The sequence below is a fragment of the Pseudomonas sp. Pseusp10 genome, assembly GCF_059492225.1.
The window spans coordinates 3,806,773-4,720,644 of the sequence record NZ_CP168528.1 but is presented as its reverse complement, the minus strand read 5'-3'; the positions used below and the strand labels follow the sequence as shown (position 1 = coordinate 4,720,644).

At 59.9% G+C, this 913,872-nt stretch carries 829 protein-coding genes, 3 tRNA genes, 3 rRNA genes and 17 pseudogenes (2 of these 852 cut by a window edge); 418 read left to right on the top strand and 434 right to left on the bottom strand.

Translation table 11 applies throughout. The annotated features are described in order from the left end of the window. Positions 1–126 carry the 5' portion of a LysR family transcriptional regulator gene (locus ACEN8Z_RS21345; RefSeq protein WP_495598173.1) on the bottom strand. The gene continues 798 nt to the left of window position 1, outside the view, so only the first 126 of its 924 coding nucleotides appear in the window; it begins with the start codon at positions 124–126; its stop codon lies off the left edge, out of view. A gap of 105 nt (positions 127–231) precedes the next feature. On the opposite strand from ACEN8Z_RS21345, the gene ACEN8Z_RS21340 reads away from it, so the two are divergent. The 11 genes from ACEN8Z_RS21340 to ACEN8Z_RS21290 all read left to right on the top strand — a co-directional run bounded on the left by ACEN8Z_RS21340 (position 232) and on the right by ACEN8Z_RS21290 (position 10,760). Further along, a complete protein-coding gene (locus tag ACEN8Z_RS21340; protein WP_495595575.1) occupies positions 232–984 on the top strand; it encodes an SDR family NAD(P)-dependent oxidoreductase in 753 nt (250 codons plus the stop codon). 113 nt (positions 985–1,097) lie between these two features. Next, the gene (locus ACEN8Z_RS21335; RefSeq protein ID WP_495595574.1) at positions 1,098–1,523 is read left to right on the top strand and encodes a nuclear transport factor 2 family protein; all 426 of its coding nucleotides are present in this window, start codon (positions 1,098–1,100) and stop codon (positions 1,521–1,523) included. A 123-nt stretch (positions 1,524–1,646) separates the two neighbouring features. Continuing rightward, entirely contained in the window at positions 1,647–1,958 is a 312-nt protein-coding gene (locus ACEN8Z_RS21330; protein ID WP_495595573.1) for a hypothetical protein, read from the top strand. A gap of 96 nt (positions 1,959–2,054) precedes the next feature. Continuing rightward, a complete protein-coding gene (locus tag ACEN8Z_RS21325) occupies positions 2,055–2,411 on the top strand; it encodes a hypothetical protein (RefSeq protein ID WP_495595572.1) in 357 nt (118 codons plus the stop codon). A gap of 39 nt (positions 2,412–2,450) precedes the next feature. Continuing rightward, positions 2,451–3,728, top strand: coding sequence for a cystathionine gamma-synthase family protein (locus ACEN8Z_RS21320; RefSeq protein ID WP_495595571.1), 1,278 nt, complete (start codon positions 2,451–2,453; stop codon positions 3,726–3,728). Positions 3,729–3,879: 151 nt separating this feature from the next. Then, entirely contained in the window at positions 3,880–5,310 is a 1,431-nt protein-coding gene (locus ACEN8Z_RS21315) for an amino acid permease (RefSeq protein WP_495595570.1), read from the top strand. 60 nt (positions 5,311–5,370) lie between these two features. Further along, positions 5,371–6,261, top strand: coding sequence for a LysR substrate-binding domain-containing protein (locus ACEN8Z_RS21310; protein WP_495595569.1), 891 nt, complete (start codon positions 5,371–5,373; stop codon positions 6,259–6,261). A 16-nt stretch (positions 6,262–6,277) separates the two neighbouring features. After that, the gene (gene thrC / locus ACEN8Z_RS21305; protein ID WP_495595568.1) at positions 6,278–7,657 is read left to right on the top strand and encodes a threonine synthase; all 1,380 of its coding nucleotides are present in this window, start codon (positions 6,278–6,280) and stop codon (positions 7,655–7,657) included. 22 nt (positions 7,658–7,679) lie between these two features. Beyond that, positions 7,680–8,117, top strand: coding sequence for an Lrp/AsnC family transcriptional regulator (locus ACEN8Z_RS21300; protein WP_495595567.1), 438 nt, complete (start codon positions 7,680–7,682; stop codon positions 8,115–8,117). Between the two features lie 176 nt (positions 8,118–8,293). Continuing rightward, on the top strand, positions 8,294–9,343 hold the full coding sequence (locus ACEN8Z_RS21295) for a homoserine dehydrogenase (protein WP_495595566.1): 1,050 nt from the start codon (positions 8,294–8,296) through the stop codon (positions 9,341–9,343). A 4-nt stretch (positions 9,344–9,347) separates the two neighbouring features. Continuing rightward, complete coding sequence (locus ACEN8Z_RS21290) at positions 9,348–10,760, top strand: aldehyde dehydrogenase family protein (protein WP_495595565.1); 1,413 nt, start codon at positions 9,348–9,350, stop codon at positions 10,758–10,760. A 365-nt stretch (positions 10,761–11,125) separates the two neighbouring features. Here the strand turns inward: ACEN8Z_RS21290 and ACEN8Z_RS21285 are convergent, their stop codons facing one another. From ACEN8Z_RS21285 to ACEN8Z_RS21275, 3 genes are read right to left on the bottom strand one after another with little or no spacing between them, the layout of a single operon-like run. Next, positions 11,126–11,668: a histidine phosphatase family protein gene (locus ACEN8Z_RS21285; RefSeq protein WP_495595564.1), complete on the bottom strand. Its 543-nt coding sequence runs from the start codon at positions 11,666–11,668 to the stop codon at positions 11,126–11,128. 17 nt (positions 11,669–11,685) lie between these two features. After that, positions 11,686–12,726, bottom strand: a complete 1,041-nt coding sequence (locus ACEN8Z_RS21280) for an SDR family oxidoreductase (protein WP_495595563.1) — start codon at positions 12,724–12,726, stop codon at positions 11,686–11,688. Positions 12,727–12,729: 3 nt separating this feature from the next. Further along, complete coding sequence (locus ACEN8Z_RS21275) at positions 12,730–13,149, bottom strand: nuclear transport factor 2 family protein (RefSeq protein WP_218497908.1); 420 nt, start codon at positions 13,147–13,149, stop codon at positions 12,730–12,732. A 116-nt stretch (positions 13,150–13,265) separates the two neighbouring features. Here ACEN8Z_RS21275 and ACEN8Z_RS21270 point away from each other — a divergent pair, with 116 nt between their 5' ends. Beyond that, the gene (locus tag ACEN8Z_RS21270) at positions 13,266–14,168 is read left to right on the top strand and encodes a LysR family transcriptional regulator (RefSeq protein WP_495595562.1); all 903 of its coding nucleotides are present in this window, start codon (positions 13,266–13,268) and stop codon (positions 14,166–14,168) included. A gap of 218 nt (positions 14,169–14,386) precedes the next feature. Here the strand turns inward: ACEN8Z_RS21270 and ACEN8Z_RS21265 are convergent, their stop codons facing one another. From ACEN8Z_RS21265 to ACEN8Z_RS21230, 8 genes are all read right to left on the bottom strand, one after another. Beyond that, positions 14,387–14,584 (bottom strand): hypothetical protein, encoded by a 198-nt coding sequence (locus tag ACEN8Z_RS21265; protein ID WP_495595561.1) that lies wholly within the window; start codon positions 14,582–14,584, stop codon positions 14,387–14,389. Positions 14,585–14,782: 198 nt separating this feature from the next. After that, positions 14,783–15,691 carry a MurR/RpiR family transcriptional regulator gene (locus tag ACEN8Z_RS21260; RefSeq protein WP_495595560.1) on the bottom strand — a complete coding sequence of 303 codons (909 nt, stop codon included), beginning with the start codon at positions 15,689–15,691 and terminating at the stop codon, positions 14,783–14,785. Positions 15,692–15,942: 251 nt separating this feature from the next. Then, complete coding sequence (locus tag ACEN8Z_RS21255; protein ID WP_008003768.1) at positions 15,943–16,707, bottom strand: ABC transporter ATP-binding protein; 765 nt, start codon at positions 16,705–16,707, stop codon at positions 15,943–15,945. An 18-nt stretch (positions 16,708–16,725) separates the two neighbouring features. Continuing rightward, entirely contained in the window at positions 16,726–17,838 is a 1,113-nt protein-coding gene (locus ACEN8Z_RS21250; RefSeq protein WP_495595559.1) for a succinylglutamate desuccinylase/aspartoacylase family protein, read from the bottom strand. An 8-nt stretch (positions 17,839–17,846) separates the two neighbouring features. Further along, positions 17,847–18,545 carry an ABC transporter permease gene (locus ACEN8Z_RS21245; protein WP_495595558.1) on the bottom strand — a complete coding sequence of 233 codons (699 nt, stop codon included), beginning with the start codon at positions 18,543–18,545 and terminating at the stop codon, positions 17,847–17,849. A 14-nt stretch (positions 18,546–18,559) separates the two neighbouring features. Continuing rightward, complete coding sequence (locus tag ACEN8Z_RS21240; protein WP_495595557.1) at positions 18,560–19,249, bottom strand: ABC transporter permease; 690 nt, start codon at positions 19,247–19,249, stop codon at positions 18,560–18,562. Positions 19,250–19,341: 92 nt separating this feature from the next. Continuing rightward, positions 19,342–20,118, bottom strand: coding sequence for an ABC transporter substrate-binding protein (locus ACEN8Z_RS21235; protein ID WP_495595556.1), 777 nt, complete (start codon positions 20,116–20,118; stop codon positions 19,342–19,344). A gap of 319 nt (positions 20,119–20,437) precedes the next feature. Beyond that, positions 20,438–21,829 carry an aldehyde dehydrogenase family protein gene (locus ACEN8Z_RS21230; protein WP_495595555.1) on the bottom strand — a complete coding sequence of 464 codons (1,392 nt, stop codon included), beginning with the start codon at positions 21,827–21,829 and terminating at the stop codon, positions 20,438–20,440. A gap of 100 nt (positions 21,830–21,929) precedes the next feature. Between ACEN8Z_RS21230 and ptrR the strand changes: the two genes are divergently transcribed. From ptrR to rrf, 7 genes are all read left to right on the top strand, one after another. Next, complete coding sequence (gene ptrR / locus ACEN8Z_RS21225) at positions 21,930–22,808, top strand: putrescine utilization regulator PtrR (protein WP_442096613.1); 879 nt, start codon at positions 21,930–21,932, stop codon at positions 22,806–22,808. Positions 22,809–22,885: 77 nt separating this feature from the next. Beyond that, positions 22,886–25,090, top strand: coding sequence for an OsmC domain/YcaO domain-containing protein (locus tag ACEN8Z_RS21220; RefSeq protein ID WP_495595554.1), 2,205 nt, complete (start codon positions 22,886–22,888; stop codon positions 25,088–25,090). 921 nt (positions 25,091–26,011) lie between these two features. After that, positions 26,012–27,548: ribosomal RNA gene (locus ACEN8Z_RS21215) — 16S ribosomal RNA — on the top strand. Between the two features lie 121 nt (positions 27,549–27,669). After that, a tRNA-Ile gene (locus ACEN8Z_RS21210) sits at positions 27,670–27,746 on the top strand. 9 nt (positions 27,747–27,755) lie between these two features. Then, positions 27,756–27,831, top strand: a tRNA-Ala gene (locus ACEN8Z_RS21205). 229 nt (positions 27,832–28,060) lie between these two features. Next, positions 28,061–30,952, top strand: a 23S ribosomal RNA gene (locus ACEN8Z_RS21200). Between the two features lie 157 nt (positions 30,953–31,109). Next, a 5S ribosomal RNA gene (gene rrf / locus ACEN8Z_RS21195) occupies positions 31,110–31,225 on the top strand. Together the 16S, 23S and 5S rRNA genes with 2 tRNA genes alongside form the textbook arrangement of a ribosomal RNA operon. A 65-nt stretch (positions 31,226–31,290) precedes the next feature. Here the strand turns inward: rrf and ACEN8Z_RS21190 are convergent. From ACEN8Z_RS21190 to ACEN8Z_RS21175, 4 genes are all read right to left on the bottom strand, one after another. Then, the gene (locus ACEN8Z_RS21190; RefSeq protein WP_495595553.1) at positions 31,291–32,052 is read right to left on the bottom strand and encodes a bestrophin-like domain; all 762 of its coding nucleotides are present in this window, start codon (positions 32,050–32,052) and stop codon (positions 31,291–31,293) included. Between the two features lie 323 nt (positions 32,053–32,375). Continuing rightward, positions 32,376–32,789, bottom strand: coding sequence for a VOC family protein (locus ACEN8Z_RS21185; protein ID WP_495595552.1), 414 nt, complete (start codon positions 32,787–32,789; stop codon positions 32,376–32,378). 89 nt (positions 32,790–32,878) lie between these two features. Then, the gene (locus tag ACEN8Z_RS21180; RefSeq protein WP_495595551.1) at positions 32,879–33,538 is read right to left on the bottom strand and encodes a TetR/AcrR family transcriptional regulator; all 660 of its coding nucleotides are present in this window, start codon (positions 33,536–33,538) and stop codon (positions 32,879–32,881) included. Further along, a complete protein-coding gene (locus ACEN8Z_RS21175; protein WP_495029026.1) occupies positions 33,525–34,376 on the bottom strand; it encodes a 3-hydroxybutyryl-CoA dehydrogenase in 852 nt (283 codons plus the stop codon). The genes ACEN8Z_RS21180 and ACEN8Z_RS21175 overlap by 14 nt, the downstream gene beginning before the upstream one ends. A gap of 163 nt (positions 34,377–34,539) precedes the next feature. Between ACEN8Z_RS21175 and ACEN8Z_RS21170 the strand changes: the two genes are divergently transcribed. Next, entirely contained in the window at positions 34,540–35,583 is a 1,044-nt protein-coding gene (locus ACEN8Z_RS21170) for an AraC family transcriptional regulator (protein WP_495595550.1), read from the top strand. Here the strand turns inward: ACEN8Z_RS21170 and ACEN8Z_RS21165 are convergent. Beyond that, positions 35,562–36,518: an alpha/beta hydrolase gene (locus ACEN8Z_RS21165; protein ID WP_495595549.1), complete on the bottom strand. Its 957-nt coding sequence runs from the start codon at positions 36,516–36,518 to the stop codon at positions 35,562–35,564. The two genes, ACEN8Z_RS21170 and ACEN8Z_RS21165, sit on opposite strands and share 22 nt — an antisense overlap. A gap of 123 nt (positions 36,519–36,641) precedes the next feature. After that, positions 36,642–36,755, bottom strand: a pseudogene (locus ACEN8Z_RS21160) (zinc-binding dehydrogenase); the annotation flags it as partial. Between the two features lie 53 nt (positions 36,756–36,808). On the opposite strand from ACEN8Z_RS21160, the pseudogene ACEN8Z_RS21155 reads away from it, so the two are divergent. Next, positions 36,809–36,923, top strand: a pseudogene (locus tag ACEN8Z_RS21155) (LysR family transcriptional regulator); the annotation flags it as partial. A gap of 99 nt (positions 36,924–37,022) precedes the next feature. On the opposite strand, the gene ACEN8Z_RS21150 reads toward ACEN8Z_RS21155, so the two are convergent. Continuing rightward, positions 37,023–37,745: a pirin family protein gene (locus ACEN8Z_RS21150; protein ID WP_495595548.1), complete on the bottom strand. Its 723-nt coding sequence runs from the start codon at positions 37,743–37,745 to the stop codon at positions 37,023–37,025. A 328-nt stretch (positions 37,746–38,073) separates the two neighbouring features. On the opposite strand from ACEN8Z_RS21150, the gene ACEN8Z_RS21145 reads away from it, so the two are divergent. Together ACEN8Z_RS21145 and ACEN8Z_RS21140 are read left to right on the top strand one after the other, a co-directional pair. Beyond that, on the top strand, positions 38,074–39,024 hold the full coding sequence (locus ACEN8Z_RS21145) for a GlxA family transcriptional regulator (RefSeq protein ID WP_495595547.1): 951 nt from the start codon (positions 38,074–38,076) through the stop codon (positions 39,022–39,024). A gap of 162 nt (positions 39,025–39,186) precedes the next feature. After that, on the top strand, positions 39,187–40,671 hold the full coding sequence (locus ACEN8Z_RS21140; RefSeq protein WP_495595546.1) for an ATP-binding protein: 1,485 nt from the start codon (positions 39,187–39,189) through the stop codon (positions 40,669–40,671). Here ACEN8Z_RS21140 and ACEN8Z_RS21135 read toward each other — a convergent pair. Then, complete coding sequence (locus ACEN8Z_RS21135; RefSeq protein ID WP_495595545.1) at positions 40,636–43,440, bottom strand: ATP-binding protein; 2,805 nt, start codon at positions 43,438–43,440, stop codon at positions 40,636–40,638. The genes ACEN8Z_RS21140 and ACEN8Z_RS21135 overlap by 36 nt on opposite strands. 381 nt (positions 43,441–43,821) lie before the next feature. Between ACEN8Z_RS21135 and ACEN8Z_RS21130 the strand changes: the two genes are divergently transcribed. Further along, positions 43,822–44,397, top strand: a complete 576-nt coding sequence (locus ACEN8Z_RS21130) for a flavodoxin family protein (protein ID WP_495595544.1) — start codon at positions 43,822–43,824, stop codon at positions 44,395–44,397. A 37-nt stretch (positions 44,398–44,434) separates the two neighbouring features. Continuing rightward, positions 44,435–45,259: an alpha/beta fold hydrolase gene (locus tag ACEN8Z_RS21125; protein ID WP_495595543.1), complete on the top strand. Its 825-nt coding sequence runs from the start codon at positions 44,435–44,437 to the stop codon at positions 45,257–45,259. Positions 45,260–45,295: 36 nt separating this feature from the next. Here ACEN8Z_RS21125 and ACEN8Z_RS21120 read toward each other — a convergent pair whose 3' ends face one another. Further along, on the bottom strand, positions 45,296–45,736 hold the full coding sequence (locus tag ACEN8Z_RS21120) for a helix-turn-helix domain-containing protein (RefSeq protein ID WP_495595542.1): 441 nt from the start codon (positions 45,734–45,736) through the stop codon (positions 45,296–45,298). Positions 45,737–45,999: 263 nt separating this feature from the next. Between ACEN8Z_RS21120 and ACEN8Z_RS21115 the strand changes: the two genes are divergently transcribed. The 6 genes from ACEN8Z_RS21115 (at position 46,000) to ycaC (ending at position 52,250) form a co-directional block, all read left to right on the top strand. Next, the gene (locus tag ACEN8Z_RS21115) at positions 46,000–46,989 is read left to right on the top strand and encodes an MBL fold metallo-hydrolase (RefSeq protein WP_495595541.1); all 990 of its coding nucleotides are present in this window, start codon (positions 46,000–46,002) and stop codon (positions 46,987–46,989) included. Positions 46,990–47,036: 47 nt separating this feature from the next. Continuing rightward, complete coding sequence (locus ACEN8Z_RS21110) at positions 47,037–47,963, top strand: LysR family transcriptional regulator (RefSeq protein ID WP_495595540.1); 927 nt, start codon at positions 47,037–47,039, stop codon at positions 47,961–47,963. Between the two features lie 734 nt (positions 47,964–48,697). Then, the gene (locus ACEN8Z_RS21105) at positions 48,698–49,114 is read left to right on the top strand and encodes a DoxX family protein (protein ID WP_495595539.1); all 417 of its coding nucleotides are present in this window, start codon (positions 48,698–48,700) and stop codon (positions 49,112–49,114) included. Then, the gene (locus tag ACEN8Z_RS21100) at positions 49,107–49,715 is read left to right on the top strand and encodes an antibiotic biosynthesis monooxygenase (protein WP_008004797.1); all 609 of its coding nucleotides are present in this window, start codon (positions 49,107–49,109) and stop codon (positions 49,713–49,715) included. Before ACEN8Z_RS21105 ends, ACEN8Z_RS21100 begins: the two co-directional genes overlap by 8 nt. Then, positions 49,715–51,553, top strand: coding sequence for an amidohydrolase (locus ACEN8Z_RS21095; RefSeq protein ID WP_495595538.1), 1,839 nt, complete (start codon positions 49,715–49,717; stop codon positions 51,551–51,553). The genes ACEN8Z_RS21100 and ACEN8Z_RS21095 overlap by 1 nt, the downstream gene beginning before the upstream one ends. Before the next feature lie 70 nt (positions 51,554–51,623). Next, on the top strand, positions 51,624–52,250 hold the full coding sequence (ycaC, locus tag ACEN8Z_RS21090) for an isochorismate family cysteine hydrolase YcaC (protein WP_008004800.1): 627 nt from the start codon (positions 51,624–51,626) through the stop codon (positions 52,248–52,250). A gap of 121 nt (positions 52,251–52,371) precedes the next feature. On the opposite strand, the gene ACEN8Z_RS21085 is transcribed toward ycaC, so the two are convergent. After that, complete coding sequence (locus ACEN8Z_RS21085; RefSeq protein ID WP_495595537.1) at positions 52,372–53,799, bottom strand: mechanosensitive ion channel domain-containing protein; 1,428 nt, start codon at positions 53,797–53,799, stop codon at positions 52,372–52,374. Positions 53,800–53,987: 188 nt separating this feature from the next. After that, positions 53,988–55,007, bottom strand: coding sequence for an alpha/beta hydrolase (locus ACEN8Z_RS21080; RefSeq protein WP_495595536.1), 1,020 nt, complete (start codon positions 55,005–55,007; stop codon positions 53,988–53,990). Positions 55,008–55,166: 159 nt separating this feature from the next. Between ACEN8Z_RS21080 and ACEN8Z_RS21075 the strand changes: the two genes are divergently transcribed. Then, positions 55,167–56,063 carry a LysR family transcriptional regulator gene (locus ACEN8Z_RS21075; protein WP_495595535.1) on the top strand — a complete coding sequence of 299 codons (897 nt, stop codon included), beginning with the start codon at positions 55,167–55,169 and terminating at the stop codon, positions 56,061–56,063. 165 nt (positions 56,064–56,228) lie between these two features. Here ACEN8Z_RS21075 and ACEN8Z_RS21070 read toward each other — a convergent pair whose 3' ends face one another. From ACEN8Z_RS21070 to gspG, 3 genes are all read right to left on the bottom strand, one after another. After that, positions 56,229–56,792, bottom strand: coding sequence for a hypothetical protein (locus tag ACEN8Z_RS21070; protein WP_495595534.1), 564 nt, complete (start codon positions 56,790–56,792; stop codon positions 56,229–56,231). A 159-nt stretch (positions 56,793–56,951) separates the two neighbouring features. Then, positions 56,952–58,139, bottom strand: coding sequence for a type II secretion system F family protein (locus ACEN8Z_RS21065; protein ID WP_495595533.1), 1,188 nt, complete (start codon positions 58,137–58,139; stop codon positions 56,952–56,954). Between the two features lie 14 nt (positions 58,140–58,153). Beyond that, a complete protein-coding gene (gspG, locus tag ACEN8Z_RS21060; protein ID WP_007993481.1) occupies positions 58,154–58,588 on the bottom strand; it encodes a type II secretion system major pseudopilin GspG in 435 nt (144 codons plus the stop codon). A 195-nt stretch (positions 58,589–58,783) separates the two neighbouring features. On the opposite strand from gspG, the gene ACEN8Z_RS21055 reads away from it, so the two are divergent. The 23 genes from ACEN8Z_RS21055 to ACEN8Z_RS20945 all read left to right on the top strand — a co-directional run bounded on the left by ACEN8Z_RS21055 (position 58,784) and on the right by ACEN8Z_RS20945 (position 79,702). Beyond that, on the top strand, positions 58,784–59,392 hold the full coding sequence (locus tag ACEN8Z_RS21055; RefSeq protein WP_495595532.1) for a lytic transglycosylase domain-containing protein: 609 nt from the start codon (positions 58,784–58,786) through the stop codon (positions 59,390–59,392). Positions 59,393–59,597: 205 nt separating this feature from the next. Beyond that, the gene (locus ACEN8Z_RS21050; RefSeq protein WP_007993478.1) at positions 59,598–59,738 is read left to right on the top strand and encodes a hypothetical protein; all 141 of its coding nucleotides are present in this window, start codon (positions 59,598–59,600) and stop codon (positions 59,736–59,738) included. A gap of 4 nt (positions 59,739–59,742) precedes the next feature. Continuing rightward, positions 59,743–60,051: a hypothetical protein gene (locus ACEN8Z_RS21045; RefSeq protein WP_495595531.1), complete on the top strand. Its 309-nt coding sequence runs from the start codon at positions 59,743–59,745 to the stop codon at positions 60,049–60,051. Between the two features lie 12 nt (positions 60,052–60,063). Next, on the top strand, positions 60,064–60,711 hold the full coding sequence (locus tag ACEN8Z_RS21040; RefSeq protein WP_495595530.1) for an SCO family protein: 648 nt from the start codon (positions 60,064–60,066) through the stop codon (positions 60,709–60,711). Next, a complete protein-coding gene (locus tag ACEN8Z_RS21035) occupies positions 60,708–61,175 on the top strand; it encodes an SCO family protein (protein ID WP_495595529.1) in 468 nt (155 codons plus the stop codon). Before ACEN8Z_RS21040 ends, ACEN8Z_RS21035 begins: the two co-directional genes overlap by 4 nt. A gap of 9 nt (positions 61,176–61,184) precedes the next feature. Next, positions 61,185–62,738, top strand: a complete 1,554-nt coding sequence (locus ACEN8Z_RS21030) for a cytochrome c/ABC transporter substrate-binding protein (RefSeq protein ID WP_495595528.1) — start codon at positions 61,185–61,187, stop codon at positions 62,736–62,738. Positions 62,739–62,748: 10 nt separating this feature from the next. Continuing rightward, the gene (locus ACEN8Z_RS21025; RefSeq protein WP_495595527.1) at positions 62,749–62,907 is read left to right on the top strand and encodes a hypothetical protein; all 159 of its coding nucleotides are present in this window, start codon (positions 62,749–62,751) and stop codon (positions 62,905–62,907) included. 289 nt (positions 62,908–63,196) lie between these two features. Continuing rightward, positions 63,197–63,730, top strand: a complete 534-nt coding sequence (locus ACEN8Z_RS21020) for a response regulator (protein ID WP_007993470.1) — start codon at positions 63,197–63,199, stop codon at positions 63,728–63,730. 84 nt (positions 63,731–63,814) lie between these two features. Next, positions 63,815–65,521, top strand: a complete 1,707-nt coding sequence (locus ACEN8Z_RS21015) for a GspE/PulE family protein (RefSeq protein WP_442100492.1) — start codon at positions 63,815–63,817, stop codon at positions 65,519–65,521. Further along, on the top strand, positions 65,502–66,305 hold the full coding sequence (locus tag ACEN8Z_RS21010) for a hypothetical protein (RefSeq protein ID WP_495595526.1): 804 nt from the start codon (positions 65,502–65,504) through the stop codon (positions 66,303–66,305). Before ACEN8Z_RS21015 ends, ACEN8Z_RS21010 begins: the two co-directional genes overlap by 20 nt. Before the next feature lies 1 nt (position 66,306). Beyond that, positions 66,307–66,852 (top strand): PilN domain-containing protein, encoded by a 546-nt coding sequence (locus ACEN8Z_RS21005; RefSeq protein ID WP_007993464.1) that lies wholly within the window; start codon positions 66,307–66,309, stop codon positions 66,850–66,852. Then, the gene (locus ACEN8Z_RS21000; protein WP_442100489.1) at positions 66,839–67,387 is read left to right on the top strand and encodes a pilus assembly protein PilO; all 549 of its coding nucleotides are present in this window, start codon (positions 66,839–66,841) and stop codon (positions 67,385–67,387) included. The genes ACEN8Z_RS21005 and ACEN8Z_RS21000 overlap by 14 nt, the downstream gene beginning before the upstream one ends. Then, positions 67,387–67,905 carry a hypothetical protein gene (locus tag ACEN8Z_RS20995; protein ID WP_495595525.1) on the top strand — a complete coding sequence of 173 codons (519 nt, stop codon included), beginning with the start codon at positions 67,387–67,389 and terminating at the stop codon, positions 67,903–67,905. The genes ACEN8Z_RS21000 and ACEN8Z_RS20995 overlap by 1 nt, the downstream gene beginning before the upstream one ends. Beyond that, entirely contained in the window at positions 67,902–69,728 is a 1,827-nt protein-coding gene (locus tag ACEN8Z_RS20990) for a secretin GspD/PilQ domain-containing protein (RefSeq protein WP_495595524.1), read from the top strand. Before ACEN8Z_RS20995 ends, ACEN8Z_RS20990 begins: the two co-directional genes overlap by 4 nt. Positions 69,729–69,730: 2 nt before the next feature. Beyond that, positions 69,731–70,204: a type II secretion system protein gene (locus ACEN8Z_RS20985; protein ID WP_108231021.1), complete on the top strand. Its 474-nt coding sequence runs from the start codon at positions 69,731–69,733 to the stop codon at positions 70,202–70,204. Between the two features lie 4 nt (positions 70,205–70,208). Continuing rightward, positions 70,209–70,583 (top strand): type II secretion system protein, encoded by a 375-nt coding sequence (locus tag ACEN8Z_RS20980; RefSeq protein ID WP_008004195.1) that lies wholly within the window; start codon positions 70,209–70,211, stop codon positions 70,581–70,583. After that, positions 70,558–71,097 (top strand): type II secretion system protein, encoded by a 540-nt coding sequence (locus tag ACEN8Z_RS20975; protein WP_495595523.1) that lies wholly within the window; start codon positions 70,558–70,560, stop codon positions 71,095–71,097. Before ACEN8Z_RS20980 ends, ACEN8Z_RS20975 begins: the two co-directional genes overlap by 26 nt. Positions 71,098–71,539: 442 nt before the next feature. Next, complete coding sequence (locus ACEN8Z_RS20970) at positions 71,540–71,866, top strand: DUF6124 family protein (protein ID WP_495595522.1); 327 nt, start codon at positions 71,540–71,542, stop codon at positions 71,864–71,866. A gap of 184 nt (positions 71,867–72,050) precedes the next feature. Then, positions 72,051–74,786 carry a type VI secretion system Vgr family protein gene (locus ACEN8Z_RS20965; RefSeq protein WP_495595521.1) on the top strand — a complete coding sequence of 912 codons (2,736 nt, stop codon included), beginning with the start codon at positions 72,051–72,053 and terminating at the stop codon, positions 74,784–74,786. Then, the gene (locus tag ACEN8Z_RS20960) at positions 74,783–76,600 is read left to right on the top strand and encodes a phospholipase D-like domain-containing protein (protein WP_495595520.1); all 1,818 of its coding nucleotides are present in this window, start codon (positions 74,783–74,785) and stop codon (positions 76,598–76,600) included. The genes ACEN8Z_RS20965 and ACEN8Z_RS20960 overlap by 4 nt, the downstream gene beginning before the upstream one ends. Then, the gene (locus tag ACEN8Z_RS20955; protein ID WP_495595519.1) at positions 76,600–77,886 is read left to right on the top strand and encodes an SEL1-like repeat protein; all 1,287 of its coding nucleotides are present in this window, start codon (positions 76,600–76,602) and stop codon (positions 77,884–77,886) included. Before ACEN8Z_RS20960 ends, ACEN8Z_RS20955 begins: the two co-directional genes overlap by 1 nt. Continuing rightward, positions 77,883–79,142, top strand: coding sequence for an SEL1-like repeat protein (locus ACEN8Z_RS20950; RefSeq protein WP_495595518.1), 1,260 nt, complete (start codon positions 77,883–77,885; stop codon positions 79,140–79,142). The genes ACEN8Z_RS20955 and ACEN8Z_RS20950 overlap by 4 nt, the downstream gene beginning before the upstream one ends. Before the next feature lie 92 nt (positions 79,143–79,234). After that, positions 79,235–79,702: a hypothetical protein gene (locus tag ACEN8Z_RS20945; protein WP_495595517.1), complete on the top strand. Its 468-nt coding sequence runs from the start codon at positions 79,235–79,237 to the stop codon at positions 79,700–79,702. 141 nt (positions 79,703–79,843) lie between these two features. Here ACEN8Z_RS20945 and ACEN8Z_RS20940 read toward each other — a convergent pair whose 3' ends face one another. Beyond that, positions 79,844–80,290, bottom strand: a complete 447-nt coding sequence (locus tag ACEN8Z_RS20940; RefSeq protein ID WP_495598172.1) for an NUDIX hydrolase — start codon at positions 80,288–80,290, stop codon at positions 79,844–79,846. Positions 80,291–80,380: 90 nt separating this feature from the next. Further along, positions 80,381–81,754, bottom strand: coding sequence for a nucleotide 5'-monophosphate nucleosidase PpnN (gene ppnN, locus ACEN8Z_RS20935; protein ID WP_495595516.1), 1,374 nt, complete (start codon positions 81,752–81,754; stop codon positions 80,381–80,383). Positions 81,755–81,989: 235 nt separating this feature from the next. On the opposite strand from ppnN, the gene ACEN8Z_RS20930 reads away from it, so the two are divergent. Continuing rightward, the gene (locus ACEN8Z_RS20930; protein ID WP_495595515.1) at positions 81,990–82,517 is read left to right on the top strand and encodes a DUF3087 domain-containing protein; all 528 of its coding nucleotides are present in this window, start codon (positions 81,990–81,992) and stop codon (positions 82,515–82,517) included. 85 nt (positions 82,518–82,602) lie between these two features. Continuing rightward, positions 82,603–84,147: a sensor domain-containing diguanylate cyclase gene (locus tag ACEN8Z_RS20925; protein WP_495595514.1), complete on the top strand. Its 1,545-nt coding sequence runs from the start codon at positions 82,603–82,605 to the stop codon at positions 84,145–84,147. A gap of 31 nt (positions 84,148–84,178) precedes the next feature. Here the strand turns inward: ACEN8Z_RS20925 and ACEN8Z_RS20920 are convergent. The 4 genes and pseudogenes from ACEN8Z_RS20920 to ACEN8Z_RS20905 form a co-directional block, all read right to left on the bottom strand. After that, positions 84,179–84,340 (bottom strand): annotated as a pseudogene (locus ACEN8Z_RS20920) (LysR family transcriptional regulator); the annotation flags it as partial. 36 nt (positions 84,341–84,376) lie between these two features. After that, positions 84,377–84,739 (bottom strand): DUF2784 domain-containing protein, encoded by a 363-nt coding sequence (locus ACEN8Z_RS20915; protein ID WP_495595513.1) that lies wholly within the window; start codon positions 84,737–84,739, stop codon positions 84,377–84,379. Positions 84,740–84,799: 60 nt separating this feature from the next. Beyond that, on the bottom strand, positions 84,800–85,675 hold the full coding sequence (dapA, locus tag ACEN8Z_RS20910; RefSeq protein WP_495595512.1) for a 4-hydroxy-tetrahydrodipicolinate synthase: 876 nt from the start codon (positions 85,673–85,675) through the stop codon (positions 84,800–84,802). Between the two features lie 284 nt (positions 85,676–85,959). Beyond that, on the bottom strand, positions 85,960–86,895 hold the full coding sequence (locus tag ACEN8Z_RS20905; RefSeq protein ID WP_495595511.1) for a sensor domain-containing diguanylate cyclase: 936 nt from the start codon (positions 86,893–86,895) through the stop codon (positions 85,960–85,962). A 169-nt stretch (positions 86,896–87,064) separates the two neighbouring features. On the opposite strand from ACEN8Z_RS20905, the gene ACEN8Z_RS20900 reads away from it, so the two are divergent. The 3 genes from ACEN8Z_RS20900 to ACEN8Z_RS20890 all read left to right on the top strand — a co-directional run bounded on the left by ACEN8Z_RS20900 (position 87,065) and on the right by ACEN8Z_RS20890 (position 88,286). Next, a complete protein-coding gene (locus ACEN8Z_RS20900; RefSeq protein WP_033052535.1) occupies positions 87,065–87,763 on the top strand; it encodes an AzlC family ABC transporter permease in 699 nt (232 codons plus the stop codon). Next, on the top strand, positions 87,763–88,074 hold the full coding sequence (locus ACEN8Z_RS20895) for an AzlD domain-containing protein (RefSeq protein ID WP_015095729.1): 312 nt from the start codon (positions 87,763–87,765) through the stop codon (positions 88,072–88,074). The genes ACEN8Z_RS20900 and ACEN8Z_RS20895 overlap by 1 nt, the downstream gene beginning before the upstream one ends. A gap of 65 nt (positions 88,075–88,139) precedes the next feature. Further along, positions 88,140–88,286, top strand: a complete 147-nt coding sequence (locus ACEN8Z_RS20890) for a hypothetical protein (RefSeq protein ID WP_008000522.1) — start codon at positions 88,140–88,142, stop codon at positions 88,284–88,286. 237 nt (positions 88,287–88,523) lie between these two features. On the opposite strand, the gene ACEN8Z_RS20885 is transcribed toward ACEN8Z_RS20890, so the two are convergent. Further along, a complete protein-coding gene (locus ACEN8Z_RS20885) occupies positions 88,524–89,204 on the bottom strand; it encodes an SOS response-associated peptidase family protein (RefSeq protein ID WP_495595510.1) in 681 nt (226 codons plus the stop codon). 197 nt (positions 89,205–89,401) lie between these two features. On the opposite strand from ACEN8Z_RS20885, the gene ACEN8Z_RS20880 reads away from it, so the two are divergent. Together ACEN8Z_RS20880 and ACEN8Z_RS20875 are read left to right on the top strand one after the other, a co-directional pair. Next, positions 89,402–90,301 carry a polysaccharide deacetylase family protein gene (locus tag ACEN8Z_RS20880; protein ID WP_495595509.1) on the top strand — a complete coding sequence of 300 codons (900 nt, stop codon included), beginning with the start codon at positions 89,402–89,404 and terminating at the stop codon, positions 90,299–90,301. Between the two features lie 125 nt (positions 90,302–90,426). Further along, a complete protein-coding gene (locus ACEN8Z_RS20875; RefSeq protein ID WP_495598171.1) occupies positions 90,427–90,666 on the top strand; it encodes a DUF1652 domain-containing protein in 240 nt (79 codons plus the stop codon). A gap of 49 nt (positions 90,667–90,715) precedes the next feature. On the opposite strand, the gene ACEN8Z_RS20870 is transcribed toward ACEN8Z_RS20875, so the two are convergent. Continuing rightward, positions 90,716–91,603: a LysR family transcriptional regulator gene (locus ACEN8Z_RS20870; protein ID WP_116263588.1), complete on the bottom strand. Its 888-nt coding sequence runs from the start codon at positions 91,601–91,603 to the stop codon at positions 90,716–90,718. 124 nt (positions 91,604–91,727) lie between these two features. On the opposite strand from ACEN8Z_RS20870, the gene ACEN8Z_RS20865 reads away from it, so the two are divergent. The 10 genes from ACEN8Z_RS20865 (at position 91,728) to ACEN8Z_RS20820 (ending at position 100,518) form a co-directional block, all read left to right on the top strand. Then, on the top strand, positions 91,728–92,867 hold the full coding sequence (locus ACEN8Z_RS20865; RefSeq protein WP_162130682.1) for a muconate cycloisomerase family protein: 1,140 nt from the start codon (positions 91,728–91,730) through the stop codon (positions 92,865–92,867). A gap of 10 nt (positions 92,868–92,877) precedes the next feature. Next, the gene (gene catC / locus ACEN8Z_RS20860) at positions 92,878–93,168 is read left to right on the top strand and encodes a muconolactone Delta-isomerase (protein WP_008000516.1); all 291 of its coding nucleotides are present in this window, start codon (positions 92,878–92,880) and stop codon (positions 93,166–93,168) included. A 55-nt stretch (positions 93,169–93,223) separates the two neighbouring features. Continuing rightward, complete coding sequence (catA, locus tag ACEN8Z_RS20855) at positions 93,224–94,153, top strand: catechol 1,2-dioxygenase (protein ID WP_495595508.1); 930 nt, start codon at positions 93,224–93,226, stop codon at positions 94,151–94,153. Between the two features lie 208 nt (positions 94,154–94,361). Then, positions 94,362–95,321, top strand: a complete 960-nt coding sequence (locus ACEN8Z_RS20850; RefSeq protein ID WP_008000514.1) for an AraC family transcriptional regulator — start codon at positions 94,362–94,364, stop codon at positions 95,319–95,321. A gap of 272 nt (positions 95,322–95,593) precedes the next feature. Further along, positions 95,594–96,958: a benzoate 1,2-dioxygenase large subunit gene (gene benA / locus ACEN8Z_RS20845; protein WP_495595507.1), complete on the top strand. Its 1,365-nt coding sequence runs from the start codon at positions 95,594–95,596 to the stop codon at positions 96,956–96,958. Then, a complete protein-coding gene (gene benB, locus ACEN8Z_RS20840) occupies positions 96,955–97,443 on the top strand; it encodes a benzoate 1,2-dioxygenase small subunit (protein WP_495595506.1) in 489 nt (162 codons plus the stop codon). Before benA ends, benB begins: the two co-directional genes overlap by 4 nt. Before the next feature lie 10 nt (positions 97,444–97,453). Next, the gene (gene benC / locus ACEN8Z_RS20835; protein ID WP_495595505.1) at positions 97,454–98,467 is read left to right on the top strand and encodes a benzoate 1,2-dioxygenase electron transfer component BenC; all 1,014 of its coding nucleotides are present in this window, start codon (positions 97,454–97,456) and stop codon (positions 98,465–98,467) included. A gap of 219 nt (positions 98,468–98,686) precedes the next feature. Further along, the gene (locus tag ACEN8Z_RS20830) at positions 98,687–99,460 is read left to right on the top strand and encodes a 1,6-dihydroxycyclohexa-2,4-diene-1-carboxylate dehydrogenase (RefSeq protein WP_495595504.1); all 774 of its coding nucleotides are present in this window, start codon (positions 98,687–98,689) and stop codon (positions 99,458–99,460) included. Positions 99,461–99,501: 41 nt separating this feature from the next. Next, entirely contained in the window at positions 99,502–100,200 is a 699-nt protein-coding gene (locus tag ACEN8Z_RS20825) for an alpha/beta hydrolase (RefSeq protein WP_495595503.1), read from the top strand. Positions 100,201–100,317: 117 nt separating this feature from the next. Beyond that, positions 100,318–100,518 (top strand): DUF2188 domain-containing protein, encoded by a 201-nt coding sequence (locus tag ACEN8Z_RS20820; RefSeq protein WP_495595502.1) that lies wholly within the window; start codon positions 100,318–100,320, stop codon positions 100,516–100,518. 154 nt (positions 100,519–100,672) lie between these two features. On the opposite strand, the gene osmE is transcribed toward ACEN8Z_RS20820, so the two are convergent. Both osmE and ACEN8Z_RS20810 read right to left on the bottom strand, forming a co-directional pair. After that, on the bottom strand, positions 100,673–101,023 hold the full coding sequence (osmE, locus tag ACEN8Z_RS20815; protein ID WP_495595501.1) for an osmotically-inducible lipoprotein OsmE: 351 nt from the start codon (positions 101,021–101,023) through the stop codon (positions 100,673–100,675). Positions 101,024–101,036: 13 nt separating this feature from the next. Then, on the bottom strand, positions 101,037–101,276 hold the full coding sequence (locus ACEN8Z_RS20810; protein WP_007985229.1) for a hypothetical protein: 240 nt from the start codon (positions 101,274–101,276) through the stop codon (positions 101,037–101,039). 269 nt (positions 101,277–101,545) lie between these two features. Here ACEN8Z_RS20810 and ACEN8Z_RS20805 point away from each other — a divergent pair, with 269 nt between their 5' ends. The 4 genes from ACEN8Z_RS20805 to ACEN8Z_RS20790 all read left to right on the top strand — a co-directional run bounded on the left by ACEN8Z_RS20805 (position 101,546) and on the right by ACEN8Z_RS20790 (position 105,325). Further along, complete coding sequence (locus ACEN8Z_RS20805; protein WP_495598170.1) at positions 101,546–101,881, top strand: hypothetical protein; 336 nt, start codon at positions 101,546–101,548, stop codon at positions 101,879–101,881. Positions 101,882–102,088: 207 nt separating this feature from the next. Further along, on the top strand, positions 102,089–103,378 hold the full coding sequence (locus ACEN8Z_RS20800) for an NAD(P)/FAD-dependent oxidoreductase (protein WP_495595500.1): 1,290 nt from the start codon (positions 102,089–102,091) through the stop codon (positions 103,376–103,378). Positions 103,379–103,403: 25 nt separating this feature from the next. Beyond that, entirely contained in the window at positions 103,404–103,958 is a 555-nt protein-coding gene (locus tag ACEN8Z_RS20795; protein ID WP_007982493.1) for a helix-turn-helix domain-containing protein, read from the top strand. Positions 103,959–103,978: 20 nt separating this feature from the next. Beyond that, complete coding sequence (locus tag ACEN8Z_RS20790) at positions 103,979–105,325, top strand: glutamine synthetase family protein (protein WP_495595499.1); 1,347 nt, start codon at positions 103,979–103,981, stop codon at positions 105,323–105,325. A 184-nt stretch (positions 105,326–105,509) separates the two neighbouring features. Here ACEN8Z_RS20790 and ACEN8Z_RS20785 read toward each other — a convergent pair whose 3' ends face one another. The 5 genes from ACEN8Z_RS20785 to ACEN8Z_RS20765 form a co-directional block, all read right to left on the bottom strand. Next, on the bottom strand, positions 105,510–106,874 hold the full coding sequence (locus tag ACEN8Z_RS20785) for a purine-cytosine permease family protein (protein ID WP_495595498.1): 1,365 nt from the start codon (positions 106,872–106,874) through the stop codon (positions 105,510–105,512). A gap of 5 nt (positions 106,875–106,879) precedes the next feature. Then, the gene (locus ACEN8Z_RS20780; RefSeq protein ID WP_495595497.1) at positions 106,880–107,557 is read right to left on the bottom strand and encodes a cysteine hydrolase family protein; all 678 of its coding nucleotides are present in this window, start codon (positions 107,555–107,557) and stop codon (positions 106,880–106,882) included. A 91-nt stretch (positions 107,558–107,648) separates the two neighbouring features. Continuing rightward, on the bottom strand, positions 107,649–107,801 hold the full coding sequence (locus ACEN8Z_RS20775; protein ID WP_495595496.1) for a hypothetical protein: 153 nt from the start codon (positions 107,799–107,801) through the stop codon (positions 107,649–107,651). A gap of 174 nt (positions 107,802–107,975) precedes the next feature. Then, complete coding sequence (locus tag ACEN8Z_RS20770; protein ID WP_495595495.1) at positions 107,976–109,019, bottom strand: LLM class flavin-dependent oxidoreductase; 1,044 nt, start codon at positions 109,017–109,019, stop codon at positions 107,976–107,978. Between the two features lie 229 nt (positions 109,020–109,248). Next, the gene (locus tag ACEN8Z_RS20765) at positions 109,249–109,734 is read right to left on the bottom strand and encodes a flavin reductase family protein (protein WP_495595494.1); all 486 of its coding nucleotides are present in this window, start codon (positions 109,732–109,734) and stop codon (positions 109,249–109,251) included. 324 nt (positions 109,735–110,058) lie between these two features. On the opposite strand from ACEN8Z_RS20765, the gene ACEN8Z_RS20760 reads away from it, so the two are divergent. Beyond that, positions 110,059–111,465 carry a purine-cytosine permease family protein gene (locus tag ACEN8Z_RS20760; RefSeq protein WP_008000478.1) on the top strand — a complete coding sequence of 469 codons (1,407 nt, stop codon included), beginning with the start codon at positions 110,059–110,061 and terminating at the stop codon, positions 111,463–111,465. A 191-nt stretch (positions 111,466–111,656) separates the two neighbouring features. Here ACEN8Z_RS20760 and ACEN8Z_RS20755 read toward each other — a convergent pair whose 3' ends face one another. Further along, positions 111,657–112,277 (bottom strand): glutathione S-transferase family protein, encoded by a 621-nt coding sequence (locus tag ACEN8Z_RS20755; RefSeq protein WP_442100006.1) that lies wholly within the window; start codon positions 112,275–112,277, stop codon positions 111,657–111,659. A gap of 349 nt (positions 112,278–112,626) precedes the next feature. On the opposite strand from ACEN8Z_RS20755, the gene ACEN8Z_RS20750 reads away from it, so the two are divergent. After that, positions 112,627–113,952, top strand: a complete 1,326-nt coding sequence (locus ACEN8Z_RS20750) for an OprD family porin (RefSeq protein WP_495595493.1) — start codon at positions 112,627–112,629, stop codon at positions 113,950–113,952. Between the two features lie 390 nt (positions 113,953–114,342). Next, a complete protein-coding gene (locus ACEN8Z_RS20745) occupies positions 114,343–115,443 on the top strand; it encodes a polyamine ABC transporter substrate-binding protein (RefSeq protein WP_442100009.1) in 1,101 nt (366 codons plus the stop codon). Between the two features lie 399 nt (positions 115,444–115,842). Here the strand turns inward: ACEN8Z_RS20745 and ACEN8Z_RS20740 are convergent, their stop codons facing one another. Further along, positions 115,843–116,631 carry an AraC family transcriptional regulator gene (locus ACEN8Z_RS20740; RefSeq protein WP_495595492.1) on the bottom strand — a complete coding sequence of 263 codons (789 nt, stop codon included), beginning with the start codon at positions 116,629–116,631 and terminating at the stop codon, positions 115,843–115,845. A gap of 84 nt (positions 116,632–116,715) precedes the next feature. Between ACEN8Z_RS20740 and ACEN8Z_RS20735 the strand changes: the two genes are divergently transcribed. Beyond that, positions 116,716–117,714, top strand: a complete 999-nt coding sequence (locus ACEN8Z_RS20735) for a bile acid:sodium symporter family protein (RefSeq protein WP_008003985.1) — start codon at positions 116,716–116,718, stop codon at positions 117,712–117,714. A gap of 359 nt (positions 117,715–118,073) precedes the next feature. Here ACEN8Z_RS20735 and ACEN8Z_RS20730 read toward each other — a convergent pair whose 3' ends face one another. From ACEN8Z_RS20730 to ribBA, 6 genes are all read right to left on the bottom strand, one after another. Continuing rightward, positions 118,074–119,789 carry an amidase gene (locus ACEN8Z_RS20730; RefSeq protein ID WP_008003983.1) on the bottom strand — a complete coding sequence of 572 codons (1,716 nt, stop codon included), beginning with the start codon at positions 119,787–119,789 and terminating at the stop codon, positions 118,074–118,076. Between the two features lie 265 nt (positions 119,790–120,054). Then, on the bottom strand, positions 120,055–121,209 hold the full coding sequence (locus ACEN8Z_RS20725) for an ABC transporter ATP-binding protein (RefSeq protein ID WP_495595491.1): 1,155 nt from the start codon (positions 121,207–121,209) through the stop codon (positions 120,055–120,057). A gap of 16 nt (positions 121,210–121,225) precedes the next feature. Continuing rightward, positions 121,226–122,035 carry an ABC transporter permease gene (locus ACEN8Z_RS20720; RefSeq protein ID WP_008003978.1) on the bottom strand — a complete coding sequence of 270 codons (810 nt, stop codon included), beginning with the start codon at positions 122,033–122,035 and terminating at the stop codon, positions 121,226–121,228. A gap of 6 nt (positions 122,036–122,041) precedes the next feature. After that, entirely contained in the window at positions 122,042–122,986 is a 945-nt protein-coding gene (locus tag ACEN8Z_RS20715; protein WP_008003976.1) for an ABC transporter permease, read from the bottom strand. After that, entirely contained in the window at positions 122,983–124,008 is a 1,026-nt protein-coding gene (locus tag ACEN8Z_RS20710) for an ABC transporter substrate-binding protein (protein ID WP_008003973.1), read from the bottom strand. The genes ACEN8Z_RS20715 and ACEN8Z_RS20710 overlap by 4 nt, the downstream gene beginning before the upstream one ends. A 304-nt stretch (positions 124,009–124,312) precedes the next feature. After that, positions 124,313–125,422, bottom strand: a complete 1,110-nt coding sequence (ribBA, locus tag ACEN8Z_RS20705) for a bifunctional 3,4-dihydroxy-2-butanone-4-phosphate synthase/GTP cyclohydrolase II (RefSeq protein WP_008003971.1) — start codon at positions 125,420–125,422, stop codon at positions 124,313–124,315. A 70-nt stretch (positions 125,423–125,492) separates the two neighbouring features. Between ribBA and ACEN8Z_RS20700 the strand changes: the two genes are divergently transcribed. Then, positions 125,493–125,789 (top strand): DUF1330 domain-containing protein, encoded by a 297-nt coding sequence (locus tag ACEN8Z_RS20700; protein ID WP_495595490.1) that lies wholly within the window; start codon positions 125,493–125,495, stop codon positions 125,787–125,789. A gap of 123 nt (positions 125,790–125,912) precedes the next feature. Here the strand turns inward: ACEN8Z_RS20700 and ACEN8Z_RS20695 are convergent, their stop codons facing one another. From ACEN8Z_RS20695 to ACEN8Z_RS20625, 15 genes and pseudogenes are all read right to left on the bottom strand, one after another. Further along, positions 125,913–126,476, bottom strand: coding sequence for an NUDIX hydrolase (locus ACEN8Z_RS20695; protein ID WP_495595489.1), 564 nt, complete (start codon positions 126,474–126,476; stop codon positions 125,913–125,915). 1 nt (position 126,477) lies between these two features. Beyond that, the gene (locus ACEN8Z_RS20690; protein WP_008003966.1) at positions 126,478–127,230 is read right to left on the bottom strand and encodes a GntR family transcriptional regulator; all 753 of its coding nucleotides are present in this window, start codon (positions 127,228–127,230) and stop codon (positions 126,478–126,480) included. Positions 127,231–127,318: 88 nt separating this feature from the next. Further along, positions 127,319–127,708: a carboxymuconolactone decarboxylase family protein gene (locus tag ACEN8Z_RS20685; protein ID WP_007991919.1), complete on the bottom strand. Its 390-nt coding sequence runs from the start codon at positions 127,706–127,708 to the stop codon at positions 127,319–127,321. A 19-nt stretch (positions 127,709–127,727) separates the two neighbouring features. Beyond that, positions 127,728–129,179 (bottom strand): NAD-dependent succinate-semialdehyde dehydrogenase, encoded by a 1,452-nt coding sequence (locus ACEN8Z_RS20680; RefSeq protein WP_495595488.1) that lies wholly within the window; start codon positions 129,177–129,179, stop codon positions 127,728–127,730. Positions 129,180–129,325: 146 nt separating this feature from the next. After that, positions 129,326–129,811, bottom strand: coding sequence for a flavin reductase family protein (locus tag ACEN8Z_RS20675; protein WP_108231059.1), 486 nt, complete (start codon positions 129,809–129,811; stop codon positions 129,326–129,328). 12 nt (positions 129,812–129,823) lie between these two features. After that, positions 129,824–131,305, bottom strand: coding sequence for an aldehyde dehydrogenase (locus ACEN8Z_RS20670; RefSeq protein WP_008003962.1), 1,482 nt, complete (start codon positions 131,303–131,305; stop codon positions 129,824–129,826). Next, on the bottom strand, positions 131,302–132,135 hold the full coding sequence (locus ACEN8Z_RS20665) for an alpha/beta fold hydrolase (RefSeq protein WP_495595487.1): 834 nt from the start codon (positions 132,133–132,135) through the stop codon (positions 131,302–131,304). The genes ACEN8Z_RS20670 and ACEN8Z_RS20665 overlap by 4 nt, the downstream gene beginning before the upstream one ends. Positions 132,136–132,179: 44 nt before the next feature. After that, positions 132,180–132,770: an amino acid synthesis family protein gene (locus ACEN8Z_RS20660; RefSeq protein ID WP_007978708.1), complete on the bottom strand. Its 591-nt coding sequence runs from the start codon at positions 132,768–132,770 to the stop codon at positions 132,180–132,182. 445 nt (positions 132,771–133,215) lie between these two features. Continuing rightward, positions 133,216–133,536 (bottom strand): annotated as a pseudogene (locus ACEN8Z_RS20655) (hypothetical protein); the annotation flags it as partial. 79 nt (positions 133,537–133,615) lie between these two features. Beyond that, positions 133,616–135,106, bottom strand: coding sequence for an efflux transporter outer membrane subunit (locus tag ACEN8Z_RS20650; protein ID WP_008003958.1), 1,491 nt, complete (start codon positions 135,104–135,106; stop codon positions 133,616–133,618). Continuing rightward, entirely contained in the window at positions 135,103–137,160 is a 2,058-nt protein-coding gene (locus ACEN8Z_RS20645; RefSeq protein WP_495595486.1) for an FUSC family protein, read from the bottom strand. The genes ACEN8Z_RS20650 and ACEN8Z_RS20645 overlap by 4 nt, the downstream gene beginning before the upstream one ends. Next, the gene (gene mdtN / locus ACEN8Z_RS20640; RefSeq protein ID WP_495595485.1) at positions 137,157–138,209 is read right to left on the bottom strand and encodes a multidrug transporter subunit MdtN; all 1,053 of its coding nucleotides are present in this window, start codon (positions 138,207–138,209) and stop codon (positions 137,157–137,159) included. Before mdtN ends, ACEN8Z_RS20645 begins: the two co-directional genes overlap by 4 nt. A 15-nt stretch (positions 138,210–138,224) precedes the next feature. Beyond that, positions 138,225–138,488, bottom strand: coding sequence for a YtcA family lipoprotein (locus tag ACEN8Z_RS20635; RefSeq protein WP_007997408.1), 264 nt, complete (start codon positions 138,486–138,488; stop codon positions 138,225–138,227). Positions 138,489–138,693: 205 nt separating this feature from the next. After that, a complete protein-coding gene (locus tag ACEN8Z_RS20630; RefSeq protein ID WP_007997406.1) occupies positions 138,694–139,326 on the bottom strand; it encodes a response regulator in 633 nt (210 codons plus the stop codon). Positions 139,327–139,358: 32 nt separating this feature from the next. Beyond that, positions 139,359–140,723 (bottom strand): cache domain-containing protein, encoded by a 1,365-nt coding sequence (locus ACEN8Z_RS20625; protein ID WP_495595484.1) that lies wholly within the window; start codon positions 140,721–140,723, stop codon positions 139,359–139,361. A gap of 314 nt (positions 140,724–141,037) precedes the next feature. Here ACEN8Z_RS20625 and ACEN8Z_RS20620 point away from each other — a divergent pair, with 314 nt between their 5' ends. The 8 genes from ACEN8Z_RS20620 (at position 141,038) to ACEN8Z_RS20585 (ending at position 150,128) form a co-directional block, all read left to right on the top strand. Next, positions 141,038–143,095, top strand: coding sequence for a carbon starvation CstA family protein (locus ACEN8Z_RS20620; RefSeq protein ID WP_495595483.1), 2,058 nt, complete (start codon positions 141,038–141,040; stop codon positions 143,093–143,095). Positions 143,096–143,097: 2 nt separating this feature from the next. Then, complete coding sequence (locus tag ACEN8Z_RS20615; RefSeq protein ID WP_046042517.1) at positions 143,098–143,295, top strand: YbdD/YjiX family protein; 198 nt, start codon at positions 143,098–143,100, stop codon at positions 143,293–143,295. Between the two features lie 343 nt (positions 143,296–143,638). Beyond that, positions 143,639–145,852, top strand: a complete 2,214-nt coding sequence (gene katG / locus ACEN8Z_RS20610) for a catalase/peroxidase HPI (RefSeq protein WP_495595482.1) — start codon at positions 143,639–143,641, stop codon at positions 145,850–145,852. 535 nt (positions 145,853–146,387) lie between these two features. After that, entirely contained in the window at positions 146,388–146,705 is a 318-nt protein-coding gene (locus ACEN8Z_RS20605; RefSeq protein WP_495595481.1) for a hypothetical protein, read from the top strand. A 35-nt stretch (positions 146,706–146,740) separates the two neighbouring features. Then, a complete protein-coding gene (locus ACEN8Z_RS20600) occupies positions 146,741–147,052 on the top strand; it encodes a hypothetical protein (RefSeq protein ID WP_495595480.1) in 312 nt (103 codons plus the stop codon). Positions 147,053–147,363: 311 nt separating this feature from the next. Then, the gene (locus tag ACEN8Z_RS20595; RefSeq protein ID WP_495595479.1) at positions 147,364–148,500 is read left to right on the top strand and encodes an acyltransferase family protein; all 1,137 of its coding nucleotides are present in this window, start codon (positions 147,364–147,366) and stop codon (positions 148,498–148,500) included. Positions 148,501–148,589: 89 nt separating this feature from the next. Then, positions 148,590–148,802: a DUF2514 family protein gene (locus ACEN8Z_RS20590; RefSeq protein ID WP_495595478.1), complete on the top strand. Its 213-nt coding sequence runs from the start codon at positions 148,590–148,592 to the stop codon at positions 148,800–148,802. 201 nt (positions 148,803–149,003) lie between these two features. After that, positions 149,004–150,128, top strand: coding sequence for an acyltransferase family protein (locus ACEN8Z_RS20585; protein ID WP_495595477.1), 1,125 nt, complete (start codon positions 149,004–149,006; stop codon positions 150,126–150,128). 193 nt (positions 150,129–150,321) lie between these two features. On the opposite strand, the gene ACEN8Z_RS20580 is transcribed toward ACEN8Z_RS20585, so the two are convergent. Beyond that, the gene (locus tag ACEN8Z_RS20580; RefSeq protein WP_495595476.1) at positions 150,322–150,912 is read right to left on the bottom strand and encodes a TetR/AcrR family transcriptional regulator; all 591 of its coding nucleotides are present in this window, start codon (positions 150,910–150,912) and stop codon (positions 150,322–150,324) included. A 147-nt stretch (positions 150,913–151,059) separates the two neighbouring features. Between ACEN8Z_RS20580 and ACEN8Z_RS20575 the strand changes: the two genes are divergently transcribed. From ACEN8Z_RS20575 to ACEN8Z_RS20560, 4 genes are all read left to right on the top strand, one after another. After that, complete coding sequence (locus tag ACEN8Z_RS20575) at positions 151,060–151,353, top strand: LysR family transcriptional regulator (protein WP_007999275.1); 294 nt, start codon at positions 151,060–151,062, stop codon at positions 151,351–151,353. 153 nt (positions 151,354–151,506) lie between these two features. After that, positions 151,507–152,748 (top strand): multidrug efflux RND transporter periplasmic adaptor subunit MexE, encoded by a 1,242-nt coding sequence (mexE, locus tag ACEN8Z_RS20570; protein WP_495595475.1) that lies wholly within the window; start codon positions 151,507–151,509, stop codon positions 152,746–152,748. Between the two features lie 12 nt (positions 152,749–152,760). Continuing rightward, positions 152,761–155,952, top strand: a complete 3,192-nt coding sequence (locus ACEN8Z_RS20565) for an efflux RND transporter permease subunit (RefSeq protein ID WP_495595474.1) — start codon at positions 152,761–152,763, stop codon at positions 155,950–155,952. Continuing rightward, positions 155,952–157,370, top strand: a complete 1,419-nt coding sequence (locus ACEN8Z_RS20560; protein WP_495595473.1) for an efflux transporter outer membrane subunit — start codon at positions 155,952–155,954, stop codon at positions 157,368–157,370. Before ACEN8Z_RS20565 ends, ACEN8Z_RS20560 begins: the two co-directional genes overlap by 1 nt. A gap of 544 nt (positions 157,371–157,914) precedes the next feature. Here the strand turns inward: ACEN8Z_RS20560 and ACEN8Z_RS20555 are convergent. After that, a complete protein-coding gene (locus tag ACEN8Z_RS20555) occupies positions 157,915–159,480 on the bottom strand; it encodes an aldehyde dehydrogenase (NADP(+)) (protein ID WP_495595472.1) in 1,566 nt (521 codons plus the stop codon). Then, complete coding sequence (locus ACEN8Z_RS20550) at positions 159,480–160,112, bottom strand: cysteine hydrolase family protein (protein WP_007995374.1); 633 nt, start codon at positions 160,110–160,112, stop codon at positions 159,480–159,482. Before ACEN8Z_RS20550 ends, ACEN8Z_RS20555 begins: the two co-directional genes overlap by 1 nt. A 99-nt stretch (positions 160,113–160,211) precedes the next feature. Here ACEN8Z_RS20550 and ACEN8Z_RS20545 point away from each other — a divergent pair, with 99 nt between their 5' ends. After that, positions 160,212–160,739, top strand: coding sequence for a winged helix-turn-helix transcriptional regulator (locus ACEN8Z_RS20545; protein WP_495595471.1), 528 nt, complete (start codon positions 160,212–160,214; stop codon positions 160,737–160,739). 183 nt (positions 160,740–160,922) lie between these two features. Then, positions 160,923–161,369: a cupin domain-containing protein gene (locus ACEN8Z_RS20540; RefSeq protein WP_495595470.1), complete on the top strand. Its 447-nt coding sequence runs from the start codon at positions 160,923–160,925 to the stop codon at positions 161,367–161,369. A 117-nt stretch (positions 161,370–161,486) separates the two neighbouring features. Here ACEN8Z_RS20540 and ACEN8Z_RS20535 read toward each other — a convergent pair whose 3' ends face one another. Both ACEN8Z_RS20535 and ACEN8Z_RS20530 read right to left on the bottom strand, forming a co-directional pair. Further along, positions 161,487–161,906 carry an organic hydroperoxide resistance protein gene (locus tag ACEN8Z_RS20535; RefSeq protein WP_495595469.1) on the bottom strand — a complete coding sequence of 140 codons (420 nt, stop codon included), beginning with the start codon at positions 161,904–161,906 and terminating at the stop codon, positions 161,487–161,489. Between the two features lie 212 nt (positions 161,907–162,118). After that, the gene (locus ACEN8Z_RS20530) at positions 162,119–163,003 is read right to left on the bottom strand and encodes a LysR family transcriptional regulator (RefSeq protein WP_495595468.1); all 885 of its coding nucleotides are present in this window, start codon (positions 163,001–163,003) and stop codon (positions 162,119–162,121) included. Positions 163,004–163,219: 216 nt separating this feature from the next. On the opposite strand from ACEN8Z_RS20530, the gene ACEN8Z_RS20525 reads away from it, so the two are divergent. The 6 genes from ACEN8Z_RS20525 to ACEN8Z_RS20500 all read left to right on the top strand — a co-directional run bounded on the left by ACEN8Z_RS20525 (position 163,220) and on the right by ACEN8Z_RS20500 (position 170,189). Continuing rightward, a complete protein-coding gene (locus ACEN8Z_RS20525) occupies positions 163,220–164,620 on the top strand; it encodes an MFS transporter (protein ID WP_495595467.1) in 1,401 nt (466 codons plus the stop codon). Between the two features lie 156 nt (positions 164,621–164,776). Then, positions 164,777–166,780 carry an aminotransferase class I/II-fold pyridoxal phosphate-dependent enzyme gene (locus tag ACEN8Z_RS20520; protein ID WP_495595466.1) on the top strand — a complete coding sequence of 668 codons (2,004 nt, stop codon included), beginning with the start codon at positions 164,777–164,779 and terminating at the stop codon, positions 166,778–166,780. Positions 166,781–166,807: 27 nt separating this feature from the next. After that, positions 166,808–167,590, top strand: coding sequence for a transporter substrate-binding domain-containing protein (locus ACEN8Z_RS20515; RefSeq protein ID WP_495595465.1), 783 nt, complete (start codon positions 166,808–166,810; stop codon positions 167,588–167,590). Between the two features lie 164 nt (positions 167,591–167,754). After that, positions 167,755–168,468 (top strand): ABC transporter permease, encoded by a 714-nt coding sequence (locus tag ACEN8Z_RS20510; RefSeq protein ID WP_007981895.1) that lies wholly within the window; start codon positions 167,755–167,757, stop codon positions 168,466–168,468. 18 nt (positions 168,469–168,486) lie between these two features. Continuing rightward, positions 168,487–169,185, top strand: coding sequence for an ABC transporter permease subunit (locus ACEN8Z_RS20505; RefSeq protein ID WP_007981893.1), 699 nt, complete (start codon positions 168,487–168,489; stop codon positions 169,183–169,185). Next, positions 169,185–170,189 (top strand): DMT family transporter, encoded by a 1,005-nt coding sequence (locus tag ACEN8Z_RS20500; protein ID WP_495595464.1) that lies wholly within the window; start codon positions 169,185–169,187, stop codon positions 170,187–170,189. The genes ACEN8Z_RS20505 and ACEN8Z_RS20500 overlap by 1 nt, the downstream gene beginning before the upstream one ends. Here the strand turns inward: ACEN8Z_RS20500 and ACEN8Z_RS20495 are convergent. Continuing rightward, a pseudogene (locus tag ACEN8Z_RS20495) lies at positions 170,145–170,630 on the bottom strand (TetR family transcriptional regulator C-terminal domain-containing protein); the annotation flags it as partial. The gene ACEN8Z_RS20500 and the pseudogene ACEN8Z_RS20495 sit on opposite strands and share 45 nt — an antisense overlap. Positions 170,631–170,801: 171 nt before the next feature. On the opposite strand from ACEN8Z_RS20495, the gene ACEN8Z_RS20490 reads away from it, so the two are divergent. Then, on the top strand, positions 170,802–171,818 hold the full coding sequence (locus ACEN8Z_RS20490) for a M14 family zinc carboxypeptidase (RefSeq protein WP_495595463.1): 1,017 nt from the start codon (positions 170,802–170,804) through the stop codon (positions 171,816–171,818). Positions 171,819–171,984: 166 nt separating this feature from the next. Here the strand turns inward: ACEN8Z_RS20490 and ACEN8Z_RS20485 are convergent, their stop codons facing one another. Then, entirely contained in the window at positions 171,985–172,338 is a 354-nt protein-coding gene (locus ACEN8Z_RS20485) for a DUF6124 family protein (protein WP_495595462.1), read from the bottom strand. Positions 172,339–172,955: 617 nt separating this feature from the next. Here ACEN8Z_RS20485 and ACEN8Z_RS20480 point away from each other — a divergent pair. The 4 genes from ACEN8Z_RS20480 (at position 172,956) to ACEN8Z_RS20465 (ending at position 176,231) form a co-directional block, all read left to right on the top strand. Then, the gene (locus ACEN8Z_RS20480) at positions 172,956–173,417 is read left to right on the top strand and encodes an HvfA family oxazolone/thioamide-modified RiPP metallophore (RefSeq protein WP_116265222.1); all 462 of its coding nucleotides are present in this window, start codon (positions 172,956–172,958) and stop codon (positions 173,415–173,417) included. Positions 173,418–173,847: 430 nt separating this feature from the next. Continuing rightward, a complete protein-coding gene (locus ACEN8Z_RS20475) occupies positions 173,848–174,366 on the top strand; it encodes a hypothetical protein (RefSeq protein WP_495595461.1) in 519 nt (172 codons plus the stop codon). 368 nt (positions 174,367–174,734) lie between these two features. Beyond that, positions 174,735–175,490: an ankyrin repeat domain-containing protein gene (locus tag ACEN8Z_RS20470; protein ID WP_495595460.1), complete on the top strand. Its 756-nt coding sequence runs from the start codon at positions 174,735–174,737 to the stop codon at positions 175,488–175,490. Positions 175,491–175,925: 435 nt separating this feature from the next. Next, on the top strand, positions 175,926–176,231 hold the full coding sequence (locus ACEN8Z_RS20465) for a hypothetical protein (protein WP_495595459.1): 306 nt from the start codon (positions 175,926–175,928) through the stop codon (positions 176,229–176,231). A 1,088-nt stretch (positions 176,232–177,319) separates the two neighbouring features. Here the strand turns inward: ACEN8Z_RS20465 and ACEN8Z_RS20460 are convergent. Then, a complete protein-coding gene (locus ACEN8Z_RS20460; RefSeq protein ID WP_495595458.1) occupies positions 177,320–177,790 on the bottom strand; it encodes a hypothetical protein in 471 nt (156 codons plus the stop codon). Between the two features lie 423 nt (positions 177,791–178,213). On the opposite strand from ACEN8Z_RS20460, the gene ACEN8Z_RS20455 reads away from it, so the two are divergent. Together ACEN8Z_RS20455 and ACEN8Z_RS20450 are read left to right on the top strand one after the other, a co-directional pair. Further along, positions 178,214–178,831: a LysE family translocator gene (locus ACEN8Z_RS20455; RefSeq protein WP_495595457.1), complete on the top strand. Its 618-nt coding sequence runs from the start codon at positions 178,214–178,216 to the stop codon at positions 178,829–178,831. A 114-nt stretch (positions 178,832–178,945) separates the two neighbouring features. Then, positions 178,946–179,791 (top strand): annotated as a pseudogene (locus tag ACEN8Z_RS20450) (IS1182 family transposase); the annotation flags it as partial. 229 nt (positions 179,792–180,020) lie between these two features. Here the strand turns inward: ACEN8Z_RS20450 and ACEN8Z_RS20445 are convergent. Both ACEN8Z_RS20445 and ACEN8Z_RS20440 read right to left on the bottom strand, forming a co-directional pair. Continuing rightward, positions 180,021–180,920 (bottom strand): DMT family transporter, encoded by a 900-nt coding sequence (locus tag ACEN8Z_RS20445; RefSeq protein ID WP_495595456.1) that lies wholly within the window; start codon positions 180,918–180,920, stop codon positions 180,021–180,023. A gap of 167 nt (positions 180,921–181,087) precedes the next feature. Further along, positions 181,088–182,167 (bottom strand): SDR family oxidoreductase, encoded by a 1,080-nt coding sequence (locus ACEN8Z_RS20440; RefSeq protein WP_495595455.1) that lies wholly within the window; start codon positions 182,165–182,167, stop codon positions 181,088–181,090. Between the two features lie 74 nt (positions 182,168–182,241). Between ACEN8Z_RS20440 and ACEN8Z_RS20435 the strand changes: the two genes are divergently transcribed. Next, a complete protein-coding gene (locus tag ACEN8Z_RS20435; protein ID WP_495595454.1) occupies positions 182,242–182,631 on the top strand; it encodes a MerR family transcriptional regulator in 390 nt (129 codons plus the stop codon). 176 nt (positions 182,632–182,807) lie between these two features. Here ACEN8Z_RS20435 and ACEN8Z_RS20430 read toward each other — a convergent pair. Both ACEN8Z_RS20430 and ACEN8Z_RS20425 read right to left on the bottom strand, forming a co-directional pair. Next, positions 182,808–183,026 (bottom strand): annotated as a pseudogene (locus ACEN8Z_RS20430) (transposase domain-containing protein); the annotation flags it as partial. A 342-nt stretch (positions 183,027–183,368) separates the two neighbouring features. Further along, positions 183,369–184,928, bottom strand: coding sequence for an MFS transporter (locus ACEN8Z_RS20425; protein ID WP_495598169.1), 1,560 nt, complete (start codon positions 184,926–184,928; stop codon positions 183,369–183,371). Between the two features lie 140 nt (positions 184,929–185,068). Between ACEN8Z_RS20425 and ACEN8Z_RS20420 the strand changes: the two genes are divergently transcribed. Further along, a complete protein-coding gene (locus tag ACEN8Z_RS20420; protein WP_495595453.1) occupies positions 185,069–185,995 on the top strand; it encodes a LysR family transcriptional regulator in 927 nt (308 codons plus the stop codon). 263 nt (positions 185,996–186,258) lie between these two features. Here the strand turns inward: ACEN8Z_RS20420 and ACEN8Z_RS20415 are convergent, their stop codons facing one another. After that, positions 186,259–186,609 carry a BON domain-containing protein gene (locus ACEN8Z_RS20415; protein ID WP_495595452.1) on the bottom strand — a complete coding sequence of 117 codons (351 nt, stop codon included), beginning with the start codon at positions 186,607–186,609 and terminating at the stop codon, positions 186,259–186,261. Positions 186,610–186,938: 329 nt separating this feature from the next. Here ACEN8Z_RS20415 and ACEN8Z_RS20410 point away from each other — a divergent pair, with 329 nt between their 5' ends. Both ACEN8Z_RS20410 and ACEN8Z_RS20405 read left to right on the top strand, forming a co-directional pair. After that, positions 186,939–187,508: a DJ-1/PfpI family protein gene (locus ACEN8Z_RS20410; protein ID WP_108231987.1), complete on the top strand. Its 570-nt coding sequence runs from the start codon at positions 186,939–186,941 to the stop codon at positions 187,506–187,508. A gap of 172 nt (positions 187,509–187,680) precedes the next feature. Next, positions 187,681–188,058, top strand: coding sequence for a c-type cytochrome (locus ACEN8Z_RS20405; protein ID WP_495595451.1), 378 nt, complete (start codon positions 187,681–187,683; stop codon positions 188,056–188,058). A gap of 63 nt (positions 188,059–188,121) precedes the next feature. Here the strand turns inward: ACEN8Z_RS20405 and ACEN8Z_RS20400 are convergent, their stop codons facing one another. The 8 genes from ACEN8Z_RS20400 to ACEN8Z_RS20365 form a co-directional block, all read right to left on the bottom strand. Next, positions 188,122–188,322 carry a hypothetical protein gene (locus ACEN8Z_RS20400; RefSeq protein WP_495595450.1) on the bottom strand — a complete coding sequence of 67 codons (201 nt, stop codon included), beginning with the start codon at positions 188,320–188,322 and terminating at the stop codon, positions 188,122–188,124. A gap of 100 nt (positions 188,323–188,422) precedes the next feature. Further along, positions 188,423–188,902 carry a hypothetical protein gene (locus tag ACEN8Z_RS20395; protein ID WP_495595449.1) on the bottom strand — a complete coding sequence of 160 codons (480 nt, stop codon included), beginning with the start codon at positions 188,900–188,902 and terminating at the stop codon, positions 188,423–188,425. 260 nt (positions 188,903–189,162) lie between these two features. Then, positions 189,163–189,930: a phosphonate ABC transporter, permease protein PhnE gene (phnE, locus tag ACEN8Z_RS20390; protein WP_495595448.1), complete on the bottom strand. Its 768-nt coding sequence runs from the start codon at positions 189,928–189,930 to the stop codon at positions 189,163–189,165. Then, positions 189,927–190,754: a PhnE/PtxC family ABC transporter permease gene (locus tag ACEN8Z_RS20385; protein ID WP_495595447.1), complete on the bottom strand. Its 828-nt coding sequence runs from the start codon at positions 190,752–190,754 to the stop codon at positions 189,927–189,929. Before ACEN8Z_RS20385 ends, phnE begins: the two co-directional genes overlap by 4 nt. Next, positions 190,748–191,545, bottom strand: a complete 798-nt coding sequence (locus ACEN8Z_RS20380) for a phosphonate ABC transporter ATP-binding protein (protein WP_495595446.1) — start codon at positions 191,543–191,545, stop codon at positions 190,748–190,750. The genes ACEN8Z_RS20385 and ACEN8Z_RS20380 overlap by 7 nt, the downstream gene beginning before the upstream one ends. Further along, positions 191,542–192,393, bottom strand: coding sequence for a putative selenate ABC transporter substrate-binding protein (locus ACEN8Z_RS20375; RefSeq protein ID WP_108231096.1), 852 nt, complete (start codon positions 192,391–192,393; stop codon positions 191,542–191,544). The genes ACEN8Z_RS20380 and ACEN8Z_RS20375 overlap by 4 nt, the downstream gene beginning before the upstream one ends. A gap of 275 nt (positions 192,394–192,668) precedes the next feature. Next, positions 192,669–193,847, bottom strand: coding sequence for a trans-sulfuration enzyme family protein (locus tag ACEN8Z_RS20370; RefSeq protein WP_495595445.1), 1,179 nt, complete (start codon positions 193,845–193,847; stop codon positions 192,669–192,671). Continuing rightward, positions 193,844–195,220, bottom strand: a complete 1,377-nt coding sequence (locus ACEN8Z_RS20365) for a pyridoxal-phosphate dependent enzyme (protein WP_442100662.1) — start codon at positions 195,218–195,220, stop codon at positions 193,844–193,846. The genes ACEN8Z_RS20370 and ACEN8Z_RS20365 overlap by 4 nt, the downstream gene beginning before the upstream one ends. A 274-nt stretch (positions 195,221–195,494) precedes the next feature. Here ACEN8Z_RS20365 and ACEN8Z_RS20360 point away from each other — a divergent pair, with 274 nt between their 5' ends. The 7 genes from ACEN8Z_RS20360 (at position 195,495) to ACEN8Z_RS20330 (ending at position 203,538) form a co-directional block, all read left to right on the top strand. Further along, positions 195,495–196,856, top strand: a complete 1,362-nt coding sequence (locus ACEN8Z_RS20360; protein WP_495595444.1) for a flavin-containing monooxygenase — start codon at positions 195,495–195,497, stop codon at positions 196,854–196,856. Beyond that, a complete protein-coding gene (locus ACEN8Z_RS20355) occupies positions 196,856–197,266 on the top strand; it encodes a RidA family protein (RefSeq protein ID WP_003201555.1) in 411 nt (136 codons plus the stop codon). The genes ACEN8Z_RS20360 and ACEN8Z_RS20355 overlap by 1 nt, the downstream gene beginning before the upstream one ends. Positions 197,267–197,276: 10 nt before the next feature. Beyond that, the gene (locus ACEN8Z_RS20350) at positions 197,277–197,951 is read left to right on the top strand and encodes a DUF1028 domain-containing protein (RefSeq protein WP_495595443.1); all 675 of its coding nucleotides are present in this window, start codon (positions 197,277–197,279) and stop codon (positions 197,949–197,951) included. Beyond that, positions 197,944–199,113, top strand: a complete 1,170-nt coding sequence (gene argE / locus ACEN8Z_RS20345) for an acetylornithine deacetylase (RefSeq protein WP_495595442.1) — start codon at positions 197,944–197,946, stop codon at positions 199,111–199,113. The genes ACEN8Z_RS20350 and argE overlap by 8 nt, the downstream gene beginning before the upstream one ends. Before the next feature lie 35 nt (positions 199,114–199,148). Beyond that, the gene (locus ACEN8Z_RS20340; protein WP_204930686.1) at positions 199,149–200,189 is read left to right on the top strand and encodes an ABC transporter substrate-binding protein; all 1,041 of its coding nucleotides are present in this window, start codon (positions 199,149–199,151) and stop codon (positions 200,187–200,189) included. A gap of 767 nt (positions 200,190–200,956) precedes the next feature. Then, on the top strand, positions 200,957–202,372 hold the full coding sequence (locus ACEN8Z_RS20335) for a purine-cytosine permease family protein (protein WP_495595441.1): 1,416 nt from the start codon (positions 200,957–200,959) through the stop codon (positions 202,370–202,372). A 125-nt stretch (positions 202,373–202,497) separates the two neighbouring features. Continuing rightward, on the top strand, positions 202,498–203,538 hold the full coding sequence (locus tag ACEN8Z_RS20330) for a GGDEF domain-containing protein (RefSeq protein ID WP_495595440.1): 1,041 nt from the start codon (positions 202,498–202,500) through the stop codon (positions 203,536–203,538). Positions 203,539–203,562: 24 nt separating this feature from the next. On the opposite strand, the gene ACEN8Z_RS20325 is transcribed toward ACEN8Z_RS20330, so the two are convergent. From ACEN8Z_RS20325 to ACEN8Z_RS20310, 4 genes are all read right to left on the bottom strand, one after another. After that, on the bottom strand, positions 203,563–203,922 hold the full coding sequence (locus ACEN8Z_RS20325; protein WP_442100163.1) for a cupin domain-containing protein: 360 nt from the start codon (positions 203,920–203,922) through the stop codon (positions 203,563–203,565). A gap of 13 nt (positions 203,923–203,935) precedes the next feature. Next, the gene (locus tag ACEN8Z_RS20320) at positions 203,936–205,333 is read right to left on the bottom strand and encodes an FAD-dependent oxidoreductase (protein ID WP_495595439.1); all 1,398 of its coding nucleotides are present in this window, start codon (positions 205,331–205,333) and stop codon (positions 203,936–203,938) included. 70 nt (positions 205,334–205,403) lie between these two features. Next, a complete protein-coding gene (locus tag ACEN8Z_RS20315) occupies positions 205,404–206,687 on the bottom strand; it encodes a nucleotide disphospho-sugar-binding domain-containing protein (protein ID WP_495595438.1) in 1,284 nt (427 codons plus the stop codon). 100 nt (positions 206,688–206,787) lie between these two features. Beyond that, the gene (locus tag ACEN8Z_RS20310; protein WP_495595437.1) at positions 206,788–207,720 is read right to left on the bottom strand and encodes a GntR family transcriptional regulator; all 933 of its coding nucleotides are present in this window, start codon (positions 207,718–207,720) and stop codon (positions 206,788–206,790) included. 198 nt (positions 207,721–207,918) lie between these two features. On the opposite strand from ACEN8Z_RS20310, the gene ACEN8Z_RS20305 reads away from it, so the two are divergent. From ACEN8Z_RS20305 to ACEN8Z_RS20255, 11 genes and pseudogenes are all read left to right on the top strand, one after another. Continuing rightward, entirely contained in the window at positions 207,919–208,974 is a 1,056-nt protein-coding gene (locus tag ACEN8Z_RS20305) for a polyamine ABC transporter substrate-binding protein (RefSeq protein WP_495595436.1), read from the top strand. Between the two features lie 82 nt (positions 208,975–209,056). Further along, positions 209,057–209,917 carry an ABC transporter permease gene (locus ACEN8Z_RS20300; RefSeq protein WP_007999014.1) on the top strand — a complete coding sequence of 287 codons (861 nt, stop codon included), beginning with the start codon at positions 209,057–209,059 and terminating at the stop codon, positions 209,915–209,917. Continuing rightward, entirely contained in the window at positions 209,914–210,720 is an 807-nt protein-coding gene (locus tag ACEN8Z_RS20295; protein ID WP_007976115.1) for an ABC transporter permease, read from the top strand. The genes ACEN8Z_RS20300 and ACEN8Z_RS20295 overlap by 4 nt, the downstream gene beginning before the upstream one ends. Beyond that, the gene (locus tag ACEN8Z_RS20290; protein WP_495595435.1) at positions 210,713–211,792 is read left to right on the top strand and encodes an ABC transporter ATP-binding protein; all 1,080 of its coding nucleotides are present in this window, start codon (positions 210,713–210,715) and stop codon (positions 211,790–211,792) included. Before ACEN8Z_RS20295 ends, ACEN8Z_RS20290 begins: the two co-directional genes overlap by 8 nt. Positions 211,793–211,824: 32 nt before the next feature. Next, positions 211,825–213,108: a nucleotide disphospho-sugar-binding domain-containing protein gene (locus tag ACEN8Z_RS20285; protein ID WP_495595434.1), complete on the top strand. Its 1,284-nt coding sequence runs from the start codon at positions 211,825–211,827 to the stop codon at positions 213,106–213,108. Beyond that, positions 213,101–213,469, top strand: a complete 369-nt coding sequence (locus tag ACEN8Z_RS20280; protein WP_495595433.1) for a cupin domain-containing protein — start codon at positions 213,101–213,103, stop codon at positions 213,467–213,469. The genes ACEN8Z_RS20285 and ACEN8Z_RS20280 overlap by 8 nt, the downstream gene beginning before the upstream one ends. Before the next feature lie 132 nt (positions 213,470–213,601). Next, positions 213,602–213,946 (top strand): cupin domain-containing protein, encoded by a 345-nt coding sequence (locus ACEN8Z_RS20275; protein WP_007999023.1) that lies wholly within the window; start codon positions 213,602–213,604, stop codon positions 213,944–213,946. Positions 213,947–213,951: 5 nt separating this feature from the next. Beyond that, positions 213,952–215,019 carry an aminoglycoside phosphotransferase family protein gene (locus ACEN8Z_RS20270; protein ID WP_495595432.1) on the top strand — a complete coding sequence of 356 codons (1,068 nt, stop codon included), beginning with the start codon at positions 213,952–213,954 and terminating at the stop codon, positions 215,017–215,019. After that, the gene (locus ACEN8Z_RS20265) at positions 215,006–216,514 is read left to right on the top strand and encodes an aldehyde dehydrogenase family protein (RefSeq protein ID WP_495595431.1); all 1,509 of its coding nucleotides are present in this window, start codon (positions 215,006–215,008) and stop codon (positions 216,512–216,514) included. The genes ACEN8Z_RS20270 and ACEN8Z_RS20265 overlap by 14 nt, the downstream gene beginning before the upstream one ends. A 27-nt stretch (positions 216,515–216,541) precedes the next feature. Continuing rightward, a pseudogene (locus ACEN8Z_RS20260) lies at positions 216,542–217,033 on the top strand (NTP transferase domain-containing protein); the annotation flags it as partial. A gap of 294 nt (positions 217,034–217,327) precedes the next feature. Then, positions 217,328–218,806: an aldehyde dehydrogenase family protein gene (locus ACEN8Z_RS20255; protein WP_495598168.1), complete on the top strand. Its 1,479-nt coding sequence runs from the start codon at positions 217,328–217,330 to the stop codon at positions 218,804–218,806. Positions 218,807–218,868: 62 nt separating this feature from the next. Here ACEN8Z_RS20255 and ACEN8Z_RS20250 read toward each other — a convergent pair whose 3' ends face one another. Beyond that, complete coding sequence (locus tag ACEN8Z_RS20250; protein WP_495595430.1) at positions 218,869–219,327, bottom strand: MerR family transcriptional regulator; 459 nt, start codon at positions 219,325–219,327, stop codon at positions 218,869–218,871. Positions 219,328–219,721: 394 nt separating this feature from the next. On the opposite strand from ACEN8Z_RS20250, the gene ACEN8Z_RS20245 reads away from it, so the two are divergent. The 3 genes and pseudogenes from ACEN8Z_RS20245 to ACEN8Z_RS20235 form a co-directional block, all read left to right on the top strand. After that, the gene (locus ACEN8Z_RS20245; RefSeq protein WP_495595429.1) at positions 219,722–220,111 is read left to right on the top strand and encodes an HdeA/HdeB family chaperone; all 390 of its coding nucleotides are present in this window, start codon (positions 219,722–219,724) and stop codon (positions 220,109–220,111) included. A gap of 408 nt (positions 220,112–220,519) precedes the next feature. Next, positions 220,520–220,930 carry a hypothetical protein gene (locus ACEN8Z_RS20240; RefSeq protein WP_495595428.1) on the top strand — a complete coding sequence of 137 codons (411 nt, stop codon included), beginning with the start codon at positions 220,520–220,522 and terminating at the stop codon, positions 220,928–220,930. Positions 220,931–222,431: 1,501 nt separating this feature from the next. Further along, a pseudogene (locus tag ACEN8Z_RS20235) lies at positions 222,432–222,518 on the top strand (methyl-accepting chemotaxis protein); the annotation flags it as partial. A gap of 58 nt (positions 222,519–222,576) precedes the next feature. Here ACEN8Z_RS20235 and ACEN8Z_RS20230 read toward each other — a convergent pair. Beyond that, complete coding sequence (locus ACEN8Z_RS20230; RefSeq protein WP_495595427.1) at positions 222,577–223,536, bottom strand: HlyD family secretion protein; 960 nt, start codon at positions 223,534–223,536, stop codon at positions 222,577–222,579. A gap of 3 nt (positions 223,537–223,539) precedes the next feature. Beyond that, positions 223,540–223,911: a DUF3302 domain-containing protein gene (locus tag ACEN8Z_RS20225; RefSeq protein WP_007999042.1), complete on the bottom strand. Its 372-nt coding sequence runs from the start codon at positions 223,909–223,911 to the stop codon at positions 223,540–223,542. A 151-nt stretch (positions 223,912–224,062) separates the two neighbouring features. Between ACEN8Z_RS20225 and ACEN8Z_RS20220 the strand changes: the two genes are divergently transcribed. Next, entirely contained in the window at positions 224,063–224,725 is a 663-nt protein-coding gene (locus tag ACEN8Z_RS20220) for a hypothetical protein (RefSeq protein ID WP_495595426.1), read from the top strand. 77 nt (positions 224,726–224,802) lie between these two features. Beyond that, a complete protein-coding gene (locus ACEN8Z_RS20215; RefSeq protein WP_495595425.1) occupies positions 224,803–225,885 on the top strand; it encodes a sterol desaturase family protein in 1,083 nt (360 codons plus the stop codon). Positions 225,886–226,029: 144 nt separating this feature from the next. Here ACEN8Z_RS20215 and mug read toward each other — a convergent pair whose 3' ends face one another. Both mug and ACEN8Z_RS20205 read right to left on the bottom strand, forming a co-directional pair. After that, positions 226,030–226,551: a G/U mismatch-specific DNA glycosylase gene (gene mug, locus ACEN8Z_RS20210; protein WP_495595424.1), complete on the bottom strand. Its 522-nt coding sequence runs from the start codon at positions 226,549–226,551 to the stop codon at positions 226,030–226,032. Next, positions 226,544–227,170, bottom strand: coding sequence for a TetR/AcrR family transcriptional regulator (locus ACEN8Z_RS20205; RefSeq protein WP_495595423.1), 627 nt, complete (start codon positions 227,168–227,170; stop codon positions 226,544–226,546). Before ACEN8Z_RS20205 ends, mug begins: the two co-directional genes overlap by 8 nt. Positions 227,171–227,430: 260 nt before the next feature. Here ACEN8Z_RS20205 and ACEN8Z_RS20200 point away from each other — a divergent pair, with 260 nt between their 5' ends. From ACEN8Z_RS20200 to ACEN8Z_RS20180, 5 genes are all read left to right on the top strand, one after another. Next, the gene (locus ACEN8Z_RS20200) at positions 227,431–228,567 is read left to right on the top strand and encodes an HlyD family secretion protein (protein ID WP_495595422.1); all 1,137 of its coding nucleotides are present in this window, start codon (positions 227,431–227,433) and stop codon (positions 228,565–228,567) included. Then, complete coding sequence (locus tag ACEN8Z_RS20195; protein WP_495595421.1) at positions 228,567–230,063, top strand: DHA2 family efflux MFS transporter permease subunit; 1,497 nt, start codon at positions 228,567–228,569, stop codon at positions 230,061–230,063. Before ACEN8Z_RS20200 ends, ACEN8Z_RS20195 begins: the two co-directional genes overlap by 1 nt. A 19-nt stretch (positions 230,064–230,082) precedes the next feature. Further along, positions 230,083–231,561, top strand: coding sequence for an efflux transporter outer membrane subunit (locus ACEN8Z_RS20190; protein WP_495595420.1), 1,479 nt, complete (start codon positions 230,083–230,085; stop codon positions 231,559–231,561). A gap of 23 nt (positions 231,562–231,584) precedes the next feature. Next, on the top strand, positions 231,585–232,535 hold the full coding sequence (locus ACEN8Z_RS20185; protein WP_495595419.1) for an aldo/keto reductase: 951 nt from the start codon (positions 231,585–231,587) through the stop codon (positions 232,533–232,535). Between the two features lie 64 nt (positions 232,536–232,599). Further along, positions 232,600–233,532 (top strand): LysR family transcriptional regulator, encoded by a 933-nt coding sequence (locus tag ACEN8Z_RS20180; RefSeq protein ID WP_495595418.1) that lies wholly within the window; start codon positions 232,600–232,602, stop codon positions 233,530–233,532. Between the two features lie 56 nt (positions 233,533–233,588). On the opposite strand, the gene ACEN8Z_RS20175 is transcribed toward ACEN8Z_RS20180, so the two are convergent. The 6 genes from ACEN8Z_RS20175 to ACEN8Z_RS20150 form a co-directional block, all read right to left on the bottom strand. Further along, positions 233,589–233,861 (bottom strand): DUF2790 domain-containing protein, encoded by a 273-nt coding sequence (locus ACEN8Z_RS20175; protein WP_277537034.1) that lies wholly within the window; start codon positions 233,859–233,861, stop codon positions 233,589–233,591. A gap of 545 nt (positions 233,862–234,406) precedes the next feature. After that, complete coding sequence (gene alr / locus ACEN8Z_RS20170) at positions 234,407–235,636, bottom strand: alanine racemase (RefSeq protein WP_495595417.1); 1,230 nt, start codon at positions 235,634–235,636, stop codon at positions 234,407–234,409. Between the two features lie 190 nt (positions 235,637–235,826). After that, positions 235,827–236,252, bottom strand: a complete 426-nt coding sequence (locus tag ACEN8Z_RS20165; RefSeq protein WP_495595416.1) for an N-acetyltransferase — start codon at positions 236,250–236,252, stop codon at positions 235,827–235,829. 277 nt (positions 236,253–236,529) lie between these two features. Then, complete coding sequence (locus ACEN8Z_RS20160; protein ID WP_442097409.1) at positions 236,530–237,585, bottom strand: YkvI family membrane protein; 1,056 nt, start codon at positions 237,583–237,585, stop codon at positions 236,530–236,532. Between the two features lie 96 nt (positions 237,586–237,681). Then, entirely contained in the window at positions 237,682–238,062 is a 381-nt protein-coding gene (locus tag ACEN8Z_RS20155) for a RidA family protein (RefSeq protein ID WP_442097410.1), read from the bottom strand. 27 nt (positions 238,063–238,089) lie between these two features. After that, positions 238,090–239,226 (bottom strand): NAD(P)/FAD-dependent oxidoreductase, encoded by a 1,137-nt coding sequence (locus ACEN8Z_RS20150; protein ID WP_495595415.1) that lies wholly within the window; start codon positions 239,224–239,226, stop codon positions 238,090–238,092. 184 nt (positions 239,227–239,410) lie between these two features. On the opposite strand from ACEN8Z_RS20150, the gene ACEN8Z_RS20145 reads away from it, so the two are divergent. Next, the gene (locus ACEN8Z_RS20145) at positions 239,411–240,025 is read left to right on the top strand and encodes a helix-turn-helix domain-containing protein (RefSeq protein ID WP_442097412.1); all 615 of its coding nucleotides are present in this window, start codon (positions 239,411–239,413) and stop codon (positions 240,023–240,025) included. Positions 240,026–240,132: 107 nt separating this feature from the next. Here ACEN8Z_RS20145 and ACEN8Z_RS20140 read toward each other — a convergent pair whose 3' ends face one another. Next, a complete protein-coding gene (locus ACEN8Z_RS20140) occupies positions 240,133–240,567 on the bottom strand; it encodes a helix-turn-helix domain-containing protein (RefSeq protein ID WP_495595414.1) in 435 nt (144 codons plus the stop codon). 81 nt (positions 240,568–240,648) lie between these two features. Between ACEN8Z_RS20140 and ACEN8Z_RS20135 the strand changes: the two genes are divergently transcribed. Then, complete coding sequence (locus ACEN8Z_RS20135) at positions 240,649–241,143, top strand: DUF2938 domain-containing protein (RefSeq protein WP_495595413.1); 495 nt, start codon at positions 240,649–240,651, stop codon at positions 241,141–241,143. A gap of 72 nt (positions 241,144–241,215) precedes the next feature. Then, a complete protein-coding gene (locus ACEN8Z_RS20130) occupies positions 241,216–241,986 on the top strand; it encodes an APH(3')-II family aminoglycoside O-phosphotransferase (protein ID WP_495595412.1) in 771 nt (256 codons plus the stop codon). Here the strand turns inward: ACEN8Z_RS20130 and ACEN8Z_RS20125 are convergent. From ACEN8Z_RS20125 to ACEN8Z_RS20115, 3 genes are all read right to left on the bottom strand, one after another. Further along, positions 241,969–242,592, bottom strand: coding sequence for a DJ-1/PfpI family protein (locus ACEN8Z_RS20125; RefSeq protein ID WP_495595411.1), 624 nt, complete (start codon positions 242,590–242,592; stop codon positions 241,969–241,971). The genes ACEN8Z_RS20130 and ACEN8Z_RS20125 overlap by 18 nt on opposite strands. Before the next feature lie 221 nt (positions 242,593–242,813). Next, the gene (locus tag ACEN8Z_RS20120) at positions 242,814–243,434 is read right to left on the bottom strand and encodes an FMN-dependent NADH-azoreductase (protein ID WP_495595410.1); all 621 of its coding nucleotides are present in this window, start codon (positions 243,432–243,434) and stop codon (positions 242,814–242,816) included. Then, the gene (locus ACEN8Z_RS20115; RefSeq protein WP_495595409.1) at positions 243,431–243,877 is read right to left on the bottom strand and encodes a GNAT family N-acetyltransferase; all 447 of its coding nucleotides are present in this window, start codon (positions 243,875–243,877) and stop codon (positions 243,431–243,433) included. The genes ACEN8Z_RS20120 and ACEN8Z_RS20115 overlap by 4 nt, the downstream gene beginning before the upstream one ends. Before the next feature lie 87 nt (positions 243,878–243,964). Here ACEN8Z_RS20115 and pdxR (ACEN8Z_RS20110) point away from each other — a divergent pair. From pdxR (ACEN8Z_RS20110) to ACEN8Z_RS20100, 3 genes and pseudogenes are all read left to right on the top strand, one after another. Beyond that, a pseudogene (gene pdxR / locus ACEN8Z_RS20110) lies at positions 243,965–245,417 on the top strand (MocR-like pyridoxine biosynthesis transcription factor PdxR). Positions 245,418–245,647: 230 nt separating this feature from the next. Continuing rightward, a complete protein-coding gene (locus ACEN8Z_RS20105) occupies positions 245,648–247,012 on the top strand; it encodes an OprD family porin (RefSeq protein ID WP_495595408.1) in 1,365 nt (454 codons plus the stop codon). 48 nt (positions 247,013–247,060) lie between these two features. Continuing rightward, a complete protein-coding gene (locus ACEN8Z_RS20100) occupies positions 247,061–247,357 on the top strand; it encodes a hypothetical protein (protein WP_495595407.1) in 297 nt (98 codons plus the stop codon). 12 nt (positions 247,358–247,369) lie between these two features. On the opposite strand, the gene ACEN8Z_RS20095 is transcribed toward ACEN8Z_RS20100, so the two are convergent. Continuing rightward, complete coding sequence (locus tag ACEN8Z_RS20095) at positions 247,370–248,128, bottom strand: DUF899 domain-containing protein (protein WP_007995051.1); 759 nt, start codon at positions 248,126–248,128, stop codon at positions 247,370–247,372. 84 nt (positions 248,129–248,212) lie between these two features. Here ACEN8Z_RS20095 and ACEN8Z_RS20090 point away from each other — a divergent pair, with 84 nt between their 5' ends. Both ACEN8Z_RS20090 and ACEN8Z_RS20085 read left to right on the top strand, forming a co-directional pair. After that, complete coding sequence (locus ACEN8Z_RS20090) at positions 248,213–249,433, top strand: helix-turn-helix domain-containing protein (RefSeq protein WP_495595406.1); 1,221 nt, start codon at positions 248,213–248,215, stop codon at positions 249,431–249,433. 35 nt (positions 249,434–249,468) lie between these two features. Continuing rightward, the gene (locus ACEN8Z_RS20085) at positions 249,469–250,101 is read left to right on the top strand and encodes a Vgb family protein (RefSeq protein ID WP_495595405.1); all 633 of its coding nucleotides are present in this window, start codon (positions 249,469–249,471) and stop codon (positions 250,099–250,101) included. 543 nt (positions 250,102–250,644) lie between these two features. On the opposite strand, the gene ACEN8Z_RS20080 is transcribed toward ACEN8Z_RS20085, so the two are convergent. The 8 genes from ACEN8Z_RS20080 to ACEN8Z_RS20045 all read right to left on the bottom strand — a co-directional run bounded on the left by ACEN8Z_RS20080 (position 250,645) and on the right by ACEN8Z_RS20045 (position 259,717). After that, complete coding sequence (locus ACEN8Z_RS20080; protein WP_495595404.1) at positions 250,645–251,046, bottom strand: GFA family protein; 402 nt, start codon at positions 251,044–251,046, stop codon at positions 250,645–250,647. 555 nt (positions 251,047–251,601) lie between these two features. Next, a complete protein-coding gene (locus tag ACEN8Z_RS20075) occupies positions 251,602–252,462 on the bottom strand; it encodes a CAP domain-containing protein (RefSeq protein WP_495595403.1) in 861 nt (286 codons plus the stop codon). 269 nt (positions 252,463–252,731) lie between these two features. Next, the gene (locus ACEN8Z_RS20070) at positions 252,732–253,106 is read right to left on the bottom strand and encodes a RidA family protein (protein WP_495595402.1); all 375 of its coding nucleotides are present in this window, start codon (positions 253,104–253,106) and stop codon (positions 252,732–252,734) included. A 29-nt stretch (positions 253,107–253,135) separates the two neighbouring features. Continuing rightward, complete coding sequence (locus tag ACEN8Z_RS20065) at positions 253,136–253,858, bottom strand: DUF3726 domain-containing protein (protein ID WP_495595401.1); 723 nt, start codon at positions 253,856–253,858, stop codon at positions 253,136–253,138. A 2-nt stretch (positions 253,859–253,860) separates the two neighbouring features. Then, a complete protein-coding gene (locus tag ACEN8Z_RS20060; RefSeq protein WP_495595400.1) occupies positions 253,861–255,576 on the bottom strand; it encodes a hypothetical protein in 1,716 nt (571 codons plus the stop codon). 23 nt (positions 255,577–255,599) lie between these two features. Further along, the gene (locus ACEN8Z_RS20055; RefSeq protein WP_495595399.1) at positions 255,600–257,168 is read right to left on the bottom strand and encodes a BCCT family transporter; all 1,569 of its coding nucleotides are present in this window, start codon (positions 257,166–257,168) and stop codon (positions 255,600–255,602) included. Between the two features lie 106 nt (positions 257,169–257,274). Beyond that, positions 257,275–258,261 (bottom strand): dipeptidase, encoded by a 987-nt coding sequence (locus ACEN8Z_RS20050; protein ID WP_007996609.1) that lies wholly within the window; start codon positions 258,259–258,261, stop codon positions 257,275–257,277. A gap of 13 nt (positions 258,262–258,274) precedes the next feature. Next, complete coding sequence (locus tag ACEN8Z_RS20045; RefSeq protein ID WP_495595398.1) at positions 258,275–259,717, bottom strand: aldehyde dehydrogenase family protein; 1,443 nt, start codon at positions 259,715–259,717, stop codon at positions 258,275–258,277. A 91-nt stretch (positions 259,718–259,808) separates the two neighbouring features. Between ACEN8Z_RS20045 and ACEN8Z_RS20040 the strand changes: the two genes are divergently transcribed. Then, the gene (locus ACEN8Z_RS20040; RefSeq protein ID WP_442097994.1) at positions 259,809–260,696 is read left to right on the top strand and encodes a LysR family transcriptional regulator; all 888 of its coding nucleotides are present in this window, start codon (positions 259,809–259,811) and stop codon (positions 260,694–260,696) included. Between the two features lie 2 nt (positions 260,697–260,698). On the opposite strand, the gene ACEN8Z_RS20035 is transcribed toward ACEN8Z_RS20040, so the two are convergent. The 3 genes from ACEN8Z_RS20035 to ACEN8Z_RS20025 form a co-directional block, all read right to left on the bottom strand. Continuing rightward, positions 260,699–261,337 carry a helix-turn-helix transcriptional regulator gene (locus tag ACEN8Z_RS20035; RefSeq protein ID WP_495595397.1) on the bottom strand — a complete coding sequence of 213 codons (639 nt, stop codon included), beginning with the start codon at positions 261,335–261,337 and terminating at the stop codon, positions 260,699–260,701. A 19-nt stretch (positions 261,338–261,356) separates the two neighbouring features. Further along, positions 261,357–261,986, bottom strand: coding sequence for a hypothetical protein (locus ACEN8Z_RS20030; RefSeq protein ID WP_495595396.1), 630 nt, complete (start codon positions 261,984–261,986; stop codon positions 261,357–261,359). A gap of 302 nt (positions 261,987–262,288) precedes the next feature. Further along, complete coding sequence (locus ACEN8Z_RS20025) at positions 262,289–263,077, bottom strand: alpha/beta hydrolase (protein ID WP_495595395.1); 789 nt, start codon at positions 263,075–263,077, stop codon at positions 262,289–262,291. A 243-nt stretch (positions 263,078–263,320) separates the two neighbouring features. Between ACEN8Z_RS20025 and ACEN8Z_RS20020 the strand changes: the two genes are divergently transcribed. Continuing rightward, a complete protein-coding gene (locus ACEN8Z_RS20020) occupies positions 263,321–264,139 on the top strand; it encodes an aldo/keto reductase (RefSeq protein WP_495595394.1) in 819 nt (272 codons plus the stop codon). A gap of 123 nt (positions 264,140–264,262) precedes the next feature. Next, positions 264,263–264,916: a peroxiredoxin gene (locus tag ACEN8Z_RS20015; RefSeq protein WP_108232146.1), complete on the top strand. Its 654-nt coding sequence runs from the start codon at positions 264,263–264,265 to the stop codon at positions 264,914–264,916. A 143-nt stretch (positions 264,917–265,059) separates the two neighbouring features. On the opposite strand, the gene yghX is transcribed toward ACEN8Z_RS20015, so the two are convergent. The 6 genes from yghX to ACEN8Z_RS19985 all read right to left on the bottom strand — a co-directional run bounded on the left by yghX (position 265,060) and on the right by ACEN8Z_RS19985 (position 272,263). Further along, positions 265,060–265,947: a YghX family hydrolase gene (yghX, locus tag ACEN8Z_RS20010; protein WP_495595393.1), complete on the bottom strand. Its 888-nt coding sequence runs from the start codon at positions 265,945–265,947 to the stop codon at positions 265,060–265,062. 152 nt (positions 265,948–266,099) lie between these two features. Continuing rightward, positions 266,100–266,501, bottom strand: a complete 402-nt coding sequence (locus ACEN8Z_RS20005; RefSeq protein WP_116264642.1) for a heme-binding protein — start codon at positions 266,499–266,501, stop codon at positions 266,100–266,102. A 19-nt stretch (positions 266,502–266,520) separates the two neighbouring features. Beyond that, entirely contained in the window at positions 266,521–267,738 is a 1,218-nt protein-coding gene (gene glcF, locus ACEN8Z_RS20000) for a glycolate oxidase subunit GlcF (RefSeq protein WP_495595392.1), read from the bottom strand. Positions 267,739–267,741: 3 nt separating this feature from the next. Further along, positions 267,742–268,806, bottom strand: coding sequence for a glycolate oxidase subunit GlcE (glcE, locus tag ACEN8Z_RS19995; RefSeq protein WP_495595391.1), 1,065 nt, complete (start codon positions 268,804–268,806; stop codon positions 267,742–267,744). Beyond that, positions 268,806–270,305: a glycolate oxidase subunit GlcD gene (gene glcD, locus ACEN8Z_RS19990; protein WP_495595390.1), complete on the bottom strand. Its 1,500-nt coding sequence runs from the start codon at positions 270,303–270,305 to the stop codon at positions 268,806–268,808. The genes glcE and glcD overlap by 1 nt, the downstream gene beginning before the upstream one ends. Before the next feature lie 194 nt (positions 270,306–270,499). Beyond that, entirely contained in the window at positions 270,500–272,263 is a 1,764-nt protein-coding gene (locus ACEN8Z_RS19985; protein WP_495595389.1) for an L-lactate permease, read from the bottom strand. Positions 272,264–272,443: 180 nt separating this feature from the next. Between ACEN8Z_RS19985 and ACEN8Z_RS19980 the strand changes: the two genes are divergently transcribed. Then, entirely contained in the window at positions 272,444–272,680 is a 237-nt protein-coding gene (locus ACEN8Z_RS19980; protein ID WP_495595388.1) for a hypothetical protein, read from the top strand. Between the two features lie 38 nt (positions 272,681–272,718). On the opposite strand, the gene ACEN8Z_RS19975 is transcribed toward ACEN8Z_RS19980, so the two are convergent. Then, the gene (locus ACEN8Z_RS19975) at positions 272,719–272,979 is read right to left on the bottom strand and encodes a hypothetical protein (RefSeq protein WP_007999987.1); all 261 of its coding nucleotides are present in this window, start codon (positions 272,977–272,979) and stop codon (positions 272,719–272,721) included. A gap of 319 nt (positions 272,980–273,298) precedes the next feature. Here ACEN8Z_RS19975 and ACEN8Z_RS19970 point away from each other — a divergent pair, with 319 nt between their 5' ends. Both ACEN8Z_RS19970 and ACEN8Z_RS19965 read left to right on the top strand, forming a co-directional pair. Then, positions 273,299–274,363: a hypothetical protein gene (locus tag ACEN8Z_RS19970; RefSeq protein ID WP_495595387.1), complete on the top strand. Its 1,065-nt coding sequence runs from the start codon at positions 273,299–273,301 to the stop codon at positions 274,361–274,363. Between the two features lie 17 nt (positions 274,364–274,380). Further along, the gene (locus ACEN8Z_RS19965; protein WP_495595386.1) at positions 274,381–274,734 is read left to right on the top strand and encodes a DUF1428 domain-containing protein; all 354 of its coding nucleotides are present in this window, start codon (positions 274,381–274,383) and stop codon (positions 274,732–274,734) included. A gap of 14 nt (positions 274,735–274,748) precedes the next feature. On the opposite strand, the gene ACEN8Z_RS19960 is transcribed toward ACEN8Z_RS19965, so the two are convergent. Beyond that, positions 274,749–274,943 (bottom strand): hypothetical protein, encoded by a 195-nt coding sequence (locus tag ACEN8Z_RS19960; RefSeq protein ID WP_007999980.1) that lies wholly within the window; start codon positions 274,941–274,943, stop codon positions 274,749–274,751. 122 nt (positions 274,944–275,065) lie between these two features. Between ACEN8Z_RS19960 and thpR the strand changes: the two genes are divergently transcribed. Further along, positions 275,066–275,608, top strand: a complete 543-nt coding sequence (gene thpR / locus ACEN8Z_RS19955; protein WP_495595385.1) for an RNA 2',3'-cyclic phosphodiesterase — start codon at positions 275,066–275,068, stop codon at positions 275,606–275,608. Between the two features lie 277 nt (positions 275,609–275,885). On the opposite strand, the gene ACEN8Z_RS19950 is transcribed toward thpR, so the two are convergent. From ACEN8Z_RS19950 to ACEN8Z_RS19930, 5 genes are all read right to left on the bottom strand, one after another. Then, a complete protein-coding gene (locus tag ACEN8Z_RS19950) occupies positions 275,886–276,983 on the bottom strand; it encodes a polyamine ABC transporter substrate-binding protein (RefSeq protein ID WP_108232160.1) in 1,098 nt (365 codons plus the stop codon). A 176-nt stretch (positions 276,984–277,159) separates the two neighbouring features. After that, positions 277,160–278,044 (bottom strand): ABC transporter permease subunit, encoded by an 885-nt coding sequence (locus tag ACEN8Z_RS19945; protein ID WP_108232161.1) that lies wholly within the window; start codon positions 278,042–278,044, stop codon positions 277,160–277,162. Next, positions 278,041–278,955, bottom strand: a complete 915-nt coding sequence (locus tag ACEN8Z_RS19940) for an ABC transporter permease subunit (protein WP_495595384.1) — start codon at positions 278,953–278,955, stop codon at positions 278,041–278,043. Before ACEN8Z_RS19940 ends, ACEN8Z_RS19945 begins: the two co-directional genes overlap by 4 nt. Further along, positions 278,952–280,094 carry a polyamine ABC transporter ATP-binding protein gene (gene potA / locus ACEN8Z_RS19935; protein WP_057396704.1) on the bottom strand — a complete coding sequence of 381 codons (1,143 nt, stop codon included), beginning with the start codon at positions 280,092–280,094 and terminating at the stop codon, positions 278,952–278,954. Before potA ends, ACEN8Z_RS19940 begins: the two co-directional genes overlap by 4 nt. A 366-nt stretch (positions 280,095–280,460) precedes the next feature. Next, positions 280,461–281,222 (bottom strand): gamma-glutamyl-gamma-aminobutyrate hydrolase family protein, encoded by a 762-nt coding sequence (locus ACEN8Z_RS19930; RefSeq protein ID WP_495595383.1) that lies wholly within the window; start codon positions 281,220–281,222, stop codon positions 280,461–280,463. 283 nt (positions 281,223–281,505) lie between these two features. On the opposite strand from ACEN8Z_RS19930, the gene ACEN8Z_RS19925 reads away from it, so the two are divergent. The 4 genes from ACEN8Z_RS19925 (at position 281,506) to ACEN8Z_RS19910 (ending at position 286,937) form a co-directional block, all read left to right on the top strand. After that, a complete protein-coding gene (locus ACEN8Z_RS19925; protein WP_116264631.1) occupies positions 281,506–282,882 on the top strand; it encodes a glutamine synthetase family protein in 1,377 nt (458 codons plus the stop codon). A gap of 216 nt (positions 282,883–283,098) precedes the next feature. Next, complete coding sequence (locus tag ACEN8Z_RS19920) at positions 283,099–284,589, top strand: aldehyde dehydrogenase (RefSeq protein WP_495595382.1); 1,491 nt, start codon at positions 283,099–283,101, stop codon at positions 284,587–284,589. A gap of 53 nt (positions 284,590–284,642) precedes the next feature. Then, the gene (locus tag ACEN8Z_RS19915; protein WP_007999963.1) at positions 284,643–285,941 is read left to right on the top strand and encodes an NAD(P)/FAD-dependent oxidoreductase; all 1,299 of its coding nucleotides are present in this window, start codon (positions 284,643–284,645) and stop codon (positions 285,939–285,941) included. Positions 285,942–286,388: 447 nt separating this feature from the next. Beyond that, positions 286,389–286,937: a cupin domain-containing protein gene (locus ACEN8Z_RS19910; RefSeq protein ID WP_007975263.1), complete on the top strand. Its 549-nt coding sequence runs from the start codon at positions 286,389–286,391 to the stop codon at positions 286,935–286,937. A gap of 111 nt (positions 286,938–287,048) precedes the next feature. Here ACEN8Z_RS19910 and ACEN8Z_RS19905 read toward each other — a convergent pair whose 3' ends face one another. From ACEN8Z_RS19905 to ACEN8Z_RS19895, 3 genes are all read right to left on the bottom strand, one after another. Continuing rightward, positions 287,049–287,633, bottom strand: a complete 585-nt coding sequence (locus ACEN8Z_RS19905) for a hypothetical protein (protein ID WP_495595381.1) — start codon at positions 287,631–287,633, stop codon at positions 287,049–287,051. Continuing rightward, on the bottom strand, positions 287,627–288,742 hold the full coding sequence (locus ACEN8Z_RS19900) for an AAA family ATPase (RefSeq protein WP_495595380.1): 1,116 nt from the start codon (positions 288,740–288,742) through the stop codon (positions 287,627–287,629). Before ACEN8Z_RS19900 ends, ACEN8Z_RS19905 begins: the two co-directional genes overlap by 7 nt. 306 nt (positions 288,743–289,048) lie before the next feature. After that, on the bottom strand, positions 289,049–289,339 hold the full coding sequence (locus tag ACEN8Z_RS19895) for a fructose-bisphosphate aldolase (protein WP_495595379.1): 291 nt from the start codon (positions 289,337–289,339) through the stop codon (positions 289,049–289,051). 648 nt (positions 289,340–289,987) lie between these two features. On the opposite strand from ACEN8Z_RS19895, the gene ACEN8Z_RS19890 reads away from it, so the two are divergent. Beyond that, on the top strand, positions 289,988–290,791 hold the full coding sequence (locus tag ACEN8Z_RS19890) for a hypothetical protein (protein ID WP_495595378.1): 804 nt from the start codon (positions 289,988–289,990) through the stop codon (positions 290,789–290,791). Positions 290,792–290,824: 33 nt separating this feature from the next. Here ACEN8Z_RS19890 and ACEN8Z_RS19885 read toward each other — a convergent pair whose 3' ends face one another. After that, the gene (locus tag ACEN8Z_RS19885) at positions 290,825–291,562 is read right to left on the bottom strand and encodes a hypothetical protein (RefSeq protein ID WP_495595377.1); all 738 of its coding nucleotides are present in this window, start codon (positions 291,560–291,562) and stop codon (positions 290,825–290,827) included. 190 nt (positions 291,563–291,752) lie between these two features. Beyond that, positions 291,753–291,989 carry a hypothetical protein gene (locus ACEN8Z_RS19880; RefSeq protein WP_495595376.1) on the bottom strand — a complete coding sequence of 79 codons (237 nt, stop codon included), beginning with the start codon at positions 291,987–291,989 and terminating at the stop codon, positions 291,753–291,755. 310 nt (positions 291,990–292,299) lie between these two features. On the opposite strand from ACEN8Z_RS19880, the gene ACEN8Z_RS19875 reads away from it, so the two are divergent. From ACEN8Z_RS19875 to ACEN8Z_RS19865, 3 genes are all read left to right on the top strand, one after another. After that, positions 292,300–292,746, top strand: coding sequence for an anti-virulence regulator CigR family protein (locus ACEN8Z_RS19875; RefSeq protein WP_495595375.1), 447 nt, complete (start codon positions 292,300–292,302; stop codon positions 292,744–292,746). Between the two features lie 98 nt (positions 292,747–292,844). Next, positions 292,845–293,321, top strand: a complete 477-nt coding sequence (locus ACEN8Z_RS19870) for a hypothetical protein (protein WP_495595374.1) — start codon at positions 292,845–292,847, stop codon at positions 293,319–293,321. A 284-nt stretch (positions 293,322–293,605) separates the two neighbouring features. Further along, positions 293,606–295,525 carry a tyrosine-protein phosphatase gene (locus tag ACEN8Z_RS19865; protein WP_495595373.1) on the top strand — a complete coding sequence of 640 codons (1,920 nt, stop codon included), beginning with the start codon at positions 293,606–293,608 and terminating at the stop codon, positions 295,523–295,525. Positions 295,526–296,026: 501 nt separating this feature from the next. On the opposite strand, the gene ACEN8Z_RS19860 is transcribed toward ACEN8Z_RS19865, so the two are convergent. Beyond that, entirely contained in the window at positions 296,027–296,974 is a 948-nt protein-coding gene (locus ACEN8Z_RS19860) for an AraC family transcriptional regulator (protein WP_495595372.1), read from the bottom strand. Between the two features lie 289 nt (positions 296,975–297,263). Beyond that, on the bottom strand, positions 297,264–297,716 hold the full coding sequence (locus ACEN8Z_RS19855; RefSeq protein ID WP_495595371.1) for a hypothetical protein: 453 nt from the start codon (positions 297,714–297,716) through the stop codon (positions 297,264–297,266). A 322-nt stretch (positions 297,717–298,038) separates the two neighbouring features. Here ACEN8Z_RS19855 and ACEN8Z_RS19850 point away from each other — a divergent pair, with 322 nt between their 5' ends. From ACEN8Z_RS19850 to ACEN8Z_RS19725, 26 genes are all read left to right on the top strand, one after another. Then, a complete protein-coding gene (locus ACEN8Z_RS19850; RefSeq protein WP_495595370.1) occupies positions 298,039–299,760 on the top strand; it encodes a SulP family inorganic anion transporter in 1,722 nt (573 codons plus the stop codon). Positions 299,761–299,818: 58 nt separating this feature from the next. Further along, complete coding sequence (gene ppk2, locus ACEN8Z_RS19845) at positions 299,819–300,634, top strand: polyphosphate kinase 2 (RefSeq protein WP_495595369.1); 816 nt, start codon at positions 299,819–299,821, stop codon at positions 300,632–300,634. 473 nt (positions 300,635–301,107) lie between these two features. Then, a complete protein-coding gene (gene tssB / locus ACEN8Z_RS19840; RefSeq protein ID WP_495595368.1) occupies positions 301,108–301,611 on the top strand; it encodes a type VI secretion system contractile sheath small subunit in 504 nt (167 codons plus the stop codon). Between the two features lie 33 nt (positions 301,612–301,644). Continuing rightward, positions 301,645–303,183 (top strand): type VI secretion system contractile sheath large subunit, encoded by a 1,539-nt coding sequence (gene tssC / locus ACEN8Z_RS19835; protein ID WP_495595367.1) that lies wholly within the window; start codon positions 301,645–301,647, stop codon positions 303,181–303,183. Positions 303,184–303,224: 41 nt separating this feature from the next. After that, complete coding sequence (tssK, locus tag ACEN8Z_RS19830; RefSeq protein ID WP_495595366.1) at positions 303,225–304,580, top strand: type VI secretion system baseplate subunit TssK; 1,356 nt, start codon at positions 303,225–303,227, stop codon at positions 304,578–304,580. Further along, positions 304,577–305,260 carry a type VI secretion system protein TssL, short form gene (tssL, locus tag ACEN8Z_RS19825; RefSeq protein ID WP_495595365.1) on the top strand — a complete coding sequence of 228 codons (684 nt, stop codon included), beginning with the start codon at positions 304,577–304,579 and terminating at the stop codon, positions 305,258–305,260. The genes tssK and tssL overlap by 4 nt, the downstream gene beginning before the upstream one ends. A 10-nt stretch (positions 305,261–305,270) precedes the next feature. Continuing rightward, complete coding sequence (locus tag ACEN8Z_RS19820) at positions 305,271–307,004, top strand: OmpA family protein (protein WP_495595364.1); 1,734 nt, start codon at positions 305,271–305,273, stop codon at positions 307,002–307,004. A gap of 10 nt (positions 307,005–307,014) precedes the next feature. After that, positions 307,015–307,506 carry an Hcp family type VI secretion system effector gene (locus ACEN8Z_RS19815; RefSeq protein ID WP_495595363.1) on the top strand — a complete coding sequence of 164 codons (492 nt, stop codon included), beginning with the start codon at positions 307,015–307,017 and terminating at the stop codon, positions 307,504–307,506. Positions 307,507–307,655: 149 nt separating this feature from the next. After that, a complete protein-coding gene (gene tssH / locus ACEN8Z_RS19810; RefSeq protein ID WP_495595362.1) occupies positions 307,656–310,301 on the top strand; it encodes a type VI secretion system ATPase TssH in 2,646 nt (881 codons plus the stop codon). 2 nt (positions 310,302–310,303) lie between these two features. Further along, on the top strand, positions 310,304–314,314 hold the full coding sequence (gene vgrG, locus ACEN8Z_RS19805; RefSeq protein WP_495595361.1) for a type VI secretion system tip protein VgrG: 4,011 nt from the start codon (positions 310,304–310,306) through the stop codon (positions 314,312–314,314). Beyond that, a complete protein-coding gene (locus ACEN8Z_RS19800; protein ID WP_495595360.1) occupies positions 314,311–314,949 on the top strand; it encodes a DUF2931 family protein in 639 nt (212 codons plus the stop codon). The genes vgrG and ACEN8Z_RS19800 overlap by 4 nt, the downstream gene beginning before the upstream one ends. Continuing rightward, the gene (locus ACEN8Z_RS19795; RefSeq protein WP_495595359.1) at positions 314,936–315,214 is read left to right on the top strand and encodes a DUF2931 family protein; all 279 of its coding nucleotides are present in this window, start codon (positions 314,936–314,938) and stop codon (positions 315,212–315,214) included. The genes ACEN8Z_RS19800 and ACEN8Z_RS19795 overlap by 14 nt, the downstream gene beginning before the upstream one ends. After that, positions 315,211–315,597: a DUF2931 family protein gene (locus ACEN8Z_RS19790; RefSeq protein WP_495595358.1), complete on the top strand. Its 387-nt coding sequence runs from the start codon at positions 315,211–315,213 to the stop codon at positions 315,595–315,597. The genes ACEN8Z_RS19795 and ACEN8Z_RS19790 overlap by 4 nt, the downstream gene beginning before the upstream one ends. A gap of 141 nt (positions 315,598–315,738) precedes the next feature. Next, on the top strand, positions 315,739–316,836 hold the full coding sequence (locus ACEN8Z_RS19785; protein ID WP_495595357.1) for a hypothetical protein: 1,098 nt from the start codon (positions 315,739–315,741) through the stop codon (positions 316,834–316,836). 97 nt (positions 316,837–316,933) lie between these two features. Beyond that, entirely contained in the window at positions 316,934–317,911 is a 978-nt protein-coding gene (locus tag ACEN8Z_RS19780; protein ID WP_495595356.1) for a hypothetical protein, read from the top strand. Next, positions 317,886–318,464, top strand: coding sequence for a hypothetical protein (locus tag ACEN8Z_RS19775; protein WP_495595355.1), 579 nt, complete (start codon positions 317,886–317,888; stop codon positions 318,462–318,464). Before ACEN8Z_RS19780 ends, ACEN8Z_RS19775 begins: the two co-directional genes overlap by 26 nt. A 32-nt stretch (positions 318,465–318,496) precedes the next feature. Continuing rightward, positions 318,497–318,754: a PAAR domain-containing protein gene (locus tag ACEN8Z_RS19770; protein WP_495595354.1), complete on the top strand. Its 258-nt coding sequence runs from the start codon at positions 318,497–318,499 to the stop codon at positions 318,752–318,754. A gap of 3 nt (positions 318,755–318,757) precedes the next feature. Further along, positions 318,758–319,984: a KPHS_23130 family T6SS system protein gene (locus ACEN8Z_RS19765; protein WP_495595353.1), complete on the top strand. Its 1,227-nt coding sequence runs from the start codon at positions 318,758–318,760 to the stop codon at positions 319,982–319,984. A gap of 9 nt (positions 319,985–319,993) precedes the next feature. Beyond that, positions 319,994–323,374, top strand: a complete 3,381-nt coding sequence (locus ACEN8Z_RS19760) for an ImcF-related family protein (protein WP_495595352.1) — start codon at positions 319,994–319,996, stop codon at positions 323,372–323,374. Beyond that, positions 323,371–324,957 (top strand): type VI secretion system protein TssA, encoded by a 1,587-nt coding sequence (gene tssA / locus ACEN8Z_RS19755; RefSeq protein WP_495595351.1) that lies wholly within the window; start codon positions 323,371–323,373, stop codon positions 324,955–324,957. Before ACEN8Z_RS19760 ends, tssA begins: the two co-directional genes overlap by 4 nt. A 22-nt stretch (positions 324,958–324,979) precedes the next feature. Next, entirely contained in the window at positions 324,980–326,749 is a 1,770-nt protein-coding gene (gene tssF / locus ACEN8Z_RS19750) for a type VI secretion system baseplate subunit TssF (protein WP_495595350.1), read from the top strand. Next, positions 326,713–327,810, top strand: coding sequence for a type VI secretion system baseplate subunit TssG (gene tssG / locus ACEN8Z_RS19745; RefSeq protein ID WP_495595349.1), 1,098 nt, complete (start codon positions 326,713–326,715; stop codon positions 327,808–327,810). The genes tssF and tssG overlap by 37 nt, the downstream gene beginning before the upstream one ends. After that, on the top strand, positions 327,791–328,327 hold the full coding sequence (gene tssJ / locus ACEN8Z_RS19740) for a type VI secretion system lipoprotein TssJ (protein WP_495595348.1): 537 nt from the start codon (positions 327,791–327,793) through the stop codon (positions 328,325–328,327). Before tssG ends, tssJ begins: the two co-directional genes overlap by 20 nt. A 3-nt stretch (positions 328,328–328,330) precedes the next feature. Next, positions 328,331–328,765, top strand: a complete 435-nt coding sequence (gene tssE / locus ACEN8Z_RS19735) for a type VI secretion system baseplate subunit TssE (protein WP_495595347.1) — start codon at positions 328,331–328,333, stop codon at positions 328,763–328,765. A 31-nt stretch (positions 328,766–328,796) separates the two neighbouring features. Further along, on the top strand, positions 328,797–329,948 hold the full coding sequence (locus tag ACEN8Z_RS19730; RefSeq protein WP_495598167.1) for an OmpA family protein: 1,152 nt from the start codon (positions 328,797–328,799) through the stop codon (positions 329,946–329,948). A gap of 320 nt (positions 329,949–330,268) precedes the next feature. Further along, on the top strand, positions 330,269–331,051 hold the full coding sequence (locus ACEN8Z_RS19725; protein ID WP_495595346.1) for a DeoR/GlpR family DNA-binding transcription regulator: 783 nt from the start codon (positions 330,269–330,271) through the stop codon (positions 331,049–331,051). A 176-nt stretch (positions 331,052–331,227) separates the two neighbouring features. On the opposite strand, the gene ACEN8Z_RS19720 is transcribed toward ACEN8Z_RS19725, so the two are convergent. The 6 genes from ACEN8Z_RS19720 to ACEN8Z_RS19695 form a co-directional block, all read right to left on the bottom strand. Next, positions 331,228–332,523 (bottom strand): NAD(P)/FAD-dependent oxidoreductase, encoded by a 1,296-nt coding sequence (locus ACEN8Z_RS19720; RefSeq protein ID WP_495595345.1) that lies wholly within the window; start codon positions 332,521–332,523, stop codon positions 331,228–331,230. A gap of 520 nt (positions 332,524–333,043) precedes the next feature. Further along, positions 333,044–333,559 carry a molybdopterin synthase catalytic subunit MoaE gene (moaE, locus tag ACEN8Z_RS19715; RefSeq protein ID WP_495595344.1) on the bottom strand — a complete coding sequence of 172 codons (516 nt, stop codon included), beginning with the start codon at positions 333,557–333,559 and terminating at the stop codon, positions 333,044–333,046. Between the two features lie 3 nt (positions 333,560–333,562). Beyond that, positions 333,563–333,814, bottom strand: a complete 252-nt coding sequence (locus ACEN8Z_RS19710) for a MoaD/ThiS family protein (protein WP_495595343.1) — start codon at positions 333,812–333,814, stop codon at positions 333,563–333,565. Beyond that, entirely contained in the window at positions 333,811–334,317 is a 507-nt protein-coding gene (gene moaC, locus ACEN8Z_RS19705; RefSeq protein WP_495595342.1) for a cyclic pyranopterin monophosphate synthase MoaC, read from the bottom strand. Before moaC ends, ACEN8Z_RS19710 begins: the two co-directional genes overlap by 4 nt. Positions 334,318–334,360: 43 nt before the next feature. Further along, the gene (fdhD, locus tag ACEN8Z_RS19700) at positions 334,361–335,188 is read right to left on the bottom strand and encodes a formate dehydrogenase accessory sulfurtransferase FdhD (protein ID WP_495595341.1); all 828 of its coding nucleotides are present in this window, start codon (positions 335,186–335,188) and stop codon (positions 334,361–334,363) included. Between the two features lie 146 nt (positions 335,189–335,334). Then, a complete protein-coding gene (locus ACEN8Z_RS19695) occupies positions 335,335–336,225 on the bottom strand; it encodes a LysR family transcriptional regulator (protein ID WP_495595340.1) in 891 nt (296 codons plus the stop codon). 298 nt (positions 336,226–336,523) lie between these two features. Between ACEN8Z_RS19695 and moaB the strand changes: the two genes are divergently transcribed. Then, a complete protein-coding gene (gene moaB / locus ACEN8Z_RS19690; protein ID WP_007976036.1) occupies positions 336,524–337,063 on the top strand; it encodes a molybdenum cofactor biosynthesis protein B in 540 nt (179 codons plus the stop codon). Continuing rightward, positions 337,060–338,265, top strand: a complete 1,206-nt coding sequence (locus ACEN8Z_RS19685; RefSeq protein WP_495595339.1) for a molybdopterin molybdotransferase MoeA — start codon at positions 337,060–337,062, stop codon at positions 338,263–338,265. Before moaB ends, ACEN8Z_RS19685 begins: the two co-directional genes overlap by 4 nt. A 258-nt stretch (positions 338,266–338,523) precedes the next feature. On the opposite strand, the gene ACEN8Z_RS19680 is transcribed toward ACEN8Z_RS19685, so the two are convergent. Next, complete coding sequence (locus tag ACEN8Z_RS19680; protein ID WP_495595338.1) at positions 338,524–339,423, bottom strand: bestrophin family protein; 900 nt, start codon at positions 339,421–339,423, stop codon at positions 338,524–338,526. A 5-nt stretch (positions 339,424–339,428) separates the two neighbouring features. Next, a complete protein-coding gene (gene moaA, locus ACEN8Z_RS19675) occupies positions 339,429–340,427 on the bottom strand; it encodes a GTP 3',8-cyclase MoaA (protein ID WP_495595337.1) in 999 nt (332 codons plus the stop codon). An 824-nt stretch (positions 340,428–341,251) separates the two neighbouring features. Here moaA and ACEN8Z_RS19670 point away from each other — a divergent pair. The 4 genes from ACEN8Z_RS19670 to ACEN8Z_RS19655 all read left to right on the top strand — a co-directional run bounded on the left by ACEN8Z_RS19670 (position 341,252) and on the right by ACEN8Z_RS19655 (position 346,311). Then, complete coding sequence (locus ACEN8Z_RS19670; protein WP_495595336.1) at positions 341,252–343,576, top strand: FdhF/YdeP family oxidoreductase; 2,325 nt, start codon at positions 341,252–341,254, stop codon at positions 343,574–343,576. Between the two features lie 137 nt (positions 343,577–343,713). Further along, positions 343,714–345,135 (top strand): cytochrome ubiquinol oxidase subunit I, encoded by a 1,422-nt coding sequence (locus tag ACEN8Z_RS19665; RefSeq protein WP_495595335.1) that lies wholly within the window; start codon positions 343,714–343,716, stop codon positions 345,133–345,135. A 17-nt stretch (positions 345,136–345,152) separates the two neighbouring features. Beyond that, the gene (gene cydB / locus ACEN8Z_RS19660) at positions 345,153–346,169 is read left to right on the top strand and encodes a cytochrome d ubiquinol oxidase subunit II (protein WP_085729357.1); all 1,017 of its coding nucleotides are present in this window, start codon (positions 345,153–345,155) and stop codon (positions 346,167–346,169) included. Then, on the top strand, positions 346,156–346,311 hold the full coding sequence (locus ACEN8Z_RS19655; protein WP_495595334.1) for a DUF2474 domain-containing protein: 156 nt from the start codon (positions 346,156–346,158) through the stop codon (positions 346,309–346,311). Before cydB ends, ACEN8Z_RS19655 begins: the two co-directional genes overlap by 14 nt. Positions 346,312–346,695: 384 nt before the next feature. On the opposite strand, the gene ACEN8Z_RS19650 is transcribed toward ACEN8Z_RS19655, so the two are convergent. Continuing rightward, positions 346,696–347,547: a CAP domain-containing protein gene (locus ACEN8Z_RS19650; RefSeq protein WP_495595333.1), complete on the bottom strand. Its 852-nt coding sequence runs from the start codon at positions 347,545–347,547 to the stop codon at positions 346,696–346,698. Between the two features lie 142 nt (positions 347,548–347,689). On the opposite strand from ACEN8Z_RS19650, the gene ACEN8Z_RS19645 reads away from it, so the two are divergent. The 5 genes from ACEN8Z_RS19645 to ACEN8Z_RS19625 all read left to right on the top strand — a co-directional run bounded on the left by ACEN8Z_RS19645 (position 347,690) and on the right by ACEN8Z_RS19625 (position 352,101). Then, the gene (locus tag ACEN8Z_RS19645) at positions 347,690–348,310 is read left to right on the top strand and encodes a cell wall hydrolase (protein WP_495595332.1); all 621 of its coding nucleotides are present in this window, start codon (positions 347,690–347,692) and stop codon (positions 348,308–348,310) included. A gap of 203 nt (positions 348,311–348,513) precedes the next feature. Then, the gene (locus ACEN8Z_RS19640; RefSeq protein WP_495595331.1) at positions 348,514–349,491 is read left to right on the top strand and encodes an NAD-dependent epimerase; all 978 of its coding nucleotides are present in this window, start codon (positions 348,514–348,516) and stop codon (positions 349,489–349,491) included. Between the two features lie 49 nt (positions 349,492–349,540). Further along, positions 349,541–350,281 (top strand): glycosyltransferase family 2 protein, encoded by a 741-nt coding sequence (locus tag ACEN8Z_RS19635; RefSeq protein WP_108232345.1) that lies wholly within the window; start codon positions 349,541–349,543, stop codon positions 350,279–350,281. Continuing rightward, positions 350,278–350,556: a lipid-A-disaccharide synthase N-terminal domain-containing protein gene (locus ACEN8Z_RS19630; RefSeq protein ID WP_008001918.1), complete on the top strand. Its 279-nt coding sequence runs from the start codon at positions 350,278–350,280 to the stop codon at positions 350,554–350,556. The genes ACEN8Z_RS19635 and ACEN8Z_RS19630 overlap by 4 nt, the downstream gene beginning before the upstream one ends. A 3-nt stretch (positions 350,557–350,559) precedes the next feature. After that, on the top strand, positions 350,560–352,101 hold the full coding sequence (locus ACEN8Z_RS19625) for an ArnT family glycosyltransferase (RefSeq protein WP_495595330.1): 1,542 nt from the start codon (positions 350,560–350,562) through the stop codon (positions 352,099–352,101). A 270-nt stretch (positions 352,102–352,371) separates the two neighbouring features. On the opposite strand, the gene ahr is transcribed toward ACEN8Z_RS19625, so the two are convergent. Then, positions 352,372–353,403, bottom strand: coding sequence for an NADPH-dependent aldehyde reductase Ahr (ahr, locus tag ACEN8Z_RS19620; protein ID WP_495595329.1), 1,032 nt, complete (start codon positions 353,401–353,403; stop codon positions 352,372–352,374). A gap of 199 nt (positions 353,404–353,602) precedes the next feature. Between ahr and ACEN8Z_RS19615 the strand changes: the two genes are divergently transcribed. Continuing rightward, complete coding sequence (locus tag ACEN8Z_RS19615) at positions 353,603–353,803, top strand: YbdD/YjiX family protein (protein WP_008001923.1); 201 nt, start codon at positions 353,603–353,605, stop codon at positions 353,801–353,803. A gap of 13 nt (positions 353,804–353,816) precedes the next feature. Here the strand turns inward: ACEN8Z_RS19615 and ACEN8Z_RS19610 are convergent, their stop codons facing one another. The 6 genes from ACEN8Z_RS19610 to ACEN8Z_RS19585 form a co-directional block, all read right to left on the bottom strand. After that, positions 353,817–354,584 carry a metallophosphoesterase gene (locus ACEN8Z_RS19610; protein ID WP_495595328.1) on the bottom strand — a complete coding sequence of 256 codons (768 nt, stop codon included), beginning with the start codon at positions 354,582–354,584 and terminating at the stop codon, positions 353,817–353,819. Positions 354,585–354,818: 234 nt separating this feature from the next. Beyond that, positions 354,819–356,291, bottom strand: coding sequence for an aldehyde dehydrogenase family protein (locus tag ACEN8Z_RS19605; RefSeq protein ID WP_495595327.1), 1,473 nt, complete (start codon positions 356,289–356,291; stop codon positions 354,819–354,821). Then, positions 356,284–357,111, bottom strand: a complete 828-nt coding sequence (locus tag ACEN8Z_RS19600; protein ID WP_495595326.1) for an ABC transporter permease — start codon at positions 357,109–357,111, stop codon at positions 356,284–356,286. The genes ACEN8Z_RS19605 and ACEN8Z_RS19600 overlap by 8 nt, the downstream gene beginning before the upstream one ends. 1 nt (position 357,112) lies before the next feature. Continuing rightward, positions 357,113–358,030, bottom strand: a complete 918-nt coding sequence (locus tag ACEN8Z_RS19595; protein WP_495595325.1) for an ABC transporter permease — start codon at positions 358,028–358,030, stop codon at positions 357,113–357,115. A gap of 31 nt (positions 358,031–358,061) precedes the next feature. Continuing rightward, complete coding sequence (locus ACEN8Z_RS19590; RefSeq protein ID WP_495595324.1) at positions 358,062–359,204, bottom strand: ABC transporter substrate-binding protein; 1,143 nt, start codon at positions 359,202–359,204, stop codon at positions 358,062–358,064. Between the two features lie 39 nt (positions 359,205–359,243). After that, a complete protein-coding gene (locus ACEN8Z_RS19585) occupies positions 359,244–360,371 on the bottom strand; it encodes an ABC transporter ATP-binding protein (RefSeq protein ID WP_495595323.1) in 1,128 nt (375 codons plus the stop codon). 560 nt (positions 360,372–360,931) lie between these two features. On the opposite strand from ACEN8Z_RS19585, the gene ACEN8Z_RS19580 reads away from it, so the two are divergent. Beyond that, positions 360,932–361,246 carry a DUF6124 family protein gene (locus tag ACEN8Z_RS19580; RefSeq protein WP_495595322.1) on the top strand — a complete coding sequence of 105 codons (315 nt, stop codon included), beginning with the start codon at positions 360,932–360,934 and terminating at the stop codon, positions 361,244–361,246. 140 nt (positions 361,247–361,386) lie between these two features. Here ACEN8Z_RS19580 and ACEN8Z_RS19575 read toward each other — a convergent pair whose 3' ends face one another. Both ACEN8Z_RS19575 and ACEN8Z_RS19570 read right to left on the bottom strand, forming a co-directional pair. Next, positions 361,387–362,211, bottom strand: coding sequence for a response regulator transcription factor (locus tag ACEN8Z_RS19575; RefSeq protein ID WP_495595321.1), 825 nt, complete (start codon positions 362,209–362,211; stop codon positions 361,387–361,389). Between the two features lie 171 nt (positions 362,212–362,382). Continuing rightward, positions 362,383–363,603 (bottom strand): MFS transporter, encoded by a 1,221-nt coding sequence (locus ACEN8Z_RS19570; RefSeq protein ID WP_495595320.1) that lies wholly within the window; start codon positions 363,601–363,603, stop codon positions 362,383–362,385. A gap of 134 nt (positions 363,604–363,737) precedes the next feature. On the opposite strand from ACEN8Z_RS19570, the gene ACEN8Z_RS19565 reads away from it, so the two are divergent. Beyond that, on the top strand, positions 363,738–364,511 hold the full coding sequence (locus tag ACEN8Z_RS19565) for an AraC family transcriptional regulator (RefSeq protein WP_495598166.1): 774 nt from the start codon (positions 363,738–363,740) through the stop codon (positions 364,509–364,511). A 41-nt stretch (positions 364,512–364,552) separates the two neighbouring features. Here ACEN8Z_RS19565 and phnX read toward each other — a convergent pair whose 3' ends face one another. The 5 genes from phnX to ACEN8Z_RS19540 all read right to left on the bottom strand — a co-directional run bounded on the left by phnX (position 364,553) and on the right by ACEN8Z_RS19540 (position 370,445). After that, on the bottom strand, positions 364,553–365,380 hold the full coding sequence (phnX, locus tag ACEN8Z_RS19560) for a phosphonoacetaldehyde hydrolase (protein WP_495595319.1): 828 nt from the start codon (positions 365,378–365,380) through the stop codon (positions 364,553–364,555). Positions 365,381–365,466: 86 nt separating this feature from the next. Continuing rightward, positions 365,467–366,339 (bottom strand): LysR substrate-binding domain-containing protein, encoded by an 873-nt coding sequence (locus tag ACEN8Z_RS19555; RefSeq protein WP_477774608.1) that lies wholly within the window; start codon positions 366,337–366,339, stop codon positions 365,467–365,469. Between the two features lie 54 nt (positions 366,340–366,393). Beyond that, positions 366,394–367,689, bottom strand: coding sequence for an MFS transporter (locus ACEN8Z_RS19550; protein WP_495595318.1), 1,296 nt, complete (start codon positions 367,687–367,689; stop codon positions 366,394–366,396). Positions 367,690–367,819: 130 nt separating this feature from the next. Beyond that, positions 367,820–368,911 (bottom strand): iron-containing alcohol dehydrogenase PsrA, encoded by a 1,092-nt coding sequence (gene psrA / locus ACEN8Z_RS19545; protein WP_495595317.1) that lies wholly within the window; start codon positions 368,909–368,911, stop codon positions 367,820–367,822. A gap of 196 nt (positions 368,912–369,107) precedes the next feature. Next, positions 369,108–370,445: a 2-hydroxycarboxylate transporter family protein gene (locus ACEN8Z_RS19540; RefSeq protein ID WP_495595316.1), complete on the bottom strand. Its 1,338-nt coding sequence runs from the start codon at positions 370,443–370,445 to the stop codon at positions 369,108–369,110. A gap of 128 nt (positions 370,446–370,573) precedes the next feature. On the opposite strand from ACEN8Z_RS19540, the gene ACEN8Z_RS19535 reads away from it, so the two are divergent. After that, positions 370,574–371,491, top strand: coding sequence for a LysR substrate-binding domain-containing protein (locus ACEN8Z_RS19535; RefSeq protein WP_008004747.1), 918 nt, complete (start codon positions 370,574–370,576; stop codon positions 371,489–371,491). Positions 371,492–371,946: 455 nt separating this feature from the next. Here the strand turns inward: ACEN8Z_RS19535 and leuD are convergent, their stop codons facing one another. Further along, the gene (gene leuD / locus ACEN8Z_RS19530; protein WP_495595315.1) at positions 371,947–372,555 is read right to left on the bottom strand and encodes a 3-isopropylmalate dehydratase small subunit; all 609 of its coding nucleotides are present in this window, start codon (positions 372,553–372,555) and stop codon (positions 371,947–371,949) included. A 3-nt stretch (positions 372,556–372,558) separates the two neighbouring features. Next, positions 372,559–373,980 (bottom strand): 3-isopropylmalate dehydratase large subunit, encoded by a 1,422-nt coding sequence (gene leuC / locus ACEN8Z_RS19525; RefSeq protein ID WP_495595314.1) that lies wholly within the window; start codon positions 373,978–373,980, stop codon positions 372,559–372,561. A gap of 250 nt (positions 373,981–374,230) precedes the next feature. On the opposite strand from leuC, the gene ACEN8Z_RS19520 reads away from it, so the two are divergent. The 3 genes from ACEN8Z_RS19520 (at position 374,231) to ACEN8Z_RS19510 (ending at position 378,126) form a co-directional block, all read left to right on the top strand. Next, entirely contained in the window at positions 374,231–374,854 is a 624-nt protein-coding gene (locus ACEN8Z_RS19520; protein ID WP_495595313.1) for an NIPSNAP family protein, read from the top strand. Positions 374,855–374,971: 117 nt separating this feature from the next. Continuing rightward, positions 374,972–375,352, top strand: coding sequence for a RidA family protein (locus ACEN8Z_RS19515; protein WP_495595312.1), 381 nt, complete (start codon positions 374,972–374,974; stop codon positions 375,350–375,352). A gap of 785 nt (positions 375,353–376,137) precedes the next feature. Beyond that, positions 376,138–378,126 (top strand): peptidase U32 family protein, encoded by a 1,989-nt coding sequence (locus ACEN8Z_RS19510; RefSeq protein WP_108229537.1) that lies wholly within the window; start codon positions 376,138–376,140, stop codon positions 378,124–378,126. Positions 378,127–378,167: 41 nt separating this feature from the next. Here ACEN8Z_RS19510 and ACEN8Z_RS19505 read toward each other — a convergent pair whose 3' ends face one another. Both ACEN8Z_RS19505 and ACEN8Z_RS19500 read right to left on the bottom strand, forming a co-directional pair. After that, the gene (locus ACEN8Z_RS19505; RefSeq protein ID WP_495595311.1) at positions 378,168–378,749 is read right to left on the bottom strand and encodes a hypothetical protein; all 582 of its coding nucleotides are present in this window, start codon (positions 378,747–378,749) and stop codon (positions 378,168–378,170) included. 113 nt (positions 378,750–378,862) lie between these two features. Further along, positions 378,863–379,291, bottom strand: coding sequence for a hypothetical protein (locus ACEN8Z_RS19500; RefSeq protein ID WP_495598165.1), 429 nt, complete (start codon positions 379,289–379,291; stop codon positions 378,863–378,865). Between the two features lie 319 nt (positions 379,292–379,610). Between ACEN8Z_RS19500 and ACEN8Z_RS19495 the strand changes: the two genes are divergently transcribed. Together ACEN8Z_RS19495 and ACEN8Z_RS19490 are read left to right on the top strand one after the other, a co-directional pair. Continuing rightward, positions 379,611–379,685, top strand: a tRNA-Gln gene (locus ACEN8Z_RS19495). A gap of 281 nt (positions 379,686–379,966) precedes the next feature. Further along, positions 379,967–380,395 carry a TOBE domain-containing protein gene (locus tag ACEN8Z_RS19490; protein WP_442096485.1) on the top strand — a complete coding sequence of 143 codons (429 nt, stop codon included), beginning with the start codon at positions 379,967–379,969 and terminating at the stop codon, positions 380,393–380,395. 85 nt (positions 380,396–380,480) lie between these two features. Here ACEN8Z_RS19490 and ACEN8Z_RS19485 read toward each other — a convergent pair whose 3' ends face one another. Beyond that, positions 380,481–381,143, bottom strand: coding sequence for a glutathione S-transferase family protein (locus tag ACEN8Z_RS19485; RefSeq protein WP_495595310.1), 663 nt, complete (start codon positions 381,141–381,143; stop codon positions 380,481–380,483). A 230-nt stretch (positions 381,144–381,373) separates the two neighbouring features. Then, positions 381,374–381,880, bottom strand: a complete 507-nt coding sequence (locus ACEN8Z_RS19480; protein ID WP_495595309.1) for an HvfX family Cu-binding RiPP maturation protein — start codon at positions 381,878–381,880, stop codon at positions 381,374–381,376. 463 nt (positions 381,881–382,343) lie between these two features. Between ACEN8Z_RS19480 and ACEN8Z_RS19475 the strand changes: the two genes are divergently transcribed. Next, positions 382,344–383,846: an aldehyde dehydrogenase family protein gene (locus ACEN8Z_RS19475; protein ID WP_495595308.1), complete on the top strand. Its 1,503-nt coding sequence runs from the start codon at positions 382,344–382,346 to the stop codon at positions 383,844–383,846. Between the two features lie 61 nt (positions 383,847–383,907). Here ACEN8Z_RS19475 and ACEN8Z_RS19470 read toward each other — a convergent pair whose 3' ends face one another. Further along, entirely contained in the window at positions 383,908–384,567 is a 660-nt protein-coding gene (locus ACEN8Z_RS19470) for a carbonic anhydrase (RefSeq protein ID WP_495595307.1), read from the bottom strand. Between the two features lie 61 nt (positions 384,568–384,628). Then, complete coding sequence (cynS, locus tag ACEN8Z_RS19465) at positions 384,629–385,096, bottom strand: cyanase (protein ID WP_007997334.1); 468 nt, start codon at positions 385,094–385,096, stop codon at positions 384,629–384,631. A gap of 123 nt (positions 385,097–385,219) precedes the next feature. On the opposite strand from cynS, the gene cynR reads away from it, so the two are divergent. Further along, positions 385,220–386,101, top strand: coding sequence for a transcriptional regulator CynR (gene cynR / locus ACEN8Z_RS19460; RefSeq protein ID WP_495595306.1), 882 nt, complete (start codon positions 385,220–385,222; stop codon positions 386,099–386,101). A gap of 1,041 nt (positions 386,102–387,142) precedes the next feature. Here the strand turns inward: cynR and ACEN8Z_RS19455 are convergent. From ACEN8Z_RS19455 to ACEN8Z_RS19445, 3 genes are all read right to left on the bottom strand, one after another. Then, positions 387,143–387,472: a hypothetical protein gene (locus ACEN8Z_RS19455; RefSeq protein WP_033052324.1), complete on the bottom strand. Its 330-nt coding sequence runs from the start codon at positions 387,470–387,472 to the stop codon at positions 387,143–387,145. 523 nt (positions 387,473–387,995) lie between these two features. Continuing rightward, positions 387,996–388,499, bottom strand: coding sequence for a GNAT family N-acetyltransferase (locus ACEN8Z_RS19450; protein ID WP_495595305.1), 504 nt, complete (start codon positions 388,497–388,499; stop codon positions 387,996–387,998). Positions 388,500–388,568: 69 nt separating this feature from the next. Beyond that, a complete protein-coding gene (locus tag ACEN8Z_RS19445) occupies positions 388,569–390,515 on the bottom strand; it encodes a DNA topoisomerase III (RefSeq protein ID WP_495595304.1) in 1,947 nt (648 codons plus the stop codon). A 256-nt stretch (positions 390,516–390,771) separates the two neighbouring features. On the opposite strand from ACEN8Z_RS19445, the gene ACEN8Z_RS19440 reads away from it, so the two are divergent. Further along, complete coding sequence (locus ACEN8Z_RS19440) at positions 390,772–391,140, top strand: DUF427 domain-containing protein (protein WP_495595303.1); 369 nt, start codon at positions 390,772–390,774, stop codon at positions 391,138–391,140. A 66-nt stretch (positions 391,141–391,206) separates the two neighbouring features. On the opposite strand, the gene ACEN8Z_RS19435 is transcribed toward ACEN8Z_RS19440, so the two are convergent. Then, positions 391,207–392,829 (bottom strand): MFS transporter, encoded by a 1,623-nt coding sequence (locus tag ACEN8Z_RS19435; protein ID WP_116261155.1) that lies wholly within the window; start codon positions 392,827–392,829, stop codon positions 391,207–391,209. Positions 392,830–392,983: 154 nt separating this feature from the next. After that, a complete protein-coding gene (locus ACEN8Z_RS19430) occupies positions 392,984–394,633 on the bottom strand; it encodes a GMC family oxidoreductase (RefSeq protein ID WP_495595302.1) in 1,650 nt (549 codons plus the stop codon). A 132-nt stretch (positions 394,634–394,765) separates the two neighbouring features. On the opposite strand from ACEN8Z_RS19430, the gene ACEN8Z_RS19425 reads away from it, so the two are divergent. Beyond that, on the top strand, positions 394,766–395,668 hold the full coding sequence (locus tag ACEN8Z_RS19425) for a LysR family transcriptional regulator (protein ID WP_495595301.1): 903 nt from the start codon (positions 394,766–394,768) through the stop codon (positions 395,666–395,668). Between the two features lie 132 nt (positions 395,669–395,800). On the opposite strand, the gene ACEN8Z_RS19420 is transcribed toward ACEN8Z_RS19425, so the two are convergent. Next, a complete protein-coding gene (locus ACEN8Z_RS19420) occupies positions 395,801–396,898 on the bottom strand; it encodes a DNA alkylation repair protein (protein ID WP_495595300.1) in 1,098 nt (365 codons plus the stop codon). A 160-nt stretch (positions 396,899–397,058) separates the two neighbouring features. After that, on the bottom strand, positions 397,059–398,867 hold the full coding sequence (locus tag ACEN8Z_RS19415; protein WP_495595299.1) for a monovalent cation:proton antiporter-2 (CPA2) family protein: 1,809 nt from the start codon (positions 398,865–398,867) through the stop codon (positions 397,059–397,061). 295 nt (positions 398,868–399,162) lie between these two features. On the opposite strand from ACEN8Z_RS19415, the gene ACEN8Z_RS19410 reads away from it, so the two are divergent. Continuing rightward, positions 399,163–400,077: a LysR family transcriptional regulator gene (locus ACEN8Z_RS19410; protein ID WP_007999581.1), complete on the top strand. Its 915-nt coding sequence runs from the start codon at positions 399,163–399,165 to the stop codon at positions 400,075–400,077. Here ACEN8Z_RS19410 and ACEN8Z_RS19405 read toward each other — a convergent pair. From ACEN8Z_RS19405 to ACEN8Z_RS19395, 3 genes are all read right to left on the bottom strand, one after another. Continuing rightward, on the bottom strand, positions 400,067–400,843 hold the full coding sequence (locus ACEN8Z_RS19405; protein WP_007999583.1) for a substrate-binding domain-containing protein: 777 nt from the start codon (positions 400,841–400,843) through the stop codon (positions 400,067–400,069). The genes ACEN8Z_RS19410 and ACEN8Z_RS19405 overlap by 11 nt on opposite strands. 26 nt (positions 400,844–400,869) lie before the next feature. After that, positions 400,870–402,174, bottom strand: coding sequence for an MFS transporter (locus ACEN8Z_RS19400; protein ID WP_495595298.1), 1,305 nt, complete (start codon positions 402,172–402,174; stop codon positions 400,870–400,872). Positions 402,175–402,359: 185 nt separating this feature from the next. Continuing rightward, positions 402,360–402,965, bottom strand: coding sequence for a DJ-1/PfpI family protein (locus tag ACEN8Z_RS19395; protein ID WP_495595297.1), 606 nt, complete (start codon positions 402,963–402,965; stop codon positions 402,360–402,362). Positions 402,966–403,372: 407 nt separating this feature from the next. On the opposite strand from ACEN8Z_RS19395, the gene ACEN8Z_RS19390 reads away from it, so the two are divergent. Then, the gene (locus ACEN8Z_RS19390; RefSeq protein ID WP_495595296.1) at positions 403,373–403,711 is read left to right on the top strand and encodes an FKBP-type peptidyl-prolyl cis-trans isomerase; all 339 of its coding nucleotides are present in this window, start codon (positions 403,373–403,375) and stop codon (positions 403,709–403,711) included. Between the two features lie 3 nt (positions 403,712–403,714). Here ACEN8Z_RS19390 and ACEN8Z_RS19385 read toward each other — a convergent pair whose 3' ends face one another. Then, a complete protein-coding gene (locus tag ACEN8Z_RS19385) occupies positions 403,715–404,746 on the bottom strand; it encodes a D-cysteine desulfhydrase family protein (protein ID WP_495595295.1) in 1,032 nt (343 codons plus the stop codon). A gap of 139 nt (positions 404,747–404,885) precedes the next feature. Here ACEN8Z_RS19385 and ACEN8Z_RS19380 point away from each other — a divergent pair, with 139 nt between their 5' ends. The 4 genes and pseudogenes from ACEN8Z_RS19380 to dmeF all read left to right on the top strand — a co-directional run bounded on the left by ACEN8Z_RS19380 (position 404,886) and on the right by dmeF (position 406,786). After that, positions 404,886–405,008, top strand: coding sequence for an MEKHLA domain-containing protein (locus ACEN8Z_RS19380; protein WP_495598164.1), 123 nt, complete (start codon positions 404,886–404,888; stop codon positions 405,006–405,008). Between the two features lie 219 nt (positions 405,009–405,227). Continuing rightward, positions 405,228–405,437: pseudogene (locus ACEN8Z_RS19375) on the top strand (MEKHLA domain-containing protein); the annotation flags it as partial. A gap of 136 nt (positions 405,438–405,573) precedes the next feature. Next, positions 405,574–405,849 (top strand): metal/formaldehyde-sensitive transcriptional repressor, encoded by a 276-nt coding sequence (locus ACEN8Z_RS19370; RefSeq protein WP_007988182.1) that lies wholly within the window; start codon positions 405,574–405,576, stop codon positions 405,847–405,849. Between the two features lie 13 nt (positions 405,850–405,862). Beyond that, positions 405,863–406,786: a CDF family Co(II)/Ni(II) efflux transporter DmeF gene (dmeF, locus tag ACEN8Z_RS19365; RefSeq protein ID WP_495595294.1), complete on the top strand. Its 924-nt coding sequence runs from the start codon at positions 405,863–405,865 to the stop codon at positions 406,784–406,786. 25 nt (positions 406,787–406,811) lie between these two features. On the opposite strand, the gene ACEN8Z_RS19360 is transcribed toward dmeF, so the two are convergent. Next, the gene (locus ACEN8Z_RS19360) at positions 406,812–407,921 is read right to left on the bottom strand and encodes a cytochrome P450 (protein WP_495595293.1); all 1,110 of its coding nucleotides are present in this window, start codon (positions 407,919–407,921) and stop codon (positions 406,812–406,814) included. A gap of 79 nt (positions 407,922–408,000) precedes the next feature. Between ACEN8Z_RS19360 and ACEN8Z_RS19355 the strand changes: the two genes are divergently transcribed. Next, complete coding sequence (locus ACEN8Z_RS19355) at positions 408,001–408,774, top strand: ArsR/SmtB family transcription factor (RefSeq protein WP_495595292.1); 774 nt, start codon at positions 408,001–408,003, stop codon at positions 408,772–408,774. A gap of 280 nt (positions 408,775–409,054) precedes the next feature. Here the strand turns inward: ACEN8Z_RS19355 and ACEN8Z_RS19350 are convergent, their stop codons facing one another. From ACEN8Z_RS19350 to ACEN8Z_RS19330, 5 genes are all read right to left on the bottom strand, one after another. After that, positions 409,055–410,074, bottom strand: a complete 1,020-nt coding sequence (locus ACEN8Z_RS19350; RefSeq protein WP_007999608.1) for a branched-chain amino acid aminotransferase — start codon at positions 410,072–410,074, stop codon at positions 409,055–409,057. 210 nt (positions 410,075–410,284) lie between these two features. Continuing rightward, positions 410,285–411,667: a dihydrolipoyl dehydrogenase gene (lpdA, locus tag ACEN8Z_RS19345; protein WP_495595291.1), complete on the bottom strand. Its 1,383-nt coding sequence runs from the start codon at positions 411,665–411,667 to the stop codon at positions 410,285–410,287. A gap of 3 nt (positions 411,668–411,670) precedes the next feature. Next, positions 411,671–412,942 (bottom strand): dihydrolipoamide acetyltransferase family protein, encoded by a 1,272-nt coding sequence (locus ACEN8Z_RS19340; RefSeq protein WP_495595290.1) that lies wholly within the window; start codon positions 412,940–412,942, stop codon positions 411,671–411,673. Then, on the bottom strand, positions 412,943–414,001 hold the full coding sequence (locus ACEN8Z_RS19335; protein ID WP_108229359.1) for an alpha-ketoacid dehydrogenase subunit beta: 1,059 nt from the start codon (positions 413,999–414,001) through the stop codon (positions 412,943–412,945). 1 nt (position 414,002) lies between these two features. After that, complete coding sequence (locus ACEN8Z_RS19330) at positions 414,003–415,238, bottom strand: 3-methyl-2-oxobutanoate dehydrogenase (2-methylpropanoyl-transferring) subunit alpha (RefSeq protein ID WP_204928938.1); 1,236 nt, start codon at positions 415,236–415,238, stop codon at positions 414,003–414,005. 185 nt (positions 415,239–415,423) lie between these two features. Here ACEN8Z_RS19330 and bkdR point away from each other — a divergent pair, with 185 nt between their 5' ends. Beyond that, positions 415,424–415,912: a Bkd operon transcriptional regulator BkdR gene (gene bkdR, locus ACEN8Z_RS19325; protein WP_204928937.1), complete on the top strand. Its 489-nt coding sequence runs from the start codon at positions 415,424–415,426 to the stop codon at positions 415,910–415,912. 117 nt (positions 415,913–416,029) lie between these two features. Here the strand turns inward: bkdR and ACEN8Z_RS19320 are convergent, their stop codons facing one another. Beyond that, positions 416,030–416,893, bottom strand: coding sequence for an MBL fold metallo-hydrolase (locus ACEN8Z_RS19320; RefSeq protein ID WP_495595289.1), 864 nt, complete (start codon positions 416,891–416,893; stop codon positions 416,030–416,032). A gap of 162 nt (positions 416,894–417,055) precedes the next feature. Between ACEN8Z_RS19320 and ACEN8Z_RS19315 the strand changes: the two genes are divergently transcribed. The 4 genes from ACEN8Z_RS19315 (at position 417,056) to nahK (ending at position 423,340) form a co-directional block, all read left to right on the top strand. Continuing rightward, positions 417,056–417,862, top strand: coding sequence for a sulfite exporter TauE/SafE family protein (locus tag ACEN8Z_RS19315; protein ID WP_495595288.1), 807 nt, complete (start codon positions 417,056–417,058; stop codon positions 417,860–417,862). 208 nt (positions 417,863–418,070) lie between these two features. After that, positions 418,071–419,255 carry a porin gene (locus tag ACEN8Z_RS19310; RefSeq protein WP_495595287.1) on the top strand — a complete coding sequence of 395 codons (1,185 nt, stop codon included), beginning with the start codon at positions 418,071–418,073 and terminating at the stop codon, positions 419,253–419,255. A 364-nt stretch (positions 419,256–419,619) separates the two neighbouring features. Further along, positions 419,620–420,777: a nitric oxide-sensing protein NosP gene (nosP, locus tag ACEN8Z_RS19305; protein ID WP_495595286.1), complete on the top strand. Its 1,158-nt coding sequence runs from the start codon at positions 419,620–419,622 to the stop codon at positions 420,775–420,777. Then, positions 420,707–423,340 carry a hybrid sensor histidine kinase/response regulator NahK/ErcS' gene (gene nahK, locus ACEN8Z_RS19300; protein WP_495595285.1) on the top strand — a complete coding sequence of 878 codons (2,634 nt, stop codon included), beginning with the start codon at positions 420,707–420,709 and terminating at the stop codon, positions 423,338–423,340. The genes nosP and nahK overlap by 71 nt, the downstream gene beginning before the upstream one ends. Before the next feature lie 108 nt (positions 423,341–423,448). On the opposite strand, the gene ACEN8Z_RS19295 is transcribed toward nahK, so the two are convergent. From ACEN8Z_RS19295 to ACEN8Z_RS19270, 6 genes are all read right to left on the bottom strand, one after another. Next, positions 423,449–424,114, bottom strand: coding sequence for a response regulator transcription factor (locus ACEN8Z_RS19295; protein ID WP_008003496.1), 666 nt, complete (start codon positions 424,112–424,114; stop codon positions 423,449–423,451). Between the two features lie 56 nt (positions 424,115–424,170). Then, positions 424,171–424,728, bottom strand: a complete 558-nt coding sequence (locus ACEN8Z_RS19290; protein ID WP_495595284.1) for a PQQ-dependent catabolism-associated CXXCW motif protein — start codon at positions 424,726–424,728, stop codon at positions 424,171–424,173. 225 nt (positions 424,729–424,953) lie between these two features. Continuing rightward, positions 424,954–425,745 (bottom strand): ABC transporter permease, encoded by a 792-nt coding sequence (locus ACEN8Z_RS19285; protein WP_495595283.1) that lies wholly within the window; start codon positions 425,743–425,745, stop codon positions 424,954–424,956. Then, entirely contained in the window at positions 425,742–426,473 is a 732-nt protein-coding gene (locus ACEN8Z_RS19280; protein ID WP_495595282.1) for an ABC transporter ATP-binding protein, read from the bottom strand. Before ACEN8Z_RS19280 ends, ACEN8Z_RS19285 begins: the two co-directional genes overlap by 4 nt. After that, positions 426,470–427,429, bottom strand: coding sequence for a YVTN family beta-propeller repeat protein (locus ACEN8Z_RS19275; protein ID WP_008003502.1), 960 nt, complete (start codon positions 427,427–427,429; stop codon positions 426,470–426,472). The genes ACEN8Z_RS19280 and ACEN8Z_RS19275 overlap by 4 nt, the downstream gene beginning before the upstream one ends. Before the next feature lie 30 nt (positions 427,430–427,459). Further along, positions 427,460–428,644: an ABC transporter substrate-binding protein gene (locus ACEN8Z_RS19270; protein WP_495595281.1), complete on the bottom strand. Its 1,185-nt coding sequence runs from the start codon at positions 428,642–428,644 to the stop codon at positions 427,460–427,462. A 157-nt stretch (positions 428,645–428,801) separates the two neighbouring features. On the opposite strand from ACEN8Z_RS19270, the gene ACEN8Z_RS19265 reads away from it, so the two are divergent. From ACEN8Z_RS19265 to ACEN8Z_RS19200, 14 genes are all read left to right on the top strand, one after another. Continuing rightward, a complete protein-coding gene (locus ACEN8Z_RS19265) occupies positions 428,802–428,966 on the top strand; it encodes a hypothetical protein (protein WP_495598206.1) in 165 nt (54 codons plus the stop codon). 56 nt (positions 428,967–429,022) lie between these two features. Further along, entirely contained in the window at positions 429,023–429,484 is a 462-nt protein-coding gene (gene pedF, locus ACEN8Z_RS19260; protein ID WP_008003508.1) for a cytochrome c-550 PedF, read from the top strand. A 3-nt stretch (positions 429,485–429,487) separates the two neighbouring features. Further along, positions 429,488–430,363: a substrate-binding periplasmic protein gene (locus ACEN8Z_RS19255; protein WP_495595280.1), complete on the top strand. Its 876-nt coding sequence runs from the start codon at positions 429,488–429,490 to the stop codon at positions 430,361–430,363. Positions 430,364–430,372: 9 nt separating this feature from the next. Beyond that, positions 430,373–431,134 (top strand): quinoprotein dehydrogenase-associated SoxYZ-like carrier, encoded by a 762-nt coding sequence (locus ACEN8Z_RS19250; RefSeq protein ID WP_495595279.1) that lies wholly within the window; start codon positions 430,373–430,375, stop codon positions 431,132–431,134. A gap of 17 nt (positions 431,135–431,151) precedes the next feature. Beyond that, the gene (locus ACEN8Z_RS19245; RefSeq protein WP_495595278.1) at positions 431,152–432,087 is read left to right on the top strand and encodes a quinoprotein relay system zinc metallohydrolase 1; all 936 of its coding nucleotides are present in this window, start codon (positions 431,152–431,154) and stop codon (positions 432,085–432,087) included. A 286-nt stretch (positions 432,088–432,373) separates the two neighbouring features. After that, the gene (locus ACEN8Z_RS19240; RefSeq protein WP_495595277.1) at positions 432,374–434,149 is read left to right on the top strand and encodes a PQQ-dependent methanol/ethanol family dehydrogenase; all 1,776 of its coding nucleotides are present in this window, start codon (positions 432,374–432,376) and stop codon (positions 434,147–434,149) included. Positions 434,150–434,411: 262 nt separating this feature from the next. After that, positions 434,412–435,932 (top strand): acetaldehyde dehydrogenase ExaC, encoded by a 1,521-nt coding sequence (gene exaC / locus ACEN8Z_RS19235; protein ID WP_495595276.1) that lies wholly within the window; start codon positions 434,412–434,414, stop codon positions 435,930–435,932. A gap of 262 nt (positions 435,933–436,194) precedes the next feature. After that, positions 436,195–436,266: a pyrroloquinoline quinone precursor peptide PqqA gene (pqqA, locus tag ACEN8Z_RS19230; RefSeq protein WP_003253598.1), complete on the top strand. Its 72-nt coding sequence runs from the start codon at positions 436,195–436,197 to the stop codon at positions 436,264–436,266. A 55-nt stretch (positions 436,267–436,321) separates the two neighbouring features. After that, on the top strand, positions 436,322–437,236 hold the full coding sequence (pqqB, locus tag ACEN8Z_RS19225) for a pyrroloquinoline quinone biosynthesis protein PqqB (protein ID WP_495595275.1): 915 nt from the start codon (positions 436,322–436,324) through the stop codon (positions 437,234–437,236). 123 nt (positions 437,237–437,359) lie between these two features. Then, positions 437,360–438,112: a pyrroloquinoline-quinone synthase PqqC gene (gene pqqC, locus ACEN8Z_RS19220; RefSeq protein WP_495595274.1), complete on the top strand. Its 753-nt coding sequence runs from the start codon at positions 437,360–437,362 to the stop codon at positions 438,110–438,112. Next, on the top strand, positions 438,109–438,381 hold the full coding sequence (gene pqqD, locus ACEN8Z_RS19215) for a pyrroloquinoline quinone biosynthesis peptide chaperone PqqD (protein WP_495595273.1): 273 nt from the start codon (positions 438,109–438,111) through the stop codon (positions 438,379–438,381). Before pqqC ends, pqqD begins: the two co-directional genes overlap by 4 nt. Then, on the top strand, positions 438,359–439,501 hold the full coding sequence (gene pqqE / locus ACEN8Z_RS19210; protein WP_495595272.1) for a pyrroloquinoline quinone biosynthesis protein PqqE: 1,143 nt from the start codon (positions 438,359–438,361) through the stop codon (positions 439,499–439,501). Before pqqD ends, pqqE begins: the two co-directional genes overlap by 23 nt. Positions 439,502–439,702: 201 nt before the next feature. Then, positions 439,703–440,866, top strand: a complete 1,164-nt coding sequence (ercA, locus tag ACEN8Z_RS19205) for an alcohol dehydrogenase-like regulatory protein ErcA (RefSeq protein ID WP_008003527.1) — start codon at positions 439,703–439,705, stop codon at positions 440,864–440,866. Next, entirely contained in the window at positions 440,850–442,586 is a 1,737-nt protein-coding gene (locus ACEN8Z_RS19200; protein ID WP_495595271.1) for a PAS domain-containing hybrid sensor histidine kinase/response regulator, read from the top strand. The genes ercA and ACEN8Z_RS19200 overlap by 17 nt, the downstream gene beginning before the upstream one ends. An 84-nt stretch (positions 442,587–442,670) precedes the next feature. Here ACEN8Z_RS19200 and copD read toward each other — a convergent pair whose 3' ends face one another. Together copD and copC are read right to left on the bottom strand one after the other, a co-directional pair. Then, positions 442,671–443,528 carry a copper homeostasis membrane protein CopD gene (gene copD / locus ACEN8Z_RS19195; protein ID WP_495595270.1) on the bottom strand — a complete coding sequence of 286 codons (858 nt, stop codon included), beginning with the start codon at positions 443,526–443,528 and terminating at the stop codon, positions 442,671–442,673. A 3-nt stretch (positions 443,529–443,531) separates the two neighbouring features. Then, on the bottom strand, positions 443,532–443,897 hold the full coding sequence (gene copC, locus ACEN8Z_RS19190; RefSeq protein ID WP_442096513.1) for a copper homeostasis periplasmic binding protein CopC: 366 nt from the start codon (positions 443,895–443,897) through the stop codon (positions 443,532–443,534). A gap of 135 nt (positions 443,898–444,032) precedes the next feature. Here copC and ACEN8Z_RS19185 point away from each other — a divergent pair, with 135 nt between their 5' ends. Continuing rightward, positions 444,033–444,653, top strand: a complete 621-nt coding sequence (locus ACEN8Z_RS19185) for a TetR/AcrR family transcriptional regulator (protein WP_008003535.1) — start codon at positions 444,033–444,035, stop codon at positions 444,651–444,653. A gap of 70 nt (positions 444,654–444,723) precedes the next feature. On the opposite strand, the gene preA is transcribed toward ACEN8Z_RS19185, so the two are convergent. The 3 genes from preA to hydA all read right to left on the bottom strand — a co-directional run bounded on the left by preA (position 444,724) and on the right by hydA (position 448,969). Then, positions 444,724–445,998 carry an NAD-dependent dihydropyrimidine dehydrogenase subunit PreA gene (gene preA, locus ACEN8Z_RS19180; protein ID WP_126046084.1) on the bottom strand — a complete coding sequence of 425 codons (1,275 nt, stop codon included), beginning with the start codon at positions 445,996–445,998 and terminating at the stop codon, positions 444,724–444,726. Then, positions 445,999–447,366: an NAD(P)-dependent oxidoreductase gene (locus ACEN8Z_RS19175; protein ID WP_495598163.1), complete on the bottom strand. Its 1,368-nt coding sequence runs from the start codon at positions 447,364–447,366 to the stop codon at positions 445,999–446,001. A 163-nt stretch (positions 447,367–447,529) separates the two neighbouring features. Further along, on the bottom strand, positions 447,530–448,969 hold the full coding sequence (gene hydA, locus ACEN8Z_RS19170; protein ID WP_495595269.1) for a dihydropyrimidinase: 1,440 nt from the start codon (positions 448,967–448,969) through the stop codon (positions 447,530–447,532). 541 nt (positions 448,970–449,510) lie between these two features. On the opposite strand from hydA, the gene ACEN8Z_RS19165 reads away from it, so the two are divergent. The 6 genes from ACEN8Z_RS19165 to ACEN8Z_RS19140 all read left to right on the top strand — a co-directional run bounded on the left by ACEN8Z_RS19165 (position 449,511) and on the right by ACEN8Z_RS19140 (position 458,248). Further along, complete coding sequence (locus ACEN8Z_RS19165) at positions 449,511–450,995, top strand: NCS1 family nucleobase:cation symporter-1 (protein ID WP_495595268.1); 1,485 nt, start codon at positions 449,511–449,513, stop codon at positions 450,993–450,995. A 151-nt stretch (positions 450,996–451,146) separates the two neighbouring features. Continuing rightward, positions 451,147–452,430, top strand: coding sequence for a Zn-dependent hydrolase (locus ACEN8Z_RS19160; protein ID WP_495595267.1), 1,284 nt, complete (start codon positions 451,147–451,149; stop codon positions 452,428–452,430). 94 nt (positions 452,431–452,524) lie between these two features. Then, positions 452,525–452,959: a carboxymuconolactone decarboxylase family protein gene (locus ACEN8Z_RS19155; RefSeq protein WP_495595266.1), complete on the top strand. Its 435-nt coding sequence runs from the start codon at positions 452,525–452,527 to the stop codon at positions 452,957–452,959. A 3-nt stretch (positions 452,960–452,962) separates the two neighbouring features. Continuing rightward, positions 452,963–453,856 (top strand): sigma-70 family RNA polymerase sigma factor, encoded by an 894-nt coding sequence (locus tag ACEN8Z_RS19150; RefSeq protein WP_495595265.1) that lies wholly within the window; start codon positions 452,963–452,965, stop codon positions 453,854–453,856. Positions 453,857–454,060: 204 nt separating this feature from the next. Further along, positions 454,061–455,182 carry a helix-turn-helix transcriptional regulator gene (locus ACEN8Z_RS19145; protein WP_495595264.1) on the top strand — a complete coding sequence of 374 codons (1,122 nt, stop codon included), beginning with the start codon at positions 454,061–454,063 and terminating at the stop codon, positions 455,180–455,182. 771 nt (positions 455,183–455,953) lie between these two features. Then, a complete protein-coding gene (locus ACEN8Z_RS19140; RefSeq protein ID WP_495595263.1) occupies positions 455,954–458,248 on the top strand; it encodes a hypothetical protein in 2,295 nt (764 codons plus the stop codon). An 89-nt stretch (positions 458,249–458,337) separates the two neighbouring features. Here the strand turns inward: ACEN8Z_RS19140 and ACEN8Z_RS19135 are convergent, their stop codons facing one another. The 5 genes from ACEN8Z_RS19135 to ACEN8Z_RS19115 all read right to left on the bottom strand — a co-directional run bounded on the left by ACEN8Z_RS19135 (position 458,338) and on the right by ACEN8Z_RS19115 (position 462,581). After that, the gene (locus ACEN8Z_RS19135) at positions 458,338–459,105 is read right to left on the bottom strand and encodes an SDR family oxidoreductase (protein ID WP_008004617.1); all 768 of its coding nucleotides are present in this window, start codon (positions 459,103–459,105) and stop codon (positions 458,338–458,340) included. Between the two features lie 172 nt (positions 459,106–459,277). Continuing rightward, positions 459,278–460,345 (bottom strand): phosphotransferase family protein, encoded by a 1,068-nt coding sequence (locus tag ACEN8Z_RS19130; RefSeq protein ID WP_008004615.1) that lies wholly within the window; start codon positions 460,343–460,345, stop codon positions 459,278–459,280. Between the two features lie 144 nt (positions 460,346–460,489). Continuing rightward, complete coding sequence (locus tag ACEN8Z_RS19125; RefSeq protein ID WP_495595262.1) at positions 460,490–461,455, bottom strand: 2-hydroxyacid dehydrogenase; 966 nt, start codon at positions 461,453–461,455, stop codon at positions 460,490–460,492. Positions 461,456–461,580: 125 nt separating this feature from the next. Then, positions 461,581–462,168 (bottom strand): TetR/AcrR family transcriptional regulator, encoded by a 588-nt coding sequence (locus tag ACEN8Z_RS19120; protein ID WP_495595261.1) that lies wholly within the window; start codon positions 462,166–462,168, stop codon positions 461,581–461,583. Between the two features lie 29 nt (positions 462,169–462,197). Beyond that, a complete protein-coding gene (locus tag ACEN8Z_RS19115) occupies positions 462,198–462,581 on the bottom strand; it encodes a tautomerase family protein (RefSeq protein WP_495595260.1) in 384 nt (127 codons plus the stop codon). A gap of 377 nt (positions 462,582–462,958) precedes the next feature. Between ACEN8Z_RS19115 and ACEN8Z_RS19110 the strand changes: the two genes are divergently transcribed. Then, the gene (locus ACEN8Z_RS19110; RefSeq protein ID WP_495595259.1) at positions 462,959–464,239 is read left to right on the top strand and encodes a serine/threonine transporter; all 1,281 of its coding nucleotides are present in this window, start codon (positions 462,959–462,961) and stop codon (positions 464,237–464,239) included. 94 nt (positions 464,240–464,333) lie between these two features. Then, entirely contained in the window at positions 464,334–465,986 is a 1,653-nt protein-coding gene (locus ACEN8Z_RS19105; protein WP_495595258.1) for a SulP family inorganic anion transporter, read from the top strand. Positions 465,987–466,171: 185 nt separating this feature from the next. Here ACEN8Z_RS19105 and acnB read toward each other — a convergent pair whose 3' ends face one another. Beyond that, complete coding sequence (gene acnB, locus ACEN8Z_RS19100) at positions 466,172–468,772, bottom strand: bifunctional aconitate hydratase 2/2-methylisocitrate dehydratase (RefSeq protein ID WP_108229406.1); 2,601 nt, start codon at positions 468,770–468,772, stop codon at positions 466,172–466,174. A gap of 457 nt (positions 468,773–469,229) precedes the next feature. Between acnB and ACEN8Z_RS19095 the strand changes: the two genes are divergently transcribed. Continuing rightward, entirely contained in the window at positions 469,230–469,700 is a 471-nt protein-coding gene (locus tag ACEN8Z_RS19095; protein ID WP_204928837.1) for a DUF1289 domain-containing protein, read from the top strand. 126 nt (positions 469,701–469,826) lie between these two features. Here ACEN8Z_RS19095 and ACEN8Z_RS19090 read toward each other — a convergent pair whose 3' ends face one another. After that, on the bottom strand, positions 469,827–470,690 hold the full coding sequence (locus ACEN8Z_RS19090; RefSeq protein WP_495595257.1) for a universal stress protein: 864 nt from the start codon (positions 470,688–470,690) through the stop codon (positions 469,827–469,829). Between the two features lie 162 nt (positions 470,691–470,852). Here ACEN8Z_RS19090 and ACEN8Z_RS19085 point away from each other — a divergent pair, with 162 nt between their 5' ends. Continuing rightward, entirely contained in the window at positions 470,853–471,461 is a 609-nt protein-coding gene (locus ACEN8Z_RS19085; protein WP_007986374.1) for a MiaE family protein, read from the top strand. Positions 471,462–471,585: 124 nt separating this feature from the next. Here ACEN8Z_RS19085 and ACEN8Z_RS19080 read toward each other — a convergent pair whose 3' ends face one another. Next, the gene (locus tag ACEN8Z_RS19080) at positions 471,586–472,074 is read right to left on the bottom strand and encodes a GFA family protein (RefSeq protein ID WP_429486834.1); all 489 of its coding nucleotides are present in this window, start codon (positions 472,072–472,074) and stop codon (positions 471,586–471,588) included. A 184-nt stretch (positions 472,075–472,258) separates the two neighbouring features. Between ACEN8Z_RS19080 and ACEN8Z_RS19075 the strand changes: the two genes are divergently transcribed. The 3 genes from ACEN8Z_RS19075 (at position 472,259) to ACEN8Z_RS19065 (ending at position 475,453) form a co-directional block, all read left to right on the top strand. Continuing rightward, positions 472,259–473,143 carry a LysR substrate-binding domain-containing protein gene (locus ACEN8Z_RS19075; RefSeq protein ID WP_008017542.1) on the top strand — a complete coding sequence of 295 codons (885 nt, stop codon included), beginning with the start codon at positions 472,259–472,261 and terminating at the stop codon, positions 473,141–473,143. Positions 473,144–473,243: 100 nt separating this feature from the next. Then, positions 473,244–474,353 carry an agmatine deiminase gene (gene aguA, locus ACEN8Z_RS19070; RefSeq protein ID WP_008004605.1) on the top strand — a complete coding sequence of 370 codons (1,110 nt, stop codon included), beginning with the start codon at positions 473,244–473,246 and terminating at the stop codon, positions 474,351–474,353. A gap of 2 nt (positions 474,354–474,355) precedes the next feature. Beyond that, the gene (locus ACEN8Z_RS19065) at positions 474,356–475,453 is read left to right on the top strand and encodes an extracellular solute-binding protein (protein ID WP_495595256.1); all 1,098 of its coding nucleotides are present in this window, start codon (positions 474,356–474,358) and stop codon (positions 475,451–475,453) included. 128 nt (positions 475,454–475,581) lie between these two features. Here the strand turns inward: ACEN8Z_RS19065 and ACEN8Z_RS19060 are convergent, their stop codons facing one another. From ACEN8Z_RS19060 to ACEN8Z_RS19040, 5 genes are all read right to left on the bottom strand, one after another. Continuing rightward, the gene (locus ACEN8Z_RS19060) at positions 475,582–476,199 is read right to left on the bottom strand and encodes a DNA-3-methyladenine glycosylase family protein (protein ID WP_495595255.1); all 618 of its coding nucleotides are present in this window, start codon (positions 476,197–476,199) and stop codon (positions 475,582–475,584) included. A gap of 4 nt (positions 476,200–476,203) precedes the next feature. Then, on the bottom strand, positions 476,204–477,016 hold the full coding sequence (locus ACEN8Z_RS19055; RefSeq protein ID WP_495595254.1) for an isocitrate lyase/PEP mutase family protein: 813 nt from the start codon (positions 477,014–477,016) through the stop codon (positions 476,204–476,206). A 34-nt stretch (positions 477,017–477,050) separates the two neighbouring features. Beyond that, entirely contained in the window at positions 477,051–478,133 is a 1,083-nt protein-coding gene (locus ACEN8Z_RS19050; protein WP_495595253.1) for a bifunctional transcriptional activator/DNA repair enzyme AdaA, read from the bottom strand. A 202-nt stretch (positions 478,134–478,335) separates the two neighbouring features. After that, positions 478,336–478,956, bottom strand: a complete 621-nt coding sequence (locus ACEN8Z_RS19045) for a LysE family translocator (protein WP_442096544.1) — start codon at positions 478,954–478,956, stop codon at positions 478,336–478,338. A 91-nt stretch (positions 478,957–479,047) separates the two neighbouring features. Then, a complete protein-coding gene (locus ACEN8Z_RS19040) occupies positions 479,048–479,944 on the bottom strand; it encodes a DMT family transporter (RefSeq protein ID WP_495595252.1) in 897 nt (298 codons plus the stop codon). Between the two features lie 89 nt (positions 479,945–480,033). On the opposite strand from ACEN8Z_RS19040, the gene ACEN8Z_RS19035 reads away from it, so the two are divergent. Next, positions 480,034–481,365: an aminotransferase-like domain-containing protein gene (locus ACEN8Z_RS19035; RefSeq protein WP_495595251.1), complete on the top strand. Its 1,332-nt coding sequence runs from the start codon at positions 480,034–480,036 to the stop codon at positions 481,363–481,365. Positions 481,366–481,456: 91 nt separating this feature from the next. Next, the gene (locus tag ACEN8Z_RS19030; RefSeq protein WP_495595250.1) at positions 481,457–482,044 is read left to right on the top strand and encodes a LysE family translocator; all 588 of its coding nucleotides are present in this window, start codon (positions 481,457–481,459) and stop codon (positions 482,042–482,044) included. Between the two features lie 265 nt (positions 482,045–482,309). On the opposite strand, the gene ACEN8Z_RS19025 is transcribed toward ACEN8Z_RS19030, so the two are convergent. After that, positions 482,310–483,143: an AraC family transcriptional regulator gene (locus ACEN8Z_RS19025; protein ID WP_495595249.1), complete on the bottom strand. Its 834-nt coding sequence runs from the start codon at positions 483,141–483,143 to the stop codon at positions 482,310–482,312. 33 nt (positions 483,144–483,176) lie between these two features. After that, positions 483,177–483,680 carry a VOC family protein gene (locus ACEN8Z_RS19020; RefSeq protein WP_495595248.1) on the bottom strand — a complete coding sequence of 168 codons (504 nt, stop codon included), beginning with the start codon at positions 483,678–483,680 and terminating at the stop codon, positions 483,177–483,179. Positions 483,681–484,003: 323 nt separating this feature from the next. Between ACEN8Z_RS19020 and ACEN8Z_RS19015 the strand changes: the two genes are divergently transcribed. The 4 genes from ACEN8Z_RS19015 to ACEN8Z_RS19000 all read left to right on the top strand — a co-directional run bounded on the left by ACEN8Z_RS19015 (position 484,004) and on the right by ACEN8Z_RS19000 (position 487,892). Continuing rightward, positions 484,004–484,459 (top strand): (2Fe-2S)-binding protein, encoded by a 456-nt coding sequence (locus ACEN8Z_RS19015; protein WP_008004588.1) that lies wholly within the window; start codon positions 484,004–484,006, stop codon positions 484,457–484,459. Between the two features lie 25 nt (positions 484,460–484,484). Continuing rightward, the gene (locus ACEN8Z_RS19010; protein ID WP_495595247.1) at positions 484,485–486,653 is read left to right on the top strand and encodes a xanthine dehydrogenase family protein molybdopterin-binding subunit; all 2,169 of its coding nucleotides are present in this window, start codon (positions 484,485–484,487) and stop codon (positions 486,651–486,653) included. 1 nt (position 486,654) lies between these two features. Continuing rightward, on the top strand, positions 486,655–487,236 hold the full coding sequence (locus ACEN8Z_RS19005; protein ID WP_495595246.1) for a hypothetical protein: 582 nt from the start codon (positions 486,655–486,657) through the stop codon (positions 487,234–487,236). A 74-nt stretch (positions 487,237–487,310) separates the two neighbouring features. Further along, positions 487,311–487,892 (top strand): GGDEF domain-containing protein, encoded by a 582-nt coding sequence (locus ACEN8Z_RS19000; RefSeq protein ID WP_495595245.1) that lies wholly within the window; start codon positions 487,311–487,313, stop codon positions 487,890–487,892. A gap of 140 nt (positions 487,893–488,032) precedes the next feature. Here the strand turns inward: ACEN8Z_RS19000 and ACEN8Z_RS18995 are convergent, their stop codons facing one another. Beyond that, a complete protein-coding gene (locus ACEN8Z_RS18995; protein WP_108229425.1) occupies positions 488,033–488,458 on the bottom strand; it encodes a VOC family protein in 426 nt (141 codons plus the stop codon). Between the two features lie 113 nt (positions 488,459–488,571). Here ACEN8Z_RS18995 and ACEN8Z_RS18990 point away from each other — a divergent pair, with 113 nt between their 5' ends. Next, on the top strand, positions 488,572–489,441 hold the full coding sequence (locus tag ACEN8Z_RS18990) for a LysR family transcriptional regulator (RefSeq protein ID WP_495595244.1): 870 nt from the start codon (positions 488,572–488,574) through the stop codon (positions 489,439–489,441). A 173-nt stretch (positions 489,442–489,614) separates the two neighbouring features. On the opposite strand, the gene fabI is transcribed toward ACEN8Z_RS18990, so the two are convergent. From fabI to gloB, 8 genes are all read right to left on the bottom strand, one after another. Beyond that, on the bottom strand, positions 489,615–490,409 hold the full coding sequence (gene fabI / locus ACEN8Z_RS18985; protein ID WP_150754704.1) for an enoyl-ACP reductase FabI: 795 nt from the start codon (positions 490,407–490,409) through the stop codon (positions 489,615–489,617). A 19-nt stretch (positions 490,410–490,428) separates the two neighbouring features. Continuing rightward, positions 490,429–492,039 (bottom strand): ABC transporter ATP-binding protein, encoded by a 1,611-nt coding sequence (locus ACEN8Z_RS18980; protein ID WP_007999320.1) that lies wholly within the window; start codon positions 492,037–492,039, stop codon positions 490,429–490,431. Position 492,040: 1 nt separating this feature from the next. Then, positions 492,041–493,060, bottom strand: coding sequence for an ABC transporter permease (locus ACEN8Z_RS18975; RefSeq protein WP_007979115.1), 1,020 nt, complete (start codon positions 493,058–493,060; stop codon positions 492,041–492,043). A 1-nt stretch (position 493,061) separates the two neighbouring features. After that, on the bottom strand, positions 493,062–494,135 hold the full coding sequence (locus tag ACEN8Z_RS18970) for a microcin C ABC transporter permease YejB (protein WP_007999324.1): 1,074 nt from the start codon (positions 494,133–494,135) through the stop codon (positions 493,062–493,064). A 4-nt stretch (positions 494,136–494,139) separates the two neighbouring features. Beyond that, the gene (locus ACEN8Z_RS18965) at positions 494,140–495,981 is read right to left on the bottom strand and encodes an extracellular solute-binding protein (RefSeq protein WP_495595243.1); all 1,842 of its coding nucleotides are present in this window, start codon (positions 495,979–495,981) and stop codon (positions 494,140–494,142) included. Further along, positions 495,978–497,798, bottom strand: a complete 1,821-nt coding sequence (locus tag ACEN8Z_RS18960; protein ID WP_495598162.1) for an extracellular solute-binding protein — start codon at positions 497,796–497,798, stop codon at positions 495,978–495,980. Before ACEN8Z_RS18960 ends, ACEN8Z_RS18965 begins: the two co-directional genes overlap by 4 nt. A gap of 277 nt (positions 497,799–498,075) precedes the next feature. Next, complete coding sequence (locus ACEN8Z_RS18955) at positions 498,076–499,506, bottom strand: transglycosylase SLT domain-containing protein (RefSeq protein ID WP_495595242.1); 1,431 nt, start codon at positions 499,504–499,506, stop codon at positions 498,076–498,078. A 99-nt stretch (positions 499,507–499,605) separates the two neighbouring features. Further along, positions 499,606–500,373: a hydroxyacylglutathione hydrolase gene (gene gloB, locus ACEN8Z_RS18950; protein ID WP_495598161.1), complete on the bottom strand. Its 768-nt coding sequence runs from the start codon at positions 500,371–500,373 to the stop codon at positions 499,606–499,608. Positions 500,374–500,438: 65 nt separating this feature from the next. Here gloB and ACEN8Z_RS18945 point away from each other — a divergent pair, with 65 nt between their 5' ends. From ACEN8Z_RS18945 to ACEN8Z_RS18925, 5 genes are all read left to right on the top strand, one after another. Continuing rightward, positions 500,439–501,197 carry a methyltransferase domain-containing protein gene (locus ACEN8Z_RS18945; RefSeq protein ID WP_007996379.1) on the top strand — a complete coding sequence of 253 codons (759 nt, stop codon included), beginning with the start codon at positions 500,439–500,441 and terminating at the stop codon, positions 501,195–501,197. Between the two features lie 92 nt (positions 501,198–501,289). Further along, positions 501,290–501,742: a ribonuclease HI gene (rnhA, locus tag ACEN8Z_RS18940; RefSeq protein WP_007988455.1), complete on the top strand. Its 453-nt coding sequence runs from the start codon at positions 501,290–501,292 to the stop codon at positions 501,740–501,742. Between the two features lie 194 nt (positions 501,743–501,936). Next, positions 501,937–502,695, top strand: coding sequence for a DNA polymerase III subunit epsilon (gene dnaQ, locus ACEN8Z_RS18935; protein ID WP_007996376.1), 759 nt, complete (start codon positions 501,937–501,939; stop codon positions 502,693–502,695). A 228-nt stretch (positions 502,696–502,923) separates the two neighbouring features. Continuing rightward, on the top strand, positions 502,924–505,179 hold the full coding sequence (locus ACEN8Z_RS18930) for an Orn/Lys/Arg family decarboxylase (RefSeq protein ID WP_495595241.1): 2,256 nt from the start codon (positions 502,924–502,926) through the stop codon (positions 505,177–505,179). Positions 505,180–505,193: 14 nt separating this feature from the next. Further along, positions 505,194–505,808, top strand: a complete 615-nt coding sequence (locus ACEN8Z_RS18925) for a GNAT family N-acetyltransferase (protein WP_442096560.1) — start codon at positions 505,194–505,196, stop codon at positions 505,806–505,808. On the opposite strand, the gene ACEN8Z_RS18920 is transcribed toward ACEN8Z_RS18925, so the two are convergent. Both ACEN8Z_RS18920 and ACEN8Z_RS18915 read right to left on the bottom strand, forming a co-directional pair. Next, positions 505,774–506,667: a LysR substrate-binding domain-containing protein gene (locus ACEN8Z_RS18920; protein WP_108229434.1), complete on the bottom strand. Its 894-nt coding sequence runs from the start codon at positions 506,665–506,667 to the stop codon at positions 505,774–505,776. The two genes, ACEN8Z_RS18925 and ACEN8Z_RS18920, sit on opposite strands and share 35 nt — an antisense overlap. Before the next feature lie 88 nt (positions 506,668–506,755). After that, positions 506,756–506,983, bottom strand: coding sequence for a hypothetical protein (locus tag ACEN8Z_RS18915; RefSeq protein ID WP_007996370.1), 228 nt, complete (start codon positions 506,981–506,983; stop codon positions 506,756–506,758). Between the two features lie 175 nt (positions 506,984–507,158). On the opposite strand from ACEN8Z_RS18915, the gene ACEN8Z_RS18910 reads away from it, so the two are divergent. After that, positions 507,159–507,719 (top strand): NADPH-dependent FMN reductase, encoded by a 561-nt coding sequence (locus ACEN8Z_RS18910; protein WP_495595240.1) that lies wholly within the window; start codon positions 507,159–507,161, stop codon positions 507,717–507,719. A 184-nt stretch (positions 507,720–507,903) separates the two neighbouring features. Here the strand turns inward: ACEN8Z_RS18910 and ACEN8Z_RS18905 are convergent, their stop codons facing one another. Next, positions 507,904–508,854: a DUF1853 family protein gene (locus ACEN8Z_RS18905; RefSeq protein ID WP_495595239.1), complete on the bottom strand. Its 951-nt coding sequence runs from the start codon at positions 508,852–508,854 to the stop codon at positions 507,904–507,906. A gap of 117 nt (positions 508,855–508,971) precedes the next feature. Here ACEN8Z_RS18905 and ACEN8Z_RS18900 point away from each other — a divergent pair, with 117 nt between their 5' ends. Genes ACEN8Z_RS18900 through pepN form a run of 6 tightly spaced genes read left to right on the top strand, consistent with a single transcriptional unit; the run spans position 508,972 to position 515,486 of the window. Further along, positions 508,972–509,862, top strand: a complete 891-nt coding sequence (locus ACEN8Z_RS18900; protein ID WP_034146463.1) for an NAD(+) kinase — start codon at positions 508,972–508,974, stop codon at positions 509,860–509,862. Next, positions 509,859–510,833 (top strand): metallophosphoesterase, encoded by a 975-nt coding sequence (locus ACEN8Z_RS18895; protein ID WP_495598160.1) that lies wholly within the window; start codon positions 509,859–509,861, stop codon positions 510,831–510,833. The genes ACEN8Z_RS18900 and ACEN8Z_RS18895 overlap by 4 nt, the downstream gene beginning before the upstream one ends. Next, entirely contained in the window at positions 510,830–511,699 is an 870-nt protein-coding gene (locus tag ACEN8Z_RS18890) for a rhomboid family intramembrane serine protease (protein WP_495595238.1), read from the top strand. Before ACEN8Z_RS18895 ends, ACEN8Z_RS18890 begins: the two co-directional genes overlap by 4 nt. A gap of 31 nt (positions 511,700–511,730) precedes the next feature. Next, a complete protein-coding gene (locus ACEN8Z_RS18885; protein ID WP_007988613.1) occupies positions 511,731–511,991 on the top strand; it encodes a YeaC family protein in 261 nt (86 codons plus the stop codon). After that, entirely contained in the window at positions 511,988–512,818 is an 831-nt protein-coding gene (locus ACEN8Z_RS18880) for a DUF2797 domain-containing protein (RefSeq protein WP_442096565.1), read from the top strand. Before ACEN8Z_RS18885 ends, ACEN8Z_RS18880 begins: the two co-directional genes overlap by 4 nt. Before the next feature lie 10 nt (positions 512,819–512,828). Then, positions 512,829–515,486: an aminopeptidase N gene (gene pepN, locus ACEN8Z_RS18875; protein ID WP_495595237.1), complete on the top strand. Its 2,658-nt coding sequence runs from the start codon at positions 512,829–512,831 to the stop codon at positions 515,484–515,486. 41 nt (positions 515,487–515,527) lie between these two features. Here pepN and ACEN8Z_RS18870 read toward each other — a convergent pair whose 3' ends face one another. Next, positions 515,528–517,354 (bottom strand): hypothetical protein, encoded by a 1,827-nt coding sequence (locus tag ACEN8Z_RS18870; RefSeq protein ID WP_495595236.1) that lies wholly within the window; start codon positions 517,352–517,354, stop codon positions 515,528–515,530. A gap of 590 nt (positions 517,355–517,944) precedes the next feature. Between ACEN8Z_RS18870 and ACEN8Z_RS18865 the strand changes: the two genes are divergently transcribed. Together ACEN8Z_RS18865 and ACEN8Z_RS18860 are read left to right on the top strand one after the other, a co-directional pair. Continuing rightward, entirely contained in the window at positions 517,945–518,997 is a 1,053-nt protein-coding gene (locus tag ACEN8Z_RS18865) for a WD40/YVTN/BNR-like repeat-containing protein (RefSeq protein WP_495595235.1), read from the top strand. Positions 518,998–519,025: 28 nt separating this feature from the next. Further along, entirely contained in the window at positions 519,026–521,410 is a 2,385-nt protein-coding gene (locus tag ACEN8Z_RS18860; RefSeq protein WP_495595234.1) for an efflux RND transporter permease subunit, read from the top strand. Between the two features lie 180 nt (positions 521,411–521,590). Here ACEN8Z_RS18860 and ACEN8Z_RS18855 read toward each other — a convergent pair whose 3' ends face one another. Next, positions 521,591–522,310: a FadR/GntR family transcriptional regulator gene (locus ACEN8Z_RS18855; RefSeq protein ID WP_495595233.1), complete on the bottom strand. Its 720-nt coding sequence runs from the start codon at positions 522,308–522,310 to the stop codon at positions 521,591–521,593. 203 nt (positions 522,311–522,513) lie between these two features. Between ACEN8Z_RS18855 and ACEN8Z_RS18850 the strand changes: the two genes are divergently transcribed. The 6 genes from ACEN8Z_RS18850 to ACEN8Z_RS18825 all read left to right on the top strand — a co-directional run bounded on the left by ACEN8Z_RS18850 (position 522,514) and on the right by ACEN8Z_RS18825 (position 525,275). Further along, positions 522,514–522,852, top strand: coding sequence for a DUF5629 family protein (locus ACEN8Z_RS18850; protein WP_495595232.1), 339 nt, complete (start codon positions 522,514–522,516; stop codon positions 522,850–522,852). Next, positions 522,845–524,014, top strand: a complete 1,170-nt coding sequence (locus ACEN8Z_RS18845) for a lactonase family protein (protein WP_495595231.1) — start codon at positions 522,845–522,847, stop codon at positions 524,012–524,014. The genes ACEN8Z_RS18850 and ACEN8Z_RS18845 overlap by 8 nt, the downstream gene beginning before the upstream one ends. A 156-nt stretch (positions 524,015–524,170) precedes the next feature. Next, the gene (locus ACEN8Z_RS18840) at positions 524,171–524,350 is read left to right on the top strand and encodes a hypothetical protein (protein WP_007979950.1); all 180 of its coding nucleotides are present in this window, start codon (positions 524,171–524,173) and stop codon (positions 524,348–524,350) included. Positions 524,351–524,567: 217 nt separating this feature from the next. Beyond that, positions 524,568–524,693: a hypothetical protein gene (locus ACEN8Z_RS18835; protein WP_495595230.1), complete on the top strand. Its 126-nt coding sequence runs from the start codon at positions 524,568–524,570 to the stop codon at positions 524,691–524,693. A gap of 115 nt (positions 524,694–524,808) precedes the next feature. Then, positions 524,809–525,021, top strand: a complete 213-nt coding sequence (locus tag ACEN8Z_RS18830; RefSeq protein ID WP_007996347.1) for a hypothetical protein — start codon at positions 524,809–524,811, stop codon at positions 525,019–525,021. Continuing rightward, entirely contained in the window at positions 525,018–525,275 is a 258-nt protein-coding gene (locus ACEN8Z_RS18825) for a hypothetical protein (RefSeq protein ID WP_007996345.1), read from the top strand. The genes ACEN8Z_RS18830 and ACEN8Z_RS18825 overlap by 4 nt, the downstream gene beginning before the upstream one ends. A gap of 132 nt (positions 525,276–525,407) precedes the next feature. Here the strand turns inward: ACEN8Z_RS18825 and ACEN8Z_RS18820 are convergent, their stop codons facing one another. From ACEN8Z_RS18820 to ACEN8Z_RS18775, 10 genes are all read right to left on the bottom strand, one after another. Then, entirely contained in the window at positions 525,408–526,004 is a 597-nt protein-coding gene (locus ACEN8Z_RS18820; protein WP_495595229.1) for a glutathione S-transferase, read from the bottom strand. Continuing rightward, positions 526,001–529,642 (bottom strand): AAA family ATPase, encoded by a 3,642-nt coding sequence (locus tag ACEN8Z_RS18815; protein WP_495595228.1) that lies wholly within the window; start codon positions 529,640–529,642, stop codon positions 526,001–526,003. The genes ACEN8Z_RS18820 and ACEN8Z_RS18815 overlap by 4 nt, the downstream gene beginning before the upstream one ends. After that, complete coding sequence (locus tag ACEN8Z_RS18810; RefSeq protein WP_495595227.1) at positions 529,639–530,883, bottom strand: exonuclease SbcCD subunit D C-terminal domain-containing protein; 1,245 nt, start codon at positions 530,881–530,883, stop codon at positions 529,639–529,641. Before ACEN8Z_RS18810 ends, ACEN8Z_RS18815 begins: the two co-directional genes overlap by 4 nt. A gap of 258 nt (positions 530,884–531,141) precedes the next feature. Next, positions 531,142–532,791: a BatD family protein gene (locus ACEN8Z_RS18805; protein WP_495595226.1), complete on the bottom strand. Its 1,650-nt coding sequence runs from the start codon at positions 532,789–532,791 to the stop codon at positions 531,142–531,144. Continuing rightward, positions 532,788–534,527: a VWA domain-containing protein gene (locus tag ACEN8Z_RS18800; RefSeq protein ID WP_495595225.1), complete on the bottom strand. Its 1,740-nt coding sequence runs from the start codon at positions 534,525–534,527 to the stop codon at positions 532,788–532,790. The genes ACEN8Z_RS18805 and ACEN8Z_RS18800 overlap by 4 nt, the downstream gene beginning before the upstream one ends. Beyond that, positions 534,524–535,606: a vWA domain-containing protein gene (locus ACEN8Z_RS18795; RefSeq protein ID WP_116261254.1), complete on the bottom strand. Its 1,083-nt coding sequence runs from the start codon at positions 535,604–535,606 to the stop codon at positions 534,524–534,526. Before ACEN8Z_RS18795 ends, ACEN8Z_RS18800 begins: the two co-directional genes overlap by 4 nt. Then, positions 535,599–536,093 (bottom strand): DUF4381 domain-containing protein, encoded by a 495-nt coding sequence (locus tag ACEN8Z_RS18790; protein WP_495595224.1) that lies wholly within the window; start codon positions 536,091–536,093, stop codon positions 535,599–535,601. The genes ACEN8Z_RS18795 and ACEN8Z_RS18790 overlap by 8 nt, the downstream gene beginning before the upstream one ends. Beyond that, positions 536,090–537,034 carry a DUF58 domain-containing protein gene (locus tag ACEN8Z_RS18785; protein WP_007994508.1) on the bottom strand — a complete coding sequence of 315 codons (945 nt, stop codon included), beginning with the start codon at positions 537,032–537,034 and terminating at the stop codon, positions 536,090–536,092. The genes ACEN8Z_RS18790 and ACEN8Z_RS18785 overlap by 4 nt, the downstream gene beginning before the upstream one ends. A gap of 5 nt (positions 537,035–537,039) precedes the next feature. Beyond that, positions 537,040–537,999 (bottom strand): AAA family ATPase, encoded by a 960-nt coding sequence (locus ACEN8Z_RS18780; RefSeq protein ID WP_495595223.1) that lies wholly within the window; start codon positions 537,997–537,999, stop codon positions 537,040–537,042. A gap of 269 nt (positions 538,000–538,268) precedes the next feature. Next, entirely contained in the window at positions 538,269–538,622 is a 354-nt protein-coding gene (locus tag ACEN8Z_RS18775; protein ID WP_495595222.1) for a hypothetical protein, read from the bottom strand. 503 nt (positions 538,623–539,125) lie between these two features. Between ACEN8Z_RS18775 and ACEN8Z_RS18770 the strand changes: the two genes are divergently transcribed. Further along, complete coding sequence (locus tag ACEN8Z_RS18770; RefSeq protein WP_495595221.1) at positions 539,126–544,021, top strand: NAD-glutamate dehydrogenase; 4,896 nt, start codon at positions 539,126–539,128, stop codon at positions 544,019–544,021. Positions 544,022–544,169: 148 nt separating this feature from the next. On the opposite strand, the gene ACEN8Z_RS18765 is transcribed toward ACEN8Z_RS18770, so the two are convergent. The 4 genes from ACEN8Z_RS18765 to pdxR (ACEN8Z_RS18750) all read right to left on the bottom strand — a co-directional run bounded on the left by ACEN8Z_RS18765 (position 544,170) and on the right by pdxR (ACEN8Z_RS18750) (position 547,538). After that, a complete protein-coding gene (locus ACEN8Z_RS18765) occupies positions 544,170–544,880 on the bottom strand; it encodes an ATPase (RefSeq protein ID WP_495595220.1) in 711 nt (236 codons plus the stop codon). A 229-nt stretch (positions 544,881–545,109) separates the two neighbouring features. Further along, entirely contained in the window at positions 545,110–545,520 is a 411-nt protein-coding gene (locus ACEN8Z_RS18760; RefSeq protein WP_495595219.1) for a cupin domain-containing protein, read from the bottom strand. Positions 545,521–545,687: 167 nt separating this feature from the next. Beyond that, on the bottom strand, positions 545,688–545,981 hold the full coding sequence (locus ACEN8Z_RS18755; RefSeq protein ID WP_007994514.1) for an antibiotic biosynthesis monooxygenase family protein: 294 nt from the start codon (positions 545,979–545,981) through the stop codon (positions 545,688–545,690). 123 nt (positions 545,982–546,104) lie between these two features. After that, a complete protein-coding gene (gene pdxR, locus ACEN8Z_RS18750) occupies positions 546,105–547,538 on the bottom strand; it encodes a MocR-like pyridoxine biosynthesis transcription factor PdxR (RefSeq protein WP_495595218.1) in 1,434 nt (477 codons plus the stop codon). Between the two features lie 205 nt (positions 547,539–547,743). Between pdxR (ACEN8Z_RS18750) and ACEN8Z_RS18745 the strand changes: the two genes are divergently transcribed. From ACEN8Z_RS18745 to ACEN8Z_RS18735, 3 genes are all read left to right on the top strand, one after another. Next, positions 547,744–548,184: a carboxymuconolactone decarboxylase family protein gene (locus tag ACEN8Z_RS18745; protein ID WP_116261386.1), complete on the top strand. Its 441-nt coding sequence runs from the start codon at positions 547,744–547,746 to the stop codon at positions 548,182–548,184. Between the two features lie 73 nt (positions 548,185–548,257). Beyond that, on the top strand, positions 548,258–549,238 hold the full coding sequence (locus ACEN8Z_RS18740; RefSeq protein ID WP_495595217.1) for a LysR substrate-binding domain-containing protein: 981 nt from the start codon (positions 548,258–548,260) through the stop codon (positions 549,236–549,238). 188 nt (positions 549,239–549,426) lie between these two features. Then, the gene (locus ACEN8Z_RS18735) at positions 549,427–549,948 is read left to right on the top strand and encodes a GNAT family N-acetyltransferase (RefSeq protein ID WP_495595216.1); all 522 of its coding nucleotides are present in this window, start codon (positions 549,427–549,429) and stop codon (positions 549,946–549,948) included. Position 549,949: 1 nt separating this feature from the next. Here the strand turns inward: ACEN8Z_RS18735 and ACEN8Z_RS18730 are convergent, their stop codons facing one another. Next, positions 549,950–550,642, bottom strand: a complete 693-nt coding sequence (locus ACEN8Z_RS18730) for an aspartate/glutamate racemase family protein (protein ID WP_495595215.1) — start codon at positions 550,640–550,642, stop codon at positions 549,950–549,952. Between the two features lie 151 nt (positions 550,643–550,793). Here ACEN8Z_RS18730 and ACEN8Z_RS18725 point away from each other — a divergent pair, with 151 nt between their 5' ends. Further along, positions 550,794–551,288: a hypothetical protein gene (locus ACEN8Z_RS18725; RefSeq protein ID WP_116261262.1), complete on the top strand. Its 495-nt coding sequence runs from the start codon at positions 550,794–550,796 to the stop codon at positions 551,286–551,288. Between the two features lie 30 nt (positions 551,289–551,318). Here the strand turns inward: ACEN8Z_RS18725 and ACEN8Z_RS18720 are convergent, their stop codons facing one another. Together ACEN8Z_RS18720 and ccoN are read right to left on the bottom strand one after the other, a co-directional pair. After that, on the bottom strand, positions 551,319–551,540 hold the full coding sequence (locus tag ACEN8Z_RS18720; protein ID WP_007994527.1) for a hypothetical protein: 222 nt from the start codon (positions 551,538–551,540) through the stop codon (positions 551,319–551,321). After that, complete coding sequence (gene ccoN / locus ACEN8Z_RS18715; protein WP_495595214.1) at positions 551,540–552,967, bottom strand: cytochrome-c oxidase, cbb3-type subunit I; 1,428 nt, start codon at positions 552,965–552,967, stop codon at positions 551,540–551,542. Before ccoN ends, ACEN8Z_RS18720 begins: the two co-directional genes overlap by 1 nt. Positions 552,968–553,397: 430 nt before the next feature. Here ccoN and ACEN8Z_RS18710 point away from each other — a divergent pair, with 430 nt between their 5' ends. Together ACEN8Z_RS18710 and ACEN8Z_RS18705 are read left to right on the top strand one after the other, a co-directional pair. After that, a complete protein-coding gene (locus tag ACEN8Z_RS18710; protein WP_495595213.1) occupies positions 553,398–555,071 on the top strand; it encodes a nitrite/sulfite reductase in 1,674 nt (557 codons plus the stop codon). Then, entirely contained in the window at positions 555,068–555,547 is a 480-nt protein-coding gene (locus tag ACEN8Z_RS18705) for a DUF934 domain-containing protein (protein WP_495595212.1), read from the top strand. Before ACEN8Z_RS18710 ends, ACEN8Z_RS18705 begins: the two co-directional genes overlap by 4 nt. Before the next feature lie 120 nt (positions 555,548–555,667). Here the strand turns inward: ACEN8Z_RS18705 and ACEN8Z_RS18700 are convergent, their stop codons facing one another. Beyond that, entirely contained in the window at positions 555,668–558,022 is a 2,355-nt protein-coding gene (locus ACEN8Z_RS18700) for a tetratricopeptide repeat protein (RefSeq protein WP_495595211.1), read from the bottom strand. Between the two features lie 344 nt (positions 558,023–558,366). Next, the gene (locus ACEN8Z_RS18695) at positions 558,367–558,792 is read right to left on the bottom strand and encodes a YciI family protein (RefSeq protein WP_007991867.1); all 426 of its coding nucleotides are present in this window, start codon (positions 558,790–558,792) and stop codon (positions 558,367–558,369) included. 179 nt (positions 558,793–558,971) lie between these two features. Here ACEN8Z_RS18695 and ACEN8Z_RS18690 point away from each other — a divergent pair, with 179 nt between their 5' ends. The 8 genes from ACEN8Z_RS18690 to ACEN8Z_RS18655 all read left to right on the top strand — a co-directional run bounded on the left by ACEN8Z_RS18690 (position 558,972) and on the right by ACEN8Z_RS18655 (position 572,861). Then, positions 558,972–559,415: an SRPBCC family protein gene (locus ACEN8Z_RS18690; protein ID WP_495595210.1), complete on the top strand. Its 444-nt coding sequence runs from the start codon at positions 558,972–558,974 to the stop codon at positions 559,413–559,415. Positions 559,416–559,679: 264 nt separating this feature from the next. Further along, positions 559,680–560,180 carry a thiol peroxidase gene (gene tpx / locus ACEN8Z_RS18685; protein WP_007996495.1) on the top strand — a complete coding sequence of 167 codons (501 nt, stop codon included), beginning with the start codon at positions 559,680–559,682 and terminating at the stop codon, positions 560,178–560,180. A gap of 309 nt (positions 560,181–560,489) precedes the next feature. Continuing rightward, on the top strand, positions 560,490–561,806 hold the full coding sequence (locus tag ACEN8Z_RS18680) for an MdtA/MuxA family multidrug efflux RND transporter periplasmic adaptor subunit (protein WP_495595209.1): 1,317 nt from the start codon (positions 560,490–560,492) through the stop codon (positions 561,804–561,806). Next, positions 561,803–564,898 (top strand): MdtB/MuxB family multidrug efflux RND transporter permease subunit, encoded by a 3,096-nt coding sequence (locus ACEN8Z_RS18675; protein WP_007996499.1) that lies wholly within the window; start codon positions 561,803–561,805, stop codon positions 564,896–564,898. The genes ACEN8Z_RS18680 and ACEN8Z_RS18675 overlap by 4 nt, the downstream gene beginning before the upstream one ends. Before the next feature lie 148 nt (positions 564,899–565,046). Further along, complete coding sequence (locus tag ACEN8Z_RS18670) at positions 565,047–568,154, top strand: efflux RND transporter permease subunit (RefSeq protein ID WP_495595208.1); 3,108 nt, start codon at positions 565,047–565,049, stop codon at positions 568,152–568,154. Further along, complete coding sequence (locus tag ACEN8Z_RS18665; protein ID WP_495595207.1) at positions 568,151–569,632, top strand: efflux transporter outer membrane subunit; 1,482 nt, start codon at positions 568,151–568,153, stop codon at positions 569,630–569,632. Before ACEN8Z_RS18670 ends, ACEN8Z_RS18665 begins: the two co-directional genes overlap by 4 nt. Before the next feature lie 279 nt (positions 569,633–569,911). Beyond that, positions 569,912–572,029: a putative bifunctional diguanylate cyclase/phosphodiesterase gene (locus tag ACEN8Z_RS18660; protein WP_495595206.1), complete on the top strand. Its 2,118-nt coding sequence runs from the start codon at positions 569,912–569,914 to the stop codon at positions 572,027–572,029. 85 nt (positions 572,030–572,114) lie between these two features. Further along, a complete protein-coding gene (locus ACEN8Z_RS18655) occupies positions 572,115–572,861 on the top strand; it encodes an SDR family oxidoreductase (RefSeq protein ID WP_007999239.1) in 747 nt (248 codons plus the stop codon). Positions 572,862–573,010: 149 nt separating this feature from the next. Here the strand turns inward: ACEN8Z_RS18655 and mapR are convergent, their stop codons facing one another. The 3 genes and pseudogenes from mapR to ACEN8Z_RS18640 form a co-directional block, all read right to left on the bottom strand. Continuing rightward, the gene (gene mapR / locus ACEN8Z_RS18650; protein WP_007999240.1) at positions 573,011–574,420 is read right to left on the bottom strand and encodes a GntR family transcriptional regulator MpaR; all 1,410 of its coding nucleotides are present in this window, start codon (positions 574,418–574,420) and stop codon (positions 573,011–573,013) included. Positions 574,421–574,621: 201 nt separating this feature from the next. After that, the gene (gene ccoG / locus ACEN8Z_RS18645; protein WP_495595205.1) at positions 574,622–576,034 is read right to left on the bottom strand and encodes a cytochrome c oxidase accessory protein CcoG; all 1,413 of its coding nucleotides are present in this window, start codon (positions 576,032–576,034) and stop codon (positions 574,622–574,624) included. A gap of 195 nt (positions 576,035–576,229) precedes the next feature. Then, positions 576,230–576,358 (bottom strand): annotated as a pseudogene (locus ACEN8Z_RS18640) (DUF3203 family protein); the annotation flags it as partial. A gap of 234 nt (positions 576,359–576,592) precedes the next feature. Here ACEN8Z_RS18640 and ACEN8Z_RS18635 point away from each other — a divergent pair. The 3 genes from ACEN8Z_RS18635 (at position 576,593) to glgB (ending at position 584,343) form a co-directional block, all read left to right on the top strand. Continuing rightward, positions 576,593–578,587, top strand: coding sequence for an alpha-1,4-glucan--maltose-1-phosphate maltosyltransferase (locus ACEN8Z_RS18635; protein WP_495595204.1), 1,995 nt, complete (start codon positions 576,593–576,595; stop codon positions 578,585–578,587). 180 nt (positions 578,588–578,767) lie between these two features. Next, positions 578,768–582,109 carry a maltose alpha-D-glucosyltransferase gene (gene treS / locus ACEN8Z_RS18630; RefSeq protein WP_495595203.1) on the top strand — a complete coding sequence of 1,114 codons (3,342 nt, stop codon included), beginning with the start codon at positions 578,768–578,770 and terminating at the stop codon, positions 582,107–582,109. A gap of 2 nt (positions 582,110–582,111) precedes the next feature. Beyond that, positions 582,112–584,343, top strand: a complete 2,232-nt coding sequence (gene glgB / locus ACEN8Z_RS18625) for a 1,4-alpha-glucan branching protein GlgB (RefSeq protein ID WP_495595202.1) — start codon at positions 582,112–582,114, stop codon at positions 584,341–584,343. A gap of 140 nt (positions 584,344–584,483) precedes the next feature. Here glgB and ACEN8Z_RS18620 read toward each other — a convergent pair whose 3' ends face one another. From ACEN8Z_RS18620 to glgA, 11 genes are all read right to left on the bottom strand, one after another. Further along, entirely contained in the window at positions 584,484–587,267 is a 2,784-nt protein-coding gene (locus ACEN8Z_RS18620) for an RHS repeat protein (RefSeq protein WP_495595201.1), read from the bottom strand. 81 nt (positions 587,268–587,348) lie between these two features. Beyond that, positions 587,349–588,416, bottom strand: a complete 1,068-nt coding sequence (locus ACEN8Z_RS18615) for an autotransporter domain-containing protein (protein WP_495595200.1) — start codon at positions 588,414–588,416, stop codon at positions 587,349–587,351. Positions 588,417–588,715: 299 nt separating this feature from the next. Further along, positions 588,716–588,946: an autotransporter outer membrane beta-barrel domain-containing protein gene (locus ACEN8Z_RS18610; RefSeq protein WP_495595199.1), complete on the bottom strand. Its 231-nt coding sequence runs from the start codon at positions 588,944–588,946 to the stop codon at positions 588,716–588,718. Between the two features lie 54 nt (positions 588,947–589,000). Next, positions 589,001–589,726 carry an endonuclease/exonuclease/phosphatase family protein gene (locus ACEN8Z_RS18605; RefSeq protein WP_495598159.1) on the bottom strand — a complete coding sequence of 242 codons (726 nt, stop codon included), beginning with the start codon at positions 589,724–589,726 and terminating at the stop codon, positions 589,001–589,003. Positions 589,727–589,957: 231 nt separating this feature from the next. Beyond that, positions 589,958–590,716, bottom strand: coding sequence for a PIG-L deacetylase family protein (locus tag ACEN8Z_RS18600; RefSeq protein ID WP_495595198.1), 759 nt, complete (start codon positions 590,714–590,716; stop codon positions 589,958–589,960). A gap of 216 nt (positions 590,717–590,932) precedes the next feature. Then, complete coding sequence (glgX, locus tag ACEN8Z_RS18595) at positions 590,933–593,095, bottom strand: glycogen debranching protein GlgX (RefSeq protein WP_495595197.1); 2,163 nt, start codon at positions 593,093–593,095, stop codon at positions 590,933–590,935. Positions 593,096–593,327: 232 nt separating this feature from the next. Continuing rightward, a complete protein-coding gene (locus tag ACEN8Z_RS18590) occupies positions 593,328–593,648 on the bottom strand; it encodes a DUF2934 domain-containing protein (protein ID WP_495595196.1) in 321 nt (106 codons plus the stop codon). 21 nt (positions 593,649–593,669) lie between these two features. Then, the gene (locus ACEN8Z_RS18585; RefSeq protein ID WP_495595195.1) at positions 593,670–596,465 is read right to left on the bottom strand and encodes a malto-oligosyltrehalose synthase; all 2,796 of its coding nucleotides are present in this window, start codon (positions 596,463–596,465) and stop codon (positions 593,670–593,672) included. Beyond that, positions 596,462–598,540, bottom strand: a complete 2,079-nt coding sequence (gene malQ, locus ACEN8Z_RS18580; protein WP_495595194.1) for a 4-alpha-glucanotransferase — start codon at positions 598,538–598,540, stop codon at positions 596,462–596,464. Before malQ ends, ACEN8Z_RS18585 begins: the two co-directional genes overlap by 4 nt. Continuing rightward, positions 598,537–600,333, bottom strand: a complete 1,797-nt coding sequence (treZ, locus tag ACEN8Z_RS18575; RefSeq protein WP_495595193.1) for a malto-oligosyltrehalose trehalohydrolase — start codon at positions 600,331–600,333, stop codon at positions 598,537–598,539. The genes malQ and treZ overlap by 4 nt, the downstream gene beginning before the upstream one ends. Before the next feature lie 12 nt (positions 600,334–600,345). After that, entirely contained in the window at positions 600,346–601,929 is a 1,584-nt protein-coding gene (gene glgA, locus ACEN8Z_RS18570) for a glycogen synthase GlgA (protein WP_495595192.1), read from the bottom strand. Between the two features lie 559 nt (positions 601,930–602,488). Here glgA and ACEN8Z_RS18565 point away from each other — a divergent pair. Both ACEN8Z_RS18565 and nudC read left to right on the top strand, forming a co-directional pair. Next, positions 602,489–603,301 (top strand): crotonase/enoyl-CoA hydratase family protein, encoded by an 813-nt coding sequence (locus ACEN8Z_RS18565; protein WP_495595191.1) that lies wholly within the window; start codon positions 602,489–602,491, stop codon positions 603,299–603,301. Positions 603,302–603,307: 6 nt separating this feature from the next. Next, a complete protein-coding gene (gene nudC, locus ACEN8Z_RS18560) occupies positions 603,308–604,138 on the top strand; it encodes an NAD(+) diphosphatase (RefSeq protein WP_442099719.1) in 831 nt (276 codons plus the stop codon). Here nudC and ACEN8Z_RS18555 read toward each other — a convergent pair. From ACEN8Z_RS18555 to ACEN8Z_RS18545, 3 genes are all read right to left on the bottom strand, one after another. Next, on the bottom strand, positions 604,106–604,885 hold the full coding sequence (locus ACEN8Z_RS18555; RefSeq protein WP_008000349.1) for a TSUP family transporter: 780 nt from the start codon (positions 604,883–604,885) through the stop codon (positions 604,106–604,108). The two genes, nudC and ACEN8Z_RS18555, sit on opposite strands and share 33 nt — an antisense overlap. A gap of 205 nt (positions 604,886–605,090) precedes the next feature. Next, on the bottom strand, positions 605,091–605,567 hold the full coding sequence (locus ACEN8Z_RS18550) for a nuclear transport factor 2 family protein (RefSeq protein ID WP_495595190.1): 477 nt from the start codon (positions 605,565–605,567) through the stop codon (positions 605,091–605,093). A 56-nt stretch (positions 605,568–605,623) separates the two neighbouring features. Beyond that, positions 605,624–606,187, bottom strand: a complete 564-nt coding sequence (locus ACEN8Z_RS18545; RefSeq protein WP_495598158.1) for a TetR/AcrR family transcriptional regulator — start codon at positions 606,185–606,187, stop codon at positions 605,624–605,626. Positions 606,188–606,419: 232 nt separating this feature from the next. On the opposite strand from ACEN8Z_RS18545, the gene pssA reads away from it, so the two are divergent. Together pssA and ACEN8Z_RS18535 are read left to right on the top strand one after the other, a co-directional pair. Beyond that, a complete protein-coding gene (gene pssA / locus ACEN8Z_RS18540; protein ID WP_495595189.1) occupies positions 606,420–607,763 on the top strand; it encodes a CDP-diacylglycerol--serine O-phosphatidyltransferase in 1,344 nt (447 codons plus the stop codon). A gap of 122 nt (positions 607,764–607,885) precedes the next feature. Beyond that, the gene (locus ACEN8Z_RS18535; protein WP_495598157.1) at positions 607,886–608,902 is read left to right on the top strand and encodes an AraC family transcriptional regulator; all 1,017 of its coding nucleotides are present in this window, start codon (positions 607,886–607,888) and stop codon (positions 608,900–608,902) included. Between the two features lie 2 nt (positions 608,903–608,904). On the opposite strand, the gene ACEN8Z_RS18530 is transcribed toward ACEN8Z_RS18535, so the two are convergent. The 14 genes from ACEN8Z_RS18530 to arnB form a co-directional block, all read right to left on the bottom strand. Next, positions 608,905–609,450 carry a GNAT family N-acetyltransferase gene (locus ACEN8Z_RS18530; protein ID WP_495595188.1) on the bottom strand — a complete coding sequence of 182 codons (546 nt, stop codon included), beginning with the start codon at positions 609,448–609,450 and terminating at the stop codon, positions 608,905–608,907. Positions 609,451–609,477: 27 nt separating this feature from the next. Then, positions 609,478–609,948 carry an LEA/WHy family protein gene (locus tag ACEN8Z_RS18525; RefSeq protein WP_495595187.1) on the bottom strand — a complete coding sequence of 157 codons (471 nt, stop codon included), beginning with the start codon at positions 609,946–609,948 and terminating at the stop codon, positions 609,478–609,480. A gap of 58 nt (positions 609,949–610,006) precedes the next feature. Continuing rightward, entirely contained in the window at positions 610,007–611,479 is a 1,473-nt protein-coding gene (locus tag ACEN8Z_RS18520) for a nucleobase:cation symporter-2 family protein (RefSeq protein ID WP_495595186.1), read from the bottom strand. Between the two features lie 97 nt (positions 611,480–611,576). Further along, positions 611,577–612,284, bottom strand: a complete 708-nt coding sequence (locus tag ACEN8Z_RS18515; protein WP_495595185.1) for an HPP family protein — start codon at positions 612,282–612,284, stop codon at positions 611,577–611,579. A 160-nt stretch (positions 612,285–612,444) separates the two neighbouring features. Beyond that, positions 612,445–613,623, bottom strand: coding sequence for an MFS transporter (locus tag ACEN8Z_RS18510; protein ID WP_495595184.1), 1,179 nt, complete (start codon positions 613,621–613,623; stop codon positions 612,445–612,447). An 89-nt stretch (positions 613,624–613,712) separates the two neighbouring features. Next, positions 613,713–615,296, bottom strand: coding sequence for an ArnT family glycosyltransferase (locus tag ACEN8Z_RS18505; RefSeq protein WP_495595183.1), 1,584 nt, complete (start codon positions 615,294–615,296; stop codon positions 613,713–613,715). Positions 615,297–615,301: 5 nt separating this feature from the next. Next, positions 615,302–616,681 (bottom strand): UDP-glucose dehydrogenase family protein, encoded by a 1,380-nt coding sequence (locus ACEN8Z_RS18500; protein ID WP_495595182.1) that lies wholly within the window; start codon positions 616,679–616,681, stop codon positions 615,302–615,304. After that, a complete protein-coding gene (arnF, locus tag ACEN8Z_RS18495; RefSeq protein WP_495595181.1) occupies positions 616,678–617,079 on the bottom strand; it encodes a 4-amino-4-deoxy-L-arabinose-phosphoundecaprenol flippase subunit ArnF in 402 nt (133 codons plus the stop codon). Before arnF ends, ACEN8Z_RS18500 begins: the two co-directional genes overlap by 4 nt. After that, positions 617,076–617,420 carry a 4-amino-4-deoxy-L-arabinose-phosphoundecaprenol flippase subunit ArnE gene (gene arnE / locus ACEN8Z_RS18490; RefSeq protein ID WP_495595180.1) on the bottom strand — a complete coding sequence of 115 codons (345 nt, stop codon included), beginning with the start codon at positions 617,418–617,420 and terminating at the stop codon, positions 617,076–617,078. Before arnE ends, arnF begins: the two co-directional genes overlap by 4 nt. Continuing rightward, positions 617,417–619,066 (bottom strand): lipid IV(A) 4-amino-4-deoxy-L-arabinosyltransferase, encoded by a 1,650-nt coding sequence (gene arnT / locus ACEN8Z_RS18485; RefSeq protein WP_495595179.1) that lies wholly within the window; start codon positions 619,064–619,066, stop codon positions 617,417–617,419. The genes arnE and arnT (ACEN8Z_RS18485) overlap by 4 nt, the downstream gene beginning before the upstream one ends. Beyond that, the gene (arnD, locus tag ACEN8Z_RS18480; protein ID WP_495595178.1) at positions 619,063–619,947 is read right to left on the bottom strand and encodes a 4-deoxy-4-formamido-L-arabinose-phosphoundecaprenol deformylase; all 885 of its coding nucleotides are present in this window, start codon (positions 619,945–619,947) and stop codon (positions 619,063–619,065) included. Before arnD ends, arnT (ACEN8Z_RS18485) begins: the two co-directional genes overlap by 4 nt. Next, positions 619,947–621,938, bottom strand: coding sequence for a bifunctional UDP-4-amino-4-deoxy-L-arabinose formyltransferase/UDP-glucuronic acid oxidase ArnA (arnA, locus tag ACEN8Z_RS18475; RefSeq protein ID WP_442099700.1), 1,992 nt, complete (start codon positions 621,936–621,938; stop codon positions 619,947–619,949). The genes arnD and arnA overlap by 1 nt, the downstream gene beginning before the upstream one ends. Further along, positions 621,935–622,954 carry an undecaprenyl-phosphate 4-deoxy-4-formamido-L-arabinose transferase gene (gene arnC / locus ACEN8Z_RS18470; RefSeq protein WP_442099699.1) on the bottom strand — a complete coding sequence of 340 codons (1,020 nt, stop codon included), beginning with the start codon at positions 622,952–622,954 and terminating at the stop codon, positions 621,935–621,937. Before arnC ends, arnA begins: the two co-directional genes overlap by 4 nt. Beyond that, the gene (arnB, locus tag ACEN8Z_RS18465) at positions 622,951–624,099 is read right to left on the bottom strand and encodes a UDP-4-amino-4-deoxy-L-arabinose aminotransferase (RefSeq protein WP_495595177.1); all 1,149 of its coding nucleotides are present in this window, start codon (positions 624,097–624,099) and stop codon (positions 622,951–622,953) included. The genes arnC and arnB overlap by 4 nt, the downstream gene beginning before the upstream one ends. A gap of 393 nt (positions 624,100–624,492) precedes the next feature. On the opposite strand from arnB, the gene ACEN8Z_RS18460 reads away from it, so the two are divergent. Continuing rightward, positions 624,493–625,431, top strand: coding sequence for a site-specific integrase (locus ACEN8Z_RS18460; protein WP_495595176.1), 939 nt, complete (start codon positions 624,493–624,495; stop codon positions 625,429–625,431). Positions 625,432–625,435: 4 nt separating this feature from the next. On the opposite strand, the gene ACEN8Z_RS18455 is transcribed toward ACEN8Z_RS18460, so the two are convergent. From ACEN8Z_RS18455 to ACEN8Z_RS18400, 12 genes are all read right to left on the bottom strand, one after another. Next, positions 625,436–626,506 carry an ABC transporter ATP-binding protein gene (locus tag ACEN8Z_RS18455; protein ID WP_495595175.1) on the bottom strand — a complete coding sequence of 357 codons (1,071 nt, stop codon included), beginning with the start codon at positions 626,504–626,506 and terminating at the stop codon, positions 625,436–625,438. Next, a complete protein-coding gene (locus ACEN8Z_RS18450; protein ID WP_495598156.1) occupies positions 626,503–628,101 on the bottom strand; it encodes an ABC transporter permease in 1,599 nt (532 codons plus the stop codon). The genes ACEN8Z_RS18455 and ACEN8Z_RS18450 overlap by 4 nt, the downstream gene beginning before the upstream one ends. Positions 628,102–628,104: 3 nt before the next feature. After that, positions 628,105–629,118: an iron ABC transporter substrate-binding protein gene (locus ACEN8Z_RS18445; protein WP_495595174.1), complete on the bottom strand. Its 1,014-nt coding sequence runs from the start codon at positions 629,116–629,118 to the stop codon at positions 628,105–628,107. A 248-nt stretch (positions 629,119–629,366) separates the two neighbouring features. Next, positions 629,367–631,088, bottom strand: a complete 1,722-nt coding sequence (arnT, locus tag ACEN8Z_RS18440; RefSeq protein WP_495595173.1) for a lipid IV(A) 4-amino-4-deoxy-L-arabinosyltransferase — start codon at positions 631,086–631,088, stop codon at positions 629,367–629,369. 176 nt (positions 631,089–631,264) lie between these two features. Further along, positions 631,265–631,921 carry a lipopolysaccharide core heptose(II)-phosphate phosphatase PmrG gene (gene pmrG, locus ACEN8Z_RS18435; RefSeq protein ID WP_495595172.1) on the bottom strand — a complete coding sequence of 219 codons (657 nt, stop codon included), beginning with the start codon at positions 631,919–631,921 and terminating at the stop codon, positions 631,265–631,267. A 503-nt stretch (positions 631,922–632,424) separates the two neighbouring features. Then, positions 632,425–632,976, bottom strand: a complete 552-nt coding sequence (locus ACEN8Z_RS18430; RefSeq protein ID WP_495595171.1) for a PqiC family protein — start codon at positions 632,974–632,976, stop codon at positions 632,425–632,427. 17 nt (positions 632,977–632,993) lie between these two features. Continuing rightward, positions 632,994–634,670, bottom strand: coding sequence for a PqiB family protein (locus ACEN8Z_RS18425; RefSeq protein ID WP_495595170.1), 1,677 nt, complete (start codon positions 634,668–634,670; stop codon positions 632,994–632,996). Then, positions 634,651–635,307, bottom strand: a complete 657-nt coding sequence (locus tag ACEN8Z_RS18420) for a paraquat-inducible protein A (protein WP_442101016.1) — start codon at positions 635,305–635,307, stop codon at positions 634,651–634,653. Before ACEN8Z_RS18420 ends, ACEN8Z_RS18425 begins: the two co-directional genes overlap by 20 nt. Continuing rightward, a complete protein-coding gene (locus ACEN8Z_RS18415; RefSeq protein WP_007994742.1) occupies positions 635,304–635,900 on the bottom strand; it encodes a paraquat-inducible protein A in 597 nt (198 codons plus the stop codon). The genes ACEN8Z_RS18420 and ACEN8Z_RS18415 overlap by 4 nt, the downstream gene beginning before the upstream one ends. 252 nt (positions 635,901–636,152) lie before the next feature. Further along, positions 636,153–637,454, bottom strand: a complete 1,302-nt coding sequence (locus ACEN8Z_RS18410; protein WP_495595169.1) for an NAD(P)/FAD-dependent oxidoreductase — start codon at positions 637,452–637,454, stop codon at positions 636,153–636,155. Next, complete coding sequence (locus ACEN8Z_RS18405; protein WP_495595168.1) at positions 637,451–638,539, bottom strand: polyamine ABC transporter substrate-binding protein; 1,089 nt, start codon at positions 638,537–638,539, stop codon at positions 637,451–637,453. Before ACEN8Z_RS18405 ends, ACEN8Z_RS18410 begins: the two co-directional genes overlap by 4 nt. Positions 638,540–638,690: 151 nt before the next feature. Continuing rightward, positions 638,691–640,049 (bottom strand): glutamine synthetase family protein, encoded by a 1,359-nt coding sequence (locus ACEN8Z_RS18400; protein WP_007983933.1) that lies wholly within the window; start codon positions 640,047–640,049, stop codon positions 638,691–638,693. A 162-nt stretch (positions 640,050–640,211) separates the two neighbouring features. On the opposite strand from ACEN8Z_RS18400, the gene ACEN8Z_RS18395 reads away from it, so the two are divergent. After that, positions 640,212–641,144: a helix-turn-helix domain-containing protein gene (locus ACEN8Z_RS18395; protein WP_495595167.1), complete on the top strand. Its 933-nt coding sequence runs from the start codon at positions 640,212–640,214 to the stop codon at positions 641,142–641,144. Here ACEN8Z_RS18395 and ACEN8Z_RS18390 read toward each other — a convergent pair. Both ACEN8Z_RS18390 and ACEN8Z_RS18385 read right to left on the bottom strand, forming a co-directional pair. After that, entirely contained in the window at positions 641,141–641,737 is a 597-nt protein-coding gene (locus ACEN8Z_RS18390; RefSeq protein WP_495595166.1) for a helix-turn-helix domain-containing protein, read from the bottom strand. The genes ACEN8Z_RS18395 and ACEN8Z_RS18390 overlap by 4 nt on opposite strands. A gap of 177 nt (positions 641,738–641,914) precedes the next feature. Then, entirely contained in the window at positions 641,915–643,876 is a 1,962-nt protein-coding gene (locus ACEN8Z_RS18385; RefSeq protein ID WP_495595165.1) for an oxidoreductase, read from the bottom strand. A gap of 314 nt (positions 643,877–644,190) precedes the next feature. On the opposite strand from ACEN8Z_RS18385, the gene ACEN8Z_RS18380 reads away from it, so the two are divergent. The 35 genes from ACEN8Z_RS18380 to ACEN8Z_RS18210 all read left to right on the top strand — a co-directional run bounded on the left by ACEN8Z_RS18380 (position 644,191) and on the right by ACEN8Z_RS18210 (position 684,488). Beyond that, complete coding sequence (locus tag ACEN8Z_RS18380; RefSeq protein ID WP_495595164.1) at positions 644,191–645,240, top strand: ABC transporter substrate-binding protein; 1,050 nt, start codon at positions 644,191–644,193, stop codon at positions 645,238–645,240. A gap of 75 nt (positions 645,241–645,315) precedes the next feature. Next, the gene (locus tag ACEN8Z_RS18375; RefSeq protein ID WP_495595163.1) at positions 645,316–646,104 is read left to right on the top strand and encodes a class II aldolase/adducin family protein; all 789 of its coding nucleotides are present in this window, start codon (positions 645,316–645,318) and stop codon (positions 646,102–646,104) included. A 246-nt stretch (positions 646,105–646,350) separates the two neighbouring features. Beyond that, on the top strand, positions 646,351–646,998 hold the full coding sequence (locus ACEN8Z_RS18370; RefSeq protein WP_103393523.1) for a TetR family transcriptional regulator C-terminal domain-containing protein: 648 nt from the start codon (positions 646,351–646,353) through the stop codon (positions 646,996–646,998). 92 nt (positions 646,999–647,090) lie between these two features. After that, entirely contained in the window at positions 647,091–647,807 is a 717-nt protein-coding gene (locus tag ACEN8Z_RS18365) for a response regulator (RefSeq protein ID WP_007998181.1), read from the top strand. A gap of 5 nt (positions 647,808–647,812) precedes the next feature. Further along, complete coding sequence (locus ACEN8Z_RS18360; protein ID WP_495595162.1) at positions 647,813–648,586, top strand: substrate-binding periplasmic protein; 774 nt, start codon at positions 647,813–647,815, stop codon at positions 648,584–648,586. Beyond that, complete coding sequence (locus ACEN8Z_RS18355; protein WP_495595161.1) at positions 648,583–650,838, top strand: ATP-binding protein; 2,256 nt, start codon at positions 648,583–648,585, stop codon at positions 650,836–650,838. The genes ACEN8Z_RS18360 and ACEN8Z_RS18355 overlap by 4 nt, the downstream gene beginning before the upstream one ends. A 208-nt stretch (positions 650,839–651,046) precedes the next feature. Continuing rightward, positions 651,047–652,471, top strand: coding sequence for an amino acid permease (locus tag ACEN8Z_RS18350; RefSeq protein WP_495595160.1), 1,425 nt, complete (start codon positions 651,047–651,049; stop codon positions 652,469–652,471). A gap of 353 nt (positions 652,472–652,824) precedes the next feature. Continuing rightward, positions 652,825–653,616 carry an enoyl-CoA hydratase/isomerase family protein gene (locus ACEN8Z_RS18345; RefSeq protein WP_495028277.1) on the top strand — a complete coding sequence of 264 codons (792 nt, stop codon included), beginning with the start codon at positions 652,825–652,827 and terminating at the stop codon, positions 653,614–653,616. 40 nt (positions 653,617–653,656) lie between these two features. Next, positions 653,657–654,817: an acyl-CoA dehydrogenase family protein gene (locus ACEN8Z_RS18340; protein WP_007981552.1), complete on the top strand. Its 1,161-nt coding sequence runs from the start codon at positions 653,657–653,659 to the stop codon at positions 654,815–654,817. Positions 654,818–654,835: 18 nt separating this feature from the next. Continuing rightward, positions 654,836–656,935, top strand: a complete 2,100-nt coding sequence (locus ACEN8Z_RS18335) for an acetate--CoA ligase family protein (RefSeq protein WP_495595159.1) — start codon at positions 654,836–654,838, stop codon at positions 656,933–656,935. 10 nt (positions 656,936–656,945) lie between these two features. Continuing rightward, positions 656,946–658,553: a 5-guanidino-2-oxopentanoate decarboxylase gene (locus ACEN8Z_RS18330; RefSeq protein ID WP_495598155.1), complete on the top strand. Its 1,608-nt coding sequence runs from the start codon at positions 656,946–656,948 to the stop codon at positions 658,551–658,553. A gap of 24 nt (positions 658,554–658,577) precedes the next feature. Continuing rightward, positions 658,578–659,768 (top strand): pyridoxal phosphate-dependent aminotransferase, encoded by a 1,191-nt coding sequence (locus ACEN8Z_RS18325; protein ID WP_495595158.1) that lies wholly within the window; start codon positions 658,578–658,580, stop codon positions 659,766–659,768. After that, on the top strand, positions 659,761–661,176 hold the full coding sequence (locus tag ACEN8Z_RS18320; RefSeq protein WP_495595157.1) for an aldehyde dehydrogenase family protein: 1,416 nt from the start codon (positions 659,761–659,763) through the stop codon (positions 661,174–661,176). Before ACEN8Z_RS18325 ends, ACEN8Z_RS18320 begins: the two co-directional genes overlap by 8 nt. 97 nt (positions 661,177–661,273) lie before the next feature. Next, positions 661,274–662,875: an ABC transporter substrate-binding protein gene (locus tag ACEN8Z_RS18315; protein ID WP_495595156.1), complete on the top strand. Its 1,602-nt coding sequence runs from the start codon at positions 661,274–661,276 to the stop codon at positions 662,873–662,875. A gap of 187 nt (positions 662,876–663,062) precedes the next feature. After that, positions 663,063–664,022 (top strand): ABC transporter permease, encoded by a 960-nt coding sequence (locus ACEN8Z_RS18310; RefSeq protein ID WP_116261327.1) that lies wholly within the window; start codon positions 663,063–663,065, stop codon positions 664,020–664,022. A 3-nt stretch (positions 664,023–664,025) separates the two neighbouring features. Beyond that, positions 664,026–664,853 (top strand): ABC transporter permease, encoded by an 828-nt coding sequence (locus ACEN8Z_RS18305; RefSeq protein WP_495595155.1) that lies wholly within the window; start codon positions 664,026–664,028, stop codon positions 664,851–664,853. A 2-nt stretch (positions 664,854–664,855) separates the two neighbouring features. Continuing rightward, positions 664,856–666,502 (top strand): ABC transporter ATP-binding protein, encoded by a 1,647-nt coding sequence (locus tag ACEN8Z_RS18300; protein WP_495595154.1) that lies wholly within the window; start codon positions 664,856–664,858, stop codon positions 666,500–666,502. Positions 666,503–666,511: 9 nt separating this feature from the next. Then, a complete protein-coding gene (locus ACEN8Z_RS18295) occupies positions 666,512–667,222 on the top strand; it encodes an NAD(P)H-dependent oxidoreductase (RefSeq protein ID WP_495595153.1) in 711 nt (236 codons plus the stop codon). 487 nt (positions 667,223–667,709) lie between these two features. Beyond that, positions 667,710–668,072, top strand: coding sequence for a DUF6124 family protein (locus ACEN8Z_RS18290; RefSeq protein WP_495595152.1), 363 nt, complete (start codon positions 667,710–667,712; stop codon positions 668,070–668,072). A 360-nt stretch (positions 668,073–668,432) separates the two neighbouring features. After that, the gene (locus ACEN8Z_RS18285) at positions 668,433–669,779 is read left to right on the top strand and encodes an outer membrane beta-barrel protein (protein WP_495595151.1); all 1,347 of its coding nucleotides are present in this window, start codon (positions 668,433–668,435) and stop codon (positions 669,777–669,779) included. An 87-nt stretch (positions 669,780–669,866) separates the two neighbouring features. After that, complete coding sequence (locus ACEN8Z_RS18280; RefSeq protein WP_495595150.1) at positions 669,867–671,177, top strand: ABC transporter substrate-binding protein; 1,311 nt, start codon at positions 669,867–669,869, stop codon at positions 671,175–671,177. A gap of 26 nt (positions 671,178–671,203) precedes the next feature. Continuing rightward, positions 671,204–671,929, top strand: coding sequence for an ABC transporter ATP-binding protein (locus tag ACEN8Z_RS18275; RefSeq protein ID WP_095965998.1), 726 nt, complete (start codon positions 671,204–671,206; stop codon positions 671,927–671,929). A gap of 3 nt (positions 671,930–671,932) precedes the next feature. After that, on the top strand, positions 671,933–672,625 hold the full coding sequence (locus ACEN8Z_RS18270; RefSeq protein ID WP_495595149.1) for an ABC transporter ATP-binding protein: 693 nt from the start codon (positions 671,933–671,935) through the stop codon (positions 672,623–672,625). A 2-nt stretch (positions 672,626–672,627) separates the two neighbouring features. Further along, positions 672,628–673,491, top strand: a complete 864-nt coding sequence (locus tag ACEN8Z_RS18265; RefSeq protein WP_495595148.1) for a branched-chain amino acid ABC transporter permease — start codon at positions 672,628–672,630, stop codon at positions 673,489–673,491. Continuing rightward, the gene (locus tag ACEN8Z_RS18260; RefSeq protein ID WP_495028291.1) at positions 673,491–674,513 is read left to right on the top strand and encodes a branched-chain amino acid ABC transporter permease; all 1,023 of its coding nucleotides are present in this window, start codon (positions 673,491–673,493) and stop codon (positions 674,511–674,513) included. Before ACEN8Z_RS18265 ends, ACEN8Z_RS18260 begins: the two co-directional genes overlap by 1 nt. A 176-nt stretch (positions 674,514–674,689) precedes the next feature. Then, positions 674,690–675,619, top strand: coding sequence for a LysR family transcriptional regulator (locus ACEN8Z_RS18255; protein ID WP_217835280.1), 930 nt, complete (start codon positions 674,690–674,692; stop codon positions 675,617–675,619). A gap of 242 nt (positions 675,620–675,861) precedes the next feature. Beyond that, a complete protein-coding gene (locus tag ACEN8Z_RS18250; RefSeq protein ID WP_442100603.1) occupies positions 675,862–676,356 on the top strand; it encodes a cupin domain-containing protein in 495 nt (164 codons plus the stop codon). Positions 676,357–676,404: 48 nt separating this feature from the next. Then, positions 676,405–677,424: a hydroxyquinol 1,2-dioxygenase gene (locus tag ACEN8Z_RS18245; RefSeq protein WP_495595147.1), complete on the top strand. Its 1,020-nt coding sequence runs from the start codon at positions 676,405–676,407 to the stop codon at positions 677,422–677,424. A gap of 93 nt (positions 677,425–677,517) precedes the next feature. Then, a complete protein-coding gene (locus ACEN8Z_RS18240; protein WP_495595146.1) occupies positions 677,518–678,981 on the top strand; it encodes an aldehyde dehydrogenase family protein in 1,464 nt (487 codons plus the stop codon). Positions 678,982–678,989: 8 nt separating this feature from the next. After that, positions 678,990–680,057 carry a maleylacetate reductase gene (locus tag ACEN8Z_RS18235; RefSeq protein ID WP_495595145.1) on the top strand — a complete coding sequence of 356 codons (1,068 nt, stop codon included), beginning with the start codon at positions 678,990–678,992 and terminating at the stop codon, positions 680,055–680,057. Positions 680,058–680,094: 37 nt separating this feature from the next. After that, on the top strand, positions 680,095–680,967 hold the full coding sequence (locus tag ACEN8Z_RS18230) for a dioxygenase family protein (RefSeq protein WP_495595144.1): 873 nt from the start codon (positions 680,095–680,097) through the stop codon (positions 680,965–680,967). 3 nt (positions 680,968–680,970) lie between these two features. Continuing rightward, positions 680,971–681,288, top strand: a complete 318-nt coding sequence (locus tag ACEN8Z_RS18225; RefSeq protein ID WP_007997964.1) for a YciI family protein — start codon at positions 680,971–680,973, stop codon at positions 681,286–681,288. Next, positions 681,285–681,638 (top strand): Rieske (2Fe-2S) protein, encoded by a 354-nt coding sequence (locus tag ACEN8Z_RS18220; protein ID WP_495595143.1) that lies wholly within the window; start codon positions 681,285–681,287, stop codon positions 681,636–681,638. Before ACEN8Z_RS18225 ends, ACEN8Z_RS18220 begins: the two co-directional genes overlap by 4 nt. Positions 681,639–681,705: 67 nt before the next feature. Next, a complete protein-coding gene (locus ACEN8Z_RS18215) occupies positions 681,706–682,161 on the top strand; it encodes a hypothetical protein (RefSeq protein ID WP_495595142.1) in 456 nt (151 codons plus the stop codon). 710 nt (positions 682,162–682,871) lie between these two features. Further along, positions 682,872–684,488, top strand: coding sequence for a mechanosensitive ion channel family protein (locus ACEN8Z_RS18210; RefSeq protein WP_495595141.1), 1,617 nt, complete (start codon positions 682,872–682,874; stop codon positions 684,486–684,488). Positions 684,489–684,571: 83 nt separating this feature from the next. Here ACEN8Z_RS18210 and ACEN8Z_RS18205 read toward each other — a convergent pair whose 3' ends face one another. From ACEN8Z_RS18205 to ACEN8Z_RS18160, 10 genes are all read right to left on the bottom strand, one after another. Beyond that, positions 684,572–685,072, bottom strand: coding sequence for an outer membrane beta-barrel protein (locus ACEN8Z_RS18205; protein ID WP_007997957.1), 501 nt, complete (start codon positions 685,070–685,072; stop codon positions 684,572–684,574). A 70-nt stretch (positions 685,073–685,142) separates the two neighbouring features. After that, on the bottom strand, positions 685,143–686,738 hold the full coding sequence (locus ACEN8Z_RS18200; RefSeq protein WP_495595140.1) for an EAL domain-containing protein: 1,596 nt from the start codon (positions 686,736–686,738) through the stop codon (positions 685,143–685,145). Between the two features lie 246 nt (positions 686,739–686,984). Continuing rightward, on the bottom strand, positions 686,985–687,953 hold the full coding sequence (locus tag ACEN8Z_RS18195) for a helix-turn-helix domain-containing protein (RefSeq protein ID WP_495595139.1): 969 nt from the start codon (positions 687,951–687,953) through the stop codon (positions 686,985–686,987). Between the two features lie 127 nt (positions 687,954–688,080). Beyond that, positions 688,081–688,413, bottom strand: coding sequence for a hypothetical protein (locus ACEN8Z_RS18190; RefSeq protein WP_495595138.1), 333 nt, complete (start codon positions 688,411–688,413; stop codon positions 688,081–688,083). A gap of 178 nt (positions 688,414–688,591) precedes the next feature. Next, a complete protein-coding gene (locus tag ACEN8Z_RS18185) occupies positions 688,592–688,882 on the bottom strand; it encodes a hypothetical protein (RefSeq protein ID WP_495598154.1) in 291 nt (96 codons plus the stop codon). 194 nt (positions 688,883–689,076) lie between these two features. Further along, positions 689,077–689,559, bottom strand: coding sequence for a hypothetical protein (locus tag ACEN8Z_RS18180; RefSeq protein WP_007997944.1), 483 nt, complete (start codon positions 689,557–689,559; stop codon positions 689,077–689,079). Beyond that, complete coding sequence (locus ACEN8Z_RS18175; RefSeq protein ID WP_495595137.1) at positions 689,556–690,377, bottom strand: winged helix-turn-helix domain-containing protein; 822 nt, start codon at positions 690,375–690,377, stop codon at positions 689,556–689,558. The genes ACEN8Z_RS18180 and ACEN8Z_RS18175 overlap by 4 nt, the downstream gene beginning before the upstream one ends. 664 nt (positions 690,378–691,041) lie before the next feature. Next, the gene (locus ACEN8Z_RS18170; RefSeq protein ID WP_495595136.1) at positions 691,042–691,383 is read right to left on the bottom strand and encodes a hypothetical protein; all 342 of its coding nucleotides are present in this window, start codon (positions 691,381–691,383) and stop codon (positions 691,042–691,044) included. An 85-nt stretch (positions 691,384–691,468) separates the two neighbouring features. After that, a complete protein-coding gene (locus ACEN8Z_RS18165) occupies positions 691,469–691,930 on the bottom strand; it encodes a hypothetical protein (RefSeq protein WP_495598153.1) in 462 nt (153 codons plus the stop codon). Positions 691,931–692,088: 158 nt separating this feature from the next. Further along, positions 692,089–692,769, bottom strand: a complete 681-nt coding sequence (locus ACEN8Z_RS18160) for a DUF3313 domain-containing protein (protein WP_277537760.1) — start codon at positions 692,767–692,769, stop codon at positions 692,089–692,091. A gap of 467 nt (positions 692,770–693,236) precedes the next feature. Here ACEN8Z_RS18160 and ACEN8Z_RS18155 point away from each other — a divergent pair, with 467 nt between their 5' ends. Together ACEN8Z_RS18155 and ACEN8Z_RS18150 are read left to right on the top strand one after the other, a co-directional pair. Continuing rightward, a complete protein-coding gene (locus ACEN8Z_RS18155) occupies positions 693,237–694,211 on the top strand; it encodes a quinone oxidoreductase family protein (RefSeq protein ID WP_495598152.1) in 975 nt (324 codons plus the stop codon). Further along, positions 694,208–695,134 carry a LysR family transcriptional regulator gene (locus tag ACEN8Z_RS18150; RefSeq protein ID WP_108232214.1) on the top strand — a complete coding sequence of 309 codons (927 nt, stop codon included), beginning with the start codon at positions 694,208–694,210 and terminating at the stop codon, positions 695,132–695,134. Before ACEN8Z_RS18155 ends, ACEN8Z_RS18150 begins: the two co-directional genes overlap by 4 nt. 86 nt (positions 695,135–695,220) lie before the next feature. On the opposite strand, the gene ACEN8Z_RS18145 is transcribed toward ACEN8Z_RS18150, so the two are convergent. The 5 genes from ACEN8Z_RS18145 to ACEN8Z_RS18125 form a co-directional block, all read right to left on the bottom strand. Beyond that, complete coding sequence (locus ACEN8Z_RS18145) at positions 695,221–696,024, bottom strand: 2OG-Fe(II) oxygenase (protein ID WP_495595135.1); 804 nt, start codon at positions 696,022–696,024, stop codon at positions 695,221–695,223. Between the two features lie 83 nt (positions 696,025–696,107). Beyond that, complete coding sequence (locus ACEN8Z_RS18140; RefSeq protein WP_495598151.1) at positions 696,108–696,917, bottom strand: glycosyltransferase; 810 nt, start codon at positions 696,915–696,917, stop codon at positions 696,108–696,110. A 356-nt stretch (positions 696,918–697,273) separates the two neighbouring features. After that, a complete protein-coding gene (locus ACEN8Z_RS18135; protein WP_108232218.1) occupies positions 697,274–697,594 on the bottom strand; it encodes an isochorismate lyase in 321 nt (106 codons plus the stop codon). Between the two features lie 59 nt (positions 697,595–697,653). Continuing rightward, positions 697,654–698,469, bottom strand: coding sequence for a diaminopimelate epimerase (gene dapF, locus ACEN8Z_RS18130; RefSeq protein ID WP_495595134.1), 816 nt, complete (start codon positions 698,467–698,469; stop codon positions 697,654–697,656). Between the two features lie 284 nt (positions 698,470–698,753). Further along, positions 698,754–699,485 carry a TetR/AcrR family transcriptional regulator gene (locus ACEN8Z_RS18125; RefSeq protein WP_442100187.1) on the bottom strand — a complete coding sequence of 244 codons (732 nt, stop codon included), beginning with the start codon at positions 699,483–699,485 and terminating at the stop codon, positions 698,754–698,756. An 82-nt stretch (positions 699,486–699,567) separates the two neighbouring features. Between ACEN8Z_RS18125 and ACEN8Z_RS18120 the strand changes: the two genes are divergently transcribed. Both ACEN8Z_RS18120 and ACEN8Z_RS18115 read left to right on the top strand, forming a co-directional pair. Further along, positions 699,568–700,233: a M24 family metallopeptidase gene (locus ACEN8Z_RS18120; RefSeq protein WP_495595133.1), complete on the top strand. Its 666-nt coding sequence runs from the start codon at positions 699,568–699,570 to the stop codon at positions 700,231–700,233. Positions 700,234–700,256: 23 nt separating this feature from the next. Continuing rightward, a complete protein-coding gene (locus ACEN8Z_RS18115; RefSeq protein ID WP_495595132.1) occupies positions 700,257–700,610 on the top strand; it encodes a gamma-glutamylcyclotransferase family protein in 354 nt (117 codons plus the stop codon). Positions 700,611–701,094: 484 nt separating this feature from the next. On the opposite strand, the gene ACEN8Z_RS18110 is transcribed toward ACEN8Z_RS18115, so the two are convergent. From ACEN8Z_RS18110 to ACEN8Z_RS18095, 4 genes are all read right to left on the bottom strand, one after another. Continuing rightward, a complete protein-coding gene (locus ACEN8Z_RS18110) occupies positions 701,095–701,580 on the bottom strand; it encodes an adenosine-specific kinase (protein WP_495595131.1) in 486 nt (161 codons plus the stop codon). A 355-nt stretch (positions 701,581–701,935) separates the two neighbouring features. Next, positions 701,936–702,895 carry an alpha/beta fold hydrolase gene (locus ACEN8Z_RS18105; RefSeq protein WP_495595130.1) on the bottom strand — a complete coding sequence of 320 codons (960 nt, stop codon included), beginning with the start codon at positions 702,893–702,895 and terminating at the stop codon, positions 701,936–701,938. A 274-nt stretch (positions 702,896–703,169) separates the two neighbouring features. Then, positions 703,170–703,595 carry an NAD(P)-binding protein gene (locus ACEN8Z_RS18100; protein WP_495595129.1) on the bottom strand — a complete coding sequence of 142 codons (426 nt, stop codon included), beginning with the start codon at positions 703,593–703,595 and terminating at the stop codon, positions 703,170–703,172. 228 nt (positions 703,596–703,823) lie between these two features. Beyond that, complete coding sequence (locus ACEN8Z_RS18095) at positions 703,824–704,162, bottom strand: hypothetical protein (RefSeq protein WP_007993734.1); 339 nt, start codon at positions 704,160–704,162, stop codon at positions 703,824–703,826. Between the two features lie 316 nt (positions 704,163–704,478). Between ACEN8Z_RS18095 and ACEN8Z_RS18090 the strand changes: the two genes are divergently transcribed. Genes ACEN8Z_RS18090 through ACEN8Z_RS18070 form a run of 5 tightly spaced genes read left to right on the top strand, consistent with a single transcriptional unit; the run spans position 704,479 to position 709,510 of the window. Then, positions 704,479–705,951, top strand: coding sequence for a c-type cytochrome (locus tag ACEN8Z_RS18090; RefSeq protein ID WP_495595128.1), 1,473 nt, complete (start codon positions 704,479–704,481; stop codon positions 705,949–705,951). 49 nt (positions 705,952–706,000) lie between these two features. Then, positions 706,001–707,776: a cytochrome c oxidase subunit I gene (gene ctaD / locus ACEN8Z_RS18085; protein ID WP_495598150.1), complete on the top strand. Its 1,776-nt coding sequence runs from the start codon at positions 706,001–706,003 to the stop codon at positions 707,774–707,776. After that, a complete protein-coding gene (locus ACEN8Z_RS18080; RefSeq protein ID WP_495595127.1) occupies positions 707,773–708,459 on the top strand; it encodes a cytochrome c oxidase subunit 3 in 687 nt (228 codons plus the stop codon). The genes ctaD and ACEN8Z_RS18080 overlap by 4 nt, the downstream gene beginning before the upstream one ends. Before the next feature lie 6 nt (positions 708,460–708,465). After that, positions 708,466–709,179, top strand: a complete 714-nt coding sequence (locus tag ACEN8Z_RS18075; protein WP_495595126.1) for a heme-copper oxidase subunit III family protein — start codon at positions 708,466–708,468, stop codon at positions 709,177–709,179. Between the two features lie 13 nt (positions 709,180–709,192). Continuing rightward, positions 709,193–709,510, top strand: coding sequence for a cytochrome C oxidase subunit IV family protein (locus ACEN8Z_RS18070; RefSeq protein ID WP_007988247.1), 318 nt, complete (start codon positions 709,193–709,195; stop codon positions 709,508–709,510). Positions 709,511–709,541: 31 nt separating this feature from the next. Here ACEN8Z_RS18070 and ACEN8Z_RS18065 read toward each other — a convergent pair whose 3' ends face one another. Together ACEN8Z_RS18065 and ACEN8Z_RS18060 are read right to left on the bottom strand one after the other, a co-directional pair. After that, entirely contained in the window at positions 709,542–710,102 is a 561-nt protein-coding gene (locus ACEN8Z_RS18065) for a hypothetical protein (protein WP_007988249.1), read from the bottom strand. 150 nt (positions 710,103–710,252) lie between these two features. Further along, entirely contained in the window at positions 710,253–710,543 is a 291-nt protein-coding gene (locus ACEN8Z_RS18060) for a hypothetical protein (protein WP_007993727.1), read from the bottom strand. Positions 710,544–710,863: 320 nt separating this feature from the next. On the opposite strand from ACEN8Z_RS18060, the gene ACEN8Z_RS18055 reads away from it, so the two are divergent. Continuing rightward, positions 710,864–711,412 (top strand): cytochrome b, encoded by a 549-nt coding sequence (locus tag ACEN8Z_RS18055; protein ID WP_007993725.1) that lies wholly within the window; start codon positions 710,864–710,866, stop codon positions 711,410–711,412. 16 nt (positions 711,413–711,428) lie between these two features. On the opposite strand, the gene ACEN8Z_RS18050 is transcribed toward ACEN8Z_RS18055, so the two are convergent. Further along, positions 711,429–712,235: a helix-turn-helix transcriptional regulator gene (locus ACEN8Z_RS18050; RefSeq protein ID WP_495598149.1), complete on the bottom strand. Its 807-nt coding sequence runs from the start codon at positions 712,233–712,235 to the stop codon at positions 711,429–711,431. A 96-nt stretch (positions 712,236–712,331) separates the two neighbouring features. Between ACEN8Z_RS18050 and ACEN8Z_RS18045 the strand changes: the two genes are divergently transcribed. Beyond that, positions 712,332–713,288: a threonine dehydratase gene (locus ACEN8Z_RS18045; protein ID WP_495595125.1), complete on the top strand. Its 957-nt coding sequence runs from the start codon at positions 712,332–712,334 to the stop codon at positions 713,286–713,288. 111 nt (positions 713,289–713,399) lie between these two features. Continuing rightward, on the top strand, positions 713,400–714,095 hold the full coding sequence (locus tag ACEN8Z_RS18040) for a tRNA (adenine(22)-N(1))-methyltransferase (RefSeq protein WP_442100204.1): 696 nt from the start codon (positions 713,400–713,402) through the stop codon (positions 714,093–714,095). 55 nt (positions 714,096–714,150) lie between these two features. Here the strand turns inward: ACEN8Z_RS18040 and ACEN8Z_RS18035 are convergent, their stop codons facing one another. Beyond that, positions 714,151–714,402 carry a hypothetical protein gene (locus ACEN8Z_RS18035; RefSeq protein ID WP_495595124.1) on the bottom strand — a complete coding sequence of 84 codons (252 nt, stop codon included), beginning with the start codon at positions 714,400–714,402 and terminating at the stop codon, positions 714,151–714,153. Positions 714,403–714,618: 216 nt separating this feature from the next. Between ACEN8Z_RS18035 and ACEN8Z_RS18030 the strand changes: the two genes are divergently transcribed. Together ACEN8Z_RS18030 and ACEN8Z_RS18025 are read left to right on the top strand one after the other, a co-directional pair. Next, the gene (locus ACEN8Z_RS18030; protein ID WP_007997869.1) at positions 714,619–715,269 is read left to right on the top strand and encodes a hypothetical protein; all 651 of its coding nucleotides are present in this window, start codon (positions 714,619–714,621) and stop codon (positions 715,267–715,269) included. Between the two features lie 420 nt (positions 715,270–715,689). After that, positions 715,690–716,116, top strand: a pseudogene (locus ACEN8Z_RS18025) (cell wall hydrolase). Positions 716,117–716,211: 95 nt separating this feature from the next. Here the strand turns inward: ACEN8Z_RS18025 and ACEN8Z_RS18020 are convergent. Then, entirely contained in the window at positions 716,212–716,433 is a 222-nt protein-coding gene (locus ACEN8Z_RS18020) for a hypothetical protein (RefSeq protein ID WP_495595123.1), read from the bottom strand. Between the two features lie 199 nt (positions 716,434–716,632). Here ACEN8Z_RS18020 and ACEN8Z_RS18015 point away from each other — a divergent pair, with 199 nt between their 5' ends. Beyond that, entirely contained in the window at positions 716,633–717,454 is an 822-nt protein-coding gene (locus ACEN8Z_RS18015) for a MinD/ParA family protein (protein WP_495595122.1), read from the top strand. Between the two features lie 217 nt (positions 717,455–717,671). Further along, positions 717,672–718,008: pseudogene (locus tag ACEN8Z_RS18010) on the top strand (transglycosylase SLT domain-containing protein). Positions 718,009–718,210: 202 nt separating this feature from the next. Here the strand turns inward: ACEN8Z_RS18010 and ACEN8Z_RS18005 are convergent. Both ACEN8Z_RS18005 and ACEN8Z_RS18000 read right to left on the bottom strand, forming a co-directional pair. Further along, entirely contained in the window at positions 718,211–718,405 is a 195-nt protein-coding gene (locus ACEN8Z_RS18005) for a hypothetical protein (protein ID WP_007997859.1), read from the bottom strand. Positions 718,406–718,497: 92 nt separating this feature from the next. Then, positions 718,498–719,340 (bottom strand): NAD(P)H-binding protein, encoded by an 843-nt coding sequence (locus tag ACEN8Z_RS18000; protein WP_495595121.1) that lies wholly within the window; start codon positions 719,338–719,340, stop codon positions 718,498–718,500. 179 nt (positions 719,341–719,519) lie between these two features. Here ACEN8Z_RS18000 and ACEN8Z_RS17995 point away from each other — a divergent pair, with 179 nt between their 5' ends. Next, positions 719,520–720,167 (top strand): TetR/AcrR family transcriptional regulator, encoded by a 648-nt coding sequence (locus ACEN8Z_RS17995; protein ID WP_495595120.1) that lies wholly within the window; start codon positions 719,520–719,522, stop codon positions 720,165–720,167. A gap of 258 nt (positions 720,168–720,425) precedes the next feature. Here ACEN8Z_RS17995 and ACEN8Z_RS17990 read toward each other — a convergent pair whose 3' ends face one another. The 6 genes from ACEN8Z_RS17990 to ACEN8Z_RS17965 all read right to left on the bottom strand — a co-directional run bounded on the left by ACEN8Z_RS17990 (position 720,426) and on the right by ACEN8Z_RS17965 (position 724,858). Continuing rightward, on the bottom strand, positions 720,426–720,656 hold the full coding sequence (locus ACEN8Z_RS17990) for a hypothetical protein (RefSeq protein ID WP_057714650.1): 231 nt from the start codon (positions 720,654–720,656) through the stop codon (positions 720,426–720,428). A gap of 129 nt (positions 720,657–720,785) precedes the next feature. Beyond that, positions 720,786–721,007, bottom strand: a complete 222-nt coding sequence (locus ACEN8Z_RS17985; protein ID WP_495595119.1) for a hypothetical protein — start codon at positions 721,005–721,007, stop codon at positions 720,786–720,788. 126 nt (positions 721,008–721,133) lie between these two features. Continuing rightward, positions 721,134–722,213, bottom strand: coding sequence for a molybdenum ABC transporter ATP-binding protein (gene modC / locus ACEN8Z_RS17980; RefSeq protein WP_495595118.1), 1,080 nt, complete (start codon positions 722,211–722,213; stop codon positions 721,134–721,136). Between the two features lie 3 nt (positions 722,214–722,216). Beyond that, a complete protein-coding gene (modB, locus tag ACEN8Z_RS17975; protein ID WP_108228207.1) occupies positions 722,217–722,897 on the bottom strand; it encodes a molybdate ABC transporter permease subunit in 681 nt (226 codons plus the stop codon). After that, on the bottom strand, positions 722,898–723,665 hold the full coding sequence (gene modA / locus ACEN8Z_RS17970) for a molybdate ABC transporter substrate-binding protein (protein ID WP_495595117.1): 768 nt from the start codon (positions 723,663–723,665) through the stop codon (positions 722,898–722,900). A 125-nt stretch (positions 723,666–723,790) separates the two neighbouring features. Beyond that, a complete protein-coding gene (locus ACEN8Z_RS17965) occupies positions 723,791–724,858 on the bottom strand; it encodes an NAD(P)H-dependent flavin oxidoreductase (RefSeq protein WP_495595116.1) in 1,068 nt (355 codons plus the stop codon). Positions 724,859–725,071: 213 nt separating this feature from the next. On the opposite strand from ACEN8Z_RS17965, the gene acuI reads away from it, so the two are divergent. After that, complete coding sequence (gene acuI, locus ACEN8Z_RS17960) at positions 725,072–726,055, top strand: acrylyl-CoA reductase (NADPH) (RefSeq protein WP_495595115.1); 984 nt, start codon at positions 725,072–725,074, stop codon at positions 726,053–726,055. Here acuI and ada read toward each other — a convergent pair whose 3' ends face one another. From ada to ACEN8Z_RS17935, 5 genes are all read right to left on the bottom strand, one after another. Next, on the bottom strand, positions 726,056–727,120 hold the full coding sequence (gene ada, locus ACEN8Z_RS17955; protein ID WP_495595114.1) for a bifunctional DNA-binding transcriptional regulator/O6-methylguanine-DNA methyltransferase Ada: 1,065 nt from the start codon (positions 727,118–727,120) through the stop codon (positions 726,056–726,058). It lies immediately after the preceding gene. 87 nt (positions 727,121–727,207) lie between these two features. Beyond that, complete coding sequence (alkB, locus tag ACEN8Z_RS17950) at positions 727,208–727,888, bottom strand: DNA oxidative demethylase AlkB (protein WP_495595113.1); 681 nt, start codon at positions 727,886–727,888, stop codon at positions 727,208–727,210. Beyond that, the gene (locus ACEN8Z_RS17945; RefSeq protein ID WP_495595112.1) at positions 727,878–728,582 is read right to left on the bottom strand and encodes a 2OG-Fe(II) oxygenase; all 705 of its coding nucleotides are present in this window, start codon (positions 728,580–728,582) and stop codon (positions 727,878–727,880) included. Before ACEN8Z_RS17945 ends, alkB begins: the two co-directional genes overlap by 11 nt. A 117-nt stretch (positions 728,583–728,699) precedes the next feature. After that, positions 728,700–728,867 carry a hypothetical protein gene (locus ACEN8Z_RS17940; protein ID WP_007997834.1) on the bottom strand — a complete coding sequence of 56 codons (168 nt, stop codon included), beginning with the start codon at positions 728,865–728,867 and terminating at the stop codon, positions 728,700–728,702. A gap of 37 nt (positions 728,868–728,904) precedes the next feature. Continuing rightward, complete coding sequence (locus ACEN8Z_RS17935; RefSeq protein WP_007900033.1) at positions 728,905–729,207, bottom strand: DUF1883 domain-containing protein; 303 nt, start codon at positions 729,205–729,207, stop codon at positions 728,905–728,907. Positions 729,208–729,408: 201 nt separating this feature from the next. On the opposite strand from ACEN8Z_RS17935, the gene ACEN8Z_RS17930 reads away from it, so the two are divergent. Together ACEN8Z_RS17930 and ACEN8Z_RS17925 are read left to right on the top strand one after the other, a co-directional pair. After that, a complete protein-coding gene (locus ACEN8Z_RS17930) occupies positions 729,409–729,765 on the top strand; it encodes a hypothetical protein (RefSeq protein ID WP_495595111.1) in 357 nt (118 codons plus the stop codon). Between the two features lie 72 nt (positions 729,766–729,837). Next, positions 729,838–730,068 (top strand): hypothetical protein, encoded by a 231-nt coding sequence (locus tag ACEN8Z_RS17925; RefSeq protein ID WP_007997830.1) that lies wholly within the window; start codon positions 729,838–729,840, stop codon positions 730,066–730,068. 11 nt (positions 730,069–730,079) lie between these two features. On the opposite strand, the gene ACEN8Z_RS17920 is transcribed toward ACEN8Z_RS17925, so the two are convergent. Next, positions 730,080–730,361 carry a hypothetical protein gene (locus ACEN8Z_RS17920; protein ID WP_007997829.1) on the bottom strand — a complete coding sequence of 94 codons (282 nt, stop codon included), beginning with the start codon at positions 730,359–730,361 and terminating at the stop codon, positions 730,080–730,082. 321 nt (positions 730,362–730,682) lie between these two features. Beyond that, positions 730,683–730,871 carry a hypothetical protein gene (locus ACEN8Z_RS17915; protein WP_495595110.1) on the bottom strand — a complete coding sequence of 63 codons (189 nt, stop codon included), beginning with the start codon at positions 730,869–730,871 and terminating at the stop codon, positions 730,683–730,685. Positions 730,872–731,161: 290 nt separating this feature from the next. On the opposite strand from ACEN8Z_RS17915, the gene galU reads away from it, so the two are divergent. Together galU and gorA are read left to right on the top strand one after the other, a co-directional pair. Then, positions 731,162–732,001, top strand: a complete 840-nt coding sequence (gene galU / locus ACEN8Z_RS17910) for a UTP--glucose-1-phosphate uridylyltransferase GalU (protein WP_007975949.1) — start codon at positions 731,162–731,164, stop codon at positions 731,999–732,001. 130 nt (positions 732,002–732,131) lie between these two features. Continuing rightward, positions 732,132–733,490, top strand: a complete 1,359-nt coding sequence (gene gorA, locus ACEN8Z_RS17905; protein ID WP_495595109.1) for a glutathione-disulfide reductase — start codon at positions 732,132–732,134, stop codon at positions 733,488–733,490. Here the strand turns inward: gorA and ACEN8Z_RS17900 are convergent. Continuing rightward, the gene (locus tag ACEN8Z_RS17900; RefSeq protein WP_495595108.1) at positions 733,487–734,497 is read right to left on the bottom strand and encodes a DNA-binding protein; all 1,011 of its coding nucleotides are present in this window, start codon (positions 734,495–734,497) and stop codon (positions 733,487–733,489) included. The two genes, gorA and ACEN8Z_RS17900, sit on opposite strands and share 4 nt — an antisense overlap. Positions 734,498–734,803: 306 nt before the next feature. Here ACEN8Z_RS17900 and ACEN8Z_RS17895 point away from each other — a divergent pair, with 306 nt between their 5' ends. The 3 genes from ACEN8Z_RS17895 (at position 734,804) to ahpF (ending at position 738,497) form a co-directional block, all read left to right on the top strand. After that, complete coding sequence (locus tag ACEN8Z_RS17895; RefSeq protein WP_495595107.1) at positions 734,804–735,742, top strand: site-specific integrase; 939 nt, start codon at positions 734,804–734,806, stop codon at positions 735,740–735,742. Between the two features lie 490 nt (positions 735,743–736,232). After that, the gene (gene ahpC / locus ACEN8Z_RS17890; RefSeq protein WP_495595106.1) at positions 736,233–736,796 is read left to right on the top strand and encodes an alkyl hydroperoxide reductase subunit C; all 564 of its coding nucleotides are present in this window, start codon (positions 736,233–736,235) and stop codon (positions 736,794–736,796) included. Between the two features lie 138 nt (positions 736,797–736,934). Further along, positions 736,935–738,497 (top strand): alkyl hydroperoxide reductase subunit F, encoded by a 1,563-nt coding sequence (gene ahpF, locus ACEN8Z_RS17885; RefSeq protein WP_495595105.1) that lies wholly within the window; start codon positions 736,935–736,937, stop codon positions 738,495–738,497. A 282-nt stretch (positions 738,498–738,779) separates the two neighbouring features. Here ahpF and gloA read toward each other — a convergent pair whose 3' ends face one another. Beyond that, positions 738,780–739,301: a lactoylglutathione lyase gene (gloA, locus tag ACEN8Z_RS17880; protein WP_007997820.1), complete on the bottom strand. Its 522-nt coding sequence runs from the start codon at positions 739,299–739,301 to the stop codon at positions 738,780–738,782. 144 nt (positions 739,302–739,445) lie between these two features. Here gloA and ACEN8Z_RS17875 point away from each other — a divergent pair, with 144 nt between their 5' ends. Next, the gene (locus ACEN8Z_RS17875; protein WP_495595104.1) at positions 739,446–739,964 is read left to right on the top strand and encodes a DUF4946 domain-containing protein; all 519 of its coding nucleotides are present in this window, start codon (positions 739,446–739,448) and stop codon (positions 739,962–739,964) included. Positions 739,965–740,128: 164 nt separating this feature from the next. Here ACEN8Z_RS17875 and ACEN8Z_RS17870 read toward each other — a convergent pair whose 3' ends face one another. The 3 genes from ACEN8Z_RS17870 to ACEN8Z_RS17860 all read right to left on the bottom strand — a co-directional run bounded on the left by ACEN8Z_RS17870 (position 740,129) and on the right by ACEN8Z_RS17860 (position 743,247). After that, positions 740,129–740,494, bottom strand: coding sequence for a histone-like nucleoid-structuring protein, MvaT/MvaU family (locus ACEN8Z_RS17870; RefSeq protein WP_007997818.1), 366 nt, complete (start codon positions 740,492–740,494; stop codon positions 740,129–740,131). A gap of 234 nt (positions 740,495–740,728) precedes the next feature. Further along, positions 740,729–742,261: an EAL domain-containing protein gene (locus tag ACEN8Z_RS17865; protein ID WP_495595103.1), complete on the bottom strand. Its 1,533-nt coding sequence runs from the start codon at positions 742,259–742,261 to the stop codon at positions 740,729–740,731. Between the two features lie 113 nt (positions 742,262–742,374). After that, positions 742,375–743,247 (bottom strand): LysR family transcriptional regulator, encoded by an 873-nt coding sequence (locus ACEN8Z_RS17860; protein ID WP_495595102.1) that lies wholly within the window; start codon positions 743,245–743,247, stop codon positions 742,375–742,377. Between the two features lie 77 nt (positions 743,248–743,324). On the opposite strand from ACEN8Z_RS17860, the gene ACEN8Z_RS17855 reads away from it, so the two are divergent. Both ACEN8Z_RS17855 and hppD read left to right on the top strand, forming a co-directional pair. Then, positions 743,325–744,281, top strand: a complete 957-nt coding sequence (locus tag ACEN8Z_RS17855) for a DMT family transporter (RefSeq protein WP_495595101.1) — start codon at positions 743,325–743,327, stop codon at positions 744,279–744,281. A gap of 250 nt (positions 744,282–744,531) precedes the next feature. After that, a complete protein-coding gene (gene hppD, locus ACEN8Z_RS17850) occupies positions 744,532–745,608 on the top strand; it encodes a 4-hydroxyphenylpyruvate dioxygenase (RefSeq protein ID WP_007979060.1) in 1,077 nt (358 codons plus the stop codon). 126 nt (positions 745,609–745,734) lie between these two features. Here the strand turns inward: hppD and rarD are convergent, their stop codons facing one another. From rarD to ACEN8Z_RS17835, 3 genes are all read right to left on the bottom strand, one after another. Continuing rightward, positions 745,735–746,616, bottom strand: coding sequence for an EamA family transporter RarD (rarD, locus tag ACEN8Z_RS17845; RefSeq protein ID WP_033052362.1), 882 nt, complete (start codon positions 746,614–746,616; stop codon positions 745,735–745,737). Positions 746,617–746,806: 190 nt separating this feature from the next. Beyond that, positions 746,807–747,820 carry an aldo/keto reductase gene (locus tag ACEN8Z_RS17840; protein ID WP_495595100.1) on the bottom strand — a complete coding sequence of 338 codons (1,014 nt, stop codon included), beginning with the start codon at positions 747,818–747,820 and terminating at the stop codon, positions 746,807–746,809. A 193-nt stretch (positions 747,821–748,013) separates the two neighbouring features. Beyond that, on the bottom strand, positions 748,014–749,324 hold the full coding sequence (locus ACEN8Z_RS17835) for an MFS transporter (RefSeq protein WP_007997811.1): 1,311 nt from the start codon (positions 749,322–749,324) through the stop codon (positions 748,014–748,016). A gap of 170 nt (positions 749,325–749,494) precedes the next feature. Here ACEN8Z_RS17835 and ACEN8Z_RS17830 point away from each other — a divergent pair, with 170 nt between their 5' ends. From ACEN8Z_RS17830 to ACEN8Z_RS17820, 3 genes are all read left to right on the top strand, one after another. Then, complete coding sequence (locus ACEN8Z_RS17830) at positions 749,495–750,616, top strand: sugar diacid recognition domain-containing protein (protein ID WP_495595099.1); 1,122 nt, start codon at positions 749,495–749,497, stop codon at positions 750,614–750,616. Positions 750,617–750,855: 239 nt separating this feature from the next. Continuing rightward, a complete protein-coding gene (locus ACEN8Z_RS17825; protein WP_495595098.1) occupies positions 750,856–752,016 on the top strand; it encodes a glycerate kinase in 1,161 nt (386 codons plus the stop codon). 80 nt (positions 752,017–752,096) lie between these two features. Beyond that, positions 752,097–753,284: a pyridoxal phosphate-dependent aminotransferase gene (locus ACEN8Z_RS17820; protein ID WP_495595097.1), complete on the top strand. Its 1,188-nt coding sequence runs from the start codon at positions 752,097–752,099 to the stop codon at positions 753,282–753,284. Positions 753,285–753,491: 207 nt separating this feature from the next. On the opposite strand, the gene ACEN8Z_RS17815 is transcribed toward ACEN8Z_RS17820, so the two are convergent. The 10 genes from ACEN8Z_RS17815 to ACEN8Z_RS17770 all read right to left on the bottom strand — a co-directional run bounded on the left by ACEN8Z_RS17815 (position 753,492) and on the right by ACEN8Z_RS17770 (position 765,657). Next, on the bottom strand, positions 753,492–754,469 hold the full coding sequence (locus ACEN8Z_RS17815) for a 2-hydroxyacid dehydrogenase (RefSeq protein WP_495598148.1): 978 nt from the start codon (positions 754,467–754,469) through the stop codon (positions 753,492–753,494). 21 nt (positions 754,470–754,490) lie between these two features. Continuing rightward, a complete protein-coding gene (locus ACEN8Z_RS17810) occupies positions 754,491–755,789 on the bottom strand; it encodes an MFS transporter (RefSeq protein WP_495595096.1) in 1,299 nt (432 codons plus the stop codon). A 104-nt stretch (positions 755,790–755,893) separates the two neighbouring features. After that, a complete protein-coding gene (locus tag ACEN8Z_RS17805; protein WP_495595095.1) occupies positions 755,894–756,880 on the bottom strand; it encodes a sugar kinase in 987 nt (328 codons plus the stop codon). Next, the gene (locus ACEN8Z_RS17800) at positions 756,873–757,655 is read right to left on the bottom strand and encodes a sugar phosphate isomerase/epimerase family protein (protein ID WP_495595094.1); all 783 of its coding nucleotides are present in this window, start codon (positions 757,653–757,655) and stop codon (positions 756,873–756,875) included. Before ACEN8Z_RS17800 ends, ACEN8Z_RS17805 begins: the two co-directional genes overlap by 8 nt. A 171-nt stretch (positions 757,656–757,826) precedes the next feature. Then, complete coding sequence (locus ACEN8Z_RS17795) at positions 757,827–758,852, bottom strand: LacI family DNA-binding transcriptional regulator (RefSeq protein ID WP_495595093.1); 1,026 nt, start codon at positions 758,850–758,852, stop codon at positions 757,827–757,829. Between the two features lie 131 nt (positions 758,853–758,983). Next, the gene (locus ACEN8Z_RS17790; protein WP_495595092.1) at positions 758,984–759,592 is read right to left on the bottom strand and encodes a LysE family translocator; all 609 of its coding nucleotides are present in this window, start codon (positions 759,590–759,592) and stop codon (positions 758,984–758,986) included. A 53-nt stretch (positions 759,593–759,645) separates the two neighbouring features. Continuing rightward, positions 759,646–760,485 (bottom strand): AraC family transcriptional regulator, encoded by an 840-nt coding sequence (locus ACEN8Z_RS17785; RefSeq protein WP_495595091.1) that lies wholly within the window; start codon positions 760,483–760,485, stop codon positions 759,646–759,648. A gap of 75 nt (positions 760,486–760,560) precedes the next feature. Next, positions 760,561–761,202, bottom strand: a complete 642-nt coding sequence (locus ACEN8Z_RS17780; RefSeq protein WP_495595090.1) for a DUF1345 domain-containing protein — start codon at positions 761,200–761,202, stop codon at positions 760,561–760,563. A gap of 183 nt (positions 761,203–761,385) precedes the next feature. Next, a complete protein-coding gene (locus ACEN8Z_RS17775) occupies positions 761,386–764,484 on the bottom strand; it encodes a multidrug efflux RND transporter permease subunit (RefSeq protein ID WP_495595089.1) in 3,099 nt (1,032 codons plus the stop codon). 15 nt (positions 764,485–764,499) lie between these two features. Beyond that, on the bottom strand, positions 764,500–765,657 hold the full coding sequence (locus tag ACEN8Z_RS17770; RefSeq protein ID WP_495595088.1) for an efflux RND transporter periplasmic adaptor subunit: 1,158 nt from the start codon (positions 765,655–765,657) through the stop codon (positions 764,500–764,502). A gap of 294 nt (positions 765,658–765,951) precedes the next feature. Between ACEN8Z_RS17770 and ACEN8Z_RS17765 the strand changes: the two genes are divergently transcribed. Both ACEN8Z_RS17765 and ACEN8Z_RS17760 read left to right on the top strand, forming a co-directional pair. Beyond that, positions 765,952–766,653, top strand: a complete 702-nt coding sequence (locus tag ACEN8Z_RS17765; RefSeq protein WP_495595087.1) for a response regulator — start codon at positions 765,952–765,954, stop codon at positions 766,651–766,653. 4 nt (positions 766,654–766,657) lie between these two features. Next, entirely contained in the window at positions 766,658–767,956 is a 1,299-nt protein-coding gene (locus ACEN8Z_RS17760) for an ATP-binding protein (protein WP_495595086.1), read from the top strand. Between the two features lie 197 nt (positions 767,957–768,153). Here ACEN8Z_RS17760 and ACEN8Z_RS17755 read toward each other — a convergent pair whose 3' ends face one another. From ACEN8Z_RS17755 to ACEN8Z_RS17720, 8 genes are all read right to left on the bottom strand, one after another. After that, positions 768,154–768,915: an anti-sigma factor gene (locus ACEN8Z_RS17755; protein WP_495595085.1), complete on the bottom strand. Its 762-nt coding sequence runs from the start codon at positions 768,913–768,915 to the stop codon at positions 768,154–768,156. Continuing rightward, the gene (locus ACEN8Z_RS17750) at positions 768,915–769,397 is read right to left on the bottom strand and encodes an RNA polymerase sigma factor (protein WP_495598147.1); all 483 of its coding nucleotides are present in this window, start codon (positions 769,395–769,397) and stop codon (positions 768,915–768,917) included. Before ACEN8Z_RS17750 ends, ACEN8Z_RS17755 begins: the two co-directional genes overlap by 1 nt. A 66-nt stretch (positions 769,398–769,463) precedes the next feature. Beyond that, positions 769,464–770,006, bottom strand: a complete 543-nt coding sequence (locus tag ACEN8Z_RS17745) for a tetratricopeptide repeat protein (protein ID WP_108228240.1) — start codon at positions 770,004–770,006, stop codon at positions 769,464–769,466. Positions 770,007–770,124: 118 nt separating this feature from the next. Then, complete coding sequence (locus ACEN8Z_RS17740; protein ID WP_495595084.1) at positions 770,125–771,078, bottom strand: D-2-hydroxyacid dehydrogenase family protein; 954 nt, start codon at positions 771,076–771,078, stop codon at positions 770,125–770,127. A gap of 13 nt (positions 771,079–771,091) precedes the next feature. Next, positions 771,092–772,117 carry an alpha/beta fold hydrolase gene (locus tag ACEN8Z_RS17735; protein WP_495595083.1) on the bottom strand — a complete coding sequence of 342 codons (1,026 nt, stop codon included), beginning with the start codon at positions 772,115–772,117 and terminating at the stop codon, positions 771,092–771,094. Positions 772,118–772,430: 313 nt separating this feature from the next. Continuing rightward, complete coding sequence (locus tag ACEN8Z_RS17730) at positions 772,431–772,865, bottom strand: YqaA family protein (RefSeq protein WP_495595082.1); 435 nt, start codon at positions 772,863–772,865, stop codon at positions 772,431–772,433. Then, positions 772,865–773,311, bottom strand: a complete 447-nt coding sequence (locus ACEN8Z_RS17725; RefSeq protein ID WP_007994766.1) for a DUF411 domain-containing protein — start codon at positions 773,309–773,311, stop codon at positions 772,865–772,867. Before ACEN8Z_RS17725 ends, ACEN8Z_RS17730 begins: the two co-directional genes overlap by 1 nt. Positions 773,312–773,509: 198 nt before the next feature. Continuing rightward, positions 773,510–774,505: an aldo/keto reductase gene (locus ACEN8Z_RS17720; protein ID WP_495595081.1), complete on the bottom strand. Its 996-nt coding sequence runs from the start codon at positions 774,503–774,505 to the stop codon at positions 773,510–773,512. 117 nt (positions 774,506–774,622) lie between these two features. Here ACEN8Z_RS17720 and ACEN8Z_RS17715 point away from each other — a divergent pair, with 117 nt between their 5' ends. Both ACEN8Z_RS17715 and ACEN8Z_RS17710 read left to right on the top strand, forming a co-directional pair. Next, positions 774,623–775,549, top strand: coding sequence for a LysR family transcriptional regulator (locus ACEN8Z_RS17715; RefSeq protein WP_495595080.1), 927 nt, complete (start codon positions 774,623–774,625; stop codon positions 775,547–775,549). A gap of 180 nt (positions 775,550–775,729) precedes the next feature. Beyond that, positions 775,730–775,918: a hypothetical protein gene (locus ACEN8Z_RS17710; protein ID WP_007983579.1), complete on the top strand. Its 189-nt coding sequence runs from the start codon at positions 775,730–775,732 to the stop codon at positions 775,916–775,918. An 8-nt stretch (positions 775,919–775,926) separates the two neighbouring features. Here the strand turns inward: ACEN8Z_RS17710 and ACEN8Z_RS17705 are convergent, their stop codons facing one another. The 3 genes from ACEN8Z_RS17705 to ACEN8Z_RS17695 form a co-directional block, all read right to left on the bottom strand. After that, the gene (locus ACEN8Z_RS17705; protein ID WP_495595079.1) at positions 775,927–776,298 is read right to left on the bottom strand and encodes a fe2+ zn2+ uptake regulation protein; all 372 of its coding nucleotides are present in this window, start codon (positions 776,296–776,298) and stop codon (positions 775,927–775,929) included. A 277-nt stretch (positions 776,299–776,575) separates the two neighbouring features. Continuing rightward, positions 776,576–777,577, bottom strand: a complete 1,002-nt coding sequence (locus ACEN8Z_RS17700) for a FecR family protein (protein ID WP_495595078.1) — start codon at positions 777,575–777,577, stop codon at positions 776,576–776,578. Between the two features lie 214 nt (positions 777,578–777,791). Then, entirely contained in the window at positions 777,792–782,633 is a 4,842-nt protein-coding gene (locus ACEN8Z_RS17695; protein ID WP_495595077.1) for a hypothetical protein, read from the bottom strand. A 234-nt stretch (positions 782,634–782,867) separates the two neighbouring features. Between ACEN8Z_RS17695 and ACEN8Z_RS17690 the strand changes: the two genes are divergently transcribed. Further along, positions 782,868–783,908: an Ldh family oxidoreductase gene (locus tag ACEN8Z_RS17690; RefSeq protein ID WP_495595076.1), complete on the top strand. Its 1,041-nt coding sequence runs from the start codon at positions 782,868–782,870 to the stop codon at positions 783,906–783,908. 135 nt (positions 783,909–784,043) lie between these two features. Here the strand turns inward: ACEN8Z_RS17690 and ACEN8Z_RS17685 are convergent, their stop codons facing one another. Continuing rightward, positions 784,044–784,349, bottom strand: coding sequence for an ElaB/YgaM/YqjD family protein (locus ACEN8Z_RS17685; RefSeq protein ID WP_495595075.1), 306 nt, complete (start codon positions 784,347–784,349; stop codon positions 784,044–784,046). Positions 784,350–784,513: 164 nt separating this feature from the next. Here ACEN8Z_RS17685 and ACEN8Z_RS17680 point away from each other — a divergent pair, with 164 nt between their 5' ends. Then, positions 784,514–784,765: a hypothetical protein gene (locus ACEN8Z_RS17680; RefSeq protein WP_007983592.1), complete on the top strand. Its 252-nt coding sequence runs from the start codon at positions 784,514–784,516 to the stop codon at positions 784,763–784,765. Here ACEN8Z_RS17680 and ACEN8Z_RS17675 read toward each other — a convergent pair. Beyond that, positions 784,740–785,693 (bottom strand): LysR family transcriptional regulator, encoded by a 954-nt coding sequence (locus ACEN8Z_RS17675; protein ID WP_495595074.1) that lies wholly within the window; start codon positions 785,691–785,693, stop codon positions 784,740–784,742. The two genes, ACEN8Z_RS17680 and ACEN8Z_RS17675, sit on opposite strands and share 26 nt — an antisense overlap. Positions 785,694–785,777: 84 nt before the next feature. On the opposite strand from ACEN8Z_RS17675, the gene ACEN8Z_RS17670 reads away from it, so the two are divergent. The 6 genes from ACEN8Z_RS17670 to ACEN8Z_RS17645 all read left to right on the top strand — a co-directional run bounded on the left by ACEN8Z_RS17670 (position 785,778) and on the right by ACEN8Z_RS17645 (position 792,557). After that, a complete protein-coding gene (locus ACEN8Z_RS17670; RefSeq protein ID WP_495595073.1) occupies positions 785,778–786,701 on the top strand; it encodes a carbon-nitrogen hydrolase family protein in 924 nt (307 codons plus the stop codon). A gap of 134 nt (positions 786,702–786,835) precedes the next feature. Beyond that, positions 786,836–788,500: an AMP-binding protein gene (locus tag ACEN8Z_RS17665; RefSeq protein ID WP_495595072.1), complete on the top strand. Its 1,665-nt coding sequence runs from the start codon at positions 786,836–786,838 to the stop codon at positions 788,498–788,500. 16 nt (positions 788,501–788,516) lie between these two features. Beyond that, positions 788,517–789,278, top strand: coding sequence for an SDR family NAD(P)-dependent oxidoreductase (locus ACEN8Z_RS17660; RefSeq protein ID WP_495598146.1), 762 nt, complete (start codon positions 788,517–788,519; stop codon positions 789,276–789,278). A gap of 12 nt (positions 789,279–789,290) precedes the next feature. Beyond that, positions 789,291–790,484 carry an acetyl-CoA C-acyltransferase gene (locus tag ACEN8Z_RS17655; protein ID WP_495595071.1) on the top strand — a complete coding sequence of 398 codons (1,194 nt, stop codon included), beginning with the start codon at positions 789,291–789,293 and terminating at the stop codon, positions 790,482–790,484. A 143-nt stretch (positions 790,485–790,627) separates the two neighbouring features. After that, entirely contained in the window at positions 790,628–791,755 is a 1,128-nt protein-coding gene (locus ACEN8Z_RS17650; protein WP_495595070.1) for an acyl-CoA dehydrogenase, read from the top strand. Positions 791,756–791,783: 28 nt separating this feature from the next. Continuing rightward, entirely contained in the window at positions 791,784–792,557 is a 774-nt protein-coding gene (locus ACEN8Z_RS17645) for an enoyl-CoA hydratase (protein ID WP_322617059.1), read from the top strand. A gap of 177 nt (positions 792,558–792,734) precedes the next feature. Here ACEN8Z_RS17645 and ACEN8Z_RS17640 read toward each other — a convergent pair whose 3' ends face one another. The 3 genes from ACEN8Z_RS17640 to ACEN8Z_RS17630 form a co-directional block, all read right to left on the bottom strand. Then, positions 792,735–793,886 (bottom strand): acyl-CoA dehydrogenase family protein, encoded by a 1,152-nt coding sequence (locus tag ACEN8Z_RS17640; protein ID WP_495595069.1) that lies wholly within the window; start codon positions 793,884–793,886, stop codon positions 792,735–792,737. Positions 793,887–793,889: 3 nt separating this feature from the next. Further along, positions 793,890–794,996: an enoyl-CoA hydratase/isomerase family protein gene (locus ACEN8Z_RS17635; RefSeq protein WP_495595068.1), complete on the bottom strand. Its 1,107-nt coding sequence runs from the start codon at positions 794,994–794,996 to the stop codon at positions 793,890–793,892. 164 nt (positions 794,997–795,160) lie between these two features. Further along, positions 795,161–796,054, bottom strand: coding sequence for a LysR family transcriptional regulator (locus ACEN8Z_RS17630; protein WP_495595067.1), 894 nt, complete (start codon positions 796,052–796,054; stop codon positions 795,161–795,163). A 101-nt stretch (positions 796,055–796,155) separates the two neighbouring features. On the opposite strand from ACEN8Z_RS17630, the gene ACEN8Z_RS17625 reads away from it, so the two are divergent. Both ACEN8Z_RS17625 and speB read left to right on the top strand, forming a co-directional pair. Then, positions 796,156–797,247 (top strand): polyamine ABC transporter substrate-binding protein, encoded by a 1,092-nt coding sequence (locus ACEN8Z_RS17625; protein ID WP_495595066.1) that lies wholly within the window; start codon positions 796,156–796,158, stop codon positions 797,245–797,247. Positions 797,248–797,263: 16 nt separating this feature from the next. Beyond that, positions 797,264–798,223 (top strand): agmatinase, encoded by a 960-nt coding sequence (gene speB / locus ACEN8Z_RS17620; protein WP_495595065.1) that lies wholly within the window; start codon positions 797,264–797,266, stop codon positions 798,221–798,223. A gap of 115 nt (positions 798,224–798,338) precedes the next feature. Here speB and ACEN8Z_RS17615 read toward each other — a convergent pair whose 3' ends face one another. Further along, positions 798,339–799,391: an aldo/keto reductase gene (locus ACEN8Z_RS17615; RefSeq protein ID WP_495595064.1), complete on the bottom strand. Its 1,053-nt coding sequence runs from the start codon at positions 799,389–799,391 to the stop codon at positions 798,339–798,341. Between the two features lie 159 nt (positions 799,392–799,550). Here ACEN8Z_RS17615 and zapE point away from each other — a divergent pair, with 159 nt between their 5' ends. The 3 genes from zapE to ACEN8Z_RS17600 all read left to right on the top strand — a co-directional run bounded on the left by zapE (position 799,551) and on the right by ACEN8Z_RS17600 (position 801,886). Further along, the gene (zapE, locus tag ACEN8Z_RS17610) at positions 799,551–800,669 is read left to right on the top strand and encodes a cell division protein ZapE (RefSeq protein WP_495595063.1); all 1,119 of its coding nucleotides are present in this window, start codon (positions 799,551–799,553) and stop codon (positions 800,667–800,669) included. Between the two features lie 26 nt (positions 800,670–800,695). Beyond that, entirely contained in the window at positions 800,696–801,277 is a 582-nt protein-coding gene (locus tag ACEN8Z_RS17605; protein WP_495595062.1) for a DinB family protein, read from the top strand. 117 nt (positions 801,278–801,394) lie between these two features. Next, positions 801,395–801,886, top strand: coding sequence for a GNAT family N-acetyltransferase (locus tag ACEN8Z_RS17600; protein ID WP_007994796.1), 492 nt, complete (start codon positions 801,395–801,397; stop codon positions 801,884–801,886). A 63-nt stretch (positions 801,887–801,949) separates the two neighbouring features. On the opposite strand, the gene ACEN8Z_RS17595 is transcribed toward ACEN8Z_RS17600, so the two are convergent. Further along, positions 801,950–802,159 (bottom strand): hypothetical protein, encoded by a 210-nt coding sequence (locus ACEN8Z_RS17595; protein WP_495595061.1) that lies wholly within the window; start codon positions 802,157–802,159, stop codon positions 801,950–801,952. Positions 802,160–802,566: 407 nt separating this feature from the next. Continuing rightward, positions 802,567–802,749 (bottom strand): DUF6026 family protein, encoded by a 183-nt coding sequence (locus tag ACEN8Z_RS17590; RefSeq protein WP_495595060.1) that lies wholly within the window; start codon positions 802,747–802,749, stop codon positions 802,567–802,569. A 272-nt stretch (positions 802,750–803,021) separates the two neighbouring features. Here ACEN8Z_RS17590 and gnd point away from each other — a divergent pair, with 272 nt between their 5' ends. Further along, positions 803,022–804,002: a phosphogluconate dehydrogenase (NAD(+)-dependent, decarboxylating) gene (gnd, locus tag ACEN8Z_RS17585; RefSeq protein WP_495595059.1), complete on the top strand. Its 981-nt coding sequence runs from the start codon at positions 803,022–803,024 to the stop codon at positions 804,000–804,002. Beyond that, positions 803,999–805,513 (top strand): glucose-6-phosphate dehydrogenase, encoded by a 1,515-nt coding sequence (zwf, locus tag ACEN8Z_RS17580; protein ID WP_495595058.1) that lies wholly within the window; start codon positions 803,999–804,001, stop codon positions 805,511–805,513. Before gnd ends, zwf begins: the two co-directional genes overlap by 4 nt. A gap of 126 nt (positions 805,514–805,639) precedes the next feature. Here zwf and nhaB read toward each other — a convergent pair whose 3' ends face one another. From nhaB to ACEN8Z_RS17565, 3 genes are all read right to left on the bottom strand, one after another. Continuing rightward, a complete protein-coding gene (gene nhaB / locus ACEN8Z_RS17575; RefSeq protein WP_495595057.1) occupies positions 805,640–807,142 on the bottom strand; it encodes a sodium/proton antiporter NhaB in 1,503 nt (500 codons plus the stop codon). Between the two features lie 78 nt (positions 807,143–807,220). After that, complete coding sequence (locus ACEN8Z_RS17570; protein ID WP_495595056.1) at positions 807,221–808,510, bottom strand: NHL repeat-containing protein; 1,290 nt, start codon at positions 808,508–808,510, stop codon at positions 807,221–807,223. A gap of 286 nt (positions 808,511–808,796) precedes the next feature. Further along, positions 808,797–809,063, bottom strand: coding sequence for a hypothetical protein (locus ACEN8Z_RS17565; protein ID WP_108228280.1), 267 nt, complete (start codon positions 809,061–809,063; stop codon positions 808,797–808,799). A 341-nt stretch (positions 809,064–809,404) separates the two neighbouring features. Between ACEN8Z_RS17565 and ACEN8Z_RS17560 the strand changes: the two genes are divergently transcribed. Further along, positions 809,405–810,730 carry a sigma-54 dependent transcriptional regulator gene (locus tag ACEN8Z_RS17560; protein WP_495595055.1) on the top strand — a complete coding sequence of 442 codons (1,326 nt, stop codon included), beginning with the start codon at positions 809,405–809,407 and terminating at the stop codon, positions 810,728–810,730. 249 nt (positions 810,731–810,979) lie between these two features. Here the strand turns inward: ACEN8Z_RS17560 and fapF are convergent, their stop codons facing one another. The 8 genes from fapF to pnuC all read right to left on the bottom strand — a co-directional run bounded on the left by fapF (position 810,980) and on the right by pnuC (position 817,238). Then, the gene (gene fapF / locus ACEN8Z_RS17555; protein WP_495595054.1) at positions 810,980–812,287 is read right to left on the bottom strand and encodes a fibril amyloid transporter FapF; all 1,308 of its coding nucleotides are present in this window, start codon (positions 812,285–812,287) and stop codon (positions 810,980–810,982) included. Positions 812,288–812,333: 46 nt separating this feature from the next. Then, positions 812,334–813,095 carry a fibril amyloid subunit FapE gene (gene fapE, locus ACEN8Z_RS17550; RefSeq protein WP_495595053.1) on the bottom strand — a complete coding sequence of 254 codons (762 nt, stop codon included), beginning with the start codon at positions 813,093–813,095 and terminating at the stop codon, positions 812,334–812,336. Between the two features lie 26 nt (positions 813,096–813,121). After that, positions 813,122–813,802 (bottom strand): fibril amyloid maturation endopeptidase FapD, encoded by a 681-nt coding sequence (gene fapD / locus ACEN8Z_RS17545; protein WP_495598145.1) that lies wholly within the window; start codon positions 813,800–813,802, stop codon positions 813,122–813,124. Between the two features lie 61 nt (positions 813,803–813,863). Next, on the bottom strand, positions 813,864–814,703 hold the full coding sequence (fapC, locus tag ACEN8Z_RS17540; protein ID WP_495595052.1) for an amyloid-like fimbrin subunit FapC: 840 nt from the start codon (positions 814,701–814,703) through the stop codon (positions 813,864–813,866). 64 nt (positions 814,704–814,767) lie between these two features. Beyond that, positions 814,768–815,358, bottom strand: a complete 591-nt coding sequence (gene fapB, locus ACEN8Z_RS17535; RefSeq protein WP_495595051.1) for a fibril amyloid subunit FapB — start codon at positions 815,356–815,358, stop codon at positions 814,768–814,770. A 1-nt stretch (position 815,359) separates the two neighbouring features. Then, the gene (gene fapA, locus ACEN8Z_RS17530; protein WP_495595050.1) at positions 815,360–815,806 is read right to left on the bottom strand and encodes a functional amyloid chaperone FapA; all 447 of its coding nucleotides are present in this window, start codon (positions 815,804–815,806) and stop codon (positions 815,360–815,362) included. Between the two features lie 347 nt (positions 815,807–816,153). Continuing rightward, positions 816,154–816,678, bottom strand: a complete 525-nt coding sequence (locus ACEN8Z_RS17525) for an AAA family ATPase (RefSeq protein WP_495595049.1) — start codon at positions 816,676–816,678, stop codon at positions 816,154–816,156. Further along, positions 816,675–817,238 carry a nicotinamide riboside transporter PnuC gene (pnuC, locus tag ACEN8Z_RS17520; RefSeq protein WP_495595048.1) on the bottom strand — a complete coding sequence of 188 codons (564 nt, stop codon included), beginning with the start codon at positions 817,236–817,238 and terminating at the stop codon, positions 816,675–816,677. Before pnuC ends, ACEN8Z_RS17525 begins: the two co-directional genes overlap by 4 nt. A 286-nt stretch (positions 817,239–817,524) precedes the next feature. On the opposite strand from pnuC, the gene ACEN8Z_RS17515 reads away from it, so the two are divergent. After that, a complete protein-coding gene (locus tag ACEN8Z_RS17515) occupies positions 817,525–818,355 on the top strand; it encodes an undecaprenyl-diphosphate phosphatase (protein WP_495595047.1) in 831 nt (276 codons plus the stop codon). Further along, positions 818,352–818,780 (top strand): DUF1294 domain-containing protein, encoded by a 429-nt coding sequence (locus tag ACEN8Z_RS17510; protein WP_008003381.1) that lies wholly within the window; start codon positions 818,352–818,354, stop codon positions 818,778–818,780. Before ACEN8Z_RS17515 ends, ACEN8Z_RS17510 begins: the two co-directional genes overlap by 4 nt. A gap of 11 nt (positions 818,781–818,791) precedes the next feature. Here the strand turns inward: ACEN8Z_RS17510 and ACEN8Z_RS17505 are convergent, their stop codons facing one another. Next, a complete protein-coding gene (locus ACEN8Z_RS17505) occupies positions 818,792–819,151 on the bottom strand; it encodes an MmcQ/YjbR family DNA-binding protein (protein WP_495595046.1) in 360 nt (119 codons plus the stop codon). Continuing rightward, the gene (locus tag ACEN8Z_RS17500) at positions 819,148–820,056 is read right to left on the bottom strand and encodes a LysR substrate-binding domain-containing protein (protein WP_008003386.1); all 909 of its coding nucleotides are present in this window, start codon (positions 820,054–820,056) and stop codon (positions 819,148–819,150) included. Before ACEN8Z_RS17500 ends, ACEN8Z_RS17505 begins: the two co-directional genes overlap by 4 nt. A 131-nt stretch (positions 820,057–820,187) precedes the next feature. On the opposite strand from ACEN8Z_RS17500, the gene ACEN8Z_RS17495 reads away from it, so the two are divergent. Together ACEN8Z_RS17495 and ACEN8Z_RS17490 are read left to right on the top strand one after the other, a co-directional pair. Further along, entirely contained in the window at positions 820,188–820,799 is a 612-nt protein-coding gene (locus ACEN8Z_RS17495; RefSeq protein WP_442097477.1) for an FMN-dependent NADH-azoreductase, read from the top strand. A gap of 168 nt (positions 820,800–820,967) precedes the next feature. After that, positions 820,968–822,005, top strand: coding sequence for an alpha/beta hydrolase family protein (locus ACEN8Z_RS17490; protein WP_495595045.1), 1,038 nt, complete (start codon positions 820,968–820,970; stop codon positions 822,003–822,005). A 188-nt stretch (positions 822,006–822,193) separates the two neighbouring features. Here the strand turns inward: ACEN8Z_RS17490 and ACEN8Z_RS17485 are convergent, their stop codons facing one another. The 3 genes from ACEN8Z_RS17485 to ACEN8Z_RS17475 form a co-directional block, all read right to left on the bottom strand. After that, on the bottom strand, positions 822,194–822,451 hold the full coding sequence (locus tag ACEN8Z_RS17485; protein ID WP_495595044.1) for a hypothetical protein: 258 nt from the start codon (positions 822,449–822,451) through the stop codon (positions 822,194–822,196). Positions 822,452–822,612: 161 nt separating this feature from the next. Then, positions 822,613–823,809, bottom strand: coding sequence for an MFS transporter (locus tag ACEN8Z_RS17480; protein ID WP_495595043.1), 1,197 nt, complete (start codon positions 823,807–823,809; stop codon positions 822,613–822,615). 283 nt (positions 823,810–824,092) lie between these two features. Next, positions 824,093–825,679, bottom strand: coding sequence for an ABC-F family ATPase (locus ACEN8Z_RS17475; RefSeq protein ID WP_033052720.1), 1,587 nt, complete (start codon positions 825,677–825,679; stop codon positions 824,093–824,095). Positions 825,680–826,166: 487 nt separating this feature from the next. On the opposite strand from ACEN8Z_RS17475, the gene lpxO reads away from it, so the two are divergent. From lpxO to ACEN8Z_RS17460, 3 genes are all read left to right on the top strand, one after another. Beyond that, a complete protein-coding gene (gene lpxO, locus ACEN8Z_RS17470) occupies positions 826,167–827,066 on the top strand; it encodes a lipid A hydroxylase LpxO (protein WP_495595042.1) in 900 nt (299 codons plus the stop codon). Between the two features lie 147 nt (positions 827,067–827,213). Then, on the top strand, positions 827,214–827,561 hold the full coding sequence (locus ACEN8Z_RS17465; protein ID WP_495595041.1) for a hypothetical protein: 348 nt from the start codon (positions 827,214–827,216) through the stop codon (positions 827,559–827,561). 66 nt (positions 827,562–827,627) lie between these two features. Continuing rightward, positions 827,628–828,779, top strand: a complete 1,152-nt coding sequence (locus ACEN8Z_RS17460; RefSeq protein ID WP_495595040.1) for a PQQ-dependent sugar dehydrogenase — start codon at positions 827,628–827,630, stop codon at positions 828,777–828,779. Between the two features lie 156 nt (positions 828,780–828,935). On the opposite strand, the gene ACEN8Z_RS17455 is transcribed toward ACEN8Z_RS17460, so the two are convergent. Further along, complete coding sequence (locus tag ACEN8Z_RS17455; protein WP_495595039.1) at positions 828,936–829,265, bottom strand: DUF2834 domain-containing protein; 330 nt, start codon at positions 829,263–829,265, stop codon at positions 828,936–828,938. Between the two features lie 247 nt (positions 829,266–829,512). Here ACEN8Z_RS17455 and ilvA point away from each other — a divergent pair, with 247 nt between their 5' ends. Beyond that, positions 829,513–830,526, top strand: coding sequence for a threonine ammonia-lyase, biosynthetic (gene ilvA, locus ACEN8Z_RS17450; protein WP_495595038.1), 1,014 nt, complete (start codon positions 829,513–829,515; stop codon positions 830,524–830,526). Positions 830,527–830,577: 51 nt separating this feature from the next. Here ilvA and eco read toward each other — a convergent pair whose 3' ends face one another. Further along, the gene (gene eco, locus ACEN8Z_RS17445; protein WP_495595037.1) at positions 830,578–831,060 is read right to left on the bottom strand and encodes a serine protease inhibitor ecotin; all 483 of its coding nucleotides are present in this window, start codon (positions 831,058–831,060) and stop codon (positions 830,578–830,580) included. A gap of 279 nt (positions 831,061–831,339) precedes the next feature. Here eco and ACEN8Z_RS17440 point away from each other — a divergent pair, with 279 nt between their 5' ends. Next, positions 831,340–831,606 carry a DUF1652 domain-containing protein gene (locus ACEN8Z_RS17440; RefSeq protein ID WP_007997617.1) on the top strand — a complete coding sequence of 89 codons (267 nt, stop codon included), beginning with the start codon at positions 831,340–831,342 and terminating at the stop codon, positions 831,604–831,606. 158 nt (positions 831,607–831,764) lie between these two features. Here the strand turns inward: ACEN8Z_RS17440 and ACEN8Z_RS17435 are convergent, their stop codons facing one another. The 11 genes from ACEN8Z_RS17435 to ACEN8Z_RS17385 all read right to left on the bottom strand — a co-directional run bounded on the left by ACEN8Z_RS17435 (position 831,765) and on the right by ACEN8Z_RS17385 (position 844,043). Beyond that, positions 831,765–832,031, bottom strand: coding sequence for a DUF2790 domain-containing protein (locus ACEN8Z_RS17435; RefSeq protein WP_495595036.1), 267 nt, complete (start codon positions 832,029–832,031; stop codon positions 831,765–831,767). A gap of 295 nt (positions 832,032–832,326) precedes the next feature. Beyond that, entirely contained in the window at positions 832,327–833,271 is a 945-nt protein-coding gene (locus ACEN8Z_RS17430) for a carbohydrate kinase family protein (RefSeq protein WP_495595035.1), read from the bottom strand. A 13-nt stretch (positions 833,272–833,284) separates the two neighbouring features. Further along, the gene (gene xylB / locus ACEN8Z_RS17425; RefSeq protein ID WP_495595034.1) at positions 833,285–834,781 is read right to left on the bottom strand and encodes a xylulokinase; all 1,497 of its coding nucleotides are present in this window, start codon (positions 834,779–834,781) and stop codon (positions 833,285–833,287) included. 184 nt (positions 834,782–834,965) lie between these two features. Continuing rightward, the gene (locus ACEN8Z_RS17420; protein ID WP_495595033.1) at positions 834,966–836,438 is read right to left on the bottom strand and encodes a mannitol dehydrogenase family protein; all 1,473 of its coding nucleotides are present in this window, start codon (positions 836,436–836,438) and stop codon (positions 834,966–834,968) included. 16 nt (positions 836,439–836,454) lie between these two features. Then, entirely contained in the window at positions 836,455–837,558 is a 1,104-nt protein-coding gene (locus ACEN8Z_RS17415; RefSeq protein WP_495595032.1) for an ABC transporter ATP-binding protein, read from the bottom strand. 176 nt (positions 837,559–837,734) lie between these two features. Further along, positions 837,735–838,565 carry a carbohydrate ABC transporter permease gene (locus tag ACEN8Z_RS17410; protein ID WP_442097498.1) on the bottom strand — a complete coding sequence of 277 codons (831 nt, stop codon included), beginning with the start codon at positions 838,563–838,565 and terminating at the stop codon, positions 837,735–837,737. Between the two features lie 8 nt (positions 838,566–838,573). Further along, positions 838,574–839,500, bottom strand: a complete 927-nt coding sequence (locus ACEN8Z_RS17405; RefSeq protein WP_495595031.1) for a carbohydrate ABC transporter permease — start codon at positions 839,498–839,500, stop codon at positions 838,574–838,576. A 153-nt stretch (positions 839,501–839,653) separates the two neighbouring features. Further along, positions 839,654–840,964: an ABC transporter substrate-binding protein gene (locus tag ACEN8Z_RS17400; protein WP_495595030.1), complete on the bottom strand. Its 1,311-nt coding sequence runs from the start codon at positions 840,962–840,964 to the stop codon at positions 839,654–839,656. Between the two features lie 341 nt (positions 840,965–841,305). Continuing rightward, positions 841,306–842,211 carry an AraC family transcriptional regulator gene (locus ACEN8Z_RS17395; protein WP_495595029.1) on the bottom strand — a complete coding sequence of 302 codons (906 nt, stop codon included), beginning with the start codon at positions 842,209–842,211 and terminating at the stop codon, positions 841,306–841,308. 94 nt (positions 842,212–842,305) lie between these two features. Next, positions 842,306–843,604 carry a glycosyltransferase gene (locus tag ACEN8Z_RS17390; protein WP_495595028.1) on the bottom strand — a complete coding sequence of 433 codons (1,299 nt, stop codon included), beginning with the start codon at positions 843,602–843,604 and terminating at the stop codon, positions 842,306–842,308. Between the two features lie 76 nt (positions 843,605–843,680). Further along, positions 843,681–844,043, bottom strand: coding sequence for a response regulator (locus tag ACEN8Z_RS17385; RefSeq protein ID WP_108228315.1), 363 nt, complete (start codon positions 844,041–844,043; stop codon positions 843,681–843,683). A gap of 256 nt (positions 844,044–844,299) precedes the next feature. Here ACEN8Z_RS17385 and ACEN8Z_RS17380 point away from each other — a divergent pair, with 256 nt between their 5' ends. From ACEN8Z_RS17380 to ACEN8Z_RS17360, 5 genes and pseudogenes are all read left to right on the top strand, one after another. Beyond that, on the top strand, positions 844,300–847,791 hold the full coding sequence (locus ACEN8Z_RS17380) for a response regulator (protein ID WP_495595027.1): 3,492 nt from the start codon (positions 844,300–844,302) through the stop codon (positions 847,789–847,791). Positions 847,792–847,808: 17 nt separating this feature from the next. Then, on the top strand, positions 847,809–848,624 hold the full coding sequence (locus ACEN8Z_RS17375) for a CheR family methyltransferase (RefSeq protein ID WP_495595026.1): 816 nt from the start codon (positions 847,809–847,811) through the stop codon (positions 848,622–848,624). Between the two features lie 17 nt (positions 848,625–848,641). Continuing rightward, positions 848,642–848,713 (top strand): annotated as a pseudogene (locus tag ACEN8Z_RS17370) (chemotaxis protein CheB); the annotation flags it as partial. Further along, positions 848,707–849,888: a hybrid sensor histidine kinase/response regulator gene (locus ACEN8Z_RS17365; protein ID WP_495595025.1), complete on the top strand. Its 1,182-nt coding sequence runs from the start codon at positions 848,707–848,709 to the stop codon at positions 849,886–849,888. The pseudogene ACEN8Z_RS17370 and the gene ACEN8Z_RS17365, both read left to right, overlap by 7 nt. A 78-nt stretch (positions 849,889–849,966) precedes the next feature. After that, positions 849,967–850,344, top strand: coding sequence for a response regulator (locus ACEN8Z_RS17360; RefSeq protein WP_007970583.1), 378 nt, complete (start codon positions 849,967–849,969; stop codon positions 850,342–850,344). 132 nt (positions 850,345–850,476) lie between these two features. On the opposite strand, the gene ACEN8Z_RS17355 is transcribed toward ACEN8Z_RS17360, so the two are convergent. Further along, complete coding sequence (locus ACEN8Z_RS17355) at positions 850,477–851,532, bottom strand: tetratricopeptide repeat protein (protein ID WP_495595024.1); 1,056 nt, start codon at positions 851,530–851,532, stop codon at positions 850,477–850,479. A gap of 215 nt (positions 851,533–851,747) precedes the next feature. Here ACEN8Z_RS17355 and ACEN8Z_RS17350 point away from each other — a divergent pair, with 215 nt between their 5' ends. Genes ACEN8Z_RS17350 through ACEN8Z_RS17340 form a run of 3 tightly spaced genes read left to right on the top strand, consistent with a single transcriptional unit; the run spans position 851,748 to position 855,043 of the window. Then, positions 851,748–853,883 (top strand): FUSC family protein, encoded by a 2,136-nt coding sequence (locus ACEN8Z_RS17350; protein WP_495595023.1) that lies wholly within the window; start codon positions 851,748–851,750, stop codon positions 853,881–853,883. Further along, positions 853,873–854,073, top strand: coding sequence for a DUF1656 domain-containing protein (locus ACEN8Z_RS17345; RefSeq protein ID WP_032829912.1), 201 nt, complete (start codon positions 853,873–853,875; stop codon positions 854,071–854,073). The genes ACEN8Z_RS17350 and ACEN8Z_RS17345 overlap by 11 nt, the downstream gene beginning before the upstream one ends. Before the next feature lie 4 nt (positions 854,074–854,077). Then, positions 854,078–855,043 (top strand): HlyD family secretion protein, encoded by a 966-nt coding sequence (locus ACEN8Z_RS17340; protein WP_495595022.1) that lies wholly within the window; start codon positions 854,078–854,080, stop codon positions 855,041–855,043. 219 nt (positions 855,044–855,262) lie between these two features. Here the strand turns inward: ACEN8Z_RS17340 and ACEN8Z_RS17335 are convergent, their stop codons facing one another. From ACEN8Z_RS17335 to mexE (ACEN8Z_RS17325), 3 genes are read right to left on the bottom strand one after another with little or no spacing between them, the layout of a single operon-like run. Continuing rightward, entirely contained in the window at positions 855,263–856,684 is a 1,422-nt protein-coding gene (locus ACEN8Z_RS17335; protein ID WP_204928707.1) for a TolC family protein, read from the bottom strand. Continuing rightward, a complete protein-coding gene (locus ACEN8Z_RS17330; protein WP_495595021.1) occupies positions 856,684–859,872 on the bottom strand; it encodes an efflux RND transporter permease subunit in 3,189 nt (1,062 codons plus the stop codon). Before ACEN8Z_RS17330 ends, ACEN8Z_RS17335 begins: the two co-directional genes overlap by 1 nt. Positions 859,873–859,884: 12 nt before the next feature. Further along, positions 859,885–861,138, bottom strand: a complete 1,254-nt coding sequence (gene mexE, locus ACEN8Z_RS17325; RefSeq protein ID WP_008001552.1) for a multidrug efflux RND transporter periplasmic adaptor subunit MexE — start codon at positions 861,136–861,138, stop codon at positions 859,885–859,887. 474 nt (positions 861,139–861,612) lie between these two features. On the opposite strand from mexE (ACEN8Z_RS17325), the gene ACEN8Z_RS17320 reads away from it, so the two are divergent. Further along, complete coding sequence (locus tag ACEN8Z_RS17320) at positions 861,613–862,620, top strand: Ldh family oxidoreductase (RefSeq protein ID WP_223464102.1); 1,008 nt, start codon at positions 861,613–861,615, stop codon at positions 862,618–862,620. 124 nt (positions 862,621–862,744) lie between these two features. Here ACEN8Z_RS17320 and ACEN8Z_RS17315 read toward each other — a convergent pair whose 3' ends face one another. The 15 genes from ACEN8Z_RS17315 to ACEN8Z_RS17245 all read right to left on the bottom strand — a co-directional run bounded on the left by ACEN8Z_RS17315 (position 862,745) and on the right by ACEN8Z_RS17245 (position 878,365). Beyond that, complete coding sequence (locus ACEN8Z_RS17315) at positions 862,745–864,325, bottom strand: aldehyde dehydrogenase (NADP(+)) (RefSeq protein ID WP_495595020.1); 1,581 nt, start codon at positions 864,323–864,325, stop codon at positions 862,745–862,747. Between the two features lie 167 nt (positions 864,326–864,492). Further along, positions 864,493–865,887 carry a fosfomycin efflux MFS transporter AbaF gene (abaF, locus tag ACEN8Z_RS17310; RefSeq protein ID WP_495595019.1) on the bottom strand — a complete coding sequence of 465 codons (1,395 nt, stop codon included), beginning with the start codon at positions 865,885–865,887 and terminating at the stop codon, positions 864,493–864,495. A gap of 72 nt (positions 865,888–865,959) precedes the next feature. After that, positions 865,960–866,877, bottom strand: coding sequence for a dihydrodipicolinate synthase family protein (locus tag ACEN8Z_RS17305; RefSeq protein WP_007997732.1), 918 nt, complete (start codon positions 866,875–866,877; stop codon positions 865,960–865,962). A 126-nt stretch (positions 866,878–867,003) separates the two neighbouring features. Continuing rightward, positions 867,004–868,032, bottom strand: coding sequence for a trans-3-hydroxy-L-proline dehydratase (locus ACEN8Z_RS17300; protein WP_008018645.1), 1,029 nt, complete (start codon positions 868,030–868,032; stop codon positions 867,004–867,006). Between the two features lie 133 nt (positions 868,033–868,165). Further along, positions 868,166–868,888, bottom strand: coding sequence for an amino acid ABC transporter ATP-binding protein (locus ACEN8Z_RS17295; protein ID WP_116260784.1), 723 nt, complete (start codon positions 868,886–868,888; stop codon positions 868,166–868,168). After that, positions 868,881–869,531 (bottom strand): amino acid ABC transporter permease, encoded by a 651-nt coding sequence (locus ACEN8Z_RS17290; RefSeq protein WP_007997727.1) that lies wholly within the window; start codon positions 869,529–869,531, stop codon positions 868,881–868,883. The genes ACEN8Z_RS17295 and ACEN8Z_RS17290 overlap by 8 nt, the downstream gene beginning before the upstream one ends. A 10-nt stretch (positions 869,532–869,541) precedes the next feature. After that, positions 869,542–870,207: an amino acid ABC transporter permease gene (locus ACEN8Z_RS17285; protein WP_495595018.1), complete on the bottom strand. Its 666-nt coding sequence runs from the start codon at positions 870,205–870,207 to the stop codon at positions 869,542–869,544. Next, positions 870,200–871,978 carry a cis-3-hydroxy-L-proline dehydratase gene (gene lhpI / locus ACEN8Z_RS17280; RefSeq protein ID WP_495595017.1) on the bottom strand — a complete coding sequence of 593 codons (1,779 nt, stop codon included), beginning with the start codon at positions 871,976–871,978 and terminating at the stop codon, positions 870,200–870,202. Before lhpI ends, ACEN8Z_RS17285 begins: the two co-directional genes overlap by 8 nt. A gap of 10 nt (positions 871,979–871,988) precedes the next feature. Further along, on the bottom strand, positions 871,989–872,807 hold the full coding sequence (locus tag ACEN8Z_RS17275; RefSeq protein WP_046042020.1) for an ABC transporter substrate-binding protein: 819 nt from the start codon (positions 872,805–872,807) through the stop codon (positions 871,989–871,991). Positions 872,808–873,216: 409 nt separating this feature from the next. After that, positions 873,217–873,966: an AraC family transcriptional regulator gene (locus tag ACEN8Z_RS17270; protein ID WP_033052353.1), complete on the bottom strand. Its 750-nt coding sequence runs from the start codon at positions 873,964–873,966 to the stop codon at positions 873,217–873,219. 74 nt (positions 873,967–874,040) lie between these two features. Further along, the gene (locus tag ACEN8Z_RS17265) at positions 874,041–875,297 is read right to left on the bottom strand and encodes an FAD-dependent oxidoreductase (RefSeq protein WP_495595016.1); all 1,257 of its coding nucleotides are present in this window, start codon (positions 875,295–875,297) and stop codon (positions 874,041–874,043) included. Further along, on the bottom strand, positions 875,294–875,530 hold the full coding sequence (locus ACEN8Z_RS17260; RefSeq protein ID WP_007994312.1) for a 2Fe-2S iron-sulfur cluster-binding protein: 237 nt from the start codon (positions 875,528–875,530) through the stop codon (positions 875,294–875,296). The genes ACEN8Z_RS17265 and ACEN8Z_RS17260 overlap by 4 nt, the downstream gene beginning before the upstream one ends. After that, positions 875,523–876,638 carry an NAD(P)/FAD-dependent oxidoreductase gene (locus ACEN8Z_RS17255; RefSeq protein ID WP_495595015.1) on the bottom strand — a complete coding sequence of 372 codons (1,116 nt, stop codon included), beginning with the start codon at positions 876,636–876,638 and terminating at the stop codon, positions 875,523–875,525. Before ACEN8Z_RS17255 ends, ACEN8Z_RS17260 begins: the two co-directional genes overlap by 8 nt. Then, positions 876,635–877,567 (bottom strand): 4-hydroxyproline epimerase, encoded by a 933-nt coding sequence (locus ACEN8Z_RS17250; RefSeq protein WP_347906648.1) that lies wholly within the window; start codon positions 877,565–877,567, stop codon positions 876,635–876,637. Before ACEN8Z_RS17250 ends, ACEN8Z_RS17255 begins: the two co-directional genes overlap by 4 nt. 114 nt (positions 877,568–877,681) lie before the next feature. Beyond that, entirely contained in the window at positions 877,682–878,365 is a 684-nt protein-coding gene (locus tag ACEN8Z_RS17245) for a GntR family transcriptional regulator (RefSeq protein ID WP_007994315.1), read from the bottom strand. Positions 878,366–878,627: 262 nt separating this feature from the next. On the opposite strand from ACEN8Z_RS17245, the gene ACEN8Z_RS17240 reads away from it, so the two are divergent. Together ACEN8Z_RS17240 and ACEN8Z_RS17235 are read left to right on the top strand one after the other, a co-directional pair. Continuing rightward, entirely contained in the window at positions 878,628–878,945 is a 318-nt protein-coding gene (locus ACEN8Z_RS17240; RefSeq protein ID WP_495595014.1) for a helix-turn-helix domain-containing protein, read from the top strand. Beyond that, the gene (locus ACEN8Z_RS17235) at positions 878,938–880,197 is read left to right on the top strand and encodes a type II toxin-antitoxin system HipA family toxin (protein WP_495595013.1); all 1,260 of its coding nucleotides are present in this window, start codon (positions 878,938–878,940) and stop codon (positions 880,195–880,197) included. Before ACEN8Z_RS17240 ends, ACEN8Z_RS17235 begins: the two co-directional genes overlap by 8 nt. 325 nt (positions 880,198–880,522) lie before the next feature. On the opposite strand, the gene ACEN8Z_RS17230 is transcribed toward ACEN8Z_RS17235, so the two are convergent. Further along, entirely contained in the window at positions 880,523–882,763 is a 2,241-nt protein-coding gene (locus ACEN8Z_RS17230; RefSeq protein WP_495595012.1) for a xanthine dehydrogenase family protein molybdopterin-binding subunit, read from the bottom strand. A 12-nt stretch (positions 882,764–882,775) separates the two neighbouring features. Further along, a pseudogene (locus ACEN8Z_RS17225) lies at positions 882,776–883,249 on the bottom strand ((2Fe-2S)-binding protein). A gap of 358 nt (positions 883,250–883,607) precedes the next feature. Between ACEN8Z_RS17225 and ACEN8Z_RS17220 the strand changes: the two are divergent. The 4 genes and pseudogenes from ACEN8Z_RS17220 to ACEN8Z_RS17205 all read left to right on the top strand — a co-directional run bounded on the left by ACEN8Z_RS17220 (position 883,608) and on the right by ACEN8Z_RS17205 (position 887,277). Next, positions 883,608–884,450, top strand: coding sequence for an SDR family oxidoreductase (locus tag ACEN8Z_RS17220; protein ID WP_495595011.1), 843 nt, complete (start codon positions 883,608–883,610; stop codon positions 884,448–884,450). A 402-nt stretch (positions 884,451–884,852) separates the two neighbouring features. Beyond that, positions 884,853–884,960: pseudogene (locus tag ACEN8Z_RS17215) on the top strand (oxidoreductase); the annotation flags it as partial. Positions 884,961–885,083: 123 nt separating this feature from the next. Further along, positions 885,084–885,995 (top strand): AraC family transcriptional regulator, encoded by a 912-nt coding sequence (locus ACEN8Z_RS17210; protein WP_495595010.1) that lies wholly within the window; start codon positions 885,084–885,086, stop codon positions 885,993–885,995. A 295-nt stretch (positions 885,996–886,290) separates the two neighbouring features. Continuing rightward, positions 886,291–887,277 carry a lipase family protein gene (locus ACEN8Z_RS17205; protein WP_495595009.1) on the top strand — a complete coding sequence of 329 codons (987 nt, stop codon included), beginning with the start codon at positions 886,291–886,293 and terminating at the stop codon, positions 887,275–887,277. Positions 887,278–887,418: 141 nt separating this feature from the next. Here ACEN8Z_RS17205 and ACEN8Z_RS17200 read toward each other — a convergent pair whose 3' ends face one another. From ACEN8Z_RS17200 to ACEN8Z_RS17140, 13 genes are all read right to left on the bottom strand, one after another. Then, on the bottom strand, positions 887,419–888,804 hold the full coding sequence (locus ACEN8Z_RS17200; protein ID WP_495595008.1) for an NfeD family protein: 1,386 nt from the start codon (positions 888,802–888,804) through the stop codon (positions 887,419–887,421). Positions 888,805–888,932: 128 nt separating this feature from the next. Continuing rightward, positions 888,933–889,688 (bottom strand): ABC transporter ATP-binding protein, encoded by a 756-nt coding sequence (locus ACEN8Z_RS17195; protein WP_495595007.1) that lies wholly within the window; start codon positions 889,686–889,688, stop codon positions 888,933–888,935. Next, the gene (locus ACEN8Z_RS17190; protein WP_495595006.1) at positions 889,682–890,743 is read right to left on the bottom strand and encodes a FecCD family ABC transporter permease; all 1,062 of its coding nucleotides are present in this window, start codon (positions 890,741–890,743) and stop codon (positions 889,682–889,684) included. Before ACEN8Z_RS17190 ends, ACEN8Z_RS17195 begins: the two co-directional genes overlap by 7 nt. After that, entirely contained in the window at positions 890,740–891,927 is a 1,188-nt protein-coding gene (locus tag ACEN8Z_RS17185; protein ID WP_495595005.1) for an ABC transporter substrate-binding protein, read from the bottom strand. Before ACEN8Z_RS17185 ends, ACEN8Z_RS17190 begins: the two co-directional genes overlap by 4 nt. A 62-nt stretch (positions 891,928–891,989) precedes the next feature. Next, positions 891,990–894,404: a TonB-dependent siderophore receptor gene (locus tag ACEN8Z_RS17180; protein WP_495595004.1), complete on the bottom strand. Its 2,415-nt coding sequence runs from the start codon at positions 894,402–894,404 to the stop codon at positions 891,990–891,992. 97 nt (positions 894,405–894,501) lie between these two features. Next, positions 894,502–895,479 (bottom strand): FecR domain-containing protein, encoded by a 978-nt coding sequence (locus ACEN8Z_RS17175; RefSeq protein ID WP_495595003.1) that lies wholly within the window; start codon positions 895,477–895,479, stop codon positions 894,502–894,504. Continuing rightward, on the bottom strand, positions 895,480–895,995 hold the full coding sequence (locus ACEN8Z_RS17170) for a sigma-70 family RNA polymerase sigma factor (protein ID WP_495595002.1): 516 nt from the start codon (positions 895,993–895,995) through the stop codon (positions 895,480–895,482). It lies immediately after the preceding gene. An 86-nt stretch (positions 895,996–896,081) separates the two neighbouring features. Next, complete coding sequence (locus ACEN8Z_RS17165) at positions 896,082–897,266, bottom strand: aminotransferase class V-fold PLP-dependent enzyme (protein ID WP_495595001.1); 1,185 nt, start codon at positions 897,264–897,266, stop codon at positions 896,082–896,084. A 15-nt stretch (positions 897,267–897,281) separates the two neighbouring features. Next, positions 897,282–898,526 (bottom strand): MFS transporter, encoded by a 1,245-nt coding sequence (locus tag ACEN8Z_RS17160; protein WP_495595000.1) that lies wholly within the window; start codon positions 898,524–898,526, stop codon positions 897,282–897,284. A gap of 13 nt (positions 898,527–898,539) precedes the next feature. Then, the gene (locus tag ACEN8Z_RS17155; RefSeq protein WP_495594999.1) at positions 898,540–900,390 is read right to left on the bottom strand and encodes an IucA/IucC family protein; all 1,851 of its coding nucleotides are present in this window, start codon (positions 900,388–900,390) and stop codon (positions 898,540–898,542) included. Between the two features lie 36 nt (positions 900,391–900,426). Continuing rightward, the gene (locus ACEN8Z_RS17150; RefSeq protein ID WP_495594998.1) at positions 900,427–901,587 is read right to left on the bottom strand and encodes an NAD/NADP octopine/nopaline dehydrogenase family protein; all 1,161 of its coding nucleotides are present in this window, start codon (positions 901,585–901,587) and stop codon (positions 900,427–900,429) included. Positions 901,588–901,615: 28 nt separating this feature from the next. Continuing rightward, complete coding sequence (locus ACEN8Z_RS17145) at positions 901,616–902,659, bottom strand: PLP-dependent cysteine synthase family protein (RefSeq protein ID WP_442097558.1); 1,044 nt, start codon at positions 902,657–902,659, stop codon at positions 901,616–901,618. A gap of 14 nt (positions 902,660–902,673) precedes the next feature. Further along, entirely contained in the window at positions 902,674–904,068 is a 1,395-nt protein-coding gene (locus ACEN8Z_RS17140; RefSeq protein ID WP_495594997.1) for a Y4yA family PLP-dependent enzyme, read from the bottom strand. A 613-nt stretch (positions 904,069–904,681) separates the two neighbouring features. On the opposite strand from ACEN8Z_RS17140, the gene ACEN8Z_RS17135 reads away from it, so the two are divergent. From ACEN8Z_RS17135 to ACEN8Z_RS17120, 4 genes are all read left to right on the top strand, one after another. Next, a complete protein-coding gene (locus ACEN8Z_RS17135) occupies positions 904,682–905,572 on the top strand; it encodes an HpcH/HpaI aldolase/citrate lyase family protein (protein WP_495594996.1) in 891 nt (296 codons plus the stop codon). Positions 905,573–905,598: 26 nt separating this feature from the next. Beyond that, complete coding sequence (locus ACEN8Z_RS17130; RefSeq protein WP_116260804.1) at positions 905,599–906,000, top strand: ParB N-terminal domain-containing protein; 402 nt, start codon at positions 905,599–905,601, stop codon at positions 905,998–906,000. A 110-nt stretch (positions 906,001–906,110) separates the two neighbouring features. After that, positions 906,111–908,351, top strand: coding sequence for a TonB-dependent receptor (locus ACEN8Z_RS17125; protein ID WP_495594995.1), 2,241 nt, complete (start codon positions 906,111–906,113; stop codon positions 908,349–908,351). A 66-nt stretch (positions 908,352–908,417) separates the two neighbouring features. Beyond that, positions 908,418–908,795: a fe2+ zn2+ uptake regulation protein gene (locus tag ACEN8Z_RS17120; protein WP_495594994.1), complete on the top strand. Its 378-nt coding sequence runs from the start codon at positions 908,418–908,420 to the stop codon at positions 908,793–908,795. Between the two features lie 342 nt (positions 908,796–909,137). Here ACEN8Z_RS17120 and ACEN8Z_RS17115 read toward each other — a convergent pair whose 3' ends face one another. The 6 genes in view from ACEN8Z_RS17115 to hxsB are tightly spaced (at most 51 nt apart) and all read right to left on the bottom strand, a layout consistent with a single transcriptional unit that may run on beyond the window. Further along, positions 909,138–910,172 (bottom strand): hypothetical protein, encoded by a 1,035-nt coding sequence (locus ACEN8Z_RS17115; protein WP_495594993.1) that lies wholly within the window; start codon positions 910,170–910,172, stop codon positions 909,138–909,140. Between the two features lie 46 nt (positions 910,173–910,218). Continuing rightward, complete coding sequence (locus ACEN8Z_RS17110; RefSeq protein WP_495594992.1) at positions 910,219–910,503, bottom strand: hypothetical protein; 285 nt, start codon at positions 910,501–910,503, stop codon at positions 910,219–910,221. 32 nt (positions 910,504–910,535) lie between these two features. Further along, positions 910,536–910,949, bottom strand: a complete 414-nt coding sequence (locus ACEN8Z_RS17105; protein ID WP_495594991.1) for a hypothetical protein — start codon at positions 910,947–910,949, stop codon at positions 910,536–910,538. A 51-nt stretch (positions 910,950–911,000) separates the two neighbouring features. Next, entirely contained in the window at positions 911,001–911,609 is a 609-nt protein-coding gene (gene hxsA, locus ACEN8Z_RS17100) for a His-Xaa-Ser repeat protein HxsA (RefSeq protein ID WP_274109359.1), read from the bottom strand. Then, complete coding sequence (gene hxsC, locus ACEN8Z_RS17095; protein WP_495594990.1) at positions 911,606–912,841, bottom strand: His-Xaa-Ser system radical SAM maturase HxsC; 1,236 nt, start codon at positions 912,839–912,841, stop codon at positions 911,606–911,608. The genes hxsA and hxsC overlap by 4 nt, the downstream gene beginning before the upstream one ends. After that, positions 912,841–913,872, bottom strand: the 3' portion of a protein-coding gene (hxsB, locus tag ACEN8Z_RS17090; RefSeq protein ID WP_495594989.1) for a His-Xaa-Ser system radical SAM maturase HxsB. The gene runs 456 nt beyond the window's last position; 1,032 of the gene's 1,488 nt are visible here — the last part of the coding sequence; its start codon lies beyond the right edge, outside the window; its stop codon occupies positions 912,841–912,843. Before hxsB ends, hxsC begins: the two co-directional genes overlap by 1 nt.

The following is a 913,872-nucleotide window of genomic DNA, read 5'->3' as shown; positions in this document are numbered from 1 at the left end:
GCGACCAACTCCTCGTGAAACCGTTGCGACGGAGACACCCATCACCCTCGCAGCAGCCGCAAAGGATCGCTCCTCAGCTACCTTTGCAAACATCGCTAATCCTTCAAAATCTGGCATCTTTGACATCGACATTTCTGCAATGATGGTTTGCAATCAATTCTATTTCGAAAGGTAGGGTTCGTCGATATTCTTTGGTCATGCGCTTTCTTGCGCCAACTTGAGGAACGTCAAATGTCACGCAAACTTGAAGGTAAAATCGCCATCGTCACCGGCGGTACCAGCGGCCTTGGATTGGCAACTGCCATTCGTTTCGCTAAGGAAGGTGCTCACGTTTACATCACTGGTCGGCGCAAACCTGAGCTTGATGCTGCTGTTTTGGCTGTCGGTAATGCAACCGGCGTTCAAGTCGACTCCTCCAAGCTGGATCAATTGGACGCGTTGTACGCCCAGGTGAAAGAACAACACAGTCGTGTTGACGTTCTGTTCGTGAACGCTGGCGGCGGTGAAATGAGCAATCTGAAAGATGTCACTGAAGAGCATTTCGACGACACCTTCGGCCGAAATACCAAGGGCGTACTTTTTACGGTCCAAAAGGCGCTGCCACTGCTGTCCAAGGGAGCTTCCGTGATTCTCACGGGCTCTACCGCGGGTAGTGTTGGCACCCCGGATTTCAGTGTTTACGCCGCTTCGAAAGCAGCTGTAAGGTCCTTCGCCCGTAACTGGATCCTCGACTTGAAAGGTCAGGACATTCGCGTGAACACTCTCAGCCCTGGTCCGATCAAGACACCAGGCCTCGTAGAATTGGCAGGCCCAGACGCGGCACAGCAGCAAGGTCTGCTGGATCACTTTGCTTCATTGATTCCAATGGGCCGCGTTGGCGATCCAGATGAAGTCGCAAAGGTAGCAGTATTCCTGGCCTCTGATGATTCCAGCTTCGTGAACGGCAGCGAAGTATTTGTCGACGGCGGCATCGCCCAAATTTGATCCGGAACGTAATGGGAAAGTGTGAGCTTTCCCATTACGGATCAATCTATTAACAACGGGATTGATTTGAAATGGACACCAAATTAGGTCACGGCAGCGGCTGAGAATTCAGAATGAATAACGAAGACCAAACACAGCAAATGATCGAGATCGCCAAGCTTTATTTTACTAAAGGTGATGCTGGCGATCTGACAATATTGGACCTTTTTAGTGACGATGTTCAGCTGTATTTCCCCAAGTTCGGAACGCGTACTGGAAAAAATGAGGTTGTCGCATTTATTCAGGGTTTGATGGGCAATCTCGGCGGCCTAAAGCACGACGTAGAGCAATACACCTACATCGCAGTGGGAAACACAGTAGTTGTTGAGGGAACCGAAAGCGGAGTCATGAAAAATGGCTCACATTGGCCAGTTGAAGGGCGATCCGAAGGTCGGTTCTGCAATGTATTTGATTTTTCCAACGATTTGATTTCACGCGTCCATATCTATGTCGACCCAGACTTTGCAGGTGACGATAACGAGCGGTTTTACTGGTCGTGATTAGATGGTGAATACAAAAGCCGGCGAGCAACTCCATTTAGCTCCGCCTGCTTCCAACACACTATACTTACTGCAATACCCTTAATCCCTAACCGCCCTCAGGGATTATCCTTTCAAAGGAGCATGATCGTGAAACAGCTCCTGGCCTTAGTCCTCGCGACCTCCATCAGCCTGCCTCTGATGGCTGCTGAGACCGCCCCTGCAGCCAGCGCCACAGTGCCCAGCGCTACCTCAAGCCTGACGCTGTCGACTCCACTCGTCGGTGGCGTAACGGTTGGCACTGGCCTGGCAATTAGCGCTGGTGTTATCGCTGCTGGTGTCGCCATCTCCAGCGGCGGTGGTAGTGGTGGCAACGACGCCACCCCGGGCGCCAGCGGCACTTCAGGTACCAGCGGAACTACTGGCACGACCGGCACCACCGGCACCACCCGGTAACAGCCCCCTTGTTGATGTCGCAGGGCGTTAACTGACTCGGTCAGTTGCAATTGGGAGTTCCAAAGGTCTGTATCAGTGGCGCGGAGAGCACATCATATGTGGCGAGGGGGATCGCGATCACGGGAAAACTTTGCACTCGCAATTGATGCTGAGGTTTTGGCAGCCGCGCGCGATCAAGGAAAAACTCGCGTTATCGGTGTATCGAATTTCGATAGTGCTCAACTCAACTCAACTCAACTCAACTCAACTCAACTCAACTCAACTCAACTCAAGCAGGCGCAGGCGGTGAAAGAGATCGTTTCGCTCCAGCCGCGTACTCCGCCTTGTGGTGAAAGGCTGCAATTGACCTGGCTCCACGCAATCACAGCCATTAAAAAAAACGGCCCTTTGGCACCGATAACATCGTTTCTCGGCGGTGCTGCTTTTCAATATATTGGCTGCCAGATCCGGTGAGTGACTCAACATTCACCACCCTCAGTGCGAGTAGTCTTTATGAATAAAAAACCAGGCAACGCAGGGTTTGTTAATGGGGGTGCGGGAACCCGTGCAGTGTGGGGTGGGGAGCAAGTCAGGCATCCCTACAACGCCACTCAAACCCCCATCGTAGTCAGTGCTGCATATGGTTACGACGACATTGACGTCTGGTACGACGTAGCGTTGGGCAAGGCGCCCGGCTTTATTTACAGCCGCATGAGCAACCCGACAGTCGAGACCCTTGAGGCAAAGATTCGCGAGTTGGAGCTGGCCGAATCTGCCGTGGCTTTCAGCAGCGGGATGGCGGCAATCAGCAGTGTGCTTTACACCTTCCTGGCCCATGGCGATCGGGTGGTGTCGACCAAGGACAGCTATGGCGGCACCAACAAGATTTTCGAAGAGTTCCTGCCGCGCACCGGTGTGGACGTGACGTTGTGCGAGACGTTCGATCACGAAGAAATCGAACGTGAAATCGCCAAGGGTTGCCAGTTGGTGTATCTGGAAACGCCGACCAACCCGACGCTGAAAATACTCGATATCGAGCGTCTGGTGGCTGCGGCCAAGCGCGTCGGTGCCATTGTGGTGGCGGATAACACCTTCGCCACGCCGTTGAATCAGAACCCCTTGGCGCTTGGTGTGGACGTGGTCGTTCACAGTGCGACCAAGTTTCTCAGCGGCCACGGCGACGTGCTTGGCGGCCTGGTGTGCGGTAGCGAATCGCTGATGGCCAAGGTGCGCCATTACCGGGAAATCAACGGTGCGGCGCTCGACCCGTTCTCCGCCTACATGATCATTCGCGGCATGAAAACCCTGGTGCTGCGCATGCGTCAGCAGCAACGCAGCGCCCGTGCACTGGCAGAGTACCTTTGCGTCGAACCGTTGGTGGAGTCGGTCAATTATCCGGGTTTGCCCGGCCATCCGAATCATGCGGTGGCGTGCGCGCAAATGTCCGGCTTCGGTGCAATCGTCAGTTTTGTCGTGGTGGGTGGTATGGACACGGTCAAGGTGCTGTTGCCACGACTGCGATTCGCCCACTGCGCGGGCAATCTCGGTGCGGTGGAAACCATCTACGGTCCGGCGCGAACCACCAGTCATGTCGAGAACACGCTGGAGGAACGACTGGCCCTGGGTATTTCCGAAGGGCTGGTGCGGGTCTCTGTCGGCATCGAAGACACCGATGATCTGCTCGACGACCTGAAACAGGCATTCGCATTTGTCAGGGAGGCGGGCAACGAACTCGCACAAGCAAACACCCAACGTTCAATCAATGAAAATTGCGTCGACATAGCAGGTTGAAGATTTAACGCTAATACCTCGCTACAAGGATGTGAGTGGGGCGTTCATGAAGTGGAATAATAATAAAACTTAGTGGCGATCTGTTTTTACTCTGCCGAGTCAATCATTGCAGATGTTAATTCGTGCCCTAATAACTTTCATGAGAACAACCATGTCCATAAAAGAAGAACAACTTAATACACATTCCGGTTTTAAACAGGAAATGCAGACGCGGCATATTGTGATGTTGGCATTAGGCGGCGTCATTGGTACCGGGCTGTTTCTCACGTCCGGGTATACGGTTAACCAGGCCGGTCCCTTGGGCGCGGTGATCGCTTACATCATCGGTGCACTCATGGTTTACATGGTGATGATGTGCCTGGGCGAACTGGCGGTGCAGATGCCGGAAACCGGTTCATTCAGTACTTACGCCACCCGTTTTCTGGGGCCTGGTACCGGGTATACGGTGGCCTGGCTGTATTGGCTGACCTGGACGGTGGCCATCGGTTCTGAATTCACCGCCGCCGGTATCTTGATGGTGCGCTGGTTCCCGGATACACCGGTATGGATCTGGAGTGCGCTATTTGCGGGCCTGGTGTTTCTGACCAATGTGATTTCGGTGCGCCTGTTCGCTGAGACCGAGTTCTGGTTGTCACTGGTTAAAGTGGTGACCGTAATAGTGTTTCTGATGATCGGCGGTGGCGCGATTCTCGGTCTGCTGCACATCGATCAGGGCCACAGTATCGGGTTGAGCAACTTCACTCGCGAAGGACTTTTTCCTACCGGAGTCATGCCGATAGCAATGACGTTATTGGCGGTGTCTTTTGCGTTCTCCGGCACTGAGTTGATCGGTATTGCCGCTGGGGAAACCAAGGATCCGCAACGCAACGTGCCACGTGCCATTCGCACGACGGTGCTGCGCCTGGCGATCTTTTTCGTGGGGACCATTTTCGTCCTGGCAACACTATTGCCCCGAGAACAGGCCGGTCTCGTAGAAAGTCCATTCGTCACGGTGTTCACTTACATCGGGATTCCATATTCGGCAGACATCATGAATTTCGTGATCATCAGTGCCTTGCTGTCGGCCGCCAACTCCGGTTTGTATGCCGCGTCACGGATGCTCTGGACGCTGAGTGACCAGGGTCATCTGCCCAAGCGGTTCTCGGCCCTGACGCGCATGGGGACGCCGCTCAACGCCATTATCGTCAGCATGGCGGGTGGGGCTGCCTCGTTGCTCAGCAGTGTGTTCGCCGCCGACACCATCTATCTGGCGCTGGTGTCGATCTCCGGATTGGCGGTCGTGGTGGTCTGGATGAGCATCGCTGCGAGCCAGATTGCTTTCCGCCGTCACTATGTGGCCAACGGCGGTGACATCCGCGACTTGAAATTCCGTGTCCGGGGTTATCCATGGGTGCCGTTGGGAGCACTGGTCTGCTGCAGTCTGGCGTGTGTCGGGATTGGGTTCGATCCGGAGCAGCGTGTGGCGTTGTACTTCGGTTTGCCCTTCATCGCCTGGTGCTACTTCGTGTATTACATTACCCGCAAAAGCCGCGAGCGACGCTTGTCGGTTGCCCCCTTGGCACAACCGTCCGACGCGTTCTAGTCAGCATCGACGGGATGGGCAAGCGTGCTCGGTGGAGGGGGCGTCCTAGAGGTTCAAGCCATGAAGCAAAAGACGCTACCCCCATTGAACTGGCTGCGGGCATTCGAGGTGTCTGCTCGCTGTTTGAACTTCACCCATGCTGCCGAAGAACTGTTTTTGACCCAGGGGGCAGTCAGTCAGCAGATCCGCCAACTGGAAAGCCATCTTGGGGTAGCACTGTTCAAGCGCTTGCCCCGTGGCTTGGGACTGACCGAGGAAGGCCAGGCGTATCTGCCGGTGGTGCAGGATGCGATCACGCGACTGGCAGTGGGGACCAACGAAATTTTTGGTCAGCACAAACGTCGACCGATCAAGGTGCGTGGCAGCCTGGCGTTCTTTGTGCATTGGCTGGCGCCCAAGCTGGCGGAGTTTAGCCAGGCGCATCCCCATGTCGATATCCGCTACATCAGCAATATCTGGGTCAAGGAACTGGATGGTGAGGATGACATGGAGATTCGCTGGGGCCACGGTCAATGGCCCGGCCTGGTGTCGCAGCGCCTGACCTGGGACACGTTGTTCCCGGTCTGTTCGCCGGACCTGATGGCGAGGTCGCCGCTGACGGTCCCCGTGGACGTGTCGCACCATCCGCTGTTGCATGTTCTGGGTTACGAAGAGGGTTGGGGTTACTGGTTGAACATGGTCGGTGCGGACACCGTCGATTCCTCGACCGGCATGCAGTTCGACACATTGATTTCCACTTTGCGCATGGCCGAGTTAGGTCAGGGGATCGCCCTGGCGCGGTCCTCGATGGTGGAGGAGATGCTTAAGGATGGACGGTTAGTCGAACCCTTTACCCAGCGTATCGAAGCCAGCGAGTCTTTTTACCTTGTGCGCGGTTCCGGGGCCGAGCAGCACCCCGACGCGGTGATGTTTTCCACCTGGCTGGTCGAGCAGGCACATCGTTTCAAATGAATGGCCGGAGCCAACCATGCGTTATGTGAGTACCCGAAATTCGGCCGTGCAGGTCGACTTCGAACAGGTCGTATTGTCTGGCATTGCCGAGGACGGTGGGCTGTTCGTACCGCTCGAACTGCCGCTGTTTGAATCGCAGGACATCGCCAACTGGTCGACCTTGCCCTATGACGAACTGGCCTACAGGGTAATCAGTCCGTTTGTGGGGGAGGCGATCCCCGAGACAGACCTCAAGCGCATGCTCAAAGAGGCGGGCAGCCAATTCAGGCATCGCTCCCTGGCACCTTTGCATCAGGTCGATCGTAACGAGTGGGTGCTGGAGTTGTTCCACGGGCCGACTCGCTCCTCGAAGGATTTTGCCGCGCAGTTGCAGGCGCGACTGGTGCCGTATTTTCTGCGCAAGCGCGGGCGTCGCGGGGTGGTGATCGGTGCCACCAACGGCGATACCGGGCTGGCGGCCATCGAGGCGTTCAAGCACTGCGAGGACACCCCCGTGGTGGTGTTTTACCCGGAGGCGGGCGTACCCCGGGACCAACTCCAGCATCTGCAAGCCGCAGCGCACCCAGGGGTTCATCAGTTCGCGGTCAACGGAAGCTTCGACGAGTGCCAGACCATCGTCACCCGGCTGTTTCGACAATGGCCGTATGCGCAGTACGAGGTGATCGGTTTCAACTCCAGTAACTGGGTCAGTGTGTTGGCGCAACTGGTGTTTTACTTCCACGCCGTGTTGCAACTGGGAGGCGGCCAGCGACCGATTGGTTTCAGCGTACCTGCGGCGAGTTTTGCCGAGGTGTATGCAGGCTACATCGCGCAAAAAATGGGTCTGCCAATCACCCAGATGATTGTTGCGACCAACCAGAATGACGCGTTGCATCAGTTGTTTCAGAAAAACCACTACAGCAGGTCACGAGCCAACAAGACGCTTTCGCCTGCCATGGACCTGTCGATCTTTTCCAATCTGGAACGGTTCCTTTGGGAACTCTACGGGCGTGACGACCAGGCGGTATGTGCCCTGATGGAGGGGTTCGAGTCCAGCGGTGAGATGGTCATCGCCAACGAGTTCTGGTTGCAGGCGCGGATGATCATCGACTCCTACGCAGTCAGTGATGAGCAGACGCTGACGGAAATCACCTCGTTGTATCACGACACCGGTTACGTCATCGACCCGCATACGGCCACTGGCGTGCTGGCCGCCAGGTTGTATCGGCGAAGCCTGGTGGCGCCAATGGTGACCCTGGGGGAAATCTCACCGGTCAAGTCGGCGGCACTGCTTGGCGAGTTGGGCATCAGTGTGGCGCAGCTGCAACCTGAGGTCGCGACGCAAGGACAGGCGCAGGTTTACCGGATTCAACCGGACGATCTCGATACCATCCATGAGCTGCTCGGAGCGCTGTGAAGGCGCGCCAACAGGAGGTCAAGTGAAGCGAATTCTGGACCCTCTCGATGAACACATCATCGCGGAACTACAGCTTAATGCCAGGGCTGCACACGCCGAACTGGCGGCCAAGGTCAATCTGTCACGCAATGCGGTGCGCCAGCGCATAGAAAGACTTGAGCGCGACGGGGTAATACAGGGATATACGGTACGCACGGGGGAGGGGCGACAAGCCACGTCGAACATCAATGCGGTGATTTTCGTTTACCGCTACGACCGGATGCGGGGGGCGGAAGTGTTGCAAGCGCTGCGGGCAATTCCGGAAATCATCCAGTGCGATGTCATGAGCGGCGAGTTCGACCTGATGCTGCGGGTGGGCGCTGCGAGCCCGCAGCGGGTGCACAAGGTCTGGACTGAAATTGCCGCGTTGCCCGGGGTGGAAAACACCGTGACCTCCTTCGTGCTGTCGTCTGTCGTATAGCCCATTTTTCGTACAACCAAAAGCCAACCTGTGTTGGCTTTTTTTATGTCTGAAGCAATGTCATGACTGTGGTCAAAACGCCCACAAAATAGAGCAAATTGGCCTATGTCACTGCCCTGGACTCAGCCCTAACCTAGTGCCCAACAACCCATCACCCGGATCAAGGGCATAACAAAATGACTGAATACAAATTGGCGCTGGTTGGCTTTGGCGGTGTTAACCGGGCATTGGCTCAGCTGATTGCCGAACGTAACGAACAGTGGAAAACAGAACTGGGGTTCACCCTGAAAATCGTCGGCGTGACTGACTTGTTTCTCGGTTCGGTGATTGGCCGCGATGGGCTGGATGCCAATGTGCTCGCCCAATTGCCGGCGGTCAAAGGTGCATTGGCGCAACTGTCGGGTGGCGACGTCGCAGCCCTCAATGAAGCGGTGATCAAGGATTCCGGCGCGGACATTATTGTTGAAGCCACGTTTACCAACCCGGTGGACGGTGAACCGGCGACTTCGTTCTGCCGTTGGGCGCTTGAGGGCGGCCAGCATGTCGTCACCACCAACAAGGGCCCCATCGCCTTGCACGGCGCCGAGCTCAAAGCACTGGCTCGACGCAAGCATGTCGCCTTTGAATATGAAGGTTCGGTCATGAGCGGCACGCCGGTGATTCGCCTGGCCAGGCAGGCGTTGGCCGGCAGCTCCATTGTCGGTTTTGAAGGAATTCTCAATGGCACGTCCAACTTCGTGCTGACCAGCATGGAAGGCGGCCTGGGGTTTGCCGAGGCCGTCAGCAAGGCTCAGGAGCTGGGTTACGCCGAAGCCGACCCGACGGCAGATGTCGAGGGTCATGACGTACGCCTCAAGGTGGTGATCCTGGCGAATGAACTGCTGGACGCGAAGCTGAAGGTCAGCGACGTCACGTGCAACGGCATTTCGTCCCTCAGTCTTGGCGACATCGAAAAAGCCCGGCAGGACGGCGCTCGCTGGAAGCTGATCGGGTCGGCGATGCGCCATGCCGACGGCTCGATCAGTGCCAGTGTCGAACCGCGGCTGTTGAACAACGACCATCCGCTGGCCAGTGTTGGCGGCGCGACCAATGCGGTGTCGTTTACCTCGCAACTGCTCGGTGCGGTAACAGTTTCGGGGCCGGGAGCAGGGCGCACGGAAACAGCGTTTGCGCTGCTCTCGGACATCATCAGCATCCATCAATCCATTGCACGCAACCAGGAGTAAACCTGTGAAATTATCGCGCCTGGTTCTGGATATCGTGGAGCCGCCCATTGAAGTCTTTAACGCCTATGACGGATCCCTCATTGGTAGCGTAACGAATGTCTGTGCGTCGCAAGTTCCGCAGTTGTTGGAGAAGGGACGCAGTGGTGCACGAGTGTGCGCCGCGTTAGCGCGTCATCGTCGGGCTCGCATTCTTGAGCAAGCCGCAATCAACATCGAACATGACGCCGGTGTGTTTGCCAGGCTGATCGTCGACGAGGCCGGGAAGACCCTCAAGCAGGCGGAAAAGGAGGTCAAACGTTGCGTCAACACCCTCAAGCTGTCGGCCGAGGAGGCCAGGCGCAATGCCGGGGAGGTGGTGCCCTTCGACGCTTATGAAGGCTCCGAATCGCGTCAGGGCTGGTTTTCTCGCGAGCCCTTGGGCCTAATCGTGGCGATCACGCCGTACAACGATCCGTTGAACCTGGTGGCGCACAAACTCGGTCCGGCCATTGCGGGCGGTAACGCGGTGATTCTCAAACCATCCGAGCTCGCACCATTGTCGGCCATTAAACTGGTGTCTTATCTGGTCGCGGCAGGTTTGCCTGAATCAGTGGTTACAGTCGCCACCGGCGGTGCGGAACTGGGCAAGGCGTTGGTCGCCGCCCGTGAGGTGCGGATGATTTCCTTCACCGGCGGTTTCGTCACCGCAGAGCAGATTGCCCGCACGGCCGGGTTGAAGAAACTGGCCATGGACCTGGGCGGCAATGCGCCGGTAATCGTCATGGGCGATTGCGACCTTGAGGCGGCTGTCGAGAGTTGCGTGTCCGGAGCCTTTTGGGCAGCGGGGCAGAACTGCGTAGGCACTCAGCGCTTGCTGATTCAGGCGTCGATTTATGAAGCGTTCCGAGAGCGTTTTGTCAGTCAGGCACGTGCGCTTGTGGTCGGCGATCCATTACTGGCCGTTACCGATATCGGTCCCATGATTACTGCGCAAGCCGCGCAGAATGCCGAGCAAGTGGTGAACGAGGCCTTGCAAGAGGGCGCCACGTTGCTCTGCGGTCATCGGCGTGAAGGATCGTGCTACGCCGCCACCGTGTTGGAAAACGTCGATCACGCCAGTCGACTCTGGCGCAATGAAGTCTTCGCTCCGGTGGTGGTACTGCAATGCTTCGAGAGTTTCGATGAAGCCATCGCATTGGCCAATGAACCCGAATATAGCCTGCATGCGGGAATCTTCACCAATGATCTGGCAACTGCGATGAGCGCTGCACGGAGGATCGAAGCCGGGGGAGTGATGATCAACGACTCTTCCGACTACCGCTTCGATGCGATGCCGTTTGGCGGTTCCAAGTACGGTAGCCTGGGCCGGGAAGGCGTACGTTTTGCCTACGAGGAAATGACCCAACCCAAGGTGGTGTGCCTTAACACGTTGGGTTAGTCGATTCGCGGTAAATGGATCAGCTCGTATGGCATTGGGTCGGTTTGGTCACCGGCCCAATGCGTTCTGCTGAATGGGGAGAAAGAAGAAGTTGAATATTTCCACTGAGCTGATAATCGCCAAGAAAGCGTCTGTTGCGATCTGAGGAACGCCAGACGCGATGCTCGCTCAACATCAACGTCGCTATAGCAACCAGCACAGGTACAAAGGCAAGCGCACAGATAACGGTCCAACCGTATCGATTCAATATACCCCCGATGCCAACGAGCCGAGCACCACGGCGCTATCGCCAAGACGGTTTGCCCGGATGACGATGAATGCAGTGCTGCATTTAGCAGGCATCTCTGCCGACCAGTTGGCGTCTCTTACACACCGCTGTACTGATACACGGTCGCACTCCAATACTGGCTGCCGTTACGTTTTTGGCGAGCCCATCCGTCGGCGACCAGTTGATTGGCGATCATTCGATTCATAAAGCCATGACCGAGCAGCAGAACCGGTCCATCGCTGGCAAGGGACTGCAATCGTTTAGCTGCCGTGCTGGCGCGCATCCTCGCAGTGTCGGCGGATTCGACATTGCGTGAGTAACCGCACAACCATAAGACTCGAAGGATAAATGCCCAGGTAAACGGCGATAGCCGTGGCAGTTTCCAATGACCATAAGGTAGTTGTGCTTCGCAGAAAAGAGCGTCGACCAGTGCAGGCTTCAGACCGAGCGCCTGGACGGAGGTCAGCGCACGAGGTGCGCTGCTTGAAACAATCACCGTGGCGGTTGCGGCGAGTCGCATACTGGCATGCGGGACCGGGTGGTGGGTAATTTCGGATTGGTTGTATTGCTCGATCCAGTCTTTCATCTCGAGCGCTGAGATTTTTTCGGTTGCGGCCAGTTTTGGCTGGCCGTGACGCATCAGGATTATTTCCCTGATCACAATTTCACGTCCTTGTTCTGGTGTGTTTCAAACCAGCCGTGATCGCGGTACCACGCCACGGTGTCGGTAATTGTTTGCTCCAGTGCCCGGAAATTCAGGTCAAGCTCTTGTTCACTCTTGCGGTGGTTGAAACAGGTGCGGTCCTTTTCTCGTACCAACAGGCGCAACGTGGCCATGCTCAGCAGAATGGGCTTGCCAGTGAGGCGCGCATAGATCTCCTGCACAACCGCCAAGGTGTATAGAAAGGGGAGCGGTAGTTGTCGAACGGGTGTCTTGACGCCCGCTATACGTCCCAGAGCAGGGACCAGCTGACGCATTGTCATATGCCGGCCCGCCGCGAGATAGCGCTCACCTCGTCGGCCTTGTTTGGCGGCAGCAATCAGCGCCCATGCCACATCACGGGCGTCGACAACGGAGAAGCTGCCAGGGATCAGCCCGGGCAACTTGCCGTTCATGACATCGTTGACCAACTGTCCTGAGGAGGTCGGGCCAATGTCGGCAGGACCCCACATCCAGCCAGGCAGGACCATGCAGGCATGCATCTCGGGATGTGCTTCCAGGAACGTCAAGATGACGCGGTCGGCGAGGATCTTGCTGCGGTAATAGTCATCCGCGTCGGCGTCGGCCCGCAGACATGTCTCATCGATGGACATGCCAGGTGCTCCGTCGAGCACGGCAATGGAAGACGTATGAATGAATCGTCGTATACCGGCGCGGTAGGCCTGGTGAATCAGGTCCCGCGTACCGGCGACATTGATCTTTTCGAGTTCCTTCCAGTGCCTGCCACCCTTGTAGTTATCGCGAAAGAACGCCGCGGTGTGAAACACCGTATCGCAGCCTTGCAGCGATGCTGCGAATGCGTCGACATCGGCCATGTCACCAACGACCAGCTCCACACCCGGCAGATTGTGGAACTGCTGTTCACCTTTGGCTCTTGAGCGGACCAGGCCTTTGACCGTGTAGCCACGAGCGACCAATTCACGCACCAGGTTGTTGCCCAGCAAGCCGGTTGCTCCAGTAACAAATACGCTACGCATGGCTCAACCCTCACCCTGTTCGGCTAACGGCATCAACACCGCACTGTCGAAGAAGGCCTCTTCACGGATGGCCAGCCCGTTTCTGAAGGTGAAGTGTGCGGCGTAGTGCACGGTAATATGGCGTCCATGGGGTGCAATCACCCGGCCTGGCAGTACCAAGGGTGCGGCGAAGGTGCCGGTCAGTAAGGCAGTCAGCGCCAAAAGATCGTCAGCGACCATGAATGGGGTGAAGGTAACCTGGGCATCAGGGAACGCTTCGAACAGCGCAGTCTCTCGTTTGCGCATGGATTCGCGACCGGTTTGAATCCCCATACCATCGAGGTAGATGAAGTCTTCGCAAACCAACGCAAGCATCGCCTCTACATCACGGCGATTGAAGGCTCTTGAGGCGCGTTCCGCATAGTCGTTGGGGCCAGTAGTCATACAAACCATTCCATTCGTTTCGAGGGCCTGTAGATATACCTTTGAGGCATCTCCGGAAAAACAGCGACTACTGCATAATGGATTTGCACATATGCAGACCAGGGAGGACAGGACGCATGGCGTTGCAAGCAAATTGGGACGATCTTCGCCTGCTGTTAGCAGTCTCGCGGCGTGGCAGCTTCCTTCAAGCTGGCCAGTTGCTGGGTATCGCGGCGTCTACCGTGTCCCGCCGCCTGACCCAACTTGAGGTTGCACTGGGCGAGCCACTCGTCGAGCGGGGCGTTGAAGGATGCTGGTTGACCTCGCGGGGCCAATCCCTCGTGGAGGTTGCCCAGGCTGCGGAAGCTGGCTTGAGGCGTCAAACCGCGGCTGGCATATCCGAGCTACACACAGAGCTATCTGGCAGTGTCCTGGTCAGCGCAGGAGAGGGCTTCTCGTCTTGTGTGCTGGAGGCCGCGAGTCGCTTCACTTCTCTGCACCCGCGTTGCTCGGTGGAGCTGATGGTAACAGCCGACTTTCACAAGATCGTCCGCGGCGTGGCAGACATTGCTGTACGTACAGCTCATCTAGGTGAGCCGTCGCTGATTTATCGACCAATAGGCCGGCTCGCCTACGGTGTCTTCGCTGATGCAGGTTATCTGAAACGGTTTCCAGGGGTGACCCCGGCCACTGCGGTCAATGTTGCCTTGCTTCCCCCGCTGGACATGTTGCCGCAAATGCGTGCGGCAAAGGCCGGTGGTCTGGACCGCGCGCAGATCAGTGTGAACTCGTTCGCCGTGCAGCTTGAATCGGTGAGGCGAGGTATGGGGGTGGCAGTACTGCCCCGTATTTTGGCGAAGGATCTGATCGGGTTGTTCCCGGATCTCCACCTTCCAGATATGGAGGTCTATCTGGTGACCCGGCCTCAGGCATTAAAGCAGGCCCACATCAAATGTTTTTTTGCCATCCTGGAGCAGGTGCTGCTCGAAGCCCTATCCATGGAAAATGTCGAAGGTTACCTCTTAGGGGGTGACCCGTGAGTATCGGAAGAATAACGATCTCTACCGTGTATCCATTCCGCTGGTTGCCGTTGGGCGCGGAGGGGAGTGCATGCGGGTGGTGTCGGATATTTGATTCGGGCGTCGAGAGGACTGTTTGAACTATCTGAAATTGTGCGCAATCAAACGGATACAGCGACAGGCATTGTTTGTCTGGAGAAGATCTGATGAAACGCACAACTGCATTGATTCTGGTGGTGTCAGCAACCCTTCTGCTCGGTGGCTGCTGGCCGTATTATCGGCATCATGATGGTCACGGAGGTGACCATGGGCGCTACTACGGTGGTGACCGCGGAGGTCAGGAGTATCACCGGTATTAGCAAGTAGGAGAGCCGTCGACTGGTTTCCAGCCACTGGGTCATGGTGTCCGGTGCCAGCGAGAGCAGCAAGGGAAGCATCTGGAGCCCTGTTTTCAATCAGCGCCGACAAGTTGTGAGTTGACCGGCGAGCAGGAATGGAAATACGCGGCTCCAGTTGGCTAGTTCTCGGAGAGGACTCGGTTCCAACACGTCAGTCCAGCGCTATTAATGCCGTCAGCCTGAAGATAGGACTTGATAGCGTGGCTTGGAATCACTCAAGTCCATCCCCAGGAGATATCACTTTTTCAGCGATTTACCGCTGGAAGGAATATGCAGGTAAGACATCACGCTTTCGGTCAGTTCGGTCGCCAGCTTGACGGCTTCTTTATTGCGAGCCATCACACCCGCCACCAATCCTTCGATCAATGCGAGCACGGCGATGTTGGAACTGGTCATTACTGGATGGTCGGCGGGGGCAAATAGCACGTGTTCGGCAATGTTGGTGAGAGGTGATGCAGGTGAGTCGGTGATTGCCAGCACCGAGGCGCCGCGCTCATTGGCAAATCGTGCGAGTTGCAGGGTGTCGAGGGAATAGCGCGGCAGGGAGATCGCTAGCAATACATCCTGGTCGGTGATTGCGGCCAGACGGTAAGCGGCGTTTTCGTTGCCGCCTTCCATGCTGATGGCGGTAGCGTCGGCACAGAAGGGCATCAGGGTCGAGGCGGCCAGACCGGCGAAGTAGACGCTGTTGCCAAAGCCGAGGATGTAGATTTTCCGCGCTTCGGTCAGGCGGGTGACGAACGCTTCAAAGGTATCTTCATGGTTGTTGGTCGCCGCCGTGGCGAGGTTGCTGCTGGCGCTCTGGATTTGCTCATGCAGACCAAATGCGCCGTCAGGACGATGCGCCAGTTCATTGCGAAGTTTGTCGACCGGCGATACCATCTGCTGCAAAGTCGCCACCAGCTCGGCCTTCATGCCGGTGTAGCCACCCAGGTTCAGAGCCTTGGCCAAACGATTGACCGCGGCTGGCGAAGTGGATGTCTCATGAGCCATTTCTTCGATGGTCAGCGTCGCAGCCCTTAGCGGGTGACGCAGGATAAAATCCGCCACCTTGCGCAGCGACGGCTGTAAATCGGTAACGATTTCCGCCAGTTTACGCATCACCGGCGCGGCATAGACCGTGGTGTTTTTCGTGGGGGTCGGCATGTCCGGCTCAACAATTCCTGAGGGTTAGAGAGGGCTGGCTGGAGTGTATCCGAAGCCGCGGGCCGGTCGGCTAAGCAATTTCAGTCACAACGCATACCTTGTAGCAGCTGGCGAAGCCTGCGTCCGGCTGCGCAGCAGTCGTGATATCAGCCAATCCGATGCGTCAGATATACCGTGCGCTCAGATTTTACGACTGCTGCGCAGCCGAACGCAGGCTTCGCCAGTTGCTACGGACCGGGTTGCGGAGCGGGTTATTTCAAGCTGCCGGCCAGAAATTGCTGGAGACGCTCGGACTGTGGATTGACCAGCACTTCACGCGGACTGCCGCGCTCTTCGACCAGCCCCTTGTGCAGAAACACCAGTTGATTGGATACCTCGCGGGCAAAGCCCATTTCGTGGGTCACGACCACCATGGTGCGTCCTTCGAGTGCGAGATCCTGCATGACTTTAAGTACTTCGCCGACCAGCTCGGGGTCGAGTGCCGAAGTCGGTTCATCGAACAGCATCACTTCAGGTTCCATGGCCAGTGCACGGGCAATCGCCACACGCTGTTGCTCACCACCGGACATATGAGCCGGCCAGGCGTCCATGCGGTGCGCCACGCCGACTTTGTTCAGGTAGTGCTCGGCTTTTTCCCGGGCTTCTTTCTTGTTCATGCCCAGCACATGCACCGGAGCTTCCATGACGTTTTCAAGGGCACTCATGTGCGACCAGAGGTTGAAGTGCTGAAACACCATCGATAGCCGCGAACGCATGCGCTGCAGCTGTTTGGGTTCGGCAGCCTTGAGCCCGCCGAGTTTATTGGTCACCAGCTTGAGCTGTTCGCCATTGAGTACGATGTTGCCGGCGTTGGGCTGCTCCAGCAGGTTGATGCAACGCAGGAAGGTGCTTTTACCAGAACCACTGGAACCGATAATACTGATGACGTCACCGGCTTTCGCTTCCAGGGACACGCCCTTGAGCACTTCGTGGGCGCCGTAGCTTTTGTGAAGATCCTGAATTTCAAGTTTGTACATGGTTTCAACTCTCTGGAATCAGTCGCTGAGCAAACGGCCTTGGCGAATAGGGGTACTGCCGGCCACTTTGGCCAACCACAATCCGGGCTGGGCGAAGCGCAGGCGTTCGCGGGCATACAGGATGCCGTCGGTGCTGGCGTGCACCACGCTGTGTTGATCGGTCAGCGGATCAATCACTTCGAACAGTGGATCGCCGACCTTGACGTGGGCACCCAACGGTTGCAGATAACTCACCACCCCCGGGTGCGGCGCGTAGGCATACTGCGCGCCGGCGAAGGGTGTCGCTTCACAGCGGCTCGGTGGCGCGGCAGGCCAGTCGCCGTTGATCAGGCCTTGCTCGGCGAGATAGCCGAGAATGGCCTGCGCACTGTCGACGCATTGCTCGCGCCCGGTGTCAGCCATGCCGCGCAATTCAATCGTGGTGGCCACGCATGCCAGCGGAATATTGGCTTGAGGAAAGTGCTTGGCCAGGTGCAGCCAGGGGATTGCGCAGGCTTCATCGAAGGCGTTGCCTCCTGCAGCCTCGGCCAGCAGGGCCACGCCAGCGCCGAGGCGGGCGGCCAATGAGCGCAAGCGTGACCAGTTTTGCGGCATGGCATACAGCAGCATGATCGACTCGAAGTCGCAGTGCAGGTCCAGCACCACATCGGCATCACAGGCATGCTGCATCAACAGGCGCCGCAAGCCATCGAGTTCCGATGTCGGTGCCGGCATGTTGGTGAGGGCATCGCTCATGGCGCGGCGGATCAGTGCGATGTTGGCGTCGGCGTCGTCGCCCAGTCGACCTTCCAGTTGCTGCGCTACTGCCTCGGCGAGCTCCGGGAAGTCGCGATTGAAATTCTTCCCGCTGGAGAACTCGAAACGACCTTGGTGGGTGGCCTGGAACATCTGGGCGATACCAATCGGATTGGCCATCGGCACCAGCTCGATCACTCCGCTGAGGCGACCTTGCTCTTCCAGTTCTTGCAGACGGCGCTTGAGTTCGACCGCGACGCGCATCCCCGGCAGCTCGTCGGCATGCAGGGAGGCCTGGATATATGCCTTGCGCGGCCCGCTGCCAAAACGAAACAGCGACAACTTTCGTTCTGTGCCCGAGGCACTCCACGGCAAAAGGTATTGAATGTGCTTCATAAAGCTCCTTAGTGCTTGCGCGGTGCCAGATAGGCCAGCCAGCGGCGCTCGGCCAGCTTGAACAGGCGAATCAGGATGAAGGTCTGGGCCAGGTAGATCAGGCCGGCAGTGATGAACGCCTCGAATGGCAGATAGAAGCGCGAACTGACGGTTCGCGCGGCTCCGGTGATATCCACCAGCGTGACGATGGACGCCAGGCTGGTGGTCTGCAGCATCATCAGCACTTCGTTACTGTACTGCGGCAGCGCCCGGCGCAAGGCCGACGGCAGGAGAATGCGGCGGTACAGGGTCAGGCGCGACATGCCCATGGCCCGGGCCGCTTCGATCTCACCGTGAGGCGTGGCTTTCAAACTGCCGGCCAGGAGTTCCGCGCTATAGGCACTGGTATTGATCGCAAAGGCCAGGCAGGCACAAAAGGTTGCACTGGACAGGTAAGGCCAGAGCGCGCTTGCACGTACCGCTTCGAACTGCGCGAGGCCGTAATAGATCAGGAACAATTGCACCAGCATCGGCGTGCCGCGAATCACGTAGGTGTAGAGCCAGGCCGGGGCGTTGATCAGCGGTGACCGGGACACTCGCATCAGCGCCAATGGAATCGCCAGCACCAGGCCAGCGGCCAGGGAAATCAGCAGCACCTTCAGGGTCACCCATGCGCCGTTGAAATACAGCGGCAGGTTTTCCCAGATCAGGTTGTAGTCGAGAATCATGGGGTTGCTCCCAATCACAGTTCGGCGGCTTTGATGCCGACCGAGTAGTGTTTTTCCAGATAGCGCAGCACCAGCAAAGACAGACTGGTCAGCATCAGATAAAGCGCCGCTACCGCGAGGAAAAACGTAAATGGCTCATGGGTGGCGTCCGCGGCGTTCTTGGCTTTGAACATCATGTCCTGCAAGCCGATCACCGAGATCAACGCGGTGGATTTGGTCAGCACCAACCAGTTGTTGGTGAACCCGGGAATGGCGAAACGAATCATCTGCGGCACCAGAATCCGCCAGAACACTTGCGCGTTACCCATGCCATAGGCCGCGCCAGCCTCGGCTTGACCTTTGGGGATTGCCATAAAGGCACCCCGAAAGGTTTCCGAGAGATAGGCGCCGAAAATGAAGCCCATGGTGCAGACGCCGGCGATAAAGGGATTGATATCGATGTAGCGGGTGTAGCCGAATGAAAGCGCAATGCGGTTCACCAGATCCTGCCCGCCGTAGAAGATCAGCAGAATCAGCACCAGATCGGGAATACCGCGAATCAGGGTTGTATAACCTTCGCCCAGCACCGCCAGCCATTTAAACGGCGACAAACGAAAGGCGGCGCCGATCAGGCCCAAGGCAATCGCCATGGTCATGGAGGTCAGTGCCAGGTTAATGGTCAGCCAGGCGCCATCGAGAATGCTCGATCCGTAGCCGTGAAGCATGATGAAGTTCCTCAAACGAGCGCCGGGAGGCGCGCGAGACAAGTCCAAAGCGGCGCCTGCGGGGAGCCGGCGCCAGGGTTGCGGGTCAGCGTTTATTCGCCGTAGATATCGAACGAGAAGTACTTGGCCATCACTTGCTGGTACTTGCCATTCGCACGGATGGCGTCAATCGCTGCACTCAGGCGTGCAACGTTTGCACTGTCGCCTTTACGCACCGCGATCCCGGCGCCTCTGCCGAAATATTTCGGGTCGTTGATGTCCGGCCCTGCCAGCACGAAACCTTTACCGGCCGGTGTTTTGATAAAGCTCTCATCGGTGTTGACGATGTCGGCGAGCGTGGCGTCCAGGCGACCCGCTGCCAGGTCAAGGAAGGCTTCATTTTGTGATCCGTAGCGCACCACCTCGACCCCGGCTTTCTCAAGCTGCTCGGTGGCGAAACGGTCATAGGTCGAGGAGCGTTGCACGCCGAGTTTCTTGCCTTTGAGATCGACCAGTGGGTCGTTGATCACGTTGCCGGCCTTCATCGCGAACTTGCCCGGCGTGTGGTAGTACTTTTTGCTGAAATCGACCGACTTCATTCGGTCTTCAGTGATCGACATCGACGACAGCACAGCATCGATCTTGCGCACTTTCAGCGACGGGATCATGCCGTCGAATTCCTGGATGACCCACTCGCATTTGACCTTCATCTCTTCGCACAGCGCGTTGCCAATGTCGTAATCGAAACCACTGACGTTGCCCTCTGGCGTCTTGAAGGAGAAGGGTGGGTAGGCCGCTTCGATACCGATACGCAGGCTGTCGTCGTCGGCGTGTGCCAGGAAGCTTGCGACGCACAGTGCCAGAGCACCTAGAAGTTCTGTCTTGTACATATTGTTGACTCCTTGGATGGGGCGATTGGGTGGTAGGGAGGGCTGCCGTCCGGTCTGGCAATGTGGACTGTCCCGATGATTCACGAGGGTATAAATGACACAATAAATTTCATAAATCAATTGGTGTGAAAAAAATCATATCAAAATGAGGCGACACGCAGAGTACTGGTGAACGGTTGCCCACCGATGCCACCGAACCTTTGAACAAAAAAAGGGCGCCGATAAGGCGCCCGTTTTTTTCATTCCGGTATCAAGGTTTTTGCGCTGTCGGGATAGGCTCACACTGGATTCTGGTCCAGCCCGGAGTACTGCGCTGTCCTTAGCGTCGATCCAGCCAAACCGTTTGTGCATTACAGAACTCGCGCACCCCGAAATGCGAGAGCTCCCGGCCAAAGCCACTCTTCTTCACACCTCCAAAGCTGACGCGCGGATCGCTGGCGCTATAGCCGTTGATGAACACACCGCCGGTTTCAAGTTCGCCGGCCATCTGGCGGGCGAGTTCGACATTGCGCGTGTAGAGGGTGGCGGTGAGACCGAATTCACTGTCATTGGCCAACTCCAGCGCATGGGCTGCGTCTCTGGCCGTGATGATCGAAGCCACAGGACCAAACAACTCCTGTTTGAATGAGGTCATCTGATCGGTCACATCGCCCAGTACAGTGGGCTCATAGTAATTGCCGGGGCCTTCAGCCTTCTTTCCACCCATCAGCAGCGTCGCGCCTTCTTCCAGTGTGTCGCGCACCTGTTGGTCCAGTTCGTCGCGCAGATCGAAGCGCGCCATCGGGCCGATGTAAGTGTGGGGGGCGAGTGGATCGCCGACGACCAGTTGTTGGGTGGCCTCGACGAACTTGCGGGTAAATTCCCGGGCAATGCCTTGCTCGACAATCAGGCGTTTGGCGGCGGCGCAGACTTGTCCGGTGTTTTGATAACGCCCGATCACGGCGGCTTTCACCGCCTCATCAAGGTCGGCGTCGTCGAGCACGATAAATGGGTCGGAGCCGCCCAATTCCAGTACGCACTTCTTCAGTGCCGCGCCGGCCTGAGCGCCGATGGCCATGCCGGCACGCACGCTACCGGTGAGGGTGACCGCCGCAATGCGTGGATCGGCGATCGCCCTGGATACTCCCTCTGGCGTGACATTGATGACCTCGAAAACACCTTCAGGAAAGTCTGCTTGCCGGAAGGCTTCCAGCAGCAGGTAGGCGCTGCCCATGACGTTTGGCGCATGCTTGAGCACGTAGGTATTGCCGGCGAGCAACGTGGGGACCGCGCCGCGCAGGACTTGCCAGATGGGGAAGTTCCACGGCATGACGGCGAGAATCGGGCCGAGGGGGCGATATTCAATGCGTGCCTTGCCGCCTTCAACCAGGGTTGGTTCCGAGCTCAGCATGGCGGGGCCGTGTTCGGCGTACCACTCGCAGAGCTGTGCACATTTTTCAATTTCACCGCGGGCCTGGGCAATCGGCTTGCCCATTTCCAGGGTGATCATGTTCGCCATGGCCTCGGCATTGTTGCGCAAGGCCTGGCCGAGATTGATCAAAAGCTGCGCGCGTAGTTCAACCGGTTTGCTGCGCCAGGCGCGAAACCCGGTAGCGGCCCGCGTCAGCGCGGCCTGCAGTGCCGAATCGGATTCGAAAGGGTAATGGCCGATCTGCTCGCCCGTGGTCGGGTTGATCGAAATGGCATGGGTAAGGCTGGAAACGTTGGTCATGGCACCGTCCTGCGAGGTAGGAATGTGCTCAGGTTATGGGGGTATACGTTTTCTGGAAACTGAATAATACTGAGCATAACGTTCACGTTTGGAGAATGACTTGGATCTGGTTCAGCTCGAAATTTTCAAGGCTGTCGCCGAGCACGGCAGCATCAGCTTGGCCGCCCAGCATATCCACCGGGTGCCATCGAATCTGACGACCAGAATCAAGCAGCTTGAGCTGGACTTGGGTGTGGACCTGTTTATCCGCGAGAAGAGTCGCCTGCGCTTGTCGCCGGCCGGTTGGAGTTTTCTGGATTACGCTCGACGTATTCTCGATCTGGTTCAGGAGGCGCGCGCCACCGTGGCGGGTGAAGAACCGCAAGGAGCCTTCGCCCTGGGTTCGCTGGAGAGCACCGCTGCGGTACGTATTCCAGAGCTATTGGCCGCCTATAACCAGAAACATGCCAAGGTCGAACTGGACCTGTCCACCGGCCCTTCCGGGACGATGATCGATGGGGTGCTGTCGGGGCGGCTGGCCGCGGCATTTGTCGATGGTCCGGTGTTGCATCCGGCACTGGAGGGTGTGCCGGCATTCGAAGAGGAAATGGTCTTGATCGCACCCCTCAATCATGACCCGATTCATCGGGCGAAGGATGTGAATGGTGAAAACATCTATGCCTTCCGTTCCAACTGCTCCTATCGCCATCATTTCGAAAGCTGGTTCGCCAATGGCGCGGCGGTGCCCGGCAAGATTTTCGAAATGGAGTCCTATCACGGCATGCTGGCCTGCGTCAGCGCCGGTGCCGGCCTGGCGCTGATGCCCCGCAGCATGCTCGAAAGCATGCCGGGATGCACGACGGTCAGTGTCTGGCCGTTGTCGGAGTCTTTCCGCTATTTACGCACCTGGCTGGTGTGGCGCAGGGGGACGGTGTCGCAGAGCCTCACGATGTTTGTGCGCTTGCTCGAGGAGCGCGGTGTCGTGTTGATCGATAAATAGTGGAAAGTTAACGGTCTGTGCTGAAAAACAGGATAATGGCGGCCAAATCGTTTAGCTCGTTATTCTGGTAATCACGCATGGAAATCAAGGTCAACTTTCTCGACAACCTTCGACTTGAGGCCAAGTTCGACGACTTCACGGTGATTGCCGATCAACCCATTCGCTACAAGGGTGATGGCTCGGCACCGGGGCCGTTCGATTATTTCCTGGCTTCGTCGGCGTTGTGTGCGGCGTACTTCGTGAAGTTGTATTGCGAAACTCGCAATATCCCCACCGAAAATATCCGCCTGTCGCAGAACAACATTGTTGATCCGGAAAACCGCTACAACCAGATCTTCAAGATTCAGGTCGAATTGCCTGCGGACATCTCCGCCAAGGACCGTCAGGGTATCTTGCGCTCCATCGACCGTTGTACGGTAAAGAAGGTGGTGCAAACCGGGCCTGAGTTTGTGATTGAAGAGGTCGAAAACCTCGACGCCGATGCCCAGGCGTTGCTGATGCCGCACTCGACCAGCGAAGCGGGCACCTACATTGTGGGCAAGGACCTGCCGCTGGAGCAAACCATCGCCAACATGTCGGGCATCCTGGCCGACCTGGGCATGAAGATTGAAATCGCTTCGTGGCGCAATATCGTTCCGAATGTGTGGTCGCTGCACATCCGCGATGCGCACTCGCCAATGTGTTTTACCAACGGCAAAGGCGCGACCAAAGAAGGTGCGCTGGCATCGGCACTGGGCGAGTTTATCGAGCGGCTCAACTGCAACTTCTTCTACAACGATCAGTTCTGGGGTGAAGACATCGCCAATGCGGCGTTTGTGCATTACCCGGACGAGCGCTGGTTCAAGCCGGGCCCGAAGGACGAACTGCCGACTGAGATCCTCGACGAGTACTGCCTGAAGATTTACGACCGGGAGGGTGAGTTGCGTGGCTCGCATCTGTACGACACCAACTCCGGCAACACCCAGCGGGGCATTTGTTCACTGCCGTTTGTGCGTCAGTCGGACAATGAGGTGGTGTACTTCCCGTCCAACCTGATCGAAAACCTGTTCCTGAGCAATGGCATGAGCGCTGGCAACACGCTGGCCGAAGCGCAGGTGCAGTGCCTGTCTGAAATCTTCGAGCGTGCGGTCAAACGCGAAATCCTCGAAGGCGAAATGGCCCTGCCGGATGTGCCGCAGGAAGTACTGGCGAAATACCCGGGAATCCTGGCGGGTATCCAGGGCCTGGAAGAACAGGGCTTCCCGGTGCTGGTCAAGGATGCATCGCTGGGCGGGGAGTTCCCGGTGATGTGCGTCACCTTGATGAACCCGCGTACCGGTGGCGTGTTTGCCTCGTTCGGCGCGCACCCAAGCCTGGAAGTGGCACTGGAGCGCAGCCTGACGGAGCTGCTGCAAGGCCGCAGCTTCGAAGGCCTGAACGATCTGCCTCAGCCGACCTTCGAAGGTCAGGCGGTGACTGAGCCGAATAACTTCGTCGAGCACTTTATCGATTCCAGCGGTGTGGTCTCGTGGCGCTTCTTCAGTGCCAAGCCGGATTTCGAATTCGTTGAGTGGGATTTCTCCGGTCAAGGCGAAAACTCGAATGTCGAAGAGGCCGCGACCTTGTTCGGCATTCTCGAAGACATGGGCAAAGAAGTGTACATGGCGGTCTATGAGCACATCGGCGCCAAGGCCTGCCGCATTCTGGTGCCGGATTACTCAGAGATCTATCCGGTAGAAGATTTGATCTGGGATAACACCAACAAAGCGCTGCAGTTCCGCGCCGACATCCTCAACCTGCACAGCCTGAGCAAAGTCGGCCTGAGGACGCTGGCCAAGGGTTTGGAAAACAGCGAGCTGGATGATTACACCGACATCACCACCTTGATCGGCATCGAGTTCGACGACAACACGCCTTGGGGCAAGTTGACGATCCTGGAGCTGCGGCTGCTGATTTATCTCGCTTTGCAGAAGTTTGACCAGGCGAAGGATCTGGTGGAAGCCTTCTTGCAATACAACGACAACACCGTCGAGCGCGGCTTGTTTTATCAAGCCGTGAACGTCGTGCTGGAAATGCAGCTGGACGATGATCTGGAACTGAGCGACTACGAGGTCAACTTCCGCCGGATGTTCGGTAACGAACGGATGGATGCGGCGATAGGGTCCGTGGATGGCAGTGTACGTTTCTATGGCCTGACGCCGACGAGCATGAAACTGGAAGGGCTCGACAGGCACCTTCGTTTGATCGACAGCTACAAAAAGCTGCACATGGCGCGGGCGAGGGTGGCGGCCTTGTATAGCTGATAGCGATAACAAAAAAGCACCTTGGGTGCTTTTTTGTTTTTTGGAGGCAGGCTAATCGCCTGTACGCGTGGTCTCGTTTTTTGGCTCTGTCATGGGCTGTTGCTGCTTATGAGGAGGCCCTTCTATATAGAAGGGCGTTTGGGCTAATGCCAGTCAGTCAAGCAATTTCAGCTGCGACACCCTTTGTAGCAGCTGCCGAGCCCGCGAGGCTGCGTTCGGCTGCGAAGCAGTCGTAAATCAGTCATTGCGGTACGTCAGGCAGGCCGCGTCAGCTGGACTCACGACTGCTATGCAGCCGAACGCAGCCTCGCGGGCTCGGCAGCTGCTACAGATCGCATTACCGCTTAACTGACTGGCATTAGGCGATTGGGCTCTTCTATAGGCGTCCTTTGGGGCGTTTTGCTGCATTCTGCAGGTTATTGATAGAAATCCTGAATCAGTGCTTGACGGCAGATTCTGGAGGCCTATAATTCGCCCCACTTCCGGCGCAGTCGAAACGGAAAACTCCTTGATAAACAAAGAGTTACGCGGTTTTCGGCAGTGGTTGCTTCAGGTCATCGAAGCGCAAAGGAAGTTGAAAGAGAGGTGTTGACAGCAGCGTGTAACGCTGTAGAATTCGCCTCCCGCTGACGAGAGATCGAAAGCGCAAGTGGTTGAAGTTGTTAAGGAAATCCTTGAGAACTTCTGAAAAAATCACTTGACAGCAAATGAGGCTGCTGTAGAATGCGCGCCTCGGTTGAGACGAAAGCTCTTAACCAACCGCTCTTTAACAACTGAATCAAGCAATTCGTGTGGGTGCTTGTGGAGTCAGACTGCTAGTCAACAGATTATCAGCATCACAAGTTACTCCGCGAGAAATCAAAGATGTAACCAACGATTGCTGAGCCAAGTTTAGGGTTTTCTCAAAACCCAAAGATGTTTGAACTGAAGAGTTTGATCATGGCTCAGATTGAACGCTGGCGGCAGGCCTAACACATGCAAGTCGAGCGGATGACGGGAGCTTGCTCTCTGATTCAGCGGCGGACGGGTGAGTAATGCCTAGGAATCTGCCTGGTAGTGGGGGACAACGTTTCGAAAGGAACGCTAATACCGCATACGTCCTACGGGAGAAAGCAGGGGACCTTCGGGCCTTGCGCTATCAGATGAGCCTAGGTCGGATTAGCTAGTTGGTGAGGTAATGGCTCACCAAGGCGACGATCCGTAACTGGTCTGAGAGGATGATCAGTCACACTGGAACTGAGACACGGTCCAGACTCCTACGGGAGGCAGCAGTGGGGAATATTGGACAATGGGCGAAAGCCTGATCCAGCCATGCCGCGTGTGTGAAGAAGGTCTTCGGATTGTAAAGCACTTTAAGTTGGGAGGAAGGGCATTAACCTAATACGTTAGTGTTTTGACGTTACCGACAGAATAAGCACCGGCTAACTCTGTGCCAGCAGCCGCGGTAATACAGAGGGTGCAAGCGTTAATCGGAATTACTGGGCGTAAAGCGCGCGTAGGTGGTTTGTTAAGTTGGATGTGAAAGCCCCGGGCTCAACCTGGGAACTGCATTCAAAACTGACAAGCTAGAGTATGGTAGAGGGTGGTGGAATTTCCTGTGTAGCGGTGAAATGCGTAGATATAGGAAGGAACACCAGTGGCGAAGGCGACCACCTGGACTGATACTGACACTGAGGTGCGAAAGCGTGGGGAGCAAACAGGATTAGATACCCTGGTAGTCCACGCCGTAAACGATGTCAACTAGCCGTTGGGAGCCTTGAGCTCTTAGTGGCGCAGCTAACGCATTAAGTTGACCGCCTGGGGAGTACGGCCGCAAGGTTAAAACTCAAATGAATTGACGGGGGCCCGCACAAGCGGTGGAGCATGTGGTTTAATTCGAAGCAACGCGAAGAACCTTACCAGGCCTTGACATCCAATGAACTTTCCAGAGATGGATTGGTGCCTTCGGGAACATTGAGACAGGTGCTGCATGGCTGTCGTCAGCTCGTGTCGTGAGATGTTGGGTTAAGTCCCGTAACGAGCGCAACCCTTGTCCTTAGTTACCAGCACGTCATGGTGGGCACTCTAAGGAGACTGCCGGTGACAAACCGGAGGAAGGTGGGGATGACGTCAAGTCATCATGGCCCTTACGGCCTGGGCTACACACGTGCTACAATGGTCGGTACAGAGGGTTGCCAAGCCGCGAGGTGGAGCTAATCCCACAAAACCGATCGTAGTCCGGATCGCAGTCTGCAACTCGACTGCGTGAAGTCGGAATCGCTAGTAATCGCGAATCAGAATGTCGCGGTGAATACGTTCCCGGGCCTTGTACACACCGCCCGTCACACCATGGGAGTGGGTTGCACCAGAAGTAGCTAGTCTAACCTTCGGGAGGACGGTTACCACGGTGTGATTCATGACTGGGGTGAAGTCGTAACAAGGTAGCCGTAGGGGAACCTGCGGCTGGATCACCTCCTTAATCGACGACTCAGCTGCTCCATGAGCTCCCACACGAATTGCTTGATTCATTGAAGAAGACGATAGAAGCAGCTTTAAGCTCCAGGCTGATAGCTCAGGCTAACAGTTACGCGCTCGAAATTGGGTCTGTAGCTCAGTTGGTTAGAGCGCACCCCTGATAAGGGTGAGGTCGGCAGTTCGAATCTGCCCAGACCCACCAATTTTGTATGGGGCCATAGCTCAGCTGGGAGAGCGCCTGCCTTGCACGCAGGAGGTCAACGGTTCGATCCCGTTTGGCTCCACCATAAACTGCTTCAGATGTCTGAGAGTTTAGAAATGAATATTCCGCGATGAATATTGATTTCTAGTCTTTTGATTAGATCGTTCTTTAAAAATTTGGGTATGTGATAGAAAGATAGACTGAACGTTACTTTCACTGGTAACGGATCAGGCTAAGGTAAAATTTGTGAGTTTAATCGCGAATTTTCGGCGAATGTCGTCTTCACAGTATAACCAGATTGCTTGGGGTTATATGGTCAAGTGAAGAAGCGCATACGGTGGATGCCTTGGCAGTCAGAGGCGATGAAAGACGTGGTAGCCTGCGAAAAGCTTCGGGGAGTCGGCAAACAGACTTTGATCCGGAGATGTCTGAATGGGGGAACCCAGCCATCATAAGATGGTTATCTTGTACTGAATACATAGGTGCAAGAGGCGAACCAGGGGAACTGAAACATCTAAGTACCCTGAGGAAAAGAAATCAACCGAGATTCCCTTAGTAGTGGCGAGCGAACGGGGACCAGCCCTTAAGTGGCTTTGAGATTAGCGGAACGCTCTGGAAAGTGCGGCCATAGTGGGTGATAGCCCTGTACGCGAAAATCTCTTGGTCATGAAATCGAGTAGGACGGAGCACGAGAAACTTTGTCTGAATATGGGGGGACCATCCTCCAAGGCTAAATACTACTGACTGACCGATAGTGAACTAGTACCGTGAGGGAAAGGCGAAAAGAACCCCGGAGAGGGGAGTGAAATAGATCCTGAAACCGTATGCGTACAAGCAGTGGGAGCCTACTTTGTTAGGTGACTGCGTACCTTTTGTATAATGGGTCAGCGACTTATTTTCAGTGGCGAGCTTAACCGAATAGGGGAGGCGTAGCGAAAGCGAGTCTTAATAGGGCGTCTAGTCGCTGGGAATAGACCCGAAACCGGGCGATCTATCCATGGGCAGGTTGAAGGTTAGGTAACACTGACTGGAGGACCGAACCGACTACCGTTGAAAAGTTAGCGGATGACCTGTGGATCGGAGTGAAAGGCTAATCAAGCTCGGAGATAGCTGGTTCTCCTCGAAAGCTATTTAGGTAGCGCCTCATGTATCACTGTAGGGGGTAGAGCACTGTTTCGGCTAGGGGGTCATCCCGACTTACCAAACCGATGCAAACTCCGAATACCTACAAGTGCCGAGCATGGGAGACACACGGCGGGTGCTAACGTCCGTCGTGAAAAGGGAAACAACCCAGACCGTCAGCTAAGGTCCCAAAGTTATGGTTAAGTGGGAAACGATGTGGGAAGGCTTAGACAGCTAGGAGGTTGGCTTAGAAGCAGCCACCCTTTAAAGAAAGCGTAATAGCTCACTAGTCGAGTCGGCCTGCGCGGAAGATGTAACGGGGCTCAAACCATACACCGAAGCTACGGGTATCACTTAGGTGATGCGGTAGAGGAGCGTTCTGTAAGCCTGTGAAGGTGAGTTGAGAAGCTTGCTGGAGGTATCAGAAGTGCGAATGCTGACATGAGTAACGACAATGGGTGTGAAAAACACCCACGCCGAAAGACCAAGGTTTCCTGCGCAACGTTAATCGACGCAGGGTTAGTCGGTCCCTAAGGCGAGGCTGAAAAGCGTAGTCGATGGAAAACAGGTTAATATTCCTGTACTTCTGGTTATTGCGATGGAGGGACGGAGAAGGCTAGGCCAGCTTGGCGTTGGTTGTCCAAGTTTAAGGTGGTAGGCTGAGATCTTAGGTAAATCCGGGATCTTAAGGCCGAGAGCTGATGACGAGTTACCCTCTGGGTGACGAAGTGGTTGATGCCATGCTTCCAAGAAAAGCTTCTAAGCTTCAGATAACCAGGAACCGTACCCCAAACCGACACAGGTGGTTGGGTAGAGAATACCAAGGCGCTTGAGAGAACTCGGGTGAAGGAACTAGGCAAAATGGCACCGTAACTTCGGGAGAAGGTGCGCCGGTGAGGGTGAAGCACTTGCTGCATAAGCCCACGCCGGTCGAAGATACCAGGCCGCTGCGACTGTTTATTAAAAACACAGCACTCTGCAAACACGAAAGTGGACGTATAGGGTGTGACGCCTGCCCGGTGCCGGAAGGTTAATTGATGGGGTTAGCTAACGCGAAGCTCTTGATCGAAGCCCCGGTAAACGGCGGCCGTAACTATAACGGTCCTAAGGTAGCGAAATTCCTTGTCGGGTAAGTTCCGACCTGCACGAATGGCGTAACGATGGCGGCGCTGTCTCCACCCGAGACTCAGTGAAATTGAAATCGCTGTGAAGATGCAGTGTATCCGCGGCTAGACGGAAAGACCCCGTGAACCTTTACTATAGCTTTGCACTGGACTTTGAATTTGCTTGTGTAGGATAGGTGGGAGGCTTTGAAGCGTGGACGCCAGTTCGCGTGGAGCCATCCTTGAAATACCACCCTGGCAACTTTGAGGTTCTAACTCAGGTCCGTTATCCGGATCGAGGACAGTGTATGGTGGGTAGTTTGACTGGGGCGGTCTCCTCCTAAAGAGTAACGGAGGAGTACGAAGGTGCGCTCAGACCGGTCGGAAATCGGTCGTAGAGTATAAAGGCAAAAGCGCGCTTGACTGCGAGACAGACACGTCGAGCAGGTACGAAAGTAGGTCTTAGTGATCCGGTGGTTCTGTATGGAAGGGCCATCGCTCAACGGATAAAAGGTACTCCGGGGATAACAGGCTGATACCGCCCAAGAGTTCATATCGACGGCGGTGTTTGGCACCTCGATGTCGGCTCATCACATCCTGGGGCTGAAGCCGGTCCCAAGGGTATGGCTGTTCGCCATTTAAAGTGGTACGCGAGCTGGGTTTAGAACGTCGTGAGACAGTTCGGTCCCTATCTGCCGTGGACGTTTGAGATTTGAGAGGGGCTGCTCCTAGTACGAGAGGACCGGAGTGGACGAACCTCTGGTGTTCCGGTTGTCACGCCAGTGGCATTGCCGGGTAGCTATGTTCGGGAAAGATAACCGCTGAAAGCATCTAAGCGGGAAACTTGCCTCAAGATGAGATCTCACTGGAGCCTTGAGCTCCCTGAAGGGCCGTCGAAGACTACGACGTTGATAGGTTGGGTGTGTAAGCGCTGTGAGGCGTTGAGCTAACCAATACTAATTGCCCGTGAGGCTTGACCATATAACACCCAAGCAATTTGCGAACTCGAGAGAGACCAGATTGCGGTGTGTGAAGACGCAAGAACCGAAAGTTCGAGATACTCACCAAACACCGAAGCTATCACCTACCCAATTTGCTGAAGCGAGGCCATCGTGGTCACGACTCGGTACCCGAATTTCTTGACGACCATAGAGCATTGGAACCACCTGATCCCATCCCGAACTCAGCAGTGAAACGATGCATCGCCGATGGTAGTGTGGGGTTTCCCCATGTGAGAGTAGGTCATCGTCAAGATTAAATTCCGAAACCCCAATTGCGAAAGCAGTTGGGGTTTTGTTTTTGTCCGCAGGAAAGCGAAATTACTGCCCCAGCCGTTCCAGCGTGTGCTCTAACGGTTCCAGCGACACACAGATAAATCCATCAAGCGGTCGATTGAGTTCTTCCACCAGCAAGATTGTCGCTGCAGTCGACAGGGCACACACCAACAACACGACGACAATGGTGCCATTGCGTGGTGCGAACAGGCCGAACGAGCCGAAGATAGTCGCCAGCCACGTCACCAGAATCACCAGCATCACCGGCGGGATCGATTGGTTGGATTGCAGCAGGGTCAGCCAGCGGTCGGCAAACACAGTCTCGATGTCTTGCAATGCGGTGGCTTTGAGCGCGCGCTGATCATCGTTGGCGGGAGACAGTGATTCCACCCGGCGTTGCAGACTTTCGGAGCGACGGATCACTTCGGGGCTATCGAGTGTTGCAATCTGACTGCGATCGCGTGAAGCGAGAGTTTTCGTGACTTCGGCATAGTTATGCTTGAGCTGAGTGCGGATGTCCTGGGTGTCGGCACCGTAACGGGCCAGCACGCGGTCGAATTGAACCACTTTCGCCGCCGCGCCCTCCAGTTCGGCATTGGCCGTATCGAATGTACCTTTGGCAGATGAAACGAGCAGGCCGAGGACCAGCGCCGACATCGTCGCGATGAGCCCGGTGGCCAGCTTCACCACCGTCACGGAGTCGTCGCTCAGATGATGGCTCGGTAATCGCTCCCTCACGTACGAACCCAGTAGTGCGCTGCCGAACAGACAGGCGAAGACGATGAAGGCGATCACCGCATCATTCAAGTTCAACCTCCTTGATCACGATGCGTTTGAGTTTGCGCCCCTCGATGGCCCTCACGTCGCGAGCCCATAACGGCCCGTTGGCATAGGCCCCCACCGCCTGAAGAGGGTCAGCAGGTTGCTGATCAATCCGCCAGCCAGTAGCAAGAATTTGAAACGAGTGGACCAAGGCTCGTCGTGGGTCGGCATAGTGGATTCCTCCTCGGGTCCGCTGCAATCCGTGTGGCTAGTTGACGGTAGCAGACAGGCCGGGAGTTGCCAGAACGCCCAACCTTTTCAGGTTGGGCTTTTTTGCGCCTTGAAGACTGTCGATCGACTGAGGTCTTTCACTGATCTTTTTCGCAGTTAACCATCCACGACACGCCAAAACGGTCGACCAGCATGCCGAAGCGTGCGGCCCAGAACGTGGTCTCCAGTGGCATTTGCACGGTGCCACCCACCGCCAGCGCATTAAAGACCCGTTCGGCCTCGGCAATGCTGTCGACGTTGAGTGAAACCGAACAGGCACTCATTTTATCGACGGGGCGATCAGGTGTAGTGTCCGACCCCATGATTACCTGATCGCCAACCACCAGGCGGGTATGGATGATCAGGTTGTGCAGATTTTTGGGGACGTGTTCAGCGGCAGGGGTTTCACCGAAGGTCAACATGGCTTCGTTCTGGCCTTGCAGGCACTGGGCATAGAACGTGAAGGCGGCTTTGCAGTCACCGTTGAAGATAAGGTAGGGATTGATTTTCATGGTCGGCTCCAGGTGCTCAAGTACACACATCGGTTTGGACGCCGGGTTTGTCGGCGAATTCCGATTGTGTCGAGCCGACAAGCAAAGCGCTAAATCGTCGTCGAAGCCTGGGTTTCTTTAGATGTTTTTTCTATAGGGCGCGCGAGGCTTATCGCCTCCGGTACACGCCGTGGCGCAAGCACACGCTCAATCGCGCCGCTTACCATGCTCTCCAGCAGTTCATCGCGTTCCTGTTCGTCCAGCACATGGGGCGTCAGCCAGCTGGGAGCGCTGTTGAGCAGGGCACCAATGGCATGCCCGGCCGCCAGCAGACCTTGCTCGCTGAAACGGGACTTCGCGCCCAGCATCTTCAGCAATGTGCGCTCATATTGCTCGCGCAATTGCTGAACCCGAGCCTGTTGCTCTTCGTTCAGGCAACCGCTGTCGCGCTCCACCAGACGAAAATGCCAGGGCATGTCCCGATGCAGATTCAGGTGCGCGCGGATCAGGCTGTTGAGTTTGTCGCGTTTGGCCGGGGCTTTTTGCTGGATGCGTCCCAGGGTGGCCAGCAGTTCCTCGTAGAACTCTTCGATCAGGTCGAGCAACAGATGCTGTTTGCTGGGGTAATGGTGGTACAGCGAGCCTGGAGAGAGCCCCAGGCACGTTGCGAGCTCACGCATGCCGACCTGGCCGAACCCCTTGCAGGCAAACAGCTCCAGGACCTTGTCCCGGTACTCGGCAAAGCGCGAGCAACGCTCAGGCATAGGCATGGAAGCCGCGCCCCGTTTTGCGTCCCAGGTAACCGGCAGCGACCATTTCCTTGAGCAGTGGCGCCGGGCGATATTTGCTGTCGTTGAAACCGTCATAGAAGGCTTCAAGGATCGACAACAGGGTATCCAGACCAATCAGGTCCGCCAGGGCCAATGGGCCGATAGGCTGATTGCAGCCCAGGCGCATGCCGGCGTCGATGTCTTCGGCGCTGGCCAGGCCTTCCTGGAACACCAGGATCGCTTCGTTGATCATCGGCACCAGAATCCGGTTGACCACGAAGCCCGGACGGTTTCCGGCGGTGATCGCGGTTTTGCCGAGGGTGGTCGCCATGTCCAGCGCGAGTTTGTGGGTCGCGTCACTGGTTTGCAGGCCGCGGATGACTTCGATCAGGCCCATCACCGGTACCGGGTTGAAGAAGTGCAGGCCAATGAAGCGCTCAGGCTGGCTGACACTGGCGGCGAGCTGGGTGATCGACAGCGACGAGGTATTGGAGGCAATAACGCATTCGCTGCTGACCTGCGCGGCGATCTGTTGCAGCACACGCAGTTTCAGGTCGAGGTTTTCCGTCGCCGCTTCGATGACCAGTTGCGCGTTATGCAGGCTGCTGTAATCGGTGCTGGTGCGGATTTTGTCGAGGGTGGCCTGTTTCTGCTCCGGGGTCAGGGTTTCCTTGGCGATCTGCCGGTCGAGGTTTTTACCGACCGTTGCGACGGCTTTTTGCAAAGCGCTTTCGGAAATGTCGAGCAAGGTCACGTTGAAACCGGCCAGGGCGCAGACTTGCGCGATGCCGTTGCCCATGGTGCCCGCGCCGATTACCCCGATGTTTTGCAGATTCATGTTCCCATCCTTCGATCAAACCCTGCGATACCTTGGCCGCGACTGCGGTCGAAGGCGTACTATTGCCGCGAGTCTAGAGCCGGCAGGGCGGTTGTCCTATGCCAAAACTGTTCAACGGCACTGATGTTTTTTGCCATTCGGGTGATGAGAGAGAAGCGTACCAATGCGGGAAAAGGACTCGGTTGCTGCCTATTTCGTGCAGGCAATGATCCATGGGCTGAGGGACGATCCGCAGCGCGTGAAGGCAGTGCTCGAACAGGCGGGCATTGATCCGGCGGTCATGCAACAACCCACGGCGCGGGTGCCGGCCAACGCGTTTGCGGCGTTGTGGCTGATCCAGATCCGCGAGCTCGACGATGAGTTTTTCGGGCTCGATTCCCATGGCATGCCACCGGGCAGTTTTGCCCTGATTTGCCGGGCCTTGATTCAGGAACCCGATCTGCACAAGGCCATGCGTCAGTGCCTGGCCAACTTCGGGTTGTTCCTTCGCGACTTTCGCGGCTCGCTGGCCGTGCGTGGCAAGCGTGCGGTCATCAGCCTGGAAACCTGTTCGACGGACAACGATGCCAGCCGGTTTGGTGAAGAAACGTTCCTGGTGTTGATGATCAGTCTGCTGTGCTGGCTGGGCGGGCGGCGCATTCCCATTGACCGTGCGGACTTCCGCCATTCGCGCCTGTCGCTGGGTGACGACCGCCTGCTTTGGGGCCCCAACCTGACCTTTGGTGCCGAGCGCACCGAAATCGAATTTGCCAGCCACTACCTGCGCTTGCCGGTGGTTCAGGATCTGGCGTCGCTGAAAGTGTTTTTGCGTACCGCGCCGCAATGGCTGGTGATCCGCTTCCGTAACCAGCATGGCCTGGCATCACAGGTTCATCAGCGCTTGCGCGGCAGTCATTACAGTGAATGGCCGACCTTACAGGCCTTTGCCCTGGAGCAGCACCTGAGCCCCAGCACCTTCCGCCGCAAACTGGAACGTGAGGGTTGCTCCTACCAGGAGATCAAGGACGAAGTCCGTCGGGGCGTGGCCTTTGAGCAATTGCGTCAGAGCGAGGCGAGCATCAGCGATATCGCCGAGCAACTGGGTTTCCAGGAACCCAGTGCCTTCCATCGGGCGTTCAAGAAGTGGACCGGGGAAAGTCCGGGGCGATATCGGGCCCGTTATCAGGGGGAACAGGGCGCCCCGCTTCAGGAACCCTGCGACCCCTGAACCACCGCCGGCCCGGCCAACTGACGGGGTCCTGCCTTGAGCAAGCCATCAAGTGCCTGGCGATACTGGTTTCCACCCAGGCTCATGCTGTTGTTGTGTGTACCGCCGGGTACCAATAGCAAGTGCTTGGGTTCCTGGGCGGCATTAAATAATTGCTGGCTGAATTGTGAAGGCATGAACGGGTCGGACAGGCCGTGGACCACCAGCAGCGGCATGTCGATATCGACGATCTTGTCGATGGAGTCGAACTTCTGCGACAACAGCCAGCGCACTGGCAGCCAGTTCACGGGAAGGTTGTTGTCGGCCACTTCCGCGACCGCATCGCCCAACGAAGTGAAGGAAGACTCGATAACCAGACCGCGCACCGGTACCGCGACATGCTGTTTTTTCGCCTGTGCTGCCAGGTCTGCTGCGAGGTTGATGGCCACTGCACCGCCCAGTGAATGCCCGTAGATCAGACGCTTGTTGGCGTCCGGTTGCATTGCGGTAAAGCGCTCCCAGGCGACGTGTGCGTCTTCGTAGACACTGGCTTCCGAGGGCAAATCCCCTTTGCTCTGACCGAAGCCGCGGTAGTCGATGGCCAGCACTGAATAGCCCATGGCACGTAATTGCTCGATGCGAAACGCCTGGCCAGTAAGGTTCCAGCGCACCCCATGCAGGTAGAGGATTGACGGCGCATCGCGGCGGGCGGCTGGCCACCACCAGGCATGCAGGTTTTGCCCGGCCTTGTAGCTGGCGGGCTTGATATCGAACTCTTGAACATCTTGCGGCAGTCCGCGATACCAGCCCGCCGTGCCTGGTTCGATGCGGAACAGCAACTCGCGCTCTTTATATTTGAGCGCCCCACAACTTACCGGCAAGCCAACTACCAGCACAGCCATGCACAGCCACGACAGCCAGCGTCGGCGCAAGTGAGCGAGGAGGGGAGCAGACATTGATCGGCCCAGCAGAACGTGAAGCACGGGTTTTAACAGATGAAGTCGTGTATCAGGAGATTTTTCCGACCATCGTTGAGGCGCAACGGTTACAAATTGCTGCCTCCCGATACTGGCGTGGTATCAGTCCACACGCAGGACTATCTTGCCGATGTGATCGCCCGCTTCCATCCGGGCGTGGGCCAGTGCCGCGTCAGTGAGCGGGTAAACCTGGTCGATCAAGCAACACCCGGATGTTCGGGTGCAACTGGACGCCACCACACAGATTCTCAGCGAGGCAAAATGCGAAGCGGACATCGCCCTATGACATCCGGCTGGGTGACCCACGCGGACCTGCGGCATACGGCCAGGGTCCGGGCGGTGATTGATGAAATTGTCGTGGGGTTCGCCGGGACCGGCGAATAACCTGTAGGAGCGAGCTTGCTCGCGATGGCGGAGTGTCAGACGACATCACTGTTGAATGACACAACGCATCGCGAGCAAGCTCGCTCCCACAGGGATCTGTCATGGCATTTGCGGCAGTTCCTGTGGGCGCAGGTCGAATACCAATACTTCGGCATCCACACCGTTGCTCAAGGTCAGCGCCTGTTCTTCGCGGACCCGCACCCCGTCGCCTTCCTGCAACAACATTCCGTTGAGTTCGACGCTGCCCCGGGCCACGTGCACATAGGCGTAGCGATTGGTGGCGAGCTCCAGGGTGGCGCTTTCCTTGCCGTCGATCAGGCCGGCATACACCCGTGCATCCTGGCGCACCTTGAGCGAACCCTTGGCACCGTCCGGCGAGATGATCAGTTGCAGGCGCCCGCGCTTCTTCTGGGTGCTGAAGTGCTCTTGCTGATAGCGCGGTTTGGCACCGCTGACGTCGGGCACGATCCAGATTTGCAAAAAGTGCACCGGCCGGGTGCTGGAGTGGTTGAACTCACTGTGGGCCACGCCGCTGCCTGCGCTCATCAGTTGCACGTCCCCGGGACGGATCACCGAACCGGTGCCCAGGGTGTCCTTGTGTTCCAGGGCCCCTTCCAGCACGTAGGAGAAAATCTCCATGTCGCGGTGCGGGTGCTGGCCGAAGCCTTTACCGGCGGCGACGCGGTCGTCGTTGATCACCAGCAGGTCAGAAAAACCCTGCTCTTTCGGGTTGCGATAGTTGGCGAAGGAAAAGGTATGGAACGACTTCAACCAGCCGTGATTGGCCAGGCCACGATCCGATGCTTTGCGAAGAGTCAGCATGATGAAATCTCCTGTAGGGACGTGAATTCGTCCGATTGAGGAGAAGGTTAATGTTTACTGATTGGTGCAATAAGTAGGTGAAAACTGAAATACTGTCTCTTCCAGATTGACAATCTTCGGGCGCGAATCAGTTATTCTTTTCCGACGTCTGGCCTGCGGCTGGCCATAATGCATAACACCGAAACCTGTGGGAGCGAGCTTGCTCGCGATGACAATCTTTCCGTCACCGAATTCGTTGAATGTAAGACCGTTATCGCGAGCAAGCTCGCTCCCACAAGGGTTTGGTGTCCTAGTCACCCAATACTTTGATCCCGGCGAATTCCAATCCATGAAAACCGTGGCAATGGTGCTGTTTCCCGACTTTCTCCTGCTCGACATGGCCGGGCCCATGGAAGTGTTTTCCATCGCCAATCGTTATCTGAAACCCGACGATCACTATGTGCTGACGACCATCGGCACCGAGCCCGGCGCACTGCGGGCATCCAACGGGGTGATCGTGCACGCCGACCGGCACATCGACCAGGCCTGCGAAGGTTTTGATTTGCTGCTGGTGCCCGGTGGCCCCGGTGCCTACAACGAAAGGCATCCGCCGTTGCTCGCCTGGCTCAGGCACAACGTCCGCCGGTCCGCCGCTTATGGCTCGATCTGCACCGGGGCGTTCGTGTTGGGGCATGCGGGGTTGCTCGACGGCTATCGCGTCACCACCCACTGGCACTACACCGAGCGGCTGATCAAGGGCTTTCCGAAAGCGACCGTCGAGACCGATCAGATCTTTGTCCAGGACCGCAACCTGATCACCTCCGGCGGCGTGACAGCCGGGATCGACCTGGCGCTGTCGGTGGTGGCACAGGACCATGGCAAAAAAGTCGCCCAGGACGTGGCCAAGGTGTTGCTGGTGGTCATGAAGCGCCAGGGCGGGCAGGCGCAGTTCAGCCCGCTGATGGCGGCGGTGGCTCCCCAGGAAACCGCGATTACCCGTGTGCAGAACCATGTGCTCGAACACCTTGATGAAACCTACAGCATCGAGTGCATGGCGAACCTGGCCAACATGAGCCCGCGGCATTTCGCCAGGGTATTTGCCCGGGACGTGAACATGACGCCGATGGAGTTTCTGCAAAGCGCACGCATCGATTGCGCCAGGAACCTGCTGGAAACCACCGAGCTGCCGCTCAAGACGGTGGCATTCAAAAGTGGCTTCGGCAGCGTGCGGCACATGCGTTTTCTGTTCAGTGAAAAGCTTGGCCTGACCCCGACTCAATACCGCGAGCAGTTCAGCTAGCGCGTGTGTCCGTTGTGCGCACCGCAATGGCCGTGACGCTCCCCCCGTGGCAGTTGTACCGTCACCGAGGCCTGCCAAGATACCAGTGAACTCATTGCAAGGAAGGTGCGGAGCCTGGGATGGACTCGCGTACCGAGCCAGGCTTCCAGCGGGTGACAGCGCATGAACAGCCTCAGAGATGTAAACAGCGAAGCGGTGCTGCAATTTGGTCCCTATGCCTTCCACCTCAGTCAGCGACTGGTGTTGGAGGGCGATCGACCGCTGCGCCTGGGCGGCCGCGCCCTTGATGTGTTGCAGGTACTGGTCGAGCACGCAGGCTCGGTGGTCAGCAAGGAGGAGTTGATTGCGCAGGTCTGGCCGCGCTCGGTGGTCGAAGAGATCAACCTGCGGGTGCACATCGCCGCCCTGCGTCGTGCCTTGGGCGACGGGCAGAACGGCCAGTGCTACATCGTCAACATTCCCCAGCACGGCTACAGTTTTGTCGCCCCGGTGCGGCATTCGCCGGAGCCTGTATCGTTCCCGAGCGAGACCGTACAAAAGCCCCTGCACAACCTGCCGGCGCGGCTCACGTCGATCACCGGGCGCGATGCGGTTGTCGGCAGCCTGGTGCGGCAGTTGCCGGTGCGGCGATTCATGACCCTGGTCGGGCCTTGCGGGATCGGCAAGACCACCGTGGCGCTGCGCGTGGCCGAACTGTTGTTGCAGCACTATCGGCACGGCGTGTGGCTGGTGGACCTGGCGGCGATCGACGACCCGGCGCAAGTGACCGATCACCTCACACGTACCCTCGAACTGAAGGTCGGCACCACACTGCAAGCGCTGGCACAGCGGCATGCCTTGTTGGTGCTGGACAATTGCGAGCACCTGCTCGAACGCTGCCAGACGTTGGTCGAGACACTGCTGCATTCGATGCCGCGGCTGTCGATCCTCGCCACCAGCCGCGAGCCGCTCAAGGCGGCGGGCGAAACCGTATTGTGCCTGCCACCGCTGGCGGTGCCACCGGTGTCAGGGTTACGCAGTGTCGCCGAGGTCATGGACTATTCGGCGGTGCAGTTGTTCGTCAGCCGTGCCCGAGCCCGTCAGCAAGGGTTCACCCTGCGCGAGCAAGACCTCAAGACCGTGCGCGAAATCTGCCGACGCCTCGACGGCCTGCCATTGGCGATTGAACTGGCCGCGGCGCAAATCGATGCGTTGGCGCTGGTGGGGTTGCAGGCGCAACTCGATAACTGTTTTCAGCTGCTGACCCAGGGCCGCCGCACAGCCGTTCCCCGGCATCAGACGCTCAAAGCTGCGCTGGACTGGAGCTACGAACGGTTGACTGCCGTGGAGCAAACCGTGTTGCAGCGTCTGGCCGTGTTCAAAATGGCCTTTACCCGGGACGCAGCGATTGGCGTGATCAGCTGCGACAGGCTGCCTGCCGCCGAGCTGGTCAAGGTGATGGAAAGCCTGGCACTCAAGTCACTACTGTCCCTGGAGCAGGGCGGGGCAGTGACCCGTTACCGCTTCCTCAACACCACCCGCACCTACGCGCTGGAAAAACTCGAACTCAGCGGTGATTTGCGCGCCCTTGAAATGCGTTATGCCCGCTACATCAGTCAGACACGCTGGACTTCAGGCCGGCAGGTGGCATTGCAACTCGCCGAGTAAGCGGCGGACCGTTATCAGGTCAGGCGTGGAAAAACCTTCGGTGAAGCGCTGGTAGATCGGTGCCAACAGTTCATGCGCCTGTTGGTGGCGGCCCTGTCGCTGCCACAGTTGCGCCAGCGAGGTGGCGCTGCGCAATTCCCAGGCCAGCGCACCCTGAGTCCTGGCCACGTTGAGTGCCTTGAACAGCACGGCTTCTGCCGTTGCGGTTTTGACCGGACAATCCGTTGCCAGCAGCGTCTGGGCCCTGGCGCGCAGAATCTCCGCCGTGCTCCAGCCTGACGCACCGTTTTCTGCGCGTTCGAGCAAGGCGTCATCGACACAGGTCGAGTCCAGCGTGACCATGATGTCTTTGATCAACCCGACACTTCGCTGCCTGGCAGGCGGGACCTGGGTGCCGCCGATCACCTGCGCGTAGTGTTGCGCCCAGTTATAGAACAGTTGAACCGAGTGTTTCTGCGCCTGTTCCAGCAGCCGCCGCAGGAGTTCGCGGGCGCTGCGGGTGTCGCCGTTGTAGTAAGCGATCAGGCAGCCGGAGAGCGCCAGGGTGTAGCAGATCGATGTGCCGTGGTTGATCTGCAACGCGATGTCCAGCGCCTGCCGGGCTGTGCGCCAGGCTTGTTCCGGTTGGCCCTGCAACCAGAGGATGCGCGCCTGAATGGTCAGTGCCGCGACACTCTGGTCGTATTGCACGCCGAAACCATGGGTGAAACGGTTGAGGCGACCGTTGTGGGCCATGCGCTGCAGCACTTGATCGGCATCGTCCCGAGCCTGTTGCTGGTCGCCGGAGAAATGCAGGGCCAGCACCCGCAATCGATGCATGCTCAGGGACATCAGGGTATCGTCATGCAACCCCAGTTGATCGAACTGCCGACTCTGTTCCAGAGCCATTTGATAATGACCGCAGCTGAGATTGACTGCCAGGTGCCCGGAAATCGCCCGCAATTGACCGGATACATCGTTGCACTGTTGGGCCAGGGCTCTTGCGCCGACAAAGGCTCCAACGGTTTCGGCGGTACCGCCCTGCGTGTGATAACAGGCACTGCCCAGGGCCAGCTTCAGGGCCATCTGCAAACGCGGACAAGGCTCCGGTGACTGGTCGAGCAAGGCCAGCGCCTTGCGCACATAACCGCCGTGTTCCTTGAGCAGTGACAGCTCCTGCCACAGGGGGGCGGACGTCGCGGCCAGGCGTATCGCCAGTGCCTGCGGCCCTTGCGCGTGCAACCCCCAGTCGAGGGCCGCGCGGATATCATCCAGGGCCCGGCCATAGCGCTCGAGCCACAGGCCGGTCGTCGTTTTCTCCCAGTCGTTCTGCGCCTGTTGCATCAGGGCCAGGCAGCGCTCGGCATGACGCTCCCGCGTGCCGGGCAGATCGGTGGTTTGTGTGAGCTTTTCCAGGGCGTAACGGCGGGTGGTGTCGAGCAGGCGGTAGTACACGTCTTCGTCGCCCACCTCCACATTCAACAAGGACTTGGCGACCAGTTGGGTGATCGAGCCGAAGACTTCGCGAGGTTCGATGTGTTCGCCGACAATCACTGCCGCTGCCGACTCGAGGGTAAAGCCGCCGCGGAATACACTCAGTCGGCGCAGGCAGGTCTTTTCGCAGGCGTTGAGCAGTTCGAAGCTCCAATCCAGTGTCGCGCGCAGGGTCTGATGGCGTGCCAGGGGCGCCTGACCGGGGTGAGTCAGCACCCGGAAGCTGCTTTGCAACTGCGCCAGCAAGCCGTGCAGTCCGAAGTGGCCCACTTGCGCCGCTGCCAGTTCGATGGCCAGCGGAATACCGTCCAGTCGGTGGCAGATGTCGATCAACAGCGGTAGCTCGTCGTCAGTCAGTTCAAAGCTGTCGTGGCTGGCCATGGCCCGTTCGACGAACAGTTGCAGGGCGGAAAAGGTCATGGCCTGGGCACGGTCGAGGACGGCGATGGGCGGTGGGCAGTCGAGCGACTCCAGACGCTGGACGAATTCTCCTTCGGCCCGCAGGTTCTCGCGGCTGGTAGCGAGAATGTGCACGTGCGGCGCACTGCGCAGAATGTTTTCGCAGAGGTGGGCAATGGCGTCGATCAGGTGTTCGCAGTTGTCGATGACCAGCAGCATGTGCCTGTCGCGCAGGAAGGTTGCGAGGCTGTCCATCGGTTCGTCGTCGTGCAGGACCAGTTCGAGCAACGTCGCCAGATGGCCGTCAATCATCAGCGGGCAATTGATCGGGGCCAGGTCCAGCAGGCGAATGCCGTCCCGGTAGCGACCGATCATTTGTTCGGCGACCCGCAAGGCCACGGTGGTCTTGCCGATGCCGCCGGGACCGACGAGCGTGATGAAGCGCTGGCGTGGCAGTTGCACTATCAGACTATCAACCAGGTTCTGCCGGCCGATCATGCGCGTGTGGCGCACCGGCAGGTTATGCCGGCTCGGCGTGGCGGCCGCCGGTGCCGGCGGTTGCCCGGCCTGTTCCAGAGAGTACGGTGCGACGAAGCTGTACCCACGCTGGGCCACTGTGATGATGTAGCGCTGACCCGTCTGACCGTCGCCGAGCGCCTTGCGCAACGCGGCCATGTGTACCCGCAGGTTGATGTCTTCGACCACGCTGTTGGGCCAGACCCGGGCGATCAGTTGTTGCTTGCTGACCACGTTGCCGGCGTGCTCCAGCAGGATCAACAGGATGTCCATGGCGCGCCGGCCCAGGCGCAAGGGATGGTCGGCCTCCATCACCAGGCGTTGTCCGGGGTAGACCCGGTAGGGGCCGAAATGCACAGCCTGTTCGGGGGAAAGGGTCAACGAGTCGCTCCTGCTGCATCCGTCTGGTACGCGGTTTTCGAGCATATTCCTCAGGTTTTTTACGTAGCGCAATGCACCGCCCGGGTGACTGTTGGGTGCAGGCGCTGACTGTAGCGTATCGGCCAGTGGCTGTCGGTCCCGTGAACATTGGGCGCGACAGATGGACAGGGCCTGCCGGGGCTTTTTGCGCGCCATGGAAAATTAACAACGTTTAACTCGTCCTGCATCCGGTCTGCGCTCAAAACTCTATCCCTGTAGGAGCAAGCTTGCTCGCGATGGAGTATCAGTCGACACCCATGTGGCTGACACACCATCGTCGGAACGCCGCCCGGAGCCAGCTCGCTCCTACAAGGGAATTCAACCCATCGCAAGGACAGAGCAATGAGCAACGTGGTGGTGGTCTATCACAGTGGCTACGGGCACACCCGGGTCATGGCCGAAGCCGTGGCCACGGGTGTGGAACGGCACCTGGGCAGCACCTGCCAGTTGATCCCGGTCGAGGAGGTGGAGCAGCACTGGGAGCGGCTGCACAACGCCGACGCCATCATCTTTGGCGCGCCGACCTACATGGGCAGCGCCTCGGCGGCCTTCAAGGCGTTCATGGAGGCCACGGCGGCGTTCTACCTGGCCCAGCCCTGGCGCGACAAGCTCGCGGCCGGCTTCACCAATTCCGGCTGCCTGTGCGGCGACAAGCTCAACACTTTGCTGCAGATGGCGGTGTTCGCCGCCCAACACTCGATGATTTGGGTCGGCCTTGACCTGCTGCCGGCGCGTTCCAGTACCGGCGCTTTCAACGGACAACTGAACCGATTGGGCAGCTCTCTCGGCGCCATGGCCCAGTCGAATGTCGAGCAGTCCCCCGACGATGCTCCTCCGCCCGAGGATCGCTGCACCGCCGCGCACTTGGGCGAACGCGTGGCGCGCCTGGCGGATCGCATGAACCAACTACCGGTTTGATTCACCCCCCCCAACCCTCGTTAAGGAGGCATCACCCATGAGCACCTTCACCACCCGCGACGGCGTCGAGATTTACTACAAGGACTGGGGCACCGGCCAGCCGATTGTCTTCAGCCATGGCTGGCCGCTGAACGCCGACAGCTGGGAGTCGCAGATGATTTTCCTGGCCTCCAAGGGCTACCGGGTCATCGCTCACGACCGTCGGGGCCATGGGCGTTCCAGCCAGCCCTGGTTCGGCAATGACATGGATCATTACGCCGACGATCTGGCGCAATTGATCGAGCTGCTCGATCTGCAAAACGTCGTGCTGTTCGGCTTCTCTACCGGCGGTGGCGAGGTGGCGCGTTACATCGGTCGCCACGGCACCGGACGCGTGGCCAAGGCCGGGCTGATTTCCGCGGTGCCGCCCCTGATGCTCAAGACCGAAGCCAACCCCGGTGGCCTGCCGCTGGAAGTGTTCGACGGCATCCGCCAGGCCTCGTTGGCCGACCGTTCGCAGCTGTACATCGACCTCGCCAGCGGCCCGTTTTTCGGCTTCAACAAACCGGAGGCGAAACCGTCCCAGGGCATGATCGACTGGTTCTGGATGCAAGGCATGATGGCCGGCCACAAGAACGCCTATGACTGCATCAAGGCGTTCTCGGAAACCGACTTCACCGAAGATCTGAAAAAGTTCGACGTGCCGACCCTGGTCGTGCATGGCGACGCGGATCAGGTTGTGCCGTACGAAGCGGCGGGCGTCTCCTCCGCCAGACTGGTGAAGGGCTCGACGCTGAAGATTTACCCGGGCGCCCCTCACGGTTTGACGGACACCCACAAGGATCAGCTCAACGCGGATCTGTTGGCGTTCTTGAAAGGTTAAAAAGCCAGTTCAAAAGATCGCAGCCTCCACCAGTTCCTACACGCTAGCGTGCATGCCCGTAGGAACTGGCGAAGGCTGCGATCTTTTGCCGTTGCGGCGGACAAACTGACAGCGCCAGGCAAACGGATTGATGCCTTCGCTTCGGGTGAAGATGTGGCAGAAGTGCGCCTGATCGCAGAAGCCGCATTCGAGACTGATTTGCGTAAGGCTCATGTCGGTGTACTGGATCAATTGCTTGGCCAGGGCAACGCGCTGCTGGCGAATCCATTCTTGTGGCGAGAGGCCGGTGCTGCACTTGAACGCGCGGGAAAAATGACTGCGCGACAGGGCGCAGGCCTGTGCCAGTTCGGTGACTTCCAGGCTGTCGCCGAGGCGTTCGAGGATTAGTTGTTTAACCCGTTTTTCGCGCTGCGGGCTGAGGCCACCGGTGTTGGTCTTGCGGGGTGTGCGGGCGGTGGTGTGCTGTGGGTAAGCCATGGCCATTGTCCGGTCGGGGGAGGAAAAGCGCTGGCGCCCGGTTCGAGCGATCAGCACCGTTTCTCTGGAAAAAAACAGTTCTGCGCTGAGGGCTTCATTGTTGGAGGCGGCCCGAGTGGCTGACGAGTTAAACGTTGTTAATTCCATGCCCGAAGATGTGAACAGAGCACATCGCTGCAAGTGTAAGTAACGGCGATTGGCACAAGATGCGCAACGTGGCGCGGGCCATAACGGACCGCCGGTTGGCTTGAAAAGGTGAGCAGATGAAACGGACGTGGCAGGGAACGCTGGGCACCATCGGCCTGGTTCTGATATCCGCCAGCGCACTGGCCCAGGCGCCCGCGCAGGTGGGCACGCAAGTACCCGGTTACTTCCGCCTGGCGCTGGGGGATTACGAAGTGACGGCGCTGTTCGACGGCTACAACGATCTGTCGCCCAAGCTGTTGCAGGGCATGAGCCAGGGCCAGATCCGCGCACTGCTGGCCCGTCGTTCGATTGAAACCCCGGGTGTACAGACCGCCTTCAACGCCTTTGTGGTCAACACCGGTCAACAACTGATCCTGATCGATACCGGGGCAGGGCAGTGCATCGGTCCTACTGCCGGCCAGCTGCCGGCCAACCTGCAAGCGGCCGGCTACAAACCGGAGCAGGTGGACGCCATCCTGATCACCCACCTGCACCTGGATCACGTCTGCGGTCTGGTTGACGGCCAGCAGCAACCGGTGTTCGCCAACGCCACGGTGTACGCGGCCAAGGCCGAAGCCGACTACTGGCTCGACCCGCAGGCATTGGCCAAGGCACCGGAAGCGGCCAAGGGCTTCTTCAAGGTGGCCCAGGACTCCACCGCGCCTTACGTTGCCGCTGGTCGTTTCAAGACCTTCACCCCCGGCCAGTCACCGCTGCCGGGTGTGGTCGAGGCGCAACTGGAAGCCGGGCACACGCCGGGCAGCACCACGTACCGTTTCACCTCCCAAGGGCAAAGCATCCTGTTCATGGGCGACCTGGTACACAACCTCGCCGTGCAGTTCCTGCACCCTGAGGTATCGATCGGTTTCGACGTCAACAGCCGGCAAGCGATCAACAGTCGCAACCAGGTGTTCAGTGCCGCGGCCGCCAGCAAGACCTGGGTGACGGCTGCGCACCTGCCATTCCCCGGCATCGGTCATATCACCGCCCAAGGCAAGCATTTCGAGTGGGTGCCGGTGGAGTACGGGCCGTACAAACGAGCGGCAAACGTGCCGTTGATCGAGTAAAGTCCATAGCACTCGCGCCTGGCCGAACATACAAGGAACCCGTGTCTATGAACCGAAATGATCTGCGTCGCGTCGACATGAACCTGCTGGTGATTTTCGAAGCCCTGATGTTCGAAAAGAACCTGACCCGTGTCGCGGAAAAACTGTTCATGGGCCAGCCGGCGGTGAGTGCCGCGCTGGGTCGTTTGCGCGATCTGTTCGACGATCCGTTGCTGTTGCGCAACGGTCGCGGCATGGAGCCGACGGCGCGGGCACTGGCGATTCTCAAGGAGTTGCAGCCGGCGATGGACACCATTTCCGGTGCGGTCAGCCGGGCCAAGGAGTTCGATCCGGCGACCAGTTGCGATGTGTTCCGCATCGGGCTGTCGGACGATGCCGAGTTCGGTTTGTTTCCGCCGTTGTTGCGTCAGTTGCAAGAGGAAGCACCGGGCATCGTCGTGGTCGTGCGGCGGGCCAATTACCTGTTGATGCCGGCGCTGCTGGCGTCGGGGGAGATCTCGGTGGGCGTGAGTTACACCACGGATTTGCCGGCCAATGCCAAGCGCAAGAAGCTGCGCGATATTCCCTGCAAAGTGCTGCGCGGCGATACCCGGCCGGGAACGTTGACCCTGGATGAGTACTGCGAACGGCCCCATGCGATGGTGTCGTTTTCGGGGGACTTGAGTGGCAATATCGATCTGGACCTGGCGAAGGTCGGGCGTAGTCGTCGTGTCGTGCTGGGGGTGCCGCAGTTCAGTGGGTTGCGGGCGCTGCTCGCCGGTACCGAGATGATTGCCACCGTGCCCGATTATGCGGCGTGTGCGTTGGTTGAGGGGTGTGGGTTGCGGGCCGAGGACCCGCCGTTCGAGATTGAGGCGGCGCAATTGTCGATGGCCTGGAGCGGGGTGCATGACAATGATCCGGCGGAGCGGTGGTTGCGGTCGCGGATCGGTCAGTTCATGTCTGTGGCTTTGCCTTTGGATGTTCCCTCCTGACTGTGTACATATCCGTTTCTTTGGTAACGGCGGCTTATGGCTTCGCCCTTACGGCGACTCACTTTTTTTACAAGCGCCTAAAAAAAGTAAGCAAAAAAACGCTCGCCCCTGACGTACGGCCCCTCGCTTAGGCTCGGGGTTCCTTCGCTCCGGCATTCATCCGGGGGCATCGCCTCCGGTCGGCTTCGCTCGACCTCCTCTCGATGTGTTCGGCTGCGCCGAACGGCGCTGCGCGCCTACCCCCGGATGAACGCCTCCACTCAGCCTGCCGAGGGGACGGGTGGATCAAGATCAAGAGCTGCAGGCGAGCTAACGCTCGGCCTGATGAGTGGTGAGAAGCGGGTGTTCGCAACGCTGCTGTTCTGTAGAAGCTGGCTTGCCCGCGATGGCGGCCTGCCAGCCAATCGAAATCTTTCAGATGTACTGAATACCTGTGGGAGCGGGCTTGCCCGCGAAGGCGGCCTGACAGCCGACCAATTTCTTGCAGATGTACTCGGCCCAACTGTAGGAGCGAGCCTGCTCGCGATTGCGGTAGGCCAGTCAACACCAATGCTGAATGTAATGCCGCCATCGCGAGCAAGCTCGCTCCCACAGGGATCTGTGTCGATGGGCAGTTCTCAGTCCGCACCGCAAACAGAGCACGTACATTCAATTTTTCCTCCCTCTGTCCCGGCACTATCGAATCCAGTCCCGGCGCATGGGCGTCGGTGGTTTTTCATTTGTGCGGGTGGGCCATGGACGCTTCGCGACGCGATGATCGGGCGCAAGACTGGGGGCTGCTGTTCCTGCGGGTCAGCGGCGGGTTGTTCCTGTTGTGGGTGCATGGTTTGCCCAAGCTGCTTCACTACAGTGCCGAGTTGCAAAACATCGAAGACCCTTTCCACCTGGGCGCGAACCTGACGCTGATACTGGCGATTTTCGCCGAGGTGGTGTGCCCGCTGCTGATCGTCGCCGGGTTGCTGGTGCGTCTGGCAAGTTTGCCTATTCTGTTTTTGCTGTGGGTGTCGATGTTGATCGTGCATCCGCAGTGGACCCTCTTCGAAGGCCAGTTCGGCTGGCTGTTGCTGATTGTGTTCACCAGCATTCTCATCGCCGGGCCGGGACGGCTCGCGCTCAATGTCCGTTTCGCCGGAGTCTTGCGTTATGTCTGATCTCAATCGCCGTGAACCGGCAAGTCCCGGGCCTGATGAGGTGGTGACGCTGATTGTCAAACACCGGGTCAAGGCCGGTTTTGAAGTGCCTTATGAAGCCTGGCTGCGCAACATCGTCAAGGTGGCCGCGCAGAGTGTCGGGCATTTGGGCGTGGATGTAGTGCGCGGCAAGAACGCCGGCCTCGACACCTACACCTGCGTGCTGCGTTTTTGCTCCACCGAGGCGATGCAGCGCTGGCTCGATTCGCCGCAGCGCCAGGAGTTGGTCGACCAAGCCGCGCCGATGCTGGCCGATGGCGACCAGACCGAAGTCAATCCGGTCAACGAGTTCTGGTTCTCGCCCCAGGCCGAGGCCGGTACGCCACCGCCGCGCTGGAAGCAGGCCGTGGTGACTTTGCTGGTGATCCTGCCGCACACCTTGCTGGTGCCGCTGCTCTGGGGGCCGCTGCTACGGCTCAACGCCTTGCTCTCCAACTACGTGGTGGCCACGTTCCTGATCACCCTGACCATCGTGCTCTCGGTGGTTTACATCTTTATGCCCATGGCGACGCGTCTGTTCGCGCCCTGGCTGTCTCCCGCCACATTGCACGAGGAACCGTGATGAACGCCGATCTGATTCTGTTCAATGGTCAATTTCATACCGTTGACCGCGAAAAACCGCTCGCCAGCGCCGTGGCGATCAGCGACGGTCGCTTTGTTGTGGTGGGCAGTGATGCAGAGGCCATGGCCCTGCGTGGCTCGAACACCCAGGTAATCGACCTCAAGGGCCGCTGCGTGATTCCCGGGCTCAACGACTCGCACTTGCACCTGATCCGCGGCGGCTTGAACTACAACCTGGAACTGCGCTGGGAAGGTGTACCGTCCCTGGCCGATGCCCTGCGCATGCTCAAGGATCAGGCCGACCGTACGCCGACGCCGCAGTGGGTGCGGGTGGTCGGTGGCTGGAACGAATTCCAGTTCGCCGAGAAGCGCATGCCGACCCTGGCCGAGCTCAACCAGGCGGCACCGGACACGCCGGTGTTTGTCCTGCACCTGTACGACCGTGCCTTGCTCAACCGCGCCGCGTTGCGCGTAGCCGGTTACACCCGCGACACGCCGAACCCTCCGGGTGGCGAGATCGTGCGCGACGCCAATGGTGAGCCGACCGGCATGCTGGTGGCGCGGCCGAACGCGATGATTCTGTACTCGACCCTGGCCAAGGGGCCGAAGTTGCCGCTGGAATATCAGGTCAACTCGACCCGTCAGTTCATGCGCGAACTCAACCGCCTGGGCCTGACCAGCGCCATCGATGCCGGCGGTGGTTTCCAGAACTATCCGGACGATTATCAGGTGATCGAGCAGTTGGCGAAGGACGAGCAATTGACGGTGCGTATCGCCTACAACCTGTTCACCCAGAAACCCAAGGAAGAGTTGACCGACTTTAAGAACTGGACCGGCAGCGTGAAGCTGCACCAGGGCGACGATTACTTGCGACACAACGGCGCCGGGGAAATGCTGGTGTTCTCGGCGGCGGACTTCGAAGACTTCCTCGAACCGCGCCCGGACCTGCCGCAAACCATGGAAGCCGAACTGGAACCAGTGGTGCGCCATCTGGTCGAGCATCGCTGGCCGTTCCGTTTGCACGCCACCTACAACGAATCCATCAGCCGCATGCTCGACGTGTTCGAGAAGGTCAATCGCGACATTCCGTTCAACGGCTTGCCGTGGTTTTTCGACCACGCCGAAACCATCACCCCGCAGAACATCGAGCGGGTGAGGGCGCTGGGTGGTGGCATTGCGATTCAGGATCGCATGGCGTTCCAGGGTGAATATTTCGTCGAGCGTTACGGCGCGAAAGCGGCCGAAACCACGCCACCGATCAAACGCATGCTGGCCGAGGGCGTACCGGTCGGTGCCGGTACCGATGCAACGCGGGTGTCGAGCTACAACCCGTGGACTTCGCTGTACTGGATGGTCAGCGGTCGCACCGTCGGCGGCATGGAGTTGCACGCCGAAGGCTTGTCGCGCCTGACGGCGCTGGAACTGTTCACCCACGGCAGTGCCTGGTTCTCGTCGGAGCAAGGCAAGAAGGGCCAGATCAAGGTCGGGCAATTGGCCGACGTCGCCGCCCTCAGCGCGGACTTCTTCAGCGTCGATGAAGAGGCGATCAAGTGGATCGAGTCGGTGCTGACCGTGGTCGGTGGCAAAGTGGTGTACGGCGCCGGTGATTTCGAGAAGCTCGGGCCAGCCAGCTTGCCGGTGCTGCCGGACTGGTCGCCGGTGGTGAAGGTGCCGGGCCACTGGCGCCCGACGTCGCCGATGCAGGCCCAGGTTCACCACTGCAGCGGGCCGTGCGCGGTGCATTCCCATAGCCATGAACGGGCGCGCCTGTCGAATGCGCCGGTCAGCGATTTCGCCGGTTTCTGGGGCGCTTTTGGCTGTTCGTGTTTTGCCTTCTGACCCATTTAAAAAAAGCGTCGGCCCAACAGGTCGGCGCTGACTGCGACAACCATCCATCAAGGAGTTTCCAATGAGCAACGTTCCGTACAAACGCCTGAACAAAGACGATGCCGTGGTATTGCTGGTCGACCACCAGACCGGTCTGATCTCGCTGGTACAGGATTTCTCGCCCAACGAGTTCAAGAACAACGTGCTGGCGCTGGGCGACATCGCCAAGTTCTTCAAACTGCCGACTATCCTCACCACCAGTTTCGACAGTGGCCCGAACGGCCCGATCGTGCCTGAGCTCAAGGCGCAGTTTCCGGACGCGCCGTTCATTGCTCGCCCGGGCCAGATCAACGCCTGGGACAACGAAGACTTCGTCAAGGCGATCAAGGCCACCGGTCGCAAGCAACTGATCATCGCCGGTGTGGTGACCGACGTGTGTGTGGCGTTCCCGACCCTGTCGGCCATTGCCGAGGGCTTTGAGGTGTTTGTGGTGACCGACGCTTCCGGCACCTTCAACACCACTGTGCAACAAGCGGCCTGGGCACGCATGTCGGCCGCCGGTGCACAATTGCTGAACTGGTTCTCCGTGGCCTGCGAGCTGCAAGGCGACTGGCGCAACGACATGGAAGGCCTGGCCAACCTGCTGTCCGAGCGCCTGCCGAACTATCGCAACCTGATCAACAGCTACACGAAATTCACTGCGAAGTAAGACGTACACCTGTGGGAGCGAGCTTGCTCGCGATGGCGGCGTATCAGTCGACACATATGTTGACTGACAGAAAGCTATCGCGAGCAAGCTCGCTCCCACAGTGTTTTGTGTGAGCCGTGGATCAGCGACTCTGCAACCAACTCAAAAACCCTCCTCTCTTGACCACCACTGGCTTGGCCATCAACGCCATCCGGCTGTTCTGCTGGCGCACCGCTTGCAGCTTGTTCAACGCCCGGTCGACTTCCCGTCGTTGCGTCATGCAGTTACGGGTCAGGGATTTGTCGAGGCGGTAGATGATGCTTGAGGTCATGGCGGTGAACCGTGCCTGGGACGGCGTGTCAGCGAGGATGCTTTGTTCGCCCATGACTTCACTCGGCCCCATACGCCCGGCTTCGATCTGCGTGCTGCCGTCGGGGACAGTTGCGCTTACCACGCCGGTGGCGATAACGAACAGGCTGTCCGGTACCTCATCCAGATCCAGCACCACCTCACCGGCTGCGTATTGCTGCGCCACCATGTTCTGGGCCAGGCGATCCCGTTCCTCGGCGCTCAGGGAACGGAAGATTTTCACTTCATCGAGCAAGGCCCGTGCGCGGGTCGACGGCTCGATCACGCCATCGGGTTGCCGGGAAATGCCTGCCGCTTCGAGGTGCCGATGGGCCAGGTCGAACAGTTGATTACGCACTTCACCCTTTTTGCCCAGTTCGGCGATGAACCCGCTGGCCACGTATTCGGACATGGTTTCGCCGGCCTCCTTGAGCACGGCTTTCGGCGCCGGATCGAGCAGCAGACTGCTACTGCCCTGAAGGGTACGGTCCAGGGCATCGAGTACCCGACGCGGGCGAATGTGATTGGGCACCTGAATGCTGATCGACACGCCGTGCATATTGGTCGGGCGGCTGAGGTTGACGATCTTTGCCTTGGCCGCCACCGAGTTCGGCACCACAGCGGTGCTGCCGGCGCTGGTCAGCAGATGGGTGGCACGCCAATCGATGTCCAGCACCTTGCCTTCAATACCGTCGATGGAAACCCGGTCATCGACCTGGTACGGCTTGGTGGTGTTGAGCACGATGCCGGAGAACACGTCGCTCAAGGTGCTCTGCAATGCCAGACCCACCACGATGGCGACGACGCCGGAGGTCGCCAGCAAACCTTTCACTGGCAGTTCCAGCACGTAGCCGGCGCCAGCCACCACGGCAATCAGGAACACCAGTGCGCCGATGACATCCTGCAACAGCCGGCCGCTATGGCCGATGCGCCGCATCAGGGCCAGGCCGATCACTTCGGTCAGCACCCGCGCGGCGTACAGCCACCAGAGAATCCCCAGTGCCGTGGCCCCCAGTTGTGCCACGCGATCATCGGCAAACAACGGCGCCTGCAACGGACTGACGCCGGCGTTGATGATCACTGTGCTGAACAGCAGAAACAGCACCAGGCGCACACCGACCCGGCTCACCCGATGCTTGAATGGCGCGAAGTGCCAGAGCAGGGCGTCGATGGCCAGCAGCAGGGTGCTCAGGGAGAGCAGGTGACCGAGGAGAAAGGACATGGGAATGCTCCGGTAGAAATGAGGTCGCGCAGGTGGAGGGTGCTGTTGTGGGAGCGAGCTTGCTCGCGATAGCGGAGGATCAGTCAGCCTCAATGCTGAATGTGATGCCGCCATCGTCGGAACGCCGCCCGGAGCAAGCTCGCTCCCACAGAAAAGCCCTTCACCAGTGTGTGGTGAAGGGCATGGGCTCACTGCAAATGAGTCTTGAGCTCCAGCGCGGCCTGGCGCACCGCCGCCTTCACTTGCGGAATCTGGCTCAGCGGATTGAGCAGGCCGAAGTCGTGGATCATGCCGTTGTAGCGTACCGAGGTCACCGGCACGCCCGCCGCATCGAGGTGGCGGGCATAACCTTCGCCTTCGTCGCGCAGCACGTCGAACTCGGCGGTCTGCACCAATGCGGCCGGCAAGCCTTTGAGCTGTTCAGTGCTGGCGTTGAGCGGCGAGGCATGAATTTGCGCACGTTCGCTGGCGTCGGTGGTGTAGTTGTCCCAGAACCACTTCATCATGTTTTGCGTCAGGAAGTGGCCTTCGGCAAATTGCTGGTACGACGCGTTATCGAACTGTGCGTTGGTCACTGGCCACATCAGCAGTTGAAAACGCAGGGCCGGGGTTTTTTGTTCCTTGGCCATCAAGGCCACGACCGTCGCCATGTTGCCGCCGACGCTGTTGCCGGCCACGGCCAGGCGCTTGCCGTCGACGCCGATCTCCTGGCCGTGTTCGGCCACCCAGCGGGTAGCGGCATAGGCCTGGTTGATCGCGGTCGGGTAATGCGCTTGCGGCGAGGGCGTGTAGTCGACGTACACCGCGACCGCGCCGGAACCCACCACCAGGTCACGAATCAGACGCTGGTGAGTCGGGAAATCGCCCAGCACCCAACCGCCACCGTGGAAGAACATGAACACCGGCAACTCACCTTTGACCTTGGCCGGACGCACCACTTTGAGGTGATTGGTCTGCCCGTCGACCTTGATCGCTTTGTCGCTGACGTCGACGCCGGACAGATCAACCTTCACCGACGCCTGGGCACCGGTCAGCACCGCACGGGCATCTTTCGGGCTCAGTTGTTCAAGCGGTTTGCCACCGCCGGCGTCGAGGGCCTCGAGAAAGGCCTGAGTGTTGTGTTCGACACCCGGGCTGCCTGCGGCAAAAGCGTTGCCGACGGCGAGGGCGAGGAGGGACGCGGTCAGGGTTTTCTGAACGAGGTTCATGGGTAAATCCTTTTTAACCAATTGAATTGAGTGTCTTGGGGGGAGGTCGCTGCCGGCTCCGGGATTCAGGCTTCAGCGACACCGTGAGCACAGATTAATGGGGTGCCTGGAAGGAAAAAAGCGTCTATAAAGTGTTTGACTGTCAACCGGGAAGTGACAATGAACCCCTTCGAAGATATGCGTATTTTTTGCCAGGTCATGGACTCCGGCAGCTTCACCGCGGCCGCCGATCAACTGGGCCTGTCCAAGCAGTTTGTCAGCCGCCGCTTGATGCAACTCGAAGAGCGCCTGGGCGTGCGCTTGCTCAATCGCTCGACCCGACGGCTGGATGTCACGCCCCTGGGGCAGAGTTATTACGAGTCAGCCCTGCGCCTGCTCAGCGAAGTCGAACAAGTGGAGCAGGGCATCGCCGGCCAGACCACCGAGCCACGGGGGACCATTCGTGTGAGTGCGCCGCTGTCGTTCGCACTGGCGCATCTGGGCTGCCTGTTGCCGGTGTTTTTGCAGCGCTATCGCGACGTGACGGTGGAGATGGATTTGAGCGATCGTCCCGTGGATTTGCTCGGTGAGGGCTACGACCTGGCGCTGCGCATCGGCACTCTGGAAGACTCGACACTGATCGCCCGCCGCATTGCCTCCATTGAACGGGTGTACTGCGCCAGCCCCGCGTACCTGGCCGAACGCGGCATACCGCTCAAGCCTGACGATTTGCACGGTCACGACTGCCTGCCGTACGGCCATGGGCGACAGGTGCAATGGCGTTTTGCGGGGCAGGGCAAGCCATTGAGCGTCAATGTCAGCGGGCGGATGCGGGTCAACAACGGTGAATTGCTCAAGGACGCAGCGATCGCCGGCCTGGGGGTCACGTATTTGCCGACGTTCATTGTCGGTTCGGCGTTGAAGGATGGAAGGCTGGTGGAAGTGCTGGAGGATTTTCGCCCCGAACCGCTGACGCTGTCGGCGGTGTATCCGCAGCATCGTCAGAGTTCGCGGCCGGTACAGGCGCTGGTTGGGTTTTTGCGCGAGCGGCTGGATCGGTCTGAGGAAGGGGTGTAGAGCGGCTGGTTGTCTGACTCACATTGACCACAGTGGGAGCGAGCTTGCTCCGGGCGGCGTTCAGGCGATGACATTCGATCATTCAACATTTCTGTTGCCTGACACACCGCCATCGCGAGCAAGCTCGCTCCCACAGGGTTTGTGTTGTATGGATTTCAGCGGGAATCAGGTCCTTTTGTCATCACCGGGCTCGGCGTGGATACCACGGTCATCGCCGGGTTCGCCATTGGCATGAACGCCGCGGTCATCGCCGGGTTCGCCATTGGCATGGACGCCGCGGTCATCGCCGGGCTCGCCATTGGCATGGACGCCGCGGTCATCGCCGGGCTCGCCATTGGCATGAACGCCACGGTCGTCACCGGGTTCATCATGGGTGCCGCTGCGTCCTGAGGACGAGGCCGATCCGGAGTGGCCCGAACCGCTGTTGGCACTGCCATGGCCACTGTTGCTGCCATGGTCGCCGCTATGGCCGCTGCCGCCGCCACTGCCGCCGCCACCACCGCTACCACCGCCGCCGCCGCCACTGCCGCCGCCTCCACCACCGCTACCACCGCCGCCGCCACCACCACTTCCGCCACCACCACTTCCGCCACCACCACCACCACCGCCACTACCCCCTTCCTTGGCCTGAGCACTGGAAATTCCGGAGAGGCTGTCCGGAATCAATACAGTAGACGCCGACAGAACCGCGCCAATAGCTACTGCCAGTAAAAGCTTATTGATGAGCATGTCGTTCTCCGTCTTTTTATTCAGATTGGAACGTTGATAAACATTGCAATGTGCTGCTTTTTTTCCCGTGGGAACCTGATGAACAGTTCAACGCACCGATTTATTCGGCCGGTACGTTGAAAAAGAATTCAATTTACAGCCGGGCCCTCTTCCCAAGGGTCAGTGAATGCTCGAGGCCAGTTCGAAAATAGGGATGTACATCAGGATCACGATTACCCCGATCAACAGGCCGATGAAGGTCATGAGCAGAGGCTCGAACAGGCGCACGAACCATTCGATCCAGCGGCTGATTTCTTCGTCGTAGAAGTCGGCGCTGCGCTCCATCATCTGCCCGAGGTTGCCGGACTGTTCGCCGGCGCGCAGCAGGCGCAGGGATACGGGGGTCACCAGGTGATTGAGTTCCAGCGCGGCAGAGAGCGATTGCCCCTCGCGCACCCGCTCGCAGGCCTGGTCCAGGTGCGCGCGGGAGGCGACGGAGAGCAAGCCACGGACCATGCCCATGGCGGTAACCAGGGGAATGCCGCCTTGCAGCAGAATCCCCAGCGAACGGTAAAAGCGCGCCAGTTCATACATGAAGATGCGCTGATGCACCGCGGGGAGTTTTTCGATCAGGCGGTCCAGTCCCCGACGAAAGGCCGGTTGGCGCTGGAGAAGTGTGAGGGCAACGATGATGGCCAGCAAACCACCGAAGAATTCGCTCTGGTGGGCGTGAAGGAACATGCCGCTACTCATCAGGATCTGCGACAGCCAGGGCAGGTTCGACCCCAGCCCTTCGAACACCAGGCTGAAGCGCGGTACAACATAACCCATCAGAAACAACACCACGCCACCACCCACCACCAGCAACAGCATGGGGTAGATCGACGCGCTGATGATCTTCTGGCGAACCTCGTCCATACGCTGGCGATAGCTGACGTATCGGCCCAGGGCATCGCCGACGGCACCGGTCTTTTCACTGGACTGCACCAGCGCAATGTACAGCGGGGGGAAAACGGCCGACAGCTGGCTCAAGGCCTGGGAAAACGATTTGCCCTCGTAAAGCAAGCGCACCAGTTCGCTCAAGGTTTTGCGGGCTTGTGGCGCGGTCTCCTTTTCCGCCAGGCTTTCCAGCGCATCGATCAACGGCAGGCCGGCGTTGAGCAAGGTGGTCAGTTCCTGGCTGAACAACACCAGGTTGAACGTCTCGCGCTTGTGCAGACGCAACGCCCGCCAATGGCGCTCGGCGTGCAGGCTGACCACCCGCAGGCCCTGGTCTTCGGCGATGCGCCTGGCTTCGCTGTGCCCCGGTGCCTCGACGGTCATTGAAACGACACCGGCCTTGCCGACGGCTTTGAGATGAAAGCGCATGGTTGCCATTCCCGTCAGTTCCAGTTGGTGACTTCGGCGTTCTCGCCTTCGCCACCGGGCTGCCCGTCCTTGCCCATGGACAACAGGTCGTACTCGCTGTTTTCACCGGGATAGCGATAGGTGTAGTTGTGGCCCCAAGGGTCTTGCGGGAGTTTTTTCTGCAGGTATGGGCCGGTCCAGTGCGGTTCGTCGGCAGGGGCAGTGACCAGCGCCTGCAAGCCCTGTTCGGTCGACGGATAATGGCCGACCTCCAGGCGGTAAAGGTCCAGGGCCTTGCTCAAGCCTTCTATTTGCGCCTTGGCCACTTTCACTTCGGAACGACCGAGTTGGGCGAAATACTTCGGCGCCACGATACCGGCCAACAACCCCAGCACCACCAGCACCACCAGCAGTTCGAGCAGGGTGAACCCGCTTTGGGTTCGCCGGGCATGACACAGTCGCTGATTCATGATGACCTCCTACCGTCGGCAGCACAGTTGCTATGAAACTGCATGCAATTGCCATGCTCACGGTTGATGACCCTTCTGTACCCCTCGTGTTACGTGCCTTCTCACTTACGGCACAGTGCTTGCGTATGGCTGTTTCACGACTGGCCATTGGGGCAATTCCCCCAATTTTCGGGGCCGGGAAGGGGAGTTATAACCATGAAATCACTCACCACCGGGTTGCTGGGTCTTCTTCTGTTGACCGGCGCCGCACAGGCCGATGTGTTCGTTTCCTTGGACGCCAAAGGCAACTATGTCCTGTCCAATGTCCACCGCCCCGGACGCCACTATGAACGGGTGATCCATGAGCCCGATGCGACGGTCGTCAGCCTCGACCAACAACCGCAGATGATCGCCGCGCAACCCTATGCCGAGCTGGTGTCGGCGGCGGCCACGGCCAACGAACTGCCGGCAGCGCTGCTGCACGCGGTGATCAAGACCGAATCCAGATACAACGCCCGTGCTACCTCGCCCAAGGGCGCTCGCGGTCTGATGCAGCTGATGCCCGCCATCGCCCGCGAAATGGGGGTGACCAACGTCTACGACCCCAAGGCCAACATCCAGGGCGGCGCCCGCTATCTCAAACGCCTGATGACGATGTTCGACAACGATATCCGCCTCGCCGTGGCGGCCTATAACGCCGGCCCGCAAGCGGTGCTCAGCCGGGGCAACGTGGTCCCGCCGTTCGCCGAAACCCAGCGTTATGTGCCCAGTGTGCTGAACCAGTATCGGCGTTTGCAGGGGTTGTCCGCGGATGAGCCGCTGTGATCGAAACCCCGGGGCGGTTTTCCCCAATAGTGGGGAAAAGTAGCCCCGGCGAAAAAGTGGGGGGATTGGGTGGGGAATATCCCCCGGCTTATCAAGTCGTGAATATAACTAATTGATTTGTATCTTATTTTTTTGTGGCATGCGGATTGCTCCGCACGTTTTGTCGAGAAGTGTTTCCTGATAACCCGAAGCGAGGCCCGAGTCCATGATCGGCATATCCCACGCTTCGTCCTTGATCAATTTGCTGCGGGTAGCTGCCGGCGATTGCCTGACCTTCAAGCTGCAGAACCTGCTGGCCTCCCACAAGGGTCGGGCAAGGCAGGAACAGATCGGTAAAGAGGAATGATGTTATGGACAGGACCATCACAGTCGCTGGCAGCGCGGTGATTCTCGGGATGGCCTTGATCGGGTTCGGGGTATGGCGGACCGCGCCCCCGACTGCACTCGACGAAGTCACCTTGCCCGATACCTGGAGCGGCCGGACGCTGGAGCGTGACAGGGTTTCGGTGGCCCTTGATGTAAAGCCCCCGGCCAAAGACGGTGTACTGCGTGAGGCTGGCGTTGCCGACGTGCAATTTCGTGTGACGGACAAAGCCCCCGGTCAACCCTTGTCTGGTGTCGCGCCGGGTGTTCGGGTCATGCCCGGCGATACCCACTGAGAGGAAACTGACATGAACCGATTCGCGCATCGCGGCTTGCTGACGTTCTGCCTGTTGGCCTTCGGTATTGACCAGGCGCTGGCTCACTCGGCGGACGAGCACGACATGGCGGCCAAAAAGGCCAGCCCGGAAACCGTCCGGATCAAGTTTGCCGACGTGACCCTGCTGGACGAGAACGGCAAGGTCGTCAGCCTGGAAAAAGACCTGGTGAGCAACAAGATCGTGGTCATGGGCTTCATCTACACCAGCTGCACCACGGTCTGTCCGGTGATGTCCTCGATCATGGGCAAGGTGCAGAAACAGTTGGGGGCGCGGGTTGGCACTGAGGTGCAACTGGTGTCGATCAGCATCGACCCGCGGCGTGATGATCCCCAACGCCTGAACGATTACGCCCGCACCTTCCAGCAGGGGCCGGGCTGGAGCTGGCTGACCGGTTCGCCGCTGTCGGTCGATGCCACCCTCAAGGGCCTGGGCGCCTACAGCGGTGGCTTCGAGAACTACTCGCCGCTGATTCTGGTGGGGGACGGCAACAACCGTTTCTGGACCCGCTACTACGGTCTCACCGAACCGACGGAACTGGCCCGGGCCGTCGAGAGGCTCAGAGGTGAACGCAACGCCCACGCCAAGCACACCGCCATCGCCATGGAGCATCAGCCATGAGCGCCATCGACGGGGCTGCCCAGGGCGTCTGTTACTGCATTTTCAGTTCAATGGCATTTGCCCACGAAGGGCATGAGCTGGCCACGCCCGCTGCGCGACCGTCCACCGACACCTACGACGGGAAAACCTGGTTTACCGACACACAGATGCAGGACCAGAACGGCATCACCTTTATCTCCCTTACCAGTGATCCGCTGCGGGACACCCCGGCGGTACTCAAGGCTTACACCTTGAAACAGGGCATCGATGGGCCCCACTGGTTTTTTCTTACCGGCGACAAGGTGCAAGTGGACCTTGTATTGGGTCGCATCGGCCAGATCGTGCCGCCCCCCGAGCAGCACTCCCCCCGGTTGATCGTCGGTGACGTGGCGAACAGGCGCTGGAGCAAAATCAGTCCCGATGCCCCGGCCACCGCCATTGCCCAGCGTTTGCAGTTGCTGACAATGCCCGTGGCCAGTCGCTGAGCCACGGCCATGAATACTGTCCTCGTCCTTGGCCTGTTGCTCTTCGGCGGCATCGCGCTCACCGCCCAGGCGCTGCCGCTGAGTCTCAGCGAAAGTGCCGGCAAGCGGCTGTACCACGAAGGCGTGTCGGCCAGCGGCGAGCCGATCATGGTCCGGGTCGGCGCATCGGGCATGCTGTTGCCGGCCACCCGCCTGCCGTGCGCCAATTGTCATGGCGAAGACGGCCTCGGGCACCCGGAAGGCGGGGTGCGACCGCCGGACCTGAGCTGGTCGAGGCTGGCCAATAGCAATGGCCAGCAGCACATCAACGGCCGCAGTTATCCGGCCTACAGCGACAGCACCCTGGCGCGGGCGGTGCAGGAGGGGCGCGACCCCGGCAACAACCTGCTCGATCCGGCGATGCCACGGTTCGTGTTGTCGATGAACGATCAACGCAATCTCGCGGCGTACCTCAAGCGCCTGGCCGAAGACCGCGATCCGGGCCTGGCCCCCGACAGTCTGCACCTGGGCACATTGTTGCCGGGCTCCGGACCATTGAGCGAGGAGGGCGCCACGGTGGCGGCGGTACTCAATGGCTGCGTGGCGCTTATCAACGAGGCGGGCGGCATTCATGGCCGGCAGTTGCGCCTGACCATCCTCGACCCCGGCACCGATCGCGCCAGTGCCGAAAAGGCACTGGACCGGTTGATCGATGAAGAGCAGGTGTTTGCCCTGATCGCACCGCTGGCGCCGGCATTGGACGTGGACTTCGCCGTGCGTCTGGAACAGGCCGGCATTCCCCTGATCGGGCCGCTGTCCTTGCAGGGCAGGCCCCACGCCAGCCCGCAGATATTCGAACCGCTGCCGGGGCTTCGCGAGCAATTGATCGCCCTGGCCGACTACGCCGGTGCCAGCCTGCGGGTGCTGCAGGGACCGACACTGATCGCCTATCCGGACGAGTCCGGCCAACAGCTGGCTGCGCAGGAACTCAGCCAGTACTTGCAGGGGCACGCCTGGCAAAAGGTGCGTCTGCAAGCCTACGACCCGACCGGGGATGATTTGCCCCTGGGGTCGCGTTCGGTGTTTTACCTGGGCAGCAGCAGCGGCTTCAGTCGTCTGGCCGAGCGCTTGCAAACGGCAGGGCAGGTGCCTTACCTGTTCGCCGCCTCGAACCAGGTGGCAGGCAATTTGATGCAGGTGCCCAGCGGATTTTCCCGGCGGGTGTTCCTGGCCTATCCGTTCGTGCCCAGCGACTGGACCCTGGCCGGGCGCCAGGCCTTGACCCGGTTGCGCGAACACCAGGGCCTCGGCGGCCAGCACGCGGTGCTGCAAGTGGGCGCGTTCAGTTCGATGATGCTGCTCAGCGAAGGCATGAAGCAGGCCGGGCGCAATGCCAGTCGCGAGAAGCTGGTCAGTGCCCTGGAAGGCCTGCGTGACTTCGATACCGGGCTGACGCCGCTGATCAGCTTTGGTCCGGGCCGGCGCCTGGGCTTGAGCGGTGCCCATATCGTCACGGTGGATCTGCCGGGCCAGCGTTTCTATCTGGTCGCCCCCTATAAAAAACCCGTGGCCGCTACACCCTGACCGGAGGCCGATGATGAAACTCAACAGCTTGCTGGTCCTGCTGACGCTGTGGGTGCCCATGGCGTGGTGCAGCAATGGCCCGGCCGCGGCGCGGGTCAAAGGCGAGGAAGTTTCCCGGTTGCGCCCGGTACAGGCGCTTCCACTGTCGAAAACACGGGGCTACGCTTAACCGGAATGAGAGCGTCGGCGCCATTGCGCTCGCGCAATCGAATCGAGCGAGTTGACGATGAATATGGGGGGGCCCCAAAAGTGGGGAAAAAATGTCAATGCCAATCCGATCGCTTTCCCCGTTTTTGGGGGATAGGATTTCTGTACAAGAAGGCATTGTTTTTTTAATTCAAGGACATGAAGACATAAAATTACCGGCGCTCGGCCTGGCATGAAGTGTGCGTTAGTCCTCTCAGGGCGCGCACTCCGTCAGGTTCAAAAACCGGACCTGCGGTTACAAGGAGTCCACCTTGTTGAACAAAATACTGGTTGTTGATGACGAACAGTTGCTGGCGGAAAACCTCCAGGGTTACCTGCAGGCACAAGCACTGGAAGTCCGGATTGCCCACGACGGTGCGCAGGGAATCGCTGAAGCTGACGATTTCGCACCCGATGTGATGGTGTTCGATTACCGCTTGCCCGATATGGAAGGCTTTCAGGTGCTCGATGCCGTCCGCCGGAACAGGAAGTGTCATTTTGTGCTGATCACCGGGCACCCCACCGCGGAAGTTTGCGAGCGGGCCCGGCAACTGGGAGTCAGCCATATCCTGTTCAAACCGTTTCCATTGGTGGAGCTGGCCCGTGCAGTACTTGATCTTCTGGGCAGGCAGCGCGAACCCAAAACGGGTGTGAGCACTTGCGAGGGATTCGTCGAACGACGCCAAAGCAAGAACGAGAGTTTCCCGCTGCAGTTGTACGACGGTAGTTGGGTGCTTGCTGATCGCCGAAAAAGTTCATCGGCCTCCATGGCGCCAGACGACGAACAAATGCTCACCGGGGAGTAGTGGCGCGACAAGCCGTTCCGGCCCCCGCCGAAATTGCTCGCCGCGCCGACAGGGCTCTAAGCCCCGTGCGTTGGAGAGCAAGTCATGGACCGTCTATCCCTTGTCGTAGAACCGGCGCAACTGGAATGTGTACCGACTCGTTTTACCAGTGAACAACTGGCCCAGGCCCGAGCCCTGGCCACCAGTTCCGGCGAACGGATGCTGGATGCACTCGCAGCGTTGAGTGAACTGGCCCCCATGCCCTTCATCCAGTGCCTGGGCGTAACCCTGCACTACCCAGTGCTCGACACCGACAGCCTGTTCAGTTCCACCCCGGTGTTCGACCGGGTGACCCTGGCCCAATGCCTCAAGCGCGAATTCATCCTGCTACGCCGTGACGATGCGGTCATCGGTGTGTTCGCCGACCCCTTCGACAGCGCACGCCTGGCCTGGATCGATGAATGCCTGCACGGCGCGCCGCTGTACCTGGTGCATGCCGATGACCTGAAGGCCTACCTGGCGCGTCACGAAGAAAGCTTCCATGCGGTGGAATCGCTCAACGCCCAGAGCGACGCCGGCGCAGAAATCGATAACCTGCAAAGCCTGTCCCTGACCAGCATCAGCGAAGATTCCAGCGTGGTGGTCAAACTGGTCAACTCGACCCTGTACGACGCGCTGAAAATGCACGCCAGCGACATCCACCTCGGCACCACCGGCAGCGGCCTGGTGATCAAGTACCGGATCGATGGCGTGCTCAACAACATCAGCAAGATCCAGGGCAGCGAGTTCGCCGAGCAAGTGATTTCCCGGGTCAAGGTCATGGCCGAGCTGGACATCGGCGAAAAACGCGTGCCCCAGGATGGCCGCTTCAAGATCGGCATCAGCGGCCGGCAGATCGACTTCCGGGTGTCGATCATGCCGAGCATTTTCGGCGAAGACGCGGTGCTGCGGGTACTCGACAAACAGGATCTGGCTGACAAGGTCTGCGGCGTGCAACTGCAGGCCCTGGGCTTTGAAGAAGAGACCCTGCGCCAGCTGCGTCGGCTGGCCGCCGAACCTTACGGCATGGTGCTGGTGACCGGGCCTACCGGTAGCGGCAAGACCACCACCCTGTACGCGATGATCACCGAGATCAACCACGGCGTGGACAAGATCATCACCATTGAAGACCCGGTGGAGTATCAACTGCCGGGTGTGCTGCAAATCCCCGTCAACGAGAAGAAAGGCCTGACCTTCGCCCGGGGCCTGCGCTCGATCCTGCGGCATGACCCGGACAAGATCATGGTCGGTGAAATCCGCGACCCGGACACCGCACAGATCGCCGTGCAATCGGCGCTCACCGGTCACCTGGTGTTCACCACCATCCACGCCAACAACGTGTTTGACGTGATCGGCCGATTCACCCAGATGGAAATCGATCCCTACAGCCTGGTCTCGGCGCTCAATGCCGTGCTGGCCCAGCGCTTGATCCGCCTGGTCTGTACCAGTTGCAGCAGCCCTTACAGCCCGACAGAAGAAGAGCTGGAGGTCTCGGGGCTTGATCGGCAAAAGGTCGCTCACTACCAGTTCGTCCACGGCAAGGGCTGCGGGCATTGCCGGGGCACCGGTTATCGCGGGCGTAGCGCGATTGCCGAGCTGCTGCACCTGGACGACGAATTGCGGCAAATGATCGTCGAGCGCCAACCGATCTCGAAAATCAAGGCCCATGCCTGCAAGCGTGGCTTGCGCCTGTTGCGCGAGTCGGCGCTGGAGATGGTGGAACAAGGCCGGACCACTCTCGAGGAGATCAATCGTGTCACTTTTATCTCGTGAGCAATTTGTCGCCGTGCTCGGCGCCAGCGGTGTAGGTCTGGGGCAACGGCAAGGCAGTGCAACCCATTGGCTGGGCAGCATCGGCTACATCGACGAAGGCTTCCAGGCCTGGACGGTGGCTCTCGACACCCTCGACCGTTTGTTGGCCGAACACACCGTTGCCAGGGCGGAACTGACCGTGGTGATCTCGGGGCACTTCAGCCGCTATTGCCTGGTGCCCTGGAGCGATCAGATCAGCAGCCCGGCCGAATTGCTCGCCTTCGCCCAACTGTGTTTCGAAGACCTCTACGGTGCCCCGACGCAACCCTGGAGCCTGGTGCTCTCGGCCGAACCCGCCGGTTGCGACCGCATCGCCACCGCGCTGCCACAGGACTTGCTCGAACGCCTGCGCGCCCTGGTCAAAGCTCGCGGTTTGCGCCTGCGTTCGGTGCAGCCATACCTGATGGCGGCGTTCAACCATTTCGATAAAAGCTTTGAGGCCGGGGACTTCCTGTTCGTGGTCGCCGAACCGGTGCGCAGTGTGTTGCTGCTGGCCCGGGAAGGGCGCTGGGCCTCGGTGCGTTCGGTCGGCAGCAGCGACAGCGATGCCGCACTGACCGCGCTGATCGGCCGTGAAAGCCAGTTGCAGGCTTCCACCAGCGAACGGCCGTTGAATGTCTACCTGCATGCACCGGCGCGCATCGATTCGTATCCCGACGTGCCCGGTGTGCATCTGCGCACCCTCGAAGAAGACCGGACTGGCGTACGCGATTGCCTGTACGTCATGTCTCGGGCGGTGGCCTGACATGCGCCCCCTGATGCTCGACTTTCAGCCGCGCCGCCGTGCAGGTCCCTTGGGCTGGAGCCTGCTGGCCGGTGGCGTGGTGCTGACCCTGACTTGCGCTCTGGTGCAACAACACCTGAGCAACGAGGCCGAACAACAGCAAGGTCATCTGCAAACGACACAGCGGGTGCTCACCGGCGATACCGGCAGCACGCTCAGCCTGACCCCGGCGCAAATCCGCGAGCAGGCGCAGAACCTGGCGGAAATGCGCAAGGTCTCCCAGCAGTTGCGCCGCCCCTGGGAGCGCCTGTTCGCCACCCTAGAAGCCATGCCGAGGGACAACATTGCCCTGCTGGCCCTGACCCCGGACGCCCGCAAAGGTCAGGTGAGGATCAGTGCCGAGGCGCTGGACCTGGAGGCCATGCTCGATTTCCACCGCCGCCTCGAAGCCAGCGACGAGCTGTCCGACGTGTCGCTGCTGAGCCACGAAATTGTCGCCAACGTGCCGGAACACCCGGTGCAGTTCAGCCTGTTGGCTACCTGGGAGATCGGCGATGCAAATCCATAAATTGATCGTCCACGAATACCTGCAAGGCCTGGGCGTTCCGGGGCTGGCAGGGTTGGCCATGCTGGTGCTGGCGCTGAGCTATGGCCTGGTCGGGTTGCTGCCGGACTGGGAGTCATTGCAGAGCCTCAGCCAGCAGACTCGCGAAGCCACCGAGTATCTGGCCAAGGTCGAAGATGGCAGCGTGGCTGCGCCGGTGGTGCCGCAGCGTCAGCTCGACGACTTCCGCAGCAAGTTGCCGTCCCAGCCTCAGGCCACCTTGGCCATCGACAAGATCTACGCCCTGGCTGCCCAGGAACGCATCACCTTGTCCCGGGGTGAATATTCCCTGGGCGTGGACCCCAAGACGCACCTGGCCCGTTATCAGATTCTGCTGCCGGTACGTGGCAGCTATCCGCAACTGCGGCGTTTCCTGCACGCCTTGCTCGGCCAGTTGCCGGCGGTGGTGCTGGAGGATGTGGAGTTTCAGCGCAAGAACATCGCTGATACCGACCTGACCGGGCGGATCCGCATGACCCTTTACCTGTCGAGGTCATGATGAATACCAAACGAGTAGTGGGTTGGGTGGCGTTCTTCGCTGTAGCGGCAGCGCTCGCCTGGTTCCCCGAATACTTCAAACAGGCTGACGACAGTGACCCTGCGGTGGCCGTCGTGGCCACCCCAGCCAAGGTCAAGGCCCCTGGTGCAGCGGCGGCGGCATCGACCGCCGCTGCGGTAGCGCCGATCAAGGACCTGAGCCCGGCAGGCGACCTGTTCGCCGCCCACAGCTGGAAAGCCGCGCCGGCCCTCGGCACCGTCACGGAACAACCGGTAGACGTTACTCCGGTGGTGCAAGTCCCCACTGCACCGCCGTTGCCCTTCCAGTTTGTCGGCAAGCTGGATGACCGTTCCGATCTACAGGTGTTTCTGCAGGACGGCGAAAAAATATACGTCGTGCGCAAAGGGGATGTCATCGACCAAACCTGGCGGATCGAGCGGATTTCCGATGAGGGACTGAGCCTGGTCTACCTGCCGCTGCATTTATCTCAGACCTTGTCTGTGGGGAGTACGGAATGAACAAATCCCGTTTGCTGATGAGCCTGTGTCTCTGTGCAGGGCTGGCCGCGTGCAGTTCAGCGCAGATTGCCAGGGATGAAGCTTCCGCCCTGATCGAATCGGGCCAGTACGAAGCCGGCCTGGCCCGCATCGAAGAGGGATTGCGTGAAAACCCTCGCGATACCGATCTGCACATGGCCCTCAACAACGCTCGGGCCCTCGCCGTGAAGGCGCTGCTGGCCCAGGCCGACATGGACCGGGCCCAGCGTAATTTCGCCGGGGCCCGCATGACTTACAGCCGGGTCTTTAACATCGAACCGAACAACCGTCGTGCCCAGGATTCCCTGCGCCAGCTCGATTATCTGCGCAGCATGGATGAGAAACTCGAACTGGCCCGTGGCGACCTGCGTCGCGGTGACATCTACGGTGCCGACCGCCAGGTCAAACAGATTCTCGAACTGGACCCGAAGAACGAGGGGGCTCTGGAACTGCAAGACAGCATCCGCCTGGTGCAGAGCCGCAACGTGGTGCCGTACCCGCAGTTGCGCACGCGCCTGGACCGGCCGGTGACCCTGGAGTTTCGCGAGGCCAACCTCAAAACCATTTTCGAAGTGCTGTCCCAGGTCGCCGGGCTGAACTTCATCTTCGACAAGGATCTGCGCCCGGACATGAAAGCCACGATCTTCGTACGTGACGTGCGAATCGAAGACGCTGTGGAGCTGCTGCTGCAACAGAACCAGCTGCATCAGAAAGTGGTGAATGAAAACACCTTGCTGATCTATCCGGACTCGCCGCAGAAGCTCAAGGATTATCAGGAGCTGGTGATGCGCACCTTCTACCTGACCAGCATCGATGCCAACACCGCGCTGAACATGATCAAGACCATGCTCAAGACCCGCGACGTGTTTGTCGATGAGCGCCTCAACACCCTGACCATGCGCGATACCGGTGATGCGGTGCGCATGGCGGAAAAACTCCTGCAATCCCAGGACCAGTCCAACCCGGAAGTGGTGCTGGAAGTGGAAGTGATGGAGGTCGCCCGCCAACGCATTCTCGACCTTGGCCTGCAATGGCCCAACACCTTCGGTGTGGTCAACAGCGACGGCTCGGCGGTGACCATTCTTGATCAACTCAAAGGCATCGACTCCAGCCGGATTACCATCTCGCCATCGCCACAGGCCAAGATCAATGCCCAGGACAAGGACATCAACACCCTGGCCAGCCCGGTGATTCGGGTCAGCAACCGCGAACAGGCGCGCATCCATATCGGTCAGCGCGTGCCGATCATCAGTGCCACCTCGGTGCCTTCGACCCAGGGCCCGGTGATCACCGAAAGCGTGACCTACCTTGACGTCGGTCTCAAGCTCGAAGTGCAACCCATAGTGCACCTGAACAACGAAGTGGCGATCAAGATCGCGCTGGAAGTCAGTAACGCCACGCCGCTGACGCCGACCGCTCAGGGCACCATTCCGGTCCAGGTCGATACCCGCAACGCCCAGACCACCTTGCGTCTGCATGACGGCGAAACCCAGATCCTCGCAGGGCTCGTGCGCAACGACCACGGCGCCACCGGCAACAAGATTCCCGGCCTGGGTGACATTCCCGGCCTGGGTCGCCTGTTCGGCAGCAACAAGGATGACGTCAGCAAATCCGAACTGGTGCTGTCGATCACCCCGCGGATCGTGCGCAACCTGCCGTACCAGAGCCCGTCGGACATGGAATTCCCGACCGGCACCGAAACCAGCATGCACATCCAGGCACCGGACCGCTCGATGAGCACGACGGTTCAGACCGGCCCCATGAGCGCCCCGATCGCCACCACCGTTACCGTTGGGAAGCCTTGATCATGAACGCCCCGCAACGCGGTTTCAGCCTGATAGAAGTCGTGGTGACGCTCGCCCTGGTCGGCCTGCTGGCCGGCATGGCCGCCCCGCTGACCGAGACGGTGGTGCGCCGGGGCAAGGAGCAGGATTTGCGGACCGCGCTGTACGAGATCCGCGATGCCATCGACGCCTACAAACAGGCCTTCGACGCTGGCTACATCGAGAAGTCGATCGACAGCAGCGGCTACCCGCCGAACCTGAAAGTGCTGGTCGACGGTGTGCGTGACACGCGCAGCGCCAAGGGCGCCAAGTTCTACTTCCTGCGGCGCATCCCCCGTGACCCGCTGGCAACCGTCAAGCGTGACGACGAGGGCGGCTGGGGCCTGCGTTCCTATGACAGTTCGGCTGAGAACCCACGGGAGGGCCAGGACGTCTTTGACGTTTACTCCAAGGCCCGGGGCAAGGGTCTCAACGGTATCGCCTACCGAGAGTGGTGAGCATATGAGTCGGCAAAAGGGTTTTACCCTGATTGAACTGATGGTGGTCTTGGCAATTATCGCGACCCTGATGACGATCGCCTTGCCACGCTACTTCAACAGCCTGGAGGCCTCCAAAGAGACCACCTTGCACCAGAGCCTGTCGTCCATGCGCGAGGCGCTGGATCACTACTATGGAGACACCGGGCGTTATCCCGATTCCATCGAACAGCTGGTCGAACTGCGCTACCTGCGAAGCCAGCCGCTGGACCCGATTGCCGAGCGCAAGGACACCTGGGTCATAGTCGCGCCACCGGATGGCGTGGCGGGCGGGGTGGCCGATATCAAGAGTGGAGCCAGCGGGAGGGCGCGTGATGGCAGCCTGTATTCCGAGTGGTAAGCCATCGGGTCAGGATGGCTTCACCTACCTGGGTGTGCTGTTTCTGATCGTCGTGATGGGTCTGGGCCTGGCCAGTGCCGGCGAGTTGTGGGCCACCGCTTCGCGCCGGGATCGGGAACACCAGTTGCTCTGGGTCGGTACGCAATATGCCAAGGCGCTGCGCAGCTATTACCGCAGTTCGCCCGGTATGGCGCAGTACCCGAAAGAACTCTCGGACCTGTTGCAGGACGAGCGTTTCCCGACGGCCAAACACCATATCCGGCAGCTGTATCCGGAGCCGATGACAGGTGGCGAATGGGAGCTGATACGCGGTATCGACGGCCGGATCAGCGGTGTGTACTGCCCGTCCACAGAGAAGCCGCTCAAGCAGGTGAATTTTCCCAGCCAGTGGTCGGACTTCAATGGCATGGCCAGTTACAAGGACTGGCAGTTCGTGGCCGAGAAAGCCTCCCTCGAAGACACCGGGGGGCCGCCGAAAGCACAGTCCTCCTCGCCCCAGGCGTTGCAGCCTTGAACCGCAGGAGCGGGCTTGCTCGCGATGGCGGCCTTACAGCCAATGACAATCCTTTGGCTCACACCAACAATGTGGCGAGGAATTGTGGATGTCGGAGAAGGTTGTAGGACCAGAAGTTAGGCTACACCGTCTTGCGTCGTTGCCTACAACTACGACAGAATCCGCCGGCTTGTGGGCCTTGGACCCAGACTTTATCGTTGCCGGGTCGCTGCAAATTCAGCGATCGGGTTTCGCAGCCCGGGTTAATCAAGGCGCTCAGCGCCACCGTTTCCATACAGTTGGCGCTTTTGTTCGCCCACTGTTTTGCGTTATGGCGGCTGTGCGCGGGAGGCTTTCGGGTCTGCCGGGTTCCTTGATTCCCGGTCTGCGAACCTGCGTATGGCTGCCACCTGCTTCGTTTCGCAGCGAATCGTGGCGCCTCCATCAATCAAGGAGCTTCACCATGGTCAAACCCACACCCAATCCCCCCGAATCAGAAACCAAAAGTACCACTCACCGCGCTTCCAGCCTCCCTCTCAAACCCGCCATCCTCAAAAGCAACGCACCCCACAATCCCAGCACGATGTTTGTTATCGCCCCGAACATCGACACCGAAAACCTGTTGGCACACGCCTGTGAATCGCTGGCGTCGGCGAGCGTAATGGCCAGCGATTTCGCAACATTCCTGGATGGCCCGCAACGCAGCATGTTGTTGGGAATCCAGCAGGTGATCATGCTGGCGGACCTGGCGGTCAATCGTGCGCTGGATAATGTTGCTCCCCTGGACTAAGCGCTGAACCTTGTGGCGCGGGAGCCAGCTTCCTCGCCACAGAAAGTACATCAACTTCTGGATGCGTCCTACGCACACTTCGGAAACATCCTATATCAACCTTTTTTCCCTTCCTGAAAGCTGTCGAGCGCTTGAACGGGGATGGAAATGAAGCCTCCCCGAATGCCCCAGGGAGGTCTGAATCGTGTCCAACGCACTGCGCCCCTTCTTCGACCACAGCCGCCACAAACTGCAAGTCGACGGCCTCGACACCGCCCTCGACGTCCTCGCCTTCAAGGGCGAAGAACACCTCAGCCAGCCGTTCACCTACCGCATCGAATTCACCGCCAGCCACCTCGACCTCGGCGCCGGGCAACTGCTCGGGCAATACGCCCAGTTCAGCCTGCACGCCGCGCCGTCCACCGTGCCCGTGATGGCCTGGGAAGTGCCCAAGCCGGCCAAACCGCTGCGCACGTTTTACGGCGTGATCAGCGGCTGCCAACGCCTGTCCGGCTCGGTCGACGAAGCGCGCTACGAAATCACCCTGCAACCGCGCCTGGGACGGCTTGCTCGCGGCCAGCAAACGCGCCTCTACCTGCAGCAATCCGTACCGGAAATCGTCGAAAGCATCCTGCGCAGCCGCCACGGCTTTCTCGGCCAGGACTTCTTCTTCCGCCTGTACCGCGAGTACCCGCGCCGCGAACAGGTGATGCAGTACAACGAAAGCGACCTGGACTTCATCACCCGCCTGCTGGCCGAGGTCGGCATCTGGTACCGCTGCACCAGCGACGAGCGCCTGAACATCGACGTCGTCGAGTTCTGCGACGACCAGCGCGGCTACCAGTTCGACGTCGCCTTGCCGATGCGCTCGCCCTCCGGCCTGAGCAGCAGCGGCGAAGACGCCGTCTGGGCCCTGCAAACCCGCCACCAGGTGGTGGAACAGCAGGTCAGTGTGCGCGCCTACCACCCCCGCGACGCCCGCGCCCACCTCGACGGCGAGGTCGACCAGACCCGCGGCGAGCCGGCCACCCACGGCGCGCCCCACACCTACGGCGAGGCCTACCACTACGCCGAGCCCTACAGCGTGCTCGGCAACGCCTACCACCAGGACGAAGACCTGCTCAGCGAAAGCGGCTACTTCTACGCGCGCCTGCGCCACGAGCGTTACCTCAACCAGCAGACCCACCTCAGCGGCATCAGCAGCAGCGCCACCCTGGCCCCCGGCCAGGTACTGAACATCAGCGGCGGCGCCCCCCAGGCCTTCGCCCGCGGCGCGGTGCTCACCGGCGTCACCACCCACGCTGCCCGCGACCGCAGCTTTGAATGCCATTTCCAGGCCATGCCCTACGCCGAACGCCTGTGCTTCCGTCCGCCGCTGCCGCCCAAACCACAAATCGCCGGCACCCTCCCGGCGCGGGTCACCAGCCCGAAAGCCAACGACCCCTACGCCGACATCGACCTGGAAGGGCGCTACCGGGTCAAATTCCTCTTCGACCGCGACACTTGGCCGCCCGGCCAGGCCAGCAAATGGCTGCGCCAGGCCCGCGCCTACGCCGGCGACACCCACGGCCTGCACCTGCCGCTGCTCGCCGGCACCGAAGTGGCGATCGCCTTCGAACAGGGCGACCCGGACAAACCCTACATCGCCCACGCCCTGCACGACGACCAGCACCCCGACCACGTGACCCTGGGCAAGCGCGACTACACCCGTAACGTCCTGCGCACCCCGGCCAACAACAAATTGCGCATGGAAGACCGGCGGGGGGAGGAGCACGTCAAGCTCAGTACCGAGTATGGGGGCAAGAGCCAGCTGAATCTGGGGCATCTGGTGGATGGCCAGAAGCAGAAGCGGGGGGAAGGATTTGAGCTGCGTAGCGATAGTCATGGTGCCATTCGTGGCGGCAAAGGCCTGTTCATCAGCGCGGATGCGCAGGCCAAGGCGCAGGGCCCGGTGCTGGACATGGACGCCGCCGTCGGCCGCCTGCAACAGGCCGGCGAACAACTGCAACAACTCTCGGTCGACGCCCAGGCCGCTAATGCCGAGCCGGCGGACGTGGCTGCGCAACTGAACCTGCTGCGCCAGGACCTCGAACAGCTCAAGTCCCAGGTCCTGCTGCTCAGCGCTCCGCAAGGCATCGCCCTGACCAGCGGAAAACACCTGCAACTGGCGGCGCAGGACAACCTGATGCTCCACGCCGGCGGCGCAGCGCACCTCAGCGTGGTCAAGCGCCTGTTCATCGGCGTCGGCCAGGGCCTGAGCCTGTTCGTGCGCAAGCTGGGGATCAAGCTGATTGCCAATCAGGGGCCGATAAGCGTCCAAGCGCAAAACGACAAGCTGGAACTGATCGCCCGCCATGGCCTGGACATCACCAGCACCGAGGACGAAATCCGCATCACGGCGAAAAAGAAAATCGTCCTCAACGGGGGCGGCAGCTACCTCAGCCTGGAACAGAGCGGCATCGAATCGGGCACGGCGGGCGACCACAACGTCAAGGCAGCGCATTTCGAGTACAGCGGTGCGGCGAGTATGAAGGCCACGCATCCGGACTATCCGCAAAGTCTGTCCCGGCAAGTGATCAACCTGAGCGTGTCACCAGCCCCGAACGCCTCCAGCCAAGGCTGGGCAGGCATGCCCTACACCCTGTACGCCGACGGCGCGGTACTCAAGCAAGGCGTGCTGGACAGGACCGGGCAAGTGTCGATTGACCATCAGGTGGTGACCCGGGGCTACCGGTTGGTGATGGCCAACGGTGCGGCCTACCAGATCCCGGTGCCCACCGAATACCGCAACACCGAGCAGGCGGAACTGGCCAATCGTGGTCTGCACAACCACCCCTCGCAAACCGATGCCGGCGTCAATCAGCCCGCGTCGCACACCGATCATCGCGCGCAGTACGCCACGCACATGGGCATCACCGATCAGGAAGGGAAAACCCAATGACTCAATTCGAATGCGTGGTGCCCATCGCACTCCAGCACACCAATCAGGCCACCTGCACGGCGCCCTGGTACGTGTGCAACACCGAATACCATCCGGTGGGAGCCACCTATCAGCCGTTGATCAACGGCGAGGAAGCGTTCAAGGCCGTGCACGAGGCCATCGCCGCGGCGAAAAAGTCCGTCGATATCATCTGCTGGGGCTTTCAGCCGTCGATGTATTTCATCCGCAAAGGAGAGTCGCCGAGTATCGGCGAGTTGCTCAAGGCCAAGGCCAAAACAGGCGTCAAGGTTCGGGTGTTGGGCTGGGAGATGCCATTTAATCTGGCGGGTATGGGGGGCGAAGCCAACCTGCCCGGCAAAGGCTCGATTCGTATCGCTGATAGAGCGCTGCAGCGCTCCAACGAGGCGCAATACGCCGAAGACCGTGAGTGGTTTGCCCGCTGCGCGGTCGCGGGCAACAAGGCGGCTCAACAGGTCGCGAGTGGCCTGCCATCGTTCGTCAGCCGTGGTTTCAGCTGGCAAGAAAGGGCAGAAATCTCCCATTGGGTGAAATACGAAAGCCTCGACCCGCACATCAGCACCAAGATGCGGCAAGCCCTGAAGTTCGCACCCTCGCACCACCAGAAGACGGTGCTGGTCGACTACGAACTGCCCGATAGCGCCGTCGGCTTCGTCATGGGCCACAACATGCTCGACGAGTATTGGGACACTGATTCCCATTCGGCGCTGAACCGTGCCGAAGGCAGCAAGCCTGCACCCAACGCCGGCCCGCGAGGCAATACCCCGCGCCAGGACATCTCCAGCCAGGTGAGCGGACCGATCCTGGAACACCTGCACCACAACTTCGCCAGCGCCTGGCTCAAGGAAACCGGTGAAGACCTGCTCGACTTGCGTCAGGCCAAGGAGGTGGGGAAGCAACTGCAATGCACCCCGGGCGCAACACGGCAGATCGCTCAGATCCTGCGGACCCAGGCCCAGGAAGGCAAACGCGATATCGAGACGCTCTACCTGCAAGCGGTGAACAACGCGACCCAGTTCATCTACATCGAGAACCAGTATTTCCGTTGGCCACCCCTGGCCGAACTAATCAAGTCGGTTGCAGCCGGCCAGACCAGGGCCGGTCGCGACCCTGGCATCCACGGCCACCTGCACCTGTTCGTGATCACCAATGCCGGCGACGACAGCGTGGACGACGGCACCCGCAATACCCAGCGCATGCTCGCCAGCCTGGGACGGACCGAGACCATCCCCGAAGTCACCAAGTTACAGCGCATCGAAGAGGTGAAAAAAAACGCCCCACCCCGGCCACGCCCAGAACCCCGGGACCACGTCGGGCACCGGGAACTGGCCGAATGGCAGGAGGACCTTGATTGGCACATCAAGCAGATCAAGGACAGCACCATCGCCCCGGAGGACATTCCCGGCCTGAAAGTCCACGTGTGCTCGCTGGTGGCTCCCGACTCGCCAGCGGGCAAGAAATGGATGGAGGTGTACATCCACTCCAAGTTGATGATCGTCGATGACGTGTTCACCACCCATGGCTCGGCCAACATCAATACCCGCAGCATGCAGGTGGACAGTGAGCTGAATATTGCTCATGAGTGGGCGAGTGTGACCCAGGCGTTAAGGCGGAGGTTGTGGGATCTGCATACGGGTAAGAAGGGGGCGCAGGATGATGCGGGTGATGCATTCAAAGCTTGGCAGGAGATCATCAATGAAAACAAGAAGCGCCAAAAAAACAAATCGATGGGGCAACCCACTGCCCCTCTCGTCGAGTTTTATTACAGCAAAGCCAGACTTTGGGACCTTGACTGATGCGCCGTTTTCTCCTGCTCTCCTGCCTGCTGTTAGCGGCTTGCGATAGCCGCAGTACCTTTAACTATATGAAGAAGGACCCTCATGTGAAACCTCTGACGGAAATCAAAGACGATCTGGCCTTCACCTGCGCCCATGAGCAGATTCCTGAGGCCAGTGCCGACGCCGACGTGCTGTTCCAGTACGCCCGCTGGTTGCAAAAAAACAACCAGCTCAAGCAGGAAAAAAGTGTCGATGCCGATATCGAACGGTTGTACCGCATCGCTGCGGAGAGCGGCCACTACAAGGCCAATATCAACCTGCAGAACGGTGCCATGCGCGGCCGCTTCCAGTTGCGTGGTGATGAGCACTTGCGGCTGAGCCAGCAACTGATCGATGCAGGGGTGGCCACAGGGTATTTTTTTGTTGGCATCTTCCTGCAACAAGGCTCGGCGGGCCTTAAACAAGATCCGGAAATGGCCTTGCGTTACTACCGCAGGGCTGCGGACCAAGGAAGTGCCGAAGCGCAATACTATGTGGGTGACAAGCTCGAACCGAGCGACATAGCTCCGAAAGTTGCACTACAGATGTATCGTTGTGCTGCCGAGCAAGGTCATGGCAAAGCGGCTGTCATGTTGTCGCTATATTTGAGAGATGAACAAAAATATAGTGAAGCAATCGAAGTCTTGCAGATGGGCGTGGCTGGGGGCAGCGATAGCGCTGCCGGCCGATTGGAAGCTGCATTTCGCGCGCCACCACCCTCCGACACAATGTATTACCTCGGTCAAATCGAAGACTTTGAACGCGCCGACCGCTACAAAAAAATCTCGAAACTGCTCTATGGCTACTCCTACGCCAACCCCAAAGTCCCCGAAATCAACGAAATCCTCCCGCTGCCACCGGCCAAGCTCCCCGCGTGGGACGGCAAGTTGCAATGGCTCGAAGCCCGCCTGGCCAATGTCCCGCCGGAAAAACCCAGCCCGGCGCTAATCAATAAACTCGTCGAGGCCAAGGTCCTCGACCCCGCCACCGGCCGACCCATTCCGGGCTCTCCGGCGTTCAGCGATTCCAACTTTCTCGGGCCGACCTGCAGGAGCGGCAAAGCCTGCCCGCAGACCGGTTACTGGAAGTTCCATTGGTCCGGCCGAGGACATTATTTGTTGATGCAACGAAACGACGCTCGCCATTTCGAACGAGGCGAGATCATGCCGACGGCGCTGGTCAGTTTCTATCGCCCGCGCATTTGGCCACTCTCTGACAAGTACACCGAGAGACAGTATGAGGTGAACTGGGGCCTGCTCGGATGAGCCGTCGTCTTGCCATGACGCTACTGAGCTCGGTGCTGCTTGGCGCTTGCACCCTTGACGCCCGTGAGACGAAAGCCGCCATGGACCCGCTCACTGAGATCAAAGCCAATCTAGCGTTCACCTGCGCCCACGAGCAGATTCCTGAAGCCAGTGCCGATGCCGACGTGCTGTTCCAGTACGCCCGCTGGCTGCAGAAAAACAATCAGCTCAAACAGGATAAAAGCGTCGATGTAGAAATCGAACGGTTGTACCGCATTGCCTCCGAGAACGGCCACTACAAGGCCAATATCAACCTGCAGAACGGTGCGATGCGCGGTCAGTTCAAGCTCCGAGATGAGGAGCATTTGAGATTGAGCCAGCAACTCATCGACGTCGGTGTCGCGACGGGATACTACTTTGTTGGCATTTTCCTCAAGCAGGGCTCGGCGGGGCTGAAGCAGGATTCGCAAATGGCGCTGCGTTATTACCGCAAGGCCGCTGACCAAGGCAGTGCACAGGCACAATATTATGTAGGCGACAAACTAGCTCCTAGCGATATTGCCCCGGACATTGCCCGGCAAATGCGTCGATGTGCCGCTGAGCAAGGCCACGGCGAAGCAGCTGTCATGCTATCGCTTTACTTAAGAGATGAACAAAAATATAGCGAAGCAATAGAAGTCTTGCAGATGGGCGTGGCGGGGGGCAGTGATAGCGCTGCCGGCCGCTTGAAGGCGGCATTTCGGGCGCCGCCGCCCTCTAACACGATGCATTACATCGGGCAAAAGGAAGACATCGAACGCGCCGAACGCTACGAAAAAATCTGGAAAGTGCTCTCTGGCTACTCCTACGCCAACCCAAAAGTCCCAGAAATAAACGAGATCGCCCCCCTCCCGCCGGCCAAACTCCCAGCCTGGGACGGCAAGCTCAAATGGCTCGAAGAACGCCTGGCCAACGTCCCACCAGAAAAACCCAGCGAAGCGCTGATCCACCAACTGGCCAAGGCCAAACTCCTCGACCCCGCCTCCGGCCGACCGCTGCCGGACTCTCCCGATTTCATCCGCGCACCTTTCCCCAGATTGACCTGCAACACTGGCCAAGCCTGCCCGCAGACTGGCTATTGGAAAGCCGAAGGCATCGTCGACAAGATCCGACGTTTCGAAAAAGGCGAAATTATGCCAACCCTGAATGTCCAGCGCAGCCATAGCCGCTTCCTGCTCGCCGACCGGGTCACCATCGCCGAAGAAAACATTAGATGGAGTCTGTTCGGTGAGTCCTGATCTGTTTTTTTGCTGCGCGCTGGCCGGTTGTTGCGCCAGCAACGCAGAACGCTAAAACACCGCCAATTCCGGCAACTGCAAGGAGCAGCACAATGACCAAACTTAAAGCAGGCAAAATAAACGTAGAGTTTGAGGCAGCCCCACAAGGAGCTGAAACGGCTGCAGGCGATGGCTATGTTCAGGTAGACCGCGAAGGTAACTTCGTTGGCGCCCAGGTTTCTGGCAGCGTGGTGGAAAAGGTAGAAGGCGGCATGAAAGTCACTCGCCCGGACGGGGCAATAGTGTTCCTGCATGACGCGGGAAATATCACGATCGAGAATATGATCCCCAAATCAGTAGGGGTCGAGGATCTATTCGAGATTGAATCCTTCGCGATGCGAACCGTGGATCAGTTGCGTATTTATCGCGTGGAGTATTTTGGCGGGGGGTATGTCGAGGTGACGTATTCACGGGAGGGTCAGGTGATAGGCCTCATCGGTCACAATATCAAGCAATCCATCAGCAAGGACAATGAGATTCTGGTTCGCCAAGGTGATTCGGCCAGCGGTCAGGTGCATTGATTCCCTGTAGGAGCGAGCCTGCTCCGGGCGGCGTTCCGACGATGCACTCAAGGACGCCGCGTGCAGTCAGAATGCCCGCGTTATCGTTGACCACCATCGCGAGCAAGCTCGCTCCTACAGGGGATGTTTGTGTAACGCTCGTTAATTCAGTGCGTTCTCCAGCATCTCGATCAACTGTTCTGGCCAGACCGTTTCGCTGGTCGTTAACAGATCTTCCACGGACCACCACTTGTGATCCGCCATCACCCGCACTTCACTGGCCGTCCATCCCTCACGGGACAGGCGGTCACTGTCGGTATAAACAACGAAATAGCGCTCGAAGGACAGGACCGTTTCACCACTGGGCAGCATCATCGAAAAGCGGCGCTCGGCGATGCTGTCACCGACATCGGCGACACACAGACCGGTCTCTTCATACAGTTCGCGAATGGCAGCGGCCTCAAAAGATTCGCTTTGCTCAAGTCCCCCACCGGGTGTCGCCCAGTGGCTTTGGCCGTCGAGGGCATCGCCTTTGTGCTGGAAGTGAAACAGCAGAACCTGTTTCGAAGGATTGATCAGCAGCAGTCGCGCTGAATCGCGTTGGCGCATGTTTTTTCTTTCCATAGAAGTAAGCGAGCCGCCGCTTTCACTGCGGCTCGCGACGGTAAAGCTCACATCGGTGTCGTTACACCGAAAGGGTTAAGCCACCACCCGATAACACGGCACATACGCCGCGCCGCCCGGTAGTTTCATGCGGTGCTGGGCGACGAAGGCTTTGAGCAGCAGGTCCAGCGGTTGCATGATCGCCGCGTCGCCACGGATCTGGTAGGGCCCGTGTTCTTCGATCAGGCGGATGCCCTTGTCCTTGACGTTGCCGGCGACGATGCCGGAGAACGCGCGGCGCAGGTTGGCCGCCAGTTCGTGGGACGGCAGGTCGAGGCTCAGTTTCAGGTTGGCCATGTTTTCGTGGGTCGGGTCGAACGGGCGCTGGAAGCCTTCGTCGATTTTCAGCAGCCAGTTGAAGTGGAACGCATCGTTGCGCTCGCGGCGGAATTGCTTGACCGCCTTGAGGCCCAGGGTCATCTGCCGCGCCACTTCGGCCGGGTCATCGATGATGATCTGGTAGTGCTGCTTGGCGGCGTCGCCCAGGGTCGCGCCGACGAACGCGTCCAGTTGTTCCAGGTACGGCGCGGCATGTTTTGGCCCGGTGAGGACGACCGGGAAGGGCAGGCCTTCATTGCCCGGGTGCATCAGGATGCCGAGCAGGTACAGGAACTCTTCGGCTGTACCGGCGCCGCCCGGGAAGATGATGATGCCGTGGCCGACGCGGACGAAGGCTTCCAGGCGTTTTTCGATGTCCGGCAGGATCACCAGTTCGTTGACGATCGGGTTCGGCGCTTCGGCGGCGATGATCCCGGGCTCCGTCAGGCCCAGGTAGCGGCCGCCGTGGATGCGTTGCTTGGCGTGGGCGATGGTCGCACCTTTCATCGGGCCTTTCATCACGCCGGGGCCGCAACCAGTGCAGATGTCCAGGCTGCGCAGGCCCAGTTCGTGGCCGACTTTCTTGGTGTATTTGTATTCTTCGGTGTTGATCGAGTGCCCGCCCCAGCACACCACGATCTTCGGCTCGACGCCGGGGCGCAGGGTGCGGGCGTTGCGCAGCAGGTGGAAAACGTAATCGCTGATGCCCTGGGAATTGCTCAGGTCGATGCGTTGGCTGTCGAGTTCGTTTTCGGTGTAGACGATGTCACGCAGGGCGCTGAATAGCATTTCCCGGGTGCTGGCGATCATTTCGCCGTCGACGAAGGCGTCGGCCGGGGCGTTCAGCAGTTCCAGGCGTACGCCGCGGTCCTGCTGGTGAATGCGGATTTCAAAATCTTTATAGGCTTCAAGGATGGTCTTGGCGTTGTCGACATGGGCGCCGGTGTTGAGGATAGCCAGGGCGCACTGGCGGAAGAGGGTGTAGGTGCTGCCGGAACCGGCTTCGCTCAATTGCTGGACTTCCCGTTGCGAGAGCGTTTCCAGGCTGCCTTTGGGACTGACGGAGGCGTTGATAACTTGGCGTTGGGTCATTCAATGATCCTTAAAACGATGTCATTCACACAGCAACCACGAATGGCATCCGAATAATGTGTATTCATGAAAGAAGATGGCACGAACTGCGCGGTCTCGCCATGTCCCCCCACTTGACGATGAAAAGATGAAAAGGAGCCCCAGCATAGCTAAATCCTTCGCGCAGGCGATAATGGCCCGCAGTCTTTTTGTCTCAGACCCCTTTTTACCATTGAAGCTCAGGAAACCCGACGCAATGTTCGAAATCCAGCCCATGAACGCCGAGACCTACCGGCAACAGACGCGGCGCAGCACGGTCATCATTGCCCTGATCTTTCTGGCGCTGGCGATGGTGTTGTCCACGGCGGCGGTGGCTCTGTTCGGTGTGCCGGGGGGCGACAATCTGCACTTCAACGTCGGTGGCGTGTTTGTTGCGGTGCTGGCGATGGTGGCGCTGATGCGCAAAGTGTTCTGGCGCCAGGAATGGATGGCGCCGGCAGTCTACAGTTGGCAACTCAAGCGCAGCCTGATGAGTGTTACCAATGTCATGCATCATGTAACGACGGCCGTGGAAAAGGGCGACCCGGTTGCGATGAAGCTGTTGCGTTTCTACCATTTGGGGTTGAACCAGATGCATCAGCTCGATGGCAACTCCAGCGACCACAGCCAACTGATCCGCGAAATGGATCAGCACAGGGAACGAATGCAAGCGCTGGGCATCGATACCGAACAGACGCGGCTGGATCCGGCGTGGCTGGAGGCGGTAAAGCAGGCGTCGCGCTAACATCGTTGCGAGCCTGGATCAGGCATAGTGAGCAAAAAAGGCGATTCAGGAAGGTTCGCCCAGTCATAGACCCTCAGGGAGCACCATGGGACATCCGTCGATCAACGATCATATTGAAATGCTCCGGCCAACCGTGACCCGGCTCAAGATCCGCTCGGTGGTGATCCTGCTGGTCGCGGTGTGCCTGTCGATGACGGCTATCGTGATCTGGGAAGCCTGGAGCTCTCGCCAGTACTACCTGCATGACAAGGAAGTGGCGATGTCCAACCTTGCACAGACCCTGGCATCGCAAGCTCAGGCAACGATCAAGCAGGCCGACACATTGCTGTTCACCCTGGTCGATCGTCTGGAACACGATGGTTTGGATCAATCCCGGCTGCCGCCCCTGCTCAACGCCCAGCGCAGTGAGTTGAGCCAGCTCCATGGCTTGTTCGTGTTCGACGATAAAGGGCAGTGGATCGCCAACTCCAATGGCGCCGGCCAAACCGGCGTCAACAACGCCGACCGCGAATACTTCATCTTCCATCGCGACAACCCCAGCCGTGGGCCGCACATCGGGCCGTCGATCAAGAGCCGTTCGAGCGGTGAATGGATCATGACGGTTTCGCGCCGGGTCAATCATCCCGACGGCAGCTTTGCCGGCGTGGCGCTGGCGACGATTTACCTCAGTCATTTCCTGCAGCTCTACGACAGCATCGACATGGGCAGTAATGGCGTGATCAACCTGATCGCCGACAATGCCACCATTGTCATTCGCAGACCCTTCAAGGAGACGGATATCGGCACCAGCCTCGCCAAGAGCCCGTTGTTCACCCAGTTGCTGCCCAAGGGCGGTGCGGGTACTGCCACGATCACGTCGATCATCGACGGTGTCGAGCGGGTGACGGGGTATCGCCGGGTCGAGGGTTATCCGCTGATCGTTTTTACCGCACTGAACAAGGATGAAGTGCTTGGCAGCTGGCGCAAGGAGACGTTGCTCAGCGCCGGCATCGTCACGCTATTGTTGAGTTTTCTCGGCGTACTGGGGTTTCGGCTTATCAAGCTGATGAAGCAGCAGAATGTGGTGCAGGTCGAGTTGCTGGACACCCAGGACAAGCTCCTGGAAGTCAATCGCAACCTCGAAAGCCTGGCCCTCAAGGATGCGCTGACGGGGCTGGCCAACCGGCGTCTGCTCGACGCTTTCATCGATGCCGAAATGGGGAGTGCCCGGCGCAGTCAGTCCGAGTTGGCGCTGCTGATGATTGATGTCGATCATTTCAAACCGTTCAACGATCGCTATGGTCACCTGGCCGGTGATGAGTGTTTGCGCAGGGTCAGTGCGATCATCACGGACAACATCAAGCGCCCCGGAGATCTGGCCGCCCGCTATGGTGGCGAAGAGTTCGCCGTGGTGCTGCCCGGTACCGACTACGTGGGGGCATTTCTGGTGGCCGAGAAAATCCGCCTCGCGGTGCTACAGGCCGAAATTGCCCACGGCGACAGCCCGGAAGGTAGCGTGACTGTCAGCGTCGGCGTGTGTGCCGGCAATGCCACTTCCCTGGTCCGCCCCGAAGACCTGATCGGTGCGGCAGACAAGGCGCTGTACGTGGCCAAGGCCAGTGGCCGGAACATAAGCGTGATTGCCAACTGAGCGTCGGATGTCAGGCAAACCGGTCTGTTCCCTGGACCCGTCGGGTCAGGCGCGAGACGTCCTGCATCAACCGCGTCGCTTCGTTGACCAGCAACTCGCCCGCCGGGGTCAGTTGCAAACGGTAGCGGCGACGATCGAACAGCAACGCATCGAAGCGCTTCTCCGGTTGCCGCGCCGCATAGGATACGGTCGACAGCATGTGTTCAGTCCTTGGCGGGTGGTTGAAGATTCAGGCGGCCCATTGCCGGATCAATCGAAGATAGACCAGCACGTTGATCACCAGCACCACGGCGCCCAATCCCAACTGAATGCCGGGTGTGAGGCCAGCCGGGTAAATGACCGGCCAAACGTAATGCTCGATGAATCCACCCCCATAGCCGGTTTGCCCGGCCCCATGGCGCATGCGGTTTTCCCAGTCGGTCAGCGGGCAGGGCAGGTGGAAGAACTCCACCGTCATACCCCACAACGCGGCGGGCGGATGCCACCAGATCAGGGGGCGCCATTTGAGCACCAGCAACCCGCCGAACAACACAAACACAATGAACAGCAGGTGAAACAGCATCAGCCCGTCGGCAGCGATTCGGTACAGCATGTCGGTGCCCCTGAAGGCTGAACGAATCGCTCCATGGTACTCGGACCGGTGGCGGGCGCTCTATCGATTGTCGCGGCCCAATGCGCCGAGCACGCCTTTCAAACGCTCGGTCATCGATTCACTGCTGCGTTGCATCGGTGCACGCAATTCGTCACCGATCAAGCCTTGCAGGGCCAGTGCGGTTTTCACCGGGGCCGGGTTGGGCTCCAGGAACAGGCTGTTGATCAACGGCAGCAAACGGAAAAACGTGGCGCGGCCATCGGCCAACCGGTTGTCGCGGATCTGCCGGTGCAACTGCACGAACAGTTCGGGGTGGACATGCGCCGACGCGGCAATCGCACCTTTGGCGCCCAGGCACAGGGCATTGAAGATCTGGTTGTCTTCACCGCACAGCACGTCGACATGGCCGCTATTGAGCAAGGTGAGGGTGTTCGAGAAATTACCGCCGCAATCCTTGATGGCGACGATGCGCTCGTGGGCGACTATGTTGAGCAGGGTCGCCTGTTCGAAGGCCACGCCGGTACGGTAGGGGATGTCGTAGAGAATCAGCGGCACGCTGGAGGCATCGGCGACCGTGCGGAAAAACACTTCCAGGCCGGCCTGGGAAGGGCGGATGTAATACGGCGCCGGCACCAGCAGACCCGCCACCGGACGCTTGAGGATCTCGCTCTGGAACTGCAACAACTCGGTCAGGTTGTTACCGGCCAGGCCCATGACCACTCGATGCGCCGGCACCAGCTCCAGCACCGCATCGAGCACCGCCAGTTGCTCATGTTTGCCCATCGCCGCCGGCTCGCCCGTGGTGCCGCAAACGATGAGGCCGTCGACGCCTTTTTCCAGCAGATGGCTGACCAGCCGCCGCAAGCCGACAAAATCGATGGCGTCGTTGTGGAACGGTGTGACCAATGGAACCCAGATACCTTGAAACGCTGACATGCACTTTCTCCTGATGGTTGACCGATTTCGTCACCGTCAGGGGCATGGAAGGAGAGTAAGCAAGGGGGCGGGGGCCGTCGCGCTCAATGTCCTGTCAGCTCATCTGACGGGACAGCGCGCCCCGGTCACATGAGCGACTGTTTCTTCGATTTGAGGGCGTGCGCAACGCAACCTTGCGCCTTGGCAATCAAGCCAATGACGGAAGAATCGAGATTGAAGGTTGCGGACATACTTGCTTACACCCTGAGTGAGGCGCCCAGTTTTAAAAGCCGGCGCGCCGTTTGTCAATCACGAAAATCAGCGAACTCGGCGCGCATCCGGCCATTGTGCTTGGCCTTGTAGAGCAGGTGATCGACCTGTTCGACGAATTCCAGGGCCGTGGCATGCATCGATGCCGTGGTGGTGCCGACGCCGAGGCTGACACTCAGCAGCTTTGACACGTTCGAGAATTCATGGGGGATCTGCTGCTGGCGAATCAAGTGCAGGCATTTGTGCGCCACCAGCCGTGCGGACTCGGCATCGGTTTCCGGCAGCAGCCAGACAAACTCTTCACCGCCGATCCGGGCGATGAAATCCCGTGGCCGGTTCGCCGCCAGGGACAAGGTTTGCGCGACGCGGCGCAGGCATTCGTCGCCCTTGATGTGGCCGTTATGGTCGTTGTACTGCTTGAAGTAATCGATATCCAGCACGATCACCGACAACGGCAAGCCGGTGCGCTGGGCAGTGTTCCACTCGCGCTCCAGCACGGTGTCGAACATGCGCCGGTTGGCGATGCCGGTCAGGCCGTCCTGGAAGGAATACTCTTCGAGCTGCTTTTGCAGGCGGATCAGGTGCTCTTCGGTTTTCTTGCGCTCGCTGATATCGAACATGAAGCCCACCAGCGCCTCGACTTCACCGTCCTTGCGCACCACATGCACCACATCGCGGATCCATACGTACTCGCCGCTTTGGGTGAGTGCGCGATAGTCGGCCTCGTGATCGATACCGGCCCGGGATTGCGAGACGCAGAAGTCCATCACGTAGTCGCGATCATCCGGGTGCATGCGCTCGACCCAGTCGTTGACCGAGGCCCAGCTGTCCTGTTTCCAGCCCAGCAGTTCTTCGATCTGTGGCCCGATGTAGCTGAAGGACATGGTTTTCCAGTCGATGCGCCAGGGAATCGCCCGGGTTGACTCAAGCAGGGTTTTGTATACGTCGCTGTCGGCTTCGACTGAACTCATGAAGGGCCTGGCCTCGAAGGAAAATGCAGCGCCATCATGTTGCTACCACTTTGGCGAATCAAGCTGGCAGCCGATGAATGGCACCCGTCATATCAGTGAGCAAGATTGTTCAAGCCTTTGGCCGGCACAGCTGGCAAAGTCTGGGGTCTTTCCCTGTCTGTAGAGCGTTATGTCCAACTCAACCATGCCGCGCAGTGCCTTTCTGCGCGGCGCCGTGGCGATCATGCCGCTGTCCCTGGCCACCGCGCCCTGGGGCTTGCTGGCCGGCTCCATGGCCATCGAAGCCAACCTTACGCCCCTGCAAGGCCAGGGCCTGTCGGGCATTGTGTTTGCCGGTGCCGCGCAATTGGTGGCCATCGGCATGCTCAAGGGCGGTGCCGGGATTTTTTCGATCCTGCTCACCACGTTGCTGCTGACCTCCCAGCATTTGCTTTACGGGATGAGCCTGCGTTCGGTGATTTCGCCATTGCCGGGGCGCTGGCGTGCGGGCTTGGGTTTTTTGCTCACCGACGAGCTGTTCGCCCTGACCAGCCAGCACGACAAACAGCAGTTCAACCGCTGGTACGCCTTGGGCGTGGGCCTGACGTTCTACATCGCCTGGAACCTGTTCACCCTGGCGGGCATTGTGCTCGGCAGCAGCATTCCCGGTCTTGAACACCTGGGCCTGGATTTCTCCATCGCGGCCACCTTCATTGCCCTGATCACCCCGGTGGTGCGCAACGTGCCGACCGTGGTGTGCGTGGCGGTGTCGCTGTTCTGCTCGGTGCTGTTCAGTTACTGGCAATGGGGCTCGGCGCTGGTGCTGTCGGGGCTGGCGGGCATGACCGCCGGGTTTGTCTGCAATAAATTCTACGGTGGACGCACATGATGGTCTGGGCAGTGATTGTCGGAATGGGCGTGTTGGTGTTCCTCAACCGCTATGTTTTTCTGGAACCGCGACTGCCGGTACGCCTGAGCAGCAATGCCCGGCAGTTCCTGGGGTTTGCCGTACCGGGCATGTTGACCGCCATCTGCGGGCCGATTGTGTTCATGCCGGAAAAACAGCTGAATCTGCACTGGGACAATCCCTATCTGATCAGCTCGCTGGTGGCGGTCGGGCTGGTGCTTTACACGCGCAATACGTTGCTCAGCATGCTGTTGAGCATGGGGTTCTTCTTTTTGTTGCGCTGGTGGCTTTGAGCGGGGCAGGGGAACTGATCTAAGCTTAAAGTTGATGACCGATCCCTTTAGGAAGAGAGGTGAACATGGCCAATGAACCCAAGCGTCCGGACCTGGAAGAAGACGAGGATGAACCTACGGAAGAAGAGATTGAGGAGCAGAAGCGTTCGGTACCGGACTGGAAGCATCCTGACGACGGTAAGGAACTGTCAGAGCCTGACCGCAAGTTCTGATCAGCCAGTACGACAAGGCCCCTGCCTTCAAGCGTATGTAGTCTTCTGTAGCAGTTGCCGAAGGCGACGTTCGGCTGCGAAGCAGTCGCAGACTGGCGTCGCAATGCACCCAATTGAAAACCCGCACGAACGGATGACGACCGCTGCGTCCGAACGCAGGCTTCGCCAGCTGCTACAGGGCCCGTGCGCGACCGGCTTTTGCGTCTTTCAGGCGGTGCTTTGTCGTTATTGACAGTTTCATGGAACTTTATTGATTAGCGCAGCACCCTGGTTCCTGACATTGCCAACGGCCTTGTCAACCTTGTACCACTCAAATACGTCACTGACCTCGCCCTGGGATAACGCCATTTCCTCGGCTCGTTCCTTGGGCGTGTCCGGGTCCAGCCATTCCCGCGCCAGCTTGGGCGAGAACACCACCGGTCGTCGGTCATGCACGTCAAGCAGTCCACCTGCGCTGTCGGCGGTGAGGATCACGAAGCCGTCGTGCTCCCGGTGAGGGGCTCCGCCGATGGGGTACTGGCCGATGGCTGCGCAGAAAATCGGGGCGTGATCCCGTCGACGGATCAGCCAGGGTTGCTTCGTCGAGTCGCCGCTATCGATCCATTCGAACCAGTTATCAATCGGGCAGATTGCGCGATGGGGCCAGATTGTCCGGAAGTACGGGCCGTGGGCAGCTTTCTCGACCCGGGTATTGATCGGCTCCGTGCGATCCGTCGCCCAGTGCGGACGCCAGCCCCAGCGCACTGCGTCGGCGTGCAGGCGCCCATTCTCCAGATGCAGCAGGGCGAGTTGCGTGGTGGGCGCGGCGTTGTAGTGTGCCAGGGGTTCGTTGCCAACGTGGTTGATCAGCGCGTCGGGGATGCTCAGCACCGCCACGAAGTCGTGAATCCCGCGGTATTGCGACAGTCGTCCGCACATGGCCTGATACTCTGGTTGAGCATTTTTTTCAGTTTAGTTGGTGGCAACGAAACGGGCTTGGCAAGCACTGGAACCAAACTCTGTGTACCTTATCCAACCTCGGCCCGCCGTTTCGATGCGGGCCGATGACGGATGAACGGGCGAAGGATTCTTGCCAGTTGAAGTATCGACCTTGATGGTCTGGCCCAAGGCAAAAGATGAAACAGTTGTTCAAATGTTTAATGGTGTGCGCCTTGGCAGTGGGTCTGCTGGGCTGTATCGCCGCACCGATTGAAATGACTCCGCAGACCGAGCAGCGTCTAAATACGCAACCACCGATCCGGTTTCTGCTGACCTTCGATGACGGTCCCAGTGCATCGAGCTGGTGGAATCCGACCGTCACGGTGCTTGAGAGCCTGGCGCAAAACCCGCTGCAACCGGGCATCAAAGCTGTGTTCTTTGTGCAAACCCGCGCTCCGCGGGCCGGTGGCAGCGAGCTGGGCCGGGACATCATGCGGCGCGAACATGCCGAAGGTCACATTCTGGGGTTTCACACCGCCACGCCCTGGCATACCAATCATCGCTCGCTGGAACCGCAAGAACTCGAGCAGTCCCTGACCGATGGCAGCGCCGACATTGCGGCGATCACCGGTGCCCCGCCAATCCTGCTGCGCCCGCCATTCTGGAACTACGACAAACGCACCTTCGCCGCTTATCAGCGGCATGGCCTGCACGTGCTGTTGACGGACTTGAGCGCCAATGACGGCAAGATCTGGGGCTTCAACGCCAGCCCCCGGCGTCGGTCGCACATGCTGCGCTCGATGTCCGAAGTACGCGAACGCATTGCCCGTGGCGAGTTGCCGGTGGTCGATGGGGTGATTCCGGTGGTGGTGACGTTCCACGATCTCAATCGCTACACCGCCCGACATACCCGTGAATACCTGCAGATTCTGCTCGATAGCGCCCGGGAGACCGGGGTGAAAACCGCCGACAAGCCGTTTTACGACGATCAGTCGGCGCTGCGGCGGGCGGCCATGGCGCGAACCGTGCGCGACGATTCGCAGCCGGTCGAGTTGCCGGGGTTCTGGAACTGGATCTGGGGCGCAAACACCCATTGAAAACGTGCAGAAATGAGAGATGGAAAACACTAACCTGAATGATTTCCGGTGCAGAATCGGCAAAGTGTATCTAACCTGAAACGGATCCAATCCGATCAACTGTCGCCGAGGCAACGGCCATGGCCATGGTGCCTGTTTCAGTTCTTTGCAACATCGTGGAGTCCGGTTTTGAACCGCTGTCGTGCGAATGCACGGAGAGTCTCGGATTGCTGCGTATCGAAGTCTGCGACCCCGTCACCGGGCGGGTGGAGTTGCTGATCAGCGGCGTCTCGACCGCCGAACTGACCAGCGTGCGCGCCATCTCTGATTTTGTCGGCAAGTTGCGTACCGGGATGAAGGCCGGGCGCCGGGCGTTTTCGGGCTGACCCTGACCCTGACCCCTCGCCACAAGTATTGGCCAGCCGCGCTATCTGCTCAGGAGGTCGGCGGCAGCAGCTCATCAATCATCCGCAAACAATGGTTCAACCCCGGCGACACATCGCCCACTCGTCGGCTGAGTATGATCGGCGAGGTGGCGTTGTCTTCCAGCAGCGGGGTGAAGCCGATGTCATCGCGGTGCAGCAATTGCACCGAGGCCGGTACCAGCGTGACTCCGATTCCTGCCCCCACCAGACCGATCGCCGTTTGCAGTTCGTTCGTCCATTGCGCGACGTGGATGCTCACGCCGTAGGATTCGAACAGGGCAATCACATGGTCGGCGTAACTCGGTCGTGGATTGCCGGGGTACAGCACAAAGGGTTCCTTCGCCAGTTCCCGCAAGCTGATGGGACCGGCGAGCAACGGGTGGCCGGCGGGCAGGGCGGCGACCAGGCGGTCTTCGGTCAGCACGGTCTGGACGATAGCGGGGTCGTCAATGCGGATGCGGCCGAAGCCGATGTCGATTCGTCCGGCCTTCAGCGCCTGCACCTGCTGCAAGGTGGTCATTTCCGACAGCCCCAGCTCCAGCTCCAGCGGCTCGCCGCTGCGTAACCGCCGGATCAGTTCCGGCAGCACGCCATACAAGGTCGATGGCGCAAAACCGATACCCAGCCAGGTTTTCTCTCCCAGCCCGATACGCCGGGTGTTGTCGCAGACCTTGTTCAGTTGTTCGAGCAGGGCGGTGGAGTGCTCATGGAAAAACCGCCCGGCGTCGGTCAGCTTCAGCGGTCGGCCGCGCTCCAGCAACATCACCCCCAGTTCATCCTCCAGTTGCTGGATCTGCCGGCTCAAGGGCGGTTGGGCGATGTGTAGCAACTCGGCTGCGCGGGTGAAATTGAGGGTTTGAGCCAATACCTGGAAGTAACGCAGGTGCCGCAGTTCCATGGAGCCTCCAGTCAATCAGTTGCATACCTTTAAGGTATCAAGTCAGACCAATTCTATATTGGCTTCAGGAAAAAAGCCGTACGAGAATCGATTCCAGAACTTCAAGAACCTGACGGGTATCGAAATGCTTGCAACAGCCATTGAGTCGATCGAGACGATCATCGTCGATCTGCCGACCATCCGCCCGCACAAGCTGGCGATGCATACCATGCAGAACCAGACCCTGGTGATCATCCGCGTGCGTTGCGCCGACGGTATCGAAGGCATCGGCGAGTCCACCACCATCGGCGGCCTGGCCTATGGCAATGAAAGCCCGGACAGCATCAAGACCAACATCGACACGCACTTCGCACCGCTGTTGATCGGCCAGGACAGCAGCAACGTCAACGCCGCCATGTTGCGCCTGGAACGCAGTATTCGTGGCAATACCTTCGCCAAATCCGGTATCGAAACCGCGCTGCTCGACGCCCAGGGCAAACGCCTGGGCCTGCCGGTCAGCGAATTGCTTGGCGGTCGTGTTCGTGATGCGCTGCCGGTGGCCTGGACCCTGGCCAGTGGCGACACCGAGAAGGACATCGCTGAAGCGGAAAAAATGCTCGACCTGCGTCGCCACCGCATTTTCAAACTGAAGATCGGCGCCGGTGAGGTCAACCGCGACCTGGCCCATGTGATTGCGATCAAGAAAGCCCTGGGTGACCGCGCCAGCGTGCGGGTCGACGTCAATCAGGCCTGGGACGAAGCGGTGGCACTGCGGGCTTGCCGGATTCTGGGAACCAACGGCATCGACCTGATCGAACAACCAATCTCGCGCAACAACCGCGCTGGCATGGCTCGCCTCAACGCCATGAGCCCGGCGCCGATCATGGCCGACGAATCCATCGAGTGCGTGGAAGATGCGTTCAACCTGGCCCGCGAAGGCGCGGCTTCGGTGTTCGCCCTGAAGATTGCCAAGAACGGTGGCCCACGCGCTGTATTGCGCACAGCCTCCATCGCCGAAGCGGCCGGTATCGCCCTGTATGGCGGCACCATGCTGGAAGGTGGCCTGGGCACCATGGCCTCGGCCCATGCCTTCGTCACCCTGAACAAACTGGCGTGGGACACCGAACTGTTCGGCCCGTTGCTGCTGACCGAAGACATTCTCAGCGAACCGCTGGTGTATCGCGATTTTGAACTGCATGTGCCGAAAACGCCGGGCCTGGGCCTGAGCCTGGATGAAGAGCGCCTGGCGTTCTTCCGCCGCGACAAGACCATTCATCAAGCCTGAGGAGAGCATTATGCTGTTCCACGTAAAAATGACCGTGAACCTGCCGGTCGACATGAATCCGCAAGCGGCCGCCACACTCAAGGCTGACGAAAAAGCCCTGGCCCAGCGCCTGCAAGAACAGGGCAAGTGGCGCCACCTGTGGCGCATCGCCGGGCACTATGCCAACTACAGCGTGTTCGATGTCGACAGCGTTCAGGAACTGCATGACCTGCTGATGCAATTGCCACTGTTTCCGTATATGGCCATCGAAATCGACGCGATGTGCCGGCATCCTTCTTCCATCCGTGACGATGACCGCTGAACCCAGCCTGTTCAGCGCGCTACGCTAATAATTACAAGATGAGGAACCCAGCAAAATGAACGTCAAGATTTCCCACACTGCCGAAGTCCAGAAATTTCTCGAAGAAGCCAGCGGCCTGCTCAACGACGCCGGCAACCCACGGACCAAGGCACTGGTCTACCGCATCCTGCGTGATTCGGTGAACATCATCGAAGACCTGGCCGTGACCCCGGAAGAGTTCTGGAAAGCCGTCAACTACCTCAACGTGCTGGGCGCGCGCCAGGAAGCCGGGTTGCTGGTGGCCGGTATTGGCCTGGAGCATTACCTCGACCTGCTGATGGACGCCGAAGACGAGCAGGCCGGCAAATCCGGCGGCACACCGCGCACCATCGAAGGCCCGCTGTACGTGGCCGGTGCGCCGTTGTCCGAGGGCGAGGCGCGCCTCGATGATGGCGTCGATCCGGGCGTGACCCTGTTCATGCAAGGCCGCGTGTTCAACACCGCCGGCGAACCCCTGGCCGGCGCCGTGGTGGACGTCTGGCACGCCAATACCGGTGGTACCTACTCGTACTTCGATACCACGCAGTCGGAGTTCAACCTGCGTCGCCGTATCGTTACCGACGCCGAAGGCCGCTATCGTTTTCGCAGCATCGTGCCGTCGGGTTATGGCTGCCCGCCGGATGGTCCGACCCAGCAACTGCTCGATCAACTGGGCCGTCATGGCCAGCGTCCGGCGCACGTGCACTTCTTCATCTCCGCGCCGGATCACCGCCACCTGACCACCCAGATCAACCTCGACGGCGATCAATACCTGCACGACGATTTCGCCTACGCCACCCGCGACGAACTGATTGCCAGGATCACCTTCAGCGACGATCAGCAGCGTGCGGCGGCCCATGGTGTGAGTGGACGTTTTGCTGAAATCGACTTCGACTTCACCTTGCAGCCGTCTGCCCAGCCTGAGGAGCAACAGCGCCACGAGCGGGTCCGCGCACTCGAAGACTGATAGCACAACCCCTTGTAGGAGCGAGCTCGCTCGCGATGGTCGTCAACGATAACGCGTGTTTACTGGCTAAACGCGGCGTTCTCAAGTCCATCGCGAGCAAGCTCGCTCCTACAATGTGTTCGTGCAACTCGCCGGAAATACCTCAAACGCCTGGCACACTGTTCTAGAATGAACCGACGCAACCCATAACAACAATCAGAGTGACCCGATGATGCAAGCTCAACTGTTGAGTCAGCGCAGCAGAGTATTCGACCACGCCGACCCTTACGCGGTGTCGGGCTACGTCAATCAGCATGTCGGCAACCATTGCATCCTCATGCCCCGTGCGGGACGGCCGCTGGCCAGTCTCGACCATCGCAAATTCGCCAGCCTCGACCTGTGCCGCATCAGCTACGGCGCCAGCGTGCGAGTGACGTCGGGCGCACTGGAGAACATCTATCACCTGCAAGTGTTACTGCGCGGCAATTGCCTGTGGCGCGGGCATGGTCAGGAACATTACTTCGCCCCCGGCGAGCTGCTGTTGATCAATCCCGATGATCCGGTGGACCTGACGTACTCCAACGATTGCGAAAAATTCATCCTGAAGATACCCACCCGGTTGTTCGAGTCCGTTTGCGATGAGCAGCGCTGGCAGTATCCGGGGCAGGGCGTGCGGTTCCTGGAGAACCGCTATCAACTGGGCGAGCTGGAAGGCTTCGTCAACCTGCTGGCGATGATTTGCCAGGAGGCCGAGGCCAGCGAGCAGATCCCCAGGGTGCAGGAGCATTACGCGCAGATCATCGCCAGCAAGATGCTGAGCCTGATGAAAACCAACGTCTGCCGCCTCGAACCGGGCTCGCAGACGGCCACGTTCGAAGCGATTGCCGATTACATCGCCAATAACCTCAAGCAGGACATCGACAGCGAAGAGCTGGCGCGCCAGGCCCACATGAGCCTGCGCTCGCTGTATGGCCTGTTCGAGCGCAATGCCGGCCTTACGCCGAAAAACTACCTGCGCCAGAAACGCCTGGAGCGCATCAACGCCTGCCTGAGCGACCCGACCTGCAACGTGCGCAACGTCACGGAAGTGGCGATGGACTACGGCTTCCTGCACCTGGGCCGGTTCTCCGACAGCTACCGCAAGCAGTTCGGCGAGTTGCCGTCGGACACCCTCAAACGCCGGCATTGAGACCTTCAGGTTTGATGTTGTCTGGTCTGGCGCCATCGCGAGCAAGCTCGCTCCCACAGGGATTTCGGTTGAACGCGAATATAGCGCCCAGCCCAAAACACTGTGGGAGCGAGCTTGCTCGCGATGGGGCCGGCACATTCACCATTGTTGGCGCCTGACACACCGCCAGTGACTGCACAAAACGGATAAAGGTCTGCACCCCGCGGATATTCCAGTCTGCCCCCCCGTCCTAGCATGGCCCTGCCTGAACAATAACAATGGAGGCGGCGGCCATGACCCTGCGACCCGAATATTTGCATTCCCTGCTTGAAGACGATCCCGAGCAAGGCCTCTATCGCTGCAAACGCGAGATGTTCACCGACCCGCGGTTGTTCGATCTGGAGATGGAACACATCTTCGAAGGCAACTGGCTGTACCTGGCCCACGAAAGCCAGATCCCCAACATCAACGATTTCTACACCACCACCATGGGGCGCCAGTCGATCTTCATCGCGCGCAACAAGGACGGTGTACTCAACGCCTTCATCAATGCCTGCAGCCATCGTGGCGCGACCCTGTGCCGGCACAAATCCGGCAACAAGAGTTCCTACACCTGCCCGTTCCACGGCTGGACCTTCAACAACTCCGGCAAGCTGCTCAAGGTCAAGGATCCGGCCAACGCCGGTTATCCTGCGAGCTTCAACTGCGAAGGCTCCCACGACCTGACCCGCGTGGCGCGTTTCGAGTCTTATCGCGGCTTCCTGTTCGGCAGCCTGAAAGCCGATGTGCTACCGCTGGTCGAGCACCTTGGCGAGTCGGCGAAGATCATCGACATGATCGTCGACCAGTCCACCGATGGCCTGGAAGTGCTGCGCGGCTCGTCGAGCTACATCTACGAAGGCAACTGGAAGCTCACCGCCGAAAACGGCGCCGATGGCTACCACGTCAGCTCCGTGCACTGGAACTACGCCGCCACCCAGAACCAGCGCAAGCAACGCGAGGCCGGCGACAGCAACCCGACCATGAGCGCTGGCAGCTGGGCCAAGCAGGGCGGTGGTTTCTATTCCTTCGACAAGGGCCACATGCTGCTCTGGACCCGTTGGGCCAACCCCGAGGACCGTCCGCTGTACGAGCGTCGCGATGAGCTGGCGCAGGATTTTGGCAAGGCCCGCGCCGACTGGATGATCGAGAATTCGCGCAACCTGTGCCTGTACCCCAACGTGTACCTGATGGACCAGTTCAGCTCGCAGATCCGCATCGCCCGGCCGATCTCGGTCAACCGCACGGAGATCACCATTTACTGCATCGCCCCCAAAGGCGAAAGCGACCACGCGCGTTCCAGCCGGATTCGTCAGTACGAGGATTTCTTCAACGTCAGCGGCATGGCCACGCCGGACGATCTGGAAGAGTTCCGCTCCTGCCAGACCAGTTACCAGGGCAGCGTCACCACCTGGAACGACATGTCCCGCGGTGCCGAGCACTGGATCGAAGGCGCCGACGAGGCGGCCAGGGAAATCGATCTGCATCCGCTGCTCAGCGGCGTACGCACCGAAGACGAAGGCCTGTTCGTGCTGCAACACAAGTACTGGCAGCAGACCATGCTCAAGGCCCTTGCCGCCGAGCAGTCGAAACTGATCGCCGTGGAGGACGTGCAATGACCATATCCTTTGACACCGTGCGCGATTTTCTCTACCGCGAAGCGCGCTACCTCGACGACCGCCAGTGGGACGAATGGCTGGAGCTGTACGCACCGGATGCGACGTTCTGGATGCCATCGTGGGATGACAACGACGAGTTGACCGAAGATCCACAACGGGAAATCTCGCTGATCTGGTACGGCAACCGCACGGGCCTGGAAGACCGCGTCTTCCGCATCAAGACCGAGCGCTCCAGCGCCAGCGTGCCGGACACCCGTACCTCCCACAACATCAGCAACATCGAGCTGCTCGAACAGGCCGACGGTTTGTGCAAGGTGCGCTTCAACTGGCACACCCTGAGCTTTCGCTACAAGACCGTCGACAGCTATTTCGGCAGCAGTTTCTACACCCTCGACGTGCGTGGTGAAAACCCGCTGATCCTGGCCAAGAAAGTGATCCTGAAGAACGACTATGTTCGTCAGGTCATCGATGTTTACCACCTGTGAGGCGGCCGTCATGACCCATTCCATTGCATTCAATTTCGAAGACGGCGTCACCCGGTTCATCGACGCCAATGCCGGCGAAACCGTGGCCGATGCCGCGTACCGCCAGGGCATCAATATTCCGCTGGACTGCCGCGACGGCGCTTGCGGCACCTGCAAGTGTTTTGCCGAAGCCGGCACTTATGATCTGGGCGAGGAGTACATCGAAGACGCCCTCAGCCCAGAAGAGGCCGAGCAGGGTTTTGTCCTGACCTGCCAGATGCGCGCCCGCAGCGACTGCGTGGTGCGGGTGCCGACGTCCTCGGAAGTCTGCCGTACCCGCCAGGCCAGTTATGACGCGACCATCAGCGCCGTGCGCCAACTGTCTGACAGCACCATCGCGCTGTCGATCAAGGGCGAAGCCCTTAGCAAACTGGCGTTCCTGCCGGGGCAATACGTGAACCTGGGGATTCCCGGCAGTGAGCAGACTCGTGCCTACTCGTTCAGCTCGTTGCAGCGTGACGGCGAGGTCAGTTTCCTGATCCGCAACGTGCCGGGCGGCTTGATGAGCAGTTTCCTGACCGGCATGGCCAAGGCCGGCGACAGCATGAGCCTGGCGGGGCCGTTGGGCAGTTTCTACCTGCGCGACATCCGTCGGCCGCTGTTGCTGCTGGCCGGTGGCACCGGGCTGGCGCCGTTCACCGCGATGCTGGAGAAGATCGCCGAGCAGGGCAGTGATCATCCGCTGCATTTGATCTACGGCGTGACCCACGATTTCGACCTGGTGGAAATCGACCGCCTCGAAGCCTTCGCCGCGCGCATTCCCAACTTCACCTTCAGCGCTTGCGTCGCCAGCCCCGAGAGCCAACACCCGCTCAAGGGCTACGTGACCCAGCACATCGAGCCAAAGCATTTGAACGATGGCGACGTCGACTTCTACCTGTGCGGCCCGCCGCCGATGGTCGAGGCGGTCAGCCAGTTCATTCGCGAGCAAGGCATCGCGCCTGCGAACTTCTACTTTGAGAAATTCGCCGCCAGCGCGGCTTGAGCCGCGCGCGAACTCCCGGTGTCGGCAAAGACCCAATGTGGGAGCGAGCACAAATACCGTGCACGGCGCAGATCCAATGTGGGAGCGGGCTTGCTCGCGAAGAGGCCGGAACATTCAGCATCTATGTCGTCTGTCAGGCCGCTTTCGCGAGCAAGCCCGCTCCCACAGGACTGCGTTTGACCTGCATTACTTTAATTGATCGGAGTTTTTGAGGTTGCCATGAACAGATTTCACGAAAAAGTCGCACTGATCACCGGCGCCGCCCAAGGCATCGGGCAGCGGGTGGCCGAGCGCATGGCCGCAGAAGGGGCGAAGCTGATCCTGGTGGACCGTTCCGACCTGGTGTTCGAAGTGCAGCAACAGCTGGCGTCGACCACCCAGGTTTTGGCCCTGACCGCCGACCTCGAGCAATACGAGGAGTGCAGTCGAGTGATGCAGACCGCCGTCGAGCGCTTCGATCGCCTCGATGTGCTGGTCAATAACGTCGGCGGCACGATCTGGGCCAAGCCGTTCGAGCACTATGAAGCGGCGCAGATCGAGGCCGAGGTTCGCCGTTCGCTGTTCCCGACCTTGTGGTGTTGTCATGCCGCGCTGCCGTTCATGCTGGAACAGGGCAGCGGGGCGATCGTCAACGTCTCCTCCATCGCCACTCGCAGCCTCAACCGCGTGCCCTACGGTGCGGCAAAGGGCGGGGTGAATGCCTTGACCGCTTGTCTGGCATTCGAAACCGCCGGTCGTGGCGTACGGGTCAACGCCACCGCTCCTGGCGGCACCGAAGCACCGCCGCGACGCATACCCCGCAACGGTGCCGAGCAGAGTGAGCAGGAAAAACTCTGGTATCAGCAGATCGTCGACCAGACCCTAGACAGCAGTTTGATGAAACGCTACGGCACCCTGGATGAGCAGGCGGCGGCTATTCTGTTTCTGGCCAGCGACGAAGCGTCCTATATCACCGGCATGGTCATGCCCGTGGGCGGCGGCGATCAAGGCTGACGCGAGCGACAGACATCCCATCCGCAAACGGAGACATGGTGATGAGTGACAAACCCACGATCGTGCTGGTCCATGGTTTCTGGGGCGGCGCTGCCCATTGGAACAAGGTCATCGTCAAATTGCTCAGCCGGGGTGACACGCACATTCGTGCCGTCGAGTTGCCGCTGACTTCGCTGGCTGATGATGCCGAGCGCACGCGCAAAATGGTCGCCCAGGTGCCCGGTCCGGTGCTGTTGGTGGGGCATTCCTATGGCGGTGCGGTGATCACTGAAGCGGGTGATATGCCGAATGTGGTCGGGCTGGTGTACATCGCCGCGTTCGCGCCGGACGCCGGTGAAAGTCCTGGTGGCATCACACAACGTCATCTGCCTGCGGCAGCGGCTAACCTGACGCCAGATAGCGACGGTTACCTATGGGTCAAGCCTGAGCTCTATCACGAAAGCTTCTGCCAGGATCTGCCGGCGACCGAAGGGTTGGTCATGGGCATCACCCAGAAAGCGCCGCTGGCGAGTACCTTCGGTGACACCATTGGCACGGTGGCCTGGAAGAAAAAGCCATCGTGGTATCAGATTTCGACCGCAGACCGGATGATCGCGCCACAAAACCAGCAATGGATGGCCGCGCGGCTCAACGCCCGGGAGATTCTGACCTTGAACGCCAGCCATGCGTCATTGGCGTCGATGCCCGCCGAAGTGGCGGCACTCATCGACAGGGCTGCGACGGCCTTGGCCAAGGGCTAGGGTCCAGGTGCAACCCGAATCGGGAATTTCCACGGCGATGTCTGGTCGGTATTTTGGAGAAGGGTGGGTGTAAGGTAAGCAAGTCAACCTGATATCACTGCCCAAGAGGAGGTGACTATGAACGTTCCGATTCTGAACAAAATGCACATGAACGGCTATGACGTACTCAGAGTGAGCAATGGGCCCTGGCGGGTATGTACCCAGGGTGACCGACTGGGTTCATTTGACAGTCGGGAAGAGGCTCTGGCGTTTGCCGCGTCGCTGCCCGGCTACAGGGCTCGTGCCGGCAGGCCTGCGCGCAGCCATCAAGCTAAGTGAAGCCCAACCGAAGCCCCGGTTCTACGGCAATCTCCTGTAGGAGCGAGCTCGCTCGCGATGGACTCAAACGCGCCGAGTTTAGCCAGGAAACACGCGTTATCGTTAGCGACCATCGTCGGAACGCCGCCCGGAGCAAGCTCGCTCCTACAGGGCGCTAGTAGCCACCGCCACCGCTGGGGCGGGACGGTTCCCGGGCTTTTTGCTGCGCATGACTCCATTCCGCGCAGGTCATAAAGCTTTTGTGGTCGACCATGCCCCGGCGGTCGAAGCTGACGTTGTACGGCTGCTGATGGCCGGCCTGAGTCAGTTTGTAGTCAAAGCACGTACCGGGTTCGACGGTGCGATCGGTGACCGCCAGGGGTTGTCCACCGATTTGCCGGACTTGCTCCTGGCTCATGCCAGTGTTGACTTTCGCGACCAGCGGCTGGTCCTGGTAGATCGAGTTGGTGCTGCAGCCTGCAAACGCGGTCAGTGCGACGACCAGCGTGAATAGAGGCCTGTTCATGGCAGCGCTCCCGCTATTGAGCCTTGTTGCGGCTAATGACCTTGGCTTTCACTTCCTCGGCATAGCCGGACAGTTTCTCTTCATCGCCCTGAAACAAAGAACACAGTCTCTGAACGGCTTGCGCGTCGGCTTCGTTGCCGAGCAGGCGCAATTGCTCCTCTATGCGCAGAAGCTCCACTGCCGACCAGCGCAAATCTGACGCAAGCCCTTGCAGATCACGCCGAAGCTGCTGTTCCGATTCGTTAAGCCACATGATGACCTCCTGAATACTGCACACCAAAATTTTAGACCTGTTTACCAGACCGGATGTTGTATTCGTCTGAATCAGCGGGGTTTCCTTTGGTCGGGAAAATAAACGCGAACGTGAAAGTACGCTGCCCTGCTCAAGAAAGATGGTTGGCTTATCTGAACTTAAGGAACTAACGGGGGGAGCCGATATCAATGTCAGTCGCTGAATCGTTGGGGATGGATGTGCGGACGATGGCAAGCTACATTTTCTTTTTTCGAATTCAAGGAAGCCACATGCGAGTGTTGATGGGGGGATGCGTGCTGGCGTTGCTGGCCGGGTGTTCGTTGCCGGCGTCACTGGTACCGGGCGAGCCGAATGTCAGCAAGCACAGTGAGAAAACGCCAAAAGAGTATGCGGCGTGCGTTTTGCCTGCCTGGCAAAAGGAAGTACCGAATACTACCCAGGTTTCGATATCCAACGGATTCCGGATCACCGCGCCCAGCGTGATCACGGCCGACGAAGTGGTGGATATCGTTAAGTACAAGAATGGCAGCCAGATTTCGCTGTATCAGGGGCCACCTTGGGCCAAATCCGACGACCTGCGCAAAATCGTGCGCGACTGCTTGTAAGCGCGAGAGAGTGAAAATCGGGGCGTCACACCAGCAATAACGTGGCGGCGCAGATCCTCGGTGTCGACCCGATGCACTGCACGCGTCTGATCAAATAATCCCGCCCAAGTCCTCCTGGGCGGGATTTTTTTTGCGCGCCATTTGCCTGTGTGAAATTTACCGTGTATTTTTTCATGAAATTACAAATACAAAATTTCATGAGGCCATATGTTTCAGCAATCCACCCGGCATGTCGCCAGTTACTACGCCCATACCTGCGCCGATCGCCTGGTCAATCGAGCCGCACTGGAAGGTGAGCAAGACACTGAAGTGCTGATCATCGGGGCTGGTTTCAGTGGATTGCACACGGCTTTGCGCCTGGCGCTGGCTGGCAAGCGCGTGACCTTGCTCGAGGCCAGTCGGGTGGCCTGGGCCGCTTCGGGGCGTAATGGCGGGCAGGCGATTCTCGGCTGGTCGTGCGACATGCCACCGCTGGAAGCCGCATTGGGCTATGAGCGGGCGCGGCGCCTGTGGGACGGCATGCGCTGGGCGGCGCGCGAACTGCGTGATTTGCCTGGCCGGCATGAGTTCGATTGCGACTACCGCGCCGGCCATCTCTGGACCTCGGTGATGCCGCGTCGGGTAGGCCTGCTGACGGAGTGGCAGCATGAGGCCAGCCACAAGTGGGGCCACGACAAACTGCAATTCATCCCCCGGCAACAGCTGCCGGAATGGGTGGCCAGCGAGCGTTATCAGGCCGGCCTGTTCGACCCCGAGGGCGGGCATTTGAACCCGCTGAAACTGGCCCTGGGCCTTGCCGATGCGATCGAGCGGGCCGGTGGCCGCATCCACGAGCAAAGCAAGGCGCTGAGCTATGGCGAGGAAGGCGACGGGTTTGTGGTGACCACCGAGCGCGGTCGTATTCGCGCCGATGTGCTGGTGCTGGCATGCAACGCTTACCTCGATCGACTCGATCCGCAACTGGCGAGTTGCGTGTTGCCGGTCGGTACTTATCAGGTCGCGACCGCGCCGCTGACGAAGGAGCAAGCCACCGCGCTGCTGCCGAGCAACGTGTGCGTGACCGACAACCAGTTCGTGCTCGATTATTTCCGACGCACCCCGGATAACCGCCTGCTATTCGGCGGTGGTTGCACTTACCTGGGCGGGATGCCCAAGGACATCGCCGCCGCGACCCGGCCGTTCCTGGAGCGCGTGTTCCCGCAGCTCACGGGCGTCGAGCTGGAGTTTGCCTGGGGCGGACATATCGACCTGACCCTCAAGCGCACGCCGGATATCGGACGGCGCGGCGATCTGTACTGGATGCAGGGGTATTCCGGGCATGGCGTGCTGCCGACACTGGCCGCGGCGCGGGCGGTGTCTGACGCGGTACTCGGTCAGCCCGACGAGTTGTCCCTGTACCAGGGCCTGAACAACGGCAGTTTTCCCGGTGGAAAATACCTGGCCGCGCCGCTGGAAGCCATCGGCAAGGCCTGGTATCGACTGCGCGACAGTATTTGAAGCGACACTTTCAGGAAGCCTCTGGATGGACATGCAAGAAGAGATCTCGGCGCTGGCGATCCTGATCCAGGACCTGCGCAAACACAAAAAATACACCCTGAAGGAACTGGCGGACAAAATCGGTCGCTCGGTCGGTTTTTTGTCCCAGGTCGAGCGCGGTCTGTCGCGTCCGACGGTGGCGGACCTGACCGCGATCAGCGAAACCCTGGGGGTGCCGACCACCTATTTCTACAGCCTGCCCAAACCCATGGCGTTGTCCTGGGTCACCCGCCCGGACGAGCGTCGCACGCTGTACTACGCCGATGGCATTACCGACATCCTCGTTTCGCCAAAAATGCGTGCGTCGTTCTCGATGCTCGAAAGCCAGCTTGAGCCCGGCGCCAGCAGCGGCGACCGACACATGAAGGACAGCTCGGAGCAGGGCGGTTACGTCCTCGAAGGGGAGTTGACCCTGTGGCTCGACGACAACGAACCGGTGACCCTGCGTCCCGGCGACAGCTTTCAACTGGCCAGCCATGCGCACTGCCGCTACGGCAACCTGTCCGACCAACTGACCCGCGTGCTTTGGGTTTACACCTGACAACAACAAGGAACAAAACGATGGATGCCGTGTGCTCTGATCTGCTGGCCGAGGTTCGCAACTTCCGCCACTGCAACCCCGAAGTGCGTTACGTCGACCTGATCTCCCTGGACATTCCGGGGCATTTCTACGGCAAGCGCTACCCGATCGAGATGCTCGAAAAAGTGGCTGCCGGCAGTGTGCTCAAGTTGCCGCAGAACTGCGTACTGCTCGGCACTCAGGGCGGGTTGTTCAAGATCGGTGATTACTGCTTCAACGACGGTGACCCGGATGCGCCCCGTCGTTTGGTGCCTGGCACGTTGAAGCTCGTGACCTGGGAAAAGCAGCCTCTGGGCCAAATGCTGATCACCTCGGATGGCACGGAAAAACCCATCGAATTCGAACCTCGTGAAGTGTTGGCGCAGGTGCTGGAACGGCTCAAGCGCAAGGGCATCTTCCCGGTGGTGGCCTTCGAGCTGGAGTTCTACCTGTTCGACAGCCGCTTGAAGGACGGCTTGCCGCAATTTCCCCGTGATGAGCTGACTGGCGACGCCGACGATCAGCCGAACATGCACATCGAGCGCTTGTCGCGTTTTGCCCCGGTGCTCGATGAAATGGTCGAGACGGCGCGAGCGCAAGGCATCGATGCCACAGTGATCACCGCCGAGCTCGGCCCGGGTCAGTTCGAAATCAACTTCGGCCATTGCGATGACGGCCTGCGCGCCGCCGACTGGGCGGCCCTGTTCTGCCGCAGCACCCGGGGCGTGGCGCTCAAGCACAACTACCGCGCCAGCTTCATGGCCAAACCCTACCTGCAGCACCCTGGCAGCGGCATGCACGTGCATGTCAGCCTGTATGACCAGGCCGGCAACAACCTGCTGGCGGCAAACGGCCAGCGGGCGCTGCGCCATGCGGTGGCTGGGTGCCTGGATGTGTTGCCGCACTGCATGCCGGTTTTTGCCCCGAACCACAACGCCATGCGTCGCTTGAGCGGCACCGTGAACGTCGCGTCCCGCGCCAGTTGGGGCTTTGAGGATCGCGATGCCTGCTTGCGTATACCGGACTCGGACGTCAAAAACCTGCGTATCGAACATCGCCTGGCAGGCGCCGATGCCAACCCGTATCTGGTACTGGCGGCGATTCTGGTGGGGTTGGAGCAAGGTCTGGAAGGGGAGTGCGAGCCGATTGCACCGCTCAACGAAGACCGCAGCAGTGGCATCGATTTTCCGTTGGAAATGCTCGAAGCGGTGCACTCCATGCAAAATCATTCAGCAGTGCGCGAAGGCTTGGGGGTGGAGTTCGTGGACGTCTACTGCGAAAACAAGCGTCAGGATCATCTGGCATTTCTGCATGACATCAGCGCGCGGGAGTATCGCTGGTTTCTCTAGTCGACCTTAGAAAATATGTGGATATTTAAGGGGTTAGAACGTTTAGTAACTGGATAGTGAATAAAAATATCTTGTTACAGGGTGAAATATTCCGTAATATTCGCGCCGCGTTCACCACCACGGTTTATGCATTTTTAAATCCCAGGCGTCCATCAGCTGCCTGGGATTTTTTTTTGCCTGGAATTTAGTCGGCCGCTGACTCCATCACCAGCGCACGCTTGCCAAGCTTCATCAGCCAGTAATAACTCAACGCCGGCACCAGCAACCCGACGATCCACGCCAGATCCACCCCGTCCAGCGCCGTAGCCACCGGGCCGACATAAAGCGTGGTGTTCATGAACGGAATTTCCAGGGCAATCGCCAGCAGGAAACTGCCGCAGGCAATCCGGTTGACGCGCCCGTAGATCCCGTTGAGGTCGAAGATGTCGTCAATTTGGTATTGGCCTTTGCGCAGGCAGTAGTAGTCCACCAGATTGATTGCCGTCCACGGGATCAGGAAGTAGCTCATGAAGAAGATGAAGTTCAGGAAGAAGTTGATGAAGTCGTCCTGACTGATGGTGCACAGGGCCGTGGCCACCAGGCTGATCAGCAGCATGAACACACCGCGTACCCGCGGCGTCACCTTGAGTCGGGCGAAAGGTTCGATCACGGTGATGGTCGACATGAACGCGCCGTACAGGTTGAACACGTTGATCGACACCTGGCCGTAGACGATGAAGGCGAACAGCAGCACCGCGCCAGCGCCGAACAAACCGGCGACATGCCCGCCGACGTTGCTGGAAAAGTCGCCGATGCCGACGCTGAGAATCGCCCCGAGAATCATCATCCACGCGCCGCCGCTGACCGTGCCGGCGTAGCTGTACCAGAACACCTGGGCGGTCGGCGTGCTGCTCGGCAGGTAGCGCGAATAGTCGGCGACGTAAGGCGCGTAGGACAGCTGCCAGGTCACGGCAATGCTCACTGCCACCAGGAATTTCGACAACGAGAAGCCTGTCGGCAACCATTGTTCGGCCGGGATCGGCAACTGTAAGGCGAGCACCGTGGCGGCCACGAACACCACCAGTGACAGGATCGACAGCAGCTTCTGCAGGCGGTGAATCAACCGATAGCCATAGAGGGCGACGACGAAGCACAACGCACCGATCAGGTAGATGTTGCCGGACATTGGCAGCGGGCTGACGGACTCCAGCGACTGGGCCGCGAGCAAGGTGTTGCTGACGAAGAAGCCCAGGTAAATCAGCATCACGAACAGCAGCGGCAATACCGCCCCCAACACGCCGAATTGCGCCCGGCTCTGGATCATCTGCGGAATGCCCAGCTTCGGTCCCTGTGCCGAGTGGGAGGCCATGAAAATCGCCCCCAGCAACGAGCCGATGATGATCGCCAGTGCACTCCAGAACAGGTTGAGCCCCATCACCACCGGCAACACACCGGACGCGATGGTGGTGATGTTCATGTTGGCGCCGAACCAGATATAGAACAGCGAGCCCGGCTTGCCGTGGCGTTCGGTTTCGGGGATGAAATCGATGCTTCTTTTTTCGACTTGCATGGCGATCACTCCTGAGTCCGGACGAGACGGGATTGCAGACGGGCGATGGTGCCGGGCAGTTCATGGGGCTGGTGGGCAAACAGGTCCGGACGCTCGGGGATCAGGCTGGCGTAATCGAGTTGTTGCAGGGCGCGCAGGCATTGTTCAGTCGTGAGGATTTCCAGCGAGTAGACCCAGTTGGCCATGATCAACAACGCCGAGTAGTGCCCGGCCAGGGTGGTCGTGGTGCAGGCATCGCTGACCAGGCGCACTTGATAACCGAGGGCGAAGGCGTCGAACACGCTGGTCAGCACGCAGACGTCGGTCAACACGCCACAGATGATCAGTGTGTCGACCTCCAATGCCTTGAGTCGGGTGTCGAGGTCGGTTCGGTGAAAGGCGCTGTAACGGCCCTTGTCGATGATCAATTCACCGGATTGCGGCGTCAGCGACTCGATGATTTCCACTTGCCGGGTGCCGGCGCGGTAACTGCCGGGGCCACCGTCGGCAGCCAGGGGTTCGCCGGGGGGCAGGTCACTGCCGTCGGCCTGATTGATGTGGCGGGTATAGAGGACAGGCATCCGCTGGCGACGGGCAGTCGCGAGCAAGGCGGCGGTATGGGCGACTACCGTGGCGAAGTTTTCGAGGACGAAACCGTCCTCCTGTTGCATGTCGATGATCAACAGCGCGCTGTTATTGTTCATTGGGCAAACCTGATCAAAGGCGAAACACGATGCACCGTACGCGCCATGCAATGGCGAGACGCGGGGTGCGTGATTGGCTGTTCGGGTGGGCTCAGTGAACTATTTGCCAGAAGCCGTTCTGCTTGGCCGAAACGCTGGCGCGCAGGCGCTTGAAATGCAGGTGCGAAGCGGTCCATTCACCGCGCAGGTAAGCCCGCGCGGCGCCGGAGGGAAGGGCGAGTGATGGGATACGACCAGTCATCATTGGAATCGACCCTTGTGGGGGCGCGCTTGCTCCCACAGGACAAATGCGTACCTGTAGGAGCGAGCTCGCTCGCGAAAAACTCTGGACAACGCGTTCATTCAGATGGCCCGCGTTATCGTTGGCGTCCATCGCGAGCGAGCTCGCTCCTACAGTTGATGTCGCAGGGCGGCACAATCAGCGAAACGCTGGCACCACGTGCTTGATAAACAGCTCCAGGGATTTTTTCTTCTCCGCGTGGGGCAGGCTGTTATCGCACCAGAAGCTGAATTCGTCGACCCCCAGTTCCTGGTAGTACTTGATGCGCGGAATGATTTCTTCCGGAGTGCCGATCATGGCGGTCTTGTGCAGGCTCTCCAGTTCGAACTCGGGGCGACCGGCGAATTTCTCTTCCGGGCTCGGCGCGAGGAAGCCGTTGACCGGGGTGGTCTTGTTGCCGAACCAGGCATCGAAGGTGCGGTAGAACTTCGAGATCGCCTTGGCCCCGACTTCCCAGCCTTGCGGATCGTCGGCGGTGTGCACGTGGGTGTGACGCAGCACCATCAGTTGCGGGCGCGGCACGTCCGGGTTGTTGTCCAGGGCGGCCTGGAATTTGTTCTTCAGGTCGAGGACTTCTTCGTCGCCTTTCATCAGTGGCGTGACCATGACGTTGCAGCCGTTGGCCACGGCGAAGTTGTGCGAGTCCGGGTCGCGGGCGGCGATCCACATCGGCGGGTTCGGCTGCTGGATCGGCTTGGGCACGCTGGTGGAGGTCGGGAACTTCCAGATGTCACCGTCATGGGCATAGTCGCCGTTCCACAGTGCACGCACCACCGGAACCATTTCCCGCAACGCCTGGCCGCCGGAAGACGCTGGCATGCCGCCGGCCATGCGGTCGAATTCAATCTGGTAGGCACCGCGGGCCAAACCGACTTCCATGCGTCCGTTGCTGATCACGTCGAGCAATGCGCATTCACCCGCCACCCGCAGCGGATGCCAGAACGGCGCGATGATGGTGCCGGCGCCCAGGTGAATGGTGGTGGTCTTGGCCGCTAGGTAAGCCAGCAGCGGCATCGGGCTTGGCGAGATGGTGTATTCCATGGAGTGGTGCTCACCGATCCACACTGTGCTGAAACCACCGGCCTCGGCCATCAGCGTCAGTTCGGTCAGGTCTTCGAACAACTGGCGGTGGCTGACGCTTTCGTCCCAACGTTCCATGTGTACGAACAGGGAAAACTTCATGACGCTTACCTCGGATCTTTTGTTGTTGGCCTGTCGACTGCGGGCCTGATAGTTATTGGTATACCATAATACGAAATGTCTGCAAAACATTTCTCTGCCGGCAACCCCGGGTTCTGTGGGAGCGGGCTTGCCCGCGAAGGCGGAGTACCAGGCGACATCGATGTTGAGTGTGCCGGCCTCTTCGCGAGCAAGCCCGCTCCCACAGGGGAATGCGGTGATATCAGAGGGTTCAGGCCAGAACGGGCAGGGCGCCCATCTTGCCGTGGCAATACACCAGTGGCCCGCTGCTCTGCCGGGGCACGATCAGGTTTTTCACCGCGCCGACCATGATGGCGTGGTCACCGCCTTCATATTCGCGCCACAGCTCACATTCGATGACCGCCGTGGCGTTGGCCAGAATCGGGTTGCCCAACTCGCTCAATGTCCACCCGATCCCCTGGGCCTTGTCCTTGCCTTTGCGCGCGAAGGCATAGGCCTCGCTTTGCTGGCCGCCGGAAAGCACGTGGATGGCAAAACGTTTGTTTTTGATCAGGACCGGGTAGGAATCAGAGCTGTAGTTCGGGCAGAACAGCACCAGGGCCGGGTCCATCGACAGCGAGCTGAAGGCGCTGGCGGTCAGGCCGACGATTTGCCCGTCGTCATCCAGGGTGGTGATCACGGTCACTCCGGACGGGAACGAACCCATGACTTGTTTGTAGATGGCGGCATCGATCATTGGACGGTCCTCGGCGGGTGTGACGCGGTTTTTATGTGTTTGTAGGTCTGATGGTATACCGTAATACATCTATTGCAAGGTCTTTTTAGGTGACCCGATAAACGTATGGCTTTCGTCGGAAACTCAATGATTACGGGACCTTCAGCTAGCCAGGTTTGGCGTGAATCGGGCAGGATGGCAGCTCAGATGCTTGTTCAAAGACCGGATCAGTCTTGTTTAAAGTTTGGAATACCATAATATGGTCGGCATCTGAGGGGTGACCAAAGAGTCCCCCCGGTTTGGCTTCATACAAAGATAAGAACAGACAAACTCGAGTTCATGCACATGTCCCAGATGTCCCGGCAAGATCCGTTGATCGAGAATCACACGGTCGACTACGTTCCACTCGCAGAGCGCCACGGGAAGGCCCGCGATCTTTTCACCCTGTGGTTCAGCACCAACATTGCGCCACTGCCCATCGTCACCGGCGCGATGGTGGTCCAGGTGTTCCACCTCAACCTGTTCTGGGGTTTGCTGGCGATTGCGCTCGGGCATATGGTCGGCGGCGTGGTGATTGCGCTGGCGTCGGCCCAGGGGCCATGCATGGGCATTCCGCAGATGGTGCAGAGCCGTGGTCAGTTCGGCCGCTATGGCGCGCTGCTGATCGTGTTCTTCGCGGCGTTGATCTACATCGGGTTCTTCATTTCCAACATCGTGCTGGCAGGCAAATCGATTGTCGGCATTGCGCCGTCGGTTCCGGTGCCGGCCAGCATTCTCATCGGTGCCCTCAGTGCCACCGCCATCGGCGTGATTGGCTACCGTTTCATCCACACCCTCAACCGTATCGGCACCTGGGTGATGGGCAGTGCCTTGCTCGCCGGTTTCCTCTATATCTTCGCCCATGACTTGCCGGCGGACTTCTTCACTCGCGGTGGGTTCAACCTGTCCGGCTGGCTGGCCACGGTGTCGCTGGGCATCATCTGGCAAATCAGCTTCTCGCCGTACGTGTCGGACTACTCGCGCTACCTGCCGGCGGATATCGGCATTACCCGGCCGTTCTTTGCCACCTATCTGGGTGCGACCCTGGGCACGATCCTGTCCTTTACCTTCGGCGCCGTTGCAGTACTGGCAACCCCGGAAGGCACCGAGGCGATGGCCGCGGTCAAGCAGTCCACCGGTTGGCTGGGGCCGATCCTGATGGTGTTGTTCCTGCTCAACATCATCAGCCACAACGCCTTGAATCTGTATGGCGCGGTGCTGTCGATCATCACTTCTATCCAGACCTTCGCCAGCCAATGGACGCCCAGCATCAAAGTGCGCGTTGTGTTATCGAGCATCGTGCTGGCGGGCTGCTGCGTGGTGGCGCTGGGTGCCTCGGCGAATTTCATTTCGCAGTTCATCGGCCTGATTCTGGCGCTGTTGCTGGTGCTGGTGCCGTGGGCGTCGATCAACCTGATCGACTTCTACCTGATCAAGCGCGGCCGCTACGACATCGCGTCGATCTTCCGCGCTGACGGCGGCATCTACGGTCGCTTCAACCTGCACGCGATCATTGCTTACTTCATCGGCATCATCGTGCAGCTGCCGTTCGCCAATACTTCCTTGTACGTCGGGCCATACGCCAATCTGGTGGACGGCGCGGACCTGTCGTGGCTGGTGGGGCTCGTGGTGACGTGCCCGTTGTATTACTGCCTCGCAACACGAAACCAGTCGCAGGAAAGCCGCTCGGTAGAACTCGGCTACACCGACTGAGGCAAAAGTGTTTGGTGTTCGTTTGAAAATGCCCGACACGCCGCCGTCACTGTAGGAGCGAGCTTGCTCGCGATGGACTTAAGAGCGCTGCGTTTAGTCAGTAAACACGCGGCATCGTTAACGACCATCGCGAGCAAGCTCGCTCCTACAGTGACGGCGGCGTGTCGGGCATTTCTGTGTTCGGCGACCGCTCAGGAATGCTTGAACACATTCAGGCCGCGTTGTACCGCCGGCCTGGCTTCGACCGAGTCGAACCAGCGCGAAAGTTGCGGAAGCTCTTTCCATTCCAGTCGATCACGGAACGCTGTGGCGATGGTGAATGCCGAAATGTCGGCCATGGAGAACTGCTCTCCGGCCATGAAACCGGCAGTCAGAAAACTTTCCGCGTAAGTCAGTTGCTCGATCACCCGCAGATCGATGATCGCCGCCGCCTTGTCCTGCCCCGCCTGGTGCAGAAAAAAGGCGGCATGGCTGGGGCCGATGACATCGGTCACGAAAAAGAAATAGCGGTCGATCACCCGGATGCGCGCAGGTCCCGGCTGCGCCGGTGCCAGCCGTCCCGGCGCCTTGGCATCGGCGTACTGGATGATGGCGTTGGACTGGTTGATGACCAGCGCCGGCGTTGTCCCGTGATCGACCAGGGTCGGGACTTTCCCGGCGGGATTGAGCGCCAGGAAGGCCGACCCACGGTGCTCCTGTGCATACAGGTCGAGCCTGCATGCCGTGTAGGCGATGCCGGCTTCTTCCAGGGCAATCGCGGCCCGCAGACTATTGCCGGTGCTGGCGCCGTACAGCTCGATTTGATCGTTCATGAGTCATTGCTCTTGTCGTGACATACAGGTAGCCACCGAACACTGCCGATGATGTCAGTATGGTGAAAATCCGCTGCACCGATATGCAAAAACAGTGATCGTCCATACCCCTGCACGACAAGGCTTATCCCTCCACGAAAACTACTTTCACCGCGTTTGATAATAGCCTGCCGAAATGTTTTAAGAGTTTCACAAGCCAGTCAGTCAACCCTCACCTCGAACGATTCGCATCACTCATCGAGCGCGCCTGTTGTCGCGTTCGTGTTGAGCGTTGTTGCGTGGGCGGCAATCGGGCCCTGACTGGCGGTGAAACCTTCAAATAACGATAAGAAACACCCAGGAGCACCCTATGTTCAAACGCGCCATTCCCACCGCAGTCTTGCTGGCCACCGGTTCGCTGTGTGCACAGGCCGGCGATTGCGCCGCCCACGGGTTTCTCGAAGACAGCAAGGCCAGCCTCTCGATGCGCACCCTGTACTTCAACAGCGACAATCGCGATGGCGCAGCGGATCCTTCGAAAACCGAAGAGGCGGCCCAGGGGTTTGTGTTGCGCTATGAGTCCGGGTTTACGCAGGGCGCGGTGGGGTTCGGGCTCGATGCCCAGGCGTTGCTCGGCATCACACTGGACAGCGGGGCAGGTCGCCACGTCGGTAGCGGCATGATTCCTTCGGACGGCGACGGCGCGGCCGACACCTGGAGCAGCTTCGGCCCTACGGCGAAAATGCGCCTTGCCAGGACTGAATTTCGCTACGGCACCTTGCTGCCAAAGTTGCCGATCCTTCTGGCGAACGATGCTCGTGTGTTGCCGCAATCGTTTACCGGCGCGCAGGTCACCTCGAGCGACATCGATGACCTGACGTTGACCAGCGGTGTGCTGGAGCACGCGGTAGGGCGCGCCTCGACGGACCGTACAGGCTTGTCGGTCGCCGGCAGCACGCAGGACAGCAACAAGTTCTACTACGCCGGTGCTGACTACAACCTCACCAGGAATCTGAAGACCCAGTATTACTTCGCGCAACTGGAAGACTTCTACAACCAGAACTTTCTCGGCCTGACGCATATTCTGCCCATCGACAGCGCCAGCTCACTGACCACCGACCTGCGCTACTTCCGTACCACGTCGAGCGGTGCCAATAGCTCTGCCTCCGGCCGCGCACAAGGTTATCGGGTATCGGGTTACACCGACGACAACGACGGTGAAATCGACAACAGCACCTGGTCGGCGATGGTCACCTACACCCATGGGGGACACGCGGTCACGGTGGGGCATCAGCGCGTGGGCGATGGCAGCAACTTCGTCCAGCCCAACCAGGGCAGCCTGGTGGACAAAGGGGCGGGCGGCGGCAGTGTCTACCTGCCCACCGACAAAATGATCCAGAACTTTGCCCGGGCCGGAGAACAGACGAATTTCGGGCAATACACCTACGACTTCGCACCCTTGGGTGTGCCGGGCCTGAAAGCCTCGATCGCGTACTTGAAGGGCACGGACATCAAGGCGCAAAACGCCAGCGATCAGTCCGAGTGGGAACGCGACATGACCCTGGACTACGTGTTGCAATCGGGCACGTTCAAAGGGGTGGGGTTCACTTTGCGCAATGCCAAGTCCAATACCGATGCGGGCCGTAATGTGGATCAGAACCGATTCATCATCAATTACACGTTGTCGCTGCTGTAATCACGCACAACCCCCTGTAGGAGCGAGCCTGCTCGCGATGGCGGTATGTCAGGCAACATTGATATCGAATGTGCCGGCCTCATCGCGGGCAAGCCCGCTCCCACAAGGACCGCGCAAACATAGGCTGGCCGCCGTACCGTCGGTGAAAGGCCTCGAGACGCTGATCAATGCGGACACGTTTTTTGGCCGTTTGGATCTCCTTTTGGCCTGCCTCACGCTGTGAACCGGCCACGCCATCAGCAAGAATCAGACGCGGGTGGCTGAGTCAGCCACCCAAGTTGAAACCACAACCAGAATCTCCACTTCCTTGCCCTTGGCTATTTTCAAGACCGCTGCCGTGTACAGAACATAAAAACCATCGAACTCACGCCACACTTGGGGAAACGATCCATGGACTCAATGAAACGCATGCTGGGCGCCACCGTTTGCGGACTGTCGCTGCTGGCCAGCGCGGTGCACGCCGAACCGCGCGAATTGCGGGTGTACAACTGGGCGGATTACATCCTGCCGTCCGTGCCCAAGGATTTTGCCAAGGACACCGGGATCAAGGTGACCTGGGACACCTTCGACACCAACGAATCCCTGGAAGCCAAGCTGCTCACCGGCAACTCGGGCTACGACCTGGTGGTGCCCTCCAACCAGTTCATCGAAACCCAGATCAAGGCGGGCGTGTTCCAGAAACTCGACAAGTCCAAACTGCCGAACTGGTCGCACCAGGACCCGGCGTTGCTCAAGCTGCTGGACAAGAACGACCCGGGCAACCAGTACGGCGTGCCCTACATGTACGGCACCGTGCTGATCGGCTTCAACCCGGCCAAGGTCAAGGCAGCGCTGGGCGAGAATGCGCCGGTGGACAGCTGGGATCTGGTGTTCAAGCCCGAGAACATGGAGAAGCTCAAGGCCTGTGGCGTAGCCATGCTCGACTCGCCCTCGGAGATCCTGCCGCTGGCCCTGCATTACCTGGGGCTGGACCCGAACAGCCAGAACCCGGACGACTACGAAAAAGCCAAGGCGTTGATGCTCAAGGTTCGCCCTTACGTCACCTACTTCAACTCCGCCAAGTACATGACCGACATCGCCAACGGCGATATCTGCGTAGCCATCGGTTACTCCGGCAGCTTCTATCAATTCGGCAACCGCGCCAAAGAGGCGGGCAACGGCGTGGTTGTCGACTGGCGCCTGCCGAAAGAAGGCGCGCCGATCTGGTTCGACACCTTCGCCATCCCGAAAAGCGCCAAGAACGTCGCCGAGGCCCACGAATTCCTCAACAACCTGCTGGACCCGAAAGTCATCGCGCCGATCAGCGACTTCCTCGGTTACCCGAATGCCAACAAGGACTCGCTGGCACTGATCGACAAGGACATCACCGGCAACCCGGACCTGACACCGACCAGCGAGGCATTGAAGACGCTCTACGTCGTGCAGCCATTGCCGCAAAAGCTTGAGCGGGTGCGGACACGGGTCTGGACCAGCATCAAGTCCGATCAGTAACCCAAACCCCTGTAGGAGCGAGCTTGCTCGCGAAGGCGTAGTGTCAGTCAAGCATGTGTCGACTGACCCACCGCTTTCGCGAGCAAGCTCGCTCCCACAGTTGATTGATGTCGAACACAAATCCTGCGGATGACGAACATCCATTGTGGGAGCGGGCTGGCTCCGGGCGGCGCTCCGACGAAGGCGTAGTGTCAGTCAATGCATGCGTCGACTGATCCACCGCTTTCGCGAGCAAGCCCGCTCCCACAGGTTTTTGTGTCGAGCACAGGTTTTGTGTACACCCACATCCCCTGTGGGAGCGAGCCTGCTCGCGATAGCGGTCTGGCAGGCAATGAATGTGTCGACTGACCCACCGCCATCGCGAGCAGGCTCGCTCCTACAGGTTGTACGGTGCTGGGCTCAGCGAAAAAACTCCCCCGGTGTTTCGCCGAACTGCTGGCGGAAGGCGGCAATAAACGCCGACGTCGAGTCGTAGCCGCAGGCCAACGCGACGTCGGTTACTCGTTCGCCCTGTTCCAGTGGCGTCAGGGCGCCAAGCAAACGCAAGCGCTGACGCCAGGCGCGAAAGGTCAGGCCTGTGTCGCGCAGGAACAGGCGACTGAGGGTTTTCTCGGTGACACCGAATTTGTCGCTCCAGTGGCTGAGCGTGGTTTGTTGCTCCGGGTGCGACTCCAGGCTTTGAGCGATTTGCCGCAATCGGCTGTCCTGGGGCAGGGGCAGCATCAGGTCGATCTGTGGCGCCTCAGCCAACTGATCGAGAATCACCTGGGCCAACCGGCCGTGCGGGCCGCTCTGATCGTATTCCACTGGAATCTGGCTGAAGGCTCGGATCAACTCGCGCAACAGATCACTGACCCCCAACACATGACAACCCGGCGGCGCCCAGGTCGAGACGCTGCAATCGATGTACAGGCTGCGCATTTCCGTGCGCGGCGAACTGAACACCCGGTGCGGCATGCCCGCCGGAATCCACACGGCACGTTCCGGCGGGGCGACGAAACGTCCGACGCCGGTCTGTATTTCGAGCACGCCTTGAATCGCATAGGAAAGCTGCACCCACGGGTGACTGTGGCGCCGGGTCAGTGCGCGATTGGGCAGCGATTCGGTACGGCCGTAGAGTGGTCGTGGCAGGCTGGACAGCCCGGGAATACTGCGCCGGATACTTTTGTCATGTCCTTTAGGCGGCATCGGTGGGCTCATCGGCGTTAGTCGGTAATATCCAGTCACGTTAGAGTCGCTTTCACGTACTGGCAACCCCCGGATGATCAACCCATGACTCGCCCCCGTTTGTTACCCGACAACTTCACCCTGACCCTGATCGGTGTGGTCACGCTGGCCAGCCTGCTGCCCGCCAGCGGTCAGGTCGCGGTCGGTTTTGGCTGGCTGACCAACATCGCGATCGCGCTGCTGTTCTTCCTGCATGGCGCCAAGCTGTCCCGCGAGTCGATCATTGCCGGTGCCGGGCACTGGCGCCTGCATTTGCTGGTGTTCAGCCTGACGTTCGTGCTGTTTCCATTGCTCGGCCTGGCGCTCAAACCGCTGCTGTCGCCGCTGATTGGCAATGATCTGTACATGGGCATGCTGTATCTGTGTGCGCTGCCCGCCACGGTGCAGTCGGCGATTGCCTTTACTTCGCTGGCGCGGGGCAACATCCCGGCGGCGATTTGCAGCGCGGCGGCGTCCAGCCTGTTCGGGATTTTTCTCACGCCGTTGCTGGTGACCCTGCTGCTGAATGTCCACGGCGAAGGCGCCTCGACCCTCGACGCCATTTTCAAGATCAGCGTGCAGTTACTGCTGCCGTTCATTGCCGGGCAAATCGCGCGGCGCTGGATCGGCAACTGGGTGGCGCGCAACAAGAGCTGGTTGAAATTCGTCGATCAGGGCTCGATTCTGCTGGTGGTCTACGGCGCGTTCAGCGAAGCGGTGATCGAGGGGCTCTGGCACCAGATTCCGCTGCTGGATCTGGTCGGGCTGGTGGTGGCTTGCTGCGTGGTCCTGGCACTGGTGTTGGTGGCCTCGACCGTACTGGGCAAGGCGTTCGGCTTCAATCAGGAAGATCGCATCACCATTCTTTTCTGCGGTTCGAAGAAAAGCCTGGCGACCGGTGTGCCGATGGCGCAGGTGTTGTTTGCCGGTAGCACCATTGGCGTGTTGATCCTGCCGTTGATGCTGTTCCACCAGATTCAACTGATGGTCTGTGCGGTGCTGGCGCAGCGTTTTGCCAATCGGCCGGAATCGATTCCGGAACTGATGGCTCAGGTCGATCCCTGATAATCCCGGAAACCTGTAGGAGCCAGCCTGCTGGCGATGGACTTAAGCGCGCCGCGTTTATCCAGCTCACACGCGTTATCGTTAACGACCATCGCAGGCAAGCCAGCTCCCACAAGGGACCGCGCCCACGCTGAAACTGTAGGAGCCAGCCTGCTGGCGATGGGCTCCAGTACGCCGCGTTTATCCAGCTCGCACGCGTTATCGTTGACGACCATCGCAGGCAAGCCAGCTCCCACAAGGGACCGCGCCCACGCTGAAACTGTAGGAGCCAGCCTGCTGGCGATGGACTCAAGTGCGCCACTTTATCCAGCTCGCACGCGTTATCGTTGACGACCATCGCTGGCAAGCCAGCTCCTACATTACCGCTTGTCCGTCGCCAATGGCGGGGTGCGCGGCGGGATCATGCGTTTGTTCCCTGTCGACTCGAACGCCGATGCCAGGTGCAGCAGCGACGAGTCGTCATAAGCGCGCCCGGCAAACGTCAGGCCGACCGGCATGCCGATGTCCGGCATCACGCCCATTGGCACGGTGACTGTTGGCACGCCGAGGTGGCGGATGGCGAGGTTGCCGTTGGCGACCCATATACCGTTGCTCCAGGCGATATCCGCCGAATGCGGATCGACATCGGCATTCGCAGGCGCTACATCGGCAACCGTCGGGAACAGCACCGCGTCGAGTCCCAGGCGATCCATCCAGTCTTCCAGATCGATCTTGCGGGTCTTCTCAAGCCCGCGCAGGCCGTCCGGCACTGTGCTGATCTGGTCCCACGGCGTGATGCCGCGCTCGGCCATGCGCACGTATTCGTCCATGCCGGCAACCAGGTCGCCCTCGCGGTTGGGCAGGGTGCCCGGGTCGTGAGGGAAGATCAGCGGGCCGTCGACATCGGCCAGGCGATTCAGTTTCGGATCGCCGTTGGCCTGCAGGAAATCATCGAACGCCCAGGCCGTCAGGTCCCACAATTCGTGGTGCAGGAATTCCTTGGAGACGATGCCGCGATTGAACACGGTCGGCGCGCCAGGACGATCGCCTTCGCAATTGGAGACCAGCGGGAAGTCCACTTCGAGCACTTCGGCGCCAGCGGCTTCGAGGGCCTTGCGTGCCTGTTCCCAGAGGCCGATCACCGACGGGCGGGTGTTGATGCGCTGGCCGGTCGGGCCACCGATGCCCGGCGCTTCGGACGTGCCGGCTTCAGGGTCGGCATTGATGTACATGCGCGGAATGCCGAACTTCTTGCCTTTGAGCGCATCGCTGTTCGCCGCCAGCGCGGCATAGGATTGCGGGCGTACCTCAGACGATTTCGGAATGGGCACCCAAGGCTGCAAGCGCCACAGGTCACCGCGGGTATCCGGGTCATCGGCCACCACCACGTCGAGCACTTCGAGCAGGTCGGCCATGGTCCGGGCAAACGGCACGACCACGTCCATGGTCGGGGTCAACGGCCAGTTGCCGCGTACCGAGATCACCCCGCGCGACGGCGTGTAGGCACACAAGCCATTGTTCGAGGCCGGTCCACGGCCACTCGACCAGGTTTCTTCCGCCAGTCCGAAAGCGGCGAAGCTGGCCGCGGTAGCCGTGCCGGCACCGTTCGACGAGCCGGAGGCGAAAGGGGCGGTGAGGTAATCAGCGTTGTACGGACTCTCGGCGCGGCCGTAGACGCCACGCTGCATCCCGCCGTTGGCCATCGGCGGCATGTTGGTCTTGCCCAGGCAGATAGCCCCGGCGGCGCGCAGGCGCTCGATGGTGAACGCATCGCGATAGGCGACCAGGTCTTTGAAAGCCGGGCTGCCCGATGCAGCGGTCAGCCCTTTGACCAGATAGCTGTCCTTGGCGGTGTAAGGGATGCCGTCCAGCGGACCCAGCGTCTGGCCCTTGGCACGACGGGCATCGGCGGCCTGTGCTTCGGCGAGCGCTTCGGGGTTGCGAACCACGACCGCGTTCAGGGCGGTGGAGGTTTCGGGGCCATCGTAGGCATCGATCCGCGCGAGATAGGCCTGGACCAATTCAACCGAGGTGGTCTGGCCGGACTCGAGCGCTGCACGCAGCTCGGCAATGGAAACTTCGGTGACTTCGATCATGCTGCCACCGCCGATTGCAGGTGGAGGGTCCCAAACACTTCACTTTTCTCGAAATGGACTTTCATATCGTTATTCTCGTTGCACTGTGTGGCACGACAGGGTCGGGTGTTAAAAATACTGAGCACTATTTAGCATTAAACCGGGATTTTAGGAATCCGTTGTCCAATTTATCTTACAGGCGACAGAAAAAAGGCCACCACAACCCGACGTTGTGGTGGCCCGAGGGTGACACTTTAGCAGCGGCCCACCGTTGTGGGCCATGGGATCAATGCGCGCCGGCGGCCTTGTTCAGGTCGCTTTCGGCCCATTCGGTGTAGACGCAGGCATCGGCCGTGGCCCAGCGCACGCGCACCGGGTCGCCCGCTTTGAGCGGCATGCCGGCGGCGGAAAGCGCCTTGACCGTCATCGAGGTGCCACCCGAAGTGACCACGCTGCAAGTCTGGCTTTCACCGAGAAACAACACTTCCACGACCTTGGCCGAGACTTCGTTCCAGCCAGCGGCCAGCGGTTCGGCAACGGCCTGTTCGTTACTCAGGGCCAGGGCTTTTTCCGGGCGCACCATCAGCAGCACGTCCTGACCGGTTTGCAGGCCGGCTGTGAGGCGGATCGACAGTGCCTGCCCTTCGAAGGTCGCCACCGCATTACCCTGGGCCTTGAGCTTGAGGAAGTTCGAGTTGCCGAGGAACGAGGCGACAAAGGCGTTCGGCGGATTCTGGTACAGGTCATAGCCACTGCCCAGGCCGACGATCTTGCCGTGGCTGAAAATCGCGATGCGCTGGGACAGGCGCATGGCTTCTTCCTGATCGTGGGTCACGTAGACGATGGTGATACCCAGGCGTCGATGCAGTTGGCGCAGTTCGTCCTGCAAGTCTTCGCGCAGCTTTTTGTCCAGCGCGCCCAGCGGTTCGTCCATCAGCAGGATGCGTGGTTCGTAAACCAGCGCACGGGCGATGGCGACGCGCTGCTGCTGGCCACCGGACAGTTGCGAAGGGCGGCGATGGGCAAATTGCTCAAGCTGCACCAGCTTGAGCATCGCATCGACCCGGCGCTCCCGTTCGGCAGTGGCCAGTTTGCGAATCGCTAGCGGAAACGCGATGTTGTCGCGCACCGACAGGTGCGGGAACAGCGAGTAGCGCTGGAACACCATGCCGATATCGCGTTTGTGCGGCGGTACGTTGATCAGCGACTGGCCATTGACCAGGATCTCGCCGCTGCTCGGCGTTTCGAAGCCGGCGAGCATCGACAGCGTGGTGCTTTTGCCGGAGCCGCTGGAGCCGAGGAAGGTGAGGAATTCACCGTCCTTGATGTCCAGCGAGATGTTGTCCACGGCGGCAAAATCGCCATAGTGTCTGTTCAGGTTACGCAGGCTGACCAGGGGTTTGTCATTTTGCTGCGCGGAATCTTTGATCACTGCACTCATGTCGTACTCCTGGCGCTCAAGCGCTGATTTCGTTGCGCCGGCGCAGAGCGGCGGCGATCACCATGACCAATACCGAGAGGCCGATCAGCAGCGTCGAAGCGACGGCGATCACGGGCGTCAGGTCCTGGCGCAGGGTGGTCCACATTTTCACGGGAAGGGTTTGCAGGGTCGGGCTGGCCATCATCACGCTCAGCACCACTTCATCCCACGAGACGAGGAAGGCGAAGAGGGCGCCGGCCACCATGCCCGGGCGGATCGCCGGGAAGGTCACCTTGTACACCGCTTGCAGGCGCGAAGCCCCACAGATCACTGCCGCATCTTCAATTGACTGATCGAACAGCTTCAGCGAATTGATGATCGAGATGATGGTGAACGGCAACGCGACGATGACGTGGCTGACCACGAACGCGAACATGGTCCCGGTGTAACCCAGTTTCAGGAACAGCGCGTACACCGCCACGGCGATGATCACCAGCGGCACGATCATCGGCAGGGTGAACAGGCCGTAGAGCATTTCCCGGCCGGGGAAACGGCCACGCACCAGGGCGAACGCGGTCGGCAGGCCCAGCGCGACGGCGAAGAACGTCGTCAGCACCGCCACCTTGAGGCTGGCCATCGCCGCGTTCATCCAGTCGGCGTTGGAGAAGAACTGGCCGTACCATTTCAGTGTCCAGCCCGGCGGCGGGAACACCAGCCATTGCGACGAGCCGAACGACAGCAGCACGATGAACACGATCGGCAGCAGCAGGAACAGACCGATCAGCCCGGTGGTGGCATACAGGCCGAAGCGCATGCGCCGGCTCATGGCATTGGGGGTCAGGAGCATGACGGCTTACCTCGCGTTGCTGGCGCCAACCGGGGATTCCGGCTGAAGCTTCAGGTAGAAGTAGAACAGCACCAGTGTGATCACGATCAGCAACGCGGCGCCGGCGCTGGCCAGGCCCCAGTTGAGGAACGACTGCACCTGCTGAATGATGAACTCGGGCAGCATCATGTTCTGCGCACCGCCCAGCAGGGCCGGGGTCACGTAGTAACCGAGGGACATCACAAACACCATCAGCCCGCCGGAAAACAGCCCCGGCCGGCACAGCGGCAGGAACACCCGGAAGAAGTTGGTCCAGGGGCTGGCGCCGCAGATCGAGCCGGCCTGCAGGATCATCGGGTCGATGGCCTGCATGGTCGCCTGCAACGGCAACACGATGAACGGGATCATGATGTAGCTCATGCCGATCACCACGCCGGTGAGGTTGTGCACCATCTCCAGCGGTTGATCGATGATGCCCATCGCCATCAGCGCCTTGTTGATCACCCCGGAGGCCTGCAGCAACACCAGCCAGGAATAAGTGCGGGCGAGCAGGCTGGTCCACATCGACAGCAGCACGATGTTGAGGATCCAGCGGCCCCAGCCGCGCGGCACCAGGGTGATCGCCCAGGCCAGCGGGAAGCCCAGCAGCAGGCTGAACAGTGTGACCAGCCCGGCCACCGAGAAGGTGTTGAGCAACACCCGGGCATACGCCGAGTTGGCGAACAGTTGCTCGTAGTTGCCCAGGCCCGGCACCGGTTCCAGCACGCCGCGCAACAGCAGGCCAATCAACGGCGCCAGAAAGAACAGACCGAGGAACAGCAGGGCGGGGACCAGGTTACTGGCGCCACGCCAACGCTGCTTCAGCGACGGCGAGGGTTGCTTCGCAACGCTCTGGCCGACTGCCGAACCGGCAGCGCCGGTGGCGCTCCCGGAGGCCGTGGATGGACGAGACGCGGTTACCGTCATTTTCATTTGACCAGCCATTCGTTCCACCGTGTCGCGATGGCCGGACCGTTCTTGGCCCAGTACGCGAAATCAAGAGTGATCTGATCCTTTGCGTAAGCGGTCGGCAGGTTAGGGGCCAGCACCGAGTCCAGGCGCGGCACGCTGTCGACGTTGACCGGGGCGTAGGCGGTCAGGTTGGAGAAGTCCGCCTGGCCCTTGGCACTGCTGGCGTTGGCCAGGAACTTCATCGCCGCGTCCTTGTTTTTCGAACCCTTTGGAATGACCAGGATGTCGGCCATGACCAGGTTCTGCTTCCAGCTTACGCCGACTGGGGCGCCGTCTTCTTGCAGGGCATGAATCCGGCCGTTCCAGAACTGACCCATGCTCGCTTCACCGGAGGCCAGCAATTGCTGCGACTGCGCGCCGCCGCCCCACCAGACGATGTCTTTCTTGATGGTGTCGAGTTTCTTGAACGCGCGGTCCAGGTCCAGCGGGTACAGCTTGTCGGCAGCCACGCCATCGGCCAGCAGGGCCAGTTCCAGCACGCCAGGGCTTGGCCATTTGTAGAGGGCGCGTTTGCCGGGGTAGGTCTTGGTGTCGAACAGCGCGGACCAGTCCTGAGGTTTGCTGGCGCCAAGCTTGCCTTCGTTGTAGCCGAGGACGAAGGAGAAGAAGAACGAGCCGACGCCGTGATCGCTGACGAAGCGCGGGTCGATCTTGTCGCGTTCAATCACTTTGAAATCGAGGGGTTCGAGCAAGCCTTCGGACGCGGCGCGCAGGGCGAAGTCGGCTTCGACGTCGACCACGTCCCATTGCACGTTGCCGCTTTCGACCATGGCTTTGAGTTTGCCGTAGTCGGTCGGGCCATCCTGCACCACGGTGATGCCGCTGGCCTTGCTGAACGGGTCGGCCCAGGCCTGCTTTTGCGCATCCTGGGTGCTGCCGCCCCAACTCACGAAGTTGACGCTTTCAGCCGCCATCAGCGCCTGGCTGGTCACGCTCAGCAGTCCCGCAAAAAGAACCGCGGTCGCACGTTTGTTCAACACCATTTTCACGCCCTCATTGTTGTGTTTATGAGCGGGGCTTTCGAGTGCCCGCCTATCGGGAGCATCAGGTCCATCGAGTCAGCTTCGACTGCCCGGTCTATGGAATATCATATTATGGTATTCCAAACTTTGTGCAAGCATTTTGCCGTACCGGCTATCAGCCAAAAGGTGTTTTTCAGTGACGACGCATTCCCCTGTGGGAGCGGGCTTGCTCGCGAAGAGGGAGTATCAGTCGACACTTATGTTGTCTGATACACCGCTTTCGCGAGCAAGCCCGCTCCCACAGGGGATTGCATTCAGCCGAGGATCACTCGGTGAACGGAATACTCTCCACCACTTCCAGGTCGTACCCGGTCAAGCCCGCATACTTCAGCGGCGGGCCGAGGTGGCGCAGCTTGCCGACACCCAGGTTTTGCAGGATCTGCGCACCGGTGCCGACTTCCGAATAAATTCGCGACTGCGAACGGCTGAACTGCCGGGGCGGCTGGGTCAATTGCGGCACCCGTTCGAGCAGCGCCTGCGAGGATTCGTGATTGGCCAGCACCACCACCACGCCGTGGCCTTCGGCGGCGACACGTTGCAAGGCGGCCCACAACGTCCAGTTGGTCGGCCCGCTGTATTCGGCGCCGACCAGATCGCGCAGCGGATCGATCACATGCACCCGCACCAGTGTCGGTTGCTCGCGACGCAAATCGCCCATGACCATGGCCATGTGGACACCACCTTCGATGCGATCCTCAAAGGTGATCAGACGAAAGGTGCCGTGCACGGTCGGCAAGTCACGTTCACCGATGCGCACGATGGTGTGCTCGGTGCTCAGGCGATAGTGAATCAGGTCGGCGATGGTGCCGATCTTGATCCCGTGCTTGCGCGCGAACACTTCCAGGTCCGGGCGGCGGGCCATGGTGCCGTCGTCGTTCATCACTTCGACAATCACCGAGGCCGGGGTGAAGCCGGCCAGGCGGGCCAGGTCGCAACCGGCCTCGGTATGGCCGGCGCGGGTCAGCACGCCACCCTCCCGGGCGCGCAGCGGGAAGATGTGGCCCGGTTGCACGATGTCGGCGGGGCCGGCGTTGGCGGTGACGGCGGCAGCGATGGTGCGTGCGCGATCCGCTGCGGAAATGCCGGTGGTCACGCCGACGGCCGCTTCGATGGACACCGTAAACGCGGTGCTGAACACGCTGCCATTGCTCGGCACCATCTGCTCAAGACCCAGGCGTTTGCAGTGTTCGTCGGTCAAGGTCAGGCAGATCAGGCCGCGGGCTTCACGGGCCATGAAACTGATCGCCTCGGGTGTGCAGCGGTCGGCGGCCAGCAACAGGTCGCCTTCGTTTTCCCGGTCTTCATCGTCGACCAGCAGAACCATTTTGCCGAGGCGGTAATCTTCGATGATTTCTTCGATGCTGTTGAAGGCCATGCTGGAGTCTCGGTATTTGTTGGATGGGTAATGTGGTATACCATAATACAAAATAAACCGAGAGGTCACTATGAAGGCGTACTGGATTGCTCATGTGGATGTCACCGACCCCGATCAATACAGCCAATACACTCAGCGTGCGCCGCAGGCATTCGCTGCCTATGGCGCACGGTTTCTGGCTCGCGGCGGGCGCAGCGAAGCACTGGAAGGCCGAGCGACACCGCAACGCAGCGTGGTGATTGAGTTTGATTCCTATGAGCAGGCAGTGGCTTGCTATCACTCGGAGTTGTATCAGGAGGCGAGGGGACACCGCGAAGGCGTGGCGAAGGCCGAAATCATCATAGTCGAGGGCATGCCGCCGCTCTGACCAACACCACTGAACCCTGTGGGAGCGAGCTTGCTCGCGATGAGGGAGTGTCAGTTGACATATATGTTGGTTGATACACCGCCATCGCGAGCAAGCTCGCTCCCACAGGGGGAGTGGGAACTGTCAGCGAATAAAGTGAATCTTCCCGCTGTCATCATTGCCCATGTAAATGCCATACACCCCAGCCTGGCGCTCCTCGATATAACGCTCAAGAATCTGCCGGATCGTCGGGTAGTAGATGCTGTCCCAGGGAATATCCTCGGGCGCGAAGAATTTGTAGTCGAGGGTCTCCGGGCCGTATTGGCCGGTGATCTCCAGCGCGATGGCGCGGAAGATGATGTACACCTCGCTGATCTGCGGCACGCTGAAGATCGAATAGGGCGAGACGATTTCCGCGCGCACGCCGCTTTCTTCCCAGACTTCGCGCAAGGCCGCCTGCTCGGTGGTCTCGCCGCTTTCCATGAAGCCCGCGGGCAAGGTCCAGGTGCCAGGGCGCGGCGGGATGGCGCGCTGGCACAGGAGGTACTTGCCGTCCTGCTCGATGATGCAGCCGGCAATGATCTTCGGATTGACGTAATGGATGTAGCCGCAGCCGCGGCACATCAGGCGCTCGTGCGTATCGCCCGGCGGCAGCTGTGACCTGAGGTCATTGCTGCCGCACTTGGGGCAAAAGCTCGGGCTGAACATTTCAGCGACCTATGCGCGGTTCTTTCAGCGCGATGGGCAGGGTGATCGCCGGGATGTCGCCGGTTTCTTCCTGCTTGCGCTTGAGGTAGTCCAGGGCCACGGCAGCCGCCGCACGCACGTGGTCGACGCAAGCCTGGTGGGCGGCCAGCGCATCACCGCTCTTGATCGCTTCGACCATGCGCTCCATTTCCTGGTTACTGGCGCCGCGACGGTTTTCCTGGGACACCGAGGTCGCGCGCAGGTAGCTGATGCGTGCCTGCAACTGGCGCAGCTGAGTGGCTGCGACATGGTTGCCCGAGCCTTCGAGCAGCACATCGTAGAAACCCTGCACCGAGTCGATGACCTGTTGCAGTTCGCCGTCTTTCAACGCCTTGCGGTTTTCTTCCAGGGCTTTTTCCAGGGCCTTGATGTCCTTGGCTTTGGCGCGCAGGGTGAACAGTTGAACGATCAGCCCTTCGAGTACGCAGCGCAGCTCGTAGATGTCCACGGCGTCGGCCAGGGTAATGATCGCGACACGCGGGCCCTTGGCATCGGCGAATTCCACCAGGCCTTCGGATTCAAGGTGACGCAAGGCTTCGCGCACGGAAGTACGGCTGACGCCCAGGCGATCGCACAGATCGCGTTCGACCAGACGGTCTCCCGGCAGGAGCTGGAAGTTCATGATGGCGCTTCGCAGTTTATCCAGCACGATTTCGCGCAGGGTAACGGGGTTGCGATTGACCTTGAAGCTGTCGTCGAGTGGCAGGCGTTTCATGGGGTCCGCTCTGATTGTGGCTGTCCATGCAAAAAGAGCACTTCGATTACGGGAATCCATGTGCTCGGTCGGATCAAACAGCCAAGGGTTAACTGGAGGCCTCGGCATCGGCTTCGGCGAAGGCTTCACGGGCGAGCCGGAAACTGTCTACGGCAGCGGGGACACCGCAATAAATGCCGACCTGAAGCAATATTTCGCGTATTTGCTCACGACTCAGGCCGTTACGCAAGGCGCCGCGCACATGCAGCTTGAGTTCATGGGGCCGGTTGAGGGCCGAGATCATCGCCAGGTTGATCATGCTGCGTTCCTTGAGGGACAAACCCTCACGGCCCCAGACATGACCCCAACAATACTCGGTGACCATCTCCTGCAAGGGGCGGGTGAAGTCGTCGGCGTTCTCGATGGAGCGATTGACGTAGGCTTCGCCCAGCACCTGGGTGCGGATCTTCAGGCCTTTTTCGTATTTTTCGTTGTTCATCTGCGTAGCTCCCGTGGGCTCAAAGGCCGCCCATCAAGGTGTATTTGAGTTCCAGGTAATCCTCGATGCCGTACTTCGACCCTTCACGGCCCAGCCCCGAGGACTTGATGCCGCCAAACGGCGCGACTTCGGTGGAAATCAGCCCTTCGTTGATCCCGACCATGCCGTACTCCAGCGCCTCGCTCATGCGCCAGGCGCGGCCCAGGTCGCGGGTGTAGCAGTAGGCAGCGAGGCCGAATTCGGTGTCGTTGGCCATCTCGACGGCCTGGGCCTCGGTGTCGAAGCGGAACACCGCTGCCAGCGGACCGAAGGTTTCTTCCTTGGCGACTTTCATCTGTGTGGTAACCGCCGCGAGCACGGTCGGCTGGAAGAAACCGTTGCCCAGCGCATGACGTTCGCCGCCGCACAGCAGTCGTGCACCCTGGGCCAGGGCGTCTTGCACGTGCTCTTCGACCTTGGCCAGGGCCCGCTCGTTGATCAGCGGGCCCTGGGTGACACCTTCTTCGAAACCGCTGCCGACCTTGAGTTGCGAAACCCGCTCGGCCAAACGCGCAACAAAGGCGTCGTGGATGCCGGCCTGCACCAGGAAGCGGTTGACGCAGACGCAGGTCTGCCCGGCGTTGCGGAATTTGGCGATCAGCGCACCGTCGACGGCACGCTCCAGATCGGCATCGTCGAAGACAATGAACGGCGCGTTGCCGCCCAGTTCCAGTGAGACTTTTTTCAGCGTCGGTGCGCACTGAGCCATCAGCAGTTTGCCGATGGCGGTGGAACCGGTGAACGACAGTTTGCGCACCAGGCTGCTGCTGGTCAGCTCGCCACCGATGGCGATGGCATCACCGGTGATCACATTGAAAATGCCCGCTGGGATGCCGGCCTGTTCCGCCAGCGCGGCCATGGCCAGTGCCGAGAAGGGTGTTTCCGGGGCCGGTTTGACGATGCACGGGCAACCGGCGGCCAGCGCCGGGCCGGCCTTGCGGGTGATCATCGCCGCCGGGAAATTCCACGGCGTGATGGCCGCGACCACACCAATCGGCTCCTTGCTGACCACGATGCGCGCATCACCCTTGTGGCTGGGAATGGTGTCGCCGTAGATGCGCTTGGCCTCTTCGGCGAACCACTCGATGAAGCTCGCGGCGTAGAGGATTTCACCCTTGGCCTCAGCCAGTGGCTTGCCTTGTTCGAGGGTGAGGATTTCGGCCAGGGCGTCGGCGTTTTCCAGCATCAAGGCATGCCAGCGCTTGAGCGTATTGCTGCGCTCCTTGGCGGTCAGCGCGCGCCAGGCCGGCCAGGCCTTGTTGGCGGCCTCGATGGCCTGACGTGCGTGGTCGGCGCCGAGGTTCGGCACCTGGCCGATCAACTCGCCGGTGGCCGGGTTGAAGATGTCCTGTTGCGCACCATCGGGCGCATCCAGCCATTGGCCATTGATGTAGGCCTGCTGACGGAACAGTAACGAGGCTGCTGGGCTCATGCCGGCTCCTGACAAAAAAAGAATATGCACCGCGGTACCTGTGGGAGCGAGCTTGCTCGCGATAGCGGACTGACATTCAACATCTATGTCACTGATACACCGTCATCGCGAGCAAGCTCGCTCCCACAGGGTTTTGTGGTGAATCATCAAGCCAGGGCGGGCAATGGGCCCAGCTTGCCTTTGTGGTAGATCATCGGCGTCACCGGTTGCTCGGGCAGGATCAGGTTCTTCACCGCGCCGACGATGATCGCGTGATCACCGCCGTCGTATTCGCGCCACAGTTCGCACTCGATGATCGCCGTCGCCTTGGCCAGGATCGGGTTGCCCAGATCGCTCAAGTGCCACTCGATGCCTTTGGCCTTGTCCTTGCCTTTACCGGCGAAGGCATAGGCTTCTGCGGTCTGGTCGGCGGACAGCAGGTGAATCGCGAACTGCTTGCTGTCGCGCAGCACCGGGTAGGTGTCGGAACCGTAGTTGGGGCAGAACAGCACCAGTGCCGGGTCGATCGACAGCGCACTGAAGGCACTGGCGGTGATGCCGACGATGCCGCCGTCCGGGTCCAGGGTGGTGACCACCGTGACCCCGGACGGGAACGAACTCATCACGTCTTTGTAAATGCCGGGTTCGATCATTTTCCAGGACTCCTAGCGCATCACGAAGGGATCAGGCATCGGTGCCTGGGACAGGTTGATCCACACCGTTTTCAGCTCGGTGTAGGCCAGCACCGAATCGATGCCGCTTTCGCGTCCATAGCCGCTGTTCTTGAAGCCGCCGATCGGCGCCATGGCCGAGACCGCGCGGTAGGTGTTGACCCAGATGATCCCCGAGCGCACATCCCGGGCCAGGCGATGGGCACGGCCCAGGTCGCGGGTCCAGATGCCGGCGGCGAGGCCGAACTGCGAGTCGTTGGCAATCGCCAGGGCTTCGGCTTCGTCCTTGAAACGAATGACCGAGGCCACCGGGCCAAAGACTTCTTCTTGCATGATCTTCATCGAGTTGCGGTCGCACTCGAACAGGGTCGGTTCGTAGAACCAGCCGTCGCCCAGATTCTCCGGACGCTTGCCGCCCAGGCGCAGGCGCGCGCCTTCGGCGATGGCATCGGCCACCAGGCCTTCGACCACGGCCAGTTGTTGCGCGGTGGCCATCGGGCCCATCTCGCTGCTGTCGTCCTGCGGGTTGCCGATGCGGATGCGCCGGGCGCGTTCCACCAGGCGAGCGACGAACTCGTCGTAGATTTCGTCCTGCACCAGCAAGCGCGAACCGGAGACGCAGCTCTGCCCTGAGGCAGCGTAGATCCCGGCGATGGCGCCGTTGATCGCGCTGTCGAGGTCGGCGTCGGCGAAGATGATGTTCGGCGATTTGCCCCCCAGTTCCAGCGACAGCTTGGCGAAGTTCTCCGCGCTGCTGCGCACCACATGCCGCGCCGTCGCCGCGCCGCCGGTGAAGGCGATCTTGCGCACCAGCGGATGGCGGGTGAGGGCGGCGCCGGTGCTCGGGCCGTAACCGGTGACGACGTTGACCACCCCCGGTGGAATCCCGGCTTCCAGGGCCAGGCGCGCCAATTCGAGGATGGTCGCCGAGGCGTGTTCCGACGGCTTGATCACGATGGTATTGCCCGCGGCGAGCGCCGGGGCGAGTTTGATCGCGGTCAAGTACAGCGGGCTGTTCCACGGGATGATCGCGGCAACCACGCCCATGGCTTCGTGCACGGTGTAGGCAAACAGGTCCGGCTTGTCCAGCGGCAGGGTGCCGCCTTCGAGCTTGTCCGCCAGGCCTGCGGTGTAGTGGAAGAACTCCGGCAGATAGCCAACCTGGCCGCGGGTTTCGCGGATCAGCTTGCCGTTGTCGCGGCTTTCCAGCTGCGCCAGTTGCTCTTTGTTTTCGGCGATCAGGTCGCCCAGGCGTCGCAGCAGTTTGCCGCGAGCAGTGGCGGTCAGACCGCGCCAGGCCGGGCTGTCGAAAGCGGTTTGCGCGGCTTGTACGGCGCGCTCGACATCGGCTTCGTCGGCATCGGGCAATTCGGCCCAAGGCTCGGCCAGCGCCGGGTTGAGACTTTGAAAGGTCTTGCCGGACAGGGCATCGACCCATTCACCGCCGATGCACATCTGGAAGCGTGCGAGTGTCATGCAACGATCCTCTTGATCTGGTTTTGATTGGAGTGCGCGGCCTGCAGAAACTCCAGCAGCAGCTGGTTGACCAGGCGCGGCGATTCTACGGGCATCATATGCCGTTGCTCGGCGAGGACGGCAACGGTCGCACCGGGAATGCGTTCGGCCAGTTGCCGGGCCATTTCCGGGGTCGAGCCGGGGTCCAGTTCGCCGGTGGCGATCAGCGTCGGCACCTGGATGCTGGCCAGGTCGTCGGCGCGGTACATGTCCTGGGTGGCGAACAGTTCGTAAGTGGTCAGGTAACCCTGAGGGTCATTGCCGGCCAGGGTCTGGCGAATCGCGGCGATCTGCGCCGGGTTCGCGGCCTGGTATTCGCGGCTGAACCAGCGCGACAGCGCCGCTTCGGCATTGGCGTCCGGCCCGTGTTCGGCGGCCTGACTGGTGCGGGCGATGACCCCCGCGCGCTGTTCGGCGCTGCGGTTGAACACACTGTTGAGCACCACCAGGCCTTCCAGGCGTTGCGGGTAGTGCAGGGCAAACGCCCGCGCTACCAGCCCGCCCATGGAAAAGCCAATGACCGTTGCCTTGGGCAATTGCAGGTGGTCGAGCAGCTCCAGCAACTGGTCGGCATAGCCGAGCAGCGGCGTGCCGATCGAAGGGCGTGGACTGGCGCCATGGCCGAGCATGTCGTAGGCGATGACGCGGTACTTCGTGGCCAGGCCAACGATCTGGCCGCCCCACATTTCTTTGTTCAGGCCCACGCCGTGGATCAAGACCACGGGCTGGCCTTGGCCGGTCGCCAGGTAACTGGTGCCAGCCGGGGTGAGTTCAGCGGTGAGCCGAATCATGGAGCGCTCCTGCAATGCCTTCTTGTTGTCGTTCTACCGGCCGGTTATTGGGCTTTTTCGGCGGCCAGTTCTTCCAGGTCGATGTAGCGGTTGCCGATGCGCGGGTGCAGGCGGCCGCCGTCGGCGCAACCCAGGACCACGACGATTTCGTCGGCACGCGGTGCGTCTTCGATTTGCATTTCCAGGGTGATGTAGTGCGAACGCAGGCCTTCATCGTCCTTGTGCATCATCGGGATCTGGATCGAGGTGCCCGGGCCGCCGCGCTTGTTGGTGAAGCTCAGGTAGCTCTTGGCCTTGACCGCTTCGCGGTAGTGGTTGCCGAAGCGCAGGGTGTGGATCACCGCAGAAGCGTGTTCGATTTCGCCATCGGCACCGACCACGGCAGCCTTGCCGTAGGCCTCGATTTTCTCAGCGCCGCCAATGATGCCCACCAGGCGCTCGACCATCAGTGCACCGAGGTCGGAGCAGTTGGCGCGGATCTGTGGTTTCAGGTCTTCGACGAAACCGTTGCCCAGCCAGGGGTTCTTCATCACCACGGCCAGACCGACCATGGTCACGGGCTTATCGGTGGCTTTGCCGCCTTCAATAAAGGTTTCTTCGACATAGCTGACGATCTTGCGGATTTCGAAACTCATGAGCTGCTCCGTAGAGGTTTTGGGTGTCTGTGCGTCTGATGGTATACCATAATACCGGAAGCACAAGTCCCCGAACGGAGTTTCTGGCTGGATGGCGATAAAAAGGAGCCAGGCGAGGCTAATGTCGATCAGTTAAGCGGTAGTGCGATCCGTAGCAGCTGCCGAGCCCGCGAGGCTGCGTTCGGCTGCGAAGCAGTCGTAAAATCAGTCATTGCGGTACGTCAGGCAGGCCGCGTCAGCTGGACTCACGACTGCTTCGCAGCCGAACGCAGCCTCGCGGGCTCGGCAGCTGCTACAAAGGGTGTCGCGGCTGAAGTTGCTTAACTGACTGGCATTAGCCAGGCGAGGCGCTACTTGTGGCGGGGAAGACTTTTAAAAGACGTAAAAAAACCCGGCTGGTGAGGCCGGGTTTTTCGTCGAGTCTTGCGTTACCGCCCTGCATTCAGGCGGTGCGGTTCTGGATCAGGCGGTCGGAACCACCTTCGGCTACGCGGTTTTGCATCAGTTTGTCGGAACCATCAGCAGCAACGCGATTGCCATTCAGGTGATCGGAGCCATCAGCGGCAACGCGGTTGCCATTCAGGTGATCAGAACCGTCATCTGCAACGCGGTTCTCGATCAGACGATCCGAACCACCTTCAGCCACACGGCTTTCAATCAGACGATCCGAGCCGCCTTCAGCGACTACAGGTTGAACAGAGGTCGCGGCAAAAGCGTTAACTGCAAAAACCGAGAAAGCGATGCTGAGGAGGGTCTGGCGTTTCATGATCGTGTGCTCCGGGGTGCTTATGGGTGGGTATGGAGCAGATGTTACGCCGTGGATTTTTTAAGAGAATTTCATTGAATCAATGGTGACTATCGACGTAGTCAATGGATGTCGCGCGGTGCACGGCTATGACGTTGCTGGAGCGGTACCCGCCGCCCAGAGCCTTGATCAGGGCAATCTCGCTTTCCAGCCGCTGCCCCTGCAACAAGGCAAGGCCGCTATGTTCGGCCAGCAGCGGCAGATTCGACTCAAGCGCTGTAACCCTGTCCAGCAGGCCGCGCTGATAATGCGCCGTGGCGCTGTCGCGATTGAAGCGCATATTGCCGATGCGCGATTGCTGCAGCTGCTCTTGCGTCTCCAACCCCTGCTGCTTGCTGCCGGCCACGGCGACATCGCGCACGGCGTCGAGTACGGCCTGGTTGTATTGATACACCAGGCCATTGCTCAAGCTACGGGCATTGGCCAGTTCGGCATTGAGGCGGCCGCCGTCGAAGATCGGCAGGGTCAGCCCCGGTATGAGGTTGATCTGCCGGCTGCCATGGGCCCACAAATCACCCATGTGCAGGGCGTCGGCGCCGTAAAAGGCCTTGATATCGAAGCTGGGGTAGAAGGCCGCCTTGGCCGCGTCGATGTTCGAATAGGAAGCCTGCACCAGCCATCGCAAGGCCTGCAGGTCAGGCCGCCTTGCCAGCAGTTCGTAACCCAGGCTATCGGGCACCCCATAAACGTGCTCCGGTAACGTGCGCGGGGCCAGCGGCAAGGTGACGTCGGCCCCCACGCCGAGCAGTGCCCGCATGGCCTCGCGTAGTTGCCATACCTGGCTGCGCAGGGAGACAACCTGGCGATCGATCAGTGCCTGGTTGCTCAATGCCTGCTGTTTCAGCGGCTGCGACTCCAGACCACGCTCGATGCGTGCCTGGTGTGCGGCCACCACCTCGGCAGTGATGGCCGACATGTGTTGCAAGTCGTCGAGTAGCTGCTGTGCTGTCTGGATCTGGAAATACAGCATGGCCACATTGCTCGAGACCTCAAGTTCGACCCAGGCCTCTTCAGCCTGACGCGCATTGTGAACCCCCAGGGCGGCGTCGACCTGGGCTCGTTGGCGTCCCCAGAGATCCAATTGGTAGACACCACCGAGACCCACCACACCCTCGGTGTACCAAGGGCCGGTGAGCCCGAGGGCCGGCTCGTTCCGGGCGAATGGTCCGAGGAAACCGTTGGCGGAGACGTGTTGGCGGTTGACCAGCGCGATTAACTGGACTTGCACGCCCGTCAAGGATTTCACCGTGTCGGCCTGGGCCCTGGCCTGGTCGATATGGCTGCGGGCGATCGCGATGCCGGGGGCCTGGGCGAAGGCCATTTCAATCAGTTGGTTCAGTTGCGGATCTTCGTATCGCGTCCACCAACGCGCCTCGGGCCAACCGTCGCGGGCCAGGTGCAGGTCGTCAGCCAGACGTAGCTCGGCCGGGTCCCGTTGCGGTGCCAGGCTGCCTTCTTCGCGGATCAGTGCACAGCCACCCAGTAGCAGGCACAGGCCGAGCAGCCATGCACAATGAGCGTGTCTGTTCATGGGCTCGGCTCCGAGAGGGCACCTTGCTCATAGCATCGCCAGTCCGGTAGCAAATCCAGCAGGTGGTGCAGCGTTCGCAGGTCATGCAGCAGGGCTTCGGTGTTAGCGCTACCCTCAGCCGTCGTAAAGTCGAGCGCAGGCAAGGCCTCAAGCGCTGTGCCCCGGGTTTGCAGGTGCAGGGCATATCGCTCCAGCCAGTCACTCATTTCTTGTTGCTGCTCGTCCAGCCAGCGCTGCGTTGACGCCGGGAGCTGCGCTTCGAGCACTGCCCGATTGCGCTGCAATTGGCCAGTCAGCAGGAGGACCTCCCGCGCCTTGGCGAGCAGCGTCTGGGTGAACAGTGTCAGCTCCTCATGCTCGCCCTGATGCCAGCCGGGCTCCAGGGCCACCCGAGCCAGCATGGCCTCGCACTCGGCGAGCTGGCCCCAGCTGCGCAGGCTCTGTCCGTGCAGGCGGTCGGTTGTTTCTCCAGGTTCCAGCGCCGGCAAGCACAACAGCGCGGCAATCCCTTGCAGGACTTCGGCCAGACGCCGGCGCAGGCCGTCGCCTTCGCTTTCCGGCCAGAGCACGCCGTGCACCAGGGTGCTGACCAACACCCCCAGCAGGATACCTACCAGCCGGTCGCGGATTTCCGTAAGGTCAATGCTCGGGCCAAACTGTTCGAGCAAGGCCAGAGCGAAACAAAACATGATCTGCAGACCGGCGTAACTGATGCGTTCGGAGCCCGCGGCCACCCATGCACCGAGGGCGATCACCGGCAGGCTCATGGCTAGCAGGCCGACCAGCGTCTCGATGTGCGGGACAACGAAGACAATACACAACAGCGCCAGTGCGCTGCCCACCAGGCAGCCACCGATCCGCAGCAGGCTCTTCTGGGTCGAGGCGCCGAGGCTGGGCAAGGCAACGATGACGCAAGTCAGCATCACCGTGTGGATACCCGGCCAGTCCACGCCGTTGTAGAACACGTAGCAAATCAGCGTGGCCAGCCAGGTCTTGAAGGCAAAGAACAGGTAATTGGGGTTGCTGAAAGCATCGCGTACCAGCAGGGGCTCCCTGGCTGTCGGAGCACCGGATGGCGTGGCATGTTCGGTAATGGCCAAGGCGCGCAAGGCATCGCGCATTTCTTCCAGCGCAGGGGGGGCCAGCAAGCGTTGCAAGGCTTGACTGTGCAGTACTCGTGGCTGCGACAAGGTGTCGTTATCGATGGCTGCGGCCAGGGCCGCGCAATCCTGGCGCAACGCCGCAAGGGCCTCGGTGTCATTGCAGTCGGACACCAGCGCGGCGGCCGCCGCATACAAACGAGAAACGCAGGTGATCAACGCCAGTTGGTCGATTTCCCGGGGGCCTTTCACTGAGCCGCGCATGCTGGCGTACTTCAATAGTTTGTGCAGGCTGAGCAACCCCTGCTGGACTTCTACCGCGCCGATCCGCGCCATATCCAGATGCCCCTCACCTGACGCGGCCAGACGCCTGTCGACCTGCGCCAGTTGCCTGCGCATCGTCTCGCGCAATTGCCTCTGGGGCTCTTTGGGCAACAACACGGTATTCACCAGCAAGGTCACCAGGATCGGGTAGACCACTGCCATCCACACCCACAGGCAGGCGCGCAGTAGCAGCTCCGGTTGGGTAGTGAGGTCCACCAGGCTTTGCACGTAAATGGTGACGATGGCCACCACGAAGAACAGTGGGCCGAGGCGCGTAGCACGCATGGCGAACATGCTGATGAGGAACACCACGCTTGCGCAGAGGATGCGCAGCAACGGGTAGCCATAGGTGAACTTGAGCAGGAGGATGGCAATACCGATGGCGATGGTTGCGCTGACCATGAACAGGATGCCGACCATGCGCGTGAGCATCAGGTTACTCTGACTGACGAAAAACACGATGATCAGCGACAGCGCCAGCAGAGGCACTTCCAGGCTCATGGAGAGGATGATCACCAGAGCGCAGGCCAGCACATTGCGCAACAGTGCGTTGCCCCGCCCCGGAAAGGGCGAAAGCTCTGTGTCAAGGAAGCGCCAGAAGCGTCGCTCCCAGGTCAACGCTGCACTCATTGCGGCGAGTCCTCATCCTGACCGGCATGAATCAACGCCACGGCCGATGCACCGATGCGAAACAGGTCCGGATCGGGTTTATCGACGCGGATGCGTACCGGAAAACGCTGTGCCACCCGCACCCAGTTGATGGTCCGCGCGACCTTCGGCAGCCCTGCGGCCTGGGCGCCGCCGTCATCAGGGAACACGCCGAAACCAATGGAATCAACGGTGCCGCTGAAAGTGCGGTTGCTGTCGCCCATCAGGTAGAGGGTGCTGCGGCTGCCATTGCGGATCTTGTCCAGTTCGGTTTCGCGGAAGTTTGCCACTACGTACCAGCGACGTGTGTCGATCAGGCTGAAGAGGGGATGACCGGCGGCAGCGAACTGACCGTTGGAGGTGGTCAAACCGACGATGAGTCCGTCGAAGGGCGCGCGTACCACGCTGTGCTCCAGGTCCAGTTCGGCGCGGGCTATCTCCGCTTGTATCACTGCGCGCCTGCTCACCAGTGCATCGACCCCGCTGACCGCGGCGGCAGCCTGTTTGGCCTGCAACAGCGCCGCATTCAATTCGGCACGAGCGCTCCTGGCGGCGGTGCGGGCCTGATCCACCTGTTCCTCGGAGACATAGCCAGGTTTCAGCAAGGGTTCCATGCGCCGCAATGTGTCGGCGCTCTGCGCGGCGGCGGCCTTGGCGCGTTCGACACTGGCTTTCACCGCTTCGGAATTGAATTGTTGGGCATCAACCTGACGCTGGCTCAGTATGATTTCCTTGTTCAGCGCCTGTAATGAGGCCTGAGCCTGGTCCAGCACGTCCTGATACACCCGCGCGTCGATGCGCAGGAGTACGTCTCCCTGTTTCACCTGCTGGTTCTCACGCACGGGCAGTTCTTCGATGCTGCCGCTCACCTCCGGAGTGACGTTTATGGTGTCGGCATACACGTAGGCATCATCGGTACGTGGGGTGGTGTCCAACCGCCAGACCACCCACAGCAGCATCACCAGCGTCAGCCCGAGCAATACGAGAACGATCAAGCGTCGGGGCAGTTTGTTCACAGCGGATTCGCTCATGATGCAAGTCCCCGGTCAATTCTGGAAAAACAGCAGCCAGGTGCTCATGGACAACAACGCGGTCAAAACCGGATAGGTCAGAACTGACGGCACCAGCCAGGCCGCGTAACCTAACCGTGCAAGCAGTGCCTGAAGCACAAAGGCCAGCAGCATGCCGGCGAGAATGCAGAACAGCCAATCGGGGAAGTAGGCCCCCAGAACCGGAATCGAAGGGGCATTGGAGCAGCCCGATAGCGGAGCAATCAGCAATAGTGCCAACACGTTGTGTTCACGGCTCATTGTAAGCTTCCACCCCATTGCAATGCGGCAATTGGCCGATGCTACCTACATTGGCCTCGTGGAAATGTAGCTAATTTTTGGCCCGTCACCCCCGGATGGGCAGAGGATCTCAAGCGATTCACCGGGTCTGGAGTTGATAGTAGTAGCTGCTTCGCTCAACGGATTTAAATCGGCCGTGTGAACACGCCTGTTGTCGGTTCACCCATCACCGCGAAATAATCCCGTGATCGATGGCGTATTTGACCAGCGCCGCCGGTTTGTCGATGTTGAGCTTGCGCCGGATGCTCAAGCGGTGTGTCTCCACCGTGCGCACGCTGATGTCCAGCTCCCGGGCCATTTCCTTGTTGTTCAACCCTTGCGCCATCTTCGACAGCACCTGGCTTTCCCTCGGGGTCAGTTCGTTGTCGGTGTTCTTGTCGGCGATCAGCCGCTGGGCGATTTCGGCGCTGTAGAAGGTTCCGCCGCTGCTGATGGCTTCGATGGCGGCGATGATTTCCCGTGACGGGGCGTTTTTCAGCACGTAGCCGCTGGCGCCGGAGCGCACCGATTCACTGACGTATTCGTAATTGTCGTACATGCTCAGCACCAGCACCTTGAGCGACGGGTACTGGCTGCGCAGCACGCGGGTCAATTCCAGGCCGTTCATGTCCGGCAGGCTGATGTCGACCAGCAGCAGGTCCGGCTGGCAACGTCCGACCATTTCGATGGCCTCGGCGCCGTTTTCCGCTTCGCCGACCATTTCCAGGGGCGACATCACGGCCAGCAGCGCCTTGATGCCGTCGCGGACCAGGGAGTGATCGTCGACCAGGGCGACACGGATCGGGGAGGGCAGGTTCATGCGAGGTTTCACTCTTGTAGTTTTGGGCCGGCTCAGGGTTTTGCGCCAGGTTTCATTGGCAGCAGCACGTCCAGCTCACTTCTGCCCGGCATCGAGATCAAATCGAAGCGCCCGCCAAAATGTTCGACGCGTTCGCGGATATTACGCAAACCAATGCCGGCCTGACGACGTTCGACCTGGGCGACGTTGAAACCGATGCCGTCATCGACCACGGTCAGCCGCACGGACCGCTCACAACCGCGCAAGGTAATGGAGACGTTCTTCGCCCGGGCGTGGCGTTCAATATTGGTCAGGCCTTCCTGGACGATGCGGAACAACGCAACAGCCGCGCCGTCGACCAGTTGGCAGTCGAATTCATTTTCGTCGTAGGTCACGGTCAGCCCGCTACGCTGCTCGAATTCCGCGGCCAATTGGCCGATGGCCGCCGGCAGGCCGAGAGTGTCGAGCAGCGATGAGCGCAGGTCATGGGAGAGACTGCGGACTTCACCGATGGCATCGCCCAGGCGCTCGGTGGCGTCTTTCAACGTGTTCAAGCCCTTGTCGTGGGCTTGTCCGCTTTCCAGCAGATGGCTGGCCAGTTCGAACTGAAACTTGATCGAGACCAGCACCTGGCTGATGCCGTCGTGCAACTCGCGGGACACCCGGGATCGTTCCTCCTCCTGCAGGCTGACAATGCGCTGGGTCAGGCGCTGCAGTTTCTTGTCCGCCAGGCGATGCTCGCTGACGTTGAGAGTCATGCCGGTGGCGAACACGAACAGCACCGCGACCAGGGCGACCACGGCAATCGCCATCATGGTCTTGCGGATGCCCTGGGCCACTTCTGCGCGAGCCTGCTGGGTGGCGCGCTCGACGTCTTCGAGGTAGATACCGGTGCCGAGCATCCAGCCCCAGCGATCGAGCATCACCACGTAGGCGAGTTTGTCGGTCACCTGGCCGGAAGAGGGTTTGTTCCAGGCATAGCGTTGAAAGCCTTCGCCCGATTGCGCGCTGTGCAGCAGCGCTTGAATCACCGGCAGGCCGTGGGGGTCTTTCATGTCCCACAGGTACTGGCCCACCAGTTCCGACTGGCGCGCATGCATCAGGCTGCGGCCTTCGCGGTCGTAGACGAAGAAATAGCCGTTGATGCCGAAGCTGAGCTTGCGCAGTTCCTCCAGCACTTGCTGTTGGGCACGGGTGTCGCCATGGCCGTCGTCGTACAGCGGAGCGATCAGGCTCTGGGCCATTTCCACGTAGTTTTTCAGCTCCGCGCGCTTGCTTGCCAGAATGCTGTCTTCGATCAGTTGTGCCTGCTGGTCGCCCAATTGGCGGTTCAGGGAAATCACCAGCGCGCAGATGACGGCAATGGCCAGCACCAGCGGCAGAATCCCGAGGGCGACAATTTTGTGTTTGAGCTGCATGTTGACTCCTGCCCGCGCGAAGGCTCGGGATCATATGCCAAAGAGGCGCCTTGTAGGAGCGAGCTTGCTCGCGATGGTATTCCAGGCGCTGAGTGGTGTCTGCTGTACCTTTTTCGCGAGCAGGCTCGCTCCTACAGGGTTATGCGTTTTAACAGGAAGATCGTGGCATCTACGTAGAACTACGTAGACACCACGTACGTAGTAACGCGGATTTATTTGTGGACGGCATGCGCAGATATTGGGCCAGCTCCGCACCGCGGACACAATTATAAAAATTACCGCCGCAGTCACTGGCTGTCGGCAGGAGACACGCTATGCCCCGTCTGGCTAAACACCTCGCCTGGTTTGCCGTGGCTGTCCTGGGAGCGATTGCGCTGAGTGTCGTGGCCCTGCGCCGCGGCGAAGCGATCAACGCCCTGTGGATCGTAGTCGCAGCCGTCGCCATCTACCTCGTTGCCTACCGCTACTACAGCCTGTTCATCGCCAACAAAGTGATGCAGCTCGATCCCGCTCGGGCCACTCCCGCTGTGCTCAATAACGATGGTCTGGACTACGTGCCGACCAACAAGCACGTACTCTTCGGTCACCACTTCGCCGCTATCGCCGGTGCAGGTCCGCTGGTCGGCCCGGTGCTGGCAGCGCAGATGGGCTACTTGCCCGGCACGCTGTGGCTGATCGCCGGCGTGGTGCTGGCCGGTGCAGTTCAGGACTTCATGGTCCTGTTCATGTCCACCCGCCGCAACGGCCGCTCCCTGGGCGATATGGTCCGTGAAGAAATGGGTCGTATTCCCGGCACCATCGCGCTGTTCGGCTGCTTCCTGATCATGATCATCATCCTCGCCGTGCTGGCGCTGATCGTGGTGAAAGCCCTGGCCGAAAGCCCTTGGGGCATTTTCACCGTGATGGCGACCATCCCGATCGCGATGTTCATGGGCATCTACATGCGCTACATCCGCCCGGGTCGCATCGGTGAAATCTCCGTCATCGGCGTGCTGTTGCTGCTCGGTTCGATCTGGCTCGGCGGGCAGATTGCCGCGGATCCGGTGTGGGCCAAGGCGTTTACCTTTACCGGTATCCAGATCACCTGGATGCTGATCGGCTACGGTTTTGTCGCAGCGGTGTTGCCGGTGTGGCTGATTCTGGCGCCACGTGACTACCTGTCGACCTTCCTGAAAATCGGCACCATTGTCGCCCTGGCCATCGGCATTCTGATCACCATGCCCGAGCTGAAAATGCCGGCGCTGACCCAGTTCATCGATGGCACTGGCCCGGTATGGAAGGGCGGTCTGTTCCCGTTCCTGTTCATCACCATCGCCTGCGGCGCGGTCTCGGGCTTCCATGCGCTGATCGCTTCCGGGACCACGCCGAAGTTGCTGGCCAGTGAAGGGCATGCCCGTTACATCGGTTACGGCGGCATGCTGATGGAATCGTTCGTGGCGATCATGGCCATGGTCGCCGCCTCGGTGATCGATCCGGGCGTGTATTTCGCCATGAACAGCCCGGCCGCCGTGGTTGGCGCCGATGCGGTGGCCGTTGCGCAAACCGTCAGCAGCTGGGGCTTCGCCATTACCCCGGAAGCCCTGCAAGCGGTGGCCCACGACATCGGTGAAACCACCATCCTGGCCCGTGCCGGTGGTGCGCCGACCCTGGCGGTGGGCATCGCGCAGATCCTGCACCATGTGTTGCCGGGCGAGAACACCATGGCGTTCTGGTACCACTTCGCGATCCTGTTCGAAGCGCTGTTCATCCTGACCGCGGTCGACGCCGGTACCCGTGCCGGGCGCTTCATGCTCCAGGACTTGCTCGGTTCCTTCGTGCCGGCCCTGCGCCGCACCGAATCCTGGACCGCCAACCTGATCGCCACCGCCGGTTGTGTGGCCATGTGGGGTTATCTGCTGTACCAGGGCGTGATCGATCCATTGGGTGGCATCAATACCCTGTGGCCGCTGTTCGGTATCTCCAATCAGATGCTGGCCGGTATCGCGCTGATGCTCGGCACCGTGGTGCTGATCAAAATGAAACGCCAGCGGTATGTCTGGGTCACCTTGCTGCCGGCGGTATGGTTGCTGATCTGCACCACCACCGCTGGTTTCATCAAGCTGTTCGATGCCAACCCGGCGATCGGCTTCCTCGCCCTGGCCAGGAAGTACAGCGATGCGCTGGCTAACGGTCAGGTGCTGGCCCCGGCCAAGAGCATCGACCAGATGCAGCACGTGATCTTCAACGCCTACACCAACGCGACGCTGACCGCGCTGTTCCTGTTCGTGGTGTTCAGCATCCTGTTCTTTGCGCTCAAGGTCGGTATTGCCGCCTGGGGCAGCAAGGAGCGTACGGATAAGGAAGCGCCATTCCACGCGCTGCCGGATGCCTGATCATGTTCAATGACCTCAGTCGCCTGGGTAAATACCTCGGTCAGGCCGCGCGCCTGATGGTCGGTATGCCCGACTACGACAACTACGTCGAGCATATGCAAAACAAGCACCCGGACAAACCGGTGATGGACTACGAGGCGTTCTTCCGCGAGCGCCAGGAGGCCCGTTACGGCAGTAAAGCCGGACCGAAGTGCTGTTGAGTGTCATAAAAAACCGGCTGAAAGGCCGGTTTTTTATTGCGCGCAGTAACGGCCTGGACATTTCGGGCTCCGTTGCGATTCGAATCGTCGCCACCACTTTTGTTCCGGGTCATGGAAGCATTGCCAACCGCCTGACTGATTTGAGCTGTTTATCAGCTATCTCCCCCAGATGAAGCGACAGTTTCCCCGTCCGGTACTTTAATGGATGGTCTGGAGCGACTGATCACTGGGCCGTCATAGCCTTGAGGCTATGGATCCCATACCGAAAAGCTATTTCTTCAATCGGTGATCCGGATCCACGCTTAAGGATGGTTAGCTGAAAACAAAATCAAGAGGAGATGCCATGTCAACTGAATCGAAATGCCCGTTCAATCACGCCGCTGGCGGTGGCACGACGAACCGCGACTGGTGGCCGAACCAACTGAACCTGAAGATCTTGAGTCAACACTCACCCAAGTCTGACCCGTTGGGGGGCGACTTCAACTATGCCGAAGCCTTCAAGAGCCTGGATTTCCAGGCGCTGAAAAAAGACCTGACTGCGCTGATGACCGATTCCCAGGACTGGTGGCCGGCGGACTTCGGTCACTATGGACCCTTCTTTATCCGCATGTCCTGGCACGCCGCAGGCACTTATCGCACCGGTGACGGCCGGGGCGGCGCCGGCTCCGGCCAGCAACGCTTTGCACCGCTCAACAGCTGGCCAGACAACGTCAGCCTCGACAAGGCCCGTCGGCTGCTCTGGCCGATCAAGCAAAAGTACGGCAACAAAATCTCCTGGGCCGACCTGATCGTCCTTGCCGGCAACGTTGCACTGGAGTCCATGGGCTTCAAGACCTTTGGTTTTTCCGGTGGCCGCCCGGATGTCTGGGAACCGGACGAAGACGTCTACTGGGGCTCGGAAAGCAAGTGGCTGGGTGGCGACGTGCGTTATGGCAAAGATGCCGGGCAAGCTCCCGCCGAGCGCAATCTGGAAACCCCACTCGCAGCCGTGCAGATGGGCCTGATTTACGTAAACCCCGAAGGCCCTGAAGGTAACTCTGATCCGGTCGCCGCCGGGATAGACATCCGTGAAACCTTTGCGCGCATGGCCATGAACGACGAGGAAACCGTCGCGCTGATCGCGGGCGGCCACGCCTTCGGCAAAACTCACGGCGCCGGTCCTGTCGAGCATGTCGGACCTGAGCCCGAAGCCGCCGGTCTCGAACTGCAGGGCCTGGGCTGGAAGAGCACGTTCGGTACCGGTAAAGGTGCCGACGCCATCTCCAGCGGCCTGGAAGTGACCTGGACAACCACGCCAACCCAGTGGAGCAACAACTACCTGGAGAACCTGTTCGGATACGAATGGGAACTGACCAAGAGCCCGGCAGGGGCAAACCAGTGGAAGCCGAAAAACGGCGCTGGCGCCGGTACCATCCCGGATGCCTTTGATCCGTCCAGGCGGCGTGATCCAACCATGCTGACCACGGACCTGTCGCTACGCTTCGACCCGATCTATGAGCCGATTTCGCGGCGCTTCCTGGCCAATCCAGACCAGTTGGCCGACGCCTTCGCCCGTGCCTGGTACAAGCTGATTCACCGTGACATGGGGCCGCTCTCACGCTACCTCGGCCCGGAAATGCCGAACGAAGAGCTGCTGTGGCAAGACCCGATCCCTGCCGTCGATCATCCGCTGGTCAACGACAGCGATGTGGCTGATCTGAAAAGCAAGGTACTGGCTTCCGGCCTGTCGGTTTCGCAGCTGGTATCGACGGCGTGGGCGGCGGCTTCCTCCTTCCGTGGCTCCGACAAACGCGGTGGCGCCAACGGTGGGCGTCTGCGCCTGGAGCCGCAGAAGTCCTGGCAGGCCAATCAGCCGGAGCAACTGGCCAATGTGCTGGCCAAACTGGAAGGCATCCAGAAGGCGTTCAATAGTGCACAAACCGGCGGCAAGAAAATCTCCCTGGCCGACCTGATCGTGCTCGCCGGTAGTGCAGGTGTCGAACAGGCTGCGAAAAATGCCGGCCACAGTGTGACGGTGCCTTTTAGCCCGGGACGGATGGACGCCAGCCAGGAGCAGACTGATGTCGATTCCTTCGGTTACCTTGAACCGATTGCCGACGGTTTCCGTAATTACCTGAAGCAACAGTACCGTGTGCCGGCCGAAAAATTGCTGATCGACAAGGCGCAACTGCTGACGCTCAGCGCGCCGGAAATGACGGTGTTGCTGGGCGGCTTGCGCGTGTTGAACACAAATGTCGGCCAGAGCAAACACGGTGTGTTCACCACGCGTCCGGAAGCCTTGACCAACGACTTCTTCACCAACCTGCTGGATATGGGCGTGGAGTGGAAGCCGGTATCGGATGCCCAGCAAGAGTATGAAGGTCGCGATCGCAAAACCGGTGCAGTGAAGTGGACGGGGACGCGGGTTGACCTGGTCTTTGGTTCCAATGCGCAGTTGCGTGCCCTGGCCGAATTCTATGCCTGCGCCGATGCGCAGCAGAAATTCGTCAAGGACTTCGTCGCTGCGTGGACCAAAGTGATGAACCTGGATCGTTTCGACTTAAACCGCACCGTCTAGAGGAGATGTTGTCATAACGCTGGCATTACCGGCAAAAAGTGCCTCGGCTCGCCCTCCGGCTCCGACATCAGCGGAGGGCATCCAGCGACCATGAATCCTGGCGATCATGGTCCGGTCCATTGCTGTCGACCTTGTACAAAAAGGACACGCTGAAGGCTAATAGCGCTAATGCGATCTGTAGCAGCTGCCGAGCCCGCGAGGCTGCGTTCGGCTGCGAAGCAGTCGTAAAATCAGTCATTGCGGTACGTCAGGCAGGCCGCGTCAGCTGGACTCACGACTGCTTCGCAGCCGAACGCAGCCTCGCGGGCTCGGCAGCTGCTACAGAGGGTGTTGGACTGGCAGTTTCCAGACAGCTTCACTGATGACCCGCACAAGGTAGGTGACGAGCACCGGGCCATAAAGGTTGAGACGAGAGCTGACGCTGCGCTGCTCATTCGCAACCTTAGCCTCCACTGAACTTCACCGGCTGGCGTGATTCGAGTTTGTGGGCTATTGGTTGATGACCAGGCATGAGTCCGGAAGAGAGGGGCTACTAATGAAAACGCTGATAGTTGATCACTCTTGGACCAAAATCATCGAGCGAGATGAGATCGCCAAGGTCGCGCTGGCGGCAAAGATTGAGCAGATCGGAGAAATCGAAGCTGCCATTCGAGCGGTTGAAGGTGAAGAGGCGGCCCGCAATGCTCTAAATGATGGCTTGATAAAGCATGCATTAACGCGCTGCCTGGAGAATTTGCAGGGATCTGCATCCGTAACGGAGCAGGACTTCCGGGTTTGTTACGAGTTCGCGACAACCGCTGCGAAGAATGCAGAGCGAATCATTGACGAAGAGCTTGCGCACGTAGGGTCGTGATCACAGGCGCCGCCCTCCGTGACCGGAAGCGATAGGTGGAGACTCCAGAATTTGGTGTTCAGCTATGCTTTCAGCACTTCGTTCAAGAAATGGATTTCGCTATGAGTAGCGTAAGAAAGCCGACACAGCGAGAAATCTCCGATGCCCTGGAACTTAGCGAAAGCGAGGTCGCGTTGTACGTTGCAGAGGTAGAGGAAAAGGCTGATGGGGCGGGGCACTGGATCTTTTTCAGTGTATCAACGCCTAACGACATCCTGTTCTGGCTCAGGGTCGGTAACAACCTGACGCTTGAAACAGATGCGATAAGCATCCTCTGGGCAAAACAATCACCGAGTATCGCTCGTTAGGTCTCCGGGATCGCGCTGTAGTGGTCCACTGATCCCGGACACGACGCTAAGTTTTTTCTCGGCCTGAGCCGTCGCCATCCGACGCGCTCTGAAGCTGGCTGAGGTTACAGTCATCGAACCATCCTGGCCCGTAGCTCCACGAATGTGAGCCTGCTGCCGAACTCGCGGAATGATTATCCAGGTCGCGCCGGATGCCGTGATCTCGGTCGGAATATTTCCGACTTGAGGCGCGGTTGGCCGGACAGAAAACTCTGGCAGGTACAATGTTGACTATGGATAATGGCTGATTTTTCTGGATCAGAGTTTTCTCGATGAGCGCTCAAGAGATTAAAAAGTACAATTATATTGATGCGTTGAGAGGCATCGCTATAATGTTAGTCGTGTTTGTTCATGCGTCGCAGTATGTTCAGCCCCTTAATAATACTCTTTGGCTGACAATGATTGAGGGCGCTAGAGGGGTCCAGTTGTTTTATATCGCTAGTGCGATAACGCTCTGCATGTCTTGGGCTACAAGGAAATCTGGCGAGTTGAACCCTGTAAGAAATTTTTATTTACGCAGGGTGTTCAGGATCGCACCAATGTTTTATTTGGCGATTATTGGTTTTTTTATTCTGAACGGGACATCTCCTACAAACTTTGCTCCTAGCGGTCTTCATTGGTGGTTTTTTCCGATGACTGCGCTATTTTTGCATGGATTGCACCCGGAGACCATAAACTCAGTAGTACCCGGTGGATGGTCAGTAGCTGTTGAAATGACGTTCTATCTATTGTTTCCTGCGCTTATGCTTGTTCGTAAATTTCATTATTTTGTGCTGCTATTGATTCTTTGTCTTCTATTGCAAGAGTTGAATGTACTTGTGGCGACAAGTCTCTTTGTGTATGAGCCGGCTCAAAAATATATGGTTGATAATTTCGTATTTTTCAACTTTATTGGTCAGGCTCCGGTATTTGTTCTTGGGGTAATGGCTTACATTTATCTCAGTAAGAATAAGGCGCCGAATTTAATATCTCTAGTTGTTGGTGGTGCTATGTTTGTAGCGCTTTCTGTGGAGTTTTGGTGTCAATTTCAGACTGTTGTACCTCATCACGTTATTGCTGGTGGGGTATTTGCTATTTTTGCAATTTTTCTTGCCTACTACCCAGTTAAATTGTTTGTTAACCCGATTACCATGTTGCTTGGAAAGCTTAGCTTTAGTATGTATTTGATACACATAGCAGTTTTAAAAATTGTGAGCAATCATGGGATTAATTTGATGTTTGGCAAGGGGGATGCGGAAAGCATAATCTTCTTCCTGCTTGTGTTGCTTGTTACAACCGTTATCTCATGGTTCACATATCGCTTCATAGAGAAGCCAGGCATAGCTTTGGGGCGAAAACTGATCGATAGGCTTGAGGCTGGCAGCTTAAAGGTTTACCCAGCGCCATTGTCCTCTGAATCCGCAAAGTAAACGAAACCTCCTGTATCTGCAGCGATAGCTGCAAATCTGTCTAAAGCCGGCCTGTTGCCGGCTTTTTTTCGTCTGCCTTGAATTTGGCCATGGATCGGTTCCAGATCAACACCCGTCTTCGCATGGCTGCGTTCATCGATCAAGTCACTGCTGATGCTACCACTGCTCGCGCCGTCGCTGTGCTTGCCGACGTGTTCAAGCGCGCTGACCAGCGAGCGGGCGACCTGGCTGAATTTGCTGACCAAACCCGAGCCAGGGGACTGACCTGTGAACAGGCCTGCATTTCACTCGGCGAAAATTAAACTACCGAGCACGGATTGATTGCAGTGGCGGGGTTCCAAGCCTATTTTAGCGAGCTACCGGATGAGCGGCGCGGTGTAGAACAACTGGCTGTTGAACTATGGCCAGATTACCGCATAATTCACAATTTTAGAGTGGGCTCACACACAAGCAATGACGAGAGCCTAACGCAGATCACTTAGACAAAAGGCTAATAATAATTTATGTCTCGGATGACGCAGGAACAGTCAAGTCAACTTGACTCTATGCGCGCTCTTGCTGCGATTGTGGTTTTGTTTGGACATACTTTTCAAACACTACTTCTCCCGGCTGTTGGCTCTTGGTTTACATTGGTTGTGCTTGTGTCACAACTTGCCGTTATGGTGTTTTTTGTGCTTAGTGGTTTTTTGATAGGGAAGTCAGTGTGTAATAATATATCGAAAAATTCCGTGTTTAATATTGGGCAATATGCGAAGGATCGAGCTATCAGGATCTATCCGCCATTGATCGCATCATTGGTTTTGATGGTTGTTCTTTCTATCGTCGCACCTTATGTATTTCCATCTGGAACAAACGCGCTAATTACAATTGAAGGTGTGGATTTCGTACGCACAGAATATGTGTCAGTCTCATCGGATGTCTTAGGCGCGCTGGCGTTTCTAAATGGGTTCAAAACCGAGACCCCGTCAGCTAATGGTCCGCTTTGGAGCTTGTCTATTGAGGTTTGGTACTACGTGATAGCCGCATCTGTCTTCCTATGGCCTGGCAGGAAGATAATCTCGAGTGTAATGCTTGGCATGGCCGTTTTTGTAACGTACAAAAACTCATTGTTTTTTATGTTGGCACCAGTTTGGTTCTCTGGATTTGGGTTGGCATTGATTCATCAGCGTAGACCGCAGATGAATAACCGGATTTTTGGTGTGATGTTTGCGGTCTCTAGCCTCGCTTTTATTGCTGTCGTAGTTTTTGCTCTATTTGACGATCCATCTGGTAATGCTGTTGTACCGGCTCCTCTAAATTACTTTAGGGTAGTGTCTGGCTTGTGGTTCGCTTGCTTTCTTGCATTGCTAATGGGTGGGGGCGCATCTTTCCCTAAGTGGTTCCGTCGGCATGCGGCATATTCATACACTCTCTATGTAATTCACTTCCCGATTATGCTGTTTGTTTTAGGTTTGTCACAGAGGTATATATATAATTCTGTGCCGAGTGCGCTGTTTGTTAGTGCTGTGACTATTGTTATCTCTTTGGCAGCGTCGTGGTTGATAAGCCGTTGGGTTGAAAGTAAATCGTTCATATCCGGATTGGCGCTATATGCCAAAAAAGCGATAACCAAGAAGTTAACAGTGTAGGTTTTCCTGAACTACAGGCTTTACACTGGAGAGCCTGGAAGAAATCGACGGCTGCCTGTCTGCGCAGTCGTGGTGGTGCAGTGGGGTATGACACCGGAACGTCAATCTGGCGCCATCATCACCGCAAGCGTCATCTTGATAAATTCTTCGTTCTTATCGATCGCGTCCAAGGCGCCGCGCACGTTACTCGCGGTCAGCATTCGGTGTCCGCGTCTTCTGCTGTTTTTTCGGCGCTGGCAGGCCAGGCGTCGATCACCGATTGCAGGAACTGCTCCGACAATCGAGGGTTGTCCAATGCCCTGGCGATCAGTATTGCCCCGGTGATCGATGCAAGGATACGCAAGGCTTGCTGGTGTTTTTCATCATCGGTTTCGCCGTCGACCAATGGCATCAGCGTTTCGATCAGATTCTGCACTCCTTTGGTGAACGAGTGGCTGACGGCACCGCCATTGCGCGCGACATCGGCGCCGAGGGCGGGGATCGGACAGCCTTCGGTCCAGTTGCTCAAGTGGCTTTGGGTCAAGTAACCCTTGAGCAGTTCAGGGATGGATGTAGCCGCTCGCCAGTCTTCGATGTTGGTTTCGAACGTGCGGCTGATCGCCTCTGACGCCAACTGCTCCTTGCCGCCGGGGAACTGTCCGTAAAAGCCGCCATGGGTCAGGCCCACCGAGCGGGAAAGTTCGCCGATACCGATGCCATCAATGCCTTTTTCCCGGTACATCCTCGAGGCTGCGCCGAGGATTGCTTCCTTGTTGGCTGCTGCCTGGTCTTTCGTCACTTTCATGCGTGGGTCCTGTCATCCGATGAGCGCCCTGGCAAATTTTTGCTGAGGGGCTGGTATTGATGATGATCATAATATAAATTCGCGGCAATGGTTTTGTCGGTCCCGGGCCGTGGCTCAAGTCTAAACACCTCACAGGGTGCCGCCCCCATGAAACGTAATGATCTGCGCAGTATCGACCTTAATCTGCTGGTGGTTTTCGAGGCGCTCATTCAGGAACGCAATGTCTCCCGCGCCGCAGAAAAGCTTGCTCTGGGCCAACCGGCGGTCAGCGGCGCACTGGGTCGCCTGCGCGCATTGTTCAACGACCCTTTGTTTAAACGCATTGGCCACAAAATGGAACCGACCGCCCGTGCCTTGCAGGTGGCGCAAACGCTTGGGCCCGCACTGGACTCCATTTGTTCCGTCGTCAGCCTGGCGGCTTGCAGTAAAAAACCCGGTTAATTCATGGGCTTGATCTGAGTTTTCATTTTTTTTGCGCTTATACATGATGGTCATCATTAATGATGATAACCAAGTTCACTCCGTTCAATTCGTCGCTGCCCCCTGTGCGGCCGAGAATTCTCCAACCCCTAAACCGTCTGGCGGACACTACCCATGGAACAGTCACTCAAACCTTTGCGTTATCCCCTTGCTGCATTGGCGTTGGCGACCGTCACTGCTTGCGGCCACGCACCCGATGCCGCCCAGGCGCCGGGTGCGCCGCATGTCACGGTGGCCAAAGTGCTCGAGCAACCCATTACCGAATGGGATGAAGTCACCGCCCGTCTGGAAGCGCCGGAAACCGTCGTGGTTCGTCCGCGGGTATCGGGGCAGATCGATCGCGTCGCCTTCACCGATGGCGAGTCGGTGAAGAAAGGGGATTTGCTGTTCCAGATTGATCCACGTCCGTTCGAACACGAAGTGCATCGCCTCGAAGCGCAGTTGCAACAAGCTCGCGCCACGCTGCTTCGAACTGGCAATGAAGCACAACGTGGCCAGCGCTTGCTGAGCAGCAATGCGATCTCGGCGGAGTTGGCCGACACGCGCAACACCACCGCCCAGGAAGCCCGTGCCGCTGTCGATGCCGTGCAGGCGCAACTCGATCTGGCACGCCTGAACCTGAGCTTCACCCGCGTTACCGCGCCGATTACCGGCCGGGTCAGCCGTGCTGAAATCACCGCCGGCAACATCGTCACCGCCGACACCTCGGCGCTGACCAGCGTGGTCTCCACCGACAAGGTCTACGCCTATTTCGACGCCGATGAGCGCCTGTTCCTCAAGTACGGCCAGCTCTCCCGTCAAGGCCAGCGCAGTCAAACCACACCGGTGTACATGGGCTTGTCGAACGAGGAGGGCAATAGCCACCTGGGGCAGATGAACTTTGTCGATAACCAGGTCAATCCAAAGACGGGCACCATTCGCGGCCGCGCGGTGTTCGACAACGCGGACGGCCAATACACCCCCGGGTTGTATGCCCGATTGAAACTGGTAGGCAGCGCAGCCTATGCCGGCCTGCTGATCAAAGACGAAGCGGTGGGCACCGACCTGGGCAAGAAGTTCGTGCTGGTGATCGACCAGGACAACAAGGCCGTGTACCGCAGCGTCGATCTGGGGCCGAAACTCGAAGGCTTGCGCATCGTGCGCAGCGGTTTGCAGAAAGACGACCGCATCGTCATCAACGGTCTGCAACGGGTTCGTCCCGGCGCGGTGGTCGCGCCTCAGGATGCACCGATGGCCGACGCGCAAACCGTCGCGAGCCTGGCCCGTCAACGTCAGGCCATCGAGGCGGGTAATCAGCCCGTCGCTCCGTCACCGGCGCTGGTGAAAACCGACGCTGCCGTTTCGCCTCGCGGATAAAGGAACACTGTCATGAAGTTCTCCCGGTTCTTTATCACGCGGCCGATCTTCGCCGCAGTGTTGTCGCTGCTGATCCTGATCGCCGGTGCCATCGCGCTGTTCCAGCTGCCGATCAGCGAATACCCCGAGGTGGTGCCACCGACCGTCGTCATCCATGCCAACTACCCGGGCGCCAACCCCAAGGTGATTGGCGAAACCGTTGCCGCGCCACTCGAGCAAGCCATCACTGGCGTCGAGAACATGCTGTACATGTATTCGCAGTCCACGGCCGATGGCCGGCTCACCCTCACGGTGACCTTCGCCCTGGGTACCGATCTGGACAACGCCCAGGTGCAGGTACAGAACCGTGTCACGCGCACCGAGCCAAAGCTTCCCGAGGAAGTGACGCGCATCGGCATCACCGTGGACAAGGCATCGCCCGAACTGACAATGGTGGTGCACCTGACCTCGCCGGACAAGCGCTACGACATGCTGTACCTGTCCAACTACGCGATCCTCAACGTCAAGGATGAGCTGTCGCGCCTGAACGGTATCGGTGACGTGAAGATGTTCGGTATCGGCGACTATTCGCTGCGTATCTGGCTCGACCCGAACAAGACCGCTTCACGCAACCTGACCGCGACCGACGTGGTCAACGCGGTCCGTGAACAGAACCGTCAGGTCGCTGCCGGCCAACTGGGTGCACCGCCTGCGCCCAACGCCACGAGCTTCCAGATGTCGATCAACTCCCAGGGGCGGTTGGTTACCGAGGAGGAGTTCGAGAACGTGATTATCCGCAGTGGTCCGGATGGCGAAATCACTCGCCTCAAGGATATTGCGCGGATTGAACTGGGCTCCAACCAGTACGCCCTGCGTGCCTTGCTCAATAACCAGGAAGCGGTGGCAATGCCGATCTTCCAGCGCCCGGGCTCCAATGCGATCGACGTCTCCGACCAGGTGCGGGCGAAGATGGCCGAGCTGAAGAAGAACTTCCCGGAAGGCATGGACTACGAGATCGTCTACGACCCGACCATCTTCGTGCGCAGTTCGATTGAAGCGGTGGTTCACACCCTGTTCGAAGCGCTGATCCTGGTGGTGCTGGTGGTGATCCTGTTCCTGCAAACCTGGCGTGCCTCGATCATTCCGCTGGTGGCGGTGCCGGTCTCGCTGATCGGCACGTTTGCCGTGATGCACCTGTTCGGTTTCTCGCTCAATGCCCTGTCGCTGTTTGGCCTGGTGCTGGCGATCGGGATCGTGGTCGATGATGCGATCGTGGTGGTGGAGAACGTCGAGCGCAACATCGAGTTGGGCCTCGAGCCGATCGAGGCAACCAAGAAAGCCATGGGCGAGGTGACCGGCCCGATCATCGCCACGGCGTTGGTGTTGTGCGCGGTGTTTGTGCCGGCAGCGTTCATCTCGGGCTTGACCGGGCAGTTCTACAAGCAATTCGCCCTGACCATTGCCATCTCGACCGTGATCTCGGCGTTCAACTCCTTGACCCTGTCGCCGGCATTGGCCGCGGTATTGCTCAAGGCCCACGGTGCGCCGAAAGACCGTTTCTCCAAAGTGCTGGATCGTCTGTTCGGTGGCTGGCTGTTCAAACCCTTCAACCGCGTCTTCGAAAAGGCCAGCCACGGCTATGTGGTTGCCGTCGCCAAGGTCATACGTGGCAGCAGTGTGGCCTTGCTGGTGTATGCCGGGCTGATCGCCATGACGTACATGGGCTTCAGCACCACGCCGACCGGTTTCGTGCCGACCCAGGATAAAAAATACCTGGTGACCTTCGCGCAATTACCCGACGCCGCAAGCCTTGATCGTTCGGAGTCGGTGATCCGTCGCATGAGCACCATTGCCATGAACGAGCCAGGGTTCGACAGCGCGGTGGCGTTCCCCGGCCTGTCGATCAATGGCTTCACCAACAGCCCGAACGCCGGCATTGCCTTCATCGGCTTGCGGCCCTTCGATGAACGCAAGGACCCGAGCCTGTCGGCAAAGGCGATTTCCGCTTCACTGAACGCCAAATTCGGCAGCATTCAGGACGCCTACATTGCCGTGTTCCCGCCACCGCCTGTTCAAGGCCTGGGCACCATCGGTGGCTTCAAACTGCAGATCGAAGACCGCGGCAACCTGGGTTATGAAGCCCTGTACAAAGAAACCATGAACGTCATCGCCAAGAGCCGCAGCGTGCCGGAACTGGCCAATCTGTTTACCAGCTTCACGGTGAACGTGCCGCAGGTCGATGCCGCCATCGACCGGGAGAAAGCCAAGACTCACGGCGTGGCCGTCAGCGATATCTTCGATACGTTGCAGGTGTACCTGGGTTCGCTGTATGCCAACGACTTCAACCGTTTCGGCCGCACCTGGCAGGTCAACGTTCAGGCTGACCAGCAATTCCGTCTGGAGCCGGAGCAGATCGGTCAGTTGAAGGTGCGCAACGACCATGGAGAAATGATTCCGCTCGCCACGTTCATCAAGGTCAGCCCGACGTCGGGGCCTGATCGGGTCATGCACTACAACGGCTTCATCAGTGCGGAAATCAACGGTGCGGCGGCTCCCGGCTTCAGCTCCGGCCAGGCCCAGAAAGCCATCGAGAAACTGCTCAAGGAAGAACTGCCCAACGGCATGACCTACGAGTGGACCGACCTGACCTACCAGCAGATTTTGTCCGGCGACACCGCCTTGCTGGTGTTCCCGCTCTGCGTCCTGCTGGCGTTCCTGGTGTTGGCTGCCCTGTATGAAAGCTGGAGCCTGCCGCTGGCGGTGATCCTGATCGTACCGATGACGCTGCTGTCGGCGATTGCCGGGGTGATCATTTCCAAGGGCGACAACAACATCTTTACCCAGATCGGCTTGATCGTGCTGGTGGGCCTGGCGTGCAAGAACGCGATCCTGATCGTCGAGTTCGCCAAGGACCGGCAGGACCAGGGCCTGTCGCCGCTGGAAGCCGTGCTGGACGCTTGCCGCATGCGTCTGCGGCCGATCCTGATGACCTCGATCGCGTTCATCATGGGCGTGATTCCGTTGGTGACTTCCACCGGCGCCGGTTCGGAAATGCGTCGCGCCATGGGGGTCGCCGTGTTCTCCGGAATGCTCGGGGTGACTTTCTTCGGCTTGCTGCTGACGCCGGTGTTCTTTGTCCTCATTCGTCGCTACATCGAACGTAAAGCTGCACGCAAGGCGGCCCATGTTCACTCGCTCAACGTTATCGATTCGCAGGTGCACTGATGAACGCCTTCAAGCTCTTTCTTCCCGGCCTCCTGGTCACGGCATTGGCCGCCTGCACTGTTGGGCCCGATTACAAAACCCCGGACACAGCGCCTGCCCATGTCGTCTCGGCGCAAGGGGCCAACTACGATCAATCGCGTTTTGAAACGGTGTGGTGGCAGCAATTCGATGACCCCACGCTGAATCAACTGGTCGGCAAAGCGCTCAATGGCAACCGCGATTTGCGTGTGGCCTTCGCTCGCTGGAAAGCCGCCCGGGCCATTCGCGATGACATCAGCAACGACAATCTGCCGGTGGTCACCAGCCGGGTCAGCAGCCAGCAAGGCAAGTCGCAGGTGCCGGGTCTGACCGAGCGTCGGGTCAACACCGATCGCTACGACCTGGGCCTGGACATGGCCTGGGAGATCGATCTGTTCGGGCGCATCCAGCGCGAACTGGAATCCAGCGATGCCCGGGAAGACGCCACGGCGGCGGACCTGTACCAACTGCGCGTGACCATGATCGCCGAGTTGGTGGATGCCTATGGTCAGCTGCGCGGTGCGCAACTGCGGGAAAAAATCGCCCTGGCCAACCTCAAGAACCAAAGCGAATCGCGCGCCGTGACCGTGAGTCTGCGTGACGCTGGCGTGGGTAACGAACTTGACGTAGTGCGTGCCGATGCCCGGTTGGCGGCGGTCGAGGCGAGCGTGCCGCAACTGCAGGCGGAGCAGGTGCACCACAAAAACCGCATCGCCACGCTGCTGGGCGAACGCCCGGACACGCTGAGCATCGACCTGAGTCCAAAGGATTTGCCGGCCATCGCCAAGGCGTTGCCGGTTGGCGATCCCGGCGAGCTGTTGCGTCGTCGTCCGGATGTGCTCGCGGCAGAGCGCCGGTTGGCGGCTTCAACGGCCGATGTCGGCGTGGCCACCGCCGACCTGTTTCCACGGGTAAGTTTGAGTGGGTTCCTGGGGTTCATCGCGGGGCGTGGTTCGCAAATCGGTTCCAGTGCCGCCCGCGCCTGGAGCCTGGGTCCGAGCATCACTTGGGCCGCGTTTGACCTGGGCAGTGTGCGGGCGCGCATTCGTGGCGCAAACGCCGACGCCGAGGGAGCATTGGCGACCTATGAGCAACAGGTGTTGCTCGCACTGGAAGAGTCGGAAAACGCCTTCAGCGACTATGGCAAGCGCCAGCAACGCTTGCTGTCGCTGATCAAGCAAAGCGAGTCGAGTCGTGCCGCGGCCGATCTGGCGGCGACGCAATACAAGGAAGGGGTGGTGGACTATCTGGTGTTGCTGGACGCACAACGTGAGCGATTGAATGCCGAGGATGCCCAGGCACTGGGTGAAACCGACCAGTACCGCGCCATTGTGGCGATCTACAAATCCTTGGGTGGCGGATGGGACAGCGGTGAAACCCGGCTCGCGAAAAACAACTGACTGATCCGTTGTTGTTGTAGGAGCGAGCCTGCTCGCGATGGACTCAAGAGCGCCGCGCTAATCCAGCAAGCACGCGTTTTCGTTAACGACCATCGCGAGCAGGCTCGCTCCTACAAGTTAACGCAATGGTATCTTTCGTTTTATGACCGTCCAAAATCGGACGGTGCGGCGGTCCGACAATCTCCCTCGCCACAGACATTCAATGAACGGAATTACATTGTAGGAGCGAGCTTGCTCGCGATGGACTCAAGGGCGCCGCGCTTAGTCAGCAAACACGCGTTTTCGTTAACGACCATCGCGAGCGAGCTCGCTCCTACAGGTTAACGCAATGGTATCTTTCGTTTTATGACCGTCCAAAATGGGACGGTGCGGCGGTCCGACAATCTCCCTCGCCACAGACATTCAATGAACGGAATTACATTGTAGGAGCGAGCTTGCTCGCGATGGATTCAAGAGCGCCGCGCTTATCCAGCAAGCACGCGTTTTCGTTAACGACCATCGCGAGCGAGCTCGCTCCTACAAGTTAACGCAACGGCATTTTCGTTTATCGACCGTCCACAAGGCGCGGCAGCCCCAAGGGATTGCCCTCGCGCAGTGGCTCCGGCAGCAGGGCATCGGGAAAGCCCTGGTAAGCCACCGGGCGCAGGAAGCGCTCGATGGACGTCATGCCCACCGACGTAAATCGACTGTCCGAGGTGGCTGGAAATGGCCCGCCGTGCACGGTGGCGAAACACACTTCCTGCGGATGGGCAAAGGCATTGACCACAATGCGCCCGGTGCGTCGCTCCAGGGTTGGCAGCAAGCGACGGGCCAGTGGCAAATCGTCCTGTTCAAGATGCAGGGTCGCGCTGAGTTGCCCCTTGAATGAGCGCGCTACCCGCAACAGTTCCTCTTCATCCCTGACCTTCACCAGCAGCGCGGACGGACCGAACACCTCCTGTGACAGCAACGGTTCGGCGAGAAAGCGTTGGCCATCGACTTCGAACAGCGCCGAGCGGCCATCGACTTCTGCGGTCGATGTCGAGCCAACGGCGACGAGGCGGGCACCGGTGTTTTCGATTGCGCAAAGACCGCTCAGGTACGCCCCATGGATGCCCGGTGTCAGCATCGTGCGTGCGGGGGCCTCGGATACGCGTTTGATCATGGCGTGGCGCAACGCTTCAAAACCAGTGCCTTCGATGGCCACCAGAATGGCCGGTTTGAGACAGGCTTGCCCGACATTGACCAGCATGCGCTCAACAAAGCCATCGCCGATTTGCGCGCCGCGTTCGGCGAGTGCCTGGGGCAGGATGAAGGTCGGGTTGACGCTGGTCATTTCGGCGAAGACCGGAATCGGGTCGGGGCGCTGCTGCGCACGTCGATACAGTGCCATGCCACCTTGTTCGGAACCGGTGAAGGTCACGGCCTTGATCAGTGGATGATCGACCAGCGCTTCGCCGATGGCATTGCCGGAACCGCGCACCATGGAGAACACGCCTTCGGGCAGCCCGCACGCTTGCACCGCCTCACGAATGGCGCGGGCCTGGATTTCCGAGGCGCCGGGATGCGCATTGTGCGCCTTGAGAATGACGGTGGCGCCTGCCGCCAGTGCCGAAGCGGTATCACCGCCGGCGACTGAGTAGGCGATGGGGAAGTTGCTCGCGCCGAAAATCGCCACCGGGCCGATGGCGATTTTTTGCAGGCGATGGTCCATGCGTGGGCGTGGCTGGCGCTCGGGTTGTTCCGGGTCGATGGCCAGTTGCAGGAAGCGTCCCTTGCGCACGACATCGGCGAACTGGCGGAACTGGGTGGCGGCCTTCAGGGTCTCGCCTTCCAGTTGCGCTTGCGGCAGACCGGTTTCCAGGGCGGCCCGTGCCGCCAATGCATTGCGCACACTATCGAGGTTGTCGGCAATGCATTCGAGAAACGCCGCCCGGACGGCGAGCGAGGTATGGCTGTAAACATCGAACGCCTCGTCGGCGAGGTTCACGGCGCGGTCAACGTCAGCCACACTCCCCAGCGCAAACGCCGGTTCAATCGGCTGGTTTGTCGCGGGATTGAGCGCCTTCATGGTTCCGTCGCTGGCGCCGACATCACTGGCGCCGATCAGCAGGTTGCCTGTCAACTGCATCACACACCTGCCTGTGCCAGTGCGGCAACCAGTTCATCGGTGGTCACGATGGCGTGAGCGAAGGTCGGGCCGTTCAGCTCATGGGCCGAATGCATCATCTCCGGCTTGAAGGCCGCGGTCGCATCGCGTACCAGGGTGACGTGATAGCCGAGTTCCTGAGCGTAACGGGCGGTTGCCTCGATGCAGGTATTGGCCAGCAGGCCGACGATGATCACGTGGGTGATACCCTTTTGCTTGAGGCGAAAATCGAGGTCGGTATTGGCAAAGCCGCTGGAGCCCCAATGCTCCTGTACGACGATGTCGCCGTCCTGCGGCGCGAAGTCGGGGTGCCATTCGCCGCCCCATTCGCCGCGTGCGAAGTGGTGCATGTGCATGATCTTGCACTGGGTGGGGCTTGGGTGATCCCAGTTTTCGTAGTCGCCTTTTTCCCAGCGGTGGTGCGGTACGATGACCACTGGAATGTTGAGCCCTCGAACGGTGCGATCAAGCGTGCGCAGGTTGTCGAGCAGGCCGACGCCCTTGGCAATGGGCTCGATCAAGGGGTAGATCTTTCCGCCTTCCGACAGAAAATCGTTGTAGGGGTCGACCAGCAGGTAGGCCGTCCGATCAAGAGGGTAGGTGGCGTTGGACATGGCGGTGCTCCGCAAGATAATCCGTGGATGATGAAGTGTAGTTGCCAGCAATTCACGTAGATATGATAATCATAGTAACTAGGCAAGAGGCAATACCGCATGTCGGTGAAAACAACCGTTTCCGAAACCCTGTGTCCGATTTCCCGGGCCGAAGCCGTCGTGGGCGACCGCTGGACGGTGCTGGTACTGCGTGAGTTGTTCATGGGCAGTCATCGCTTCGATGAAATCCAGGCGCAGACCGGCGGTACGCCGCAAATGGTCGCGGCGCGCTTGAAGAGCATGGAGGCCGACGGGCTCCTGGAGCGACGTGCCTACAGCGAACGGCCCAAACGCTACGAATATCACCTCACGGAAAAAGGCGACGCGTTCTACTCGGTGGTCCTGGCGCTGCGGGCCTGGGGCGAAACCTGGTGCAAGTCGCCCGAGGAAGGCCTGGCGGTGGTCTATACCCACCGCAGTTGCGGCGAGCCGGCCGGCCTCGGACCGCTTTGCGCGCATTGCGGGCAGCCCTTGCGTCGCGCAGACCTGATCAGTGAACCGAGCGCCGCCTATCGCGCCGAACGCAGCGCCCGGCGCGAAGCGTTCAAGGGCAGTCGCGGGACCGATCCGGTAGCGGCGGGGGAGTAAGACTATCGACGTGCCCGCAACGGCGGGTCTGTATCTGCAGGTATCCGCAACGCCCGCCGTTACGCGGGCATACAAATCCGCCGTTTCCTGACACCCGGGCGATACACAGCGGCCTTCCAATGGAAGCACCGGCATCGCGCCACTTTCGGCGCGGCCTGGCGTGGTTCAACTGGAGGAAAGACAATGTTGCGTATCAACCCCCGTCACACCATCGGCAGGCTTGGTCTGGTGCTGGCCGCCGCCGGGCTCGCCACCGCCGCGAGCCTCTCTCAAGCCCAGGAAACACAGCCGGCCCCGGCGATGAAAAGCTGGCAGCAGGGCCTGCATCGCACCGACCTGGTACGCGAAGACCTGGGCACCGCCGATCGCGAAGTCCTTCAGGTGCGCGTGGACTTCGATCCTGGTGTGACATCGCCCAAACATGCTCACCCGGGCGTCGAGGTGGCGCACGTGATCAGCGGCACCTTTGAGTATCAGCTGGAAGGGCGGGCACCGGTGACGCTCAAGGCCGGTGATTCGTTGTACATCCCCGAAGGCGTCGCCCATGTGGCGAAGAACGTGGGCCAGGGTAAAGCCTCGGAGCTGGCGACCTATATCGTCAAGAAAGGTCAGCCGCTGTTGATCCTGTAGGAGCGAGCTCGCTCGCGATGGTCGTTAACGATAACGCGTGTTTACTGGCTAAACGCAGCGCTCTCGAGACCATCGCGAGCAAGCTCGCTCCTACAGCTATTGCGGTGTCCGTGTCGGTCAAACCAGATTGATCTCGACGTCGATGTTCCCGCGGGTCGCTTTGGAGTACGGGCAAGTCTGATGCGCCAGGTCCACCACCGTGCGTGCGACGGTCGGGTCCAGGCCCGGCAGGCTGACATTCAGACGGGCTTGAAGGAAGAAAGCGTTTTCGGACTTGCCCAGATCGATTTCGGCATCCACCGCAACGTCGCTTGGCAAGGCCACTTTCAGTGCGACGCACGCCTTGCCCATCGCCCCGATGAAACAGGCCGACCAACCCGCCGCCAGCAGTTGCTCAGGATTGGTGCCGGCACCCGAAGAGCCGGGAGGCGAAAGCTTGATGTCCAGACGTCCATCGGTGCTGCGCGCCTGGCCGTCGCGGCCGCCGGTGGTGTGGGTTTTGCCGGTGTACAGCACGGTATCGATTGCATTGATCATGGTGGTTTTTCCTGTCAGTGGGTCGCTGGAATGCTCGGGAAGCCTGCGCTTTCCGATGTGCCCCACTTTTTCATTTCCATGTACTGCATATATGTCCCGAACCTGGCGGATTTGTATCGCTGTGTAAGGTGGCCGGGGGAAATACAGTTCGATACAAATCGCTTGAATGCGCGCGGCGCCGGGAGGCGCTGATTGGCGCGGATGACCGGGGTTTATTGACTGCAAACCTCCCACACGCAACCGCGCAACCAGCGATGCGCCGGGTCGGCGTCCATGCGCGGGTGCCACAGCATCGAAACCGTGATCGGCGGCGTGGGGAACGGCAGGGCAAAGCAATGCATCCCCTGACACAGGTTGCCGACGTGCCGCTGCGGTACGCTGGCGACCAGGTCTGAAGCCCGCGCCAATGCAATCGCCGAAGAGAAGCCGGCGACGATGGTGATGATGTCCCGTTTCAGTCCCAGCTCACTCAAGGCGTCGTCCATGACGCCTTTTTCGTGGCCCCGGCGCGAGACCAGGATGTGTCGGGCGGTGGCATAACGAACCGCTGTCATCTCGCCTTGAGTCAGTGGATGACCCTCACGCACGACGCCAATGAACCGGTCACGAAACAGCATCCGGGTCCGCACTTCCGGGCTGGTCGTTTCGCCGATCACACCGGTTTCCAGATCCACTGAGCCCTCGCGTAGCAGGGTGCTGTCCTTGTTCAGCTTCTGCACAAAACTCAAGCGGACACCGGGTGCCTCCTGGTTGATGCGGGCGATCAGTGGCGCTCCGAAATTTTCCACGAAGCCATCGCTGGTGCGCAGGGTGAAGGTGCGGGCCAGTTGATTGAGGTCGAGTGCCTCGGCGGGGCGCAGGACGGCTTCGGCACCTTGCACCAGCATGCCGACGCGTTCACGTAACTCCAGCGCCCGAGGCGTGGGCACGAGCCCGCGCCCGGCCCGCACCAGCAGCGGATCGCCCGTGGTTTCGCGCAACCGCGCCAGCGCCCGGCTCATGGCTGACGGGCTCAGGCGCAAACTCTGCGCCGCGCGGGCTACGCTGCCTTCTTCGAGCAACACGTTCAGGGTGATCAGCAGATTCAGGTCGGGCATGGAATGGGTACCTGTGGGAGCGGGCTTGCTCGCGAAGGGGCCATCAGCTTCAACATCAACGTTGGCTGACACACCGCTTTCGCGAGCAAGCCCGCTCCCACACTGGTTTGTGGGTAGGTGGCGTGTGGTGCATGTATTCAGTGCAAATGCTGCGTCTTCCGCCATGTTATGGCCGGGCTTAGGCTCCAGACAACCTGTTTGCGGAGTCGCGAGAAAATGAAGTCCATATCGATTCGGGGCGTGCTGGCCAGCCTGTCGCTGTCCATGCTGCTGTCATCCCTGGGCACCAGCATTGCCAATGTTGGTTTACCGGCACTGGCCGAGGCGTTCTCGGCCTCCTTCCAGCAAGTGCAATGGGTGGTGCTCGCTTACCTGCTGGCGATCACGGCACTGATCGTCAGTGTCGGGCGGCTCGGCGACATCATTGGCCGTCGGCGTTTGTTGTTGATCGGGATTTGTGTGTTTACCGCCGCTTCAGTTCTGTGCGCCGTCTCATCCGGTCTCTGGTTGTTGATTGCTGCCCGGGCCATACAGGGCATCGGCGCGGCCATCATGATGGCGTTGACCATGGCGCTGGTGAGCGGGGCGGTACCCAAGGCAAAACTGGGCAGTGCGATGGGCCTGCTCGGCACCATGTCGGCGATTGGCACGTCGCTCGGCCCGACCCTCGGCGGTTTTTTGATTGCCAATCTGGGTTGGCAGGCGATTTTTCTGGTCAATGTGCCGTTGGGTGTTTTGGCGATGGGGCTCGCACATCGTTTTTTACCGAAAGATTGCCTTGAGAAAAGGGCGGATCGAGCGGTTTTCGATGTCCTCGGCACCTTGGTACTGGTCCTGACGCTGCTGGCCTATGCGCTGGCGATGACCCTCGGGCGTGGCAGTTTTGGTCCGCTGAACACGGCACTGTTGCTGGTGGCGGTGGTTGGGGCGGGCGTGTTTGTGTTCGTCGAGCGCACGGCCGAGTCGCCTCTGGTTCGACTGACGATGTTCCGCAATCCGCAGCTGAGCGCAGGTTTCGCCATGAGCCTGCTGGTGACGACCGTGGTCATGGCCACCCTGGTGGTGGGGCCGTTTTATCTCACCGGCGCACTGGCGTTGAATGCAGTGAGCGTTGGCCTGGTGATGTCGACAGGGCCACTGGTCGCCGCACTGGCCGGGGTCCCGGCGGGTCGATGGGTCGACGGATTGGGCGCACATCGATCCCGCACGCTCGGATTGATTGCCATGTTGACCGGCGCTTGCATCCTGCCCGCCGTGCCGACGAACTTCGGTGCGCTCGGCTACATCGTGCCACTGGCGGTCATTACCGCCGGTTATGCGCTGTTCCAGGCGGCCAACAATACCGTCGTGATGGCCGACATTGCGCCGGATCAACGGGGCGTGATGTCCGGTCTGCTTGGCCTGTCACGCAACCTGGGGCTGATCACCGGCGCTTCGGTGATGGGCGCGGTGTTTGCCTTCGCCACGGCCAGCAACAACATCCTGCAGGCACAACCGGAAGCGGTCGGGCAGGGGATGCGGGTCACGTTCGCCGTCGCGGCGGCGTTGATCGTCGTTGCGCTGCTCATCGGGGTGCTCAGTCAATTTGTGTCACAGCGCCTGGCACCCTCGTGCTGAAAAACGGCGCGACTGTCGTGAAAACGACCTGTTTGCGCTGAACGCGAAGCCTTGTGAGTTTTCTGTTGAACGAGTGTTCAGTCTCGACTATGTTGGGGCCACCTTCCCCCGGCTGGTTGCGGGCTTGCGTTTCTTCAATTCGAACGAGGCACTGGCATGCGGTTTTCACCCTTTGTTGAGCGGATCAGTGGCCAGGGCGTTGCCGCCTGGGATATTCACTACGCGGCCAATGCGGCACAGCGCAATGGCGAGGACGTGATCATCCTCAGCGTCGGCGACCCGGATTTCCCCACCCCCGATTTCATTACCGACGCCGCCATTCACGCCTTGCGCGAAGGGGATACCCACTACACCGAAATCGCCGGCCGCCAGGCCTTGCGCGAGGCCATCGCCGGTCGCTACAGCCAGCTGATCGACCGCGAACTGCAGGCGTCGAACATCATTCTCACGGCAGGTGCGCAGAACGCCTTGTTCGCCACCTCGATGTGCCTGCTCGGTGCCGGCGACGAAGTGATCGCCCTCGATCCGATGTACGTCACCTACGAAGCCACGCTCAAGGCGTCCGGCGCCACGCTGGTGCGGGTGCCCTGTGCGGCGGACTCGGGTTTTCGCCTCGATGCCGCCGTGCTGGCCAAGGCCATTACCCCACGCACCCGGGCGATTTTTTTCTCCAATCCGAATAACCCCACTGGCGTGGTGCTGGGCCGCGAAGAACTGCAAGCCATCGCCGACCTCGCCATCGCCCATGACCTGTGGGTTGTGGTGGACGAGGTCTATGAAAGCCTCGCCTACGAGCGCGAACACCTCAGCCTGGCGGCGTTGCCGGGCATGGCCGAGCGCTGCGTGGTGATCGGCAGCCTGTCGAAATCCCATGCCATGACCGGTTGGCGCATCGGCTGGGTCGTGGCCAATGAAGCCCTGGTCAACCATGTCGAAACCCTGGTGCTGAGCATGCTGTACGGCTTACCCGGGTTTGTCATGGAAGCGGCGCTCAAGGCCGTGCAGTCCCACGATGAAGTCACCCACGGCATGCGCGAGATCTATCGTCGGCGCCGCGACCTGGTGGTGTCCGGCCTGGCGGATTGCCCGGGCATCAGCGTGCTCAACCCCGATGCGGGCATGTTCGTGCTGGTGGACGTGCGCGGCACCGGCCTGACCTCGCTGGAATTCGCCTGGCGCCTGCTGCGCGAAGCCGGTGTCTCGGTGCTGGATGCGGCGGCATTCGGTGAGCCGGCCCAGGGTTTTGTACGGCTTTCGTTCACCCTGAGTGACGAGCGACTGGCCCAGGCCTGTCAGCGAATTCGCGGCTTTGTCCAGGTGCTCAATGGTGAAGCGCCGAGGCCGGCGATCGGCACGGTGACCAGTACCGCGACTGTCGAACCGACTGCGGCCAAGACCATGATCGAAGTCGATCGCCTGCACAAACGCTTCGGCAATATCGAAGTGCTCAAGGGCGTATCCCTGACCGCCCGCGAGGGCGAGGTGATCTCCCTGATCGGTGCCAGCGGCTCGGGCAAAAGTACCTTGCTGCGCTGCATCAACATGCTCGAAGTGCCGGATCAGGGGCGCATCCTGGTCGATGGCGAAAGCATTCACCTTAACCAGAATCGTCCCGGCGCACCGCTGGTGTCGGACGCCAAACAGCTCGTGCGCATAAGGTCGAGCCTGGGCATGGTGTTTCAGAACTTCAACCTCTGGCCCCACCGTACGGTGCTGGAAAACCTCATCGAAGCGCCGACCCAGGTCCTGCGTGAAAGCCGTGCGGAGGCCACAGAACGGGCCGAAGCCCTGCTCGAACGTGTCGGGCTTGCGGCCAAGCGCAACGAGTACCCGGCGTTTCTCTCCGGGGGACAGCAACAACGGGTGGCCATCGCCCGGGCCCTGGCCATGCGGCCCAAGGTCATGCTGTTCGATGAACCCACCTCGGCACTCGACCCGGAACTGGTCGGGGAAGTGCTGCGGGTGATCCGCTCCCTCGCCGAAGAAGGCCGGACCATGATCCTCGTGACTCATGAAATGGCGTTCGCACGCGATGTCTCTTCCAAAGTCGCCTTCCTGCATCAAGGGCTGATCGAGGAAACCGGTTCGCCGGACGAAGTGTTCGTACACCCACGCAGCGAGCGTTGCCGACAATTCGTCAACGCTCATCAGACTCGCTAACTCATCATAAAAAGACGGGAAAACAACATGGGAAATCGACGTTTTGCAAACTGGTTGACCGGTGCGGCCTGCGTATTGCTGGCCGGCATGAGTGCGGCGCAAGCACAGCCGATCAGGTTCGCAGTGGCAGCGGAACCCTATCCGCCGTACACCGAGAAACAGGCCAACGGTGAGTGGAAGGGTTTTGAAGTCGACCTGATCCACAAACTGTGCAGCGAAATGAAAGCCGATTGCGAGATCAAGGAAGTGGCGTGGGACGGCATCATTCCGTCGCTGCTGGCGAAGAAGATCGACGTGATTTTTTCCTCGATGTCGGTGACCGAAGAACGGGAAAAACAGATCGCCTTCAGCAAGGCCTATTACGATTCGGCGATTGCCGTCGTCGGCCCGAAAGAGACGTCGGTCAAGAAGTACCCGGATGACCTCAAGGGCAAGATCATCGGCGTGCAGAACTCGACCGTGAGCGCCAGCTACCTGAAGACCTACTACGAAAAAATCGCCGACGTTAAGTACTACGACACCCAGGACTCGGCCAACGCCGACCTGATTGCCGGCCGCATCGACCTGATGATGGCCGACGGCACCGCCATGGCTTCGTTCGTCAAAACCCCGGATGCCAAGGACCTGGCTTACCTCGGCACCGTGCCTTATGACCCGATCTTCGGCAAAGGCGTAGGGGCCGGCTTGCGCAAGGACGACACCGAACTCAAGGCCAGACTCGACAAGGCCATCCAGCAATTGCTGGCGAGCAAGGACTACGACGACCTCTCCCAGAGCTACTTCGGTACCAGCGTGAAACCTGCGTTCTGATCTCAACACAGATCCTGTGGCATATGCAAAACCTGTGGGAGCGAGCTTGCTCGCGATAGCGGTGGTTCAGTCACCATTGATATTGACTGGCATGGCCTCATCGCGAGCAAGCTCGCTCCCACAGAATCCGGCGGTGTGTTCACGACCGCCAACTGGAGAACGAAATGCCGGCAATGTTCGATTTGATCAACTTCACCGAACAGGGATGGGGCAGTGCGCTGTTGAAGGGGCTCTGGATGACCCTGCAGATTTCGGCCGGGGCCTTTGTGCTCGGGCTGGCCATCGGGCTGGTGGTGGCGTGCCTCAAGCTGGGCGCGCCGAAGCCGATTGCGGCGCTGATGCGCGGCTACACCACGTTGTTCCGGGCAGTTCCTGAATTGCTGCTGATTCTGTTGCTGTACTACGTCGGTTCCATGCTCCTCAACTCACTGATGACCCGGCTCGGCTACGGCGTGGTGAATGTCAGCGGTCCGCTGGCGGCCATCGTGGTGCTGGGGCTGGTGCAGGGTGCCTACGCCTCGGAGATTTTCCGTGCGGCGATCCAGGCGATTCCCTTCGGCCAGATCGAAGCGGCCAAGGCGTTCGGCCTGAACGGTTTCGGTCTGTTCCGCCGGGTCACGCTGCCGATCATGGCGCCTTACGCCATGGCCGGGATGGCCAACCTGTGGATCAACCTGATCAAGGACAGTGCGCTGATCAGCGTGGTCGGCACCAACGAGCTGCTGTACACCGCCAAACAAGGCGCGGGATCGACGCGCCACTATCTGTTGTTCTACCTCACGGCTGCGGCGTTGTATTACGCGGTGACGCTGGCGTCGAACTATCTTTCGGGACGGTTGGAGCGACGTATTCGTCGCTGGATGCCTCTTGTTGACTGAACCGGCAGAGAGAACGAAATGATTCCAGCGTGGATAGTTGAATACGCGGCACTGTTGGGCCGCGGGCTGCAAACGACCCTCATCATTCTGTTGGTCTCCAGTGTGTTCGGTTACCTGTTGGCGGTGCTGGTGGCGCTGGCGCGGATCTCGAAAAACAAGGTGATCGCCAAGGTCAGCCTGTTCTACACCAGCGTGACGCGCGGCACGCCGTTGCTGATCCAGATCTACATCTACTACTACGGGCTGGGCAGCCTGTTTGCCCAGTTCCCGCTGATTCGTGGCAGCTTTCTCTGGCCTTATCTGCGTGATGGTTACTGGTACATCGTGTTCGCCCTGGTGGTGTCGATGGGGGCCTATGTCGGCGAAGTGATTCGCGGTGGCCTGCTGGCGGTGCCCAAGGGGGAGATGGAGGCCGCGTCAGCCTTTGGCATGACGGCGCGCCAGTCGTTGTTGCGAGTGCGCTTGCCCCGGGCCCTGCGTCTGCTGTTGCCGACACTGGCGGGTGAAACCGTGATGCTGCTCAAGTCCACGGCATTGGCCTCGACCATCGCCGTGATTGACCTGTTGGGCGCCGCCAACGTGGTCCGCGCCCAAACCCTGCAGGTGTACGAACCCTTGTTGCTGGTGGCCGGGGTCTACGTGTGCCTGACCTTCCTGATCGAGGCGCTGTTTGCCTTTGCCGAACGGCGCGGGACGCCGGTGCGCAGGTCGGCCTGATGAGTTCGCCACGGATGGATCGGTCGCTGCAAGGCATTGGCCTGTGCACCCTGGGCTACGCGTTCCTGGCGTTGCAGGATGCGGCCATCAAGTGGCTGGTGGCCGATTATTCAGTGGTGACCATCCTGTTCTGGCGCAGCCTGGTGGTGGTCGCCGCGGTGTTGCTGGCGGGGCGCATGCGCCTGATCCAGCGGGCCTGGCGCTCGCCGAGCCGACGCCTGCTGGTGGTGCGCGGTTTACTGTCGATTGTCGCCTGGCTGCTGTACTACACGGCGGCCCGCGACCTGACCCTGGCCGAGATGACCACCCTGTATTTCTCCGCGCCGATCATGGTCACGGTGCTGGCGGCGGTGATTCTCAAGGAGCGCGCCAGCGGCTGGCAGTGGTTCAGCCTGATCATCGGTTTTGTCGGGGTGGTCATTGCCTGTCGCCCCGACAACATGACCGATCCGTTGCCGATCGTACTGACCCTGCTGGCGGCGATGTGCTGGGCGTTCACCTACATCCAGTTGCGTCAGGTGGATGAGCAGACCTCAGTGCTGGAGCAGATGCTGATCACCAACGTGGTGTTTGTGCTGTGCATGACGGTCGCGTTGCCGTGGACCCACACGCCGTCACCGACGCCCGCCTGGCTGGGCATGCTCGGCGCCGGCCTGGTGGGCGGTATCGGCCAGTTCCTGTTGTTCGCCAGTTTCCGCCGCGCCACCGCGACCTTGCTCGCGCCGTTCGAATACACTGGGCTGATCTGGGCGTTTGCCCTGTCGAGCCTGGTCTGGGGCACGTTGATGGATACGTCGCTGATGATCGGTGCCGGGCTGATCGCCGTCAGCGGCACCCTGGCGATGATCTTCGGCCGGCATGCCTCACAAGACGTCGTCGGTGCTGAATGCTCCGTGACGCAGCCCCTTTATCCAGCAACGGCAGATATGGAGTCCGTTGGCGGCGCTGAAGGTCTCGGGGTTCAGGCACCACTCGAGCCAGAGACCGTCGAGCATCGCCGATAAGCCGATGGCGGCCAGGCGGGTGTCGTGAATCACGAAGCCTTCGCTGGCGGCCAGCCCGTCGAGCAACTGGCGGATCAGATCAAGGTAGGCGCGGTAGCTTTTTTCGTGGGACTGGCTGACGTGTTCGGAGTGACGGATCAGGCTCCAGAACACCACCCACACGCCGAGCAGTTTCGGGTCCATGACCCTGGGCGAGAACGAGCCTTCCAGGAAGGCATCGATCTTTTGCGCGGGTGTCTCGGCCTGTTCGATTTCCTGGAGCAGGGCCGTGGTCAGTTCGCTCGCAAGCCGCTGGTAGGTGTCGGCGATCAGTGCCTCGATGCTGCCGAAGTGGTGGTTGAGCAAACCCACGGACACCCCGGCCTCGGTGGCGATGCGCCGTACGGATATCCCGGCATGACCGTCGCGACCCAGGCAGCGCAGAGTGGCGGCCACCAGCATTTCGCGACGGTCATCGGGTTCGGCGCGGCGGTTTTTCGGGGCATCGGTAGTCACAAGGCTGTCCTTGGGTGAGGTTCCACGATGCCGAGCTTAGTTGAACGTCTGTTCAATCACCAGCCTCGACAGCAGCGATACAACGTTTTTCAACGTTCATGACGGGAGGGAAAGCCAATGCCGCAGGATATTTCGTTCAGTGTGCGCAACAACAACGGCGATGCCGTGCGGGTCGGTGCGTGGCGTTATGCAGGCGATGGCAGCGGGCCGAACGTGCACCTGCAGGCCGGCGTACATGCCGATGAAATCGCCGGGATGCTGGTCCTGCACCTGCTGATGCAACGGCTTCAGGTGGCCGAGGCCCAGGGCCGGCTCAAGGGCCAGGTGACCGTGGTGCCACAAGCCAATCCACTGGGTATCGGGCAGTTTCGCCAGGGGCGGATTCTCGGTCGATACCATGACGCCACGGGGCATAACTTCAATCGCTCGTTCGACCAGTCGGCGGCCATGGCGCGACCTTCGACCTGCGTTCAGCAATGGCAAAAGAAACTGGTGCAACTGGCCGCCACGGCCGATGTGATGCTCGACCTGCACACCGACGACGAGGCCTTGCCGTACCTCTACGTACACCGCAGTTTCTGGCCACGTGGTCGCGAACTGGCTGCGGCGATGAAGATGGACGTGGCGATCATCTGGGATGACGGCGGCGACGGTTCCTTCGAGGAAACCATCATTGCCCCGTGGATACGCGACGGAGTCACTGCAGGGCGCATGGCTGCAACTCTGGAGCTGCGCGGGCAGGGCGATGTCAACGACCGCTTCGCCGAGCAGGATGCCGAAGGGCTGTACAACTGGCTGTGCGGTTGCGGTGTCATCGATGAGTTCGTGGCGCCTGCAGACTGGCCTGTCGAGGCTGTGGAAATGGGCCACATGGAAACCATCCTCGCCCCGCAACCTGGCGTATTGATCTTCGAAAAGGAGCTGGGCGATTTCGTCGAAGAAGGGCAGCGCTTTGCCCGGATCCTCAGGACCCCGGGCGATCCGTCCTCCGAAGTGGTCCTGCATGCCGAACAAGCGGGGCGCCTGGTGACGCGCTATCGCGACCGATTGATAGCTCAGGGCATGGGCGTGGCGAAATTCACCGGCAGCCGGGTGTCGCGAAACTGGAGTGGCGGGTTGCTGGACCCGAACTAAGGCTCACCCTCGGAAAAAGGGGTGTCATGACATTTGTGGCGAGGGGGCTTGCCCCCGCTGGGCTGCGAAGCGGCCCCTGCTTTTTCACCAGTCAAACGGTGCAATCAGGTTTTGCGACGGCTTCGCCACCGAGCGGGGGCGAGCCCCCTCGCCACAGATTCAGTGTTTATTCGGGTGGGTCGATTTGGTCCAGCACCCGATTCGCCGTAATCTCCGCCAGCATCACGCTATTGGAAATCCCCAGCAGGGCATTGCGCGATCCTCCATCCAGGTGATCCACCAACTGGTGCACCATCACATCGACCGAGGCCAGGGTCTCGACCAGGTACACCATCAGGGTTTCGGTATCGACCTTGGGGTCTACGGTAAACAGCGTGCCAGGCGTGCGCGGTGTGGCTTTGATGTCGGCGGTGGAGGGGAAGCCGAGTGCGTGTTCGGCGGCCTCGTTGAGGGTTTTTGAATCGGGTTCGTTCTGGGATGCCGGATCGGTGTCCGGCGGGTTGGGGGTGACCTTGAACATGGCAACTCTCCGTCTTCGAGTTAAAGCTGCACCATTCGGTTCCAAGCGAAGGGTGGCAGCTGTACGCAGGCTGGAACCCGGGAAACGGAAACCCGGCAGACCCTAAGGTCTCCCACGCACAGCCGCCATAACGGAGTACACACTTAAAAGCGTGCAAGCACAGGTTATGAAGGGCGTTGTGCGCCGTTTATTCATCAGGGTTCCAGCCTGGTCGCTGAATTGGCAACGACGCGAAAACGATAGAATCTGGACCTCAGGCGCACAAGCCGGCAGATTCTGGCGTACCCGTAGGCAACGACGCAAGGTCTTGTAGCCCGCAGGAAATACCCTACAACCTTTTTAAACAAGCGCTCGTGGGCAATGTCGAGCGATCCCCACGCGAGCAAAAACATCCCTGATCAACTGAAGACCGGCTTTCGTGTATCGCTGTGTATCAGCGCACGAGATCCGCATACAGCCATACAAAACCCACTCTTCACGGATACAGCCGGGATACACCACTGGGGCCAAATAGACCTGCCAAAGCGAGAAGCACAACGCAGCTCGCAACCAGGTTCATTAACCCTTGTGGTACGACCAATAGTGGTCCAACCACGCCATTGATCCGGAGTATCAACATGTCTCGTATCCAGTCGAACAAAACCCGTATTGGCCTGATCGCTGTTGCACTGGTCGGCGGTATCAACTTCGCGTCCTCGGCGTTTTCCGCCGAAGCTTTGCCGCAGGGCTATCAACTGGCCTCCGCGGAAAAGACCAGCGAAGGCAAGTGTGGCGAAGGCAAGTGCGGCGCCAGCGAAGCCAGCGCGCAAAAGACCCAGGCCGAGGGCAAGTGCGGTGAAGGCAAGTGCGGCGATGCTTCGTTCGCACGCACCGACGCCGATCATGACGGTCGCGTGTCGCTCAAGGAACTGCTGGCCGTGGCGCCTAAGGGCACAGAGGAATTCAAGGCGATGGACGCCAATGGCGACGGTTTCCTGTCCGAGGGGGAGGTGTACAAGTTCCGCACCAACCAGTACACCTCCAACGGCAAGAAAGTACCGACCGAGCTGTTCACCAAGTTGAGCCAGGCTAAAGACTGATCAGCCGCAAACAAGAAACCCTTCCTGTGTTGACGCGCAGGAAGGGTTTTTTGCGTGGGCAGTAGTGGTTTGGTCGTCAGGTGCGGAATTGCACTCTAGTTGACCACCGATTGCATCGGATTTAACCAGCAGGCTTTGTAACCATGACCGGCAGGGAGCAGCCAAAAGTGGGCGGTGGACAAGGTGGTGGCAAATGGGCATTATCGCTGATGTTGCTTTCGACTCTAGAGGGCAGCCGGGCTTGCCGTCATTTTTGTCGCGTTTGCCGCGACCACCTCTAAGATAGATAAGGACACAGGACGACAAGGAACGTTATACAACACGTCACCGTGACAAAAACGCGACATGGCATGTTGCCTAATAGTAGTGGCCATACCTGTTTTTCTATCGTCACGATAATCACCACACTACAATATGGCAATCCATAAGCATGAGAGAAATTTACACAATAGTCGCACTACTCATTGGTTTAGTTGGCTGCGCTACAACTAAAAACACAACAGACAAAACCAAAGACACAATTACAGTCGACATTATAAATCGAGCACCAAAAGACCAGCTTACAGCTGTATATTTTGAGGAAAGCTACGACTGTTTCAATGTTAAGCCAATCGCCACCAATTCAACCGCAAAAAATATTACGCTAACTTTAGAGAAAAAACCCTACCAAACAATTTCATTTCGATACTCAGGCAGTGTATTTGATGGCATAAATTTTCACCCTAAAGTCTGCAATGGAACCTACACATTTCGCGCAGATGAATCCGACACCTACACAGTTATCTTAGAAAATTATTTTAACAATTGTGACATTGAAGTCCGCAGGAACGTTTTAACACCTTCAGTTTTTTTAATTCAAAAAATAAAGTTAAATTCAAGGCAGATGAAAGAAAAACCACATTTCTCAAGTGGTCCTTGGTGCGAAGCAATTGAAGCATTTAAAGGTTAATTATAGCTGTCTAAAGTAGCACCAAAGTCAACCTTGCCGCCCGTAAAAAAGCGTGCAACACGACTTACTGTTTGCTCATGCAATATGGAGCCAGTTGAAGTTCGCCCCCACAACTTGGCGAAAATACTTTACCAACTCTTACAGCGATTATGAGGCGGGTGGCTTCAGGCAGTTTGAGGCGACTACGAAAAATTTCGATTCATCTTGGATATATCGGAAGGCACCATGGCTAATAGTATTAGCACCCTCGGCACAAAACCGGAAGCCAATGTCTCGCTCGGAACTGCTAAATCCACTGAGTCACTTACAGCAACACAAAACGGGTCTGTATAACAATCACTGGAATATTTGCTTGGCGGTTCAATAAGATGATTGTCTCTAAGATGAAGTCAAAAATCGTTCTATTAGCAGTGTGGTTTTTTTTCATGAATATGGAGCTCGCTCAAGGTTCCTTGCGTCTTGGAGGCAATACGGTGTCTCAGGTTTACGAGGATGCCAAGGTCGTTGCTCTGATCAACGCCGCAACGGACGGTCGTACCAACGACGTGGAACGACTGGCCGCCCAAGGAGCCGATGTGGATGGGGTGGGAAGCGATGGAACGACGCCCCTTATCTGGGCGCTTAACGCTCGCAATGCCAAAGGTGTCGAAGCGTTATTGAAAGCTGGAGCAAATCCCAATCTGGCGACGGAAAAGTTTCACGGTCTTTCGCCTATGGCCCTTGTTTCAGGAGGGGATAGCCTGGAGCTGTTGGAACTGATACTTCGTTACGGAGGAGACGCCAAGGGAGCAGGACTTGGAAGGAAGATGAAACCTTTGGATCGGGCCGCTGGGCAGGGGCGATTGCAAAACGTCAAACTAATTGTGTCCGCCGGAGCAGATGTCAATGAGCATGATGAATATGGTGAGTCCGCGGCTATCGCAGCCGCTGCCAGGGCGCGTTTTGAAGTGGTCGCCTGGTTGTTGGAGCATAACTACAATTATGACCTGAACGAGTTGGCGAAAAGTGTGGAGATCCGTCATGTGCCACCAGACTCCGAAGCACAACGCTGGAAAAATACCGTCATAGACATGCTGAAAGCCAGGGGAGTGAAATTTCCTGCCTTTATCAAAAAAATACCTTGAGCTGTATTTCAAGTAGGAAGGGCTGAGCCCTTCCTGGTTGATGATGGACTGCCGGGTCAGGAAAAAAGTTAACGCCAACCTGGACTCGCGTTTAAGTGGATTCGGATTCTGTACCGGGTCTGGCAGACCAGGACGCTCTACGATGAAACCACCTATTTGAATACCTTGAGGAAGCGTGGTTCATCGCTCCTCAAGAACCTCGATTTTGGTTGACTTACTTCCTCAGGGCGTGAAGCTGCCGGTCACGAATGCTAGTAATCGACCCATAGCCGCCGGTGAATGTACTGCTGGAAAGTAAATGGCTATGCTTGATTGGATGCCGAGATTGGTCTTCCCACAATTGGGTAAACCGGACAGCCTCTAACGGTGATGGTATACAGTATCGTTTCAATTTTTTGATCCTAACTAGGCCATTGAAACTTGGAGCTTTAGCAAATGATCGCTGTAGATGCTGTCGTAAAAGAGTTTGTGCGATTGCTCGATGTTGCAATCGCTATTGCAGAAACAATAAAGGCCCGTACCAGGGATGCATTTATTGTTGAGTCTGCAGACACAACAGTGAAGAATCTCATGGGCTTTCGCGACATGGCAATCTCTGGCGGGCTTCCGAGACCATCAAAGGGCGAAGTTCCTCAAGGTACTGGCCTTGGATTGACTCGTGGAGTTGGGGAGTGGACAGAGGATGATGATTTGCTTGATGCTGTTTACGAGATCGAGAACCACTATAAAAAATCAATGTAAATTTAGTTTAGGTCACGGCCGGCTTGCCTGATCTGAACGTGATTTGTCAGTCGCAGCGCACATCGGGAAGGGCCGATTTCGACCCATAGCTGACCCCGCTCTAATCGCGATTGGCCGGTCTCTTGCCTCTTTTTTAGTACCCTCATATGGATGCGAGACACCGTAGACTACAGCGCCGCCCTGAGCCTTCATGCTGCGCGAGCTGGCGCGCGATACCGAAACCTTCCTTACAAGGACTTGGCCGTGTCGCACAAGGGTGATGTGATTCGGATCGAGAGAATTTATATTGGCAATCGTTAGGCTTGAGAGAGCCCAGCTTGATTTCCCCACTAGTCCTAGCCACTGAGTTTCGAGAACGGAGTCTGTGATATGTGCGAATGCGTGAACATACCTGATCGAATAGATGGCAGCAAGGTGGAAGAGCTAAGTAACCTTGCCCCATTTGTTGAAGAAATAAGCACCGATTTTAAGAAATGGGAAACGGCATTTAAGTGCAGGTACTGTGGTCAAAAATGGTTGGAGCGTTATGAATCACATGGCCATGCGAATGTACCAATTGTGGAGAAATTTTCTTAGTTTCTAAGCGGCAGGGACTATCTCAACTCGATGATCCGCGTTGAAAAGCCCAGTCATTTCGCTGGTCTTTTAGGCTTTGAATTAGTTTGCGGAAAAAACAAATTGCAACTTTAGATAACCACCGTCCGCTCTTGGCCGTTCTGTGCCGGTCATATCGGGCAAGATTCGGCCACAATCTCAACGCCAACCTCGTCCATAAATGGATTCGGGTGCACGGGCTGACGGCTGCTTGGGATCGGCGGCTGGATGGGTAGGCATGGGCTTGCTGTGGTGTTGCGCCGGATCAGATGACCCGGTCTGTTGCTCGGCGAAGTCAGTAAGCCGGGTATGCAAAATGCAAGGCCTGACACCGATGTCCTGCTGGTTGACGCTCTAGCTGAGGGCGTCGCCGATCATGACGTTGGCAATGGTATTGGCTGTGGTGCCTTTGGCGAGCGCGTCGACACCAAGATGGCCCGCGATTCCGCCGCTGCCGGCCAAGGCCGAAGCGCCGTCCTTCTCTTTGTTTACAGTTATCGTTGTAATTTGTAAGTATTTATCACCTGCCCTGTAACTGCATCAATATCAACTTGAAACATCGCACCATCTTCAATGGATCTAAAAACTGCGCCAAAACTGGATTGGCTTGTATTTTTTGGTGGTTCAAACCAGCAAAAAACACCTTCCCTCTGACGACCTGCGATATCTTGAATGTTGGAAATTCGAAATTTATCTGAGCCATCAGAGCTGATCACAATTAGCTCTTCCTGCGATTGTTCTTCATTCTTGCTTACTAACGCAGCGATAGCTTTCCTGTTTGGTAACAACTTGGAAATCACGCCAAACTGAAAGCACTTAGATACTAATTGGTCGTTACATTTCCAGTTAAATTCAGTAACTGTTGAAGGCTGCCAGCCCAAGCCAATCATCATTTCAACAGTCATATCTTCGCTAATGATATTTCCATCACTACGGAGTTGTTTAAAGCTTCCGATTTCCACCATTTCATTCCCCTTGAATTGCCCCGGATTCTCTAGACACCTTGCAAGCTCATTGTATAACGCTTTTCAAACTCTACCGGTGACAGCTGATTGTTGAAACCATGCAAGGAAAGAGCGCAGGCCCGAGAGGTCGCCGAACGTTACCGCGTGGAAGTAAACAGCTACTCCGGCCCGGCAGTCGGGAAAATGCAGGTGATGCTGCTCAATCAACGGTTACATGTGTTGAATGATACTGGATGCGGCAAATGACGGCTTCTGGCCGGTTTCTGCCTTCCACGACCGGCTGAAACCGGCCCAGAGTATGTAAAAACACCACTAGCCTCAAAAGCCCTGTATCAAATTTTTATTTCGTTGTACGTTGAAGCCGCGAGCGGCCTTAACTGAATGATGACCATCCCCGGCCACAACACTCGCAAAGGAATGCACATGATCGATGGTCCCGCCGTTTTGACAGTCTTTTTGGTTTACCTGGCCGGTGTCGTTATTCCAGGTCCAAATTTCGTTGCAGTAGTCCACAAAGCGGTAGCTGCTACGCGGTCAGAAGCTTTGGCCTTGGTAGCAGGCATCGTATTGGTCAATTTATTCTGGGCCACCTGTGCAATCGCAGGTATCGGCGTTGTATTTGCTGCGTTCCCTTGGGCGGCGCTGATCGTAAAAGTTCTGGGGGCAGCCTATCTGATGTGGTTTGGATTCCGACTGCTGCTCAAGGCCGGGAAGAGCGCGCTTGCCCCCGGTAATAATGCTGTCGTTGGAAACTTTCGGCAGTCATTCATTCAGGGGGTCGTTACGAACATTGGCAACCCTAAATCCATGGCATTCTATGCCGCCATTTTCTCAGCGGCAGCCCCCACCCACGTTTCACCAAGCACGTTTTTGTCGATGCTGGCAGTCGTAGTGGTGGTTTCGATGACTTGGTATGGAGTGGTCGCAATCGCTCTTTCGCAACCTGAGATCGCTTCAGCGTATCGAAGGAGGAAAAAAGCTATTGATCGACTATGCGGTGGTTTGATTTTATCTCTAGGGATCCGGCAACTGGTTCAATAAGTCTACGATTGAGTATCTATCCATCCCGAAAACCCTTGCTATGATTTCTGAGGATTTGATCGCAAGGATCGCCCATGAAGCGCTTTGTTCAAGGTGAACATCGAGGCCAACGCCGCACGACTGGAAGAGAAAATCGCCAAGCTGAAGACGCAAATGAAGGAGCTTCAAGCGATTGAAATCCAGCTCAACGGATCGCCGGATAAACAGGTCTCACTGACCGACCCAGACGCCCGTTCCATGAGGACGCGCGGCACCGGAGTCGTCGGTTACAACGTGCAGACGGCAGTCGACACTCAGCACCATTTGATCGTTGCAAATGAGGTGACCAACGTCGGTTCCGACCGCGATCAACTCAGCTCGATGGCGAAACAGGCCCGCGAGGCGATGGCATCAGATACGTAGTCGGTAGTGGCTGACCGAGGTTACTTCAAAAGCGAACAAATCCTGGCTTGTCACGAAGCAGGTATCACCGCCTATGTGCCCAAGCCAATGACCTCTGGAGCCAAGGCAGACGGGCGTTTCAATAACGATGCCTTCATCTATGACGCGGCAAAAAACGAATACATATGCCCGGCTGGCGAAGCACTGATCTGGCGCTACAGCAACGTTGAAAAAGCTCTGAAGTTGCACCGTTACTGGAGTTCGAACTGCCAGGACTGCGCGCTGAAGTCGCAGTGCACACCGAGCACGGAACGACGGGTTCGACGCTGGGAACATGAAGCCGTACTGGAAGAAATGCAGGACCGGCTGCGCTACACGCCGGAAATGATGCGAATTCGCAAACGGACGGTGGAGCATCCCTTCGGGACGCTTAAACAATGGATGGGGGCAACGCATTTCCTGACGCGAAAGCTGGCAGGGGTGAATGCGGAGATGAGCTTGAACGTGCTCGCCTACATCTTGAAACGGGTCATGAAAATCATGGGGGCCACTGGTTTGATGAAAGCGTTGTCAGCCTGAAAAAGGCCGGTTTTGACCCGGCCAGAGGCTGTAAAACAGCATTGGCGTGCTCCAGGTTGTTACCCATGCAAACCGTGACTCTAACCATGCGAACGCTCAGCCGACGAACGCTGTTGCTCCAAGACGATGAGGCAATGAGCGTTTTTACACACTCTGGGCCAAAAGCGGTCAGTCGCTCAAAACACTTAAAAACCACTGATTGCTAAAGTAATCAGGATCCGAAAATAGCTCACTCGGTCGAAGGGACGGATGTTTTGCTGCCCAAGCGGATTAGTTCATTGGAGAAACACAGGCCGACGATGATCAGTGCCGCTCCCGCGTACAGGCTTTCGCGCGGTACTTCATTGAGCGCCACAAACGCCAGCAGCGCGGCGAACAGTGGTTCGGTCAGCTCCAGCGCTTGCACTTGGGATGGCTTGAGATATTCGATGGCCTTGGTGGTGCAGAAGAAGCCCAGGATTGTCGGCAGCGTGGCCAGCGCCAGCAGCGCGGCGATCGCCAGCGGCGACAGCTCGCCCATCGCGAAACCATCGGCCGCAGCCGGCATCAACAGGTACAGGCTGCCAAAGAACAACAATTGTCGGGTGAAGTGCAGCCCCCCCGACACACCCATACGCTTCATGGCAACCGAAAAGGCCCCATAGCCGCAGCCGGCCATGGAGGCGAGCGCAGCACCTTGCAGGGTAAAGCCCTGCTGCAGGTCGCCGCCGAAGATCACCGAGATCCCAGCGATAGCCAGTGCGGCGCCAACGGTAGCGTTCGCGGTGATGGCATCCCTGAGGAAAATGCGCCCCAGAATGATCGAGGAAATTGAGGCACTGGCCATCAGCACCACCACCACACCTGCCGCAGCGTAGTGTCGATAGGCCGACGTTTCGAAATGGAACAGCACAAAGATGCCAAGGAATGCGCAGATAGCCGCCTGAGTCCATTTGGTCGACGCCGCCGGGCGCTTGAGGAAAAACAGTAAGATCGAGAGAAGCACGCAACCCAGTACGGTCTTGATGACAGCGACACTGCTAGCGGTGAAACCATTACTCATGAGTACTTTACTGAGTACACCGATCGTTGCGTTCAGTGCCGCAGCGGAGAGTGCAAATATGACGCCTTTGCTGAAAGTAGATTGCATTGATGACGATCCCTGTCGCTGAATTGTCGTTCGATAGAATGCCGCCCTACATCGACGGCGCAAAGTTTGAGGATACGAAGATCCGACCAACCCCAGTATTTATTGTGGCATAAGCTGGATCGCCCAGTAGGATGCTATTCGCCTTCTTGTCACCGCCAAGGGAGAAGTCAGAGGGCCTGGCCCTTGGCTATGCAATATGAGTTGACGAACGTTGCAGTGTGCTGCAAAGACTGACGTATATCCGGTTTGGCTATTCCATGCCTGTTGGCAAATTGCTCGACCGCCGCTGTATCAAAACGAGTGGTCTGGATAAAGTCCAAGGCTTCGGGTTTTGTATTCAAAAAACGCGCGACGGGAGGAATACTCAGTAGCAACTTCAGCAATCGGAGTGAAATGTAATGCTTGGGAGACTTTAAGCCCAAAGGTTGTGCCACCTGTACCAGGAGTTCTCGCAAGTTGGGAGTTTGGTCATCAAGCGCCAGCAGTTCCTGGCCCGCCATGGCAGGATCAAAAGCACAAACCGCCATCAGCTCAACCAGGTAATCCACGGTGACCAGTGGCAGCCAGTGCTCGGCGGTACCGGGCACTGCAGTCAGCTTTCTCTGCACAAGGTTGCGTATCAGCTCCACCAGCGGCTGACCGTCAAGGATATGCCCCGTGCGGCTGTGGCCACAAACCGTCGCGGGGTGGACAACGGTAATCTCTCCGCCCTTGGTGGACATGACCTCCAGGGTCGCAAAATGCGCCTCCAGCTTGCTCCCCTCGTAACCACCGACATGTCGGTAGACGGCAGGCCAATTCGTCAGCTCCGGATAACGAGGATCAATTCCGATGCGTTGCAGATGTTCATGATTTTTCAGCATGTAGCCGCCGATCATCACTAACCGGCTTTTTTGCTCAGCCGCCAACAGCGCCACGCGCTTTGCCCCTTCCACATTCACCGCACGAGAATGCTCCACTGAAAGCCCCCATGCGAAGTGGGCGCCCAGGTGGAATATGACTCTGGCGTGCCTTACAACTTCTCGGTCAGCAAGACTCAGCCCGAGGTTGTCCCGTTCCAGATCGCCAGCTACGGCAAATACCCGGGTTGCACACCCTCCCAAATTGTCGACTTGCTCCCGCAGTGCAGCTAGTCGCTCTGGGCGACGCATCAACACCCGAATGGTGTGACCTTTTGCACTCAGGTACGCCACCAAATGTTGACCGATGAAGCCGGTGCCCCCCGTGACAAAGCACTCCACGCTCATTTCCTTGCTCCTTGTTTAAGGTGAGAAATCAAGCGTAAACTATCGACCCAACTCTATAGTCAAGCGGTGTTTTCATGAAAATCGGCGAACTCGAGGCCCGCAGCGGCGCCAGCCGCCATACGCTGCGTTACTACGAGCAAATCGGCCTGATCTCACCGCTGCGGCAAACTAACAACTATCGCGTTTACACAGCGCAAACTCTGCAGGATCTGGACTTTATCCAGCGCGCGCAAAGCATGGGGTTTTCCCTGGGGGAAATAGGCGAGATTCTGGAGGCGCAGCGGAACAAGCTGATCGATTGTGCTGACGGCGCTAAGCTAATTGAAAAGAAGATGGCGGAAATCAAACAGAAAATCGCCAACTTCCAAAGCATTTATTGGTATCTGGATGAAGAGCGTGCAAACCTCGAAGCCAGTGCTGCCAAGCAACTTGAGCTTCAGCAGCTGAACAACTCTTCCAACTGAACTGTCAGCATCCGGGAAACGGAAGCTGCAGCCTGCTTCCAGTTTCAAGCCCATCGCTTACGCATTTTCTAAAACCTTGTGGCCAGGCCCTAGTGGCCTGTGTGGCTAATTCGAGTACTCAAATTAACCGTACAGGCCACTAGACAGTAAGCGTCCGCCCAAAAGACCTTGTGTAGTTAAACGGGCGCCCATCTATGTGGCAGCAACTCGATAATCTCGCTCGGCCGCTGCATCGGCAGTCGCATGAGCACGCCCTTTAAATACGCATACGGAACATGGCCGTTAAACCGTGCCGACTGGTTCAAACCCATAATCGCAGCCGCACGTTTGCCGCTGCACAAGGAGCCCGCGAATAGCCAGTTTGAACGCCCGAAAGCCCATGGCCGGATTTGATTTCCACATCAGTGAATTGCTCCGGATTTGCTAGACACATGATGTCTGCTTTTGGTTGATGCTGTTGAAAAAGTCGGCAATGGTTTCCACAGTAGAAAAGTACGCGCTTGAGATTGAAATCTTTACATTGAGCAGAGGATTCCCGGCCCGGGTTTCGCGTAGTGGCGCGCAAAAAAGGCGTTTTCAGCGGTCGATATGCGGGCCATCCGGAAGAACCGACTTTTTCAACAGAATCGGCCAATAGCGGCCTATCGATGTCGCTTTAGAAGTCACAGCGCACCTGTTGCTGCACACCGTTGTACCGCTGGGGTTGGGCGACATCAGGCATGACTCCAAAGCGGCTTTCAGGTATCCGATGTGAGGCTGGCGACGTTGGGCGCGGATTCGGCGCCGAAGCCGAGTTCGCTTCGGCGCCTCAGGAATAGAAAGACAACGGCGGCAGTGAACAGCGTGAACATCGCCAGCAGCTGCAACAAGGTGTTGAACCCTGCGGTATAGGCCGAGCGCAGCACCGTCAGCGGGATTTGGCTGGCGTCGGTGCTCGCGTGCTGGATATCACCCATCACCAGGCGTTGCGCGATAGTTGAATAGTCAACGGCGGACAGTTTGGCTGAGTCACTGATGCTCAGATGGTGTGCGACCAGGGCTGTCAGCACCGCAACAGTGATTGCCAGGGCGACACCTTCGCTGGCTACTCGCGTCGTGTTGAAAATACCGGCGGCCATCCCGGCCCGTTCCTTAGGGATCACGCTGATCGACAAACCATCCATCAAGCCCCAGGGCAGGCCTGTACCGATACCGGTCACCAGCATGGCCGCGATGATTTGCGCGTGCGCGCCGACCGGGATCTCACTCAGCCAGTAGAGCCCGGCAGCGGCGATCACGAAGCCGATTGCGCAGAGTACGCCCGCCGACAACCAGCGAGTCAGCGACGCGGCAATGATCGGGACAATCAGCATCGGGGCGGAGAGTGCCAACATCATCAGCCCTGCTTCAAAGGCACTGGCCCCTTCCACGCCGATAAACCGAAACGGCAGCAATACGATCAAGACGATGTAGCAATAGCAGGTGCCGATCGGCAGGATCTGTACACCGACAAAGCGCGGAAACAGAAATAGCCCCAGTTCCAGCATCGGATGTTTTGCCCGATTTTCAACAATGATAAACAGCAGCAAAAAGACCGCCGACGCGCCAAGCAGCACATGGATGACCGGCGAGCCCCAGCCTTGCTCAGGTGCCAGGATCACCGCCGTGGTAAACGTGATCAACAGGCCGGAAAACGTCAGCACGCCGGGCGTATCCAGACGTTGTGCTTGCGGGTCGCGGCTTTCGCGCATTTTCGGCAGGGCAAATATCAAAGAAAGGATGGCGAGCAGGGCCGTGCAAAGAAAAATTGCGCGCCAGCCCAAGTACTGAATCAGCAACCCCGATAACAACGGACCGAAGGCCAGGCCAACCCCGAAAGTGGTGCCCAGAAGGCTGAAAGCACGAGTTCTGGCATGCCCATCAAACTCCTGCGCCAACGCCGCCGAACCGCTGGCCAGGGCTGCCGCCGCGGCAATGCCTTGCACGCCACGCAACAGGTCCAGCCAGAAAATATCGGGGACCGTCGCCAACAGGATCGACACCAGTGCAAACAACGCCATGCCGCACATGAACAGTCGCTTGCGTCCGTAGAGGTCAGCGAGGGTGCCGGCGGCCATCAGCAGGCTGCCGAAGCTAAGCATGAAGGCATTGGTGATCCAGGCCAGTTCCGTGGGATGGGCATCAAAGGTTTGACCAATGAACGGCGTGGCCACTGCCCCGCCGGTAAAGCTCATGGGCAATACCAAGGCGGCGAGGCAAATTGCAGCCAAGATGGAGTGCCGGCCATGGGCCGGCAGCGGTTCGGTAGCTGAGTTCATTAGGTGATTCCCTGCATATCTATGAAGTATCCGTGCTGTCCAGGCCGAGGCGCGCGATCGTTCGTACACTCTAGTTGGGATACAATCAAAGATAATCGGGCTTTTATTCCACTTATAATGAACCAAAAGGATGTAATCGAGTGGTGGACAGTCTTAGTGGGGTGATCTCATTCGTAAAAACCGCCGAGGCGCTCAGTTTCATCAGCGCCGCCAGGGCGTTGGGGATTTCTGCCTCGGCCGTGGGCAAAAACGTCGCCAAACTTGAGGCTTCGCTGAATGTGCGGTTATTGCACCGCAGCACCCGCAAAGTCAGCCTGACTGCGGAGGGACAGTTGTTCTATGAACGCTGCCGCAAGATCCTCGACGATCTTCAAGATGCCCGGGCAATGCTTTCCCATGCCACACAGGAACCCCGTGGAAAATTACGCGTCAGCTTGCCCACCATCGGTTATCGCTTTCTCTTGCCCCATATGGCGCGGTTCCGCAAAACCTATCCGGAGATTGAACTGGAACTGGACTTCAACGACCAGTTGGTGGATGTGATCGATGAAGGCTTTGACGTGGTGATTCGCAGCGGCGGGCAGGCCGACTCCAAACTGATGGCCCGCAAGCTGGGGCCTTTTAGGTTTGTCCTGTGCGCATCGCCTGACTATCTGCGCCGCAAGGGGTGGCCCGTTACCCCCAGTGACCTTGAGCACCACGAGTGCTTGCGTTACCGATTCGTCACTACGGGTAAAATAATGGACTGGAGCATGTCGTCGGATCCTGCGTTCACACAGTTGCGCCTGCCGACCGCGCTGACATTGAATAATATGGAAGCCATGCTGATGGCCGTGGTGGATGGGCACGGTATCGCGTTTGTCCCAGACTTCCTGGCCCGCGAAGCTATCGCCCAAGGGCGCCTGGAAACGGTGCTTGACGGGCACAGCGATGATCAAGGGCAGTTCTGGGCGTTGTGGCCTTCCAGCCGCCATCTCTCACCGAAAATCCGCGTGTTCGTGGACTTTGCCGCTGAGCATCTGTTTGCCATTCCTTCCGCTGATAGCCCATCTGCAACTCGCTCATGAAGCGCGGTCGCAACGGCGCCGTCCTTACGGGTAGTTGCGGCCGTGCCTGTGATCGCTGACCGTCCGCTGTGGGTCGTTTTCAGCCGGTCGTGACAGGCAACAATCGATTCTGACGGTTTTCGTTTTTACACACCCTGGGCCATAAGCAGCCAGTCGGAAATGTCCACGAAACCATGGGCGATTCACTCTGGGCACACAGGCATTCAGCTTCCCTGCGCCCTCGGTTCCCGACTGGGAGCGCGGCGCCTACAAAGTTGCCATTATCATTTGTCGTCCATCTTTGTTGACGATTGTGGCCGGCGCTCAGTGCTCTCTTCGGCGTTGGGCGCTTCTGGAAAACTCCCTGGCGTGAACACATGGGTCTGCAAGTCGCTGGCATCGACTTCGGTGACACCATGAACCGAACGGGCCAGACCAATGGCCTGTTCACACTGTCTATGAGTGTTGACGCGGCCGCTTAACCCCACTACGCCCGCATGGGTTTTGACATTGATATGCAGGCTAAGGGTCGGATCGGAAAATGCCAGGGCCGACTTCACCTTGGCGGTAATCCATGCATCGTGAACGGCCATTTCCAGACCATGAGAGTAATGCTGGAAGTCGTGAATTTTCATGGCTGAACCCTCTCTCGCGTAATCAGACGTACTGTCCATCCCATTTGCTGTGCTGCCCTCTGCCTGCCAGGTGAACGCTATGGATACCTGATTCGTTTTGGAGCGTTCGCCACGCAAACATTGACAGACATTAATTATAGTACGGCCGTTGCCTGCGGTCAGAGCGCTGCCCCCGTGAACGTCCGCCTTGGTCGCTCTGTGCCAGGCGCAACACCTACAGAGCACTCCAGACAGTCCTTATTGCGATCAGCCCTGATCAACCCGAAGCAGTCCTTGATGTCTGTTTGTTATCACCCTATGTTATTGGTATTCAAGGAGGATTCTGACTGATGGCACGTGTGGGTTTGATACTGACACCCGGTTTTGCGGACTGGGAATACGCTTTCATTGCTGGAACTGCGTCCCCGTTTTACGGGATCGATGTCAGATTTTTCGCTTCTGCTACGGGGCAGTTCCGCTCGCAGGGCGGATTGGCTGTAACTGTCGATAGCAGTTTGCAGCAATGCCTGGACTGGAAACCGGACGTTGTTGTCGTCATTGGAGGAATGGTCTGGGAGCGTGCAGAAGCACCGGATATTCGAGACTTTCTGCATGCCAGTCGCTCAAGTGGGGCGACTATTGCCGGTATCTGTGGGGGAACGCTGGCACTTGCGAGGGCCGGGCTTCTCGACTCGGTTCCTCATACCTCGAACAGCGCCGACTTCTTACAACAGAATGCCGTAGGTTATGAGGGGCGCACGTTTTATCGAAGCAGTCCAGTAGCGGTAGTTGCGGACCGCATTATAACTGCTCCAGGCCCTGCGCCCGTTAGCTTCACCTGCGCAGTGTTCGAAGGTGCCGGGCTATCTTCAGAGATCATTTCTCAGTTCAGGTCAATGTTGGCAGCGGAACATGGGTGACCGCTTCGTCCTGCAAAACAGCCGATCAGGTGATGTGTTCGAGTGGCCGCTCATGGCTGTGGATTCAATGGGTATCAGAAATGACTGTGTGTGCCGACACGATGGCTGATAGCTTTCCCGCGCACCAAATCGCGTCCAATCGACGCAGATCCGATCAAGGAAGATAAAAACAATGAAAATATTACTCATTGCTTCGCTAGGAATTTTATCGCTAATTCAAACATCACTATCCTTCGCGGATAATGTTAATGGAAAAAACCTCTATTTACAGCGATGCGCCATGTGCCACGGAATAGATCTCAAAGCAACAGGGCCATTGGCTAATAAAAGCAATCCTCCTACACCTGATCTGACAACATCCGCTTTCAAGAAGCGATTAAATGATTATCCGGGCGTAATTGTATCGTCGATAATACTTCGCCCAAATGGAGACTTGATTCCAAGAACTTTGCGAGAGAATGATGTAAAGCTGGCGCCGTTCTCATGGAGGGTTAAAGATCTGCGCGATTTAAATCAATATATGGGTGGTGTGATTTCAAAAAATCGATGATTTTTGAGATGAGAGGCAGGCACAAAAATCTAAAAGCCGTTTCAGGTTTGAGTGCTTGTGGGGCTATGCCGGTGAGCCTGTCGAACTATTGGCTTCGACGATCCCGGCAAGCTCCGCCACCCATTGAATCCCCATAACGTCTTCACTGGACCCACCAAAAACAATTACAGACGTAAAGAATAATGGAAGCCACACTATCCACCTTCGAAAAAAAGCATCACGAGCAATTGCCTGCACAAGATCTGAAGTTGATGGATTACGCATACGCTCTCCTTGACACCGTCTGATTGTCGCTCTCTCATACCTTCGCCAAGATGTTTTTCTAACGGATTTGTCTTGCCTCGGTGGACCCCTGTTTTACAGTCTATTTCGGGATGTATTTGGACAGGGTAGCCTTAAGCGCCTCGGTGACAAGGGCAATCAGAATTGGCTGGGAACTCGACTGCATATCTCTACCAATTTCGAATTGCTGTTCTTTCACTTTTCCCGCGTATTTTGATGCGCGGCCTTCAGATACGAGTGATGACAACTCTTCTTGAGAGAATGACTTTTCATAGGCAGCTGCAAGGTTTTCATCCCACTGAGGCTGATACTGCGGCAGCAATGCATTGATTTCACCAGACACGGCATTGCTTGCATCTGCACTTCCCAGCTTTGTGGCGATCATCGCGTAGGTGTTCGTTCTTTTCGCTGCCGAAAGTGCAAGGATAGAGAGGTTACTGCCTATCTGTGCCTGGGCAACGAATGTGCGAGCATCCTTATGGGAGGGTGTTTCAGCAGACACTGTATTGGAAAGCGCGACGAGCATTGTGAGCAGGAGAGTGGCAGAAGAAATCCTTTTCATTTTCCTGCTCCTTAGGAGCGAAATAAGTGTTTCGTCAGCGTAGTTTCATCCCGGAGGTTGTGCCACTTAGTGACCACTGCTGCAGCAGGTGGTTTGAGCACGGTGAAACGTTGAATACCCTGGTTGAGGAAACTTGAATCGCGCCAGCTTTTCAGGCTCCACGACGGACTGCCTTTGGCCGTTTATTGCCTTGCGCCACCGGCTACAAATGGTTGCTCAGTTCGAATGCAATCAGGTGAGCAAGTCTATGCAATTCCCCATCACGCCTTGACCCAGCGCTGGCGACTCCAACTGCTCAATCCATCAACGGCGAACACCAGCAGCAACATGGCGAGGATCACCGTGCTGGCCTGGGCCTCCTGGAACAGGCTGAGGCTGACATAGAGCATCTGCCCCAAACCGCCGGCACCGACGAAACCCAGCACGCTGGCCATGCGGATGTTGTTTTCCCAGCGGTACAGGATGTACGCCAGCAGTTGCGGAAACAGGTTGGGCAGGGTGCCGTAGCAGAAGGCCCAGACGACGTTGCCGCCCTGCAAGCGGATGGCTTCGGCCGGTTGCGGCGGGGTGTTTTCCAGTGCTTCGGCGAACAGACGGCCGAGTACTCCGGTGGTGTGCATGGCCAGTGCCAGGGTACCGGCGTTCGGCCCGAGTCCGGCGGCCAGCACCATCAACGCGGCCCACACCAGTTCGGGAATGGCGCGCAGGCCATTGAGCACAAGACGCGACGCGCTCTGCAACAGCCAGCCGAAGCGCCCGGCCGCCGGCAGCGCCAACAGCAGGCCAAACACCGCCGCGAGCAGGGTGCCGAGGGCCGACATCGCCATGGTTTCCACGGCGCCACGGCCGATGGCTTGCAGGTGGCCGGCGCTCAGGTCCGGGCTGAGAAAGCGCAGCACGTAGGCACCCATCTGCTTCAGGTTGCTGCTGCCAGCCAGTTCACCGAGGTCGATGCCCAGGTAGCTGAACGAGGCGACGACCGCCGCAACGATGCACAGGATCAGCAGCAGGTTGATCAGGCGATTCATGCGAACCTCCAGCGCAGCAGGCGGCTGATCTGATCGGCGAACAGCACCAGGACGAAAAAGGTCAGCAACATGCTCGCCACTTCACCGCCGGCGAACATGCGCAACGACAGGTCGATCTGCTGGCCCAACCCGCCGGCGCCGACGAAGCCCATCACCACGGACGCGCGAATCGCGCATTCCCAGCGATACACCGTGTACGACAGCAATTCCGCCGCGACATTGGGCAGGATGCCGTAGCAGAAGGCCGTCAACCGAGCACTGCCGGCCTGTAGCAGTGCATGGGCCGGTCGCTGGTCGACCGACTCGAAAATCTCCGCATAGACCTTGCCCAGCATGCCGCTGTAGGTGATGGCAATGGCCAGCACCCCGGCCGTCGGGCCGAGGCCGACGGCGCGTACGAACAGCAAGGCCCAGACGATTTCCGGCACGCTGCGCAGGAAGATCAGCAACCCGCGCACCGGCCAACGCAACAGTCGGCCCGGGACGCTCGGGCGACCGCTGCGCGAAGCGGCCGACAGCGACAGCGCCCGGCTGGCCAGCAGGCTGGCGGGCACAGCCAACAGCAAGGCCAGGGCCATGCCGGCGGTGGCGATGGCCAGGGTCTGCAAGGTGGCTTGCCACAGCAGCTGAAGGAACTCTTCGCCATGGGCCGGCGGCCAGAAGGCTGAGACAAACCGGCCCATCTCACTCTGGCTGTCAGCCTTGAGCAGGACACCCAGGTCCAGTTCGCTGAAATGGATGCCGGGCCACAGCAGGGCAAGCGCCAACAGACTGAGCAGCAGGCGAGGCAGGGTGGCCGGGTCTCGTGTATCGCGCGTCAGCATCGGGGAATCTGCAGGATCAAGGGCACCACCGGAACGGGCGGTGATAGCAGTTGCTCGTTGGCGTAGAGCTTGTCGAGCAATTCGTGGTCGACGTCGCTGGCGGGAAGATCGAACAGGATCTGACCGTCACGCAAACCGATGATGCGTGAAAAGTGCGCCAGGGCCAGCTCCACCGCATGCAGGCTGGCGACCAGTGTCACGTTGTGTTCCTGCGCGTGGCGGCAGAGGACTGACAGGGTGTGGCCGGCCAGTACAGGGTCCATCGCCGACACCGGCTCATCGGCCAGCAGCACTTCGGGCGCCTGGTACAGCACGCGGGCAATGCCCACGCGCTGCAGTTGGCCGCCGGACAATTGCTGGCACTGGGCGAACAGTTTGTCGCCCAGGTCGAGTTTAAGCAGGGCCGCACGCGCACCAGGTACGTCCACCGGATGCAGCAGGCTCAGCAGGCTTTTGGCAAAGCCCCACTGGCCCAGTTTTCCGGCCAGTACCGCGGTGACCACTCGCTGGCGCGGTGGCAGTGGTGGCGCCTGGTGAACCAGGCCGATGCGCGCCCGCAGCTGCTGGCGCCGATGCGCACCCAGCTGCCAGGCGTGCTCGCCGAGTACCTCGACCGCGCCGTTGTCCGGGCGCAACGCGGTGGCCAGCACGTTGAGCAAGCTCGACTTGCCGGCGCCGGACGGACCGATGATCGCCACCTGCTCACCGGCGCCGATGTGCAGGTCGATCTCATGCAGCGCACGCACGTCATTGCCGTGGGTGAGGCTGACCCGGTTCAGATGCAGTGTCATTTCAGCAGGTCGGCAGCGCGCGCGGCTTCCTCGATGCCCTTGTAGTTCTCAGGCTTGGTCTCGATGAAGCGGCTGGCGGCTTGCAGGTCCAGAATCGCTTTTTGCTCCGGGTTGGCCGGGTCGAGCGCGAGGAAGGCCACCTTGATTTTATCGGCAAGGGCCGGGTCGAGGGTGCCGCGCACGGTCCAGTTGTAGTCGAAGTAGGCCGGCGTGGTGGCGAAGACCTTGACCTTGTCGGTGTCGACCTTGCCGGCCGCGACCAGTTTTGCCCAGACGCTGGCATTGAGTACGCCGGCGTCCACTTTGCCTGCCTGAACCCAGGCAACCGTGGCGTCGTGTGCGCCGGAGTAACCGACGCGACTGAAATAGCTTTCCGGCTTGATGCCGTCCTTGAGCATGAAATAACGCGGCATCAAGCTGCCGGAAGTGGAAGACACCGAACCGAAAGCAAAGGACTTGCCCTTGAGGTCGGCCAGCGACTTGACGGCCGGGTCGGCGGTGATGAATTTGCTGGTGAACTGGGCGTCCTGCTCACGCTGTACCAATGGAATGGCATTGCCGGTTTTCAGGCGCGCCTGCACGAAGGTGAAACCGCCCAGCCAGGCCATGTCGATGCGGTCGGTGGCCAGCGCCTCGACCACCGCCGGGTAGTCGGACACCGGCACGAACTCGACTTTCATGCCCAGTTGTTGCTCCAGATATTCGCCCAGTGGCTTGAACTTGCGCAGCAGTTCGGTGGGGGCTTCATCAGGAATGGCGCTGACCTTGAGGGTCTCGGCAGCCTGTGCCAGCAGGGTGGAAAAGGACAGGGTCAGGCCAACGGCCAAGGCCAGGGTACGTTTGAGCATGGAAGTTCTCCGGTTCAATAGCGGAAAAATGTCGATGCGCCCCGCACAAGCTGATTGCTGCACGACGCTTCGTGAGGGTAGACGAAAACGCCGCGATTATAGGGGGTCTTGCGTGCTTGACCAGCCTTGCAACAGGGCTTAAGGCTAAAAAGACCTGTGGGAGCGAGCTTGCTCGCGATGGCGGTGGATCAGTCGGCAATGACGTTGACTGACACACCGCTTTCGCGAGCAAGCTCGCTCCCACAGGAATTGCGGTGTCCCACAATTCAGGTTGCTTACATCCTTGCCAACGCCTGCGCCAGATCAGCACGCAAGTCTTCCACATCCTCGACCCCCACCGACAACCGCACCAACCCGTCACCGATACCCAATTGTGCCCGGGTGGCGGCTGGAATGGTGGCGTGGGTCATGATCGCCGGGTGTTCGATCAGGCTTTCCACGCCGCCCAGGCTTTCGGCCAGGGCGAAGATCTGCACGCTCTCGAGGAAGCGTTTGGTGCCAGCCAGGTCGCTGTTGAGGTCGAGGGAAATCATCCCGCCGAAACCGTGCATTTGCCGTTGGGCCAGTTCGTGTTGCGGGTGTGACGGCAGGCCAGGGTAGTAGACCCTTGAGACTTGTGGCTGACGCTCCAGCCATTGCGCCAGATCCAGCGCGTTGCTGCAATGCCGCTCCATGCGCAGCGCCAGGGTCTTCACCCCGCGCAGGGTGAGGAAGGCGTCGAACGGGCCGGCGATGGCGCCGACCGCGTTTTGCAGGAAACCCAGGCGCTCGGCCAGTTCGGCGTTCTGCCCGACCACGGCGATGCCGCCGATCACGTCGGAATGGCCGTTGAGGTATTTGGTGGTTGAGTGCAGCACGATGTCGAAACCCAGTTCCAGCGGGCGCTGGATCCACGGGCTGGCGAAGGTGTTGTCGGCCACGCAGATGATGCCGCGTGCGCGGCAGGTGCGGGCGATGGCGGCAAGGTCGGCGAGGTTCAGCAGGGGGTTACTCGGTGTCTCGACCATTACCATCCGAGTGTCGTCTTGCAGGGACGCCTCGAACGCCGCCAGGTCCGTCAGGTCGACGTAGCTGAAACGGTGCCCGGCGCTGCGCTGGCGCACTTTGTCGAACAGGCGGAAGGTGCCGCCGTACAAGTCATTGCCCGAGACGATGTGCGAGCCGGCGTCGAGCAGTTCGAGCACTGTGGAAATGGTCGCCAGTCCCGAGGCGAAGGCGAACGCCCGGGTACCGCCTTCGAGGTCTGCCACGCAGCGCTCCAGCGCCCAGCGCGTCGGGTTGTGCGAGCGCCCGTAATCCAGGCCTTTGTGCACACCGGGGCTTTGTTGCAGGTAGGTGGAGTTGGCGTAGATCGGCGGCATCAACGCCCCGGTCGAAGGGTCCGGCGTTTGCCCGGCATGGATCACGCGGGTGGCGAAGCCCCGTGGCGGGGCGTTTTCATCGTGCTGACTCATGGCAGGGATCTCCGCAGGTGATTGAGCATGTCGGTTCGGGTAATCAGGCCGTGGAAGCCCGAGGCATCCTGAATGATTGCCACCAGTCCACGGGCCAGCTCTGCTTCCAGTTCCGCCAGCGTGGCCGCGGGTGGCAGGGTTTGCAGTTTGTCGGTCATGGCGCTCGCCACGGTTTTACGGAAGTGTGCAGCGTCCTCATGCACCCCCAGCAGGATGTCGGACTCGTCGATCACGCCGACCAGTTGTTTGCCGTTCACCAGCACCGGCAGTTGCGACACGTCCGCCAGGCGCATGCGCTGGAACGCGGTGAGCAGGGTGTCATCGGGGCCGACGCTGATCACCCGGCCGTCCTCGAAGCGCCGCGCGATCAGGTCGCGCAGGTCGCCGTACTGCTTGCGTTGCAGCAAGCCCTGATCGTTCATCCACTGGTCGTTGTAGACCTTCGACAGGTAACGCGTACCGGTGTCGCAGACGAAGCTCACCACCCGCTTCGGCGCGGTCTGTTCGCGGCAGTAACGCAGTGCCGCCGCCAGCAGGGTGCCGGTGGAGGAACCGCCGAGAATGCCTTCGGCGCGCAGCAACTGGCGGGCGTGGTCGAAGCTTTCTTCGTCGCTGATCGAATAGGCGTGGCGCACGCTGGACAGGTCGGCAATCGACGGAATGAAGTCCTCGCCGATGCCCTCCACCGCCCAGGAACCGGGGGTGGGGAGGGTGCCACCGCGGCTGTATTCGGCCATCACTGAACCGACCGGGTCGGCCAGGACCATTTCCAGGTCCGGCTGCACGCGTTTGAAGAAGCGGGTCAGGCCGGTCAGCGTACCGGCCGAGCCGACCCCGACGACGATGGCGTCCACATCATGCTGGGTCTGCGCCCAGATCTCCGGCGCGGTGCTGCATTCGTGGGCCAGCGGGTTGGCGGGGTTGTTGAACTGGTCGGCGAAGAACGCATCGGGAATTTCCGCCGCCAGTCGCGCGGCGACATCCTGGTAGTACTCGGGATGGCCCTTGCCGACATCGGAGCGGGTGATGTGTACCTCGGCGCCCATGGCCTTGAGGTGCAGGACCTTCTCGGTGGACATCTTGTCCGGCACCACCAGCACCACCCGGTAACCCTTGGCGCGGCCGACCAGGGCCAGGCCGAGGCCGGTATTGCCGGCAGTGGCTTCGACGATGGTGCCGCCGGGCCTGAGGCGACCATCGCGTTCGGCGGTGTCGATCATCGCCAGACCGATGCGGTCCTTGATCGAACCGCCGGGGTTCTGGGATTCGAGTTTGAGAAACAGCGTGCACGGACCGGTATCGAACCGGCTGACGCGCACCAGCGGGGTATTGCCAATCAGTTCGAGTACGGCAGGACGGGAATTGTCGGGCATGTCATCACTCCTTGCGTGAATCCGCACTGGATGGACAGCAATCCGCGCCGGGTCTTCGCGCCGGTCGCGGGCAATGCATCGCTTGGACCATAGGCCGGGATCGGGTCGACCGCAACCTTGCACGGCCAGCCGGTCACCTCGACGCTTTTTCCTCGCCAGCAACCACAAAAAACATAATTTCGCTATTTCCCGGCTCCGAACAGAATGCGGCCAACACCCTGACACCGATAGCCGCAGCAGAAGAACAACAGTGATCAGAATCGAGGCGGCAGCCATGACCGACCTGAATCAAACCACCTTTCAGAAGTGCACAGCCATGACAGTTGATAAAACCGAAATTGATACGCTTGTTGTTGGCGCCGGCCAGGCCGGCGTGGCCATGAGTGAACACCTGAGCAAGCTCGGCGTACCCCACCTCGTCCTGGAGCGCAATCGCATCGCCGAAGCCTGGCGCACTGGCCGCTGGGATTCGCTGGTGGCCAACGGTCCGGCGTGGCACGACCGTTTCCCGGGGCTGGAATTCGACAGTCTGGACCCGGATGCCTTTGCCGGAAAAGAGCAGGTGGCTGAGTACTTCGAGGCCTACGCCCGCAAGTTCAACGCGCCGATCCGCACTGGCGTTGAAGTCAGGAAAGTGGAGCGCAACACTGATCGTCCGGGCTTCACTGTTGAAACCTCTGATGGCGTGATCGAGGCCCGGCATGTGGTGGTCGCCACCGGTCCGTTCCAGCGCCCGGCAATCCCGCCGATTGCCCCGCAAATCGCCGGTATCACCCAGATTCACTCCGCCCAATATTACAACCCGCAGCAACTCGCCGAAGGCGCGGTGCTGGTAGTGGGCGCCGGTTCCTCGGGCGTGCAGATCGCCGATGAGCTGCAACGTTCCGGCAAGCAGGTTTACCTGTCGGTGGGCGCCCACGACCGTCCGCCGCGTGCCTATCGCAACCGCGATTTCTGCTGGTGGCTGGGAGTGCTCGGCGAGTGGGATGCCGAGGCTATGCAGCCGGGCAAGGAGCACGTGACCATCGCCGTGAGCGGTGCCCGTGGCGGCCACACCGTGGACTTCCGTCGGTTGGCCCACCAGGGCATGACACTGGTCGGCCTGACCCGATCGTTCAACGGCGCTGTGGTGAGTTTCGAAAACAACCTCGCCGACAATATCCAGCGCGGCGATGAAAACTACCTCGCGCTGCTCGACAAGGCTGACGCCTATATCGAACGCAATGGCCTGGACCTGCCGCTGGAACCCGAAGCCCGGACCATGCTGACGGACCCGGATTGCGTGACCAATCCAATCCTTGAACTGGACCTGGTCAAGGCCGGCGTGACCACGATCATCTGGGCCACCGGTTACTCCACCGATTACAGCTGGCTGAAGGTCGATGCCTTCAAGGAAAACGGCAAACCGCAGCACCAGCGCGGCGTGTCGGCCGAGCCGGGGGTGTATTTCGTCGGTTTGCCTTGGCAGTCCCGTCGTGGCTCCGCGTTTATCTGGGGCGTTTGGCACGACGCCAAGCACATCGCCGATCACATCGTTAAACAACACACCTATCTCAACTATCGGGATGCGACCCAGCGTCAAGCCGACGCCGCCCGAGCACCTCTTCAGAAAGCCAGCCTCATGGGAGTTCGTTAATGCCTACTCATACTCGCATCCGCATGTTCAACACCAAAGACACCTACCCGAACCAGACGCTCGACAACGACCTGTGCCAGGCCGTGCGTGCCGGCAACACGGTGTATGTGCGTGGTCAGGTCGGCACCGATTTCAACGGTCAACTGGTGGGGCTCGGCGATCCGCGCGCCCAGGCCGAGCAGGCCATGCGCAACGTCAAGCAACTGCTGGAAGAGGCGGGCAGCGACCTGAGCCACATCGTCAAGACCACCACCTACCTGATCGACCCGCGCTATCGCGAGCCGGTGTATCAGGAAGTCGGCAAGTGGCTCAAGGGTGTGTTCCCGATTTCCACCGGCCTGGTGGTCAGTGCCCTCGGCCAGCCGCAGTGGCTGATGGAAATTGATGTGATCGCTGTCATCCCTGAATAAGGAATTCGCCATGACCTTTTCCATTGTTGGTCGCTGCGCCGAGACCGGCCAGCTGGGCATTGCCATCAGCTCTTCGAGCATTGCCGTCGGTGCGCGCTGCCCCTGGCTGCGTGCCGGGGTCGGCGCGGTGTCGAGCCAGAACATCACGCTGCCGGCCCTTGGCCCGCAGATTCTCGATGAACTGGCCAACGGCTCGGCGCCGCCCCAGGCGCTGGACCGTTCATTGACCCGCAATGGCTACAGCCAATACCGCCAGGTGGCGGTGGTCGATGCACAGGGACGCACGGCGGTGTTCAGCGGTAACCATGCGCTGGGCAGCCATAATGCGCTGGCCGGCGATCAATGCGTGGCGGCCGGTAACCTGCTGGCCAGCAGCGCGGTGATCGAAGCCATGGTCGCGGCGTTCGAAACCAGCGAAGGCTGCCTCGCCACCCGGCTGATGAACGCCTTGCAGGCCGGGCAGGACGCTGGCGGCGAAGCCGGCGCGGTGCACTCGGCGGCGTTGTCGGTGGTCGGTGACCTGACCTGGCCGATTGTCGACCTGCGGGTGGATTGGGCCGATGAAAACCCGATTGGCGAGCTGGGCAAACTGTGGACTGCCTACGAGCCGCAATTGCAGGACTATCTGACCCGCGCCCTCAATCCGACCCTGGCCCCGAGCTATGGAGTGCCCGGCGATGAGTGAGTTGCGCAGCCGCGCCATGCTCGCGCGATTGATCGGGTTCGCCACGGTCAGCCGCGATTCGAATCTGGAGCTGATCGAGTTCGTGCGTGACTACCTGCACGAACTGGGCGTGGATTGCGAACTGATCTACAACGCCGAGCGGACCAAGGCCAATCTGTTGGCCACGGTCGGCCCGCGTGTGGCCGGCGGTATTGTGCTGTCCGGGCACACCGACGTGGTGCCGGTGGACGGCCAGGCCTGGACGGTCGAACCGTTCCGGCTGAGCGAGGCGGGCGGCAAGCTTTACGGCCGCGGCACGGCGGACATGAAAGGCTATCTGGCCTCGGTGCTGGCCGCTGTGCCGATGTTTCTCGCCAGCCCTTTAAAACGCCCGGTGCACCTGGCGTTTTCCTATGACGAAGAGGTCGGGTGCCTCGGCGTGCGCGGTTTGCTGGAAGTGCTGCCGCAACGCATCCCGGCACCGGCGTTGTGTTTGATCGGCGAGCCGACCGAGCTCAAACCGGTGCTTGGTCACAAGGGCAAACTGGCAATGCGTTGCCACGTACACGGTGCGCCGTGCCATTCGGCTTACGCGCCTTATGGGGTGAACGCCATCGAGCAGGCTGCGCGGCTGATCGGTCGACTGGGTGAGATCGGCACGCGCCTGGCTGAGCCGCAGTATCACGACGAGCGCTTCGATCCGGCGTACTCGACGGTGCAGGTGGGTGTGATTTCCGGTGGGACGGCGTTGAACATCGTGCCGGAGAATTGCCGTTTTGATTTCGAAGTGCGCGCCTTGCCGGACTTTGCTCCGGAAGCGGTCGCCAATGAGCTGCAAAATTACGCCGAGCAAACCTTGCTGCCGGCGATGCAGGCGGTGAAAGCCGACACTTCCATTCGTTTTGAAAAGCTTTCGACCTATCCCGGCCTGGCGACGCCCGCCGACAGTGCGGCCGCCCGGCTGATTGCCCAGCTGTGCGGCAGCGACGAGTTCAGCACCGTGGCCTTTGGCACCGAAGGCGGGTTGTTCGACCAGGCCGGCATTGCGTCAGTGGTCTGCGGTCCCGGCAGCATGGACCAGGGGCACAAGCCCGATGAATTCGTCAGCGTTGATCAGATGGCGGCCTGTGACCGCTTGATGGATCGCCTGGCGGCTTACTTGAGTGAATCCGAACACCCATAACAACAAAGGGCTGACAAGGCCCGAGGAAGCGATCCATGTCCAGATCCTTGCGTTGCAGTGTTCCGTTTGCCCTGGCGTTGTTGAGTGCCAGTGCGTGGGCGGCCCCCCAGGACCTCACCGTGATTTCCTTCGGTGGTGCTACCAAACAGGCCCAGGATAAAGCCTATTTCCAGCCCTTTAACGCCAGCGGCGCGGGCAACATCATCGCCGGTGAGTACAACGGCGAGCTGTCGAAGATCAAGGCCATGGTCTCCGCCGGTCACACCAGCTGGGACGTGGTCGAAGTCGAAAGCCCCGAGCTGTTGCGCGGCTGCGAGGAGGGCCTGTTCGAGAAGCTCGATGCGGGACGCTTCGGTGATTCGGCGAACTTCGTCCCGGGTGCGCTGACCGAATGCGGGGTGGCCACTTACGTCTGGTCGATGGTCATGGCCTACGACCAGAGCAAGCAGGCCAAGGCCCCGCAATCCTGGGCGGACTTCTGGAACGTGGCCGACTTCCCGGGCAAGCGCGGCCTGCGCAAGAGTGCCAAGTACACCCTGGAAATCGCGTTGCTGGCCGACGGCGTCAAGGCGGACGACGTGTACAAGGTCTTGAACACGCCCCAAGGCGTGACGCGGGCCTTTGCCAAACTCGACCAGATCAAGCCGAACATCCAGTGGTGGGAGGCGGGCGCACAACCGGCGCAGTGGCTGGTGGCCGGGGACGTGGTGATGAGCGCGGCCTACAACGGCCGGATCGCCTCGGCGCAAAAGGAAGGCATGAAGCTGAGCATCGTCTGGCCGCAGAGCCTGTACGACCCGGAATACTGGGCGGTGGTCAAAGGCACGCCGAACAAGGCGTTGGCGGAAAACTTCATCGCCTTTGCCAGCCAGCCGCAGACGCAAAAAGTGTTCTCGGAAACCATCCCTTACGGGCCGGTGCATCGCCAGACCCTGCCATTGCTGCCAAAGGACGTGCAGGAGCAACTGCCGACCGCCGAAGCCAACCTGGCCGGTGCCCGGGCGGTGGATGCGGAATTCTGGGTCGACCACGGCGAGGAGCTTGAACAGCGCTTCAATGCCTGGGCTGCCCGCTGATACAGGCGCCGCATAACCCCCTGTAGGAGCGAGCTTGCTCGCGATGGGCCCCTCAGCTTCAACATCTTCGTCGACTGATCCACCGCCATCGCGAGCAAGCCCGCTCCCACAAAAGTACGGCGCACACAGGACCCTGTGGGAGCGAGCTTGCTCGCGATGAGGCCATCAGATCCAACATCTTCGTTGACTGATCCACCGCCTTCGCGAGCAAGCCCGCTCCCACAAAGTGTGGCGTACACAGGACCCCGTGGGAGCGAGCCTGCTCGCGATGGGGCCCTCAGCTTCAACATCTTCGTTGACTGATGCACCGCCATCGCGAGCAGGCTCGCTCCTACAAAAGTACGGCGCACACAGGACCCCGTGGGAGCGAGCTTGCTCGCGATGAGGCCATCAGATCCAACATCTTCATTGACTGATCCACCGCCTTCGCGAGCAAGCCCGCTCCCACAAAGTGTGGCGTACAGAGGACCCTGTGGGAGCGAGCTTGCTCGCGATGAGGCCATCAGATCCAACATCGTCGTTGACTGATCCACCGCCATCGCGAGCAGGCTCGCTCCTACAGGGATTTCGTCGTTCTGATTTTTATTGGTTTTTCCTGCTGATAAATAGCCATTACTGCGCAATATTTTTTAAGGTTTAAAGGCACAAATTAAGTAATTTTCCTCCCCGCGCTCTTTGTCCATGATCGCCTCCAACAAGAAATGCGCAGGTACGTCTTGCGCACACCGAAGTACGAACACGTACTCATCCTTGCCTTGGAGTTCGTCATGTCCACCACCGCTTCATCCGCCCCGCTCATCGAGAAACACACGATCGGGTACGTCCCCCCTGAGGATCGCCACGGAAAGGTCAAAGATCTGTTCACCCTGTGGTTCGGCGGCAACATCGCGCCGTTACCCATCGTCACCGGCGCGCTCGGCGTGCAGCTGTTTCACCTGAACCTGGTCTGGGGCATTGTCGCCATCATCGTTGGCCATCTGGTGGGCGGTGTGTTGATGGCGCTGCACTCGGCGCAAGGCCCGCAGATGGGCATTCCGCAGATGATCCAGAGCCGCGCGCAGTTCGGTTCGCTGGGCGCGTTGCTGGTGGTGGTGATTGCCGGCGTGATGTACATCGGTTTCTTCGCTTCCAACATCGTCCTGGCCGGCAAGTCGCTGCATGGTGTGGTCGAAAGTGTGCCAGTATCGGTCGGCATTGTCCTCGGCGGCCTCGGCTCCGGGATCATCGGCATCATTGGCTACCGCTTCATCCATGTGCTCAATCGCATCGGCACCTGGGTGCTGGGCCTCGGCATCGTGCTGGGTTTCGGCTACATCCTGACCCACGTCCAGACCGACGACTTCCTGACCCGCGGCAGTTTCAACATTTCCGGCTGGCTGGCCACGGTGTCGCTGGCGGCGCTCTGGCAAATCGCGTTCGCGCCGTACGTGTCCGATTACTCGCGCTACCTGCCGAAGGACGTCAAGGTCAGCTCGACCTTCTGGGCGACTTACCTCGGCTCGTCGCTGGGCTCGATCCTGTCCTTCGTGTTCGGCGCCGTTGCCGTATTGGCCACGCCCGTCGGCATGGACACCATGGATGCGGTGAAGCTCGCGACCGGCGCCATCGGCCCGTTGATGCTGGTGCTGTTCCTGCTCAGCGTGATCAGCCACAACGCCCTGAACCTGTATGGCGCCGTGCTCTCGGTGATCACCCTGCTGCAAACCTTCGCCCACCGCTGGATTCCGGCTGCTTCGAGCCGGGCGGTGCTGTCGCTGATCATCCTGGCCGGTTGCTGCGTAGCGGCCATTGGCGCCTCGGCGGATTTCATCGGGCATTTCGTCGACCTGGTGCTGGCCTTGCTGGTGGTGCTGGTGCCGTGGACCGCGATCAACCTCATCGACTTCTACGCGATCCACAAGGGCGACTACGACATCGCCTCGATCTTCCGCGTCGACGGCGGCATCTATGGCCGCTTCAATCCGCAGGCGCTGCTGGCCTACGGCATTGGCATCGTGGTGCAGATCCCGTTCATGAACACGCCGATCTACACCGGCCCCGTTGCGGTGCATATCGATGGTGCGGATCTGTCGTGGCTGGTCGGTCTGCTGGTCACCACACCGCTGTACTACTGGCTGGCGAACCGTGATACGGCTTACCGTCGGCGCCAGAACATGGTCGGGTTGATGCCAACCAACGGTTGATCGGGCATCCGGGGCCGGCGTATCGGGTTGAACGGTTGTGAGCGTCAGGGATGGCCGTTTTTCAGGCGTATGGTTATGCTCAGCACGTTTACCAACCGCCAAATAAAAACAACCACAGTGAAGCCATGAGCCAATCCGACACGCGTGCGACTGTTCTAGCGCTGTATCCAGAAGACTCCCGCGAGGCGGCGGCGTTGCTCAAGCAGGCAGTGCCGCTGATGGTTCGTCACAACATTCCGCCCAACCCGGTGCACTACGCGCTCTGGTACACCTACAGCAAAGGCCAGGAACCGGAACTCAATCGGCACCTGGACCGGGTGGTGGCCGACTTCGACTGTTTCCCGCCGGAGTCGGCCACCAAACTGTTTCGCGAGTACATCATCCGCGATGAACTGGCGGATGCCCGTTCCGGGCAACAGGACGCGATCAACCTGGTCGACGACATGGAGCGCGATGTTTCGCGCAGCGTGAAAGGTAACCAGAACTTCCAGGCCAGCCTTGGTCAATACCTGCAAATGCTTGAAGAGCCGGCCAGCGAGCGCTTGCCGAGCATCCTGATCCAGCTGCAACAGAGCACCCGGCTGATGCAGGGGCAGCAGGAGCACTTCCTCGCCCAGTTGCAATCGGCACAGCATGAGATCAAAAGCCTGCGCGACAAACTGGAGCGCGCCCAACTGGCCGCGACCCTCGATGGCCTGACCGAATTGTTCAACCGCACCACCTTCAACCACAAGCTTGAGCAGGCAATGAGCAACGCGGCGACCGGCGTGGCGTTGGTGATGCTGGATATCGACCACTTCAAACAATTCAACGACCAGTACGGCCACCCCTTGGGCGACCGCGTGCTGCAGCATGTCGCCCAAGTGTTGCGTAATTCGCTGCCCGCCGAGGCCTTTGCGGCGCGTTACGGTGGTGAGGAGTTCTGTGTCGTGCTCAAGGATTGTCCGGATCTGGCCGCTGCGGGCGCTTTTGCCGAGCGCCTGCGTCTGAAAATCCAGTCGCTGCGGGTCAAGGCCCGAGGCACCGACACCGTGCTGGACACCATCACCGCTTCGTTCGGCGTGGCCCATGCTCAACCCGGCGACACTCCGGAGAGTCTGCTGACCCGCGCCGATGACGCGCTGTACCAGGCCAAGCACAACGGGCGTAATCAGGTACATCAGTAGCCTGACGTACCCGTCACTACCGGGTTATCCGAGAATGAAGTACACCTTGCGCACTGGCGTGAGGTTTTCCCACGTGCCGTTGAATCCACTGGCTACGACGAAAGAGTCTCCCGGCCCGAACGTTCGACTGGTTCCGTCGGCATCGGTCAGTCGCACTGTGCCCTCCAGAATGTGGCACAGCTCATCGTAATCACACTGGCAACGTTCCCGGTGCGGGCCAGCCTCCCAGATGCCGGCCACGGCGTTTTTCTCCGGCGCCACAAAGTGCCGCCAACTCTTGCTGCGATAAGGCGCATCGACCACGGCCGGGTCGTTGATTTCAGTTTCACGGGGTGCAAGGTCACGGGCGAAGTCGATGACGTGCCGGGGCAGGGCTGTGGGCATGGTGGTCTCCGGATCAGGAATCGAAACCGATGCCAAAGGCATCGAAGGTCTTGAGCAGCAGGTCGCGGTGCCCGTCGCGGTCTTCCCGCGCCAGTGAGCGCTGGGCCAGTTTCACGCCGACATAACGCAACGGTTCGGGCGGAAAGTGGAAGGGTGCCTTGGAAGTCATCTGCAACTCGGTGCGTTCGGTGCGCTCGCCGGCCAACAGATCGAGCATGTTCAGCGCGGCAAAGCGACTGGCCGATACACCTTGCCCGGTGAAACCCAAGGCATAGGCAACGCGGCCCTGATGTTCGCAACCGGTGAACATCGTGGTGCGTGCGGAGGTGTCGATGATGCCGCCCCAGGCGTGACTGAAACGCACATTGCCCAGGGCCGGGAAAGTCTGGTGGAACTGCTCGGCCAGGCGCTGGAAACTTTGCGGGCGCTGGGTCAGGGCTTCGTCACGGCGCCCGCCGAAATGGTAAATGGCATCAAAGCCGGCCCAGAGAATGCGGTTGTCGGCGGTCTTGCGCAGGTAGTGGAACTGATTGCCGGAATCGGCTATGCCGTAGCGTCCGATCCAGCCGATGGCCGCCAGTTGCTCATTGCCAAGCGGCTCGCTGACCAGGCTGTAGTCGTAGACCGGAATCACGCTCGACTTCAGGTGCCCGAGCAACGGCGGGGCGATGTTGGTGGCGAGGGCGATTTTCCCGGCGATCACTTCGCCGTTGGCTGTGCGCAGTCGCAAGCTGTCTTTGTCCGCATCCAGTTGCAAGACAGGGCTGTTCTCGAACAGTTGAACCCCTTGCTCCAGGCAGACGCGACGCAGCTCGGCGGCCATTTTTGCCGGGTTGAGCAGGGCGTAGTTGGGTTCGAACAGGCCCGCCACGTACGCCGGGGAGTCGAGTTTCCGGGCCAGGCCGCTGCCTTCCAGCCACTCGCAGTCAATGCCGAAGCGGGCGTAGTTACGCTGCATTGAACGCAAGCCGTCGACCTGCCACGGTTGGCTGGCCACGTTAAGTTTGCCCTGGCGTTCGAATTCGACGTGCATGCCGAAGCGCTGCAGGTCGGCGGCCAACTCATCGAGGTTCTGCCGGCCCAGTCGGATCAGTTGCTCTGCTTCTTCAGGCCAACGCTTGAGCGCGTTGGACACTCCGTGGGAAATGCTCGGCGCGCAGAATCCGCCATTGCGCCCGCTGGCCTCACCCCCGCAGCGACGTGCTTCGATGATCGCGATACTCAAACCGGGCTGGCGCCGGCGAGCCAGCAGGGCCGTCCACAAGCCGGTAAAGCCACCGCCGACCACCACCAGATCGAACTGCATGGACCCGCTGACGGCGGGCGCGGCGGGCGGTGGGGTAACGGTGTCCTGCCAAAAGGGGTGAGGCAGGGCACGGTCAAGCGCATCGAGACGCGATGGGGCATTCATGCTGAAACTCCGGCGGTGTGTCGGGTAGCGACGATTGCGTTCGGTTGCCCGACGGTTTTTGTTGTTATGGCTAGAGGTCTGGAAGCGCCAGGATCGCACGGGCGGCAATGTCGGTGCCGCGGGTCGCCTGCATGCGCTCGCTGAACGATTTGAGGCGTTGTTTCATCGGTTGATCGGCCAGCAACTGTTCGAGGGCGGCGGGCAGGTCGGCCAGGGGATCGGCAAAGCGCGGCAGGTAACGGCCGACGCCGACTTCCTCGGCCCGTGCGGCATTATCGTGGCCGTCCCAGCAATACGGAATGATCAGCGACGGCAAACCGAAGTACAGCGCCTCGCAGAAGCTGTTGTTGCCGCCGTGATGGATGAACACATCGCATTCCTTAAGCACTGCCGGCTGGGCAAACCAGCTGTCGAGGTACACGTTGTCCGGCACGGTGGTGTACATGTCGCGGTAGGCGCCGACGTTGACCAGGAAGCGATAGGGCAAGGTTTCGATCGTGCTGATCAGGCGCTTCATCATCCCGGTGTCGGCGGCGCCAAGGCTGCCGAAACTGAGGTAGATCAGCGGTGCGTCGTTGTGCCGTGGGAAGTCCGGGACGATGTACGGCGCTTCCCGCCGTACGCAGCCGTCGAGGTAGACGTAGCGCTGCGGATCGAGCGGCTGCCGGCGTTCATAACGCACAGGCGTCGGCGACAGCAGCAGGTTGAGCCAGGGTGAGTCGGTGAGGAACTGCCCCGCAGGACAGGGCGCCGTATGGTTGCCGAGGAGAAATTGCGAAAAGCGTTCATGGGCCGGTGCGACAGCCTTCAGGTACTGCCCGGAGTAACGCTCGCAGGCCTCGGTGTCACTCGCCAGACACCCGGACAGGTACGGCGGAACAGCGGCATCCGGCAGTTCGGTCTCGGCGCAGGACATCACCCGCACCCACGGGCAGCCAGCGTTGGCGATGGCCGGGAACATCACCACGTTGTCGAGCACGATCACGTCGGGCTTGAGGCGGCCGAGCAGCTGCTGCAAGGGTTTTTCCGCTTCGATGGCGGTGTCGATGATGGCTTCCCAGGCGGGCGCCACGTAGCTGTCGATCTGCGCCAGCGGGGTCTGGTCGAAGTAGGGAATGCTGCGCTCGATGAAGCGTTCCCAGTAGTGCTGGTGTTCCGCCGCCGACAACGGGCTCACTTGCGGAATCGGGTACTCGTCGAATCCATATTCGGCGAACAGCCCCTGGAAATGCTCATGGCAGATGAACACCGGTCTGGCGCCCAGCTCACGCAACGACTGAGCGATACCAATGCAGTTCAAGGCCGCGCCGAAACTGGCTTCCGGAAACAGGGCGATCAGTTTTTGTTTTTGCATGGCGAGGGACTGTCCATGGCGGGTCAGACCCGCCGCTCCTGAAGGTGTTTTTGATGCTGTCTTATTTTCAAAAAAAAATCATCATGTTTTTGCAGGGCGCTTAACGACGCCCAAACAGATGGCTTTGCGGGATGCCACGGTTGGCGGTTTGCGGGCGCTGCGCGGCGCTCAGGCGCAGGTGCAGGCGCAGCAGGTCGGCGGCGATCTCCATCTGTCCGCGTTCGATCTGCGCGATGATTTGCAGGTGTTCGCGCAGGGCTTCTTGCAGGCGGTGCACGCTGACCGATGGCAGCAGGTTCGGCAGGCGGCGCAGGCCTTGATGCTGGAGCAGGGCGTCGCTGATGAAGCGGTTGCCGCAACTCTGGGCCAGCAGTTCGTGGAAGCTGATGTCCAGTTCGCGAAACTGTTGGATATCGAAGTCTTCCACGGGGCGGGCGAGCAGGGTTTGCATGGCGCTACGCAACAGCGCCAGGCGCTGCGGGTCGGCGTTGAAGCTCGGGCTGAGCAAGGCTTCGGGCTCGAGGATCAAGCGGAATTTCAGGCTCTCTTCGAGGGCGGCCAGGCTGTTCAGCGACGGGCGAAACAGCCAGGACTGGCCGGGGCCGCGCTCGATGGCCTGGCTTTCGCTCAATTGCTGCAGGGCTTTTTGCGCCGCCGGCCGGCCGATGTCGTAGCGGCGCATCAGTTCGCTGATGCTGATGCTGTCGCCCAGACGCCCGGCCATGCGGTCGCGCAGTACCGACGCGGCCAGCTCTTCTTCCTCGGCCTGGGGCAGGGTGGCGTTGAACGCCTGGCCCGACGGCGAGGCCAGCAATCGGTAGCCCTTGCCGGCTTCATGACTCAGCAGGTTTTCTTCCAGCAGCACTTTCAGCGCGCCGCGAATCAGCGTGCGCGACACCTGGAACGTGCGGGCCAGGGCTTGTTCAGCCACCGGGTCGCCGGCCACCAGTCCGCTTTCCTGGGTGTGCTCGAGGATGCGCCGGGCCAGTTCCAGGTGATTGGTGCGCGGTTTTTTTTCGGCTGTCGTGCTCAAGCGTCTTTTCTCGTGGTGATCCGCTGTCGGGCTCAGTTGCCCATCTTATGTCATGCGCTGGCCAGTCGTCAGGCCGGAAAAAAGCGTTGACATCTTTTGATACTGGTCCTAATTTCTAAAAAAAAACACAAGCAATCGTTTCTCGTTTTGCCGTACTGCCTTCGAACACAACAATAAACAATCGTCGGGTGAGTATTTATGAGCAAGCTGAATGATCTTCTGTGCGTGGGATTGGCCGTTTCCCTGGCGATCGCTTCACAGGCTGCAAGTGCGAAAGACATGGTGATTTCCATCTGGGACGGCTACATGGCCCCGGATGCACTGGAGAAGTTCAAGGCTGCCAGCGGTGTGGACGTCGACAAGGCGCTGCACGCCACCAACGAAGAAATCATGGGCAAGCTGATGGCGTCCGGCGGTGAAGGCTATGACGTAGTGTTCGTCTCCTCGCCCTTCGCCGAAGTCCTGCACAAACAGGGACTGCTGGCGGACATCGATCCGGTCAAAGTCCCCAACCTGAAAAACCTCTACCCCGAAGCCACTCACCTGGAATACGACCAGGGCAACCAGTTTTCCGTGCCTTACACCTGGGGCACCACCGGTATCTGCTATCGCTCCGACAAGGTGACGCCGACGCCGCAGAGCTGGAACGAGCTGCTTAATCCAAGCGATGCCCTCAAAGGCAAAGTGACGATGCTGGCCACCGACCGCTGGATGCTCGGTGCCGGTTTCCTCGCCAAGGGCTGGTCGGTCAACGATAGCGACCCCGCGCAAATCGCCGCAGTTCGCGATCAACTGATCGCCACCAAAAAACGCATTCTCTCCTTCGACGACACCACCTTCTATTCCAAGCTGGCCTCCGGCGAATCGCTGATGGCCCACGCCTGGGACGGCTGGTGCAACTACGGCACACAAGCCAACGCGGCGATCAAGTTCGTGGTGCCCAAGGAAGGTTCCGACCTGTGGGTGGACACCATGGTGGTGCTCAAGAGCTCAAAGCACCAGGACCAGGCCTTCAAGTTCATCAACTTCATGCTGGCCAGGGAAAACCATGCCTGGGTCGCTGAAAACATCCTCTACAAAGTCCCCAACCAGGCGGCCATGGCCGGGTTGTCCGCGGACCTGCTCAAGCAATACCCCAACCTGACCATCGCCCCCGCCGAGCTGCTGAAAATGGAGCAATTGCGCGACCTGGGCGGCACCACGCAAAAGGCCTACACCCGCGCCGTCACCGAAATCATGGCGGCGCAGAACTAACGCCACGTCGATCCGAGGCATGCCCGGCATGCCTCGCCACGCTCGCAAGCCGCCTCTGTCCTGAGGCGGGAGGATAGGGTTAATGAGTGCTTTGCATGCTGACAGGCGTCTGTCGGCCTGGCTTCTTGCGCCCGGCTTCGGCTGGCTGCTGATGTTCCTGGTGATTCCGTGCCTGCTGGTGCTGGTCTACAGCTTCGTCGAACGCGGTGCGTATGGTGGCATCGACTGGTTGTTCACCTGGGAAAACTATCAGCGCGCGTTCGATCCGCTGTACCTGGGCATCCTGCTCAAATCGGCGAAAATCGCCGGGCTGGCCACGGTGTTTGCGGTGTTGATCGGCTACCCGGCGGCCTATGCGATTGCCCGGGCGCCACGGCGGCGCCAGGCGGTGTATCTGTTCCTAGTGATGCTGCCGTTCTGGAGCAACTACCTGATTCGCACCTACGCCTGGATCGTCCTGCTCAACCGCGAAGGCCTGATCAATCGCGTGCTGCAACTGTTCGGCTACAGCGGCGAACCCATCAGCCTGCTGTACACCGAAGCCTCGGTGGTACTGGGGCTGGTCTACAACTACATCCCCTTTGTGATCCTGGCGATTTTCTCTTCGTTGTCGCGGATCAACAACGAACTGTGGGACGCCTCGAAAGACCTCGGCGCCTCGGGCTGGATGACCTTTCGCCGGATCATTCTGCCGTTGAGCGTGCCGGGTATCGCCGCCGGAGCGGTGTTTGTCTTCGTGTTGAGCATTGGCAACTTCATCACGGCCGACCTGCTGGGCGGCAAGCAGGTGCAGATGGTCGGCAACCTGATCTATTCGCAATTCCTCACGGCGCGGGACTGGCCGTTCGGTGCGGCGCTGAGCTTCTTCCTGATCGCGATCATGTTGATCCTGTTGTTCATCCAGGCCCTGGTGGCCCGTCGTGCAGAAGGGGCGCGCTCATGAGTCAGCCACGTTCTGTCAGCGCCACCGTGCTGGGTTCGCACCTGGGGCTGGTGTACGCCTTTCTTTATATACCGATCCTGGTGCTGATCCTGCTGTCGTTCAACAAATCCGGGTTGCCCACGGCCTGGGGCGGCGTGTCGCTGAAGTGGTACGCGGCACTGGCGCACAACACGGCGATCCTGTCGGCGGCGCTCAACACCTTGATCGTCGCCTTATCGGCCACCTTCATTGCCTGCGTACTCGGGACGTTCCTCGCGCTGGGTATCGAATTGCGCCGCAAGGGCAATGACAAGGGGCAGGTGGTCGACACCTTGTTGATGGCGCCGATGATCATTCCCGACATCGTGCTGGCGATTGCGCTGCTGAGTTTTTTCAACCTGCTCAAGGTTGGCCTGGGCCTGCACTCGATCATCATCAGCCACGCGGTGTTCAACATTGCCTTCGTCTGCGCGGTGGTGCGCACGCGGCTCAAGCACTTCGACTATTCGATCCTCGAAGCCTCGATCGACCTCGGCGCGAGCTGGTTCACCACGTTCCGCCGGGTGCTGTTGCCGGTGATTTTTCCCGGTGTACTGGCTGGTGGATTGCTCTCATTCACCCTGTCGGTGGACGAATTCATCATCGCCTTTTTCAACTCCGGCTCCGGCCAGGCTTCGACCACGTTGCCCATGCAGATCTACGCCATGATCCGCTTCGGCGTCACTCCGGAAATCAACGCTCTGGCGACGCTGGTGATGCTGGTCAGCATCACCGCGCTGCTGGCTTCGCAGCGTCTCAACAAGGCTCCTCGCACCCATGAATAATTCATCTGCGGTACTGATCCTGGATAAGGTCAGCAAGTCTTATGGCAACGGTCTGGCGGTCAACGAGGTGTCGCTGAGCATCCGCGAGAACGAGTTCTTCGCGTTGCTCGGGCCGTCCGGTTGCGGCAAGACCACGCTGTTGCGCATGCTCGCCGGGTTCGAGACGCCCAGCGGTGGCTGCATCTACCTGGACGGCAATGACATCTCGCCGTTGCCGGCCAACAAGCGTCCGCTGAACCTGATGTTCCAGTCCTATGCGCTGTTTCCCAACATGACCGTGCGCAAGAACATCGCCTACGGCCTGGAAATGGAACGCCTGCCGGAAACGGAAATCCGTCGCCGGGTCGATGAGGTGCTGAACACTGCGCAGCTCGGTGAACTGGCTGAGCGCAAGCCCGATCAACTCTCCGGCGGCCAGCGTCAGCGCGTGGCGCTGGCCCGGGCATTGGTCAAGCGCCCGCGGGTATTGCTGCTCGACGAGCCCTTGGGCGCCCTCGACAAAAAGCTGCGGGAAAAGATGCAACTGGAACTCAAGCGTCTGCAACACGAGAGCGGCATCACCTTCATCATCGTCACCCACGACCAGGAAGAAGCGCTGGTGATGTCCGACCGCATGGCGGTGCTCGACGGCGGCAAGGTGTGCCAGTGCGGCAGCCCGACCGAACTCTACGAAAACCCCAACAGCCGTTTTGTCGCCAACTTCATCGGCGTCAGCAATCTGCTCGAAGGCGTGCGCTCGGGCCAGCACTCGGTGCGGGTGAATGGCCAGGAGTTGAGCGTGGAAACCGACGCACCGCTGGTGTCCGGTCAATCCGTCGCCGTGGTGGTGCGCCCCGAACGCCTGCAAGTGCTGACGGAGCAGGGCAGGATTTGCCCCAATCAGGTCAGCGGAAAAATCGTCGAAGTCGCCTACCACGGCCTCGACACCAACCTGCACGTGCAGACAGCCCTCAGCGATAAACCGCTGATCGTGCGCGTGCCGTCCTCACAGTTTGAATTCGCCCATTTTGCAATCGACACGACCATCCGGCTGGGCTGGCAAGCCCGGCATGCCCGCGTATTGACACGCTGAACAATAAAAAGACCAGGCAGGAGCAGCACTCGATGAAACAGAAAGTGATCGCATTCTTCCCCGAAGCCGCCTACGGCCCGGCGCTGAACTCAGTCGGTATTGCCCAGGCGTGTGAAGCCCTGGGCCATAAAGCGGTGTTCCTCACCGACCCGGGCATGAGCGGTGTGTACGCCGGTTATGGTTTTGAAGAACACATGGTGAACATGTCGGCGCCGATGCCGGCCGAAGAGATGGCCCGTTACTGGGTCGACTTCATCAACGGGCACATCCCGAACTTCCGCAAGTCGCCACTGGAGCAGATCGACAACTACGTCAAGGAATGCTGGGCGGCCATCGTCGAAACCGCCAAGTGGGCGCAAAAAGACCTGCCGGCGGTGCTGGACAAGGTCAAGCCCGACCTGATCTGCGTCGACAACGTGATCCTGTTCCCGGCGATCAAGCAATACGGCAAGCCGTGGGTGCGGATCATTTCCTGCTCGGAAAACGAGATCGAAGACCCGGATATCCCGCCGCACCTGTCGGGCATGAGCATCGACGACAAGGCCGGCCACGCGCAGTTTCGCCAGCGCTTCGAAGAAGTGGTCGGGCCGATCCACGAGGACTTCAACCAGTTCCTGCAGGCCCACGGTGAGGAGCCCTATCCGTTGGGGACGTTCTTTGAAGCGTCGCCGTTCATGAACCTGTTGCTGTACCCGGACGCGGTCAAGTTCGACCGCCGCCATCCGCTGCCGGCCGAGCGCTTCCATTACCTGCAAGGCTGCGTGCGCCACGACACGCCCTACGAGATTCCGCAGTTTCTCGCCCACAACGACAAGCCGCTGCTGTACGCCAGCTTCGGCAGCCTGGGTTCCGGTGATGTCGAGCTGCTCAAGCGCCTGATCGATGCAGTGGGCAAGCTGCCTTACCGGGCATTGTTCAACGTCGGCGAGCACCTCGACGAATACACCGATCTGCCGGACAACGTGCAGATTTCCAACTGGTTCCCGCAGCCGTCGGTGATTGCCCAGGTCGATGCGGTGATCCATCACGGTGGCAACAACAGCTTCACCGAGTGCCTGTTCTTCGGCAAACCGGCCATCGTCATGTCCTACGTCTGGGACGGCCACGACAACGCCATGCGCGCCGAAGAAAGCGGCCACGGTTTCAAGCTGGATCGCTACGAATGGAGCGAAGAACAGCTCGCAGAAAAACTCCACGCCTGCCTCAACGACGGGGCCATGCGCCAACGCCTGCAGCGCACCAGCGCGCAGATGCAATCCCGCAAAGGGCCGCAAGACGCGGCCGCGATTCTCGACAAGGTGCTTAACCATGCCTGACTCATCCACCACGGCGGGTATTACGCCGTACCTCGAAGCCGTCAGCAGCCGCACCGATCTGGTGGACTGGGGCGTGCAGAGCGACGCCGTCGAAGGCGTCTCGCACTCCAGCGGCCGTCTGCTGTTCAAAGGCCCGAACAACAGTCCGGAAAGCGGATTGTGGGTCTGTACCCCCGGTCGCTGGCGGCTGTCGATTCCCCGGGACGAGTTGTGCCACTTCATCGCGGGTCACGCCACATACCGTAACGACAACGGTGAAGTGATTGAAGTGCGCCCCAACACCCTGGTGCTGTTCCCGGCCGGCTGGACGGGCGAATGCAACGTCCGGGAAACCCTGCGCAACGTTTACATGCTGGCCTGAGCCTGCCCTTTGTAGGAGCGAGCTTGCTCGCGATGGGCGTTAACGATGACGAGGGGGGCCTGAATGAATGCGGCGCCCTTACGTTTTTCGCGAGCAAGCTCGCTCCTACACACACAACCTGGAGAACAACACATGACTACCCCGTTTCTGTACGACCCGCTGAGCATCACCGACGTCAAGGATTGGGGCGTGATCCCGACCATGCTTGAAGGCCAGTCCCGTGTCTCCGGCGTGGTGCTGCACAAAGGCCCCGAAGGCCAGTCCGAATGCGGCATCTGGATCTGCACCCCGGGCAAGTGGTTTTGCCATGTCACCAGCGACGAGTTCTGCCACTTCCTCGAGGGCCGCTGCACGTACGTCCACGAGTCCGGCGAAGTGATCGAGATCAAGCCAGACACCGCCGCCTTCTTCGGCAAGGACTGGAAGGGTGTGTGCACCGTCCACGAGACCATCAAAAAGGTCTACATGATCCGGTGATTGCCATGACAGATGTACTGGCGTCATTGCCAACCCGTGAGGACCAACGCGCAGCCTTTTTGGCCTGTGCCGGTTTTGCCGAGGCAATGCTGGTTGCCTTGCCGGCAGATGCTTCGACCCGGCGTTACTTCCGCCTGGACGGCGCCGGCCTGTTGCTGATGGATTCGCCGCCCCATAGCGAACCCATCGGCCCGTTTGTGCGGATCGCCCGGCAGTTGCAAGGGCTGGGCCTGTCCGCGCCGGCCTTGCTGCAAGTGGATGAAGAGGCGGGGCTGGCGCTGATCGAGGATTTCGGTCACGACACCTACACCCGGTTGCTGGCGGCCGGGCATCCGGAGTCGGAGCTGTATCACCTGGCGGTCGATACGCTGGTGGCGTTGCATCGTGCAGCGCCAGCCGCGGAGCTGGCGCCTTACGACGAGCAGCGACTGGCGGACGAGTACAGGTTGTTTATCGACTGGTACGTGCCTTTGCTTGTCGGCAAGGAGACGGCGCAGGCCCTGCGCGAGTCGTATCTGGCGGTGTTTGCCGACGCCTGCCGCGATGTCGCAAAACGCCGCGAAGCCTTAGTGCTGCGCGACTTCCATGTCGACAACCTGATGCTGCTGCAAGGCCGCGAAGGTGTCGCCGCCTGCGGCTTGCTGGATTTCCAGGACGCCCTGGCCGGGGCGGCGGCCTATGACCTGATGTCGTTGCTCGAAGACGCCCGGCGCGATGTGCCCGAAGCGCTGCGCAAGGCACTGATCAGTCATTACCTGTTGCAGCGCCCGGAGCTCGATGCGCGGCGTTTTCTCGAAGATTACCGGCGCCTGGCGGCCCAGCGTCACGCCAAGGTGCTGGGGATTTTTGTGCGCCTGGCCGGCCGTGACGGCAAGCACGGATACCTGGCGCATCTGCCGCGCACCCTTGGTTTGTTTGTTCGGGCACTGGACGCCGAGGCCTTTGCGCCCCTGCGTGAATGGCTCGACCGGCATGTGCCGGGCTGGCGCGATGAGTTGCCCGCCGAGACCCTGGCGACATTGCGTGAAACCCCTTATCGATTGGTTCAAGGATCATCCCATGGCCACGTTTAACAGCGATTCTGCCTTGCGTTTCATCAATCCCGAGTTCCTGCCGCTGAGCGATGGCCGCGTGCGCGAAGTGCTCGACCCCGCGACCCTGCAACCGGTCGGGCAAGTCGGCGTGTGTGGCGAAGCAGACGTACAAGCCGCCATCGATGCCGCCACCGCCGCGCAAAAACAATGGCGCGTGGTCGATGCGAAAAGCCGCGCCGCGCGCCTGCATCAACTGGCCAATGCCATAGAGCAGAACGTGGCTTGCAACCGCGAAGTCGCACGCCTGATGACCCTGGAAATGGGCAAGCCGTTTCCCGAGGCCATGGGCGAGTTGGCCAACTGTGCGCCGATCTTTCGCTACTACGCGGAAATGGCCCGGGACGATGCCGGCAAGGTCGCCGGCACCACGCAGATCGGCTCCTTCCAGCATGTGCGTTATGAGCCGTATGGCGTCAGCGTGCACATCATGCCGTTCAACTTTCCGATCCTGTTGATGTGCTGGACGGTCGCTGCGTCGCTGGCGGCGGGCAACGCCTGCATCATCAAACCGGCGGAAGCCACGACCCTGTGCACCCTCAAGTTCATGGAGCATTTCACCGCGTTGTTGCCGGGACTGGTGTCTTGTGTGCCGGGTGATGCTGTGACCGCGCAGTTACTGGTGCAGTCGGCGCAAACCCATGCGGTGGCCTTCACCGGCAGTGTCGCGGCGGGCAAAGCCGTGGCCGTGGCCTGCGCCGAACGGATGAAGCCTTGCGTGATCGAGGCCGGTGGCAGCGATCCATTGATCATCTCCAGACATGCACCGCTGGATGTCGCGGCGGCGGGTGCCGTGACGGCTGCATTCCATCTCAGCGGGCAGATCTGCACGTCGGCCGAGCGCTTCTATGTCGTTGACGAGATCCATGACGAATTTGTCGCGAAGTTCGCCGAGCGTACCCGGGCCTTGCGCATTGGCCATGGCCTGGAGTGCTCGGAGATCGGGCCGATGGTCAGTGAAGCAGCGCGCAATAAGGTCATGCGCCTGGTCGATGACGCCGTGGCCAAGGGTGCGAAAGTGGTTTGTGGCGGGCGGATTCCACCCGGGCACAGCGTGGGTTGGTTCTATGAGCCGACCATCCTCACCGGGGTGACGGGCGACATGGCCATACTTCAGGAAGAGTGCTTCGGCCCGGTGGCGGCGATCTGTCGTGTCAGCGATTTCGACGAGGCGGTGCGGCTGGCCAATGATTCGCCGTTCGGCCTTGGCGCCTCACTGTTTTCCACGGACCTGGCCGAAGCCATGGAAGCCGCCGAGCGTCTGGAGGCGGGGATGGTCTGGGTCAACAATCCGTTGATCGACAACGATGCGCTGCCGTTCGGCGGCTGGAAGATGTCAGGCCTTGGGCGCGAGCTCGGGCGTCAGGGGCTGGAAGCGTTCCGCCGCTCGAAAATGGTCATCATCGACCATCAGCCAAAGATTCAGGACTGGTGGTACCCGTATGCCGACGACGTGTTCTTTCGCGATCCGGCCTGAAACCAGGATGCACACAGGAGGATCGCGATGAGCGACAACTTTGGCTGGCCGACGCTGGCGGTGATTCTGGCGGCCGGGCAGGGCACGCGGATGCGTTCGCCGCTGCCCAAGGTCTTGCATCCGGTGGGCAATCGGCCGCTGCTCGGCCACGTGCTGGCGGCGGTGGAGGCGGCGGGTATCGAGCAACGGACGGTGGTGGTGGGCGCTGGCGGCGGGCAGGTGGCGGAGTACCTGCAACAGGTCGCACCGACGGCGCAGGTCTTTACCCAACACGAACAACTGGGCACGGCCCACGCGGTGCTCGCGGCCCGCCCGGTATTGCAGGCGCACGAACAGCAACAGCAACAGGGCTGTGTGTTGGTGCTGTTTGGCGACTCACCCTTGATTACCCCGCAGACCCTGGCCCGTTTACGCCGGGCATTGATCGATGGTGCGGCCGTGGCGGTGGCGGGTTTCCACACCCAACGACCGGGGCCTTACGGGCGGTTGCTGGTGGAACAGGGGCGTTTGCGCGCAATCCGCGAAGCCAAAGATGCAAGCCCGCAGGAGCTGGATATCAACTTCTGCAATGGCGGTGTCATGGGCCTGCGCGCCGATACCTGCCTGTGGCTGCTGGAGCGTATCGGCAACCAGAACGCCCAGGGTGAGTTCTACCTCACCGATGCGGTGGCGGTGGCCAACGAGGCGGGGCTGACGGTCACTGCGGTGGAAGTGGATGAAATCGACGTACTCGGGGTCAATGACCGCGAGCAATTGCAGGTCGCCGAACAGCTGTACCAACAGCGTCGACACCGGCGGATCAAGGAGTGTCCCATGGGTGACTATCAGCGGTTGTACATCGGCGGTGAATGGGTCGCCCCGGTTCAACGCGGTGTTTTCGACACGCTCGATCCGAGTGACGAGTCGGTTCTGGCGCGGGTCGCTTCAGCCACGTTCGAGGACGTCGACCGGGCGGTTGCGGCCGCGCGTTCGGCGTTTGATGAAGGGGACTGGCCACGCTGGTCCGGTGCACAACGGGCCGAGGTCTTGCGCCGAATCGCCGAGGGTATCCGCAACCGTCAGGATGAGCTGGCGGCCATCGAAGTGCGCGACAACGGTAAGCCGTTGCCGGAAGCATTGTGGGACATCGCCGACACCGCCGGTTGCTTCGACTTCTATGCCGGACTCGCCGAGCAGTCGGATCAACAGAGTGAACAGTCGATCGATCTGCCGGATGCGCGCTTCACGTCATCGGTGATCAAGGAACCGCTCGGTGTGGTTGCGGCGATCATCCCGTGGAACTTCCCGATGCTGATGGCCTCCTGGAAAGTCGCCCCGGCGCTGGCGGCAGGTTGCACCGTAGTGCTCAAACCTTCCGAACTGACGCCGTTGACTGCTCTCGAACTGGCGGGCATCGCCGACAAGGCAGGATTGCCGGCCGGGGTGCTGAACGTGATCACTGGCCTGGGGCGCGAGGCGGGAGCGCCGCTGGCCAAACACCCGTATGTCGACAAAGTCGCCTTCACCGGGAGTGTGCCGACCGGGCGCAAAATCATGCAGGCGGCTGCGAACGATATCAAAAACATCAGCCTGGAACTGGGCGGCAAATCACCCTTCGTAATCTTTGCCGACAGCGACATTGAAGCCGCCGTGGAGTGGATTCTGTTCGGGATCTTCTGGAACCAGGGTCAGGTCTGTTCAGCCACTTCGCGGGTGCTGGTGGAGCGCGCGTTATACCCGGCACTGCTGGAGCGCCTGATTACCGCTACCAAGCAGATTCAGATTGGCCAGGGCTTCGAGGACGGGGTGAAGCTCGGGCCGCTGGTCAGCCAGGGGCAACTGGACAAGGTGCTGGCGGCGATTACAGCGGGTCAGCAAGAGGGAGCGCGGCTGGTTTCGGGCGGTGTGCGACCGGATTATCCGGAAAATGGTTATTACCTGACGCCAGCGATTTTCGCGGATGTTCCCGAAGACAGTTCGGTGTGGCGTGAGGAAATTTTCGGCCCGGTGGTGTGCTTGCGCGCATTCGACACGGAAGCCGAAGCGGTCAGACTGGCCAATGACTCGCCGTTCGGGTTGGCGGCGGCCGTCATGTCTCGGGATATCCCGCGCTGTGAGCGGGTCGCTCGCGGTTTTCGCGCAGGCATCGTGTGGGTCAACTGCTCGCAACCAACCTTCGTCGAGGCACCCTGGGGCGGTTACAAGCAGAGCGGCATTGGTCGCGAATTGGGCGAGTGGGGCTACAACAACTACCTGGAAACCAAGCAGATCACCCGCTACAACGGCGAACCCTGGGGGTGGTATCTGAAGTGAATTGAATGCAAACCGGCCTGCCTCAGAACAGGGGCAGGTCATTTTTCCCGATCTGTGTGCCATCACTCCCTGTTCAGCGCATCGATGATTGGGCAAACGGCCCCGCCGTCGCCTGCATCGCACTCTTGCACCAGTCCGCCCAGCACCTGCCGCATGGCGGCAAGATCGGCTATCTTTTGCTCGATCAGGGCCAGTTCGCCCAGCACCTGCCGCATGGCGGCAAGGTCGGCCATCTTTTGCTCGATCAGGGCCAGCTTGTGCACGGCCAGTGCCCGAGTCTCACTACAAGTGCAGGCCGCATCCAGTGTCAGCAGTGCGCCCACCTCATCCAGCGTAAATCCCAGCACCTGCGCCCTCTTGATGAAGCGCAGCCGTTTGACCTGTTCCGGTAGATAGCATCGATAACCGCTGAGTGGCTTTGGCGGCTCAACCAGCAAGCCACGTCGCTGGTAATAGCGAATAGTCTCGACGTTCATCCCGGCAGCTTCCGCCAACATGCCAATACTCAGCCCTGTCTCCATCGCACGCCCCTTGATTCTGTACCTAGGTACGGAGTGTAAAGTGATTCTAGGTTAGTTCAGTTCAAGGGAGAGAACGATCCGTGGTTATAGGAGGTGTGTCATGTGGAGTCAGCCTCTGATGCTTGTGGTGATCTACCTGATTATCACCCTCAGCATCGGCTGGTTGTATACCATTGCGCTCATGTATTGGCTTTGATCCAATTGGTGACGATCGGTCAGTCTGCATTTGGTACCGTTTTCGGCAGGCAGCTTTGTCCCGTTTTCTGCCTGTCACGACCGGCTGAAACCAACTCAATGTTGCCGGTCCTACTTCAAGCCAATCTAGCGCGGAGCAAAAAATCTTGATAGCGTAATGCCATCAAAAAAAGGCCATTTCGTCAGTAAGGACACTCAATTGAATCAGGCACGTTTGCTCTTGGCTATTTTGCTTTTCTCCAGCACAGCTCACGGAGCAGGCCAAAGCCTCGCTGGTATGGGCGCGTTGACTTGCGAGGATTACCTAAAGTACCGCAAAACTCCGAGCGAGGTTTTTGAAACCAGCGTTATCAGTTGGGTACAGGGTTTTTTAAGCGGCCAGAATATTGAGCGGATGGAGCGTGTTAAACCGGAGCAACAGAAAGCGGCTGTATATCTGCTACCCGCAGTATCGATGTACTTACCCCATCTCGACAATTTCTGCGAACAGGTACCCCTAGCTCCTATTTGGATGGGGGCAGTAGCTTTGGATCATGAACTGGAGAAATCGATTGATTCAGCGTTTCGTGCGCCGGACTGGAAACCCTGATCTATGTCATCCATGAAAGGGGCTTGGGTCGGACAGCGGCGGGGAGAAATGCAGCAGAAAGGCGACAGATTTATGTTTTCGTCCACGTCCAAGCAATAGATTCGTCCCCTTTTAAATTTAAACGTTAGCGTGAGGAATAAAATATAGATGAAATTACAGGCCATTATAAGCAAGGCGTTGACTGCGCAGTGGCCATATGATATCAACTCGCCTCATGGCTTGGGGAGCGATTTAACTTTCTACTGACTATATCATTGGAGATGTGCCCCGATTATAGCTATTAACACTGATGAGGTTTAGTATTTTATTTCGACATGGATCCAGCAGTTTTGACGACCTATGTCTGCCTTTAAAAGCTGGCATCAAAATTACTTCCCGCCTCCACTAATCAGAGCTTGCAGACAAAACATGAGAAAAATTATACATATCCTATACATCCTAACCATTGCAGTTCAGATATCAGGCTGTTCACAAAAAATTGTTGCACCGGGGGCGGAGGCACTTGCCAATGAAGCAAGCGCCTACTTTAAACCGGACAACAACTGGTCTTCGGACGGGCTATCAACAACCCTAATCGCAGTGTACCCAAGCACGGGTAGTCCTTTAGTAGAGTCAAAAGCCTTCATAGACTATAGCCAGATAAAAATCCCTCCAGGGACATATGGAGTTATACTAAGAGTCCATTTTAGAAATGCCACAGCCTTTCCAGTAGTTAGAGTCGAAGCCAAGCCTGGCAAGACCTATCTATTCACAGCCAAGCCTGTGATGGACGGAGTTGCCGTCAAAGCTGAGTATAAAGAAATAAACACCATCGAATAGATCCAAGGAAGGGACTATGAGGCTAAATTTATCATTTCTTTGTGTGGTGTTGCTGATTGGGGCAACAGGGTGTGTTTCTCAGAAAATGCCATTAATCGAAGATAGTAGTGCAACCTCCACTAAGGTTCGTTTTGTATCACCGCGCGAGATGGGCTGGATTAACCTATATCCAGAGACAGACTGCAACAACGGTGCACTTGTAGTTTTTGACAATCCAGTCGACAACTTTATAGAGTCATTACGCGGGCGTCCCCCAAAAAGAGTAGGAATGATTGGCTCTCCATATCCCGACTCGCGGGAAGCAGCAGAATACTCCTTCAAAGGTGGGCAGACTCTCAACATAGCTGTTACCCCCTTCCCTGGACGCTGCCTTGGCGGTCTAAGCTTCCCCACTGAATCCGGATCGCAATATGAAGTTGTTCTAGTGAGCAATACATCGAGCGGGTGCAAGTTCAAGATAAGCAAGCTAACCATGCTTAATAACTCCCCGCATCGGGAGCCCGTCAAGGGAATAGCTCCACTGATTTGCAAGTAAGTAGCCCACATTTTAGAGTAGGTTTGACAGTCAGAACCAGAACGAAAATCGCGACCCGGCGCAAATTTCATAACCGCTGATTGACCAAGCGCTGGCAGGTTTTAGGTAGCAACGCAGACTTCAAAACGGGTCATACCCTTTTAAACACTCTGGCTACCAAGTCCACTGACGACCGGCAGCTTCTGGTCCAGGCTGTGTGAAAACGTTTTGGAGCAGGTTTGGCAGTCAGGACTGGAACGAAAAGCGCGTTCCTGCGCAAACTTCCAGTCTGCTGGTTAGCCAAACGCTGGCAGATTCACGTAGCAACGCACACTTCGAAACAGCGCATGCGTTTTCACACAGCCCGGGTCGTTCTCTGCCGGTCATGGTCACAAAGCGTGATGGTCAAATTCGAGGCAAACGACTGGTCAGGTCGAATGCAATTGGGTGGGCAAGTCTGTGCAATTACCCAGCCTATGGAACTGAAGACCATTCCTGCCATCGAAGCCTTACGGGCGAGGCGGCCGTCGTAATGTTTACACATTCACATTGAACGCCCTGTTTGGCTGCAAAGCCGGGAGGGCTGTGTGGAAAAGAGCGCGATGTTCAAGTTCTTTGCGGGCTACCTGTTCGTGTGCACCCTGCTGGCATTGGGGGTGACCCAGGCGTCTCACTGGATTGCCTCGCACCTGCTGCTGAACTGGATTTTCTAGCGCCACGTCCCTCGATACTTCGCTCGACGATCCCGATAGCTCAAACACCGCAATGGTGCGATCCACGGTTTGACCTTCTTCTCCTGACCTCCTACCTGCACCTGCGTACTCGCGCCAACCTGTACTACACCGACTGGAAAGACCAGCCGGTCAGCCGTGTTGGACCCGGACAAGCAGTTCGTGCACCTCTTCAAGTCTAAACATGCAAGTGAGCCTGGTCCGGGCGGCGCTCCGACGATGGCGGACTTTCAGTTAGCGTGAGCGTTGACTGTGCAACGCGGCGATTGAAGCTGCGCGGGCAGGGGAGCAGGGTCGCGGGTTTGCGGTGGTGGAGGATGAAGTGCGGCAGTTGGCGGTGCGCCAGGGAGTCGTGCAACTGACCCAATTCAAGGATTGAGCCAGTTGCTATCGTTGCAGGGTTAGTGGAACGGGAAGATGTAGTTCATCCATGCAGCCATGCGCAGCAGGATCTTGCGCATCATCGCGATGTGATGGAAATGCTGGCTGTACAGCGCCGCCTGGCCGTAGGCCCCGCCGGGCATCTGGTCGGCGTACTGGGCATAGTCGGGATCGGTGATTTCAATGATTACCGGAACCCGGCCGGCCGGTGGTGAACCGGTGAAGCCGATCAGCGTGCCCGACGGTTGAACCTGGCCTTCGGCGATGACCGAAATCACGTTTTTGACCTTGCCTTCGAACACCTTCCCGGGAATGCCGTCGAAAGCGACTTCGGCCTCGTCGCCCTCTGTCAGGCGCAACAGGCTGTTCTGCCGCATCCACGCGGCGAAGTAATGCCCTTCGGCGGGAATGAAGACCATCGAAGGGCGCAGCGGCAACTTGGTCGCCATCATGCCCGGACGCAACGAAACGTGGGTGACGAAGCCTTTGCTCGGCGCGCGGACCGTGGTGTTGTCGAGTTCGTACTGCACGTTGTCCAGTTGTGCCTTCAGGTCATCACTGCGAGCGACCACGACGTCCAGTTCCCGTTGGGTGGCGAAATTACGCTTGATCAGCTCGGTGATCCGGGCGCGATCGGCCTGGGCGACAATCAGTTGTGCCCTGAGGGATTTCAGACGGTATTCGAAAGGCGTGGGATCGATGCGAAACAGCACATCGCCTTTTTCCAGGGGCTGGTTGGTCTTGACCGGCACGTCGATCACCTGGCCGCTGACCACGGGAATTACCGGAACCGATACGAAATAGGAGCGCGCCACCTCGGAGTAAGGGTGGTTGTAGTTCATCGTGAAAATCAGCGCGCCAATAATCACGATCCCGCCCAGCACCGCCGTGGGCACCGTCCATTTGTTCAGGGGGATGCGGAAGATCTTGAAGATGGCAACGCAGAGTGCGGCATACGTCAGAATGAGTAAAAGATCCATGGCTCAGAGGCCCTCGCCGAGATTGTCCGTTGGCAGCCTGCTCTGGGCAGTGCCGGTTGCCGCCTCGAGGCGCTCGATCCGCCCTTGCAGTTCGGCAACCTGTTGTTCGAGGTGAACCACATGACTTTTTGCTGAATGTCCGTCACTGAAACCCCAACCCCGGTCCTCCCGATAGGCCATCGCCCAGATCCACAGGAATGGCCAGAGTGCGTGCAAGGTGAACAGGCTGACCCAGCCGGTGGCGTGGATCGCATCCTGGTGAGGGTGGTTGCGGTGGACGGCAATTTCATAGGGGATGTCGTGGAGCAGGATGATCCCGTAGAACAAGACGAGCCCGACAAATATCAGTATGCCCAGCGCGAAGTAATCAAGCATGAATCACTCCTTTTGAAACAGGTGACGTGTGCGCATGAGTGTAGCCGTTCAATCTACACTTGACGGGAACGCGGATATCCAGCCTGAGCGACCGGTGCCTGGCCGAAGCGTCGACCGGTATCGTGCAGGCAGACCCCAGCGAGGTGAAATCATGCCAGGCAATAGTCAATTCGAACGGGTGCCTGTACTTGACCCTGTCGAGCGCATTACCGAGGTGATCTTCGGCCTGCTGATGGCCATGACGTTCACCGGCACTATCAGTGTGGCCACGGCAGACCAGGCAGCCGAACGCACGATGATGATTGCCGCACTCGGTTGCAATCTCGCCTGGGGACTGGCCGATGCGGTCATGTACCTGTTGCGCGCACTGGTCGAGCGCACGCGCAGGATCAATCTGTACCTCACGTTGCGCAATGGAACGGACGCCGCGGCCGGGCAGGCGCTCGTTGCCCAAGTGTTGCCGTTGCAGTTCGCGGCGGCGGCCGGCAGCGAAGGCCTGGAGTTGTTGCGCCGTCGGCTGCTCGAGCAGCCTCCCTTGCCAACCAGGGCCGGCCTCGGCTGGAACGACTACAAGGGTGCTCTCGGTGTTTTCCTGTTGGTCGTGTGCTCGACATTTCCACTGGTAGTGCCGTTCATACTGCTCGATCAGACGGCACTCGCCATCCGCCTGTCCAACCTGGTCGGCCTCGTGGTGCTGTTCATCGCCGGCTGGATGCTCGCCAGGTACGCTGGTGCCACGCAATGGCAGGGTGGGGTGATCATGGCCGTCGTGGGGGCCGTGCTGATCCTGGCAATTATTGCGCTGGGTGGATAACAACTTGGCATAATTCAACACACTAAAGACTCATTCTCATTTACAATTGCCCTTCCATTTACGTCGGGCAGCCTGGTATGGATGTTCTTGCCGCTATCCATCTTTATTTATCCCAGTGGGTGATCGAGCCGGTCACCCGGCAGTTCCTGGGCATTTTCGACTTCAACGGCAGACTCGGTCTATCCTTTCTCTGCATGTCTTACAGCGTCGCTTATTGCCTGTTCCGCTTGCGCAAATCCCGGGGCCTGACCGACGCACGCTCGTTCGGACAGTTCATCGGCGGCCGCCGGGTTTACCTGCACCGCTCGGCGTTGCTCGACTACCGCTATTACTTCGTACTCGCCATTCTCAAGGTTGCCCTGGTGCTGCCCATCGTCGGCCTGGTCGATCCGTATGTCTTGCGTTCAGCGGACTACATCGCGTTCTTCACCCACCTGTGGGGCGCGCGCACGCAAGTGGAGGAGCACCTGGCGCTGACCCTGCTCTATGGGCTGGGCGTATTTCTGGTCAAGGATTTCAGCCACTACTGGGGTCATCGCGCTTTTCATTCGCGGTATTTGTGGGCCTTCCACAAAGTCCATCATTCGGCGCCCGTGCTGGTGCCGGCGACGGCCAGCCGTGTGCATTTTCTGGAAGAGGTAGTCGAGAAACTGACGGATACCGTCTGTGTCGGCGCGTTTGCCGGGGTCTTCTGGTACGCCTGCGGTGGGGAGATCAGCCGCTATACCTTGTTTGGCGTGACCTACATGGTGTTCATCTTCAATGCCCTGGCGGCCAACCTGCGTCACAGCCATGTGTGGTTTTCCTTCGGGCCGGTGCTTGAGCGGGTACTGAGCAGTCCGGCGCAACACCAGATTCATCACAGCGATGCGCCGCGACACTTCAACAAGAACTTCGGCATCAATCTGTCGCTGTGGGACTGGATGTTCGGCACCCTCTACGTCACCCGGTCCACACCCGAGGCCATCCATTTCGGCACCGGGGAACAGGATCACGAGCGTTACCTGACGATGAAGGGGGTGATCGTCACGCCGTTTGTGGACATCGCCCGCAAGATCCTCTGTGCAATACGCCCGAAAGCACAGCGTGAAAGCGGATCTGATCCGTATTTTTCAGTGCGATCTGCCTCTGTAACGGATACAGCCGCCAGCCCACAATAAATCTCCGGTACGGCAGCGCTCGGCGCCTCTGTACCGCCAATTCATAGCGTGGGAGGCCGCATGGCCAAGATGACGATTTTTCTCGGCGGTTTTCTGCTGTTGACCATTCTGATCGGTGTGCTGGCGACGATTCCGCCGACGTGATTACCCCCGCCGGTTTTCGTCGACGGCCAGCCGCAGTTCACGGTAGGCCGTTACCAGTTGCTCGAGGCTGAACCCACGATTTCTCCCGCTGGGGTTGGGCAGGATCCAGACCGAGGCATTGCCGAAGGTTTTGGTTTGCAGGCCCCAGGCAATGTCGCGCTGACCGGACAGCGCGCAATACGCCGCCTTGCCCAGAAACGCCACGAAACGCGGCGCATGGCGGGCGATTTTCTGTTCGAACTCCGTAGCTGCAGCGGTGAACTCGTGCAAGGACAACTGATCCGCACTGGCCGTCGGCCGCTGGACCACTGCGGTCAACCCGCAGTGGTAGCGCAAGATCGTCCGATCGTTTTCCGGTTGCACTTGCTCGGGGGTAAACCCGGCGAGATGGAGCGTGCGCCAGAAGCGATTGCCGCGTCCGGCAAAATGGTGCCCTTGGGCAGCGGCAGTCATTCCGGGATTGATCCCGCAAAAGATCACGGCTAACTGCCCGGCAAGAATATCTTCGAGTTTTTCACTCACCGCAGATCACTCTGATCGCCTGGCGTGCGAGTTCCGTCAGCTCGGCCCGGGATTTACCGGCCCGGGCACGGATCGAAATGCTATGCAGCAGGGAGGAGGCGAGTACGGCAAGGGCTGCCGGGTCTGCATCGCCATTCAGCTCGCCGGCATTTTTAGCCGCTTGCAATCGAATCTCCAGATCGGCATCCAGCCGGCTCAACCGGTCGGAAAGCACCTCACGAATTTCCGGGTCCTCGACGGCTTCGGTGGTTGCCGTGCCGATGGCGAAGCAACCGCGGGGCTGGCCGTCTCCCGAGAAGTAAATCGATAACTGCCCTTCGTAGAAACGCTGCAAGGCCTCGGTCAACGGCAGATCCAGGTCCGTCAGCGCCTCGTGCATGGCCGCCGCGGCAAACTCCCAATATTGCTCCAGCGCTTTGATATAGAGCGCGTGTTTGTCGCCGAATGCCGCATAGAGGCTGGGGCGATTCATGCCGGCGGCGGTGGCGATGCTGTCCAGGGACGCGCCGGAATAGCCGGTGTTCCAGAACACACCGAGTGCCTGCTGCAAGGCTGTCTGCGGGTCGTAGGCCCGAGGGCGGCCGCGGCCTTTGCCCTCTGTCGATTTATTTTGTGCCATGTCGTACAAAAACCTTGTGAGAAGGTGGGTCGAGGGATATTCTTACACCATCGCACAAAATTAAGGAATCAGAAATTCCTTGATCCAGGGTTTGTTGTAGCCGAGCGCGAACTGAGTGTTGCGGCGACGAAACCGACGCGGTGGGAGCGATCCTCCTGACCGCGCACGGGCTTGCTTGTTTACAGCAGTTATTGACCTGCGGGCCGCCGGCGCTTGTTGCCGATGCCGGCCCGATTACCCGGCTAAAGGTGAACTCGATCATGACCAAACCGTTCGATATCCAGGCGCAACAGACCTTCGGGCAGCCTGGCCCCAACCCGACTGACGCCTCCATCAGGAAACCGTTGAGACAGACCCTGCGTCCATGGCTGATGGTGGGTGTTCCCATCCTCTTCGCGGCGGCGGGTTATGCCCACCATGTGTCGGGGCAGGCGTATGTTTCGACCGATAATGCTTATGCCCGGGTGGCGAAGGCATCGATCAATGCGCGGATCTCCGGGCAGGTGGTGGACATCGCTGTCGAAGACAATCAGCAGGTCCACAAGGGCCAGGTGTTGTTCCGGATCGACCCGAAACCTTTCCAGATCGCCGTCGACCGTGCGCAAGCGCAACTGAGCGTGGCGCGGTTGCGTATCGACGGGCTCAAGGCCAGCTATCGCCAGCAACAGGCGGAACTGCAATCGGCGAAAGAGTCGGCCGACTTCGACCAGAAGGATTTTGCCCGCAAGAAAGCACTGGTCGCGACCGAGTTCGTTTCGAAGTCGATTTACGAGCGGGCCGACACCGACGTGAAGGTGGCGCGGCAACGGATCGCGTCCATCGAGCAACAGATCGCCAGCACCGTGGTGGCCCTGAACGGCAATCCGGACATCGATGCCGATAGCCACCCGACGGTTCGCGAGGCCAGGGCGCAGCTCGACGAGGCGCAGTTATACCTCTCGTACACCACGGTGTATGCACCGCAGGATGGCATCGTGGCCAAGGTCGACGACTTGCAGGTGGGCAACCATCTCAACAACGGCGCGCCGGCCTTTGCCTTGTTGTCCGGTCACGAGATCTGGATCGAGGCCAACTTCCGCGAGACCGACGTGACCCACATGCGCCCGGGCCAGGAGGCCACCATCCGTATCGACACCTACCCGGATCGCGTGTTCAAGGCCCACGTCACCAGTATGAGCCCGGGGGCCGGGTCGGATTTCGCGCTGCTGCCGCCGGAGAATGCGACAGGCAATTGGGTTAAGGTGACGCAGCGGGTGCCGGTACGGCTCGAGCTCGACGAAGTGGACCCGGCGTTGCCGCTGTTCTCCGGGACCAGCGCCACGGTGAGGATCGACACCCGGTTCAGCAACCCTTGGTGGCATCCGCTCAAGGCGTTGCTGACCGCAGGTAACTTCTGATGAACGCCCAATCGGTGGTAAGCCCCGGTGGGGAGGGCGCGCGTTCGCTCAGGCTGGCCGCCTTGCTGGCGACCTATATGCAGTCGGCGAACCTGCCGCTGCCGAACTCTGCACTCAGGTTGATTCAGGGCAGCCTGTCGATGAGCGACGATCAGGCGGGGTGGATTTTCACTGCGTACCTGGCCGCGAGTGCGATCAGCATGCCGCTCGCGCAGTGGCTGGCCGGGCGCTTTGGCTTGAAGTTGGTGTATCAGGCGGCGCTGGCAGTGTTCGTCCTTGGCCTGTTGCTCGTAACGGCAGCGACGACGCCGCTGGAATTCGTGGGTGCGCGCATCGTTCAAGGCATCGCCAGTGGCGTGCTGGCACCGCTGTCGATGGCGATTGCCACGGAAACCTTGCCGCTGGAAAAACGCGCAAAGTTTGGTGCGAACTGGACCGCCATCGTGCTGTTCGGCATCGTCAGCGGCCCGAGTATCGGTGGCTGGATCGCCGAGCATTTTGGCTGGCGGCCGATGTTCTACCTCAGCGTGCCACTGTCGGTGTTTATCTTCCTGGTGGTAGCGCTGTTGCTGGCGCAGAAGAAGGCCGAGAAACCTCCGGCGTTCGATTTCTTCGGTTTTGGCACCTTCACCCTTGGCATGATCAGTCTGCAAATGCTGCTCGACCGTGGTGAGCGCCTGGACTGGTTCGCCTCGCCCGAAATATGGCTGGAAGCCGTGGCGTCTGCGCTGGGGATCTACCTGTTTGTGGTGCATGTGCTGACCTCGAACGTGCATTTCCTCAACAAACGCTTGCTCAAGGACCGCAACTTCGTTTTGTCGACGGTGATCTTTTTCGCCCTCGGTTTTGTGTTGTTGTCGACCATGGCCCTGACCTCGCCGATGCTGGACGAGATTCTCGGCTACCCGCCTGACACCACCGGTGCCCTGACGATTCCCCGTGGCATGGGACTGGTCGGCGCCTTTCTGCTGATGGGCCGGGTTCCCGAGCGCTTCGACCGTCGTCCCTTCGTGGCGGCAGGCGTGGCGGTGGTGGTTTACGCCAACTGGTTGATGCTCGGCTATTCGCCGCTGATGGACGAGTGGCCCGTGGCCGTCGCCGGTGCGATCCAGGGCGCGGGCCTGGGCATGCTGATGCCGGCGGTGACCAAGGTCGCGTTCAGTACGCTCGACCCGACACTGCGCCCCGAAGGCACTGGCCTGTTCAATCTGGCCCGGGTCTACGGCAGCACGCTGGGGGTGGCGATCGTCCAACTGTTCTTTTTCAACAACACCCAGGCGATGCACATGGCGCTGGCCAGCAACCTGACGCCGTACCGTGCCGCCGCGCATTCGCTGGCTGCGGCGCCCTTGCAGGTGCTAGGCGGGCTCAACGAAATGATCACCGGCCAGGCCGCGTTCATCGCCGTGATCGACCAGTTCAAGATTTTGCTGGTGGTGATGCTGGTGGTGAGCCCGCTGGTGTTGTTTCTTCGCAAGCCCGTTGCGGCCAATTAGTTTTCGTGGAGTTTGCCAAATGAATACTTATGCGCTGGTCATCAACAGATATCTGCTGCAAACGAAGATCGCGGGGTTGTCGCTGTTTGCATTCCTGACGGCCTGCACCGTTGGCCCCGACTATCAAACACCGGCGGCGAGTTCGTCGCAGCACTATGACCCACAAGCCGAGCAGCGTCTTGCCCGCGGCGCTGACCCACGCATCAACCTGGGCAAGAAAGTCAGTGGCGACTGGTGGACGGCTTTTCGCTCGCAGAAACTCGACCACGTGGTTCGTCGAGCCATCGACGGCAACCTGGACCTGGTGGCCGCCGATGCCACGATCCGGCAAGCGGCGTCTTCTGTTGCGGCAGCGCAGGGGGCGCTGTATCCGCAGGTCGATTTCGGCGCCGTGGCGGGCCGTCAACGGGTGCACAACACCAAGGAGCCCACCATCTCCAATTTCTATGCGATTGGACCGCGGGTGGGTTTCGACCTTGATGTGTTCGGCGGCAACCAGCGATTGGTTGAACAGCAGCAGGCGTTTGCCGAGCTGCAAAAACACCGCTACGAAGCGGCGTACCTGACCCTGACCGGCAATGTCGCCAGCCAGGCGTTGCTGGTGGCCTCCGCCAGCGCGCAGATGCAAGCCGTGGAAAAGCTGCTGGCCAATGACGCGAGGAACCTTGAGCTGGTGCGCATGGCCCACCTCAATGGCTCCACCACGCAGATCGATGTGTCGCTGGCCGAGACCCGTCTCGCCCAGGACCGCACGCTATTGCCGCCCCTCGCTCAGCAGCGCGATGCGGCGCGCCATGCGCTGTCGATTCTGACGGGGAAGGGGCCGGCGGACTGGATCGCTCCCGACTTCGACTTGAGCGAGTTTGCCTTGCCGTCGAACATGCCGGTGAGCCTGCCTTCGGAAATGGCCCACGACCGTCCGGATGTGCTGCAAGCCGAGGCGCAACTGCATATGGCCAGCGCGGCGGTGGGTGTGGCGACGGCGAACCTCTATCCCCACGTCACGCTGTCTGCGTCCCTGGCGCAGGCGGCTTCGGGCAATGGCGGCGCGGCACTCTGGGGGTTCGCTGCCGGGTTGGCCGGGCCGCTCTTCGATGGCGGTACGCTCAAGGCGCAGCAGCAGGCCGCCGTCGACGGTTACAAGGCGACGCTCGCCGGTTACCGGCAAACGGTCATTACCTCGTTCGGGCAGGTCGCCGACACCTTGCAGGCGATCAACCATGACGCCGAGGAACACCAGGCCCAGACCGATGCCTTGCGAGCGGCCGAGTCCAGTTTGCAGTTGAACCGGCAAGCCTTTGCGCAAGGCGAGAACAGCATCCTCCAGGTCCTGGAAGCGGAGCGTGCCTATGAGCAGGCGCTGCTGGGACAGATCCGCGTGAACACCGCGCAGTACCTCGACACCGTGCAGTTGTTTGTTGCGCTGGGCGGCAATTCCGTCGGCGCGTTCGAGCAACGCGTGGCGTCCGGCGACGGGCAGAAACCTTCGTATCAATAATGGCTGCGGCCTGGAGTAAAGACATGACCTATGAAGCCTTTCACGACGGACTGCGCGATACCGGATTTGTGCTCAACCATGGGGCGGTCGAGATGCCGGCGGTTGGATTCGGTACGTTGTTCCGCGATCTCGCCACCACGACCCAAGCGGTCAAGGAAGCGCTGGCCGCCGGTTTCCGCCATTTCGATTGTGCCGAGCGCTATCGCAACGAAGCACAGGTTGGCGTTGCGCTGAAGGAGGTGCTGGAAGCGGGCAAGATCCGCCGCGAGGAGCTGTTCATCACCACCAAGCTGTGGAACACCAACCATCGTCCGGAGCGCGTCCAGCCCGCGTTCGAAGCCAGTTGCCAACGCCTGCAAGTGGACTACATCGACTGCTACCTGATCCACACGCCGTTTGCCTTTCAACCCGGCGAAAACCAGGACCCGAGGGACGAGCAGGGCAACGTCATCTACGACAATGGCGTGACGTTGATCGAGACGTGGCGGGCGCTGGAGCGGCTGGTGGATGAGGGACGGGCCAGGTCCATCGGTGTGTCCGATATCACGCTGGAGGCGCTGAAGGCGCTGGTCGCCGTCGCCCGGATAAAACCCGCCGTGGTGCAGGTCGAGTCCCACCCTTATTTGCCGGAGTGGGAGTTACTTGAATTCTGCAAGGCGCACGCAATCATCGTGCTGGCGTTTGCGCCACTGGGGCATGGCATGCAACCGAATGTGCTGGAAGACCCGGTGATCACCGGCATCGCCCGGCGCGTGCAGAAAACCCCGGCCCAGGTGGCACTGGCCTGGTCGGTGCAACGTGGGGTGGCGTTCCTGACCACCTCGGCAACGCCGAGCCACATCCGGGAAAATATCGATATCTCGACCTTGCCGCTCAGGGCCATGGTTGAGATTCAACAAGACATCACAACCCGTATACGCTTCAACTCGGTGGTTGAAACCGGTGTCCCCGGATTCATTCCGCGCAAGCAGTAGTTGCTGACGCCAGGGCGGTCCGTCACAGGACCGTCCTGCTTGCCTATCCCTTGAGGTGAAAACGATGGATGTTTTCCAGACCCTGCGCTGTTTCACGGCGGTCGCCCAAAGCGGCAGCTTCACGGCAGCGGCCGCGATGCTGGACACCACCACGACCAACGTTTCAAAAGCCGTTTCCAGCCTGGAGGCCAGGTTGCGGACGCGGCTGATCAACCGGACCACCCGGCGCCTGGCGTTGACTGAAGCCGGTGTGCGCTATTTGCAGCGCTGCGAGCGGATTCTGCAGGACATGCGCGAAGCCGATGAAGAGGCGGGCACGGCTCAGGTCATGCCCGCAGGCCGGCTGAAAATCCATGCCATGTCGGCCATTGGCAACCATTACGTGATCGGCGCCATTGCCCGCTACCGAGAAATCTGGCCTTCGGTGTTGTTCGATCTGACCGTGACCAATCGGTTGCCGGATTTGCTGGAGGAGGGCTATGACATGTCGATCGTGCTGGCGCGGGACCTGCCCGACTCCGGATTCGTCGCCCAGCGGCTGGGCATCACCTACAGCATTCTCTGCGCCTCACCTGAGTACCTGAGCCAACGCGGGATTCCCGAGTCGCCGAGTGATCTTGGCGGCCATGATTGCCTGCGGATCGTCAACACGGTCATGCCGGTCGAGCACTGGGTATTTGAAGGTCCGCAGGGGATAGAAACATTCAGCACGCCAGTGTCGCCCTTTCACGTCAACACGGCCGACGCCATGACCTTCGCGATCAAGAACGGGATGGGGATTGGCATTCAACCGATTGCTTCGGCCGTCGAGGGCCTGCGGGCGGGGACATTGGTGCGCGTATTGCCGGGGTATCGGCTTGAAGAATTGAACCTGTTTGCGATCTATCCGTCACGCAAGTTCGTGGATGCAAAAATAAAAACCTGGGTGGAATTTCTGAAGCATTCCATTCCGGGTGTGCTGGCGTCTGATGAAAAAATTGTCGGTGCATCTGTGTAGCGTTGTGGCTGGTGCTGTACGCATGGAGTGTCGACCCTCCATCGTCCATACAATGTTCAACCGTTCGAGCACCCACTGCCCATCACTTGATACTCAATGGTGCGGCGTTGGCCCCGGGAATCTTCATAGGTCATGCGCGCCGGAACCGGTCCGCATTCGTTGGCGATTTCCGATACTTCGATGACGCGCTTGATATCAAGCCTGGTGCCGTATGTGTAGGTTTCAACCGGCGGTTGGCTCGTGGCGGCAGTCGAGTGGCTGTCGTCTGCAAAGGCCTGCGTGCCGGCGCTGCCAAGTGCAAGCAAGAGTGCGATGTTCAACAGTTTCATGATCTTCACCTCGTGGTTAAAGCGTTATCCCTTGAATGATTTCTCCCGCGTGAGTGGATAGCGCCTGTTTGGCTTTACTCACTTGGGTAGAACCGATGGTAGGCGTTTGGCAAGGGCGCAAATATCGGTCGGCGGGATAAACACTGTTGCCGGATTGATCATGAATAGAGGGGGCTTTGGCTAATGCCAGTCAGTAAAACGGTAATGCGATCTGTAGCAGCAGCCGAGCCCGCGAGGCTGCGTTCGGCTGCGAAGCAGTCGTAAAATCCGTCATTGCGTTACGTCAGGCAGGCCGCGTCAGCTGGGCTCACGACTGCTTCGCAGCCGAACGCAGCCTCGCGGGCTCGGCAGCTGCTACAAAGGGTGTCGCGGCTGAAATTGCTTAACTGATACATTGAGTCAGCGCGGAAAAAACATAATGGTCACCTTCCGACAAGAGAGTGCGACCTCTCTCCTGTCGGTCCCTGCCATACATTTGAGCTTTTCCGCGCTTGGCAAAACTGTGCCCGAATGAGCGCACCCTGTAATTTACGATGGTGGCGGGATTACTTCTCGACCAGTATTTTCGGGTTGGCGCTGCCCCAGACGGTGTAGAGGTCGGCCAGAAGCGCGCCGTTGATCTCTTCGACTTCAGCCTGGCTGACTTCGCTTGCGCCTTGCTTGCCAAACAGCACTACTTCATCACCTGCCTTGACGTCGGGTGCATCCGAGACATCGACCATCACGGTGTTCATCGAAACCTTGCCTACCACCGGCACGCGATGACCATTGATCAATACCACGCCTTTATTGGTGAACACGCGGCGATACCCATCGGAGTAACCGACCGTGATGTTGGCAAGTTTCGAATCACGTGTCAGGGTGAAGGTGCGGTCGTAACCCACTGTGTTTCCAGCGGGATAGTTATTGACCGAGGCCACATGCGACTTGAATTGCATCACGCGCCGATATTCAGTGCGCGAAATGACGGTATCGCCAAACAACGCGCCGCCCGGGCGCACCATGTCCAGGCGCGATTCGGGTACTTCCAGGGTGGCGAAGGAGTTGGCCGCGTGCAGGGTGATTTTCTTGCGATCGAGCTGGGCCACGTCCATCAGCCAGGCCGCTTGTTCGTTGAAGGTTGCCAGGCCCTTGCGTACGTCGTCCTTATCCTCCACCGCGAAGTGGGTCATGATTGCGACCACTTCCAGATTCGGTACCTTTGTGATTGCCACGGCGTCTTTCTTGCCCTGTTCGGTGGCCATTTCCACGCCGTTACGACTCATGCCGCTTGAGTTAAGGCCGATGTGAACCTGCAGTTTGCGACCGTGCTTATGTGCAAGATCGGCCGCCTGGCGGGCGAAATCGAGGTTGCCAACCAGTTCCTCGATGTTGTACTGCAGAGCATTTTCCAGCTCCCCCAGGGAAGCGGTGCGAACACGGATTAACTGGCCTTTAAAGCCGCTTTCGCGAACCACTCGAGCCTCTTCGTTACTGGCGACCGCCACACACGGTACACCGAGCGCGATCACCGAAGGCATCACCAACCCGATACCATGACCATAAGCATCGGCTTTCAGTACCGCACAGAGTTTCGACTTGCCGGCCAACTCGGCTTGCAGGGTACGGATATTGTGCTCTAACGCGGTCTTGTCGATTTCAATCCAGGCATTACTGATTTGCGCAGTCAGCTCGGAGTTGCCGTTAGTGAGCGACAGCGGCGGCGCCGCCTGGGCCTGGCTCTGCAAAAAAAACAGGCCGAGGGACAACGCTAGAACAGTACGGGTAAAGGGCATTTGAAACTCTCCATGTAATCGGTCTTTTTATTATTCCGATACCGATTATTGGAAGGCGATGTAAGTTGCCGTTGTACGCTACGTTCGAAGATGTAAAAACATGTAAGGAATTTGTTCGCGGCCGTTGTGGGTACCGGTGTCTGCAATGTGCAAGTCGGGGATCGCTTCGCCTGTAGCTACATTAGTCAGATCAGGCGACCCAGCGCATCACCTTCTCAAGGTGGCCAGTGTGCGCGTCCAGTTGTTCATTGAGAACTACAAAGCCCTGGTTCTCATAGAAATGGATACTACGCGCATTCGCCGAATACACAGTCAGCTGTAGAGTTGACTTGGATGCCATGGCGTCCACGAGAAGCTGCGTACCAATACCGTCCCTCTGACATTCAGGCGATACGAATAGCGCCGCAAGTGTGTCTCCATATACAGAGCAGAATCCTGCTACCGTCCCGTCTGCCTCAAACACTCGGGACATGGCGCCGGGCAGGTAGACCTCACGCATAGCATCAAGCTGGCTACGCCAGAATTCGGGGGCTATGAAGTGATGCGCCTGGATTGACGCTCGTAGCCAAATGTCCAGTACGGGCTCCAGGTCAACGTTTCGAAAGTCGCGGATCATGAGGCCTCAACGATTGAGTCAGGAAGAAAACATTGTGTCATATGCGTGCTCCGCGCAACGGTCCTCCGTTTGCAGATCTGCCTGGCACTGATTCTGATCGATCAGCAATACATGGCGCTGGATCTGTGACCGCCAACGCCAGCACCGGTTTGCTCTGGGCGTTGACAGTCTGTTTGGGCCGCTGGCATGAGTATCGCCCCGTACGGCCTGCCGATTCCGTTGACGGCCATGGTCGCACTGATTGTTTTTTTTTGCTCAGCACGCCACTATCGGCTGATCAAGCTTGGGCCAGGCGTCCTACGCGTAACCAGCCAACGACCACTGCGCCAATCAGTAAAAAGCCCAGGTAGCCAAAGAGTGGATAGACCTGACCCACCAGGCTGACAAACCCGACCAGGCTGCCGGCGAAAGCCAGCACGCCAGCGGCCGCAGAGCCGATGCGGAATTTGCGAGTGCCTGCCGGCAGTAGCCGGGCCGAAAAGGAATACAAGGTACCGACGGCCGTGTTGACGATCATCAGGAAAATGATCACCGCCATCAGCAGGCCGAGGACCGGCGAAACCTCCGTGGCGATGGACAGCATGGGCATTGGCAAATCCGCCACGCTGTCCAGGCGTGACAGCAATCCCAGGCTCATCACCAGCATCAGCAGCCCCAGCAACGCGCCACCGAAGATGCCACCCCAGATGGCCTGCTTCTCGGATTTCGCGGCACCGCCCATGATCGCCAGAAACGGTACCCCGGCCACGATGTTGTAAGACACGTACAACAACGCTCCCAGCAGCCAATGGTTTGCGCCAGCGTCTTGCTGGCTGGCCAGTTGATTGAGTTCACCGAAACTCAAGCCTCGGGTGGCGACGCCATACAGGGCTACCGCTACCGCCGTCAGGATCAGCAGCGGAGTGACGGCGCCGATCATGCCAATGACTTTCTGCACATCCAGGCACACGATGGCGACCACGATCAGGGTCACCGCCACGCTGCCGAACATGGCGGGAATGCCGAACTGTTGTTCCAGCAAGGCGCCGCCGCCGGCCAACATGACCACGGTCACCGCAAACATGAAGAAGGTGATCATCAGGTCGACAAAGGTGCCCAGGTAGCGTCCGCACAGTGCATACACTACATCCTTATGGGACCTTGCCCGCAGTCGGCTACCCATGCCCGCCAATGCCATCCCGAGAAAAGTGAAGAGCGCGGCGCTGACCACCGCCCCGAGCAGTCCCCATACGCCGAAATCCACGAACATCAGCAGCAGCTCCCGACCAGAAGCGAACCCGGCGCCGACAATCACTCCGACAAATGCTCCGGCTATTTTCAGACTTTCTTTCATGACGATTTCCCTCGAATTGTTTTTGTTATGGCTTATGGGGACGACCACTGTTCATGGCCATCCCGGGGCATCGCACTGGCAAACAGCAGAGGTGGGTCAGCGGGCGCCGACCCAGGCCTGGACTTCGATCTCCACATCGACCCCCAGCGCCAACTGGGCGCCGCCGACGGTGGAGCGCACCGGGAAACCATTCTCGAAGTGGCGCTTGTACACCTCGTTGAAACCGGCGAAATGTTGCATGTCCGTCAGCCACACCGTGGCCTTGACCACTTGGTCAAAACCCACGCCGCATTCGGCCAGGGTCTCGCCGATGCGGGCCATGGCGGCCTCGGTTTGCTCGCGGATATCACCGAGCACCACCTCGCCCAGAGGGTTCATTGGTACTTGCCCTGAAAGGAATAGAAAGTCGCCGACCCGAATGGCCTTGGAGAACGGATAGGGCAGGTGGCTGGGGTAACGCTGGAGATTGTCAGACATGGTAAGGAACCTCGTTGGGATAAATGATTAACGCAAGCGGCCAGGGGCCAGGCGGTGTGGCTCGACGCCCTGGCGGCGAAGCGTTTCGGGGAGGGGTTGATCGAGCAATTGCGCGCAGGCCAGTTGCGATACGCCGGCCGCGGACTGAATGCCATAACCGCCTTGGGCCGCTAGCCAGAAGAAGCCTTCACAGTGATCGTCCCAGCCGACCACCAGATCGCCGTCGGCGACGAACGAGCGCAGGCCGGCCCAGCTGTGGCGTGGGCGGCGGATGGTCAAGGAGGTGGCCGCTTCGATGTGGTAGATCCCGGTGGCGATGTCCAGCTCTTCGGGCATGACGTCCTGTGGCGTGACGGGATCGGCGTTGGCCGGTGAGCCAAGCAGTTGGCCGGCGTCCGGTTTGAAGTAAAAACTTTCGTCGATGCCGATCACCGCAGGCCAGCGTGAGAAGTCCATGCCCTCAGGGCCGTCGAAGGTAAAGGCGGTGCGTCGGCAGGGCTGCATCCCAATGGGCTTTACACCGCATTGCTGTGCCACCTCGTCGGCCCAGGCACCTGCGGCGTTCACCAGATTGCGCGCGCGCAACTGGCGGCCGTCGGCCAGCGTCAGGTGCCAGTGTCGACCTTCGAGGTTGGCGACGCTCAGTTGGGCGTCGCACTGCAGTACGCCACCGGCTCGGCGCATGGCCCGCAAAAAACCTTGGTGCAGCGCGTGGACGTCCAGGTCACGGGCGTCGGTTTCGAGCATCGCCCCGACAATCGCCTCTGGGCGCAGGCACGGCACCAACGCGAGGGCGTGCTCGGTATCAATCAATGAAACATTGCCAGCCTGTGCCCGGCTGACTTCGAAGGTTTGTTTCAGCAGGGATTGCTGCCCATCGCCTGCGACGTACAGGCAGCCGCGAGGTTCCAGCAGCGCATGCTCGGTGAAGTCCGTTGGCGGTTGCTCATAGAAGTCCCGGCTGGCGCGGGTCAATGCCTGGATCTGCGGTGTGCCATAGCTTTCCATGAACATCGCGGCGGAGCGTCCGGTGGCGTGATAACCCGGCTGGCTTTCACGCTCGAGCATCACAACGCTGGCTTGCCCGGCCAAGCGATAGGCCAGGGAGGCCCCCGCAATACCACCGCCGATGATGGCGAAATCGAAACATTCGCTGCCGTGCATATCGAAGTACCTCCTGTCTCTGGGGATGGGGAAGAAATATTCTTCCCACTATTTTTATAATTCTCAGATAAGAGAAATGTAAGATATGAGAATTTCCCAGTCAACCCATTACCTTGAGGTATTATTCCAACCCTTGCCTTGGCTCAGCCCCAGGCACCGTTTTTCGTACGACAGAGAAGTTTGCATGAGTTCCGATCGAGTCTCGTGTCCCACGGACCATCCCTTGATAGATCGCGCCCAGGTCGGGGCGCGCCTGCGTGTCATCCGCAAAAACCAGAAGTTGACGCTCAAGCAACTGTCGCAGCGTTCAGGCGTGGCGCTGTCGACCTTGTCGAAGATGGAGCTGGCGCAAGTGTCGGTGAGTTACGAAAAACTCGCGGCCGCAGCTCGGGCCCTGAGTGTGGACATTTCCCAGCTTTTCAGTCCGGCCAAGGCGAGCGTCAGTGCTGTACAGCCCACGGTGGTCAGCACCGCCATCGACAGTGCGGCGGGTTACAGCACGGGCAATTACGAATATCACCCGATGGCGGGGGATTTCCCCGGGCGCAGTATGACGCCCATGTACGCGCGGATCTGTGCGCGCGAACTGAATCAGTTCGAAGACTACATCCGTCACCCCGGACAAGAGTTCGCCGTCGTCCTTTCAGGTCGTGTGCGAATTCAATTCGAAACGGGTGAATCCCTCAGCATCGGCTGCCGCGAAACAGCGTATTTCAACAGCTCAATTGGTCATATTTATCTGGCTGAAAGCGAGGATGGCGCCGACGCTGAAGTGATGGTGGTGATGTCGGAGTACTGATGTTGAGGGGAGGCTGTCGGACCCAGGTTGAATTCACATTCCAGCTCGAGATAGGGACTGCCATATTCCAAGGATGCCAGGAACTCCAATGCGCTCGTGCGGTGTGCTCAAGGCCGAACGGGCGCAGGATGTGGCGCCGAATGCCTGTCCCGTTTAAAGACGCCAGCCGCTGCGACCTTGAGTAACCGATGAAATCTCGGGCATTCTGCGTGGCTAGGGGCTGGACATGCGGCCGCATGCCGCAATCCACGGCTCATGGCCTGTAGTTGCTTGACGGTCGCATCAATCTCATCTGCCTTGGCCAAAAGCACGTCTCTATCAACAACTACCTTACCATTCGGGGAAAGCATGGCATGTATCTCGTCCAGCGAGAGACCGCCTGCCTGTCCGAGTGCGATAACAGCCAACTGCTCAACCACGGCAGACGCAAACTGGCGGCGAACCCCGCGCGGGCTGACTGACGCGATCAAGCCTTTCTTCTCGTAGAAACGCAATGTGTGGGCAGGAATTCCCGTGCGTTTGACGACCTCAGCGATATCCATTTTCAGCCCATTGACTTGAAGTTGACTTCAACTTCTATCATGCATCGGCAAGATTAATTGGTCCATGAACAAGAGGTAGGTATGGCATCGCTGGAAGTGGTTGCACACGTTTTTCTGTTGGGGGTTGGCGCTACCGTCGTCATGGATTTGTGGATGTTCCTCATGAAGGCCTTTGGCGCTCCAATGCTGAATTTCGCTTTCGTCGGGCGCTGGGTAGGTCATGTATGCCAAGGCAAATTCGCTCATGCCAGCATTGGACAAGCGATGCCGGTGCGAGGTGAAGTGGTCCTGGGCTGGGTGGTGCACTACGTCACGGGTGTTGCTTTCGCAGTGTTACTGGCGTGCATTCAAGGAGTCGCCTGGCTGCAGGAACCAACTTTCCTGCCAGCAATCGCTTTGGGCGTGGCAACAGTGGCAGTCCCGCTTTTGGTTATACAGCCCGCCATGGGGGCAGGATTTGCATCCTCTAAGACGCCGACGCCGGCCAGGAACCGCATGCGCAGTTTAATAAATCATGCCGTCTTTGGCGTTGGCCTCTACCTGTCCGCGGTGGTGATTGTCTTGGCTTCGAAGTGAGCAGGGTTTGAGTCTTGCATTGTCATGCAACCGACTGGTAGTAAATCCGCCAACACTTGAGTAAATGACAGTATGTACATTCCTGCCCAATGGTCCCAAACCTTCAGTGGGGCGCCTATTGAACGACAAACTATCGGAGAGTCAGGAGCCGAGGTTTCTCGCATCCGCTGCATCAATGGGGAACACCTGTTCGTGAAGTCCGAGCCCATTGGCGCGCGCAGTGAGCTGCCGGGAGAGATTGAGCGTCTTCGTTGGATGAACCGGCTTGACCTGCCTGGGCCAACAGTTCTTGATGCTACGACAGAAAACAATCGCCATTGGCTACTCATGAGTGCCGTCCCTGGACATGATCTGGCCAGTGCCAACGATTTGTCTCCACCCCAAGTCATCAGCATCCTGGCGATGGCACTACGTACTCTGCACCAGATGCCAATTGAGACATGTCCGTTTGACCACCCCTTGGAGCAGCGCATAGCCGCCGCCAGGAGTCGAGTGAGTGCCGGGCTCGTTGACGAGGCAGATTTTGACGATGAGCGGCTGGGTCGGACCGCTGAGGATGTTTTCGCAGAGATGCTGTCGACGCGCCCTGAAACCTATGATCTTGTGGTCACCCACGGTGATGCCTGCCTACCGAATTTCATGGTCGAAGGAAGCAGTTTTAGCGGCTACATCGACTGCGGCCGGCTAGGCATCAGTGACATCTATCAAGATCTTGCACTGGCTGTCCGAAGCATAGAACGCAACCTTGGACAGGCATGGGTAGCACCATTTTTTCGCGCCTACGGTGTAGCGCCAGATCAGCAACGTATAGCGTTTTACTGTTTGCTAGACGAGTTCTACTGATGAGCCGACTTCTCCTTGTCGGATGCTGAGCCCGATCAAGGCATCATAGAGCTCTTGCTGCCCAGCTGGCAGAACGGGGAGCAGCGTCGCGCGGCGCTTGTCGACATCGAACCAGGACTCAACCAGCCATCCCACCAGATAGAGCGCCGCAAGGCATCCGCCGGCGGTTGCAACGTTCCCCTGCCATACCAGAGGCTGGTCCACGGGCTCCAGTCCCAGAGCCAGCAAGCCCGATCGTGCGTCCGGGTGTGTAGTCGCCCGGCCGCTGAGCAGCAGCCCAAGCCGTTCGAGAATGAAGGCTCCCGCGCAGATGGAGCCGATTCGCTGACGTCTGGAATCAAGTTCAAACGACGGCAGGAAATCAGGAGCGGCAAGCGCAGCGGGTATCCCCTCCTTGCCGCTGACGAACAGTACCGCGTCGGCGCTATTGGCCTCGGAAAGCGGACCGTGCACTGAAACAGGCAGGCCGTGCGCCGATCGCACGATAGGGCTGGAACCCAATATTCGGACGTGCCAGTCCCCAGTGTTGCGGCCTAAAATGTCCCACATCAGGAATAGGTCGATGTCGGTGAATTGGTCGAAAGCGACCAGAGCGATTGTCTTCAAGGTGAACTCCATGAGATGCAAAAGGGCAATACGCAGAGAACGACACGAAGCTTGCTTTGACGGAGATAGCAATCGAAAGCAGTTCCTGCGCGGTTGAAAACGCTGGGCAGGCGTTCGGCGTCATTCCATATATGTACTCATCAACGGCATAACGTTCGTCCCATATGCTGTTCAACTCCTTGGTCTTTCTACGCTAAATGGCAATTCCGAGCCCCGGCGGATCAGGCGCTGATGAGGTTGCTGAACAGCGGCTCCAATGACAGTCGGGCACGGGTATCCTGGACCGTTGCTCGGACGGCCTCTTCACCGAACACCAAACCCTGAAGGTAGGTGAAGTGCGGGTTGAACAGCCCGAGGGTGTCAAGTACCTGGCGCAGGTAAGACGTTAGAAAGTCCGGTTGCCGTGCCAACTCACCCTGGTGAAAACCACCGGAACCGACCAACACGTACACCGGACGATTACTCAGGAGACCGGTCTTGCCCCCGGGGCCTGAGCTGAATGTCCGGTGAATGCGCAGGACGTAGTCGATCCAGAGTTTGAGCGCGGCAGGGAGCGTAAAGTTGTGCATCGGGGTGGCAATGAGCAGGATATCGCTGCGTTCCAGCTCGCCGATCAGCGCTTCGGAGACTTCGAACGCAGGTGAGTCAAACGGCGTGGTGGAAGCAAGGGCACGGGCGTAGTCCATACCGAGCGGTGGCAGCGGATGCCTGCCCAGATTGCGTTCGACCAGTTCGAGCCTCGGATACCGGTGCCGCAGGGATGCCACTAACTCCAGTGCCAACTGGTTCGCATGGGAAACCTGGCCATTCGGGCTGGCATTGATCAACAGCACATTATTCATGCTTGATTCTCTGCCTGAAGGTTCTGCGTGAAGTGCATACCATGGGCCAGCAGCCCCTGGCGAAAATAGAAGCGTTGGGCCAACGGCATATGCAGCCCGGTGTCCAGCACGAAATGAGCGCAACCACGCCGCACGGCTTCCTCCCGAACAGCGGTCAATAGCCGCGCCCCCAGACTGCTGCGCTGCAGGTCAGGGCGCACCACCAAATCATCGACGTAGATGAAACGCCCGTAGAGCAGGTTTTCCAGCTCGCGGTAACCGGCCAGGCCCACTGCCTGCTCACCGTCCCACGCGGCCAATAAACGGTAACCTTGCTCAGTCTGCCGAACCAGTTGCCCCACATAGGTGGCCGGGTTGGCGACATGCGGCCGCAATACGCGCATCAGGTCGAAACTCGCCTGAAAGGCCTCCGCGTCTTCGAGGTGTTGAAGTGTGTAAGCCATGTCCGTAGTCCGTTATAGAGAGATAGCAGACCTTAGTGCTGCAATGACTTAATCTACAGGGCCGAAAAATGCATAAATGACTAGGCCATGATCCTTCCCTTCAAGCTAGACCGCAGCCAGTCAGCGCCGATCTATCGTCAGCTTTATCACCGATTTCGTGAATCCATTGCCGACGGCCGCCTGCGGCCGGGAGATCGAGTACCTGCAGTTCGCGCTTTGGCGGCGGAGTTGAACCTGGCGCGCGGCACAGTGGAAGCGGCTTACCAGTTACTGATGGGGGAGGGCTACTTGATCGCTCGCGGAGCCGCCGGGACGATTGTCACACCGCAACTGGCACCCGTTTCCTCGCCCATACTCCGCCCCCCAGTTGCTTCGACGGAGTACCAGCCCACCCATTCCGAGGCACTACCGTTAGCGCTGCAGATGGGGCTACCCGCGCTGGATGCCTTTCCCCGTAAGCTCTGGACAAGGTTGGCGGGCCGCCAGCTGCGGCAGGCCGGACTCGAGGGGCTCGTCTACCCGGACCCGCTAGGCCATGCACCCCTGCGCGCGGCCATTGCGGCCTACTTGGGCATTTCACGGGGTATTACCTGCCGCCCGGAGCAGGTGTTCGTGTGCGCGGGCTATCGCGCGAGCCTGGACCTGATCAGCCACACGCTGATGCACCCAGGCGATAGGTGCTGGCTGGAAGAGCCCGGCTACTTCATGGCCCGGAACGCCCTATTGGAAGCCGGTGCACAGTTGGTGCCGGTGCCAGTGGATGACCAGGGGCTTGACGTCGCGCAAGGCATTGCCCGTTGCCCGGAAGCACGCTTTGCAGTGGTCACGCCGACCCACCAGAGCCCGCTGGGCGTGTCGCTGTCACTGCCGCGTCGGTTGGCGCTACTGGACTGGGCCAACCGCCGAGGTAGCTGGATTATCGAGGATGATTACGACAGTGAATACCGCTATCAGGGTAAGCCCTTGCCTGCCCTCAAGAGCCTCGACCAGCAGGGCCGCGTGCTCTAACACCGGTACCTTCAGCAAGGTGCTGTTTCCAGGCTTGCGCCTGGCTTATCTGGTTGTGCCTGCCGAGCAGAGCGACGCGTTCGCCCGTCAGGCGGATCGTCTGCATAACTACTGCCCGCAGCTCCTTCAGGCGACCGTCACAGCTTTCCTCTACGAGGGGCACTTCGCGCGGCACTTAAAGAAAATGCGAAACCTCTACGCACTCCGCCGTCAGTGGCTGGTCGATGCGCTGCACCAACAATTCGGCGAACGTCTATTGATCAACCCGCAGGCAGGGGGTATGCACCTGGTCGCGGGCCTTCGCGAAGGTGATGATGTCGAGCTCGCTCAGCGTGCCCGGGCTGTTGGCATAGCCGTCGAACCGCTGTCACAGTGGTACATGGAAGCCAAGCCCAGGCACGGCCTGGTGCTTGGCTTCACGAACATCGCCAGTGCCGATCAGGCATCGACGGTGGCGCTTCAATTGGCTCAAATCATCCAGGGCTGTGAGATTTTCAAACCCGGGCTCAGACGCGCCATTCACGTTTGTTAAATTTATTGACTTCAAAGTCAGCTTCTAGAAAGATGCAGGCCGCCAGACCTGTTTCGATCTTTTCCTAGCCTCAATCACGTCGCACTGACGGCGCTTGCAGACCTGCAGGCGGTAAATTTCGCCCATCGCTATATACAAAAATATATAGCGATGGGCGAAAACGTCAGGTCACGAGGGAATCAGGACCATGGACACCAAACAAACAAGAGACCCGCACTGGAGTAAACACAATGAAGCTGCAACCCCTGGCCCTGGCCATCACCCTCGGTGGTTTGACCCACCAGGCCATCGCCGCCGGTTTTATCGATGACAGCAAGGCCTCGCTGAACCTGCGCAATTTCTATTTCAACTCTGACAACCGGGAAAGCCAGGGCAACGTGGGCAACGCCGCCTACACCAGCCAGGCCAAGGAATGGGGGCAGGGGCTGCAACTCAACGTGATCTCCGGATTCACCCAGGGCACCGTCGGCTTTGGCCTGGACGCCATCGCCATGACCGGGCTGAAACTGGACAGCGGCGGTCGCGCAGGCAAGGCCGGTATCGACCGCACGCCGGGTGCGCTGTTTCCCGTGGACAGCGACGGCCACGCGGTCGATGAATATTCCAAGGGTGGCGTGACCGGCAAGGTGCGCGTCTCCAGGACCGAAGCACGGCTGGGCACCCTGCAGCCCAAGCTGCCGGTGATCAACTTCAACGACGGTCGCCTGCTGCCGCAAATCTTCGAAGGCGGGCAGGTCACCTCGAGCGAAATCGACGGCCTGACTCTCACCGCCGGTCAACTGCAAAGCACCAAGACCCGCAGCTCCACCGACGATATCGACCTGCGCATCGGCGGCGCGACGCGTCCCGCCGGTACGCCCGCCAGCACCGCGTTGGCCGACTCGGACAGCTTCGTCTTCGCCGGCGGCGACTACAAGATCACCAAGGACCTGACCGCCCAGTACTACTACGGCAGTCTCGAAGACTTCTATAAACAGCATTTCCTCGGCCTGATCCACACTATGGCCATCGGCCCCGGCGCGCTGAAGACTGACCTGCGTTATTTCAACAGCAGCGCCGATGGCAAGAACGGCAACGCGGCCGGACGTGCCCAGGGCTACAAAAGCAGCGGTTTCTGGAGGGCGGGCGACACCCACACCGGTGAGGTGGACAACAACACCTGGAGCGCCCTGTTCACCTACAGCCTGAGTGGCCATGCCTTTAGCGCCGGCTATCAGCAAGTCTGCGGCGATAGCGCGTTCCCGTTCGTCAACCAGGGTGACGGCGCCACTGCGTACCTGATCACCGACCGGCAGATCGGCAAGTTCCTCAGCGCCGGCGAGCGTACCTGGCTGGCCGAGTACGGGTATGACTTCGTGGTACTTGGCGTGCCGGGGCTCAAGACTGTGGTCACTTATCTGAGTGGCGACAACATCGATTCCGCCACCGGTGATCGCAAAGAATGGGAGCGCGACCTGCGCATCGATTACGCGCTGCAAAGCGGTCCACTGAAGGGGGTGGGCATTTCCTGGCGTAACGCCAGCTTGCGTGGCAATGCCAGCAGCGACCTGGATGAAAACCGCCTGATCCTCAGCTACAGCCTGCCGTTGCTTTAAGCGCGGCCCGGCGGTCCTTCACACTACACAGCACCGAGGAATACGCCAATGCCAGTGCGCAATTCACTTGGCCATGATCGACATCCCTCGGTCGAGAAAGTGTTGGCCGGTGAACAGTGGCCGCCCGAATTCGAGGTGGCCCTGAGGGATTTGCTGGAGCAAATGGCCAACGCCGGGCATGAAGTCACGTTGCACAACCTGGGCCGGTTCCTCGGCGACTTTGTGCCGCGCTACACCCTGGACCGTGCCGAGGAATGGCAGGAATGGGCGACCCGGCGCTGGGTCTTGCAGACCAAACCGGCGCTGGTGGACAAACTGGCGGACGTCTTCATCGGCGGTCAGTGACACCGCTGGCGCTCATTGGTACTCATCATGCCGGCGCCACCAGGGTCCCGTTTCATTGCGGCCCTTGGGCGCGCGGTCGAGCCATTGGTACATGCCCCACAATCCGTCCAGACCCCGCGCGTAGGTGGAGTAGGTGTGATAGATCTCGCCGTCTTCCAGCACAAAGGTACTCAGCCCTGGCCGGTCGCGGGTATAGGTCGGCGCATCGGTGCCACAGGTCGCGGCGAACTGTTTCACCGGTTCCGGGATCTGGCTGGCGTCCATCGCGTGCCCGCCGCGCTGATAGTTGTACTCGACCAGCCCTTCACGCTGCTGGGCTTCGGTGAAGTAGACGTTGAAGTCGGCAGTGAAATCGCTATCGGCGGCCGAGGCCCAGGGGAAGGTCCAGCCCATTCGGCGCTTGTAAGCCTGCAGTTTCGCCAACGGCGCGCGGGATATCGCCATCAGGGTCACGTCGTGGTTCGCCAGGTGGATGACGACGGGGTCGAAGCCATCGGCGATGGCTGAGCAGGAAGGGCAGCCGGCCGTGTAGTCGGGGCCGAACATGAAGTGGTAGACCAGCAGTTGCGAGCGCCCTTGAAAGAGCTCGGCCAGGGTGGCGCTGCCGTTGTCGGTATCGAAGCGATAAGCCTTGTCGAGGCGAACCCATGGCAATGCCTGGCGTTGCCTGGCCACTTCATCGCTGCGTCGGGTCAGGGCCTTTTCCGCTTCGAGCAGTTGCAAACGTGCCGCCAGCCATTGTTCCCGGGTCGCGGTTTTGTGCGTGTTCATCGTTGTGCGCTCCTGGTGAAAGGTCGTGATTTAGACTAAACCCGGGTATCGAATGATGGGAGTGACAAGCGTGGCGGGATTTCCATGGACTCGATGATCACGGCAGCCGCACAGGCGCTGGCGGCGGGCAATCCGCTGGGCGCACTGGACCGCGTGGCCTTGCGCGACGATGCGCCGGCCCTGGCCCTGCGCGGTATCGCCATGGCGCAACTGGGCGATCTGGTGCGGGCCCGGGTGCTGGTCAAGCGTGCGCAACGGGCCTTTGCGCCCAGGGAAGTGCTTGCCCGGGCACGCTGTGTGGTGGCCGAGGCCGAAATCGCCCTGGCCTCGCGGGAACTCGGCTGGCCGGTCAAGGTGCTTGAAACAGCGCGCGTCACCCTTGAAAACCACGGTGACCGGGTCAATGCCGCCCATGCGCGCTATCTGCAAATCCGCCGTTTACTCTTGATCGGGCAGCTCGACGAGGCGCAGCAGTTGCTGGCCGAACTCGACCCCGGCCCATTGCCACCGGCCTTGCGGGCAACCCATGAACTGGTGCTGGCGGGGATCGCCATTCGCCGCCTGCAATCGCACGAAGCGCGGGAGGCGTTGAAGAGGGCCGGGCACGCAGCCAGTGAAACAGGGATCGCCGCGCTGATGGCTGAAGTCGAACACGCAGCACGACTGCTCGATGCTCCCGCGGCACGCCTGATTGCCCAGGGTGAGGCACGGCCGCTGTTGCTCGATGAAGTGGAAGCGTTGCTCGGTTCAACGTCGCTGGTGGTGGATGCCTGTCGGTACGCTGTGCGTGGCTGTGGCATGTCGGTGTCGCTCGCGACGCGGCCGATCCTGTTCGTGCTCGCCCGTGTGTTGGCCGAGGCGTGGCCCGCGGACGTTGCGCGGGAAACGCTGATCGCCCGGGCGTTCCGCCTGAAGCTCTCGGATGAATCCCATCGTGCCCGGCTTCGCGTGGAAATCGGCAGGCTGCGTAAAGCACTCGAGCCGTTGGCCGGCGTTATCGCGACGGCACGCGGTTATGCCCTGCAAACGCCGGTGTGTACGCAGGTGGTGACACTGGCGCAACCGGTCGAGGAAAAATTTGCCGCGGTATTTGCCTGCCTTGCCGATGGTGAGACGTGGTCGAGTTCCGCCCTGGCACTGGCGCTGGGTACCAGCCAGCGCACAGTGCAACGGGCGCTCGATACGCTGGCGGCCCGGGGCAAGGTGCAGTGGTTTGGCCGTGGTCGCGCGCGGCGCTGGATGACGCCGCCCGTGCCGGGATTCGCGACGACCTTGTTACTCCCGGCACCGCTGCCCGGTGGCTAGGATGAACGCCACCAACCCCCATCGAGGAATGCCAGATGAAACACGCAAATGCTGAAATCATTCGTGAATATGGCCCGTTTGCCGGTGTCGACCATGTGTGCGGCGTCACCTGGGACGGCGAAAAGGTCTGGTTCGCAAGCAACAGCAAAATCAACGCCCTGGATCCGGAAAGCGGCAAGGTGCTGAGCTCGATCGATGTCGCTGCCCATGCCGGCACCGCGTTCGATGGAGAACATCTGTTCCAGATCGCCGAAGACCGCATCGACAAAATCGACCCCCGCACCGGCCGCATCCTCTCGACGATACCCGCCCCCGGCGCAGGCACCGATTCGGGCCTGACCTGGGCCGAAGGAACGTTGTGGGTGGGCCAGTACCGCGAACGCAAGATTCACCAGATCGACCCCGAGACCGGCAAGATCCTGCGCACCATCGAATCCAACCGTTTCGTCACCGGCGTGACCTGGGTGCAAGGTTCGCTGTGGCATGGCACCTGGGAGGGCGACGAGAGTGAGTTACGTCGCATCGACTCGCAAACCGGTGAAGTACTGGAGAGCCTCAAGATGCCAAAAGGCGTCGGCGTGTCGGGGCTGGAGTCCGATGGCGGCAAGCGGTTCTTCTGCGGTGGCGGCAATAGCGGCAAGGTGAGGGTGGTGCGTCGGCCTGCATGAGGCACGGACTGCCGGGTGTAACCTGTGTGGGAGCGAGCCTGCTCGCGATAGCGGTGGGTCAGTCACACCGATGCTGGCTATAAGGACGCTATCGCGAGCAAGTCGGATCGCCGCACCGTCGCTCCCACAGGGTTAGTGGGTGTACGCAAAATCTGCGAGCAAGCGAAATCACTGTGGGAGTGAGCCTGCTCGCGATAGCGGTGGGTCAGTCACATCGATGCTGGCTGTAAGGACGCTATCGCGAGCAAGCTCGCTCCCACAGGGGTTAGTGGGTGTACGCAAAATCTGCGAGCAACCGAAATCACTGTGGGAGCGAGCTTGCTCGCGATAGCGGTGGGTCAGTCACACCGATACTGGCTGTAAGGACGCTATCGCGAGCAAGCTCGCTCCCACAGGGTTAGTGGGTGTACGCAAAATCTGCGAGCAACCGAAATTACTGTGGGAGCGAGCTTGCTCGCGATTGCGGTGGGTCAGTCACACCGATACTGGCTGTAAGGACGCTATCGCGAGCAAGTCGGATCGCCGCACCGTCGCTCCCACGACTCAGGCGGTTTGTGGATGCTGATCGTTGATCTCGTACCAATCCGCTTTCGAGTCGACACAAACATGTTTTTGCTTGCGTGTTCGTAGCGGCGTATCCAGCGAGCCGAGGGCAATCGAAACCCACTCGGAAAACGCGCCTGTCGAGTCAGTCCAGAACAGCGAAGATCCGCAGCGGGAACAGAACTGCCGCGTGACACCTTTGGACGATTCAAACGCCTGCAGCGAATCTGTGCCGGTCATGATCGACAGCGCCGAGGCGGGTGCGCTCGCGTAGGTCGCAAACGCAGCCCCATGGCTCTTTCGGCATTGGCTGCAATGGCAATGGGTGACGGCTTTCAGCTCGGTCGACAAGCCATATTTGACGGCGCCGCAGAGGCAACTGCCTTGGTGAAATTCATCCATGTAATGTCATCTCCTTGTCGATAGTGTTTTTGTTTCCTGCCGTGTTTTCTGCTGGTCGAAATCGGTCTAAAAGCCCGGTTGGCAACTGTGCCTGTTTTGCTATCCTCAACCTTGTAGGTGAAGACGCAGACTGATGCGCAAAAGGATAGCAAGGAGACGTGGGGCGCGTTCCGAAGGGTACACGGTTAGAAAGATCCCCGCGCTGGGATCCAGCCCTTATGCCGTGTGAAGCAGAAGAGTTCCATTACAGTTTCACGGCTCTTTTGTGGGAGGCCTGATAAACCTTGTAAGCCGGAGACCAGCACCGGCCACCTACTTACATTCATCCACGAGCCCGCCCAGTGCGGGCTTTTTAATGCTTTGGTTTTTTCACGACTCAGACGGTGTCTTTGTAGGAGCCAGCTTGCTGGCGATGGTCGTAAACGATAACGCGTGTGAACTGAATGAACGCGGCGCGCTTGAGTCCATCGCCAGCAATCGAGCGTCGACCGGCTGCTCCTACAGTTTCCCGTGGAGAACCTTTTTGATGCCCGCAAGGTGGGTCTGGTCAGTGGCTCAAGGCGCGCCAAACAGCATCGTCCAGTAAACACCGTTGTCGCTGCGCGCGTTGGCGGCGTACGCGGCACCGACCTGGGTGAACATCGGGTTCATCAGGTTGGCGCAGTGCCCGGGGCTGGCGAGCCAGCCGGCCATGGCCTTGCTCGGTGAGCCTTGCCCGGCGGCGATGTTTTCACCGACCTGCCGGCCACGGTAGCCGGCGGCTCTGGCGCGGTCGTAGGGCATGTCGCCGTCGGGGTCCTGGTGGGCGAAATAGTTGCCATAGGCCATGGCCTTGCTATGGCCCTGGGCTGCGGCGCCGAGGGCGGCGTTCCAGGTCAGCGGCCGCGCGGCGGCGAAGCGCTGGCGACCACACAGGCGCGGTTTGGCCCGGGCCGCGTTGACCTGTGCCAGCAACGCCTGGCCGGCGCTGCGTGGATCGCTGGTTTGCCCGTCGAGCACCGGCCGTGCCAGCACCACTTGCCACTCACTCCCGGCGCGGCTGACGCCGATGTCGGCGTATTGGTTGTCGAGCAGTGCGGCGCAATGCTCGTCCTGGAACATATCAAAGGCCTCTTCGGCATCCCGCGCACCCACCACACGGATCGACCGCACCATTGTGGCCTGATAGCCGGAAGCCTTTAACCGGTCCCGCAACCCACCGCCATAGCCAACGGGCAGGGCCAGGTTCGACTTGAGCGTCAGGGGTGATAAGCGTTGCGTCGGCCGCCGGTCGCAGCGTTGCGGATGAGCACGATAGTCGTTGATGGCGTCCACCAGTTGCCGTTGCCCATCGGCGTGGGCGGGGCTGGCAAAAACGGGGAGCAGGGAAAACAGGCACAGCGAAGAAAAGCGCAAGGCAACGACAGTTTGGCGCATGGACGGACAACTCGGATGAGATGACGACGATAGGAGGGGAAAAATGCTCGGGTATGACCGGGGTCTAGAGACAAGGTTCACGGTGTGAGCGAACCTGTTTGTGGCCGGAACCGAATGTCCGACGAAGGGTAGGACTTCTGTGGGAGCGGGCTTGCTCGCGAAAGCGGTGTGTCAGGTAGCATCAATGTCGTCTGACACGCCGCCTTCGCGAGCAAGCCCGCTCCCACAGGTTTTGTGTACACCAGTGACCCGCAGCGGTCCTGAATCGATCAATCCATGCAGGCGTACACCACCAGTTCCACCAGCATTTCTTCCCGGGCCAGCCCTGCCACCACCATGGCGGCGCGGTTAGGGTAGGGCGCCTGGAAGTATTCGGCGTAGACCGCATTCACGGTTGCCAGGTAGCTGCGGTCGGTCACGTAGATCAGCACTTGAGTGACCGCGCTCAGCGAGCTGCCGGCGGCTTGCAGGGTGTGGCGCAGGTTGTCCAGGGTCTGCCGGGTTTGCGCTTCGATGCCGCCGTTCACCACCAGGCCTTGGCGGTCGATGGGGATTTGCGCGGTGTACAGCGTGCCGTTGCCGACAACCGCCCATTCCAATGGCGCGCGCGAGGCAAAGAGGTCGGTCTTGATTGCCTGTTTCATTGATGCTTCCTGATGCGGGTTTGAGGGTTTTACCGGGCGTCGCTGCCTTCGCCGGCTCCACGGCGACGGGATTCTTCGGTGCTTTCCACCAGTACCCGTTCACCCAGTTTCTTCAACTGGGCCCAGATTTCATCATTGACCTGAAGCCCGCCCGCGGGTGTCGGTTGACTGTGTTCAAACGTCGGAGCCGCGTCTTCGGCACTCAGGCGTGGCAGCAGCGCGAAGTGCCGGGAAATCAGCACGTTGATGCTTTGTTCGTCGCCCTGCGCTGGTTGCGGCAGGTCATACACCCGCAAGGCCGGGCTGGTTTGGCCGGCGCTGAAGGTGGCCACCAGTTCTTGCCGGGCATCGCGCCAGTACACACAAAAATTCAGACCTTGTCCGGCACAGCGCGCCAGGTAACCCAGCAGCAGAATGCGGTTGTGACAATGGCGGACGCGGATCAGCGCACTGCCACCACGCAAGGCCTTGTTCACCCCCAGTTCGATGGCCTGGGCGGCGCAGCGCAACACGCTCTGGCCATGGGCATCGAGTGTCAGTTGCGTGGCGTCTTCGTAGCAGGTTTCGATGGGGCGATCGACTTCATCGTGAAGGAAGTCCAACGCCTTTTTCAGCGCACCGATACCATCGAGGCCTTGCTGTTGCAGCCTGGCGATCATCTCGGCGGCGTCGTCGCAATCACCGGGTGCAAAACCGATGCCTTCGAAGGCCTTGCGGCAGATCACCTGGATTTCATTGAGCGATACACGCATTTTCAGAGTGCTCCGGCAGCGTTGGTCAGTTCAGGCATGACGGCAAAATTCCAGTCGTCGGGGAACGGCTGGCCGATCTCGCTGACCAGCGGTGCTCCCTGAAACAAGGTGATGCGCACCCAACGGCTGGACTTGGGATCGAACTTGCCGGCGCCGAAGAACGCCAGTTTGCAGCGCAGCAAGTGGATCGGCAGCATGCTGCGGTCCATCAGGTTGGCGCGGATCTCCCCGAAGGCGCAGCGGGCCATGCCTTGCAGGCGGCAGACAGTGCCTTTGAACTGCGGTAGTGCCAGTAGAAAGTGTGCGGTCACTTGCCGTGGGTGTTGCTCGCGGTAGGCAAGCAGGGCGCGATGACAACGTTGAATGTTGTGCGCTATCCCCAACTGCATTTCTTTCTCGGCACCTGGCTCCATGGCCCGTTCACCCAGGCGTGGTTCTTCCTTTTCCGCCGAGCGATACCAGAAAAAGTGGTTGGCCTCGGCACCGCTCAAGTCGTACTCGAACGCCCAGCGGTACTCGGTCTCGATGAGGTCGCACAGCTCATCCAGCGGCATCCCGGCGTTCAGGCGAAAACCCTCGTTGACCGACATCTGCTCCGCCAGCGGATCGACCTGTTCGGGGTACAACTCCAGCAGCAGGCTGACCACCAGCTCCTGGCAACCCGCGCCGACATTCACTTCGGCCCAGGCTTGCAGCCGCGACCACAAACCCGCGTTGACGGACTGGCCCGTGAACCACTCGGCCAGTTGTTCGAGATCGGCCAGCGTCTGCTGGTCGATGCCGCTTTGCCGTTGGTCCTCGGTGCTGGTTTGCTGCAAGTGCTGACGGGCCCGTTGCAGCAACGCCTGAAAGCGCTGGGTATGAGGCAAGTCGGCCGCTTGCGCCACCACTTGTGCCAGTGCGGTCTCCCTGGCCCACACCCATTGGTTGACCAATTGCGGGTGATTGATCAGGAACGGCGCCATGCCCAACCCCGTGGAATTGCCGACCCCAAGGTAACGCTGCAGGGCGGGATCCAGACCCACTGCCCGCTGTGGGTTGCGCGCCCGGGCCATGTGTTCGATCTGCTCGATGCTGAAATGCCGCAGCAGGTACACGGTAAACATTTGTGCGCTGAATGGTTGCGTGAAGTCCGCAGTGCCTTGCAGGCAACTGAAGTCGGCGATGCCGAACTTGCCGTTGCCGTACACCGCGGTGGTGCGATACAGGTAGCCGACCTCGGCCAGTTGCCGTGGGTCTGGCTGACAGCCTTCGGCTAGCGCTTCAAGGAAACGCTCGAAGTTGCGCAGGCTGCGGTTGGCCCGTGACAGCACCAGCACTCGTGAATCAAAACGCCCGGCTTCCTGTAGCGGCACATTGCGTCGCAGGTCGGCCAATTGCTGTTCGTCGACATCACCGGCAAGCAGGACAAAACTGACGTCCCATTGATCGGCAATTACCCTGTCGCTGCGTTTTTCCGGCGGCAGGTACATCGAGAAAATCACGCAGTGATAGTGAGCGCTGGCGGTGTCGATGCGGTAGATCGCCGTCCCGAAGCCCTCGGCGTCCAGATCGAAGCAAGTGCGCTGGATGCGCCACTGCTCGTTCATCATCCTCCGCATGCTGCTGCGCACGAAACTCAAGCGGCTCTGAAAGTGGCTGCCCAGCCGCTCCAGGTCCATGACCCGGGCGGCGGGCCGCAAGGCCGAAGAGGTGTCTGTGTCGGTGTGCGACATCATTGCGATTCCTGAACTGTTCATCATCAGACTGCCTGTTCGCGAGCCATCTGCCGGGCGATGCGCAGTGCATCCCAGAGCGACGGCAGGATCAGCAGTGAAACCGGTACGGCGGTGATTACGATAAAGGATTGCAGCGCCGTGACCCCACCCGAACCAATGGTGATCAACACCACGGCGGCCAGGCCCATGCCGATGGCCCAGAATGCGCGCAGCCATGCCTTGGGCTTGTCATTGCTGGGCTCATCATTGCGGGACATGGCCATCGCCACGGTGAATGCCATTGCATCGCCGTTGGTGGCCACGGAAATGAAGCTCAGGAACAGGAACAGCGCCGAGATCAGACCGCCCAGGGGCAGGTTCTGGGTCACGCCCAGCAGCAGGTCTTCGGGCTGCGCTCCGTGGGCAGTGACGATGCCCGGCGTCTGCAACTCCATGCCGATGCCGGCGCCACCGACCACGGTGAACCAGAACATGGTCACCAGCGGGGCGATGATCGATAGGGTCATGATCACTTCGCGGATGGTCCGGCCACGGGAAATCTTCGCCACATACAGGGCAACCATCGGCGCGTAGCCAATGAACCAGCCCCAGTAGAACACCGTCCACCAGTCGAGCCATTTCGGATCGGCGCGGAACAATGTCATCGGAATGAACTGCTCAAGGTGCAAGGCAAACGCGGTGGGAAAGCCGCCGAGAATGAACGCGGTGGGCCCGAGCAGCACCATGAACACCGCCAGGCCAATCATCAGCCAGACGTTGATCTCACTGACGAATCGGATGCCCTTGAGCCCAACCAGGCAGGACGTGGTGTACATCACCGTGACCAGCACGATGGTGATGGATTGCACCACCAGGTCATTGGGAATGCCCCAGACCGAGTGCAAAGCGCTGCTGATCTGCAGGCCGAGGAAACCGATCGGGCCGATGGTGCCGGCGACGACGGCGATGATCGAGGTGGCGTCTGCCAGAGTGCCGATCGGTCCCTTGAGCGCGCGTTCGCCGAACAAGGGATAGAGCAAGGTGCGCGGTGCCAGTGGCAAGCCTTTGTCGTAATGCAAATGCATCAGCACGATGGCCAGCAGGCTGCCCAGCACTGCCCAGGCCAGGAAGCCCCAGTGCACGAACGATTGTGCGAGCGCAGCGTGTGCGGCGGCTTCGGTGTGCGGTTGCACCCCGGCGAACAACGGTGGTGGGCTGGCGAAGTGCATCATCGGTTCCGCTGCCGCCCAGAAGGCACCACCGCCGGCGAGCAGGGCGCACATGATCACGGCGATCCAGTTGAAGGTGCTGGAGTCGGGCCGCTGATCAACGCCGCCCAGTCTGACGCGCCCGCACTTGCTGAAGCAGATGATCAGGCTCATGGCAAAGGTCGCGAGCATCAGGATCTGCCAGTACAACCCGAAGAACTTCGTCGACCAGGTGAATAGCGTGTTCACCAGCAGCGACACGCCATCGATGTCGACCAGTGCCGCGATCAGGAAGGCGCCGAGGAAGCCGCCACTAATGAGGAACAGCGGCCAGTCGATGTCTTTTTTTGGCGGTGCAAGGTCCAGTGGCTGGACGTCGGCTTGCAGGGTGTCGGATGTTTTCATGATGCCTCCAAAATACGTGCCTGGGGCTGTGCATCGCCGGTCGGGGAGATGAACGGGAGGCTATTGTTGTTATTTTTCATGCTGTCCTCACGGTGTCGATCAAGAGTCAGTTTTGCGCCGTCGTAGCGTTTTCCAGCAGGCGCAGCCAGTTGAGTCCCATGATGTTGCGTACCTCGTCCTCGGCGAAGCCACGGTCGCGCAGGCCCTGGGCGATCACCGGGAAATCCCGGCTGTCGCGGAACCATTGCAGCGGTGCCGGCCAGTTGGCGTTGTCCTTTGATCCTTCGCCGTAATCCTTGTCTTTGCTCCAGCGCCCGTTGCGCATCCATTCGAGCACTTGCAGGGGTTGTTGCTGGCACAGGTCGGTGCCGATGCCGATGTGTTCGACGCCCATCAATTCCGCGGTGCTGGCGACCATGTCGCAGAAGGATTCCAGGGTGCAGCCCGACGCCCCCTTGAGGTGGAACGGGTAAGTGCTGAAGCCCAGCAGGCCACCGGACTCGGCGATACCGCGCAACACCGCGTTGGATTTGTTGCGCTTGGCCGCGTGGAAACTCGACGGGTTGGCGTGGGAGACGATCACCGGCCGGCTCGACAGCTCGATGGCTTCCAGGGTGCTGCGCTCGGCGCTGTGGGACATGTCGATCAGCATGCCGACGCGGTTCATCTCGCGAATCACCTGGCGGCCGAAACGGCTGATGCCATTGTCTTCGGTCTCGTAGCAACCGCTGGCCAGCAGGCTCTGGTTGTTGTAGGTGAGCTGCATGATCAGCACACCGAGCTGGCGGAAAACCTCCACCAGGCTGATGTCGTCTTCAATCGGCGAGCAGTTCTGGAAGCCGAAGAAAATCCCGACGCGGCCTTCCTGATGCGCCAGACGAATGTCCGAAGCCTCGCGTACTGGACGAATCAGCTGCGGCCAGGTTTCGAAGCGGCGGTTCCACTCGCCGATTCGCGACAGGGTTTCCCGGGCGTTCTCGTGGTAGGCGATGGTAGCGTGTACCGCGCTCAGGCCACCTTCCTGCATCTGGCGAAAGATCTCTTCGTTCCAGTGGGAATATTGCAGGCCGTCGATCATCAATAAGTCGTGCATGCTGATCTCCCGTTCAAGGTCGCACGTAGGTGGTCTTGACCACCGTGTAGAACTCGCGGGCGTATTGCCCTTGCTCGCGTGGCCCGAAGCTGGAGGCTTTGCGGCCGCCGAACGGCACGTGGTAATCGGTGCCAGCGGTGGGCAGATTGACCATGACGCAACCGGTGCGGGCCCGGCGCTTGAAGTCGCTGGCATGACGCAGCGACTGGGTGATGATTCCGGCGGTGAGGCCGTATTCGGTGTCGTTCAACACGGCGAGGGCTTCTTCGTAATCGTTGACCCGGATCACACAGGCAATCGGCCCGAAGACTTCCTCGCGGTTGATGCGCATGTTGTTGTGACTGTTGATGAACAGGGCGGGGCGCATGTAGTGCCCGGCCGGTTGCAGGTTCAGCAATTCGCCACCCTCGACCAGGGTCGCGCCTTCGTCTTCGGCCAGTTGCAGGTAATGGAGGTTCTGTTCCAGTTGCCGGGCTTCGGCCACCGGGCCGATCTGCACCCCTTGTCCGAGGGCATGGCCGACTTTCAACTGACGCATGCGCGCCACCAGTGCTTCGACGAAACGGTCATGGATGCCGTCGCAGACGATCAATCGCGAAGAGGCCGTGCACTTTTGCCCGGTGCCGAAGAAGGCGCCGTTCAACGCGCATTCCACGGCGATGTCGAGGTCGGCGTCATCGAGCACCACCAAGGCGTTCTTGCTGCCCATTTCCAGCTGGCAGCGCACCAGATTGCTGGCGGTGGCGACCGCGACGCGTCGGCCGGTTTGCAGGGAGCCGGTGAAGGTCAGCGCGTCGATGTCGGCGGACTGGATCAGGCTTTCGCCGACTACAGCGCCGCTGCCCATGACCAGGTTGAAGGTGCCGGCGGGCAAGGCCTGACGGCTGATGATTTCAGTCAGGGCCCAGGCGCTGGCCGGCACCAGGTTGGCCGGTTTGAACACGACTGCGTTGCCGAAGGCCAGGGCCGGTGCAATCTTCCACGCGGCGGTGGCCATGGGGAAATTCCATGGCGTGATGATGCCGACTACGCCCACCGGTTCACGCTGGACTTCGATCTCGATGCCGGGACGTACTGAGGCGGCCGTCTCGCCCATCTGACGCAGCACTTCAGCGGCGTAGTAGTGGAAGAACTGCGCGGAGCGATTGACCTCGCCGATGCCCTCGGCCAACGGCTTGCCTTCTTCCCGGGAGAGCAGTTCGCCGAGTTCTTCCTTGCGCGCCATCAACTCGTTGCCGATGGCCATCAACACGTGCTGGCGCTGTTCCAGGCCACTGAGGGCCCATTGTGGCTGGGCGTCGCGCGCGGCGGCGATGGCATCCAGCGTCTGTTCGGCGCTGGCCTGATGGTAATGGCCAATGAGGTCTTGAACATCCGAAGGGCTGTGGTTGGCGATGACGCCTTGGCCTTCGCACCAGTTACCGCCGATGTAGTTTTTGCAGGGTTGCAGTGCCATGGGAACCTCCGATTGCGTTGGCTCCATCTTGAGAGTATTAGTCTGCAAATAAAAATTAATAATAAATATGAAACGATAAGGAAAACTAACCATGCTGCCCGAACTGAAGATTACCCAACTGCGCTATTTCGTCCTGGTTGCCCAGTTGAAAAGCTTCCACGGCGCGGCGAAGCAGGCCTATCGCACGCAACCGGCACTGTCCCTGGCCGTGCGCGAGCTGGAGCAGAAGCTCGGCCAGCCGCTGTTCGAAAAGGGTGGCAAAACCGAACTGACGCCATTCGGTGAGCACTGCTTGCCGCTGTTCCAGGATTTGCTCGCGCATCACGACCGCATCGCCCGCGAAGTCAGCTTGCTGGCGCGGCATGAAATCGGTCAGGTGAGCATTGCTACGGTGCCTTCGGTGGCCAGTCGGTTGTTGCCGCATCTGCTCGCACGGTTTGTCAGCGAGCACCCGAAAATGCAGATCAGCATGCAGGATGGCAACGCCGACAGCGTCCAGCAGTTGTTGGTCCAGGGGCAGGTGGACTTTGCGATCAGCAGCGTTTGGGCGGCGGACGAAAACATTGAGTTCGTGCCGATCCTGAGTGATCGGGTGGGAGTGGTCTGCCGCCACGATCATCCATTGGTGGCGAACGGCGAGGCATTGCATTGGTCGAGCCTGCAAGCCTACCCACTGGTGCGCAATGGCACGTCGCGCTTGCTCGCAGGCACGGAAGCGGCGGGGTTGCTGGACAGCAGTCTGCTGTTCGTCTCCAACATGATTTCGCTGATCGCGATGCTGGAAGAGGGCATCGGTATCACGACGCTGCCGTCCCTGGCGTTCCCGCAGGGCAATGAGAAACTGGCGTTTCTGCCGCTTTCTGAACCACGGGTGGAACGCCAGATCGGCATCCTGTGCCGTAAGGGGCACAGCCTGTCGCCGGCGGCATCCGAGTTGATGAGGTTTCTCAAAGCGAACATGCAGATAGTCGATCTGTAGGGTCAGTCTCCGAGTGGCGGCTCCGGGCTTTCTGTCGGTCGCAGCCTGAAGCGACAGACATGCCCGCCGCGCACCATGCATTCGCTGTGCTCGACTTCACCGCCACCCAACGCACCGATCAAGGCCAGGTCCAGTTCGCAGACCACCGGGTGCTCGGCGGCCAGGCGATGGAATACGCAGTTATGGGCGACGATTTCCGGGGTGCCGCCTGAACGAAAAAACACCTCGGCTTCGTAGCCCGTCTGGTTCATGTGCTGCACGATCCTGGCTTCATCCACGACCTGTTGTTCCAGGTCCGAAGCCAGCTTGCGGCCCATGCTGCGCATCAGCGAGGCCAGGGCTTCGGGGCCGATGATGGCGGCGACTTCATCAATCAATATGCTGGCCAATAGCTGATAGTGGCGAGGGAACTGCTCCCGCGCGTGGTCGGTGAGCCGATACAGCTGCTCCGGACGACGTCCCGTCGGACGGGTGTCGCCGCGCAGCACCAGACCGTCACGCTCCAGCGCCGCCAGATGTTGGCGGATCGCCGTGCGCGTGACGGCCAGATGTTCAGCCAACTCGTCAATGCTCATGCCGCCCCCATGGTGCAGCAGTACATTGAGCAGGTCCTGCTGTGTTCGGCCCAGTCCTTCCAGCATGGGATGCCCTCGCGCGGTATCAGAACTTGTCCGGGAATTGCTTGACCAGCGCGCCGGTCAACGCGTCGGCCAGGGCCAGGATGTGCGTACGCATCATCGCCCAGGTGCGGGCTTCGCCGGTGTAATCGTGCGCGGCAAACTCATCGATCTGGGCAACGTGGTGACCGCCATGGGCCGACAGCATGTTGACCAGTGTGGCTTCAGGCAGATTGGGGTTGGCGGTGGCCAGGAAAGCCGCAATCGCCTTGGCATTGCTGGTCAATTCGGTGACCGCAGCCTGCTTGCCTTTCGTGTCTTTCGCGACGGTGGCGTCACTGTAGTGTTTCACCGCGCCCCAATGACCGGCAAGCAGCTTGAGCAATTGATCCGCCGCCGGTTGGCCGTAGAGCGGGGCGATGCTGTTGGCGATTTTGGTGGCGTTGTCGACGACCTGGTCCGCCGCGACTTTGGCTTGCTTTTTGTCGGCGGATTGGTTGGCCAGCGCGTAGTTCCTGATCCAGAAAATGTGTTCGACCCAAAGGTCTCGCAAGGCCAGGCGCGTGGTCAGTGCAGGGCTATCGGCAGCGGCGGGGGATACGGGGGGAGTCTGGCTCCAGACCGGTTGGACACAGAAAGCCAGCAGGAGCAAAGCCAGGGTTTTGATATTCATGACGGCACCCTCTGAGAGTGGGAATGTTCGACAATATCAATATAGGCATAAAAATATGTTTTTATTGGGTGGAGGCGAATTCTCGGATGAACGGCCATAGCCTGTCGCCGAAAGTGAGTTGGCTGTTTGTGGCGAGGGGGCTTGTCGGCCGCCGCACCGCCCCGTTCGGCTGCTCAGCAGTCGCAAACCCGAACAATGCGGTTTGCCTGAGTAACCGCGATTGAGGGTTTGGGGCCGCTTCGCGACCCAACGGGCGGTGCGGCGGCCGACAAGCCCCCTCGCCACAAACACTGGTGTTGCCGCTACAACCCATCCCCCAGCATCTTGAGGTATTCAGGGCTTTCGCTGATCGAGTTATGCCCCGTACCCGGTATCACCCGCAGTGACGCCACGCCTTTGGCGAAGTGTGTGTACAAACGCTCGGTGCTCGAACGCGGAATCACTTCATCATGCTCGGCGGCAATCAGGCGAGTCGGCACCGTGATGCGGGAGGCGTACTGCCAGGACGGGTATTTGTCCTTCAACAACCAGCGCACCGGAAACCAGCGGAACTGTCGGGCGGCGAGCCCTTCGAGGCTGTTGTAGGGTGTGATCAATACCAGCCGTGCCACCGGGCGCTGACTGGCCAGGCGCACGGCAACGCCCGAACCCAGACTGCGTCCGACCACCGCCACATGCGGATGGCTGGCATACACCTGGTCGAACAACGTGACGGCGTCGCGGGCAATGGCCTCTTCGGAAGGCGAGCCGGAACTCCCGCCATAGCCACGGTAATGCAGCAGGTACAGGGCGTAGTCAGGGAACGCTTGGGAGAACTCGGGCAAGTTGCGCGAGACGTCTTCGGCATTGCCGCCAAAATAAATCAGCGCGTTCGGACCCTCGTGAGGGCGGACAGAGACCAGCACCTGTGCGTCGGCGACCGCCAGGGTGAGCAGCGTCCCGGATGTCCCGACGGCGCGAGGCTGCGGGTAGTAAATAAGTGCCCGTTGAAACACGAACAGCGCCACGCACAGCGCCAGGTACAACGCAGCGACGATGACGACGAGTAACACCAGGGTGCGCGACATTCGACTAACGTTAGTGGGCGGCATTGACTGCTCGGGGTTAGAACGCGGCTACTGCCGGAAGGCTTTCAGAGTGTAGTCAATCGACTCATGGCGCGGGTTATCCGGAGTGTCGACGCGATGGACCGAATCCCGGCGACTGGTGAGAAGCGTTTTATGAGCCATCCTGAGGGTTGACCCATAGAGAAATTCTCACGCTGACTGCCGGTGCTTCGGCGGTCTTCGGCAGGTGCGCAACTGGTGCCGTCGACGGGAACAGGAGGCTAGACCATGCAGACCCGCGCCATTCCTTCCAGCAACGAATCCTTGCCGATCGTAGGGTTGGGCACTTATCGCGGATTCGATGTCGAGCCTTCGCAACCGGCTTGCAAAGATTTGCCCGCAGTGCTGGATGCGTTGTTCGACAAGGGTGGCAAGCTCATCGACAGCTCGCCGATGTACGGTCGCGCCGAACAGACCACCGGCGAACTGCTGTCGATTCATGAGCCGCGTTCGCCGGCGTTCCTGGCCACCAAGGTGTGGACCCGGGGCCGCGAAGAAGGCATCGCGCAGATGGAACAATCCTTCGCCCTGTTGCAGACCGACCATATCGACCTGATGCAGATCCACAACCTGCTGGACTGGCAGACGCACTTGCCGACCTTGCGCCACTGGAAGGAAAAAGGGCGCATTCGCTACATCGGCATCACCCATTACACGGCGTCGGCCTATGAAGAAGTGGAAGCGGTACTCAAGGCCGAGCCGCTGGATTTCTTGCAGATCAACTACGCGCTGGATGATCGCGGTGTCGAGAAACGCCTGCTGCCGTTATGCCGCGAGCGTGGGGTGGCGGTGATCTGCAACCGGCCGTTTGGCGGTGGCGGCTTGTTAGCCAGACTGAAGGATAAACCGCTACCGGGCTGGGCAGCGCAAGTCGGGGTCAAGAGCTGGCCGCAACTGGCGCTGAAGTTCCTGCTGTCGCATTCGGCGGTGACCTGCGTGATTCCGGGCACCGGCAACCCGCGCTACATGGCGGAAAATGCCCGGGCCGGTTTCGGTCCGATGCTGACCGATGCCCAGCGCCAGCAACTGATTGCGCTGGTCGGCTAGCGACTTGTTCAACCCGTTCCGGCGAGTCGTCGAACCTCTCCTATACTGTCTCGCGTCCATGCCGTTGAAAGCGTATTTGTTACCCTGACGGCGTCCCTGTCCATCACTGCAAGGAGATCGAACATGGCAATCCGCATTGGCGACGAAGCACCGGATTTCACCGCCGACACCACCGAAGGCACCCTCAATTTTCACCAATGGATCGGCGATGGGTGGGCCATCCTGTTTTCCCACCCCAAGGATTTCACCCCGGTGTGCACCACCGAACTGGGTTACCTGGCCAAACTCAAGCCGGAATTCGACAAGCGCAACACCAAGGTCCTCGGCCTCAGCGTCGACCCGGTCAGTGACCACAACCGCTGGGTCGGTGACATCGCCGAGACCCAGGGCAGCGCGGTCAACTATCCGCTGATCGGCGATGAAAACCTGGTGGTGGCCAAGCTCTACGACATGATCCACCCCAATGCCAGCGGCGGCGCGCGTACGGCGGTGGACAACGCCACGGTGCGTTCGGTGTTCATCGTCGGCCCGGACAAGAAGGTCAAGGCCATGCTGATCTACCCGATGAGCGCCGGGCGCAATTTCGATGAAGTGCTGCGTTTGCTCGACTCTCTGCAACTGAATGCCAAGCATACCGTTGCCACGCCGGTGAACTGGCGGCCAGGTGAGGATGTGATCATCCCGACGTCGGTGTCTGATGAAGAAGCGAAGAAGAAATACCCGGATGGTTTCAAGACACTGAAGCCGTATCTGCGGACGGTGGCTCAGCCGAAGTAGTCAGCAGCAGTGATACCGCCATCGCGAGCAAGCTCGCTCCCACATTGGATCTCTGTCGTACACAGATCTTGTGTTCACTGGAGACTCCTGTGGGAGCGAGCTTGCTCGCGATGAGGCCGGCCCTGCTGGCCGAGAATTTCCGGTCAAACCAGATACTTGCGAAACCACCCCAACGTCCGCTCCCACGCCAGTTTGGCTGCCGCCTCGTCGTAGCGCGGTGTGGAGTCGTTGTGGAAACCATGATTGCAGCCCGGATAAATGTAGGCCTCATAGATCTTGCCCCCGGCCTTCAACGCTTTCTCATAGGCGGGCCAGCCTTCGTTGATCCGCGTATCCAGTTCGCCGTAGTGCAGCATCACCGGGGCCTTGATCCGGGGCACTTCCTCGGCCGTTGGCTGGCGGCCATAAAACGACACGGCGGCGCCCAGTTCCGGATAGGCCACGGCGGCTGCGTTGGTCACGCCACCGCCGTAACAGAACCCGGTGATGCCGACTTTTCCACTGGCGGCAGGGTGTTTCATCATCCACTCGACGGCGGCGAAAAAGTCGTTCATGAGTTTTTCCGGGTCGACCGTGGCCTGAAGTTCGCGGCCCTTGTCATCATTGCCGGGATAACCGCCGACCGAACTCAGGCCATCCGGGGCCAGAGCGATGAAACCGGCCTTGGCCAAACGCCGGGCCACATCTTCGATGTACGGGTTGAGCCCGCGGTTCTCGTGCACGACCACCACCGCCGGCACCTTGCCGGTGGCCTTGGCCGGGCGCACCAGATAACCGCGAACCTGGCCATGGCCCTTGGGCGACGGGTAGGTGATGTATTCGGGAACAATGTCCGGATCGGTGAACTCGACCTGCTCGGCCAGCGCGTAGTTGGGGCTAAGCGCGGCGAGCAGGGCGCCGGCGGTCAAACCTGCGAAGGTAAATAACGCCGCACGATCGAGAAACTCCCGGCGATCGATCTTGCCGTGGGCGTAGTAGTCGTAGAGTTCCAGTAGTTGCGGGGAAAAGTCTTTGGCAGTTAGACGGGGCATTGCTGCAACTCCTCTCTGCTGGTCCAACACGGACCCCTGTAGGAGCGAGCTTGCTCGCGATAGCGTCATATCAGGCGAAACCTACGTTGAATGACACTACGCTATCGCGAGCAAGCTCGCTCCCACAGGGGGGGAATGGTGATGCCAAAATTTCATTTCACGCACTGCGCCCCGGCCTTCGCCACCTGCGCATCCTGCTCGGCCTTGACGCCCGACACGCCGACTGCACCAATCACCTGGCCATCGACAATGATCGGCACGCCACCCTCCAGCGAGGTCAGCAACGGTGCTGACAGGAAAGCGTAGCGCCCGGCGTTTACCATGTCCTCATAACTTTTCGATTCGCGCCGCCCGAGGGCTGAGGTGCGCGCCTTTTCGGTGGCGATGTAGGCACTGGCGGGCGCGCAGCCGTCGAGGCGTTCGAGGGCCAGCGGGTGGCCGCCGTCATCGACCACCACTATGGTCACGGCCCATTGATTGGCCTGTGCTTCGGTGCGCGCGGCTTTGATGATCTGCTGGACTTCGGTCTGGCTCAGGACGGCTTTGCGGTTCATGGGCAGCTCCAGTATTCGGTTAAGGCAGGGCGGCTTCGACCAGTTCGATCCAGTGCCGCACCGGGGTTCGGCCCGCGCCGTCGAGGTGCGACTGGCAGCCGATGTTGGCCGTGACAATGACTTCGGGATGGCCGCTTTCCAGGGCGTTGAGCTTGTTGTCGCGCAGTTGTCGCGACAGTTCGGGTTGGGTGAGCGAATAGGTGCCCGCCGAACCGCAGCACAGGTGCCCGTCGGGGACGGACGTCAGGTTGAAACCGAGCTCGGTCAGCAGTGCTTCCACGGCACCGCCGAGTTTTTGCCCGTGTTGCAAGGTGCAGGGGCAATGGAAGGCCAGGCGTTGCGAGGCGTGGATGCCGAGCTTTTCCAGTGGTTCGTCGCGCAACACTTCCACCAGGTCCCGGGCCAGCGCACTGACCCTCTTGGCCTTGTCGGCATAGGCCGGGTCGCTGGCGAGCAGATGGCCGTAATCCTTGATGAAGGCGCCGCAACCGCTGGCAGTCTGCACAATCGCTTCGGCGCCTTTTTCGATGCCCGGCCACCACGCGTCGATGTTGCGTCGGGCGCGATCGAGGCCGGCGGCCTGGGCGTCCAGGTGGTAGTCCACGGCGCCGCAGCAACCGGCTTCGCGGGTCGCGATGACACTGATCCCCAACCGGTCCAGCACCCGCGCCGCCGCGGCATTGGTGTTGGGCGACAGGCTGGGCTGCACGCAACCTTCGAGCATCAGCACCTGACGCTCGCGCAAGGTCGTGGGCCGCGGCTTGGCCGGGTAGACACGGCGCGGCAACTTGCTTTGCAGGGTGCCGGGCAGCAGCGCGCGGAACACCTGACCGCTATTGATCAAGCCCTTGAACACATCGGGACGCGGCACGGTCTGACGCAACCCCTCGCGCAACAGGCGCTGACCGAGCGGGCGCGGCACCGCCGCATCGACCACCGCCCGCCCGATGTCCAGCAGGTTGTGGTAATCGACGCCCGACGGGCAGGTGGTTTCGCAGTTGCGACACGACAGGCAGCGGTCCAGGTGCTGTTGGGTCTTTTGCGTGACTTCGTTGCCTTCCAGCACTTGCTTGATCAGGTAGATGCGGCCCCGTGGCCCGTCCAGTTCATCGCCGAGCAATTGATAGGTCGGGCATGTGGCATTGCAGAACCCGCAGTGCACGCAGGTGCGCAGGATGCTTTCGGCTTCTGCGGCACGGGGCAAATGGCTGGCGCTTTCGCTCAAGGTCGTCTGCATGGTTCAAAGCTCCGCGTACAGCCGTCCGGGGTTGAAGATGCCCCGTGGATCGAGTTGTTGTTTCAGGTTGCGGTGATAACGCAGCAGCGCCGGGGGCAGCGGATGGAACGGGGTGTCGGTCAGGCCGTGGTTGAAGCAGGTGGCATGGCCGCCGACCTCGTCGACGACCTTGCGGATGAACGCCGCTTCGGCATCGGATTTCAGCCAGCGCTGGGCGCCCCCCCAGTCGACCAACTGGCGACCCGGCAGCGACAGGTTTGGTGTGTTGTGCGGCAGGGACAGGCGCCAAAGCGGCTGGTCTTCATCGAAGAAACTCAAGCGCTGCTCGTTGAGATCGTCCCACCAGCAAGCCTCCAGCCGTTCGCCACCGAGGCGCTCATGGGCCGCCGCCACCGAGCCTTCACCGCCTTCAAGCCGCAGGTGCAGGCGTTCGCCGTCATGGCAGGCGGCGCTGATCGGCAGCGGCTGCTGGCCCCATTCCGCCAGGCGCAGCAAGGCCCGTTCAGTGTCCATTTCCAGGCTGATACTCAAGGATTGCCGGGGTTTTGGCAGCACTTTAAGGGAGACTTCGGTGATCAACCCCAGGCATCCGTGACTGCCGGCCATCAGGCGCGACAGGTCGTAGCCGGCGACGTTTTTCATCACCTCGCCACCGAAGCGCAGCAGCTTGCCTTGCCCTGTGATGACCCGCGTGCCGAGTACGAAATCGCGTACCGAACCGGACCACGGGCGCCGAGGCCCGGACAGTCCGCAGGCGATCATGCCGCCGACGGTAGCGCCGTCGCCAAAGGACGGTGGCTCGCAGGGCAGCATCTGTTGCGCGGCGTCCAGCACCTGCGCCAGCTGCGACAACAACGTGCCGCAACGGGCGGTGACCACCAGTTCAGTCGGGTCGTAACTGACGATGCCCCGGTGCGAGCGGGTATCGAGAATTTCCCCGGCCGTGGTGCGGCCGAGAAAGGCTTTGCTGTTGGAACCCTGGATGCGCAACGGCGTGGCGTTTTCCAGCGCCTGATTGACCTGCTCCAGGAGCAACTGGCTGTCATCGACATCTTCAGGGCCGTGCATCAGAAACGCTCCAGCTCAGGGAAGGGCAATTGACCGCCATGTATGTGCATTGCACCGAATTCGGCGCAGCGGTGCAGGGTCGGAATGTTCTTGCCGGGGTTGAGCAGGCCGCTCGGGTCGAAGGCGGCCTTGATGGCATGGAACAGGGTCAGCTCATCGCTGTTGAACTGCGCGCACATCTGGTTGATCTTCTCGCGACCCACGCCGTGTTCACCGGTGATGCTGCCGCCGACTTTCACGCACAACTCCAGAATCTTGCCGCCCAGGGCTTCGGCGCGGTCCAGCTCTCCGGGTTGATTGGCATCGAACAGAATCAACGGATGCATGTTGCCGTCGCCGGCATGGAACACGTTGGCCACCCGCAGGCCGTATTCGTTCGAAAGCTCGGCGATGGCATGCAGCACGCCGGGCAACTCGCGACGGGGGATGGTGCCGTCCATGCAGTAGTAGTCCGGCGAGAGGCGGCCCACGGCCGGGAAGGCATTCTTGCGCCCGGCCCAGAAACGCACGCGTTCGGCTTCGTCCTTCGCCTGGCGCAACTCGATGGCGCCGGCTTGTTGCAGCACCTGGCGCACCCGGTCGCAGTCATCGCAGACGTCGGCTTCAACGCCATCGAGTTCGCACAGCAGAATGGCCTGGGCGTCCACCGGATAACCGGCGTGGATGAAGTCCTCGGCGGCGCGGATGGCCAGGTTGTCCATCATTTCCAGGCCACCGGGGATGATGCCGGCGGCGATGATGTCGCCAACGGCGCGCCCGGCTTTCTCCACGGAGTCGAACGCCGCCAACAGCACTTTGGCGGTCTGGGGTTTGGGCAGCAGTTTGACCGTGACTTCGGTAATCACCCCGAGCAGGCCTTCGGAGCCGGTGAACAGCGCCAACAGATCGAAGCCGGGGGCGTCGAGGGCGTTGGAACCCAGGCTCAAATGCTCGCCATCGACGGTGAGGATGTCGACCTTGAGTACGTTGTGCACGGTCAGGCCGTACTTCAGGCAGTGCACGCCACCGGCATTTTCCGCCACGTTGCCACCGATGGAACAGGCGATTTGCGAGGATGGATCCGGCGCGTAATACAGGCCGAACGGAGCTGCCGCCTGGGAAATCGCCAGATTGCGCACGCCAGGCTGAACCCGTGCAGTACGGGCGGCGGGGTCGATACTCAGGATGTTGTTGAAGCGCGCCATCACCAGTAGCACGCCTTTCTCCAGGGGGAGCGCACCGCCGGACAAACCGGTGCCCGCGCCTCGGGCCACCACGGGGACCTGCCGTTCATGGCAGACCCGCAGCACCCCTTGGACTTCGTCGATGTGCCGGGGCAGCACCACCAGCATCGGGGTGGTGCGATAGGCCGACAGCCCGTCGCATTCGTAGGGCTTGAGTTCTTCCTGCTGATGCAGGATTTCCAGATTCGGCAACCGGGTTTGCAGGGCGTGCAACAGCGCCTGTTTGTCGACGTCGGGCAAGGCGCCGTCAACGCGTTCATCGTAGAGAATGTTCATGGGATCACGATTCTCGCTGGAGGCCACTGACCTTCATCATTAGCCCGTCAGGCGCAGCTGTCCATGGGATCGTTGTCTGCTCGTGTGGGAGCGAGCTTGCTCCGGGCGGCGTTCCGACGATAGCGGCAGACCATTCGACATCTATGTTGAATGTCACTCCGCCTTCGCGAGCAAGCTCGCTCCCACAGTTCGATTTAATGCCCACCCACCACCATATGGCTGAACGGCGCGACATAGGCCTGCAACGTCACCAGGCCACCGACCAGAATCGCCAGCACAATCGAGTGGAAAAACACGTAGCGCAGGATTTCCCCTTCGTGGCCGTACCAGCGGGTGGCGGTGGAGGCGACCACGATCGACTGGGCGTCGACCATCTTGCCCATGACCCCACCGGAACTGTTGGCGGCGGCCATCAACACCGGGCTGATGCCCAGTTGCTCGGACGTCACCCGTTGCAGGCCACCGAACAGCACGTTGGACGCTGTGTCCGAACCGGTCAACGCCACGCCGAGCCAACCAAGCAGGGTGCCGAACATCGGGTAGAAGATGCCCGTCGCGGCGAAGGCCAGGCCCATGGTCGCATCCAGGCCCGAGTAGCGCGTGAGGAAGCCCAGTGCGAGCATCGCCGCAATGGTGATCAGCGAGTAGCGCACCACCCACAGGGTGCGCAGATACTGGCGAATCAATTGCGGGATCGAGTAGCCCATCAACAAACCGCCGACAATCGCCGCCAGCAGAATGCCGCTGCCGGTGGCGGTGAACCAGGTGAACTTGTACACCGCCTCTTCGGTTTTCGGTGCGGGCACCACGGGCGGGACTTTTTCAACCTGCAAGTGCAGGCTGGTGAAGGTCAGGACCGGCGCAAACATCGGGTTCGCCTCGCGCAGCGGTTTGCCCTGGGGATCGAGCTTGGCGGCACTGGTTTGCGGGTCGATGGCAGGGCGGGTGTCGAAAGTGTTTTTGAAGCCCTGGGTGCCCCAGATGAACACGAAGACCGTGAGGATGATCCACGGCATCCACGCCCGCATCACTGCCGGTTTCGCCTCATTGGCAAAGGTTGCAGTGGGTACAGGCTTTTCGTCGTGCTCGGCGTCGATCTTCGAGTTGTCGACCCGGCCGGTCAGGGCGGCGGAAGTGTGCACGGTGGCCGGTTTCCACACCCTGAGGAAACCGGTCAGGCAGGCCATTGAAATCAGCGCGGCGATCACGTCCACCAGCATCGGCCCGTGATAGTTGGACACCAGGAACTGCGGCACGGCAAAACTGACCCCGGCCACCAGGATCGCCGGCCAGATTTCCAGCATCTTGCGCCAGCCGGCAAAAGCCCAGATCAGCCAGAACGGCACCAGCACCGAGAAAAAAGGCAACTGCCGGCCGACCATCATCGACAGCTCCATTTCATCCAGCCCGGTGACCTTGGCCAGGGTGATGATCGGCGTGCCGAGGGCGCCGAACGCCACGGGGGCGGTGTTGGCGATCAGCGCCAGCCCTGAAGCGGCGAGCGGCGAAAACCCCAGCCCGATCAGAATCGCCCCGGTCACCGCCACCGGCGTACCGAAACCGGCCGCGCCTTCGAAAAACGCACCGAAGCAGAAGGCGATCAAGAGCAATTGCAGACGCCGGTCATCGGTGATCCGCGCCAGGGAATCCTGCAACACCTTGAACGAGCCGTTCTCGGTGGTCAGTCGGTGCAGGAAGATGATGTTCAACACAATCCAGCCAATCGGCAGCAGGCCGTTGGCCGCACCGAACAGCGCCGCGGAACCTGCCATGTTCGCCGGCATGCCGAAGGCGAAGATCGCGATCAGCAAGGCCGAGGCCAGGGCGAGCAGCGCCGCCAGGTGCGCCTTGACATGAAAAAACGCGAGGGACGCCAGCATCACCACCACCGGTACGGCGGCCATGAACGTTGAAAGCACCGGGTTACCGAACGGATCGTAGACTTGCTGCCAGACCATGTTCCACCTCTGCATTTTATTGTTGGACGCGCAGATCCCCTTGGGGGGAGGTGGTCTTGAGTATAGGTGGCATTGCGCCGCTGTCAGGGCAGGCCTCCGGTCCAGCAGGTCTACGCATTGGCGGGGGCTGAGCTAGCATTGCCGGTAGGCTCGCAATCCATAGGCGGGAGGAAAGCAGCAATGACTGAGCGCCATGAGGTTCACAAGGAAACGCTGTCGAACGGATGCCGGATTGAAGTCAGGGCCGAGATATTGAAGGACGGTTCATTGGGCATGTTCATTGGTGTCTATAGGCCGGACGGCACCGTCATCAATGAGAACCACCACCCACGGCCGCACCTGCTGGACATGGAAGCGGCGATGGATTGGGGGATTGATATTGCCAAGGGGATTGGCAACAGCCAGCGAACGTTGTGAGTGGTTCCTGCCCGAGCCCGGGTGACCGGCGGTTGCTGTCAGAATCCGAACGAACGGGCCGAGGCTTTTGCCAGTTCGACATCCAGCAGATGCTCGACCAGCACGTCATTCAAAAAACGGAACTGATCATTGAGTCCGACCACTTCGTTGCTGAAGTGATGATCGGCTGCCGGGATCAGCAACGCCTCGAACTTCTCGTCGAACAGCAGAGTCAACTCTTTACGTGACTCGAATTTCTGCGCGTAGAAATTATTGCCGAACACCGGAAAACGCACGGCGAGGGTGACAGTGTGAATCATGATGTTTGCTCCTCGCTCATGATGTACCAGGCAAACACGCCCAATGTGAACGCCGTCAGGGCCAGGCAGGTCAGTAAATGGATCAGCATGATGTTCCCCTCCGATTCGGGGTTTCGTGTTGGCTTGGGATCGATCCTACGCTGACGGCCAGCAAGCGGAAGGCAATCGCGGCGATGGTGATTATCGATGCGAGTGATGTTTTTTTTGTGCTGTTGACGCGGGCCCTTTCGCGGGCTCCGGGACACCGCCACCTATACTTAAACCGAAGGTTTCGCGTGTCGGGCATTTCGCCCGGTGCCAACTGCAGGAAGCCGCCATCTTGAATCTGCGTTCGCTGATCATTGCCGTGCTGGTAGTGTTGGCGGGGTGTGCCACGTCTGTGCGCGCGCCGGTGGAAGTGGCACCGGTCATCGTTCCTGCCAGCACTTGGCAACAAGTGGACCGGGAGATCGTCGCCGCGTCGCAATCGGCCACCGAGCAGACCCGAATCTACGCCCGCGGCGCCATGGATCACTGGCGCACACGGGTCTATGAAATGACCGAACAGAATTTCATTCCGTGGTTCAGCAACTACTGGACCCAGGAATGGCTGTCGATGAAGTTCAGCTGGTACACCATCAGCGCCAAGGGTGAGCAGGACGCAGCGGAAAAACGCCTGGCGGCGTACCTGCTCGAAGCCTATCAGGAGAAGGTCCTGGCCCCGGTGGCCGTGGAAATCGATCCCGATGCGATTCTCGGCCAGGCAGCGGCGTTCTACGTCGACATCCTCAAGGAAGATCTGCAGAAAATCTCCACCCGCCACGGGGTGCCGATGGCCCAGCTCAACGGGCGTATCCAGAAAATCCCGGCCATCGCCCTCGGCCCACCGCCGGCGCGGGACGCCTCGTTGTACCAGATCGTGCACACCGAATCGCTGAACACCTTGCCGGCCTTCGCTGCGCTGATCGACAAAGTCCATAAGGCCGGCGGCGACAAGGGGGTGGGTTCGACCGACACCGCGATGGCGCCGGTGGCCAGGCGCGCCAGCCGGCGGATGGAAGCCGAGATGGCCCCGCGCGGGGCCGCCAGCGCCGTCGCCGCAGCGGCCGGGAAACTGGCCGGTGGCTTGATTACGCTAGGGGTGGCGGGTGTTCGTGCACTCATCCAGGCCAATGACCGGCCCGACAGTGAGGCGCTGATCCGCAGTAGCCTGGGCAATACCTTCGACAAGGCCTGGATCAAACTGGTGCAGAACCCGACCAGCGGCGTCATGGCCGGCACGCTTTACATGGCGGCGCAGATCGAAGGCAGCCTGGCGGACCGCACTGCACCGCCGGTCGGTTTGAGCGCCGGCACTGTCGATTGGACGCCAGCGCAATCGACTACCCAGCAGAAGACCCCATGACCTCAGGAGAAACACTCATGTCTTACGCCGATGGTTTTATCGCTGCCGTACCCACCGCCAACCGTGAGCAATACATCAAACACGCCGTAATCGCCGCCTCGATCTTCAAGGAAAACGGTGCCTTGAGCGTGGTCGAATGCTGGGGCGAAGACGTGCCGCAAGGCAAGGTCACCTCCTTCCCGATGGCGGTGAAACTCAAGGACGGCGAAACCGTGGCTTTTGGCTGGATCATCTGGCCCGACAAGGCCACCCGTAATGCCGGGATGGACAAGATGATGCAGGACCCGCGCATGCAGCCGAACGTCAATCCGATGCCTTTCGATGGCCAGCGCATGGTGTACGGCGGGTTCGATATACTCCTCCAGGCCTGACGCCGGCTGTGGGATCACTCCGGCGTCGGGGTGATCCTGCAACTTTTGCGCTGCCGGATCTCGTCGTCCGTCGGCCGCTCGCGGATGAACTCGAAGCGCGGCTCACCTTCGCTGTAATGCACCAGCCAGCCCCATTCCAGCTTGAGTTCATCCTGACCTGGCTCGGGCGGTGTGGCCCACCATGGCTCTTTGCTGATGATCTGTCGCATGGCCCCCTCCGGTGTTTCGGGATGCTAGAACTATAACGCGCCTGCCCCACGGCGCCAGAAATGCGCTGGCCGGTACGCGAGGGTTGAGTACACTCAGGCAGTCTTCCCAGGAGGTGTCCGGCATGAACGACGAAACCCGCGAGCCGTTCAAGCGTCTGTTCTTTGCGCTGAACTGCACCCCGGCCCAGCGTCGGGACATCGCCCAGTGGCGCAGCGCGCTGCAACTGCGCAACGGACGGCCGGTGCCGGCGGAAAACTTTCACCTGACGCTGAAGTTTTTGGGGGCGGTGGGTGTGGCGCAGATCGCCGAGATCTGTACCGCTGCGGCGTCCATCCGCACCCCGGGCGAGCGCTTGACGGTGGTGCTGGATCGGCTGGACGTGTGGCGCAGGGCAGGGGCATTGGTGCTGGCACCGCAGCAGGCGCCCCCGGCATTGCTGCGATTGGTGTATGCCCTGGAACAGGCGATGTTGCCGTTCGGCCTGGAGCAAGCACCGCGAGAATACCGCCCGCACCTGACCCTGGCACGGGACTATCGGGCGCCGGTGCCAGAGTCCGCGACACCGCCCGGGTTCCTCCTGCGGGCTGACAGGTTCACCCTGTTCGAATCCCACAAGGGCCGCTATCGGGCGCTGGCCGAATGGCCTTTGATTGATCCCCAATAAAAAAGGCGCCCGAGGGCGCCAAACTTCACCTGAGCCGAGGGAGCCAGGTGAGGCCGTTCTACTGCAGGAGAGGCAGCGGTGGTAAGGCGCTGCGTGAACGGAAAACGGGGATAGGGTTATGGCCTTGAATCAACGGTGCCTTACAGGCCGCCATCGCGAGCAAGCTCGCTCCCACAATTATCTGCGGTGGAACGCAAGCCTATGAACAACGCTGCACCCTGTGGGAGCGAGCTTGCTCGCGATATCGATGTCAGATTCAGCAGATTTTTTGAGTGAATTACTGACCCAACTTCACCTTGGTCCAGCCACGGGTCATGATCCGCTGAACGGCAATCGGCTGGTCCGGTACGGCATACAACGTCGCCATCACCGCTTCCGACGGGTAGGAACCCGGATCGTTGCGGATCGCTTCATCCACCAGTGGCGTGGCCGCCGCGTTGGCGTTGCTGTAGCCGATGTTGTTGGTGATGTCGGCAATCACGTCCGGACGCATCAGGAAGTTCATGAACAGGTAGGCGTTCTCGACGTTGGCGGCATCGCGCGGGATGGCGAGCATGTCGTAGAAACTGGCGGCGCCTTCTTTCGGGATGCTGTAGTCGATCTTCACCTTGTCCCCGGCTTCCTGGGCGCGGGCCTTGGCCTGCAGCACGTCGCCGGAATAACCGACGGCCACGCAGATGTTGCCGTTGGCCAGGTCCGAGATGTATTTCGACGAATGGAAGTACGCCACGTTCGGGCGGATCTTCATGAACAGCGCCTCGGCTTCGGCGATGTGCTGTTTGTCCTGATCGTTCACCGGGTAGCCCAGGTAGTGCAGGGCGGTCGGCAGCATTTCTGTGGGCGAATCGAGGAAACTGATGCCGCAGGCCTTGAGCTTCTCGGCGTTTTCCGGTTTGAACAGCAGGTCCCAGGAGTTGGTCGGGGCGTTGGCGCCGAGCACCTCCCTGACCTTTTGCGGGTTGAAGCCGATGCCGATCGAGCCCCACATGTAAGGGATGGCGTGGGCGTTATCGGGGTCGCTCGCGGAGGCGTTCTTCAGCAGCACCGGGTTGAGGTTTTTCCAGTTCGTCAGCTTTGATTTGTCCAGTTCCTGATAGACACCGGCCTTGATCTGCTTGGCCAGGAAGCTGTTGGACGGCACGACGATGTCGTAGCCGGATTTGCCCGCCAGCAGGCGCGCCTCGAGGGTTTCGTTGCTGTCGAACACATCGTAGGTCACCTGGATGCCGGTCTCGTCTTCGAACTTCTTGACGGTGTCCGGGGCAATGTAGTCCGACCAGTTGTAGACGCGCAGAACCTTGTCATTGGCCTGGGCGCCAGTGGTGATCGCGCCCAATAAGGACAGTGTCAGCAGAGTCCTGCCAAACATTTTCATCGGTACAACTCCATTTCTTTTTTATTCAAAAACACATAGCAAACATTTGTGGCGAGAGCGCTCCTTTGTAGGAGCGAGCTTGCTCGCGAAAAACATAAGGACGGCGCGTTATTTCAGACAGCCCACGTCATCGTTTACGTCCATCGCGAGCAAGCTCGCTCCTACAGGGGGCGGCATTAGGCGGTGGCTCCCGCCATTTGCTTTTTCGGTTGCTGCCAGGATTCGCTGGCGGTCTGGTCCATGGCTTCCTGGATCGCGCGTTTACGGGTGGCTTCGGCACGGCGGCTGAAGTACCAGACCATGAAGGTCACGATCGACACCGCCAACAGAATCAGGCTGGCCACGGCGTTGATCTCGGGCTTCACGCCCAGGCGTACCGCCGAGAACACTTCCATCGGCAGGGTCGTGGACCCCGGACCGGACACGAAGCTCGCCAGCACCAGGTCATCCAGCGACAGGGCGAACGACATCATGCCGCCCGCTGCCAGTGACGGCGCGATCATTGGAATAGTGATCAGGAAAAACACCTTGAATGGCTTCGCACCCAGGTCCATGGCCGCTTCTTCGATGGACAGGTCCAGCTCGCGAAGGCGGGCGGAGACTACCACCGCAACGTAAGCGGCACAAAACGTGGTGTGGGCGATCCAGATGGTGACGATGCCACGCTCCTGCGGCCAGCCGATCAACTGCGCCATGGCCACGAACAGCAGCAACAGCGACAGACCGGTGATCACTTCAGGCATCACCAGCGGTGCGGTGACCAGGCCACCGAACAGCGTGCGGCCCTTGAAGCGCGTAACGCGGGTCAGCACGAACGCCGCCAGGGTACCCAGCGCCACCGCCGCGACGGCGGTGTAACAGGCGATTTCCAGCGAGCGCACCACTGAGCCCATCAGTTGGCTGTTGTCGAGCAAACCGGCGTACCACTTGATCGACCAGCCGCCCCACACCGTCACCAGTTTCGAGGCGTTGAACGAGTAAATCACCAGAATCAGCATCGGCAGGTAGATAAACGACAGGCCGAAAATCAGCATGAACTTTGAAAATCCGAAGCGTTTCATCCCCGTGCCTCCATCTCTTTGGCCTGGCTGCGGTTGAACAGCAGAATCGGCACAATCAGGATCAACAGCATCACCACCGCCAGGGCAGACGCCACCGGCCAGTCGCGGTTGTTGAAGAACTCTTGCCACAACACGCGGCCGATCATCAGGGTTTCCGGGCCGCCCAGCAGTTCCGGAATCACGAACTCACCCACCACCGGAATAAACACCAGCATGCAGCCGGCGATGATGCCGTTCTTGGCCAGCGGCACGGTGATTTTCCAGAAGCTGTTGAAGGTGCTCGAACCCAGGTCCGACGCCGCTTCCAGCAGGCTCTGGTCGTGCTTGACCAGGTTGGCGTACAGCGGCAGCACCATGAACGGCAGATACGCATACACCACACCGATATAAACAGCAGTGTTGGTGTTGAGGATCTCGATCGGTGCCGACGTCAGCCCGGTCCACATCAGGAACGCGTTGAGCAGACCGTTGTTGCTGAGGATGCCCATCCACGCGTAAACGCGGATCAGGATCGCGGTCCAGGTCGGCATCATGATCAGCAGCATCAGCACGTTCTGCGCTTCCTTGCTGGCCTTGGTAATGGCGTAGGCCATCGGGAAACCGATCACCAGGCACATCAGCGTGCTGAACAGCGCGACCTTCAACGAGCCGAGATAAGCCGAGAGGTACAGCTCATCCTGGCCCAGCAGGGAGTAGTTGCCGATGTTGAGCAACAGCTGGAATTTCTGCTCGGCGTAGGTGTAGATCTCCGAGTAGGGCGGAATGGCCAGGGCCGCTTCCGAGAAGCTGATCTTCATCACCAGGAAGAACGGCAACATGAAGAACAGGAACAGCCAGATGAATGGAATCCCGATGACGAACTTGCGCCCGCTGGGGACCAGTCTCAGAAATTGCTGATTGAAGGTTTTCATGCGCGCAGTACCACGCCGCTGTCGTCTTCCCACCACACGTAGACCTGATCGTCCCAGGTCGGACGCGCACCACGGCGTTCGGCGTTGGCCATGAACGACTGGACGATCTTGCCGCCAGGCAGCTCGACGTAGAACACCGAGTGGCCGCCGAGGTAGGCGATGTCATGCACCTTGCCGCTGGACCAGTTGTAGCGGTTCTCGGGCTTGACGGTGCTGACCAGCAGTTTTTCCGGGCGGATCGCGTAGGTGATCGACTTGTCCTGCACCGAGGTGCTGACGCCGTGACCGACGTAGATCTTCTGCTCCAGGTCCGGACTGTGGATGATCGCGTGACCTTCCAGGTCCTCGACAACGGTGCCGTCGAAGGCGTTCACGTTGCCGATGAATTCGCAGACCATACGGCTGACCGGTGCTTCATAGATGTCCACCGGACTGCCGATCTGGGCGATCCAGCCCAGGTGCATGATCGCGATGCGCTGGGCCATGGTCATGGCCTCTTCCTGGTCGTGGGTCACCATCACGCAGGTCACGCCCACGCGCTCGATGATCTCCACCAGCTCCAGTTGCATTTGCGAGCGCAGCTTTTTATCCAGGGCGCCCATCGGTTCATCGAGCAGCAGCAGTTTCGGACGCTTGGCCAGGGAGCGGGCCAGGGCCACGCGCTGACGCTGACCACCGGACAGTTGGTGCGGCTTGCGCTTGGCGTACTGGGTCATGTGCACCAGGCGCAGCATTTCCTGCACCCGGGCTTCGATTTCGGCGGCTGGCAAACGGTCCTGCTTGAGGCCGAAGGCGATGTTCTGTGCCACTGTCATGTGCGGGAACAGCGCGTAGGACTGGAACATCATGTTGATCGGTCGTTCGTACGGCGGCATGTCGGTGATGTCGACACCGTCGAGCAGAATCCGGCCTTCGGTCGGGCGCTCGAAACCGGCGAGCATGCGCAGCAGGGTCGATTTGCCGGAACCGGAACCCCCGAGCAGGGCGAAGATTTCACCCTGGTGGATTTCCAGGGACACATCGTCCACGGCCGTGGTTTCGTCGAATTTCTTGGTGACGCGATCGACTTTCACCAACACCTTTTTCGGTGCCTGGTGACCTTCAAGAGCCTTCCTGTAAATGCTGGAGGCGTTTGCCATGTGAAACTCCCAACAGGTTTCAGTCGCCTGGCCAACACGGCCCGGCTTAATAGTGGATTGCAAACCCGTACCGGGGACTTCGGTCAGAACGCAGACCCTGTGGGAGCGAGCTTGCTCGCGATGAGGCAGCCACATTCAACATTGATGGTGACTGTTCTACCGCTATCGCGAGCAAGCTCGCTCCCACAGGGATTTGCGTTTGCTGATCGAACTCACCCATACCGTTCGGGTTTATTCGGCGCCGCCATCCTGGCTGCCTGGTCGTACTTGTTGTTATTGCAGTGTGTTGTTTTCGCGAGCGGGGCACGCAAAAGCGCCTGCCCGCTCGCGGTGGGCAGTTAATCGTTGAATGTGGGTATCAGGTCGTCAGCTCGAGTGACGCAGCGCCGCCCGTTGTCGGCAGGCATCGCCGAACGCCTGGAAAATACTCAAATAAGGAGGGTTGTTCAGGACCTGCCATTCGGGGTGCCATTGCACGCCGAGGGCGAAGGCTTTGCTGTGCTCGACCGAGATCGCCTCGATCAGGCCATCGGGCGCGACGGCTTCGGCGCGCAGGCCGGGCGCGAGGCGGTCGATGCCCTGGCTATGAATCGAATTGACCTGGAACACCGCAGGCAGGTCCAGCGCTTCGAACACACCGCCAGGCTGTACGTTCACCGCATGGGCCGGCGCGTATTGCACGGCCAGGTCCGGATGGTTGGCCTCACGATGATCGAGCAAGCCAGGCAGTTCATGGACTTTCTGATGCAGGCTGCCACCGAACGCCACGTTCATTTCCTGGAAACCGCGGCAGATGCCGAGGACCGGAACGCCGGCAGCGATAGCCGCGCGGATCAGCGGCAGGGTGGTGCGGTCCCGTTGCGGATCGTGCTCCGTACCGGGGGCGCTGTCGGGGCCTTGATAGTGGAAGGGTTCCACGTTCGAAGGCGAGCCGGTCAGCAACAGACCGTCGAGCTGCGGCAGCAGGTCATCGATTTCGGTGAGGTCGCCTAAGGAAGGAATAACGACAGGCAGCCCCAGCGCCGCAACGCTGACAGCACGCAAGTACTTGTCACCGCTGATGTGGTAGGGGTGCAGGCCAATCTGTTTGACGCACGCAGTAACGCCGATCAATGGCTTGAGTGCCATTTTTATCACCTCGAAGTTTCACACTTGAACGAGCTTTTCCGGAGCTTAGCCTTGTTGATTTTAATTAACAACTCTCATGTAAAAAATTCTAAACGCCGCACGTCCGATCTTCAGGGTTTACGCGTGTTTGAGGGCGTATCTGGCACTCTCGTCCTTCTGAGAGGCCCGAAAATAAACGCTGAAAGGCCAGGTGTTCGCTATTGACTTCACTTTGCCTTTCGGATTGACTGGGCTCGTGAAAGGGCGGTGAACATAATAATTAACAGTAAAAAATAGGTGCATCATGTCGGTCCCTCTGCGTGCCGTTCAACTCAACGAAGCAAACGCATTCCTTAAGAAACATCCTGAGGTTTTGTACGTCGACCTTCTGATTGCGGATATGAACGGTGTGGTGCGCGGCAAGCGCATCGAGCGCACCAGTCTTCATAAGGTTTACGAGAAAGGCATCAACCTGCCGGCGTCTCTGTTTGCTCTGGACATCAATGGTTCTACGGTGGAAAGCACCGGCCTGGGTCTGGACATCGGCGACTCCGACCGGATCTGCTACCCAATCCCGGGCACCCTGAGCATCGAACCCTGGCAGAAGCGCCCGACCGCGCAACTGCTGATGACCATGCACGAACTCGAAGGCGAGCCATTCTTCGCCGACCCGCGTGAAGTGCTGGCTAATATTGTGCGCAAGTTCGACGACATGGGCCTGACCATCTGCGCCGCGTTCGAACTGGAGTTCTACCTGATCGACCAGGACAACGTGAACGGTCGTCCGCAATCGCCACGTTCGCCGGTATCGGGCAAGCGTCCGATGTCGACCCAGGTGTACCTGATCGACGACCTCGACGAATACGTCGACTGCCTGCAAGACATCCTCGAAGGCGCTAAAGAGCAGGGCATCCCCGCTGACGCCATCGTCAAGGAAAGCGCCCCGGCGCAATTCGAAGTCAACCTGCATCACGTGGCTGACCCGATCAAGGCCTGCGACTACGCCGTTCTGCTCAAGCGTCTGGTGAAGAACATCGCCTACGACCACGAGATGGACACCACCTTCATGGCCAAGCCGTACCCGGGCCAGGCGGGTAACGGTCTGCACGTACACATTTCGATTCTCGACAAAGAAGGCAACAACATCTTTGCCAGCGAGGATCCCGAGCAGAACGCCGCGCTGCGACACGCGATCGGCGGTGTGCTCGAGACCCTGCCGGCGCAGATGGCGTTCCTCTGCCCGAACGTCAACTCGTACCGCCGTTTCGGCGCACAGTTCTACGTGCCGAACTCGCCGAGCTGGGGCATCGACAACCGTACCGTAGCGGTACGTGTGCCGACCGGTTCGCCAGACTCGGTGCGCATCGAACACCGCGTGGCCGGTGCCGACGCCAACCCGTACCTGTTGATGGCTTCGGTCCTGGCAGGCGTGCACCACGGCCTGACCAACCAGATCGAGCCGGGCGCCCCGGTGGAAGGCAACAGCTACGAGCAAAACGAGCAGAGCCTGCCGAACAACCTGCGCGATGCCCTGCGCGAGCTGGACGACAGCGAAGTCATGGCCAAATACATCGACCCGCTGTACATCGACGTGTTCGTGGCGTGCAAGGAAAGCGAGCTGGCCGAGTTCGAGAACTCCATCTCCGACCTTGAGTACAACTGGTACCTGCACACCGTTTGATGGCGTTGGAGGTGCACACACATCCTGTGTGCGCCGCCAACCCCTGTGGGAGCGAGCTTGCTCGCGATAGCGGTCCGGCATTCCACATAGATGTCGACTGAATCACCGCTATCGCGAGCAAGCTCGCTCCCACAGGGATTGCGGTTTTTTCAGATATTTTTGATCACTGGCATTCGGCCCGGCTGATCACCTATTCCCCTGCGTCGAGTCACAACCATGACAAACACTCGCAGCGATTGGGAGCAACGCTTCCAGTCCCTAACAATCGAAGGTCGCGCATTCATTGACGGCCAATACTGCGCGGCTGCCAGTGGCGCCACGTTCGAATGCTTGAGCCCCGTCGACGGTCGTTTCCTGGCGAACGTCGCCAGCACCGACGAAGCCGACGCCAATGCGGCGGTCGCAGTAGCGCGCCGCACGTTCGAATCCGGCGTCTGGGCCAACCTGGCCCCGACCGAGCGCAAGCGCATCCTGATCCGTTTCGCCGACCTGATCCTGGCGAACCAGGAAGAGCTGGCCCTGCTCGAAACCCTCGACATGGGTAAGCCGATCAGCGACTCCATGAGCATCGACATTCCAGCGACCGCCAATGCGATCCGCTGGACCGCCGAAGCCATCGACAAGATCTACGACGAAGTCGCCGCCACGCCCCACGATCAGCTTGGCCTGGTGACGCGCGAAGCGGCCGGCGTGGTCGCGGCCATCGTGCCGTGGAACTTCCCGCTGATCATGGCCAGCTGGAAATTCGCCCCGGCCCTGGCGATGGGCAACTCGTTCATCCTCAAGCCTTCGGAAAAATCCCCGCTGACCGCGATCCGCATCGCGCAGCTGGCACTCGATGCCGGCATTCCGAAAGGCGTGTTCAACGTCCTGCCGGGCTACGGTCACACCGTCGGCAAGGCGCTGGCGTTGCACATGGACGTCGACGTGCTGGCCTTCACCGGCTCCACGGTGATTGCCAAGCAGCTGATGATCTACGCCGGGCAAAGCAACATGAAACGCGTCTGGGCTGAAGCGGGGGGCAAGAGCCCGAACGTGGTGTTCGCCGACGCGCCGGATTTGCGCGCGGCAGCACAGGCAGCGGCCAGTGGCATCGCCTTCAACCAGGGCGAAGTCTGCACCGCCGGTTCGCGTCTGCTGGTGGAGCGTTCGATCCGCGAGCAGTTCATTCCATTGTTGGTGGAAGCCCTGCAAGCCTGGAAACCGGGTCATGCGCTCGATCCTGCGACCACCGTCGGCGCGGTTGTCGACCAGCGTCAGCTGGACAACGTATTGCGCTACATCGAAGTCGGCAAACAGCAGGGCGGTCAACTGATCGCCGGCGGCAGCCGCACCCTCGAAGACACCGGTGGCCTGTACCTGGAACCGGCGATTTTCGACGGCGTGACCAATGCCATGACTATCGCCCAGGAAGAAATCTTCGGCCCGGTGCTGTCGGTCATCACCTTCGACACTGCTGAAGAAGCCTTGGCGATTGCCAACGACAGCATCTTCGGTCTGGCCGCAGGCGTGTGGACCAGCAACCTGAGCAAAGCCCACACCTTCGCCCGTGGCCTGCGCGCCGGCAGCGTCTGGGTCAACCAGTACGACGGCGGCGACATGACCGCGCCGTTCGGCGGGTTCAAGCAGTCGGGTAACGGTCGGGACAAATCGCTGCACGCGTTCGACAAGTACACCGAACTCAAAGCGACCTGGATCAAGCTCTAACACCTTTTAAGCGGCGGTCGCCGGCACGTTGCCGGCGGCCATCGGAGAAACCTATGAAACACAGCTCTTCTAATCAACAGCATGTAAACAGCTACTACGCCGCCACCCGCAACTTCACCGGCGACTTTCCGGTGCTGGAAGGCGCGGTGGACTGCGACGTCTGCGTGATCGGCGCCGGCTACACCGGCCTGTCCTCGGCGCTGTTCCTCGCCGAAGCGGGCTACAGCGTGACCGTACTGGAAGCGGCCAAAGTCGGCTTCGGCGCCAGCGGTCGCAACGGCGGCCAACTGGTCAACTCCTACAGCCGCGACGTCGATGTCATCGAAGAGCGCTACGGCGACAAGACCGCCGAAGTGCTCGGCAGCATGATTTTCGAAGGCGCCGACATCATTCGTCAGCGCATACAGCACTACGACATCCAGTGCGATTACCGTCCCGGCGGCATCTTCGCGGCGATGAACAAGAAGCAACTCAAGGGCCTGGCCGAGCAGAAGAAGAGCTGGGAACGCTACGGCAACAAGAACCTGAAGATGCTCGACGCGGCCGATATCAAGCGCGAAGTCGGTTCCGACGCCTACGTTGGCGGCCTGCTGGACATGCAGGGCGGTCACATTCACCCGCTGAACCTGGCACTCGGTGAGGCTTCGGCGATCATCGGCCTGGGCGGCAAGATCTACGAGCAATCGGCGGCAGTGGAAATCAGCTACGGCGAGCCGATCACCGTGCGCACTGCAAAAGGCGTGGTGAAGGCCAAGTACCTGCTGATCGCCGGCAATGCCTACCTGCCGCAGGGCCTGGACAACCGCGTGACCAGCAAGAGCATGCCGTGCGGCTCGCAGATCGTCGTCACCGAGCCGTTGTCGGAAAAGCAGGCCCGCAGCCTGATCAAGAACAACTACTGCGTCGAAGACTGCAACTACCTGCTCGACTACTACCGCCTCACCGCCGACAACCGCCTGCTGTACGGCGGTGGCGTGGTCTACGGTGCGCGCGAACCGGACGACATCGAGCAACTGATCCGCCCGAAAATCCTCAAGACCTTCCCGCAATTGAAGGACGTGAAGATCGACTACCGCTGGACCGGCAACTTCCTGCTGACCATGTCGCGCATGCCGCAATTCGGCCGTATCGAGAAAAACGCTTACTACATGCAGGGCTACAGCGGACACGGCGTCACCTGCTCGCACCTGGCCGGCAAACTGATCTCGGAAATGATCCGCGGCGACGCCGAGCGCTTCGACGCGTTTGCCTCCTTGCCGCACATGCCGATGATCGGCGGGCGCACCTTCTCGGCACCGTTGACCGCCCTCGGCGCCGTGTACTACTCGCTGCGCGACCGTTTCGGCATCTAAGCTTTACCTCGCCGGCGGCCGCCCCAAAAGGGTGCCGCCGGTTTTTTACGACGGCCAAAAAGGTCATGAACACTGCAGTACCCTGTGGGAGCGGGCTTGCCCGCGATGAGGCCCTGTCAGTCACTTTTTATGTTGCCTGACACACCGCCATCGCGGGCAAGCCCGCTCCCACAGGTTCTTCAGTTGAGTGAAAGTGACAATTCGCAGGTCGTTTTTTCCAGCCGTTTATCGAACCTGCTGAGCATTACCAACAAACGTGATTTAATAGCCGCCTTTCACGTTTCCGGGATCGGAAAACGGCGTGATCCGCGCCTGCACTCCACCCCTCCATTATCCCTGTAGGAGCGAGCCTGCTCGCGAAAGCGCCAGTTCAATCAACATCAATGTTGAGGCTAAAATCGCAATCGCGAGCAAGCTCGCTCCCACGGGTTGGCACATAAGGCTGTCATGGACACGGGCTCACGACTCAAATTAGTACGCGAAAGCTACAAACTGTCCCAGCGCGAGCTGGCCCGGCGTAGCGGCGTCACCAATGCCACCATCTCCCTGATCGAACAGAATCGAGTCAGTCCTTCCGTCAGCTCCCTGAAGAAATTGCTGGAGGGCATCCCCATGTCCCTGGCCGACTTCTTCACCTTCGATCAGCCACCGCGCGAACACCAGTACGTCTTCCGCGCCAACGAACAGCCCGACCTCGGCCGTCATGGCCTGCGCCTGCTGCTGATCGGCGCGTCCGTGCCGAGCCGGCAGATGCGCCTGCTGCGCGAGCAATACGCGCCGGGTGCCAGTTCGGGTGAAGAGCCGATCGTGCATTCCGAAGGCGAGGAGTGCGGGTTGGTGACCCGTGGCACGGTTGAGTTGACCGTGGATGGCCAGGTGAGTGTGCTAAACGCCGGGGATGGCTATTACTTCCCGACGACCTTGCCGCACCGGTTTCGCAATATCGGGGCGGATGAGGCGGAGATTATCAGCGCGAACACGCCCGCCAACTTCTAAAGGAAAAAGGGAAGTTGAATATGCCAGAAATGACAAGGCCCTGAATGATCAGGGCCTTTTTCTATAATATTGCTCAGTCACAACGCGAGGCAACCCAGATCAGCTCCTCCATCAACCATTGTCAGGTAGGTTCTGCTCAGCAAAATAGCGAAAAAGCTCTAGCGCACTTGGACACTGTGGGTGCAAGGCTGCTTGGCGAATGCTGAAACCAAAGTGCTTCGTCATCTTTTTTGCAAATGCAGTTTTGTTACCCGGCCCACGCTTGCCCAATGAATTGGATATTTCTTTTAAACGATCCCATGGTTTGTTCTGCGTCTGCTCGGGTTGTGGCTCATTGAAGTCGTCAATTCCGAGCCATTTGTTCATCGCAACTGAATCAGCCAGGAACCACCCCTCTAATGCTTTTACAGCGACGAAAATACTATTTATTCGTGCGTTTGCGATGCGTTCTCTGACAAAGTCAACAGAGACTTCGTCCTCAAGATCAGTCAGCACAACGATGATGTCTACCGCTTGCTGATCTAGACGCCCTAGATAGGCATCGATATTTTGCGGTAATAGGTTACCGCCACCTTTGGCATTGACTACGGGATTGACCAACTCAAAATCGTTTTCCTGCAAAAAAGCTTTGAAGTCGGATGATTCGATAACGATTTTTTCGCTATCACCCTCAACAATGAATCCAACTTTTACCATGGCAGACCCCCATCAAAAAGATTGGTCAGCCACGCAGTGTCCAGCGGTATTTCCTTTTTATTTACTGCTGATTCTAAAGCACACTTGACCTTGGTTTTACCATCTTCTTTATTTACCAACCAAAGCTCTTCAAGGTCGAGGTTGCGTACGACAGATTCGCTATGGGTAGTTATAAAAATGGGATGCTCTACCGAAGCATTTTCACGCATTAGTTGTACCAGTTCGCCGATTGCCTTCGGATGAATGCCGCGCTCTGGCTCCTCTATGATTGTCATTCCTGATTTCCCTGCCCGACTGAACACCGCAGTCATAATGCAGAGCGCATAAATTGTCCCATCTGAAATCAAACGTGCTGGGAAACGAGCTTTTGTTCCTTCTTCCTTGAACGTGATCACCGTAGAGCCATCCAGCCTCTGTTTTTCGGTGGACACGCTTTCCATGCCAGGTACGATCAGTTCTATCCATTCCAGAACCTGGTCACGAAAGCGCTCATTTCTCTCCAAAATTGACAACATCGTTGCCACGTTCCGGCCATGACTATCGAGTGTCGTAGCGTCTGCTGTTGAGCTGTCAGGCTCCTTAGCTTCTAGCGGGTCGATTCGAAATACCTGGATATTGGTAAGCATTCGATACAGTGGCGAATGGCTGAGCAGCATTAGCGCGGTCATGTCTTGCGCATACTCCGGTAAGAGCTGCAAGCCATGCGTATCACTTAAGGTAATCCGTGTCTCATCACTGCTCTTGCGATCTATTATCTGATTGCCATTGACCTTCAGACTTTCAAGTACCTGAGGTACCCGGTCTATTCCGGAAATTTTCAGGTTGTAGTCGAATACTTCTCCATTGAGGTTGATTCTGATGGCAAACGAGATAGTCGTGCGATTTTCTTTTCGATGCTTGAAGCAGTGAATCTGTTGGAAGCCCCCAAAGTCGCGGATCGCTTGTGCAGCCCCACGTTTTACTACCGCTCCCAGAAAAGCGAGCGCATCAGTGATATTGCTTTTACCTGCACCATTCGAGCCGGCTAGAGCTGTAAAGGCTGGCACATCCCTCAGGATAACGCTTGCCGCGCTCTTGAAGCCCTTGATCTCGAGGTATTCAATTTTCATCGCCAATCCTCAGCTTTCCTCAGTCACTGTATCCCCGCCCAGAAAACTTTGAGGTCAGGTGCATGAAATCAGTTTTCAAAACGTGTTCCGCTCAATGAGCCCTGATTCTATAGACAAATTGGAATGTCCGCTCCTAAGCGAAATCGGCCAGCCACGATTAACTTTTCGGGATCTCAGGTCGAGGTGTGTTTTTTTTTAATTTTCGAGCTTAGGTCTCTTCAGTAGATCTATCGGTAGCCGTTTCAAAAATACGAGCCTGAATAGGAAAATAACCGCCGAAGCGGTTTTCATGGTTGAGAGTCATCACTACCCTTTGGACACCTCAAACCCCCGCATCTCAATCACCCCAAACACATCCCGCACATCCTGCAGCAGAATCCGCGAAATGTTGGTGACGGTGTTGATGTCGTTCTCGGCGTAGTCGGGGAGGCTGGTGCAGGCCATGAGGTTGAGGTATTGCAGGACCGCGTTGAGGCGTTCGGCGGCGCAGTTGTGGAGCTCGCGCAAGGGCGCGTCGCTGTCGATGAGGAGGACAGGGTAGCTGGTGGCGATTTGTTTCATGGGGGTGAAGTGGCGTTGCGGATTGTTAGCTGCCATAAGTAAAACTTCCTCGTATCTGTAAGAAGAGCTACTCCCGGTCGCTGCGAATCGAATGGGGTGGTAGCTATGTGCGGGTTCGCAGACCGAGGATACGAGGAACCCGGCAGATCCGAAGATCTCCCGCACACAGCCACCATAAAACGACATACGGGCGCAGATGCGACCGTCAGTGGTTTGGTGGGTTGCAAGGTTACTACACGTATCTACAGGGCTGCGAAACCCTATCGCCAACTCAAGTCAGCGACGGGCGCACATTAGGCATCGATCTCCAGCGCTGCAACCGGCCTGTAGGACGCTAAATGGCCCCTGTGACGAGGGAGCTTGCTCCCGTTCGGCGGCTCTGCCGCCGTAGAATCGGGCCTTGCGTTGTGTCTGAGGAAATGGGTCGCAGGGGAGAGGGGCCGCTTCGCAGCCCAGCGGGAGCAAGCTCCCTCGCCACAAAGGGACCAGTCCTACAAGTTTTTCAGACTTCAAGATTGAACGTTCGTCGGATGGCGGGTTGCTACCATCGCAATTGCCTGCCGATATCAACACGGCTGCTACGCTTGGTCGTTGCAGTGCCCGAGCCCCATTCCTGCTCACGCTGCAAGGGTAATCACGGATTGCGACATCAATTCCTGTCGGCAACCTGCACGGAGGCAGGCGATGGTGATCAACAGCATGGCCGATTCGACTGCGGCGGGGGTTCCCGTGCCGCTCGATCGGGAAGAAATCGAGCGGGTGCTGGCGCTGTTGCTGGCCAGCCCGTTGTTTGCCAAATCCAGGCGCATGGGCAGCCTGTTGCGCTTTCTGGTCGAGCACGACCTTCAGGCCTGTAATACGCCGCTGACCGAACACGCCATCGGCATCGCGGTGTTTCGTCGTGACCCGGCAGTGTATTGCACGGGCGACGATCCTGTGGTGCGAGTGCAGGTGGGGCGCTTGCGGCGCAAGCTCGCAGCGCATTACGCCGGCAACGGCCAGCAGGACCCGGTGCGCTTGAGCATTCCACCCGGGTGTTATCGCTTGACCTATCAGCGGCTGCGGCCCAAGGGCGTCGGCACTCGCCATCCTGTGGTCCAGATCCAGCCATTTACCTGCCTCACCCGTGATGGCGATGACTTTACCCGGGGCTTGTGCGAGGAGTTGAGCTGCCGACTGTTCGAGTCGTTCGAGCAGGCGCAGACCGGGACCAATCATGTGTTGATGCGGATGGCACGCAACAGCGAACCGGTACCGGACTTCAAGCGTGGCGGGCGTTACAGCTACTGCCTGGAGGGCAGCGTGCGGGTCGAGCCTTCGCGGGTGCGAGCGTCATTGCGCCTGGTGGATGTAGCGCAGGGGCGGATTCGCTGGTCGGCGCAGTTCGATCGTGATCGCCCTTATGGCATCGCCACCCAGGAGGACATCGCGCAGTCGATCTGTCGCTCGCTGACGGGCTACTTCTCCACGGCGGGCAAAGAGGAGTGAAAGGGCAACCGCAAGGTTGCCCCGGCATGACGGTTACACGGTTTTCCACTGACCGTCTTCGTAAAGGCGACCTGCGGTGTTATCGAACGTCAAGTCGATTTCGATCGCCTTGGAGCGTGAGGTACTGAACATGGTGCTGGTCTGTACGTTCTGTTCGAACCACACGAGGATGGTTTCCACCGGCGTCAACACGGTTTTACCGGTGACCACCTGATCCACCGCAACGTAAATGGGGGTGCTGACCTGAGTGCCATCAATACCGGTAGATAGCTGGTTGATACCCGGATGGATGGGGGCGTAGTCGTTTACAAAAGTCATGGAAATGTTCGGCCCCCCGGTAACCGCCGAACTCAGCAGACCGTGTTCATCGAGTGTCGAGGTTTGCCCCAGGCCAATGTTGACGATGTTGGTCGAGACTTTGACTTGCACGTTTTCCTTGAACACGTTGGAGGCGAACAGCTGATACTGCGGCGTCCAGCTGAACTCGTTGTTGCTCAGGTAAGCGTTATAGGACTGCCAGACCACGTTGTAGTCGGCGTCACCCACCTTCTTGGCAAAGCACAGCTTGTAGCCGGACTTCTTCAGCAGCGTCAGGTCGCCGGCGGCGATTTCGATGGTGACGGTTTTTTGCGAAGCCGCCAGGGCCGACCTCAGTACCGGGCCGTAATCTGACGCCTTCAGTTGCGTTGCACCCATGATCGACTTGACGGCTTCTTGCACATCATTGTGAAGCTGCTGGCTCTGTTGGCTGACAGCGATTGATTTGCTCATGGTTTCCCTCTTCCTTGGTGGTGTGTTGGGCAAACAATGGGCTGCTGGCGCCTGGCGCTGCAGTCCATTGACGGCTTCACTTTAGGGTCGAGGGGCAGGGCGGCTAAGTGTCTTGGTGTTACAAGCGGGTATCGGGGGGGTATCAGGGGCTGAGTCAGCGGGGCAGCCGATCGGCCGCCCCGCCTTGACCTCAGGCGGCCTTGGCATCGGCCCAGACGAAGCTCCAGCTGGTGCGTTTGCCCTTGGCGATCTCGATCAGCTTGTTCTCGTACACCGTGTGATTGACCACACCGGTGTAGGTCAGGGTGCGGGCGGCATTGGTCCCGGTGACCTCACCCGGCTTGCCGCCCGACTCGACCATGGCTTTTTTCATGTCGGCTTCCGACGGGGCGCTGCTCTGGTTTTTTTCAACTTTGACGAAACTCATGATTCACCTCTTCCGTGATGGGGGGATCGGTGTTGGCGCGGGCCGACAAGTCGACGACCCTGTTCCACACCGACGGCCATACTCTATTGGCCAGTTCGGCGGCGCAGAAGTGACAACTGCAGCGCTGAGGTAACAACCGTGAAACAGCACCACGCATTGAAGTATCTGCGACGTATCAAGCGTGGATTCACATCGAAGAAGGTTGCGGCGTCACTTCTCGATAAACCCGCGGATCGCCGCAATGGGCTGCGTTGGCGCGTCAATAGCGTCTAAATTTCAGAGAATCTTCCCCACCACGAAGGAACGACTCATGTACAAGTCTCGATCATTGATTGCAGCAATCACCTGTTTGACCCTGATCAGCGGCTCGGTGACTGCGCTGGCCGATCCCGGTAACGGCCAGGGTAACGGGAAGGTCAACCATGGCAACCTGGGCGGTCATGGCAACAAGAACAAGAATTCCGGCGGCGGGGACTGGAGTAATGGCCCGAGCATTAACCGGGGCAGCGTGCTCGAGATCATTGGCGTGAATACGGGCTACTGGAGCCCCGGTCCTGATTTGCCACCGGGTATTCAAAAGAACCTTGCCCGAGGCAAGCCGCTTCCACCTGGCATCGCCAAAAAACTCGATGGCCGACTGGTCGGCAGGCTGCCCCACTATGATGGCTACGAATGGCAGCAAGTCGGCACGGATCTGATCCTGGTTGCGCTGGCCACCGGGCTTGTCTATGAAATTCTCGACGGTGCGTTTGATTGACCGGTGAATGGCAGCCTGGCCGTCTGTCGTCGAGCGTGAACTGTCCGGGGGCTATCGCGTCATACGTCACGCGATATCAACCACCTACGGAAGCAATCATGCTTTTTAAAAACAAGAGTCTCGTTGCTGTAATGTCATGCGCCATGATGCTTGCAGCCGCCCCTTTGCTGCCTAGTGGCCTGTCGATCATGGGTTCCGCATACGCGAAGGACGGTGGCGGTGGCGGCGGAAACGGCGGCGGTGGCGGAAACGGTGGCGGAAACGGCGCAGGCCACGGCGGCGGTATGGGTGGCGGACACGCCGGTACAGGCCACTCCGGCAGTAACGGCCGCGGCAACGGGCTGGACAGCGACCATGCCGGCAAGTCCGTACGCGACCATGGCCTCAGCGGGAACCATTTCGGTAGTGAGCGCAATGATGATAACGGGCATGGCACCACGACCTCAGGCATCGCCCATTCCAAGGATACTCGCGGCATCTCCAAGGCCAGGGCCATTTCGGCCTCGACGCCAGGTGATCACAACACCAAAGGCTTGAGTAAAGCCGGACTGTCGACCTCGAAAAAAACCCATTGAGTTCGCGGTTGTAGACATCAGTTTCAGAAAAGCCAAAAACCCGCTGAAAGGCGGGTTTTTTGCAACTGGAATTTGATCGCCGGATATGGCACAGCTCGCTTCCCACCCGGCATATCATTCATTTTCGGCAGCAAAGTTGGCCGCACAACGGGCATTGCACGGACAGAAAACGAGCCGCCCGGACACATCGCGCAGTGATTTGCGTCCGCAGGCGATTTGTCATGTTCAGCGTCATTTCAATGTAGATATTAGTCAGCCCAACGCGATTTCAATGAGGCTGCACTGTGTTCCAACGACTTGTGTGTTCGCTGTCTGTTTTGAGCCTGTCCATCGCTGCCGCCCAGGCTGCCGAGACTGTCCCCCTCAACACGCCACGCCTGAAGAGCATCGACAATTTCCGCGATGTTGCGGGTCTCACCACCGCGTATTCCACCGCCAATGACGGCACGATGCGCGGCGGGGTGTTTTACCGCTCCAACGCGCTGACCCCGTCGTCAGCGGATCTGGCAACCCTGAACGGCCTGGGCATCAAGGCCGTCTATGACCTGCGCACGCCCAGCGAGATCGCCGCCACGCCCGACACGATGCCCACTGGCGCGACGTACACCAATATCGACATCATCGGCGGCTCCACTTCCGGGGCGAATATCACCAATATCGCGTTCCACAGCGCCGCCGAAGCCACTGCGATGATGCAGGACACCAACCGCGATTTCGTCAGGAACGCGGGGATGCGCAGCGAGTTCAACCAGCTGTTCAATGAACTGGCCGCGGTCGACGGTGCCGCGCTGTTCCATTGCACGGCCGGCAAGGACCGTACGGGCTGGACCGCCGCTGTGCTGCAAAGCATCGCCGGGGTCGACGATGCCACCATCATGAGCAACTACCTGGCGACCAACGACTACACCGCCGCGCGTATCAAGGCGACCCTGGCGGCGATGCCACCGGGCATGGCGACCATCTACGGGCCGTTGATCGGTGTGGAGGCCAGTTACCTGCAGGCCGGCCTGGACCAGGTGACCGCGCAGTACGGCACGATGGACAACTACCTCAAGCAAGGCCTCGGCCTGTCCCAGGAAACCATTTATGTGTTGCGCGGCAAGATGGTGTTCTACAACAGCTTGCCTGGCGCGTCGGACTTGGCCGGCAACGCCGCGGCCGGCGCGCAGTTGTTGCAACAACTGCAGAACAGCAACCTGTCGGGCACCTACAGCGCCTACAACTATTATCTGCAATCGGCCATCGATGCGCGCAGCCTCGGTGGCGTCGAGTCCACGGTCGGCGGTCAGGTGCACGCCGACGCTGCCAGCTACCTGCTGCGCCAGGGCGCGATGATCGAGCAGGCTGCCGCGCCCTTCACCAGTGGCATCGACCTCAAGGCCGGGCAATATCGCCTGTGGAGTACCGCCCTGGCGGGGTATCTGGGCACCGATGGCTCGTCTCAGGCCTCCAGCAGCAACGAGCATAGCCAGGGCATGATGATTGGCCTGACCCAGCGCTTTTCCGAACAGCTGAGCGCCCATGCCGGTTTCGGCTACAGCAGCGGCAATGTCGGTGGCGCAGGTGGCGAGGCGGATACCGACCTGACCTTTTTCAGCGTGGGTGCTCGCTTTGCACCGAACGGTCTGGAACGCGGCCTGTTTGTGGATGTCGATGCCAGCGCCGGCTATCTGGATTACGAGAGCAAGCGCGAACTCGGCGGCGGCCTGGGCACGGCCAAGGGCGACAGTCATGGCAACCTCACCGGCGCGACCCTGGCCCTGGGTTACCGGGTTCCGGTGAACGGCGTGACCCTCGAGCCAAGCCTCGGTGTGCGGATCAGCCACGTCAATCTGTCGGGCTTCCAGGAAAAAGGCAGCGAGCTGGCGCTGGACGTCGATGGCATCCACCAGACCCGCAAGAGCGCGGTGGCCAACCTCAACGCATCCTTTGCACCGGTCAGCCTGGGCGCCTGGCGACTGGTGCCGGGGGTGCAAGTGGGCTACGAGCATGTGCTGGGCGACCATGAAATCGACAGCGAAGGGCACCTGCTGGGCCTGGACGTTGAACAGCAAGCCGCCTTCGACAACCGTGACCAGTTCACCGGTGGCGTCAACGTCATGGCCAACCTGGGACCGTGGAGCGTGGGTGCGCAAATCGGCGCCAGCGGTGGCGGCGACAGCCATGGCTTCAATGGCGGGCTGAAGGCCAGTTATCTGTTCTGACGGTCAGATTAAAACAATCTGTAGGAGCGAGCCTGCTCGCGAAGGCGGACTCACAGCTGGCGACGAGGGTGGCTGACCTTCCGCGATCGCGAGCAAGCTCGCTCCCACAGTGGTTTTGTGTCGTACACGGGATTGGTGCTCGACACCGGTCAATGGTGGGAGCGAGCTTGCTCGCGAAGGCGGACTAGCGGCCGACGAAGAGGGTGGCTGACCTTCCGTCATCGCGAGCAAGCTCGCTCCCACAGTGGTTTTGTGTCGTACACGGGATTGGTGCTCGACACCGGTCAATGGTGGGAGCGAGCTTGCTCGCGAAGGCGGACTCACAGCCAACGAAGAGGGTGGCTGACCTTCCGCCATCGCGAGCAAGCTCGCTCCCACAGTGGTTTTGTGTCGTACACGGGATTGGTGTTCGACACCGGTCAATGGTGGGAGCGGGCTTGCTCGCGAAGACGGACTCACAGCCGACGACGAGGGTGGCTGACCTTCCGCTCCCACAAATCCTCAATTGGTCGCCATTGGCCGCGTTCGCAGGCCCTTTTTTACGTCTGTGGGGCTGAGGCCGTAGGCACTCTGGAAATACTGGCAAAACCGGCCGACATTGCTGAAGCCGTGTTGCAAGGCCACCTCTGTCACCGACGGCGACGCCCCCTGAGACAGTGCGGTAAAGGCGCGCTCCAGGCGTACTTGCCGCTGATAGACAACGATCGAAGTGCCCATGAAACGCTGAAAACCTTCCTGCAATGCGCGCAGGCTGACGTTGGTCAGCTGCGCCAGTTCCGTGCCGCTGGCCAGGTGGTCGGGATGCGCCTGAATGTACTCGACGGCCAGCTTCACATGCCGCGGCGCAATCAGAGGGGAAGGGCGCTGAAGGGCTTCGGTGAAGTTGTGCGGCCAGGTTTCGAGCACCGCATCGACCAGCATTTCGCGAAGGCGCGAAGGCATCAGCGAACCGGTATTGATCAGCAGGTCGAACTCGGCGCCCGTGGCCAGTTCGATCAATGCCCGGATGCCCTGCAAGGCCGATGCCTTCAGATCCACCACCGGTTCGAAATGCACCTTTTGCAGGATGGGTTTGCCCAGCAGCGTCGACAGGCGCTCGGTGATCAGCCGACGGCTGATCGATATCCCGTGCTGCGCGTGGTTATCGACAAAGCGCGCCGAGCGGACCTCAGCCTTGTCGATCGCCAGGCCGACCTGGGCAAAACCTACCGACTCGGTAACGTGGTTGAAGATGATCTTGCCGGCGGTGGGAATGACGAAGGTGATTTCATCAAGGGGCGCGGGAAAAGCCACCGTGAAGTCACCGCGATAGTGCATGCGACGAAAACTGACACCTTCGTGCCTGCCATAGACCCCGCCGATGATGATGTTTTTCGGTGGTGGCGGAGAGTCGGAATAAAGGTTGCCGAACAGGTTCGAGAACAACGCGCCAAAGTCGTCGCAGCTCATGTCGTTGGACCTGATGATGATTTGCTTGCGCGTCGTGCTTGAGTACACCTGGAGTGTCACCTTGAGCGGATGGGCAAAGCCCTGGTACAGGGAACGGGCGATCGGAGATCGAGCGGGTGCGGTTCGCAAAAGCGTCAGGACGTTATCAGTGAGTAATGACAGGTTTGTGACCGGGGCTTTTGCCAGTGTCGTCGCTGGACCCGTTTGCACTCACCCGACGCCACCGCTCGCACGAACAACCGGTGGCACGAGCGGTACCGGAGCGTGGGCCGATCTGGTATGGCCGTGGCTACTTCATCGGCTCTCCTGACTTGATATCCCCGCAAAAAATATCGACGTTGCCATCGGTCGAAGCCGTTCGCACGAGCACCGAATATTCGCCGGCAAGCAGTGTTTGCAACGGAACAGGTGCGGTTCTGGAAAACGTCCAGCCGCGTATGGGTTGGCGTTCGGTGTTGACGGTGTCGTTCATCGCGTAGGCGACTGCCCCGGGTTGCTGGCAACTGCCTTTATTGATGAAGGAGTAAAGACGCAAGGGCAGGATAACCCCGGTTGGAACACCGCTGACGAAGAAACTGAGCCCGGTTTTCTGGTCATAGCCTGTCAACGTGACGGTGCCGATCTGACCGGCGTTTTGCCGGGTGGCGACCAACGTTACGTTCACGCCGTGGTCCGATGAAGTGGCGCAGCCGAAAAGGCTTGCCGTCACCATGAGTGCTGCCACTGAGATTTTGAGCTTCATTGCCAAACTCCTGAGTTGAAGAACTGCAATGGGGGGAGTTAGCGGGTATAGCGCATTTATCGCCTTTGTGACGTCGTCCATATAAGGCTTTCTATTTTTGAACGGTGATGTTGGGGCGGCTGTCTCCTTCGCCAGCCATGTGACGGCGTAGCCGTGCAAACCAGCTACATTTGTAACTGGTCGAGCTTGCGTGAATTGCCTGCTGGCACACGCACTTCGATGCCGACGAAGGTTTGCAATGGTTGCGCGTGCAGTTAAAGGATTGTGCGGTCAGTTGAGCCCACTCATCATCCGCATGGACGATTGGCGACTGGAGTGACTGATGAATCCACAAGGCAGCCATCCGCAAGAGCGGATTCCAGACACTCCACGGCGGGGTAGCGTGCGCAGCCTGTTGATCCCGCAATGGCTTGGCAGTTACCGGCCAGACTGGCTGCGGGGCGATGTGGTCGCCGGACTGACGGCGGCGGCCGTGGTCATTCCCAAGGCGCTGGCGTACGCCACCATTGCCGGCCTGCCGGTGCAGGTCGGGCTCTACACGGCGCTGGTGCCGATGGTGATCTACGCCGTACTCGGCACGTCACGCCCGCTCAGCGTCAGTACCACGACCACCCTGGCCATTCTCGCCGGCTCCGCGTTGGGCCAGATCAGCCCCGATGGCGATGCGGCGACCTTGCTGGCGGCCTCAGCCACGCTGGCCCTGATGGTGGGCGCGATCCTGATCGTCGCCGGGCTGCTGCGCCTGGGCTTCGTCGCCAATTTCATTTCCGAGCCGGTGCTGGTGGGTTTCAAGGCCGGCATCGGTGTGGTCATCGTGCTCGACCAGTTGCCCAAACTGCTGGGTACTCACATCGACAAAGGCGGCTTCCTGCACAATCTGCTGGCCACTGTTCAGAGCGTCGGCCATACCTCGCTGCCGACGGTGGCGGTCGGTGTGTTCATGGTCCTGCTGCTGGTGGGCATGAAGCGATTTACACCGCGACTGCCCGCACCCTTGATTGCGGTGGCGCTTGGCATTATCGGCATGAGCCTGTTTGGCCTGGAGCGCTTTGGTGTGTCCGCCGTCGGCGTGGTGCCGATCGGGTTGCCCGCGCCAACCCTGCCGCTATGGTCGCTGGCCGAAACCCTGTGGCCTTCGGCGATGGGCATCGCGTTGATGAGTTTCACCGAAACCATCGCGGCGGGGCGCGCGTTCGCCCGCAGTGACGAGCCTGCACCGCAACCGAATCGGGAGCTGCTGGCCACAGGCGTTGCCAACATCGGCGGGGCGTTTCTCGGGGCCATGGTCGCCGGTGGCGGCACCACCCAGACGGCGGTGAACCGTTTGGCCGGCGCCCGTTCGCAACTGGCCGCACTGGTCACTGCTGCATTGGCATTGGGCACTTGCCTGCTGCTGGCACCGCTCATTGGCCTGATGCCCAATGCCACGCTCGCTGCCGTGGTGATTGTGTATTCGGTGGGCCTGATCGAGCCGGCGGAATTTCGCGAGATCCTGTCGGTTCGCCGCACTGAATTTGCCTGGGCCGTGGTGGCCATGATCGGTGTGATGCTGTTGGGCACGTTGCAAGGGATCGTCGTGGCGATCGTGGTGTCGTTGCTGGCACTGGCCTATCAAGTCTCGGACCCACCGGTGTACGTCCTCGGGCGCAAGCCAGGCACCAATGTGTACCGGCCGCAGTCCGCCGAACACGTCGACGACGAACACTTTGACGGGCTGCTGTTGCTTCGGCCTGAAGGCCGGATTTTTTTCGCCAACGCCCAGCGCATTGGCATGAAGATGCACCCCTTGATCGAGCAAGCAAAGCCTGCCGTGGTGATTCTGGACCTGCGCAGCGTGTTCGACCTGGAGTACACCGCCCTGAAAATGCTCACCGGGGCGGAACAACGACTGCGGGAAAAAGGCATCTTGCTGTGGCTGGTAGGCATGAGCCCGGGCGTCTGGGACATGGTCATCAAGGCCCCATTGGGCCATACGTTGGGCGAGGCGCGCATGTTCTTGAACCTGGAACTGGCGGTGGAGCATTACCAGCGCAGTCGACGCTGAATGAATGCGGCCGGACGCATTCCGGGCGCGGTGCGAAGCATTGAAGGAGGTAACGGGTATGGCGAAGAAGGCTGCAACGAAAAGCAAGCCGGTTGAAAGCGGCAAGCTCAAGAACAAAGTGTATCTCGAGGAACTGGCGCGGCTGCATGTCGAGATGGTCAAGCTGCAGGAGTGGGTGCAGCACACGGGTGCCAAGGTCTGCATCGTCTTTGAGGGCCGTGATGGCGCCGGCAAGGGCGGGACCATCAAGGCGCTGACCGAACGGGTCAGTCCGCGGGTGTTCCGGGTGATAGCGTTGCCGGCACCGACCGAGCGGGAAAAAAGCCAGATGTATGTGCAACGTTATCTGCCGCACATGCCGGCGGCCGGTGAAGTGGTGATCTTCGATCGCAGCTGGTACAACCGCGCCGGTGTCGAGCGGGTCATGGGGTTTTGCAGCGACGAGCAGGTGCGCACCTTTCTCACCGTGGCGCCGCGAGTCGAGCATGCACTGGTCGAGTCGGGAATCATCCTGATCAAATACTGGCTTGAAGTGAGTCAGGAAGAGCAGACCCGACGCCTCAAGGCGCGTATCACCGACGGGCGCAAGATCTGGAAGCTGTCACCGATGGACCTCAAGTCCTATAACCGCTGGTACGACTACTCCCGTGCCCGGGACGACATGTTCGAGGCCACCGACACCGAATTCGCCCCTTGGCGGGTCGCCAACTCGAATGACAAGCGGCGGGCGCGATTGAACATCATCAGCGATGTGCTGAGCAGCATTCCTTACGAGGATGTACCGCGGGTAAAAGTGAAATTGCCCAAGCGCCAAAGTCCCGGTAACTATCGGGATCCGAACTATCCGTTCAAGTACATTGCGGAAAAATTCTAGAGTCCTGCATAACTGTGCTGTTCGTGCCCGGTCTTCAAGGCTCGGGCACGGCAGTCGTGAAATCGCCTCCCCCCGCTTGTCCTGAGTTAACCGATCATCCGCTGTCTCAACGGCTGTGCCGACCAGCAACTAAAACACGCTAATAATCTTTGTGTAGGAAATTTCCTTAGTTGTGTGGGAAATGGATGTTTCTGGAGTGGGTAAGTTCTGAGTGCAATGTAAGATGCTTCTAAATATTGCTTTGGTGGATGGAATGGCTTTGTAAGATGGTTCACTATTGCATCTGGCAGTGTTTGAGTATTTGTTTCTGCAGTTGCGATCTCCTTTGAAAAGGCTCATCTTTCGCAGCCGAAGCAAGCTTGCATACTATGTCCGTTTGTCTGATTGCGTATTGTCGGCTCAACTCCTGAGCTCGAATGTGTAATTGAATTTTTGTAACGCTGTATGTTGCTACAAATATCCAAGGAGGATTTATGGCTTCTGGTAGTTTTCAAAGCGAAGTGCCCAAGGCACGGGTCAACATCAAGCTCGATTTGCATACGGGCGATGCACAGAAAAAAGTCGAGTTGCCGCTCAAGTTGATGGTGATGGGCGACTACAGCAACGGCAAGGAACAGCGGCCGTTATCCGACAGAAGCAAAGTCGCAATCGACAAGAATAATTTCGATAGCGTGCTGGCCGAGTTTTCTCCCGAGGTCAAGCTGGCGGTGGTCAACACCCTGGTGGAAGATGCCGGCGAAACGGCGGTCGATCTGGGTTTCCGGAGCATGAAGGATTTCGAGCCAGAACAAGTGGCTCGGCAAATTCCGCAACTGCGCGCACTGCTGGCAATGCGTAATCTGCTGCGCGACCTCAAGTCCAACCTGTTGGACAATGCTACGTTCCGTCAGGAGCTGGAGCGTATTCTCATGGACGAGGCACTGAGTGACGAACTGCGAGGTGAGTTGGCTGCACTGGCTCCGGAACAGATTCGTTAATTCACCTCGGTTCGTTTAAATGGAAGTTTAAAAATGTCTATCGAACATTCTCACGCGCAATCGCGCGGCACTACAGTGTTGTCTGAAGAAAGCCAAGGCGTGTATGGCGCGTTGTTTGGCAAGATCAATCTCAGTCCGGTAAAAGTGCTGGGTGAAATTGAAGTGTTTCAAAGTTCCGAGGCACTGTCGGATGTTTCTGTCGATGAACGTGTGACTGCCGCTGTCAGTGTTTTTTTGAAGTTGATCAAACAGTCTGCGCGCAAAGTCCGGCGTCTGGACAAGACACTGCTGGATGAACATATTGCGTCGCTGGATGCACAAATCAGCCGCCAACTGGACGCCGTGATGCATCACCCGGATTTCCAGCGAGTCGAGTCCACCTGGCGCGGTGTGAAATCGTTGATCGATCAGACCGATTTCCGCCAGAACGTGCGCATCGAATTGCTCGATGTCAGCAAGGGTCACCTGGTCCAGGATTTCGAGGATGCACCGGAGATCGCGCAAAGTGGTCTGTATGTGCATACCTACACCCAGGAGTACGACACCCCGGGTGGCGAGCCGATCGCCGCTGCCATTTCCAACTTCGAGTTCGACCGCAGTCCGCAGGACATTGCCTTGCTGCGCAATATTTCCAAAGTCTCGGCGGCCGCGCACATGCCCTTCATTGGCTCCGTCGGCCCGGCCTTCTTTGGCAAACGCTCGATGGATGAAGTCGCTGCCATCAAGGACATCGGCAACTACTTTGACCGTGCCGAATACATCAAGTGGAAAGCGTTCCGCGACAGCGACGATGCCCGTTATATCGGCTTGCTCATGCCCCGGGTGCTGGGCCGTCTGCCGTATGGCCCTGACACCGTACCGGTGCGCAGCTTCAACTACATCGAAAGCGTCAAGGGGCCGGACCACGACAAGTACCTGTGGACCAACGCCTCGTTTGCCTTCGCTGCCAACATGGTCAAGAGCTTTATCGCCAACGGCTGGTGTGTACAGATCCGCGGTCCGCAGTCTGGCGGCGCGGTCACCGGTCTGCCGATCCACTTGTACGATCTGGGCACTGGCAATCAGGTGAAGATCCCTTCGGAAGTGATGATTGCGGAGACTCGCGAGTTCGAGTTCGCCAACCTCGGCTTCATCCCGCTCTCGTACTACAAGAACCGTGACTACGCGTGCTTCTTCTCGGCCAACTCCACGCAGAAACCGGCGTTGTACGATACCCCGGAGGCCACCGCCAATAGCCGGATCAATGCGCGCCTGCCCTACATCTTCCTGCTGTCACGCATTGCCCATTACCTGAAGCTGATCCAGCGCGAAAACATCGGGACCACCAAGGACCGGCGTTTGCTGGAACTGGAACTGAACAAGTGGGTCGGTGGGCTGGTGACCGAGATGAAGGATCCGGGCGACAACTTGCAGGCTTCGCACCCGCTACGCGCTGCCAGGGTGAGCGTCGAAGACATCGAGGACAACCCGGGTTTTTTCCGCGTCAAGTTGTATGCCGTACCGCATTTCCAGGTGGAAGGCATGGACGTCAACCTGTCGCTGGTTTCGCAGATGCCCAAGGCAAAAGCCTGAGTCCTGTCCAAACCCAAACCACTGCGCAGGGATTCGACCTCATGAAAATCGACCGCCCCTTGTGGGCCGCGGGGGCATTACTGTCCCCGCAGCAATTCCAGCAGCAGGCACGCTGGGAAGCCTGGGCCAATGAGCGTCTGGCTCATCTGTCCCTGGTGCACCCCTGGGGCGTCCAGGGCGTCGCGTTTGACCTGGAAGCACTGCGCCTGGGCAAGCTCAAGGCCACTCGCCTGTGCCTGCGCATGCCCGACGGCACCATAGTCGACTCCGACCATGTCGATCGACTGCCCCACGGTCTGGAGCTGTCGCGCCTGCTGTCCGACGATATTCAGGCGGCGACATTGGTCCTGGCCTTGCCACTGGAACAGGCCAATGGCAACAACTGCCTGTTCGACGCCGACAAGGCCGATCGACCGATCCGGTATCGCCAGGACTGGCGTCAGGTGCAGGACATTTACGCCGATGAAGTGCAATCGATCGGCGTACTGGAGCACCTGCTGAGCCTGCGCTTCGATCACGACGAGAACGGCGATTACCTGACCTGCCCGATCGCGCGCCTGGTGCGTGACGGGCAGGGCGCCTGGAGCCTTGATCCTGACTATGTACCGCCGCTGCTCAGTTTCGCGGCGCACCCGGGGCTGTTGACGCAGCTGGATAACCTGTTGACCCAGTTGTCCTCCAAGCGTCAGCGGCTGATGGGCATGCGCCGTGAGAGTAACCAGCGAATGGCCGACTTTGCCGTGGCCGACGTGTCGTTGTTCTGGTTGCTCAATGCCTTGAACACCTACCAGCCGGTATTGGCCGATCTCAAGGCCTGGCCGGCGCGACATCCCGAGCAAGTCTATCTGGAGCTGACAAAGCTGGCCGGCAGTCTGCTGACCTTTTCGCTCGAACACGATGTCGAGCAGATTCCGCCTTACTGTCACGAACACCTGGAAAGTGTGTTCCCGCCGCTGTTGCGCATGATCTCCACGTTGCTGGAGGCCAGTCTGCCTTCCCGGGTCATCGCCCTGATACTCGAAGAGAGCGCAGCCAACCGTTGGCAGGTCCGACTTGACGACGCCCGTTTGCGCGAGCCCGACAGCGCCGACTTCTATTTGTCGGTGCGTTGCCGCTTGCCAGCCGTGCAATTGCAGAGTCAGTTCCCGCGACTGTGCAAGATCGGTACACCGGACGAAGTCGATCACCTGGTCAACGCCGCGCTTGATGGCGTGCCGTTGCAGTCCCTCAGCCATGTCCCGGCGGCCATCCCCCTGCGTCTGGAAAATCAGTACTTCGCCCTTGATCTCAACCATGCCAAGGGGCAAGCCATTCGGGACCAGGGCATCTGTGCCTTCTACGTCCCGAGCACCCTGGCCGAGGTGAAACTTGAACTGTTCGCGGTACTACGCGCATGAACCTGATCGAAGCGAAAAAACAGGCCGCAATGACGGTAGACATCGACTCGTTGTTGCAAGACAGCTACCTGCTGGTGGTCGAGTTGCGGCAAGGGGCCTCGGCGCAAGACAGCGATGAGGTCAAAGCGCTTTGCGTAAAGCAGGTCGAGCACGTTCGCCAGCGGCTCATGGATGCCGGCCTGGCACAGCGCAGTATCGACCATATCAGCCACGCTCAATGCGCGCTGCTGGATGAAACCATGCTCAACCGCGCCAACAACGATGCCCATTCCCGGTGGGCCAGTGAACCCTTGCAAGCGAAGTTTTTCAATCGCCACCAGGCCGGGGAATTCCTGTACGAGAACATGCGCGAGGTACTGCGTGAACCCGCGCCGGACCTGCATGTGCTGACGACCTTTCAGCGGGTTTTGACCCTGGGTTTTCGTGGTCGTTATCGCGATGACAATGACCCCGAGCGCGAACAACTGCTGGCCGACCTGAATGCCCGGGTCGCACCGCTGAAGTTGCGTCAGGCATTAACCGCACCCCTCAGCGCCAGCCATGGAGCAATGGCGCTGCGCTGGTTGCGCTCGCCGCTGGTCAATGTCCTGGCTGCCAGTCTGTTGCTGGTCGGAGTCTGGTACGGGCTCGATCAGCTGTTGAGTGGTCTGGTTGCGACGCTGTTATCCGCGCAAGCCTGAGGTGGAGCCAATGACGCTCAAACTCAAACAAGGGCTTTGGCTGTGGGCAGGTGCACTGGCCCTGATGCTGCTGGCCATCATCCCGCTTGGCGGATGGGGCCGTATCGCCCTGGCCATGATCGTTGCCGGTTGCGTTGCACTCGCCTGTGTCCGGGCCGCGCATCAACGGCAATTACTCGGCTCGGTCGATAACCTGGCGTTGCCACCGGCGGCGTATCGTCATCCGGTGGTACTGGTGTGTGGTGATGGCCTGGCCGGCCTGTTTGGTGAAGCGTGCAACGACCATCCGGCGTTGCGCATGACCGAGCAGGGCTGTTACCTGCGGGTCTCCCGTGCGGAACAGTTGCCGGGGTTGACTGACAGTGTCCTGGCCTTGCGTCCCGAGTGGGCTGGCCAGCTCAGTCTGATGTTCATTGTCAACCCGTGCGAGCACACCGATGCCGCGGTGTTGGCCGGGCAAGTGCGCACGTTCGATTACCAGGCCGGGCTGATTCGCAGGCGTGGCATTGCACTGCCGCTGATGCTCGTCAGCTACCTGCAATCTTCGGCAAGCAAGGGGGCCTGGTTCAGTTGGGAGGCCGGCCAGGACACCTGCAACATTCGTGAAGGGGGGGCATGCCTTGGCCCCAGCGACTGGCATCGGCTGCCCGCTGAAAATGCAACTCACACTCGGCGGTTGCAGGCCAGCGTCCAGCTCAACAGTGCTGCTGCCTGGCTGGATGAATATGTCCTGGCGCACTTCGCCAGCCGTGAAGGTCGCCAGCCTGCCGTCCTGCCGCTGGTTTGCGCCAGCACCTTCGTACCGACATTGCCCGGGATGATGACCGGTAATCTGTGGCGGCAATGGCTGCGGGACAAGACCGGGCTACCGGACGCGGATGCGCAGGTGCAAGCGCTGGATGCGTCGTTACCGTTCCCTGACCCTTTGCTGAATCTGCTGCCGGTACAGGCCCGACGTTTGCCGATGCGTCGCGCAAGTGTGATCGCCTTGTGGCTGTTCGCGGTAGCCGCCGTTGTCGCCCTGATGAGCTCGGCTTGGCAGAACACCCTGCTGCTGCGTCAGGTCAGTGATGACCTGCGGCGTTATGCGTCCATTGCCCCGACGGAACGTCGTGATCAACCCGAATTCGCCCAACGGGAAGAGGCGTTGAGCGTGCTGCGCGAGGACGCCGTACGCCTCGACAGTTACTACCGTCAGGGCGAGCCTCTGGCGCTGGGCCTTGGCCTGTATCGCGGCGAACAATTGCGCGCAGGGCTGCTGTCGACCATTGCCAACCACAGGCAACCGTCGACGAGCCCGATGCCGGCACGCGCTGCACGAACCGTGCGCCTGGACAGCCTGTCACTGTTCAGCAGCGCCAGCGCCCAACTCAAGCCGGAATCGACCAGGGTGCTGATCGACGCCCTGGTCGGCATCAAGGCCCAACCCGGCTGGCTGATCGTTATCGCCGGGCATACCGATGCCGTGGGCAGCGACGAACACAATCTGCAGTTGTCCCGTGCCCGCGCGGCGGCGGTACGTGAATGGATGCAACGCATGGGTGGCATCCCCGACAGCTGTTTCGCCGTGCAGGGCTTTGGCAAGAGCCAGCCCATCGCCAGCAATGACACCGAGGCGGGGCGTCAAGCCAACCGTCGCGTCGATATCCGTCTGGTGCCGGAAGTGGGGGCCTGCGGGCTTCCCGCGGCCGGAGCCGACGTACACCCCCCTGTCGCAAAAGCGGCATTTTTGGTTCTGAGATAAGGAGCTTCACATGGCAACTCCCATACACCTGTGGCTGACAGATGACGGCGGCGCGGACGTTAAAGGTTCGTGCAACGTGATAGGGCGCGAAGGCAGCATCGAAGTAGTCAGTCAGGATCACGACGTGTCTGTCCCCACCGACGACAACACCGGCAAGTTGACCGGCGCACGGGTCCATGCACCTTACGTGTTTACCAAGTTAGTCGATGCTTCCAGCCCCTACCTTTACAAAGCGGTAACCACCGGCCAGACCTTTAAAAAGGCTGTATTCAAGTCGTATCAAATCAACGAGGCCGGTCATGAAGTCGAGTTCTTCATCACCACGCTTGAAGATGTCAAGGTGGTAAAAGTTTCCTCGAAAATGCACGACATCAAGGATCCGGCGAAAGAGAAGTACAACCATCTGGAACAGGTTGAGTTGCGGTACGAGAAAATCACCTGGCTCCACAAGGACGGCAACATCGAGCACGATGATTCGTGGATGAAACGCCAGCAGGGGTAACGCTGAACGACCAGCAGGCAGGCGTCTGCCTGCTGGTTTAGGTGTGCTCGGTTGAGCGCCTGCTCGCGGACATTCACCCCAGCCCATCCAGCCCCCTACCTTGCCACAACCGACCACAGGCTGGACTTCCAGCACAAGGATGTTTCCCCATGCCCCATCACTCCACGCGCCTGCTTCGCCGTCTCAATCCTTACTGCGCCCAGGCGCTCAGCGCGGCGGCTTCGTTGTGTCAAAGCCGCGCCCATGGGCGGATCAGCATCGAACACTGGCTGCTCAAGTTGCTGGAGCAAGGCGAGGGCGATCTGACCCTCATTGCGCGCCGCCATGAATGGGACATGGATGCGCTTTGGCGCGGCTTGCTCGATCATCTCGACACGCTGCCGCGCAGCGTGCAGGGCAAGCCGCAGTTGTGCGGCAAGTTGCAGAAACTCATCGAGAACGCCTGGCTGCGTGCATCGCTGGAGGGTAACGACAACCTGCGTTCGGCACACCTGCTCGGCGCATTGCTGGAAAGTCCGGACCTGCTGGCTTGCGAAGCGGCCTGGTCAATACTGGGCCTCAGCGAAGTCCAGTTGCAGCAGTTGTTTGCCTTGCTCGACCAACACTCCGAGGAACGCCCGCAGGTACAACAGCAAAGCGCTTTGGACCCGCTCCCGGCGACGCCGCTCCCCGACGGTGGCGGGCACGATGCCTTGCAAGCGGTGCTGGACAGATTCACCCAGGACGTCACCGCCAAGGCGAGGGCAGGGCAGATCGACCCGGTGTACGGGCGTGACGATGAAATCCGCCAGGTCATCGACATCCTCAGTCGCCGGCGCAAGAACAACCCGATCCTGGTCGGTGAGCCCGGCGTGGGCAAGACGGCGCTGGTCGAAGGCCTGGCCATGCGCATCGCCGAAGGCAACGTTCCCGACAACCTGAAGTCGGTCAGCGTGCGCACCCTTGACCTGGGCCTGCTGCAAGCGGGTGCCGGGGTCAAAGGTGAATTCGAACAACGCCTGAAAAATGTCATAGACGCTGTGCAGCAGTCCGCCAACCCGGTGTTGCTGTTCATCGATGAAGCCCACACCCTGATCGGTGCCGGTAACCAGGCAGGTGGGGCGGATGCCGCGAACCTGCTCAAGCCCGCCCTGGCCCGTGGCGAATTGCGCACCATCGCCGCGACCACCTGGAGCGAATACAAACAGTACTTCGAACGTGATGCCGCGCTGGAGCGGCGTTTCCAGAGGGTCAAGGTCGACGAGCCGGACGACGCCAGCGCCTGCCTGATGCTGCGCGGTCTCAAGGCGCGCTATGCCAGCCATCACGGCGTGCACATTCAGGACGCGGCGGTACAGGCCGCCGTCAGCCTGTCGCGGCGTTATCTCACGGGCCGCCAGTTGCCGGACAAGGCCGTCGACCTGCTCGACACCGCCAGCGCTCGCGTGCGCATGAGCCTCGACTGCGAACCCCAGGTGCTGGTCCGACTCAAGGCCCGGCACGCCGCCTTGACGCTGGAGCAGCAGGCGCTTGAACAAGACGCGCAACTCAATGGCAGCGCCGCCAGCGAACGCTTGACGCTGATCGCCGAGCAACAGGCCGACCTGCAACAACAGCAAAACGATCTGCTGGACCAATACCGTCATGAACTCGACCTGACCCGGCAATTGCTTGACGCACGGCAGACCGAACCACTGCACAGCGACCTCTGCGCGCAACTACAGCAACGGCTGCTGCAGGCCCAGGGCAACCGGCCGATGCTGTCTCTGGACGTCGATGCCCGCAGCGTCGCCGAAGTGATCGCCGACTGGACCGGCGTGCCCCTGGGCAGCCTGCTCAAGGACGAACAGGCCAGCCTGTTGGCCCTGGAGCAGCAATTGGCCGAGCGGGTGATTGGCCAGGAACATGCCCTCGGTGCTCTGGCCCAGCGTTTGCGCGCGGCCAAGACCGGCTTGACCGATGAACAGGCGCCGTTGGGTGTGTTCCTGCTGGTCGGCACCAGCGGCGTCGGCAAGACCGAAACCGCACTGGCGCTCGCGGACTGCCTGTTCGGCGGCGAAAAGTCGCTGATCACCCTCAACCTTTCCGAGTACCAGGAAGCCCACACGGTCAGCCAGCTCAAAGGTTCGCCACCGGGCTACGTCGGTTACGGCCAGGGTGGCGTGCTGACCGAGGCGGTGCGCCAGCGACCCTACAGCGTGGTGTTGCTGGATGAAGTGGAGAAGGCCCACCGCGACGTGCTCAACCTGTTCTATCAAGTGTTCGACCGCGGCTTCATGCGCGATGGCGAAGGGCGCGAAATCGACTTTCGCAATACCGTCATTCTGATGACCTCCAACCTCGGCAGCGATGAACTGCAAAGCGGTTTGCAGGAACACCCCGACGCCTCCGACAACACGCTGCACGAATGGCTGCGACCGATTCTGCGCGAGCACTTCCAGCCGGCCTTGCTTGCCCGCTTTCAGACACTGATCTACCGCCCGCTGCTGGCCGATGCACTCAAGCGCATCGTCGGGCTCAAACTCGCCCGGGTCGCCCAGCGTCTGCAACGCCACTACGGCCTCACCTGCCAGATCGACGATGGACTCCACGCCGCACTGGTCGCCGCCTGCCTGCTGCCTGACACCGGTGCACGCAACATCGACAGTCTGCTCAACCAGCAGATTCTTCCGGTCCTCAGCCAACAGCTCCTGCAACGTCAGGCCGCGCAGCACAAAACCCTCGGCGTGACCCTGGGCTACAGCGACGAGGAGGGCGTCACGTTGCAATTTACCGATGCACAGGACGCATCGTCATCCACTGCCACGGAAGCCTGACCATGAGCACCGCACTGCGCCCCTTCTTCGACCACAGCCGCCACAAACTGCAAGTCGACGGCCTCGACACCGCCCTCGACGTCCTCGCCTTCAAGGGCGAAGAACACCTCAGCCAGCCGTTCACCTACACCATCGAATTCACCGCCAGCCACCTCGACCTCGGCGCCGGGCAACTGCTCGGCCAATACGCCCAGTTCAGCCTGCACGCCGCGCCGTCCACCGTGCCCGTGATGGCCTGGGAAGTGCCCAAGCCGGCCAAACCGCTGCGCACGTTTTTCGGCGTGATCAGCGGCTGCCAACGCCTGTCCGGCTCGGTCGACGAAGCGCGCTACGAAATCACCCTGCAACCGCGCCTGGGACGGCTCGCCCGTGGCCGGCAAACGCGCCTCTACCAACAGCAATCGGTACCGGAAATCGTCGAAAGCATCCTGCGCAGCCGCCACGCCTTTCTCGGCCAGGACTTCTTCTTCCGCCTGTACCGCGAGTACCCGCGCCGCGAACAGGTGATGCAGTACAACGAAAGCGACCTGGACTTCATCACCCGCCTGCTGGCCGAGGTCGGCATCTGGTACCGCTGCACCAGCGACCAACGCCTGAACATCGACGTCGTCGAGTTCTGCGACGACCAGCGCGGCTACCAGTTCGACGTCGCCTTGCCGATGCGCTCGCCCTCCGGCCTGAGCAGCAGCGGCGAAGACGCCGTCTGGGCCCTGCAAACCCGCCACCAGGTGGTGGAACAGCAAGTCAGCATCCGCGCCTACCACCCCCGCGACGCCCGCGCCCACCTCGACGGCGAGGTCGACCAGACCCGCGGCGAACCGGCCACCCATGGCGCGCCCCACACCTACGGCGAGGCCTACCACTACGCCGAGCCCTACAGCGTGCTCGGCAACGCCTACCACCAGGACGAAGACCTGCTCAGCGAAAGCGGCTACTTCTACGCGCGCCTGCGCCACGAGCGTTACCTCAACCAGCAGACCCACCTCAGCGGCATCAGCAGCAGCGCCACCCTGGCCCCCGGCCAGGTGCTGAACATCAGCGGCGGCGCGCCCCAGGCCTTCGCCCCCGGCGCGGTGCTCACCGGCCTCACCACCCACGCCGCCCGCGACCGCAGCTTCGAATGCCACTTCCAGGCCATGCCCTACGCCGAACGCCTGTGCTTCCGTCCGCCGCTGCCGCCCAAACCGCAAATCGCCGGCACCCTGCCGGCACGGGTCACCAGCCCCAAGGCCAACGACCCCTACGCCGACATCGACCTGGAAGGGCGCTACCGGGTCAAGTTCCTCTTCGACCGCGACACCTGGAAACCCGGCCAGGCCAGCAAATGGCTACGCCTGGCCCGCGCCTACGCCGGCGACACCCACGGCCTGCACCTGCCGCTGCTCGCCGGTACCGAAGTGGCGATCGCCTTCGAACAGGGCGACCCGGACCAACCCTACATCGCCCACGCCCTGCACGACGACCAGCACCCCGACCACGTGACCCTGGGCAAGCGCGACTACACCCGCAACGTGCTGCGCACCCCGGCCAACAACAAATTGCGCATGGAAGACCGGCGCGGGGAGGAGCACGTCAAGCTCAGTACCGAGTATGGCGGCAAGAGCCAGCTGAATCTGGGGCATCTGGTGGATGCCCAGAAGCAGAAGCGGGGGGAAGGGTTTGAGCTGCGTAGCGATGGTCATGGTGCCATTCGTGGCGGCAAAGGCCTGTTCATCAGTGCCGATGCACAGGCCAAGGCGCAGGGCCCGGTGCTGGACATGGACGCCGCCGTCGGCCGCCTGCAACAGGCCGGCGAACAGCTGCAACAGCTGTCGGTCGACGCCCAGGCCGCCCACGCCGAGCCGGCGGACGTGGCCGCGCAACTGAACCTGCTGCGCCAGGATCTGGAGCAGCTCAAGTCCCAGGTCCTGCTGCTCAGCGCCCCGCAAGGCATCGCCCTGGCCAGCGGGAAGCACCTGCAACTGGCGGCGCAAGACAACCTGATGCTCAACGCCGGCGGCGCAGCGCACCTCAGCGTGGTCAAGCGCCTGTTCATCGGCGTCGGCCAGGGCCTGAGCCTGTTTGTGCGCAAGCTCGGGATCAAGCTGATCGCCAATCAGGGGCCGATAAGCGTGCAGGCGCAAAACGACAAGCTGGAACTGATCGCCCGCCATGGCCTGGACATCACCAGCACCGAAGACGAAGTCCGCATCACCGCCAAGAAGAAAATCATCCTCAATGGCGGCGGCAGCTACTTCAGCCTGGAGGCGTGCGGTATCGAGGCAGGCACGGCAGGGGATTACAAGGTCAAGTCGGCGGACTACCTGTACACCCAAGTCAAAGCCACCCAGCCGGCGCAAGTATTCGGGTTGCCGCAGGTTATCGATCCGCCGCTTGAGTTCCACGAGCAATTCCGGATCTTCAGGAGCGATGGCGAACAACCCTGGGCCAGCGTGCCCTACAAAATCACCGCCGCCTCAGGCCTGGTCTGGAAAGGCACCACCGACAGCCAGGGTTTTACCGAGCGTGTCTACACCGCCAAGCCCGAAGAGCTGTCGCTGGTCTACGACATCGAAGAGGAGGAAGAGGAAGAAGAACTGGAAGGGATCACCCTGCGGTTGGGGCTGTTTTTTGATGGGACGGGAAATAATCTGGCGAACGTTACGACGACTGAGCAATGCCGGCGCGAGGACCTGTCGTTGTTCGATGAAAGCGAATTGGCGAGCATCATCGAGCATTGCAAAGGCTATGGTTTTGGCGAGTTCGATGGCGATGCCTTCAACAGTGCGCCGGACAACAGTTATGGGAATGCGCCGAGTAATGTGGTGCATCTGTTCAAGTTGTATCCTGACCATGCTACCGATGGCCTTCCTTCCGGTGTTGAAATTGGCTTTGTACCGGTCTATTTGGAGGGTATCGGCACCCGCAGTAATGGGAAGGATTCACTCTTCGGCATGGGCACAGGCCTGGGGGAAACCGGCGTCGTGGCGCGGGTTGAGCAAGCGCCGGTTGCCATACATAAACAATTGGACCGGTTTCAGCAAGCCAACCCTGGCATTTATATTCGGAAGATCGAGTTCGATATTTTTGGCTTCAGCCGCGGTGCCGCCGCCGCACGGCATTGTGCCAATGAGCTGCTCAAACCGGGACGCGGACTTTTCAACGAGTTACTGCAGGCCGGTCGTTTCACCCTGCTGACTACGTTTGACCCTGCGGTGGATATCAGCCTCAACTTCATCGGCCTGTTCGACACCGTCGCCGCAATTGGAGGCATTGACCTGAGCGTGGCAGATGACCACAACCCGGGTGTGAACCTGTACCTGCCATCCGGTTGCGCCCGTCAGGTCATCCAGTTGCAGGCCCGCGACGAGCGCCGTCACAATTTTGCACTCAACGGCGTACATCACCACCATCGGCAAATCAGCCTGCCCGGGGTGCACTCGAACATCGGCGGTGGCTACTTGCCGCGCGCCCGCGAACGGCTTTGGTTGACGAAGCCGAGCCGTTTCACCCAGCGCCACAATCAACTGGTGCAGTCCACATCGGAGTGGATAAAGAATCTGCCTAAAGTCCAGGCGCTCCGTGACAGCGGCATTGCCGGTGATGGCCGTATCGAAATCAAGAGCTGGCCGATCCCGACAGTGGCCCGTGGCGGGCCGGAGACTCAAGACCAGCTGCATATGTTGACCATTGAAATCGATCGAACGGTTCGGGGTGAGTTGGCCCTTGTTTACTTGCGGTTGATGCGTGAGCTGGGTGTGCGCCATGACGTGCCATTTGAAGTCATCGACGAGCAGGACCGACGTTTTCAGCTACCAGAAGAATTGCAACCAATCGCCGCACAGATACTGGAGCAAGCGCTCGCAGGCACCGAAGTCAGCCTCGATCCCGACCAGGAGCGTCTCTTGCGTGAGCGTTACATCCATCAGTCCGCTCACTGGATACCCAGCGGCATTTTCATGACCATGAAGCCAACAGCCGATGGTAAACGCAAGGTGTATCGCAACCATCCGCAAGAGGGGTATCCCCAATGAGGCGTCTAAGCCTGCTCTTCGGTTTGCTGTTTTGCCTATGCGCCTGCGCCAGTGGTCCACAACCACCCGCACCACCCAAACTGCCGTACGACAGTTGGTACGTTGGCCTGGCCGCCCCACGTTTCATGGAAGTCTGGGTTGAGACTGTGGACGTGCTCGATCAGCGTGGGCAGGCTTTTTTTGATGTTCATGGGGGAGTAGCTGGCTATACCCGCAAACCGGAAGGTTGGCACAAGGGGGGAGGGAAGATGATGCCAATAAACAACGTCGACCTGCCGGAACGGATCTTCTTGCGTTGGCAATCGCTGGTGGAGCCGCAGGCCTACAAAATCCGCATCCCGATCCCGCAGTGGGTGCGCGATGAGATGATCAAACCGGAGCGGGGCTTTTGTCACTGGTCCAAGACGTGGAAGACCGACTATCGAGATTCCATCACCTTGGGCATGGCCCCCGGCGGCATCGTCAAGGTCTGGTTGGGCGGGGCATGTCTGGACTTCAAGGAAGTCGGGCGCTATCGGGCGGAGATCGAGCCGCTTGGACCTCATCGGAACGGTAACGGTATTTACTACCGGGCACCGAAGCCGGAAGCCCAGGCCTATATCGACCAGCACGGTATTCCTTATGGCTCTTGGTAAGTGCGACCCAATGAAGCGCCTGGCTCTGCTCTTCGGTTTGCTGTTTTGCCTATGCGCCTGCGCCAGTGGTTCTCAACCACCCGCACAACCCAAGCTGCCGTACAACAGCTGGTACGTCGGACTAGCCGCACCACGTTTCATGGAAGTGTGGGTCGAGACTGTCGATGTGCTCGACCAACGTGGTCTTGCTTTTTTTCGCGTGCATGGAGGGGTAGCCAGTTATACCGGCAAAGTGGAGGGCTGGCATAAAGGGGGGGGGAAATGAAAACGGTAAACAACGTCGACCTGCCGGAACGGATTTTCCTGCGCTGGCAATCGCTGGTGGAGCCGCAAGCCTACAAGATTCGAATCCCGACCCCCCAATGGGTGCGCGACGAGATGGTCAGGCCGGAGCGAGTGTTCTGTGAAGGGTCCAAAGAATGGAGGAACGACTATCGAAAGATGATCACCTTGGGCATGGCCCCCGGCGGCATCGTCAAGGTCTGGGTTGGCGGAGCATGTCTGGACTTCAAGGAAGTCGGACGCTTTCAGGCGGAGGTTGAGCCGCTTGGACCTCATCGGAACGGTAACGGTATTTACTACCGGGCACCGAAGCCGGAAGCCCAGGCTTATATCGACCAGCACGGTATTCCCTACGGTACTTGGTAGGTCATTACTTGGAAGGAGGCTAAACAGGTCAGCTTTTTTTAAATCGAGTGAACGGCACGTCTAAATGCTCGGTAGTTGACAGGTGTTCGCGCAAAGAAAATTTTTGGAAGCATCAATTGATTTGAAAGGGATCTCTAAGGTATGCAAATTCGAAATATTTTATTCGCGATTGGTACATCGCTTTTCTCCGCTCTATCGGCAGCTGACTCAAGCGATTTTGTAGGGCGTTACTACCTGCAAGGTGCGATGGAGATGGCTTCTGAATTGCAACTAATGAAAGACGGTACGTTCGCTGGCGGGATTGTTTATGGCTCGGCGGAAGGTTATGCCAAAGGCAGTTGGCGGGTAGATGGGGATGCAGTGTTATTGCAAAGCGATGCCGGTAATGCACCGAGGGCTGCGGGTGATATCAGTTTTAGTTTACAGGATGAACTAAATTTGGAAGAGGTGGAGGAGTATCACGATTACGATAGTGAGCGCGGCTATGAACTTGCGCGAAATAATTATGTTTTGGAAATAAAGCACGATCAGTATACAGCTCCTCCAGCGATTAACCCTGTAGACGTGTTTTTGGAATTTTCTGATGGTTCTGCAGCGAATCTGGTTTGGAAGAGTGAGTATGATTGGCGTCTATCGCTACCCTTTGATGAGCGAAAAGTTCTAAAGAAAATTGGCTTTCGTGATAAGGGAAGATCAGATGCTATTAAGTGGTTCGAGGTTTCTAATACTGCGCGCTGGCTTGGTATTGATTGGAAGAAGAAGCCAGGCCGAAAAATATCCTTTGATCAGCCATATGAGCGTGATCTGGCGGGGGCTGAACTTTACTATAAAAATAATCCTGAAGAGCTGAAGCATATTAAGGGTAATTATCTAATAACTATGTACTACGATAATGAGCTTATTAAGCCGAAGATTAATTCCGTGAACGTTTACTGGGGGTATGAGGACGGATCCATAAAAAAGGAAATCTGGAATGAATCTAAGGAGCAATTAGCTCTCCAGCCATATAGCGTGCGGAGAAAACTACAAAAAGTCGGATTTCAAGAGCAAGGTTCGAAAGGACCCGTTCAGTGGGTGGAAGTCTCCCCAACAGGACGCTGGTTTAATATTTATTGGTCGGGATATCGACCTGGCCAAGAAGACGATCTTTCAATGATATTTAGGGACTTGGCACTGGAGATCAAGCCGAACTGCCTGGAGTTGGATCTGGGCAGTGGCAAGGCGTGCTTCCGTAAATGACTTTTCTCAAGCCTTTTAGGTGGAGACCCGTCTGGGAAGTGTAGGCGGGTTCGAGCTTGGCCTTTTTGAGTTGATGAAACATTAAATTGGGGGCGTCATGCAGCAAGTCAAACATGCAGGAAGCACTAACGATGCCGACAGCACGGTAGTCAAAGTGTTGTCTTCGGAGACGTCGTTAACCTGGCTATCGCCTGCCGAAAATGCAGTGTTCAAGATCACGCAGGATGCAGAATTACCAGAAATCGTCTTCGAGTTTCGCACGCAAGTCGCCGGCGATTATAAATGGTCATGGACAATCGAGTGGGAGGCGAAAGTCAGTGGGTTAAGGGAGCGCGCCAGAAAAGGCAATGTTCTGCAGACTTTCAAGGAATCGGGCTCGTTCGTCAGTAACGCTCGTTCATGGACCGTCGGTTTTTCTGAAAAGGTGTTGGGCGGCACGTTGACCGTGGAGGTGAGTATCGGCGCCAAGACATTGAAAAGAGCCATAGTGATAAAAGGGCAAAATCCCACTGTGCAGAGCGTCGCAACTTACATTGCCACCCTTGACGACATGACGGGCTTTGAAAAGCTGCTGGAGCAAGAAACCAACTCCAAACACTTCATTAACTTCGATGGCGAGCCGATAGCTGCATTCGATAAAGGTTTCGGCATCACGCAAATGACCAATCCGGTACCAAATTACGAGCAAGTCTGGAACTGGAAAGCCAACATCCTCGCGGGATCTTCAATTTATAAGGACAAAGTGCGCATCGCCAAAAAATACCTGGGCCAGGCAGGCAGAACCTATACGGATGATCAGCTGCGCCATGAGGTGTTCAGCCGGTGGAACGGTGGTTCTTATCATGAGTGGGATGCGGTCTCTGCTTCCTGGGTCAGAAAGAAGAACCTTTTGTGTGATGCCAATACCGGAAATATAGGCTGGTCGATGGATAACGAAATGAACAAGGACAAAACGCAAGCGCAATTGCGAGAGCGAGATAAGGAAACTTATTCGAAAGGTTCGAAGGGGCAGTCGGATGATCACCCATGGCAATACCAGGGAGTGTGTTATGCAGATCATGTGCTTGGTAAATAAGCTCAGAAAGTTCCTGGTTGGTTTGTTGCTCGGATTGGGGGTGGTTACCTGCGCAAATGCCGAAACAGTGTGGCTAAAAAACAATGACGGGCAGGTGCATCTGCAGATGGGCGACGGAGCGGTGTATGAAGTGAAGTTGTTTTCCGACGTGGGCGGTGTGTTTTATGACAGAGACAAGCACACGATCGGGGAGGGGGATTATGTTTCGCTGTTCCAGGTTTTATCTTCGAACTCTGCACGCCCTTCAAGCGTTTGTGGTGCGGGTAACGAAGTCTGGCTCCATGTCTATCAAGTCGCTGGCGCAGTTTTGACTGAAAAAATAAAAGTGCTGGTGAGTAGTTGTTTGCGCTCGATTTCACTGGCAAGTCAGAACACAGGGGATCAGATGCAAGATTCCGATTTCTCTTCCGTGCGATGGAACTTAAAAGGGTTTTCCGTTGAGTGGTTCGAGAATGTCGATGCTGCCGGGCGACCCTTGCAGTTTACGAACTTTGTATTGCGTGAGGGCGCTTTTTTATCGCAAGACGTATTGAGCCAAGGGAACCCGAACTAGAAATTTTCCATTCAATTAAAAAGGATCAAAACATGAAAGGCATCATCCGTATTGGCGACAAAACCACCGGCGGCGGCACCGTACTTTCGGGTTCCACCGACATGCGATTCGAGGGTGTCGGTGTGGCGCGTGAGGGGGATCCGGTGCGCTGTCCAAGCCACGGCCGCACGGTGATCGCCGAGGGGCATCCGGCGTTTCGTGACAATGATGTCCCGGTCGCTTTCGATGGCCATCGCTGCGCATGCGGTTGTGCGCTGGTTTCTTCCTTGCCTGTAGCGCGTGCGAACTAGCCCATGCCAGTCAGATTGGATCGAGTCCCTGCGTTAGCGGTGAGACCTGCGCGCCCTCGTGTCTGGCTTTGGGCAGGTTTACTGCCTCTGTTGTTGCTGATGGGGGCGGGGGTGGCGTTGTTGTTCGGGCCTGCAGACTTGCATCAGCAGCCAGTGAACTTCTGGGCACTGTCCCTGGGGGGGCCGTTGGTTGGCTGGTGCGTGTTGGGTTTCGGGCGAGCACTGATTTACATAGGCCAACAAAGTGCTGCCGATGGTTGGGATGAAGCTCGGGAGAACGATTTGATTCGCAAGACCCGGCAAGGGCGTCGCTCCCAACAATTATTGGGTGTGAGTCTGTACACGGCCCTTCGAGAACCAGGTGATCAGCCAACCGCGCAACTGGATGCTTTTCTGAGCGGGACTTCCTCTATTGCGGCTCGACCCGTGCGGGAGGGGGCAACACCGTTACGTCACAGTCACTTATCAGGCGATAGGGAAGACCCCGAACTCCTGCTGCTGGACGTGTTGAAGCAGTTGCTCGGCGATTTGGCGCAAACCCTGGAGCAGTTGCCGGACGGTGCGCCACTGGCATTTTTACTGGAGGTCGAAAGCGGATTGCCTGAGGGTGTGTTGCGTCGCGTGTGGCGAGAGGCGTGGAGTGCGTCCGGTATCCGTCAATCGTCGATTCCTGTCGAGGGCAGCGGGTTGGCCGCAGTGGATCACTGGCTTGACCAGCGTATTGATGATCAGGCCTTGCTGATGGTGGTGGCGGTGCAGTTTTCACTGGAGCAGCCCGAAGGCACGGCAGAGGTCGCTGTTGGCTTGTTGTTGGGCAACCGTCTGACGCAAACGACCTTGGCACCGATCGCCTACCTCCATCGTCCCGAACCGGAGCGCAAGCCCACCGACACCGATCTGCTCTACGCCGCACGTCAAGCCCTCGACTGGGTACCACTGGGAGCGCAATCCATCGAGCAGGTTTGGCGCGCGGGTATTGATGCGCAACGTCATGCCGCCTTGTCGATGGTGTCGGCGGAATTACCTCTGCCAGCCAAGCCCAACCAGGGTTTTTGCAGTCTCGATGATTTGCTTGGGCATCCTGGACCAGCAGCACCCTGGCTGGCCATAGCCGCCGCGGCGCAAACAATTGAGCGCGGTGCCGGGCCTCAATTCATTTTCAGTGGCGGCGCCGTCGCCGATGGGCTTTGGAGCACGGTGCTGATGCCCGTGTCACCCCTTTCGAAATAGGAATCTCGAATGCAGTTTCGACGCTCTGTAGGGATAGGTGTTTTGGTCAGCGTGCTGGTGCTCGCTGGTCTGGTGTTGGCTGCACAGGTCTGGTATCACCCTGAGTCGCTGGGTATTGCATCCGGCAGCGCCCGGCAAACCCTCTGGTTTTCGGTGGTCTCGGCCACCACCTTGATCGTGGCGATGTTCCTGGGTGGTTATCCATTGCTGGGACGGCTGTTGGGGCATTCAACTTATGGCCGGCTTGATACGGATGACGTTCACCAGCCTGCGCAAGTGTCCCCCGAAAAAAACGTTGATACGCCGGGAGCACGAACCATCGCGGCGATCAAAGCTTCCTTGCGCAAGCGTCACCGCCACCTCTGGCGCCACAAAACCCGGCTCCTGCTCATCGTCGGCGAACCCGAGCAGATCCAGGCCATCGCCCCCGGCCTGAGCAACGACAACTGGCTGGAAGACCACAACACCGTGCTGCTCTGGGGCGGCAGTGTGCAAACCCAACTGGACGAATCCGTGCTCGACTGCTGTCGCGCCTTGACCCGTTGGCGCGCCCTCGATGGCGTGGTCTGGGCGCTGAACACCGAGCAGAGCGCCGACGACAACCTGATGGGCAACGGCGCACGTCACCTGCAAGATCTGGCGCGCGCGCTGGGTTGGTCGTTGCCGCTACACGTGTGGCAGGTCTGTGCCAGTCCGTGGGCGCAGGACCAGCGCCCGAGCCAGGCGGTCGGCTGTGCGCTGCCGTCACGCTTGAGCGCGCAGGCCCTGGACGCTGCGCTGCAGCGTCTGCTGGAGCCGCTGCGTGGCGAAGGCTGGGCGCAGATGAACGCGCGGCCCGAGCATGATTTCCTTCTGCGTTTGTCGCGGGATTTGCAGGTCGAAGGCCTGGCCCGTTGGCGCCAGGCGCTGGCGCCGTGGTTCGGGGTCTTCCGGCAGGACCTGCCGTTGCGCGGGTTGTGGTTCAGCTTGCCGCTGACCGGTAAAGCGGAGCGCAAAGATGATCACTTCTGGCCGATGGGCCCTGTCTGGCAGGGCGTGCTGGACGCCCCGAAACCGCGCAGCCGGCGCTTGGGCTGGAGCGCGCCGCGCGCCGCTTATGGGCTGGCGTTGGGTCTGGCCTTGGTCTGGGGCGCCGGGTTGCTTATATCGTTCGTCAGCAACCGCGTGCAGATTGCCCAGGTGCAAACCACGCTGACCGCGCTGGAGCAATCCGCCCCAGGCGACGCGCAACTGCAAGCGCTGCACGAACTGGTCCGCGAACTGGCGCGCCTGAATTACCGCGCCACCCACGGCGCGCCGTGGTATCAGCTGTTTGGCTTGAACCAGAACGATGCGCTGCTGGCCACGTTGTGGCCGCGTTACGTCGAGGCCAATCAACGCTTGCTGCGCGCCCCGGCGGAGGCCCAGTTGCAGGCGCGGCTCGACGCGTTGATCAAGCTGCCGCCGGACAGTCCCGAACGCGCCCGGCGCGCCCCGGCGGCCTACGCGCAACTCAAGGCCTACCTGATGCTGGCGCGCCCGGAAAAAACCGATCCGGCGTTCCTGGCCCAGGCCCTGAGCGACGCCGAGCCGCTGCGCGCCGGAATTTCGCCGGGACTCTGGCAAGGACTGGCACCCACCCTGTGGCAGTTCTATGCCGAGCAACTGCCGGCCCATCCGGCCTGGCGCATCGAGGCCGACGCGCGGCTGGTGGCGCAAGCCCGGCAAGTGCTGCTCGGCCAGTTGGGCCAGCGCAATGCCGAAGCCAGCCTGTACCGCAAAATCCTCGATGACGCGGCCAACCATTATCCGGCGCTGAGCCTGCCACAAATGGTCGGCGACACCGAGGCGAAGGCGCTGTTCGCCACATCGGCCGAAGTGCCCGGCGTGTTCACCCGCCAGGCCTGGGAAGGCCAGGTGCAGCCGGCCATCGCCGCCATAGCCGAGGCCCGTCGCGAGGAAATCGATTGGGTGCTCAGCGACCATCCCGCCAGCCTCGCCGTCGAATTGAGCCCGGAGCAACTGCGCGAGCGCCTGACCGAACGTTATTTCCAGGACTACGCCAACGCCTGGCTGGACTTCCTCAACCACCTGCGCTGGCAGCCGGTCGACAGCCTCGGCGAGGTGATCGATCAACTGGCGCTGATGAGCGACGTGCGCCAGTCGCCGCTGATCGCCCTGATGAACACGTTGGCCTGGCAGGGGCGGGCCGGCACGCGCGGCCAGGCCCTGGGCGATTCGTTGATCAAGTCGGCGCAGAAGCTGATCGCCCAGGACAGCGTGCCGCCGATCGAGCAGTCGCTCGGCGGTCCTGGCGGTCCGCTGGACGCCACCTTCTGGCCGTTGCTGAGCCTGCTGGGCAAGGACGCCGAGCGCAATAGCGACCGCGAGCGCCTGAGCCTGCAGGCTTTTCTCAACCGGGTCACGCGGGTGCGCCTGAAGCTGCAACAAGTGAGCAACGCGCCCAGCCCGCAGGCGATGACCCAGGCCCTGGCGCAGAGCGTGTTCCAGGGGCACAGCGTCGACCTCACCGACGCCCAGGCCTACGGCAGCCTGCTCGCTGCCAGCCTCGGCGCCGAGTGGGACGGGATCGGCCAGACCCTGTTCGTGCAGCCGCTGGAGCAGGCCTGGCAACGGGTGCTGCAACCGTCGACGGCGGGCCTCAACCGCCAGTGGCAACGGGCGATCGTCAACGACTGGCAGGGCGCCTTCGCCGGCCGCTACCCCTTTGCCGCCACCAGCAGCGATGCCTCGCTGCCGATGCTCGGGCAAATGATCCGCGCCGATTCCGGGCGCATCGAACAGTTTCTGCAGCAGCAACTGGGTGGCGTGCTGCGCAAGGAAGGCAGCCGCTGGGTGGCCGATGCCCGGCACAGCCAGGGCCTGCGTTTCAACCCGAAGTTCCTCAGCGCTGTCAACCAGCTCAGCCACCTCGCCGACGTGCTCTACACCGACGGCGGCATGGGCTTGAGCTTCGAGCTGCGGGGCAAACCGGTGCGCGACGTGGTGCAAACCACCTTCATCCTCAATGGCGAAAAACATGAGTACTTCAACCAGAAGGAACGCTGGCAACGATTCAGCTGGCCAGGCTTCAGCCACCACCCGGGCACTCGCCTGAGCTGGATCAGCGTGCACGCCAACGAACGCCTGTTCGGCGACTACGAAGGCACCTGGGGCCTGATCCGCCTGCTCGAACAAGCCCGGGTCACCGCGCTGAACGACAGCGACAGCCAGTACCGCCTGCAGCTCAAGGCCCCTGATGGCCTGGATTTGACCTGGCACCTGCGCACCGAACTCGGAGCGGGGCCGCTGGCGTTGCTCAAGTTGCGCGACTTCAAGTTGCCGGCGCAGATCTTTCTCGGCGAGGGCACTAACGCGCAGCCCTATGCACAGAACGGGAGTTACCCATGAGCCTGCTCAAACTGATCGCCCGCTGCCTGGGCGAACGTGACCCTCTATCACTTGCCCGCGCCGAAGCCGATCGCTGGCAATCCTGGTTGCAACCCATCAGCACGCAGTCTCCGGTCGGCGAGGATCCGGGGTACGACGATGATTTCCAGCATATGCGTGAAGAGGTCAACAAGCTCTCTGGCGCGGATGTCGACGAGGTGATCCAGCTGGCGCAGAAGCTGATCAGCCAGCGCTGCAAGGATTTGCGCGTCGCCACTTATTACCTGTGGGCGCGGTTGCAGAAGGATGGTGAGGCGGGGTTGGCCGATGGCCTGAGTCTGCTGGCCGCGCTGGTCGAGCGTTACGCCGGCGACGTGCTGCCCGTACGGTCCAATAGCCGCAAGATGGCTCTTGAGTGGTTGACCAGCGGCAAGGTGCTGGACAGCCTGTCGCTGTACCCGGAAGTAGTCAAGGCCGAAGCGGAGCGCACGGTGGCGGCGCTGGCCTGGCTGGAGCGTGGGCTGGAGGCCTGGCCGCAGGATCAACAGCCGCAACTGGGCGCGCTGTATGGGGCGTTGTCCGCGCGATTGGCGCAGTCCGGCGGGGTGGATGCGCTGGTGCCGCAGAACAGTGCCAGTCATGAGCCCGGTAGTCCGGCCAGCACACCGGGCGCCACGGTCATCAAGTCCGGACGCGATCTGCTGGACAGTGGTCGGACCCTCGCAGGTTATCTGCGCGACCAGCCACAAGGCTGGCTGGCGGCGCACCACCTGATGAAGAGCCTGCGCTGGGATACCTTGCACCAGACACCACTGCAGGACGCCAGCGGCATGACGCGCCTGTCACCGCCCCGAGGCGAATCCAGGGCGCAACTCAAACGCCTGTATCTGCAACAGAGCTGGAGCGAATTGCTCGATCAGGTCGAGCGGACGTTCGCCGAGGGCGTCAACCACTTCTGGCTGGACCTGCAGTGGTATCTGGTCCAGGCCCTGAGCAAACAACCGGCACCGCAGGACGGTTGGGCCGACATCGTCAAGCGCGACCTGGGCATGTTTCTCGAGCGCCTGCCGGGGCTGGAAGTGTTGAGCTGGAACGACGGTACGCCTTTGGCCGACGAGACGACCCGTGAGTGGATCAGTCAGCACGTCAGCGGCAATCAGTCCCGGCAGTGGTTGCCCGCACCGGCCCCGGCGGCGGTGTTTGCCGATGTCGAGATTCTATCGCTGGAGGCCGAGGCACTGGCGCAGGCCGACAGCGACGGTGTCGAGCATGCGCTGGCCTGGCTGGCCGAGCGCCCCGGCATCCATACCGGTCGCCAGCGCTGGCTGCTGCGCCTGCTGATGGCGAGAGTAGCCGAGCAATGTGGCAAGAGCGACCTGGCCATGCATCTGCTGGGTGAACTGGATGCCACGGCCCAGCGCCAGGCGTTGGCGGACTGGGAGCCGGAGCTGAATTTCGAAGTCAAGGCACGCCTGCTCAAGCTGACACGCTTGAAGGCGCAGCGCAGTGATGCCGACAAAACCACGCTGGGTCGGCGCATGGAGGCGTTGCTGGCGGCGCTGGTCGCCATCGATCCGGTACGCGCCGCGGTGCTGTGCGGTTGAACCTCATTTATCAGGATTCTTTTTGAGCATGGACAATCTGACACTGCGTTATTTCGACGCCGAGATGCGCTACCTGCACGAAGCCGGCCAGGAGTTTGCGCAAGCCTTTCCGGACCGGGCGGCGCAACTGGCCCTGGACAAACCGGGCGCGCGCGATCCCTATGTGGAACGCCTGTTCGAAGGCTTTGCCTTCTTGATGGGGCGCTTGCGCGAAAAACTCGACGACGACTTGCCGGAGCTGACCGAGGGTCTGGTCAGCCTGTTGTGGCCGCATTACCTGCGCACCATTCCATCGCTGTCCATTGTCGAACTGGTGCCTGAACGGGCACAGATGAAGCGCAGCGAGGTGATCGCGGCCGGCTTCGAAGTGTTGTCGCAGCCCATCGGGCCGCAGCGCACCCGTTGTCGCTACACCACCACCCAGGACCTGATGCTGCAACCCATCGACCTGGAATCGGTGCGTCTGGACCACGAGCCCGACGGACGCTCGGTGCTGCGCCTGCGCTTTTCCTGTGGCTCGTTGAGCGACTGGAGCGAGGTCGACCTGAGTCGCCTGTCGCTGTACCTCAATGCCGATGCGCCACTGGCCAGTGCACTGCATCAGGCACTGACCCTCAATGCCCAGGCGTTGTATGTGCGCCTGCCGGGGGAGGCGCCGCGTTATCCGCTGGCAGGCCATTTCGCGCCCAAGGGTTTCGCCGATGAGGACCGCTTGTGGCCCAAGGGCGACAGCGCGTTCAGTGGGTATCAGTTGCTGCTGGAATATTTCACCTTTCGCGAGAAGTTCATGTTCGTGACTCTCCACGGCCTGGAGCAGGTGAGAATCACACCGGGCATGCCCTGGTTCGAACTGGAGGTGGTCCTGCGCGAGTCGTGGCCGCAAGCGTTCAACCTGAGTGCCGAACACATTCGTCTGCATGCGGTGCCGGTGATCAATCTGTTCACCCTTGAAGCCGATCCGATGACGCTTGCGCCGTTGCAAACCGACTACCTGCTGCGTCCCATGCGCCTGCAGGACGGCCACACCGAAATTTACTCGGTGGATCGGGTCACCGCATCGAAGAACGCCGAGCGTTATGACTACGTTCCATTCAGCAGTTTTCGCCACAAGGGCGGCATGCTGCGCGACGAGGCCCCCGAGCGTTATTTCCATACGCGTCTCAAGCGTGGCGCCAATGGCTTGCACGATACCTGGCTGATCCTGGGCGGCGACGGCTTTGATCAGGATCGGCTGCAGGCGAGCCAGAGTCTGTCCCTGCAATTGACCGGTACCCACGGCCAACTGCCGCGCAAGGCATTGCAAAGCACCTTGCTCGATACACTGGCCAACTCCACCCAGGCCGGTTTGCGGGTGCGCAATCTGAGCGCCCCGACCTTGCCGTGTTATCCGCCGAACCGCGACCGGTTCCATTGGCGAGTGCTCAGCCACCTGGGTTCGAATTTCCTGCCGATGCTCGATAACGCCGAAGTGCTGCGCGGCACCCTGGCGCTGTACGACTGGACGGACAGCGAGCTGAACCGTCGTCGCCTGGCGGCCATCGTCGAGGTCAGTCACCACCTGGTGCAGCGTTTCGAAAAAGGTTTTCTGCTGCGCGGCGTGGACATCGAAGTGACCCTCGACGCCAATGGTTTTTCCGGCGAGGGCGACATCAGCCTGTTCGGCGAAATGCTCCATCGTTTCTTCGCTCTGTACGCCGATATTCACCTGTTCAACCAGCTCACGCTGATCCTTCAACCTTCTGGAAAGTGCCTGCGATGGAACGAGAACCACAGTCAGCGTATTCCCGGCTGAAAGCCAGCGGGCTACTCGAGGCGCTGGACGGGCGGGTGGCCGAGGCCAATCTGTATCGTTTCTGCCAGTTGCTCGAACAGGCCCTGCCGGATCACCCGCCACTGGGCAGCACTAACCACCCGGCGGATGACCCGGTACGGTTCCGCCCGGACCCCGGCATGGGATTTCCCGCCAGTGAACTCAAGGCCATCGAAACCGACGCCAATCAACCGCTGCACCCGGCGACGGTGCGCACGCGCCTGCTGGGCTTGTACGGCGTGGACTCGCCATTGCCGACGGCTTTTGTCGACGACATTGCCCAGCGCCGCGAGGGGCATGAAGCGCTGGAAGCCTTCCTCGACATTTTCAACCACCGTATATTCACCCAGTTCTACCGGATCTGGCGCAAGTATTCGTACCCGGCCACCTTCGAAGCAGGCGGGAGCGATGCGACTTCGCAATGCCTGCTGGGCCTGGTCGGGCTGGGCATTCCCGGCACGGCCAAGCGCATTGCCACGCCGGTTTCGCGGTTCCTTGCGCTGCTCGGTGTGATGCGTATGCCCACCCGTAACGCCGAAGGCATCACAGCGTTGGTGACGCTGCTCGCACCCGGGACGCAGGCCCGGATCACGCCGCACTGGCCGCAGAAAATTGCCCTGGCGCAGCCGGCGAGTCTGTCCGCGAGTCACCCGGTGAGTCTGTCCCGGGGTACCCCGCTGGGGGCGACTGGCTACGACGCCAACAGCCAGTTGCATCTGGTGCTGTTCACCCGGGACCAGGACGAAGCACGCGGCTGGTTGCCCGATGGCCAGTTGTACAACGATTTGCTGGTGCTGTTGCGGGTGTACCTGGGCTGGCGTTGCACCGCGAAGCTGCAGCTGTCGCTGCCGGTGCGCAGCCTGCCGCAACCGGTGTTAGGGCAGGCGCCAATCCTGTTGGGGATGACCGGCATGCTGGGCTCGGGCAGTGACACCTGGCAGGGCGCGGAGCACGACACGATCACCATCAATCTGGGTCGCTACCAAGGCCTGTCGAAGAACACTCGGAACAGGGAAATACAGCATGTCGCGTACCGTTGGTAATTCATTGATGCTGGCGACGCTGGCGGCAGTGCTCGCCGGCTGCGGGGTGACTCAGTCAGTCACGCAGGGCACCGCCTCCGCCACCCGGTCGATTTTCTACAAGCAGGTGAAAACCCTGCATCTGGATTTCAGTGCCCGCACCGCGATCAACACCGATGTCGCGGACATGAATGCAATGTCGGTCCCGACGCTGGTGCGGGTCTACCAACTGAGCGACAGCAAAGCGCTGGAGAGGGCTTCCTACGACAGCCTGCTCGGTGGCGACGAGCAAGTGCTCGACAGCGACTTGCTCGACACCCGGGCGTTGGTGATCAAACCGGGCGAAGGCGCGCAACTGAATGTGCCACTGGACAAGGACGCGCACTTTGTCTCGGTGGTGGCGTTGTTCCGCAACCCCGATACGCAGATGAATACCTGGCGCCTAACCTTGACCCGCGATGACCTCGACCCGGAACGGGCGCGGATCATCGAACTGGGGGACAACCGATTGACCTTGCGCGCGTTGGCTCGGGAGTAACCGATGACCGAGTTCAATCCTTCACTCTATGAAACGCTGCTGCAGAACTTCAACGGCGACCTGGACCTGTATCAGGTCAGCGAAGAGGACCAGCACACGCTGTCGGTACTGGACAACCTGCAACGCATCCTCAACAGCCGGGCCGGTGCACTCGCACACCTGCCCGATTACGGCCTTCCCGACATGGGCCAGATCCTGCAGGGTTTGCCTGGCTCGGCTCATCGGCTGATGGGGGCCATGCAGGACACTTTGATCAAGTACGAGCCGCGCCTGGCGACCGTGAACATCGAGTTGCTCGAGCAGACACTGCCGGGTCATCTGGAGTACAGCCTCGATGCGCTGCTCAAAAGCGGCCAGCAAGTCACCTTCGGTACCACCGTGGCACCGGAAGGCAAAGTCCTGGTGCGACATTTGAAACGACAGCAATGGTTGTCGTAATCGTGAACCTGTATGGCAAGGGAGGCTGATGATGTTATTTGAAATGCGTATTCGGCTGGGCGGTGATCCGCGCGGTTTTGGTGAGTTCGTGTCGCTGCGCGAAGAGCTGGCGAAGTTGAGTCACCCGGCCTGTCCCGACGTGGACTGGGCCAGGGTGGAACAGTGGTGTCTGACGCTGTTCGAGCAGAACGGCGCGGACCTGCAAACGGCGGCTGCGTTTGCCTTGGCGCGCAGTCAGCGCCACGGCCTGGAAGGCATGGCGCAGGGGGTGGCGCTGATCGAGTCACTGTGTTGCCAATGGCCGGCGTTATGGCCACCCATGGCGTCGGTTCGCCTGGATATCCTGGCCTGGCTGTTCGTGCAATGGCAGCCGTTGCTGCGCAACAGGGCGTTGAGCGCGCAAAACTTCCCCGCATTGCTTGAGCTGGACACCGAACTGGCGCGTTTGCAGCAGCGTCTGGAGCAACAGGCACAACCGCCTCTGGTTGCATTGCATGCCTTGCGCCAGCAGATCGAAAGCCTGGTCCAGCGTACGCAGCGCAGCAGCGTTGCGCTCGGTACCTTATCGCTGCCACCAAGGGAACCGGCACCGTCGCTGTTGATGCCCGTGGTGATTTTGCCACCCAACCCCATGCCTGAAATGCAGCCGGCCAGGCGTCGCGTTGCCCTGTGGCTGGGCGCGGCAGCCGCCATGGCTGGCCTGGTCAGCGGTGCTTGGTGGTTGGGCACCACCGGTGCAGTCGAGCGGCGTGTTACGCAACTGTTTGAGCCGGCCCAAACGATTGTCGGGCCTGTGCGCCTGGACAGCCTGTCGCTGTTCGACGCCGGGAGCGCCGAGCTCAAGCCGGGCTCGACCAAGATCCTGATCAGCGCCCTGGTCGACATCAAGGCCCAGCCCGGTTGGCTGATCGTCATTGGCGGACATACCGATGGCCGTGGAAACCCGCAGGATAATCTCCTGCTCTCCCACGCGCGTGCCTCTGCCGTACGTGACTGGATGCAACGCATGGGTGACATCCCCGGCAGTTGCTTTGCGGTCCAGGGCTTTGCCGCCAGCCAGCCGGTCACCAGCAATGACAGCGAGTCCGGGCGCGCGGCCAACCGACGCGTCGAAATCAGCCTGCTGCCCCAGGCGGGCGCCTGTGGGCAGGAAACGCTGGGGGAGCGTCCTGCGCAAGCGTGAGGGTGAATGCAAAATCGGGCGCTGCCTGCACATCTTGACGCCTCACGACCTGTCGATCAGGCGTGTACCAGCGCAATGGTGAACGAGACCACGATCATGCACGCAAAAGCAAAATTGATATTCATGAAGTTTCCATCCAAAACATGAGTGACGGCGCCATCTTGAACAGGTCACAGGAAAATAAAAAATTCAGCGTAATGATTTGAAAGATCGAAAAAAATGATAATTGGGGGTGTTTGCCCGGCCGCCCGTTTGTGTTTATCCCGTGCTTTGGCTAATCTCGCTTAAACGCGCAATTACACGTACAAACGAGCAAAAACATGCACGACAACCATTCCTCTGCCGAACTTCCGTCAGTTCGCCGGCAAAAAATCCTGTTGATCCTCGAACGTGACGGCAAGGTCATGGCCTCGGAGTTGAGCCAGCATTTCGCGGTGTCCGAAGACACCATCCGCCGCGATCTGGCGGAACTGGCCAGTGCCGGCCTGGTGCAGCGGGTGCACGGCGGGGCGTTGCCGCGGCCCAAGGATACGGGCAAGGACTATTTCACCCGGATCAGCGAAACCGATGAGGTGAAAACCCATCTGGCGCAACTGGCTGCGCGACGGGTGCAGGACGGTCAGATCGTGGTGTTCGATTCCGGTACCACCACCTTGCAGATCGCGCGTTCGCTGCCGACGGATATCGCCATTACCGCGGTCACCGCGTCGCCGATGACTGCCATCACCCTGTCCGAGTACAAAGGCATCAAGGTGATTCTCGCCGGCGGTCAGCTCAACCCGGCGACGATGTCGGCCAGTGGCCACGAAACCCTGCGGCTGCTGGCGGGCATCAAGGCCGATCTGCTGTTTACCGGGGTGTGCGCGATTCACCCGCAGGTGGGACTCAGCTCACTGCATTTTGATGAAGTACCGGTGAAACAGGCGATGCTCGATTGTGCGTCCCACGTGATCGCCGTCACCACGGCGGACAAACTCGGCGCAGTGGAGCCCTTTGTCGTCGCGTCTTGCAACCGTGTGCACACGCTGATCACCGAACGGCATGTGGCGTCTGGCAATGTCGAGGACTACCGGGAGCTGGGGATCGAGGTAGTGCAGGCTTGATCATTTTTTGCTGGCAGATGTGTTGAATGTTCCGGCCTCTTCGCGGGCAAGCCCGCTCCCACAAGGGTTATTTGTCGGCCTCAAAATTTGTGGTCGACATGAATCCCTGTGGGAGCGGGCTTGCCCGCGAAGAGGCCAGCACAAACAACATCAATGCCGGATGCGCAGCCAATGGCTCAGCGCAAACGCTCCAGCATCTGGTAGTACCACATGCCGGCAGCAAGCATCGGGTTGCCCAGCAGGTCGCCCAGGGGCACGCGGATGTGCTGGCAGGCGGCGAAGGTGTCGAACTGCTCCAACTGCCCGGTGATCGCCCGGCCCATGATTTCGCCCATGATGTGGGTGGTGGCGATGCCGTGGCCGGAGTAGCCCTGGCAATACCAGACGTTGTCCGACAGCTTGCCCAGTTGCGGGATGCGGTTGATCACGATGCCCATCGCGCAGCTCCACTGGTAATCGATGGCCACACCTTTGAGTGCCGGGAAAGTCTGCTCGATGCACGGGCGCAGTTCGGCGGCGATGTCGCGCGAATCCTTGCCGCTGTAGTTGGCGCCGCCACCGAATAGCAGGCGACCGTCAGCGGTGAGGCGGTAGTAGTCGAGCACGAAGCGGCAGTCGTAGACCGCCAGGTCTTCGGGGTTGATCTGTTTGGCCAGATCGCCCAGTGGCGCGGTGGTGACGATGCCGCCCATGGCCGGGAAGATCTTGCCCTTGAGCTTGCCCGGTTCCAGCTTGTGGTAGACGTCGCCGGCCAGCAGTACCTGATTGGCGTCGATGTGCCCGTGGGCGGTGCGTACGCCGGGGCTCTGGTGAAGGCCATCGCCGTGGATGATCTCCAGCACTTCGCTGTTTTCGAAGATCAATGCGCCCAGGCTTTCGGCTGCGCGAGCCTCACCGATGCACAGGTTGAGCGGGTGCAGGTGCAGGTTGCGGGTGTTCTTGATTGCGCCGTGGTAGAGGTCGCTTTGCAGCAGGTCGCGTACCTGGCTGCGGTCGAGCAGGCTGATCTCGTCGCCCATGCCACGGTGCACCGCTTCGTTGTAATCCTTGCGCAAGCCGTCCATGTGCGCGGGTTTGTACGCGGCGTGCAGGTGGCCGCGCTTGAGGTCGCAGGCGATGCCGTATTTTTCCACGCGCTGCTGGATGATCTGGTGCCCGCGCCAGCGCAGGTTCCAGATGAAATCGTCGACGTCATCGCCAAGGGTGCGGCGCATCTGTTTGCGCATGGCTTCGTCGCCCGACAGGCTGCCAGTGACTTGGCCGCCGTTGCGCCCGGTAGCGCCCCAGCCGATCTTGTGGCTTTCGACGATGGCGACCTTCAGGCCTTTTTCCGCCAGCTCGACGGCGGTGGCGACACCGGTGAAACCGCCGCCGATGATCACCACGTCAACCCGGTGCCGGCCTTGCAGCGTCGGGTAATCGGTGTCCTGGTTGAGGGTGGCGGTGTAGTAGGAGTTGCAACGTTGAGTCATGTCAGTGTCCAGGCAAAATTGGGAGAATCCAATGCCGGTCAGGCGAGCGCAGTTCTTGTGGGAGCGGGCTTGCTCGCGAAGGCGTACTTTCAGCCGACATCACTGCTGAATGACACACCGCTTTCGCGAGCAAGCCCGCTCCCACAGGTTCTGTGTATGGCTGAGCTTCACGCGGACCGGGATAGCGAAAGGAGGGGGCTCGCCGATCAGGCGAGCGGGGCGCTATCCGGCGGACGTGCGGAGTGACGCAGTTTGGAACGGCGCAGGGCCATGGGCAGGTTGACGATGCGCTTCATGCAATGCCGTCCACGGCCAGCAGCGAGGTGGCCTGGAGCGAGAGGTTCAGCAGGTGCTGTTCTGACGGCGAAGTACGCATGGCGCAGGTTTCCGGCGGCGGAAATCGTCGGTGGCGAGCAGGACAAGCCATCCGGGGGATGGCTGGATACTAGGGAGGATTGTGGCGCGTGTAAATGTTTGATTCAGAGCATCAGGTGCACACTGGGGCCGATCAACACCTCGATCACCCCGCGCTTGAAACGTAGCAATGCGATGCCGGAGCGCGTTGGATAGTCGCCTGATACTGCGTATCTGCCCAGCGCTCGACGGCTGATCGGTCGCTGTCACGGGCATCGACCCAGCGAGCGCCGGACGCCACGTCTTCGCGCTTCCAGAACGGCGCGTCGGTTTTCAGGTAGTCCATGATGAATGCGCAGGCTTCGAAAGCGGCTTGTCGATGTTGGCTGCTGACGCCGACAAACACGATTGGCTCGCTGATCGACAACGGGCCGATCCGATGCACGATCTCCACGGCCCTCAGTGGCCATCGGGCCCTGGCATTGTCGATGATTGTTTGCAGCGAACGTTCGGTCATGCCCGGGTAGTGCTCCAGAAACAACCCGGCGACTGCCTCACCCTGATTGATGTCGCGCACGTAGCCGACGAAGTTGACCACGGCACCCACGCCCGGATCGTTCGCCTGCAGACTGTCGATCAACCGGCCGACATCAAACACTTCACGCTGGACCCGAACCGTCATGTCTCAACCCCCGGTGACGGGTGGAAAAAAGGCGATCTCGTCAAAGTCCTCGATCACCTGATCCGGATGGCACAGCACCTGGTTCAGCGCACACATCAGGTTGTTTTCACCGAGCACATGGCTCCACACCTCACCGCGAGCCATCAGCAATCGGCGCACGTCTTCGATGGTCTTGAGGCTGTCGGTCAGGGGCAGTTTTTCACCGCCCAGGTTGAGCTGCTCGCGGTAACGGGCGAAGTAATTGATCAGGATCATTGTGCGTCCTCGAACTTGAAATGACCGGAGCGGCCACCTTGTTTACTGAGCAGGCGGATGTCATCGATGACCATGCCGCGGTCCACTGCCTTGCACATGTCATAGAGGGTCAGCGCCGCCACGCTGACGGCGGTGAGGGCTTCGAGTTCGACCCCGGTCTGGCCCTCGACGCGACACGTGCCGAGGATTTTCACGCTGTCCGGTGTGCAGGCCTTGAGTTCGATGTGGATCGAACTGAGCAGCAGGGTGTGGCACAGCGGAATCAGTTCATGGGTTTTCTTTGCAGCCATGATTCCGGCGATTCGTGCGACGGCAAACACATCGCCTTTGGGGTGGCCGTCGCTTTGAATCAGCTTCAAGGTTTCCGGGCGCATCCGCACCCAGGCCTGGGCCTGGGCTTCTCGCAGCGTCGGGTTTTTTTCGCTGACATCGACCATGTTGGCGCGACCCTGGCGGTCGAGGTGGGTCAGGCCATTGGGCGGTGAATCCGAAATATCTGTCATGGGAAGTTCCTGCGCTTGCCGGCGCGGTGATCAGGTGAAGGCATCATGCCGGGCTGTAGATGCGCGGTGCGTTGCGGTGGGGTACGTGAATCAGGTTGAGGCGATGTTTGATCGCCCATTGCACGGTCAGGGCGGTGGGTGCCGACAGACTGACCAGCGTGCCGAGCCTGGCCCTGACGGCTTTGTGGATCAGTTCCAGGCTGCAACGGCTGGTGACCACCGTGAAGCCGCTGCGGCTGTCGATGCCGGCGTGTTGCAGGGCACCGATCAACTTGTCCAGCGCGTTGTGGCGGCCAATGTCTTCGCGGCAGATCAACGCGTTGCCTTGGGTGTCGAAGTACAGCGCTGCATGCAGCGCGCCGCTGCTGCGGGCCATTTGTTGTGCCTGTTCGATGCGGCTGCGAATGTCGATGAAGTGCTCGGCGGGCGGCAGGGGAACCGGGTCGAGAATGTCCAGTTTCGGCAGGGCCTGCTCCAGCGCTTGCACTCCGCACAAGCCGCAGCCACTGGTGCCGGCCATTTGCCGACGATGGTTCTTCAGCGCCCAGAACGCGCGGCTGGAGATCTGCACGTCTGCTTGAACGGCCTGGTCGAATCGGGTGAGGCGCAGGTCGTAGATTTCACGCGGGTGCCGAACGATGTCGTTGCTGACGCTGAAGCCACGGATGAAGTCTTCGAGGTTGCCCGGCGATACCATCATCACGGCCTGGCTCAAACCGTTGTAGGTGATTGCCAGTGCGATCTCGGCGGCCAGCGCCGCCTGACAGACTGACGCGGCGTTGTCGTACTCGCGAAAGTTCACACTCAGCGGTTTGGGTGCAGGAGCGTTAGTGTCGCTTCGATAATCGGCATGTTCAACTTGGCACAACATGAAAAGAACCTCGAAGCGCTGAATTAAGTTCAGGCTACGGGTAACTTTTCAATGCGTCCAATCGCTTGTTCCGATGCGCCGATTGGTGATGTCTATCAGGCTGGTAAAAGATGCCTCGTTCGGTTTTATATAAAGCCGGAATTTGATCAGTCAGTCCGGCTGAATAACGTTCGTGCTTCGGCGAAACACTTCTCGGCAATCGCCGAGCGCGGCTCGGTCTTGCGCATCACCAGACCCAGGGGCGCGAGCACGCTGGCATCCGGCAATTCGATGAACGACAGGTGTTCGATGGGTTCTTCCAGGCCGCTGTCCAGTGGCATGATCGCGCAGCAGAAACCTTCGTGAATCGCCTGCAGCAACTGGTAGGTCGAATCGCTTTCCAGGATCGGCTGCGGGTCCAGTCCACGGCTGCGAAAGCTCAGGTCGATGGACTTGCGATAGTGCATGCCGTTGCTGAGCATCCCCAAGGGCAGCTCTGCGGCGTCCTCCCAGTTCATTTGTGTGCCGTCGAAATGGAAGTGACGGGTGTCGTACAGCAGGCCGACGCGGGTCTCGCCGATTTCGAAAAACTCGAAATAGCTCGGGTTGACGTGATCGAGGTAGCACACACCCAGGTCCAGTTGATTGTTGCCAAGGCCCTCGATGATCTGGTCGGAACTCAAGGAAGACAGGCTGTACTTGAGCTCGGGAAAGCTGCGGGACAGGCCCTGGATGTAGGTGACGGGGTTGAAGCTGCTGAGCGGCACCAGCCCCAGGCGCAAGTTACCGACGAGTTGGCCCCGGCACGCGGCGGCCTCGGCGAAGAGCCCGTCGTGGGCCGCCAGCAGGGTCCGGGCCCACGCCAGTACGCGTTCGCCGGCCTGGGTAAAACCCTCGAAGCGCTGGCCCCGGGTGACCAGCACCAGGTCCAGTTCATCCTCCAGGTTGCGCAGGCGCATCGACAGCGTGGGCTGGGTGATGTGGCAGCGCGCAGCGGCCTGGCCAAAGTGGCGGGTCTGCTCCAGGGCGATCAGGAACTTGAGTTGTTTGATGTCCATGACGGCACCTGCTGGCGGGGGAGTGAGGGGTAAGTATTGACTCAAGTGCGCAAGACACAAGGCGAGGCGGAAAACGTGAGGTGTGGACGATCTCATGGTCGTCGGTGTGCGTCCAATCACTGGTATCTAAGGGGGTATCGATGGGCTCTATCACTGATGCCTTTTATGGTCTTTTTATATTGATAGATCGGCTCGATAGTCTGGTTGGTTAGAGTGATTGGACACAGTTCGATTTATCGAATTAGTCTCCGGAAGTTATTGAATTTAGCTATTTAATTCATGCCTGCCGGAGAATTCCATGAGCGTCAAACCGGATGCCTTGTTTATACCCCTGAATATTGCCGTACTGACCGTTAGCGATACCCGTGAATATGCCAATGACACTTCCGGCCAGTTACTCGTCAGTCGTTTGCTGGAAGCCGGCCATACCCTGAGCGAGCGCAACCTGCTCAAGGACGACCTTTACAAGATCCGCGCGCAGGTGGCGAACTGGATTGCCGACGACGGCATTCAGGTGGTGCTGATCACTGGCGGTACCGGGTTTACCGGTCGCGACAGCACACCCGAGGCTGTGGCCTGTTTGCTGGATAAACAGATCGATGGTTTCGGTGAACTGTTCCGGGCGATTTCGATCCTCGACATCGGCACCTCGACGGTGCAGAGCCGGGCATTGGCCGGGCTGGCCAATGGCACGCTGGTCTGCTGCCTGCCGGGTTCCACGGGCGCCTGCCGCACCGCATGGGAAGGCATCCTCGCCGAACAACTCGACGCTCGCCACCGGCCATGCAATTTCGTGCCGCACCTCAAGCCTGTGCAAGCCTGCGGGACGCGGGGATGAGTCGGTCACCCTTGATGCCGGTGGAGGAGGCCATCGACAGTTTGCTGGCAATGGCCGAGGCGCGGTGGATTGAAGACAGTGAAGCGGTGCCGCTCAGTGCCGCCAGGCAACGGGTTCTGGCCAATGACCTGGTGGCGACTCTCGATCTGCCGCCGTGGCCGAATAGCGCCATGGACGGGTATGCCCTGAATATCGAGGGTTGGGATGGGGAACCGCTGGCCGTGTCGCAGCAGGTATTTGCCGGTCAGGCCCCCGAAGCCCTGGCACCGGTAACCTGCGCGCGCATCTTCACCGGCGCACCGGTTCCGCCGGGTGCCAACTGCGTGGAGATGCAGGAGAACACCGAGGTACTGGATGACGGACGTATCCGCTTCAAGCAGCCACTGAGCGCCGGCAACAACATCCGCCCGCAAGGCCAGGAGAACCGCGTCGGCGATGTGCTGCTGCGCGCCGGCAAGCGCCTCGGTCCGTTCGAACTGGCGGTCGCGGCGGCACAGGGTTGCACCCAGGTGCAGGTGGTGCGGCGACCACGGGTGGCGTTGTTGTCCACCGGCGATGAACTGCTCGAACCGGGCACGCCACTCAAACCCGGCAGCATCTACAACAGCAACCGCACGCTGTTGAGCCATTGGTTGAATGCGTTGGGTTGCGAGGTCATCGATGCCGGCATTCTTCCCGACGCGCCACGGCAGACACGGCTCAAACTCGAACAGCTGCAGCACGCGGCTGACCTGATACTCACCACTGGCGGCGTGTCCGCCGGTGACGCCGACTGCCTCGGCCAGGTGCTGCGCGAGTGCGGCAAACCGTTGCTGTGGAAACTCTCGATCAAACCCGGCAAGCCATTGACCGTGGGCCACTTCGGCCGTGTGCCGGTGATTGGCCTGCCGGGTAATCCGACATCGGCGTTGGTCACTTTCGGCCTGTTGGCCCGGGTTTATCTGTTGCGGATTCAGGGCGTGGAAGACGTCGAGCCGTTGAGTTTCCCGGTCAGGGTCGGCTTTGCCTGGCCCAAACCCGGGAGTCGCCGCGAGTACCTGCGGGCGAAACTCGAAGCCGGTCGAGCGGTGCTCTATCCGAACCAGAGTTCAGGCGTGTTGCTGGGCGCATCCTGGTCGGACGGGCTGGTGGAAGTGCCGGAAGGCTGCACACTGGAAGTTGGCGACACGGCGCGGTTCATTCCCTTCAGCGAGCTGTTCTGACACTGACTCTGTGGGAGCGGGCTTGCTCGCGAAGAGGCCGGCACATCCAACAAAGATATTGCCCGACCCACCGCTTTCGCGAGCAAGCCCGCTCCCACAGTTTTGATCTTCAGTGAACGCCAATCCCGCAGCTGGCCACAATCCCTTGTGGGAGCGGGCTTGCTCGCGAAGAGGTCGGCACATCCAACAGAGATATTGCCTGACCCACCGCTATCGCGAGCAAGCTCGCTCCCACAGGTTTTGTGTGTTTCTTTAGTCTCAATTCAACACAAAATCCACCGGCTCCAGTTGTGGCGGCAGTTCCGTCACGCCAAGGGCAGCCAGCACATCGCGTTCGATGTTGCGCACGATGGCGTCGGTGGGCAGGTCGTTTTCGTCGCGGCCGAACGGGTCTTCCAGCTCGTCGGCAATCGCATCCAGGCCGAAAAAGGTGTAGCTGACAATCGCGGTGAAAATCGGTGTCAGCCAGCCCAGGGGCTCGGCCATGGCAAACGGCAAGAGAATGCAGAACAGGTAGATGGTGCGGTGCAGCAACAGGGTGTAGGGGAAGGGTAGCGGGGTGTGTTTGATCCGTTCACAGACCGCCTGGGCGTGGGTCAGGCTGGCCAGATGGTTGGCCATTAGCGTGTAGCGCCAGTCGTTGATCGCCCCGGACTCGTTGAGTGCCGAGCACTGCTGACCGACCTGCATCAGGATTTGTCCGCTGATGTCCGTGGAGTCGCCTTTGGGCATCGGGTGCAGCCAGTCGCCACTGGCAGCCAGTTCGTTTTCCCGGCGCAGCCGCGCGTTGAGGGCATGGGCGAAGCCGCAGAGGTTGCTGAGGATCGTGTGTCGTTCAGCCACATCCTTGATCACCAGGGTTTCACGAATCATCGAGCGGATTTCCACGATCACATCGCCCCACGCCTTGCGCGCTTCGTACCAGCGGTCGTAGCAGGCGTTGTTGCGAAAGCTCATGAAGATCGACAACGACAAACCCAGCAGCGTGAAGGGCGTTGCACTGACCTTGGAAAAATAGCTGGGGTGCAAGGTTTCGATGAGCACGATGGCCGAGGCGAGCAACGTCACCATCAGGCTGCGCCAGGCAATGCGCTTGGCGATCGAACCCTTGAGGGACGTCAGGACGCCGATCAGGTTGGGTTTGGGTCTCACGATCATGGGTTTCAGCCGCCCGTCATGTTCATGAAGCGAATGACCTGAACATCGTCGTTCACTTCGAAGTTGTGCCGATAAGGCTTGAGTTTCATCGCCTCGATAATGGCTTTTTCCAGGCGCTCGGGCTGTCCGGGGTGGCTGCGCAAGACAGCCTTGAGATCCACGGCGTGCTCATTGCCCAGGCACAGCAGCAGACGTCCTTCCACGGTCAGCCGCACCCGATTGCAGGTGCCGCAGAAGTTGTGGCTGTGGGGCGAGATGAACCCCAGGCGAATCTGCGGCGCCTCGGCCAGGCGCCAGTAGCGCGACGGACCCTGGGTCGACTCGGCGGAATCAATCAAAGTGTAGCGTTCGGCGATGCGTTCGCGGACCTGGGCGCTTGCGAAAAACGACTCGGCGCGGCTGTGCTCGTCGATGGTGCCCAACGGCATTTCCTCGATGAAGGAGATGTCGAGGTTGCGGTCGATGGCGAAGCTCACCAGATCATTGATCTCATGGTCGTTGCGGCCCTTCATCACCACGCAATTGAGCTTGGTGTTGCGGAAACCGGCCTGGTTGGCCGCGTCGATGCCCTTGATGACCTGCGCCAGATCACCGGTGCGGGTCAGTTCGCGAAAACGTTGGGGGTCCAGGCAGTCGAGGCTGATGTTGAGGCGCTTGACCCCGGCCTCGAACAACGGCCCGGCCAGTTTGGCCAGCTGCGAACCGTTGGTGGTCATGCACAGTTCACGCAGGCCGGGCAGGGCGGCGATCTTCTCGCACAGTTGCACCACGCCCGGACGGATCAGCGGCTCGCCTCCGGTCAGGCGGATCTTGCGGGTGCCCAGGGCGACGAAGCTTTGCGCCAGTTGATAAATCTCTTCCAGGGTCAGCACCCGTTGGCGTGGCAGAAACTGCATGTCCTCGGCCATGCAATACACGCAACGGAAATCGCAGCGGTCGGTGACCGACATCCGCAGATAGTCCACGCGCCGGGAGAAGCCATCGATCAAGACTCGTTCTGACATGACACCCTCGCTTGCTGTTGGATGGACTTTGTAGGAGCGAGCCCTGCTCGCGATGGTCGTTAACGATGACGCGTGCTTGCTGGCTGAACGCGATGCTCTTGAGTCCATCGCGAGCAGGGCTCGCTCCTACAGGTATTGCGCTGATAACGGATTTGTTGAGCGCAAGTGTAGGAGCGAGCCTGCTCGCGATGGTCGTTAACGATGACGCGTGCTTACTGACTAAACGCGATGCTCTTGAGTCCATCGCGAGCAGGGCTCGCTCCTACAGGTACTGCGCTGATAACGGATTTGTTGAGCGTAAGTGTAGGAGCGAGCCTGCTCGCGATGGTCGTTAACGATGACGCGTGCTTGCCGACTAAACGCGGTGCTCTTGAGTCCATCGCGAGCAGGGCTCGCTCCTACAGGTATTGCGCTGATAACGGATTTGTTGAGCGCGGTGTAGGAGCGAGCCTGCTCGCGATGGTCGTTAACGATGACGCGTGCTTGCTGACAAAACGCGGTGCTCTTGAGTCCATCGCGAGCAAGCTCGCTCCTACAGATATTGCGCTGTTAACGGATCTGTTGAGCGCAGGCTAAGAGCAACTTTAACGAGCGTCCAATCACTATTAACAACCGGGTGATCGAGCGGGTCGATGATGAACTTTATTTTGTGATTTTAAGGGTTGTAATTGATTCCAAGTCATTGATAAGAAAGTATAAAAAAACCGTGATAGAGCGTTTCGATAATGTAGTCGTAAATAGCGATTAGACAATAATTAATCCCCGTCCATATGCTTTTCTCCGTCAAACGATCAATGGCCTGAATCAGGTCACGGAGAAATACCATGTCTCAAGTCGACCGCTACAAACCCTACAAAGGTGCCGCCGCCGGTTGGGGTGCACTGATCGCTGTTACCAGGAACTGGCTGGGCAGTGAAAACGCGCTGAAAAACATTCGCGCCATGCTCAAGACCAACCAGAACGGCGGGTTCGACTGCCCCGGTTGCGCCTGGGGCGAGTCGCCGGAAAACGGCATGGTCAAGTTCTGCGAAAACGGCGCCAAGGCGGTTAACTGGGAAGCCACGGGCCGTTTGGTCGACCCGGCGTTCTTCAACAAATACAGCGTCTCGGCGCTGGCCGAGCAGAGCGATTACTGGCTGGAGTATCAGGGCCGCCTGACCCACCCGATGCGCTATGACACTGCCACCGACCGCTACGTGGAAACCACCTGGGACGAAGCGTTCGCGCTGATCGCCCGGCATCTCAACGCGCTGGAATCGCCGGACCAGGCCGAGTTCTACACCTCGGGCCGGGCCAGCAACGAGGCCGCCTTTCTCTATCAGTTGTTCGTCCGGGCCTACGGTACCAACAACTTTCCGGACTGCTCGAACATGTGCCACGAAGCCAGCGCGGTGAGCATGATCGAAAGCCTCGGCGTGGGCAAAGGCACCGTGGTGTTTGACGACCTGGAGCATGCCGACGCGATCTTCGTCATCGGCCAGAACCCCGGCACCAACCACCCGCGGATGCTCGAACCGCTGCGTGAAGCGGTCAAGCGCGGTGCGCAGGTGATCTGCATCAATCCACTCAAGGAGCGCGGACTGGAGCGCTTCCAGCATCCGCAGCACCCGATTGAAATGTTGATGAATGGTTCCGAGCCGACCAACACCGCTTACTTCCGCCCGGCACTCGGCGGCGACATGGCGGTCATGCGCGGCATGGTCAAGTTCCTCTTGCAGTGGGAGCGTGAAGCGCAGGCCACCGGCGGCGAGCCGGTGTTCGACCATGAGTTCATCGCCGAACACACCTCGGGAATGGATGCCTACCTGGCAGAAGTCGACGCCACCAGTTGGGAGCACATCGAGCAACAGTCGGGCATGCCTTTGGCTGACATCGAACTCGCCGCCCGCATGTACGCCCGGGCCAAGCGGGTGATCATGTGCTGGGCGATGGGCCTGACCCAGCACACGCACTCGGTGCCGACCCTGCAGGAAGTCATCAATCTGATGCTGCTGCGCGGCAATGTCGGCCGTCCGGGCGCGGGCCTGTCGCCGGTTCGCGGTCACAGTAACGTGCAGGGCGACCGCACCATGGGCATCAACGAGCTGGCGCCCACCGATTTGCTCGATGCCCTGGAAAAACGCTTCTCCTTCAAGCCGCCGCGTGAACATGGTCACAACACCGTGATGGCGATCGGCGCGATGGAGCAGGGGCGTTCGAAAGTGTTTATCGCTCTGGGTGGCAACTTCGCCCAGGCCACCCCCGACACGCCGCGGACCCACGCTGCATTGCGCAAATGCGACCTCACCGTGCACATCGCCACCAAGCTTAACCGCAGCCATCTGGTCACCGGTCGTGATGCGTTGATCCTGCCGTGCCTGGGCCGCACCGACATCGACCTGCAGGCCGAAGGACCGCAAGGCGTGACCGTGGAAGACACCTTCAGCATGATCCACATCTCCCACGGCCAACTGAAACCGAAGTCGAAACACTTGCTGTCGGAACCGGCGATCATCGCCGGAATCGCTGCCGCGACACTGGGCAAGCACCCGATCGACTGGAACTGGGCCATCGGCGACTACGGCCGCATCCGCAACATGATTGCCGACACCATTCCGGGTTTCGAAGATTTCAACCGGCGCTTGCTGCATCCGGGCGGTTTCCACATGCCCAACGACGCGGCCAGGCGCATCTGGAAAACCGCCAGCGGCAAAGCCCAATTCACTCCGAGCGTGCTGCCGCAGCACCTGATCAGCGAGGGTGTGCGCAACCTTGCGGTCAAGCCGCACCTGATTCTGCAGACCATGCGCTCCCACGATCAGTACAACACCACGCTGTATGGCCTGGATGACCGCTACCGCGGGGTGTACGGCATGCGCGACGTGGTGTTCGCCAACGAGCAGGACATTCGCCGGCTGGGTTTCGAGCCGGGGCAGAAGGTCGACCTGGTGGCGCTGTGGGACGACGAGCGCGAACGTCGGGTCAGCGGTTTCACCCTGATCGCCTACGACATTCCGGCCGGTCAGGCGGCCGCGTACTACCCGGAGACCAACCCGCTGGTGCCACTGGAAAGTTACGGTGACCGCACCTTCACCCCGACTTCCAAGTTCGTCGCCATCCGGCTGGAGCAGGCCAAGGCCAGCAACCTGATTTCGACGTCCGCTGCGTAGTGCCGATCACTCAAGACTTTGTGGGAGCGAGCTTGCTCGCGATTGCAGGGTGCCAGGCGCCATTGATGTTGAAGGTGCCGGCCTCATCGCGAGCAAGCTCGCTCCCACAGTTTTAAATCCGCGATGAGGATATCGACATGTTTAACCTGGAGGCACTGGACCTGGCGCGCATTCAATTTGCGTTCACGGTTTCGTTCCACATCATCTTTCCCGCCATCACCATCGGGCTGGCCAGTTTCCTGGCGGTGCTCGAAGGGCTCTGGCTGAAGACCCACAACGACACCTACCGCGACCTCTACCATTTCTGGTCGAAGATCTTCGCCGTCAACTTCGGCATGGGGGTGGTCTCGGGGCTGGTCATGGCCTACGAGTTCGGCACCAACTGGAGCCGCTTCTCCGACTTCGCCGGCAGCATCACCGGGCCGTTGCTGACCTATGAAGTGCTCACGGCGTTCTTCCTCGAGGCCGGGTTCCTCGGGGTCATGCTGTTCGGCTGGAACCGGGTAGGGCGCGGCTTGCACTTTTTCTCGACGGTCATGGTCGCCATCGGCACCCTGATTTCGACCTTCTGGATTCTTGCCTCCAACAGCTGGATGCAAACGCCCCAGGGCTTCGAGATCGTCGACGGTCGTGTGATGCCGCTGGACTGGCTGGCCATCGTGTTCAACCCGTCGTTCCCGTACCGACTGGCACACATGGCGATTGCCGCGTTCGTGGCCACGGCGTTCTTTGTCGGCTCGTCGGCGGCGTGGCATCTGCTGCGCGGCAACGACACCCGGCAAGTGCGCAAGATGCTGTCGATGGCGTTGTGGATGGCGTTGATCGTCTGCCCGATCCAGGCCGTGGTCGGTGACGCTCACGGCTTGAACACCCTGGAGCATCAACCGGCGAAAATCGCCGCGATTGAAGGGCACTGGGAAAACAACGGTAGCGAAGCGACGCCGCTGGTGCTGTTCGGCATCCCCGACATGCAGGCCGAGAAAACCAGGTACGCCATCGAGATTCCTTATCTGGGCAGCCTGATCCTGACCCACAGCCTCGACAAGCAAATCCCGGCGCTCAAGAGCTTCCCGAAAGAGGACCGGCCGAACGCGACGGTGATCTTCTGGAGTTTCCGTGTCATGGCCGGGCTGGGCATGTTGATGGTGTTGGCCGGCGTGCTCGGCCTGGCCCTGCGCCGCAGCGGAGCCATTTACCGCAATCGCTGGTTCCTGCGCCTGATGTTGTGGATGGGGCCAAGTGGCCTGATCGCCATGCTGGCCGGGTGGATCACTACCGAAGTCGGGCGTCAGCCGTGGGTGGTGTATGGCCTGCTGCGCACCGCCGATGCCGCGTCGAATCACAGCGTCGCGCAACTGAGCATCTCGTTGGCGCTGTTCGTGGTGATCTACTTCTCGGTGTTCACGGTGGGTATCGGCTACATGATGAAACTGGTGGCCAAGGGGCCCAAACCCCATCACGAGCATGCGCCTGCGGGACATGCCGATCAGGTCATCACACCGCGCCGGCCGTTGTCCGCCGACGCCGAAATCCTCGAAACCGACGCCCGCGTCAATTGAAGGAAGGGAGTTGAGTCATGGGTATTCAAGGTATCGATTTATCGCTGATCTGGGGCGTGATCATCGCCTTCGGCGTGATGATGTACGTGATCATGGACGGCTTCGACCTGGGGTTGGGTATTCTGTTTCCGCTGATCCCGGATGCGAAGGAGCGCGATGTGATGATGAACACCGTGGCACCGGTCTGGGACGGCAACGAGACCTGGCTGGTGCTCGGTGGCGCGGCGCTGTATGGCGCGTTCCCGCTGGCCTATTCGGTGATTCTGGAAGCGTTGTACCTGCCCCTGATCCTGATGTTGTGCGGCTTGATCTTCCGCGGTGTGGCGTTCGAATTTCGTTTCAAGGCCAGCCCTGAAAAGCGTCATGTCTGGGACATGGCGTTCATCGGCGGCTCGCTGCTGGCGACGTTTTCCCAGGGTGTGGTGATCGGCACTTACATTGCCGGTATCCCGGTGGTCGACCGGCAGTTCGCCGGTGGTTCGCTGGACTGGCTGGCACCGTTTCCGCTGTTCTGCGGTGTGGGTCTGATCGTCGCTTATGCGCTGCTGGGCAGCACCTGGTTGCTGGTCAAGACCGAAGGCATGCTCGAATCGCGGATGCGCCTGTTCACCCGACCCCTGGCCTGGCTGCTGTTGGCGGTGATCGGCGTGATCTGCGTGTGGACGCCGATCCTTCATCCGGAAATCGCCACGCGCTGGTTTGCCCATGCGCACCTGGCGGTGTTCGGTGGCCTCGCGGTGCTGGCCTTGCTGGCGATGTTCGGCCTGCTCAAGACCCTGCGCCAACGCCACACCCATTGGCCGTTCGCCTTCACCCTGATGCTGGTGTTCCTGGGCTACATCGGTCTGGCGTTCAGCATCTGGCCGAACATCGTGCCGCCGTCGATCAGCCTGTGGGCGGCGGCGTCACCGGCGACCAGCCAGTTGTTCATCCTGATCGGCGCGCTGTTCATTCTGCCGATCATCCTGATGTACACGGTCTGGAGCTACTACGTGTTCCGCGGCAAAGTGAGGATTGGCGATGGCTACCATTGATTCCCGTGAACCGGCACCGGCGCCTTGGTACAAGCGCCTTGGGTGGCTGGTGGTGATCTGGCTGGGCAGTGTGGTTGCGTTGGGGGTGGTGGCGGGGGCGTTGCGGATGTTGATGCACGCGGCCGGCATGAATTCGCACTGACGCACCTTGCAAAAACACGGAAATAACAGGAGTGATGAATCACCTGTGGCGAGGGAGCTTGTCGGATCGCCGCACCGTCCCGCTGGACTGCGCAGCAGGCTAATGCCGATCAGCTAAGCCACAACGCAATCTGTAGCAGCTGGCGTAGCCTGCGTCCGGCTGCGCAGCAGTCGTAAATCCGGCTTGCACGATTTCTCTGACGTACCGCGAACTCTGATTTTACGACTGCTGCGCAGCCGAACGCAGCCTTCGGCAGCTGATACAAGGAAGGCGTAGCGTCTGGGTTCGCCTAACTGATCGGCATTAGCCTGCTGCGCAGTCCAGCGGGACGGTGCGGCGATCCGACAAGCTCCCTCGCCACATTGTTCGTGTCAGGTTCAGTTCTTACTGCGCCCCAAACATCGCCGTCCAGTAAATCCCCGCATCGCTCTTCGGATCGGTCGCATACGCCGCGCCCAACTCGCGGAACTGCGGGTTCATCAGGTTGGCGCAGTGACCGGGGCTGGTCAGCCAGCCTTCGACCACCTTGCGTACGCTGTCTTGCCCGGCGGCGATGTTTTCGCCGATCTGCTGGAAGTTGTAGCCGGCCAGTTCCGCACGGTCACCCGGTGTGCGGCCATCGCGGTCCTTGTGATCGAAGTAGTTGTGGTTGGCCATGGAGCGGGAATTGCCTTCGGCGGCGGTGGCCAGCGTGGCGTTCCAGGCGAGCGGCGCGGTTGCATTGAAAGACTGGGTGCCGCATTGACGCGGCTTGGCCCGTGCGGCGTTGAGTTCGATTAGCAGCTTCTGGCCCTCGGTCTGCCAGTCGCCCAGGCGTGCGCTCAACAATGGACGTGCGACCACGATGCGCCATTGCCGGTCCTGGCGGCTGACGCCGACATCGACGAATTGCGGGTCGAGGACGATCTGGCAAAAACTCTCCTGAATCGCTTTCATCGCCGAGGCTGCATCGCGAGGTCCGGACAGGCTGATGGCCTGCACATTCTTCATGGGATAACCCGCAGTGGCCATGGCCTGCTGCAGATCACCGATGCTCGGGGCGGTCAGCACCAGGCGCGGGTCGGCCGACAACGGCGGCAGCTCCGAGGAGACCTGGCCTGCACAGCGCTGCAGTTGGCTGCGGTAGACGTTGATCGATTCGATCAATTGCGTTTCCTCCGTCGCCACGGCATTGGCGGCGAATACCAGGCCCAGTGACAAGCCGGCAAAACGCATTGCGGATGAGATGAAACCCATGAAAATCCCCCTTGAGCAGATTGCACCCATGATGCGCGAAGTTGACCCATCCAGAACAACGGATTTATCCAGAGTGTAGTGGGGCGGGTGAAATCATTTCACTACTACACTGAGTCGAACCACTCACTGAGTGACATCGATCATGCGCTTCGACTGGATCGCCACCTGCCTCGCCCTCACATTGCTGGCCGGCCTGGCATCCGCTACGGATCAAGAGCAAAAACAGCAAGCGGCCGAGAACAAGGCTGAGGTGCTGGAACAGAAAGCCGCCGAGAACAACAGCCCCGCACCGGCGCCCAAGGGTGAAGCGATTACCCCGTCCGAAGTCCAGGCCGTAGACCCGGCGGGCGTCGCGCCGCTGGACGACGCGATCACGTGCCTGGCCCGCTCCATTTACTGGGAAGCCAGGGGTAAGGATTCCGCCGACATGGAGGCGGTGGCCAACGTGGTCATGAATCGCCTGGGCCACGAGGGCTTTCCGGATACGGTGTGCAAAGTGGTCAAACAGGGCTCGGAAACCAAGAGTTGCCAGTTCTCCTGGTGGTGTGACGGCAAATCCGATTCGGTCCAGGAAGAGGTGCCTTACACGATGGCCAAGGAGATCGCGCGCAAGGCCCTGAACAAGGAACTGCCGGATCGCACCCAGGGTGCCCTGTATTTCCATGATCGTACCGTCAAGCCGGATTGGGCCAAGGAGTACATCAAGACCGTGGACATCGGTTTGTTCCGGTTTTACAAGCCGCATGACAAATCGGCCAAATAGTAGGTGGTGATTCGGCCAATTATGGTTTTTTTTGCTGAAGTTGCGTGAGGTGTTATCGAAACTGAAATGTTTCTGTTTTATAAGCTTCATAACGTAACCTTGCGCGAATAACGCCATAAGCAGGAACTACACATCATGAAGCTGACAAGGGTCTGGATCAGTAATCTCGCGCCGATCACGGCGCAATTACCGGTGTGCGTCGTATGACTGTTCTGGTCACCGGTGCAGCCGGTTTCATCGGTTTTCATACGGTCCAGCGTTTGTGCCGCGAGGGTCAGGACGTCGTCGGTATCGACAACCTCAACGACTACTACGACATCGAGCTCAAGCACGCACGCCTCAAGGTGCTGGAAACATTGCCGGGTTTTCGTTTCCAGAAGATGGACATTGTCGACAAACCGGCCCTGATGAGCTTGTTCCGGGAGCACGGTTTTACCGAGGTGGTGCACCTGGCGGCTCAAGCCGGGGTGCGCTACTCGCTGGACAACCCGGATGTCTATGGGCAATCGAACCTGGTGGGTTTCCTCAATGTGCTGGAGGCCTGTCGGCACCATCGCCCCGAACATCTGATCTACGCTTCGAGCAGTTCGGTGTATGGCACCAACAGCAAGATGCCGTTCAGTGTCGAGGATCCTGTCGAACATCCCGTTTCGCTGTACGCCGCCAGCAAGCGCGCCAATGAACTGCTGGCCGAAAGTTACTGCCATTTGTATGGCTTGAAAGCCAGTGGCCTGCGCTTTTTCACCGTATACGGTCCTTGGGGCCGCCCGGACATGGCGCTGTTCAAGTTTACCGACGCCATCCTCAAAAACCTGCCCATCGATATTTACAACGAGGGGCAGATGTCGCGCGACTTTACCTACGTCGACGACATTGTCGAAGGTATCGCCCGACTACGCCCAAAACCACCGGTGCCGGAAGGCTCCGCCGCCGGGGTAAACCGGCTCTTCAACATCGGGCGTGGCATGCCGGTGGCGTTGCTGGATTTCGTCGAGTGCCTGGAATCTGCCTTGGGCCTGCAGGCCCGGCGCAACTACATGCCGATGCAGGCCGGTGATGTGGTCAAGACATGGGCCGATGTCTCGGCACTGGCCGAGTGGGTGGGCTTCAGCCCGCAGGTGACGCTCGAAACCGGCGTCGGCGAGTTTGTGAAGTGGTATCGGCAGTTCTATCAGATTTGAAGCGTTCGCCTCTGATCTCGAAAAAATCAAAAAGGGCGAGAGAGACTCCATGAGCCAAGACATTTTTGTATCCGTACTGATTCCCGCTAAAAACGAAGCAAACAACCTCAAGCCGCTGCTTGAGGAGATCCGCGTGGCGCTGGCCGATGAGTCGTACGAAATTATCGTCGTCGACGATGGCAGCACCGACGCGACCCTGCATGAGCTGCGGCAGATCCGCCACGACGGCTTGAACACTTTGCGCATCCTCCATCACGAGCGTTCGCTGGGGCAGAGCACCTCGCTCTACCACGCGGCCCGTGAGGCACGGGGCACGTGGCTGGCGACCCTCGATGGCGACGGCCAGAACGACCCGGCGGACATCCCCGGCATGCTCGCGCTGGTGCGCGGCGAGCCAGGCAAGGTCGATGTGCAACTGGTCGCCGGGCACCGGGTCAACCGTCGCGACACCGCGAGCAAACGCTACGCCTCGCGTTTCGCCAACAACCTGCGCCGCCGCCTGCTCAAGGACGCCACCCCGGACACCGGTTGCGGCCTGAAGCTGATCGAGCGCGCGGCGTTTTTGCGCCTGCCGTACTTCGACCACATGCATCGCTATATTCCAGCGCTGATCCAGCGCCATAACGGCCGCATGATCGTGCACCCGGTCAACCACCGGCCGCGCACGGCCGGGGTGTCGAAATACGGCAACCTGGACCGCGCATTGGTCGGCATTCTCGATTTGTTCGGTGTCTGGTGGCTGATCAAGCGCACGCGGCTGAACACCATTGCCCAGGAGATCGAAGGATGATGTTGTCTCGTGAAACCCTGTGGCTGCTGGTCGGCTTTGCGGGGCAGGTTGCCTTTACCGGGCGGTTTGTCCTGCAGTGGTTGTACAGCGAGTACAAGAAACGCAGCGTGATCCCGACCAACTTCTGGTACTTGAGCATCGTCGGCAGCACCTTGTTGCTCGCCTACGCCATTTACCGCCAGGACCCGGTGTTCATCGCCGGGCAGGCGTTTGGCTCCATCGTCTATTTTCGCAACCTGCAATTGATTGCCAAAAGCAGAAGCGTGAAGGAATAAACCATGCGTAGATCATTGTCGCCCAGGGTCGAATGCCTGGGCTTGATGCTGCTTGCCCTGTTGCTGATCGGCGCGGGACTGGGGCTGCGTCAGGCACAGAATGTCGACGAAGAGCGCTTCCTCGGTGTCGCACTGGAGATGCTGCAAAACGGCTCGTGGCTGATCCCGCACCGGGCCGCCGAGATCTACGGCGACAAGCCGCCGATTTTCATGTGGACGGTGGCATTCTTCACCTGGCTCACCGGCAAGCCGAACATTGCCCTCTATATCCCGGGGCTGTTTTCGGCGGTGACGGTTACGGCGATGGTCTATGACCTGGGCCGTCGCCTGTGGACCCAGCGTACCGGACGCAACGCAGCGCTGTTGTACCTGGCGACGTACCAGACCTACAGCATCCTGCGCACCGGTCAGATCGACAGTTTGTTGATTCTGTTCACTTCCCTGGGCCTGTACGGACTGGCGCGACACCTGCTGCTCGGCCCGGCGTGGCGCTGGTTTTACGCGGGCTGCGCGGCCATGGGCATTGGCGTGATCACCAAAGGCGTGGGTTTTTTGCCGGCGCTGTTGCTGATTCCTTACGCCTATGCGGTGCGCAAGGACTGGCCCGGTGTGGTGGCCATGCCTGGCGAGACGCGCAAGTGGTTGCTGGGGTTTGCCGTGATGCTCGCGGCGATTGCGATCTGGCTGTTGCCCCTGGCCTTGTCCATCGCCTTCAATGGCAGCGCCGACGAAATTGCCTATGCGCGGGAGATCCTCCTGCACCAGACAGCAGGCCGCTATGCCGCTGCGTGGCATCACCGCGAACCATTCTGGTACTTCTTCACCAACGTGATTCCGCAGTACTGGCTGCCGTTGGTGCTGGTGCTGCCATGGCTGGTACCCGCCTGGCGCCGTCAGTTGCAAAAGCGTGACGGCCGGGTGTTGGTAGTGCTCGGCTGGGTGCTGCTGGTAGTGCTGTTTTTCTGCATCAGCAGCGGCAAGCGCAAGTTGTACATCTACCCGGCGCTGCCTGGGCTGGTGCTGGTCGCCGCGCCGTTGATCCCGTGGCTGCTCAAGCGCTGGTTCAAACGGCACCCGCGTTTGCGTCGGGTGTTCCCGGCACTGGTGGCGACCTGGTTTGCGTTGTGGTTCGCCCGTGGTTTCATCGAACCGCTCAAGGAAGGCACCAACATTGATCAGGTGCTCATGGCGCAGGCTGCGACCATGACCCAGGGCGCCGATCTGGTGCTGGTCAACTGGGAGGAGGGGCACTGGTTGTTCGCCCGTCAACCGATCGTGCATTTCGGCATGGACTACTCCTCCATCGAGAAGGCTGCGCAGTATCTGCGCGAACACCCCAAGGCCTACGCTTTGGTGCCGGATGATGTATTGAACCAGTGCTTCAAACCCGAAGCGGCCCGTGAACTGGGCGAAAACTCCCGGGCGAACTGGTCGATCGTGGGGGCGGATGCCGACAACGGCAAATGCTTCCCGCAAGAGGCCAGCAAAGCCTATCGGTTCTCCTGGAATGATCCGCACATGCCGGCGCAGGCGGCTAATCCCTGAGGGTAAAAAAGGGCCGCTTGAACTAATGCCGATCAGTTAGGCGAGCCCAGACGCTACGCCTTCCTCGTAGCAGCTGCCGAAGGCTGCGTCCGGCTGCGCAGCAGTCGTAAATCCGGCTTGCACGATCTCTCTGACGTACCGCGAGCTCTGATTTTACGACTGCTGCGCAGCCGGACGCAGGCTACGCCAGCTGCTACAGATTGCGTTGTGGCTTAACTGATCGACATTAGCCGCTTGAATAAGCGGCCCTTTCTCTTCGTTCGTCTCCTGTCACTGACTGGCGTCCAGCACCACGCGGTAGCGCGCCTTACCACTGCGCAAATGATCGATGGCTTCGTTGATCCGGCTCATGGGAAACATCTCGACCTGCGGCAGGATCTGATGGCGGGCGCAGAACTCCAGCATCATCGCGGTGTTGGCCGGTGAACCGACCGGCGAGGCGGACAAGACTTTTTGCTGGGGAATCAGGTTGAACACGTGCACCGGAATGGCGTCGGGCACGACACCGACAAAGTGCAGGCGCCCCTTGCCGCGCAGGGTGGCGAGCATGGCGGTCCAGTCGAGGTTGGCGTTGGCGGTGACCAGGAGAAAATCCAGGGTGCCGGCAATGGCATTGAGCGCATCGGTATCGGTCGAGGCGACCACCTTGTGTGCGCCCAGGCGCTTGGCTTCCTCCTGTTTGCTCAGCGATGAGGTGAAGGCGGTGACTTCGCAGCCCCAGGCGTTGAGGAAGCGCAGCGCCAGGTGACCGAGGCCGCCGATGCCCACCACGCCGACCCGGTCAGTGGGCTTGATGCCGAATTCCACCAGCGGGTTGAACACGGTCGAACCGGCACAGAACAACGGCCCGGCCTTCGCCGGATCGAGCCCGGCCGGGATCGGCAGGGCCCAGGCCCAGTGCGAGCGAATGCGGTCGGCAAAGCCGCCATTGCTGCCGATGATGGTCTGTTGGACGGTGCGACACAGGTTATGGGAGCCTTCGATGCACGACGAGCAATGCATGCAACTGCCCTTGTACCAACCGATGCCCACCCGTTGGCCCATTTCCAGGCCGCGGACCTGGGCGCCCACCCGAACGACACGGCCGACCACCTCGTGGCCGGGGATAAACGGGTAGTGGCTGATGCCCCAATCGTTGTCGATCAGCGACTGGTCGGAGTGGCAGACGCCGCAATATTCCACGGCGACTTCCACTTCATCGTTTCCCAACGGGCCGGGATCGTAGCTGTAGCGCTGCAGTGGCGCGCCCGCTGCCGTGGCGGCCCAGCCGGTAAAGGTGGTGAGTTCGCTGCTGTCGCTCATGGGATACCTCCAGATCAGAAGTCAGGGGTCTTGGCCGCTCGGATGCAGCGGCGGAGCGAGGAAAGTGTAGCGGGTTGCGGGCGTTCCATTGGGCGTGAAGCTGGATACCTGAAACTACAAATGCGCCTGATGTGGACACATTGCAGATACATGAGCGCGGTTTCATGGGCCAGGTCCCACGCTCACAGAGAGATCAGCCATGTTCCGCAAACTGCAGCAGTTCGTCAGATTGTTCAGCCAGAGCGCCCGCTTGATGGTCGGGGTTCCCGAGTACGACAACTACGTGGCGCAAATGGCCCGTAACCGTCCGGGTGAGCCAGTGATGAGCTATGAGATGTTTTTCCGTGAGCGCCAGGAGGCGCGTTTTGGCCGGGGCAAATGCAATACGCGGTGCTGTTGAACCGAGAGTTACTTCACAACGCCAGATCGATCACGAAGGCCGCATCGAATTCAGGATTTTCATTGATGCCATTCCTGGCATAGCCCCGGGGATTGCAGACCACCCGGGTGCTGCCCACCCGATAATCGAAGCTACCATGGGTGTGACCATGCAGCCACAGTGCCGGCTGCCAGTCTTTGATCCGTGCTTCGAGGTCCGAGACAAAGCTTGAATTGATCGGCGAACCGGCAAACGTCGGGCTGATGCTCGACCGTGTCGGGGCGAAATGGGAAACCACCACCGTGGGCGTGCTGTTGTCGCGGGTGAAGCAGTCTTCCAGCCAGGCTACCGTTTGAAGAAAAACCAATTGGGAAATGGCTGGTGTGAACAGGTCCGGAAAATCGGGGGCGATCTTGATGTGGCTGAAGTCACGGATCAGTTGGGTCGCCTGATCAATGCCCAGCGCCCGATCCTCAGGGCTGTCGAGAAGGCGATAGTCAGACCACAAGGTGCAACCGAGAAAACGCACGCCGTCGTGGACGTACTCCGAACGTTCCAGAATGTGGATCTGCGTGCCTTGCGCCAGGCTGTTCAGCTGTTCGTAGGTCGAGACCAGGTCACTGCCATAAAACTCGTGATTGCCCGCCACGTACAGCAGTGGAACCGGACACGCTTTAGCCCACTCGATGGCCTTGGCCGGCCGGGCGATGTCCCCGGCGAGCACGACAATATCGGCATCCACTTCGGGAAACGGGATCGTATTGACGGACAGGTGCATGTCGGACAGCAAAGCAATGCGCATTGATCAACTCCGGCGTGTCTTGCAGGGCAGGTCATTCAAGTTACGCGTTGATAACCCGTTGTCACAAGCCTGCTGACCAGCAAAACAAATGAGGGAACGGGTGTACGCCAATGCGGTGCTCACAGCCGATCCATTGTGGGAGCGAGCTTGCTCGCGAAGAGGCCGGCACATTCAACACAGATGTCGACTGACCCACCGCTATCGCGAGCAAGTTCGCTCCCACAGTTGACCGGTTTACTTCAAATACCAGCCCCACGGTTGGTCGCTGACATACTCGGTGACCTGCTTGACCTCCAGATAATTGTGCAGCCCCCATTGGCCCAGTTCGCGACCGATGCCGCTGTGTTTCATGCCACCCCAGGGCGCTTCGACGAAGGTCGGTTGCGAGCAGTTGACCCAGACGATCCCGGCGCGCAACTGGTTGGCGACCCGGGCGGTGCGTTGCAAATCAGCGCTCATCACGGCGGCGGCCAGGCCGAAGCGGCTGGCGTTGGCCATTTGCACGGCTTGCTCTTCGGTCTTGAAGCGCTTGATGCACAGCACCGGGCCGAACACTTCTTCGCGCCACAAAATGCTGCTGTGGCCAGGCTCGTCGAAAATCGCCGGCTCGACGAAGTAACCTTCGCGCAAGTGCGCCGGTCGCTGTCCGCCGGTGAGCAAACGGGCGCCGCTGGCCAGGCCCTGGTCGATGAACCCGAGCACTTTGTCGTATTGGCCCTGGCTGACCAGCGGACCGAGCAGCACACCAGGCTGCATACCGGGGCCGATGCTGATCTTGCGGGTTTCTTCCACCAGGCGTTCGATCAGGCGCGGGGCGATGGTTTCCTGCACCAGCAGGCGTGACGTGGCGCTGCACACTTGGCCCTGGTTCCAGAAAATCCCGAACAGTATCCACTCCACGGCGGCTTCGATATCGGCGTCATCGAACACGATGAACGCAGACTTGCCGCCCAGTTCCAGGCTGATGTTCTTGATGTCCCGGGCCGCCGCCGACATGATTTTCGCCCCGGTGGGCACGCTGCCGGTGAAGGCCAGTTTGTCCACGCCCGGATGCTCGGTGAGCGGGCTGCCGGCGTCGGCGCCGAGGCCGGTGATCACGTTCAACACCCCGGCCGGCAAGTCGATGCGGTCGGCGGCGGCTGCCAGTTCAAGAGCGGTCAGCGGCGTCAGCTCGGACGGTTTCAACACCACCGTGGCCCCGGCGGCCAAGGCTGGAGCGACCTTCCACGCGGCCATCAGCAGCGGGTAGTTCCACGGGATGATCTGCCCGGCCACGCCAATCGGCTCGTGGCGGATACGGCAACGGAAACGCTCATCCGGCAAGGCCAGCGGCTGATCCTGTTGCTGGTCCAGATCGCGGGCCAGACCGGCGTAGTAACGGAAGCAGGCAATGGCGTCGCCGATGTCCCACTGCGCTTCAGGCAAGGGTTTGCCGTTGTCGCGCACTTCCAGTTCCGCCAGCGCCTGTTTGCCGATTTCCAGTTCATCGGCCAGCGCCTCCAGCCATTGCGCACGCTCGGCGCCGTTGGTCTGGCCCCAGCCATTGTCGAAGGCGCGACGGGCCGCGCGCACGGCGTGGTCGACATCTTCTTCAGTTCCCGCCGCCACCCGGTGGAAGGCTTGTTCGGTGGCCGGATCGATCACGTCCAGATAGCCGCCCAGGTCCGGGCTGACCCACTCGCCGTTGATGTAGAGCTGATCACGCATGGTGCGACTCCTGGACGCCGGTGCGGCGGTTTTGCAGATGGCGGGAAGTGAACAGCAGGGCCAGCGAGACGCAGATGATCACCGTGGAAATCGCGTTGATCTCTGGCGTCACGCCGCGGCGGATGGAGGAAAAAATGTAGATCGGCAACGTCGTTTCGGAGCCGGCGACGAAGAACGCGATGATGAAATCGTCGAAGCTGAAGGTGAACGCCAGCAGGAATCCGGCCATGATCGCCGGGCTGATCTGCGGCAGGGTCACCCGCCAGAAGGTGTCCATCGGTGGCGCGTACAGGTCGGCCGAGGCTTCCAGCAAGACCTTGTCCAGCGAATCGACGCGGCTGCGCACGATCACCATCACCAGTGCCATGGTGAACAGCGAGTGCGCGGCGATCACCGTGAAGAACCCCATGTTCAACTTCGGCACCGTCGGCAGCCAGCTCGCCAGCAGCGGGTTGATCAGGTCGAACAGGCTGATGAAGGCAATCAGTGTCGAGATGCCGATGACGATGCCGGGTACGATGATCGCGCAATAGGTCAGCGCATCGAACAGCATTCGCACCTTGGGCCCGGTACGTTGTAGGCCGAACACCGCGAGGGTGCCGAACAGCGTGGCAATCACCGCCGAACTGAGCGCGATCAGCGCGCTGTTGCCCAGGGCTTCCATGATGAACGGGTTGCCGAACGCGGTGCCGAACCATTGCACCGAGCAGCACTGGAAGGCCAGACCACTGCGCCCGGCGTTGAAGCTGAACAGCACGATCAAGGCAATCGGCGCGTAGAGGAACAGGTACAGCGATGTCGAATAGCTGCGCAGCCACATGTCACAAACCTCCGTCGGCAGGGCGGCCGCCGTAGCGCGCCACCAGTTTCAGATACACACCGATGATCAGCAGCATCATCGCCACCAACGTCATCGCCAGCGCACTGCCGAACGGCCAGTTGCGCGATTGCAGGAACAGGTCGACCAGCGCGTTGCCGACAAAAAACACCTTGCCGCCGCCGAGAATGGCCGGGATCAGGAACTCGCCCATCAACAGGATGAACACCAGCATCACCCCGGTAATGATCCCCGGCGCGGACAGCGGCAGGGTGATGCGACGGAAGCTTTCGAAGGCGCTGGCGCCCAAATCCGCCGAGGCTTCGAGCAGGCGCTTGTCGAGCTTTTCCAGGCTGACGTAGATCGGGAACACCATCAGCGGCAGGTAGCCGTAGACGATGCCGATCAGCACCGCCCACGGTGTGTTGATCAGCCGCACATCCTCAAGACCCAGGCTGGCCAGCAGCGCCGGGATGCCTTTGCCGCTGAGGATGAAAATCCACGCGTAGGTGCGGATCAGGAAACTGGTCCAGAACGGCACGATCACCAGGGTCAGCAACAGCGAGCGGTTCCTGCTGACCTTGACCGCAAGAAAATACGCCAGCGGATACGCTGCCACCAGGCACACCAGGGTACCCAGTGGCGCGAGCATCAGCGTGTTGCTGAACGCCGCGCCGCGAGAACCGAGGTTCAGGTAGTTGGCCAGGGTGAAGCCACCGGCGTAACCGCCCACGGCGCTGCGCTCGCCGAAACTGAAGACCAGGATGATCACCAGCGGCATCAACAACAGCAGCAGGAACCATAGGGTCGAGGGCAAGAGCATCAGCAGGGTGATGCGTCGGCCAAGGCTGCGCCGTTGGCGAACCTCGACCGCCAGGGCATGGCCCGGCTGCACCGTTTGCGGGTGGGCGGCGACATTCATGGATGACTCCTCATTGGCCATGGTCAGGCGATCAGGCGGACTTGAAACGCGCCATCAGTTCGGCGCGGGCCGGGCTGGTCAGCGTGGCGGCGGCACCGAATTCCAGTGGGCTCAGGGCCTCGGCGGCCGGGTACATGATCGGATCGTCGAGCATTGCCACAGGCAGCAGCGCGTCGACACGCTTGTCGCCGCTCGGGTAACCGTGGCTCAGCACTTCGAGTTTGTTGTGCTGCGGATCGAGCAGGTAGTTGATGAACGCGTAGGCGGCGTCCTTGTGCTCCGAGCTTTTCGGAATCGCAAAGAAGTCGCTCCACAGCTCGCCACCTTCCTTGCCCAGTTCGAACTGCATTTGCGCGTTGTCGCGGTGCAGCTGCGAGGCGTCGCCGGTCCACGACATCGCCAGCCAGGCATCGCCGCTGCGCATCGACGGCTGAATGTCGGAGTTGATCGCGAACAGGTGCGGCTTGACCTCGATCAGCAGTTTTTCCGCGTCGGCCAGTTCTTTCGGGTCCAGGGAGTTGAAGCTGTAGCCGAAGCTCTTCAGGGCATTGCCGATGGCGGTCAACTGGTAGTCGTGGACCATCGTCCGGCCACTGGCCGGGCCTTGGGCGGCGGCCCAGAATTCTTTCCAGCTGGTCGGGCCGTTTTTCAGTTTGCCGGTGTCGTAGAGCATGCCGGTGGTGCCCCAGTTTTTCGGCACCGCGTAGACCTTGCCGTCCACCGTGCCCTGGGCCATGAATTTCTGCTGGAACGCCGAGGCGTCGAAGTTGGGAATGCGCGACAGGTCCAGCGGTTCGATCAATCCCAGCCCGACGTAGGTGCTGATGGTGTAGTTGGTCGGCACCAGCACGTCCCAGCCACTGCCACCGGCCTGCAGTTTGGCGAGCATCTCTTCGTTGGAACCGAACACGCTCATTGACACCCGGGCGCCGGTGGACTTGCCGAAGGTGTCGAGGTTTTCCTGGCTGTGGTAGTTCGGCCAGGTCGCCAGTGACAAGCGATCACCGAGTTTGGCTTGCTCGGCGGCCTCGGCGGTGGAGGTCAGCAGGCCGGGCATATTGGTGGCGACCACTGCTGCCGCAATGCCGAGGCCGGTGCGACCAAGGAACTCGCGGCGGCTGATCGAGCCGTTCTGCCAGCTGCGCAGGGTTTTTATAAAAGTCTTCTGGTCCATAGCACGCTCCACATTCGGTTGATGAAACGAATCGATGATTTACAACGCCATGGCCAGGCCATTGGCGTGATCCCAGCCGACGCGCACCGTTGCGCCGTGTTCGAATGCATTGGCGCCGTGATCCTGCTGGCGCGGTACCCGCACGCAGACCACCCCAAAGGCCTGGGTGCGCACGCGGTATTCGGTGGAATTGCCCAGGTAAATGCGATCTTCCACGCAACCCGGCAGCTTCACTTCGCGGCTCATTTCGGCATTGGCACCAGCGATGCTGATCAGCTCCGGGCGCACGGCGATGCAGCCGGCGGCGTTGGCGCTCAGGCTTTTTCCGGTGGGGGTGAGGGGGCTGGTCAGTTCCAGCCCTTGCTCGGTACGCAGCACCACCGAATTGCCGTTGAGCTGGCGCACCGTGCCGTCGAACAGGTTGGACTCACCGATAAAGTCGGCGACGTAGCGGCTGGCCGGGGCTTCGTAGAGTTGCTCCGGGGTGGCGGTCTGGATGATCGAACCGTTGTGCATCACGCTGATGCTGTCGCTCATCGACAGGGCTTCTTCCTGGTCGTGGGTGACCAGCACGAAGGTGATGCCGACCTCGCGTTGCAGACGCAGCAGTTCCGATTGCATCTCTTTGCGCAGCTTGCGGTCCAGCGCAGCCAGTGGCTCGTCGAGCAGCAACACCGTCGGCTTGTTGACCAAGGCGCGGGCGAGGGCGACGCGCTGTTGCTGGCCGCCGGACAGTTCGCTCGGCTTGCGCTGACCGAAGCCACTCAGACGCACCATTTCCAGCGCCTCATCGGCCATGCGCACTTGCTGTTTCTTGTCCGGGCGCGGGGTGCGATAGCGCAGGCCGTAGGCAATGTTCTGCGCCACGGTCAGGTGCGGGAACAGCGCGTAATGCTGGAACACCATATTCACCGGCCGCTCGAAGGCCGGCACACCGGCCACGCTCTTGCCGGCCAGACGCACCTCGCCGCTGGTGGGCTGTTCGAAACCGGCGATCATGCGCAGGGTGGTGGTCTTGCCACAGCCCGAACCGCCGAGAAAGGAATGAAACGAACCACGCCGCACCGCGAAATCCAAACCGCTGACGGCCTGCACCTCGCCATAGCGTTTGACCACATTGCAGAATTCGATATCGCTTGGCGGGGTGTCGTTCACGCTGTTGTTCACGAGGCGGGCTCCGTTGCAGTGATGAATCAGTGCGTCGGGGGCCAAACTAGCAATGGGGGTTTGCGGTGTATATATCCCTTGGGGGATAGGAGCAGCTTGTTGTAGGAGCGAGCTTGCTCGCGATGAATTCAAGAGCACTGCGTTCAGCCAGTCATCACGCGTATTCGTTAACGACCATCGCGAGCAAGCTCGCTCCTACACAAAATGCAGATGCGTGTTTAAAGACATCCGGGGTTACTTCGCGAAGGCTACAACACCTTGCGTCGTTGCCTACAGGTACGCCAGAATCCGCCGGCTTGTGCGCCTTGGGGCTGGGTTTTATCGTTGGCCGGTCGCTGAAAAAAAAGCAGTGATCGGGTTTGGTAGCCCGGTTTTACAAGGTGCAACGCGTCACTATCAGCAGCGGTTTTCTGCTCTGCTGCTACATGGTGGCCATGCACAGGGCGTCTTCGGGCGCGCCGGTTTCCTTGTACCCGGTCTACCAACCTGCGTATGGCCACCACCCTACGTTTGGTAGCGTGAGAGTGATGGCTCCTTTTTACGGTACAAGGAGTTTCACTATGTTCAAGGTCACACCCAACCCGCCGGATACCGATCCGGCATCCCCGTACGAAAGCCTCGACCTCAACCCCGGCCCCCAGATCATGGCGACGCCGCGAAAACCCAGCACCATGTTTATCGTCAATCCCGAACTCAATACCGAAACCTTGCTGGTGCACGCGTGTGAATCGTTGGCATCGGCCAATGTCATGGCCAACGATCTGGTGGATCATCTGGAGGGGACGAGTCGCAATGCGCTGTTGGGTATTGCGCAGGTGATCATGTTGGGGGAGTTGGCGGTGAATCGGGCGCTGGATCAGCTTGATCCGCCCTGACCACAATCTCCAGATCACCGGCAGAACTGTGGGAGCGAGCTTGCTCGCGATAGCGGTGTGTCATACACATGGATGTTGAATGTATGGCCGCAATCGCGAGCAAGCTCGCTCCCACAGGGATATGCGTATACCAACGGGTATCAGGCTTGTAGCTTGAGGCCGGGCGTCTGCAACGGATCCTCCGTCAGCTCCCGAATAAACAACCCCAGCAACTCCGACTGGCTGCCAATCCCCAGCTTGGCGTAGATGTTTTTGCGGTGAATCTTCACCGTGCCGGGGCTAATGTTCAGTTGTTCGGCCACTGAGGCGCTGGAGTGGCCGCGCAGCAACAGTTGAACGATTTCCTGCTCGCGCCCGGTAAGGATGTGCGCGCCGAAGTGGTCGAAGGCTTCGCGGATCTTGAAGTCCAGGTCTTGCGCCGGGCGCGGTTGCTGGGCCTGACGCAAGCGCCAGGCTTCATTGATAACCTGCTCGACCACCGCTTGCGCACACTCGACCAACTGCATTTCGTCCCGGCTGAAGGCGCAACTGGCACTGGAGCGCATCAGCGACAACACCGCCGTGGCGCCACCACCGAGGTCGACGAAAAACGCCACTTCCTCGGCCAGTCCGGTTTGCTGGTAATAGGTCAGGAAGTACTCGCCGAGGTAGAAATGGTCGGGGGCGAACTGGCGCAGACGCCACAGTCCCGGCGCCTGCCCGCGTGTACAAGCCAGGTAGAACGGATCGAGCAGGTAAGGCCCGCACTGATAGTCGTCGACATACACCGCGCGCTTGTCCGCCGAGAACGTATCGAACAACGCCAGTGGCCGGTGATTGCCTTCGTAGACAAACAACACGAAATGATCGACCGGGCAGATTTGCCGAAGCCAATGGCTCAACCCCGACAGCCGCGCATGCCCGGCAGGCAGGTCGAGCAGGTGGGCGACTCCGGTGGTCCAGAGTTTCAGTTCCTTGGGGCGCATGGCGACTACAGGCAGAAGAGGATGGCCTTTGAATGCACAAAGTACGCCATGGCGGGTTTGCCCGTGTGCAGCGGGGTGGGTGGCGGCGCGTCGTGGAAAAGACGCACCGCAACAGGGACAGGTGTTACCGAGTGCTACAAGGTTGGTAGCAAAAGTGATCGGCTGAATTCTTCAGCGAGCACTTCGGGTCGAAGGCAACAGGATCGTCAGAATTCCCAGCAGCGGCAGGAACGAACACAGCGTGTACACGTACTCGATGCCATGGATATCCGCCAGATGCCCGAGCAGCGCAGCACCGATCCCGCCGAAGCCGAACATCAGGCCGAAGAACACCCCGGCGATCATGCCGACATTGCCGGGCACCAGTTCCTGGGCGAATACCACAATGGCCGAGAATGCCGAGGCGAGGATGAAGCCGATGATCATGCTCAACACGCCCGTCCAGAACAGGTCGACGTAGGGCAGGGCGAGGGTGAAGGGTGCGGCGCCGAGGATCGAGAACCAGATCACCTGCTTGCGGCCGATCCGGTCGCCGATCGGGCCACCAAAGAATGTGCCTGCCGCGACGGCACCGAGGAACAGGAACAGGTACAACTGCGAACTGGCCACCGACAGGTCGAACTTCTCGATCAGGTAGAAGGTGAAGTAACTGGTGAAGCTGGCCATGTAGAAGTATTTGGAGAATACCAGCAGCGCCAGCACTACCAGGGCGAAGGTCACTCGTTGTTTCGACAGGCCGTGGGTGGCCTTGCTGCCTTGCTTGAGCTTGAACAGGTTCAGGTGATTGCGATACCAGCGGCTCAGGCCGTACTGAACGAGGATGGCAAACACCGCGAACAGGCCGAACCACGCGACGTTGCCCTGGCCATAGGGAATGATGATCGCGGCGGCCAACAGCGGACCGAAGGCGCTACCGGCGTTGCCACCAACCTGAAAGGTCGACTGCGCCAGGCCGTAGCGACCGCCCGAGGCCAGGCGTGCCACCCGCGAGGTCTCCGGGTGAAAGGTCGACGAGCCAACCCCCACCAGCGCCGAGGCCACGAGAATCGCCGGGAAGCTGCCGACCATCGACAGCATCAGAATGCCGATCAGGGTGCAGACCATGCCGGCCGGCAATAGCCACGGTTTGGGGTGTCGGTCGGTGTAGAAACCGATCCATGGCTGCAGCAATGAAGCAGTGAGCTGGAAGGTCAGGGTGATCAGGCCGACCTGAGTGAAGCTCAAGCCATAACTGGCCTTGAGCATCGGGTAGATCGACGGCAGCACCGCCTGGATCAAGTCGTTGATCAGGTGCGCCAGCGCACAAGCGCCGATGACCCGCATGACCAGCGGGCTGGCTTGGCTTGCAACCGAGACGGTGGGTGAGGGTGAGCTCAGGGTAGTGGTCGACATGGGCGGGTTTCCGGATAAAAAACGCGAACTGCGAACGCAAGGCGCAGCCCATTTCAGGGTTCGGCGTTATCCTATGGGCCTCAAGGACGCCCGTCTCGCGCAACTCGGGCATGGACCATCGCAAAAAGGGCGTCATGATCAAGCCATTGCAGACATTTCTAGCGGAGATCGACCAGGGCGGCTGGAGCGTTCGCAGCAGTGCGACCGACTACCCGGAAAACTGGTTTATCGCGCCGCATTCCCATGAAAAGCATCAACTGATCTATGCCATCGAAGGCGTGATGGTGGTGCACGCCGCCACGAGCCAATGGACGGTGCCACCGAGCCGTGGCATCTGGATGCCGAGTGGGGAAGTGCACTCGATACGCTGTGTGGGACCGATCAAGATGCGCAGCGTGTTTGTGCACCCCGACGCAAGCCCGGATCTGCCCGCCGAAACCCGGGCGGTGAGTGTGTCCGCGTTGCTCAGTGAGCTGATCAAGGTCTCGGTGGATTTCGATTTCAATTGCAATCCGGACTCGCGGGAAGCCCGGGTGCTGCGCCTGATTCTGGATGAACTGACGATCCTGCCAACCTTGCCATTGAACCTGCCGCAGCCCACCGATCAAGGTATCAACCAGATCTGTAGCGCGTTGCAGCAAGACCCAGGCGATGGCTCGACCTTGTCGGACTGGAGCGCGCGGTTGAGCCTCGACGCCAAAACCATCCAGCGAAGGTTCCGCAAGGAAACCGGCATGACCTTCGGCCAATGGCGCCAGCAAGCGCGCCTGCTGCTGGCGCTGGAACGAATCGCCGTCGGGGAGAAGATCATCGACATCGCCGGGGAGCTGGGTTACGACAGCCCGAGCGCGTTCACGACCATGTTCAAGAAGCAGTTCGGCAAGACGCCGAGTGATTTTTTCAAGTGAGGCGGCCGCCCACGGGACGGCCGCTTGACGCCTGAATCAGGTCAGGAACCTTGCGGCGTTTCACCTCGCGTCAGCCGGGCATTGATGTCTTCGATGACCGCTGGCAGATCGACGATGGTGTCGATCAGGTAGTGCGGGCGTGAGCCTTCGAACATCCTGACGATGCGGGCGCGCTCACTGTCCAGCCTGTCGGAAGGCAGGGCCTTGTATTGCTCATAGGTCAAGCCCAGGGCATTGCCCGAACAGGTCAGCGCGACCGTCCACATACCTGCGGCCCGGCCTTCGAGAATGCCGGGCCAGGTGTCGTCGACCTTGACGCAGGCGGCGACGTCACTGATCCCCAGGGCAATCACGTTGGCCAGGGCCTGGGCCGGGTAGGGACGGCCGTTCGGCACCTCGTCGGTGGCCACCACATGGTCCGCCACGTAGCCATTGTGCCGCGCCAGCTCGACCACTTTTTCCATGACCACGGCGGGGTAACCGGAGCAGGAGCCAATTTTCAGGCCCTTGTCGCGCAAGGCATCGATGGTGTTCAGCGCGCCGGGAATCAAGGCCGAGTGCAGGGCGATTTTCTCGATCTGCAGCGGCATGAACCGTTCGTACAGTGCGGTGACATCGTCATCGGTCGGCAGGCGCTCAAACACGGCACGGTAGCGTTCGGCGATCTGCGGTTGATTGCACAGGGTGCGGATGTGATCCCACTTGCCCATGCCCATCGGGCCCCGCGCTTCTTCCAGCGAAACGGCGACGCCGAACTCGGCAAAGGCCTCGACGAAAATCTGCGTGGGGGCGAAGGAGCCGAAATCGACAACGGTGCCGGCCCAGTCCAGGACCACGGCTTGCAGTTGGGTCGGTTTTTGGTAGTTCATGGTATTTCTCCATTTTTTGTTGTGGGCAGGCCGTCCCTCCTGTTGCCAGGAAGTAAGCCTGTGGATTGCTCAAGGGTGAGACGAAATCAGGTGGCTGGCGTTGGGCTCGAGTCGAACAGCTCCGCGATCATCGGCCGGTTTCGGCGAATGCCCAGGCAGCACAGGTGGTAGTCGATGGAAAACGGGTGATTGACGAAGGTGATCGGTTTGGTGCCGGGCGTTTCGGCGTACTCGACGGCCGAGACGAAACCGATGCCGATGCCCTTGGCGATGGCATGCACGATGGCCTCGCGGCTGTTCAACTGCATGACGCAGTTCAGCGCGACGCCCAGGTGCTTGCAGCTTTCCTCCACCAGTTGACGAGTACGGGAGCTTTTTTCCCGCAGCACCCATTTCTCTTCGCTGATCTGCTCGACATGTACTTCTTTCTGCCGGGCCCAGGGATGGTCGTCCCGCACCACGGCAATGATCGGGTAGCGCCGGTAAAGCTGCGTGTCAAAACGCTGGTCGAATTCGGACAGGGCCAGGATCGCCACATCGATATCGAAGTTGAACAGGCGATCCAGGGTCTCCTTTTCCGCAGAGAACGAGGTTTCCAGTTCGATGTCCGGGTGCCGCTGCATCAGTTCGTAGGTCAGGTTCATCGCAATGGGTGGGGACACTGCGCCCAGGCGCAACATACCGGACTTGCGTTGCTTGAAACTCTGCAGCAGTTGCACGGCTTCATCCTCCTGGCCGAACAGGCCCTGGGTAATCGCATAGAGCTGGTGCCCGGCGGCACTCATTTCGATAAAGCGACCGCGGCGGTGGAACAGCTCCACGGAAAACTTCTTCTCCAGGGCGTTGACCTGCTCACTGACCGTGGGCTGGCCGACGCTCAAATACTCGGCGGCGAGGGTGAAACTCCCGGTCTTGGCCACTGCATGAAATGAACGTAGCCACTTGTGGTACTGGTACATAGACGATCCTGTTCCTGAGCCGCTGCCACTGATTCAATCTGTCCAGCCAGGCAATCAACGCCTGATGAACAGCGCTACCGACGCGCTGCAGAGACAGGCAGCGGTGACCACGATGAAGATCAGCGAGGTGTTGCCGGTACTGTCGAGCATACTGCCGATCAGCGGTTCCGCCAGGCCGGCGAACAGGTAGGACGAGAAGTTCATCACCCCGGTCGCCGTGCCGGCGCGCTTGGCGCCCACCAGGTCCGGGCACAGCGCCCAGAAGCTGGAAGCCGGGCCGTACACGAAGAAGCCGCAGAGGAACAAGGCCACAAGGCCGGTTGCGCTGTGGGGGGCAAGGGTCCACATCCACAAACTGGTGGCCGCGCCGAGGAGCATGTAGAGCATGATCGCCAGGTAGCGTTTGGAGCCGAACAGCTTGTCCGAGATCCAGCCGTTGCTCAGCGCGCCGATGGCCATGCCGACGGGAAGGGCCACTGTGATCCACTTCGGATCGATCATGCTGTCGCCGGTCTTCCAGTTGGCACCCAGGAAGTGCACCGGCACCCAGACGATCAAACCGTAGCGGGCGGCGTTCTGGAAACCCAGGGACACGGCGGCGATGATCAGGCGAAAGTTTTTCAGAACAGCCTTGTAACGCTGCGCAGAAGTTTCGACTTCGTCATGGGCCACTTCATGGCTTTTGTCCTCGGCGTTGGCCACACCGGTGTCGGCAGGCGGTTCGAAACCCAGGTCTTGCGGACGCTCGCGGGCCACCAGGTAGAAGATGATGCCGCCCGCCAGCATGAGCAACACGGGCAGGCGGAAGATCCAGCGCCACTCCAGGTGCATCACTTCCAGCACGACGATCGAGGTCACGTAGGAAAGCACCGACGCGCAGCCGGCCGCGAACACATAGAAACCGTAGACCTTGCCGCGTTCGCCCGCGCTCCACCAGTTGGAGATCAGCCGACTGCCCGGTGCCCAGCCCAATGCCTGGAAGTAGCCATTGATGCCCCAGGGCAGAATCAGCCCGGCGAAACCGCTGGCGAAACTGGTCACCCAGTTGGCGCCACAGGACAGCACGGCGCCCATGGTCATGATGCGTCGGCCACCGAATTTGTCGGCGAGGTTGCCGTTGATGGCCTGGCCAATGGCGTAGGCCCAGAGCATGGCGGCCGATGCCCAGCCAAGGTGCTCTTTGGTAAAGCCGAACTCGGCCTGGATACCGGGGATGGCGAAACCGAACGTTTGTCGCCCGGTATAGAAAAACAGATAACAAAACATGGCTGCCAGCAGCATGCGCCACTGGGCGACGCGAAACGATGCGGTGTGTACGGCGAGACCTGGCATGGTTTGGGCACGATTCATGATCTTTTCCTTATTCTTGTTCGTTCCCTGCGAGTTGCGTCGCAGGGTGCACTCTTTTTCAGGTGCGGCAGGAAATCGTCGCGGCTCGTTACGCCGCTGGCAGTGTAGTGTCTTGGGGGGCTGTCGAGCCCTAGGCCGCTCGTGAGCCGATGAAGTTCTTGCCGCGTGCACCCTGCAGGGCGAAGTCGATCATGGTTTCAGCTTCTTCGGCCGTTACACCGTAGTCGGCGAACTCGGTTTTCACATCCAGGCTGTGCAGGAAGGCGCGCAATCGGGCCTGGGCTTTATCCAGGTCTGGCCCGAAAACCCGTTGCAAGGTCTTGTCGCGCGTTGCGTCGTGGCCCCAGGCAAGGCCCAACACCAGTGGCAAGGTGAAGGAGCAGGCGATGCCGTGGGGTAGGCCGTAGCGCAAGGTCATCTCATAGGAAATGGAGTGGGCCAGCGCGGTCTTGGTGTTGGAGAACGCCATGCCGGCCTTGAGTGCGGCGAGGGCCATCCGTGAGCGCAGCTCCTGATTGGACAGGTCACGCCGCAGTAAGGGCAGGCATTCGAGGATGTCCTCAATGGCAGAGATCGCGAAGGTGTCGGAAAGCGGGTTGGCGTTGATGTTCCAGATCGACTCCAGTGCGTGGGACAGTGCATCCAGCCCGGTGGAAACGGTGACGCTGGCCGGCACCGTGAGCATCAATTGCGGATCGATGATGGCGACGCGTGGCCAGGTGCATTCCAGGTGCAGGGAATACTTCTTGTGGTTGGCGGCGTCCCAGATCGTCGCCCAGGGCGTGACTTCACTGCCGGTGCCTGCCGTGGTCGGGGCCGCGATCAGCTGTTTACTGCGTGCCGGGACGAAAGGTTTGCCGCTTGCCAGCAAGGCGAGCAACTCATCGAAGCGGCCTGACTCGGTGCCGACAATCAGCGCTTTTGCCGTGTCGATGGCGCTGCCGCCACCGACGGCAATCACGGCATGGCAATCGCCGGCCTCTTGCCAGAAACGTTCATAGGTCGCGCGCAGTTGCGCGACATCGGGATTGGGCTGGACATCTTCGATCACGTAGACCAAGCGTTCGCCCAGCAACGCTTGGAGGCGATCCACCAGCCCCAGGCCACGGGCTTCGGGAAAGGTCACGACGGCAACGTTCTGGTGTTCGGTGATGGCGGCAAGTTCTTGCAGGCTGCCCCAGCCGAAACGGGTATCCACTGGGTTGTGAAATCGGGCGGTCATGGCGGGTCCTTGGTTTTTGTTGTTGGAAGTGACGCCATGCTCGCGGTCCACGGACCACTGCACAAATCGATAATTCGCAGGTTTGAATCGGCTGGGCCGATAACGGCCAATCGGGAGGGGGGTGTTGCAGGCAGCAAAACACCGGCGCCGGGCCGGTGTTGATTGCGTTTGGAATGACCTCGCGGACGGCTCGTTTTCAAACGAAAAGCCGCAACAGTATCGTCGCCAGAATCACCGTCGAAGCCCCGCCAATGCGCGTGGAAATCTGCGCAAACGGCATCAGCGACATGCGGTTGGAAGCCGAGAGGATCGCCACGTCTCCGGTGCCGCCCAGGCCGCTGTGACAGCAGGTCACGATGGCCGATTCGATGGGGTACATCTTCATCAGGTTGCCAATGAAAAAGCCGGCCACGGTCATCGACACCACCACCGAGACGCACACCAGCACATAGCCGACCGAGAACACTTTCACCACGCTGTCCAGCGGCACGTAGAGCATGCCCAGGCCGATCATGACCGGCCAGATGAAGGCCGACGACACCAGCTTGTAAAAAGTGTTGGCGCCTTTCTCGAGTTTCTCCGGCAGCACCCGAAGGTACTTAAACAGCACCGCCGCGAGGATCATCATCACCGGGCCGGGGATGCCCACGACTTTTTCCAGCAGGCCGCCGAGGACGAAAAACACGCAGATCACCAGCACCCCGGCACCCATGACGCGGAAGTCGACAAGGGAGCCGGTGTCTTCCTTCATCTTGAATTTATCGTTCTCGTCCTTGGCGCGGATCAGCAAACCTTCACCATTGATGTTCGGGCGTTTGAGTGCCAGGCGCGCGAGAAAACCGGCACAGATGATCGCCGCGATGTTGCCGACCACGGCGGCGGGCGCCAGTTGCGCCACGTAGATATCCGGGGTGCCGCCGAGGATCGCCGAGTAGGCCAGCGACAGGGGCAGAATCCCTTCGCCGATCCCGCCGCCAATGATCGGCACGATGATGAAAAAGAACGTGTGGTGAAAGCTGTAGCCCACCAGTTTGCCGACCAGCAATCCGCTGGCAACGGCGGCCAGGGTGCCGACGAGCAGGGGAATGAACATCCGCAGCATGCCCTGGACCAGGATGAAACGACTCATCCCCAGAATGCTGCCGACCACCAGGCTGGCGATCACGAAGTACAGGAAGTTGGCTTCCTTCATGAGCATTTTGGTCGCGTCGATCGTCGCCGGCCCGAAGAAGCCGTAGAACACCAGGATCGACGGCAGCATCAGGCACAGGATGGCGCCGCCGCCGATTTCCTTCAGGATCGGCAGGCGCGAGCCCAGTTGGCCGAAGAACACGCCCATGGTCATGATCACGGCGAGCCCGCCGATCATGTTCTTGGGCAGGAAGCCCAGATGGGCCGAGAGATAAACGATGACCGCGATGCCGAGAAAGATCGGCAGCGGGATGACGCCGATTTCGTAGGCGCAGAGGCTGCGCAGGCGTTGCACGAAACCGCCGTCGGGGGCGTTAAGGGTTTGCTCGTAGGGCTTGTTCATGTCGCGCTTTCCTCATGTTGTTTTTATCGAGGATTCAGAAACCACGGTTGGCCGGGGATGGATTGCCACTCGGTAGATCGATGCTATCCTTCGCGAATAACGTGATAAACAGCAAAAGTATGAGGTGTATGAACACGAATCGTGATCAATTTCCCTTGCCTGAAGACCTCAAGGTGTTCCTCACCGTCGTGCGGAAAAACGGCTTCGCCAGCGCCGCCGAGGAGCTGGGGTATTCGCCGGCCTACATCAGCAAACGCATTTCCGTGCTGGAAACCACGCTCTCGACCCGCCTGCTGCACCGCACGACAAGACGCATCGCGCTGACCGACGACGGTGAGCGGGTGCGGGTGTGGGCGGAGAAGTTGCTGGGTGATTTCGACGACTTTGTTGGCGAAATATCCGAGGCGCGGCAACAACCCATGGGCTCGTTGCACATTTGCAGCAGCTTCGGTTTTGGCCGCAACCATGTGGCGCCGGCCATCTGCGAGCTGTCGCAGACCTATCCGAAACTCGAACTGCGCCTGGACGTGTTCGATCGCGTGGTCGATATCGTCGGTGAGGGCTTCGATCTGGAGATCCGCGTGGGGGATGACCTGCCGGGCCAGCACCTGGGGCGCAAACTGGTGAGCAACCGGCGGGTGCTGTGTGCGACGCCCGAGTACCTGGAGCGGCGCGGTGTGCCGCAATCGCTGGCTGACCTCAAAGACCACGATTGCCTGGTGCTCAAGGAGCGCAACAACGCGTTCGGCGTGTGGAACCTGACGAAGGACGGGCAGGAAGAATCGGTGCGTGTCAGCGGGCCGTTATCCTCGAACAACGGTGAGATCGTGCTGCAGTGGGCCTTGAGTGGCGGCGGGATCCTGTTGCGCTCGATGTGGGATGTGAAGCCGATGCTGGAGCAGGGGCGGCTGGTGCAGGTGCTGCACGATTACACCCAGAGCGCCAACGTGTGGGCGGTGTACCCGACGCGGCTGAGCCAGTCGGCCAAACTGCGGGTTTGCGTCGAGTTTCTGGAGGAATATTTTCGTCATCTGTCGGTTGAGTGAACCACCGGCGTCTCTGTAGGAGCGAGCTTGCTCGCGATGGATTCAAGAGCACCGCGTTTAGCCAGTAAACACGCGTTATCGTTAACGACCATCGCGAGCAAGCTCGCTCCTACAGGAATCTGTTCGGCCCGTTGCATCGTGGTGCCAATGGCATCCAGCCCCACCGGCGTCATTATCCTCTGTAGGAGCGAGCTTGCTCGCGATAGATTCAAGGGCGCCGCGTTTAGCCAGTAAACACGCGTTATCGTTAACGACCATCGCGAGCAAGCTCGCTCCTACAGGAATCTGCTCGGCCCGTTGCAACGTGGTGCCAGTGGCATCCAGCCCCACCGGCGTCATTATCCTCTGTAGGAGCGAGCTTGCTCGCGATGGATTCAAGGGCGCCGCGTTTAGCCAGTAAGCACGCGTTATCGTTAACGACCATCGCGAGCAAGCTCGCTCCTACAGGATCCTTATCAGACCAGCCAGGGATTTTCCGCCAGATGCCGAGTCTCGAACTGGCGAATCTGCTCGGCCAGTTGCAACGTGGAGCCAATGGCATCCAGCCCCAGCAGCAACGATTGCTTGCGCAGTTCATCGATCTCGAACGGGATCACGTTGCCGTCAGCCAGTTCGATGGTTTGCTCCGGCAGGTTGACGCTGATTCGAGCCGTTGCCGGGTTGCTGGTCAACGCGGCAATCTGCTTGAGTTGATCCTCGGTCAGCTGAATCGCCAACACCCCATTGCGCTGGCAGTTGTCGTAGAAAATGCCGGCGAAGCGGGTGCCGATCAGTGCCCGGATGCCCACTTGTTTCAGGCCCCAGACCGCATGTTCGCGACTCGAACCACAGCCGAAATTGGCACCCACCACCAGAAACGCAGCCTCGCTCCAGGCCGGTTGATTGAGGATGAACCGCGGATCGGGTTCGCCGGACTCAAGGAACCTCAAGTCAAAGAACAGACCCTTGTCCAGGCCCTTGCGATCAATCCCTTTGAGGAACTGCTTGGGCATGATCACGTCGGTGTCGATGTTGGCGGCCAGGAGCGGGGCGGCGCTGCCGCTGACGATAGCGAAAGGTTGCATGGTTCAAGCCTCCAGCGCGAAGGTGCGCACGTCGGTCAAGTGTCCGGTAATCGCTGCGGCGGCGACCATGGCCGGGCTCATCAAATGGGTGCGCGCGCCGGCGCCTTGCCGGCCTTCGAAGTTGCGGTTGGTGCTCGATGCACAACGATCACCGGGGGCGAGCACATCGTCATTCATGGCCAGGCACATCGAGCAACCCGACTGGCGCCATTCAAAACCGGCGTCGAGGAAAATCTGCGCCAGCCCTTCGTCTTCGGCCTGGTCACGCACCATCGTCGAACCGGGAACAATCATGGCCCGCACGTGGGCTGCCACCCGTTTGCCGCGCACGACGCGGGCGACATCGCGCAGATCCTCGATGCGCGCATTGGTGCACGAGCCGATGAACGCGTGGCTGATCACCACGTCGCTGAGCGGCATGCCCGGCTCCAGGCCCATGTAGTTCAAGGCGCGTTGCATGCCCTGACGCAGGATCAGGTCCGGCTGCGCGGCAGGGTCCGGCACATGCCCGCCCACCGGTGCGGCCTGATCGGGGCTGGTGCCCCAGGTGACCATGGGCTCCAGTGCCGCGACATCCAGGGTGACTTCGCGATCGAACACCGCACCTTCGTCGCTGTGCAGGCCGCGCCATTTTGCGACGGCCTGTTCCCACAGCTGGCCCCGGGGTGCACGGGGCTTGCTTTGCAGGTAGGCGAAGACCTTGTCATCCGGGGCCATGAACGCGCCCCGGGCGCCGGCCTCGACGGCCATGTTGCAGATGGTCATGCGCGCTTCGACGCTGAGGTCGCTGATCGCCGGGCCGGCGAATTCGATGGCATAGCCCGTGGCGCCCGAAGCGCCGATTTTCTCGATCAGGGCCATGATGATGTCCTTGGACGTCACGCCAGGCCCGAGCAGACCATTGACCGTCACGCGCATCGTCTTCAGGCACTTGTAGACCAGGGTTTGCGAGGCCAGCAGGTGTTCGATTTCCGAGGTGCCGATGCCGAAACCGAAGGCGCCCAGGGCGCCGTAGGTGGTGGTGTGGCTGTCGCCGGCGGCAACGACCATGCCGGGCAGGATAAAGCCTTGTTCGGGGGCCACGACGTGCTCGATGCCCTGGCGCTTGTCCAGCACATCGAACAGTTCGATGCCGAAGTCGCGGCAGTTTTCTTCGAAGTAGGAAACCTGGCGGGCACCGCCGGCGTCCGGCATGGCGGCAACGCGTGTCGGCGCCGTGGGATTGACGTGGTCGACCACCGCCAGCGTCGCGCTCGGCCGCCAGGCTTTGCGACCTGCGTCGCGCATGCCGCTGAAGGCTTGCGGGCTGGTGTATTCGTTGGCGACCTGGCGGTCGATGTACAGCAGCACGTGGCCCTGATCGTCGAGGGCGCAGACGGTGTGACTGTCGATATGTTTCTGGTAGAGCGTTCTGGGGCTGTGCATGGTGTGGGCTCTTGTTGTCATGCGAGATCACGGAAACGTACCCACAGCATATTCGTCGCCATTCCTGCATCAAGCGCCATTAAGTGAAGGCATTGAACACGTTGTGTGAATGATCGATGACTGCCCGGCGTAAAGAAATTACCTGGAACACTGGGGGAAATGCCGTAATCGATGGGATTCGTCTCAATACCCCGTCGGCAGGGGCTGCCTTAGGCTGTGGGCTTTTGGCAAACAAGTCGGCGGAGTCGCTATGCGTTTATTTGAACTGATCACCTTCACTGTGCGGGTGCGCACGGTTGTGCAAGCATTGGCGCAGATCGAGGCGGCGCTGGACGACCCGAAAGCAGGCGGCACGTTGATGGGCTGCTGGGCCTCGGAGATCGGCCCGTTGAACCAGATTGCCGTGCTGCGCGGCTATGGGGAAGAACACCTCAGGCAAGCGGAGCGCGAGCGTTTCCTGCTGGAGGGCGGGGCGTTTGGCATCAACGAGTTCATCACCGACCTGCGCATCGAAAACTACACGCTGTTTCCCTTCCTCGAACCCTTGAGTGCCGGCCAGCACGGTCCGTTCTATGAGTTGCGCGTCTACGACCTGGTCAGCAGCGGGTTGCAGCCGACACTCGACGGCTGGAGCAACGCCATCGAGGCGCGGACCGCCGAGCAATATTCGCCGGTGTACGCGGCGTTTTATGCCACCGACGGCGCGCTGCCGCGCTATCTGCACATCTGGCCGTGGGCCAGCCTTGAGCAGCGCTTGCGGGTACGCACCCAGGCGGTCATCGACGGCGTCTGGCCGCCGGAAAACTCCGGCCCGCAACTGCGCGACATGTGCTCGACGATCTATCTGCCGGCGAAGTTCTCGCCCCTCCAATGACAACGGCTCGGCTCATGCGCAGCCGAGCGGTGTGGATTAGCGACGCGCCGGGAATGGCCCTGTAAACTGGCGGCGCAAAAGGCGCTCGCCTTACCCTTTCAAGCAAGAGAACTTCCAATGGCAAACCACGACCTGACCTTTACGCCTGACCTCGATGCCGATTCGATTTCCTCCGACGTCGTCGGTTTCGCCGGTGTGCTGGTCTCCACCCAGATCCCCACGCGCGCCGACGGCAGCCTCGAATTGGGTGACATCACCCTGCAAAGCGAATGCACCCTGCAAGCGCTGAAAGTCGCGCTGGAGCGTGCCGGCAGTTCCATGGACCGCGTGATGCACCTGACCATCTACCTCACCGACATGGCCGACCGCGCCGCGTTCAACGAGGTCTACAAGCGATTCTTCGCCAAGCCGTGGCCGGTGCGCGCTGCTGTCGGGGTTGCCTCGTTGGCGGTGGAAGGCATGCGTGTCGAAGTGACGGCGATGGCTGCCAAGGCCTGATTGCTGCGATACATACAAAGCCCCCTGTGGGAGCGGGCTTGCTCGCGAAAGCGGAGTGTCAGCTTGTACAAGCGTTGACTGACCCACCGCTATCGCGAGCAAGCTCGCTCCCACAGGGGAAGTTGGTCGTGGGCTGGATTTGTGCTCGACGCCGATCAAATGTGGGAGCGAGCCTGCTCGCGATGACGGAGTGTCAGTTTGCACAAGCGTTGACTGACCCACCGCTATCGCGAGCAAGCTCGCTCCCACAGGGGAAGTTGGTCGTGGGCTGGATTTGTGCTCGACGCCGATCAAATGTGGGAGCGAGCCTGCTCGCGATGACGGAGTGTCAGCTTGCACAAGCGTTGACTGACCCACCGCTATCGCGAGCAAGCTCGCTCCCACAGGGGAAGTTGGTCGTGGGCTGGATTTGTGCTCGACGCCGATCAAATGTGGGAGCGAGCCTGCTCGCGATGACGGAGTGTCAGTTTGCACAAGCGTTGACTGACCCACCGCTATCGCGAGCAGGCTCGCTCCCACAGGGGAAGTTGGTCGTGGGCTGAATTTGTGCTCGACGCCGATCAAATGTGGGAGGGGCGGTGCGACGATTCGACTTGCTCGCGATGACGGGGTGTCAGTCGACATCGATATTGGCTGTCATACCGCTATCGCGAGCAGGCTCGCTCCTACAGGGACTCGGGTAGGGCAGGTCTACTCGGAACGCCACCGGGCAGCACGAGGTGCCGGTCAGGCGTTTCGCCGCTACAATGCACGCCTCGACCGTGACAAGCCTGACTAAAAAAATTATGTCTTTGCCCAAACATCACCTGGAATTGCTCAGCCCTGCCCGCGATGTCGCCATCGCCCGCGAGGCCATCCTGCACGGCGCCGACGCCGTGTACATCGGCGGCCCGAGCTTCGGCGCTCGCCACAACGCCTGCAACGAGGTGAGCGAGATTGCCGAACTGGTGGAATTCGCCCGTCGTTATCACGCACGTATCTTCACCACCATCAACACGATCCTGCACGACAACGAACTGGAGCCGGCCCGCCAGCTGATCCACCAGTTGTACGATGCCGGCGTCGATGCGCTGATCGTCCAGGACCTGGGTGTGATGGAGCTGGACATCCCGCCGATCGAATTGCACGCCAGTACCCAGACCGACATCCGAACCCTGGAGCGGGCGAAGTTCCTCGATCAGGCCGGTTTCTCGCAACTGGTGCTGGCCCGCGAGCTGAACCTCAAAGAGATCCGCGCCATCGCCGACGAGACCGACGCGGCCATCGAGTTCTTTATCCATGGCGCGTTGTGCGTGGCATTTTCCGGCCAGTGCAACATTTCCCATGCGCAAACCGGGCGCAGCGCCAACCGTGGCGACTGCTCCCAGGCCTGCCGTCTGCCGTACACCCTCAAGGACGAAAAGGGTGGTGTGATCGCCTATGAAAAGCACCTGCTGTCGATGAAGGACAACAACCAGAGCGCCAACATCCGCGCCCTGGTCGAGGCTGGCGTGCGCTCATTCAAGATCGAGGGCCGCTACAAGGACATGGGCTATGTGAAGAACATCACCGCCTACTACCGCCAGCGCCTCGATGCCGTGCTCGAAGACCGTCCGGACCTGGCCCGCGCCTCCAGCGGCCGCACCGCGCACTTCTTCCTGCCCGACCCGGAAAAAACCTTCCACCGTGGCAGCACCGATTACTTCGTCACGGACCGCAAGATCGATATCGGCGCCTTTGATTCGCCGACCTTCACCGGTTTGCCGGTGGGTGTGGTCGAGAAAGTCGCCAAGCGTGACATGCAGGTCGTGACTCACGAGCCGCTGTCCAATGGCGACGGCCTCAACGTGCTGGTCAAGCGTGAAGTGGTGGGTTTCCGCGCCAACATCGCCGAGCCCAAAGGCGAGTTCGAGGAGGACGGCGAGAAGCGCTATCGCTATCGCGTCGAGCCCAATGAGATGCCGGAGGGGATGTACAAACTGCGCCCCAACCATCCGCTGAATCGCAATCTCGATCACAACTGGCAACAGGCGCTGCAAAAGACCTCTGCCGAGCGTCGCATCGCGCTGAGCTGGGTCGCTCGCCTGCGTGAAGACCAGCTGGAACTGACCGCTACCAGCGAAGAAGGCATCAGCGCCAGCGTCACCCTGAACGGCCCGTTCGGCGCCGCCAACAAGCCGGAACAGGCGCTGGAGCAATTGCAGGATCTGCTCGGCCAGTTGGGTACCACGCAGTACCACGCCATCGACATCAAGCTGGACGCGCCGCAGGCGTACTTCATCCCGAACTCGCAGCTCAAGGCCTTGCGCCGTGAAGTGATTGAAGCCTTGACCGAAGCGCGGGTCGCCGCCCACCCGCGTGGCAGCCGCAAGGCCGAAACCACACCGCCGCCGGTGTACCCGGATTCGCACCTGTCGTTCCTGGCCAACGTCTACAACCAGAAGGCCCGCGACTTCTATCACCGCCATGGCGTCAAGCTGATCGACGCGGCCTACGAGGCCCACGAGGAGACCGGTGAAGTGCCGGTGATGATCACCAAGCACTGCCTGCGTTTCTCCTTCAACCTGTGCCCGAAACAGGCCAAGGGCGTGACCGGCGTGCGCACCAAGGTGGCACCGATGCAACTGATCCACGGCGATGAAGTGTTGACGCTGAAGTTCGACTGCAAGCCTTGCGAGATGCACATCATCGGCAAGATGAAAGGCCACATCCTCAACCTGCCGCAACCGGGCAGCGTGGTCGGTCACATCAGCCCCGAAGACCTGCTCAAGACCATCCCGCGCGCGCCACACTGAGTGACCGGTGGGTGCGCCGCAACGGCGCGCTCACCGATTGTTCAATACCCTTTGTAGTTGAAGTAAACGAATGCCACGGCAACAGCCAGACCAAACGCTGCCAGGGCTTTTGTACGTGCGGTTGCCTGGAATTCGCTTGACGCTTGCTCATGGGGTTGCGAGTACGCGGTGGCGTCATGGCGACGCTGCAACATGGCCCAATAGGTGTAATGCAAGCCGATCAGCAGCGAAATGGCCATCAGGCCGAGGATCAGCCAACGTATCGTTGCCGGTTTTCCAGCGGCGGATATGCTGATCTCGTGTTCACAGACCGCGCTCTCGGACTCCAGGACGGAAATGGGCTGGTAAACCGTCGAGGGCCCCTGTGCGTCACTGTGTATCGCCGCCATTTGTTCCAGGTCCAGTGCCTGATACTTCCAGAGTGTCGTCGATCCTTCCCGGCAGTAGGTGAACGCAGCGGGGCTCGAGGCGCCGATGATGCACGCGTCGTCGATTCCGATTTTTTTCAGGGTTTCCATCGCAGACCGTGTGAAGTCCATTTCGAGGACGGGAATGACGCCGTTGGCAGACACCGCGACCGACACCAGCAGGCTCGCGATGGCGCAGAGGGTTGATGTTTTCAAGGTCGAGCCCCCCTCGTGTTCACAGGATTTTTGTTATAAACGCGGGGTCTGGTTGCAACCTGCTTTTGCTGAAGTCTAGACGCCGGCGACAACCCTGGAGCGGGCGGTCGACATTATTCACAGGTGTCGGCGACGGCTTTTTCAGCCCGTTTGAATTCCTGTTTGACGTCGGTGGGGATGCGTTGTTTTTTCAGTTCCTGACCGAGGAAGGGTTGATCGCCCCGGGAATGGACCTCTGCGTCCTCGGCCGTTATCTGCGCTTCGATGGCAGCGGCGTGCTTGTCGATGACGGCATCGACCTCGGCTTCATTCCTGGCGGTATCGAGTGCCTGGACCAACTGGCCGGCTTCGGCTTTTTCGGCTTCGGCATAGGCTTCGACCGTCAACCCTGAGGCCAAGGCCCGTGCCTGGGTTTCCAGGCTATTGAGATGCTCCCGTGCGGCCTTGCAGACCGCTGCCTGTCGCTGGCTCTGGATGTGTTCCCAGGTGTTCAACCCATAAATCGCGGTCCCGAGTACCAGAAGGGTTGCAGCGGCCCCCATTAATTTGCCTTTCACTTTTGGCGCCCTCAAATGGCAAGGGAAGGGTGTTGCGCAAACGATTCCCGATTCAATTCGAGTAAAGAAAAGCGTAGCAGAGCTGGTCGGGCTGAATGTGCGCCGATAATTCACAAAGATTCGGCTCAACACTAAGCGCCTGTTTTAATGAACAATTTTTTTTGTTTGGACTTCCCAGACGAAGAAAATGTTGGTAAATTTGCGCCCACTCTTGCAGCGGCCCTCAGGGAGCCAGTTGCAAGCGGGCAGCAGGTCTTGTTGCCACTCAAGAAAGCGAGTGCCAGGCACTCATCGCAACAGATACAGGGGCGTCGCCAAGCGGTAAGGCAGCAGGTTTTGATCCTGCCATGCGTTGGTTCGAATCCAGCCGCCCCTGCCATTTTTTATTCCTGCCTAATCAGATAACACTCGACCGACGGTTATTATTCGTCGATTCGCCGGCTTTTTGCGTCCGTTATCCATCTCCCGGATGTTCCCTTGCCAGCCAGCGTCCAGCCAAGGTTTGCGGGCGTCCTTTCGGCGCGTTTCATGCAGACCTTCCGAGCTGATCCGGCCATCTGTCACTGAACCAGAGCGGCGCTGTAGTTGTTTCTACATAGCGAATACACTGATGATGCCCGCCGTTTCCTAACTTTGAAGTCAAGAAAAGGACGCCTCATCATGAAAGTCAGTGCGCGCAACGTATTCAAAGGCAAAGTCAGCCAGGTCCAGCAAGGCGCGGTCAACGCCGAAGTGGTTCTGACCCTGGCGGGCGGCGAGCAACTGGTTGCCGTCGTCACCATGGAAAGCATCAAGAACCTGGGCATCGCCGTCGGCAAGGAAGCCGTCGCGCTGATCAAGGCGCCGTGGGTGATGTTGATGACCGAATCGAGCGATATTCGCCTGTCGGCGCGTAACTGCCTGGAAGGCAAGGTGCTGAGCGTCACCGATGGTGCGGTCAACGCAGAAGTGGTGATCGAGTTGGCCGGCGGTTCGAAGGTCTATTCCATTGTGACCCGCGATGCCGTGGCCGAGCTGGGTCTGGCCGCCGGCGTCAGCGCCACGGCAGTGATCAAGGCTTCGCACATCATCCTGGGCGTTCCAGCCTGATCAGACGCAAGCATTCTTTACTGATCCCCGTGATCCATTTCCTGATGGATCACGGGGATTTCTCGTTTTGGCCTTTCGATCATCATTACCGAAAGCGCTCCGGGATGGCCTCGGCAAACGGATACCAGGAAAAATAGGGCCTTGCCTCGTCGATGACCCGTTCGACCGAGGGCCTTTGGGTCAACCTGTCGAAATAAGCACTCAAGTGGCGATGATCGTCGGGAAAGGCTACGAGGGTGCTGGCGTAGAACAGCGCCGGGGCGGCGGCGCAATCGGCCATGCTGAACGCCCGGCTGGCCACCCAGGTTCTTGCTGTCAGTTGACGTTCAAGCATGCCGTACGCGGTCATCAGCGCGGCGCGTTCCCGGGTCAGGTCGCCATTGGCGGCGTTCAGGCGATCACTGACGATCTTCTGCATGGGCACCTGAACATGCAGGTCGAAAAAACGATCCCACAGGCGTACCTCCAGTGCGGTTTGCCAATCATGCGGAATCAGGTGCGCCTGGCCGGGATGAAGCCGGTCCAGGTACTCAATGATCACGCTCGACTCCGGCACATCCTTTTGCCGGACATGGTCGCGAAGCACCGGAAACTTGCCGATCGGCCACAACGCTTGAAGCTCGGCCCGGTCGGCATCGTTGCCCAGGTCGATGATCCTTTTTTCAAACTCGATTCCCAGTTCATAGAGAGCGATCAGCGCTTTGTGGCAGAACGATGAGAGCGGATGGAAGTAAAGAGTCAGTGACATCCTTCAATTCCTCGGTGAGATGGAAACCCATTCATTATCCGTCGCCATCCGCCGATGCGCGAGGCGCTCTGTCCTGGTGCTTTCGTTGACGCGAGCGTGTGGACATTAACGCAGTGCGCATCCGAAGCTGGCCAGAGAGACCGGGCTGGAGGAAGTGATTCGTTAGTTTCAGGCAAACAAAGGAGACTTCACGCAAGTCCCCTTTGTTTGTCCGCACTGCAGATTGCGTTTCAGCGACGCCAGAAGAATCGAGCCAGCAGCGCATCAATGCCGAACTTGCCGCCACCCGACAGCAACAACGGTGTGAGGGCCACAAGGTAGATCAATGGCAGTTTGAAGTTGCCGTAGCCCTTGTTGCTGATGGCATAGCCTTGGGCAAGTTCACTCAGGGTATGCCAGTCGGCGGGCCAATGGACGGCGGCGGTTGCGACCAGAGTCACCACCATCAGGCTCAACGCCGAAAAACGCGTGCCCAGGCCCAGCAGCAAAGTCATGGAAAGGATCAGTTCGGCCCACATCGACAGTTCCCAGTTGAGCGTTGCTGGAAGGTGGTCGAACGGAAACGGGAAGCGCTCCTGGATATCGGTGAACCAGTTCTGGCCGTTGAATTTTTCCAGGCCGGACTCGAAGAATTCCCAGGCGAGAAACACCCGCAGCGCCAGGGGGGCAACCCAGTCGCCGGCACGGTCTAGGTTCAGGTGCAGGCCTTTGACGGCCGAAGAAATGGAAGTGCTCATGGACGTTGATCTCTTTCAGGTCAGGAAGGCAGGGCAATGGCATGCCCCGCGGGTTGAGCGTTTTGATCGGCGTGGCCAATCGACAGGCGTATTTCAACAATGGGGTGTATCTGCGGTGTGTCGTTGATGCGGGGTTTTGAGTGCGGGGTGTGTCAGGGGCGGGGCTGTACACACTGAGATACGTAACCGGTACCTCTGTGCGAGCCTGCTCGCGATGGCGGGGTGGTCGACATCAATTCTGACTGTCCTGCCGCTATCGCGAGCAAGCTCGCTCCCACAGTGGATGTTGGTCGTGGGCTGGATTTGGTCGACGCCAAACAAATGTGGGAGCGAGCTTGCTCGCGATAGCGGAGAGTCAGGCGCTATTGATGTTGGATGGAATGGCCTCTTCACGAGCAGGCTCGCTCCCACAGGGAAATTGCTATACATTTTCCGGCCGCCCTCTGCATGGTGTAACTGCTTCATGTCTCTTGCGCTCGAACGTCTAGTCGCTGGCACGCCGATCCCTTTCGCCGGTAATCGTGTCACTGTCGTCAGCCCCGAACTGGCGCAACGCTTCCAGCCCGGTGATCATCTGCTGGTGGAGCAGGTCAGCGGCGAGTTGCTGCTGATCCCCGTGGCGGACCAGCAAGCGGCCAACGTCGCAATCGAGCGCGCCCAAGCGGCGTTTACCGCGCTGTCGGCGGTGTCCGATCAAGCGATCAGCGCCTTCTTTGACCTGTTTGCCAAACGCCTGGAAACCCCGGAATGCTGGGCCTTGATCGAAGCCGCCAACCTGGCCGACATCGAGCGGGCCAAGGCGCGCGGTCGCTCGACCACCCGGTTGCTGGCCGATGAGCGCATGCGTCGCGACATGATCGCCGGCCTGCGCGCATGGCGTGATGCCGCGGCCAGCCGTGGCAAGGTGATCAGCTGCGTCGAGCACGATGGCTGGAAGGTCGAGCAAGTGGTCTCGCCATTGGGCATCGTCGCCTTCGTCTTCGAAGGCCGGCCGAATGTGTTTGCCGACGCGGCCGGTGTGTTGCGCACCGGCAACACCGCGGTGTTGCGCATCGGCAGTGATGCATTGGGCACTGCGCAGGCGATTGTTGCCCATGCGTTGAATCCCGCACTGAACGATGCCGGATTGCCAGCTGGTGCGGTGTCGCTGGTGGAAAGCGTCAACCACGCCGCCGGTTGGGCGATGTTCGCTGACCGGCGCCTGTCATTGGCGGTGGCCCGTGGTTCGGGTCGCGCCGTCAGCCAGTTGGGCAGCATCGCGCAACAGGCCGGCACGGCGGTCAGCCTGCACGGCACCGGTGGTGCGTGGCTGATCGCCAACGCCGATGCCGATGCCCGGCGCTTTGCCGCCGTGGTGCGCAACTCCCTGGACCGCAAGGTCTGCAACACCCTGAACGTCTGCCTGATTCACCGCGACCGCGCCGCTGAACTGGTGCCGCTGTTCCTCAATGCACTCAAGCAGGCCGGCACCGCACGGGGGCAGGGTTGCAAGTTGCACATCGTCGAAGGCAGCGAGTCGCACCTGCCGCAAGACTGGTTGGCTGCAACGGTCGAGGTGTTCCGCGCCGAGGGTTATCAAACCGAGGCGCAGGCCGAGCCGTTGGCGGAAGATCAATTGGGCCGTGAATGGGAGTGGGAGGAAACCCCGGAAGTCAGCCTGAAAATCGTCGACGACCTGGACAGTGCCATTGCCTTGTTCAATCGCTACAGCCCGCAATTCACCGTGTCATTGATCAGTGAAAGTGCCGAGGCCCAGGAGCGTTTCTACAGCGCGGTCAACGCGCCTTTTGTCGGCAATGGCATCACCCGTTGGGTCGATGGCCAGTACGCGTTGAACAAGCCGGAACTGGGTCTTTCGAACTGGGAGAGCGGGCGCCTGTTTGCTCGCAGTGCGATTCTCTCGGGGGATGGCGTGTTTACCATTCGTAGCCGCATGACCCAGGTCGATCTGGGCGTCAAACGCTGAGATGGCGGAGCCGGTGACCGCTGCAAGGGCGGTCACTTTTTTGAACAAACGGCAGTTCTGATCAAGCGGCCTTGATCGCCTTGGCCGATACGGCACAAGTGCCCGGATGCTCGATCAGCGACACAAAGCTTCGGCTGTCGGCATCCAGCGCGTCGATCGAACCGGTCTCGATGTCATACACCCAGCCATGCAGGTTCAACAGGCCTTTTTCCTGGGCCAGTCGCACACTCGGGTGCGTCTGGATATTGGCCAGTTGGGCAATGACATTTTCCCGAACCATCGAGCTGACCTTGGCCGCTTCGCTGGCGTGTGGCCGGCCTTCGTTGATCACTTTCGCTGATTCGGCGTGTTGCAGCCAGCCGCTGACGGCGGGCAGGTGATCCATGCATGTGCACTTGGCTACCGCCGTCATGGCGCCGCAGTCTGAATGGCCGCAGATCACGATGTCGGTGACGCCGAGCACCGCAACGGCGTATTCGACAGTGGCCGATACACCACCCGGATGGGGGCTGTAGGACGGCACGATGTTGCCGGCGTTACGGATCACGAACAGCTCACCGGGCTCTTGTTGGGTCAGCAGTTCCGGCACTACACGGCTGTCGGAGCAGGTGATGAACAGCGTGCCTGGATGTTGGGTGGTGGCCAGGTGTTTGAACAGGTCAGTGCGTTGTGGAAAGGCTTCTTTCTGGAACTTCAAGAAACCGTCGATGAGCGCTTTCATGATCGCTTCCTCATGGGTGAGCAGGGTTTGGCCCGCACCGGTAGTGCGGGCCGGTAACAACTTAGAAAGGGCGCAGCGGCAGGAACTTGCCGTCGAGGGTGATGACGGCGCGGGAGCCGCCTTCCGGATCTTCGACTTTCTTCATGTCGAGCTTGAAGTTGATCGCGCTGATGATGCCGTCGCCGAACTGCTCATGAACCAGGGCTTTGAGGGTGGTGCCGTAGATCTGGATCATTTCGTAGAAGCGGTAGATGGTCGGGTCGGTCGGCACACCCGAGAGGCTGCCGCGCAGCGGGATGATCTGCAGCCGGGCCACGGCGTCGGCGTCCAGTTCGAGTTTGTCGCCTACCACTTTGGCGGCGGTTTCCGGCAGCGGATGTTGACCGAGCAGGGCGGCGGTGACGTAGGCCAGGCTCAATCCGGTGCCGTCGGCCAGGTCCTGCCACGACAGGTTTTTGCGTGCCTTGGCATCAAGGACAGAAGTGGTCAGGGCCAGGCTTGGGTCGTTGTAGGCATGGGACTGTTGCATGGTGATTCTCCTATCGGGAGTGGCGTTGCTTGGGTGTGGGGCCATCTTCGGCCGATCGACTCATAGCGTCCAAGATCGATATACAATGCAATCCATAAGCATTGCCTATAGATGGAGAATCCCGTGTTGCTTCGACATTTGCGTTATCTGCTGGCGGTTGCCGACCAGGGTGGTTTCACTCGTGCCGCCGAAGTGCTGCACGTATCCCAGCCAACCTTGTCGCAGCAGATCCGGCAACTGGAAGAGTCTCTGGGCGTGAGCCTGTTCGACCGGACCTCGCGCACGGTCAAGCCGACCGATGCAGGCCAGGCTTACATTGAATGCGCGCGGCGGGTATTGGTGGAGCTGGAAGCGGGCAGGCGTGCGTTGCATGACGTGAAGGATTTGTCCCGCGGGACCTTGCGCCTGGCCATGACGCCAACCCTCATGGCCTATCTGGTAGGGCCGTTGGTGCGCGACTACGTGGCGCGCTACCCGAACATCCATCTGGAGATTTTCGAGCTGTCGATGGACGAAATCGAGGCCGGGCTGGCGGATGATTCGCTGGACGTCGCGATTGCGTTTGATCAGGTGAGAAGCGCCGACATCGAATCGATCCCTGCGTTTACCGAAACCCTGGGGTTGATGGTCGGGCGGGATCATCCGCTTTACGAGCGTCGGGAGGCGTTGTCCGCCGAAGAGGTGGCCGAGCTTGAGTTTGCCCTGCTGAGCCCGGACTACATCACCCGCACCTGCATTGATGAGTATTTCGCGCAGGCGTACATCACGCCCAAGGTGGTGATTGAAGTGAACTCGGTCAATACGCTGTTGGAAGTCATCCGGCACTCCGCCATCGCCACCATCCTGCCGGAACCCATCGCCACTCAGGATCGGGCATTGCGCAAATTGTCCATGCTGGGAGCAGCGCCTGAACGCGGGGCTGCGTTGCTGCGGCGCAAGAACAACTACCACAGTGCGGCGTCGGTAGCGTTTGTGGAGCTGGTGTTGGGGACCGATCATCCGTGATCAAACCAATACCTGTAGGAGCCAGCTTGCTGGCGATGGTCGTTAACGATAACGCGTGTGAGCTGGATAAACGCGGCGCACTTGAGTTCATCGCCAGCAGGCTGGCTCCTACAGTTTCCCGGGATTGCGTGGAGAACCTTTTTTGGGGCTTCCACTGGTTTGAGCGTGCGCACGACCCCTTGTAGGAGCCAGCTTGCTGGCGATGGTCGTTAACGATAACGCGTGTGAACTGGATAAACGCGGCGCACTTGAGTTCATCGCCAGCAGGCTGGCTCCTACAGTTTCCCGGGATTGCGTGAAGAACCTTTTTTGGGGCTTCCACTGGTTTGAGCGTTCTCACTAACCATTGTAGGAGCCAGCTTGCTGGCGATGGTCGTTAACGATAACGCGTGTGAACTGGATAAACGCGGCGCACTTGAGTTCATCGTCAGCAGGCTGGCTCCTACAGTTTCCCGGGATTGCGTGAAGAACCTTTTTTGGGGCTTCCACTGGTTTGAGCGTGCGCACGACCCCTTGTAGGAGCCAGCTTGCTGGCGATGGTCGTTAACGATAACGCGTGTGAACTGGATAAACGCGGCGCACTTGAGTTCATCGTCAGCAGGCTGGTTCCTACAGTTTCCCGGGATTGCGTGAAGAACCTTTTTTGGGGCTTCCACTGGTTTGAGCGTGCGCACGACCCCTTGTAGGAGCCAGCTTGCTGGCGATGGTCGTTAACGATAACGCGTGTGAACTGGATAAACGCGGCGCACTTGAGTTCATCGTCAGCAGGCTGGCTCCTACAGTTTCCCGGGATTGCGTGAAGAACCTTTTTTGGGGCTTCCACTGGTTTGAGCGTGCGCACGACCCCTTGTAGGAGCCAGCTTGCTGGCGATGGTCGTTAACGATAACGCGTGTGAGCTGGATAAACGCGGCGCACTTGAGTCTATCGCCAGCAGGCTGGCTCCTACAGTTTCCAGGGATTGCGTGAAGAACCATAAAAAAAGCCTGCTCCTTATTGGGAGCAGGCCTTGTTTTTCAATAAGTCAGTGACGACTCATTTGATTAGTAGAGCCGGTCAATCACCCGAACTTCGTTCTGATCCTGCATCGAGGCCCAGGCCTGTTTCAGGGTTTGCAGAACATTACCGATGAAGTCCTTGTCGGCTGCGGCTTTCTTGCCGACATAGCCCTGGCCGCGACGGTACATCTTCAGTCGGGCCAGCAGGTTCTGGTTGTTCTGGTCGAACTCTGCTTCATGGGCATGAGGCGACAGGCAATCGATATGTACCTGGCCACACTTGCTGATCCAGAGAATATGGCTGTCGTGGCTGTCTTTCTTTGCAGCGAACATACGAGCCAGTTCATCGATAGTTGGTTGATTGTTCAGATTCATCATAAAGCCCCTTGACCAATTGGTGATCTTTCAAAGTTGATTCGCTAATACAGGTAGCCCATCGGTTAGTTGATCCCTGGCACCGAAACCAGGACGTCAGCGTTCGACCGCCTTATCGGGCGGGGTCCTGCGTCTGTTGCATGTAGTCGTGTTGAATAACTGCTACGCAATAGCGTCACAACGAAGAGAAGCGGCGAAAACCTTAAGGCCACTGCCGACATTTTCAGGGTCGGCCACAAGCTTCATGAGGATTGCTCGCCAAGACTTCTCGCCCTTGTACTGGACGTTCAGGCCAGGTCAGCTTCTTCAATCTGCCTTGTGGGCAGCGTGTATCCGGGAAAAACAGCTCGGCGGTCAGACGAGCTTGCTCAAACGTGTTGCCTGTACTCCCGATCGGGGAGACGTCTGCATCATGCAAGGGCAAATCGGAGGCGTCAACGGTTTTGTAGTGATTATTTTTAGTCACTACATATTGTCGGACAAAGCTGTTCGGAATTAGCGCGGGGAGTTGAGGGCGTGTCGGTCAGGATGACAACGGCGGACACTCAAAGCGGTAAAAAGTGCAGGGATGACCATCAACCACCTGCTGATGCAGGGTGAATCCGTCAACGCTGAGCCCCGGCATCACGGCGGCCCAGAACAGGCGTGCCGGCTGATTCGCCTCGATATGGAAAATCTGCCATTGACCGGGGAATTGGCTCAAGAGGGTGGAAACGACAAATCGCGCGACACCCCGGCCACGGAAGCGTCGGCTGACAAACAGATAGCCGATGTTGTAGTCGGCACCGGGGAGATGAGTCCGGTCATCCACGGTCACGAACCCGGCCAGTTCTCCGTCGACCTTGATCAGGAAAGGGCGGGTGGCCGGGTGTCGCCAGTAGTCCGGCATGGGCAGGATGTTGAAGAATCCGGATTCACCCAGCTTTAGCGGCAACCATTCGCTGAAGTCGTAGGTGTAGAACTGCATCAGGTTTTCGATGGTTTCCAGCTCATCGCGTTGGGCTGCGTGCAGTTCTATCGAAGACATACGAAGTGGCTCCTGACAGGCCAAGGGACACAGTTGATTATGGTCGGCGTCGCACGATCTGTGGCGGGTTTAAGTAGTGCTTGCCGGTTTTGACTTGCGCCGGGTGCCGCTCGCTGGTTTGCGCGGAGCGCCTTTGCGCTTTTTCTTCCAAGGGGCTGCGGCGGATCCGCTGGGCGGTGGACCGCTGATGGTCAGGCTCAGCCCGGAGCAACGACTGACTTGCTTGCTCATCCACGCCGCCTGTTTGGTGACGAACTCTTCCAGACTCATTTCCCCGCTTTGCACCATGTCCAGCGCCTGTTCCCAGATCGCCGTCGTGCCCGGATCGGCGATGGCCCGCGGTACGGCGTCGATCAGGCTGAACGCGGCCGGCGTGGCGGCCAGGGCCTTGCCGTTCTTGACCAGATAACCACGGTCGAGCAGGCCCTGGATGATCGACGCACGGGTCGCTTCGGTGCCGATACCGGTGGTGTCCTTGAGCTTTTGCTTGAGCAGAGGGTCTTGCACCAGTTTGGCGACATTCTTCATGGCCTTGATCAGATCGCCTTCGGTGAACGGCTTCGGCGGTTGGGTCCAGAGGTCCTTGAGTTGCACGCCGGCCACGGCGCAGTCGATGCCTTCGGCCAGGTTCGGCAGTGTCTGCGGCGCCGGGGCTTCGCGCCCCTTGGCCGGAGCCAGCGCTTCGGGCAGGGCGCGTTTCCAGCCCGGCTCGATGATCTGCTTGCCGACAGCGCGCAGGGCTTGGCCTGCGCAATCGAAGTCGGCCTGGGTGCGGTCGTATTCGTGATTGGGCAGGAATTGCGCCAGGTATCGCGCGCGGATCAGGGTGTAGACCGCGCGCTGTTTGCCCGCCAGCCGGTCGAGATTCTTCGCCGCAGCCGTGGGGATGATGCCGTGGTGAGCGCTGACCTTGGCATCGTTCCAGGCCCGTGAACGCCGTTGCGGATCAAGGTGATCGTGCAACACGTTCAACGCTGGATCGGCCTGGCGCAGCGCCGCCAGAATGGCCGGCACCTCGGCGTGTTGACTCAGGGGCAAGTAGCCGCAATCGCTGCGCGGATAGGTAATGACTTTGTAGGTTTCGTACAGTGCCTGGGCGATGTCGAGGGTTTCCTGGGCGCCGAGGCCGAGTTTCTTTGAGCAGACCTCCTGCAGGGTGCCCAGATCGAACGGCAGCGGCGCCACTTCGCGCATCCGCTCGGTGCGCAGTTTGATCACCCGCGCACTGGCCGCGCCGCTCATGGCGTTTGCTGCTTGTTGTGCCAGCGCCTGATTCAGGCAGCGGTCCTGATCGTCGCAAAGGTCCGATGCCGCGCGCCATTGCGCCGTGAACGCGGTGCCGTTGTGTAGCAGTTGCACGTCGATGGCCCAATAGGGGACGGGCACAAAGTCGGCGATGCTGCGATCGCGATCCACCACCAGGCGCAAGGTCGGCGTTTGCACCCGGCCGACCGGCAACACGCCTTGGTAGCCAGACTGGCGCCCCAGCAAGGTGAACAGCCGACTCATGTTCATGCCGATCAGCCAGTCGGCCCGGGAGCGACCCAGGGCCGAGTGATAGAGGCTGAAGGTCTCGTTTCCCGGTTTGAGTGCCGCGAGGGCCTTGCGGATGGATGCATCGTCCAGCGCCGACAACCAGAGCCGGCGGATCGGCCCGCGATATCGGCAATGCTCCACCAGCTCCCGGGCAATCATCTCGCCTTCACGGTCGGCGTCCGTGGCAATGATCAGTTCGCTGGCTTCACCGAGCAGGCGCTTGACCGCCTTGTACTGGCTGGCGGTACGCGGCTTGACGGTCATTTTCCACTTTTCGGGAATGATCGGCAGGTCCGCCAGCACCCAGCGCTTGTAGCGCGCGTCGTAGGCATCCGGCGGTGCGGTTTCCAGCAGGTGGCCGATGCACCAGGTCACCGTGACGTCCGTTCCCAGCCAACAGCCATCGCCCCGGCGCCTGGCGCCGAGTACTGCCGCAATGTCTTTGGCCTGGGAAGGTTTTTCACAGAGGTACAGCCGCATAACCACCATCGTCGATCTATGTGTCAGGGGGGCACAGAATGGCGCTTGATGGACAATGGAGCAATCTTTATCTGTATGGATGTACAGCTTGTTGTGTCGCTCCCGTTCGGCTGTGAAGCCGTCGGGAGGGGGAAACTTGGGTTATACCTGATAAATCGTGGTCTAAGGTTTTGGGGCTGCTGCGCAGCCCATCGCGGGCAAGCCACGCTCCCACAATCGATTTGCAGGTCCATCACCGTCATGAGGAACGTATTCCATGAAAAGCTCCGGTCCTAGTCCTGTCATCACTATCGCCGAGCAGCCCGGCTGTCTGCTGGTGAAGTTCCACGGCATTCAGGTCGCCGCTTCTGCTCGCGCGCTGGTGTTGCTGGAAGCCAATTACCCGCCGGTGTATTACGTGCCGCGAGAGGATATCGACGAGAAATATTACGCACGCACCGACCACACCAGCTATTGCCCGTACAAAGGCGATGCCAGTTATTTCAGTTTGCAGGTGCCGGGGCACGAGAGTGTCAATGCAGTGTGGAGTTATGAGAATCCCAAGATATCGGTGGAGCAGATACGCGGATATGTGGCGTTCTACCCGGATCAGGTGAAGTTCGAGTTGTTGGACGCAGAGGTTTGATGGGCGCCGTCATCCAGGCGCAGTGCTGGCGAGAGAGTCCGTGGACTCCCTCGCGAGCAGGGCGGATCAGTTCTTGTCGAGATCCACGTTGCGGGTCTCACGCAGGCAAATCATCCCCACCACCAGGCTCACCCCGGTGATCACCACCGGGTACCACAGCCCGTAGAAGATGTCTCCGGTGTACACCACCAGGGCGAACGACACCGTCGGCAGGAAGCCGCCGAACCAGCCGTTGCCGATGTGGTAGGGCAGGGACATCGAGGTATAGCGGATGCGGGTCGGGAACAGTTCGACCATCAACGCCGCCAGCGGGCCGTAGCACATGGCCGAGATGATGATCAGCGCGACAATCAGCGCCACGATCATCGGTTTGTTGATCTGCTGCATGTCCGCCTGTTGCGGGTAACCGGCGAGGGTCACGGCGCCGCGCAAGGCGGCTTCGTCGAAACCATCGATCTGCACGTCACCGACGCTCACCTGCACGCCACTGCCGGCCGGTGCGACAGCACTCTGGTATGGCAAACCCTGCTTGACCAGGAAGGTCTTGACCTTGTCGCATGGGCTGTCAAATTTCGCCTTGCCCACCGGGTCGAACTGGAAGGTGCAGGTGGCCGGGTCGGCCATCACGGTGATCGGTGCCTGGCGGCTGGCCTGGTCGATGGCCGGGTTGGCGTAGTGGGCCAGGGTCTTGAAGATCGGGAAGTACAGCGCGGTGGCCAACAGCAGGCCGATCATCAGCACCGGTTTGCGCCCGACCTTGTCCGACAGCCAGCCAAAGAAAATGAAGAACGGTGCGCCAATGGTCACGCTGACAATCAGCAGACCGTTGGCCACAGCCGGGTCCATTTTCAGGAACTGGGTGAGGAAGAACAGCACATAGAACTGCGCGGCGTAGAAGGTCACCGCTTGCCCGGCATTGATGCTGAACAGCGCGATCAACACCACTTTGAGGTTTTCCCATTTGCCGAAGGAATCGCGAATCGGCTGTTTGCACAGCTTGCCTTCCTCCTTCATTTTCACGAAGGCCGGCGACTCGTGCAGGCTCAGGCGAATCCAGGTGGAGATGCCCAGCAGCACGATGGAAAACAGGAACGGAATGCGCCAGCCCCAGACTTCGAACTGATCGCCGGTGAAGTAACGGCAGCCCAGCACCACCAGCAGCGACAGCAGCAGGCCCAGGGTCGCAGTGGATTGAATCCAGCTGGTGTGGAAGCCGCGCTTGCCGATGGGCGCGTGCTCGGCGACATAGGTCGCGGCGCCGCCGTACTCACCGCCCAGGGCCAGGCCCTGGAGCATGCGCAACACCACCAGGATGATCGGCGCGGCGATGCCGATGCTGGCGTAGGTCGGCAGCAGCCCGACACAGAAGGTCGCCAGGCCCATGAGGATGATGGTGGCGAGGAAGGTGTACTTGCGTCCGATCATGTCCCCCAACCGGCCGAACACCAGCGCACCGAACGGCCGGACGATAAAGCCGGCGGCGAAGGCCATCAGCGCAAAGATGAACGCCGTGGTGTCGTTGACCCCGGCGAAGAACTGCTTGCTGATCACCGCCGCGAGGGCGCCATAGAGGAAAAAGTCGTACCACTCGAAGACCGTCCCGAGGGACGAGGCGAAGATGACTTTCTGGGTTTCCTGACTGGTGCCCGCGCTGCGCACGGCTTCCAGGGTTTGAACATTTTCTGACATACCGGTATCCCTCACAGTGATTGTTTTTGTTGTTCCACTGGTGTTGCGTGTTCCATTTCAGGGGTAATGCTCAGTGTCCGTGAATCTAATGAAGTTCCTGTGGGAGCGGGCTTGCCCGCGAAAGCGGTGGGTCAGCCAACAATTATGTTGAATGTCACACCGTCATCGCGGGCAAGCCCGCTCCCACAGGTGATGTGTTTACAGCAGGATTGAGGATCATTTGTGCAGCCTTCTCGGCAATCATCAGTGTCGGTGAGCAGGTGTTGCCCGAGGTGATGCGCGGCATGATCGAGGCATCGGCGATGCGCAGGCCGGGGATGCCATGGACCTTGAGTTGCGCATCGACCACGGCGTCGGCGTCGTTGCCCATGCGGCAGGTGCCCACCGGATGGAAAATCGTGGTGCCGATTCGCGCGGCGGCTTCGTGCAGTTGCTCTTCGCTTTGCAGGCTGTCGCCGGGCAGGTACTCCACCGGGTTGAATGCGCGCAGGGCCGGCGCGGAGACGATGCGGCGGGTCAGGCGGATGGCGTCGGCGGCGATGCGCAAGTCCTCCGGATGGCTCAGGTAATTGGGTTGGATCAGCGGTGCTTCTTGCGGATCGGCGGAGCGGATGTCCACCCGGCCACGGCTTTGCGGGCGCAGATCGCAGACCGATGCGGTGAACGCCGGGAACGCATGCAGCGGTTCGCCAAAGCGCTCCAGCGACAGCGGTTGCACGTGGTATTCAAGGTTTGCTGAAGTCTGTTCCGGTCCGGAGCGGGCAAAGGCGCCCAACTGGCTCGGCGCCATGGACAGCGGGCCGCTGCGGTCATACAGGTAGCGCAGGCCCATGCCCATCTTGCCCCACAGGCTGCCGGCAATCTGGTTCAGGGTGCGGGCATTTTCCAGCTTGTAGATCAGCCGCAATTGCAGATGATCCTGCAAATTGCCGCCAACACCCGCTAGCTCATGAACGACGCCAATGCCCAGCCGCTCCAGCAGCGGACGCGGGCCGATGCCGGAACGTTGGAGGATGCCTGGCGAACCGACCGAGCCGGCACAGAGGATGATTTCCTTGCGCGCCTTGAAGGTTTTCGCCTGGCCTTGCCAACGGGCACTGACCGCTGAGGCGCGGCCATTGTCCAGCAGCACGCGGTCGACTTCGACACCGGTCAGCACAGTGAGATTGGGACGTTGGCGCACAGGTTTGAGAAACGCCTTGGCCGCGTTCCAGCGGATGCCGGCTTTCTGATTGACCTGGAAATAGCCGCAACCTTCGTTGTCGCCCTGGTTGAAGTCATCGATGCTGGCGATGCCGCTTTGTTCGGCGGCACTGCGGAAGGCGTCGAGAATCGGCCATGACAGGCGCTGGCGTTCGACTCGCCATTCGCCTGCGGCGCCGTGAAATTCGGCGGCGCCGGCAAAGTGGTTTTCACTCTGCTTGAACAGCGGCAACACGTCTTGCCAGCTCCAGCCAGGATTGCCGTCGGCGGCCCAGCGGTCGTAGTCACCGGCCTGGCCGCGCATGTAGATCATGCCGTTGATGGAGGAGCAGCCGCCCAGTACCTTGCCGCGCGGGTAGCTCAGGGCGCGACCTTGCAGCCCCGGTTGCGCTTCGGTCTTGAAGCACCAGTCGGTGCGCGGGTTGCCGATGCAGAACAGGTAACCCACGGGGATGTGAATCCATGCGTAGTTATCGCGGCCACCGGCTTCGAGCAGCAACACGCGATGCTGCGCGCTGGCCGACAGTCGATTGGCCAGCAGACACCCGGCCGGCCCGGCCCCGACCACGATGTAGTCGTATTCATCAACGGAAGGCTGCATCCCTGACCTCGTTTTGTTGTTCTTGTTGTCTGTCATCCTAGTTGTTAGCTTTCGTCAAAAGAATGTTAGTTTTTGCGCAGCCGCTGTGCGTTTTTAAACAGCATCCCGAACGGCAAAGAACAAGGACGATTCATGTTCGACTGGAATGACCTGCGGTTTTTTCTCGAATTGCAGCGCAGCGGGCGTTTGCTGACGGCCGCCCGCCGCCTGAACACCACTCATGCCACTGTGGCGCGGCACATCGAGGCGATCGAAAAGAGCCTCGGTACGGCGTTGTTCGTCCAGCATGCCCAGGGTTACGAGATGACCCCGGCTGGCGAGGCGTTGCTTAAACACGCCGAGGCGATGGAGAACGTGGCGTTGCTGGCCCAGGAGGAAATCACCCAATCCACCGCGCCGCTGGGCAAGATCCGCGTCGGCGTGACCGAAGGTCTGGGCATCATGTTTCTCGCCAGTCGCATGAACGGCTTGTTCGAACGCTACCCGGGGCTGGAGGTGGAACTGGTGGCGGTGCCGCGTTTTGTCAGCATCCTCAACCGCGAGGCGGAAATCAGCATCCACCTGGAACGCCCGGCCGCCGACATGCTGGTCACCCGCAAGCTCACCGATTATCGCCTGGCGCTCTACGCCAGCCAGGAATACCTCGACCGCTCGCCACCGTTGCGCAATCGCGAGGACTTGGGGCGCCATGCGTGGATCGGCTACGTCGATGATTTGCTGTTCAGCCAGGAACTGATGTTCCTCAACAGCTTCTGCCGCAACCCGCGGGTGGTGTTTCACAGCACCAGCGTGATCGCCCAGCAACAGGCTGCGCGCTCAGGTCTGGGGATTGCCGTGCTGCCGTGCTACATGGCCAGTGCCGATCCGGGTCTGGTGCCGCTGTTGCCGGACGAAAGCATCCAGCGCAGCTACTGGATCAGTACCCGCCGGGAGCTGCACAAATCGGTGCGGCTGCGGGTGTTGTGGGATTATGTGGTGGAGTTGTGTGAGCGGGAGCAGGGGTTGTTGTTGGGGGCTGTTGCTCGCGGCGCCTGAACTGCCGCCATCGCGAGCAAGCTCGCTCCCACAGTGATTCATGTCGTACGCAAGTGTTGTGTACACCAGAGATACCTGTGGGAGCGAGCTTGCTCGCGATGGCGGCGGCACATCCAATATCCATCTTGAGGTTCAAGCAAGAATCTCGAACGCCGTGCTGGCCAGTCGTTCGCCATTGACCATGATGTGCACGGCATGGCGCCCCGCATAATGCCGGCGGGTGGTGAGCTCCTTGATCTGCTGACCACGGCTGACGACTTCGATGGCGTTGCCGGGCAGTGTCAGTGCCTTGAGCTTGAAAACCTTCGCCGAGGTGCTGCTGTTGGCCTTGACGTAATCGATGGCGTAGTCGATCACCAGTCGCTGGCTGCTTTGAACGGTGGACTTGACGGCAAACGACAGGGTGATTTTTTCTCCCAGGCCAATCACTGGCGGTACGACTTTCACCCCAACGATCTCGACTTCGGGTTTGCCGCCCGCGCCGATAATCGCCAGTGCCCGCTGATTGCCCTGTTTGATCAGGCTGCGCAGGGCGTGTTTGGCGATCCATGCGCTGTGCCTGTTGTCCAGCGACCAGCCTTCGATCCTGTCCAGCACCCAGTCAGGATGATCCTTGGTGATGTCGTTGAGGTGATTGGCCACGGACTTGCGCACATAAAGGCTGGTGTCGGCCTTGAGGTTGTCGAGGATCTTCGAGGCCAGGCGAGGGTCGGCCTGAACCTGCTCCAGGCGAAACGACCACGGCAGGCGCGGGCGGCAACCTTCACTGGCCAAGCGCCGCACGTGTTCGTTGTCATCCAGCGACCAGTCATGCATCAGCTTCAACGAGCGATCGAGGTCGCTGCGCAAGAAATGGCGGATCGCGAATTCCGAGGAGCCGAAAGCGGTGAAGTACTTCAAGGCGTCCATCGAGACGTCGAACGCATGGGCGCCATAACTGGCGACGTAATGCGGCAGGCACATGCTGACAAAGCCGCTGTTCAGGCGCGGGGCGAGGGCGCGCAGCACCTCCAGCGACGCTTCGTAGTCCAGGGGCAGTACGGCGTGCAGGCATTCGCTGACCCGGGCCATGCGCTGCATGACGCTGAGCTCTGCCAGGCCGGATTGGGCCAGCTTCAGGAAGCGCCTGGCCTCGAATGGCGGATAGACCGCGGTCATCTCGGTAGCGATGTGCTTGAGGCGCTCGGTGTTGAAGATTTCCTTCAGGGCCGGAGAGGGTTGGTCAGCCATGGTGGCTCCTTGGCAATTGTTGTTGATCCATCACACCGCGTTATCGTTCTTCGCGAGCAAGCCCGCTCCCACACTGGATCTCAGGTGCTCACAAATATTGAGCCTGGCAGAGATCCCTTGTGGGAGCGGGCTTGCCCGCGATGGGGCCCGAATAGTCACCTCAATTCTTACCCGCCTGCTCCTGCAGTTGATCCGACTCAAACAGCTTCGCCAGTTCGACCCGCGCTTCCTGCGCCGTCTGCATCACCTTCACCGCGTCGTCATATACCGAATGCTGGGCTTCAAGCACCTCTTCGTCGTGCTGCTTGAAGCGTTTGATCCGCGCATCGGCCTGGGCCTGGGTCAATCCCAACCCGATCAGGGTTTGCCGGCTCATTTCCAGGCTCGAATGAAAAGTTTCGCGCACGGCGTGAGCGCCGACGTCCATCAGCCGGTGCACATGCTGGCGGTTACGGGCACGGGCGATGATTTTCATGTGCGGGTAGAGCTTGCGCACCAGTTCGGCGGTCTTGATGTTGGTGTCCGGGTCGTCGGTGGCGATCACGAAATACTCGGCTTCCCCGACCTTGGCCGCGCTGAGGATTTCCGGGCGCATCGGGTCGCCGTAGAACACCGGCACGCCACCGAAGCTGCGGGACAGTTCGATGGTTTCCACCGAAGTGTCGAGGGCCACGAACTTGATGTTCTGCGCACGCAAAATCCGCGCAACGATCTGACCCATGCGGCCCATGCCGGCGATCACCACCCGTGGCGCGTCGGCGTCGATTTCGCGGAATTTCTCCGGCACTTCCACCGGTTGCACTTTCGGGCTGACCAACTGTGCGCAAAGCAGTAGCAACAGCGGCGTCACGGCCATGGACAGGGTGATGGTCAGCACCAGCAAGTCATACAGTTCTGCCGCGAACAGGCCGTGATCGCGACCGATCTTGAACACCACAAAGGCAAATTCACCACCGGCCGCCAACACGATGCCCAGGCGGATTGCACTGACTTTCTTCAAGCCGCCGGCCAGGCGACCGACAATAAACAGCAGCGGCAGTTTGATCGCGATCAGCAGCAGGGTCAGGCCCAGTACCGCGACCGGCATGCTTAGCAACAGGCTCAGGTTCGCACCCATGCCGACGCTGATGAAAAACAGCCCCAGTAACAGGCCTTTGAACGGTTCGATCTGCGCTTCCAGTTCATGGCGATACTCGGAATCCGCCAGCAGCAGGCCGGCGAGAAATGCGCCCAGGGCCATGGAAATTCCAGCCAGCTCCATCAGCCACGCCGTGCCGATCACTACCAGCAACGCCGTGGCGGTGGAGACCTCTGGCAATGCGGTTTTGGCCACCACGCGAAACACCGGCCGCAGCAGATAACGCCCGCCGATCACCACCACCGCAATGCTGAACAACACCTGCAGGCCGTGGTTCAGGTCTTCGCTGGCGGTGGTGCTGTGATCGCCACCGGCAAGCAACGGCACCATGGCGATCAAGGGGATCGCGGCGATGTCCTGAAACAACAGAATTGCAAACGCCAGCCGCCCGTGAGGGCTGGTCAGTTCCTTGCGTTCAGCCAGGCTTTGCAGGCCGAACGCCGTGGATGACAGCGCCAGGCCCAGGCCGAGGACGATCGCGGTGTTCAACGCCTGGCCAAACAGCCACAACGCCACCACGCCAATCACCGTGCCGGTCAGCAACACTTGCGCCAGGCCTACGCCAAACACTGATTTGCGCATCACCCACAAGCGGCGCGGCGACAGCTCCAGGCCGATGATGAACAACAGCAACACCACGCCGAGTTCGGAAATGTTCGCGACGCTTTGCGGGTTGTCGATCAGGCCCAGCACCGACGGGCCGATGATCACCCCGGCAAACAGGTAGCCCAGAACCGCCCCCAGTTGCAGGCGCTTGGCTAGTGGAACGATGAGCACGGCCGCCATCAGAAACACGACAGCGGCTTGTAGCAGGTTGCCTTCATGGGGCATGGGAAAACTCCAGAACTCGGTACAACAGGGGTGACAAGGATAAAGGCTGGGTTCTGTGAAGATCCACTGCGGGAGTGGTCTGTCACGCAGATTGATAGCGAATCTGCCGGCCTCATCGCGAGCAAGCTCGCTCCCACTATGAGTTGGGTGGAGCACAAATTTTGCGTACTCCGGGAATTCCTGTGGGAGCGAGCCTGCTCGCGATTGCGGACGTCCAGTCAACAAAGCTTTGCATCAATTAGTTACATTCATAGAATAACCGGATCAATCGACCTGTTGTCCCCGAGTAATCCCCATGGCGATCAACTTCGACCTCAATGACCTGCAAGCCTTCCGTGCCGTGGTCGAGCAGGGCAGCTTTCGCAAGGCTGCCGATACGGTACGTATTTCCCAGCCCGCCTTGAGCCGGCGCATCGAAAAACTCGAAGACGCCCTTGGTGTGCGACTGTTCGAACGTACTACGCGCAAGGTCAGCCTGACCCAGGCAGGACGAGGTTTCATGCCCAGCGTCGAGCGCCTGCTGGACGATCTGGATGTGGCGTTGCTGGGCATCAGCGAAGTCGCTTCGACCCGTCTTGGCCACGTCACGGTCGCCTGCGTGCCGTCGGCGGCGTATTACTTCATGCCGAGGGTGATCGCGCACTATCACCGCCAGTTTCCGCGGATCAAGGTCAAGGTGCTCGATTCCAGTGCCCACGAAGTGTTGAGTGCGGTGGTCAATGGCGAAGCGGATTTCGGCCTGAGTTTCATGGGCACGCTGGAAGCCGAAGTGGATTTCGAGCCCTTGGTGCAAGAGGGGTATGTAGTGGCGTGCCGGCGCGATCATCCGCTGGCGGGGCGTAGCAGTGTGACCTGGGACGAGTTCTATCAGCAGGATTACATCTCGCTGGATAAAACCTCGGGCAACCGTTTTCTGCTGGATCAGGCGTTGACCGGCGTAGTGCCGCAACGGCCGAGCATCTGCGAAACCCGGCACGTAACCACCATGATCGGACTGGTGGAGGCTGGGTTGGGCGTAGCGGCGGTGCCGCTGATGGCGATGCCGGCAGCGGATCATCCGATCCTGACGCGGGTCCCGTTGACCAATCCGCAGGTAATGCGCAGCGTCGGTCTGATCAAGCGCCGGGGTCGAACCCTGACCCCGGCGGCACTGGAGCTGGAACGGCTGGTGGTAGAGATGAAAGTCGTACAGCCGTCGGTCAGCGGCTGACCGAGTCCAGTCCGGTCGCTTTCACATCCGGTTGAACCTGGGCCGAGGCCAGGTATTCCAGCAAGGCTTTGGCTTCGGCCGGGTGCTGGGCACCTACCGGGATGCCGGCGGCAAACCGGGTCACCGATTGCACTGACTCCGGAATCTTCGCCACGAAACTCACCCCCGGCACTGGCAACAATTCGCTGACTTGCTGGAAGCCCAGTTGATAATCGCCAGTGGCAACCACCGAGCCCACGGGGATTTTCGCAACCATGGTCGACTTGGGCTTGAGTTGGTCTTCGATACCCAGGCGTTTGAACAGCTGCTGTTCGATGTACACGCCGCTGGCGCTGTCGGAGTAGGCCACTGATTTAGCATCGAGCAGCGTCTTTTTCAGGCCCTCGACGTTACTGATATCCGGTTTCGGTGCCCCTTCGCGCACGACCAGGCCAATGCGCGAATCTGCCAGTTCGACTCTTGAAGCGGGATCGACTTTGCCTTGTTTGATCAGATCGTCCAGTGCGTAGCCGACCATGATCACCACGTCGGCTTGCTCTCCGCGGGCCAGGCGATTGGGAATCGCCTCTGGTGCCTTGCCCATGGATGGACCGAGTGCGGTGTCGAGGGTGTTGCCGGTGGCGGCGGTGAACTTCGGCCCGAGGATCTTGTAGGCCGCAGTGAAGCCGCCGGAGGTCATCACACGGATCTCTTCAGCTTGGGCAATGCCGCTCAACCCCAGGGTGGCCACCAGCGCGAGCGCGGCAAAACTGAACTGTTTTTTCATGGTCATGTTCTCGATAAAAGACTGGTTCACGACGCCACCGGCTGCAGATGATTCGAGGCTCGGCGATAGAGCAAGAGCGTCGCGCACAGCGCGCACAGTGCTGCGAAACTCATCCAGTAACCTGGTGCAGCCTTGTCGCCGGTGTACTGGATCAGCCAGGTCGACATCGCCGGGGTGAACCCACCGAACACGGCCGTGGCCAGGCTATAAGCGAGGGAGAAACCGGCCACCCGAACCTCCACTGGCATGATTTCCGTCAGCGCCGGGATCATCGCGCCGTTGTACAGACCATAAATGAACGACAGCCACAACAGCACCAGCAACATATGGATGAAGCTCGGCGCATTGACCAGAAAGGTCAGCATCGGGTAGGTGGTGGCGATGGCCAGCAAGGCCATGGCGATCAACACCGGGCGTCGACCGATACGGTCCGAAAGTGCGCCGCCAATCGGCAGCCAGATGAAATTCGAGACGCCGACCAGCAATGTCACCAGCAGCGCATCGGACGTGCTCAGGTGCAACACGGTTTTACCGAAGGTCGGCGCGTACACCGTGATCAGGTAGAACGCGGTGGTGGTCAGGGCGACCATCATCATGCCCGCGAACACGATCAGCCAGTTTTGCCCCAGGGTGCGGAACACCTCACCCATGCTCGGGCGGTGTTTACGGGTGGCGAACTCTTCGGTTTCTTCCAGGTTGCGGCGCAGCAGAAAGATGAATGGCACGATCATGCAGCCGACGAAAAACGGAATCCGCCAGCCCCACTCGGCAATCACACTCGGTGCCATCCACTGGTTCAAGGCGTAACCCAGCGCGGCGGCGACGATGATCGCCACTTGCTGGCTGCCTGACTGCCAACTGGTGAAAAAGCCCTTGTGGCCGGGTGTGGAGATTTCGGCGAGATACACCGACACGCCGCCCAATTCCGCACCGGCCGAGAAGCCTTGCAACAAGCGTCCGATCAGCACCAGGGCCGGGGCGAACAAACCGATGGTTTCGTAACCGGGTACCAGCACAATCAGGATCGTGCCGCTGGCCATGATCGACAGGGTCACGATCAACCCTTTGCGTCGGCCCACATCATCGATATAGGCACCCAGCACCACCGCGCCCAACGGACGCATCAGAAAGCCTGCGCCGAACACCGCGAAGGTCATCATCAGCGAGGCGAATTCGCTGCTGGCCGGAAAGAACACGGCAGCGATCTGCGTGGCATAGAAGCCAAAAAGGAAGAAGTCGAACTGCTCGAGGAAGTTGCCCGAGGTGACCCGGAAAATCGCACTGGCCCGGGAGCGACCGGCAGTCGCGGGCCGTTGGATTGATGCTGTCATTGACGTGTACTCCACCGCTTTTATGACGTGCGCCGAGAGGACGCGGCGCACGGTTCTTATTGGGGCGGATAGTGGAGCAGGGGCATCGATATGTTAATTGCATTGTTGGCATGCATTGATGTGCAAAGTGGATCAATGCATTCAGGGAGAGGGCCGTACCTGCGTCAGGCTGGATGTCTGAACGATCAGATAAACGCCTGGATATGCGCCATCCCCCGGGCCACATACTCATCCTTCTCACCCACAGGGGCAAAGTTGTTCAGCACTTCCCGGGCTGTTTCGCGGCCTTTCAACCGCGCCAATATCCAGGCTGCGAGGTACGGCGACGCCAGGCAGCCACCCGCGGTGGCAATATTGCCGTTGGCATAGAACGCCTGGTTGACGACATTGACGCCGGCTTCCAGCACCCAGGGTTTGCTGATGGCATCGGTGCAGGCCGGGGCATCGCCGAGCAGGTCGAGTTTGGCCAGCAGGAAGGTGCCGGAACACTGGGCCGCCAGCAGTTGGCGTGCGGGATCGAATTGCAGTTGCTCCATGATCCCGGGGGTGGCGGCCACTTCCCGGGTCTTGCGGCCACTGCCCACCAGCACCGCATCCGCCTGACAGGCCTCGGCAAGATCGATGTGCGCATCGATGGTCAAACCGTTCATTGACGTGACCCGCCGCGTCGGCGACGCGATGCTCACGCGCCAATCCTTGTCCCCGAGCAGGGAAACCCGGCTGAGCATGCCGTAGGCGATCAGCGAGTCCAGTTCGTTGAAACCGTCAAAGGTCAGAATGGCGATGTGCATGGCGAACTCCGATGGGGTTTTTGAGCAGCCTACTCGGGCGCCGCTCGATGGTGCCGGTACAGTTCGAAAGATTATTATGATAACAGTCATGTATCGCGCCCCGGCACGAAGCGCTATTCGCTGTGTGCCCGCACCGGTTTCCCGCAGCCAGCGGATCGTTCCGTCGGGCCAGACCAGCGCGACGATCAGGATGAGCGTCGTTGAACCAAGGATGACACTGGTCCAGAGCAAGATCATTTGGGGGCCATCAGGGCGGTGAACCGTGCGGGTAATTGTTGATTATTTTAGTTCGGCAAACAGCTTTAAATGCCGCGCGCGGAGGCGGCAATGGTTGCCAATCGAAGGCAAATCTGGGAAAACGGCGCCCGTCAGGCCCTTGAGGGCGAGTGAGCATACGAGTGAAATCAATGAACGACGAACTTCAGGTAATCGATCTACAGGTGGGTGACGGAAAAGCCGCCATCAAAGGCGCACTGATCACCACCCAGTACCGTGGCTGGCTGGAGGACGGGACTGAATTCGATTCTTCCTACAGCCGTGGCAAACCCTTCCAGTGTGTGATTGGCACCGGGCGTGTGATCAAGGGCTGGGATCAGGGCATCATGGGCATGCAGGTCGGTGGCAGGCGCAAGTTGCTGGTACCGGCGCATCTGGCCTATGGCGAACGCACCATGGGCAAGATCACGCCGAATTCGAACCTGATCTTCGAAATTGAATTGCTGGAAGTGCTGACGCGGGATGATTGACCGTCAGGCCTGAAAGGTTTCCCGATACGCGTACAGGCCGGGTGTACCGCCGGTCATGACGAACAGCACATTGTCCCCGGGACCGAAGCGCCCTTGCTGCAGATCGGCCAGCAAACCCGCAAAGGCTTTGCCGGAGTACACCGGATCGACCAACAGGCCTTCGGCACGCGCCATCAGGCGTACTGCGTCCTGCATGGCGGCGGTTGGCAGACCATAGCCGGGACCCAGTTGGCTGCCGTCAATCACAACCTCGGCAGCCTGCACCTCGGCGCTATTGCCCAATAGCGCCAATGTCTCTCGGGTCAATTGCAGGGTTCTCGTCGCCGATGAGTCCTGGTCGGACAACACCGAGAACGACTTGACCACGGACGTACCCCGGCCAAGCAAATGGAAACCCGCCGCGAGCCCGGCATGCGTCCCGGCGCTGCCGTTGGGTACCACCACTTGATTGAACGTGAGTTGCAGCTCTGCCTCTTGCTGCGCGATTTCCGCTGCACAGCGGGCATAGCCGAGGCTGCCCAAGGGGGTCGAACCACCTGTCGGCAGCACCATGACCTTGCGCCCGGAATCCCGAAGCTGCGCAGCCCGGGCCTCGGCTTTGGCCAGTGAGTCGGTGCCGCCGGAAAACACTTGCATCTGCGCGCCGAACAACTGGTCGAGCAGCACATTGCCGTTGAGTTCGTAATCCATTTCGGCTTTGGCGACGGCCCGGGTCAGGAACAACTCGCAGGCGATGCCCAACCGTGCGCACACCGCGGCGGTCAGGCGGGCATGGTTGGACTGAATGCCGCCCACGGTAATGATCGTATCGATCCCGGCTTGCAGCACCGCGCCGATATGGAATTCAAGCTTGCGCAGCTTGTTGCCGCCCGCGCCGATCAACATATGGTCGTCGCGTTTGAGAAACAGGCCGATACCCTGCTTGTCCAAGCCCAGCAGCTGTTCGAGTCGCGCAGCCCGTTGAATGGGCGTGGGACCTTGCAGCAGGTCAGCCCGCGCAAAAACACTCAGTGACTTGTCCAGTTGGGTTTGCATCAATCGAGCCTCGTTGTTCACCATGGTCAAGGTGACTCTATGGAGAAAGGCAGGCGGGATAAACGCACTGCAAGTCATGACTGTTTTAACCCGGTGTAACTAATCCCGCCCGGCAGCAGGACTTTCCAGGCCGCTCTGGATAGGCTGGACCGGGCTTGAGCGCCTGCATTGGTTGCACGCTCACGCGCCTTACAGTCTGCTGGCCCACGGCACTGAAGACGATCCTCTGTTCTTCTTCGCCAATGAACAGGCGCTGGCCTAATGCCTATCAGTTAAGCGGTAATGCGATCTGTAGCAGCTGCCGAGCCCGCGAGGCTGCGTTCGGCTGCATAGCAGTCGTGAGTCCAGCTGACGCGGCCTGCCTGACGTACCGCGATTACTGATTTTGCGACTGCTTCGCAGCCGAACGCAGCCTCGCGGGCTCGGCAGCTGCTACAACGGGTGTCGCGGCTGAAATTGCTTAACTGACTGGCATTAGGCACTGGACCGCGCCCTGCGCCAGACCCTGCTGGAGCAGGTCACGGCCAATGGCATTGCTCACGGTTACAGTGGCTATCGGGTCGATCGGGAAGGTAATGCCTTCATGATTCATGAAGGCAAGGTGTGGACCTTGGTGGATTCGATGGGGGTGCATCAGGGGCAGGCGGCTTTGTTCTGGCCGGATGCGGGGCGGGTTGGGCAGTTGGGGTGATTAACCAAAACGTTTAGCGGCCAGCTGGTTAGCGAAAATCGATGTCTCTCCAAACCGACCAATCACATGGTTATGCCTTGCCTGGCTGCGCTCTATCGGCGAACATGGGCGCCATATAGGGGTAGGGGGTATAGGTATGTCGCACATTCACGAACACAAAGATGACTTGATCAAGCGGGTGAGGCGGATTGCCGGGCAGGTGGAAGCCGTGGAGCGAGCGCTTGAATCCGATGCCGATTGCGCCAAGACCCTGCATCTGGTGGCCGCTATCCGGGGCGCGGTCAATGGCCTGCTGGACCAGTTCATCGACGCCCACGCCCGCGAGCATGTGGCGCATCCTGATCTCAGCGACGAAGAACGCGCCCAGGGTGTGGAAGACCTGTTGCTGGCCATCCGTCGTTATGCCAAATAGAGGCCCGAATCCTATGGCACTGATACCGCAGGCTTCGCGTTTTTCTCACGACCATGTATTTCTCGGCGCTTCCCATGATGAAAACGCCCGTCGCACCTTGTGGGTGGTGGCGCTGACGTTTGTGATGATGATTGGTGAAATTGCCGCCGGTTACATCACCGGTTCCATGGCGCTGCTGGCCGATGGTTTTCACATGGCCACCCATGCCGGGGCCTTGGGCATCGCGGCGGCGGCCTATGGATTCGCACGGCGCAATGCCAACAACGCGCGTTACAGCTTCGGCACTGGCAAGGTCGGGGACCTCGCCGGTTTTGCCTCGGCCGTGGTGCTGGGGCTGGTAGCGATCGGCATAGCCGGGGAATCGGTTTTTCGCCTGTTTCAGCCAACCACAGTGGCATTCACCGAAGCGACAGTGATTGCGGTGGTGGGGCTGGCGGTGAACATTGCCAGTGCCTTTTTGCTGGCGGGCGATCACGGTCATCATGGCCATGATCACAGCCATGATCACGGCCATCATCATCACGACAACAACCTGCGCTCGGCCTATGTCCATGTGCTAGCCGACGCTTTGACTTCGGTGCTGGCGATTGCCGCATTGCTGGCAGGGCGCTATTTGGGATGGGTGTGGCTGGACCCGGTGATGGGCATTGTGGGCGCCATCGTGATCGCGAAATGGGCCGTTGGATTGATGCGTGACAGCGCCGCGGTGTTGCTCGATGTCACGGATACACACGTCGCCGACGAGATTCGTGAACTGCTCGAGTCGTCGGACGATGTGCGCATCAGCGATCTGCATGTCTGGCAGGTTGGCCCCCAGGCGCGGGCCGCGATTGTCAGCGTTGTAGCCGCGGCCAATGTCAGTGCCGATACCATTCGCGAGCGCCTGGCGCCGGTTCATGAGTTGTCTCACCTGACCATCGAACACCGCACAGCTTGAGCGGCTTTCACGACTGAACCATCGGTCAATCACTGAACAGCGGAATCCGTCCATTCGTGGAGGGGCGGTATTCCCGTTTCAGCTGGTCCAATGCTGGATCCATTGCCAGGAACTGCTTGAGCGTCGCGCCAGCAATGCTCAACGCCAGCAATTGCCCCGGACATTGATGGCGCCCCGCCCCAAAGGTGAAGCTGCGCCTGTTCGGGCGGTCGAGCAGGAATGCGTCGGGGTTGTCGTTGAGCATCGGGTCGCGATTGGCGGAGGCCAGTAGCACCAGGATCACGTCTGTGGCATTCAGCTTCACCCCATCAATCTCGCAGGGGGTGGCGACGAAGCGACGGGTGTTCTGTACCGGCGGGTCAAAGCGCTGCACTTCGGCCAGCAGGTCTTCGATATTTGTTGATTCGCTACGCAACGACGGGTGTTGAATCAATGCCAGCACGGTATTGCCGATCAGCCCGGCAGTGGCCTCGAAGGTCTGGGAAAACAGGCCGGTCAGGTTGGCGATCAGGGATTGCGGCGCGCCGGACGCGAAGCGCTGGCGGATGCCTGCAAGCAGAAGGCTGTGGTTGTCCGGGTCGGCCAGAAGCTCGACACAGTAACCGCTCAATTGTTCGGCGGCAGCATGGGCAGCGGTCAATTGTGCCGCGGTACTCAAGGGCGACAGGCAGGCGACGAAGTCCGCCGTCAACTCGCTGATGGCGCGGCCCTGAGCCGGGGTGAAACCCAGCAACGCCGCCACCACGCACACCGGTCCACGAAACATGGCGTTGTACAGACCAGCGGAATCCGCGGTCATTAATCGGGCGCTGACCAGGGCTGCGACTTCCCGCGTATCGATCAACGCCAGCCCTGGCGCAATCGCCGACCGCGGGCAACGCTGGCGCTCACCTTCATTCATGCGCATCAGTTGACCGAACACCTGGCCGGCCATGCCATCGGCAATCGCCTTGGGGACTGGCTCCTGCGCGGGGCGAACGTGGCAATCAGGATGCGCCAGCACGGCGGCCACCGCCTGGGCGCTGCTGGCCACCCACATGTTCAGCTCTGGATGGAAAACCAGCCCACCCTCGGCGCGCAGTTGTGCGTAGTAGGGATAGGGATCGGCATGGGTCGCAGCGATGATCGGGTTCATGGGTCACAGCCTTTTGTTGTTGGAAAGTGTTGCTACTATCTCCAGTCCGAAAGGGCATTGATTCGTCCGGGAGCGAAATATGAGCGCAGAACAACACGACGTCGGAGTCTCGCAAGTGGCGGCAGCCATCGCGGAGCCGGCGCGGACGAAAATCCTCTGCTCACTGATGGATGGCCACGCTCGCACCAGCACAGAACTGGCGGCCGTGGCCGAAGTCAGCGCGTCGACTGCCAGTGCCCACCTGGCCAAACTCAAGGAGCTGGCGCTGATACGGCTGCACGTTCAGGGACGTCACCGCTATTACAGCCTGGCGGACAAACGTGTGGCCCAGGCCCTGGAAGCACTGATGGTGATCGGCCAGAACAGCGCGCCGGGCTTCCAGTCGCGTACCCCGGACCGCCTGCAATTTGCCCGCACCTGCTACGACCACATGGCGGGCACCCTGGCCGTGCTGTTGCATGACCGGATGCTTGAAGCGGGCTGGCTTGTGGAAACCGACGAACAGGCCTATCGCTTGAGCGACAGTGGTTCGGCAATGTTTCAAGGGCTTGGGATCGAGGTACAGGACTTGAGCACGTTGCGCCGTCGCTTTGCCTGCCCGTGCCTGGACTGGAGCATGCGTCGGCCGCATCTGGGTGGATCGCTGGGCGCGGCGTTGTTGCAAACGGCGCTCAAGCGCAAGTGGGTGACGCAGGATCTGGACAGTCGTGCGTTGGCGTTGACGGTGGTGGGGCGCAAGGAAATAGCGGGGCGGTTTGGGGTTGAGTTGCCGCTGCTGGTTGAAGGCAACGGCAAAAGATCACCAATTGCGGCAGCTTCGACCACACCGGGTGTATCCGTTAACGATCAATAGTATTTTTCCGGTTGTTTCTGTGGTGACTGACATACTGCCTTCGTCGGATCGCCGCCCGGAGCAAGCCCGCTCCCACACTGGTATTGCACACTGAAGATCCCTGTGGGAGCGGGCTTGCTCGCGAAAGCGGTGTGTCAGGCAATGATGATGTCGAATCTGACGGCCCCTTCGCGGGCAAGCCCGCTCCCACAGGGAGCCCGGTGTTATCAAGGGTGAATTCCAGACAAAAAAGCCCCCCATAGGGTGACCGATGGGGGGCTTTTGTGTATCTGGCGTCAGGTCAGACTTTGACGATCCAGCCCGCTGGCGCTTCGATGTCGCCGGTTTGCACGCCAGTCAGCTCTTTGTAGAGCTTCTGGGTGATCGGGCCAACTTCGGTTTCGCTGTGGAACACGTGCAGGTGGTCGTTGTAGTTGATGCCGCCAATTGGCGTGATCACCGCCGCGGTACCGCAAGCACCGGCTTCCTTGAAGTCGGCGAGCTTGTCGATGAACACGTCGCCTTCGACCACGTCCAGACCCAGGCGGGACCTGGCCAGTTCGATCAGCGACAGACGGGTGATGCCCGGCAGTACCGATGGCGAGTTCGGGGTCACGAACTTGTTGTCGTGGGTGATTCCGAAGAAGTTGGCCGAACCGACTTCCTCGATCTTCGTGTGGGTCAGTGGGTCCAGGTAGATGCAGTCGGCGAAATGCGCCTTCTTGGCCTGGGAGCCCGGCATCAGGCTGGCGGCGTAGTTGCCACCGACCTTGGCGGCACCAGTGCCTTGTGGCGCGGCGCGGTCGTAGCTGGAGATCAGGAAGTTGTGCGGGGTCAGGCCGCCTTTGAAGTAGGCGCCAACCGGGATGCAGAAGATCGAGAAGATGAATTCCGGCGCGGTGCGCACGCCGATGTTGTCACCCACGCCGATCACGAACGGGCGCAGGTAAAGCGCGCCGCCGGTGCCGTACGGCGGAATGAAACGCTCGTTGGCGCGGACCACTTGTTTGCAGGCTTCGATGAATTGCTCGGTTTCGACGAACGGCATCAGCAGGCGGGCGCAGCTGCGTTGCATGCGCAGGGCGTTCTGGTCCGGACGGAACAGATTGATCGAGCCGTCCTTGCAGCGATAGGCCTTCATGCCTTCGAAGCATTGCTGGCCATAGTGAAGGGCAGTGGAGCCTTCGCTGATGTGCAGCACGTTATCTTCGGTCAGGGTGCCTTTGTCCCACTCGCCATTGCGCCAGTACGACAGATAGCGCTTGTCGGTCTTGATGTAGTCAAAACCCAGCTTGTCCCAATTAATGCTTTCGTTACCCATGACACCCTCTATCACTTAACAACCGCCGAAACGGTTCAAGGCTTCTGACGTTTTTCCGGATGGGCACAACAATACTTCATTCCGGGCCGGTTTCGCAGCCCGGATTGCATTCCTTGTAGGAGCGAGCGGACGTCAACGATAACGCGCCTCGTCTGAATGACCGCGTTGTCCTGAGTTTTTCGCGAGCGAGCTCGCTCCTACAGGTTCGGGTTAGAAGTGCAGCGCGTGGCCAAGGGCCCGCAACGCCGCTTCCTGCACGGCCTCACCCAGCGTCGGATGCGCATGGATGGTGCCGCCGATGTCTTCCAGCCGCGCCCCCATTTCCAGGCTCTGGGCAAACGCCGTGGACAACTCCGACACGCCGACGCCCACCGCCTGCCAGCCAACAATCACATGATTATCCCGACGAGCGACCACGCGCACGAAGCCGCTTTTCGACTCCAGTGTCATGGCCCGGCCATTGGCAGCGAACGGGAAGCTCGACACGATGCAGTCCAGACCTGCGGTCTTGGCTTCGTCCGGGGTCTTGCCGACCACCACCAGTTCCGGGTCGGTGAAGCACACGGCGGCGATGGCGGTCGGGTTGAATTCGCGGGTTTTACCGCTGATCAGTTCGGCGACCATCTCGCCCTGGGCCATGGCCCGGTGCGCGAGCATCGGTTCGCCGCTCAGGTCGCCGATGGCATACACGTTGCGCATGCTGGTCTGGCAGCGGTTGTCGATCTTGATCGACGAACCGTTCATGTCCAGGTTCAGCGCTTCGAGGTTCCAGCCCTGGGTGTTCGGCTTGCGACCGACGGCCACCAGCACCTGGTCGGTTTCCAGGTTCAGGGTGTCGCCATTCGGGTCGAGCACTTGTAAGGTATTTTCTTTTGAATCAAAGCCTTGCACGCTGTGCTTCAAGTAAAGCTTCACGCCGAGTTTTTTCAGTTCGTCGTGCACAGGTTGGGTCAGTTCGGCGTCGTAGGCTGGCAAGATTCGATCCTGAGCCTCGACCACGCTGACGTCGGCGCCGAGCTTGCGATAGGCAATGCCCAGTTCCAGACCGATGTAACCGCCGCCGACCACAATCAAGCGCTTGGGCACGGATGTCGGCGCCAGCGCTTCGGTGGACGAAATGATCGGCCCGCCAATCGGCAGCATCGGCAGGTTCACGCTCCTGGAGCCGGTAGCCAGCACCAGGTGTTCGCACTGGATGCGTGTGTCGCCGACTTCCACGGTTTTGCCGTCGATGACCTTGGCCCAGCCTTGCACGACCTGGACCTTGTTCTTTTTCAGCAGTGCCGCGACGCCGGTGGTCAGGCGATCGACGATGCCGTTCTTCCATTCCACACTCTTGCCGATGTCCAGGGTGGGCGCTGATACGCTGATGCCCAGAGCCGAATGCTGGCTGTGGTGTTGCGTTTGATGGAACTGCTCGGCGACGTGAATCAGTGCCTTGGATGGAATGCAGCCAATGTTCAGGCAAGTACCGCCCAGCGATTGGCCTTCCACCAGAATGGTCGGGATGCCCAGTTGGCCGGCGCGGATCGCCGTCACATAGCCGCCAGGGCCGCCGCCGATGATCAGCAGCGTGGTGTTCAGAGTTTGCATGAATTACTCCACAAACAAGGTAGCGGGTTGTTCGAGCAAGCCACGGACGGCCTGGATGAATTGCGCCGCGTCCATGCCGTCGACCACGCGGTGATCGAAGGAGCTGGAGAGGTTCATCATCTTGCGGATCACGATCTGGCCTTTGATCACCATTGGCCGTTCGACGATCTTGTTGACGCCGACAATCGCCACTTCCGGCAGGTTCAGCACCGGCGTGCTGACGATGCCGCCCAAGGCCCCGAGGCTGGTCAGGGTGATGCTTGATCCGGACAGTTCATCGCGGCTGGCCTTGCCGTTGCGTGCAGCGGTGGCCAAACGGGAAATTTCCGCCGCGCTGTCCCACAGGCTGCGGGCTTCGGCGTGACGCACCACCGGCACCATCAAACCGATGTCGGCCTGGGTGGCGATGCCGACATGCACTGCGCCGAGGCGGGTGATGACCTGAGCTTCGTCGTCGTAACGGGCGTTGATCTGCGGGAAGTCGCGCAGGGCGACGACCAGGGCGCGGACCAGGAATGGCAGCAAGGTCAACTTGCCACGGCTCGCGCCGTGTTTTTCGTTCAGGTGCGCGCGCAGTTCTTCCACCGCGGTTACGTCGATTTCTTCGACGTAGCTGAAGTGGGCGGCGCGCTGGGTGGCGTCCTGCATGCGCTGGGCAATCTTGCGGCGCATGCCGATCACCGGGATCTGCTGTTCATCGGTACGCTGGGCGTAAGCGGCGGGGGCCGGCGCCGAGGCGTTCGACTGACCCTGGGCCAGATAGGCTTCGAGATCGTCGTGCAGAATCCGTCCGGCGGGGCCGCTGCCACGCACCAGACGCAATTGAATGCCGAGGTCCAGCGCATGCTTGCGCACGGCCGGGGAGGCCAGTGGGCGCTCATCGGCCTCGCGAGCAACCATCGGGCCCTGACAAACGGCGGCCGGACGTGGAGCTGCGACGGGTTTGCTTTCAACCACAGCGTCAACTTTGGGTGCGGCCACCGGGGCTTCTTTGACGGGAGCCGGTTGCGCCGATTCCTTAACGTTGCCCGCGCCTTCGACTTCAATGCTGATCAACACACTGCCAACCGCCATGACTTCGCCTGGCTGGCCACCGAGGGCAATGACCTTGCCATGCACCGGTGACGGAATATCCACCATCGCTTTATCCGTCATGACATCCGCCAGCACCTGATCCTCGACGACCATGTCGCCGACCTTGACGTGCCATACCGACAATTCGACTTCTGCAATGCCTTCGCCAATGTCCGGCATTTTAATAACGTGCGTGCCCATTCAGACCTCCATGACCCGTTTCAACGCCGCGCCCACTCGGGACGGGCCTGGGAAATACGCCCACTCTTGCGCGTGCGGGTAAGGGGTGTCCCAACCGGTGACGCGTTCGATCGGCGCTTCCAGGTAGTGGAAGCAGTGCTCCTGCACCAGCGCCGTCAGTTCGGCGCCGAAACCGCAAGTACGGGTCGCTTCATGAACAATCACGCAACGCCCGGTTTTCTTCACCGACTTGGTGATGGTTTCCAGGTCCAGTGGCCACAGGCTGCGCAGGTCGATGACCTCGGCGTCGATGCCGGTTTCTTCAGCGGCGACTTGCGACACGTAGACGGTGGTGCCGTAGGTCAGCACGGTGACGTCCTTGCCCGGACGGGCGATCGCGGCAACGTCCAGCGGTACGGTGTAATAACCGTCCGGAACCTGTGCGGCGGGATGTTTCGACCAGGGGGTTACCGGGCGCTCGTGGTGGCCGTCGAAAGGGCCGTTGTACAAGCGTTTCGGCTCCAGGAAGATCACCGGGTCATCGTTTTCGATGGAGGCGATCAGCAGGCCTTTGGCGTCGTAGGGGTTGGACGGCATGACAGTGCGCAGGCCGCATACCTGGGTGAAGAGTGCCTCGATGCTCTGGCTGTGGGTCTGGCCGCCGTAGATGCCGCCGCCGCAGGGCATGCGCAGGGTCATCGGCGCGGTGAACTCGCCGGCCGAGCGATAACGCAGACGCGCGGCTTCGGAAATGATCTGATCGTAGGCCGGGTAGACGTAGTCGGCGAACTGGATCTCCACCACCGGGCGCAGACCGTAGGCGCCCATGCCCACGGCGGTGCCGACGATACCGCTTTCAGAGATCGGTGCGTCGAACACCCGCGAGGTGCCGTACTTGGCTTGCAGGCCTTCGGTGCAGCGGAACACGCCGCCGAAGTAGCCCACGTCCTGGCCGAACACCACGACGTTGTCGTCGCGTTCAAGCATCACATCCATGGCCGAGCGCAGGGCCTGGATCATGGTCATGGTGGTCGTGGTCATGGCGGATTCCAGCTCGATATTGTTGTTGTGATCGTTCATGTCAGATCCCCAACTCTTGACGCTGGCGCTTCAAGTGCTCCGGCATCTCTTTGTAGACGTCTTCGAACATGGTCGCGGCGCTCGGAATCTGGCCGCCGGCGAGGGTGCCGTACTGTTCGGCTTCTTTCTGTGCGGCGATCACTTCGGCTTCCAGTTCGGCGCTGACGGCGGTGTGTTCCTCTTCGGACCAGTGACCGGTCTTGATCAGGTGCTGTTTGAGGCGCGCGATCGGATCGCCCAACGGGAAGTGGCTCCAGTCGTCGGCAGGACGGTATTTCGACGGATCATCGGAGGTCGAGTGCGGGCCGGCGCGGTAGGTGACCCATTCGATCATGGTCGGGCCGAGGCCGCGGCGGGCGCGTTCGGCGGCCCAGGCAGAGGCGGCATAGACCGCGACGAAGTCGTTGCCATCGACCCGCAGGGAGGCGATGCCGCAACCGACGCCACGACCGGCGAAGGTGGTGGCTTCACCACCGGCAATCGCCTGGAAGGTGGAAATCGCCCACTGGTTGTTGACCACGTTGAGGATCACCGGTGCACGGTACACGTGGGCGAACGTCAGGGCGGTGTGGAAGTCCGACTCGGCGGTGGCACCGTCGCCGATCCACGCCGAGGCGATTTTGGTGTCGCCCTTGATCGCCGAGGCCATGCCCCAGCCCACGCCCTGGATGAACTGGGTGGCGAGGTTGCCGGAAATGGTGAAGAAACCGGCGTCCTTGACCGAGTACATGATTGGCAGCTGACGGCCCTTGAGCGGATCGCGCTCGTTGGACAGCAACTGGCAGATCAGGCCGACCAGCGGTACGTCGCGGGCCATCAGGATGCTTTGCTGGCGGTAGGTCGGGAAGCACATGTCGTCGATGTTCAAGGCCAGGGCCTGGGCGCTGCCGATGGCTTCTTCGCCGAGGCTCTGCATGTAGAACGACATCTTTTTCTGACGCTGGGCGACCACCATGCGGTTGTCGTAGATCCGCGTCTTGAGCATGGCGCGCATGCCTTTACGCAGGATCTCCACCGGCACGTTTTCGGCCCACGGCCCAAGGGCATTGCCCTGGTCGTCGAGCACGCGGATCAGGCCTCGGGCCAGATCAGCCGTGTCAGCCGGTTCAACGTCGATTTGGGGTTTGCGCACCGTGCCTGCATCGGTCAAATGCAGGTAGGAGAAGTCGGTTTTGCACCCTGGGCGGCCCGAGGGTTCGGGGACGTGCAGGCGCAGCGGTTCGTACGCTTGGGTCATGGCTTCTACGCTCGATCTTGTGAATTTCTTGTAGTGAGCTGACAGATTTCATTCGGTAAATGAAATCTTGTCCTACAACAATCATAGGCCCGCCCCAGAAGAATATTTCTCTCTGTTTCGTTGCGCTAAAGATCATTTGCAGATAAAAAATCTGCATAAACATAAAAAGCAGGTGGTTTTGTCTCATGCGCAAATTGGACCGTACCGATATCGGCATTCTCAACAGCCTTCAGGAGAATGCCCGCATCACCAACGCCGACCTGGCGCGCTCGGTGAACCTGTCGCCGACGCCGTGTTTCAACCGGGTCAAGGCCATGGAGGAATTGGGGATCATTCGCGAGCAAGTGACGCTGCTGGACGCCGATCTGCTGGGGTTGCATGTGAACGTGTTCATTCACGTCAGCCTGGAGAAGCAGGTGGAGGAGGCGTTGCAGCATTTCGAAGAGGCGATTTCCGATCGCCCCGAGGTGATGGAGTGCTACTTGATGGCGGGCGACCCGGACTACCTGATCCGGGTGCTGGTGCCGACCATCCAGTCGCTGGAGCGCTTCATGATGGACTTTCTGACCAAGGTGCCGGGGGTGGCGAACATTCGTTCGAGCTTCGCGCTCAAGCAGGTGCGCTATAAAACGGCATTGCCGTTGCCGGCGAATGGCTTGACTTTGGGCAACTGACATAACGATCACCTTGTAGGAGCGAGCTTGCTCGCGATGGACTTGAGGGCAACGCGTTTGTTCAGAAAACTCGCGTTATCGTTAACGTCCATCGCGAGCAAGCTCGCTCCTACAGGGTCAGAATTTGTTCAGAGGGATTTTCAGGTAAGTCACGCCATTGCCCTCGGCCGGCGGCATATTTCCCGCCCGTACATTCACCTGGATCGCCGGCAGCAACAGCGTCGGCATGCCCAACCCGGCATCGCGCTTGGTGCGCATCTCAACGAAGGCATTTTCGTCGATGCCGTCGCGCACGTGGATGTTGCCTTTGCGCTGTTCACCGACGGTGGTCATGCAGCGCGGTTCGCGGCCCTCGGGCGGGTAGTCGTGGCACACGTACAGACGCACGCTGGCGGGGAAGGCCAGCAGTTTGTGGATCGAGGCGAACATCTGGTTGGCATTGCCGCCGGGAAAGTCGCAGCGCGCGGTGCCGACATCCGGCATGAACAGCGTATCGCCCACCAGAATCACATCGCCGTCGATCAGGTACGCCATGTCCGCCGGGGTATGGCCGGGCACGTGCAACGCGGTGGCCTTGAGGTTGCCGATGCGAAATGACTCGTCCGGGGCGAACAGATGGTCGAACTGCGAGCCATCGATGCAGAATTCCGGCTCAAGATTGAACAGGGCCTTGAACACGTCCTGGACCTTGCAGATCGACTGACCGATAGCGATCTTGCCGCCCAGCTCGCGCCGCAGATAAGGCGCGGCGGACAGATGATCGGCGTGGGCATGGGTTTCCAGCAACCATTGCACGTGCAACTGGTGTTCGCGCACGAAGGCAATGATCCTGTCGGCCTGGGTGGTGGCTGTGCGGCCGGCGGCGGGATTGTAGTCAAGCACCGCGTCGACAATTGCGCATTGTCCGCCATCGTCTTCGTAGATCACGTAACTGTAGGTCGACGAGGCGTCGTCAAAAAAAGCTTCGATCAGGGCAGGCATGGTGGCCAATTCTTTCGGGATAAGCGTTGAGGGTAGATTCATTTTCCCTGCGCTGACCAGTCTCGCCTGCATTCAGTTAATGAAAAATCCTGCGCGGGCTCTATCCTGTCATCCATCGATACCGGGCGCTCCCGGAGTTCAGTTGCGGATCACGAGTGTTTTATGTTGCTGGCAAGTCTGTTTGGCGTGGTGATGGGGTTGGTGTTGGGGCTGACCGGCGCGGGTGGCGGAATTCTCGCGGTGCCGGCCCTGGTGCTGGGGTTGGGCTGGAGCATGACTCAGGCCGCTCCGGTGGCGTTGTTTGCGGTGGGCAGTGCGGCGGCGGTCGGCGCCATCGATGGTTTGCGTCATGGCCTGGTGCGTTACCGCGCGGCGTTGTTGATCGCAGCGCTCGGCGCGGTGTTTTCGCCGGTGGGTATCTACTTCGCCCATCAGTTGCCGGAAAAAATCCTGATGATCCTGTTCAGCCTGCTGATGGTCATGGTGGCCTGGCGCATGCTGCGCCGTGAACGCAAGGACGATGGGCCGAGTGACCACGGCCACGCGAACTGGGGCCAGAAAAACTGCATGCTCGATCAACAGACCGGACGCTTTTCCTGGACCGCCAAATGCACCGCGACCCTCGCGGCCCTCGGTGCTGTGACCGGCGTAGTGTCGGGATTGCTGGGTGTTGGTGGCGGCTTCCTGATCGTCCCGGCCTTCAAGCAACTGACCGATGTGCAGATGCGCGGAATCGTCGCCACCTCGCTGATGGTGATCTGCCTGATTTCGGCCATCGGCGTGATCGGCGCATTCCATGCCGGTGTGCGCATCGACAGCGTTGGCGCCACCTTTATTGGCGCCAGCATCGCCGGCATGATCGTTGGTCGCAAGCTGTGCGCGCGGGTACCGGCGCGGGCGTTGCAGGTCGGGTTTGCCAGTGTCTGCGTCGTGGTCGCCGCTTACATGCTGTTCAGAGCCAGCGCCTGACCGGTACCGGTTCCTGTGGACGCCAGTCGGGTCCACAGGCCTACACCCTAAGTTGCGAACCTCGCCGACAAGCGGTCTTACGCCATAGTACTCATGCACCGCCAGCCATTCCAAATCGCCTGAAAACCACCCCCAAGGCAGCGTATGGCGCTGCCGGTCAGGTTTCGATAATCGCCTCCGACACTTAGTCCCCGTTTCGGAGCGCGCCATGCACAACAATAAGAACTTCACGCATCGTTTTCTGCCTGTCTTCATCGCCAGCTTGTCCGCCCTTGGCCTGAGCCCAATGGCCGAGGCGGATATCATGCTGTACGACAAGGACCAGACCACGTTCTCCACCGACGGCTACATCAACGCCTTTTATGTGAACAGCGATGTCGACCGTGCCGGCGAACAGTTCGACCGTCGGCAGTCACGGGTGAAGATGGGCTTTTTGCCCAACTACCTGGGCTTCAACATGGGCAAGCAGGTAGACGATCTCAAGCTCGGCGCCCGTGCCTCGTTCTGGGTCACCATCAACGACAGCCAAACCAACGGCACCGACACCGCCATCGATGTGCGGCAGTTCTTCGGCACCGTGGCCAACCCGGAGTGGGGCGAGGTGCTGATCGGCAAGGACTTCGGCTTGTTCGCCCGTTCCAACATCCTGCTCGACGAAATGCTCGCCGGTTATGGTCAGGTCAGCGATACGTTGGGGCTGGTGGATGGTGGCGGGGTGTCGTTCGGCAACATCGGCACCGGTTACCCGTATCCGTTCCCGACCTCGCAGATCACCTATCGCACCCCTGTATTGGACGGTCTGCGCGTGGCGGTCGGCATCATGGACCCGGTGGACACCAACGACAGCAGCCCGACGGGCAAGGCCTATCAGGAAAACCCGCGTACCGAGAGCGAAGTCACCTATCAGTTCGACCTGGCCGGGGCAAAGATCTACAGCTGGGTCAACGGCAGCTACCAGACCTCGGACAACACCGATTCCACGGTCGAGACCGTCACCTCCAAGGGTGTCGGTTATGGCGTGCAGGCGAAGATGGGCGGCTTGTCCCTCACCGGATCCGGCTTCCAGGCCAAGGGCATCAACCCGTTTTTCACCAACAATGCTGGCGAGCCGACCCTGCGCAACGTCGACAGCGACGGCTACCTGATGCAGGGCTCCTACAAACTGGGCAAGAACCGCCTGGCCTTGTCCTACGGCAAGACCAATGACGATGGCAACGGTGTGGTCGGCAGCGGCGCGGACTACGAGACCCGCGGCATCGCGTTGTTCCATGACGTGAACGACAACCTCAAGCTGGTGGCCGAGTACAACCAGTTCGAAATCAACGGCCACGACACCGACGAGCAGAACGAAGACACCGACACCTTTGCCGTGGGCGCGGTGCTGACCTGGTAGCAGGCTGGAATACAAATAATTGTGGGAGCGAGCTTGCTCGCGATGGCTGAGTGTCAGGCGACATGGATGTTGGCTGTGATGGCCCCATCGCGCGCAAGCTCGCTCCCACAGGGTTACCGGGTGTACGCAACACCTGCGGATAACCAAAACTAGTGTGGGAGCGAGCTTGCTCGCGATGAGGCCGGCCCATTCAACATCAATATCACCTGACACTCAGCCATCGCGAGCAGGCTCGCTCCCACAGGAATGAGCTTTATCTGTCTCATCCCATCGAAGCGGCTAACCGCTACCCAAGTAGCATTCGTCGCCCCCCACAGACTTCGTACACTCGTGCCTCATACACACGCACCTGCGGGAGGTAAGGATGCAGCAGAGCGAAGGCATCGTCAGTGCCATGTCCCAGGCCACCGATGCCCGGCAGGTCGCTCAGGAACTGGCACGACAGTTGTTGCACCCACACCTGGGGTTCGTGTTGTTCTTCTGTTCCGCCGAGTACGACTTGCAGGCGCTGGGCCAGGCCTTGCAGCAAAGCTTCGGCGGCATTCGCCTGGCGGGCTGCACCAGTGCCGGGGAAATCACCCCGCTGGGCTACGGGCGCAATTGCGTGACGGCGGTGGGCTTCGATCATCGGCACTTTTCCATCGCGATCGAGATGATCGACCAGATGGAGCACTTCAGCCTGATCGACGCCCAGCAGATGGTCGAGCGCCTGGTCAGTGGCTGTCGCAGCAACACCCTGGCCCCGATCAAGGGCAACAGCTTTGCCCTGACCCTGCTCGATGGCCTGTCCAGCCGCGAAGAAATGGTCCTGGCAGCCTTGAGCGCGGCATTGGGCGACATCCCGCATTTCGGCGGCTCGGCCGGCGACGATAACTACCTGACCCATACCCATGTGTACTTCGATGGCGAGTTTCACAGCGGCGCGGCCGTGGTGGTGCTGGTCAATACCTGGCTGGATTTCGAAGTGTTCACCACTCACCACGTGCTGCCCCGAACCGAGAAACTGGTGGTCACCGGGGCCGACAGCACCTTGCGCCGAGTCTTCGAACTCAATGCCGAGCCGGCCGCCGCAGAGTATGCCCGGCACATCGGCGTGCCGGTGGCGGAGCTTGATCACCGGGTCTTTGCCGCGCACCCGTTGGCGGTGCGGATCAACCAGCAATACTACGTGCGGGCCATCCAGCAGGTGCATCCGGATCTGAGCCTGAGTTTCTACTGCGCCGTGGAAAACGGCATCGTCCTGACTGCCATGACTCCGGGCCCGATGCTGCCGAACCTGCGGAGCCTGTTCGAGGGTTTGCAGGAGCGTTTGGGGGATTTGCTGCTTACCATCGGTTGTGACTGTTTTCTGCGGCGTCTGGAACTCGAAGACGACGGCAGTCTTGATCGGATCGGCGCGTTTTTGCGTGAGCAACGGGTGATGGGTTTCAACACCTATGGAGAACAGTTCAATGGCATGCACATCAACCAGACCTTCACTGGCGTTGCCATTGCCCGTGGCCGTGCCCCCGGACATCGCTGAGTTGCAGGCCGAACTGGCCGGCCTGCGCCTGGAAAACCATAAACTGCAGCGCATCAATGGCGCGCTGATCGAACGGGTCGAATCCGGGGTGACCCGCGGCAACGATCCATACGCGGCATTCCAGCATTCGGTGGTGCTGGCCGAGCAAGTGCGCGAACGCACTGATGCCCTGAACCAGGCCATGGCCGAACTCAAGGCCGGTAATCATTTGCTCAGCGAAGCCCGCCTGCGCGCGGAAACGGCGCATCAACACCTGATCGATGCCATCGAAAGCATTTCCGATGCCTTCGTCTTGTTCGACGCCGAGCAGCGCATCGTGCTGTTCAACAGTCGTTTCAAGGCGTTCTGGAGCAACAGCCGGGTGCGGATCAACGCCGGCATGCGCCTGACCGAGGTCAAGCGGCTGATGATGAACAACGCCCTGTTCACTGAAGAGCCGCGCGGGCATGCCGACGAGAACCTGCTTTACCGCCTGCAGAACGGGCGCTGGCTGCAAGTCAGCGAGCGGCCGACCCAGGAAGGGGGGCGGGTGATCCTGTTCACCGACATTACCGACGTCAAACTCAGCGAAACCGTACGCCGTGAGCAGGCGGTGGCGCAGAAGTCGCATCTGTTGCAACGGGCGGTCGACAACCTGTCCCAAGGCGTGGCGATGGTCAGCGCCGAGGGCATCCTGGAGTTGTGGAACCGGCGTTTCCTGGAGTTGAGCGGTCTGGCGCCTGTGGCGGCTCATCGCCCGTTTGCCGAAGTGATCGCCGACAGCGAGTTGAACCTCTTGACCCCGGCCAGTCGCGATGGCAACGGACGACCGGTACGGGAATGCGAGCAGCGCCTTTACGATGGCCGGGTCCTGGAAATCCGCACACACCCGTTGCCTACCGGCGGTTTCGTCAACACCTTCACTGACATTACCGAACGCTACCAGCACGCCGAGGCGCTGAGTGAAAGCGAACACTGGATTCGCCTGATTACCGATCACGTACCGGCATTGATTGCCTACCTCAATGCCGATCTGGTCTACGAGTTCACCAACAAGGTCTACGAAGAGTGGTACTGCTGGCCCCGAGGCGTGATGCTCGGCCAGAGCCTGCGCGAAGTGCACAGCGAACAGCACTACCAGCGGCTGGAGTCCTACGTGGCCAGGGCACTGGCCGGCGAGAGCGTGACCTTCGAGTTTGCCGAAACCAACGTCAACAATCAGGAACGCTACATGCTGCGCTCCTATGTGCCCAATCGTCTGGCCAGTGGCGAGGTGGTGGGGATTTTCGTACTGATCCGCGACATCACCGAACGCCGCCGCACCGCCGAGGCGCTGCATCAGGCTTATCAGAACCTTGAGTTGCGGGTACGCGAGCGCACGGCGGAATTGACCATCCTCAACGACCAGCTGCTGCGTGAGATCGATGAGCGTCGCCTGGTCGAGTCACGCTTGCGCGAGGCCAAGCAGGAAGCGGAGCAGGCCAACCTGTCGAAAACCAAGTTCCTCGCCGCCGTCAGCCATGACCTGCTGCAACCTTTGAATGCTGCGCGACTGTTTACCAGTGCCTTGCTGGAGCGGCGCGAGCCGATGTCCAGCGAGATTCTGGTGCGCAACGTGAGCAATTCCCTGGAGGACGTGGAAAACCTGCTCGGCACCCTGGTGGATATTTCCAAACTCGATGCGGGGGTGATCAAGGCCGACATTGCGCCGTTTGCCCTCAGTGAACTGCTGGACAACCTGGCCGCCGAATACACCCAGGTGGCGCGCAGTGAAGGCCTGCAACTGCACTTCATCGGTTGTTCGGCGCTGGTGCGTAGCGACATCCAGTTGCTGGCGCGCATTCTGCGCAACCTGCTGAGCAATGCGATTCGCTATACCTGCAGTGGCCGCGTGGTACTGGGTTGCAGGCGGCGTCATCAGTGCCTGTCGATCGAAGTCTGGGACAGCGGCATGGGCATTGCCGAGCATCGCCTGGAGGAGATTTTCCAGGAGTTCAAGCGCGGTGATGTGCAGCGACCGGATCAGGATCGCGGTTTGGGCCTGGGCCTGGCGATTGTCGAGAAAATTGCCGGCATCCTCGGACACCGCATTCATGTGCGCTCGTGGCCGGGCCGGGGCTCCATGTTCTCGGTCGAAGTTCCGTTGAGCACCACCGCACCGAAACCGCCGCCGACGTTGCAGATGAGCGAGCCGATGCTTGAACGCCTGCGTGGCGCACGGATATGGGTGCTGGACAACGATGCGACCATCTGCGCCGGCATGCGCACTTTGCTGGAGGGATGGGGGTGTCGGGTGGTGACGGCGCTGTCGGAGGAGGACCTGGCGCGGCAAGTGGATAACTACCATGCCGAGGTCGACTTGCTGATCGCCGATTACCACCTGGACAACGATCAGAATGGTGTCGACGCCGTGGCGCGCATCAATGCCCGGCGCGCATCACCGGTCCCGGCGATGATGATCACGGCCAACTACAGCAATGAACTCAAACAGCAGATCCGCGAACTGGGCCACACCCTGATGCACAAGCCGGTGCGGCCGATGAAGCTGAAGACGGCGATGAGTCATCTACTCGGCCGGCCTTGAGAACCCGGCGTTTTTGCCACCGCTATCGCGAGCAAGCTCGCTCCCACAGGGACAGCATCGTACCTGTGGGAGCGAGCTTGCTCACGATGAGAGCGACGCGGTCTTGACTCAACGCCGCAGATAAGACCCGAAATCGATATCCCCGGCACTCAAGATCGCCTGCACCCGGTTGTGTACGTTGAGCTTGCGCAGGATCGCCGAGACGTGGGCCTTGACCGTGGTTTCGGCGATTTCCAGGGTGTAGGCGATCTGCTTGTTCGATTCGCCCTTGGTCATGCGCTCCAGCACCTGCAGTTGCTTGCGGGTCAGGGCCTGGAGCAGTTCGGGCGGGAAGCTCGGGGTGTCGTTCATCCGCCGGTGGGTACTGCTTTTGGCGGTGCGGATGATGTCCGGGGGCAGGTAGACATTGCCATTGAGAATTTGCTGGATGGCATCGGTCATCTGGGTGCGTGCTGACGACTTGGTGATAAAACCCACCGCACCGTAGGTGATGGCTTGCAGCACGATCTGTTTGTCTTGTTCGGCGGAGACAATCACCACCGGAATGGTCGGCGCTTCGTTACGCAGGTTGATCAGGCCATTGAGCCCGTGCATGCCGGGCATGTTCAGGTCGAGCAGGATCAGGTCGAGGTCGTCATGTTCCTGGGTCAGCGCCAGGGCGCTGTCCAGGTCAGCGGTTTCCATCACCTCACTGCCGGCAAAACCGTCGCTGATGACGTTGTGAATGGCTTCGCGAAACAGCGGGTGATCGTCGGCAATCAGAATTTTGTACATGGCCTTTCACCTCATTATTTTGATTATGGTGTGGCAACAGCACGCACGCGTAAAGCTCAGGGAAAGGGTTCGGGTCTGGACGGCGAAACCGGCAGATTGGCCGCTTGCCAGGCGTCCAGGCCATCGCGATACCAATACAGGGTCTTATAGCCCATGGTGGCTGCGCGTTTGACCGCGTTCCAGCTCAACCAACAGTCGGAGCGGCAATAGAAGACCAGCGGTTGCGTCGGGTCCCCGGCGGTCAGCTTTTTCAGGTTGCCGGCGAAATAGTCCTGCCATTGTGGCGTCAACTCACCGTCGCCGGTGTTGGCCAGCCAATGGCTGCCGGGCAGGTTTTCATGGGGCTGGTCTTCGATGAATTGCCCTTGCAGCCATTGGCGACGGTAGACGTCGATCAGCAGCGGGCGCGGGGTTTGGACGAGCAGGGCTTGCAGGGCGTGGGTATCGACGATGGTTGCGCCTTGCAGATGGTCTGGCGTCGGGCTGCGGTACAGGCCGATGCGATAGCCGTCGGTGGAGAACAGCGCCGTGTCGGCCTGCGCGGTGCTCAGCAGCAGGCCCAGCGACAGGGCGGCGAGAGTTTGGCGCAACAGGCAACGTCGGGCTCGCGGCATGGGTTCAGTCCTTATAGTTATGGACCTATTACATGCCAGTCGGGGGACGTTGGGAATGCGACGATAGACAGGGAAACCAGTACTAAAGTAGTAATTTCACCCTGTTCAATGAAGATCCCCCTGTGGGAGCGGGCTTGCTCGCGAAGGGGGTGTCACACCCAATAAATGAGTTGACTGACACAACGCTTTCGCGAGCAAGCCCGCTCCCACAGTTGACCTGTGTAGTCAGTTGGTTTTGCGCAAGGCCGCATGCTGCGGGTTGAAGGTCAGCACGGCGAGCAACGCAAATAGCAGCGTCAGCCCCACGCACACCGTCAGCGCCAGCGGGTTGAAGCGTTCATACAGGGCGAAACGCACCAGCTCCACCGCATGGGTGAACGGATTCACCGCGCACAACCAATACAGCCACTCGCTGGCTTCGCGCATCTTCCACAGTGGATACAGCGCCGATGACAGGAAAAACAGCGGGAAGATCACGAAATTCATTACCCCGGCAAAGTTCTCCAGCTGGCGGATCGCGTTCGACAGCAAAAGGCCCAGTGCGCTGAGCATCAACGCCACCAGCAGCAGCGCCGGTAACGCCAGCAACAGGCCCATGGCCGGTGGCCGCACGCCGTAAACCCAGGCTATCGCCAGAAACCCATACACCTGCAACAACGAAATCAGTGACGTGGCCAGCAGCTTGCTGCACAGCACGAAGGTGCGCGGCAGGGGGCTGGTCAGCAACACGCGCATGCTGCCCATCTCGCGGTCGTAGACCATCGACAGTGATCCCTGCATGCCGTTGAACAGCAGGATCATGCAGGCCAGACCGGGAATAATGTAGACCTCATAGGGAATGTAGGTGTCATAAGGCTCGATGATCGCGATCCCGAGCGCTGCGCGAAAACCGGCCGCGAACACCAGCAGCCACAGCAGCGGCCGCACCAGGGCGCTGAGAAAACGCGTGCGTTGCAGCACAAAACGCAGCCATTCGCGCAGCACGATACCGCTAAAGCATTGCCAGTAAGCGCTCATTGCATGGCTCCTGTGGTCGTCAGACGGGTGAATGCCGAAGCGAGATCACCGCCGTGTTCCAGGCTCAGGGCATCCGCCTGTCCGCTGGCGACCAGCCGGCCATGATGAAGAATCAGCAAGTCGTCACTGGGCTGCACTTCGTCGAGCAGGTGGGTGGTCCAGAGCACGCTGATGCGCTCCTCGCGACACAGACTGCGCAGGTGCTGATTGAGCGCCAGGCGACTTGCCGGGTCGAGGCCGACACTGGCTTCATCGAGCAGCAGCAGGCGCGGCTCGTGCAACAAGGCGCGGGCAATTTCCAGCCGGCGGCGATGGCCGCCGTTGAGTTCACGCACCCGTTCGCGGCGGCGCTCGGTCAGGGTCTGACGGGCCAGTTCGGCGTCGACCCGAAGGGCGGTCTGTCGCCGGGACAGGCCATGCAATGCCGCGTGATAACGCAGGTTCTGCTCGACGCTGAGGTCCAGGTCCAGCGTACTTTGCTGGAACACCACGCCCAATTGCCTGAGTGCCGGGCGTGCCGCGCTGCGCAATGAACAGCCACCGACGCGGATCTCGCCTTGTTGCAAATCATAGAGCCGGGTCAGCAGGGCAATCAGGGTTGACTTGCCGGCGCCGTTGGGCCCCAGCAGCGCGGCGAAACGCCCGGGTTCCAGGCTGAAACTCACTTTGCGCAAGGCCTCTCGGGAGCCGTAGGCAAAGCTCAGGTCACTGACTTCAAGGGCGTTCATGGGGTCACCACCACGCCCCAGGGATAGCGCCCGACCTTCACCGATTTGCTGACCTTGAGGCTGTCGACATCGATCACCGAGACATCGCCGCTGACGCCGTTGGTGGTCAGCAATTGCTTCTGGTCCGCGGTGAACGCCATTTGCCAGACCCGTCGGCCCACCAGCAGGTAATCGAGAATCTCGAAAGTCCTGGCATCGATTACTGCCACATGGTTGGCGGGGCCGAGTGCGACGAAGCCGTACTTGCCATCGGCGCTGAGCTTGATGCCGACCGGCTGGACCTTGTCCGGGTGCACGCCCTTGATCTGGAAGTTCAGGGTCTTGAGCACGGTGCGGCTGGCCACATCGAGAATGGTCACGGTGCCGCCGATTTCTGCCGAGGCCCAGAGCTTCGTGCCATCGGGGGAAAATTCGACGAAGCGCGGTCGCTGATCCACCAGGGTGCTGTCAGCCAGGGTCTGGGTGCTGGTGTCGATCCAGTGCAGCATGTTGGTGGTTTCGCTGGTGTTGACCGCCCACTTGCCGTCAGGGCTGACGGCCATGCCCTCGGGCTCGACGCCGACATCGATCTGGCCGAGCACCTTGGAGGTCTCGGTGTCGATCACCGTGACCAGCGCATCGTCTTCGTTGGAGACGTACAACCAGCGGTTGTTCGGGTGCAGGGCGAATTGCTCGGGGTCTTTGCCCGAGGGCAGCTCCTTGATGATCTTGCGCGTGGCGACGTCCATCACCTGGACCCGGTCCGAGTCGCTGGCGCAGATGTACAACAGCTTGTTGTCATGGGACAGCAGCAGGCCGCGGGGGCGCTGGCCGACGGGCAGGGTGTCGGTGACTTGCAGGGTCTGCATGTCGATCAGGCTCAGGCTGTTGTCCTTTTCGTTGGAGACCCAGGCAGTGCTGGCAACGGCATGGCCAGCGGCGAGCAGCAAGGTGCACGAGAGCAGGGTGCGGCGCATGGCGGATTCCTTGTTGTTGTGATGTTCGGATCAGGGAAAGCGGCAACTGACCTCGGACTTGTCGTAACCCAGGCTGTCCATCTCGTTGAACGGGTGCAGAAAGCCGTCCTGGGGTGATGTGCTGACCAGTGCCCGGGGCTGGACAATGGGAATCGGCTGACGCAACTGGCCGTTCCACGGCCGATAGCTGAGCTTGCGGCCCTTGAAACCGTCGAGCGGCAACTGGTCGCTGATTTCTAGCGCGCGGATCGCCATTGGTTCGGCCTGACGCAGTTTGCTCACGGCACTGGCGATACTGCGCACGGCAATCCATGCCGCGAAATCACGGTCATTCATCCAGCGTCCGGTCAGGGCTTCAAAGCGTTTTTGCAGTTGCGCAGCACCGTAGGTTTCCACGGTTTTGTGCCAGCCCACCGGGGTCAGGCCCTGGGTGCCGGCGACCGGGCGCGGGTACCAGGTCTGGTAGGGCACGTATTCACCGAAGTCGCCGCGTTCATCGGCCACCAGCACCACGTCGTACTCGTCGGTCTGGGTGAACAGCGGCATATCCGCCTGAGCACTGCGTCGCTGATCGTTATCAAAGCTCCAGGGTTTTTCCGCCACCAGTTGCAAGCCGAAGCGTTTGGTGGCGCGGCGCAGGGCGACGGCATAGGCCTGATCGTCCGGGGTCGGGCCGACAATCAGCAGCGCCCGCTGCCATTTACGCAGCACCAGAAACTGCACCAGCGCATCGGCGAGCATCGCCCGGCTCGGCAAGGTGTGCAGCACGTTCGGCAGGCAATCGGTGGTGCGCAGGTTGTCATCGGGGCTACCGGCGTTGAACAGCAAACTGTCGGGCAGTGCGGCACTCAATTGGCGCAGGCTGGTTGCGGGGACATTCACCACAAACAGGCGCAGACCTTGTTCATGCTGCACCTTTGCCGCATCGAGCAAAGCTTCGGGGCTGTCGACGCTGGTGCCGACCAGGCTGTAGCTGTGATTGAGAAAACGCCCGGTACTGTTGCTGTCGGTGATCGCCAATTCAGCGCCACGCAGCCCGGCATCGGCGGGTTCCGGAATGACGTTCGACAGCAGCGGGCCAGGGTCGGGACGAAAGCCCAGATAGCCGATCCGCACCTGCAATGGCGCATCCGCGGCCTGGCACTGGGTGGCCAGACTGGCGGTGCCGGCAATCGCCAGCAGGCAGCTCAAGGCGTAGGGGGCAAGCTGGTGCATAAGGCTCTCCATGACCGTTAGCGCCAGCATAGGAAGCCTGTGGTGCAGTGAAAATATGCAGAAAGTACCGAAGGGCCAGTACCAAGGTAGTAGCCCGCCTGGTGCGGCGCGCCTCTAGCATTGGCAACCACGGCCATTGATCCGGAGGAGATTGATCATGCGGATCGTCAAAACTCTGCTCCTGCCGTTCCTGCTGATCCTGACCCTGATCGGTGTCGACCGGCTCCACGGCCCGCGTCCGGTGTCCACCGATCGCCTTACGACCAAGGAAGTAGGTGGCGACCACCAAAGCAGCATGGGGCCTGTGCGCAGGGCTTTCTAAGATGGCTCCCATAGCCTCTGCCAAGAGGTTTTGCGTGCAATCCTGAGGGCATAACAATGAAAACAAAACGCAACGTCTTGCTCGTGACCGGGCTGCTGGCCGGTCTAATCAGCGCAGGTTCGGTGTGGGCCCACGGCAACGTGGTACCCCAGGCCGTGGAAACCAAGGGACTGACGCCAATCAAGGAGGCCGGCGTACAACTCGATGCCGACGGCTGGGCCGCGGTAAACCCTTATCGCACCGCCCCGGAACATGACAAGGCAGTGGAAATCGGCGCTTCGGCTTATACCCAGAACTGCGCGGCCTGTCATGGTCTGGAAGCCAAGTCCGGCGGTATCGCCCCCGACTTGCGCATGCTCGATGTCGGTGAGTCGGGCGATGAATGGTTTGCCGAACGGGTGCGCCATGGCGCGGTGCGCGACGGTCGGGTGTACATGCCGAAGATGGCCGACTACCTGAGTCAGGAAGCCCTGTGGGCGGTGCGCACTTATCTGGACACTGTGCACGTCGAGGAGTGACCCATGCGCCTGCTCGCGGTGTTGATCGGCGCTCTGTGGCTGTGCTGCCAGGCGGCGCAGGCGCAGGTTCGCAGCTACGACGAAATGATCGCCGCCGGAGAGCTGAAGGTGGCGGTCTACAAGGACTTCGCCCCCTACAGCTTTGAAAGCGCCGGCAAGCCCCAGGGTGTCGATGTCGAACTTGCCGAGGCCTTGGCCAAGGCGCTCGGTGTGCGCTTGTCGCTGATCTGGGCGCCGGCCGGAGAAAAACTCGATGATGACCTGCGCGACTACATCTGGCGTGCCAGTGCCTTGCACAATCAGCAACTGGCTGACCTGATGATGCGCGTGCCCTACGACCGTGACTACGCGCAGAAGCGTAATGAGTTCGGCGAACTGGAAAATGGTCATGTGGTGATGTTCGGTCCCTACCAGAACGAACAATGGCAGGTGGCCTACGACCGCCGGCGGCTGGATAAAGTCACCAGCGTCGCGGTGTTCGAGCAGCACCCGATTGGTGTCGAAGTCGACAGCGTGCCGTCGTTCTACCTGACCTCGGTGTTCAACGGCATGCTCGCCGGCAAGACTCATCACTATCCCGGCGTGCCCCAGGCGTTTGCCGCGATGAAAGCCGGTGAGGTCGACGCGGTGATGGCCATGCGCGGCGAGATCGACTGGCAGGTAGACCAGGCTGCCGACCCGCAAGTGGCGTTGGCGCAAAACGCCTACCCGAACATGGGCAAGCAGCTTTGGGAAATTGGCATGGCGGTGCACGAAAGCAACCGTCAACTGGCTTATGCCGTGGAAGAGGCGCTCGAAGGCCTGATCCGCGAGGGCTCGGTGAAGACCATCTACGGCCATTACGGCCTGCGTTACGACGTGCCCGAGATGTATCAATAGGAGCATACGATGAAATGGCGAGGGAGTTGCCTGTTGGCTTGCTGGTTAAGCCTGGCGGCACAGGCTGCCGAAATCGATCCCGGCAAAGACCCGGTGCCATCGGTGATGTGGACGTTCTATCACAAGCAGTTTCTTGGCAATGCGCCGTTCGTATTCGATGATCGGGTCAAGGTGCTGGCGCCGCCGTTTGCCGAAGATGCCCGGCAGGTACCGCTGGAAATCGATGCCCGGGCGTTCAGCGGCGAGGTGGTAAAAATCCTCGCTTGGGCAGAGCTGAACCCTTTGCCGAAAATTGTCGACTTCCAGCCGCTGAGTTCCGTTTTGCCCTGGCTGTCGTTGCGCATTCGCATCGAACAGGCCACGCCCCTGCGCGTGGCGGTGTTGACCCGCGACGGGTTGTGGCATGTCGGATCGACCCTGATTGACGCGGCGGGTGGCGGCTGCACCGCGCCGAGCGTGGTACGCAGCCAGCCGGGCTGGGAGGAGCACATCGGCGAAGTGCTCGGCGGCCGCTATCCCCGGGGCGAGTTAAGCCGTTTGCGTTTGCAGGTGGCCCATCCCATGGACAACGGCATGGTCAGCGGCATTCCGGAATTCTTCATCAACCATGCCGAGCTGCGCGACCACAACGAGCAAGTGCTGGCCCGGCTGGAGCTGTTTCCTGCGGTCAGCGAAAACCCCAACCTGGCCTTCGACATCGTGGGAGCAGGGCAAACGCGCCTGCTGCTACGGGACAACAGCGGCAATGAGTTCGATGCGTCGATCCCCTGACCCCCAAGGAGCGTGGCATGCGCTGGATCCTGTTGATGGTGTTAAGCGTCAGTCTGCCGGCCCTGGCCGATCTCGACTACTCACTCAAGCCCCGGCAGATCGCCCAGGACACCTGGGTGCTGGAAGGCAGCACTGATAATTTCGCCAAGGCCAACGGCGGCAACATCGTCAATACCGCGTTCATCGTCACCGAACTCGGAGTGGTAGTGATCGACAGCGGGCCGTCGAAACGTTACGGCGAAGCGATGCGCAAGGCGATTGCCACCACCACGGATAAACCGGTGATCCAGCTGCTGCTGACCCACCATCACCCGGATCATGTGCTGGGCAATCAGGCCTTCAGCGACGTGCCGATTGGTGCCTTGGCCGGCACCACTGAGCTGTTGCATCAGCAAGGCGATGCGATGGCCGAGAATATGTACCGCATGGTCGGCGACAGGATGCGTGGCACCGAAGTGGTGTTGCCGACACAGACGCTGACACCCGGTGTGAAAAGTTTTGGGAATCACGATTTGCGTCTGCTGAGCCTGGGTGGGCATACGGGCGCGGATCTGGCTATTCTCGACCAGCAAACCGGCGTGCTGTTTGCCGGGGACCTGGTGTTTTATCAACGGGCGCTGACCACACCCAACAGCCCTGGGCTGTCAGTGTGGCTGGCGGACATCGCGACCCTGCAAGGCTTGCCCTGGACGCAGGTCGTGCCGGGCCACGGGCCGGTGTCGAGCGACCCACAACCCTTCGAGCAGATGCGCGATTACCTGAGCTGGCTCGATCAGCTCATGCGCGACGGCGCGGCCAATGGCAGCGACATGGCCGAGATGATCCGCAGCCCCATCCCTGAACGCTTCGCCGGGATCAATCTGAGCCGATACGAACTGATCCGCAGCATCAGTCATCTGTACCCGCGCTACGAGCGCGAGCGGATGACGCGGGTGGATTCCCCCAGAAAATAGTCGACCACAGATCCCCTGTAGGAGCGAGCCTGCTCGCGATGGACGTTAACGATAACGCAAGCTGCCTGGATGAACACGGTGGTCTGACGTTTTTCGCGAGCAGGCTCGCTCCTACAGGGGGCCGGTGCCGTTCACAAAATCTCATGTCCATCTTCTCCGAACCTGTACCAAGGAACTAGCAATCTCCTCATTGCGGGCAATTGTTGCCCGGGCGACGGCGCTCAAGAATCTGCACCAGACCGGGAAAATCTCCCGGAAATAACAAAAGTCCGCAGAGGAAGCCGTCATGACCCAACCCGCACGTCGCCAGCCCTTCGTCTTGAGCCTGCTGCTCAGTGCCATGCTGTTGTCCGGCCAGGCATTGGCCGGGGTTTCCGACCAGGACATTCTCCAGGACCCGAAGAACCCGGAACAGGTCGTGACCAACGGCCTGGGCGTTCAAGGGCAGCGCTACAGCCCGCTGGATATTCTCAACGTCGACAACGTCAAGGAGCTGCGCCCGGCCTGGGCGTTTTCCTTCGGCGGTGAAAAACAGCGTGGCCAGCAAGCGCAGCCGATGGTCAAGGACGGCGTGATGTACATGACCGGTTCCTACTCGCGGGTGTTTGCCGTGGATGCACGCACCGGCAAGAAGCTCTGGCAATACGATGCACGCTTGCCGGACGACATCCGTCCCTGCTGTGACGTGATCAACCGTGGCGTCGCGCTGTATGGCGACCTGGTGATTTTCGGCACTCTCGACGCCAAGCTCGTGGCGCTGAACAAGGACACCGGCAAGGTGGTGTGGAGCAAGAAAGTCGCCGACCACAAGGAAGGCTACTCGATCAGCGCCGCGCCACTGGTGATCAACGGCAAGCTGATTACCGGCGTGGCCGGAGGCGAATTCGGTGTGGTGGGCAAGATCGAGGCCTACGACCCGAAAAACGGTGATCTGCTGTGGACCCGGCCGACGGTCGAAGGCCATATGGGCTACGTCTACAAGGACGGCAAAGCGGTGGAGAACGGCATTTCCGGCGGCGAGGCGGGCAAGACCTGGCCGGGCGATCTCTGGAAAACCGGCGGTGCGGCCCCTTGGCTTGGTGGCTATTACGACCCGGAAACCAACCTGCTGTTGTTCGGCACCGGCAACCCGGCACCGTGGAATTCGCACTTGCGCCCCGGCGACAACCTCTACTCCTCATCGCGCCTGGCGCTCAACCCGGACGACGGCACCATCAAGTGGCACTTCCAGAGCACACCCCACGACGGTTGGGACTACGACGGCGTGAACGAGCTGGTGTCGTTCAACTACAGCGAAGGTGGTAAAGAGATCAAGGCGGCGGCCACTGCCGACCGTAACGGTTTCTTCTACGTGCTGGACCGTACCAACGGAAAATTCATCCGTGGCTTCCCGTTCGTGGACAAGATCACCTGGGCCACCGGCCTGGATAAGAACGGCCGGCCGATCTACAACGAGGCCAGCCGCCCCGGCGCCCCGGGTTCGGAAGTCAAGGGCAGTTCGGTCTTCGTCGCGCCGGCGTTCCTTGGCGCGAAAAACTGGATGCCGATGGCCTACAACAAAGACACCGGGCTGTTCTATGTGCCGTCCAACGAATGGGGCATGGACATCTGGAACGAAGGCATCGCCTACAAGAAAGGTGCGGCGTTCCTTGGTGCCGGCTTCACCATCAAACCGTTGAACGAAGACTACATCGGCGTGCTACGGGCCATCGACCCGAAAACCGGCAAGGAAGTCTGGCGTCACAAGAACTACGCGCCGCTGTGGGGCGGGGTGCTGACCACCAAGGGCAACCTGGTGTTCACCGGCACGCCTGAAGGTTACCTGCAGGCGTTCAACGCCAGGACCGGCGAGAAGGTCTGGGAATTCCAGACCGGTTCCGGCGTGCTCGGCTCGCCCGTGACCTGGGAAATGGACGGCGAACAGTACGTCTCGGTGCTCTCCGGCTGGGGCGGCGCGGTACCGTTGTGGGGCGGCGAAGTGGCCAAGCGGGTGAAGGACTTCAACCAGGGCGGCATGCTCTGGACCTTCAAACTGCCCAAGGACCTGGTAGCCAAACACTGATCAATCTGACTCCACCGCATAACCCCTGTAGGAGCGAGCCTGCTCGCGATGGTCGTCAACGATAACGCTTGAAACCTGATACCCCGCGGCGTTCTCGGGTTCATCGCGAGCAGGCTCGCTCCTACAGTGATCTGTGTGAAGCCTACGACCAAATAACGAGAGCCCCTCCTGCCAACGATGCATTCGTCTGGCACGCGGGGCTCTCTAGTATCGGCTCATCGCCTGTCAGTACGACAGGCATCGACCCAGACAGAGGCCCATCATGATCTACGCTCAACCCGGAACCCCAGGCGCCGTCATTAACTTCAAACCGCGCTACGGCAACTTCATCGGCGGTGAGTTCGTCGCGCCGGTCAATGGCGAGTACTTCACCAACACCTCGCCGGTCAATGGTGAAGTGATCGCCGAATTCCCACGCTCCAGCGCCGCCGACATCGACAAGGCCCTCGACGCCGCCCATGCCGCTGCCGACGCCTGGGGCAAGACCTCGGCCCAGGACCGCTCCCTGGTGCTGCTGAAAATCGCCGACCGCATCGAGCAGAACCTTGAGGTCCTGGCCGTCACCGAAACCTGGGACAACGGCAAGGCCGTGCGCGAAACCCTGAACGCCGACGTGCCGCTGGCGGCCGACCACTTCCGATACTTCGCCGGTTGCATTCGCGCCCAGGAAGGCGGGGCTGCCGAGATCAACGAGCTGACCACGGCCTATCACTTCCATGAGCCCCTGGGCGTGGTCGGGCAGATCATTCCGTGGAACTTCCCGCTGCTGATGGCCGCCTGGAAACTCGCCCCGGCGCTCGCCGCCGGCAACTGCATCGTGCTCAAGCCTGCCGAGCAAACACCGCTGTCAATCATGGTCTTCGCCGAGTTGATTGCCGACCTGCTGCCAGCGGGCGTACTGAACATCGTCCAGGGCTTTGGCCGCGAAGCCGGCGAGGCCCTGGCCACCAGCAAGCGCATCGCCAAGATCGCCTTCACCGGTTCGACCCCGGTGGGCGCGCACATCATGCATTGCGCCGCCGAGAACATCATTCCGAGCACCGTCGAACTGGGCGGCAAGTCGCCGAACATCTTCTTCGAAGACATCATGAATGCGGAACCGGCGTTCATCGAAAAAGCCGCCGAAGGCCTGGTGCTGGCGTTCTTCAACCAGGGCGAAGTCTGCACCTGCCCGTCCCGGGCGCTGGTGCAGGAGTCGATCTACGAGCCGTTTATGGCCGAGGTGATGAAGAAGATCGTCAAGATCAAGCGCGGCAACCCGCTGGACACCGAGACCATGGTCGGCGCCCAGGCGTCCGAGCAGCAATACGACAAGATCCTCTCGTACCTGACCATTGCCCGGGAGGAGGGCGCCGAGTTGCTCACCGGCGGCGCGGCCGAACGCCTGGAGGGAGATCTGTCCAGCGGTTATTACATCCAGCCGACCCTGCTCAAGGGTCATAACAAGATGCGTGTGTTTCAGGAAGAAATCTTCGGCCCGGTGGTAGGTGTCACCACCTTCAAGGACGAAGCCGAAGCCCTGGCCATCGCCAACGACAGCGAGTTCGGCCTCGGCGCCGGTCTGTGGACCCGCGACATCAACCGCGCCTACCGCATGGGCCGCGCCATCAAGGCCGGGCGCGTGTGGACCAACTGCTACCACCTGTACCCGGCGCACGCCGCGTTCGGTGGCTACAAGAAGTCCGGCGTTGGCCGGGAGAATCACAAGATGATGCTCGATCATTATCAGCAGACCAAAAACCTGCTGGTGAGCTACGACATCAATCCGCTGGGGTTCTTCTGACTTCGCACTAACGACAACCACCCTGTAGGAGCGAGCTTGCTCGCGATGGACGTCAACGATGACGCGTTCTGTCTGTCTGTACGCGGTGTCTTCACGACCTTCGCGAGCAAGCTCGCTCCTACAACGTTTGTGCGTGCATGTCGACCGCACACCCCCTACCAAATCACCCCGCAAACTCCTTCGAAAGTAGCATTCGGGCGCCCGATGCCCCGTGCATTAATGGCACTACCGGAATCACCCGGCACAAGAAGAGGAATGACCCATGTGGACTAAACCCGCGTTTACCGATCTGCGCATTGGCTTCGAAGTGACGATGTATTTCGCCAACCGTTGATTGATCACCCGGCCAGCCGATGCGTTGGCCGGGCCTGCCTTCTGGAGCATCCGCCATGCACATCCGCGTTCTCGGTTCCGCCGCTGGCGGTGGTTTCCCGCAGTGGAACTGCAACTGCCGCCAGTGCGCCGGTGTGCGCAATGGCAGCCTGCGGGCCCAGCGCCGTACGCAGTCGTCGATTGCCCTGAGTGACGACGGTGTGGAGTGGGTGCTGTGCAACGCGTCACCGGACATTCGCACGCAACTCGAGAGTTTTGCGCCTCTGCAACCGGCGCGGCGCCTGCGTGACAGCGCCATCGCCGGCATCGTGCTGCTGGACAGCCAGATCGACCATTGCACCGGTTTGCTCAGCTTGCGCGAAGGCTGCCCGCATGACGTCTGGTGCACCGAGCGTGTGCATCAGGACCTGAGCAGTGGTTTCCCGTTGTTCAACATGCTCGGACACTGGAACGACGGACTGCAATGGCAACCGGTCGGCCTCGATCGCCAGCCGTTCGGCATCCCGGCCTGCGAACATTTGCAATTTCGTGCGATTCCCCTGGTGAGCAACGCGCCGCCGTATTCGCCCAATCGTGGCAACCCGCAACCGGGGGACACCATTGGCTTGTTCATTGAAGACCTGCGCAACGGCGCCTCGCTGTTCTATGCGCCGGGACTTGGCCGAATCGACGATGAAGTGCTGGGCTGGATGCAGCGCGCCAATTGCCTGTTGCTGGACGGCACCCTGTGGCGCGACGACGAAATGCGTATTTGCGAGGTCGGCCAGAGCCTGGGCAGCGAAATGGGGCACCTGGCACAAAGCGGCCCCGGCGGGATGCTTGAAGTGCTGGAGGGTTTCAACCGCCAGCGCAAGGTGCTGATCCACATCAACAACACCAATCCCATTCTCGATGAGGACTCGGCCGAGCGGGCATTGCTGGAGCGGCGGGGGATCGAAGTGGCATACGACGGCATGAGTATTGAGCTGTAGCCGATGGCCCCTTCGCGGGCAAGCCCGCTCCCACAGGGTTCGGTAGTGTCCACAAAACCTGTGGGAGCGGGCTTGCCCGCGAAGAGGCCGGATCAGACACCGAAGATTCCCCGGAGAACCGCAATGACCGACACACCCATGTCCCCCGGCGAATTCGAAGCCGCTCTGCGCGCCAAGGGCGCCTACTACCACATCCATCACCCATTCCATCAAGCCATGTACGCCGGTCGTGCCAGCCGCGAGCAGATCCAGGGCTGGGTCGCCAATCGCTTCTACTACCAGATCAACATTCCGCTGAAGGACGCCGCGATTCTCGCCAACTGCCCGGACCGTGACGTGCGCCGGGAGTGGCTGCAACGGATTCTCGACCACGACGGCGTCCCTGGCAGCGAGGGCGGAATCGAAGCCTGGCTGCGCCTGGGCGAAGCCGTGGGCCTGCATCGCGAGCAGATCCTCTCCCAGGAACTGGTGTTACCAGGGGTGCGTTTTGCGGTGGATGCCTACGTCAATTTCGCTCGTCGTGCCTGTTGGCAGGAAGCGGCCAGCAGTTCGCTGACCGAACTCTTTGCCCCGCAGATCCATCAATCGCGACTCGACGCCTGGCCCACTCATTACCCGTGGATCGACGTCGCCGGCTACGACTATTTCCGCACGCGCCTGAGCCAGGCGCGGCGCGATGTCGAACATGGTTTGCGTATCACCTTGGCGCACTACGTGACGGCCCAGGGGCAACAACGCATGTTGGAAATCCTGCAATTCAAGCTCGACGTGTTGTGGAGCATGCTCGATGCCATGAGCATGGCCTACGAACTTGCGCGCCCACCGTATCACACGGTCACCGGTGAGAATGTCTGGCACCGGGGGATCGCCCTGTGAGCCTGATCGATCGCCAGCAGTCACCGGCCTTGCGTCGCGGTTTTCGGCTGCAATGGGAGCCCCGTCAGGACTGCCATGTGCTGCTGTACCCCGAAGGCATGATCAAGCTCAACGCCAGTGCCGGGCAGATTCTCGACCTGGTGGATGGCCAGCGCAGCGTGGCGGCGATCATTGATCGATTGAACGCGAAGTTCCCCGGCGTACCGGGGATCGACGAAGACGTGCTGGCGTTTCTGGAGGTGGCCCATGCGCAATTCTGGATCGAGTGAGACGCTGCCCGGACCACCATTGTGGCTGCTCGCCGAGCTGACCTACCGCTGTCCGCTGCAATGCCCCTATTGCTCCAATCCATTGGATTTTGCTCGGCACGGCGAGGAGCTGAGCACGCAAGAATGGATTCGCGTATTCCGCGAAGCGCGGGACATGGGCGCCGCGCAATTGGGCTTTTCCGGTGGCGAGCCGCTGGTACGCCAGGACCTCGCCGAACTGATCAAGGCTGCCCGGGACATGGGCTACTACACCAACCTGATTACCTCCGGCATCGGCCTGACCGAGCAGAAGGTGCGCGACTTCAAGGTGGCCGGGCTGGACCATATCCAGATCAGCTTCCAGGCCGCCGACGAAGCGGTGAACAATATGCTCGCCGGCTCGCGCAAAGCCTTTACCCAGAAACTCGCCATGGCCCGTGCGGTGAAAGCCCAGGGTTATCCAATGGTGCTGAACTTCGTCACTCATCGGCACAACATCGACCGGATCGCGCAAATCATCGAGCTGTGCCTGGAGCTGGAAGCGGACTTTGTCGAATTGGCCACCTGCCAGTTCTATGGCTGGGCTGAACTCAACCGCGTCGGCCTGTTGCCCACCCGCGAGCAATTGCAGCGTGCCGAGCGCATTACTAATGAGTACCGTGAACGCCTTGAAGCCCAGGGTCACCCGTGCAAGCTGATCTTCGTCACCCCGGACTACTACGAGGAACGTCCCAAGACCTGTATGAACGGCTGGGCCAACCTGTTTCTCGACATCACCCCCGACGGCACGGCCTTGCCTTGCCACAGCGCCCGGCAGTTGCCGGTACAGTTTCCCAATGTGCGCGAGCACAGTATCGAGCACATCTGGAACGACTCGTTCGGCTTCAATCGTTTTCGCGGCGATGACTGGATGAAGGAGCCGTGCCGCTCCTGCGACGAAAAGCACAAGGACTTGGGAGGCTGCCGTTGCCAGGCCTTCATGCTGACCGGCGATGCCAGCAATGCCGACCCGGTGTGCAACAAGTCCGCGCACCACGGCGTGATCCTCAAGGCTCGCGAAGAAGCCGAAGCGCCGGGGTTGGGGATCGAACACCTGACGCTACGCAACGCGAAGGCTTCGCAGCTGATCTATCGCGGATAACCCGAACGACACAAACCCCTGTAGGAGCGAGCTTGCTCGCGATGGAGTGTCAGAAAAACGGGCGTCGACTGACACACCATCGCGAGCAAGCTCGCTCCTACAGGGGGGCGGTGGTGAATCCAGCCATTGGTCTGATTGCATTCACAGCAGGATGGTTTAGTGTGGGTTGAACCTTTCAAAACAATAAAAACAGGCTTTCCAATGAGCCAGAGTCTCAACCAGCTGCGTAAATTCGTTTCGCCTGAAATCATCTTCGGTGCCGGTAGCCGGCACAATGTTGGCAACTATGCCAAGACCTTTGGCGCGCGCAAGGTCCTGGTGGTCAGTGATCCCGGCGTGATTGCCGCTGGCTGGGTCGCCGATGTCGAAGCCAGCCTGCAAGCCCTGGGCATCGAATACTGCCTTTACAGTGATGTATCGCCCAACCCGAGGGTCGAAGAAGTGATGCTCGGCGCCGAGCTGTACCGGGAAAACCATTGCGACGTGATTGTCGCCGTCGGTGGCGGCAGCCCGATGGACTGCGGCAAAGGCATTGGCATCGTCGTCGCCCATGGCCGCAGCATTCTCGACTTCGAGGGCGTGGACACCATCCGCGTACCCAGCCCGCCGCTGATCCTGATTCCGACCACTGCCGGCACCTCGGCCGACGTCTCGCAATTCGTGATCATTTCCAACCAGCAGGAACGCATGAAGTTCTCCATCGTCAGCAAGGCCGTGGTGCCGGACGTTTCGCTGATCGACCCGGAAACCACCCTGAGCATGGATCCGTTCCTGTCGGCCTGTACCGGCATCGACGCGTTGGTGCATGCCATCGAAGCTTTCGTGTCCACTGGTCACGGGCCGCTGACCGACCCTCATGCGCTGGAGGCGATGCGCCTGATCAATGGCAACCTGGTGCAAATGATCGCCAACCCGACTGACATCGCCCTGCGCGAGAAGATCATGCTCGGCAGCATGCAGGCCGGGCTGGCGTTTTCCAACGCAATCCTGGGCGCCGTGCATGCCATGTCCCACAGCCTCGGCGGCTTTCTCGACCTGCCCCACGGCCTGTGCAACGCGGTGCTCGTCGAGCACGTGGTGGCCTTCAATTACAACTCGGCACCGGAGCGCTTCAAGGTGATCGCCGAGACCTTCGGCATCGACTGCCGAGGCCTTAATCACCGGCAGATTTGCGGGCGCCTGGTCGAACACCTGATCGCCCTCAAGCATGCCATCGGCTTTCACGAAACCCTCGGTTTGCATGGCGTCAGGACCTCGGACATCCCGTTCCTGTCGCAGCATGCGATGCACGATCCGTGCATCCTGACCAACCCGCGCGAATCCAGCCAGCGTGATGTCGAGGTCGTCTATGGCGAAGCCCTCTGACGAGCAACAACGGGCTCTGGCCGGGCTGCTGGGGTTAGGCAGCCATTCGGCCCGCAAGAGTCATTATCCGGAACTGGCCGCGCGCCTGGATGATCTGGAAGCCGAGCGAAACCGCTACAAGTGGCTGTTCGAAAACGCGGTGCACGGGATCTTCCAGGCCAGCTTGCGCGATGGCATGCGCGCTGCCAACCCGGCGCTGGCACACATGCTCGGTTACCAGGACCCGCAGGAGGTGCTGTTCTCCCTGACCGACCTGGCCAGCACCCTGTTCGTCGACGGCGCGCAGGAACTGGAAAACATCCGCGAAATCCTCAGGCACCAGCGCAGCCTGCACGGCTATGAAACCCGCTTGCGCCGCAAGGACGGCAGTCACCTCGAAGTGTTGATGAACCTGCTGCTCAAGCCCGGTCAGGAAGGGCTGGTGGAAGGGTTCGTCTCCGATATCACCGAACGCAAGCTGGCCCAGCAGCGCCTGCAGCAACTCAATGACGAACTGGAGCAGCGCGTCGTCGCGCGCACCGATGAATTGCTCGAAGCCAACCGTAACCTTCAGCAGCAGATCACCCAGCGTAAACAGATCGCCCGGGCCTTGCGCGACGCCCGCGATGCTGCCGAGGCCGCCAATCACAGCAAGGACAAATACCTCGCCGCCGCCAGCCACGACCTGCTGCAACCGCTGAACGCCGCGCGGTTGCTGATTTCGACTTTACGCGAACGCAAATTGCCGGAAGCCGAACAGGTGCTGGTGGAACGCACTCACCAGGCCCTGGAAGGGGCCGAAGACCTGCTGACGGATCTGCTCGACATTTCCCGGCTCGATCAGGCTGCGGTCAAGCCGGACATCGCGCTGTACCGCCTCGACGAACTGCTCGGGCCGCTGGTGTCGGAGTTCCAGTCCGTCGCGCAGGCGGCCGGCTTGAACCTGCGGGTGCGCATGGCTGATTACGCCATCAGCACCGACTTGCGCCTGATGACGCGGATCCTGCGCAATTTCCTCAGCAATGCCTGCCGCTACACCAATGAAGGCAGCATCCTGCTGGGGGCAAGGCGCCGGGGCGAGATGTTGCGCCTGGAGGTCTGGGACACCGGGCGTGGCATCGCCGCAGACCGGCTCGATTCGATCTTCCTCGAATTCAACCAGTTGGACGTCGGCCGCGCCGCCGACCGCAAGGGCGTGGGCCTGGGGCTGGCGATTGTCGAGCGCATCGCCAAGATCCTTGGCTATAAAATCGGCGTGTACTCGTTGCCGGGGCGTGGTTCGATGTTCAGCATCGAGGTGCCGATATCCGATGAGGTTCCGTTACCCGTGAGTCAGGCGGTGCCACAACCGGGCACTGGAGACCCGCTGCCGGGACGCCGTTTATTGGTGCTCGACAACGAAGTGAGCATTCTCGAAAGCATGAGCGCATTGCTCGGGCAGTGGGGCTGCGATGTAGTGACCGCCACCGATGAAGCGTCTGCGCTGGCGGCATTGCGCGGGCAGGCGCCGGAACTGATTCTCGCGGACTATCATCTCGATCACGCGGTGGTTGGCTGTGATGTGGTGCGACATTTGCGCGAGCATTACCACCAGAGCATTCCCGCGGTGATCATTACTGCCGACCGCACCGACCATTGTCGGCGTGCGTTGCAGCGGCTCAATGCGCCGTTGCTGAACAAACCGGTGAAGCCCGGCAAGTTGCGAGCGGTGTTGAGTCAACTGTTGGGGGCATCTGCCTGAAGCGGCCGATGCTCGCGCCAGGTTCCGGGGCGAGTGGGCAAGCCCCCTCGCCACAAAGACTCGCTCCCACAGGGGATAGGGTTGTCAGCTGGAAATCATCGGCGGCAGGGTGCCCAGCAATGAAACCGCCGCCACCGCGCCAAGTCCCAGCAACCATTCGAACATCACGCTCGCCCGCAACGTCGCCAGACGCTGCTCGCAATCATCGATGCGCAGCCGATTGAACAACGCCAGGCCCAGCATCGCCGCCACCAGCACAGCCTTGATCAACAGGATCAAGGCGAAGCCGGTGAACAGCGGCGTTGGCCAGAATGCCCCGGTGAGCACCCGCACATTGATCAGCCCGGTGATCAGCAACCCGGCGACCAAGCCGTAACCGACGCCACTGAAGCGCTGCAACATCACGCGGATCGAATGCCCCGCGGGCTCTCGCAGAATCATCACCAGTAGCATCAAGCCACCGAGCCAGGCACCCACGCAGATCAAGTGAATGAGTTGATTGAGGATCAGCAAATGGCCTGCGGTGCCATCGAGCATTGCGCCATGGCCGACCGGGGCCAGCGTGGCCACCAGCAGGCCGCTGAGGATCAGGCGCAGCGCAAGGCTGGCGCGCAGGGGCGTCAGCAGCAACGCCAGCAACACCATGTTGATCAGCAAATGCCAGCGCCAGACCTGACCGAAAAAGGTACTGCCCAGTACCAGGTTCAGGGTCGGTGGATCGAAGGCCGCGTCCCAGGCCCCGGCCATGCTCGCGGTAATCAGCAACAACCAGCAGACACCGCTGGCCAGCGCCACCACGGCCAGCCAACGGGAAGTCCGTGCCAGCCGCTGATCCAGTGCGGTTTCGCCAGTTGAAAGCAGAGGCCTGAACACCCAGGCCCCGAACAGCATCAACACCACGATGAAATGCAGGAAGCGGCACAGCACCAACGCGCTCACCATGAATTACTGGCCAACCTTGAAGGCGTAGGCACCTTCGCTTTTGTGGGTGTCGACCGACACGGCGTGCCATTCGACTTTGTAGGCGCCGGCGGTCAACGGCGCGGCCGGGGTGACGATCAGGGTCTTTTTGTCGCTGCCTTCGGTGGTCAGCGCTTTTACCGCTACCGGTGCGCCGTCCCTGGTCAGCGTGACTTTGGTGAAGCTGGCTTCGACGCCTTCGGAGAACTCCAGGCGCAACTCCGTTGCCGTGGCGACGGTGCTGTCGGCGGCCGGTGTCTGGCTTTTCAGGTGTGCGTGGGCAAACACCGAAGACGCGGCGAGCAGCGAGCCGAGCAGGGCAGCGACGGTCAGGGTTTTCTTCAGTAGCATCGTGGGTACCTCAGGTAGTTTCCAAGTGCGCAGAGTTTAGCTTTACGACAGCGGCTGTACGAAGTTTCGTTTTCCTTTGTCGCCGCAGTCCAGAGCGGATGCTAGTCTTGCTCAACGTTGTTGTCGGGGATCGGCATGGGCAATCACAAGATCGAGATTCGTCGCAGTAACGTCGAGAAAATTCTGCTGGGGGCGGAAAAGGTCTTCGCTGAAAAAGGTTTCGGCGGCACCGCCATGGCCGACATCGCTGCTGAAGTGCAACTGCCGCGTTCCAATCTGCATTACTACTTCAGCACCAAGACCGAACTGTACAGCGCCGTACTGTTCGACTTGCTGGAAGTCTGGAAGCAGGACGCGCTGTGTTTCGAGATGTTCGATGACCCGCGCGTGGTGCTCAGCAGCTACATCCGCGCCAAGATGAACCATTCCCGCAGCCGGCCTTATGGTTCGAAAGTCTGGGCCAACGAAATCATCCATGGCGCGCCGACCCTCGGCGCAGCGCTGGATGCGAGCCTGTACGACTGGGCCAAGATGAAGGAAGCGAAAATCCGCCAGTGGGTGGACGACAAACGCATCCTGCCGGTGGAGCCTTCGAGCCTGCTGTACATGATCTGGGCCTCGACCCAGCACTACGCCGACTTCGATCACCAGGTGAATATTCTCAACGACCATCAGCCGCTGTCGGACATGCAGTTCGAGAAGGCAGTGCAGACGGTGACCAGTGTGATTTTGCGGGGGATTGGGTTGGAGCCTTGAGGTCTGTGTTGTACCGGCTGACGCCATCGCGAGCTTGCTCGCGATGGCGTCAGTTCAGGCGCAGCTGGCCTCAAGGGCTAACGTGATACGGATTCCTCGGATCATGATTCCAGTCCAGGAACGGCTTGCCAGTCTCCACCGGCACCATCTCGATACAGTCCTGCACCGGGCAGGTGATCTGGCACAGGTTGCAGCCCACGCACTCCTCATCGATCACTTGATACTTGTGAGTGCCGTCCGCTTGCTTGAGGCTGGCCACCGCCTGGTGCGAGGTGTCCTCACAAGCGATATGGCAACGACCACAGCCAATGCAGGCCTCCTGATCGATTTTCGCGATCACCTGGTAATTGATATCCAGGTACTTCCAGTCCGTGGTGTTGCCCACCGCGCGGCCGGAAAACTCCGAAACGCTGGCGTAGCCCTGACTGTCCATCCAGCGTGACAAACCGTCCTTCATGTCTTCGACAATCCGGAAGCCATGCAGCATCGCCGCCGTGCACACTTGCACCGCGCCGCTGCCCAGGGCGATGAATTCCGCAGCGTCGCGCCAGTTGCCGATGCCGCCGATGCCGCTGATGGGCAGGCCTTGGGTTTGTGGGTCACGGGCGATTTCGGCGACCATGTTCAGGGCAATCGGCTTGACTGCCGAGCCGCAGTATCCGCCGTGGGTGCTTTGGCTGCCGACCATGGGGTTGGCCACCATGCGTTCGAGGTTGACGCTGGTGATCGAGTTGATGGTGTTGATCAACGACACCGCATCGGCACCGCCCCGGTGGGCCGCACGGGCGGCGACGCGGATGTCGGTAATGTTCGGCGTCAGCTTGACGATCACCGGCAGCGAGCAATACGTCTTGCACCAGCGGGTGACCTGTTCCACGTATTCCGGCACCTGGCCGACCGCCGCGCCCATGCCGCGCTCCGGCATGCCGTGGGGGCAACCGAAGTTCAGTTCGATGCCGTCGGCGCCAGTGGCTTCAACCAGTGGCAGGATGTGTTTCCACGACTCTTCGACGCAGGGCACCATCAGGGACACGATCAGCGCGCGGTCCGGCCAGTCCTTTTTGACCTGGGTGATTTCCCGCAGGTTGATCTCCAGCGAGCGGTCGGTGATCAGCTCTATGTTGTTAAAACCAAGCACCTCCCTGTTCGCCCCGAAGTGCGCCGAGTAGCGCGACGACACGTTCACCGCCGCCGGGTCTTCCCCCAGGGTTTTCCAGACCACGCCGCCCCAGCCGGCCTCGAAGGCGCGGACCACGTTGTAGGCCTTGTCGGTCGGCGGCGCGGAGGCCAGCCAGAATGGATTGGGTGCTTTGATGCCAGCAAAGACAATCGACAGATCGGCCATTTACGCAGCCTCCACGTTAAGCATCAGTTGAGCATTGATCGCCTCGGCGGCGCGCTTGCCATGCTGCACGGCTTGCACGGTGAGGTCTTGATCGAGGCTGGTGCAGTCGCCGCCGGCATACACGCCGGGGATGCTGGTGCGCAGCTGTTCATCGACTTCGATGCGCTCGCCCTGACGCTTGAGCTCACGGGCCAGCGGATCGGCGAGGGCGTTGCCGTCGAAGGCCTGGCCGATGGCTTTGAAGATCGCGTCGGCGACCAGTTCGAAGGTTTCACCGGTGGTTTGCAGACGACCTTCGACCAGATGGGTGCGGGCGAAACGCATGCCGCGCACACGGCCGTGGTCATCGAGCAGCACTTCTTCGGGTTGCGCCCAGGTCATCAGCCGCACCTGATTGGCCTTGGCAATGTCCTGCTCGTGATGGGTGGCGCCCATGTCTTCGGCGCCGCGCCGGTACACCAGGTTCACGTCACGGGCGCCGAGGCGGGCCATTTGTACGGCCATGTCGATGGCAGTGTTGCCTGCGCCGAGGACGATGCAGTGGTCGGCCAAGGGCAGTTGGGTCAGGTCATTGGCCTGGCGCAGTTCGCGGATGTAGTCGGTGGCTGCGAGCAGGCCGGGCGCGTCTTCGTGGGCCAGGCCCAGTTGTTTGCTGGCATTGAGCCCGAGGCCGAGGAACACCGCATCGAACTGTTGATGCAGTTCGCTGAGGGTCAGGTTCTCCCCGAGTTTCTGCCCGTGGCGGATTTCGATCCCGCCGATCTCCAACAGGAACTCAAGCTCCTTTTGCGCATAGTCATCCACCAGTTTGTATTTGGCGATTCCGTATTCATTGAGGCCGCCAGCTTTGTCCCGCGCCTCGAAAATCACTACGTCGTGCCCGTGCATGGCGCTGCGGTGGGCACAGGACAAACCGGCTGGACCCGCGCCAACCACGGCGATGCGTTTGCCGGTGGCGGCAGCGCGCTGGAACGGGTGAGTGCTGAAATGTGCGTTGTCCACGGCGTAGCGTTGCAACAGGCCGATCATGACCGGCGCGCATTCGTGAGCGTTGTTGCGCACGCAGGCTTGCTGGCAAAGAATTTCCGTCGGGCAAACCCGGGCGCAACTGCCGCCGAGGATGTTGGCCGAGAGGATTTTCTGCGCAGCGCCTTGCACGTTGTCTTGCTGGATGTTGCGGATGAACGAGGGAATGTCGATCTCGCTCGGACAGGCATTCACGCAGGGCGCGTCGTAGCAATACAGACAGCGCGAGGCTTCGAGGTGGGCCTGGCGCTCGTTGAGCGGAGGCGCCAGATCGGTGAAATGGCCGGCGAGGGCGGCCGCATTCTCATGGGGATGCGGGAGGTGGTCCAGGGTCTTGATCACGGTGTTGGCCTCACGGTTATTTGAGGTGTTGCCTCTGATGGGCATTGTTTTTTTTGTGTTGTCAGTGCGGGCCTCATCGCGAGCAAGCTCGCTCCCACAGGTTTTGTGGACACCCGAGATCCCTGTGGGAGCGGGCTTGCCCGCGATAGGCCGAAGGCCGCTTTCAGCGCTTCACGGCAACCGGCTGATTCAACTCGGCCCGCTTGCTCAGCAAATCAAACACCGCCGGGTACGCCGGCCGTTCGACGTAGCGCCCGGCCCCACGCTCGGCCCGCAAATCCCCATCGGCCCATACCACCCGGCCCTGGCTGATGGTATGGCTCGGCACGCCACGCACGGTCTTGCCTTCGAAGATGTTGAAGTCCACCTGCTGATGGTGGGTCTTGGCTGATATGGTCCGCGTGCCTTGCGGGTCCCACAGCACCAGATCGGCATCGGCACCGACGCGGATCGCGCCTTTGCGTGGGTAGAGGTTGAAGATTTTCGCCGTGTTGGTGGACGTCAGGGCGACGAATTGCTGCATCGAAAAGCGTCCGGTGTTCACGCCTTCATCCCACAGCACCGCCATGCGGTCTTCGATGCCGGCAGTGCCGTTGGGGATCTTGCTGAAGTCGTCGCGGCCAGCGGCTTTTTGCTCGGCGCAGAAGCAGCAGTGGTCGGTGGCGGTGGTGTGCAGGTTGCCCGATTGCAGGCCATGCCAGAGCGCCTCTTGATGGCCGCGAGGGCGGAACGGCGGGCTCATCACGTAGCCGGCTGCAGTTTGCCAATCCGGATGGCGGTAGACACTGTCGTCCAGCAGCAGGTGCCCGGCCAGCACTTCGCCGTAAACCGGCTGGCCCTTGCCCCGGGCGTAGGTGATTTCGTCCAGTGCTTCCCTGGTCGAGACATGGACCAGGTACAGCGGCGTACCCAGGGTTTCGGCGATGCGGATCGCCCGGCTCGCCGCTTCGCCTTCAACCTGTGACGGCCGCGACAGCGGATGCGCTTCCGGCCCGGTGATGCCCTGGGCCATCAGCTTGCGTTGCAGGTGATACACCAGTTCACCGTTTTCCGCGTGAACGGTCGGCACCGCGCCCAGTTCCAGGCAGCGTTCGAAACTCGCCACCAAGGTGTCGTCGGCGGCCATGATCGCGTTCTTGTAGGCCATGAAATGCTTGAAGCTGTTGACGCCGTGCTGGCTGACCAGCTCGGCCATTTCCTCGCGGACCTGTTCGCTCCACCAGGTAATGGCGACGTGAAAACCGTAGTCCGACGCCGACTTCTCGGCCCAGCCGCGCCACTGATGAAAGGCTTCGAGCAAGGACTGCTGCGGATTGGGAATCACGAAGTCGATGATCGACGTGGTGCCGCCGGCCAGTCCCGCCGCCGTGCCACTGTAGAAGTCTTCGCTGGCCACCGTGCCCATGAAGGGCAGTTGCATATGCGTGTGCGGGTCGATGCCACCGGGCATCAGGTACTGGCCGCTGCCGTCGAGCACTTCGGCCCCTGCAGGAATATCGAGGTTGTCGCCGATGGCCTGGATCACGCCGTCTGCGCAATACACATCGGCGCGATAACTTTCATCATGGGTAATAACGGTGGCGCCACGGATCAACAGAGACATTCCGAGTTCCTCGCAGGCAATGACCGGCTAATGCCGGTTCTAGATGTTTTATATGACGCCAGCGTCAACAGGTGTATTCCTGTCAATGCTGTCAGGATTAAACGCTAGCTGCAGTTATTCGAATCGGCAAGAATATTTTTTATAAGCTTATGCAGTTATTAACTGATTGATATTTAACGTTTAAATACAAGAATCACCAAAATGGTGAGCGACCTCACCATTTTGACGCACTTGACAGGATCGAAAAATAGTCAAGATTTCTTATGTGAAATCAGCTGTTTGAGTATGGTCTATGGTTGATGCGCAGCCATTGAAAAAAGATCAACGCACCAGTTTGAGTCCTGACTGTCCGGACAACTTGCCTGGCATTCGGCCTGAGTGGCCTGATAAGTAGTCGAGTCAGCGAATAAAACTGATAAACATCAGTTAGTTACATTGTGTTTATGGAACTGCCCGATGCGCAAGCGGGGCACCCGGCACGTTTATTGATGCCGCCAGCCCCCGATGAGCAAAAAATAATTCAAAGAACAGTGGAGCGGCCATGCAACAGATCAGATCGCAAGTGACCGAGCGCGACGGCTTGTTCGAGCTGGAAGCCGGCAGCGACGTCCTCGACAGTCCCCGTTACAACCACGACATTGCACCGACCAAGGTGCGCGAGCGCACCTGGAACAAATGGCACATCACCGCGCTGTGGGTGGGCATGGCGATTTGCGTGCCGACCTACACCCTCGGTGGCGTGCTGACTGCGTACTTTGGCCTGACGGTTGGCGAAGCGCTGCTGGCGATTCTGTTTGCCAACATCATCGTACTGATTCCCCTGACCCTGAACGCCTTTCCCGGCACCAAGTACGGCATTCCCTTTCCGGTGTTGCTGCGCTCGTCCTTCGGCGTGCTCGGTTCCAACATTCCGTGCCTGATCCGCGCCCTGGTGGCGTGTGGCTGGTTCGGCATCCAGACCATGTTCGGCGGGCTGGCGATTCACCTGTTCCTCGGCTCGGTGTTCGAGGGCTGGAAATCCCTGGGTGGCACCGGCGAGGTCATCGGCTTCATGGTGTTCTGGGTGCTGAACCTGTGGGTGGTGATTCGCGGCGCCGAGTCGATCAAATGGCTGGAAACCCTGTCGGCCCCGCTCCTGGTGGCGGTGGGCGCCGGTTTGCTGGTGTGGGCGATGCCCAACGTATCGATGACTGAATTGCTGGCGATCCCCGCCAAACGCCCCGAAGGTGCCAGCGTAGCCAGTTACTTTGCCGCCGGGCTGACGGCGATGGTCGGCTTCTGGGCGACGTTGTCCCTGAACATCCCCGACTTCAGCCGCTACGCGAAAAGCCAGAAGGACCAGATTGTCGGGCAGATCATCGGCTTGCCACTGACCATGTTCCTGTTTGCCTCACTGGGCGTGGTGATGACCGCCGCCTCGGTGAAGCTGGTGGGCGTGACGGTGTCCGATCCGGTGACCCTGATCGGCCATATCCAGAGTCCGGTCTGGGTGGCGCTGGCCATGGCACTGATCATCATCGCCACGCTGTCGACCAACACTGCGGCTAACATCGTATCGCCGACCAACGACTTCCAGAACATCGCACCCAAGGCGATCAACCGGACCAAGGCGGTGATGCTCACCGGGCTGGTCGGGCTGGCGCTGATGGCCCATGAACTGCTGAAAAAGCTCGGCCTGATCGTTTCCGACCTCAGCCTGGAAACGGTCTATTCCAACTGGTTGCTCGGCTATTCCAGCCTGCTGGGCCCGATTGCGGGGATCATGGTGGTGGACTATTTCCTGATCAAGAAACAGCAACTGGACCTTGCCGGCCTGTACCGCGATGACGTCTATCCGGCGTGGAACTGGAGCGGTTTCATCGCGTTCGGCGTGCCGGTGGTGTTGACGCTGCTGTCCCTGGGCAGCGATGTCTTCAGCTGGTTCTACAGCTACGGCTGGTTCACCGGCTCGGCCCTTGGGGGGCTGATTTATTACGGGGTGAGTGTGGTGCGGCCGAGTCCGTCCGTCGCGAAATCTGCGGTGTGAGCACTGGCCCCATCGCGAGCAAGCTCGCTCCCACAGGGGATCTGTAAACACTGGAGATCCAATGTGGGAGCGAGCTTGCTCGCGATGAGGGCTTTGAGTCCACCGAAGAAACACCTGAAGAAATCCATAAGAACAGCCTGAGGAGATCATCATGAACGCGGCCGTAGACGTTCTGCAGTCCAGCCATCAGTACATCAACCGCGACCGCCTGTGGCAATCGCTCATGGAGCTGGCCAAACTCGGTGCCACGGTCAAGGGCGGCGTGTGTCGCCTGGCCCTGACCGATCTCGACCGCCAGGCCCGGGACATCTTCGTCAAATGGTGTCAGGAGGCTGGCTGCACCGTCAGCATCGACGCCGTCGGCAATATCTTCGCCCGCCGCCCCGGGCGCAATCCCGACCTGCCACCGGTGATGACCGGCAGCCACATCGACACCCAGCCCACGGGCGGCAAGTTCGATGGCTGCTTCGGTGTGTTGGCCGGCGTCGAAGTGCTGCGCACCCTCAATGACCTGAACATCGAAACAGAAGCACCGCTGGAAGTGGTGGTCTGGACCAACGAAGAAGGCTCGCGCTTCGCCCCTTGCATGATGGGCTCCGGCGTGTTCGCCGAAAAATTCACCCTCGAAGAAACCCTGGCCAAGGTCGATGCCGATGGCGTGACTGTGGGTGAAGCACTGAATGCCATTGGCTACGCCGGCCCGCGCAAAGTCAGCGGCCACAAAGTCGGTGCCTACTTTGAAGCACACATCGAGCAAGGTCCGATCCTGGAAGACGAACGCAAGACCATCGGCGTGGTCATGGGCGCCCTCGGGCAGAAATGGTTCGACCTGAAACTGCGCGGCGTCGAAGCCCATGCCGGCCCGACCCCGATGCACCTGCGCAAGGACGCCCTGGTCGGCGCCGCGGTGATCGTCGGTGCGCTCAACCGCGCCGCCCTCAGCCATCAACCCCATGCCTGTGGCACCGTCGGTTGCCTGCAAGCCTATCCCGGCTCGCGCAACGTCATCCCCGGCGAAGTGCGCATGACCCTGGACTTCCGGCATCTGGAACCGGCGCGCCTGGACTCGATGATCGCCGAAGTGCGCGAAGTCATCGAAACCACCTGCGACGAACACGGCCTGACCTTCGAGCTCACGCCGACGGCCGACTTCCCGCCACTGTACTTCGACAAGGGCTGCGTCGAAGCCGTGCGCGGCGCTGCCCAAGGCCTGGGCCTGTCGCACATGGACATCGTCAGCGGAGCAGGGCACGACGCGATCTTCCTCGCCGAGCTCGGCCCGGCCGGGATGATCTTCGTGCCGTGCGAAGGCGGTATCAGCCACAACGAAATCGAAAACGCCGCGCCGGATGACCTGGCCGCCGGCTGTGCGGTGCTGTTGCGGGCGATGCTGGCTGCTTCGGCGGCGGTGGCGAAGGGCGAGTTGGCTGATTGAAACGAGTGACGTGCGCTGAATGATTCAGCGCACGTCACAAAGCGCAATCCTCAATCGTCATCCTGCTGAACCCCTCAATCAGTGGAGCAACACGATGTCGTCCAACACCCAAGCGGTCAATCTGCTGCAATCGATTCCACAGGTTTTCGAAAGCCTGACCCAGGTCCATGTCGTTCTCGATCAACAAGATCTCAATCCAGCCCTCAAGCATTTGATCCACCTGCGCGCCTCGCAAATCAACCAATGCGGTTTCTGCGTGAAGATGCACACCCGCGAAGCCCGTGAGGCCAACGAAACCAACGAGCGTCTGGATCGCCTGATCGTCTGGCGTCACGTCAGTGATTTCAGCCCTTCTGAGCGCGCCGCGCTGGCGTGGACCGAAGCCTTGACGGTGCTGGATGCCAAAACCGATTACGCCAGCCTGCGCGGTGAGCTGAGGGCGCATTTCAGCGATGGGCAGATCGGCGCCTTGACGGCCGAGATCGGCATGATCAACCTGTGGAACCGCTTGCAGGTGTCGAGGCACTGATTGATGAACTCCGCTGAAAACGCCGCCACTGTGTTCGAGCAGCGTCGGCCCTTTTTGCTCGGTCTGGCCTATCGCATCCTCGGCTCGCGCGCCGAAGCCGAGGATGCGGTGCAGGAGTTGTTCATCAAGTGGCTGGAGGCCGATCGCGCCTCCATCACCACGCCGGCCGCCTGGCTCACCACCGCTTGCACCCGCCATTGCATCGACCTGCTACGGTCGGCGCACAAGTCCCGGGTGGATTACATCGGTACCTGGCTGCCGGAGCCGATCCACACGGCCCATCAGGATTCACCCGAGCACATGCATGAACTGGCTTCGTCGCTGTCCACCGCGTTCGTGTTGTTGCTGGAGCGGCTGACACCCAAGGAACGCGCGGCGTACCTGCTGTACGAAATCTTCGACATGGATTACCCGCAGGTCGCCGATGCGGTCGGGGTGCAGGAAGCCGCTTGCCGTAAACTGGTGTCTCGGGCCAAGGCGAGTCTGGGCAGTGCGCAAACCCGCTATCAACCGGAACCTGTGCGCCAAAACCAGTTGCTGAGCGCCTTCCACAATGCCATCGCCAGTGGCTCCACGGCGAACTTGAGCGCGATGCTCTGCGAAGACGTCGAACTCTGCGCCGACAGCGGCGGCAAGGCTTCGGCGATCCGTGAAACGCTGGTTGGCATCGCAAGCGTGCTGGATTTCATTGGCCAGTCGTTGCACGCCTATTGGCAAACGTGTGAATGGCTGCCCATTGAGATCAATGGTGCTCAAGGTGTCATCATCAAGGCCGATGGTGTTATCAACGCGTCGGTGACGTTTGGTTTCGACGAGACGGGGCGGGTGAATCGGGTTTTCATCATGCGTAATCCGGACAAGCTGGCGGGTCTGGAGGCGTCGTTGAACGTGCACTAGTCAAACGACCACCGGCCGTGAGCGTTCCGAAAATGATGGCGATTGCTGTGGGAGCGGGCTTGCTCGCGAAAGCGGTGTGTCAGGTGAGATAAATGTCGACGGGTCCACCGCTTTCGCGAGCAAGCCCGCTCCCACAATGTTCGTTGCACTATCCAAAAAACCGGAGGTCGTACCCTACAGGGTCACCCTACTTGTGGAGACGCAATGAGCCAGGACGTCCAGGCCACGGAAACCAATCGCCGCCAGCTGAGGCAGATCATCGCCGGTCTGTCCGACGGAGTGATTCTGCTGGATCCCGACCAGAACATACTGTGGGCCAATGACGCCGCGCTGGCCATGCACGGCGCAGCGCAAATCAGCGATCTGGGCAGCAATGCCAAGGCCTATGCCAAACGCTTTGCCCTGCGTTATCTCAATAGTGGCGTCGTGCCTGCCGACAGCTATCCGATCAACCGGGTGGCCCGTGGCGAGACGTTCAGCGATGTGCTGGTGGAGGTGACGTCGGCGGCGGACGAAGCGCGTACCTGGGTCCATCGCGTGCGCAGCCTGGTATTGGCTGACAGCCGTGGCGAACCGGAATCGCTGGTGTTGATCATGGACGATGTCACCGATCGGGCCAGCGCCGAGCAACGCTTCGCCACAGCGTTTCGTCTGTCCCCGGTGCCGATTCTGCTGTGTGGCGCGGCTGATCAACGGGTGCTGGATGTCAACGAAGCGTTCCTCGATACCCTGGGTTTTCCCAGTGAGGAAGTGCTTGGGATCAGCGTTGCGCAGATCGATTTCATCGATGATAAAAACGCGCGCATCTGGCTGTTCTCCGCGCTGGAGAAAACCGGCAGCCTGAACCGCATTGATGTGCGCGTACGCCGCAAAGACGCCAGGCTGATCGATTGCACCGTGTTGGCGGACACTGTGAACATTCAGGGCAACCCGTGCTACCTGCTGGTGCTGATGGACATCACCGAGCGCAAGCGCACCGAGCTGGAACTGGTGTCGGCCATCGAGGAAGCAATGAAGGACGCCAAATGGTTCAGCCGCACGCTGATCGAAAAACTGGCCAACGTGAAGAACGTCAATTCACCGAAGTTGCCCCGTGTGTCCTTCACCGACCTGACCGCCCGTGAGCGCGATGTGCTGGGCCTGATATGCGAAGGCCTGGCCGACAAGGAAATCGCCGCGCGCCTGAAACTCGCGCCTAACACCGCGCGCAACCATGTGGCGGCGGTGTATTCCAAGCTCGGTGTACACAGCCGCAGCGAGGCGATTGTCTGGGCGCGGGAGCGGGGACTGTTCTTGAGTGAGTGGCGGTCAAAGGGGCAGCAATAGGGTGCAAATGCACTAAATCGCAGGGTGCACATTCATGTGTCTCCCCGGTGGATCGGCTCCTGGGCTGAGGAAGTACGGCAGGTGACTTCAAGTCACCTTCGCACCCTTTCGCAATTGGTCGGCGCCCTGATCCGGTGATGTAAGAACTGCCAGCTTTTACTGGCGTTGACCACCGGCTGGGGCATGAGTGATTCGCAATTTTTTATTTTTGTGACAGGTGTGTGGACTTTACGCGCGGGTTTTGTTGTCACAAAAATGTGTCGATCACTTATCGCGGGTCAACCTATGAACACTCTTGGGAAACGCGTTTTTGCACCGCTCGCATTCTGCGCAGCGATTCTCGGCGGCTGCTCCAGTCCGCCCCCACCTCCAACAGTCACTCCACCCCCTCCTGAACGCACCTGCCAGGCCATGGATAAAACCGATGTCCTGGGCGATGTACGGGGCGAAGACGGGCAGGTGACCCGACTCACCACCACGACTCGGTGTATTACCCAGTAAGCCAGTGTGACGGCCGCGTTGTTGAACGGCGCGGCCATGCTGAATGGTAAATCGGCTAAAAGTTGGTATCAGGTGGTCGGTTTTTATTGCTGGCTGATCGTGTTTACTGTCTTTTCTGACACTGTCTGCTACCTGGTATTTCCAGTTTAGTGAAGAGTATATATTTTTTCACTGATAAACCTGTCATTTATGATAGTTTTCGGCGCATCGATTTTTCCTGATAGTTCATGGACTGTTTTTTATGTCCATCGCTGAAAAGGAAACGTCGTCATGAGCACCGAATTAAAAGATGCAACCGCTGCACCAAGTCCTTGGGAACAAGCCACGTTGTTTATCAACGGCAAGAAAGTGGAATGGAGGGCGGAACTCGTTTTGCTCCGCGGGCAGGAGAACGAAGTGACGGTGGAGGCTCCACCCGTGATCGCCAGGGCGCTCAACCTGGGGCTGGCTGACAATGGCGGTTTGGAAACTGTTGCATCGCCGGAATTTGGCGCGTGGGTGGCTCCCGTTAATGGCAAGTTCACTTGGAAGATTACGCCGGACACTGGCAAGAGCGGTCGTATCACCCTGGTGTTTTTCAGCAGGGAAGTGCTGGTGCCGTGGGAGCACCGAAGCCTGGTGATTTCGAGCAACCTGGCGGATGAGGCAGACGTGAAGATTGACGGTGCCGCCGTGCCTGCCGGGGGTAATTGGTTTTACCGGGACAAGGCGCAAACGGTGACGTTGATCCCTAAACCCAACAGCCCGCTGGCCGGCCTTCCAGTCACCCTGACCTGTGTAATCAAAAGTGGCCTCGGTATCTCCGTGGTGAGTGCACCGGCCTTTGGCAGTGAGCGAACCACCTACAGCTGGGTAGTAACCGGGAAAACCAGAAGTGGCACCTTCCAGTTGGCGTTGGCGGGCAAGGGCATGAGCACACCGATTACCTTGGCTGTCAGCAAGTTGCTGTCGAACAATCTGGCGGATGAGGCAGACGTGAAGATTGACTACGGCACCGTGCCTGCGGGGGGTAATTGGTTTTACCGGGACAAGGCGCAAACGGTTTCGTTGATCCCCCGTTCAGATAGCCCGCTGTGGGGCCTTCCGGTGACGTTGACCTGTACTGTCAAAAGTGGCCTTGGTGCAGCCGACGTGGTGAGTGAACCGGCCTTTGGCAGTGAGCGAACCTCCACGTATACCTGGGCAGTAACCGGGAAAACCAGAAGTGGTACCTTCCAGTTGGCGTTGGCGGGCAAGGGCATGACCACACCGATTACCTTGGCCGTCAGCAAGTTGCTGTCGAACAATCTGGCGGATGAGGCAGATGTGAAGATTGACGGCGTCGCCGTGCCTGCCGGGGGTAATTGGTTTTACCGAGACAAGGCGCAAACGGTGACGTTGAATCCCAAGTCAGGCAGTCCGCTGGCCGGCCTTCCGGTCAAGCTGACCTGTGCGATTAAAAGCGGCCTCGATGTTGCCAACGTGGTGAGCGCACCGGCCTTCGGCAGTGAGCCAACTACCCATAGCTGGGCAGTGACCGGGAACACCAAAAGCGGCACCTTCCAATTGGCCTTGTCGGGCAAGGGCATGACCACACCGATTACCTTGGCTGTCAGCAAGTTGCTGTCGAACAATCTGGCAGATGAGGTTGAGGTGAAGATTGGTGGGAAAAGTGTCCCTTCCCGTGGAAATGTATTCATAAGGGGGCAGGCTCAGGAAGTTACGCTGCTCCCTAAGCCGGGCAGTCCAATCGCCGGACGCAATATTACGTTGACTTGTAAGCTCTTACAGGGGCTATCCGAAGGCGATATACAAAGTGCACCGCCATTTGGGGGGGTAGGAGGACCCAATTGGCGTTGGCAGTTGACTGGATATAACAGTAGCGGCACCTTCGAGATTTCTGTGGTAGGGGAGGGAATGTCTATTCCAGTAAAAATTGCGGTCAGCAAGTTGCTGTCGAACAATCTGGCGGATGAGGCTGTCGTTAAAATTGATGGCATTGACGTATCCAGTAATGAAGTTCCCTATCTGAAAAATTCAAAGCGCGTAATTACGTTAATTCCTAAGCCGGGAAGCCCTTTGGATGGTACTTTAGTGAGTTTGCGCTGGATTAGAGGGGACGGTATTGTGGCGCAGGACTTAAGCGTGACACCGAATCTGAATATAGATACAGCGACTTATTATTGGGATGTGAGTAGTCCCTCTGCAAAACACGGGACATTTGAGCTCGGACTTGCTATGGCAGGGCTTGATACGATGCTGGCTTTGCCAGTTAGCAGGAAAATTATTGCGAAATACTTTTTAGATGATAAAGAAATATCCGGGGTTCAAACTATTTCAAGGGTAAATCCCTATTACCTTCGCGTGGAGGTTTCATCTGGAGTCTCCCGCATATATGTCGATGGTACGCAGGGAGAGTATTTATTTTCTCCACATTTAAACAAATGGTTTGATGCCTCTGGCGGCATGGTGAGTTGGCTCTTGGCGGCGGGAGTTAACCATAAACCAGAACAGACGGTTTTCTTTGATTATTCATCAGAATATTCGGCAAGGGAGAAGGTTGAGTTTATTAGCCGGCCAGCTTGATTTGATTGCCGAGCGACCGGTGGTAACAGTGTGAACAAAAGGCAGCCAATCGCCCTGATCGGCTGCCTTTCTTTTATTCGCAAACAGAATCAGGACAGGAAACCACCATCCACATTCAACGAAACCCCAGTGGTATAGCTCGAAGCATCGCTGGCGAGGTAAAGCACCGCCCCCGCCATCTCACTCGGATCCGCCACCCGCTTCAACGGAATTTGTTGCAAAGCGGTGTTCAGAATGGCTTCGTTTTTCACCAGTGCCGAGGCGAATTTAGTGTCGGTCAAACCCGGCAACAGGGCATTGCAACGAATCCCGAACTGCGCGCATTCCTTGGCGAATACCTTGGTCATGTTGATCACCGCCGCCTTGGTCACCGAGTAGATGCCCTGGAAGATCCCCGGCGAAACGCCGTTGATCGAGGCCACGTTGATGATGCTGCCGCCACCGTTTTCGCGCATCAGCTTGCCGGCTTCCACGGACATGAAGAAGTAGCCGCGAATGTTGACGTCGACGGTTTTCTGAAAAGCACTGAGGTCGGTGTCCAGCACGTTGCAGAACTGCGGGTTGGTCGCGGCGTTGTTGACCAGGATGTCGAGACGGCCGAACTGTTCCTTGATGCTGGCGAAGACCTGGCTGATCTGTTCCATTTCGCCGATGTGGCAGGCGATGGCGGTGGCCTTGCCGCCGGCAGCGATAATAGCGTCGGCCACGTGCTGGCAGCCTTCAAGCTTGCGGCTCGACACGATCACGTGGGCGCCTTGTTGAGCCAGCAATTTGGCGATGGCTTCACCAATGCCACGGCTGGCGCCGGAGACGAAAGCGATCTTGCCGTCGAGGTCGAACAACTGAGTCTTGGACATGGGATTCCTTTATAAAAAGTCTTGTTATCGAGTCAAATGCCGGGGGTGTCGCTGATGCAGTTTGGTAGGGGCGGCTTGCTGCGTTTGGTCAGTGAACGGGCGTTATCGTTAAAGACCTTCGCGAGCAGGCTCGCTCCTACAGGGGGTTGTGTGTCATCGAACAGAATCAGGGTCACAGGCTGGATTTCTGGATGACCTGCAGGCTCATCTGCTCCAGCAGCTTGTTCATGTGAATGAACTGCGCGAAGCGTTTGTCCTGGGTCTGGCCGTGGTAGAAGCGGTAGTAGATCTGCTGCACGATGCCGGCCAGGCGGAACAGGCCGTAGGTGTAGTAGAAGTCGAAATTGTCGATGCGGATGCCCGAGCGTTCGGCGTAGTAATCGACGAACTCGCGGCGGGTCAGCATGCCCGGCGCGTGGCTTGGCTGGCGGCGCATCATCTGCACCGGCGCCGGATCATCGGCTTCAATCCAGTAGGCGAGGGTGTTGCCCAGGTCCATCAGCGGGTCGCCGAGGGTGGTCAGCTCCCAATCGAGCACGCCGATGATCTGCATCGGGTTGTTCGGGTCGAGGATCACGTTGTCGAAGCGGTAGTCGTTGTGCACGATGCTGGAGGTCGGATGGTCGGCCGGCATCTTGTCGTTGAGCCAGGCCTTGACCGTTTCCCATTGTGGCGCATCGGGGGTCAGGGCTTTTTCGTAACGATCGCTCCAGCCTTTGATTTGCCGCGCCACGTAACCTTCGGGTTTGCCGAGGTCACCCAGGCCGTAAGCGTTGTAATCGACCTGGTGCAGTTCGACGAACTTGTCGATGAAGCTCTTGCACAGGGCTTCGGTTTTCGCCGAGTCCAGGCCCAGCTCCGGCGGCAGGTCCGAGCGCAGAATGATGCCATTGACCCGTTCCATGACATAGAACTCGGCACCGATTACCGATTCGTCGGTGCAGTGCACGTAGGCTTTCGGGCAGTACGGAAAACCGTCGCGCAGTTGATTGAGGATGCGGAATTCACGGCCCATGTCGTGGGCCGACTTGGCCTTGTGGCCGAAGGGCGGGCGACGCAGGACGAATTCCTGTTCGGGATATTCCAGCAAGTAGGTGAGGTTTGAAGCGCCGCCCGGAAACTGGCTGATCCGTGGCAAACCGCTGAGCCCCGGAATATGGGCCTTGAGGTACGGATCGATCAGGCTGGCATCGAGCTCTTCGCCGGTGCGGATACGGGTGGACTGGTCAGTAAGCGCCATGCTTATCCCTTCTGCTTATTCTGGAGGCCTGAAACTATTGGCTAATCTAATGCGCACACCCCGCACCCACAACCGCGATCGGCTCTTATAGGTGAGCGTGTTGCCGGCCAATCATTGTTTTTGATACAGCTGTTTGAATTGCCATCAATGAGCGACCCGGCTCATGGCCGGCGGCAAGTCGATCGGCGTGAGCACCGGTTGGCCGGAGAAAAACGCCACGAGGTTCTTGCCCACCAGTTCGACGGTGCCCTGGGTGGCTTCCGGGGACAGCCCGGCGACATGGGGCGTGAGGATCACGTTGTTCAGGGTCTTGAGCACATCCGGTACCTTTGGTTCGGCGTCGAATACATCCAGCGCGGCACCGGCGATCCGGCGTTGCTCCAGGGCGGCGATCAGGTCGGCGGTGACAATCACGCTGGCCCGGGCGATGTTGACGATAAACCCATCGGGGCCCAGCGCGTCGAGCACGAGGCGATTGATCAGGTGCCTGGTGCCCAGGCCGCCAGGCGTGGCGACGATCAGAAAGTCCGACGCGCGCGCCAATTCGGTTGGCGTCGAGCAGAACGTGTAGGGCACATCGCTGCGATGCTGGCGATTGTGGTAGCACACGCTCATGTCGAAGCCGTTGGCGGCGCGTTTGGCGATGGCCATGCCGACCGCGCCGAGACCGAGGATGCCCAGGCGTTTGCCGGCGAGGGAAGGGCGCATGATTTTCGGCCATTCGCCGCGCCGTACGGCGGCATCACAGCGAGGCACGTCGCGCACCAGCGACAGCAGCAGCGCCATGGCATGGTCGGCGACGGACGAGGCGTTGACCCCGGCGCCATTGGTGACGGTGATGCCCCGGTCGGCGGCGGCCTGCAGGTCGACGTGTTCATAGCCGGCGCCGATCACACAGATGATCTTGAGGTTGGGCAGCGCGGCGATTTCATCGGCATACAGCCCCAATGGGCCACGGGTGAGGACGGCGTCGATCTGCCCGGCGTGCCGGGCGATGGCTTCGGCGCGCTCGGCGGGTGTCGGGGCGAGAATCAGGTGGAAACCCTGATGTTCGAGGATGGGCAGGTAATCATTGATGGTTTCAACCAGTACCAGAACGGTTACAGGCATGCTTGGCTTCCTGTGGGCATCGAAAAATCGGCTCGAATGTCTCTTGAGATTGCTGATTTCAGGATAGCTTGGCAACCACCAGCGATCGCAGCCTGCGATCCTTTATTGCGCGGCTTGAGGTCGCTTTACTTCGGCGGGATGAGAGCGGCCCGGACGGCTTCGAGAAACTCATCCGACAACGGATCGCCGCGGGTCGCCCGGGACAACATCAGCGCACCGAACATCATCGAGTACTGTACCAGCGCCTGCTGCCGTTTGTCGGCTTCGTCCTCGGTGTCGAGCAGCGAACCCAGCGAGCCGAGCAAGTTGTTCAGGCCTTGCATATAGGTTTGACGCAAACCGCTCTCGGCAGCCTCGTGGCACATGTCCCCGGCAAAGGCCACCACCGGGCAACTGTCGCCCGGATTGTCCCGGCTTTCGCTGGACAGGTACGTTTCGACCATGGCGCGGCGGGCGGCGTCCTTGCTGTCATTGTCAGCCACCCTTGCTTGCCAGCGTTGCGCGGCCTGCTCGAAAGCCCGGCCGCTGGCCTCTTGCGCCAGGGCTTCCCTGGATTCGAAGTGCCCGTAGAAGCCGCCGTGGGTCAGGCCCGCAGCGGCCATCACATCGACAACACTGATCCCGTGCAGGCCGCGTTCGCGAAACAGCCGCGTGGCGGCATCGACGATGGTCTCGCGGTTGAGGTCGGCTTGTTTGCGGGAAACTCGGGGCATGGGTCACTCTCGGGGCTGCAGGTTGAACATCAGAGGGCGTATTGGGCAATCCCGTTGCCGAACGACCAGTTCTCTTTTTTCACTTCCACCAGATTAATGAAAACGTCCTCCAGACGCACCGCGAGTTCTGCATGAAGGCTTTCGGTGATGGTTTTGTAGAGGAGTTTTTTCTGCTCGACGGTTCGTCCTTCGCTCATGGTGATCTGGATCACCACCAGTTGGTCCGTGCGGTTGATGCCCAGATAACCGGGGTCAAAGATGAAATGCTGCTCATCGTGCTCGGCGAGTATCTGAAAATTATCGTTCTGCGGCACACCGATGGTGCTGTGCATGGCGGCATAGATCAGTTGGCCGATGCGTTTGGCGCGGGTGGGGTCCTGATGTTTTTTGATGTCGACGCGAACCAATGGCATGGGAAGACTCCAGAAGGAATGCAGGTCGGTTAAAAATACATGATGGTAGACCTTTATCAAGTATCGCACGTGCTTTGGCGATGAAGCGCAGGCAGCCCCACCTCTGAGCGCGTCGTAGAACCCTGTAGGAGTGAGCCTGCTAGCGATAGCGGTGTGTCAGCCAACGTAAATGTTGGATGTGCCAAGGTAATCGCGAGCAGGCTCGCTCCTACAAGGGGTTTTTCGTCAATCTGGTACCACCGTTCCTCACCTAAGTCTTTGCTTCTGCTCACTAATCCTCCAGAATCGCGCCCCTGTTTCGGCCGGGCGCTGCCTGTCGGGTATTCCGACGCGTCCTGGCCGGGTGGCAAGTGACCGGAATGTGGAGATCCCACCGGATGAATGATCAGGCCAATAGCGTCAACAAACGCTATGTAGCAGCGACAACAGCGACACTTTCGAGCTGGAATCGCCAAGACACCACCTGGATGCTGGGCCTGTTTGGCACGGCGATTGGTGCAGGAACCCTGTTTTTGCCGATCAATGCCGGCCTGGGCGGTTTCTGGCCGCTGCTGATCCTGGCGTTGCTGGCGTTTCCGATGACGTTCTACGCACACCGCGGGCTGACCCGTTTCGTGTTGTCCGGTCGCGAAGGCGCCGACATCACCGAAGTGGTGGAAGAGCATTTCGGGATCAAGGCCGGTGCGCTGATCACCTTGCTGTACTTCTTCGCCATTTTCCCGATCCTGCTGATCTATAGCGTGGCCCTGACCAACACCGTGGGTAGTTTCCTCGAGCATCAACTGCACATCATGCCGCCGCCGCGCGCCGTGCTGTCGCTGGTGCTGATCCTCGGCCTGCTGGCGGTGGTGCGTTGCGGCGAGCAATTGATCGTCAAGGCCATGAGCCTGATGGTTTACCCGTTCATCGTCGCGTTGCTGTTTCTGGCGGTGTACCTGGTTCCGCACTGGAACGGCGGCATCCTGACCACCGCCAGCAGCGTGCCGGCACCGTCGGCGCTGTTGCACACCCTGTGGCTGGCGATTCCGGTGATGGTGTTCTCGTTCAACCACTCGCCAATCATTTCGGCGTTCGCCGTGGACCAGAAGCGTCGCTACGGGGAGCACGCCGAGGCGCGCAGCTCGCAGATCCTGTCCCGCGCCCACTTGTTGATGGTGGTGATGGTGCTGTTCTTCGTCTTCAGTTGCGTGCTGACCCTGTCGCCAGCGCAACTGGCTGAAGCCAAGGCGCAGAACCTGTCGATCCTGTCGTACCTGGCCAACCATTTCAGCAATCCGACCATCGCCTTCGCGGCGCCGTTGATTGCCTTCGTGGCCATTTCCAAGTCGTTCCTGGGGCACTACATCGGCGCCAGCGAAGGCCTCAAGGGCCTGATCGTCAAGAGCGGCAAGCGTCCGTCCGCCAAGACCCTGGATCGCATGACCGCCGCGTTCATGCTGGTGGTGTGCTGGATCGTCGCCACGCTGAACCCGAGCATCCTCGGCATGATTGAAACCCTGGGTGGCCCGGTGATCGCGGCGATCCTGTTCCTGATGCCGATGTACGCCATCCGCAAGGTACCGGCGATGGCACGCTATCGCGGTCAGGCGTCCAACGTCTTCGTGACGGCGGTGGGTCTGGTGGCGATTACCGCGTTGATCTATTCCTTGAGCGCGTGATCGACCGGCCTGCTCGCGCAGTGCCGGATTGACAGCTACAGTGGCCGCTGCACGTGATACGTGCAGCGGTTTTTTTTCGCCTGGAGACACCGGATTGTCGAGCGCCTCACCGCCAAACCCCGTTGAACAACCCAATCGCTGGCAGGATCTGCTGGCAGGTTTGTCGATTGCCGGCCTGCTGCTGCCCGAAGCGGTTGCCTATTCAAGCATCGCCGCACTGGCACCCCAGGCCGGGGTGATCGCCTTGTTCGCCGGGTTGCTGTGTTATGGGTTGTTGGGCACCAGCCGCTTTGCGATTGTCTCGGCCACTTCATCCTCCGCCGCCGTGCTGGCCGCTGCGACCGCCACCCTGGCCAATGGCGATCCGCAACTGCGGTCGGCGCTGGCCATCGGCCTGGTGCTGGTGACCGGGGCGTTTTTCTTGCTGGCCGGGCTGTTCAAGCTCGGCAGCGTGACGTCGTTCATCGCCAAACCGGTGCTGCGCGGTTTTGCCTTTGGCCTGGCGCTGACCATCATTCTCAAACAGGTCGCCAGCGTGGTCGGCGTGCATTTGACCGATGCCAACCTGGTGCGCTTTCTGCCGCAATTGCTGGAGCAACTGCCGCAATGGAACTGGGTGGCGGCTGGCGTCGGCGCCGTGGCATTGGCCTTGTTATGGCTGTTCGCACGGTTTCGGCGCCTGCCAGGTGGTTTGTTGGTGGTGGTCATTGGCATTGCGGCGGGGCAGTGGCTGAACCTGCCGGCCTATGACGTGAAGCTGATCGGCGTGATCGACTTGAGTCTCGAAGTGCCGAAGTTGCCGGTACTGGCATTTGCCGACTGGCTGCGTCTGGGTGAATTGGCGTTCGCCATGGTGATGATTCTGTATGCGGAGTCTTATGGCTCGATCAGTTCTTATGCGCTCAAGCATGGTGACCGCGTCACCTCGAACCGCGATTTGCTGGCGCTGGGGGCTTCCAATCTGCTGTCCGGTCTATTCCACGGCATGCCGGCGGGAGCCGGGTATTCGGCAACGTCGGCGAACGAGGCGGCGGGTGCCACTTCACGCCTGGCCGGAATTGTGGCAGCGCTGGTGGTGCTGCTCATTGTTCTGACGGTGCTGCCGTATATCGCCCTGACCCCGGAGCCGATCCTCGCCGCCATCGTCATTCATGCCTTGGGGCGCGGCTTGAGCCTGCAACCGCTGGGACGGTATTTCATCTGGCGCCGTGACCGTCTGCTGGTGATCTGCGCCGTGGGCGCGGTGCTGGTGCTGGGGGTGCTGGACGGCTTGCTGGTGGCGGTGGCGATCAGTGTGTTGCTGATGCTCAAGCAGATGTCGGCGGCGGACATCCAGATTCTGGGGCGCATCGATGGCGGTCACGACTTTGTCGATCTGCAACGCCATTCTGCGGCGCAAACAGTGCCAGGTGTATTGATTGTGCGACCGGGTGAAGCGTTGTTCTTTGCCAACGTCGAGCGGATTCTCGGCGCTGCCTTGCGCTTGATCCGGCATTCGCAAACGCCGATTCATACGGTGATTCTCAGTCTGGAGGAGTCGCCGGATCTGGATGGCACCAGCATTGAGGCGTTGCAGGAGTTTTTTGTGCGGGTGCATCAGGAGGGCAAGCGGCTGATTCTGGCGCGTCTCAAGGACGACGCACAAACGGCGTTGGCGGCATTGCCGCAGGTGCAATCCAGCGGTGTGATTCTGAGTGGTTTGAGTGTGGATGGGGCGGTGCAGCAGGCGCTCAAGCCGTACGCATAACCTGTGGGAGCGAGCTTGCTCGCGATAGCGGCGGGTCAGTCGACATGGATGTAACAGACAGACCGCTATCGTCGGAACGCCGCCCGGAGCAAGCTCGCTCCCACAGGGGTAGGGGGCTGAAGCAGAAGGCATAAAAAAACGCCGCTCATCTCACGATGGGCGGCGTTCTTCATTGCTTTGCAGCGTTAGGCTTGAACGACCGGGATGTTGGCGTTCGCAGCAGCTTCACGGAACTCGGCGATCTGGTCGAAGGACAGGTAGCGGTAGACATCGGCCGCCATGCTGTCGATCTTGCCAGCGTATTCCATGTACTCCTCGACGGTCGGCAGGCGACCCAGGATGGAAGCCACGGACGCAAGCTCAGCCGAAGCCAGGTAGACGTTCGCGCCGTCACCCAGACGGTTCGGGAAGTTACGAGTCGAAGTCGACACGACAGTCGAGTTCGGCTCTACACGTGCCTGGTTACCCATGCACAGCGAGCAACCTGGCATTTCCATGCGAGCGCCGGCCTTGCCGTAGATGCCGTAGTAGCCTTCTTCGGTCAGCTGGTGAGCGTCCATCTTGGTCGGCGGCGACAGCCACAGACGGGTTGGCAGCTGACCTTTGACCTGTTCCAGCAGTTTACCGGCAGCGCGGAAGTGACCGATGTTGGTCATGCACGAACCGATGAACACTTCGTCGATCTTCTCGCCAGCAACGCTGGAGAGCAGGCGAGCGTCGTCCGGATCGTTCGGCGCGCAGAGCACAGGCTCCTTGATGTCGGCCAGGTCGATCTCGATGACTTCGGCGTATTCCGCGTCCTTGTCCGCTTCCAGCAGCTCAGGGTTGGCCAGCCAGGCTTCCATCGCTTGAGCGCGACGTTCCAGAGTACGTGCATCGCCATAGCCTTCGCCGATCATCCAGCGCAGCAGGGTGATGTTGGACTGCAGGTATTCAGCGATCGACTCTTTGGACAGCTGGATGGTGCAACCGGCAGCCGAACGTTCAGCCGAGGCGTCAGACAGTTCGAACGCTTGCTCTACGGTCAGTTTAGGCAGACCTTCGATTTCCAGGATGCGACCGGAGAAGGCGTTCTTCTTGCCTTTCTTCTCTACGGTCAGCAGGCCAGCCTGGATCGCGTAGTAAGGAATGGCGTGAACCAGGTCACGCAGGGTGACGCCTGGCTGCAGTTCGCCTTTGAAGCGAACCAGGATCGACTCAGGCATGTCCAGCGGCATGACGCCAGTGGCCGCGGCGAACGCAACCAGACCGGAACCGGCCGGGAACGAGATGCCGATCGGGAAACGGGTGTGGGAGTCACCACCGGTACCGACGGTGTCCGGCAGCAGCATGCGGTTCAGCCACGAGTGGATGATGCCGTCGCCCGGACGCAGGGAAACGCCGCCGCGGGTCATGATGAAGTCAGGCAGGGTGTGGTGGGTGGTCACGTCGATCGGCTTTGGATAAGCCGCGGTGTGGCAGAAGGACTGCATCACCAGATCGGTCGAGAAGCCCAGGCACGCCAGGTCTTTCAGTTCGTCACGGGTCATTGGACCGGTGGTGTCCTGGGAACCCACGGTGGTCATCTTCGGTTCGCAGTAGGTGCCCGGGCGAACGCCGGTCACGCCGCAAGCCTTGCCGACCATTTTCTGCGCCAGGGTGAAACCCTTGGTGCTTTCAGCCGGTGCTTCAGGCTTCTTGAACAGGGTCGAAGGTGGCAGACCCAGCTCGGCACGAGCCTTTTCGGTCAGGCCACGGCCGATGATCAGCGGAATACGGCCGCCAGCGCGAACTTCGTCCAGCAGGACCGGGGTCTTCATTTCGAAGGTGGTCAGGACTTCGTCGGTGCCGTGCTTGCAGACTTTGCCAGCATGCGGGTACAGGTCGATCACGTCGCCCATGTGCATGTTGGAAACGTCGAATTCGATTGGCAGTGCGCCAGCATCTTCCATGGTGTTGTAGAAGATCGGAGCGATTTTGCTGCCGAAGCAGAAACCACCGGCACGCTTGTTCGGTACAAAAGGAACGTCGTCGCCGAAGAACCACAGTACGGAGTTGGTGGCCGATTTACGCGAAGAACCGGTACCGACCACGTCGCCGACGTAGGCGATCGGGAAGCCGGCGTTGCGCATTTCTTCGATCTGCTTCATCGGACCGGTGACGCCTTGTGCGTCCGGCACGATGCCGTCGCGAGCCATTTTCAGCATGGCCAGGGCGTGCAGCGGGATGTCTGGACGGGACCAGGCGTCAGGCGCAGGGGACAGGTCGTCGGTGTTGGTTTCGCCGGTGACCTTGAACACGCGCAGGCTGATCTTGTCGGCCAGGGTCGGGCGCTTCACGAACCACTCGCCGTCAGCCCAGGATTGCAGCACGCCTTGGGCGTGAACGTTACCGTTCTTGGCTTTTTCGGCGACGTCGTGGAAGGCGTCGAACATCAGCAGGGTGTGCTTGAGTTCTTCGGCAGCTACTGGTGCCAGTTCGGCGTCGTCCAGCAGGTTGACCAGCGTCACGATGTTGTAGCCGCCCTGCATGGTGCCGAGCAGTTCAACAGCGCGCTTCTTGTCGATCAGAGGGGATTTGGCTTCGCCTTTGGCGATGGCAGACAGGAAGCCGGCCTTCACATAGGCAGCTTCGTCCACGCCTGGCGGAACGCGATTGGTGATCAGGTCAACGAGGAATGCTTCTTCGCCAGCCGGGGGATTTTTCAGCAGCTCGACCAGGCCTGCAGTTTGTTCGGCGTTTAGCGGCTGGGGAACGATACCCAGTGCTGCGCGCTCTTCGATATGTTTGCGGTAGGCTTCAAGCACAGTTATTACCCTCATCAGTGGTCCCAAATGGGTGTCCGGGACGCTCATCCCGAAATTGCCGTACTCATGCGCTGCATGGCGTTGTGAGCCACTTGGCCAGAATTACCGACAATTCCTTACAGAAGCTGCTTTCAAAGTTTTACGCCTGCAGAACGGGAGCTGATGAGGGTTGGCGTTGGGCTTTTCCCCGCTGGAAAAACCCCTCGCCAACACCGCTCTGAAGGAACGACTGTGCTCGTGACGCTTTGAAAACAGCTTCTAACGGACATTGGCGCCTAAAAAGGCAGGCTGATTCTACGGCAAAAAAAAATTAAAGGTAAGTCAGGTTTTATTGGACTTTGGTGGTGGCGGCCGGCAAACCCCGATTCACTCCGGGCCCTTAACTTTGAGGGGTGATCAATGGCGGACAAAGGGCTAACATGCCGGCCTGTTCTGCTTTTTCGCGTTTTGCCTACCTATGCCCAATCAGACCATCAAGACACCCTGCGTCGGCCTTTGCTCCACTGTTTACGGTGACCTGGTGTGCCGTGGCTGCAAGCGTTTCCACCACGAAGTGATCCACTGGAACGGTTACAACGAGGAAGAAAAGCGCGCGGTGTGGCTGCGTCTTGAGCAGTTGCTGTCGCAGGTGATGGCCGCCAAGGTGGAAATTTTCGATCCGGCACTGCTGAGAATGCAGCTGGAGCAACGCAAGATCCGCTTCGTGCCCCATCAGTCGGAATATTGCTGGGCCTATCAGTTGATCGCCCGGGGCGCGCGGGTGATCAACAACCTGGAAGCCTACGGGATGGTGTTGCTACCGGAGTTTCGCGACTGGAACCTGCCGGAATTGCGCGATGCCATTGATCGGGAATTTTTCCTGCTCTCCGAGGCGCATTATCAGCGCTACATAGCGCCGGGGTTTCTCAAGGACGCGTTTGAAGGCTGAGTTTTAAAAGCATCGCGAGCAAGTCGGATCGCCGCACCGTCGCTCCCACAGAGGGTTTGTGAACGACGCAACTCCCCTGTGGGAGCGAGCTTGCTCGCGATGGCGTCCGGCCAAACACCACAAATCTCAATGCTTGCCGGCAATCTCCTCCAGATGATCCTCGATCTCCTGCGGTTTGAGCACCAGCACGTCGCTCTCGACCGAATCGAGCACCACTTCCGCGGTATTGCCGATCAACGCCCCTGACAACCCGCTACGGGCCACGGTACCGATCACCGTCACTGCCGCCTGCAGCTTGTGCACCATGAATGGAATCAGCACGTCCGCCGGGCCTTCCTCGATGTGCAGATGTTCATCGTCGATGTCGAATTCAGCCTGGAACGCCTTGCACTGTTCGCGATAGCGCGCCTCGATGGTTTCGCTGAGCTGAAAAGTCGGGTCTGCTGCTGACAGCATCGGTGAAGGATGGGCGCTGACTACGTGCAAATCGGCCTTGGCCAGGCTGGCGATGTCATAGCCGTGATCGATGATGGTGTTGTGCAGGTGGCGATGTTCGTCGTCGGAGTTGCCGACATCGATGGTCGCCAGAATCACCTTGCCCTTCCAGGAACCTGCGGTTTTCACCAGCAGCACCGGGGAAGGGCATTGGCGCAGCAATTTCCAGTCCTCGGGTGTCAGCAGGGCCTTTTTCAGTGCGCTGTCGGGAAAGTGTTGCTTGATCACCAGGCCGCAACCTTCTGCTTGCTGCACATCGACGATGGTTTCGTGAAGGCTCCGATTCCAGGCCTGCTCGGTGGTGACGCTGTAGCCGTCCTCCAGTAAAGCGGCCTTGAGTACGCTCAGCATCGCACTGTGATCATGCTTGGGGTCGCACACCAGCAGGTGCAAATGCGCCTGGGTCACGCCGGCAATCAGTTTGGCCCGTTTCAGCGCCAGGCTTTCGGAGTGTTCGGGGTCGATGACCACCAGAATGCTGCGTACGGCTTGCATGAGCGGGATCTCCTGAAAATAAAAATGCACGACGTTGCACAACTATAGTTGCTGACTGCGATTCGGGGACTTGATGCATATCAACGGTTGGCGACTGGTGGTCTGCGGGCAGGCCGGTATAATCGGCGCCCTTCGTTTTGAACCTATTTTTCCGTGAGCCCCATGATCCTTCCCGAAATTCACGAGTTCCTTGGCTGCCGCACCCCCGACGGCTGGATCCAGGCTGCGCTGGCCGATCAGGAAACTCTGCTGATCGACCACAAGAACTGCGAATTCAAGGCCGCCAGCACCGCGTTGAGCCTGATCGCCAAGTACCACTCCCACGTCGATCTGATCAACATGATGTCGCGCCTGGCCCGGGAAGAGCTGGTGCACCACGAACAGGTCATGCGCCTGATGAAACGCCGCAAGATCGAACTGCGCCAGCTGTCCGCCGGGCGCTACGCGTCGGGGTTGCGCAAGGTGGTACGCAGTCACGAACCGGTGAAGCTGGTGGACACATTGGTGGTAGGGGCGTTCATCGAGGCCCGCAGTTGCGAGCGTTTCGAAGCGCTGGTGCCGCATCTGGACGAAGAACTGGGCAAGTTCTATTTTGGTTTACTCAAGAGCGAGGCCCGGCATTTCCAGGGTTACCTGAAACTGGCCTACCAGTACGGCGACGCCAAGGACATCGCCCAGGTGATCGACAAGGTCCGCGCCGCCGAGCAGGAACTGATCGAGTCGCCGGACGTGGAATTCCGTTTTCACAGCGGTGTGCCTGCTGCGGCCTGATTATTCGGTGTTGTTTTTGCGGACGCCTTCGCGAGCAAGCCCGCTCCCACACTCGATCTGTGTCGCTCACAAATCCCCTGTGGGAGCGGGCTTGCTCGCGAAGAGGCCATCAGCAACACAAAAGCTAACGGCTCAAACCCAGGCGTTCATGCCATTGCGCGATGGACTCTTCGGGGTACACATCGAACTGTTTATCCCTTGGCTGCGCCTGGACCTCAACCCACGGCGCCTTCGAACCCAGCATCAGGTGCGTGTGCTCCGGCGGCACCGGCAGCGGCGTGTCGATGGCCGAGGCGAACGGGTGAATCAATTCCGGCCACTGCGGGCTGAACAGCCATAGGCCCGAGCCGCAGACCGAGCAGAAATGCCGCTCGGCCGTGCTGCTGTGGGCGCGTTTGTCACCTTCGTCCTTGAGCCGTGCGTGGTAGATCGCAATATGCTTGCGCCCGCGCACCTTCAGGCTGGCGGCATCGCCACCGAGGTTGATCGCATAGCCGCCGCCACCCTGGGTCTTGCGACAGATCGAGCAGTAGCAACGCTGGTAAGGATAGGGGTGGGCGCTAGTCAAACTGAACGACACCGCGCCGCAATGGCAGGAACCTTCGAGTTGCATGGGAGCCTCCAGCTGTCTTGAGCGTACCCGGAACAGCCTAGACCGTCGGGGTTACCCTGGCATCTGTGTCTGGCGGTGATTCCTGTAGGAGCGAGCCTGCTCGCGATGAACGATAACGCAGTCTCACTGGACGCCCACCAACGGCCAAGTCAGCATGTCCACCTCGAAACCGGGACATGACCTGATGCGACGACTACCTTCCCTGGCAGCCCTGCGAACCTTCGAATGCGCCGCCCGCCACGCCCATTTCGGTCGGGCTGCGGCTGAGTTGTGTGTCACCGACAGCGCGGTCAGCCATCAGATTCGCCAACTCGAAGAGCAACTCGGTGTATCGCTGTTCGTGCGCGAAGGCCGGCAGATTCGCCCGACCCTGGCGGCCGGGCGCCTGATGCAGAGTTTGCAGCAGGCGTTCGAACTGATTGGCGATGCCTGCGACGAACTGCGTGATCCGTCATCCCTGGCGGTGTTGCGTCTGGCGGTGACCGCCGAGCTGGCACAAAAGTGGCTGATGAGCCGTCTCACGGATTTCTACGCGCGCTATCCGCACATCACCTTGCATCTGTACGAACAACCGATCGACGCCACGGCGCCTGGGGAAGACATAGATCTGGCGATCACCTACGGCACCGGCCCGGTGGACAGCACCGCGTATTTCGTCCGGCCGCTGCCGGCGTTGCAGTTCTTCCCGGTGTGCAGCCCCGGCCTGTTCAACCAGGGCACCCTGAAAACCCCGAAGGACCTGGCCCGCCATTGCCTGCTGCACGACGACCAGGACGGCAAGACCTGGACCGCCTGGCTCACCAGCCATGCCGGCGATCAGCGCCCCGACCGGCAGTTGTATTTTGCTCATGCCGGGCTGGCGCTGGAAGCGGCTGCGCAGGGGCAGGGCGTGGCCATGGGGGACAACCTGACGGCCCAGGAAGATTTGCTCAGCGGTCGGCTGGTACGGCCGTTTACCTCGAGCATGACCGCCCTGGGCCAATACGCGCTGGTGTGCGAACGGGTGCGGCTGGAGCGTCCGGCGGTGGCGCAGATGCTGGAATGGTTCAACGATCAGTTGCTCGATTGATGAGTTGAATTCAAGTATTCCGAAATAATCATCGTTGGCGAGCCAGTCGCCAACGCCCTTAGCCTGTGGTCATTCCAATCCCTGCCAAAGAGGTTTGACCATGGCGCGTTTGCTCGACACCACTCCCAAACAGGACGGTTTCCGTCTGCCCGGCGAATTCGAAGCCAAGTCCGGTTGCTGGCTCGGCTGGCCGGAGCGCACCGACGTCTGGCGCAACGGTGCCAAGCCGGCGCAGAAAGTCTGGGTGCAGATCGTCACTGCCATTTCCATGAGCGAGCCGGTCACCGTGTGCGCTTCGGCGGCACAGTTCGCCACCGCGCGCCGGCAGTTGCCGCCGCAAGTGCGTGTGGTGGAAATGACCTGCAACGACACCTGGTTCCGCGACAGCGGCCCGTGTTTTGTGGTCAACGATCGGAGCGGCGAAGTGCGCGGCGTGGACTTCGAATTCAACGCTTATGGCGGGCTCGACGGTGGCCTCTACTACCCGTGGGACAAGGACGACCAGATCGCCAGCAAAATCCTCGAAATCGAACGCTTCGACCGCTATCGTGCGCCGCTGATCGCCGAACTGGGCGGCATCCAGAGCGATGGCCAGGGCAGCATCCTGACCACCGAACAGTGCTTGCTCAACCGCAACCGCAACCAGCATCTGGGCAAGGACGAAGTCACCCGCCGCCTGACCGACTACCTCGGTGCCGAGCAAGTCATCTGGCTGCCACGGGGCTGCAAGTTCGACGAAACCGATGGTCATGTCGACGACCTCGCGTGCTTCGTGCGTCCTGGCGAAGTGGTGTTGCAATGGACCGACAATCGCGATGACCCGCAGTGGGAAATCTATCAGGAGGCCTACGACATCCTGCGCAGCACTCGCGACAGTCGTGGCCGCGAGTTGATCGTGCACAAGCTGCCGCAACCGGATGTGCTGGAGTGGACGGCCGAAGAAGCCGAAGGGCTGGACCAGCAAGACAGCACCCATACCCGTCAGGCCGGGACGAAAATCTGCGCGTCGTACATCAACTACTACGCAGGCAACAGAACCATCGTGGTGCCGCTGTTTGGTGATCGTAACGACAAAGTGGCGCAGGCGACCCTGGCCGAGTTGTTCCCTGAACACAACATCGTCGGCATCGAAAACTCCCGGGAAATCCTCCTCGGTGGCGGCAACGTCGCGTGCATCACTATGCCACAGTACGCTGGCAAAGGAGTGTGAAAATGGGCCTGCACAAACTGACTCAAGCAATACTGCTGGTGCTTGCACCCCTGTGTGTGCAGGCCGCCGATACCGCCAAACCGGTGGTCAATCTGTACATCTGGGGCGAGTACCTGGCCCCGGACACCTTGAAGAACTTCGAGGCGAAAACCGGCATCCATGTGGTAGCCGACCACTTCGACTCCCTGGAAACCGTCGAGACTAAACTGTTGACCGGCCGCAGTGGTTACGATCTGGTGTTGACGGCGGGGCAGCATCTGTCCCGAGCCATCGAGAGTGGCGCGGTGCAGGCGGTCGACAAGCAGCAACTGCCGCACTTTGCCGGCGTCGGCGAGGAGTTCCGCCAGCACATGGCGGTGTTCGATCCGGGCAACCGCTATGCCGGGATCTACGCCTGGGGCACCACCGGTGTGGGCTATCAGGAGGAGGCAGTCAAGAAGCGCCTGCCCGACGCACCGACAGACAGTTGGGCAATGCTTTTCGATCCGGCCGTGGTCTCGAAGTTCGCCGATTGCGGGGTCAGCCTGCTCAACGATCCCAACGAAGTGGTTGCGGCGGTCATGAAGTACATGGGCCTGGACATCAACCGCCAGAGCCTCGATGACCTGAAGCTGGCCGAGCAGCAACTGGCGAAGATTCGTCCGTACATTCGCTACTTTGACAACGACCTGAACATCAGCGACCTGGCCAACGGCAATACCTGCGTGGCGATGTCGTGGAACGGCAACGTGGGCATCGCGGCGGGCCAGGCAGAGGCGGCGAACAAACCGTATTCACTGAAATATCGCATTCCGAAGGAAGGCACGTTGATCTGGTTCGATGCCATGGTCATTCCCAGGGATGCGCCGCATCCGAAGGCCGGCCTGGCTTTGATGGACTACCTGATGACCCCGGAAGTGATCGCGCCGATCACCGACAGCATCCATTACGCCAATGCGATCACGGCGGCGGACGACTTGATCGACCCGGCGATTCGCAATGATCCGGGGACGTACCCGACGGCCGCGGTCAGGGCTTCGCTTTACAGCAAGAATGACAATGGCAAGGCGTTCAACCGGGCTTTGATTCGGGCGTTCAGTCGGTTGAAGTCGGGGTTGTGATGCTGTGTTGACTGGACTGACGTCTTCGCGGGCAAGCCCGCTCCCACAGGTTTAGCGGTATACATATTTTTTGTGTACGACTCGGACACTGTGGGAGCGGGCTTGCTCGCGAAAAACGATGACGCGGTCTATTTGTTTGGCACCCGCCACAAATACCAGGAGGCCACCGTCCGATACGGGCTCCACGCCGAGCCGATCTCGATCATCTGCTTGCGCGTCGGCTGCACCTGGAGCCCCTTGAGCCGTCGATAACCCTCACGCACGCCAAAGTCGTCGGCCGGCAGGATGTCCGGGCGCTCCAGGCTGTAGATCAGCAGCATCTCCACGGTCCAGCGCCCCACACCGCGCAACGTGATCAAACGCTCGATCAGCGCTTCATCGTCCATGGCCAGGGCCGTGGCGTAATCCGGCACCACGCCGTCCAGCGACGCCTGGGCGATGCCCTGGATGGTCGCGATCTTGCTCGCGGAAAACCCGCAACTGCGCAGTCGGTCGAAATCGGTCGCGACGATCTGTTCAGGCCTGGGAAACGAGCCTGAACCGAACAGCGCCAGCAGCCGGCCGACAATCGCATCGCCGGCCTTGGCATGCAGTTGCTGATAGGCGATCGCCCGCACCAGCGACTCATACGGATCACGCGCAGCATGCGGCTGGTGCAGGCACGGGCCGATGGCGTCGATGTGGCGGCGCCAGTCGTCATCGATGGCGGCCAGGAACTTACTGGCCGCCAGATAGGCGTCGGACATGGGCTCAGGCTTTCCCGGACGGTTTCAACAGGGCGTTGATTTCGCCATAGGTGAAAGCCTTCAGGTTGTGGGTATCGAACTTGCCGGTTTGCAGAAAGCTTTGGGCAATGCCGGCCATGGCACCGTAGAGGAATTCGGCGATGCCGGAACCGGCGGTCAGACGGCGTACGCCAAGTGCTTCAAGCGCTTCGGGCGACGGCAGGCCCGGGAACCCCAGCACATTCAGCGGCAGCGAGGTGCCGTGGCACAGCGCCTTGATCTCGTACTCGGCGGTTACGCCCGCGGCAAACAGGCCATTGGCACCAGCCGTCTGATACAGCGCAGCGCGCCTGAGGGTTTCCGCGACGCGATCTTCGGCAGGCACCAGGCCCCGCAGGTACACATCGGTGCGCGCATTGATAAACAGGTTCACGTTACGGCGATCGGCCACCTGGCGGGCAGTTTCAATCTTGCGTACCAGCAGCTCCGGCGGCGAGGAGCCGTCCTCGATATTGATCCCGACAGCGCCTGCGGCGATCACGGCGTCAACCACCTGTGCCACTCGTTCCAGATCATCGGAATAACCGGCCTCGATGTCCACGGTCAGCGGCACCGAAATGACTCGGGCAATCGACTCGACCGTCGAGACCAGACGCTCAAGGGGCAGGGTGTTGCCATCGGGGTAACCATGCATCCAGGCCACCGCCGCGCTGCTGGTGGCCACGGCCTTGTTGCCCAGTTGCTCCACCAGCCGCGCCCCGGCGGCATCGGCGACGTTGGTGAGAATCAGCAAACCCTCGTGATGCAGTTGGTGCAGTTGATTGTCGAGCCTGTCCATCGAGTTTCCTTCCTTATGAAAAACCTGTGGGGGATCAGAACGCCAATTGCTCAGTGAGCTGTACCTCTGCGTTTTCCAGCCTGAGCAGAAACGCCTTACGCGGCTGGCCTCCAGCGTAGCCGGTCAACGAACCGTCGGCACCGATCACCCGGTGGCACGGCACGACAATCGATAAGCGGTTATGCCCATTGGCCAGGCCCACCGCCCGGCTGGCACCGGGCTTGCCCAGAGTCGCCGCGATGGCGCCGTAGGTGGTGGTCCGGCCGTAGGGGATTTTCGCCAGTTCGGCCCAGACCTGACGGGAGAATTCACTACCGGGCATGTGCAAGGCCACGCTGAACTCAGTGAGTGTGCCGGCGAAATACGCGGACAATTGCTCTTCGATCTGCTGCAAGTGCGCGTTGTGCCCCGGCGCCACGGCATAACCAAAACGGTGTTGCAGCGCTTCGACCGCTGGATTCAGCGATAGCTGATCGAGAAACTCCAGCAGTACCAGCCCACGCCGTTCGGCCATGGCGATCATCGGCCCCAGCGGCGTGGTCAGGCGCGTGAACAACAACGGCTCGCTGTTGGCCGCGCGGCCCGGTGTGATGTGAAACGACTTCTGAAAGGCATCGCGAAAACCGCTCAGGGACTCGTAGCCGGAGTCGAATGCGGCGGCGTCGATGGAGTCGCCCTGCTTGATCCCGCCCAACGCCATGCCCAGGCGCCGGGCGCGCAGCCAGGCGTGGAAGGTCATGCCGAAATGCTGCTTGAACCAGCGACGCAGTTTCAGTGGCTCGATGCCTTCGGCCAGTAGCTGGGCGTCGGTCCAGCGCTGCTCAGGGTCGGCGTCTACCGACTTGAACAGTTTCTGCACCCAGTCCGGTGCGCTGGCGGCGGTATCCAGCGGTTTGCAGCGCAGGCAGGCGCGATAGCCCGCCGCCAGGCATTGTTCGGCGTTGGCAAAGAACTCGACATTCTCCGGCTTCGGGCTGCGGGCGGTGCAACCGGGGCGGCAGAAAATGCCTGTGGTCTTGACCGCCGTGAAAAACACCCCCTCGTAGGAGGTGTCTCGCTCGAGCATGGCGCGAACCATCTCGGCACGGGGCGGAAGCAGCGTTTTTTGTAGGTTCATGGGCGCAGCATAGATCGCGTCATGGGCGACCTCCACCGGAAAATCGACAGCGAATTCCGGACTGGAAATTGATTTCACCCTGTGGGAGCGGGCTTGCTCCGGGCGGCGTTCCGACGAAGGCGGAGTGTCATTCGACATTGAGGTGACTGACACTACGCCTTCGCGAGCAAGCCCGCTCCCACATTAGGTAAATGCTAATCCTTCAGGCGCGTCTGGCCATCAGAAGTACCGAGGCCGCCGCCGACAGCAACCCGGCGCAGCAGCGATTGAATATCCGCTTGCCCGACGGCCTGGCGAACCAGCGACGCATGTGCAAACCCATGTAGGCATAGGCACCAATCGCGATCCACTCCAGCACCAGAAACAACGCCCCCAACACCACGAACTGTGGCGCAATGGCGTGGGTCGAGTCGACGAATTGCGGCAGGAACGCGGTGAAAATCAGAATCGCCTTGGGGTTGCCGGCCGCTACCAGGAATTCCTGCCGGGCCAGTGCCAGCGTGCCTACGGGGGCTGTGCTGACCAGGTTTTCGACGCCGGGATCGGCGCGCCACAATTGCCAGGCGAGGTAGAACAGGTAGGCCGCGCCGAGGATCTTGATGGCGTAGAACAGCAGCTCAGAGGTTTGCAACACCACCGCCAGCCCCGCCGAGGCGAGGGCAATCATCCCGGCGAACGCCAGCAACCGGCCGATACCGGCCACGCACGCGGTGCGGTAGCCATAGCGGGTCGAATTGCTGACCGACAGCAGGTTGTTGGGGCCGGGTGCCATGTTGAGGGCGAAGCAGGCCGGCAGAAACAGGGTGAGGGTGGCGAGGTCCATGGTGGGCTCCTGAAGCAAGAGCGCTATTTTTATCACAGCTCACGGGTGGCCAGACCCATACAGTCATGGGTCTAAACCACCGTATCAGGGATTATTTGGCGAACTTTTTCGCCCCGGCGACGCAGAGGATCACGGCAACGGTGACACCCAGCATGCCGACACTGACATGTTCATGCAGCAGGGTGGCGGCCAGGGTCAGCCCGAAAAACGGCTGAAGCAGCTGCAATTGCCCAACGGCGGCGATGCCCCCTTGGGCCAGCCCGCGATACCAGAACACGAAACCGATCAGCATGCTGAACAGCGAGACGTAGGCCAGGCTGAACCAGGCCGGCGTGCTGATGCCGGTGAACGAAGCCGGCATGCGCATCCAGCTGAGCGCCGCCACGACCGGCAGCGACAGCACCAGCGCCCAGCTGATCACCTGCCAGCCACCGAGCGTGCGCGACAGCTTCGCGCCTTCGGCATAACCCAGGCCGCAGGCGAGGATGGCCAGCAGCATCAGAATGTCGCCTTGGGGGGAAGCGGTCAGCCCTTGCGACAGGGCAAACCCGACCACCAGCAGACTGCCCAGCACCGAGAAAATCCAGAACGCCGCCCGTGGCCGCTCGCCGCCGCGCAGTACGCCAAACACTGCTGTCGCCAGGGGCAACAGGCCGACGAAGACGATGGAGTGCGCGGACGTCACGTATTGCAGTGCCAGCGCGGTCAACAGGGGGAACCCGATAACCACGCCCAGGGCCACGATGGTCAGCGGTATCAGTTGCTGGCGCGCCGGACGTTTTTCCTTGAATAACCCCAGCAGGCACAGCGCCAGGATCGCCGCGATGGTGGCGCGCGCGACCGTCAGGAACACCGGATCGAACTCCAGCACCGCCACCCGTGTTGCCGGCAGCGAGCCGCTGAAAATCACTACGCCGATCAGGCCGTTGATCCAGCCGCTGGTGCTGCTTTCCAGTGTCCGGTGTTGCAGGTTCGAAGTCCGTTCCATTTGGCTCACGCTCATTGTCTGATTGCACGAAACTCATCGTATGAGCGACTATCGATACAATCAAAAAATTGTCATGGATACATCTCGACATGCCTCGATCCCGCTACAAGACGCTGGTGGATGCCTTTGCCGCCGACATCCGTTCCGGGCGTTTGCCGCCCGGCACGCGCCTGCCGACTCACCGTCAACTGGCCACTGAGCACGGTTTGGCACTGGTCACCGCCAGCCGGGTGTATGCCGAGCTGGAGGGCATGGGCCTGGTCAGCGGCGAAACCGGGCGCGGGACCTTTGTCAGGGAGACTTCGCTGCCGCCGGGGCAGGGTATTTCGCAGCATGTGGTGGCGGCGGGGATGATTGACCTGAATTTCAATTATCCGTCATTGCCCGGTCAGGCCGACCTGTTGCGCAATGCCTTGCGTCAACTGGCGTTGTCCGGAGATCTGGAATCCCTCCTGCGTTACCAGCCCCACGCGGGGCGCCTGCACGAGCGGGCCTCGGTCGCGCGCCATCTGGCTGAGCGCGGGCTGAACGTGCCGGCCGGGCAGGTGTTGATCGTCAGCGGCGCCCAGCATGGCCTGGCGGTGACGATGATGACGCTGCTCAAGCCCGGCGATGTGATTGCCGCTGATGCGCTGACCTATCCCGGTTTCAAGACACTGGCCGAAACCCTGCACCTGGAAGTCTTGCCCATTCCTGTCACAGATACCGGGCCTGACCTGCCTGCCCTGGAAAAACTCTGCCGCAGCCGATCAGTGCGGGCCGTCTACTCGATGCCAACCTTGCATAACCCGCTGGGCTGGGTGATGGACGCCGATCAGCGCGAGCAACTGGTGGCGATAGCACGCCAGCATGACCTGACGATCATCGAGGACGCCGCCTATGCGTTCCTGGCCGAAAACGTACCGCCACCGTTGGCCGAGCTGGCGCCGGAGAGGACGGTGTACGTGTCCGGTCTGTCGAAGAATGTCGCCACAGGCTTTCGCGTCGGGTTCATTGCTGCGCCCGCGCAATGGATCGCCGCCCTCGAGCGCACCATCATGGCGACCACCTGGAACACCCCTGGGGTGATGACCGCCATCGCCACGGCCTGGCTCGACGATGGCACTGTCAGCCAGCTGGAAGAGCAAAAAAGGGCAGACGCCCGGGCCCGGCAAGCCCTGGCCCGCGAGGTGTTGGTGGGGCTCAGGACCATCGGTCACCCGAATTCCTACTTCATCTGGCTACCGTTGGCGGAAGACGCCCGGGCCGACCAGATCGCCATGGCGCTGATGCGCGAACAGGTGTCGGTGTCGCCGGCCGAGCCCTTTGCGATTTCGACCCATGTACCGCACGCGATACGCCTGGCGTTGGGCTCTGTGGACATGGACTCGCTGCGCATTGCCCTGACCAAAGTGAAAAGCGTCGTGAGCTATTACTCATAGCAAGGCCGGACAGGGCAGTTTTCTTCAATACGCGAGCCGCTCGGCTCTTTACCTTGAGGGCCTTGTTCAATTCGATGGAAGAAGGTGTGCAATGAGTCTGATGATGTCCATGGCGGCGTTTGCGCTGGTCGCTTCCATCACGCCGGGGCCGGTCAATATTGTGGCGTTGAGCTCCGGCGCGCGGTTTGGCTTCCGGGCCAGCCAGCGTCACGTGGCCGGGGCCACGCTGGGGTTTGTCTTGCTGTTGGTGCTGATGGGGTTGGGCCTGCATGAGTTGTTGCAACAGTGGCCGGCGCTGACACAGGGGGTGCAATGGGCGGGCGTAGCCTTTCTGTTGTACATGGCCTTCAAGCTGGCAGCCGACAATGGGCAGGTGCAAGCCAGCGAATCGGCGCAAGCCCCGTCGATGCTGTATGGCGCCATCATGCAATGGCTCAATCCGAAGGCCTGGCTGGCCTGCGTGGCCGGCATGGGCGCGTTTGTCGCCGATGGCGAGGCGCGCCTGGTCTGGCAATTCGCCGCGATTTATCTGGTGATCTGCTATGCGTCGGTCGGTTGCTGGGCTTATGCCGGGACGTTTCTGCGTGGCTTCCTGAACAACCCGGCCGGCATGCGCCTGTTCAATCGCGTCATGGCGTTGCTGCTGGTGGTGAGTGCGGTTTATCTGTTGCTGCCGTAACTGCAGTCACTACAGGTGTTGTGGCGAGGTAGCTTGTCGTGGCAAAGGGGCTTGTTGTGGCGAGGGGGCTTGCCCCCGTTCGGCGGCGAAGCCGTCGTAAAACCTGCATGCAGAGTATGACTGGAAGAACGCCGGGGGCCGCTTCGCAGCCCAACGGGGTGGTGCGGCATTCCGACAAGCCCCCTCGCCACAGATTTAACCAGGCCATAAATTGAACTGGGCCACAGATTCAATCAGGCCACAGATTCAGGTAATGCCACAGGGCTCACCCCCGATACTGCCCCGGCGTCGCCGCCAAATGCTGTTTGAATGCCCGTTGAAAATGCGCCTGATCGGCGAACCCCGCTTCCAGTGCCACGTCCGCAATCAGCTTGCCGCTGCGCAATTGATCCTGGGCGAACTGGATGCGCCGGTTCACCAGAAACGCGTGGGGCGTCATGCCGTAATGCTGTTTGAAGGCGCGGATCAGGTAGGACGGCGACAGTTGCGCCGCCTCGCATATGTCTTCGAGCTTGAGGGTTTGCGTGCAGTGGTCGCGGATGTAATCAGCAGCACGCTCCAGCTTGAAATTGGGTTCGCGCAGCGGCTGATCGACCGGGTTGAGTCGTAGCTGAACCTCGGTAAAGAACTCCACGGCCACGCTGTGTTTGCGCAGCACGTCTTGCTGAGGATCGACCAGTACCTCATACAAGCCCGCGAGGCCGGCAAACAGCTGGGCGTCCCGGGTATGGGTCAGCGAAAAGCGGCGAAACGCCGCGTCATCGCTGAACCCGAGCTGATGCTGCAAATCGGTCAGCCACGGCGTATCGACGTACAGCATCAGGTATGACCAGGGTTGGTCTTCGATCGGGTTGCAGGCGTGGACGTCGCCGGGGTTCATCAGCACGACCGTGCCGACGCTGACCTCGAATGCTGACTGCTCATGGAGATAGGTGCTGCGCCCGGCGGTGATCGCCCCGATGGAAAAGTGCTCGTGGGCGTGCCGGGTGTAGCAGACTTCGCGCCCGTCGGCGATGGAGCGGGCTTCGATGAAGGGCAGGGCGTCATCGCGCCAGAAGCGCGGGGCCTTGTCGGCGTTTTTGGCAACGGCGTGCTTCATGCTCACTCCTCGGCAGGTCAGCGCCCGAGTGTATTAGCTCTCGCCGTCAAAGGCGCGCTGCAACGTCGCAATATCGAGTTTTTTCATCTGCATCATCGCCTCCATGGCCCGTTGGGATTTTTTCGTGTCGGGGTCTTTGATCATGTCCATCATCGCGACGGGGACGATCTGCCACGACAGCCCGAACTTGTCCTTGAGCCAACCGCATTGCTGGGCCTCGGGCGCACCACCTGCCGACAGGTTGCCCCAGTAATGGTCGACTTCTTCCTGGGACAGACAATTGACCTGAAACGAAACCGCCTCACTGAACTTGAACATCGGCCCGCCGTTGAGGCCGGTGAAGCTCTGCCCGTCAAGCTCGAAGCTGACGGTCATGACCGAGCCTTCAGGCCGGCCGTGGAACTCGAAACCGGCGTGGCCGTAATAGGTGACGGCAGTGATTTTCGAATGATCGAAGATCGAACAATAGAATTTCGCCGCGTCTTCGGCCTGATCGTCGAACCACAGGCAGGGCGTGAGTTTTTGTACGCGTTGCATGGTGCCAACTCCTCTGCAGATTGCGCATGTTCCGGACTTTCAGCGTAGTCAGCCTCTGGTCGTCTGGCCGTACCGTAGATCGACAAATTTGCCCCAGTGTTGCGTAAACGTAGTCAAAAGGACTGTCTGTGAGGTGAGACCAAGGCGCTGGCGAGCGATTCCATGGCCGCCCTTAGAGGCGGCTTTTTCATGACCGGTGGTCGATGCACCACGGCCTGCCGGCAAATTTGCGCTTAGCTGAAGGGATAGCCCGAGGCGCGCGCAGGCTTTACAAGGCCGCAGCGATGCCCCTTCAGGTCACCGTGAGTCTGAGGAACTGCGCCATGCTGACCCTGAACATCAATGGCCAGGATCAGGAGCTGGATGTCCCCGCCGACATGCCGCTGCTCTGGGTCTTGCGCGATGTCGCCCACCTCACCGGCACCAAATTCGGCTGTGGCATAGCCCAATGCGGGGCCTGCACCGTGCATGTCGACGGCGCTCCGCGGCGCGCCTGTATCACGCCGGCCACGGCCGTGGCCCAAGGGCAGAAAATTCTCACCATCGAAGGCCTGTCTGCGGACGGTTCGCACCCGGTTCAACAGGCCTGGGCGGAACTTGACGTGGTCCAGTGTGGCTACTGCCAGTCCGGGCAGATCATGTCGGCGGCGGCGTTGCTGGCGAAAATTCCGAAACCGACCGACAGCGACATCGATCAGGCACTGTCCGGCAACATCTGCCGTTGCGGCACGTACCCGCGGATTCGCGCAGCGGTCAAACGCGCCGCCGAGCTGGGTTGAGGCCGGGTTGAAGGGAGCTTGTGCCATGAACAGCATCAATGCGATATCGCGCCGTGGCTTTCTCAAGGGCAGTGCCGTGCTGGGCGGTGGGCTGGTGGTCGCGTTTGTCATGCCCGGTGCCCACCGTTTCGCCATGGGCGCACAGAACCAGGGCAACGTGTTTGCGCCAAACGCCTTCCTGCGCATTGGTAACGACAACAGCGTCACCGTGCTGCTCGGGCACTCGGAAATGGGCCAGGGCATCTGGACCGGCCTGACCATGTTGATCGCCGAAGAACTGGACGCCGACTGGTCGAAGATCCGCGTCGAGCATTCCCCTGCATCGGCCGCCGATTACGGCATGGCCGGGTTTGGCGGGATGCAGATCACCGGTGGTTCGACCTCGACCTGGATGGAGTTCGACCGCTATCGCCTGGCCGGCGCGGCGGCGCGCTTGATGTTGATCGAAGCGGCGGCCAAACGTTTCAACGTTGCGCCGTCGGAGATTCATACAGAGTCGGGGGTGGTTATTGCCGGTGAGCACCGTGCCACCTATGGCGAACTGGCGGATGACGCGGGGCAATTGTCACGGCCGGACCCGGCCTCGATCAAACTCAAGGACGCGAAAGACTGGCGGCTGATCGGCAAGCCCACCAGGCGCCTGGACACCCCGGAGAAAATCACCGGCCGGGCCAAGTTCGGTATGGACGTGCAGTTCGACGGCCTGATGACCGCCATGGTCGCCCGTTCACCCACCTTCGGTGGCAGCGTCAAATCCTTTGAAGGCGCCGAAGCGCTGGCGATTCCGGGCGTGCATAAAGTGGTGCAAGTGCCGACGGGTATCGCGGTGATTGCCGATCATTACTGGGCGGCGAAGCTGGGGCGCGATGCGCTGAAAATCGAGTGGAACCCGGGGCCGAACGCCGGGCTCGACAGCCAGGCGCTACTGGAAAATTTCCGCAAACTCGCCACTACCTCCGGCCTGAACGCCGGTCAGGCGGGCGATACCCAGGCTGCGCTGGCGAAAGCGGCAAAGACCATCGACGCCGAATACAGTGTGCCTTATCTGGCCCACGCGCCGATGGAACCGCTGAATTGCACGGTCAGCATCACCAAGGACAAATGCGAAATCTGGACCGGCACCCAGTTCCAGACCCTGGACCAGATGGTCGCCGGGACAATCACCGGGCTCAAACCGGAACAGGTCGAGATCCATACCGAGTTTCTCGGTGGCGGCTTCGGGCGACGGGCCAATCCGACCTCGGATTTCGTCAGCGAAGCGGTGTATGTCGCCAAGGCCGCCGGTGGACCGGTGAAAACCGTGTGGGCGCGGGAGGATGATATCCGTGGCGGCTATTACCGTTCGGCGTTCCTGCACCATGCGCGTATCGGGCTGGGCGCCGACGGCCTGCCCCTGGCCTGGAAGCATGTGATGGTCGGACAGTCGATCATGGCCGGGACCTCACTTGAAGCGACCATGGTCAAGGACGGGATCGACAAGACCTCGGTCGAAGGCGTGGCCGATAGCCCCTACATCGAAGGACTGGCCAATCACCAGATCGAACTGCACTCACCGAAAACCGGCATCAGCGTGTTGTGGCTGCGTTCGGTGGGGCACACCCACACCGCGTTTGTCATGGAGTCGCTGATCGATGAGCTGGCCACGGCGGCCGGCAAGGATCCGGTGGACTATCGACGCACCTTGCTCAAGGACCATCCGCGCCACCTCGGTGTGCTGAACCTCGCGGTGGAGAAGGCCAACTGGAAAGCGCCTCTGCCGGATGGTCATGCACTGGGTGTGGCGGTGCATGAGTCGTTTGGCAGCTATGTGGCTCAGGTGGCCGAGGTGTCCCAGGACAACCTCGCCATCCGTGTGCACCGGGTGGTGTGCGCGGTGGACTGCGGCATTGCGGTCAACCCACAGAGCATCGCTGCGCAGATGGAATCGTGCATCACCTTTGGCCTCGGCTTCGCCTTGCACAGCAAACTGACGCTCAAGGACGGGCAGGTGGTGCAGTCCAACTATCACGACTATCAGGTGCTGCGGCTCAACGAAATGCCGGTGGTCGAAGTGCATATCGTGCCCAGCAGCGACAAACCCGGCGGTATCGGCGAAGCCGGTGTGCCACCCACGGCGCCGGCAGTGGCCAATGCGGTGTTTGCCCTGACCGGACAGCGCCTGCGCGAGCTGCCGTTGCAGCTGTCGGGGGTGTGAGATGAAACGACATCATTGGTTGCTTGGGACGGTGATCCTGGTCTGTCTCATAGCCTACGCATCGCACGTGTTCGCCGATGACCGCGAGGCCTTGCAGGCGTTCGACACCGTGCAGAAAGTCTTCCAGAGCCCCCGTTGCCAGAACTGCCACATTCCCGGTGATTCGCCGCTGCAATTCGATGCCGGGGTGCCTCACGCCATGAATGTCGTGCGTGGCATGGACGGCAAGGGTTCGGCCGGGTTGCCCTGTACAACGTGCCATGCGCAAAGCAATCCGCCGGCCAGTTACGGTCCGCATGCGCCACCCGGGGCGCCGCACTGGAGCCTGCCGCCGGCCGCGCAGCGGATGGCCTGGATCGGCCTGCCAGCCGATCGGCTATGCGCGATGATCAAGGATCGCTCCAGCAACGGCGATCGGGATTTCGCGGCGCTGATCAAGCACGTCAGCGACGACAAACTGGTGCTGTGGGGCTGGAATCCGGGCGGCAATCGCGCGCCGGTGCCGGTGCCGCACGATATCTTCGTCGCCCGGTTCAAGCGCTGGGCCGATGCGGGAGGGCCGTGCCCGGTGGCGGGTAGCTGACCAGCGGCACGTTAACAGGGAGTCAATGTGGGTATGGGCGACTCTAACGTGCATACCCGCCAAGGGAGTGAACGATGTTGATCTCAGGCAAAACGGATAAATCGGGCCGATCCGCCAACCCGTTGCTCACGCCACAGCAAGAACGTGAACGGCTGCGTGATCTGGCTCGTCGGGCCGAGCAAGAGTTGGCGGGCGTGCAAATGGCGAGCATGGACGAGCTGACGCTGCTGTCCAATCGCCATGGCTTCACCGAGCTGGCCCGGCTCGGGCTGAACGCCTGCCGGGAGGTGGGGACGCCGGCGACGCTGCTGTACTTCACCCTCGATGAATTCAAGCGCATGAACTATCTGTATGGCCGGGCCAAAGGTGACGATGCGCTGAAGACGTTCGCCGATGTCCTGCGTATCGGCTTTCGTGAAAACGATGTGGTCGGCCGACTCGAAGGCGACCGGTTCGTGGCGTTGCTGACCGGTTCCAGCGTCGTCGAGATTGCAGCGATCAAGGCACGACTCGATGAGATACTCGATGAGCGCAATGCCACGGCGCATCGCTGTTATGACATTCGGTTCAGTGTTGTCCAGATTGAATATGACCCGGTTGTTCATGGCTCGATCGAGGAACTGCTGGGGGAGGCCGAAAGTGTGATGAGCCGCTAGGACTGTGTTGTATTTGCGGGCCTCTTCGCGGGCAAGCCCGCTCCCACAATGTCCGGCGTTGTTCTCAAATGACCGGATGACCTCAAGACCCTGTGGGAGCGGGCTTGCCCGCGAAGAGGCCTGACAGGCACCGCATATCCTTACTTGGCAAACAACTGCCCGATATCCTTGAACGCCTTGAACTCCAGCGCATTACCGCAAGGATCAAACAGAAACATCGTTGCCTGTTCACCCACCAGCCCCTGAAAACGAATCCCCGGTTCGATCACGAAGCGAGTCCCCAGTGACTTCAGTCGCTCGGCCAACGCCTCCCACTCTGCCATCCCGAGCACCACACCAAAATGCGGCACTGGCACATCGTGACCATCAACGGCATTGGTGTGCGCGGCTTCCTGCGCAGGGTTTTTCGGTGCCAGGTGGATTACCAGTTGATGGCCGAAGAAATTGAAATCCACCCAGTGATCGCTTGATCGACCTTCTTCCAGGCCAAACACCTCGCCATAAAAGTGTCGGGCGGCAGGCAAGTCGTAGACCGGAATGGCCAAGTGAAAAGGGGACAGTTGCATCGGGCGAACCTCGGTGGAGGGTGGGAGTGTGTTGAGTTTAGTCCTGTGATTTTTGATTGAAAGACGATAATTTTTGCATCGAGCTCAAATTATTTCGATCAATCGAGGCTGATATGTTGCGAGAACTGAAGACCTTTGTGGCCGTAGCGCATCACGGCACCTTCGCCGCGGCCGGCATGCACATCGGCCTGACGCAATCGGCGGTCAGCGCGCAGATTCGCAATCTGGAGCAAGCCCTTGGCATCCGTCTTTTCGATCGTACCGGCCGCCAGGCGCTGCTCAATGCGGCGGGGCAGCGTGCATTGCCGATGGCCAGGGAAATGCTTGAAACCTTCAGCCGCATGGCCGTCAGTGACGATGTCAGTGAGTACCGCGGCAAACTGAAAATCGGCGCGGTGGCGACCGCCCAGACCGGGCTGCTGCCCCAGGCGCTGTTGCGACTGCGCCAACAGGCTCCCTTGCTGGAGCCCAAGCTGGTGCCCGGGGTGTCACTGAACCTGCTGAGTCAGGTAGATGCCGGCGAAGTGGACCTGGCGATCCTGATCAAGCCGCCGTTTGAGTTGCCCAAGGAGTTGTTCGCGCAGGTGATTCGCCGGGAGCCGTTCGTGCTGATCGTACCGGCGGATCTGGACGGCGATGATCCGTTGCAACTGCTCGCCGAGCACCCTCATGTGCGCTACGACCGCAATTCGTTTGGCGGGCGGCTGGTGACGCGGTTTCTGCGTGAACGGCAGATCGAGGTGCAGGTGGCACTGGAGCTGGATGAACTGGAGGCCATTGTCAAAATGGTCGAGTGCGGCTTGGGGATTTCCCTGCTGCCGGAGGCGGGGTTATGGCTTGAGCATGGGGCCGGGGTGCGAATCATCCCGCTGGGCGAATTGACGTTCTATCGGGAGATCGTACTGTTGCAGCGCTATAGCCAACGGACACAGCCGATTCAGCAGTTGTTTGCGCAATGTCTGAAACAACGCAGCCCCCTGTAGGAGCGAGCTTGCTCGCGAAAAAAAACGGGCCCGCTGCGTTCATCCAGACTACACGCGTTATCGTTGACGACCTTCGCGAGCAAGCTCGCTCCTACAGGGGGACGGCATCGGTGGGGGAATCGCGTGTATAAAAAAACCCGCCTGAACAGGCGGGTTTTTTGGCTGACCGAAGATTACTCTTCGAGGCTGCCCATGGCCGTGGTGTTGAAGCCACCGTCCACGTACATGATTTCACCGCTGATGCCGGACGCCAGGTCCGAGCACAGGAAGGCGCCGGCGTTGCCGACTTCTTCGATGGTGACGTTGCGGCGCAGCGGAGTTTGCGCTTCGTTGGCGGCCAGCATCTTGCGGAAGTTTTTGATGCCGGAGGCGGCGAGAGTGCGGATCGGGCCAGCCGATACACAGTTGACGCGAGTACCGTCCGGGCCCAGGGAGCCGGCCAGGTAACGTACGCCGGCTTCCAGGGAAGCCTTGGCCATGCCCATCACGTTGTAGTTCGGCATGGTGCGCTCGGCGCCCAGGTACGACAGGGTCAGCAGGCTGCCGTTGCGGCCTTTCATCATTTCGCGGCCAGCCTTGGCCAGGGCCACGAAGCTGTAGGCGCTGATGTCGTGAGCGATGCGGAAACCTTCACGGGTGGTGGCTTCGGTGAAGTCGCCGTCCAGTTGGTCGCCAGGTGCGAAGCCGACGGAGTGCACGATGCAGTCCAGGCCGTCCCACTTCTTGCTCAGCGCTTCGAAGACCTTGGCGATTTCTTCATCGCTGGCCACGTCGCACGGGAAGCACAGCTCAGGGCTCGAGCCCCAGCCTTGTGCGAACTCTTCGACACGACCCTTGAGTTTGTCGTTCTGATAAGTGAAGGCAAGCTCAGCGCCCTCGCGATGCATGGCGGCAGCGATGCCGGATGCGATGGACAGCTTGCTGGCGACACCGACGATCAGTACGCGCTTACCGGCGAGAAAACCCATGTGTTGCTCCTCTTTCAGGTTATTGCGCAGTGGCCGGAGCCAAAAAAGCGGCTTCCAGCAACTGCTGTGTATACGGATGTTGGGGGGCGGCAAAAATGCTTTGCGCGTCTCCCTGTTCGACCACTTGGCCATGCTTGACCACCATCAACTGGTGGCTCAGCGCTTTCACCACAGCCAGGTCATGGCTGATAAACAGATACGTCAGGTTGTACTTGGTTTGCAGCGAACGCAAAAGCTCCACTACCTGGCGTTGTACCGTGCGGTCGAGGGCCGAAGTCGGCTCGTCCAGCAAAATCAACGCCGGTTTTAACACCAATGCCCGGGCAATGGCGATTCTCTGCCGTTGCCCGCCGGAAAATTCGTGGGGGTAGCGGTTCCGGGTTTCCGGATCCAGACCTACCTCCTTGAGTGCCGCAATGATCGCTTGTTCCTGTTCCGCCCCGGTGCCCATCTTGTGGACCCGCAGGCCTTCGCCAACGATCTCGCTCACGCACATCCGTGGGCTCAGGCTGCCGAACGGGTCCTGAAACACCACCTGCATCTCCCGCCGCAGCGGCCTGACTTGTTGCTGCGTCAGGCATTCTAACTGCTGGTCTTCAAAGCGGATGGCACCTTTGCTGGCGATCAACCGCAAAATCGCCAAACCCAGCGTCGATTTGCCGGAACCGCTTTCACCCACAATCCCCAGGGTCTGACCCTGGGGCAGGCTGAAGTTGATGCCGTCGACCGCCTTGACGTAATCCACTGTGCGCTTGAGCAAGCCTTTCTTGATCGGAAACCAGACTTTCAAGTCCTCGACCGCCAGCAATGGCGGGCCGATCACGTTGCTTGCAGGCTTGCCGCCGGGCTCCGCTGCCAACAGTTCCCGAGTGTACGGATGCTGCGGCGCGCGGAACAGTTCTTCGCACGATGCCTGTTCGACGATGCAACCTTGCTGCATGACACATACGCGGTGCGCAATTCTTCGCACAAGGTTCAAATCGTGGCTGATCAGCAGCAGCGCCATGCCCAAACGGGCCTGTAATTCCTTGAGCAATTCGAGGATTTTCAGCTGAACGGTCACGTCCAGCGCGGTGGTCGGCTCGTCGGCGATCAGCAGTTCCGGCTCGTTGGCCAGGGCCATGGCGATCATCACCCGTTGGCGCTGGCCACCGGACAATTCGTGGGGCAGGGCCTTGAGGCGCTTGTGCGGATCGGGGATGCCGACCATCTCCAGCAGTTCCAGGGTGCGTTTGGTCGCGACCTTGCCGGTCAGGCCCTTGTGGATGTTCAGCACTTCATTGATTTGTTTCTCGATCGAGTGCAGTGGATTGAGCGAGGTCATCGGCTCCTGGAAGATCATCGCAATCCGGTTGCCGCGTATGTGGCGGATGGTTTTTTCTTTCAGGTCCAGCAGGTTCTGCCCCGAATACTCGATGGTGCCGGACGGGTGCCGGGCGAGCGGGTAGGGCAGCAGGCGCAGGATCGAGTGTGCGGTTACCGATTTGCCGGAACCGCTCTCGCCGACCAGGGCCAGGGTTTCGCCGCGCTTGATGTCGAAGCTGATGCCTTCGACCGCCCGCTGGCAGCGATTGCCGACGACAAAATCGACGGACAGGTCGCGCACTTCGATCAGATTATGCTGATTCATTTCACTTCCTCGGGTCGAAGGCATCGCGAGCGGACTCGCCGATGAACACCAGCAAACTCAACATCAAGGCCAGCACGGCAAAGGCGCTGATGCCCAGCCATGGTGCTTGCAGGTTGGACTTGCCCTGGGCCACCAGTTCACCCAGGGACGGGCTGCCCGCCGGCAGGCCGAAACCGAGGAAGTCCAGGGCGGTCAATGTACCGATGGCGCCGGTGAGGATGAACGGCATGAAGGTCATGGTCGAGACCATCGCGTTGGGCAGGATATGGCGGAACATGATCGCGCCGTTCTGCATGCCCAGGGCGCGGGCGGCGCGCACGTATTCCAGGTTGCGCCCGCGCAGGAACTCGGCGCGTACCACGTCCACCAGGCTCATCCACGAGAACAGCAACATGATCCCCAGCAGCCACCAGAAGTTGGGCTGCACGAAACTGGCGAGGATGATCAGCAGGTACAGCACCGGCAGTCCGGACCAGATCTCCAGAAACCGCTGCCCGGCCAGATCCACCCAGCCACCGTAGAAACCCTGCAAGGCGCCGGCGATCACGCCGATGATCGAGCTGAGTACGGTCAGGGTCAGGGCGAACAGTACCGAAATGCGGAAGCCGTAGATCACCCGGGCCAACACATCGCGGCCCTGATCGTCGGTGCCCAGCAGGTTGTCCGTCGAGGGCGGGGCCGGGGCCGGGACTTTCAGGTCGTAGTTGATGCTCTGGTAGCTGTAGGGGATCGGTGCCCACAGCACCCAGGCGTCCTTGGCCTTGAGCAGTTCGCGGATGTACGGACTCTTGTAATTGGCTTCCAGCGGAAATTCGCCGCCGAAGGTGGTTTCCGGGTAGCGCTTGAGCGCCGGGAAGTACCAGTTGTTGTCGTAATGCACCGCCAGCGGCTTGTCGTTGGCGATCAGCTCGGCGCCGAGGCTGGCGCCGAACAGGATCAGGAACAGCCACAGCGACCACCAGCCACGCTTGTTGGCCTTGAACAGTTCGAAGCGCCGGCGATTGAGAGGGGACAGGTTCATCTCAATGCTCCCGGCTTTCGAAGTCGATGCGCGGATCGACAAAGGTGTAGGTGAGGTCGCCGATCAGTTTCACCACCAGCCCCAGCAAGGTGAAAATGAACAGCGTGCCGAACACCACCGGGTAATCGCGGTTGATCGCTGCCTCGAAACTCATCAGGCCGAGGCCGTCGAGGGAAAAGATCACCTCCACCAGCAACGAACCGGTGAAGAAAATTCCGATGAGGGCTGAGGGGAAACCGGCGATCACCAGCAACATGGCGTTGCGGAACACATGGCCGTACAGCACTCGATGATTGGTCAGGCCCTTGGCCTTGGCGGTGATCACGTACTGTTTGTTGATTTCGTCGAGGAAGCTGTTTTTGGTCAGCAGGGTCATGGTCGCGAAGTTGCCGATCACCAGCGCGGTCACCGGCAGCGCCAGGTGCCAGAAGTAATCGAGGATTTTGCCGCCCATGCTCAGTTCATCGAAGTTGTTCGAGGTCAGCCCGCGCAAGGGGAACCAGTCCAGGTAACTGCCGCCGGCGAACACCACGATCAACAGGATGGCGAACAGGAACGCCGGGATCGCGTAGCCGACGATGATCGCCGAACTGGTCCAGACGTCGAAGTGGCTGCCGTGCCGCTTGGCCTTGGCGATCCCCAGCGGGATCGACACCAGGTACATGATCAGCGTGCTCCACAGCCCAAGGGAGATCGAGACCGGCATCTTTTCCTTGATCAGGTCGATGACCTTGGCATCGCGGAAGAAGCTGTCGCCGAAATCCAGGGACGCATAGTTCTTGACCATGATCCACAAGCGTTCCGGCGCCGACTTGTCGAAGCCGTACATGTGTTCGATTTCCTTGATCAGCGCCGGGTCCAGGCCCTGGGCGCCGCGATAGGCCGAGCCTGCCACCGAGACTTCGGCACCGCCGCCGGCGATGCGGCTGGTGGCGCCTTCGAAGCCTTCGAGCTTGGCGATCATCTGCTCCACTGGCCCGCCCGGGGCGGCCTGGATGATCACGAAGTTGATCAGCAAGATGCCGAACAGGGTCGGAATGATCAGCAGCAGTCGCCGAAAAATATACGCCAGCATCTGATTACTCCGTGCCCGCAGGAGCGGCCTGCAGTGTGGTTTCGACTTCTATCGCCGGCTTGATGTCGGGCTTGACCCACCAGGTGGCCGTGCCGATGTCGTATTTAGGCGAGACCTTTGGATGGCCGATGTGGTTCCAGTACGCCACGCGCCAGGTCTTGATGTGCCAGTTGGGTATTACGTAATAGCCCCATTGCAGAACGCGGTCCAGTGCACGGGCGTGGGCCACCAGGCTGTTGCGCGAATCGGCGTTGATCAGTTGCTCGACCAGTTGATCGACCACTGGATCTTTCAGACCCATGGAATTGCGGCTGCCGGGTTTGTCGGCGGCGGCGGACATCCAGAATTCCCGTTGTTCGTTCCCTGGCGAGTTGGACTGCGGGAAGCTGCCGACGATCATGTCGAAGTCCCGGGAACGCACACGGTTGATGTATTGCGAGACGTCGACCCGGCGAATCACCAGATCGATGCCCAGGTCGCTCAGGTTGCGCTTGAACGGCAACAGCACCCGTTCGAATTCAGTCTGGGCCAGCAGGAACTCGATGATCACCGGTTTGCCGGTGGCGTCGACCATTTTGTCATCGACGATGCGCCAGCCGGCCTCCTGCAGCAGTTGATAGGCTTGCCGTTGCTGGGCGCGGATCATGCCACTGCCGTCAGTGGTCGGGTTCTGGAACGCTTCGCTGAACACTTGTGGCGGCAGCTTGCTGCGCAACGGCTCGAGGATTGCCACCTGATCGGCATCGGGCAGGCCGGTGGCGGCCATTTCCGAGTTCTCGAAGTAACTGCGGGTGCGCACATAGGCGCCGTTGAACAGTTGCTTGTTGGTCCATTCGAAGTCCAGCAACAGCGACAAGGCCTGGCGGACGCGCACATCCTGGAACACCGGGCGACGCAAATTGAACACGAACCCTTGCATGCCAGTCGGATTGCCGTTGGGAATCTGTTCCTTGACCAGTCGGCCTTCGGTAACCGCCGGAACATTGTAGGCGTTGGCCCAGTTCTTCGCGGTCATTTCCAGCCAGTAGTCGAACTGCCCGGCCTTGAGCGCTTCCAGGGCCACGGTGTTGTCGCGGTAGTAGTCGGTGGTCATCACGTCGAAGTTGTAGAACCCCCGATTGACCGGCAGGTCCTTGCCCCAGTAGTCCTTGACCCGCTCGTAACGCACCGAGCGTCCGGCCTTCACTTCACTGACCTTGTACGGGCCACTGCCCAACGGGATTTCCAGGTTGCCCTTGTTGAAGTCGCGGTCGGCCCACCAATGCTTGGGCAGCACCGGCAACTGGCCGAGTATCAGCGGCAACTCGCGGTTGTTGGTGTGCTTGAACTTGAACAGTACGGTCAGCGGGTCTTCGGCGACCGCTTCCGCCACGTCGTTGTAGTAGCCGCGATACATCGGCGCACCGTCCCTGGTCAGCATCTGGAAGCTGAACACCACGTCTTCGGCACGTATCGGGTGGCCGTCGTGAAAACGTGCTTCGGGGCGCAGGTAGAAGCGTACCCAACCGTTGTCCGGGGCTTTCTCGATCAGTCGGGCGATCAAGCCATACTCGGTGAACGGCTCGTCCAGCCCTTGCTTGGCCAGGGTGTCGTAGATCATGCCGATATCGTCCGCCGGCACACCCTTGCTGATGAACGGGTTGAGGCTGTCAAAGCCGCCGAATCCGGCCTGACGGAAGATTCCGCCCTTGGGCGCGTCCGGATTGACGTAGTCGAAGTGTTTGAAGTCGGCCGGGTATTTCGGCGGCTCGTTGTACAGGGTCACGGCATGTTGCGGGGCGGCGCAGGCCAGCCCGGCGAACAACAGGCCGCTGGCCTGCAGGAGCAGGGTGCGGATGGGTTTCATTGATCTTTCTCCGAAGATTTCAGCCACCACGCGTTAAGGCCCAGGGTGTAGGGCGGCGTGGTGACGAAGGCGAGCCGGTTGCGGTACGCCAGGCGGTGATAATTGAGGTACCAGTTGGGAACGATGTAGTGCTGCCACAGCAGCACGCGGTCGAGGGCCTTGCCGGCGGCGAGTTGCTCATCGCGGGTCCGGGCGGCCAACAATTGTTCGAGCAAATGGTCGACCACCGGGTTGGCAATACCAGCGTAGTTCTTGCTGCCCTTGACCCCGGCCTGGCTGGAGTGAAAGTACTGCCATTGTTCCAGGCCCGGGCTGAGCGTCTGGTTGAGGGTCATCAGAATCATGTCGAAATCGAACTGGTCGAGGCGCTGCTTGTATTGCGCGCGATCGACCGTGCGCAGCCGCGCATCGATGCCGATGCTGGCCAGGGTCTCGACGTAAGGCTGGAGGATGCGTTCCAGGTTCGGGTTGACCAGCAGCAGTTCCAGTCGCAAGGGTTGCCCTGCGGTGTTTTGCAGGCGCTGGCCATTGAGCTTCCAGCCGGCTTCGGCGAGCAGGCCGAGGGCTTTGCGCAGGGTCTCCCGGGGAATGCCACGGCCGTCGGTCTGCGGCAGGCTGAACGGCTCGGTAAAGAGCCTGGCCGGCAGTTGCTCGCGATAGGGCTTGAGCAACAGCCATTCATGCCCGACCGGCAAACCGCTGGCCGAGAACTCGCTGTTGGGGTAGTAGCTCATGGCACGTTGGTAGGCGCCGCCGAACAGCGTGCGGTTGGTCCATTCAAAGTTGAACATCAGCCCCAGCGCTTCACGGACCCTGGCGTCCGAGAATGTCGGACGGCGGCTGTTCATGAACAGGCCCTGGGTCTGGGTCGGGATCTGATGCGCAATTTGCGCCTTGATCACGTCACCACGGCGTATGGCGGGGAAGTCGTAGCCGGTGTCCCAGTTTTTCGCCTGATGCTCGATATAGATGTCGAATTCACCGGCCTTGAACGCCTCGAACGCCACGTCGCTGTCGCGGTAGAACTCGACTTCCATGCGGTCGAAGTTGTACTTGCCGCGATTGACCGGCAGGTCCTTGCCCCAGTAATCCTTGACCCGTTCGAAGACGATCTGCCGTCCCGGTGTGACCGAGGTGATGTGATACGGCCCGCTGCCCAGCGGCGGCTCGAAGGTGGTGGCCTTGAAGTCGCGACCTTTCCAGTAGTGCTGCGCCAGCACCGGCATTTCGCCCAGGCGCAGGATCAGCAGCGGATTGCCGGCGCGCTTGAACACAAAACGGATGCGCTGCGGATTGAGGATATCGACCCGCAGCACCTCCTGAAGGCTGGTGCGGTATAGCGGATGGCCTTCCTTGAGCAGCAGGCGGTAGGAGAACGCGACGTCGTAAGCGGTGATCGGCGTGCCGTCATGGAAGCGCGCTTCGGGACGCAGGTTGAACACCACCCAACTGCGGTCCTCGTTGTATTCCACCGACTGCGCGATCAGGCCATAACTGGACGCGGGTTCATCACCGGACGGTGCGTACTGGCCGGTACCGACCATCAGCGGTTCGTTGAGCTCGTTGATGCCGTATTGCAGGAAGTTCGGTGTGGTGACGGGGCTGGTGCCCTTGAAGGTGTAAGGGTTGAGCGTGTCGAACGTGCCAAACGCCATCACCCGCAACGTACCGCCCTTGGGCGCTTGCGGGTTGACCCAGTCGAAGTGGGTAAATCGGGCCGGGTACTTGAGCGTGCCGAACTGCGCATAACCATGGCTTTCGCTGATCGTCGCGCTTGCGGTGGAGCTCAAGGCCAGGCTGATCAGGAGCAGGGGCAGGGGGCGCTTCAAATAGGGGATCCGATCCAGGCGGCTTGGGCTTTGTGGACCGTACAGTAACAGCTTGTATGGACAGGAAAAAGACGGGGGCTTAATGCGCAATATCGGCGGGTCGCAATCCCTGTGGGAGCGAGCTTGCTCGCGATGGCGGCGTGTCAGTCGCCATCAATGCAAACTGATACGCCGCCATCGCGAGCAAGCGCGCTCCCACAGGTTTTTGCACTGCCCACAAAAACTGCGCAGACATAAAAAAGCCCCTGAAGTCAGAGGCTGTTTTTTAATGCGGATTGGCCACCGTCAACATCTGACCAGGCTTCAGTGCCTGGCCGACACGCGGGTTCCAGCGCTTCAGATGCTGCATCTCGACGTTGAAACGCTTGGCCACGATGTACAGCGAGTCGCCTTGCTGGACCTTGTACGTGGTCTGCTGCTTCCTGGTGTTCGCTGCAATCACGGTGTTGACGCGCCCGGAGCTGCGTTTGCTGTTGTCCTGCATGACCAGGGTCTGGCCGGGCTTGAGGTTCTTGCCGGTCAGTTTGTTCCAGCGTTGCAGGTCCTTCACGTCAACGTCGTTGGCCTTGGCGATGGAGCCGAGGTTGTCACCCCGTTTGACCCGGTAGGAACGCTTGACGCTGGCGACCTGAGTGTCGTCGGCACCTTCGAAGACCGGTTTGAGCGATTTTTTGCTGATCAATTCTTCAGGGCGCATGGTCTGCAGGCTGCTGGTCAGCAGTTGCGCCTTGGAGGTCGGGACGAGAAGGTGCTGCGGGCCGTCGATGGTGGTGCGCTGCTTGAAGGCCGGGTTGAGCTGGAACAGTTCGTCTTCGTCGATGTTGGCGACTTCAGCGACCTTGGACAGGTCCATGCGCTGGTTGATTTCGACGACCTGGAAATAGGGCTCGTTGGCGATCGGGTTGAGGTTCACGCCGTAGGCTTCCGGCGCCATCACCACTTGCGACAGTGCCAGCAGCTTGGGCACGTAGGCCTGGGTTTCGGAGGGGAGCGGCAGGTTCCAGTAGTCGGTCGGCAGGCCGAGACGCTCGTTGCGCTCGATGGCCCGGCTGACGGTGCCTTCGCCGGCGTTGTAGGCCGCAAGGGCCAGTAACCAGTCGCCGTTGAACATGTCGTGCAGGCGGCTCAAGTAGTCCATCGCGGCGGTGGTCGACGCGGTGATGTCGCGACGGCCATCATAGAAACGGGTTTGACGCAGGTTGAAGTAACGCCCGGTGGACGGGATGAATTGCCAAAGACCCACCGCGTCGGCCCGGGAATAGGCCATCGGGTTGTAGGCACTTTCAATCACTGGCAGCAGTGCCAGCTCCAGCGGCATGTTGCGCTCTTCAAGGCGTTCGACGATGTAGTGAATGTAGAGGCTGCCACGTTCGCCGGCGTTTTCGAGGAAGGATGGATTGCTGGCGAACCACAGGCGCTGTTGCTCGATTCGCGGGTTGACACCTAGCCCGTCCTGCAACTGGAAGCCCTGGCGCATGCGCTCCCAGACATCCTGTGGAATTTGCGGGCTGGGTTTTTCGCTGAGCCAGATCGGCTTTTGCTTGGCGCGCGCGGCGATGTTCGGCGTGTGCGCCGCATCGGTCTGCGGCGCATGGCTGGAACAGCCCGCCAGGGTGGCGGACACAGCCACCGCGATGGCTTGAGCCAAGCGGGTCAATGCGTCTGAACTGATGGCTTTGCGAATAGGTGACGACATTGGCTGGAAGTAAGTTCCGGGCAAAAATGTCGGGCGATTCTAGAAAGCACACCCTGCGCGGTCAACCTTTCAGAATTGTTGCAACCTTGAGCGATCCCTTTAGAACTTGTCCTTCCAGGCTCGAAGAGCAGCAAAAACCATATCGGGCGCCGAGTTATCGGTGCCGGTCCGTTCGTCCGCTTTTTCTTTAACGGATGTTTCACCGGCGCGCAAGAACGGGTTTGTGAGCTTTTCCAGCGCCAGTGTCGACGGCAGCGTCATGATTGCGGATTCGCGTAGTCGGGTGACTTTGGCCAGACGCTCGGCGGTGTCCGGATTGTTCGGTTCGACGGCCGCCGCAAACTTCAGATTGCCGAGGGTGTATTCGTGGGTGCAGTAGACCAGCGTGTCTTCCGGCAACGCAGCGAGGCGTGTCAGCGAGCTGTACATTTGCTGTGGCGTACCTTCAAACAGCCGTCCGCAGCCGGCGGCAAACAGTGTGTCGCCGCAGAACAGCAACCCGTGATGGTAATAGGCGATATGCCCCAGGGTGTGGCCAGGGACCGCGATGACGTCGAAGTCCCAGCCGAGCACATTGACCTTGTCGTTGTCTTTGAGCGCAACGTCCCGCGCCGGGATTTTTTCGCTGGCCGGGCCATAGACCTTTGCGTCCGTCGCTTTCTTCAGCTGTTCGACGCCGCCGACATGGTCATGATGGTGATGAGTGATCAGAATATCACTCAGTACCCAGTCCGGATTGGCCGCCAGCCAGGCTTGTACGGGGGCGGCATCACCCGGGTCGACGACCGCGCAGCGCTTGCTGCCGTGGTCTTGTAACAGCCAGATGTAGTTGTCGGTGAAGGCGGGCAGGGCAGTGATCTGTATCATCGTCGGATTCGCCAAACGGAAATCAATGGCGCATCTTAGAACTTCCTGGCGCGTTGGAGAATGCAATGACTGATAAAGCGTTCGCACAGGCTGATCCTGATTGGCTGGCGTTGATCAGCGCGGCCCGCGATTGGCTGGCCGGTCCCCTCGGGCAATTTCTGCTGGACGAAGAGCGGCGCATGCTCGAAGACGAGCTCGGGCGGTTCTTTGGTGGCTATCTGGTGCATTACGGTCCTTCGGCCCAGCCCCCTCCGTCAGCGCCGCAGGTGCAGCGCAATGTGCGCTTGGGCGCGCCATTGCCGGGGGTCGAGATCGTCTGTGAGGAACAGGCCTGGCCGCTGAGCGAGCATGCTGCCGATGTGGTGGTGCTGCAGCATGGCCTGGATTTCTGCCTGTCGCCCCACGGATTGCTCCGTGAAGCGGCAAGTAGCGTTCGCCCCGGCGGGCATCTGCTGATCATCGGCATCAATCCCTGGAGCAGTTGGGGCCTGCGGCATGTGTTTGCCCAGGATGCGCTGCGCAAGGCGCGCTGCATTTCGCCATCACGGGTCGCGGACTGGCTGAACCTGCTGGGTTTCGCGCTGGAGAAACGCCGCTTCGGGTGCTATCGTCCGCCGCTTGCGTCACCGGCATGGCAGGCCCGCCTGGCCGGTTGGGAACGCAAGGCCGGTGACTGGCAGCTGTCGGGCGGCGGCTTCTATTTGCTGGTGGCGCGCAAGATCGTGGTGGGCTTGCGACCGGTCCGTCAGGAACGTCGCGAGCCGATGGGCAAGTTGATCCCTTTGCCGATGGCCAAGGTCAACCGTCGCAACATCGAACCGTAATACACACTTTTTATTTGCGGCCGGGCTTGTCCCGGCTTCGGGCGTCGTCGATCAGCGATCGGCGGGCCAGCGCATTTTCTGGATAGATTGGCATGAGCGATAGCGTAGAACTGTTCACCGACGGCGCCTGCAAGGGCAATCCTGGTCCTGGCGGCTGGGGCGCACTGCTGGTGTGCAAGGGCGTTGAAAAGGAACTCTGGGGCGGCGAAGCCAACACCACCAACAACCGTATGGAGCTGATGGGCGCGATCCGTGGCCTTGAAGAACTCAAGCGTCCCTGCGACGTGCTGCTGGTGACCGACTCCCAGTACGTGATGAAAGGCATCAACGAGTGGATGGACAACTGGAAGAAGCGCGGCTGGAAAACCGCAGCGAAAGAGCCGGTGAAAAACGCTGACCTGTGGAAATTGCTCGACGAGCAGGTCAACCGCCACAAGGTCACCTGGAAGTGGGTACGCGGGCACATTGGCCATCACGGCAACGAACGGGCCGACCAGTTGGCCAACCGTGGCGTGGATGAAGTGCGTGGGTACAAGCAGGACTGATTTAGGCTCCACCGATACACCGTGTTGCAGCAATCGCGAGCAAGCTCGCTCCCACATTGATCTCCATACGCCACAGATCCCTTGTGGGAGCGGGCTTGCTCGCGAAGGCAGCGACTCGGTGTATCTGAAAGACCCCGGCGGGCGTGTTAACATCGCCGCTTTTGCACGATTGACCGATTGAGAGCTGAGCACTGATGGCCACCAGATCCGTTGTACTCGACACCGAAACCACCGGCATGCCGGTGACCGACGGCCACCGGATTATCGAAATCGGTTGTGTCGAGCTGATCGGCCGACGCCTGACGGGCCGGCACTTTCACGTGTACCTGCAACCCGATCGCGAAAGTGACGAGGGCGCCATCGGCGTCCACGGCATCACCAACGAATTCCTCGTGGGCAAGCCGCGTTTTGCCGAGGTGGCCGAAGAGTTCTTCGAGTTCATCAAGGGTGCGCAGCTGATCATCCATAACGCGGCGTTCGACGTTGGCTTCATCAACAACGAATTCGCCCTGATGGGCCAGCAGGACCGCGCGGACATCACGCAGCACTGCTCGATCCTCGACACTCTGATGATGGCCCGGGAACGTCACCCAGGGCAGCGCAACAGCCTCGATGCCTTGTGCAAACGCTATGGCGTCGACAACTCCGGCCGTGAGCTGCACGGCGCCTTGCTCGACTCCGAGATTCTCGCCGACGTCTACCTGACCATGACCGGGGGGCAGACCAGTCTGTCCCTGGCCGGCAACGCCTCCGATGGCAATGGCTCGGGGGAAGGGGCGGACAACTCGGCCACCGAGATTCGTCGTTTGCCGGCGGACCGCCAGCCGACGCGCATCATCCGCGCCAGCGAAGACGACCTGGCCCGCCACGCGGCGCGCCTGGAAATCATCAGCAAATCCGCTGGCGCTCCGGCGTTGTGGTTGCAGTTGGCCGAGGCTGAAGCGCAGGCATAACACCCTATTTGGCAGACACTGCTTTTGTGGCGAGGGGGCTTGTCGGAACGCCGCACCGCCCCGTTGGAGCGCGAAGCGGTCCCGTGTTTATTCAGGCAAATGACGTTTGCAGTAATTACGACTGCTTCGCAGCCGGACGGGGGCAAGCCCCCTCGCCACATCCGCTGCAACACTCTACCCTGAGGTGACTGGCAGGCTCTGGTCTGCCGCCTCAGGACACTGAGCCAAATGTATAAAGATTTGAAATTCCCGGTCCTGATTGTCCATCGCGACATCAAGGCCGACAGCGTCGCCGGCGACCGCGTGCGGGGGATTGCCCGGGAGCTGGAGCAGGAAGGATTCAGCGTCGTTTCGGCGGTGGACTACACCGAAGGACGACTGGTGGCGTCGACCTACCATGGCCTGTCCTGCATGTTGATTGCGTCTGAAGACGCCAGCACCCACTCCCATCTGTTGCAAAACATGGCCGAACTGATCGGGCTGGCACGGGTGCGTGCGCCGGATCTGCCGATCTTCGCCTTGGGCGAAAAAGTGACCCTGGAAAACGCGCCCGCCGACGCCATGGCCGAACTCAATCAGTTGCGCGGCATTCTTTATCTGTTTGAGGACACCGTGCCCTTTCTCGCCCGGCAGGTGGCCCGCGCCGCACGCAAATACCTCGATGGCCTGCTGCCGCCGTTTTTCAAGGCGTTGGTGCAACACACGGCGGACTCCAACTATTCCTGGCACACCCCCGGTCACGGCGGTGGCGTGGCGTATCACAAAAGTCCGGTCGGGCAGGCGTTCCATCAGTTTTTCGGGGAAAACACCCTGCGCTCGGATCTTTCGGTGTCGGTGCCGGAACTCGGTTCATTGCTCGATCACACGGGCCCCCTGGCTGAAGCCGAGGCCCGTGCAGCACGCAATTTCGGCGCCGATCACACCTTTTTCGTGATCAATGGCACGTCTACGGCCAACAAGATTGTCTGGCACTCGGTGGTCGCTCGCGATGACCTGGTGCTGGTGGATCGCAATTGCCACAAGTCGGTGCTGCACTCGATCATCATGACCGGCGCGATCCCGTTGTACTTGTGTCCGGAACGTAATGAACTGGGGATCATCGGCCCGATTCCCCTGAGTGAGTTCAGCCGCGAATCGATCCAGGCCAAGATCGACGCCAGTCCGCTGACCAAGGGGCGTTCACCGAAGGTCAAGCTCGCGGTGGTGACCAATTCGACATATGACGGGCTCTGCTACAACGCCGAGCTGATCAGGCAACAACTGGGCAATAGCGTCGAGGTATTGCACTTCGACGAGGCCTGGTACGCCTACGCGGCGTTTCATGAATTTTTTGCCGGGCGCTACGGTATGGGCACGTCCCGTGATGAAGACAGCCCGCTGGTGTTCACCACCCATTCCACCCACAAGTTGCTGGCGGCCTTTAGTCAGGCGTCGATGATTCACGTGCGCGATGGCGGCGCCCGGCAACTGGACCGGGATCGCTTCAACGAAGCGTTCATGATGCACATCTCGACCTCGCCGCAGTACGGCATCATCGCCTCGCTGGATGTGGCTTCCGCGATGATGGAAGGACCGGCCGGGCGTTCGCTGTTGCAGGAAATGTTCGACGAAGCCCTGAGTTTTCGCCGGGCGCTGGCCAATTTGCGCCAGCACATTGCCGCTGATGACTGGTGGTTTTCGATCTGGCAACCGCCGTCGGCGGAAGGCATCGAGCGGGTCGTCACCGAGGACTGGTTGCTGCAACCCGATGCAGACTGGCACGGCTTTGGCGGCGTGACCGACGATTATGTACTGCTCGACCCGATCAAGGTCACGCTGGTGATGCCTGGGTTGACGGCTGGTGGCGCCCTCAGCGAGCGCGGGATTCCGGCGGCGGTGGTCAGCAAGTTCCTTTGGGAGCGTGGCCTGGTGGTCGAGAAGACCGGGCTGTATTCGTTCCTGGTGCTGTTCTCGATGGGCATCACCAAGGGCAAGTGGAGCACGCTGCTCACTGAATTGCTGGAGTTCAAGCGCAGCTACGACGCTAACGTCAGCCTGGTCAGTTGCCTGCCTTGCGTGGCGCAAGAGAATGTCGCGCGCTATCAGGGCATGGGGCTGCGTGATCTGTGCGATCAGTTGCATGCCTGTTATCGCAGCAATGCCACCGCCAGGCACCTCAAACGCATGTACACCGTACTGCCGGAAGTCGCGATGAAGCCGGCGGACGCCTATGATCAATTGGTGCGGGGTGAAGTCGAAGCCGTGTCGATCGATGCGCTGAACGGGCGGATCGCCGCGGTGATGCTGGTGCCGTACCCGCCCGGCATTCCATTGATCATGCCGGGTGAGCGCTTTACCGAGTCGACCCGCTCGATCATCGATTACCTGTCGTTTGCCCGCACGTTCGATAGCAGTTTCCCGGGGTTCGTTGCTGATGTGCACGGATTGCAACACGAAGATCAGGGCAGTGGACGGTGCTACACCGTCGATTGCATCAAGGAGTGAGGACCTTTCCCAGTATGCAGCCGGTTATAAATCCGAATTACCCAGGGTTGTCGGTACGGGTTGCCGATGAAGGTTTTGCCGCCTACATCTGGGGCAGTGATTTCAGTTTTGAAGTCGCGGCCTACGGTGCGGCCGAAATCGGCAAACCGGTAGCACAGTGGCCGGTCACCCCGATCACGCCTTATCGCAAGTGTTACGGCATCGACCCCGAGGAATTCATCAGCTTTCGCGATGGCGCCGACAGCGCGATTTTCATGGCGTATCTGGATGACCAGCCCGTGGGGCACCTGGTGGTCAGCACCAACTGGAACGGCTTTGCCCATATCGACGAACTGGCGGTGCACGCACCGGCCCGAGGGCATGGCGTGGCCAAGGCCCTGCTGGATGTGGCGCAATTCTGGAGCCGCAAGAAAAAGCTCCCGGGCATCATGCTCGAAACCCAGAACAACAACCTGGGGGCCTGCCGGCTCTATGAGCGCTGTGGTTACGTGATTGGCGGGATCGACCACCTGCGCTATCGCGGCATTGATCCGAACACCGCTGAAGTGGCGCTGTTCTGGTATCGACTGTTCGAAAACCCGCTGGAAAACCCGTTCAGTTCGTCAGCATCGCCACGGCTTGTTCCGTGATGATGGCCAACAAGGTCTGAACGGCTGGTGAAGGTTCGGCGTTTTTCAGGGTCAGGGCGTAAAGACTGATCGGAACCGCTGGCGCCAGTGGGCAGGCGTCCAGTCCCGAGGCTTTGGCGCCGAGGGCGGTGAAGGGGTCGACGATGGCCAGGCCTTCGCCGGCCTCGACCATGCTGCGCATCATCTGATGCGTCTGGACCCGGGTCTGAATCACCGGAGCAGGACGCAAGCCGTGCAGTTTGTTTTCCAGCGCCGGGCTCAGCGGGTCGTGCCCTTCCAGGCCAATCATCGATTGGCCGGCCAGATCCTGCAGTGAAATGTATTTCTGTTTCGGTTGCAGCCAGCCGTGGGGCGCGAGCAACTGAAGTTTGCCCTGGGCAATCACCTGACAATCGAGGTCGGCGTGATCGGGGTCATGCAGGCTCAGGCCCAGGTCGCTTTCACGCAGCAGCAGGCTTCTGACGATGTCGCGAGTGGGCTGGCTCAGCAGTGTGCAAGGCGCGTCGGGCAGGCGTCGGCGCAGGGCGGCGATGCTGTGTGGCAATAATTGGTTAGCCAGAGGCGGCGTGCAGATGATGCGCAGCGGCGCCGCCAGGTATTGCCTGAGGCTGTTGGCCAGGCGCTGTACGGGTTCAAGCGCATCGTAGACCCGGACAATTTCCACCTGCAATTCCCGCGCTTCGCGGGTGGCCTGCAATCGTCCGCGCACGCTGGCGAACAACATGAAACCCAACTGATCCTCGGCGTCGCGCAGCAAACGCTCGACTTCGGCCACCGGCAACTGCAGCCATTCGGCGGCGGTGCCCAGGTGACCGGTCTGCAGGAGCGCCTGGATCACTTCGATATGGCGTAAGCGCATGCGTGAAGTCCATGTTCAGCAGGTGGAGGAGTCAGTGGCTGAATCCTACCCCAAGTCCGCGCATATGACTTCTGCTCATAACGACGAGTTATGAAACGCTGGCGGTTTGCGGTTCGCGAGTAATGGTAATGCCGGTTTGCACCAACAGAAATTCATTGTCGTCGACCTTGTTGAGGCGGTCGCCAATGGCCAGCTTGTAAGTGGTGACAGGCCCTGAACCATCTGCCGCCGGGGTGGAATCCTGGAACTCGTGCACCGAATAAATACGGCCTTCCGCGTCTCTTGCATGGAACTGACCGACGAGTACTGCTGCCATCTGCTTAGAACCTCTGGAGATAAATCACTCAATTTGCGGCACTGTAGACCGTGCTTGGGCGAGGTAAGTTTTCCTACAGGAAAAAAATAGTCAGGGAGGGTATTTTCAGTCGCCCGCTGCCTGAATCGTCATCTATAACTACAAGCTCTCCATATCGGACAGTCGAGAAACTCCCATGAGCAACGTCTATACGATCGCCGTGCTGGTCGGCAGCTTGAGAAAGGAATCGATCAACCGCAAAGTCGCACGGGCCCTGATAGAACTGGCTCCGGCCAATCTCAAGCTCAACATCGTCGAAATTGGCGATCTGCCGCTCTATAACGAAGACATCGATGGCGCTTCACCGCCGGCAGCCTACAGTACTTTCCGACAACAGGTGAGCTCATCCGACGCGGTGTTGTTCGTGACCCCGGAATACAACCGTTCGGTGCCGGCGCCGTTGAAAAACGCGATTGACGTGGGCTCGCGCCCGTATGGCAAAAGTGCATGGAGCGGTAAGCCGGGAGCCGTTATCAGTGCTTCGCCGGGGGCTGTCGGCGGGTTTGGTGCCAACCACAACCTGCGTCAATCCATGGTGTTTCTCAATGTGCCGATGATGCAGCAACCGGAGGCCTATCTGGGGAACGCCGGTTCGGCGTTCGACGAGGCGGGCAAGTTGTCCGAGTCGATCAAGCCGTTCTTGCAGCGTTTCATCAATGCTTATGGGCAATGGGTCGAACAGCACAAGAAACTCTGATGTTCATTGGCCAGCGCTTAGTCCTGCGAAGCGCTGGGTGGTTATCTCTTTAGACCGGGTTGACCCCTTCGCGAGCAAGCCCGCTCCCACAGGGATCTTCAGTGGATACAAGACTTGTGTTCGGCTGAGGCCCAATGTGGGAGCGGGCTTGCTCGCGAAGGGGGCGGGTCAGGCAATGCAAGACTCAACCCTGTCCCGGCACATTCGGCCAACGGTCCGCCACCAGAAACAATCGCTCGGCCTCTTCCCAGTCGCCGCTGGCATTTTCCGTCAGGCGCACCAGTAATTGTGCCGGCGCCAGCGGGTCCAGGTCATTGAGCCACGCCTGCATCTGTTCAGGATTCCAGGTGTGCTCCGGCGAATAATGCGCCGGCGCCAGCCAGGCGTGGCGGGGCAGGGGTTGCCAACGCCCCGGAGGGCTCTGGGCCAACAACGCCGGCCAATCCTTTTGATGCAACCAGCGACCTCGCAAATGCTGCGGATGGGCACCCGATGGCGGGGCGGCCTGTCCGGGCCACGGATATAGCAAATACCCTCCCAGCCACAAATGCGCGCTGAACGCATGGATGTCCAGCGCAGCCAGCACCTCACGGCTCTCGGGGCGTGCGGAAATCGGCAATTGATGCTGGCTCAGGTGTGCCAGTTTGCGGTCGAGCCGGTCGTGGCACCCCGGTCCCAGCCACTGGGCGGTGTCGTGCCCGTCGCCGGATTGCGGGCCGAGGTAGAGCTTGATCGCCAATTCCAGGTGATGCACGCCGTCGCGGTCGCGCAGCAGCATGTCCAGTTCACCCAGGGTGTGCCCTTCGCGGCGAATCGGCATGTTGGCAGCAATCAGTTCAATGCCTGGCGCATGCTGCACAGCGAATTGCCAGAGGCGTTCGTAGTACAAGCCCAGGCGCCGGGTCCGTGCCTGGGCCAGCCAGTGCAGCAACCCATAACTGTCCCGATCCAGCTGGCGCAGCCAATGTTCCAGCCGTTGCGGTGCCTGCACCCAGTCGCTGCCGGCCAACGGGTGACGCTGCGGCCACGGGGTATCGCCCAGCATGGGCGGGGCGAGGATGACCCACGCCAGGTCACGCACTTCGGGATGGCGTAACTGATGGGGCAGGTGGAGCAAATCCGGAAATAGCATCATCTTGCGAGCATAGCCCGAAACCCGGGCACACCCTTGAAGCTGAAAGGATTTTGTCTACGGGCGGCTTTCGCCCATAATCGTGGTTTTCGCCGCCACGCAGATCCCCGCAGGAGCCCCATGGAGCAATTTCGCAATATCGGCATCATCGGTCGCCTGGGCAGTTCCCAGGTGCTGGATACCGTCCGCCGACTGAAACGGTTTCTGCTCGATCGTCACCTGCACGTGATCCTCGAAGACACCATCGCCGAAGTGCTGCCAGGGCACGGCCTGCAAACCTCGTCGCGCAAGATGCTCGGCGAAGTCTGCGACATGGTTATTGTGGTCGGCGGTGACGGCAGTCTGCTCGGTGCCGCCCGGGCGCTGGCCAAGCACAATATTCCGGTGCTCGGCATCAACCGCGGCAGCCTGGGCTTCCTCACCGACATACGCCCCGATGAGCTGGAGGTCAAAGTCGCCGAAGTGCTGGATGGCCACTATCTGGTGGAAAACCGCTTCCTGCTACAGGCCGAAGTTCGTCGCCACGCCGAGGCCATCGGCCAGGGCGATGCACTTAACGATGTGGTGCTGCATCCAGGCAAATCGACCCGGATGATCGAATTCGAGCTGTACATCGATGGCCAGTTCGTCTGCAGCCAGAAGGCCGACGGCCTGATCGTCGCCACGCCGACCGGTTCCACCGCCTATGCGCTGTCCGCCGGCGGACCGATCATGCATCCCAAGCTCGATGCTATTGTGATTGTGCCGATGTACCCCCATACCTTATCGGGTAGACCCATCGTGGTCGATGGCAACAGTGAGCTGAAAATCGTCGTGTCCAAGGATATGCAGATTTACCCGCAAGTCTCGTGTGACGGGCAGAACCACTTTACCTGCGCGCCGGGCGACACCATTACCGTCAGTAAAAAAGCCCAGAAGTTGCGGCTGATTCACCCGCTCGACCACAACTACTACGAAGTCTGCCGGACCAAGCTCGGCTGGGGCAGCAAGTTGGGGGGTGGAGGCGACTGATGCTCGATCCCGCGCGTAGCTACGACCTTATCGGTGACGTGCACGGTTGCGCTCTGACCCTGGAGCACTTGCTCGACCGACTCGGTTATCACAAGCAGGGTGGCGTCTGGCGGCACGCGTCGCGCATGGCGGTGTTCGTCGGCGATATCATCGACCGCGGCCCGCGGATTCGCGAGGCGCTGCATATCGTCCACGACATGGTCGAGACCGGTCAGGCGCTGTGCATCATGGGCAACCATGAATTCAACGCGCTGGGCTGGAGTACGCCGGCGCTGCCCGGCAGCGGCAAGCAGTTCGTGCGCGAGCACACGCCGCGCCATGCCCGCCTGTTGCACGAAACCCTGACCCAGTTCGAACACCATCCGGGTGACTGGCACGACTTCCAGCAATGGTTCTACCAGTTGCCATTGTTCGTCGATGCCGGGCGGTTTCGCGTGGTCCATGCCTGTTGGGATGCCGGGCTGATCGAGCCGCTGCGGGCGTTGTTCCCCGACGGTCGTGTTGACGAGCATTTTCTTCAGGCGTCGGCGGAGTCGGGCTCCTTTGCCTGCACCGTATTCGATCGCCTGCTGCGCGGCACGGACATGCGCTTGCCCCATGGCCTGACCATGACCAGCGGCGATGGGCTGGTACGTTCGTTCTTCCGGACCAAGTTCTGGGAAGACGATCCGAAAACCTACGGCGACATCGTGTTCCAGCCGGATGCACTGCCGGAACCCGTGGCCCGGACGCCGCTGACGTCCAGCGAAAAGAACAGTTTGCTGCGCTATGGCATCGATGAGCCGCTGTTGTTCGTCGGCCACTACTGGCGCAGCGGCAAACCGGCACCGATCCGGCCGAACCTGGCCTGTCTGGATTACAGCGCGGTGCTCTACGGCAAGCTGGTTGCCTATCGACTGGATCAGGAAACCCGCCTGGATCCGCAAAAATTCGTCTGGGTCGATGTCGAGCGGCCGGAGGTGCTGCAATGAGTGCTGTAGCGGTATTGCGTCTACCCCTGGCGGTGGACTTGAGCGGGTTCGTCACCCTGCTCAAGCGCATGCAGGTGCCCCATCGGGTCAGCGAAGAAGCTGGCGAGCAAGTGCTGTGGGTGCCGGACAACATCAGTGAAGACGTGCGTGCGCTGTACGAACGCTTTCCGGCGGGTGACCCCGACCAACAGCTGGACATTCCGGTGGCGCAGGCCATCACGCGTCCGGGGTTCGTCGAGCAATTGAAATACGCCAGGGCCACCGCGCTGGTGCTGCTGCTGAGCCTGATTGTTGGCGCGGTGACCATGCTGGGCGACAACCTTGAAACGATGCGCTGGCTGACCTTCCTCGAGTTCCGCGTGGTCGGCGAATACCTTCACTTCACGCCGCTGGCCGACAGCCTGGCGGCGGGGCAGTGGTGGCGCCTGTTCACGCCGATGCTGATCCACTTCGGCATCCTGCACCTGGCGATGAACGGCATGTGGTATTGGGAGCTGGGGCGGCGCATCGAGTCGCGCCAGGGCAGTATCAACCTGATCGGCCTGACCTTGCTGTTCAGCCTGGTGTCCAACTACGCCCAGTATTACTTCAGCGGCCCGACCTTGTTCGGCGGTTTGTCCGGCGTACTGTACGGCCTGCTCGGGCATTGCTGGATTTTCCAGCTGCTGGCGCCGAACCCGGCTTATCGCCTGCCGCGTGGCGTGCTGGTGATGATGCTGGTGTGGTTGCTGCTGTGCCTGTCCGGGCTGGTCTCGATGATCGGCTTCGGCGAAATCGCCAACGCGGCTCACGTCAGCGGGTTACTCATCGGATGCTTCACCGGTTTGTTGGGCGGTTTGTATAACCGCCGTAAACTGGCCGCCTAATTCAGATATGCAATAAAGAGACGGAGACCCAATGTCCTCTTTTAACGAAATGATCAAGAACATCACCTCCGATATCTACGAGAGCCTGAAACTGGCGGTGGAAATCGGCAAATGGTCCGACGGTGGCAAACTCACCGCCGAACAACGGGAGCTGTCGCTGCAGGCGATGATCGCCTGGGAAATCCAGAACCTGCCCGAGGACCAGCGTACCGGCTACATGGGGCCGCAGGAATGCGCCTCGAAGTCGATCGAAGTGCCGAACATCCTGTTCAAGTCGGATGCCATCCATTGATCGAGATTGGCCGCGGTGCAATCAGCAAAATGTCGGCACGCCTTGACGGGTCGAACGTGCAATATGCTTTGCGTCTGGGCGAAACCGAGGTCCCGGTCAATCCGTTGATCGGTACCACGGTGCGCCTGGAATACCTGGGTGCAATCCACTGCATCCATTGCGGGCGCAAGACCAAGACCAGTTTCAGCCAGGGTTACTGCTACCCGTGCATGACCAAACTGGCCCAGTGCGACGTCTGCATCATGAGCCCGGAGCGCTGCCACTACGACGCCGGTACGTGCCGTGAACCGGAGTGGGGCGAGAAGTTCTGCATGACCGATCACGTGGTGTACCTGGCCAATTCGTCGGGGGTGAAAGTCGGGATTACCCGTGCCACCCAGTTGCCGACCCGCTGGCTCGACCAGGGTGCGAGCCAGGCCTTGCCGATCATGCGCGTATCGACCCGCCAGCAGTCCGGTTTCGTCGAGGACCTGTTCCGTAGCCAGGTAGCCGACAAGACCAACTGGCGTGCTTTACTCAAGGGCGATGCGGTGGCGGTGAACCTGGCCGAGGTTCGCGATCAACTGTTCGACAGCTGCGCTGAAGGCCTGCTGGGATTGCAGGAGCGATTTGGCTTGCAGGCGATCCAGACCGTTACCGGTGTCGAGCCGCTGGAAATCCGCTACCCGGTCGAGCAGTACCCGGCGAAGATTGTCAGCTTCAACCTGGACAAGAACCCGATTGCCGAAGGGACGCTGATGGGGGTCAAGGGCCAATACCTGATCTTCGATACCGGCGTGATCAATATTCGTAAATACACGGCTTACCAGCTCGCCGTGCATCAGTAAGGACTCCAGCATGCGCACCGAACAACCGAAGATGATTTACCTGAAGGACTATCAGGCGCCCGAGTACCTGATCGACGAAACACACCTGACCTTCGAGTTGTACGAGGACCACAGTCTGGTCCATGCGCAACTGGTGATGCGCCGCAACCCCGAGCGTGGCCCGGGCCTGCCACCGCTGGTGCTGGACGGCCAGCAGCTGGAACTGCTGTCGGTGACCCTGGCCGACCGTGAGTTGAGCGCCGCCGACTACCAGTTAACCGAGAATCACCTGACCCTGCACCCGACCAGCGCTACCTTCACGGTCGACACCAGCGTCAGGATCCACCCGGAAACCAACACCGCGCTGGAAGGCCTGTACAAGTCCGGCACGATGTTCTGCACCCAGTGCGAGGCCGAAGGCTTTCGCAAGATCACCTATTACCTCGACCGCCCGGACGTCATGAGCACGTTCACCACCACGGTGGTCGCGGAACAACACAGCTACCCGGTGCTGCTGTCCAACGGCAACCCGATCGCTTCCGGCCCCGGCGAAGATGGCCGGCACTGGGCGACCTGGGAAGACCCGTTCAAGAAACCGGCGTACCTGTTCGCGCTGGTGGCCGGTGACCTGTGGTGCGTCGAGGACAGCTTCACCACCATGAGCGAGCGCAACGTGGCGCTGCGCATTTACGTCGAGCCGGAAAACATCGACAAATGCCAGCACGCCATGAACAGCCTGAAGAAGTCCATGCGCTGGGACGAAGAGGTCTACGGTCGCGAGTACGACCTGGACATCTTCATGATCGTCGCCGTGAATGACTTCAACATGGGTGCCATGGAGAACAAGGGTCTCAACATCTTCAACTCCAGCGCCGTGCTGGCCAAGGCCGAAACCGCCACCGACGCCGCGCACCAGCGGGTCGAGGCCATCGTTGCCCACGAATACTTCCACAACTGGTCGGGCAACCGCGTGACCTGCCGCGACTGGTTCCAGTTGTCGCTCAAGGAAGGCTTCACCGTGTTCCGCGATGCCGGTTTCTCCTCGGACATGAACTCGGCCACGGTCAAGCGCATCCAGGACGTGGCGTACCTGCGCACCCATCAGTTCGCCGAAGACGCCGGCCCCATGGCCCACGCCGTGCGCCCGGACAGCTTCATCGAGATTTCCAACTTCTACACCCTGACCGTGTACGAAAAGGGCTCGGAAGTGGTCGGCATGATCCACACCCTGCTCGGCGCCGAAGGCTTCCGCAAAGGCAGCGACCTGTACTTCGAACGCCATGACGGCCAGGCCGTGACCTGCGATGACTTCATCAAGGCCATGGAAGATGCCAATGGCGTCGACCTGACCCAGTTCAAACGCTGGTACAGCCAGGCCGGGACACCGCGTCTGGCGGTGAGCGAGTCCTACGACGCCGCGGCGAAAACCTACAGCCTGACCTTCCGCCAGAGCTGTCCGGAAACCCCGGACAAGGTTGAAAAACTGCCGTTCGTGATCCCGGTCGAGCTGGGGCTGCTGGATGCCAAAGGGGCAGCGATTGCCCTGCGTCTGTCCGGTGAAGCCACTGCACAAGGCACTTCGCGGGTCATTTCCGTGACCGAAGCCGAGCAGACCTTCACCTTCGTCGACATCGCTGAACAACCGCTGCCATCGTTGCTGCGTGGCTTCTCGGCGCCGGTGAAACTGAGCTTCCCGTACAACCGCGACCAGTTGATGTTCCTGATGCAGCACGACAGCGACGGCTTCAACCGCTGGGATGCCGGCCAGCAACTGTCGGTGCAGGTGCTGCAAGAATTGATCGCCCAGCAGCAGAAGGGCGAAGCACTGGTGCTCGATCAACGTCTGGTGTCGGCGCTGCGCACGGTGCTCTCGGACGAGTCGCTGGATCAGGCCATGGTCGCCGAAATGCTCTCGCTGCCAAGCGAAGCGTACCTGACCGAAATCAGCGAAGTGGCGGATGTCGAAGCCATTCACACGGCCCGTGAGTTTGCCCGCAAGCAACTGGCCGATGCGTTGTTCGATGGCCTGTGGCTGCGTTATCAGGCCAATCGCGAATCGTCGAAGCAGACGCTGTATGTGGCCGAAGCCGAGCATTTCGCCCGTCGTGCCCTGCAGAACATCGCGCTGTCGTACCTGATGCTCAGCGGCAAGCCAGAGGTTCTGGCGGCGACGCTGGAGCAGTTCGACGCGTGCGACAACATGACCGAGCGCCTGACTGCACTCGCCGTGTTGGTCAATTCGCCGTTCGAAGCAGAGAAAGCCAAGGCGCTGGCCAGTTTCGCCGAGCACTTCAAGGACAACCCGCTGGTCATGGATCAGTGGTTCAGCGTCCAGGCCGGCAGCGTGTTGCCGGGAGGGCTTGCACGGGTCAAGGCGTTGATGCAGCACCCGGCGTTCAACATCAAGAACCCGAACAAGGTGCGGGCACTGGTCGGTGCGTTTGCCGGGCAGAACCTGATCAACTTCCATGCGGCGGATGGTTCGGGGTATCGCTTCCTGGCGGATCTGGTGATTGAGCTGAACGGTTTCAATCCGCAGATCGCTTCTCGCCAGTTGGCGCCTTTGACTCGCTGGCGCAAGTATGACGGTGCTCGTCAGGCTTTGATGAAGGGGGAGCTGGAGCGGATTCGGGCTTCGGGGCAGTTGTCCAGTGATGTGTTTGAGGTGGTCAGCAAAAGCCTGGCTTGATCCTGATGCCGCGCAGTGCCAGTCACTGCGCGGCGCGCAGGTTACGGCAGCGAGAAAAACTTCGTGGCCAGTTCCTTGTCGATGTGGCCGCGATAGATGTCGATTTTCTGGTGAGGGTTTTGTGCCTTGGCCAGTACCGTGGCATTGGTTTCGTAGCGCTGCTCTTTGGTTTTCAGGCTGGCAGCGGTGTAATTGTCCTTGGCATCATTTGATGCTTTGTAATGAAAGTGTGCATACCACAAGGGCCGATTGTTACGGTTCAACAGGACGTATTCCTGCAAAAAGTCCTGGCGTCCGGTTTTCAATCGTTTGCGCTCGCCGACTATTTGCAGATGAATTTCGTTGCGACTCAACAAATACTCTACGGCTTCGCTGGTAGGGGCTTGGGCCAGGGACATTTGGATGCGCAGCTGCGTTGCCTTGTCGTTGATTGTTTGCGCCTTGACCCGTAGGTATTTGATGAGGTCGGCATCCATCGGCGAGTTTGACGGTGCGTTTTCATGGTTTTCCAGGCGGTCCGCATAGTCGATCAGATTCCGTGCCGTGTTCTGCAAGCTCTCTTCAATTCCCTTTGGATGGCTCGTCCCTCGTGCGTAGTCCTCGAATTTCTGCATCAGTTCATCGATTTTTGCCAACGTTTTTCGAGCATCGCCCTTGAGTTGCGGGTAGGGAGTAACTCGCGCTTTCGGTGCGTTTTTTTTCGCTTCGACGACTTCTACCCAGGCATTCGACTCATGTTTGCGGAAGGAGGCTAGTGGCCGGTCTTCGAAAGGGCTATTGATGTCGACAATGACTGCGCCCTGTTTCGCAGCTTGCGGCCGGATCTCACCGATCATTGCGCCTTTGACAGTTTTGATGACCCGCTTGCTGGAGGACGATGCGGCGGGAGGTTCCGCTTTCGATGTCGGAGAGGGCGTTTCAGCATCCGCCTGGTTCTTCTGTTCATCAGTCAGACGGCGCTCGGCATCGTCGCGCAATTGTCCAACGATTTCACACAGACGGGCGAACCGGTCCGGCTGCAATTCATCGGATCTTAAGATGTCAATACTGGTGAGCCCGACCATTGCTGTGTCGTAGTGTTTGACTAGGTTATCCAGTACGGCAATACGATCGTCGCTTTTATAGTGCTTTGAGGCTTGAAGCTCAATATGGGACGTGGACACCAACAGCAGAGGCTCCATAACGTCTTGCAGTGCTGCTGACGTGTCGCTGCAAGGCTCCTTGGCGCTGAGGAAGCGCAAGGTGACCAGTTGGCAGACCTTGGTACTCAGCACGCTAGCTTCATTTTCGGGCCTGTTGCTGGTCAATCGCTCCAAGGCCTCGGCCCCCTTGCGCGACATCCCTTGGAGTTGGAGAAGCCGGCTCCCCACCTCCGTTTGGAGCTCGAGCACCGTTTCGTAGATTTCGCAGCTCTTGCCCATGTATTCCAAAAAACCATCCACTACGACAGTACCTTCGGTTTGCAGGGCTATAGCGAGCTGCTCCGCATTACTATTGGAATGGGTGTACTTGCATTTAGCGGCTTCGAGATCCAGGTCCGCTATGTCGATTTTCGCGCGAGCATTGTTGACCAGATTTACCAGCAGGTTGCACCGCATTTCAGCAAAGTAAGGATCAGCACTCAAGCCAATCAATTCCTCGGCCACGTCCAGCAGCGTGACATAGCTTGTGCTTTGAGTGTCCAGTTCGACGACATAACGTTGCCTGTACTTCGCCCGTTCCTGTTCAGAGCATGACGGATAGTTTTGTTTGCTCAGCATTACGTCGTGCGTGATATCAACGCGCTTTTTCATCCGTTCCTGTTGCCCCAGGAACTCCTCGACATTTTTCAATAGCCCTGCGAAGCGCTGCTGGTTTTGCTCTCGCATAGCGACGACTCTGTTCTTGCGGCCACCCCCGGATGGATTCGGTCTCGCCGCAGATGAATCATCCCCCGGCTTTTTTTTGCTGATTGCGCGAGTGGCACTAATTCCTCTTGTCCCTGGCAAACGAGTTTCACCGCTTGTGCAATGGGTGTGGGCTCTATTGTGCTGTTATTTGTCTGAGGGCGGCTGGATGAGGGGGCGCTTGCGGATGGAATCATTTATTGCCGTCCATGGGGAGTCAATGCGCACCACCATAGGGGAGTGGCAAGTCGGTTTCTGACAAAAAACGCTCATCGATACCATTCGCGGGACTGCATGAATCAGCCAAACACCGGCATAGACCGTCCATGGACAACTCGATCACCCTGCGCAATACCCGACCATTCACCCGGGCCGCATCCCCCCTCGGTTAACAAAAGATAACGTGGCGTCGATTGTCAGACATTAAAAAACACCGATAGGATAAGCCAGCTTCCGAAGGGGCTCTGGATTGCGGGTTTCAGGACTATGCTCTGAAACAGCCGGTCCAGACACGCACCCTTGAGGCGCCCAGAAAGGTTGAATGACCTAACAATAATAATGGGGGAAGGTTTATGAGTGAGCCTGTCATGGGTGTGGGTATCTGCCGCCCGCCGGCACTACGCAAATTCGCGTTGCTGGCCACAGCGCTCTCGCTGTTGGGCTCTGCCATGCTGTCGGCGCCTGCGCTGGCCGCGGCGGCGCCAGCATCCGACGTTGTTTATTCCATTGAATCCGCCAAGGCTGCCAAAAGCCTGATGCTCGATGTCGTCCATGCCGGCAAGCGCCTGGTGGCGGTCGGGGATCGTGGGCACATCCTGTATTCCGATGACCAGGGCGCCACCTGGACCCAGGCCAAGGTTCCGACCCGGGCATTGCTGACGTCGGTGTTCTTTGTCGATGACAAGCACGGCTGGGCCGTCGGCCACGACGCGCAGATCCTCGCCAGCGAGGACGGCGGCGTTACCTGGACCAAGCAATTCGAAGATCTGAAACGCGAATCGCCGCTGCTCGATGTCTGGTTCAAGGACGTCGACAGCGGCTTTGCCGTGGGCGCTTACGGCTCGCTGATGGAAACCACTGACGGTGGCAAGCATTGGGAAGACGCCAGCGACCGCCTGGACAACGAAGACCAGTACCACCTGAACGCGATTGCCGCGGTCAAGGACGCCGGGCTGTTCATCGTCGGCGAGCAGGGCAGCATGTTTCGCTCCGCCGATTGGGGCCAGACCTGGGAGAAGCTCGAAGGTCCGTACGAAGGCTCGCTGTTTGGCGTGATCGGCACGGCGCAGCCCAATACGCTGCTGGCCTACGGTCTGCGCGGTAACCTTTACCGCTCCACGGATTTCGGCAGCACCTGGGAGCAGGTCGAGCTCAAGGCTGAACGCGGCGCTCTGGAGTTCGGGCTGTCCGGCGGCACGCTGCTCGACGATGGTTCCATCGTGATCGTCGGCAACGGCGGTTCGGTGATTCGCAGCAGCGACAATGGCGAAACCTTCAAGGTGGTCAATCGTGCGGACCGTATTTCGGTCTCGGCGGTGACTGCGGCAGGCAATGGCAATCTGGTTCTGGCCGGGCAGGGCGGCGTTCGCGTCACCTCGCCAAACGGCACCGAGTCGGGCAAATGAGCCGGGTTAATAATAAGAAGGCGGAGCTATGACTTCCTTGAGTACTCATCACCAGGACAAGGCGACGTTCCTCGAGCGCCTGATCTTCAACAACCGCCCGGCAGTGATTACGATCTGCCTGCTGGTCAGTATTTTCCTGTTCTGGCAGGCGACGCTGATCCGTCCGTCCACCAGCTTCGAAAAAATGATCCCGCTGGAGCATCCCTTCATCCAGAAGATGATGGAGCACCGCAACGATCTGGCGAACCTGGGCAACACGGTGCGGATCTCGGTGGAAGCCACCGATGGCGACATCTTCTCCAAGGAGTACATGGAGACCCTGCGTCAGATCAACGACGAAGTGTTCTACATCTCCGGTGTCGACCGTTCCGGCCTCAAGTCGCTGTGGAGCCCGAGCGTACGCTGGACCGAAGTGACGGAAGAGGGCTTCGCCGGCGGTGAAGTGATTCCGCAAAGTTACAACGGCTCCCAGGCCAGCCTCGATTTGCTGCGCAACAACGTGCTCAAGTCCGGTCAGGTCGGGCGGTTGGTGTCCAACGACTTCAAGTCGAGCATCGTCGACATTCCGTTGCTGGAGTCCTACCCGGACCCGCAGGACCAGGGCAAGCTGCTGGCGCTGGACTATCGCAAGTTCTCCCACGAGCTTGAAGACAAGATCCGCACCAAGTTCGAAGCCCAGAACCCCAACGTGAAGATCCACATCGTCGGTTTCGCCAAGAAAGTCGGTGACCTGATCGATGGCCTGGTGATGGTGGTGATGTTCTTCGGCATCGCCTTCGTCATCACCCTGATCCTCTTGCTGTGGTTCACCAACTGCCTGCGCAGTACCGTCGCCGTGTTGAGCACGACGCTGGTGGCGGTGGTCTGGCAACTGGGGTTGATGCACTTCTTCGGCTTCGGGCTCGACCCCTATTCGATGCTGGTGCCGTTCCTGATCTTCGCCATCGGTATTTCCCACGGCGTGCAGAAGATCAACGGTATTGCCCTGCAATCCAGTGAAGCGGACAACGCCCTGACGGCGGCGCGCCGTACTTTCCGTCAATTGTTCCTGCCGGGGATGATCGCAATCCTCGCCGATGCCGTGGGTTTCATCACGCTGCTGATCATCGATATCGGCGTGATCCGCGAGCTGGCCATTGGCGCGTCCATCGGTGTGGCAGTGATCGTGTTCACCAACCTGATCCTGTTGCCGGTGGCGATTTCCTATGTCGGCATCAGCAAGCGTGCCGTGGCCCGTAGCAAGAAAGACGCAACCCGCGAACATCCGTTCTGGCGCCTGCTGGCGAATTTCGCCAGCGCCAAAGTCGCACCGGTTTCCATTCTGCTGGCGCTGATCGCCTTCGGTGGCGGCCTCTGGTACAGCCAGAACCTGAAGATCGGCGACCTCGACCAGGGTGCTCCGGAACTGCGTCCGGACTCGCGCTACAACAAGGACAACAACTTCATCATCAACAACTACTCGACCAGTTCCGATGTGCTGGTGGTGATGGTCAAGACCAAGTCCGAAGGCTGCTCGCGCTACGAAGCCATGGCGCCGATCGACGAGCTGATGTGGAAGATGCAGAACACCGAGGGCGTGCAGTCGGCAATTTCCCTGGTGACCGTGTCCAAGCAAATGATCAAGGGCATGAACGAAGGCAACCTGAAATGGGAAACCCTGTCGCGTAACCCTGATGTGCTGAACAACTCCATCGCCCGCGCCGACGGCCTGTACAACAACAGCTGCTCCCTGGCGCCGGTGCTGGTGTTCCTCAACGATCACAAGGCCGAGACCCTGGATCGTGCGGTGCATGCAGTGCAGGTGTTCGCCAAGGAAAACAACAAGGAAGGCCTGGAGTTCATCCTGGCTGCCGGTAACGCCGGGATCGAGGCGGCCACCAACGAGGTGATCAAGAAGTCCGAGCTGACCATCCTGGTCCTGGTGTACATCTGCGTTGCGGTCATGTGCATGATCACCTTCCGTTCGTGGGCGGCGACCTTGTGCATCGTGCTGCCTCTGGTGCTGACCTCGGTACTCGGCAACGCCCTGATGGCCTTCATGGGCATCGGCGTGAAAGTGGCGACCCTGCCGGTCGTGGCGCTCGGGGTGGGGATTGGCGTGGACTACGGCATCTACATCTACAGCCGCCTGGAAAGCTTCCTGCGTGCCGGCTTGCCCCTTCAAGAGGCGTACTACCAGACGCTGAAGTCCACCGGTAAGGCCGTGCTGTTCACCGGTCTGTGCCTGGCCATCGGTGTGTGCACCTGGATCTTCTCGGCCATCAAGTTCCAGGCCGACATGGGTCTGATGCTGACCTTCATGCTGCTGTGGAACATGTTCGGTGCGCTGTGGCTGTTGCCGGCACTGGCGCGGTTCCTGATCAAGCCGGAGAAACTGGCGGGGCAGAAGGGCAACTCGCTGTTCGCTCACTGACTCATGCAGAAGTGAAAAAGCCGCAACCTTGGTTGCGGCTTTTTTTATCTCAAATTCGCACCAGTCCCTGTAGGAGCGAGCTTGCTCGCGATGGTCGTCAACGAAAACGCGGGTTGGCAGGTGCCCCGTGGTGCTCTCCGGTTTATCGCGAGCAAGCTCGCTCCTACAAGGGGACGGTGATCAGGCAGGATCGTTGCCCAACACCACATTCAACGCGTTGCGGGCATCATCGAGTTGCACCAGGGCCGCATGCCGTGCGCCGAGGGCATCGCGGTTTTCGATGGCGGTCAGTATTGCCTTGTGCAGGGGCAGCGCCAGTTCATGCGGGTTCGGTCGCTGGTTCGAATGCTTCAAGGCTTCGGCAATGGCCACCGAGAGCATGTTGCACAGGTTGGCCAGCAAGTCGTTGTGCGTGGCGTCGGCGATGCGACTGTGGAAGTCCAGGTCCGGCTGCAACAGCGCCTCCGGTGTCGGCGCGGCTTCCATGCGTTGGTAGGCTTCACCGATGGACGCGATGTCCGCCTCGGTGGCGAATTGCGCGGCGAGGGCGGCAGCGGCGGGTTCGATGATGCTGCGCACACTGGTCAGCAGGTCGAAAAACCGGTTCTGCGGACTGCTCTGCATCAGCCAGTGCAGCACGTCCGGATCGAGCATGTGCCAGTCCTTGCGTGGCTTGACCACAGTCCCGACTCGCGGGCGGGAATACACCAGGCCCTTGGCAACCAATACTCGGGTGGCTTCGCGCAGCACCGGCCGGCTGACCGCATATTCTCCGCACAACAGCGCTTCGGCGGGCAGTTTGTCGTCCGGTAGAAAACGTCCCGAGACGATCTGCATGCCCAGCTCCTGGACGATGCGCGAGTGCATGCTTTTGCGGTCGGAGGGTTTGCGGTAATCCATGGGGCGCGGCGCGGACCTGTGCGATGAGGTGTCGCGCATGATAGCAGGCACGGCGGATGAAGGTCGCTGGCGCGAAATTCTGGAAGTGATGGGGTCAAGATGTGGGAGCGAGCTTGCTCGCGATGGGGGCGTGTCAGTCAACGAAGATGCTGGCGGTAAAGCCGCTATCGCGAGCGAGCTCGCTCCCACAGGGGATGTGGTGCATGAGCTATCATTGCGTCTTTCTCATTCAAAGACTGATTGCCATGACTGCCCCTACCGATACCTTGCTCAATGCCCTCGAACACTGCGGAATGGTGGAAATCGACGGGCTGCATGCCTTCGAATTCGCCCTCGATCTCGATGACAACCTGCATATCGAATGCATGGATGGCCGTGCGGCCAAACACTGGGAGTTCACCCCGGCGCAGATCCAGGCCGCGACCTTCGATAATTCGCTGCAAAGCTGGTTGATCACTGGTGATTCGGGTGAACACCGTCTGGTGTGCCTGGGCGATGTCGTCAGCGGCGACAACGAAGATGATGACCAGGACGATGCGTAATCTGTGGCCACTGTTGATGGCCGGCAGCATCGGAGCGATGGGCGTCCAGGCCGCATCCGCAGATGACTATCAACTGCTCGTCGGCTCCTACACCGCCGGTCAAAGCCAGGGGATCTATCGCCTGGCTTTCGACAGCGCTACCGGGCAGATCAACGCCAAACCTCTACAAATCATCAAAAGCGAAAACCCGTCGTGGCTGACCCTGTCGAAGGACCGACGATACCTGTTCGTGGTCAATGAAAACGGGCCGGGGCAGACCGATCCGGTCGGACGCGTCAGCAGTTACGCCATTGATCCCAAGACCCACGCGCTGAGCCCGATCAGTCAGGTGCAAAGCCTGGGCAACGAGCCGACCCATTCCAGTCTCAGCGCCGATGGCAGCCATTTGTTTGTCAGTAATTACTCGGTGGCCGAAGATCCCGGCGGTACCCTCGCGGTGGTGCCGGTGGCGGCCGATGGCAAGCTCAAGCCAGTGGTACAGATGAGCAGCCACCCGGCAAGCCGGGTCAATCCTGAGCGGCAGATGTCGGCCCACGTGCATTCGACGATACCGTCACCTGACGGCAAGTACGTGTTCGCCAGCGACCTGGGGGCGGACAAGGTGTTTGCCTACCGCTTCGACCCCAAGGCCAACCCGGAACTGCCGTTGACCCCGGCCACCCCGACATTCGTGCAGTTGCCGCCGGGCAGCGGGCCGCGTCACTTGCTGTTCAGCGCCGATGGCAAACACGCCTGGCTGACCATGGAAATGAGCGCGCAGGTGGCGGTGTTCGATTACCACGACGGCACACTTGTGCAGACGCAGATAGTCGATCTGGCTGCCGGGCAACCGGTTTCAGACAAGGCCGCGGCGGCGTTGCATGCCTCAGCCGACGGCAAGTTCCTCTACGTCAGCAACCGTGGCACGGCCAATCAACTGCTGGTGTTTGCCATCGATCCGGCGACCGGCCACCTCAGTGAGCTGCAACGCCGGGCGGTGGAAGGCGATCATCCGCGGGAGTTCAGCCTCGATCCGAGCGGCAAATTCCTGTTGATCGCCAACCAGAAGAGCAACCAGATTGTCGTCGTCGAACGCGACGCCAGGACCGGTCTGCTGGGCAAGACCGTGCAAAAACTGCCGATGGACGCCCCGAGCGACCTCGGTTTTTTACTGCGTCAATAAGCCGCAGGCCCCGGTTTATGGGGCCTGCCTGCTCTTATTAATGACGCTGATATCTGGTAATGCTACAAAGCATTTCAAGGCATGAACCCTCGAGGGTTAAGTTTGCTTCACGGCCCCACCGGGCAAGCAAGCCAACTGAATCCGAGGAATACCGCCATGAACTTCAACATCTTCTCTGTCATCGCCGCTTCCGCCATTTCTGCCACTGTTGCGCTGCCAGCCAGTGCCAACGTTGAAATCAGCGACAAAAAAGCCCACACCCAGAGCTACACCCAGAAATACCTGCAACAGAGCGCCAACTTCTATGCCGCGCTGGATCACAAAACCCAAGCCTGAACGTTCACCCCTGCCTTTATGCAGGAGCGAAGTCACTGATGATCGAAGACCGTGGTATTGAAACCAGAGTGTCAAAAACGATCAGAGTGATGTCGCTCCTGCATAACGCATTTGCGACAGTATCAGTTTGCCATCAATGTCGCGCTTGATATCACATGGCCATGCGTTTAAATTGACGCTGATTTTTTGACTCCTCCTCACGGCAAGGATCGGCAGCATGGTGACGCGTCTGGCATTGGTTCTTCTTTTCCTCTATTCCACCCCCATTTTGTCGGCAGCCGAAGCTGTTTCGGGTGAGCCGGATGCTGCCCGCGAACGCTTGATAGATTGTATTGAAGACTGAAATAGTCTGGCTTAATGATCAACGAAGTTGATGGTCACTATGGATAACCCTGAGTGGTTACCCAGGCTTTTTTGATCGATTCTGTGGGCATTGAAACATGCCTGCGGAGAACATCATGGCCAGCGCAATTCTCACTTCTGCCAAACACGGCGCCTATGTGGCGATCGGTCTTTACCTTGCCATGGTGTTGGTGGTCAGCCTTTGCGCCCAGTCGCAATCCACCTTCGAAGCACCAATCCAGGTCGCTCATCCCGGCATCCAGTTTGAACACCGTGCGCAAAACGCGAGCGTTGATCTGGCTGAACTCGCAGGAGTCGCCGGCGCATGAAAGGGCACAGACTTTGGGTCATCGCCTTCCTCGCGTTGATGACCAACGGATCCTCCTTGCTGGGGATCGGGCAGGGCTCGGCGGGCTCGGTGGCACGGGCCATCGAAGCCAATCACAACATTGCTCGCAACATCGAAAACGCCAAGGCCCAGGGAATGCTGGCCGGCAATCCACCTATCAGGACTGAAGGGGTGGTTTTCGGGCCGTTCCAGGTCGATTGCTCGGTGATCGGGATGTGTGAAGTATTAGCGTAAGAGCGCAACCTGCAGGAGCGGCCGGTCGATGCTCGATTGCTCGCGATGGTCGTCAACGATAGCGCGTAAATCCAGTTATCCAGCGGCGTCCGTGGGTTTTTCGCGAGCGAGCTCGCTCCTACAGAAAAGCAGTTATTTCTTCATGATTGAAGTAAACAACTCCGACGCCAGAAACTGCTGCAACCAATCCTGCAACCGCCGATACGGTGTCTGCGCAAACCATTCGCGGTCGACGTGGGCGAACTGCCGCACGAAGGGCATCAGCGCCACATCGGCCAGGCTTGGATGGTCGGCCAGCAAGTAGTCGTGTCCCTCCAGCAACTCATCCAGCCTTTGCAAAAACACCTCGCCTTCGGCGCGATAAACCTCCATCGGCTGCTCGGGATAACGCTCGGCGTACTTGTAGCGATTCAAGTGCACCTTGAACACCTGATCGTTCTGTTCGATCAGGCTGGCGATTTGCGCCGCTGCGGCAGGATCGTCCTTGAGCAACCAGTCCTGCGGATCGTTCTGCGCCAGGGCCCAGCGCATGATGTCGAGGCTTTCGTCGATCACCCGGCCATCGGCACTCAGTACCGGCACCGTGCCTTTGCCCGACAGTGCGAGCATTTCGGCGGGCTTGGCCTTCAGGCTGATTTCGACGATATCCACGGCCACTCCCGAGTAACGCAGGGCCATGCGCGCGCGCATTGCGTATGGGCAGCGGCGGAAGGAATACAGCGTGTTCATTTCACCTCCAGGGTGCTCAGGCCGTTGCCCTGACGGCGGACCTGGATCTGCACCGGAATCCGTTCATGCATTTCCTGTACATGGGAAATCACCGCGACCTTGCGGCCCTGGGCCTGCAGGCCGTCGAGGGCGTCCATGGCCAGTTGCAGGGATTCCGGATCGAGGCTGCCGAAGCCTTCGTCGATGAACAGCGACTCGATTTTCAACGTGCTCGACGCCATCGACGCCAAACCGAGGGCCAGTGCCAGCGAGACCAGGAAGGTCTCGCCACCGGACAGCGAATGCACCGAGCGCAGTTCGTCGCCCATTTCGGTGTCCATCACCAGCAACCCGAGCATGCTGCCGCCGCGCTTGAGGCGATAGCGACGCACCAGTTGGCGCAATTGCACGTTGGCGTGGTGCACCAGCAGGTCGAGGTTGTAGGCCTGGGCGATCTTGCGGAAGGTGTCGCCGGTGGCCGAGCCGATCAATGCATTCAGGCGCGCCCAGCGTTGGTACTCGTTGTAGGCATCGGCAATCTGCTGCGCCAGGGCCTGGTTGGCGTTCTGTCGGCGCTGGTCCTCGGCTTGCTCGGCGCGCAGTTCGGCGCAGTGTTGCTCGCTGGTGGCAGCCAGGGTTTGCAGATCGGCCAGCGCGGCGGCCAATTGCCCGGCGTCAAGGTTGCCATTGTGTTGCGCTTGATGATCGAGCAGGCGCTTGTCGCGTTCCTGCACCAGGACGCGGGCCTGTTCAATGGCTTTTTCGCTGTGCTGCAAGCGTTGGCGCAGTTCACTGACCTGGGGGTCGTCAACCCGCAGCAGGTCTTCGAGGCCGCCGTCATCCAGTTCGGGATGGCGGGCACGCCAGTCGCCGATTTTGCCGGCGAGCTCATGCTCTTCGCCTTCCAGTGCGCGCAAGCGCTCTTGCTGGGCCTTGAGCTCGGCGGCGATTTGCACTGACTGCGTGAGGACGCTTTGCAGCGTCTGCGCGGTGCTGGTTTCGACGCTGCGAGCCTGTTCCACGGCCTGTTCCAGTTGCTGCTGCCAATGCTCGGCGCTGGTGTGTTCGCCGAGTAGTTGTCCGAGTGTGTGCTGGCTAGCCTGTTGCTGTTCGGCCAGCCCGGTGAACTGCTGTTCGGCGGCGTGCAATTGCTGCACGCGGCTGTGCTGGCGATCCTGCTCCTTCTCCAGGTTTTGCTGGCGCTGTTGCTGTTCGACCAATTCTTCCTTTTGTTGATCGAGTTGCGCCCGGCGCTCGGCGATCTGCCGGTCGAGCTGCAGGAAGGTCGCGGCCGGCTCGACGCGTAGCGCCTGCAGGGTCTCGGCGGGCAGCAGGCTGGCGAATGCGCTGAGTTCTTCGTCCAGGCGCTGGCGGTCGTTGCCCAGTTCACGCTGTTGATTGCTCAGGTGCTGGGCTGCTTGCTGGTGCGCGGTTTCGGCATGGCGCAGTTGCTGGGTCAGGCGCGCGGCATCCTGTTGCAGGGTGAGCAGGGCGCTCTGCCGTTGCTCGTCCTGGCTGATGCTCTGGTTGAGCTGACTGTTTTGCTGGTTAAGCCAGGCGTCGCGTTTGTCGGCATCCTGATTCAGCAGCTGGGTAACCAACGGATGAGCGTCCAGGCTTGGCGCGAGGGCTTGCTGCTGGGTCGCCAGTTGTTCCTGCTGTTGCAGCAGTTCCTTTTGCTGGGCGATCAGCCCGCCAACTTCGGCGCGCAAGTCAGTGAGTTTTTCCTTGAGCAGGTCGACGGCCTTCTGGGCGTTGGCCTGTTCGCTTTCATCGAAGCGGCCGAGGCTTTGCAGCAGCGCTTCAGGCTGATGATACGGATGCTCGTTGCTGCCGCAGACCGGGCATGGCTGGTCATCCTGCAACTGCGCGCGCAGCTCTTCGACACTGGCACTGCGCGCCAGGCGTTGACGCTCCAGCAGTTCGCGGGTGACGTTAAGGGTTTGCTCGGCAACACTCAGTTCAGCCTTGGTCTTTACCCCGTCCTGGGTCAGGCGTTCACGTTCCTGCTGCGCGGTGAACTGGCGTTGTTGCAGCTCGGCGCCGCGCTTGTCCAGCTCCTGCTGACTGGCCCACAAGCGCACAAGGTCTTCGACGGCGCGCAGTTGTTTGCGGTTGTCCTGCAACAGGCTGCCCAGAATGCCGATCTGCTCGGCGACGGCATCCGGTTCGGCACCGGCCTCCTTGAACAGTACCTCCAGTTGCTGCCTTTGCGCGGTGAGCGCTAGATCGGTGCTCGCGGCGTTTTGTTCAAGGTTCGCCAGTTCGGCCTGGCCCTGATTCAGCCGGTTGCCGATCAACATCAACTGCTGCAGGCGATCGCGGTAGGCATTCCAGGCATCGCTCAACGGTGCCAGATGAATGCTTTGTTCCAGTTCGGTGGCGATGCGCTGTAAGTCACCAGCGCCACGGGCTTGCTGATCGAGCAAGGTCTGAATCGTGCTCAGGCCCTGAGTGCAGGCCTGTTCCGCCTGTTGCCTGGCTTCGGCGCTGAGGGCAGCGTCCTTGGCCAGGCGGGCGAGGGTGCTTTGCGCTTCGAAGGCCTGACGCAGCAACGGCGCGCTGTCGGCTTGCCGCTGTTGTGTTGCGCTCAAGGCGATCTGGGCGGCGCTGAGCTGTTGCTCAAGCTGCGTCTGGCGCTCGCCGAGTTCGCCATGTTGCTGCGTATGCAAGGCAATTTGCGCCGCCAACGGTGTCAGCAGTGCATCGACTTCGGCTTTACGGGCGAACTGATGTCGTTGCGGGGCAAGCTGTTCGAGACGGGTGAACCTCAAGCGCTCACTGGCCAAGCCTTCCCAGTGGGTCTGTGCCGATTGCAGTTGTTCGCTGGCGGCCAGATGCTCGTCCTGCAAGCGATGCAAGTTCTTGAGCCAGGTGTCCTGCAGTTCAAGCTGTTTGAGTTGCGCCTGTTGGGTCTTGAGTTGCTGCTGCGCTTCGCTGAAGCGCTGATCCAGTTCCGCACGGGCTTCGGGCGACAGCGGTGTCACTCCGCTGGCCTGATCCTGCAGCAGCTTGTGCGCCTCGCGAGCCTCCTTGGTCTTGTCGAAGGCCCGACGGCCGAGGCGGGTGTAGAGCGCCGTGTCGGTGAGTTTTTCCAGCAGTTCGCTGCGGTCGTTGTCATCGGCCTTGAGGAAGGCACTGAACTCGCTTTGCGCCAACAGCACGGCGCGGGTGAATTGTTCGAAATTCAGCCCCAGCGCGGCTTCGAGCTGAGCCTTGTATTCGCCTTTCTGGCTGGCCAGCAATTGATCCTGATCGATGTCGCGCAGGCTCTGGCGGCTGGCTTGCAGTTTGCCACCGGCCTTTTCCCGGGCGCGATTGGCTTCCCAGCGTGCGCGATAGCGGCGGCCATCGACTCCGACGAAATCCACCTCGGCATAGCCTTCGCCGGTGCCGCGGCGTAGCAACGTCCGTGGGTCGCCGGTAGCGATTTCGCCGTCGGCATCCGGCACCTTGGCGTCGCGGCCGGTGTTGTTCAGGCGGGGTACAGCGCCAAACAACGCCAGGCACAAAGCATCGAGCAGGGTACTTTTACCGGCGCCGGTGGGGCCGGTGATGGCGAACAGTCCGGCACTGGCCAGGGGTTCGGCGGTAAAGTCGATTTCAAACGGCCCGGCCAGCGAGGCGAGGTTTTTCAGGCGGATCGCGAGAATCTTCATGGCTGTTCGCTCTCCATCTGCACGTCTTGCAATAGCTCGGCAAAGTCCTTGAGGGTCTGCTCGTCGACCTCGCTGCCGTAGTTGTCCTGCCAGGCGCGGCTGAACAGTTCCTGGGGCGTGAGCTGATCCAGTTCGATCAGTGTGTTGCCTTCATCCGTGCCGCCACTGCTGCCATTCCCGGCGTATTCAGCGGCAATGCGCACCAGGCGCACGGCCTTGCCTTGCAGGGCGGTTTCCACTTGATTGCGCAGGTCGGGCTGCGGTTCATCGAGGCGCACCCGTACCTCAAGCCAGGGTTGGCGCTGAATGTCGGCCAGCAGGTCGATGTTCGGCAGGTCCTCCAGTTGCAGCAGGATCTCGCTCAAGGGTGCCGGGCCGATGCGTTGCAGGTTGACCGCGCGGGGAATCAGTTTCGGCTCGATGCTGACCAGGGTTTCGCCGTCGAGTTTGATGTCGAGAATCTGGTGCTGATAGCTGATCTCGGAGAACGACAGCGGAATCGGCGAGCCGCTGTAGCGGATGCGTTCCTCACCGTTGACCTTCTGCGGTTTGTGCAGGTGACCGAGGGCCACGTAGCTGATGCTCGGCCCGAACAGGCTGGCGGGCAGGGCTTCGGCATTGCCGATGATCAGGCTGCGCTCGGAGTCTTCCGACACCGAGCCGCCGGCCATGTGCGCGTGGCTGATGGCGATCAGTGCCTGACCCGGCTGACGCTTGGCGTTGGCCGCGTCGATCAGCCACTCGTGCACCTGACCGATCCCGCGCAAATAGTTGTCGCCCAAGTGTGCACCAGTGACTTCCGCCGGCCGCAGGAACGGCAGTGCCAGGCACCAGGCGGTGACTTTACCACTGGCATCCGGCAAGGGCAGCAGCAGGCGTTCGGCGTCCAGTTGACCGTCGTCGAGCCACAGCACGCGGCCGAGCGCATGGGTGCGCAAGCGGCGCATCAAGGGGGCCGGCAGCTCGATCCGCGAGCCGGAATCGTGGTTGCCGGCAATCATCACGATGGTCAGCGACGGCTGCTGCTCGTGGGCGCTGACGATGAAGTCGTAGAGCCGTTCCTGGGCTTTGACCGGCGGATTGACCGTGTCGAAGATATCACCGGCGATCAACAGCACATCCGGTTGATCCAGTTTCAGCTGGCGCAACAGCCAGTCAAGAAAACAGCCATGTTCGAAATCACGATCCTGGCCGTGCAGGTTTTGCCCGAGGTGCCAGTCGGAGGTGTGAAACAAGCGCAAGGCGAACTCCGCAACAAAATAGGTAATGGCCGCGTGAAAAATGAAGGCGGCGAAAGGGGGGAGAGTTTACTGGCAAACGCTCCCGAGGTGGTCAGGCACTCAACCTGTGGCAGCCCCGATCTTAAGGCAATACCCGATTAACTGTGGGAGCGAGCTTGCTCGCGAAAGCGTTAGCCCATTCAACAATGATGTGTCTGACACACCGCATTCGCGAGCAAGCTCGCTCCCACAGGTTGTGTTCTTTGTCTCAAGGGTGAGTTATTTGGGATAAAGCGGCGGCAAACCACTGTCACCAACCGGATCCTGCACCCGTTCGGCCATCGGAATCGCCTTGATCGCCCGCCACAACTCGTCACCTTGCCAGTACTGGCCGGTTTCGCTGTACAGCGCGCCGTTCAGGCCGTCGAGGGCGTTGGACAGTGGCACGAAGCGGGCGGCCATGTCGGCCAGGGTTTCCGGTTGTTGCCGGGCCCAGGCGTCGAGGGCCTGGCGGGTGGCGTGGGAATCATTGGCCTGACAGGCGCGCTTGAGGTCATCAAGCACGGTGCGCGGGCTCGGGCCGGTTTGAGCGGCACGCGTCACCGCCGGTTGCCAGCGGCCACGCCACCAGAGGCCGAAGCCGAGCAGGGTGGTGCAGGCCAGAATCAAGGTGCTGAGCTTCCAGCGCCAGAGTGCTTCGCTGTCGGCACCGGCATCGACCGGTGAGATGCCGGCCTGGGTGTCGAGCACCAGGCTCGGGTTGGCCGCCACGTGCAGCGTGCGGGCAGGCAGGCTGCTGTGTTCCAGATGGTCTTCGAAGGTGTTCCACCAGACCACGTCGACGGTGGGCAACTCGATGGCGCCGGTCCGTGTCGGCACCAGGGCTTCCCGGTCTTCACGACTGCCGACCAGGCCGCGCTCGCTGTTCTGGTTGCCGAGCACCGGTTGATCCGGGTAGCGGCGCAGGCCGCCGACATCGGTGCCGGGCAGCGGTGGCAGTTGGGTGCTGGACAAGCCTTCGGCCGTCACTGTCAGGCTGCGGGTCAGAGAATCGCCGACCTGTGTGTGATCCGGCTCCGGGCTCCAGCTTTCGCTCAGGCTCAGGCTGCGTGCAGGCAGCCAGGGGGCATCGGCCGGATAGGTGATGGGTTTGGCCTTGACCGTCAACAGCAGTTCGGCCGAGGTGACGCGCATCTGCTTGCCGGCTTTCGGCATTTGCGCCGCGTCCTGTGCCGGTTGCGCATCGACCAGCGCGGCGTTGAAGACCTGCGCCGGAATGATCAGTTCGCCGCTGTGTTGCGGGTAGATCGCATAGCGCATTTCGATCACGCCATGGCGCTGGCCATCGATGTCTTTTTCGTAGGTGCGTGAGTCGCCCAATTGTTCGATGCGTGCATCGGGTATCTGCAACGGCGGCAGGCTGCTGTCGTCGTACAGTGACACCGAATGGTAGATACGCAAGGTCAGGATCACCTGGGCCTGTACGTACACGCTGGTTTGATCGAGGCTGGCATCGATGAACACCGGAGCCCGTTTGTCCGGGTTGTCCGGCGTGTCGCTTTCGACTACTTGCAGGGTGATCGGCTGGCTCTGCAGTTCGCCCAGTTGCAGTGGCGGAATCACCACGCTGCCGTTTTGCCGGGGCAGAAGGGTGACGATCCAGCGGGTGGTGGCCCGGTTTTCACCGCTCAGGGTGTTCAACTGGTTGACCTGGCGTGTGCCGCGCACTTCGAACAGTGGCTCCAGTGCTGCCAGGTCGGGTTTGCCGAACTGCGTTACATCGGTGGATTCCAGGGTCAGCTCGACCGTCTCGCCTGAGCTCAGGCGACTGCGATCAACACTGGCGACCAGCTCTGCTGCCTGTGCCTGAACAGTGCAGAACAACAGGCCATGCAGCAGCGCGAGCAATAAAACGGTGAAGCGGGTCATCGAGTTTCTTCCTGATCCTGATGTTGTTGCTGTTCGTACCAGAATTTGCGCCTGAGCAGTTCACCGGGGTCATCCGGGATCTGCCGCAGCCACTGCTCCAGTGCCTGGCGCTGTTCACCTTCGATGCTGTCGGTGGCCGGGCGCAAGGGTGGCGTCGTGTGTTGTTCGTCACCCAACTCGCTGCCTGGCACTTCGTTGGTTCCGGGTCTGGGCGGCGACGTTGGCGATTGTTCGGTGTCAGCGCTGGTGTGCGGTTCTTGCGCTTGCGACTCGCCGCTGTCCGAACGTTGCGACGTGGCACCGGGCGGCGTCCGTTGTTCATTGGGCTGGGGTTCGTCGCCTGCGGATTTGTCCGGCGTCGCAGTGGACACATTGTTTTTCTGCTTGAGCAGCTCTTCCACCAGCGCCTTGTTGGTCAGTGCCGGGCGCAAATCCGGTTGACGTTCCAGTGCCTGTTCGTAAGCATCCAGCGCAGCCTCCAGCTCACCTCTTTTGGCCAGGGCATTGCCTCGATTGTAGTGGGCGTGGGCATCGTTGCCTTCAGCGAACCGCTCGGCGGCGCCCGCGTAGTCGCCGGCTTCATAAAGCGCCACGCCTTTCCACTGATGGTCGTCGAAACGCCGGGCGGCTTCGGCCGGGCGCTTCTGTTTGAGTAAATGGGCGCCTTGTTGATCAGGACGCAGCCAAATGTCTGCGAGATCGAAGGCGTAGCTCGGTTGAGGCAGTGCCAATAGCAGCGGCAGACACAGCAGCCAACCGCGACGTCCCGCGCAGGCCGCGAGCAGCAACAGTGGCAGCAGCAGCCAGTAACCCTGATCGGCCCAGGTGTCCAGGCGCAAGGTCTGACCGTCGTTGCGCAAGTTGCGTGGACCGTCGAGCAGGCCAAGGGCGTGCAGGTCGCTATCGTCCAGGCGCGCCTGGCGATAGCGTCCATCCAGGTCGTAGACAAAGCTTTTCAAGCCAGGTTCGTCGAGGCGCGGCACGAGAATGGCGCCCTGTTCATCCTTGAGGAAACTGCCGTCTTCCTGGGTAATGGGCGAGCCTTCGGCGGTGCCGATGCCGAGCATCAGAAGTTGAGTCGATTTGCCGTTCAGCGCGCGACGGATACCCAGCCGTTCCTGGTCGGTCAGGGACGAACCAATCAGCAGAATCCGGCCGTTGCCCAGAGCCGCTTGTTCGAGCAGTGCCAGGGCCTTGAGCACCGCCAGGTCGGCGCGATGACCGGCCTCAGGCATCAATGACGGTTTTAGCGCATCCAACAGATTGCGGCTGGTGGAAAGATCATCTGACAGCGGTACCAGTGTGTGGGCACTGCCGGCGTAGACGACAATGGCGGTTTGCGCGTCGCTGCGAATCTGTAGCAGATCGAACAACTTGCGTCGTGCCTGTTCGAGTCGGTTGGGCATGACGTCGGTGGCGAGCATTTCCGGGGTCAACTCGAGAATTACCACCAGCGGGTCGGCGGGTTTCTGGCTGGTTTGCTCGACGCGCTCCCAACCCGGGCCCAACAGGGCGAGCACGGTCAACAGCCACGCAAGACCAAGGGCGATCCAGGGCAATTTACTGTCACGTCCACTGCCACCGCTGAGCAGTGCCGCATGAAAGGCCGGCGGCAGGATCATCTGCCAGCGCCCGGCGCGCTTCTTGCGGTGCCAGAGTTGCCAGAGCAACCAGCCAAGCACCGGCAGCAACAGTAGCCACCAGGGGCGGAACCAGTAAGGCCACAGCTCACTCATCGGCGCCTCCGCAGGCGCAGGCGCTTGAGACGCTGGCGCCAGTCAGGCAGCAATTGCGTTTGCAAAAACAGATCCTTGGTAAACAGGCGTTGCAACGGGTTGTCCGGCCAGAGTACAGGGGCCACCAGCAGTATGCTCAACCACAGCGCCAGGGCCAGTGGCCAGTGATACAACGCTTGAGCCGGGCGGGCCTGGGTGGGTTGCTGGGCCACGGGCTCCAGTTGGTCAAGGGTGTCCTTGATTGCCTGCAGTTCCTTGCCGTCGCGAGCACGGAAGTACTGGCCACCCGTGGCCTCGGCGATGGCCTTGAGGGATGGTTCGTCAAGGTCCAGGCTCGGGTTGACGCCGAGAAAGCCCACCGTGCCACTTTGCTCCGGATCGGCACCGATACCGATCGGGTAGATTTTCACACCCTCTTTGGCCGCCAGCCGCGCAGCGGTGAGTGGGCCGATTTCACCAGCATTGTTGGCGCCGTCGGTCACCAGAATCAGCACACGGCTGGTTGCCGGACGCAGACGCAGGCGTTTGAGGGCCAAACCGATAGCATCGCCGATGGCGGTGTTTTTGCCGGCAATGCCGATGCGCGCTTCGTCGAGCCAGACTCGTACGGTGTGCCGGTCGAATGTCAGCGGTGCCTGCAGATAGGCCCGGCTGCCAAACAGGATCAGGCCGACACGGTCACCTTCGCGGCGTTCGAGAAAATCGCCGAGCAGGTGCTGGACCAACGACAGTCGGCTCACCTCTTCGTCCTGCCACTGCATGTCAGGGAAATCCATGGAGCCGGAAACGTCCACTGCCACCAGCAGATCGCGGCCGCTGGCGGCAATCGGCAAGGGTTCGCCGAGCCACTGCGGGCGCGCCGCCGCGACCAGCAGCAACAGCCATAGCAGCATGAACGGTGCCTGCTGGCGCCATGCCGGCAGGTTGGCCCGGGCGCGACGTCCGGCGAGGCCTTCGAGATCGCTGAGGAAGCTGACCTTGAGTGCCGGTTCGCCACTGTCGGCCACCGGCAATACGATGCGCATCAGCCACGGCAGTGGCAAAAGGGCAAAAATCCACGGCCAGGCGAACTCAAACATGTTTGCGAATCCATGTGTCAACGGCCTGGGTCAGACCGGCGATGGCCTTGTCGTCGAGCTTGCATTCGGGTTTATAGGCGCCTTCGACCAGCACCATCCAGCGGGTCAGGCCGGCCGCCGGGCAGCGGTTGTCGAGGAACGCCAGCCATTTGCGGCCGTTGAGGGTATGGCTCTGGCTGTAGGGGTAATGGTTGCGGCACAGGCGTTTGAGCAAGCCGTTGAGTTGCTGCAGCCAGGCACCGGCTGGCGCACCATCATAGGGTTTGGGCATCAGCGCCAGCTCCGCCAGGGCGGCAAGGCGCACCGGGTCAAGCGGCTGCTCGGCGCGTACCGCGGGGCGCTTGACAGGAATAAAGCGACGCAGCTTCCACAGGCCCAATCCGATCAGTGGCACCAATAAAAGCAGCAACCACCAACCCGGTGCCGGAGGCCAGAACTCCACCGGTGGGGGGGATATCAGCGGTTGCAGTTGATCAAGGCTGCTCATCGACCTTTCCCCGGTTTCTGTGGGTTCAGGTATTCGCGCAATTGCTCGACCATCTCGCTCTGAGTGCTCAAAGGCATCATCAGCACCCGTAGTTTCTGCGCGAGCAGCTCCCAGCGCGCGATGCGCAATTCGGCCTGGGCCCGGTAAGTCTGGCGCAGGTCGAAATTCAGCGTGTCGAGCTCAAGTTGCGCTCCACGCTCGGCGAAACGTAAAAGGCCGGCGGCGGGCAGGGCATGATCCAGCGGATCGGACACCGGCAGCAACAACAGGTCGCAATGACGCGATAACAGGCTCAGCTGTTGCTCGGCGCTTTCCGATAGCGCGCGTTCATCGCAAATCACAATGACAAGGCTGCCCGGACGTGACACCTCCCGCGCGCGGCGCAAGGCAATGCCGAAGGCGTCGCGGTCCGGCTCGCCTTCGGTGCTCAGCGACTGGTTGACCCGCACCAGCCGGTTGAGCAATTGCAGCAGGCTTTGCTTGCTGCGCCGGGGCTTGATTTCGTAATGCACATTGTCGCCATACACCAGGCCGCCGACCCGGTCGTTGTGCCCCAGGGCTGCCCAACCGATCAGGCTCGCGGCCTGGGCGGCGAGCACCGACTTGAACATCAGGCCCGAGCCGAAAAACAACCGGCGGCTTTGTTCGACCATGATAAAAATCGGCCGCTCACGTTCTTCGTGGAACAGCTTGGTGTGGGGTTCCTGGGTGCGCGCAGTCACGCGCCAGTCAATGGTGCGCACATCGTCGCCGGCCTGATAGACCCGCACCTGATCGAAGTCGACGCCACGCCCGCGCAACTTGGAGTGGTGCAGGCCGATCAGCGGGCTGCGCTGGCTTGGCGTGGAAAACAGCTGCACTTCACGCACGCGATGGCGCATCTCGATCAGGTCGGCGAGGCTGACACGAATGCCCGGCTCGGGCGGCAGGCTGGCGTTCATCGGGGTCAAGCGACGGCTACGACGTCGAGAATCCGCTGGACCACCCGGTCCTGATCGATGCCAGCGGCTTCGGCTTCAAAGGAAAGAATGATGCGATGGCGCAGCACGTCGAACAGCACGGCCTGGATATCTTCCGGGCTGACGAAATCACGCCCGGCCAGCCAGGCGTGGGCGCGTGCGCAGCGGTCCAGGGCAATCGAACCGCGCGGACTGGCGCCGTAGGCGATCCACTCGGCCATTTCCGGATCGAACTTGGCCGGGATGCGGGTGGCCATGACCAGTTGCACCAGGTACTCCTCCACGGCGTCGGCCATGTACAAGCCGAGGATTTCCTTGCGTGCGGCAAAAATCGTCTGTTGGGTAACCCGACGCTCAGGCTTCGCTTCGCCGTTCAGGGCTTCTCCACGGGCTTGCTGCAGAATCCGGCGTTCGACAGTGGCATCGGGAAAGCCGATTTTCACGTGCATCAGGAACCGGTCAAGCTGGGCTTCGGGCAGCGGATAAGTACCTTCCTGCTCGATGGGGTTTTGCGTGGCCATCACCAGGAACAGCGGCGACAGCTCATAGGTGCTGCGCCCGACACTGACTTGCCGCTCGCCCATGGCCTCGAGCAAGGCCGACTGAACCTTGGCCGGAGCGCGGTTGATTTCGTCCGCCAACACCAGGTTGTGGAAGATCGGACCTTGCTGGAACACGAAGCTGCCGGTTTCCGGGCGATAGATTTCCGTACCGGTAATGTCGGCCGGCAACAGGTCGGGAGTGAACTGAATGCGGTGGAACTGAGCCTCGATGCCTTCGGCGAGTTCTTTGATGGCCTTGGTCTTGGCCAGGCCAGGGGCACCCTCGACCAGCATGTGGCCGTCGGCGAGCAGGGCGATGAGCAAGCGCTCGATGAGTTTTTCCTGGCCGAGAATCTGCGTTGAAAGAAAGGTTCGCAGCGCGAGCAGCGCTTCACGATGTTCCATCGATGACTGTTCCTGCAAAAGGGTGGCCGAGGACGTTCGAAAATGCGCCAGGGCTGGGGGCGTTACTTTAATCCATCGCGGGGGGCGGCGACTAACGGCATTTTGTGCAAAGTGCGGGAATGGTTGGGGCAATTGCTGGATTTTCGTAGCAGGGGAGTGATTGGGTGGCTGTGCCGGCGCCATCGCGAGCAGGCTCGCTCCTACATTGACGGTGTACGACGATCAATTGCAGGAGCGAGCCTGCTCGCGATGAGGGCGGATCAAACGACTCAAATCTGGCTGATAAAGGTGCCAGTACCATCAAGAATATTCTTCAAGGTCAGCTCAACTTCAGCCAGATCCGTCATGTCGGCATCAAAGGTGATTTCCAGCACATCATCGCCATTGAGCGCATCGGCATCTGCCGCCGCAATTTCGATCTTCAACACGGCAGGGCTCAGGGTGACTTTCACGCCGTCGAGGGTCGAGGGTTCGCCGTCGAGGGTGATTTCCAGCTCGTCTTCATCCGGGTAGCGGCTCATCAGGAACATTTCGCCCTGCTCGCTGTGGCAGCAGAGCATGGCCATGTTGTCTTCTTCGTCGTCGCAAGGGTTGACGATCAAGAGGGCGGTTTTCATTTTCATGGGTAATTCCTGGCTCGACGAGCGTGGTAAACGCAACAAAGGGCGATTCTGCCAGCCCGCGCACATTTCTGCTCGTCCGAGTGTCAATGACCGGGTCGTGGACGGACAGGGTGTTACTGGTCATTTCTGGTACGCATGTCCCGTAAAACCGGACGGAAAACCGTCATTTTTCTGTGTGAATGCTAGTGTTGTTCGATGCGTATGCCTTGAGCAGCGTACCGTTGACCGAATATGTCGCAGCATCGCAAGCAAGGGCCTTGCCGCTCTCGTTAAGCTGCGCAACGGATGAGCACCTGTAAAGGCATTGCGCTGCGCGCAGCCAGTCGTTTTTGCAGATGCCCATTCACGGAAGGTGAATGTGACCTGAGTGTCTCGTCCAGCTTCACCCACCTGTCACCCTGTTTCCTCTGCCCGAGAATCAGGAACAGGGTGACGGGTAGCCCCTAACAGGGGTTTTGCACGCGACGCTTCCATCAATAACAAGCCCAAGCGGAGTACCACAGATGGCGTTCTTCACCGCAGCCAGCAAAGCCGACTTCCAGCACCAACTGCAAGCGGCACTGGCGCAGCACATCAGTGAACAGGCACTGCCACAAGTGGCGCTGTTCGCTGAACAATTCTTCGGCATCATTTCCCTTGACGAGCTGACCCAGCGTCGGTTGTCCGATCTCGCTGGCTGCACCCTTTCTGCATGGCGCCTGCTTGAGCGCTTCGATCACGCGCAACCGCAAGTGCGCGTCTACAACCCCGATTACGAACGCCACGGCTGGCAGTCGACCCATACCGCGGTCGAAGTGCTGCACCACGACCTGCCATTCCTGGTGGACTCGGTGCGTACCGAGCTGAACCGTCGCGGCTACAGCATCCATACCCTGCAAACCACCGTGCTGAGCGTGCGTCGTGGCAGCAAGGGCGAGTTGCTGGAAATCCTGCCGAAAGGCACCCAGGGCGACGACATTCTGCAAGAGTCGCTGATGTACCTGGAAATCGACCGCTGCGCCAATACCGCCGAGCTCAATGTCCTGAGCAAAGAGCTGGAGCAGGTGCTCGGTGAAGTCCGCGTGGCCGTTGGCGATTTTGAGCCGATGAAGGCCAAGGTCCAGGAGATCCTGACCAAGCTGGACAACAGCCAGTTCGCCATCGACGCCGACGAGAAGAGCGAAATCAAGAGTTTCCTGGAGTGGCTGGTGGGCAACCACTTCACCTTCCTCGGCTACGAAGAGTTCGTGGTCAGCGATGAAGCCGATGGCGGCCACATCGTCTACGACAAGGACTCCTTCCTCGGCCTGACCAAGCTGCTGCGTGCCGGCCTGACCTACGATGACCTGCGCATCGAAGACTACGCCGTGAACTATCTGCGCGAACCGACCCTGCTGTCGTTCGCCAAGGCTTCGCACCCAAGCCGTGTCCACCGTCCGGCTTACCCGGATTTCGTGTCGATCCGTGAAGTTGACGCCAACGGCAAGGTCATCAAGGAATGCCGTTTCATGGGCCTGTACACCTCGTCGGTGTATGGCGAGAGCGTGCGGGTGATCCCGTACATCCGCCGCAAGGTCGAGGAAATCGAACGCCGTTCGGGCTTCCAGGCCAAGGCTCACCTGGGCAAGGAACTGGCGCAAGTACTCGAAGTGCTGCCGCGCGACGATCTGTTCCAGACGCCAGTGGACGAGTTGTTCAGCACCGTGATGTCGATCGTGCAGATCCAGGAACGCAACAAGATTCGCGTGTTCCTGCGCAAAGACCCGTACGGCCGTTTCTGCTACTGCCTGGCCTACGTGCCGCGTGACATCTACTCCACCGAAGTGCGCCAGAAGATCCAGCAAGTGCTGATGGATCGCCTGAAAGCGACCGATTGCGAGTTCTGGACCTTCTTCTCCGAGTCCGTGCTGGCCCGCGTGCAGTTGATCTTGCGCGTCGACCCGAAAAACCGCCTCGACATCGACCCGCTGCTGCTGGAAAAAGAAGTGGTGCAGGCCTGCCGCAGCTGGCAGGACGACTACGCCGCCCTGACCATCGAAAGCTTCGGCGAAGCCCACGGCACCAATGTGCTGGCCGACTTCCCGAAAGGCTTCCCGGCCGGTTACCGCGAGCGTTTCGCAGCCCACTCGGCTGTGGTAGACATGCAGCACCTGCTGAGCCTCAACGAAAAAAATCCGCTGGTGATGAGCTTCTATCAGCCGCTAGGTCAGGTTTCCGGTCAGCGCATGCTGCACTGCAAGCTGTACCACGCCGATACTCCGCTGGCGCTGTCCGACGTATTGCCGATCCTGGAAAACCTCGGCCTGCGCGTGCTGGGTGAGTTCCCTTACCGTCTGCGCCACAACAGTGGCCGCGAGTTCTGGATTCACGATTTCGCGTTCACTGCCGCCGAAGGCATGGAACTCGACATCCAGCAGCTTAATGACACGCTGCAGGACGCATTCGTCCACATCGTGCGTGGCGATGCCGAGAACGATGGATTCAACCGTCTGGTACTGACCGCCGGCCTGCCATGGCGCGACGTGGCGCTGCTGCGTGCCTACGCCCGCTACATGAAGCAGATTCGTCTGGGCTTCGACCTGGGCTACATCGCCAGCACCCTGAACAACCACGCCGACATCGCTCGCGAGTTGACCCGGTTGTTCAAGACCCGTTTCTACCTGGCGCGCAAGCTGACCGGTGACGATCTGGGAGATAAGCAGCAACGCCTGGAACACGCGATTCTCAGCGCCCTGGACGACGTCCAGGTGCTGAACGAAGACCGCATCCTGCGTCGCTACCTGGACCTGATCAAGGCCACCCTGCGCACCAACTTCTACCAGACCGATGCCAACGGCCATAACAAGTCGTACTTCAGCTTCAAGTTCAACCCGCACTTGATTCCGGAGCTGCCGAAGCCGGTACCGAAGTTTGAAATCTTCGTTTACTCGCCGCGCGTCGAAGGCGTGCACCTGCGCTTCGGCAACGTCGCTCGCGGCGGTCTGCGCTGGTCCGACCGTGAAGAAGACTTCCGTACCGAAGTCCTGGGCCTGGTAAAAGCCCAGCAAGTGAAAAACTCGGTGATCGTGCCGGTGGGTGCGAAGGGTGGCTTCCTGCCGCGTCGCCTGCCACTGGGCGGCAGCCGTGACGAGATCGCGGCCGAGGGCATCGCCTGCTACCGCATCTTCATTTCGGGCCTGTTGGACATTACCGACAACCTGAAAGACGGCGCACTGGTACCGCCGGCCAACGTCGTGCGTCATGACGACGACGACCCGTACCTGGTGGTGGCGGCGGACAAGGGCACTGCAACTTTCTCCGACATCGCCAACGGCATCGCCATCGACTACGGCTTCTGGCTGGGTGATGCGTTTGCGTCCGGTGGTTCGGCCGGTTACGACCACAAGAAGATGGGCATCACCGCCAAGGGCGCGTGGGTTGGCGTACAGCGCCACTTCCGCGAGCGCGGCATCAATGTCCAGGAAGACAGCATCACCGTGGTCGGTGTCGGCGATATGGCCGGCGACGTGTTCGGTAACGGCTTGTTGATGTCTGACAAGTTGCAACTGGTCGCAGCCTTCAACCATCTGCACATCTTCATCGACCCGAATCCGGAGCCGGCATCGAGCTTCGCCGAGCGTCAGCGCCTGTTCGACCTGCCGCGTTCGGCCTGGTCGGACTACGACACCAGCATCATGTCCGAAGGCGGCGGGATCTTCTCGCGCAGCGCGAAGAGCATCGCGATTTCCGAGCAGATGAAAGAGCGCTTCGACATCGAGGCCGACAAGCTGACCCCGACCGAACTGCTGAATGCCTTGCTCAAGGCGCCGGTGGATCTGCTGTGGAACGGCGGTATCGGTACCTACGTCAAAGCCAGCAGCGAAAGCCACGCCGATGTCGGCGACAAGGCCAACGATGCTCTGCGTGTGAACGGCAACGAACTGCGCTGCAAAGTCGTGGGCGAGGGCGGTAACCTCGGCATGACCCAGCTGGGTCGCGTCGAGTTCGGTCTCAATGGCGGCGGTTCCAACACCGACTTCATCGACAACGCCGGTGGCGTGGACTGCTCCGACCACGAAGTGAACATCAAGATCCTGCTGAACGAAGTGGTTCATGCTGGCGACATGACCGACAAGCAACGTAACCAGTTGCTGGCGAGCATGACCGACGAAGTCGGTGGTCTGGTGCTGGGCAACAACTACAAGCAGACTCAGGCCCTGTCCCTGGCAGCCCGTCGTGCCTTGCCGCGGATTGCCGAATACAAGCGCCTGATGAACGATCTGGAAGGCCGCGGCAAGCTGGATCGCGCCATCGAGTTCCTGCCGGCCGAAGAAGCCATCAACGAGCGTATCGCGGCAGGCCATGGCCTGACCCGTGCCGAGCTGTCGGTGCTGATCTCCTACAGCAAGATCGACCTCAAGGAGCAGTTGCTGGGCTCCCTGGTGCCGGACGACGACTACCTGACCCGCGACATGGAAACCGCTTTCCCGCCAACGCTGGTGAGCAAGTTCTCCGCGGCCATGCGCCGTCACCGTCTGAAGCGCGAAATCGTCAGCACCCAGATCGCCAACGATCTGGTCAACCACATGGGCATCACCTTCGTTCAACGACTCAAAGAGTCGACCGGCATGAGCCCGGCGAACGTGGCCGGCGCCTACGTGATCGTGCGTGACATTTTCCATCTCCCGCACTGGTTCCGTCAGATCGAAAACCTGGATTACCAGGTTTCGGCCGACGTGCAACTGGAGCTGATGGACGAGCTGATGCGCCTGGGCCGTCGCGCCACGCGCTGGTTCCTGCGTGCCCGTCGCAACGAGCAGAACGCTGCCCGTGACGTCGCGCACTTCGGTCCGCATCTGAAGGAGTTGGGCCTCAAGCTCGACGAACTGCTCAGTGGCGAGATCCGCGAGAACTGGCAGGCTCGCTATCAGGCGTACGTCGCAGCCGGTGTGCCGGAGTTGCTCGCGCGCATGGTGGCTGGCACTTCGCACCTGTACACCCTGCTGCCGATCATCGAGGCTTCCGACGTGACCGGCCAGGACCCTGCGGACGTGGCCAAGGCCTACTTCGCCGTGGGCAGCGCGCTGGACATCACCTGGTACCTGCAACAGATCAGCGCTCTGCCGGTTGAAAACAACTGGCAGGCCCTGGCCCGTGAAGCGTTCCGCGATGACGTCGACTGGCAGCAACGTGCGATCACCATCTCGGTCCTGCAACAGGGCGACGGCACCCAGGACGTGGAAACACGGCTCTCCCTGTGGATGGCGCAGAACGACAGCATGATCGAGCGCTGGCGCGCCATGCTGGTGGAAATCCGTGCCGCCAGCGGCACGGACTACGCCATGTACGCGGTAGCCAACCGCGAGCTGCTGGACCTGGCATTGAGCGGGCAAGCGGTAGTGCCTGCCCCTTTCGCCGCCGAGCTGGAACCGGCGGCCTGATCAGGCGTTGAATGAAAAAGCCCCGCATTGAAAGATGCGGGGCTTTTTTTTTGCTTAAGGTTCAGGGGAGTTTGTACTGGCCTCTTCGCGAGCAGGTAGCATGCGGTCAACTGTAGGAGCGAGTCTGCTCGCGATAGGGTCTTCAGTTTCAATACAACTTCTGGCTTTGTTTAGAATCAAGCATCGACACATTACTTGTCGGGCTGGTCAGTAAATTGCTGAGCGACTGGTCAAACTTTTGCAGTGCCCTGACTTGCACGTTCTGCTGTTCGTTAATGTCCGCAACTATATCTTCACTACGTTTATAGTCCGCCCAGACCGGACTAAGTGCTTTGGCATCGTGACCTTTTGCAGTACCGATGTAATTGAAGTTTTTGTCATAGAAGTCTGCACTGACATCCGCCTGTATGTCTGAACTGCGCGAGGTTATCAGTTGACTGCGGGTGTCGACCACCGCCATCACATCCGGTTTTGCCGCCCTGAGGCTCTGCATGTCCGGATACACGGTAACCGAGCCGAATTGCCGTTGCAGGGAGGCCTTGACCCAATCCACGGCCAGGTCTGGCCTGGAAGTGGCTACGTAGGCGTCATGAATCGACTGCACCAGCAGACTCTGACCGAAACCCGTGCCGGCGTTGGCCTGGTAGTCCCGAAGGTAGGCGCGGTTGGTCTGAGTATTCTGGCTGTAGACGATGCCCAGCGAGACATGGCTGCCGTTGGTAATACGGGTGGCCCCGCTGCGGCCTACCGGTTCGGTAAAGATACCGTTCAGCGAAGAAACCGCTGTCGGCGCGGTGGGGATCGAGCAACCGGTTAAAACAACGGCCATGGTCAACGTACTGGCAAGCACAAGTTTCATGGTGTTTCTCCAGTGAATCAACTTCAGTCGAAAGTTAAAATTGCCGGTGTTGTACCGGCGGTGACTCAAGACTAAACCCTGGATGATTTATTTAAATAGCCAATATCCACCCTTGTCAGGCGACCAATAGTTTTGTTTGGTTTAAAAGCTTTCGGTTAATTGCGCGAGGAAATTAAAAGGCCCGAATTCGCGATTCGAGCCTTTTTATTTATAGCTGTACGTTCAGCCATCAGTGTTCCAGTGGGATCAACACTTTCTCGTCGGGGGCCAATACCATGAACACCAGCAACTTGGCCGGCCGGGTCGCGCTGGCGTTTTTCGACACCATGTGTTCCGACCCGGCCGGTTCATACCAGAACTCACCGGCCTTGAAGGTTTTCGCCGCCTCGCCTTTGACTTGGGAAATGATCTCTCCCGATATGACATAAGCCATGGCGGTGCCTTCGTGCTTGTGGGCGATGGAGGACTGCCCCGGCTCGTAATCGACCTCGATCATCAGCGCTTTTTTACCGGGGACGTTTTTCAGCATTTCGTCCTGCAGGACAGTGACCTTTTCCGAAGGGGCATGGGCAAACGCCGACGCGCAGGCCATCAGGGCCAGGGCAGCAAGGGGGGCAACGCAGAAGCGCAACACGTTCATGGTTCTTTACCTGCGGTGGGTTAGTTGTCGAAAACAACAGTAGTCCGCAAGCAGTAGAGGTTAAACAGCCAATATTCTGGAAGGAGAGGGGACCAATTACAGAAGATTCCGGGGCCATGGAGAAAAAATTTTGGCGAGGGAGCAAGCTCCCTCGCCACAGGTATTGGTTAAACGATCGGAAAACTGTTGAAGTCCACGGCATTGGCCAGTTGGCTATCGATCAGGCTGATGAAACCCTGGACCTCCGGGCAGTTGAAATGCGATCGCATGGCCGCTTCCGATTGCCAGTGGGCGCTGACGGTCCAGCGATTGGTGTCCTCGGGGCAGCGGTCGACCATATAGGAATCGCAGCCGGGAAGTTCACGCAGGGTTTCGACAATCTTCTGCAATTGCCTGCCCAGTTCATCCGAGCGGCCGGCGGCGGCCTGTACCTGTACGGTATTGATCACTTCATAGGACATTGCTCACACTCCTGAATCAGGCCGGACGAATCCTGCTCATTGAGGGATAACGCCTATGCAGGATAGGCCTGAGCCTCGGGACCGCCAATAGCCAATCGCCTGATAAAGCCGCAGGCCAATCCGTCAGGCCACCTGCTGCAAGATGTCGCGCAAACGATCCAGGGCGATGTCGATGTCGAGGGTTTCGATGGCGCCAAAACCGAAGAAAAGCCCGGCCCTTGGCGTTTCCTGATAGAAAAAGCTGTCGATGGCATAGAGCCCGACTTCGACTTTTTTCGCCAGTTCGATCACCAATGGAATATCCAGCGGCACTTTGCACAGTACCGCCATGTGGAAACCGGCGGTGGACGGCACTGCCTCCAGCCAGGGCGAAAGATCGCCGGCCATTCGTGTCAGGATCCGCTCGCGGCGCCCGGCATAGATCGTATGGCAGCGCCGGATGTGCTTGAGCAGGCAGCCTTCGGCGATGAACTTGGCCAGCGCCCATTGCGGCAGGGTCGAGGTGTGCAGGTCGGTGAGCTGTTTGGCACGCACCACGGCCTCGAGGATCGCCGGCGGCAGGATCGCATAGCCGAGCCGCAGTTCCGGCAACAGGGTTTTGGAGAACGTCCCGACGTAAGCGACGATCCCGCGTTCATCCATGCTTTGCAGGGAGTCGGTGGGGCGGCCCTCGTAGCGAAATTCGCTGTCGTAGTCGTCCTCGATGATGATTGCGCCCAACTCATGGGCCTTGGCCAGCAGTGCTTCCCGGCGCGCCTGGCTCATCGGCATGCCCAGCGGGAACTGGTGCGAAGGGGTGACATAGATCAGACGAGTGCCGCGAGGAATCCGGTCCACCACAATGCCTTCGGCGTCCACCGGTACGCCAATCACCGTGGCGCCATGGGTGCCGAACAGCAGTCGCGCCGGCGGGTAGCCGGGGTCCTCCATGGCGACCAGGCTACCCGGACTGATCAGCACCCGGGCAATCAGGTCCAGCGCCTGCTGCGCGCCGTTGCACACCACCACATCCTCATCCTGACAATTGACCCCGCGGGAGAACGCGATGTGCTGCGCAATGGCGTTGCGCAGCGCCGGCAAGCCCTCGGGCAGGCTGTACAAGCCCTTGGAACCGGCCATCTGGCGCAGCGCGTGAGAGGTGCAGCGCCGCCAGTCATCCTGGGGAAACTGGCCCTTGCTGGTGGCGCCTCCAATGAAGTCGTAGCGCAGCGAGCCTTCCAGGGTCGGGTGACGCAGAAACACCGGCAGGTTGCGCCAGGACTCGATCACCTCGAAGCCGCCAAGCTCGGTGTGGCTCTGTTTGCGCTGCACCTTCGACGAGCGCGCATTGACGTAGGTGCCTTTGCCGACCACCCCGGTGAGGAAGTTTTCGTAGGTCAGCTGGGCGTAGGTATCGGATATGGTCTTGCGCGAAATACCCAATTGTTCGGCCAGCAGACGGCTGGGCGGCAGTTGCGTCCCGGCAGTCAGGCGACCGGACTCGATGGCGCTGCGCAGTTGGTTGTACAGCTGGCCGGCCAGGTCCTTGCGACCGTTGATGACAACATGTAGTTCCATGCCGGCGAGGCTCCGGGGCGATTGAGGCGCGTGTGCGTCGCGCAAGATTACCCCTATCCGCCGGTGGTACAGAAGTTGTGCAGTGGAAAAACCGTCAATTGGTCTGGTGGCGGTGGTCCCCGGGGAATTCGCCCAATTGGATCTGTCGTGCCCTCGCGCCAGCGACTAACGTGAAGATCACCTCAGGGCTGCACGAGATCGCTCCATGAACCCCCGTCTGGACTACTACAGCGCGTCCCCCAAAGCGATGAAAGCCATGATCGCCATGGAGGCCCTGACCAGCAGCCTGAGCATCGAGCAGGGCCTGCTGCACCTGATCAAGATTCGCGCATCGCAGCTTAACGGCTGTGCCTTTTGCACCGACATGCACTCGGTGGATGCCAGGCGCCTGGGCGAAAGCGATCGGCGCCTGTATTCCATCGTGGTCTGGCGTGACAGTAACTTCTTCAATCCGCGGGAAAGAGCCGCGCTGGCCTGGACCGAGGCGGTCACCTTACTCTCCGAAAGCCACGTGCCGGACGATGTCTACGTCCAAACCCGGGAGCAGTTCAGTGAAAGCGAAATGGTCGACTTGACCATCGCCGTCACCACCATCAACAGCTGGAATCGCCTGGCCGTGAGCTTTCGGCAAACACCCAGCGCCTGAGTCATTGTCATGGCAGCTTCATGAACGTTGCGCAGGATGTAACTGTCAGTGTCAGGTCGACAGGGAGTCCTCGATGTCAGTCATGGAAATCTGCACCCGACAGGGTGCTGCCGAGTATCGTGTAGCGATCGATAAAAACGCGTCCTGGCGCCAGTTGGCAGCGGGTATCGACCCCGAACTGGCGCTGTGTTTCACTGTCAGCGCCCGTTGCGGTTGTTTCATGCAGGCCGCCCGCAGTCTCAACATCAAGGCCACCCGTCTGCGCAGGCAACTGGTGCTGCTGGAAACGCAGCTCCAGTGTTCACTGTTCAACCTTTCAGAAAATGGCTTCAGCCTCAGTCGCGATGGGTTGCGCTTGCACGCACAACTGATCGCGCTGGCCCATGAGCGTGATTTGCCGGTGATCGAGCAGCCGTTGATTCGCCTGGCCGTTGCCGATTCGATTCTGCATGACATTCTCGGACGTAACCTGGTTGCACTGCTGCGACGTAATGCCAGTGTGCGCCTGGACATCATGACGCTCGACAGCGAGTTGTCCCTGCAAGCGGTCAGCGCCGACGTGGTGGTGTGGCTGGGCAATACCGAGTCGCCGTTGCCGGGGCCGAGCTTTGCCACCACCGAACCCCGGCGTCTGGTGCAACTGCAATACCTGCCGCACATTGCCAAGCGCTACTCGCGGGTCGCTTCCAGGCCGGAATGCCTGGATGAACTGGCCGATTTTCTCCTGGTGCAATGGCGACAGGACTGCCAGGTTGAAAGCTTCCGGCCATGGAATGCACTGGTGGATCAACGCCTGGCCGGGGCGGTGCAACTGCAATCCTACGAGCTGATGCTGGAGATGATCCGTTGCGGCGCCTGCATCGGCCTGCTGCCGCTCTACATGAGCCACTTCGATCGCGGGTTGATTGCCTTGCCGGGCTTGTTTGCCCAACCGATGCAACGTCAGGTGTGGATGGCGATCAACGCCCGTTCCGAGGACGACGCGCAGGTACGGATGATCGTCGAGTTGATCGAAAACACCTTCAGCGAGCGCCGGGAGTGGTTTGAAAGCTGAGTGCAATCCAACTGTGGGAGCGAGCTTGCTCGCGAAGGGGACCTGTCAGTCGACATTGATGTTGAATGTCGATCCGCCTTCGCGAGCAAGTCGGATCGCCGCACCGCCGCTCCCACATTGGTTCTCGCCATGCTGGAAGGAAGCGTTATAGAGTGAACGGCCATGTCTGCTTCAAGGATGATTCACCCATGCCAGCCACTGATCCCGTCATCACCCTCGAACGCTTCAACGAATCCCATATCGAAGGCATTACGGCGCTGTACAACGATCCTGCAATCGCCCGCCAAACCCTGCAAATGCCGTATCAGTCCACCGAACTCTGGCGCAGTCGCCTGGCGCTGGATAACGAACGCCTGGTGAAAGTGGTGGCTCTGCATCAAGGCACGGTCATCGGCAACATTGGTCTGGAGCAGTTCTCGCGTATTCGTCGCAGCCATGCCGGCAGTTTCGGCATGGGCGTTGCGGTGGCGTGGCAGGGCAAGGGCGTGGGCTCCAGGCTGCTCACTACGGCGCTGGATATCGCCGACAACTGGATGAACCTGCAGCGCGTCGAGCTTTCGGTGTACGCCGACAACGAAGCGGCTATTGCGCTGTATCGCAAGTTCGGTTTCGAAACTGAAGGCCTGTTGCGTGATTACGCCGTACGCGACGGCGTGCTGGTGGACACCTTGAGCATGGCGCGCCTGCGTCGCACGCCCAAAGCCGGTTGAGTCAGTCGCCCAAGGCGAACGCCACCGCAGCTTGCGCATGCAGCTCGGTGGTGTCGAGCAAGGGCAGGGTGCTGTGTTCGGGTTTGATCAGCAAACCGATTTCCGTGCAGCCAAGGATGATCGCCTGGGCGCCGCGCTGAGTCAGCGCCTTGATCACCTGCTGATACACCTGGCGTGAGGTTTCGCTGATCACGCCGACGCACAACTCGTCGTAGATGATCCGGTGCACGGCCTGGCGCTCCTCGGCCTCCGGCACCAGCACCGTCAAGCCCCGGGCAGCGAGGCGTGCCTTGAGGAAGTCCTGTTCCATCGTAAACGCGGTGCCCAGCAAACCCACCTTGAAGGCACCGGCCTCGACCGCTGCCTGAGCGGCCGGATCAGCGATGTGCAGGAAGGGAATGTCGATGGCGGCCTGAATCTGCCCGGCGACCTTGTGCATGGTGTTGGTGCACAACACCACGCAATCGGCGCCACCTGCCTGCAAGCGCTGCGCGGCATCCACCAGGATCAACGCCGCGTCGTCCCAGCGACCGGCGTGCTGGGCCTGTTCGACAGGGCCGAAGTCGACGCTGTACATGAGCAATTTCGCCGAACGCAACGGCCCGAGGCGCTCGCGTACCTGCTGGTTGATCAGACGGTAATACTCGGCGCTGGACTCCCAGCTCATGCCGCCGATCAGGCCGATGGTGCGCATATCGTGCTCCGTTTGTCAGGTGAAGTGCGCACCTACAGTGCCCGCGATTACGCGACGGTGCAAACTGTCGTCAGGTATTAGTCGTACGCAGCGTGCGCGCATCTGCCATGCTCGAAGTCCGCAGTACCGCTCCAACCAAAGGAACACCGCAATGGACGACGTACGGCAACTGGGCGAGATGCTTCGCCACTACGCAGAAAGCGAAGCGCACAAAAAACAAGTGTTTGAGGCGCAATCGGCCGAGTGGGCGACGCGCATCGGTGATCTGTTCGATCAGATCCAGCAATGGCTGGAGCCGGTGCTGGCGCCGAATCTGCTGGAGGTGAAACGCGAAGCCTATGTTGCGTTCGGGCCGAGCGTGCCGGTCGAGACGTCGACGTTCAAGACCGAGAAACTGTCCATTGCGATTGCCGGCAAACCGGTGGAGTTCGTGCCGGATGTGATGGGCGCCGGTGGGCAGATTTCCCTGGCAGTGATGGGCTTTACCGCTGCGCGCTATGGCAGTGTTTCGCTGGTGTGCCTGCCGCCGTCGAACGCCTGGCAGTGGCGCAAGACCAATGGCTTGAAAGACCCGGATACCTTTGCGTTCGATGCGGATTTTCTGGCGCAGCAGCTACAGGTTTTGATCCCCCGGGATCGTGGCTGAGACAAGTAACCCTGAGGGATCGGTGTTGCATCAGAAATCGGTGTTTCCCCAGCCTGGCTTCGCCTCTTCGGGCGCCACTGCATTGATGGTCTTCCCGGTAGCCGCCTCCACCCGTCGAGCCACCTCAGGGTCGTCGGCAAACGGGATCAGGCTGGCGTCGTCCAGGCTCTCGGTGGTCTGGTGGCGCAGGCAGTATTCGATGGCGAACCACAGAAACCCCATACCCAGCAGGTTCAGCACGACTTCAGTCATCAGGCTATCTGCGCCTCACGTTCCACCATCGCCACGTCCGTTACCCGCACCGTGCGCCACACGTTGTAGGCCATCAGCAGCATGCCGCTGAGGAAGAACACCCCGCCGGCAAAGCGCACGACGAATCCCGGATGGCTGGCCTGCAAGGCTTCGACGAAGGAGTAGGTCAGCGTGCCGTCATCGTTGATCGCGCGCCACATCAGGCCCTGGGTGATGCCGTTGACCCACATCGAGGCGATGTACAGCACGGTGCCGATGGTCGCCAGCCAAAAGTGCAGGTTGATCAGCGGCGTGCTGTGCATCTGTTCACGTCCAAATACCTTCGGCACCATGTGATAGGTCGCACCGAAGGTAATCATCGCCACCCAGCCCAGCGCCCCGGCGTGCACGTGGCCGATGGTCCAGTCGGTGTAGTGGGAGAGGGCGTTGACGGTCTTGATCGCCATCATCGGTCCTTCGAAGGTCGACATGCCGTAGAAGGCCAGGGACAACACCAGGAAACGCAGGATCGGGTCGGTGCGCAACTTATGCCAGGCACCGGAGAGGGTCATCATACCGTTGATCATTCCGCCCCAGCTCGGCGCCAGCAGGATCAGCGACATGGCCATGCCCAGCGACTGCGCCCAGTCCGGTAGCGCGGTGTAGTGCAAGTGGTGCGGACCGGCCCAGATGTACAGGGTGATCAGCGCCCAGAAGTGCACGATCGACAAGCGATAGGAGTACACCGGGCGGCCGGCCTGTTTCGGCACGAAGTAATACATCATCCCCAGGAAGCCGGTGGTCAGGAAAAAGCCCACGGCGTTGTGCCCGTACCACCACTGGACCATGGCGTCGGTGGCCCCGGAGTACACCGGGTAGGACTTGAACCAGCCCACCGGAATCGACAGGTGGTTGACCACATGCAGCATCGCAATGACCACGATGAACGCACCGAAGAACCAGTTGCCGACATAGATGTGTTTGGTCTTGCGCTGCACCACGGTGGTGAAGAACACGATGGCATAAGCGACCCAGACCACGGTCATCCACACCGCGCCGGAGAACTCGATCTCGGCGTATTCCTTGGTGGTGGTATAGCCCAGCGGCAGGGTGATCAGCATCACCACAATCACCGACTGCCAGCCCCAGAAGGTGAAGGCAGCGAGTTTGTCCGAGAACAGTCGCACCTGACAGGTGCGCTGCACCGCGTAATAACTGGCGGCGAATTGCGCGCTGCCGGCGAAACCGAAAATCACCAGGCTGGTGTGCAGCGGGCGCAAGCGGCCGAAGGTGGTCCACGGCAAGTCCAGGTTCATCTGCGGCCACACCAGTTGCGAGGCGATCCACACGCCCATCGCCATCCCGACGATACCCCAGATCACGGTCGCCACGACGAATTGGCGCACGACCTTGTAGTTATAGGCCTGTCCGATAGTTGTTGTGCTCATGATCGATGCTTCCACGGTTGCAATGCCGTGCACTGTAGAAATCCCGATGGAAACAAAACAGGCTCAGGAAACTTTCATTTATGCAGATCAGATTTGAGAGCCGCTGGCGGCCATCTGCCGCGCTCTGATACGGTTTTTATGCATTCAGGTGAATCTGTAATGATCTGCGCCGCAGGTCCATAGTCATGCCACACAAGAACCGCCAAACCCCACCGCCCGTAGCAGCTGCCGAGCAACGCGAGGCTGCGTTCGGCTGCGCAGCAGTCGTGAAATCAAACGACGCGGTATCTAGGAATACCGCGTTCGCAGGGTTTACGACGGCTTCGCCCGAACGCGGCCCGCGCCGAACGCAGCCTCGCGTTGCTCGGCAGCTGCTACGGTGGATGCGAAGTTACGGGGGATGCGCGGTCAATCCTGATGAGGTATTTACATGTATCAGTACGATGATTATGACCGGGCGCTGGTGTTCGAGCGGGTTGCGCAGTTTCGCGATCAGGTCGAGCGCTTCATGGCCGGCGAACTGAGCGAAGAAGAGTTCCTGCCGTTGCGCCTGCAGAACGGCCTGTACCTGCAAAAACACGCCTACATGCTGCGCGTCGCCATTCCCTACGGCACGCTGAATGCACGGCAGATGCGCACGCTGGCGAGCATCTCCCGGGATTACGATCGCGGTTACGGCCACTTCACCACCCGGCAGAACATGCAGTTCAACTGGATCGAACTGGCCCAGGTACCGGACATCCTCGAACGCCTGGCCCAGGTGGAAATGCATGCGATCCAGACCTCCGGCAACTGCGTGCGCAACATCACCACCGAAGCCTTCGCCGGGGTGGCGGCAGACGAAATGATCGACCCGCGACCGCTGGCGGAGATCCTGCGGCAGTGGTCGACCATCAACCCGGAATTCCTGTTCCTGCCACGCAAGTTCAAGATCGCCATCTGCTCGGCCGAACAGGACCGGGCGGCGATCATGATGCATGACATCGGCCTCTATCTTTACCCTGGCAACGATGGCCAAATGCTCCTGCGGGTGATCGTTGGCGGCGGTCTGGGGCGCACGCCTATCCTCGGTTTGCAGATCCGCGAAGGCCTGCCGTGGCAGCACCTGCTGTCCTACGTCGAGGCGGTGTTGCGGGTGTACAACCGCCATGGCCGGCGGGACAACAAATACAAGGCGCGAATCAAGATCCTGGTCAAGGCCCTGGGCATGGAAGCCTTCGCCCGGGAAGTGGAGGAGGAGTGGCAGCACCTCAAGGACGGCCCGGCGCAACTGACCCTTGACGAGTTCGACCGTGTGGCCAGTGCCTTCGTCGCGCCGCCTTATCATGAGCTGGCGGACACCAGCCTCGATTACGGCACGCATCTGGCCGACAACCCGGCGTTCGCGCGTTGGGTGCTGCGCAATGTTCAGCCGCATAAAGTGCCGGGTTACGCCAGCGTGGTGTTGTCGACCAAACCGGGCAGCGCTTCGCCACCGGGCGACGTCACGGATAAACAAATGGAAGCGGTGGCCGACTGGGCCGAGCGCTTCGGTTTCGGCGAGATCCGCATTGCCCATGAACAGAACATCGTGCTGCCGGACGTGCCAAAAGCCGAGCTGTTCACGCTGTGGCGTCTGGCTTGCGAACACAATCTGGGCAGCGCCAACGCCGGTTTGCTCACCGACATCATTGCTTGCCCCGGCGGTGATTTCTGCGCGCTGGCCAATGCCAAGTCGATCCCCATTGCCCAGGGCATTCAGGCGCGTTTCGACGACCTCGACTACCTGCACGATCTGGGTGACATCAGCCTCAATATCTCCGGCTGCATGAACGCCTGCGGTCACCACCACATCGGCAACATCGGCATCCTCGGCGTCGATAAGAACGGCAGCGAGTGGTACCAGATCACCCTCGGCGGCGCCCAGGGCAAGAACAGCGCGCTGGGCAAGGTCATCGGACCGTCGTTCAGCGCAGTCGAAGTGCCGCAGGTGATCGAGCAGATCATCGAGACTTTCGTACGATATCGCGAAAGTGAGGAGCTGTTTGTCGACACCGTGCAGCGCATCGGTCTGGAGCCGTTCAAGGAAGCGGTCTATCCGAAAGTGCTGGAGGTGTCGGCATGAACAATCTGTTGCGGCTGGAGGAGGGCGTGGCACGGATTGTGGCGGATGATCCGTGGACACTGGTGCGGGACCCGGAGCAACCAGTGCCTGACGGTGCCGCAATTCTCCCGCTCGCCCTATGGCTGGAAAACCCACGGCAACAGGGGGTGTGGCTGGGGCCGGACGATGAAGTTGAAAGTCTCAAACCTTGGTTTGCCCAGCTGCCGCTGATCGCCCTGGACTTCCCGAGCTTTCGTGATGGTCGCGGCTACAGCCAGGCCTATCTGCTGCGCACCCGATTGGGTTGGGCCGGCGAGTTGCGCGCCATCGGCGATGTCTTGCGCGATCAACTGAGCCACATGCGCCAATGCGGTTTCGACAGCTTCGCCGTGCGCGAAGACAAATCCGCTGAGGATGCGTTGAAAGGCCTGGCGGGGATGAGTGTGCTGTACGGGCGTTCGGTGATCGAACCGCGGCCGTTGTTCAGACGCCGCTGAAGTCGGCCCCTGTAGGAGCGAGCTTGCTCGCGATGGGCGTCAACGAAAACGCGAGTTTTTGGATAAACGCGTCGCCTGTAACACCATCGCGAGCAAGCTCGCTCCTACAAGAGTCTCCCGTCATTTCAACGCCGGATCCCCCATGTTGATTTTCTTCCAACCTTGCAGCAGCACCTGGGCCTTCGGTTCCTGTCCGTTGTCGAGGTAGTACTGGATCAGCGACAGCCGCGCATTGCGGTTGGCCGGCTGAACTTTCAATAACCTTTCCAGCTCCTCGAACGCGGCATCCACCTTGCCACTGTCATGCAGGGCCACCGCCAGCACGTAGCCGTACTGCGGGCTCTGCGGTTCCAATTGCGCGGCTCTGCGCAGGAACGGCATGGCCTGGTCGGCTTTGCCCGCGCGTACCAGCGACAGACCCTGGGTGTGTTGCAGCAGGGCGGCGTCCGGGTGTTCCTTGAGGCTTTGCGCCATTAGCGCCTGGGCTTCCTGAGCGCGGCCGTTGGCTTCCAGCCATTGCACCAGCGTTACCAGTGCCGGGTAGAAGTCCGGATCGCGCTGGAGCGCAGTTCGCAGCAGGCCTTCGACATCACCACCACGACCACTGGCCTGATACAGCATCGCCAGGTTGAGATTGGCTTCGCCGCGTTCGGCCAGGCTTTTCTGCACCGTTTCGTACTCGGCAATGGCGGCATTCCAGCTGTTCTGGGCGCCGCCCAGACCGTTGCGCGCCACGCTGAGCAAGTCCCGGGCTGCGGCAATGCGCACGGCTTTCACCGGGTCACTCAGCAACGGCGTCAATAGCTGTGCACGCTCTGCTGGCGGCAGGAAAGCACTGATCGCCCGGATGGCGCTTTCACGTACTTGCGGGGCCGGATTGCCCAGATCCCTGGTCGCCAGTTTCAACGCCTGTTCGCTGGGGTACATCGGCAATTCGGCCAGCAGGGTCGCCCGTTGAATAGCCGGCAGATTGCTGCGTTGCAACTGCTCGTACAAGGCTTGCGCCGCGCCGGGCTGGCCGTTGCGAATCAGCCACAGGCTTTCGTCGTAGCGCGGGGCTTGCGGGGTACTGGCGGTATTCCACAGCTTGAATTGCCCGGTGATTTTGTCGCCGTCCTTGCCCTGGTGGCAGGTCAGGCAAGCGTCCGGCGTACCGAGTTTTTTCGCCCGCTCGGGATTGGGAATGCTGAAGCTGTGGTCATGCCGGAAGTCGTTGCCCATGTAGAATTTTCCGGGCATGTGGCAATCCACGCACTGCGAACCCGGTTGGCCCATGGTGTGGCGGGTGTGTTCGATGGAATCGTAGTTTTTCGCTTGCAGGCCTTTGCCGTCGACGCCTTCCACGTTGGTTTTGCCGGCGGTGTTGTGGCATTGCAGGCACAGACCGTTGCCCGGCGCCCTTAGCTGCGTGCTGTGAGGGTTGTGGCAGTTGCTGCAACGCACGCCCTTGTCGAACATTTTGCTCTGGGCAAAGGAGCCGTGTTCGAACACTTCGTCCTTGATCTTGCCGTCCAGCGCATACAGCTCGCGGGTCAGGACGCTTGGCAGATAGTCGTCCATCAGGCGCTTGCCAACCGTGTAACCGTCGTCCAGCGGTGCGCGGCGTGAGTGGCAGCGGGCGCAGGTTTCGATTTCCACGGTGGCGTTCCTGTCCTTGAGGTCGACGGCAAATCCGGCATGGATCAGGTCGGTTTTCTTCGCGGTCCACTCCAGGTGACTGGACGCCGGGCCATGGCAGGCCTGACAGCCGACACCGAGGCTGTTCCAGTGGCTGTCGAAGGTGTTTTTTGCCGCATCGAAATTGCGCTTGTAACCGGTGGTGTGACACTCGACGCACATGAAGTTGGCGTTTTGGCTGGGTTTGCTCCAGTGGAGCGGGTTCTTGAAGGTCACCCCCAGGCCCGAGTAAAGGTGAAACCAGCGCTGCTTCTCGGTATCCCAGGCCACGCCGAGGGCCTGTAGCCGACCTTCGCCGACCTCGATCAAGTATTGCTGCAACGGGGCAACGCCAAAGGTGTAAGCGACCTTGAAGTCGGCATTCTTGCCATTGATACCCGGTGTGTTGACCCAGAATTCGTCGCCTTTGCGCGAGAACACCGTGGCCTCTTTTTCGGCCCTGAAAGTGACGTTATTGAAGTCGCCGAGCATCGTTTCGACGTTGGCCTCCTGCATCGCCAATTGATGATGGGAGCCTTGCCAGTCCTTGACCTGCTCGCCGTGGCAGCCCAGGCATTGTTGCTCATCGACCATTTTCGCCGGCGCGATAGCGACCGGTTGCGGTTTGGCCGGTTGCACGGCAGGTGTACTGACGGGAGCAGGCTTGAGTGGCGCCGGAGTGCTGCTCTGCAAAAACCAGCCGATGCCCGCCACGGCCAGGAGCAGGATGCCGATGGTGACAGGGAACAGATAACGCTTGATCAGGGGCGGTGGCGAATCAGGGTTTGGGGTTGCAGCTTTATTTTTATGTTTCGGCATCACGACTTCCATGGTCCAGGTGCGATTGCCTTGCGGCGCGCGTTGACGCTCGATGCAGCTTTGCCGGATGGCTGGTGTGTGTCAAATGGCAGGTGCTGTGAAGCTGATGGCCCCATCGCGAGCAAGCTCGCTCCCACACTGGGTCTGTGAGCGCCACAAATCCCCTGTGGGAGCGGGCTTGCCCGCGATAGCGGCCGCCAGGACACCGCATCACTCCCCCGACAAACCATCGGTAATACGGATTCCCCGCATCCCCGCGCATCACCTCGCGAATATCCCTGACCCAGGCCTCACGGTCACCGTTGTTCGCGTGCTTAGGAGGTGGCCGATTCAGTCAGCGCCCATCAGTTTTTCTTCGCCTGCTCCCAAACCCGCTCTTCCTGCTCGCGCAGTTCCGGCGTGAACTCGGCGCCAAAGTCCTCGGCCTCAAACACCTGGCGAATCTCGATCTCGGCCTCGGTACCCGGCATCGGGTTGGGACAGCGCTTGACCCATTCGATGGCTTCTTCCCTGGACTTCACTTTCCATAACCAGAAACCGGCAATCAGTTCCTTGGTTTCGATGAAGGGACCGTCGATCACCGAGCGTTTGTCTCCTGAAAACTTTACACGAGCGCCTTTGCTGCTCGGGTGCAGGCCTTCGCCCGCGAGCATGATGCCGGCCTTGACCAGTTCTTCGTTGTAGTTGCCCATGGCCGTCAGCAGCTCTTGGCTGGGCATGACCCCGGCTTCGGATTCCTGGCTGGCTTTGATGATGATCATGAATCGCATGGTGATGTCTCCGTTGTAATTGAATGACTCGCTCAATGGTCGAATGGCTGCGGTGCAAATCGACAGCACGCTGAACAAAATTGTCGTAGGTGACACCATGGCAGATTTATTTTCGACTTCCACTTCACTACACGGTATTTCTGTCCCATTCGTTTACTGACCAAAGGAATGTGTCCCCTATGCCAACCTTGCAGCTCACTACGCTCATTCCCGGTCGTATGCCTGAAGACGTCCTCGACTTTTGCCTGGAAGGCATCAACTTCCCGAAGATTTTCCCTGAGCGCATCACCCCACTGGGTAATGTCGACCTGAGTCTTTTGCGGATTGAAGCCGGGCGGAAATTTCGCTTTCGCCACTGGATGTTCAACGTGATTCCAATGAACTGGACGGTGGTGATCCGTGAAGTCGGCGAAATGCATTTCATCGACGAAATGCTCAAGGGGCCGATGCGTGCCTTTCGTCACGAACATCGGGTCGCAGCAGGCGAGGGCGGTACGCTATATACCGACCGGGTCACCTACTCGGCATTGGGGGGTGCTCCCCTGGAGTGGTTGCTGGTCAATGGCTACATGCGGCGGATTTTCGAGGCGCGACATCGCAATATGCTGGAGTTGCTCAAATAACACCGTTGTTCCTGTGGGAGCGGGCTTGTTCGGGGCGGCGCTCCGACGAAAGCGATCTGTCAGTCACTGCGATGCTGAATGTGCTGCCGTATTCGCGGGCAAGCCCGCTCCCACAGGGTCTTGTAGTGAGTGAGAAAGCGCTTGTATCCAGTTTTGTGCGCTGATACATGACAATTTATGTTTGGCCATAGGTCGTCGGACAATTTCGTGGTTAACTTCGGCCTCGTCAAAATTCTCCACACCAACGTCAGAAGGACTCCGTTCATGGCTCAAGTCACTCTTAAAGGCAACCCGGTTCAAGTCAACGGCCAACTGCCACAAGCCGGTTCCAAGGCGCCAGCCTTTTCCCTGGTTGCGGGCAATCTGTCCGACGTCACCCTGAAAGACTTTGCCGGCAAGCGCAAAGTACTGAACATCTTCCCAAGTATCGACACCCCGACCTGCGCCACCTCGGTGCGCCAGTTCAACGCCAAGGCCGGCAGCGTCGACAACACTGTCGTGCTGTGCATCTCCGCTGACCTGCCATTCGCCCAAGCTCGCTTCTGCGGCGCCGAAGGCCTGGAAAACGTACAGAACCTGTCGACCCTGCGCGGCGCCGAGTTCATCCAGAACTACGGCGTGGCCATCGCTGACGGCCCGCTCAAAGGCCTGACCGCTCGTGCCGTCGTGGTTCTGGACGAGAACGACAACGTACTGCACAGCGAGCTGGTTGGCGAAATCGCTGACGAGCCGAACTACGAAGCGGCACTTGCTGTTCTGAAGTAAGTACGTCTTTACAATTGTTAACACCCCCGCTGTCAATAATGCTGTTGTAGGAGCGAGCTTGCTCGCGATGGACTCGAGAACGCTGCGTTTAGTCAATAAACACGCGGCATCGTTAACGACCATCGCGAGCAAGCTCGCTCCTGCGCTGAGCGGCATTACCCTCTGTCCAGGCCGTTTTCATTTGTGCTTCAGTGTCTTACAGAAAACTCCTGTTCTGTAAGCCGAAAGTAAATTGCCGGTAAAGGCGCTTTGCTTAAAACCCGCCAGTGCTTATCGTTCAGCCTCATGTAAAAGAAGCCCACGCGCCCAATGGTTGATCACTCAATGCAATCCTCCGCTTCCCGTAGTCCTCGTCGCTGGCTGTTCGGCCTGCTTGTCCTGCTGGTCATCGCCGCCTTGTGCTGGAAATTCTGGCCCGGCAGCGCTGCACCCAAAGAGGCTGCGGGGCAGAAAGCCGTCGCCGGGCATACCGGCAGGTCAGGCGGGATGCGCCCTGGATTCGGTGGCGCGTCCGGGCCGGTGCCGGTGCGAGTGGCTCCTGCAATCAAGGGTGACTTCCCGCTGTATTTCAAGGCGCTGGGCACGGTCACGGCACTGAACACCATCAATGTCCGCAGCCGCGTCGGCGGTGAGCTGGTCAAGATCTATTTCGAAGAAGGGCAGATGGTCAAGGCCGGTGACCTGCTGGCCGAAATCGACCCGCGCCCTTACCAGAATGCCTTGCTTCAGGCCGAAGGCACCTTGCTGCAGAATCAGGCGCAGTTGAAGAACGCTCAGGTCGATGTCGAGCGTTATCGCGGCCTCTACAAGGAAGACAGTATTGCCAAACAGACCCTGGACACCGCCGAAGCGCTGGTCGGTCAATTCCAGGGCACGGTCAAGACCAATCAGGCCGCCGTCAACGATGCCAGGCTCAACCTCGAATTCACCAGGATCCGCGCGCCAATCACCGGTCGCGTCGGCCTGCGTCAACTGGACGTCGGCAACCTGGTAGCCGCCAACGACACCACAGCATTGGCGATCATCACCCAGACCCAACCGATCAGCGTGGCCTTCACTCTGCCGGAAAACAGCCTCGACACCGTACTCGCCCGTTATCGCAGCGGCGCCAAATTGCCGGCTGAAGCCTGGGATCGGGGGGATACCAAATTGCAGGCGACCGGCGTATTGCAGAGCCTGGATAACCAGATCGACGTCACCACCGGCACCCTCAAGTTCAAAGCCCGTTATGAGAACAGCGATCAGTCGCTGTTCCCCAACCAGTTCGTCAATGTGCGCCTGCTGGCCGACACCCTCAAAAACGTAGTACTCGCACCGTCCGCCGCGATCCAGTTCGGCACTAATGGCACGTTCGTCTATGCCCTGGACGGTGACAAGAAGGTCAAGATCCGTCAGTTGAAAGTCGGCGCCAGTGACGGCCTGAACACCGTGGTCACCGAAGGCCTGGCGGTGGGCGAGCGGGTCGTACTGGAGGGCACCGACCGCCTGAAGGACGGCAGTGACGTGGAAGTGGTCAACGACAGCCAGGACGTGCCGGCCACGCCGACCGAACACCTGCAAGGCAAGTCGGCGGCCAACGCGGCCGAGCCTGCGACCACTGACAAGGCGAAAAAGGGCGGCGCATGAATCTCTCGCGGCTGTTCATCCTTCGCCCGGTAGCCACCACGCTGAGCATGCTGGCCATTATCCTGGCCGGTGTGATCGCCTATCGGTTGTTGCCGGTGTCGGCATTGCCCCAGGTCGATTACCCGACCATTCGCGTCATGACTCTGTACCCCGGCGCCAGCCCGGATGTCATGACCAGCGCGGTGACTGCGCCGCTCGAGCGGCAGTTCGGGCAAATGCCCGGCCTGACGCAAATGGCCTCCACCAGTTCCGGCGGTGCGTCGGTGCTGACCCTGCGTTTCAGTCTCGACATCAACATGGACGTGGCCGAGCAACAAGTGCAGGCGGCGATCAACGCCGCGACCAACTTGCTGCCCAAGGACCTGCCGGCACCGCCGGTGTACAACAAGGTCAACCCGGCCGACACGCCGGTGCTGACCCTGGCCATCACCTCCAAAACCATGTTGCTGCCCAAACTCAATGATCTGGTCGATACGCGCATGGCGCAGAAAATCGCCCAGATCAGCGGCGTCGGCATGGTCAGCATTGCCGGCGGCCAGCGTCAGGCCGTGCGGATCAAGGTCAACCCAGAGGCTTTGGCGGCCAATGGCTTGAACCTGTCGGACGTGCGCACGCTGATCGGTGCCTCCAACGTCAACCAGCCCAAGGGCAACTTCGACGGCCCGACCCGGGTCTCGATGCTCGATGCAAACGATCAACTGACCTCTCCCAAGGACTACGCCAACCTGATCCTGGCCTACGCCAATGGCGCGCCGCTGCGGCTCAAGGACGTGGCAGAAATCGTCGACGGTGCCGAGAATGAACGCCTGGCGGCATGGGCCAATGAGAATCAGGCGGTACTGCTGAACATCCAGCGTCAGCCCGGCGCCAACGTGATCGAGGTGGTGGACCGGATCAAGGCCCTGTTGCCGAGCATCACCGACAACCTGCCGGCCGGCCTCGACGTGGTGGTGCTGACCGACCGCACCCAGACCATCCGCGCCTCGGTCAAGGACGTGCAGCACGAACTGCTGATCGCCATCGCCCTGGTGGTCATGGTCACCTTCCTTTTCCTGCGTCGCGCCAGCGCCACGATCATTCCGTCGGTGGCCGTGCCGCTGTCGCTGATCGGCACGTTCGGCGTGATGTACCTGGCCGGGTTCTCGGTCAACAACCTGACCCTGATGGCCCTGACCATCGCCACCGGTTTCGTGGTGGACGACGCGATCGTCATGCTGGAGAACATTTCCCGATTCATCGAGGAAGGCGACAGCCCGTTGAACGCTGCGCTCAAGGGCGCCAAGCAGATCGGCTTCACCTTGATATCCCTGACCTTGTCGCTGATCGCCGTGCTGATCCCGCTGCTGTTCATGGCGGACGTGGTCGGGCGCTTGTTCCGCGAGTTCGCCATCACCCTGGCGGTGGCGATCCTGATTTCCCTGGTCGTTTCCCTGACCCTGACGCCGATGATGTGCGCGCGGTTGCTCAAGCGTGAACCCAGGGAAGCAGAGCAGGGCCGTTTCTACCGCGCCAGCGGTGCGTTCATCGACTGGATGATCGCCGCCTACGGTCGTAAGTTGCAGTGGGTGCTCAAACATCAGCCGCTGACCTTGATGGTGGCCATCGGCACCTTGGCGCTGACGGTTTTCCTTTACATGATGGTGCCCAAGGGCTTCTTCCCGGTGCAGGACACCGGCGTTATCCAGGGCATTTCCGAAGCGCCGCAGTCGATTTCCTTCGCCGCCATGAGCGCGCGCCAACAGGAACTGGCCAAGGTCATTCTGGCCGACCCGGCCGTCGAGAGCCTGTCCTCCTATATTGGCGTGGATGGCGACAACTCGACCCTCAACAGCGGTCGGTTGCTGATCAACCTCAAGTCGCACCACGACCGCGACCTGAGCGCAACGCAAGTGATTGCCCGCCTGCAACCGGAGCTGGACAAACTGGTCGGCATCCGCCTGTTCATGCAGCCTGTGCAGGACCTGACCATTGAGGACCGGGTCAGCCGTACGCAGTACCAGTTCAGCATGTCGTCGCCGGACTCGGAGTTGCTGAGCCTGTGGAGCAAGCGTCTGGTCGAAGCCTTGGCCGAACGGCCGGAATTGACCGACGTTGCCAGCGATCTGCAGGACAAGGGTCTGCAGGTTTATCTGGTGATCGACCGCGATGCGGCGTCGCGGGTCGGTGTATCGGTGTCGAACATCACCGATGCGTTGTACGACGCCTTTGGTCAGCGGCAGATTTCCACGATCTACACCCAGGCGAGCCAGTACCGCGTGGTGCTGCAATCGCAGTCCGGCGAGAAGATCGGCCCGGATGCGCTGAACCAGATTCACGTCAAGACCACTGACGGCGGTCAGGTACGCCTGTCCAGCCTGGCGCATATCGAGGAACGCCAGGCGCAATTGGCGATCACCCACATCGGCCAGTTCCCGGCGGTGATGATGTCCTTCAACCTCGCGCCCGGCGTGGCGTTGGGGCATGCGGTGCAGATCATCGAGCAGGTGCAGAAGGACATCGGCATGCCGATTGGCGTGCAAACCCAGTTTCAGGGCGCAGCCGAAGCCTTCCAGGCCTCGCTGTCGAGCACCTTGCTGCTGATTCTGGCGGCGGTGGTGACCATGTACATCGTGCTGGGCGTGCTCTACGAGAGCTACATCCACCCGATCACCATTCTTTCGACCTTGCCTTCGGCGGCGGTGGGCGCCTTGCTGGCGTTGATCCTCAGCGGCAACGACCTGGGCATGATTGCGATCATCGGCATCATCCTGCTGATCGGCATCGTGAAGAAGAACGCGATCATGATGATCGACTTCGCCCTGGACGCCGAGCGCAATCAGGGCATGGACCCGCAAACGGCGATCTATCAGGCGGCATTGCTGCGTTTCCGGCCGATCCTGATGACCACCCTGGCCGCGTTGTTCGGTGCGGTGCCGTTGATGCTGGCCACCGGTTCCGGCGCGGAACTGCGCCAGCCGCTGGGTCTGGTAATGGTCGGCGGCCTGTTGCTGAGCCAGATTCTGACGCTGTTCACTACGCCGGTGATTTACCTGTATTTCGATCGTCTCGGTCGGCGCTTTGGCAAGACCGGCGCTCAGGAGACGGCGGTATGACGGCCTGCATAACCTGTAGGAGCGAGCCTGCTCGCGATGAGGCCCGTTCGTTCAACATCATTGCTGGCCGATACACCGCTATCGCGAGCAGGCTCGCTCCTACATGGGGGCAGCAGGGCTCTCGGGTTGGTGCCGGGAGCAGTCATCGATGAATCTCTCGGGACCTTTCATCAAGCGCCCGGTCGCCACCATGCTGTTGAGCCTGGCGATCATGCTGCTGGGCGGCGTGAGCTTCGGTTTGCTGCCCGTATCACCGCTGCCACAGATGGACTTTCCGGTGATCGTGGTGCAAGCCAGCCTGCCCGGGGCCAGCCCCGAGGTCATGGCGTCGACCGTGGCCACGCCGCTGGAGCGTTCCTTCGGCGCCATTGCCGGGGTCAACACCATGAGCAGCCGCTCCAGCCAGGGCTCGACCCGGGTGATCCTGCAATTCGACCTCGACCGCGACATCAACGGCGCGGCGCGGGAAGTGCAGGCGGCCATCAACGCCTCGCGTAACCTGCTGCCCAGCGGGATGCGCAGCATGCCGACCTACAAGAAGGTCAATCCGTCCCAGGCGCCGATCATGGTGCTGTCGCTGACGTCCGATGTGCTGGAAAAAGGCCAGCTCTATGACCTGGCCTCGACGATTCTGTCCCAGAGCCTGTCCCAGGTGCAGGGCGTCGGTGAGGTACAGATCGGCGGCAGTTCCCTGCCAGCGGTGCGTATCGAACTCGAACCGCAGTCGCTGAACCAGTACGGCGTGGCCCTGGACGATGTGCGCAACACCATCGCCAATGCCAACGTACGCCGGCCCAAGGGCTCGGTGGAAGACGATCAACGGCTGTGGCAGGTCCAGGCCAACGACCAGCTGGAAAAAGCCAAGGACTACGAGTCACTGATCATCCACTACAACGGCGGTGCGGCCCTGCGCCTGAAGGACGTGGCGAAGGTCAGCGATGGCGTCGAGGACCGCTACAACAGTGGTTTCTTCAACGATGACGCAGCGGTATTGCTGGTGATCAACCGGCAAGCCGGCGCCAACATCATCGAGACGGTCAACGAGATCAAGGCCCAGTTGCCGGCGTTGCAGGCGGTGTTGCCGGCCAGCGTCAAGCTGAACCTGGCCATGGACCGCTCGCCGGTGATCAAGGCGACGCTGCACGAAGCGGAAATGACCCTGCTGATCGCCGTGGCCCTGGTGATTCTGGTGGTGTTCCTGTTCCTCGGTAACTTCCGCGCCTCGCTGATCCCGACCCTGGCGGTGCCGGTGTCGCTGGTCGGCACCTTTGCCGTGATGTACCTCTACGGTTTTTCGCTGAACAACCTGTCGCTGATGGCATTGATCCTGGCCACCGGGTTGGTGGTGGACGATGCCATCGTGGTGCTGGAGAACATTTCCCGGCACATCGACGAAGGCGTGCGGCCAATGAAGGCCGCGTACCTCGGTGCCCAGGAAGTCGGCTTTACCTTGCTGTCAATGAACGTGTCGCTGGTGGCGGTGTTCCTGTCGATCCTGTTCATGGGCGGGATTATTGAAAGCCTGTTCCGCGAGTTTTCCATCACCCTGGCGGCCGCCATCGTGGTGTCGCTGCTGGTGTCGTTGACCCTGACGCCGATGCTCTGCGCCCGCTGGCTCAAGCCGCACACGCCGGGGCAGGAGAACCGCCTGCAACGCTGGAGCCAGCGGACCAACGACTGGATGGTCGGCAAATACGCCACCAGCCTCGACTGGGTGTTGCGTCACAAGCGCCTGACGTTGCTCAGTCTGTTCGTAACAATCGGTGTCAACATTGCGCTGTATGTCATTGTTCCTAAAACATTTATGCCGCAACAGGATACCGGACAGCTGATCGGTTTCGTGCGCGGCGACGATGGCCTGTCCTTCAGCGTCATGCAGCCGAAGATGGAGATTTTCCGCCGTGCGGTGTTGAAGGACGAGGCGGTAGAAAGCGTCGCCGGCTTCATTGGCGGCAACAACGGTACCAACAACGCCTTCATGCTGGTGCGCCTGAAGCCGATCAAGGAACGCAACATTTCCGCGCAGAAAGTCATCGAACGTCTGCGCAAGGAAATGCCCAAGGTTCCCGGCGCACAACTGATGCTCATGGCCGACCAGGACCTGCAATTCGGTGGCGGTCGTGAGCAGACCACCTCGCAATACTCGTACATTCTGCAGAGCGGGGATCTGGGGGCGTTGCGCGAGTGGTATCCGAAAGTCGTCACCGCGCTCAGGGCCTTGCCGGAGCTGACGGCGATTGATGCGCGGGAAGGCCGGGGTGCCCGGCAAGTGACCCTGATTGTCGACCGCGACCAGGCCAAGCGCCTGGGTGTCGACATGGACATGGTCACGGCAGTGCTGAACAACGCCTACAGTCAGCGGCAAATTTCGACCATCTACGACAGCCTCAACCAGTATCAGGTGGTGATGGAGGTCAACCCGAAGTACGCCCAGGACCCGATCACCCTCAAGCAGGTCCAGGTGATCACCGCTGACGGCGCGCGGATCCCGCTGTCGACCATCGCCCATTACGAAAACAGCCTGGAAGACGACCGGGTCAGCCACGAGGGCCAGTTCGCTTCGGAAAGCATTGCCTTCGACATGGCCGAAGGCGTGACGGTGGCGCAGGGTACAGCCGCCATCGAGCGGGCGATCGCCAAGGTGGGCTTGCCGGAAGACGTGATCGTGAAGATGGCCGGCACCGCCGATGCCTTTGCCGCCACGCAAAAAAGCCAGCCGTTCATGATTCTCGGCGCTTTGGTGGCGGTGTATCTGGTGCTGGGGGTGCTGTACGAAAGCTACATTCATCCACTGACCATCCTGTCGACCTTGCCGTCGGCCGGGGTCGGCGCGTTGCTGTCGATCTATGCGCTGGGCGGCGAGTTCAGCCTGATTTCGTTGCTGGGGCTGTTTCTGCTGATCGGCGTGGTGAAGAAAAACGCCATTCTGATGATCGACCTGGCGTTGCAGCTTGAACGACACCAGGGCATGGCACCGCTGGAATCGATTCGCAGCGCCTGTTTGCAACGTTTGCGACCTATTCTGATGACCACCCTGGCGGCGATCCTCGGTGCCTTGCCGTTGCTGCTGAGCCGCGCCGAAGGGGCGGAAATGCGCCAGCCGCTGGGCCTGACCATCATCGGCGGGCTGATCTTCAGCCAGGTATTGACGCTTTACACCACTCCGGTGGTTTACCTCTATCTCGACAAACTGCGCCATCGCTTCAATAAATGGCGTGGGGTGCGTACCGATGCCGCTCTGGAAACTCCGCTATGACTGAACGTTCGCTTTTCAACCTGGCTGCACCGCTGATCACGGCTCGAGGCTCGCGTCTGTTGAGCCTGACACTGTGTGTGGCGATGCTCAGTGCCTGCGCCGTCGGCCCGGATTACCAGCGCCCGCACACCGCCGAACCGGCACAGTACAAGGCCGCAGAGGGCTGGCGTCAGGCGAACCCGAGTGATGCCCTGGCTCGTGGTGCATGGTGGGAGTTGTATGGCGATCAGCAGCTCAACGGCCTGATCGAAAAGCTCAACAGCGCCAACCAGTCCGTCGCCCAGTCCGAGGCCCAGTACCGTCAGGCCCAGGCGCTGGTGCGCAGTGCCCGAGGGGCGTTTTTCCCGACGGTCGACCTGAATGTCAGCAAGAACCGTTCAAGTCAGGGCACCGGTAGCAGCAGCTCCAGCCTGAGCAGTTCGTCCAGCGGTATTCGCAATACGTACTCGGCCCAGGCGGGCGTCAGTTGGGAGGCGGATGTGTGGGGCAAGCTGCGCCGTGGCCTCGAAGCCGATACCGCCAATGCCCAGGCAAGCTTTGCCGACCTGGCCGCGATGCGCCTGAGCCAACAGTCGGAGCTGGTGCAGAATTACCTGCAATTGCGTGTGATCGATGGCCAGAAGCGCCTGCTCGAAGACACGGTCTCGGCTTATCAGCGGTCGCTGAAGATGACCGAAAACCAGTACCGCGCCGGCGTATCCGGCAAGGACGCCGTGGCCCAGGCCCAGACACAGCTCAAAGGCACCGAAGCCGATCTGGTCGACCTGATCTGGCAACGCGCACAGTTCGAGAATGCGATTGCCGTGCTGATCGGCTTGCCGCCGGCGGAATTCAGCCTGGCGGAAAGCCAGGACATTCCGCAGTTGCCGCAAATACCGTCGGCACTGCCTTCGCAGTTGCTGGAGCGTCGCCCGGACATCGCTTCCGCCGAACGCTCGGTGATGGCAGCCAACGCCAACATCGGCGTGGCCAAGGCCGCCTATTACCCTGACCTGACTTTGAACATGAACGGCGGTTATAGCAGCAGCACCTATTCCAACTGGATCAGCTTGCCGAACCGCTTCTGGTCGGTAGGACCGCAATTGGCCATGACCCTGTTCGACGGCGGCCAGCGCTCGGCGGAAGTCGACCGCAGTGAAGCGGCCTATGACGAAACCGTGGCCAAGTACCGCCAGACCGTGCTGGACGGATTCCGCGAAGTGGAAAACTTCCTGGTGCAACTCAAGGTGCTCCAGGACGAAGCCGTCGTGCGCCAACAGGCACTGGATGCCGCCCGTGAATCGCTGCGCCTGACCCAGAACCAGTACAAGGCCGGTTTGATTGCGTACATCGATGTGGTCGTGACCCAGGCGGCGGCGTTGAGCAACGAGCGCAGTAACCTGGACCTGTTGCAAAGCCGCCTGATTGCCAGCGTGCAGTTGATTGCCGCGTTGGGGGGTGGCTGGGATGGGCAGCTTGAGGTGAGCGAAAACCGATAGCGTAATCCCTGTGGGAGCGAGCTTGCTCGCGATGGCTGCGTCACATTAAGCATGGATGTTGCCTGACCCACCGCAATCGCGAGCAAGCTCGCTCCTACAGGTTTTGTGGCGCCAGCAGCTTGACGCGAGTTAATGTAAAACCTTAAAACAGACGTTTCATCGGACTGATGGCCCTTTGCTCATTTTGTGAGTGCGTTCTCATTCGGAATCAGTACAATCGCCGCATTTTCCCCCGGCGAGAATCGATACCATTAACGGGGGCATTCGCGAGAAGTCTCCATGCTCATCGGTAGCTATTCCCCCACCCTGGTCATCATTTCGCTCTGTGTCGCGATTCTCGCCTCATACACTGCACTCGACCTGACCGGGCGCATTGCCACCGCCAAGGGGCGCGCCGTGCATTTATGGACCGCGGGTGGAGCCATTGCCATGGGCATCGGCATCTGGTCGATGCACTTTATCGGCATGCTCGCGTTCAAGTTGCCCATCGACCTTGGCTACGACGGCGCGATCACCCTGTTGTCGCTGTTGATCGGCGTGCTCTCCAGCGGTTTCGCGCTGTGGCTGGTCAGCCAGCCGCAATTGCCGGCCTGGCAGCTGGCCTTTGGCGCGTTGGTCATGGGCGCGGGCATCAGCGCGATGCACTACACCGGCATGGCCGCCATGCGCATGCAACCGGGCATCGACTACGACCCGACGCTGTTCGGCGCTTCGCTGATGATTGCGGTCGGTGCTTCGGGCGCGGCATTGTGGATCGCTTTCCGTTTGCGCCAACACACGCCTTATGTCCGCCTGATCCGTGGCGGTGCCGCTGTGATCATGGGCATCGCCATCGTCGGCATGCACTACACGGGAATGGCCGCCGCACGCTTTGCCGACGGCAGCTTTTGCGGCGCAGCGGTCGATGGGTTGAGCGGCAAGGGCCTGGACAACCTGGTGTTGATCACCACGTTGGCGGTGCTGAGCATCGCCTTGCTGACCTCGATCCTCGATGCACGCCTGGAGGCGCGCACCGCGAGCCTGGCCCTGTCGCTGACCGAGGCCAACCGTGAACTGACCCAACTGGCCCTGCACGACACCCTAACCGGGTTGCCGAACCGGATGTTGCTCGCCGATCGAATCGATCAGGCCATGTCGCGGGTCAGGGAAGAGGGTGGTTGCTTTGCCCTGATGTTCATCGACCTGGACGGCTTCAAACCGGTCAACGATGCCTTTGGCCACCACATGGGTGATCTGCTGTTGCGCGAAGTGGCCTTGCGCCTGCGCGAAGACTTGCGCAGCCAGGACACCCTGGCGCGGATCGGCGGCGATGAGTTCGTGTTGCTGGTGCAATTGAACGAACAGATCGACGCCTTGAACCACGCGGCCCGTCAGGTCGGGTTGATTGCGCGTGAGTTCCGGGTTGCCGAACATGATTTGCACATTTCCGCCAGCGTCGGCATCGCGCTGTACCCGGGTAACGGACAGTCCGCCCACGAATTGCTGATGAACGCCGACGCGGCGATGTATCACGCCAAGGGCGCGGGTAAAAACGGCTACAGCTTTTTTGATGCCTCGATGAACAACAACGCCCGCAAACAGCTGCAATTGCTGCAGGACCTGCGCAATGCCGTGGAACATCAGGAGTTCAGCCTGCATTACCAGCCCAAGTTCGATGCCGCCAATGGTCGCCCGGTGGGCGCCGAGGCCTTGTTGCGCTGGGAGCACCCGACTCAAGGGATGCTGTTGCCGGACAAATTCATCGAACTGGCGGAAAAAACCGGGCTGATCATTCCGATCGGCGAGTGGGTGCTCAATGAAGCCTGCCGCCAGATGCGCGAGTGGTACGTGCTGGGCTACACCGAGTGGCGCATCGCGGTGAACCTTTCGGCCATCCAGTTCTGTCATTCCGGGTTGGTCCAGAGCGTCGCCAAGGCCCTGGCGGCTCACCATCTGCCGGCCAACAGCCTGACCCTGGAAATCACTGAAACCACCGCCATGAGCGATGCCGATGCGAGCATGACGGTGCTTCAGGAGCTGTCGGACATGGGCGTCGACCTGTCCATCGACGATTTTGGCACTGGCTATTCGAGTCTGATGTACCTCAAGCGCCTGCCGGCCAACGAGCTGAAGATCGACCGCGGTTTTGTCCGGGACCTGGAGCGTGACAGCGATGACGCGGCCATCGTATCGGCCATCGTGGCCCTCGGCCAGGCGCTGGGGTTGCGCATCGTTGCCGAGGGTGTGGAGACGGGTGTGCAGCAGGACTTCCTGACTCAACTCGGTTGCGATTCGTTGCAGGGTTACCTGCTGGGGCATCCGCTGCCGCCCGAAGGTTTCATGGTGGAAATCCATCGCGGGGAGCAATTGGTCGAGCAGTTGAAAGCCCGTTCGGAGCGCGAGATGTCGATGACATGACAGGCGATGTGAAGCCATGCAAAAACCATCAATGGCGGTTATTCTTGGCCCCGACCGCTTAAGCTTTGATTGGGGGAAAGCTCGCATGGACAAAGTCATCGTCATCACCGGCGGCAGCCGCGGCATCGGTGCCGCCACCGCTCTGTTGGCCGCTGCGCAGGGCTATCGGATCTGCATCAACTACCAGGCGGACGAACAGGCCGCACTGCGCGTGCTGGAGCAAGTCCGTGCGCTCGGTGCGCAGGCCATTGCGGTACGGGCCGACGTCAGCATCGAAGACGAAGTCATCGCGCTGTTCAATCGGGTAGACAGTGAACTGGGCCGGGTCACGGCACTGGTGAACAACGCCGGCACCGTCGGGCAAAAGTCCCGGGTCGACGAAATGTCCGAATTCCGCATTCTCAAAATCATGAAAACCAACGTCCTGGCGCCGATCCTCTGCGCCAAGCACGCGATCCTGCGCATGTCGCCCAAGCACGGCGGGCAGGGCGGCAGTATCGTCAACGTGTCCTCGGTGGCCGCGCGTCTGGGCGCGCCCAACGAGTACGTCGACTACGCCACCTCCAAAGGCGCGCTCGACACCTTCACCATCGGCCTGTCCAAGGAAGTGGCGGGCGAGGGGATTCGCGTCAACGCCGTGCGTCCCGGCTACATCTACACCGATTTCCATGCCCTGAGCGGCGACCCGGATCGGGTCAGCAAGCTGGAATCGGCGATTCCAATGGCCCGGGGCGGGCGGCCGGATGAAGTGGCCGAGGCGATTGTCTGGTTGTTGTCGGACAAGGCTTCTTATGCGACGGGGACTTTCGTCGATCTCGGCGGTGGACGTTGATCTGAGGTTTGCGTTGTCAGTGCCAGCCTCTTCGCGGGCAAGCCCGCTCCCACAAGGAATCTCGGGTGTTCACAGACTTTGCGTACACCAGGTAACCCTGTGGGAGCGGGCTTGCCCGCGAAGGCATTTGACCGGGCGACGCCTGTTTATCAGAACGACCGCACAATCCGCCCCAACGTCTCCATCGCCTTCTCCGCAGCCTCATCCCACGGGCTGCCATAATTCAACCGAATACAATTCCTGAACCGCTGCGCCGGCGAAAAGATCGGCCCCGGCGCAATGCTGATCCCCTGCGCCAGCGCCATCTGAAACAACTTCAATGAGTCCATCTGCTCCGGCAATTCCAGCCACAAAAAGTACCCGCCTGCCGGTTGGCTGACCCGCGTCTGTGCCGGGAAATACCGGGCGATGGCGGCGAGCATGGCGCTTTGCTGGTCTTCCAGCGCGTGGCGCAATTTACGCAAATGCCGGTCGTAGCCGCCGTGTTGCAGGTAATCGGCGATAGCCGCCTGGGCCGGCATCGACGCGCACAGCGAGGTCATGAGTTTCAGCCGTTCGATTTTTTGCGCGTAACGACCGGCAGCCACCCAGCCGATGCGATAACCGGGAGCCAGGCTTTTGGCGAACGAGCCGCAATGCATCACCAGGCCTTCGGTATCGAATGCCTTGGCCGGTTTCGGTGCCTGTTGACCGTAATACAGCTCGGCGTAGACATCGTCTTCGATCAGCGGCACTTGATGGCGGCGCAGCAGTTCCACAAGCTGCTGTTTCTTTGCCTCGGGCAGGGTCGCGCCCATGGGGTTCTGGAAGCTGGTCATGCACCAGCAGGCCTTGATCGGATACCGTTCCAGGGTTTGTTCGAGCACGCCGAGGTCAATGCCATCGCGCGGGTGCACCGGGATCTCCACGGCTTTGAGTTTCAGCCGTTCGAGCACTTGCAGGCAGGCGTAGAACGCCGGGGCTTCGATGGCCACCAGATCGCCCGGTTCAGTGACCGCTTGCAGGCACAGGTTCAGCGCTTCCAGCGCACCGTTGGTGATCAGCAATTCCTCCATGGGCAGCATCAGCCCGCCGACCATGTAGCGCAGGGCGATTTGTCGGCGCAACTGCGGGTTGCCGGGGGACATGTCGGTGACGACCATGCGCGGGTCCATCTCGCGGGTGGCGCTGGCCAGGGAACGGGATAAACGTTGTAGCGGAAATAGCGTCGGGCTGGGGAACGCCGAGCCGAAAGGCACGGTGTTCGGGTCCTTGATCGAGTCGAGCACCGAGAACACCAGTTCGCTGACGTCGACTTCGGTGGACTCGTTGACCTGGCTGCTGATGACCGGCTCGGAAAACGGCCGTGGCGCATGGGCGTTGACGAAGTAGCCGGAGCGTGGACGGGCGCGGATCAGCCCGCGTCGTTCCAGCAGGTAATAGGCCTGGAACACCGTCGACGGGCTGACCCCGTAGGTCTGGCTGGCGTAGCGCACCGATGGCACACGCTGGCCCGGGCCGAGAACGCCGGAGCGGATCAGTTCTGCGATGTCGTCGGCGAATTTTTCGTAGCGTTTCATCTAAGCCCCGGATTGTCGGTATTCAATGTGGCGAGGGGGCTTGCCCCCGTCGGGCTGCGTAGCAGCCCCTACTTGAGTTCATACAAATGAATCTGGCTCACTGGTTGGCGACTGCTGCGCAGTCGAACGGGGCGTTGCGGCGATCCGACAAGCCCCCTCGCCACAGGGGAGCGCATTTCACAAGGGCCGCAGTGTAAAGGCTCAGCGATTCATCGGCGCGACAAACCGGCTCTTCGCCACGCTGTAGACGCCAGGCTCATCGCTGTCGACCACCTTGAAGCTGATGCTCTGCGAACTGCTGGCCGGACGCTCTGTGAGCATCACCACCGACACTGGCACATCGACGATCTCGCCCGGTGCCAGACTCAAGCCGGACTTGCCCTGCAACTCGAAGTCATCGGCAGCGACCAGGCTCAATTGATAGTCCTGACGCTGCTGGGTCTTGTTGATCACCTTCAGACTGTAGATGTTTTCGATCTGCCCCTGGCTGTTCTCGCGGAACAGGCCCCGGTCCTTGCTGACGTCGAGCGACACCATTGGCCGTTCCACCAGCGCCACCACCAGCGCGGCAATCATCACCAGCAATACGGCGGTGTAGCCGATCAGGCGCGGACGCAGCAGGTGAGTCTTGCCACCTTGCAACTGGTGTTCAGAGGTGTAGCTGATCAGTCCCCGGGCGTAGCCCATTTTGTCCATGATCGAGTCACAGGCGTCGATGCACGCGGCGCAACCGATGCATTCCATCTGCAAGCCATCGCGGATGTCGATGCCGGTCGGGCAGACCTGTACGCAGAGCTGGCAATCGATGCAATCGCCCAGGCCGACTTCGGCGGGCTTGACCTCGCGTTTGCGCGGGCCACGGTTTTCGCCTCGGGCCACGTCGTAGGAAATGGTCAGGGTGTCTTTATCGAACATCACGCTCTGGAACCGCGCATAGGGGCACATGTGCATGCACACCGCTTCACGCAGCCAACCGGCATTGATGTACGTGGCGCCAGTAAAGAACAGCACCCAGAACAGGCTGACGCCGCTCATTTGAAAGGTCAGCAGCTCTTCGGCCAACGGCCGGATCGGCGTGAAGTAGCCGACGAAGGTCAGGCCGGTCAGCAGGCTGATGGCCAGCCACAAGGTGTGCTTGGCCGCGCGCCGCATCAGTTTGTTCAGGCCCCACGGCGCGGCTTGCAACTTGATCCGCTGGTTGCGTTCGCCTTCGGTGATCTTCTCGCACCACATGAAGATCCAGGTCCACGAACTCTGTGGGCAGGTGTAGCCGCACCAGACCCGGCCCGCGAACACGGTGATCGCAAACAGGCCGAACGCTGCAATGATCAACAGCGCCGAGAGCAGGATGAAATCCTGCGGCCAGAAGGTTGCACCGAAGATATGGAACTTGCTCTCGGAAAGATCCCAGAGCACTGCCTGGCGGCCGCCCCAGTTCAGCCACACGGTGCCGAAAAACAGCAAAAACAGAAAACCCGCGCCACTGATCCGCAGGTTGCGGAACAGTCCGGTGAAGCTGCGGGTGTGGATCAGGTTGTCGCTGGACTTGGCCTTCGTCTTTAAACGCGAAGGCTCGAATGTTTCAACGGTTCGGACGGGGATTCTCTCGCTCATGGTCTTTCGCTCATCAGCCTCCATCAGGCATGAGCACTATGAGCGCCGATCTGTTTGCATAACAGACTCAGGTATTGCATTAAAAAGCGGATCAGATGGCGCTGTTCGCGCGGTCTGCGACAACTTGAAGCACCCGCCGCAGTTACGCACAAACACCTATCCGGAACAGCTGTGGCGGATGTTGATCAATGTCAGTCAATTCACCGAATCACTGTCGGTGGCCTTCAAGTGCCGCCGTCCATCCACTGCGCCTGCGACGGTTAATACGTCAGCTTCTGCTTCGGTGAGGGTGATATGGATACGCCGGCCTTCGATGTCCACGGCCGGGAATGTATTGTTCATCGTTCAAGCCTACAGTGGCACATGGCGTGAGTCGTGCTTAAGTAGGTGGACTGGTTGGTTGACCGCTGCGCGAAGGACTTGATTCCGGACATTGCTGATGAAACTTTCCCGACGGCTGTCGCTCGGAATCTAAGTGAGTGCATTCCGGGGCGAACGGCCCGACGGGCACTTCGACCCGATACAAGCGCGTCCATGGGGCGTAAGGAGAGAGGCTCGATGACGGCTGAAAAACCGACTGAGTTGAGCTACAACCCGCACATGCCGCTGTCGCAGGCGTTGTTGCTGCCGCGAATTGTCATTGAAAACGCCATGCCTACCCTTGAGGGCGGGCAGTTTGCCGTGAAAGCCGTGGTGGGGCAGGACGTGGTGGTGACGGCCAAGGTCTTCGCCGACGGGCATGACAAACTGGCGGTGCGGGTGCGCTGGCGGGCTGAAGACGAGGACGTCTGGCAAAGCGCGGTCATGAATGATCTGGGCAACAATGGCTGGCAAGGGCAGTTCCGTGTCGACAGCCAGGGCCGTTATCTGTTCTGTATCGAAGCCTGGATCGATCAGTTCGCCAGTTTTCGCTACGAGCTGGAAAAGAAGCATGCGGCTGCCGTGCCCGTCAGTCTGGAGTTGCAGGAAGGCCGGATTGATGTCCAGCAGGCCGCCGAACGCAGCGAAGGGCAACTCAGCGAGCAACTGGCGGCCTTGCACCATGAACTGTCAGGACTGCTCGAAACCGAGCAGATCGCACTGTTTCTGCACCAGCGTAGCGCCGACCTCATGGCCCGCGTCAATCATCGCGCCTACCTGAGCCTGAGCCCGGAGTACCCGGTGGATGTGGAACGCGAGCTGGCGCAGTTCGCCAGTTGGTATGAATTGTTTCCGCGTTCGATCACCGACAGTCCGGCGCGCCATGGCACCTTTAATGACGTGCATTCACGGCTGGCGATGATCCAGGACATGGGATTCGACGTGTTGTATTTCCCGCCGATCCACCCGATCGGGCGCAGCTACCGCAAAGGCCCGAACAATTCCCTGACGGCGGGTCCCGATGATCCGGGCAGTCCCTATGCGATTGGTAGCGAAGAGGGCGGGCACGAGGCGATTCACTCGCAGTTGGGTACCCGCGAAGACTTCCGCCGACTGGTGGCGGCCGCTGCGGCCCATGGCCTGGAAATCGCCCTGGATTTTGCCATCCAGTGTTCCCAAGACCATCCGTGGCTCAAGCAGCACCCCGGCTGGTTCAACTGGCGGCCGGACGGCACGATCAAATACGCGGAGAACCCGCCAAAGAAATACCAGGACATCGTCAACGTCGACTTCTATACCCCCGAGGCGATTCCGAGCCTGTGGCTGGAACTGCGCGACATCGTAGTGGGCTGGGTCGAGGAGGGCGTGAAGATCTTTCGCGTCGATAACCCGCACACCAAGCCGCTGCCGTTCTGGCAATGGCTGATCGCCGATGTACGGGCGCTGTACCCCGAGGTGATCTTCCTCGCCGAAGCTTTTACCACCCCGGCCATGATGGCGCGCCTGGGCAAGGTCGGTTATTCCCAGAGCTACACCTATTTCACCTGGCGCAACACCAAGGCCGAACTGGCGAGTTATTTCACCGAACTCAACGAATCGCCATGGCGCGAATGCTACCGGCCGAATTTTTTCGTCAATACGCCGGACATCAATCCGGCGTTCCTCCATGACTCCGGGCGTCCCGGGTTTCTTATCCGTGCCGTACTGGCAACCATGGGCTCGGGCCTGTGGGGCATGTACTCGGGTTTCGAGTTGTGCGAGTCGGCGCCGGTGCCGGGCAAGGAGGAATACCTCGATTCCGAGAAGTACGAGATCCGCCCGCGGGACTTCAATGCGCCGGGCAATATCATTGCCGAGATCGCCCAGCTCAACCGCATTCGCCGGCAAAACCCGGCGCTGCACACGCATCTGGGTCTGAAGGTCTACAACGCCTGGAACGACAACATCCTCTACTTTGGCAAACGCAGCGTTGACGGCAGCAACTTCATTCTGGTGGCGGTCAGCCTCGATCCGCACAACGTGCAGGAAGCGAACTTCGAGTTGCCATTGTGGGAAATGGGCTTGCCCGACAACGCCAGCACCCAGGGCGAAGACTTGATGAATGGCCATCGCTGGACGTGGCACGGCAAGCAGCAATACATGCGGATCGACCCGGCGTACCAGCCGTTCGGGATCTGGCGCATTACCGCCTAGACGCTGAACCTGTGGGAGCGAGCTTGCTCGCGATGGCGTCAGCACACCCAGCATCAATGTGTCAGACAGTTCACCATCGTCGGATCGCCGCCCGGAGCAAGCTCGCTCCCACAGAAATCTCACTGCGTTTGAGTCGAGTGATCAGCCCGGCGGAACTTTCGAATTCACCAGGAGTTTCACATGGCGAAGAAACCCAAGGCAGCCACGTTCATCAAGGACCCGCTCTGGTACAAGGATGCGGTGATCTATCAAGTTCACGTCAAATCTTATTTCGATTCCAACAACGACGGGATTGGCGACTTTCCGGGCCTCATCGCCAAGCTCGATTACATCGCCGACCTTGGCGTCAACACCATCTGGTTACTGCCGTTCTATCCCTCGCCACGGCGCGACGATGGCTATGACATCGCCGAGTACCGTGGCGTGCACAGTGACTACGGCACCATGGCCGATGCCAGGCGTTTCATTGCCGAGGCGCACAAACGCGGCCTGCGGGTGATCACTGAACTGGTCATCAACCACACCTCCGACCAGCACCCGTGGTTCCAGCGTGCGCGCAAGGCCAAGCCCGGTTCGGCGGCGCGGGATTTCTACGTATGGTCGGACGACGATCAGAAATACGACGGCACCCGCATCATTTTCCTCGACACCGAAAAGTCCAACTGGACCTGGGACCCGGTCGCCGGTCAGTACTTCTGGCACCGTTTCTACTCCCACCAGCCGGACCTGAACTTCGATAACCCGCAAGTCATGAAAGCGGTGCTGTCGGTGATGCGTTACTGGCTCGACATGGGCATCGACGGCTTGCGTCTGGACGCGATTCCCTACCTGATCGAACGCGACGGCACCAACAACGAGAACCTGCCGGAAACCCATGACGTCCTGAAAAAGATCCGCGCCGAAATCGACGCCAACTACCCCGATCGCATGCTGCTGGCCGAGGCCAATCAATGGCCGGAGGACACCCAGCTGTATTTCGGCGACAGCGATAAAAAAGGCTTGAACGGCGACGAATGCCACATGGCCTTTCACTTTCCGTTGATGCCGCGCATGTACATGGCCCTGGCCCAGGAAGATCGCTTCCCGATCACCGACATTCTGCGTCAGACCCCGGACATTCCCGCCAACTGCCAGTGGGCGATTTTCCTGCGCAACCACGACGAGCTGACCCTGGAAATGGTCACCGCCAAGGAGCGCGATTACCTGTGGAATTACTACGCCGCCGACCGCCGTGCGCGAATCAACCTGGGAATTCGTCGTCGCCTCGCGCCGCTGATGGAGCGTGATCGACGCCGGGTCGAACTGCTCAACAGCCTGTTGCTGTCGATGCCCGGCACGCCGACCCTGTATTACGGTGATGAGATCGGCATGGGCGACAACATCTACCTCGGCGATCGCGACGGCGTGCGTACGCCGATGCAATGGTCCATCGACCGCAACGGCGGTTTCTCCCGCGCCGACCCGGCCAGCCTGGTGTTGCCGCCCATCATGGATCCGCAATACGGTTATCTGTCGGTCAACGTCGAAACCCAGGCTGGCGACCCGCATTCGCTGTTGAACTGGACCCGGCGCATGCTCGCCGTGCGCAAGCAATCCAAGGCCTTCGGGCGCGGTACGTTGAAAATGCTGTCGCCCAGCAACCGGCGGATTCTGGCCTACACCCGCGAATACACCGGGGCGGACGGTAAACACGAAATCATTCTGTGCGTGGCCAACGTGTCGCGCAGTGCCCAGGCCGCCGAGCTCGATTTGTCGGCCTACGTCGGCATGGTGCCGGTGGAGATGCTCGGGGGTAACGCGTTCCCGCCCATCGGCCAGTTGAATTTCCTCCTGACGCTGGCGCCTTATGGCTTCTATTGGTTCGGTCTCGCCGCGGAAAACCAGATGCCGAGCTGGCACGTGGAACCCGCACAGAGCCTGCCGGACTTCACCACGCTGGTGCTGAAAAAACGCATGGAAGAACTGTTGGAAGCGCCGTCACGGACCACGCTGGAGCAAAACATCCTGCCGAACTGGTTGCAGAACCGCCGCTGGTTCGCCGGCAAGGACGCCGCCATCGAGCAGGTCGATCTGGCCTATGGCGTGCGTTTCGGCGATCCGCAGCATCCGGTGCTGTTCAGTGAGATCAACGTCACCAGCGGTGGCCAGAGCAGTCGCTACCAGTTGCCGTTCGGCTTTATCTCCGAGGACCAGGTCGGTACGCCGTTGCCGCAGCAATTGGCGTTGTCGCGGGTACGGCGCGGACGCCAGGTCGGCCTGATCACCGATGCCTTCAGTCTGGAAAGCTTTGTGCATGCCGTGTTGCAAGGCTTACAGGCCGGCAGCGTCTTGGCCTGCAGCGATGGCGAGATTCGCTTCGAGTCCACCGCCGAGCTGGAAAAACTCGGCCTGAACGCAGAGTCCCCGGTGCGCTACCTGTCCGCCGAACAGTCCAACAGCTCGGTGGTGATCGGCAACAGCCTGGTGCTGAAGCTGATCCGCAAGGTTGCCTGCGGGGTGCATCCGGAACTGGAAATGAGCGCGTTCCTGACCGACGCCGGGTTCGGCAATATTTCGCCATTGCTGGGGGCCGTGGTGCGTCGGGATGCAGCGGGTGAAGACAACCTGCTGATGATCGCCCAAGGTTATCTGAGCAATCAGGGCGACGCCTGGGAGTGGACCCGGAACAACCTCGAGCGGGCGCTGCGCGATGAGCTGGCCGACGCGGTGTCCGAGCAGGAACAGCATTACAACGCGCTCGCCGAATTGAAAGATTTCGCCGCTATGCTGGGCCGGCGACTGGGGGAAATGCATCAGGTGCTGGCAGCACCGAGCGCCAACCCGGACTTCTTGCCGCAGGTCACCACGCAGCAGGAGGCACTGGCCTCGGCCAAGGATATAGCGGCGCAAATCGAGCATGCACTGAACTTGCTCAAACAGCATAAAAATCAACTGAACCCGGCGGACCAGACCCTGGTTGGCCGTTTACTGGACAACAAAAAAGCCATTCTCGGTCATGTGCAAGCGTTGGGAAAAAAGACCGCGGGCGGCTTGCGCATTCGTGTGCACGGCGACCTGCATCTGGGGCAAGTGCTGGTGATCAAGGGCGATGCGTACCTGATCGACTTTGAAGGCGAACCGGCGCGGCCATTGCATGAACGACGGGGCAAACACAGCCCGTTCAAGGATGTCAGCGGCGTGCTGCGTTCCTTCGATTATGCGGCGGCGATGGCGATCAATGTGCAGAACGTCGATAACACCGCGGCGACCGATGCTGCGCGTTTGCGGGTGACCGATCGCTACTTGAGCGAGGCGCGACAAGCATTTGTCGACGCTTATCGGCTGGCGGCAGCTAGTATTGCCCATGCATGGCAAGATCCCGAAGGCGAGGATGCCGCGCTGGCGTTGTACGGTCTGGAGAAGGCGGCGTATGAAGTAGCCTATGAGGCGGAAAATCGCCCTACCTGGTTGCCCGTGCCGTTGCACGGTTTATATGGATTATTAAGTGGGCTTAAACCCTTTTCCGATCTGGGTGGAGAGTAGTCATGAGTGTCTCGAACAAGGAACAGGGTCATTACAAAGAAGCGCTGCTGCCCAGCGCGCGGGATATCGATGCATTGGTGCGCGCCGAGCATATCGATCCTTTTGCGATTCTCGGCCCTCACGCCGATGGCGCTGGCGGGCAGTTCATTCGCGCTTATCTGCCGGGCGCCCTGAGTGTGCAGGTGCTGGCCAGGGCGTCCGGCGAAGAGCTCGGTCATCTTCAAGCCACAGCGACACCGGGATTGTTTGTCGGGCATTTCGACCATGCGCAAGCGTATCTGCTGCGCACCCGTTGGGCCGGCGGCGAGCAAACGGCCGAAGACCCCTACAGTTTCGGCCCGTTGCTGGGCGAAATGGACTTGTACCTGTTTGCCGAAGGCAATCACCGCGACCTCAGTGCCTGCCTGGGCGCGCAACTCAAGACCGTGGACGGTGTCGACGGCGTGCGTTTCGCCGTGTGGGCGCCGAATGCCCGGCGGGTGTCGGTGGTCGGTGATTTCAACGTCTGGGATGGGCGCCGGCATCCAATGCGCCTGCGTCATCCCACCGGTGTCTGGGAATTGTTCATCCCGCGCCTGCAAGCGGGGGATGCCTACAAATACGAAATTCTCGGCGCCCACGGTATTCTGCCGTTGAAGGCTGATCCCGTGGCGCTGGCCACCAGCCTGCCGCCGGACACCGCGTCGAAAGTCGCTTCGCCGCTGAAGGTCGACTGGCAGGACCACGACTGGATGCTGTCCCGTGGCGAACGCCAGCGCCCGACCGCCGCGCTGTCGATCTACGAGCTGCATGCCGGATCATGGCAATGCGAACTGGATGATCTTGGTGAAGTGGCCCGGCAATACACCTGGCCCGAATTGGCCGAGCGACTGATTCCCTATGTGAAAGACCTCGGTTTCACCCACATCGAACTGATGCCGATCATGGAGCACCCCTTCGGCGGATCGTGGGGTTATCAGTTGCTGTCGCAATTCGCCCCGAGTGCGCGTTATGGCACCCCGGACGAGTTCGCCGCGTTCGTCAACGCCTGCCACCAGGCCGATATCGGGGTGATTCTCGATTGGGTGCCGGCGCATTTCCCCACCGATACCCACGGCCTGGCCCAGTTCGACGGCACGGCGCTGTACGAGTACGGCAATCCGCAGGAAGGTTTCCACCAGGATTGGGACACGCTGATCTACAACCTCGGCCGCACCGAAGTGCACGGCTACATGCTGGCGTCGGCACTGCACTGGCTCAAGCATTTCCACGTCGACGGCCTGCGCGTCGATGCAGTGGCCTCGATGCTGTACCGCGACTACTCGCGCAAGGCCGGCGAATGGGTACCGAACCGCCATGGCGGGCGGGAGAACCTGGAGGCTATCGACTTCCTGCGCCACCTCAACGACGTCGTGGCACTGGAAGCGCCGGGCGCTCTGGTGATCGCCGAAGAATCCACCGCATGGCCGGGTGTCAGCCAGGGCACGCAACAGGGCGGCCTGGGCTTTGCCTACAAATGGAACATGGGCTGGATGCACGATTCGCTGCATTACATCCAGCAAGACCCGGTCTACCGCGCCCATCACCACAACGAGCTGAGTTTCGGCCTGGTGTATGCCTGGTCCGAACGCTTCATCCTGCCGATCTCCCACGACGAAGTGGTGCACGGCAAACATTCGCTGATCGACAAAATGCCCGGCGACCGCTGGCAGAAATTCGCCAACCTGCGGGCCTACCTGAGTTTCATGTGGGCGCACCCGGGCAAGAAGCTGTTGTTCATGGGCTGCGAGTTTGGCCAGTGGCGCGAGTGGAACCACGACCAGCAACTGGACTGGTACCTGTTGCAGTACCCCGAACACAAAGGCGTGCAAAAACTGGTGGGCGACCTCAACCGCCTGTACCGCGAAGAGCCGGCGCTGCACGAGCAGGACGACGTGCCGCAGGGTTTCCAGTGGTTGATCGGCGATGATGCGATCAATAGCGTCTATGCGTGGCTGCGCTGGAGCAAGGACGGCAAGCCGGTGTTGGTGGTGGCCAACTTCACACCGGTGCCGCGCGAGGCTTATCGCGTCGGGGTGCCGTTTGCCGGGCAGTGGAGCGAGGTGCTCAACAGCGACTCGTCTATCTATGCCGGTTCCAATTACGGCAACAGTGGCGGGGTGGCGGCCGAGGAAACGCCGAGCCATGGGCAGGCGTTGTCGTTGATGCTGAATTTGCCGCCGTTGGCGGTGTTGATGTTAAGGCCGGAGGGGTAACGTAATTTGGAAGTGCTTCCCCAGGTTGGGCGTATGTGACATGGGGAAGCACTCAGATGTATTTGCTGTAAAGGTAGATTGCCATCCGTAAACCAGGAGGGCCGCGGTACACGTAATTTTGAATGCGTATCATGTTTGCGCTATACAAAAAAATGATGATTTGGTGTGGAAATCCTATTACTAAGTGTAGCAATCATTTCCGCCCATGAGTCGGCATTGCCTTTCGAGATTAACTCCCTGAAACTCCTGTCTGATTGGTATTTGTTTAGTGCTGATGGCATGTCGTTCACTTCAGCAACTGACATGAAGGCCTCTTCCATGTCGCTGTCTATTTTCAGCTTGTTTTTGCCTTCTAGCCAATCAAAGGCCTCCAGTTGGGCGTTGTATGTGCTCGTGCCATTTTTGTCAAAGATGTAGTAGAAATCGTCTGTGAGCATGCCGTCGAAAATGTGAGTTAGTTCGTGAATTAATGTCGCGGAGAAATCTTCTTGGGAGGTATTAAGTGAGGTGGAATTTATGTAAATATTTTTAATTGGTGACTCTGGGATTACGAATGCGTAAGATGGGGTTTTGCCATTGTTATCGGTCTTCTTTATATCGAGGGCAACTATTCTTTTTGAGTTGTGACCATATTGTTTGCTGAAAGCATATAACTGGTTCATGGTATCCAGTATCTCTGGTGGAGTTGCAGCGCTCCCCATAAAGTCTCGAACGATTCCTTCGTAGGTGCCGTCATCCTCATTGTTAACTATTTTTTTTATAGCCTCGATAGCGTTGGAAATACGGAGCTTAGCGTCGTCTAGGCCGGTTTTTATTCTGTTCGCGAGATCTGGGTTGTATTTCGCAATAGCCCTCATGCCTCGAGCCTTTATTGGTTCGTTTTGTTCAAGTTGACGCATTAGTGCACGATCCTCTTTTGTAATAAGTCCGTCATCATCCACAAAGGTCGTCGGGTTGTTATGTGTTATTTTGTATAAGTTTGGTCCATCTACATATCCAGCCGGATCCGGATTAATCCACCGCTGCAACCACGGCGCGTAATACCGGAACCCATAGTAATAAAGCCCCGTCGCGTCCCGCTCCTTGCCCGAATAGCGCACGGTTTTGTACTCGGCTTCAGTGGCCGAACGAGCCGCCCAGCAGGCCGTACCACCAAACGGGTAATACCATTCCTGGCTGATCAGGTCGGCGTTCTGATCCAGTTCCATCGCGCTGGATTGCAGGTGGTCGTTGAGGCTGTAACGCACCTGATCGTTGGCGATGTCATCCGGTTTTTTGGCGACCCAATGCAGCACCTGCACGCTATTGCTGCCTGCACTGGCGGTGATCACATGAAGAATTTCACCGGTGCCGCCGTGACTGCGGATTTCCACGCCGGGCAGGTAGCGTACTTCGCTGATCAGTGTGCGGGTGTTGGTCTGGGTCGCACGGATCTTGCGTACACGTTGGCCACCGCCGTCGTAGAGATAGCGTTCGTAGTCGTCCTCAGCCTCTTCGCGCACCACCGGGCGCACGACGGTCAGTTGATTGCGCAAATCCCACTCCAGCACCTGGCCGGCCTGCAGTTCACGCAGGTTGCCATTGGCATCGAAACCGGCGGCCAGTTCCGCTTCAGTCGGTGGCCGGCCGTTGCGCTCGGGCAGGCAGCGGTTGCTGTACTGGGCGCGAGTCAAAGTGCGGCCGTGGGACTGGGCGCCGACGTGTACCAGGTTCAGCAGATTGCCGCCGGCGTCATAGTGGAAGGTCTGGGTGTAGTTGGCGATCTGGTTGGGGTCGAGTGGCAGGGGTTGACGGTCGGGCAGGGCGGGACCACCGTGGCCGGCTTTGGCTTCCCGGCCGCTGGCTTCGATCAGTTGATCGAGGGTGTCGTAGCGATAGGTCTTGATCGGCTCGATGCGTTGGTTGTTGAAGTAGCGGATCGCTTGGGCGGCGTCTTCGATGCTTAGGACGTTACCGACCGCGTCGTAGCCGTATTTCAGGTCCTGCAGTGGCGTGCCATTGGCCTTGTGCGCGCTCAAGCCAATGAGGCGGCCATCCGCCGGGTCGTACCGGTGGCGGGTGATCACGCCGTTGCCGGCGGTTTCCGCCTCGATCTGGCCAGAGGCGTTGTAGTGAAGGTCACTGACCAGGGTCCGTTCTGTCCGGCCTTCACCGGCCAGGGCCAGCCGGGTGTTTTTCAACTCGCCGGTCACGGTGTAGGCAAAGTGTTGGCGGTTACCCAGCGCATCCGTTTGCCGGAGCAACTCGGCGCCGGGTGCGTAGGCCTGTGAGGTGGTGGCGCCGTCGCCGGGTTCAAGCAATGCATCGCGCTCATGTACATCGCGGGGCCAATTCACCACATTGGTATCGCGCAAAAAGTGCCGGGTCTGTTGCAGCACCGCGCCACCGATTCCCAGTTCCTTCAGGTGCACGGTGCCGGCCGGATCGTCATGGCGAATCAACTGGCCACACAGATTGCGCGAGGCGGCGTCGGCATCAACTCCCGCATAAGTAAAACGCTCAAGGACGTGCTCAGCGACACTCTCGCCATCTTCATGTACGGCCACCGGCCGCAGCAGTTCATCGAACTCTGTGAACGAGTGACTGCCACGGCCATCCCAAGCCTCGACGCGTTGCCCGGCCGCACCGTGCAACGCCACCCGCCAACCCGCATCCACGCTGTCACTCGACAACTGTGCGCCAGACAAACTGAACACCTGGCTGAGGTTGGCCGGCACCAACCCATCGCTCTGAGCCAAGGCAAACAGATACGGATCACGACTGGCCACAGGCCGGCCGGAAGCGTCAAACCGTTGATGCGTCACCCGTGCTTCAACCGGATCGGCCGCCTGCCGCCGGTGGAACTGCACCGCCCGGAGCGCCAGACCCCGTGGGTCCATGACCGCAAGGGTAGGGGTGCTGCTATGCACATAATCCACAGGCATCGGTGATGACCTTGATCAGGGTGTTCTGTCTTCACAATGCATCACCACCAGCGCCTTGGATACTGTAAGAAATACCAGTTTTTACCAGCGCATCCGCACACCCAGGCTGCCAATCAAGCCGTTCAGATCGTTGTCGTCCACGTCGCTGCTGTAGTCGGCGCTGACGTACAGGCTCACGGTCGGGGTAACCCTGGCGACCAGGCCCAGACCCAGTTCGACGGTTGAGGAACTGCGGCTACTACTGATCTTGTCGACCTGATCGAGGGTTATGGTGTTGCCGCTGTACACCGTGTGCCACAAGTTGGTCCGCACGTAGGGTTCGACGGGCAGGCCGTTGATGGCGTAACTGCCTTTCAAGTGCGCGCCGACCCGGCCGCTCCACGAGTTCAGGTCAGTGGAAGACGCGTTGCCTGATCCGGCATACGGGGTGTCCAGGGTGATGCGCTGATTGATCAACTGTGCCTGGGGCTCAATCACCCAGTTTTCGCCCAGGCCGATGGGGAAGCCACCTTCCACCGACAGCGTCATCGCGCGGCCCTCGGTGGCTCTTCGGGTCCCTTGCTCGTTGCGGCTGAAGCCGCTGACCCGGCCACCGCTGGCGGTCAGGTCGACGTGCCAGCCTTGCGACCCGGTCAGGCTCCAATAGGCGCCGAGGCTTTGCCCCTGGAGGTTGAGCGTGTCGCTGTTGGGCTCGGACAATGCCGGGGTGACTTGCACGCCGTTGTGATTGAGCTGGAACTGGCTCGTGCCGCCGACCAGGCCAACCCGGTGCGTATGGCCACTGGCGCTTTGCAGGGTGAGGATCGCCGGGCCTTTGAGTTGATTGGTGCCGGGGACGGCCAGCGCCGGGGATAGGTAATCGGTTTGTGCCTGGCGAGAGGGCTGGCCGTAGAGTTGGTCCCAGGCCGTGGGCGCGGCGTCTTCGGTGGTCAGGCTGGAACTGCGTAAATCGGGATGGGCGCTGAATTGACCGGGATAGGTTATTGCGATGTTAGACAAACCGGGCGTCGGGATGTCCTGGCGATACCACGGGGCTGTGTCTTGCTCGGCAGTGGCGGCTTGCACTTCGAAGGAGGAACACAGCAGGAGTGAACTCGACACCGTGCAAAAAATGACTTTGATCTCTTGTGGGGTGAGTGAAATTTTCATGGAGGTCTGCCTTGTAGTCGCATGCGCAATCTCGCTCTGGCGTCTCTCCTACCCCGAATGAGGGGCGACCGAATGGATTAGGAAGTGTCACGGGCTGCCCGTTTTTACGGGAGCCTGCGGCTGGTCCTGGTGGTAATTCCGGGGGTAGTAACGTGAAGTCAAGAAGACCGAAACGGTCGAGTCAAGAGAATCGCCGATCAGTGGTAATGGTTTAAGTGACTGATTTATGACGTATCTCTAAGTTCTTGTTTGTTCGAAAAATCGTCAAAAAAACCTCGGCTCAGAGCGGTTTTCAACCCTCACCACTTCACCCGAACACCCACGTTACCGAATGTTTCCCGTTGTTGGTTGCTGTCGATATTGCTGGTGTAGTCGAGTCCGGGGTACACGCTGACCGAAGCCGCAACGCTCAGCACCATGCCGATACCGAGGTCGGCGGACGAGGTTCGTTGTCGGGTTTCGATTTGATCGACATGGTCAAAGGTGACCGTATCGGTACCGGTGAAGGTGTGCCAGATGTTGGCCCGCAAGTGAGTCTCCAGCTACCGGCCACTGCAGGGCAGTTCGCACTGAATGGCCGTGATTCAGAGATGCACTTCCACCGCCAACGGCAAATGATCAGAAAGGTGCGTCCACGGCTTGTTCCCGAGTATTTGCGGCTCGTGGCTGCTGGCGTTGCGCAGGTAGACGCGGTCCAGACGCAGCAAGGGAAACCGCGCGGGGTAGGTTTTGGCCGGGCGGCCATGGTGGCGTTCGAAGGCTTCGTGCAAGTCATCGCGGCGGGCCAGGGCGGCGTTGCCCTGCATCTGCCAGTCGTTGAAGTCGCCGGCAATGATCACCGGCGCTTGCTCAGGCAGGGACTCAAGGAGCTGACAGAGCAATTGCAATTGCAGTTGACGGTGACTTTCCAGCAGGCTGAGGTGCACGCAGATGGCATGGACTTCGCTATGCCCCGGCACGTCCAGCACGCAGTGCAGCAAGCCGCGACGTTCCGGGCCGGTAATGGAAACGTCCAGGTTTCGGTACTCGCGGATCGGGTATTTCGACAGCAGGGCATTGCCATGATGACCGTCGGGATAGACGGCATTGCGTCCATAGGCGAACTCGCTCCACATGCTGTCGGCAAGGAACTCATATTGCGAAGTTTGTGGCCAATCGTTGTAGCGGGAAGAGTGGCGGTCATGCTCGCCGACGACTTCTTGCAGAAACACCAGGTCTGCCGACGTACTGCGCACCGCTTCACGCAATTCAGGGAGGATGAAACGCCGGTTGAGTGCGGTAAACCCCTTGTGGGTGTTGACCGTCAGCATGCGCAGTCGGTGGATGTCCGTGGGAGTACTCAACGGCACCGATTCAGTTGTTTGCCGCTTGGAATTACTGGCCACATTCACTCCTCTGATTCGGGGGCTGCCTATGCATGCGACTGACGCATGGACGGGCAGTTCAGTTTGCCTTTAACGCCGACGCGCCAAATCTGACACTCTGCGGCGCTCTCAGGCTTTTCGCGAGCAAGCTCGCTCCTACAGAAAAGTGCAGTGGGCTTAGACGAAGACAATTTCATAAGGCAAACGGATGTGTTCCAGCAGCGCCCGGGGCAACAACGGTGCGAGGCCGATGGCCGGTTCGCCGTCGAGTTGGCTGGCGTAGGCGTGGGTGGCGTGGCTCTTGCGGGCGACGGTCCAGGTATCGAGGCGCACCTTGCGGGCACGATGCCAGGGAATCAGCTCCCGGTCCCGTGCCGGCCAGTGCCAGGCCCAGAGCGGTACATCGTTGTAGGTTGCCCCGGCGTTGGCTGCCGCCCTGGAGCTGGCGCGGCCAACGGTGTCGTGATCGACGTTGCCGTCCTCTTGCCAGGTGCTGAACACCACATCACCGGGGCGCAGGTAGCGTGTGATGAATTGGGCGATCTGCTCTTCGTGTTCCACCAGCGCGTTATCGGTAAACCCGCCACGAATCCACTTCAGGCTGTGCATCGGCAACCCGAGTCGGCGGATGGCTTCCACGCTTTCCTGAGGGCGAAATACGCTGAGGCGTTTTTCCGACCACTGCCGAGAGCCCGGATGGCTGGCGCTGCCGTCGGTGATCGAAATCAATTGCAGCGGGTGTCCCAGATTGCTGAGCAGTTGCAGGAGGCCGCCGCAGATCACGACTTCATCGCCGGGGTGCGGGGCAATCAGCACCGCGCGTGCGCCGGTGGGTACCAGGGTTTGGGTGCTGATAACCGGAATGCTGTCCAGTTGCGGGGCACTGTTCCAGATTTGTGATGGCAGGCTGGCTTCGCTGACGGAAACGAATTTCATCGGTAGTACGTCCTTGTTCTGCTTCGCCTTCAGTCGTGGGCGATCCAGGCCCGGCAGACCCGTGAAGGCTCGTTGATAGCAATGTGCGACAAGCCCAACCCTGGATGGCCGCGCATCGAGTATTGCTCATGTCGCGCTATTCGTCGCATCGCGAACTTGACCAATGTGATTTTTCCGCTCTACGGCAGTGGCGTCGTAAATTCCTGAACCTCGCCGTTACTCTTCTTCCTCATGCTGCAACTCGAACAGCAGCAACGAGCGGCCGGTGACCGAATACTCGTGGCCAAACTCAAAGCGTTCCTGGCCGCGGATCGACGGCTGGTTAGTGTCGATCATGCACGTCCAGAAACCGCCGTCCGGCACTTCCGGCAGGCGGAAATTGACGATGTCGTGATGGGCGTTCACCACCAGCATCAACGTCGCGTCGACGCCTTTGCGGCGAATACCGGTTTCCTGGGCGCGGCCATCGAGCAGCATGCCCAGGCATCGGTTGTGCGCATCGTGCCAATGCTCGGTGGTCATTTCCGTGCCGTCCGGCGCCAGCCAGGTCACATCCTTGACGCCGATGTCCTCGTTGTAATTGCCCACCAGAAAACGCCCACGGCGCAGGATCGGGTACGTCAGGCGCAACTTGATCAGACGTTTGACGAACTTGAGCAGGGCCTTGCCGTCTTCGCTGAGGTCCCAGTTGACCCAGCCGATCTCGCTGTCCTGGCAGTACGCATTGTTGTTGCCGTCCTGGGTGCGGGCGAATTCGTCGCCGGCCACCAGCATCGGCGTGCCCTGGGCCAGCAGCAGGGTGGCGAAGAAATTGCGCATCTGCCGATGCCGCAGCGCGTTGATTTCGGGATCGTCGGTGGGGCCTTCGACGCCGTGGTTCCACGACAGGTTGTTGTTGCTGCCGTCCTGATTGTCTTCGTCGTTGGCTTCGTTGTGTTTGTCGTTGTACGACACCAGGTCGTTGAGGGTGAAACCGTCGTGGGCGGTGACGAAATTGACCGATGAGTAGGGCCGTCGGCCACGTTGGTTGAACATTTCGCCCGAAGCGGTCAGGCGGCTGGCAAAGTCCGCCAGTTGCCCGTTGTCGCCTTTCCAGAACCCACGCACGGTGTCGCGGAATTTGTCGTTCCATTCGACCCACCCCGGCGGAAAGCGGCCGACCTGATAACCGCCGGGACCGCAGTCCCAGGGTTCGGCAATCAGTTTGACCTGGCGCAGCACCGGATCCTGGCGGCAGGCCACGAGGAAACTGTGGCGTTCGTCGAAACCGTCGTGATAGCGCCCGAGGATGGTCGCCAGGTCGAAGCGGAAGCCGTCCACGTGCATTTCCGACGCCCAGTAGCGCAGGGAGTCGGTGACCATTTGCAGGACGCACGGGTGGCTCAGGTCCAGGGTGTTGCCAGTGCCGGAATCGTTGATATAGAAGCGCTTGTCATCGGGCTTGAGGCGGTAGTAGGACGCATTGTCGATGCCGCGCATGGACAGGGTAGGGCCTTGTTCGTTGCCCTCGGCGGTGTGGTTGTAGACCACGTCGAGGATCACCTCCAGATTGGCTTCGTGCAGGTGCGCGACCATTTCCTTGAATTCGGCAATCTTGCCACTGGCCAGGTAACGCGGGTCGGGGGCGAAGAAGGCAATGCTGTTGTAGCCCCAGTAATTGGTCATGCCCTTGTGCAGCAAATGCTGGTCGTTGACGAACGCGTGGATCGGCAGCAACTCCACGGTCGACACGCCGAGCTTGCGGATGTGTTCCACCACATCATCGACCATCAACCCGGCAAACGTGCCGCGCACGTTTTCGGGGACGGCAGGGTGACGCATGCTGAAGCCGCGCACATGGGTTTCATAAATGATGGTCTTGTCCCACGGCACGCTGACACGATGATCGTGGCCCCAGGTGTGCGCCGGGTCGATGACCTTGCACTTGGGCACGAAGGGCGCGCTGTCCCGTTCATCGAAGCTGAGGTCGGCGTCGGGGTGGCCGATGGTGTAGCCGAACAGCGCTTCGGACCATTTGAGCTTGCCGACCAGTTGTTTGGCGTAGGGGTCGATCAGCAGTTTGTTGGGGTTGAAACGATGACCGTTGGCCGGGTCGTACGGACCGTACACGCGATAGCCGTAGATCAGCCCCGGATGGGCGTCGGGCAGGTAGCCGTGATAGATCTCGTCGGTGTATTCGGGCAGTTCGATGCGTTCGAGTTCCACCTCGCCAGTGTCGTCGAACAGGCACAATTCAACCTTGGTGGCGTGGGCGGAAAACAGGGCGAAGTTGACTCCCAGTCCATCCCAGGTGGCGCCCAGCGGAAAGGGCAGGCCTTCGCGGATTCGTGTGGTTTCGGCACGAGGGGCTGGCGCGGAGGCTTTCTTTGGACTGGTCATAAGTGCTCCTGGCTACAAATACTCGCTGATCAGCATTGGAACCTGTGGGAGCGGGCTTGCTCGCGAAGGCGGTGTGTCAGGCAACATCAATGCTGGAAGTGATGGCCTCTTCGCGGGCAAGCCCGCTCCCACAGGGACCTGCGAGTCGCCACAGATGGCAGCCACACCATCAAACACTGTGGGAGCGGGCTTGCTCCGGGCGGCGTTCCGACGAAGGGGCCTCAAGACCTATTCAAACCGCGGGCGGTTTTCGCGGCGCCCGGGGCTTTTTTTCGACGGCCTTTTCTCCCGGCGGGATCACTTTTGAAGCCGCCGCCGGTTTGGCCTTGGTTTTTGGCGTGGCGACCTTGGCATCGCCAGCCTTGCCATTGGCCGTTTTGCTGACCGGGGTTTTGCTCGCCGCTGCTTTAGCCGGTTTTTTCGGAGCCAGGGCTTCGGCTTCTGCCAGTTTGCACGCCATCTCCCAGTGACGGGCTTCCTGACCTTCGGGTTTTCCTTCGGACTCCCAGATCTGATAGGCGAATTCGCGGATGCGTTTATCGTCGGTACTCATCGCAATGCTCCTGAACTGAACTCAAGTGTAGGTAGTTTGAATAAAGAGATTGACCGGGAAATCCCCCAGCGCGGCGCTGATCAGCAGCTCTCTGTGTTTTGTGACTGTGATGCCGGAAAAAAGTCCCTGCAGATGTTCGTCAGGGACGGTGAACGGCAGTTTGACCCGGGTATCGCCCCATAGCGGCGCGTGGACCTGCGGTTCGGCACTGTTTTCCAGCAGTTCGGCACAACGTATCGGCACAATCACGATGGCGCGTTTTCCCTCCCGTTCACGGACAAAACCCAGCACTCGATGGGCCTCGTTGCCCACCACTTCCAGGGCCTGGTAAGTGCCACGCCGAAACAGCTCGGCATGCTCGGCACGCAGGTTCAAGGTGCGCGCAATCAAGGCTTGTTTGATGCGCCCGTCACGCCAGTTCGCCAGCAGGTCAGGTGGATCAACCGTTGGCTGCATCGCCTGCTGGCGGCGGGTGTAATCCACCGGTCGACGATTGTCCGGATCGACCAGGCTGAAGTCCCAGAAATCGTTGCCTTGATAAAGATCCGGCACGCCGGGCACGGTCATGCGCAGCAAGGTTTGCGCCAAACCGTTGAGCGCACCGGGGACGGCAATCGACCGGGCAGCCTTGGCGAGGGCGGCACGCAACAGCTCACCTTCGGGGCTGAGCAACAGGCGCCGGATGAAGTCCTCGCTCGCTTGCTCGTAAGTCTCATTGGGCGCGCTCCAGCTGCTTTGCAGTTTGGCTTCACGCAGGGCTTTGCGTTGCCACTGCCAGAGGCGTTTTGCGTAGTCCTCGAGCGCTGGCGGATCGTCGATACCCAACTCCAGCGGCCAACTGCCGAGGATCGTCTGGTACAGAATCAACTCATCGCCCGCCGATGGCACTTGATCGTCATCGCGCAATGGCCGGGCGAGGGCGCGCCAGAGGCCGATCTGGTCGGCATACCACCTGCTGCGTTCGCTCAAGACCGCCAGCCGCGCCCGTGAATCTTCGCCGCGCTTGTGGTCGTGGGTGGCGCTGGCCAGCAGATTGTCCGGGAAGGTCTCAAGGCGCTCGATGCAGGCCTGATGAAAGTCGGCGACCGCTGCGCCGAACTGTTCGGTGTTGAAGCCAACGTCATTACGCGAGAGCAGGACTGCCGAACGATAGAGCGCGGTGTCTTCCACCGCTTTCGCTGCGGCTGGCGAGGTCAGTTGCTGGAAGCGTACACAGGCGTGCTTGAGGCGTTTGCGCGGGCGACCGGCCGGGCGCTGCCGCCAGGGCTCACCGCCAAGCCAGCCGGCCAGGCAGTCGAGCACCGGCCAGTCCGCTTCGCCCAGGGTTTGACGGGCGCCGTCCATGGCCTGCTGGAAAAACACCTCGTCTTGGGCCGAACGGCCAAGGGCGCTGATGTAGGTGCGGTACACCGGGAAGTGCACGATCAGCGCTTGCAAGGCCCGGCGAATGGCGCCGAGGGTCAGGTCGCGGGTCATGAGATTGTCCCGGGCCACTTGCAGCAAGGCCTGGGCGACGCTTTCGAAATCCCCGGCCAGGGAACCGTTGAGGATTTGCTGGCGGGCCAGTTGTGCTTCCTGGGAAAAGTCGGCGGACCGCTCGCTGTGGCGCTTCCAGCGTTCGGTCAGCACCTGTGCACCCTGAGGGTCGGTTTGCAGCAGTGACAATTGATTCATGAATTCGTAGCCGGTGGTGCCGTCCACCGACCAGTCGCGATGCAGGGTTTCGCCTTCGCCGAGGATCTTTTCAACATAAATCGGCAAGTGGCGGCCCGCCGACAGACTGTCCACCCGGCGGCGCAGTTTTCGGCAGTAGCCTCGCGGGTCGGCGAGGCCGTCGATGTGGTCGATGCGCAACCCGTCGATCAGCCCTTGCGCCACCAGTTGGAAGATCTTCGCGTGGGTGGCTTCGAACACGGCGGGACGCTCGACGCGCAGTCCGCCGAGTTCATTGATATCAAAGAAGCGCCGCCAGTTGATGTCATCGGCGGCCGTGCGCCAGCTGGCGAGGCGATAGCTCTGGCGTTCCAGCAGGTTGTGCAGGCGCTGGAAGCCTTCGCCGGTGAGTGAGTCGTAGTTTTTCAAGTGTTGCTCAATGGCCTGAGCAATGAGCGGATCGCTGACCAGATCGCGCAGTTCTGCTTTGAGCGGCATGGCCAGGCTGCGGGCGTCGGTCTGGTAGCTCAGGGTGCTGAAGCGATCGGCCAGGGTCTTGAGTTGTTCGGCCTGTTGCGCATCAAGCGGTGCATCGACCCTGAGCAACTCGCCGTAATCGCTGGGGCAAATGGGAAAGCGGTGTTCATAGTGCTCGACATGGAACGTGCCGTGCCAGGCATCGAATCGCAAGGGCAGGGTGCCGTCCTGCAGCGCGACGCCGTAGTCGCTGCCCAGAAACGGCAGGAGCAACTGGCCTTCCATCAACGGATCGGGGGAGTGCCACTGGATATCGAAAAACTCGCCGTAGGGGCTCAGGCGCCCCCACTCCAACAAATCCAGCCACCAGGGATTATCACTGCCGCCGACCGCCATGTGGTTGGAGACGATATCGAGGATCAAGCCCATGTTCTGCCCGTGCAAGGCACTGACCAGGCTGCGCAGCGCTGCCTCACCACCCAGCTCCGGGTTGACCCTGGTCGGGTCCACCACGTCATAGCCATGCAGGGACCCGGCGCGGGCGCGCAACAGCGGGGAGGCATAGACATGGCTGATGCCGAGGTGGGCGAAATACGGCACCAGTGGCACTGCATCTTCCAGCGTGAAGCCTTTATGAAATTGCAGCCGCACAGTGGCGCGCAGCGGGCGGGTCAGCACTTGAGTCATCGATCACGCTCGGCCGCCTGAAGTCGCGCACAGGCGAGCAGTTCCAGACGCCGCGCGGCATCCGGTCCATCGAGCAGGGCTTCGCTGTAACCGGGCAGGCGCCGCGACCAGTTGGGGTGTGTATCGATCGTGCCGGGCAGATTGGCCTGTTGTTCCACGCCAAGGGCATCTTCCAGCGGCAACAGCACCAAAGGTGCCCGGGTATGGCCGAGAAAACGCACGCTGGCATCGAGCACCTGGTCGGTTTCGTGGGACTCTTCGCGAAAGTTTTGCGGGTCCTGGCTCAACGCCCGGCGCAGGCCTTCGCGCTCACGTTCACGGTGCTGGCGCCATTCGATTTCAGCGCTGGCATCGACCAGGCCGAGCCGGGCGTTCCAGTCGATATCGTGGCCATGCCACCAGCCGTTGAGGGTGGGCAGGTCATGGGTGCTGGTGGTCGCCAGGGCGTTGTCCGGCCAGTCGAGGATGGGTTTGAAGTGCGTGTTGTCCTGTTCGAACAGCAATACCCGCATGCCGAGTATCGAACGGGCGATGAGTTTTTCCCGCAGGCCGTCCGGCACGGTGCCGAGGTCTTCGCCGAGGACGATGGCTTGATGGCGATGGGATTCCAGGGTCAGCAGACGCAGCAGATCGTCCACCGGGTAATACAGATAAGCACCGTCGGCCGGCGGCGAGCCGTTGGGGATCACCCACAAACGCTGCAAGCCCATGACGTGGTCGATGCGCAAGCCACCGGAATGGGCGAAATTGGCCCGCAACATTTCGATGAAGGCCCGGAAACCATTGCGTACCAGGCCTTCAGGGGAGAACGCGGAAATCCCCCAGCCCTGGCCACTGCGGTTGAGAATGTCCGGCGGCGCACCGACGGTGAGGGAGGCGAGCAGTTCGTCCTGGCGGCTCCAGGCCTGGCTGCCGCCGCCATCGGCGCCGACGGCCAGGTCGGCGATCAGGCCAATACTCATGCCGCTGGCGCGGGCGGCGGTTTGCGCGCGCTCCAGGCAGCGGGTGATCAGCCACTGACAGAAGGCGAAGAAGCCGATGCGCCCGGCATTTTCTTCGGCAAATGCCGCCAGTTCGGCGCTGCGCGGGTTACGCCAGGGTTCGGGCCATTGCCGCCAGTCGAGGTGTTCACCGCGGGCGGCGCGAGCCTCCTGGATGGCCTCGAAGCGGCAGTGGTTTTCCAGGGCTTCGCCAGCGGCGTGACGAAAGCTGCTGAAGTCTTCGTGCAACGGGTGTTCGCCGTGGACGAAACCTTCGTACAGCGACTGCAACACCCGATGCTTGGCTTCGGCGGCGGCCGGCCAGTCAATCAACGGACGCTCTTCCAACTCCTTGAGTTCTTTTGCCAGTCCGGTTGCATCAATGGCGGCACGCAGTGCGCGTTCGCCGAGAATGGCGCCGGGGGCGCAGTAAAGGCTGTTGAGAAACAAACGGCTGGACGGCGAATACGGGCTGTAGCGTTGGGTGTCACTGGAAAACATCGCATGCAACGGGCTGATCGCCAGCGCCTCGGCGCCACGCTCACCGGCCACCCGGGCGAGGTCCTCCAGTGCCTGGGTGTCACCAAACCCGCCATCGCCGGGGCGGCGCAATCCATACAGCTGCACGCTCAGGCCCCAGGCACGCGGGATCGGATTGTCCACGGCATCGGCCACGCTGTAGCAGCGGGACGGGGCCACGGCCAGGGTGAAGGTTTGTCCGTCGATGCTGACTTGTTGATAGCCGACCGGTACCAATCCCGGCAACACCGCGTTGGCGTCCAGTTTCAGGTTGAGTCGCGAACCGTCTTCGAGGTGGATTTCGCAAGGGGTTCCAGGCTTGAAGTAACGTGACAGATCCAGGCCCACTCCCACATCGGCGGTGATCAATGGCGGCAAGCGGTGCGTTTGTTGCGCCGCCTGCAATTCCAGCAGGCTGGCGTCGATTTCCTGGGCACTGCCGGCCGGGTGGCCAAGGCCGGTCAGCACGTTGCGCAACACCGAATGCGCGACTTTTTGCGGGCGACCGTTGGCGTCGATCCAGTCGACCGCGAGGCCGGCACGGCTGGCCAGGATTTCCAGTTGCGCATCACTCATGGACGCTCTCCATACGAGGTAGCAAGGGGGGCTGCGGCGGCGAGGCTGACGAGCGCGCAATACGGGGCAAGGGTGCCTTGGGCCAGCAGGTCGGTGCTCTGTGGCGGGTATTCGAACAACTGCACGGCGCCGGACTGTGAGGTGTGGACTACGGGCCTGTCGCTGAGGTTCAGGTCAATGCGCAATTGGCTGCCGTCGCCCAAACGCCAGGCTGCGCTGACCGCGCCTTCGCCCAGCACGTCGCTGCCCAGTGCCTGGGCGCCCGGCAGGCGCGGGATGATGAGCCGGTGACGGATCTGCAACAGTCGGCAATACAGGTCGTGCATCTCGCAATGGCCGGTCGATGGCAGGACAGGGCGGGATGCTGCAAACGTCTGCGGATCATTCGGGTCCGGAATGTGTTCGCGCAGGTCAGGGTCCGCAAACGCGCTAAGCGCAGCGAACTCGTTGCGCCGGCCGTCGCGTACCCGCTTCGCCAGTTCACCATGATGGCTGGTGAAGAACAGGAAGGGTTGTTCGACGGCAAACTCGTCGCCCATGAACAGCAGCGGAATCATCGGCGACAACAGCAGCAACACCGTGGCGGCCCGCAGCGCTTGCGGGTGGGCGAGTTGATGCAGGCGCTCGCCGAAGGCGCGATTGCCGATCTGATCATGATTCTGCAAAAACAAAATGAATGCGCCGGGCGGCAAATGCCCGCTGGGTTCACCCCGCGCCACACCATGGCGGTTGAGATGGCCCTGGAACGCGAAACCCTGGTTCAGGCAGCGCGCCAGTTGTTCGGTGGGGTTTTGCGCGTAGTCGGCGTAATAGGCATCGGTTTCGCCGGTCAGCAAGACATGCAAGGCGTTGTGGCCGTCGTCATTCCATTGCCCGTCGTAACCCTGTTCGAGCAGGCTGGCCTGGTTGTGTTCGTTCTCCACCATCAGCCAGACATGCCGCGCCGGTCCCGTCTGCTCGCGCACCCGTCGCGCCAGTTCCTGAAGGAAATCCGGGTCTTCGATGGCGTGTACCGCGTCCAGGCGCAAACCGTCGAAGCGGTATTCCAGCAGCCACATCAAGGCGTTTTCGATGAAAAAGTCCCGCACTTCGCGGCAGCGGAAATCGATGGCCGCACCCCACGGAGTGTGTTGGTCTTCGCGGAAGAAACCCTTGGCATAACGATGCAGGTAATTACCGTCCGGGCCGAAGTGGTTGTAGACCACGTCCAGAATCACCGCCAGGCCGTGGCCGTGGGCGGTGTCGATCAAGTGCTTGAGTTGTTCGGGTGAGCCGTATGAAGCCTGGGGTGCGTAGGGCAGGACGCCGTCATAACCCCAATTACGCTCACCGGGAAACTGCGCGATGGGCATCAGTTCGATCGCGGTGACGCCCAGTTCGACCAGCCGCGCCAGATGCGTCTCGACGGCACTGAAGCCGCCGAGCGCACCGACGTGTAACTCGTAGATCACCGCCTCGTTCCACGGGCGTCCGAGCCATGCACTGTGTTGCCACGCATAGGCCAACGGATCGACCACCACACTGTGCCGGTCGATATCGCCGGCCTGAGCGCGGGAGGCAGGGTCAGGCACTTCCAGCTCACCGTCGATGCTGTAGCGGTAACGCGTGCCTGCCGGGCAGCGGGTGTTGCTCACGAACCAGCCGTCGGCCTGGGGCAGCAACGGCAAGGACTGTCCATTTTCCAGTTCGACACTGACGTAGAACGCATCTGGCGCCCACAACGCGAATCGCGTGTGCTCGGCATCCAGCATGATTGCGCCGTGGGGCCAGGTCTCAAGGGTCCGTAACGGCATCTTGAAAGCCTCTTACTGTTTGTTCGATTTCCCCAATGCCTTGGCCACAAGCTGTTCGTAGAGCTCGGCGTAGGGTTCGACCGCCTTGCACCAGTTGAACGGCGCTGCCATGGCCCGGCAGCGCATGGCGTGCAGCAGGTCGGGGAAGGCGAACACCTTGAACGCGCGGCTCAGGGCTTCCTGGTAGCTCTGCACAGTGGATTCATCGAACAGGAAACCGGTCACGCCGTTTTCGATGGTGTCAGCCAGGCCACCGGTATTGCGCGCTACCGGCAATGAGCCGAAGCGCTGGGCGTACATCTGGCTCAGGCCGCACGGCTCGTAACGCGAAGGCATCAGCAGGAAATCGCTGCCCGCGAACATGCGCCGGGCGTCGGTTTCGTTGAAGCCGATGCGCACGCCGATCTGCCCCGGGAAGCGCAAAGCCAGTTCACGCATCGACTGTTCTTCTTCCGGCTCGCCACGGCCGATGATCGCGATCTGCCCGCCGTTTTTGACGATGTACTCGGAGACCGCTTCGGTGAGGTCCAGGCCTTTCTGGTAGACCAGACGCGAAACCACTGCGAACAGCGGCCCTTCGGAGTCTTGCAGGCCGAACAGCTCGCGGACATGGGCAGCGTTCACGGCCTTGCCGTCCCAGTCGCCGATTTCGAACGGGCAGAACAGGTGCGGGTCGGTCGCCGCATCCCAGCTTTCATCGATGCCGTTGGGAATTCCGCTGAGCAGGCCTTGCTGGGTCTTGGCGGCGAGAAAACCGTCGAGTCCGCAGCCGAATTCCGGGGTGGTGATTTCCTGGGCGTAGGTCGCGCTGACCGTGGTGATGTGGCTCGAATAGGCCATGCCGGCCTTGAGGAACGACATCTTGCCGTAGAACTCCATGCCTTCCTGTTGCAGCGCGTGATGGGGAATGCCCAGTTCGGGGCACGAACCCAGGCTGATCACGCCTTGATAGGCCAGGTTGTGAATGGTGAATAGCGTCGGCGTGCGCTGCCCACGCCAGTGCATGTAGGCCGGGGCCAGGCCAGCCGGCCAGTCGTGGGCGTGGACCAGGTCCGGGCACCAGTGGATTTGCGCGAGGTTGGCGGCAATATCGGCAGCTGCCAGGCCGAGGCGGGCGAAACGGATATGGTTGTCCGGCCAGTCGCGGCCATTGTTGGCGCCGTAGGGCGAACCTTCGCGCTCGTAGAGTTCGGGGCAGATCAACACGTAAATGACCAGACCGTCGGGCATGTCCATGCGCCCGATCTTGCACGGTGGCAACGCCGCATGACCGCCGAGCTCACCGATGATATGAATGGGGTTCTCGCTGTGCAGTACCTGCGGGTAACCCGGGATCAGTACCCGCACATCGTGCAGGTGGGCCATGGCCCGTGGCAGTGCCGCGGAAACGTCGCCCAGGCCACCGGTTTTCACCAGGTCGGCAATTTCCGAGGTGACGAACAACACTTTTTTACGGTTCGGATTCTGCTTGGCTACCGGGGCCGGCGTCCTGGTGCCAGGAACACTGATGGGTTGGGTGTTTGCGGCAGTTACGGCGCTCGACTCGCCGATCTGATGAGCACGCTCTCCCTGTATTTCCAAAGCCGTACTGATCATATGAATCTCCCGTGTTGTTGATCTAATTCTTAGGTCTGGCAAACGGTGTCTCACGGCCAATTCCCGTGGCCGGGCGCAAACGCGCTACGCATCATTGAGCAAGCGCTGCCCAATGCGTCGAAGCAAAAGGGGTGAATGAGCCGTTGCAAAGATTGCACCAGTCGCAACGCACCTTCTTTTCAGAGGACCGATCGGGATTGGAAAAAGTTTCGACTATTTTTCCACTTTGTGACCGACTGGTTTCGTCTTGAGAAAATGAGTCTAGGCCAGAACTTAGAGCGGTAAAGGCCAGATGGCAAAATTGTTCGACAATCGGTTTGTAGCGGTACGGACGTGCCTGATCGAGGTGCAAACGCGCCGACGAAGTGCAGGTTTTTTTGCGTTTTGGCCCCAAAAAGTCACTGGGCAGTCACATAAATGTGCGACGCGCTTTGAGGGCCTTGCACTGTTATGGTGCGTGCCGGCAAGTCCCGCATTTGGCCGAACCACTGCCTTACTGCCCACCTTGGTGCCTTGTTATAGTTCGGGCCTCATTTTTGCCCGCAAAAGGATCACTGGCATGTCTCAGTACAGCGCGTTCAACGTCGAGCTGGTCGATAAAATCGCCCATGTGCAGATCAACCGCCCGGAGAAGATCAACTCAATGAACGCCGCGTTCTGGAGTGAGATCGTCGAGATCTTCCAGTGGATCGACGACACCGATGAAGTGCGCGTGGTGGTCCTCAGCGGGGCAGGCAAGCATTTTTCCTCGGGTATCGACCTGATGCTGCTGGCCGGTGTGGCCAATGAATTGGGCAAGGACGTGGGGCGCAATGCGCGCCTGTTGCGGCGCAAGATCCTTACCTTGCAAGCGTCGTTCAACGCGGTCGATAACTGCCGCAAACCGGTACTTGCGGCCATACAGGGTTACTGCCTGGGTGGCGCCATCGACCTGATTGCCGCGTGCGACATGCGTTATGCCGCCGAGGATGCACAATTTTCGATCAAGGAAATCGACATCGGCATGGCCGCCGACGTCGGCACGTTGCAACGCTTGCCGCGGATCATCGGTGACGGCATGCTGCGCGAACTGGCTTACACTGGTCGCACGTTCGGTGCCGACGAAGCGCGGGGCATGGGCCTGGTCAATCGCGTCTACAGCGACAACGCCAGCCTGCTCGACGGCGTCATGGGCATTGCCCGTGAAATCGCCAGCAAGTCGCCGATCGCAGTCACCGGCACCAAAGAGATGATCAGCTACATGCGTGACCATCGCATCGATGACGGCCTCGAATACGTCGCTACCTGGAACGCCGCCATGCTGCAATCCACCGATCTGCGCGTGGCCATGGCTGCCCATATGAGCAAACAGAAACCCGAATTTCTGGATTGATTAATCATGATTCCTCGCTGGACCACCGCAGTACTGGACACCGATCAACCCGGCGGCTGGGCCATTGCGCGCAGCCCCGAAGGCTTTCTGTTCGATGACAATGGCGCTCTGTTTCCGCGCGAATGGCTCAAGCGTCAGGACCTGGCGATCCTCGCCGAACATGGCATCGGTCATCTGGACGGTGAGCCGGTCTACCTGCTGGAGCTGCGCAATCACAGCGAAGTGCCGGGTTGCAACTGGAAAGGCCTGCGGGCGTTCATGCTGGAAGGCGATCACACGATCTACAAGGTACTCGGTTACGCCGCGCAGATCGGCACCTGGGCCCGCGAGCACCGCTTTTGCGGTAACTGCGGTCAGGCCATGACCCAGGTGCCGCGCGAACGGGCGATGTATTGCCAGCCGTGCGATCTGCGCAGCTACCCACGGATTTCGCCGAGCATGATCGTACTGGTGACTCGAGGTGATGAAGTGCTGTTGGCACGCTCACCGCGTTTTGTCAGCGGCGTCTACAGCACCCTGGCCGGGTTTGCCGAGCCGGGTGAATCGGCCGAGGACTGCCTGATTCGCGAGGTCCGTGAAGAGGTGAGCATCGAGGTCAGGAACATCCAGTACCTGGGCAGCCAGTGCTGGCCGTTCCCGCATTCGATGATGCTTGGTTTTCATGCCGAATACGCCAGTGGCGAGATCATCTGCCAGGAGGACGAGATTGAGGACGCCCAGTGGTTCAACGTTCGCGACTTGCCGCCGTTGCCGGCGTCACGCTCGATTGCCCGTTACCTGATCGACGTCTATGTGGCGCGGCGTTTAGGCCACGCTGAACCAGTGCTGCCAGGCTAGGCGCACGGTCAGGCCCAGCACCACGGTGATGAACACCGGACGAATGAATTTCGCGCCGCCGCTGATGGCGGTGCGGGCGCCGAAGAAGGCGCCGACCATCAACGACGAGCCCATGCACAGGCCGATGATCCAGTCCACCTGACCGGAAAAGATGAAGATCGACAGCGCCGCTGCGTTGCTGACGAAGTTCATGCTGCGCGCCACACCGCTGGCCTTCACCAGGTCGATGGGGTAGAGCAGCAGGCTGCTCACGGTCCAGAACGCGCCCGTACCGGGACCGGCCACGCCGTCATAGAAGCCGAGGCTGAAGCCTTGGGTCGACTGCCACGTTTTCTTGATCGGTGCGTTGCTGTCCAGTGGCGCTTTCGGCGTGCCGCCAAACAACAGATAGACGCCGCAGGCGAAGACGATCACCGGTAGCATTTTGTTCAGCCATTCCGCCGGCAGGTAATGCGCGACCACGGCGCCGGTCAGTGCACCGACCAGGGTGCCGACGATGGCATGAATCCATTGTGCTGGATGGAACAGCTTGCGTCGGTAGAAGGTGAAACTGGCGACGGCCGAGCCGAAGGTCGAACTGAGTTTGTTGGTGCCCAGCACCAGGTGCGGCGGCAGGCCGGCAGTCAACAAGGCCGGGGTGGTCAACAGACCACCGCCACCGGCGATGGCATCGATGAAACCGGCAACAAAAGCGACAAGGGCCAGGATGGCCAGGGTGGAGAGGTCAACGCTGAGTTCGAAAGGCATGGGATCGGCTTATTCGGCGGGTGCAGAAAGAGGCTGCGGGGAAGGGCAGCATCTTAACCACCTGCACAACACAAAACCATTGTGGGAGCGAGCTTGCTCGCGATGGTGGCTGAACAGTCAACAAATCTATTGCCTGTCACACCGCTATCGCGAGCAAGTCGGATCGCCGCACCGTCGCTCCCACAGGGATCAGTGAAAATTTTAGTTACAGGCCCAGATCCGACAGGCTCGGATGATCGTCAGGACGGCGCCCCAGCGGCCAGTGGAACTTGCGCTCGCTTTCCTTGATCGGCATGTCATTGATGCAAGCAAAGCGGCGGGCCATCAGGCCGTCCTCGTTGAACTCCCAGTTTTCGTTGCCGTAGGAGCGGAACCAGTTACCCGAGTCATCGTGCCATTCGTAGGCATAGCGCACGGCGATGCGGTTGTCGGTAAATGCCCAGAGTTCCTTGATCAGCCGATAGTCCAGCTCCTTGGCCCATTTGCGGGTCAGGAAACCTTTGGCTTCTTCGCGGTTATGGGCGAACTCGGCGCGATTGCGCCATTGGGTGTCCAGGGTGTAGGCCAGGGACACGCGATCCGGGTCGCGGGAGTTCCAGCCGTCTTCAGCCAGGCGAACTTTCTCGATGGCCGATTCACGGGTGAAAGGGGGCAATGGCGGACGAACTTCGGCATTAGACATTTAAAGTCTCCGTATCAAGTTGATGTTAAAACATATTGTCGAGCTTGATTGAGTTGCTACAGGTCCAATAACTTTCGCGCCATGCATTGCGCATTATCGGCGGCACTGTGATCACCCGTTACAAGCGCCACGGTAATGGCACCATCGATCAGGATCAGCAGCTGTCTGGCCAGCATCTGCGGATCCTCGGCACCATATTCGGTACACAGCTCGCACACGTAGTCGAGCAGCTTCTGTTTATGCTCCCTGGCGACCAGGCGCACCGGGTCTTGCGGGTCGCCGGTTTCGCCACTGGTGTTGATGAAGGCGCAGCCGCGGAAGCCTTCGGAGGCGAACCACGTTTCAAGTACGGTAAACAGGTTGAGCAGCCGCCCGGTCGGGGTTTGTGCCTGGTTGACTTCGCTTCGGTACCAGTGCATCCAGCGTTGATCGCGGCGTTGCAGGGCGGCCACGACCAGTTCGTCCTTGTTGGCGAAGTAGCGGTAAATGCTTTTTCTGGAGACGCCGGCGGTCTTCACCAGGAGATCCATGCCAGTAGCAGCGATGCCACTCTTGTAGATTAACTTTTCGGTGACATCCAGAATGATGTCGCGTGTGTCATTGCTAGTGATTTCGTTCATGTGGCTAACAGTAGAATGATCGTTCTCCTTGGTCAATCGATATTTTTGTAGTGCCTGATAAATGGTCTTCGCGAGCAAGCCCGCTCCCACAAGGGAACGCATTTCAAATGTGGGAGCGGCGGTGCGACGATTCGACTTGCTCGCGAAGAGGGCATTACAGACAGTAACAAGACCCGAACCCAGCGATGGTGTAAGCTCACGGGTTCTTCGGATTCGACCCATTGCGAGCCCTATGCCGTCGCTTTTCAAACGTTCCCTGCTGCCCAAGCTGCGCAGTTTTCCGCTGACGGCCGATGCCGTCGGCATCCTCTCCGGCGCTGCCGAATTCCGTCGTTGCCTGCTGGAGAAAATCGCCAGCGCGACCCGGCGCATTTACATCGTTGCGCTGTACCTGCAACAGGATGAAGCCGGCCAGGAAATTCTCGATGCCTTGCACGCGGCCAAACTGGCGCGTCCGGAACTGGACGTGGTGGTGGTCGTCGACTGGCTGCGCGCCCAGCGCGGGTTGATCGGTGCCGGCAAGCAGGCGGGCAACTCCGCCTGGTATCAGGAAATGACCCGCACCCATGAAAGTGTTGTGCCGGTCTACGGCGTCCCGGTGCAAACCCGCGAACTGTTCGGTGTGTTGCACCTTAAAGGCTTCGTGATCGATGACTGCGTGATCTACAGCGGCGCGAGCCTGAACAACGTCTATCTGCACAAGTTCGACAAGTACCGCTACGACCGCTATCACCTGCTGCACAATCGCGAACTGGCCGATTCGATGCAGCACCTGGTGCAGCACGGTCTGCTGCCCTCCAAAGCGGTGCACCGCCTCGACCTGCCGAACCTGCCGACCACCCGCAGCCTGCGCAATGACATCGGTGACTTGCGCAGCCGCCTCAAGCACGCGGCGTACGACACCACGCGTGGCACCACTGACAGGACCGGTTTGTCCGTCAGCCCGTTGCTCGGCGTCGGCAAGAACAATCCGCTGAACCGAGTGATCTGCGAACTGATCGCCAGCGCCCAGCAGCAACTGACCATTTGCACACCGTACTTCAACCTGCCGCTGGCGATCATCCGCGAGATCAACCGCGCGCTGGCCCGTGGGGTGAAGATCGACATCGTGGTCGGCGACAAGACCGCCAACGACTTCTACATTCCGCCGAGCGAACCGTTCCGGGTCATTTCGGCGCTGCCGTATCTGTACGAAATCAGCTTGCGCCGGTTTGCCAAGCGTCATCAGCGCGACATCGACAGCGGCCAGTTGAACCTGCATCTGTGGCGTGATGGCGACAACACCTATCACCTCAAGGGCATGTGGATCGATCGGTGCTATACCTTGCTGACCGGCAACAACCTCAACCCGCGAGCGTTTCGACTCGATCTGGAAAACGCCTTGTTGATCGATGATCCCCATGGCGAACTGCTGGAGCCGCGTCGCAATGAGCTGGCTGAGATTTTCCAGCATACCCGGCGAATCGAGCACTTCCAGAACCTGGAAACACTGGCCGAATACCCTGTGGGTGTGGCCAAGTTCCTCAAACGCGTGAGTCGGGTGCGGATCGAGCGGTTGCTCTATCGCATCTTGTGAGTTTCTGCGGGCCTCAGAAAAGCAATCGCGAGCAAGCTCGCTCCCACAGGGGATCTGCGTTGAGCGGGCGGTTTCAGCTAATATGCCCCCCACTCGAACAAGAACAGGGCTTGCCGCGATCCATGTCGGAAAAAGACACCATCTCCATTCAACTGGTGCGTGAAGCACTGTTGCAAAGCTGCGCGCCAGGAATTGCCACGCAAGAGGTGTTGAACAAGGTTGGCATCGCCCCGCAGTTGTTGGACAGCACCGATGCCCGCGTTCCGGCCACTGCTTATGCACGTCTGTGGCGATTGTTGGCACGGCGTGGGGATGATGAATTTTTTGGCATGGACCCACGCAAACTGAAATCCGGCAGCTTTGCGTTTCTGTGCCGCAGCGCCATGGTCCAGCCCAACGTGGCGGCGGGACTGGTCAGCGGCCTGGCGTTTCTGTCGTTGATCCTCGAACACTTGCCGGCGCAGTTGGTGCGCCAGCAAAGCCTGGCGGAAATCGTCCTGCTGGAGGACGACAAAGACCCGCGCCGGGCCTTCACCTATTTCACCTACTGGATGATCGTGCACGGCGTTGCCTGCTGGCTGGCAGGACGACGGATTCCGATCCTGGCCATCGAACTGCGCTGTTCGAAACCGGATTTCTGCGATGACTATCAGGTGATGTTTTCCGAGAACCTGCGCTTTGACCGTCCGCGTACGCGGATGATTTTCTCCGCCGATTGCCTGGACCTGCCCATCAAGCGCAGCCCTGAGGAACTCAAGCGATTCCTGGCTCATGCGCCGGCGAACATCCTGGTCAAATACCGCGACCCGCAGAGCCTGGCCAGTCGCATCAAACACGATCTACGCCACTTGCCGGCAGAACACTGGCCGGAAACCGAAACCCTGGCGCAACGCCTGTGCATGTCGGCCTCAACCTTGCGCCGCCGTCTGGCCGAAGAAGGGCAAACCTATCAAGGCCTCAAGGACAGCGTGCGCAAGGAACTGGCAATTGTCTGGCTGGCAGAGCCAGCAATCAGCTTCAGCGATATCGCCACGCGGCTTGGGTTCGCTGACGTCAGTTCGTTCTACAAGGCGTTTCGCAAATGGTCGGGGTCAAATCCGGGGCACTACCGCAGCCTGATTCTCAATGACACCGAGTAGGTTCAGCGGCGCAATGACCATTCTTCGCGAGTGATTTCCCAGACTTCCAACGGGAAGTTTCCGCTGACAAAGCTGCCTTCGTCCGTGCGAATCAAGCGCATTCCCGTGCGTTGGGAGAGTCTGCGTGAGCCGATGTTAGGTACCGCTTTTGGCACCCGCAGCACGATGCGCCCCAGCGTATTGAACCAGTACTCGGTGACTGCAGCGCTGGCTTCTGTCATCAATCCCTGACCTTGCCACTTCGGGCCGAGCCAGAAACCGCGATTGTTGTCCTGTTCGCTCATCAGGCTGATGTTACCGATCAACTGCTCCGGGGCCGATTTCAGGCGGATCGACCAGTGCCATTCCTCGCCACGGGCGATGGCTGGCATTGCGTTGTCGCGCAGGTACGTTAATGCACCGTCGGCCGGATAAGGCCAAGGCACCAAGGCGTTGAGGTAGCGCACCACTTCCCAGTGCGGGAAATGTTGCTGGATGGCATCGGCGTCCGCCAGTTCCAGCGGGCGCAGGATCAGGCGCTCGGTGTAGAGCGTGGGGGTGTCGTCCATGGGGGTATAGCTCCTTGAGTCAGGCTGTTAACGGTTGCCAGTGGACGATCCAGGCAAATTGAGCGTACCACTGTCCACGAAGCGCATCGTGTTGAACACCCCACCCGAGAGCTTGCCGCGCAGGACATAAGGCATGTTGTTGAGCCGTTTCATTTGGCTGATGCCATAGGTCTGGCGGACCACCGAAAACGCCGAAACGCTGACCGGCACGCTCACGACGGTGTCGGAAAAACGCCCGATCGAGCCACTCTCATCGCTGACGCCGGAGGCGAATGGCTGGCCGTTGATGTCCAGGTCCAGCGCGACGCCGTTGTAGGTGATGGTGGTGTCATTGGGGTTCTGCACGCGGATTTTCACGGCAAAGCGCACTTCCATGCCCTGGCCTTGCAAGGGCTCGATGCCCACGACGTTGATTTTCAACGGGTCTTGATTGGGCAGAGAGGAACAGGCGCTCAGGCAGAGCAGGAGGGAAATCAGGACTGCGTGGACGCTGCGCATGGACGTGCTCTCATCTGGAAAAAGGCTGAACCGCCAGCGGCTCAGCCCTGGAGCCCGTCTAGCGGTTTGATTGTGGGACCCTGGCAGCCGTTGCGGGTTCATCCCTGGCGGTCACATCGGGGTTCTGCATCACCTGAAGCACGGAGGCCTCCGGATCGAATTCGTCCTCTTCCAGTTCGATGAATTCCTCGGGCAGGAAGATATTAAGAACGATAGCGCACAGCGCGCCGACGGTGATGGGCGATTCGAAAATGTTGTGCAGAGCCTTGGGCAGTTCACGCAAGACTTCCGGCACGGCGGCCACACCCAGGCCCATGCCGACGGAAATCGCCACGATCAGCATGTTGCGCCGATGCAGGCCGGCCTCGGCGAGAATCTTGATCCCGGCCACGGCGACGGTGCCGAACATCACCAGTTCCGCGCCGCCCAGTACCGGTTTTGGCATCAGTTGCAGTACCGCGCCGATCATCGGGAACAGGCCAAGTACTACCAGCAGGCCGGCAATGAAAAACGCCACGTAGCGACTGGCCACGCCCGTGAGCTGGATCACTCCGTTGTTCTGGGCGAAGGTCACCATCGGCATGCTGTTGAACACCGCGGCCATGGCCGAGTTGAGGCCATCGGCGAGCAGGCCGGACTTGATCCGGCGAATGTACACCGGGCCTTTGACCGGTTGCCGGGAGATCATCGAGTTGGCGGTGAGGTCGCCGGCGGCCTCCAGCGGAGACACCAGGAAAATCACCGCGACCGGAATGAACGCCACCCAATCGAAGGAGAATCCGTACTTGAACGGCACCGGTACGCTCATCAGCGGGACTTCGGGCAGGCTGTTGAAATTCACCTGGCCCATGAGCCATGCCACCACGTAGCCCAGGGTCAGGCCGATGACAATCGCCCCCAGGCGCAGAAACGGCACGTCCACCCGGTTCAACACCACGATGGCTCCCAGCACCAGCGCCGCCAGGGCCAGGTGACTGGCAGCACCCAGGTCCGTTGCCCCGAAGCCTCCGGCGATGTCGGTCATGGCGACCTTGATCAGCGACAAGCCCATCAGCGTGATGATGGTCCCGGTCACCACCGGGGTGATCAGCATGCGCAGCTTGCCGATGAACTGGCTCAATACCACTTCAATGAACGCGGCAAAAAAGCACACACCGAAGATGGTCGAGAGAATCTCATCGGTGCCGCCGCCCCGGGCCTTGACCATGAAGCCGGCACTGAGAATCACACTGATGAACGAGAAACTGGTGCCTTGCAGGCACAACAGGCCCGAACCCACCGGGCCGAAGCGCCGCGCCTGGACGAAGGTGCCCAGGCCGGAGACGAACAGCGCCATGCTGATCAGATAAGGAATTTCGCTTTGCAGGCCCAGGGCGCTGCCCATGATCAGCGTCGGGGTGATGATGCCGACGAAACTCGCCAGCACATGTTGCAGGGCGGCGAAGACGGTGGCAGTTAGATGCGGGCGGTCATCGAGGCCGTAAATCAGGTCGCTGTGGCGTGGAGCAGGGGCTTTTTCGGAGGCGGTCATGGTGGTTTGCGTGCCAGAAGGCGGGCCGGGTCAGAAAATGGAGGCGCAGGATGCCAGAACCGCCGGGCCACGGCAAAAGAACCTCCAAATCAGTGGTTTACAGTCGTGGCGCCAACACCTCGCCGACGCTGCGGCGTTTAGCGTGCAATTGGCTGGCCTGGATCAACTGTTCCAGGTCCTCGGGCGTGACGTCATAGAACGCTTCCATGTCAGCCAGCGCCAGTTTCAGGTCTTCGACGGTGATGGCCTGACGGTCCACCGGCGGGTGATCGGCAGGAATCGTGACCACTGGTTCGCTGGCACTCTTGGGGTAGCGAATGCGGGTCAGGTTGTTATAGGCCAGGGCACAGAGCAGCATCGTTGCAGCGCCGAGCATCACCGGCCCGATGGCTTTCCAGTCCATGGCAATGGTCGCCGGATCGGCCAATACCAGGGTCAGGGCCAATGCACCGGCCGGTGGATGCAGGCACCGCAACCAGCACATCAGGATCAACGCCATGCCCGCCGCCAGACAAGCGCTACCGAGGGTGCGGCCCAATACATGGGCCAGCAGCAGCGCAATCACCCCGGCGCTCAAGTAACCGCCGAGAATCGACCAGGGCTGGGCGAGCGCGCCGGAAGACACAGCAAACAACAGCACCGCCGACGCCCCCAGTGGGCCGATCAGGTGCTGGGCCACCTCGATGCCGAATACCTGACCACAGCACCACACGCTGAGCAGCGTCCCCAGGGCCATGCCGATGGCGGCGCGGCTCCATTCGGTGGGACGGGTATTGATGGCGGCGGGCAACCAGCGAGCAAGCATTTTGACAAAAACTCCGGCAAAAAAAATCGAGGCAAAAAAAGGGCTTAGCTGGGAAACCCAGAAAGCCCTTGAAGGTGTTCCAACTATTGGGGGAGGAACAGGCACAGTGTGCCGTTCAATCAAGGCACTGACAAATTCATATTAATGAGCTTTCAGTGCATTAATTTTGCTTTAAGTTGCCCCGTCGGCCGCTTATGTAGCACAGCAAACCGCCCAGCGCAGCCAGTGCACTCAAGGCATAAAACATCGTCGGTGCCGGGGTGTGCATCAACATGAAGCCGCAAATCACCGGGCTCAACGCACCGCCAAGCGCAGCAAGGTTTTGCGCGCCATAGTAGCTGCCGCGCAGCTCTTCCGGAGCCAGGGTGTCGACGAAGAGAAATTCGGCCGGATAAATAATGATTTCACCGAGGGTGAAGATAAACATTGCCACGCACCAGCTCACCAGACTGTCTGCCAGGCTGAAGCCGATCAGGCCGAGGATGAACAGGCCGGTACCGGCAACAATCCACTGGCGCAGTTGCTCGCGTTTGAGGAAGCGCCCGATCTGGTACTGCAACAGGATCACACTGATGGCGTTGCAGGCGAGCAGGGCGGCCATGATTTCCATGGTGTGTTGGGGGTTACTGGTCACCAGCAGGTATTGCGACAGGTAAAACGTGAAGCGTCCGTGCACCACTGTGCTGAGCAGGCAGCCAGCGGTGAACAGGATCAGGGTGCGGTCGTTTTTCAGGGTGATCAGGGTTCTCAGAAAACTCTGCGCCTGACCGGTGAGCGGAACACTGGCCGGGTCCCTGGGAATGCCGGTCATCAAGAAAATACTGAAAAAGGCGATGGCCGCCGCAACCAGGAATGGCGCGCTGGCAAAGGCACCGGCGATCAGCACGCCGAGCATCGGCCCGACAGCGTAGCCAATGTTGGTCAGCGTATAGCTCAGGGAAAACGCTCTGGCGCGCTGGCCCACCGCAAGGTTGTCGCTGAGAATCGCTTTCGAACCGATCAGGAACAGCGATGAGGCGGTTTCAGTGACGATCAGGGTGATCGTGGTCAGGTAGAGGTTTTCAGCAAAGGTCAGCAACACCAGGCCGATAGCGCTGGACGCCATCGACAGAACAAGCAATCGGCGTTTTTCGAAGCGATCGATAATGTAGCCGCCATACAGGGAGAGCAGGGTGGCGACGAACACGGCGATGCCGAGCAGCAGACCAACGTCCTGTTGATTGAGGCCAAGCTTGTCGCTGACGAACAGTGTGAGCAGCGGACTGGTGATGGCACGGCTGACGACGATGGTCAGTGAACAGATCAGCAGGCGGCGGATGAGGGGGGAGTAGGTGGTCAAGGGGTGAATGTCCTTATTCGATTGGGCCGGCATCAGCCCAATCGTGGACGCTACTCTAGCAGCCGGACACTGGGTGGTTGCTACAGGATTTACTGGCGGTGCAGCAACACAAAATCATTCTTGTCGAACCGCCCGCTCAGCACGGGTGGCAATGCACCAACAGCCGTGCCTTGCAATGCTTTATAGGCGTTCAGGTCCATCATCAACCACGCAGGCCCTTTGAGGTTTTCCAGTTCCAGGGGCGACTCGGTGAAAACCGGTTGCAGGTCCTGTTTGATGTTGACCATGAACTTGATGGCCTTGGCATCCTTGCCCATCGCGTGCATCACCAGCGGCGCGGGGTCTTTTTGCATCAGGTCGACAGTGGCGCGGCTGAAGGTCCGGGTGTCGTAGAGTTGTCGTTGGACAGGCTCGAATTGCAGGATGTAGAACGACCAAATTGCCAGGACCGCGCAAAGAGCCAGTGTTTGCGCTCGCCAGCGGGCGCGCTTGAGCGCTGCCAGGGCGATCACTTGCAGCAGGCCGAGAATGATGAACAACGAAGTGAGGTGAGCCACTTCCTCGGGGAATTTTCGCCGGACTACCAGCAATGCCACGATCAGCAGGCCCGGGATCAGCAGCCACAGGCCCTGCATCAACCCACGCAGCAAACCAAACAATCGACCCTGTGTGGCGTAGAACGGATACGCCGCCACAATGGCCGCCATGGGCAGCATCGGCAGCAGGTAGCGGGCTTTTTTCGCCTGGGGGATCGAGAGGCCAATCATCACGATCAGTCCGGCGGCGACGCAGTATTGCAACAGGCGCAATACCGGGCCGGTTTCCCGGCGGTCGCAGATTCCGACCGCCATCAGCGCCAGCACTGCCAAGGGCCACGCCAGTGCGTAATTACCCACCGAACTGGTGAAGTAATACAGCAAATCGTTGGAACCCTCGGTGCCGTCCATGCGACCCATGAACTGCATGCGAATCACATCTTGCAAAAACGCCGGGCCGCCACTGACATCTGCCAGCCACAACAACAGACCGATGCACACCGCCAGCAGCAATGCTGCCAGCGACCCGAAGGCGATCAGCCGCCGCCATTGGCGACCCACCAGAAAATAGCTGCAGAGCATCCCCGTAGGAATGACCAGGCCGATTGGCCCACGAATCCAGAAGCCCAGCATCAGCAAGGCAAAGACCAGCCCCCAGCGGCGCGGCGCCGCGAAGTGATCGGCGGCATAGCCCAGGTAGAACACGCTGAACGCGACGGCCGCGAGCATCAGGTCGAGGGAAACGGCGCGGGTTTCAGTGATGAAGGTGTTGGTCAACAGCATCAAGGCGATGCTCAGCAGCGCCCAACGCGTGGAATAGGGCGCCAGCAAGCGGTACATCAAGGTGACGATGACCGCTGCGGCGATGGCGCTCGGCAGCCATGCGGTCAGGCTGGTGACCTGGCCGAACGGCAGCGAAAGCAGCCAGATGAATATCGTTGAAAGTCCCGAATAGTCTGCGTAGGGCTGGCCATAGGTCGTCGGAAAAAACGACGGCCCATTGCGCAGCATCTCCTGGGCGAACAGCACGAAGCGCGAATCGAAACCGATGGCCGCCTGCTGGTACATCCCGGCGCAGAACAACAACAGCGCCAACAGACCCAGCGCGAGGGACTGTTGACGGATGTGAGGGATCATGAGGTTCAGGCGACCACTGATTCGGTTGGCCATTGCTGGTAAGGAATCGGCAATTTGCGCGATTCGCCACGGCCGATCGGGAAGTAGGTGAAACCGATGCGTGCCAGACGGTCTGCGTCATACAGGTTGCGGCCGTCGAAGATCACCGGTGCATTGAGCCGCTGCTGGATCAGCTCGAAGTCCGGAGCCTTGAACTGTTGCCATTCGGTACAGATGATCAGTGCGTCGGCACCGGACAAGACCGACTCAGGCGTACCCATGAGCATCAGTTTCGATTCATCGGGATACAGCTTCTGGGTTTCCTGCATGGCTTCCGGATCGAACGCACGGACATTCGCCCCGGCGGCCCACAACGACTCCAGCAACACCCGGCTCGGTGCATCACGCATGTCGTCGGTGTTTGGCTTGAACGCCAAGCCCCACACGGCAAAGGTCCTGCCGCGCAAGTCGCCCTTGTAGAACGCATTGATGCGCTCGAACAGCTTGTGTTTCTGCCGCTCGTTGATGGCTTCCACCGCTTGCAGCAGGTCGCTGGAGCAATGGGCCTCCTCGGCACTGTGGATCAGGGCGCGCATGTCTTTGGGGAAGCATGAGCCACCGTAGCCGCAGCCGGGGTAGATGAAGTGGTAGCCGATACGCGAGTCGGCGCCGATGCCCAGTCGCACCGATTCGATGTCGGCACCCAGGTGTTCGGCCAGCTCGGCGATCTGGTTGATGAAACTGATCTTGGTCGCCAGCATGCAGTTGGCGGCATACTTGGTCAGCTCGGCGCTGCGCAGGTCCATGAACATGATGCGTTCATGGTTGCGGTTGAATGGCGAGTACAGGTCGCGCATCACGTCACGCACTTCGTCGCGTTCACAGCCGACGACGATACGGTCCGGACGTCGGCAGTCGGCCACGGCCGAACCTTCTTTCAAAAACTCCGGGTTGGAGACGATATCGAACTGCAATACACGCCCGGCGTTAAGCAGGCATTTGTCGATATGTGCACGCAAGGCGTCGCCGGTGCCGACCGGTACGGTGGACTTTTCCACCAGGATCGCCGGTTGTTCGCGATGCCGTGCCACCGCTTCGCCCACCGACATTACGTAGCGCAAGTCCGCCGAGCCGTCGTCCCGCGACGGTGTACCGACCGCGATGAACAGCACCTGTCCGTGCTGGACCGCGAACTTTTCGTCGCTGGTGAACTGCAACCGCTTGGCGTCAAGACCCTCGCGCACGAGGCTGGCCAGCCCGGGTTCGAAAATACTCACGTGGCCCTGTTTGAGCAGTTCGACTTTTTTCTCGTCAACGTCCATGCAGACCACGTCGTGGCCGACTTCCGCCAACACCGCTGCCTGCACCAGGCCAACATAACCGCTACCAAATACACTGATTTTCATGAAGCACTCCTTAATTCGGGCGCACGAGCAGGTCGAGAATTGATGGTAATGACGCCGAGGATGACCAATGCCACGCCAAGGCTTTTTGTAAGGCTGAACGCTTCGTTGAACAGTGGCAGGCTGGCGGCCAGCAGGTACACCAGCGCGTAGCTGATGCTCAGCAACGAGTAGGCTCGGCCCAGGGGCAGATCCCGCAGGGCAGCGAGCCAGCAGAGCATCGACAACGCGTAGGCGAAGATGGCGACGAGCACCACGGCAACGGCTGTCAGGTTAATAGGATCGGTGAGCCATTGTTCGGGTCGTGGCAGGTGACTCATGCTCCAGCGCATGCCCAATTGGGCGGCGCTGACCAGCAGCACACTGCCCAGTGCGAAGGTGATACCGCGACTCGGATTCATGTGTGCTGCCCCAGCAGAACCACGCCGCCGATCACCAGCGCCACACCCAGCCAGTGGCGGCGGTCGATGGTTTCGTGGAAGACGAAACGCGCAACGAGGGTGATCAGCACGAAGTTCAGGCTCAGCATCGGATAGGCAATCCCGACTTCCAGGCGTTGCAGCACCAGCAACCACACCAGCAGGCCCAGCCCCAAAGAGGCCAGGGCCAGCCAAAGCCAGGGCGAACGCAGTTTGTCCATCCACCCGGAAGGTTTGCCACGCCAGCTTTCTACCGCATATTTCTGAGCGATCTGGCCCAGGCAGGTCAACAGGCAGGCGACCAGTAGCAATAGCAGGCTCATAGTGTCGCCTGAGGGATGATCAAAATCACCAGATTGCCTTGTTCATACCGCTTGCCCTCTTTGGGCAACTGTTCAAGTTCGCGCAGCTCTTCTTCGCCCTTGACCCGCATGACTACGCCGACCGAGCCTTGCTGGCGAGCGTCGTGCATCCACTGTTGCACCTGATCGGGGTCTACGCGCTGCTTAAGCGAATCAGGATAGGCAAGGCCGTATTTCAATTCGCCTATCGTGTTGAAAAAAGCCACTTCGGGACGTTTCACCCGCCAGGACAACGCCGACGCGGCACCCAGATCGTTGCTCAACAGCTTGGCACTCTGGCCGAGCTCCTGGGCGTGATCGAGGATGAACTGGTCGGGCGTTTTGTTGGCGACCACCGAGTTGGGCAGTCCTGCTGGCAGCACGCCGATGAACAGCAGGCTGCCGAAAGCCGGGGCAGCCCAGCATTGCAGCGGGCGGAAGGCTTGCAGCAGGTTGGCCATGATCCAGCCGATCAAACCGATGAACACCAACACCAGGTTGTGCAGTTCATGATCGTAAATCGGCTTTTTCAATTGCAGATAAACCAGGGCCAGCAGGGTAACGACACCCAGGGCCAGGTTCAGCAGGCCATTGATGCCCAGGACGCGGCCTTGTTCCAGTTTCAATCGGTCAGCCAGTGCATGGCCAAGCAACAGGGCCAGGGGCAGCAGGCACGGCAGAATGTAGGACGGCAGTTTGCCTTTGCTCAGGCTGAAGAAGATCAGCGGCATCCACAGCCACAGCATCAGGAACGCGATATTGGCCTGGCGTCGGGTCTGCCATGCCTGTTTCAGCGCTGGCGGCAGCAACGCCACCCACGGCAGGCTGAACGCTACCAGCAACGGCAAGTAGTACCACCACGGCGCATCATGCTGAGCGTCTTCTCCGGCGAAGCGACGGATGTGCTCGTGCCAGAAGAAGAACCGCCAGTAATCGGGCTCCTGGGCATGCACCGCGAGGACCCACGGCAGGCTGACGGCGATGGCCACGACCACTGCCACCGGGCCGTAGGCCAACAGTTGACCCCAGCGTTTTTGCCAGATCATCCAGGGCAGGGCGATCAGCACCGGCAACAGCCAGGCGAGAAAGCCCTTGGTCATGAAACCCATGCCGCACGCCAGGCCCAGCACTACCCACGCCACCAGGCGTTGGCCACGACCGGCGCTGTCCAGCGCAAACCACAAGGCCACCAGGCTCAGGTTGACCCAGAACGTGAATTGCGGATCGAGGTTGGCGTAACCCGCCTGACCGGCGATGACCGTGAAGCTCATGTACAGGATGGCGCAGGCAAAGCTCTTGCGCGCATCGTTCCACATCCGGCGGGCGATCAGGTAGCACAGCAGCACGCTCAAGCCGGTGCTCAGTGCCGAGGCGAAGCGCACCCCGAAGAGGTTCTGGCCGAACAGCGCCTGACCGATGGCAATCATCCAGTAGCCGGCCGCAGGCTTTTCGAAGTAGCGTACGTCCATGAAATGAGGCGACACCCAGTTACCGCTCAGGAGCATGCTCTGGCCGATCTGGGCGTAGCGGGTTTCGTCAGGAATCCATAAGCCATGACTGCCCAGCGGCAGCAGGTACGCCAGCGCCACCATGGCCAGCAATAACGGCACAGCCCAGCGTTTGCTCATGCGCCTTGCACTCCCAGCCAGCCTTCGCGACCTTCAAGCGCACCGCGTACCACACGGCCTATCGGCAAACTGTCAGGGGGCTCGGGCAGCAGGTCGCCCAAGGGGTGAAAACGGATGTCACGCTGATGCGCATCGCTCAGCAGTTGACGGAAATCATTGGCCATCAGAATCCCTTCTACCTCGGCATGGATCGTATAGACGTTGAGTTTTTCCGGAGTGAACCGGTCCAGGATGAACGTGTTGAAGTCTTTGGCGGCGACCGTCGGGCCGACCACTTCGTCGAACGTCGGCAGGTCCACCGGGATTTGCGGTGCACCCAGGCGACCATCGGCCAATAGCGGCTGGAACAGGCCCTGGCCGCGACAATCGCTGTTATAGCGAAAGCCGAAACCCTGCTTGGCTTCGATCACACGCTCGTCGGCACGCCAGCCGGCAGACGCCGAGCAGGTGATCTTGTCCCCGAGAATGTCGCTGAGCGTGTCCACGCCACGGCGTATCTGTTCGATCAGTTGTGCGTCACTCCAGCGCCCGGCGTTGGCTTGCCAGCCGTGGTGATCCCAGGCGTGCAGGCCAACTTCATGCCCGGCATCCCGGGCCTGGCGCATCAGGTGCCCCAGGTCGCGGCCGATCGGTTTTCCAGGCCATGCGGTGCCGGCCAGCAGAATGTCCCAGCCATACAGGCCGGCTGCGTTGGAACGGAGCATTTTCCAGAGAAACTGTGGACGGATGAGGCGCCACAAGTGGCGCCCCATGTTGTCCGGCCCGACACTGAAGAAGAACGTCGCCTTGACCTGAGCTTCATCAAGGATTTCCAGTAGCCGTGGCACCCCCTCGCGGGTGCCCCGGTAGGTGTCGACATCGATCCGCAGTCCCGCCTGCATCAGCGCTTGTCCGCGATTTCGAGCATGGCTTCACGAAGGAAGAAGTCCAGGGTGTTGCCGATGGTTTCGCTCATCTCTACGGTCGGCGTCCAGTCCAGCAGACGCTTGGCGTTGGCGATGCTTGGCTTGCGATGGGACACATCCTGGTAGCCGGTGCCGTAGAACGCCTTGCTCTCGATATCGCGGAAACCGGCGAACGGAGGGAAGTTGGCGCGCAGCGGGTGAGCTTCGAACTGACGCAGCAGCTCTTCGCCCAACTGGCGAATGCTGGCCTCGTTCTCCGGGTTGCCGATGTTGATGATCTGGCCGTTGCAGACATCGTTGTCGTTGTCGATGATCCGTGCCAGAGCTTCCACGCCGTCGGCGATGTCGGTGAAGCAGCGTTTTTGCTCGCCACCGTCGAACAGGCGAATCGGCGTGCCTTCCACCAGGTTCAGGATCAGCTGGGTAATGGCGCGGGAGCTGCCGATACGGGCCGAATCCAGGCGGTCCAGACGTGGACCCATCCAGTTGAACGGACGGAACAGGGTGAAGTTCAGGCCCTTCTGGCCGTAAGCCCAGATCACGCGGTCGAGCAATTGCTTGGAGACCGAGTAGATCCAGCGCTGCTTGTTGATCGGGCCGACCACCAGGTTGGAGCTGTCTTCGTCGAAGTTGTTGTCCTGGCACATGCCATAGACTTCCGAGGTCGACGGGAAGATCACGCGCTTGTTGTACTTGACGCAATAGCGAACCAGTTTCAGGTTCTCTTCGAAGTCCAGTTCGAATACGCGCAGCGGGTTACGGGTGTATTCGATTGGCGTCGCGATGGCCACCAGCGGCAGCACCACGTCGCACTTCTTGATGTGGTACTCGATCCACTCGGAGTGAATGCTGATGTCGCCTTCGACGAAGTGGAAGTTCGGGTGGCTGCGCAGGCGCTCGATGGCGTCCGAACCGATATCCAGGCCGTAGACTTCGTAGCGGTCGTCACGCAACAGGCGCTCGGACAAGTGGTTACCGATGAAACCGTTGACGCCGAGGATCAGCACGCGGGTGCGACGCGGGGCACGACCGGATTCGGCACCGCGCAGCACGGAACCATCCACCAGGCCCAGTTCGTTGGCCAATTGCGGACCGCTCAGGTACAGACCGTTGTCGTTGCGCTGGCCGGCGTTGATGATCAGCGAGTCTTCACCGCAGGCGATGCGCAGCGGGTCGACGCTGATGACGCGGCCCGGAGCCTGGCCTTCGTTGCCCTTGGCGACTTCGGCGCTCCAGACAATCAGTTTGTGCTCGCCCACCGCGCAGAATGCGCCCGGGTACGGTTGGGTCACGGCGCGGACCAGGTTGAACAGTTCTTCGGCCGGTTTGGCCCAGACCAGTTTGCCGTCGGCCGGGGTACGACGGCCGAATACGGTGGCTTTGGATTCGTCTTGCGGTGTTTCGCTGACTTTGCCTTGCAGCAGCGCCGGCAGGGTGTCGCGCAGCAGGTCAGAGGCTGCCGCACGCAGCTTGCCGTGCAGGCTCAGCGCCGTGTCGCTGCGCTCGATCGCGACCTTTTGCTGGGCAACGATGGCGCCCGCATCGGCACGCTTGACCATGCGGTGCAGGGTCACGCCGGTTTCCGTTTCGCCGTTGACCAGCACCCAGTTGGCCGGTGCGCGACCACGATAGCGTGGCAGCAGGGAACCGTGCAGGTTGAACGCGCCTTTGCGCGCCGTGGCCAGCAGCGGTTCGCTCAGCAGGTTGCGGTAGTAGAAGGAGAAAATGTAGTCGGGATCAAGCTTGGCGATACGCTCGATCCACAATGGATGGTTGGCATCTTCCGGTGCATGCACGGCGATGCCGTGGCGGGCGCACAGTTGCGCAACGGAGCCGTAGAACGCGTTCTCCTTCGGGTCGTCGGCGTGGGTGAACACCGCAGCGATCTCAAAACCGGAGGAGAGCAGGGACTCGATGCCGGCACAGCCAATATCGTGGTAGGCGAAGACAACAGCTTTTGCACTCATGAAGGAACCTGATCTGAAGAAGTGGAAGTAAGGCCGTCGACAGTAACAGCGGAAGCGGAGGAGGCGGGCTGGCTACGCAGCACCTTTTCAATGAAGAAGCGCGGACGTGCGCGCACGTCGCTGTACATGCGGCCCAGGTATTCACCCAACAGGCCCATGCCGATGAATTGACCACCGGTGAAGACGAACAGCACGGCGAACAGTACGAAGGTACCGCCACCGGCCCAGCCGGCACCGAACACCAGGCGCAACAGGACCAGCGCGATGGCGAACAGCATGCCCAGGGCCGCCATGCCGACACCGACGATGCTGAGCAGTCGCAGCGGCGTGGTGGTCATGCAGGTGACCAGGTCGAACATCAGGTTGATCAGGCGCATCGGGCTGTACTTGGAATCGCCGTGTTCACGCTCGGCGTGGGTCACGAGGATTTCCGTGGTATGGCGGGCAAAGCTGTTGGCCAGGATCGGAATGAAGGTGCTGCGCTCACGGCAGGCGAGCATGGCGTCGACGATGGTGCGCCGGTAGGCGCGCAGCATGCAGCCGTAGTCGCTCATGGCCACGCCGGTGGAGCGTTGCACGGCGAGGTTGATCAGCTTCGATGGCCAACGGCGCAAGGCCGAGTCCTGGCGGTTGTTGCGTACCGTCGCGACGACGTCATAGCCGAGCTCGGCCTGGGCCACCAGCCGCGGGATTTCTTCGGGCGGGTTTTGCAGGTCGGCATCGAGGGTGATGACGACATCGCCCTTGCACTGTTCGAAACCGGCCATGATCGCCGCATGCTGGCCGTAGTTGCGGTTGAGGATGACCGCCACCACCGGGCTGCCTTCGCGGGAGGCGGCGTCTTCGAGAATCTGTGCGGAGTCATCACGGCTGCCGTCGTCGACTAGCACGATTTCGTAGGCCTGGTGCAATTGCTGGCAAGCCGCTTCGGTGCGACGAAGCAGCTCCGGCAGGCTGTCCTGTTCGTTGTAGACCGGAATGACGATCGAAACGAAGTTGATTGGGTAAGGTCTCAAAGGCTTCTGTCCATACAGTTTTCGATGGCACCGACGACGCGCTCGACATCATCGGTGGTCATGTCGGGGAACAACGGGATCGAACACAGCCGCGCCGAATTCCATTCGGTGTTGGGCAGGTACAGGTTGGGGTAACGCTGGCGGTAGTAAGTGTGCAGGTGCGTTGCAATGAAGTGAATGCCGGTGCCGACATTCTGTTCCTGGAGGGCTTTCATGAACGCTTCGCGATCCAGCCCGCAACGCTCGGCGTCGATGCGCAGGATGAACAGGTGCCAGGCGTGCTTTTGCGAATAGGCTGGAACGGCCAGCGGTTGCACCGGCAAACCTTCCAGGCGCTGCAAGTAGGCCTGGGCCAGTTGAGTGCGCCTGGCGTTGATCTCGTCCAGGCGTTCCAGTTGCACCAGCGCGATGGCCGCGTTGATGTCGGCCAGGTTGTACTTGAAGCCGGGCTCGACCACTTGGGCCTGGGGCTTGCGGCCGTGGGTCAGGCGGTCGTAGGCATCAACCCCCAGCCCGTGAAACTTGAGCATGCGTACCCGCGAGGCCAGGGCTTCATCGTCGCTGACGAACATCGCGCCTTCGGCGCAGGTCATGTTCTTGATCGCGTGGAACGAAAAGATCGCCGTGCCTTTGGAGCCGACGTGACGACCTTTGTAGAAAGTGCCTGCCGCGTGGGCGGCGTCCTCGATCACGGCAATGCCGTGTTTGTCGGCCAGGGCGTAGAGCGGATCGAGATCGAATGCCGCACCGGCGTAATGCACCGGGATGATGGCTTTGGTGCGCGGCGTGATCGCGGCTTCGATAGTGGCCACGTCGGTCATCAGCGTGTCGCGGTCAACGTCGACGAACACCGGCGTGGCACCCAGCAGGGTGATCATGTTGGCGGTGGAAACCCAGGTCTGAGACGGCGTAATGACTTCATCGCCGGGACCGATGCCCAATGCCAGCAGGGTGATATGCATTCCGCCGGTGGCCGAGGAAAGTGCCACGGCATGCCGGCAACCGACGTAGTTGGCGAAGTGTTCTTCCAGTGCCTGGTTCTTCGGTCCGGTGGTGATCCACCCGGAGCGCAATACTTGCTCTACGGCAGCGATTTCTTCGTCGCCGATACTGGGGCGGGAAAAAGGGAGAAACGCCTGACTCATGGGCACCTCAGGGGCTGAGAACGTAAATAGCCATTGAGGCTAAAAGGGATCCAAAAATCAGCATAGACGCTAAATCAGAATCTGCATCAAATCAACTAGTTACTGGGTGGAGGTAGAAAAATTGCATCAGTTGACTTTTTTCGCCATGGCCGGCAGGTTGGACGTCAATCTGGGTTGCACCGATTTTACGGAAGGTTATGCCCGATTTTGTGAAAGGAACATGAAAAAACGGTTGGGGAATCGTTTTATCTGAAAGCCATTAAGCCGCTGTTCAGACTTCCTGCGTTTATGGCGATCTTTAGGAAAAGTCCTACAGCAGTAATGTCTTTTACATGATCGTTATTTCACTACTTAGTTGTTTCATTGAACTGTTTTCATTCAAGGCCGTTTCGTTTGATTGACTTACCTGTTACCGACACACGCACCCCCCTCAGCAATCCGCTAACCCTGTATCTGGCGCGGCTGGCGCCGTCCAGTCAACTGACCATGCGCTATGTGCTGCAGGATGCCGCCGACCGCCTGGGCTTCGAAGACCACGATATCGAGGAGATACCCTGGCACAACCTGCGGCCCGAGGACGTGATCGCGCTGGTGGCCACTTTGCGTTCGGACGGTTACGCGCCCAACACGTCTTCGCTCTATGTCAACGCCGTGCGCGGGGTGATGAACGAAGCGTGGCGCATGAGCCTGATCTCTCAGGAGCATCTGCTGAAGATGCGTTCCGTAAAGGGTATCGCCGGTACACGGCTGTCCCAGGGGCGCAATCTCAGGCGGACGCTGATCCAGGAACTGATGGCGGTCTGCGCGGCTGATCCGCGGCCGCAAGGCCTGCGGGATGCAGCGATCATCGGGATTCTGTACGGATCGGGGATGCGCAAGTCCGAATCGGTGAACCTGGAGCTCAGTCAGGTCGATTTCACCGAGCGCAGTCTTCGGGTGACCGCCAAGGGCAACAAACAATTGATCAAGTACGCCCCGGCCTGGGCGTTCGCCAAACTTGAGGCATGGCTTGAGCTGCGCCGTTCGTTGCTCAAGGAAGGTGAGTCGGACGACCCGTTTCTGTTCAACCGCATCCGCCGTGGCAGCCACATCACGCGTGAGCGCATCACCAAACATGCGATCTACTACATCGCCCGGCAACGGGGCGCACAGGTCGGGGTGAAAATCATGCCCCACGACTTCCGGCGTTCATTCATAACCCGGGTGATCGAAGAGCATGACTTGTCGATTGCGCAGAAGCTGGCGCACCACAGCAATATCCAGACCACAGCCAACTACGATGTGCGCGATGACAACGAGCGGCGTCGGGCGGTGGATCGATTCGATCTGTGAACGTTTACATCTCGCTCAGTACATGGGCATGGCCGATGGTCGAGACCTGAACCGCACTGCCGGCGGGTGGTGCATACATGCCTGAACTGCGTACCAGCAGTGATCGGCCCGGTTGCTCGCTGCGGGTCATTGACTGGAGTTCCACTGTCAGCGTGCAGGTGTTGCCGCTGAAATCCCGGTCGGTGACCACGGCCCGGCACCCGCTGGCTTCCTGGTCACTGGGGAGGATGCTGGCCAGTTGCAGCTGTTCGGGGCGCAGCATGATCTGCGCCGACTTGTTGTTGCGGTGGTTGTTGACCGGGATACGCCCCAGGTCGCAATGGGCCCAACCGGCCTCGATGCGTGCGGGCATGACCACGGCATCCCCCAGAAACAGCGCGGTCTGTTCGTCTTCGGGATAGCGGTAAAGGTCCAGCGGGTGCCCTGACTGGACAAGCCGGCCATGGCGCATCACCGCCAACTGGTCGGCGAACGACAAGGCTTCACTCTGGTCATGGGTGACCAGAATGGTGGTGACGCCCGCGTCTTCCAGCAGCCGCGCAACCATCTTGCGCATCGCCGCGCGCAAACCGGTATCGAGCGCCGAGAATGGCTCGTCCAGCAGCATCAGCCGTGGCTGTTGCGCCAGCGCCCGGGCCAGGGCCACTCGTTGTTGCTGACCACCGGACAATTCGTGAGGCCAGCGCTCGGCCATCTTCGCGTCCAGCGCCACGCTGTCCATCAGTTCGGCGACTCGCTGTTGTTTTTCATTGCCCTTGGTGGACAAACCGAAGCCGATGTTCGCCGCCACGGTCATGTGCGGGAACAGCGCACCGTCCTGCGGCACGTAGCCGATCAGGCGTTGATGCGCCGGCACTTCGTGGGTGCCGTCGACCAGGGTCTGGCCATTGAGCGAAAGACGCCCGGAATCGGGGAATTCGAACCCGGCAATCATCCGCAGCAAGGTGGTTTTACCCGAGCCGGAAGGGCCGACGATGACCGTGCGACTGCCGCTGGGAACCGACAGGCTGACGTTGTCCAGAGCACAATGGGCGCCATAGGACTTGTAGAGGGCATTCAATTCAAGAGTGTTCATCGGCCAGCCGTTTTTTTCGATTGGTGATAAAGAAGTCCGGTCAACGGAAGCGACAGCACAACCATCAATAAGGCGTAGGGCGCAGCAGCGGCATAATCGATTTCGCTGGTCATGGCCCAGAATCCGGTCGCCAGGGTGCGCGTGCCGTTCGGGGCCAGCAGCAGGGTCGCGGTCAATTCGTTGGTGATTGCCAGGAACACCAGCGCCGCGCCGGCGGCCGCCCCCGGCGCGGCCAGGCGCAAGGTGATCAGCCACAGTGCCCGCGCCGGCGAGCGGCCAAGGCTGCGGGCGATGTTTTCCAGTTCCACCGGGGCCTGGGCAATACCTGCGCGCAGGCTCACCAGGGCACGGGGCAAGAACATCAACAGGTATGCCAGCAGCACGGTGAAGGTGGTCTGGTAAATCGGCCGGGCAAAATGGATCGTGACGGTCACCAGCGCCAGCGCAACGATAATTCCGGGCAAGGAACTGGTGATGTAGTTGCAGCTTTCCAGTACCCGTTGCAGTCGGCCAGGGTAGCGGATCGACAGCCAGGCAATCGGGATCGCCGCGCAGGTGGTCAGCGCTGCGCCTGCGATACCGAGCAACAGGGTTTGCTCCAGCGCGGGCAACAATTCAGCCATATCCCAGACTTCCACACCGCCGGCGATGAGCCATTTACCCAGGGTGATCAAGGGCACGCCCAGGGCCAGGGCGCAGGTGACGATTTGCAGCGTCAGCGACAGCAGCGTTGAAGTCGTTTTCAGGGTGACGACTCGCTGCTCCCGGGCGCTTCCCGAACCGACGCGGGCGTAGCGCGCGGAGCCGCGGGCGGCAGATTCTGCTGTCAACATCGCCAGGCAACACAGCGCCAGCACACTGGCCAGCATGTGCGCCGCTGCGCCGTTGAAGGTCGATTTGAACTGATCGAAGATCGCAGTGGTAAAGGTGTCGAAGCGGATCATGGCGTACAGGCCATATTCGGCCAGCAGGTGCAGGCCGACCAGCAAGGCGCCACCGCAGATCGCCAGGCGCAATTGCGGCAACACTACGCGGAAAAACACTTTCCAGGGCTTGAGCCCCATGGATTCGGCGACGTCTTCAATGGCCGGGTCGAGCCGGCGCAAGGTGGCCGCCACCGGCAAATACAGGAACGGGAAGTAGGCGATGACCGAGACCAGGACACCGGCAAACAAGCCGTGAATGGGCGGCACCAGGCTGACCCAGGCATAACTGTGAACGAACGCAGGCACCGCCAGAGGCGCGGTTGCCAGCAACGACCACCAGCGTCGTCCGGGCAAATTCGTGCGTTCGGTCAGCCAGGCCAGCGTCACACCCAGGGCCACGCACAACGGAATCGTCAGCAACACCAGCAACACGGTGTTGACCATCAGCTCCCCGACCCGGGGTCGGAACACCAGGGCCACAACGGTTGACCAGCCGGTCTGCAGGGACACGCCAATAACGTAAGCGATCGGTAGCAGTGCCAGTAATGAAACCAGCACCGACAAACCGATCACCCACGCACCGCCACGCCCCGCAAGGGCTCCACGGGAACGTCGACGCAAATTTGCGGGTGTCGCCTCGGCGACATCCGCAGGCAGGGTTTCAGGTATCAATTAGAGCAGTCCGGCCTGTGTCATCAGCTCCACGGCTTTTTTGCTGTCGAGTTTCGAAGCATCGACAGTCGGCGCATCGAGTTGATTCAGAGGCACCAGTTTAGGGTTGGATTCAGCGCCTTTGCCCACGGCGTACTCAAATGACTTGCCGTTTTTCAGGACGGCCTGGCCATCCTTGCCGGTAATGTATTTGAGAAACGCCTGAGCTTGTTCTTTGTGTTTGCTGGAGGCGAGGACGCCGCCGCCGGAGATGCTAACAAAAGCGCCAGGGTCTTTGTGCTTGAAGTAGTGCAGGGTGGTGTTCTTGCTGTTTTCGCCCGTCTTGGACTGATCGACCAGGCTGTAATAGTGGTAGATCACGCCGCTGTCGATCTGCCCGGCATTCACCGCTTTGAGTACCGAGCTGTTGCCACGATAGTTGGCGTAGTTGGTTTTCATCGCTTTCAGCCATTCCAGCGTGGCCGCTTCACCCTTTTGCTCCAGGATGGCCGCGACAATGGCCTGGAAGTCAGCACCACCTGGCGACGCAGCCCAGCGTCCTTTCCAGGAAGGATCGGCCAGGTCCATGATCGATTTCGGCAGATTGGCTTCCGAGAGCTTGCTCGGGTTGTACACAAATACCGTGGAGCGCGCGGCAATCCCGACCCATTTGCCGTGGGCCGGGCGATAGGCGGAGTCAATCTGTTCCAGGGTGGTTTTGTCGACAGGCGCAAACAGCCCTGCGTTGTCGACCAGGACCATGGCCGGGGAGTTTTCGGTCAGGAAAACGTCAGCCGGAGAGGCCGCGCCTTCCTGCACGATCTGGTTGCCCATCTCGGTGTCATCGCCGTTGCGCAAGGTGACCGGAATACCCGTCTCCTGGGTAAAGCCCTCGACCCAGGCCTTGGTCAGGCCTTCGTGTTGCGCGTTGTACACCACGATGCCGACGGAGTCAGCTGCATAAACCTGGCCAGCGCTCAGCAAAGCGGTGGCCAGCAGGGCTTTTTTCAAGAACGAAGGGATTTTCGGAATCATTCTGCGGGCTGCTCCAGGTGCATTTTTTATGGAAATCATACGCATTTAAACGCCTGTTTACCAATGCGAATGATTTGCATGTTTTGAATGGCACGGAATGTAGAGATCCAAATGAGAAAATAACGTCAAAAAAACCGTTAATACATGTAATTTTCATTCAGATTAGCAGCGCTGCGTCCACTGTGGTTCGACAAACGAAAAAACCCGAGAGGCCGGTTCGACCTCTCGGGTTTTTTACGTCCTGGCTATCAGGGCTGGATCTGCGGGAAAATCAGAATCTGCAGGCTGCCGCGCTGGTAGCGTTTTCCGTCGGTGGGCAGCGCCTCGACTTCCTGAATTTCATCGACACTGTTGACCCGCATCACCACCCCGACCGAGCCCTTTTTACGCGCCTCGGTCATCCAGTCTCCGACCTCCTGCTGAGTCACCTTGCGCGAGGCCGCGGCGGGATCCGAGAGGCCGTATTTCAATTCGCCGATGACGTTATAGAGCGCTACTTCCGGTCGCTTGGTCAGCCAGGACAAGGCCGAGGCGGCACCCAGGTCGTTGCTCAGTAGCGAGGTGGTCTGGTTCAGACTGTCCAGGTGTTCGGCGATAAACCGGTCGGGCATCTTGCTGTCGACAATCTGGCTCGGCATGGCGGCGGGTAGCAGCGCCACCAGCAGCCAGATGCCGAAGGCCGGCATCGCCCATAACGTCAATGGCCGCAGGATTTGCAGGGCGTTGGCGATGATCCAGCCCAACAGCACGATGAACGCCAGGGACAGGCTGAACATCTCGGTGTTCTCGAAAATCTCTTTGCGCCATTGCAGGTACAGCAAGGCAATCAGGGCCGACGTGGCAATGACGACGTTGAGCCATCCGTTGAAGCGAATCGTCCGTCCCCGTGCCTGTTGCAGCAGGCTGGTCAGTGCATCGCCCATCAGCAGTGCCAGCGGCAACAGGCACGGCATGATGTAGGTCGGAAGCTTGCCGCTGCTCATGCTGAAAATCGCCAATGGCAACAGCAGCCAGAGCAGGAGAAAACCGTTGACGGGCTGACGCTTGTTGTTCCAGGCCTGGATGAATGTGGTTGGCAACAACGCAGTCCAGGGCAGGACAGAAACCACCAGCATCGGCAGGTAGAACCACCAGGGGCGCGCGTGTTGCGCGTTGTCGGCGGCGAAGCGGCGGACGTGCTCGTTCCAGAAAAAGAAATTCCAGAAATCCGGTTCCTGATGATGAATGGCCAGCGCCCAGGGCAAGCAGACGGCCGCGGCGACGACAATAGCCAGTGGCCCGTAACGCAACAGCTCGCCAAAGCGACGCTGCCAGACCAGGTAGGGCAGGGCGATCACCGCCGGCAGCAGCCAGGCCAGGAAGCCCTTGGTCATGAAACCCATGCCGCAGGCGATGCCCAGGACCACCCAGGCACTCAGACGGGCACGTGTGGTACGGCTGTCGATGGCAAACCACAGGGCAACCAGGCTCAGGTTGACCCAGAGGGTGAATTGCGGGTCGAGGTTGGCGTACCCGGCCTGACCGGCAATCAGCCCGAAGCTCATGTAAAGCAGCGCGCAGGCAAAGCTTTTGCGCGGATCGCCCCAGAACCGGCGGGCAATCAGGTAGGTTAGCCACACGCTCAGTCCGGTACTCAGTGCCGACGCGATGCGCACCCCGAACAGGTTGTCGCCAAACACCGCCTGGCCGATGGCAATCATCCAGTACCCGGCAATCGGCTTCTCGAAGTAACGAAGGCCCATGAAATGTGGCGAGATCCAGTTCCCGTTCTGCAGCATTTCCTGGCTGATCTGGGCATAACGGGTTTCATCGGGAATCCACAGACCGTGGCTCATCAGCGGTAGCAAGTAGAACGCGAAGAACGCCAGTACCAGGGCGAATAGCATCCAGCGTTCGTTGGCAGGCGCCGTTGGGGCGTGCGGGTGGGAAGAAAGGCCAGCAGAATCTGGCATTGGCTGATTTGACGTCATGTCTCGACCTTGGCGCTGAGGTGGCTGGTTGAAGAGTGATGTACAACTTGTAAGAGTGAAAGTCGGAATGATATTGAACGGCGAGAAGTTGAATCACACTTCTCGTTGTTTTGTTCAGGTTTCATTCAGTCCGGCTTGAAATAACTTAGTAGCAAAGTTTTCGAGCCGTAAAAATTTCAGTTTTTTTCTTGTAACAGAGTGTTCCAGTCTTCGGCATTCACAATACCGAGCACTTGCAGTTGCCCATTACCATCGATGTGGACAAACAACGAGCTGGCGTACTCGGCGTCCTTCGCTGAATGCCTCAAGCCGCTCTGCTTTTCAAAGTCCGCGATGCAACCGCTGTGGGTCACCAGCACCAGGTTGCGGTGGGCAACCTTGTGCGCCACGACATCGTTACGCAAGGTCGTGCCACAGGTCGCCAGCCACTCCTGGGTCCGTGGGTCGCTGTTGAACATGTAATGCGCGGTCTGCACGGTGCGCGTCACCGGGCTGGTGAGGATGTCGGTTTGCGTCAGGCCCAGGCGTGCCAGGCCTTGCCCGACGCCGGCGGCCGCTTCACTGCCGATACGGGTGATGCCGTCGGCCGGGCCCAGGCAAGGATTGCTGGAACGGTCGCAACGCTCGGCATGACGAACCAGCACCGCAATCTCGCCGGCACTCCATTGTTGCAGCAGTTGGGCCCGGGCTTGCGCACCTTCATGGGCCAGGTTGGCCGGGGATCTCGGCCACAGGAAAAAACCGGTGACCAGTACGGCGACGGTCAGGGCACCCACCGCCACTACCGATTTGAAGAGGCGCGAAGACGGTTTACGCGAGACGGAGTTGACCAAGTTTGTCCACCATTTGGAGCGCCAGGGAAAGTGCTGTTAAAAAGTCTGAAACAACACAAAAAATTTCCGCCAAGGCTTAGTTCAGCGAATTGACTGCTGCACAAAGTAAATCTGCGCAGGTGTCGGAGCAGTGAAAGGAATGTGAAAAATTTGCAGTGAGGGGGCGGGCGGGTAATCAGCGGGTTACTGGGAATTATTTTCTTTTGCTCCTGCATGGGAAGACTGCGGCAAACTTGCCGCCGTTGAATCAAGGGGAGAAACCGAGGCCAGGAGGACGGGCAACCAGCCTGATGCCAGTCAGTTAAGCGCTAATGCGATCTGTAGCAGCTGCCGAGCCCGCGAGGCTGCGTCCGGCTGCATGGCAGCCGTGAGTCCAGCTGACGCGGTCTGCCTGACGTACCGCGATGACTGGTTTTACGACTGCTTCGCAGCCGAACGCCGCCTCGCGGGCTCGGCAGCTGCTACAAAGGGTGTCGCGGCTGAAATTGCTTAATTGACTGGCATTAGAGGCAACCAGCCTGTTTTCTGGCGGCAGCCTGGCTGATCAGCGCGGCCAGGCGCTTGATGTTGTTTTGCTGGGCAAGCACCAGTTCATCGATGGTCGGGCCTGAGGGGGTTTGCAAGGTACTGCGGCAAATGACCCGTGCAGGCTCGCTTTCGCTGGCACTGCGCAGGCGCCATTTCACGTCCATCAAAGCGTATTGACCGGGGACCGAGTCAAAACGCTGCACATCGACCCGCACCGAATACCCGCTTTGTGCAGGATAGTTGCTCAATTGATCGGCCAGCGCACTGTTCAATTCATCCACGAGGGTCGCGCCCCACCATTCGGTTTCCAGGATCGCCAGGCCACTGTTGCCCTGGCGAATGACGATCTGCGCTCGATCGACCTGCGGCGGCACGCTGATGCTCTCGATCTGAATCACCCCGACGGTGGTCTTTGAGTGATCGCCCACCTGGGCCGGGGTCAGGGTGTGGAATTGAATCGGGTCACTGCGGCAAGCGGCGAGCAGCAACAGCGCGGTAACCAGTGTGAACTTCAGCGGAAAAGCCATGGGGGTTGCTCCTGTGTTCATTTGCGCGGTGGCCCTTGCAGATCCATGGGCGCGGCATTGTCCGGACGGCCGCGAAGCAGCGATTCCGGATGTCGCCCCAGGTAATCCGAAAGATCGCGCAAGGATCTCGACGTGCGTCCCAGTTCATCCAGGGTCTGCCCCAGTTTTTCCCGTTGCGGCGAGTCCTCGGCCAAGGTCGAACTGGCGGATTGCAAGGTCGAATTGGCCGTTTGCAGGGTCTTGCTGACATCCGACAAGGTGGTTTGCACGCCCGGCAAGATCTTGCCGTTGAATTGCGTCATGCCCTTGCGCAGTTCGACGAGATTGCCGTCGAGATTGCCGGCAATGCGCTCGATGGGCAGTTTGTTGATCTTGTCGACCATGGATTCGAGTTTTTCCTGCAATTGCTCGAGGCTGCCCGGTATGGTCGGGATGATGACTGGACGTGCGTTTGCATCGAATGCGACTTTTTCTGCCTTGGGGTAGAAATCCAGGGAGATGTACAACTGGCCGGTCAGGAAGTTGCCCGTGCGGGCCTGGGCACGCAGGCCGTTATCGATGAAGGTGCCGATCAGGCGTACGCCACCGGCTTCGTCATTGGGGTCATGATTGAGCGCCTTGAGCATCTTGTCGTGGGCACGGCCCAGGCGTTGCGGGTAAATCACGATGCCGACGTTGACCGGAAAGGAACGAGTCTTCTCGTCGTAATCCAGATTCACCGCCACCACCTTGCCGATTTCCACACCCAGGAATTCCACCGGCGCATCAACCTTGAGCCCGCGCATTGCCTGGTCGAATCGCATGGCCAGGTACTGCGGTTTGCCGTTTGGCGGGGCGAGGGCGGTTTGCTGGTCCTCGAACAGTTCGTAGGCATACTCTGCCGCAGCAGGTTTATCGCCAGGGCTGTAGTCGGGCGCGCGGAAGGCAATGCCGCCCACCAGCAAGGACGACAGCGATTCGGTCTTGACCGCAAAACCGTTGGCGCCGACGTTCACGTCAATGCCGCTGGCGTTCCAGAAACGGGTGTTTTCGGTGACGTACTTGTCATTGGGGGCATGGATGAACAGCTCTATGTTCACGCCTTTGCCATCCGGGTCCAGCGCGTAGGCCACCACTTGGCCCACCGGGATCTTGCGGTAGTAAACCGGAGAGCCGATATCCAGCGACCCCAGGTCCTGCGTGAACAAGGTGAAACGCTTGCCCGGCTCGCCGTAGGTGATGGGTGGCGGGTTCTCCAGCCCCGTGAAGTGTTTTGCCCGGCCGTTGGCCTGGCCGATATCGGCACCGATGTAATCGCCTGACAGCAGCGTATCGATACCGGACACACCGCCCGCTCCAATGCGCGGCCGCACTACCCAGAACTGCGAGTCCTCGCGGGTAAAGCTTTCGGCCTGCTTGGCCAGCTTGATGGTGGCGTTCACACTCTTCTGGTCATTGCTCAGTTCCACATCCGAGACTTGGCCAATCACCACATTACGGTACTTGACCTCGGTTTTATTCGCGGTCAGGCCGCTCCCGGTCTTGAACGTGACAACGATGGTCGGGCCTTCCTGCAAGATGCTGTGAACCACCAGCGAAATACCCACCAGCACCGCGACGATCGGTACGATCCAGACCAGCGAAACGCTGAAGCGGCGGGTCTTGATCGGCGCCGGCCCGGGGGCTTGCGGCCCGTCAGTGGCTTGTGACTTCATCCGTGACCTCCTCATTGTTTGGGTTTTCCCGTTCTTTGTCCCAGATCATGCGCGGGTCGAAACTCATGGCCGAGAGCATGGTGAACACCACCACCAGACCAAAGAACAGAATGCCCGGGCGCGGTTCGATGTCGGCCAGGGCCTGGAATTTCACCAGCGAGGCGACCAGTGCGACCACAATCACATCGAGCATCGACCAGTAGCCGATGACCTCGACGAAGCGGTACAGCGTCGACCGCTCTTTACGTGCCCACTCGCTGTCGCGGTGCACGGTCACAAGCAGCAGTGTGATGGCAACGAACTTGATGCCCGGCACCGCGATACTGGCAATGAAAATGATCAGGGCGATGTCCCAGGCTCCGGCCTGCCAGAACTCCAGCACGCCGCTCATGATCGTGCTGTCGGCGCCATGGCCGACCATTTCGGTGTTCATTACCGGCAGCAAATTGGCGGGGATGTAAAACACCAGGGCCGCAATCATGTAGGCCCAGGTCCGGGCCAACGAGTTGGTTTTGCGTCGATGCAAAGGCGCGCCGCAGCGCTCGCATTCGTGAGGGTCGCCAGTCATGTCGCAGGCCAGCCCGCAGCTGTGGCACAGGCACAGGTTGAGCTCGTCGGCGTATGGAGGCGTGCTCATAAGATGTCCCATAAATCGCGGATATCGCGCCCGGCGATGCGGATCATCATCAGGCTCAGCACAGCCAGGGCAAACAGCCCTATGCCGGGCAGCACATCGAGCAGTCCGGCGAGCTTGATCACCGCGACCATGGCACCCAGCAGGCAGACTTCGAGCATGCTCCAGGGCCTCAGGGTTTCCAGCCAGCGCATGCAGAACCTGAACCCGGGCGCACGTTGCCGGGCGAGGGCGAAGCCCAGTACCCAGATCAGCAGCAACAGCTGGAAAATCGGCGCGATGATCATGGCGATCGCCGCCACCATGGCGATGAACGTGATAGGTCCCAGGCTCAGGGCCAGCACCGAGTCCCAGAGGGTTGCGCTGTTCTTCGAGCCTTTGAGGCTGATGCTCATCACCGGATAGAAATTGGCGAATATCCAGAGCATCAACGCGGTGAAGGTCAATGCAAGGCGCTGTTCCACTGTCAGGCCGTTATAGCGCTGCAGCACGCCGCCGCAGCGCGTACACAGGGTTTTCTGATGTTTGGCGAGCGTCACTTTTTGGTACACGCTGTCGCAGTGCTCGCAGATGATCAGCTGATCGGTAGATGCCATGGGCCAGGCTCAACAGAAGGCAGGAAGTTCAGAGCACCCCCTCAATATAGAAGTGCCTTGCAATTGAGCAAATCGAAAGTCGAAACAAGGGGATGGGAAGGTGGGCGAGCACGCAAAATCATGTGGGAGCGAGCTCGCTCGCGATAGCGGTGTGCCAGACAACCCAATCATTGGATGTCAGATCGCTATCGTCGGAACGCCGCCCGGAGCAAGCTCGCTCCCACAGTTGCTATGCAGGTTGACGACCCGGGTTTAACCGAGCATTTCCCGCATCCGATACCAGAACATGCCAAGGGCCAGCAGTGGCGAGCGCAAGGCACGGCCGCCGGGGAAGGTCATGTGTGGCACGGCGCTGAACACGTCGAAGCCTTTGCTGTGTCCGGCATGGATCGCTTCGCCCAACAGTTTGGCGCACCAGTGAGTCACGTTCAGGCCATGGCCGGAGTAGCCCTGGGCGTAGAACACGTTCGGGTGCTGGCTCAGGCGCCCGACCTGCGGGAAGCGATTGGCCGAGATGCCGATCTTGCCGCCCCACTGAAAATCAATGCGCGCTTTGGCCAGTTGCGGGAACACCTTGAGCATCTGCGGGCGCATGTAGGCGGCAATGTCCGCCGGGTCGCGCCCGGAGTAATGGCAGGCGCCGCCGAACAACAAACGCCGATCCGCCGAGAGCCGGTAGTAATCCAGCCCGACCTTCTGGTCGCACAGCGCGAGGTTGTGCGGGATCAGTTTTGCAGCGGTCTCTTCCGACAAGGGTTCGGTGGCGATGATGTAGCTGCCTGCCGGGAGTACTTTGCCGCTGAGCTTCGGTTCGAGCTCCTCCAGATGGGCATTGCAAGCCAGCACCAACGTGCCCGCACGCACAGTGCCACCGGCACAACGCACTTGCACGGTGCTGCCGTGGATCAACTCCAGCACCGGGCTCTGCTCAAAGATCTGCACGCCAAGGGACTCGGCGACTTTCGCTTCGCCGAGCGCCAGGTTCAGCGGATGCAGGTGGCCAGAGCCCATGTCCACCAGGCCGCCCGCGTAAACGCCGGAATTCACCACGTGTTCACGGATCTGGCCAGGTTCGATCAAGCGGGTTTCATGGGCGTAACCGGACTCAAGCAATTCGGCGTGCTCAGCCTTCAGCCCGGCGAAGTGCGCCGGGGTGTTGGCCAGTTCGCAAAAGCCCCAGCGCAGATCGCAATCGATGCCGAACTCACGGATACGATTGCCCACCAGTTGCACCGATTCCGTGCCGGCATGCTCCAGATACCGCACCCCTTCGGCCCCGATATGCCTGGCAAAACCGCTGACGTCATGGCCGATGCCGCGAATCAACTGGCCGCCATTGCGCCCGCTGGCGCCCCAGCCAATCCGCCGGGCTTCCAGCAGGATCACCGAGAGCCCGCGCCGGGCCAGCTCGATGGCGGTGTTGATGCCGGTGAAACCCGCGCCGACCACGCAGACGTCGGCCACCAGGTCCGAGGCCAGCGCGGGACGCTGCTTCATGCCCTTGGCGGACGCCGCGTAATAGGAGAGGGTGTGTTCCTTGGTGTACTGATTCATTTGTTGGACTTCACTTTGCTCCACGAACGGGTCATCAAACGCATGATCGACTGCGGCGGCGTGGTGGAGATGTAGAGTTTGTCGAGGACTGCCTGGGATGGATAAACCTCGGGATTGCTGACCAGCTCAGGGTCCATGTACTGTTTGGCGGCCGGGTTCGGGTTGGCGTAACCGACCGACGCGCTGACCTTGGCAATCACTTGCGGGTCCAGCAGGTAGTTGATGAAGGTGTGGGCCTGTTGCGGATTGCCGGCATCAGCGGGGACGGCCAGCAGGTCGAACCACAAATTCGCGCCTTCCTTGGGAATGGCATAGGCGATGTTCACGCCGTTCTTGGCTTCCTTGGCGCGGTTGGCGGCCTGGAACACGTCACCCGAATAGCCGAAGGCTACGCAGATGTCGCCGTTGGCCAGGTCCGAGACGTATTTGGAGGAGTGGAAGTAAGTGATGTAAGGACGGATGGCTAACAACCTGGCTTCGGCCTTTTTGAAGTCCTCAGGGTTTTCGCTGCGTGGGTCCATGCCCATGTAGTTGAGGATCGCCGGGAACACTTCATCGGCCGAGTCCATCATCGATACGCCGCACGCGCTGAGCTTCTTGATGTTTTCCGGTTCGAACAGCACGGCCCAGGAATCGATGTGGTCGATGCCCAGCACCTGCTTGACCTTGTCGACGTTGTAACCGATGCCGTTGGTGCCCCACAGGTAGGGCACGGAGTGTTCGTTGCCCGGATCGTTTTTCTCCAGCAGCGCCAGCAGTTTCGGGTCGAGGTTCTTGAAATTCGGCAGTTGCTCGCGATCGAGCTTGAGGAAAGCACCGGCCTTTACCTGGCGGGCGAGGAAGTGGTTGGACGGCACCACCACGTCATACCCGGTGCGACCGGCGAGCAGTTTGCCCTCCAGGGTTTCGTTAGAGTCGAAGACGTCGTAGATCACCTTGATCGCGGTTTTGGCCTGGAAGTCGGCGAGGGTGGTTTCGCCGATGTAGTCGGTCCAGTTGTAGACGCTGACCTGTGGCTGAGCCTGGGCGCCGGCACTGAACATCGCTGCCAGCGCGACCGGAACCATGGATTTCAATAGACGCATATCGACACCTCTTGGAGTTATTGGATTCTTCAGGTGATTTTTTAGTGGTCTGTCGGCCCTCATCGCGAGCAAGCTCGCTCCCACAGGGGAGCGCATTACAAATGTGGGAGCGAGCTTGCTCGCGATGGGGCCATTACGGACGGTGAAGATCTCAGACGCTGAGCATCAGGAACTCACGTTCCCAGGAGCTGATGACCCGTTTGAAGTTCTCGTGCTCGGCGCGTTTGACCGCGACATAGCCCCGTACGAACTTGCTGCCCAGGTAGCGGCTGACGGTGTCGCATTCTTCCATCTGGGTCAGGGCGTCCTCGATGGTGATCGGCAGGCGCAGATTGCGACGCTCATAGGCACGGCCCTGTACCGCGGCGCTCGGTTCGATGCGCTCGACCATGCCCAGGTAACCGCACAGCAGGCTGGCGGCGATGGCCAGGTACGGGTTGGCGTCGGCGCCCGGCAAACGGTTCTCGACACGCATGGCGTCCGGGCTGGAGGTCGGCACGCGCAGGCCGACGGTGCGGTTTTCCTCGCCCCATTCGACGTTCACCGGTGCCGAGGTGTCCGGCAGGAAGCGGCGGAACGAGTTGACGTTCGGCGCGAACATCGGCAGCACTTTCGGGATGTACTTCTGCAAGCCACCGATGTGATGCAGGAACAGCTCGCTCATGTTGCCATCGGCATCGGCAAAGATCGGCTGGCCGGTGGCAATGTCCACCACGCTCTGGTGAAGGTGCATGGCGCTGCCCGGCTCATCGCCGACCGGCTTGGCCATGAAAGTTGCCGCCACGTTGTGCTTGAGCGCCGCTTCACGCATGGTGCGTTTGAACACGGTGATCTGGTCCGCCAGGTCCAGTGCGTTGCCATGACGGAAGTTGATTTCCATCTGTGCCGGGCCGTCTTCGTGGATCAGCGTGTCGAGGTCCAGTCCCTGCAATTCACACCAGTCATAGACGTCTTCGAACAGCGGATCGAATTCGTTGGCCGCGTCGATGGAGAACGACTGACGACCGCTTTCGGCACGGCCTGAGCGGCCCATCGGCGCCTTGAGCGGCAAGTCCGGGTCTTCGCAGCGCTGGGTCAGGTAGAACTCCATTTCCGGCGCGACGATCGGCCGCCAGCCTTTGTCGGTGTACAACTGCAGGACTTTCTTCAACACGTTGCGTGGCGACAGTTCGATCGGGTTGCCGAACTTGTCGAAGGTGTCGTGGATCACGATGGCGGTCGGCTCGATGGCCCATGGCACCACGTAAACGGCGTCGGCGTCCGGCTTGCAGACCATGTCGATATCGGCCGGGTCGAGCAGGTCGTAGTAGATGTCGTCATCGACAAAGTCCCCGGTTACCGTTTGCAGAAGGACACTTTCCGGCAGGCGCATGCCTCGCTCATGCAGGAACTTGTTGGTCGGTGCAATTTTGCCGCGTGCAATGCCGGTCAGGTCGCTGACGACGCACTCGACTTCGGTAATCTTGTGATCTTTCAGCCAAGTGAACAGCTGATCGAAAGGGACATTCATAAAGACCTCGTTATTGGTTTTATTAACGCCAGGAGAGGCCGGTTTCATCCGCCGGACACTTCCCCTGAAGCGCGTTGACGTCTATCTTGGGCGAGCCTTGCAGTTCCATCTATCCACTTTAAGCAGCACAAAGCGCACCAAAAGAGTGCGTAAGGTCGCCCCATGACAGGTTCCAATTCCCTCCAGGTCCAAGCCTTCAACACCGCCGATGTCGCCGAGCAAATCCGCGCCACGCCGGGCTGGGTGCAGCAATACCAGCAGATGTCGCCGGGGCATTTCGCAGGTCTTGTGCGCTATCTGGATCTGCAGGGCGTGGAGATTTACGAAGAGTCGATGAACACCCGGGTCGAGCAGAATTTCAGTGCGCCCCAGGGTTCGCTGTCGTTTTGTTTCGATCGTGGCGACAACGCGCTGTACGTGTTGAATGGCGAGAGCCGCAACATCTGGATCACCCCGGAGAACTACCAGGAAATCGCCGTGGTGTTCGGGCCGGAGTTTGTAAAACGCCACAGCCTCGACATCACCCGGCTCGAAGGGCTGTTCATGGCGCCGCTCAACTCCCGGCAGAATGCGCTGTTCTGCCGCTGGCTCAGCGGGACGTTGACGCGGCTGTCGCAGACCTTCGATCCACCGAGCCGCGAAGCGCTGACCCAACAGTTGCTGGAAGACTGTCTGTTCATTCTTGACAACGCGTGCGTCGGCCTCGACCAGGGTGCCTTGCAGCGTCGGGCCGGGGAGCGGGCGATCATGAAGCGGGTCGGGGAATGGGCGGCAGACACCCCGGAGGAACACCTCAACCTGTTGGAACTGTCCCAGGTTGCGGGGGTTTCACTGCGCCAGTTGCAGCATGCGTTCAAGACCTACACCGGCATGGCGCCGACCCAATGGCTGCGCCTGCGCCGACTCAACAGCGCTCGCCGCGAATTGCTCAGCCGCACGCCGACGCAAACCACTGTGGCTGAAGTGGCCATGCACTGGTCGTTCTGGCATCTGGGGCGGTTTTCCAGCAGCTATCGGGCGCTGTTCAAGGAGTTGCCGAGTGACACCCTCAAGCGTGCGAGTGTCTCCCCGCCAATCGGGCGCGGCCGGCGTTAAAACGTCGGCGGCGTTATCACCCAGATCACCACCGCATCCACTTCGCCGGGATTGCCATAGCGGTGCGGTTCCTGGCTGGAAAAGCTGAAGCTGTCGCCTTCATTGAGCTGGAAATAGCGCTCGCCGACCCACAGTTCGAAGCTGCCGGACAGCAGATAACCGGCTTCTTCGCCATCGTGGCTGTAGCTTTGCTGGCTGTAGGTGCCTGGCGGGAAACGCGAGTGCAGCATTTCCAGTTGGCGGTTGGCTTGCGGCGTCAGCAACTGGTCGACGATGCCGTCTTCGTAATGCACGTTCAGACGGCTGTGCTTGCGCACGACAATGCCATCATCTTCCGGGTCGGTGACCGCTTCGCTGGCGAAGAACCACTGGATGGTGACGCCAAGGCTGCGGGCAATGTTGAACAGCGCCGGAATCGACGGGTAGGCGAGGTTGCGTTCCAGCTGGCTGATGTAGCCGGCGGTGAGTTCGCTCTGTTGCGCCAGTTCCGCCAGGGTCATGCCCCGACGCTTGCGCAGGCCGCGAATGCGTGTACCGAGAAAATGCGGTTCGGCGTTGCCGGGTGTGGGCTGTGTGGTGCTGCTGTTGCTCATGGTCAAATCCGAACCGGGGGGAGTGGCGCAATTCCCTGTAGGAGCGAGCCTGCTCGCGATGGTCGCCAACGATAACGCTGGAAGCCTGACACCCAGCGGTGTTCGCGGGTTCATCGCGAGCAGGCTCGCTCCTACGGGGTTGGTGTTAGCCGTCTAAGCCCCGGAGTATAAACAGCCTCAGAGCTCCCACGCGACTTTCAAACCTTCATAAATCGCTTCTTCGGCAGTGCGCGGTGCCAGGCAGTCGCCGATGCGGCGAAACTCAACCAGCCCTTGCAGTTCGGCGCCCAGGGTATCCACCGGTTGATGGCCCTGGCACAACACCAGCGTATCGATGTTTTCCATCAGCATCGGTTCGCCACTGGCGGTGTGTTGCAGGTAGACGGTGTTGTCATCGCAGCCGTACAAGCGCGCATACGGTGTGATCGGCACACCCAGTTTATGCAGTTCGCCGGCCAGTTGATCGCGCACGTACAGCGGCAGGTTTTCCCCGCAATGGGTGCCGTTGACCGCCAGTTGCACCTGATGCCCGGCGCGCACCAGGCGTTCGGCGATGCCGGGGCCGATCCAGTCGCAGCGCCAGTCGACCACCACCACCGAGCGGCCGATCCGGACTTCATCGCGCAGCACTTGCCAGGCGTCCACCACCTGCAACTCACCGCCGCGTTCGAAGGGCGGCCAGTAAGGCTCGGCACCGGTAGCGACGATCACCATGTCCGGTTTTTCTCTTTCCACCAACGCGCGGTCGACTCGGGTGTTGCGCACCACGCGCACCCCCGCCAATTCCATTTCTCTTTGTAGATTGGTACTGGCGCCACCAAACTCACTGCGCCGTGGCAGCAACTGCGCGAGCAACACCTGACCGCCCAGTTGTGAACCGGCTTCGTAAAGGGTCACGTCATGTCCGCGCTGGGCCGCGACGGCAGCGGCTTTCATGCCGGCCGGGCCGCCGCCGACGATCATGATGCGTTTGCGATTTATCGCTTGTCGGCGTTCAGCAAAAATCAGCTCGCGACCGGTTTCCGGGTGCTGGATGCAGGAAATCGGCAAGCCTTTGTGAAAGTGCCCGATGCACGCCTGATTGCAGGCGATGCAGGCACGTACATCTTCGACGCAGCCGGTGTCAGTCTTGTTGGGCATTTGCGGATCGCAGATCAGCGCCCGGGTCATGCCGCAGACATCGGCCTGCCCCCGGGCCAGAATCAGCTCGGCTTCCTGGGGCTGGTTGATACGCCCGGTGACGAACAACGGAATGTTCAAACTGGCCTTGAACGTCCCGGCTTCCCTGGCCAGGTACGCCGCTTCGATCGCCATCGGCGGCACGATATGCACCGCGCCACCAAGGGACGCCGAGGTGCCGGCGACGATGTGCACGTAATCGAGCTGCGTTTGCAGCGACTGCACGGCGGCCAGGGATTCGTCTTCGGTCAGGCCTTCGGGGTCGCGTTCGTCAGCGGAGATGCGCAGGCCGATGATGAACTGCTCATCGGTCGCCGCACGCACGGCTTTGATGACTTCACGCAGGAAACGCAAGCGCTGTTCCAGCTCACCGTTGTAGCCATCGGTACGCCGGTTGACCCGCGGATTGATGAATTGCGCCGGCAGGTAACCGTGGCTGGCCACGACCTCGACGCCATCGATTCCAGCCTGATGCAGGCGCCGGGCCGCAGCGGCATAACCGGCGACAATTTCGTCGATCATGGCCTGATCGAGTGCGCGGGGCATCACCCGGAAGCGTTCGTTGGGCACCGAGGATGCGGAGTAGGCCACCGCCAGCAGGCCATCGCTGGACTCCATGATCTCCCGCCCCGGATGGAACACCTGGGACAACACCAGGGTGCCGTGGGCATGGCAGGTTTGCGCCAGTTTGCGGTAGCCCTCGATACACGCATCGTCGGTGGCCATCAGCACGTGGGAGGTGTACCGCGCACTGTCATGCACGCCGGCCACTTGCAACACGATCAGCCCGGCACCGCCTTCGGCACGTGCCCGGTGATAGGCAATCAATTGTTCATTGACCAGGTTGTCGGTAGGCATCGACGTATCGTGCCCGCTGGACATGATGCGGTTTTTCAGGCGCTTGCCACGGATCTCCAGGGGTTCGAACAGGTGCGCGAAGGCAGGTGTCGAGGTGGGCATGGTGCGGTTACTCCAGGCAGGCTGACCTGTGTAGGAGCGAGCCTGCTCGCGATGGACGTCAACGATAACGCTGGGTACCTGACATCCCGCGGCGTTCTCAGGTCCATCGCGAGCAAGCTCGCTCCTACAGAGGCATCAGGTTTTCGGTTGTTATTATTGCGCTATAGAAATTTACCTTCAGTAAAAAATCAACTTGTTTTTTTACTGTGGCGTGGAGTAATTTCATTTCGAGCCCGCTCCCGGGCCGTACCTCACAACAATAAAAAGGGCTGCGTCGGCCTCTGTCCGGGCGGCACCTGCAAGAGGAACCATTGATGAAATCGCACACGCTCAAGCACGGTTTTTATCCCTTGGTGTTGTCTGTGGCCATGGGCCTGGGCAGCGCTCAGGCAGCATCGGACATGGTGGTGGTCGGTTACGGCGGAGCCGGACAAAAAGCCCAGGACGTGGCGTTCTTTCAACCTTTCGCCGCCGTGGATCAAAGCAAAGTGATCCAGAGCGAATACAACGGCGAGATGGCCAAAATCAAAGTGATGGTCGACACCGGCAACGTCGACTGGGACGTGGTGCAGATCGAAGGCCCGGACTTGATGCGCGGCTGCGAAGAAGGCATGTACGAGCGGCTGGACTGGACCCGTCTGGGTCACGCCGACCAGTTGATTCCCGAAGCGGCGCAGGAATGCGGGTCTGCCGCGCTGGTGTGGAGCGTGGCGATTGCCTACGACACCGACAAACTGGCCCAGGCCCCGACCTCGTGGGCAGACTTCTGGGACGTGAAGAAAACCCCCGGCAAGCGTGGATTGCGTAAACGCGCGGTGTACAACCTGGAGTTCGCTTTGCTGGCGGACGGGGTCAAGACCGAAGACGTCTACAAAGTACTCGGCACCCCGCAAGGCGTGGACCGGGCATTTGCCAAGCTCACTGAACTCAAGCCTTACATCCAGTGGTGGGAGGCGGGCGCGCAACCGCCGCAATGGCTGACCGCCGGCGATGTGGTGATGACCTCGACCTACAGCGGGCGCATCGCCGACGCCGCGCAGAAAGGCAGCCACCTCGGCCTGGTCTGGCCCGGCAGCCTGTACGGCATGGATTACTGGGCGATCATCAAGGGCTCCAGGCATGTGGATCAGGCCAAACGTTTCATCGCGTTCGCCAATCAGCCGGACGCCCAGGTCAACTACGTGCAGCAGATCCCCTACGGCCCGACCAACATCCAGGCCGCGGCGCGGCTGGACGACAAACTGGCGCAATGGGTGCCCACCGCGCCGCAGAACCTCAAGGGCGCGTTGTCGATGAACGTCAGCTTCTGGGTCGATCATGGCGAAGAGCTGGAAGAGCGTTTCAACGCCTGGGCCAGCAAGTAAACGCGGATGGCTGGACGTGCCCAAGCGTCCAGCCTTACTGTCTGCCTCTGCCGATCAGCCTGGAGAACCACAACAATGAACAAAATCGCCACCCATCTGGCCCCTGGGCGCAGCGCCACCGAGCAGCGTCTGCGTGAGGAACTGGCGGCCTGTTATCGCCTGATTGCGCACTTTCGCATGACCGACCTGATCTTCACCCACATCTCGGTGCGCATTCCGGGGCCGGAGCATCATTTTCTGATCAACCCTTACGGGCTGATGTTCGACGAGATCACCGCGTCCAATCTGGTGAAAATCGACCTCGATGGCCACGCTGTGGAGTCGTCGCCGTACCCGGTCAATCCGGCCGGTTTTGTGATTCACAGCGCCATCCATGGCGCCCGTGAGGATGCGCAATGTGTGCTGCACACCCACACCAAATCCGGGTGTGCGGTGGCGGCGTTGAAGTGCGGGTTGTTGCCGGTGAACCAGATTTCCATGGAGTTCTATGGCCGGGTTGCCTATCACGACTACGAAGGCGTGGCGCTGGACCTGAGCGAGCAGCAACGGCTGGTGGCGGACCTGGGCGACAAATCGGTACTGATGCTGCGCAACCATGGTTTGCTGACGGTCGGCGAGACGGTGAGCCAGGCGTTCCTGCGCATGTATTACCTGGAAAAGGCCTGTGAGATTCAATTGGCGGCGCAAGCTGCCGGTGAAGTTGTTCTGCCGCCGCACGAGGTCTGCGCGCACACCGAGCGGCAGTTCAATGATCCGGGGCGGCCGCTGGATGAAGGTGAATTGAGCGATCCGGATGCCATGCAACTGGCGTGGGCGGCGTTGTTGCGAATGCTGGATCGAGTGGCGCCGGGGTATCGGGACTGATCGGAATCTCGGGTTGTTTGTGCCTGCCTCATCGCGAGCAAGCTCGCTCCCACAAGTGATCCGGGTTGCCACACATTCTGTGTACGACGCGAATCCCCTGTGGGAGCGAGCTTGCTCGCGATGGGAGCGCCTCGGTCTGTCTGGCATACGCCTGACTGGAGAAATGGCCCGCTCTTGCTGTACAGTCGTTCAGCTCGCCGCTAACCCGTGGGGGCCTAAACGATTGAACCAAGGAGCATGTCGCCCATGAACCAGGAAGCCCGTTTTTCCCGCATGGAACCTGAGTTGCGCAAAGCCAACCTGATCGAGGCGACGCTGGTGTGCCTCAAGCGTCACGGCTTCCAGGGCGCGTCGATCCGCAAGATATCCGCCGAGGCCGGGGTCTCGGTGGGGCTGATCAGCCATCACTACTCCGGCAAGGATGAACTGGTGGCCGAAGCCTACATGGCAATCACCGGGCGGGTCATGACCCTGCTGCGCGACGCCATGGAACAGGCCGCACCGAATGCCCGGGAGCGTTTGTCGGCGTTTTTCCGTGGTTCGTTTTCCGCCGAATTGCTCGATCCGCAACTGATCGATGCGTGGCTGGCGTTCTGGGGCGCGGTGAAAACCGCCGAGGCGATCAACCAGGCCCACGATCATTCCTATGGCGAGTATCGCGGCATCTTGCGCAAGGTGCTGGCGGAACTGGCCCAGGAGGAGGGCTGGGAACACTTCGACGCCGACCTCGCCGCCATCAGTCTCAGCGCCTTGCTCGACGGTTTGTGGCTGGAGTCCGGGCTGAACCCCGGCACCTTCACCCCGGAGCAGGGCATCCAGATTTGCGAGGCCTGGGTCGACGGTTTGCAGGCCGGCGGACGCCAGCGTTTTTGCGTACAGACGAGCGACTGTTGATCAGTCGTTCAGCACTGGATACTCTCTGGCGCCGATGCAGGAAAACACTCTAATAAGAAACTGGCCTTCGGGCCTGAGCCGGACACCAAGCGATGACTCCTCGGGTATTGATCGTCGATGACGATCCGCTGATTCGCGATCTGCTGCACGCCTACCTGTCCCAGGAAGGCTACGACGTCCATTGCGCCGCCACGGCGGAACTGGCGGAAACCTTTCTGGCCAGCCAGACCGTAGACCTGGTAATGCTCGACATCCGCCTGCCGGGCAAGGACGGCCTGACCCTGACCCGCGAACTGCGGGTGCGTTCGGAAGTCGGGATCATCCTGATCACCGGGCGCAATGATGAAATCGACCGCATCGTCGGCCTCGAGTGCGGCGCCGATGACTACGTGATCAAACCCCTCAATCCAAGGGAACTGGTGTCCCGGGCGAAAAACCTGATTCGCCGGGTACGTCATGCGCAAACGCCACAGCCGGCCGTTGCGGTGGCCAAACCGGTCAAGCAGTTCGCCGATTGGGCGCTGGACACCGACCGTCGGCGCCTGATCGATCCGTCCGGCAATGAAACCCTGCTGACCCATGGCGAGTACCAGTTGCTCAGCGTGTTCCTGCGCAACAGCGGCCACACCCTCAGCCGCGACCAGTTGATGGACCAGATCCGCAATCGCGAATGGGTGCCCAACGACCGTTCCATCGACGTGTTGGTCGGGCGCCTGCGCCGCAAGTTGCACGACGATCCGGCCGAACCCCAGTTGATCATCACCATTCACGGTGCCGGTTACCTGTTCACCGCCGGCGTGGCGGCCTGAACCTGATGGCGCGATGGCTTTGCCTGCTGGCGGTGCTGGTGGCCGGCCATGCCGTCGCAGCGGACAAGGTTCGCTATTGCGATTACCCGGTGTACCCGCCGATCTCCTGGAGCGATGGCAAACAGGTGCGCGGCCTGGCACCGAGCGTGGTGAAAAACCTGTTCGGCCAGTTGGGTTACGAGGTCGAGATTATCGTGCTGGGCAACTGGAAACGCTGCCTGCTGGACGCCGCCGAAGGCCGGGTCGACGTGGTGCTGGCCTACAGCACTGCGCAACGCGAGCAAAGCATGCTGTTCTCGACGGTGCCGGTACTGCGTGAAGAAGTGGCGTTGTTCATCAACCGCCAGCATCCGGTGAAATTCGAACAACTGGACGATCTGGCCCGTTACCGTGGCGGCCTGTTGTTCGGCGAGAGCTACGGTGTGGAGTTCGATCGCATGGTCGCACGCAACAACAATATCGAATGGGTCTCCGACAGCCACCAGAACTTCGGCAAGCTGATTCGCGGGCGCATCGACTTCATCACCCAGGAGCGGCGTACCGGCCAGTTGTACGTGGAAAACCTGCCCGGCGGCCATGACATCGTTGCCTTGCCCAAGGCATTGAACGTGGACTATTTGCGGGTCGCCGTGTCACGGCGCTCGCCATTGGCCAAGCGCATGCCCGAGATCGATGCGCAGTTGCAACGCATGGTCGACGCCGGTGACATCGAGCGCTGGCTAAACGAGAGCGAAGTGACCTACCGCGACATGATCCACCTGCCGGCGGATGCGCGATGATTCGCGCCCGTCCTGGTGGACTGCTGCGGCGCCTGTTGCTGTTCATTCTGTTGTTCAGCCTGTGCTTCACCGTGCTGGCCAGCAGCGTGCAACTGTACATCGAGTATCGACGGGAAATGCGCGACATCGATTCGCGCATGGAGCTGATCCGCGCCGGCTACCTGGCCAGCCTGGAGCGCAGCCTCTGGGACTTGAACCAGGAACAGCTGAACGTGCAGTTGCGCGGGCTGGTGGACTTCTCCGACGTCGCGCGGGTGCACTTGACCAGCGCCGATTTCGACCTGATACAGGGCAATCCGGATCCCACGGGACCGCTGCGTATCGAGCGTTTTGCCCTGGACTATCAGCCGCCGTCCGGCCCGTTGCGCAATCTGGGCGAACTGGAGGTCAGTACCGATCTGGGAGCGGTGTACCAACGTCTCTACGCCACCGGTTTGACCAGCCTGTTGTGGATGGCGGTGTTTCTCTGCGGTCTGGCCGTTGCCTTGTCGGGCTTGTTTTATCGACTGGTGACCCGGCACCTGAAAGTCATGGCCGAGTTTGCCCGGCGCATCGCCGCCGGTGAATGGCACGACCCCCTGCACCTGGACAAGCGCCGCGGCAGTGACGAAATCGACACAGTGGCCCACGCACTGGACGACATGCGCCGGGCGATCCTGCGGGACATCGAGCGCCGGGAAACCGATCGCCTGGCCTTGCAGGACAACCGTGACGAGCTGCTGAAAATGGTCGAGCGCCGTACCGCCAGCCTGATGCGTGCCAAAGACGATGCGGAAGCGGCCAACCTCGCCAAGTCGAGGTTTCTGGCGACCATGAGCCACGAACTGCGCACCCCCCTCAATGGCATCCTCGGTATGGCCGAATTGCTGCGCGGTGCGCGTCTGGATGCCCAGGACGGCAAACGCCTGGATGCGTTGCACAAGGCCGGCGAAGGCTTGCTGACGATCCTCAATGAAGTGCTGTACTTCGCCAAGCTGGAGGAGGGCGTCAGCCATCCCGAACCGGTGGATTTCTCGCTGCGCCAGTTGCTTGATGAAGTGTTGACGCTGTTGGAGCCGCGAGCGCTGAACAACGACACGATCCTGAGTTGCCGGGTCGATCAGCGGATTGCCGAGCATCACCACGGCGCCGAGCAGTTCCTGCGCCAGGTGCTGAGCAACCTGCTGGCCAACGCGATCAAGTTCACCGAAGGCGGCGAAGTCAGCGTCGAGGTGGCACTTCTCAGCGAAACGGGCGAACAGACCGGGCAGCGGCTGCGGGTCAGCGTCACTGACGACGGCATCGGCATTGCACCGGCGATGCAGGCGAAGATTTTCGAGCGTTTCACCCAGGCCAGTGAAGAAGTGGCCCAGCGTTTTGGCGGTACGGGGTTGGGGTTGGCGATCTGTAAACATCTGGTGGAGCAGATGGGTGGCTGCATCGGCGTGGACAGCGAAGTGGGGCGCGGCAGTTGCTTCTGGTTCGAGCTGTCCTTGCAGCCGGCCAGCGCTGCGGTTGAAGTCGCGCCGGTGCGGGCAGCGGGACCGGCACTGAACATCCTGGTGGTCGAAGACGTGGCGCTCAACCGCGAAGTGGCCAAGGGTTTGCTGCAACGGGACGGTCACCGGGTATGGCTGGCCGAAGAGGCGGAGCAGGCGCTGGAACTCTGCGCGGCGAAGGCTTTCGATCTGTTGTTGCTGGACGTGCATCTGCCGGGCATCAGCGGTGTCGAGTTGTGCCGGAAAATCCGCAACATCGATGGGCCGAACCGCCATACCCGCATCTTCGCCCTGACCGCCAGCGTGCAGCCGGCGCTGGTGCGCGGTTATCTGGAGGCCGGCATGGACGGTGTCCTGGCCAAGCCCTTGAAACTGGAAAACCTGCGCCAGGTGCTGGAAGGGCATGCGCCCGTCGCCGAGTCGCTTCTGAGCGATGAGACAATGGACTGGCCGCTGTTGCAGACCCATCGCAACCTGCTCGGCGAGCAAAAGGTCCAGAGTCTGCTGGCAGTGCTGCGCGACTCGATTCTCCAGCACCGCGATGCGTTGAATGAAGCCATTGCCGCTGACGACTGCACCGAGGTCGCGCAACTGGCGCACCGTCTGGCCGGCAGCTGCGATTCGCTGGGTTTTCGCTCACTGGCCACGACGCTCAGGGCCCTGGAGACGTTGGCCCTGGGCAACGATGAATCGGCGATCCGCCACATGAACCCCGCGCTGGATGAGCAATTGCAACACTCGCTGCAGACCCTCAAAGGCCTGTTGCAGAGCTGACGTACAAGTTTGTTACGACTTTGTACAACTTCGATCCTTACGGTCAACGCGAACTTACATGGCTTTCCAATAATCGACGCAACCGCCGCAGCGCGGTCTTCGAAGCTTATTGGAGATAATAATAATGAATTGCCGTAAAGCTGATCCCTCCCTGCGCCGTGACGTCCTGTCGCGCGCTGCTCACCTCATCGACTGCTGAGGTGCCGAGATGAACGAAAACACTGATCGCAGCACCCATCAAAAAGGCATCCAGCTGACCCGTGCCCTCAAGAGCCGGCACATTTTCATGCTGTCCCTGGGCGGTGTCATCGGCACCGGGCTGTTCATGGGCTCCGGCGTGACCATCAATCAGGGCGGCCCGGTGGGGGCGATTCTGGCTTACCTGGTCGCGGGTTTCCTGATGTACCTGGTGATGGTCTGCCTGGGTGAACTGTCGGTGCAGATGCCGGTGTCCGGTTCGTTCCAGACCCATGCCACTAAATACATCGGCCCGGCCACCGGGTTCATGATCGGCTGGGTGTACTGGATGAGCTGGGCCACAACCGTCGGTTTGGAATTCACTGCGGCCGGTATGCTGATGACCCGTTGGTTCCCGACGGTGCCGATCTGGTACTGGTCGGCGCTGTTCGTGGTGGTGCTGTTCGGTATCAATGCCATGGCCACCCGCGCTTTCGGTGAAGCCGAATACTGGTTTTCGGGGATCAAGGTTGCGGCGATTCTCGGTTTCATCGTGGTCGGCGTGCTGGTGATCTTCGGCGTGATGCCCCTGAGCAGCGGCGCACCGGCACCGATGGCGACCAACCTGATCGGCGATTCGCTGTTCCCCAACGGTCTGTCCGCCGTGTTCGCGGTGATGATGACCGTGGTCTACGCGTTCCAGGGTTGCGAGATCATGGGCGTGGCGGCCGGTGAAACCGATCAGCCGGAAAAAAGCATTCCCCGTGCCGTGCGCAACGTGGTGTTCCGCGTGCTGATTTTCTACGTGCTGGCGATTGTCGTGCTGTCGGCCATCGTGCCGTGGCAGCAGGCGGGACTGATGGAAAGCCCGTTCGTGCAGGTGTTCGACATGGTGGGCATTCCCTACGCCGCCGACCTGATGAACTTCGTGATCCTCACCGCGATCCTGTCGGTGGGCAACTCCGGCCTGTATGCCTCGACGCGCATTCTGTGGGCAATGTCGAAAACCGGCATGGCGCCGAAAAGTCTTTCGCCATTGAGCAAGCGTGGCGTGCCGTTGCGTGCCTTGAGCATCACCTTGTGCTTCGCGCTGGTGTCGCTGATGACCAGCTTCGTCGCCGCCGACACCTTGTTCATGGTGCTGATGGCGGTGAGCGGCATGTCCGGCACTGTGACCTGGATCGTCATCGCACTGGCGCAGTACAAGTTCCGCAAGGCGTACCTGCGTGACGGCGGCAAACTCAGCGACCTGAAATACCGCGCGCCGTGGTTCCCGGTATTGCCGCTGATGTGCATCACGCTGTGCTGCTCGCTGTTCGTGTTCCTGGCCCTGGATGAAACCCAGCGTCCGTCGCTGTATTGGGGCTTTGGCTTCATTGCGCTGTGCTATGGCGCGTACTTCCTGATTCATCGCAAGCGTCAGGGCGTGCTGGCACCGAGCTTGCCGACTGTTTAATTCCTTCAATCCAACACATTCCCTGTGGGAGCGAGCTTGCTCGCGATGGCGGCATCAGGTTCAACATCACTGTTGACTGATCCACCGCAATCGCGAGCAAGCTCGCTCCCACAGTGGTTTGTGGCGATCAGTAAATCGACGACCTACCAGCTGTCAGCAGTTGTTCGAAGTTGTAACAGCGGCAACAGCACATCCCTCGAAATATAAAAAATATCTAATAAAATCAATGGTTAATTGATCTTGTGAGCTTGTTACAGCCCATTTCCCCGCCGATTGCCGCCTTACTGAACACTCGTTTAGTATGGCCTCAAGTCGCATCACCTCAGACCAATCACAATAATTCGAGGATTCCCATGACCACTCAATCGTCGCTGCTTAGCCAGGTCGAAGCAGGCGTTGCCTGGATCACCCTCAATCGCACTGCCCAGCGCAATGCGCTGGACATTCCGACGCTGAAAAACCTGCACACCTTGCTCGACGGTTTCAATGCCGATCCGGCGGTGCGCGTGGTGGTTCTGACGGGCAGTGGCCGCAGCTTCTGCGCTGGCGCCGACCTCGATGAATGGGCCGATGCCGAAGCCCGGGGCGCGCTGGAAACCTATGGCTGGACCGAAACCGCCCACGCCTTGATGACGCGCCTGCACAGTCTGGAAAAACCGACCATCGCCGCCATCAATGGCACCGCCGTCGGCGCCGGGATGGACCTGACCCTGTGCTGCGACCTGCGCATCGCCGGGCAATCGGCGCGCTTCAAGGCCGGCTACACCAGCATGGCGTACTCGCCGGATGCCGGCGCCAGTTGGCACCTGCCACGCCTGATCGGCAGCGAGCAGGCCAAGCGCCTGCTGTTCCTCGACGAATTGTGGGGCGCCGACCGTGCCCTGAGTGCCGGCCTGGTCGGTGAAGTCTGCGCTGATGATCAGCTACTGACCGTGGCCAGTGAACTCGCTGCACGCCTGGCCAGCGGGCCGACCTTCGCTTTCGCCCAGACCAAAAAACTCATGCGCGAAGGTGCCGAACGCAGCCTGCCCGAACAACTGCAGGCCGAGCTCGCCGCCGGCCTGTTGTGCGGTCGCAGCGAAGACGGCAACGAAGCCCTGCGCGCCGCCATGGAAAAACGTCCGGCACGTTTCGTCGGCCGTTGATTCCCACACTTCTTTCAGTACACGAACAACAGGTAGCAGCATGAATTTCCAACTGACCCAAGAACAAGAAATGTTGGTGGACTCGGTACGCAGCTTCGTCGAGAAGGAACTGCTGCCCTATGAAGAACAAGTCGACCGTGCCGACGAGGTCTCCCCGGAACTGGCGGCGCAGATTCGCGGCAAGGCGATTGCAGCCGGCTTCTACGCCTTCAACATGCCCGAAGAAGTGGGCGGCGGTGGCCTGGACTACCTGTCCCAGGCGCTGATCGAACGTGAGCTGTCGAAGGTGTCCTGGGCACTGCACGTGTTTGTCGCGCGGCCGTCGAAAATCCTCATGGCCTGCACTGGCGACCAGATCAACGACTACCTGTTGCCGTGCATCCAGGGCGAGAAAATCGACTGCTTCGCCCTGACCGAGCCGGGTGCCGGTTCCGATGCCAATGCGATCAAGACCCGCGCCGTGCGTGAAGGCGACGACTTCATTCTCAATGGCAGCAAGCATTTCATCAGCCACGCCGGGCATGCCGATTTCGCCATCGTCTTTGCCGTGACCGACACCTATGAACACAACGGCAAAAAGCGTAACGCCGTGACCTCGTTCCTGGTCGACCGCAACACCCCGGGCATGACCATTCGCCGTGGACCGAAGTGCGTGAGCAACCGTGGTTACCACACTTTCGAGATGTTCTTCGACGACTGCCGTGTGCCGGCCAGCAAAGTGCTGGGCGAAGTCGGCAAGGGTTGGGATGTGGCCAACGCCTGGCTGACGGCCGGGCGCGTGATGGTCGCGGCCAACTGCGTCGGTCAGGCCCAGCGCGCACTGGACGTGTCGTTGCAATGGGCGGCGGACCGCAAGCAATTCGGCCAGCCCATCGGTACTTACCAGGGCGTGTCGTTCAAATTGGCCGACATGGCCACGCAAATCCGCGCCGCCGAACTGCTGACCCTGCACACCGCCTGGAAAATGGACCAGGGCACCATGACCGATGGCGAGGCCGGCATGGCCAAGCTGTTCGCCAGTGAAGTGCTCGGCCGTACCGCCGATGAAGCGGTACAGATTTTCGGTGGCATGGGCCTGATGGACGAAGGTCCGGTGGAGCGCATCTGGCGTAACGCGCGGATCGAGCGGATCTGGGAAGGCACTTCGGAAATCCAGCGCCACATCATTTCCCGCGAGCTGCTGCGGCCGTTGCTGCGCTGATCGGACCGGAGAACAACCATGTCCCAGAAGATACGTGACAACCTCAAACGCATGCTTGCGCCGCAACACGTCGCGTTTGTCGGTGGCCGCAGCATGGCGCGCGCCCTCAAGCGCTGTGCCGAAGGTGGCTACCAAGGGCAAATGTGGCTGGTCAATCCACAGCACGACAGCCTTGAAGGTGTGCCGTGCGTGCGCAGCGTTGCCGAGCTGCCTTGCGGCCCGGACGCCGTGTTCATCGCCACCAACCGCGAACTGACGCTGACCTGTGTGGCCGAACTGGCCGCCGTCGGCGCCGGCGGGGCAATCTGTTACGCCTCGGGTTTCGCCGAAACCGGCGCCGAAGGCCAGGCTCTGCAACAGCAATTGCTCAAGGCCGCTGGCGACATGGCCTTGCTTGGCCCCAACTGCTACGGCCTGCTCGACTACCTGCACAGCTCCGCGCTGTGGCCGGTGGCCCACGGCGGCAAAGCGGTGGAGAAGGGCGTGGCGGTGCTGACCCAGAGCGGCAACTTCGCCTACAACCTGTCCATGAGCGACCGCTCGCTGCCGGTGGCCTACATGGCTTCGGTCGGCAATCAGGCGCAACTGGGCGTCGCCGAATTGATGGACGTGCTGCTCGACGAGCCGCGGGTCACCGCCATCGGCTTGCACCTGGAAGGGTTGAAAAACGTCCCGGGTTTCGCCCGGGCCGCGCACAAGGCGTTGGAAAAAGGCATCCCGATCATTGCCCTGAAAACCGGCGTGTCGCAGATCGGCGCCGAACTGGCCTTGAGTCACACCAGTTCGCTGTCCGGTTCCGATGCGCTGTACGACGCGTTGTTCGACCGTCTCGGGGTGATCCGCGTCAGCGGCCCGGTGAGTTTTGTCGAAACCCTGAAAGCCGCCGCCTGCGGCAACCTGCCGGCAGGCAATAGCCTGATCGCGCTGGCCTGTTCCGGCGGCGACGCAGGGCTGATTGCCGACTACGCCGAACGCAACGACCTGGGCCTGCCGAAACTCGATCAAGGACAGGTCGGCGAACTCGCACAGGTGCTGCCGAGTTACGCCAACCTGGTCAATCCGCTGGACTTCACCACGGCCATCTGGGGCGACGGCGAAGCCTTGAACCGCATGCTCGACAGCGCCCTGCGCACCGAAGCCGACGCGGCGATGCTGGTACTCGACTACCCGTCGGAGTTCACCGGCGAGCGCAAGGAATGTGACCTGCTACTGGAGCTGTACTGCGCGGCACTGCAACGTCACGGCAAGACCGGTTTTGTCACCTCGGCCTTCCCCGAGTTGCTGCCGGCCCATGCCCGTGAGCGTCTGCACGCACAAGGCGTCGCGGCTTTGCAGGGCGTTGAAGACGGATTGGCCGCGTGGGGCCGCATCGCCGGTTATCAGCGCAATCGCCAGGCTTTGCTGGCATTGGGCGAATCGGCACTGGTGCCGCTGTGCCCGCACGCACTGGAAGGCGAAGGGCGCTTGCTCAATGAATGGGATTCCAAACAGGCGTTAAAAGCCTTTGGCCTGCCGACGCCAAACGGCGTGTTGAGCACCCCGGACAAGGCACTGAAAGACGCCGAGATCCTCGGCTATCCGCTGGTACTCAAAGCGGTCAGCGCACAGCTTCCGCACAAAACCGAAGCCGGTGCCGTGGCGCTGAACCTCAAGGATGGCGCGGCGTTGAGCGCAGCACTGGAGAAGATGCGCGCCAGCATTGCCGCTTACGCGCCGGGTGTAGCCCTCGATCAACTGTTGCTGGAGCCAATGGCCAAACCGCCACTGGCCGAACTGATCGTCGGCATCAAACGCGAAAACGATTTCGGCCTCGCGCTGGTGATCGGTGCCGGCGGCATTCTGGTGGAATTGCTCAAGGACAGTCGCAGCCTGTTGCTGCCGACCACCGACGGCGCCATCCGCAAGGCCTTGCTCAGCCTGCGCAGTGCGCCGTTGCTGCAAGGTTTCCGTGGTCGCGAGTCCGCAGACCTCGACGCCCTGGTGACCGCGATCCGCGCCGTGGCCGATTACGCCTGCGAAAACGCCGCACAGTTGCTGGAACTCGATGTGAACCCATTGTTGGTCGGTGCCCAAGGCACGACTGCGGTCGATGCGTTAATTCGCCTCGGCCACGAGTGAGGACATGAATATGCAAAGCAAAACGTTGACCGGTGGCCAGGCCCTGGTGCGTCTGTTGGCCAACTACGGCGTCGATACCGTGTTCGGCATCCCCGGCGTACACACCCTGGAGCTGTATCGTGGCTTGCCCGGCAGCGGCATCCGCCACGTCTTGACCCGTCATGAACAAGGCGCCAGTTTCATGGCCGACGGCTACGCCCGGGTCAGCGGCAAACCCGGTGTGTGCTTCGTCATCACCGGCCCCGGCGTGACCAACGCCGCCACCGGCATCGGCCAGGCCTACGCCGACTCGATACCGATGCTGGTGATTTCCAGCGTTAACCACAGCGCCAGCCTTGGCAAGGGCTGGGGCAGTCTGCACGAGTGTCAGGATCAGCGCGCGATGACGGCGCCGATTACCGCGTTCTCGGCTGTGGCGCTGACCGCCGAAGATCTGCCGGAACTGGTCGCCCGTGCCTACGCGGTGTTCGACAGCGAGCGGCCGCGCCCGGTGCACATCTCGGTGCCGCTGGACGTGCTGTCGGCGCCGATTGCCCGTGACTGGAGCAATGAGGTGGTGCGTCGTCCGGGTCGTGGTCCGGCATCTGCCAATGCGCTGGATCAAGCCGTGGCCAAACTCGAAGGTGCGAAACGGCCGATGATCATCGCCGGTGGTGGTGCACTCAATGCCACCTCTGAACTGCAAGAAATCAGCACTCGACTCGCTGCGCCACTGTTCACCAGTGTCGCCGGCAAGGGCCTGCTGCCGCCGGATGCGCCACTCAATGCCGGCTCATCCTTGTGTGTGGAACCGGGCTGGAACCTGATCGCCAAGGCCGACGTGGTGCTGGCGGTCGGCACCGAAATGGCCGACACCGACTACTGGCGCGAACGCCTGCCGCTTAACGCTGAACTGCTGCGGGTGGATATCGACCCACGCAAATTCAACGACTTCTACCCCTGCGCAGTGGCATTGCATGGCGATGCGCAGCAAACCCTCAGTGGCTTGCTTGAGCGCCTGCCGTCCGACGTACGTGATGCCAGCGCTGCGATTGCCTCGGTCACTGCACTGCGTGAAGCGGTCAAGGCCAGCCATGGCCCGTTGCAGTCGATCCATCAATCGATTCTCGACCGTATCGCCGCAGAGCTGCCGGACAACGCGTTCATCAGCACCGACATGACCCAGCTTGCGTATACGGGTAACTACGCCTTCGACAGCCTGGCCATCCGCAGCTGGTTGCATCCGACCGGCTACGGCACCTTGGGTTACGGCCTGCCGGCCGGGATCGGTGCCAAGTTCGGCGCACCGCAACGTCCGGGACTGGTGCTGGTCGGTGACGGTGGATTCCTCTACACCGCCCAGGAGCTGGCGACCGCCGTCGAAGAGCTGGACAGCCCGCTGGTGGTGCTGCTGTGGAACAACGACGCGCTGGGGCAAATCCGCGACGACATGCTTGGCCTCGACATCGAGCCCATCGGCGTATTGCCGCGCAACCCGGATTTCGCCGCCCTCGGTCGTGCGTTCGGCTGCACCGTGACGCAGCCGCAAAACCTGACGGAGTTGCAGGCTGACTTGCGCCACGGCTTCAAGCGCAACGGCGTGACCCTGATCGAACTCAAGCACGCCTGTGCGCACTGATCTGTATTTCAAGGGGATGGGGCCATGCGCTTTTCCGATCTGACTCAACGAATCGCCGGTGATGGCGCTGCCGCCTGGGATATTCATTACCGTGCACTAGCCTTGCGCGAGCAAGGCGCAGACATTCTGCTGTTGTCCGTGGGCGACCCGGATTTCGATACGCCGCAGCCCATCGTGCAGGGTGCCATCGACAGCCTGCTCAATGGCAACACTCACTATGCCGAGGTGCGCGGCAAGCGTGCCCTGCGTGAAGCCATCGCCAAGCGTCATCAACAACGCAGCGGCCAAAGCGTTTCGGCCGATCAGGTGACTGTACTGGCCGGGGCACAATGTGCGCTGTTCAGCGTGGCCCAATGCGTGCTGAATCCGGGTGACGAAGTGATCGTCGCCGAGCCGATGTACGTCACCTACGAAGCGGTGTTCGGTGCCTGCGGCGCCGTGGTGGTGCCGGTGCCCGTGCGCTCGGAGAATGGCTTCCGCGTGCTGCCTGAAGACGTCGCCGCACGTATCACTCCACGTACCCGTGCCCTGGCGCTGAACAGCCCGCACAACCCGTCCGGCGCCAGTCTGCCGCGCAGCACGTGGGCCGCATTGGCTGAGTTGTGCATCGCCCACGACCTGTGGCTGATTTCCGACGAGGTCTACAGCGAGTTGCTGTTCGAAGGTGAACACGTCAGCCCGGCGAGCCTGCCGGGCATGGCCGAGCGCACCGCGACCCTCAACAGCCTGTCGAAATCCCACGCCATGACCGGATGGCGCGTGGGCTGGGTGGTGGCGCCGCCATCGCTGGCCGCGCACCTGGAAAACCTCGCGCTGTGCATGCTCTACGGCTCGCCGGATTTCATTCAGGACGCTGCCGTCATCGCACTGGAAAGCAACCTGCCGGAACTGCAAGCCATGCGCGAAGCCTATCGCCAGCGTCGCGATCTGGTGTGCGATAGCCTCGCTGACTGCCCAGGCGTACGCGCACTGAAACCCGATGGCGGCATGTTCGTGATGCTCGATATCCGCCAGACCGGGCTCAGCGCCCAGGCCTTTGCCGACTGTTTGCTGGATCGCCACGGTGTGTCGGTATTGGCGGGCGAGGCCTTTGGTCCGAGTGCGGCGGGTCATATCCGACTCGGCCTGGTGGTCGGCGCTGAACCGCTACGCGATGCCTGCCAGCGCATTGCCCGTTGTGCCCAAGAACTGATGGAGGCTCAGCTACATGCTTAACCACAAGGCGTTGTTTATTGATGGTCGCTGGCAGAAACCTTCGGGGCAGGGCATCGCCGAGGTGATCAACCCGGCCACCGAGCAAGTGTGCGGCAGCGTTCCGCTGGGTGATGAACTCGATGTCGAAAACGCCGTGGCGGCGGCTCGCCGGGCATTCGCTTCATGGTCGCGCACGCCGTCCAGCGTGCGTGCCGGTTATATCCGTGCACTGGCCGATCAACTGCGCAATCGTGCCGATGAGATGGCCGCGGTCATCACCACTGAACTGGGCATGCCGGTACAATGGTGCCGCTCGGTGCAGGTCGACGGGCCGATCGCTGGCCTTGAGCAGTACGTCGAACTGGCTCATCTCATGGACGAGGTGCGCGAAGTCGGCAATTCGCTGGTGATACGCGAAGCAGTGGGTGTCTGCGCGTTCATCAACCCGTGGAATTACCCGCTGCACCAGTTGATCGGCAAACTCGCCCCGGCCCTGGCCGCCGGTTGCACCGTGGTGGTCAAGCCAAGCCAGGAAACGCCGCTGCATGCCTTCCTGTTGGCGCAAATGATCGAGGACATCGGTTTGCCTGCTGGGGTGTTCAACCTGGTCAGCGGCCCGGGCTCGAAAGTCGGCGAAGCGCTGGCCAAACACCCGGACGTGGACATGGTGTCGTTCACCGGCTCCACCGGCGCCGGAGTGCGGGTCGCCCAAGCGGCGGCGCCTTCGGTGAAGCGTGTGTGCCTTGAGCTGGGTGGCAAGTCGCCGCTGCTGATTGCCGAGGATGCGGACCTCGACGCGGCCGTGCGTTACGGCGTGCAGGACGTGATGATCAACTCCGGTCAGACCTGCACCGCGTTGACCCGCATGCTGCTGCCGGCCAGCCGCTATGCCGAAGCCGTGGAAATCGCCCTGCAAGAGACCCTGAGCCTGCGCATGGGTGATCCCCTCGACCCGCAAAGCTTTCTCGGTCCGATGTGTTCGGCCGGGCAAAAACGCACCGTGCTCGATTACATCAAGGTCGGCCAGCAGGAAGGCGCACGGCTGCTGTGCGGCGGTGACGCGCCGTCGGCATTCGAGCGCGGCTTCTATGTCAGCCCGACGCTGTTCGCCGATGTCGATAACCGCATGCGCATCGCCCAGGAAGAAATCTTCGGCCCGGTGTTGTGCCTCATCCCTTATGCCGATGAGGCGCAAGCGGTGCAAATGGCCAATGACTCGCCGTTCGGCCTGTCCAGCGGCGTTTGGGCCAGTAGTGCCGAGCGCGCCTTGCAGCTGGGGCGTCAGATGCGCGCCGGTCAGTGCTTCCTCAATGGCGCGGCGTTCAATTATCAGGCGCCGTTCGGTGGCTACAAACAATCGGGTAACGGTCGCGAATGGGGTGAAGAGGGGCTGAACGAGTTCGTCGAAGTGAAGGCGATCCAGGTGTGACGGCTGGCGATTCAAACGTTGTATGCACCGGGCCCTGGCCCGGTGTCTTGCGTGGTTTTGAACCGGTATTTCATTAGCTTTTATCAGGGGTAATGCAATGAGCGATAACAAAAACAAGATTACTCAAGCGAACCATGAGTTCAGCTTCCCGCGTCGAGACTTCTTGAAGTACAGCGCGGCGGCTGCGGCGATGGCCGGGGCGTTCTCCATGGGCCTGCCGTTTGGCGCCTTCGCTGAAGAAGCCAAACCCAAACCCGGCGGCGTGTTGCGCCTGGGTCTGGCCGGTGGCAGCACCACCGACTCGAAAGATCCGGGCTCGTGGAGCGATACCTTCACCTTCGTCGGTTTCTCGGCGGTCTATAACACCCTGACCGAAATTGCCGTCGACGGCACGGCCATTCCGGAACTGGCCGAGAGCTGGACCTCGACCCCGGACGCGCGCATCTGGACCTTCAAAATCCGTCAGGGCGTGACCTTCCACAATGGCAAGACCCTGACCGCCGATGACGTGGTGGCGTCGATCCAGCATCACCTCGGCGAGAAATCCACCTCGGCGGCCAAGACCGTGCTGGGTGACGTGGCCAAAGTCAGTGCCAACGGTAGCGACAGCGTGGTGTTCGAGCTGCATTCGGGCAACGCTGACTTCTCCTATGTGGTCGCCGATTACCACCTGGCGATCATGCCCGGCAAGGATGGCGCCGCGGACTGGCAGGCCGGTGCCGGCACCGGTGGCTATCGCCTCAAGGACTTCGAACCGGGCGTGCGCATGACCCTGGAACGCAGCCCTGATTACTGGAAGCCGGGCCGGGCGCACTTCGCCAGTGCCGAACTGATTGCCATCGCCGACGGCGCTGCACGGGTCAATGCGCTGGTTACCGGGCAAGTGGATGTGATCAACAAGGTCGACCTGAAAACCGTCGCGCTGCTCAAGCGCAACCCGAACCTGGTCATCGAAGAAACCAAAGGCGCCCAGCACTACACCTTCCCGATGCTCACCGACAGCCAGGTATTCCTGAACAACGACGTGCGCCTGGCGATGAAACATGCGATCAACCGCGAAACCCTGCTGGCCTCGGTGCTGCACGGTTATGGCCTGGTGGGCAACGACCACCCGATCCAGCCCGGCAGCCGCTTCATCAACACCGCGCTGGAACAACGCACCTACGATCCGGACAAATCGCGCTTCTATCTGAAAAAGGCCGGCCTGGATTCGCTCAAGGTGCGCCTGCAAGCCTCCGATGCGGCTTATACCGGCGCCGTGGACGCCTCGGTGCTGTTCAAGGAGCAGGCCCGTGCCGCCGGGATCGACATCGACGTGGTGCGCGAGCCGGCGGATGGCTTCTTCTCCAACGTGTGGATGAAACAACCCTTCACCACCTCGTTCTGGTACAGCAGCCTGACTGCCGACCGCATGTTCAGCATCGGCTATGCCAAGGGTGCAGCGTGGAACGAAACCCACTGGGACAACCCTAGGTTTAACAAGCTGCTCAATGCCGCTCGCGGCGAGATGAACGACCCGCTGCGCCGCGAGATGTACAACGAAATGCAGGCGCTGTGCCGGGACGAGGGCGGGGCGATCGTGCCGCTGTTCGCCAGCTCCGTGGCGGCGCGCTCCAACCGCGTCGTTCACGGCGGACAGACCGCGCCGTATGGCGAGCTGGACGGCCTGCGGGTGATCGAACGCTGGTGGCAGGCGTAAACCGGAAAGTTGAACTGTGGAGATCGATTGTGGGAGCGAGCTTGCTCGCGATGACGGCAGCACATTCAACATCAATGTTGGCTGACAGTCCGCTATCGCGAGCAAGCTCGCTCCCACAGGGGGTCGTGTTCCCGCAGTAGAAATTTGCAGGATTATGCAAGCGTGCCCATTTTCAAGGAACCGCACGATGAGAAGTATTTTCAAGCTGTTGGGGCAACGCCTGGCCCTGGGCCTGCTGTCCCTGTTCGCCGTCTCAGTGATCATCTTCCTGGCCGTCGGCATGCTCCCCGGCGATATCGCCCAGGCCATGCTCGGCCAGTCGGCCACCCCGGAAACCGTGGCGGCCTACCGTGCGCAGCTGGGGCTGGATATGCCGCCATTGACCCGTTTCGGCCACTGGATCTGGCACCTGTTGCAAGGCGACCTCGGTGTGTCACTGGCCAACCAGCGACCGATCGCTGAACTGGTCGGCGCGCGTCTGGGCAACACCTTCAGCCTGGCGCTGTTGGCGGCGCTGGTTTCCGTGCCGCTGGCCTTGCTGCTGGGGATGCTCGCCGCGCTGTACCGCAACAGCTGGTTCGACCGTTTGCTCAACACCTCGGCCCTGAGCGCGGTGTCGTTCCCCGAGTTCTTCGTCGCCTACATCCTGATTCTGGTATTCGCGGTGAAGCTCAACTGGTTCCCGAGCATTTCCAACCTGGCGCCGGACGCTTCGCTGGGTACGATTCTGCAGCGCTCGGTACTGCCGGTGGCGACCCTGAGCCTGGTGGTGATCGCACAGATGATGCGCATGACCCGCGCCTCCCTGATCAACCTGTTGGCCAGCCCCTACATCGAAATGGCCCGGCTCAAGGGCATCAGCCAGTCGCGGATCATCTTCCGCCACGCCTTGCCCAACGCCCTGGCACCCATCGTCAACGTGGTAGCCCTGAACCTGGCGTACCTGGTGGTCGGCGTGGTGGTGGTTGAAGTGGTGTTTGTCTATCCGGGGCTCGGCCAGTTGCTGGTGGACTCGGTGGCCAAGCGCGACATCCCGGTAGTGCAGGCCTGCAGCCTGATCTTTGCCGCGACCTACATCCTGCTCAACACCAGCGCCGATGTGCTGTCGATTGCCAGCAACCCACGCCTGATGCATCCGAAGGGGTAGACCATGAGCCTGTTGAAACAAGTGTGGCGGGCGCCGCTGAGCGCCAAGTTCGGGTTGTCGATGATCGTGCTGTACGTGCTGGTGGCGGTGTTCGCGCCGGTACTGGCGCCGTTTGGTGAAACCCAGGTGGTGGGCGAGGGCTTCGCACCGTGGGGCGGACAGTTCCTGTTGGGTACCGATAACCTGGGGCGCGACATGTTCAGCCGCTTGGTCTATGGCGCGCGCAACACCCTGGGCATTGCCTTCCTGACCACCGTGCTGGCGTTTCTGCTCGGTGGCTTGAGCGGTCTGATCGCGGCGATCAAGGGCGGTTGGGTCGACCAGGGCCTGTCGCGGGTGGTGGACATCCTGATGGCCATTCCGCAACTGATCTTCGCCTTGCTGATTCTCAGTGTGGTCGGCACCACGGCGACTTCGCTGGTATTGGTGATTGCGTTGCTGGATGCGACCCGGGTGTTTCGACTGTCTCGCGCCGTGGCGATGAACGTGGTGGTGCAGGACTTCGTCGAAGCCGCACGCCTGCGTGGCGAAGGCCTGTGGTGGCTGGTCACCCGCGAAGTGTTGCCCAACGCCGCGGCGCCGCTGATTGCCGAGTTCGGCCTGCGCTTCTGCTTCGTGTTCCTGTTCATCAGTGCCTTGTCGTTCCTCGGCCTGGGCATTCAACCGCCCACCGCCGACTGGGGCAGCATGGTGCGTGACAACGCCGTGCTGATCACCTTCGGCGACATCAGCCCGTTGCTGCCTGCCCTGGCCGTGGCGTTGATCACAGTCAGCGTCAACTTCGTCGTCGACTGGATGCTGCACAAATCCAGCGGTCTCAAGGAATGCTGAACATGACGAGCACAAAACCTTTGCTGGAAATCCGCAACCTGCACATCGAAGGCCACTACGAGGATGCCTGGCACCCGCTGATCAAAGGCATCGATCTGACCCTGCAACGCGGCGAGGTGCTGGGGCTGATCGGGGAGTCCGGCGCGGGCAAGTCGACCCTCGGCCTGTCGGCCATGGGCTATACCCGCGACGGCTGCCGGATCACCGGCGGCTCGGTGCATTTCGACGGCATCGACTTGCTCAATGCAAAGCCTGAAGCCCTGCGCAAACTGCGCGGCCTGCGTATTGCCTATGTGGCACAGAGCGCGGCAGCCTCGTTCAACCCGGCCCATCGACTGATCGACCAACACGTCGAAACCGCTGTGAAAAACGGCGGCATGAGTCGCGAACAGGCCATGCGCGAGGCGGTGGAGTTGTATCGGGTGCTGCGCTTGCCCAATCCCGAAACCATCGGCCAGCGCTATCCGCATCAAGTCTCCGGCGGCCAGTTGCAGCGAGTCATGACCGCCATGGCCATGGCTTGCCACCCGGACCTGATCATCTTCGACGAGCCGACCACCGCGCTCGACGTCACCACCCAGATCGAAGTCCTCGCCGCCATCCGTGATGCAGTCGCGACCTACGGCAGCGCGGCGATCTACATCAGCCACGACCTGGCGGTGGTGGCGCAAATGGCCGACCGCATCATGGTGCTGCGCCACGGCAAACTGGTGGAGGAGGCCGAGACCCGGCAGATGCTCGGCGACCCGCAGGAGGACTACACCAAATCACTGTGGGCGGTGCGCAGTTTCCGCACCGAACCCAAGGCTTGCCCGCAACAGGAACAACCGCTGCTGGAACTGCGCAACAGTTGCGCCAGTTACGGCCGGCAACCGGTGCTGCACGATGTTTCCCTGAAGCTGTATCGCGGTCAGACCCTGGCGGTCATCGGCGAATCCGGCAGCGGCAAAAGTTCCACGGCGCGGCTGATCACCGGTTTGCTGCCGCCGACTTACGGCCAGGTGCTGTACGACGGCGAACCCTTGCCGGCGGACTTTCGCCAGCGCAGCAAGGAACAGCTGCGGCGCATCCAGATGATCTACCAGATCCCCGACACCGCGCTGAATCCGCGTCAGCGCATTGTCGATATCATCGGCCGACCGCTGACGTTCTACCTCGGGCTCAAGGGCAAGGCCATGCGCGCCCGGGTCGCCGAACTGCTGGAGATGATCGAACTCGACCCGGCCACCTTCATGGAGCGTCAGCCCCGTGAATTGTCCGGCGGGCAGAAACAACGCATCTGCATCGCCAGGGCCCTGGCGGCCGATCCGCAGCTGATCATCTGCGATGAAGTGACCTCGGCACTGGATCAACTGGTGGCCGAGGGCGTACTGAAACTGCTCAACCGCATCCAGCAACAACTGGGTGTCGCATACCTGTTCATCACCCACGATGTTGCTACTGTTCGGGCGATTGCCGATGAGGTATTGGTGATGCAACGGGGCAGGGTGGTGGACCACGGCTCGCGCAGCCAGATTTTCACCCCGCCACATCAGGACTACACCGGCCTGCTGTTTTCTTCCGAACCGCAAATGGACCCCGACTGGCTCGACCGGTTGCTGGCCGCACGCGCTTCCAAACCTACTACCGATACGCTGGAAAAAGTCTAAGGAACCACCATGAAAGTGCTGATCGTCCACGCTCACCCGGAGCCGCAATCCTTCACCGCCGCCCTGCGCGACCAGGCTGTCGCCACCCTCGAAGCCCAGGGCCACGAAGTACAGGTCAGCGACCTGTACAAAATGAACTGGAATCCTGTGGCCAGCGACGCGGATTTCTCGAATCGGGAAAACCCCGAGTACCTGGTCTATGCCCTGGAACAACGCCTGGGCGTGAAAAGCCAGTCTTTGGCGGCGGACATCCAGACCGAGTTGGACAAGCTGCTGTGGGCCGACCTGCTGATCCTCAACTTCCCGATCTTCTGGTTCTCCACCCCGGCCATGCTCAAGGGCTGGATTGATCGGGTGCTGGTGTCGGGCATCTGCTACGGCGGCAAACGCTTCTATGATCAGGGTGGGTTGGCTGGGAAGAAGGCGCTGGTGACCGTGACCCTGGGCGGGCGTGAACACATGTTCGGTGAGGGCGCGATTCACGGCCCGCTTGAAGACATGCTGCGCCCGATCCTGCGCGGAACCCTGGCTTATGTTGGTTTTGATGTACTGGAACCCTTCGTGGCCTGGCATGTGCCGTACATCAGCGACGAAGCGCGCCAGCAATTTCTGGTTGATTACGGCCAGCGTTTGCAACACCTGAGTGATGATCAGCCTCTGGTGTTTCCGAAGTTGGCGCAGTTTGATGACAAGCTCTATCCGCTGACCACCAAGGCCTGATTAACACCACATACCCTGTAGGAGCGAGCTTGCTCGCGATGACGGCAGTACATTCAACATCAATGTTGGCTGACAGTCCGCTATCGCGAGCAAGCTCGCTCCCACAGGGGGGCGTGTATTGGCTGCCCAAATCGAGGAGTGTTTAAGGGCTGTTTAAAGGCTGTCAGCGTTACTTCCCGCAAGCTACGTCGGCTTGCGTCATTGCCTACAGCTACGCCAGAATCCGCCGGCTTGTGCGTCTTGGGGGCGGGTTCTATCGTTGGCCGGTCGCTGCAAAACAACAGCGATCGGGTTTGGTAGCCCGGTTATCCAGGCGCAGAGCACCACGCTTTGCAGAGTTTTTTGTCTCTGCTTAATGGTGGCCATGCGTAGGGCATCTTCGGATGCGCCGGGTTCCTGGGCCGGTCTACCAACCTGCGTATGGCCGCCACCCCTCGTTTGGTAGCGAAGGTTGATGGCTCCTCATCTACATCCAGGAGTTTCATCCATGTTCAAAGTCACACCCAACCCGCCGGACACCGATCCGACATCCCCGTACGAAACCCTCGACTCCCAAAAGCCCCACGAAGCCGCCGAGCGCGCCCTCGATCACTACCTGAACCCCGGCCCCAGCATCATGGCCACGCCGCGCAAACCCGGTTCCATGTTCATCGTAAACCCCGAACTCAACGTCGAAACCTTGCTGGTGCATGCCTGTGAATCGCTGGCGTCGGCCAATGTCATGGCCACCGATCTGGTGGATCATCTGCAAGGAACCAGCCGCAATGCGCTGCTCGGCATTGCGCAAGTCATCATGCTCGGCGAACTGGCGGTGAACCGGGCGCTGGATCAGCTCGATCCGCCTGAATAACCACAAATCTCCAGATCACCGATAGACCTGTAGGAGCGAGCCTGCTCGCGATGGCGGCGTGTCAGTCGACGTCTATTTCGTCTGACGCGCCGCCATCGCGAGCAGGCTCGCTCCTACAGGTGATTGGGGGCATACCTCAGTTCAACGACGCCAGCATTGTTCTGAATACGCAAACACTGAAGTCGCCGAGAATGGAATTGTTGGTGCAGTGGCGGGCTTGTAGCCTCCATTACGCCGAACACCACGATCTGCCAACGACCGGGTGGAGCTCAAGCCAGGGCTCATCAAGACGTCATACCTTGCTTTCGGCCTCATGCCCCTTCGGGGGATTGGCGCCTAATAAAAATAAGGAAGGCAGGTATGAGTATTCGTGCATGGGTTTGCGCAGCAACCCTGTTCGCGCCCGTTCTGGGTGCCGACGTTTTGTTTCCCTCTATGGCTCTGGCAGCAGACGATCCCATGGGTTCGCTGGTGCGCAATGTCTTCGGCGACAGCCTTGAGCGTGAACATGGCATCAAGATCTACGGCTGGGGCCAGGTGGGTGTGAGTTACAACAACAACGGCACGGATGACGTCAGCAAACAAAGCTTCTTCACTACCGATGAAGGCTTCAACCTCAACCAGTTCGCCCTGGCCGTGGAAAAGAAACCCAAGAGCAATGTGGTCGGTCGTGTCGGACCGTTTCCCGGACCGATGCCGCAAGAAGCTGACTGGGGTTTCAATGTCACGGCGCTGTACGGCAAGGACGCGCGTTTCTTCAAGACCTACGGCTGGGATGAAGACCTGAGCGTCAACCGCAACAACAAGGCCGAAGATCCGGCGTTGACCATTGCCCAGGCGTACGCTGATTTTTACTTCCCGGTGCTCGGCGGATCGGATCTGATGATCGGGATATTCCACACGCCGCTGGAAAACGAAATCGGCTTCGCCTTGCCATCCCCTGCACCCACTGACTTCTACTCGCACACCTATTCATTCATGCACGGCCCGGCCAAACATGCCGGAGCGCTGTACTCGTTCAAACTGCCTTCGAAACCGGGTGAAAGTATGCTCGGCTTCGAACTGGGTGTGGTCCAGGGCTGGAACAACCTGCAGGATCCCAATCACTCGCCGGACGTGATCGCCAACGTACGCTGGCGCTCGGCGGACTTCGGCACCTGGATCGACTGGGAAAACATCTACGGCAATGGTGCTGGCGACAGTTTCGCCGAATGCAGTTGCGGCTCGCCGCTGCCGGCGGGCACCAAGGATGACGACCTCAAGCGCCTGGCGTCTTATCTGACCCTTTCGCAAGTCATCGATCCAGACAACCGCGTGGCGCTGGAGTTGAACTACGGCAAGCAGGAGCAGGGTGCTTTCGCCGGGTTTGCCAACAAAAACGACGCCACCTGGTATGGCACGGACGTGAACTGGTACCACAAGCTCAGCGAAAACCTGATGTGGAACAGTCGCGCCGAGTGGTTCTACACCGACGCCCCGGTCCACGTGATGATGGCCAACATCGACCCACACACCGGCATTCCCGATCCAACCTGGGGCAGTTTCTACGGTGTCACCACCAACCTGGCCTGGACGCCGACACCCAACGTGCGCCTGCGCCCGGAACTGCGCTACGACATCCATTCTGGCCCCGGCCGCGATGCTTATGCCGACGGCGAAAAGGATTCGCAAGTGGTTGCGTCATTCGACGTCAGTTTCTTCTTTTAAACGGATTTCCCTGCTTTACCCCTGACCCTGCGTGATGGCCCAGCCACACGTGGCGACCCGGTTCGTCCAGGCTTTTGGAGTACTTACATGACAGACAACAACGATAAAAACCTGTTAGGCCGAAACTTCTCCCGCCGTGATTTCCTGCGCAGCACTGGCTTCGCTGCCGGTGGCGTGGCACTGGCCAGCCTGCCGTTCAACTTTGCCATCGGCAGCGAGCGGGTGATCAAGCTCGGTTATGTCAGCCCGCAGACCGGGCCGTTGGCCCCTTTCGCGGCCGCCGATAACTACATCATCGAGTCGCTCAAGCAAGTGCTGAAGAACTCGATCACCGTGGCCGGCAAGGCTTACCGCCTGGAGGTCATCGTCAAGGACAGCCAGTCCAACCCCAACCGCGCGGCGGAAGTGGCGAGCGAGCTGATTCTCTCGGATCAGGTCGATCTGATGCTGGTGTCGTCGACCCCGGAAACCACCAACCCGGTGTCCGACCAATGCGAAATCAACGAGGTTCCGTGTATCTCCACGGTGGCGCCGTGGCAGCCGTGGTTCTTTACCCGTGGCGGCAAGCCGGAGCAGGGCTTTGAGTGGACTTACCACTTTTTCTGGGGCCTGGAAGATGTGATCGGCACTTACAGCGCCATGTGGGGGGCGATGCCGTCCAACAAAATTGTCGGCGGTCTGTTCCCCAACGACGGCGACGGCAATGCGTGGGGCGACCAGAAGCTCGGTTTCCCACCGGTACTGGCGCAAAAGGGCTTTCAACTGGTCGACCCTGGCCGCTTCCAGAGTCTGACCGACGATTTCTCTGCGCAGATTGCCGCGTTCAAAAAGGCCGACGTCGAGATCGTTACCGGCGTGGTCATCCCGCCGGACCTGAGCACGTTCTGGACCCAGGCCCGGCAGCAAGGCTTCAATCCGAAAGCCGTGTCGGTGGGCAAGGCATTGTTGTTCCCGACGGCGGTCGAGGCATTGGGCAAGGCCGGCAACAACCTGTCGACCGAAATCTGGTGGAGCCCGACGCACCCGTTCAGTTCGTCGTTGACCGGCGCCAGTGCCGGCCAATTGGCCCAGGGTTTCACCCAGGCCACCGGCAAGCAGTGGACGCAACCGTTGGGGTTCGTGCATGCCCTGTTCGAACTGGCAGTGGACATCCTCAAGCGCACCGAAGAAATCGGCAACGCCCAGGCGGTCCGCGATGCCTTGCTCAAGACCAACCTCAACACCGTGGTCGGCCCGATCAACTGGAATGGCGGACCGGTCAAGAACGTCGCCAAGACACCTCTGGTCAGCGGCCAGTGGCGATTGGGCAAGGACAATAAATACGACCTGATCGTGACCAGCAATGCCACCGCGCCGGCGATTCCGTTGGGCGGTGAAATGCAGGCCATTACGTATTGATCGCGCAAAAAAGCAACGGGTGCACCATGCAACAACCACTTCTGCAAATGACCGATGTGCACAAAAGCTATGGCTCGGTGAAGGTCACGGATGCCATCGACCTGACCCTGCAACCGGGTGAAGCCCTGGGCATCATCGGCCCCAATGGCGCGGGTAAAAGCACGCTGTTCAACCTGATCGCCGGTGGCGTGGCGGCCGACAAGGGACAGATCCATTTCGAAGGCCGCAACGTCACCCGCGAACCTGTGTTCAAGCGCTGTCAGCAAGGCATCGGCCGCTCCCACCAGATCCCGCATCCGTTCGTGAAGATGACCGTGTTCGAGAACCTGCTGGTGGGCGCGACTTTTGGTGCGCGGCTGCGTGACAACGAAGCCAGCCAGTGGTGTGCGCAGACGCTGGAACTCACTGGCCTGATGCGCAAGGCCAACGTGCTGGCCGGCTCACTGACCTTGCTAGACCGCAAGCGCCTGGAAATGGCTCGCGCCTTGTCGACCCAGCCGCGCCTGTTGTTGCTCGACGAAATCGCGGGCGGCCTGACCGAACCGGAATGCCTGGCACTGGTGGAAACCATTCAAGGCATCCACAAGTCCGGCGTCGCCATCATCTGGATCGAGCACATCGTGCATGCCTTGCTGGCGGTGGTCAGTCGCCTGACGGTGATCAACTTCGGCGCCAAGCTGGCCGAAGGCGAGCCGCGCAGCGTGATGGCCGATCCCCGGGTCCAGGACATCTACATGGGCATCGGGAGCTGACGCATGCTGACCATCGAAAAACTCTGCGCCGGCTACGGCGACTTTCAAGCGCTATTCGACATCAGCCTGACCCTTGAGGCCGGTGAAACCGTGGCGATCATCGGTTCCAACGGCGCTGGCAAGTCGACGTTCCTGCGCTCGTTGGCCGGGCTGATCAAGAACCAGCCCGGTGCCATCCACTTCAAGGGCCAGGCCATCGGTGATCTGGCGGCCAATCAGGTATTGGAGCGGGGCATCGCGCTGGTGCCGGAAGGCCGCAAGCTGTTTCCATCGCTGACGGTCGAAGAAAACCTGTTGATCGGTGCCTACAGCAAACGCCCCGGTCCATGGAGCCTGGCGCGGATCTATCAGCTGTTCCCGGTGCTGGAAAAACTGCGCAAACGTCCCGGCACCGCGCTGTCCGGCGGCCAACAGCAAATGGTTGCGATTGGCCGGGGCCTGATGGCCAACCCGCATTTGCTGTTGTGCGACGAAATCAGCCTGGGCCTGGCACCGACGACGATCAAGGACATCTACGCCGCGCTGCCCTCGATCAAGGCTGACGGCACCACGGTGATTCTCGTCGAGCAAGACATCAATCAGGCACTGAGTGTGTGTGACCGCTTCTATTGCTTTCAGGAAGGGCGCGTGTCCCTCACCGGTCGGCCTGGGGATGCGGACAAAGCACAAATCAAAGCCGCGTATTTCGGGATCTAGTGATGGAATGGCTCAATACTTTGCTTCAAGGCATGTTGCTTGGCGGCCTGTACGCGATGTTCGCGGTGGGGCTGTCGTTGATGTTCGGCATCATGCGCCTGGTCAATATCGCCCATGGCGATTTCATTGTCCTGGCGTCGTACCTGGCGCTGTTGGTGGTCAATCATCTGGGGTTCAGCCCGCTGACCAGTTTGCTGCTGGTGGTGCCACTGATGTTCTGTTTCGGCTACCTGTTGCAACGGCTATTGCTCAACCGGACGTTGGGTCAGGACATCCTGCCGCCGTTGCTGGTGACCTTCGGCCTGTCGATCATCGTGCAGAACGTGCTGCTGGAATTCTTCAGTGCCGACAGCCAAAAACTCGCTCAAGGTGACCTTGAGGTGGCCAGCGTCGGCATTGGCAGCCTAAGCGTAGGCGTGATGCCGCTCATCGTGTTCTGCAGTGCGCTGCTGATCATCGGCGGTCTGCAATTGCTGTTCTACAAAACATCGTTGGGCCGGGCGTTTCGCGCCACCTCTGATGACCAGCACACCGCACGGCTGATGGGCGTCAACAACTCGCACATTTTCGGCCTGGCCATGGCGTTGGCGATGGCCGTGGTGTCGATCGCCGGCGTGTTCCTGGCGATCCGCACCAGTTTTGATCCTACGGTCGGGCCGGCGCGACTGTTATACGGCTTCGAAGCGGTGATCATCGGTGGCCTGGGCAGCCTGTGGGGTACGTTGGCCGGAGGGGTGATTCTCGGCGTTGCGCAAACCCTGGGGGCAAAAATCGATCCCGGCTGGCAAATCCTCGCCGGTCACCTTGTGTTTCTGCTGATCCTGGTCGTGCGCCCGCGTGGCCTGTTTCCCCGGAGTGTCGACTGATGAATGCCTTGAACAACCCCGCGCTCAGGTTTCGCGTACAACGCACGACCACCAGCAGCACCATCGGCCTGTCGTTGCTGGGCCTGTGCGTATTGATCTTGCTGAGTGCACCCTTGTGGGCCGATCGGGCGAGCCTGCGCCTGGTGGTGGAGTTCGCCTATTACCTGGCGTTGGCGCAAATGTGGAACTTGTTGGCGGGCTACGCCGGCATGGTCTCGGTAGGGCAGCAGGCCTTCGTCGGTCTGGGCGGCTATCTGCTGTTTATGCTGGCGAGTCAATTCGGTGTGCCGCCCTTGGTCGCGGTGTTGCTTTCAGGCGTGTTGGTGGCACTGCTGGCGATACCCACGGCGCTGATCGTGTTTCGTCTGCGTGGCGCTTACTTCGCCATCGGTACCTGGGTGGTGGCGGAGGTCTTCCGTTTGGGCCTGGCGCAGATGAGCAGTCTGGGTGGCGGTTCAGGGCAAAGCCTGCCGGCGGCGATTGTGCGGCAGATCGGCAATGACCGGGACGGGCGCGAAACGCTGATCTATTTCACCGCGCTGGCCATCGCCATTGCCGCCGTGGCCGTCGTGTTTTTTCTGTTGCGCTCGCGTCAGGGCCTGGCACTGGCATCGATTCGTGATTCTGAACCGGCGTCCGGCAGCCTCGGGGTGGATACGTTCCGAACCAAGCTGATGGTTTATGTGTTGGCCGCCGGTTGCACGGGGGTGGTCGGGGCGCTGATCTTCCTGCAAAAACTGCGCATTTCCCCGGACGCCGCGTTCAACCTGCAGGACTGGACGGCGGTGGTGATCTTCATCGTGATCATCGGCGGCATCGGCACCCTCGAAGGACCGTTGATTGGCACGCTGATTTACTTCGTGTTGCGCGGCTGCCTTGCGCAGTACGGTGCGGTGTACATGATCATCCTCGGCGTGGTCGCGGTGGTGATGATGCTCAAGGCCCCGCAAGGGGTGTGGGGACTGATCAGTGAACGCCTGGGCTGGCAGGTGTTCCCGATGCAGCGGCGATTGTCCGTGTAGGAGCGAGCTTGCTCGCGATGGACGTTAACGATGATGCGGATAACCTGACTCACTGCGGTGCCCTCTGGTTTTTCGCGAGCAAGCTCGCTCCTACAGGCAGGTTTTCGCCCTGGATGTGGAGCGACAGGCTAACCTCGCTATTCATATAAGAACAAAAGCCTCCAGAGTACCTGCCCATGGATCGTTTACTCAGTGTCGAAGCCTTCGTGCGGGTGGCCGAAACCGGCAACTTCGCCAAGGCGGCCCAGCAACTGGGCGTGACCCGTTCGGTGATCACCCACCGCATCCAACAGCTGGAGCAATTCATCAATGCACCGCTGTTCCATCGCAGCACCCGCCATGTACGGCTCTCCGAAGTGGGCGAGACCTACTACAAGGAGTGCGCGGACATGGTCGCGGGCTTCAACTCGCTGACCGAGCATATGCGCGAATTGCGCGCCAAACCCACCGGCAAATTGCGCGTGCAGATGTTGCCGGGGTTTGCCATCGGTCACTTCGGCCGCATGCTGGCCGAGTTCACGCGGTTGTACCCGGACATCGAAGTGGACGTGATCGTCAACGACCGGGTGGTGGACCCCATCGAAGAAGGTTTCGACGTGGCGTTCCAGATGTTCCCGCCCATGGCCGAAACCCTGATCGAGCGCAAGCTGTTCAGCGTGCGCCGATTGTTCTGCATGTCGCCCGATTACGCCGACGAGTTCGGCGTGCCGACCCATCCCCAGGAGTTGCTGCAACACAAGATCGCCCTGTACGAAGGCTATCCGTCGCGCAACCGCTGGATCTTCACCCGTGACGACGAGCAAGTGGAGCTGAGTCTGCCGGGCCAGGTGCGTTCAAATTCGGTGCATTTGCTGCGCGATTACGCGCAGACCGGTGTGTGCATTGTTTGCCTGCCGACCCTGGTGGCCAGCGATGACTTGCTCAGCGGCCGGTTGATTCCGGTGTTGCCGGATTACGCACTGTCCTCGTTCAATTTTTCGGCGGTGTATCCCGCCACCCAGCGCCGGGCCTTGAAAGTGCGTACGTTGATCGACTTTCTGGTGGACAACTTCGGCGATGAGCCATGCTGGGACAAGCCCTTGCTGGAACGTGGCTGGGTCCGCTGAGTCAATACACGAACCCTGTAGGAGCGAGCCTGCTCGCGATGGTCGTTAACGATTGCGCGTGACTGCTGGCGAAACGCGACGCTCTTGAGTCCATCGCGAGCAGGCTCGCTCCTACAGGGATTGCAGTATGGCCAGTGTTTGCGTTTCGCAAACACTGTTGTCGCCGGTCCTCTAATTGTTCGCCGAGGTGGCGCGACGTACTGTTGGCTCACTGTTACTACAACAACAAAACGGTGAAAACCATGAGTAGCGCTGCAATCGAAACGGTCTTCGGCTCGCTGGACAACTACACCAAAGGGTCGGTTGAAATCATCAGCGGCCAGGCCAGCCACTATGCCTTTTCCAACATTTTCGAAGTGGCGGATAAATCCCTCCCTTATGAAAAAGTCGTGGTCGGTTTCAACCTCGGCTACGTCGTTGAGTCCATCCGTGCCGAAGGCCAGTCGCCCTGGTACACGGCAGCGCACGACGAGTTTGCCATCGTCATGGACGGTGAAGTTCGCGTGGACTTCCTCAAGCTCGATGCGCCGTTGAAAGCCGGCGAGGGCACGCACCTGGCCGGTGAGATACCTGCAGGCAAACCGATGGGCTACGTGCTGCTCAAGCGTGGTCATCAGTGCCTGTTGCCGGTCGGCACCGCCTATCGCTTCGAAGCCAGTCGCCCGGGCGTGATCCTGCAGCAGACCATCAAAGGCCCGTTGTCGGTCGAGAAATGGGCGGACATCTGCTTCAAGTGATCTGCCGCGCCCGACCGCCCAATCCACAAAAACAAAAGGAATCCCGTCATGGCCATGCTTGAAACCGCAGCCGACACCGCCCACCTTGCCGACGATGAAGTCCAGGCCAGCGCGCCCCATGCCGTCACCGGCTACCGCTCATTCAAACTCGGCGCCTTCGAACTGTCGCGCGACGAGTATTTCGCCCGCATCACCTGGCCGGCCAAGGGCCAGACCCGCTCGCACCTGATCCCGGTCGACGCCTTCCTGCGCGCCATGATGCGCGACGTGGCCTGGGGCTTTTTCTATGGCTGGGTCAACTTCGACCACGTCATTGGCACCCGCAACTACTACGGCAAGGTTGACCTGTACGCCGGCACCTTCAACGGCACGCTCAAGGCGGCCGGGGTCAATTACACCGAAAACTTCGAAACGCCGCTGATCATGGCCACCTTCAAGGCGATCCTGCGGGACTGGACCAACGCCACCTTCGACCCCTTCGCCGCCCCGGAAGAAACCGGTAGCGCGTTCGGTCGCAAGAACGGCGACAACATCGAAGCCATCGAGCGCTCCCGCATCGCCACCAAACGCATGCCGGGCCTGAAGGATGACTCGCCGCTGCGTGACGACCTCCCGGTCAATCGCCAGTTCATCGATGTGCCGCAGGACGAACCGGAGGTCCATGCCGCCGAAGGCTTTGAAGGCGAACTGCATGCCTTCAACCTGTTCAAGTACCTGTCGCGCTCCGATGTGACCTGGAACCCGTCGGTGACCTCGGTGTGCAAGGCCAGCCTGTTCTGCCCGACCACCGAGGAATTCATCCTGCCGGTGTTCCACGGCAACGACCGCATCGAATGGTTCTTGCAGATGTCCGACGAGATCATCTGGGACGTCGGCGACAAGGACGACGGCAATCCCCGTGCGCGCATCACCATGCGTGCCGGCGACATCTGCGCCATGCCCGCCGACATCCGTCACCAGGGCTACTCGACCAAACGCTCGATGCTGATGGTCTGGGAAAACGCCACGCCGAACCTGCCGCAACGCTACGAAAGCGGCGAACTCAAACCGTATCCAATCGAGTTCTAGGACCTGGTGTCCGGCCCGGCCTCGCGCCGGGCAAAGCGCTCAGGAATAACTTCGTCAAACACTGCGCCAGCGGCGCGGTGCGAGGAAACCATTATGCAAAATCAGCTCTATATCGATGGCCGTTTCGTGGATGCGGTCGCTGGCGGCACCATTGACGTGGTGTCGCCCCATGACGGTTCGTTGATCACCCGCATCGCTGCCGCCGAAGCCGCTGACATCGACCTCGCTGTCGCCGCCGCCAAGCGTGCCTTCCCGGCCTGGTCGGCCCTGGGGGCCGCCGAGCGCGGACGCCTGTTGCTTAAACTGGCGGACAGGATCGAAGAGTGCGGTGAAGAACTGGCGCAGCTCGAATCCCTCAATACCGGGCACCCGATCCGTGACTCCCGTGGCCTCGACGTGCCGCGTACGGCGGCGTGCTTCCGTTATTTCGGCGGTATGGCCGACAAGATCGAAGGTTCGGTGATTCCGGTCGAAGCCGGGTTTCTCAACTACGTGCAGCGTAAGCCGATTGGCGTGGTGGGGCAGATCGTGCCGTGGAACTTCCCGCTGATGTTCACCAGCTGGAAAATGGGCCCGGCGCTGGCGGCGGGCAACACCATCGTGATCAAGCCTTCGGAAATCACCCCGTTGTCGACCTTGCGCATTGTCGAGCTGATGACCGAAGTCGGTTTCCCCAAAGGCGTGGTCAACGTGGTGCCGGGCTACGGCCATACCGCCGGGCAAGCGCTGGCCGAACACCTCGACGTGGGCAAGATTGCCTTTACCGGTTCGACCGCCACCGGGCGCCGGATCGTCGAAGCCTCCAAAAGCAACCTCAAGCGCATCCAGCTGGAACTGGGCGGCAAGGGCGCCAATATCGTGTTCGAGGACGCCAACCTGAACGCGGCTGTCAACGGAGCGGCCTGGGCGATCTTTCACAACCAGGGCCAAGCCTGCATCGCCGGTTCGCGGCTGATCCTGCACAAAGATATCGCTGACCAGTTCCTGGAGCGTTTCATCGCCCTGGCCAAGTCCATCCGCCTGGGCGACCCCTTGGACCCGGAAACCGAAATGGGTCCGCTGACCTCGGCGTTGCACCGCGACCGGGTGATGGCATACATCGACATCGCCATCGAGCAGGGCGGCAAGGTCCTCGCTGGCGGCAAGGCACCGGACGATAAAGCGTTGGCCAATGGGTTTTATGTCGAGCCGACAGTGATCGAGGCCAGGCCCGGTGACCGCGTTTTCCAGGAAGAAGTCTTCGGCCCGTTCGTCACCGTGGTGCGCTTCAGCACCGACGAAGAAGCGTTGGCCATCGCCAACGACTCTGAATACGGACTAGGCAGCGGCCTGTGGACGCAGAACCTGAGCCGCGCGCACAAAATAGCCGACGCGATTCATGCGGGTATGTGCTGGATCAACTGCTACAAACGGGTCAACCCGGGCAGTCCGTTTGGCGGTGTCGGTCAGTCCGGCTATGGCCGGGAAATGGGCTTCGAAGCGATCCACGATTACACCGAAGCCCGTTCGGTCTGGGTCAACGTCGACGCCAACATCCCTGCGTACTACAAACGCTGAGGCCTGCCATGAATCCTTTTGTCTACCAAAGCCTGCCGACCCGTGTGGTGTTCGGCTGGGGCAAGCTTTCGGCGCTGGCCGAGGAAATTGAACGGCTGGGTGCCCGGCGTGCGCTGATCCTGACTACGCCGGAACAGTGCGGGCTCGGCGAACAGGTCGCCGCGCTGCTCGGTGATCGTGCTGCCGGTGTCTATCCCAAAGCCGTGATGCACGTTCCGCTGGAAGTGGCGCAAGCGGCGCGCCTTGAGGCGGCGCGGCTGGACGCCGATTGCTGCGTGGCCATTGGCGGTGGCTCGACCATTGGCCTGGGCAAGGCGATTGCGATGGATTCCGGCCTGCCGATCGTAGCGGTGCCGACCACCTACGCCGGTTCCGAGATGACACCGATCTACGGGCTTACCGAAAACCGCCTGAAAAAAACCGGACGTGATATTCGGGTTTTGCCCAAGACCGTCATCTACGACCCGCAATTGACCCTGACCCTGCCAGCGCAAATCTCCGCGTGCTCGGGCATGAACGCCATGGCCCATGCCGTCGAAGCGCTGTACGCCCAGGACGCCAACCCGATCATCGGCTTCATGGCCGAAGAGTCGATTCGCTCGCTGGCGCAGGCCTTGCCGGGCGTTGTCAGCAATCCCGATGACCCCGAGGCGCGCAGCCAGGCGTTGTATGGCGCGTGGCTGGCGGGCATTTGCCTGGGTTCGGTCGGCATGGCCTTGCACCACAAGCTCTGTCACACCCTGGGCGGCACGTTCAATCTGCCCCACGCACAGGCGCACGCCATCGTCTTGCCCCACGCCGCGCATTACAACCGCGAAGCGGCGGCGGGCCCTCTGCAACGGGCCGCCCGCGCATTGGGTGGGGGCGAAGCGAGTGAGGTCGGTGCCTTGTTGTACGCGCTGAACCGGAAACTGGGCATCCCACTGGCCCTGGCGGACATCGGCTTCCCGGCCAACGGTCCGGCCGAAGCTGCGCAAATTGCTTGTGCCAGCCCTTACTACAACCCGCGGCCGTTCGAGCAAGGCCCGATTGAGGCGTTGTTGAACCGTGCCCTGACAGGTCAGGCCCCAGCCTGATCTGCCAGCCACTTTTATCCTCGTCGGAATAACAACAATGACCGATCAAGACAAAGCCATAGAGTCACTGATCTCCCAACAGGCGGTGAACAGCTTCAACGACGCGCCCAACGCGCGCTACAAACAGATCATGCAAAGCCTGGTTCGCCACCTGCATGCGTTTGTCAGTGAGGTCGAATTGACCGAACAGGAGTGGTTCGAAGGCATTGGTTTCCTGACCGATACCGGGCACAAGTGCGATGGCCTGGTGCGCCAGGAATTCATTCTGCTGTCGGACACCCTGGGCGTTTCGATGCTGGTCGACGCGATCAACCATCGCCACAGCGCAACGGCCACCGAAACGACTGTGTTCGGGCCGTTTTACATTGATGGCATGCCCGAGCGTGAGTTCGGCGAAAACATGGCTTTCACGCCCGGCGAAACGGCGCTGGTACGCGGGCGCGTGGTCGACATTCATGGTAATGCCTTGGCCGGAGCGGTGCTGGACGTGTGGCAGACCGCCGAAAACGGCATGTATTCCGGACAGGACACCGAACAGCCTTTCGGCAACTTGCGCGGTCGTTATCGCACCGACGCGGATGGCTGCTTTGCGATTCGCACCATTGTCCCGGTGGCCTATCCGATACCGACCGATGGCCCGGTAGGGCGCATGCTCGATGCCGCCAACCGGCATGCGTGGCGGCCCGCGCATCTGCACTTCATGATAGAGGTGCCGGGCTATCGCAAACTGGTCACGCACCTGTTCAATCACGATGATCCGTATCTGCAATCCGATGCAGTGTTTGGGGTGAAACAGTCGTTGCAGGTGATTTATGAGGACCTGAACACCCACGACGATGTGTCCGCCAGGCTGGGTATGCAAGTGCCGTTCAAGCGGGCGTGTTATGAATTTGTCATGGAATCTGCGTGAATCATGGGTCAGTTTTTTGCGGTGTTTGCTACTGATCACTCGGACTGCCAGGCGCTGCGCCAGCGTCTGCGGCCCAGTCACCAGGCGCATTTGCGTGCCACAGGGGATCATCGGGTCGTCGTGCGCCTCGGCGGTCCGATCCTTGATGATGCCGGCGCGGCGATGACGGGTACGTTGCTGGTCATCGAGGCGGGCAGCCTGCCGGAGGTGGAAGCGTTCATGCGCGACGATCCCTATGTCCAGGCGGGACTGTTCGCCAGCCTGCAGATTCGCCCCTGGCACTGGAGCCTGGGCAACCCGGAACTGCGCGGTTTTCCATGAGCACCATTACCTTGTGCCGACTCGAAGACATCGCCGACGGCGGGGCGTTGGGATTGCCACAGCACCAGCATTTGCATCCCGCCGGGCTGGTGGCGGTGCGTCAGGGCGAGCAGGTGTGGGTGTACGTCAACCGCTGCCCGCATTTCTCGGTGCCGCTGGACTTCAATCCGCAGCAGTTTTGCACCTGGCGCGGCAAGGTCCTGATGTGCGCTCATCACAGTGCGATGTTTCGTTACGACGACGGGCACTGCATCGACGGCCCGTGTAAAGGCGCGCAACTGGAGGCCGTGCCCGTGCGTTGGGTCGACGACCGACTGGTCATGGAGATTGGGCCCACCGCCGGTCAGTAACCGGGTGGCCGACGGGGGCTGATCTAAACTCCTGTTGGGGGTGAACCAGGTTCATCCGGAGGTCATCATGAAAAACTTGTCACCCATCGCTCTGTGCCTTGCCTTGTCGGTTTTGAGTGCCCCTGGATGGGCGCAAACAGTGGTGCCGATGAAAGGGCAAAGTTCGCAACAAACCCAGGCCGACATCAACGAATGCAACAGCATTGCCGCCAGCCAAAGCGCCTCGACGACTTCCACGCCTTCGGGCGGGAGGGTCAAGGGCGCTGCTGTGGGGGCCGCCGCCGGCGCGACGGCTGCCCAGGTGCGCGGCAATCAGCACGACGAGGCTTATGATCGAGTCGACGATGACAGGAAACAGGACTACCGCCAGAACCGCGCCAAGGAGACAGCGGCGGCCGGCGCCGTGGTCGGTGCGTCACGTCAGCGCCAGGAACGCCGGGAGCAATCGAAAACCACACAGGCGAACACCACGACGGCTTACACCAGCTGTTTGCAGGGCAAGGGTTATCAGGTCAACCCTTGAATCAGGTACGGAACACACTGTAACTGTAGGAGCGAGCTCGCTCGCGATGGTCGTTAACGATAACGCTGGCTTGCAGGTGCCCCGCGGTGTTCTCCGGTTTATCGCGAGCAAGCTCGCTCCTACAGATGGCATTGGCCGCCGGCGAAAACACAAACCCTGTAGGAGCGAGCTCGCTCGCGATGGTCGTCAACGATAACGCTGGTTGGCAGGTGCCCCGCGGTGTTCCCCGGTTTATCGCGAGCAAGCTCGCTCCTACAGATGGCATTGGCCGTCGGCGAAAACACAAACCCTGTAGGAGCGAGCTCGCTCGCGATGGTCGTCAACGATAACGCTGGTTGGCAGGTGCCCCGCGGTGTTCCCCGGTTTATCGCGAGCAAGCTCGCTCCTACAGATGGCATTGGCCGCCGGCGAAAACACAAACCCTGTAGGAGCGAGCTCGCTCGCGATGGTCGTTAACGATAACGCTGGCTTGCAGGTGCCCCGCGGTGTTCTCCGGTTTATCGCGAGCAGGCTCGCTCCTACAGATGGCATTGGCCGCCGGCGAAAACACAAACCTGGTCGTCAACGATAACGCGGGTTGGCAGGTGCCCCGCGGTGTTTTCTGGTTTATCGCGAGCAGGCTCGCTCCTGCAATCTGACAACCGTTCATCGGTGAACTACGCTGCGGTACGTACCCTCGACCTGAATTTTGTGACGTAAGGATCCGACACATGCGGAGCAGGCTGCTCGCTGTAATGTTTACTGTTTTCGGGATGTTTTGGTCGGTGCAACTGTGGGCCGAGGATGCACCGAAAGTGGTTGATGCTCCCGTTGAATTGAAAGTGGCCAACCGCAGCATCATGGTGTTTCGCGCGACCATCCTCGGTGAAGCCCCGGCCTCGCGGGTCAAACGGGCGAAAGTGGTGATCGGTGAGGCGCTGGATGACGCCGACGACCTCAATGTCACCCTCGACCCGATCATGAAAAGCTACATGGTGCTGCTGGGAAGCCGACGCGCCTTTATCGTTTCGCCCAAGGACTTCGACGAGACCGAATACGAGTCGGTACAGCAGGCCGCCGAAGCCGCGGCGGGCAAGCTGCGCCAGGTCGTGGCCGAAACCCGGGAAGCCCGTAGCCTGCAATTGATTCTGCGCTCCGTAGTCGCTGCGTTGATCGCCACCGGCGTTTACATCGCACTGCTGTTCGGCATGGTGGTCCTGCGGCGCAAACTGCTGAAAAAACTGCCCGAGCTGATGCATCGGCACACCCAGGCCCTGAAGGTCGGGCGGGTCCCGCTGATCGACGCCAACTTCCTCTATCCATTGGTCAGCCGCGTGCTGGAATTGCTGCGCTGGGTCATCGTGTTGCTGCTCACTTACGAGTGGCTGGGGTTTGTCCTGTCGCGTTTTCCCTATACCCGGCCCTGGGGTGAAAGCCTTAACAGCTATCTGCTGGAAGTCGTCGACTATTTACTGCAAGGGATTCTCGGGGCCATCCCCGGGCTCGGCGTGGCGCTGGCGATCTTTTTCATTGCGCGAGGCGCGACAGCATTCTCTCGCCGGATTCTGCGGCGCATGGCCACGCCCGGGACCTTCAACTGGCTGAACCATGAAACCCTGAAGCCGACTCAGCGCCTGACTTCGCTGGCGATCTGGCTGTTTGCCCTGGCCATGGCTTATCCCTACTTGCCGGGTGCCGGTACCGATGCGTTCAAAGGCTTGTCGGTGCTGGTCGGTCTGATGATTTCGCTGGGTGCTTCCAGCGTCGTCGGGCAGGCGGCGGCCGGATTGATCCTGACGTACACCCGAACCCTGCGTCCCGGTGAGTTCGTGCGCATTGGCGAGCACGAAGGGACGGTCACTGAACTGGGCATGTTCACCACGAGCATTCGTACCGGTCTGGGCGAAGTGCTGACCCTGCCCAACTCGATGATCACCGGCACCGTTACCAAGAACTACTCGCGGGTGGTACAAGGCCCCGGTTATGTGGTCGACACCGTGGTCACCATTGGCTATGACACCCCCTGGCGACAGGTCGAAGGGATGTTGCTGGAAGCCGCCAAACGCACGCCCGGCGTCCTCGAAACCCCACCGCCGCAGGTGTTTCAAACGGCTTTGTCGGATTTCTACCCCGAGTACCGGCTGGTGGCCCAGGCCATCCCCAGTCAGCCTCGGCCGCGAGCGGTGCTGTTGAGCATGCTGCACGCCAACATCCAGGATGTGTTCAACGAGTACGGCGTACAGATCATGTCGCCGCACTATCTGGGTGATCCGCAACAGGAGAAATGGGTGCCCAGGGACAAGTGGTACATGGCACCTGCGCAGGAATCGAAGGAACCGTTGAAGTAATGGCAGGGGGGCTGGCAGGAGGAGGACGAGCATTGCGGCGAGTGCGATGAGCGACCGGGGGAGGTCGCTCGGTTGTAGCGGTGTTAAAAAAGCATATAGGCGGATGCGGTCGTCTGATTCAGGTTGATCTCTCCGACCTCCAGAACTTCATATTCGGCGCGCAGACCGATGTTGCGAAAGACATCGACCTCCAGGCCGACACCGTAGGTCAGATCAACCCCGGTATCGTCGTCGGTGGCATTGCCGTCGGCGTCCCAGGCGTGAGCACCGACACTGCCGAATACCCGCATCCGATCGCCCAACGGAAAGCCGACATGGGCGGCAGCCTGAGCCGATTTGCCTTCGAAATCGAGATTCTTGTCCTTGAATTGACCCAGATCGACGTAGGCGCCCTCGAAGGCCAGGTAGCTATTGACGCGATACCCTGCATAAACCTTGTAGCTGGTGTCGTCGTCGTCCAACTTGGATTCGTCGGTCTGGATGTTGCTTACGCCAGCTCCAAGATACAAACCTTTGTCATCAGCGAGCGCCTGAAAAGTCAGCAACGATAGCAGTGAAGCGAAGCCAAGGTTTCGAAGTAGCATGTGTAGTGGAGTCCTTGTTCAGGTTTGTCAGGTGTTAGGGTTCGGCGAGCATTTGAGGGGCCATGAGGGGTTAATAGAAGTCATTGATTGATATTTTTGAGTCGCAAGGCGGGATGTTTGCCGGACATTGAAAGTAGCGTCTTGCCAACGCTTGAATGGGTAGCGCTTTGCAGAACAACCAGCCTTGTGCCAATACAACCCCCTCTGAAACCAGATGCGGCAGTTGCTGCTGACTCTCGACTCCTTCGGCCACGACCTTGAGTCGTAGCGACTTGGCCAACCGGGCAATGTGTCGCCACAAGGCGTCCTTGGCCGCGATCTTGTCGTCTGCGATGAATGAGCGATCTATTTTCAGAATGTCGAAAGGCACTGAATCCAGGAGCGAGAGGTTGGAATAGCCGATACCGAAGTCGTCCACGGCAATGCGATGACCACACGCACGAAGCCGTCGCAATTGCATGGCGGCAGGCTTCTGATCGAGCAAGGTCCTTTCGGTGATTTCAAAAGTCATGGCGGACGCAGGCATGCGGTAGGTTGCCAGCAGGCTGGCCACAAAGTCTGGAAAGGTGGGGTCCTGAATATCCTGGGCGCAAAGATTGACCGTGATGTAGAAGTCCTTGCACGCCCAAAGGTAGGTGCTGTAATCCTCCGCCACCTGTCGAATCACCGACCGCGTCAGTTTGCGGATCAAGTCAGACTTTTCCGCCACCGCAATGAAAACATCCGCAGGCACATGGGTGCCGTTGTCGCTCCAGTGAGAAAGTGCTTCGGCGCCCTCCAGATAGCCCGTCGTCAAGTTGACGATAGGCTGGTAGTGAACACCCAGCGTGTTGGCTTTTATGGCATTGCGAAGCCGTACCGCAGTAGAGGTGTAATGCCGTTGGGTACACCTTGCGAGGAAGAGCAGCGCTGCGAACACGCACACAAGGCCAATGAATAATTTGAATTTGAGACTTGTCAGGTAACTCAACGGAAGAGAAATGACGCTGATCAGCTCATTTCGCTTGCCCGCAAAGGCGATCAGGACCTTGTCTGCCGAGGTCACCAGTTCTTCAAGGTGGAACGGCTTCTGCATCTTCAGCGGCTGAGCACCCGTAGAGGCAATGGGCACAGCGCCGCCGGGGCCGATGAGGTCCAGTTGCAGGTCCTCGGGAAGCTTCAAGTTGTCGAGCAGGATCTTTTTGTTTGCCCAGACGTAGGTTGACTGTTCCGACACAATGATAAAGTCGGTGTCCGCAGAAACTGTGTGGCCAGAATCGACCCAGTAGGTTCGTTTTCCAACGGAGAACTTGCGCTTGACGTTACCGGCCAGTAATGACGGGAGTTCTTGTCCGTAGGAAGAACAGATCTTGCCATTGGACAGCTCGATTGCCGCTTGATCAACAAATCGCAGGTTTTTAACCTGCTCGGCCAGTTGTGAGTATTGCTCGACGGAGCATTCCTCACCCGAACGATCAAGATCGCCGAGGGCTTCCAGTACTTTGTCGATCTGCGCATTAGGCTCTACCTGAGCAGCACGCAGATCGACATAAACGTTATTCAACTTCCGTGAAATGATTGGCTCCGCCAGTCCTCCAGCACAGAACCATGCGGCCCAGCCCGTCGCAGCAATCAGGCATACAGTGACTGCGTGCCTTCCAAGTAACGCTTTATATATGGCAACCATCGAAAACCCCGAGGTATCAATATTTCACTGTGCACCTTGTAGTCGCGGATTAAACGTCTTCAGTACCAGTCAAATACCCCGGCCAACAAGATGCCGCTTGCATAGGCGATAATGCACAGGGCGATTTTCTGCTTGAGTGGCAGTGTGTTTATTCGATGATGCATGCTTATCTCCTTGGACGGGCAAATAAGCAATTGTGGGTACCTGTGCCTGGTAAAACGTAATTATTAATCGTTATTTGCCGGGTTATGATAAAAGCCCGTCAACGACCTGATTGTAAACGGAGGAGGTCGTGTTCCTGGGCTTGGCTGAGTTGCGCCTGGCCGTTTCCGACGGTGTCTCTCCGTATGCAATCTGATACGCCTTGGAAAACCGGCCCAGATGATGGAAGTTCCAGAACATCGCGGTTTCTGTCACGGTGGGCCAGGTTTTGTTTATCAGATCGAGACGGGCGCTTGCGAGCCTCAAGTTCCTGATGTACGCGATTGGCGACATCCCGAACGTTTCAATAAAGCCAAAGTGCAAGGTGCGGGTTGTGGTTTCAAGTTGCCTTACGAGTGATTTTATAGTGAGCGCTTTTTTTGTGTTTTCATGAATGTACTCTATGGCTTCTATCGCCACTTTTCTTCTTGTCGGGACTTTACGGCTGAAGCCGCCAGCGGGCGTCAATGCCTGCAATAGAGAAGAAAGTACCGTGCCAGCGTCGTTGATGTCGTTACAGGAAACGATGATGGCTTGAATGGCAGACCGTATGAATTGAAAGTTTTCAGCCTGGAAACAGTGTTTTGTTCTGTTGGCAAGTATATCCATCACCGAGTGACGTTGGCGGCACCGGTCATAGTTTTCCAGTGTTGTGGTGATGGTGAAAAGTGTTTCATTCGGTTCGCAGGTGTAATGCACCGTTTCATCGCTATGCAGTACGATGACTTCGTTAGGCCGTAGTTTGTGATTGTTTACGACGGGGCGTCCAATCGGGGCCTGCGAGATGGCGAATGTCACGAATCCGGCAGGGACAGAACTGACCAGGGTGAGGGATGAGTCGAACTCAAGACGACTGCACTGGAGTTCGGCACTGTGAAAGAGCTTGTGTTGCCGAATGCGCGCCTCATGCTCGGTCGGAATAAGGCTCATTTCCCATTTGCCTATTGTTCTATTCAGTTGGCTCGGCAAGGCAGAAGACAAATGAAAGATCTCGTCGGGCGGTGCGATACTCATGAAATTGAAAACTCATCTGTTAAATGATTAGGGTCAAGCCTGACGGGCAGTATTGGAGAAGATACGCGATACGGCGTCCGTTCTGTCGATGAGATCGACCCCATTGCCATTGGCTTTGAACGGGTTGTCAGAGTCCCCGGATCAGTTCCAGCTCTGCCGAAAATGCGTACTTGTTGTTCAATGGTGAGTCGTCCATGTGTTGAACGTTGCGCGGGTCGATTTTCGAACTGAAGATCTGCGATTGGGGTTTCATCGGGTCAATGGCTGCTGCTGTAAAGGAGTAAAAGTCGTCAATACGATAACCGGTTTTTACCTGATAGTTGGCTTTCACAGCATTTAGGGCCTTCTTGTTGGTTTCGACATTCGTCAATTTGGCACTGTAGAGGCCCTTGTCGTCGGCCATGGCCTTGAGAGAAAGCAATAAACCAAACGACACGGTGACAACGTTTTTCAGTAGCATCGAGGTGATTTCCTTATTAACAGTTTATTCAGGCAGAACCTGGTGTCAGCTGCATCTCTGCCATGGCTTGGTCTGCAAATAATCTCACTTCGATGGTGCCCGCCAAAGTCAATAACTCATATTTTCCAGGTCGTCAGAAGGGGGCAGTCTCCGCCTGCCCCGGCGAACACCACCTGCCTCAAAGGAATATGCGTGTGTTGGCGTAACTCGTGCCGGTATCACCTTGTGGTGGGGCAGGGAGAGCAGAATCACTGTCCTGCTCGTCCGTATGATACTCATTCTCACTATGAATTTTCAGATGCGACTGTTTCTGGCTGTCATCCGGGTTTGTTTCAATTTCATAATATTCAATTGTCGTGCTTTCGACGGAGTGCTCGTCATGCGCCAACGAATAAAGTGGCATTGCAGACAGAAACAAGACCGCCAGGAATCCAAAAGTCGTCGATTTGTTGGCTCGCAGGAAATACATGGCGTTCACTTGATTCCCCTGTATAAGGCATTGTCCCGGACGAGAATCAAGCAGGCTCGATTCCAAAGATTATCGGTGAGGGATTTTTTGCTGGGGCGCCATCTGATTCAAATCAATAACTGTTATTTTTGGCGTGGAGAATTCTTTGATATGAACCTGTACCAGGCGGGTGTCGAGTCAGTGCGGGAAACCGATTAATGGTTCATGCAGCGCAAGCGGCCAAGTTCGTGTACGTAAAAACACACGGCGTTTTTATCCGGCGTCGGAATCAATTCGTAGTTTAGAATGGCACCTTCTTGCAAGACGTATTGCCGTCTGAAGAACAGGTCAGGGGTCTTTTCAATGGCGAACAGTTCATTGTCCTGGCTTAGTTTGACGTTGCTGACTTTGATCTGGACGTGTGTTTTGCTTTCTCCGATTATATTCGCCGATATAGTCGCATTGCGGATTTTTCCATTCAGGCTTTCCAGCGTGGTCCCCGTGAGTCGACCATGCCCGATAGTGAGGTACTCTTCGGTGTTGAGTTGATTGAGGTCTTCCAGCCATTGCCGGGTTTTTGTTTGATAACTGGTGTTTTCCATGTAGTGCGAAGGCGAATAAGCAAGGGAGAAAATGCAGAGTGCATTGATCAAGACTATAAGTGGCCAGTGAATGACTTGCGGAATTTCAAACTTCATAAGGTGACTTCCAGACATTGACGAATCATCAAGGCGAGGTCTCTTTCGCTGCTGTTTAATTGTAAATTTGCAGTGCTCAGATCCGGGCGAATGCACGAAACGGAATAGTTGGCTTTATACAGGTTGATCCAGACTTGACCCTTCAGATTTGGCGGTAGCTGTTCAGATTGCTTGGCCGACAGATCCATCAGCGCTTGTGCCTCGGCCAGATCATTGCCTACGGCGTGGATGACCAGTCCATTCTTGTCAACGCTGGAAATTTCAATTTTTGGCATGTCGAAGTCGAATTGAAAAATAGTGAAGGCACCGACTGCCAGCGTAACGACATAAGCGATCAGTTGAGCCTTCGTAAGGCGGGTGGATTTACTGGTTTTACCTGAGGGTGCAGGCCGCTCATCACTACCGGTTGGCGGTAGTTGTTCAGTGACGGGAGCGGGTGGCTGCGCAGTGTCCCCTGAGGGTACTGGTACATCTGCTTGCGCATCGACGACACAGTGTCGGTTGAAGCAATATCCTCGTCGAGGAACAGTCATCAAAATCTCGTGATCTCGACCGTCATTAAGAATATTGCGTAGTGAGAAAACGGTTTGATTCAAACTGCCGGAGGCCACCACACGGTCATTCCAGGTGTAGTCGATGATTTCGTCACGGCTTTTAGTGACACCTGGCTCCATGAGCAGCAGGTCCAATAGACGCGACTCAGCTCTACCTAGCGTGGAATTTTGTACATCTCCATGGGGTGTTGTAATGGAAAGCACGGCGCTGTCTGGGTCGAATACTGCCACAGCGCCATTTTTCAATTTGAAGGTGTGGCTCATAGAAATCTTCCGTTCAGGCGGTACTGGCCTGAGTATAGGGGCCGGATTTGGCTCGGTACATTCTGGTCTGGGAGGCGAACGAAGATGAGGGCCAAGCGCAAGGTGCACTGCGTGTCGCATTTACAATGCTGGAATGGCTCGTTTCAGAGGCGTGCAGTGCGGCAAACAGCCCTGCCTGTCAGAGGTATGAATTGAATCAAACAAAGGAAAAGCATTGCTGGATGACCCGCGGTTTTTGATTTGGACACCGTGAATAATGCTTGGAACTGATTTTCTGCGCTATCCGAAAACTGCAAGCTCAGGCAGGTGGATTTGCACGGAGCCACGCCTGAGTGAACTAACTTGGCTGTCTCGACAAGGCATCAATTGCTACCTGAATTGTCACGATACAAATCAATGATCGTGTTTTTGTGCGCCTGGCTCGTTGAGGATTATTTTTGATTCTTATTAGCTTTGAACCAGGATCGTTACGGCTTTAAATGGATCTCGAGGAGCGTTGACACAAATCACGTTCATGGTTTGCTCGTCGGGGCGTAAACGATCCTCACCTCTCGTTCAACAGCCTTTGCCCCGCGTCCTTTAATCGAGGACGCGGGGTTTTTTTTGGGAGGCGGGCGCAGGCGATGTCTGGAGGGGAGGAGGGCGGGCAAGTCGCTGTCTGGCGCTACAAGCATTCCTGGGCAGCACGCTCGAAGCTCGACGGCTTGAAAGTCGAGGCCAGCAATTGGCGCTGGTACAAATACACCTTGCCTCCATCCTGTGCCCTATGGGTTTCCAGCACAGTGTCTGTGGCAATTTTGCTCGAAACGACAACCCGATAGCTGCGTTCGCTCCCTGACACGACAGGGCTCATCTCTTGGTCTTTTAACTTCGGGAGGAGGCAGTCGACATACTGTTCGGGCGACTTGTCCGTTTGCAGCGTTGAAGTCGGGTTGTTTGGGGAGGAGGCGCAACCGGCCAGGAGCCAGGAAGCGAGCATCACAACAGGAACACACACAAGACGCATCGGTGGAGTCCTCAAGTTCGATTCGGTTTGGTTCGTTGAGTCATGGTCAGGAAGGTCGATAAACGCTGCAGGTCTTCGTCGCCGATCAGGGAAAAACATCGTAGCCACGTTGTTGCAGACAACTGCTGTAGACAGAGTTGTTGGCGGTGATGCTTTGTTCGCTCGCACTCAGGTTCTGTCTGCGCTCCTGACGTTGCCTGGAGCCCCCCACGACAGCGCCGGCAGCTGCGGCACTGCGTGCCCGGTTCTGGCGATAGTCTTGCTTGGTATCGTCGTCGATCTGGTCATAGACGTTTTCATGTTGGCGGCCCCGAACTTCTGCCGCGGTCGCCCCGGCTACCGCGGCGGTTGCGGCGCCCTTGGCCCGACCACCGGAAGGCACGGTGCCTTGAACCGGATGTTGCGCGTTGGCCTGGGATTGGCAGGCACTGGTGTCCTGCTGGATGGTCTGGGAAGTCTGACCTTTGAGGGGAACCACTGTCGCCGCCAGGGCACTGGTGCCCGGGAACATCATAAGGACCGCTAAGGTACGGGCCAGTCTTTTCATCATTGAACCTCACGTCAGGCGTCGGCACGGCTAACGGTTTGTCAGAGGGAAAACGCGCGTGGCGCCACTTTGAAACCCCATGCCGGTCTGCTTGCCATGCCACCCAATGCCGGTGGACGGCAGGCATTTCCACGTTTGCGATGGGGTTTGCCTGAGCGTCAATGCTTGAGGAGGAGGGCCTGCATATCGTCTGTCATGCCTTTGAGTGCAACCTTGAAGTCATTGGCAACAATCGGCTGTTCGGCATTCTTGAGTGTCTCGCCGAACACCTTGCGAACGATCTTCGCGACTGGCATACCGGTTTTGGCGTCGATCAGGTTGGCTTCGATGTACATCTCGGCAGTCTGATCCCGATGCCCGGTGGCTGCTTGTGTTGCCCCGACAATTGCCCCGATTGGAACGGCCTCATACCAGTGCATGCCTTCGTTGTTGGCGCTGACGTGAGTGATCGCCGCTTGCAGGATCAGCGACCGCGAATCGGTCGGCGCCAGCTGCGGATAGGAGACGATTGTATAGCGGCGGTCAAAGGCGTTCTTGACGCTGTTGCTGGTCATCAATTGCAAGTCTTGCAGTGTTTTCAGGCTGACGCGCGCGGTCGGCCGGGGCGCCGGATACAGCTCTACCTGCCGGAACACCACAGTGGAGTAGGCGCGAGGATCGAACCCCGGCGATACCCAGCGCAATACCTTCTGCTCACTCGGCGTAGTTTGCTCCTCCAGGCCCTGGTAATTGCCCAGGAAGCCCGAGTATTGCTCTTGCTGCGCCACTTTCGAGACACAGCCGACCTGAAATACACAGCTCAACGCAATACCCACGATCCATTTATTCGACATGCCCATGTATTTGGTTCTCAAGTGATGAAAGTTGTCATTCGGGTTCCGACCTGGCTCCAGGCATTGGCCTGGGTGCCTTGTATTCGGGCACTGGTACTCGCCAGTCAGTTACGCAATGCAGGTGCTTGCACGCCGGTCAATGCGGGCCGAATGCTGCCTGCAGCAGCGGGATAATCCGAATCAATAACTCTCAAAAACTGTTAAACACACGGCCAGTGAGTGGCTGGCAGCGGGCGCGATTGCACCCGTTGCCGATGAACAATATTGAAGCGGAGGTTCGGCGATAACCCTTGGCGTTTCCATCATTGCCAGTACCTGCATCGCTCCAGGCAATAACGCGTGGTATCAGAGATGTTATTGCTGCAACATGTGCACTAATGATCTGCAACCAACCCATCTTGTTCGTCAGGAGATCAGTTCTCACACTAGAGGCACTTATGTAAAGGCAGCTTCTGACTGAAAGGGAAATGACCATGGTATCTGCGATCCGGTTTAACCAGTCCGGCAATCCTGAAGTAATGAACCTGGAGCCACTGAGCGAACAAACGCCAGGGCAAGGCGAGGTCTGGCTCGAGCAAGAAGCTATTGGCGTCAACTTCCTCGATGTCACCCAACGTAAGGGAGCGGTGCCCGTTGCGTTGCCGTCCGGACTTGGGCTGGAAGGCGCCGGGCGTGTCGCCGTTGTGGGTGCTGGCGTCAACAATGTGCAAGTTGGTGATCGCGTCGCTTATGCCACCGGCCCTTTGGGTGCCTATGCTTCGGCCCGGCTTTATCCGGCTGATCGGCTGGTCAAAATTCCGGATGCACTGTCGTTCGATGATGCAGCCGCCGTCATGTTCAAGGGCATCACTGCGCAGTACCTTTTGAAGTCCACCTATCCCGTGGGGCAGGGCACAACCATTCTTCTCTATGGTGTAGCTGGAGGGTTGGGGGAAATCATGGTGCCGTGGGCCAAGCACTTGGGTGCGACTGTAATCGGCGTCGTTTCAAAGCCGGCCAGTGTCGAAAAAGCTCAAGCGTTGGGCTGCGATGAAGTCCTGGTGTTTGACGCTGACAACCTGGCATCGGAGGTCGCACGTATCACCAGCGGGAAAAAGGTCGACGTCGTCTATGACCCGATAGGGCGTGTTTCTTTCCAGGCCTCCCTGGATAGCTTACGACCACGTGGCGTGATGGTATCGTTCGGAGCTTCATCCGGTGCTCCGTCAGCCGTAGAGCTGTCGACACTCAACTCCAAAGGCTCGCTGTTCCTGACACGGCCTTCATTGGCCGCCCATACGGCGAGTGCCTCCGAATACCAGGAGCGAGCACAGGATGTCTTGGCCGCTATAGGTGCGGGGATTATCAAACCTCGGATCTGGTCTAGCTACTCGCTGGCTGATGCAGCATTGGCGCATGCCGATCTGGAGTCGGGGCGTTCATCGGGGGCGATCATTCTAAAACCATGAATCCTGATGTTTTGAATAATCAGCACAGTGACGAAATCGCTGCGTTTCTGGCCGTGGCCTCGCAAGGTTCATTTGTCGGTGCCGGCCGGCTATTGCAGCGACACCCAACCGTCGTCTCGAAACGGCTCGCCGCAATGGAAAAGCGCCTTGGCGTTCGGCTCGTGGAGCGCTCAACCCGGCAAGTTCGAATTACTGAAACAGGTGCCAGGCTGGAGCAGCGCCTTCGCTCGGCCATCGAATTGATGAATGAAGCGCAGCAGCAAGCGGCCGAAGGTGCCAGCGAAATTCGGGGTACGTTGCGGCTTGCGTTGCCAGCAGCCATGGGCAGGCTTTGGCTTGGCCCGATGCTGCCGGAGTTTCTCAAGGCTTATCCCCATGTCTCGATCCTTGCAGACTATAGCGAGCGTCTGGTCGACATCATTGATGAAGGTTTTGACGCAGCCATTCGGATTGGGGAGTTGGAAGACAACAGGTTGATTGCCAGAAAACTGAGCGACCATCGCCGGATTCTGTGCGCCTCGCCTGCTTACATCAAAAAGCACGGCATGCCTGAAACTCCACAGGCGTTGATCAATCACAATTGCCTTCGCTTCAGCGGTCTCGCGTCTTTTCCTCAGTGGAGACTCCATCGCGGCAGCGAACTGCAGACGGTTTCTCCGAAAGGAAACCTGACGGCCAATGACAGTGAATCATTACTGGCAGCGGCCCGCGCTGGTGCGGGAATACTGGGCGCCGGTGACTGGTTGATGAGTCGTGATATTGCTGCCGGGAGGCTGTTGCATGTCCTTCCTGACTGGCAACTGGATACCGCCGGTGGGGTTTATCTGATCAGGCCATCGGCCAAATTTCCGGGTGCCGTGGTTGTCGCTTTCAAACAATGGATCGAGTCAAAGTTTATCCCCGCGCCCCCATGGGCCATTTGATCGGCGCTGTAACTGAGCGTGGGGGCATATCCTGATGTGCAAGCTAACGTTCAAAAAAGCTGAGCTCGATCGTCTGGCGATACAGTTTAATTTTTCTTCTTGATTAGTTTGCCCATGTAGTACTTCAGGCTTAAACGATCTTTGGGCCTTGGTTTGTAGTGGGTTTTGTTTCTTTGTGCAGGGTCGATCGCCATGGTGCCTGCGGTGTAGTAATAAAGCGCTATAGACCTGCGGGTGATGTGCTCTGGAGTCGTTAAAGGCTCTGGGTGTCCATGATTGCTGTCTTTGTCTGTGTTGAAAATGACACAGCGATTGTAAATGGGCAGGACTTTTTTAAGGCAGGTCTTCATGTCGGCATCCCAAAGTTCCAGGTTGCCGCCGTATTCCTCTCGCCAGTCTTCAGTCAGATAAATTATGACATTCAGCCTGCGCTCGACATTTAGTTTTTTGTTGAGCCTGAAGTCCGAATGCACCCCCAGGAAACCACCGCTTTTCGTTTCGTGCAGGCCGCCACCGGTAAAGTAGGGGTCGGGTATCAAGCCTTCGATGCCTGTGAGCTTTTCAAGAAACTGCAACATGGGAGCCGAGTTGAAGACGTTGAAAACAGTCTTCAAAAAGGGGGCGCATTCATTGGGGCTGATTTGACGTTTTCGTTGACCTTTATAGCCTCGCTCGTAGAGCATTTCGTTGTTGGTTGGCTCGATTGGGAAGTGCGAGCAGATGCTCGCAATCAGGTCTTCGTGCAAGAAGTTATCAATGACTATGTGCGGAAATGGCGTAGCCTGAATATAGCGACTGGTCAATGAATCACCGAAGGCGCTGGCAGCATTTTGGTCGAAATCAAGCTCCGGGGACAGGGTGATAGGTAGTGCTTGAGTGATGGGGGCCATTATCGCTCCAATAACTTGATATAAAAACTTATGGGTGACTTCAAGCAGCGTTGAATGCAGTGCTCGTTCCGTCAAATCGTAGCCTAACTTTTTCTGTCGTCCTTGTTCAGGCGCTTAAGAATGTTGTTGTACATTTTGGTTCGTCTATGAGTCTTGTCATAGCCGCCAGCCGCTGCGACAGTGCCAGCCTGAATGTGATCCAGATAGCTGAAGATTTTACGCGGTGACAACATTTCAACGACGTAGCCAAGCTCGGTCATGCGGTCTTGGAGAGTATAACCTGGTACGCGATCATCCATCGAAAAGTGCAAGTTGTGCTGCTTGACAAGTTTGCAGTTCCATAATGTACAGAAACTTTTCAAGTAGACTTCTTTGTACGGTTTTGGTTCTCTGGAGCGCAATCCCATGGAGATTTTCAGGCGCCTGAAATGATGCTTGAATAGTCGTGAGCTAAAGCGCCAAAGAGTTCTCGTGGTGCCGCGGTTTAATTGCTCGACACAACCGACTGCCACGACTTTTTGGTTTTTCAAGCATTTATTCAGCATCATCGGGAAAATATTTTTATCGAAAACAAATGTATCAGTATGCATCAGGAATAAATAATCAGTTTCAACTCGTTCCAAAACCAGGTCAAGTGCTTTGCCATGCGCGATGTGGCCCGCTTCTGGTTCAGAAACAGAGCGCTCGATTAAATTGATCCAGTCAAGAGAACGTAAATATTCAGTGCTTTCATCGGCGGAATAGTTGTCAACTACCCATACGGGTACGCTGTTGCTGCCAAAATGCTGGTGCAATAAGTCCAGGCATATCTTGGTAATTTCTGGTGTCTTATAATTTACTATAACTATGCTGAAGGCTTTAGAACCTTCGGGCAAAAAACCAGAGTTGTTCATCATTCGGGTGCTCAATGGTATTGTATTTAAATGTAGAAGTGATTTAACCGGTATACAGCCTTTGCTTGTTTTTCCGCGCAAATCTTGCGTGGCTATAGAGCATATTTTGTTAAGTCACTTTGTGATGCATAACAACCATAGCTTACTCAGATCTGATGGAGGGCAGTAGAAGCGGACTTCATCGTATAAGGATCTGCTCTACAGGTAAATATCCGTGACTTGATTCGTCGTATCAGGAGGCTGGCCAGGCGGGCGTCTTGGGACGGCGTGAACCGAGCCTGCTCAAGGGCGACCACATCAGTGGATGGAGCCTCGGTTGAATCCACAGCCCATGGCGGACAGTCCGGACACCAGGTTCAGGTTTCGGATTGATGAGCCGCCCAGTGTTTCATCTCTTCGGCAATGAAGTGGTTCACCAGATCGCTGTACATCTTCTCGATGGCATCCGGGCTCAGGCCCTCAGCCTCGGCCCACTCGCGTCGTGTCGCCAACATGGCCTTGAAACGCTCCGGAGCACGCACCGAAGTCACTGAGGTCTTGTACTTCGAGGCCGCCAGTACGTAGTGAAAACGCTTGCCCAACAGCTTGATAACGACTTGGTCAAGGGCATCGATTTCGCGGCGGATATCCTCCATGCCTGCACACTCTTCGGGCTGCAACTGATTGATGACGTCCATGTAGGTGACTCCGGTTGCTGAAAAGCTCGTGGGCCTTCGGATAGCGGCCTGCCTGAAAATCAGGCTTTCAACAGAGTATCCGCGATTACTCCTGAAAAAGTCGTCTCTATCGGCCCGGTGAGAAAGACTGATCCCACGCCATCCCATTGAACCGTTACAGCTCCGCCGTCACATTCAACCTCAACAGAATTGGCTAACAAGCCACGACGAATTCCATTAACCGCGGCGGCACAAGAGCAGGAGCCTGAACCCAGCGGAATACCACCCCCACGCTCCCAAATACGCAACCTGATGTGCTCTCGGTCAATGATCTGGACGAAATGCACGTTCGTCTTGAGGGGAAACAAGGGGTTGGTTTCAATTGACGGTCCAATCGTCGCAATCTCAACTGCTTTCAGATCATCCACAAAATAGGTGCAGTGCGGATTTCCCATGCTGCAAGCCGTTGGGTCACCGGCAAGTGGCAACATTGAAGTATCCATTTCCAGGGCCAGAGGAATATCCGACCAGCCCAAAAGCGGCTTTCCCATGTTTACAGAAATGGCTCCAGTTGAAGTTCGTTCGCAAGTTAGCAGGCCACGGTTGGTTCGCAGTGCGACCGAAGTCGTATTGGATTCGCGCATCAACATATCCGCGGCCCCCCGCGTTGCGCTGCCGCAAGCGTCCAGCGTTGAGCCATCTGCATTCCAGAACATCAAACGCGCATCTGCATCATCGCAATCGAGCACCACCGCGAGTTGATTGAAGCCGACTCCTCGGTTCCGATCTCCCATTCGCCGAGCCATATTGCTTGTGATTGGATTAGGTGAGTTTCGCGAGTCCACGATAACGAAATCATCGCCATTGGCGTGCATTTTATGAAAGCTCAGCGGCATAAATAGACCTGGCGGCGAGACAAGTGATGAGTTGATGTTTTAAAGCGAACTATCCCTATTCGCATGACTTTTGCAAGCTGTGTGAAAACTCATGAGGCGAATGTGTTTGGCAGACTGGACGCTCTACGATGAAACCACCTATTTGAATGCCTTGAGGACGCGTGGTTCACCGCTCCTCAAGAACCTCGATTTTGGTTGACTGACTTTCTCAGGGCGTGAAGCGGCCATTTGTGGGCCACCGTTGTTGCTAGGCCCATCACCAGCAACAGAATGTTGGTGTTCGTTCAAGTTATAAATGCTGCGGCTTTAATTCCTTTCTCTGTTTTTGGAACCGCGCCGCTCAGCACCATCCGCGTAATGGTCGCCGCCGCACACTTGTAGTCTGCGTCGTCCGGTTTTGGTGTGCCCGTTATGAGTGACATCTGCCAACCGAGATTCGTATAGGTTCGGGTTGCCGACCAGATGAAGAGCATCAAATGTTCGGGATCAGCTGGCGCGATCAGGCCACGATCAATCCAGCTGCGCAGGCAATCGACGTTGCGCTGAGCCTCGGCTTGCAGCGAGTTCTTGCACTCCTCAGGTAAATGTTTTCCACCAAACAACAGTTCGTGACTGAAGACTTTTGAGCTGTGGGGGTTTTCTTGAATGATGCGAATCCGGGCGTGTATGTAGGCCTGCAAGCCAACCACCGGGTCGTCGCTTTCTCTTAATGCCGCTGAAGCTTTCAGCAGTGGCTCAACAAAACTCAGCAGTACTCGGGCGTATAGATTCTCTTTGCTTTGAAAATAGTAATAGAGATTTGCCTTAGGAATCCCGGCACGCGCCGCGATGTCACGAGTCTGTGTGGCGTCGAAGCCAGTCACTGAAAACTCTTCGCTTGCCGCCTTCAGGATCATGTGCTGATTGCGCTGGCGGATGCTGGTCGCTGTGGGCTTGAGAGAGTGATCCAGCGCGCTGCATTGATCATCGGTCTGGGTGCTAGCGATTGTCATAAGGTTGGGTGAAGCCTGGGTCATGGCTTTATCTTTGATATTGAATATCGCAATATACAAAACTATATAGCGCTTGGCCTGCGCTTTCTTACCAAGGGAATGAATGATGAGTACGGTCTTGAGCAGCAAAGAAGCGGTAGGTGAGCGTTACGAACTGGAAACGATGCGTCACGCACAGCAGATGACCTGGACGGCTATCGATCAGATCGCCCGTATCATCACGCCCGGTATGCGCGAATCCGAGGCGCAGTTGCGAGGTAAAGACATCCTTGCGGAACTGGGCATGGATCGGATCTGGCACCCGTTGCTGGTTCGCTTTGGCGCCAACACGCTCAAGACCTTCAAGCAGCGCTCTGATGGCGATCCCGAGCTGGGGGCCGAAGATATTTTCTTCATCGACTTGGGCGTGGTTTGGCAAGGGCATGAAGGTGATGCCGGCGCGACATTCACCACCGGCTCCGATCCAGAAATGATCGCCTGTGCTGCGGCGGCCAAGGAATTGTTCAATCGGGTCGAAAGCTTCTGGCGCAGTGAGCGGGTTTCCGGGGTGGCGCTTTACGACTTTGCCGCCGCCCAGGCACAGGACATGGGGTGGAAGCTCAACCTCGACATCAAGGGTCACAGGGTCAGTGATTTTCCCCATGCGATTTACCGGGGCGGTGACCTTGGGGATTTGGATCAATATCCGAACACCGGCCTGTGGATTCTGGAGATCCAGCTTGCCCATCACGAGCGTCCATTTGGCGCGTTTTATGAAGACTTGCTGATCTGAACGACTTCAATCAAGGAGCTCCAATGACCCACGCAACCGAGCAACCGGTGCTGCTGTTCTCCTATGGCACCCTGCAAGATCCGGCCGTCCAGCTGTCCACCTTCGGGCGCGAGTTGAAAGGGCGAGCTGATAGCCTGCCGGGGTACAAACAGAACTGGGTCGAGATCACCGATCCGACAGTGCTGGCCGCGAGTGGGAAAACCCACCACCCCATAGTGCAGGAGAGCCGTGACCCGTCGGATGAAATAGCCGGCACTGTGTTCGAGATCACCGCGAACGAATTGGCGGCTGCCGATGAATATGAGGTGGCCGATTATCGGCGGGTAGGGGTCGTGTTGAAGTCTGGAGCCACTGCCTGGGTCTACGTGCAAGCCTGAATTCCGACGATGCGGAAAGTGAAGAGGCGTTGAGCGCTATAGCTGTTAGTACACAACGCTAAGCTTAATGATGCTCCGACAATCCTGACACGGCTTGAGCAATGCCGGCGCCAGCCGTATGCAGGTATGGAATTCTTTGACTGACTGTTTTCGTCTGATTTTATTGAAGAAGCAGCTCCTCTGTCTGGCCTGCGGCAAAAAATCTGCATTGGCCAGCAGGGAAGCACTCAGCATGACGGGACAGTTATCGAGTGGGCAGGAGCGACTGTTTTACTCGTTCACGTGGATGTGGAACCCACACCGGCTCATCGCACGGCCGAGGTCGAGAGCACCAAGACCATGATCGACCGGGTCGAAGCGCAGTTCGACATCAAGCCGGAACGCCTCATCGGCCATCCGCGACCAGTTGCAATCGACACTTCGCAGATGTTCAGCCAGGCGACATCAAACCAGTCCCTTTCTCACGAAGTGCTCGCTCTGCAATTCACTGCTTGTAGCCAATTTGCCGCAACAAGTTCTTGCGCCACAGGATGTCTTCATCACCTTCAATTTCATTGGCACAGAGGCCATCCACTACGCCCAGGATTGCTCGTCCTTGTTCCGTCTCAGCGAGAATCACTTCGGTTGGATTGGCTGTTGCACAAAAAATACGGCACACCTCTGGAACCATTTTGATGGTGTTTAACACGTTCAGCGGATAGAAACCGTCGCCCAGGAAAATGATGAAGCTATGGCCTGCGGCGATGGCTTTCGCATTCTTCTGTGCAAGTTCAATCATTGAGGTATCGGTGCCAGACCATCGCACCAGGCATTTGCCAGAGGCTTCACAAAAGGCCACGCCAAACTGGATACCTGGCACGGTATTGACCAGCGCTTCGTGGATGTCCTCGACGGATTTGATGAAGTGCGTCTGCCCCAAAATGAAGTTCGTCACATCCGGCTTATCGATTTTCAACGTGATGAGTTGCATCTCATACGCCTCCTTTCACGATGTTGCTACCAGAGTCTGTCAACAAACCAAGCATAGCTACTCGTTGGTTGTTGCTCCGTCCAGTGACATCCCGGACTCGGTTTTAACCGAAATCCAACGCGGAACATTGGTCGGCGGGTTTGCGTCTATTTCCCGGACCATTAACTGTGCCAATTGCTTGAAGTGGTCTTGCTTCGCAAGCCGGTATGCCAACCCGTGCAGCTTCCGCCCCGGTCGTGCCCGGTTCGGGGCCGGGATCGGGCTCGAAACGCTCAACCCGAGCGACCAATTCCGCAGTCAGGTTTCGTCTTTTGGCGGGCGTGGTTCTCAGGGGTGCCATACCGTAACCTCCCGATCAGAGTTCTTTCAGGAAGCCCAGTAGCAACTCATTGACCTCTGTCGCGCGTTCTTGCTGTATCCAGTGGCCGGCATCTTCGAGGATATGACACCCGCGCAGTCCCGGCAGTGTCTGCGCGAAGGCTTTGATCTGCCGCGGGGAGTTCGGAAACTTCAGTACGTCATCGCGCTGTCCGGCAATGAACATCGACGGCTGCCGGATAATGCAACCGCGCCAAGGTGCCAGCAGTGTCCATGAGCGCGTTATGTTGCGGTACCAGTTCAAGCCGCCGCGAAATCCGCTGCGGGTGAATTCGCGGGTGTAGTAGGCAATATCCTCATGGCTTAGCCAGGCTGGCAGGGTCTCGGGCTCGATCATCCCTTCCAGGAAGCCCTGGCCCGGCTGCAGCAGGCCGAACATCGGCCGATCAGGCCCGTCACCCGAGCCACTGAAGTACATGCGCCGCAGCGACGACTCGACGTCCCTTTCCAGTTCGGCCTCGGCCACACCCGGCGTCTGGAAATACTGGATGTAGAAGTCTCTGATACCCCGCGAGGCAAGTGCGCTCAGGAACTCCACGTGCCCCAGTGGCGAGAAGGGAACGCTCATGCCGACCACTGCGCGGAACAGATCGGGTCGCAGCAATGCTGCGCTCCAGGCCACCAGCGCGCCCCAGTCATGGCCGACGATCACGGCTTGCTGTTCGCCGAGTGCGTTGACCAACTCGACCATGTCGCCTACCAGATGGAGTGTGGTGTAGGCATCGGGTTCGGCCGGCGCATCGGTGCCGCCATAGCCGCGCATGTCAGGCGCGACCGCTCTATAGCCGGCGGCCGCCAGCGCAGCAAGCTGGTTGCGCCACGAGTACCACAGCTCCGGGAAACCGTGGCATAGCAAGACCAACGGGCCGCTACCTTGCGTTGCTACCTGCATGCGGATGCCATTGATATCGAGCATTTCAAGGTGTGGCTCGTTCATGTGCGCTTCCTGCAATTCAAGCGATGGACCCCAGCAACCGCGGCAGACTCGCCAGAGCCTGCTGACAGCGAGCCGATGCAGCTGTGCCAGTTTCTCGGTGTCGGTTTCTTGCAAGCCCCTGACCACCGCATTCAGAAAGAATAAGCGCGACTGCTTGATCCAGCGGACCAGGCCTTCATGCTCTCCCCAGCGTAGTTGGTTTCCCAGGTAGACGGCCCACATTCTGATCCAGTCCGCGGGGATGTGAGGCGGGGGACCATCGTGCACAGCGCGTTCATTTGCGCTTGATCGGCAAGGTATGCTGCCTTGTTCGAGCAGGGTGGTCGTCAATGCGGTTGCCGGTGTAGTTGCACATGGGGAAGTAACGGACTTGACCTGACGGCAGAAACTGCTGATTCATCACCTGGTCGAAGTAGCTCACCACCTCGGCGCCGGAGGCTAGCTCATACAAGCCTTCGTTCAGTTGCGCTTTGTCTTTCGTTGCGCTGCCCAGTTCGCGAGAGTTGACGCCATAGAAGGCCGAGGGCTGGTGCAATCGCACGAACGGGTAGGCATCATTCCAGTGCCCGCCAGGTCGGTCGTGTCGATCCACCATCACGATGTGTGCATTGGTTTCCTTGAGTAGCGTATCGACGAAAGCCATGGCCGTCGCGCCAGCACCGATGATCAGGTAGTCGGTCTCGATCGGATTTGCGTCCATGTGCTTTCGCCTTTCTGAAGGTTGCTTCCCCCTCAACCTCAGTAGATTAGCTACCTGTACCGAGCCTAATAGAACGAATGCTCCTCACCCACATAACCGATGGAGTTAATGGCTGCAGCCTGAGATACGACTCACCAGCGCGCATTCAAACGCCGGTTCGGTACTTTCCCCGACACTTGGCGCAGACAATCTGCATGAGAAAGTCCGGTGCCGAGAATCACGTAGCCGTTACTCAATCAGCTGATCAATCAACACCGCGTTGGTATAGATCAGGCTGCCATCGCTCGCACGGTGCCCGACCAGGTGAAACTGACCGCGTTCGTGGTGCAAATAGACACGCATCTGACAGTCGGACAAAGGCGCGTATCCCTCGGGCATGATCAAATCCATCGAGTCCATATCGACATCGACCATGGCTTCACGCTCGTGGGAATTCTGCAAGCGCTCTTCGGCCTCCTCCAGACGGACATGGAGAGGGCCGTCGACGTAAAAATGGATCTCACCGATCGGGATGGACTTCTGGTCGGGGCTGGGCTTGTACCAGCCTTCGATCGTCAGGGCACTCATGACGAAACCTCCCATGTGGATTGCTGGATTCTATTAGTTAGCGTCCCTGCTTATTGCGATCACTCATGTTTGACGACTGCACAAGGGCAGGGTTCGCCCCTTGGTACCGCTACTGGCCGATGGCAGCTGTCCGTCATCAGAGTTCAAGTATAGCCGGCAACCGGACCTCTCTTGCCAACCTCGCGGTACAAGCCGATGGCTCTATACTCCTTACTGACTTTACCGCCCTGATGGGTGGTATTTGTCTGCCCTGCTTGGACGTCAGTGGCGATGCTTTTGCATAACCAATGAACAACAGGAATAGGATGAAGAGCAAATGGCAATAGCAATTATCTTGATACTAATCGTTATTGCATCAGTGCTTTTCCACATACTAGCGCCTTGGCAGGCGACACCGGCAGCTTCCAACTGGGGGTCCATAGACACCACCCTGTTCATCACCCTGATCATCAGCGGAATATTTTTCATCGCCATCACCGCTTTCATGGCAGTAGCGGTGATGCGGTTTCGTCACAAGGAGGGTGCCAGGGCGGCCTACCAGCCAGAAAGTAAAAAACTGGAATTATGGTTGATTATCGTTACCTCGGTCGGTATTGCCGGGATGTTGGCGCCAGGTCTGGTTGTTTACAACGATTTCATCCGGGTGCCGAAAAATGCTTACGAACTTGAAGTGATCGCCCAACAATGGCAGTGGGCCTTTCGCTTTCCCGGTCAAGACGGGAAGCTGGGCAAATCGGATATCAAGTTTGTTGATTCCGCCAATCCCCTCGGTCTTGATCCCAAGGATCCTGTAGGGCAGGACGATGTGCTTGTAATCAATAATGAAGTTCACCTTCCGCTCGATCGGCCGGTGAAAGTCTTACTGCGCGCTAAAGACGTTCTGCACGACTTCTATGTACCGCAAATTCGCAGCAAGATGGACATGGTGCCTGGGATGGTGTCGTACTTTTGGTTTACGCCGACTAAAACCGGAAAGTATGAAACCCTTTGCGCTGAATATTGTGGCGTAGGTCATTACAACATGCGCGGCCATATGATCGTGGAAGAGCAGGGCGTCTTCGATCAATGGCTAAAAAGCCAACCGACTTTCGCGCAGACATTAACGACGGCTGCCAAACCCGGTCGGGACAGCGTGCTGGAAAAAGGCCGCCTGCTGGTCGAGAAATACGGCTGCAGTGCCTGCCATAGCCAGGATGGCAGTGCCAGTCTCGGTCCTGGATGGAAGGGGTTGTACGGCCGCACTGAACAGCTTGCCGATGGCACCCGTGTGCAGGTCGACGAGGCCTACCTGAAAGAGTCGATTCTCGATCCGAAGGCCCGCCTGGTACAGGGCTACCCGCCGGTCATGGTGGCCTATACTCTCACTGACGATGAACTGGGTGCGCTCGTCGCCCTGATCAAATCACTGGGTGTTGTGCAGCAGGGCGATGAAGCTTCTGCTGGCTCGGCATCGGGCCCGGGTGAAGACCTTGTAGCGCAGGGACAGCGGCTGGCCGGGTCGCTTGGCTGTCTGGCCTGCCACAGTGTCGATGGCACCAAGGGCGTCGGCCCCAGCTGGCAGGGCCTGTATGGCAAGACCGAAACCCTTGCCGACGATACGAGCGTCAAGGTCGATGAGGGTTATATAAAGGAATCGGTTCTTGATCCTGCTGTCAAAGTCGTCAAGGGTTATGCACCCGTCATGCCGGCCTTGAAACCGAGCGACAAGGAGTTGGACGCGCTGATCGCTTTTATCAAATCCAAAGCGAATGCCAACGCTGATGCAAGCAAGGCGGAGCCAGGGAAGTAGCCGTAAAGCAGCCAGGAATACACTGAAACTTCGACAGGAGGATGACGTGATGGCCTATGCGGAGCAAGCCGAGACAGAAGCGCTGCACGAGCCCAAAAGTTTCCTGACCAAATACATCTGGAGTCAGGACCACAAGGTCATAGCCATTCAATATTCCTTGACGGCTCTGTTCGTGGGGCTTATCGCCGTGGTGTTGTCCGACTTGATGCGCATGCAGATAGGCTTCCCCGGCAGTTTGGCGTTCATGGATGCCAGTGCTTACTATCAGGCGATGACCATGCACGGCATGATCATGGTCATTTACTTGCTGACGGCATTGTTTCTGGGAGGCTTCGGCAACTATCTGATCCCGTTGATGGTGGGTGCCCGCGACATGGTCTTCCCCTATGTCAACATGCTCAGCTACTGGTTCTACCTGGTGGCGGTCGTGGTGTTACTTGCCAGTTTCTTTGTCCCTGGCGGCCCCACGGGTTCAGGCTGGACGCTCTACCCGCCACAGTCCATTGCCCGGGGGACACCGGGGGTCGAGTGGGGCATTGTGCTGATGCTCGTCTCACTGGCGATTTTTATCGTCGCCGCCACCATGGGCGGGTTGAATTACGTCACCACGGTGTTGCAGGCACGCACGCACGGCATGACATTGTTTCGCATGCCGCTCTCGGTATGGGGAATCTTCATGGCCTCGATCATGGCCTTGCTGGCCTTCCCGGCGTTGTTTGTCAGCGCGGTCATGATGCTGTTTGACAGGCTCTTGGGCACCAGCTTCTTTATGCCGGCAATGATCTCGCTGGGGCAGCAGCTCGATCACCAGGGTGGCAGCCCGATATTGTTCCAGCACCTGTTCTGGTTCTTCGGCCACCCGGAGGTCTACATCGTTGCGCTTCCCGCGTTTGGTCTGGTCTCCGACTTGATCAGCACCCATGCGCGTAAAAACATCTTCGGTTACCGAATGATGGTGTGGGCCATCATCGCGATTGGCGTACTCAGTTTTGTGGTCTGGGCGCACCATATGTATGTCAGCGGAATGAACCCGTATTTTGGCTTTTTTTTCGCCATCAGCACCTTGATCATCGCGGTGCCGACCGCACTGAAAGTCTACAACTGGGTGCTGACCCTGTGGCGGGGTGACATCCATCTGACCGTGCCTATGCTGTTTGCCCTGGCCTTTATCGTCACCTTCCTGGTCGGTGGTCTGACCGGGTTGTTTCTCGGCAATGTGATCGTGGATATTCCGCTGTCGGACACCTATTTCGTCGTAGCCCATTTTCATATGGTCATGGGTGTTGCACCGGTACTGGTAGTGTTCGGCGGCATTTATCACTGGTTTCCGAAAGTGACCGGGCGCATGACGAACGACATTTTGGGCAAGCTGCATTTCTGGATTACCTTTCTGGGCACCTACGCCATCTTCTTCCCCATGCACTACCTGGGTTTCCAGGGCATGCCACGGCGCTACTACGCCTATGAAAACTACGCGTTCATCCCGCAGTCCGCGCAAGAGTTGAATGCCTTCATTACGGTAGTCGCATTGACCGTCGGCGTTTCCCAGTTGCTGTTTGTGTTCAACCTGGCCTGGAGTGCATTTAAAGGCAAACCCGCAGGCAGTAATCCCTGGGGCGCGGCCAGCCTGGAATGGCAAACGCCGAACACCCCACCGGTACACGGCAACTGGGGAGCGAAGCTGCCGGTGGTGCATCGCTGGGCCTATGACTACAGCGTGCCGGGGATAGAACAGGATTTCGTGCCGCAAACGGTCTCCGCCGAGGAGCTGGAACAAATGCGGCAACTCAGTGCCGGAACCAGGATAGCGGACGTTAAAACATGAACAGACTGCTATTGAGAAACGCCGACGGCGCTGACCCCGGCGGCAGTTGGAATCGCGATCCTGAAGGTATTCAGGCCGCCGCTGATAGAAACCAGACTGCAAGAATAGGCCTGCGCCTGTTTCTGGCTGTGGTGAGCTCGTTATTCTTTCTCTTCCTGCTCGCCTTTATCGCCCGCTCACAAATGGCCGACTGGCTACCCCTGACAGAACCCTTGGCGCCGCTGGCCAATCCATGGCCCCTGTGGCTGAATTCGGCTTTTCTGGTGTTCAGTTGCATCGCACTGCAGTGGTCGCGCATGGCTGCCCGAAAGGCTCGACTGGACGCAACGGTCATTGGTTTTGTATTGGGGGGCGTATTCGCAATTGCCTTTCTGGCGGGGCAACTCTGGGTCTGGCAGCGGTTTGTCGTCTGGGGCTACTTTGTCGCCAGCAATCCGGCCAACAGTTTCTTCTACCTGTTGACCGGTGTGCACGGGTTCCACCTGCTGGGCGGGTTGATTGCCTGGGGTAGAACCGTCGCCAAACTCCTGCGTCACGTGCCGTTGCCGCAACTCAGCGCCAGCATAGAACTCTGTGCCATCTATTGGCATTACTTGTTGGGTCTTTGGTTCGTGCTGTTCGCGCTGCTGACCAGCACGCCGCAAACCTATGAAGCCATCGCCAGACTCTGCGGCCTGAGGTGAAAAGCCATGGCATCGCACCCACAAGCCCCAAGCGAGTCCAGTTCATCCAGTTCACCAGGCTTGCCACCTGCCCCGGGATGGCAGGGCATCGCCAGCGACTGGGCCTCGGATAAGGAGGCTTTCAAGCAGGTCCCCTGGGGCAAGGCGATGATGTGGATATTCCTGCTCAGCGATACGTTTATATTCACCTGTTTTTTAACCGGCTACATGTCGGTACGCATGACCATCACCACCGCCTGGCCGAACCCCAGCGAAGTGTTCGCATTGACGATCGGCGGTAGAGAAATCCCGCTTATTCTGATCGCCATCATGACCTTTGTGCTGATCAGTAGCAGCGGCACCATGGCCATGGCCGTTAATTTCGCCTATCGCCGCAATCGCGCGAAAACCACTGCCCTGATGCTGGCGACCGCTGCCTTGGGTGTGACCTTCGTCGGCATGCAGGCATTTGAATGGAGCAAGCTCATCGCAGAAGGGGTGCGTCCCTGGGGGAACCCCATGGGGGCGGCGCAATTTGGTGCCAGCTTTTTCATGATTACCGGTTTTCACGGACTGCATGTGTCAATCGGCGCCATCTACCTCAGCATTGTGGCGATGAAAGTTTTGCGGGGAGATTATGAGCGCTCCGGAAACTATCAGAACGTCGAGATAGCCGGGCTTTACTGGCACTTCGTGGATTTGGTGTGGGTGTTTATTTTTGCTTTCTTCTATTTATGGTAGAGGAGCACAGGTGATGGCACATGCTCAGGGTCAGCAGCATCCAATCAGTTTGTATCTTAAAATCTGGGGGCTGTTGTTCGTCCTCAGTACGCTGTCGTACCTGGTCGACTACTTCCACTTCCATGGCTACCTTCGTTGGGCCCTGATTATCACTTTCATGTTGTTGAAGGCAGGTCTGATTGTCTCCATCTTCATGCACATGGCCTGGGAACGGTTGGCCATGGTCTACGCCATATTGGTGCCACCGTTGTGTTTGCTGGTGCTCGTCGGACTGATGGCCACCGAAGCAGATTATGTTTTCCTCAGCCGGGTCATTTTCTTTGGTCAATAACCTGCTTTGGATGGCCTTGAGTCTCCAGGGACTAACCCGATATCACTCGTTTGAACTGATGCCATTTGTGCTGCCAGGCTACTGTCCAGTGAGGGGCTGCCGCTCCCGTGCCGGCGATTTTCAGCATTGGATGATGTCCGATTACCTGGTCCAGGACCGATTCCTGATTCGGTTCAACATCCACGAAGAAGATATGTTTGCCTTCTTTTACCACCTGACTGAAATTGCGGAAGTGAGTGTTCGGGACCTGGAACCCAAAAAAACCGCCTTCCCAGATGCAGAAGCCCAAAATAACAATGGCAAGGAAGATAAAGGGCATCCAGCCTGCGGCGGATTCGGTCCAGCCCATCCAATAGGCGCCACCCAGAACCAGTGCTGCGAGGGGCAGACCGATCACCGCGCCAATCTCACCAGAGTGAACAGCATCTTGTTCCATTAACGAGTTAACCTCGTGGAGGTGATGTTGTTCAACATCAGCAACTTTTTCACTGAGCACATGAATCTGCTCGGAATTGATGCCGCTGGCTTCCAACTCATTTTCAACGGTTTCGAGATCGTTGAGATTGTCACTGATGTAATAGTGTCGATTCATGCCACACCTCCCATCCAGAGTTTGCTGTAGACCTCCTCTGTCCGGCAGCTGTTAACCGAAATTTGCAGTCGCTATCTGTACTGTTGAGAACGTTGCACACTTGATGCAATCTGACCGAAGTATAGCACTTGCCAACATGCGGGCCGGTCGCTAGTTGATCTGCACAATGACCGGACCTTCCGTCACGATCGGCGGGTTCGAATGGATATGCGAGGTGTTTTTCTGAATCCACTCACGCGCAACTTTCAGGCTCGCATCACTGCCGGCCTTGTCCGTGCAAACAGTGATCGACGTACCACCATCACCCGTATTCAGCAGTGTGTAGCTTATGAGGCCAGGTACTGTCCGCAAGGTCGCTTCGATGTCGACTTTGCGCTCCTCCATAAGCTCGAATAGCTGCTTGGCTCCAGCACCCAGGTAGGTTCTTATCACCGCATACATGGTCGTCTCCTTTGAGAGTACCGTCTTGATGCCAATACAGATCCGTTGATGTCCGCAATCCCCCATGTTTCAGGTCGCCCTGATTCAATAAGCTTAGCCAAACGCTGGCGACAATCGACACGCAACGACCACCGGCCACATGTGGTCGATTTCTGCCTGTCCGATCGAAGGCGAAACACGTGACTACGCCGGGCGTGTTGAAGACTGGCGGACACGAGCTACATCGAGCATCTCGATAGGTTTAACCAACATTTCACTGTTTTTCCGATAACGTCATGTCGGGATAATCCGCCTTCAAAAGTGACGGGAAGGAAAGCGTGATGGCGAAGGAAGGAAGTTATACCGGTACAGCCAAGTGGCTGCATTGGGGCATGGCCCTGATCTGGTTGGGTGCCTGGGTCATTGGAATTGTGGCGACGCATTGGCGCGACGAACTCAATGCCCACCATGAACTCACCTACTTGCACAAGGCGATGGCCAGCACGCTGCTGTTTCTCATCGTTGTGCGTATCGCCTGGCGATTGAGTCACCCGGCACCGGCGCTGCCGGATTCGATGAGCCCGACGATGAAGCGTGGTGCGCTGGTCGGGCATGTGCTGCTGTACGCCGTGGCCTTGATCGGGCTGCCGTTGTCCGGCTGGTACTGGAGCTCGGTCGCCGACAAACCCGTCATGGTGGCGGCGCTGTTCATGCTCCCTCCAATCGTTGACCCCGATCAGAGCCTGTACGATCTGGCAAAGTCGGTTCATACCTACATGGCGTGGTTGTGTGGCGCTCTGGTAGGTGGCCATCTACTGGTTGCGCTCAAGCATCACTTCGTTGAGAAGGATGATGTGCTCAAGGGCATGCTGCCCGCTCGCAACCGCTGATTTTCCTGTCGTTTCATTATTGACGCAATTGCGCCGGACTCACGCCGAGGCGTTGCCTGAAGGTGGTCGCCATGTGCGCCTGGGAATTGAAACCGCAGGCGTAGGCGATTTCAGCCAGTGTGGCGGTCGAATCGCGCATCAGGGCACGGGCCTTGGCGAGGCGTCGGTCGATCAGGTAACTGTGCGGGCTTTGGCCTGTGGCGTTTTTGAATGCCCGCATGAAATATCCTTCGGACAATCCAAGCAGGCCCGCCATCGCCGGTACGCTCAACGGGCTATCGAGGCCCGCATCAATGAACTCATCGAGCAAGCGCATCCGGTTGCTCGTTATCCTGGCATGGGGCGCTGCCGACACGGCTTCGCTACCCGTCGTCCGCTCGGACAATGCCAGTGCCCAGGCTTCCCAGTCGTCCTCCACGCACGCGTGCAACAGCGCGGCGCGCATTCGCCGTGCGAGGGCAGTGGCCTGTTGATCGATGCGATTGTTGAAGGCGCGATCCCCGATCAACGCGACACCGTCTGTGCGCATCACCCGCAGGTATTCACCGCCCTTGGGAGATTCGGACAACACGTCACACCCGACGGGGATGAACGCCAGGCCGTTGGGCACGGCATCGAAAGGATGTACCCGGTCGCTACCGATAGCGTGCAGGCCTCGCTGGCTGTCGAAGGCAAAGCCGATTCCCGCCTGGGTCGCTACATATCGGGTCGCGTAGGCGCAACCGGGGAGCAATTCGATCGCCCAGGGGCCGGCCTCGATACGGCGGACCGGTTCGGACAGGAGTGGTGGCGGCAGGCGATTTCGATGGTTCATGAACGCCATAGTAGTGAAGAGGGGGGGCAAAAGTCAGGTCGGTTTTTTGAAAGCCGGAGTACTGCGCCCGTGTTCAGACTGGGCAAAATCTCAGGGAGATAACTCATGCACAGACTGACTCGCGACGATATCGAACACGCGGCACGCAACGTTTATCAGGTCATGCCGGCCACCGCCCAGTACCCTTGGCCCTTGCTGGCTCAGCGGTTGGGTTGCACGGTGTGGGTCAAGCACGAAAATCACACGCCTACCGGTGCTTTCAAAGTACGTGGCGGCATCACGTTCATGCACTGGCTCAAACACGAGCACCCAGGCACGAAGGGCATTGTCAGCGCTACCCGCGGCAACCATGGCCAGAGCCTGGCGCTGGCGGCTGGCGCACTGGGTTTGAGGGCGTTGATCGTAGTGCCGGAAGGTAACTCGGTAGAAAAGAACAACGCCATGCGCGGCTTTGGCGCTGAAGTGGTCGAGTATGGCCGCGATTTCGATGAGGCCCGTGAAGAGGCTGCACGCCTTGCGCACGTGCATGACCTCTTCCTGGTTCCGCCGTTTCACAGCGAGCTGGTCAAAGGCGTCGCCACTTATGCGCTGGAGCTGTTCAACGCGGCGCCGGACCTGGATACCGTATATGTACCGATTGGCTGTGGATCGGGGATTTGTGGGGTGATCGCCGCCCGCGATGCGCTTGGCCTGAAAACCCGGGTGGTGGGCGTGGTTTCCACGGAAGCGGCGGCCGCACAGTTGTCGTTTGACACCGGAGTCCTGTGCGAAACTGCCTCTGCAACCACCTTTGCCGACGGTCTGGCCGTACGCAAGCCAGTGCCTGAAGCCTTTGCCGTCTACGCGGCAGGTGCGGCGCGGATCGTAGCGGTCAGTGATGCGCAGATTGCCGAGGCCATGCGCGTGTATTACACCGATACCCACAACCTCGCTGAAGGGGCCGGTGCGGCGGCGCTGGCAGCGCTCATTTCGGAGCGTGAAACCATGTCGGGAAGAAGGGTGGGGGTGATTCTGTCCGGTGGAAACGTCGACAGATCGGTGTATGCGCACGTGATTGCGTGAAGGGGGCCATGACCCTGGTCACATAAATTTGAAATGCACGGCGTTGCTCGACACAATCGCGCCCCGATCCGGCCAAAGGAGCCGGACGTTCGTGGTGAAAAGGGGCCGCAGTTGAACGAACAGACATTGTCCATGCGCCTGGAACGCGTGGCGGCACATGTGCCAGCCGGTGCGCGCCTGGCCGATATCGGCTCGGATCACGGCTACCTGCCGGTGGCGTTGATGCGCCGTGGCGCCATTGTCGCGGCGGTGGCAGGCGAGGTGGCGCTGACGCCGTTCCACGCGGCCAACCGCACCGTGCGTGAGAATGGCCTGGAACCGCAGATCACCGTGCGCCTGGCCAATGGTCTGGCGGCAATCGAACCGGGAGACGGGATCACGGCGATCAGCCTCTGCGGTATGGGCGGCGAAACGATCCGCGACATTCTCGACAGCGGCAAGGCGTACCTGAGCGGTCAGGAGCGCCTGATCCTGCAACCCAACGGCGGCGAACAGCCACTGCGCCAATGGTTGATGGAAAACGGCTATCGCATCCTATGCGAGGAAGTGCTGCGGGAAAATCGTTTCGACTACGAAATCATCGTCGCCGAGCGAAACGGGCCGGTGATCTACACCGCCCAAGAGCTGTACTTCGGGCCGTTGCAGATGCAGGCCCGCAGTCCGGCGTTCCTGGTCAAGTGGCAGCGCAAGTTGCGCCAGAAACACAAGACCCTGAGCCACTTTGCCCGGGCGCAGCAGGCCGTGCCCGAGGAGACCGTGCAGGACATCGCGCGGCAGGCCCGCTGGATCACCGAGTTGCTGGCTTGAGCCCGCACTGACCGGTAGGTAATTTTTGCCATCGGTCGGGTCTGGCGATGTGAGTTCAGTGCGATTGCTGTTTTTTTCCGGCAAAAGACAGGAAACGATTCAGCTCCGTAGCAACGCGGGTTTCAGCCAGGGAAACAGGTGCCCTGGGTTTTGGATTTAGTACCGTTTGTCGAGCGTTCTGCTCGAAAAGTGAACGATTTTGATATGCGTCGCTCTGATTCCCCAGCAGGCGGATCCTTTGAGAGTTCGCGCTGCACTCACTAATAAAATGGACGTATACCTCATCTGCATTGAATGGAATGCGCATGGGGATTTTTTTTACCTGAGACCTGGAGTGATAGTATGCCGTCATCACTGACTCGCTGGGCGAGTCGCTCTCTCTTGTAATACCAAATTATTTAGTTGCTTCAATCAATGCGAACTTGGTCGTGCAGGCGCAATTAATCAATTAATTCGCATGCCTGGGGCATGGTCAATTTGCACTGCCGCAATAAGTGGAGATGTAATCTTGGATATTAATACAATGATCGGCCTGATCGGCCAGAAAGAATCCATGGAGTTTTTGCGTTTAGGCGTAGTGTACGTTCACCTGTTGGCTTGCTGCGTAGCTATCGGACTGGTGTTTGCCAGTGATGCCGCAATGGTCAAGGACTTACTGAAAGGTCGTGTGTCGTCGGGGCACGACAATGAACATATGGCCAGTCTTCAGAAGTCTGTTGCCAATGCGTTGATATTCTTGTGGGTGACTGGGGCCGCGATTATAGGTATTGATTACCTTGATAAAGGCATGAACTATTTTGCCAATCCGAAACTTCAAGCCAAAGTCATTATTGTATTGTTGCTGACATTCAACGGCATGTTGTTACACCGTTATGTATTGCCGGCAATGCTGAAGGCCGGGTCGCTGCTTGATCTTAAGGTCAATGTGCGAATGTTTGCCCTGTTCTCTGGCGCACTGTCGGGCGTGTCCTGGCTGTATGCCGCCATGCTCGGTGTCGGTCGACCGCTGGCCTGGAAGTATTCGCTCACCGAGTTGCTGATGGCCTATCCGGTGTTGATCGTGCTCGGCTTTGCGATGATGGTGGCGCTGACTCAGTGGGCGCGTAAACGCAACGAAGCAGCGCCAGTTCAAGAGACTTCGTGGCTGTTTGCGGGTATTCCTGCGCTGCGCTGAGCTGACGAAAATCCAGGTAAAGACGGGTAAAACCGTTTGACCTTTGAAACATCAGACCCCCTCCTGGCGAGGGGGTTTTTTGTGCGTGTGGGAAACAGGAGTCAAAGAAAACCGGCTCGATTGGCTAATGCCAGTCAGTTAAGCGGTAATGCGATCTGTAGCAGCTGCCGAGCCCGCGAGGCTGCGTTCGGCTGCATGGCAGTCGTGAGCCCTGCTGACGCGGTCTGCCTGACGTACGGCAATGACTGATTTTACGACTGCTTCGCAGCCGAACGCAGCCTCGCGGGCTCGGCAGCTGCTACAAAGGGTGTCGCGGCTGAAATTGCTTGACTGACTGGCATTAGGCATAGCTTCCTCCCGATTTGAACAACCATTTATCGCCCGCTGATCGCGGGCTTTTTTTTCGCCTGGAGAAAAGTGATGACCGAAGCCGAGAAGGACCGCGACATCCTCGCCCGGACGTTGTGGGGCGAGGCCCGCGGCGAATTGCTGGCCAGCCAGATCGCCGTGGCCTGGACCATCCGCAACCGCGTGAATGACGGCAAGGTCAAATCGTGTGGAGGGGCTATGTCGGCGTATGCCAGAAGCCTACCCGTTCAGTTTCTGGAGCATGGGCGACCCGAACATCCAAAAACGAATAACACAATCAGCGACGAAGGCGGACCTTCTCCCAGCTGCGGTCAACGTAAAACGACCCCGTGTCACCCCGAAGGGAATAAAGCGTGGCTCTGTAGAAGGCTGTCCGGCGAGAGCAGTACAGTCCACGCAGTTTTCGGTAAGCCCATTTCCATCCGTGCTTAGGTTCGGTGCTCATATTTTTCCTAGGTCAGTATCATCCATTCCCTGATGGTAGCTCGGGGGGAACGGATGTCAAACGATTGACATCAGGCGTCAAAACTATGGTTTAGAGCGGTTGCATTTATTTTTCCTGAAAAGAGAATGTTAAGTGCACAAGTTGCAGCAGTAAACGCGCGCCCGACTTGCCCCCGCGATGAGTTCTTCGTTCTTGTCGATCGTTTGAAGGGCGCCGCGGATATTGCCGCCGACCTCGGCCGCTCCGCGATGCTCAACACAAAGCGTGAGCACCATGGTGGCAGCCTCTAGGGCGAACTGGTTTTCGTTGATCTTGAACGGAACGGAAGGGAGCAGGTCTGAAGCCGGCATAGGCGATTAGTCGGCGGATGAGGGCATCGCAGCAGTGGCAGTTCTGGTTCGCGTGATTGCCATGTAGTGGGTTACAGCGTTTCTAGTGATCCTGTGATACAGCCAGGGGCCATGTGTCTGTACTTTTCAGTTAACATTGCGTATCTAGGGATAGTTAGCGACTACTCGCACGCGTTGCACATGGAAGGGAATCAATAACATGGATGGTGTGCGTTCTGTACAAGTTATCGCCGTGACCGGCGGAAAGGGCGGCGTCGGCAAGTCGACTGTGGCTGTGAATCTTTCATTGGCGCTGGCGAAACTTGGAAGGCGAGTCGTATTGCTTGATGGCGATTTTGGCTTGGCGAATATCGATGTCCTGTTGGGGCTTTCCCCGCAGTACACGCTTGCCGATTTAATCGAAGGTCGCTGTGAGCTATCCGATGTACTTTTGAACGGTCCGGGCGGGATACGAATCGTCCCCGCGGCTTCAGGCCTCCAGAGCATGGTGCATTTGTCTCCGGCTCAGCATGCAGGCCTGATCCAGGCCTTCAGTGAAATCGGTGACAGTCTCGATGTGCTGGTGATTGACACGGCTGCTGGTATCGGCGCGTCGGTGGTCAGTCTCGTCCGGGCGGCCCACGAAGTCTTGCTGGTGGTCTGCGACGAACCGACCTCGATCACCGATGCCTACGCACTGATCAAACTGCTTAATCGTGATTACGGAATGGACCGTTTCCGGGTGCTGGTCAATATGGAGCAGAGCCCGAAGGAAGGTCAGGTGCTGTTCGCTAAATTGGCCAAAGTCACCGATCGCTTCCTCGACGTAACCCTGCGGTATGTGGGAGCGGTTCCGTACGATGAATGTGCGCGTAGGGCAGTGCAGAAGCAGCGTGCAGTCTACGAACACTTTCCGCGCTCCAAGTGCGCCCAAGCATTTCAGGAAATCGCTTTGAAGGTCGACGCTTGGCCTTTGCCGGCTACCCCCAGAGGGCATATGGAGTTCTTCGTTGACCAACTCGTCCATAATTCGAGAAGGTGACACTTTGTAGCAGCTGCCGAGCCCGCGAGGCTGCGTTCGGCTGCGAAGCAGTCGTAAATCAGTCATTGCGGTACGTCAGGCAGGCCGCGTCAGCTGGACTCACGACTGCTATGCAGCCGAACGCAGCCTCGCGGGCTCGGCAGCTGCTACAGATCGCATTACCGCTTTACTGACTGGCATTAGGCACTTTATGCCCTTGTTTTTTTGAGAGGGATGGATGAAACAAGGACAAGTTTTGTTGTTGGCTTTGTTGTTTATGTTTTTGACCGGTTGCACGACTACGCCACCAAAAGATCAGGACAATCTCTGCAGTATTTACCGTGAATATCCCGACAGGTATGAGGACTCGCTAGAGATGCAGAGTGAATTCGGGACACCTACAATCAGTACCTGGCTTATCACGAGGGGCGTGGGGCTATAGCCGTAATTCCTATCGCAGTAAACCCTGGCTGATGCAGGTTGCCCAGAAAGTGCAAAAGCAGTCAGAAATCTACAGCGCCCAACTCAAGCAGTGTCGCCAGGAGCTGGAAGATGATCGTAGTGGGTGGTTTTAGCGCGGAAAACGATTGGATTTGTCCAAAAGGGTAATTAACCCGACGTAAAACTGAACGACCAACGCTCCTCAAGGTGCATTCAACGCCATCGATTCCGTCGTCGGGTGTTATCTGAAATCAAGGGCTTGCAAGCGAAAGCTGATGTAAGCCCTTGTTTGTTTCTGCTCCATTGTTTCTATCTTGATCATGCTTGCCTGATGCTTCAGGACGCCGGGTCTGCCTTGCGGCGATCGCTGCCGGCCGGGTTGCCGATATTGATCAGCCTTCTTTCCAGCAGTACGTTTTCCAAGGCCTGGCGGTCTGACGGGTTCATTTGATGTTCTCGCTCCTTGAGTTCCAACAGGATCGGGGTCGACCACTGGCGGTAGGTTTGTTCGGCACTACGATTGAGTGACATGGGTTCCTCCTTGATCGGGCTCCTGCCAATTAAGGCGCCGCAGTTCGATACGCAAAAAACCCTAGTCGACGAAGCTTGTTCTCGCCACTGCTTTACGTCGGGCTTCCATTTCCCCAGATGCCCGCAGCGGCAGTGCGCTGTACATAGTCGCTGAAGTCACGCGCCGGCCGCCCCAGTGCCCGCTGTACGCCATCGGTCACGGGGGTGTTGCGGCCGTCGAGCACAGTCGTGAAGAGGTACAACACCAGATCAATGAAGTCCGGAGGAAGTTGTTCCTGTTCCAATGCCTGTCGATAGGCGTCCGGCGGTATGGCGACGAATTGAATGTTACGCCGGGTGGAGCGGGCAATCTCGGTCACGGCTGCAGCAAAGGTCAACGCCCGAGGGCCGGTCAATTCATAGAGCTGGTCAGTGTGTCCGGGTTGGGTCATTGCCGCGACGGCACACTCGGCAATGTCTTCTGCATCGACAAAGGGCTCGGCGACCTGGTCGACGGGGAGTACGAGTTCACCTTGCAGAATGGGCTCAAGAAAGTGTGCCTCGCTGAAATTCTGGCAGAACCAACTGGCCCGCAGAATCGTCCAGTCAATCCCGCTGTTCTGTATGACACGTTCGGCCTGTTCCGCTTCGACCTCTCCGCGCCCGGATAACAAAACCAATTTGCGGACGCCGCTTTTCACCGCCAGGTCGGTGAACGCCTGGATGGTTTCAAGGGCGCCTGGAACGGCGAGATCAGGTTGAAAGGAAATGTAGACGCAATGAACGCCATCTATCACGGCATCCCAGGTTGATCGATCTTCCCAGTCGAAGGGGGGATTCGCATCGCGGGAACCTCGGCGAACGGGCAGACCCGCCGCTTCGAGTCGTTGTGTGATTCGCCGTCCGGTTTTGCCGGTGGCGCCGAGGACCAGCGTGATTGGTTGGGCAGTTTTCATTGCGTTCATCTCCATCGGTTAATGTGAGTGATGCTCATGTTTAAAAGATGATAGATGCTCATGTTTTTCCGTCAAGCCATCAGACCGAATTCCCCGACGTGTGGACATCTGTTATTGGGCGTGGGGAGTGGCGATGCTAAGGTGAGTACATGTCACGTTATTGATCGGGAAATTCGCTCGTGCGCAAAAAGCCCTCTGAAACCCTCGAACGGCCTGCTGCAGAAGCTGTTCGACGTAATCCCACGCAACAGCGCAGTCGCGATCGTCAGGAGCGGATTCTGACAGTGGCGACTCAATTGATTGCGGATAAGGGCAGCGATCAACTCAAGATGAGTGAAATCGCCGAGCGCTCCGAGATCTCGATCGGTTCCCTTTATCAGTACTTCCCCGACAAGAGTTCCGTCATCCGTACGCTGGCCGAGCGCTACAACGCTGAGAGCCGTCGTTGCATTAAAGAAGCAATGGAGGCTGTCGAGGATGCCCAGGGATTGCGGGCAGCCTACTCGCAGTTGCTCGATCTGTATTACGAGATCGTGATGGCGACACCGGTGATGCGTGACATCTGGTCCGGTATGCAGGCCGACAAGCAGTTATTGCAGCTGGAACTGGAGGAAAGCCGGGTGGCGGGGGGGCTGCTAGCCCAGGCCATGCTTCGCGTATTTCCGGAAAGCGATGAGCAACAGGTTCAGGAATCCGCGTTTTTGATCTGGCACCTGGGCGAGGCGACCATGCGCCTGGCGGTCACTTGTGCGCCAGAGGAAGGGCGAGCACTGGTCGAGGCGTTCAAGCGCATGTCCCTGCGCGAAGTTATGGAGCCCAGGTGCTAATGCCAGTCAGTTAAGCAATTTCAGCCGCGACACCCTTTGTAGCAGCTGCCTAGCGGGCTCGGCAGCTGCTACAGATCGCATTAGCGCTTAACTGATCGGCATTAGTTCGATTGGATTTGGGCAACAAAAAAACCAGCATCGGGCCGGGTCGTGGGAGAGGGTTGAAGTCAATCAGGCAGCCAGACGCACGGAAACGTCACCGTCACTGATCATGCAGCCCGAATCGGGCCTGTCCTCGCACCGCAGATCCGTGGCGGATCATCTGAACCGAGGCAGAGGCCGGTCGACAGGTTTGAGTGACGACAGTGTGTGCCGGATCAGCGGCGTGTCCTTCTCGATGTCGTTCAGGCGATCACGAATTCTGAGGGCGGTAGGATGCCCGCCTTGATGATCGACCCAGTCGGCGATTTCCTTGCAGGCGGCGGCCAGGCGGGCCTGACGGGAGTCCAGCAAGGTGAGCAGGGTGGTGATGGACTCTTTTTCGGACATGGGAAACACCTCCGTTCAAGAAACCTGGTCGTGGCAGTAAAAAGCCCGCCTGGGGCGAGCTTTCTGCTGGAAGGGTTACTGATCCTTCAGCCATTTCAGTATAGACCCGTTAAAAAATGCTGACGCTGGTCAACATTGTCGGGCTGTCACTTGTGATTTAGCGTTCAACTGGCGGCAAACACGCATGGCGTCTTCTTCAACATCATAGCCATCTCCAATAAAGCCCAAGGTGCGGGTATCGGCGATGCGATACCAGACCGCGGCTTCCGGTGGCAGGTGGTCATGTTCACCCGCACGGCGGCCATGGATGATGATCTTGTTGCAACGCTTCACGACGAAAATGTCTTCCATGGCGTCTCCGCAGCTGATTCGTGTTCAGTTCAACTATAGAAGCCATTGGTGATCGTGCAAAAAATAGGCAAGTTAATTCGTCGGTTCAGGCGCGGACCTCTGTCCGGTGCAGTCGTGTCGCCGGATTTACGCCAGCACTGCAACCGCTTTTATTTGTGCCCAGAGTTGCTGACCAGGATGGACGTTCAGTTGATCGCGAGAATATCGCGTGATCCGCGCCAGCAGTGGCGTGCCTGCGGCGTCCAGGCGAATCAGCACATGGGCGGCGTTGTCGGCGTTCATTTCACTGACGACAGTGACCGGCAGGCGATTGAGAATGCTGCTTTGCCCGGCGCTGTGCAGGCTAAGGCTCACATCCCGCGCCTGGACCTTGCAGCGCAGTGCGTGGCCCGCGTCCAGCGGCGAGTGCGGCACACGTATGTTGAGGGTCGTGTCGGGCAACTGCAGGCTCAGCAATTGATAGTCTGCGTCATAGGCGCTGACGCGACCTTCGATCACCACGCCGGCGTCATCCCCCATGGCCAGAGGCAAGTCGAGGCGCGCCAGGGTTTGGCCGATCGGGCCGCTGGCCAGTGCCTTGCCGTTGCTGAGCAACACGATATGGTCGGCCAGCCGCGCGACCTCATCCTGGGAGTGGCTGACGTACAGCACCGGGATGTCGAGTTCGTCGTGCAGGCGTTGCAAGTAGGGCAGGATTTCACTTTTACGCTGGGCATCCAGCGCCGCCAGTGGTTCGTCCATCAACAGCAGTTTCGGGCTGGTGAGCAAGGCGCGGGCCATGCCGACGCGCTGTCGCTCGCCACCCGAAAGGTGTTGTGGGTGTCGGTCGAGCAAATGGCTGATACCCAGCAATTCGGTGGCGTGGGCCATGTCGACCCGGCGCTGAGGCTTGGGGATGCGCTTGAGGCCGAACTCCAGGTTGGCCAGCACTGACAGGTGAGGAAACAGGCTGGCCTCCTGGAACACGTAGCCCAGTGCGCGTTTGTGCGGCGCGACGAAAATCTTGTTTTCGCTGTCTTGCCAGACTTCATCGTTGACCTGGATAAAGCCTTGATCGGCCCGTTCCAGGCCGGCGATGCAGCGCAGGCAAGTGGTCTTGCCCGAGCCGGAATGACCGTAAAGCGCGGTGACGCCACGGCCCGGCAGCTGCAGGTCGACGTCCAGGGCAAAGCCCGAATAACCCAGTTTCAGACGCATTTGAATCATCGGTCAGCTCCAGCCCGCTTTGGTTTTACGGCTGGAGTACAGCGCCAGCAGAACGGCAAACGAGAACACCAGCATCGCCCCGGCCAGCCAATGGGCCTGGGCGTATTCCATGGCTTCGACGTGATCGTAGATCTGCACCGAGACCACCCGGGTCTTTTCGGGAATGTTGCCGCCAATCATCAGCACCACGCCGAACTCGCCGACGGTGTGGGCGAAACCGAGAATCGCCGCGGTAATGAACCCGGGGCGGGCCAGGGGCAGCGTCACGCTGAAAAAGCTGTCCCAGGGATTGGCCCGTAACGTCGCGGCCACTTCGAGAGGGCGTGTGCCGATCGCGGAAAAAGCGTTTTGCAGCGGTTGGACGACAAACGGCATCGAATACAACACCGAGCCGATGACCAGCCCTGCAAAACTGAAAGTGAGGGTGCCAAGGCCGAGTGATTGGCTGAGCTGGCCGATGTACCCGTGAGGGCCGAGTGCCAGCAATAGATAAAAACCAATCACCGTCGGTGGCAGCACCAGAGGCAGGGCGACAATCGCCCCGACCGGGCCGCGCAACCAGGAGCGGGTGCGCGACAGCCATAACGCAATCGGAGTGCCGACAATCAGCAGGATGACGGTCGTCAGAGACGCCAGTTTCAGGGTCAGCCAGATGGCGGAAAAGTCGGCACTCGATAGCGACATTTAGATTTCGTAACCGTAGGACTTGATGACAGCTGCCGCTTTCGGCCCCTTGAGGTAGTCAACCAGTGCCTTGGCGGCCGGGTTGTCCTTGCCCTTGTTGAGAATCACGGCGTCCTGTTTGATCGGGTCGTGCAGGCTGGCCGGAACGATCCAGGCCGAACCGCTGGTGATCTTGCCGTCCTTGTAGATCTGCGACAGGGCGACGAATCCCAGCTCGGCGTTGCCAGTGGAGACGAACTGGTAGGCCTGGGTGATGTTCTGGCCTTCAACGATCTTGTCTTTGACCTTGTCGCTCAGACCTTCCTTGGCCAACACCTGGGTAGCCGCCAGGCCATAAGGCGCAGCTTTCGGGTTGGCGATGGACAGGTGCTGGTAATCGTTCTTTTTCAGTACATCGCCCTTGGCATCGACATAACCTTCTTTGGCCGACCACAGTGCCAGCGTGCCGACCGCGTAGGTGAAACGCGAACCCTTGACGGTGTCGCCTTCGGCTTCAAGTTTTTTCGGAGTGCTGTCGTCTGCCGAGAGGAACACTTCGAACGGCGCGCCGTTTTTGATCTGGGTGTAGAACTGGCCGGTGGCGCCAAAGGAGGTCACCAGTTTATGCCCGGTGTCTTTTTCGAAATCAGCGGCGATGGCCTGGATGGGTGCGGTGAAGTTGGCAGCGACAGCTACCTGGACTTCGTCCGCCTGGGCTGAGCCGAAGGCGAATGCGGCGATAAGGCTCGCCAGGCAGGCAGGGGCAAAACGTGAGGCACGAATGGTCATGAAACGGCTCCGTTAAAGGCAATTGCAGCAGGGGGTGAATCGTTATGTACAGAAATATATAGCGAATTGCCTTTAAACGGAATGTGCTGTCACAAAATTGTATACAATTTTAACGCAAGTGATGCTCAGGGGCGACCTAGCAGCCTCGCTAACCCTTCATCAGCCAGTTTTCGAGTCAGTGCCTCGGTGGTCAATTCGACCCCGAGGGTAAATGCCTGACCGGCCCAGAGGTTGCTGAAGTCCGCTTCACCTTTGACCCGCAAAGGCATCAGTGCGCCACCGGCAAGGGGGAAGGCCGGAGCCTTGGCGCTCATGGGCCCCAGTTCGCGCATCACCCTATTCAGGATGCCCCGGGCCGGGCGACCGGTGAACACGTTGGTGACGGCCGTCTCGCTTTCCCTGGCGGTGCGCAACGCTTTGTGATGGGACGGGCTGACCTTGGCCTCTGGCGTGAACAGGTACGCCGTACCCACCTGTACCGCCGAAGCGCCCAGCATGAAGGCGGCGGCGACGCCACGTGCGTCAGCGATGCCGCCGGCGGCAATCACGGGCACTTTCACCGCATCGACGACTTGGGGCACCAGGGCGAAAGTGCCCACCTGACTGCTCAGGTCATCACTGAGAAACATCCCGCGATGGCCTCCCGCTTCGTAGCCCATGGCAATGATTGCGTCGCAGCCATGCTGCTCAAGCCACACGGCTTCTTCGACGGTGGTGGCCGAGGACAACACTTTCGCACCGGTGGCCTTCACCCGGTCGAGCAGGGATTTTTCCGGCAGGCCAAAGTGAAAGCTCACCACTTCAGGGCGAAACGCTTCGACCACTTCACAGGCCGCGTTATCGAACGGTGCCCGGTTGGAAACGGGCGTTGGCGCATCGAAGTCGACGTCGAGTTCCTGGTAGTAGGGTTGCAGCAGGTTTTTCCAGTCCTGCGCGCGTTGCTCATCAGGGGCTGGAGTTTGATGACAGAAAAAATTGACGTTGATCGGGCGCTGGGTGTGTTGGCGGATCGTTTTCAGCTCTTCGCGCAGTTGATCGGTGCTGAGCATAGCCGCTGGCATCGAACCCAGGCCGCCTGCATTGCTGGCTGCAATCACCATGGCCGAGTTTGTGGCACCGGCCATCGGCCCCTGAATGATCGGCAGTTCGATCCCGAGCAGGTCAAGAATGCGGGTATCTGGCCATTGGTTCATGTGCTGTGTTCTCCGACGTTGAATCCGGGCAGGGTCGCTAGAACAGGATTTGTAACGCAACGACTGGCGCAAGGCCAGTCGTCATTTCAGTTCGCCAGGCTTTCTTCAGCGCCCCATGTGTTGGCTGATTGGCTTAAAGTCGAGTACGACAATCGGTTGCCATGTGTTATTTCAAATGCACCACCACCAGACTGATTCCATTGAGAGGCCGTAATGTTCAAAGGTATTTTGATCGACAAAGACGACAGCGGTTACCGGGCCACACTGCAGGAGATCCAGGACGATCAGTTACCCGAGGGTGATGTCACGGTGCGTGTTGCCTACAGCACGCTGAACTTCAAGGATGGCCTGGCGATCACTGGCAGCAGCCCGGTGGTGCGCAAATTCCCGATGGTGCCGGGCATCGACCTGGCCGGTGTCGTCGAAGTCAGCGGGCATCCGGACTACAAGGTCGGTGATCAGGTCCTGCTCAATGGCTGGGGCGTGGGTGAAGGGCATTGGGGTGGATTGGCGCAGAAGGCTCGCCTGAACGGCGACTGGCTGATTCCATTACCCAAGGCATTCACCGCCGCCCAGGCGATGGCCATCGGTACGGCGGGCTACACGGCCATGCTGTGCATCCTGGCTCTGGAACATAACGGTGTGACGCCTGAGCAGGGCGAAATCCTGGTCACCGGCGCCAACGGCGGCGTTGGCAGTTTCGCCATCGCGTTGCTGAGCAAGCTCGGCTACCGGGTGGTGGCTTCCACCGGACGCATCTCGGAGCATGACTACCTGAAGCAACTGGGCGCTGGCGAAATCATCGACCGTGCCACGCTGTCCGAGCCAGGCAAGCCGTTGGCCAAGGAGCGTTGGGCGGCAGTCATCGATTCGGTCGGCAGCCACACCCTGGCCAATGCTTGCGCCAGCACCAGGGCCAATGGCACCGTCGCGGCATGCGGTCTGGCGCAAGGCATGGACTTTCCGGCGTCCGTTGCACCGTTCATCTTGCGCGGTGTGACCCTGGCCGGGATCAACAGCGTGACCCAACCCAAAGCCAAACGTGTGGAAGCCTGGAATCGCCTGGCCAAGGATCTGGACTTCAACCTGTTGCCGCTGATCAGTCACGAAATCGGCTTGAGCGAAGCCATCGACGCCGCGCCGCGCTTGCTTGCCGGGCAGTTGCGCGGGCGCGTGGTGGTGGATGTGAATCGCTGATTACGGCGACTCGCGCTCCAGCAACTGGCGTTTGCGCTCGACACCCCAGCGATAGCCCGACAGATTGCCGTCGCTGCGCACCACGCGATGGCAAGGGATCGCCACGGCCAGGTTGTTCGCGCCGCAGGCCTGAGCCACGGCGCGAACGGCTTTTGGCGAACCGATGCGCTGAGCGACATCGGCGTAGCTGGCAGTGCTGCCAACGGGTATTTCTCGCAGCGCTTGCCAGACACGCTCCTGAAACGCCGTGCCGCGTACGTCCAGAGGCAAATCAAGACCAATGGCCGGTGCCTCGATAAAGCCGACGACCCTGGCAATCAATTGCTCGAATTCATGATCGGCACCAATCAGGTTGGCGCGCCGGAATTTGTCTTGCAGATCACAAACCAGTTGGTGCGGATCATCGCCCAGCAGGATCGCGCAGACCCCGCGCTCACTCTGCGCTACCAGAATCGCGCCCAGCGAACACTGGCCGACGGCAAAACGAATGTCGTTGTTTTGACCGGCTGCGCGGTAGTCCCCGGGCTTCATTCCGAGCAGTTGGTCTGCCGCTTCATAAAACCGGCTGTTGGAGTTGAAGCCGGCGTCATACAGGGCATCCGTCACCGAACCACCGTCTGCCAGTCGCTCGCGCACCTTGCGTGAGCGATGAGCATCGGCGTAGCCCTTGGGTGTCAGGCCGGTGACGGCTTTGAACACGCGATGGAAGTGGAAGCTGCTCAGGCCCGCAGCCTCGGCCAATTCGCCCAGGGCTGGCAGTGATTCCGCGTTTTCGATCTGGCGGCATGCGGCGGACACGGTGGCGGCATGTTGCGCGGCGAGTTCGCTCTGATCTTTTGTCGCGCGTTTGCTCGGGCGATAACCCGCGGCCCGGGCCTGTTCGGCGCTATCGAAGAATTCGACATTGTGTGGTTTAGGCAAGCGCGCAAGACTGCTGGGGTTGCAGTAAATGCCTGTCGTCTTCACGGCATAAACAAACTGCCCGTCAGCCTTGGGATCACGCGCGACAACGGCGGCCCAGCGCGGATCGTTTTCAATGGTGATCTTGGTCGATTGGGTTGTCATGGCGTCATGTCCTTTGAGGGGTTGCCTGCACATTAACCATGGGGCAATTCCCACACACTCCGGCGCTTGCGGTCAAATTCGAAGTCTTTATCCGGCGGTGCGGAAGGTGAAGTTGATGCGTTGCTCGCCCAGTTTCGGATGATGGCCGTCCTTGATCGGCAACACACCGTGATAACGCAGGCGATCCACGCCACCCCAGACCACGATGTCGCCATGTAGCAGGGGAACGCGCTGACTTTTGTCGCTGCGTTTAAAGCCGCCGAACAGGAACATCGCCGGCAAACCCAGCGATACCGAAACGATGGGGGCTGCGTAGGAATGTTCGTCTTTATCTTGATGCAATGACATTTTTGCCCCGGGGATGTAGCGGTTGATCAGGCAGGAGTCCGGCACAAAATCGGTGAAACCCGCTGCCAGTGCCGCCGCTTGTGCCAGTTGAAGAAACACCTCGGGCATTCCTGGCCAGGGCTGACCGGTTTGTGGATCGTGGCGGGTGTAGCGATAACCGCTGCGGTCAGTGGTCCAGCCGAATGTGCCACAACTGCTCAGGGCGACCGACATGGTGAAGCCGCCAGGCGTGACCATCTGCCGAAACGGCGCGGCCGTCAGCACTGCCTCCAGGGCGGGTAGCAGGCGCTCCAGCCAGGGCAGGGCAAAGCCTCTGAGCACGTATGACTGTTCGCCGATCTGCTCGCACCTGGGCTGTTGCTCGGGCTCTGCATCGGTAAACAGATCGAAAGTCAGTGGATTCATGGGCTCATGACGCATCGTGAAAGATGATTCCAAGGGTATGCCGTTTGCCGCTGTGCAGGCGACTCACGCCGTGACGCAGGGTCACTCGGTAGTAACCGCGAGTCCCTTCGACCGGACGCTGGTTGACCGCAAAGATCAACCCGTCACCTTTCTTCAGACCTATTACCATCGGGCGTGACTGCATTCGCGGGCGCTGTTCAGTCAGGACAAATTCGCCACCGGTGAAGTCGTTATCCGGGTCCGACAGCAGAATCGCCACTTGCAGCGGAAAAACGTGCTCACCGTACAGATCCTGGTGCAAACAGTTGTAGTCCTGCGGACCATATTGCAGCAATAACGGTGTCGGACGGTTCTGACCGGCGGCATGGCAGCGTTCGATGAAGGCTTGATGAGACTCGGGAAAGCGGCTGGGCAAACCCATCTGTTCATGCCAGCGATTGGCGATAGGCACCAGTCGTGGGTAGAACGCGTTGCGCAAACGGGCCACAAGTTCCGGTAACGGGTAGCTGAAATACTTGTATTCGCCTCGACCAAATCCGTGGCGAGCCATCACGACGTGGGAGCGAAAAAGCTCTGTTCGAGGGTACAAGGCGCTGACTTGCTCACAAGCCTTGTGGCTCAACAAGGACGGGATGACGGCGTAACCGTCCTGATCAAGTTGCTGTTCCAGCCGGGGCCAGTCCAGCCTGTCCAGATATTGCTCGCTCATTGCCAGGCCTCTTGTTGTTGAGGTGGCCAGTCTGGAAGGCAAGGATGAAGCAGGCACTCCGGCGCTTGCGGTCCAATTGCGAGCGGGAGCTGACGTCCATTGTCGCCCCGGTTCGCGTTACAGCGCCTTGCTGACGCTGATTTCGCTGATGACATCGTCCTGTCCATGAATGGCATCCAGCGCCGCCTTGGCTTCTTCGGTGGTGCCGTTTTCAAGCTGGGCAAACTCGAAGCGACGCTCGCCGTTGAGTTTGTATTTGATGACGTACTTGGTCGTTTGGGCCACGGTTGTATCTGCCTGTCTGTTGTTTCAGGTTCGTTGTTCAGCTCAGTTTCGAGCTGGAACGGCGAATGATTTTGATCGAGTGAGTCAGGGTGGGTTTGCGGGTCACGCTGATAGGGCGACGGTTGACGGTATCGATCGTGATGTTCCAGAAACCGGTGCTAGGGGCGGTGATGCGGGCCGGAAACGTGTCGAATGCACCGCCGTGATAGGTGTGACGACCGCCATTTTTAAAGCTGCGGAAGTTGGCGTCGTTCATCAAACGGATGTTGCACATTTGGGAGCATTGAATGACGACAATGTCGTCTTCATTGAGGTGCTCGCGCTGATGGATAAATTTCATGAGGCGCCTCCAGAAGGGCTTTTTCTACAAAATCAAAACGATAGCATGGGCGATTGGCGCAGTTTATCAGCCCGAACGCCTTATTATCCGGCCGCTTTGACAATTAAAAACGCTTATTTCACGTTTGATGAGCGATAAAGCAGTTTGTCTCGGAGAAAAATCGCACTTGCGCTGTCCGAGGGTCTTTATTGGAGGATTTGTATGAAGTGGGGTTTGTGGTTGTTGCCGATGGCATTGACGGTGAGTGGTTGTGCGAACGTCTCGGAAATCAACGAGTCCCTGCCGACGATGAACGTGATTTCTGGCAAGAAGCCCCATGAGTACGCGCAATGTCTGAGCGAAAAGCTGGCCGAAAGCCGTGGCGCCTTGCAGATCGAGCCGCACAAGGATGGTTTGCGTGTGATCGTGCCACTCAAGTATTCCTCGGGCCCGTCTGCCGTATTCGACATTGATGAACGCTCGGGCGGCAGCAGCATCAAGCTGCATGAGAGCATGTCCAATGTCCCGGTACGTCCAATGGACGTACAGAATGCTGCCAACGAGTGCATTTCCGGCTGATAAACTATCGACAATCAGCACCGATGCCGCCCAAGCCTTGCTTTGGCGGCATTGTTATTTCTGGAGTCGACTATGAAGCGAGAGCAGGTCCGGGAACGTCATGCAGAGGGGGTAATCTGCGCCACCCATGTGATTCAGAATCCGGCGGAGCGGGGAGAATGGATCGTGTTTTTCAAAAAAAGCGCCGGGCGCAGCTATTTCCTGGTGGATGACAATGATGAAGTCGAGTCTTTCAGTCGCCTGGATGATCTGATCGATACCGTGCGCGGGCTTGGCATCAAATTCGCCGAAATCCATATGTAGGGCGCGGCGCCTTACTTGCAGATCACCACGACGTTGCGGCTCTTGTAGTTGCCGACGTCGACGCCGAGAGTCTTTTCGCTCTCCCTGAGCGAGGGTGTGCCATCGGTTCCGACAATCCTGTAGCCGGTACCTGCGCAGGACGCATCGGCTTTTTCGTAGCACGCAGCCCAGGAATTGGCTTCCCCGGAGCAGTCAATGGAAAGACCTTGCTCTCCGTTACCCAGGTAGGTTTCTTTCGACGTTGCGCAGCCACTCAGGGCCAGTATTGCGATCAGAGGCAAAAATTTTTTCATGGCGTGGTCGTCGTCAGGGGGGGGTGGGCTAAGGCTGAGACAGCGTCGCAGGCAAAAGGTTATAGCCAAAGGCCACGCCTTTGCATTTATTCATAAAAAAGGTTCTTTCACTGGTTCAAGCATGGGCACGGCCCCTTGTAGGAGCAGCCGGTCGACGCTCGATTGCTGGCGATGGTCGTTAACGATAACGCGTATGAACTGGATGAACGCGGCGCACTTGAGTCCATCGCCAGCAGGCTGGCTCCTACAGTTTCCCGGGATTGCGTGAAGAACCATAAAAAAGCCCTGCGCAATGGCAGGGCTTGTCGCATCGGGCGTCGCTCAGTTTTTGTCCTTGCCGCGTCGCTTGGGTTCCGGGTGCTCAAGCTCCAGCACCGAGGCCACTTCGATTGCCAAGGCTTCGGAAGCGAAAGGTCCGGCGATATTTTCACCGGCGACACTGGCCACCCACCATTGACCGTCTTTTTCCTGATTGATCAGGAATCCGTTGACGCTTTTTACTGCCGACATCTGTTTGCCTCGTTGTCTGGTTCAAGCGCGCCATGATACCGCCAAACGCACTCAACGGGTGCCGATGGGCGTATGGTGGGGCGCTTCGGTTCAGCGAAACCGTGCAATTGCGCAAGTCTCTGCTATGTATAAGAGGTTGCGCAGTGACCTGCGCACTCCCGCAGGGAACTATCGGCAAGATTATTTCTCTATGTTGGCATCGGTTAGCCAGAGCGGGGCATTGTAAGGTGCTCGCCGCCTGATTAGACTGCGCCGAAACTCGTACACGCACAGCCCTTACAAGGACTTATATGATCAAGAAATGCTTGTTCCCAGCAGCCGGTTACGGTACTCGCTTCCTGCCAGCGACTAAAGCCATGCCCAAAGAAATGCTGCCGGTGGTGAACAAGCCACTGATCCAGTACGGCGTCGAAGAGGCACTGGATGCCGGCTTGAACGAAATCTCCATCGTCACCGGTCGCGGCAAGCGCGCCCTGGAAGACCACTTCGACATCAGCTACGAGCTGGAAAACCAGATCAAGGGCACCGACAAGGAGAAATACCTGGTCGGCATCCGCCGCCTGCTGGATGAGTGCTCGTTCTCCTACACTCGCCAGACTGAAATGAAAGGTCTGGGTCATGCGATCCTGACCGGTCGTCCGCTGATCGGCGACGAGCCGTTCGCCGTGGTGTTGGCGGATGACCTGTGCGTCAACCTGGAAGGTGACGGCGTACTGAAGCAGATGGTCAAGCTGTACAAGCAGTATCGCTGCACCATCGTCGCGATCATGGAAGTCGACCCGCAAGAAACCAGCAAGTACGGCGTGATTGCCGGCGACCTGATTGGTGACGACCTGTACCGCGTGCGCAACATGGTCGAGAAGCCAAAGCCGGAAGATGCCCCGTCGAACCTGGCGATCATCGGTCGTTACATCATGACTCCGGACATCTTCAGCCTGATCGAACAAACCGAGCCAGGCAAAGGTGGCGAAATCCAGATCACTGACGCCCTGATGAAACAGGCGCAGGATGGTTGTGTGATTGCCTACAAGTTCAAGGGCAAGCGTTTCGATTGCGGTGGAGCTGAAGGCTACATCGACGCGACCAACTTCTGCTTCGAGAACTTCTACAAGACGGGCAAGGCTTACTGATAGCTGGCGACCTGTTTGTATTGAAAAGCCACCTGCGGGTGGCTTTTTCATTTTCCAGCCCCATATCGTCTGCAGCGCTTGCCCCACAAATGTCTACGGGTATGCTGGTCACCTGCCGAGGAGATTGAAAATGGCCCACGATTTTGACCTTTATGTGATTGGTGCCGGTTCCGGCGGTGTGCGGGCTGCGCGGTTTGCCGCCGGGTTTGGCGCGAAAGTAGCCGTGGCCGAGAGCCGCTACCTGGGCGGTACCTGTGTGAACGTCGGCTGCGTGCCGAAAAAATTGCTGGTCTACGGTGCGCACTTCGCCGAAGACTTCGAGCAGGCTTCTGGTTTTGGCTGGAGCCTGGATGAAACGCAGTTCGACTGGGCGACGCTGATCGCCAACAAGGACCGCGAGATCAATCGCCTCAATGGCATTTATCGCAACCTGCTGGTCAACAGCGGCGTGACCTTGCATGAAGGTCACGCCAGGATCGTCGATCCGCATCAGGTCGAAATCAATGGCGAGCGCTATACCGCCAAAAATATCCTGATCGCTACCGGCGGCTGGCCGCAGATTCCGGAGATTGCGGGGCATGAGCACGCGATCAGTTCCAACCAGGCGTTCTTCCTCAAAGAGTTGCCCAAGCGTGTGCTGGTGGTCGGCGGTGGCTACATTGCGGTCGAGTTCGCCGGGATTTTCCACGGTCTGGGCGCCGAGACCACGCTGCTGTATCGCGGCGAATTGTTCCTGCGCGGCTTTGACGGTTCCGTGCGCAAACACTTGCAGGAAGAGTTGACCAAGCGCGGCATGGACCTGCAATTCAACGCGGATATCGAGCGCATCGACAAGCAGGCCGATGGCAGCCTGAAAGTCACGCTCAAGGACGGCCGCCAACTGGAAGCCGATTGCGTGTTCTACGCCACGGGGCGTCGCCCGATGCTGGATAACCTCGGGCTGGAAAACACCGGGGTCAAGCTCGACAAGAAAGGCTTCGTTGAAGTGGACGAGCAGTACCAGACCGCCGAGCCGTCGATCCTGGCACTGGGCGATGTGATCGGTCGGGTGCAACTGACACCGGTGGCCCTGGCTGAAGGCATGGCGGTTGCGCGACGCCTGTTCAAGCCTGAGCAGTATCGTCCGGTGGATTACAAGATGATCCCGACGGCGGTGTTCAGCCTGCCCAACATTGGTACCGTCGGTTTGACCGAAGAGGAGGCCCGCGAAGCCGGCCACGAAGTGGTGATCTACGAAAGCCGCTTCCGGCCGATGAAGTTGACCCTGACTGAATGTCAGGAGCGCACGCTGATGAAGCTGGTAGTGGATGCCAGGACTGACAAGGTGCTGGGCTGTCACATGGTCGGCCCAGATGCCGGTGAAATAGTCCAGGGCCTGGCGATTGCCTTGAAGGCCGGCGCCACCAAGCGCGACTTCGACGAAACCATCGGCGTGCACCCGACGGCCGCCGAAGAGTTCGTCACCATGCGCACGCCGGTCGCCGGTTAATCGTCCTTCGCTGCGTCTGCCGCTGCCGCAATGGTCGCGGCCAGACGTACGCGCTCTTCCAGATCCGTCCGGGTCTTGGCTAAATCAATTTCCAGTGACTTGTTGATCTGCGACTGTTCATCGACGTTCTGTTTGAGTGCCTGACTTTCCAGCAGGGCGACGCGCAGGCGTTCCTGGAGGAGGGTGCGCTCGCCGTCGACGCGGGTGGCCTGTTCCAGCAACTGATCCTGACGGGTGTTGCTTTGCTTGAGCTGCTCTTGCAGCAGGCTCAGCTCGCGCAGTGTGCCGCGGTTTTCAGTCAACAAGCGTTCATTGTCACGGTGCAATTGGGTGATTTCATCCTGGCGTACCAGAGCGCTTTGTTGAGCCTGGCGCAGTTCCATCTGTAGCTGTTGCACCTGGCCTTCGTGGCGGCTTATTTCCTGTTCGCGCTGTTCCTTGACCGCATTGCGGTAGTGCTCCAGCGCATCGCGAGTGTGCAGGTGCTTTTCCTCAAGGGAGCGGATCTGCTCGTCCTTGTCTTTCAAGCGCAATTCGAAATCGGCCAGCGCCTGGTTCAGCCCGGCGTTGCGGGTTTGCTCCGTTTGCAACATGGCGCGGGTTTCTTGCAGGGCCTCGGACTCCTGAGTCAGCGCCAGGCTCTGAAACTCGTATTGCTGGTGCAGTTCGCTATTGGCCTCTTGCGCTTCGCTGAGCTGCTTTTCCAGCGTCTTGCGTTGTTCCTCGTACTGCGCGCGGGCCTGGTCGATGGGCTCTTGCGCTTGTTCCTTGAGTCTTTGTGCGAGCCGCGACACCAGCGCCATCAGTTCGTCGTCAATCGGTTCCGCCGGTGCTTCGACCGATTCGTTCCTGTCATCGAGTTCCTTGAGGTAGCGATGAATCGTGGTTTTCGAGCCGGTATTGCCCATCTCGATCCGTACGGCATCGATGCTGGGGTTTTCGCCACGGGCGAGGATCGCCAGCCGGGCGGCTTGCACCACCGCTTTATTTACACCGCCGCGTGCCATGAGTTCTCCTGTGTTTTTGCGATGTGGTATGTACCACGTAAATACACATTGTACCATTCAATGAGTAAAGTTAAATACTGAATCCAACTAACACGGGATATACTGGTATTACCCCGTGTGATCGCAGTTTCGAGGTATTCCTCGCGCGATTTCCGTACACAAACCCTTGTAGGAGCGAGCTTGCTCGCGATAACCCCGAGACCGCCGCGGGGCACCTGCCAACCAGCGTCATCGTTAACGATCATCGTCGGATCGCCGCCCGGAGCGAGCTCGCTCCTACAGTCAGTCAAAACAGGTTCATTTCCTATGAGCGATCTGGATCGCTATCTGCAAGCTGCGACTCGCGACAACACCCGTCGCAGTTATCGGGCAGCCATCGAACACTTCGAAGTCACGTGGGGCGGTTTTCTGCCGGCAACCGGCGACAACGTGGCGCGCTATCTGGTGGCCCATGCCGGCGTGTTGTCGATCAATACGCTGAAACTGCGTTTGTCGGCATTGGCGCAGTGGCACAACAGCCAGGGCTTTGCCGATCCCACCAAGGCGCCGGTGGTGCGCAAGGTGTTCAAGGGCATCCGCGCGCTGCACCCGGCCCAGGAAAAACAAGCCGAACCCTTGCAGCTTCAGCATCTGGAACAGGTGGTCAGCTGTCTGGAACTGGAAGTGCAAACCGCCAGGGCCGAAGGTGACCGACCGGGATTGCTGCGGGCCAGGCGTGACATGGCGTTGATCCTGCTGGGCTTCTGGCGCGGCTTTCGCAGTGATGAGTTGTGTCGGCTTCAGGTTGAGCATGTGCAGGCCAGCGCCGGTTTCGGCATCAGCCTCTATCTGCCGCGCAGCAAGAGTGATCGCGATAACCTCGGCAAGACGTATCAGACGCCGGCCTTGCAACGCTTGTGTCCGGTACAGGCTTATATCGACTGGATCACCGAGGCGGCACTGGTGCGCGGGCCGGTGTTCCGTGGCATCGACCGCTGGGGGCATCTGGGCGAGGAGGGACTGCACGCCAACAGTGTGATTCCGCTACTGCGCCAAGCGTTGGCGCGCGCGGGGATTGCCGGCGAGCATTACACCAGTCACTCCTTGCGTCGCGGTTTTGCCACCTGGGCGCATCAGAGTGGCTGGGATCTGAAGTCCCTGATGAGTTATGTGGGCTGGAAGGACATGAAGTCGGCCATGCGTTACATCGAAGTCAGTCCGTTCCTCGGCATGACTCACATCACCCTGGATCCAAGCGATCCGTAGCAGCTGGCGAAGCCTGCGTCCGGCCGCGCAGCGGTCGTCAACCCGACGTGCATGGCCTGCCTGACACACCGCGAGTTCTGATTTCACGACCGCTGCGCGGCCGAACGCAGGCTTCGCCAGCTGCTACAAAGAGCGTTTTCTATCGCGTGTCGAGGAAAGGCCCATGGCGCCATGGATTTCTCCCGCACAACCACGTTGCAATGCGATCCGTAGCAGCTGGCGAAGCCTGCGTTCGGCCGCGCAGCGGTCGTCAACCCGGCTTGCATGGCCTGCCTGACACACCGCGAGTTCTGATTTCACGACCGCTGCGCGGCCGGACGCAGGCTTCGCCAGCTGCTACAAAAAATCCTGGATGCCGTTTTCTTCTATTAATACAGTCGGCTAATAGCGAAAGCCAATCAGCAGCATGAGGTTTGCCAATGAGCCAACCGTCCGTCGAGTGAGTAAAGTTCTCTCCATCAACTTCTTAACCCCTGACGGAGAGTCAACGATGCCTATCATCAACAGCCAAGTTAAACCGTTCAAAGCTGACGCATTCAAACATGGCGACTTCGTAAAAGTCTCGGACGCTGACCTGAAAGGCAAGTGGTCTGTAGTGTTCTTCTACCCGGCCGACTTCACCTTCGTGTGCCCGACCGAGCTGGAAGACCTGGCTGACAACTACGACGCATTCCAGAAACTGGGCGTCGAGATCTACAGCGTTTCCACCGACACCCACTTTGCCCACGCTGCCTGGCACAACACTTCGCCAGCCATCGGCAAAATCCAGTACACCATGATCGGCGACCCAACCCACGCCATCTCCCGCAACTTCGACGTGCTGATCGAAGAAGCAGGTCTGGCTGACCGTGGCACCTTCGTGATCAACCCGGAAGGCCAGATCAAGATCGTTGAACTGAACGACGGCGGTGTAGGCCGTGACGCTTCCGAGCTGCTGCGCAAAATCAAGGCTGCCCAGTACGTCGCTGCTCACCCTGGCCAGGTTTGCCCTGCCAAGTGGAAAGAAGGCGAGGCCACTCTGGCGCCGTCCCTGGACCTGGTCGGCAAGATCTAAGTCTGTGATTGCTCCATCAGGGCGGAACTCCGCACCTGTTCGGTAAGCTGCACCGCCCAATAAAAACGCCCGGGCGAGATTCGCTCGGGCGTTTTTTTATGCCTGCTTTATATGAAACAGCAAAAGGAAATCGCCCGTATGTTGGACGCCAATCTTAAAGCCCAGTTGAAATCGTACCTGGAACGGGTCACCCAGCCGATCGAGATCGTTGCTTCCCTCGACGACGGTGCGAAATCCCAGGAAATGCTCGAACTGTTGAAAGACGTTGCCGGTCTTTCCACCCAGATTACTTTGCTCGACAACGGTGATGATGCACGCAAGCCATCGTTCTCGATCAATCGCCCGGGAGCCGACATCAGCCTGCGTTTTGCCGGCATCCCCATGGGCCATGAATTCACTTCGCTGGTGCTGGCCTTGCTGCAAGTCGGCGGTCACCCGTCCAAAGCCAGTGTCGAGGTGATCGAACAGATTCGCTCGCTCAAAGGCGAGTTCAACTTCGAGACTTACTTCTCGCTGTCGTGTCAGAACTGCCCGGACGTGGTCCAGGCCCTGAACCTGATGGCGGTGCTGAACCCGAATATTCGCCACGTCGCCATCGACGGCGCGCTGTTCCAGGCCGAAGTCGATGATCGCCAGATCATGGCCGTGCCAAGCATTTATCTGAATGGCGTAAATTTCGGCCAGGGCCGCATGGGCCTGGAAGAAATCCTCGCCAAAATCGACACCAGTGGCATCGAACGCCAGGTCGAGAAAATCAGCGCCAGGCAAGCCTTTGATGTGCTGGTGGTCGGCGGTGGCCCGGCCGGTGCTTCGGCGGCAATCTATGCTGCCCGTAAGGGCATTCGCACCGGTGTCGCGGCCGAGCGTTTTGGTGGGCAGGTGCTGGACACCATGGCCATCGAGAACTTTATCTCGGTGCAGGAGACTGAAGGGCCGAAACTGGCCGTGGCCTTGGAAGAGCACGTCAAGCAATACGACGTGGACATCATGAACCTGCAACGTGCCGACAAACTGGTGCCCGGCAAAAATGGCGAGCTGCACCAGATTCACTTTGCCAGCGGTGCATCGTTGAAGGCCAAAACCGTGATCCTGGCGACCGGTGCGCGGTGGCGTGAAATGAATGTTCCGGGCGAGCAGCAATACCGTAACAAAGGCGTGGCGTACTGCCCGCATTGCGACGGCCCACTGTTCAAGGGCAAGCGCGTGGCGGTGATTGGCGGCGGTAACTCCGGCGTCGAGGCCGCCATCGACCTGGCCGGTATCGTGTCCCATGTCACGCTGCTGGAATTCGATGTGCAGTTGCGTGCCGATGCGGTATTGCAGCGCAAATTGCACAGCTTGCAGAACGTCACCGTGATCACCAGTGCGCAAACCACTGAAGTCACCGGCGACGGTCAGAAGGTCAACGGCCTGCGCTACAAGGATCGTCAGAGCGACGAATTGCGCAGCGTGGAACTGGAAGGGATCTTTGTGCAGATCGGTCTGCTGCCGAACACCGATTGGCTCAAGGGCACGATCGAATTGTCACCGCGTGGCGAGATCATCGTTGACGCTCGCGGTGAAACGTCGGTGCCGGGTGTGTTCGCCGCCGGCGACGTGACCACTGTGCCATACAAGCAGATCGTGATCGCGGTGGGCGAGGGCGCCAAAGCTTCTCTCAGTGCCTTCGATCACTTGATCCGCACGTCCGCCCCGGCATAAAACCCGGCGCTGAAAACACAAAACCCTGTAGGAGCGAGCTCGCTCGCGATGGTCGTCAGCGATAACGCTGGTTGGCAGATGTCCCGCGGTGTTCTCCGGGTTATCGCGAGCAAGCTCGCTCCTACAGGGGGGCATTGGCCGCCGGCGCTGAAAACACAAACCCTGTAGGAGCGAGCTCGCTCGCGATGGTCGTCAACGATAACGCGGGTTAGTAGATGCCCCGCGGCGTTCTCCGGGTTATCGCGAGCAAGCCCGCTCCCACAAGGGGATTTGCGGTGTGGCTTAAAGTGGAGCTGGCTGGATGATTTCGACCCAGTAGGCGTCCGGGTCCTTGATGAATGCCAGGCTCTTCATGCGGCCGTCGCTCAAGCGTTTCTGGAAATCGCAGCCCAGTGCTTCAAAGCGCTCGCAAGCGGCGACGATATCCGGCACCGAGATGCAGATGTGGCCGAAACCGCGCGGGTCGGTGTTGCCATTGTGGTAGGCGAAATCCGCATCGTTCTCGGTGCCGTGGTTGTGGGTCAGTTCCAGAATGCCGGGGATCGATTTCATCCACTCGGTGCGCGCGGCGGCATCGGCCGGGATCTGGTTTTTGTCCACCAGCGCCAGGAAATACAGGCTGAACTCGGCTTCCGGGAAATCGCGTTTTTCCACCAGGGTAAAACCCAGGATGCGTGTGTAGAAGTCCAGGGACCTGGTGATGTCCTTGACCCGCAGCATGGTGTGGTTGAAGACAAATTTCTGTGTAGCGGCGTCCGGTTGGGCGGTGACGCCGGGGAAGGTGTTCAATTCGTGCAGGCTCATGGGCCCTCCGGGAAATATGTGGGCTAACGAATGGCGACAATGATACGCAAGGGTTCGGACATCACCAAACCCAAACAGTCGGCTATTGCCTGACAGCCGGCCTGGGCCCAGACTTTACGGCTTGATCCTTGAGTGCCCATTGCAATGATTCGATTCCGTAAACTGCTGTTCATCCTGCTAAGCGTGCTTTCGGTGGTGGGCGCCGCTCGTGCAGATGCGCCCGTGGTGACCTGGCCGGAGGGCTGGCAGATTGAGGCCGTGCCTGAATCGGCGCCGGGAGTCAGCCGCCAGCGGGCGGTGAAAAATGATCAGAATGGATCACCGATCTTGGTGATGGAGCTGACCATGAGTCAGGTGCAAAGCGATCATCAGGTAAACCTTGAAGGCGTATTGCTGGAGATGCGCAAGTCAGTACAAAAAGACTTCTTTCAGGGCGGGTACCAAAGTGTTTGCACGCGAATACATTCGACTACGTTGAGTCGTTTGGCTGCGCTGGAAACAACCTGCACCATCACGCAAAACGGCAGGCATGTGCTTTCTCAAACATTGGTGGCCGCGGTGGATGCCGATAAGGCCTATGTTCTTTCCTACGCAGGGCAGGCCGAGGCTTATAAGGCGAGCCAGGAGGAAATAGACGCTGCCCGTAACAGCTTGAAACTTTAGTAAGCGACAGTGCTTTTTCGATGCATGAAGAAAATTTTAGATACCCAAATGGATTAAGCACAAAGTTGTTGGCTGTTAGGTAATTGTCCGGTGCCCACCCTCCGGCATTTAGATAGCCCATGAAAAAGCCCTGCATGAGCAGGGCTTTTTTGTCGCTGCGAGAGTTAGCCGCGCAGCCAGGAATCAACGGTGGCTGCACCGTACTGTTCTTTCCAGGCTTTCAGGCCGCGGTGGTTGCCGCCCTTGGTTTCAATCAGCTCGCCGGTGTGCGGGTTCTGATAAACCTTGACCACACGAGCACGACGGGTTTTAGGTGCGATTGCCTGCTGCAGGCCGGATTTTGCCGGGTTCGGATCGAGAATGGCGATGATATCGCGCAGGCTCTTGCCATAGGTTTTCATCAAACCCTGGAGCTTTTCTTCGAATTCGATTTCTTTCTTGAGCCCGGCATCGTTCTTCAAGGATTCCAACTGCTTGAGCTGTTCTTGAAGGGCCTTTTCGGCTGCACGGAATTCAGCGAGTCTGGACAATATCTTTACTCCAATAGTGTGTTTGGCTGATACCAACCGCAAACAAAGCTATAAGCCAAGAGCCTTGAAGCGACTCGGTGATAGTGGCTCACCTGCCAATTTAGCGCAGGCATGGAAAATTGTAGTAGTTAATTGGCCAAGAGTAAATCCTGGCTTTTTCTTCATGTAACGACAGTAGTGTTTTGATTCAAATTGGTGCGTGTAATCGCTATTTTTGTCGGTTAAATCCGTTAGTTAATGGTTGCTTAATGCACTAATGAATTCAGCACCCGGCATGGGTTTGCCGAACAGATAACCTTGCAGGAAGTTGACCTGATGAACGCTCAGGTAATCGCTCTGCTCACGGGTTTCGACACCTTCGGCCACCAGGGCAAGGTCGAGCTTGACCGCCAGTTCGATGATGCTGTCCAGGATGTGGCTGGAGAGTGTGTCGACGCCGATCATGGCGACAAAACTCTGGTCGATTTTCAGAAAATCGACATTGAACTGCCGCAGGTAGCCAAGGCTTGAGTGACCCGTGCCGAAGTCGTCGATGGCGATTTTCACGCCCAGTTCGCGAAGTTGCCCGAACAGTTGCAGGGTAATGGCCGTGGGCTCGATCAGTTCACGCTCGGTCAGTTCCAGCACCAGATAGATCGAGCCCGGTTCGAACGCATTGAGAAACTCGCGACAATCCTTGATCAGCTCCAGGTCCTGGCAATGGCTGGCGGTGATGTTGATGCCGATGTGAAACGGTTTGTTGAATCTGGCGGACTGCGGCGCGAGCAGGGCGGCGGTTTGACGCATCAGCGAGCGGGTCATCGGCACGATCAATCCCGAATGCTCGGCAAACGGGATGAACAGGTCCGGACGCACCAGGCCTTCCTTCGGATGTTTCCAGCGCATCAGCACTTCAGCGCCGGACCAGCTTTTGCTGTCCCCATGTACTACGGGCTGGAAATACGGAATGAACTCTGCGGCTTCCAGTGCGCGTTGCATTTCCTGAGTGGGTGCCGATGAGCGCTTTTGCAGGACATGACCAATTGAGCCGGCAATCACACCGAAGAAAATCAACAAGCTGAACAGCGGTGGATACTCGCTGCTCATGTATCGCCAGGTTTCGCCTTCGGGGAAGCCGGCTTGCACCGCATAGGCATAGCGCCCGGAGGTCAATCGACTTTGCGCAACGGGCAGTTCGGGTGCAGCGTCCCTGTGTACCTTGCCGTCGGCGGACATCCAGTCCGGGCCAACTTGCAGCAATAGCATGGTCTTGCGGCCTATCAGGCGCAGAATATTGCTCAAGTGATAACCATCGACGGTCGCCAGCGCACCTTTTTTGCCTTCGCTCAGGCGGTACACCAGCAAGGCGGTGTCGGGCGTCACCGGATTACCATTCATGAGCCATAAGGCGCCCTGGGTGTAGTCACCGGGCTTGACCTTTTCCTGATAGTCGCCGAACAACGAGCTGCAGTAGAGGTTGTTGTCCCACGCCAGATTGGTTGATCGCACGAATGGGCGACGAGTGACCTGCTCGCGCAGAGACAAGTTGACGTCACCACAACTTTGACCGGCCAGCGGCAGCAGTTCGCGAGCGGCCTGGGCGGTGTTGTCGAGCATCAAGTCGAACTGGCGAATCGCTTCTTCGGCGGTTTGCTCGGTGCTTTGCTTCAGCGCATGGCCCGCTTGCATGTAAAGAATGGCGGCCCCCAGCAACACCGGGAGCAATCCACTGATCAGAGTGACAGCAACTTTTGTGCTGCGACTGCGGGTTTTGGCTTTCAGTGGCATTCGCGAGTCCTGTCACGAAGAAGTAAGGCTCTCAATTGATGGCAGGGTAAAAACGCCTCCCATGAAGAGTTCGGGTATGGGCCATGATAGTTGGCCGTTGACGGTTATGCCGCTCAACGCAAGTCAAGGCTTTCGGCCAGTTTGATAAAGGCCAGCGTCGCAGGTGATGCCTGGCGTCGATCGAGTACCGCCAGGCCAACCTGGCGCAACACCGCCGGCGACAGCTGTTTTTTCACACAGCGGCTGTCAATTTGATTGGGCAATGAACCTTCGGCAACCACCGTCACCCCGTCACCTCGAGCGACGACATCCAGGGTGCTGATCAACTGCGAGCAGCGATAACGGATGTTGGGCGTCAGTTGGGCCGTGGTGAACAGGCGTGAAACCAGCTCCGAAGAACCGGCCTCGGTCAGCACAAACGGAAAATCGCATAGATCCTTCAGGCTCAGGCTGTTGTGACCCGCCAGCGGGTGGCCAGCGGGCAGTAGCGCGACCATCTGGTCTTCGATCAGCGCGACCGTGTCGAAACGCTCCTCGGGCAACACCACAAAGCCGATGTCGATCCGTCGCTCTTCCAGCCACTGCAGCACCTGGCGGTCGGGGCCTTCGTCGATATGCACCTCGATACCGGGATGGGCGGCGCGGTACTGCTGCAGGATCAACGGCAACAATTTGATCGATGAAGTCGGGCCGAAGGAGCCGATACGCAATGTGCCGCGTTTCATGCCCCTTGCATCGGCCGCTTCCTGGCGCAGGGTGTTGGCCAGGCCCAGCATCGCTCGGGCGCGCAGCAACAACTGCTGGCCAATGTCGCTCAACTCGACCTGGGATTGATGCCGGCGCAACAGTTCGACACCCAACTCCAGCTCCAGGGACTTCAAGGCATGGGACACCGCCGATTGGGAAATTCCCAGGCGATTGGCCGCTGCCGTGAAGCCGCGGAGTTCGGCCACGAGGGAGAAAATCTCCAGTTGAGTGAGGGTCATGAGTGTTTACTCATTTTACGATGACTTAGTATTAGTCGAATGATACGTCATCTCTCCGACATCCGGCCCTGGAATCTATGACGATCTGCGAGCAAACCCTGTCAAGACCATCGAATCTGCCGGTGTATCTGAAACTGGCGGGGGTCACCATGGTGTGGGGTGGTACCTTCGTTGCCGGACGCTTTCTGACCGACAGTCTCAGCCCGCTGCTGGCGGCCAGCCTGCGGTTTTTACTGGCCAGCGTGGCGTTGCTGCTGTTTTTACGCGTGGCGCGGATACCGCTGCTCCGGCCCAGCGCCCGGCAATGGCGGCAATTGCTATTGCTTGGCTTTTTCGGGATCTTCTTTTACAACCTGTGCTTCTTTTATGGCCTGCAATACATCAACGCTTCACGGGCGTCCTTGATTGTGGCGCTGAATCCGGCGGTGATCGGCATGGCCTCCTGGCTGCTGTTCAAGGAGCGTTTGAACCGGGCGAAAGTCGCCGGTATTGCGATCTGCATGGCGGGCGCGAGCATGGTGATCGTCAGTCGCAACCCGCAATTACTGGCCGGCGGTGTCGATGCCGGTGCTGGTGCCTGGCTCGGTGATCTGCTGATTTTCGGCTGCGTCCTCGGCTGGGCTGTCTACTCGCTGTTCTCCAGAGAGCTGAACCAGACCCTGGGGCCGGTGCAAACGGTGACCTGGTCGATTCTGCTGGGCACCGTCATGCTCTGGATGACCTGCATTGTCCGCGGCGAGGCGAGTGTCACCGCGATTGCCCACCTGGGTGCGCCGCAATGGTTGAGCCTTTTGTACCTGGGTGTGCTGGGGTCGGCGCTGGCGTACATTGGCTACTACGACGGCATCCGTAAAATCGGCGCGACGCGTTCCGGGGTGTTCATTGCCTTGAACCCGTTGACAGCAGTGATCCTTGGCGCGCTGCTGCTGGATGAGCCGCTGACGCTGGCCATGTGCCTGGGTGGCGGGCTGATTCTGGCGGGGATTTTCCTCTGCAACAAACCCCTTGCGCGAGCATGGAAAAAGGGGATTTGATACAGAAGGCGGACAAACTGATTTACGCTGTGTAGAATCGGTTTACGCATACAATAATAATCGTCTTCTGGCAGCAGAAGCCTCGCCCGCAAGAGCCTTGGGTCGACAATGAAGATATTCGGGTTTCAACTGATCTACGGTGATTTTCTCGCCCGCAGCGTGCGGGGCATCTCCTGTGCGCCACCCACCGGTCTCAGCATTGCTTACAACTAACCTTAGTTAATTGATAAAAAATGATGAGGCGCCAACCATGGCAGATTTATACGAAAACCCAATGGGCCTGATGGGCTTTGAATTCATCGAGCTTGCATCGCCGACCCCGAACACCCTGGAGCCGATCTTCGAGATCATGGGTTTCACCAAGGTGGCGACCCACCGTTCCAAGGACGTGCACCTGTATCGCCAGGGCGCGATCAACCTGATCCTCAACAACGAACCCCACAGCGTGGCCTCGTACTTCGCGGCCGAGCACGGTCCGTCGGTGTGCGGCATGGCGTTTCGCGTCAAGGATTCGCAGAAGGCCTACAAGCGTGCCCTGGAACTCGGCGCCCAGCCGATTCACATTGAAACCGGCCCGATGGAGCTGAACCTGCCGGCGATCAAAGGCATCGGCGGCGCGCCGCTGTACCTGATCGACCGTTTCGGTGAAGGCAGCTCGATCTATGACATCGACTTCGTGTTCATCGAAGGCGTTGACCGCCACCCGGTCGGGGCCGGCCTGAAGATCATCGATCACCTGACCCACAACGTGTATCGCGGTCGCATGGCCTACTGGGCCAACTTCTACGAGAAGCTGTTCAACTTCCGCGAAATCCGCTACTTCGACATCAAGGGCGAATACACCGGCCTGACCTCCAAGGCCATGACCGCACCCGATGGAATGATCCGCATCCCGCTGAACGAAGAGTCGTCCAAGGGCGCCGGGCAGATCGAAGAGTTCCTGATGCAGTTCAACGGCGAGGGCATCCAGCACGTCGCTTTCCTGTCCGATGACCTGCTCAAGACCTGGGATCACCTGAAAAGTATCGGCATGCGTTTCATGACCGCGCCGCCGGACACCTACTACGAAATGCTCGAAGGCCGCTTGCCGAACCACGGCGAGCCGGTGGGCGAACTGCAAGCGCGGGGTATTTTGCTGGACGGATCGTCCGAGTCGGGCGACAAGCGTCTGCTGCTGCAGATCTTCTCGGAAACCCTGATGGGGCCGGTGTTCTTCGAGTTCATCCAGCGCAAGGGCGACGACGGTTTCGGCGAAGGCAACTTCAAGGCGCTGTTCGAATCCATCGAGCGTGACCAGGTTCGTCGTGGCGTTCTCTCCACCGACTAAACCGTTACACCGATAAAACTGTGGGAGCGGGCTTGCTCGCGAAAGCGGTTGTACATTCAACATTAATGTTGACTGACACACCGCAATCGCGAGCAAGCCCGCTCCCACATTTGTTTTTGCGTGGCCTCAAGCTCTGCGCTGTCGGACCAAGTGCTTGAACCCTTCGAACATCAGCACCAGCACGGCCATCCAGATCGGGATGTACGTCAGCCATTCGCCGGCCTTGATACTCTCTCCCAGCAGCAACGCCACGCCCAGCAGCAGCACCGGTTCGACGTAGCTCAACAGGCCGAACAGGCTGAACGGCAGCAGGCGGCTGGCAATGATGTAGACCACCAGTGCCGACGCGCTGATCACGCCGAGCATCGGAATCAGCAGCGACAACCATGGATGCTGGTCAAACACACCGAAACCTTGTGCGCCACTCTGAACGAACCATAAGGCCACCGGCAGCGTCAATGCCATGTCCAGCCACAAACCGCCGAGATTGTCCGCCGCCAGCCGTTTGCGCACGACGAAGTAGGTCGGATAACCAATGCAGACCAGCAAGGTCGCCCAGGAAAAACCACCGACCTGATACACCTCGTTGATCACGCCCAGGCAGGCGAACACCACGGCGATTTTTTGCAGATAGGACAGGCGTTCGCCATAGGCCAGGCGGCCGGTCAAAACCATGGTCAGCGGCAGCAGGAAATAGCCGAGTGATACGTCGAGGCTGTAGCCGTTGAGCGGCGCCCACATGAACAGCCACAGTTGCACGCCGAGCAGGGCAGAGGAGGCGATCAGCCCGCCAATCAGTTTCGGGTTGGCCATGGCGCGCCGCACAATTTCGAGCACGCGTTTCCATTCCCCTGACCACACCATGAACACGGTCATGCAGGGCACGGTCAACAGCATGCGCCAACCGAAGATTTCCACGCCGCTCAAGGGGGTGAGCAGCGACGTGTAGTAATACATGACGGCAAACAGCACCGAGGCTGAAACCGATAGAGCGATACCTTTAGACAAGCTGTCCTCGCGATGTTGAAGGTGAAACAGGGGGGCGGAGGATACGTGGTTTTCGGGCCGAATACTGACCAATCAATCAACACAGTCCGAATGTAGGAGCGAGCTTGCTCGCGATGGTGTGTCAGTTGACATCCATGTAGCTGACCCACCATCGCGAGCAAGCTCGCTCCTACAGAGGTTTTGTGTTTTTTCAGGTGTTGCGAGGTTTACGCCCCGACACAAAATGGCTCACATCATTGAACCCCGGTGTCGACGCATGTCCCGGCGTCACCAGCGAATCGATGAACGCCTCGTCCTGCGCCGTGATCTTCACCGCCTGCGCCTTAGTGTAGGCATCCCACTGCGCTTCGGTGCGCGGCCCGACAATGGCTGAGGTGACTGCGCTGTTGTTCAGCACCCAGGCAATCGCGAACTCGACGATGCCGACACCGCGTTCCTGGGTGTATTGCTGGATTTGCTGGGCAATACGCAGGGATTCGACGCGCCATTCGGTTTCCAGGATGCGTTTGTCCTGGCGTCCTGCACGGCTGTTGGCGTCCGGTTGCACATCCGGCGCGTACTTGCCGCTGAGTACCCCGCGCGCCAGCGGGCTGTAGGGCACCACGCCCAGACCGTAGTTTTGTGCAGCCGTGATTTGCTCGGTTTCGGCCTGGCGGTTGACGATGTTGTACAGCGGCTGGCTGATTACCGGCCGGTCGACCCCCAGCTTGTCGGCCACGCGAATCACTTCAGCGATACGCCAGCCACGGTAGTTCGACAGGCCCCAATAGCGGATTTTGCCCTGGCGAATCAGATCACCAATGGCCGATACCGTGACTTCCAGCGGCGTATTGTGGTCTTCACGGTGCAGGTAATAGATGTCGAGGTAGTCGGTGCCCAGGCGGGTCAGGCTCGCATCGATGCCGTTGAACAGGTGCTTGCGGCTCAGGCCGCTGCGGTTGGGGATGCCGTCCACGGGACCGAAGCCGACTTTGGTGGCCAGCACCCATTCATGACGGCGGCTGGCGATGGCCTCGCCGACGATTTCCTCGGAACGACCGTTGGTGTAGACGTCGGCGGTGTCGATGAAATTGATGCCCTGGTCCCAGGCCTTGTCGATGATTCGCAGGGAATCTTCGGTGCTGGTCTGTTCGCCGAACATCATGGTGCCCAGGGTCAGGGTGGACACCTGCAGACCCGAATGACCCAGTGTGCGATAGCTCATGAGCAAATCCTTTTACCAGTGGGAAAGGCTCAATCAGATACCAGAACAGTCGCGGGGATCAAACAGAAATATCAAACACCGCAGATCAAAATGTGGGAGCGAGCTTGCTCGCGATGGCGGTTTTACATTCAACATCTGTGTTGACTGACAGTCCGTCATCGCGAGCAAGCTCGCTCCTACAGGGGGGTGTTGATCAGGCGCGCAGGGTGCGTGTCATGCGCAACGCAAGCAGACTGCCGCAGACAATCACACCCGCCAGCAGGTACAGCGCCGCATCGGTCGAACCGGTGCTGTCCTTGACCCAACCCACCAGATACGGGCTGAGGAAGCCGGCCATCTGTCCCATCGAGTTGATCAGCGCCAGGCCACCCGCAGCGGCGCCGGCACTGAGCAGGGCGGTCGGCACCGGCCAGAACATCGGCAGGCCGGTGAGGGCGCCCATGGTGGCGATGGTCAGGCCGAGAATGGCGATGGCCGGGTTGGCGGCGAAGTTCACAGCGATCAGCAGCCCCAGCGCCCCCATCAACATCGGCACCACCAAATGCCAGCGACGTTCTTTGCGCAAGTCCGCCGAGCGGCCAACCATCAGCATGAACACCGCTGCCAGCAGGTACGGAATCGCACTGAGCCAGCCGATTACCAGGTTATCGTTGAAGCCCAGGTTCTTGATGATCGATGGCAGCCAGAAGTTGATCGCGTACACACCACTCTGGATGCAGAAGTAGATCAGGCCGAAGGCCCAGATCGCCGGGTTCTTGAACACTGCCAGCAGCGAATCAGTCGTGGTTTTCGGTTTGTTGGCCAGATCGAAGGCGTGGTCGGCTTCCAGCACCGAACGCTCGAACGGGGTCAGCCATTTGGCATTGGCGTAACTGTCGCTGAGCAGGAAATAAGCCAGCGCACCGAGGATCACGGTTGGAATGCCTTGCAGCAGGAACATCCACTGCCAGCCGGAGAGACCGCCCTGGCCTGCGGCGAAGTGGTTGAGAATCCAGCCAGAGAACGGGCTGCCCAACAGACCGGATACCGGGATCGCCGACATGAACAAGGCCATGATGCGGCCCCGGCGGAAGGTCGGGAACCATTGCGAGAGATACAACACCACGCCCGGGAAGAACCCGGCTTCGGCGGCACCGGTGAACAGGCGCAGGGTATAGAACTCGGTCGGGGTGGTGACGAACAGCAGGCAGGTCGACAGCATGCCCCAGGTGATCATCATCAGCGCGATCCAGCGCCGCGGGCCGAACCTGGTCAGGGCCAGGTTGCTTGGCACGCCGCACAGTACGTAACCGATAAAGAAGATGCCAGCACCGAGGCCGTACACGGTTTCGCTGAATTTCAGTGCGTCGAGCATCTGTAGCTTGGCAAATCCAACGTTTACCCGGTCGAGGTAGTTGAACAGGTAGCAGATGAAAATGAAGGGGATCAAACGCAGGGTAATGCGTTTGTAGACGGCGTTTTTGTCGTCAGCTATGGCGTCGGACGCTACGGCGCTCTGTGTCATGGCGGCTCTCTCTTTATTATGATTTTTTGCGATGCAAAGGGTAACGTTGATCGCCAGGAGAGTCTCGACCACCCTCAGGGTGGCTGTCTTTGTGCCTGAGCACAGGGTTTGCAACCAAGGCCTGTGCGGGTGAACAACCCGTTCCATCACCGTCTTCAAGGATCACTTGCATGTTCGAACTCGATCACGACCTGGCCCAGGACATCGTCGACCGGGCGATGGCCATCCTGCCGTACAACGTCAACGTCATGGACAGCCAGGGCCTGATCCTTGGCAGCGGCGAGCCGGAGCGGGTCAACACCCGGCATGAAGGCGCACAACTGGTATTGGCCAACGGCCGCGTGGTGGAGATCGATGCGCAGACGGCGATTCATCTCAAGGGTGTGCAACCGGGCATCAACCTGCCGTTGTTGCTTGATCAGCGCCTGATCGGTGTATTGGGTATCACCGGCGAGCCCGAGCAACTGCGTACCTACGCCGAACTGGTGCGCATGACCGCCGAAATGCTGGTGGGCCAGCGCAACCAGCAGGCCGAACAGCAATGGCGGCGCCAGCGCTGCGATGATTTGCTGGCGTTGCTACTCAGCGAAGCCGGGGATTCTCCGCGACTGGTCGATGAAGCGCAGCAGTTGGGCCTCAAGCCACAGATGACCCGAGTGCCGTACCTTTTCGAGCTGGGCCTGGAGCACGCACCCGGGCAAACGGTCGAGGCACTCAGTGCCTGGTTGACGAGCCGGTACCCCGACAGTTGGTGCGTGAGCTCGGCGAAAACCTCGCTGCTCTGGTGCCGGCCAGCCAGCCAGTCGGTCGAGAACGAGCGCTTGCTGGACAAACTCGACGGCCTGGGCTGGAACATCCTGCGCATAGCCGTGGGTGGTCAGGCCGATGGGCTGGCGGGTTTGCGCCGCTGCTATCGCCGGGTCGGTGACTTGCTGGCCTACGGTCGCGATGTGTTGCCGCGCTCCAGATTGCTGACGCTGACCCGCTATCGGCTACCGGTGATGCTCTGGCGCCACCGCAACGACGACGCCCTCGACGAATTGCTCAGCCCGCTGCGCAAGGTCATCGCCAAGGACAGCAATGGTCAGTTGCTGGCGACCCTGCGCAGTTGGTGCGAACACGACGGCCAGAGCCAGGCTTGCGCCGATGCCCTGGGCATCCATCGCAACAGCCTGCGTTATCGAATGGAACGCATCGCCGAACTGAGTGGAGTTGATCCACTACGCCTGGATGGCATGCTCGCACTGTACCTCGGCGTGCAACTGCTCCCCGAGTCAGACTCAATTTCGTGAGCGACAAAATCCCCCTGTAGGAGCGAGCTTGCTCGCGAAAAACCAGAGGACGCCGCGGTAAGTCTGATTTCCCGCGTCATCGTTACCCTCCATCGCGAGCAAGCTCGCTCCTACAGGTGAAACGTCTACCTCGGGCTTTGTGGAAATGAACAATAATCCTCAAAGCCGCTTGTGCAGCGGACCGGCGTTATTGTTCATGCCTGCTGGCAGCATGGGGACATTGGAACTGGAGAATTCCCATGAAAATCGTGATCGCCCCCGATTCGTTCAAGGACAGCCTCAGCGCTCAAGGCGTGGCCGACGCCATTGCGTTGGGGCTGGCGCAGGTATGGCCGGATGCTCAATTGATCAAATGTCCGATGGCCGACGGCGGGGAAGGGACTGTCGAGTCGATCCTGGCCGCGTGCGAAGGCGAACAGCGCCGCACCCTGGTTCGCGGGCCGCTGGGGCCGACGGTGGATGCTGCCTGGGGCTGGTTGCCGCAGAGCCACACCGCGATCATCGAGATGGCCGAGGCCAGCGGTTTGCAGTTGGTCCCGGTGGCTCAACGGGATGCGTGCATCAGCAGCACCTTTGGCACCGGACAATTGATCCGTGCCGCGCTGGATGCCGGTGCACAACGGGTGATCCTGGCGATTGGCGGCAGTGCGACCAATGACGGCGGCGCCGGTGCCATGCAGGCCTTGGGCGTGAAACTGCTGGACGCTCAGGGGCAGACGCTGTCACCGGGCGGCCTCGCCCTTGGGCAATTGGCCCGCGTCGACCTGAGCGAGATTGATCCGCGTCTGGCGCAGGTACGCTTCGACATCGCCGCTGACGTCAACAACCCGCTGTGCGGCCCCCACGGAGCTTCGGCGATTTTCGGCCCGCAAAAAGGCGCCTCGCCCGCGCAGGTCGAACTACTGGACCGCGCCCTCGGACACTTTGCCGACCATTGCGCGACTGCCTTGAACAACGACGTGCGCGACGAACCGGGCAGCGGCGCGGCGGGTGGCCTGGGGTTTGCCGCCAAAGCGTTCCTGGGCGCGCAGTTCAAGGCCGGGGTCGAAGTGGTTGCCGAACTCGTGGGCCTGGCCGACGCCGTTGCCGGCGCCGATCTGGTGATCACCGGCGAAGGGCGTTTCGATGCGCAAACCTTGCGCGGCAAGACGCCGTTTGGTGTGGCGCGTGTCGCCAGGCAGCACGACGTTCCGGTCATCGTCATTGCCGGAACGCTGGGCGAGGGTTATCAGGCGCTCTATGAACATGGCATCGACGCTGCGTTTGCCCTGGCGAGCGGGCCGATGACTCTGGAACGGGCTTGTGCCGAAGCACCGCGCTTGCTGCGTGAGCGGGCGAGCGATGTGGCGCGGGTGTGGCGGGTGGCCAGGGCCCAGGTGCGGATCGGGCCCGAAGAATAAAGGGCATCCCTGCAATAGTGGCGCATTTCCTGATTTGAGATAGGGTTGAGGCTGGAGCACCCGCGCGACAGGAGAAAGACATGCGCTATTCAGCCTTGACTCAACGAATCGCCGGTGACGGAGCGGCGGCCTGGCAGATTCACGATCGAGCGCTGGCGTTGCGCGAGCAGGGCGTCGATGTCTTGCTGCTGTCGATCGGTGACCCGGATTTCGACACGCCGCAACCGATTGTCCAGGCGGCCATCGCCAGCCTGTTGGCCGGTGATACGCACTATCCTGAAGTGCGCGGCAGTCGAGGGCTGCGCGACAGCATTGCCCGCCGGCATCGGCACCGTAGCGGTCAGGCGGTGGATGCCGAACATGTGATCGTCTTTCCAGGCGCGCAGTGCGCTGTGTATTCGGTGGCGCAATGCCTGCTCGATCCGGGCGATGAGGTGATAGTCGCCGAGCCGATGTACGTGACTTATGAAGGCGTGATCGGCGCTTGTGCGGCCACAGTGGTCCCGGTGCCAGTGCGTCCGCAGAACGGGTTTCGCGTCGACCCGGCGGATGTCGCGGTACGGATCACGCCGAAAACACGCGCCATCCTGCTCAACAGTCCGAACAATCCATCCGGCGCCAGTTTGTCACTGGCGAGCTGGCAGGAGCTGGCGGCGCTGTGCATTCGCCACGATTTGTGGCTGATCAGCGATGAGGTCTACAGCGATCTGCTGTACGAAGGTGAGCACATCAGTCCGGCGAGTCTGCCGGGCATGGCCGAACGGACGGCGACGATTAACAGCCTGTCCAAGTCTCACGCCATGAGCGGCTGGCGAGTGGGCTGGGTGATCGGGCCCAAACCCATGGCCGGGCATCTGGTCAACTTGTCGCTCAGCATGTTGTTCGGTATCCCGGATTTCGTGCAGAACGCCGCGCAGTTGGCGCTGGACCGGGACCTGCCGGAAGTGGCCTCGATGCGCGAAGAGTATCGCCAGCGTCGTGACCTGGTGTGTGCAAGCCTCGATCATTGCGCCGGTCTGCGGGCGATCCGCCCCGATGGCGGCATGTTCGTGATGGTCGATGTGCGCCCCACCGGTTTGTCGGCCCAGCATTTCGCCGAGCGGCTGCTGGAAGGGTACGGCGTGTCGGTATTGGCCGGTGAAGCCTTCGGGCCGAGTGCGGCGGGGCATATCCGCATCGGCCTGGTGGTCGATCGGCCGAAACTGGCGGATGCCTGCCGGCGCATCGCGCTGTGTGCCACGGACTTGCTCGAAGCACGCCGCGCCTGATGCCACCACTCGGCCCGTAGCAGCTGGCGAAGCCTGCGTTCGGCTGCGTAGCAGTCGTGAAATCAGGCGACTCGGTGTTCAGGTAGACCTCGCACTCAGGTTTGACGACTGCTGCGCAGCCGAACGCAGGCTTCGCCAGCTGCTACAGGGGATGCGGTACGGGGCCGGGGGGTATTGGACCATCCGATAAAGGATTATCTAACTTCCTCAACCCCGCCACGCCGCCCCATTCACCAGGTTCACCGGCCGCTCACCCGCCAGCGCCGCCAATAGATTGTCCACCGCGCAGCTGGCCATGGCTTCCCGCGTTTCATGGGTCGCCGAGCCTATGTGCGGTGTCGCTACCACATTGTCCAGCTGTAAGAGTGGCGAGTCGGGATTCAACGGCTCGCGCTCGAAAACATCCAGTCCCGCCGCGCGAATCTGCCCGGCACGCAACGCCTCGATCAGCGCCGCTTCGTCCACCACCTTGCCCCGGGAGATGTTGATGAAGATGCTCTGCGGGCGCATCAGGGCGAACTGTTCGGCGCCGATCAGGCCTTCGGTATCCGCGGTCAGTGGCAGCGTCAGGCAGATGAAGTCCGCTTGTTGCAGCAGTTCGGGCAGGGTCCGGTACTGCGCATTGAAACGCTGCTCCACCGCCGGTTTCGGCGAGTGGCTGTGATAGATCACCGGCATGCCGAAACCGCAATGCCCGCGCTGGGCCAGTGCCTCGCCGATGCGCCCCATGCCGATGATGCCCAGGGTCTTGCCATGCACGTCGCTGCCGAAATGCGTGGGGCCGATGTTGCGCTGCCATCCGCCTGCGCGAACGAGGTTCGCCAGTTCCACCACGCGCCGGGCCGTGGCCAGGATCAAGGCGAAGCCGGTGTCGGCGGTGGTTTCAGTGAGCACGTCCGGCGTGTTGCTGAGCAGGATGCGCCGCTCGCTCAGGTAGTCGATATCGTAGTTGTCGACGCCCACCGAAACGCTGGCAATGGCTTGAAGGTTCGGCGCCAGGTCGAGCAGTCCGGCATCCAGTTTCAGGCTGGCGCCGAGCAGGCCGTGGGCGCGGGGCAGGGCGTCGCGCAGCTTGGCCAGACCTACGCTGTCGAGGTTGTCGATCAGCGTCACTTCGGTCTGCTCGTGCAGGCGCGCCATCAACAGCGGCGAGAGTTTCTTGTACAGGACGACCTGTTTTTTCATGGTGTTCATCTCGACATCAATTCAGGAATGGGCTGTGGCGGTGCGCACTACAGTAGCCGTGGGCCGCTCCCGGTCGCTGGCACCGGGCTTGAGGAAAATCGTCAGTACCACCGAGAACATCAACGCGCCGCTCATCAACAGGTACGAGGCGCCGGGCGAGCCGGTGGAGCTGTTCAGGTAGCCGACCAGCCAGGAGCCGCCAAACGAACCGAGGGCGCCCATGCTGTTGATCAGCGCCATGGCGCCACCGGCAACGTTGGCCGGGAGGATTTCCGGAATGATCGCGAAGAACGGGCCGTAGGGCGCGTACATACAGGCGCCGGCAATCACCAGCAGCGTGTAGGACCACCAGAAATGCTCGGCACCGAGGGCATAGGAGCCGTAGAACGCAATCGACGCGATCAGCAGCGGCGGCCAGACGAAGCGTTTGCGTTTTTGCAGCTTGTCCGAACCCCAGGACACCAACAGCATGCCGATCACTGCCGCCAGGTACGGCAGCGCGGAGAGCCAGCCGGCCTGGACCATGTCCATCTGCGCGCCGGCCTTGAGGATCGACGGCAGCCAAAGCACGAAGCCGTAGACGCCGATGCTCCAGCAGAAAAACTGCAAGGCCAGGATGATCACTTTCGGCGAGCGGAAAGCTTCGGCGTAGTTCTTCACGGCCTTGATGCCAACCTGCTCGGCGGCCAGTGCGCTTTCCAGATCCTGCTTTTCCTGATCGTTTAGCCACTTGGCTTGTGACGGACGATCATCGGCCAGACGCCACCAGATGAAAGCCCAGAGCACTGCCGGCAAACCTTCGACAATGAACATCCAGCGCCAGCTGTAGTGCTGCACCAGATACCCCGACACCACCGACATCCAGAGCATGGTCGCCGGGTTGCCGAGAATCAGGAAGGTGTTGGCCCGCGAGCGTTCTGCGCGGGTGAACCAGTGGCACAGGTAGATCAGCATCGCCGGCATCACCGCGGCCTCGACCACGCCGAGCATGAAGCGAATGACGATCAGCCAATAGGCGTTGGAGACGATACCAGTCAAAGTCGCGAGGCTGCCCCAAAGGATCAGACTGACGAAAATCAGCTTCTTCACACTGTGTTTCTGCGCGTAGATCGCGCCAGGTACCTGGAAGAAAAAGTAGCCGAGGAAGAACAGCGCGCCGAGCATCGACGACAGTCCCGGTGTGATCATCAGGTCGGCGGCCATCCCGGAGGCGGCGGCAAAGCCGTAGTTGGCACGATCCAGATACGCCAGGCTGTAGGTGATGAACACGATGGGCATGATGTACCACCAGCGGCGGGTGGCGAGCGTTGCGGTTTTCATGAGTGGTGCTCCTGAGCTTGTTGTTTTTGTCGCAGCAGGTAACGGTTGGATCTTCAGTGCCTGTACTGGCCTCATCGCGAGCAAGCTCGCTCCCACAGGGGGATTTACGTTGGAATACGATCCAGTGTGGGAGCGAGCTTGCTCGCGATGGCGGCCTCAAATTCGCTGACCATTTCGGATCGGGTAGGCAACCCCTCCATATCCCCCCGACTCTGCACCGCACGGCTGCCAATCCAGTTGGCGCGCGTCACGGCATCGGCAAAGCTGTGGTTTTCCAGAAGTGCGCTGATCATGCCCACAGCAAAACCATCGCCGGCGCCCACCGTATCGACCACCGTTTCCACCGGCACCCCGGCGACGAAACCGGCATCCAGGTGCGTGCGGTAATAAGCACCGTGCGGCCCCAGTTTGATCGCCACGGCTTCGGCGCCCTGGTCGAGGTAGAACGCGGCGATGTCCGCCGGGTCTTCGAAACCGGTCAGCAAGCGACCTTCACTCAACCCCGGTAGCACCCAATGGGCGAGGGCGGCGAGGCGGTTGATCTCGGTGATCATTTGTTGCTCGCTGGCCCACAGGCCGGGACGCAGGTTCGGGTCGAAGGACACGCTGCGCCCGGCATCGCGCATGCGGTTCATCAATTCGAACGACATCTGCCGGGCCGTTTCCGACAACGCCGGGGGGATGCCGGTGGCGTGCAGGTGCCGGGCCTTGAGCAATTCGGGGACAATCGAGTGCGACGACAGGTGACTGGCCGCAGAGCCGCGTCGGAAGTACTCGACGCAGGGGTCGCTGCCATCATCCGTGCGGGACTTGAGTTGAAAACCGGTGGGGTGGGCAGTGTCGATGTCGACGTGACGGCAATCCAGGCCTTCTTTTTCCAGGGTATCGACAACGAACCGACCCAACGAATCGGCCCCGACGCGGCTCAACCACGCCACCTTGAACCCCAGCCGCGACAAACCGATCGCAACATTGCTGTCAGCTCCGGCGATGCGTTTGTGGAAAGCGCTGACCTCGGCCAGGTCGCCAGCCTGCTCGGCGACGAACATCGCCATGGTTTCACCGAACGAGAGGATATCGAACTCAGACATGAGCGCTCTCCAACTGCCATTGGCCGAGGTGAGCGAGGGCGGCCACATGTTCGCGGGTCAGTTGCACCAGGTCATCGCCTTGCAGCGGATATTCCGCTGCCCGCATAACGCCTTGGGCCATGTGCCTCAGCAGGTGTTCCCACTGTTGCAAGTCGCTGGCGGCCGGCGGGATGGCGACCAGCTTGCCATCGGCGCGACGGGTGACCGCTTTGCAGTGCACATAGCCGACGTGGCGTCCGAGAAGCCGCGCGGCGCTGGCGGCGGACTGGTCCTGCCAGTGCCAGTTGCCGATATCGAAGGTCATTTTGATCGGCAGCTTGTGCTGTTCGACGTCCGCGAAAAAACGCTGGAACGGCTCGATGCGACCACCGTGCAAGGTCTGGTCGTTTTCCACCAGTAACTGCACGGGGCTTTGCCCGAGCATGCGGGCGAGGGCCTGCAGGTCGCAGTTGTCTGTGAAATAGCCCAGCGACACTTTCAGCCAATTGGCGCCGAACGCCTGGGCGCGTTGCAAGGCGGCGATCAGCTCGGCGTTGGGTTTCGATTGGCCGGCCAGCCACAATTCCATCGGTGAGGAGTAGACACTTTCCAGGCCCTCGGCCTGGGTCGCCTCCGCCAGTTGCGCGGGCACTTCGCCGGTCAGCAATTCTTCGCGCCATTCGATGCGCGTGGCGCCGGCGGCGGCCAGTATTTCGATGAAACTCCCTTGGCCGCGTTGGCGCACAAGTTCGGCGCCGTAGCTCGACAGGCTGATGGAAACGGCTGGTTTGTTCATTGTTGTTTTACCTCTGAAACCGGTTTCATTTTTGTTCAAAAAAATAGTGGGTGATCTTGATGGCCTCTTCGCGAGCAAGCCCGCTCCCACAGTGATTTTTGTCGTTCACAAATGTTGTGTACCCCTGAGACTCTTGTGGGAGCGGGCTTGCCCGCGAAGAGGCCCGAACATTCACCGAGAACTTCCAAGGGTCGACCCTCTAACAATCAACCGCGCCGAAAAATCCAGAGTCCTCACCGCCCCGTCATCCCCGCGCAACCGCTTGAGCAAACACTCAAACGCACTGGCGCCAATCTCGGTGGTCGGCTGGGCCAGCGCGGTTATCCCGCTACCCACCAACGGATACCAATCCAGATCATCCAGAGCAATCAGACCCACATCCTCGAACAGCTTGCACTTGAGCTCACGCAACGCATGGGTGCAGGCCAGCGCCGCAATCCCGTTCGCGCAAAACAATGCTTTCGGGCCAGGGCCGGGCGTGTCGAGAAAGGTTTTAAGTTGTGCGGTCAGTTCGCTGCCAGTTTCGATGATGCTGCCATGGAGGGCCGGGCGCAGGGCAATTTGCGCCTTGAAACTGCCGACCCGTTCGATCCGTGAACTGGTGCCATCGAACGGTTCGGTCACCATCAACACATCGCGGTAGCCACGCTCTTCAAGATGCGCGAGGGCCATTTCAACGGCTGCCGGATTGTCCAGCCCGACCATGTCGCTCTCAAGGTCCTCGACCTTGCGGTCCACCAGCACCAGGGGCATTTCCCGGTGCAGCTCGTGCAACTCGTCACGGTGATGGCCGAGGGTGTTCACGATCAGGCCTTCGATGTTGTACGAGCGCAGCAAGGCCAGGTGTTGGCGTTCCTGCTCATCATCGCGGTCGGTGTTGCACACCACCAGGCTGTAGCCGTGCTGACGGCAGGCGGTTTCCACCCCGTGCATCACGGCAATCGAATAAGGGTTACGGATATCGGCCACCAGCATGCCGATCAGGCGGGTACGTCCGCGCTTCAGGCCGCGGGCCATCTGGTTCGGGCGATAGCCCAACTCCGCAATCGCCTGCTCGATGCGTTGGGCAATGGCATCGGAGAGCAGGGCGCGGTCTTCGCCGATGAACCGCGAAACGCTGGCCTTGGAGACCTTGGCGTGTTCAGCCACGTCAAGCATGGTCACGCGGCTGCGCTGGGCGGCGGAGAAATCGTTCACGGTCTGAAACCTTCTTATTGGTTTTATGAGGTTTGCGCATTGCGCTGAAACCGGTTTCAGAAGACACCAAAAGCCAATTCGCCGTCAAGCCCCGGATTGTCAATTGTCGAACAAACACCGACGGGTGGCGTTCAGGCCAGCACGCTCAGCCATGCTGAACCCAGCAGCAACAGGCCCATGCAGCGATTGAAACGTTGCATGGCCCGAGGCGAGCGCAACCAGCGACTGGACCCGGCACCGAGCAGCGCCCAAATACCCAGACAGGGCAAGGAGATCAGGAAAAACACCCATGAAAGATTGATCACATGGACGAGCCGATTTTCGCCAGCTCCAGCGAAGACACTGACCACCGCCAGCGCCATCATCCAGGTTTTCGGATTGATCCATTGCAGGCTGGCGGCGCCCACCCAACCCAGTCGAGCCCCGGTTTTCTGCGTGCTGATGGCTTCGGCCGGGGAACGGATAATCTGCCAGGCCAGATAACTCAGCCACGCCACGCCGACCCATTGCATGACGGTTTGCAACGTGGGCCAGGCCGTCAGTGACGAACCAATGCCTGTGCCCACCAGCAACACCAGCGTCGCGGCACTGGCGCAGGCGCCGAAAATGATCGGAACCGCGGCGCCCAAGCCGTATCGGGCACTGTTGCTGAGCACCAGAATGTTGGTCGGCCCGGGTGTGATGGACGCCACAAAGGCAAAGAGCAAGAAAGGCAGTAACGTCGGGAAAGAGGACAGCATCGCGGGCAAACTCCGGTAAAGATCAGTGAAGTCGATCTTCACAATCTCCGGCGTTATTTGTCTGGAAGATTTGAGCAGCGCTTGCGATACAGCGCCGGTGTCAGTCCATAGGCACGCATGAACCAGCGCCCCAGATGGCTCTGATCGGCAAAGCCCAGTTCCATGGCTACGGCCGCCGGTTGCTCGCCACGGGCCAGCAGGCGCCGCGCGGTGGCCAGGCGCAACTGCACCAGATAAGCGTGGGGCGCCATGCCATAGGCGGCCTTGAACGCGCGGGTCAGGCGGAAGCGGTCGACGCCGGTGACGGCCGCCAGTTGATCGAGGCCGATGTCGTATTGCGCATTGGCATGCAGGTATTCCCGGGCCTTTTGCGCCACTTGCGGCAGACGCGGATCCTGGCCATCGCGAGCACGCCAATGCAAATGGCTGGTCAGGCGTTCGAGCAATCCGTCGAGGGCGGTCTGACGGACGATTTTCAGTTCACCGCGATGCAGGGTTTCAAACGCCAGGCTGGTGGCCTGGGCCAGGCGCGTATCGCTGGCCAGGGTGGCGGCGAAGCTCAGTTGGCTGTGGTCGGGAGCATGATCGAACACGGCGCTGAGTTCGCGCTGCAACCACTGCGGGTCGAGGTACAGCATGCGGTAGGTAAAACCGTCCGCGGTCGGCGCTTCACCGTCATGGATGTCGCCCGGTTCGAGCAGAAACACTTTGCCCGGCGTGCTCTGGTGCCTGGCCCGCCGGCAGTTGAATTGCTGGACGCCTTGTTCGGTAACGCCTACCAGATAACTGTCATGCCAGTGTGGGTCGTAGGCATGCCCTTCGAAATGCGCGCGCAGGGTCTCGATACCGGTGTCGGCGTCCCGGGCCAGATCGAGCCAGTTATGAGTGGACATGCAGCACCTGTGAGAAAGATGGCTGACTGATTTAACGCCGCGTCGAGGACGATGACTAGAACGTTTGTGCAGCTGTCAGTTGAACAGCCCGGCGGCAATGTTGATCGAGAATCCAAGGATGGCCGTGTTGAACAGAAAACCGATCAACGATTGCGCCAGTACTATCTTGCGCAACTCCCGGGTCGCCACGCCTACGTCCGAGGTCTGCACCGCTACGCCGACGGTGAAGGAGAAATACAGGAAGTCCCAGTAATTGGGGGTCGTCAGGCCTTCGGCAAAGCGCAGTGCCGGTTCCTTGCCTTCCCAGGTGTAGAACAGTCGCGCGTAATGCACGCTGAAAATCACCCCGATCAGCAGCCACGAGCCGATCACCGTCAGCGCGGTGAAGCCGTAGTGCAACAGCTTGCGCGTGGTTTCCAGGTCCTTGCTGCCCGCCAGTTCGAAGGTGATGGTTGCCAGGCTGGCCAGTGCCGCGATGCACACGAGTGCCAGCACCAGCCCGGCGTTTTCGTCCTCGATTTCGGCGATGCGTTTTACGTCAGTCGCTTTCGAGCGCACGGTGAGCCAGAACATCAACAGCAGGTAGATCCAGACGCCGGCATTCCAGCCGAAGAGGATTTTGCTGATCAGCGAATCGGCCGGAGCCAGAATGCCCACCGCGATGCCCAGCAGGATGGCGGCGGACAGGCGAGGGTGGGTGTGGGTGAGGAAGGACATGGAGGCTCGATGGGGTTGGGGCTATGCAAACACCTTAGCCCAGGTGACCCCATTCTTGAAATCAATGAGACCCCTTGTAGGAGCGAGCCTGCTCGCGATAGCGGTCTAACAGTCAACATGGATGTTGAATGTGATGGCCTCATCGCGAGCAGGCTCGCTCCCACAGGTAATCGGTGATGTTGGTCAGGTGTTTTTATGTCGTTTGCGCACCAGTTTCATCACCACCACAAAAAACACCGGCACGAATACTACCGCCAACGTCGCTGTGATCATCCCGCCGATCACCCCGGTGCCGATGGCCTGCTGGCTTGCCGAACTGGCGCCGGTCGCGATCGCCAACGGCACCACGCCCAGGATGAACGCCAGCGAGGTCATGACAATCGGCCGCAACCGCAGGCGTGCCGCTTGCAGGGTCGCGTCGATCAGGTCGTGGCCTTCGTCGTACAGGCTCTTGGCGAACTCGATGATCAGGATCGCGTTCTTCGCAGACAGGCCGATGATGGTGATCAGCCCGACCTTGAAGAACACATCGTTGGGCATCCCGCGCAAGGTCACGGCCAGCACCGCGCCGAGCACGCCGAGCGGCACCACCAGCAGTACCGAGGTCGGGATCGACCAGCTCTCGTACAACGCCGCCAGGCACAGGAACACGATCAACAGCGACAGCCCCAGCAGAATCGGCGCCTGGCTACCGGACAAACGTTCCTGCAACGACAACCCGGTCCATTCCTGGCCCAGGCCGGCCGGGCCTTGCGCCACCAACCGCTCGATCTCGGCCATGGCCTCACCGGTGCTGTGGCCAGGCGTCGGCTCACCGGAAATGCTGATCGCCGGGTAGCCGTTGTAGCGGGTCAGCTGCGCCGGGCCCTGAGTCCACGTGGCCTGCACGAAGGCTGACAACGGCACCATTTTTTCATGGGTGTTGCGCACGTGAATCTTCAGAAGGTCAGCCACCTGGCTGCGCTGGTCGCCCTCGGCCTGCACCACGACGCGCTGCATCCGCCCCTGATTGGGGAAGTCGTTGATGTAGGCCGAGCCTACGGCCGTGGACAGTACGTTGCCGACGTCGGCAAAGGACACGCCCAGCGCGTTGGCCTGCTTGCGGTCGACGATCAATTGCACCTGCGGTGCTTCGGCCAGGGCGCTTTCGCGCACGTTCATCAGGATCGGGCTTTTTTCGGCCGCCGCGAGTAACGCGGTACGGGCCTCCATCAATTTCGCATGCCCGAGACCGCCACGATCCTGCAGGCGGAACTCGAATCCGCTGGAGGTACCGAGGCCATCCACGGGCGGCGGCAGTACGGCAAACGTCACCGCGTCCTTGATCTGGCTGAGGGCGACGTTGGCCCGGTCGGCAATCGAGCCGGCCGAATCGTCGCTGTCCCGCTCGGACCAGTCTTTCAGCGTGCTGAACGCCAGCGCCGCATTCTGCCCGCTGCCGGAGAAGCTGAAACCGAGAATCACCACGCTGTCCCGGATACCCGGTTCCCCTGCGTTGTGCGCCTCAACCTGCTCGGCCACCTGCACCGTGCGGTTCTTGCTCGCACCCGGTGGCAGTTGAATGTCGGTGATGGTGTAACCCTGGTCTTCCACCGGCAGGAACGAAGAGGGCAGGCGACTGAAGCTCACGCCAAGACCCACCAGCAGTACGCCGTAGATCAGCAGAAAGCGCCCGCTGCGTTTCAGCGCATAGGCGACCCAGCCTTGATAGCGCCCGGTCAGTTGCTCGAAGCGACGGTTGAACCAGCCAAAGAAACCGGTTTTTTCATGGTGCTCGCCTTTGGCAATCGGCTTGAGCAACGTCGCGCACAAGGCCGGGGTCAAGGTCAGGGCGAGGAATGCCGAGAACAGGATCGAGGTGGCCATCGACAGCGAGAACTGCTGGTAAATCACCCCGACCGAACCCTGCATGAAGGCCATCGGAATGAACACTGCCACCAACACCAGGGTGATACCGATGATTGCTCCGGTGATCTGCTTCATGGCCTTGCGCGTGGCGTCCTTGGGCGACAAGCCTTCGGTGGCCATGATCCGCTCGACGTTCTCCACCACCACGATGGCGTCGTCCACCAGAATGCCGATGGCCAGCACCATGCCGAACATGGTCAGCACGTTGATCGAAAACCCGAGCGCCAGCATCGTCGCAAAAGTGCCCATCAACGCCACCGGCACTACCAGCGTCGGAATCAGCGTGTAGCGGATGTTTTGCAGGAACAGGAACATCACCGCGAACACCAGCAGCATGGCCTCGCCGAGGGTGTAGACGACCTTGGTGATCGACACTTTGACGAAGGGCGAGGTGTCATACGGGATCTTGTATTCGACGTTCGCCGGGAAATAGCGCGACAGCTCATCCATCTTCGCCCGCACCAGGGTCGCGGTGTTCAGCGCATTGGCGCCGGGTGACAACTGCACGGCGACGGCGGTGGACGGCTTGCCGTTCAGGCGCGTGGAAAACTGGTATTCCTGGCTACCGATCTCGACCCGCGCCACATCGCTGATGCGCACGGTCGAACCGTCCGGGTTGGCCTTGAGGACGATGTCGGCAAACTCTTCGGGGGTCGACAACTGGCCCTTGACCAGAATGGTCGCGGTGATTTCCTGGGTGGTGCGGGTCGGCAGATCACCGATGCTACCAGCCGACACCTGGGCGTTCTGCGCCACAATGGCGGCGTTGACATCCGCTGGCGTCAGGTTGAAGGCGAGCAGTTTCTGCGGGTCGATCCAGATCCGCATCGCCCGTTCGGCACCGTACAACTGTGCCTTGCCGACACCGTCCAGACGCTTGATCTCGTTCATCACGTTGCGCGCCAGATAATCGCTGAGCGCTACGTCGTCGAGTTTGCCGTCGCTGGACGTCAGGGTGATCAACAGCAGGAAGCCGGAGGAGACTTTCTCTACCTGCAAACCTTGCTGGGTCACCGCTTGCGGCAAGCGCGACTCCACGGCTTTCAGGCGGTTTTGCACATCGACCTGTGCCAGTTCCGGGTTGGTGCCGGGCTGGAAGGTCGCCTTGATGGTGGCGCTGCCCAGGCTGCTCTGGGATTCGAAATACAACAGGTGATCGGCGCCGTTGAGCTCTTCCTCGATCAGGCTGACCACGCTCTCGTCCACGGTCTGCGCCGAAGCGCCCGGATACACGGCGTAGACTTCGATCTGCGGCGGCGCGACATCGGGGTATTGCGCCACCGGCAGTTGCGGAATGGCCAGTGCACCGGCCAGCAGGATGAACAGGGCAACCACCCAGGCGAACACCGGGCGGTCGATAAAGAACTGCGGCATAAAAAAGCGTCCTGCTTACTGACCAGTCACCTGGGCAAGTGGAAGAGGGGTGTCGTCGATCTGTACTTTTTCGCCGACGCGAGCGTGCTGCAAGCCCTCGATGACGATGCGGTCGCCCGCTTTCAGGCCGGCGGTGACGATCCAGCGATCATTCTGCACGGCACCCAGTTCGACTGGTTGCTGCCCGACTTTCTGTTCAGCGTCGAGCAGCAGCACCTGGGCGATGCCGGCGCTGTCGCGCTGGATGGCCCGCTGCGGCACGCTGATGCCCTGCTGGTTGACCGCTTGTTCCAGGCGTACGCGCACGAAACTGCCGGGCAGCAAGTCGAGGTCGGGGTTGGGGAACTCGCTGCGCAGGATGATCTGGCCGGTGCCCGGGTCGACGCTGATGTCGCTGAACAGCATTTTGCCCGGCAGCGGGTAGAGGCTGCCGTCATCCTGAATCAGCGTGGCCTTGGCCTGGTCCTGGCCGACCTGCTGCAACTGGCCGGAACGGAAGGCGCGGCGCAGTTCGTTGAGTTCGCGGGTGGACTGGGTCAGGTCGGCATGAATCGGGTTTAGCTGCTGAATCAGCGCCAGCGGCGTGGTTTCGTTCTGCCCGACCAGCGCGCCTTCGGTGACCAGCGCCCGGCCGATGCGCCCCGAAATCGGCGCGGTGACGGTGGCGTAACCGAGGTTCAGTTTCGCCCGTTCCACGGCAGCTTTACTGGCGGCAACATCGGCGGCAGTCTGCCGTGCATTGGCCCGGGCGTTGTCGTAGTCCTGACCGCTGATGGCCTTGTCGTCGATCAACTGGGCGTAGCGCTGTTCCTGCAATCTGGCCTGGAACGCGTTAGCTTCGGCCTTGCGCAGCGCTGCTTCGGCGCTGTCCAGGTCAGCCTTGAAGGGCGCCGGGTCGATGCGGAACAAAACATCGCCTTGTTTCACATCACTGCCTTCACGGAAGGTCCGCTGCAAGACTACGCCGGCCACGCGGGCACGCACTTCGGCCATGCGTGGCGCAGCAATCCGCCCGCTCAGTTCGCTGCTGATGGTCAGTGGCCGCGCTTCGATGGTCTCGATGCGCACCGTGGCCAGCGGCGCCTGTTCCTCGGCGTTCGAGGACTTGTCACACGCAGCCAGTGTCAACGCCAGTGCAATCAGACTGAGCCTGGCAAGCAGATTCTTCGACATGTAATACCCCATTAAAGACTCCCGGCATCCTACCGGGCGAAGGCGAGGGTAGCGGTGAAGCTTTGTTGGTGCTGTGTGAAATTGTGTAAGGGTTTTACTCAGAGACGAGTGAGGGCGTATATCCTTCAGTCCTTGAATTTTTATTGCGCCTGTTCCGGCCTCATCGCGGGCAAGCCCGCTCCCACAGTGGTCAGTGGTGTTCACAGAGAGTGTGTCCACATCAAATCCCTGTGGGAGCGAGCCTGCTCGCGATGACGATTTGTCAGACGCCACAGCACTTTCTGGAAACACCCAATGCCCAACATCCTCCTGGTCGAAGACGACACCGCCCTCGCCGAACTGATTGCCAGCTACCTGGAACGCAACGGTTATTCCGTCAGCGTGATCGGTCGCGGTGATCATGTGCGCGAACGTGCACGGCTCAATCCGCCGGACCTGGTGATCCTCGACCTGATGCTGCCCGGCCTTGACGGCCTGCAAGTCTGTCGCCTGCTGCGTGCCGATTCGGCGACCTTGCCGATCCTGATGCTCACCGCCCGCGACGACAGCCACGACCAGGTCCTGGGCCTGGAAATGGGCGCCGACGACTACGTGACCAAGCCCTGCGAACCGCGGGTGCTGCTGGCCCGGGTGCGGACCTTGTTGCGCCGCAGCAGCCTCAGCGAGCCGCAGACCGTCAATGACCGCATCCTGATGGGCAACCTGTGCATCGACCTGTCCGAACGCACCGTGACCTGGCGCGAGCAAATGGTGGAACTGTCCAGCGGTGAGTACAACCTGCTGGTGGTACTGGCCCGACATGCCGGTGAAGTGCTGAGCCGCGACCAGATCCTGCAACGCCTGCGCGGCATCGAATTCAACGGCACCGACCGTTCGGTGGACGTGGCGATTTCCAAGTTGCGGCGCAAATTCGACGACCACGCCGGCGAGGCGCGCAAGATCAAGACCGTGTGGGGCAAGGGTTATCTGTTCAGCCGCTCCGAGTGGGAATGCTGAGCCGATGTTCAGAATCCTCTTTCGTTTGTACCTGGTGACCATCGTCTCGTTCAGCGCGGCGATTTATCTGGTGCCGGATTTGGTGATCAAGGTCTTTCATGAGCGCTTCATGACCTACAACCTCGATTACTCCCGAGGCCTGCAAACCCTGATCGTCAAACAGTTCAAGGCCGTGCCAACCGAACAATGGCCGGCCTTGGCCGCAGACATGGACAAGGAGTTTCATCCGCTGCACATCGTCCTTAGCGGCAACGACGATGCGGAATTTTCCCTTGATGAGCAGCAGCGATTGCAGCGCGGCGAGAACGTGGTGCGGATCGGCGACTGGGGCTGGCGCACTTTGGCAGTGGCACCACTGAACGAGCGCAGCGTGGTGCAAATGGTCGTGCCGCCGGACCCGATGGACGTCAGCCTGTTGTACTGGAGCATCAACGTGCTGATCGGCGCGACCATGCTCGCGTGCCTGTTGCTGTGGTTGCGCCCGCACTGGCGCGACCTGGAACGCCTGAAAAGCGCGGCGGAACGCTTCGGCAAGGGCCACTTGAGCGAGCGCACGCAGATTGCCCCGAGTTCCAACATCGGCAGTCTGGCCAACGTCTTCGACACCATGGCCGGCGACATCGAGAACCTGTTGAACCAGCAGCGCGATCTGCTCAACGCAGTTTCCCATGAACTGCGCACACCGCTGACACGGCTGGATTTTGGCCTGGCGCTGGCCCTGTCCGACGACTTGCCTGCCACCAGCCGCGAACGCCTGCAAGGGCTGGTCGATCACATCCGTGAGCTCGATGAACTGGTGCTGGAACTGCTGTCCTACAGCCGCCTGCAAAACCCGGCGCGGGTTCCGGAGCAAGTCGAGGTGTCGCTTGACGAATTCATCGACAGCATTCTGGGCAGCATCGATGACGAACAATCCCCGGACATCGTCATCGACGTATTGCTCCACGGCCAGTTCGAACGCTTCAGCCTGGACCCGCGCCTGACTGCCCGCGCCCTGCAAAACCTGCTGCGCAACGCCATGCGCTACTGTGAAAAGCGTATTCAGATCGGTGTGCAGGTCTATGCCGGCGGCTGTGAAATCCGGGTCGACGATGACGGCATCGGCATTCCGGATGACGAGCGCGAGCGGATCTTCGAACCGTTCTACCGCCTCGACCGCAGTCGCGACCGCGCCACGGGCGGCTTCGGTCTGGGACTGGCAATCAGCCGCCGCGCACTGGAGGCCCAGGGCGGCACGCTGACGGTGCAAGCCTCACCGCTGGGCGGGGCGCGGTTTCGCTTGTGGTTGCCGACGTTGGTTTGAATCTGCGGTTAGCTCCCACGTACTTCAGCGCTTCGATGACCCCGTGTCTGGCAAATCAAATCCGTAGCAGCTGTCGAGCCTGCAAGGCAGCGTTCGACTGCGAAGCAGTCGTAGACTCAGGTAAACCGCACTCTCAGGGGCTGCGAGGACTGCGTCCTCGAACGCAGCCTCGCAGGCTCGGCAGCTGCTACACAGCATCAGACACTCAAGCGTGTGCGCAACAGCCTGGCCATCTCCTCCAGATCCGCCATCGGCTGATGCCCGATCAGCATCCAGGCGTGTTCCATATCGGCCCAGTACACGATATTCAGCTCGCGCCGCTGTTCCCGGGCGAAATGACGGCTGCCGCTGTTGGAGCGGGTGACGCACAGCGCCATGGGACCGTGGGCCGGGTCGAGGTAGGTGATCTGGGCGATGGGTGCGCCGTCGTACTCGAGGATTTGCGCACGCTTGAACTCGGCACGGGGCAGGCTCAGTTTTGCCGGAGCGAGGTTCAGGCCCAGGCGCGCATCGATGGTCCGCAGTTGTGCCCGTTGCGCGGCTTCATCACTGGGTAAATGATCCAGGGTTTCCGGCACGTAGAGTGCCATATAATCGGCCACCAGGCCGCGCCAGTTGCGTGTCTGCCGACTCGCTTGCCAGCCGAGGAATAAACGGTCCGCCAGCACGCCGCCAGCCAACAACCCGGCCGCTGCGGCAAGGAACCAGCGTCGGCTAAGGCCGGGGCGGGCGGGTGAGGGCAGCGTGGCGAGCATGGCTTGCAGGCGGTCCACCGGTGCCTGTCGGGCCAGTTCATCGTAGGCGTCCTTGAACGGCAGGCTGCTGCGATTCAGCCATTGCAGGCGCAGGCCGAGCATCGGATCGGCAATGATGGCCGCGTCGATGCGCGAGCGCTGCTCGGTATCGAGTTGATTGTCGAGGTAAGCCACCAGTTGTTCGTCCGAGGGTCTCGCGTTCATCAATGTTCTCCTCGGTAGGGGTTGGGCACCGCGTGCAGCGGCGGATATTCGGCCAGTTTCGCTCGTGCGGCGGCCAGGCGACTCATGACCGTGCCGATGGGCACTTGCAGCACTTCGGCGACTTCGCGGTAGGACAAGCCTTCGACGTAGGCGAGAAACACCGTTTCGCGCTGGGTCTCGGGCAACGCATCGACGCGGCGGATGACCTGCGCTGCCAATACGTGCGTCTGCGCCACGGATTCACCATCGAACGACAAGGCCTCATCGGCGTCCACGCAGCCCTGACCCTGACGCACCCGCCGGGCGCGGACTTCGTTGAGCCAGATCGAATGCAGAATGCTCAGCAGCCAGCGGTCCATGCGCGTCCCCGGCACGTATTGCCCGGCCCGTTCCAGCGCCCGCACGCAGGTGGCCTGCACCAGGTCATCGGCGACATGCCGTTGCCGGGACAGCAACAGGCCGTAGCGCCATAAACGCGCCAGATGCTGGTTCAGTTCTGTTCGTATTGCCTGATCGCTGGCGATGGCGACCTCCGTCCGCTCGGGTTGTCAGGTTTTTGATGAACCGTTGATGGCTTCGGCCAAGTCCTGGTACTCCTCGCACTGGGTGTTGCCGCAGATGGATTTGATCTGCTGCAGTTGCTCCTGCGCGAGATCCAGCCGGCCTTTGACCACATAGGCCTCGCCGAGGTATTCGCGGACTTGCGCGTACTGCGGGTCGAGTTTCACCGATTGCAGGTAATAGCCGATGCCTTCGTCGGTGCGCCCCAGTTTACGCGTTGCGTAGCCGCGATAGTTCAGCGCTTTTGCCGTATTTGGCTGTTTCAGCGTGTCGAGCAGGGCCAGGGCTTCCTCATAACGCCCGACCTTGGCCAGTTGATAGGCATAGTTGGTGCGGTCTTCGTCCGGCACCAGGTTGCTGGTCTGCCTGACGCAGCGATGCGATCTGGTATCCAGTACCTGACCTTTCGGGCAGCTGGGCCTGGTGGGCATGTCATCACCGCCGCCACCACCGTTGGCCAGGGCGAGGGACCCGGATAACGCGACGGTCAGCAACAGCGGGGTCATCAGAACGGCAAAACGAATATTCATGGGCTTTGCTCCATTGGTTCATGGGGTTCGGATCAGGTCGCGCCCGGCCAGGCGCAGTGCAAGGTTGATGTGATGAGAACACCGCAGCATGAACAATTATTCGTTGTGGGATTTTCGTTCAAGCCAGCAGACGAATTGGAGCCCCTGCCGCCCAAGCCTGTATGTCCTCGATCATTTGCGAGAAAAACAGCTGGTAGTTCTGTTGGCTCACGTACCCGACATGGGGGGTTGCCAGCACATTGTCCAGGGTCCGGAACGGATGGTGGGCGGGCAGCGGCTCATGTTCGAAGACGTCCAGGGCGGCACCGGCCAGCCGTTGTTTCTGCAGCGCCTTGATCAGCGCCGTTTCATCGACGATCGGTCCGCGCGCGGTGTTCACCAGTAAAGCCGTGGGCTTCATCCAGCCAAGGGCCTGTGCGTCCACCAGGCCCCGACTGCGCTCGCTGAGCACCAGGTGCACCGACAGCACGTCGGCCTGTTCGAACAGTTGCTGCTTGCTGACATAGGTCACACCGACCTGCGCCGCACGTTCGGCCGTGAGGTTTTCACTCCAGGCGATGACGCGCATGCCGAACACCTGACCGAACTGCGCGACTCTCTGGCCGATGCTGCCCAGACCCAGGATGGCCAGCGTCTTGCCATGCAAGTCGCCGCCCAGGCCTTGTTGCCACTGGCCGGCACGCAAGGCATTGGCTTCGACCACCAGGTTACGGGTCGCGGCCATGATCAGCGCCCAGGTCAGCTCCGGCGCGGCGTGTTTGTAGCTGTCGGTGCCGCAAACCTGAATACCCAGCGCAGTGGCGGCTTTCAGGTCCAGGGCCGCGTTGCGCATGCCGCCGGTCACCAACAGTTTGAGTTTTGGCAGGCGGCGCAGCAGGTCTTCGTCGAAACGGGTGCGCTCGCGCATCACGCAGATCACCTCAAACCCGGCCAGGCGCGCGGCCAGGGACGGGTTGTCGGCGGGGTAGTCATGGAGAAAACTCACCTGGCCGAGGCTGTCCAGCGCCGACCAGTCCACTACATCCCGCGCCACATCCTGCCAGTCATCGATCACTGCAATCTGCACAGGCATTAGCCTTTCCTCTTCAACGCACGGGGTGGGTCTTGTTCAGCCAGGCAAGCAAAGCCTGGTGGAATTCTTCCGGTTCTTCCATCTGTGGCGCGTGGCCCATGCCAGGGAATTCGACCAGCGTGGACTGGGGAATCAGCCTGGCCACTTGTTTGCCGAGGACGTCGTAGTGACCGATCTTCGCCTTGACCTCGGGGGAGGCGATGTCACTGCCGATGGCGGTGGTGTCGGACGTACCGATCAACAGCAGGGTCGGTACTTTCAGGTCTTTGAATTCGTAGTACACCGGTTGAGTGAAGATCATGTCGTAGATCAGCGCCGAGTTCCATGCGACTTGCGTATGCCCCGGGCCCTTGTTCAGGCCGGCGAGCATGTCGACCCAGCGATCGAATTCGGGTTTCCAGCGGCCGCCGTAATAGGTGGTGCGTTCGTAGTTGCGGATACCGTCGGCGCTGAGTTTGAGTTCGCGTTCATACCATTGATCAACCGTGCGATAGGGCACGCCGAGAGCTTTCCAGTCTTCCAGGCCGATGGGGTTGACCAGTGCCAGTTGCTCGACCTGTTCGGGGTATTGCAAGGCATAGCGGGTGGCGAGCATGCCGCCGGTGGAGTGCCCCAGCAGGGTGGCTTTCTGAATGCCCAATGCCTTGAGCAATTGTTGGGTGTTCGTCGCCAGTTGCTGGAATGTGTACTGATAGTGCGCCGGTTTGCTTGAAGTGCAGAAACCGATCTGGTCCGGGGCGATGACCCGGTAACCGGCGTCGCTGAGGGCTTTGATCGAGCCGTCCCAGGTGGCGCCGCAGAAGTTCTTGCCATGCATCAGCACCACGCTGCGACCGTTGGCCTTGCCATGGGCGGCGACGTCCATGTAACCCATTTGCAGGGCTTGGCCCTGGGATTCGAAGGCGAAGTGCTTGAGTGTGTATGGATAGTCGAATCCTTGCAGTTCAGGGCCGTACGCCGGTCCTTCGGCGTGGGCGATGACGGGCAGGGCGGCGGTCAACAACAGGCCGGGTAACCAGCGGGGGAAAGTGCGTGACATGGGAGAACTCCATAGAAAGTCCGCCGATGCTGGATCGAGTCGATTAGGGCGACATTAAACACGGGCAATCGCCGCTAATGCCAGCCAGTTAAGTGGTAATGCGATGTAGCAGCTGCCGAGCCCGCGAGGCTGCGTCCGGCTGCGAAGCAGTCGTAAAATCAGTCATTGCGGTACGTCAGGCAGACCGCGTCAGCTGGACTCACGACTGCTATGCAGCCGAACGCAGCCTCGCGGGCTCGGCAGCTGCTACAAAGGGTGTCGCGGCTGAAATTGCTTAACTGACTGGCATTAGGCAATCGCCGCCTTCGGTGGTTCAACCCGCCCAGCCCAGCGTCGCCACGGCCAGTACGCCATAGCGCGCGCCTTTGGCCAGGGTGACGATCAGCAGGAAGCGCCCCAATGGCTCGCGCATGACCCCGGCGACCAGTGTCAGCGGATCACCGATCACCGGCAGCCAACTGAGCAGCAATGACCAATGGCCGTAGCGTTGGTAGTGCAGCCGGGCTTTTTCCAGGTGCCGGGGGCTCACCGGAAACCAGCGTCGGTCGCGGAACCGCTCGATCCCACGCCCCAGCCACCAGTTAAGCAGCGCCCCCAGAACGTTGCCGAACGTTGCCACCGCCAACAGAGCCCAGAGCCCATACTGATCACTGAGCAGCAGTCCGACCAGCACGGCTTCGGATTGCAGCGGCAGCAGCGTGGCGGCACCGAATGCCGCGAAGAACAGCCCGAAGTACGCGCCGGACATCAATGGGCGGGGTAGTCCGCAACCACCACGTCAGTGCCGTCCTTTTTCAGACCGATGACCTGATAGGCATCGCTCATGCCGTCCATCTCCATGCCGGGCGAACCCATGGGCATGCCGGGCGCAGCGACGCCCAGCAGATCATTACGCTTGCTCAAGGCCAGGACCTGGTCGGCCGGGACATGACCCTCAACGAATTTGCCGTTGATCAGCGCGGTGTGGCACGAAGCCAGACGCGGCGGCACGCCGTGCCGTTGCTTGAACTCACTCATGTCGGCTTCGACGTGGTCTTCGACCTTGAAACCATTGGCTTCAAGATGGCTGATCCATTTTTTGCAGCAACCACAATTGGCGTCGCGATGAACCTCGATCGGAACGAGGTCGGCAGCCTGGGCCAGGGAGGAAATGAACAGGGCGCTCAGGGCGATCAGGCGCAGAGGGTTTCGCATGGGATTCGTCTCGGCTAACGGGCAAAAAAAACGCATTCTGACCATTTTTCCGGGTCAGGTATTCATGGAGTGTTTCGAAGTACTACAAAGCTCGGCAGCTTGATCATCGTAGATCAACGCTGACAGGTAGATGAGGGATGCATTACAAAGTTGTCAGGTCGGACCTTGAGCGCCGCTGGCGACGCTCAAGGGTGACGCTTATCGGTCGAGCAGCTTCATGACCTCTTCCGGATAACGCAGGCCAGCGGTGGCATTCGCCCCAAAGACCGCCTCCAGCGCGTGCAGCTCTTCGGCGCTCAACGTCACCTGCAGTGCGGCCACGTTTTCTTCCAGGTACTTGCGTTGCTTGGTGCCCGGAATCGGTATCAGGTAATCACCCTGGGCCAGCACCCACGCCAGCGCCAGTTGGCCCGCCGTCACGCCTTTCTCTGCCGCCAGCGCTTGTACCTGTTGCACCAGCAGCAGGTTTTTCGCGAAGTTTTCGCCCTGAAAGCGCGGGCTGAAACGGCGGTAATCGTCTGCCGCGAAATCATCCGGACTTTTCAATGCGCCGGTCAGAAACCCTCGGCCCAACGGGCTATAAGGAACAAAGGCGACGCCCAGGCGCTGGCAGGCTGCCAGGCAACCGTTTTCTTCCTGATCACGGCTCCACAACGAATATTCGCTTTGCAGCGCACTGATCGGATGAACCTTGTGCGCTCGTTCCAGGGTCGCCGCCGAGGCTTCGCTCAATCCCAGATAACGCACCTTGCCGGCACTGACCAGTTCGGCCATGGCGCCTACGGTTTCCTCGATGGCCACCTGCGGGTCGATTCGGTGTTGGTAGTACAGGTCGAGGGTGTCCACCCCCAGGCGCTTCAGGCTGCCGTCGATGGACTGGCGAATGTATTCCGGTCGACCGTTGACGCCTCGGGCGGTGGGGTTGGCCGGGTCGCGAACGATTCCGAACTTGCTGGCCAGGAACACCTGATCGCGCTTGCCGGCAATGGCCTTGCCGATCAGCTCTTCATTGGAGTGCGGGCCGTACATATCGGCGGTATCGAGCAGGGTGACGCCCAGCTCAAGGGCGCGATGCAGGGTGGCCGTGGCTTCGCGGGTGTCGGTGCCGGTGGTGTAGAAGTCGGTCATGCCCATGCAGCCCAGGCCGATGGCCGACACCTGTGGACCGTTCTTTCCCAATTGACGTGTGTGCATGAAATCAGCTCCTTGTGAAGTGAATCGCCATTGTTCACCTCGACAGAAACAAGATAAACCGGCTAAAACAGCTATCACTATTCGTTAATTCTAAACAATCAGTCGGTGGAGCCAGTAATGGACCGTTTCAACGCCATGCGCGTCTTTACCCGAATCGTCGAGCTCGGTGGCTTTGCCAGGGCTGCCGACAGCCTGCAATTGCCCCGGGCTTCGGTAACCATTCTGATCAAGCAACTGGAGGCGCATCTGGGGGTGCAACTGCTGCAACGCACCACGCGGCAGATCAGCCTGACGCTCGACGGTGCGGCCTATTACCCGCGTTGCGTGCGCTTGCTGGCGGATCTGGAGGAGACCGAAGCGGTGTTCAGTGCTGCACGCCACAATCCCAAGGGGCTGCTGCGCGTGGACATGCCGGCGGGAGTAGGGCGCCTGGTGGTGATTCCGGCGTTACCGCAATTCACCGCCCGCTATCCGTTGATCGAGCTGGAAATCGGCTTGAATGACCGGCCGGTGGACCTGATTCGCGAAGGTGTCGATTGTGTGTTGCGCGGTGGCGCTGCGCTGGACGATTCGCTGGTGGCGCGGCCGCTGGTGATGATGGATCAGGTGACCTGTGCCAGCCCCGACTATCTGCAGCGACATGGAACGCCAACGACCCTGGATGACCTGCACGGGCATCAGGTCGTCGAGTATTTCTCCAGCAGCAGCGCAAAACGCTATGGGCTGGAGTTTGTCGTGGATGGCCAGGTGCGCCCGGTCGACCTGCCCAAGCGGGTGGCGGTCAACAGTGCCGATGGCTATCTGGCGGCGTGCGAGGCGGGATATGGTCTGGTGCAGACGCCGTACTATCACGTCGCCCGGCAACTGGAGGAAGGGCGTTTGTGTGAAGTGCTGAGGGAGGTGCCGCCACCGGGCATGCCGATGACGGCGCTTTATCCGCCGCACCGCCAGTTGTCCCGGCGGGTGCGTGTATTTGTCGATTGGCTGGTGGAGCTGTGTGCCCGGCCCGGCAATGACTTTTACAGAAAGGACTCAGGACGTTGAGCAGCTATCAACGATGTTGGTAGTAACCCGGTCCGCCATGGTTGTCGCCGCAATGAAGCTAAAACTCTTCATCGGCTGTAACATGAGACCCGCTTGTAGCGGCTTATTCCCGAAACAGGGAAAGTGCCTGGCATGCATATCGATACAAACCGGATACATTTTCAGATTCAGGAACCCGCAATGACTCAGTCGCAACGTTTGAAATACTCGATTCTGATCTCCCTGGTGGTGCTGGGGATCATGTTTGGCCTTTCCTGGTTGCAGAACACCGGCGTCATCAGCGAAAAAATGTTCCAGTACATCGCCATCGGCGTGGCGGTGATCGTGGTGGTCGTCAATGGTGTGATGCGCCGCAAGGTCAAGCCCTGATCATTCGATCATTGGTTGCGCAGGATGGCAACAGCCTGTGGATGCAGGCTGTAGCTTTTGTCGGGGTTGAGGACAATCACGCCTTCGCTGCACAAGCGCTTTAGCACTTCACGCACGCTGAGAAAGGACAGAGGAACATCCAGGTCCAGCAATTGGCTGTGTACGCCACGCACACCCAGACTGCGGTCGCTTTCGGCGGCGGTCAGCAGGGCATCGATGACTTTCAGGCGGATCAGGCTGGTTCGCAGGCCAAAACTTTTGAGCAGGATTCTGATGCGCTCGTTGCCGTGGCGATCGGTACGCGTCTCGAATACGTCGACTCCCATGGAAGTACCCTTTGGCGCAGCGCTACCGTCCGTTGGCAGTTGCGAGTTGTACATTGCAAAACTCCTTTTCAGAGCCTGATCAGGAAAAGTGGGCGCTCTTACGTGACTAGACGTATGAGCACTCCAAATCATGAAGACTCAAATGTAGAAAATTTGTCGCCATCGTGTGATCAACCCGTGAGTCCTCGTGCAGTCGTGCAGTAAAACCCTAAATGACCCGAACTATCAGGTACAGACGATCAGTCAGCAGGATGCAAAGGTGCCCGCGCAGTAAAGAAGTGGAGATTTGCATGGGCGCTGAAGGTCGCATCCCAAAAGGGGGGCGGCCTTTTCAGCCTTTCGGGGATTTTTGCGGAATCGCGTTGACCACCAGATTGCCATTCTGATTGCGGGTCAGGTAGACCGGCAGGACCCGCGGCAGGGACTTCACCAGGCCGTTGATCTCCTTGATGTTGTAGATACCGCCGATGTGGATCGAGCCGGTGCTGTTGTCAGCGACCATCAACGGTTTGTCCAGGTAGCGATTGATCAGCGGCAGCGCATCGTGGAGTGCCAGATCGTCGAGCACCAGTTTGCCCTGGCGCCACGCCAGCGAACTGTCGTTGTCATAGGTCTGGCTGATACGGGGGATGAAGTCACCGTGGCGATAACTGGCCTGCATCGCCGGATCAAGGCGCAAGCCGTCGCCGGACAGGTCGTCGTTGCTGCTGACCAGTACCGAACCCTCGATCAGGCTGACCTTGACCTGGTCTTCGTACATCCACACATTGAATTGGGTCCCGGTCACCCGAATCCGGCCTTCGGCGGCCTTGAGCACAAACGGGTGACGGGTGTCATGGCTGACACTGAAGAAAGCTTCGCCTTTTTTCAGCGTGACTTGCCGCTGATCCTTGAAGTTGCTGTACGTCAGCTCGCTGCCCAGGTTCAGTTCCACCTGGCTGCCGTCGTTCAAAGTGACGGTACGAACATTGTCGGTCGCTTCGAAATGCTGGTAAGCGTTCGGTACCCAGCCCAGGTGCCAGCCGCCATAACCGGCCAGGGGCAGTGCCAGGGCACACACCGCCGCTGCAATACCCAGGCGGCGCCACGTTTTTTCGGGTTGGGGGCGAACCAGCGGCACAACCGGCTCGGGACGGGGCAAGTTGTCGGCGACATCCCAGATCTCCAGCATCGCCTCGTACTCGAAGGCGTGGAGCGGATGCGCATCACGCCATTGCTCGAACGCCTGGCGCTCTTGCTCGGTGCAGTCATTGGCGTGCAGACGCATGCACCAATGCGCAGCGGCATCGGTGACGGCGTCGTATTCGGCTTCCGAGAGCGTGTGGTCGGTCATTGGCTCATCCTGATTTCGTGCATTCTAACCTTGGGGGAAGTCTGCGAGAACATCAGTCATGGCATTTAACTATCAATGTGCAGTTCTTTTTCAACGCCTCGCCTCTGGAGCACTTGTTGTCGGGTAGCAGTATCTACAGGACGGGTGAAAAAACATCAAAATACGCGCCGCTGTACCGCGCAGATCCGGGGATCTGCGCGGTGTTACGTCGGGATCAGGTTTCAGGGGGCGAAGTGACGGGCACCGGGTCCAGTTGCCGGCCCATTTCGCAGATCAGAAACGCGATCGAGTCGGCATTGTGCAAAATGACATCGGTTCGGAACTTTGGATCCTGCACGTTTAAAAAAGCTTCCCGTGCCTTATCCATGGTCTTGCTGCCCGTTAGTTTCAGGATGGCCTTGCCGACGTGATAAGAACCCGGAATCGAATCCAGGCTGATCCACGTTTGCAGCCCACTGTTCCAGCGTGCGAACAGTTCCTCCTGCGGCGTTTCCATCGACAAGGCTTCTCGCTGGAAGTCCAGCTGTGACTGTTTCATGGCGGCGCCATAGGCGGTGATCGGCGCGACCAGATCGCTGAACGGGCGCCTGGCCTCCAGGGAGGCGATGTCCACGGCCTCGGAAAACAAATGGGCGAACTCGTGTATCAGCGTGGCGGCCTGACTGTGGCCGTCGACGTTGAAGGGCTGGGTTAAACAGGATTTGTACCAATCGAGTTGCTGATCGAAGAATCGTTCCGTGAAGTGCACGTTGCGCTGTTGATCCTTGTCCAGGACAAACGCGATGAGGTTGTCTTGCGGGTTCCGGTTTGAACCCACGATAAAGCGTCGCGAGTTCAACCAGTCTTCATCGGGATCGACCAGCGCGTTGCAGATGGGAAGGATGGCCTGTTTGATTTTGTCGAGCAGCCCTTGGTCGATCTGCCCAACGCCAAAAAAACCTTTAAGGAACGTATCCAGCCGTGTACCCGGGAGAAGTTTGCGTAGCTGCACCATGTTGTGGAGGCTGTTGAACGCGTAATAGCGAGCCATGTCGATGGCCTGCACGATCATCCGGGCTTTTTCGGGATGTTTTGCGCGGATTTCTTCCATCCCCCGGGCCTCGATGTTCAGCACATCCCGGACAATTTGGGCGTTGGCAAACTGATTGTGCATTTTCGAGAGCGCTTTGCCGAAGTGGACGGTGTGGGTATCCGGGTCGATCAGCAGTTGCTTGTCAGATGCTGCCCGTAACACGGGGCCTTCTTCTTCGCCCTTGATCATTCGCCAAACCGCCCCGGTCTTGTTCACGCCGTACACCTTGCCGGCAATAGCGGCGAAGGTCTTCTGGCTGGCCGCTTCGAGGTAGGTGCCGTCAGTGCGGCTTTTCGTCAGAGCTTTCAGTTCGACCGTGGTTTCGAACGGTTGCAGCCGCGTACGCAGCGCGGCTGTCGACCGGACCTGCGACCAGGGTTGTGCAATCACGGGGTTGGCAACCGGTTGAACAACCGCTTCACCGGTTGCCTGGGCGGTGTCGGTCCATCCTTCAAACGATAACCGGCCCAATGACACGAGTTGCGCGGCACCGGCAATAAAGTTCCGTAATGCTGCCCCCCAGTGATGGTCCTGCAGGGCTTCGGCCGAATTTCGGGCGTCCTTGAAGGTCTGCCAAAGAAATTGCCCATACGCGAGTTTGCCCGGCAGCAGGGCTGAAATGCGATCAATGCCCGAGCCGAACAGGTGTTTGACAGCCTCCCAGTCCGACTGACCGGCAGCGTGCGACTGGCTGCCGAGCAACTGCGCCAGCAGTTGGGTGTTGTCATGGAAAAAGCGGGTGAGCAGGTTGCCGTCGATGGGGTTGGAGGCGAGGGTGATTTCGCTCGACTGGCCGACGGTGGAATCGAACAGGTTGCGAAACACCGTTTGCTCACGGTCCGGCAGGCGCCGAATCAACATGTCCTGTAATGGCCCCGGCGTGTTGAGCGCCGCGACAACGCTCCCCTCATTGTCGAACTCGACAAACGGTGAGCCGCCGGGGTGGTAAGGGGCATAGAGGATTTGCGGGCCTGTCTTGCCACTGCCTGGGCCAATCAGATACAAGCCCAGTGCCTTGACGGCGGTGCTACCAGTTGTCTTGATCAGTTCCAGAGGCCGGGCAATCGCGTGCGCACCCTGCACGGCCGCCCGGGCGATGGCGTCCGGCATGTCCAGCACTTGCCCAAGCAAATCGAAAGCTCCGTCGGACAGCCGTTGCTGCAGCTTCAGTTGGTGGGCGTGTTGCAGCAGTTGCCAGGGCAGTTGCTTGACGAAACGCAACATCCGGCTTTCGACGCCCGCCGCTTGATTCGACAAGCTGTCCGTGACCTGTCTGGCGTAGTTCTGCGCAATGCCCAGTGACAGTAGCAGCTGACGGACCGCCGCCTGGTCCAACCCCGCGGGCAGTGCTTGAGGGGTTGCCGAGCTGACCTTGAACCCGGTGCCTTGCGCAATGTTGACATGGCTCAGGGCGAATTCAGTCAGGCTCCGGGCGGGGCCAGCCAGGGTCAGGTCGGGGGTGATTTCGATGTCGTCGGGGTCCAGCGCTTTTGCGGGGAAGCGCCTTTCGAGCAACGACGTCAGCGTTTCATGCACATACGACTTAAGCGGTTTGATCCCGTGCAAGTAGTCTTTGTCTTCATCAACGTTGTTGCGGTATTGCTCCAGCAGTTCAAGGTGCAGTCGCTGGTCTTCCAGCGGTGCCATGCCAAGCCAGGCGGGCAGGGTCTGCTGCCGGCTGATCGCCCGGGAAATCGAGATGGCCCTTCGCAGGTTGGTATTGAAGACCGTTGTGGTCAGGGCTTTCAGGGCTTTTTTCTGCTTCGTGTCGTTCAGTTCGAAGGTGCGCACGTGTTCGCAGCGAGCCAGAAAGTGCTCGATGGATGATTGCGCGACCTGCTCCAGTACAGGCCCTTCGATCAGCCGCAGCGGACCCAGCGAGTAGCGTTGGTGAAGGACGCGCTGGGCCGGGGTGAGGTTTTCCAGCAGCGCCAGGCGATGTCGTGGGTCGAGCAGGCGACGGTTCAGCTCCAGCCGTGCACGAGTGATGGTGTCAAACACTTCCAGGCCCTCGGCGGGTGTCCACAGGATCGTCCGGCCGGAATGCGAGGGATCGAGCCCGCCACGCTCGGTCAAGAGCAGACAATGGGCCAGGGGCAGGACATCCCTCTGGCCGGAGCACTCCAGGGTCAATGAGTAGGCGTCGGGCCGGAAGCCCTTGAGTGACCGACGATTGTGCCGGCCGGTCTGATCCGGGTTGAAAACCGTTTCGACAATGGCCCGGTCCGCGTCCCGCAGTGTCGCGCTGAGCCCGCGAAGACTGGCTTCACCGCGGATGCCGACGGAAAGCGCATGGGCCAGGCGGGGTTTCATGTTTTCCAGATAAACCCGCTGCAAGGCCAGCGAAGCGAGCGGTTGTGCTGCAAAGTCTGCGTTGAGCAGTGTTTCGATGTCGCTGAAGGTCTTGGCGAAAGCTACCGCCGTATCGGCTAGCACCATGGAGGGAAGCTGATCACCGGACAGTACTGGCCGGGTGCTCCAGCGTCCGTCGGCATCCAGCGTCAGCAAGCGTTCGCCGATCATCGAGCGGATATCCAGCGCCTTGTCGAACAGGGCGTGGATGTCCACGGCGCCGTCACTGTGACGAAACACCTGCAGGGCATATTCGATGTTCTGCAGTTTCTTGGTGATGATCGCGTCGAAGAGCTTGTTGAAGATCGCGCCGGAAATCACTTCCCCGGTCACATTCGGCCGATCAAAACCGATGAAGCGTTGGCGTTCGTCCAGGCTCAGCAGGCCATAGAGCTCATCCTCGTGACCGGCCGCGCTGAACTTGCTCAACAGGGTATCGCACAAGTCCTGATAGTCCTTGAGCACCTGCAGGCCTTCGGTGGGCGTGTAGAGAAACGCATCACTGGCGCTGACCATCAGTGAGCCGGCCAACTCGACATAGTTGGCCTGGTACTCCCACAGGCGCACGATTTCGACTGCCATTGACTGGTTCGTCCGGCTGGTCGGCGAGATCAACGCGTGCAAATCCTGGCTTTGCTCCGGGGTGATGATCCCGGCTTCGCGCTTGAGCAGCAGTTGCCCCCGTGCCTGAGCGGCGATGGCGCGGCCGAAGAATTCGCGACGCGATGCACCATCGGCACTCGCCGCCGCCCAGAAACCATCGAGCTGCCTGACCAACATGTTGATCAGTGTGCGTGAGAGCGTCGTGACCGCGGCTTCCCAGCGTGGCTGGTCGGCGTTTGCCGGGGACTTTTTCGGATGGGAAAATTCATGGGACTGTCCGGACGGCCAATGCTGGTGGCGATAGTGCAGGAGTACGGCGTCACTCAGGGACAGAGAGCTGACCCAGCGCCGCGCTGGACGGCTTTCATCATCGTTCTCTTGCGTTGTTGCCAGATTTGCCAGATGGAAATTCACCCGGGTCTGGCGCTGATCCAGGCCGGGGAAAGACGAATCCAGCTGTTCCCCCAACCATGTATCGAGCAGTGATGTCAGGGACGGCAGTGCTTTGAGTTCGTCGAGCAGGGCCTGGTCGTTGATCTGCTGTTGGGTGGAGAGGGTGTTGCGCTGGTCCTCGAACACGTCACCGTCGATGGTTTGAAAGTCCAGCCCGATTTCGGCAGCGTCCACCACGGCCTTGCGCAGGGACAACGCCATGAAGGCCAGCAGATCGTCTTCTTCGCTGGCCGCCTTGAGTTGAGTCACAAGGTGTAGGGTCAGGGCCGTACGGTCAGCGAACTTTTTTATTCCCGTGTAGGGGGTGTAGAGAATCAGGCCATTGTCATCGGGCGTCGCGGTCAGCAAAAAACTGCCGGCCAGAACCACAGGTTCCAGGCCAGGGATTTTCAGCAGGATTCTTTTCGCGAGCATGGGCGGCGTCTGCTGATCGCGCAGTGCCTGGCTGGCCAGTTCGATATGGCTGAGCCATTCGAAGTCCTTTAGCGTCAGCTCGTGGGTTTTGCCCAGTTCTCTCCAGAGGCCGCGCAACGTCAGCGCCTCAGGGAAAAACAGCGGAGTTACAGATGTAGACATCGTCGAGTCTCGTTCAAGGTGCCAAGCAAAGGCGCCTGTGGGTTGAGCATCGAGACTAAAAGCCGGTGCGTTGATGCAGGTGGTAAATAGATAACGCACGGGTAGTGGGCATTCGTGACACGGATATACGTCATCGACCCTGAGCGAAAGGTTGACAGGTCACTCGCCGCGCGTTGTTAATCGGCGGGTCTTTGTACGCTGTTGTTCCCTCCAATAATCATTCTGGAGCTTCAGATGTCTGCGCCACACGATCACGCGTCTACTGCGGTCTCGTCACACCTGTCACTCAAAGCACTGAGTGATTTGCTAGAGAAGATTTTTCTGCGTCATGGCACATCGGCCGACGTTGCCAGGGTGCTGGCGCAAAACTGCGCCGGTGCCGAGCGCGACGGCGCGCACAGTCACGGGGTATTCCGGATTCCGGGTTATGTTTCGACGCTGCAAAGCGGCTGGGTCAATGGCCAGGCCGTTCCGGTGGTCGAAGATGTGGCTTCAGGGTTTGTGCGGGTCGATGCCAATAACGGGTTTGCGCAACCGGCCCTGGCGGCGGCACGCGAGTTACTGGTACAGAAAGCCCGAAGTGCCGGCATTGCAGTGCTGGCGATCCGTAACTCGCACCATTTCGCGGCCTTGTGGCCGGATGTCGAACCCTTCGCGGATGAGGGCCTTGTGGCATTGAGCGTGGTCAACAGCATGACCTGCGTGGTGCCCCACGGCGCCGACCGGCCGCTGTTCGGCACCAACCCGATTGCCTTTGCTGCACCGCGGGCCGATGGCGCACCGATTGTCTTCGACCTGGCCACCAGTGCCATTGCCCATGGTGATGTGCAAATCGCCGCACGCGAGGGTGAGCGCTTGCCGGCAGGGATGGGCGTGGACAGTCTCGGTCAGCCGACCACAGACCCGAAAGCGATTCTTGAGGGCGGCGCGTTGCTGCCTTTTGGCGGGCACAAGGGCTCGGCGTTGTCGATGATGGTCGAGTTGCTGGCGGCGGCACTGACTGGCGGCAACTTTTCCTTTGAGTTCGACTGGAAGAACCACCCCGGCGCCAAGACCCCCTGGACCGGCCAATTGCTCATCGTGATCGATCCGAGCAAAGCGGCCGGGCAAAGCTTTGCCGAGCGCAGCCAGGAACTGGTGCGGCAAATGCACGGTGTTGGCTTGAAGCGTTTGCCGGGTGACCGGCGTCATCATCAGCGTGCAAGGTCGCTGGCCAATGGCATTGAGCTGGATGCCAAGACGCTGGCGAACCTGCGGGATCTGGCGGGGGAGTGATCACGAAAGGTTTGTGTGAATCCTTGTGGGAGCGAGCTTGCTCGCGATGACGTCAGCCTGTTCAACGCAGATGTCGACTGGACTGCCGCCATCGCGAGCAAGCTCGCTCCCACAGGGTTCAGTGTTTGCCAGTAGTTAGCGACGGCCCAGCAACAACCCCACCACCAGGCCAAACCCGGCGGAAATCGCCACGGTTTGCCATGGATGCCCGCCAATGTAAGTTTCAGTGGCCTCGACCGCGGGCTGGGTGCGGTCGCGTACGCTGCTCACCGAATCCCTGGCCTGCTGGAGTTTCTGGGCGATTTGTCCGCGAAGGGTCTCCGCTTCTTCCCCGACCAGCGAGGCACTGCTTTTCAGCAGCTTTTCCGACTCTTCGATCAGCGATCGCAGCTCGCTGAACGCTTGATCCTTGATTTGATCTTCGGCGGTGTTGCGGGCCATTGAAGTACTCCTTGCAGGTAAGTGGACAGTGACCAATGGAGTCTGCCGTCGTCGGAAAAGTTGCAGCTATTTTGCCCGGGGAGGCCATCTTGCTGAAAAACCGGCGCAGGACATTTCGTCCTACAGTGTAAGATGTCGCCAATTTTACGCAGCAGGAAATTCCCATGAGCTTCAATCTGGCCGACAAACCCCTTGCCGAGCGCGCTGCGCTTGAAGACGAGAAATCCCGTCTGTTCGAACTCTGGCAAAACAACCTGGGCAAAGCCAAGGGCGAGGCCGCGCGGTTGTTCGGCGAACGGGCCAAGCGCAAAGGCAAGTGGGCTGAATGGGTGCGCGCCGAGCTGGACGGCATGTCGCCCCCGGAATTCGCCAACATGGTGCGCAGTGAAGTCAATCGCCTGATGGCGGCCAAGTAGGAGCAGCCTGCGGCAGCTCCTGCGCGAAACACGCAACAATCGCCTCGCGCACTTTCAACACCACCGGGTCGAGCGGGTTGCTGGTGCGCCAGCCCAGTTCGATCGGGTAGCGCGGCAACGCCAAGGGGCAGGGCAGCAGCGCCAGCCCACTGAGCGCCGCGATGCTTCGGGCGGCATGGGCCGGAATGGTCGCTACGGCCGAACTGCCCTTGAGCAAATGGGGCAACGCGGCAAAATGCGTGGTCGAGGCACACACCCGCCGACTCAACCCTAGCGCCGCCAACCCCTCGTCGGTAATACCGATAAAACCGCCGGACGACACCAGAATGTGATCGCGGGCCACAAACTCTTCAAGACTGATGCTCTGCTGGCCCTCGACCAGGCTCGACGGGTCTGCCAGGCACAGATATCCGCCTTCCCCCAGCACCTGGCGGCTGAGCAGCCGCTCGGCAAACCCGCCTGCGGTAATCGCCAGGTCGATGCTGCGTTCCATCAACGCCTGAGCCACGATCTGGCTGTGGGTCTGGCGGAAAATCAGCCGCAGTTTCGGCGCGCAACGGGCGATTTCTTCGATCAGCCGCCGGCCGTAGGCTATTTCGAAATCATCCGACATTCCCACGGTCACCGAGCGTCCTTCGTACTGCCGGGCGGCCGGATCGACCATCGCCAGGCTCTGCCGGCATTTGTTCAAGGCATCGCTGACCACCGGTTTGAGCTGATTGGCCTTGAGTGAGGGGGCCAGGCCTCGTCCGGTACGCACGAACAGCTGATCGCCATACACCTCGCGCAACCGGCGCAAGGCCGCGCTGACCGCCGATTGGGTCACACCCAGACGCAAGGCGGCACGGCTGGCGCTGGACTCTTCGTGCAGCGCTTCGAAGACTTTGAGCAGGTTGAGGTCGATGTCGGTGATATTCATTTGGCTCATATCATTCAGCAGTGAATCGGTCTTTATTGATGATTGCGTGGCGCCGGAGAATGAGCAACACCTGATGCCAATGGAGTCTGTGCAATGCCCAAATCAATCGTTGCTGCCCTGCAGATCGGCGCCTTGCCCGGTGGCAAGGCTGAAACCCTGGAACAGATCCTGTCTTATGAAAACGCGATCATCGAATCCGGCGCCGCGTTGGTGGTGATGCCGGAAGCACTGCTGGGGGGTTATCCCAAAGGCGAGGGCTTTGGCACGCAACTCGGTTATCGGCTGCCGGAAGGGCGCGAAGCCTTTGCGCGCTATTTTGCCAATGCCATCGACGTACCCGGCGCGGAAACCGAGGCGCTGGCGGCGCTGGCCGCACGCACCGGGGCCAATCTGGTGATCGGCGTGATCGAACGGGCAGGCAGCACCTTGTACTGCACCGCGCTGTACTTTGACCCGCAGGCCGGGCTGGTGGCCAAACACCGCAAGCTGATGCCCACGGGCACCGAGCGGCTGATCTGGGGTAAGGGCGATGGTTCGACGCTGCCCGTGATCGACAGCCAGGTCGGGCGCGTCGGCGCGGTGGTGTGCTGGGAAAACATGATGCCGCTGCTGCGCACCGCGATGTACGCCAAGGGCGTGGAGGTGTGGTGCGCGCCGACCGTGGACGAGCGGGACATGTGGCAAGTCAGCATGCGCCACATTGCCCATGAGGGGCGCTGTTTTGTGGTCAGCGCCTGTCAGGTCCAGGCATCGCCCCAGGCCCTGGGCCTGGATATCGCCAACTGGCCGGCGGATCGGCCGTTGATTGCTGGCGGCAGCGTGATTGTTGGTCCCATGGGCGACATTCTCGCCGGACCGTTGCGCGGCAGCGCCGGTTTGCTTACCGCTTCAATCGACACTGACGACCTGGTGCGCGCCCGCTACGACTATGACGTGGTCGGTCACTACGCTCGCCCGGATGTGTTCGAGCTGACCGTGGACGAGCGCGCTAAACCGGGGGTGCGCTTCACTTCCTGATGCCTGGGGGCTTTGGCCAAAGCAGTCAGACAACTTGATAACTTTGACCATTGCCCGCCACCCCAAGCAGAGCGAGTATTTCCCTGTTGTTTACGGTTCCCCCAACCTAACAAAAACACAGAGGGATTCTGGCAATGCGCGATTACTTGTCTGCTACTTCTCAGTTCAATTATCAGCACACCGTCGACGCCGCACTCGCAGGCGATCTGACGGCCCTCAATGCCTGTGTCGAATGCTGTGACCGGCATGCCTTGCCGGGGCGCATCGCGCTGTTCTGGGAGGGCCGCGACGGCACTGGTGCGACATACACCTTCACCGAGTTGCAGGACAAGGCCGCGCGTTTCGCCAATTATCTGCTGGCCCAGGGTGTGAAGAAGGGCGACAAGGTCGCCGGCCTGTTACCACGCAACATCGAATTGTTGATCACCGTATTCGCCACCTGGCGCATCGGTGCCGTGTACCAACCGCTGTTTACCGCGTTCGGCCCCAAAGCCATCGAGCACCGCCTGAGCTGCTCGGGTGCCAAAGTGGTGGTCACCGATGGGGTGAACCGGCCGAAACTCGCCGAAGTCGCCGATTGCCCGACCACGGTTACCGTCACCGGCCCCAAAGGGCAGGGCCTGGTTCGTGGCGACTTCAGTTTCTGGGCTGAACTGGCCAATTATTCCGCCGACTGCGAGCCAGTGCTGCTGACCGGCGAAGATCCGTTCCTGCTGATGTTCACCTCGGGCACCACCGGCCCGTCGAAAGCACTGTCGGTGCCGCTCAAGGCCATCGTTGCGTTCCAGAGCTACACCCGCGACGCAGTGGATCTGCGCCCGGAAGATGCCTTCTGGAACGTCGCCGATCCGGGTTGGGCCTATGGTATTTATTTCGGTGTCACAGGGCCGATGTCCATGGGTCATCCGATCACCTTTTACGACGGCCCGTTCACCCTCGAAAGCACCTGCCGGGTGATCAACAAGTACGGGATTACCAACCTCACCGGTTCGCCGACGGCCTACCGTCTGTTGATTGCCGGTGGCGATGAATTCGCCAGATCCATCAAGGGCAAGCTGCGTATCGTCAGCAGCGCCGGCGAGCCGCTGAACCCGGAAGTGATCCGCTGGTTCGCCGACAACCTCGGTGTGGTCATCCACGACCATTACGGGCAGACCGAACTGGGCATGGTGCTGTGCAACCACCACGGCCTTGAGCACCCGATCCACATGGGCGCCGCCGGCTTTGCCTCGCCGGGCCACCGCATCGTGGTGCTGGATGACGACTACAAGGAGCTGGGTGTCGGCCAGCCTGGCATCCTGGCCATCGACCGCAGTCAATCGCCGATGTGCTGGTTCGCCGGTTACGAAGGCGGGCCGACCAAGGCCTTCGTCGGCAACTATTACCTGAGTGGCGACACCGTCGAGTGGAACCCGGACGGCAGCATCAGCTTCGTCGGTCGCAGTGATGACGTGATTACCACTTCAGGCTACCGGGTCGGTCCGTTCGACGTGGAAAGTGCGTTGATCGAACACCCGGCCGTGGTCGAGGCTGCCGTGGTCGGCAAGCCCGATCCCGAGCGCACCGAACTGGTCAAGGCCTTCGTCGTGCTCAGCCCGCAATACCGCGCAGAACCTGCGTTGGCCGAAGAACTGCGCCAGCACGTGCGCAAGCGTCTGGCGGCGCACTCGTACCCCCGTGAAATCGAATTTGTCAGCGAATTGCCGAAAACCCCAAGCGGCAAATTGCAGCGCTTTATCTTGCGCAACCAGGAAATCGCCAAGGCTCAAGAGGCTGCGGCGAAGAATATTCCAGCTTGAACCCAGGGAAACAATGATGCAGATCGAGAACAAGATTTTTATCGTCACTGGCGGCGCTTCCGGCCTCGGTGCCGCCACCGCCGAGGTACTGGTCGCCGCCGGCGCGAAAGTGATGCTGGTGGACATGAACGCCGAAGCCGTTGCAGCCCAGGCCCAGCGCCTTGGCGCGCACAGCGTGGTGGCGGACATCAGCAACGAAGCGGCGGCCGAGGCAGCCGTGCAGGCGACGGTCAAGGCCTTCGGCGGCCTCAATGGTCTGGTCAACTGCGCCGGCATCGTGCGTGGCGAGAAGATTCTCGGCAAGAACGGTCCACACGCGCTGGCCAGTTTCAGCCAGGTAATCAACGTCAACCTGATTGGCAGCTTCAACATGCTGCGCCTTGCGGCAGCGGCGATTGCGGAGACCGAAGCGGATGCCGATGGCGAGCGCGGCGTGATCATCAACACCGCGTCTGCCGCGGCTTACGACGGTCAGATCGGCCAGGCGGCTTATTCGGCGTCCAAGGGTGCGATTGTCAGCCTCACCTTGCCGGCGGCCCGCGAACTGGCGCGTTTCGGCATCCGTGTCATGACGATTGCCCCCGGCATCTTCGAGACGCCGATGATGGCCGGCATGACCCAGGAAGTCCGCGATTCCCTGGCGGCCGGCGTGCCATTTCCGCCGCGTCTGGGCAAACCAGGCGAGTACGCCGGGCTGGTCAGGCATATTATTGAAAACAGCATGCTCAATGGCGAGGTGATCCGTCTCGACGGTGCCTTGCGCATGGCCGCCAAGTAAGGAGGATTTGTCATGACTATGTCCAACGATCCAATCGTTATCGTCAGCGCCGTCCGTACCCCGATGGGCGGTTTCCAGGGCGATCTGAAAAGCCTGACCGCGCCGCAACTCGGTGCTGCTGCCATCAAGGCCGCGGTTGAACGCGCCGGCGTCACCAGTGATAGCGTCGATGAAGTGCTGTTTGGCTGCGTACTGCCGGCTGGCCTTGGCCAGGCCCCGGCGCGTCAGGCGGCGCTGGGTGCCGGGCTGGATAAATCGACCCGCTGCACCACCCTGAACAAGATGTGTGGTTCCGGCATGGAAGCGACGATTCTGGCCCATGACATGCTGGTGGCTGGTAGCGTCGATGTCGTGGTCGCCGGTGGCATGGAAAGCATGTCCAACGCGCCGTACCTGCTGGACCGCGCCCGTGCTGGCTACCGCATGGGCCATGGCCGGGTGCAGGACTCGATGTTCCTCGACGGCCTCGAAGACGCCTACGACAAGGGCCGCCTGATGGGCACCTTCGCCGAAGACTGCGCCGAAACCAACAGTTTCAGCCGTGAAGCCCAGGACGCGTTCGCCATCGCCTCGACCACCCGCGCACAGCAGGCGATCAAGGACGGCAGCTTCAAGGACGAAATCGTCCCGCTGACCGTGACGGTCGGCAAAGAGCAGGTCGTGATCAGCAATGACGAGCAGCCGCCAAAAGCCAAGCTGGACAAGATCGCTTCGTTGAAGCCGGCATTCCGCGAAGGCGGTACGGTGACCGCGGCCAACTCCAGTTCGATCTCCGACGGTGCGGCGGCATTGGTGCTGATGCGCCAGTCGCAGGCACAGAAACAGGGCCTGAAACCGTTGGCGGTGATTCATGGCCACGCCGCGTTCGCCGATACACCGGGTCTGTTCCCGGTGGCACCGATTGGCGCCATCAAGAAATTGATGAAAAAAACGGGCTGGTCGCTCAATGACGTCGATCTGGTGGAAGTCAACGAAGCCTTCGCCGTGGTCGGCATGGCCGCGATGACTCATCTGGAAATCCCCCACGAGAAACTCAACGTGCACGGCGGTGCTTGCGCCTTGGGTCACCCGATCGGGGCGTCCGGTGCGCGGATTCTCGTGACCCTGCTTTCGGCCCTGCGCCAGAAAGGCCTGAAACGCGGCGTCGCAGCGATTTGCATCGGCGGCGGTGAAGCGACGGCCATGGCTGTGGAATGCCTGTATTAAGACCTACGCAGTTCCTGTAGGAGCGAGCTTGCTCGCGAAGAACGTCAACGATGACGTGGTCTGCCTGGATGAATGTGGCGCTCTCAGGCCCTTCGCGAGCAAGCTCGCTCCTACAGGGGGCAATTGAATTTTAAGGATTCACCATGATCCCCAATGACGACCAACAACAAATCCGCGACATGGCCCGGGACTTTGCCCAGGAACGGCTGAAGCCGTTCGCTGCCGAATGGGATCGCGAGCACCGCTTTCCCAAGGAAGCCATCGGTGAGATGGCCGGGCTGGGCTTCTTCGGCATGCTGGTGCCGGAGCAGTGGGGCGGATGCGACACCGGTTACCTGGCGTACGCCATGGCGCTGGAAGAAATCGCCGCCGGCGATGGAGCCTGCTCGACCATCATGAGCGTGCACAACTCTGTGGGCTGCGTGCCGATCCTCAACTACGGCACGGATGAGCAGAAAGAGCGCTTTCTCAAACCGCTGGCCAGCGGCACGATGCTCGGCGCTTTCGCCCTGACCGAACCCCAGGCCGGTTCCGACGCCAGCGGCCTGAAAACCCGTGCCCGTCTGGAGGGCGATCACTACGTGCTTAACGGCTGCAAGCAGTTCATCACCTCCGGGCGCAATGCCGGGGTGGTGATCGTGTTTGCGGTGACCGATCCGAATGCTGGCAAACGTGGCATCAGCGCGTTTATCGTGCCGACCGATTCGCCGGGCTACACCGTTGCGCGGGTCGAGGACAAGCTCGGCCAGCATGCGTCGGACACCTGCCAGATCCTCTTCGAAGACGTGAAGGTCCCGGTGGCCAACCGTTTGGGCGAGGAGGGCGATGGCTACAGGATTGCCCTGGCCAACCTTGAAGGCGGCCGCGTCGGCATCGCCTCGCAATCGGTGGGCATGGCCCGCGCCGCGTTCGAAGCGGCCCGCGACTACGCCCGTGAACGCGAGAGCTTCGGCAAGCCGATCATCGAGCATCAGGCCGTGGCCTTCCGCCTGGCGGACATGGCCACCCAGATCGCCGTGGCACGGCAAATGGTGCACTACGCCGCCGCCCTGCGTGACAGCGGCAAACCGGCCCTGGTCGAAGCGTCGATGGCCAAGTTGTTCGCCTCGGAAATGGCCGAGAAGGTATGCTCCTCGGCGCTGCAGACCCTCGGCGGCTACGGTTACCTCAACGACTTCCCGCTGGAGCGGATCTACCGCGACGTGCGGGTTTGCCAGATCTACGAAGGCACCAGCGATATTCAGCGCATGGTCATTTCGCGCAATCTATAAGAAGGAGTCCCCTGTGAGCGACAACGAGCTGAGCTACGAAACGATTTTGCTGGAAACCCACGGCCGCGTTGGCCTGATCACCCTCAACCGTCCACAGGCGCTGAACGCCTTGAACGCGCAGATCGTCAGCGAACTGAACCAGGCCCTCGATGGCTTCGAGGCTGACTCGAACATCGGCTGCATTGTCCTGACCGGTTCGAAAAAAGCCTTCGCTGCCGGTGCCGACATCAAGGAAATGGCCGAGCTGACCTATCCGCAGATCTACATCGACGACCTGTTCAGCGACAGCGACCGCGTGGCCAACCGCCGCAAGCCGATCATCGCGGCGGTCAATGGTTTCGCTTTGGGTGGCGGCTGTGAGCTGGCGCTGATGTGCGACTTCATTCTGGCCGGCGACAACGCCAAGTTCGGTCAGCCGGAAATCAACCTCGGCGTGTTGCCGGGCATGGGCGGCACCCAGCGCCTGACCCGCGCCGTGGGCAAGGCCAAGGCCATGGAAATGTGCCTGAGCGGTCGTTTGATCGATGCCGTGGAAGCGGAGCGTTGCGGCATCGTGGCGCGTATCGTGCCGAGCGATGAGCTGCTGGATGAAGCGCTGAAAGTCGCGGCCTTGATCGCCAAAAAATCGTTGCCGATTGCGATGATGGTCAAGGAAAGCGTCAACCGCGCCTTCGAAGTGAGCCTGGCCGAAGGTGTGCGCTTTGAGCGTCGGGTGTTCCATGCGGCGTTTGCGACGCAGGATCAAAAGGAAGGGATGGCGGCGTTTATTGCCAAGCGTGAGGCGGAGTTCGTCGGCAAGTAATGCGGCGTATTTGCTGACCTCATCGCGAGCAAGCTCGCTCCCACATTGGATCTCGGTGTTCATGAGGTCCTTTGTGGGAGCGAGCCTGCTCGCGAAAAACTCAAGGGCACCGGGCTGACTCAGGCGCCCCGCGTCATCGTTGACCTCCATCGCGAGCGAGCTCGCTCCTACAGAGCTTCAGACCAGGTAGTTCTTCAGTTCGCGGGCGATCACCATCCGCTGAATCTCGCTCGACCCTTCGTAGATCTGCGTGATCCGCGCATCCCGGTAATACTTCTCCACCGGATAATCTTCCAGATAGCCATAGCCGCCATGGATCTGAATCGCGGACGAACAGACCTTTTCCGCCATTTCCGAAGCAAACAGCTTGGCTTGTGATGCCTCCGACAGGCAGGGCTTGCCGGCCGTGCGCAGGCGCGCGGCGTGCAGGATCAGCAACCGCGCGGCGTTCAATTGCATGTGCATGTCGGCCAGCAAATTGGCGATGCTCTGGTGTTCATTGATCGTTTTGCCAAACTGCACACGATCACGGGAGTAGGCCAGCGCCGCTTCAAACGCAGCGCGGGCGATGCCCAGCGCCTGGGCGGCGATGCCGATGCGGCCGCCTTCGAGGTTGGACAAGGCGATGGCCAGGCCTTTTCCACGCTCGCCGAGCAGATTGGTTTCAGGAATGGTGCAGTCGTTCAGGGTGACCGCGCAGGTGTCGGAAGCGCGAATACCCATCTTGTGCTCGGTGCGATCAACGATAAAACCTGCAGTGTCGGTCGGAACCAGGAACGCCGAGATGCCACGCTTGCCCAGGTCCGGATCGGTCACGGCAAATACAATTGCCAGCTTGGCGCGCTTGCCGTTGCTGACGAATTGCTTGGCGCCGTTGATCACCCACTGGCCGTCGCGCAGTTCGGCGCGGGTGCGCAGGTTGTGGGCCTCGGAACCGGCCTGGGGTTCGGTCAGGCAGAAGCAGCCGATGGCCTGGCCGCTGGCCAGGTCCGCCAGCCAGGTCTGTTTCTGTTCTTCGCTGCCGTAGTTGAGCACCGGCCCGCAGCCCACGGAGTTGTGGATGCTCATGAAGGCGCCGGTCGCACCGTCGCCGGCGGAAATCTCTTCTACCGCCAGGGCGTAGGCCACGTAGTCGACATAGGTGCCGCCCCATTCCTCAGGCACCACCATGCCGAGCAAGCCCAGTTCGCCCATTTTCGCCACCAGGCCATCGTCGATCCAGCCGGCCTTTTCCCAGGCCTGGGCATGGGGCGCGATTTCGCCACGGGCAAAATCCCGGGCCATGTCGCGGATCATGACTTGCTCTTCGCTCAATTCGATATCGTGCATGGCTCAGCTCTCGCTCTGGTCAAACCCGCTGAAAAAGCTCGCCACGTGTTCGGCGTCCAGCGCCTTGAGGGTTGGCGGGTTCCAGCGTGGTGTTTTGTCTTTGTCGATCAGCAAGGCGCGCACGCCTTCGATCAGGTCGCCGCGCTCGAACCACTGGCGGTCCAGATGCAGCTCAAGGGCGAAACATTGTTCAAGTGGCAGCTCGCGCCCGCGACGCAGCATTTCCAGGGTGACGCCCATGGCCAGTGGCGAGCGGGTTTCCAGCAGGTCGGCGGTGGTGACGGCCCACTCATGGCTGTCGGCGACCGTGACCTGACGCAGTTGCTCCACAATACTCGGCACATCGGGTTGGGCGAAGAAGTGGTCGATGGCCGGGCGCAGTGCACTCAATGGAGCGTCAGGCAATTGCTGGACGGCGAGTGTTGCCAGCAGGCCTTGCAGGTCCTTGAGCGGCGTGTCGTGCCATTCGAGCTGGTCAAGATTCTCGTCCAGGACGCCCAGCTTGTCGCTTTCCAGGTACCAGTCGGCCAGGCCGCAATACAGCGCATCGGCGGCACGAATCTGCACGCCGCTGACGCCGAGATAAATCCCCAGTTCACCGGGGATGCGCGACAGGAAGTAGCTGCCGCCGACGTCGGGGAAATAACCGATGCCGACTTCGGGCATCGCCAGACGGCTTTTCTCGGTGACCACGCGCAAGTCTGCGCCTTGCACCAGACCCATGCCGCCGCCGAGGACAAAACCGTCCATCAGGGCCAGCACCGGTTTACGGTAATGATGGATCGCGAGGTCGAGGGCGTATTCCTCGACGAAGAAATCTTCATGCAGGGTGTCGCCGCTTTTGAAGCTGTCATACAGCGAGCGAATGTCGCCGCCAGCGCAGAAGGCTTTTTCGCCGGCACCGCGCAGGACCACCGCATGGACTTGCGAATCCTGGGCCCAGGCGTCGAGCTGGCGGTGCAGGTTGCGCACCATGTCCAGGGTCAGGGCATTGAGGCCGGCGGGGCGGTTGAGGGTCAGATGACCGATGTGGTTGCGCACCTCGGCCAGCACTTCGTTTTGCATGGCATCCATGGACAGCGGCCCATTCGATGAAACCTGAGCAGTCATCACTAACTCCCTGCTTTTATTGTTCTTTATCGAGATGCTCGCGCGCGAGCGATGGCGGATCGTAACAGTGCAAATTTGCCTTGTACAACCCGGATAAGTGCAGGTTATCTGTGCATTTTTGCATGTCTATGACCGGCACGGTTTCAGCGTAGACCAAGGCGTATTCAGGCAAACGCCGCGAGCAAATCCTCTTCGAATGCCTTTTGCGCATCGCCGGCCACCTGTGCCCGGTGCCGGGCCAGATGAAACGCGACATCGAAACTCATGTCGCTGCGACGCACGGCCCTGAGCAAGCCTTTTTCTTCCCAGCCACGGGCGAAGTGGCTGGGCAAATAACCGACATGCTTGCCGGAAAGGATGAAGGCGAGGGTGCCTTCGACCTGTTCCGAACGCGCCGAACACCGCTTGCCCTGAAAGGGTTCGTCGCTGCGCAGGAAACGGTAGGGGTGATCGACCCGGTCGCAGGCCTGGAGATCCTGATCGTCCGGGTCCGCGTTGGTGAACAGCGGATGGCCCGGGGCGCAATACAGGTGCTGGGTTTCTATGAACAATTGGCGGTAGTCAAAGGCGCTTTGCACTTGTGAGAAATAACCGATGGCGAGGTCCAGCCGCTGTTGCAGCAGCAAGCGTTCCATCTCGCCGGGCATGGCGCTGATCAGTTCGATACGCACCGACTCGTCCCGCTCTCGGAAGCGCCGGATCGCTTCGGCCACCCGTTGCAGCACCGATTGATCCAGGGCTTCGGACAGACCCAGGCGCACTTCGCCGATCAAGCGTCCGGCCACGCCGTTGGATTGATGGCGGAACGCTTCGATGGACTGGAACAGCCCGCGGGTGGCGCTGAGCAATTGCTCGCCCTTGGGAGTGATCCTGAATCCGCCCTTGCCGCGACTGCACAAGCGATAGCCAAGACGGGTTTCCAGCTTGGCCATTTGCTGGCTGATGCTCGACTGGCTCAATCCCAACTCGCCCTGGGCTGCGCTGAACCCGCCGCACTCCACCACGCTGACAAACAGACGCAACAATTGCAGATCCAGATCATGCAGTTGGCCGAGCATCAAACATTACTCCGTCATAAAGTCAGGTTAATTAACTTGATATTTCACCAATGTATCCGACGACGCATCCTGCAACCACTTCCTCTGGTCAGGTGTTCGTCATGGCTCCCATGTTCAAGCTGTGTTTACCCGCGCTGTTCCTTGCCATGGCCGCATCGGCCCAGGCCGAAGACAAGGTGGTCAACCTGTACAGTTGGGCCGATTACGTCGCCCCCGAAACCCTGCAACGGTTCGAGCAGGAAACCGGCATCCATGTACGCTACGACACCTTTGATTCTTCGGAAGTGCTGGAGACCAAGTTGCTCACCGGCGGCAGTGGTTATGACGTGGTGGTGCCGTCCTCCAGTGTGCTGGCCCGGGGCCTTGCCGCCGGGGCGTTGAAGCCGATCCCCCACGAGGGCCTCAAGGGTTACGCCAACCTCGATCCGGACTTGCTGGAAAAACTCGCCGCTGTCGATCCGGGCAACCGCTACGGCGTGCCTTATACCTGGGGCACATTAGGGCTGGGCATGAACGTCGAGGCGGTGAAGCAGCGCTTGCCGGATGTGCCACTCAACAGTCTGGATATGCTGTTCAAGCCCGAGTACGCGAGCAAGTTGAAGGATTGCGGCATCGCCATTCTCGACTCGCCCCAGGAAGTGATCGGGCTGGCGCTGCACTACCTGGGTAAAGATCCCTACAGCACCGACAAGAACGATCTGTCAGCCGCCGAGGCGTTGCTGCATCAGTTACAGCCGAATGTGCTGTACGTCGCCACCGGACGGCAGATCAGCGACCTGGCCAATGGCAGCGTTTGTCTGGCATTGACCTACAACGGTGACGCGAGCATGGCCGCCGATCAGGCGCGCAAAGCCAACAAACCCTATGAAATTGCCTACCGGATTCCCAAGGAAGGCACCCTCGTCTGGCAGGACAACCTGGCCATTCCCAAGGACGCGCCGCACCCCGAAGCCGCCCGCGCCTTTATCGAGTTCATGTTGCGCCCCGAGTCCGTAGCGGCACTGACCAATACGTTGTTCTTCGCCACGGCGAACCAGGCCGCCACGCCGCTGGTGGATGAAGCGGTGCGCACCGACCCGGACATCTACCCGCTGGCTGACGTGCGCGAACGGCTGTATGCCGACCGCAGCATGAACCTCAAGGACATGCGTCAGCGCACCCGTCTGTGGACCACTTTCCGTAGCCGCCAATAATAAAAAGGAGTCTTCAATGGACGTCCCGATGCAGAACGATCAAGCCCTTACCCGTGACAGCCTTTACGGCACGGCCGCCGAAAGCACCTACGCCGGCATTACCAGTTTCATGCGTCGCCGCTACAGTCGTGACCTGCGTGGTGTTGATGTGGCTGTCAGTGGCGTGCCGTTCGACACCGCCACCAGCAACCGCCCCGGCGCACGCTTCGGACCACGGGGCATTCGTGCCGCCTCGGCCGGGATTGCCTGGGAACGGCACTGGCCGTGGACGTTCGACCCGTTCGACCATCTGGCGGTGATCGACTATGGCGATTGCGATTTCGACTACGGTTCGCCGCAGTCGACGCCCGAAATGATTGAGGCTCACGCCGAGCACATCCTCAATGCCGGCGCTGCGATGCTGACGTTCGGCGGCGATCACTTCATCACCTATCCGCTGCTCAAGGCCCATGCGCGCAAGCACGGGGCGTTGTCGCTGATCCACTTCGACGCCCACAGCGACACCTGGCCGGACGAAGAGGGCAAGCGCATCGACCACGGCACCATGTTCTGGCACGCGGCCAGGGAAGGGCTGGTCGACCCGTCGCGCTCGGTGCAAATCGGTTTGCGCACCACCAATGACGATCATCAGGGCTTTCAAGTGCTGGACGCACGGCAAGTGCATCGCCGTGGCTGCGAAGCGATTGTCGAGGCGATTCGCGCGCGGGTCGGCGATAACCCGGTGTACCTGACGTTCGACATCGATTGCCTTGATCCGGCATTCGCTCCGGGTACCGGAACACCGGTGTGCGGCGGCTTGAGCACGGTGCAGGCGCTGGAGATTCTCGGTGGATTACGCGGGATCAATCTGGTGGGCATGGACGTGGTGGAAGTGGCTCCGGCCTATGACAGTGCGGAGATCACCTCACTGGCGGCGGCGACGTTGGCGATGGAGATGTTGTGTCTGTATGCGGCCAGACACAAGGTCGATCGGTAAACGCTGAGCCCCTGTGGGAGCGAGCTTGCTCGCGATAGCGGTCTTGCATCCAACATCTCTGTTGGCTGACAGGGCCTCATCGCGAGCAGGCTCGCTCCTACAGTTTTGATGGGTGTCAGGCGACGGGACCGATCGGCAGATCGAGGACCCGGCCACCGCTAAACCGCGCGAACGAGCCGGCAATGGATTCGTGCGGCACACCTTTGGCCACGTCACTGACGCCATCGAGTCGTGCCAGTTGCCCGGCACTCAACTGCACATCCAGCGCCCCCAATGTCGCGTCCAGTTGCTCACGGGTCCGGGAACCGAGGATCGGAATCAGCGCCGTGGACGAGCGCTTGGCCTTTTCCCGCAGCCAGGCGATGGCCACGTGGGTCGGGCTGGCGTCCAGTTCTGCGGCGACATCGATCAAGGTGTCGAGCAGGGCGGTTTCGCGGGCGCTCTTTTCGGCGTGAATCAGCACGCCGAGCTTGTTCGCGCGATTGTCGCCTGCACTGTTGCGATATTTACCGGTGAGGAAGCCGCCACCCAGCGGCGACCACAAGGTCGCAGCCAGGCCCAGGGCTTCGGCCATCGGCAGTTGTTCACGTTCGGCGGTGCGCTCGGCGAGGCTGTACTCGACCTGGATCGCGGCAATTGGCGCAAAACCGCGCACCTCGGCCAGCAGGTCGGCACGGGCGATGCGCCACGCGGGGAAGTTCGACAGCCCGGCATAATGAATCTTGCCGGCACTGACCAGATCGTCGAAGCCGCGCAGGATCTCGTCCATGGGCGTGACGCCGTCGCTCATATGAGCCCAGAACAGGTCGATATGCTCGGTTTTCAGGCGTTTAAGGCTTTCTTCGACAGCGCGCACCATGTTCTTGCGGCTGTTACCAGTGTGGGAAATGCCGGCCGCCGGTGTAGTCCCCAGGGTGTATTTGGTGGCGATGACCAGGCTATCCCGTTCTGCAGCGATGAATTCGCTGAGCATGGCCTCGGACTGTCCGCCCTGATAGCCATTGGCGGTATCGATGAAGTTGCCGCCGGCTTCCAGGTAGCCATCGAAAATGCGCCTGGCTTCGTCTCGCTCGGCGCCATGGCCCCAACCGGTACCGAAATTGCCGGCACCCAGCGCCAGTTCGGAAACACGCAAGCCGGTTTTACGACCGAAAACTTTGTAATGCATGGGATGACTCCAGAGGGATGGCGACAGGGTTTAATAGATTACTAACAACATATATTAAATATGATGCTAGTAATTTAATGCGTCAAGGCGCTTTTCCTTCCTGCACAAAACTGCCGATCACTGGTCGCGTTCTCCTTGCGCAATGGCATACTGCCGCCCATGACTATCGAATCCCCCTTGAGCGCCTGGCAGCACGCCATCGAACACAAGGGCTTCGTCCAGGACGAGGCTCAGGAACATGCCGTGTGGGCGCTGCAAAAATGCCACGAAGCGCTGCACGAAGGCCGCTCGCACATTTGTGGCGTGTACCTGTGGGGGCCGGTCGGGCGGGGCAAAACCTGGTTGATGGACCAGTTTTACCAAAGCCTGCGAGTACCGGCGCGGCGCCAGCACTTTCACCACTTCATGGGCTGGGTGCACCAGCGCTCGTTTCAACTGACCGGCACCGCCGATCCGCTCAAGGCGCTGGCCCGTGAATTGGCCGAAGAGGTTCGCGTGCTGTGTTTCGACGAGCTGTTCGTCAATGACATCGGCGACGCGATCATTCTCGGGCGGCTGTTCCAGGTGATGTTCGAACAGGGTGTAGTGGTGGTTTGCACGTCCAATCTGCCGCCGGATCAGTTGTACGCCGACGGATTCAATCGCGACCGTTTCATGCCCGCCATCACGGCGATCAAGCAACACATGCAGGTAATTGCGATAGATGGCGGGGAAGACCATCGCCTGCATCCGGGTGCCGGTTTGCAACGCTACTGGGTAGCCGAGCCCGGCCAGTCCGGCGCATTGGGTGAGGTGTTCGCGGGGTTGACTGTGGATCAGCCGGTATCGAACGGGTCGGTCAAGGTCGGTTACCGCGCCCTTGAGGTGGTCAAGACCAGCCCGACTGTGCTCTGGACCCGTTACGCCGCGCTGTGCGAGCAACCCTTCGCGGCCATGGATTTCATCGCCCTGTGCGATACCTACAGCGCTATCCTGTTGAGTGACGTGCCCAACCTCAGCGCGCAAAAACGCGCCGGACGCATCGCCCGTGGCACCGAGGACGGTGTCGAACGGGTGGAAGCGGGGGATCGCGAGCTGCCGCAGTTGTCGGTGCATGACGACGGTGTGCGACGGTTCATTGCCCTGGTGGACGAGTGCTACGACCGCAAGGTGCCGCTGTACCTTGAGGCACAAGTGCCGATGGCAGCGCTATATACCGAGGGTTATCTGGAATTCCCGTTCCGCCGCACCCTCAGTCGATTGCAGGAAATGCAACTGCAACGGTTTGCCGAAGTTTGATCGGGATTTGATCGGGAGCAGCGAACATGAATCAGCCCCTGTCGCACCACCTGCTGACCATGGCTTATCAGAATGCCTGGGCCAACCACCGACTGGCCAAGGCCTGGAGGCAGTTGAGCTCGCAGGAGTTGATCGCCGCACGGGTCAGCTTCTTCCCCAGCATCCGTGCGACCCTCAACCACATCCTCACCTGCGACTGGTTTTATGTGGATGCCCTGGAGCGCGAAATGCGCGGCGACGATCCGCATCCCGATTGCCGGGTGTTTTTCAAGGAAGACGAACCCTGCCTCATCGCGTCGGATCTCGTTCGTGAACAGGCCCATGTCGACCGTCGATTGATCGCTTACTGCGAGCAACTGCGCGACGCCAGCCTCGGCAAAATCGTGACCATCGCCCGCGACACGCCGCAACACGACAGCCGTTTGCGCCTGCTGTCCCATTTGTTTGAACACCAGATCCATCACCGCGGCCAGGTTCACGCCATGCTCAGCGGCACCTCGGTCAAGCCACCGCAACTCGACGAATTTTTCTGCGCCGGTGAGTCGCACTTGCGAGCCAAGGACTTTGCCGAACTGGGATGGACGGAAGCATTGATCTGGGGCGCTTGAGCGCCAAAGATTTCCTCGTTTGCGATTGTCGATACCACGGTGCTCGCGCTATGGTCTGCCGGCACTTCAGCGTGAAATACATGCTGGGGGCTACTTCATGTGTGATCGAGGATGGAAATGGACTCCGCAGAAATTCTTGTGCTTCAGGCCAGTTACACCAATCCGGTGCATGCCGAGGCTATTTGCCTGGTGTTGAACCACTACGCCGAGGACCCGATGGGGGGTGGCCAGCCGTTACCGGCCGATGTGCTTGAACAACTCCCGGCAGAGCTTGCCAGGCGTCCCCACGCCTTCAGTGTGCTGGCCTTTGTCGGTGGCGAGCCTGCCGGGCTGGTCAATTGCTTCGAAGGGTTCTCCACCTTTGCCTGCCGGCCGTTGGTCAATGTGCACGATGTGGCGGTGGTGAAAAAATTTCGCGGTTTGGGCTTGAGCCAGAAGATGCTGCAAAAGGTCGAGGACATCGCCCGTCAGCGTGGCTGCTGCAAACTCACCCTGGAAGTGCTGGAAGGCAATGCCGTGGCGCAGGGCTCTTATGAAAAAGCCGGTTTCGCCGCCGGCATGTTCGACCCTGCCCATGGACGGATGCTGTTCTGGACCAAGAGCCTCTGACTCAACAGGCAAAAAAAGGGCGTCCATCAGGACGCCCGACAGTCTTCTCTGACCCTGGCTGGATCATTTCGGTCTGTAGGTTTCAGTCATTTGTGCGGTTTGATCGTCCGGAACCCGCAGCTCGGTGCTTTGGATGGGGGGGCCCAGGGCTTGTTGTTGGGCCAGTCGCAGACTTTCGTAGTAGTAGCGCATGCGTTCGGCTCCGCCTTCGGCAAAAGCGCTGCTTGCGCCCAAGGCCATCAGGCCGGCGAGGATCAATGCGGTGCGTTTCATGGTTTGCCTCCCACCACAGATGTCGGATGCCTTTCGTCCATGAATCAATGAAGCAGTGTCGAAATGGCATTATCCGCCGATTCGGTTAAATGGGAATTAACTTCACCCTGTAGCAGCTGCCGAGCCTGCGAGGCTGCGTTCGGCTGCGAAGCAGTCGTGAGTCCAGCTGACGCGGCCTGCCTGACATACCGCAATGACTGATTTTACGACTGCTATGCAGCCGAACGCAGCCTCGCGGGCTCGGCAGCTGCTACAAAGGGTTTCGCGGTTGAAATTGCTCAACTGAACGACCGCGAGCGCGAGTAATTATCGTGAAACAACTGTGAAAATTATTTGAGTTGCCAAGGGTGGCAGGGCGTGAGCCGTTGCGGAAGCAGTGCAGACTGCTCCCGCTTGAAAGGAGGAGGTCAGGCGAGTGGGGCGCGTTGCGTCACAGCCAGGGGCTGCGTCTGACCGGCTTGCAGCAGTAGCCGCAAATGCGCCAGCTCCTGTTTCAATTGATCGCGTTCGTCCTTCAACTGACGCAATTCATCGCGACGGATAGTGACGTAAAGGGTTTGTGCTGGCAGTGCGGTGTGTACTGTGCCCATTGCTCACCTCGCAAATGGCGTGTCTCAACTGTAGGTCCGCCTCGAAATCAACGGCTGATCTACTATCGGCGCCAATTTTGATTTCTTTTGCCCCCGAAGGGAACTTTTTTATTTTTCATTGTCGTTGTGTCTTCGGTTTGATTACCGACGTTATCCATCAGGATCGGGCACAATGCCCGGAAACTTCGTGCCAACGCTCTGGACTAACCTCATGAGTCGCGTTGGGCTATAACCTTTGACACACTTTTATTTGTAGTAGGGAGCATCAGCACATGCAACTCGGGATTATTGGACTGGGCCGCATGGGCGGCAATATTGCGCGGCGCCTGATGCTCAATGGGCACACCACCGTTGTTTACGATCGCAATACCGCCTTTGTCGAAGCCTTGTCCGCTGAGGGCTCCACTGGCGTCACCGATCTGCCAGCGCTGGTCGCTGGCCTGGCCAAGCCGCGTGCAGTGTGGGTCATGCTGCCGGCCGGCGCGCCGACCGAAGAAACCATCGACACCCTGAGCACCTTGCTCGAACCCGGCGACACCATCATCGACGGCGGCAACACCTTCTATAAGGACGACATCCGCCGGGCGAAAATCCTGTCGGAAAAAGGCCTGCATTACATCGACGTCGGTACGTCCGGTGGCGTCTGGGGCCTGGAGCGTGGTTACTGCATGATGATCGGCGGCGATGCCGGGACCGTTAAGCGCCTCGACCCGCTGTTCGCAACCCTGGCCCCCGGAATGGGCGACATCCCGCGCACCAAGGACCGCAAGTCCGACGACGATCGTGCCGAGCGTGGCTATATTCACGCAGGTCCCGCTGGCGCCGGGCATTTCGTGAAGATGATCCACAACGGCATCGAATACGGAATGATGCAGGCCTTCGCCGAAGGCTTCGACATTCTGCAAACCAAAAATAGCGAGAGCCTGCCGCAAGACCAGCGTTTCGACCTGAACGTGGCGGACATTGCCGAAGTCTGGCGTCGTGGCAGCGTGGTGTCGTCGTGGTTGCTTGACCTGACAGCCGACGCCCTGGCCAGCGATCCGAAACTCGACGGTTTCTCCGGGTCCGTGGCCGACAGTGGTGAAGGTCGCTGGACCATCGAAGCCGCCATGGAGCAAGCGGTGCCGGTACCGGTGCTGTCGAACTCGCTGTTCTCCCGCTACCGTTCGCGTGGGCAAGGCACCTTTGGCGACAAGATTCTCTCGGCTCAGCGCTTCGGCTTCGGCGGCCACGTGGAGACCTCGAAAAAATGACCCATGTGATCCGCAGGAAATCCAAGGCTGAGCCCGCTCCACCGACGACGTTGTTTCTGTTTGGCGCCCACGGTGACCTGGTCAAGCGTCTGTTGGTACCGGCGCTGTATAACCTCAAGCGCAATGGGTTACTCGGGGATGGACTGCGGATCATCGGCGTTGACCACAACGCCATCAGCGATGAAGGCTTTGCGCAAAAGCTCGAAGACTTCATTCGAAACGAGATGGCTGGCAAGGGTGATCACACCCTTGATCCAGCGGTCTGGTCCAGACTCGCCAAAGGCATCAGCTACGTCCAGGGCGATTTCCTGGACGACAGCACTTATCAAGCGCTGGCGGCGAAAATCGCCGACAGCGGAACCGGCAATGCGGTGTTCTACCTGGCCACCGCACCGCGTTTCTTCAGTGAAGTGGCACGCCGTCTCGGTGCCGCCGGCTTGCTGGAGGAAACCCCCGAGGCGTTCAGAAGGGTCGTGATCGAAAAGCCCTTCGGCTCTGACCTGCAAACGGCCGAAGCCTTGAACGCTTGCCTGCTCAAGGTAATGACGGAAAAGCAGATCTACCGGATCGATCATTATCTGGGCAAGGAAACCGTGCAGAACATTCTGGTCAGCCGTTTTTCCAACAGCCTGTTCGAAGCGTTCTGGAACAATCACTACATTGATCACGTGCAGATCACCGCCGCCGAAACCGTCGGCGTGGAAACCCGTGGCAGTTTTTACGAGCACACCGGCGCGCTGCGGGACATGGTGCCCAATCACCTGTTCCAGTTGCTGGCGATGGTGGCGATGGAGCCTCCCGCCGCGTTTGGCGCCGATGCGGTGCGCGGCGAGAAAGCCAAGGTCGTCGGTGCGATCAGACCCTGGACGGTCGAGGAGGCCCGCGCCAATTCGGTGCGTGGCCAATACGCCGCGGGTGAGATCGACGGCAAGGCACTGCCGGGCTATCGCCAGGAAGACAAGGTCGCAGCCGACAGCAATACCGAAACCTATGTGGCCCTCAAGGTCATGATCGATAACTGGCGCTGGGTCGGTGTGCCGTTCTACCTGCGTACCGGCAAGCGTATGAGTGTGCGTGACACCGAGATCGTGATCTGTTTCAAGCCGGCGCCCTATGCGCAATTCCGCGATACCGAGGTCGATGAGTTGCAGCCGACCTATTTGCGCATTCAGATCCAGCCCAACGAAGGCATGTGGTTCGACCTGTTGGCCAAACGGCCCGGTCAGGCCCTGAAGATGGACAACATCGAGCTGGGGTTTGCCTACAAGGACTTCTTCGAGATGCAGCCGTCCACCGGCTACGAAACCCTGATCTACGATTGCCTGACGGGCGATCAGACGTTGTTCCAGCGCGCCGACAACATCGAAAACGGCTGGCGCGCCGTGCAGCCGTTCTTGGATGCCTGGCAGCAGGATTCCAGCGTGCAGAGCTATGCCGCCGGGGAAAACGGCCCCAAGGCCGGCGAAGAATTGCTGACCCGCGACGGTCGTGTCTGGCATCGCCTCGGATAACACGAATCTCCTGTGGGAGCGAGCTTGCTCCGGGCGGCGTTCCGACGATAGCGGTCTGTCAGGCACAGGGATGTTGAATGTGCCGCCGCCATCGCGAGCAAGCTCGCTCCCACAGGGGCGGCGGTGTCAGAGCCAGTAACTCACCGCATACCAGCCCAATACCCCCATCACCACGGTGTACGGCAACGCCATCCAGACCATCCGCCCATAAGACAGGCGCACCAGCGGCGCAATCGACGAGGTCAGCAAAAACAGGAACGCCGCCTGACCATTGGGTGTCGCCACGCTCGGCAGGTTGGTGCCGGTATTGATCGCAATGGCCAGCGTCTCGAAATGCTCACGGGTCATCTCACCCGCCATGAATGCACGCTTCACTTCGGTGATGTAAATGGTTGCCACGAACACGTTGTCGCTGATGGCGGACAGCAGACCGTTGGCAATGAACAGCATGCCCGGTTGTTGGTCCGCCGGCAGCGTCAGCACCCAGTGGATCAACGGGGCGAACAGCTGTTGATCGTGAATCACCGCGACCACGGCGAAAAACACCACCAGCAATGCGGTGAACGGCATGGCGTCCTTGAACGCGGTGCCGAGACGGTGTTCGTCGGTGATGCCGGTAAAGGCAGTGATCAATACGATCACCATCAAACCGATCAAGCCCACTTCGGCAATGTGAAACGCCAGCCCGGCAATCAGAATCAATGCGGCAACGCCTTGCACCAGTAGTGCTGCACGCTGGCGTGAGGTGCGCGCGGCGTTGTCTTCGTCAGCGTAGTTGGCCAGCACCGTTCGGACATTATCCGGCAGCAACGTGCCGTATCCGAACCAGCTCAGCTTTTCCAGCAGCACGCATGTCAGCAGTCCGGCAACCAGCACCGGCAAGGATACCGGCGCAACCCTGGAAAAGAACTCGGAGAAGTGCCAGCCCATTTCATGGCCGATCAGCAAGTTCTGCGGCTCGCCGACCAATGTGCAAACGCCACCCAGCGCGGTGCCCACGGCGCCATGCATCAGCAGGCTGCGCAGAAAGGCGCGGAACTGTTCGAGATCGCGATGATGCAGGGCGGGCAGATGTTTGTCGTCGCTGAACTCGCTGTCCTGACGCGGATCGTTACCGGAGGCGACACGGTGATACACCGAGTAAAAACCCACGGCGGCACTGATGATCACGGCGGTCACGGTCAAGGCATCGAGAAACGCCGACAGAAAGGCCGACAAAAAACAGAACATCAGGGCCAGCAGGGCCTTGGAGCGAACCCCGAGCAACAAACGTGAGAACAGGTACAGCAACAAGTCCTTCATGAAGTAGATGCCGGCCACCATGAACATCAGCAGCAGGATCACCGGGAAGTTGTGCAACAACTCATCGTACAGCGCCTGGGGCGTGGTCATCTTCAGCAACAGGGCTTCAATCATCAGCAGGCCGCCGGGCATCAGCGGATAACATTTGAGCGCCATGGCCAGGGTGAAGATGAACTCCAGCACCAGCAGCCAGCCGGCCGCCACCGGGCCTGCGGTCCACAGCACCAGGGCATTGAGAATGAGGAAACCGACGATGCAGGCCTTATACCAACGGGGCGAGTGCCCGAGAAAGTTGTGCGCGAACGCCTGGGCCATTGAACCGGACATCGGCTGCTCCTTGTTTTAAGAAGCGCGCAAATTGCCGTAAGCGGGCGAGAAGATCAAGCGCAGGAAAAATACATCGGATTAGCCCAGATATCGCGCGACGACTGCCTTGTAGCTGCCATGCAACGAATAGCCGCCAGCTACGATGTTTCCATCGGCCTGCACCGCGACACAGGTGGCAGTATCCAGGCTGGGGCCGAGGCGGGTCCGCGTACAACCGCAGCCTTTGCCAAAGTGGCGATCGGGGCGGCCGTTGGGCAGGTATCGCCCCAGAATGAAGTCTGCTTCAACGCCGCCGATGGTGGCGCCCGCCGTCAGCACACGGCCATCGGGCTGTAACTGCGCGGCGTTCCACTGGCATCCGCTGTGACCGATTTTCAGTCGCTGCGGTTGTCCGCCGTTGCAATGATTGTCGGGGCGGCCGTTGCTGTGCATTTTAAATGTCAGGCAGTGCATCGGCTCGCAACTGCTGCCAAAACACAGGATGTCGCCTTCGTTTTGCTGGACCACCTGACTGACCCGGGCGCCATGCCCTTGCGCCTTGAAGGTCATGAATCCATCGACGGCAAAACGGTCGTCGAGGCGCCCGTCCGGGTGATAGCGTGCCAGCAAGCCTTCTTCAGGGAAGTTGATCGATCCACCGACCAGAATTCGGCCATCACGTTGTAGCGTCAGGCTGCTGAGCCAGGTGTTCATCAGCAGGTGCCTGACCACGACAAAGCCGCGGTCATTGAACGAGTAGTCCAGCGAGCCTTCGACATCCAGCCGTATCAACATACCGGCGTGATCGGCCAGTTCGTAGTGATGGTTGGCCAGGATCAGGATTCGACCGTCTTGTTGGACGCCGATATCGCAGGCTTCGGCGCCGGGTACACCGGGGGGGAGCCAGGCGTCGCGTATGCCCAGGGACAGACCGCCAGGCAATCGCACGACACAGCGACCATTATCACCAAAGCGTCGAACCAGCCGACCCTCCTGATCCAGCAATGCCAGGGCCGGGAGCGTGCGGTGCGCGTTTTCGTATTGCAGGCCGGCCAACAGGATATTGCCGTCGGGCATGACCAGAACCTTGGCACCCATGGCTTCGAACCCCGGCTCGAATTGCCCGATGACACTGCCTTGATTGCCGAATGAGAGGTCTGCGGAACCATCCCCCAGCAAACGGGCCAGACCAAAGCGGCTGCCATCGGCCATGAAGACTTTAGCGGCTACCAGCAAGCGACCCTGCGCATCGATCGCAACACCATTGGCCAGGCTGGAAAGGCTATCGGCGAAATACACCTGGGTCTTGCCATTGGCGGCAAACGTTTTATCGAGGACTCCGGCGTTGTTCCGGGTGGTGGGGTAGGCAAAAGCCGACTGGATTGACATGCGTCGCATCTCCTTGCGAGTCGTCATGATCCAGAAGTTTGGCTGGCGACTAATAAGGAAAATATTCAACCCCTGAATGAAGGGATGCACAACTCTGATAACTAACGAGCGGAGGGTCGTTGTGTGCCACAACAGTGTCTTTTCGAACCATTGGCAAGCCTGCAAAGTATCAGGCGTATGCAAAGTTCGAACTGAACAGCGTCAAATAGTGCGCAGGGCCAGAAAAACTCAGCGAACTAATGACAGGAGGAGGGCGCGGATTACCCCGGAGTAATCCGCAAAACAATTAGTTTGGCATCGACCACGACTGCAGTGTGTAACCTTCCTGGCTCAATTCGGCGCGGGCCTGTTCCAGCAGCAGTTCGAGTTGTGCGGGATCGGAGTAAGCGCTGCTTGGGATCTGCTTGCGGCCAATGCGGGTGCTGGTGCGGTCGATAACGGTCAGGCTGAGTTCGCCATTACCGTCTTGTGGTGCCCAGGCCACGCATTTGAATGGTTTAAATGCGCGGTCGGCAATCAGCAGTGCTTCGTTGATACGGAGCGGGGCGTTCATGGGGTCTTCCTCTGCATGCCCAATCAAGTGATGTGCCGATGGTTGGGCTTACCGTTCGGCTGGTTACTTGTACTGATGCCCGCAACCGGGGTTCGGGTCACACACAATCAAAAGAAATTTCCACTTTATTTCAAATGCTCAGGAATGAGCCTGGCATTGAAAGCTGAATGAAAGGAAAGAGTCGTTAGGTAACTAACAAAATCGAAGCTTATAACTGGTTGTATGGCGTCCCTATAGTTAAACGGTACAAGGACCTGTCAAATTCTTGCTAATGTTACAGTCGGGTCCGCCAAATGACTGTTTTTAATAAATTTTCATAAATTTGGCGCCAAGGAATAGTCATGAGCGATGCGCCTGCTTTAAGACGTCTATTAGTGGTCGACCCCTGTGACGATTGCTATCGTCTGCTCCCTGGATTGCGCTCTATCGGTTGGGATGTCGACAGCTGCACACTGGAGAACGCCACTGACCGAACCTGTGACGTGGGTTTGTTACGCTTGCAGCCCTTTCACCTCGAGCACCCGGACGCTGTCAAAGAACTGATCAGCCGCAGCGGCACCGAGTGGATAGCCGTGCTCAATCAGGATGTGCTGCGACTGCAAAATGTCGGCGACTTCGTCTGTGAGTGGTTTTTTGACTTTCATACCTTGCCATTCGATGTGGCCCGGGTTCAGGTAACACTGGGCCGGGCGTTTGGCATGGCGCGGTTGCGCGGGCAGGGTACGGTCCATGTTGACCAGCCCGAGCACGAATTGCTGGGCGACAGCAAACCTATCCGTGAACTGCGAAAGCTGTTGAGCAAACTGGCTCCGACCGAATCTGCGGTGTTGATTCGGGGTGAAAGCGGCACTGGCAAGGAACTGGTCGCCCGAACCCTGCATCGTCTGTCCCAGCGTCATAGCAAACCCTTTATTGCGATCAATTGTGGTGCGATTCCCGAACATTTGATCCAGTCCGAGCTGTTTGGCCATGAGAAAGGCGCATTTACCGGCGCGCACCAACGCAAGGTCGGACGGATAGAAGCCGCCAACGGTGGCACACTGTTTCTCGACGAGATCGGTGATCTGCCACTGGAGTTGCAGGCCAACCTGCTGCGGTTCCTCCAGGAAAAACACATCGAGCGGGTGGGCGGCAGCCAGCCGATTCCGGTGGATGTGCGGGTTCTGGCGGCGACGAACGTCGACCTTGAAGCCGCCATCGAGAAGAAACGCTTTCGCGAAGACTTGTATTACCGCTTGAACGTACTGCAAGTGGCGACCGTTCCGCTGCGCGAGCGCCATGGCGACCTGGCGACGCTGGCCAACCACTTCTCCCATTTCTACAGCCGTGAAACCGGGCGCCGCCCACGCAGTTTCAGCGAAGACGCGTTGATCGCCATGGGCAAACACGACTGGCCAGGCAATGTTCGTGAACTGGCCAACCGCGTTCGTCGCGGGTTGGTGTTGGCCGAAGGCCGGCAGATCGAGGCCCGTGATCTGGGGTTGATCAGTCAGCATACAATCGCCGCGCCGATGGGCACCCTTGAAGAATACAAATCCCGGGCCGAACGCCAGGCATTGTGCGATGTATTGAACCGCCACAGCGATAACCTGAGTGTCGCCGCCAAAGTATTGGGTGTGTCGCGGCCGACCTTCTACCGGTTGTTGCACAAGCATCAGATTCGTTGAATTCCTGCTTTAAACAAAAAGACCGCTGCAATGGAAATTGCGGGCGCGGCGTGCTTGAGTCCATCGCCAGCAATCGAGCGTCGACCGGCTGCTCCTACAGGCGCGGTCTCTTGTGGGAGCTGGCTTGCCAGCGATGGTCGTTAACGATAACGCGTGTGAACTGGATGAACGCGGCGCATTCGAGTCCATCGCCAGCAGGCTGGCTCCTACAGTTTCCCGGGATTGCGTGAATAACCTGTTTTGTTCGGGTCAGAAGTAGTAAGGGAATTTCAGGCTGAACTGGAAGTCCGGGGCATCGTCTGTCATGCCGATGGACAGGTTGGGGACGATGGTCAGGCTGTCGGTGGCAGCAATGGTCATGCCGATGTTGAAGTAACCGGCGTTGGCATCGCTGGACACCACAGATTGCCAATCCCCGCCATCTTCCTTGAGCCTGCTTTTGCGTTGCACCAGGTCGGAGACCGAGAACGACATACTCATCTTTTCGTTCAGGGCGAACGCAATACCGGCGCCAATCTGGAAGCTGTCGCCAATGCGTACTTTGCCCGGGGTCTTGACCGCCGGGTTGGAACTGATGTCGTCGAAAGACTCTTCCAGGTTGTGTGTATAGGACAGGCTGCCGAACAGCACTGCCGGATCGAACGTCTTGACCAGAGAGATCCCCGGCGTAATCGACCAGACGCCGTTACCGGTAGGCAAGGATTCCGGCACGGCCAGGTTGGAGTTGTCGTCCACCCGAACCAGCTTGATGCCGAACGGATCTTTGCCAGTCGGCGCCTTGACGCGCAAGGTCACCACGGCATCCGGGGTGTTGACCGACTCGTCGAGGAATTTGTAGGCGATACCGAAGTTGACGTCACCTATGGTCGGGTCTTCCTTGACGGTAGCTTCGGTCGTGACGTTTGCCGTGCCGTTATTACCACCACCGGACTGGTACGTGGACTCACGGTAGACCACCGGCACGTTCAGGTCGAACTGCCAGCGATTGTTGAAGTTGTAGCGGCCGGTGAGGTCAAGCGTCCAGGTGTCGGCCTTGATCCGGTCCAGGTTGATGGCGCCCAGGAAGATCGAGTCCAGGGCGAGAAAGCCATTGAGGATCAGTTGGCGGGTATCGTATCTGGAGTAGGTTATCCCGGTTTCGAAACTGAATTTGCCACCGCCGAAGAACCCGCTGGCCTCGTCATACAGGTTTGAAACGCTTTGCGCCGGTTGTGAGTCATCGGCCAGTGATTGTCCATAAGAGCTGCCGCTGCCCCCGGCGGCGCCCCCTGAAGCCGCCGCGGCACCGGTGCCGCTGGCGACTCTTGGATTGCCCTTCAGGTCCGCTGGCGACTTGACCAGGCGTTTGGGAGGGGGCGAAGCGGGCTGGTCTTCGACCTGGCGGACCCGTTGTTCGAGAACTGCCAGGGCTTTTTGCTGTACTTCGTATCGTTGTTTCAACTCCAGAAGCTCTTGCTTGAGAGCCTCCATTTCCGGGTCAGATGCTGCCTGCAACATCGCCGTGGGGAGCAGAGCACTCAAGCAGACAACTGCACGCAGTGATACTGATCGGTACATGAAATAAGCCGTCCATTTGTGCTCAATGGTCCAGACTCAGCGTAGTTCAATACCCCATGGTCCGTAATGCAGCGAGTTGATTCAGGTTACAGTCCAACGCGCCAGCACTCGGGCCATTATTGTTGAGCACTACGTTGAGTTGGGTCATGTTATTGACCATATTGCTGCTACCCAGCAACCGGGTGTTTTGCAGCAACCCGCCTTGGGCGACTTTTTGCAGGCTTGAGCCCTGATTGTTATTGGCAGTAATGGCCATCTGAATCCCGCCGCCCGTCGCGGAAACGGCGACACTGCCTGCAGCATTGCTGCCGGTGATGGTTTGACCGGCTTTCAGCGCCTGACCCTGGCTCGGCACCAGTGCCGGGGCCGTGCTGGCCTCTTTGACGTTGATGGCGATGTCGTTGCTTGAGCTGTTGCCATCGCCTGCGGCCCGTGTGACCTGGGTTACGCCCCGAGAAGTGCTCAGAGCAGCGCCACCCAGCACGTTACCGCTACCCGATTTGGGCGTTCCGCCATTACCGGTTTGTTTGATGGTTGAAACATGGAACTCGGGCTTGACCGTTGTGGCTTGAAGCTGCATCGAGGTGGATGCCCCGATCAAATCACCACTGGCATTGCGCCAGGTGCTGCTCATGACAACACCGAAGCTGATGATCCGCCCCGGCATCACATACCGGCCACGCAACTCGGCCAGTTCCTGGTCCTTGATTTCGATGGGTCTGAACTCATCAGCAAAACCTGAAGTGGTCGCTGCCAGACAGGCAGCGACCACCCAATACGAGGTTTTCATTTGCTGCTCCCGGAGCATCCTGCCCCCTATCATCTTATTGGCGATTAAAAGAAGTCGCTCTGTATGAAACCAAAATCCATCAATTCAGCATCTTTGACCGGGTTGAAATTATCCAGCTTGTTCTTGGCTGTCAGCGGTTGCGGTGGACTGCGTAACGCATTGGTTTTGTCATAACCCGTACCGACGATAGCGAAGATAATGCCATTCCAGCCTTTGACAAAGTCATCATGGGCGTAGCGTTTGTGACCGAGTACCGGGTCGCCGATATAGACCCAGTTCTTGTCCGCGCGCTGCAACACCACGAAGTGCTTGTAGCCGCGAATTTCCATCAGTACCACCACCGGAATCGTCACTGCATCGAGTCTTTCCGGCGGGATCTTGTAGCCCCGGGCGCGCATGCCGATGCTTTCTATGTAGCGCTTCATGTCCAGCATGGAAAAACCCTGAGTACGCACAAGGTCCTGGTCTGCGTAGACCAGCATGCCTTTGATGATGTGCTCCTCATCGACGTCGAGCCAATAGGCCTGGCGCAGTATCGTTGCCAGCGCTGCGGCGCCGCAGCTGAAATCGGTTTTTTGTTCGACGATGTCGCTGAACTTGCGCTCACGCAAACTCTGTACGTGCTTGTACACCAGCACACCACCCGGCAGGGCGGCAACCGGCATCTGTGCAGCCTGGGTCAGGCCAGACAGGCAGAGCAGGGCGAAAAGGGCAGTCTTACGCATCATCGATACGCCTTGTGAATGTAGAGCAGCCCCATCGCCAGGATTTTCATGGCGGTCGCGATTATGGGCATGATTTACAACCTGCGGCGATGGACAGCGAGTTGCTTTGCTGGTTGCCGACGCCGGACGATACGTTGGCTCCGCCGTTGCCGGAGAAGCTGTTCATCGAGCCCGTGATCGAAGCATTGTTGGTTACAGGGGGGTTCCAGCCTTCTGGCGTCATCACTTGTTGAGTGGTTATGCCGGACAGACCGAGTACACCCACGGGTACGAAATCAGTTCTGGCGTTGTTGGTGATGTTCAGCCCGGTCGTGCTTTGGTTGGCCGCCGCCGCGGCTACTGCGACACGGCCGCCCGAAACGGCAATTGCCAGGTTGTTTTTCTGTTGGTTGAAGTCGCCGGTGGTCACGTTGATGCCGATGTTGCCGGAACCGCTGTTGCCAGCGTTATTGAGCGTTGTGTTGTTGGTGTTGGAGTGGTTCCTGGCGGTGTTGCCTGTGCTCTTCTGAGTCGCGCTGGAGACGGCGACCGCGCTGCCGAAAATGAAGGCTTCGTCAGCCGTGGCAAGGGCGGCGGCGTTGTCTTGCTGGTTGCCGTTACCGGCTGCAACGTTGGCGCCCATGTTGCCGTTGGAGTTGTTCAGGGAGTTATCGATTTTAGCGTCGTTTTGGGTGCCCCGGTTCACTACCCTGCTGTCACTGCTTTCCTGCGAGTCCAGCACGGCGGCCCCGGCACCTGCGGTAATCTGCAGAATCTGTTCCAGCGACGGGCCGTTAGGCTGTTGGTTGCTGCCCTGTCCATTGCCCTGCGCGGAATCATCAACACCGGCTGCCTGGGCTGCGAATGCCATCACTGCTGCCAGGGCGAAAGCCAGTGGTTTGAGAGCAGTTGTCGGGTTCATGGTGCTTCTCCGAGCTCATTGGTTGGTCAAGTGTTGGTAAGTCCCTGATCGCACTTTATCGGGGTCAATCAGAGACCCGGATGCTCAGGGTGTTAGCCATTCGGTTCCCCACCCCGGCACTCTGGTTCAACTGGATCACGCCCCGGCTGCCGGTGAAGGCCTGGTCGCTTGTCACGACCTGGCGACTGCCGTTTGGGGTGCCAGTTGCTCCCGAGTTCGGTAACAACGCCACGTTCTGTTGAGAAAGGGCACTATCGTCAACGGCTTGCGGTGCAGCGCTGATGCTGATGCGCATGGCGTTGGCCATCTGGTTGTTCGCTCCGGCACCCTGGTTCACGCCCAGTACGCCGTTGCCATTACTGAAGGCGGTGCCGCCGATATTGGCCGTCGCATCCATCGACGGATTGGCGGGCGTGGTGATGCTCTGCCTGACGCTGGTGGTCGCACCAGCTTGGGTGCCAATGGCGATCGCGCGGACGTTGGCCTGCTGCTGTTGATCACCCGCGGCCTGGTTGACGCTGAAGTTGCCTCGGTATTGAGTACCGGAATCCAGGAAGGTGGCGTTGTTCACCGAACTGACGCCCGAATCGGCCATCACGCTGGTACTGTCGAGAAGGGCAAGTAACAGGGCAGGTAACAGGAAGAAACGATCCATCTCACTGGCCTCCCGCCATTCTGCCCAGTGAGCCCAGGCCGCTGCTCATGGCGCGATTGATGGTTCCGGAAATGGCGCCGCCACTGCCGCCACCGTGGCCGACAGACATGCCAGGCAAACCGTTGGGGTTGGTGATGACATGCATGCCTTGCATGCCGCCCGGGTTTCGCCCGAAGCTGTTATGAGGGGTCGTTCCGGTGGTTATCCCGGCGATATCGGCGTCGCTGAGTTCGCCGGTGACGCGGGCAGAAGGGTTGGCATTGATGGTGGCCGGGTTCGGATCCCTGCCGCCGCTACGACCGATGAGAGTTGGGTGAACGGTACGATCAAGCACGATGACACCGTTGCCTTCGGCATGAACGTTGAAACTGAGAACAGTGCCAGCAGCGCTCGCGATCAGCAGGAGGCACATCAAGCCTTTTTTTTTGAATATCTCCACGACATTCATACCTTCATTTGTAAGCTGGCCCCGGTCAGCTGTGTGAGGGATAGAGCGAAAGCTGTGCCGGCTTTTGAATAACGAGTTGATTCAATGGTTTACAGACTTGGTTCGGGAACCCTTTGCCGAGGATGTATCAACGGTGAGACGAAACCCTGCGCAGGCAGCCCGTCATTGCGGGACAACCCCTCTGGAACAAGGGTTCTAGCGTTGTTGTAACAATGCCTTAACACATCCTGTGAGCAAACGATGAAGGGCGTTGAAATGGGCCGTTTCAGGCAGGGAGGGTGTTTCAGGATCGGACACTTCCCCCCCCACAGCAGGGGGGAGGATGGGGAAATTGCCCCAAACCTCGGTCAGGCGCCGAGCAATCGGGTCACGGCGTTCAGTGCCTGGAATCGGCGTTCTGCCCAATCTCCGTGCAGTACTTGAACCGGTTGGGCGTGGCGCTCAAGCCAGGCCAGGGTCTGGTCGAAAAATGCCTGGCGCTCACTCAATCGGGGCTGACAACGCTGGCCATCATCCGTCCACTCGACGTGCTCCGGCGACAGCAGCAAGTGCAAGTCGTAATGCCGGGCCAGTAGCGCTTGTGCGATCCAGGCGGGGCAGTCGCCAAACAGGGTTTGGCTCCAGAGGATGTTGCTCAGCAGGTGCGTGTCGAGGATGAGCAACGACGGTTGTTGCGCCCGCGCTTCGTCTTCCCATGCCAATTGACCGCGGGCGATCTCCGGAATGTCGGCGAAGGTGGTGTCCCGCGGATTCTGCTCGATGAACCAGCGCACATACTCGTCGACCAGAGTCCCGCCGAAACGCTGTTGCAACTCGGCCGCCAGCCAGCTTTTACCGCTGGATTCGGGGCCTGTGAGTACCAGGACTTTCATGCGTGCAATGCCGGATCGGCGCGCCATTCGCGCCAGCCCTGCACCGCAATAACAGTGAACAACCCGTACAGGGTGGCGGTCAGGTACAGATCTTTGTAGATGAACAACCCGACGAAAATCACATCCAGGGCAATCCACAACGGCCAGCACTGGACACGTTTTTGCGCCATCCAGACCTGCGCCACCAGGCTGAACCCGGTCAGCGCCGCATCGAGCCAGGGTTGCGCAGCGTCGGTCCAGTGAGCCATGGCCGCCCCCAGGAACAGACTGCCGAGTGCGCCAATGGCAAGGCTCAAGGCCACAGACCGGGTATCGAGCCGACTGACTTCGCGGCCATGGGTGGTTTCGCCAAACTGCGTCCACTGCCACCAGCCGTAAAGCTGCAAGGCTGCATAGACGACTTGCAGCAGCATGTCCGAATACAGCTTCACCTCAAAAAAGATCCAGCTATAAAGCAGCACCATGACCAGGCCGATGGGCCAGCACCAGGGATTCTGTTTGACCGTCAGCCAGACGGCAATGACACCGAGGGCGGCGGCAAACAGTTCAAGCCCGGACATGGAGGTTCCTTGGGGAAGTCGAAGAGGGAGCGGATTGTAACCGGATTGGCGTCAGGAATCCTGTGGCAAGGGCGCGTGCCCCGATAACGCGGAAGCGTCAATCGGACTTGTCTGATAGGATTTCGGCCCCGCAGGGATAAACCCGAATCAGGGTTGTTTTTTCACGGGATTTTTACGGTTCTGTGGTGATCCTAGATGCGCGGGGCTTCAGCTACGCTGATCGCGATGAACGCTTTTGAAAAATACTAACGGGGCGTGCCGATGCGCATAGCCTTTTGGGGGATTGATGGATCTTTGGACCGCCTTTCAGGCATTGATTCTTGGGGTTGTAGAAGGGCTGACCGAGTTCCTGCCCATTTCCAGTACCGGCCACCAGATCATCGTGGCCGACTTGCTCGGCTTCGGGGGCGAGCGGGCGATGGCGTTCAACATCATTATTCAGTTGGGTGCAATCCTGGCGGTGGTGTGGGAGTTTCGACGCAAGATCTTCGACGTGGTCATCGGCCTGCCGACCCAGCCGGGCGCTCGGCGGTTTACCGCGAACCTGTTGATCGCGTTCTTGCCGGCCGTGGTGTTGGGCGTCATCTTCGCCGACCTGATCCACAAGTACCTGTTCAATCCGATAACGGTGGCAACGGCGCTGGTCGTGGGCGGGTTCATCATGTTGTGGGCCGAACGGCGTCAGCATGAAGTACACGCCGAAACGGTGGATGACATCACCTGGAAAGATGCCCTGAAAGTCGGCTTCGCCCAATGCCTGGCCATGATTCCTGGCACTTCGCGTTCGGGCTCGACGATCATCGGCGGGTTACTGTTCGGCCTGTCGCGCAAGACCGCTACCGAGTTCTCGTTCTTCCTGGCGATGCCCACCATGGTCGGCGCGGCGGTGTACTCGGGCTATAAATACCGTCACCTGTTTGTCCCGGCGGATTTCCCGGTGTTCGCGATCGGCTTCGTCACGGCGTTCGTCTTCGCGATGATCGCGGTCCGCGGGCTGCTCAAGTTCATCGCCAACCACAGCTATGCGGCGTTTGCCTGGTATCGCATTGTGTTTGGTCTGATCATCCTGGCGACCTGGCAATTCGGCTGGGTCGACTGGAGTGCGGTCAAGCCGTGAGTGACTCAAGCTCGCGCAATAACCCCGGGCGCCAGTCCGGGGGACAGGTTCGCCATTCACGGCTGAAGTGGCTGGTGTTTGCAATCCTGTGCGCGTTGCCGCTGTCGGGTTCGGTGTCGTTGTGGCTGCACGGGGTGTCGCTGATTCCCCTGGCGGCCTACGGCATTGTCAGCGTCGTGACGTTTTTTCTGTACTGGAGCGACAAGCGCAAGGCGCGCGCCAATCAATGGCGGACGCCGGAGAATGTCCTGCATGCACTGGAATTCGCCGCAGGCTGGCCCGGTGCGTTGCTGGCACAGCAAGTGTTTCGGCACAAAACGCGCAAAGTCTCGTTCCAGTTGGTGTTCTGGATCATCGTGCTGTTGCATCAGGTGTTCTGGATCGACCACCTGTTCCTCGGCGCACACCTGTTCGCCTTGTTCTAATAAAGAAGGCCCTATAGCAACAGGCCGACTTGAGTGCGCCTTGGCAGTTTGCTCACCACCAACTGGTGGGAACGCTGCAGCAATCCCTGTAGTTCTTCGCCACCGAGCGGGTAGGGCGTTTCCATGATGATCCACTGGGCGCGCGCCAGATAAGGCGCCGGATGAATCCCGGGACGGTCGCAATGGCCGAGAAACAGATCCTTGTCGACCTTGAAGGCCAGGGAGTCACCCCGCAGGCCCTGCAAGGCGAACATCTTGTTCCCGGCAATCGAAAACACCCGTACGCCTCCCCACTTATAGTCTTCCCGCGCTCCAGGCAGGGCGAGGCAAAATTTCGCGACATCCTCTTCGCTCATCCGTCCAGCTTTCATATCAACCGTTCCCCACAGGCATTGAATGATTCGACCAGATGGTCAATCCAGGCGCGTACCGCCGGCATCACCCCGCGTCGATGAGGATAGACCGCTTGCAACCAGCCACCGGGCAACGACCACTCGGGCAACAGCTGCACCAGTGAGCCGTTTTCCAGCTCCTGTTCGCAATACATCATAGGCAGCATCGTAAAGCCCAGGCCTGAAAGGGTGCTGGCCTTGCGCACGATAAAGTCATCGATGCCCAGCCGGGCCTCGAGCGCGAGCTCACAAACTTTGCCTTTTTGATCCAGCATGCGGATGTGCACCATGCGGTCGGCTTCCAAGGCACCGAGCACCGGCAGGCTTTTCAGATCCTCGGGATGGTTGATCTCACGGCCAACGAGGAAACCGGGGCTGGCGACCATCAGCATTTGCGCCTGACGCAGGCGGCGGGTGACCAGTAGCGGGTCTTCGTCGCCCAGTTCCCGCACACGCAGGGCCACGTCAATGCCTTCGTTCACCAGGTCGACCCGCCGGTTGAGCAACATGATCTCCAGCTGGACTTGCGGGAACCGTTCCAGAAAGTCGCTGATCACACCCGGCAACATTTCGTGGGCCAGCCCAACCGGGCAGGACACCCGTAATCGCCCGCGGGGCTCGCTGGACATGCTGGCCACGGCCTCGTCGGCCATTTCCGCCTCCAACAGCATCGCCTGGCAGTGCCTGAGGTAGCGCTCACCCACGGCGGTCAGTTTCAACTGTCGGGTCGTGCGTTGCAGCAATCGTGCGCCAAGGCGTTCTTCCAGTTCGGCGATGCGGCGTGACAGTCGTGACTTGGGGATGCCCAGCAAGCGCCCGGCCGCCGCGAAACCACCGGCTTCCACGACTTTGGCGAAGTAATACAGATCGTTGAGGTCTTGCATGATGTGAACTCGATTGTTCTATCTGTGAGACGAACTATCGCATTGTTGCCGTCTAATCAGCTATTGGTTTCGTATGTAGGATTAGTCCCATCAGATCGCCCTTGTGGGCGATCCTCACCTGGAGATCCCACATGAAACTGCTGCATATCGATTCGAGCATTTTGGGCGACAACTCGGCTTCCCGTCAGCTGAGCGGCGAAGTCGTCAAAGCCTGGCAAGCCGCCGAGCCAACCGCCGTGGTGACCTACCGCGACCTGGCCGCCGACGCGATCAGCCACTTCTCCGCCACCACTCTGGTCGCCGCCGGTACCACCGCTGAACTGCGCAACGCCGCACAACAGCACGAAGCCGAACTGAGTGCCTCGACCCTGGCCGAATTCCTGGCCGCCGATGCCGTGGTGATTGCCGCACCGATGTACAACTTCACCATCCCGACTCAACTGAAGGCGTGGATCGACCGCATCGCTGTAGCCGGTCAGACCTTCCGTTACACCGAAGCCGGCCCTGAAGGCCTGTGCGGTGGCAAGAAAGTCGTGATCGTCTCGACTTCCGGCGGCATGCATGCCGGACAGGCCACCGGTGTTGCTCACGAAGAATATTTGAAGCTGCTGTTCGGTTTCATCGGCGTCACCGACATCGAAATCGTCCGCGCCGAAGGCCTGGCTTACGGTGACGACGTTCGCAATAAAGCCATGAGCGCTGCGCACGCGCAAATCAGCGAGCAGTTGTTCGCCGCCGCGTAAGGCTTGCGTAAAAGTAAGCAAGCGTTCAGGTAAAGCCAAAAAAACTCTGTATTCTGGTTACGCAAGTACCAGATACGGAGTTTTTTGTTTCTGGTCGTTGCAGATTGTGGCCTGACTTATGCAGTCAAGGGTTCACGTCTCAAGTCCGGTAACAAGGTGGGGCATCCCATGCTGCGTCTTTGTGCAACTTTACTGATTTGCCTGCTCAGCAGCCTGAATCCAGTGCACGCCGCGCCTGCACCGCATCCCCACTGGAGCGTCGGCTTCCATGAGATGACTTTTCTCGATCCACTGGACCTGCAGCCGATGCGCGCCATCGCCTTCTATCCGTCCAGTGACTGGGAGCACACCAGCAAACTCGAGGGTTACACCGTCGAAGCCGGGGAGGACACCAAAGTCGCCATTGGCCGGTTCCCGATGCTGATGCTGTCCCACGGAAACACCGGTACCCCGCTGGCCCTGCACGACCTTGCCACGTCGCTGGCGCGCAAAGGCTTTGTCGTGGTGGCGGTGATTCACCCCGGTGACAACTCCAGGGACCACAGCCGCCTCGGTACTTTGAGTAACCTGTACGGCCGGCCGATCCAGATTTCCGAAGCCATCACCGCCACTTTGGGCGACCGTATGCTGTCGCCGTTCGTCAATGCCGACCAGGTGGGGGTCATCGGTTATTCGGCCGGTGGCGAGACTGCATTGATTCTGTCTGGCGCGACCCCGGACCTGGATCGCCTGCGCCGTTATTGCCAGGAGCGTCCGGATGATCGCGATGCCTGCAACACCCAGGGCGAATTGATTGTCGACCGCGACGACTTGCAACCGGTAGCTGACCCTCGCGTCCACGCCTTGATGCTGATGGCGCCGTTGAGCCTGAAGTTCGGCCGCCACACCCTGGCCGATGTGCATGTGCCGGTGCTGCTATACAGCGGCGATGGCGACAAACTGGTGGCTTTCGACAAGAACGCCGCGGCACTGGCACGCAAACTGCCGACGGCGCCTGACTTCAAGTTACTGGCCGGGGCAGGCCACTTCGTGTTCATGGCGCCGTGCAACGACGAGCAGATCGTGATCATGCCCGCGTTGTGCACCGATGCCGATGGTGTCGATCGGCAAGATATACACCGCAATCTGATTTCCGAGGCTGGAAGTTTCTTCTCGCGCACCCTGGGCAGGGCGACCCGGGCCGGGATGCAGACCGCCGATCAGTAAACTTGTGATCGGCGATCGCTACCTTCAATGACTTATCGGCGAACCATCTTCCCAGGTTTTAATTCGGGAAGATGGTTCGCGAACCGGTTTAAAAACAATGACACTGATTTTTTTAAAATACTGGAGAGTGCCCGCGCTCAGCAGGCACTCACTATGGATATAGCTTCTTGTTTTTCGGGTGGTCAGACCTATAGCGCAGTGGTCGTCTTGTTTGTAATTGAATGTGATGCCTTACTGTTCGCGAAGTTTTCTGTCGGGTTTTTCGGGTGTTGGGCGTTACTCTTCAGTTGCTCGATACTGAACGGGCAGCACTCATCGCCGGGACCGCCGATGTCATAACACACACCGTTATGGCAGATTTGCTGCACTGAATCTTCGGCATGTGCATTGGAGTAAAGAGCAATCAGCAATGGCGGAACGAGAAGGGGAAGCGATAATAGACGCATATTGATTTTCCTGTTTTTATAATCCAAGTTAGTTCAGCGCATGCGATTCTGCCTCCATCAATAATTTAAACAACGATAGCACTTTGAATTAATCTGTTCGGAGTGTTTAATCTTTGTTGTAAATTGAAATGTATTGGGTGTTGTTTCTTTTGGATATGTTTTTAATTCGTTGCGCGCGCGGATTTACGTGCCAGCAATAAAGTCAGGCCAAGGCCCGTCACCGACAACACTGCCGCACTGAAGAAAATCCATGCGTAACCCAGGTTCAACGCCACGGCGCCCATCAACGGGCCGGCGATGGCCAGCGCCAGGTCGAAAAACACCGCGTAAGCACTCAAGCCCGCGCCCCGGCTGGAATCAGGCACCTGTTTGATAGCCTCGACACCCAGTGCCGGGTACACCAGGGACAGGCCAAATCCGGTCAGGCCGGCGCCAATGAGCGCATACCCGGTCGACGGTGCGAGCCACAGCAGTACCAGGCCAACCGTTTCAATGCACATGCAGGCAACGGCCGACGTGAACCCACCGAATCGGCTGATGGCGGAGATGAACAGCAGCCGCGACAGAATGAAACATACCCCGAATACGGTCAGGCAGTAGGCCGCGCCGGTCCAGCCGCGATTGACGTAATACAAGGTGATAAAGGTCGTCAGGGTGCCGTAGCCAATGGAAGCCAGGCTCAGGCTCGCGCCGAACGGCGCTATGCGCCCGAACACCGCCCAGAACGGCAAACGCTCACCGCGCACCACGGGAACCGAGGGCTTGTTGCGAATCAGTAACAGTGCGGCCAGGGCCAGCAGCGAAAGGGCGGTGCCCAGGCTGGCGAAACCGAGTTGTTGCACCATCACCACGCCCAGCGGTGCACCGATGGCAATCGCACCATAGGACGCGATGCCGTTCCAGGAAATCGACCGCGCGGTGTGCTCAGCGCCCACCTGGCCCATGCACCAACTGATGGTGCCGACGCCGATCAACCCTTGGGCGATCCCCAGCAACAGGCGCCCGGCGATCAAAATCAGCAGGCTGAGCAAGGGAAAGACTTGCAACAGGGTCGATAGCAAGGTCAGAACGCCACTGAGCACAATCCCGGACAAGCCATAGATGATTGCGCGCTTTGTGCCAACGCTGTCGGACATTCGTCCGGCCATGGGCCGGCTGAGCAGGGTGGCGAGGTATTGCGAGCCAATGGTCAGCCCGGCCACGATGGCGCTGAATCCGAGCTGTTCGTGGACATAGCCCGGTAATACCGCAATCGGCAAGCCAATGCAGAGGAAGGCAATGAAGGTATAGAAAACGATGGAGACGATCTGCAGGGTGATCGCCATGGAGCTTTGCGGAGCGACTTGCTGCACAGACATGAGGGCTCGTTCGCGGGCGGCGGTGGGAGAGCTGCATCATGGCGCGAGACAGTGATAAAAGGAAGCAGGCTAACTACTTTTGCCGTGACATTATCGCTGTTTCTCACGGCCTCATCGCGAGCAAGCTCGCTCCCACAGGGGAATGCATTCCAAAATGTGGGAGCGAGCTTGCTCGCGATGATTTATGCACCAACAAAAAACCTTGGCCCGGAATGCAAAAAGCCCCGTCACAAAGGACAGGGCTCTTAAATTGAAGCTAGTGGCTAAAGGCTTGTAGCTGCCCTTAGAACACCACACCCTGGCTACGCAGGTAGTCGTCGTAGGTACCGCTGAAGTCGGTCACGCCGTTAGGGCTCAACTCGATGATGCGGGTCGCCAGGGACGATACGAACTCACGGTCGTGGCTGACGAAGATCAGCGTGCCCGGGTAGTTTTCCAGCGCCAGGTTCAGCGCTTCGATGGATTCCATGTCCAGGTGGTTGGTCGGTTCGTCCATCACCAGTACGTTCGGCTTTTGCAGGATCAGCTTGCCGAACAGCATGCGGCCTTGCTCACCACCGGAGATGACTTTGACCGACTTGAGGATCTCGTCGTTGGAGAACAGCATGCGACCCAGGGTGCCGCGAATGATCTGCTCGCCTTGAGTCCACTGGCCCATCCAGTCGAACAGGCTGACGTCGTCTTCGAAGTCATGGGCATGGTCCTGAGCGTAGTAGCCCAGCTCCGCGCTTTCGGTCCATTTCACGGAACCGGCGTCCGGGGTCAGCTCGCCCATCAGGGTGCGCAGCAGGGTGGTCTTGCCGATACCGTTCGGGCCGATGATTGCCACGCGCTCGCCGGCTTCGACGGTGAAGCTGAAGTTCTTGAACAGGGTCTTGCCATCAAAGCCCTTGGACATCTGTTCGATGGTCACGGCCTGGCGGTGCAGTTTCTTGGTCTGTTCGAAGCGGATGAACGGACTCACGCGGCTCGATGGCTTGACTTCGGCCAGCTGGATCTTGTCGATCTGCTTGGCGCGGGAGGTGGCCTGCTTGGCTTTCGAGGCGTTGGCCGAGAAGCGGCTGACGAACGTTTGCAGTTCGGCAATCTGGGCTTTCTTCTTGGCGTTGTCCGACAGCAGTTGCTCGCGGGACTGGGTCGCGGCAGTCATGTACTCGTCGTAGTTGCCCGGGAACAGGCGCAGCTCGCCGTAGTCCAGGTCGGCCATGTGGGTGCAGACGCTGTTGAGGAAGTGACGGTCGTGGGAAATGATAATCATGGTGCTGTTACGCACGGTGAGAATCGATTCCAGCCAGCGGATGGTGTTGATGTCCAGGTGGTTGGTCGGTTCGTCGAGCAACAGCACTTCCGGATCGGAAAACAGTGCCTGAGCCAGCAATACACGCAATTTCCAGCCTGGAGCGACTTCGGACATCGGGCCGAAATGCTGTTCCAGTGGAATACCCAGGCCCAGCAGCAGCTCACCGGCGCGGGATTCGGCGGTGTAGCCGTCCATTTCGGCGAATTCGGTTTCCAGTTCGGCCACGGCCATGCCGTCTGCTTCGCTCATTTCCGGCAGCGAATAGATGCGGTCGCGCTCGGCCTTGACCTTCCACAGCTCTTCGTGACCCATGATCACGGTATCGATAACGGTGAATTCTTCGTAGGCGAACTGGTCCTGGCGCAATTTACCCAGACGCACGTTCGGCTCCAGCATGACCTGGCCGCCGGACGGCTCGAGGTCACCGCCGAGGATCTTCATGAAGGTCGACTTGCCGCAACCGTTGGCACCGATCAGACCGTAACGGTTGCCACCGTTGAATTTGACCGAAACGTTTTCGAAGAGCGGCTTGGCGCCGAACTGCATCGTGATGTTAGCTGTAGAAATCAAAGGTTTTTCCTGCGAAGCATTCAGAGTAGCTAGGGTTGCGGCAGTACCGGTTCAGTACCCGTTTCCACTGTTCGGACCCGGGACATTCATCCCGATCAACAGTGGAAGATCCATCTGGCATCAAGTGGACAGCAGCATGTGGCGCGCCTGGCCCGAGTCAACGTGCGCTGAAAGGGGATTTTCCCGCTCTCAACCTGGGGGCGCGTAAAGTTTGGCGGCGATTGTACTGGTCTGGCTCTTTAAACGATAGGGCGTTGAGGCCTCTGCAGCGCTTTGGCAGTTTTTGCGGACACATTTTCACCGTTGCAGGTTAACTATTGGTTACAAACTGTGGCTAAAATGCCATCCATCAGTTGTCTGCCGACCATCGGCATGGCTTGAAGGCACTACGGGGCCGCTGTTTCGTATTCAGTCGCTGCACAAGACCTGGGGACCGGTATGCCGGTAAAGGGCGCAGTTTGTTTACTTTCGATCTGTGACGATTTCCGTGAAACTCATCATTGCCATTATCTACGTTGTCTCTATTGCGTATGTCCATCTGCGTGGTCAAGTGCGCCATAAGCTGGGTCGCCAGTTGAGTGATCACTCGACGTTTCTGGCACCGATCAACTGCTTTCTTTATCTGTTTTCGAAAATCCCCAACAGACCGTACCTCGACCCGGCCGACTTCCCCGACCTGAGTCCGCTGCAGGCGCACTGGGAAGAAATTCGTGCCGAAGGCCTGCATTTGCTTCATGCCGGCGAGATCAAGCGTTCGAACCAATACGACGACGTCGGTTTCAACTCGTTTTTCAAGACCGGCTGGAAGCGCTTCTACCTCAAGTGGTACGGCGATAGCCATCCGTCGGCCATGAAGCTTTGCCCACGGACCACCGAACTGGTGCAAGGTATTGGCTCGATCAAGGCAGCGATGTTCGCCGAGTTGCCACCGGGGTCCAGACTGGTGCGCCATCGCGACCCGTACGCCGGTTCGTACCGTTATCACCTGGGTCTGCAAACCCCTAACGCTGCCGGTTGCTACATCAATGTCGATGGCCAGAACTACCATTGGCGCGATGGCGAAGCGGTGATGTTCGATGAGACCTACATTCATTACGCAGAAAACACCACGCCGCACAATCGCATCATCTTGTTCTGCGACGTCGAGCGGCCGATGAAGTACCGGTGGGCAGCGGCATTCAATCGCTGGTTCAGTCGCAATGTCATGTCGGCGGCAGGTGCGCCGAACGAGGCGGGCGACAGGACCGGCGGGCTCAACCGGCTGTTCGGCAAGATCTACAAGGTTCGCCTGCGCGCCAAGCAACTGAAAAAGCGCAACCGCAAGCTTTACTACCTCGAAAAGTGGTCGATCTTCGCCGGGTTGCTGGTGGTCTTCATTCTGCTCTGATTTTTTGCTGTAGCGTACCAGGCCTTCGCGAGCAGGCCGGATCAACGTCGTGTTACATCTTGCCGGGGAGGTTTTTGTTAACAAATCTGAACCCCGGGCGTAGCGTGGTATCGAAGTCCTTATCCACGTGACGTAGAGAGGCACGCCATGAACCGATACGTGTTTGGCGCCGTTGTGCTGGCCTTGAGTGCCATGCTGGGTCCTCTGGCCCAGGCCGCCGCCTCTGCTTCGTTGCAATTGGCCCAGAACCTGCCAGGCAGCACCCGCAACAACCCTTACAACAGTCCGATTCACCGGGCCAATCCTAACAGCATGCAAGGCACGCAACCCAGTGCCCCGGCAATACGCGGACCTAATACCGTGCCAGTGACGCGCTCGCCAACACTGGACAACGGTGGCATCGGTAATCGCTATCCCGATCGGCCAGCCCCGGCCAGCCCGCCGAAATTCATTCCCAATCCTCCCCCACGAGACCCCGGCACCGGTAACCGTTGAGCGGCAGGCATGACATCTGCCAGCCATGTTCCTCAGAGCCCATGTTCCTCAGAAAAGGAATCTCGCATGTTGCGCAAAGACTTGTTCGCAACCCTCTGTGCCAGCGTATTGATCACCGCCACTGTCCCCGCGCTTGCCGCGCCCGGCCAGTCGATGAAAAGCGAAGAAGGCACCCTGGAGGTCACCCCCATCGTGACGGGGCTGGAGCACCCCTGGGCCCTGGCATTCTTGCCGGATCGTAAAAGCATGCTGGTGACCGAACGACCCGGCAACCTGCGGCTGGTCACCGCCGACGGCAAGCTGTCGGCACCGCTCAATGGCGTGCCAACGGTCTGGGCCAAAGGGCAGGGCGGCTTGCTGGACGTGGCGTTGTCACCGGACTTCAAGCAGGACCGGATGGTCTATCTGTCCTATGCCGAAGGTGGTGGTGAGGGTAACAAGGCCGGTACTGCGGTGGGCCGCGGTCGGCTCTCCGACGATCTGACGGCGATCAAGGATTTCCAGGTGATCCTGCGCCAGGAGCCAAAGCTCTCGGTCGGCAACCATTTTGGTTCACGCCTGGTGTTCGATCGCGACGGCTATCTGTTCGTGACCCTGGGGGAAAACAACGACCGTCCGACCGCCCAGGACCTCGACAAGCTGCAAGGCAAAGTGGTGCGAATCTACCCGGACGGCACGGTGCCCAAGGACAACCCCTTTGTCGGCCAAGCCAACGTGCGTCCGGAAATCTGGTCCTACGGGCAGCGTAACCCGCAAGGCGCGGCGCTCAACCCGTGGAACGGCACGCTGTGGGAAAACGAACACGGCCCTCGGGGCGGCGATGAAATCAACATCATCGAGCGTGGCAAGAATTACGGCTGGCCGCTGGCGACTCATGGCATCAACTACTCCGGTCTACCGATTCCCGAAGCCAGGGGCGATACCGTTGAAGGCACCGTTGCCCCGAACCATGTCTGGGAAAAGTCCCCGGGCCTGAGCGGCATGGCGTTCTACGATGCCGATCGTTTCAAGGCCTGGCAGCGCAACGTGTTTATCGGCGCGTTGGTCAGCCAGGAGCTGATCCGCCTGGAGTTCGACGGCGACAAGGTAATACACGAGGAGCGTCTGCTCGGGGAGCTGAAAAAACGCATCCGCGATGTGCGGCAGGGGCCGGATGGATACTTGTATGTATTGACCGATGAGGAGAACGGTGGGTTGTACAAGGTGGGTCTGAAGTAGCTAACCGTTGGCATGTTCTGCGGCCGCCGTAGCGGGTAGCCGCAGAACGAGTATTCAATATCAGGGAATCTGGTTTTGCAGGCACCGCACATCCGGTGTGGGAGCGAGCCTGCTCGCGATAGCAGTTTCAACCTCACCACAGGGACCGGATCAGATCTAACGAGTCGCGGTAGCCAACTTCTTTCGATCCTGAAGCCCGCGGACCACCAGATACAACAATGGCCCAATCGATACAAAAACAGCGGTGATCAATAGATAAGGCACCACCGAAACCGCTGATTGCCCGCGCTTTCGAGCATCCTGGAACATCCAGATGCCCGCCAACGTCGCCAGCAGATAGAGATCGATTACCACCTGTGCGGTATCCGGTCGTGACATCAGGCTGATACCGAAATCGATCAGAGATTGTTCGGCCTGGAGCATCACCGAAACGGTATAACCGGCAAAGGCGATCAGGGCGATCAGGGGCAGGGCGATGGTATTCATGTGTTCCTTCCTTGGGCAATGATTAGAATCAACACCCTATAGTGACCACCACAAATTTGCCATTGACTTGCCACCACCACCCAGCTAATTTCGAGCCATGACTTCCACTGTATTGCGCTGCCAGCCAAGCATTATTACCGCCATTCCTCATTTGGCGGGCTAGCTCACGACTGCAGCACCCAACCCGCCCTGGAGGCGGGTTTTTACTTTCTGTCTCCCGGACCCCGATCAACGTCAGGAGACAACCATGAGTTTTACGACCGATCAGCAAGCCCTGCTTGAGCGCTACGTCAAAAAAATCCTTGCCGCACCGGTGTATGAACTGGCCGTACGCACGCCGTTGCAACCAGCGCCTGCCTTTTCTGAAGCCTTGGGTAACCGGGTCTTGCTCAAGCGCGAAGACTTGCAACCAACCTTTTCCTTCAAGATTCGCGGCGCCTACAACAAGCTGGTGCAACTGAGCGAGGCGCAAAAGGCTCGCGGCGTGGTCACGGCTTCCGCCGGCAATCATGCGCAGGGCGTAGCCCTGGCCGCGCGGGAACTGGGGATCAATGCCACCATCGTCATGCCCTGCACGACGCCGCAACTGAAGGTCATCGGGGTGCGTAGTCGCGGCGCCGAAGCGGTGTTGCATGGCGAAAGCTTTCCGTTTGCACTGGCCTGTGCACTGGACCTGGCCGCTGAAACCGGTCGCACCTTTGTTTCGCCTTTCGACGACCCGCAAGTGATCGCCGGCCAAGGCACGGTGGCCATGGAAATCCTGCGCCAGCATCAAGGTCCGCTGGATGCGATCTTCGTGCCGGTGGGTGGCGGGGGCCTGATCGCAGGCATCGCAGCTTATGTCAAATACTTGCGGCCGGAGGTGCGCATCATCGGCGTCGAGTCGGAGCATTCCGCGTGCCTGCAAGCCGCGTTGCTGGCCGGTGAGCGAGTTATCCTGCCCAGCGTCGGCACCTTCGCCGATGGAGTGGCGGTGGCGCAGATCGGCGCTTACGGTTTCGAGGTCTGCCGGTTTTGCGTCGATGACGTGGTGACGGTCAGCAACGATGAGCTTTGCGCCGCAATCAAGAATATCTACGACGATACCCGCTCGATCACCGAACCTTCTGGCGCGCTGGCCGTGGCCGGGATCAAGAAATACGTCGCGCAAACCGGTGCTTTGGGTCAGACCCTGGTGGCGATCGACTCAGGTGCCAATATCAACTTTGACAGCCTGGGGCATGTGGCCGAGCGCGCCGCGTTGAGTGGCGCCCCGGCATGACGCTTGGGCAGGCCGACAGCGGGTGCCGCAAGCAGGCGCCGGATGGACGGGTTATTCCTGAATGGCTTTCTCGACCTTGTTCGATGCCGACCAGATTCGGTAGCGCACCTCGATGTCCTTGGGCACGTACAGCACGAGCGGCAGCTTGCTGTTGTAACGCAGCAGGAAGCCGTCACCGACCACCGGTACAAAGTCCTGTTTGCTCGTGCCGTCCGGGCAGGCCATCAGCGTGCTCATCGGGCCAATGACTTTTTCCAGGCGATAGAACGGGTAGCCCCAACCCTCGAGGTTCTTCTCCTCGAGAATGCCGCCCAGACGGGCGCGATTGCAGTCGACGGTCATTGTTTTGCCGGCCAGGATCTCGACCTGGAAGTCGTCTTCCCGGGTCTGTGGCGCGAGGTGGATCACTTGGCGGGTAAACCCGCTTGCGGCCTTCGGATAGGGCGCGGTGTCTTCGAGTTTGGCGGCGTGCGCCACACCTGCAAGCCCCAGTGCGAACAGTGCTGCGCTCGTGTTAACGGTCAAAGAACTCATGATGCCTCCTTGCTTGAAGTGATGGGCGGCATTCTCACTGCCGTATGCAGTGAATGCAAACCCGGGGCGCCAGGTGCAAATTGCAGGGTTGCCAGGGGCAATAATTGCAAACCGCATGGCGGGTTTTACAGGTGGCTTGCCTGGACCCTTGAATTGCCGATGAGCTGCACAGCGAAATTCAGTGCATGCTTTATGCTGTAGCTGTCCTTGAAGCTTGCCGGGTTTTCATATGAGCGAGCATTGATCGTTATGGGCAGTCTCACAAAGGAGGGAGTCGCCATGTTTCTTTCTGCCTTGGAACTTCGCAACATCATCGAAAGCAGTTTTTTGCCCAAGCGCTGTCAGTGCACGCTGTCACCGGACCTGTCGATGACCGTCAAGGTCTATGCAGACGGGCAAACCGATCAGCTCGATCTATTGGTCACCGGCATCGATGCTTCCGGGCTCAATGGTTGCCGGGAAATCAACGAATTGATTGCCCAGCTGCGTTCCAGACAGCATCACGTCGAGGTCGATCCGCACTCCATGCTGGGCAAAGCGCTTTAACCTGCGGTTTCGAGTTCCACCGGTATGCGCCGGTAAACGTCGACAAGGTGCGAAACGACAACAGCATGGCAAATCCTTGCGGGCGGTGAGGGAGGCGCCAGTGCATAGCGCCGGGACCCTCTGAGGAATACCGCGAGGTGCCAATTCAGACTTTTCAGTCAGCTTTGGTAGTCGCAGGCGTCGGAAAGTTTACGGTAGATGATTTCTGCGGGTTTTCCCGTGTCATCGATGTACTTCATGTGGGCGTTTACCACTTTGCACTCCAGGGTACTCGGCTCGGTCAGTGAAATCACTTTGCTGACATGCAACGGCATACCGTAGTGATAGGGCACGGCTTGAGAGGTCGTGGTGTCATTGGCCTGGGCCAGGCCGGCAAACGCGGTGCAGGCGAAGGCAGTGGTAACCAGCAAGGTGCGAGTGTTCATCAGCAATCTCCGGTGCGGGCGGAAAGTCAGTTCGATGTGTGGCTTGTCGAACCTGCCGCACTGGGCGTCAGAACAGTCTGAGGGCGTGCGGTCCAGTGAAGTGTTGGACCGCACGGTTAAACGAGGGTTAACCCGGCTAAACGTCGCCTGTTGCGAATGCGCGATCCTGTGTATCAGTTAAGACCATCGGGCGCCTGATGGAAAGGCATCGCGAGCAAGCTCGCTCCCACAGTAGATTGATGCCCGACGGTGATCCAATGTGGGAGCGAGCTTGCTCGCGATGGGGTCCCCGAATTCAGCGCATCTCCAACTGCTGTCGATAAGGCAAGTCCGGCCCGGTCTTGCTGCACGTCAGCGCCGCCGCCTGCACCGCGAACTTCAGCATGCGGTCGATCTGTTCGCGGCCAAGTTGCTTCACGCCCTCCACCGAGTCCAGCTGCTGTTCTGTCAGCCAGGCAATCAGCGCCGCCTGAAAGGTATCGCCCGCGCCCACGGTGTCAGCGATTTTTACCGAACGGGCGGGAGCCGACCACGAACCATGGGCCCGGCTGAAGACGGTGGCGCCTTCGCCGCCCCGGGTCAGGAACACCAGCTGACAGCGGTACTGCAACCAGCTTTCGATGACCTGCGCCGGGTCCTGGCCCGGGTACAACAGATGCAGGTCCTCGTCGCTGACCTTGATCAGGTCGGCCAACTCCACCAGCGTTGCAATCCGTTTACGCCACAGCTCAATGTCCGGCTCCGGGTTCAGGCGCACGTTCGGATCGAGGCTGATCAGGCGCCTGCCACTTTCCCGGCGCACCAATGCCAATAGTGTGTCGGCAATCGGCTGCACCACCAGGGAAAATGAGCCGATATGCAGACCGCGTACCTCAGGCCCGAGTGCCGGCAGGTGCTCCGGTTGCAATTGTCGATCCGCGCAGCCTTCGCCACGGAAGCTGTACTGCGGCGAGCCATTGGCCCCCACGGCGACCATCGCCAGGGTGGTCGGCGCGGCAAAATCCAGCAGGTAGTCCTGGCACACACCTTCATCCTGCAGCACTTGCAACAGGCGCCGGCCCAAGTAGTCGGTGGACAACCCGGCCAACAGCGCCGCGTCCACGCCCAACCGGCGCAAGCCCACCGCCACGTTGAACGGCGAGCCACCGGCAATGGCCTTGAAATTCACTTTGGAAGCCAGACCGCTGGCGTCGTTTTCACTGAAAAAATCGAACAGCGCTTCGCCACACACCAGGTACATAGTTGTTCACTCTTTAAAGGGTTGCGACATGCCGTTGATAGCGTTCATAAGCCTGCTGACAGGCTTGCACATTGTCGGCCACCGGCAGGGTTTCACTGGCCGGGTCGAGTTTCACGCAACGCTCGCACAAGTCCGCCAGACTGTGTTCGTGCCCGTTTTCCCAGGATAAGCACCAGGCCGCCTGAATCGCTGCACCGAGGGCCGCGGCCTCACTTTGTTCGGTGCAGATCACGGGCGTGTTCATGGTGTCGGCGACAATCTGCCGCCAGACCGCGCTTTTCGAGCCACCGCCGATCAGGCAAATGCTGCGGCTTTGTAAGCCATTGCGGCGTAGCAGGTCCAGTCCGTAACGCAAGCCGAACGTCGTGCCTTCGACCACTGCGCGGCACAGGTTGGCCCGGGTCAGGTTGGTCATGGTCAGGCCCGACAGGCTGCCGCTGGCATGGGGCAGGGCGGGCACCCGCTCGCCGTTGAAGAACGGCAGCATGCACACACCTTCGGCACCGATCGGCGCCTGGGCAACGAGCTCATTGAACTGATCGATGTCGAGGTCCAGCAGATCGCGGATCAGGCCGGTGGCATTGGTCAGGTTCATCGTGCAGATCAATGGCAGCCAGCCGCCACTGGATGAACAGAAGGTGGCGACCGCAGCCTCCGCAGCGACGTTTGGCCTGTCTGAATAGGCGTACACCGTGCCCGACGAGCCGAGGCTCATGGTGATCGCACCCGGCTGGATGTTACCGGTGCCAATGGCCCCCATCATGTTGTCGCCGCCGCCACTGGACACCAGCGCCCGCGGGTTGATGCCCAGGTGTTCGGCTATCCCCGGCAGAATCGTGCCGACCGCCTGGTGGGCATCGATCAGCTCCGGCAGCGCAGCTTGCAGGCGTCCGCTCGGGTCGATGTCACGCAGCAATTGCAAATCCCACTGGCGGGTACGCACATTGAAATACCCGGTGCCCGAGGCATCCCCGTATTCGCTGCAACTGCGGCCGGTGAGCCAATGGTTGAGGTAGTCGTGGGGTAGCAGAATGCGGGCGATCCGGGAAAACACCTCGGGATGTTGTTCTTTGGTCCAGAGCAGTTTGGATACGGTATAGCCCGGCGCAATGACCACGCCGAGGCGTTCCAGCGAACCGTTTTCGCCACCCAGGTGGGCCAGCAATCGGTCATTCTCCGGGGTGGTTTCGGTGTCGCACCAGAGTTTGGCCGGACGCAGCACCTGGCCCTGATCGTCGAGCAGCACCAGGCCATGTTGCTGGCCGGATACGCCGATGCCGAGGATCGACTGGCCATCGACCTTAGCCGCGAGCAATGCGCGGCGGGTGGCCGTGGCGAAGGCTTCCAGCCACTGCTGGGTGTCCTGTTCGCGGCGGCCATCGGCAGCGCTGATCAGTCTGTGGCTGGCCGCTCCCTGGCCGAGCACTTCACCACTGGCCGCGTCGAGGATGATGGCTTTGGTGCCTTGGGTGCCGCAGTCGATGCCGAGGAATAGTGGTTGGGTTGTCATGCAAGATCCTTGGTCGTCAGCTCGATACAAGTCTGGGTTCAGTATCCCTGGTGCCTGTCGGCCGCCTTCGCGAGCAAGCCCGTTCCCACACTGAAACACTGTCGAACACAAATACTGTGTTCACTACAAATCTACTGTGGGAGCGGGCTTGCCCGCGAAGACGGCAGCAGCTCCACCGCAGGACTTACGCCAACACCCGCTCCAGCGTCCGCGACACCCCAACCTCCCGCAAACTGTTGCAGCACCACTCGAACGCCGCGACAAACTCCGGCGAGCGCGCAATCGCCGTACCAAAAATATCCTCGACCGCCAGCAACCGCTGGGCAATCAGCACATCATCGACCACCAACGCCTGGCAGAACGCTGCACGCGGGTCCGCAATCGAGTAGGTCTCGCCATTCTCATCCACGCCTTTGAGGTACAACGCCCATGCCGCCACCACCAACGCCGCACGCTTGGTCTCGCGGCCTTCGGCGATCAGGCGGTTGATGGTCGGTACGGTGAATTTCGGAAACTTCGACGAGCCGTCCGAACACACCCGTTCAAGCTGATCGGCGATCGCCTGATTGGAGAAACGCGCCACCAGGGTGTTCTTGTACTCGCTCAGGTCGATTCCCGGCACCGGGGCCAGTTGCGGCGTCACGTCCAGGTCCATGTAGGCGTGTATGTAGCGTACGAACAACGGATCGTTCATGGTCTCGTGGACGAAGCGGTAACCCTTCAGGAATCCCAGGTACGTCAGCGCCAGATGACTGCCGTTGAGCAGCTTGATCTTCATTTCTTCATAGGGTGTGACGTCGTCGGTGAATTGCACGCCGACCTTTTCCCAGGCCGGGCGACCGTTGGTGAACTTGTCTTCCAGCACCCATTGCACAAAAGGTTCGCAGACCACCGGCCAGGCATCATCCAGCCCATGCTGGTCCGCCAGTTGCAAACGGTGCCGGGCGCTGGTCATCGGCGTGATGCGGTCGACCATGGCGTTGGGAAAACTGACGTTGGCGTCGATCCAGTCGCGCAATTCGCTGTCATGCAAGGCGGCGAAGGCCAGCAGCGCCTTGCGGGTGACGGCGCCGTTGTGTGGCAGGTTATCGCAGGACATCAGGGTAAAGGCCGCTGTGCCAGCCGCGCGGCGCCTGGCCAGCGCAGCACAGAGAAAGCCGAACACGGTTTTCGGGGTGTCGGGGTGCGCCAGGTCATGCTGGATCTGCGGCAAGTGCGCCATGAACTCGCCGTTGCTGTCGTCGATGCAGTAACCGCCTTCGGTAATCGTCAGCGAAACTATACGGATCTCGGGACTGGCCAGTTTGTCGATCAATGCCTGGGCATCGTCCTCGGCCAGCAGCATGTCGCGAAGGGCGCCAATCACCCGCACCTCGGTGTCGTCGCCATCGCCGAGTTCGAACAGGGTGAACAGGTAGTCCTGATCCTTGAGGTCGTCACGGGCGCGGCGGTCCTCGGCGCGCAGGCCGACACCACAGATTGCCCAGTCCAGGCCTTCTCCGGTGTTCATCAGTGCATCGGTGTAAAACGCCTGATGGGCGCGATGGAAACCGCCGACGCCGATGTGCGCGATGCCTTGGCGGGTATCGCCCAACGCGTAGGCGGGCAGGACCACTTCGGGAGCGAGGCGGTTGAGGTTCTGTTTGTTCAGTTTCATCGCAGGCTCTCTGAAATCAGGCAGCAACGCGCAATGGACGGGTCAACGCCACGCCGTCGGCATCGAATAAATGGCAGTGTTGCGCGTCCAGGTGCAGGCTCAGGGTCTCGCCGTAGCGGCTGGCCAGATCGCCGCGAACGCGCATGGTCAGGACTTCGCCGGACGACGTCAGGACGTGGCAGAACGTGTCGCTGCCCAAGCGTTCGCTGACATCGGCGGTGACCTGCAGGGTGCAGTCACCCGGTTTGGCCAGTTCCAGATTCTCCGGGCGAATGCCCAGCGTCACCGCACCCCCGACGCTCAAATGGGGCCCGCTCAAGGGCAGGTTGATGCGGGTTCCGGCGTCCAGTTGCACTTCACAGCCCTGACTGTCGACGCGGCTGACCTTGCCCTTGAGGAAGCCCATTTTCGGCGTGCCCAGGAAACCGGCGACGAACAGGTTCGCAGGCTGGTGATAAAGATCCAGCGGCGAGCCGACTTGCTCGATCTTGCCGCCATTGAGTACGACGACTTTGTCGGCCATGGTCATCGCTTCGACCTGATCGTGAGTCACGTAGATCATCGTGGCTTGCAGCTCTTTGTGCAGGCGCAACAGTTCCAGACGCATCTGCACCCGCAGGGCGGCATCGAGGTTGGACAACGGTTCGTCGAACAGGAAGATTTTCGGGTTGCGCACGATGGCCCGGCCAATCGCCACGCGTTGGCGCTGACCGCCGGACAGTTGCTTGGGTTTGCGCTCCAGCATCGGCCCCAGCTCGAGGATGCGCGCCGCTTCGCTGACTTTTTTCTCCACTTCGGCTTTCGCCACGCCAGCCAGGTCCAAGGCGAACGACATGTTCTTGCGCACGCTCATGTGCGGGTACAGGGCGTAGGTCTGGAACACCATCGCCAGGTCGCGCTTGGCCGGGCTCACCTCGGTGATGTCGCGGCCATCGAGTTCGATGGTGCCGCCGCTGACTTCTTCGAGCCCCGCGATAAGCCGCAGCAGCGTGGATTTACCGCAGCCCGACGGGCCGACGAAGACCACGAATTCCTTGTCGTTCACTTCAAGGTCAATGCCCTTGATGATGGAAAAGCCTTCGAAGCCTTTGTGCAGATTCTTGATTTTCAGGTTGGCCATGGTGGTGGGCCTCCGGTTGTTTTTATTCAGATTGAGCCGGGCAGGCTTTTCTGTAGGAGCGAGCTTGCTCGCGATGCGCTTGCAGGCGACGCATTCTTCCAGTCAGCGCGCGTTATCGTTCACGTCCATCGCGAGCAAGCTCGCTCCTACAGGAATTGCATTCGGTCAGGGGGCTTTCATTTCACGGCGCCGAACGACAGGCCGCGCACCAGTTGTTTCTGGCTGATCCAGCCGAAGATCAGGATCGGCGCGCAGGCCAGGGTCGAGACCGCCGACAACTTGGCCCAGAACAGCCCTTCGGGGCTCGAATACGAGGCGATCAACGCGGTCAGTGGCGCGGCTTTCGACGAGGTCAGGTTCAGCGACCAGAACGCCTCGTTCCAGCACAGGATCAGCGACAGCAGCACCGTGGACGCCAGACCGCCCTTGGCGATCGGCAGCAGCACCCGGAGCATTTCCTGCGCCAGCGTTGCGCCGTCCAGGCGTGCGGCTTCGAGGATGTCCTTGGGGATGTCCTTGAAGTAGGTGTAAATCATCCAGACCACGATCGGCAGGTTGATCAGCGTGTAGATCACGATCAGCGCGATGCGCGTGTCGAGCAGGCCGAAACTCTTGGCCAGCAGGTAGATCGGCATCAGCACGCCCACTGGCGGCAGCATTTTGGTCGAGAGCATCCACAGCAGCGTGCCTTTGGTGCGCTGGGTTTCGTAGAACGCCATGGAGTAGGCCGCCGGCACCGCAATCAGCAGGCACAGGGCCGTGGCGCTGAAGGAAATCACCACCGAGTTCCAGGCAAAACTGAAGTAATCACTGCGCTCGTTGATGTGCAGGTAGTTCTCCAGCGTCGGCATGAAGATGAACTGCGGTGGCGTGGCGAAGGCATCGATTTCGGTTTTGAAACTGGTCAGTACCATCCAGAAGATCGGGAAGAAAATCAGGATCGCGATGGCCCAGGCCAACGTACCGAGCAGCAGGCTTTGCAGGCGACGGGATTGTTGAAGAGTCATGGCAGGCCTCAGGCTTTGTCGGTCAGGTTTTTGCCGATCATCCGCACCAGGATGATCGCGGCGATGTTGGCGATGACCACGGCGATCAAGCCGCCCGCCGAGGCCATGCCGACGTCGAACTGCACCAGCGCCTGGTTGTAGATCAGGTAGGCGAGGTTGGTCGAGGCGTAGCCGGGGCCGCCATTGGTTGTGGTGAAGATTTCAGCGAACACCGAGAGCAGGAAGATGGTTTCGATCATCACCACCACCGCAATCGGCCGCGCCAGGTGTGGCAGTGTCAGATGCCAGAAGATGGCGACAGGCCCGGCCCCGTCCAGGCGCGCGGCTTCTTTCTGTTCCTGGTCGAGGGACTGCATGGCAGTCATCAGGATCAGGATCGCGAAGGGCAGCCATTGCCACGAGACAATGATGATGATCGACAGCAGCGGGTAGTGCGCCAGCCAGTCCACCGGTTGCGCGCCGAACAGCTTCCAGACGTAGGCGAGAATCCCCGACACCGGGTGGAAAATCAGGTTTTTCCAGATCAGTGCGCCCACCGTGGGCATGATGAAGAACGGCGAGATCAACATCACCCGCACGATGCCGCGACCGAGAAACTCACTGGCCTCCAGCAAGGCGCTGATCAGTACGCCGAACACCACACTGATCAGCAGCACGCTGCCCACCAGCAACAGGGTGTTGGTGGCACCGGGCAGGAAGCCCGAGTCCGTCAGGAAGTAGGTGAAGTTCTCGATGCCGACAAATTCGTTTTCGCCGGGGTTGAGCAGGTTGTAGCGGATCATCGAGAAGTAGAGCGTCATCCCTAGCGGAACGATCATCCACAACAGCAGCAGTGCCACCGAAGGGCTGACCAGAAACCAGCCGGGATTGGCCACGCGGTTTTTGCGCAGCGGTTGGGCAATGTCCATGTGAGCTTTGACAGTTGAAGTATTCATGGCGTTAAACCGATTGGGTACAGGCAATGAAGATCAATTGTGGGAGCGAGCTTGCTCGCGATAGCGGACTGTCAGTCGATACAAATGTTGAATTTGACGGCCTCATCGCGAGCAAGCTCGCTCCCACAGTAAGCAGGAGCAGGCTGGTGCGGGTTACTTGGGATAACCCGCGCGCTTCATCTCGCGTTCAGTGGTTTGCTGGGCCGCCGCCAGGGCCTGATCGACCGTAGTCTGGCCGATCAGCGCCGCAGAGAAGGACTTGCCGACCTGAGTACCAATGCCCTGGAACTCGGGAATGGTCACCAACTGAATACCGATGTAAGGCACCGGTCTGGCACCCGGCTTGCCCGGGTCCGCGGCCTTGAGCGACTCCAGCGTAACTTTGGCGAATGGCGCCGCACTCAAGTACGCCTCACTGTAGGTCGAGGCCCGGGTGCCCGGCGGCACGTTGGCGATGCCGTCCTTTTCTGCGACCAGTGCGCTGTACTCCCTGGAGGTGGCCCAGGCGCTGAAGGTTTTCGCGGCGTCCTTGGCTTTGGAACTGGTCGGAATGGCCAGCGCCCAGGAGTACAACCAGGCCGAGCCCTTGTCAGTCACCTGGTGTGGCGCATAGGTGAAGCCGACGTGATCGGCGACCTTGCTCTGGGTTTTGTCGGTGACGAACGAGCCGGCGACGCTGGCGTCGACCCAGATCGCGCATTTGCCGCTGTTGAACAACGCCAGGTTTTCATTGAACCCGTTGCTCGACGCACCCGGAGGGCCGGATTTCTTCATGGTGTCGACGTAGAAGTTCAGCGCGTTTTTCCACTCGGGGCCGTTGAATTCCGGCTGCCACTTCTCATCGAACCAGCGCGCGCCATAGGCGTTGGCGACGGTGGTGACCAGCGCCATGTTCTCGCCCCAACCGGCCTTGCCGCGCAGGCAGATGCCGTACTGTTCCTGCCCGGGTTTGTTCAGTTTGGCGGCGAACTCACCGATCTGCTCCCAGGTCGGGCGCTCGGGCATGTCCAGGCCGGCGTCCTTGAACAGATCGGTGCGGTAATAGGTAATCGAGCTTTCGGCGTAGAACGGCAGGGCATACAGCGACCCCTTCACCGACAGGCCTTCACGCACCGATGGAAACACGTCGTCGAGGGCATAGGCGGCTGGCAAATCCTTCATCGGCTCCAGCCAGCCCTTGGCGCCCCAGAGTGCGGCTTCGTACATGCCGATGGTCAGCACGTCGAACTGCCCGCCCTGGGTGGCGATGTCGGTGGTCAGGCGCTGGCGCAGGACGTTTTCCTCGAGCACCACCCAATTGAGCTTGATGTCCGGGTGCTCGGCCTCGAAGGTTTTCGAGAGCTTCTGCATGCGGATCATGTCGCTGTTGTTGACGGTGGCGATGGTCAGGGTCTGGGCGCCAAGGCTGACGCCGCTGAGGGTCATGCAGGTGAGGGCAAGCAGAGCTTTTACCGAAGGTTGCATCGTGCACTCCTTTTCTGCACCCGGCGGGTTACAGAAGGACAGTTATTGTTTTTGTGTCTTCCGAAGGCAGGAAGAATGTGCACTGATTACATCCTTCATTGGAGGGCGAGACAAATCATCCATCGCACTTTAATTGATACTTTTTTGCACTGAACTTTAGGGGGGTAGACGCAAGGAAGGGGTTTTCAGCGATGGGGCAGTATTGAAACCGTACAGGTTTCAGGGCTTGGCGCTGTACCTGTGGGAGCGGGCTTGCTCGCGAAGGCGGTGTGTCAGTTAGCAAAGTGTTGTCTGACACGACGCTTTCGCGAGCAAGCCCGTTCCCACAGGGTTTTGAGGGGTCAGTTCAGGTTTTGCTCGGTGAGTCGCTGCACCACCAGCCGCCGGTAATGCGAAGGCGTCATGCCCTTGAGCTGCTGAAAGCGCCGGTTGAAGTTGGAAATATTGTTGAAGCCCGATTCGAAGCACACGTCAGTGACCGGTTTGTCGCCATCGGCGAGCAACTCGCAGGATTTGCTGATACGCAGACGATTGACGAATTCGATGAAATTGCGCCCGGTGGCCTGCTTGAACACTCGGCTGAAATACGTGGGCTTCATGCCCAGGTGTTCGGCGACTTCTTCCAGCGGCAAATCCCGGGCGTAATGGGCGAAGATGTAATCCACCGCGCGGTTGGTGCGATCGATGTTGTGTTCGTCGGCCAGTTGTGAGGTCGTGGCACCAGAGAGCAATTGGTACTCGTCGGTGGCCGCGAGCAACTCCAGCAGAATGAAAAAGTGCCCGAGCCGGGTGGCGCCGCTGGTATCGGCAATGCGCTGCATCAAGTCCATGGCCTGGGCGATGGTGTGCTTGCAGCGAAACTCAATGCCGTACTGCGCGCGTTCGAGCAAGGGCGCCAGGGTCTTGAGCTCGGCGAATACCTGATAGCCGCTGTCGAACAACTCGTCGGTGAAATTGACCAGCATGTCGCGCTTGGGCACCACTTCGTCCTCGGCCACCTGGCTGATCCAGTTGTGGGGCAGATTGGGGCCGGTCAGGAACAGGGTTTGCGGATAGAAGTTGCCGATGTAATCGCCAATGAACACCTTGCCGGAGCTGGCGACGATCAGGTGCAGCTCGTATTCCTTGTGGAAATGCCAGCGCACCAGCGGGCTGGGAAAACCGTGCTGGCGGTAGATGATGGACAAGCCATTGTGGTCGTCCATCAATTCATAGGAAGGATCGGTGACTCTGGCGGGGCGGGTCATGTCAGGGCGCTTGTGTTGTTATTCCGTCCTGATCATGCCTCTTGACTGAGGGATAACGCTACTACCGGCTGAGTACCTGCTCCTGCAAGGCGCGCTACTCCTGATTAAGCCGGTTCTTCACCTCGATCCATTGCGCCATGTATTGAGTGCTCTTGTGCTGGTGATGACGCAGCATGCTGCCGGTAAAGTTATCTCGTCTGATGTTGGACAGATCCCGTTGGCATTCGACGAGCCGCTGGATCAAGGCCGGGCCATGAACGGATTTACGGTAACGGCTGGCGAGCAGGGTTTGCGCGTGCGCCTGGGCGTGGAGCCAACGCGTCTTGTCGTTGTGCAGTTGCACGGCATGATCGGCGAACTCGCGTGCCGTACGGGTCACTGCACCGGGCCATGCCTCTTCGCCGTGCATCGCCTCTGCACCGACTGGCGTCGTCACATTCGGTGTGCCACAGAGCATCGCATCGACAATCTTGCCTTTGATTCCCGCGCCAAAACGCAGAGGTGCCATACACACCCGGGCCGACGACATGACTTGCAGGGCGTCCTCTGCCCAGTTCATCACATGAAAACCGTGTGCCGGGTTATGCAAGGCCGTCGCCTTGGGTGGTGTGTACGCACCATAGATATGCAATTGAGCGCCGGGCAATTGCTCGCGAATCAGCGGCCAGATCGCGGTTTTCAGCCAGAGCACCGCATCCCAGTTGGGCGCATGGCGAAAGTTACCGATATGAAGAAAATGTGCCCGGTCTTCGAACGCTACCGGTGCACTGGCCGCAAGCTCGACCATCAACGGGCACCAGTGCAACAGGTTGCGCGGAAACCTGAACTGCTCGACCAGCAATTCGATTTCGACTTCGGAAACCATCAGCGTCAAATCACAACGATAAAATGAGGCAATCTCGCGCTTCGCCAGATCGGTATTGGCCATGTGTTCAAATTCGTCGCGCGACGCCGGGGCGAACAGGTCGTTGAAGTCATTGTTGTCCTCACTGGCCTTCAAGCGCTCCTTGAGGCGTTGCTGCCGCCCATGCCTGAGGCTTTGCAGGTCGCAGCTTTCGAGCACGCGCAAGGCATCGGGGCAATATTTCTCGACCCGCCAGCCGAACTGTTCCTCCATCATGAATTGATCGAACAACACGATGTCCGGCGCCAGTTCGCTGATGAATGCGTCGAAACTGCTGTTGTTCAGCTCGATAGGTACTTCGCGAATACCCAGCGCCGTCAGGTCTGCGCGTTGTTCGCCGAAGCCCGCCGGGCTGCTGAAGGTGATATCCCAGCCTTGTTGCAGGAAAACCTCGAGAATTTGCATGACATGCCCGCTGGCCGCCGAAGAGCGGGGCTCGGGCCAGACGTAACCAATGACCAGGACTTTGGTTGCGTGGGGCTCAATCATTGACGGGAATTCCTTGAAGCGGATACAGGGCAGGGAAGAAAAACGGGGGCGCATTAAACCACAGCAAGACCCAGGGTTAGCCGAGAATGCTTCTAACTTTGTCGCGCAACTGATCGATGGAGAACGGTTTGCCGATCAAGTGCATGCCTTGAGGCACTTCGATGTTATCGGCATAGCCGCTGGCAAACAGGACCGGAAGGGCTGGACGCAAAGCACGTGCCTGATTGGCCAGTTCGCGGCCGTCCATGATCGGCAGGCCCACATCGGTCATCATCAGGTCAATGCGCTGGTTCAAGTCCTTGAGCTGCTCCAGTGCCTGTTCGCTGCCATCGGCTTCAAGCACGCTGAATTCCAACTCCTCCAGTACGTCGACGATCAGCATGCGCACGATGGCATCGTCTTCGACGACGAGGATGATGGAGGCGTTGGCGGATGACATAGTGAGATTCCCGAAAAAATTGGCGTTGCCGGTCGCTCGAAATCACCGGCCTCTTGCATGAGTAAGTGACGGATCCCGACAAGTTCCCAGCGCGATGAAAAAAGAATGGCGGCGCAGGTCAGGCAAGGATAACCCGCTGCTTTGGGGGGCGCAGTGGAATGTAGGACCTTGCGCGATAACATGTCAGAAAATTGGATCACTGTGCGAGTTTTGGGGCAAACTCCTTGCACTCTGACAGTTCTACAAGGCCTGCCCCATGACCCCTGCGTCCTCGGTTGATGAGCAACGATTTCGTAAACTCCTGAGCCGCAACATTAGCCTGCCCTTGGGTCTGGGCCTCATCAGTGCAGTGTTTTTCGTGTCGCTGATCAGCTATTTACTGTCGACGATCCAGTGGGTGCAACACACCGACCGGGTGATCAATAACGCCAATGACGCGGTCAAGCTGACCGTGGACCTGGAAACCGGGATGCGCGGTTTTCTGCTCAGTGGCGACGAACATTTCCTCGATCCCTACGAAACCGCCAAGCCGCGCATCGCCGTGGCCCTCAACACCTTGCTCGAGCTGACCGCCGATAACCCGGTGCAGACCGACCGCTTGTTGCGGTTGCAGGCCTTGCACCAGGAGTGGGCCCAATACGCGCAATCGCTGATCGATTTGCAGCGCAGCAGCGGTGACTTTCGCGCCGTGGTCAAGGCCGGGCGCGGCAAGCGACTGACCGATGAAATTCGCAAGCAGTTCGAGGACGTGATCGACGCTGAACAACAATTGCGCACATCGCGCAATGATGAAGTGCGACGTACCACGGTCATGAGTATCAGCCTCTACCTGTTGTTCATTGCCGGGGTGAGCGGGTTGCTGGCGTATGTCGGGCGCCGCGATTTGTTGACCCTGTCGCAGAACTACAGCGTCAACCTTGCCGCCCAGCAGGCCAGCGCCCATCGTCTGGAGCAGCAGGCCTGGCTGCGCAACGGCCAGACCGAGCTGGCCGAGCAAGTGCTGGGGCAATTGAGCCTGAACATGCTGGGTCGCAACATCCTGCAATTTTGTGCGCAATACCTCGGCACCGCCGTGGCGGCCATTTATGTTCGGGAAGAACAGGGCGGCCTCAAGCGCATCGCCACCTACGGCTTTTCCCGTGAGCAGGAAGATCGCGAGCAGCAGATTTACAGCGACGAAGGCATTGTCGGCCAGGTGGCGCAACAGGCACGACTGATTCGCCTGGACGAGGTGCCGGGTGATTATTTCAAGGTCAGCTCCGGCCTCGGCGAAGGTTTGCCGCGCAGTGTGCTGGTGGTGCCAACCCGCGACGACGACCGGGTCAATGGCGTGATCGAGTTGGGTTTCCTGCGTCCGCTGAGTGACCGCGATGTCGCGTTGCTGGAGTTGATTGCCAGCAACATCGGCACGTCCATCGAGGCCGCACGTTATCGCCAGCGCTTGCAGGATGTGCTGGCTGAAACCCAGCAGCTCAATGAAGAGCTGCAAGTGCAGCAGGAAGAACTCAAGACCGCCAACGAAGAACTCGAAGAACAGTCGCGGATTCTCAAGGAGTCCCAGGCGCACCTGCAAACCCAGCAGGTGGAGCTGGAGCAGACCAACGAACAACTCGCCGAGCAGGCTGAAGCACTGGCCGGGCAACGCGATGCCATGGACCTGAAAAATGCCGAACTCAATCAGGCCCGGATCCAGCTCGAAGAGCGCGCTGAAGAGTTGCAGCGCTCAAGCAAGTACAAGTCCGAGTTCCTCGCCAACATGTCCCACGAGCTGCGCACGCCGCTGAACAGCTCGTTGATCCTGGCCAGGCTGCTGGCGGAAAACCCGGAGGGAAACCTCAGCGCCGAGCAGGTCAAGTTCGCCGAATCGATCTACTGCGCCGGCAATGACTTGCTCAACCTGATCAACGACATTCTGGACATTTCCAAAGTCGAAGCCGGCAAGCTGGAAATCCGCCCGGAGAACACCAGCGTGGCGCGCCTGGTGGAGGGCCTGCGCGGTCTGTTCCAGCCATTGGCCACGGACAAGCAGCTGGATTTCCAGGTGAATATGCAGGACGGCGCGCCGCTGATGCTGTTCACCGACCGCCAGCGTCTGGAGCAGGTCCTCAAGAACCTGCTGTCCAACGCCGTGAAGTTCACCGAAAAGGGCAGCGTCAGCCTGCTCGTCGCCATGGCGCCGAACGAGGGCATTGCGTTTACCGTCCGCGATTCCGGTATCGGCGTTGCGGCGGATCAGCACGAAAGCATCTTCGAAGCGTTCCGTCAGGCCGATGGCACCACCAATCGGCGTTACGGCGGCACCGGGCTGGGCTTGTCGATCTCCCGTGATCTGGCAGCCTTGCTTGGCGGCTCCATCAGCGTGACCAGCACGCCGGGGCAGGGCAGTGCGTTTACACTGGTCTTGCCGCAGCAGTACGTGGAACCGGGCGAAGTGCCTGTCGAACCGATGCGAGCCGCTCCTGTGACGGCTGTACCGAGTGTATCGCCGCCCACGTTGTCGCCACTGATTGCCGACGTCGACATTCCGCGTTTCGACGACGATCGCCACAAAGGCCCGTTCACCAGCCGCTGCATTCTAGTGGTGGAGGATGAGGTCAACTTTGCGCACATCCTCTACGATCTTGCCCATGAACTGGGTTATCAGTGCCTGGTGGCCCATGGCGCCGACGAAGGCTACGACCTGGCCAAGACGTTCATTCCCGATGCAATCCTGCTGGACATGCGCCTTCCGGATCATTCCGGTCTGACCGTGCTGCAACGTTTGAAGGAGCACGCCGAAACCCGGCACATCCCGGTGCATGTGATTTCGGTCGAGGACCGGGTTGAAGCGGCGATGCACATGGGCGCCATTGGCTATGCGGTCAAACCGACCACCCGCGAAGAACTCAAGGACGTGTTCGGCCGCCTTGAGGCCAAGCTGACCCAGAAGGTCAAACGCGTGCTGCTGGTCGAAGATGACGATTTGCAACGCGACAGCATTGCCCGCCTGATCGGCGACGATGACATCGAGATCACCGCCGTTGGCCTTGCGCAGGAGGCGCTGGACCTGCTGCGGGCTTGCGTTTTCGATTGCATGATCATCGACCTCAAGCTGCCGGACATGCTCGGCAATGACCTGCTCAAGCGCATGTCCACCGAAGACATCTGCTCGTTTCCACCGGTCATCGTCTATACCGGGCGTAACCTGACCCGGGATGAAGAGGCCGAACTGCGCAAGTATTCGCGCTCGATCATCATCAAGGGCGCACGCTCGCCGGAGCGGCTGCTGGACGAGGTGACGCTATTTCTGCACAAAGTCGAATCACGGTTGTCCCATGAGCGGCAGAAGATGCTCAAGGTCGCCCGCAGTCGCGACAAGGTCTTCGAGGGCCGCAAGGTGTTGCTGGTGGATGACGATGTGCGCAACATCTTCGCCCTCACTAGCGCGCTGGAGCAAAAGGGCGCGGTCGTGGTCATTGGCCGCAACGGCCGTGAAGCGATTGAGCGATTGAATGAGGTGCAAGACATCGATCTGGTGTTGATGGACGTGATGATGCCGCAGATGGATGGTTTTGAAGCCACCGTTGAAATTCGCAAGGACCCGCGCTGGCGCAAGTTGCCGATCATTGCAGTGACGGCCAAGGCCATGAAGGACGATCAGGAACGCTGCCTGCAGGCCGGCGCCAACGATTACCTGGCCAAGCCCATCGACCTGGATCGCCTGTTTTCGCTGATTCGTGTCTGGTTGCCGAAGATGGAACGTATCTAGTGGAGTGCAATTATTCAGTGGAGCGAAACAGCGAAATCGAATTGCGGTTGTTGATCGAGGCGATCTACCTCAAGTACAGCTACGATTTTCGCGATTACTCCGGCGCTTCGATCAAGCGCCGGATCAACCATGCGTTGAGTCAGTTCGAGTGCAACACCATCTCGGCGTTGCAGGAAAAGGTCCTGCACGATCCCATCGCCTTCATGCAACTGCTGCAATTGCTGACCATTCCGGTCAGTGAGATGTTTCGCGACCCTTCGCACTTCCTGGCCATCCGCAAGGAAGTGGTACCGCTGCTGCGAACCTACCCTTCGATCAAGATCTGGATCGCCGGATGCAGCACCGGTGAAGAGGTGTATTCGATGGCCATTCTGCTGCGCGAAGAAGGCTTGCTCGACCGAACCATCATCTACGCGACCGACATCAATCCGCGCTCACTGGAAAAGGCCAAGCAAGGGATTTTCTCGATGGAGAATGTCCGCGCCTACACTGCTAATTATCAGCAGGCCGGTGGCCAGCGCTCGTTTGCCGACTACTATACGGCCGCTTATGGGTACGCCATTTTCGACAAGACGCTGCGCGAGAACGTGACCTTCGCCGATCACAGCCTGGCAACGGACAGCGTGTTTTCCGAAACTCAATTAATTTCATGTCGTAACGTATTGATTTATTTCAATAAAAAACTTCAGGATAGGGCGTTCGAGCTGTTTCATGAGTCCCTCTGCCATCGCGGTTTCCTGGTGTTGGGCAGCAAGGAAACCCCAAAATTTTCAGCCTTCGGCAATCAGTTCGAGCCGCTGGTCAAACAAGAACGGATCTACCGAAAATCATGAACAGTGCAGCGAACTTGCAGCCGGACTACCTACTTCCTGTACGTGGCATCGGCCGTTTGCTTGTCGAGCTGGAAAGAATCGCATGCTAAGAAATATCCAGGCCAAAGTGCTGATCGTCGACGATCTGCCGGAGAATCTGCTGGCGCTCGAAGCGCTGATCAAGCGTGAGGACCGAATCGTGTACAAGGCGCTGTCCGCCGACGAAGCCTTGTCACTGCTGTTGCAACACGAATTCGCCATGGCCATCCTCGATGTGCAGATGCCCGGCATGAATGGCTTCGAGCTGGCCGAGTTGATGCGTGGTACGGAAAGAACCAGGAATATCCCGATCGTTTTCGTCAGCGCCGCCGGGCGTGAACTGAATTACGCGTTCAAGGGCTATGAAAGCGGTGCCGTGGACTTCCTGCACAAGCCGCTGGACATCTACGCGGTCAAGAGCAAGGTCAATGTGTTCGTAGACCTGTATCGCCAAAGCAAGGCGATGCAGGAACAGGTGCTGGCCCTTGAGCACAGTCGCCGCGAACAGGAGACCCTGCTCAAGCAGCTGCAAAACACCCAACTGGAACTGGAGCAGGCGGTGCGTATGCGCGATGACTTCATGTCCATCGTCGCCCACGAAGTGCGCACGCCGCTCAACGGCCTGATTCTTGAAACCCAGTTGCGCAAGATGCACCTGGCCCGGGACAACGCAGCCGCCTTCACCCTGGACAAAATGCACGCCATGGTCGACCGCGACGAGCGGCAGATCAAAAGCCTCATACGTTTGATCGAAGACATGCTCGATGTCTCGCGCATTCGCACCGGCAAGTTGTCGATCCGGCCGACGTGCTTCGATCTTTCGGCGCTGGTTCGGGAATTGTTGCAGAATTTTTCCCGGCAGATCGACGCTGCCGAGACGTCGGTCACACTCGATGCCGAGCAACCGGTGATCGGAAATTGGGACGAGTTTCGTATAGAACAGGTCATTTCCAACCTGTTGACCAACGCCTTGCGCTATGGGGCCAAGGGCCCGATCTCGGTGAAGGTATACAGTGAGGAGGGCCGGGCGCTGGTGGACGTGCAGGACCAGGGGATCGGCATCAGCGAGGAAAACCAGGAGCGGATTTTCCAGCAGTTCGAACGGGTATCGGCCAAACACGCCGTCGCCGGACTGGGCCTGGGATTGTTCATTTCAGAACAGATTGTGACCGCCCATGGCGGTACTATTACGGTCCAGAGCCGGATTGGCGAAGGCGCCTTGTTTCGCGTTTGTCTGCCGCTGTAGGAAAACAGCCAGAGAAACGCAACCTCTGATCGACACCACGGTCGTATCAGCAGCAATTGACCGAACAAAGGCTTCCCCATGAGCGAAGATGCACAAGATGTAGTACTCGTCGTCGAGGACGATCCCTCGATTCTGATGGTGCTGTCCGCTTATCTGTCGGGCGAGGGTTACCGCGTATTGCAGGCCGAAAACGGCGAGCAGGCTTTTGAAATCCTGGCGAGCAAACCGCACCTGGACATGATGATCACCGACTTCCGCCTGCCTGGTGGCATCTCCGGCGTGCAGATCGCCGAACCCGCCGTGAAGCTGCGACCGGAACTCAAGGTGATTTTCATCAGCGGCTATGCCCAGGAAATCCGTGAGACCGACAGCCCGATCACGCGCAAGGCGCCGATTCTCGACAAGCCATTCGATCTGGATAAATTACAGGAGCTGATGCAGGACATGCTTTCGTAAGCGCTGTTGGTTCTCGTACCTGTAATTTCTGACAGTTCGCGCCAGACACAGCCGCGATCCGCGGCTTTTTGCCCTTCATGAACACGATGGGTCCGTGGCCGAGACGACGGCTCAACGAAATTTCAGTCGGGGTTAAAGCCCTTGCTGCAACGCCGGATCATCGGGGTTCATCTGTTCGAGTTGCGCCAACAGGATCTGTACGTTTTGCAGTTGGCCGCTTTCCTTCCAGAAATTGATCAGCAACACCCGGGCCTTGCGGTCATTCGGATGACGCTGAACGATTTCCTGCAACTGTTTCTGCGCCGCTTCCAGCTCCTGCTCGCCGTGCAACGTGGTGGCCAGGTCGTAGCGGTAATCCCGGTTGTTCGGCTCAAGTTCCACGGCCTTGGACAGGCCAAGCAGGGCGAATTCGCTTTGCTCGTGATGCAGCAGCCAGAGCCCCAGGGCATGTTGCAGGTAGGCCGAATCGGGTTGTGCCTGGAGTTGCCTGGCCAACAACTGGCGGGCGGCGTCGATCTGGCCCTGTTTATCCAGCACCTCGATTTGCAACACCAGCGCCGGCAGGTTGTCCGGCGCCAGGCGCAGGGTGTTGTCCAGCGCCTGTTGCGCTTGCTTGAGCTCGGCGTTGTGCAGGTGCAACCGGGCCAGTTGGTATTGGTTTTCCGCGCTTTGCGGCTCGCTCTTGAGTACTTGCTCCCAGGCATCGATGGCTTGCTCCAGCGGCCCGAAATACAGGCCGAGTTCATCCGGAGACAAGCCCAGCAGCGCGTTGATCGCGGCCAGTCGAACGCTTTGTTCGCTGTCGTCGAGCAATGGTCCCAGCAATAAACTGCGCTGGCCGTTCGGTACCAGGCCGCTGATGCTCTTGATCGCGGCGATACGCACGTCGGGCGACTCGTTCTGCAAGTCGGCATCCGCCAGTTTCAGGGCCACCGAGCTTGGATAATTGGGCAGCTCGGCATGCAGCCAGACACGACGCTTGGGAGACAGGTCCGGACGACCCAATTGCTGATAGAGCACCCGCGCGGCACCGGGCTTGCCGGCCCGGGCAGCCGCCAGCGCTTCGCTGTAGCCATGCTGGATGGCTTCGGGAACCACTGGGGTGGTATCGCGCAGGGAAAACCACGCAAGGCCGATGACGAGCAGGGCGAAGACGCTGATAAACAGATAGCGGCGGGACTTGGGCATGCAGGAATCCGGAAGCTGGCAAGCTTTTGCAAAGGCGCAAGCTTCGGTCAGGCGCGGCTTTGAGTCAAACCTTGACGACGTTTACGCTCGATTCAAACGGTTGAACAACCCTTCAGCCGACAAACAACGGGCCTGTAAGCTGTGTCGACAGCAAAACCTCTCGAGGCACCGCAGCAGTGACTACGCTTGCTGGAGGTGTCACTTCGAGCGCTCCCATGCAAGCGTTGCTGCAGTACTTCAAGGCCATGCTCAACCCCGGGCCCGGGGTGTTGCTGTTTGCCTTGAGAACCATCGCGGCCGGGCTGTTGACCCTGTACCTGGCGTTCCTGTTCGATCTGGACCAGCCAAAATGGTCGATCATGGCCGTGGTCATCATAAGCCAGCCACTGGGCGGCATGGTGCTGGCGCGCAGTTTTGGCCAGGTGATCGGCACCACGATGGGCGCGGTTGTCGCGGTGGCTATCATGGCGATTTTTCCGCAGGCACCGCTGCCTTTCATCACCACCCTGGCGTTGTGGCTAGCGCTGTGCACCGCTGGTGGCACGCTGTTGCGCTACACCAGTTCCGGGGCATTCGTGCTCAGTGGCTACACCGCCGTGGTCATCGCGTTGCTGGCGATTCCCGATCAGGATGGCACCTTTTTGCTGGCGGTGACGCGCCTCACCGAAACCTTGCTGGCCGTCGCCTGCGTGTGCGTGGTCAGCCTGCTCACCGCCAGGCCGGAAGCCGTGGCCCGGGATTACTTCGCCAGGATCGATCAAATCACCCGGTTGCTGGCCACCCATGCCAGCGCCGTCATCCGCACCGAAGAGAGCGAAGCGGATTTCCAGCACCGGCAAATGCAGCTGTTGGGCCAGATCAGCGGCCTGGAGGGCGTGCGCCGGCACATGTACTTCGATGCCCCACGGTTACGCAGTGCCAATGGCCTGGTGCAACTATTGGGCAACCAACTGGTGTTGTTGACCGCGCGGCTTACCGCCCTGCGCCATCAGCGGCTGTTGTTGACCGAGCGCTGGGAGGGTGAGTTGCCTGAAGAAATTCAGCGGTTGCGGGCCGAAGAACTGGCCTTTCTCGATGAACTGGCGCAGAAGGGGCGTTCGCTGTCCAGTGACCAGCGCCATCATTTCACGTTGCTGCAACAACGCTTTGATGAGTTGGCGTACAGAGCCGAACAATTAACCGAGCCGCTACCGGCCACCTTGCGTTCGCTGGCCTGGTCGCTGCGCTGGGAGCAAGCGCGTCTGCTGCAGCAACTGGAGCAGATTCTGGAATTGAGCGATGCCATCCAGAGCGGGCGACCCGCCAGCAGTGTATTTCGCGGGCGGGAAAACCCGTTGCATCTGGACTTTACCCTGGCGACCATGAATGCCGTCCGGGCCTTTTCCGCGCTATTGATAGCTGGCCTGATCTGGATCGAAACCGGCTGGGATGGTGCGCGAGGCGGGATGGTGCTGGTGGGCATCCTTTGCTCGCTGATGTCGACGTTTCCCCGACCGCTGCTGGCGGTTCAAAGCTATGCGAGGGGATTCGGGTTGGCATTGGTGGCCTCGGCGCTCCTTCAGTTCATGTTTGTCCCGATGATCAGCAACTTCGAGATGCTTGCCTTGCTGCTGGCGCCCTTGCTCTACGCTGTCGCGGTGGGGCTGGCCAGTCCACCCACCACAGGTACCGGGATTGGCCTGGGACTCACGACTTTTCTGTTGCTCGGCCCGTTGAACGTGGGGATTGGGCAAAACACCGCCATCCAGTGGTTCGAGTTTGCCGGGGCTTACACCTGCGCGACCGTGCTGGCCTTGAGTGTCTACGCGCTGATCTTTCCGTTCAGGCCGGATTTGCGCATGCGCCGGCTCCACAAAGAGAACGGCGAACAGGTGTATGCCTTGCTGAAAACCTCGGCGACCGATGAGCAGCAGTTTGCGTTCGAGAGCCGTATGGTTGATCGCCTGACCATGATGCTGGGGCTGCTGCCAGCGACCCGGGAGCCACAATCGCGGGAGCTGTTTCAAGTCAGCCTGGGCTGCATGGCACTGGGTACTGCCTTGAATCAGCTCCGGCAGCAGGGGCAGAACAACGCGTTACTGAGCCCGGCTCTGCAAACTCGCCTGTTTTCGACCGTACGGGAAACGGGAAGGCTGGTCGCCGGTCGGCCCGGGGTCGAAGTGGCGCAGGTGATTGATAGCTTGCACGCCTTGGGCGACGACCTGGATGCCCTGCATACCGATGTTCACGAGCGCTTGTGGTCGGTGTTCCGGATGCGGGTGGCGCTGCTGATCGTGGTGTCGTTCGTCGAGCGTTATCGCGGCTACTTTCAACCCTCCGGTCTTGAAGGAGACCCAGTCCTTGCCCATTGATCTGGAAGTGGGGGGGGCCTATCTGCCCCCGATTGCCCAGGCGCTGCTGCTGGGCTTGCCGATTTTTCTGTTGCTGGACTGGACGTTGCGGCGCCTCGGTGTGCTGCAGTTTGTCTGGCACGAGGCATTGTTCGAAGGTGCGTTGTACGCCTGCGTCTGCGCTACATTGATTCTGGTGATGGGAGCCTGATGCCTTGAAGAACATCCTTTCCCGACTCACGACGGTGGCGGTGGTCCTGCTGGCCTTTATCCTGGGCTGGTTCGCCTGGGAGCATTACACCCGCGCGCCCTGGACCCGGGATGCCCGGGTGCGTGCCGATGTGGTGACCTTGTCCGCCGATGTCTCGGGGCGAATCGTCAGCCTGGCCGTGCAGGACAACCAGCACGTGGACAAGGGCCAGGCACTGCTGGAAATCGACCCGGCGCGTTACACCCTTGCGGTGGAGCATGCCAAACGTGCCGTTGAGGTGGCGAAAGCCTCACTTGGGCAGGCCCAGGCAGCCATTACCGCCAGCGAAGCATTGCTCAAACAACGTCAGAGCGAAGAGCAACGGCGGCGTACGCTCAAGGATCGTTCGGCGATTTCCGGTGAAGAGTGGGAAAAAGCCAACACCGATGTGTCGGTGGCCCAGGCTGACCTGCTGCGTAATCAGGCCAATCTGGTGTTGGCCCAGGCCAACGTGCAACTGGCCATCGCGGCGTTGACCCAGTCCGAGCTCGATTTGCAGCGTACCCATGTCGTATCCCCGGTGACCGGCTACGTCACCAATCTGCTGACCCGGGAGGGCGACTATGCCTCGGCCGGCGGTCCATTGCTGGCGCTGGTGGACAGTGACTCGTTCTATGTCAGTGGCTACTTTGAAGAAACCAAGTTGCCGCGGATCGGCGAGGGTGACCGGGTCAAAATCGAATTGATGAGTGGCGAGATGTTCGGCGGCAAAGTGCAGAGCATTGCCTTCGCCATCGCCGACCGGGAAAACCTGCCCGGTGGCCGCCTGCTGGCCAACATCAACCCCAGTTACACCTGGATCAAACTGGCGCAGCGGGTGCCGGTACGGATCGAGATCGATGCCGACTATGCCGGTAAAGACAAGCTCAGGGCGGGGACCACGGCCACCGTGACCGTCCAGGAAAACCACAAATCCAAGGACCAGCATTAACCCCCCCTGTAGGAGCGAGCTTGCTCGCGATGGTCGTTAACGAGAACGCGTGCTTGCTGGATAAGCGCAGCGCTCTTGAGTCCATCGCGAGCAAGCTCGCTCCTACAAGGGATATGCATTGCTTTTTAATAGGCAAAAAAAACCCCGCGACCGAATGAGGCGCAGGGCAAAGAAATTGGTCGGTTGCGGCCAACCAAAGGAGCTCTTCAAACCATCGGGTTAATTGCTCGCGACTGTCTCCGGTTGCCAGCCACCGCCAAGGGCCTTGTAGATCGCGACGATGCCGCGATACAGGTCGACTTCGGCCTGGGCCTGGGAGTCTTCGGCGGCCAGGCGTTCACGCTGGGCGTCGAGCAGCACGAGGAAATCGGCGGTGCCTTCGCGGTAGCGGATTTCCGCCAGGTCGGCGGCCGAGCGGCTGGACTCGCTCTGACGAATCAGCGAGATCAGGCGCTGTTGGCGTTTGCCGTAGTCGCTGAAGGCGTTTTCCGATTCTTCCAGGGCCAGCAACACTTGCTGCTCGTAGGTCGCCAGGGCGCCTTCGGCATCTGCGTCGGCGGCGCGCAAACGGGCGCGCACGCTGCCCAGGTCGAACGCCGCCCAGGTGATGCTCGGGCCCAGCGCCCAGGCGTTGGCCGCCGAGGAACCGATTTGCGAACCACGCCCGGCGGTGAAACCAAGGAAGCCGCTGAGGCTGACTTGCGGGAACAGGTCGGCCTTGGCCACGCCGATCCGCGCCGTGGCCGAAGCCAGTCTGCGTTCGGCACTGAGAATATCCGGCCGGCGTTGCAGCAGTTCACCCGGGTTACCGATCGGCAAGGCCTTGGCAATCGCCGGCAAGTCTTTCGGGCTCAGGTCCACGGCCAATTTGTCCGGGCGCTGACCGAGCAAAGTGGCGATACGGTTCTTCTCCCGAACCTGCTCAGCCTGCAATTGCGGCACGCTGGCTTCGACCGACGCCAGGCGGGCATCGGCACGTTCGACATCGAGCTGATCGCCGACGCCGGCATCACGCAGGCTGATGGTGATCTTGCGCGACTCCTGCTGGTTCTCCAGGTTGGCCAGGGCGATTTTTTCCCGCAGTTGCGCGCCACGCAGTTGACCGTAGGCATCCACCAGTTCGGCAATCATGGTGACTTGCAGCTGGTACAGATCGGCTTCAAGCGACTGTTGCTCGGCATTCGCCGATTCCAGGTTGCGCTGGATACGGCCAAACAGGTCGATCTCCCAGGCCATGTCGAGGCCCAGGTCGTAGCGTTCGCTATTGACCCGGTCGGTGGTCTGGCCGGGAATCTGCCCCTTGCCCAGGTCACTGCTGACACGGCTGGTGACGACCGGCAGGTTGTCGTTACTGATGTCATCGCGGATGGCCCGGGCCGCTTTCCAGCGGGCAAAAGCGACGCGCAAATCACGGTTGCCCTTGAGCGATTCGGTCACCAACTGGTTGAGGGTCGGGTCTTCGAACTGCTGCCACCAGATGCCTTCGAAACGAGAACGGTCAAAGTTTTTCTGACCGGCCGCGCCGTCGGTGGCGGTGGTGATGTTCGCCGGTTCCGTGGCTGGGGTCTTGTAGTCCGGGCCGACGGCACAGGCACTCAGGGCCAGTACCAGCAGGCTCGGCAGAAAGGCTTTCAAACTCATCAATGAGACTCCAGCTGCTTATCCAGTTTCAGCGCCTTGGCGGCTTTGCGCGATTGGCCGCGCTCGACAAAGTTACGGATCAGTACGTAGAACACTGGCGTCAGCAACAGACCGAAGAAGGTCACCCCGAGCATCCCGGAGAACACCGCTACACCCATGGCGTGGCGCATTTCGGCACCGGCACCGCTGGAGAACACCAGCGGCACAACACCCATGATGAACGCGAAGGAGGTCATCAGGATCGGCCGCAGACGCAGACGGCAGGCTTCCAGAACCGCTGCCAGCGGGTTGAGGCCTTCCAGTTGCTTGTCCTTGGCAAACTCGACGATCAGGATCGCGTTCTTGCAGGCCAGGCCCACCAGTACGATCAGGCCGATCTGGGTGAAGATGTTGTTATCACCGCCGGAGGCAATCACCCCGGTAATGGCCGACAGCAGCGTCATCGGTACGATCAGGATCACCGCCAGCGGCAGGCTCCAGCTTTCGTACTGAGCCGCCAGTACCAGGAACGCCAGCAGTACGCAGAGCGGGAACACGAACAGCGCGGTGTTGCCGGACAGAATCTGCTGGTAGGTCAGGTCGGTCCATTCATAGGTCATGCCGTTCGGCAGTTCTTGCTTGAGCAGTTTCTCGACGGCTTTTTCGGCCTGGCCGGAGCTGTAGCCGGGGGCGGCGGCACCGTTGATTTCAGCGGTGATGAAGCCGTTGTAGTGCATCACGCGGTCGGGGCCCGAGGTGTCGCTGACCTTGATGAAGGTCGCCAGCGGGATCATCTCGCCTTTGTTGTTACGCACCTTCAGCTGGCCGATCTGGTCGGCTTCGAGGCGGAACTGCTGTTCGGCCTGAACGTTGACCTGATAGGTGCGACCGAAGCGGTTGAAGTCGTTGGCATACAGCGAACCCAGGTAAATCTGCAGGGTGTCGAAGATGTCGCTGACGGCCACGCCGTGGGTCTTGGCTTTTTCCCGGTCGATGGCGGCATCGACCTGCGGCACGTTCACCGTGTAGCTGGTGAACAGACCGGCCAGTTCCGGCACGCTGTGGCTCTTGGCAATGATGTTCATGGTTTCCTTGTACAGCTCTTCGTAGCCCAGGTTGCCCCGGTCTTCGATCTGCAGGCGGAAACCACCGATGGTGCCCAGGCCTTGTACCGGCGGTGGCGGGAAGATCGCCATGTAGGCTTCCTGAATGTTCGCGTACTGGCCGTTCAAGGCACCGGCAATCGCACCGGCGGACATGCTCGGGTCTTTACGTTGGTCGAACGGCTTCAGGGTCACGAACACGATGCCGGCGTTCGGGCTGTTGGTGAAGCCGTTGATCGACAGGCCTGGGAAGGCCACGGCACTTTCCACGCCAGGCTGTTTCAGGGCCAGCTCGGACATGCGCTTGATCACGTCTTCGGTACGATCCAGGCTCGAGGCGTCCGGCAGTTGCGCGAAGGCCACCAGGTATTGCTTGTCCTGGCCGGGTACGAAACCGGTCGGGGTGCTGGAGAAACCGAAGAAAGTCAGGACCATCAGGCCGGCGTACAACAGCAGGGCGATACCGCTTGAGCGGATCACGCGGGCAACCGTGCCGACATAACCGTGGCTGGCCTTCTCGAAGAAGCGGTTGAACGGACGGAACAACCAGCCACCGAAAATCTTGTCCAGCACCCTGGAGAAACGGTCTTTCGGCGCGTCATGACCTTTGAGCAATACCGCCGCCAGTGCCGGCGAAAGGGTCAGCGAGTTGAAGGCCGAGATCACCGTGGAAATCGCAATGGTCAGGGCGAACTGCTTGTAGAACTGGCCCGTCAGGCCGGAGATGAATGCCGCGGGGACGAACACCGCACACAGCACCAGCGCCGTCGCAATGATGGGGCCGGTCACTTCACGCATGGCGCGTTTGGTGGCTTCGACCGGCGTCAGTCCGAGCTCGATGTTCCGTTCGACGTTCTCCACCACCACGATGGCGTCGTCCACCACGATACCGATGGCCAATACCAGGCCGAACAGCGACAAGGCGTTGAGCGAAAAGCCAAACAGATGCATCACGGCAAAGGTACCGATCAGCGATACCGGCACCGCCACCAACGGAATGATCGAGGCGCGCCAGGTTTGCAGGAACAGGATGACCACCAGTACCACGAGGATCAGTGCTTCGAAGAGGGTGTGAACCACCGCCTCGATGGAGCCGCGTACGAAGATCGTCGGGTCATAGACGATGCTGAAGTCCATGCCTTCGGGGAAGCTCTTCTTCAGCTCGGCCATTTTCGCCCGAACTTCATTGGAGATCTCGATGGCGTTGGAACCAGGGCGCTGGAAGATCGGGATCGCCACCGCCGGCTGATTGTTCAGCAGCGAGCGCAGGGCGTACTGGCTGGAACCCAGCTCGACGCGAGCGATGTCCTTGAGGCGAGTGATTTCACCATTGTCGCCAGAGCGAATGATGATGTTCTCGAACTCTTCCTCACTGACCAGACGGCCCTGAGTGTTGACCGACAGCTGGAAGCTTTGGGCATTCGGGGCAGGGGGAGCGCCCAATGCACCGGCGGCCACCTGGCGGTTCTGTTCACGAATGGCGGTTACAACGTCAGTTGCGGTCAGGTTACGCGAAGCGGTTTTGTTCGGGTCGAGCCAGACACGCAGCGAGTAGTCGCCCATGCCGAACAGTTGCACGTCACCGACACCGCCCAGCCGCGCCAGCTCATCCTTGATGTTGAGGATCGCGTAGTTGGACAGATAGAGCATGTCGTAGCGTTTGTCCGGCGAGGTCAAGTGCACAACCATGGTCAGGTCGGGCGATGCCTTGTCCACGGTGATACCGATGCGCGTCACTTCCTCGGGAAGTTTCGGCTCGGTCCGGGTCACGCGGTTCTGCACCTGCACCTGGGCGTTGTCCAGGTCGGTACCCAGGGCAAAGGTGATGGTCAGGGTGATCTTGCCGTCGGCGGTCGACTGCGAGGACATGTACAGCATGTTCTCGACGCCGGTGATGGCCTGCTCCAGCGGAGCGGCTACGGTTTCACCGATGACCTTGGGGTTGGCACCCGGGAAGTTGGCGCGCACCACAACAGTCGGTGGCACTACCTCCGGGTATTCGCTGATCGGCAACTGGAACAGCGAGATCGCACCGGCGATCAGGATCAGCAGCGAAAGCACCGCTGCGAAGATCGGCCGCGAAATGAAGAATTGGGAAAAATTCATCGTAAAAATCCCTTAACCGCGTGGGGTCGTGGCAGCCAGTTTCACAACCGTGCCCGGCGCAACCCTGACAGGCGCGACTTGGGGCAGGTTGCTGGCTTCCAGCGCTTGGCGTTGTTGTGCGAGAGCCGCGAGGGTTTGTTCGCTGGCCATCGGAATCACTTCAGGGGTGACCGGTGAACCAGGGCGTACCCGTTGCAGGCCCTTGACGATAATGGTGTCGTCCTTGTTCAGGCCGTTGCGCACGATACGCAAGCCTTCAATCTTCGGACCCAGCTCCACCGCGCGGTAGGCGGTCTTGTTGTCGCCATCCATCACGATCACGAACTTTTTGCCAAGGTCGGTACCGACCGCTTCATCGTTGATCAGCATGGCGTTGTAGGTGCCGCTGCCCACCAGTTTCAGGCGTGCATACAGGCCCGGGGTGTAGCTGCCATCGCTGTTGTCGAACACGGCGCGACCACGGATGGTGCCGGTCTTGGGGTTGACCTGGTTGTCGACGAAGTTCATCACGCCCTGGTGTGGGTTGCCGTCTTCGTTGGACAGGCCCATGTAAACCGGGGTGGTGGCGCCGCGTTTGCCCTGGCGGGCGAGTTCGGTGTACTTGAGGAACACACGCTCGTCTGCGTCGAAGTAGGCGTAGACCTTGTCGGTGGAAACCACGCTGGTCAACGGGGTGGTGTCGGCGGTCACCAGGTTGCCGGCGGTGATCTCCGCACGGCTGACGCGGCCGCTGATGGGGGCGGTAACGCGGGTGAAGCTCAGGTTCAGTTTGGCCAGGTCAAGCTGCGCTTGCAGGGCACCGACAGCGGCGCGGGCTTCCTGGGCAGCGCTGGTACGCGAATCGGCCAGCTCGGCGGAAATGGCGTTGCTGGTGCGCAGGCGCTCACCGCGCTGGGCTTCGTTTTCGCTGCGGGTGGCATTGGCGCGCGATTGTGCAACCAGTGCTTCGAGGCGGCGGACCTCAGCCTGGAACGGACGCGGGTCGATCTGGAACAACAGGTCGCCTTTCTTGACCAGTGCACCTTCTGTGAACGCCACTTCATCGATCTGGCCGGAGACCCGTGGACGAATCTCGACGGTTTCCGGAGCTTCGAGGCGCCCGGTGAATTCGTCCCACTCGTTGACCGGTTGTTCCAGCACCTTGGCCACGCTGACCTTGGCTGCGGGCATGGTAGCGGCGGTTTCCGGGGCCTTGCCGCAAGCGCTGATCACCACGACGGCCAACAAAGCCAACGGGAAGCGCAAATGTTTGAATGACTGTTCCATGGATGCATCCGCCAATGTGTTGAGATTGGCGAATGATGCGCGGCGGGGTTGTATCTCACGAATCGAATGGGGCAAAGGTAACTATCATTCGGAATGATATAAGACCCAAGCCAGCCGTCTAGATTGCGCCTTTGATTAATCGGCGATCAATTGGGTTGATGACAATTGTGTGTTGCCTCGTCTGCAAAGATCAGGCTTGGGACCGAGTCGCGCCCTTCGCGAGCAAGCCCGCTCCCACAGGGGGATCATGTACACCACAGAACCAATGTGGGAGCGGGCTTGCTCCGGGCGGCGTTCCGACGAAGAGGCCAGCAGCCTTCTACACAATCAGGATCAGGGACCAGTCATCAGCCATTGGTTCAACGGGGGCCAACTGCTTGCGCTGTGCCAATTTCGTCACCGCCAATGCCCAAACCCATCAAGCCATAACGCCTCGGGTAGACCACTCTGACCGGTCTGTCCAAGGAGATGACCATGATCCGACTGACCCTGATCGAAGCCCGTGAGTTGGCCGAATCGATCTTGTTGCACAACGGTTTTAATCTGGCCCATGCACAAGCGGTGGCGGCGACGGTGATTGCTGGCGAACGTGATGGCTGTGCCTCCCACGGTTTGTACCGGATTCTGGGGTGTGTGAATTCCCTGCGGGCCGGCAAGGTGTCAGCCGATGCCGAGCCACAGGTGATCGACCAGGCGCCGTCGATTGTGCGGGTGGATGCTGGCGGTGGGTTTTCGCAGTTGGCATTTCAGGCGGGGTTGCCGTTGCTGGCGCAGAAAACCCGGGCCAACGGCATTGCGGCGTTGGCAATCAACCGCTGTGTACATTTCTCGGCGCTGTGGGTGGAGATCGAGCAGCTGACTGCTGCCGGTCTGGTGGCACTGGCGTGTAATCCGAGCCACGCCTGGGTGGCGCCGGCTGGAGGACGACTGCCGGTGTTCGGCACTAATCCCATTGCCTTCGGTTGGCCGCGTGCGGGGCAAGATCCGTTTGTGTTCGACTTCGCCACCAGCGCGATTGCCCGTGGTGATATCGAACTGCACCGGCGTGCCGGCAAGGCGATTCCCGAAGGTTGGGGCGTCGACGCCCAAGGCCAGCCGAGCACTGACGCCAACGTGGTGCTCGACAGCGGCGCGATGCTGACGTTCGGCGGGCACAAGGGTTCGGCGCTGGCGGCGATGGTGGAGTTGATTGCCGGGCCGCTGATTGGTGACCTGACCAGTGCCGAGTCGTTGGCTTACGACGGGGGCAGCAAGTCGTCGCCGTACCATGGCGAGTTGATCATCGCCCTGGACCCTCGGCGCTTTCTGGGGGACGCCACTGAAGAACATTTGGCCCGGGCCGAAACGTTATTCCAGGGCATTGAAGGGCAGGGCGCACGCTTACCGTCGCAACGACGTTACGCGGCGCGGGTACGCAGCCTGGTGGAAGGCGTGCAAATTCCCGAGGCGCTGTACAACGACCTCAAGGCCTTGCTCGCCTGATTGAATCAAAGTGCTCAATCCTGTGGGAGCGAGCTTGCTCGCGATGAGGGCATCAGATTCAACATTTTCGTCGACTGACACACCGCTATCGCGAGCAGGCTCGCTCCCACAGGAGGTCGTATTGTTAAACCGGCTCGCGTTGGCTGCGGCCATCCACCAGCCGTGCAATCCCCAGCGGGTTGGCGTTTTTCAAGGCGTCGGGTAGCAAGGCGTCCGGGCAGTTCTGGTAGCACACCGGACGCAGGAATCGCTCGATGGCCAGGCTGCCAACCGACGTGCCACGGGCGTCGGAGGTTGCAGGGTAAGGCCCGCCATGGACCATGGCATCGCAGACTTCGACCCCGGTGGGGTAACCGTTGAACAGTACCCGGCCGACTTTTTGCTCCAGCAGTATCAGCACGTCCCCATGGGTCTGAAGATCCGATGCTTCGCCAATCAATGTCGCAGTAAGTTGCCCGTGCAAACTGTTCAACGCCTGCCGCAGCTCAACCTTGTCCGCCACTTCAACGACAATGGTGGTCGGCCCGAACACTTCTTCCTGTAGCAGCGGATTCCCATTGAGCAGCAGGCTGACGTCGGCCTTGAACAGTTGCGGCCGCGCCTGATTGCCCTGCTGGTCGTGACCCGCCAGGTGCGTCACGCCCGGATGCTCGAGCAAGGCCCGCACCCCTTTTTCATAGCTCCCGAGGGTGCCAGCATTGAGCATGGTTTGCGCCGGTTGTTCGGCCATCAGGTTGCTTAGTCGCGCAGTGAACGCCGTCCATTCAGGGGCGCGAATACCAATTACCAACCCCGGATTGGTGCAGAACTGCCCGCAACCCTGGACCACCGATGCCACCAGTTCAGCGGCGATTTTCTCGCCGCGCGCACGCAAGGCTTCGGGCAATACCAACACTGGATTGATGCTGCTCATCTCGGCGAACACCGGGATGGGTTGTTGCCGTGCGGCGGCCATGTCGCAAAGGGCACGGCCACCTTTGAGCGAGCCGGTGAAACCGACGGCCTGAATCGCCGGGTGCTTGACCAGCGCTTCGCCGACGCCAGCACCGTAGATCATGTTGAACACACCCTTGGGCATGTCGGTCTGCTCGGCGGCGCGCAGGATCGCATTGGCCACGCATTCGGCGGTTGCCATGTGCCCGCTGTGGGCTTTGAACACCACCGGGCAACCGGCGGCCAGGGCCGCTGCGGTATCGCCGCCAGCAGTCGAAAAGGCCAACGGAAAATTGCTGGCGCCGAACACTGCCACCGGGCCGACGCCGATCCGGTACTGGCGCAGGTCAACCCGTGGCAGCGGCTGACGCTCCGGCAGGGCACGGTCGATGCGCGCGCTATAGAAATCGCCCCGACGCAGGACCTGAGCGAACAGACGCATCTGGCCGCTGGTGCGGCCGCGCTCGCCCTGAATCCGGGCGCTGGGCAGGGCGGTCTCACGGGTCACCAGGGCAACGAACTCGTCATCCAGGGCATCCAGTTGCGCGGCGATGGCTTCAAGGAATTGCGCCCGGCGCGTCGCCGGCAAATTACGAAAGGCTGGATAGGCGGCCGCAGCGGCCTGGACGGCCGCGTCGACTTCTTGCGCGGTGGCTTGCACGAAAGAGTAGGGCAGTGCTTCGCCGGTGCTGGCGTCATGGCTGTTCAGGATGATGCCGCCGACGGCGCTGCGCGCTCCGCCGATGTAGTTGTGGCCAAGGATCTCAGACATCAAAAAAGCTCCTGTCGAAAAATGGGGTAGCAACACAAAGCTTCTGTAGGAGCGAGCTTGCTCCGGGCGGCGTTCCGACGAATAACGCAAGGACAACGCTTCCATTCAGACAACACGCGTTATCGTTGACGTCCATCGCGAGCAAGCTCGCTCCCACAGGGAATTACTCAGGCCAGAGAATCGGCCCGGCGTGGGCCAGTCGGGGCTGGGTCCAGCGCAGCAACCCGCGCCGCTGACTCGGCATCCACCTGGCGCAATGACTTGCCACGGGTCTCGCGGGTCAGGCCGACAGCCACCACGGAAATCAGCGCGGCGCCCACCAGATACCAGGCGATCGGAGTCGAGCTGTGGTACTTGTTGAGCAAGGTGATGGCGATCAGCGGTGCCAGGGAACCGGCGAAGATCGGCGCCACCTGGTAGCACAGGGACAGAGCGGTGTAGCGTATGTGGGTCGGGAACAGTTCAGCCATCAGCGCCGAGTAAGGCGCATAAGTCATCGACTCGATGGCCAGGCCAAGGGTGATGGCGGCCATGATCAGCCAGTTGTTGCCGGTGTCCATCATCGGGAAACCGATGAAACCCCAGAACGCTGTGAGCACTGCGCCGGTCAGGTACACCGGCTTGCGCCCGACGATGTCCGACAGATAGCCCATCAGCGGGATCAGGAAAAAGTGCACCAGGTGCGCGCCGAACATCAGCAGCAGAATTTGCGAAGTGTCCTTGTGCACCACCAGTTTCAGATAGGTAATCGAGAACGTCACCACGGTGTAGTAGAGGATGTTCTCGGCAAAGCGTGCGCCGATTCCCACCAGCACCGAACGCCAGTGATGACGCAGCACTTGCACCACACCGAGCTGTTGCTGTTTGGTCTGTGCCTGACGGGCCTGGGCTTCCTTGAAGATCGGCGCGTCATCGACGCTGGTGCGAATCCAGTAACCGATCAACACGACTACCGCCGAGAACCAGAACGCCACGCGCCAGCCCCAGGCAAGGAACTGTTGCTCTGACAGGTTCGACGACAACAGCAGCAGGGCGACCGTGGCCACCAGGTTGCCGGCCGGCACCCCGGCTTGCGGCCAACTGGCCCAGAAGCCCCGACGATTGTCCGGGCAGTGTTCGGACACCAGCAGAATCGCGCCGCCCCATTCGCCACCGAAAGCGAAGCCCTGGATCAACCGCAACAGCACCAGTAGCACCGGCGCTGCGTAACCGATCTGGTCGAAGCCAGGCAGGCAACCCATCAGGAAAGTGGTGATGCCGACCACTACCAGGCTCAGTTGCAGCAGGCGTTTGCGGCCGAATTTGTCACCGTAGTGACCGAATACCAAACCGCCCAACGGCCGGGCGAGAAAGCCGACCGCGTACAAGGCGAAGGCAGCGATGATGCCGTCGATGGGGCTGTCGGTCTGGCGGAAGAACAGCTGACCGAAGACCAGCGCCGAGGCAGTGCCGTAGAGAAAGAATTCATACCATTCGGCGACGGTGCCTGCCATGGCGGCGGCCACTACGCGTTTGAGTCCCGAGGGTGTGGTTGCGCTTTGCGTGTGTTGAGGATTGGACATGCTGACGTTCCTTGTTGAGGCGCAAAAAACGGGCAGCCGGGCCGGGTCCGCATAGACCCGCCCGGCAATCACTCAGAGACCGACGTCCGGCAGTTCCGGGCGGTTGGCCAATGCCTTGGCCATGATCTGCTCGACGAATACGCGATCGGCTTCCGGCAGGGCCAGGCGTGGCGGACGGGTCAAGGCGCTGCCGCGACCGGCGATGGCTTCACACAGCTTGATGCACTGCACCAGGTCGGCACGGGCATCGAGGTGCAGGATTGGCATCAACCATTCGTAGATCGGCATGGCTTCGGCGAAACGACCGGCCTTGGCCAGGCGGAAGATGGTTTCGCCTTCTTTCGGGAACACGTTGGACATGCCCGAGACCCAACCTTCGGCACCCACGGCGATGCTTTCCAGCACCACGTCGTCGAGGCCGGCGAACAGCACGAAACGGTCACCGACTTCGTTGCGCACGTCGATGAAGCGGCGGGTGTCGCCGGAAGAATCCTTGAAGCACACCACGTTGTCGCAGTCGGCCAGGGAAATCAGGATGTCCGGGGTGACGTCGTTCTTATAGATAGGCGGGTTGTTGTAGACCATCAGCGGCACGTCGGCGTTTTTCGCCACGTAGCGGTAATGCTCGGCGGTCTCGAACGGCTTGGAACCGTAGACCAGCGCCGGCATCAGCATCACGCCATCGACGCCGACCCGGCGTACGGCATTGGCGACCTTGGCCGCTTGTATGCTGGTGAACTCGGCCACGCCGCAAATCACCGGTACGCGACCACGGGCGGCATCGACAGCGACCTCAGTCACGGCGATTTTCTCTTCGGCGGTCAGCGAGGTGTTTTCACCTACCGAGCCGCAGACCACCAGGCCCGACACGCCGTCGCGGATCACGTTGGAAATCACCTGATGGGTTTTTTCCAGGTTGATGGAGAAGTCATCGTTGAATTGAGTGGTCACCGCTGGGAATACGCCACTCCAGTTAATGCGCTTGCTCATTGTTGCCTCCGGTTCGTTAATTGTATTTCGTATACGATATTTAAAATGACAATGCTCGGCTAGTGTTTTTTTTGGTTTTCAGGGGTTTTTACTGGCCGTTGGTCTGGGGGGGCAGGGATTGCGTGATCAGGCGCCGGGCCAAGTGTCGGACAGGCGATAGCCTTGAGGCCACGGATCGCTTGGGTCGAGCAGCAATTGATGGGTGCCGGTGATCCACGCCCGGCCGGAAATGCACGGATAAATCGCGGCGCGGCCGGCGACTTCGGTCAGCGAATCAATGCGGCAGTGGAACTCGGAGCCGATAATCGAACGGCCGACAAAGCGCTCGCCAACCTGCATCAAGCCTTTGGCCTGCAACACCGCCATGCGCGCCGAACAACCAGTGCCGGTGGGGGAGCGGTCGATCTTGCCCGGTTGAATCACCACCGCATTGGCGCCGGTGGCGATGCCGTTCTCATGGACGATGGGCGCGGCGATCTGGCAGAAGGAAATGTGCGACCACTCGGGATTCAGCGGATGCACGAAGCCCAGTTGTTCGTTGGCCGCCCGAGTGATTTTCAGCCCGACCGCCACCAGATCGGCCGCTTCATCCGGGCGGATGGAGAAACCCAGGCCTTTGGCATCGGCAATCACAAAACTGTCGCCACCATAAGCGGTGTCAACCTTCAGAGAGCCGATGCCTTCGACTTCAATCCACGCATCCAGGCGATCAGCGAAGGACGGCACGTTTTTCACTTCCACCCGTTGCACCTTGCCATCCCGGCAGTCGGCCACGGCTTCGATCAGGCCGCCGGGCGCTTCCAGCACCAGGCGGGTTTGCGGCTCGGTCATGGGCAGGATGCCGCTGTCGAGCAATACGGTGGCGACGCACAACGAGTTGGAGCCGGACATCGGCGGGGTGTCCGCCGGTTCCATGATGATCCAGGCCATTTGCGCCCGTGGGTCCTTGGCCGGGACCAGCAGGTTGACGTGGCGGAACACGCCGCCGCGGGGTTCGTTGAGGACGAAGTTGCGCAGGGTTTCGTCCCGGGCGATCCAGCGCGACTGTTCCCACACGGTGGCGCCGGGCGGCGGGGCGACACCGCCCACGATCACGTCGCCGACTTCGCCTTCGGCGTGGCAGCTGACTACATGAATGACTTTTGATGAACGCATGGCTTGCTCCTTGTTTCGCCTGTGAAGGTCTCATCGCGAGCAAGCTCGCTCCCACAGGAATGAGTGGTGTACACAACATTGCGGCCCACACAAAACCCTGTGGGAGCGAGCTTGCTCGCGATGAGGTCAGTCGCTATTTCACCGATTTCAGAAACGCTGCCGTCTCCGCATGCACCGGATTGCCAATCACCTGATCCGGCGAACCAATCTCATGCACCAGGCCATTGCGGAAGAACGCCACACGGTCGGACACGTCCCGGGCAAAGCGGATTTCGTGGGTTACCAACACCATGGTCATGCCGTCTTCGGCGAGCATGCGCATGGTGTCCAGCACTTCACCGACCAACTGCGGGTCGAGGGCCGAGGTGGCTTCGTCAAACAACATGTAGTCCGGTGACATGGCCAGGGCGCGGGCGATGGCCATGCGTTGTTGCTGTCCACCGGACAGCTTGCCAGGGAAGGTCTTGAGCTTGTCGCCCAGACCGACGTGGGTCAGTTGCTTCACCGCCAGTTCTTGCGCTTCAGCCTTGCTTTTGCCCAGCACTTTGCGCGGCGCGAGCATTACGTTTTCCAGCACCGTCAGGTGCGGGAAGGCATTCCATTGCTGGAACACAATGCCGATTTTCTGCCGCAGGCGATTGAGGTCGGTGGCGCTGTGATGGACCTCGACGCCGTCAACGCGGATGTTGCCTTTCTGGATCGGTTCCAGGCCGTTGATGCACATCAGCAAGGTCGATTTGCCGGAGCCGGAGCCGCCGATGATCGACACCACTTCGCCCTTGTTCACCGTCAGGTTGACGCCCTTGACCACTTCGAGGTTGCCGAAGGATTTATGTACGTTGTCGATCTCAATCATTTTCTTGCCACCTTCTTTCCAGACGAGCGCCCAGGCGTGCGACCACCAGGCTCATGACGTAGTAGATAAGGCCCGCGATGCACAGCACCAGCAACGGTTCCTGGATGCGGGTGACGATGGTTTGCGAGGCGCGCAGCAGTTCGACGATGCCGATCCACATCACCAGCGCGGTGTCTTTCATTACACCGAGCACCAGGTTCAGCCAGCCGGGGAACGCTACTCGGGTGGCCATCGGCAGGACGATCCAGCGCAAGTCCTGCAAGAAGCTCAGCCCCAACGAACGGCTGGCCCGGCGCACGGTGAACGGCACCGCCAGCACGCCGGCACGCACGATCTCGGTGAAGTACGCCGCAGCGTAAACCCCCAACACAATGCAGCCGACGCTAAAGGCGCTGATGTTCAAACCGATGATGCTTTTGAGTGAGTTGAACAGTACGAACTGGATCAGCAACGGCACGCTGCGAAACACGTCCAGCACCCAGGCCAGCGGCTGGCTGGCCCGTGGCAACAAGGCCCGCAGCAGGCCGAAGAACAACCCGGCCAAGGAGCCGAGAATGATCGACCAGAACGTCAGTTGCATCGTGACCCACGCACCGTTGAGCAGGAACATCAGGTCATTCGAGGAAAAATCGGTGGAAAACATGGACAGCTCCTCAGTAGCGGAACAACCGCCAGGCCATCAGCCGGGCTGACGCGACGATCGCCTTGGCAATCAAGTAATACAGCACCGCTGCGATGGCGAAATACTCGAAGGTGCGGAAGGTTTTGACGTTGTATTCCTGGGTCACACCGGTCAGGTCATTGTTTAGCCCGACGATCACCCCCAGCGACGTCATCAACACCGCCCAGACCATCTGATTGGTCAGCGGGTAGAACACGATCCGCAGCAGTTGCGGGACGATGATCATGCGGTAGGCCTGGAAGGCACTCATGCCGAGGGAACGCGCCGCACGCACCTGCGTGTCAGGCACGGCCTTGAGGCCGCCGCGAAAGTTCTCCGCCAGATACCCGGCATTGTTGAAGGTGATCCCGGCCAGCAGGGCGAACCAGGAACTGACGTGCAGGTTCAGCGAGCCGAGGCCGAAGTAGAGGATGTAGATCTGGAACAGCGACGGGGTGTTGCGGGCAATCGATACCCAACCGTTGCCGAACCCGCGCAGTAACGGGTGTTTGGCCTCACGCATCACCGTCAGGGCCAGGGCGATCAGCACGCCGAAGATCATCGACAGCGCGGCGGTTTCGAAGGTGACGATGGCACCGGCAAGCATGTCCGGCAGGGCGCGCAGGGCGGAGCGCCATTGGAAGCTGTAGTCAAACATGCGCAGGGCTCTCCAGTAGGGCAGCAGGTTGTAGCCAGGCCGGCAAACGTCCACTGGCCGTTGCGGTGCAGGCCGCGTCGACGCATTCGGCAAGGCTGGCGAAGTGCACCTTGCGGCCGACCAGGCCCGGTGCGTAGTGGGCGTATTTGCCCGAGTTGGTCATCAGGGTTTTAGCCGCCGGGGGGATTACGGGTTCGCCGAGCATGCACCAGCAGGTGTCGGTGACCAGGGTCGCGCCAAACGCCTGGATCACGGCGATGTGCCCGGCCTCGCGGGCCTGCTCCAACACGGCACGGCCGCAGGTGATGGCAAGCACCACATCCGGGTGTCTTTGTCGTCCCCGGCACAGTCGCGCCAGGTGAGCGAACTCGCTGAGGGAAAAGTGCGGGTTACCCAGCGACACCACATCCACCCGGTTATCGCGAGCACTGTTGAGTTCGCGCCAACTCTGCAGCAGGTCCTTCAGGCGGATTTTTTCCACGGCAATGGAAGTGTCCGCATCCAGCACCTGCGCCGGGTCAATGGCCTCCGGGGTGACCCCGGCGATGTGGAACAGTGGCGCCGCAGAGGTGGTGGCGAAGGCCGCGCCAAAGGCTTTGAGGTCGTCCAGGCTCGGCTTGCGTTTTTCCAGTCCCAGCACCAGCGGCACGCGACTGCCGGCCAGGGCACCAATGTGGTAACCCAGCAGCGGGTAGAAGGCATCGTCCAGTTCACCGAGGGCAGGCAACTCGAGCTGCAACCGGGCCTTGCGTGGCGCGTCCAGGTGGCAGCCGATCAGCGGGGCGCGACCGGTGAGGGCGATGCAGATGTCCAGGTAATCCGGGTATTTCAGGGTGCGTGCACCGAGCACGCTGTTGGCGTAGACCACTGCGTTGGATTCCGCCCAGACGATTTGCTCGCCAGCCTTCGGTGCAGTGTCGAGCAGGTACGGCGCGCAGGTGAAACTGAGCTGTGCGCCCATCGCCATATAGGCATCGCCCAAGGCACTGGCCGGTTCACCCAGTGCCGGGTCGATACCCAGTTCGCGCCAACGGCGCTGGTCGACGGAAATTGAATTGAGGGTGGTGGGCACTCGCACTTTTGCTCCCCATTGCACCAGTTGCCCGGCAAAGCGCAGGCTCGCAGGTCCCGTGTAAATGCAGCCGTCGATGTGTGCTTGAGTGACATCCACCAAGTGGTCGGCCCCCTGCAGTTCGGCCATACGCAGGACGATCTGCATGGCCATTTGCGCGGCCTTGCCATGCCGGCCATCGAGCAGCGCCCGATCGTGCTCGGTGAGCCTGATCGAGGCGGTGCTGTCAGTGTCTGGTAATGGGCTGTCGAGCGCCTGCCAGGCGTCGCCCGGCAGGTGATCGAACAGGCTCAGCGTTGTATTTTCGACCCGGGCGAAGGCCTGGCCGCGCAAGGCGGCGAAGGCCTCCCGACCGATGCACAGCACCGGCAGGGAACGGGCAAAAATGGTCTGCGCCACCAGCACGCCCAAGGTCAGGATCTCGTCGGCTTCGGCCAGCACCAATGCCGCCGGTGCATGGCCGTTGCTGATCAGTTCCATCAACACACTGCTGCCGGTGCACGAGCCGCGACCACTGGGAATCGCCAGCACGCGGCCGGCCAGGTGTTGGCCGCTGAGCGGGTGATGGCGGTCGATGACTTCACCCGTGCAGGGATCGACTCCGCCCCAGAAACTCAAGCCGACATCGGCGAACAGCAGGGCGCCTTGCGCGGCACCCGCCACCAGGCTGCGTCCGGTCAGAGAAATGGGCCCAGGCATGCCGGACATCTCAGTAGTAGACCTGAGGCACGGTCAGGTTGGTCGGCGGGATCTCAGTGCCGACCCATTTAACGAACAGCTCCTTGTAGCGACCGGTACGCACCTGTTGATTGACGAACAGGTTGAGGTAGTTGAGCAGGCCGAACTCGCTGCGCTTGGCACCCAGGGACACGTAGTCGATGACGTACGGGGCATTACCGGCGACTTTCAGGTTTTTGTATTTGCCCGACTTGAGGGTGGCGGCGGCCACGGTGTTGGTGACGACGGTGGCATCGATGTGGCCTTGGGCGACGGCTAGCAGGGTATCGCTCTGCGACTGGTAGGCTCGGAAACTGCCCGAGCCCCAGTTCTTCACGTCTTTCTCCAGGGCGATGGCCTCATAGGTGCCGCTGGTGTTGCCCACTGCTTTGCCCTTGAGGTCGTCGAAGCCATTGATGCCGGTGTCGTCGCGGGTCAGCACCACCATCTGGAAGGCAAAGTAGGGCACGGTGAGGCCAACGGTCTTGGCGCGTTCGAGGGTGTCGGAGGTGGACGCGACGATCACGTCAGCCCGCCCGGAGACCAGTGCTGGAATGCGATCCGGGAACGGCGTTTCCACCACCTCGGCCTCGACCCCGAGGATCTTCGCCAGGTCGCGGCAATAGTCCACATCGAAGCCAGCCGGCGAGTTGCTGGCATCGCGAAAGCCCATGGGCGGGAAGTCCAGGGTCACGGCGCAGCGCAGCTTGCCCGAACCGATGATGTCGTCGAGCTTGTCGGCCTGGGCAGTGGCGATAAAGGAAGTACTGAGAACAGCGCTGAGGGCTACGGCAAATGCGGGGTTTTTCATAGAGGCCTCGTTGATGTGAAGTGCTGTTGAATATCGTATTGGGGATTTCGTATACGATATTTACAATAGCAATCAACGTGCCTATTTCCAGTCCGTGGGGTGAATTAGTTGTCAGGCCTTGGCGTAGAGGTTTTGTAGCGGTGCAACCCGTAGCGAGGTGACGCCAAGGCAGTGAGGACAGGTGTTACGTATGGGAGCAGCGGTAGCGTGGACGCACCTTTAAGGAACACTGGCAGGTGAGATGTGCGTGCCTGCTTATCGGTTCATTGCAGGTTTTGTGGTGGATGGGCGGGCCTCATCGCGAGCAAGCTCGCTCCCACAGGGGATCGCATTTACCTTGCGCACGCGGTCAATTGTGGGAGCGAGCTTGCTCGCGATGAGGCCCGCAAGAACACTCTTCATCACCCGCCTAACGCTGGTTATCGCGATACTGACTCGGCGACAAACTGGTCAGCGCCCGAAACTGCCGGCTGAAGGCGCTGTGGTCGGTGTAACCACAGCGCAAGGCAATCTCGGTAATCGGCAACTCGGTGTGCAGTAACAACCGCGAACCTTCTTCCAGGCGCGCCTTGTGAATCATCTGCCGTGGGGTGAGCTGGAACACCCGTTTGCAGTGCCGCTCCAATTGCGCCACGGAATAGCCAGCGATGGCGGTCAGTTCGGCGAGGCTGATGGAGCGGGCGAAGTGGCGGCGGATATGGGCGTCCACGGCGGCGAGTTTCTGGAACGCCGGATGGTTCGACTGCGGCGATTGCAGGTCGCGGGAGATACCGGCCAGGCCCACGATTCGACCCTGTTCATCCTTCAAGGCGAGTTTGTGGGTCAGGCACCAGATCGGCTGATTGCCATAATACAAATGCAGCTCCAGCTGATCGGCCAGTTCGCGACCGCTGGACAGCACTCGCCGATCCTGCTCGGTGTACAGCGGACCGAAGCGTTCCGGGAAGACCATTTCGGCGGTGCGCCCCAGCAGCTCGTCCCTGTGTTTGAAACCACAACGCCGGGCCAGGGTCTGGTTGACGAAGGCGTAGCGGGCCTCGCAGTCCTTGATGAAAAACACCACGTCCGACAGGGTATCGAGCAACGGCGCGATGGGCTGAAGGCTGTTCAGCAGCGTCGGCAGATCGCAAGGTTTAAAGGTGGTGAGCGAGGGATACATGGCGCCGGGGGTCTGAGGGTGACCCCCGGGATCATAGAGACTCGGCAGCGTGGCCGAAACCCCCGGCGTGGTCATCACGCTGGCGGGGTATCGTCCAGGGACATCAAGGTTTCGATCCGCGCCGGGCTGAAGGGTGGGCGCGGTGCTGAGGGCTGCCAACCAAACAAATGCTGCACTGCGCCGCCACACACCCGGCCCTGGCAGGCGCCCATGCCGCAGCGACTGGCGAGCTTGGCTTCGCGCCAGTCAGAGTGACCGGTCAACGCCGCGTAGGGCACGTCTTCGCAGCGGCAAACCAGGGTGTCGGGTTGGGCCAGGGACTTGAGTCGCGGGTCGAGGGCGAACGCCCTGTTCAGCGCCTTGGCGAAACCCTGCCAGCGCGCCCGGCGCGGCCACAATTGCCTGGCGGCTTCCAGATTGCCGACCGCAGCGTGCCCGGCAATCGCGCCTTCCACCAAGGCCAGCTCACTGCCGCCGAAGCCGGTGCATTCGCCTGCCGCATAGTGATCGGCGCGGCTACTGGCCTGCCAGGCATCCACCGCGATGGCTTGATCTTCGATGGCGCAACCCAGTGCCTGACCCAACTGGATATTCGGAATTAACCCGAATCCACAGGCCAGCCGATCACATTCCAGTTCGACGATGTTGCCTTGTTGTTGCAGGCGCACGCCTTCCACTCGGTCGGTGCCAAGCGCCGCCAATACGTGGGTGGCGGTGCGGTAATGGTGGTCGAACAGACTGAACGATTGCAGCCATTTGCCGGGCCATCGCGGCAGTTGCGCGGCGAAACCGGCGACGGCGCTGCGGCTGGCTTGTTCGGCGATGCGTTGCACTTGCGCGCCATGCTGTTTGGCGGTGGCGGCACTGGCCAGTAACAGCGGGCCACTGCCGGCGATCACCACGCGCTCGTTCTGCACCGGCAAACCGGCCTTGATCAGCGCCTGCAAACCACCCGCACCGGTGACACCCGGCAGGGTCCAGCCGGGGAAGGGCAGCAGCAATTCACGGGCGCCGGTGCACAGAATCAGTTTGTCGTAGCTGATCAACCAGCCATGGTCGTCATCTTCCACCAGCAGTTGTTTCGCGCCGGGGGCGGCGATCACCCGTGTACCGGCGTGATGGCGGATGTTGTTGCACGACGCCAGACGCTCGCGCAGGTGCCGGGCCTGACCGGGCACGTTGGCTTGAGGTCCGTCGCGCCAGATTTGCCCGCCCGGCAGCGGGTTGTCGTCGAGCATGACAATGCGGGCGCCGCTGGGGGCGGCGGCAAGGGCTGCGCTCAGCCCGGCAGGGCCAGCGCCAACGATCAACAGATCAGCGTATTCAATCATGGGCGAGTCTCCACCTGCATGCCGTCACGGCACAGGGTCTGGCAAGCCAGGCGACGCCGGCCATCGATGGTCACCCGGCATTCCTGACAAATGCCCATGCCGCACAGCGGCGCACGGCGCTGACCGCTGACCGAGGTGCGCGTGCAGCCATCACTGGCCAACGCCAGGGCAGCGGCGACGCTGGTGCCTTCGGCGACTTTCAGGGCGTGGCCGTCCAGCAACAATTCAGGCATAGACCGGTTCTCCGAGAAAACGCTGGGGCAGATAAGGTTGTGCAGCCAGTGGCGGGGTTTCGTTGAACAGTTGCGCCACCAGTAGATCGGCGGTGCCGGGGGCGGTGGTTACGCCCAGTCCTTCGTGACCGACTGCCAGCCACAAGCCTTGACGTTGTGGATGTTGGCCCACCAGCGGCAAGCCGTCGGGGCTGGCGGCGCGAAAACCGGTCCAGGCGCGGATGCCATTGAGCCGGGCCAGCCCCGGCATGTACTCGGCGGCACGCTTGAGCATTTTCGCGAGCATCCAGCCTTCGACCTGCGGGTCGGTGGTGCCGAATTGCCGCGAGGCGCCGATGAACAGTTGCCCGGTGGGGCGCGGCTGGATATTGCAGGCGGTCGACGGCCCCGTGGCGTTGTGGGCACTGGTGACGTAACCCAGTTCCACCAGCGTATGGGTGACGCTGCCGGGGTAACGGTCAGTGATCAGCAAGTGGCCTTTTTTCGGCTCGATGGGCAATTCCGGGCACAGCTCGTTGGCTTGAATACCGTTGGCCAACACCACGGCTTCGGCACTCAACCAACGACCATCATCGAGGCAGACGCGGTTGCCATCGACCGCACTGACCCGTGCCCGGCGCTGGCGGATGTTCGGTGTTTCGAGCATCCATCCGGCCGTCGCCGGGGCGTATAGAATGCCGTCGCCATTGATCAGCAAGCCGCCTTCCAGTCCTTCGCTCAGTTCCGGTTCGCGCTGGCGCAGGGCACTGGCGCCGATCAGTTCGCAAGCCACGCCCTGGGCTTGCAGGTTCAGGAATTTGCTGTGGGCCACCGCCATTTCTTCGGCATTCGCCGCCAGCCACAGCGTGCCGTTGCAGCGGTAGGCACAGCTGTCGGGCAGGTCCGCGCCCAGTTCGCGCCAGCGCTGCAACGAATATTGACTCAGGGCCAGTTCGGCGGGGTTGTCGTCGAGTACCAGCAAGTGACCCATGCCGGCGGCCGTGGCGCCGTGCAGGCCGGCGTCCAGCACCAGCACCTGCAAGCCGCGACGGGCCAGCGCCTGGGCACAGGCGGCGCCGATAATGCCGGCGCCGATCACGATCACATCGGCCACCTGGCCCTCGTTCATGGACGAATGCCCCAGGCGAACGGGTCGTCCTGTTCGATGATCAGGCTCGCCTCGGCACTGATGAACGCGCGACCACGAATGGTCGGCACGATGCGCTCACCCTGCAGTTCGTAGGAACCCTCGAACTCGCTGCCGATGACGCTGGCCTGGCGCCAGATCTGCCCCGGTTGCAACTTGTCGTCGGCGGCCAGGCATGCCAGTTTGGCACTGGTGCCGGTGCCACAGGGCGAACGGTCATAGGCTTTGCCGGGGCAGAGCACGAAGTTGCGGCTGTCGGCGTGATCGTCATCGGCGAACAACTCGACGTGATCGATCAAGCCGCCGTCTTCACCACGAATGCCTTGGGCTTCCAGTGCTTGCTGCACGGCGAAGGTGTAAGCGGTCAGCGCTTCGAGGTTGTCGCCGGCCACCCGCAGGCCATGCTCGGCGATCAGGAAAAACCAGTTGCCGCCCCAAGCGATATCACCGACCACTTGGCCGATGCCCGGCACCTGCACCGCCAGCGCCTTGCGATAACGGTAGGCCGGCACGTTGCGCACGCTCACCGAATGGTCCTCGTGCAGGGTTGCCTGCACCGTGCCCACCGGCGTTTCGATGCTGTGCACGCCGGGGCCGATCTTGCCCAGGTGCGCCAACGACGCCACCAGGCCGATGGTGCCGTGGCCGCACATGCCCAGATAACCGGTGTTGTTGAAGAAAATCACCCCGGCACAGGCGCCAGGGTCCACCGGCGTGCAGAGCAGGGCGCCCACCAGTACGTCACTGCCCCGTGGTTCCAGCATACAGGCGGCGCGCCATTGATCATGCTGTTCGGCTAATACCTTGCGCCGTTCGGCCATGCTGCCAGTGCCCAGGTCAGGAAAGCCGGCGGTCACCAGGCGGGTCGGTTCGCCGCCGGTGTGGGAGTCGATCACAGAGATGCGTTTCATGGGAGGGCCACGTCCATTCGGTTGAGTGAACGCAAGAGTGGCCCGTGCGGCGGGGTGTCGGCTTGATGGATTTAGTCTGTGTCGATGACGAAATCGGCACAGCATCCGCAGTTGTCAGTGGGTGTGGGGCAGGTGCTCGAACAGGGTCGTGCAGACGCCGGCAATGTGCTCGTCCAGAAGCTTCACCGCCAGGTCCACATCCCCGGCGCGGCAGGCCGCCAGGATCTCGCGGTGTTCGTGATCGGCCCGTTCCTTACCGGCCGACAAGCTCATCTGCATGCGTAGATAACGCTCCAGCTTGTCGTTGACCGAACGGATCAGACTCACCAGAAACGGTCGCTGCGCCGGCTCGTACAGGCAGGAATGCAGCTCCCAGTTGAGCTCGGCCCAGCGCCCCACGTCGTCCTCGCCGATGAACTCCTGACAGATGCGCTCGGCACGGGCGAAGGTCTCTTCGGTCATGTTCGGAATGGCCAGGCGCAGAATCTTGTCCTCCAGCAACATCCGCACTTCGAACATCTGCGCCAGTTCCGCATCGGAAACCCGCGTGACCATCGCCCCACGGTTGCGCTGGAACATCACCAACCCTTCGGCCTCCAGCCGCTTGAGGGCTTCGCGCACCGGGATCTTGCTGACATTGAACTGGCGGGCGATGTCGTCCTGGCGGATCGGCTCATCCTCGGCAAAATGCCCGGCGACAATCGCATCCCGCAGATGGCGGGTGATGATTTCCGAAGTCGAAGGCGTGTTACCAAGGTCGGGTGCGTTGAGTTTGGGTAGGTTCACGGCGGCGGTCATTTGGAGTGAGATAGCGCTAGGGTATACGAAATTCTTTTGCTGATCTTCCCCGGTTCGATGTCGATTGTTCATCGTTGAGGCCGGGAAGGTGCAACCAGCAGGGTGAATCCTCCCACAAATAGCTTTAATTCCAATAAATTGTGGGTACGGCAGATAATTCTTAAATAAAACACAAATACAGGGAATTATGCGACTTGAACTGGGTTGCAGTTAATTCTATAGTTTTGGGTATTAAACGGTGTGTAGCGACGGAAGACACGTTATGTTGGACTTAAGCTTCAGTAAACCGAGTGAGATCGTCAAGCGACTCTGCGATCGCCTGCGCACGGAACGGCTGGCTCTGCAGATGACGCAAGCCGATGTAGCCGGTCGCGCCGGTATCGGGACCAATACCGTGTCCAACCTCGAAGCCGGGCGTAATGTCGGGTTCGAGAATGTGATCCGTGTGGCCATGGTCCTTGGACGAACCAAGGAGCTCGAAGGACTGTTCTTGCCAAAACTGGACAGCCTTGAAGACATTCGCCGATACGAAAACAGTGTCAATCGTCATCGTGCCAGGAGGAAGTCCGACAATGCTTGAGCAAGTTGACGTCTACTACGATGGTTGGGGTGAACGTTGGCTGTGGGGCACGCTTGTGTCTACGACCGCCATCACCGGTCGCCCACAGATTGTGTTTGAGTACAGCAATGAAGCGAAGAGTAGAGGCCTGGAGCTGTCGTCCTACACACTTCCATTGGAGGGGCCCCAGTTACGTCGAGGCTTTCCGTCCCACCATTTGGGCCTGCCAGGGCCTGTCTATGACTCGTTGCCTGATGGTTGGGGCATGCTGCTGATGGACCGGTTGTTCAGGCGCCGCGGCCTCAACACAGCACGCATAGGACCTCTGGAGCGGCTGGCCTATATTGGCAACAATGCCATGGGGGCAATGTCGTTCGAGCCTGTGGCGCCCGAGCGGCAGGAGCCGCAAGCGCATATCCCCCTTGAGCTGCTTGCGGTTGAGATTCGGGAAGTTCTAAAGGGTGAAGGTGGGGAATTCCTGCAGACGTTGCTGCTGGTGGGGGGCTCGCCTCAAGGCGCCAGGCCAAAGGCGTTGGTCTATCGTGACCCTCAAGCTGCAGCCTTTACCACTGCCGCCAAGCCGGGCTTTGAAGCCTGGCTGATCAAGTTCCCGGCAAAAGAAGAGCATCCCGAGGTGTGCGCTATCGAAATGGTGTATGCCGAGTGCTTGCGCATGTGCGGCATCCAGACCCCGGACACGCAGCACTTCAGTCTGCCCAACGGGCTGGCAGCCTTCGCGAGTAAACGCTTTGATCGTATAGACGGTCAGCGCGTGCCCATGCAAAGCCTTGCAGCCTTTACCGGGGCCGACTACAAGTCACCGGGGGCCTTGGACTATGTCAACTTCTTGCGTGCGACACATATGTGCACCAACGATGTGCGAGAGAAAGCTATCGCCTTCGAGCGTGCCGTCTTCAATGTTGCGTTCAACAACCGAGACGACCACCCCAAAAACTTCGCCTACGTCATGTCGCCGTCCGGTGCATGGCAGCTGGCGCCGGCCTACGACGTGACTTTCTGCGAGGGACCGGGCGGTTATCACCAGATGGACGTGATGGGCGAGGCCTTGGAGATTGACCGGGGTGCAATGCTCAGACTTGCAGACGAAGCAGAGGTCTCAGTGGAGACTGCTGGCGGCATCATTGACAGGTTTTGCCGCGTCGCTAGCCAGTTTGCGGCCATCGCCGAGAACATGTACCCAGGCATGATCACCCAAGGCACCCTGGATACCATTCAAGGCCGAATCGACGAGAACATCGACCTGCTGCGCTAACGCCACTGCTCGCCTGCAACTCAAGGCTCATGGTTGACGTTCAGGCGCCTTAAAGACTCTCAGGGTCGCCGAAGAACATCTTGACTTGGCTCCAGGTCAGTTCTTTCAAGGCAAAAAAAACCTGGTGTTGCCCCCAATATTGCCCCTGCTCGCACCCAGAACACGAGCGACCGAAACGGGAATTCTGACTGAATTCTTGGTAGCCGAGAGGACCACGAGTCCGTATGTCCGGACTCGTCGATCCGGGTCCTATTGCCAAAGGCTTTCCCAAGTGGATGGGCCTCTGGCTGATTAAGGTTCTTGACCGTCAGTCTACCCGGCTCTGTCACGTCAGCTTGAAGGGCAGCTCACGCACCGACTTACCCGTGAGGCGTGCGACCGCGTTTGCAAAGGCGGGAGCCAATGGTGGCAGGCCGGGTTCACCCATCCCTGTGGGAGGCTCGGCGCTTGGCACGACATGAATGGAAAATTCCGGCATATCGGTGATGCGCGGAACGCTGAAGTCTGCAAAATTACTCTGTTGCACGACGCCGTCTTTCAGGGTGATGGCACCGCCCGGCAAGCACATTGACAGCCCCATAAGGGCGGCACCTTGTACTTGGGCCTCAACGCTGCGCGGGTTGACGACCAGGTTGCAGTGGACGCCGGCGGTCACATGGTGCAGTACCGGACGATCGTTCTGCACCGAAGCTTCCACGACGTAAGCCACTACCGAACTGAACGACTCATGGACCGCAACACCCCAGGCTCGACCAGCAGGCAACTCGCGTTTGCCGTACTCGCTCTTGTCCACCGCCAGTTGCAACGCAGCGCGATGACGCGGACTTCGATCGGCAAAAAGTTTCATCCTGTAAGCCACAGGATCCTGTTTGGTTGTTCGGGCGATCTCATCGATCACCGTCTCCATCACGAAGGCTGTGTGGGTGGAGCCCACACTGCGCCACCACAACACCGGCACGTTGAGTTTCGGGTGATGCACCGTCAGGCGCATCGGCAGTGGATAGGGATCGCGCATACCTTCCGTTGCCGTGGGGTCTATGCCGTTTTTCACCCGTCCCCCGAACATGGTGCCACTGATGATGGACTGTCCTACCACAACGTGGTCCCAGGCCAGCACCTTGCCGGTATCGTCAAAACCGATATGAGCGCGATGCAGGTGCATGGGGCGGTAGTAGCCGCCTTTGATATCGTCCTCGCGGCTCCATAGCGTGCGCACCGGTACATTCAAACCGGCCATTCGCGCGGCTTTGGCCACCTCGCATGCCAGCACCACAATGTCGCTGGTGGCTATGCCACGCCGGCCAAAGCCACCGCCAGCGGTCTGTACATTAATTTGAATTTGCTCGGGCGTAAGGTTCAGTACACGTGCGGCTGCCGCGCTGTCAGCCCCGGGAAACTGGGTACCCACCCATAGTTCGCAGCGTTCTTCGGACAGTTTGACGGTACAGTTCAACGGTTCCATTGGCGCATGGGCCAGGTAAGGAAACACGAACTCGGCTTCCAATCGATGTGGTGCCGTTTCCAGTAGCGCCATGTCCGCCTCGAAGAGCCGTGGACCAGGACGACCCGCCAGCTCTCGGTAGTCGGCCAACTGCTTGTCGCTATCGACCTTTTCGACAGTCGTCATATCCCATTGCAGCTTGAGTGCATCACGGCCTTGTTTGGCTAGCCAGTAACCGTCAGCAACGACGGTTACGCCTTCAGCCCCCCCATCGAGCGGTACACGCAGCACCGCTTTCACGCCTTTGATGGCACGTGCAGCACTGTCATCCAAAGACGCAATTTTGCCACCAAATACTGGCGGTCTGGCCACCACGGCCGTTAGTTGCCCCGGTAGTTTCATGTCGATACCGAAATCCTGCTGGCCACTGCTCTTGGCCTTGGCATCGATGCGGGTGGTGGCATGGCCAATAATTCGGAAGTCTTTGGGGTCCTTGAGCGTGATCGTTTCGGGCACAGGCAGCGCCATGGCGGCCTCCGACAGTTCGCCATAGCTCGCTTTGCGGCCCGCGGGGCCGAGCACCATTCCAGATTCCGTGCTCAGGTTGGCCACATCCACATTCCAGCGCGCGGCCGCCGCCGCGAGCAGCATGGCGCGAGCGCGGGCACCCAGTTCGCGGTACTGGGTATAGCTGTTCTTGATCGAATTGGAGCCACCGGTGAGGTGCATGCCGAAGAGTGGGTCCTGGTAGGCGATGTCGCTAGTGCCGTTGCGGCTGCGCACGAGGCTCCAGTCGGCATCAAGTTCTTCGGCGAGGATCATCGGTAGGCCAGTCTGCACGCCCTGACCGAACTCCAACCGGTTGATGGTTACGGTTACTTCCCCATTCGGCGCTATCTGTACGAATGCCGAGGGTTGCTGATTCGGCTTGAGAGGCTCTGCGCGATTGTCGCCAGGTTGTTGCGCCAGGGCCAGGTGAGGAAATGCCCCCAGCGCCAAGCCGCCGACACCTAGGATTTTCAGGAAGCTGCGGCGGGGGAGTGTGGCGGGGCCGTCGATCTGGTTGCGTTCGAGCATGTGTTGCAACGCGCGGGGGAGCTCGTCCGGGTAAATGTCGTTAAACATGGCAAGCTCCAGTCAGGCGAGGGCTTTGGCGGCGTCGGCTACCGCCGCACGGATACGAGCGTAAGTGCCGCAGCGGCAGATGTTGCCAGCCATGGCCGAGTCGATCTCGGCCGCTGTGGGCTGCTTGCCCTTGGGTTGAGCCTTGAGGAAAGCCGTCGCGCTCATGATCTGGCCGCTCTGGCAATAGCCGCATTGCGCAACATCGTGTTTGACCCATGCCTCGTGTACGGCTGTGCCCACTGGGTCACTGCCATTGGTCGCTGCTTCGATGGTGGTGATCTTCCTGCCCTCGGCGGCCGCGACAGGCGTGATGCAGGAGCGAATGGCCTGCCCATCAAGGTGAACAGTACAAGCGCCGCACAGAGCTGCTCCGCAGCCAAACTTGGTGCTGGTCATGCCCAGCGTGTCGCGCAAAGTCTAGAGAATCGGGGTGCCAGGGTCTACGTCAACCGTGTAGTCACGGCCATTGATGTTGAGGGCGCTCATAGTGGGACAGCTCTCCATGAATCAGTGCGACCGTGTTCCGGGCGTTTGCCAACTGTAGCGCCGTACTTCCTGGATCGAATGCACGATCCGCTTCAATGATTGCCCAATTTGACGGATGAGCTGAGCATCACGACCAAGACGCTTGAAGTTCTTGAATCGGTGATTGAATCAGGCAATGAAAGAGCTAGTTATCGCCTGAACTCCTTCACGAGCCGTGAAGAACTGCTGCGGGAGGTCAAAGCGAAGAGGGTTGGCCTGACACAATTTTCGTCATTTTAGGCAATGAATACGCCGATTGATGCAGCAACCAAAAGGAGAGGCTCGACACAATAGGCACTCGTTAGAAAGGAGCAATCACATGACTGAGAAAAAAGTTTGGTTCATCACCGGTGCTGGCCGTGGACTGGGTGTAGACATCACCAAAGCGGCACTCGCTGCCGGACATGCCGTCGTTGCCACCGGCCGTGATGCCGGGAAAGTGCTGGCGGCAATCGGTGAACATGAAGACTTGCTGACCATCAAACTTGATGTCACCCGTCCCGATGACGCCCAAGACGCCGTCGAGGCCGCTATCGGCAAGTTCGGACGGATTGATGTACTGGTCAACAACGCGGGTAACTTCTATGCGGGCTTCTTCGAAGAGCTCAGCCCGGCACAGGTGCGCAACCAGATCGAAACGCTGTTGTTCGGTCCGATGAATGTCGCTCGTGCTGCATTACCGGCGATGCGCAAGCAGCGCTCCGGTCTGTTGCTGACCATTTCCTCTACGGCGGGTATCGCTGGCGGCATGTTCTGTACGGCCTATGCGGCGGCGAAATTCGGCCTCGAAGGATGGATCGAGTCGCTCACGCCAGAGATTGAACCCTTCGGCATTCGCACGATGTTGGTCGAGCCCGGGTTTTTCCGCACAGAACTGCTGACGGCCGATTCCACCACTTTCGCACCACCCTCCATCGACGATTATGCCCAACGGACGCGAGAGACCGTCACGGCCTGGAGTGGCATGGACGGCAAACAGGGCGGTGACCCTGCCAAGCTCGCCGACGCGATTGTGCAGCTTGCAGGGCTCGACGAACCACCGGTTCGTTTCGCTGCTGGCGCTGATGCGGTGCAGACCTTCGAAGCCAAGGCCAATGCGTTGCTGGCACAGGCCGACGCCTACCGTCAGCTGTCGTCCTCTCTTGCTCACGATGATGCGTAACTCTCGTCAATATCTCATTCATTACCGGCCGTGTAGCAAGGGCCAACTATGGCGCCTGGCACATGCAGGGCGGCTGATCATTACGACATCGGGATGAGGGCACCGGCAAGCCACGACTGGAAGATAAGAATCGATGACCCGGAGTTACAGCAGCAACTGCAGGCGGCGGGTATTGCTCTGGATGATCGGCCGTACGTCGATTACATCTTTCATCGACTGTAGAGTGGCTTCATTGGATTAGGCATTAAGGCGATCTGAAATACTTTGTAATATCTGGCTATGGCAAGCCGGCGTTACAAAACCCCGTTGAATCGTGCAAGCAACAGCGTCAATCAGGCAATCGGCCGATGCTGGGGCCACCTCATACTGTGGCCATCCAGATCAACGAAGCAGGACCGCACGATGACCTCTCTTTTCACGCCCTATACCCTGAAAGACGTCACTCTGCGCAACCGTATCGTGGCTTCGCCGATGTGCCAGTACCAGGCACATGACGGGCTGCTGAATGAATGCCAGTATCGGGAAGCAAAACTCCCGCGCAGATTGCTCTGGCGGTCATGGCAGACATTGTTCGTGTGAGCAACGGTGTCGTTCGTGACCAGCTATAGACCTCGTTTTTTCAAGGAGACCAGTGTGCAGCCTGCTACCAAAAGTCACCAAACTGCCAGCGACACAAGTCCTCTCGCCGGCGTCGTCAGCCAGATTGTGCGCAGTGATTGCGACCTGCTCACCGCGGTTCCGGGCCTGAGTCTGCATCGACGCAAATCTCCCACTGCGCCTGTGCACTGTATTTACGGACTGGGCATTGGTGTGACCTTGCAAGGCTGCAAACAAGTCATGGTGGGGGAGGAGGTGCTTAGTTACGCGCCGGGTCAGTCCATGGTTACCAGCGTTGACCTGCCGGTCATCTCACATGTGACTCAGGCGAGCGTCACACAGCCATTCCTGGGCATGATGCTCACGTTCGACAGCGCCACGGTGATACAGCTCGCCGAGCGCATGCAGTTGTCACCGCGCATGAGGGATGAAGGATTCCGGCCAATCACCGTACAGGCGCTGGACGCCGGGGTGCTTGATGCCCTGGGGCGTTTGGTCGGGCTACTTAGCGAACCTGAACTGCTTGAAACCCTCGCGCCACTGATCAAGGAGGAGATCATCGCTCGCCTGTTGAGCGGTGCTCACGGTTCGCAGTTGCTTCATGTCGTCGCCGCGGGCTCACCCAGTCAACACATCGCCAAGACGCTTGCCTGGCTGAAGCTTAATTTTCGCCATGCGCTGCGCATGGACGACTTGGCGGCGAATGCACACATGAGTCCGTCTACCTTTCGGCAGCATTTCCGCGCCGTAACAGGCATGAGTCCACTGCAGTATCAGAAACAATTGCGGCTGCAAGCGGCTCGACAGTTGATGCTGAGTCAGAATATCGACGCAAGCAGTGCGGGCGGATTGGTGGGCTATGAAAGCTCGTCGCAGTTCAGTCGCGAGTACAGCCGGCTGTTCGGAGAACCGCCGCAGAGGGACATAAAACGAATGCGCTTGCAGTGAATAAGTTACAGCTGCCAATGGCGTGTTGGCGCTGATGCGGAATGCCCTACCTGCTGGGGCAAGACTGCCCCAACATGGATAGGTAGATACCCAGCACAGACGGCCGTAGCCTTGAAGGCTGCTTGGGTCAGCGTTTTTTCGGCAGATGGGTCAATTCTTCATCAGCGCCTACAGCATCGCCCTCGCACTTGCAAAAACTGCGTCTAAACTCGGTCTTGCTGGCCCAGAAGGATCGACGGCTGCCATAGGTTTTCGTTGGGTCCTTTGAAAACTTTCTTTGAGACAAGGAGCAGTCATGACTACCCCAGACACACTTGTGCAAAGGCAAATCAGTCTTACGCACGCTTTCGTGGTCAACAATGCGGCGTTGCAGCCGCAGTCTTGGAAAAACATGAAGAATCCGACGCCGAGTCAGGTCAAGGACAATATCCTTTCGCGTCTTAACGCCTCCAAGGTGGGCGGCGGCTATGACGTAGCCTGGGGCCCCGCGCTGGTAATGGATGGCGAGTATGCGGCGCACATCACCGTGGTGCTGACCGGCGGGAGAAGCGGGAACGACATCGTCGTGGTGACGAGTGGGACACTCACGGATTCTTTGAAGGATCAGGTGGACGATCTCGATATTTTTCCAATGGTGCCGTTGCAGAGCGTAATCCCGGGCTGCCAGGGATCGGCGAGTATTGCCCAGGGAACTGCAGATGGGGTACAGGCGATATTGACCACAGCCTCTACTATCAGTCCTCAGGGCACACTGTGCGATTTTCTTGGGACGAAGCAAAGTGGAGCGAACATCCGTTTGGTTGGTCATAGCCTCGGCGGTGCGCTCATGTCAGTGCTCGCGCTTTATCTGAAAGACAGATTTCCGGGCTTTAACTTCTTCTGTGAAACCTTTGCTGCGCCCACGGCGGGAGATGGTTTTTTCGCCAGCTATTTCAATAAGCAAATGGCCGGTAATGCACTGCGCATCTACAACACCCTGGATGTTGTTCCGATGGCGTGGTGCGCAACTTCTCTCGATTACTCCCTGACCCTTTATGATGATCCCATTCATGAAAAAACGAGGAACATGGTTTGTTCCGGCATAGACAAGGTTGTGAATAACAACCTGAACTATACGCAATGGGGAATGGGCAGCGCGAACATGGAGCTGCGGCTCTGTGGGAAACCTCAATCCGACTGCACAAGCTACGAGTCTCAATCCGGCTATCAGCACATCTATGAGTACATGACACTGTTGGGCCTGCAGCCCGCCGATATACCGATGCCGCCGTTCGGCAGCTAGTGGGGCAGTCTCGCCGTCCAGATGTTTGAGTTGCGGTTGCCGAGGTTTCCTTGGGGAAGTCGACGCAACTGCAATTCGCTTATCCGGAAGCAGATTGCGCTGTCGTAGCAGTTGGCCAAAACCCAATTCGACGAACATGGATCAACCTCCTGACGGTGACGTTTCATCCAGCGCAATAACGTCCAGCATCACGCCCGTGCGCCTCACCACCCGGACCTGTTGGCCCAGGTGCAGGGGCGAGCAGCTCTGAACTTGCCATTTTTCGCCCTGCAGTTGCACCCAGCCGCTCATAGGCAGACCCGGCAGCAGCCCCGTCACCGTGGCCAGGCTGCCGACCAAGCCCGCATCGCCGCTGACCAAGGCACGGCGTCTGGCCTTGAGCGCCATGCCGACCAGAGTCATAAGCAACAGGGCGCTGACTAGTGCCATGCCGATGATCAGCGTCAACGGAATGCCAAAGCCCGGTACATCGGTGTCCATCAAAATCACTGCGCCAACTACAAAAGCAACCACCCCACCGAAGCCGATTACACCGAAACTCGGTAGAAACGCCTCGGCGATCATGAAGGCGATCCCTAGCAGAATCAGTCCGACCCCGGCGTAATTCACGGGCAACAGTTGCAGGGCATACAGCCCCAGCAACAGGCAGATGCCACCTAGCACCCCACCAACGCTCGACCCAGGGTTCATGAACTCGAATATCAAGCCATAGACCCCGAGCATAATCAGCAGCAACGCCACGCTGGGGTTGGTGATCACCGCCAGCAGTTGTGTGCGCCAATCAGGCGCATGGTCGATGAGCGTAACCCCGGCGGTGCTCAGCCTCAACGTTTGACCGGAGACATTCAGGCTCTTGCCGTTCAATTGCTTGAGCAGGTCTGCCACGTCATTGGCCACATAATCGACCACCTTGAGTTTGAGCGCTTCGTGGGCCGACAGGCTGAGCGATTCACGTACCGCTTGTTCGGCCCAGTCGGCATTGCGTCCGCGTAGTTGCGCAAGACCACGGATGTAAGCCGCCGCATCGTTGATCTGTTTTCGAGTCAAGGTGTCCCGTAGCTCAGGCGGAGAATTCTTGTCAGTGGTGGGCGTGGTGGGTGAGCGAGGTGGTTCGGGTGCGGTACCGGGCAGGCCGCCGATCTGCACCGGTGTAGCAGCGCCCAGGTTGGTGCCCGGGGTCATCGCGGCAATGTGGCTGGCATACAAAATATAGGTGCCGGCGCTGGCCGCACGTGCGCCACTAGGGGCGACGAAACTTGCCACTGGCAAGGGACTGGCCAGAATCGCCTTAATAATTAAACGCATTGAGGTGTCCAGCCCGCCGGGGGTGTCGAGGCTGATGACCACCAACTGCGCACCCTCGGTCACCGCACGCGCCAGGCCGCGCTCCACGTAGTCGGCACTGGCCGGACCAATAGCATCGTTGACGATCAGTACCACGACACTGCCTGCAGCCGTCGTCGAACCCGTCGGTAACCCGATCAGTATTACTAGCAGGAGCAGGCGGCACCACCAGTGACTGTTCACGGAACCTCCCGGTTGCGGGTATGACAGCCTGCAACCCTCACTTAAAGCGTAGTTGAGTCAGTCATGGGCGATGCAGGCGCGGCGATTGGTCCGTTGCCTATACAGATAGGGGCGATCATTGCAAGCCATCAAACAATATCGTCAATCACGATATGCCGTTGCCCACGACTGCACTGCTCAATCCGGGCCTCAACCTTATAAACGTTGCGCAGCATCAATTCGGTAATCACCTCGTGACTCGGGCCGCTGCCTTGCGTGGTGCCGTCGGCAATTACCAGAACCTGATCGGCGAAACGCAGCGCCTGGTTCAGGTCGTGGATGGCGATGAACACAATGACTTCGCGTTTTCGGGCCAGGCTGCGCATGAAGTTCAGCACCTGAACCTGCCGATGCATGTCCAGGGCGCTAGTCGGTTCGTCCATCAGCAGTATTTCCGGTTCGCGTACCAGGGTTTGCGCGATGGACACCAACTGTTGCTGACCGCCGCTGAGTTCACCTAGGTTGCGAAAGGACAATCCGGTGATGCCCAGCGCCGCGAGAATCTCATCGACCAGTTTCAATTCATCATCGTGAACGACCCAGCCCGGCGTCAGTTGCTTGCGCGCGAGCAGCACCGATTCATACACCGTCAACCGGGCGCTGGCATTCAGACCCTGGGGCATGTAGCTGATGCCCGTCGGGCCTTTTTTCGACTCTTGCAAGATCACCTGTCCGGGGCCGTCGATCAGCCCGGCCATGCGCTTGAACAGCGTCGATTTGCCCGCCGCGTTGGGCCCGACTACGGCGACCACCTGCCCGCCGAAAAACGTCGCCGTCGAGACACCACCAATGATCTCGCGCTGACCGTAGCGGGCACCGAGATTCTCCAGCTGCAGTTTCACCATGAGTTTTTCTTCCCGCCGAGAATCAGAGATATGAAAAACGGTACGCCGATCAGCGACGTGACCACGCCGATGGGGAATATCGCGCCAGGGATCAGGGTTTTGCTGACCACCGAGCTGGCCGACAGAATCAACGAGCCGGTCAGCAAGGAGGCGGGCAGGAAAAACCGCTGGTCTTCACCGATCAGCATGCGGGCGATGTGTGGACCGACTAGCCCGATGAAACCGATAGTGCCGACGAAGGCCACTGGAAACGAGGCGAGCAGACTGACCATGATCAGCGTCTGAAAACGCAGGCTGCGCACATTAATGCCGAAACTGGCGGCCTTGTCGTCGCCCAGGCGCAGGGCGGTCAAGGCCCAGGCACGTTTGGCGAAGATCGGCAGGGTGATGAGGATCACCAGGCAGATGACCCCCAGTTTCGGCCACGTAGCTTTGGTCAGGCTGCCCATGGTCCAGAACACCACGGCGGCCACGGCTTGTTCGGTGGCAAAGAACTGCACCAGCGCCAACAGCGCATTGAAGGTGAACACCAGCGCTATACCGAGCAACACGATGGTTTCGGCGGTGACGCCGCGACGCATGCTCAGAAAGTGGATCAGCAGCGCCGACAACATGGCCATGATGAACGCGTTCAGTGGCACCATGAATTGCGCCGCCAGCGGGAACAGTGCGACGCCGAATGCCAGCCCCAACGCGGCGCCGAAGCTGGCGGCGGCGGAAATGCCCAGGGTGAACGGGCTGGCGAGTGGGTTGTTGAGGATGGTTTGCATCTGCGCGCCGGCCAGCGACAACGCCGCGCCAACGGCAACCGCCATTAACGCCACCGGCAAGCGTATATCCCACATCACCACGCGCACCTGCGGTGAAGCGCTGTCCGGCGAAAACAATGCGCCGAGTACCTCGCTGAGGCTGTAGCTCGCCGGGCCCAGGGCCAGATCGAGCAGCACGCTGCACATCAACAAGATCGCCAGCCCGGCGAGGATCAGGCGTTTACGCAGCACCAGGCGACGATAGGTTTCGCGCTGCACGACCACGACGTCGGTCAACGAGCTCATGGTTTAACCTCAGGCTGACGCAAGCTGACAAAGTAGCCCGACTCATACGGCACCGGCAGGAAGCGCTCATGCAGCTCGCGGAATGAGGCGTCCGGATCGAGATCGGCAAACAGCTCCGGATGGAACCATTTCGCCAATTGCGCAATGGCGACGAATTGGTAAGGACTGTTGTAGAACTGATGCCAGATGGCATGGAAGGCTTGATCGTCCTGGGCCTTGATGCCGGCGTAGGCTGGACGCCGGGTGTACCAGGCGAGTTTTTTCCTGGCTTGTGTCATGTCCGCGCCCGGACCGACGCCGACCCAATGGCCGCCGGGGGCAAAAGCTTCCCAGTTGGCGGTGGTGACCACTACGTGCGCAGGATTGGCAACGATGACTTGCTCGGGGTTCAACTGGCCGAACGTGGTCGCAATGATGCGGCGGGCAATGTTGTTGCCACCGGCCATCTCGACGAACAGGCCGAAGTTCTCGTTGCCGAAACTCAGGCAGCAATCATCGGTGTAGCCGCCGATGCGCTCAATGAACACGTTGGGGCGGGGCGGGTGTTGTTTCTCGATGATGTCGGTGACGCGATGAATCTGCTGGTTACGGAAATCGATGAAGGCTTCGGCGCGTTCCTCTTTGCCGAACAGTTGGCCGAACAGGCGCATGGTCGGCTCGGTGTTCTGGATCGGGTTGTTGCGAAAGTCAACGTACACCACCGGGATGCCCAGAGCGTCGAGCTTTTCGATGTAGCGGGCATCTTCGGTGGCGTGCTGCGCCTCGATATTGAGGATGATCACGTCCGGACGCTGGGAAATTGCCTGCTCAATGTCGAAGGTGCCGTCTTCAAAGCCGCCAAAGGTGGGAATCCTGGCGATGTCGGGGAATTTGCGCAGGTATGCATTGTAGGTGTCGGGATCCGACTGGATCAGGTCCTTGCGCCAACCGACGATGCGTTCGATGGGGTTTTGTGTGTCGAGGGCGGCAACCAGATACAGCTGGCGGCCTTCACCAAGAATGACGCGTCTGACCGGCAAGTGAACCTTGACCTTGCGTCCCAGCAGATCGCTCACCTCGGTGCGCGCCGAGGCCACTTCGGCGGCGTGCACGTTGCGCGGAGCGAGGAAAAAAAGTGCCAGGCCCAGCAGTCCCGCCAGTAGCAGCGCAGCGAAAGCGTGGCTGCGTCGATCAAAAGTCACCATGGTCAAAGCCTTTGCAAAAGTCAGATCGGTCAACGGCTCACACCGTCGCCTGGCTGAACGTTTCAGAAATCGACAGTCGCCGACAGTAATAAGGTGCGCGGTGAGCCTTGGGAGAACGCGCCATAAGAGGCAACGCCCGACCAGTACTCGTGATCCAACACGTTCTGCACAGTGGCGCGAAACGTGGTCGGTCGTTCATCGATGCGTGTGGTGTAGCGCACGCCGACATCAAAGCGGGTCCAGTCATCCAGTTTCTGGGTGTTGGCCTGGTTTACGTACTGGCTACCGGTATGGATCGCACCCCCGGTCAGCGTCAGGCCTTCGACCCACGAGGTGTCCCATTCGGCCCAGAGATTGGCTTGAACTTCCGGCACCCCCACCGGTTTATTGCCGCGGTTGGCGGCCGCAGCGGTTTTGGTCAATTGGGCATCGAGCAGGGTCACGCCACCGAGCAGCCGAGTGCCTGGGGCGACTTCGCCGAACACATTCAGCTCCAGCCCACGGTTGCGCTGTTCGCCCTGCACGGAAAACACCCCGCAGGCCTGTTCGCCGCTGGGTTTGGTGATTTGAAACAGGGCGAGGGTGGAGGTGAAAGTGCCGTAGTCGGCCTTGACCCCGAGTTCGTGCTGGCGGGAGACGTAAGGGGCAAAAATCTCGCCGGCGTTCGATGCGGTGGAAGGCGCGATGTCACCCTTGCTCAGGCCTTCGATGTAGTTGTAGTAAAACGAAACATGGTCCCAGGGTTTGATCACCGCGCCAAACAGCGGTGTGGTTCTGCCGTCGTCGTATGACGTGGTGACCACCCCGGCCGCGTTGTAGTTGTCGGATTTGATGTTCTGTTTGCGCACGCCCAAGGTCACCTGAACGCGTTCATCCAGCACCGACAGCGTGTCGGCCAGGGCCACGCCGGTCAGTTCGCTCTCGGACACTTTCGGCGTGTCCGGCTTGGGGATGAAAGGCTTCGGACGATCAACCGGGTGGTAAATGTTCGACAAAATCGGCGCACCGGAAATGATCCCTCGGGACAACACATCGCGATAACGGCTGACTTGCAGAACTGTGCGGTGACTGATCGGCCCGGTGTCGAAGCGCAGGCGGGCACCGGCGTCGAGGGTGTACCGCTCGACGTCGAACTTGTAATAGCCGGGGATTGAAGAGGTGTCGCCGGCGGCGTTGATGATGGTCGGGGTCTGGTCGGACATCCGCGCAACATCCGATTTGCCGCCACCGGCATGGGTGAAAACAGTCAGCGTGTCGCTGAGCTCGTATTCGCCGCTGAGCAGGGCGGATTTGTCACGGGTTTGCGACCAGCCCCATTTCTGGCTGACGTTGGTTCGGCCATTGGCGGCGGAGGGAATGTCTACGCCCGAGGCGATCAAAAACGGCCGCGAAGCGGCGTCGAAACTTTCTTTCTGGTTGAGCCAGTCGAGGCTGGTGCGCAGGCGTTCACCCTGATAATCGAGGGAAATGGCACCAATATCGACGTGGCGCGATTGATCGTCGATGACCGTGTCGCCCAGCTGGGTGCTGCCGTTGATGCGCACACCGAACCGGCGATCCTCACCAAAGCGTCGACTGACGTCGATGTGACCACCGAGTTGCGAATCCATGGCGTAACTGGCAGTGAAACGGGTCAGATCCTCTTCCAGGGAGCGCTTGGGCACCACGTTGATGATGCCGCCGACCGCGCTGTTGGGCGACATGCCATAGAGCAGGGCGCCGGGGCCTTTGACCAGTTCGATACGCTCGGTGTATTCGGTGAACACCCGGTAGTTCGGCGCCACGCCGTACACGCCGTCGAATGCCAGTTCACCGAGGTTGCCTTCACCGACAGGAAAGCCACGGATGAAGAACGAGTCGACAATCCCGCCTGTCTGGCCAGTGGAGCGCACCGATGAATCGCGTTCCAGCACATCACCGACGGTAACGGCCTGTTGGTCCCTGATCAGCGCCGAGGTGTAGGTGCTGACGCTGAAGGGGGCATCCATCACGTCGGTATTGCCCAGAACGCCCAGACGCCCGCCGTTGCCAACCTGCCCACCGGCATACACCGGCGGCAGGGTGTCGGTATGCCTGGCAGTGCCGATGATTGCCGTTTCATCCAGCGTCACCCGGCGCGGCACCAGTGTGTAGCTGCCGTCGCTGCGCAAAACCATGTCCAGGCCACTGCCCTCCAGCAGGCGAGTGACCGCCTCTTGCGTGGAGTAATTGCCGATCAACGCAGGGCTGGTCAGGCCTTCGGTCAACGATGGCTGGAACGACAGGGCAATGCCGGCATCCACGGCGAAGCTCGACAGGGTTGCGCCCAGCGGCCCGGAGGGAATGTTATAGGCACGGACCGCCACAGAATCCAGTTGCGCAGGCACGACGGCCAAGGCAAACGGGCAAACGGCACCGATCAGGACAAGGCTTAGCAACGCACTGCGAATGACTGGTTTGAACTGATGATCCGGACGCAGATGGCGTGCAGCGAACATGAATGGATGGACCTATAAAACAGGACGGAAAGGTTCTTCTTCCCCATAGCCAGTCGAGATCAAGAAAAGTATCAGCTGATCGGCGATTTTTTTCGACTCAGGCGGGAGAGAGCATGACCCAGAAGCCATTCAAATGGCCGCTGACAAGGATTGGGTAGGTTTGCACCAGCATGTTCAGCGTGCGCTGGGTGTCGCTGATCGGATAGGCACCGGAAATACGCAGATCGGCAATCGCAGGATCCAGACGCACGAAGCCGCGGCGGTAGCGTGTCAGTTCGGCAACGAAGTCAGCCAGGCGCATCTTGTCAGCCATCAACAAGCCTTGGGTCCAGGCGCCGATGTAGCGATCGACGGCGGTGACCCCGCCAAAGGTTTTGGATGAGAAGTCGGTGCGCTGCCCTGCGTTGATGACCAACGGCGTTCCTTGGCGATTTTCGGCGAGTTCGACCTTCACTGCGCCGTCCAGCACTGCAAGGTGGGTGCGTGGCTGCAATTCTCGAACGGTGAATCGTGTGCCCAGAGCCTGCATGCGACCCTGGCGGGTGCTGACCAGAAACGGCCGGGCCAGCGGAGAAATATCCGCTGCGGTCTGCACCAGTATTTCGCCTTCGTGCAGGTGAATGAGTCGTTGGCTGGCGTCGAACAGCACGTCGATGGCGGTGTCGGTGTTCAGGGTGATTTTCGAACCGTCGGCCAGGGTCAGCTCGCGTTGCTGGCCGACGGTGGTGCGATAGTCGGCCGACCATTGCTGGGATTCTGCCAGTTTCCAGCTGCCCCAACCGACCGGCAGGATTGCCAGAATCATCGCCAGCTTGCCCAGCGCCGCGCGACGCTCAGGGCTGCTTGGGCGGTCGAGTGCCGACATCGCCAGAGACGGTGGCAAGCCGCCGAGTTTGGTCTGCAATAACTGCGCGCGGGCCCAGGCACGGCCGCGATCGGGCGTGCTGATTTTCCAGCATTCCCATTCGGCACGTTCAGTTTCACTGAGTTCGCCTTCACTCAAACGGATCAACCAGTCCGCGGCCTCTTCAAGTACCTGGTGATCGAGGTGCGGCTCGTTGCGGCGAGTAAGCATTCACTCCACCAGCAACAGGCACTGTACGAAGGCTTGCTTCATATAGCGTTTGACGGTGATCAGCGATACGCCCAGTTTCTGGGCGATGTCGTCGTACTTCAGGCCGCTGATCTGCGAAAGCAGGAACGCGCGTTTGACCAGTGGCGGCAGGGCGTCGAGCATCGCATCGATTTCGTGCAGGGTCTCCAGCACCATGAAACGCAATTCCGGTGAAGGCACCTGCGGGGCAGGCATATGGGCGAGGGCATCCAGATAGGCGCGTTCAAGTGCCTTGCGCTGATACCAGTTGACCAAAATGCCCTTGGCCACGCAGCTCAGGTACGCGCGCGGTTGTTCGATGACGGTCACTTGAGAGGCGAGGATGCGGGTGAAGGTGTCCTGCGCCAGATCCGCTGCATCCATGGCGTTACCCAGTTTTTTTCTCAGCGTCGCGTACAGCCAGCCGTGATGGCCGCTGTACAGGGCTTCGATCGCGCGCAGGTGATGGTCGTTATTCGCGGGAAGGGTTTCGCTCATGGCTGCAGGTTTTTTTTGCAATTGAGAAGTATTCCCAATGCTAGTTTACAAACCGGCTGCGACGCAAGTGCCGAGTGGAATCGCTTTCAGACTCTCGGCAGGCGGCTCAGCGCTGCAATCATCGTGTCGATTTCCGTTTCGGTGTTGTACGCGTGGAGCGAGGCGCGGCTGACCTCCAGCAGGTCCCGGTGCTGCATGTCGAGCAGCGTCGAGCGGAATGTCGAGGTGGTGACGTTGATGCGTTTTTCCTGTCCCGCCAGCCACTGCTGGAGCTGTGCAGCACTGCTGTCCCGGTGGGTGAATGTCACGATGCCTGACTTTTGAATGCCCGGGTCACGCAGCGTGAAGCCCGGAATGTCCGTCAGTCGCTGACGCAAGTAACCAGCCAGTTGTTGAATCCGCAACCACATCGGTTCGAGGCCTTGCGCCAGCGCGTACTCAACCGCAGCACCGAGGCCCAGTTTGGCGGCAACGTTACACTCCCAGTTCTCGAAGCGTCGGGCGTCGGCGCGGATTTTGAACGTGTCAGCTGTCTGCAAGGACGCGGCATGCAGGTCGAGAAAGACCGGCTCCAGGTTCTGGCACAGAGATCTTTCTACATACAAAAAACCCATCCCCCGAGGCCCACGCAGGTATTTGCGGCTGGTGGCCGCAAGCATGTGACAGCCGATTTTCTGCACGTCGATAGGCATTTGCCCGACACCCTGGCAGGCATCAAGCAGAAACAGCACGCCGGCAGCGCGGGCGAGGGCGCCGATCTGCTCGATGGGCTGCACCGGCCCGCCATTGGTGGCGATCACCGGCAGGGAAATCAACGCGACGCGATCATCGCCCAGCATGTCCTTCAGGGCCGGCAGTGACACCTGGCCGTGCTCATCGTTGGGGATGACGCGGATTTCAATGCCGCGCTGCTTCTTCAGTTGCAGGTAAGGAATGTAATTGCCGGCGTACTCGGTGGTCGAGGTCAGCACCACATCGCCGGGTTGCAGCGGTAACGAATAGAAAGCCATGTCCCAGGCGCGGGTCGCGTTTTCGATCACCGCGATTTCATCGGGCTGGGCGTTGATCAGACGACCGATGGCGCCATACACATTTTCCAGTTCGGCCGACTGTTGCCCGGCCGCTTCATAACCGCCAAGACTCGCTTCAAGCTGAATGTGGCGGGTCATGACCTCGATCACCGGCGTAGGCATCAGCGCCGCACCGGCGTTGTTGAAGTGGATCAGTTGCGCGACAGCGGGGGTGTCGGCGCGCAGTTGTTCAATGTTCAAAGCAAGGTTCCTTGATCAATCCCCGGGCGGGGCATGACTCGGTTGCATCACCGCAGGCAAGTAACGCAAGGCGACAATCGGGATCAGCGCCACCACGTAGGCCAGGCAAACGAACAGGTAGGTGTACTGCAAGCCATAGACCTGACTGAGCAAACCGCCGGCCGAGATACCCGCAATCGACGCAAATTGCGCGGTGCCCTGGGCAATCCCCAGTACATGGCCTTGTTGCGAGCTGTCGGCGGTTTTCGAGATCAGCGCCATCAACACCGGTGTGGTAGCCCCCAGCAATACGCCCCAGATGAAGTACGCGATGACAAACACCAGCGGATTGCGCGTGACACCTGCCACAGCGGTGAGGACGATGCAGCCGATGACCACATAGGTAATGCGATGCAGCGTTTCCTGTTGACTACGGTGTTCGAAATAACGCGACCAGGCGGTGGCCGAAAGAATGAAGCCCAACGCCAGCAAGCCATAGCACAGGCCAACCACCGAATTGCTGACCTCGAACACCGAGCTGACATATAGCGAGAAAGAGGTCTGCGGGAGCATTCGCGCCAGCAGCAAAATGCCCATCACGCCAAGCAGCGACAGCAACGGCGAACCTTGCCACACACTGCCTGAACGGCTGGCCGGCGCAGCCTTGTCCGCGACCGGTGCTTTCTTCACCGGAGGCACATCCGGCAAGGTGACGGCCGCGATCAGGGTGCACACCGCACACAATGCCGAGGCGATGATGTTGATCCAGAAGAACGTGGCGTAATCGAGGATCAACCCGCCGACGACCGCTCCCAGCAACGAACCGACGTTGGTCGAGATTTGCAGGATGGCGAACAGCCGCGCCCGCCGCGAAGGCGCTTCGATACTGACGCCGTAAGCCTGTGCCGGGGCGATGTACCCGGCGAAGGCGCCTTGCAGAAAACGCAGGATCAGAATGACCCAGATGTCGTTGAAGAGGGCCAGCCCAAGCTGGGTCAACGACAATCCGGCGAGGGCGCGGATCATCATCAACTTGTGGCCGTAGCGATCGCCGATACGGCCCCAGAATGCACTGGTCAGAATAATGCCCAGCATCGGTCCGACGTACACGGCGATGCTGGCGAAGCTGAAAACCGACTCTGAGGCGGTCAGCCCACGCAGGTGGACAGGCCAGAACGGCCCGCTCATTTCCATCGCGCCCATGGACACCAACTGGATCGCAAATAGAAGATAAATCAGGATTCTTACTCTCGAACCCTGGATGACACCTGCATGGGACATGGGTCAGCCTCGGTTAAACGCTAGCGAGCGGGTTGGTCAGGGTGTGTTGCAAACGATAGTTGGAGTACTGCATCAAGTGCATGCGCAACAACGATCGGGTCGGCCATGGATCTTCCACGAACGCCTTGCGTTCGACTTCCCACAGCGTTGGCGAGACACGGTCGCGCACGGCTTCGAATGCAAGGTCGGTCTCCTCGCGCAAAACCGCCCACAGCCGTGTGTTGTTCAACCCGTACTCCCTGGTCAGCCACAGCGCCATTTCGTGCAGATGGGTCAGGAACGCCGCGTCGAGCACGAACATGCGTACCGGCTCGATATCACCTGAGAATACCGTCGGCAGAATACCCGGCTGCACATGGGGCTGAAGGGCATAGCCGCGCTCTTCCAAAAGCGGTGCGTAAGTCCTGCCGTCGCCGAAATCGCGGATCAGCAGACTACGTGCTTTGCCGTCGGGGGAGAACAGCACCATGGTGTTTTGCTGATGCGCTTCAAGACCGATGCCATACATCAGATAGATCGCCACCACCGGGTGGGTCACCACTTTGGCGTACTGGCGGAACCAGCTTTCAACCTGGGTGGCTTTCGCCCGCACGCCGTCGCGCTCGATCAGATCGGTGAACAGCGGCCGACCACTGCCGGGCAAGCGGGTGAACAGTGACGCCACGGTAATCGGCAGACATTCGTCGCTGCGTTCGAACGCTTGCTGACTGGCACGAAAGACCACGGACAGATGACGCCCGGGATTATCGTCCTGAGTAATCGCGTTTTTGTAACGCACGCCGATTTCTTCCGGGAAGATCTCCAGACGCTGATCGAAGCCTTTTTCGGCGTCCAGAATCCTGGCGATCACCGTGCTGATGCGCGGCCCCATATGGATCGACTTGGCTTGCAGGCTGCGCAGTTCGCTGGTCATCCACACTGCAATCGGCAATTTGATCAGCGGCGCGCAGTCGTCCAACACCGGCATCATCGTGCGGTACGACATGGTCGGCAGGGTCGCAATGTCCGGACCATCGGTGATCAGAATGCCTTCTTCGATTTCCGCCGCAAACGTCTTGAGCACATACGCCTGCAGGTGCCAGGCGTGAATCGGCAGCGGCAGCCACTGGGTTTCATCCAGCCCTTTGCTGTTGAGCGAGGCCTTCCATTGTTCCCATTGCGCCGGGAAGTTGCTGGCGAACCAGTCGTGGTAACTGGTCACATGCGGCATGCTTTCGCTTTTCGAATGGTCGGCACGCAACGCGGCGATACGCAGCGGCACTTGAGCGTTGAACTCGGGGGACAACTGCTCGACTTCAGCATCGGTCAGGCCCGGACGGGATTTCCAGGTCGGGTAATACGGATGGCCTTCCAGCGAGCCCCACTGGTCGAGAAGGATGGCGGCGTCCTTGGTGTTGGCCTGCTTGCGCAGATAATCGGTGAAGCTGGTGAGCCCCTGATCCTTGGTGGCCTGCTCCAGCCGCGCATTCCATTGCTGACGATGCTGGCGGGCGTGGGCGTCGTTGGTCAGGCTGTTTTCCATGTCGGACTTGAGCCCGGCCACGCCTTCGTCGGTGGGCTCGAAGTCGAAGCTGTCACGCAGCACATCCAGCATGTCTTGATGGCTGGTGATGACCTGTCGCACACCTTCATCGGTCAACAGCACCACGTCACCGTCGTTGACCACGGTGTCGGCCGGGCCTTTGGCAATGTCGGAGAAAAACAGATGGGCGCGGGCACCCTTCAACGGATAAGTGGCTTGGTTCCCCTCGACGGAAAAGCTCAGGGCCGAACGGTCGAGAATGTTCTCGGCAAAAAGGCAACGGATCAAGCGTCGCATGGCGTTTTGGCGGGAGTAGGCGATCAGTGTCTTGAAGTCATCCATATCAGCGGTCTGCTCGTCGAAAATTAAACAAAGAGATCAAGCGGCGGCGTTTGCCGTGCGTGGCCAGTGGCTTGGGAAGTAGTCGAGTGCCGAATCGCGCAGGCCTTGCATGTAGGCAACGCTCCACTGCAAGACTTCTTCGATGTAGGGCACCTTCAGCTCGAAGCGCCTGGCCATTTCCACCAGCAAGACCAGGCCATAGGCGACGTCTTCATTGAAGGCGCGGCTCTCGCGTTCGATCACGTAGCCGGCGCGGTTGTCGCCGGCCGGCACCATCGGCGCGAGGATGTCGTTGTAGGCCTGGTTGGTGCGCAGAATCGAAAGCATGCTGCTCTGGTCGCGGATCTGGTCACCGTAGGCCTCGACGATTTCCTGTTTCAGGGATTTGACCGAGGACAGGTCGATGCCCATGCGCTGGCTGATGACCGCACACAAGTCCTGGCTTTCCTGATCCATGCGTTCGAGGAAGTAGGCGCCCAGTTCCGGGCACTCGGTCCACCAGCACATGCGTTGCGGGAAAATCTTGCGATGCCATTGGCCGTAGGGGCCGATCAGCCCGTAGATCACCGAGCTGTGCATGATTGGATTGCCCGGTGTCAGGGTGATTTCCAGGTAATTGTCGAGCATCGTCACGCATGGCCCGTACAAGGTGGTGAGGATGTCCTGCAGCTGCTGGCGCGATTTCTGCGATTCTCGAGCGTGGGTCGCCACATACAATTGGCTTTTGCCGCCGCCCATTTTGATCGACCGCCCCGGTGTCAGCTCAAACGCAGTATGCGGGACATCCTTCATCCCCCAGATCACCAGGTTGGGGCGATCGGCCAGGGTGGCTTCGGCCAGCCAGTCGAAACCGCAGAAACCCGGAATCGCGCCGACGTACACCGGTTTGCTGGCGCTCAGGTGCGGTGCAATGGCTTGCAAGGTTTGCGGCCGGGCATGGGCGGGGACAGTGATGATGACGATGTCGGCATCTTCAACGGCAGTCTTGGCATCGGTGGTCACGCGATCCAGTCGGGCGCTCATCGTCGAGCCATCGGGCAACAATGCCTGCATCGGCGTCTGACGCGCGTGCTGTTCGATGACCTGCGGATTGCCGGTGAGCATCGAAACCTGAACATTGGGCAGCTGTTTAAACAGGATGGCGTTGAGATGGCCGGTCCTGCCGCCACCACAGATGGCGACTTTCAACAGATTCATCGAGAGGCGTTCCTTGGTGATGGGTGGGTCATGCGACGCTCAGTTGCAGCGGCGCGGAAACGGATTCCAGCCATTGGGTCTTGCCCAGCCAGGCGTCCAGTTGCGGCGCGACATTCGGATCAAGCAGATCACGCTCTTGCAGCCATTTATCGTCGAACACCGTGTGCAGGTACTTTTCGCCGCCGTCGGCGATCGGCACGACCACGTTGCCGGTCAACACGCCTTTGTGGATCAGTTCCAGTGCCTTGAAAATTGCGCCACCGGTCGAGCCACCCACCAGCAGCGCGAGGTTGCGGGCGATGTAGCGGGCGCTTTCGAAAGCCTGTGAGTCGGTGACTTGCACGCCCAGATCGATGCAGCTGTAGTCGAGCACCAGGCCGACAGTGTCACCGGCCGGAGTGCCAGTGCCTGATTGGTAGTAGGGATAGCCGGGATGGCCGAAGACGATCGAGCCGGCCGGTTCCACTGCGACTGTCACGGTGCCGGGGTTGTGCAGTTTCAAGCCACGAGCGATACCGGTCATCGAACCACCGGTGCCGACACAACCGACGTAGGCACCGATAGCGCCTTCAGCCTGAGCGATGGTTTCGCGGACGAAATCACTGTAGCCACCAGCGTTGGCCGCGTTGTCGGATTGATTCATGAACACGGCGCCAGGAATCTCGCTCGCCAGTTCCGCCGCGAGTCGCTGACGCTCGACCACCGCAACTTCATCTTCGCGATAGGTGCCTTTGACGAATCGAATGTCGGCGCCCAGCGCCTTCATCACCGCGATCTTGTCTTGCGCTGCGTGGTGATCGACCACGGCAATGAAGTGCAAACCAAACTCGACCGCTGCCATGGCCAGACCAATCCCGGTGTTGCCGGAGGACGATTCGACGACCACACCGCCGGGTTTCAGGCGACCGGACTTGAGCGCAGCCAGCACCATATTGCGTGCCATGCGATCTTTGATGCTGCCGCCGGGGTTGTTCTTTTCAATCTTCAGCAACAAACGTGCGTTGGTATCCGGAACATCAATGCCCAACATTGGAGTGTTACCAATAAGATCCGAAACTTTATTCAATATCATTTCAATTATTACCTTTAGTAGTCAGGTGAAAACGCATAGTTACCTTCCGTACAACAGGTCGCCGTCAACCGCCGGGGCAGGGGATGGCGATGAAACTCGTTCTCCAGCAAGTCCATCTGATAACCGGCGGTATTGACATAAATCAATAAGTCACCTGTTTGGGGTGCAGTGCCGAAGTTGATAAGCCGATGCGTAATCACATCATCGTCCAGGCAACTGTGGCCTGCGATATAAGCTTGGGTCGGGGTGCATGGGAGTTCTTTTGTGCTGATCAGTATTGGATCTACCAGGTATTCAGAAGAAAACCAGGTTTCACAGGCGCTGAAGCTACTGCCTTCAACAAAGATGACGGTTTTATTGTCGGCAAGTTTTTTCGTGCGGGTGACGCGAAACAATGAAATAGCTGCTTGATCTACCAGGCTTCGGCCGGGTTCCAATGCCAGCGTTATATTCTGAAGCTTCAGGTAATTGGCAATGGACAGTCCCGGCGAATGATCGGCTTCGAGCAATAGCGTCAACCATTGCGGTGCCGTCAGGTCACTGCCATAAGGATAATAAGAGTCAGGGACTGACTGGTTGTAATAGTGGCTGGGCTTGTTCTCGTCTTGCAAAAAAAGACCGTAGGCCTGTGGCTCGACATAACGAATCGGCAGGCCTCCACCAATGTCGATCATCAGCGGATTCAAACCCATTTCCTGAGCTGCTTCGACAAACGCCGTTACCTCACGGAACGCCTGCGCGCGGGATTCAAATCCATAGCCGCCCAGATGGAAATGGAAACCCTCGAAGTGAAAAATCGCAGATTGCCTGGTCAGCCGTTGAAGGCATTCAAGCAAGTCTTCCGAGCCCATTCCAAATCGGCTTTTCGGGCAGCTTTTCGGCCTGTAACGCAGTAAAAGTCTGGCTTTGGTGAGGGCAGGTCGCGATTCGATCACGATTTTGAGGTGTTCGAATTCCTCCAGCGAGTCCACGCAAATCAGTGAGCCCGCACTGACCAGCGCCTGATGAAACATGGCTGTTTTTGCCGGTCCCGTGGCGCAGATTTTTGCTGCCGGCGTACCGGCCTGCAACGCGGCTTCCAGTTCGTGGATGCTCGACACATCGACGCCGATACCCGAGTTTGCCGCAGCGCTCAGCATGCTCTGGGACTTGTTGGCCTTGGCGCCGTAGAAGATGGCGTGAGTCACGTTGTACTGTTTCAACACGGCCTGCAGGGCCTTCGTGTTCACTTCAAAAGCATGGGGCCAAACCAGATTCAACGGCGACCCATGTTGTTTGACCAAGTCAATAAGTATGCTTGGGAAGTTATTGATAAGCGTATAAATAACGGGGTCGATCAGCGGTTTTAGCATGTCCGGCTGATGGACGTTATTTCGCTTTTCAACAGGTGATTTATTGGTTGCAAGCATAGTTAACCCCTGGCGTCGAAAATAACCTCGCCATTGATGTGTCGATAACTGATCGTTATCGAAAGATGTAGTCTTTTTTACTCGTCAGATACGAGACTTTAAACACCCTGGAGGCGGATGCCAGGCGAAATCTGAAGATGAATCCGTATGGCCGATCGTAATAAATGGCTCGCAAAACAATTGCATGAGAACCCCATTCCATAAGGTTTGTACGGATGTTCTGGTTGGCCGCTAGTTGATGGCCAGTCCTCTGTAGATGACCAGTAACTGATATTCAAATGACATCACTGACATGTACTTCCCGTGATACTGATCGCTGGCTCTGAAACGAGGATAGTTCCTCTTGACGGCGTGAACCATATTGCGAACGCGAACGATTATCAAGTAAGGTTTTCAAATATTTTTGAATGAAGACCTACGCAGGGCGAATTCATGAGCGTGTATTTACACGCTCAAGTACGCGTTCGTCCCGACATAAAAAAACCCTTAATACCTTGATCAATAAGGCGTTAAGGGCTGTTGCGAGACGCCCCGGGCAGGCACGGAAATCCGCCGCCGGCGGGGCCTGGAAATTTTCAGAAATCACGACTGGTTCACGCCAAGGAGCAACATCATGCAATCCGATCGACTCAGCAGCAAAACCCCACTCGCGATCAGCTACCTGTTCGTGCCGGGCAACCGACCCGAGCGGTTTTCCAAAGCCGTCGAAGCGGGGCCGGACGCGATCATTCTCGACCTTGAGGATGCCGTTCACCCAGACAGCAAAGCCGCAGCCCGCGCCGCCATCTGGGCGTGGCAGGAGAGCACGCCAAAGGTTTCCTGCGAGCGTTTCATCCGCCTGAACAGCGTCAGCAGCCCGCTGTTTCGCCAGGACCTGACCTGGCTCAGCGACATGCGCTATCCCGAGCGGTGCAGCGGAATCTTTCTGCCCAAGGCCGAATGCCCCGAGACCCTGGCGCGGGTGGTCGAACGCCTGCTCGAGTGGCAGCCGGAGCTGAAGATTATCGCGATCATCGAGACTGCCAAGGGCCTGCAACAGGTCGAGTCGATTGCGGTGATTCCGGGCCTGGCGCGCCTGGCGTTCGGCTCGCTGGATTTCTCGCTCGATATCAACTGCAGCCAGACTCCCGAGGCGTTTCTCTTCGCCCGCAACCGCATTGTGCTGGCTTCGCGCACGGCGAATTTGCCGGCACCGATCGACGGTGTCACGCCGGCGATCAGCGATCTGGCGGTTGTCACCAAGGACTCACATTACGCACGCTCGCTGGGATTCGGCGCCAAGTTGTGCATCCACCCCTCGCAACTGCTCTCGGTGCAGCGCGCTTTCCTGCCGGATTCGCGCCAATTGGCGTGGGCCGACCGGGTGATGAGGGCGGTGGCTACGGGCAGTCATGCGGTGCAAGTGGATGGCGAGATGGTCGACTTGCCGCTGATCGAACACGCCCAGCGCCTGCTCGATGTGGCCAGCCAGTACACGCCAATTGCCCGCGCCGATGCCTGCTGAATCCCCGGCGAATCAGGAGATCAACCATGGAACACGAATATCAGATTACGCTGCGGCCGCTGTGCGAAGTGCTGCAGTCCGAGCAGGTGGACCCGGTCAACGTGGCGATGCTGCGCGAGTCGATTATCCGGGCCGGGCATTGGCTGGAGCCGATCATCGTCGAGCGCTCGCAAGGCATCGTGATGGACGGCAATCACCGGTTCAACGCGGCGTTGCAGCTGGGCTTGAAGCGAGTGCCGTGCATCCAGCTCGATTACACCGATCCGCGGGTGTGCGTGCGGCATTGGCAGACTGGGCAGGTGTTCGAAGTGGCGCGAATTTTCACCGCGATCGCCCGCGGCGAGATCTTTCCGTACAAGACCACCCGGCACGCGTTTGACCCCGCGTTGCCGGTGGTCGCGATACCGCTGCAACGCCTGTATGCCTAGCCTTGGCCTGGCAAAATCAAAGAAACTTTACTGAGGGTGATACTTTTTCGCAGATCGACTGGCAATAGGAGTGATAACCATTTTCCCTTGTTGAAAAGGATCCTCACGTCATGCCTGTTGTCAGTCGTACTAGCGGTGAGCGCGTGTTAACACTCGCCATTCGTACCACCATGCTGAATTTTGTTTTGGTCGCAGGAAGCGCCAACGCCTGGGCCGCGAGCCCCGAGCAACAAGACGTTGCCGCCGACAAGACCTCGAACATTCCAGCCGCGACGCCGACCGACGACAGCATGGATGCGCTGACTCTCGGCACCACCAACATCAATGCCCGTTACAACGGCCCGACCGCATTGCCGGAAGTGTTCGCCGGCGGCCAGGTTGCGCGCGGTGCCCGGTTGGGCATGTTGGGCAACAAGGACGTGATGGACACCCCGTTCAGTGTCACCAGTTACACCGCCAAGACCTTGGCCGACCTGCAAACCGTGACCGTGGCCGATGCGCTGCAACGTGATCCTTCGGTGCGCTCCACCGGTCAGACAGGCGGCATCGTCGACTCGTTTTTCATCCGTGGCTTCCCGATCGGTGAAGGCAACCTCGGTGAATTGGCGTTCGACGGCGTGTACGGCGTAGCGCCGAACTACCGGGTGTTCACCGAGTACGCCGAGCGTGTTGAAGTGCTCAAGGGGCCGGGCGCGATGATGTACGGCATCTCGCCCAACAGTGGCGTCGGTGGCGTAATCAACATCGTTCCCAAGCGTCCACTGGACGAAGACCTGACCCGTTTTACCGGCAGTTACGCCTCGGACTCTCAGGTCGGCGGTCATCTGGATCTCAGTCGTCGCTTCGGCGAGGAAAATCAGTTTGGCGTGCGCTTCAACGGCAACCTGCAGGGCGGCGATACGGCCATTGATGATCAGCATCGAGACGTGGGTGTCGGCGCCATTGCCCTCGATTATCGTGGCGAGCGCTTGCGCTTGAACCTTGATTACATCAGTCAGAAAGAAAGCTTCGACGCAGCCTCGCGGCCATTCACCATCGCACCGGGGGTAGATGTCCCGTCCGCGCCGAATGGACGCACCAACCTGCCGCAGGACTGGGGCTGGTCGGATACCAAAGAGCAGTCGGCCTTGCTGGGAGGCGAATATGACCTGACTGATACGGTTACCGTGTTTGCCCACGCCGGTGGCGGCAAATCGGACGTCAAGCGTTTGTCTGACCAAGTGCCGAGAATCCTCAATGAGGCCGGCGATACCAGTAACATTCCGGGTTACTACAAATTCAACGTCGATCGTTCGACAGCCGATGTCGGCATCCGCGGCGTGTTCGCTACAGGGCCGATCACTCACACGACCACGCTGATGGCGACCCGGTACCAGGATGAACTGTCCCGAGGGATCAACAACGGTACCGAAATCCGTTCGAACATTTACCACCCGATCGATGTGCCCAGGCAATTCATCAACTCGCCGAAGGTGCTGCGCGTTTCCGAATCGGAGCTGTCCGGCGTCGCGTTGACTGACACGCTGTCCATGCTCGATGACCGCTTTCAGTTGACCCTCGGTGTGCGTCGCCAGGACATCGAATCACGCAACTACAACGCCGCAGGTTCGGTCAGCTCGAAATACAGCGAAAGTGCCACGACTCCACTGTTCGCAGTGGTGGTCAAGCCTTGGGAGGATGTCTCGCTCTATTACAATTATGTTGAAGGTTTGAGCAAGGGAGACATCGCACCAGGCACGGCGGCCAACGCCGGTGAGACGTTCGCCCCGTACAAATCGAAGCAGCATGAACTCGGCGTCAAATATGAGTACGGTACGTTCATGACCACGCTGGCGTTGTTCCAGATCGAGAAACCGAGTGGTGAAATCGGCGCCGGCAACGTGTTCTCGATCCAGGCCGAACAACGCAATCGCGGCATCGAGTTGAGCATGTTCGGCGAAGTCGCGCCGGGCACGCGCTTGATGGGTGGCGTGACCGTGCTTGACGGTGAGTTGACCGATTCGGCGACAGCGGCCAACCGCGGCAACAAACCGGTGGGTGTGCCGGACGTGCAAGCCAACCTCTGGGCCGAATGGGATACACCATGGCTTGAAGGCTTCACTCTGACCGGTGGTGCCATTTACACCGACAGCCAATTCGTCAATCAGGCTAATACGCAGGAGCTGGATGCCTGGACCCGCTTCGATGCCGGCGCGCGTTATGCCACCAAGATCGAAGGCCGGCCGACGACGTTCCGCGCCACCGTGCAGAACGTGTTTGATCGTGAGTACTGGTCGGGCGTTGCTTCGTACGGCGCATTCTCCCCGGGTTATCCGCGGACCTTGCAGCTGTCGGCCACCGTCGACTTCTGACGAAGACGGGAAGGGTTGCTACGGCTGACGTAGCAACCCCTGAACATTTCGAAAAGGGAGTTTCGCATGTTGAACAACTCAGGCTCAGCGACTGTAAGCGCACCTTCACCGTTTCACACAGCGACCAATCAGCTGGCGTTCGTATGCAATCGCAGCTCGAATGAACACATTCGTGAATTGCTTCGTTTCTATGGACTGCGCACCAGTCTGATCCGCATCAAGGTCCTCAATGCGCTGGTTGCCGCCACTTTGGATGGGCGTGCCGTCGGTGTCCGTGGGGTGTATGCCTATCTGGTGTCACTGTCTGCCGGGATGACATTTGTCAGTGTGCGCGAAGTGCTTAAACGCCTGTGCAACGAGGGTGTGATCGTGCTTGAGGCCGACAAGAACTACCGTATCACCGACGAAGCCTGGGCGATGCTGAAGCAGCACCTGGATGGTTGAAAAGTGTGGCCCTCGAATGGATTCAGGCTCGAATGCTCTATAAAGAATGATCCAGGTTTGAACAGTGACGAGTGTCGAGGCTTTTGCGAGCTTCAACACTTGTCATGACTCACCCGGTAGTCCATACCAGATCAAAGCCTTTCCTCCACTGTCTTTTTGAAGCCATTTATCTGTAGCGGGCGGTTTTTTGGGTTTTGGAGATTCAGGGCTGGATAAAGCAGATTCCGCCGCTCAAGCTCTTCTATGACCCTGTAAAAAATGGATCGGTGGAGAGCCACTGATGCGACCTTGACTCATCCACTGATCTCTCAAGCTGCCGTCTTGCTGGCTCGGCAACGAGGTCTAACGCAGCATCGCGTCAGACTTAATCTCTGAAGCAGCGCTGCTGAGCAGCCAAATTAGCGCAGGGGATTGCTTGACGTGTTCTGCCATGGTTGTCATTGCAACTTTGAGAGGCGGAATAGTCGACACGACGACATCGTAATTCTCGGCAGGCTGTAAACGAACGCCAATGATGACACTTTTGTCTTCTTGTTCGCGGGCGTAAGCGATAAAGCCATTCTCCAACGGATGCACATATTCTCCAGTCCGCACGTCGGGATAGTTTGGAGTCTTGTGGAAATCACTTCGTAGTGCAATGACTTTGGTCACGGCCTTGAAGGCCGGGCTGAAGTTGTCGGTAAGGTAGCCGTAGCTCATGGCAAATAGCACGCTAATGATCAGTGCCCCTGCACCATGGAACATGATCATACTGCGCGATTGCTTGAATTTAGCCTGAAAGCCGAGGAGCGCGGCCAAGCGGGTCATATGTTGCCAGGCTGCTTCGAATGGCAGGCTGATCATCGCGATGACCATGATCAGCACTGCTGTCAGACCAAAGAGTATTGCCACCACAAGCAGCCACGATGGAATGTAGAACAGCAACGCGAGAAAACCGACTGTCAAATCAAAGCTTTGAGGGGGCAGCCCTAAAGTCTCGGCAACCGCGAAACGCGCGCATGCTGTCGACATCAGTAGTGCAAGCAGATGCATGATTATGATGGGCGTTTTGGCGAATGGCTTATCCCATGCGGTATGGAGCCAGCGGGCGAAAGGGATGCACCAGGCAACGAATCCGCAGATTATCAATGCAGCCGCGGCCGTCGTCCCGATGGTAAGCGCGGATATGCCCGTGTATAGGGAAGCTGCAATCGTGATGAGGTACGTAATTACCGAGGCGAGGTAGAACCGTTGGGATACGGAATATTGCTGGAATTTGGCGAGCAGTTTTGCTTTCAGAGCTATCATTTTCATCCTTGAACTTCTTTTCAGTGCTTCTAAAATCCAGGCGGATAGCAATGCTTGGTCGCCTTGATGGATGACCCCGTGGCGGCCCATCAAACCACCACGAGTTCAGCTTATTTCTGTGGGTACGACTGGCGAATCAATCGGCTTGACAGACAATTCGCCACATCCCGCGTACGCCGTCTTCTACCCAAATGCCTTCCAGCACATTCGAGCTTTCGAAGCGGTGCAGCGTTGCTCTGCCGTCGAAACCTTCTGCTTGCAGTTCGTAATGCCCCAGGCCTTTTGCCTGGCCTCGGTATTGCCAGGTCTGCCCCGCGTCGTCATAGGAGACGGTGATAAACTCGATGTCGATCGTAACCTTGCAGGGTTCATCGAACGAGGCGGCACTGCTGGGGCGGAAGGTGTCCATTTTGGCGTACATGTTGGCGCCCTTGTAAAGATATCAGGAGCGGCTCAGGGCAGCAGCCAAGTGCTGTTTGGGGTGGTGGATCGGATGCCGACTGCCTGGCACTGCTCCAGAATCGGCAGAATGTAAGTGATATTGGTACGGCCCGGCTTGCCTTCTGCTCTGTAACGAGCCGCCTGGCAAAGTGGGCCGGCTTTTTCGTACGTATGGTTGGAGCTGATTTCCACAGCTTGTGCTTGGCCGAAATGACTGTTACCGGCGAGGTAGTCCAACGTTTGCTGGAAAGCTGCTCGAGTCAGCGCCAACTGCGAGTCTTCCGATCCGGTCTCAATCACAACGCGATTTGCATCAACAGTCGTGATTCGGAAACGGGCGCTACGCGACGGTGTTTGCAGTTCCTTGCCTTGCAGGCGGCTGATCAATGCCCAGAGAGTGTTGTCGACTTGAATGATGTGCTGCATGGGATAATTTCCTTCGTTGCTGAACGGACGCTAGCTTTAACCTGAAGCGATTTATGGAATCTTGATACCCAACGCATTCAGCGATGGCGTATCCATCCGGCCATTCACGGTCAGCCCACTGTCCATCTGAAAGGCCATCAACGCACCACGTGTCGCCTTGCCCATCACCCCATCAATGGTGCCTTGGTAATACTGGCGCACCATCAGCGCGGTCTGCACACGGGTGACCAGGTTGCTTTTCTGCTCATTGGTCGCGCGGCTCTTTGAAGTGCTCGAACTTGTCCCGCTGGTAGTGCCAGACGACTGATAAAGGCTGTTGCTGCTTGAGGTGCTGCTCGAAGCACTCGGCGCGCTGTAGCTTCGGGTGCTGGTAGCGGGTGGGCTGTAGTAGCGGGGTGCGCTATAGCCACCCGAGCCGCTGTAGTGAGAACTGTGCGAACTGTGGGATCGGTGCGAACTGTGCGAGCGATGTGCCGCATAGATGTTGACGGTGTCTGACGCATTAAGCGTATCGGCAAATACCGGGGGCTGTAGCTTGTCGTTGGGTTGCCAGTTCGCATCGGCGAGCGACAGATGGCCCGCCTGTGCCAGGGTGGTACCTGCCATAGGCAGCAAGCTGATCCCACTGATCAGGACTTTCCAGCGGTCGAGCAATTTCACTGTGCACTCCTTGCATAGGCGCTAAAGGCCTCGGTCGATAGTAGTTGTACGCCGCGGCTCTGCCAGCGGTCGGTGTGGGATCTGAAGAAGCCAGAGCAATGTTTGACGGCAGCGCATTGCTGGCAGGTATCGATGAACAGGTTCTTCCAGTCCGAGATGCTCTGGCGGGCGAAACGCGAGAGGTGGGCCGGGATCAGGCACAGGGGCAAGTTGTAGATCGAAACCGGCACTCCGCGGTTGAACAGGAAATACACGGCCTGGCTCAACGACTCTTGATAGTCCAGCGGGTCAACCCACAGTTCTTCGTAGTTCTTCCTGGCCAGGCCGGTACTTTCGATACCCATCAGCGCAACATGCCGCACGAAGGGCAGGTTCCTGAATACGTAGTGGGCGAGTTCGGGCAAGCGTGGCGTGGTCAGGCGATTGAGCACCACGCGTATCTCGATGATCTGGTTGGCGCGCGCCAGGTTGTAAAGACCTTGCAGGGTTTCACTGAACGCGCCTGGAGCCTGCACCACATGGTCATGGTCTTCGGCATTGTCGGCATACAGCGGGATGCCCCAGCTCAACTGAGGGTGGCCGATGGCAGAGAGCGCTGCGATCCAGCTCGGGTCTTGGAACAGACGCCCGTTGCTGAGCACATGAATGGACTTCTGCGGTAAAACGGCTTTGCACTTGGCCAGGATTTCGAGCAGGCCGTCGCGATAAAGCGTTGGTTCTCCGCCGCTGATTCCCAGATTTTCCTCGCCCGGGTCCATCAGGTCGATCAGTCGTAGGTTCTCCTCGATGTGCCAACGGTCATCGATATCTTTGGGCGGCTGCGAGCACATCAGGCAGAGGCTGTTGCAACGATCGGTCATGAACAGCAGGTTGCTGTCTGAGCCTCGTCGATAGAGCACTCGCACCAACGCGTTGCCTGGTGTGATGGCAATGACATCGCCGGGCTGCACGACATTCGCATCTTTGGGGGTGTGCAGGTGTGGCCGCGCGCTGTCGAAGTCGCCGATCAATGGCTCCGGGATCAGGAATCCACCCACTGGTAATGAGAGCAGATGCGGGCTCCGTAGGCGTTCATCGTTTGGCAGCCAAAGCAGCAGGTCACCGAACTCAGCGCTTCCGGCACAAACAGCCAGGCCTTGTCCGATGAACTCATCCAGAGTGATGACCTTGAGCAGTTTCGGCTCATTCAGGTGATGGATTTCGAAGTGGGTATCTTTGCGCAGCATCGCCATCAGCCCCTGTAACCCGGGAACCGGACATCGTTGTAAGAGCGCCTGTTCAACCAAGACAGCAGCACCCTCTGCACGTTGTCGTCGCCATCGCAAAGCAGGCCGAAAAGATGCTTCAGCAGCCCCATGTTCTTCTTGCAGAAGCTGCTGAACACTCGGTGTCCGATCGGGTCAGCTTGGCGGGCATAGTGTTCGACGGGGTCAGCACCACAGTACGGGACAAGTGCGCAGTCGGAGCAGCCCGGCAGCGCCTCTGCTACACCACTGGCGAGCAACGCATTCATAACGGGCGATGCGAGTAATTCCGACAAGGGTTGCTGCACGGTGCCGAGCCTCAAGCCGTCTTCACCCATCTCCAGCAACATTCGGGCTTCGTCCGAGGGATAGACGTAACCGTCATAGTTGTAAACCAGCGCAGCAGTGCCTGCGCCAGCAGGGGAGCGCAGGTCTACATAGCCGGAGGAGAAGGGTGTCAGGATATTCTTCAGCAACAGGCTCGTATAACTCTCTGAGAGGTATACGCCCTGTTGGTTGATATGCAGCAAATAGGCCAGTGCCTTCTTGTAGAAGGCCAGGTATCGCTCAATAGGGTAATCAAGTCGATGGGCACTCTTGGTGGCAAACCCATAAGGGCTTAGAGGCCGAAGCGAGATGCTGGAGAAGCCCTGGCTTACATACTCATCGATGATCGCTTCAGGTTGTTCGAGGCTTCTTGAAGTCAGCGTGGTCAGCGCGGAAACTGCATCATGGTCAAGGCGCTCACGGACCCACTGGATGCCTTTTACAGTGCGTTCGTAGGAGTCTCGTGACGGGGTAGGGCGGTTGGCATTGTGCAAGGGCGCCGGCCCATCGAGCGAGGTCGAAAACTGGATGCGATTTTGTTCTGCGAAGTCGAGTATTTCCTCCGTCAGGTGGTGCAGCGTGGTGGTGATGACGAACTGGATATCCCGTTGTTCGACCACGTTCCGTTCAACGACCCATTCGACAATCTGGCGGACGCGCTCGAAGGCCAGAAGCGGCTCGCCACCCTGAAA

Coding starts and splice junctions, on each gene's coding strand:
- ACEN8Z_RS21340 (WP_495595575.1), top strand. CDS start 232: ATGTCACGCAAACTTGAAGGTAAAATCGCCATCGTCACCGGCGGTACC.
- ACEN8Z_RS21335 (WP_495595574.1), top strand. CDS start 1,098: ATGAATAACGAAGACCAAACACAGCAAATGATCGAGATCGCCAAGCTT.
- ACEN8Z_RS21330 (WP_495595573.1), top strand. CDS start 1,647: ATGATCGTGAAACAGCTCCTGGCCTTAGTCCTCGCGACCTCCATCAGC.
- ACEN8Z_RS21325 (WP_495595572.1), top strand. CDS start 2,055: ATGTGGCGAGGGGGATCGCGATCACGGGAAAACTTTGCACTCGCAATT.
- ACEN8Z_RS21320 (WP_495595571.1), top strand. CDS start 2,451: ATGAATAAAAAACCAGGCAACGCAGGGTTTGTTAATGGGGGTGCGGGA.
- ACEN8Z_RS21315 (WP_495595570.1), top strand. CDS start 3,880: ATGTCCATAAAAGAAGAACAACTTAATACACATTCCGGTTTTAAACAG.
- ACEN8Z_RS21310 (WP_495595569.1), top strand. CDS start 5,371: ATGAAGCAAAAGACGCTACCCCCATTGAACTGGCTGCGGGCATTCGAG.
- thrC (WP_495595568.1), top strand. CDS start 6,278: ATGCGTTATGTGAGTACCCGAAATTCGGCCGTGCAGGTCGACTTCGAA.
- ACEN8Z_RS21295 (WP_495595566.1), top strand. CDS start 8,294: ATGACTGAATACAAATTGGCGCTGGTTGGCTTTGGCGGTGTTAACCGG.
- ACEN8Z_RS21285 (WP_495595564.1), bottom strand. CDS start 11,668: ATGCGTCACGGCCAGCCAAAACTGGCCGCAACCGAAAAAATCTCAGCG.
- ACEN8Z_RS21280 (WP_495595563.1), bottom strand. CDS start 12,726: ATGCGTAGCGTATTTGTTACTGGAGCAACCGGCTTGCTGGGCAACAAC.
- ACEN8Z_RS21275 (WP_218497908.1), bottom strand. CDS start 13,149: ATGACTACTGGCCCCAACGACTATGCGGAACGCGCCTCAAGAGCCTTC.
- ACEN8Z_RS21270 (WP_495595562.1), top strand. CDS start 13,266: ATGGCGTTGCAAGCAAATTGGGACGATCTTCGCCTGCTGTTAGCAGTC.
- ACEN8Z_RS21265 (WP_495595561.1), bottom strand. CDS start 14,584: ATGCTTCCCTTGCTGCTCTCGCTGGCACCGGACACCATGACCCAGTGG.
- ACEN8Z_RS21260 (WP_495595560.1), bottom strand. CDS start 15,691: ATGCCGACCCCCACGAAAAACACCACGGTCTATGCCGCGCCGGTGATG.
- ACEN8Z_RS21255 (WP_008003768.1), bottom strand. CDS start 16,707: ATGTACAAACTTGAAATTCAGGATCTTCACAAAAGCTACGGCGCCCAC.
- ACEN8Z_RS21250 (WP_495595559.1), bottom strand. CDS start 17,838: ATGAAGCACATTCAATACCTTTTGCCGTGGAGTGCCTCGGGCACAGAA.
- ACEN8Z_RS21245 (WP_495595558.1), bottom strand. CDS start 18,545: ATGATTCTCGACTACAACCTGATCTGGGAAAACCTGCCGCTGTATTTC.
- ACEN8Z_RS21240 (WP_495595557.1), bottom strand. CDS start 19,249: ATGCTTCACGGCTACGGATCGAGCATTCTCGATGGCGCCTGGCTGACC.
- ACEN8Z_RS21235 (WP_495595556.1), bottom strand. CDS start 20,118: ATGTACAAGACAGAACTTCTAGGTGCTCTGGCACTGTGCGTCGCAAGC.
- ACEN8Z_RS21230 (WP_495595555.1), bottom strand. CDS start 21,829: ATGACCAACGTTTCCAGCCTTACCCATGCCATTTCGATCAACCCGACC.
- ACEN8Z_RS21220 (WP_495595554.1), top strand. CDS start 22,886: ATGGAAATCAAGGTCAACTTTCTCGACAACCTTCGACTTGAGGCCAAG.
- ACEN8Z_RS21185 (WP_495595552.1), bottom strand. CDS start 32,789: ATGAAAATCAATCCCTACCTTATCTTCAACGGTGACTGCAAAGCCGCC.
- ACEN8Z_RS21180 (WP_495595551.1), bottom strand. CDS start 33,538: ATGCCTATGCCTGAGCGTTGCTCGCGCTTTGCCGAGTACCGGGACAAG.
- ACEN8Z_RS21175 (WP_495029026.1), bottom strand. CDS start 34,376: ATGAATCTGCAAAACATCGGGGTAATCGGCGCGGGCACCATGGGCAAC.
- ACEN8Z_RS21170 (WP_495595550.1), top strand. CDS start 34,540: ATGCGGGAAAAGGACTCGGTTGCTGCCTATTTCGTGCAGGCAATGATC.
- ACEN8Z_RS21165 (WP_495595549.1), bottom strand. CDS start 36,518: ATGTCTGCTCCCCTCCTCGCTCACTTGCGCCGACGCTGGCTGTCGTGG.
- ACEN8Z_RS21150 (WP_495595548.1), bottom strand. CDS start 37,745: ATGCTGACTCTTCGCAAAGCATCGGATCGTGGCCTGGCCAATCACGGC.
- ACEN8Z_RS21145 (WP_495595547.1), top strand. CDS start 38,074: ATGAAAACCGTGGCAATGGTGCTGTTTCCCGACTTTCTCCTGCTCGAC.
- ACEN8Z_RS21140 (WP_495595546.1), top strand. CDS start 39,187: ATGAACAGCCTCAGAGATGTAAACAGCGAAGCGGTGCTGCAATTTGGT.
- ACEN8Z_RS21130 (WP_495595544.1), top strand. CDS start 43,822: ATGAGCAACGTGGTGGTGGTCTATCACAGTGGCTACGGGCACACCCGG.
- ACEN8Z_RS21125 (WP_495595543.1), top strand. CDS start 44,435: ATGAGCACCTTCACCACCCGCGACGGCGTCGAGATTTACTACAAGGAC.
- ACEN8Z_RS21120 (WP_495595542.1), bottom strand. CDS start 45,736: ATGGCTTACCCACAGCACACCACCGCCCGCACACCCCGCAAGACCAAC.
- ACEN8Z_RS21115 (WP_495595541.1), top strand. CDS start 46,000: ATGAAACGGACGTGGCAGGGAACGCTGGGCACCATCGGCCTGGTTCTG.
- ACEN8Z_RS21110 (WP_495595540.1), top strand. CDS start 47,037: ATGAACCGAAATGATCTGCGTCGCGTCGACATGAACCTGCTGGTGATT.
- ACEN8Z_RS21105 (WP_495595539.1), top strand. CDS start 48,698: ATGGACGCTTCGCGACGCGATGATCGGGCGCAAGACTGGGGGCTGCTG.
- ACEN8Z_RS21100 (WP_008004797.1), top strand. CDS start 49,107: ATGTCTGATCTCAATCGCCGTGAACCGGCAAGTCCCGGGCCTGATGAG.
- ACEN8Z_RS21095 (WP_495595538.1), top strand. CDS start 49,715: ATGAACGCCGATCTGATTCTGTTCAATGGTCAATTTCATACCGTTGAC.
- ycaC (WP_008004800.1), top strand. CDS start 51,624: ATGAGCAACGTTCCGTACAAACGCCTGAACAAAGACGATGCCGTGGTA.
- ACEN8Z_RS21085 (WP_495595537.1), bottom strand. CDS start 53,799: ATGTCCTTTCTCCTCGGTCACCTGCTCTCCCTGAGCACCCTGCTGCTG.
- ACEN8Z_RS21080 (WP_495595536.1), bottom strand. CDS start 55,007: ATGAACCTCGTTCAGAAAACCCTGACCGCGTCCCTCCTCGCCCTCGCC.
- ACEN8Z_RS21075 (WP_495595535.1), top strand. CDS start 55,167: ATGAACCCCTTCGAAGATATGCGTATTTTTTGCCAGGTCATGGACTCC.
- ACEN8Z_RS21070 (WP_495595534.1), bottom strand. CDS start 56,792: ATGCTCATCAATAAGCTTTTACTGGCAGTAGCTATTGGCGCGGTTCTG.
- ACEN8Z_RS21065 (WP_495595533.1), bottom strand. CDS start 58,139: ATGCGCTTTCATCTCAAAGCCGTCGGCAAGGCCGGTGTCGTTTCAATG.
- gspG (WP_007993481.1), bottom strand. CDS start 58,588: ATGAATCAGCGACTGTGTCATGCCCGGCGAACCCAAAGCGGGTTCACC.
- ACEN8Z_RS21055 (WP_495595532.1), top strand. CDS start 58,784: ATGAAATCACTCACCACCGGGTTGCTGGGTCTTCTTCTGTTGACCGGC.
- ACEN8Z_RS21050 (WP_007993478.1), top strand. CDS start 59,598: ATGATCGGCATATCCCACGCTTCGTCCTTGATCAATTTGCTGCGGGTA.
- ACEN8Z_RS21045 (WP_495595531.1), top strand. CDS start 59,743: ATGGACAGGACCATCACAGTCGCTGGCAGCGCGGTGATTCTCGGGATG.
- ACEN8Z_RS21040 (WP_495595530.1), top strand. CDS start 60,064: ATGAACCGATTCGCGCATCGCGGCTTGCTGACGTTCTGCCTGTTGGCC.
- ACEN8Z_RS21035 (WP_495595529.1), top strand. CDS start 60,708: ATGAGCGCCATCGACGGGGCTGCCCAGGGCGTCTGTTACTGCATTTTC.
- ACEN8Z_RS21030 (WP_495595528.1), top strand. CDS start 61,185: ATGAATACTGTCCTCGTCCTTGGCCTGTTGCTCTTCGGCGGCATCGCG.
- ACEN8Z_RS21025 (WP_495595527.1), top strand. CDS start 62,749: ATGATGAAACTCAACAGCTTGCTGGTCCTGCTGACGCTGTGGGTGCCC.
- ACEN8Z_RS21015 (WP_442100492.1), top strand. CDS start 63,815: ATGGACCGTCTATCCCTTGTCGTAGAACCGGCGCAACTGGAATGTGTA.
- ACEN8Z_RS21005 (WP_007993464.1), top strand. CDS start 66,307: ATGCGCCCCCTGATGCTCGACTTTCAGCCGCGCCGCCGTGCAGGTCCC.
- ACEN8Z_RS21000 (WP_442100489.1), top strand. CDS start 66,839: ATGCAAATCCATAAATTGATCGTCCACGAATACCTGCAAGGCCTGGGC.
- ACEN8Z_RS20995 (WP_495595525.1), top strand. CDS start 67,387: ATGAATACCAAACGAGTAGTGGGTTGGGTGGCGTTCTTCGCTGTAGCG.
- ACEN8Z_RS20990 (WP_495595524.1), top strand. CDS start 67,902: ATGAACAAATCCCGTTTGCTGATGAGCCTGTGTCTCTGTGCAGGGCTG.
- ACEN8Z_RS20985 (WP_108231021.1), top strand. CDS start 69,731: ATGAACGCCCCGCAACGCGGTTTCAGCCTGATAGAAGTCGTGGTGACG.
- ACEN8Z_RS20980 (WP_008004195.1), top strand. CDS start 70,209: ATGAGTCGGCAAAAGGGTTTTACCCTGATTGAACTGATGGTGGTCTTG.
- ACEN8Z_RS20975 (WP_495595523.1), top strand. CDS start 70,558: ATGGCAGCCTGTATTCCGAGTGGTAAGCCATCGGGTCAGGATGGCTTC.
- ACEN8Z_RS20970 (WP_495595522.1), top strand. CDS start 71,540: ATGGTCAAACCCACACCCAATCCCCCCGAATCAGAAACCAAAAGTACC.
- ACEN8Z_RS20960 (WP_495595520.1), top strand. CDS start 74,783: ATGACTCAATTCGAATGCGTGGTGCCCATCGCACTCCAGCACACCAAT.
- ACEN8Z_RS20955 (WP_495595519.1), top strand. CDS start 76,600: ATGCGCCGTTTTCTCCTGCTCTCCTGCCTGCTGTTAGCGGCTTGCGAT.
- ACEN8Z_RS20950 (WP_495595518.1), top strand. CDS start 77,883: ATGAGCCGTCGTCTTGCCATGACGCTACTGAGCTCGGTGCTGCTTGGC.
- ACEN8Z_RS20945 (WP_495595517.1), top strand. CDS start 79,235: ATGACCAAACTTAAAGCAGGCAAAATAAACGTAGAGTTTGAGGCAGCC.
- ACEN8Z_RS20940 (WP_495598172.1), bottom strand. CDS start 80,290: ATGCGCCAACGCGATTCAGCGCGACTGCTGCTGATCAATCCTTCGAAA.
- ppnN (WP_495595516.1), bottom strand. CDS start 81,754: ATGACCCAACGCCAAGTTATCAACGCCTCCGTCAGTCCCAAAGGCAGC.
- ACEN8Z_RS20930 (WP_495595515.1), top strand. CDS start 81,990: ATGTTCGAAATCCAGCCCATGAACGCCGAGACCTACCGGCAACAGACG.
- ACEN8Z_RS20925 (WP_495595514.1), top strand. CDS start 82,603: ATGGGACATCCGTCGATCAACGATCATATTGAAATGCTCCGGCCAACC.
- ACEN8Z_RS20915 (WP_495595513.1), bottom strand. CDS start 84,739: ATGCTGTACCGAATCGCTGCCGACGGGCTGATGCTGTTTCACCTGCTG.
- dapA (WP_495595512.1), bottom strand. CDS start 85,675: ATGTCAGCGTTTCAAGGTATCTGGGTTCCATTGGTCACACCGTTCCAC.
- ACEN8Z_RS20905 (WP_495595511.1), bottom strand. CDS start 86,895: ATGAGTTCAGTCGAAGCCGACAGCGACGTATACAAAACCCTGCTTGAG.
- ACEN8Z_RS20900 (WP_033052535.1), top strand. CDS start 87,065: ATGTCCAACTCAACCATGCCGCGCAGTGCCTTTCTGCGCGGCGCCGTG.
- ACEN8Z_RS20895 (WP_015095729.1), top strand. CDS start 87,763: ATGGTCTGGGCAGTGATTGTCGGAATGGGCGTGTTGGTGTTCCTCAAC.
- ACEN8Z_RS20890 (WP_008000522.1), top strand. CDS start 88,140: ATGGCCAATGAACCCAAGCGTCCGGACCTGGAAGAAGACGAGGATGAA.
- ACEN8Z_RS20885 (WP_495595510.1), bottom strand. CDS start 89,204: ATGTGCGGACGACTGTCGCAATACCGCGGGATTCACGACTTCGTGGCG.
- ACEN8Z_RS20880 (WP_495595509.1), top strand. CDS start 89,402: ATGAAACAGTTGTTCAAATGTTTAATGGTGTGCGCCTTGGCAGTGGGT.
- ACEN8Z_RS20875 (WP_495598171.1), top strand. CDS start 90,427: ATGGTGCCTGTTTCAGTTCTTTGCAACATCGTGGAGTCCGGTTTTGAA.
- ACEN8Z_RS20870 (WP_116263588.1), bottom strand. CDS start 91,603: ATGGAACTGCGGCACCTGCGTTACTTCCAGGTATTGGCTCAAACCCTC.
- ACEN8Z_RS20865 (WP_162130682.1), top strand. CDS start 91,728: ATGCTTGCAACAGCCATTGAGTCGATCGAGACGATCATCGTCGATCTG.
- catC (WP_008000516.1), top strand. CDS start 92,878: ATGCTGTTCCACGTAAAAATGACCGTGAACCTGCCGGTCGACATGAAT.
- catA (WP_495595508.1), top strand. CDS start 93,224: ATGAACGTCAAGATTTCCCACACTGCCGAAGTCCAGAAATTTCTCGAA.
- ACEN8Z_RS20850 (WP_008000514.1), top strand. CDS start 94,362: ATGATGCAAGCTCAACTGTTGAGTCAGCGCAGCAGAGTATTCGACCAC.
- benA (WP_495595507.1), top strand. CDS start 95,594: ATGACCCTGCGACCCGAATATTTGCATTCCCTGCTTGAAGACGATCCC.
- benB (WP_495595506.1), top strand. CDS start 96,955: ATGACCATATCCTTTGACACCGTGCGCGATTTTCTCTACCGCGAAGCG.
- benC (WP_495595505.1), top strand. CDS start 97,454: ATGACCCATTCCATTGCATTCAATTTCGAAGACGGCGTCACCCGGTTC.
- ACEN8Z_RS20830 (WP_495595504.1), top strand. CDS start 98,687: ATGAACAGATTTCACGAAAAAGTCGCACTGATCACCGGCGCCGCCCAA.
- ACEN8Z_RS20825 (WP_495595503.1), top strand. CDS start 99,502: ATGAGTGACAAACCCACGATCGTGCTGGTCCATGGTTTCTGGGGCGGC.
- ACEN8Z_RS20820 (WP_495595502.1), top strand. CDS start 100,318: ATGAACGTTCCGATTCTGAACAAAATGCACATGAACGGCTATGACGTA.
- osmE (WP_495595501.1), bottom strand. CDS start 101,023: ATGAACAGGCCTCTATTCACGCTGGTCGTCGCACTGACCGCGTTTGCA.
- ACEN8Z_RS20810 (WP_007985229.1), bottom strand. CDS start 101,276: ATGTGGCTTAACGAATCGGAACAGCAGCTTCGGCGTGATCTGCAAGGG.
- ACEN8Z_RS20805 (WP_495598170.1), top strand. CDS start 101,546: ATGCGAGTGTTGATGGGGGGATGCGTGCTGGCGTTGCTGGCCGGGTGT.
- ACEN8Z_RS20800 (WP_495595500.1), top strand. CDS start 102,089: ATGTTTCAGCAATCCACCCGGCATGTCGCCAGTTACTACGCCCATACC.
- ACEN8Z_RS20795 (WP_007982493.1), top strand. CDS start 103,404: ATGGACATGCAAGAAGAGATCTCGGCGCTGGCGATCCTGATCCAGGAC.
- ACEN8Z_RS20790 (WP_495595499.1), top strand. CDS start 103,979: ATGGATGCCGTGTGCTCTGATCTGCTGGCCGAGGTTCGCAACTTCCGC.
- ACEN8Z_RS20785 (WP_495595498.1), bottom strand. CDS start 106,874: ATGCAAGTCGAAAAAAGAAGCATCGATTTCATCCCCGAAACCGAACGC.
- ACEN8Z_RS20780 (WP_495595497.1), bottom strand. CDS start 107,557: ATGAACAATAACAGCGCGCTGTTGATCATCGACATGCAACAGGAGGAC.
- ACEN8Z_RS20775 (WP_495595496.1), bottom strand. CDS start 107,801: ATGATGACTGGTCGTATCCCATCACTCGCCCTTCCCTCCGGCGCCGCG.
- ACEN8Z_RS20770 (WP_495595495.1), bottom strand. CDS start 109,019: ATGAAGTTTTCCCTGTTCGTACACATGGAACGTTGGGACGAAAGCGTC.
- ACEN8Z_RS20765 (WP_495595494.1), bottom strand. CDS start 109,734: ATGATCGATGCCGCCATCTACAAACAAGTCATGGGTTCGTTCCCGTCC.
- ACEN8Z_RS20760 (WP_008000478.1), top strand. CDS start 110,059: ATGTCCCAGATGTCCCGGCAAGATCCGTTGATCGAGAATCACACGGTC.
- ACEN8Z_RS20755 (WP_442100006.1), bottom strand. CDS start 112,277: ATGAACGATCAAATCGAGCTGTACGGCGCCAGCACCGGCAATAGTCTG.
- ACEN8Z_RS20750 (WP_495595493.1), top strand. CDS start 112,627: ATGTTCAAACGCGCCATTCCCACCGCAGTCTTGCTGGCCACCGGTTCG.
- ACEN8Z_RS20745 (WP_442100009.1), top strand. CDS start 114,343: ATGGACTCAATGAAACGCATGCTGGGCGCCACCGTTTGCGGACTGTCG.
- ACEN8Z_RS20740 (WP_495595492.1), bottom strand. CDS start 116,631: ATGCCGCCTAAAGGACATGACAAAAGTATCCGGCGCAGTATTCCCGGG.
- ACEN8Z_RS20735 (WP_008003985.1), top strand. CDS start 116,716: ATGACTCGCCCCCGTTTGTTACCCGACAACTTCACCCTGACCCTGATC.
- ACEN8Z_RS20730 (WP_008003983.1), bottom strand. CDS start 119,789: ATGATCGAAGTCACCGAAGTTTCCATTGCCGAGCTGCGTGCAGCGCTC.
- ACEN8Z_RS20725 (WP_495595491.1), bottom strand. CDS start 121,209: ATGAGTGCAGTGATCAAAGATTCCGCGCAGCAAAATGACAAACCCCTG.
- ACEN8Z_RS20720 (WP_008003978.1), bottom strand. CDS start 122,035: ATGCTCCTGACCCCCAATGCCATGAGCCGGCGCATGCGCTTCGGCCTG.
- ACEN8Z_RS20715 (WP_008003976.1), bottom strand. CDS start 122,986: ATGAAAATGACGGTAACCGCGTCTCGTCCATCCACGGCCTCCGGGAGC.
- ACEN8Z_RS20710 (WP_008003973.1), bottom strand. CDS start 124,008: ATGGTGTTGAACAAACGTGCGACCGCGGTTCTTTTTGCGGGACTGCTG.
- ribBA (WP_008003971.1), bottom strand. CDS start 125,422: ATGGCCTTCAACAGCATCGAAGAAATCATCGAAGATTACCGCCTCGGC.
- ACEN8Z_RS20700 (WP_495595490.1), top strand. CDS start 125,493: ATGAAGGCGTACTGGATTGCTCATGTGGATGTCACCGACCCCGATCAA.
- ACEN8Z_RS20695 (WP_495595489.1), bottom strand. CDS start 126,476: ATGTTCAGCCCGAGCTTTTGCCCCAAGTGCGGCAGCAATGACCTCAGG.
- ACEN8Z_RS20690 (WP_008003966.1), bottom strand. CDS start 127,230: ATGAAACGCCTGCCACTCGACGACAGCTTCAAGGTCAATCGCAACCCC.
- ACEN8Z_RS20685 (WP_007991919.1), bottom strand. CDS start 127,708: ATGAACAACGAAAAATACGAAAAAGGCCTGAAGATCCGCACCCAGGTG.
- ACEN8Z_RS20680 (WP_495595488.1), bottom strand. CDS start 129,179: ATGAGCCCAGCAGCCTCGTTACTGTTCCGTCAGCAGGCCTACATCAAT.
- ACEN8Z_RS20675 (WP_108231059.1), bottom strand. CDS start 129,811: ATGATCGAACCCGGCATTTACAAAGACGTGATGAGTTCGTTCCCGTCC.
- ACEN8Z_RS20670 (WP_008003962.1), bottom strand. CDS start 131,305: ATGACACTCGCACGCTTCCAGATGTGCATCGGCGGTGAATGGGTCGAT.
- ACEN8Z_RS20665 (WP_495595487.1), bottom strand. CDS start 132,135: ATGATTCGGCTCACCGCTGAACTCACCCCGGCTGGCACCAGTTACCTG.
- ACEN8Z_RS20660 (WP_007978708.1), bottom strand. CDS start 132,770: ATGAGTTTCGAAATCCGCAAGATCGTCAGCTATGTCGAAGAAACCTTT.
- ACEN8Z_RS20650 (WP_008003958.1), bottom strand. CDS start 135,106: ATGAACAGACACGCTCATTGTGCATGGCTGCTCGGCCTGTGCCTGCTA.
- ACEN8Z_RS20645 (WP_495595486.1), bottom strand. CDS start 137,160: ATGAGTGCAGCGTTGACCTGGGAGCGACGCTTCTGGCGCTTCCTTGAC.
- mdtN (WP_495595485.1), bottom strand. CDS start 138,209: ATGAGCGAATCCGCTGTGAACAAACTGCCCCGACGCTTGATCGTTCTC.
- ACEN8Z_RS20635 (WP_007997408.1), bottom strand. CDS start 138,488: ATGAGCCGTGAACACAACGTGTTGGCACTATTGCTGATTGCTCCGCTA.
- ACEN8Z_RS20630 (WP_007997406.1), bottom strand. CDS start 139,326: ATGAACCTGCCCTCCCCGATCCGTGTCGCCCTGGTCGACGATCACTCC.
- ACEN8Z_RS20625 (WP_495595484.1), bottom strand. CDS start 140,723: ATGCAGCTCAAACACAAAATTGTCGCCCTCGGGATTCTGCCGCTGGTG.
- ACEN8Z_RS20620 (WP_495595483.1), top strand. CDS start 141,038: ATGCCCCGTCTGGCTAAACACCTCGCCTGGTTTGCCGTGGCTGTCCTG.
- ACEN8Z_RS20615 (WP_046042517.1), top strand. CDS start 143,098: ATGTTCAATGACCTCAGTCGCCTGGGTAAATACCTCGGTCAGGCCGCG.
- katG (WP_495595482.1), top strand. CDS start 143,639: ATGTCAACTGAATCGAAATGCCCGTTCAATCACGCCGCTGGCGGTGGC.
- ACEN8Z_RS20605 (WP_495595481.1), top strand. CDS start 146,388: ATGAAAACGCTGATAGTTGATCACTCTTGGACCAAAATCATCGAGCGA.
- ACEN8Z_RS20595 (WP_495595479.1), top strand. CDS start 147,364: ATGAGCGCTCAAGAGATTAAAAAGTACAATTATATTGATGCGTTGAGA.
- ACEN8Z_RS20590 (WP_495595478.1), top strand. CDS start 148,590: ATGGATCGGTTCCAGATCAACACCCGTCTTCGCATGGCTGCGTTCATC.
- ACEN8Z_RS20585 (WP_495595477.1), top strand. CDS start 149,004: ATGTCTCGGATGACGCAGGAACAGTCAAGTCAACTTGACTCTATGCGC.
- ACEN8Z_RS20580 (WP_495595476.1), bottom strand. CDS start 150,912: ATGAAAGTGACGAAAGACCAGGCAGCAGCCAACAAGGAAGCAATCCTC.
- ACEN8Z_RS20575 (WP_007999275.1), top strand. CDS start 151,060: ATGAAACGTAATGATCTGCGCAGTATCGACCTTAATCTGCTGGTGGTT.
- mexE (WP_495595475.1), top strand. CDS start 151,507: ATGGAACAGTCACTCAAACCTTTGCGTTATCCCCTTGCTGCATTGGCG.
- ACEN8Z_RS20565 (WP_495595474.1), top strand. CDS start 152,761: ATGAAGTTCTCCCGGTTCTTTATCACGCGGCCGATCTTCGCCGCAGTG.
- ACEN8Z_RS20560 (WP_495595473.1), top strand. CDS start 155,952: ATGAACGCCTTCAAGCTCTTTCTTCCCGGCCTCCTGGTCACGGCATTG.
- ACEN8Z_RS20555 (WP_495595472.1), bottom strand. CDS start 159,480: ATGCAGTTGACAGGCAACCTGCTGATCGGCGCCAGTGATGTCGGCGCC.
- ACEN8Z_RS20550 (WP_007995374.1), bottom strand. CDS start 160,112: ATGTCCAACGCCACCTACCCTCTTGATCGGACGGCCTACCTGCTGGTC.
- ACEN8Z_RS20545 (WP_495595471.1), top strand. CDS start 160,212: ATGTCGGTGAAAACAACCGTTTCCGAAACCCTGTGTCCGATTTCCCGG.
- ACEN8Z_RS20540 (WP_495595470.1), top strand. CDS start 160,923: ATGTTGCGTATCAACCCCCGTCACACCATCGGCAGGCTTGGTCTGGTG.
- ACEN8Z_RS20535 (WP_495595469.1), bottom strand. CDS start 161,906: ATGATCAATGCAATCGATACCGTGCTGTACACCGGCAAAACCCACACC.
- ACEN8Z_RS20530 (WP_495595468.1), bottom strand. CDS start 163,003: ATGCCCGACCTGAATCTGCTGATCACCCTGAACGTGTTGCTCGAAGAA.
- ACEN8Z_RS20525 (WP_495595467.1), top strand. CDS start 163,220: ATGAAGTCCATATCGATTCGGGGCGTGCTGGCCAGCCTGTCGCTGTCC.
- ACEN8Z_RS20520 (WP_495595466.1), top strand. CDS start 164,777: ATGCGGTTTTCACCCTTTGTTGAGCGGATCAGTGGCCAGGGCGTTGCC.
- ACEN8Z_RS20515 (WP_495595465.1), top strand. CDS start 166,808: ATGGGAAATCGACGTTTTGCAAACTGGTTGACCGGTGCGGCCTGCGTA.
- ACEN8Z_RS20510 (WP_007981895.1), top strand. CDS start 167,755: ATGCCGGCAATGTTCGATTTGATCAACTTCACCGAACAGGGATGGGGC.
- ACEN8Z_RS20505 (WP_007981893.1), top strand. CDS start 168,487: ATGATTCCAGCGTGGATAGTTGAATACGCGGCACTGTTGGGCCGCGGG.
- ACEN8Z_RS20500 (WP_495595464.1), top strand. CDS start 169,185: ATGAGTTCGCCACGGATGGATCGGTCGCTGCAAGGCATTGGCCTGTGC.
- ACEN8Z_RS20490 (WP_495595463.1), top strand. CDS start 170,802: ATGCCGCAGGATATTTCGTTCAGTGTGCGCAACAACAACGGCGATGCC.
- ACEN8Z_RS20485 (WP_495595462.1), bottom strand. CDS start 172,338: ATGTTCAAGGTCACCCCCAACCCGCCGGACACCGATCCGGCATCCCAG.
- ACEN8Z_RS20480 (WP_116265222.1), top strand. CDS start 172,956: ATGTCTCGTATCCAGTCGAACAAAACCCGTATTGGCCTGATCGCTGTT.
- ACEN8Z_RS20475 (WP_495595461.1), top strand. CDS start 173,848: ATGAGAGAAATTTACACAATAGTCGCACTACTCATTGGTTTAGTTGGC.
- ACEN8Z_RS20470 (WP_495595460.1), top strand. CDS start 174,735: ATGATTGTCTCTAAGATGAAGTCAAAAATCGTTCTATTAGCAGTGTGG.
- ACEN8Z_RS20465 (WP_495595459.1), top strand. CDS start 175,926: ATGATCGCTGTAGATGCTGTCGTAAAAGAGTTTGTGCGATTGCTCGAT.
- ACEN8Z_RS20460 (WP_495595458.1), bottom strand. CDS start 177,790: ATGGTGGAAATCGGAAGCTTTAAACAACTCCGTAGTGATGGAAATATC.
- ACEN8Z_RS20455 (WP_495595457.1), top strand. CDS start 178,214: ATGATCGATGGTCCCGCCGTTTTGACAGTCTTTTTGGTTTACCTGGCC.
- ACEN8Z_RS20445 (WP_495595456.1), bottom strand. CDS start 180,920: ATGCAATCTACTTTCAGCAAAGGCGTCATATTTGCACTCTCCGCTGCG.
- ACEN8Z_RS20440 (WP_495595455.1), bottom strand. CDS start 182,167: ATGAGCGTGGAGTGCTTTGTCACGGGGGGCACCGGCTTCATCGGTCAA.
- ACEN8Z_RS20435 (WP_495595454.1), top strand. CDS start 182,242: ATGAAAATCGGCGAACTCGAGGCCCGCAGCGGCGCCAGCCGCCATACG.
- ACEN8Z_RS20425 (WP_495598169.1), bottom strand. CDS start 184,928: ATGAACTCAGCTACCGAACCGCTGCCGGCCCATGGCCGGCACTCCATC.
- ACEN8Z_RS20415 (WP_495595452.1), bottom strand. CDS start 186,609: ATGAAAATTCACGACTTCCAGCATTACTCTCATGGTCTGGAAATGGCC.
- ACEN8Z_RS20410 (WP_108231987.1), top strand. CDS start 186,939: ATGGCACGTGTGGGTTTGATACTGACACCCGGTTTTGCGGACTGGGAA.
- ACEN8Z_RS20405 (WP_495595451.1), top strand. CDS start 187,681: ATGAAAATATTACTCATTGCTTCGCTAGGAATTTTATCGCTAATTCAA.
- ACEN8Z_RS20400 (WP_495595450.1), bottom strand. CDS start 188,322: ATGCGTAATCCATCAACTTCAGATCTTGTGCAGGCAATTGCTCGTGAT.
- ACEN8Z_RS20395 (WP_495595449.1), bottom strand. CDS start 188,902: ATGAAAAGGATTTCTTCTGCCACTCTCCTGCTCACAATGCTCGTCGCG.
- phnE (WP_495595448.1), bottom strand. CDS start 189,930: ATGAATCGCCTGATCAACCTGCTGCTGATCCTGTGCATCGTTGCGGCG.
- ACEN8Z_RS20385 (WP_495595447.1), bottom strand. CDS start 190,754: ATGCTGACGCGCGATACACGAGACCCGGCCACCCTGCCTCGCCTGCTG.
- ACEN8Z_RS20380 (WP_495595446.1), bottom strand. CDS start 191,545: ATGACACTGCATCTGAACCGGGTCAGCCTCACCCACGGCAATGACGTG.
- ACEN8Z_RS20375 (WP_108231096.1), bottom strand. CDS start 192,393: ATGCTCAAACGTACCCTGGCCTTGGCCGTTGGCCTGACCCTGTCCTTT.
- ACEN8Z_RS20370 (WP_495595445.1), bottom strand. CDS start 193,847: ATGAGTCAGCACGATGAAAACGCCCCGCCACGGGGCTTCGCCACCCGC.
- ACEN8Z_RS20365 (WP_442100662.1), bottom strand. CDS start 195,220: ATGCCCGACAATTCCCGTCCTGCCGTACTCGAACTGATTGGCAATACC.
- ACEN8Z_RS20360 (WP_495595444.1), top strand. CDS start 195,495: ATGACCGACCTGAATCAAACCACCTTTCAGAAGTGCACAGCCATGACA.
- ACEN8Z_RS20355 (WP_003201555.1), top strand. CDS start 196,856: ATGCCTACTCATACTCGCATCCGCATGTTCAACACCAAAGACACCTAC.
- ACEN8Z_RS20350 (WP_495595443.1), top strand. CDS start 197,277: ATGACCTTTTCCATTGTTGGTCGCTGCGCCGAGACCGGCCAGCTGGGC.
- argE (WP_495595442.1), top strand. CDS start 197,944: ATGAGTGAGTTGCGCAGCCGCGCCATGCTCGCGCGATTGATCGGGTTC.
- ACEN8Z_RS20340 (WP_204930686.1), top strand. CDS start 199,149: ATGTCCAGATCCTTGCGTTGCAGTGTTCCGTTTGCCCTGGCGTTGTTG.
- ACEN8Z_RS20335 (WP_495595441.1), top strand. CDS start 200,957: ATGTCCACCACCGCTTCATCCGCCCCGCTCATCGAGAAACACACGATC.
- ACEN8Z_RS20330 (WP_495595440.1), top strand. CDS start 202,498: ATGAGCCAATCCGACACGCGTGCGACTGTTCTAGCGCTGTATCCAGAA.
- ACEN8Z_RS20325 (WP_442100163.1), bottom strand. CDS start 203,922: ATGCCCACAGCCCTGCCCCGGCACGTCATCGACTTCGCCCGTGACCTT.
- ACEN8Z_RS20320 (WP_495595439.1), bottom strand. CDS start 205,333: ATGAATGCCCCATCGCGTCTCGATGCGCTTGACCGTGCCCTGCCTCAC.
- ACEN8Z_RS20315 (WP_495595438.1), bottom strand. CDS start 206,687: ATGCAAAAACAAAAACTGATCGCCCTGTTTCCGGAAGCCAGTTTCGGC.
- ACEN8Z_RS20305 (WP_495595436.1), top strand. CDS start 207,919: ATGAGCAAGCTGAATGATCTTCTGTGCGTGGGATTGGCCGTTTCCCTG.
- ACEN8Z_RS20300 (WP_007999014.1), top strand. CDS start 209,057: ATGAGTGCTTTGCATGCTGACAGGCGTCTGTCGGCCTGGCTTCTTGCG.
- ACEN8Z_RS20295 (WP_007976115.1), top strand. CDS start 209,914: ATGAGTCAGCCACGTTCTGTCAGCGCCACCGTGCTGGGTTCGCACCTG.
- ACEN8Z_RS20290 (WP_495595435.1), top strand. CDS start 210,713: ATGAATAATTCATCTGCGGTACTGATCCTGGATAAGGTCAGCAAGTCT.
- ACEN8Z_RS20285 (WP_495595434.1), top strand. CDS start 211,825: ATGAAACAGAAAGTGATCGCATTCTTCCCCGAAGCCGCCTACGGCCCG.
- ACEN8Z_RS20280 (WP_495595433.1), top strand. CDS start 213,101: ATGCCTGACTCATCCACCACGGCGGGTATTACGCCGTACCTCGAAGCC.
- ACEN8Z_RS20275 (WP_007999023.1), top strand. CDS start 213,602: ATGACTACCCCGTTTCTGTACGACCCGCTGAGCATCACCGACGTCAAG.
- ACEN8Z_RS20270 (WP_495595432.1), top strand. CDS start 213,952: ATGACAGATGTACTGGCGTCATTGCCAACCCGTGAGGACCAACGCGCA.
- ACEN8Z_RS20265 (WP_495595431.1), top strand. CDS start 215,006: ATGGCCACGTTTAACAGCGATTCTGCCTTGCGTTTCATCAATCCCGAG.
- ACEN8Z_RS20255 (WP_495598168.1), top strand. CDS start 217,328: ATGGGTGACTATCAGCGGTTGTACATCGGCGGTGAATGGGTCGCCCCG.
- ACEN8Z_RS20250 (WP_495595430.1), bottom strand. CDS start 219,327: ATGGAGACAGGGCTGAGTATTGGCATGTTGGCGGAAGCTGCCGGGATG.
- ACEN8Z_RS20240 (WP_495595428.1), top strand. CDS start 220,520: ATGAGAAAAATTATACATATCCTATACATCCTAACCATTGCAGTTCAG.
- ACEN8Z_RS20230 (WP_495595427.1), bottom strand. CDS start 223,536: ATGGATCTTTTACTCATTCTGACGTATGCCGCACTCTGCGTTGCCATC.
- ACEN8Z_RS20225 (WP_007999042.1), bottom strand. CDS start 223,911: ATGCTTGATTACTTCGCGCTGGGCATACTGATATTTGTCGGGCTCGTC.
- ACEN8Z_RS20220 (WP_495595426.1), top strand. CDS start 224,063: ATGCCAGGCAATAGTCAATTCGAACGGGTGCCTGTACTTGACCCTGTC.
- ACEN8Z_RS20215 (WP_495595425.1), top strand. CDS start 224,803: ATGGATGTTCTTGCCGCTATCCATCTTTATTTATCCCAGTGGGTGATC.
- ACEN8Z_RS20205 (WP_495595423.1), bottom strand. CDS start 227,170: ATGGCACAAAATAAATCGACAGAGGGCAAAGGCCGCGGCCGCCCTCGG.
- ACEN8Z_RS20200 (WP_495595422.1), top strand. CDS start 227,431: ATGACCAAACCGTTCGATATCCAGGCGCAACAGACCTTCGGGCAGCCT.
- ACEN8Z_RS20195 (WP_495595421.1), top strand. CDS start 228,567: ATGAACGCCCAATCGGTGGTAAGCCCCGGTGGGGAGGGCGCGCGTTCG.
- ACEN8Z_RS20190 (WP_495595420.1), top strand. CDS start 230,083: ATGAATACTTATGCGCTGGTCATCAACAGATATCTGCTGCAAACGAAG.
- ACEN8Z_RS20185 (WP_495595419.1), top strand. CDS start 231,585: ATGACCTATGAAGCCTTTCACGACGGACTGCGCGATACCGGATTTGTG.
- ACEN8Z_RS20180 (WP_495595418.1), top strand. CDS start 232,600: ATGGATGTTTTCCAGACCCTGCGCTGTTTCACGGCGGTCGCCCAAAGC.
- ACEN8Z_RS20175 (WP_277537034.1), bottom strand. CDS start 233,861: ATGAAACTGTTGAACATCGCACTCTTGCTTGCACTTGGCAGCGCCGGC.
- alr (WP_495595417.1), bottom strand. CDS start 235,636: ATGCCCTTTACCCGTACTGTTCTAGCGTTGTCCCTCGGCCTGTTTTTT.
- ACEN8Z_RS20165 (WP_495595416.1), bottom strand. CDS start 236,252: ATGATCCGCGACTTTCGAAACGTTGACCTGGAGCCCGTACTGGACATT.
- ACEN8Z_RS20160 (WP_442097409.1), bottom strand. CDS start 237,585: ATGAAAGAAAGTCTGAAAATAGCCGGAGCATTTGTCGGAGTGATTGTC.
- ACEN8Z_RS20155 (WP_442097410.1), bottom strand. CDS start 238,062: ATGTCTGACAATCTCCAGCGTTACCCCAGCCACCTGCCCTATCCGTTC.
- ACEN8Z_RS20150 (WP_495595415.1), bottom strand. CDS start 239,226: ATGCACGGCAGCGAATGTTTCGATTTCGCCATCATCGGCGGTGGTATT.
- ACEN8Z_RS20145 (WP_442097412.1), top strand. CDS start 239,411: ATGAGTTCCGATCGAGTCTCGTGTCCCACGGACCATCCCTTGATAGAT.
- ACEN8Z_RS20140 (WP_495595414.1), bottom strand. CDS start 240,567: ATGGATATCGCTGAGGTCGTCAAACGCACGGGAATTCCTGCCCACACA.
- ACEN8Z_RS20135 (WP_495595413.1), top strand. CDS start 240,649: ATGGCATCGCTGGAAGTGGTTGCACACGTTTTTCTGTTGGGGGTTGGC.
- ACEN8Z_RS20130 (WP_495595412.1), top strand. CDS start 241,216: ATGTACATTCCTGCCCAATGGTCCCAAACCTTCAGTGGGGCGCCTATT.
- ACEN8Z_RS20120 (WP_495595410.1), bottom strand. CDS start 243,434: ATGAATAATGTGCTGTTGATCAATGCCAGCCCGAATGGCCAGGTTTCC.
- ACEN8Z_RS20115 (WP_495595409.1), bottom strand. CDS start 243,877: ATGGCTTACACACTTCAACACCTCGAAGACGCGGAGGCCTTTCAGGCG.
- ACEN8Z_RS20105 (WP_495595408.1), top strand. CDS start 245,648: ATGAAGCTGCAACCCCTGGCCCTGGCCATCACCCTCGGTGGTTTGACC.
- ACEN8Z_RS20100 (WP_495595407.1), top strand. CDS start 247,061: ATGCCAGTGCGCAATTCACTTGGCCATGATCGACATCCCTCGGTCGAG.
- ACEN8Z_RS20095 (WP_007995051.1), bottom strand. CDS start 248,128: ATGAACACGCACAAAACCGCGACCCGGGAACAATGGCTGGCGGCACGT.
- ACEN8Z_RS20090 (WP_495595406.1), top strand. CDS start 248,213: ATGGACTCGATGATCACGGCAGCCGCACAGGCGCTGGCGGCGGGCAAT.
- ACEN8Z_RS20085 (WP_495595405.1), top strand. CDS start 249,469: ATGAAACACGCAAATGCTGAAATCATTCGTGAATATGGCCCGTTTGCC.
- ACEN8Z_RS20080 (WP_495595404.1), bottom strand. CDS start 251,046: ATGGATGAATTTCACCAAGGCAGTTGCCTCTGCGGCGCCGTCAAATAT.
- ACEN8Z_RS20075 (WP_495595403.1), bottom strand. CDS start 252,462: ATGCGCCAAACTGTCGTTGCCTTGCGCTTTTCTTCGCTGTGCCTGTTT.
- ACEN8Z_RS20070 (WP_495595402.1), bottom strand. CDS start 253,106: ATGAAACAGGCAATCAAGACCGACCTCTTTGCCTCGCGCGCGCCATTG.
- ACEN8Z_RS20065 (WP_495595401.1), bottom strand. CDS start 253,858: ATGCGTGTATCGCTCAATGAAATCCAGGTGATCTGCCGCAAGGCCTTC.
- ACEN8Z_RS20060 (WP_495595400.1), bottom strand. CDS start 255,576: ATGATGTCGCACACCGACACAGACACCTCTTCGGCCTTGCGGCCCGCC.
- ACEN8Z_RS20055 (WP_495595399.1), bottom strand. CDS start 257,168: ATGAAAACATCCGACACCCTGCAAGCCGACGTCCAGCCACTGGACCTT.
- ACEN8Z_RS20050 (WP_007996609.1), bottom strand. CDS start 258,261: ATGCACGACTTATTGATGATCGACGGCCTGCAATATTCCCACTGGAAC.
- ACEN8Z_RS20045 (WP_495595398.1), bottom strand. CDS start 259,717: ATGGCACTGCAACCCTGCAAAAACTACATCGGCGGTAACTGGTGCGAA.
- ACEN8Z_RS20040 (WP_442097994.1), top strand. CDS start 259,809: ATGCTGCCCGAACTGAAGATTACCCAACTGCGCTATTTCGTCCTGGTT.
- ACEN8Z_RS20035 (WP_495595397.1), bottom strand. CDS start 261,337: ATGCTGGAAGGACTGGGCCGAACACAGCAGGACCTGCTCAATGTACTG.
- ACEN8Z_RS20030 (WP_495595396.1), bottom strand. CDS start 261,986: ATGAATATCAAAACCCTGGCTTTGCTCCTGCTGGCTTTCTGTGTCCAA.
- ACEN8Z_RS20025 (WP_495595395.1), bottom strand. CDS start 263,077: ATGCCGCCCACTAACGTTAGTCGAATGTCGCGCACCCTGGTGTTACTC.
- ACEN8Z_RS20020 (WP_495595394.1), top strand. CDS start 263,321: ATGCAGACCCGCGCCATTCCTTCCAGCAACGAATCCTTGCCGATCGTA.
- ACEN8Z_RS20015 (WP_108232146.1), top strand. CDS start 264,263: ATGGCAATCCGCATTGGCGACGAAGCACCGGATTTCACCGCCGACACC.
- yghX (WP_495595393.1), bottom strand. CDS start 265,947: ATGCCCCGTCTAACTGCCAAAGACTTTTCCCCGCAACTACTGGAACTC.
- ACEN8Z_RS20005 (WP_116264642.1), bottom strand. CDS start 266,501: ATGAACCGCAAAGCCGTCCTGAGCCAGACCGAAGTCCAGCAGATCATC.
- glcF (WP_495595392.1), bottom strand. CDS start 267,738: ATGCAGACGACCTTGAGCGAAAGCGCCAGCCATTTGCCCCGTGCCGCA.
- glcE (WP_495595391.1), bottom strand. CDS start 268,806: ATGCACGGCCCTGAAGATGTCGATGACAGCCAGTTGCTCCTGGAGCAG.
- glcD (WP_495595390.1), bottom strand. CDS start 270,305: ATGAACATTCTCTACGATGAACGCGTTGACGGCGCCTTGCCCGACGTC.
- ACEN8Z_RS19985 (WP_495595389.1), bottom strand. CDS start 272,263: ATGGTCTGGCAGCAAGTCTACGATCCGTTCGGTAACCCGGTGCTTTCA.
- ACEN8Z_RS19980 (WP_495595388.1), top strand. CDS start 272,444: ATGACTGAGCGCCATGAGGTTCACAAGGAAACGCTGTCGAACGGATGC.
- ACEN8Z_RS19975 (WP_007999987.1), bottom strand. CDS start 272,979: ATGATTCACACTGTCACCCTCGCCGTGCGTTTTCCGGTGTTCGGCAAT.
- ACEN8Z_RS19965 (WP_495595386.1), top strand. CDS start 274,381: ATGTCTTACGCCGATGGTTTTATCGCTGCCGTACCCACCGCCAACCGT.
- ACEN8Z_RS19960 (WP_007999980.1), bottom strand. CDS start 274,943: ATGCGACAGATCATCAGCAAAGAGCCATGGTGGGCCACACCGCCCGAG.
- thpR (WP_495595385.1), top strand. CDS start 275,066: ATGAACGACGAAACCCGCGAGCCGTTCAAGCGTCTGTTCTTTGCGCTG.
- ACEN8Z_RS19950 (WP_108232160.1), bottom strand. CDS start 276,983: ATGAAAATGTTTGGCAGGACTCTGCTGACACTGTCCTTATTGGGCGCG.
- ACEN8Z_RS19945 (WP_108232161.1), bottom strand. CDS start 278,044: ATGAAACGCTTCGGATTTTCAAAGTTCATGCTGATTTTCGGCCTGTCG.
- ACEN8Z_RS19940 (WP_495595384.1), bottom strand. CDS start 278,955: ATGAAAACCTTCAATCAGCAATTTCTGAGACTGGTCCCCAGCGGGCGC.
- potA (WP_057396704.1), bottom strand. CDS start 280,094: ATGGCAAACGCCTCCAGCATTTACAGGAAGGCTCTTGAAGGTCACCAG.
- ACEN8Z_RS19930 (WP_495595383.1), bottom strand. CDS start 281,222: ATGGCACTCAAGCCATTGATCGGCGTTACTGCGTGCGTCAAACAGATT.
- ACEN8Z_RS19925 (WP_116264631.1), top strand. CDS start 281,506: ATGTCGGTCCCTCTGCGTGCCGTTCAACTCAACGAAGCAAACGCATTC.
- ACEN8Z_RS19920 (WP_495595382.1), top strand. CDS start 283,099: ATGACAAACACTCGCAGCGATTGGGAGCAACGCTTCCAGTCCCTAACA.
- ACEN8Z_RS19915 (WP_007999963.1), top strand. CDS start 284,643: ATGAAACACAGCTCTTCTAATCAACAGCATGTAAACAGCTACTACGCC.
- ACEN8Z_RS19910 (WP_007975263.1), top strand. CDS start 286,389: ATGGACACGGGCTCACGACTCAAATTAGTACGCGAAAGCTACAAACTG.
- ACEN8Z_RS19905 (WP_495595381.1), bottom strand. CDS start 287,633: ATGGTAAAAGTTGGATTCATTGTTGAGGGTGATAGCGAAAAAATCGTT.
- ACEN8Z_RS19900 (WP_495595380.1), bottom strand. CDS start 288,742: ATGAAAATTGAATACCTCGAGATCAAGGGCTTCAAGAGCGCGGCAAGC.
- ACEN8Z_RS19895 (WP_495595379.1), bottom strand. CDS start 289,339: ATGGCAGCTAACAATCCGCAACGCCACTTCACCCCCATGAAACAAATC.
- ACEN8Z_RS19890 (WP_495595378.1), top strand. CDS start 289,988: ATGGTGATCAACAGCATGGCCGATTCGACTGCGGCGGGGGTTCCCGTG.
- ACEN8Z_RS19885 (WP_495595377.1), bottom strand. CDS start 291,562: ATGAGCAAATCAATCGCTGTCAGCCAACAGAGCCAGCAGCTTCACAAT.
- ACEN8Z_RS19880 (WP_495595376.1), bottom strand. CDS start 291,989: ATGAGTTTCGTCAAAGTTGAAAAAAACCAGAGCAGCGCCCCGTCGGAA.
- ACEN8Z_RS19875 (WP_495595375.1), top strand. CDS start 292,300: ATGTACAAGTCTCGATCATTGATTGCAGCAATCACCTGTTTGACCCTG.
- ACEN8Z_RS19870 (WP_495595374.1), top strand. CDS start 292,845: ATGCTTTTTAAAAACAAGAGTCTCGTTGCTGTAATGTCATGCGCCATG.
- ACEN8Z_RS19860 (WP_495595372.1), bottom strand. CDS start 296,974: ATGAGCTGCGACGACTTTGGCGCGTTGTTCTCGAACCTGTTCGGCAAC.
- ACEN8Z_RS19855 (WP_495595371.1), bottom strand. CDS start 297,716: ATGAAGCTCAAAATCTCAGTGGCAGCACTCATGGTGACGGCAAGCCTT.
- ACEN8Z_RS19850 (WP_495595370.1), top strand. CDS start 298,039: ATGAATCCACAAGGCAGCCATCCGCAAGAGCGGATTCCAGACACTCCA.
- ppk2 (WP_495595369.1), top strand. CDS start 299,819: ATGGCGAAGAAGGCTGCAACGAAAAGCAAGCCGGTTGAAAGCGGCAAG.
- tssB (WP_495595368.1), top strand. CDS start 301,108: ATGGCTTCTGGTAGTTTTCAAAGCGAAGTGCCCAAGGCACGGGTCAAC.
- tssC (WP_495595367.1), top strand. CDS start 301,645: ATGTCTATCGAACATTCTCACGCGCAATCGCGCGGCACTACAGTGTTG.
- tssK (WP_495595366.1), top strand. CDS start 303,225: ATGAAAATCGACCGCCCCTTGTGGGCCGCGGGGGCATTACTGTCCCCG.
- tssL (WP_495595365.1), top strand. CDS start 304,577: ATGAACCTGATCGAAGCGAAAAAACAGGCCGCAATGACGGTAGACATC.
- ACEN8Z_RS19820 (WP_495595364.1), top strand. CDS start 305,271: ATGACGCTCAAACTCAAACAAGGGCTTTGGCTGTGGGCAGGTGCACTG.
- ACEN8Z_RS19815 (WP_495595363.1), top strand. CDS start 307,015: ATGGCAACTCCCATACACCTGTGGCTGACAGATGACGGCGGCGCGGAC.
- tssH (WP_495595362.1), top strand. CDS start 307,656: ATGCCCCATCACTCCACGCGCCTGCTTCGCCGTCTCAATCCTTACTGC.
- vgrG (WP_495595361.1), top strand. CDS start 310,304: ATGAGCACCGCACTGCGCCCCTTCTTCGACCACAGCCGCCACAAACTG.
- ACEN8Z_RS19800 (WP_495595360.1), top strand. CDS start 314,311: ATGAGGCGTCTAAGCCTGCTCTTCGGTTTGCTGTTTTGCCTATGCGCC.
- ACEN8Z_RS19795 (WP_495595359.1), top strand. CDS start 314,936: ATGGCTCTTGGTAAGTGCGACCCAATGAAGCGCCTGGCTCTGCTCTTC.
- ACEN8Z_RS19790 (WP_495595358.1), top strand. CDS start 315,211: ATGAAAACGGTAAACAACGTCGACCTGCCGGAACGGATTTTCCTGCGC.
- ACEN8Z_RS19785 (WP_495595357.1), top strand. CDS start 315,739: ATGCAAATTCGAAATATTTTATTCGCGATTGGTACATCGCTTTTCTCC.
- ACEN8Z_RS19780 (WP_495595356.1), top strand. CDS start 316,934: ATGCAGCAAGTCAAACATGCAGGAAGCACTAACGATGCCGACAGCACG.
- ACEN8Z_RS19775 (WP_495595355.1), top strand. CDS start 317,886: ATGCAGATCATGTGCTTGGTAAATAAGCTCAGAAAGTTCCTGGTTGGT.
- ACEN8Z_RS19770 (WP_495595354.1), top strand. CDS start 318,497: ATGAAAGGCATCATCCGTATTGGCGACAAAACCACCGGCGGCGGCACC.
- ACEN8Z_RS19765 (WP_495595353.1), top strand. CDS start 318,758: ATGCCAGTCAGATTGGATCGAGTCCCTGCGTTAGCGGTGAGACCTGCG.
- ACEN8Z_RS19760 (WP_495595352.1), top strand. CDS start 319,994: ATGCAGTTTCGACGCTCTGTAGGGATAGGTGTTTTGGTCAGCGTGCTG.
- tssA (WP_495595351.1), top strand. CDS start 323,371: ATGAGCCTGCTCAAACTGATCGCCCGCTGCCTGGGCGAACGTGACCCT.
- tssG (WP_495595349.1), top strand. CDS start 326,713: ATGGAACGAGAACCACAGTCAGCGTATTCCCGGCTGAAAGCCAGCGGG.
- tssJ (WP_495595348.1), top strand. CDS start 327,791: ATGTCGCGTACCGTTGGTAATTCATTGATGCTGGCGACGCTGGCGGCA.
- tssE (WP_495595347.1), top strand. CDS start 328,331: ATGACCGAGTTCAATCCTTCACTCTATGAAACGCTGCTGCAGAACTTC.
- ACEN8Z_RS19730 (WP_495598167.1), top strand. CDS start 328,797: ATGTTATTTGAAATGCGTATTCGGCTGGGCGGTGATCCGCGCGGTTTT.
- ACEN8Z_RS19725 (WP_495595346.1), top strand. CDS start 330,269: ATGCACGACAACCATTCCTCTGCCGAACTTCCGTCAGTTCGCCGGCAA.
- ACEN8Z_RS19720 (WP_495595345.1), bottom strand. CDS start 332,523: ATGACTCAACGTTGCAACTCCTACTACACCGCCACCCTCAACCAGGAC.
- moaE (WP_495595344.1), bottom strand. CDS start 333,559: ATGACGGTTCGGGTCCAGCGTGAAGTGTTTGATGTCGGCCGGTTGATC.
- ACEN8Z_RS19710 (WP_495595343.1), bottom strand. CDS start 333,814: ATGATCCTGATCAATTACTTCGCCCGTTACCGCGAGCAGCTCAACCTG.
- moaC (WP_495595342.1), bottom strand. CDS start 334,317: ATGACAGATATTTCGGATTCACCGCCCAATGGCCTGACCCACCTCGAC.
- fdhD (WP_495595341.1), bottom strand. CDS start 335,188: ATGTTGTGCCAAGTTGAACATGCCGATTATCGAAGCGACACTAACGCT.
- ACEN8Z_RS19695 (WP_495595340.1), bottom strand. CDS start 336,225: ATGGACATCAAACAACTCAAGTTCCTGATCGCCCTGGAGCAGACCCGC.
- moaB (WP_007976036.1), top strand. CDS start 336,524: ATGAGCGTCAAACCGGATGCCTTGTTTATACCCCTGAATATTGCCGTA.
- ACEN8Z_RS19685 (WP_495595339.1), top strand. CDS start 337,060: ATGAGTCGGTCACCCTTGATGCCGGTGGAGGAGGCCATCGACAGTTTG.
- ACEN8Z_RS19680 (WP_495595338.1), bottom strand. CDS start 339,423: ATGATCGTGAGACCCAAACCCAACCTGATCGGCGTCCTGACGTCCCTC.
- moaA (WP_495595337.1), bottom strand. CDS start 340,427: ATGTCAGAACGAGTCTTGATCGATGGCTTCTCCCGGCGCGTGGACTAT.
- ACEN8Z_RS19670 (WP_495595336.1), top strand. CDS start 341,252: ATGTCTCAAGTCGACCGCTACAAACCCTACAAAGGTGCCGCCGCCGGT.
- ACEN8Z_RS19665 (WP_495595335.1), top strand. CDS start 343,714: ATGTTTAACCTGGAGGCACTGGACCTGGCGCGCATTCAATTTGCGTTC.
- cydB (WP_085729357.1), top strand. CDS start 345,153: ATGGGTATTCAAGGTATCGATTTATCGCTGATCTGGGGCGTGATCATC.
- ACEN8Z_RS19655 (WP_495595334.1), top strand. CDS start 346,156: ATGGCTACCATTGATTCCCGTGAACCGGCACCGGCGCCTTGGTACAAG.
- ACEN8Z_RS19650 (WP_495595333.1), bottom strand. CDS start 347,547: ATGGGTTTCATCTCATCCGCAATGCGTTTTGCCGGCTTGTCACTGGGC.
- ACEN8Z_RS19645 (WP_495595332.1), top strand. CDS start 347,690: ATGCGCTTCGACTGGATCGCCACCTGCCTCGCCCTCACATTGCTGGCC.
- ACEN8Z_RS19640 (WP_495595331.1), top strand. CDS start 348,514: ATGACTGTTCTGGTCACCGGTGCAGCCGGTTTCATCGGTTTTCATACG.
- ACEN8Z_RS19635 (WP_108232345.1), top strand. CDS start 349,541: ATGAGCCAAGACATTTTTGTATCCGTACTGATTCCCGCTAAAAACGAA.
- ACEN8Z_RS19630 (WP_008001918.1), top strand. CDS start 350,278: ATGATGTTGTCTCGTGAAACCCTGTGGCTGCTGGTCGGCTTTGCGGGG.
- ACEN8Z_RS19625 (WP_495595330.1), top strand. CDS start 350,560: ATGCGTAGATCATTGTCGCCCAGGGTCGAATGCCTGGGCTTGATGCTG.
- ahr (WP_495595329.1), bottom strand. CDS start 353,403: ATGAGCGACAGCAGCGAACTCACCACCTTTACCGGCTGGGCCGCCACG.
- ACEN8Z_RS19615 (WP_008001923.1), top strand. CDS start 353,603: ATGTTCCGCAAACTGCAGCAGTTCGTCAGATTGTTCAGCCAGAGCGCC.
- ACEN8Z_RS19610 (WP_495595328.1), bottom strand. CDS start 354,584: ATGCGCATTGCTTTGCTGTCCGACATGCACCTGTCCGTCAATACGATC.
- ACEN8Z_RS19605 (WP_495595327.1), bottom strand. CDS start 356,291: ATGCGTGATCAGCTCTACATCAACGGCGAGTGGGTCAGCCCGGACCTG.
- ACEN8Z_RS19600 (WP_495595326.1), bottom strand. CDS start 357,111: ATGTGGCTGCGCAGCTATTCGACATCGCTGTACCTGTTCCTCTACGCG.
- ACEN8Z_RS19595 (WP_495595325.1), bottom strand. CDS start 358,030: ATGAATGTCGCCGCCCACCCGCAAACGGTGCAGCCGGGCCATGCCCTG.
- ACEN8Z_RS19590 (WP_495595324.1), bottom strand. CDS start 359,204: ATGGACCAGAAGACTTTTATAAAAACCCTGCGCAGCTGGCAGAACGGC.
- ACEN8Z_RS19580 (WP_495595322.1), top strand. CDS start 360,932: ATGTTCAAGGTCACACCCAACCCGCCGGATACCGATCCGGCATCCCCG.
- ACEN8Z_RS19575 (WP_495595321.1), bottom strand. CDS start 362,211: ATGCGCCCCAAGGAACTGAAACTCTGGACCACCGGAGTCGCCCACCTG.
- ACEN8Z_RS19570 (WP_495595320.1), bottom strand. CDS start 363,603: ATGTCGACCACTACCCTGAGCTCACCCTCACCCACCGTCTCGGTTGCA.
- ACEN8Z_RS19565 (WP_495598166.1), top strand. CDS start 363,738: ATGATCAAGCCATTGCAGACATTTCTAGCGGAGATCGACCAGGGCGGC.
- phnX (WP_495595319.1), bottom strand. CDS start 365,380: ATGAACTACCAAAAACCGACCCAACTGCAAGCCGTGGTCCTGGACTGG.
- ACEN8Z_RS19555 (WP_477774608.1), bottom strand. CDS start 366,339: ATGTACCAGTACCACAAGTGGCTACGTTCATTTCATGCAGTGGCCAAG.
- ACEN8Z_RS19550 (WP_495595318.1), bottom strand. CDS start 367,689: ATGAATCGTGCCCAAACCATGCCAGGTCTCGCCGTACACACCGCATCG.
- psrA (WP_495595317.1), bottom strand. CDS start 368,911: ATGACCGCCCGATTTCACAACCCAGTGGATACCCGTTTCGGCTGGGGC.
- ACEN8Z_RS19540 (WP_495595316.1), bottom strand. CDS start 370,445: ATGAACAAGCCCTACGAGCAAACCCTTAACGCCCCCGACGGCGGTTTC.
- ACEN8Z_RS19535 (WP_008004747.1), top strand. CDS start 370,574: ATGAACACGAATCGTGATCAATTTCCCTTGCCTGAAGACCTCAAGGTG.
- leuD (WP_495595315.1), bottom strand. CDS start 372,555: ATGCAACCTTTCGCTATCGTCAGCGGCAGCGCCGCCCCGCTCCTGGCC.
- leuC (WP_495595314.1), bottom strand. CDS start 373,980: ATGCACAGCCCCAGAACGCTCTACCAGAAACATATCGACAGTCACACC.
- ACEN8Z_RS19520 (WP_495595313.1), top strand. CDS start 374,231: ATGCGTTTATTTGAACTGATCACCTTCACTGTGCGGGTGCGCACGGTT.
- ACEN8Z_RS19515 (WP_495595312.1), top strand. CDS start 374,972: ATGGCAAACCACGACCTGACCTTTACGCCTGACCTCGATGCCGATTCG.
- ACEN8Z_RS19510 (WP_108229537.1), top strand. CDS start 376,138: ATGTCTTTGCCCAAACATCACCTGGAATTGCTCAGCCCTGCCCGCGAT.
- ACEN8Z_RS19500 (WP_495598165.1), bottom strand. CDS start 379,291: ATGGGGGCCGCTGCAACCCTTCTGGTACTCGGGACCGCGATTTATGGG.
- ACEN8Z_RS19490 (WP_442096485.1), top strand. CDS start 379,967: ATGAAAGTCAGTGCGCGCAACGTATTCAAAGGCAAAGTCAGCCAGGTC.
- ACEN8Z_RS19485 (WP_495595310.1), bottom strand. CDS start 381,143: ATGTCACTGACTCTTTACTTCCATCCGCTCTCATCGTTCTGCCACAAA.
- ACEN8Z_RS19480 (WP_495595309.1), bottom strand. CDS start 381,880: ATGAGCACTTCCATTTCTTCGGCCGTCAAAGGCCTGCACCTGAACCTA.
- ACEN8Z_RS19475 (WP_495595308.1), top strand. CDS start 382,344: ATGTCTCTTGCGCTCGAACGTCTAGTCGCTGGCACGCCGATCCCTTTC.
- ACEN8Z_RS19470 (WP_495595307.1), bottom strand. CDS start 384,567: ATGAAAGCGCTCATCGACGGTTTCTTGAAGTTCCAGAAAGAAGCCTTT.
- cynS (WP_007997334.1), bottom strand. CDS start 385,096: ATGCAACAGTCCCATGCCTACAACGACCCAAGCCTGGCCCTGACCACT.
- ACEN8Z_RS19455 (WP_033052324.1), bottom strand. CDS start 387,472: ATGAATCTGAACAATCAACCAACTATCGATGAACTGGCTCGTATGTTC.
- ACEN8Z_RS19450 (WP_495595305.1), bottom strand. CDS start 388,499: ATGTCTTCGATAGAACTGCACGCAGCCCAACGCGATGAGCTGGAAACC.
- ACEN8Z_RS19445 (WP_495595304.1), bottom strand. CDS start 390,515: ATGCGGCTGTACCTCTGTGAAAAACCTTCCCAGGCCAAAGACATTGCG.
- ACEN8Z_RS19440 (WP_495595303.1), top strand. CDS start 390,772: ATGAAAAGCTCCGGTCCTAGTCCTGTCATCACTATCGCCGAGCAGCCC.
- ACEN8Z_RS19435 (WP_116261155.1), bottom strand. CDS start 392,829: ATGTCAGAAAATGTTCAAACCCTGGAAGCCGTGCGCAGCGCGGGCACC.
- ACEN8Z_RS19430 (WP_495595302.1), bottom strand. CDS start 394,633: ATGCAGCCTTCCGTTGATGAATACGACTACATCGTGGTCGGGGCCGGG.
- ACEN8Z_RS19425 (WP_495595301.1), top strand. CDS start 394,766: ATGTTCGACTGGAATGACCTGCGGTTTTTTCTCGAATTGCAGCGCAGC.
- ACEN8Z_RS19420 (WP_495595300.1), bottom strand. CDS start 396,898: ATGGCTGACCAACCCTCTCCGGCCCTGAAGGAAATCTTCAACACCGAG.
- ACEN8Z_RS19415 (WP_495595299.1), bottom strand. CDS start 398,867: ATGCCCCATGAAGGCAACCTGCTACAAGCCGCTGTCGTGTTTCTGATG.
- ACEN8Z_RS19410 (WP_007999581.1), top strand. CDS start 399,163: ATGGCGATCAACTTCGACCTCAATGACCTGCAAGCCTTCCGTGCCGTG.
- ACEN8Z_RS19405 (WP_007999583.1), bottom strand. CDS start 400,843: ATGAAAAAACAGTTCAGTTTTGCCGCGCTCGCGCTGGTGGCCACCCTG.
- ACEN8Z_RS19400 (WP_495595298.1), bottom strand. CDS start 402,174: ATGACAGCATCAATCCAACGGCCCGCGACTGCCGGTCGCTCCCGGGCC.
- ACEN8Z_RS19395 (WP_495595297.1), bottom strand. CDS start 402,965: ATGCACATCGCCATTCTGACCTTTGACGGTTTCAACGAACTGGACTCG.
- ACEN8Z_RS19390 (WP_495595296.1), top strand. CDS start 403,373: ATGAACGACGAACTTCAGGTAATCGATCTACAGGTGGGTGACGGAAAA.
- ACEN8Z_RS19385 (WP_495595295.1), bottom strand. CDS start 404,746: ATGCAAACCCAACTGGACAAGTCACTGAGTGTTTTTGCGCGGGCTGAC.
- ACEN8Z_RS19370 (WP_007988182.1), top strand. CDS start 405,574: ATGTCGCACATTCACGAACACAAAGATGACTTGATCAAGCGGGTGAGG.
- dmeF (WP_495595294.1), top strand. CDS start 405,863: ATGGCACTGATACCGCAGGCTTCGCGTTTTTCTCACGACCATGTATTT.
- ACEN8Z_RS19360 (WP_495595293.1), bottom strand. CDS start 407,921: ATGAACCCGATCATCGCTGCGACCCATGCCGATCCCTATCCCTACTAC.
- ACEN8Z_RS19355 (WP_495595292.1), top strand. CDS start 408,001: ATGAGCGCAGAACAACACGACGTCGGAGTCTCGCAAGTGGCGGCAGCC.
- ACEN8Z_RS19350 (WP_007999608.1), bottom strand. CDS start 410,074: ATGGGTAACGAAAGCATTAATTGGGACAAGCTGGGTTTTGACTACATC.
- lpdA (WP_495595291.1), bottom strand. CDS start 411,667: ATGCAAACTCTGAACACCACGCTGCTGATCATCGGCGGCGGCCCTGGC.
- ACEN8Z_RS19340 (WP_495595290.1), bottom strand. CDS start 412,942: ATGGGCACGCACGTTATTAAAATGCCGGACATTGGCGAAGGCATTGCA.
- ACEN8Z_RS19335 (WP_108229359.1), bottom strand. CDS start 414,001: ATGAACGATCACAACAACAATATCGAGCTGGAATCCGCCATGACCACG.
- ACEN8Z_RS19330 (WP_204928938.1), bottom strand. CDS start 415,238: ATGACCCAAGCGTACGAACCGCTGCGCCTGCACGTCCCCGAACCCTCG.
- bkdR (WP_204928937.1), top strand. CDS start 415,424: ATGCGCAAATTGGACCGTACCGATATCGGCATTCTCAACAGCCTTCAG.
- ACEN8Z_RS19320 (WP_495595289.1), bottom strand. CDS start 416,893: ATGCCTGCCCTGATCGAAGCTTTTTTTGACGACGCCTCGTCGACCTAC.
- ACEN8Z_RS19315 (WP_495595288.1), top strand. CDS start 417,056: ATGTTGCTGGCAAGTCTGTTTGGCGTGGTGATGGGGTTGGTGTTGGGG.
- ACEN8Z_RS19310 (WP_495595287.1), top strand. CDS start 418,071: ATGCACAACAATAAGAACTTCACGCATCGTTTTCTGCCTGTCTTCATC.
- nosP (WP_495595286.1), top strand. CDS start 419,620: ATGCAGCAGAGCGAAGGCATCGTCAGTGCCATGTCCCAGGCCACCGAT.
- nahK (WP_495595285.1), top strand. CDS start 420,707: ATGGCATGCACATCAACCAGACCTTCACTGGCGTTGCCATTGCCCGTG.
- ACEN8Z_RS19295 (WP_008003496.1), bottom strand. CDS start 424,114: ATGTACAAAATTCTGATTGCCGACGATCACCCGCTGTTTCGCGAAGCC.
- ACEN8Z_RS19290 (WP_495595284.1), bottom strand. CDS start 424,728: ATGCCGCGAGCCCGACGTTGCCTGTTGCGCCAAACTCTCGCCGCCCTG.
- ACEN8Z_RS19285 (WP_495595283.1), bottom strand. CDS start 425,745: ATGAGCGCTTACTGGCAATGCTTTAGCGGTATCGTGCTGCGCGAATGG.
- ACEN8Z_RS19280 (WP_495595282.1), bottom strand. CDS start 426,473: ATGAACGCCCTTGAAGTCAGTGACCTGAGCTTTGCCTACGGCTCCCGA.
- ACEN8Z_RS19275 (WP_008003502.1), bottom strand. CDS start 427,429: ATGCGCCGCACCCTGCTCTCGTGCACCTTGCTGCTCGCCGCTGGCCAT.
- ACEN8Z_RS19270 (WP_495595281.1), bottom strand. CDS start 428,644: ATGCACCAGCTTGCCCCCTACGCCTTGAGCTGCCTGCTGGCGATTGCC.
- ACEN8Z_RS19265 (WP_495598206.1), top strand. CDS start 428,802: ATGCGGATCGTCAAAACTCTGCTCCTGCCGTTCCTGCTGATCCTGACC.
- pedF (WP_008003508.1), top strand. CDS start 429,023: ATGAAAACAAAACGCAACGTCTTGCTCGTGACCGGGCTGCTGGCCGGT.
- ACEN8Z_RS19255 (WP_495595280.1), top strand. CDS start 429,488: ATGCGCCTGCTCGCGGTGTTGATCGGCGCTCTGTGGCTGTGCTGCCAG.
- ACEN8Z_RS19250 (WP_495595279.1), top strand. CDS start 430,373: ATGAAATGGCGAGGGAGTTGCCTGTTGGCTTGCTGGTTAAGCCTGGCG.
- ACEN8Z_RS19245 (WP_495595278.1), top strand. CDS start 431,152: ATGCGCTGGATCCTGTTGATGGTGTTAAGCGTCAGTCTGCCGGCCCTG.
- ACEN8Z_RS19240 (WP_495595277.1), top strand. CDS start 432,374: ATGACCCAACCCGCACGTCGCCAGCCCTTCGTCTTGAGCCTGCTGCTC.
- exaC (WP_495595276.1), top strand. CDS start 434,412: ATGATCTACGCTCAACCCGGAACCCCAGGCGCCGTCATTAACTTCAAA.
- pqqB (WP_495595275.1), top strand. CDS start 436,322: ATGCACATCCGCGTTCTCGGTTCCGCCGCTGGCGGTGGTTTCCCGCAG.
- pqqC (WP_495595274.1), top strand. CDS start 437,360: ATGACCGACACACCCATGTCCCCCGGCGAATTCGAAGCCGCTCTGCGC.
- pqqE (WP_495595272.1), top strand. CDS start 438,359: ATGCGCAATTCTGGATCGAGTGAGACGCTGCCCGGACCACCATTGTGG.
- ercA (WP_008003527.1), top strand. CDS start 439,703: ATGAGCCAGAGTCTCAACCAGCTGCGTAAATTCGTTTCGCCTGAAATC.
- ACEN8Z_RS19200 (WP_495595271.1), top strand. CDS start 440,850: ATGGCGAAGCCCTCTGACGAGCAACAACGGGCTCTGGCCGGGCTGCTG.
- copD (WP_495595270.1), bottom strand. CDS start 443,528: ATGGTGAGCGCGTTGGTGCTGTGCCGCTTCCTGCATTTCATCGTGGTG.
- copC (WP_442096513.1), bottom strand. CDS start 443,897: ATGCTACTGAAGAAAACCCTGACCGTCGCTGCCCTGCTCGGCTCGCTG.
- ACEN8Z_RS19185 (WP_008003535.1), top strand. CDS start 444,033: ATGGGCAATCACAAGATCGAGATTCGTCGCAGTAACGTCGAGAAAATT.
- preA (WP_126046084.1), bottom strand. CDS start 445,998: ATGGCCGATCTGTCGATTGTCTTTGCTGGCATCAAAGCACCCAATCCA.
- hydA (WP_495595269.1), bottom strand. CDS start 448,969: ATGTCTCTGTTGATCCGTGGCGCCACCGTTATTACCCATGATGAAAGT.
- ACEN8Z_RS19165 (WP_495595268.1), top strand. CDS start 449,511: ATGCAACAGATCAGATCGCAAGTGACCGAGCGCGACGGCTTGTTCGAG.
- ACEN8Z_RS19160 (WP_495595267.1), top strand. CDS start 451,147: ATGAACGCGGCCGTAGACGTTCTGCAGTCCAGCCATCAGTACATCAAC.
- ACEN8Z_RS19155 (WP_495595266.1), top strand. CDS start 452,525: ATGTCGTCCAACACCCAAGCGGTCAATCTGCTGCAATCGATTCCACAG.
- ACEN8Z_RS19150 (WP_495595265.1), top strand. CDS start 452,963: ATGAACTCCGCTGAAAACGCCGCCACTGTGTTCGAGCAGCGTCGGCCC.
- ACEN8Z_RS19145 (WP_495595264.1), top strand. CDS start 454,061: ATGAGCCAGGACGTCCAGGCCACGGAAACCAATCGCCGCCAGCTGAGG.
- ACEN8Z_RS19140 (WP_495595263.1), top strand. CDS start 455,954: ATGAGCACCGAATTAAAAGATGCAACCGCTGCACCAAGTCCTTGGGAA.
- ACEN8Z_RS19135 (WP_008004617.1), bottom strand. CDS start 459,105: ATGTCCAAGACTCAGTTGTTCGACCTCGACGGCAAGATCGCTTTCGTC.
- ACEN8Z_RS19130 (WP_008004615.1), bottom strand. CDS start 460,345: ATGGCGCTTACTGACCAGTCCACCCGTATCCGCACCGGCGAAGAGCTC.
- ACEN8Z_RS19125 (WP_495595262.1), bottom strand. CDS start 461,455: ATGCCTGTAACCGTTCTGGTACTGGTTGAAACCATCAATGATTACCTG.
- ACEN8Z_RS19120 (WP_495595261.1), bottom strand. CDS start 462,168: ATGCCCCGAGTTTCCCGCAAACAAGCCGACCTCAACCGCGAGACCATC.
- ACEN8Z_RS19115 (WP_495595260.1), bottom strand. CDS start 462,581: ATGCCATTGGTTCGCGTCGACATCAAAAAACATCAGGACCCCACCCGC.
- ACEN8Z_RS19110 (WP_495595259.1), top strand. CDS start 462,959: ATGAATGATCAGGCCAATAGCGTCAACAAACGCTATGTAGCAGCGACA.
- ACEN8Z_RS19095 (WP_204928837.1), top strand. CDS start 469,230: ATGCCCAATCAGACCATCAAGACACCCTGCGTCGGCCTTTGCTCCACT.
- ACEN8Z_RS19090 (WP_495595257.1), bottom strand. CDS start 470,690: ATGCAAGCCGTACGCAGCATTCTGGTGGTCATCGACCCCGAACACTCC.
- ACEN8Z_RS19085 (WP_007986374.1), top strand. CDS start 470,853: ATGATCCTTCCCGAAATTCACGAGTTCCTTGGCTGCCGCACCCCCGAC.
- ACEN8Z_RS19080 (WP_429486834.1), bottom strand. CDS start 472,074: ATGCAACTCGAAGGTTCCTGCCATTGCGGCGCGGTGTCGTTCAGTTTG.
- ACEN8Z_RS19075 (WP_008017542.1), top strand. CDS start 472,259: ATGCGACGACTACCTTCCCTGGCAGCCCTGCGAACCTTCGAATGCGCC.
- aguA (WP_008004605.1), top strand. CDS start 473,244: ATGGCGCGTTTGCTCGACACCACTCCCAAACAGGACGGTTTCCGTCTG.
- ACEN8Z_RS19065 (WP_495595256.1), top strand. CDS start 474,356: ATGGGCCTGCACAAACTGACTCAAGCAATACTGCTGGTGCTTGCACCC.
- ACEN8Z_RS19060 (WP_495595255.1), bottom strand. CDS start 476,199: ATGTCCGACGCCTATCTGGCGGCCAGTAAGTTCCTGGCCGCCATCGAT.
- ACEN8Z_RS19055 (WP_495595254.1), bottom strand. CDS start 477,016: ATGGACAGGCTCGACAATCAACTGCACCAACTGCATCACGAGGGTTTG.
- ACEN8Z_RS19050 (WP_495595253.1), bottom strand. CDS start 478,133: ATGAACCTACAAAAAACGCTGCTTCCGCCCCGTGCCGAGATGGTTCGC.
- ACEN8Z_RS19045 (WP_442096544.1), bottom strand. CDS start 478,956: ATGGACCTCGCCACCCTCACCCTGTTTCTGCCGGCCTGCTTCGCCCTC.
- ACEN8Z_RS19040 (WP_495595252.1), bottom strand. CDS start 479,944: ATGGAACGGACTTCGAACCTGCAACACCGGACACTGGAAAGCAGCACC.
- ACEN8Z_RS19035 (WP_495595251.1), top strand. CDS start 480,034: ATGCCTCGATCCCGCTACAAGACGCTGGTGGATGCCTTTGCCGCCGAC.
- ACEN8Z_RS19030 (WP_495595250.1), top strand. CDS start 481,457: ATGAGTCTGATGATGTCCATGGCGGCGTTTGCGCTGGTCGCTTCCATC.
- ACEN8Z_RS19025 (WP_495595249.1), bottom strand. CDS start 483,143: ATGAAGCACGCCGTTGCCAAAAACGCCGACAAGGCCCCGCGCTTCTGG.
- ACEN8Z_RS19020 (WP_495595248.1), bottom strand. CDS start 483,680: ATGCAACGCGTACAAAAACTCACGCCCTGCCTGTGGTTCGACGATCAG.
- ACEN8Z_RS19015 (WP_008004588.1), top strand. CDS start 484,004: ATGCTGACCCTGAACATCAATGGCCAGGATCAGGAGCTGGATGTCCCC.
- ACEN8Z_RS19010 (WP_495595247.1), top strand. CDS start 484,485: ATGAACAGCATCAATGCGATATCGCGCCGTGGCTTTCTCAAGGGCAGT.
- ACEN8Z_RS19005 (WP_495595246.1), top strand. CDS start 486,655: ATGAAACGACATCATTGGTTGCTTGGGACGGTGATCCTGGTCTGTCTC.
- ACEN8Z_RS19000 (WP_495595245.1), top strand. CDS start 487,311: ATGTTGATCTCAGGCAAAACGGATAAATCGGGCCGATCCGCCAACCCG.
- ACEN8Z_RS18995 (WP_108229425.1), bottom strand. CDS start 488,458: ATGCAACTGTCCCCTTTTCACTTGGCCATTCCGGTCTACGACTTGCCT.
- ACEN8Z_RS18990 (WP_495595244.1), top strand. CDS start 488,572: ATGTTGCGAGAACTGAAGACCTTTGTGGCCGTAGCGCATCACGGCACC.
- fabI (WP_150754704.1), bottom strand. CDS start 490,409: ATGGGTTTTCTCGCCGGTAAGCGCGTACTGATCGTCGGTGTCGCCAGC.
- ACEN8Z_RS18980 (WP_007999320.1), bottom strand. CDS start 492,039: ATGAATCAGCATAATCTGATCGAAGTGCGCGACCTGTCCGTCGATTTT.
- ACEN8Z_RS18975 (WP_007979115.1), bottom strand. CDS start 493,060: ATGAACCTGTCCCCTCTCAATCGCCGGCGCTTCGAACTGTTCAAGGCC.
- ACEN8Z_RS18970 (WP_007999324.1), bottom strand. CDS start 494,135: ATGCTGGCGTATATTTTTCGGCGACTGCTGCTGATCATTCCGACCCTG.
- ACEN8Z_RS18965 (WP_495595243.1), bottom strand. CDS start 495,981: ATGAAACCCATCCGCACCCTGCTCCTGCAGGCCAGCGGCCTGTTGTTC.
- ACEN8Z_RS18955 (WP_495595242.1), bottom strand. CDS start 499,506: ATGTCGTCACCTATTCGCAAAGCCATCAGTTCAGACGCATTGACCCGC.
- gloB (WP_495598161.1), bottom strand. CDS start 500,373: ATGATACAGATCACTGCCCTGCCCGCCTTCACCGACAACTACATCTGG.
- ACEN8Z_RS18945 (WP_007996379.1), top strand. CDS start 500,439: ATGACTGATAAAGCGTTCGCACAGGCTGATCCTGATTGGCTGGCGTTG.
- rnhA (WP_007988455.1), top strand. CDS start 501,290: ATGAGCGATAGCGTAGAACTGTTCACCGACGGCGCCTGCAAGGGCAAT.
- dnaQ (WP_007996376.1), top strand. CDS start 501,937: ATGGCCACCAGATCCGTTGTACTCGACACCGAAACCACCGGCATGCCG.
- ACEN8Z_RS18930 (WP_495595241.1), top strand. CDS start 502,924: ATGTATAAAGATTTGAAATTCCCGGTCCTGATTGTCCATCGCGACATC.
- ACEN8Z_RS18925 (WP_442096560.1), top strand. CDS start 505,194: ATGCAGCCGGTTATAAATCCGAATTACCCAGGGTTGTCGGTACGGGTT.
- ACEN8Z_RS18920 (WP_108229434.1), bottom strand. CDS start 506,667: ATGCGCTTACGCCATATCGAAGTGATCCAGGCGCTCCTGCAGACCGGT.
- ACEN8Z_RS18915 (WP_007996370.1), bottom strand. CDS start 506,983: ATGGCAGCAGTACTCGTCGGTCAGTTCCATGCAAGAGACGCGGAAGGC.
- ACEN8Z_RS18910 (WP_495595240.1), top strand. CDS start 507,159: ATGAGCAACGTCTATACGATCGCCGTGCTGGTCGGCAGCTTGAGAAAG.
- ACEN8Z_RS18905 (WP_495595239.1), bottom strand. CDS start 508,854: ATGATGCTATTTCCGGATTTGCTCCACCTGCCCCATCAGTTACGCCAT.
- ACEN8Z_RS18900 (WP_034146463.1), top strand. CDS start 508,972: ATGGAGCAATTTCGCAATATCGGCATCATCGGTCGCCTGGGCAGTTCC.
- ACEN8Z_RS18890 (WP_495595238.1), top strand. CDS start 510,830: ATGAGTGCTGTAGCGGTATTGCGTCTACCCCTGGCGGTGGACTTGAGC.
- ACEN8Z_RS18885 (WP_007988613.1), top strand. CDS start 511,731: ATGTCCTCTTTTAACGAAATGATCAAGAACATCACCTCCGATATCTAC.
- pepN (WP_495595237.1), top strand. CDS start 512,829: ATGCGCACCGAACAACCGAAGATGATTTACCTGAAGGACTATCAGGCG.
- ACEN8Z_RS18870 (WP_495595236.1), bottom strand. CDS start 517,354: ATGCGAGAGCAAAACCAGCAGCGCTTCGCAGGGCTATTGAAAAATGTC.
- ACEN8Z_RS18865 (WP_495595235.1), top strand. CDS start 517,945: ATGAGTGAGCCTGTCATGGGTGTGGGTATCTGCCGCCCGCCGGCACTA.
- ACEN8Z_RS18860 (WP_495595234.1), top strand. CDS start 519,026: ATGACTTCCTTGAGTACTCATCACCAGGACAAGGCGACGTTCCTCGAG.
- ACEN8Z_RS18855 (WP_495595233.1), bottom strand. CDS start 522,310: ATGGATTACCGCAAACCCTCCGACCGCAAAAGCATGCACTCGCGCATC.
- ACEN8Z_RS18850 (WP_495595232.1), top strand. CDS start 522,514: ATGAGCTATCATTGCGTCTTTCTCATTCAAAGACTGATTGCCATGACT.
- ACEN8Z_RS18845 (WP_495595231.1), top strand. CDS start 522,845: ATGCGTAATCTGTGGCCACTGTTGATGGCCGGCAGCATCGGAGCGATG.
- ACEN8Z_RS18840 (WP_007979950.1), top strand. CDS start 524,171: ATGAACTTCAACATCTTCTCTGTCATCGCCGCTTCCGCCATTTCTGCC.
- ACEN8Z_RS18835 (WP_495595230.1), top strand. CDS start 524,568: ATGGTGACGCGTCTGGCATTGGTTCTTCTTTTCCTCTATTCCACCCCC.
- ACEN8Z_RS18830 (WP_007996347.1), top strand. CDS start 524,809: ATGGCCAGCGCAATTCTCACTTCTGCCAAACACGGCGCCTATGTGGCG.
- ACEN8Z_RS18825 (WP_007996345.1), top strand. CDS start 525,018: ATGAAAGGGCACAGACTTTGGGTCATCGCCTTCCTCGCGTTGATGACC.
- ACEN8Z_RS18820 (WP_495595229.1), bottom strand. CDS start 526,004: ATGAACACGCTGTATTCCTTCCGCCGCTGCCCATACGCAATGCGCGCG.
- ACEN8Z_RS18815 (WP_495595228.1), bottom strand. CDS start 529,642: ATGAAGATTCTCGCGATCCGCCTGAAAAACCTCGCCTCGCTGGCCGGG.
- ACEN8Z_RS18805 (WP_495595226.1), bottom strand. CDS start 532,791: ATGACCCGCTTCACCGTTTTATTGCTCGCGCTGCTGCATGGCCTGTTG.
- ACEN8Z_RS18800 (WP_495595225.1), bottom strand. CDS start 534,527: ATGAGTGAGCTGTGGCCTTACTGGTTCCGCCCCTGGTGGCTACTGTTG.
- ACEN8Z_RS18795 (WP_116261254.1), bottom strand. CDS start 535,606: ATGTTTGAGTTCGCCTGGCCGTGGATTTTTGCCCTTTTGCCACTGCCG.
- ACEN8Z_RS18790 (WP_495595224.1), bottom strand. CDS start 536,093: ATGAGCAGCCTTGATCAACTGCAACCGCTGATATCCCCCCCACCGGTG.
- ACEN8Z_RS18785 (WP_007994508.1), bottom strand. CDS start 537,034: ATGAACGCCAGCCTGCCGCCCGAGCCGGGCATTCGTGTCAGCCTCGCC.
- ACEN8Z_RS18780 (WP_495595223.1), bottom strand. CDS start 537,999: ATGGAACATCGTGAAGCGCTGCTCGCGCTGCGAACCTTTCTTTCAACG.
- ACEN8Z_RS18775 (WP_495595222.1), bottom strand. CDS start 538,622: ATGAAAATGAAAACCGCCCTCTTGATCGTCAACCCTTGCGACGACGAA.
- ACEN8Z_RS18770 (WP_495595221.1), top strand. CDS start 539,126: ATGGCGTTCTTCACCGCAGCCAGCAAAGCCGACTTCCAGCACCAACTG.
- ACEN8Z_RS18765 (WP_495595220.1), bottom strand. CDS start 544,880: ATGAAACTTGTGCTTGCCAGTACGTTGACCATGGCCGTTGTTTTAACC.
- ACEN8Z_RS18760 (WP_495595219.1), bottom strand. CDS start 545,520: ATGAACGTGTTGCGCTTCTGCGTTGCCCCCCTTGCTGCCCTGGCCCTG.
- ACEN8Z_RS18755 (WP_007994514.1), bottom strand. CDS start 545,981: ATGTCCTATGAAGTGATCAATACCGTACAGGTACAGGCCGCCGCCGGC.
- pdxR (WP_495595218.1), bottom strand. CDS start 547,538: ATGGAACTACATGTTGTCATCAACGGTCGCAAGGACCTGGCCGGCCAG.
- ACEN8Z_RS18745 (WP_116261386.1), top strand. CDS start 547,744: ATGAACCCCCGTCTGGACTACTACAGCGCGTCCCCCAAAGCGATGAAA.
- ACEN8Z_RS18740 (WP_495595217.1), top strand. CDS start 548,258: ATGTCAGTCATGGAAATCTGCACCCGACAGGGTGCTGCCGAGTATCGT.
- ACEN8Z_RS18735 (WP_495595216.1), top strand. CDS start 549,427: ATGCCAGCCACTGATCCCGTCATCACCCTCGAACGCTTCAACGAATCC.
- ACEN8Z_RS18730 (WP_495595215.1), bottom strand. CDS start 550,642: ATGCGCACCATCGGCCTGATCGGCGGCATGAGCTGGGAGTCCAGCGCC.
- ACEN8Z_RS18725 (WP_116261262.1), top strand. CDS start 550,794: ATGGACGACGTACGGCAACTGGGCGAGATGCTTCGCCACTACGCAGAA.
- ACEN8Z_RS18720 (WP_007994527.1), bottom strand. CDS start 551,540: ATGACTGAAGTCGTGCTGAACCTGCTGGGTATGGGGTTTCTGTGGTTC.
- ccoN (WP_495595214.1), bottom strand. CDS start 552,967: ATGAGCACAACAACTATCGGACAGGCCTATAACTACAAGGTCGTGCGC.
- ACEN8Z_RS18710 (WP_495595213.1), top strand. CDS start 553,398: ATGTATCAGTACGATGATTATGACCGGGCGCTGGTGTTCGAGCGGGTT.
- ACEN8Z_RS18705 (WP_495595212.1), top strand. CDS start 555,068: ATGAACAATCTGTTGCGGCTGGAGGAGGGCGTGGCACGGATTGTGGCG.
- ACEN8Z_RS18700 (WP_495595211.1), bottom strand. CDS start 558,022: ATGCCGAAACATAAAAATAAAGCTGCAACCCCAAACCCTGATTCGCCA.
- ACEN8Z_RS18695 (WP_007991867.1), bottom strand. CDS start 558,792: ATGCGATTCATGATCATCATCAAAGCCAGCCAGGAATCCGAAGCCGGG.
- ACEN8Z_RS18690 (WP_495595210.1), top strand. CDS start 558,972: ATGCCAACCTTGCAGCTCACTACGCTCATTCCCGGTCGTATGCCTGAA.
- tpx (WP_007996495.1), top strand. CDS start 559,680: ATGGCTCAAGTCACTCTTAAAGGCAACCCGGTTCAAGTCAACGGCCAA.
- ACEN8Z_RS18680 (WP_495595209.1), top strand. CDS start 560,490: ATGGTTGATCACTCAATGCAATCCTCCGCTTCCCGTAGTCCTCGTCGC.
- ACEN8Z_RS18675 (WP_007996499.1), top strand. CDS start 561,803: ATGAATCTCTCGCGGCTGTTCATCCTTCGCCCGGTAGCCACCACGCTG.
- ACEN8Z_RS18670 (WP_495595208.1), top strand. CDS start 565,047: ATGAATCTCTCGGGACCTTTCATCAAGCGCCCGGTCGCCACCATGCTG.
- ACEN8Z_RS18665 (WP_495595207.1), top strand. CDS start 568,151: ATGACTGAACGTTCGCTTTTCAACCTGGCTGCACCGCTGATCACGGCT.
- ACEN8Z_RS18660 (WP_495595206.1), top strand. CDS start 569,912: ATGCTCATCGGTAGCTATTCCCCCACCCTGGTCATCATTTCGCTCTGT.
- ACEN8Z_RS18655 (WP_007999239.1), top strand. CDS start 572,115: ATGGACAAAGTCATCGTCATCACCGGCGGCAGCCGCGGCATCGGTGCC.
- mapR (WP_007999240.1), bottom strand. CDS start 574,420: ATGAAACGCTACGAAAAATTCGCCGACGACATCGCAGAACTGATCCGC.
- ccoG (WP_495595205.1), bottom strand. CDS start 576,034: ATGAGCGAGAGAATCCCCGTCCGAACCGTTGAAACATTCGAGCCTTCG.
- ACEN8Z_RS18635 (WP_495595204.1), top strand. CDS start 576,593: ATGACGGCTGAAAAACCGACTGAGTTGAGCTACAACCCGCACATGCCG.
- treS (WP_495595203.1), top strand. CDS start 578,768: ATGGCGAAGAAACCCAAGGCAGCCACGTTCATCAAGGACCCGCTCTGG.
- glgB (WP_495595202.1), top strand. CDS start 582,112: ATGAGTGTCTCGAACAAGGAACAGGGTCATTACAAAGAAGCGCTGCTG.
- ACEN8Z_RS18620 (WP_495595201.1), bottom strand. CDS start 587,267: ATGCCTGTGGATTATGTGCATAGCAGCACCCCTACCCTTGCGGTCATG.
- ACEN8Z_RS18615 (WP_495595200.1), bottom strand. CDS start 588,416: ATGAAAATTTCACTCACCCCACAAGAGATCAAAGTCATTTTTTGCACG.
- ACEN8Z_RS18605 (WP_495598159.1), bottom strand. CDS start 589,726: ATGCTGACGGTCAACACCCACAAGGGGTTTACCGCACTCAACCGGCGT.
- ACEN8Z_RS18600 (WP_495595198.1), bottom strand. CDS start 590,716: ATGAAATTCGTTTCCGTCAGCGAAGCCAGCCTGCCATCACAAATCTGG.
- glgX (WP_495595197.1), bottom strand. CDS start 593,095: ATGACCAGTCCAAAGAAAGCCTCCGCGCCAGCCCCTCGTGCCGAAACC.
- ACEN8Z_RS18590 (WP_495595196.1), bottom strand. CDS start 593,648: ATGAGTACCGACGATAAACGCATCCGCGAATTCGCCTATCAGATCTGG.
- ACEN8Z_RS18585 (WP_495595195.1), bottom strand. CDS start 596,465: ATGACTCAAGTGCTGACCCGCCCGCTGCGCGCCACTGTGCGGCTGCAA.
- malQ (WP_495595194.1), bottom strand. CDS start 598,540: ATGAGTGATGCGCAACTGGAAATCCTGGCCAGCCGTGCCGGCCTCGCG.
- treZ (WP_495595193.1), bottom strand. CDS start 600,333: ATGCCGTTACGGACCCTTGAGACCTGGCCCCACGGCGCAATCATGCTG.
- glgA (WP_495595192.1), bottom strand. CDS start 601,929: ATGATCAGTACGGCTTTGGAAATACAGGGAGAGCGTGCTCATCAGATC.
- ACEN8Z_RS18565 (WP_495595191.1), top strand. CDS start 602,489: ATGTCTCAGTACAGCGCGTTCAACGTCGAGCTGGTCGATAAAATCGCC.
- nudC (WP_442099719.1), top strand. CDS start 603,308: ATGATTCCTCGCTGGACCACCGCAGTACTGGACACCGATCAACCCGGC.
- ACEN8Z_RS18555 (WP_008000349.1), bottom strand. CDS start 604,885: ATGCCTTTCGAACTCAGCGTTGACCTCTCCACCCTGGCCATCCTGGCC.
- ACEN8Z_RS18550 (WP_495595190.1), bottom strand. CDS start 605,567: ATGTCTAATGCCGAAGTTCGTCCGCCATTGCCCCCTTTCACCCGTGAA.
- ACEN8Z_RS18545 (WP_495598158.1), bottom strand. CDS start 606,187: ATGAACGAAATCACTAGCAATGACACACGCGACATCATTCTGGATGTC.
- pssA (WP_495595189.1), top strand. CDS start 606,420: ATGCCGTCGCTTTTCAAACGTTCCCTGCTGCCCAAGCTGCGCAGTTTT.
- ACEN8Z_RS18535 (WP_495598157.1), top strand. CDS start 607,886: ATGTCGGAAAAAGACACCATCTCCATTCAACTGGTGCGTGAAGCACTG.
- ACEN8Z_RS18530 (WP_495595188.1), bottom strand. CDS start 609,450: ATGGACGACACCCCCACGCTCTACACCGAGCGCCTGATCCTGCGCCCG.
- ACEN8Z_RS18525 (WP_495595187.1), bottom strand. CDS start 609,948: ATGCGCAGCGTCCACGCAGTCCTGATTTCCCTCCTGCTCTGCCTGAGC.
- ACEN8Z_RS18520 (WP_495595186.1), bottom strand. CDS start 611,479: ATGACCGCCTCCGAAAAAGCCCCTGCTCCACGCCACAGCGACCTGATT.
- ACEN8Z_RS18515 (WP_495595185.1), bottom strand. CDS start 612,284: ATGCTTGCTCGCTGGTTGCCCGCCGCCATCAATACCCGTCCCACCGAA.
- ACEN8Z_RS18505 (WP_495595183.1), bottom strand. CDS start 615,296: ATGATCCCTCACATCCGTCAACAGTCCCTCGCGCTGGGTCTGTTGGCG.
- ACEN8Z_RS18500 (WP_495595182.1), bottom strand. CDS start 616,681: ATGAAAATCAGTGTATTTGGTAGCGGTTATGTTGGCCTGGTGCAGGCA.
- arnF (WP_495595181.1), bottom strand. CDS start 617,079: ATGAATCCGAGTCGCGGTATCACCTTCGCACTGGGCAGTGTGCTGCTG.
- arnE (WP_495595180.1), bottom strand. CDS start 617,420: ATGAGCCTGCTATTGCTACTGGTCGCCTGCCTGTTGACCTGCCTGGGC.
- arnT (WP_495595179.1), bottom strand. CDS start 619,066: ATGAGCAAACGCTGGGCTGTGCCGTTATTGCTGGCCATGGTGGCGCTG.
- arnD (WP_495595178.1), bottom strand. CDS start 619,947: ATGCAGGCGGGACTGCGGATCGATGTCGACACCTACCGGGGCACCCGC.
- arnA (WP_442099700.1), bottom strand. CDS start 621,938: ATGAGTGCAAAAGCTGTTGTCTTCGCCTACCACGATATTGGCTGTGCC.
- arnB (WP_495595177.1), bottom strand. CDS start 624,099: ATGAGTCAGGCGTTTCTCCCTTTTTCCCGCCCCAGTATCGGCGACGAA.
- ACEN8Z_RS18455 (WP_495595175.1), bottom strand. CDS start 626,506: ATGAACACTCTTGAATTGAATGCCCTCTACAAGTCCTATGGCGCCCAT.
- ACEN8Z_RS18445 (WP_495595174.1), bottom strand. CDS start 629,118: ATGATTCCGAAAATCCCTTCGTTCTTGAAAAAAGCCCTGCTGGCCACC.
- arnT (WP_495595173.1), bottom strand. CDS start 631,088: ATGACGTCAAATCAGCCAATGCCAGATTCTGCTGGCCTTTCTTCCCAC.
- ACEN8Z_RS18430 (WP_495595171.1), bottom strand. CDS start 632,976: ATGGCTTTTCCGCTGAAGTTCACACTGGTTACCGCGCTGTTGCTGCTC.
- ACEN8Z_RS18425 (WP_495595170.1), bottom strand. CDS start 634,670: ATGAAGTCACAAGCCACTGACGGGCCGCAAGCCCCCGGGCCGGCGCCG.
- ACEN8Z_RS18420 (WP_442101016.1), bottom strand. CDS start 635,307: ATGAGCACGCCTCCATACGCCGACGAGCTCAACCTGTGCCTGTGCCAC.
- ACEN8Z_RS18415 (WP_007994742.1), bottom strand. CDS start 635,900: ATGGCATCTACCGATCAGCTGATCATCTGCGAGCACTGCGACAGCGTG.
- ACEN8Z_RS18410 (WP_495595169.1), bottom strand. CDS start 637,454: ATGAATCAGTACACCAAGGAACACACCCTCTCCTATTACGCGGCGTCC.
- ACEN8Z_RS18405 (WP_495595168.1), bottom strand. CDS start 638,539: ATGCGTCTATTGAAATCCATGGTTCCGGTCGCGCTGGCAGCGATGTTC.
- ACEN8Z_RS18400 (WP_007983933.1), bottom strand. CDS start 640,049: ATGAATGTCCCTTTCGATCAGCTGTTCACTTGGCTGAAAGATCACAAG.
- ACEN8Z_RS18395 (WP_495595167.1), top strand. CDS start 640,212: ATGACAGGTTCCAATTCCCTCCAGGTCCAAGCCTTCAACACCGCCGAT.
- ACEN8Z_RS18390 (WP_495595166.1), bottom strand. CDS start 641,737: ATGAGCAACAGCAGCACCACACAGCCCACACCCGGCAACGCCGAACCG.
- ACEN8Z_RS18385 (WP_495595165.1), bottom strand. CDS start 643,876: ATGCCCACCTCGACACCTGCCTTCGCGCACCTGTTCGAACCCCTGGAG.
- ACEN8Z_RS18380 (WP_495595164.1), top strand. CDS start 644,191: ATGAAATCGCACACGCTCAAGCACGGTTTTTATCCCTTGGTGTTGTCT.
- ACEN8Z_RS18375 (WP_495595163.1), top strand. CDS start 645,316: ATGAACAAAATCGCCACCCATCTGGCCCCTGGGCGCAGCGCCACCGAG.
- ACEN8Z_RS18370 (WP_103393523.1), top strand. CDS start 646,351: ATGAACCAGGAAGCCCGTTTTTCCCGCATGGAACCTGAGTTGCGCAAA.
- ACEN8Z_RS18365 (WP_007998181.1), top strand. CDS start 647,091: ATGACTCCTCGGGTATTGATCGTCGATGACGATCCGCTGATTCGCGAT.
- ACEN8Z_RS18360 (WP_495595162.1), top strand. CDS start 647,813: ATGGCGCGATGGCTTTGCCTGCTGGCGGTGCTGGTGGCCGGCCATGCC.
- ACEN8Z_RS18355 (WP_495595161.1), top strand. CDS start 648,583: ATGATTCGCGCCCGTCCTGGTGGACTGCTGCGGCGCCTGTTGCTGTTC.
- ACEN8Z_RS18350 (WP_495595160.1), top strand. CDS start 651,047: ATGAACGAAAACACTGATCGCAGCACCCATCAAAAAGGCATCCAGCTG.
- ACEN8Z_RS18345 (WP_495028277.1), top strand. CDS start 652,825: ATGACCACTCAATCGTCGCTGCTTAGCCAGGTCGAAGCAGGCGTTGCC.
- ACEN8Z_RS18340 (WP_007981552.1), top strand. CDS start 653,657: ATGAATTTCCAACTGACCCAAGAACAAGAAATGTTGGTGGACTCGGTA.
- ACEN8Z_RS18335 (WP_495595159.1), top strand. CDS start 654,836: ATGTCCCAGAAGATACGTGACAACCTCAAACGCATGCTTGCGCCGCAA.
- ACEN8Z_RS18330 (WP_495598155.1), top strand. CDS start 656,946: ATGCAAAGCAAAACGTTGACCGGTGGCCAGGCCCTGGTGCGTCTGTTG.
- ACEN8Z_RS18325 (WP_495595158.1), top strand. CDS start 658,578: ATGCGCTTTTCCGATCTGACTCAACGAATCGCCGGTGATGGCGCTGCC.
- ACEN8Z_RS18320 (WP_495595157.1), top strand. CDS start 659,761: ATGCTTAACCACAAGGCGTTGTTTATTGATGGTCGCTGGCAGAAACCT.
- ACEN8Z_RS18315 (WP_495595156.1), top strand. CDS start 661,274: ATGAGCGATAACAAAAACAAGATTACTCAAGCGAACCATGAGTTCAGC.
- ACEN8Z_RS18310 (WP_116261327.1), top strand. CDS start 663,063: ATGAGAAGTATTTTCAAGCTGTTGGGGCAACGCCTGGCCCTGGGCCTG.
- ACEN8Z_RS18305 (WP_495595155.1), top strand. CDS start 664,026: ATGAGCCTGTTGAAACAAGTGTGGCGGGCGCCGCTGAGCGCCAAGTTC.
- ACEN8Z_RS18300 (WP_495595154.1), top strand. CDS start 664,856: ATGACGAGCACAAAACCTTTGCTGGAAATCCGCAACCTGCACATCGAA.
- ACEN8Z_RS18295 (WP_495595153.1), top strand. CDS start 666,512: ATGAAAGTGCTGATCGTCCACGCTCACCCGGAGCCGCAATCCTTCACC.
- ACEN8Z_RS18290 (WP_495595152.1), top strand. CDS start 667,710: ATGTTCAAAGTCACACCCAACCCGCCGGACACCGATCCGACATCCCCG.
- ACEN8Z_RS18285 (WP_495595151.1), top strand. CDS start 668,433: ATGAGTATTCGTGCATGGGTTTGCGCAGCAACCCTGTTCGCGCCCGTT.
- ACEN8Z_RS18280 (WP_495595150.1), top strand. CDS start 669,867: ATGACAGACAACAACGATAAAAACCTGTTAGGCCGAAACTTCTCCCGC.
- ACEN8Z_RS18275 (WP_095965998.1), top strand. CDS start 671,204: ATGCAACAACCACTTCTGCAAATGACCGATGTGCACAAAAGCTATGGC.
- ACEN8Z_RS18270 (WP_495595149.1), top strand. CDS start 671,933: ATGCTGACCATCGAAAAACTCTGCGCCGGCTACGGCGACTTTCAAGCG.
- ACEN8Z_RS18265 (WP_495595148.1), top strand. CDS start 672,628: ATGGAATGGCTCAATACTTTGCTTCAAGGCATGTTGCTTGGCGGCCTG.
- ACEN8Z_RS18260 (WP_495028291.1), top strand. CDS start 673,491: ATGAATGCCTTGAACAACCCCGCGCTCAGGTTTCGCGTACAACGCACG.
- ACEN8Z_RS18255 (WP_217835280.1), top strand. CDS start 674,690: ATGGATCGTTTACTCAGTGTCGAAGCCTTCGTGCGGGTGGCCGAAACC.
- ACEN8Z_RS18250 (WP_442100603.1), top strand. CDS start 675,862: ATGAGTAGCGCTGCAATCGAAACGGTCTTCGGCTCGCTGGACAACTAC.
- ACEN8Z_RS18245 (WP_495595147.1), top strand. CDS start 676,405: ATGGCCATGCTTGAAACCGCAGCCGACACCGCCCACCTTGCCGACGAT.
- ACEN8Z_RS18240 (WP_495595146.1), top strand. CDS start 677,518: ATGCAAAATCAGCTCTATATCGATGGCCGTTTCGTGGATGCGGTCGCT.
- ACEN8Z_RS18235 (WP_495595145.1), top strand. CDS start 678,990: ATGAATCCTTTTGTCTACCAAAGCCTGCCGACCCGTGTGGTGTTCGGC.
- ACEN8Z_RS18230 (WP_495595144.1), top strand. CDS start 680,095: ATGACCGATCAAGACAAAGCCATAGAGTCACTGATCTCCCAACAGGCG.
- ACEN8Z_RS18225 (WP_007997964.1), top strand. CDS start 680,971: ATGGGTCAGTTTTTTGCGGTGTTTGCTACTGATCACTCGGACTGCCAG.
- ACEN8Z_RS18220 (WP_495595143.1), top strand. CDS start 681,285: ATGAGCACCATTACCTTGTGCCGACTCGAAGACATCGCCGACGGCGGG.
- ACEN8Z_RS18215 (WP_495595142.1), top strand. CDS start 681,706: ATGAAAAACTTGTCACCCATCGCTCTGTGCCTTGCCTTGTCGGTTTTG.
- ACEN8Z_RS18210 (WP_495595141.1), top strand. CDS start 682,872: ATGCGGAGCAGGCTGCTCGCTGTAATGTTTACTGTTTTCGGGATGTTT.
- ACEN8Z_RS18205 (WP_007997957.1), bottom strand. CDS start 685,072: ATGCTACTTCGAAACCTTGGCTTCGCTTCACTGCTATCGTTGCTGACT.
- ACEN8Z_RS18200 (WP_495595140.1), bottom strand. CDS start 686,738: ATGGTTGCCATATATAAAGCGTTACTTGGAAGGCACGCAGTCACTGTA.
- ACEN8Z_RS18195 (WP_495595139.1), bottom strand. CDS start 687,953: ATGAGTATCGCACCGCCCGACGAGATCTTTCATTTGTCTTCTGCCTTG.
- ACEN8Z_RS18190 (WP_495595138.1), bottom strand. CDS start 688,413: ATGCTACTGAAAAACGTTGTCACCGTGTCGTTTGGTTTATTGCTTTCT.
- ACEN8Z_RS18185 (WP_495598154.1), bottom strand. CDS start 688,882: ATGTATTTCCTGCGAGCCAACAAATCGACGACTTTTGGATTCCTGGCG.
- ACEN8Z_RS18180 (WP_007997944.1), bottom strand. CDS start 689,559: ATGAAGTTTGAAATTCCGCAAGTCATTCACTGGCCACTTATAGTCTTG.
- ACEN8Z_RS18175 (WP_495595137.1), bottom strand. CDS start 690,377: ATGAGCCACACCTTCAAATTGAAAAATGGCGCTGTGGCAGTATTCGAC.
- ACEN8Z_RS18170 (WP_495595136.1), bottom strand. CDS start 691,383: ATGCGTCTTGTGTGTGTTCCTGTTGTGATGCTCGCTTCCTGGCTCCTG.
- ACEN8Z_RS18165 (WP_495598153.1), bottom strand. CDS start 691,930: ATGAAAAGACTGGCCCGTACCTTAGCGGTCCTTATGATGTTCCCGGGC.
- ACEN8Z_RS18160 (WP_277537760.1), bottom strand. CDS start 692,769: ATGGGCATGTCGAATAAATGGATCGTGGGTATTGCGTTGAGCTGTGTA.
- ACEN8Z_RS18155 (WP_495598152.1), top strand. CDS start 693,237: ATGGTATCTGCGATCCGGTTTAACCAGTCCGGCAATCCTGAAGTAATG.
- ACEN8Z_RS18150 (WP_108232214.1), top strand. CDS start 694,208: ATGAATCCTGATGTTTTGAATAATCAGCACAGTGACGAAATCGCTGCG.
- ACEN8Z_RS18145 (WP_495595135.1), bottom strand. CDS start 696,024: ATGGCCCCCATCACTCAAGCACTACCTATCACCCTGTCCCCGGAGCTT.
- ACEN8Z_RS18140 (WP_495598151.1), bottom strand. CDS start 696,917: ATGAACAACTCTGGTTTTTTGCCCGAAGGTTCTAAAGCCTTCAGCATA.
- ACEN8Z_RS18135 (WP_108232218.1), bottom strand. CDS start 697,594: ATGGACGTCATCAATCAGTTGCAGCCCGAAGAGTGTGCAGGCATGGAG.
- dapF (WP_495595134.1), bottom strand. CDS start 698,469: ATGCCGCTGAGCTTTCATAAAATGCACGCCAATGGCGATGATTTCGTT.
- ACEN8Z_RS18125 (WP_442100187.1), bottom strand. CDS start 699,485: ATGACCCAGGCTTCACCCAACCTTATGACAATCGCTAGCACCCAGACC.
- ACEN8Z_RS18120 (WP_495595133.1), top strand. CDS start 699,568: ATGAGTACGGTCTTGAGCAGCAAAGAAGCGGTAGGTGAGCGTTACGAA.
- ACEN8Z_RS18115 (WP_495595132.1), top strand. CDS start 700,257: ATGACCCACGCAACCGAGCAACCGGTGCTGCTGTTCTCCTATGGCACC.
- ACEN8Z_RS18110 (WP_495595131.1), bottom strand. CDS start 701,580: ATGCAACTCATCACGTTGAAAATCGATAAGCCGGATGTGACGAACTTC.
- ACEN8Z_RS18105 (WP_495595130.1), bottom strand. CDS start 702,895: ATGAACGAGCCACACCTTGAAATGCTCGATATCAATGGCATCCGCATG.
- ACEN8Z_RS18100 (WP_495595129.1), bottom strand. CDS start 703,595: ATGGACGCAAATCCGATCGAGACCGACTACCTGATCATCGGTGCTGGC.
- ACEN8Z_RS18095 (WP_007993734.1), bottom strand. CDS start 704,162: ATGAGTGCCCTGACGATCGAAGGCTGGTACAAGCCCAGCCCCGACCAG.
- ACEN8Z_RS18090 (WP_495595128.1), top strand. CDS start 704,479: ATGGCAATAGCAATTATCTTGATACTAATCGTTATTGCATCAGTGCTT.
- ctaD (WP_495598150.1), top strand. CDS start 706,001: ATGGCCTATGCGGAGCAAGCCGAGACAGAAGCGCTGCACGAGCCCAAA.
- ACEN8Z_RS18080 (WP_495595127.1), top strand. CDS start 707,773: ATGAACAGACTGCTATTGAGAAACGCCGACGGCGCTGACCCCGGCGGC.
- ACEN8Z_RS18075 (WP_495595126.1), top strand. CDS start 708,466: ATGGCATCGCACCCACAAGCCCCAAGCGAGTCCAGTTCATCCAGTTCA.
- ACEN8Z_RS18070 (WP_007988247.1), top strand. CDS start 709,193: ATGGCACATGCTCAGGGTCAGCAGCATCCAATCAGTTTGTATCTTAAA.
- ACEN8Z_RS18065 (WP_007988249.1), bottom strand. CDS start 710,102: ATGAATCGACACTATTACATCAGTGACAATCTCAACGATCTCGAAACC.
- ACEN8Z_RS18060 (WP_007993727.1), bottom strand. CDS start 710,543: ATGTATGCGGTGATAAGAACCTACCTGGGTGCTGGAGCCAAGCAGCTA.
- ACEN8Z_RS18055 (WP_007993725.1), top strand. CDS start 710,864: ATGGCGAAGGAAGGAAGTTATACCGGTACAGCCAAGTGGCTGCATTGG.
- ACEN8Z_RS18050 (WP_495598149.1), bottom strand. CDS start 712,235: ATGGCGTTCATGAACCATCGAAATCGCCTGCCGCCACCACTCCTGTCC.
- ACEN8Z_RS18045 (WP_495595125.1), top strand. CDS start 712,332: ATGCACAGACTGACTCGCGACGATATCGAACACGCGGCACGCAACGTT.
- ACEN8Z_RS18035 (WP_495595124.1), bottom strand. CDS start 714,402: ATGCGCATTCCATTCAATGCAGATGAGGTATACGTCCATTTTATTAGT.
- ACEN8Z_RS18030 (WP_007997869.1), top strand. CDS start 714,619: ATGATCGGCCTGATCGGCCAGAAAGAATCCATGGAGTTTTTGCGTTTA.
- ACEN8Z_RS18020 (WP_495595123.1), bottom strand. CDS start 716,433: ATGCCGGCTTCAGACCTGCTCCCTTCCGTTCCGTTCAAGATCAACGAA.
- ACEN8Z_RS18015 (WP_495595122.1), top strand. CDS start 716,633: ATGGATGGTGTGCGTTCTGTACAAGTTATCGCCGTGACCGGCGGAAAG.
- ACEN8Z_RS18005 (WP_007997859.1), bottom strand. CDS start 718,405: ATGTCACTCAATCGTAGTGCCGAACAAACCTACCGCCAGTGGTCGACC.
- ACEN8Z_RS18000 (WP_495595121.1), bottom strand. CDS start 719,340: ATGAAAACTGCCCAACCAATCACGCTGGTCCTCGGCGCCACCGGCAAA.
- ACEN8Z_RS17990 (WP_057714650.1), bottom strand. CDS start 720,656: ATGTCCGAAAAAGAGTCCATCACCACCCTGCTCACCTTGCTGGACTCC.
- ACEN8Z_RS17985 (WP_495595119.1), bottom strand. CDS start 721,007: ATGGAAGACATTTTCGTCGTGAAGCGTTGCAACAAGATCATCATCCAT.
- modC (WP_495595118.1), bottom strand. CDS start 722,213: ATGATTCAAATGCGTCTGAAACTGGGTTATTCGGGCTTTGCCCTGGAC.
- modB (WP_108228207.1), bottom strand. CDS start 722,897: ATGTCGCTATCGAGTGCCGACTTTTCCGCCATCTGGCTGACCCTGAAA.
- modA (WP_495595117.1), bottom strand. CDS start 723,665: ATGACCATTCGTGCCTCACGTTTTGCCCCTGCCTGCCTGGCGAGCCTT.
- ACEN8Z_RS17965 (WP_495595116.1), bottom strand. CDS start 724,858: ATGAACCAATGGCCAGATACCCGCATTCTTGACCTGCTCGGGATCGAA.
- acuI (WP_495595115.1), top strand. CDS start 725,072: ATGTTCAAAGGTATTTTGATCGACAAAGACGACAGCGGTTACCGGGCC.
- ada (WP_495595114.1), bottom strand. CDS start 727,120: ATGACAACCCAATCGACCAAGATCACCATTGAAAACGATCCGCGCTGG.
- alkB (WP_495595113.1), bottom strand. CDS start 727,888: ATGCGTCATGAGCCCATGAATCCACTGACTTTCGATCTGTTTACCGAT.
- ACEN8Z_RS17945 (WP_495595112.1), bottom strand. CDS start 728,582: ATGAGCGAGCAATATCTGGACAGGCTGGACTGGCCCCGGCTGGAACAG.
- ACEN8Z_RS17935 (WP_007900033.1), bottom strand. CDS start 729,207: ATGAAATTTATCCATCAGCGCGAGCACCTCAATGAAGACGACATTGTC.
- ACEN8Z_RS17930 (WP_495595111.1), top strand. CDS start 729,409: ATGAAGTGGGGTTTGTGGTTGTTGCCGATGGCATTGACGGTGAGTGGT.
- ACEN8Z_RS17925 (WP_007997830.1), top strand. CDS start 729,838: ATGAAGCGAGAGCAGGTCCGGGAACGTCATGCAGAGGGGGTAATCTGC.
- ACEN8Z_RS17920 (WP_007997829.1), bottom strand. CDS start 730,361: ATGAAAAAATTTTTGCCTCTGATCGCAATACTGGCCCTGAGTGGCTGC.
- ACEN8Z_RS17915 (WP_495595110.1), bottom strand. CDS start 730,871: ATGTCGGCAGTAAAAAGCGTCAACGGATTCCTGATCAATCAGGAAAAA.
- galU (WP_007975949.1), top strand. CDS start 731,162: ATGATCAAGAAATGCTTGTTCCCAGCAGCCGGTTACGGTACTCGCTTC.
- gorA (WP_495595109.1), top strand. CDS start 732,132: ATGGCCCACGATTTTGACCTTTATGTGATTGGTGCCGGTTCCGGCGGT.
- ACEN8Z_RS17900 (WP_495595108.1), bottom strand. CDS start 734,497: ATGGCACGCGGCGGTGTAAATAAAGCGGTGGTGCAAGCCGCCCGGCTG.
- ACEN8Z_RS17895 (WP_495595107.1), top strand. CDS start 734,804: ATGAGCGATCTGGATCGCTATCTGCAAGCTGCGACTCGCGACAACACC.
- ahpC (WP_495595106.1), top strand. CDS start 736,233: ATGCCTATCATCAACAGCCAAGTTAAACCGTTCAAAGCTGACGCATTC.
- ahpF (WP_495595105.1), top strand. CDS start 736,935: ATGTTGGACGCCAATCTTAAAGCCCAGTTGAAATCGTACCTGGAACGG.
- gloA (WP_007997820.1), bottom strand. CDS start 739,301: ATGAGCCTGCACGAATTGAACACCTTCCCCGGCGTCACCGCCCAACCG.
- ACEN8Z_RS17875 (WP_495595104.1), top strand. CDS start 739,446: ATGATTCGATTCCGTAAACTGCTGTTCATCCTGCTAAGCGTGCTTTCG.
- ACEN8Z_RS17865 (WP_495595103.1), bottom strand. CDS start 742,261: ATGCCACTGAAAGCCAAAACCCGCAGTCGCAGCACAAAAGTTGCTGTC.
- ACEN8Z_RS17860 (WP_495595102.1), bottom strand. CDS start 743,247: ATGACCCTCACTCAACTGGAGATTTTCTCCCTCGTGGCCGAACTCCGC.
- ACEN8Z_RS17855 (WP_495595101.1), top strand. CDS start 743,325: ATGACGATCTGCGAGCAAACCCTGTCAAGACCATCGAATCTGCCGGTG.
- hppD (WP_007979060.1), top strand. CDS start 744,532: ATGGCAGATTTATACGAAAACCCAATGGGCCTGATGGGCTTTGAATTC.
- ACEN8Z_RS17840 (WP_495595100.1), bottom strand. CDS start 747,820: ATGAGCTATCGCACACTGGGTCATTCGGGTCTGCAGGTGTCCACCCTG.
- ACEN8Z_RS17835 (WP_007997811.1), bottom strand. CDS start 749,324: ATGACACAGAGCGCCGTAGCGTCCGACGCCATAGCTGACGACAAAAAC.
- ACEN8Z_RS17830 (WP_495595099.1), top strand. CDS start 749,495: ATGTTCGAACTCGATCACGACCTGGCCCAGGACATCGTCGACCGGGCG.
- ACEN8Z_RS17825 (WP_495595098.1), top strand. CDS start 750,856: ATGAAAATCGTGATCGCCCCCGATTCGTTCAAGGACAGCCTCAGCGCT.
- ACEN8Z_RS17820 (WP_495595097.1), top strand. CDS start 752,097: ATGCGCTATTCAGCCTTGACTCAACGAATCGCCGGTGACGGAGCGGCG.
- ACEN8Z_RS17815 (WP_495598148.1), bottom strand. CDS start 754,469: ATGAAAAAACAGGTCGTCCTGTACAAGAAACTCTCGCCGCTGTTGATG.
- ACEN8Z_RS17810 (WP_495595096.1), bottom strand. CDS start 755,789: ATGAAAACCGCAACGCTCGCCACCCGCCGCTGGTGGTACATCATGCCC.
- ACEN8Z_RS17805 (WP_495595095.1), bottom strand. CDS start 756,880: ATGTCTGAGTTCGATATCCTCTCGTTCGGTGAAACCATGGCGATGTTC.
- ACEN8Z_RS17800 (WP_495595094.1), bottom strand. CDS start 757,655: ATGAACAAACCAGCCGTTTCCATCAGCCTGTCGAGCTACGGCGCCGAA.
- ACEN8Z_RS17790 (WP_495595092.1), bottom strand. CDS start 759,592: ATGCTGTCCTCTTTCCCGACGTTACTGCCTTTCTTGCTCTTTGCCTTT.
- ACEN8Z_RS17785 (WP_495595091.1), bottom strand. CDS start 760,485: ATGTCCACTCATAACTGGCTCGATCTGGCCCGGGACGCCGACACCGGT.
- ACEN8Z_RS17780 (WP_495595090.1), bottom strand. CDS start 761,202: ATGTCCTTCCTCACCCACACCCACCCTCGCCTGTCCGCCGCCATCCTG.
- ACEN8Z_RS17775 (WP_495595089.1), bottom strand. CDS start 764,484: ATGCCGCAGTTCTTTATCGACCGCCCGGTGTTCGCCTGGGTGGTTGCC.
- ACEN8Z_RS17770 (WP_495595088.1), bottom strand. CDS start 765,657: ATGTCGAAGAATCTGCTTGCCAGGCTCAGTCTGATTGCACTGGCGTTG.
- ACEN8Z_RS17765 (WP_495595087.1), top strand. CDS start 765,952: ATGCCCAACATCCTCCTGGTCGAAGACGACACCGCCCTCGCCGAACTG.
- ACEN8Z_RS17760 (WP_495595086.1), top strand. CDS start 766,658: ATGTTCAGAATCCTCTTTCGTTTGTACCTGGTGACCATCGTCTCGTTC.
- ACEN8Z_RS17755 (WP_495595085.1), bottom strand. CDS start 768,915: ATGAACGCGAGACCCTCGGACGAACAACTGGTGGCTTACCTCGACAAT.
- ACEN8Z_RS17745 (WP_108228240.1), bottom strand. CDS start 770,006: ATGAATATTCGTTTTGCCGTTCTGATGACCCCGCTGTTGCTGACCGTC.
- ACEN8Z_RS17740 (WP_495595084.1), bottom strand. CDS start 771,078: ATGCCTGTGCAGATTGCAGTGATCGATGACTGGCAGGATGTGGCGCGG.
- ACEN8Z_RS17735 (WP_495595083.1), bottom strand. CDS start 772,117: ATGTCACGCACTTTCCCCCGCTGGTTACCCGGCCTGTTGTTGACCGCC.
- ACEN8Z_RS17730 (WP_495595082.1), bottom strand. CDS start 772,865: ATGTCCGGCGCGTACTTCGGGCTGTTCTTCGCGGCATTCGGTGCCGCC.
- ACEN8Z_RS17725 (WP_007994766.1), bottom strand. CDS start 773,311: ATGCGAAACCCTCTGCGCCTGATCGCCCTGAGCGCCCTGTTCATTTCC.
- ACEN8Z_RS17720 (WP_495595081.1), bottom strand. CDS start 774,505: ATGCACACACGTCAATTGGGAAAGAACGGTCCACAGGTGTCGGCCATC.
- ACEN8Z_RS17715 (WP_495595080.1), top strand. CDS start 774,623: ATGGACCGTTTCAACGCCATGCGCGTCTTTACCCGAATCGTCGAGCTC.
- ACEN8Z_RS17710 (WP_007983579.1), top strand. CDS start 775,730: ATGACTCAGTCGCAACGTTTGAAATACTCGATTCTGATCTCCCTGGTG.
- ACEN8Z_RS17705 (WP_495595079.1), bottom strand. CDS start 776,298: ATGTACAACTCGCAACTGCCAACGGACGGTAGCGCTGCGCCAAAGGGT.
- ACEN8Z_RS17700 (WP_495595078.1), bottom strand. CDS start 777,577: ATGACCGACCACACGCTCTCGGAAGCCGAATACGACGCCGTCACCGAT.
- ACEN8Z_RS17695 (WP_495595077.1), bottom strand. CDS start 782,633: ATGTCTACATCTGTAACTCCGCTGTTTTTCCCTGAGGCGCTGACGTTG.
- ACEN8Z_RS17690 (WP_495595076.1), top strand. CDS start 782,868: ATGTCTGCGCCACACGATCACGCGTCTACTGCGGTCTCGTCACACCTG.
- ACEN8Z_RS17685 (WP_495595075.1), bottom strand. CDS start 784,349: ATGGCCCGCAACACCGCCGAAGATCAAATCAAGGATCAAGCGTTCAGC.
- ACEN8Z_RS17680 (WP_007983592.1), top strand. CDS start 784,514: ATGAGCTTCAATCTGGCCGACAAACCCCTTGCCGAGCGCGCTGCGCTT.
- ACEN8Z_RS17675 (WP_495595074.1), bottom strand. CDS start 785,693: ATGAGCCAAATGAATATCACCGACATCGACCTCAACCTGCTCAAAGTC.
- ACEN8Z_RS17670 (WP_495595073.1), top strand. CDS start 785,778: ATGCCCAAATCAATCGTTGCTGCCCTGCAGATCGGCGCCTTGCCCGGT.
- ACEN8Z_RS17665 (WP_495595072.1), top strand. CDS start 786,836: ATGCGCGATTACTTGTCTGCTACTTCTCAGTTCAATTATCAGCACACC.
- ACEN8Z_RS17660 (WP_495598146.1), top strand. CDS start 788,517: ATGCAGATCGAGAACAAGATTTTTATCGTCACTGGCGGCGCTTCCGGC.
- ACEN8Z_RS17655 (WP_495595071.1), top strand. CDS start 789,291: ATGACTATGTCCAACGATCCAATCGTTATCGTCAGCGCCGTCCGTACC.
- ACEN8Z_RS17650 (WP_495595070.1), top strand. CDS start 790,628: ATGATCCCCAATGACGACCAACAACAAATCCGCGACATGGCCCGGGAC.
- ACEN8Z_RS17640 (WP_495595069.1), bottom strand. CDS start 793,886: ATGCACGATATCGAATTGAGCGAAGAGCAAGTCATGATCCGCGACATG.
- ACEN8Z_RS17635 (WP_495595068.1), bottom strand. CDS start 794,996: ATGACTGCTCAGGTTTCATCGAATGGGCCGCTGTCCATGGATGCCATG.
- ACEN8Z_RS17630 (WP_495595067.1), bottom strand. CDS start 796,054: ATGCTCGGCCAACTGCATGATCTGGATCTGCAATTGTTGCGTCTGTTT.
- ACEN8Z_RS17625 (WP_495595066.1), top strand. CDS start 796,156: ATGGCTCCCATGTTCAAGCTGTGTTTACCCGCGCTGTTCCTTGCCATG.
- speB (WP_495595065.1), top strand. CDS start 797,264: ATGGACGTCCCGATGCAGAACGATCAAGCCCTTACCCGTGACAGCCTT.
- ACEN8Z_RS17615 (WP_495595064.1), bottom strand. CDS start 799,391: ATGCATTACAAAGTTTTCGGTCGTAAAACCGGCTTGCGTGTTTCCGAA.
- zapE (WP_495595063.1), top strand. CDS start 799,551: ATGACTATCGAATCCCCCTTGAGCGCCTGGCAGCACGCCATCGAACAC.
- ACEN8Z_RS17605 (WP_495595062.1), top strand. CDS start 800,696: ATGAATCAGCCCCTGTCGCACCACCTGCTGACCATGGCTTATCAGAAT.
- ACEN8Z_RS17600 (WP_007994796.1), top strand. CDS start 801,395: ATGGACTCCGCAGAAATTCTTGTGCTTCAGGCCAGTTACACCAATCCG.
- ACEN8Z_RS17595 (WP_495595061.1), bottom strand. CDS start 802,159: ATGAAACGCACCGCATTGATCCTCGCCGGCCTGATGGCCTTGGGCGCA.
- ACEN8Z_RS17590 (WP_495595060.1), bottom strand. CDS start 802,749: ATGGGCACAGTACACACCGCACTGCCAGCACAAACCCTTTACGTCACT.
- gnd (WP_495595059.1), top strand. CDS start 803,022: ATGCAACTCGGGATTATTGGACTGGGCCGCATGGGCGGCAATATTGCG.
- zwf (WP_495595058.1), top strand. CDS start 803,999: ATGACCCATGTGATCCGCAGGAAATCCAAGGCTGAGCCCGCTCCACCG.
- nhaB (WP_495595057.1), bottom strand. CDS start 807,142: ATGTCCGGTTCAATGGCCCAGGCGTTCGCGCACAACTTTCTCGGGCAC.
- ACEN8Z_RS17570 (WP_495595056.1), bottom strand. CDS start 808,510: ATGTCAATCCAGTCGGCTTTTGCCTACCCCACCACCCGGAACAACGCC.
- ACEN8Z_RS17565 (WP_108228280.1), bottom strand. CDS start 809,063: ATGAACGCCCCGCTCCGTATCAACGAAGCACTGCTGATTGCCGACCGC.
- ACEN8Z_RS17560 (WP_495595055.1), top strand. CDS start 809,405: ATGAGCGATGCGCCTGCTTTAAGACGTCTATTAGTGGTCGACCCCTGT.
- fapF (WP_495595054.1), bottom strand. CDS start 812,287: ATGTACCGATCAGTATCACTGCGTGCAGTTGTCTGCTTGAGTGCTCTG.
- fapE (WP_495595053.1), bottom strand. CDS start 813,095: ATGCTCCGGGAGCAGCAAATGAAAACCTCGTATTGGGTGGTCGCTGCC.
- fapD (WP_495598145.1), bottom strand. CDS start 813,802: ATGCGTAAGACTGCCCTTTTCGCCCTGCTCTGCCTGTCTGGCCTGACC.
- fapC (WP_495595052.1), bottom strand. CDS start 814,703: ATGAACCCGACAACTGCTCTCAAACCACTGGCTTTCGCCCTGGCAGCA.
- fapB (WP_495595051.1), bottom strand. CDS start 815,358: ATGGATCGTTTCTTCCTGTTACCTGCCCTGTTACTTGCCCTTCTCGAC.
- fapA (WP_495595050.1), bottom strand. CDS start 815,806: ATGAATGTCGTGGAGATATTCAAAAAAAAAGGCTTGATGTGCCTCCTG.
- ACEN8Z_RS17525 (WP_495595049.1), bottom strand. CDS start 816,678: ATGAAAGTCCTGGTACTCACAGGCCCCGAATCCAGCGGTAAAAGCTGG.
- pnuC (WP_495595048.1), bottom strand. CDS start 817,238: ATGTCCGGGCTTGAACTGTTTGCCGCCGCCCTCGGTGTCATTGCCGTC.
- ACEN8Z_RS17515 (WP_495595047.1), top strand. CDS start 817,525: ATGGATCTTTGGACCGCCTTTCAGGCATTGATTCTTGGGGTTGTAGAA.
- ACEN8Z_RS17505 (WP_495595046.1), bottom strand. CDS start 819,151: ATGAAAGCTGGACGGATGAGCGAAGAGGATGTCGCGAAATTTTGCCTC.
- ACEN8Z_RS17500 (WP_008003386.1), bottom strand. CDS start 820,056: ATGCAAGACCTCAACGATCTGTATTACTTCGCCAAAGTCGTGGAAGCC.
- ACEN8Z_RS17495 (WP_442097477.1), top strand. CDS start 820,188: ATGAAACTGCTGCATATCGATTCGAGCATTTTGGGCGACAACTCGGCT.
- ACEN8Z_RS17490 (WP_495595045.1), top strand. CDS start 820,968: ATGCTGCGTCTTTGTGCAACTTTACTGATTTGCCTGCTCAGCAGCCTG.
- ACEN8Z_RS17485 (WP_495595044.1), bottom strand. CDS start 822,451: ATGCGTCTATTATCGCTTCCCCTTCTCGTTCCGCCATTGCTGATTGCT.
- ACEN8Z_RS17480 (WP_495595043.1), bottom strand. CDS start 823,809: ATGTCTGTGCAGCAAGTCGCTCCGCAAAGCTCCATGGCGATCACCCTG.
- ACEN8Z_RS17465 (WP_495595041.1), top strand. CDS start 827,214: ATGAACCGATACGTGTTTGGCGCCGTTGTGCTGGCCTTGAGTGCCATG.
- ACEN8Z_RS17460 (WP_495595040.1), top strand. CDS start 827,628: ATGTTGCGCAAAGACTTGTTCGCAACCCTCTGTGCCAGCGTATTGATC.
- ACEN8Z_RS17455 (WP_495595039.1), bottom strand. CDS start 829,265: ATGAATACCATCGCCCTGCCCCTGATCGCCCTGATCGCCTTTGCCGGT.
- ilvA (WP_495595038.1), top strand. CDS start 829,513: ATGAGTTTTACGACCGATCAGCAAGCCCTGCTTGAGCGCTACGTCAAA.
- eco (WP_495595037.1), bottom strand. CDS start 831,060: ATGAGTTCTTTGACCGTTAACACGAGCGCAGCACTGTTCGCACTGGGG.
- ACEN8Z_RS17440 (WP_007997617.1), top strand. CDS start 831,340: ATGTTTCTTTCTGCCTTGGAACTTCGCAACATCATCGAAAGCAGTTTT.
- ACEN8Z_RS17435 (WP_495595036.1), bottom strand. CDS start 832,031: ATGAACACTCGCACCTTGCTGGTTACCACTGCCTTCGCCTGCACCGCG.
- ACEN8Z_RS17430 (WP_495595035.1), bottom strand. CDS start 833,271: ATGTACCTGGTGTGTGGCGAAGCGCTGTTCGATTTTTTCAGTGAAAAC.
- xylB (WP_495595034.1), bottom strand. CDS start 834,781: ATGACAACCCAACCACTATTCCTCGGCATCGACTGCGGCACCCAAGGC.
- ACEN8Z_RS17420 (WP_495595033.1), bottom strand. CDS start 836,438: ATGAAACTGAACAAACAGAACCTCAACCGCCTCGCTCCCGAAGTGGTC.
- ACEN8Z_RS17415 (WP_495595032.1), bottom strand. CDS start 837,558: ATGGCCAACCTGAAAATCAAGAATCTGCACAAAGGCTTCGAAGGCTTT.
- ACEN8Z_RS17410 (WP_442097498.1), bottom strand. CDS start 838,565: ATGACTCTTCAACAATCCCGTCGCCTGCAAAGCCTGCTGCTCGGTACG.
- ACEN8Z_RS17405 (WP_495595031.1), bottom strand. CDS start 839,500: ATGAATACTTCAACTGTCAAAGCTCACATGGACATTGCCCAACCGCTG.
- ACEN8Z_RS17400 (WP_495595030.1), bottom strand. CDS start 840,964: ATGCAACCTTCGGTAAAAGCTCTGCTTGCCCTCACCTGCATGACCCTC.
- ACEN8Z_RS17395 (WP_495595029.1), bottom strand. CDS start 842,211: ATGACCCGCCCCGCCAGAGTCACCGATCCTTCCTATGAATTGATGGAC.
- ACEN8Z_RS17390 (WP_495595028.1), bottom strand. CDS start 843,604: ATGATTGAGCCCCACGCAACCAAAGTCCTGGTCATTGGTTACGTCTGG.
- ACEN8Z_RS17385 (WP_108228315.1), bottom strand. CDS start 844,043: ATGTCATCCGCCAACGCCTCCATCATCCTCGTCGTCGAAGACGATGCC.
- ACEN8Z_RS17380 (WP_495595027.1), top strand. CDS start 844,300: ATGACCCCTGCGTCCTCGGTTGATGAGCAACGATTTCGTAAACTCCTG.
- ACEN8Z_RS17365 (WP_495595025.1), top strand. CDS start 848,707: ATGCTAAGAAATATCCAGGCCAAAGTGCTGATCGTCGACGATCTGCCG.
- ACEN8Z_RS17360 (WP_007970583.1), top strand. CDS start 849,967: ATGAGCGAAGATGCACAAGATGTAGTACTCGTCGTCGAGGACGATCCC.
- ACEN8Z_RS17355 (WP_495595024.1), bottom strand. CDS start 851,532: ATGCCCAAGTCCCGCCGCTATCTGTTTATCAGCGTCTTCGCCCTGCTC.
- ACEN8Z_RS17350 (WP_495595023.1), top strand. CDS start 851,748: ATGCAAGCGTTGCTGCAGTACTTCAAGGCCATGCTCAACCCCGGGCCC.
- ACEN8Z_RS17335 (WP_204928707.1), bottom strand. CDS start 856,684: ATGAGTTTGAAAGCCTTTCTGCCGAGCCTGCTGGTACTGGCCCTGAGT.
- ACEN8Z_RS17330 (WP_495595021.1), bottom strand. CDS start 859,872: ATGAATTTTTCCCAATTCTTCATTTCGCGGCCGATCTTCGCAGCGGTG.
- mexE (WP_008001552.1), bottom strand. CDS start 861,138: ATGGAACAGTCATTCAAACATTTGCGCTTCCCGTTGGCTTTGTTGGCC.
- ACEN8Z_RS17320 (WP_223464102.1), top strand. CDS start 861,613: ATGATCCGACTGACCCTGATCGAAGCCCGTGAGTTGGCCGAATCGATC.
- ACEN8Z_RS17315 (WP_495595020.1), bottom strand. CDS start 864,325: ATGTCTGAGATCCTTGGCCACAACTACATCGGCGGAGCGCGCAGCGCC.
- abaF (WP_495595019.1), bottom strand. CDS start 865,887: ATGTCCAATCCTCAACACACGCAAAGCGCAACCACACCCTCGGGACTC.
- ACEN8Z_RS17305 (WP_007997732.1), bottom strand. CDS start 866,877: ATGAGCAAGCGCATTAACTGGAGTGGCGTATTCCCAGCGGTGACCACT.
- ACEN8Z_RS17300 (WP_008018645.1), bottom strand. CDS start 868,032: ATGCGTTCATCAAAAGTCATTCATGTAGTCAGCTGCCACGCCGAAGGC.
- ACEN8Z_RS17295 (WP_116260784.1), bottom strand. CDS start 868,888: ATGATTGAGATCGACAACGTACATAAATCCTTCGGCAACCTCGAAGTG.
- ACEN8Z_RS17290 (WP_007997727.1), bottom strand. CDS start 869,531: ATGTTTTCCACCGATTTTTCCTCGAATGACCTGATGTTCCTGCTCAAC.
- ACEN8Z_RS17285 (WP_495595018.1), bottom strand. CDS start 870,207: ATGTTTGACTACAGCTTCCAATGGCGCTCCGCCCTGCGCGCCCTGCCG.
- lhpI (WP_495595017.1), bottom strand. CDS start 871,978: ATGCCTGGGCCCATTTCTCTGACCGGACGCAGCCTGGTGGCGGGTGCC.
- ACEN8Z_RS17275 (WP_046042020.1), bottom strand. CDS start 872,807: ATGAAAAACCCCGCATTTGCCGTAGCCCTCAGCGCTGTTCTCAGTACT.
- ACEN8Z_RS17270 (WP_033052353.1), bottom strand. CDS start 873,966: ATGTATCCCTCGCTCACCACCTTTAAACCTTGCGATCTGCCGACGCTG.
- ACEN8Z_RS17265 (WP_495595016.1), bottom strand. CDS start 875,297: ATGATTGAATACGCTGATCTGTTGATCGTTGGCGCTGGCCCTGCCGGG.
- ACEN8Z_RS17260 (WP_007994312.1), bottom strand. CDS start 875,530: ATGCCTGAATTGTTGCTGGACGGCCACGCCCTGAAAGTCGCCGAAGGC.
- ACEN8Z_RS17255 (WP_495595015.1), bottom strand. CDS start 876,638: ATGAACGAGGGCCAGGTGGCCGATGTGATCGTGATCGGCGCCGGCATT.
- ACEN8Z_RS17250 (WP_347906648.1), bottom strand. CDS start 877,567: ATGAAACGCATCTCTGTGATCGACTCCCACACCGGCGGCGAACCGACC.
- ACEN8Z_RS17245 (WP_007994315.1), bottom strand. CDS start 878,365: ATGACCGCCGCCGTGAACCTACCCAAACTCAACGCACCCGACCTTGGT.
- ACEN8Z_RS17240 (WP_495595014.1), top strand. CDS start 878,628: ATGTTGGACTTAAGCTTCAGTAAACCGAGTGAGATCGTCAAGCGACTC.
- ACEN8Z_RS17235 (WP_495595013.1), top strand. CDS start 878,938: ATGCTTGAGCAAGTTGACGTCTACTACGATGGTTGGGGTGAACGTTGG.
- ACEN8Z_RS17230 (WP_495595012.1), bottom strand. CDS start 882,763: ATGTTTAACGACATTTACCCGGACGAGCTCCCCCGCGCGTTGCAACAC.
- ACEN8Z_RS17220 (WP_495595011.1), top strand. CDS start 883,608: ATGACTGAGAAAAAAGTTTGGTTCATCACCGGTGCTGGCCGTGGACTG.
- ACEN8Z_RS17205 (WP_495595009.1), top strand. CDS start 886,291: ATGACTACCCCAGACACACTTGTGCAAAGGCAAATCAGTCTTACGCAC.
- ACEN8Z_RS17195 (WP_495595007.1), bottom strand. CDS start 889,688: ATGGTGAAACTGCAGCTGGAGAATCTCGGTGCCCGCTACGGTCAGCGC.
- ACEN8Z_RS17190 (WP_495595006.1), bottom strand. CDS start 890,743: ATGAGCTCGTTGACCGACGTCGTGGTCGTGCAGCGCGAAACCTATCGT.
- ACEN8Z_RS17185 (WP_495595005.1), bottom strand. CDS start 891,927: ATGGTGACTTTTGATCGACGCAGCCACGCTTTCGCTGCGCTGCTACTG.
- ACEN8Z_RS17180 (WP_495595004.1), bottom strand. CDS start 894,404: ATGTTCGCTGCACGCCATCTGCGTCCGGATCATCAGTTCAAACCAGTC.
- ACEN8Z_RS17175 (WP_495595003.1), bottom strand. CDS start 895,479: ATGCTTACTCGCCGCAACGAGCCGCACCTCGATCACCAGGTACTTGAA.
- ACEN8Z_RS17170 (WP_495595002.1), bottom strand. CDS start 895,995: ATGAGCGAAACCCTTCCCGCGAATAACGACCATCACCTGCGCGCGATC.
- ACEN8Z_RS17160 (WP_495595000.1), bottom strand. CDS start 898,526: ATGTCCCATGCAGGTGTCATCCAGGGTTCGAGAGTAAGAATCCTGATT.
- ACEN8Z_RS17155 (WP_495594999.1), bottom strand. CDS start 900,390: ATGGATGACTTCAAGACACTGATCGCCTACTCCCGCCAAAACGCCATG.
- ACEN8Z_RS17150 (WP_495594998.1), bottom strand. CDS start 901,587: ATGAATCTGTTGAAAGTCGCCATCTGTGGTGGCGGCAGGACCGGCCAT.
- ACEN8Z_RS17145 (WP_442097558.1), bottom strand. CDS start 902,659: ATGATATTGAATAAAGTTTCGGATCTTATTGGTAACACTCCAATGTTG.
- ACEN8Z_RS17140 (WP_495594997.1), bottom strand. CDS start 904,068: ATGCTTGCAACCAATAAATCACCTGTTGAAAAGCGAAATAACGTCCAT.
- ACEN8Z_RS17135 (WP_495594996.1), top strand. CDS start 904,682: ATGCAATCCGATCGACTCAGCAGCAAAACCCCACTCGCGATCAGCTAC.
- ACEN8Z_RS17130 (WP_116260804.1), top strand. CDS start 905,599: ATGGAACACGAATATCAGATTACGCTGCGGCCGCTGTGCGAAGTGCTG.
- ACEN8Z_RS17125 (WP_495594995.1), top strand. CDS start 906,111: ATGCCTGTTGTCAGTCGTACTAGCGGTGAGCGCGTGTTAACACTCGCC.
- ACEN8Z_RS17120 (WP_495594994.1), top strand. CDS start 908,418: ATGTTGAACAACTCAGGCTCAGCGACTGTAAGCGCACCTTCACCGTTT.
- ACEN8Z_RS17115 (WP_495594993.1), bottom strand. CDS start 910,172: ATGGGCCGCCACGGGGTCATCCATCAAGGCGACCAAGCATTGCTATCC.
- ACEN8Z_RS17110 (WP_495594992.1), bottom strand. CDS start 910,503: ATGTACGCCAAAATGGACACCTTCCGCCCCAGCAGTGCCGCCTCGTTC.
- ACEN8Z_RS17105 (WP_495594991.1), bottom strand. CDS start 910,949: ATGCAGCACATCATTCAAGTCGACAACACTCTCTGGGCATTGATCAGC.
- hxsC (WP_495594990.1), bottom strand. CDS start 912,841: ATGGCGATGCTGCGCAAAGATACCCACTTCGAAATCCATCACCTGAAT.